The sequence below is a fragment of the Streptomyces mirabilis genome (assembly GCF_039503195.1).
Classification (GTDB): Bacteria; Actinomycetota; Actinomycetes; order Streptomycetales; family Streptomycetaceae; genus Streptomyces; species Streptomyces mirabilis_D.
Genome location: NZ_JBCJKP010000001.1, coordinates 4,973,653 through 5,889,320, shown reverse-complemented (window position 1 = coordinate 5,889,320; position 915,668 = coordinate 4,973,653). Strand labels below are relative to the sequence as shown.

Genomic DNA, 915,668 nt, shown 5'->3' with positions numbered 1-915,668 from the left:
AAGGTCCGGACCGTTCCGTGCCCGAGCAGCGCTCGCACCGGGCACGGGGCGCACACCGGGCGACCGGGCTGGGGAAGCTGCGACCGCGTTCGCGTTTGTCCAAGGGCCTGGCCGCGGGCGGGCTCACCGTGGGCGTGGCAGCCGGAGCCTTCGGCGGCGTGGCGGCCGCCAGCTCCGACGCCCTGCCCGGTGACTCGCTCTACGGGCTCAAACGAGGCATGGAGGACATCAAACTCGGCCTGGCCCACGGCGACAGCGACCGCGGCGAGCTCTACCTCGACCAGGCGTCCACACGCCTGAGCGAGGCACGCCGGCTGATGGAGCGTGGCCGCTCGGGCCACCTCGACCACGAGTCCCTGGGCGAGATCCGCCGCGCCCTGTCCGGCATGCAGCACGACGCCTCCGAGGGCCACCGCCTGCTGTACGAGGCGTACGAGCGGGACGGTTCGCTGGGCCCCATCCAGGCCCTGTCCGCCTTCGCCCAGTCGCACCGCGAGGCCTGGGGCGCACTGCGCGACCGGCTGCCCGTCCAGCTCGGCGACGTCAGTCAGCAGGTCTCGTCGGTGTTCGCAGCCATAGACGAAGAGGTCGACCCGTTGCTCCCGGGAGCCCCGGCGAAGGAGGGCACGGGCCGTCACCGGGGTGCAAGTTCGGACGCCCCCGGCTCGTCGTCCGGTACGGACCGTCCGGCGCCCAGCGCCAGCAGCGGCTCCGGCACCGGCAGCCACAGCAGCGGCAAGCCGAAGCCGTCCAGCACCAGCAGCACCGGTGAGGGCCTGCTCGGCGGCACCACGGGCGGTCTCCTGGACCCGCCCAAGGACACCACCAGCTCGTCCCCGTCGGCCGGCAAGTCCAGCCCGACGAGTGGCGCGCCGGACGTCACCCTGCCCCCGCTGCTGCCCGGTCTCCTCCCGGGCCTGGGCATCGACAGCGAGGACAGCAGGTAACTCCGCCACGTGGCTGGGGGCGCCCTTCTCAGGAAGGGCGCCCCCAGCCACGTACGTCCGTCACCGGTGGAACGTCCGGCGGAAGAACATCCGTCCGTCCGGCGGAGCATCCGTCAGAAGAAGACAGACCGGCGCTGCACCAGCAGCTTGTACAGCGTGTGCTGGATCTGCTCCCTGACCTGGTCCGTCAGGTTGAACATCAGCATCGGGTCCTCGGCGGCCTCCGGCGGATAGCCGTCCGTGGGGATCGGTTCACCGAACTGGATCGTCCACTTCGTGGGAAGCGGGACGGCGCCCAGCGGACCCAGCCACGGGAAGGTCGGCGTGATCGGGAAGTACGGGAAACCCAGCAGCCGCGCCAACGTCTTCGCGTTGCCGATCATCGGATAGATCTCCTCCGCGCCGACGATCGAGCACGGAATGATCGGGGCGCCCTGCCGCAGAGCCGTCGACACGAACCCGCCCCGGCCGAAGCGCTGGAGCTTGTAGCGCTCCCCGAACGGCTTGCCGATGCCCTTGAAGCCCTCCGGCATCACACCGACCAGCTCGCCGCGCTCCAGGAGCCGTTCGGCGTCCTCGGCGCAGGCGAGGGTGTGCCCGGCCTTGCGGGCCAGCTCGTTGACCACCGGCAGCATGAAGACCAGGTCGGCCGCAAGAAGGCGCAGATGGCGGCTCTCGGGGTGGTTGTCGTGGACGGCGACCTGCATCATCAGGCCGTCCAGCGGGAGGGTGCCCGAGTGGTTGGCGACGATCAGCGCGCCGCCGTCGGTCGGGATGTTCTCGATGCCCTTCACCTCGACCCGGAAGTACTTCTCGTACAGCGGCCGGATCAGGGACATCAGGACCTGCTCGGTGAGCTCCTGGTCGTACCCGAAGTCGTCGATCTCGTAGTCACCGGTGAGACGCCGACGCAGGAAGGCGAGACCACCGGCGACGCGCCGTTCCAGCCCGCCGCTCACCCGCGCCTGTGACGTCGACGGCGCGTTGTTCGGCGTCGACGGCTGAGACGGCTGTTCCTCACGCGTCACAGGAACATCATCCTGCGGGAAGGCCCGGCCAGGCAGAGGCTGGACCTCACGTACCACCGCGGGATCACCCTTGCGCCGGCTCCCCGCGGCCCGCCGCCGCGGCGGGCGCTGCACAGCACCCCCGCGCGACCGGTCGTCGTCGAACGGAATGACCTTGGCGTCCGCCATCGTCGATGCGCTCCTCAGTTGGCGCTCAGTGTCGGGGGGTGGCCGCCGCCCACGAAACGCAGCGCGGCGATCCGGTCGACGGCCCCCGCGAGGGCCTCGGGGGGCAGGAGTCCGGGCCCCCGGCTGCGTGCGAAGTCCGCGAAGGTCTCCGCGGTCGAGTATCTCGGTTTGTAGCCCAGCGTCTCGCGCATCTGGTTCGTCGACACGACCCTGCCGTGGGTGAGCAGCCGCAGCTGCTCAGGCGAGAAGTCCGTCACTCCCAGGGTACGCACCACCGTGCCCGCCCAGCTGAGCGCCGGCAGCAGCAGAGGCACCGTGGGACGGCCCAGGCGTCGAGCGCACTGCGAGAGCAACAGGACGCCGTCTCCGGCGATGTTGAAGGTGCCGCTGTTGAGCGTGCCGCGCTGTGGATCGTGGGAGGCGATCCGCAGTACCTCGATCACATCGTCCTCGTGCACGAACTGCAGCCGTGGGTCGTAGCCGAAGACGGTCGGCAGCACCGGCAGCGCGAAGTACGAGGCGAGCGGCGAGTCGGCGCTCGGCCCGAGGATGTTCGCGAACCGCAGCACACACACGGCGACGTCGGGCCGCCGCCGCGCGAAGCCACGCACATACCCCTCGACCTCCACCGTGTCCTTCGCGAAGCCGCCGCTGGGCAGCGACTTGGGCGGGGTGGTCTCGGTGAACACGGCCGGATCTCGCGGCGCGGACCCGTAGACGTTCGTACTGGACTTCACGACGAGCCGCTTGACCGACGGGGACTTCTGGCAGGCGCCCAGCAGCTGCATGGTGCCGATGACGTTGGTCTCCTTGACCGTCGTCCGGCTGCCGCCGCCCAGCGCGATGCCCGTCACATCCATGTGGACGACCGTGTCGACGGAGTGCTCGGCGAGCACGCGGGCGATCGTGGGCTGGCGGATGTCGGCCTGGACGAACTCGGCCTCGCCCAGATGGTGCTCGGGCAGCACCGCGTCCACGGCGATCACCCGGTCCACCTGAGGGTCACGCTGGATCCGTCGTACGAACCGGCCTCCCAGCTGACGGGCCACTCCGGTGACGAGCACGACCTTCCCCAAGATCAGCGCCTCTCTTCCCGTTCTGGACGTGAGCCGACGTAGCTCTGCTCGTACCCTGCCGTGTTCCCCGTGTGCCGCCAACCTAGCGGGTTGATGTTGCGCTGTGATGACCACCCGATGCACGAAGTGACGACAGCCACGAACGTACGATCAGACCAAGCCACACGGCACATGGGCGTATGCACAGCATCGCCCTCCGGGGCCCTCGCGCAGGAGACGCGCGCACGCTCCCCACGGAAAGTACCCGCTCTGGGCGAAAGCCGCCGCGACGACGGAGACCGGTACGCCGAGACCCTGGCCGGAAAACGGCTGTGGCCCCCCACCGGCCGGTGGGGGGCCACAGAGCGCGCCGTTCGCAGCGCTCGCACAAGCGCAAGGACGAGCCCCGGCGATGCGGGGCACGGTCTTACTTCTTGTTGCGACGCTGAACGCGAGTGCGCTTGAGCAGCTTGCGGTGCTTCTTCTTGGCCATCCGCTTGCGCCGCTTCTTGATAACAGAGCCCACGACTACCCTCGCTCACTTCTCTTTACTCGGTGCTGGGCTGCATGGGCCCATACGACCTATGAGGGGCCAGCCTACCCGTCCGAGCGCTGAGGTCGTAATCGAGGGGATCCGAGTGGATTCCCGAGTCGACCACAAGGGCCTCTCGGGAACCCCTCGAAGCAACCGTCAGGCTGTCTCCACCCCCACATAGCTCTCGCGGAGGTACTCGTGAACCGCTTGCTCCGGCACCCGGAAGGACCTCCCCACCCGGATCGCCGGCAGATGACCGCTGTGCACCAAGCGGTACACGGTCATCTTCGACACTCGCATCACCGAGGCGACTTCCGCCACGGTAAGGAACTGAACCTCGTTCAGAGGCCTCTCGCCAGCTGCAGCCATGACACACCTGAACCTTCCGCACTCGACGGCCACCGGCTTCCCCTTCCGGTGACTCTTCGTCGTTGCGTGCTCACTCCCCAATGTAGGGGCGGGTGATGCGAGTGGGGAAGAGGAGATGGCATCGGCCGCCTACTGTGACAGACACGCTCGATTGAGTACATAGCGAGTAAGCGGTCGGTAGTAATCAGACCGCACAGCGTCATCAAGCGGAACGACGACGGACACCCGCCCCTCTGCCTCTCCGACGAAGAGCGCAGGATCGTCCGTATCGGCCAGCCCCATGGCCTCGAACCCCAGCTGACCTGCTCCGCAGACCCAGCCGTGGTCCCCGACGACGAGTTCCGGGAGCGGCCCGCCACCCTCCGCGGCGGCCGCCAGAACGGTCCGAACCGGCAGCGGTGAATGGGTATGTGCGCCGGTCGCACCACCGGGGGCTTGCGTGCCGGGTTCGCGTACCAGCGCGACACCTTGTACGTAGTCAAGGTTGTACGTGCGTAGGCCGAACCGGGTCGTTATGTCGACAGAGCTACCCTGCGCGGGGGTGAGGACGGCACATCCCGCCGCCGACAGGGCGTCCGCAAGGGCGGCGTAGAAACCGAGCAGACGGTGCGGGTGACCGGTCCCGAGGAGTACCGGCTCGCGCTTGCGGGCCGCCGTTCCGAGTCGCGCCGCGAAGGAATCGAGCGCGACCAGAGTCCGCTCAGGGTCGATCACATCATGCCCACTCGTGTGCGCCGGATCGGCCGAAACTCCACACTTGTCGGCCATCAACTCGATCAGGTCCCGCTGCTCCCACGTCCACTCGGGATCGAGCCCGAGCAGCACCCGGGGATCGCGGGCCGCGAAGAGCCGATAGCTCCGCAGACTCTCCTCACGCGAGGTGGCAACGGGCCCGGCCAATCGGGCCGCCAGCAGGTGCGCACGTAATGCTCCGGTGCTCAACACGTCAGCGATGCTGACGCACATGACCCCTCTTCACCCCGAATTTCCCGGAAACGCCCCACAGTTGGCGTAATGCGCGCTCTGGCCCCCTGTCCCCGACAGAGCCCCACGCGGAACGCGAGGCCACCGCACCAGGCCACGCGCCACGCACCCCCAGCCGGGGTACGGGAGCACGGCCACCGCGGGGTCCATGCCGGAGCCCGACCGAGGACAGGCCTCGGGGGGTCCGGGGCCGCAGCCCCGCCGGAGGCAGGCCTCGGCGGCGTGAGGGCGGGCGCAGCCCCGCCGGGGTCGAAAAGGAGCAGCTCCCTGGGGGTGCAGGGGCGCAGCCCCCCCAGGGGGCGAAGGGGCGGAGCCCCTGGGGGTCCGGGGGCGAAGTCCCGCCGGGGATCCGGGGGCGGAGCCCCAGGGGGTCCGGGGGCGCATCGTCAGGGGGGCGAAGGGGCGCAGCCCCTGGGGATGGGTCGGGTAGGGGCGGCGGGGGCGAAGAAGGGTCAGGGCAGCAGGCCCCGTAGGGGGAACACCGCACGGCGCGTCGCGACAATCGCCTGGTCGAGACGGTCGGCCGGGTCGTACCCGGACTCCCACCCCTTCCAGGACACGGGCCACCGCCCGTCCGTCATCCGCACGGGCGCCAACTGCCGCGTACGAGCGAAGACCTCCTGCCGCCAGCTCTCGGGAATCACCGTCTCGGGATCGATGGGCCGCCCCGCCGCGACGGCGACCAGATGCGTCCACGACCGCGGCACGACGTCCACGACCGCGTACCCGCCCCCACCCAACGCGACCCACCGCCCGTCGGCGTACTCGTGCGCCAGGTCGTGACAGGCGACCTGCACGGCCCGCTGCGCGTCGAGCGAGACGGCCAGATGAGCGAGCGGATCCTCGAAGTGGGTGTCGGCACCGTGCTGGGTGACCAGCACCTGCGGCCGAAACTCGGCGACGAGCTCAGGCACCACGGAGTGGAACGCCCGCAGCCACCCCGCGTCCCCGGTCCCGGCAGGCAGCGCGACATTGACGGCGGAGCCCTCCGCCGAGGAGGCCCCCGTCTCCTCCGGCCACCCGGTCTGCGGGAACAGCGTCCGCGGATGCTCGTGCAGCGAGATCGTCAGAACCCGGGGGTCCTCCCAGAACGCCGTCTGCACCCCGTCCCCGTGATGCACGTCGACATCCACGTACGCGACCCGCTCGGCCCCCAGTTCCAGCAGCCGCGCGATCGCGAGCGAGGCGTCGTTGTAGATGCAGAACCCGGACGCCCCACCCGGCATCGCATGGTGCAGCCCACCCGCGAAGTTCACCGCGTGCAGCGCGTCCCCGTGCCACACCGCCTCCGCCGCCCCGACCGACTGCCCGGCGATCATCGCCGACACCTCGTGCATTCCCGCGAAGGCGGGATCGTCCATGGTCCCGAGCCCGTACGAGGCATCCGCGGCCCCCGGATCCACCGACGCGGCCTTGACCGCCTCGACATAGTCCTCACGATGCACGAGCCGCAACGTCGACTCCCCGGCCGGCTTCGCCGCGACGACATCCACCTCCCGATCGAGCCCGAAGGCGTCGACCAGTCGCCGGGTCAGCGCCAGCCGGACCGGATCCATCGGATGGTCCGGGCCGAAGTCATAGCCCGTTACTGCCTCGTCCCACATCAGCTGTGCGCGGCCGCTCATGTCCGTCACCGTATCGGTCCGGTTCGGGCGCGAACGAGCGGGCGTACCCCAAGGTCGCCAGGACCAACACCATCGGTACAAGCATGGCGCCCCGGTAGTTCCAGGCGTCCCCCAGCGCCCCCACCAACGGCGAACCGATCAAGAACCCGACGTAATTGAAGATGTTCAGCCGTGCGATGGCAGCGTCCGAAGCCCCGGGAAACAACCGTCCGGCCGCCGCGAACGTCTGCGGCACCAGCACACACAACCCCAGCCCCAGCAAAGTGAACCCGAGCATCCCGACCCACGCCCCCGGCGCCACCGCCACCACCGCGAACCCCAGCGCCGCCACGACCGCCCCCAGCCGTACGACGGCCACCGCCCCGAACCGCCGCACCCCGAAGTCCCCGACGGCCCGCCCCACCAGCGTCATCACCATGTAGACGTTGTAGGGAACGGTCGCCAACTGCTCCGAACTGCCCAGCACATCCTGCAGATACTTCGCACTCCAGTTTGAAACCGTCGAGTCCCCGATGTACGCGAACGTCATCACCAGACACAGCGGCAACAGCAGCCTGAAGACCAGGGCCCCACTCTCCCCCTGCTCCTTCCCGGCCGCGGCATCGACGTTGCCACCGGTGCCGGTACCGGCATCGGCATCAAGCCCAGAGGCGGCGTCCCCGTCGACGTACCACCGACTCCCCACGAACGCCGCCGGCAGCAGCACCAGCACCACCGGCAGATAGGACACGAAGAGCGAGAGATGCCAGTGCGCCCCCACCCAGGCGAGCGAGGCGCCCACGATCCCGCCCAGGCTGTACGTGGCGTGGAAACCGAGCATGATGCTGCGCCCGTACGTCCGCTGGAGGCTCACCCCGAGCATGTTCATGGACGCGTCGAGCGCGCCGACCGCGAGCCCGAAGGCGCCGAGCGCGACCGCCAGTTCGACCAGCCGGTCCCCCGACCCGACCCCCAGCAGCGCCAGCAGCACAATGGGCTGGGACCAACGCAGCAGCCGACTGGGCCGTATTCGCTTCACCAGTTGCTCGGTCGTCACGCTGCCGACCCCGGCGAGGATCGGCACGGCGGCCAGGAACGCGGGCAGCAGCGCGTCGGAGACGCCGTACCGGTCCTGGATGGCCGGAATGCGCGTCACGAGCAGGGCAAAGGTGGCGCCCTGAGCGAAGAAGCTGAACGCCAAAGAGGCCCTACCGCGCCGCAGCACATCTGTCATGGCGGCGAGCGTAGGGCCCCGGCATACCGGTGGGTAGATCCAGCCGAAGATGAATTTTGCTCAACTCTTCGGCTGGACGGTCCCGGCGACCTCGTTCTCCAGCAGCTTCTCCATCGGAACGACCGCCAGCCGCCCACCGACCAGGATGGCCACCGCGATCGCACCGAGCATCACGACCGTGCCCAGCCAGACCATCGTGTCGACCGGCAGGGTGTACGCGCCCACGATCCGCGCGACGCACTCCGCGAGCAGCGCCACGCCCCAGACCAGGGAGAAGGTCCGCTCGGCCTTCCGGAACCGCGGGGAGCCGGCCGCCAGCCGGTCCCACGCGGCGCTCTTCGCCGCGTCGCCCTTGATGAGGAACGGCTTCATGCCCGCCGTCATCATCGGCCTGCCGAGCTTCACGGACACCAGGATGCCGATGCCGATCGCGCTGCTGACCCCGCTGTCCTTGGCCAGCATCAGCCGCGGGTCACCGGCGACAAGGCTGAGCGCCAGCCCGACGACGTTGACGAACAGGATCAGCCCGGCCAGGGCGTTGGCCTTGCGCTCCTTCACCGCGCCCCACACGGTCCGCACCGCCGGCACCACGCTGCTCCAGCCGAGGGCCGCCATGGTGCTCATGCCGAACCCGTTCTTGAGGAGGTAGTACGACCCGACGGGCACCGCCACGTCGAGGATCAGCGGCAGGAAGCTGGGCCTGGCGGCGGCATCGGCGCTCATGGCGGCCGATGCCTCGACAGTCGTCGCTCCAGTGCTGGTCTCGATGGCCGTGATGCTCATGATCGGGTCCCTCCGTCGTCGCTGTGTACGTCCCGTTCCGATGTACTCAGCTTCGCGGTCGGACCCCACTCGCCGACAGAAACGATCGTCCGGAGCTCGGCGTGACAAATGTCAGTGCCGTGCGATGGGTGCCGTCATACGAGCAGGTCAGCCAACTCGCCCAGTTCGGAGAAGAGTTGAGTGGCACCGGTGAGCTTGGCGGCCGGCGTCATGGCGGTGAACCCGTACACGTCCATCCCCGCGGCGTTCGCCGCCCGCACCCCGAGCGGACTGTCCTCCACGACGACGCACCGCTCCGGCGCCACGCCCATCCGCTCGGCCGCGTGAAGGAACAGATCGGGTGCCGGCTTGCCCCGCCCCACATCCTGCGAACTGAAGACACGCCCGTCGTCGAACCATCGGTCGAGCCCGGTCTTGCGATGCCCCACCCGGATCCGCTCATGGCTCCCGGAGGAGGCCACGCAGTACGGGACCTCGTCCGCGGCCAGCTTCTCCAACACCTGCACGGCGCCGGGAACGGGTTGCAGCTCCCGCTCGAAGGCGGCGAACACCCGCCCGTGAAAGACGTCGTCGAAATCCTCCGGCAGCCGCTGCCCGCTCCGCTCCCGGACGAGCTCGTGGATACGGTGCATGGCAGACCCCATGTAGTCCCGGATGGACTCCTCGTACGAGGTCGGATACCCGAGTTCGGTGAGATAGGCGGCCAGGATCGTGTTGGAGATCGGCTCACTGTCCACGAGGACGCCGTCGTTGTCGAAGATCACCAGGTCATAGCGCATGACAAAACACTAGACCCTCGAACGCAGAAAACCCCCGTACCGATTTCCCGGTACGGGGGTTCTCCCTACAAATAGTTCGGCGGCGTCCTACTCTCCCACAGGGTCCCCCCTGCAGTACCATCGGCGCTGTGAGGCTTAGCTTCCGGGTTCGGAATGTAACCGGGCGTTTCCCTCACGCTATGACCACCGAAACACTATGAAACTGTGACTACCGCACCACACCCAGTGGCCCTGGGAATGGGGTTGTTCGTGGTTTCAGAACCAACACAGTGGACGCGAGCAACTGAGGACAAGCCCTCGGCCTATTAGTACCGGTCACCTCCAGCGGTTACCCGCCTTCCAGATCCGGCCTATCAACCCAGTCGTCTACTGGGAGCCTTAACCCCTCAAAGGGGGTGGGAATACTCATCTCGAAGCAGGCTTCCCGCTTAGATGCTTTCAGCGGTTATCCCTCCCGAACGTAGCCAACCAGCCATGCCCTTGGCAGGACAACTGGCACACCAGAGGTTCGTCCGTCCCGGTCCTCTCGTACTAGGGACAGCCCTTCTCAATATTCCTACGCGCGCAGCGGATAGGGACCGAACTGTCTCACGACGTTCTAAACCCAGCTCGCGTACCGCTTTAATGGGCGAACAGCCCAACCCTTGGGACCGACTCCAGCCCCAGGATGCGACGAGCCGACATCGAGGTGCCAAACCATCCCGTCGATATGGACTCTTGGGGAAGATCAGCCTGTTATCCCCGGGGTACCTTTTATCCGTTGAGCGACGGCGCTTCCACAAGCCACCGCCGGATCACTAGTCCCGACTTTCGTCCCTGCTCGACCCGTCGGTCTCACAGTCAAGCTCCCTTGTGCACTTACACTCAACACCTGATTACCAACCAGGCTGAGGGAACCTTTGGGCGCCTCCGTTACTCTTTAGGAGGCAACCGCCCCAGTTAAACTACCCATCAGACACTGTCCCTGATCCGGATCACGGACCCAGGTTAGACATCCAGCACGACCAGAGTGGTATTTCAACGACGACTCCACAACAGCTGGCGCTGCCGCTTCAAAGTCTCCCACCTATCCTACACAAGCCGAACCGAACACCAATATCAAACTGTAGTAAAGGTCCCGGGGTCTTTCCGTCCTGCTGCGCGAAACGAGCATCTTTACTCGTAGTGCAATTTCACCGGGCCTATGGTTGAGACAGTCGAGAAGTCGTTACGCCATTCGTGCAGGTCGGAACTTACCCGACAAGGAATTTCGCTACCTTAGGATGGTTATAGTTACCACCGCCGTTTACTGGCGCTTAAGTTCTCAGCTTCGCCACCCCGAAGAGTGACTAACCGGTCCCCTTAACGTTCCAGCACCGGGCAGGCGTCAGTCCGTATACATCGCCTTACGGCTTCGCACGGACCTGTGTTTTTAGTAAACAGTCGCTTCTCGCTGGTCTCTGCGGCCACCCCCAGCTCAGAGTGCAAGACTCATCACCGGTGATGGCCCCCCTTCTCCCGAAGTTACGGGGGCATTTTGCCGAGTTCCTTAACCATAGTTCACCCGAACGCCTCGGTATTCTCTACCTGACCACCTGAGTCGGTTTAGGGTACGGGCCGCCATGAAACTCGCTAGAGGCTTTTCTCGACAGCATAGGATCATCCACTTCACCACAATCGGCTCGGCATCAGGTCTCAGCCTTGATGTGCGACGGATTTACCTATCGCACGGCCTACACCCTTACCCCGGGACAACCACCGCCCGGGATGGACTACCTTCCTGCGTCACCCCATCACTCACCTACTGCAGGTCTGGTCCGTCGGCTCCACCACTCCCCTTTGCCCGAAGGCTCCGGGGCGGCTTCACGGACTTAGCATCGCCTGGTTCAATGTTTGACGCTTCACAGCGGGTACCGGAATATCAACCGGTTATCCATCGACTACGCCTGTCGGCCTCGCCTTAGGTCCCGACTTACCCTGGGCAGATCAGCTTGACCCAGGAACCCTTAGTCAATCGGCGCACACGTTTCTCACGTGTGTATCGCTACTCATGCCTGCATTCTCACTCGTGAACCGTCCACCACTGCCTTCCGGCGCGGCTTCACCCGGCACACGACGCTCCCCTACCCATCACAGCCGCCGTTGGGCGTATTGCTGCAATGACACGACTTCGGCGGTACGCTTGAGCCCCGCTACATTGTCGGCGCGGAATCACTAGACCAGTGAGCTATTACGCACTCTTTCAAGGGTGGCTGCTTCTAAGCCAACCTCCTGGTTGTCTGTGCGACTCCACATCCTTTCCCACTTAGCGTACGCTTAGGGGCCTTAGTCGATGCTCTGGGCTGTTTCCCTCTCGACCATGGAGCTTATCCCCCACAGTCTCACTGCCGCGCTCTCACTTACCGGCATTCGGAGTTTGGCTAAGGTCAGTAACCCGGTAGGGCCCATCGCCTATCCAGTGCTCTACCTCCGGCAAGAAACACACGACGCTGCACCTAAATGCATTTCGGGGAGAACCAGCTATCACGGAGTTTGATTGGCCTTTCACCCCTAACCACAGGTCATCCCCCAGGTTTTCAACCCTGGTGGGTTCGGTCCTCCACGACCTCTTACAGCCGCTTCAACCTGCCCATGGCTAGATCACTCCGCTTCGGGTCTTGAGCGCGCTACTAAATCGCCCTATTCGGACTCGCTTTCGCTACGGCTTCCCCACACGGGTTAACCTCGCAACACACCGCAAACTCGCAGGCTCATTCTTCAAAAGGCACGCAGTCACGACGCACTGAGTAAACTCAATGCGCGACGCTCCCACGGCTTGTAGGCACACGGTTTCAGGTACTATTTCACTCCGCTCCCGCGGTACTTTTCACCATTCCCTCACGGTACTATCCGCTATCGGTCACCAGGGAATATTTAGGCTTAGCGGGTGGTCCCGCCAGATTCACACGGGATTTCTCGGGCCCCGTGCTACTTGGGTGTTTCTCAAACGAGCCGTTGACGTTTCGACTACGGGGGTCTTACCCTCTACGCCGGACCTTTCGCATGTCCTTCGCCTACATCAACGGTTTCTGACTCGTCTCACGGCCGGCAGACCGTGAAAGAGAAATCCCACAACCCCACATACGCAACCCCTGCCGGGTCTCACACGCATATGGTTTGGCCTCATCCAGTTTCGCTCGCCACTACTCCCGGAATCACGGTTGTTTTCTCTTCCTGCGGGTACTGAGATGTTTCACTTCCCCGCGTTCCCTCCACATACCCTATGTGTTCAGGTATGGGTGACAGCCCATGACGACTGCCGGGTTTCCCCATTCGGAAACCCCCGGATCAAAGCCTGGTTGACGACTCCCCGGGGACTATCGTGGCCTCCCACGTCCTTCATCGGTTCCTGGTGCCAAGGCATCCACCGTGCGCCCTTAAAAACTTGGCCACAGATGCTCGCGTCCACTGTGCAGTTCTCAAACAACGACCAACCACCCATCACCCCGAACCTTCCGGATCGAGTGCACTGGGGCCGGCACTGAAGGCAGCCAACAATCGGCCGTACCCTCAGACACCCAACAGCGTGCCCGGCAACCCCCGCCACTCATGATCAGCTTTCCACGCCCCGAAGAGCAGTACTCACAGCCTGAGATGACTGAAGATGCCGAATAATCAACGTTCCACCCATGAGCAACCACCGTCGAACGTGTGCCGACGTAATGGCCCTGGACCACCGGGCAAGCCCGGCAGCCTAGATGCTCCTTAGAAAGGAGGTGATCCAGCCGCACCTTCCGGTACGGCTACCTTGTTACGACTTCGTCCCAATCGCCAGTCCCACCTTCGACAGCTCCCTCCCACAAGGGGTTGGGCCACCGGCTTCGGGTGTTACCGACTTTCGTGACGTGACGGGCGGTGTGTACAAGGCCCGGGAACGTATTCACCGCAGCAATGCTGATCTGCGATTACTAGCAACTCCGACTTCATGGGGTCGAGTTGCAGACCCCAATCCGAACTGAGACAGGCTTTTTGAGATTCGCTCCGCCTCACGGCTTCGCAGCTCATTGTACCTGCCATTGTAGCACGTGTGCAGCCCAAGACATAAGGGGCATGATGACTTGACGTCGTCCCCACCTTCCTCCGAGTTGACCCCGGCAGTCTCCTGTGAGTCCCCATCACCCCGAAGGGCATGCTGGCAACACAGAACAAGGGTTGCGCTCGTTGCGGGACTTAACCCAACATCTCACGACACGAGCTGACGACAGCCATGCACCACCTGTACACCGACCACAAGGGGGGCACTATCTCTAATGCTTTCCGGTGTATGTCAAGCCTTGGTAAGGTTCTTCGCGTTGCGTCGAATTAAGCCACATGCTCCGCTGCTTGTGCGGGCCCCCGTCAATTCCTTTGAGTTTTAGCCTTGCGGCCGTACTCCCCAGGCGGGGAACTTAATGCGTTAGCTGCGGCACCGACGACGTGGAATGTCGCCAACACCTAGTTCCCACCGTTTACGGCGTGGACTACCAGGGTATCTAATCCTGTTCGCTCCCCACGCTTTCGCTCCTCAGCGTCAGTAATGGCCCAGAGATCCGCCTTCGCCACCGGTGTTCCTCCTGATATCTGCGCATTTCACCGCTACACCAGGAATTCCGATCTCCCCTACCACACTCTAGCTAGCCCGTATCGAATGCAGACCCGGGGTTAAGCCCCGGGCTTTCACACCCGACGTGACAAGCCGCCTACGAGCTCTTTACGCCCAATAATTCCGGACAACGCTTGCGCCCTACGTATTACCGCGGCTGCTGGCACGTAGTTAGCCGGCGCTTCTTCTGCAGGTACCGTCACTTTCGCTTCTTCCCTGCTGAAAGAGGTTTACAACCCGAAGGCCGTCATCCCTCACGCGGCGTCGCTGCATCAGGCTTTCGCCCATTGTGCAATATTCCCCACTGCTGCCTCCCGTAGGAGTCTGGGCCGTGTCTCAGTCCCAGTGTGGCCGGTCGCCCTCTCAGGCCGGCTACCCGTCGTCGCCTTGGTAAGCCACTACCTCACCAACAAGCTGATAGGCCGCGGGCTCATCCTTCACCGCCGGAGCTTTTAACCCACCCAGATGCCCGGGCAGGTGTTATCCGGTATTAGACCCCGTTTCCAGGGCTTGTCCCAGAGTGAAGGGCAGATTGCCCACGTGTTACTCACCCGTTCGCCACTAATCCACCCCGAAGGGCTTCATCGTTCGACTTGCATGTGTTAAGCACGCCGCCAGCGTTCGTCCTGAGCCAGGATCAAACTCTCCGTGAATGTTTTCCCGTAATCGGGACGACACCACGAGAGCGGAACCGAAGGGAGGAATAATCCCCACGGTTCACAGCGTCCTCGCTGTGCGCCCACCGAGACCATGCCCGGCAGGACTTTTTCAAAGGAACCTCGCCCCAGCCGATCGGCCGGAGACGGGGTATCAACATATCTGGCGTTGATTTTTGGCACGCTGTTGAGTTCTCAAGGAACGGACGCTTCCTTTGTACTCACCCTCTCGGGCTTTCCTCCGGGCGCTTCCCTTCGGTCCTGCTGTCCTGCTTTGTTCTTGCGTTTCCGACTCTATCAGACCGTTTCCCGATCCGATTTCCTCGGCGCTTTCCAGGTTTCCGCTTCCGCGTTTCCCTTTCCGGCGGTTCCGACTCTATCAGATCCTTTCGGGCCTGATTCCCAGTCAGCGGGGCTTGTCTTCCCGGCCCTTGGGCCGTTCCGACGAGTGAGACTTTAGCGGATTCCTGGCTCCCGAGCTAATCGGGGTGGCGCCCTTTCGAACGCGGATTCCTCATTTCGCAAACACGCATGAAAACGAGCCGACGACGAGTCGCCGTTCGCTGAGTGCTTGTTGCGGAATGGCTGTCCGGGGACCGACCGGGGTCGGCGCTCACGTCGGACAACTCGGAGAACACTACGTACCGGGTAGGGGCGTGTCAAATCCGCCCCGCGATGCCCTCCGGAGGCGTAACCTCGGGGCCATGACTATGCATACGTGCACCAAGCAGTGGTGGGCCGCCTGACGGCGGCCGTACACACGTATGTACTCAACGGCCGCCGCCTCGGCGGCCGTTTTTGTGTCTCCCTCCTGGGGGCCGGCCGGCGGGTGCGGCGGCCTCGACCAGGAGGTGGAGAGATGACGCGGGTCTTCAGTGGGGTCAAGCCGACCGGGCATCTGACGCTGGGGAACTATCTCGGGGCCATGCGACGGTGGGCCGACGTCGACCAGCACCAGGCCGACGCCCTGTTCTGCGTCGTCGACCTGCACGCGCTGACCGTGGACCACGATCCGGGGCGGGTACGCAGGCTCAGTAGGCAGGCGGCGACGTTGTTGCTGGCCTCGGGGCTCGATCCGGAGCTGTGCACCGTCTTCGTACAGAGTCATGTGGACGAGCACGCGCGGCTGTCGTATCTGCTGGAGTGCGTCGCGACCGACGGGGAGATGCGGCGGATGATCCAGTACAAGGAGAAGGCCGCACGCGAGCGGGAGCGGGGCGGGAGTGTGCGGCTGTCCCTCCTGACGTATCCCGTGTTGATGGCGGCGGACATCCTGGCGTACGGGACCGACGAGGTGCCGGTCGGGGACGACCAGACGCAGCATGTGGAGCTGACCCGGGATCTCGCGGTGCGGTTCAACCAGCGTTACGGGCACACCTTCGTGGTGCCCCGGGCCACGCGGCCGCAGGTCGCGGCGCGGGTCATGAATCTGCAGGAGCCGACGTCGAAGATGGGCAAGAGCGATGACGTGGGGCCGGGCGTCGTCTATCTGCTCGATGAGCCGGATGCCGTACGGAAGAAGATCATGCGGGCCATGACCGACAGCGGGCAGGACGTCGTGTACGACCCCGAGGCGCGGCCGGGGATCTCGAACCTGCTGGAGATTCTCGCCGCCTGTGAGGGCGCGGATCCGGAAACCCTGGGCGGCGCCTATGAGTCGTACGGCGCTTTGAAGAAGGACACCGCCGAGGCCGTGATCGAACTCCTCGGGCCCGTGCAGGAGAGGCACCAGCGGTTGTGCGCGGATCCCTCGTATGTGGAGGGGGTTTTGCGCGACGGCGCCGCAAAGGCCCGGGAGATGGCGCGTCCTCGGGTGGACGCGGCGTATCGGGCGATCGGGCTGCTGGCCGCCGGCTGACGTCCCGGAGGGGGAGGGGATGGGCGAGCGGCGGGGCCGGGGCGGTGGCCCCGGCCCCGCTGTCTCTAGCTGTTGCCGGAGGCCAGTTCGCGGCTGCGGTCGCGGGCTGCCTCCAGTGCGGCGATGAGGGCCGCGCGGACGCCGTGGTTCTCGAGTTCGCGGATCGCGTTGATCGTGGTGCCCGCGGGAGAGGTGACGGCCTCGCGGAGTTTCACGGGGTGCTCCCCGCTGTCGCGGAGCATCACGGCGGCGCCGATCGCGGACTGGACGATCAGGTCGTGGGCCTTGTCGCGGGGCAGGCCGAGCAGGATGCCCGCGTCCGTCATGGCCTCGACCAGGTAGAAGAAGTACGCCGGTCCCGAGCCGGAGAGCGCGGTGCAGGCGTCCTGCTGGGACTCGGGGACGCGGAGCGTCTTGCCGACGGCGCCGAAGATCTCCTCGGCGTGGGCGAGGTGCGCTTCGGTGGCGTGGCTGCCGGCGGAGATGACGGACATCGCCTCGTCCACGAGGGCGGGGGTGTTCGTCATGACCCGGACGACCGGGGTGCCCGCGGTCAGGCGCTCCTCGAAGAAGGACGTGGGGATGCCGGCCGCGCCGCTGATCACCAGGCGGTCGGCGGGGACGTGGGGGGCGAGTTCGTCGAGGAGGGTGCCCATGTCCTGCGGCTTGACCGTGAGGATCAGGGTGTCCGCGTTCTTGGCGGCCTCGGCGTTGGTGACGGCGGTGACGCCGTAGCGCTCCTGGAGTTCCCTGGCGCGCTCGGGGCGGCGGGCCGTGACCAGCAGGTCGGTGGGGGCCCAGCCGGATCGGATCACTCCGCTGAGCAGGGCTTCGCCGATCTTGCCGGTGCCGAGGACTGCGACTTTCTGGGTCATGGTGCGGGTGCCCTCCGGGGGTGCGTCGTCCTGGGGGTCATCCTCGCACTTGGGGGGTCGGGCGGGGTGGGGTGTCCGTTGGGCGGACGGGGGTGCTCCGTTGCCGTGGAGGCCCAGACCTCCGGGTGGGTGCTTCGGCTGCGGGGCAGTGGGGGCTTGGCGCGCAGTTCCCCGCGCCCCTGGGGGCGGGGCTGCGCCCCTGCCCCTATCGGCGTCGGCGTGGACGCGTCATGCGGTGCGGCGCCTCAGGGTTGCCGCGCCCAGGGCCAGGACCAGGAGGGCGCAGCCCGCCACGATGAACGCGTCGCGGACGAAGTTGGTCGTCATGTCGGTGTGCTTGAGGACTTCGTTCATGCCGTCGACGGCGTAGGACATGGGCAGGACGTCGGAGAGGGCTTCGAGGACGGGGTGCATGGTGGAGCGGGCCGTGAAGAGGCCGCAGAGGAGGAGCTGGGGGAAGATCACCGCCGGCATGAACTGGACCGCCTGGAATTCCGAGGCCGCGAAGGCCGAGACGAAGAGGCCGAGCGCCGTGCCGAGCAGGGCGTCGAGGAGGGCCACGAGCAGCAGGAGCCAGGGGGAGCCCGTGACGTCGAGGCCGAGGAACCAGACCGCGAGGCCCGTGGCCAGGGCCGACTGGACGACGGCGACGGCGCCGAAGGCCAGGGCGTAGCCGGCGATCAGGTCGCCCTTGCCGAGGGGCATGGCGAGGAGGCGTTCCAGGGTGCCCGAGGTGCGCTCGCGCAGGGTGGCGATGGAGGTGACCAGGAACATCGTGATCAGCGGGAAGATCCCGAGGAGGGAGGCCCCGATGGAGTCGAAGGTACGCGCGCTGCCGTCGAAGACGTAGCGGAGCAGGACGAGCATCAGGCACGGGATGAGGATCATCAGCGCGATGGTGCGCGGGTCGTGGCGGAGCTGGCGCAGGACGCGGGTCGCGGTGGCGGTCGTACGGGAGTAGTTGATCGCGCTCGGGCGGGCGGGGGCCGTCGTGCCCGCGTGCGCGGTCGCGTTCGTGGGCGTGGTCGCGTTCGTGGGCGTGGTCATCGGACGGTCTCCTTGCGGGTGCCGGCGGTCGCGGTGGCCTCGTCGACCAGGTGGAGGAAGGCGGCCTCGACGGTGTCGCGTCCGGTGCGTTCGCGCAGGGCGTCGGGTGTGTCGTCGGCGAGGATCTCGCCCTCGCGCATCAGGAGCAGGCGGTGGCAGCGCTCGGCCTCGTCCATGACGTGGGAGGAGACCAGCAGCGTCGCCTTTCGTTCCGTGGCGATGGCGTGGAAGAGGTTCCACAGGTCGCGGCGCAGGACCGGGTCGAGGCCGACGGTGGGCTCGTCGAGGACCAGGAGTTCGGGGGTGCCGAGCAGCGCGACGGCGAGGGAGACGCGGTTGCGCTGGCCTCCGGAGAGGTTGCCGGCGAGGGAGTCGGCGTGGGTGGTGAGGTCGACGTCGGCGATGGCCTGGGTGACATGGGCGTCGCGGCGGTCGGCGGCGGTGCGGCCGGGGTCGAGGATCGCGGCGAAGTAGTCGAGGTTCTGGCGGATGGTCAGGTCGTCGTAGACCGAGGGGGCCTGGGTGACGTATCCGATGCGGGAGCGGAGTGCGGCGTCGCCGGCGGGGCGGCCGAGGACTTCGAGGGTGCCGGTGACTTTGGCCTGGGTGCCGACGATGGTGCGCATGAGGGTGGACTTGCCGCAGCCGGAGGGGCCGAGGAGTCCGGTGATCTGGCCGCGGGGTACGGCGAAGTCGAGGCCGCGCAGGACGGTGCGGGGGCCGCGTACGACGGTGAGGCCTTCGGCGTGGATGGCGGTGGCCGGGGACCGGAGGGACTGGGAGGACTGGGGGGTGGTGGTGGCCGTGTCCGTGGCGCGGTCGGGGGGCCGAGGAGCGATATTCATCATGTGATGAATATGGATCGGGAGGGATGGCGCCGTCAAGCCCGGTCGCACTCGACGGCGCAGGCGCGCGGCGGCGCGATCGGAAGGGGGCGCTCCGGCGTGCGGTGAGGTGGTGCGCTTCCGTGTTCACTCGGCGGTTACACGGAAGGGCTGCGCGACCAACTCCCGTTACCGACAATGGATTTCAGTGCGCGGTCATATGCCCACCGGCTTCGGTCCCGCGCCGTTGGATCCGCCGCGCCCTCCCCCGGCTCGGCACCCACGCATCTTCCGCTCTCAACCGGAGGTGCCGTTGCCATGCGTAAAGCCGATCTGCGTCGAGCCGATCTGTTCGCGTCTCTCGTCGTGTTTCTCGTCGCGTTGCCGTTGTGTGTAGGGGTCGCCATCGCCTCGGGCGTGCCGGCCGAGTTGGGGCTGGTGACCGGGATAGTCGGCGGGCTGGTCGCCGGGGTGCTGCCCGGGAGCAGCCTTCAGGTGAGCGGGCCGGCGGCCGGGCTGACCGTGCTGGTGTACGAGGCGGTGCAGACGTACGGGCTACGGGCCCTGGGTGTGCTCGTGCTCGGCGCCGGGCTGGTGCAGCTCACACTCGGGGCGCTGCGGCTCGGGCGGTGGTTCCGGGCCGTGTCCGTGGCGGTGGTGCAGGGGATGCTCGCCGGAATCGGGCTGGTGCTGATCGCGGGCCAGGTCTACGCGATGGGTGACGCGTCCGCGCCCGCGAGCGGGCTCGGGAAGATCGCCGGGCTGGTGTCGCTGCCCGGGGACGCGCACCCGGTGGCCCTCGCGGTCGGGGGCGCCACCGTGGTCGTACTGCTGCTGTGGCCGCGTTGGCGGCGCGGGGCGCGGGTGGTGCCGGCACCGTTGCTGGCAGTGGCGCTCGCGGCGGGTGTGACCGGGCTGTTCGATCTGTCCGTGCGGCGGGTCGAGGTGCGCGGGCTGCTCGATGCCGTGCAACCGCCGTCCTTGGCGGACCTGGGACGGCTCACGGAAGTGGGCATGCTCGGGACGGTGGTCGCCTTCGCGCTGATCGCCTCCGCCGAGTCGCTGTTCAGCGCGGCGGCGGTGGACCGTCTGCACCGGGGGCCGCGGACCGACTACGACCGTGAACTCATCGCGCAGGGTGCCGGGAACGCCGTGTGCGGGGCGCTCGGGGCGCTGCCGATGACCGCGGTGATCGTGCGGAGCGCGGCGAATGTGCAGGCCGGGGCCCAGACCAAGGTCTCGCGCGTACTGCACGGGGTGTGGCTGCTGGTCTTCACGGTGGTGGTGCCCGGGGTCCTCGGGATCATTCCGGTGGCGGCGCTGGCGGGGTTGCTGGTGCACGCGGGCTGCAAGTTGGTGCCGGTGCGGGAGGTGCGGGTGCTGTGGCGCGGGCATCGCGGGGAGGTGATCGTGCTGGGGGTGACGGCGGTGGCGATCGTGGTGGGGAATCTCTTTGAAGGCGTGCTGGTCGGGCTTGCGCTCGCCGTCGCCAAGACCGCGTGGGACATCAGCCATGTGCAGGTGGAGACGGAGGACCGGGGGGCCGCGGGGATGGTCGTACGGGTGATGGGGAACGCCACGTTCCTACGCCTGCCGAAGCTGCTGGACGCCTTGGAGGCGTTGCCGCACGACCGTGACGTACGGCTGGAGTTGGGCGGGTTGCGGCATGTGGACCACGCGTGTGCGGCGGCCCTGGAGCGGTGGGCCGCCGCGCGGGATCACGAGCGGGTGGCCACGATCACCAGTACGTCGTAGACCTCCTCGACCCTGCCGTCCGGGAAGGTCTCCAGCAGGCGGGTGCGCTCCTCGGCGAGGAAGGCGTCGGTGTCTTCCTTGCCCTGGATCAGGAAGGCCGAGTGGCTGCCGATGTTGGCGAGGTGGGTGTCCACGGGGACGCGGCGGCTCCAGCGGACGACGCGGGGGGTGTGGGGCGGGGTTTCGGGGGCGCCCTTGAAGGCGCGTTCGGTGAGGAAGCGTACGGCTCGCCGGCGGGATTCGGTGTCTTTCGGAGTCTTGGTGGCCGTGCCTTCTTCGGTCTTGGTGGCGGCGCCTTCTTCGGCTTTCGTGGCGGTGCCTTCTTCGGTGGGGTGGGCGTCCTCGAAGTACTGATCGATGCGCTGGGCCTGGGCGGCGATCCAGGGGACGTCGAGGGCGGACGTGTTCCACCAGAGCGCGAGGGCGCCGCCGGGGCGCAGGACGCGGAAGGCCTCCGGGAGGGACTGGGCCGGGTTCGTCCAGTGCCAGGACTGGGCGTAGGTGAGGAAGTCGGCGGAGGCGGTGGCGAGGGGGAGGGTGTCGCCGGTGCCCCGGACCAGGGGGATGTCGGGGTGGGCGCGGCGGAACTCGGCGGCCATGCCCTCCCCGGGTTCCACGGCGATCACGTCCGCGCCTCGGGCGTGCAGGAGGGTGGTGGAGATGCCGGTGCCCGCGCCCACGTCGACGACCTTCGCGCCCTTGAGGGGGCGGGCGGCGAGGTCTTCGAGGGTGGTGAAGAGGGCAGGTGGGTAGGAGGGGCGGTTCGCGGCGTACTGGGCTGCGGCCGTGTTGAAGGAGTGGGCCCGGGTGGTGTGGGAGAAGTGCGGGTGGGTCGTCATAAGGGAATGGTGGTGCGGGTCGGGGGTGGAGAACAGCGGATTTCGCCCCCGCCGCCCCTACCCGTCCCGTCCCTGGGGGCTCCGCCCCCAGCCCCCGGGTGGGTTTGTCGGGTGCGGGTGGGTGGGGGCTTGGCGCGCAGTTCCCCGCGCCCCTGAGGCACGGAGCCGCGCCCCGGCCTGTCAGGGGCGGCGGCGTTTTTTGGAGGGGTTGCGGGAGCGGCGCTCGTACTGGCGGCGTGCCTCCTCGTACTCCTCGCGGGCCAGCTTCTCGCCCGGGGCCTCGGTGAGGGTGCGGAAGGCGTAGGCGAGCAGGGAGCCGATGAAGCCGATGGCCAGGAGGCCGCGGAGGGAGGCCTGGCGGTCGGGGTCGGGGCGCTTGGAGAAGGCGTCCCAGGTGTGGCGGAACGCGAGCGCGCTGCACACCGCGAACATCACCACGACCAGGAGGGTCACCGGTTTGCCGACGTCCGCGATCGCCAGGCCCTGGTAGGCGAAGCGGAGCACGAAACAGGCGGCGACCGCGGCGGCGAGCGAGCCGACGGCCACGGCGATGCGGCGGGCCGTGTAGCCGCCGTCCTGGGCCACCCAGGTCGTCCCGAAGAAGCGGAGGGGTTCGGGCTGGGGTCCCGCGGGGGTACCGGATGGGTTCTCGTCACTCACCCGACGATTATCGCTCCGGCCGGCCGCGGGGCCCCAGGCCACGTTCGGACCCCTGCCCTCGTTCGGGCCCAGGCCTAGTTCGGTCAGGCGCAGCGCGGCGCGACGTAGCCGTCGCTGCCCGTCTTCACGTAGGCGTCGGACACGAACTGGCCGTTGGCGATGTTGTCCCAGATGTTCGTCGTCCCGTAGTAGCCGCTGACGGACTCCCCCGGGCACTGGCAGTAGATCGGGACGCTCGAGCCCGCCGGCAGCGTGCGGACGACGCTGTAGTGCGTGCCCGGGCCGCTGCGGACGTTCAGGCTGTATCCCGGTGCGACGGGATACGTGCGGGTCGACTCCGCGCTCAGCGGCTCGGCCGCCGCCGTCTCCCCCGCGCCTGCGATCTCTATGTCTTCCGTGGCCATCCTGGCCTCCCCCGTTGCATGCTTGTCTGAAACGCTTGCCGTGAATGGTTCACGCCAAAATCGCGCTGCGCGTCGAGGCTAGCAAGCCGCCGATGGTTCGCACGAAGCATCGACTAGGCTCTGCGCGTCGCGCATGCGGACGGACCCACGGGGGTGAGTGATGCCGCTAGAGCGCAGCGCCGGTGCAGACCCGGAAGCGGAACTTCCGCGATTCGCCGGGCAGTACCAGCTGGAGGCGCAGCTCGGCTCCGGTGGCATGGGCATCGTGCATCTGGCGCGGTCCGCCTCCGGGTTGCGGCTCGCCGTCAAGGTCGTACATGCCGGATTCGCGCAAGACCCCGAGTTCCGGGGGCGGTTCAGGCAGGAGGTCGCGGCCGCTCGGCGGGTCAGCGGTGCCTTCACCGCACCCGTTGTGGACGCCGACCCCGAGGCCGAACACCCGTGGATGGCTACGCTGTTCATTCCCGGGCCGACCCTCGCCGAGCATGTGAAGCGGAATGGGGCACTGCCTCCGGCCCGACTGCGCCACCTGATGGCCGGCCTCGCCGAGGCACTGCGCGACATTCACCGGGCCGGCGTCGTGCACCGCGATCTCAAGCCCAGCAACGTCCTCTTGGCCGACGACGGGCCCAAAGTCATCGACTTCGGCATTTCGCGGCCATCCGACAGTGAACTGCGGACGGAGACAGGCAAATTGATCGGCACGCCGCCGTTCATGGCGCCGGAGCAATTCCGCAGGCCGCGGGAGGTCGGACCGGCCGCCGACGTCTTCGCGCTGGGCTCGGTGATCGTGCACGCGGCCACCGGCAGCGGTCCCTTCGACTCCGACAGTCCGTATCTCGTGGCCTATCAAGTCGTCCATGACGAGGCGGACTTGACAGGCGTCCCGGAGGAGCTGGCGGGCCTTGTCGCACGCTGCCTCGCCAAGGAGCCCGAGGACCGGCCCACACCGGACGAGCTGATGACGGCGCTGAAGGCGGTGTCGGCCTCGTACGACACGCAGGCGTTCATTCCTGAGCAGCGTGGTTCGGGTACTGCCGAGCAGCGCGGCTCGGGCATCCCTGGACAGCGTGGATCGAGCGGGCAGTCGGCGACCTCCGCGCGGGTCAGACCCTCCATGCCAAAGAGGCCCGAGGACTCCAGGAAACTCAAGAGGGTCCTTGCAAGGCGTTGGCGGCTCTCGGTCGCCGTTACCGCTGCCGTGGTCACCGCCGCGGTCGTCGGTACCCTCACCCTCGTCGACGGCACCGACGTCAAAACACCGAAGAAGAGCGCAGGGCAACGGTCGCAGAGCGGCTTCCAGCCGTGGGACATCGGCCTGAGCGCCCGCGGTGCCAAGGCCGAGGGCCTGCCCCGATGCACGTACACACCGCACGAGTTGTACTGCGTCCGCCCCGGCGTCCTGGCCGCCGCGGTCGACCCGGCCGACGGACACATCCTGTGGTCGCGCGGCGACACGGACCAGGGAAGCCACTACTCGACGACGGCGCCGCCCGTGCTGTCCGGCGGGCTTCTGCAGATTGTCAGCGGAGACGGACGACGGCTGACGGCGCTGGACCCCGCCACCGGCACAACCCGGTGGAGCCGTGACACCGCGCGCTACCAAGGTCGTATCGCCCATGTCGGCGGCGTCGTCCTGCTCACCGGGCCGGACGGCAAGGTCACCGCACTCGATGCCGCGACGGGCGAGGAGAAGTGGCACCGCTCGATCCCCGGCCAGCCGTCACCGAGCTTCTTCTCGTACGAGGACGCAGTCGCCTACACCCTGACGGGGACCGGGAACGGAACACGGGTGACAGCCGTGGACCCGCAGACCGGCACCACGCGCTGGCAGCGGGGTCTGGACGGGACGCTGACCATCGTGGGAGCCCATGACGGAGTGGTCTGGTTCACCTCGAGCGCGACCGACCAGTACACGGATGCCGTCGTGCGGTACGACACGGCCGACCGCTCGGTCCGCCGTATCCCGCTGCCCATTCCGCTGCCGTCGTCACAGGCCGCCGTGCAGGGCGACAAGGTGTACCTGCTGGCCGGCGGAGGGGCGTTGGTCGCCGTGGACACCGGGACGTCGGCCCAGCTCTGGCGCGTGGAGACCTCCGTCAGCACGGCCTCGGCTCCCGTCGTGTCCGGGCGACGGCTCTACCTGACCGCGGTGGACGGACGGCTCCTGGCCGTGGACACCGCACGCGGCACCCTGCTCGGTCAGACGAAGTCGCGGCTCGGCGACGACCGGGGCTCGCTCGTCGGCGCCATCCCGGCGCCGCTCGCGGCCGACGGAAGGGTGTACTCGGCCGCTCCGGACGGATCGCTCTTCGCGGTCGACGGGCGCGATCCCTCCGCCTGGTGAAGCGCGGAAGGGGCCGCTCACGGAGCGGCCCCTTCCGATGAGTTTCTGGGGTTTGGTCAGCCCAGTTTGGAGACGTCTCGTACGGCGCCCTTGTCGGCGCTCGTTGCCATCGCGGCGTAGGCGCGGAGGGCGGCGGAGACCTTGCGGTCGCGATTCGCGGGGGCGTAGACGCCGTTCAGGGCGTCGCGGCGGGTGGCGAGTTCCTCGTCGGAGACCAGGAGTTCGACCGAGCGGTTCGGGATGTCGATGCGGATGCGGTCGCCGTCCTGGACCAGGGCGATGGTGCCGCCGGAGGCCGCCTCGGGGGACGCGTGGCCGATGGACAGGCCCGAGGTGCCGCCGGAGAAGCGGCCGTCGGTGATCAGGGCGCAGGTCTTGCCGAGGCCGCGGCCCTTGAGGAACGAGGTCGGGTAGAGCATCTCCTGCATACCGGGGCCGCCCTTGGGACCCTCGTAGCGGATGACCACGACGTCGCCGTGCGTGATCTGCTTCTTGAGGATCTTGTCGACGGCCTCTTCCTGGGACTCGCAGACGACCGCGGGGCCCTCGAAGGTCCAGATGGACTCGTCGACGCCCGCCGTCTTCACGACGCAGCCGTCGACCGCCAGGTTGCCCTTGAGGACCGCCAGGCCGCCGTCCTTGGAGTAGGCGTGCTCGGCGGAGCGGATGCAGCCGCCCTCGGCGTCCTCGTCCAGGGCCTCCCAGCGCTCGGACTGGGAGAAGGCCTCGGAGGAGCGGACGCAGCCGGGGGCCGCGTGCCACAGTTCGATCGCCTCGGGGGACGGGGATCCGGCGCGCACGTCCCAGGTCTTCAGCCAGTCGGAGAGGGACGGGCTGTGGACCGAGTGGACGTCCTCGTTCAGGAGGCCCGCGCGGTGCAGTTCGCCCAACAGGGCGGGGATGCCGCCGGCGCGGTGCACGTCCTCCATGTAGTACGTGCGGTCCTTGGCGACGTTCGGGGCGACCTTGGCGAGGCACGGCACGCGGCGCGAGACCTCGTTGATCTCGTCCAGACCGAAGGGGACGCCCGCCTCCTGGGCGGCGGCCAGCAGGTGCAGGATCGTGTTGGTGGAGCCGCCCATGGCGATGTCGAGGGCCATGGCGTTCTCGAACGCGGCGTGCGTGGCGATGTTGCGGGGCAGGACCGACTCGTCGTCCTGGTCGTAGTAGCGACGCGTGATGTCGACCACCGTGCGGGCCGCGTCCTCGTACAGGCCCTTGCGGGCCGTGTGGGTGGCGAGCACCGAGCCGTTGCCGGGGAGGGACAGACCGATGGCCTCGGTCAGGCAGTTCATCGAGTTGGCCGTGAACATGCCGGAGCAGGAGCCGCAGGTCGGACAGGCGTTCTCCTCGATACGGAGGATGTCCTCGTCCGAGATCTTGTCGTTCACGGCGTCGGAGATCGCGTCGACCAGGTCGAGCGTACGGACCGTGCCGTCGACCAGGGTGGCGCGGCCGGACTCCATGGGGCCGCCGGAGACGAAGACCGTCGGGATGTTCAGGCGCAGGGCCGCCATGAGCATGCCGGGGGTGATCTTGTCGCAGTTCGAGATGCAGATCAGGGCGTCGGCGCAGTGCGCCTCGACCATGTACTCCACCGAGTCCGCGATCAGGTCGCGGGAGGGCAGCGAGTACAGCATGCCGCCGTGACCCATCGCGATGCCGTCGTCGACCGCGATGGTGTTGAACTCGCGCGCGATGCCCCCGGCCGCGGTGATCGCCTCGCTGACGATGCGGCCGACGGGCTGGAGGTGGGTGTGGCCCGGCACGAACTCCGTGAAGGAGTTGGCGACCGCGATGATCGGCTTCCGTCCGATGTCCGCGCCCGGTACACCGGAGGCGCGCATAAGGGCACGTGCGCCCGCCATATTGCGGCCGTGGGTGACTGTGCGGGACCTCAGCTCGGGCATCGTCGCTCGCTCCTTCGGAGAGTAATGACTGAGGTCGAGCCTACGCCGGTGCGCCAGGATTCGGACGACGCGTCCGGAATGCGGGATGCGCGTCTCGGGGGGCGAGTGCCGGGGGGCGAGTGCCGGGGGTTGTTCTCAGTGGGTGGGTAGTGGGTGGGTGCGGGTCCGATGTGGCTGAGCGCGCCCACACGGCGGAGCCGCACGATGTCACAGCCCCGCGTCCCCTCGGGGGCGCTCAGCTCACGGGGCTGTCAAGTGGCCCTGTACCACCGGCGCCACCCGCTCGACGATGCGTTCCACGTCCGCCGATGCCAGCGGCTCGACCTTGATGACGTAGCGGAGCATCGCCACCCCCACCAGCTGGGCCGCCGCCAGTTCGGCGCGCAGTTCCGCGTCGGGCAGGTCGAGGCGGCCCGCGATGCGGCGCAGCAGCTGGGCGGCGACGAGGCGGCGGAAGACGGCGGCCGCGCTCTCGTTGTTCACGGCGGAACGGACGATGGCGAGCAGCGGGGTCCGAGTGGTCGGGTTCTCCCAGACACCGAGGAGGAAGCGGGTCAGGCGCTCACCGACCGTGTCGAGCGGGCCGTCCTCGACCGCGGCCGGCGCGGCCAGGGCGGGCGCGAACGCGCCCTCGACGGCCGCCTCGAAGACCTGCTCCTTGGTGCCGAAGTAGTGGTGCACGAGGGCGGAGTCGACCCCGGCGGCCTTGGCGATGCCGCGCACCGACGTCTTCTCGTAGCCGCGCTCGGAGAATTCCTCGCGGGCCGCGTCCAGGATGCGGTCGCGGGTGGCGGGGGCCGCCTCCGTCTCCGTACGGGAAGGCCGTCCCCTGCGACGGGGGGTGGCGGCGTCCGTCACCGGCGGGGCACCTTCACCGCGGAGGCCAGGTGCAGGCGGGTGAAGGCCAGCGCCTCCGCCAGGTCCGCCTCGCGCTCGGCGCTGGACATGGCACGGCGGGTGTTGACCTCGATGACGACGTGGCCGTCGAAGCCGGAGAGGGCGAGACGCTCCAGCAGTTCGGCGCAGGGCTGGGTGCCGCGGCCCGGAACGAGGTGCTCATCCTTGTTGGAGCCGTTGCCGTCGGCGAGGTGGACGTGGCCGAGGCGGTCGCCCATGCGGTCGATCATCTGCAGGGCGTCGCTGCGGGCCGTCGAGGTGTGGCTGAGGTCGATCGTGAAGTGGCGGTAGTCGTCCTTCGTCACGTCCCAGTCGGGCGCGTACGCGAGCATCTCGCGGTCGCGGTAGCGCCAGGGGTACATGTTTTCGACGGCGAACCGTACGTCCGTCTCGTTCGCCATGCGCCACATCCCCGTGACGAAGTCGCGCGCGTACTGGCGCTGCCAGCGAAAGGGGGGTGTACGACGACCGTCGACGCGCCCAGCTTCTCCGCCGCCGCCTGGGCCCGCTGGAGCTTGGCCCAGGGGTCGGTGGACCAGACGCGCTGGGTGATCAGCAGGCAGGGGGCGTGCACGGCGAGGATCGGGATCTGGTGGTAGTCGCTGAGGCGGCGGAGGGCTTCGATGTCCTGGCTGACCGGGTCGGTCCAGACCATCACCTCTACACCGTCGTAACCGAGGCGCGCGGCGATCTCGAAGGCCGTCGCCGTCGACTCCGGATACACGGACGCCGTGGACAGCGCGACCTTCGCATCCGGGATGCGCACGACTGGTTCTGCCACGAGGGACAGCGTAAGCCTCCGGCGGTCGGGCGGGGGATGGTGGGGGTTGGGTGGGGGGCGCCGTCGGACGGGGGTCGGGTGGGCATTGGGTGGGGCGCCCTGTCGCCGTTGTGGGGTGCACCGTGGGTGGGTGCGGGTGGTTTGTGGCTGGGCGCGCCGTTCCCCGCGCCCCTGGTGGGGCGGGGGACACGTGACGTCGGGTTACTCGGTCACTCTGAGGCCATCTGGTCCAGGCGGCGGAGGATGACGCCCTCTCGTAGGGCCCAGGGGCAGATTTCCAGGGTTTCCACGGCGAAGAGGTCCATGGCGCCCTCGGCGACGAGAGCGCCGGCGAGGAGTTGGCTGGAGCGACCGGGGGAGACACCGGGGAGTTCGGCGCGTTCGTCGGCGGTCATGGAGGCCAGGCGGGGGACCCAGTCCTCCAGGGAGCGTCGCTTGAGTTCGCGCTGGACGTAGAGGCCGTCCGTGGAGCGGGCGGCGCCGGCCAGGCGGGCGAGCTGCTTGAAGGTCTTGGAGGTGGCGACCACGTGGTCGGGGGCGCCGAAGCGGCTGAATTCACCGACGGTACGGGCGATCTCGGCCCGGACGTGGCGGCGCAGGGCCTTGATGTCCGCCGGGTCGGCGGGGTCGGTGGGCAGCCAGCCCGCGGTCAGCCGTCCGGCACCCAGTGGCAGCGACGCCGCCGCGTCCGGCTCCTCGTCCATGCCGTACGCGATCTCCAGCGAGCCGCCGCCGATGTCGAGGACCAGCAGCTTCCCCGCCGACCAGCCGAACCAGCGGCGGGCCGCCAGGAAGGTCAGGCGGGCCTCTTCCGCCCCGGTCAGGACCTGGAGCTCGACACCGGTCTCGGCCTGCACCCGGGCCAGTACGTCGTCGGCGTTACTGGCCTCGCGCACGGCGGAGGTCGCGAACGGCAGCAGGGCCTGGACACCCTTGTCCTCGGCGGCCTCCAGTGCGTCGCGGACGGTCGCGATCAGTTTTTCGACACCGTCGAGGCCGATCGCCCCGCTCCCGTCGAGCAGTTGGGCGAGCCGCAATTCGGCCTTGTGCGAGTGCGCGGGCAGCGGGCGCGCGCCGGGGTGTGCATCCACCACCAGCAGGTGCACCGTGTTCGAACCCACGTCGAGGACACCGAGTCTCATGTACGGAACGCTACTGCGAGTACGACGATCGACCGTCCCCGGAGCGGGCCGAGGCGACTTACCCTGGACGGGTGCCAAAGACGAAAAAGGCGAAGCCCGACAAATCGACCCAGGGTTCTTCGCAGGCGAAGACCTCCGCGTCCAAGAAGTCCCCGACAAAGTCCCCGAAGAAGGCCACCGTGTCCGACGAGAAGGGGCTCGACTTCGCTCGGGCATGGGTGGAGTTTCCGGATCCCGCCGACGACGAGCAGGTCTTCCGGTGCGATCTGACATGGCTGACCTCTCGCTGGAACTGCATCTTCGGAAGCGGCTGCCAGGGCATCCAGGCCGGTCGCGCCGACGACGGCTGCTGCACCCTCGGGGCCCACTTCTCCGACGAGGACGACGAGAAGCGGGTGGCCGGGCACGTGGCACGGCTCACGCCGGACATCTGGCAGCACCATGACGTGGGGCTGAAGACCGGCTGGGTCTCCGAGGACGAGGACGGCGACCGCCAGACCCGCCCCTACCAGGGCTCGTGCATCTTCCAGAACCGGCCCGGCTTCGCCGGCGGCGCGGGCTGCTCGTTGCACATCCTGGCGATCAAGGAGGGGCGCGAGCCCCTGGAGACCAAGCCGGACGTCTGCTGGCAGCTGCCCGTGCGACGGACGTACGAGTGGATCGACCGGCCCGACGACACGCGCGTGCTCCAGGTCTCCATCGGCGAGTACGACCGCCGGGGCTGGGGTCCGGGCGGCCACGACCTGCACTGGTGGTGCACGTCGGCGACCTCGGCACACGGCGCGGGCGACCCGGTGTACGTCTCGTACCGCCCGGAACTGATCGAGCTGATGGGCAAGGCGGGGTACGAGCGGCTGGTCGAGCTCTGCGAGGAGCGGCTGGCCTCGCAGCTGCCGTTGCTGGCGCCGCATCCCGCGGATCCGGTCGCCTGACACCCCCCGGTCCATCGCCTTCCCGCCCCTTCCCGCCCCGCGGGCGTTACGAGGACGGGGTCGGGGCGGAGCTGTCGCCGGGCGGCGGCGTCGAACCGCCCGGGTCCGACGGGCTGGACGGGCCCGACGGCTCCGACGAAGGGGGCGGGGACGAGGTGTCCGTGGGCGTCGGCTGGGGGTCGCTGGGCGTCGGCGGCGGGTCCGAGGCGGGCGGGGTCGGGCCGGGGGCGGACGGGGTGGGACGGCCGGGCGTCGGGCCGGAGCCGGCCGGGGCGGACGGACCCGCTGTTCCGTACCCCCCGATCGTGACCACCGCTCCCGCCGGTGCGATCGCCACCCGCGCGCCCCAGGGGCCCACCGGCTCGCGAAGATGATCGACGTACACCTTGATCGTAAACGTTTCTCCTGGGGCCAGCGTTCCCGACGACTGGCTGAAGTAGAGCCAGGAGGCTCCCGTCCCGGCCGACCAGTGGACCGGTGAGTTCCCGGAGGCGGCGAGCGTGACCAGGGTCGTGTCGCCGCTGCCCGAGGCCCGGACCGAGAGGTGTCCGGCGCCGCTTCCCGCACTGGGGGCGCTGATGACCTCCACGGAGACGTCGGGCGAGCGGTTCCCCTTGGTGAAACGGGCGTCGGCTCTGGCGCCGGCGTTGCCGGCGTTCTCGTACCCGCTCGCCTCCTCGCCGGTGATGCCGTCGGAGCCGTGCGCCTCGCTCGCGGTGATCGAGCGGCCGTCGGCGCCCTCGCCGGTGAGAGGCTCGCCACGGTAGGCCGCCCAGAGGGCCAGGACGGGTGCGGCGACGACGGTGGCGACGACGGTCGTCGTGACGGCACGCGCGCGAAGACGGTCCCGGCGGGCGGCGTGGTCCTTGGGGTCCACGGGGAAACCGCGCCGGTCGAAGCGTGGAGCGGCACCCCGTGCGCGCGGGACGTGTGCCATCGCGATGTGCAGGGCCGCGCGCGGGGCCTCGAGGACGGGGAGCGCGGCGGGCGTGACGGTGGTGCCGGGCCAGGCGCCGGGCGCGGCGCGCTCGGCGGTGCGGCGGCAGCGCGGACAGTCGTCGACGTGCCGGACCAGCTCCCGGCGCAGGGTGGTGCTCAGGACGAGCTGGTTGTCGCCGGTGAGGCGGCCGACGCTCGGACAGGTGCCGGTCTCCACGACGGCGAGGGCGGCGCGGGTGCGTTCGACCTCGCAGGCGGCGGTGGCGAGCAGTTCGCGCGCCTTGACGAGGTCCAGGCCGAGGACGGCGGCGACCTCGGCGGCGGCAAGCTGGTGGCGCACCGCGAGTTCGAGCGCCTCGCGCTGCTCGGGGGTGGTGCCGGCCGCCTCCGGCCAGGCCAGCAGCGCGAGTTCGTGCCGACGCCGGTCCTGCGCCTCCTCGGAGACCGGGGTGCTCAGCGCCTCGGCCGCATGCCGGTCGGCGGCTTCCCTGTGCCCCTTGAAGAGGGCCTTGTGCCCCTTGGCGGGCGCACGCCGGCCGGAGGCGTGGGCCGCCTGGCGCCTGCGCCGGGCCTCGGTCAGCTTGCGCAGACAGGACCAGCGGGCGAGGGCGTACAGCCAGGCCCTGCGGTCGTCCGCGGACACCGGGCCACGGTGACCACGGCGCTCGGCCAGCGCGAGGGCGTCCCCGAGGGCGGCGGTGGCCTCGTCGTGGTCGCACAGCACGGACAGGCAGTAGGTGAAAAGGCCGTCCAAGTAGGGCTCGTAGCGCGCGGGAGGGCGCTGAGCCAGGGTGCGGGTGTGCGCGCCACGGGGCGCGGTCACCCGCTTGCGCGCATCTCCGTGCGCCCGGTGTGCACCGGTGGTGTGCGTGGAGGTCTCCGGACTGCTGCTCATCACCCGTGCGACCGTAGGTGCCCCGGGGTGGCCCCTTCTTCCCCCTTGAGCACATTTAATCCGTACGGGTGAAACGATCCCTCAAAAGGGGACAGGACCCTCCGATTCCGTGGCCCACACCGTCACAGGCGGCAACGGCAGGCCATGGCAGATGCCTCGCCGGGCGGGCCCGCCCGTGCTGTCAGTCCTCTCGGCTACGGTTCCGTCATGGCTGCCCGTACGAAAACCGCGAAGGACCGGCCGTCCTACCGCTGCACCGAGTGCGGATGGCAGACGGCCAAATGGCTGGGCCGCTGCCCCGAGTGCCAGGCGTGGGGCACGGTCGAGGAGTACGGCGCGCCCGCGGTCCGTACGACGACACCGGGCCGCGTCACCACCTCCGCGGTGCCGATCGGGCAGGTCGACGGCCGCCAGGCCACGGCCCGCTCCACCGGCGTACCCGAACTGGACCGCGTCCTGGGCGGCGGTCTCGTGCCCGGCGCGGTCGTCCTGATCGCGGGCGAGCCCGGTGTGGGCAAGTCCACGCTCCTCCTGGACGTGGCGGCGAAGGCGGCGAGCGACGAGCACCGCACGCTGTACGTGACGGGTGAGGAGTCGGCCAGCCAGGTCCGTCTGCGCGCCGACCGCATCAAGGCGATCGACGACCACCTGTATCTGGCGGCGGAGACCGACCTGGCCGCCGTGCTCGGCCACTTGGACGCCGTGAAGCCCTCGCTCCTCATCCTGGACTCGGTCCAGACCGTCGCCTCTCCGGAGATCGACGGGGCGCCCGGCGGCATGGCCCAGGTCCGGGAGGTCGCCGGGGCGCTCATCCGTGCCTCCAAGGAGCGCGGCATGTCCACGCTCCTTGTGGGCCATGTCACCAAGGACGGCGCGATCGCGGGCCCCCGCCTGCTCGAACACCTGGTGGACGTCGTCCTGAGCTTCGAGGGCGACCGCCACGCGCGCCTGCGTCTCGTCCGAGGGGTCAAGAACCGGTACGGGACGACGGACGAGGTCGGCTGCTTCGAGCTGCACGACGAGGGCATCACGGGCCTCGCGGACCCCTCCGGCCTCTTCCTGACCCGCCGTGCCGAGCCCGTCCCCGGCACCTGCCTGACCGTCACCCTGGAGGGCCGCCGCCCGCTGGTGGCCGAGGTGCAGGCCCTCACCGTCGACTCCCAGATCCCCTCCCCGCGTCGTACGACGTCCGGCCTGGAGACCTCCCGGGTCTCGATGATGTTGGCGGTCCTGGAGCAGCGGGGCCGGATCAGCGCCCTCGGGAAGCGGGACATCTACTCGGCGACGGTGGGCGGCGTGAAGCTCTCCGAGCCCGCCGCGGACCTCGCGATCGCCCTCGCGCTCGCGTCGGCGGCGAGTGACACCCCTCTCCCCAAGAACCTCGTGGCGATCGGCGAAGTAGGGCTCGCGGGCGAGGTCAGACGGGTCACGGGAGTGCAGCGGAGGCTCGCCGAAGCCCACCGTCTGGGCTTCACCCACGCCCTCGTTCCCAGCGATCCGGGCAAGATCCCCGCCGGTATGAAGGTCCTGGAAGTCGCCGACATGGGCGAGGCGCTGCGGGTCCTTCCACGCTCCCGTCGCAGAGAGGCCCCACGGGACGAGGAGCAGCGCCGGTAGACTTTGCCCTGGTCTCGCCCGTCCGTACGAACCTTGGACGATTCTTGGGCGACCGGAAACCCGCGACCGGAGGAGTGCAGTGGCAGCCAACGACCGGGCAGCAGCTCCCGGAAAGTCCGGTGGGAGCTCCGGTGCCGATGGCCTGATGCGCGCCTCACTGAGCGCCGTGGCACCTGGCACGGCCCTGCGCGACGGGCTCGAGCGGATCCTCCGCGGGAACACCGGCGGACTCATCGTGCTCGGCTGGGACAAGACCGTCGAGTCGATGTGCACGGGCGGTTTCGTCCTGGACGTCGACTTCACGGCGACCCGGTTGCGCGAGCTGTGCAAGCTCGACGGCGGCATCGTCGTCGACAAGGACATCACCAAGATCCTGCGGGCGGGCGTCCAGCTCGTGCCCGATCCGACGATCCCGACGGAGGAGACCGGCACCCGGCACCGCACGGCGGACCGGGTGAGCAAGCAGGTCGGCTTCCCCGTCGTCTCGGTCTCCCAGTCGATGCGTCTGATCGCGCTGTACGTCGACGGTCAGCGCCGCGTCCTGGAGGACTCCGCCGCGATCCTCTCCCGCGCCAACCAGGCCCTCGCGACCCTGGAGCGCTACAAGCTCCGCCTCGACGAGGTCGCGGGCACGCTCTCCGCGCTGGAGATCGAGGACCTGGTCACCGTCCGGGACGTGTCGGCGGTGGCGCAGCGCCTGGAGATGGTGCGGCGCATCGCCACGGAGATCGCCGAGTACGTGGTGGAGTTGGGCACGGACGGGCGTCTGCTCGCCCTCCAGCTGGACGAGTTGATCGCGGGCGTGGAGCCCGAGCGGGAGCTCGTGGTCCGGGACTACGTGCCGGAGCCGACCGCGAAGCGCTCCCGCACGGTCGACGAGGCCCTCTCCGACCTGAACGCCCTGGCCCACTCCGAGCTCCTCGAACTGCCCACGGTGGCGAGAGCCTTGGGCTACACCGGCTCCCCCGAGGCGCTCGACTCGGCGGTCTCCCCGCGCGGCTTCCGCCTCCTTGCCAAGGTCCCGCGTCTGCCCGGCGCGATCATCGACCGCCTCGTGGAGCACTTCGGCGGTCTGCAGAAGCTCCTCGCCGCGAGCGTGGACGACCTTCAGGCGGTCGACGGGGTGGGCGAGGCGCGGGCGCGCAGCGTCCGTGAGGGGCTGTCGCGACTGGCGGAGTCGTCGATCCTGGAGCGCTACGTCTGACGCACGCCGTGTGACGGGCCATGTCTTACGTGCCATGTATTACGTGCCACGTCGTCTTACGTGCCAAGTCTTACGGGGCCGGGCGCGTTTGAAGGGCGTGTGCGGGCCGGGCGGGCGTGACCGCAGGCCTCGGCCCTCGAGAGCGCGGGGGCTCCCGCCCCCGCGCTCAGTCCTGGGACAGCACGAACGACGTCGTCGCCTTCGCCAGGCCCGGTGCCTTCGCCTCCACCAGATAGGTGCCCGCGGTCGCCGAACCCGCCGGAGGTGTGGCGCACTGGGCGGCGCTGGCCGTGCGGTCCCAGTCGACCGTGTAGGTCACCTGGTCGCCGGCCGGAACGCGGAAGTAGAGACTGGCCGCGTCCTTGGGGCAGTCGCTCGAGGACCAGAAGCTCTTGTCGCCGCCGGCCTGAGTGATCGTCAGGACCGCGCTCTTCGGGCCGAGATCGACCTTGCAGTCACTGGCGGAGGAGTTCTTCGCGATCAGCTCGATCGAGGGCTTGTCGCCGGGGGCGTACGTGTTGTGCACGCTGCGCAGGGTCAACTTGACGGCACCCGCGGTGCAGTTGGGGAGGGTGGAGCCGGCCGGGACCTGATCCCCGGAGCTGGTTCCACCGCCGGAACCGCCTTCCGAGCCACCACCGCCCGCGCTGCCGGTGCCACCGGACCCGTCTCCACTACCAGTGCCACTGCTGCCGCCACTGCCACTGCTGCCGCCACTGCCACTGCTGCCGCCGCTTGCCGTGCCGGCAGTCGCGCCGGGGCTGGACTCGTCGCGGCCGCCCGGGTGTTGGCTGATCGCGGGTCCGGAACCGGAGGGGCCCGGGGTGATCGTCTGCACGGGGTTCTTCCCGTTGGACCCGTCCGCGTTCTTCTTGCCGCCTCCGCCGCCGCTGCTGACGACCCAGGCGATCAGCAGCGCCAACAGCGCTACCACGGACAGCAGAACGACCCTCCGACGCCAGTAGATGGTGGAGGGAAGTGGCCCGACCGGATTGCGCATAGATCCCACGGCGCAAACTGTACGAGAGATCCACGCCCGCGCTCGCCCCACCCGCCGCCCTGAACGTCAACTTTTCCGGATCATCATTCCGGCACACCGGTCGAGTTGCCCCCACACCGCCCCTTCCCTTCCTCCGGGGGCCGCCGGGCCCGGCCCTCCGGCCGACCGGAGCACCCCTTCAGGGGCGAGGGACTGTGACATTGCGCGGCTCCGCCGCGTGGGCGCGACCGGCCCCCACCGCCCCGCGGGCGAAGGAGCCCGTCTGAGGCCGGGGCGAAAAGCCACTCCTCCGCGCCTCGGAGGAAACCGCGTAGTCCCACCCCCGCATGGCAGGATCGGAACCGCCATGACTGCACCCACCATGCCCACACCCAGCCCCCAGCCCGACGCCCCCGGCAAGACCCTGCACGAACCGGTGATCACCTGGTTCGACGAGCACGCCCGCGACCTCCCCTGGCGCCGACCCGACGCCGGCCCCTGGGGCGTGATGGTCAGTGAGTTCATGTTGCAGCAGACCCCGGTGAGCCGTGTCCTGCCCGTGTACGAGCAGTGGGTCGCCCGCTGGCCCCGCCCCGCCGACCTGGCCAAGGAGGCTCCGGGTGAAGCCGTCCGCGCCTGGGGCCGGCTCGGCTACCCCCGCCGTGCGCTCCGGCTGCACGGCGCCGCGGTCGCCATAACGGAACGGCACGGCGGCGACGTACCCACCGAGCACGCTCAGCTGCTCGCGCTGCCCGGTATCGGGGAGTACACGGCCGCCGCCGTCGCCTCGTTCGCGTACGGGCAGCGGCATGCCGTGCTGGACACGAATGTCCGGAGGGTGTTCGCACGGGCCGTCACCGGCGTGCAGTACCCGCCGAACGCCACCACCGCCGCCGAACGCAAGCTCGCCCGTGCCCTCCTGCCCGAGAACGAGGGCACCGCCTCCCGCTGGGCCGCCGCCTCCATGGAGCTCGGCGCACTGATCTGCACCGCGAAGAACGAGGCCTGCCACCGCTGCCCGATCGCCGCGCAGTGCGCATGGCGGCTGGCGGGCAAGCCGGCGCACGACGGCCCGGCGCGGCGCGGCCAGACGTACGCGGGCACGGACCGCCAGGTGCGCGGCAAACTCCTCGCCGTACTGAGGGAGTCCGTCGGCCCGGTCCCACAGTCCGTGCTCGATCGCGTGTGGGACGAGCCCGTGCAGCGGGCCCGCGCCCTCGACGGACTCGTCGCCGACGGACTCGTGGAGCCGCTCCCCGGTGGTTTGTATCGGCTGCCCCTGACCTAGTCACCGCCCCCAGGACACCGGTCACACCCGCAAAACCACCCCAACCGGGACTTGTAACCACACCGCCTTACCCACCTCATACATCCGTTACACAACCGACGTACAGCCGAGCGCTCACCGAAGGCTGCCTCGGACAACCCCGTGACAACGCCTCCGTAGCTTCATTTCCGTACCGCACACACAGCAGAACGACAGCGGGACACAGGAAACGGACAACCGGCAGCAGGCGCGAGCCAGGTCGGAAACGGGGATGGAGGCGGTTGATCATGGCGCACGGCGAGGTGCTCGAATTCGAGGAGTACGTCCGCACTCGGCAGGACGCGCTGCTGCGCAGTGCCCGTCGCCTGGTCCCCGACCCCGTCGACGCCCAGGACCTTCTGCAGACCGCGCTCGTACGGACGTACGGCCGCTGGGACGGCATCGCGGACAAGCGGCTCGCGGACGCCTATCTGCGCCGCGTGATGATCAATACGCGGACCGAGTGGTGGCGGGCGCGGAAACTCGAAGAGGTGCCCACCGAGCAGCTCCCGGACGCCTGCGTCGACGACTCGACCGAGCAGCACGCGGACCGGGCGCTCCTTATGGACATCATGAAGGTTCTCGCTCCCAAGCAACGCAGCGTCGTGGTGCTGCGACACTGGGAGCAGATGTCCACGGAGGAGACGGCCGCCGCCCTCGGCATGTCGGCCGGAACGGTCAAGAGCACGCTGCACCGGGCGCTCGCCCGGCTCCGCGAGGAGCTGGAGAGCCGCGACCTGGACGCACGCGCGCTCGAACGTGAGGAGCGGGAGCGTTGCGCGGCCTAGGAACTCGGGCCAGGCAGGTCCTGAAGGCGGGGAGCGTGGTGACGGCCGCGCTCGCCGCCCTCGGCCTTTTCCTGACCGCCTGCGCCACGGGTGGCACGGGCGCCCGCGACGAGGGCCCGGCGAGCAGTGAGGCGGTGGCGAAGGGGGCCCCGAGCCGCGCGGCCTCCGCTCCCCCGTCCAAGACACCCAAGCGCGTGGACGCGGTCAAGCTCGTCAAGGACGACCCGGAGGTCAGCGACTCGGTCAAGAGCGCGCTGACGAAACCGTGCGTCGCCGACGAGTACCCGGTCGACGTGTCGTACGGGGATCTCACCGGAGGAACCACCGACGACGTCGTGGTCAACGTCATGACCTGCGGGGATGCCGTGGGGATCGGATCGTACGTCTACCGCGAGGAAAGCGGCAGGTACGAGAATGTCTTCAAGACCGAGGAGCCGCCGGTCTACGCGGAGATCGACCGGGGCGACCTGGTGATCACCCAGCAGTTGTACAAGAAGGGCGACCCGGTGGAATACCCCTCCAGCGAAGAAGTGATCACCTACGGGTGGACCGCGACCCACTTCACCGAGAGGTCCCGGACGCACAACGACTACAGCAACGCGGTGGGCGGCGCCGACACGCCCGCTCCCGCCAACTGAGCGCAGACGGAGCAGCCGGATGGCAGAGCAGACCCACGTCCTGTTCGTCGAGGACGACGACGTCATCCGCGAGGCCACGCAGCTTGCTCTCGAGCGCGACGGCTTCGCGGTGACGGCCATGCCCGACGGGCTCTCGGGCCTGGAGGCGTTCCGCGCCGACCGTCCCGACATCGCCCTGCTGGACGTGATGGTCCCCGGACTCGACGGTGTCTCGCTGTGCCGCCGCATCCGTGACGAGTCCACCGTCCCCGTGATCATGCTGTCCGCGCGTGCCGACTCGATCGACGTCGTGCTGGGGCTGGAGGCGGGCGCCGACGACTATGTGACCAAGCCCTTCGACGGGGCCGTGCTGGTCGCCCGGATCCGCGCCGTGCTGCGCCGTTTCGGACACGCGAGCGGTCCGAACGGAACCCCTGAAGAGGCCTCGTCCGTCGACGGCGGGATGCTCTCCTTCGGTGACCTGGAGATCGACACCGAGGGCATGGAAGTCCACAAGGGCGGTACGCCGGTGGCTCTGACGCCCACCGAGATGCGGCTGCTGCTGGAGTTCTCCTCCGCACCGGGTACGGTGCTGAGCCGCGACAAGCTGCTCGAACGCGTGTGGGACTACGGCTGGGGCGGGGACACCCGTGTCGTCGACGTCCACGTGCAGCGGCTGCGGACGAAGATCGGCCAGGACCGGATCGAGACGGTCCGTGGTTTCGGCTACAAGTTGAAGGCCTGAGCAGGGATATGCGGGGGATATTTCGGCGCCGGACTCCGGCGGGCGGCGACGGCCCGACCGGCCGCAGCAGACCGGCCGACGGGGACGCCGGGCGCGGGCCGGTCAACGGGTACGGCCCGGCCGCCGGGTATGGGCCTGCCGACGGGCACGGGCCGGCCGACGGGTACGGCCCGGTGACGGGGAACAGTCCGGTGACCGGGAACGGTCGGACCGGCTGGAACGCACCTGCCGACGGCCGGGGCACACCCGTTCGTCGCGGCACGCCCGTCAGCCAGGGCCCAGCCGCCCGCCGCGGCGCGCCCGTGGGCATGCGTAGGCCGGCCGCCGCCGGGAACTCCGGGATTCGCACGGGTATCCGGTGGAAGCTCAGCGCGGCGATCGCCATGGTCGGCGCGCTGGTCGCGGTCGCGCTCAGCCTCGTCGTGCACAACGCGGCGCGCGTCTCGATGCTCGACAACTCGCGCGACCTGGCGGACGAGCGCATCACGGTCGCCGAGCGCATGTACGAGTCCGGGCGGACCCAGGCCTTCGGGGTCAAGGTCGACGACCCGGCCATTCCGAAGGACCTGCTGGCGAAGGTCATGCAGGGCCGGCGGGCCACCTTTGTGGCCGACCGTCCGAACGGGGTCCCGGACATCTGGGCGGCCGTACCCCTCAAGGACGGCCGCGTCCTCTCGCTCCACACCGGTTTCACGGACCGCAACACCGACGTCATGAAGGACCTCGACCAGGCGCTGATCATCGGCTCGATCGCGGTCGTCTTCGGCGGCAGCGCGCTCGGCGTGCTGATCGGCGGCCAGCTCTCGCGCCGGCTGCGCAAGGCCGCCGCCGCGGCGAACCAGGTCGCCAAGGGTGAGACCGACGTACGGGTGCGGGAAGCGATCGGCGGGGTCGTGCGGGACGAGACCGATGACCTCGCGCGCGCGGTGGACGCCATGGCGGACGCGCTCCAGCAGCGCATCGAGGCCGAGCGCCGGGTGACCGCCGACATCGCCCACGAACTGCGCACGCCGGTGACCGGCCTGCTGACGGCGGCGGAGCTCCTTCCCCCGGCCGCCCCACGGAACTCGTCCGCGACCGGGCCCAGGCGATGCGGACCCTCGTCGAGGACGTCCTCGAGGTGGCGCGGCTGGACGGCGCCTCCGAGCGGGCCGAACTCCAGGACATCCTGCTCGGCGAGTTCGTGTCGCGGCGGGTGGCCGCCAAGGACGCCGACGTCGACGTACGCGTGATCCACGAGTCGGAGGTCACGACGGATCCGCGCCGCCTGGAGCGCGTGCTGTTCAATCTGCTGGCCAACGCGGCACGGCACGGCAAGCCGCCGATCGAGGTCTCGGTCGAGGGCCGGGTCATCCGGGTCCGCGACCACGGTCCCGGCTTCCCCGGGGAGCTTCTCGCCGAGGGCCCCAGCCGTTTCCGCACCGGCAGCAGCGACCGCTCGGGCCACGGTCACGGCCTCGGCCTCACCATCGCGGCCGGTCAGGCCCGGGTGCTCGGTGCCCGGCTGACCTTCCGCAACGTCCGGCCCGCGGGAGCCCCGGAGCACGTGCCTGCGGAGGGGGCGGTCGCGGTGCTGTGGCTGCCGGAGCACGCGCCGACGAACACCGGCAGCTATCCGATGCTGCCGACCTGATGCCGGTGTAGCGAGTACCGGTTGTTATTGCCGTTGCCGTTGCTGTCGCTTTTGCCGTAGTCGTCGTGGGAGCCGTCATCGTCGGCCGGCCCCGGCTCGGCCCGTTCCCCGGCCCGCCCACCCGGTTCGTTCGGCCGCGGGCCGGCGGGGCTGGGCGCGCGGTTCCCCGCGCCCCTAAAAACCTCGGCTCGCCCGGCGTTGCGCACACAAGGCCGAACACCGACCCGCATCACTCAGCCCGTCCGGCACTTGAGAACGAGACCGAAAGCCGACACCCCACCCACCCCGACCCGCATCACTGAGCCCATCCGGCACTTGAGGACAAGGCCGAAGGCCAACACCCCAACGACCACACCCTTCAACCCGTCCAGCGTTCAAGGACAAGGCCGGGGGCGTTGTCCCACCCACCCCGGCCCCCATCACTCACCCCCCGACGCCTGAGGACAAGACCGGAAGGCGCTACCCCACCCACCCCGGCCCCCATCATCATTCAGCCCGTCCGGCGATTGAGGACGAGGCCGTTCAGGCCGATTCGGGGGGCCGGGGGCGGAGCCCCCGGGGATGGGACGGGTAGGGGCGGCGGGGGCGAGGAGGCTCGGGGGGCGCCAGGTGCGTACAGGAGAAGACCCCCGGGGCGGACACTCCGGGGGTCTTCGGATCAAGCGGGGTTGGATCGGGCGACGTCGGGTCGGACCAGTCAGACGGTCTCGACCACGGTCGGCTTCGGCGCCGAGTCGTTCACCGCGTCCTCGGCCGAACCCTCCGGCGACGGCGCCCCCGCCCCCCGAAGCGGAACCTCCTTCACGAACACCGCTGCCACCAGCGCCCCCACCGACACCACCGCACCCAGCAGGAACGCGGAGTGCGTTCCGGAGGACACCGCGTACTGGTACGCCTCCCGCGCCGCGGCCGGCAGCTTGGCCAGGCTCGCCGCGTCCAGCTGCGCCGACTGCTCGGTGACCTTGGACCCCAGCGCCCCGGCCCGCTCGGTCATCACGTCCTGGACCCGCTGGTTGAACAGCGCACCCATGATCGCGACGCCGAAGGACGAGCCGAGCGTACGGAAGAGGGTGGTGGACGAGGACGCGACGCCCATGTCCTTCATCTCGACGCTGTTCTGCGCGACCAGCATGGTGATCTGCATCAGGCAGCCCATGCCGAGACCGAGTACGGCCATGTACAGCCCGGAGGTGAACCGGGTCGTAGCGGTGTCCATCTGAGAAAGCAGGAACAGGCCGACCGCCATGAGGACGCCGCCGACGATCGGGAAGGCCTTGTAGCGCCCGGTGCCGGTGGTGACCCGACCGGCGACCATCGAGGTCACCAGCATCGCGCCGAGCATCGGCAGCAGGAGCAGCCCGGAGTTGGTCGCGGACGCGCCCTGCACGGACTGCTGGTACAGCGGCAGGAAGAGCGTGGCGCCGAACATCACGAAGCCGGTGATGAAGCCGATGATCGACATCAGCGTGAAGTTGCGGCTGCGGAAGATGTGCAGCGGCATGATCGGCGCGGCGGCCTTGGTCTGCACGAAGACGAAGCCGACCAGCGCGGCGACACCGATGCCGATGAGCTCCATGATCCTGGCCGAGCCCCAGGCGTACTCGCTGCCGCCCCAGGTGGTGACCAGCACGATGGACGAGATACCGAGGGCCAGCAGTCCGGCGCCTAGGTAGTCGATCTTCGCCTGGACACGCTTCTTCGGCAGGTGCAGTACGGCACTGATGGCGAGGAGCGCGACGATGCCGAGCGGCAGGTTGATGTAGAAGGACCAGCGCCAGCCCCAGTGGTCGGTGATGGTGCCGCCGATGAGCGGTCCGCCGATCATGGCGAGCGCCATGATGCCGGCCATCATGCCCTGGTACTTGCCGCGCTCCCGCGGCGGAATCAGGTCACCGATGATCGCCATGACGCCGACCATCAGACCACCGGCACCCAGTCCCTGAACGGCACGGAAGCCGATGAGCTGCCCCATGTCCTGGGCCATACCGCTGAGCGCGGAGCCGACCAGGAAGATCACGATCGAGGTCATGAAGGCGCCCTTGCGCCCGTACATGTCGCCGAGCTTGCCCCAGATGGGGGTGGAGGCGGCGGTCGCGAGCGTGTACGCGGTCACGACCCATGACAGGTGCTGGAGGCCGCCCAGCTCGCCCACGATCGTCGGCATCGCCGTGCCCACGATCATGTTGTCGAGCATGGCCAGCATCATTGTGATCATGAGCGCGAGCAGCACGACGCGTACGCTGCGCGGTTGTTTCTCGGTCTCTATGACCGCTTCCTTGTTGTCCGCCACGGTTCCACTCCCCTGGGTACTTACTTGCCGCCCGGCAAGTTGACTACACTGAGGGAAGTTAGACCGGTAACTAGCCGGGCGTCAAGTAAGTTTTCCTGGAATTGCCAGTCGGACGACGCGTACGTTTCAAGGAGTGCGAGGAGTACAGGGATGGGCGGCGACACCATGGACGGCACCAAGCGACAGCGCCGCGGGGACACCCGCCAGCGCATCCAGGACGTCGCCCTCGAACTCTTCTCCGAGCACGGCTACGAGAAGACCTCGCTGCGCGAGATCGCCGAGCACCTCGACGTCACGAAGGCGGCGCTCTACTACCACTTCAAGACCAAGGAAGACATCCTCATCAGTCTCTTCCAGGACCTGTCCCGGCCCATGGACGAGCTGATCGAGTGGGCGCGGCAGCAGCCTCGCACGCTGGAGACGAAGCAGGAGATCCTGCGCCGCTACAGCAACGCGCTCGCCGACGCGGCCCCGCTCTTCCGCTTCATGCAGGAGAACCAGGCCGCCGTCCGCGAGCTCCGCACGGGCGAGGACTTCAAGGACCGCATGATCCGGATGGTCGGCCTGCTCAAGGAGCCGGACGCCGATCTGACGGACCAGGTGCGCTGCATCAGCGCGCTGTTCTCGATGCACGCCGGGATGTTTTTGCTCAAGGACGTCGAAGGCGACCCCGAGGAGAAGCGCAAGGCTGTCCTGGAGGTCGCGATCGACTTGGTGACGCAGGCGCACGGTGGCGCCGTCGTCGCCCCTGAAGCGTCTTAGACGGTCACGCCCTGGGCGCGCAGGAAGACGACCGGGTTGACCGCGGAACCGTAGTTCGGGGTCGTACGGATCTCGAAGTGCAGGTGCGGGCCGGTGGAGTTGCCGGTGCTGCCGGAGAGCGCGATGTGCTGGCCGGTCGCGACGACCTGCCCGATCCGCACGTCTATCCGGGACAGGTGGGCGTACTGCGAGTAGGTCCCGTTGCCGTGCTTGATGACGACGGCGTTGCCGTACGCGGGACCGTCACCGGCGCCGTTGCCGCCGGCCTTGACGACTGTGCCGCCGTGCGCGGCGACGACCTCGGTACCGGTGGGCACGGCGAAGTCCTGCCCGGAGTGGTTGTGCTGCCACAGGTTGCCGGCCTGGTTGAAGCCCGCGGAGAGCGTGTACTTCTTCACCGGGTCGACCCAGGAGGCGGCCGGCTTGGTGGCGGCCGTCTTCACGGCGGCCTGCGGGGCCGCCTCGGTGGCGGCGGCCGCGACCCCGGCGCCCAGTACGGCCGTGGCTCCCACGCCGACGGCCAGGACGGCCGCCCTGGAGCGGAGCAGGGACATACGGGAGTGGCGGGACGTGACGCGCTTCGACATGCGGAACCTCGTGGGAACGGAGACGGGGGTCAGGTCCACCCGACGGACAAGTCGTCGCCGAGTGGGCCATCCCTTGGTAACCCGAGTCCTGGCCGTCCCACAAAGTCCTCATCTACGACGCCAGATCGTAGTTCACCCTAAAATTTCCAGCTTCTTGACAGACGCCCCACTCCATGGCGAATACGTCCGATTTTTCAGTGTAGAGACGTTTAACCCCACATACGGGCGTTGCGTTCCGACGTCATACGGCCCCGTCGCACCACCGACCACGGCACCGCACACCCCATGGGGGTTGTGCACCGTTGTGTCCGTTTTGCCCATCGCTCGTCACCTACTACCCGCCCTAGTACGGGAAAAATCGCCTGTGCGTCATGTCACCGCGAGGGCGTGTCGCAGGGCTGTGCGGGACCCCCCGACCCCGACCGCACTCCCCACCCGCGAGAGGCCCTAATGTGAGCTGCGCAGCCGTCACCGTGCCGTCCGGGGGAGCGTCATGGAACCAGCAGCCGTAGGTGCCAAACTGGCCTCGAGCGTGGTCGCGCCGCTCGTCAGGAAGCTGTTCGTGGCGGACGGGCCGGGCGCAGGGCTGGTCGAGAAGCCACTGCGGATCTCCGGGTTCGTCTCCTTCAGGGGAGAGAAACGGACCCTCGGGGAGAAAGAGCTGACCACGCTGGCCACCGAGCTGGTCGCACGAGCCCTGCGCACCGGGGAACGCCCGCTGGCCTCCGACGAGGAGCAGGCCGTCGTCCACGCCCTCGCCGACACCCTGCACGCCCTCGGCGACCTCGCCATGACCGACGTACAGGCCGTGGAACTCGGTCACGAGGCGCTCGCCCTGCGGCTGCGCGCCGCGAGCGGCAACCCCGAGCGGGACCTCTCCCTCGACGCGACCCTGTTCTACGAGCGGATCCTGAGCGCGGCCTGCCTGCACATCCTGCACTTCTTCACCCAGCGCTCGGCCTTCGTGGCCCGCACACTGGTGGAGCAGAGCCGCAGGCAGAGCGAACTCATCGCGAGGATCGACGAGCTGATCGCGCGGACTCCGCCGCCCGGCGGCGCGGATCCCGCCTTCGAACAGCGGTACCTCGCGTACGTCGCGACCAAGCACAGCCGGCTCACCATCTACGGCATCGATCTCGTCAACTCCCCCGAGCGCTGGCCCCTCGACGCCGCCTACCTCAGCCTGCGGGCCGTACGGACCACCGAGGACGCGGAGGCGACCGGCCCGGGCGGGACACACATCGCGGCCGCCGGCAGCACCCTCCCCGCCGAACAGGCCCTCGCCGAACAGGACCTGGTGCTGCTGCGCGGAGTGGCCGGCTCCGGCAAGACCACCCTCGTGCAGTGGCTGGCCGTGACCGCGGCCCGGGGCGAGCGCGGCGACCGGATCCCGTTCGTCCTGCCCCTGCGCACCCTCGTACGCCGCCCCGACGGACTCCCGGAACCCGACGGTTTCCTCGCCGCCGCCCGCGTGCCCTTCCACGCCACCCAGCCGGACGGCTGGAGCGACCGCGTCCTCGGCGCCGGGCGCGGACTGCTCCTCGTCGACGGCATCGACGAGATCCCCGAACGCGACCGTGAGCGGACCCGCCGCTGGCTGCGCGAACTGCTGGACGTCTATCCCGGCAACCAGTGGCTGGTGACCTCCCGCCCCTCGGCCGTCCGCGAGGACTGGCTCACCCCCGACGGCTTCACCGAGCTCGCCCTCACCCCCATGAGCCGCGACGACGTCACCGCCTTCATCCGCCGCTGGCACACGGCCGCCCGGCTCGACGCCCCGGACACCGACCGTCTCGACGGCTACGAGCACTCCCTCCTCACCGCCGTCGGCACCAAGCCCGACCTCGGCCGACTCGCCACCAATCCGCTGATGTGCGGGCTGATCTGCGCGCTGCACCGCGACCGGCGGGGCTATCTGCCGCACGGCCGACAGGAGTTGTACGACGCTGCCCTGTCCATGCTGCTGTCGCGCCGTGACGAGGAGCGCGACATGTTCGCGCCCGAACGCGCCGGCGGCATCCACCTCACGGAACTCCCGCAGGTCCAGCTCCTCCAGCGCCTGGCCTACTGGCTCATCCGCAACAACCAGTCCGAGATGGACCGCGACCGTGCCGAACGCATCGTCGCCGACGTCCTGCCGTCCCTCCCGTCCGCCGCCGCGCAGGGCGACGCCCCGGCGATCCTGCGCCACCTTCTCGTCCGCAGCGGCCTGCTCCGCGAACCCACCCTCGGCACCGTCGAGTTCGTCCACCGCACCTTCCAGGACTACCTGGGCGCGCGGGCGGCGGTGGAGGACGGGGACTTCGGGCTGCTGGCGCGCAACGCCTTCGACTCCCAGTGGTCGGACGTCATCCGGATGGCGGTCGCCCACGCCCGCCCCCGCGAACGGGCCACCCTCCTGGCCGACTTGACCCAATCCGCCGAGGAGACGTCCGGAACGGCGGGTACGCGTATACGACTTCTCGCCCTGGCCGCGCTGGAACACGCCACGGAACTCGACCCCCACGTCCGCGCGGCCGTGGAGCGGAACGCCTCCTCGCTCATCCCGCCCCGTACGGCCGAGGAGGCCCGCACCCTCGCCGACGCGGGCCCGCTCGTCCTGGAGCTGCTGCCAGGCCCCGAGGGGCTCACCGACGGCGAGGCCAGGGCCGTGGTCATCACCGCGTCGCTCATCGGCACGGACGCGGCGCTCCCGGTCCTGGCCCGCTTCCGGTCGCATCCGTCGCTGCCCGTACGGGCCCAACTCTCTTGGACCGCCCACCGGTTCGACACCCGGCGTTACACGGCCGACGTCGTCGCCCATCTACCACCGGACGACCTGTACTTCTGCGCGCACACCGCCGACCAGCTGCGCGCCCTGCGCGACCTCGGCGGCCGACCCATGCTCCAGGTCGTCGGGGACATCGACGCGGACGACATACGCGAGGGGCTGCTGCCGGACCAGCTGTCCAAACTCGTCGTACGCGACAACCGCGTCCTGCGTGATCTGAGCTTCCTGTCGGATCAGGCACGGCTCGTACATCTGGACGTCAGCGGCGGCAGCCCGTACGTCGACGACCTCACTCCGCTCGCCGGGCTGCCCCTGAAATGGCTTTTGCTCGCCGGGTTGCCCGGACTCGAGAATCCGGAAGCGTTGGCACCGCTCTCGGCATCCCGCACTCTGCGCCTGCTCGACATCGGCTTCCCGTTGCACGCAGACTCCCTCGATGAGGTACTCCCCCGGAATCTGCCGCTGACGTATCTGCGGTTCACCAGGAACGCTCTGCGGCACACCGGATTGCGCGGCCTGCGTCATATGCACTCGCTGAAGCAGCTGAGTCTGGCCACACTCCCCGAAATCCTCACCCCCGAGGACTTCGCAGAGATCACCCGGCTTCCCGCTCTACAAGAACTTCGTGTGAACTGGAATGCCGTCGGGTGGAGCGCTGGTCCGGTACTGCCGAACGTGACGAGACTGCGGCTCAACACGTTCACAGGAAACGAAGACCTCTCAAATGTCGCGGCCCTCTTTCCCGGCCTGCGCAGGGTCACGTTCCATCTCGCCCCGGACGTGACCGACGTACCGGAACATCTCCTGGCGTTCCTCCCGGACACCGCGGCCGTCACCATCGAGAAAACGGACAGCGTGGTGTGAAAAAGGGGCTGCCCCGGGACCGAGGTCCCGGGGCAGCCCCTTCGTTCAGGCGAGCGCCGAGCGCTACGCCTCCTTGCTCAGGTTGGGTCCTGCCCCACCCGCGGCCTGCTCGATCGGCGGGACGTCGGGCAGCGCCGACTTCTCCTCACCGCGGAAGGTGAAGGTCTTGGTGTCGCCCTCGCCCTCCGTGTCGACGACCACGATGTGACCGGGGCGCAGCTCGCCGAAGAGGATCTTCTCCGAGAGCGTGTCCTCGATCTCGCGCTGGATCGTGCGACGCAGCGGCCGCGCGCCCAGGACGGGGTCGTAACCCTTCTTGGACAGCAGTTCCTTGGCGGACTGGGAGAGCTCGATGCCCATGTCCCGGTCCTTGAGGCGCTCGTCCACCTTGCCGACCATCAGGTCGACGATCTTGAGGATGTCCTCCTGCGTCAGCTGCGGGAAGACGACCACGTCGTCGACGCGGTTGAGGAACTCGGGGCGGAAGTGCTGCTTGAGCTCGTCCGAGACCTTGTTCTTCATGCGCTCGTAGTTCGACTTCGTGTCACCCGTGGCCGCGAAGCCCAGGTTGAAGCCCTTCGAGATGTCCCGCGTGCCGAGGTTGGTCGTCATGATGATGACCGTGTTCTTGAAGTCCACGACCCGGCCCTGGGAGTCGGTCAGGCGACCGTCCTCCAGGATCTGCAGCAGCGAGTTGAAGATGTCCGGGTGAGCCTTCTCGACCTCGTCGAAGAGGACCACCGAGAACGGCTTGCGCCGCACCTTCTCCGTCAGCTGACCGCCCTCTTCGTAGCCCACGTATCCGGGGGGCGAACCGAAGAGACGCGACACCGTGTGCTTCTCGCTGAACTCCGACATGTCGAGGGAGATCAGCGCGTCCTCGTCACCGAAGAGGAACTCGGCGAGGGCCTTGGACAGCTCGGTCTTACCGACGCCGGACGGGCCCGCGAAGATGAACGAACCACCCGGACGCTTCGGGTCCTTCAGACCGGCCCGCGTACGACGGATCGCCTTGGAGAGCGCCTTGACGGCGTCCTTCTGGCCGATGACCCGCTTGTGGAGCTCGTCCTCCATGCGCAGCAGACGCGAGGACTCCTCCTCGGTCAGCTTGAAGACGGGGATGCCGGTCGCTGTCGCGAGGACCTCGGCGATCAGCTCGCCGTCGACCTCGGCGACGACGTCCATGTCGCCGGCCTTCCACTCCTTCTCGCGCTTGGCCTTCGCCGCCAGCAGCTGCTTCTCCTTGTCGCGGAGAGAGGCCGCCTTCTCGAAGTCCTGGGAGTCGATGGCCGACTCCTTGTCGCGGCGGACGCCCGCGATCTTCTCGTCGAACTCGCGGAGGTCCGGCGGCGCGGTCATCCGGCGGATGCGCATCCGGGATCCGGCCTCGTCGATGAGGTCGATCGCCTTGTCCGGCAGGAATCGGTCCGAGATGTACCGGTCGGCCAGGGTGGCGGCCTGGACCAGTGCCTCGTCCGTGATGGAGACCCGGTGGTGCGCCTCGTAGCGGTCGCGCAGGCCCTTGAGGATCTCGATCGTGTGGGGGAGGGAAGGCTCCGCCACCTGGATCGGCTGGAAGCGGCGCTCGAGGGCCGCGTCCTTCTCGAGGTGCTTGCGGTACTCGTCCAGGGTCGTCGCACCGATGGTCTGGAGCTCACCGCGGGCCAGCATCGGCTTCAGGATCGACGCCGCGTCGATGGCGCCCTCGGCGGCACCCGCACCCACGAGCGTGTGCAGCTCGTCGATGAACAGGATGATGTCGCCGCGGGTGCGGATCTCCTTGAGGACCTTCTTCAGCCGCTCCTCGAAGTCACCGCGGTAGCGGGAACCGGCGACCAGCGCGCCCAGGTCGAGGGTGTAGAGGTGCTTGTCCTTGAGGGTCTCGGGCACCTCGCCCTTGACGATGGCCTGCGCCAGGCCCTCGACGACGGCGGTCTTGCCGACGCCGGGCTCGCCGATGAGGACCGGGTTGTTCTTGGTCCGGCGGGACAGCACCTGCATGACACGCTCGATCTCCTTCTCGCGCCCGATGACCGGGTCGAGCTTGGACTCACGAGCGGCCTGGGTGAGGTTCCGGCCGAACTGATCGAGGACCAGGGACGTGGAGGGGGTGCCCTCGGCAGGACCGCCGGCGGTGGCGGTCTCCTTGCCCTGGTAGCCGGAGAGCAGCTGGATGACCTGCTGCCGCACCCGGTTGAGGTCTGCGCCCAGCTTGACCAGGACCTGGGCGGCGACGCCCTCGCCCTCTCGGATCAGGCCGAGCAGGATGTGCTCCGTGCCGATGTAGTTGTGGCCCAGCTGAAGGGCCTCGCGGAGCGAGAGCTCCAGGACCTTCTTGGCACGGGGGGTGAAGGGGATGTGCCCGGACGGGGCCTGCTGCCCCTGCCCGATGATCTCCTCCACCTGCTGACGGACCGCCTCGAGCGAAATCCCGAGGCTCTCCAGGGCCTTAGCGGCGACACCCTCACCCTCGTGGATCAGGCCCAGGAGGATGTGCTCGGTGCCGATGTAGTTGTGGTTGAGCATCCGGGCTTCTTCCTGAGCCAGGACGACAACCCGCCGCGCGCGGTCGGTGAACCTCTCGAACATCGTTAATCGCTCCTCAGAGCGGTCAGGCAGTAAGGGGACGCTCCCCTCCCTGTCCTTCCGCAGCTTAGTCCCGCAAGCGGGGACCGCTCATTCCAACTGCCGACACCGTCCTTGGCCTCCTGACCCCGAACGCCGACATCTGCTCCAACCTGATGGTGCGAGACGATGTTCCCGCAGGCCAGGCAGATACCCTCACCAGCTGTACGCCGATGGCGAACGTGAGGTGCCCGAGCCATGCGTGTCGCCCCTCTCACTAGGGATGTCTTACCCGTACGCACTGACACTCCATGCCGCGCGCACCGGTTCCCTCCGCTATGGGCGAACATCCTTGCGCCATCGATCGCCTCTACACGCCTCTTCTTTCGATACTCAGCGCACATGACGAAACACCCAGCGTAACCCTGGAGCCCTTCCGACGGTTCCTCCTTACATGCTTCCCACTGTCCCCCTCCCCCGCCGCCCGCTCCACCCGAGCGACCCGGTGCGGCAGTGGTACGAGAACGAACTCGGCTGGGCGACAGTGCCCGGTTCGCCGCTACGACTGGCCGTCGGCCTGCGCTTCGACGTCCTGGACATCCCTGCGGAGGCGGGTGTCAGAGCCCTGCGACACCTGGGACCGACCTCTCCGGTGGCCCTGCACGCAAGCCGATCGGCACCGTGCGGGGATCCGGCGGCTCGGCACGGGAAGCGGTCGGCTCGGCACGGGAAGCGGATGTGGCTGCTGGTGGCCGCGGGAAGCGCGGAAGAACTGCCGGGGCTGCTCGACTGGCTGGAGTGGGGCGCTCTGGCGCTCGATCTCACGGCGATCGGCGCGGGCGGGAGCATCGAGGCTCCGCTGCCGCCGGGGGTGCCGGAAGGGGCATCCGAAGGGGCGTCCGAGGGGCTGATCACCGCGGACGGGACGGGGACGGGAGGGCCCGGCGGGTCCGGTCCACAGGGGGCCGCCGTCTGGCTGCGGCCCCCCGAGCCGGGGTGCGAGGTGGAACCCTCGTTGCCGACTCTGTCGGCCGTGGGGGGCGGTGGGGGCGCCCCCGATCTCGTACGACTCGTGGACACGGTGGCGACACAGTGCCACCGGGTCCGGCTGCGACGCGCGTGCGCCCAGCCGCCGGCCTACTCGTAGACCTTGGCTGGGCAACTGGGCCATGGGCCTCGACTCAGCCGTTGGCCTTCTCGTAGGCCTCGCGAATGGACGCCGGAACGCGGCCACGGTCGTTGACCTCGTAACCGTTCTCCTTCGCCCACGCGCGGATCTGTGCGGTGTCCTGGCTGCCACCGGAAGCGACACGCGCCTTTCCACGCCCCCCCGCAGCGCGGCCTCCGGTACGACGACCACCCTTCACGTAGGGCTCGAGAAGGCCACGGAGCTTGTCCGCATTGGCGGTCGTGAGATCGATTTCGTACGTCTTGCCGTCCAGCGCGAACGTCACGGTCTCGTCCGCCTCGCCACCGTCGAGGTCGTCGACAAGAAGGACCTGAACCTTCTGTGCCACCGGATTTCCTTTCATCGATAACTTGAGGGTCGAGGGCCTGCGGCGTGTGCCGCTGTTTCACGTCCCCTGTTATATGCAGTACTGCAGTACGTCGGAAAGCAAACCGCTTTTGCTGGAAAAACACAAACCCCTGGGTGAGACTCGGGGGCCGCTGGAAGACCGGAAACGTGCGCGTTTCGGACATAGGGAACGCGGGCAAGGCGGTCGGACGGAATAGTCGCCGGCGATCACAGATGCAGAAGCATCCGGCTGTTGCCCAAGGTGTTCGGTTTCACTCGTTCGAGACCGAGGAACTCCGCGACGCCCTCGTCATAGGAACGCAGCAGCTCCGCGTAGACATCCCTGTCGACGGGCGTCTCGCCGATCTCCACGAAGCCGTGCTTCGCGAAGAAGTCGACTTCGAAGGTCAGACAGAAAACCCGGCGAACGCCGAGCCAGCGGGCGGTCTGCAGCAACTTCTCCAGCAACTGATGACCGACACCGACGCCCTTGACCGCGGGGTTCACCGCAAGAGTGCGGACTTCCGCGAGGTCTTCCCACATGACGTGCAGCGCACCACAGCCGACCACCTCGGCGTTGTCGTCGCGTTCCGCGACCCAGAACTCCTGGATGTCCTCGTAAAGCGTCACCGTCGCTTTGTCGAGCAGGATGCCACGGCGGACGTTCGCGTCGAGGAGGCGGCGCACGGCCGGGACATCACTGGTCCTGGCCCGCCGGACGGTGACGGCTTTTGCGGTGTCTTCGGGACGAGGTGCTGGATGCTCTGCTGGCATGGGCGGACGCTATCGCCCGGTGCCGCCCGGGCCGGAGTCGGGGTTCTCGCCCGGCTTCTCACCCTGCTTCTCACCGGACGCCTCGTCGGGCTTCTCGACCCGCTTCTCGTCGGCGGCGTCAGGGGTTACACGTGTTTCGCCGCCGTGCGCGCCTTGTTCGGGGTCTTCTTCAGGCCCTTGCACGATGTGTACGGCATCCCGCAGCGCGCGCCGCTGTTCCTGGCTCATCATGCCGAAGAAGGCGACGAGAGCGGCGGCGGGGTTGTCGCTCTGGGACCACGCGTCGTTCATCAGTGCGGCCGCGTAGGCGGCTCGCGTCGAGACCGCCTCATATCGATAGGCCCGGCCTTCCGCCTCCCTGCGCACCCAGCCCTTCTGATGGAGATTGTCCAAAACGGTCATCACCGTGGTGTACGCGATGGACCGTTCCTGCTGAAGGTCTTCCAGGACTTCTCGAACGGTCACCGGGCGGTTCCACTTCCACACCCGCGTCATGACCGCGTCTTCGAGTTCTCCCAATGGGCGAGGCACAGCTCAGAACAATAGTGGGAGATCACCAACAAAAAGGGCGTACGACTCGAAAAACGTATGAGAACGTATGAGTCGTACGCCGATGAGTGCCCCGGCGGGGACGCGCGCCACGTCGGCCGGGGCATGTGACCTTGGTGTCGCCTCAGGCCTTGGCGTCGGGGGAGCCCTGGCGGGCGCTCTCCGCGCGCGCGAGGGCGGCGTCGACGACCGCGTCCTCCTTGGACTTGTTGGCCCCGCCCTGGGTCTTCACGATCGTCACGATCAACCCGATGAAGAACACGGCCATCACTACGGGGGGCACCAGCGCGGAGACATAGTCCATGCCCCCAGAGTAGCTAGCCCGCGGCGAGTTGCTGCGGCGGGTTCGCCGGTGGCGGCGCGGGCTTGCGCTTCGGCGGGAAGACCTCGCCCGGGGTCGGGATGGGACGGTCCGGGCGCGGGCCCTTGGCCGGGGACTGCGGCCGCGGCTCGGCGGCGGGGTTGCCCGCGGGCTTCTTCACGGGTTCCTCCGAGGCCGAGAGCGCGGCCAGGCCGCCGGGCAGGGCCGTCAGGCGGGTACGGGACGCGGGGACCGCGGGTGTGGTGCCGCAGCAGCCCGCGAGGCGGGTGCGGACGTCCTGCTCGGCGAGGGTCGCGCAGCGGTCCAGGAGGGCGGCGGCAGTGGGGTTGCCGCGCACCGCCCGGAGCGCGGAGAGGTCGTCCGGGTCGGGACGGTAGCCCGACCCGAGTGCCTCCTCCAGGAGGACGAGATAGCCCGCGGCGGTGCCGGGCAGGGCGGCCCGGTAGCGGGCGAGGTCGGCCAGCAGGAAGGCCCTGAGCCTGGCTCCCTCGCGGGCCGCCTCGTCGACGGACTCGGCGAGACGGAGGCAGTCCTGGACGTCTTCGGCCGAGGCGGGGGTGGGGTGGAGGGCGAGGGCGAGAGCGCGACGGAGCACACGCAGCTCCTGTGCTCCGAACGCCATGCCGCCGCGGGATCCGTAGGGCGTGGGCATGCGGCGACGATACGCGCTAATCAGACAAAATCCGCATAGCGTCTGCGCGTGTCCCTCCGGGGGTCGGCAGGGGGTTCGATCCGGGGGTGACTGTCCCCCACGGCACCCCCTGCCGGGGCTCCGCCCCGAACCCCCTTCGCCTGCGGGACGGCGGAGGTTGCCCGCGCGGTTCCCCCGCCCCCAGGGCGGGGACTTCGCCCCCGCATTCCCCGCCTGCCCGAGTTCGTTCGCCCGACGGCCGGTGGGGGCTCGGCGCGCAGTTCCCCGCGCCCCTGTGAGCCTCGGCCCGTCCGGCGTTTGAGGACGAGCCCTTCGTGCGATCGAGGGTCCGGGGGCGGAGCCCCTGGGGACGGGTCGGGTGGGGGCGAAGGGAGTCAGGTGCGGGACACGTTGCGTTCGTAGACCAGGCGCAGGCCGATCAGCGTGAGCCACGGCTCGTGCTCGTCGATGACGGAGGACTCGCCGAGAACCATCGGCGCGAGCCCACCCGTAGCGATGACGGTGACATCGTCCGGATCCTCCGCCAGCTCACGCACCATCCGGTTGACGACCCCGTCGACCTGCCCCGCGAACCCGTAGATGATCCCGGACTGCATCGCCTCGACGGTGTTCTTGCCGATGACCGCCCGTGGCCGAGCCACCTCGATCTTGCGCAGCTGGGCCCCCTTGACCCCGAGCGCGTCCACGGAGATCTCGATCCCGGGCGCGATGACACCACCGACGTACTCACCCCGCGCGCTCACCGCGTCGAAAGTGGTCGCCGTACCGAAGTCGACGACGATCGCCGGCCCCCCGTAGAGCTCGACGGCGGCGACCGAGTTGATGATGCGGTCCGCGCCGACCTCCTTGGGGTTGTCCGTGAGGATCGGCACGCCGGTCTTGACGCCGGGCTCGACCAGCACGGCGGGCACGTCGCCGTAGTAGCGGCGGGTCACCTCGCGCAGTTCGTGCAGTACGGACGGGACGGTGGCGCAGATCGCGATGCCGTCGATGCCGTCGCCCAGTTCCTCGCCGAGCAGCGGATGCATGCCCATTAGTCCCTGGAGGAGCACGGCGAGCTCGTCGGCGGTGCGGCGGGCGTCCGTGGAGATGCGCCAGTGCTCGACGATCTCCTCGCCGTCGAAGAGACCGAGGACGGTGTGCGTGTTGCCGACATCGATGGTGAGCAGCATGGGTCCTACTCCGCCTCGTCCGTCGAGGCCTGGTCCGTCGATGCCTCGTCCGTCGACGCCTCGCGCAGGTCGAGGCCGATGTCCAGGATCGGCGAGGAGTGGGTCAGCGCGCCCACGGCCAGGAAGTCGACGCCGGTCTTCGCGTACACCCCGGCGTTGGCGAGCGTGAGCCGCCCCGAGGCTTCGAGGAGCGCCCGGCCCTGCACGATGGCCACCGCCTCCTCGCACTCGACGGGCGTGAAGTTGTCGAGAAGGATCAGGTCGGCCCCCGCGTCCACGACCTCGCGCAGCTGGTGCAGCGTGTCGACCTCGACCTCGATCGGCACCTCCGGGAAGGCCTCGCGGACGGCCTCGAAGGCCTGGGCGACCCCGCCGGCGGCGACCACGTGGTTGTCCTTGACCAGCGCCGCGTCCGACAACGACATGCGGTGGTTGACGCCGCCGCCCATGCGCACCGCGAACTTCTCCAGGGCGCGCAGGCCCGGCGTCGTCTTGCGGGTGTCGCGCACGCGGGTGCTGGTGCCCTCCAGGGCGTCCGCCCACGCGCGTGTGGCGGTCGCGACGCCGGACAGCCGGCACAGCAGGTTCAGCGCGCTGCGCTCGGCGGTCAGGAGGTCGCGGGTGCGGGTGGTGACGCTGAGGAGCTTCTGGCCCTCCTCGACCCGGTCGCCGTCCTCGACGTGCCGCTCCACCTCGAACTCGTCGGTGCAGACCACGGAGATGACCGCCTCGGCCACCCGCAGGCCCGCGACGACGCCCGCGTCACGGGCGACGAAGTCGCCGGTGGAGACGGCGTCCTCGGGGATGGTGGCGACGGTCGTCACGTCCACGCCGTGGTCGAGGTCCTCCTGGATGGCGACGTTCGCGATGTCCTCGACCTCCAGCGGGTCGAGCCCGGCGTCGGCGAGGAGCTGGGCGAGCGCGGGGTCGAGACCGCACTCCATGTACGCGTCGTCGTCCGCTTCGGCGCCGCAGCCGCAGCCGTCGCCGCAGCCGCCGCTCTGGACGAGGGGAAGGTCGGGGGTGCTCACTGCTGTCACTGCTCCTGAAGGCGCTGGGGCACGGGGGTCCCCCCTGGTCGGGGGAGCCGGGGGTTTGCTGGAGGGTCGGGGGGAAGTCTGCGGTGTCCGTGGTGTGTACGGCCAGCGTGCGGTCGGGATTCAGCCGTACGACGATGTGGCGGCGCCAGTCGGCGTCGTCGCGGTCGGCGTGGTCCTCGCGCCAGTGGCAGCCACGAGTCTCCTCGCGCAGGCGCGCGGCCGCGACCAGGACCCGGGCCACGCACAGGAGGTTGGTGGCCTCCCAGGTGTCGACACCGGGCTCGGAGGTCTTGCCGTTCTCGTCGAGGGCGTCGCGGGCGTCGGTGTGGAGCTGCTGGAGCCGGCCGGTGGCGGTCGCGAGGGAGGCGGCGGAGCGCAGCACACCGGCGCCCTCCGTCATGATCCGCTGGATCGCGAACCGGGCCTCGGGGGCGAGCAGGGGGTGGGCGGGCTTGTCGGGGTGCGGGACCGGTACGGGCACGCGCGCGGGGATGCCGTTTTCCGAGCGGCCGCGCGCGATGTCCGCGGCGATGCGCTCGGCGTAGACGAGGCCTTCCAGGAGGGAGTTGGAGGCGAGCCGGTTGGCGCCGTGGACTCCGGTGCAGGCGACCTCGCCGCACGCGTAGAGGCCGGGCACCGTGGTGCGGCCGCGGGCGTCCGTGCGGACGCCTCCGGAGGCGTAGTGGGCGGCCGGGGCGACCGGGACGGGCTCGGTGACCGGGTCGATGCCGTGGGCACGGCAGGCGGCGAGGATGGTCGGGAAGCGGTGCTCCCACATGTCGGCGCCGAAGTGCCGGGCGTCGAGGTACATGTGCTCGGCGTCCTGCTCCTGCATGCGCCGCATGATGCCCTTGGCGACGATGTCCCGGGGCGCCAGTTCGGCCAGCTCGTGCTGGCCGACCATGAAGCGCACGCCGTCCGCGTCGACCAGGTGGGCGCCCTCGCCGCGTACCGCCTCCGACACCAGCGGCTGCTGGCCCTCGGCGTCCGGGCCGAGGAAGAGCACGGTCGGGTGGAACTGGACGAATTCGAGGTCGGAGACCTCGGCGCCCGCGCGCAGGGCGAGTGCCACGCCGTCGCCCGTGGAGACCGACGGGTTGGTGGTCGCGGAGAAGACCTGGCCCATGCCGCCGGTGGCGAGGACCACGTTGGGGGCGTGGACGGCTCCCACGCCGTCGTGCTGGCCCTCTCCCATGACGTGGAGGGTCACACCCGCGGTGCGTCCGTCGGAGTCCGTGAGGAGGTCCAGGACGAGCGCGTTCTCGACCGTGCGGAGGCCACGCGCGCGTACCGCCTCGACGAGGGCTCGGGAGATCTCGGCGCCGGTCGCGTCGCCGCCCGCGTGCGCGATGCGGCGGCGGTGGTGACCGCCCTCACGGGTGAGTGCCAGCTGGCCTTCGGTGGACTCGTCGAAGTGGGCACCGGTCTCGATCAGGCGGCGTACGGCGTCGGGGCCCTCGGTGACGAGGATGCGCACGGCGTCCTCGTCGCACAGGCCCGCGCCCGCGACGAGGGTGTCCTCGAGGTGCTGCTCCGGGGTGTCGCCCTCGCCGAGGGCCGCGGCGATGCCGCCCTGCGCCCAGCGCGTGGAGCCGTCGTCGAGGCGGGCCTTGGTGACGACGACGGTCCGCAGGCCCGCGGCCTCGCAGCGCAGCGCCGCGGTGAGGCCCGCGACGCCGGAGCCGACGACCACCACGTCCGCGGTGAGGGCCCAGCCGGGGGCGGGTGCGTGCAGTCGTATGCCAGTACCCGTAGGTGTACCTGTGCCTGTGGCGGTCACGAGGCGGCTCCGAAGGTGAGGGGGAGGTTGTCGATCAGGCGGGTCGTCCCGACCCGGGCGGCGACGGCGAGGACCGCCTCGCCGGTGAAGTCGTCCTCGATCTCGGTGAAGTCGGACGGATCGACCAGCGCCAGGTAGTCCAGGACCAGCGGCGGCTGGAGGCGGGCGGCCTCGTCCAGGACGAGGCGGGCGGCGGCGCGGACGGCGGCGGGGGCGCCGGGTACGGCCTTGGCGACCGCGTGCGCGTCGGCGGCGGCGCGGGATTCGCCGATCGCGCTCAGCGCCTCGGCACGTGCGCGTGTGGCGGGCACCTCGCGGGCCCGGGCACGCAGGGCCTCCTGGGCGGCGTGCCGGTCGCGGCCCGCGAAAAGGGCCTGCGAGAGGGCGAGCGCGGTGCGCCGCTCCTCGGGCGAGAGGTACCGGTTGCGACTGGAGAGGGCGAGCCCGTCCTCCTCACGCACGGTGGGCACGCCGACGATCTCCACGCCGAAGTTCAGGTCGCGCACCATGCGGCGGATCAGGGCGAGCTGCTGGGCGTCCTTCTGCCCGAACAGCGCCGCGTCGGGCCGGGTGAGGTGCAACAGCTTGGCGACGACGGTGAGCATCCCGTCGAAGTGACCGGGGCGCACGGCACCCTCCAGGCGCTCGCCCATGGGACCCGCGGAGAGGCGTACCTGGGGGTCGCCGCCGGGGTAGACCTCGTCCACGGAGGGGGCGAACACGGCGTCCGCGCCCGCCTCCTCGGCGATCTTGAGGTCGGCGTCGAGCGTGCGCGGGTAGCGGTCGAGGTCCTCGCCCGCGCCGAACTGGAGCGGGTTCACGAAGACCGTGACGACGACCTCGCCCTCGGGCCCGGCGATCTCGCGGGCGGCGCGGATCAGCGTGGCATGGCCCTCGTGCAGGGCGCCCATGGTCATCACGACGGCCCGGCTGCCGCGCCGTACGCGCGCGTGCAGCTCGTCGGCGGTGCGCAGCAGGGTGGTGGTCATCGGTCGCTCCCGTCGTCGGGCAGGGTCGCGCCGTCGGCGAGTACCCCGAGGAGGTCCTCGGCGAGTTCCGGCTTCAGCAGGCCGTGGGCCAGCGCCCGGTCGGCGGTCGCGCGGGCCATCGCGAGATAGCCGGCGACGGTCCCGGGGGCGTGCTTGCGCAGTTCGGCGACGTGCGCGGCGACCGTGCCGGCGTCTCCGCGCGCGACAGGCCCGGTGAGGGCGGCGTCGCCCGACCTGAGGGCGTTGTCGAGGGCGGCGCCGAGCAGCGGGCCGAGCATCCGGTCCGGGGCCTCCACGCCGGCGGTGCGCAGCAGTTCCATGGACTCGGCGACCAGGGTCACCAGGTGGTTGGCGCCGAGCGCGAGGGCCGCGTGGTAGAGCGGGCGGGACTCCTCGGCGATCCACTCGGGCTCGCCGCCCATCTCGATCACCAGGGCCTCGGCGGCCAGACGCAGCTGTTCGGGCGCGGTGACCCCGAAGGAGCATCCGGCGAGCCGCTGCACGTCCACGGGGGTGCCGGTGAACGTCATGGCGGGGTGCAGCGCGAGCGGCAGGGCGCCCGCCCTGAGCGCCGGGTCGAGCACCCGCGCGCCGTACCGCCCGGAGGTGTGCACGAGCAGCTGTCCGGGCCGGATGGCGCCCGTCTCGGCGAGCCCCTCGACGAGCCCGGGCAGGGCGTCGTCCGGGACGGTCAGGAGGACCAGGTCGGAGCGCTCCAGGACCTGCGCCGGGGAGAGCAGCGGCACGTCGGGCAGGAGCAGCGCGGCCCGCCGCCTGGAGGCGTCGGAGACCCCGGAGACGGCCACCGGGCGGTGCCCGGCGAGCTGGAGCGCCGCGGCGAGGGCGGGGCCGACCCGGCCCGCGCCGACAACGCCGACGGTGAGCCGCGCGGGGCGGTCCTTGGGGTCTGGCTGGTGGAATGTACTCACTCGACGGCGGCCTTCCGTTCCAGTCCGCTCGGGGTACCGGACGATTTCTCGTCATGTTAACGCGATTGGCTCGAGCGTCGTTTTCGTTGTCCACAGGCTGTGGGTTTCCGCAGGTCGCGGGGGGTGCGGAAAACGAGGATGCCGAGGCGGGGCCGCGCGCGACATCATCCGGGGATGAGCGATACGGCGGAAACGGCGGCGGGACAGGACCCGATGACGGTGGGACAGGACCCGGAGACGGCGGGGCAGGACCCGGAGAGCGCGGGCCAGGATCCGGAGGAGGCGGCCGAGCGGCTGCGGGCGCGGCGGAGTGCCGCGCTGCGGGCGGCCCGGCGCGTGCTGTGGCAGCCCAGCCACCAGCACACGGTCCGGGAACGGCTGGCCTGGCTGAACGACGGCGCCGCGGGTGTGTACGACCTCGACCGGCCCGTCGACATGTACGGGGGCCAGATCGTCGAGACCCTGGAGGAGCGGGTCGCGGGCCTGCTCGGCAAGGAGGCGGCCGCCTTCTTCCCCACCGGCACCATGGCCCAGCAGGTCGCCCTGCGCTGCTGGGCGGGCCGTACCGGGAACCCGACCGTCGCACTCCATGCGCTCAGCCACCCCGAGGTCCATGAACGGCAGGCGTTCAGCCAGGTCAGCGGCTTGCGCCCGGTGCGGGTGACCGACGAGCCCCGGCTGCCCACGGCCGAGGAGATACGGGACTTCGAGGAGCCCTTCGGGGCGCTGCTGCTCGAACTGCCGCTCAGGGACGCCGGTTTTGTGCTGCCCTCCTGGGAGGAACTCTCCGAGGTCGTGGAGGCCGCCCGGGATCGTGACGCGGTGGTCCACTTCGACGGGGCCCGCCTGTGGGAGTGCACCTCGCACTTCGGCCGCCCGCTGGACGAGATCGCGGGCCTCGCGGACAGCGTCTACGTGTCGTTCTACAAGTCGCTCGGAGGCTTCGGCGGGGCGTTGATCGCGGGCCCGAAGACCCTGATCGACGAGGCGAAGACCTGGCGGCACCGGTACGGCGGCATGATCCTCCAGCAGTTCCCCACGGTGCTCGCCGCGCTCATCGGCCTGGACCAGGAGCTGCCCCGGCTGCCGGAGTACGTGGCTCACGCGCGCGTGGTCGCCGCCGCCCTGCGCGAGGCTTTCACGGAGGCCAAGATCCCCTGGGCGCGCGTCCACCCGGAAGAGCCGCACACCCACCAGTTCCAGGTCTGGCTGCCGTACGACCCGGACGTCCTCACGGACGCGGCGCTGCGGCAGACCGAGGAGACGAAGACCTCGCTCTTCTCCCAGAGCTGGATGCGGGGCGGTCCGGGGCTCGCGCTCACCGAGGTCACGGTGGCGGCGCCCGCTCTGGAGTGGACGGCGCAGGACGTACGGGCGGCCGTCCGGGAGTTCGTCGAGCGACTGCCCGGCTGACCACACGCGGCGCCCGGCGTCCGGCAGGCCCCGCACGGAAACCCGCGCGACCCGCACGGGGGTCAGCAGCCCGGCTGCGGGCGCCGTCCGCGCAGCCGCCGGCCCAGGGCCCGGCGTATCCGCCCGTGGGCCGGGCGGCCCGCCACGACCGCCCGGAACCGCCGGAGGTCGCGCAGCTCGCGCGCCACCTGCCAGTCGTGCGCGCCGGGCGCCGGAGGGGCCGGCTCGCCGTGGCGACGGGCCCGGTAGGTGTCGAGAAAGTACTGCCGGGTGATGCTCATGGCTCATCGCCTCTCGGGACGGGAAACGCGCGACGGGAGGGAAGTCCGAAGGCCCGCGGTTGCCCCGGTCGTCCCAGATTGCGCCCGTCCTCGGTGGCCGTCGCCCCGATTGACGGTCGCCGTCAATCGACGGCGGCGTTGTCAGTGACGGGGTGCACCATGAGGTCATGAGCGTGCACATCGATGTCACCGGGCTGCGGCAGGAGCGGATCTCCGTCGTGCCGTCGCCCCTGGCCGAGCTCTGCATGGCGCTGCACGCGTTGTCCGAGCCGGGTCACCACCCCGGGCTGCAGGGCTGGGCGACCGGCGTCACCGCCCGGCTCGACTCGCATCTCGCGGACCGGATGTGCGAGGCCGACTTCCTGTGGCGGACGACGTTCTCGGACCTGTTCCTGCCGTACGCGGGGATTCCCGGCAGGACCACGCTCCCCGGCGCCACGCTCGCCGAGGAGCTGGACCTGCTGGACAAGCTGACCGACGAGCAGTTCGTGGACGCCGCCCTGGAGTTCACCTGCGCGCTTCCGTACGCGGCGCCGGGCCGGGACACGCTCTCCGACCCCGAGCTGCAGCAGCGCGCGCTGGAGCTGGCCGCCGCGCGCGGACCCCAGCAGGTGCGCTTCAGCAAGCGGCTGCTGGACGATCCGCCGCAGATCCGGGCATGGCTGCGGCAGTTCCTGGAGGACTGCGACGAGGCCTTCTTCGCCGAGACCTGGTCCCGGCTGCGCCACCAGCTCGCGGCGGACGCCCGCCACAAGACGGACCTCCTGCGGCACAAGGGCCTGGCCGAGGCCATGGCCTCGGTGTCCCCGGCGGTGACGCTGGACGAGACAGGCCGGACGATCACGGTCGACAAGCTGGGCCAGGGCCAGACGGCCACCGGGGAGGGCGGGCTCCTCCTCGTGCCGACCAGTCTCGGCTGGCCGCACCTGATGGTGCTGCATCGTTACGGCTGGCAGCCGGTGCTGCACTACCCGGTCGGTTCCCCGGAGCTCGCGGCACCGTTCTCGCTGGAGCAGCTGACCCTGCGGATGACCGCGCTGTCCCATCCGGTCCGGATGCGGATCTGCCGCAGCCTGGCCCGCAGCGCGTTCACCACGGGCGAGCTGGCGCAGGTGAACGGGATGACGGCCCCGGAGATATCCCGGCACCTGGGCGTGCTCAAGAAGGCGGGCCTGATCACCACGAGACGCCGCGGGCGGTACGTGCTGCACCAGCTGGACGTCAGCGTCGTGGCCCGGCTGGGCAGCGACTTCCTGGAGGGCATCCTGCGCTGAGCCCGGCGGACCCCTGTCGAGTTCGACGGCTCCCTGTCGAGCGCGACGGCCCCTGCCCGGCGCTCCGCAGGCTCAGTCGAACCGGATGTGCTTGGCGCCGGTCCACGCCCGCCGCAGCCGTCCCCGCACCGCCCCGTCCTTGTTCGGAGTCAGCGTCAGTCCCGCGAGCACGGCGATCCGGTCGGCCGTCTTGGCGACCGTCGTGTGATCGGTCCACAGGTGCTCCGCGAACTCCGGCTCGCGCAGCCGCTCCAGGCAGTCGTCGAGCTGCCGCACGGCCCAACTCTCCTGCCGCAACGAGGCGTCCTTCCCGGCGACGTACTGAAGGAGGTGTCCGAAGCCGCGCTCGCGCAGCCGCTTCAATACGGTCTCGCGCTCGGCGAGGAGGGCGAAGTGCCGTACATCGTGGCCCAGTTCGGTCAGTCGCCCGACCGTCTCCTCGAAATAGCGGGCGTTGGTGACCGTCATGGGGACGATGACCACGCCGTCGTGTTTGCCGAGGGCGAGGTCGAGCACCTCGACCACACCCTGCCGCCAGGACGCCAAGTCCTGGAAGTCCCCGCGCAGTTCGGGCGGCAGCATGCGGCGCAGGCCGAAGCCGGCGTGTTCCGGGTCGCAGACGACGCTGCCGGGCAGCCGACGCTGGATCTCGTGTGCGGTCTGTGTCTTGCCGCCCCCGAAGGGGCCGTTGATCCACAGGAGCATGCGCAGACCCTAGTGGGCCCCGGTCACGCCCCGGTCACGCACCCACGATCGGCTCGCCGAGCCGCCGGCCCGGATCAGCGGTGCCGCCCCGGATCAACGCTGCCCGCCCGCACGAGCCCCGTCTCATACGCGAGAACCACCACCTGCACCCGGTCCCGCAGCCCCAGCTTGGTCAGGATGCGCCCCACATGCGTCTTCACGGTGGCCTCGGACAGCACGAGACGGGCCGCGATCTCGCCGTTCGACAGCCCCTGCGCGACCAGCACCATCACCTCGCGCTCACGGTCGGTGAGCCGCTCCAGCTCCTTGTGCTGGGGCTCCTTGCCGGCGTGGGGCAGCATCGGCGCGAACCGGTCGAGCAGGCGCCGGGTGGTGGAGGGCGCGACCACGGCGTCACCGCTGTGCACGGAGCGGATGGCGGTGAGCAGCTCGCCGGGCGGCACGTCCTTGAGCATGAAACCGGAGGCGCCCGCCTTCAGCCCGGAGAAGGCGTACTCGTCGAGGTCGAAGGTGGTGAGGATCAGCACCTTCGGAGGGTTGGGGTCCGAGCAGATGCGGCGGGTGGTCTCCACACCGTCCAGCTTCGGCATGCGTACGTCCATCAACACCACGTCGACCGCGGTCGACCGCAGGACCTGGAGGGCCTCGACGCCGTCGCCCGCCTCGGCCACGACCTCCATGTCCGGCTGGGCGGCGAGCACCATCCGGAAGCCGGTGCGCAGCAGCACCTGGTCGTCGACGAGCATCACGCGGATCGCCATCGGGGTCTCTTCCCTCTCCATCAACGGTCAAAAAATAGTTGGAACTGACCAAAAGGTTTCGTTACAGGTGTCAGTGAGCCGACTTGAGCGGCAGCAGGGCGCTGATGCGGAAGCCTCCACCGGGGCGCGGCCCCGCGTCCAGAGTGCCTCCGACCATACCGACGCGCTCGCGCATCCCGATCAGGCCGTGTCCCTGGCCGTCGGCGCCGCCCTCCTCGTACAGCTCGTGGGGCGCGCCCTTGCCGTCGTCCTCGACGAGCAGCCCGAGCCCGTCGTCGAAGTAGACCAGGCGCACGCTCGCGCCCGCGTTCGGGCCGCCGTGCTTGCGCGTATTGGTGAGCGCCTCCTGGACGATGCGGTACGCCGTGAGCTCCACCCCGCTGGGCAGCGGCCGGGGGGTGCCCTCGACCTTGAAGTCGACGGGCAGGCCCGAGGTGCGGCACTGCTCGATGAGGTCGTCGAGCTGCTCGACGTCGGGCTGCGGCACGTACTCACCGCTCTCCTGGTGCTCGCCGGTGCGCAGCACGCCGAGCAGGCGGCGCATCTCGGCGAGGGCCTGGCGACCGGTCCCGGAGATGGTCTCGAGGGCCTTCTTGGCCTGCTCGGGGGCGGCGTCCATGACGTAGGCGGCACCGTCTGCCTGGACCACCATCACCGAGACGTTGTGCGCGACCACGTCGTGCAGTTCGCGGGCGATCCGGGCGCGCTCGGCCGCGACGGCCACCTTGGCCTGCGCCTCGCGCTCCTTCTCCAGGCGGGCGGCGCGCTCCTCCAACTGGGCGAGGTAGGCGCGGCGGGTGCGGATGGAGTCGCCGAGCACCCAGGCCAGCGCGAACGGAACCGTCTGGAAGATCACTATCAGGACGGCGCCCAGCGGGCCCTGATCCCGCAGCGGCCAGCGGAGCTGCCCGACGGTCGCCGCGCAGAGGCCGCCGATCAGCCCGAGGCGCGAAGCCCAGCGGGCACCGTCCGCGGCGACGGTATAGATGATCACCAGCATCGCGAAGTCCCCGGGCGCCGGCGGGACATCCAGGACGACCTGTGCGACACCGACCACTGCGGCCAGGACCAGCATCTTCTCGGGCATGAGGCGGCGCAGCGCGACGACCGCACTCAGTACGACGGCGATCGGGAGCGCCGCGGCGAGCGACCCGCGCTGATCGGCGGCGCCGTTGACGTTGGTCAGGCTCACGCCGGAGATCCCGAGCAGGACGACGGCCCAGAAGCTGTCGACCCACGTCGGGTGCCTGCGGAGAAAGTCATAGAGGCGCTGCACGTAACCCAGCGTAGGGAAGCATGCAGTGCGCAGGGGTCAACCGGAGGGTCGATCCGCGAGGGGCGCTCGTACTCCCCAAGGTGGATGCTCCCCCGCCCGGGACGGCTAAGGCCCGTCTTTCAGGGGGGCCTAGGCTGGTCCGGTGAGGCGCGTGGGGACGGGTGAGTGGCGAGGTTGGCGCGAGGCGACGGAGGAGGCCCTGTACGGGTCCTCCGGCTTCTATCGCGGGCCCGAGGGGCCGGCCGGCCACTTCCGTACGTCGGTGCACGCGTCCCCGCTGTTCGCCGCGGCCGTGGCCCGGCTGCTGTGCCGGGTCGACGAGGCCCTCGGCCGCCCTGCCGAGCTCGCCTTCGTCGACATGGCGGCGGGCCGCGGTGAGCTGGTGACCGGTGTCCTCGCCGCGCTCCCCGCCGAAGTGGCCTCCCGCGCGCGCGGGTACGCCGTCGAACGCGCCGACCGCCCCGCTGTTCTCGATCACCGGATCGAGTGGCTCACCCGGCCCCCGAAGGGGGTCACCGGACTGCTGTTCGCCAACGAGTGGCTGGACAACGTGCCGGTGGAGGTGGCGGAGGTGGACGCGACGGGCGTACCCCGGCTGGTTCTCGTACGGGACGACGACGGGGCCGAGCGCCTGGGTGAGCCCGTGGCCGGGGCGGAGGCGCAGTGGCTGCGGAGGTGGTGGCCACTGGCCTGCGAAGAGGTGCCTTTCCCAGGGGCGCACTCCGAAGAGGCGCCTTCCGGTGACGTGCCCTCCGAGGAGATGCCCGAAGAGATGCCCTTCGAGGGGGCCCGCGCCGAGATCGGTCTCCCTAGAGACACCGCTTGGGCCGGTGCCGTCGCCTCCCTGGACCGGGGCCTCGCCGTCGCCGTCGACTACGCGCACTTCGCCGCCGCGCGACCGCCTTTCGGGACACTCACCGGCTTCCGCGAGGGCAGGGAGACGGCGCCCGTGCCGGACGGCTCGTGCGACATCACGGCGCATGTGGCCCTGGACGCGTGCGCGCTGCCCGGAGGGCGCGTGGTGACCCAGCGGGCGGCCCTGCGCGCGCTCGGCGTGAGCGGCGCCCGGCCGGCGCTCTCACTCGCCGCCACGGACCCCAGCGCCTACGTACGCGCTCTGGCGGGCGCGGGGGAAGCCGCCGAACTCACCGCGACCGGCGGCCTGGGCGACTTCGGCTGGCTGCTCCAGCCGGTTGGAATTCCGAACCTGATGATCGACGGCCTCCTTGCCGACGATTCACCGGCCGACGGCCTACTTGTCGATGTCCCCGACCACGAAGAACAGTGACCCCAGGATCGCCACCATGTCCGCGACCAGCGTCCCGGGCAGCAGCTCCACCAGCGCCTGGATGTTGTTGAACGAGGCCGAGCGCAGCTTCAGCCGGTACGGGGTCTTCTCGCCCTTGCTGACCAGGTAGTAGCCGTTGATCCCGAGGGGGTTCTCGGTCCAGGCGTAGGTGTGCCCCTCGGGCGCCTTCAGGACCTTCGGGAGGCGCTGGTTGATCGGCCCGGGCGGAAGGTCCGCGAGCCGGTCGAGACAGGCGTCCGCGAGGTCGAGCGCGTTGTGCGTCTGCCCCAGGAGGCACTCGAAGCGGGCCAGACAGTCGCCCTCCTGGCGGGTGACGACCTTCAAGGTGTCCTGGAGCTCCCCGTAGGCGAGGTACGGCTCGTCCCGGCGCAGGTCGAAGTCGACGCCCGAGGCGCGCGCGATGGGCCCGCTCACTCCGTAGGCGTGCACGGTCTCCGGCGCGAGGGCGCCCACGCCCCGCGTACGCCCCCGGAAGATCTCGTTGCCGAGCACCAGGTCGTCGTACACACCCATCCGCGAGCGCAGGGCCGTGACGGCGCCGCGCGCGCGGGTGGTCCAGCCGGCCGGGAGGTCCTCCTTGAGGCCGCCGACGCGGTTGAACATGTAGTGCATGCGCCCGCCGGAGACCTCCTCCATGACGTGCTGGAGTTCCTCGCGCTCCGTGAACGCGTAGAAGATCGGGGTGATCCCGCCCAGCTCCAGGGGGTACGAGCCCAGGAACATCAAGTGGTTCAGGACCCGGTTGAGCTCCGCGAGGAGGGTCCGCATCCACACCGCGCGCTCGGGGACCTCCATGCCGAGCATCCGCTCCACGGCGAGGACCACGCCCAGCTCGTTCGAGAAGGCGGAGAGCCAGTCGTGGCGGTTGGCGAGCATGACGATCTGGCGGTAGTCGCGCGCCTCGAAGAGTTTCTCCGCGCCGCGGTGCATATAGCCGATCACCGGCTCCGCGTGCTGGATCCGCTCACCGTCCAGGACCAGCTTCAGCCGCAGCACCCCGTGCGTGGACGGGTGCTGGGGCCCGATGTTGAGCACCATGTCGGTGCTCTCCGCGGCGCCGCCGATACCGACCATGGTCTCCGTAGGAGGAGTCATGGGGACAGTCTGTCGTACGTACCCTTGCGGCATGGATACGGGGAGCGCGGAGACCGCGGGAAACACCGTGGGAAGCACGGCGGCGGAGCCGGTCTGGACCGGGCTGCCGCCGGGACTGCTGCGGATGCGTCGGCTGCTGCTGGTGGTGTGGCTGGGACTGCTGACGATCGTCCTGGGGGTGCTTCTCGCGGTGTTCGCGGGCGCCGTCTGGGCGGCCTTCGCGCTGCTGCCGTTCGCCCTGCTGGTGTGGGGCTGGGGGATGCTGGGGCGCAACTGGCGCTCCTGGCGGTACGCCGAGCGCGCGGACGACCTGCTGATCAGCCGCGGTGTGCTGTTCCGCGAGGAGACCGTGGTGCCGTACGGGCGGATGCAGCTGGTCGAGGTGACCTCCGGGCCCGTGGAGCGGCACTTCGGGCTGGCGAGCGTGCAGCTGCACACGGCGGCCGCCGCGACGGACGCGTGCATCCCGGGCCTGGACCCGACCGAGGCCGAGCGGCTGCGCGACCGGCTGACCGAGCTGGGCGAGGCCCGATCGGCGGGGCTGTGAACACGCCGGCGCCCGACACCGAGGACGTCATACGGGAGCGGAAGCCGCTGGTGGAGCGGCGGCTGCACCCGGTGACACCGTTCCGGCGCGCCTGGGCGCCGGTCGCCGTGGTCGCCGGTTGGGCCGTGCACGACCCCAACCAGGCGCAGGAGCAGCTGACCAGGCTGACGACGACCGCGCTGCTCATCGGGCTCGCCGCCATCGTCCCGGCGGCCGCCCTCTACGGCTTTCTGAGCTGGTGGTTCACGCACTTCGCGGTGACCGAGACCGAACTGCGCATCCGTACCGGCCTGTTGTTCCGGCGCACCGCGCACATCCGGCTCGACCGGCTGCAGGCCGTCGACGTCACCCAGCCGCTGCTGGCCCGCGTCGCGGGCGTCACCAAGCTCAAACTCGACGTCATAGGAACGGACAAGAAGGACGAACTCGCCTATCTCGGCGAGGACGATGCCCGCGCCCTGCGCGCCGAACTCCTCGCCCGCGCCGCCGGTTTCGCCCCCGAGACGGCTCACGAGGTCGGCGAGGCGCCGGTACGGCAGTTGCTGCACGTGCCGGCGGGATTTCTCGCCGTCTCCCTCCTCCTCACCGGCGCCACCTGGGGTTCCCTGGCCGCCGCCCTCGTCGTGCCCCCGTTCCTGTGGTTCGCCACCCACAGCGTGTGGACGGTCCTCGCCACCGGGGTGCCACTGCTCGGCGCCGCGGGCGCGAGCAGCGTGGGGCGGTTCGTCGGCGAGTACGACTGGACGGTGGGCGAGTCGCCGGACGGGCTCCGCATCGACCACGGCCTCCTCGACCGTACGCACGAGACGGTGCCGCCCGGACGCGTGCAGACCGTACGGATCGTCGAACCGCTGCTGTGGCGGCGACGCGGCTGGGTACGGGTGGAACTCGACGTGGCGGGGTCCTCGAACTCCGTCCTCGTGCCCGTCGCTCCGCGCGAGGCCGCCGAGTCGGTGATCGCGAGGGTGCTGCCCGGGGTGACGGTGCCGTCCACCCTGTCCCGGCCGCCGCGCCGGGCCTGGTGGTGCGTGCCGCTGTGGTGGCGAGGGTACGGGCTCGCCGTCACCGACACCGTCTTCGCGGCGCGTCACGGACTGCTGCGCCGCCGTCTGTCGCTCGTGCCGCACGCGAAGGTGCAGAGCGTACGACTGACGCAGGGGCCCTGGGAGCGCTTCAGGGGCGTCGCCGACGTCCAGGTGGACACGGGGGCCAACCAGACGGTGACGGCGCGGCTGCGGGACGCCGCGGAGGCCGCGGAGCTACTTCAGGCGCAGGCCGACCGGTCACGGACGGGGCGGCGCGAGGCCCGACCGGACCGCTGGATGGCCTGAGACGACGAGAGGGCAGTGGCCCGAGCCACTGCCCTCATCCGCGTGAGCCACGTACCCACGTACAGGCGTCTCAGGAAGCCGCGGTCCGCAGCTCCGTCAGGTCGATGTGCTCGGTCTCGTCGTGCGCGGTCAGGTCGATGACCTGGCCGACACCACGGGAACCCTCGTCGACGGGCTTGAAACCGGACTCGGCCTCAGCCTTGTGCAGGGCGAGCGCCTCCTGTCCGACCACGTCCGCGAGGTCCTCGTTCTGCATGGCGTCCATGGCGGCCGAGGACGCCCCCTTCTGCGTACCGAAGAAGTCGAACCCGCCCTCGACCGAGGGGCGCCGCACGGGCGCGGCCGGGGCGACGGCCACCGCGGTCGGCACGGTGAAGTGCCCGGAGGCACGGGCGGGCTTCGTCGGCTTCACGGGGTGGGCCGCCGGGGCGACCGGCTCCGCCTCGACGGACGCCGCGCGTGCGGCGGGGACGGGCAGCGGCGCCGTCTTGGCGTCGGTCAGGGGGCGGTTGCCCTTCGGAGGGCCGTCCGTCGGGGGTTCCCCTTTGTCGGATTTGTCGAACTCTCCTTTGGCGGACTCTCCTTCGGAGGGCTCGCGCCCGTCGGAACCGGAGGCGGCGGCATCGGCCTCGGAGTCCGAGGCCGTCGCGGTTTCGACCTCGGCTTCGGAATCGGCTTCGGTGTCGCCCTCGGCTTCGGATTCGGCGCCGGGCTTCGCATCGTCGTCCGGATCGGTGTCCGGTTCAGTGTCCGCGTCGGAGACGTCGGTCGCCGCGTCGCCGTGCGTGATCCGGCTCAGCGCGGCGTCGGCGCGCAGGAAGAGCGACGACCCGGCCGGGGAGAAGACCTGGGGAGACTCGGGCGCGTCCGTCGGCTCCTCGGAGGCGTTCTCCGCCTCTACGGTGATCACGTCGTCGACGGTGACACCGTCGTCGGTGTCCTCGACCGCGTCCTCGCCCGCGCCCTCGTTCATGTCCTCGTCCGTGGCAGCCGCGCCCTCGAGGGCCTCCGGCTCCACCGAGTCCACGGCGTCCCCGACGTCCCCGGATTTTGCTGACTCCACGGTCTCCGTCGCGGCGGTCAGCGCGCGAGCGGGGGCAACCGTCTCTATCTCGAGCAGTCGGCGACCCTCCAGGGCGCTCGCCCGCTCGGTCTCCGCCGTGGCGTACCGCCGAAGCAGGGCCGCGTGTTCGTTGCGCAGGCCCGCCAGCTCCGCCCGCTTCGCGCGCAGCTTGTGCTCGAGCTTGGTGCGCAGCTCGCGCGACTCGTCGAGGTCGGTCTCGAGCTCGGCGACGCGCTCCTCGTGACGCCACTCGTCACTCGCCCGCGCGCGCGTGAGGTCCGCGACACGCTTGCCCGCCGCCGTGTCCCAGCGGCGCATGACGACACCGCCCACGACGGCGGTCACCGCGGCGGCCGCGGCCAGGGCGCGGAGCACCGTTGGTTCCGTGAACAGCCAGGGCCCCACGGCGCAGACGAGCGAGACGCCTGCGATCGCCGAAGGAGGCAGCAGCCGGTGCAGAGGTGGGGAATGGCGGTGACGTCCACGTGGCATGGCCAGAAACTTACCGCGCGTAGGCGAATCTTGGAGCCCTGCCCGGTAAAAACACGGCCACCCCAGGGGCTTCACACCGCCTCAGCCGCCTATAAGGGCAACTCCTTGTCCCACAAGGGCTCCCGCTTGCCCCGCAAAGCGGCTACTTGTTGATCAATTCCCTTGAGTCCGCGTGATTCGAGAGATTCGAGGGGCTCCATGAATTCCAGGGGGCTCGGCACGGATCACGCGGGCCGCCACCTATTCGGGGACGACGGTCAACGGTCGCTCAGCCGCCCACTGAGCCACTCAAGCGTCGGCGGGATCTCCCGCCGCCACGTGTTGAAGTTGTGGCCGCCGCTCTCGAGGATGATCGACGCGATCTGGGTGCGGTGCTTGGACTGCACGAGGCTGATGAACTTGAGGGTCTCCTTGTAGTTGTGCTCGCCCACCTTGCTACTGGTGACCAGCAGCGATGTGGCGGGGGCGGGCTTGTGCTGCATGAACCAGCGCAGGTCCGCGCTGTTGCGCATCTCCTTGTTCCCGTGGAAGAGGTCGCCCGTCGTGGGGTCGATCGGCGCCTTGTAGTACGGCGACAGTCCCGCCGCGGCGGCGTACGCCTCGGGGTGGTGCATGGCCAGCTTCAGCGCGCAGTAACCGCCCGTGGAATCACCGACGATGCCCCAGCTTCCGGGCTTTTTGCCCACCCTGTAGTGAGCCGACACGGCGTCGGGGAGGTCCTTGGCGAAGAACGTCTCGGTCTGCGGACCGCCCGGGATGTCCACGCACTCCGTGTCCCGCGGCGGCGCGACCGTCGGCCTCATCATGACGAGGATCATCGGCTGCATCTGCCCGTTCTTGGACAAGTCGTGAGCCGTCTGCGGATAGTGCAGACCCTTGATGAGCGCCGCGGCGGTACCCGGGTAGCCGGTGAGGATTGTGACCGCCGGGAAACTGCGGGTGCGGTAGCGCGACTGGAAGTACTCGGGGGGAAGGTAGACGAACGCGGGCGTGGCGATGTGTGTCGTACGGCCGACGATGTCGACCTTCTGGATCTGGCCGCCGATCTGCGGCCGGGTCCCGCCCGACACACTCACCGGCTGGGTGTCGACCACCTGGAGAGGCCCGCCGTCGGAGCCGCCCCGGCCGCCGTGGAAGACGACCACGCCCTGGCCGCTCTCCTGACCGAAGAGGTCCGCCCAGCTCGCGTAGAACCCGAACGCCTGGTTGGCGAACAGGCCGATCGAAGCGAAGATCGCCACCTGGGTGACCAGAAGCAGCCCGATCCGTCCGATGACGGCCCGCCAGTTATGGCGCGCCAGCCGTGGCCACCACCACACCGTGCCGACGAACAGCAGCACGGCGGACAGAACCGCCAGCACTAGCACCTTGTTGCTCGTGAGACCCATGAGCTGTCCTGCCTGCGCTTTCCGCCCCTGGCCGCCCTGCTGCTTCGCGAGGCCTTGCCCTGGACTTTCCTTGCCTTTTGAACCGGCTTTCCGTTGGGGAGTGAACCTGACCCCCCAAGACACCGTCCTAGAGGGCGCAATGTCGCCGGATGCCGGAATGGCGCCGGATTCAAGGTCTCTCGCAGAACTACGGGATGCGATGTCTGTCAGGATAGATGGGGAAATGTCGAGCGAGGTTCCAGACCGCACGGGCAGGACGCGACGCATACTCCGTGGTCCGCGCCCAGATGCCGTTCCCGCCCTCGTCGCCAGGGCCTGCACACTCGTAGGGGTCCTGGACATCGCCGCGGGGGTCTTCCCGCGCTTCCGGCGCAGTCGTATGCACACCATGGCCGAGGTGCTGCCCGGCTCGTTCGGCCCCTTCGCCGCCGCGCTGTCGCTCAGCGCCGGCGTACTCCTGCTGCTGCTCGCTCATGGGCTGCGGCGCCGCAAGCGCCGAGCGTGGCGGGCTGCCGTCGCGCTGCTGCCGGCGGGTGCCGTCGCCCAGTTCGCCTACCGCCACTCGATCATCGGCGTCGTCATCTCCCTCGCGCTGCTCGCACCACTGCTGCGCCACCGGAGCGAGTTCGCCGCCCTGCCCGATCCGCGCAGCCGCTGGCGCGCGCTCGCCAACTTCGTCCTCATGGGCGCCGGTTCCCTCGCCCTCGGACTGGTCATCGTCAGCGCCCACCAGAACCGGATGGTCGGCGACCCGAGCCTGGCCGATCGCATCACGCACGTCCTGTACGGCCTGGTCGGCTTCGAAGGCCCCGTCGACTACGCCGGATCCACGTCCTGGACGGTCGCCTTCTCGCTCGGCGCGCTCGGCTGGCTGACCGCCGTCACCACGATCTACCTGGCCTTCCGGCCCGAGCACCCCGCCGCCCGCCTCACGGAGGACGACGAGACCCAGCTTCGGGCCCTGCTGGACAAGCACGGCGGTCGTGACTCGCTCGGCCACTTCGCGCTCCGCCGCGACAAGGCCGTCGTCTTCTCCCCCAGCGGCAAGGCGGCTGTCACCTACCGCGTCGTCTCGGGTGTGATGCTCGCCAGCGGCGACCCCATCGGCGACGTGGAGGCCTGGCCCGGCGCCATCGAACGCTTCATGGACGAGGCCAAGGCCCACTCCTGGACCCCCGCCGTCATGGGCTGCTCGGAGACGGGCGGCGAGGTGTGGACCCGCGAGACCGGCCTCGACGCCCTCGAGCTGGGCGACGAGGCGGTGGTGGACGTCGCGGATTTCTCCCTGTCCGGACGCGCGATGCGCAACGTGCGTCAAATGGTGAAGCGCATCGAACGGGCTGGCTACGAGACCCGAGTGCGGCGCATCCGTGACCTCAGCGAGGGCGAGCTGGAGCGGATACGCCGTGCGGCGGAGGCCTGGCGCGGCACGGACACCGAACGCGGCTTCTCCATGGCGCTCGGCCGCATCGGCGACCCGTCCGACGGCGACTGCCTGATCGCCACCGCCCACAAGGCGGACGACGCGCTCGGCCCGTACGGCGACCTGAAGGCCGTCCTGCACTTCGTCCCCTGGGGCACGGACGGTGTCTCGCTCGACCTCATGCGCCGCGACCGCTCGGCCGACCCCGGCATGAACGAACTCCTCATCGTGGCGGCGCTCGAGGCGTCCCCACGACTCGACATCAAGCGGATCTCGCTCAACTTCGCGATGTTCCGCTCGGCGCTGGCCCGCGGCGAGAAGATCGGCGCGGGGCCGGTGCTGCGGGCCTGGCGTGGCCTGCTCGTCTTCCTCTCGCGCTGGTTCCAGATCGAGTCCCTGTACAAATTCAACGCGAAGTTCCGCCCCCGCTGGGAGCCCCGCTTCGTCGTCTACCGCTCCTCCCGCGACCTCCCGCGCATCGGCATCGCCGCCATGCAGGCCGAGGGCTTCGTGAACCTGGCCCTCCCGAGCCTGCTGCGCCGCCGCACACCGGCTCCGCGCCCGTGCGCCCACGGCGTGGCGGAACGCGGGGTCAGAGCGGCATAGCCCCCCTCTGAACAGGCCCGAGCGAGGGCCCCTACCCCAGCCCTGGGGACCCTCGCTCGGGCCGCGGTCTTCCTGGGTGCCCGATATCGACACCTCCGCCCTTTTCGAGTCACCTACTTGGCCGACCGCGCCGGACGGGTGGGCGGGAAACAGGCCGGGAAGCGGCCAAAGACCCCCGCCGGAGCGAACCCGCAGACGATTCGGCCCCCCGCCGGAGGCCTAGGCTGGACGTATGAACTCCGAGCGCCGCCGCGGCCACGTCGCGGGACTGCCGACCTGGGACCGCTGCGCGGTCATGGGGGTCGTCAACGTGACCCCCGATTCCTTCTCCGACGGCGGCCGCTGGTTCGACACGACGGCCGCCGTCAAACACGGCCTCCACCTGGTCACCGAGGGCGCCGACCTGGTGGACGTCGGCGGCGAGTCCACCCGCCCCGGCGCGACCCGCGTCGACGAGGCGGAAGAGCTCAAGCGCGTCATCCCGGTCGTCCGCGGCCTCGCCTCCGAGGGCGTCACCGTCTCCGTCGACACCATGCGCGCATCCGTCGCCGAGCAGTCGCTCGCCGCGGGCGCCGCCCTCGTCAACGACGTGAGCGGCGGTCTCGCCGACCCCGCGATGATCCCCGCCGTCGCCGCGGCCGGCGCACCCTTCGTGGTCATGCACTGGCGCGGCTTCCTCGAGGGCGGCAACGTGAGGGGTACGTACGCGGACGTCGTCTCCGAAGTCGTCGACGAGCTGTACACACGCGTGGAGGCCGTTCTGGCGGGCGGCATCGCCCCCGACCGCATCGTCGTCGATCCGGGCCTCGGCTTCTCCAAGGACTCCGAGCACGACCTGTCGCTGCTCGCCCACCTCGACCGGCTGAGCGAACTCGGCCACCCTCTGCTCGTCGCCGCCTCCCGCAAGCGGTTCCTGGGCCGCGTACTGGCGGGCCCTGAGGGCGCCCCGCCACCGGCCCGCGAACGGGACGCCGCCACCGCCGCCGTCTCCGCGCTCGCCGCCCACCAGGGTGCCTGGGCGGTCCGGGTCCACGAGGTACGGGCCACCGCCGACGCCGTACGGGTCGCCCGGGCCGTAGAGGGAGCCCAGTGAGCGCACCCCGCACCGACGTCGAGCAGGTCGAACTCGCCAACACCGCCTTCTACGAGGCACTCGAGCGGGGTGACTTCGAAGGACTGTCGTCGCTGTGGCTGGCTCCCCTGGACACCGCCGACGACGACATCGAGGGCGACGGTGCGGTGATCTCCTGCGTCCACCCCGGCTGGCCGGTCCTCAACGGCCGTGGCGAGGTGCTGCGCTCGTACGCGCTGATCATGGCGAACACGGAGTACATCCAGTTCTTCCTCACGGACGTGCACGTCTCCGTCACGGGCGACACCGCGCTGGTGACCTGCACCGAGAACATCCTCAGCGGCGGCCCCGCCCCCGAGGACAGCGACGAGCTCGGCCCCCTCGTCGGCCAGCTGGTCGTCGCCACGAACGTGTTCCGCCGCACGGCCGACGGCTGGAAACTCTGGTCGCACCACGCCTCACCCGTACTCGCCGAATCGGGCGAGGAGGAGGACGAGGACACCCCCAGCTGAGGACGAGAACACCCCCGCTGAGCCCCTGGACACCCCCGGTCGGGTGGACGGGCGGTCCATCGGCACCAAGGAGTGGTTGGAATCACGAACCGCTGGGTAGGGGCGGCTACCAACCCGTGAGCCGCCGTGTTCCCCAGGGGTAACACCCGATGAAGCCTCGTGCCCATCATGTGGGCGCGTGTCCCCGTGGGTGAGCTCTGTCAGTGCCCGCAGGTAGATTCGTTCGAGGCCGGTGCGCCAACCGCACTCGGTGGACATCGGCCGCTACCGACGATTGCAGGAGTGATTCGCGTGGATCGTGTCGCGCTGCGCGGCCTCAAGGCCCGCGGGCACCACGGTGTCTTCCAGAAGGAACGCGAGGAAGGCCAGACCTTCATCGTGGACCTGACACTGGGCTTGGACACCCGACCGGCCGCGGCCGAGGACGACCTGTCGAAGACCGTGCACTACGGCATCGTGGCGGAGGAGGTCGTGGCCGTCGTCGAGGGCGAGCCCGTCGACCTCATCGAGACCCTCGCCGAGCGCATCGCCGGGACCTGCCTGAAGCACGACGGGGTCCAGGAGGTCGAGGTCTGCGTGCACAAACCGGACGCGCCGATCACGGTCCCCTTCGACGACGTGACCGTCACGATCACCCGGAGCCGAGTATGACCGCCTACTTCACCGAGGGTCAGAGCGACCCGACCGTACAGCCGGTGCCCGCCTCCGTGGTCGAGCGGGTGGACGCCGCCGACACGACCCTGCAGAACCCGAAACGGGCGGTACTCTCCCTCGGCTCGAACCTGGGCAACCGCCTGGAGACCCTCCAGGGCGCCATCGACGCCCTGGAGGACACCCCTGGCGTCCGCGTCAAGGCGGTCTCGCCCGTCTACGAGACGGAGCCCTGGGGCGTCGAACCCGGCAGCCAGCCGACGTACTTCAACGCGGTCGTGGTCCTCAAGACCACCCTCCCGCCGTCCTCGCTCCTGGAGCGGGCACACGCGATCGAGGAGGCCTTCCACCGCGTACGGGACGGGCGCTGGGGCCCGCGCACGATCGACGTGGACATCGTGGCGTACGCCGAGGTCGTCTCCGGCGACCCGGTCCTGACCCTCCCTCACCCGCACGCCCACGAACGGGCCTTCGTGCTGGCCCCCTGGCACGACGTGGAGCCCGAGGCCCAGCTGCCCGGCCGCGGCCCCGTGGACCACCTGCTCACCGCCGTCACCCGGGAAGGCGTCCTGCCCCGGCCCGACCTGGAACTCCGGCTGCCCGAGTAGTCGTTAAGGTCAGGACGACCAAGACGGGCTTACAAGAGGGGCAAAGGGACAACAACGTGAAACAGCTGCGCATCAGGACGCTGGCAGCCGTGTTCGTGGTGGCCGGTGTGCTGTCCTGGGCGGGCGCGCGCCTGTGGAGCGCGGTGGGGACCCTCCCGCGGGTCCCGCTGGCCGCCCCCATCGTCCTGGCCCTGATCGCCGTCGTCCTGCTGTCCACGGCGCTCTCGCTGCGCGCCCGCCTCAAGGCCCAGCGTGAACGCCGCCCCGGCGCCAAGGGCGTCGACCCCCTGATGGCGGCCCGCGCGGTCGTCTTCGGCCAGGCGAGCGCCCTGGTCGCCGCCCTCGTGTCGGGCATGTACGGCGGTACGGGCGCGTTCCTGCTCGAGTCCCTGGACATCCCCGCCCGTCGCGACCAGGCCATCTACGCCGGTTCCTCGGTCCTCGCCGGCATCGCCGTGGTAGCGGCCGCGTTCTTCCTGGAGCGCGTCTGCAAGCTCCCGGAGGACGACGACAACGACCACGGCGGCGCGGCCCCGGTCGCCTGACGGACGGGCCGCGCCACCGAGCGTGCGCCGGGGCGCCAGGGGATCAGGTCGGAGGAAAGTGACGGCGCCCCACAAGCGCAGGTGAGCATGATCCGCCGGACAGGCCCTAACGCGCCATGATCAGGCTCATCGCCTCGTTGCGGGTGGCGGGATCGCGCAGCTGGCCCCGCACGGCCGAGGTGATGGTCTTCGCGCCGGGCTTGCGCACCCCGCGCATCGACATGCACATGTGCTCGCACTCCACGACGACGATCACCCCGCGCGGCTCCAGGATCTCCATCAGGGAGTCGGCGATCTGCGTGGTGAGGCGTTCCTGCACCTGTGGCCGCCGGGCGTAGACGTCCACGAGCCGGGCCAGCTTCGACAGGCCCGTGATCTTGCCGTCCGTGGACGGGATGTAGCCGACATGGGCCACGCCGACGAACGGCACCAGGTGATGCTCACAGCTGCTGAGGACCTCGATGTCCTTCACGAGCACCATCTCGTCGTGTCCGAGGTCGAAGGTGGTCGTCAGCACGTCCTCGGGCTTCTGCCACAGCCCCGCGAATATCTCCCTGTACGCCCTGGCGACCCGCCCGGGCGTCTCGCGCAGTCCCTCGCGGTCCGGGTCCTCGCCGACCGCGATGAGAAGCTCCCGTACGGCGTTCTCCGCGCGCTTCTCGTCGAACTCGCCGATCACACCTTCGCCGTCCAGCGTCACGGGGTCGGTCATGTGGTCCTCGTTCCTGTGGATCTTGCGCGTGCTGGTCGACGCGTCCAAAACGTGCGGTCGTGCCAAAACGCCGCGCCCCCCAGGCTAGAACCTGGGGGGCGCGGCATCCATTCCGGGCCTGGTGGGGCCACCAGGAGCCGGGTCAGCTCTCGGAGCGGTCCTCCGGAGCCACTTCCTTCGCCGGGACGGACTCCGTCACATTGGCGATGGCCGGCGTCGATCCGTTCGCCCCGTTCGTCAGCGACAGCTCCTTGGGGGAGAGCACCGGCGGGCGGGTGGACGGGGTGCGCCGGGAGGAGCCGGTCCACGCGGGGCGGGCCGGGCGCTTGTGGATCGGAGCGAAGATCTCGGCGATCTGCTCCTTGCTCAGCGTCTCCTTCTCCAGCAGCTGGAGCACCAGCTGGTCGAGGACGTCGCGGTTCTCGACCAGGATCTCCCAGGCCTCGTTGTGCGCGTTCTCGATGAGCTTCTTGACCTCTTCGTCGACGAGCGCGGCGACCTCTTCCGAGTAGTCACGCGGGTGCGACATCTCCCGGCCCAGGAAGGGCTCGGTGTTGTCGCCGCCGAACTTGATCGCGCCCAGCCGCTCGGTCATGCCGTACTGCGTGACCATCGCGCGGGCCGTTGCGGTGGCCTTCTCGATGTCGTTCGCAGCGCCCGTGGTCGGGTCGTGGAAGACGAGCTCCTCGGCCGCGCGGCCGCCCAGCATGTAGGCCAGCTGGTCCAGCATCTCGTTGCGCGTCGTGGAGTACTTGTCCTCGTCCGGCAGGACCATCGTGTAGCCGAGGGCACGGCCACGCGACAGGATCGTGATCTTGTGGACCGGGTCGGAGTTCGGAGACGCCGCCGCGACCAGGGCGTGGCCGCCCTCGTGGTACGCGGTGATCTTCTTCTCCTTGTCCGACATGATCCGGGTCCGCTTCTGCGGGCCCGCGACCACGCGGTCGATCGCCTCGTCCAGCATGGAGTTGTCGATCAACTTCAAGTCGCTGCGGGCCGTCAGAAGCGCGGCCTCGTTCAGCACGTTGGCGAGATCGGCACCCGTGAAGCCGGGGGTGCGACGGGCGACGGCCGAGAGGTCGACGTCCTGCGCGACCGGCTTGCCCTTCTGGTGAACCTTGAGGATCTCCAGACGGCCCTGCATGTCCGGGCGGTCGACCGCGATCTGGCGGTCGAAGCGTCCGGGACGCAGCAGCGCCGGGTCGAGGATGTCGGGCCGGTTCGTGGCGGCGATGAGGATCACACCGCCCTTCACGTCGAAGCCGTCCATCTCGACGAGCAGCTGGTTCAGCGTCTGCTCGCGCTCGTCGTGACCACCGCCGAGGCCGGCGCCACGGTGGCGGCCGACCGCGTCGATCTCGTCGACGAAGACGATCGCCGGAGCGTTCGCCTTGGCCTGCTCGAACAGGTCACGGACTCGGGAGGCACCGACACCGACGAACATCTCGACGAAGTCGGAACCCGAGATCGAGTAGAAGGGAACGCCCGCCTCGCCCGCGACAGCGCGTGCGAGCAGCGTCTTACCGGTTCCAGGAGGCCCGTACAGGAGCACACCCTTGGGGATCTTCGCCCCGACGGCCTGGAACTTCGCCGGCTCCTGGAGGAACTCCTTGATCTCCTGGAGCTCCTCGACCGCCTCGTCCGAGCCCGCGACGTCCGAGAACGTCGTCTTCGGGGTGTCCTTGGTGATGAGCTTCGCCTTGGACTTCCCGAAGTTCATGACCCGGGAGCCGCCGCCCTGCATCTGGTTCATCAGGAACAGGAAGACGACGACGATGAGGACGAAGGGAAGCAGAGACAGCAGGATGCCGAGGAACGGGTTCTGCTTGGACGGCGAGACCGTGTAGCCGTCCGGAATCTGCTTGTTCTGGAACTTGTCCTGGAGTGTGTTGGCGAGGTTGACGCCCTGGTCACCGATGTAGCTCGCCTGGATCTTGGAGCTGCCGGAGACCTTCTGGCCATCCTTGAGCTGCACCTTGATGACCTGCTCGTCACCGGTGGTCAGCTTGGCCTGTTGGACCTTGTTGTCATTGATCGCCTGGACGACCTGGCCAGTGTCCACTGTCTTGTAGCCGCCGGACGAGCCGACGACCTGCATCAACACGACCACGGCAAGGACGGCCAGCACGATCCACATGACCGGCCCACGGAAGTATCGCTTCACGTCCATCCATACGGAGCGGTGCCGCCCCGTCCCTCCTGCCATAGTGAGTTTGATAAAGACTTTTAAAGACTGTTCTTCGGACGGTACCCCAGCATTGTCACCCGAAGCTGCAGGGGACGACTGGGAATCCCTCCCACGCATGCTCCAACGGCGCGAAACCCGCTGGGGTTCCCGATCGTCTTACGAGGACTGGGACCCGGAGGTTCAGCCGCCGTAGACGTGAGGCGCGAGCGTACCGACGAACGGGAGGTTGCGGTACTTCTCCGCGTAGTCGAGGCCGTAGCCGATCACGAACTCGTTCGGGATGTCGAAGCCGACCCACTCCACGTCGATCGCGACCTTGGCCGCCTCCGGCTTGCGCAGCAGCGTGCACACCTTGAGGGAGGCCGGCTCGCGGGAGCCGAGGTTGGAGATCAGCCAGGACAGGGTCAGCCCGGAGTCGATGATGTCCTCGACGATCAGGACGTGCTTGCCCTTGATGTCGGTGTCGAGGTCCTTGAGGATCCGCACCACACCCGAGGACTGGGTGCCGGCGCCGTACGACGACACCGCCATCCAGTCCATGGTGACGGGGGTGGACAGCGCACGCGCGAGGTCCGCCATGACCATGACGGCGCCCTTGAGGACACCGACGATCAGCAGGTCCTTGCCCACGTACTCCGCGTCGATCTTCGCAGCCAGCTCAGCCAGCTTGGCGTCGATCTCTTCCTTGGTGATGAGCACCGACTTGAGGTCGGTGCCCATGTCTTTCGCGTCCACCCGCATCACTTTCGGTCGTCCGTCCCACTTTTTTCGGGCTCGTTCACCTACGGGGCGCCGATGTCGCTCCCCTTCGGCTCACTCGCTCGGCCGCCCGGACCGCCCGCGACCCGAGTGAGGGGTCCCGGAAGCCGCGTGAGCGGTCCCGATGGAGGGTCCGGTTTCAGCCTTGCCGAATCACCAGTCTGCCACCCTGTCGCTGAGCGACGACTTTGCCCGGGAGATTGATGGCTCCCTGGCCGCGCCAGCCGGTGATCAGCCGGTCGACTTCTTCGATGTGGCGGGCGAACAGCGAACCGGCCGGGGCGCCCGCCTCGATGGCGGCGCGGCGCAGGATGCGGCGGCGTACGGCGGGCGGCAGGGCGTAGAGCTTCGCGCACTCCAGGAGGCCCGCCGTGTCGCGTACGGAGGCCTCGGCCTGGCGGGCCCAGGCGTCGAGGGCGTCGGCGTCGTCACGGGACAGCTGTGCCGTCCTGGCGAGGGCCTCGACGACTCCCTTGCCGAGCGCCTTCTCCAGGGCGGGCAGGCCCTCGTGGCGCAGCCGGGAGCGGGTGTAGGCCGGGTCGGCGTTGTGCGGGTCGTCCCAGACGGGCAGCGACTGGACCATGCAGGCCTTGCGGGCGGTCTGCCGGTCCAGGTGCAGGAACGGTCGGCGGTAACGGCCGCCGGCCCCCGAGACCGCGGCCATGCCGGACAGGGAGCGGATGCCGGAGCCGCGGGCGAGGCCCAGCAGAACCGTCTCGGCCTGGTCGTCACGGGTGTGGCCGAGCAGGACGGCGGAGGCGCCGTGGCGCTCGGCGGCGGCGTCCAGGGCGGCGTAGCGGGCGTCGCGGGCGGCGGCCTCGGGGCCGCCGTCGCGGCCCACGGTGACGGCGAGGGACTCGACGGGGGTCATGCCGAGCTCGACGAGGCGGGAGACGACGTCGTCGGCGCGCAGATCGGAGCCGGGCTGCAGACCGTGATCCACGGTGATGCCACCGGCGCGGATGCCGAGTTTGGGGGCTTCGAAGGCGAGAGCCGAGGCGAGCGCCATGGAGTCGGCGCCACCGGAGCAGGCGACGAGGACGAGCGGGGAGGACTCGCCTGGGGGACGGGTGTGGTCGGAGAGGACGTCGTGGAGTACGCGGCGGACCGCCAGGCGTATCGCCGCGACCGCAGGATGGGGACCCATGTCCGGTTCCCTTCATGAAGTTTTCGGGGGTGAGCCCGAGTCTGGTCACACAGAGTGTGTAGATGGTGACAGAAACGGGCCGTTCCCCGAGCATTGCACGCCTACCGTTGGCTCACGGTCCCTCGGACGGGTGATTGGAGGGGCGTTCACCTGCCGTCGGCCGAATTCGTTTCACGACCTTGCCGTAGGGTTCACGACTCCGCCTTGCGGTGCACCCGTGCGACCCAGTCCGCCGGTTTGGCGATCTCCGTCTTGGTCGGGAGGGTGTTCGGGGAAGTCCACACACGGTTGAAGCCGTCCATGCCCACCTGGTCCACGACCGCGCGCACGAACCGCTCACCGTCCCTGTACTGCCTCAGTTTGGCATCCAAACCGAGCAGCTTGCGCAGGGCGAGGTCGAGCCGGGAGGCCCCCCTGGCCCGGCGCTGCTGGAACTTCTCGCGGATCTCGCCCACGGACGGGACCACGTCAGGACCCACGCCGTCCATCACGAAGTCCGCGTGACCCTCCAGGAGGGACATCACGGCGGTGAGGCGGCCGAGGATCTCCCGCTGGGCCGGCGTCTGCACGATCTCGACCAGGGACCGGCCCCCGTCGTCCTCCTCGCCCTCGGGACGGCCGCCGGCGAGCGACTGGGCCGCCTCCCTGATGCGCTCCAGGACCGTCATGGGATCGACCTCGGTCTCGCCCAAGAAAGACTGGATTTCGCCCTCCAGGTGGTCGCGCAGCCAGGGCACGGCCGTGAACTGCGTACGGTGCGTCTCCTCGTGCAGACACACCCACAGGCGGAAGTCGTGGGGTTCCACGTCGAGTTCGCGCTCCACGTGGACGATGTTCGGCGCGACGAGAAGGAGCCTTCCGCCGCCGTTCTCACCCGCCGGGAGTTCCCTCGTCGCCGGGGCGAAGGTCTCGTACTGCCCGAGGACGCGCGACGACAGGAACGACAGCAGCATGCCCAGTTCCACGCCGGTGACCTTGCCGCCGACGGCGCCGAGGACGGCCCCGCCCGGGGTGGTCCCCCGCCGTTCCTGCATCTTGTCCAGCAGGGGCTTCAGGAGTTCCCGGAACCCCGCGACGTTCGCCCGGACCCAGCCCGGGCGGTCCACCACCAGGATGGGGGTGTCGTGGATGTCGTCCGTGCCCATACGAGTGAAGCCCCGGACGTGTTCCTCCGAGGCCTTCGCATGCCGGCGCAGCTCCGCGACGACCTCCCGGGCCTCGTCGCGGCTCACCTCGGGGCCAGGCCGCACAAGCCGTGTCGCGGTCGCCACCGCGAGATTCCAGTCGACCATCTCGGCACCACCGATGCTCGTCATGCGTCAACCGTACGTGAGCGGGTCCAAGTGCGGTGAGGGGTAAGGCACCGGATGCGCCCGTGCTCCGGGGCGCACGGGGCTCGTGGTACGAGTGGTGCCCAGGACCTGGGGGCGGGTCCTAACGGCAGCCGCAGCCCGCCAGTGCCGAGGCCGTGCGGTCCAGGGCCGACTGGGCCGCCGACGGGTCACTCGTGTCGGAGGCCAGGAAGGCGAAGGCCAGCAGGCGGCCGTCGGCGTCGACGACCGTGCCCGCCAGGGTGTTCACCCCGGTCAGCGTGCCGGTCTTGGCGCGGACGAGGCCGGTGCCGGACGCGTCGTCGGCGTAACGGTCGCTGAGGGTGCCCGTGAAACCCGCGACCGGCAGACCGGTCAGGATCGGCCGGAGTTCGGGATGGGCGGGGTCACCGGCCTTGACCAGGAGGGCCGTGAGCAGGTCCGCCGTGAGCCTGTCGTCCCGGTTCAGACCGCTGCCGTCCGTGAAGTGCGCGCCGGACAGCGGGAGTCCGAGCTTCTTCAGCTCGGCGTCGATCGCCGCCGCGCCTCCGTCGAAGTCGGCCGGTCGGCCGGTGGCGAGGGCGACTTGGCGGGCCATGGCCTCCGCGATGTCGTTGTCGCTGTTCGTCAGCATCCGCTCGATGACGGCGGACAGCGGCGGCGAGGAGACCGAGGCGAGGGACTGTGAGCCGCGCGTCGCCTTGGAGAGGCCGGGGGTCGTCGTCTTGATGCCCTTGGCCTCCAGCAGCCCCGCGAACTTCCCGGCCGCGTCCGCCGCCGGGTCCGCGGCGCGGGTGACCGGGCCGCTGGCCGAGTCGTCTGTGCGGGCCTCGTCGACCATCAGGGCGCTGACCGGCGCGAGGTTGGGGTTGGTGCCGATGGGGTGCAGGGCGGGACCGGCGTAGAGCGAGGTGTCGTACGAGAGCGTCACCTGGTTCAGATGACGGGCCTTCAGGGCCGTCGCCGTCTCGTCGGCCAGGGTGCGCAGGCTCGCCCATCCCGCCGCCTCCTTGCGAGCGGTCAGCGTGGGGTCGCCGCCGCCGACGAGCACGACCTCCTTGGTGCCGGGCTCCAGGACCGCGCGGGTCTCGATGCGGTGGTCGGCGCCCGCCGCGGAGAGCGCGGCGACCGCGGTGGCGATCTTCGTGGTGGAGGCCGGGGTCTGCGCGTCGTCGGCGCCCTTGCCGTACAGCCGCTTGCCGGTCGCCACGTCGACGACCACGGCCGTGCGCCGCCCGCCGAGCGCGGGGTCGCCCAGGAGTCGGTCGAGGGTGCTCGTGAGGGCCCTCTGGGTGGGCGCGGGCACCGAGACGGTGGAGCCGCCGAGACCCGTCAGCACGGAGGCGGCGCTGGGCGCGGGCTTCGGCGCCGCGGGGGACGTATCGGAACTACGTCCGTGATCTGCGCCACCCTCCCCTTCTCGCGATGCGGCCCAGTCACGCTCGGCCGTACGCTGACCGGAGGAGTCCCAGGGGCCGGCGAAGGCCACCGCCCCGGCCGCGAGTGCCAGGCCCGCGGTGGCGGCGACGGCTGTGAGCCGCGGGGTCGTGAACTTCACGGAACGCGGCCGTACGGCTTGAGCAGCCCGCACCACATGCGGTCGCACGGACTGCGCAGCCCTCGTCACACGCGGCTGCACGGTCTGCGCGACCCGCGTCACATGCGGCTGCACGGTCCGCTTGATCCGCACCACATGCGGTCTCGCGGCCCGCCAAGCCCTCAGCTCTGGCACGACCACCAGCCCCTTTCGCGATCACACACCTGCGTGAGGGACACTTAACCACCAGAACTATGTGTTGATCATGGAGGAGCCACCGGTGGAGTTCGACGTCACGATCGAGATTCCGAAGGGTTCGCGGAACAAGTACGAGGTGGACCACGAGACCGGTCGGATCCGCTTGGACCGTCGACTCTTCACCTCGACCAGCTACCCGGCCGACTACGGCTTCGTCGAGAACACCCTCGGCGAGGACGGCGACCCGCTGGACGCGCTGGTCATCCTGGACGAGCCGACCTTCCCGGGCTGCCTCATCCAGTGCCGCGCGATCGGCATGTTCCGTATGACGGACGAGGCCGGCGGCGACGACAAGCTGCTGTGCGTCCCGGCGCACGACCCGCGTGTGGAGCACCTGCGGGACATCCACCACGTGTCGGAGTTCGACCGCCTGGAGATCCAGCACTTCTTCGAGGTCTACAAGGACCTCGAGCCCGGCAAGTCCGTCGAGGGCGCCAACTGGGTCGGCCGCGCGGAGGCCGAGGCCGAGATCGAGCGTTCCTACAAGCGCTTGAAGGAGCAGGGCGGTCACTGATCCCTCCTGAGCCCCGCGGGCCGCGTGACCCCTCCCGGGGTGGCGCGGCCCGTTCGCGTATCCGTGCGCATACTGGGGCGTACGGGAGGTGCACGGTCGGCAACAGCGGGAGTGGTGGGTGACGGACGCGGAGGACCGCAAACCGCAGTCGGACGAGGCGAGGAGTGCCTTCGCGCAGCCGGACGGCGTGGCACCGGCGGTCGAGGACGAATCGGGGACCACGTCGGAGTTCGCGGTCCCCAAGGGGCTCGTGCCGCCCGAGACGGCCGGCACCGAGTCCGAGGGGTCGGCGTTCAATACCCCGCGCACCTACAGCGCGAAGCACGCGCCGCCCGCCTTCACACCGGCGACCGGCGTCCCCGTGGTCAGCCTGACCAAGGACGTGCCCTGGCAGGACCGGATGCGCACGATGCTGCGCATGCCGGTGGCCGAGCGTCCGGCACCCGAACTGCTGCACAAGGAGGACGAGGTCGGCCCGGCCGTCCCCCGCGTGCTCGACCTGACGCTGCGCATCGGCGAATTGCTGCTCGCGGGCGGTGAGGGCGCCGAGGACGTGGAGACGGCGATGTTCGCCGTCTGCCGCTCGTTCGGCCTGGACCGCTGCGAGCCGAACGTCACCTTCACCCTGTTGTCCATCTCGCACCAGCCGTCCCTGGTGGACGATCCCGTGACGGCCTCCCGGACCGTACGCCGACGGGGCACCGACTACACACGGCTCGCGGCCGTCTACCGGCTCGTCGACGACCTGAGCGACCCGGAGACCACGTTCTCCCTGGAGGAGGCCTACCGGCGCCTCGCGGAGATGCGGCGCAACCGGCACCCGTATCCCGGCTGGGTGCTGACCGGCTGCACCGGGCTGCTGGCGGGTGCAGCCTCGGTGCTCGTGGGCGGTGACGCGATCGTGTTCGTCGCCGCGGCGCTCGGCGCGATGCTGGGCGACCGGCTGGCCTGGCTCTTCGCGGGGCGCGGGCTGCCGGAGTTCTACCAGTTCACGGTGGCCGCGATGCCGCCGGCCGCGATAGGTGTCGCGCTCCAGCTCGCGCACGTCGACACGAACTCGTCCGCGGTGATCACCGGTGGACTGTTCGCGCTGCTGCCCGGGCGGGCGCTCGTCGCGGGCGTCCAGGACGGACTGACCGGCTTCTACATCACCGCGTCCGCGCGCCTCCTGGAGGTCATGTACCTCTTCGTCGGCATCATCGTCGGCGTCCTCATCGTGCTCTATTTCGGCGTGAAGTTCGGCGCCGCGCTCAATCCGGACCAGGCGCTCAGCATCTCCGAACGGCCCCTGGTGCAGATCGCCGCCGCCATGCTGCTGTCGCTGACCTTCGCCGTCCTGCTCCAGCAGGAACGATCCACCGTGCTCGCGGTGACCCTCAACGGAGGCGTCGCCTGGTCGGTGTACGGGGCGATGCACTACCCGGGCGGTATCTCGCCGGTCGCCTCCACCGCCGTCGCGGCGGGCCTGGTCGGCCTCTTCGGGCAGCTGCTCTCCCGCTACCGGTTCGCGTCCGCGCTGCCGTACACGACCGCCGCGATAGGGCCCCTGCTCCCTGGGTCGGCCACCTACTTCGGGCTGCTGTCGATCGCCCAGAGCAACGTCGACAAGGGCCTGGTGTCGCTCTCCAAGGCCGCGGCGCTCGCCATGGCCATCGCCATCGGTGTGAACCTGGGGTCGGAGATCTCCCGGCTGTTCCTGCGACTGCCGGGGGGCTCCGCCGGGGAGCGCAGGGCAGCGAAGCGGACGCGGGGGTTCTGAGGGCCGGGCGCACGAGAGCTCGGTCGCTTCTGTTCAGCGGCGACCGCGGGCTTGTTGTGGCTGATCGCGCAGTTCCTCGCGCCCCTTTCGGGGCGCTCAGTTGCCGTACGGGTATTGCTGGTAGCTCTGGTCCTGGTTGCCGTAAGGCTGCTGCTGCGGGTAGCCCTGCCGGGGCGGGTGGGCCTGGCCCTGGTCGTAGTTCGGGTCGTAGTTCGGGTCGTAGTTCGGGTCGTAGTTCTGACCGTAATTCTGGTCGTACCCCTGGCCCTGGCCCTGGTAGTAACCCTGGTCCTGGTTGCCGTACGGCTGCTGGGACTGCTGCTGCGGGTATCCCTGGGCGTACTGGTCCTGCTGGTGCTGGTCCTGCTGGTACGGGTCCTGCTGGTACGGGTCATGGCCCTGCTGCGGCTGGTGCATGCGCAGCGGACGCGTCGCGTCGTCCATGGCGGGGGGCATGGGCTGCTGCTGGTAGGCGGCCGGGCCCTGGGGAGTCTGAGGCTCCGGCGGGTTCTTCTTGGCCTTGGAGCGCGCCCGCAGGAACTCGATGGCGATCGGGACCACCGAGACGAGGACGATCAGGATCAGGATCGCCTCGATGTTGTTCTTGACGAAGTCGATCTTGCCGAGCCAGGAGCCGAGCAGCGTGACGCCCGCGCCCCACAGGACTCCACCGATGATGTTGAAGGTGAGGAAGGAGCGGTACTTCATGCCGCTGACGCCCGCGATGATCGGCGTGAAGGTACGCACGATGGGCACGAAGCGGGCGAGGACCAGGGACTTGGGTCCGTACTTCTCGAAGAACTCGTGGGCCTTGACCACGTTCTCCTGCTTGAAGAGGCGGGAGTCCGGGCGGGTGAAGAGCGAGGGGCCGACCTTCTTGCCGAACAGGTAACCCGCCTGGTCGCCGAGGACCGCGGCGACGCAGATCAGGGCGACGGCCCCCCACAGCGGGAAGTCCAGCTGGTTCGACGTGATCAGCAGGCCGCAGGTGAACAGCAGCGAGTCACCCGGCAGGAAGAAGCCGATCAGCAGGCCGGACTCGGCGAAGACGACGAGCAGCAGGCCCCATATGCCGAAGTTGTCCAGGAGCGTGTTCGGATCCAGCCAGCTTGGACCAAGGGCAAGCGTCGTCACGGTTCCGGGCTCCTGAGGGGTGAAGGAAAAGTACGGCGGTCCTGGGACGGCAGTACGGCAGCACATCAGTACTGTCGGCCAAAGCTATCAACGCACAGTGTTCGTGCCAGGTTCCACCAGCGCCCCCAGGATGCACTGTGTGCCCACTGGGACAAAGCTGTGAGCCATGGGCATCGATGAATACGGAGGCGGCCAGGGACCCCGGTCGGACGTCCTGGTCGTGACGACGAACGACGCGCCCGGCTACCGCGTCCAGCAGGTCATCGGCGAGGTCTTCGGCCTCACCGTGCGATCCCGGCATCTGGGCAGCCAGATCGGCGCGGGTCTGAAGTCGATGATCGGCGGCGAGCTCAAGGGGCTCACCAGGACCCTCGTGGAGACCCGTAACCAGGCCATGGAACGACTCGTCGAGCAGGCACGCGTGCGGGGGGCGAACGGCGTGCTGATGATGCGGTTCGACGTGACCGAGGCGGCGGACGTGGGCACGGAGGTGTGCGCGTACGGCACCGCGGTGGTCCTGGTGAAGGAGTAGGGCGCGACCGGCCGCGGAACCGGAACCCGGTGAGGGGCACCCGCCGTGGCGGGTGCCCCTCACCGTCTTTCCGTCAGGCTTCCTGGGAGTGCCGGGCCGCGTTCGCCGTGATCGCGTCCCTGAGGTGTTCGGCGAGACCCGGGCGCATGGAGTCGTAGTACACCTTGAAGCGTTCGTCGGACACGTACATCGCGCCGAGGCACCCGTGGTGCTCGTACGAGCAGTCGTAGAACCACTTGCCGATGTGCTGCCGGTGTTCCTCGGCCATGTCCATGGCCCGCTCGCCGGTCGCGCGTTCGCCCGCTTCCATGAGGGCGTCGTAGCGCTCGCCCCAGGAGGCGACCTCGGCCTGGATGCGCTGCCAGTCGTCCTTGGTGTAGCGGGCGGCACGGCGCTGTGACTCGGCGTACTCCGCCGTGCCGCCCCACCGCCGTTCGGCCTCCTCCGCGTGCTCCTCGGGATCCTTGCCCCCGAAGACCTCGAACCTCTCCTCGGGCGTGAGGTTGATGCCCATCGTGCGTGCCTCCATGGCGTGCTCCACGGCCGCGGCCATCTTCTGCAGCTTCTCGATCCGGGCGGTCAGCAGCTCGTGCCGGCGGCGCAGGTGCGCGCGCGGGTCCGCCTCCGGGTCGTCGAGCAGGGCCGCGACCTCGTCGAGCGGGAAGCTCAGCTCCCGGTAGAACAGGATCTGTTGCAACCGGTCGAGGTCGGCGTCGCTGTAGCGCCGGTGCCCGGCGTGGTTGCGCTCGCTCGGAACGAGCAGGCCGATCCCGTCGTAGTGGTGCAGGGTGCGCACCGTGACCCCGGCGAAACCGGCGACCTGGCCCACTGAGTAGCCCACTTCCGCTCCTTCCTCGGTACGTGTCCCACCATCGGACCTCACGCCACGTGAGGTGCAAGCCGGAATTCCCCGGATCCCGAATCACACCCTTCGGGATGTTGTGCGGCTTTTGCCCGCTTAGGGTGTGGCCGTGAGCACCGATGCGTCCACGGCGACCCCCTTACGGCGTCTGCTGCCGTTGATCGTGCCCTCCGTGGTGGTCGGTGTGGCCGCGGCGCTCGTCCTGCTGGGCGTCAGCCTGCTCGCCGACCGCTTCAAGGACGTCCTGTGGGAGACCCTTCCGGACGCACTGGGCGTGGGCCGCTACTCCGTGCTGTGGATGGTCGTGATGCTCACGGCGACCGGCATCGCGGTGGGTCTGGTCGTGTGGAAGGTGCCGGGGCACGCGGGGCCGGATCCGGCGACCACGGGTCTGGTCGACGCTCCCCTGCCACCCCGCGTTCTGCCCGGGCTGCTCGTCGCCACCGTCCTGACGCTGGCGGGCGGGGTGAGCCTGGGCCCCGAGAACCCCGTCACGGCCGTCAACGTGGCCCTCGCCTACTGGCTCGGCACCCGCGTGATCCCGGGTTCCGCCGTGGGGCTGTGGGTGGGCCTGGCGGTCGCGGGCACGATCGGCGCCCTGTTCGGTACGCCGGTGGCCGCAGCGCTGATCTTCTCCGAGGTACTGGCCGGGCAGCCGGGGCCCGGCGCCCTCTGGGACCGGCTGCTGCCGCCGCTGCTCGCGGGCGGCACGGGCGCGCTCACCATGTTGCTGCTCGAGCACCCGAGCTTCGACCTCGCGCTGCCCGCCTACAAAGGCCCCCACTGGGGCGACCTGCTGAGCGCCCTGGTGGTCGCCTCGTTGGCCGCGGCGATCGGGATGACCGCGGTGTGCGCCCTCCCTTACGCCCACGCCGCCTTCTCGCGGCTCAGGCACCCCATGGTGGCGCTTCCCGTGGGCGGTCTCGTCCTGGGGCTGCTGGGGGCGCTGGGCGGGCCTCTGACGCTCTTCAAGGGCCTGGACGAGGTGAAGACCCTCGCGGCGAACCCGGAGGGCTGGTCGGCGGGACGGTTCGCGCTGATGTTCGCGGTGAAGCTGGCCGCGCTGCTGGTTGCCACCTCGTGCGGCTTCCGGGGCGGCCGGATCTTTCCCTCCGTGTTCGCCGGGGTAGCTCTCGGGCTGTGCGCGCACGCGTTGGTACCGCAGGTGAATCCCACGCTCGCCGTGGTGTGCGCGGTCCTGGGTGTGCTCCTGGCCGTCACCCGGCAGGGCTGGATCAGCCTGTTCACGGCGGCCGTCCTGGTGGCCCAGCCTGCCGTGCTGCCCGTGCTGGTGCTGGCCTCGGTACCGGCCTGGCTGCTCGTCACCGGACGCCCGCAGATGCAGCTGCGCGCCGACGGGAGCGCGATCCGGTGAACCGACGGGCCCCTCCGATCCGATGAACCAGTAGGACCCCCGATCCGCTCAACCAGCAGGACCGTCCGACCGCCGACTCGATGGGAGATCCCATGCCGCTCCACCAAGGTCCCGAGAAGCCCGACGAGCGCCCGGTGTCCGTCAACCCCTTCTTCGGGGAGGCGAACCCGGTCGGGGGCATGACCGAGGCCCCGCCCAAGCACCGGCTTCCGGACGGGCCGCTGCCACCCAACACCGCCTATCAGGTCGTCCACGACGAGCTGATGCTGGACGGGAACGCGCGGCTGAACCTCGCCACCTTCGTCACCACCTGGATGGAACCGCAGGCCGGGGTGCTGATGGGCGAGTGCCGGGACAAGAACATGATCGACAAGGACGAGTACCCGCGCACCGCCGAGCTGGAGCGCCGCTGCGTGGCGATGCTCGCGGACTTGTGGAACGCGCCGGACCCGGCGTCCGCCGTCGGCTGTTCGACGACCGGATCGAGCGAGGCGTGCATGCTCGCCGGCATGGCCCTGAAGCGGCGCTGGATGCGGCGGAACGCGGATCGCTACCCCGGAGCACGCCCCAATCTCGTGATGGGGGTGAACGTCCAGGTGTGCTGGGAGAAGTTCTGCAACTTCTGGGAGGTCGAGGCACGCCAGGTGCCCATGGAGGGCGACCGGTTCCATCTCGACCCGCAGGCGGCGGCCGAGCTGTGCGACGAGAACACCATCGGGGTCGTCGGCATCCTCGGCTCCACCTTCGACGGGTCCTACGAGCCGATCGCCGACCTGTGCGCGGCCCTCGACCAGCTCCAGGAGCGTACGGGCCTGGACATCCCCGTCCATGTCGACGGCGCGTCCGGCGCGATGATCGCCCCCTTCCTCGATCCGGACCTGGTCTGGGACTTCAGGTTGCCGCGGGTGTCCTCGATCAACACCTCGGGCCACAAGTACGGGCTGGTCTACCCGGGCGTCGGCTGGGCACTGTGGCGGACCGAGGCCGAGCTGCCCGAGGAGCTCGTCTTCCGGGTCAACTACTTGGGCGGCAACATGCCGACCTTCGCCCTCAACTTCTCCCGTCCGGGCGCGCAGGTCGTGGCGCAGTACTACACGTTCCTACGGCTGGGCCGGGATGGCTTCCGGGCCGTGCAGCAGACGACCAGAGACCTGGCCCGCGGGCTCGCCGAGCGGGTCGAGGCGTTGGAGGACTTCCGACTCCTCACCCGGGGCGACGAGTTGCCCGTCTTCGCTTTCACCACGGCACCGCATGTGACCTCGTACGACGTCTTCGACGTGTCCCGGCGCATGCGGGAGAGCGGCTGGCTGGTGCCCGCGTACACCTTCCCGGCCAACCGGGAGGACCTGTCCGTCCTGCGTGTGGTGTGCCGCAACGGCTTCTCGGTGGATCTCGCCGACCTGTTCATCGAGGACCTGAGCCGGTTGGTGCCCCAACTGCGCAGGCTGCCGCATCCGCTGACCCAGGACAAGGAGGCGGCGACGGGCTTCCATCACTAGGGCCTGTCCGGCCAGGGGCGTGGCTACTCCTGGTCGCCGGGGTGCGGGGTTCCCGTGGCGTACGGGTTCTCCTCGCCGTCGACCAGGACCCCGACGAAGGGTTCGCCCTCCCCGGCGAAGGTGTACGCGCCGCCCTGGACGCGCTCGATCAGGCCCCGGGTCCACTGTGCGCCGGAGTCGGCGGAGTGGACCCAGAAGTTCATGATCTCGCCGATGTGGCCGAGCTGTCCGGGGCCGTCCTCGGGGGCGTAGTACCCGGTGACGGACTTGCGCCACTCCTCGATGGCGCGCACCCGCTCCCGGAGGAGTTCGAGGGTCTCCGCACGGCCGAGGTCGACCATGAAGCCGAGCGCGGCCGAGAGGATGTCCGGTTTCTGGTCGTACGCGGTCAGCGACCGGCGCAGCAGCGTGAAGTACTCCTCGGTGCCCTGGTCCGTGATCTCGTACTCGGTGCGCGGCGGGCCGCCCGCCGTGGACGGGGCGATCTCGTGGGCGAGCAGCAGTCCCTGTTTCGCCATCTGCTTGAGCGCGTGGTAGATCGAGCCGGGCTTGGCGTTGGACCACTCGTGCGCGCCCCAGTACTCGAGGTCGTTGCGCACCTGGTAGCCGTGGGCCCGCCCGTGCTGGCGGACGGCGCCCAGCACCAGGAGACGGATCGCTGACATGCGGTCCAGGTTATGGGGGCAGATGAGGGCGCGGAGGTCAACCCTCCTGCGCGCGGGCGACCAGCTCGAAGGCGGTGGCGCCGTCCAGGGACTCGCGGATGATGTCGGCGTGGCCGGCGTGCCGGGCCGTCTCACGGATCAGGTGGAGCGCCACCCAGCGCATCGAGACCCGTTCCCGGGGGAACCAGGGGGCTTCGGGCAGTGCGAAGGTCTCGTCGAGGCTGGGCACCGAGCGGATGAACGCCTCCGTCTCGGCGGCGACCTTCTCCCAGTACGCGAGCTGCGACGCGACGGTCTCGTCGCCGACGAGCGCAAAGCACTCGTGCCAGGTCGACTCGTCCCGCTCGACGGCGGGCGACTCGCCCTTCGCGCGGGCGATCCAGGCCTGCTCGGTCTCGGCGACGTGCTTGAGCAGCCCGGCCAGGGACAGTTCGCTCGCGCTCGGCCGGCTCGTGGCCTGTTCCGGCGTCAGGCCGATCAGGGCGCGGCGGATCCCGCCGCGCTCGGCCTCCAGGAAGGAGAGCAGTGCTCCACGCTCGTCGCCGGGAGTCTCCGCCGCAACGTGAGTAACCATGATCGCCGCCTCTCATCGGTCCACCTGTCTGGCATCCCCTGCCTGACACCGACGAACGTACGGGCCCTTGCGGTCAGCTTCTGTCCGTAAGGGCCCGAGGGCGACGAAGAGTCTCCGAACGGAAGAATCCCTAGAACGGGAAGAAGCTGCGGCCGTGCTGGACCGAGATCCACTTCTGGGTGGTGAAGGCGTCGACGGTCGTCTCGCCGTTCAAGCGGCCGATGCCGGAGTGCTTCTCGCCGCCGAAGGGGACCAGCGGCTCGTCGTGGACGGTGCCGTCGTTGACGTGGAACATGCCGGTGTCGATCTGCTTGGCGAAGGCGACACCCCGCTCGACGTCGGCGGTGTGCACGGCGCCGCTGAGCCCGTACGGGGTGTCGTTGACGATGCGGACGGCCTCCTCCTCGCCGTCGAAGGTGACGAGGAGCGCGACCGGGCCGAAGATCTCCTGCCGGAGGATGGCGGAGTCGGCGGGCAGGTCCGTCAGGACGGTCGGCTCGACGAGGTTGTCGGTGGTGGCGCCGCGCACCAGGGCCGTGGCGCCCTCGGCGATCGCCTGGTCGACCGCGCCGGTGAGCGAGTCCGCCTGGGAGGAGTTGATGACCGGGCCGATGATCGTCTGGGGGTCGCTCGGGTCGCCGACCTTCAGCGTCTTCACCTTGGCGACGAACTTCTCGGTGAACTCGTCCGCGATCGAGCGGTCCACCAGAACGCGGTTGGCGGCCATGCAGACCTGGCCCTGGTGGACGTAGCGGCTGAAGACCGCCGCGTCGACGGCGTAGTCGATGTCCGCGTCGTCGAGGACCACCAGGGCGCTGTTGCCGCCGAGCTCCAGCACCGCGCTCTTGAAGTGCGAGGCGCAGACGGTGGCGACGTGGCGGCCGACCTTGTCGGAGCCGGTGAAGGAGATGACCTTCGGTACGGGGTGCTCGATGAAGGCGTCGCCGATCTCGGCGATGTCGGTGATGACGACGTTGAGCAGACCGCCGGGCAGGCCCGCGTCCTCGAAGACCTTCGCCACCAGGGAGCCGCCGACGATCGGGGTGTTCTGGTGCGGCTTGAGGACCACGCCGTTGCCGAGCGCCAGGGCCGGCGCGACGGACTTCAGGGAGAGCAGGAAGGGGAAGTTGAAGGGGCTGATCACGCCGACGACACCGACGGGGACGCGGTAGAGGCGGTTCTCCTTGCCGTCGATCGGCGAGGGGAGGATCTTGCCCTCGGGGCGCAGCGCCAGCTGGATCGACTCGCGCAGGAACTCCTTGGCGAGGTGGAGTTCGAAGCCCGCCTTGAGGTGGGTGCCGCCGAGCTCGGCGATGATCACCTCGGTGATCTCGGCCTCGCGCTCCTCGATGATGCGCAGGGCCTTCTCGAAGACGGCGCGACGGGCGTACGGGTTGGTCGCGGCCCATTCCTTCTGGGCGCGCCGGGCGGCGAGGTAGGCCTCGTCGACCTCGTCGACCGTGGCTATGGTGATCGACGCCAGCTTCTCGCCGTTGTACGGGTTGAAATCGATGATGTCCCAGGAGCCGGTGCCCTGGCGCCACTCGCCGTCGATGTACTGCTGGGCCAAGTCGGTGAAGTAGGACGACATGCGCTCCCTCAATCCCCTTGCTGCCGAGGCAGACATCCGAGTCTGAGTCAGCAGACACATCCGATCAACGTCTGATCAGACGTCATCGTACTTGCGTCCAAAGGGAGTTGGAGAGCGCCTCCGAAGAGTCCATGAAGACTCACAGGCGAACAGACCGTGAAGACTCGCCGGAGGCGGCGGGGAGAAGGTCAGGAGAGCTGGAGCAGCCCCCGCAGCAGATCGCGGCTCTCGGAGGGCCCGGGACTGTCCTGCTGCAGCTGCTTGAGGGCGCCTTCGTACTGGGTGACGTCCTCGCGTTTGTCCAGGTAGAGCGCGCTGGTGAGCTGCTCCAGATAGACGACGTCCGACAGGTCGGACTCGGGGAAGCTCAGGATGGTGAAGGAACCGCTCTCGCCCGAGTGGCCGCCGAAGCTGAACGGCATGACCTGAAGTCGTACGTTGGAACGCTCCGACACCTCGATCAGATGCTGGAGTTGCCCACGCATCACCTCGCGGTCACCGTAAGGGCGGCGCAGCGCGGCCTCGTCGAGGACGATGTGGAACTCCGGGGCCTTCTCGGAGACGAGGTACTTCTGCCGCTCCAGGCGCAGCGCGACGCGCCGCTCGATGTCGGCGGGCGAGGCGCCCCGCATGCCGCGCGCGACGACCGCGTGGGCGTAGGCCTCCGTCTGCAACAGGCCGTGCACGAACTGGACTTCGTACGAGCGGATCAGATGGGCCGCGCCCTCCAGGCCGACGTAGGTCGGGAACCAGCTGGGCAGGACGTCCGAGTAACTGTGCCACCAGCCCGCGACGTTGGCCTCCTTGGCGAGGGAGACGAGCGATGTGCGCTCGGCCTCGTCGGTGATGCCGTACAGCGTCAGCAGGTCCTCGACGTCGCGCGTCTTGAAGCTCACCCGTCCCAACTCCATGCGGCTGATCTTCGATTCGGAGGCACGGATCGAGTAACCGGCCGCTTCCCGGGTGATTCCGCGCGACTCCCGCAGGCGCCGCAGATGTGATCCCAGCAGCATGCGCCGCACCACCGAGCCACTCGACTCACCAGCGCTCACGTTCGTCCGCCTCCCCAACCGTCTTCAAGGGCCGAAGTCTGCCACTAAAACACTTCAAGCAGTACTCGTTCAGTTACAGAAACGGAAAGAGCCCAAAGAGACCACACAGGAAAAGATCAGTAGAGGGTCAACAAGCGGGAAGAAGGTGACAGAAGAAATGACCAAGAAAGGGTGGAGGAAGGTCTAATTCGGGCGCGTGCACGTGCATCTGCCCTTGCATCTGCTGTACGCATTCGGAACCATGGTCCTCGCGCCACCGCTGCATCGCAACGACCGCGAACACCCGGGAGTGCCTCGCATGGGGACGAATGGATCGACCATGCTCGAGCCGTTACGGCAGGGACTTCCGCCGCTCGACCCCGCGGCTGTGTCCAGCGCAGCTTCCTGCGCCCTGCCGGCGCGCTACGAAGCGGTGCGCGAAGCTCGGCAGTTCACCCGCAGAACGCTGGACCAGTGGGACATCGGTGAGCGCTTCGACGATGTCTGCCTGGTGGTCTCCGAGCTCGTGACCAACGCCCTGCGGCACGCCCTGCCCTCGGACACACCCCGTTCGGACGACCAAGGCCCGCCCGTGCGGCTGCACTTGATGCGGTGGACCTCGCGTCTGGTGTGCGCGGTGCGCGACCCCAGTCACGACAGTCCGGTCGCGGGCGACTCCGAGGACTTCTCGGCGGAGTCGGGCCGGGGCCTGTTCCTGGTCGACTCGTTCGCCGACAGCTGGGGCTGGCACCCGCTCGCGGGCACGCTCAGCGGCAAGGTCGTGTGGGCGCTCTTCAGGCTTCCGCAGCCGGCCGCCGGCGGGGTTTCGGCCGAATAGAGAACCGCGGCGCTTTTTGGCGCCGCGGTTCTACGCGCGTTACACGCCGCGACAAGGTCGTTGCCGTCAGTTATGCCGGTTGCCCCACCCGAAGGCGCGCCCGGGTGTGCGGCGCCGACTCACGTCAGCCGGCGATCAGGTGGTCGAACTCGCCGTCCTTGATACCCAGGAGCATGGCCTCGATCTCGGCGCGGGTGTAGACGAGCGCGGGCCCTTCCGGGAACCGCGAGTTCCGCACCGCCACGTCGCCCCCGGGCAGCCTCGCGAACTCCACGCAGGAGCCCTGCGAGTTGCTGTGCCTGCTCTTCTGCCAGGCCACCCCGGTCAGCTCGGTCGCAGCCATGCCGTTGTACACGTCATCCAGGTCATCCACGTCGTACACGTCGTGGTCCACAAGTCGCTCCCCGGTCGTGCAGTGGCCGATGTGGCCATTGATGCAGTGGCCAACTGCCCCGGATCATAGCTCTGTTCATGTGCAGATGCATGGGCAGATGCACGTGCACGGGGGGTGCTCCCACGGTTACAGCTTTTACCGCCCTTTGACTACCGAGTGTTGACCGCCCGACTACTGTCTGGTACTCGCCGGGCTGCGTCTGGTCCAGCGTCTGCCCTGGAGAACGCATGACATGCGCTTTCCAGCCCCCGTGCATGATCTTCCACGCCATCATCCGTGCTGGGTCGTCCGGGTCGAATCCCACATGCAATAAGAAGAGACGCGTACCGGGCCCTTCGAGTTTCAACGTTCACATAATGGCCCGATCCGGAGGGTCGTCGGATCGACGTCGGCCCACCGGACCTTTGGCATCCGCTCCGGCTCGTACGCGAGAATCCGCACGTCGCTGGCGCCGGAGAAGCGGATCGCCCTCCGGAGCGAGGGCAGGGCTCCGTCCGGGGCGGGGTTCATGACCTGCCGCCGCCGGGTTCAGTCTCGGCCTCGCTCCCGGCTTCGGCTTCGGTGCCCCTGTGGTCAACGAGTTCGCCGAGGACCTTGAGGCGGTCGTGCCGGAAGCGATCGTACGGTGGAGCCCGTCAGCGGCCGGTGCCGGAATACGGCTTCACAGCGCCATCTCACGCACGTCCTTGATCGCACGGGGGAGCATCCGCTGCTGCCGCGCGGTCACCCGGGTGACCCGGCGGCTGCGGATCTCGCCGCGGTCGGAGATGAACTTCCGCAGCAGGTCGGTGTCCTCGCCCGCCGCGGCCGTCGCCAGGTCGTGATGGAGGGCGACGCTGTCGGGAACGTCGGCGAGCAGCCGTGCGACGGCGGCCTGCCGCGCATCCGCGTGCAGCCCGCCGACGATCACGACGCAGAGGTGCGAGGTCGGCATCAGCCGGCACCGCCGCGCTTGTCGAGCGCCTTGTCGCCCGCCTTGCCGCGCGTCTTGCCGAGCGCGTCGCCGCCCGCTCCGTAGCGGCGCTCGAAGCGTTCCACCCGGCCCGCGGTGTCCAGCACTCGCGCGTTGCCCGTGGAGAAGGGGTGGCTCACGTTCGAGATCTCGACGTCCACCACCGGGTAGGTGTGGCCGTCCTGCCGGTCGATCGTCTTCTCCCCCGCCGTGGCGGCGAGCGTCGAGCGGGTGAGAAAGGCGTGGTTCGCGGCGCGGTCACGGAAGACGACGGGGCCGTACTCCGGGTGGGTTCCGTCGCGCATGACGGTCAGCGCTCCTCTCGGAAGTCGACGTGCCGGCCGGCGACCGGGTCGAACCTGCGCAGGGTCATCCGGTCCGGGTCGTTGCGCCGGTTCTTGCGGGTGACGTACGTGAAGCCGGTCCCGGCCGTGGACCGGAGCTTGATGACGGGACGGAGTTCGTTGCGTGCCATGGCCGGTATTTTAATGAAAATGACTCCCATCTCCAAGATATCTCGGAGAGAGGTGCGTCACCCTTGTCCCTCCGAACGATGCCTCGACGACTCCCTCGAAACGGTGTCCCGACGACTCCCTCAGAAGATTCGTAAGTTCTCCCGATGTCTCGCTCAGGGTGTTCGGGAGTGTGGCTGATAGCTTGCTGCGGTCGTTCCGGCGACCCCAGCCACACCATCACCCTTGGGGGCTTCAGTGACATCGGCGACTTCGGCGACCCTTCCGCGCCGGCGGGCCCGGGGCGCGGCCATGGCCTTGGCCGCGGGTCTGGCGGGCACGCTCGCGCTGACCGGGTGCAGCAGCGACTCGGGGTCCGGCTCGGGGGACGGGTCCGCGAGTCCCGGCGCATCCGCTTCGGGGACGGCCGGCACGGGTGGCGAATCGGGCACCCCTTCGACCGCCGGCAGCAAGCTGGAGGGCAGCTGGGTGGCCACGACCGGCGGCAAGGCCGTGGTGCTGGTGATCACCGGCAAGCAGGCCGGGCTCTTCACGACGGGCCGCACCGTGTGCACCGGGACCGCCGGTGACGAGGCGGGCATGCAGATGATCCACCTCAAGTGCACGGACGGGAACAAGGACCGCGCGACGGGCATGGTCGACTCCGTGAACAGCACGACGCTGAAGGTCACCTGGTCGGGGAAGCTCGGCAAGGAGTCGTACACGAAGGCCGAGGGCGGTCAGCTCCCGTCGGGACTGCCGACGGCGAGCCTGGGCTCCTGACCGGCCCGACCCCTCCCTGACCGGCCCTGACCTGTACCGATCTACGCCAGTCGGCTCTTGGCGGCGGGCCGCGGAATCCCTGGGACTCCGCGGTCCGCTCGCGCGCCCGTCACTCATGTCGTCGACGCGGGGCGACCTTCGGGTCGCATTCGGGACATACACGACACGGGAGAGGCGCGTGACAGGGGGGCCGCGCAACGCGTGCCCACCGGTCTGCGTGATGATCCATGAGCACCTTCACGAACCCAGGGGGAAACCCATGCGCGCCCTTCCGATCGCCGTCGTCGCCGCCGCGGCGGCACTCACCCTCACCGCCTGCGACAGCGGCGGCAGCAACAGCACCGAGGACGGCAAGAAGGCCTCGACCGCCTCCACCGCCGCCGCCTCCTCCACGGCCTGCAAGATCGACCAGATCGGCATCCAGGTCGGCCCCGCGAACGCGGCCCCGGCCGCCGGCGACACCGGCAACGTGCCCGTCACGCTCACCAACAAGGGCGCCGAGTGCACCCTTCAGGGCTTCCCCGCCGTCAAGGTGCAGGACGGCGGCGCGGGTACGGACGTACCCGAGGAGAAGTCCGCGACTCCGCCGAAGCTGACACTGGCGGCGAGCGGTACCGCCTCCTTCACGATCACCTACGTACGGGGCACGGCGGGCGACGGGAAGAGCCTCGCCGCCACCACGCTGAAGATCGGCCTGCCCGGTGCCGCCACCCCGCAGAGCTTCAAGTGGTCGTACGGTCCCCTCGCGGGCAAGACCGGTCCGAACGACCCGAACGCCTCCGTGAGCTCGTTCCAGCCCGCGGGCGACTGAGCGGCGCTCCCGGCACGCAAGCCGGAGGCACCCGGCCGCCCGGCGAAAGCCGGGGAGCGATCCCGCGCGAGCCGGGGGCCCAGCCGGCCCACGCGAGCCGCGAGACGCTCGACCGTCCCACGCGAACGGGGAGGCGCCCAGCCGCCCGGCGAAAGCCAGGGAGCACTCGGCGGTCCCGCGCGAGCCAGGGGGCTCAGCCGTCCCACGCGAGCCGAAAGACGCTCGGTCGTCCCGCGCAAGCCGGGCGTCAGCGAAGCGGCGGACGCGCTCCGACCTGGGCACGGTCCGCCGCCGCGGCTCCTTCCTGCCACCCGGCCGCGTCGTTGACCCCGCGCAGCCGGGTGGTGACGGTGTCCGGGAACATCCGCTCCATGTGGTCGTTGACCGCCACGTCACGGGCCGCCAGGACGGGCAGCAGCTCCGCCACCGGGGCCTGCGACGCGGCCTCCCCCTCGGCCTCCTCGGCGGCGGTCGCCAGCCGGTCGCCGATCCGGTGCGCGTACGCGGCCAGGAACGACTGCCGGAAGCTCTTCGTACGTTTCCTTCCCCGGCCCGCTGGGCCGCCTCCGCCTTCGTCATCGCGGCCGTGGCCTGCACGAGCAGCGAGGTGTAGAGGAGTTCGACGGCCTCCAGGTCGGGTTCGAAGCCGACGACGGTCGAGAATCCGAGCGACTCGTTCCACACGGCGCGACAGCGGTTCGTGTCGGCCACCGCGTCCAGCAGCACCGCCTTGGCCGTCTCGTACGGCGGCTCGACACCGATGCGGCAGGCGCCGGGCGCGTCCTTGGCGTGCGTACGGGCCGCGAGCAGCGCCTCGTCGATGCTGTGCCGGGCCATCAGCTCCTGGGCCTTGGCACTCAGCGCCTCCGCCTCCTCCGGGAATCCGGTCGCCTCGGCCTTGGCGAGCAGCGCGCGGATTCGGGTGAGCATGCGGGAGTCCTGCGGGGCGGCCGGGGGCCGTGATGAGCCGTCGGACAGGTGCGCGTCGAGGGGTTCGAGGGTGGGGAGTCGGAGCAGCAGCCGGTACAGCTCCAGCGCGGCGGTCGCGAGCGAGAAGCGGTCGGTGCGCGGGGCACGGGCGTCCAGCTCTTCGAGCTGCGCCGCCCAGCGTGGGCCCCGGGGCCGCCGGTCCCGGCCGGCCTCCGCGCGCACCAGCTCCGACACCAGCTGCAGGTGTACGTCGTCGAGTTCGCGCCGCACGATCCGTACGACGTCGGCGGGCTGCCAGCCGCGACGCCACGCCGCGGCGACGAACTCCTCGCCGCGGCGGGCGAGTTCGGCGTCGGAGGCGGGGTCGGCGGCGAGCAGCGAGGCACCCGTGTCGAGGGCCGCGTCGCTGTCGGCGTAGAGCGCGGCCTCGAAGGCGCGCTCCACGGTGCTGGGCGTACTGCTCATGCGCCGATCGTGTCACGCCCGCCGAACCGGACCGTCCACACCCTGTGGACAGGGAAGCGTGGACGCGGACGCGGAAGGTGTCCGTGGACGCGGACACGCAGGGTGTCAACTACGGGTTGACACCCTGCACCTGTCAACCTACGGTTGACACATGACGACGAACCCACCCGGCAAGGCATCCGTACGCCTCGACGACCTCATCGAGGCCATCAAGAAGACCCACACCGACGCCCTTGAGCAACTCCAGGACGCGGTGATCGCGGCGGACCACCTCGGCGACGTGGCCGACCACCTGATCGGCCACTTCGTGGACCAGGCCCGGCGTTCGGGCGCGTCCTGGACGGACATCGGCAAGAGCATGGGGGTCACCCGGCAGGCGGCGCAGAAGCGCTTCGTCCCCAAGGCCGAGTCGGACCTCGACCCCAGCCAGGGCTTCGGCCGCTACACGCCCCGCGCCCGGAACGCGGTCATGGCCGCGCACAACGAGGCCAAGGCCGCGGGCAACGCGGAGGGACTCACCGAGCACCTCGTCCTCGGCCTCCTCTCCGAGCCCGAGGGGCTCGCCGCGAAGGCGATCACCGCGCAGGGCGTGACCCTGGACGCCGTCCGCGAGGCCGCGACCGCGGCGCTCCCGCCGGCGGCCGACGAGGTCCCGGAGCTCATCCCGTACGGCCCCGCCGCCAAGAAGGTCCTGGAACTCACCTTCCGCGAGGCCCTCCGCCTCGGCCACCACTACATCGGCACCGAGCACATCCTCCTGGCCCTCCTGGAGTACGAGAACGGCAACGGCGTTCTCAGTGGCCTCGGCATCGACAAGACAGCGGCGGAGACCTACCTCGCGCGCGTGCTGGAGGTCATCGCGGTGGGCGGACAGCAGAAGGACCAGCAGAAAGACCAGCAAGAAGATCAGTAGGGTCACGTCCGCGTCCGTTGTCAGACCCCCCTGCGAGACTCGGAACCATGAGCGACCGGTGGGCTCTCGCGCCGGCCGAGGACGGTGGTGCGGAGGTCGCCCCCCTCGGCTCCGACGGGCTGCCCGCGGGGCCGGTGCGCAGGGAGGCGGACCTGGTCGAGGCCGTGCGGGGGCGACCCGACGTGGTCCGGTGGGTCTGGCGGTCCACGGCCGAGGTCTATCCGCGTCTGCTCACCGCGGGGGTGCGAGTGGAGCGGTGTTACGACATCGAGGCCGCCGAGACACTGCTGCTCGGCCACGAGGGCCGGCTCGGCGAACCCCGGTCGGCGGCCGCCGCGCTGGCAAGACTGCGCGGCGGCCCCGTGCCGCCGGATCCCCCGCAGCGCTCCGCCGAGCCCGGCTCGCAGTCGTCCCTCTTCGAGCCGCGCCCGGTTCGCGTACCCCTGGAAGACCTCCTGGCGGTGTACGCCGATCAGCGCCGCCGGCACGACACGACCGCGCACCCGGAGCGCATGCACCTGCTGACGACGGCCGAGTCCGCGGGCATGCTGGTGGCGGCCGAGATGAACCGCACCGGGCTGCCGTGGCGCGCGGACGTCCACCGCGAGGTCCTGCACGAGCTGCTCGGCGAGCGGTACGCGGGCGGCGGCGAGCCCAGACGCCTCGCCGAGCTCACGGACGAGGTGTCGGCCGCCTTCGGCAGACGCGTCCGCCCCGACCTGCCCGTTGACGTCATCAAGGCCTTCGCGCAGGCCGGGATCAAGATCAAGTCCACCCGGCGGTGGGAGATCGAGACCATCGAGCACCCTGCCGTGAAGCCGCTGCTCGCATACAAGAAGCTGTACCGGATCTGGGTGGCGCACGGCTGGTCCTGGCTCCAGGACTGGGTGCGCGACGGACGCTTCCGGCCCGAGTACCTGCCCGGCGGGACGGTCACCGGCCGCTGGGTGACCAACGGCGGGGGCGCCCTGCAGATCCCCAAGGTGATCCGGCGTGCCGTAGTCGCCGACCCGGGCTGGCGGCTCGTGGTGGCCGACGCCGACCAGATGGAGCCGCGGGTGCTGGCCGCGATCTCGCGCGACCCCGGCCTGATGGAGGTCGCGGGCCGGGAGAGCGACCTGTACCAGTCGGTGTCGGACCGCGCGTTCGCCGGCGACCGGGCACAGGCCAAACTCGCCGTGCTCGGCGCGGTGTACGGGCAGACGTCCGGCGACGGCCTGAAGAACCTGGCCGCGCTGAGAAGACGCTTCCCCGCGCCGTCGCCTACGTGGACGACGCGGCGCGGGCCGGCGAGGAGGGCCGACTCGTACGGACGTGGCTGGGGCGGACGAGTCCCCCGGCGGCCGGCGCGTCCGACGCCTCGTCGGAGGAGGCCGGCATGCCGCAGGACGAACCCGCCGAGTCCCTCGGAGACCAGGGCTGGGTGCCGGGCTACGCCTCCTCCAACTCCCGCGCCCGGGGCCGCTTCGCACGCAACTTCGTCGTCCAGGGCAGCGCCGCCGACTGGGCGCTGCTGCTGCTCGCCGCCCTCCGGCGCACCTGCGCGGACCTCACCGCCGAGCTGGTCTTCTTCCAGCACGACGAAGTGATGGTGCACTGTCCGGCCGAGGAGGCGGACGCGGTCGTGGCCGCGATCCGGGAGGCCGCGGAGCTGGCGGGACGGCTGACGTTCGGCGAGACCCCGGTCCGCTTCCCGTTCACGACGGCGGTGGTGGAGTGCTACGCGGACGCCAAGTGACCCGGACGGCGGCCCGCGTCTCTCCCCTCGGGTGACCTCGCCGGGCAGGTGCCCGACTCCTCCAGGTGGCCTACTCCTCCTCCAGGAGTTCCCTCAGCGCTCCCACCACCGAGGTGTCCGTCCCGTCCAGCGCCGCGAGCGCCGACTTCCACAGCTCGTACGCCCCCGCGACATCCCCCTGCGCGCGCAGCAGCAGCCCCAGCTGATGCCGGGCGAGTCCGCCGGTGTAGCGGTCGGCGCGCTGATCGGCGCGGAGGAGCAGCAGATCGCACTCGCGCGTGGCCCGTTCGACATGCCCCACCCCGCGCAGCGCGCGCACCAGCCCGAGCCGCGTCTGCGACTCCCCGTGCCAGTCGCCGTGACCGCCGAGGATGCGCAGGCTCTCCTCGAAGTGCGGTACGGCGGCGGCCGGTTCGCCGAGCGTCAGATGGGCATAGCCGATGTTGCAGTGCGCGGAGTGCCGGATGATCACGTCGTCCATCGCGTCGCCGATCGCCAGGCTGCGCTTGTGGTGGTCGATGGCGGCCCGGGCGTCCGTGTGCTCGTACAGATTGCCGAGGTGGCTGTAGGTGATGGCCTCGGTGTGCGGGTCGCCCAGCTCCCGGGAGAGTTCGAGGCTCTGCAGCAACGCCTCGCTGGACTCGGCGTGGCGGCCCAGCCCCTCCAGCAGCATGCCGCGGTTGTTCAGACCGCGCCGGATCCACGACAGCACCCCGAGCCGCCGCCAGATCGCCAGCGCCTCGTCGTTCAGCGTGAGCGCCTCGCTCGCGCGGCCCGTCATGAAGTGCAGTCCCGCGAGGTCCCCGAGCGCGTACGCCTGCGCGGCCTCGTCCCCGAGCCGCCGCGCCGCGCCCACCGCGGCCCGCAGGAGCACCTCCGACTCCGGGACGCGGCCGCTGCGCTGGAGATAGGGATTGAGCAGCCGCACCAGCACGGGAACGTACGCGGAGGTGTCCGCGTACCGTTCCACCAGTGCCACCACGTTCTCCAGTTCCAGGTCGCCCCAGGCGAAGGCGTCCCTGGCGGTGCAGAACGGCGGCGTGGCCGCGGCGTCCACCGTGTGCGCGGCCGGCTGCGCGGCGGTCGGCCGGCTGCGGTCCTCGCGGTCGAGGCCCGGCTCGACGATCGCTTCGAGGGAGCGGGCGGCGACACCGGCGTACCAGCGCAACGCCCGCTCGGACACGTGGATGTCCGCGCCCCCGGCCCCGGGTTCCCCGTCCGTCTCGCCCGCGATCTCCCGGGCGAAGTCGCGGACGAGGTCGTGGGGTGCGTAGCGGCCGTACGCCGTCTCCTCCAGGAGCGCGACGTCGACGAGGCGGTCGAGGGCGGCCTCGGCACGGAACTCGGCGATGCCGGAGAGCCGGGCGAGCAGGGGCGCCCCGTAGACGGGGAGGTCGAGCGCGCCGATGCAGCGCAGCACGAGCGCCGCGTCCTGGTCGGCCTCCCGCTCCGAGGCACGCAGCGCGTCGAGCGCGACGGCCAGCGATCTGCGGACGCTCAGGTCGTCGTACTCCAGATGATGCAACCGCCCTTCGGTCGCGGTCAGTTGACCGGCGAGGACGTCCGGCGTCAGCGCGCGGCGCGCGGCGAGACGGGCCGCGACCACGCGCAGGGCGAGCGGGAGCCGGCCGGTGAGTTCGACGAGGGGGTGCGTACCGTCGAGGCCGTCCACCCGCCCGGACACCGCGCGCAGCAGCGCCGCGCTGTCCTCGACCGAGAGCGGCGCGAGCGGGAAGCGCCGCGCGCCGTCCAGCGCGGTGAGCGGTGAACGGCTCGTCACGATCACCGCGCACCCCGTGCCCGCGGGCAGCAACGGCCGTACCTGAGCGGCGTGCGCGGCGTCGTCGAGCACCATCAGGGTGCGCGTCGGGGCCAGCATCGAGCGGAGCAACGCGGCGGCCGCGTCCGGGTGTTCGGGGATACGGCGCGGCTCGGCACCGAGGTCGCGCAGCAGCGCGGCGAGCGCCTGGCCGGGGGTGAGGGGGGTCATTCCGGGCGTGGCGCCGTGCAGGTTGACGTACAGCTGGCCGTCGGGGAAACGTTCCCGCAGGCCGTGTGCCACATGCAGCGCCAGGGCGCTCTTGCCGACTCCGGCCATCCCGCTGATGACGGCGACGGCCGGAGCGGAGGGGCTGGGGTGCCGGGCCGTGTCGAGGGCCACGTTCAGTTCCCGGCGTACGTCGGCACGGCCGGTGAAGTGTCCGGGCGGAGGCGGGAGCTGGGCTGGGCGGGGCGGGGCCGGTTCCGCCGGGGCGGACTGCTCCGCGCGGTCTCCGTCCGCACCCCCGTTCCCGTCCCGGTCGTGTGCGGACTCCTCGCTCTCCCCCGCCCGCTCACGCAGGATCTCCAGATGCGCCGCGCGCACCGCGGGCCCGGGCTCGACACCGAGTTCCTCGACCAGGCGGGCCCGTAGGTCGCGGTGGACGGCCAGCGCCTCGGCCCGACGTCCGGTGCGGTGCAGTACGAGCATCAGCAGCCGGTGGAAGGCCTCGCGCAGGGGGTGCTCGGCGACTAGGGCGGACAACTCGGGTGCGAGGGCGGCGAGTCGGGTGGTGCCGGGGGAGCCGGAGGTGTGGGGGGCACCGGTGGCGTCCGTTGCTTTTGCGTCGGCGGAGACCCCGGTGTTCCCGATGTCACTGATTTCCCCGATGTCACCGAAAACCCAGCCGACCCCGGTACCACCGGTGCCCCCGGCGTGCGCGGTGTCACCGGTGCCCCCGGCGTGCGCGGTGTCACCGGCGTTCCCTCGCGCGCCACCCGCAAAAACCCGCCCGGCCCCCGGCCCCGCAAGCCGCAACTCGGCCTCGTACCGGCACTCCAGGACGAGCAGCCGCGCCTCCTCCAGGCGCTGGACGAGCGCGTGTCCGCCGAGTTCGGGCGGGACCCCGTCGAGCGGTGTGCCGCGCCACAGCGCGAGCGCCGCGAGGGCCTCGCGCAGCGCCCGCTCCCCGTCGCGCCCGGCGTGCGCGGCGCGTGCGGCCGTGACGTGGGACTCGAAGACGCGCACGTCCAACTCGCCCTCGCCGACCCGCAGGAGATACCCGGGCGGCATGGCCCGCAGCCGTTCCGGATCGTCGAGGAGCCGCCGCAGCCGGGTGACGTGGTTCTGCAACGAGGCCTGCGCGGACGCGGGCGGCGCCCCGCCCCACAGTGCGTCCTTGAGCGCGTCCACCGAGACGACCCGGCCCGGCTCCAGGAGCAGCGCGACCAGCAGGGCGCGCATCTTGCCGCCACCGATGGAACGGACCTCGCCGTCGGCGTCGTACAACACCGGAGGCCCCAGCAGCCCGAACCGCAGCCCGTACCGCATAGCCCGCCCCACTGCCTTTCCGTGCGACCGACCCGACCGGTTCAGACCGGTACCGACCACACCCATGGCGACTTCGCGCCTTATTGCGACGACTTCACGCCGACCGACTTCCGGTTTCCAGGTTTCCGGAGGGAAACCCGTTGGCGACATGTTAGCGATCCGTTGGCGCGGGCTGATGGGATCACTTCATCGGATCTGGCCCGACGGTGCGCGCGTACGACGCGTAACTCGGGGGAGTGTCGCCGCCGTGGCCGGATCCGGGGACAGAGAGGGCCCCGGTCGTCGGAGGTGAGCGACCGGGGCCCTCGTCCGCCCCGGCCGTCCTGCCGCCCGCCGTCAGATGACGGGCGGGCGTCCCAGCCGCGTGAGCCGCCACACCGTTCGCCACCGCATCGGCCGCCGCTCGCCGCCCGACTGCCGCAGCCCTTCCGCGAAGCCGCCGAACCAGGCCCGCAGCCCGCCGAGCGAGCGCGTCCGTGCGAGCGTCAGCAGCATCCAGATTCCCAGGTGCACGGGGATGAGCGGGAGGGGCAGCCTGCGACGGGTGAGCCAGACCCGGTTGCGGGCGGTGACCCGGTAGTAGATGGCGTGCCGGGCGGGCGAGGTCTTGGGGTGCTGGAGCAGCAGTTCGGGCTCGTAGAGCACGGTCCACCCGTCGTCGATGGCCCGCCAGGCCATGTCCGTCTCCTCGTGTGCGAAGAAGAACTCGGCGGGCCAGTCCCCGATCCGGGCGAGCATGGGCATGGACAGCGCGTGTCCACCGCCGAGGAACCCGGTGACCGGACCGCCCCGCATCGGGTCCTTGGCCCCGACCCGGGGCACGTGCCGGCGCTGGGTCTCCCCGTGCTCGTCGGCGATGCGGAAGCCGACGATGCCCAGGCGCGGATCGGCGGTGTACAGGTCCCGCACCTTGCGCAGCACATCCGCGTCGACCAGCAGCCCGTCGTCGTCCAGCTCGACGACGACGTCCACGTCCGCGAACTCCCTGAGCCGGGCGAGGCCCACGTTGCGCCCGCCCGGGCAGCCGAGGTTCTCGTCGACCTCGATGCCGGTCACCTCGCCGGGCAGTCCCAGCCGCTCGGCGAACTCGGGCAGCGGACACCCGTTTCCCACGATCACGATCCGCGCGGGCGCGACGTCCTGCTTGGCCACCGAGGTGAGCAGCGCGTCGACCTCGTCGGGCCGGTTCCCCATGGTCACGACGGCAACGGCGATCCGAGGCCCCTCCGACACGACACCACTCCATCCCAGGCCGACAACTCTGCCCGCGATGCTAGCCGTTCACCCGGAGTCTCCCTCACGTACGCCGCGTTTCCCCGCGCTCTCCGCATTTGCCCACGTCGTACGAAGCTCTTTGCGCCGTACGAACTTCAGCCCCGACCAGTCCTCCCCCAGCGTGGCCACCTTCACGTCGACCACCCCGAGCGGCAGGAAGATCTCACGCAGGGCGTTCTCGGTGATGTCGCTGCGGTGCCCGGCCGCCCTGCGCGGCCAGGCGGGGGCCACGAGCACGGGGTGCGCGCCCGGAGTCCCGTCAATTCTCACCGACTCCTGTCGACTCTTACCGCCCCCTGCCGACTCCTCTCGACTGTCGGGGCCCTTACCGGACGCACACCCGCGCGGCCTCAGGCGGCGTACGCGCCCCGCACCTCGAAACGCTCGGCGGACGGCGGGGCGGCCAGCCAGTCCTTCAGGCCCGCCTGGAACTCACGGAACTCCTGGATCTCGGAAAGCGGATTCTCGATCCCGTCCGCGATCTCGAGTTCCGCGAGGTAGGTGACTCCGTCGGGGAGCCGGTACGAGGCATAGCGCACGCCCTTGGGCCGCGCGGCCTCGATCGCGGCGAACATCTTCCGCAGCGCCGCTTCGAGCTCGTCGACGCACTCGGGCCTCACCGTGGCACGAACCATCAGAACAGCCATGTCGTCATCTCCTTCTCGTCCCTGTCACGCCTGTCACACCGCTACCGGGCCACGTGGGTGGCGCCATCTCCCTGACGCGCCCGGAGGCGGGGGTGTGACGGGGACGAAGAAGGAATCCCCGACCGGTCAGGCGTTGGGGTCGAACGAGATGCCCGCCGGCATGGCCTTCGTGAGGTGGGCGGCGAAGTCGGCGTCCTTGAGTCCGAAGGTGGCGCTGCCGACGTCGTAGGGCGCCCTGGTCATCGCCCTCGGCTACGGCATCTCCCTGCCGCTCATCGGAAACGGCTCCGCCTTGGGCCTGCTCGCCGTGACCATCGTCTGCAGCACGGGCGTCGGTTTCGCCTACGGTGCGATGCCCGCGCTCATCATGGGCGCGGTGCCCCAGTCGGAGACCGCCTCGGCCAACAGCTTCAACACGCTGATGCGCTCGATCGGCAGCTCCGTCTCGGCCGCCGTGATGGCCGTGGTCCTGGCCCAGATGACCACGAAGTTCGGCCCGGTCTCCCTGCCGTCCGAAAGCGGCTTCCGTGTCGCCATGCTGATCGGCTCCTGCGTCGGCATCGCCGCCGCGGTCGTCGCCTTCCTCATCCCGGTCCGCCCCACGGCCGCCCGGCCGCAGGCCGAGCCCACCCAGGACGCGGCCTCCGAGGCGGTGGAGGCGAAGGCCTGACTCTCGCGGGATCCAGAGAAACCGCAGGTCGGGAGCCGACCTGCGGTCGGCGACACCTGGAGAGCCTGTTCCGCGAGCGGTTGGGTCTCACCCCCAAACGGCTCGCGCGGATCACCCGGTTGCGTCACGCGCTGCGGCTGCCCATCACCGGCGCGGCCCGGCCGGGTCGCGCCGCGGGACTTCCGTGGCCGACCGACTCGAAGGAAGAACCTGGCGAAGAAGGCCCTGGCCGCCCTCGGCCACGCCGGACCTGACAGGGCCGGCGGACCCAGACACAGGACCGCCGCCAGTAACAGCGCCGACTGCCCACCCATAAGGTCGCCCCATGACTCGGACGGCGAACGGTCCTCGTTCCGAGTCACGCGATGAGACCGACGAGAACGATGAGGCCGACGCGGATTCTGGACCGTACGACCTGGACCCCGACCTGGCGACTGCTCCGGGGCGGTGGGCGGCCGGCAATCTCGGCGTGGGACTCTCCGCCGCCCCCTCGGCGCCCCGCACCACGCTGCTGTTCCTGTGCGTCGGTGCCGACCTCGGCTTCGGCGAACGCGCCGTCCTGGACGCGGCCAGGCGTACGGAGTCGGTGCTGCCCGGCGCGGTGCTCGCGGGGCGCGGTACTCACCGGCCTGTTCTGCGCGGCACCCCTGACATTCGCCGGGGGCACCCCACACCTGGACGCCCGCGGCGGCACCCTCCTCACCGCCTGCCTGGCCCTGGGCTTCACCGGCCTGAAGCGTGCCTCTTCGACGAGCAAGCATTGCCCAGGATTTCCCTGTCTGCCCCCCTTTCACTGTCTGCGCAGGTCAGAGGGCATGGAGGCATCCGGGCCTTGATGATCGTTCACGGGGCTTCCCTGTCCTCCCGACCCCATCCTGGCCCCAGGAAGGCCCCGTCGGCGCCCCGGAGGTTCCCGGGGCGCCCTTCGTGGTGGTCGTCAGAAGGGGCTGCTCAGCGCACGTCCACGTAGTCGTGGTAGCTCTCGGCGTCCACGTAGGAGCCGGACGCGAGGTAGACCCCGACCCAGGTGCCGTCCTGCTTCGCGGTGAAGCGGGCGGTGAAGTGGCCGTGCGAGTCGGCCTTGACGGAGCCCAGCTGTGTCCAGGACGTCTTGCCCTTGGCCTGGAAGAGGATGTAGACGCGCTGCTTGCCGAATGCCACCCACTTCGTGCCGCTCAGCCGCTGCAAGGTGCCGGTGGTGGTCACGGTGTGGCCCTTGCGGACCGGCTCGGGACCGGCGTTGAAGCCGGTGATCCGGGTGGCGGTGCGGTTGAAGTGTACGGAGTTGGAGTAGCCGGGCTGGTAGTCCGAGGACCCCGCCGAGTACAGCCGCCAGTAGCCCTTCGGCACCGAGACGTACCCGTCGAGGTTGAAGGTGCCGTCGGACTTCGTGGTGAACCAGCCGAGCGACTTCCAGCCGGTCTTGCCGTCGGCCGACTGCTGGACGTACAGCTTCCGGTTCGGCGGCACCTTGCCGTTGCTGGCGCTCATGCTGCCCTGGATGTGCAGGTCGGAGTACTCGTCGATCCAGCTCGAACAGAAGCAGATGTTCGTCCGGTTGATGACATCGACCTTGAACTGCGCGTGCGAGGCGGTCAGATACGGGTCGGCCAGGTAGCTGTCCAGGCTGGTCTCGACCGTGAAGGTGCTGTCGTCGTAAGGGATGTACGGGTAGGTGAGCGTGAAGCGCCCGCCGGCACCGCTGGTCGCCTTGGCGTAGTAGCCCATTTCGAGCGCGACGCCCTTGGCCGGGCGCCAGGTGCCGTCGTACAGGTACTCCACGACACCGGACGAGGACACCTTGGCACCGAACTTGATCCGCACGCTGGAGTGGTCCAGCCGAATCCGGCTCGGGCTGACCACGACCGGCAGCGTCTTGCTGTCGACGAGGACATAGGTGCTCGTGCCGTCGGGGTTGGCGATCCAGAAGGAGAGGAAGACCGGCACGGACGTGGCGTCCAGGCCGTTCAGCTTCGGTGCCACGTCGATCGCGTAGCTGCCGTCGGCGGCGGTGACAGCGCTGAAGCCGTTCCCGGCCACAACGCTCAGCTGCTTCCCGGCCAGCGGCGAGGTGTCGCCGGTGATCGGGTCGAAGACCGAGATGCGGCCGCTGAGCGTGACGTGCGTGTGCTCCACGTCCAGCGCGGCGGGGCTGATGCTGCGATCGGCGAAGAGCGGCTTCGGCTCGACGTCGACGGTGGTGGCGTGCGCCGACGAGGTGCTGTCGCCGTCGCTGTCCTGGGCGCTGACCGTCACGTCGTAGCTGCCGTACGAAGGCAGGTGCGACATGCGCGGCGAGCGCCAGACGCCGTCCTGCGGCGTGCCGGACACGAGTGTGAAGCCGGTGACTGCGACGGTCGCCGGGTCCGCGCCGCGCAGCTCGGTCAGGTCGGCGGACACCTCGGTGACCGCCGAATCGGAGGAGACGGCGACCGTCAGGAAGCCGGCGTCGGAAGGGTCGGAGCCGACGTTGCCGAACACCGGGGCGCCGGTGCCGTCGGCAGGCGCGCTACTGCTCGGGGCGGGCGTCGGGCCGCCGGAGGGCGAATCGGACGAGGTCGGATCGGAGGGGGTCGGATCGGCAGAGGTCGGGGTGTCCGACGGTTCACCGATGGGTGGGCTGGACGGGGACGGGGTGTCCGAAGGAGTGCCGGACGAGGCGCTGGTGGGCGTGTCCGTCGACGTCGGATCAGCCGTCGGATTCGTGGTCGCGGTGGCCGCCGGGTCCTGCCCGGACGTACCACCGTCGGCCCCGTACGCCAGCGCCGGCGCGGCGAGGAGCGCGGCGCCCAGTGCGGCGGACACGGCCGCCGACACCAAAGAGCGTGTTCTCACTGCTGGGTTCCCCCCACGGGAATGGCGCGGCCCCGCTGCCCCGGATATCCGGAGGCCGGCCGCGTTTTTTGTATGGCTGCTGTGAACATCACGCAACCCATCGGACTCTAGCGCCTGCCCCCGACACGGGAGCAACGGGGTTTACGGAACGACCGATGGCCTCAACTGCGCCTGCCTGTATGGCTGTTAAGAATCCTGCCCAGAGCGGTTCACCGGTGTCAGGGCGACCCGACGGCGACCGCTCATGCCCAGTCGGGCGGTGCGTCCGGTACGTGGTCGGGATCGTCCTCGCAGACCGGACTGGCAGCGCCCCGGCGTCCCCGGCTCCCGGGTTCAGTGCGCGATGAACCAAATATTTGACGCATTCAATACAGAGTGCATTCAATACACTGTGTATCGTGAATCCGTGAGTACACCAGACGCCGTGCCCGGACGAGAGACCCGCCCGCCCCGCCGCCGCGTCCACACCCGTGCGCGGCTGCTGGAGTCGGCTGAACGCGTCATCGTGGAGCACGGCTACGCCCAGACGACGATCGAGGACCTCTGTGCCGCCGCGGGATACACGCGAGGCGCGTTCTACTCCAACTTCCGCGGCAAGGACGACCTGGTCCTCGCGCTCTTCGATCGCCACTCGGCGGACCGTCTCGACCAGTTGGAACGGCTGCTCGACGGGTCCGGTGCCGTCTCGGCCGAGGGCGTGGCCCGGGCGTTGCTGGAGGTCGACGCGCTGGAGCGGAACTGGATCCTGCTGTTCCTGGAGTTCCGTATCCACGCCGCCAGGGATCCGCGGCTCGGCGCCAAGCTGGACGAACACGACCGAGCCGTCAGGGACGCCCTGGCAGAGCTGCTCCAGCGGTGCTGTCCCGGGGTGGCCCGCGAGGTCGCGCCGGTCGGCGGGGTCGCGGCCACCCTGCTCGCCATCCGTGAGGGCATCCTCGCGCGGACGGCGGGCGAGGGACCGGGTGCGCGGGAAGCGCTGGAGGCCGCGGTCGCGACGCTCTCGGCGATCCTTCCCGCGCTCGGCATCGCGCCAGCCCCCGCAGCCCCGGAGCCGGAGTCATAGGGCGCGCGGGCATCGCCCTCCACATGGCTTGACGTCAGGGGCACCGGTCACGGACCGGCGCCCGGTTCCCCCTACTTCCGCGAGGGATCACACCATGCAAGGGACGCCGCCCCGTCCGGACGCCCGACGGGCAGACTCCCGGCGCTGGAAAGCGCTGATATTCATCGCACTTGCCCAGCTGATGGTCGTCCTCGACACCACGGTCGTCAACATCTCCCTTCCGTCGGCGCAGCACGACCTCGGTATCTCCGACGGCAACCGCCAGTGGGTCATCACCGCCTACTCGCTGGCCTTCGGCGGGCTGCTGCTCTTCGGCGGCCGCATCGCCGACCTGGCCGGGCGCCGCCGTATGTTCATCATCGGCCTCGTCGGCTTCGCGGGAGCCTCCGCGCTGGGCGGTGCGGCGGTGGGCACGGCGACCCTGCTGGCCGCCCGCGCTCTGCAGGGAGCGTTCGGGGCTCTGCTGGCGCCGGCCGCCCTGTCCCTGCTGGCCGTGACGTTCAGCGAACCGAAAGAGCGTGCCAAGGCGTTCGGCATCTACGGTGCCGTCTCCGGTGGCGGCGGCGCACTCGGACTGATCCTCGGCGGTGTGCTCACGCAGTATCTGAGCTGGCGCTGGGCGCTGTACGTCAACATCCCCTTCGCGGTCGCCGGGATCGTCGGCGCGGTGACCGTGATCCGCGAACCCGCCGGTCGGCCCCCGAGGTCCCGGCTGGACATCCCCGGAGTCCTGCTGGCGACCGCTGGTCTGGTCTCGCTCGTCCTCGGCTTCTCACAGGCCGAGACGCACGGGTGGCACGCGCACGTCACCGTGACTCTGCTGGTCGCCGCGGTGCTCCTGCTCGCCGTGTTCGTCGTGGTCGAAAGCAGGGTCGGGACGCCGTTGCTTCCTCTGCGGGTCGTCACCGACCGCAACCGCGGCGGGGTGTACCTCTCCCTCGGGCTGTCCGTCATCGGGATGTTCGGCCTCTTCCTCTTCCTCACGTACTACCTGCAGGTCGTGAAGGGCTACACCCCCTTCGCCACCGGACTCGCCTTCCTCCCGATGATCGTCGGCATGGTGACCGGGTCCACCCAGATCGGCTCCCGGCTGATGAACGTGCTGCCGCCCCGGCTGCTGATGGGCACGGGCTTCCTGGTCTCCGCTCTCGGCATCCTGATGCTGACCCAGCTCCGGGTCGAGAGCTCGTACGTCTCCGTGGTGCTGCCCGCCCAGGTACTGCTCGGGCTCGGCATGGGAACCGCCTTCATGCCCGCGACGAGTCTGGCCACGCACCATGTGCAGCCGCAGGACGCCGGCGTGGCCTCCGCCATGGTCTCCACCTCGCAGCAGGTCGGCGGTTCGATCGGGACCGCGCTGCTGAACACCGTGGCGAGCAGTTCGGGCCACCGCTGGGCCGCCCGGCACCTTCGGCAGGCCCGGTCCCTGGGCAGGACCGGCTACGCCAATCACGCCGCCGTCCACGGGTACACGGTCGCGACCTGGTGGGCCGTGTCGATCCTCGGCATCGCCGCGCTGGCCGCCTTCACCCTCATCGACGCTCCCCGCCAGGACACCGGCCCGTCCGCCGCGGCCGACACGGAGAAGACGGCAACGCCCGCCCTGCACGGCTGAGGCAGGACGAAGGGGTTCCTCCCGGTGGCCCGGGTGGAACCCCTTCAGCGCGACACCTCCACCGCTCAGCCGGTGAAGACCGCCTTCATCACCGATCCGTCGGCCACCCGTGCCAGCGCCTCGGCAGGGTCGCTCAGCGGGAACACCGTCACCAGCCGGGCGAGATCGAAGCGCGCCGTCAGTGCCGGGAGAAGCTTCACGTATTCGACCAGGTGCGCTCCGGAGAACGCCCAGGAACCGATCACGTCCAGCTGCCGGAAGACGATCTGGTGCGGGTTGAGCACCGTGTCACCGGCGTCCGTGTACTGGCCGATCACCAGGTAGGAGCCTCCGCGCCGGGCCAGGGAGAGACCCTGGGCCACCGCTGCGGGCACTCCCGCACACTCGATCACCAGATCGGCGCCGAGCCCACCGGTCGCCTCCAGTACCTCGGCCGGGACCTCCTGGGGTGTTGCCGCGCCGGCGATGTCGATGTGCACGTCGCCGACGCCGGCCTCGGCCGCCAGTCGCAGCCGCTCTGCGGGGCCGCCCACGATGATCACCTTGCCCGCGCCGGAGAGCTGGGCCAGTGCCGCGGCCGCGAGGCCCACCGGCCCGCTGCCCTGGACCAGGACCGTCTCGCCCAGCCGGACCGGCCGACGGTCGTGGAGGGCGTGCACCACCGTCGGACCGGCACAGGCCAGAGACATCGCAGCCACCTGATCGACCCCCGGGTCGAGTCTGACGACCGTGGTCCCCGGGCGCAGCACGATGTGCTCGGCCCAGGCCCCCGAAAGAGCCGGTTCCTCCACCGTGGAGCGGTTCACGCCGTAGGTGCGGCGCTGCTCGCACAGCGTCGGCTCCCGGTACTGCCGACAGGGCACGCAGACGCCGCAGGCGATGGAGGAGGCCCACATCACCGCATCCCCCACCCGCAGCGGCCGACCGGCCGCGTCCACGCCGGTGCCGGGGCCCAGCTCGTGCACCACGCCGAGACCTTCGTGGCCGAGCACCAGCGGGGTGGGCACCGCGAGGTGGCCCTTCTGAAGGTGCAGATCGGTTCCGCACACCCCGCCGTAACGACAGGCCACCACCAGCCCGCCCGCAGGGGCCGGCGGCAGGTCGAACTCCCGCAGCTTCAGGGGCTGGTCGAACTCCTCCAGGACCAGGGCACGGGACCGCAGTACGGGTCGCGCGGTCATCGTGCGGCTCCGTCGAGGGATGCGAGGAACGTCTCCTCGAGGGGCACCAGCGGCCGGGTGTCGCGCAGCACCACGTGCTCCGGGCGTGGTTCACCGGGCCAGCTCGGCAGGTTCGTGGTGTCGTTGTAGGTCGCGATGAGAAGCCGACGGGGGAACGGGGACATGTTCGGAGCCGAACCGTGCACGATCTCGGGGGAGAAGAAGACCAGCGAGCCGGCCGGTCCCTTGGGGCTGGTCATGCCGTGCGTGGCCACCAGGTCGGCGAGCTGCTCGGCGGTGAGCGCGATGTCGTCCGGGTCGAGGTGCAGCTCGGACTTGGCCCCCTGGCGGCGATCGTCGCGCACCAGGCCGGCGCGGTGGGAGCCGGGGACGAAGATGACCGGGCCGTTGAACTCGTCCACGTCGTCGAGGAAGACACCGACGTTGATCTGGCGGGGGGCGGGCAGGTTGTCGGCAATCCGCCAGGCGACGTAGTCCTGGTGCCACGACCAGCGTTCGCCGCCGAAGGCCGGCTTGGCGTTGATCTTGAACTGGTAGGGGTAGACGTCCTCGGTCAGCAACCGCCGGACCGGCCCCAGGACCCGGGGGTCACGCAGCAGCGCGGCGTACTCCGGTTGGCGCTGGTGGGAGGCGTAGACGGCCCGCACCGCGACACCGTCGTCCTCGACGATCCGCTGGGGTCCGGGGACCTCGCAGTCGCGCTCGAACGCCGCACGCAGGGCCGCCACTTCGGCGGCCGTGAGTGCGGACTCCACCAGGAGGAAACCGTCCTCGTGGTAGCGGTCGATCTGTTCCTCGCTCATCAATTCTTCGCTCTCTCGCTGTGTTGAGGACGGGCCCGGCGCAGTGGCGCTCAGCCCATGAAGGTGCCGCCGTCGACGACCAGTTGCTGGCCGGTGAGATAGCTGCTCCGATCGGTCACCAGGAATTCGAGGGCGTCGGCGACGTCCGTCACCGTGCCGATCCGCCCGAGCGGGATCTGGCCCAGAACGCACCGACGTGGCTCCGCCTCGTCCAGCCGGTACCGCTCGACGACCTCGGGTGTGTCGGTGAAACCCGGGATCAGCGCGTTGACCCGGACCGCCGGCGCGAGTTCCAGCGCCAGACACTCGGTGGAGGGCGAGGACGCGGTGTCCCAGGGCGCTGAGCCGTCTGGACAGCTCCAGTCCGATGCCGCGGGTGCCGCCGCTCACCACGGCCGTGCGGGCGGCCACCTCAGAACGGCCGGTCACCGGCGATGGCCGCACGGTCCACGACACGACGGTGGGGGTAGTAGTCGGACGTGGCGTAGTGCTGCACCGCGCGGTTGTCCCAGAACACCACGTCCCCCGGCTGCCAGCGGAAACGCACCTGGTACTCGGGGTACTGGACGTGCCGGAACAGGTACCGCAGCAGTTCCTCGCTCTCCGCGGGCTCCAGCCCCTCGATGTGGGTGGTGAAGATGGAGGTGACGAAGAGGCTCTTGCGTCCTGTCCTCGGGTGGGTCCGCACCACCGGATGGGCGACCGGCGGGAACAACTCCTGGAAGTGCCGGCGCTGCTCGTCCGTCAGCAGGTCGCGGTAGTTCGCCGACGGTGTGAAGTCGTGCACCGCCCGCAGGCCCTCCAGGCGCCTCTTCACCTCGTCGGGCAGGTTGTCGTAGGCCGCGCCGGTGTCGGCGAAGAGCGTGTCGCCCCCGGCCTCGGGCATCTCCACCATCCGCAGGACCGCGCCGAGCGGCGGGTTGGGGATCCAGGGGAAGTCGTGGTGCCAGACGTTCTCGAAGCCGGGGTTGGCAGCGCCCTTCTCCAGGCGGACGACGTCCTGGGAGGCGCCCTTGGGCAGGAACGGGTGCTGGTCGATCTCGCCCCAGTTGGCGGCGAAGGCCCGCTGCTGCTCGTGGGTGAGTTCCTGCCCCCGGAAGAAGAGGACCTTCCACTCCAGCAGGGCACGGTCCAGTTCCTCGAAGACCTCCGGGGCCAGCGGTTCGGACAGGTTCAGGCCCTCGATCTGCGCACCCAGCAGTGGGCCGTGGGGGCGCACCGAGAAGTGCCCGTACGGTCCGCCCTGCCGGCCCTCGGCGAGGCGCCGGAGCAGCCTCGGCCCGTGGTGGTCCTCGCGGCCGTCGATGCCGTGCCGCACCAGCGCACGGATGCGTGTCAGTTCCTCGGTGTCCTTCGCCGCTTCGTCATTCAGCGTCGTGGTCATGTGGTTTCGTGCTCCAGTCGGTCGGCCGGGTGATGATCGATGTGGTCCAGGCACTCCTGGCGGGTACCGGCGGGACGGGCGACGGCCCAGCCGGCGGGGACGTCGACGAAGGCCGGCCACAACGAGTGGTGGCCTTTCCCGTCGGCCAGGACCAGGTAGGTCCCGTTCGGATCGTCGAAGGGGTTCGGCACGGGTTCAGCTCCCCACGGAGTCGCGGCCGAGGGCCGCTCTGTGCAGGTGATCGGCGAGTACGGGCGCCAGTTGCGCGAGGGCTTCGGGCGTGGTCATGCGGTGATGGGTCACCGTCACGTCGTGCGTGCGGATCTCGCCGTCCACGTACGCCCGCCAGGCCTGCGGGGAGGTACGGCCGGCCTCATAGGGGTCGGTCGGGTCGGACAGCGCGGCGGCGAAGAAGAGCAGATCGCCCCGGAAGCGGCCGGGTGTGTACGAGGTCATCAGACGCAGGTCGTGCAGGAAGACCTCGTGCAGACACCTGGTCGGCACCTCGTCCGGCAGCTGCTCGGCGCCGCCGAACACAAGCCTGACGAAGGCGCGTTCATCGATCTCGGGCACCGGCCCCACGGCACTCGGGCAGGGGTAGGAGTCCAGCACGGCCAGCAGCGCCACCCGTTCGCCCGCCGTCTCCAGGGCGGTCGCCGCGGCATGCGCCACCAGCCCGCCGAAGGACCAGCCGAGCAGGTGGTAGGGCCCGTTGGGCTGCACGGCCCGGATCTGCTCCAGGTAGTCGGAGGCCATCTCCTGGACGCTGCCGGGCATCCGGCCGGAGTCCGTGAGCCCGCGCGCCTGCAGACCGTACACCGGCTGGTCGGGCCCGAGATGGCGGAGCAGGCCCTGGTAGGACCAGCTGATGCCGGCGGCGGGAGGGAAGCAGAACAGCGGCGGACGGCCGCCCCGACGGCGCAGCGGGAGCAGCGGTGCCAGGGGTCCCTCGTCGGCAGCCGCGGAGGTCATCCGGCGGTCCAGTGCCGCCACCGTCGGGGCCTCGAACAGGTCCCGGACGCTCAGATCCACCCGGAAGTCGGCCCGGATCCGGGCGAGCAGCCGGGCCGCCAGCATCGAGTGGCCGCCGAGCTGGAAGAAGTCGTCCTCCGCGCCGACCCGGGCCACTCCCAGCACCTCGGCGAAGTGCCCCGCCAGGGCCTTCTCCCGCGTGGTGCGCGGGGCACGGGTGGGGGTGGCCGCGGTGAAGTCGGGTCGGGGCAGGGCCCGGCGGTCGAGCTTGCCGTTGGGGGTCAGCGGGAACGCGTCGAGCACGACCACGGCGGCCGGCACCATGTGCCTGGGCAGCCGCTCCGCCACATGCTCGCGGACGGCCGCCGGAGTCGGTGCTCCCCCGCCCTGCGCCCCCACATAGGCGACCAGACAAGCGGCTCCCGAGGGGTCGTCACGGACGACGACCTCGGCCTGGGTGACGCCCGGACAGCCGGCGACGGCGTCCCTGACCTCCGCCGGTTCGATCCGGACACCCCTGATCTTGATCTGGTGGTCGGTACGGCCCAAGTACTCCAGATCACCGTCGGGCAGGCGGCGGACCAGGTCGCCCGTACGGTACATCCGGCTCCCGGGCTCGCCGAAGGGGTCGGCCACGAAGCGTTCGGCCGTCAGTGCGGGACGATTGAGGTAGCCGTGGGCGAGTGCCTCGCCGGCCAGGTAGAGCTCGCCCGGAACACCCGGCGGCGCCAGACGCAGTCCACCGTCCAGGACGTGCCCCGACACGTTGGGGATCGGCCGGCCGATCGGCACGGAGGAGGGCCAGTCGGCGGTGTCGGCCGGCAGGGTGTAGGCGGTGACCAGGTGGGTCTCGGAAGGACCGTAATGGTTGTGCAGTCGCCGGTTCGGCACCCGGCGGCAGAACTCCCGGACGGCGCGGCTGGGTACGAGGGCCTCGCCGCCCTGGGCGAGCACCAGCAACGCGGGAAGGTCCCGGTCCTGTGCGACCGCGGCCTCGCAGACCGCCTCGATCACCAGGTGGGGTGCGAAGAGTTCGTTGATCTGCTGCTCGTCCAGCCACGTGGCCAGGCGGTCCGGGTCGCGTCGGACGTCGTCGTCCGGAATGACCAGGGTCTTGCCGAAGAGCAGCGCCGAGGTGATCTCCTGCACCGACACGTCGAAGCTGAGTGCGGTGAACTGGGCCGTCCTGGAGTCGGGAACCCGCGGAAGGTCGTCGTTGTGCCACCTGAGCAGATTGACCAGGGAGCCGGTGGGCATCACCACGCCCTTGGGAGTCCCGGTGGTGCCCGAGGTGTAGATGACGTACGCGGTGTGCCACGGCTCCAGCCGGCCGAGGCGGTCCCGGTCGTCCACCGCGGCACCGGACCGGTGCCGGAGTGCCTCGGCGGTCTCGGGCCTGTCGACCACGAGGGTGCGGACGCCGGTCTCGGGCAGGCCGGCGAGAACCCGTGTGGTGGTGAGCAGCAGCGCGGGCGCGGAGTCCCGCAGCATGAAGGCGATCCGCTCCACCGGGTACTCCGGGTCGACGGGCAGGTACCCGGCTCCGGCTTTCAGGATGGCCAGCAGGGCGACGACCATGTCGGCCGACCGGGAGGCCGCCAGGGCCACGATTCGGTCCGGGCCGGCGCCTTCGGCGATCAGCAGCCGGGCGAGGCGGTTCGACGCGAGGTCGAGGTCCCGGTAGGTCACGGCCCGTCCGTCGCGGTCCAGCACGGCCGTCGCCGTGGGGGTGCGTGCCGTCTGGGCGGCGAACAGTTCGGGCAGCGTGGTCTCGTGGTACTTGAGGCGGTTGGCGCGTGACTCGGCGAGCAGTTCGGCGCGCTCCTCCTCGGTGGCCAGGTCGATCAGACCGACCGCTCGCTCCTGGGCGTTCGGCGCGGTGAACGCCCTGAGGAGTGCCAGGAAGCGGCGGTGGTGGGCGGCCAGTCCGTCGGGCCGGTACAACTCGGGATTGCCGACCAGGTCGATCTGCGGTCCGGAGCCGTCGGAGCGGTCGTAGGCCGTGACGGAGAGGTCGTCGACCGGTCCCTGGGTGAGGTTGTGCGCCTCGGCCCGGTGCCCGGCGAATTCCAGGTCGTAGTCGAAGGACATGATGTTGACCTGAGGGCCGGTCAGGAAGCTCTCCTGTGGGCGCAGTCCGAATGACCGGGAGAGGGACTCTCCCCGGTGGCGCTGGTGCCGGAGCAGTCGGCGGAACTCCCGGGAGACCTTGCGTATCAGGTCGAGCACGGACTCTTCGGGGCGCACCTCCACGTGCAGCGGCAGGGTGTTGGAGAGCATGACCGGCACCGTGCGGAGTTCGGCGTCCGGCCGGGCCGCCACCGGCAGGGTGAGGACCACGTGCCGCTCCCCTGTCGTCTTGTGCAGGTAGGCGACGGTGGCGGCGATCAGCAGCACCGACCAGTGCGTGCGCGCCTGCCGCGCCGCGGTACGGAGCCGGGTGGTCTCGGCGGCGGAGAGCCGGCCCGTCTCGGTCAGGTTGTGATCCGGGGTGCCGGACGGGGTGCCGGCCAGCCGGGTCGGCCTCAGCGCCTCGGCGAACCGGTCGCCCCAGTGGGCCTGGTCGGCCGCGCATGCGTCCGATTCCCGGTACCGGCGCTCGTTCTCCAGAAGCGTGCGCAGGCTGCCGTACGGTGCCGGCGCCGGGTCGCGGCCTGCGACGAGGGCACTGTAGAGCTCGGCGACCCTGAGGGAGATCAGTGCGCCGCTGTGCCCGTCGGCCAGGATGTGATGAGCACTCAGGTACCAGACGAAGTGTTCGGGTCCGAGTCGGAACAGGGCGTACGAGAAGAGGGGACCGGTGGACAGCGGCAGCCGACGGGCCAGGTCGGCGCGCATCCAGGCCTTGGCCGAAGCCATGGCATCGTCCTCGGTGCTGACGTCGAGAACGGGGAAGACCCAGTCATCGGCCAGGTCGGCGATCTGCCAGGGCACGCCTTCGCATTCGCCGAAACGTGCCTGAAAGGGTTCGGCCTCGGCGATGGTGCGCCGGAGTGCGGCTTCGAACTTCTCCGCGTCGATCGGTCCGCGGATCTCCAGGTATTCACCGATGCGGGACTGCTGCCCTCTCGGGTTCAACTGCTCGGCCAACCAGATCTCATGCTGGGCAGCCGAAATTGGCAGACGTGTGCCGTCCAACTCTTTCCCCCGTAAATCACGTTGTGCAGACATTTCAGAGACTAGACCGCACCGCTAAACCCCCCCATACACCGGACCAGCCGCATTTCATGCGCCCCACACTGCATATTCCACAACGATGGCGTACGTCACATCCGATCGGCCCGGTCGCCCCGGGGCTCAAGTCGCGGTGAGAGTCGAGCCAATTCTCGGTAAAAGGGAGACCTCGAACTTGCCTGGCGTCCGGCGCGCCACCGAAGATCATCCTTCGGCGGGATTGACCAACCTGCCGTCATGGAAAACACGCCCACGGGGGATAGAAATGGACTTCCACATACTCGGGCCGCTGGAGATCACGGCGGCCGACGGCTCCGTCACACAGGGTCCCGGCGCCCTCAAACAGCGGGCGCTGCTGGCGCTGCTGTGCCTGAACGCCGAGCGCGTCGTCTCCACCCGGCAATTGACCGACCTCCTCTGGACGGACAACCCGCCACGCACCGCGGCCACCGCTCTGCAGGTCTACGTGTCCCGGCTGCGCAAGCACCTGTTGGCACTGGGCGCGGACCCGGCCGTCCTTGCCACGCGGGCTCCCGGTTACGTCCTCGACCTGGGCCGGCGGCACGAACTGGACCTGCGCCGTTTCGAGTCCGATGTGACAAGGGCCCACCAGCTGAACGCCATCGGCCGGACGGCGGAGGCCTCGGAGCTGCTGGCCTCCGCCATCGCGCTGTGGCGCGGGCCTGCCCTCGCCGACGTCCGCGGCCTGCCCATGCTGGACGATCTGGGCCACCAACTGGACGAGAAGCGGAATTCCGCGCACGAGCTGTGGGTGGAAACCGAACTGCGGCTCGGCCGGAACGCCTGGGTGATCAGTGAGGCCTACGGTCTGGTCGCGGACCAGCCGTTGTGGGAGAACCTCTATCTCTATCTGATTGTGGCTCTCTACCGCAGTGGCCGCACCGCCGATGCACTCAGCGTCTACAACACCCTCCGGAACAAGCTCGTCGAAGGGCTCGGCATGGAACCGAGCCTGCGGCTCCGGCAGGTGCAGCGGGCCGTTCTCTCCCGAGCCTCCTGGCTCGAGGACAAGGCAGCCCTTCCGCTGGTCTCGTAGAGGTTCACACACCCGACCCGGGGACGTCCCTTCCGCCGCCTCAGACCGCGGGCCGGACGTCCTCCGCGGGCGTGAGGGTGGTGGTTCGCCTGGCGCGTGCGGCCCGGGGCAGCTCGAGGGTGATGAACGCCTCCGCCCGCATGACGGCGAGCCCGATCCTGGGCAGATCGCGTGCCCGCGGATACACCAGGAACCGCGGCTCCCAGCGCGGCTGGAATTTGGCGTTGAACTTGTAGAGCGACTCGATCTGGAACCAGCGCGAGGAGAAGACCAGCAGTCCGCGCCACACGCGCAGCACCGGTCCTGCGCCGAGTCGCTCACCCCTGGCCAGGGCCGAGCGGAACATCGCGAAGTTCAGTGACACGCGACGCACGCCCATCTGCTGCGCCGCCTGCAAGGCCGCGACGATCAGCAGCTCGTTGAGGCCGGGGTCGGCGGAGCGGTCGCGTCTCATCAGGTCCAGGGAGATGTCCTCAGGCCCCCAGGGCACGAAGTGCAGTATCGCCTTCAGGTCGTCGCCGGCCGGGTCCTCGCCCGCCGCCTCATCGGGTGCCTTGTGGGCGGTGACGACGACGCACTCGTCGTCCGCAGGATCGCCGAACCGGCCCAGCGCGGTGGAGAATCCGCGCTCCACGGTGGTTCCCCGCCAACGTGCGGCGGCGTCACCGATCCGTTGCCGCTCCGTCTCGTTCAGTTCGGCGACCCGGCGGACCCGGCAGACGTAGCCGCCCCGCTCGATCCGCTTCACCATCTGCCGGACGTTGCGCATGGCCCGTCCGGACAGCGAGAAGTCGGCCGTGTCGACCACCGCCTCGTCGCCCAGCTCCAGCGCATCCAGCCCGGTCTCCCGGGCCCAGATCTCCCCGCCGGTCTCACTGCAGCCCACCACGGCCGGCACCCACGCGTGCTCGCGGGCCTCGGTCATGAAGGCGTTGATCGCACCGGGCCAGGCCTCGACGTCTCCGAGCGGGTCGCCCGAGGCCAGCATGACGCCCGAGACCACCCGGTAGGCGATCGCCGCCTTGCCCGAGGGGGAGAACACCACGCTCTTGTCGCGCCGCAGAGCGAAATAGCCCAGGGAGTCACGGGCGCCGTAGCGGTCGAGCAGCGCCCGCACGCACGACTCGTCCTCGGCGGTCAGTTCCGGTTCCGGCGTCTCCGGGCGCAGTGCCAGCCAAGCGCTGGTCAGCGCGGTCAACAGGCCCAGAGCGCCCAGCGAGTAGCCCACCAGATCGGCGACCCGGACGGAGGTGTACCCGACCGGCCCCTCGACGCCGAACAGCCCGTACAGCACGTGCTCCAGCCGTTGCGGAAGGGTGTACGACCGGCGCTCGCTCGACGGGTGGACGCTGACGACGAGCAGGCCGAGCAGGACGCTGAGCCCGCCCAGGCCGAGGAAACTGGCAAGTGCTCTCAGGCGGGTGCGCGGGTCGGCCTTGGCGTAGAACTCGCGCCGGTGGAACAGGATCAGTCCCAGCAGGACCAGCGCGATGAGCGCCGTGGGCAGCTCATGGCGGTGCAGCAGATGGAGTGCCGCGCTCGTAGGAAGCAGCACCACCACCGCGCGCCAGGCGCGACGTTTGCGGCGGCGCAGCGCGTGGGCCAGCAGGACCAGCAGCAGTCCGCTCGTCAGTTGGCCCACCGCCGCCAGCGTGCTCACCCCGCCGGGAAGGTCACCGAGCCAGCTGTGCACCCGGGAGTGCCGGAAGCCCGGGAAGAGGGCACTCACCAGGTCCAGGACACCGATCAGCCGGCAGATGTGCCCCGCCGCTGTCGGAACCCATGGCCGTCCGTTCCTATAACGCTCTTTCACGTTCCAAACCATAGAGGCCGATCAGACCTCATTTCCTTGTCCTGCCAGTCCATTGAGGGCTGCGTTAGCGCGGGTTTAGTTTCCTCTCGAAGAACCCATCGCAGAGTAAAGATTGTGCAGCGCGGCCATTACCTCGAAGCGTTGTGGAGAGTACGGGTGGCAATAAACCCTCTCGAATTGAGCTCCACCTTGAGGTCAATTGAGCTTTATCTGAGGTTGGAGGGCTCAACTCCGCTTCACGGCCATTTATTTCGTTGAGTGTCGCGCCGAGTCGTGGCTAGCATGAACCCACTCCCCGGTTACTCAAGGCCTTTGCCTGCCGTGATGAGCCATGGAGAAAAGTGCGCACATGTCTGCGAATCGATTCGCGCACCCAGCTGAAATTTCCACCACTCGAAGGGAATCACCATGAACGGCAAGCGTGCCGTCGCCGGTGCGATGATCGCGGCTCTCGCCGCGGTCGGCACCGCGGGTCTCACCACTTCCAGCGCGTCGGCTGCCTCCCTGCCGCAGCACAAGGCCGCCGCCCAGCACTCGGTCACCACCGCCCAGGTCCTCAGCAAGGGTGCGCAGCCGCAGTTCTGGCACGCGATCGCCCAGAGCGTCGCCGCGGCGACGGTCGTCAAGGCGACGGAGCAGGTCGCGAAGTTCACGACCAAGCTCCCGAAGTCCAGCGACTCCTCGTCGTCCAGCGAGTCCTCGTCGTCCTCCAGCGGCGGTCCCGCTCTCAGCGGCACGTCGCTGCACGGAGTGATACCGGGCGACACCGCCTACGACGCCAACTGACCTGATTGCGTCAGGTGTTGCACAGCGCCGCGCGACGTGCGGCAGCGAAAGACCCACTGGCGTCGGCCGACCACCGGCGCCGCGTGACCTGTGGCGCCGACTGACCCTCGGCGCAGGGGGAAGCCACGGCACCGCCCGGCCGGCGGAGCCGCGTGGCACGCGGCATCGGCCGACGATCGGTGCCGGATGACGTGCGCCACCGCATGACCAGCGGTGCGAAGTGACATGCGGTGTCGGGTGTCCACCGACACCGCATCGCCCCCCGGTGCCGGGGCGGGGCGCCCCGCCCCGGCACACAGCGTCGCGCGAATCCATTCCTTTTTTCCGACATGACCGACCTGGACGTCGGCCCCACCTGGATGTGGACAGCGATGAGAGTTCTCGCGCGCTCGCGCGCATCGGAGGGCGCACCCCGGACGGCGGGCGGGGCGCTCCCGGCGAAGGTACGGGTCAGCGCGCTGGCCGCCCTCGTGGCCGTGGCGGTGTACTGCTTGTGCTGCCTGGTGTACAACGCCCCCGACTCCCCGGCGAAGGACCGTGTCAAGGGCCCCGTCATGGCCTTCATGGAGCCGTACTTCTGGCAGGACTGGCAGCTCTTCGGACCCACCCCCGGCAGCAACAACGACTTCGTGTACCTGCGCGCCCGGATGACGCTCCCCGGCTCGGGCAAGACCGTGGAGTCGAGCCCCGTCGAGATCGAGCAGGCCATCGACCGATCCCCGCGCGAATTCCGGGTGAACCCGACGAAACTCCCCGGCGTGCTTCTCGCGTTCGACGCCGTGGCCAACCGGTACGCGGGTATCGCGAACAAGATCCAGAAACTTCCGGCGACGGAACGGGAGGACGCCCGCAAGCGTCTCGACGACCAGTTCAAACCGGACTTTGAGGAGATGCAGCGGTTCTTCTCCGTACAGGCGAAGGCGCTCTACCCGGACGCGGAGATCATCTCCGTACAGGCGATCTTCAAGAACCGTCCCATCGTGCCGTTCTCGGCGCGGTACGCGGAACCCAAGCCGAAGGAGCACGAGAAGGGACTGCTGGCGACGTCATGGATGGACTACGTAACGGGGGTGGAGCAGTGACCGGCGTGTTCGCCCTGATGGGCAGGGGATGGCAGGCCGGCACGGCGCGGCTGGACGCCGCGCTGCTGCGCCTCGCGAGCAGGAAGCACCGGCTCATCGGAGTCGCGGCGCTCCGCGTCGTCATCGGCTTCGCCACCCTGCTGTACTGCCTGTCCGACTACTCGCGGCGGCGCTTCCTGTGGGGGCCGGACTCCTACAACTCGATCTCCACGGCGAGGGCCGAGCTGCCGCGCTGGGGCTTCTCGATCTTCCTGTGGAGCCATTCCACGCTCTGGTTCGAGATCGCCTATCACGCGGTGATCGTGGTCGCCCTGGCGTTCATGATCTTCGGCGGCCGGGCGCTCACCCTCGCGCAGGCCCTGATGATGTGGTCGCTGCACAACCGGAACCAGGATGTGCTCGAAGGCGGCGACAATCTCGCCCAGATCGTCATCCTGTTCATGGTCTTCACCGTCTCCAACGCCTACTTCGCGCCCGGCGCCAAGCGGCGGCGCGCGCGGATGCGCGCGGACGAACGGCCGACGACCTCCACCGTGCTGCACAACCTCGCCGCCTTTCTCATCGTCTTCCAGACCGCGGTGCTGTACTTCACCGCCGGCTACTGGAAGATCACCGGGAAGGTGTGGCAGGACGGCGTGGCGATGTACTACATCAGCCGGATCACCGGCTTCGAGATGTCGGCCACGTACGCGCACCTGATGAACAACGCCTTCGTGGGTACCGCTCTCTGCTACTTCACGATCTTCATCGAGCTGGCGCTGCCCTTCGCGATCCTGTCCGCTCGCCCGTGGATCCGGAAGGCCAACACGGTGGCCCTGGAGGGCATGCACCTGGGCATCATCGCCTGCATGGGCCTGGTGTGCTTCGGGCTACTGATGATCGGCGCGGACTGCACCTGCCTGCGCGACGAGGACTACCGGTCCCTCGCGCGGCGCTTCCGGTCCGTCAAGGAACATGTACGGGGCGGGAGTTGGTCACCACTGCCCGCGCGCGGCATGACCCCGGTGGCCATGACGGCGGGACAGGACGGTGCGGCCGATGCGTGACACGACCGACGAAGCGGCGAACGCCGCGCCGGACGCCCTGTACCGGTTCCTCACCGCCGAGCCCGCCGACCGGGAACGCCTGGCACCGCGCGTGGTCGCCGCCGTGGGCCGGGAGCGGCTCGACGAGATCGTGGACACCACGCTCGGACGGGTCGGCGAGGTCACCGGCGTGCGCGACAGCCGCGACGGACTGGTGATCGAAGGCACCCGGGGACGGGCCCTCGCCTTCGCCGCCACCAGGGACGGCCATGAGCTGGACGGGCTCCTGATCGCACCCGGCGCACACCGCCCGGCACGCCTGCGCACCAACTGGGTGCGCCCGGCTCTGGCCTGGACCGTGCTGGTCCTGCTGTTCCTCGTGCGCATCGACGCCTGCTGGGAGGCCCCCTCCCGGATCGCCTGGTGCGGCCGTCTGCTGATCGTCGCGGCCGGATACCTGGTCGTGGAGGGCTGGCGTGCCCCGGCCCTGTTTCCGTGGTGGATACGCCGACCGCTGGAGGCCGGGGCGCTCGTCGCCCTCGCCTCCGCCTGGCGACTGCCCGGGCTGCCCACGTCGGGCGGTGCCCCCGAACTGGTCGTGGGGGCCGCACTGGTCGCCGTCCTCGGCGTACTCCTGATGCGGGCACGGCGTCACCGCTGGGGGACGGCCGTCTCCCAGCCCCTCGTCTTCCCCTTGCAGGGTGGCCGTTGGTACGTGGGGCAAGGAGGCGGACGCAGCCTCAACCATCACTTCGCCGTCCCCGGGCAACGCGGCGCCCTGGACGTGGTCCAGGCCGGCCCGGGCGGGACGCGCGGGCGTCACCGCGCCCGCACCCAGGGCACGCACGGCAAGAACGAGCGCTACCTCATCTACGGGCAGCCCGTGCACGCACCCTGCGACGGTACGGTCGTCTCCGCCGCCGATCACATCGACGACCAAGAACCCGGCGCCGTCCGCTACCAACCCCTGTACGGCAACCACGTGTGGATCGACACGGGCGCCGAGATCGTCAAGCTCGCCCATCTGCGTCCCGGCACCGTGACCGTGAGCACCGGCGACCCCGTGCGCGTCGGGCAGGTGCTCGGCGAGGTCGGGAACTCCGGCAACAGCAGCGAGCCGCACCTGCACCTCCACGCCGAGCGCGACGGCCTCGGCCTCGACCTGGAGTTCCAGGGAGTCTCGGGCCCGCTGTGCCGGGGCCGGACCGTCCGCACCTAGGCCCTGTCGTCACATTCCCGTCTGCCCCGTGACCCGGGCGGACGACGGGAATGTGACGACGGACCTGGGCATCCCGTTCAGTTCAGCAGCCACCGGGCCGGCACGGCGAGACGTCCGTGCCGCGCCCCCTCGTTCTGCTCTGCGCGCCGTCCGGCGCCCCCACACCAAAAGGTCTGCATCCCGTGCCTCTCCATGCCCCCATACGCCCGCTGCGTCGCCTGCGCGGCTCCGTCGTCGCGGCTGCCTGCGCCACGCTGCTCGGCACCGTCGGCTCCCTTCCCGCCGCCCACGCGGCCGACCGGCACCCTCTCGTGGGATCCCGGCCCGCATACGCGACGCGGACCGCCGACACCGGCCCCGTCCCCGCCGGTAGTCACGTCAGCGCGCGTCTCTACCTCAACTCCCGTGACCCGCAAGGGCTCGCGGCGTTCCTGCGCGACGTCAGCGACCCCCGCAGCCCGCACTACCGGCACTACCTCACCCCGGCGGAATACCAACGGCACTTCGGCCCGACGGACCGCCAGATCCGGACTCTCACGGCATGGCTGGGCGGGTCCGGATTCACCGTCACCGGCCGAACCTCCCACTATCTGGGGATCGAAGGGCCCGCCCGCGCCGTCCGGCAGGCCTTCGGCACGAGCCTGCACGGCTATCGCACCGGCCGCGGCACGAGCGACGCCCCCGCCGGCGACCTGAGTGTGCCCGCCTCCCTCGGCGCCACCGTGCTCGGCGTGTCCGGCCTGTCCACCCCCGCGGCGGCCCACCCCCTGTCGACCCCCGCGCCGGCTCTCGACGTACCCGCCGACGACGCCGTCTGCTCCGGTCACTTCGGGGAGAAGCCCGCCACAGGCCTACCCCAGGCGTACGGCAGGACCGCCACGTACGCGCCGTGCCCCTACACCCCCGCCCAGCTCCGCCACGCCTACGGCACGGGCGCCAAGGGTGCCACCGGGCGCGGCTCCACCATCGCCGTCGTGGACGCCTACGGATCACCCGACATGCTCACCGACGCCGACCGCTACGCCCGGGCCACCGGCGATCACGCCTTCCGGCCGGGCCAGTACCGCCGGCACGTCACTCCCGGCGACTGGCACATCGACGACGCGTGCGCGTCCCCGCGTACCTGGGCCGGCGAACAGGCTCTCGACATCGACCTCGCCCACGGCCTCGCCCCGGACGCGAACGTCCTCTACGTCGGTGCGAACTCCTGCCTCGACAACGACCTGATGGACGCCGAGTCGTACATCATCGACGGCCGCCGGGCGGACGTCATCTCCAACTCCTGGGCCGAGATCATCCACTCCAGTCCCGGGCACCTCACCCCCACCCTCATAGCCGCCTGGAACCTGCTGTTCGAGCAGGCCGCCGCCGAGGGCATCGGCGTCTACTTCGCCGCGGGGGACTGCGGCGACTCCTCGCCCGAGGCCGCCCAGACCGGCGTCAACTGCGATCCGAAGACCACCCGGGCCCAGGCCGACTTCCCCAGCGGCTCCCCGTGGGTCACCTCGGTCGGCGGCACCACCCTCGCCCTCGACCGGCACGGCGACTACGCCTGGGAGACCAGCATGGGTGACGGGCTGTCCGTTCTCACCGACAAAGGCAAGGCATGGGGGCCCGTCCCCGGTGTCTTCGCCTTCGGCGGCGGAGGGGGTGCGAGCGACTTCCCGCAGCCCTGGTACCAGCGCGGCAGCGTTCCCGGCGGCACCGCACACCGCACGACGCCCGACGTGGCGCTCGAAGGCGACGGGGCACTGCCCGTCCTCGTCGGACTCACGGACGCCGGGGCCTACCACCTCGTCGGATTCGGCGGCACGTCCGCGGCCGCGCCCGCCTTCGCCGCCGTGCAGGCCGACGCGCAACAAGCCTCCGGACACCGGCTCGGCTTCGCCAACCCGCTCCTGTACGCCCTTGCCCGGTCCCGCGCCCACGTCTTCCACGACGTCACCGACCGGCCCGCGAACGCCGGCGCGCAACCTCTCACCGTGGTACGCGACGAGGGCCCCGCCGTCGACACGTCCACGGGCGCACAGCGCTATCTCCTCTACACCCTCGGCCACGACTTCGGACTCCAGGCCCGCCGCGGCTACGACGACGCCACCGGCCTCGGCTCCCCCGACACCGGCTACCTGCGCTGGTTCCAGCACACCAAGGGCACGCTGAAGTGACCGTCGACGCCTTCGTCGTGGGAGCGGGGCCCAACGGCCTCGCCGGCGCCGTCACGCTCGCCCAGGCGGGCCTCTCCGTGACCGTCCTGGAGGCCGCGGCCACCATCGGCGGCGGCACCCGCAGTGGCGAGGTCACCGTGCCCGGCCTGCTCCACGACCACTGCGCCGCGGTGCATCCCATGGCCGTCGCATCGCCCTACCTGCGCACCCTCGGCCTGGACCGCCACGGACTGCGCTGGGAGTACGCCGAGACCGACCTCGCCCACCCCCTCGATGGCGGTCGGGCGGCCGTACTCCAGCGCGACCTGGACGCGACCGTACGCGGCCTCGGCGCCGACGGCCCGGCTTGGCGTCGGCTGTTCGCGCCCCTGACCGCGCACTACGACGCCCTGAGCGAAGACCTCATGCGCCCCTTGGCGGCGCTGCCCCGCCACCCTGTCCGCACGGGCGCGTTCGGGCTGCTGGCGGCCCAACCGGCGCAGTGGACCCTGCGCCGATGGCGCGGGCAAGCGGCCCGGGCCCTGTTCGCGGGGGTCGCCGCCCATGCGCTGAGCCCACTCACCGGCCCGGGCAGCTCCGCCATCGGCCTCATGCTCACCGCCGCCGCGCACCGTCATGGCTGGCCCGTCGCCCGCGGGGGTTCGGGGGCCATCGCCGAGGCGCTCGCCGCCCGTCTCGTCGAACTCGGCGGCACCATCGAAACGGGCACCCCCGTGCGTTCCCTGCGGGACCTTCCCCCCGCCCGCACGGTCCTGCTCGACCTGGCTCCCCGCGAGGCGGCGAGGGTGTGCGGTCCGCGTCTTCCCGCCCGCGTCCGGCGCGCGTACACCCGCTACCGGCACGGGCCCGCCGCGTACAAGGTCGACCTGGCGGTGGAGGGAGGCGTTCCCTGGCGTGCCGAGGTGTGCCGCACGGCGGGCACCGTTCACCTCGGCGGAACCGCGGAGGAGATCGCGGAGGCCGAACAGGCGGTCTCCCGCGGTCGGATGCCCCGGCGTCCCTTCGTACTGGTCGCCCAGCAGTACCTCGCCGACCCCGGGCGCTCGGCCGGCGACGTCCACCCCGTCTGGGCGTACGCACACGTCCCGCACGGCTACGACGGGGACGCGACGGCCACCGTCCTGGAACGCATCGAGCAGTACGCCCCCGGACTGCGCGACCGCGTCATCGGCCTGACCGCCCGCTCCCCGGCCGCGCTCGAGGCGTACAACCCCAACTACGTCGGCGGGGACATCCTCAACGGCGCCAACTCCCCCGCCTCTCTCGCGTTTCGCCCGCGCCTGGCCCCTGATCCATACGCCACGGGAATCCCCGGCGTCTATCTCTGCTCGGCGGCGACGCCGCCGGGGGCGGGCGTACACGGCATGTGCGGGCACAACGCCGCGAGATCGGCGCTACGGAAACTCGGACTGACCGTGGCCGTCTGAGCTGCCTGGCGGCGGACCGATCCGTGGGGACGAAGAGCTCGCCGCACCCCTGGGCTTCCCCGATCATCCTTCATTTCACCGTTCTAGCAGGTCAGAACCGGTGACGTCGGCGGGGGCTCGTGGATCATTCACGGGGCTTACCGGTTCTTCCGTTCCCCTCGCGTTCCCGACGGCGGTCTGTCAGCAGCGTCCTGACCTGTAAACAGAGGACGTGGCAGGCCACGCCATCGGGCGATTTCCGCTCCGACGCATCACCCATGCGACGCAAAGAGGCCCTACCCCGCTTTGGGGGTAGGGCCTCCGGCCGTCTGCGTGCCCTGTCCAGGCCGCTGCCCTCAGGCTGGCTGCTCGGGCTGATCTGCGGGACCAGTCCGTACAGAACGGCGAGCAGTATCCAGCAGATGGCCGGCCCGCGGGTCGTCCACATCCACCAGGCGCCCCCGGAGCGCACCCGACAAGGCCGACTCCATCCGTGCTTTGCTCGGTGCCGGCGCGTCCGGCACCGGCAAGTCCTGGTCGTTCCGCCCGCTCATGGCGACCGCCCACCTGCGCGGCGACCTGCTCCTCATCGACGGCAAGGGCGAAGAGGCCACCCTCTGGGAATCCGCGTGCCGCGTCGCCGTGGAACGCGACGTGGACCTGGCGTTCACCCGGCCCGATGGCCGCCCCATAGACCCCCGCGACGGCTGGGAGGAGTTCAAGGAACTGTTGGCGGAAGCGGGCATCGGCGACCCTCGTCTCTACGACGGAAGCCGCCACACGGCGCGCACGATCCTGAACGAGCTGGGGGTGGACATGCCGACCATGATGGAGATCCTGCGGCACACCCGGATCAGCCAGACGCGCCGCTACGTCAAGGGCCGCTCGCACCTCTCGAAGGACGCCGTGCGCCGCATGGGAGATGCCTTCCTGCCCGCCCCGGAATCTGCCCCTGAGCCCGCAACTGAGACCAGAACTGAGACGGGAGACCGCCGCGCGGCCCGCTCCCGCGCCCGCCGTCGCGTCCGGTAAAAAAGCAAAAGCCCCAGTTCACGGCGAGTGAGAATCCTGGGGCTTCTACAGAGCCGCCTTCGGGATTCGAACCCGAGACCTACGCATTACGAGTGCGTTGCTCTGGCCATCTGAGCTAAGGCGGCGCGCTGTCCGCACTATGGTGCGATCAGCAACGTCGGTAAGTCTACACAGTTCCCGGGGGTGCTCCGTACACGCCCCGGGAGGACCGGTTCCGGGGCGTGCGGGAGGGCTATGCGCAGCGCTTTCCCTTTGCGGGAGGGGTGCCCTGGAGGAGGTAGCGGTCGATCGTGGAGTCGATGCAGACGCTCCCGCGGCCGTACGCGGTGTGTCCGTCGCCGACGTAGGTGAGCAGGACGCCGGAGGAGAGCTGGGAGGCGAGGGACTCGGCCCAGGCGTAGGGGGTGGCCGGGTCCCGGGTGGTGCCGACCACGAGGATCGGGCCCGCGCCCTTCGCCTCGATGCGGTGCGGCTCGCCGGTGGGCCGCACGGGCCAGTACGCGCAGTTCAGAGAGGCCCAGGCCAGACCGTCACCGAAGACGGGGGACGCCTTCTCGAACGCGGGGAGGTCCTTCTCCACCTGCTCGGGCGTGGAGAAGGCGGCCGGGAGGTCGAGGCAGTTCACGGCCGCGTTGGCGAACATGAGGTTCGCGTACTTGCCGTCGGCGTCGCGCTCGTAATAGCTGTCGGAGAGGGCGAGCAGGCCCGCGCCGTCCTTGTCCTTCATCGCCGCGGTGAGCGCCTGGCGCAGCTGCGGCCACGCCGCCTGGTCGTACATCGCCGCGATCACACCCGTGGTCGCGAGCGCCTCGCCGAGCTTGCGGCCGCCCGCGTCGCCCGTCGGGATCGGCTTCGCGTCGAGCTGCTTGAAGAAGGCGCTGAGGTTCTTGCCGACCTGGTCCGGGCTCGTGCCCGGGCCGCCCAGCGGGCAGTCGCTCTGGCGCACGCAGTCCTTCGCGAAGGACTGGAACGCCGTCTCGAAGCCCGCCGTCTGGTCCCGGTTGAGCTTGCGTGCGGACAGGGACGGGTCCATCGCGCCGTCCAGGACCATGCGGCCCACCCGTTCCGGGAACAGGCCCGCGTACGTCGCCCCGAGGAGCGTCCCGTACGACGCCCCCACGTAGTTCAGCTTCTGGTCGCCCAGGACCGCGCGCAGGATGTCCATGTCCCGGGCCGCCTCGACCGTGGAGACGTGCCGCAGCAGGTTCGGCGAGTGCCGGCCGCAGCCCTCGGCGAACTTCTTGTACGCGTCGACCAGTTCACCCGTTTCCTTCTTGTCGTCGGGGGTGACGTCCGTCCCCGTGTACGTGTCCATCTGGGGGCCGGTGAGGCACTCGACGGGTTCGCTGCGGGCCACCCCGCGCGGGTCGACCGCGACCATGTCGTAGCGCGCGCGGACCTCCGCGGGGTAGCCGATCCCCGCGTACGACTGCAGGTAGCCCACCGCCGAGCCGCCCGGTCCGCCCGGGTTGACCAGCAGCGAGCCGATGCGCTTGCCGGGGCCGGTGGCCTTCTTGCGGGCCACGGCCAGTTTGACGTCGCCCGAGGCCGGTTTCGCGTAGTCGAGCGGTGCCTTCATCGTGGCGCACTCGAAGCCGGAGGCGCCGCAGTTGCGCCAGGTCAGCTTCTGGTCGTAGTACGACGACAGCGTGGAGGGTGTGGCGCGGGGCAGTGCGGCCAGCACCGCGTCCGCCGCCGTCGTGGCCGTCCTGGTCGAACTCCCCGTGGAGCAGGCGGAGACGAGCAGCGTGGTGGCGGCGAGCAGCACGCCGCCCGCACGGACGGTGCGCATCGCGCGGATCGCACCGCGGGATCGGTTCGGCCGACCGGACCGGGGCGGCCGAGGGGTGCGCCTGAAGTACCTGGAGTACATCTCGCGAGCGTAACCCTGCGCGACGCCGTGATCACCAACAGTCGTGCATGTGCCTCGTACGAGTGATGTCGTCAACACGGCGACTCAACTCCTGCTCCCCACACCTCGCCTCAGCTCCTCACTCCGGCTCCTCGGCACGGCCCCGGCTGTCGGCCGGTCACGGTCACTGTCGGCCGCTCGCCGGTCGCTGCCGGCTCCGGGGCCTCGGCTCGACCGTGCCTTCGAGTCTCTCGGCTCAGCCCGCCCGCAGCGCCATCGTCATCGCCTCCACCGCAAGCAGCGGGGCCACATTGCGGTCCAGCGCCTCACGGCACGCGGCGATCGCGTCGATCCGGCGGAGGGTCGCCTCCGGCGAGCTGCCGCGGGCGAGGCGCTCGAGTACATCCTCGGCCTCCGTGTTGGCGAGGGCCACCCGGGAGCCGAGCTGGAGGGCGAGGACGTCGCGGTAGAAGCCGGTGAGGTCGATGAGGGCCAGGTCCAGGCTGTCGCGCTGCGTGCGCGTTCTCCGGCGCTTCTGCCGGTCCTCCAGCTCCTTCATGACGCCCGCGGTGCCACGCGGCATACGGCCGCCCTGCGACGCGCCGAGGGCCGCCTTCAGGTCTTCGGTCTCCTTGACGTCGACTTCCTCGGCGAGCTGCTTCGCGTCCTCCGAGGCCGTGTCGATCAGCTCCTGGGCCGCCTTGAGACAGCCGCCGATGTCGTCGACCCGCAGCGGGAGCTTGAGGACGGCGGCCCTGCGCTCACGGGCACGCTGGTCCGTGGCGAGACGGCGGGCGCGCCCGATGTGCCCCTGTGTCGCGCGGGCGGCGGCCGCCGCGACAGCGGGATCGATGCCGTCACGGCGGACGAGGATGTCGGCGACCGCGTCCACCGGCGGGGTGCGCAGGGTGAGCAGGCGGCAGCGGGAGCGAATGGTGGGCAGGACGTCCTCGATGGAGGGCGCGCAGAGCAGCCAGACCGTACGCGGGGCCGGTTCCTCGACGGCCTTCAGAATGACGTTGCCCGCGCCCTCCGTGAGGCGGTCCGCGTCTTCCAGGACGATGACCTGCCAGCGGCCGGTCGCCGGGGACAGCTGGGCGCGGCGGACCAGATCGCGGGTCTCCTTCACACCGATGGAGAGGAGGTCGGTGCGGATGATCTGCACATCGGCGTGCGTCCCGATCAGGCTGGTGTGGCAACCGTCACAGAAACCGCAGCCGGGGACTCCTCCCAGCGCGCGGTCGGGGCTCACGCACTGGAGCGCCGCCGCGAAGGCCCGCGCCGCGGTGGAACGCCCGGAGCCGGGCGGGCCGGTGAACAGCCAGGCGTGCGTCATCTTGGACGCCTCGGGGAGCGGGGTGTCCGCGGCGACCGCCGAGACGAGGGCGTCGGCGTCACGAGCGGCGGCGGCGAGCTGCTCGCTCACCTTGTCCTGGCCCACCAGGTCGTCCCATACCGGCACGGGGCACCGCCCTTTCGTCGCACTTTGCCTTGCCGCGTCCATTGTGCGGGTCGCCACTGACAACGGGTCCCCGGACCTCAGCGACGGCGGCGACCGCCCCGTCCCTCGCGCCCGTCGTCCTGCTCGTCGTCGTCACGCGGACCCAGCAGTTCGTCCGCCAGGGTCGGCAGATCGTCGAGCGGGGTCTCCTCCGCCCAGTCGGAACGGGGGCGGCGACGCGGTGCGCCCTCGGCATCGACCTGGGGCAGCTCGCGCGTACGGTCACCGGCCCTCTCGGGCCGGGGCTCGGCCCGCTCGTCCCGGAAGAAGCCCGGAGGCACCCGGTTAGCGGGATCACCCGCACCGGCATCCGGAGCGGCACCCGCGCCCCCGTCGCGTACCGGAGGAAGCACCGCCGTCTCGTCGGCCGCGCCCGGTGCCACCGGCGGAAGCACGGCGGTCTCGTCCGCGGCCCCCGGAACCACCGGCGGAAGCACGGCCGTCTTCTCGGCCGCTTCCTCGGGCACCGGCGGCTTCGGCAGCTTGGCCGTCTCCTCCGAGTCGGAGCGGGAACTCTGGCGGCTCGCTCCGGAGCGCACGGGCCGCAGCACCGTCGTCTCGTCCACCGAGCCGCCCGAGGTGCTCGGAGGCGTCACGACCGGCGTGGGCACCGTCGTCTCGTTGTCGGCCACGGGACCCGTGGCCGCCGGCTCAGCAGAACCCGCAGGCGCCGAACCGGAAGCAGGAGCCGACGTAGCCGATGAAGCGGAAGCCGCAGTCGAAGCGGAAGCGGAAGCAGACGTCGAAGCCGCCGTGGCTGCGGCCGCCGCCGCTGCCGCCGTCTCCGTCGCGGCCCGTCGCGCCTCCTCCGCCCGCAGCAACGCCTCCTCGGCCTTGCGCTGCTTCTCCAGACGGCGCTCCTCGGCCTCGGCCCGCAGCCGTGCCTGCTCCTCGGCCAGCCTGCGCAGCCGGTCCTGCTCGGCGGCCTGGGCCTGCTCCTGGGCCAGCAGCCGCGCCCGCTCCTGCTCGGCCCGGCGACGGGCCTCCTCGGCGCGCTGTCGGGCCTCCTCCGCCTGGCGCTCCGCCTCGCGCCGCTGCGCCTCCTCCAGCTCGCGCTGCTTGCGCTCCTCTTCCTCCGCACGCAGCCGGGCGAGCTGTTCCTGGCGCTCGCGCTCCAGTCGCTCCTCCTCGGCCTTGCGCGCGGCCTCTTCCTCGGCCTTGCGCCGGGCCTCCTCCTCGGCCGCCTTGCGTGCCTCCTCCTGGGCCTTCACCTCGGCCTCGGAGAGGGGCAGCATCACGTCGAGCCGGTGCCGGACGACGGTGGTGACCGCCTCGGGCTCCTGGGCGGCGTCGACCACCAGGTAGCGGCCCGGGTCGGCGGCGGCCAGCGTCAGGAAACCGGACCGCACGCGCGTGTGGAACTCGACCGGCTCCGACTCCAGCCGGTCGGGCGCCTCCGTGAAGCGCTCACGAGCCGCCTCCGGGGAGACGTCGAGGAGCACCGTCAGATGCGGCACCAGTCCGTTGGTCGCCCATCGGTTGATGCGGGCGATCTCGGTCGGGGACAGGTCCCGGCCGGCCCCCTGGTAGGCCACCGACGAGTCGATGTAGCGGTCGGAGATGACGACGGCGCCCCGCTCCAGCGCGGGCCGCACCACCGTGTCCACGTGCTCGGCGCGGTCGGCGGCGTACAGCAGTGCCTCCGCACGGTGCGACAGGCCCGCCGACGACACGTCCAGCAGGATCGACCGCAGCCGCTTGCCGACCGGCGTTGCGCCCGGCTCGCGGGTCACCACGACCTCGTGGCCCTTGGCGCGGATCCACTCCGCGAGCGCTTCCGCCTGCGTCGACTTCCCGGCCCCGTCGCCGCCCTCCAGGGCGAGGAAGAACCCGTTCGCGGTGGATTTCTGCACCGGGTCGTCGCCGCCGCGCAGCGCGTCCAGCAGGTCGTGCCGCAACGGCACTCCGGAGCGGTCGTCGACCTTGGCGAGCACCAGGGCGGCGACCGGCAGCAGCAGGGCGCCCACCAGCATCAGTGTGAAGGCGGCGCCTCCGTGCGCGAACACGAACTTGCCGTTCTCGAGCCGGTGCGGGCCGATCGCCGCGGCCACCACGGGCGCCAGCAGGGCGCCGAGCGCGACGGAGACCCGTACGACCGCGTGCAGGTGTTCCGTCGTACGCGCCCGCCGGTATTCCTCGGTCTCCTGGTCGAGCAGCGCGTGCCCGGTGTTCGCGGCGACGCCCGCGCCGATGCCCGCGAGGCCGGCGATCAGCAGCACCGTGGTGACGTCCGGGACCAGACCGGCGGCCAGCAGCGCGATCCCGGTGAAGGCGATCGCCAGCGAGAGCAGCCTGCGCCGCGACAGCGGCGGCAGCACGGAGGGGGCCGTCCGGATGCCGATGACGACACCCCCGGTCAGCGCCAGCACCAGCAGGCCGAACGTGACCGGTCCGCCGCCCATGTCCTTGGCCTGCAGCACGGAGACGGCGACAGCGGCCGCGATCGCCGCGGCGACGGCCGCGCAGGCGAGCACCAGGAGCGGGATCGCGCCGGTGCGGCCGTTGTCGACGCCCGTGCCCGTCCTGGGGCGGCGCAGTCCCTCCAGGGGCGAGCGCGCACGCGGGGTGCGGGTGTCGGGCAGTTCGAGGGACGTGAGCACGGAGAGCGAGGCGGCGAACAGTCCGGCGGCGACGTACGAGGCGAGCGCCCCCTGGTGCTGGTCGAACCAGGTGATCCCGGCACCCAGCAGGTTGCTGACGAGTGACACCACCACGAGCGTGGCGGCCGCGATCGGCACCGCCGCGAAGGCCGTACGCAGTGACAGCCGCCGCAGGGCGTCCAGGTGGTCCGGCAGCGGACGTACGGTGGCGCCCTCCAGCGGCGGCGCGGGCAGCAGCGCGGGCGCCGCGCTCTCCCGGCACACCGTCCAGAAGCGCTCGGCGACGCCGGTCACGAAGGCGAGGACGAGGAGGGCGGCGAGTGCGTTGTCCGGGGTCCAGTCGATCCACAGGGGAGCGATGAGCATGAGCACGGCGCGCAGTCCGTCGGCTCCGACCATGGTCCAGCGCCGGTCGAGCGGCCCCTCCTGGGACGTCAGCGAGGTGAGCGGCCCGAGGAGTATGGCTCCGAAGAGCAGCGTGGCCAGGACGCGTGCCCCGAAGACGGCCGCCACGGCGAGGGCGACCCCGCGGTAGCCACCGCCGAACGAACCCTCCGCGATCGCCGCCTGAAGGACGAGGATGACCAGCACGAGCAGGGCCAGGGCGTCGCCGACACCGCCCACCAGGTGGGCGCTCCACAACCGTTTCAGCTGAGGTCGGCGCAGCAGCGCGCGGACGGCGCGCTCGCGGGAATCCGCGACCAGGGCGTCGTCGGGGGCCGGAGTGTGGGCCGTTGGCTGCTCGGCTCGCGTCATTCTGCAAGCCTATCCGGCCCCACTGACTGCCCGTAGGGGTGCCCGAACATGTGGACGCCCCCACACCGAAAGGTGTAGAGGCGTCCACATCTGTATCTGTCTGACAGAGGCCGCGGCCCGACACAGACCGCGAGACCTGACGGCGGGCGCGAGACCTGACGGCGGGCGCGAGACCTGACGGCGGGCCTCGAGCCCGGACCTCAGTTCTCCGAAGCCGCCGTCTTCTTGGCAACGGCCTTCTTGGCCGGAGCCTTCTTGGCAGCCGTCTTCGAAGTCGTCGTCTTCTTTGCGGCCGTCTTCTTGGCAGGGGCCTTCTTGGCCGGAGCCTTCTTGGCGGCCGCCTTCTTCGCGGTCTTCTTGGCGGGAGCCTTGGCGCGCTTCTCCGCCAGCAGCTCGTAGCCGCGCTCCGGAGTGATCTCTTCGACGCTGTCGGCGGAGCGCAGGGTCGCGTTGGTCTCGCCGTCGGTCACGTACGGCCCGAAACGGCCGTCCTTGACCACGACGGGCTTCCCGCTGACCGGGTCCTCGCCCAGCTCCTTGAGCGGCGGCTTGGCGGCCGCACGCCCGCGCTGTTTGGGCTGGGAGTAGATCTCCAGCGCCTCTTCGAGGGTGATGGTGAAGAGCTGGTCCTCGGACTGCAGGGAGCGCGAGTCCGTGCCCTTCTTCAGGTACGGCCCGTAGCGCCCGTTCTGCGCGGTGATCTCCACGCCCTCGGCGTCCTTGCCGACGACGCGCGGCAGGGACATCAGTTTGAGGGCGTCGTCGAGCGTCACCGTGTCGAGCGACATCGACTTGAAGAGGGAGGCGGTACGCGCCTTGACGGCGTTCTTGCCGGTCTTCGGGGTGCCCTCGGGGAGCACCTCGGTGACGTACGGGCCGTAGCGGCCGTCCCTGGCGATGATCTGGTGGCCCGACTCCGGGTCCGTACCCAGCTCGAAGTCGCCGCTCGGCTTGGCGAGCAGCTCCTCGGCGAGCTCGATGCTCAGCTCGTCCGGGGCCAGGTCCTCGGGCACGTCCGCGCGCTGGTGGTGCTCGGAGTCCTTCTCACCGCGCTCGATGTACGGACCGTAGCGGCCCACACGCAGCATGATGCCGTCGCCGACCGGGAAGGACGACACCTCGCGGGCGTCGATGGCGCCCAGGTCGGTGACGAGCTCCTTGAGGCCGCCCAGGTGGTCCCCGTCGCCGTTGCCGGCCTCGGCGGCGCCCGCGGCGTCGCCCTCGCCGAAGTAGAACCGCTTGAGCCACGGCACGGCCTGCGCCTCGCCCCGCGCGATGCGGTCGAGGTCGTCCTCCATCTTGGCCGTGAAGTCGTAGTCGACGAGCCGCCCGAAGTGCTTCTCCAGGAGGTTGACCACGGCGAAGGACAGGAAGGACGGCACGAGTGCCGTGCCCTTCTTGAACACGTATCCGCGGTCGAGGATCGTGCCGATGATCGACGCGTACGTCGACGGGCGGCCGATCTCGCGCTCTTCGAGCTCCTTGACCAGCGACGCCTCGGTGTAGCGGGCCGGGGGCTTGGTGGCGTGCCCGTCGACCGTGATCTCCTCCGCGGACAGCGGGTCGCCCTCGTTGACCTGCGGAAGACGGCGCTCACGGTCGTCGAGCTCGGCGTTCGGGTCGTCCGCGCCCTCGACGTACGCCTTCAGGAAGCCGTGGAAGGTGATCGTCTTGCCGGACGCGCTGAACTCGGCGTCGCGGCCGTCGGAGGCCGTGCCCGCGATCTTCACGGTGACGGAGTTACCGACCGCGTCCTTCATCTGGGAGGCGACGGTCCGCTTCCAGATCAGCTCGTACAGCTTGAACTGGTCGCCGGTCAGGCCCGTCTCGGCCGGGGTGCGGAAACGATCACCCGAGGGACGGATCGCCTCGTGCGCCTCCTGCGCGTTCTTGACCTTCCCGGCGTACGTCCGCGGCTGGGCCGGCAGGTAGTCGGCGCCGTAGAGCTGCGTGACCTGGGCGCGGGCGGCGGAGATCGCCGTTTCCGAGAGGGTCGTGGAGTCCGTACGCATGTACGTGATGAAGCCGTTCTCGTACAGCTTCTGGGCCACCTGCATGGTGGCCTTCGCGCCGAAGCCGAGCTTGCGCGAGGCCTCCTGCTGGAGGGTCGTCGTGCGGAACGGCGCGTACGGCGAGCGGCGGTACGGCTTGGACTCGACCGAGCGGACCGCGAAGTTCGTGTCCTGGAGGGCGGCGGCCAGCGCACGGGCGTTCGTCTCGTCCAGGTGGAGCGTGTTCGCGCCCTTGATCTGGCCCAGCGAGTCGAAGTCGCGACCCTGGGCGATGCGCTTTCCGTCGACCGCGGTCAGACGGGCGACCAGGTGGGACGGGTCGCTGGCGTCACCGGCGCGGCCGGTGCCGAAGGTGCCGGTCAGGTCCCAGTACTCGGCGGAGCGGAAGGCGATGCGCTCGCGCTCCCGCTCGACGACGAGCCGGGTCGCCACGGACTGCACGCGGCCCGCCGACAGCCGCGGCATGACCTTCTTCCACAGAACCGGCGAGACCTCGTAGCCGTAGAGGCGGTCGAGGATGCGGCGGGTCTCCTGGGCGTCGACGAGCTTCTGGTTGAGCTCGCGCGGGTTGGCGACGGCGGCCTGGATCGCGGCCTTGGTGATCTCGTGGAAGACCATCCGCTTGACCGGGACCTTGGGCTTGAGCACTTCCTGGAGGTGCCACGCGATGGCCTCGCCCTCGCGGTCCTCATCGGTGGCGAGGTAGAGCTCGTCGGAGTCGCGCAGCAGGTCCTTGAGCTTCTTGACCTGGGCCTTCTTGTCGGCGTTGACCACATAGATGGGCTGGAAGTCGTGCTCGACGTCCACGCCGAGGCGGCGCACCTCGCCGGTGTACTCCTCCGGCACCTCCGCGGCGCCGTTGGGGAGGTCGCGGATGTGCCCGACGCTCGCTTCGACGACATAGCCGGGGCCGAGATAGCCCTTGATCGTCTTCGCCTTGGCAGGCGACTCGACGATGACGAGTCGGCGGCCGCCGTGTGCGGTGTCGCTGGTCGGGGACAACTTCGCTCTTCTCTCCGGTCGACGCAGGGGGTCTCCCCAGGCCTTGGTCCCGGGGGTCGGGTCATGCTGACGCTGCGGAGTGTGACGGTACATCCCGCCCCCGTGTCAAACGGGAAAAGCCCGCAACGGCCACTCGAACGGTAACCCGACTACCGCCATTCCTGCCGCCCGGAGTGTCCAGCAGCCCTTTCGGGCCCATCCGGAGCGTGACCTCTCAGTTACCGAGGAGCCGCCTCTCACGCGCGCGTAAAACACCACATCCCAAGCGCCAGGGCACCAGCTCCGGCGACGCCGGCGAGCGTCGCCGATGCGACGCGGTTCACACCGGCGGCGACGGGCTCACCCTGTCGCACCCGCACCGCGGTCCAGACCAGCAGTCCGCCTCCGAACAGGCCGAACACCGCCCCCACGAAGATCGCCGGTCCGCTTTCCATTGATATGCCCTTCCACCCCGGAGCCCAGGGTGGGGAGGTTGCCACTCCCCGGAAGCCGACGTGCGAACCTGCGGTGAACGCCGGGAGGACGGCGCGCCATGGACCGCTCAGACCGTGGCGGGATCGGGTATCCGCTCGCTCGTCCGCGTTCCGTCGACCCGTCTCACGGTGCACAGGACTTTGTTGAATCCTTGATTCCACTCCTCCTCACTGGCCAGCCAACCGGAGACGGTGTGCTCCGTGTCGGACGCCCAACTCGACGCGAACTTGTTGGTACAGAGCTTGCCTCCCTGGGCGAGGGCCTTCTTGTAGTCCATGCCCGCCGCGGCCTGCGCGGTGCCGATCACCTGGTCGGTGTGCGGCTCACCACAGTCCGCCAGGTGAGCATCGAAGCTCTTGCCCTTCTCCGCGTAGCTCCAGCAGTCCCCGGTGCCCATCTGAGTGGGCCACAGATTCACCCCCGCGTCCCGGAACCGCCCCACTTCGCCGCCTATCGCGACATGGCGTCCGAGCACGAGACATGCCGTACCGCCCTTGGCCGCGCCGAACCCGTCCTTCGTCGGCGCGACGGCGTAGACACCCGCGTCGGGCAGGGCGTCGGCCGTCGCCGCGCTCTGGCTGGTGCAGCGCTGCGCACCATGGACGACGGCGTCGGCGTAGTCGTCGGCCGTGTCGACGGCCACGACCTGGCCGTCCGGCCAGTCCTTGGCGCAGTTCACGACGCCCAGGTTGAGCGCCGACTTGAAGGCGGGTCCCGACCAGACCGCCTTCACGCAGTCGCCGGCCTGCAACGGCTTGGTGAGGCCCACCTGTTCGCCGTACGGATACACCGGTCCCGTCGGTCCCGACGACGGGCTCCCTGTGGGGCGCTTCTTCGCGGTCGCGTCCTTCGTGCCGCCGTCGTCGCCGGCGAGTGAGACGGCGGCCCAGGTGCCGCCGACGACCACCAGGAGGACGCCCACGACGAGGGCGACGACGGGGACCAGGGGCCTCCTGCGGCGCGCCGGCGGCAGGGGCGGACCGGCCGTGGACCGGGTGGGCGCACCGGTCCCGGCGTACGGATTCCACTCGTACGCGCCACTGGGAGTGGACGGGCGCCAAGCGCCGTACGCAGGCGGGGTCCCGGAAGCCGGTCCGAGCGGGCCACCGGGGGCGGCCGGGCCGCCCGGTGGAGTGTGCGGGGTGTTGGGGTTCTGCGGGGTGTTCGGGTGGTACGGGGTGTTCGGGGTCGGGGGTGCACCTGAGGTCTGCGGGATGCCGGGGCCCTGCGGGACTCCTGAAGTCTGCGGGACGCCTGCGATTTGTGGACCCCCTGGAGTCTGCGGAGTGCCAGGGGCCTGCGGTGTGCCAGGGGTCTGTGGGGTTCCCGGAGGCGAGCCCGTGGCATGCCCGGGCGGCGCCCCTGCGGCGTACCCGGGTGACGGTCTGGCCGCGTACCCGGGTGACGGTCCCGCGACGTACCCCGGCGGTAGCCCCGCGGGATACCCCGGCGGTGGCCCGAACATCCCGCCCGCCGCCGTCTGCACCACCCGCTCAAGCCCGCGTGCGACCGCCTCCGGCGACGACCGCCGCAGTGGGTCCTTGACGAGCAGTCCGTGCAGCACGGAGGTCAGTTCACCCGCTCGGACGGGCGGGGTGGGTTCCTCGCCGAGCAGGGCCGTCAGAGTCGCGTACTGACCCGGCCGGTCGAAGGGTCCACGGCCCTCGACGGCGGCGTACAACGTGGCGCCGAGGGAGAAGAGGTCCGCGGCCGGGGTGGGCGGCTCGCCGCGGGCGCGCTCGGGGGCGAGATAGCCGGGCGTGCCGAGGATGCCGGCGGTGGCGGTGAGCCGGGGCTCGCGGGACTCGGGCTGGAGCGCGATCCCGTAGTCGGTGAGCAGTACGCGCGCGTAGGGATCGCCCGAAGAGTCGGGCGCCAGAAGGATGTTGGCCGGTTTCACATCCCTGTGGAGGATCCCGATCCGGTGTCCGGCGGAGAGCGCGTCGAGGACGGCCAGCCCGATTCGGGCGGCCCGAGCGGGCGACAGCGGCCCCGACTGCCGTACGACCGCCTGCAGATCGACCGCGTCCGGCACGTACTCCATGACGATCCACGGCAGTCCCTCGTGGACCACCACGTCGTGCACGGTGACCACATGGGGATGCCCGCGCAGCCGCGCAGCGTGCCGGGCCTCGCTGCGCGCACGGGCGACGCGCTGCCCATGCTCCGCCGTGTCCATCGGCACGTCCGGCAGCGCGATCTCCTTCATGGAGACCTCGCAGGCCAACTCCGCGTCGTACGCGAGCCACACCCTCCCCATGCCGCCCACGCCGAGCGTCCGCAGCAGCCGGTACCGGCCGCCGATGATCCTGCCCTCGCCCTGATCCGGCGTCTCCCCCGCCATGGCGCCTCCCCCGAGACAGCGCGCCTCCCCCGAGGACGCGTGGAGCTTGTCTCTTGAAGGTAGCTTCGCACGCACCACTGACAGGAGCCCTTTTACCGACCAATCCTGATCAATATTGCGCAATCCCGTCAGAACAGGCACATGCGACTCAGCCCTTCACTCCGCGGGCTCGAGGAACCCCTGTTCCACCAGCAGCCGGATCTGCGCGGGCGTCCGGTCACGCAGCAACACCGGGTCCTCGCCGACCAATTGGGCGATGGCGTCCAGGATCCGCCCGGCGCTCAGCGTGCCGTCGCACACGCCCGCGAACCCCGCGCCGACCGTGTCCACCTTGGTGGCCCGGCGCATGCCGCGGTGCTGGCGCAGCACCACGTGCTCCGGGTCCTCGGCGCCGGGCAGCCCGACCTGCTCCTGGACGACTTCGGCCACGAGCCTGAAGTGCCCGTCGAGCAGGGCAGCGTCGTCGCTCGCCCGCAGGTAGTCGACGCGGTCGAAGTGCGCGCGCACGGTCTCGCCGAGCGGCTGCTCGATGGAGTGCGGCCACTCCTCGACCGTGATCGATGGCTCGGCGGCCGCCGTTCTGCGCAGCGTGATCCATCCGAAGCCGACGGCCTTGACCTTGCGGGCCTCGAACTCGTCCAGCCAGGCGTCGTACCGCGCCTGGTACTCGGCGGGGTCGTCGCGGTGGTCGCCCGCGTCGCGCAGCCACAACTCCGCGTACTGCGTGACGTCCTGCACCTCGCGCTGCACGATCCAGGCGTCACAACCGCGCGGCACCCAGGAGCGCAGCCGGTCCTGCCACTCCTCGCCCTCCACGTGCTGCCAGTTGGCCAGGAACTGCGCATACCCCCCGTCGCTGAGCCGGTCCCCCGCCTGCTGAACGAGCGTGCGGCACAGATCGTCCCCACCCATCCCGCCGTCGCGGTAGGTGAGCCGGGCGCCGGGCGAGATCACGAAGGGCGGGTTCGAGACGATCAGGTCGTACGTCTCGTCGTCCGCGATCGGTTCGAAGAGGGAGCCCTCACGCAGATCGGCCGCCGGGGCACCGGAGAGCGCGAGGGTGAGCGCGGTGATGTGCAGGGCGCGCGGGTTGAGGTCGGTCGCGGTCACGCGCGTGGCGTGCTGCGCGGCGTGCAGGGCCTGGATCCCGGAGCCGGTGCCGAGGTCGAGCGCGGAGGAGACGGGCGTACGGACGGTGATGCCGGCCAAGGTCGTGGACGCGCCGCCCACACCCAGGACGACGCCCTCCTCCCGGCTGCCGATGCCGCCCGCGCCGCCGACGGCGCACCCCAGGTCGGACACGATGAACCAGTCCTCGCCGCCGGGCCCTCCGTACGGCCGGATGTCCACGGTCGCGGCCACCTCGTCCGCGCCCGCCCGGGTCAGCCAGCCGCTCTCCAGACAGTCCTGCACCGGCAGCACGTCCGCCACGCGCGCGTGCGGCACGGGCTGCTGAAGCAGGAACAGCCGTACGAGCGTCTCCAGCGGTGTGTCCCCGCGGGTCGCCCGGAGCGCGGGCACGGTCTCGCTGCGCGCCAGCGCCGCGTACGCGGGGGCGCCGAGCAGGTCGAGCAGGCCGTCGGCGGTGAAGGAGGCGCCGAGCAGGGCGTCCCGCAGCCGAGCGGCGACGTCGGCGCGGTCGGACGAGGGCAACGGTGACAGGCTGGTGTGACTCACATCCCCCATTGTGTCCGTTCCCGCCGAAAGGGACGTACACCTGTGGACAGAGCCCGTGCGAATGTGGACAAGCCCGCACGAGGAGTCCTGGGGGCTTTGTACGAGGGTCCTGGGGCCTTTGCAGGGGGCCGTGGGGGCTTTGCAGGGGAGCCGTGGGGCGCTTGCGCAGGGAGCCGTGGGCCATGCGTCGCCGAGAGCCGTGGGCTTGTGCCGGGAGCCGTGGGGCACGCGCCACGGGCCCGGTACGCGCGCGTACCGGGCTCTTTCCGGGTGCCGGACCGAATCCCGCTCTGCGGTCGCTCTCCGGTCGCTCCTCGGGGGTCAGCCCTGGGTGGTCGCCGGCGAGGCGGAGGCGGACTTGCAGCTCACCTGCTTGGCCATCGCCTTGCCGACGTCGCCCGCTTCGAGCTCCTTCAGGGCGTCGGTCCCGGTCTTGCTGAGCTTCTCAAGCTGCTTGGCGACGCCGTCGAGACCGTCCGCGAACTTCGCCTGGTCCTTCGTGTTCAGCGCGTCGGACTGCTTCCCCAGATCGGCGTAGGAGGCGGAGAGGGCGTTGAGCTCCTTGACCGCGTTCTCCTGCTTGGTCTTGCCGCTGTCCACGTCCGGCGGGCCGGCCTTCTCGATGGCGGCCGCCATCGCCTTGTAGGCGTCGGAGATGTCCTGGAAGCCCTTGGAGTCGGCCTTCTGCACGTCCGCCGGTGCGCTCTGGTCCGTGGTCTCCTTCTGGATCGCCGTGTTGGCGGCCGCGATCTTCTGGACCTGCGGGTGCACCGCGTCACAGACCTGTTTGGCCCAGGGGTCCAGCTTGTCGTCCTTGCTGCTACTACTACCGCTGCTGCATGCCGACAGCGCCAGCACCAGTACCGCACCGCCGGACAGTGCGGCCGTGAGCTTCTTGTTCACCGGATTGGTCCCTTCCGTGGCTCTCGGCCCCGGAACTTACACGCCGCATGGGCGCCGCCCCTATGGCGAATTTCCGATTTAGTCCCTATTGCAGCCATTTGCGCCATGCGAGAGAAGGCTCACGACACAGGTGTCAACGCACCCGAACGACGGGCGGGCGGCACGTCGCTGCGTGCCGCCCGCCCGTGGGGACCTGCCCAAACACCCGAACGCTACGAAACCACCGCGGCGTCGTGAGACTTGGACACTCGTTCCGCGTTGCCTTCGTCACCCACGGCGATCCCGCGCCGCTTGGAGATGTACACCGCGCCCACGATCACGAGGATCGAGAGTGCCGCGATCAGGATGCGCATACCGAGGTTCTTGTCGTTGCCGTACGAGAACTTCACGACCGCGGGTGCGATCAGCAGCGCCACCAGGTTCATCACCTTGAGGAGCGGGTTGATCGCGGGGCCCGCGGTGTCCTTGAAGGGGTCGCCGACGGTGTCGCCGATCACCGTGGCGGCGTGGGCCTCGCTGCCCTTGCCGCCGTGGTGGCCGTCCTCGACGAGTTTCTTCGCGTTGTCCCACGCACCGCCGGAGTTGGCGAGGAAGACCGCCATCAGCGTGCCGGTGCCGATCGCGCCCGCCAGATACGAACCGAGCGCGCCGACGCCGAGCGTGAAGCCGATGGCGATGGGCGCCAGGACGGCGAGCAGACCCGGAGTGGCCAGCTCCCGCAGGGCGTCCTTGGTGCAGATGTCGACGACCCGCCCGTACTCCGGCTTCTCCGTGTAGTCCATGATCCCGGGGTGCTCGCGGAACTGCCGCCGCACCTCGTAGACGACGGCCCCCGCGGACCGGGACACCGCGTTGATCGCGAGGCCCGAGAACAGGAAGACGACGGCCGCGCCCGCGATCAGGCCCACGAGGTTGTTGGGCTGCGAGATGTCCATCATCAGGTTCAGCGGCGCGCCAGGACCGGAGACCTTCTCGCCCACGTCGTTCGCGGCCGTGAGGATCGCGTCCCGGTAGGAACCGAAGAGCGCCGAGGCCGCGAGGACGGCCGTGGCGATGGCGATGCCCTTGGTGATGGCCTTGGTGGTGTTGCCCACCGCGTCCAGGTCGGTGAGCACCTGGGCGCCCGCGCCCGTGACGTCGCCGGACATCTCGGCGATGCCCTGCGCGTTGTCGGAGACCGGACCGAAGGTGTCCATGGCGACGATGACGCCGACCGTGGTGAGCAGACCGGTTCCGGCGAGCGCCACCGCGAACAGCGCGAGGATGATCGACGTACCGCCGAGCAGGAAGGCCCCGTAGACGCCGAGGCCGATCAGCAGGGCGGTGTAGACGGCCGATTCCAGGCCGATGGAGATACCGGCCAGGACGACGGTGGCCGCGCCGGTGAGCGAGCTCTTGCCGATGTCCCGTACGGGACGACGGGTGGTCTCGGTGAAGTAACCGGTCAGCTGCTGGATGAGCGCGGCCAGCACGATGCCGATGGCCACCGCGATGAGCGCCAGGATCCGCGGATCGCCGTCCTTCGCCTTGATCGCCGCGTCGGTGACGCCGTCGAGGTCCGCGTACTTCCCCGGCAGGTAGACGAAGACGGCCACCGCCACCAGCACCAACGAGATCACCGCGGAGATGAAGAAGCCGCGGTTGATCGCGGACATGCCGCTGCGGTCGGAGCGTCGGGGTGCCACCGCGAAGATGCCGACCATCGCGGTGAGGACGCCGATCGCGGGCACGATCAGCGGGAAGGCGAGCCCGGAGTCGCCGAACGCCGCCTTGCCGAGGATCAGCGCGGCGACGAGCGTGACGGCGTACGACTCGAAGAGGTCCGCGGCCATGCCGGCGCAGTCGCCGACGTTGTCGCCCACGTTGTCGGCGATGGTCGCGGCATTGCGCGGGTCGTCCTCCGGAATGCCCTGCTCGACCTTGCCGACCAGGTCGGCGCCGACGTCGGCGGCCTTGGTGAAGATGCCGCCGCCGACACGCATGAACATGGCGATCAGCGCCGCGCCGAGACCGAAGCCCTCCAGGACCTTCGGCGCGTCGGCCGCGTACACCAGCACCACACAGGAGGCGCCCAGCAGACCGAGCCCCACCGTGAACATGCCGACGACGCCGCCGGTGCGGAAAGCGATCTTCATGGCTTTGTGCGAGACGGCGGTGAGATCCTTTTCGGGTTCGCCCTTGGCCGGAGTCGCTTCCCTTGCCGCGGCGGCCACGCGGACGTTGCTTCGTACGGCGAGCCACATACCGGTATAACCGGTGGTCGCCGAGAACACCGCGCCGATCAAGAAGAAGATCGATCGTCCGGCGCGCTGATTCCAGTCGTCCGCGGGCAGCAGCATGAGCAGGAAGAACACCACGACGGCGAATACACCGAGCGTGCGCATCTGCCGCCCCAGGTAGGCGTTCGCGCCTTCCTGGACCGCCGCCGCGATCTTCTTCATGCTGTCGGTGCCCTCGCCGGCCGCGAGCACTTGCCGTACCAGCACCCCGGCGACCGCCAGGGCCGCCAGGGCCACGGCACCGATGACCATCACGATCAAGCGATTGTCATTGGTCAGTACTGCGGCTGCGAAGGTTGTGGGATGGTCAAACTGATGAGGGGTAGAAAGCCCCGCCATTCGTCCTCCTTGACGCCTGTGCTGAGCTCAAGATGTGGACGGATTGTAGGTACCGGAACCTGATCAAAACAGTGCCCGGTAAACGGAATTCGCCTTCACATGCCCATCAGCAAATGATCGACGGGCTTCCATGGGACCCAAAAGAAGTAATGCCCCAAAAGCGTTGACGCTTGATCCAATAATAGCGTGATTGATCGTGAATCAATTCACGAAAAGGCGGGGGCGGGTCCCGGCCGGGAGCGGGCATACAAAAAGGGCCCTGCTGAGCAGGGCCCTTCGAGTGTGTTGCGGGGGTGCGATCAGGGAACGAGCGCGGCCGGCGGCGTGGTCGGCCAGCTCATCTTGATCACTCCACCATGCTCACCGGCGGTGACTTCGACATCGTCGACGAGGCCGCTGATGACCGCGAGGCCCATCTCGTCCTCCTCGGCATCCATGTCCGGATCACCCGAGGCACCGGGTGCCGTCTCACCGGGCGCCGAACGCGGCGCCTCGTCGCCGACCTCGATGGAGAACTGCTTCTCCTCCTCGATCAACGTCACCCGCACCGGCGCCGAGACGCCGCTGCTCTGGTGCAGTGCGACGGCACGAGTACAGGCCTCGCCGACGGCGAGTCTGACCTCGTCGAGGACGGCCTCGTCCACTCCGGCCCTGCGCGCCACCGCCGCCGCCACCAGTCGGGCGGTCCTGACGTGCTCGGGCAGCGCGCTGAAGCGGAGTTCAACGGTGGCCATGCATCCCCCTCAACTACGGGCGTGCTGTCAGGGGGCCGGGCCGCCGAGGCCCGGTCCCCCGTCCATTGCTTCTACCGTCTCGGACGCCACATCACTCGTGACGCCCAGAAGACGGGGTCAGTCGGTGGCCGCTACCGCTTCCTCGACCGAGGTGTGGATGGGGAACACCTTGGTGAGACCGGTGATGCGGAAGATCTTCAGAATGCGCTCCTGGTTGCAGACCAGGCGCAGCGAGCCCTCATGGGCACGCACACGCTTCAGGCCGCCCACCAGCACGCCGAGCCCGGTGGAGTCGAGGAAGTCCACGCCCTCCATGTCGACGACAAGATGGAAATTGCCGTCGTTCACCAGCTCGACCAGCTGCTCGCGCAGCTTGGGCGCGGTATATACATCGATTTCGCCACCGACCTCGACGACCGTACGATCGCCGACGGTACGGGTCGACAGGGACAGGTCCACGGATCCTCCAGCACCTTGCTATCGAGCGGTCATCCCAAGGGACACCTCGGCAGAGCCCCCGGGACGGTTCGCCAGCCGCGATGGCATTCAATCACTTACCGGCAGGCGTGCACGACGCCTTGGCCCCATTGTCCGTCACGCCAGTGACACACTCGGTGCCGATGGCCAAGAATCATCGATCCGATCGACCCTCGACGGACACCGCTTCCCGCCCCGATCCGGGCACTGTCCTGGACCGGCTCGCCTCGGGGCCGAGCCGGGCTTCGCGCATCACTCATACGGAGCACTTGCCCCCGCGGGCGGGTCGCCATGCCGTGTGGCCCGACCGGATCCGTCCGGAGGTCATCGCCGCGGTGCAGGCCGCGGGCATCGAACACCCCTGGGCCCACCAGGCGCTGGCCGCCGAGCACGCCCTGGACGGCGACTCCGTGATCGTCGCCACCGGCACCGCCTCGGGAAAGTCCCTGGCGTACCTCACACCGGTCCTGACGGCCCTTCTGGACGGCTCCGAGGCTCCGAACGGCCGGGGGGCCACCGCGCTCTACCTGGCCCCCACAAAGGCCCTCGCAGCCGATCAGCGCCGTTCGGTGAAGGAACTTTCACAACCTTTGGGCAATGCGGTTCGCCCAGCCGTGTACGACGGCGATACTCCGTTCGAGGAACGCGAGTGGGTACGGCAGTACGCCAACTACGTCCTGACCAACCCCGACATGCTGCATCGCGGGATATTGCCCTCCCACCCCCGCTGGTCCTCCTTCCTCCGCGCCCTGAAGTACGTCGTCATCGACGAGGTCCACACCTACCGCGGCGTCTTCGGCTCCCACGTGGCCCAGGTACTGCGCAGGCTGCGCCGCCTGTGCGCCCGCTACGGCTCCTCCCCCGTCTTCCTGCTGGCCTCCGCGACCACCGCGGAGCCCTCGGTCGCCGCCCGTCGGCTGACCGGCCTCCCGGTCGTCGAGATCGCCGACGACGCCTCCCCTCGCGGCGAACTCGTGTTCGCCCTCTGGGAGCCCCCGCTCACCGAGTTGCACGGCGAGAAGGGAGCACCCGTTCGGCGTACCGCCACCGCCGAGACGGCCGACCTCCTCACCGACCTGACCCTCCAGGGCGTGCGTTCCGTCGCCTTCGTACGATCCCGCCGCGGCGCCGAGCTGATCGCGGTGATCGCCCAGGAGCGCCTCGCCGAGATCGACCGCTCACTGGCCCGGCGCGTGGCCGCCTACCGCGGCGGCTACCTCCCCGAGGAACGCCGCGCCCTGGAGCGCGCCCTGCACTCCGGCGAGCTCCTCGGCCTCGCCGCCACCACGGCCCTCGAACTCGGCATCGACGTCTCCGGCCTGGACGCCGTCGTCATCGCGGGCTACCCGGGCACCCGGGCCTCCCTGTGGCAGCAGGCGGGCCGCGCCGGCCGCTCGGGGCAGGGCGCACTCGCCGTCCTCGTCGCCCGCGACGACCCGCTGGACACCTTTCTCGTGCACCACCCCGAGGCCCTGTTCGGCCAGCCGGTGGAATCCACCGTCCTCGACCCCGACAACCCGTACGTCCTCGCCCCGCACCTGTGCGCCGCCGCCTCCGAGATCCCCCTCACCGAAGAGGATCTGGAGCTCTTCGGCCCGGCCGCCGCGGATCTGCTGCCACAGCTGGAGGCCGCGAAGCTGCTGCGCCGGCGAACCACGGCGTGGCACTGGACCCGTCGGGAGCGGGCCGCCGACCTGACCGACATCCGCGGCGAGGGCGGCAGTCCGGTGCAGATCGTCGAGGCCGGGACCGGGCGGCTGCTCGGCACGGTCGACGCGGGCTCCGCGCACACCACGGTCCACGAGGGCGCGGTCCACCTCCACCAGGGCCGTACGTACCTGGTGAAGCATCTGGACCTGGAGGACTCCGTCGCCCTGGTCGAGGAGGCCAACCCGCCGTATTCGACGGTCGCCCGCGACACGACGTCCATCTCCGTCCTGGAGACGGACATCGACGTCCCCTGGGGCGATGGCCGGTTGTGCTACGGCTCCGTCGAAGTCACCAACCAGGTCGTCTCCTTCCTGCGCCGTCGTGTCATCACCGGTGAAGTGCTGGGCGAGTCGAAGCTCGACCTCCCTCCTCGTACGCTCCGCACGCGCGCCGTCTGGTGGACGGTCACCGAGGACCAGCTGGACGCGGCCCGGATCAGCCCGGAGATCCTCGGCGGCGCCCTGCACGCCGCCGAGCACGCATCGATCGGCATGCTCCCGCTGTTCGCCACCTGCGACCGCTGGGACATCGGCGGCGTGTCCATCCCGCTGCACCCCGACACGCTCCTGCCCACGGTCTTCGTCTACGACGGCCACCCGGGCGGCGCGGGGTTCGCGGAGCGCGCCTTCCACACCGCCCGCGCCTGGCTCATCGCCACCCGGCAGGCCATCGCGTCCTGCGAGTGCGAGGCCGGCTGCCCGTCCTGCATCCAGTCCCCCAAGTGCGGCAACGGGAACGAGCCGCTGCACAAACGGGGCGCCGTGCGGCTTCTCACGGAGCTGCTGCGGGGCGCGCCGGAGGGCTAGGCGCCTGCTCCTGTGGTCTCGCGGGACCGGCTCTGGACCTGACCTCCATGTCGAAGGGGCCGCCGCCCGACGCGGCCGTGACGTCCGAGATCTCGCCCTCCACGGCGCACCGCACCAGCCGGGCACGCTGGGACCGCGCCACCCGGTCCGCCTGGGCGCAGGCCACCGTGCCGCCGTCCGCCCAGTGGTCCGCCGCGGCGAGCGCGGCCAGGTCGGCCGCCCCCGCAGCGCGGTGCCGGACCACGACCGCCTGTCCCATGGCCAGGACGGCCCCGAACACGACACACAGCACGGCGATCGCCCCGACGGTCCAGACAGTGGCCGATCCTCTGTCCGAACGACGGATCCGGTAGGTGTGCCATCTGTTGCGAGCGGCCGTCCGCGCGACGTGACCGCGGCTCCAGGCCGTCATCCCCTCACACCCCCACCGTCTCCTCCGCCAGCGCCACGGCCTCGTCGCTGAGCTCCAGCGACAGTCCGTCCGGTCCCGGCGCGCTCGCCTCGACCGTGACCCGGACGAGGTCGCCCTCCCGGGTCACCGTGACCCTGGCGCCGCGCGGTGCCGCGCGGCGGGCCGTCGCCAACACCGTGTCCGGCGGGTCCTGCCGGGCCGCCGCGCGGGCGCCCGCCCTGGCCGCGTCCACGCACTGGATCTGTGCCGACGCGGCGAGCAGGGCCCAGACGAGCGCCATTCCGACGAGCACCAGCGAGGGCAGCACCACGGCGGCCTCGGCGGTCACGAATCCCCGGTCCCCGCTCCGGTCCCAACTCCGACTCCGGCTCCGGTCCCGATCCCGGTCCCTCACCCGGCCCGCCGGCCCGCGTTCACATCGGCGCATTGAGCGCCCGCCCCACGATGCCCTGCAACTCCGCGCCCACCTGGCCGCTCGTCACCACCTTGTAGAGCACCGCCGCGAAGGCCACCGCCGCGAGGACACCCACCGCGTACTCGGAGGTGACCATTCCCGCGTCCCTGCGTGCCGCCAGACCCAGCAGCCACGCCCGCATCCGTACGCCCACCGTCTTGCACATACCAACCCCCGTAAGGTTCGAACCTGTTGATCGTCCGTCGTTCACCGCACGCCGCCGCCCGTCATCCACCACCCCCTCCCAACACCCCGTCCGCCAGCCCGATCACCACGGGCAGGACGCCCATCGCGAGGAACGCGGGAAGAAAGCACAACCCCACGGGCGCGGTGACCATGACGGCCGCCCGGCGCGCCCGCGCCGTCGCGGTGCGGCCCCGCTCGGCGCGGGCCTCCATGGCGAGCCGTCCGACCGGCACGGCCGCCGGTACGCCCGACTCACCCGCCCGTTCCAGCAGCCGTGCCAGCGCCCCGGCGCCCGGAAGCGACGCCAACCTCCGCCATGCCTCGACCGGTTCGCCCCCGAGCCGCACCTCCGCCGCGCCCCGCGCGAGGCGCTCCCCCACCGGTCCGCCCAGGGCCTCGCCCACCGCCTGCGCCGCGACCACGGGGTCCGCCCCCGCCGCGATGCAGGCCGCGACCAGGTCGGCCGCCAGGGGGAGTTGCCGGGCGGCCAGCGCCACGTCGTACTCCTCCACCGGCCCCGGTCTGCGTCGCTGCCGCCACCGCCAGGCCCCGAACCCGGCCAGCAGCCCCACCACAACCCCGGCAAGACCCCCGACCAGCACCCAGCCGGCGCACCCCGCGCCCGCCACCGGCAGCCACCGCCGCACGACGTCCCGGACCGCGAAGTGCCGCCTCTCTGGCGTCCTCTCCAGCGCCAGCAGCTCGGTCAGCCTTCTGCGCGCCCGTCGCTCACGCCGCGCCGCACCGAGCGCTCGCGGCAGCCACCCCACCGCCAGCGCCCCGCACACGAGCGCCCCCAGCCTGTGGACAACTTCCGTGCTCATGCCGCCTCCGCTCCCCTCACGATGCGCAGCGCCCACCACAGCCCCACGCCCTCCAGCACCCCACCGACCACCAGACAGCCCAGGCCCGGCCCGCTGTGCAGCAGCACGTGCAGCGGACCTGCGCCCAGCGCGGTACCGAGCAGAAGGCCCAGAACGGGCAGTCCCGCGAGCATCACCGCCGTGGATCGCGATCCCGCCAATTGGGCGCGCAGATCGGCCCGTTGGTCCCGCTCCGCGCACAGCGCCCCTTCCAGGCGGTCGAGGCCCGCCGCCAGGCCCGCGCCCCGGTCCACCGCCACCCGCCAACACGCGGCGAGCCCCACCAGCCCGTCGGCCCCCGGCTGCCGTGCCGCGTCGGTGAGCGCGCCCGGCACATCACCGCCGAACCTCGCCGCCGCCAGCACCACCGCCTGCGCCTCGCCGAGCCCGCCCGAGTCGTGCGCGGCTCTCCGCAGTGCCTCGCCCGGCTGATGCCCGGCCCGCACCTCGCCGGCCAGGGCCCCGCACAGGGCGATCACCGCCGCACCCCGACGCTCCCCCGCGCGCCGCGTCTCCCCGGCCCGCCGTACGCGGCGGAGCAGCGGCATCCCGGCCGCCCCGAGGAACAGCGGCACGACGGACGCGCCCAGTACCGCGATCACCAACCCGGCGACCAGTGACCACCCTTCGGGACGCAGCCGCTCGCGCAGTCGCCTCCACTCGGCCCGTACCCGCTCCCACGCCGGCGGTCCGGTGGCCACCACCCCGCCACCCGCGCACAGCAGCCGTGCCCTGCGTGCCCCGGCGTCCCAGCCGCCCATCAACCAGGCCGCCGCCCCGGCACACGCCATGGCCGCCCCCACCGAGATGTCACCGGCCCCCGTCATCACGGCCCACTCCCCTCGGTCCCGTCCCGGAGCAGCCCCCGCAGCCGCTCCCACCCCCGCTCGTACGCGAACGCCTCCGCGCCCCATCGCAGCGCGGGCACCGTCATCACCAACCCCGTCGCATCGCGCTCCAGGACATGCACCTCGGCGATCCGCCGCCGCCCGGCCCGGTCTCGTACGAGATGCAGGACCACGGACAGCGCCGCCGCCAACTGGCTGTGCAGCGCGGCCCTGTCGAGCCCTGCCGCGGTACCCAGGGCCTCCAGACGGGCCGGTACTTGCGCCGCCGCATTCGCGTGCACCGTGCCGCAGCCGCCCTCGTGGCCGGTGTTGAGCGCCGCCAGGAGCGACACGACCTCAGGTCCGCGCACCTCGCCGACGACCAGCCGGTCCGGTCGCATGCGCAGGGCCTGACGGACCAGGTCCTGCAGCGCCACGAGTCCGACGCCCTCCTGGTTGGCCGGTCGCCCCTCCAGCCGCACCACATGGGGATGGTCGGGCCGCAGCTCCGCCGAATCCTCGGCCAGCACGATCCGCTCCCCGGCACCGACCAGCCCCAGCAGCGCGCTCAGCAGGGTCGTCTTGCCGCTTCCGGTGCCGCCGCTGATCAGGAACGACAGCCGGGCGTCCAGCAGGGCTCTGAGTACCCGGTCCCCGCCGGGCGGGACTGTTCCCGCCGTCACCAACTCGTCGAGGGTGAAAGCGCGCGGCCGTACCACCCGCAGCGACAGGCAGGTGGAGCCGACGGCCACCGGGGGCAGCACCGCGTGCAGGCGCGTGCCGTCCGGAAGCCGGGCGTCGACCCAGGGGCGGGCGTCGTCGAGCCTTCGCCCGGCCACGGCCGCGAGGCGCTGCGCGAGGCGTCGTACGGCCGCCGCGTCCGGAAAGGACACGGTCGTCAGTTCCAGGCCACCGCCCCGGTCCACCCACACCCGGTCCGGCGCGGACACCAGGACGTCGGTCACCGACGGGTCGGCGAGCAGTGGCTCCAGCGGCCCACTGCCGACCAGCTCGGAGCGCAACCGCTCGGCTGCGCCGAGGACTTCGGCGTCGCCGAGCACTCGCCCCTGCTCGCGCAGGGCCTGTGCCACGCGCGCGGGTGTCGGCTCCGACCCGCTCTCGGCGAGCCACTGCCGGACGCCGTCCAGCAGTCCCGTGCCGGTCCCCACGCCCGTGCCCGCCTCCCGGCTCATACGCCCCCGCCTTCCACCGGAACCCGCTGCCAGAAGGCCGTGCAGAACCGGGCGAGCGGTCCCCGCGCCGCTCCCCCGGGTGGCACACCGGCGTCCAGCGGCGCGGATTCCGCGGGCACTTCGCCGACCAGCGGCAGTCCGAGCAGGCGGGCCACCTCGCGATCGTCGAGGCCCGGCGCATAGGGGCCGCGGACCGCGACACGCAGATCGCGCAGGACCATGCCGACCACGGACGCCACCCGTTTGGCCGCCGCGACGGCACGCAGATCGGCGGGGACGACCAGCAGTCCGAGGTCGAGCTGGGCGAGGGCTTCCGCGACTCCTTCGTCGACGCGGCGGGGCAGGTCGACGACCACGGTGCCGCCGCGCCGTCTGGCGGCGGCCAGGACCGCGCGGACGGCCTGCGCCGGGATGGTGACGGAGTCGCCGCGGTCCCAGCTGAGGACGCGCAGCGCGTGCAGTTCGGGAAGGGACTCCTCCAGGGCGCCGCCGCCGACCCTGCCGCGGGAGGCGGCGAACGCCGGCCAGCGCAGGCCTTCGGCGGCCTCTCCGCCCAGGAGTACGTCGAGTCCGCCACCCAGGGGATCCGCGTCCACGAGCAGGGTGCGGCGTCCCTCGCGCGCAGAGGTGACGGCGAGCGCGCAGGCCAGCGTGGAGGCTCCGGCCCCGCCGCGGCCGCCGATCACGCCGACGGTGAGCGCGGGTCGACCGACTCCCTCGGCCACGTCGGCGATGCGGTCGACAAGCCACTGCTCGCCGTCCGGAAGCATCAGGACGTGGTCGGCTCCGATCTCGACAGCCCGTTTCCAGACGCCGGAGTCGTCCTGGTCCCTGCCGACCAGCACGACTCCGCGTCGGCGCGCTGCTCCGCGTACGCGCCGCGCCGCGTCGTCGCCGACCAGGACGAGCGGTGCTGCCTCCCAGCTGCCGCCGCCCTCAGGCACCCCGTGGTGGACCTCCGGCCTCGCGCCCGCCGCGGCGCACAGGCGCAGCAGGTCGTCGAGGAGTTCGGCGTCCTCCGTGACGATCAATGGTCCGCCCTGCCGCCCGTCGGCGGCGGGCGGCAGGTCGTGTGTGATGGCTCCCGCCACGATCTCCAGCCCCCTTCGCTGCTCCTTGCGCGGAGCTCGCGAGGTCCTCTGCGGACCCGCGATTCCCGCTCGTGTGAAGAACCGGCACGCGGGCCTCCATATGAACGGCCGATACGAACCGGCCAAACGCGTCCGACAAACGGAACCCGCCATGAACTTGCCGCGAGGAACTCACCGCGAGCGGGACGCGCTGGAATCACGGTGCAGCGATCCGGAAAATCGTGTGGATCTTGGTCGAAAACTGTGGACAACTCAGTGGTTGTGAATATCGCCTTCATCCATACCGGTGAGTCGCCCGTGACTTCCACAGAGCAGCCTCACGGATACACAGAGTGACGAAACATGGGTGCAGGGAAAGGGCGGCCACAGCGGTGACAGCGGGGTCCCGGGGCCGCGCGAAAGAGGGGAAAAACCCACCCGGACATGCGACGACCCCCGCCGGGGGAGAGCGGGGGTCGTCCCCACGGCCGACTCGGGGGGAGGAGCCGGACCGGGTTAGCACGGTCGCGAACGATCCGTGACTTCCATGGTGTACCCGAGAGCCCTCTCAGGCAAACCCACGCGCCCCACACTAGCCCGAATGGTGGGCACATATGCTCGGGCTCGTGGAAAACCACTCCTTGCCTCGCACGGCAGCCTTCTTTGACCTGGACAAGACGGTCATTGCGAAGTCGAGCACGCTCACGTTCAGCAAGTCGTTCTACCAAGGCGGGCTGATCAACCGAAGGGCCGTGTTGCGCACCGCATATGCCCAGTTCGTGTTCATGGCGGGCGGCGCGGACCACGATCAGATGGAGCGGATGCGCGCATACCTGTCCGCGCTGTGCCGGGGCTGGAACGTCCAGCAGGTCAAGGAGATCGTCGCCGAGACTCTGCACGACCTGATCGACCCGATCATTTACGACGAGGCCGCCTCCCTCATCGAGGAGCACCACAGCGCCGGGCGCGACGTCGTGATCGTCTCCACGTCCGGGGCGGAGGTGGTCGAGCCGATCGGAGAGCTGCTCGGCGCGGACCGGGTGGTGGCCACGCGCATGGTCGTCGGCGAGGACGGCTGCTTCACCGGGGAAGTGGAGTACTACGCGTACGGTCCGACGAAGGCCGAGGCGGTCAAGGAGCTGGCCGCGTCCGAGGGGTACGACCTCGCGCGCTGCTACGCCTACAGCGACTCCGCGACCGACGTTCCGATGCTGGAGGCCGTCGGCCATCCCCATGCGGTGAATCCGGACCGTGCGTTGCGGCGCGAGGCGCTTGCCCGCTCGTGGCCGATTCTGGACTTCCACCGGCCGGTCCGGCTCAAGCAGCGGCTGCCCGCGCTGTCGGTGCCGCCGCGTCCGGCGCTCGTCGCGGCGGCCGCGATAGGAGCGGCGGCGGCCACGGCGGGGCTCGTCTGGTACGCGAGCAAACGGCGCACGACGGTGGTGTGAGCGCGTCACGCGTGTGCGTGCGGCACATCTACGTCCCGATTTACTCCCCTTTGAACCTAAAGGTAAAGAAGTGCAGTCAGGGGTTCCGCTTCCTCTGGACCAGGAGTAGAAAGGGTTTAACGGCCCGCGAGACCAAGGACATCCGAAAGGATCACCTTCAAACGCAACCAAGGCCCCACGGACCGCGCATGAACATCGAGCACCCACGCGACGTCGACCCGTCGATTACGGGCCAGCCGCACCAGGTGACGGGCAGGAGTTCCCGGCCTGATGGGCAACATATCGAGGACGCTTGGTAACCCGGTGAGCATGCCAGCGGCGGTACGAAAACTCGTACCGCCGCAACCCTGTCCGGAGACTTACGCCGCGCCGCGCTGAAGCGCCTCGCAGACGGCTGTCGATTCCCTGGCTCCCAGTTCAATCGCTCTGCCGCAGTGGGCGATCCAGGTCGCCATGCCCTCCGGGGTGCCGGAGACATAGCCTTCCAGTGCCCCCAGGTAGGCCGCGCGGCCCGGCTCGGCGTGACCGACCTCCGCCGGGCAGACGGATTTGGGGTCGAGGCCGCTGCCGACCAGGACGATGCGCTCGGCCGCGCGTGCGATCAGGCCGTTGTGGGTGCCGAAGGGGCGCAGGGCGAGCAGTTCGCCGTGCACGACGGCAGCCGTCACCAGGGCCGGCGCCGAACCACCCGCGATGATCAGCTGCGAGAGCCCTTCGAGCCGACCGGCCACCTCGGTCGCGTCCGGCAGGGGCAGGTCGACGAGCGGCTCGTCGACCGGTTCGCCGTCCTGGCGGGGCCTGCCGACGGTGTCCTCCTGGCCCGCGGCCGCGACGAGGTGCAGCCGGGCCAGCACCCGGAGGGGCGACTGGCGCCAGATGGACAGGAGTTGGCCCGCCTCGGCGGTCAGCCGCAGGGCCGCGCCGACCGTGTGGGCCTCGTCGTCACCACTGAAGTCGGTGCGGCGGCGTACCTCTTCGAGGGCCCAGTCGGCACCGGACAGCGCCGCGGAACCACGGGCGCCCCGCAGTGCGGCCTCGGAAGTGATCTCGTTGCTGCGGCGCCGCATGATCCGGTGTCCGTAGACCCGGTCCACCGCCTTGCGGACGGACTCGACGGATTCGGCCACGCCGGGCAGCGAGCCCAGGGCCGCGAGCGGATCGGCGGTCGCGCCTGTCGTACTCATGAGTACGACCCTACGCACCCCGGCGGCCCACCCCACGAAGGAGTGGTCTTCTTCACGTCACCAGGACACTGTGCGCAATCACCCCACTACCCTTGGTGAACATGAAAATTGCTTTCGTAGGGAAGGGCGGCAGTGGCAAGACGACCCTGTCCTCCCTCTTCATCCGCCACCTCGCGGCCTCGGGATCGCCGGTCGTCGCGGTGGACGCCGACATCAACCAACACCTGGGGGCCGCCCTCGGCCTCGACGAGGCGGTGGCCGCCGGGCTGCCCGCCATGGGCCCGCGGCTGAAGCTGATCAAGGACTACCTGCGCGGCTCCAATCCACGGATCACGTCCGCCGAGACGATGATCAAGACGACCCCGCCCGGTGAAGGGTCCCGCCTCCTGCGGGTGCGCGAGAACAACCCGGTGTACGACGCCTGCGCACGGCCGGTGGAACTCGACGGCGGCGCCGTCCGTTTGATGGTCACCGGCCCGTTCAGCGAGGCCGATTTGGGAGTGGCGTGCTACCACTCCAAGACCGGTGCAGTGGAGCTCTGCCTGAACCATCTCGTCGACGGCCAGAGCGAGTACGTCGTCGTCGACATGACAGCGGGCTCCGACTCCTTCGCGTCCGGCATGTTCACCCGCTTCGACATCACGTTCCTCGTCGCCGAGCCGACCCGGAAGGGAGTCTCCGTCTATCGGCAGTACAAGGAGTACGCCCGCGACTTCGGAGTCATCCTGAAGGTCGTCGGCAACAAGGTGCAGGGCCAGGACGACATCGACTTCCTCCGCGCCGAGGTCGGTGACGACCTCCTGGTCACAGTCGGGCACTCGGACTGGGTGCGTGCCATGGAGAAGGGCCGCCCACCACGGTTCGAGCTCCTGGAGGACGCCAACCGCCGCTCCCTGCGCACCTTGCAGACCGCCGCCGACGCCACGTACGAGCTGCGGGACTGGGAGCGCTACACGCGCCAGATGGTGCACTTCCACCTGAAGAACGCGGGCAGCTGGGGCAACGAGAGGACCGGGGCCGACCTGGCGGCGCAGGTCGACCCCGGTTTCGTGCTGGGAGAGGGACTGGTGGCTACGGCTTGAGGGCCGGCGCCCCGGGGATGCCCTTCGGGGCCGGGGCGGGGCGGCCCGACAAGAAGGACGCCCAGCCCTGCTTCGGGACCTCTCCGACGTTGAGGCCGCGCAGCCGGTCCAGCGTGGCCGGGTCCTGGGCGTCGAGCCAGTCGGCGAGTTGCCGGAAGGAGACGCAGCGGACGTCGGGCTTGTTGCACACGTTTTCCACGACCTGGTCGATGGCACGCATGTAGGTGCCGCCGTTCCAGGACTCGAAGTGGTTGCCGATGATCAGCGGCGCGCGGTTGCCGTCGTAGGCGCGGTCGAAGCCCTTGAGCAGGCCGTCACGCATCTGGTTGCCCCAGTACTCCTGCTTGTCGGGGTCGCCCTGGGTCCGCGTACCCGACTGGTTGACCATGAAGTTGTAGTCCATGGTGAGCTGCTCGAAGGTGTGCCCGGGGAAGGGGACCAGCTGCATCGACAGATCCCACAGGCCGTTCTTCTTCTTGGGCCATACCTGGTTGTTGACGCCGCTGGTGTCATAGCGGAAGCCCAGCTGCCGGGCCGCCTTCATGAAGTTCTTCTGGCCCTCCAGGCAGGGGGTGCGGGCGCCGATGAGCTCCTTGTCGTAGTCGAAGGGCAGCGGAGCCGCGTTCTTCATGGCCGCGTTGGTCTTCCAGGACTTCACGAACGCCTTCGCCTGGGCGATCTCGCTCTTCCACTCCGCGACCGACCACTCGCCGACACCGCCGTCCGCACCACAGAAGTGGCCATTGAAGTGCGTGCCGATCTCGTTGCCCTCCAGCCACGCGCCGCGTAGCTGCTCGACGGTGTCCCTGATGCCCTTCTCGTCGTTGAAGCCGATCTCCGAGCTACCCGGCGAGTGCTCCGGCGGCTTGTACAGCTCGCGCTTGTCCTCCGGCAGCAGGTACACGCCGCTCAGGAAGTACGTCATCGTCGCCCCGTTGGCCTTGGCGACCTTGCGGAAGTGCGAGAAGAGCTTCTGGCTGTCCTCGCCGGCGCCGTCCCACGAGAAGACCACGAACTGTGGGGGCTTCTGACCGGGCTTCAGCCGCTCGGGCTTGGGCAGATGCGGCTGCGCTCCGGTGTACGCGGTGGAGCCGTCGCCGATCAGGCGGACCGCGCTCTGGGGCGCCGGCGCCCCCGCCTCGTTCGCGCCGTGCGCGCCTTCGTTGGAACCGGTGGTGCCGGTGGCGCAACCGGCGAGCGCCGTGGCGCAGGCCGCGGCGACTGCTGCGCCCGCGGCGATCCTCTGGGTGGTGGCCATCTCCGCCCACCTTCTTCCTTCTGTCAGAGCAACGCCACTTTGGGCGTTCTAGGGTGCTGTGCGGTGAAATGCCGACAGCGCCGTCAAGGTCGCACGAGGCCGAGATCGAATAAATACGACAAGCCGATAAAAAGCTCGCTTCACCCACGTGAGTGATTTACTGCCCCATTTGCCACTAAAGTCCGCACGTGGGCTTTACTCTGGATTACGATCCATTTACCGAGCTTTGAAAGTCCCGCCACTGCACGCCGTGACCCACGGCCGCGATCTGCCCCCGTCCTCCCTGGACGGGGACCACCTGTTCCGCGACCGCGCTGCCCCGGAGGAGACGGGAATGTCTGCCTGCGTCCCCACCCGCGCCGCCGACTCGACTCGGCCCAGGCGCATCCACCAACCCCACAGCCCCCCGCCGACCCCGCCCCGCCGATTCCGTGTCGCGGGCGCCGATCTCTCAGCCTCGATCGCGGTCTTCCTGATCGCCCTGCCCCTGTCCCTCGGCATCGCGCTCGCCACCGGCGCGCCGCTCCAGTCGGGCCTCGTCGCCGCCGCCGTGGGCGGAATCGTCGCCGCCCGGCTCGGCGGCTCACCGCTCCAGGTGAGCGGGCCCGCCGCCGGGCTCACGGTGGTCACCGCCGAGCTCATCCACCGCTACGGATGGCGTGCGACCTGCGCCATCACCGTCCTCGCCGGAGTCGCCCAGCTGGGCCTGGGATGCCTGCGCGTGGCCCGCACGGCGCTCGCCGTCAGCCCCGCGATCGTGCACGGCATGCTCGCCGGCATCGGTGTGACCATCGCCGTCGCCCAACTGCACATCGTGCTGGGCGGCACCCCACAGAGCTCCGTGCTCGACAACCTGCGCGCGCTACCCGCCCAGTTGGTGCACCTTCACCCCGCGGCGGTCTCGATGAGTGTGCTGACACTGACGCTCCTCTTCGCCTGGCCACGGATTCCCGGACGGGTCGGACACGTCCTGCGCACCGTGCCGGCCGCGCTCGTCGCCGTCGCGGGGGCAACCCTGACCGCCTCACTCACCGGGCTGGTCCTGCCCAAGGTCGATCTGCCGTCCTGGAGCAGTCACGCCCTGGCCGGGCTCCCCGAGGGGCCGGTGCTCGGGATCGCCGCCGCCGTCCTCACCGTCACGCTGGTGTGCAGTGTGCAGTCACTTCTCGGCGCCGTGGCCGTGGACAAGCTGGTGGCGAGGCGGCCCGCGCAGCAAACCCGGGTGGGCCGCTCCGACCTGAACCGGGAGTTGCTCGGTCAGGGCGCCGCCAATGTCGTCTCCGGCGCGCTCGGCGGGCTGCCCGTCGCCGGGGTCGCCGTGCGCAGTTCGGCGAATGTGCAAGCCGGCGCCGTGAGCCGGAACTCCACGATGCTGCACGGCGTTTTCGTAGTAGTTGCCGCGCTGCTGATGGTCCCGATCCTGGAGCTGATCCCCCTCGCATCGCTCGCCGCCCTGGTGATGGCCGTCGGCATCCAGATGGTGTCCCTGCACCACATCCGCACGGTCACCCGCCACCGCGAAGTGCTGGTGTACGTCGTCACCACGCTCGGCGTCGTGTGCCTCGGTGTTCTCGAGGGCGTGGTGCTGGGGGTCTCCGCGGCCGTCGCCGTCGCCCTGCACCGGCTCGCTCGCACGCGCATCACGCATGAAGAGAGAGGAGGAGTCCATTACGTACGAGTGCGAGGGCAGTTGACGTTCCTCGCGGTGCCTCGGCTCAGCCGCGTCCTGCACCTGGTACCTCAAGGGGCACATGTGGACCTGGAGTTGGACGGATCCTTCATGGACCACGCGGCATACGAGTCCCTGCAGGACTGGCAGAGCGCGCATGTCGCGCGAGGTGGCACGGTCGAGTTGACCGGGCGATCCGGCACCCGGATCGCCGAGCCCGCGGGCCCCTCCCACTGCCGCTGCCGCCCCTGGACGCCATGGCGCAACCACCACTGCGAACCCTCCGCCGGTCCGCAGCCCGCATCCGCCGACGACCGGCCGGATGGGGCGGGCCCGGCAGACGGGTCGGAGGGGCCGGACGGTGCGGCCGGTGCCACCGCTACCGCCGGGCGCGATGGCCTCAGCGGGCGGAGCGGGCATCAACTGGCGCGTGGAATCAGCGCGTTCCAGCGCAACACCGCGCCCCTGGTGCGGGGTGAGCTGGCACGGCTGGCGCGGGAAGGGCAGCGGCCGTCGCAACTGTTCCTGACCTGTGCCGACTCACGGCTCGTCACGTCGATGATCACCTCCAGTGGTCCGGGCGACCTGTTCGTCGTACGCAACGTGGGCAACCTCGTGCCGAAGCCCGGGGAGGAGAGCGGGGACGACTCGGTGGCCGCGGCGATCGAGTACGCGGTGGACGTGCTGCATGTGCGATCCATCACGGTCTGCGGGCACTCCGGATGCGGGGCCATGCAGGCCCTGTTGAACGCGGAGCCCGGCGGGGCGCAGACCCCGCTCAAGCGGTGGCTGCGGCACGGGGTGCCCAGTCTGGAGCGGATGGCCGCCAAGAACCGTCCCTGGGCCCGGCTCGCCGGGCGGGCGCCGGCCGACGCGGTGGAGCAGCTGTGTCTGACCAACGTGGTGCAGCAGTTGGAGCATCTGCGGGCGCACGAGTCGGTGGCACGGGCCCTGCGGGAGGGTGCGCTCGAGCTGCACGGGATGTACTTCCACGTCGGAGAGGCGCAGGCGTATCTGCTCGTCGAACGCGACGACGGCGAGCTGTTCGATCACGTGGGGGCGACGGAGGATCTGCGGCACCCCGCCTGACCTCGCATCCGTGTGACCTCGGCGTGGCGCGCGGCCCCGCTCGGCGGGGGTGCGTGCCACGCCGTGCGTGCGGTGGGTGCATGGGCGCGGGGCGCCCTTGCCGAGGGCCGAGGGCCGGGAGCGGACGTGCAGGCCGGGCGTGGGGGGCGGATGTGGGGAGCCGTGCGTGAGGGGCCGTGCGTGAGGGGCGGACATGGGGGGCCGTAGGGGAGCCGTGCGTGAGGGGCCGCGACACGCCCGGGCGTCTCGTGCGTCACGGCATCCACGTGGGGGGCGGTCGCGGGAATGGTTGCCGGGTGAACCCGCGCGCCTGTCCGTACGTGGCTCGGAGTGCGTACCCCACGCGTGCCTGGTGCGTACTTCTGAAGGGACCTCAGCTCCTCGATAGGTCTAAACCAATTTGAGGTCGGCCCTTGTCATCGAGGGCTTCGGTCTGATGAGCTGTGGCCTGGGACACAACGGACACCCTGGGAAAGGGAGATGTCGTGAGCAACGAAAGCCTGGCCAACCTGCTGAAGGAAGAGCGCAGGTTCGCGCCGCCCGCCGACCTGGCGGCGAACGCCAATGTCACCGCGGAGGCGTATGAGCAGGCCAAGGCTGACAGGCTCGGCTTCTGGGCCGAGCAGGCCCGCCGGCTGACCTGGGCCACCGAGCCGACCGAAACGCTGGACTGGTCGAACCCGCCGTTCGCGAAGTGGTTCGCCGACGGAAAGCTGAACGTCGCGTACAACTGCGTCGACCGGCATGTGGAGGCCGGGAACGGCGACCGGGTCGCCATCCACTTCGAGGGCGAGCCCGGTGACAGCCGGGCGATCACCTACGCCGAGCTCAAGGACGAGGTGAGCAAGGCCGCCAACGCACTGATCGAGCTGGGCGTCCGGAAGGGCGACCGGGTCGCCGTCTATCTGCCGATGATCCCCGAGGCCGTCGTCGCGATGCTGGCGTGTGCACGGATCGGTGCGGCGCATTCGGTCGTCTTCGGCGGATTCTCCGCGGACGCGATCGCCACCCGCATCCAGGACGCGGACGCCAAGCTGGTCATCACCTCCGACGGCGGTTACCGGCGCGGCAAGCCGTCCGCGCTCAAGCCGGCCGTCGACGACGCGGTGAGCCGGGTCGACGGGGTCGACAAGGTGCTGGTGGTCCGCCGTACCGGCCAGGAGGTCGACTGGACCGAGGGCCGCGACGTGTGGTGGCACGAGATCGTCGAGCGGCAGTCCGCCGAGCACACGCCAGAGGCTTTCGACGCCGAGCAGCCGCTGTTCATCCTCTACACCTCCGGGACCACGGGGAAGCCGAAGGGCATCCTGCACACCTCGGGCGGGTACCTCACCCAGGCCTCGTACACCCACCACGCCGTCTTCGACCTCAAGCCGGAGACCGACGTGTACTGGTGCACGGCCGACATCGGCTGGGTCACCGGGCACTCGTACATCACGTATGGACCGCTTGCGAACGGTGCGACGCAGGTGATGTACGAGGGGACACCGGACACGCCGCACCAGGGGCGGTTCTGGGAGATCGTGCAGAAGTACGGGGTGACGATTCTCTACACGGCGCCCACCGCGATCCGTACGTTCATGAAGTGGGGGGACGACATCCCCGCGAAGTTCGATCTCAGCAGCCTGCGGGTGCTGGGGTCCGTGGGCGAGCCGATCAACCCCGAGGCGTGGGTCTGGTACCGCAAGCACATCGGCGGTGACCGGACGCCCATCGTGGACACGTGGTGGCAGACCGAGACCGGCGCGATGATGATCTCGCCGCTGCCGGGAGTCACCGAGACCAAGCCGGGGTCGGCGCAGCGGCCGTTGCCGGGGATCTCGGCGACCGTGGTCGACGACGAGGCGCGGGAGGTTCCCGACGGGGGTGGCGGGTACCTGGTGCTCACCGAGCCGTGGCCGTCGATGCTGCGCACGATCTGGGGCGACGACCAGCGGTTCCTCGACACGTACTGGTCGCGGTTCGAGGGGAAGTACTTCGCCGGGGACGGGGCGAAGAAGGACGACGACGGGGACATCTGGCTCCTCGGGCGGGTCGACGACGTGATGCTCGTGTCCGGGCACAACATCTCGACGACCGAGGTCGAGTCGGCGCTCGTCTCGCATCCTTCGGTCGCCGAGGCGGCGGTGGTCGGTGCGGCGGACGAGACGACGGGGCAGGCGATCGTCGCGTTCGTGATTCTGCGGGGGACCGCTTCCGCGGAGGATGCCGGGCTGGTGGCGGATCTGCGGAATCACGTGGGGACGACGCTGGGGCCGATCGCCAAGCCGAAGCGGGTGTTGCCGGTGGCCGAGCTGCCCAAGACTCGGTCCGGGAAGATCATGCGGCGGTTGTTGCGCGACGTGGCGGAGAACCGGGAGCTGGGGGATGTCACGACGTTGACGGACTCCACGGTGATGGATCTCATCCAGGCGAAGCTGCCGGCGGCGCCGAGCGAGGACTGAGGGTTTCGCCCACCACCCGCCCCTTGGGGGTGTGGGGGCCCTACGCGCCCCCGCACCCCCACCTGGCACCTTGCGGGGCTCCGCCCCTGCGCCCCGCTCGGGGCCTCTGCCCGGGCACCCCGGCGGGGATCGCACCTCCTGACCACCCGGCGCTTGTGCGGCCCCGCGGGGCCTGGAACACGACCCCGGCCGTGTTTCCCCGCGGCGGCGAGGCCTCCGGTGCCGTTGCCGCAGTCCTGCGGCAACACGCTGGGAGGTCTGCTCCTGGGCTCGTGCTGGGCCTGGATTCTCGTGAGGTCTCCGTCGAGTCGGCTACCACCGCTCCGCCTCCGTGCCTGGCAGCCCTCGTCGGTGCCGGGGCGTGCCCCCGCGCGTCGGCGCGACCACTCACCCCTCTTGCGCACCATATGTCCGTAACAAGAAATATCTCGCCGTAATGGCAAGGTAAAGTAGTGGCCTCAGGGTGTGCCGGGAAGTCTGGTCGGCGGCGTCGTCAGCGATCCCGCGTGACGGCCGTCAGCAAACAGCCGTAACGACCCGGAGGTCCCGCCGTGGCGACGACGCCCAGCGCCAACAACCGCAAGCTCCTCGGACGCCTGTCCCTGCCCGAGCGGAACTTCGTCGCGGAGGCGTTGCGGACCGAGACCGTCGGTGGGGTGCTGTTGCTCGTGGCGGCGGTTGCCGCGCTGGTGTGGGCCAACACGCCGCTGCGGGACAGCTACGCGAGCGTCAGCCATTTCCATCTCGGGCCCTCCGCGCTCGGGCTGAACCTGTCCGTTCAGCACTGGGCGGCGGACGGACTACTGGCCGTGTTCTTCTTCGTCGCCGGTATCGAACTCAAGCGCGAGCTGGTGGCGGGGGATCTGCGCGATCCGAAGGCCGCGATACTGCCCGTCGTCGCGGCCGTGTGTGGAATGGCCGTGCCCGCGCTGGTCTACGCCCTCACCAATGCGATCGGGGGCGGATCCCTCGGCGGGTGGGCCGTACCCACCGCCACCGACATCGCCTTCGCCCTCGCCGTACTGGCCGTGATCGGCACCTCCCTGCCGTCCGCCCTGCGCGCCTTCCTGCTCACCCTCGCCGTCGTCGACGACCTGTTCGCGATTCTCATCATCGCGATCTTCTTCACCGACCACATCGACTTCGGCGCGCTGGGCGGGGCCGTCGTCGGGCTCGGCGTGTTCTGGGTACTGCTGCGCAAGGGCGTACGCGGGTGGTACGTGTATGTGCCGCTCGCTCTCGTCATCTGGGGGCTGATGTACAACAGCGGCGTCCACGCCACCATCTCCGGCGTCGCGATGGGGCTGATGCTGCGCTGCCACCCGCACGAGGGCGAGGAGCACTCACCCGGGGAGCACATCGAGCATCTTGTCCGGCCCCTTTCCGCCGGGCTCGCCGTGCCGCTGTTCGCGCTCTTCAGCGCCGGGGTCGTCGTCTCCGGAGGAGCGATCGGTGACGTGTTCACGCGCCCCGAGACACTCGGTGTCGTGCTGGGGCTCGTCGTCGGGAAGGCCGTGGGCATTTTCGGGGGGACCTGGCTGGCCGCCCGGTTCACCCGGGCCTCGCTCAGTGAGGATCTTGTCTGGCCCGACGTCTTCGCCGTCGCGTCCCTCGCCGGAATCGGCTTCACCGTCTCCCTCCTCATCGGCGAACTCGCCTTCAAGGACGACCCGGTACTCACCGACGAAGTGAAGGCCGCGGTACTCATCGGCTCGCTCATAGCCGCCGTACTCGCCACGACGCTGCTGAAGGTACGCAATGCCAAGTACCGTGCGCTGTGCGAGGCCGAGGAGCTCGACGAGGACAGCGACGGCATCCCCGACATCTACGAGCAGAACAACCCGGCGTACCACCTGCGGATGGCCGAGATCTACGAACGGAAGGCCGCCGAGCACCGAAGGCTTGCCGAAGTGGCGGCCGGGGCAAGCGAGGAGAACGACGGTCCGGCATGATCTGAGCAGAACCGGATGGTCAGGACTCGACGGTCAGGGCCGGATGGTCAGGGCTGGATGGTCGGGGCCGGGCGGTCGGCAGAAGACGGTACGGGCACTGGGGCAGCCAGGGCCGTGCCGGCACCGTTGACAGCCGGACCGCACAGAGCAGCCCGTACAGAGCAGGCACATACAGAAGAGGGAGTCCGCGATGAGCGCACCCGACGGCAGCCCGGTCGGCGCCGAACGCAGCATCGGCCAGTTGTTCGCCTCGGCGACGACCGAGATGTCCGCACTGGTGCACGACGAGATCGCGCTGGCGAAGGCGCAGCTCAAGCACGACGTCAAGCGCGGCGCGGTCAGCGGCGGCGCGTTCTCCGCGGCCGGAGCGGTGCTGCTCTTCTCCCTCCCGATGCTGAACTTCGCCCTGGCGTACGGCATCCGGACCTGGAGCCACTGGAATCTCGCGATCTGCTTCGTCCTGTCGTTCGCCGCGAACGTGCTGGTCGCCGGCTTCCTCGCGCTGATCGGCCTGGTCTTCGCGAAGAAGGCGAAAAAGGGCAAGGGCCCGCAGAAGGTCGCCGCCTCGGTCAAGGAGACCGCGGGTGTGCTCCAGAACGCCAAACCCCACCCCCGGACCGCCCCTGTGAGTGATGCGGTCGAGGTTGTGGCACGCTCGACGTCATGACGGACCCCGCCACCCCTTCGGCGCAACCCACCTCAGTCGTGCGGCTCGACGTCCCCGGCGGGAGAGAAGTGACCCACCGGGACGTCGCCGCCAACGGCGCGCGCTTCCACATCGCCGAGATGGGCGACGGGCCGCTCGTCCTGCTGCTGCACGGCTTCCCACAGTTCTGGTGGACCTGGCGCCGGCAGATGGTGGCGCTCGCGGACGCGGGCTTCCGGGCCGTGGCCATGGATCTTCGCGGCGTCGGCGGCAGCGACCGCACGCCGCGCGGTTACGACCCCGCCAACCTCGCGCTCGACATCACCGGGGTCGTACGGTCCCTCGGTGAGCCCGACGCCGCGCTGGTCGGACACGACCTGGGCGGCTATCTGGCGTGGACGGCGGCCGTGATGCGCCCCAAGCTCGTCCGCCGCCTCGCCGTGTCGTCCATGCCGCACCCGCGGCGCTGGCGCTCGGCCATGCTCTCCGACGTCAAGCAGTCGGCGGCGGGTTCGTACATCTGGGGTTTCCAGCGGCCCTGGATCCCGGAGCGCCAACTCGTCGCCGACGAAGGTGCCCTGGTGGGTCGTCTGGTGCGGGACTGGTCGGGGCCGCGACAGCCGGACGACGAGGCCGTGGAGACGTACCGCCGCGCCATGTGCATCCCGTCGACGGCGCATTGTGCGATCGAGCCCTATCGGTGGATGGTCCGTTCGATGGCACGACCGGACGGGATCCAGTTCAACCGGCGTATGAAGCGGCCGGTTCGGGTGCCGACGCTGCATCTGCACGGATCGCTCGATCCGGTGATGCGGACGCGGAGTGCGGCCGGGTCCGGGGAGTACGTCGAAGCGCCCTACCGTTGGCGGCTGTTCGACGGTCTCGGACACTTCCCCCACGAAGAGGACCCGGTGGCGTTTTCGACCGAATTGGTCAACTGGCTGAAGGATCCCGAGCCTGACCGGTGACCCGTCGGTGACTGTCCGATTGCGGCCCGTGGCCCGCCCGGTATGCGGACGCGAACGCCTGTCCTACGAACAGCCAAATGCCTCGCGCATAGGCCAATTGGGGGGCTTGGGCGAGGTTATCGACCTTGGGGCAGGGGCAGACGTCGAGGTATGGGCTGGACGCACGACTACAGTGACGCACCACGCAACCGCCGCTCGGCGACGGGCCTGAGCTCCCATCAGAGGGGCACCCCGCAGTTGCCGGGCGCGGACCCCCAAGTGGGGATCCCGCGCATTTTGCGCCGCCGGGCCCGCTGGGTTTCGGTACGGCTGCGTCACCCACGAGGCTGAGGCCCCGCACACCGGCGCTCGTCACCCTTCGCTCTCAAAGCGGCCCGTCACCCTTCGCTCTCAGAGCGCGCAGCTGTCGCTGTCCACCTGCTGATCGGCCGCACGCCCCTTGGTGGCGTCCGGCTGGACCTCGTCCGCGGTGAGCGCGTACCCGGTGTTGGCGTCGTCGAGGGACTTCGCGAAGACCACTCCGTACACCTTGCCGTCGGGCGTGAGCAGCGGACCGCCCGAGTTGCCCTGGCGCACGGTCGCGTAGAGCGAGTAGACGTCGCGGCGCACGGTTCCGCGGTGGTAGATGTCCGGTCCGTTGGCCGTGATGCGGCCGCGCACGCGCGCGGGCTGGACGTTGTACGCGCCGTTCTGCGGGAAGCCGGCCACGATCGCGTTGTTTCCGCTGGTCGCGTCCTTGGCGGTGAACTGGAGGGCGGGCGCGTCCAGGTTCGGTACGTCGAGTACGGCGATGTCGCGCTCCCAGTCGTACAGGACGACCTTGGCGTCGTACTTCCTGCCCTCGCCGCCGATCTGGACGGTGGGCTCGTCGACCCCGCCGACCACGTGCGCGTTGGTCATCACGCGGCGGTTGCCGAAGACGAAGCCGCTGCCCTCGAGGACCTTGCCGCAGCTCTGCGCGGTGCCCATCACCTTGACGATGGACTTCTGGGCGCGGATGGCGACGGGGCTGTTCGCGAGCGCCGGGTCGGGGGGCTGGACGTCGGTGATGGGTTCGTTGGCGAACGGGCTGAAGACCTGCGGGAAGCCGTTCTGCGCGAGGACCGAGGAGAAGTCGGCGAACCAGGTGTCGGCCTGGGAGGGCAGGGCGCTGGAGACGCCGTGGAGCACCTTGGAGCCGCGGACCTCCTTGCCCAGCGTCGGCAGCGTCGTGCCCGCGAGGGCCGAACCGATCAGCCAGGCGACCAGGAGCATCGCGACGACGTTGACGAGGGCGCCGCCGGTCGCGTCCAGGGCGCGGGCCGGGGACCAGGTGATGTACCGGCGCAGTTTGTTGCCCAGGTGGGTGGTGAGGGCCTGGCCGACGGAGGCGCAGACGATCACGACGATCACCGCGACCACGGCGGCGGTCGTACTCACCTTGGAGTCGTCTGTCAGGGCACCCCAGATGACGGGGAGCAGATAGACGGCGACCAGGCCGCCGCCCAGGAAGCCGATCACCGACAGGATGCCGACGACGAAGCCCTGGCGGTAGCCCACGATCGCGAACCACACGGCGGCGACCAGCAACAGGATGTCCAGCACGTTCACGGGGGCCACCCTGTCATGCGCGCCAGTCGAGCGGGACCTGCTTCTCACGGTCCCAGGGCAGCTCCCAGCCAGCGTAGTGCAGCAGACGGTCGATGATCCCCGCGGTGAAGCCCCAGACCAGGGCCGATTCGACCAGGAATGCCGGACCTCGGTGGCCGCTGGGGTGCACGGTCGTCGCGCGGTGGGCGGGGTTCGTGAGATCCGCCACGGGGACCGTGAAGACCCGGGCCGTCTCGGCCGGATCGACCACGCCGACCGGGGTCGGCTCGCGCCACCAGCCCAGGACCGGGGTGACCACGAAGCCGCTCACCGGGATGTAGAGCTTCGGCAGCACGCCGAAGAGCTGGACGCCGCCCGGGTCGAGCCCGGTCTCCTCCTCGGCCTCCCGCAGCGCGGCCCGCAGCGGCCCGTCGGCCTTCGGATCACCGTCCTGCGGGTCGAGGGCGCCGCCGGGGAAGGAGGGCTGCCCCGCGTGCGAGCGCAGGGAGCTGGCACGCTCCATCAGCAGCAGCTCGGGACCGCGGGCGCCCTCGCCGAAGAGGATGAGCACGGCGGACTGCCGCCCCGCGCCGTTCGCCGGCGGCAGGAAGCGGCTCAGCTGGAGCGGTTCCACGGTCTCTACGGCGTGCACCACCGGGTCGAGCCAGGCGGGCAGACCGTCCTTGGTCACCACGACGCGGCCGTTCTGCGCGTCGGGGCCTTCGTGTGTGCGGTGGTGTGCGCCGGGGCCGTCGTACGTGCGCTGTGAGCCCGTCTCGCTCCGTGTGCTGCGCGTACCCCTCTCGTTCTGCGTGCCGTGCGCGCCGGGTTCGATCTGTGTGTCGTGCTTGCCCGTCTCGTTCTGCGTGCGGTGTGTGTCCGGCTCGTCGTGCCTGCTGTGCGTGTTGCTCGCGTGCGTCATCGCCACCCCCGTTCTGCTCTCCCCAACGCCGGGCGGCGCCGTGTTCGTTCCGTCATCCGGCGCCCAGTGGGGGTGCCGGGATACCGCCCGCGTCCAGGTAGGACTGCGGCGGGTTGAGGCGCTGGCCGGGGAAGCCGCCCTTCTCGTACTTCAGGAGCTTGCGCGCCTTCTCCGGGTCCGTCTCGCCCTCCCCGTACGCGGGGCAGAGCGGAGCGATGGGGCAGGCGCCGCACGCGGGCTTACGGGCGTGGCAGATACGGCGGCCGTGGAAGATCACGTGGTGCGAGAGCATCGTCCACTCGCTCTTCGGGAAGAGCGCGCCGACGGCGGCCTCGACCTTGTCCGGGTCGGTCTCGTCGGTCCACTGCCAGCGGCGCACGAGCCGGCCGAAGTGGGTGTCCACGGTGATGCCGGGGCGCCCGAAGGCGTTGCCCAGGACGACGAAGGCGGTCTTGCGGCCCACGCCGGGGAGCTTGACGAGGTCTTCGAGGCGGCCGGGGACCTCACCCCCGAAGTCCTCCGCCAAGGCCTTGGAGAGCCCTATCACCGACTTGGTCTTGGCCCGGAAGAAACCGGTCGGACGGAGGATCTCCTCGACCTCCTCCGGATTCGCCGCGGCGAGGTCCTCGGGCGTGGGGTACTTGGCGAAGAGCCCCGGAGTCGTCTGGTTCACCCGCAGGTCGGTCGTCTGGGCCGACAGGACCGTGGCGATCACCAGCTGGAAGGGGTTCTCGAAGTCCAGCTCCGGGTGGGCGTACGGGTACACCTCGGCGAGCTCACGGTTGATGCGGCGGGCGCGGCGCACGAGAGCGGCATGGGACTCGACGATCGCCTTCTTGGGGGCGGCTTGGGCGGGGGCGGCCTTCTTGGCCCCGGTCTTGGCAGGTGCCGCCTTCTTGGCGACCGTCTTGGCCGGCGCCGCCTTCTTGGAAGCAGCCGCCTTCTTGATCGTGGCCGTCGCCTTCTTGGCCACGCCTGTCGCCTTCCCGCTCACGGCTGTCGCCTTTTTGGCAGCCTTCTTCGCGACCGGCTTCGCCGGCGTCGATTTTGCCGCTTTTGTCGTTTTCATACCTTCGGCGGAACTCTGTTCGCCCACAGCGGAATCGCGACGTACAACCACCCGCCCAGCCCCCTTGGCCTGTGCTCTCACCGGCGATTTGGACACCCGGCCAGCCTAAAGCCCCCCACCGACATCCGCCCCGGACCCAGAAGATCAGCCCCCAATTGGCCCCCTGCCGCACTGTGCGGCACGCCAGTGCGGCAGACTTGTGACTGATCACACTGTTTGGACCGTCCAGCAAGATGGGGAACACGCTCCCCTGGTATCACGGGGGAGCAAGATCCCCTGAGCAGGTCGACAAGGAGAGAACTCGTGGACGACGTTCTGCGGCGCGCCCCGCTCTTCGCGGCGCTCGATGATGAGCAGGCCGCGGAGCTCCGCGCCTCCATGAGTGAGGTGACCCTCGCACGCGGCGACGCTCTCTTCCACGAGGGCGACCCCGGGGACCGCCTTTACGTGGTCACCGAGGGCAAGGTGAAGCTCCACCGCACCTCACCCGACGGCCGCGAGAACATGCTGGCCGTCCTGGGCCCCGGTGAGCTCATCGGCGAGCTGTCGCTGTTCGACCCGGGCCCGCGCACGGCGACCGCCACCGCGCTGACCGAGGTCAAGCTGCTCGGCCTCGGCCACGGCGACCTCCAGCCCTGGCTGAACGCGCGGCCCGAGGTGGCCGCCGCGCTGCTGCGCGCCGTCGCCCGGCGGCTGCGCAAGACCAACGACCAGATGTCCGACCTGGTCTTCTCGGACGTGCCCGGCCGCGTGGCCCGCGCGCTCCTGGACCTCTCCCGTCGCTTCGGCGTGCAGTCGGAGGAGGGCATCCACGTCGTGCACGACCTCACGCAGGAGGAGCTGGCCCAGCTGGTCGGCGCGTCCCGCGAGACGGTCAACAAGGCCCTGGCCGACTTCGCGGGCCGCGGCTGGCTCCGACTGGAGGCCCGCGCGGTCATCCTGCTGGACGTGGAGCGCCTCGCGAAGCGCTCGCGCTGACCGCGCCGCGCGCCGGCTTTCGACGCACCTGAAGGGCCTCGCCGCACAGCGGGGCCCTTCTCGTATCCCCGGCATTCACGTTTCTCGTAGGGCCGGTTCTCGTACGGCCGGTTCTCGTACGGCCGGTTCTCGTACGGCCGGGATCGCCGCCGGTATCGCACGGGCGCCCACCCACCGCCCGGACGGCCCCCGGCGCCTAGATGAGGCCGTGTTCCCGGAGGTAGTCCATCTGGGCCCGGACCGACAGCTCCGCCGCCGGCCACAGCGAGCGGTCCACGTCCGCGTACACGTGCGCGACGACCTCGGCCGGCGACCGGTAGCCGTTCTCGACCGCCGTCTCGACCTGGGCCAGGCGGTGGGCGCGGTGGGCGAGGTAGAACTCGACGGCGCCCTGGGCGTCCTCCAGGACGGGCCCGTGCCCCGGCAGCACGGTGTGCACGCCGTCGTCCACGGTGAGGGACCTGAGCCGCCGCAGCGAGTCCAGATAGTCGCCCAGACGGCCGTCGGGGTGGGCCACGACGGTCGTACCGCGGCCGAGGATGGTGTCACCCGTCAGGACGGCCCGATCGGCCGGGAGATGGAAGCACAGCGAGTCGGCGGTGTGGCCCGGGGTCGGTACGACACGCAGTTCGAGCCCGCCCACGGCGATGACGTCCCCGTGCGCCAGCCCCTCGTCCCCGAGCCGCAGCGCCGGATCCAGCGCCCGCACCTTCGTGTCCGTCAGTTCCGCGAACCGCCCGGCGCCCTCGGCGTGATCGGGGTGCCCGTGCGTCAGCAGGGTCAGCGCCACCCGCTTCCCCGCCTTCTCGGCGGTGTCCACGACATTGCGCAGATGCACGTCGTCCAGGGGCCCGGGGTCGATCACCACCGCCAGGTCGGAGTCCGGCTCGGAGACGATCCAGGTGTTGGTGCCGTCCAGGGTCATCGCGGACGCGTTGGGCGCGAGCACGTTGACGGCGCGCGGGGTGGCGGAGCCGGAGAGGACCCCGCCTCGCGGCTGGCCGGGGAGAGCTGCGGCGTCGGTCATGCGGGGGCTCCACCGGTCGGGATGTGCTTGGTGAACTCGTCGTGGCCCGGCCAGGCGAGGACGACTTCGCCGTTCTCCAGGCGGGCCTTGGCCAGGACGGGGGTCAGATCACGGGCGGGCGCGGCGGCGAGGACGTCGGCGGCGCTGTCGTACGGGATGAGCTGGCGCAGGGTCGCGACGGTGGGCGGCATCATCAGGAGCTCGCCCTTGTCGTACCCGTCCGCCGCGTCCGCGGGGCGGATCCAGACCGTGCGGTCGGCCTCCGTGGAGGCGTTGCGGGTGCGCTGGCCCTCCGGGAGTGCGGCCACGAAGAACCAGGTGTCGTAGCGGCGGGTCTCGAACTCCGGGGTGATCCAGCGGGTCCAGACGCCCAGGAGGTCGGACCTGAGCACGAGTCCGCGGCGGTCGAGGAACTCGGCGAAGGAGAGGTCACGGGCGACCAGGGCCGCGCGCTCCGCCTCCCAGTCCTCGCCGGTGGTGTCGCCGACCACGGTGTCCGGGGTGGGCCCGGCCAGCAGGACACCGGCCTCCTCGTACGTCTCGCGGACCGCCGCGCAGACGACGGCCTGGGCGGACGTCTCGTCGGTGCCGAGCCTGTTCGCCCACCACGCGCGCGTGGGGCCCGCCCAGCGGATCTGGTGCTCGTCGTCGCGTGGGTCCACGCCGCCGCCCGGATACGCGTACGCGCCTCCGGCGAAGGCCATGGAGGCGCGTCTGCGCAGCATGTGCACCACGGGGGCGGTGGGGGTGTCCTTGAGCAGCATGACGGTGGCCGCGCGCTTGGGGGGCACCGGGATCAGCGTGCCCTCCGCGAGCGCGCGGATCCGCTCGGGCCACTCCGGTGGATACCACTGCCCATTCGCCATGGCCGGAGGCTATCCCGAGCCGGGCGAATGTTCGAGGGGCCCATGGGGATCCCCGGGCCGGGGGGTGGGGGCGGCGGGGGCGAAGAAAACCGCCACCGGTCCCGACCGCCTACGCCTCCGTCAGCTCCACCTGGATCTCGACCTCGACCGGGGCGTCCAGCGGGAGGACCGCCACGCCGACCGCACTGCGGGCGTGGACGCCCTTGTCACCCAGGGCCACGCCCAGGAGCTCGCTCGCGCCGTTCAGGACACCCGGCTGGCCGGTGAAGTCCGAGGCCGAGGCCACGAAGCCGACGACCTTCACGACACGCGCGATGCGGTCGAGGTCGCCCGCGACGGACTTGACCGCGGCCAGCGCGTTCAGCGCGCAGATGCGGGCCAGGTCCTTGGCCTCCTCGGCCGTGACCTCCGCACCCACCTTGCCGGTGAGCGGAAGCTTGCCGTCCACCATCGGCAGCTGCCCCGCCGTGAAGACGTACACGCCGGACTGCACGGCGGGCTGATAGGCGGCCAGCGGCGGTACGACGCCCGGCAGCGTCAGACCGAGCTCCGCGAGCTTCGCCTCGACGGCGCCGCTCATGCCGACCTCTCGCGCTTCAGGTAGGCCACCAGCTGCTCGGGGTTGTTCGGCCCGGGCACGACCTGGACGAGCTCCCAGCCGTCCTCGCCCCAGGTGTCCAGAATCTGCTTCGTGGCATGGACGAGCAGCGGCACGGTTGCGTATTCCCACTTGGTCATGTCGCCGACTGTAGTCGTTGCCGCGGGGGGTCTCGCGCGCACGTTGTCCACAGCCTCCTGCGTAGTACGGCGGCGGACTGGTTAGGCTCGAAGACGTGAGCAGGCTCCAGGTCGTCAGCGGCAAGGGCGGTACCGGCAAGACCACGGTAGCCGCGGCCCTCGCGCTCGCCCTCGCGACCGAGGGCAAGCGCACCCTCCTCGTCGAGGTCGAGGGCAGACAGGGCATCGCGCAGCTCTTCGAAACAGAAGCGGTGCCCTACGAGGAGCGGAAGATCGCCGTCGCTCCGGGGGGCGGGGAGGTGTACGCCCTCGCCATCGACCCCGAACTGGCCCTTCTGGACTACCTCCAGATGTTCTACAAACTGGGCGGCGCCGGCCGGGCCCTGAAGAAGCTCGGCGCCATCGACTTCGCGACCACCATCGCGCCCGGTCTCAGGGACGTGCTCCTCACGGGGAAGGCGTGCGAGGCAGTCCGCAGGAAGGACAAGAGCGGGCGGTTCGCGTACGACTACGTCGTCATGGACGCGCCACCCACAGGCCGCATCACCCGCTTCCTGAACGTCAACGACGAGGTCGCGGGACTCGCCAAGATCGGGCCGATACACAATCAGGCGCAGGCCGTGATGCGCGTCCTGAAGTCGCCGGAGACGGCGGTGCACATGGTGACGCTGCTGGAGGAGATGCCCGTCCAGGAGACCGCGGACGGCATCGCCGAGCTGCGGGCGGCGAAGCTGCCGGTGGGACGGATCATCGTGAACATGGTACGGCCCGCGCTCCTGGACGACGTCGACCTGGAGCTCACGGGCGACGTCGCGCGCAGCGCCATCGCCAAGTCCCTGTCCGCGGCCGGGCTCGGCGGCGCCCGCCGCGGCGGGAACGCCGAGCGGCTCGTCGGGCCTCTCCTGGAACAGGCCGAGGAGTACGCCGAACGGCACACCCTGGAGCGCGAGCAGCGGGCCGTCCTGACCGAGCAGGACCTCCCGCTGCACGAACTCCCCCTGCTCGCCGAGGGAATGGACCTGGCGGGCCTGTACGAGCTCGCCACGGAACTGCGCACTCAAGGGATCTCATGAGTCTGGACCCGGCCCGCGTACTCGACCTCGACCCACTGCTCGACGACCCCGACACCCGCATCGTGGTGTGCTGCGGCTCGGGCGGCGTCGGCAAGACGACCACGGCGGCGGCCCTGGGGCTGCGCGCCGCCGAGCGGGGCCGCAAGGTGGTCGTTCTCACTATCGACCCGGCGCGCCGGCTCGCGCAGTCGATGGGCATCGACTCCCTCGACAACGTGCCACGCCGGGTGAAGGGCATCGACGACTCCGCGGGCGGCGAGCTGCACGCCATGATGCTCGACATGAAGCGCACGTTCGACGAGATCGTCGAGGCGCACGCGGACGGCGAGCGGGCGGCCGTGATCCTGAACAACCCCTTCTACCAGTCGCTTTCGGCGGGCTTCGCGGGCACGCAGGAGTACATGGCGATGGAGAAGCTGGGGCAGCTGCGGGCCCGGGACGAGTGGGACCTGATCATCGTCGACACGCCGCCGTCCCGCTCGGCGCTCGACTTCCTGGACGCGCCCAAGCGGCTCGGGTCCTTCCTCGACGGACGGCTGATCCGGCTCCTGACCGCGCCGGCGAAGCTGGGCGGGCGGGCGGGGATGAAGTTCCTGAACGTCGGGATGTCGATGATGACCGGCACCCTGGGGAAGCTGCTGGGGGGACAACTCCTGAAGGACGTGCAGACGTTCGTGGCGGCGATGGACACGACGTTCGGCGGCTTCCGTACGCGCGCGGACGCCACGTACAAGCTGCTCCAGGCACCCGGGACGGCGTTCCTGGTGGTGGCGGCCCCGGAGCGGGACGCGCTGCGCGAGGCCGCGTACTTCGTGGAGCGGCTGGCGGCCGAGGACATGCCGTTCGCCGGTCTCGTACTCAACCGGGTGCACGGCAGCGGTGCCGCCCACCTCTCCGCCGAGCGGGCGCTCGCGGCCGCGGAGAACCTCGATGCCGAGGCCGCGGAAGATCTTGAATCCAGGGCTGTAGAAAATCTTGACGACGCCCGCATTGTGGATCAGGAGGACGGGAAAGCTGGACTTCGTAACTCTCCCGACACGTACGGCAGTTCAGAATCTCCCGCTTCCGAGACATCAGCTCCCGACGGCTCCGAAGGTCCAGCCGGCTCCGACGGTTCCGATGAAGGCTCCCCCGCCGCCACGGACAGCACAGACGCCGCGGACACGACCGACGCACCGACCGGCGCTCCGTCGCACGGGCACCGGACCGTCGAACAACTCACCGCAGGCCTGCTGAGGCTGCACGCCGAGCGCATGCAGCTGCTCTCCCGCGAGCAGCGCACGCGTGACCGCTTCGCCGCACTCCACCCGGAGGTGGCGGTTGCCGAAGTGGCCGCACTGCCCGGCGACGTACACGATCTCGCAGGACTGCGGGACATCGGAGACCGGCTCGCGGCCAACCGGCCGGAGCTGCCTGAAACCGACGCCTGAGCGGCGCCGTCCACGGGCCCGGGGCCGGGTCTGAGTCATGTGCTCTGAGTCATGTGCTCTGAGTTCTGAGCTCGTGGTCGTGAGCTCATGGTCATGAGCCCGTGGCCGGCCCGAGATGGCCTGAGGCAAGTGGGTCCCGAGGCGGTGAGCGGGTCTGAGGCGGCGGGTGGGTCCGGCGCGGGCCGAGGTGGCCCCGCGGGACGCCCTCCGTGGCGCCCTCAGCCCACCGCCGCGTAGCGCTCGTACACCTCTTCCTCATCGAGGGGCAGCAGGCCCGCGCCGCGCTCGTACTCCGTACGCGCGGTCTCCAGCAGGCGACGCCACGAGGTGACGGTGGGACGCCTGCGCAGCAATGCGCGACGCTCCCGCTCCGTCATGCCACCCCACACGCCGAATTCGACGCGGTTGTCGAGCGCATCGGCAAGGCACTCCGTGCGTACCGGACATCCGGTGCACACTGCCTTCGCCCTGTTCTGCGCTGCTCCTTGAACGAACAGTTCATCCGGATCGGTAGTGCGGCAGGCCGCCTGCGCACTCCAGTCGGTTACCCAGCCCATACCGGCGCCGTCCTCTCCCGAATCGAGGCTCCCCCACGGCGGCAGCGGCATATTCACCGCCGCCAGTTGAGGACGTTACGGAAGGCAGGCACAGCGCAACACCCCCTGCGGGCCCAATCTTGAATGGCCCGAACGGACTATGCGTAAGCGGCAGATCACCCGGGGGAGTGAGCGGCGGACATACGTGAGTATCCCGGCAAACCGGGACAGTTCAGTTGAGTCACAACGGACGCCTGGTGACGCATGAGGCTGATTCGGACACGACCTCCCCAAAAAAGTTGGGGACCCTCCGGAACGATTCGGGGTCGCCGGACGTATTGATACGTGGCCATACTGCTGTGACAGTTGAGAGCAGCTTAGGCCAAGGCATATACGCGTGTCCGGCGAATGAGAACGTAGGCTGCCCCTATGCCAAAGAAGCGCTCGGGCGGTGGTCTGTCGCCAACGCAACAGGCCGCCAAGTTCCTCGGTGTCAGCGTGCTCGCTGGAGCAGTCATGGCCGGAATCGCGCTGCCCGCAGCGGGCGCGCTCGGTCTCGCGGCCAAGGGTTCCGTCCAGGGGTTCGACGAGATTCCCGACAACCTGAAGAGTCCCGCGCTGAGTCAGCGCACCACCATCCTGGACAGCAAGGGCGGTCAGATCGCGACGGTGTACTCGCGCGACCGCACGGTGGTCGACCTCAAGGACATCTCGCCGTACATGCAGAAGGCGATCGTCGCGATCGAGGACTCCCGCTTCTACCAGCACGGCGCGATCGACCTGAAGGGCGTCCTGCGCGCCCTGAACCAGAACGCGCAGAACGGCGGGGTCGCCCAGGGCGCCTCCACGCTCACCCAGCAGCTGGTGAAGAACTACTTCGTGGAGGAGGCCGGCGACGACCCGACGAAGGTCGCCCAGGCCACCCAGCAGACCCTCGGCCGCAAGGTCCGCGAGCTCAAGTACGCGATCCAGCTGGAAGAGAAGCTCGGCAAGAAGAAGATCCTCGAGAACTACCTGAACATCACGTTCTTCGGCGAGCAGGCCTACGGCATCGAGGCCGCCGCCCAGCGTTACTTCTCCAAGCCCGCCAAGGACCTGAACCTCCAGGAGTCGGCGCTGCTGGCGGGCATCGTCCAATCGCCCAGCCGGTACGACCCGGTGAACGACGAGGCGGAGGCCACCAAGCGCCGCAACACCGTGCTGCAGCGCATGGCCGAGGTGCACGACATCTCCCCGCAGGAGGCCGACCAGGCCAAGGAGGCGAAGCTCGGCCTGAAGGTCAGCCAGCCCAAGAACGGCTGCATCACGGCGGTCAAGGGCGCGAGCTTCTTCTGCAAGTACGTGGAGAACGTGTTCCTCACCGACCCGGTCTTCGGCACGACCAAGGAGGCCCGGGCGAAGCTCTGGAACCAGGGCGGCCTGACCATCCGTACGACGCTCGACCCGCAGGCGCAGAAGTCGGTGCAGTCCTCGATCAAGTCCCACGTCAACAAGTCGGACTCGGTCGCCACGGCGGCCACCCTGGTCGAGCCGGGCACCGGGAAGATCGTCGGCATGGGCCAGTCGAGGCCGTACGGCTACGGGAAGAACGAGACGGAGTACAACTACTCGGTCGACCGTGACATGGGCGGTTCGAACTACGGCTTCCCGACCGGTTCGACCTTCAAGCCGTTCGTGGCCGCGGCCGCGCTGGAGGAGGGCCGGCCGGCGACCCAGCAGTACCCGTCACCGTACGAGATGGCCTACCCCAGCCCCGTACAGACGTGCAGCAGCAAGCCCTGGACCAACCTGACCAACGAGAAGCTGTCGAACGAGAGCACCGAGGAGAAGGGCCCGTACGCGCTGAAGACGGCGATGGCCAAGTCGGTCAACACCTACTTCGTGCAGATGATCTCGGACATCGGCATCTGCCCCGTGGTGAAGATGACCGACAAGCTGCACGTCGTGCAGGGCAATGGCGACAAGCTGCCCGAGGTGCCCGCCATCACCCTCGGCTCCAAGGGCATCTCCCCGCTGACCATGGCGAGCGCGTACGCGACCTTCGCCTCCCGGGGCATGTACTGCACGCCGATCGCCATCGAGTCGATCACCCAGAAGGCCGACGGCAGGGAGAAGTCGCTCGAGGTCCCGAAGTCGACCTGCTCGCGGGCCATGTCCGAGAAGACCGCGGACACCGTCAACACGCTGCTCCAGGGCGTGATCGACTCCGGTACGGGCCAGCAGGCCGGCCTCTCCGACCGCGACAACGCCGGTAAGACGGGTACGACGGACGAGCGCAAGAACGCCTGGTTCGTCGGGTACACGCCGAACCTGTCGGGCGCGGTCTGGGTCGGCAGCCCCAAGCAGAACGTCAAGATGACCGGCATCCGCATCGGCGGCGTCTACCACGACCTCGTCTACGGCGGTCAGGTGCCAGGCCCCATCTGGAAGGACGCCATGACCGGCGCCCTCGTGGGCAAGGACTCCCCGTCCTTCAACCTCGTCGACATTCCCGACGAGAAGCCCAAGGACAACGGCCATGGCCCGACCGACGGGAACAACGGCGGCAACGCGAACGGTGGGAACACCACCAACGGCAACACCGTCAACGGGAACACGATCGGCGGCAACACCATCACCGGCGCCACAGGTAGCACGAACGGTGGCGGGTTCCCGACGCCGACGTTCTCGCTCCCCTCGGGCTTCATCCAGGGTCAGAACGGCAACGGGGGTCGTCACGGGTAACCCACCCCGTCACGACCGCTGACAGAGAACGGCACAGCACGGCCGTCGGCCTCGGCGCTCCCCCGATCGGGAGCACCGAGGCCGACGGCTTTTGGTGAGCGGGTGGCGCGGGTACGGGTGTGGGTGCTCGTGCGGATTCGGGTACTGGCGGACACGGATGCGCGTGCTGGTGCGGATACGGGTGCTGGCGGATGCCGGTGCTGGTGCGGATACGGATCCGGGTGCCGGTACGAGTACGGGTACTGGTACTCGTACCGGTCCGGGTACCGCGTCTGCTACTGGTTCTGGTCTTCCACCACTGGTTCCGGTCCCTCTGGACTCAGCCCGCGAGCAGTTTCTTGACCACGGCGGCGACACGGCCGCCCTCGGCCAGCCCCGCGACCTTCGGGTTCACGATCTTCATGACCTGGCCCATGGCGCGCGGCCCCTCGGCACCCGCCGCCCTGGCCTCCTCGACGGCCTGCCCGACGATCTGCTGGAGCTCCTCGTCGGACAGCTGCTTGGGCAGGTACGTGGCGAGGACCTCCCCCTCCGCCTTCTCGCGCTCGGCCGACTCGGGACGCCCACCCTGCGCGAAGGCGTCCGCGGCCTCGCGGCGCTTCTTCGCCTCGCGGGTGATCACCTTCTGTACTTCGTCGTCGGAGAGCTCGCGCTTCGTCTTGCCGGCGACCTCCTCCTTGGTGATCGCGGCGAGGGTCAGCCGGAGCGTCGCGGAGCGGAGCTCGTCGCGCTCCTTGATGGCGGCGTTGAGGTCTTCCTGCAGCTTCGACTTGAGCGTGGTCATGCCGTCGATTGTCGCAGGTGTGGTGCGGCGGTCGCCTGCTGATTTCCGTGCCGCGCCCCGGGACACGCCGTCGGATGGGCGCGAGACTGTCCACAGGTTCGAGGTTGTCCACCGGGCGGCACGCGGGGCTGTCGGGGTCTGACACGATGGACGTATGCGCGCGCGATACGGAGTACCCCTGGGAATCACGGCGGTGGGCGCCGCCGGACTGTTGTACGCGGCGGGTTTCGAGACCCGCTCGTTCCGCCTCCGACGGGTGACGGTCCCGGTCCTGCCACGAGGCATGCGGCCGCTCCGCGTCCTCCAGGTCTCCGACATCCACATGGTGAGCGGTCAGCGCAAGAAGCAGCGCTGGCTGCGCTCCCTGGCCGGGCTGCGCCCCGACTTCGTCATCAACACCGGGGACAACCTCTCCGACCCGGAGGGCGTCCCCGAAGTCCTGGACGCCCTCGGCCCGTTGATGGAGTTCCCCGGTGCGTACGTCTTCGGTTCGAACGACTACTACGGCCCCAAACTCCGCAACCCCGCCCTGTACTTGCTGGAGAAGTCCCAGGGCCGCCATGGTCTGAACGGCAACAAGCCGGCTGTGGGCGTCATCCACAACCCGTGGGAAGACCTGCGCGACGGCTTCGACACGGCGGGCTGGCTGAACCTGACGAACGCCCGGGGGACGCTCAAGATAGAGGGCGGCGAGATCGAGCTGACCGGCCTCGACGACCCGCACATCAAGCGGGACCGGTACGCGCGGGTGGCCGGCGGCCCGTCGGAGTCGGCCGACTTCTCGATGGGCGTGGTCCACGCCCCGTACCTGCGTACGCTCGACGCGTTCACGGCGGACGGCTACCCCCTGATCCTGGCCGGTCACACCCACGGCGGCCAGCTGTGCCTCCCCTTCTACGGCGCCTTCGTCACCAACTGCGACCTGGACACCGACCGCGTGAAGGGCCTGTCCACGCACACGGCGGAGGGGCGGACGTCGTACATGCACGTCTCGGCGGGCTGCGGTACGAGCCGCTACACGCCGGTACGGTTCGCGTGCCCGCCGGAGGCGTCACTGCTGACGCTGGTCGCTCGGCCGTAGGCCGGACGGCGGTAGACCGGATGGATGCGGGTCGGCCGGAGTGCGGCGGTCGGGCGTAGGGGGCGGGTGTGTGTGGGGGGGCGATCGGAAGCGGCGCCCAGGACGACGGCCGCCGTGCGGGTCGATCGGGTCGATCGGGTCGATCAGAGCTTGATGTTGTTGATGACGTTGGTGGGGCGCGGGTCCACGCTCGGCCGTCACCCGCCTGGGTGACCCATATCGCCCGATTCGCCCCCTATGCTTAGCGTGGGGACACGATCCCCCCGATCCCCAGGGACATACCCGACCTGCCCGCGATACCGGGCATCCCCCCGCCGACCCCCTTCATCGTCCCGGCGACGGCAGTGGTGGCCCCCGTACGCCGCCCCCTGGTGGCCGCCTTCCGCCTCCTGGTCGCCCTCGTCGCGGCCGCGGGTGTGGCCATCGAGATGCGCCTGGGCAGTCCGCTCCACGTGCTCAGCTACTTCACCATCCAGGCCACCCTGCTGGTGGCGGTGGTCTTCGTCGCCTCGGCCCGGCGGGCACGGACGGCGCGTCGCCCGCTGCCCGCGGCCCTCATGGGCGGCACGCTGCTCTACATCTCGATCACGGGCCTGGTCTACCACCTGATCCTGGCGGACCCCTCCAGCGGTTTCTCCATGACCGGGGGCATCGCTCCGCACACCGGCTGGCAGGCGGTGTCGAACCAGATCCTGCACACGGTGATCCCCATCGCCGCGGTGATCGACTGGCTCCTGCTGACCCGCCCGGCGCCGTTCGCCGTCCGGCATGCGACGACGTGGCTTGTCTACCCTCTCGCCTACCTGGTCTTTTCCCTCGTCCGCGGAGAGATCCTGCCGCCGGGCACCCCGGCGCGCTACCTCTACTCCTTCGTGGACGTCGACCGGCACGGCTACGTGGGCATCCTCGGCAACACCGCGATCCTCGGTGTCGCCTTCTACGCCCTCGCCCTCCTCGTCATCGCCCTGGACCACGTCCGCCCCGACCCGTTCCGCCACGGCAGCCGACGCCCCGAAAACCGGATTTCGTCTCCGGCCACCGGTGGGCTAAAGTAAACGACGTCGCCGCGAGAGCAGTGACAATCGGGGTGTAGCGCAGCTTGGCAGCGCGCTTCGTTCGGGACGAAGAGGTCGTGGGTTCAAATCCCGCCACCCCGACAGCTAAATAGCAGTTCAGAGGGCCCTTACCGGATCGGTAAGGGCCCTCTGGCGTTGCTGCGTGCCGATCCTCGTGACTATCGATTCCTGCGGCGCCTACTACCGCTGCTGGATGGCGCCGAAGATGCCGTCCATCACCACGGTGCCGGCCTGGATCACGGGCCGGAGGGCCGACGAGTCGGGAGATCTCTTCCAGCGGGACGCCCCGGTCGGAGAGCGGGGACACGAAGCTGTGCCGGAGATCCCGAGGCGTCCACTCGTCGGCGCTGATCCCGTCGACGTCCTTGAGCGGACGCTGGTCGCGTCGAGCGGCCTGTCCACGGCCGAGGAGAAGACGAGCCCGTGCTCGTCCCACTCGTCGTCAGCGGCGAGCCGTTCCCGGCCCTGATCTTCGAATTGCTGCCAGAGAGCTTCGGCGCAACGCTCCACCACGAGCCGCCTCGGACGCGGGCACAGTCCGGCGTGCCAGTCACGCTCCGGATCGCCTGTGTCGAATACGCTGCGAAGACGTCCCAACTGGCGACCTCGTTAACGCGTACGCACCTTCACGCCGGTTCGGATGGCGCGGCTGCCGGATGCGGAAGGGGTGTGGCATGAGGTCCCCAGGTGTGCACCTACGGGAGATCACCGACGCAAACCGGGATGCCGTACGTGCCCTCCGGGTCCGACGTGACCAGAAGCAGTTCGTCGCCTCTGTGTCCAAGTCGCTCAAGGAGGCGGCAAAGAAACCGGAGGCCAATCCCTGGTATCGCGCCGTGTACCGTGGCGACGAGCCAGTCGGCTTCGTGATGCTGTCGTGGAAGCCGCCGTCCGGTCATTTCAAAGGGCGGCATTTCATTTGGCGCCTCCTCGTCGACAAGCGGTACCAGCGACGAGGGATCGGCCGAGAGGCGCTCACTCAGATCGCCGCCCTGGTTCGCGCGGACGGCGCCACCGAGCTGCTGACCAGCTACGAGCCCGGCGACGGCGAACCGTTGCCCTTCTACCAGGAGTTTGGGTTCGAGCCCACCGGGGAGATGGACGACGGTGAGATCGTTCTGCGGCTCACTTTCCCCGCTCAGTGAGTTCACACGGGAAACCACACACGGGTGCGGGGACCCCAGTCCTTGACCTCGATCCGGGCGGTGAAGACAAGGGGCCCCGCGGCCCTCTGCTCGGTTGGCTCAGGCGTTGGGACGCTTGCCGTGATTGGCCTTCTTCTTCTTACGGCTGCGTCGCTTGTTCCCTCGCTTGGCCATGGCACATTTCTCCCTAATCCAGTGCTTTCTACGCCTTTGCCAGTCTAGATTTGGACGGGGATGTCCGCATCAGGGGTGCCGCGGGCACAGCGCCACCTGTTCGCCGCCCTGGACCTGGGCAAGGACAAACTCACCCGGGTCGGCGACTGAGCCAAGGCCAACATCGTCGAATTCGCTTGCAGACCATCGTCACTCGGGTCAACGTCGCCTGACACCTGACGAAGGCAGAGAAGATGACCACGCAGATCCACCCCGTCGACCACGAACTCGTCCAGGCCGCGGCGGACGTCGCTCGCACTCGCTGCCAGGGCGACAACCACACCATGGCGGCCGCGGCCCGTGCCCGGGACGGCCGGATCGTCACGGCGGTGAACGCCTACCACTTCACGGGAGGACCCTGCGCCGAGATGGTCGTCATCGGCGCGGCAGCCGCCCAGGGCGCCTACGAGCTGGACACGATCGTTGCCGTGGGCGACCGCGACCGGGGAGTTGTCCCCCGTGCGGCCGGTGCCGTCAGGTCCTTCTCGACTACTTCCCTGCCCTCAAGGTCATCGTCGGCGAAGACGACCGCATCCGAACCGTCCTCATCACCGACTTGCTCCCCGAAAGCTACATCTGGGCCGACCACCAGCTCGACGCCGAGTAGCCGCGCGTCGCCCCCGCGGAGCGCGAAACCCCTCCATGCGCGTCCTGGCCGTGTGGCACAGCCCGTGAGGTGGGAGACCCTTCGTGGATTTTCTGCCGACGCGGCAATCCAAATGGGCGCCGTCGACGTACTGATAAGAGAGCTGCAACCCGGGGATACGCCCCGGTCGACTGCTTCTCGTGCAGAGGGGATCTTGGCTGCAAGACGTGTTCCCGTCCGTGCGAGGCGACGTCAGCGACCGCGCCGCTCCTCCCCTTCGGCTGCGGCTGTCCCTCTCGTGCCGCTGAGAGCTGCGCGAGACGATGGAGGAGAAGGTGCATCCATCATGCGAGCACAACGCGCGAGGCGTCTCGCCGCGATGTCCGCGGTCGGCGTTCTGATGGCCGGCGGCGCTGCGATCGGCGCAGCGGGCACGGCCGCCGCAGCAGCCCCTGCCGTGCACACCCAGGTGACCACCAACTGGTGCGACGGCCACGATGACTGGGGCGGACGCTGCTTCGACCAGCGCTTCGACCACCACGGTTTCCGCTTCGATCACCGCTTCGACCACCACCGCTTCTTCAACAACGGAGGTTTCGTGATCATCGTGCTCTAGTACTCCCTTGCCCTCCCTTGTCTGTCCTCCCTTGTCGCGTCAGTGCGCGTCGGTGCGCGCCGCAATGTCGCGACCGTTCGCCCCGGGAGAGGCGCTGGGAGAAATCAACCGCCGCGGTCCATTCCCGTCGTATGACTGGCCTGGCACGCTCTCTACGCTGCTGGAACGAGTCGCACAGCCGACATGGCGAGGGATGGGTCTTCGGTCATGGACACCTTTGAATGGGCACTGGCGATCCTGGCCGTGACGATCTGCTTCGAGCCGGCCTGGCGGCCGTGACGACGGACTGGCTGTTCCCCTGGCTCAGAGGCTCGATCGCACGGCCACGCCTTGGGGCTGGGGAGAGCTGATGCTCGGCCTCTTCTTCGCCATGCAGCTCATGGACCAAACGATCATTTCCACCCGCTACAGCGGCGACGTGCAGAGCCGACCTGAGTAGCTGACGGGGAACCATGACGCGGGCAGGCTCACCGACTCAGGTCCTCACCGTCACGAGTCGCGGGCCACCACGATCAGGACGATCGACTGACCTGCCGCAGTGACCTGGGAGTCTCCGCTGCCGACACGGCCGCCCTCACAGGCTCGGGCTCAGGAGCAGAGATTCACGTGCCGGACGGCCAGGACGTGCCCCGCCGCGTCGATGAGGCGGCTGCGGGAGAGGTGTCCGCCGGTCACCGCATTGGTGATCGCCGTGGCGATCGAGGACGTTTGGGAGCTGACGTTGCTCCCCAGGTCGAACAAGACCATGTCGGCGCCGGAGCGCAGGGCCTGGACGGCTGCGGCGGGGACGCTGAAGCCGGCGGCGGAGATCGCCTTGGCGCTGAGCGAGTCGGTGACCACCAGCCCCTTGAATCCCATCTTGCCGCGCAGCTCGGAGCTGATGGCGGTGGGTGACAGGCTCGCCGGATTGGTACCCAGGCCCGGCACGATGTTGTTGGAGACCATGATGGCCGGGGCACCGGCCTTGATGGCCGCTGTGAACGGCGGGATGCCCACCTTCTGCAGGGTGGACCAGGGCAGGGTGCGGGCGGGGCCGAAGTCGGAGTTGTAAGTGGAGCCGCCGAGGCCCGGGAAGTGCTTGACGACGGGTATCACTCCGCCGGCGCGCAACCCGTTCATGTACGCGACACCGGCCTTGGAGACCACCGAGGTGTTGCCACTGAAGGACCGCCATCCGTCGGGGTTGGTATGGCTGGGGGCCACGTTCCTGCCGTCGACGTCGACGACCGGCGCGAGGTCCATGTTCACCTGGGCTGCCGCCATCTTCTTGGCGACCTTCGTGACGTTCTGCTGGATCTGGGCCGGGGTCCAGTGCGCGCCCATGTACGCGGGCCAGGGCAGGGACCCGACGAGGTTCGCCATGCGCTGGATGCCGCCGCCCTCCTCGTCGGTCATCACCAACAGGCCCAGGTGACCGGGCACATGGGACTTCAGGGTGGTCAGCCGGGAGCCCAGGTCGGACGGCGCCTTGCTGCCGAACAGCAGCACACCGCCCGCACCGGCGCTCACCTCGGACGTGGCATCGGACACCGAGGTCTCCGACACCGGGACGGCGATGGTCAGCATGGCCAGCCGACGGTTCGACCACCCGGCCAGCTTCGAGCTGTTGGTACACGCGGTGGCGGCGGTGGTGAGGGCCGGAGCGAAGGTCGAACGGGAGTGGGAAGGCGTGGCGGACGGGGCGAGGGACACGCCGGGAGCACTGGAGTGCGGGGACGCCTTGGAAGTGCCCGTGTCACAGCCCACCAGAAGCACCGCCGCCACGGCGGCGGCAGCGCTCAGTCTTCGTGCGTTCCTGGCCCGGCGGGGGAGCCGCGGCGGTGCTGTCGCTCTTCTGCGGTCACGGCACGACGAGTGATTCATCGCCCGGCCTCCTTCGGGAAGGCGCGACGGTACCCGTCGCGCTTCGCTGGTCCACGGTCGGAGTACCAGGATCTCGCGCCTCGGAGCCGGACGAAAGTCCAGCCGCCGTGAGTCAGGACTTGTCTTCGAGGGCGCTTCACCCAGGTCGCAGCGCGGTTCACCGTGGAACGGGTGTGGGGCGAGGGCGCCCTCGGGCCGGGAAACGGCAAGGCGAGCGGCCCGTACAGGGGAAAGTGGTGCGCGGTCGGCGCTGGCAGGTTGTCTCCTGGCCATCGACGAAGCCCGACCGTCGGTTAGGTCCCGGACGAATCTCCGGGCCGTCCCCGGACAGGCCGGGGATGCAACCATTCCCTTCAGAGCTGGAACCCCCGGAAGCCGACCGCGCGTGGGAGACCATAACCGCGGGCACTGACAACGGACCTGCCGGTGATCGACGGTATGGGTGCGCGTTCCCGAATCGAGAGCGCCGGCCGGCCGGTCACGGACGTAACGCCTGGTCTGCCCGGCCTTCGCTGTTGCGCCGCTGCCCATCTCGAACCACTCGCCACGGGGATCGTCAACTATCGTCTGCGGCTGTAGACGTACGTTCGACAAGGAGAGCCGATCCGTTGAACCGAGCCTCGGCCGACAGGTCTCGTACGGTGGCGATCGGTGCCGCCGCGTCGCGGCCCTGCACGCTCGTCGTCTGCCGTGGATGTTGTTGCGGCGATCCGCGGAAGTATCCCGACGACGATCACACCTGGCAGCTGGAGCGGTTGCGAGCCGGGGCCGAGGCGTCCCGGGGACGGTTCGTGGTCCGGACCGTGGACTGTCTCGGACCCTGCGACCAGGCCAATGTCGTGGTCGTGCAGCCCTCGGGGGACGCGCGGCGCCGGGGCGCGCGGGCGATCTGGATCGGGTTCGCGATGGGGGACGACTGCACCGAGGAGCTGGTGAGTTGGGCGTCCGCCGGAGGACCGGGGATCGCCGAACCTCCGGTCGCGCTGGAGTTGCAGTTCGTCCGGCCGCCGCGCGAGGCACGGGCCCGTACGCGTCGCTGAGGCGATGTCGGTCACAGGCCGCCCTCTGGAACCACACCTCCCGGTGCGGCACTCTTCTCCCTCGTGGGGACCCTTCCGTATCAAAGCCCGTCGACCGACACGACCCAGCACATGGTGGTGGCCGGTGACGACGCCCTGGCGCACCGGCTGGCCGCCGAACTGCGGGGTGTCTACGGCGAACGGGTGACCCTCGTCGTGCCGCCCACCCAGCGCAGTGTGCGCCCGCCGGTGGTCGGGCGGGCGCGGGCCTCGACTCTGTTCGACCGGATGTCCGCGGCGGTGAACCGGGCCGCGGGCAACGGGGAGGGCCCGCCCAACCGGACGGCCGAATCCGCCGGTTCCGAGCGGGTGTTGGAGGCCACCGAACTCACCGAGTCCGTACTCGCCGAGGCGGGTGTGGAACGGGCCGCCGCCCTCGCGCTCGTCCATGACGACGACGAGACCAACATCCGGGCCGCGCTCACCGCGCGCCGCCTCAATCCGCGACTGCGGCTCGTCATACGGCTCTACAACCGGCGCCTCGGGCAGCACATCGAGGAACTCCTCGATCAGGCCTCGGCGTTGGCCATGGCCATGAGCGACGGTGAGGGAGACGGTGGCGGCGGCAGCGGGGGACTCGGCTTCGATGCCTCCACCACCGTGTTGTCCGATGCCGACACCGCCGCGCCCGCGCTCGCCGCGACCGCCGTCGCCGGGACCAGCAAGGTCGTCCAGACCGATGGGTTGATGCTGCGGGCGGTGGAGCGGCCGCCGCCGGGGCCCGGCGAGGTCGCCGATCCCGGGCTGTGCACGCTCGCGCTGCTGTCCGCCACCACCAACGACCCTGCCGGGGCCGACGGTTCGGAGAGCAGCGGGTCGCAGGGCCCTCGGCTGCTGCCCGACGAGCGGGCCGTGGCGGCGGCCACCGGGCGCGGGACCGTCGTCCTGGAGACGGTGTCGTACGCCGCGTCCGCGCCGTCCGCCGGGCGCAGTGTCGTGCCCTTCGGCTCGCTGCTGTCGCGGCGGCTGCGCTGGTCGTTCGCCGGGCTGGTCGGGTGTGTGGTCGGGCTGGCGGTCGCGTCGATGCTCGTCACCGGGGAGCCCCCGCTGCAGGCGACCTATCTGACGTTGCTCGATCTCTTCGCCATCAACAACCCCGCCATCGGTGAGCCCATAGGGCGGCAGATTCTGCAGCTCTTCTCCGGGCTCGTCGGGTTGTTGCTGCTGCCTGTGCTGCTCGCCGCCGTGCTGGAGGCGCTCGGTACGTTCCGCAGCGGGTCCGCGTTGCGCAAGCCGCCGCGAGGGCTGTCCGGGCATGTGGTGCTGCTCGGGGTCGGGAAGATCGGGACGCGGGTGCTGACGCGGCTGCGGGAGCTGAACATTCCGGTGGTGTGCGTCGAGGCCGATCCGGAGGCGCGGGGGCTGGCGCTGGCGCGCCGGTTGCGGGTGCCGGTGGTGTTGGGGGATGTGACTCAGGAGGGTGTGCTCGAAGCCGCGAAGATTCATCGGGCGCATGCGCTGCTCGCGTTGACCAGCGCGGACACGACGAATCTGGAGGCCGCGTTGTACGCCCGTGGCGTGCGGCCCGATCTTCGCGTCGTGCTGCGGTTGTACGACGACGACTTCGCCACCGCCGTGTACCGGACCCTGCGGGCCGCGCATCCGCAGGCGCTGACTCGGAGTCGTAGCGTGTCGCATCTGGCGGCGCCCGCGTTTGCCGGGGCCATGATGGGGCGGCAGATCCTCGGGGCGATTCCGGTGGAGCGGCGGGTGTTGCTGTTCGCGGCCATCGTGGTGGGTGGGCATCCGCAGTTGGAGGGGCGGACCGTGGGGGAGGCGTTTCGGGCGGGGGCGTGGCGGGTGCTTGCGTTGGACACGGCTGCGTCGGGGGGACGGCGGGGTGGTGAACCGGTGTCCGCCGTGGGGAGTGGTGGGGGCGAGCGGGGTGGTTCCGGGCTGGTCTGGGATCTTCCCTCCACGTATGTGCTTCGGGCGGAGGATCGGGTGGTGTTGGCTGCGACTCGGAGGGGGCTGGCGGAGTTGTTGGGGCGGCGGCGACGGGAATCGGCGGGTACGTAGGTTTTTGGCCTCGGGGGTGGCTGGTGCCGCTTCTGGCGCGTGGGGTGGGGGGGTCTTCGCCCCCGCCGCCCCTACCCGTCCCATCCCTCTGGGGCCCCGCCCCCGCCCCGCCCCCGCCAGGGGGCTCCGCCCCCACACCCCCGCGGGGCTCCGCCCCTGCGCCCCGCCAAACGACGTCGCCCCCAGACGTCTGCGGGGCTCTGTCCGAGAGCCCCGCAAAGGACGCCGTCTCCGGACCCCCCTGGAGCTGCGCCTCAGGCCCCGTGAGGGGGCGCTGCGCCCCGGCAAACGATGCCGGGGGCGCGCGGTTCCTCGGGCCGTCTGCTGGGGGTGGATCAGCGGGGCAGGTGTCTGGTTGCGAAGTCGAGTTCGAGCTTTACCTGTTTGATGCGTTCGTCGACGACCAGGGAGCCGTGGCCCGCGTCGTAGCGGTAGACCTCGTGGATGGCGCTGCGGGCGGTGAGGCGGGCTACGTAGTTGTCGATCTGGCGGATGGGGCAGCGGGGGTCGTTGACGCCGGCCGAGATGTAGACGGGGGCCTTGACCGCGTCGACGTAGGTGAGGGGGGAGGACGCCTCGAAGCGTTCGGGGACCTCCTCGGGGGTGCCGCCGAGGAGGGTGCGGTCCATCGCCTTCAGGGCTTCCATCTCGTCGTGGTACGCCGTCACGTAGTCGGCGACCGGGACGGCGGCGATGCCGAGGGTCCACGCGTCCGGCTGCGTGCCGAGGCCCAGGAGGGTGAGGTAGCCGCCCCAGGAGCCGCCGGTGAGGATCAGGCGGGCGGGGTCGGCGAGGCCCGACGTCACCGCCCATTCCCGGACCGCCGCGATGTCTTCGAGCTCGATCAGGCCGACCCGGTGCTTGAGGGCGTCCGTCCACTCGCGGCCGTAGCCCGTGGAGCCTCGGTAGTTGATCCGGACCACCGCGTACCCGTGGTCCACCCAGGCCGCCGGGCCCGCCGCGAAGGAGTCGCTGTCGTGCCAGGTCGGGCCGCCGTGGATGTCGAAGACGGTGGGCAGGGGGCCCGTCGTGCCCGCCGGCTTCTGGATGAGCGCGTGGACACGGCCACCGGGGCCCTCCACCCACACGTCCTCCACGGGGACCGAGCCCGGGGACTTCAGGCCCGGGGGATCGAGGACGATCTCGCCCGTCGTCGAGCGGACCACGGACGGCTCGGCCGCCGAGGACCACAGGTACTCCACGGTTCCGTCGGGGCGGGCCGTCGCCCCGGAGACGGTGCCCTGCGGGGTGGGCACCTGGACCAGCTCGCGGGACGCCAGGTCGTAGCGCCACAGGTCGCTGCGGGCCTCGAAGCTGTGGGCGATGAGCAGGGCCGAACCGTCGGGGTACCACTCGGCCGCCACGTCGCCCGGAAGGTCCAGGGCCAGGTCCGTCTCCTCCCCCGTCGCCACGTCCCACACCAGCGGCTCCCAACGGCCGCGCCGCTGATGGCCGATGAGGAGGCGGCTGTCGCCGTCGACGGGGGCGAAGCCGAGCACTTCCAGGCCCAGCTCGACCGTGCCGCCCTTGGTGTCGTCCAGCTCGGTGACCGTCGAGCCGTCCGGGCGCAGCACCCGCAGCGCCGAGTGCATCGCGTCGCCGTGCTCGGTGTGCTCGACGGCGATCAGGGAGCCGTCGTGCGAGAGGTCGCCCACCCCCGCCGACTCCCGGTGGCGGTAGATCTCCACCGGCTCCTCGCCGAGGCGGACCACATGGATCGTCGAGCCGTCCTCGTCCGTCGAGCGGCCCACGACCGCCGTCCGGCCGTCCCTGCCGATGGCCAGACCCCCGGGGTAGGAAGGCTCCAGGCCCGGAGCGGCGGGGGCGTCGGCCTCAGCAGCACCGTCACCATCACCGTCATCGAGGCCGTGGTCGCCGGAATCCGTGGTCTTGGGAGCGGTGAAGCGCTGACGGCGCCAGATGCCGAACTCGTCCCCGTCCTTGTCGTCGAACCACCAGATCCACTCACCGTCCGGGGAGAGCACCCCGTCCGTCGTACCGTTCGCCCGGTTCGTGACCTGGCGCTGCTCCCCCGTCCCGCGGTCCCACGCGTACAGCTCGTACGTCCCCGTCGCGTTCGAGACGAACAGCGCGCGGTGCGGGGCGTCCTCCGCCCAGTCGGGCAGCGACACCCGCGGCGCCCGGAAGCGCTTCTCCCAGTCGGGCATGGCTGCCTGCTGCTGCTCGATGGACCCGTTGCTCTCAGTCATGGCCCCATAGTGCCTGGCCCGACCGACCCCGCGCTGACGAGGTCCCCAGCCTGTGGATAACTTCGCCGAACGCGCCGAACCACCTTCGAAAGAGCACCGGCATGAGGGCCCCGAAGCCCCGGCGTCGCGCGCGGCACCGTACCTTTAGGTCGTGTACCGGTTCCTGCTGACGCCCCGCTGGTGGGGGATCAACGTCTTCGTGCTGTTGGCCATCCCCTTCTGCATCTTCATGGGGTCGTGGCAGTTGAGCCGGTTCGAGGCTCGGGTGCAGGACCACCGCGCGGCCGGTGAGCAGGCCGCCGCGGCCAAAACGGAGGCGGCCCGTCCGCTCGCCCGGCTGCTGCCCGTGAGCACGGAGACCTCCGGAAAGCAGGCCACCGCGACCGGCCGGTACGGCAAGCAGCTCCTCGTGCCGGGCCGCGAGCTCGACGGCGAGCGCGGGTTCTACGTGCTGACGCTGCTGCGCGTCGACGGCGGCAAGGCACTGCCCGTCGTACGGGGCTGGCTGCCCGGAAGCGCCGACCCGGCGAAGGCGCCCGCCGCCCCGACCGGTGAGGTCACCGTCACGGGTGCGCTCCAGGCGTCCGAGAGCCCGGGGACGAACGGCGTCACCGCCGCCGGGGGTCTGCCCGCAGGACAGACCGGCGCGATCAGCTCGGCCTCACTGGTGAACCTCGTGCCGTACGAGGTGTACGACGCCTGGATCACCCTCGCGAAGGCCGACAGCGGGATGCGTGCGGTGCCCGCGACCGAGCCTCAGGGCACCGGCCTGGACCTGAAGGCGTTCCAGAACCTCGGTTACACCGGTGAGTGGTTCGTCTTCGCGGGCTTCGTGGTCTTCATGTGGTTCCGGCTGCTGCGCCGCGAGGCGGAGTTCGCCCGGGACGCGGAGCTGGGACTCGTCCCCGAGCATGACGAAGAAGAAGCCACGGTCACCGAAGCCACCGCCCGAGCCGAAACCACTGCCGGCGCCACCGCCCGAGCCGATGCCGCCGGCGCCCCTCAGGACGCCGACAACATCCCCGTCCGGTAGACCGTCCCGGCGCACGCGTTGGGCACGGTCGTCGTGGCCGTCGCCGCGCCCGTCTCCGCCGTGTACGACACGGTGACGCTGCCGTCGGCCAATCCGCCGTCCTCCGTCATCATCTGGGTCGAGGTGCCGGTACCACCGGTGCCCGTGGCGGTGCTGCCGCCCGTGCTGGGGGCGCCGTCCGTGGTGGTGGTCGGGGTCGGCGAGGGCTGACCGCCGCCAGTGGTCGGACAGGTCTCCGAGGGCACCCAGGCGAACTTCACGACGTACGAGGCGCTCGGCTTCAGCACCACCGAGGCGACCTCCGTGGTGGGGTCGGGCAGCCCGGAGGCCGCGTCGCCCGCCACATGCGTCACCACGCTGATCTTGGCCGAGTCCGCGGCGCCCTGCGCGAGCGTGCCGAGCGTGCCCGCGCCGCTGACGGTGCAGCTGGTGGTGGAGACGTTCGAGACGGTGAAGGAGCCGTAGACCGCGCCGGTGGCGTCCGGGGTGCCGACGGTACTGGTGCCTCCGCCGAGCTGCGCCGGTGTGCACGCGGGCGAGATCGCGGCCGAGGCCGAGGGGTCGGGGCCGCCCGTGGCCGACCCGGTGTTCGCCCCCTTGCCCTTGTCGGGCGTACCGGTCTGGCTGCCGTTGCCCTTGTCCTTGGAGGTGCCTGTGCTGCCGCCCACGGAACTCTCGCCGCCGTCGGGGCCCTTGCCCTGGCTGGTGCCGCCCTGGGCCTGTGAGCTGTTGCCCGCTATGGACGGGTCGGCGTTCGACCCGGAGGCGTTCGAGACGTGCACGAGGGCGGGGACGGCGGTGCCGATGAAGAGCGCGGCGGCGGCCACGCCGACGATGGCCTGACGCTTGCGGGCCCGTCGTGCGGGGACCGCACGACGCAGGTGCTCCAGCGTGCCGTCGGTGGGTTCGATCTCCTGGACGGCCTGGTGCAGCAGCCGGCGCAGCGCCAGCTCGTCCGAACCGAACCCGCCCGAACCGAACCCGTCGGAGCCCAGGTCGTCCGAACCGGACCCGTCCGAGCCCAGTGCGTGCGGGCCCTGCGGGTGGGGGCCGTTTACGTCGGGGCCGTGGTTCACAGTTCCGTTCCCAGCTTGCTGCTCGTGCTCTTGCTCGTCTTCGGCGGGCGTGGGCCGGTGTGTCGGCTCATGCCACTCGTAGGGCTCGTGTCGGTCGTGGTTGTCGCGTCGCTGGCTCATGCCGGGGCCTCCATGGCGACACGGAGCGCCGCGATACCGCGCGAGCCGTACGCCTTGACCGACCCGAGCGATATCCCGAGGGTCTCGGCGACCTGGGCCTCGGTCATGTCCGCGAAGTAGCGCAGGACGAGAACCTCGCGCTGGCGGCGCTGCAGCCCCTTCATCGCCTTGATCAGGGCGTCGCGCTCCAACTGGTCGTACGCGCCCTCCTCCGCGCTCGCCATGTCGGGCATCGGCTTCGAGAGGAGCTTGAGGCCGAGGATGCGCCGACGCAGCGCGGAGCGCGAGAGGTTGACCACGGTCTGACGCAGATACGCGAGCGTCTTCTCGGGGTCACGGACGCGTTTGCGCGCCGAGTGCACGCGGATGAAGGCCTCCTGGACGACGTCCTCGCAGGAGGCGGTGTCGTCGAGCAGGAGCGCCGCGAGGCCCAGCAGCGACCGGTAGTGGGCGCGGTAGGTCTCGGTGAGATGGTCGACCGTGGTGCCGGCGGCCATGCTGTCTTCAGCGCCGTCGCGCTGACTGGGTATGCGGGCGGGCCGCGCTGCGGGCATGGGCGCGATCACCGGCATGCCGCCGGGCACGCCGGGGCTGCGGAGTCGGCGGGGTGGACGCAGGGACGTGCCCCTGGTCTGTACCGCGGTGAATTCGAGAACCTCTGCCACGCCAGTTGGACACGCTTACCCCCGCCAGGGTTGTACGCGACAGGCATCACATTCGCTCCAGGGTTCACACCGGCCGAAGCACCCGTGCTCACACCGGCCGAAGGACCCGCTCCCACGCACCCCACGACGCCTGTCCCCACACACCGCACAACGCCCGCCCCCACGCGCTCCACAAGACCCGCCCCCACGCACCTCGCAACGCCCGCCGGACCATGTGCCGGAACGCCTGCCGACGCGACCGGTAGCGCGCCTGGCAGTGCATTGAATGCCCTCATGCGTACTAGCTCATCCCCTATGCCCCGTTATGCCGTGCCGCCCCCGGGCACCCGTTTAGGGCGACCGCAAAGACGCTCCCCGCCCTCCGCGCGGTTGCGGAGAACGGGGAGGGAAATCTTCGAACGCCAAGCGGGTCCTGTACAAGTGGTCCGGACCATTATTCCGGCCACACAACTGACACAGATCCTACAAACGAATCCGGTCATGGCCAGGGAGATTTTGCCCCCTGGACACCCTGGGCAGGGAAACCCACCGGCCGGGCACCTGACGCGGCCGTCTAGAACAGCTCCGCCGCCACCAGTTCCGCGATCTGCGCCGTGTTGAGGGCGGCGCCCTTGCGGAGGTTGTCGCCGCAGACGAAGAGTTCGAGGGCGGTCGGGTCGTCCAGGGCCCGACGGACGCGGCCCACCCAGGTCGGGTCGGTGCCGACGACGTCCGCGGGGGTGGGGAACTCGCCGGCGGCCGGGTTGTCGAACAGGACGACTCCGGGCGCGGTGGCCAGGATCTCGCGGGCCTTGGCCACGGTGACCCTGCCCTCGAAGCGGGCGTGCACGGTGAGGGAGTGCGTGGTCACGACCGGGACGCGGACGCAGGTCACGGCCACGGGCAGGGCCGGCAGCCCGAGGATCTTGCGGGACTCGTCCCGCACCTTCATCTCCTCCGAGGACCAGCCGTCCTCGCGCAGCGACCCGGCCCACGGGACGACGTTCAGCGCCACCGGCTCCGGGAAGGGGCCCGTGTTGTCGCCCACGACCCGACGTACGTCACCGGGGGTGGTCCCCAGTTCCGTACCGGCGACGAGGGACAGCTGCTGGCGCAGGGTGTCGACGCCCGCGCGCCCGGCGCCGCTCACCGCCTGGTACGAGGAGACCACCAGCTCGCGCAGGCCGAACTCGGCGTGCAGCGCGCCGAGCGCCACGATCATGGAGAGGGTGGTGCAGTTCGGGTTGGAGATGATCCCGCGCGGGCGCACGCGCGCGGCGTGCGGATTCACCTCGGGGACGACCAGCGGCACGTCCGGATCCATCCGGAAGGCGCCCGAGTTGTCGACCACGATGACGCCCTTGGCCGCGGCGATCGGCGCCCACTGCGCGGCCACCTCGTCGGGGACGTCGAACATCGCGACGTCGACCCCGTCGAAGGCGGCCTCGCTGAGCGCCACCACCTCGACCTCCTCGCCGCGCACGGCCAGCTTGCGCCCGGCCGAGCGCGGGGAGGCGAGCAGACGGATCTCGCCCCAGATGTCCGCGTGCTGGGACAGGATCTGGAGCATGACCGTGCCGACGGCCCCGGTCGCGCCCACGACCGCCAGCGTCGGTCCTGTCGGCCTGGTCATCAGCGGCGGCCAGTGCCGCCGTACGAGAGGACGGTCATCGTCCGGTGCCTCCGTAGACGACGGCCTCGTCGCTGTCGGAGTCCAGTCCGAAGGCGGTGTGCACCGCGCGGACGGCCTCGGGGACGTCGTCGGCACGCGTGACCACCGAGATGCGGATCTCGGAGGTGGAGATCAGCTCGATGTTCACCCCCGCGTCGGACAGCGCCTCGAAGAAGCCGGCCGTGACACCCGGGTTCGTCTTCATACCCGCGCCGACGAGCGAGATCTTGCCGATCTGGTCGTCGTAGCGCAGCGAGTCGAAGCCGATCACGTTCTTCGCCTTCTCCAGGGCGTCGATGGCCTTGCGGCCCTCGGTCTTGGGGAGGGTGAAGGAGATGTCCGTCAGGCCGGTGGAGGCGGCGGACACGTTCTGCACGACCATGTCGATGTTGATCTCGGCATCGGCGATGGCACGGAAGATCGAGGCGGCCTCGCCCGGCTTGTCAGGGACGCCGACGACCGTGACCTTGGCCTCGGAGGTGTCGTGAGCGACACCGGAAATGATGGCCTGCTCCACCTTCTGGTCCCCTTGCTTGATCGGTGCGCTGCTGACCCAGGTGCCCTGCAGCCCGCTGAAGGACGAGCGCACGTGGATCGGGATGTTGTAGCGGCGGGCGTACTCCACACAGCGGTGGAGCAGCACCTTGGAGCCGGAGGCGGCGAGCTCCAGCATGTCCTCGAAGGAGATCCAGTCGATCTTCTTCGCCTTCTTCACCACCCGCGGGTCGGCGGTGAACACGCCGTCCACGTCGGTGTAGATCTCGCAGACCTCGGCGTCCAGCGCCGCGGCGAGCGCGACGGCCGTGGTGTCGGACCCACCGCGCCCGAGCGTGGTGATGTCCTTCTTGTCCTGCGAGACGCCCTGGAAGCCGGCGACGATGGCGATGTTGCCCTCGTCGAGCGCCGTCCGGATGCGGCCCGGCGTGACGTCGATGATCCGCGCTTTGTTGTGGACCGAGTCGGTGATGACGCCTGCCTGGCTGCCGGTGAAGCTCTGGGCGCTGTGGCCCAGGTTTTTGATCGCCATCGCCAGCAGGGCCATGGAGATCCGCTCTCCGGCGGTCAGCAGCATGTCGAACTCTCGTCCGCTGGGCATCGGAGATACCTGCTCGGCGAGATCGATCAGCTCGTCCGTCGTGTCGCCCATCGCGGAAACGACCACGACCACCTGGTGGCCGTTCTTCTTCGCTTCCACGATTCGCTTGGCGACGCGCTTGATGCCCTCGGCATCGGCTACGGAGGAGCCTCCGTACTTCTGCACGACAAGGCCCACGTGCGCTCCTCGCTCAATCCGTCTCTGTACCGCACAACTGCGGTCGGCTCAGTCTAACGAGCGGCCGGATTTCCCTTCCGGAGTGTCGAATCGTGAGATGTCCCGCTCACGACGTGATCACTCCGGACCGTCGAGGTCCACCGGGAGTCCACCGGAGTCGTCAGATCCACCGGTTTCGGCAGGGTTGCTCCGGCCGCTCCGAGCGGCACCTGCCCGCCCACACGCCCCGCCACTCCGGAAAGTGCCCCGTGTCACACGACACCGTCGTGTCTTAACTCTCAAGCACTAAGGTTCGGCTGTGCGCGTACTCCTGGTGGAAGACGATGAGCCGGTCGCCGGGTCGCTGCGTCGGGGCTGCTGCGCTACGGCTTCCAGGTCGACTGGGTGACGACCGGCCACGCGGCGCTGGCCCACCAGGGCCCGTACGACGTCGTCCTCCTCGATCTCGGCCTGCCCGACACCGACGGCCTCGACGTCTGCAAGGCGCTGCGGACCCGCGGTGACGTGCCGATCATCGTGATCAGCGCGCGCAGCGACGAGACCGACCGGGTGGTGGGCCTGGAGACAGGCGCCGACGACTACGTCTCCAAGCCCTTCGGCGTACGGGAGGTCACCGCGCGGATAAGGGCGGTGACGCGGCGCGTCCGGCCCCGTACGGAGACGTCGGCGGGCCCCGACCGGTACGGGCCCCGGCTCACCGTCGACCGCAAGGCCGCCCGGGTCCGCCTCGACGGCGTCGAGGTGGCGCTCGCGCCCAAGGAGTACGACCTGCTCGCGTTCCTCACCGAGGAGCCGGGCGCGCTGATGTCACGCGAACACATCATGGAAGCCGTCTGGGACGCGAACTGGTTCGGCCCGACGAAGACGCTCGACGTCCATGTCGCCGCGCTGCGGCGCAAGCTCGCGGGGGCGATCACCATCGAGGCCGTACGGGGGGGTCGGGTTCCAGCTGCCGGATCATGAGCCGGGCGCGCCCTTCACGCTGACCTCGCAGCTGCGCGGCGACACCGAGGCCTCGGTGCGCCGGGAAGCGAACACGATGGCGCTGATGCCGGCTCGTACTCGTACGTGTAGCGGGCCTCGACGGTGCGCCTGGCGCCGGTGTCCGGGTCGGTGAGCGTGAACTCGTACAGGCCGGTGTCGAGGGCGGAGTTCTCGTCGAGGACGTTGACGATCGTCTCGATCTTCTTGCCGACCGGCTTGTTCGCGAGGAAGTGCTCGAAGTAGTCGACGATCTCGGCGTGCGTGTCGCGGATCCTGGTGGAGACGGTGGGCAGCAGGACGGCGTCGGAGGCGTAGCGGTCGGCCACCTTCTCCGGGTCGCCGGTCCTCAGCGCGGCGTTCCAGCCGTCGAACAGCGCGGCGATCCGCTCCTTGCTGGGCGGCTTCTGCGGGACCGCGCCGGCCGATGCGCTGATGCCGATGCTCACGGCGTCGCGGCGGCGAGGGTGGAGGCGGTGATGACGGCGGCGCGCTTGCGTATCCGGCGCTTCATGAGAACTCCGGTGCGGTGGGGGTCCTTGCGGTGGGGGTGCTCCGCTTGCCGCGGGAGCGACTCCAGGCTCTCCTCGCGCTGGTTGGGGGCCGTCCAGCGGACGTGCAGGGCTGATCCAACTCCCGGCCAACTCACCCTGTGCGAGGGGGTGGTGACGGGCCTGTGGGGGTGCCCGGTGGGGTAAGGGGCATGGGTGACGGGTGAGTTGATGCTGGGCGGGATCGTGCTGTTGGGGTCCTGTGTGCAGTGGCTGACCGGGATGGGCTTCGCGCTCGTCGCCGTGCCGGCGCTGGTGCTGCTGCTCGGGCCGGCCGAGGGCGTCGTCCTCGCGAACTGCGCCGCCGGGGCGATCTGTGTCGTGGGGCTGGCCGGCGGGTGGCGGCGGGTGCGGCCACGCGCGATGGTGCCGTTGTGCCTGGCGGCGGCGCTCACCGTGCCGGTGGGCAGCTGGGTCGCACGGCGGCTGCCGCCGGCCGAGCTGTTGGTTTTCATGGGCGCGCTGGTGACGGTGGCCGTGGTCGTGGTCATGCGGGGCGCCCGGCTGCCCGCGCTGCGTGGCACGCGGGGTGCGGTGGCCGCGGGGGCGGCGGGCGGGTTCATGAACTCCGCGGCGGGGGTGGGGGGTCCGCCGGTCTCCCTGTACGCGCTCAACGCGGGGTGGACGGTACGGGAGTTCGTGCCGAACGCGCTGTTCTACGGGGTGGTGGTGAACGCCTTCTCGGTGGCCTCGAACGGCGTTCCGCATCTTGGGCCGACACGGTGGGGGGTCGTGGTGACGGGGATGGTGGTGGGGGCCTCGATCGGGAGGGTGCTTGCCGAACGGGTGCCGGAGCAGCGGGCGCGGATGCTCGTGCTGTTGCTGGCGTTGATCGGTGGGCTCACCACGTTGGGGAAGGGCTTGTGGGGGCTGGGGTGACCTGTGGGGTGTCTGGTGCCGGTGGTGAGGCCGCCAGGTGCCGGTGGTGAGGCCGCCAGGTGGTGGGGCGGGGCCGTGGCGGTACGTCGAGCCCGTCGCCGCTGGATCAGACGTGGGCCGGGCATGGGAGCGGCTGCTCGATCCGGGCGTGAGCGACGGGCTTGCCGCCTTGGCCAACTGGGCCACCTGGTAGGTCAGTCCGCTGCGACTGTGGACCAGGCGGTCGGCGATGTCGGTCATCCGCAGCTGCCCCTCGGGGGCCTGCCCGAGCACGGCGAGGATCTGGGACTGGGTGTAGCTGAGGCCGCCCTCGTCGCGCAGCTGCTGGTCGACGGCGTGCTGGAGCAGGCTGCCGACCTCCATCAGGGCGAAAGGCCGACGTCGATCCCGCGCTGACCGCCAAGGGGCTGCAGATCCGCGCCCGCGACTACCTGGGCGAGATCGACCCCGCCACGCCCCTGGCCAGCCCGGTCTTCGCCGACCTGACGGGGCTCGCGCCCCTGCTCATCAGGTCGGTTCGCACGAGATCCTGCTGGACGACGCCGACGCCACGCTGACCTCCGCCGCCGCCTTCACCCGGGCACACTGGCCCGCCGGTCGACCCCGGACCGGGACTACTTGGACGACCTGATGCCGAGCGGCCCGCCGATCTCCTCGGCCATGACCCGGCCCGCCTCCTCCGCGAGGACCTCCTCGCCGAGGTCCTGGTCGGTGTCGAGGCCGTTGAGGTCGTCCAGGGGCTGGTTCAGGCGGACGTGGGCCACCAGGGACTGGAGGGCGCGCAGGGCCGCCGAGGTGGTGGACCCCCAGTTGGAGAAGTAGGAGAACTGCCACCACCACAGGGCCTCGGTGGTGCGGCCCGCGCGGTAGTGGGCCATGCCGTGGCGCAGATCGGTGATGACGTCCGCGAGGTCGTCCGAGATGCGGCAGGCCACCGGGGCCTTGCGCGGTTCGTACGGGTCGAACACCTCGGAGTAGACGTCGATCGGGTCCAGCATGACCGCGAGACGCTCACGCAGGTCGTCGACGTCCGGCTCCGGACCGAGGTCCGGCTCGTAGCGCTCGTCGGGGACGATGTCCTCGTGCGCGCCGAGACGGCCGCCCGCCAGCAGCAGCTGGGACACCTCCAGAAGGAGGAAGGGCACGGCGGAGTCCGGCTCGTCGCCCTTCGCCACTTCGGTGACGGCGACGATGAAGCTCTCGACCTGGTCCGCGATCTGAACCACGAAGTCGTCCGGGTCCTGGCTGGTCGCGTGCAGCGTGGCGTCAGACATCTAGGAGTCGTCTCCCCTCGAAGGCGCGGCCGAGTGTGACCTCGTCCGCGTATTCCAGGTCGCCACCCACCGGGAGGCCGCTGGCCAGGCGGGTGACCCTGAGGCCCATGGGCTTGATCATGCGGGCGAGGTACGTGGCCGTCGCCTCGCCCTCCAGGTTCGGGTCCGTGGCGAGAATGAGCTCCGTGACCGTGCCGTCGGCGAGACGGGCGAGGAGTTCCCTTATCCGGAGGTCGTCGGGGCCGACGCCCTCGATCGGGCTGATCGCGCCGCCCAGCACGTGGTACTTGCCCCGGAACTCGCGCGTCCGCTCGACCGCGACGACGTCCTTGGGCTCCTCGACCACACAGATGACGGTCAGATCCCGACGCGGGTCGCGGCAGATGTTGCACAGATCCTCCTGCGCCACATTGCCGCAGGTCGCGCAGAAGCGGACCTTCGCCTTGACCTCCATGAGGCACTGCGCGAGCCGGCGGACGTCCGTCGGCTCGGCCTGCAGGATGTGGAAGGCGATCCGCTGCGCGCTCTTGGGACCGACGCCGGGCAGCCGCCCCAACTCGTCGATGAGGTCCTGGACCACGCCTTCGTACACGGACTGCCGCCCTTCCTGGAATCTTTCAGTACGTACGGTAGTTGGCCGCCGCCGGTCTTAGAAAGGCAGGCCGGGGATGCCACTGCCGCCGAGGCCCTGGGCGAGCGGGCCGAGCTTCTGCTGCTGGAGCGCCTGGGCGTTCTCGTTGGCCGCCTGGACCGCCGCGACGACCAGGTCGGCGAGGGTCTCGGTGTCCTCGGGGTCCACGGCCTTCGGGTCGATGACCAGGGCACGCAGCTCGCCCGAGCCCGTCACCGTCGCCGTCACCAGACCGCCACCCGCCTGGCCTTCGACCTCGGTGCGCGCGAGTTCCTCCTGCGCGTCGGCGAGGTCCTGCTGCATCTTCTGGGCCTGCTGGAGCAGCTGCTGCATATTGGGCTGGCCACCACCGGGAATCACGATCAGCTCCTGGTTCGTACGGCTGTCTGGACGGGGTTTTCCCGTTCAGCACGAGCCTACGTGGTTGGCGGGGCCGTCGCCCAAGCACTCTTTCGAGTGAGACGATCTCGAATCCTATACCTGATCAAGACCCTCTTCCGGGCGGAAAAGCGGCGAAACCCGGGCCATCGCCACCCATTGGGCGGTAGGAAGGGAGCGACGCTTCGGCACCACGTGTCACTTGACATCACACAACGTCACCAGACACAACGTCACCAGCACATCCAACATCACCAGCTTCGTCCTTCGTCGTCCTTCGCCAGTAGGGAGTGCCGGGTGAGCCAGCCGGAGATGCAGCCCGAGGGGCCGCCCCAGGACGGGCGGGACGACGGGGCCGCGGGGACCCGGCCGGGTGATCTGACCGGCCGGGCGTTCCCGCTCGGGGACTGGGGGAGCCGGCCGAGCGGCTCCATGAGCTGTACCGGTGGGTGGAGCGGGGGGCGCTCGACACGGCGTCCTGGTATCTCACGGACCGGGTGTGGAAGCGGCGGGGGGCGCGGGTACTGCGGGGTGGGGCGGCGGCGGGGGCGGTGGCCGGGGCCGCGCTTCCCCTGCTGGATCTCACCGGAGCGGTCGGCGGGGTCGCCCCCTGGGGGTATCTCGCGCTGCTGCTCGGGGTCGCGTGCGTGGCCGGGGACCGGTTCTTCGGGGTGACCTCCGGGTGGATAAGGGACGTGGCGACCGCGCAGGCCGTACAGCGCCGGTTGCAGGTGTTGCAGTTCGACTGGGCGTCGGAGAGTGTGCGGGAGGTTTTGGGGCCGACGGAGGGGACCGCCAGCGAGGCGGCGGATCGGTGTCTGGGGGTGTTGCGTCGGTTTTCGGAGGACATGACGGAGTTGGTGCGGGTGGAGACGACGGACTGGATGGTGGAGTTCCGGACCGGGCCCGCGCCGTTGGGGATCCAGTCGTCGCTGGCCGGGGTTCCTCGGGCGGAGGGTGCGTCGGCTGGGCGGCTGCCGTTACCTCCGGGCACCCGTCCGAACATGCCTCGCCAGCGACCCCCGGAGCCGCGCTAGCACTCCCTCGCCCCCGCCGCCCCTACCCGTCCCGTCCTCCCAGGGGCTCCGCCCCTTCGAACCCGCCGGGGGCTGCCCCGCCCCCTGCCCCCCGCATCGTCGCGCCCCGGACCCCGCATCGCCCGAAGGGCGCGTCCTCAAGCGCCGGACGGGCTGAAAGATGCGCGCCCGCGCCCCTTCAGGGGCGCGGGGAACTGCGCGGCCGGCCCCACCGGGCCCGCAGTCGAACGAACCGGGCGGGCGGGGGATGCGGGGCGAAGGATCAGTTGGTGCCGCAGATTTTCAGGCCCACCCGGGTACCGCACGGTAGGTGGCCGTGGATGCGGATGACGTCCTGGCCGTTGCCGCGGCTGATGTGGGTGAGGAAGCTGGAGGCGAGGGAGTCGGCGGCCGGCCGTAGGTGCAGGCGTACTCGATCTCCCGGTACGGGTAGGAGGACGTGCCGTGTTCCAGGTCCTCCACGGACGCGGTGTGTCCGTCGAGGAGCTGGTGCAGGCCCTTGTACCCGGTGGCGAGGTTCAGTTCGCTGTAGCCGATCGCCCCGGGCCACCCGGCCACGGTGCTCACCACCTGCTCGGTGGAGTCGAGTTCGCACCGCACCACGGGCTCCGTCGCGTCGTCCTTGCCCGAGCCCAAGGTGCGGTCACCGTACGGCTCGAGGCGGGAACACCCGGCGTGCGCCGGGTGAAGTTCAGCGGCCCTTCAACCGAACTGACGCTTCGTCATCCACTCTTCGTGTAGGTCAACGACTCACCCGAGCCCGTGTTCACCCGGCGCAGTCGGCCGTCGGACAGCAGGGTGATCTCGGAGGCGGCGCCCGGGGAGCAGGAGGAGATCGGTGCGCCGCCGGTGACTTCGGACGGCCCGATCGCCAAGGGGCCGCCGGCGCCGGGGGCGGCGGTCAGTTCGGCGCGGAAGACGCAGTGGTAGGTGCTGCTGCCGGACGGACCGTCCGCGACGAGCGAGAGGACCGTGTCGCCCACGGCGCCCTGCTGGATGGTCAGTCGGCGGGTGTTGTGGCCCGTCGCGTTGTCGATGGAGGCGTCCCAGGTGCCGAGGAACCCCTCCGGGATCGCGCCGCCGTCCTGGGACGCCTGGGGCGAGGGCGAGTCGGAAGGGGAGGAGGGAGTGGAGGGTGAGGACGGGGACGAGTCGGGGGAGGTCGGGCTCTTGGACGCGGCCGAGGACGCCTTGGCGTCGTCGGTGCCCTTGGCCGTGCCGCCCTGCATCAGCGCGTAGACGGAACCGCCCGCGCCGAGCGCGACGACCAGCGCCACGACGATCAGGGCGGCGGTGGAGCGGCCGCTTCTGCGCGGCGGCTCGGGCGCGGGGACGCCCCCGGGGCCGTACGGCGTGGCGGGCAGGCCCGGTCCGTACGGTGGCGTGGGGCCGTACGAGCCGGGCGCGCCCCAGCCGCCCTGCGGATAGCCGTACGCGGGCGGGCCCGTGGGGCTGGGGTGCTGCTGGGGATGGCCGTACGCGGGGTGCGCGGCGGGCGGTGCGGCCGGCGGGGACGTCTGGTCGGCGCCCGCGATCAGCGTCGGGAGGTGGTCCGTCGAGGCCGGTCCTCCCGGCGGGGGCGGGGTGGCGGCGTGCTCCGGGGCGACCTCGGGGGCGGGAGCGGAGGTAGGGGTGGGTGCGGCCGAGGACTTGGACAGGTCCAGGGCCGCCGGGGCGGATCCCGGGGCCGGTTCCTGAGCGGGGGCGGTGGCCTGACCCGGGGGCGGCGCCGGAGCCGGTGCGGGGCGCTCGGCCGGGTTCTCCGTGTCGAGCAACCGCACGGCGTGCCGCCCGAGTTGGGCCACCAGCGCGCTGGGCAGCCACGGGTCGCGGGAGCGTCCTTCCACGACGGTGTCCTCCGCGCCGATGCGCTCCAGGATCTCGTCGAGGCCGGGGCGGGCGGCGGGGTCCTTGCGCAGACAGTGCCGTACGAGGTCGGCGAGGCCCTCCGGTACGCCGTCCAGGTCGGGATCCTCCTGCGCGATGCGGAACATCATCGCGTGCACCCCGCTGTTCGCCGCCCCGAAGGGCAGGGCGCCGGTGGCGGCGTACGAGAGGACCGAGCCCAGGCAGAAGACGTCGCACGCGGGCGTGACGCGGTCGCCGCGGACCTGCTCGGGCGCCATGAATCCGGGCGAGCCGACGAGGGCGCCGGTGCGGGTGAGGCCGCCGTCGGTGACGGTCTCCAGGGCGCGCGCGATTCCGAAGTCGATGACGCGCGGGCCGTCGATGGTCACGAGGACGTTGGAGGGCTTGAGGTCGCGGTGGATGAGTCCGGCGGCGTGGATGTCCTTGAGGGCGTGGGCGAGTCCGGCCGCGAGGATGCGGACGGAACGTTCCGGTAGCGCTCCGTGGTCGTGGCCCACGACCGTCTGGAGGGAGGGTCCGGCGACATACCCGGTCGCGACCCACGGGACGGCGGCCTCGGTGTCCGCGTCGAGGACGGGGGCGGTCCAGAGGCCGCCGACCCGGCGCGCGGCCAGCACCTCCTGGCGGAAGCGGGCCCGGAACTCCTCCTGCGCGGCGAGTTCCTCGCGCACCAGCTTCACCGCGACGGTACGGCCCCGGTCGGAGCGGGCCAGATAGACGCGTCCCATGCCACCGGCACCGAGCCGTGCGAGCAGTCGGTACGCCCCGATCTGCTGCGGTTCCCCCGCCCCCAGCTTCTCCATCGTCGTGCCGCCCTCCCCCGTGCCTGTGCAACCGCCCGAGGCCGAGGATAGTGCGGCCCCACCGGGAGGTGGGTGGGGCGGTGTCTACGGTTCAGTAACAGCACCTGGCGTTTCCGTGACGTCCGTCGCGGCCCCGTCGATCTCGTCGAGAACCGCCGACAGTCGCTCCAGGATCCGTACGGTCTCGGCGAAGCCGTCCTCCCCGAGCGCCCGCGCCAGCCGGTCGGCGAGGGTCGCGTGGCCGGGGCCGATCGCGGCGACGGCGGTGCGGCCGGCGGCGGTCGGGGAGAGCAGTTTGGCGCGGCGGTGGGCGGGGTTGGGCAGGTACTCGGCGAGGCCCTTGCCGACCAGCAGATCGGCGACGCGCTGCACGCTCTGCCGGGTGATGCCCATGACACGGGCGATCCCGGCGACGGGGAGCGGCTCGGGGAGCACCGCGCCCAGCACCTGCCACCAGGCGGCGGTCAGCCCCGCGGGGCGGGCCAGTTCGTCCGCCACGGAGAGGAACTGGCCGTTGAGCCGGAAGACGCCGAGGGCGGCGCGGCTGAGGAGGTTCTGCCGTTCCCTGCTCATCGGGCGGCCTCCTCGGCGGCCCCTGAGGCCTTCTCCAGTACGGCGTACGCGGACGCGTCGGAGTCGTGGAACAGGCGGTACCAGGCGTCCAGGACCTCCCCCTCGTACACACCGAGGAGGCGGAGGACCTCCCGGGCGAAGGCGACGGGCTCGGTCGGTCCGGCGGTGACGAGGTTGCCGTCGGTGACGGCGTCGGTGACGGCGTACCGCCCGGCGCCCCGGTAGCCGGTGGCGGCGAGGTAGAAGGACACGGCACTGGTGTGGTCCCGGTCGTCGAGGAGCCCCTCGCGGGCGAGCCCTGCCGTCGCCCCGCAGATCGCGGCGACCGGCACGCCCGCGTCGAGGAAGGCACGGGCCTTGCGGGCGAAGGGGGCGAGGTCGTCGGAGGTGTCCCAGAGGTCGGCGCCGGTGAGGATCAGCAGGGAACTGTCCTCGGGGCGGAGTTCGTCGAGCGCGAGATCGGGCTGGATCCGGAGACCGCCGATCGTCGTCACCGGTTCCCGGGTGGGGCCGACGGTCCGGATCTCGCGGCCGGCGCGGGCGAGATACGCGGTGGTGTGACCGGTCTCCCAGTCGGCGTAGGTGTCGTAGACGGCAAGGTGGACGGCACTGCCGTGGTCGTTCATCGCGCTCGTTGCGCTCATCGCTCTCTCCTCGCGTGGGTCATGAGGGCGCCTGTGCGGGGGTGGCCGTGAGGTGCTTTGTCAGCATGCTGTCATTTCGACAGCATGCTGACAATGGGCGGTTGTCGGCGGCCAAGCCCGACAGACTGTCGTGGAAAGCCCCCGGTCACAGACAGGACGCCGATGTCGCGCCCCCTCCGGGGACATTTACGCTTCGGCGCATGACCCCTCAGCCCAACCCCCAGGTCGGCGCCGCCGTGAAGGCCGCGGACCGCGCGCACGTGTTCCACTCCTGGTCCGCTCAGGAGCTCATCGACCCGCTCGCCGTCGCCGGCGCGGAGGGGTCGTACTTCTGGGACTACGAAGGCAAGCGGTATCTGGACTTCACCAGCGGGCTCGTCTTCACCAACATCGGCTACCAGCACCCGAAGGTCGTCGCCGCGATCCAGGAACAGGCCGCGACCCTGTCCACGTTCGCGCCCGCCTTCGCCGTGGAGGCCCGTTCGGAGGCGGCCCGGCTGATCGCCGAGCGGACCCCGGGCGACCTGGACAAGATCTTCTTCACCAACGGTGGCGCCGAGGCCGTCGAGAACGCCACGCGCATGGCCCGGCTGCACACCGGCCGTCCGAAGGTGCTCTCCGCGTACCGCTCGTACCACGGGGCCACCTCCACCGCGATCAACCTCACCGGTGACCCGCGGCGCTGGCCGAACGACAGCGGCGCGGCGGGCGTCGTCCACTTCTGGGCGCCGTTCCTCTACCGCTCCCCCTTCCACTCCGACAGCGAGCGGCAGGAGTGCGAGCGGGCGCTTCAGCACCTGGAGGACACGATCGCCTTCGAGGGGCCGGGGACCGTCGCGGCCGTCATCCTCGAGACGATTCCGGGGACCGCGGGGATCATGACGCCGCCGCCGGGCTATCTCGCGGGGGTGCGGGCGCTCTGCGACCAGTACGGGATCGTCTTCATCCTGGACGAGGTCATGGCGGGGTTCGGGCGTACCGGGAAGTGGTTCGCGGCGGACCACTACGACGTGACGCCGGACCTCATGACCTTCGCGAAGGGCGTGAACTCGGGCTACGTTCCGCTCGGCGGTGTCGCGATCTCCTCGGCGATCGCGGAGACCTTCGCCCGGAGGCCCTACCCCGGGGGGCTCACGTACTCCGGGCATCCGCTGGCCTGTGCCGCCGCCGTCGCCACCATCAACGTGATGGAGGAGGAGGGCATCGTCGAGCAGGCCGCGCGGATCGGGGAGACGGTACTCGGCCCCGGGCTGCGGGAGCTGGCGGCGCGGCATCCCAGTGTGGGTGAGGTGCGCGGCACGGGGGTGTTCTGGGCGCTGGAGCTGGTCAAGGACCGGGAGACCCGGGAGCCGTTGGTGCCGTACAACGCCGCCGGTGAGGCCAATGGGCCGATGGTCGCGTTCGGGGCGGCGGCGAAGGCGCGGGGGCTGTGGCCGTTCATCAACATGAACCGGACTCATGTGGCGCCGCCGTGCAACGTCTCCGAGGGGGAGGCGAAGGAGGGGCTCGCGGTGTTGGACGAGGCGTTGTCGGTGGCGGACGAATACACCGTGTGACCTGCGGGGGACGGCGCGCGGGGGATCTCGCCCCCGCCGCCCCTACCCGTCCCCTCCTCCAGGGGCTCTACCCCTTCGACCCCGGGGTGGATGGGTCGGCTGCGGGTGGCTGGGGGCCGGGCGCGCAGTTCCCCGCGCCCCTCAGGGGCGGGGCTGCGCCCCGCATGTGCCGCGTTCCTCGGGGCGGGGCTGGGGCCCGCGTTCTCCTGGCCCTGAGGGGCTCGTGTCCGCGTAAGGTGTCGTGCTTGGAGAGAAGCGCACGCACGTGCACCCGTACGCGATGAGGGAGCGAGAGGCCATGCCCGGCACCGGCGGCAACGGCGCCGTAACCCGTAGCACCCTGCGGCAGCAGATCGCGGACGCGCTCCGCGACGAGGTGCTGGCAGGCCGGCTCCGGCCCGGGCAGGCGTTCACCGTGAAGGAGATCGCCGAGCAGTACGGCGTCTCCGCCACCCCCGTCCGCGAGGCCCTCGTCGATCTGTCGGCCCAAGGCCTCCTGGAGGCGGACCAGCACCGCGGCTTCCGCGTGCACGAGTACTCGCCGGACGACTACCGCGGCATGATCGAGGCCCGGAGTCTCGTCACCGACGGGATGTTCCGGAGTCTCCTCGCCGGAGGCATGGCGCAGGCCGACGATCCGCGCACCCTCGCCGCCCTCGCCGGGGTCCGCCGCCGCGGCGAGGAGGCCCAGCGCGCCGCGACGGCCGGCGACCTGAACATCCTCATCGGCTACGACCTGCGCTTCTGGCGCGAGCTGAGCGCCCTGTTCGGCAACGCCTACCTCGCCGACTTCCTGCACCGCCTGCGCGTCCAGTCCTGGGTGTGCACGGTGCAGCACCTGCGCCGGGTGGAGGATCTGAAGGGCCACCTGTGGGCGGGCCACACGGAGCTCGTGGACGCGCTGGCCCGCCGCGACCCGGGCGCGGCGCACGCGATCGTGGCCGCGTACAACGAGCACTCCCTCGCCCTCATCGAGCGCCTGACCACCGGATGAGCGCGACGTGAGGTCGTGGCGGGAGGTGTGTGCGCCGGTGCGACAGGTGGGCGCTCGGGGTGTGGGTATGGGATCCGCACGAGGGGGACTGAGGACGGGTCCCACCCATTACGCTTCCCTGACCACCGTGCTTCCCAAGGAGCTAGAGGAGCCGTCTGTTGGCCTGTGACCTGTGGCTGGTCCCGCTCGTCGACGTGTTGTGCCACACCCCCGACAATCCCTTCGCCGAGGAGCTCGCGCTCTACGACAAAGCGCTGGGCGAGGCCGGACTTCCGCCGGTCCCGGTGTACGCGTACATGCCGGGGCTTTCCGGCGACGTGGCCCCGGTCGCCGGTTTCGACTACGACGCGCTGCACTTCCTGCGCCGGGCGTATCTGCTCCAGATGTGCGGCCTCGCGGTGACCCCGGTGGACGAACTGGGCGGCGACTACGAGCAGTTGCTGGAGATGTTCGAGACGAACGCCCAGCAGTCGCACCTCGTGTGGCACTACGACCACGCGGGCGCGTACGTCCCGGTCGACTTTCCGCACCCGCTAGCCAATGACGAACTCCTCGCCGGGGGCGGGCCCCTGGGCTCCTCCCAGACGCTGCTGCGCGAGCTGGAGTTCGTGGCCCCGTCGATCGGTATCGACCCGGCGAACCCGCCGGCCGCCCCGCAGCCGCCCATGGCTCCCACGGAGCTGGAGGAACCGGCCGCGCCCGCCCCGTACGACGCGAGTCCGTTCGCGCGCGAGCGGCATGTGTGGCTCGGCCTGCACGCGGCGGCGACCCGCAGCCTCGCCCAAGGGTCGATGATCATCTTCAGCTGAGGCGCACGCTGCCCGCAGGAAGGCCCAGGTCCCACCGGAGTCGGTGGGACCTGGGCCGCCTTGCTGTGTCGGTCGCCGATCGACGAGCGGCGAGCGGGGACCGCCGGGTACCGGTTACCAGGCCGTGGGGGCTCTCACGGCCTCGTACGCGTAGCGGACCGGGGCGTGACGGTCGCGGACCGCCCCCCGGGTTCTGCCGTTGCCGTCGGAGAACTTGTAGGACCAGACTTGGTTGGCGCCAGCACCTTTTGACTGTCCGTCAGCTGGCTGTGAACACCGGCGTCCCGTCCTGCGTCAGCTTCCAGTTGGTGACCGCGAAGTCGGCCGGGTCGAGGGTGCCCTTGGCCGTGACGTAGTCGATCATCAGCTGGCGGATCTCGTTGGTGGAGCTGTACGCGATGTCGGCGGCCGCGATGTGCGGGTAGCCGCTGCCGCCGTTGGCGCGGTAGTTGTTGACGGCGACGACGAGGACCTGGTCGTCGGCGATCGCCACGCCCTTGTAGGTGAGGTTCTTGATGCGGGAGCCCTCGGCCTGCGCGATGTCGATGTCGTACTCGACACCGGCGGCGGTGTCGTACATGTAGTCCCAGAAGTTGTTGGCGTTGGTGAGGGTGGCCGTGTCCACCTTCGTGCCGGACGCGAACTGGTGGTAGTACTTCGCCGCGTACTCCAGGTAGTCCTTGAGCTGGGCGCCCGTGAGCTTCTTGCCGTACAGGGTGTTGTCGTAGATGTAGAGCCCGGCCACGTCGCGGATGGTGACGTTGCCCGCCGGGATGTCGGCGGTGCGGCTGAAGGGCGCGGCGACGGAGATCAGGGGGAGGGCGGCGTCGGCGGTGGACAGGCCGGAGGCCACCGTCGCCATCTGGACCTGGTGGATGAAGTCCATCACCGGGACGTCCTTCCAGCAGGCCTCGGCCGCGGAGAGGTCCACGGTGCAGGTGCCGACCGGAGTGTCGACGTACTTCACGACGAGGTCGTGGTCGGCCTTGAGGAGCCTGGTGATCTCCGGGTCCTCCTCGACGGTGTTGCTGTTGAGGGTCTGCGCCTTGGTGCTCGTCACCTTCCACTGGCCGTGGTGGAGTTCGAGCTCGAAGTCGAAGACGGTCAGGCGCATGCCCCAGCAGTACGGCTCGGAGAGGACGACGTCCTTGCCGGTCTCCTCGTTCTTCACCGTGTACGACGAGACCTCGACGTGCGTGTGACCGACGAGGATCGCGTCGATGCCGGGGACCTGCTGGGCGACGAGGTTCGAGGCGTTCTCGACGTACGGCAGCTCACTGCCGTACGACGAACTGCCGTCCAGGCCCGAGTGGTCGGTGAGGAACACGACGTCGCAGCCGAGGGCGCGCATCCGCGGGACGTACTTCTTCGCCTGCTCGACGAGTCCGGTGAACGCCATCTTCCCGGAGACGTTGTCCTTGTCCCACAGGGCGATGCCCGGGTTGGTGAGGCCGAGGATGCCGACCTTGATGTCCGGGGCGCCGGGGACACAGATGCGCTTCACGGTGTACGGCTGGAAGGCCGGACGCAGCGTCTTGGCGTCCAGCGCGTTGGCGCCGAGCAGCGGGAAGTGACACTGCTTCTCGAACGTGCGCAGGGTCTCGATGCCGTAGTTGAACTCGTGGTTGCCGAGGGCGGCGGCGTCGTAGCGCATGTGGTTCATGGCGACGGCCATGGGGTGCACGGGGGCGCGCTTGCCCTTGGCGGCGACGATGGGGTCCACACGGGCGTAGTAGTACGCCAGCGAGGTGCCCTGGATGATGTCGCCGGCGTCGACGAGCAGGACGTGGTCCTCGCCCTTGGCGGCGCGCTGCTGCTTGATGAGGGTGGCGACGCGGGCGACGCCCACGGAGTTGCCCTTGCTGTCCTTGTAGGCCGCGTCCGTGTAGTAGTCCCAGTCGAAGACGTGGCTGTGCAGGTCGGTGGTGCCCAGGATGGAGAACGACCAGGTACGGGGCGCCTTTTCGGGCTTGTGGTCCACGGTCTGGGCCTGGGCCGGGGTCGCGGCGACAGCCCCCGCGACCGTGACGGCCGCCCCGGTGACGGCCGACTTCTTCACGAACTCCCGGCGGTTCATGGGATTGACGGGCATACGTGTCTCCTGGGACTGGCTGGAACTTGGCTGACGGGAGCAACTGCGCGAGTCGTGCGGGGACTTCGGGCACTGCGGATGCGCCGGCTGCGCTACGTGCGCTGCGCGCGCTGAGTGCACTACACGCGTAGATCGTCGTCGGGTCCCGGTCGGTCGGGAACCAGGAACAGACCATGTCCAGGTCAATTAACGGTCAGCTCGCCCTGCCCGACGGTCACTCCGTGCCAAGACGGCGCCCCGTGAACCAGGGTGATGAGACACGTGTCGGTCGCACATTCCCTGGCGAACGCGAAGGCCGCCGTCCCCGGTTGGGGACGACGGCCTCTCACCGCATCCGAACGGTCCGAACGATCCGAACGGATCAGATGAACGAGTTGATCTCGATCGTCTCGTCGCGGCCCGGGCCGACGCCGATCGCGGAGATCTGGGCGCCGGACATGTCTTCCAGCGCCTTGACGTACGCCTGGGCGTTCTTCGGCAGGTCGGAGAAGGACTTCGCCTTGGTGATGTCCTCGGACCAGCCCGGGAGGTTCTCGTAGATCGGCTTCGCGTGGTGGAAGTCGGTCTGGGAGTACGGGAGTTCCTCGACGCGCTTGCCGTCGATCTCGTACGCCACGCAGACCGGGATCTCCTCCCAGCCGGTCAGGACGTCCAGCTTGGTGAGGAAGAAGTCGGTCAGACCGTTCACACGGGTCGCGTAGCGGGCGATGACCGCGTCGAACCAGCCGCAGCGGCGGTCACGGCCGGTGGTGACACCGCGCTCGCCACCGATGCGGCGCAACGCCTCGCCGTCCTCGTCGAGAAGCTCGGTCGGGAACGGGCCCGAGCCGACACGGGTCGTGTACGCCTTGAGGATGCCGATGACCCGGCTGATCTTCGTCGGGCCGACGCCCGAACCGGTGCAGGCACCGCCGGCCGTCGGGTTCGACGACGTCACGAAGGGGTACGTGCCGTGGTCGATGTCGAGGAGCGTGCCCTGGCCGCCCTCGAAGAGCACGACCTTGTCCTGCTCCAGCGCCTGGTTCAGGATCAGGACCGTGTCCGCGACGTACGGCTTGAGCCGGTCCGCGTAGCCCAGCAGCTCCTCGACGACCTGCCCGGCCTCGATGGCACGGCGGTTGTAGAGCTTGGTCAGCAGCTGGTTCTTGACCTCGAGGGCCGCCTCGACCTTCTGGGTGAGGATCGACTCGTCATAGAGGTCCTGGATACGGATGCCGACGCGGTTGATCTTGTCCGCGTAGGTGGGCCCGATGCCACGCCCGGTCGTGCCGATCTTCCGCTTCCCGAGGAAGCGTTCCGTCACCTTGTCGACAGTGACGTTGTACGGCGTGATGATGTGAGCGTTTCCGCTGATCAGAAGCTTGGAGGTGTCGACACCGCGCTCGTTCAGTCCGTTCAGCTCGGAGAACAGGACCGACGGGTCGACGACGACTCCGTTTCCGATCACCGGAGTGCACTCCGGCGTGAGGATTCCGGAAGGGAGGAGGTGGAGGGCGTACTTCTGATCGCCCACGACTACCGTGTGGCCGGCGTTGTTGCCGCCCTGGTAGCGCACCACATAGTCCACGGATCCACCGAGCAGGTCGGTGGCCTTTCCCTTGCCTTCGTCACCCCACTGAGCACCGAGCAGCACAAGTGCGGGCACAGGCGTACACCCCTTCCGGGCGGGGCATGTCCAAGGTCGAGGACGTACGCGGCTGGTTTTCGATACGGCTGCGTACGCCGGCGACCTCCTTTGGCCGCGACCGTCGGACCGGATGCCCCGGAATAGACGAAGCCCCTGGCGCAATAGCGCAAGGGGCTCTTGCACAAAGATGCTACCCGAGGAAGCGAGGCATGACCGAGGTGGCGGCTTCCGACCAGCTCCTTGTGGTCATCGACCCGGTCGCCCGTTGGACGGACGGCGAGTCTGTACGGATCGCAAAAGACGTGCTCAGCGCGGGTGCGACGACGAAAGTATGCCTTCCGGAAGGGCCCGAGGAATTTGCCCGGGCGCTGGCCCGGAGAGGTTCCCGGCGGCCGGTCGTGGTGGGCGACGACCGTGCCCTCTTGCGTGTCGTGTCCCTTTTGCACCGACAGCGGGAGCTGGCCGGATGTGGGGTGTCGTTGGTGCCGGTGGGGGGTGTGCTGTCACTGGCGCGGGCGCTCGGGGTGCCCGTCGGGGCCGTCGCGGCGGCCCGGGCCGTGCTCGACGGGGTCGAGCGGAGGCTCGATCTGCTGGTCGACGAGAGTGACGGGGTGGTGTTGGGGGCGTTGCGGATTCCTCCGGTGGGAGCGGGTGGGGGGATGAGGGGTGCCGAGGAGGTCGAGATGGGGGGTCTCGGCGGTGTCGGCGGTTTCGGGGATGCTGAAGGTTCTGGGGGCTCCGGGGGCTCCGGTGGCTCCGCGGGTTTCGGGAGTTTCGGGGGTGGTGCTTCCGGGCTTGGGGGGCATGCGTGGCTGCGGACCTGTCAGTCACTGGTCCGTACGCTCGCGGCGCGGCCCGCGCGTGTGGCGTCCGTGCCGGGGCCCGGGCCTTCGCGGCTGCGGGTCGAGGTCGACGGGGTCACCCTGGTCGATCTGGATCAGCCGGTCGAGGCGGTGTCCGTGACGCCCGGCGTTGCCGGGGGTGCGGAGGTGGAGGTTCGGCCGGTTTCCGTGGGGGCGGAGGCTTCGCCGTTGCGGGTGGTGGGGCGGCGGGTGACGGTGTCCGGGGCGGACTTTCGGTATCGGGCGGATTCTGTGGTGTCCGGGCCTGTGCGGACGCGGACGTGGACGGTTCGGGAAGGGGGGTGGGGGCTCACGCTGCCGAGTTGAGCCCCCAGGGGTTTTTCTCGCCCCCGCCGCCCCTACCCGTCCCATCCCCCAGGGGCTCCGCCCCTTCGACCCCGGGGTGAGTTGGTCGCTGCGGGGCGGTGGGGGCTGGTCGCGCAGTTCCCCGCGCCCCTGAAGCGGGGCTTCGCCCCGCATCTTCGCTAAGGCAACGCGGGGGTGGACTCGTCCTTCAGGGATACGCCGGTGCGGCCGAGGTCGCGCGCTCTGCGCATCAGTGTCGCCAGCTTCGTCGCCGCGTCGGTGTGGGACAGGCCGAGGGGTGGACGGATGTTGGAGAGGCAGTTGCGGTCGGCGTCGGTGGTGCGACCCGGGCGCGGGTCGTACGTGAGATACGCGCCGAGCGAGTCCGCGGCGGACATCCCGGGCCGCTCCCCGATGAGGACGACGGCCATCCCGGCCCCCAACGCGTGCGCGATGTCGTCGCCGAGAGCCACCCGCGCCTGCTCGGCGAGTACGACGGGAGCGACACGCCAGTCGGAGGGCAGCCGCTGTGTCGTCGCGCGTACGACGGCCGCCGCGTGCTCGTGCACCGCCCGGCTGGACAGCCCGTCGGCGACGACGAACACCACGTCCCAGCCGTCGCGGGGCAGGTGCGCCCGATCCACGTCGTGGAGCCTGCGTCCGAGGTCGGGGCGCTGGAGATAGGTGAGCCGGTCGGGGGCGGCGCTGCGCACCCGTATCGTCGCCGCACCCGCCAGCGCGGACGCCACCACGTCCGGGTCGAACGGCGAGTGCACCGCGTCCCGCGCGGCGGCGTGCGCGGCCTGCAGTTCGAGCCGGTGCCGCGTGGGCAACGCCGAGCCGGCCCGCCCGAGCCCGATCCGGGCCTGGGTGTGCCGGCGCAGGGAGTTCCAGAGGGCGGCGTCCGACTCGGGTGCGATTGCTTGACGTTCCGTCATGCCGCCAGCCCCCGCCCGATCGCCGTCAGTGGATGGCCCGAACCCGCCACGTCCCTTATCTCGCCACCTTCGTCCAGCAGACCGATCCGCCCCAGCCACGCCTCGAACTCCGGTGCCGGGCGCAGTCCGAGCACCTCGCGCAGGTACAACGCGTCGTGGTACGAGGCGGACTGGTAGTTGAGCATGATGTCGTCGCCTCCGGGGGTGCAGATCACGAAGGAGGCGCCGGCGACACCGAGCATGGTGAGCATCGTGGCGATGTCGTCGTCATCGGCGTCGGCGTGGTTGGTGTAGCAGATGTCGAGGCCCATGGGCAGGCCGAGCAGTTTGCCGCAGAAGTGGTCCTCCAGGGCCGCGCGGAGGATCTGGCGACCGTCGTAGAGGTACTCCGGGCCGATGAAGCCGACCACCGTGTTCACGAGCAGCGGGTCGTAGCGGCGGGCGACCGCGTACGCCCGCGCCTCCACCGTCTGCTGGTCCACCCCGTGGTGCGCGTCGGCGGAGAGCGCGCTGCCCTGCCCCGTCTCGAAGTACAGGGCGTTGAAGCCGACCGTGCCCCGGGCCAGCGAGCGCGCCGCCTCGTACGCCTCGTCCAGGAGCCCCAGCGTGACCCCGAACGAGGCGTTCGCGGCCTGCGTACCGGCGATGGACTGGAAGACCAGGTCCACCGGGGCGCCGCGTTCCATCAGGTCGATGCTGGTGGTCACGTGGCACAGGACGCAGGACTGGGTGGGGATGGAGTAGCGGTCGATCACTCCGTCCAGGAGGTCCAGCAGGTCCCGTACCGCCCGGGGACTGTCCGTGGCCGGGTTGATGCCGATCACCGCGTCGCCGGAGCCGAGGAGCAGTCCGTCCAGCAGGGCCGCCGCCACGCCCGCGGGGTCGTCGGTGGGGTGGTTGGGCTGGAGGCGGGTGGCCAGGCGGCCCGGGAGGCCGATCGTGGAGCGGAAGGCGGTGACGACCTGGACCTTGCGGGCGACCGCCACCAGGTCCGCGTTGCCCATCAGTTTCGACACCGCGGCGACCATCTCGGGGGTCAGTCCGGGGGCGAGTGCGGCGAGTGTCGCCGCGTTCGCCGCGTCCGACAGCAGCCATTCGCGCAACTCCCCCACCGTGAGGCCCGAGACGGGGGCGAAGGCCGCCGTGTCGTGGCTGTCCATGATGAGGCGGGTCACGTCGTCGGTCTCGTACGGGATCACCGGCTCGGCGAGGAACCGCGCGAGCGGGACCTCGGCCAGCGCCCACCGCGCGGCGACCCGCGCCTGCGCGGAGTCGGCGGCGAGCCCGGCGAGGCGGTCGCCGGAACGCTCGGGGCTCGCGGCGGCGAGCAGCCCCGCGAGACCGGCGAAGGAGTGCGTCCGGCCGCCGAGGGTGGCGGAGTAGGTGCTCATGCCAGGGACCGTACGGAGGGGCGTCGGGCGCGGTCCACGATCCGGCGCAGAGTTAACAAGGACGTTCGCTCCACCCGGACTCCTAAAGGTCTGGTTGACGCACATTTAACGTCCCGACCCGTGACAGGACTCATTTCTCGTGCAGCATTCCGGTTCGTAATCCACTCCGCCGCACCCAGGGTGCGGACGGCGAGCGACCATGGGAAGGGGCCACTCGATGGCAGTGCAAGAGGGCGTGGCCCCTGAGGCGGCGGGCACCCCGGAGGCCCCCGGAGGCGCAGTTCACCGGCTCAAGCCGAACGCGATCGGACTGCTGGGCGTCGTCTTCATGGCCGTCGCCACCGCCGCCCCGATCACCGCCATGACGGGCAACGTGCCCTTCATGGTCTCCGCCGGCAACGGCATCGGCGCCCCGGCGAGCTACCTAGTCGCAATGGTCGTCCTGGCCATCTTTGCGGTCGGCTTCACCTCGATGGCGAAGCACATCACCTCCACCGGCGCCTTCTACGGCTTCATCTCCTACGGCCTCGGCCGCACCGCGGGACTCGCCTCGGGACTCCTCGCGACCTTCGCGTACGTCGTCTTCGAGCCGGCCCTGATCGGCATCTTCTCGACCTTCGCCACCGGAACCCTCAAGGACCAGACGGGACTTGACGTGCCCTGGTGGGCGTTCGCGGTCCTGATGCTCGCCGTCAACGCGACGGGCACGTGGTTCGGAGTGTCCGTCGCCGAGAAGCTGCTCGTCGTACTGCTGGCCACCGAGGTGACGATCCTGGCCGCCATGGCCGTCTCCGTCGCCCTGCACGGCGGCGGTCCGCACGGCTTCACCTTCGGCCCGGTCAATCCGGTCAACGCCTTCAAGGGGACCTCGGCGGGCCTCGGCCTCTTCTTCGCGTTCTGGTCGTGGGTCGGCTTCGAGTCCACGGCGATGTACGGCGAGGAGTCCCGCGACCCGAAGAAGATCATCCCCAAGGCGACGATGATCTCCGTCCTGGGCGTCGGCGTCTTCTACGTCTTCGTCTCCTGGATGGCCATCATCGGCAACGGCGAGAGCGAGGCCGTCACGGCCGCCTCCTCCTCGAACCCGCTCGCCCTGTTCTTCAACCCCACCGAGCACTACGTCGGCCACTGGGCCGTCGACGTCATGCAGTGGCTGATGATCACCGGCTCACTGGCCTGCGGCATGGCCTTCCACAACTGCGCCGCCCGATACATGTACGCGCTGGGCCGCGAGGGCGTCCTCCCCTCGCTCCAGCGCACGATCGGCCGCACCCACCCCCAGCACGGCTCCCCGCACATCGCGGGCCTCGTCCAGACGGTCGTCAGCGCCGTCCTCATCGCCGCGTTCTGGCTGGCCGGCAAGGACCCGTACACCGGCACGTACGTCCTGCTCGCCATCCTCGGCACGATGGCCATCCTGGTGGTGCAGGCGGTCTGCTCCTTCGCGGTGCTGGCGTACTTCCGCAAGAACCACCCCGAGAGCAGGCACTGGTTCAAGACCTTCACCGCCCCGCTCATCGGCGGTCTCGCGATGTTCGGCGTGGTCGTCCTGCTGGTGTCCAACATGGGCGCCGCGGCCGGCACGGAGTCCGGCTCCCTCGTGCTGAAGGCGACCCCCTGGATCGTCGCCCTGATCGCGGCGGGCGGCGTGGCGTACGCGACGTACCTCAAGCGCCGCGCACCGCAGCGGTACGCCCTGCTCGGGCGGACGGTCCTGGAGGAGACCAAGGAGCGGTAGGAACCATGGAACGGTAGGGGCCAAGGAGCGGTAGCCGCTACGGGCGCGGTCGGAGCGCCGCTCCACCCCATTCCTTCGGCGAGGGCTCTCAGCCCTCGCCGAAGTGCTGCTCCCGGTGGACACGCCAGCGGTCCATCATCGACTCCAGCTCGCCCTCCATGAACTCGAAGAAGGCAAGGGTCTCCGCGAGCCGAGCGCCCGCCGGGGTGTCCGCGCCCAGGCTGCCGACGCCTTCGCGCAGCGCGTCCTCCCAGCGCTTGATGATCGCCTCACGATTGGTGAGCGCCTCGTACCACTGGTCGCTGTGCACGCGGTACCGCTCCCGGCGCGAACCGGGTTCCCGCTCGCGCGACACCATGTGCACCTGCGCCAGATAGCGCACCGCACCGGAGACCGCCGCGGGGCTGATCCGCAGTTGCTCGCCCAGTTCGACCGAGGTCAGAGCGCCGGTGTCCGAGGCAAGCAGCGCCCCGAAGACCCGGGACGGCATCCGGGGCATCCCGGCCTCCACGAGTTGCGCCGCGAAGTGCTCGACGAACCGCGAGACCGCCTCCGCGTCCCGACCCACCGCTCCTACCGCTCCCACCGCCTCCGGCTCTGCCATCCCCCGATTGTATCCGAGCGTTTTATACAATTCGTTAACTTCACAAATTTCTGAAAGAAGCGTACGTTCTGGAGCATGACGAAGGGCAGGGCCAAGGGAATGACGAAGGCCACGACGAAGGCGATCACCGTCTTTGGGCTGCACAAGTCGTTCGGCGGGACACACGCGCTGGACGGTCTCGACCTGGACGTCGAGGCCGGCGAGGTGCACGGCTTCCTCGGTCCGAACGGCTCCGGGAAGTCCACCACGATCCGGGTCCTGCTGGGCCTGCTGCGCGGCGACGCGGGCGCGGCGCAGGTGCTCGGCCGGGATCCCTGGGCGGACGCGGTGGAGCTGCACCGCCGGGTCGCCTACGTTCCCGGTGACGTCACCCTGTGGCGCAACCTCTCCGGCGGCGAGGTCATCGACCTGTACGGACGGCTGCGCGGGGGGCTCGACCGGGCGCGCCGGGCGGAACTGATCGAGCGCTTCGAACTCGACCCCACCAAGAAGGGACGCACCTACTCCAAGGGCAACCGGCAGAAGGTCGCCCTCGTCGCCGCCTTCGCCTCGGACGTCGACCTGCTGATCCTCGACGAGCCCACGTCGGGTCTCGACCCGCTGATGGAGGAGGTCTTCCAGCGGTGCGTCGAGGAGGAACGCGACCGCGGCCGGACCGTCCTGCTCTCCTCGCACATCCTCAGCGAGGTGGAGGAGCTGTGCGACCGCGTCAGCATCATCCGCAAGGGCCGCACCGTCGAGAGCGGCACCCTCGCCGACCTGCGCCATCTGACCCGTACCAGCGTCAGCGCCGAACTCGCGGGACCGCCCAACGGGCTGGCCCACCTGCCCGGCGTGCACGACCTGGACATCCAGGGCCACCGGGTCAGGCTCCAGGTCGAGACCGACCAGCTCGACGCCGTACTGCGCTCGCTCACCGACTCGGGCGTACGGTCGCTGACCTCGACGCCGCCGACCCTGGAGGAACTGTTCCTGCGGCACTACCAGGACGACGTCCAGGACGACGTCCGGGTGAACGGCGAAGGGACGATGGCGCGATGACCACCGCGACCGCTGCCGTACGGGGTGGGGTACGGGCCCGGAGTTCCCGCCAACTCGCCGGGACCGGCACGCTGTTGAGGTTCTTCCTGCGCCGCGACAGGCTGATGATGCCGCTGTGGGTCGGCGTGATCGGCCTGCTGGTGCTGTCCATGCCGAACTCCCTGAAGTCCGTCTACGGCACCGCCGCCGAACGCGCCGACCTCGCCCGCCAGATGCTCACCAACAGCTCCCTGCGCGCCACGTACGGGCCGGTGTTCGACGACTCGCTCGGCGGACTCACCGCCTGGCGCATCGGCGGCTACGCCGGTCTGTTCGCCGGGATCATGAGCCTGCTCGTCGTCGTACGGCACACCCGCGAGGAGGAGGAGAGCGGGCGCCAGGAACTCCTCTCGTCGGCGATGGTGGGGCGCCGGGCCCCGCTGACGGCGGCGCTGCTGGCCGCCCTCGTCGCCAACGGCGTGCTCGCGCTGCTCATCGCGGGCGGGCTGGCAGGGCAGGGCGGTGCCGGGGCGCTGGCCCTCGGGCTCGGCGTCGGGGGTGTCGGCATGGTCTTCGCCACCATGGCGGCGATCGTCGCCCAGCTCACCGAGAGCGCGCGGCTCGCCAAGGGGCTGACGGGCGGGCTGCTCGGCGCGGCGTTCGTGCTGCGGGCGGCGGGCGACTCGTCGACGAACGACGGTTCCTCCGTGCTGACCTGGGTGTCGCCGCTGGGGTGGCTGGAGAACGAACGCCCCTTCGCGCACGAGCGGTGGTGGGTGTCGGCGCTGTTCGTCGCGGCCGTGGTGATCCAGGGCGCGGTCGCCTACGAACTCGCCGGGCGGCGCGACGTCGGGATGAGCTTCCTGCCGACCCGGCCGGGGCCCGCGCGGGGGCGGCTCGGGTCGGCCGGGGCGCTGGCCTGGCGGCTGCAGCGGGGGGCCATGCTGGGGTGGAGCCTCGGGTTCCTCGCCGCGGGGGCCGCCTTCGGCGGAATCACGAAGGGGGCCGCCGATCTCGTCGGGAGCAACGCCAAGACCCGGCAGATCATCGAGCGGATGGGCGGGCAGTCCGGGATCACGGACGCGTTCCTCGCGGCGATGGTCGGCATGCTCGGGATGGTGGCCGCGCTGTACGTCGTCTCTTCGGTGCTGCGGCTGCACGGTGAGGAGACCTCGCAGCGGGCGGAACCGGTGCTGGCGAACGCGGTGGGGCGGCTGCGGTGGGCCGGCGGCCATCTGGTCGTCGCCTTCGGCGGCGCGGCGCTCATCATGGCGCTGGGCGGGCTCGGCCTCGGAATCGGGTACGGCCATGAGCTCGGGCCCGTGCTCGGCGCCTGCCTCGTCCAGGTCGCGGCGGTCTGGACGCTGGGCGGGCTTGCGGTCCTTCTCTACGGGGTCTCGCCCCGGCTGGCCCCCGGCGCCTGGGGCGCGGCCGGGGTCGCCCTCCTGCTGGGCTGGATCGGCCCCGCCCTGAACGTCCCCCAGGCCGCCCTGGACCTCTCCCCCTTCGGTCACCTCCCCAAGCTGCCGGGCGGGGAGATGACATGGACACCGGTACTGATCCTGACGGCGATCGCGCTGGCCCTGACCGCCACGGGGCTGGCGGCGTTGCGGCGCCGGGACATGAGCACCTGAGGGCGGGCGCGCGTGCCTGGTGCGGGGACCCGGAACCCCGGGTCCCCGCACCACGTCCATGAGGGTCATGGCGCAAAGGATGCAGGCCGCGGGCGGATGTCCGATCGCTGTCGTCGGCGCGGGGGCGAGGCTCGCGGCCTGAGCCGTCAACAGCCGCGACCGGTTCCAGCGGTTCGAGCAGGGCCCCGACTGGAGCGTGCTCTATGCCGAGCTGCCCCTGACGGTGCTCGGCGGGATGGCCGCCGCGCTGGGACTCCGGGCCCTCGGACTCCGGGCCCTCGGACTCCGGGCCCTCGGGACTCCGGGCCCTGGGCCGACGGGTCAGAGCACGACGCTGAGCCCCTCGAGCCCGCGGATCACGAAGTTCGGCTTGCGCTCAGGCTCCGCGGCAAGGGCGAGCGTCGGCGCCTTCTCCAGCAGAGCGCCCAAGGACGCCGCCAGTTCGAGGCGGGCCAGCGGGGCGCCGATGCAGTAGTGGATACCGGCGCTGAAGGAGATGTGGGGGTTGTCGGAGCGCGAGAGATCCAGACTCTCCGGGGACGCGAAGACCTTCGGGTCGTGGTTGGCGGAACCGAAGAGCAAAGCGATCTCCGCACCCCGGGGAACGGTCGTGCCGTCGATCTCGATGTCCTCCAGAACCCACCGTTCGAAGAGCTGGAGCGGGGTGTCGTAGCGCATCAGCTCCTCCACCGCCGTGGGGATCAGCGAACGGTCGCCACGCAGGGCCGCCAACTGGTCGGGGTTGCGGAACAGCGCCCACCACCCGTTCACCGTCGCGTTCACCGTCGCCTCGTGCCCCGCGTTCAGCAGCAGGACACAGGTGGAGATCATCTCCTGTTCGGTCAGGCGGTCGCCCTCGTCGTGCGCGGCGATGAGCCCCGAGACCAGGTCGTCGCCCGGCTCCTTGCGGCGCGCGGCGATCAGTTCCCGGAGGTACTCGGTGAACTCCACCGACGCCCGGACCGCCTTCTCCGCCGTCTCCTCGGAAGGGTTCAGCTCGTACATCCCGCAGATGTCCGCCGACCACGGCCTGAGCGGCGCCCGGTCCGACTCCGGAATGCCCAGCATCTCGGCGATCACGGCCACCGGGAGCGGCTCGGCGACATCGGTGAGCAGGTCACCGCCGCCGGCCGCCACCAGGCCGGCGACCAGCTCGTTCGCCAGCCGGTCCACATACGGCCTGAGCTGCTCGACCGTGCGCGGTGTGAACGCCTTGGAGACCAGCCGTCGGATCCGCGTGTGGTCCGGAGGCTCCAGGTCCAGCATTCCGTGGTCGTTGAGGACGTGGAACGGCTCGTGCTCGGGCGGAGGTGCCGTCCGCCCGAAATCCTCGTGCGTGTAACGGTGCTGGTAGGTCCGGCCCAGTCGCCGCTCCCGCAGCAGCGCCGACACGTCCGCGTGGTGCGGGACCAGCCACTGGTCGGTGGGCTCGTAGTAGTGCACCCGGCCGCGCTCGCGCAGCTCCGCGTACGCGGGGTACGGGTTCGCCACGAACTCCGGGTTCCAGGGATCGAAGGCCGACGGTGTCCGCGGAGACTGCGAGGACTGCGAGGACTGCGGGGTGTGCGAGGCTGCCATGGGCGGACGCTAGCCCGACTCGGCCCCGCTGAACAGGGGTGTCTCGGCGGCCGAGCCGTCGGCGGGGACCCCCGTACCCCGCCATCGGCCCCGCCGCCGCGCTCCCCCGGTCAGGGGCCACCTGGGTCACCCGGGTCACCTGGGTGTGATCAGCCGCGCCTCGTACGCGAACACCGCCGCCTGCGTGCGGTCCCGCAGGCCCAGCTTCACCAGGATCCGGCTGACATGGGTCTTGATCGTGGACTCGGCGACGAACAGGCGCGAGGCGATCTCCGCGTTCGACAGACCCTGGGCGATCAGGACCAGCACCTCCGTCTCCCGCTCGGTCAACTCGCCGTAGGCCGCCTGGGCCGTGGCCGAGAGTCTCGGAGCGTCCGAGAGCCTGGAGAACTCGGTGATCAGCCGCTTGGTCACGGACGGGGCGAGCAACGCCTCCCCGGCCGCCACCACCCGCACCCCGTCGGCGAGTTGACGCGCCGAGGCGTCCTTGAGCAGAAAGCCCGAGGCTCCCGCGCGCAGCGCCTGGTACACGTACTCGTCGAGGTCGAAGGTGGTCAGCACCAGCACCTTCGCGGCGCTGTCCGCCGCGACGATCTCCCGGGTCGCCTCGATGCCGTTCATCTCCGGCATGCGGATGTCCATCAGCACGACGTCCGGCCCGAGCTCACGGACCCGCTCGACCGCGTCCCGGCCGTTGACCGCCTCGCCGACCACCTCGATGTCCGGCATCGCGCCGAGCAGCACCGAGAAGCCCTCGCGGACCATCACCTGGTCGTCGGCTATCAGGACGCGGATGGTGCCGTTCGTCATCCGGATTCCTCCCCCGCCCGCAGCGGCACCGGCAGAAAGACCGTCACCTCATATCCCCCGTCGTCCGTCTCGCCCGTCGTCATCTCGCCGTCCAGCATCGTGACCCGCTCGCGCATCCCGGTGATGCCGTGCCCCGCGCCGTGGGTGGACTTCACCAGGGTGGTGGTCTGCGCGGGGCCGTTGACTATGCGCAGGCCGAGCCCGCCGAGAACGTAGCCGATCTCGACGCGGGCCGTCGCGCCCGGCGCGTGCCGCAGGGTGTTGCTCAGCGCCTCCTGGACGATGCGGTACGCCGACAGCTCCACGCCCTGCGGAAGTTCGCGCACCGCTCCCGTGACCGTCTTCTCCACGCTCAGACCCGCCTCCCGCACATTGGCGAGGAGCGCGCCGAGGTCGGCGAGGGTGGGCTGCGGGGCGTCCGGAGCCTCGTAGTCCGCGGCCCGTACGACACCGAGGACACGGCGCAGCTCGGTGAGCGCAGCCACCGCGTTCTCCCGGATCGTGACGAAGGCCTGCTCCAGCTCGGGCGGGGGGTTCTCCACCCGGTAGGGGGCGGCCTCCGCCTGGATGGCGACCACCGACATGTGGTGGGCGACCACGTCGTGCAGCTCGCGGGCGATCGTGGTGCGCTCCTCCAGGAGGGTCCGCCTGGAGCGCTCCTGCGCCGTCTCCGACTGGTGGGCCGTCACCTCCTGCTCGGCCGTGCGGCGTACGTGCAGGACCGTGACGACCAGGAGGGCCAGGGCGGAGAGGAACAGCAGCGGCGCCGTGTTGGTCCCGATGCGCCCGGCGACGAGGGACTCGGACATGAATCCGTACCACGCGGTCAGCACCCACATCCAGGCGGCGGTGCGCGGCCTGGTCCGCAGCGCCACGACCGTCAGCACCACCAGGTGGGTGATGAAGGCGCCCTCCGACCAGGGCCATGCGCCCCAGCTGCCGCTGAACACGGCCGCGAACGGTGTCGCCGCCATGGAGAACCAGAAGGCTCCGACCGGCCGGACGAGCGTCAGCAGGACCGGGAGCAACGCCAGGAGGCTGGGCACCAGACTCCCGATACCGGGGCCACCTTGGTTCGCGGTGCTCGCGACGGCCATCGCGAGCAGTCCGCACGCCGTGATCACGGCGTGCGGACTCCAGGCCGCGTACTCCTTGACGCGCTCGGGGAGGCGTCGGGCGAGCGGACCGTCCACCCGCATCCGCGGCAGCGGGCGGTAGGCGAAGGCGTCGTGGAACAGGTCCTGCCTCAGCCCGCGCAGGGCGTCCGCGGCCAGCCGGAACTCCGGGCTGCGGGGCTTGGCCCCGCCCGGCGGCTTCATCTGCGTCTGGGTCGTCTCGGTCACGTTCAAGACGGTAGGCCGCCTGCCGGGTCGCGGTCGTCACCAGTGAGAAGGGTCCTACGGGATCCGTCTCAGGTACTACGGGTATCCCCGGGTGTCCCCCACGACGGATCCGGGGGGCACCCGAGGGACGGGGTGGGCGCGAAGTCCGCGGGCTCAGTAGCCCGACGGGCGCACCAGGCCCGACTCGTAGGCGAAGACCGCGGCCTGGGTGCGGTCGCGCAGGCCCAGCTTCACCAGGATGCGGCCCACATGGGTCTTCACGGTCTGCTCGGCGACGACCAGGCGCTCGGCGATCTCCGCGTTCGACAGGCCCTGCGCGATGAGGGCCAGCACCTCCGTCTCGCGCTCGGTCAGCTCGCCCACGCGCTGCTTGAGCGGGCCGCGGGGTGTGGCGTCCAGGCGGGAGAACTCGGCGATGAGACGGCGGGTGATCCCGGGGGCGAGCAGCGCGTCACCCGCCGCCACCACCCGTACCGCCTCGGCCAGCTGGTCGGCGGACGCGTCCTTGAGCAGGAACCCGGAGGCGCCGGCCCGCAGCGCCTCGTACACGTACTCGTCGAGGTCGAAGGTGGTGAGCACCAGCACCTTGATGTGCGGGGTCTCGCCGGTGATGCGTCTGGTCGCGTCGATGCCGCCGAGCTCGGGCATACGGATGTCCATCAGCACGACGTCCGGGGCGAGTTCGGCGACCTTGGCGATCGCGTCCAGGCCGTCGACCGCCTGGCCGACCACCTCGATGTCGGGCTGGGTGTTGAGCAGCACGGTGAAACCCTGGCGGACCATCTGCTGGTCATCGGCGATCAGTACGCGGATGGTGCTGCTCGTCATCGGTTCTCGTCTCCTGTGCGGCCCGAACGATCGACGTCGGTGAAAGGGGGAGGGGAAAGGTCGGTGGAAGGGGCGTCGCCCGTGACCGCGCCGTCGCGGGGCAGGAAAGCCGCCACCACGAATCCGCCGTGCGCGGTCTCGGAGGTCACGAGGGTGCCGCCCAGCATCGCGGCGCGCTCCCGCATACCGAGCAGCCCGTGCCCCGCGCCCGGGGACGGCGGGGCGGGACGCTCGGGTCTGGAGTTGATCACCCGCACCTGAAGCCCGCGCGGGAAGTGCCACAGCTCGACGCGGACCTCCGAACCGGGCGCGTGCCGCAGGGCGTTGCTCAGCGCCTCCTGGATGATCCGGTACGCCGACAGCTCCACGCCGGGCGGCAGTGGGAGCTGCTCGCCGGTGATCTCCGTGGTGACCTGGAGACCGGCGGCGCGGGTGTTCTCGACGAGGGCGTCGAGGCGGTCGAGCGTGGGCTGCGGGGAGTTGGGGGCGGCACCGGTGCCTGCACCGAGGCCGTACGGGTCCTCGGGGTTCTCGGAGCGCAGCACGCCGAGCACGCGGCGCAGCTCGGTGAGCGCCTCCAGGGCGTTCTGCCGGATGCCCTCCAGGTTCTCCTTCAGTTCGTCGGAGGGGTTCTCGACCAGGTGCGGGGCGACCTGGGCCTGGATGGAGATCACCGACATGTGGTGGGCGACGACGTCGTGCAGCTCGCGCGCGATCCGGCTGCGCTCCTCGAGGAGGGTGCGGCGGGCGCGCTCCTCCTCGGTCTGCGAGGCCTGTTCGACGAGCTGGGTGCGGGCCTCGCGGCGGCCGCGCAGGGCGATGCCGAGGAGGACCGCCGCGGCGAAGACGACGACCGCCAGGAACCCCGTCGAGTGGTACAGCTGTCCGCCGACCACGCCCTGCATGACGTACGTCATCAGGGCGGTCACGGACAGCGCGCCGATGGCCACCCGTGCGGGCAGCCGCAGCGCCAGCAGGAACAGCACCAAGGCCTGTGCCACCAGCGCGGGCGAACTCCACGGCCAGTCGGGGCGCGACGCCGGGATGTCCGCCATCATGTGCGCCCTGGCCCCGGCGGCGGCCAGGAGCGTGGCACCCAGCGACAGCCACCACGCCGGCACGGGCCGCCGCAGGGCGAGGGCGATCGCGACGCCCTGCGCGGCCCCGGTCACCTCACCCAGCGGGAAACCGAGTCGATAGGTGTCGTTGAGCTCGGCCACGCCCGCGAGTGCGAGCCCGAGCGCGATCAGGTACAGCACCACGTGCGGCAGTCGGCGCAGCCAACGGGGCCGGGACAGCGGGGGCAGCGGGGCCGCCGACGGTGACGCGAGGTCGGTGAGGACCTCGCGCAGGAGGGCGCGGATCGGCTCGCTGTCCGGGGGCCTCGGCTCGGCGCTGGTCACGTGATCACCGTAGGCACGGCGGGCCGTTCGCGACCCCGCCGGACCACTCCGACGGTGGACGCGGACGACCCGGGAGGGACGGCCGGACCGGCGGCGCGGACCCTGCTCGTAGGAGCGAAAGGCGACCCAGCAGACGCCGAGCGCGAAGGCGAAGACCGGAAGCCAGGCGAGGCGGGCAGCCACCCAGCCCAAGCCGTCGGGAACCATGTGCAGACCGGGCAGCCTTCCCACCAGCAGGCCCACGGCGGTGACCGCCATCATGGACGTCTGGTGCCAGAGGAATATCGTCATCGCTGACAGATTGACCAGGGCCACCGCGGCCCACACCAGGGGCCGCCGCAACCACCGGCGCAACGGCTCGCGCAGCAGAAGGGCGAGACCGCACTGGGCCACGCCGAAGGTGACGGCGGCCAGCGTCGGCGGGTTCAGGTTCGAGACCGCCGCACCCGGCACGCCGACCATCGACGCCGGGTAGCCGGCCCACGTCACCAGCACCGCGGTCGCCGCCGCGCCGCACAGGAGCAGCACCCAGCCCGCACGCCGCCGGTCCAACTCACCGCGCGTCCAGGCCACGCCCAGCGTGTACGGGACCATCCAGCCCGCGGCCACGTTCACCCAGCCGAGCCAGGACGGGCCGCCCAGTCCGAAGCGCATCAGGTCCACATGGAGAACGACGGCCAGCGGCCACAGCGGGTTGAGCCGGGTGAGCAGGGGCGTCGCGGCCGTCAGTCCCGCGAAGACCAGGAGGAACCACAGCGGGGACAGGGCGAGTTTGACGAGGGTGTGGACCGTGTCGACTCCCGTGCCCGACGCGAGCAGGCCGACGGTGGCCACCGTCCAGAGGGTCAGTACCGCGGCCACGGGTTTGAAGAGCCGGGTGAGACGGGCGCGCAGCCACTGTCCGTACGTCGTGCCGCGCGCCCGCGCCGACGCGTAGCTCTTCGTCGCCACATGGCCCCCGACCAGGAAGAACACCGCGAGCGTCTGGAAGACCCAGGAGATGGGGGCCAGCCATGGCATGTGCTGCAACGGGCTCGCCGTGTGCAGCGCCCGGCCGTCCGCGACCAGGGCCGTCACCAGCCAGTGGCCCAGGACCACGCCGAGGATCGCGAAGGCGCGCAGGGCGTCGACCGCGCGGTCCCGCTCCGCGGGGGTGGCGGCGTCGATACGGCGGGCGCCGTCTCCTACGGCATGGGTGGCGGTGCGCAGGACGGCGGCCATGCGGGTGGGGGTGGGACGTACGGAGGTGGAGGGAGGTGTGCGTCGCTTCGGTGGGATCGATGCGGTCGGTGGGGTCGGTGCGGTCTGTGGGGCCGTTCGCCGGGTGGCTGCCTCTTCATGAACGGTCGACTCACGCACGGGATACCTCCGAGGCGTCTCCGAGGACGATCCGGGCGAGGTTGTCCAAGGACACGGAGCCCGGTTTGAAGTAGTCGCTGTGGCCGCCGGCGCCCGCCGCGAAGACATGGGCGCCGAAGGCCGGGGACACCGGGTCGGCGCCGAAGCCGACGGTGGTGCCGAAGAGATCGGCGTGGACGTGCGGCACGTTCACGATCCAGTCGTCGGCGCCTCGGGCCGCCCAGATCCGGGCGGAGGTGCGCAGTGCCGACACGGAGTCCGCGCCGGTGCCAGGGCTGCCGATGAGGGCGATGTCGTCCACGTCCAGCCCGCGTGCCGCGCGGCCGCAGACGACCGTGCCGTACGAGTGGCACAGCAGGGAGACGTGCGCCTTCTCACCGACGACGCCCCGCAGTTCGCGTATGAACCGCGTCAGCGGCGGGGCCGCGTCCTCGGCGCGGCCGGTCGTCAGGACCGTGGTGCTCACCGTGCCCGGTGTCTCGTAGCCGAGCCAGGCGATGACCGCCGTATGCGGACGTGAGGTGGATCCGTGGGTTCCGTGGGTTCCGTGGGTTCCGTGGCCATGGTCGAGGCTGTTGAGGCGGGCTTGGAGGGCTGCCGCTCCTGCTCGGAAACGGCCGTAGGTCTCCAAGGTCGTGTCGGAACCCGGGACCAGGACCGCGACGCGGTCGGCGTGGGCGAGGTCGCCGAGGACCTCGACGGCCAGGCCCTGGCCACGGCCGTCGAAGGTGAGGAAGTGGCGGGAGGGGGTGGCCATGACGTGGTCCGCGACGGCGCGGGTGCGGTCGCCGTGGGCGGCGGCCATGCGGGACGCCTCCGCGGCGTTCGCCCGGTTCGCCGTGTACGCCTTGTCCAGCGTCGCTGTCGTCGGCGGGGCGAGGGCGGCGGGGGCCGGGGCGGGGATCCGGGGGCGGGCCGCGGCGGAGACGGGGACGACCACGGCGGCCGTGACCAGGGCGGCGAGCAGGGTACGGCTCAGGCGCCGGAGGAATCGGACGCGGAGGGTGGGCGGTAGGGGCTCTCCCGGTTGAGCCGAGGGCGCCGAGTGCGCCAACGGGGCCGGCCCGGATGGCTCGGATGGCTGAGGTGGACCGGGCCGCTCAAGAGCCGGATCAGATGGTGTTGTTCGGGCGGCTTGCGCCCTTCCCGCCGCGGTCGGCTTCCCCCGGAGCTCCATGGCGTCCTTCCCATCCGGTCCGCCCGCTCACCGGGCGCCTCTGGATGGGAAGTTACGGATCGTGACGTATCGTTCGCGTCCCGCCAGGGAGCTCACCTCGGAGGTAGCTCTCAGGTACTACGGGTATGACCGGGGAGCGCTACCAAGCCAGTTGGGCGATCTCCTCGGCCACCACCGCGCACGCGTCCGCCGCCGGGTCGATCAGCGGGAAGTGGCCCACGTCCTCCAGGAGCGTGAGGCCGACCACCTCGCCCGCCCTCGCCGCCGCCTCCGCGTACGACTCGGCGACCGCCTCCGGGACGATGACGTCGGTGCGGCCCTGCACGAGGGTCGTGGCGATGCCGGTGGGGAGCAGGAACGCCGGGTCGGCGTACGGCTGCCGCTCCGCGAACCTGGCCCCGCCGCCGAGGAGTTGGCGGGAGGCGCCGGAGCAGACGTTCAGTTTCTCGGCCACCGTGAAGTCCGCGATCGGAGCGAGGGCCACGACACCGCGCAGCGGGGCGGGGCGGTCGGTGCGCCAAGGAGCGTCGGCGGGCAGGACGTGGCGCGCGGCGGCCCACAGGGCGAGGTGGCCGCCGGCCGAGTGGCCGGTGATCACCGTGCGGCGGAGGTCCGCCCTCGGCAGGTGCTCACGGGCGAGCGCCGGCAGCGCGTCGAGTGCGGCCGCGACGTCGTCGAAGGTGTCCGGCCAGCGGCCCGCGACCGGGCCCTCGCCGCCCTGCGCGGGGATCGTGGCGCCCCGGCGGTACTCCACGTTGGCCACGGCGAAGCCCCGGCGGGCCAGGAAGTCCGCGAACGGGGTGATGTGGCGACGGTCGTACGGGGCGCGCCAGGCGCCGCCGTGCAGGACGACCACCAGGGGGGCGGGGACCTCGGGGTCGGGTTCGCGCGGGGTGTAGAAGTCGATCACCTGGTCGGGATGGTCGCCGTACGTGGCGGTGACGTCGGGGTCGACCGGCGGGTGGGAGAAGGCCGAGGCCTCCTCGGCGGCGTCCCGTGCTGCGGCGTCGTCCGGCATGCTCCAACCTCTCAGCGGTGAAACGGATTTGGCGGACCAGGAGTGAATTCGGCCGTTGGCGGGGACGGTATCAGGCCCGTGACGTGCGTCTACACCCGGATGTCACGCTCGGTGAGGGGTAAACGGATCTGGTGTTTCGTTACGCTGGTGGGGTTACTCGAACGGCGTTGCTGAGGAGTCCGTCATGTCCGCCGAGTCCGGCACCGTGGGTCGTGACGAGCCTGGCACCGCGGGTTCTGGTGAACCCGGCACCGTACGTCCTGGTGGGCGTACCGCCCGGGTTCGTGCGGCCGTGTTGCGTGCCGCGGGGGACGCACTCGCCGAGGAGGGGTTCGCGCATCTCGATCTCGCCGATGTGGCGCGGCGGGCGGAGGTCGGGAAGACGACGGTGTACCGGCGGTGGGGGTCGGTCACGGGGCTCGTCGCCGATCTGCTGAGCGACATGGCGGAGCAGTCGTCGCCGCGTGCGGAGACCGGGTCCGTACTCGGTGATCTGCGGGCCAACGCCGCCTTGGTGCGGCGGACACTGGCCGATCCTCGGCAGGGGGCGTTGTTTCGGGCCGTGATCGCCGCGGCGACGTGCGATGTGCGTACGGCGGAGGCGTTGCGGCGGTTCTATGAGGTGCGGGTGAGTGAGTGGGTGCCGTGTGTCGAGGAGGGGGTGGCTCGGGGGGAGTTGCCCGTGGGGACCGATGCGGCGATGGTCGTACGGGCGGTGTCGGCGCCGCTGTACTACTCGTTGCTGACTGTTGGGATGGTGCCGGACGAGGCGGCGGCCGAGCGGGCGGCGGAGGGGGCGTTTGCTGCGGCGGTGGCGGGGGTGTACATCGTTGGGGAGGGAACCGGCGTGGGGGACGGCCGGGGGTTGATCGCCCCAGCCGCCCCCTCGCTCACCGTCAGGTCACCGTTTCCCCCAGCACCCGCGCCGCCCGTTCCGCGTCACCGAAGCCCACGTAGAGGGGGGTGAAGCCGAAGCGGAGGACGTCGGGGTGGCGGAAGTCGCCCACGACGCCCCGTTCGATCAGGCGCTTCATCACCTCGCCCGCGTCCGCGCAGCGCAGGGCGACCTGGCTGCCGCGTTCGGCGTGGTGGGAGGGGGTCAGGGACTCGACGCGACCCCGGGGGACGTACGCCTCGACGCATTCCAGGAAGAAGTCGGTCAGGGCGAGGGACTTGGTGCGGACGGAGTCGATCGAGACGCCCTCCCACACGTCCAGCGCGGCCTCCAGGGCCAGCATGGAGAGGATGTCCGGGGTGCCGACGCGGCCCCGCAGGGCGCCCGGGGCCGGTTCGTAGGCGGGGCTCATGCCGAAGGGCTCGGCGTGGGAGTTCCAGCCGGGGAGCGGGGAGTCGAAACGGGGCTGGAGGTCGGCGCGGACGTAGAGGTACGCCGGGGAGCCCGGGCCTCCGTTCAGGTACTTGTATGTGCAGCCGACGGCCAGGTCGACCCCATGGGTGTCGAGGTCCACCGGCAGTGCCCCGGCACTGTGGCACAGGTCCCAGACCGCCAGGGCGCCCGCGTCGTGGATCGCGGACGTGAGGGCCGGGAGGTCGTGCAGACGGCCGGTGCGGTAGTCGACGTGGTTCAGGAGGACCGCCGCTGTGCGAGGGCCCAGCGCGGAGGGGACTTCCGCCGGATCCAGGGGGCGCAGTTCGCAGCCGGTCAGGCGGGCCGCGGACGCCGCGATGTAGCCGTCCGTCGGGAACGTCGTCGCGTCGACGATGATCTCGTCACGCCCGTCGGAGGTCAGGGCGGCCAGGCGGACCGCTCCCACCAGGGCCTTGAAGACGTTCACGCTCGTGGAGTCGCCCACCACGATCTGGCCCGGGGCCGCTCCGACCAGCGGCGCGATGCGGTCGCCGATCCGTTCCGGCGCCGTCCACCAGCCACTCTCCTCCCAGGAGCGGATGCGCATTTCGCCCCACTGGCGGCGTACGACGTCGTCGACCCGGCCGGGGACCGACGCCGGGAGCGCGCCGAGCGAGTTCCCGTCGAGGTACACCACGTCGTCCAGGACGAACTGCGCGCGCAGTTTGGCGAGTTCGTCGGAGGCGTCCAGCTCGGCGGCCCTGACACCCAGTTCGGACCGCAGTTCAGACCGCTCAGACATGGGACCTCGCCGTCCACAGCTCGGGGAACACGTTCTTCTGCGCCCGCTTCTCCAGCCAGGCCACCCCGGCGGAGCCGCCCGTGCCCGTCTTCGCGCCCATCGCGCGGCGCGTCGCGACGAGATGGTCGTTGCGCCATCGCCACACCAGTTCGGCGACGTCCGTCAACGCCTCACCGAGGCGGGCGAGTTCGTCGTGCTCGTCGCCCGCGTACAGGGCCGTCCACACCGCCTCCACCTCCGGCGAGGACTCGTAGCGCCGGGACACGTCCCGGACCAGCACGGACTCGGGGACCGCGTGGCCGCGGCGCGCGAGCAACCTCAGGACCTCGTCGTAGAGGCTCGGTTCGTGCAGTGCTTTCTCCAGTTCCGCGTGCACGCGCGGCGCGCCCCGGTGCGGGACCAGCATGGACGCGGACTTCTCGCCGAGCAGGAACTCCATCCGGCGGTACATCGCGGACTGGAAGCCGGATCCCTCGCCGAGGGCGGAGCGGTACGAGTTGAACTGGGCGGGGGTGAGCTGGGCGAGGGGCCGCCAGGAGGCGTTCAGCGCCTCCAGCTCCCGTACGGACCGCTTCAGCGCGGCCACCGCGACCGGCACCCGGTCCTCGCGGAGCGCGTTCGCCGCGGTCTCCCACTCGTGGACGATGACCGTGAACCACAGCTCCATGACCTGGGTGGTGACCAGGAAGACCATCTCTCCGGGGTCGTCGGAGAGGGTGTGCTGGAGGTGGGTCAGAACGTCCGCCTGGACGTAGTCCTCGTACGGGGTCGTTCCTTGGAAGTCGAGATGCGGGGTCTCGGGCTCCTGAGCCTCGGCGGGCTGAGCCTGCTGGGACGACATCGCTGTCTCCTGATGCGTACTCCGGGTAGCGGTCCGCCCCTGCCGTTTTCGACACGGGGGCCCCGGTCCCCACCGGGCATCCTCCACAATCGTCACCCGAAACCGCAAGGTCCGCCCGGTCACATCGACCAGGCGGACCCGTACGACCTGCGAGTACACCCGGACGGCCACACGGCGGGTACACCCTGGGAGGGCTCGGCCCTCCCAGGGGAGGACTCAGCCCAGGGTCTGCGCCGCCGTCGGCGAGGAGTCCTTCAGGAACTGGCTGCAGCGCTCGTACTCCTCCTGCTCGCCGATCGCCTGCGCGGCGCGGGCGAGGGCGTGCAGGGCGCGCAGGAAGCCGCGGTTCGGCTCGTGCTCCCAGGGCACCGGGCCGTGGCCCTTCCAGCCGCCCCGGCGCAGGGAGTCCAGGCCGCGGTGGTAGCCCGTACGGGCGTAGGCGTACGACTCGACGACACTGCCTCGCTCGAACGCGTCGTCGGCCAGCTGGGCCCAGGCGAGCGAGGAGGTGGGGTACTTGGCTGCGACATCCGCGGGCGCCGTGCCGTTCGCGAGGAGCTCGCGCGGCTCCGGGTCGTCGGGGAGGTGAGTCGGGGGCGGGCCCCCGAGGAGGTTCTCGTGAATCGTCATACGTTCCAGTCTGCGGCACCCTCCGGGGGTGGTGCCGTACGGGGTACCCGGTGCCCGAGCAGCCGCCCCGGAGCCACGACGTGCGGCCCCGCCTCCCGCTTCACCGGGGCTGGGGCGGGCGGGGGCGCGAAGGCTCCAGTGGCGGGGCCGTCACGCAGCCGTGCGTGCGGCACTGGGGGCGCCGGCAGTCGGGGGCCGGGCGGCGCACGGTCGTGAAGGCCAGCACCGCCCCGACGACCAGCACCCCGGCGCACAGGGGCATCGCACGCCGGAAGGCGGCGTTGAAGGCGTCCGCCGAGCGGTACGCCTCCGGGCCCATCCCGGCCAGCAAGGGCAGCGCGGCCACCGCGATCAGTCCGGCCGCGCGGGCCGCCGCGTTGTTGATCCCGCTGGCCAGGCCCGCCCGCCCGGCGTCCACGGAGGCGAGGACGGTCGCGGTCAGGGGCGCGACCAGGGTCACCATGCCCGCGCCCATCACCACCAGCGCCGGAAGCACATCTCCGAGGTACGAGGCGTGCGGGCCCACCCGCAGCATGAGCAGCATGCCCGTCGCGCACAGCAGCGGGCCGACGGTGAGCGGGATGCGCGGGCCGATGCGCTGGGCGAGCTCGCCGGAGCGGGCGGAGAAGAGCAGCATCAGGACGGTCGTCGGCAGCAGTGCCGTACCGGCGCCCAGGGCCGAGTAGCCCGCCACGACCTGGAGCTGGAGCGCGGTCAGGAAGAAGAAACCGCCGAAGGCCGCGTACACGCACAGCGTGACGAGGTTGACGGCCGTGAACTGCCGCGACGAGAAGATGTCCGGCGGCATCATCGGATCGGGTCGGCGCCGTTCGACGTACACGAAGGCCACGCCGGCCGCCACGCCCCCGACCGCCGACACCCAGACCAGTACGGAACCGCTCGTGGCCTCGATCAAGGCGTACGTCACCAGGGCGAGGGCCAAGGCGCCGAGGACGGCACCGAGGACGTCGAAGCCCCGGCCGTGCGCACGGCCGTCGGACGACTCGGGGACGTGGCGCACGGCGATGGGGGCGCAGACCAGCGCCACCGGCACGTTGATCAGGAAGACCCAGCGCCAGCCGGGACCGTCCACCAGCCAGCCGCCCAGGAACGGGCCGACCGCCGCGCCGACGCCGCCGAAGCCCGACCACAGGCCGACGGCCCTGGCCCGGTCGTCCGGGTGGAAGGACGCCTGGATGATCGCGAGCGAACCGGGGGTGAGCAGGGCTCCGCCGATGCCCTGCAGGGCGCGGGCCGCGATCAGTACGCCGCCGGTCGGCGCGAGGCCGCACAGCAGCGAGGCGGAGGCGAACCACACCACACCGAGGACGAAGATCTTGCGCCGTCCGAAGCGGTCGCCGAGCGAACCGCCGAGCAGGATCAGGCCCGCGAGGGTCAGCATGTACGCGTTCACGGTCCACTGGAGTGCCGCGAGGCCCGTGCCCAGGTCACGGCCGATCGTGGGCAGCGCGACGTTGACGACCGTCGAGTCCAGCATGGCCATGCTGGAGCCGAGGACGGTGGTCAGCAGGATCCACTTGCCGGTGGGACTGGAGATCCGCACCTCGGGACCCGGTCCCGCTCCCTCGCCCGATGTCTTCTGCAGAGGCGCAGCCATACTTCGGAGCATACGGAAGGGCCCGGCCCCGTGGGGGTGCCGAGCCCTTTCTCGTACGGTCCGGACCGGGGGAAACCGGGTGCCGACCGGGGGAAACCGGGTGACTACTTGAGCTTGTTGCCCGCGGAGCGCAGCATCTCGCACGCCTCGGTGACACGCCCCGCCATGCCGGCCTCGGCGAGCTTGCCCCAGGTGCGCGGGTCGTAGGTCTTCTTGGAGCCGACCTCGCCGTCGACCTTCAGGACACCGTCGTAGTTCTTGAACATGTGGTCCGCGACGGGGCGCGTGAAGGCGTACTGGGTGTCGGTGTCGAGGTTCATCTTCACGACGCCGTTCTCCAGCGCGGTGGCGATCTCCTCGGCCGTGGAGCCGGAGCCGCCGTGGAAGACGAAGTCGAACGGGGACGGCTTGCCGTACTTGGCGGCGACGCCGTCGTTCAGCTCCTTGAGGAGGTCGGGGCGCAGGACGACGTTGCCCGGCTTGTAGACGCCGTGCACGTTGCCGAAGGACGCGGCCAGCAGGTAGCGGCCCTTCTCACCCAGGCCGAGGGCCTCGGCGGTGCGCAGCGCGTCGTCGACGGTGGTGTAGAGGGAGTCGTTGATCTCGTGGCTGACGCCGTCCTCCTCACCGCCGGTCGGGGTGATCTCGACCTCGAGGATGATCTTCGCGGCGGCGGCCTTGGCGAGCAGCTCCTGGGCGATGGCCAGGTTGTCGGCGAGGGTCTCGGCGGAGCCGTCCCACATGTGCGACTGGAACAGCGGGTTCTCGCCCTTGGCGACGCGCTCGGCGGAGATGTCGAGCAGCGGACGGACGTACGTGTCCAGCTTGTCCTTGGGGCAGTGGTCCGTGTGCAGCGCGACGGTGATGTCGTACTTGGCGGCGACGATGTGCGCGAACTCGGCGAGCGCGACGGCGCCGGTCACCATGTCCTTCTTGTGCTGGCCGCCGAGGAACTCCGCACCACCGGTGGACATCTGGATGATGCCGTCGCTCTCCGCCTCCGCGAAGCCGCGCAGTGCAGCGTGCAGGGTCTGGGAGGAGGTCACGTTGATGGCCGGGTAGGCGAACTTGCCTGCCTTCGCCCGGTCGAGCATCTCGTTGTAGACCTCGGGGGTTGCGATGGGCATCTGTCCGCTCCTTGTATGTGCGGGTCTGCGTACCGCTGCTGCGGCACGACGGGACTGGTGCTTTCGGCCCTGACCTAGGGGGGCGACGTCATCGTCGTCCCCATCTTTCCAGACTTGACCGGATGCTCCAGACACCCTGTCCGGGATACGGGACCCCGAGTTCTGCGGGGTCCCGTGCCGGGTGTCCTAGTCCAGGCCCAACTCGTCCTTGGAGTAGGCGAAGAGGTACGGCACTCCGGCCTTCTCGGCGACGGCCTCGGCGGCACCGGTGTCCCGGTCCACGATCGTGGCCACGGCGACGACCTCGGCACCGGCTTCGCGCAGCGCCTCCACCGCGGTCAGCACCGAGCCACCGGTGGTGGAGGTGTCCTCGACCGCCAGGACACGGCGCCCCTTGACCTCGGCACCCTCGATGCGACGCTGAAGGCCGTGGGCCTTGCCGGCCTTGCGCACGACAAAGGCGTCCAGCGTCTTCCCGCGCGCGGCGGAGGCGTGCAGCATCGCGGTCGCGACCGGGTCCGCTCCGAGGGTCAGACCGCCGACGGCCTCGTAGTCGAGTTCGTCGGTCAGGTCGAGCATGACCTGACCGACCAGCGGCGCGGCCACACCGTCGAGCGTGATCCGGCGAAGGTCGATGTAGTAGTCGGCTTCCTTGCCCGACGAAAGGGTCACCTTGCCGTGCACCACGGCCTTGTCCTTGATCTGCTGCAGCAGCGCGCCGCGTACGTCACTCATGTCCGCCAGCTTAAAGGCGCCGCCAGCTCCAGGTCATGGTCGCCTCGACGGGGTCGATGGGGGTGACCAGGCGCGGGCGGGTGTTCAGCCCGTTGGGCGGGCCGGTCTGCGGTTCGACGCAGACGGCGGCCTCCTGCTCGTCGTACACCACCACCCACTGCTCCCTGCTGGCCACCTTCAGCTCCAGCTGCCCCGGCCAGGTGAGCGTGACGTCGACGCCGTCCGGCATGCCGAAGCAGTCGTCCCAGGGGCTGGGCTTCGGTTCGATGCGGTGGCCGGTGGGCAGGTGGTCCTCGCCGCGTTCCTCCTGCCAGGCCGGGGTGAAGTCGACCTGGACGTCTCCTTGGCCGAGGTTCCTGTTGAACCACGGGTGCCAGCCGACCTGGGCGGGGAACGAGTCCTCGTACGTCTCCACGGACATGGTGACCGTGAAGGCGTCCTCGGTCAGGGTGAAGAGCTGGGTGACGCGGCCGGGGTGGGGCCAAGGGGCCACGAGGTCGTACGTGATCACGGCCTCGGACTTGCCGGTGCGGGCGGTGCGCCAGGCGCCGTCCCGGGCGGTGCCGTGGATGGCGTGCGGTGGGGCGTTGAGCGGCATCTGCTGGAGGGTGGCGCCGTCCAGGAAGCGGCCGTCGCGGATTCTTCCGCACCACGGGACCATCGGGAAGCAGCCGAACTTATGGCCCTGCCGCAGTAGTTCGACGTCGCCGATTCGTAGACTGCCGATCCGTCCGCCGTTGCCGGGTGTGACGGTCACTTCCGCGTCGCCCGCGGTCAGCGTGATGTCTTCGTTACTCACGGAGTTGACCCTACTGGGCCGGATTCCTTGTTGGGGTTGTCGGCCGCGGGACGGTGGGGGCCGGTCGCGCGGTTCCCCGCGCCTCAAGGCTGCCGTCAGCGGCGTTTGCGCAGGGCTCGGGTGACGGCGATGGCCGAGGCCAGGGCGACGGCCGCGGCGGGGGCCGCCCAGCGGAGCGTGGCGCGGGCGTCGGCGGTCTCCGGCGCCGGGACGGGGGCGTAGCGGCCACGCGGCGGGGCGTGGTCCACCTCCTCCGCGCTGCGGCCGATCATCGTCCGCCGCGCATGCGCGGCCTCGGCCACGGCATCCTCCCTGTTCACACGGCTCGGGGCGGGCGGGGCCGGTTCCTCCTCCTCGAAGAGGGCGGAGGGCTCGGCCTCCGGGGCGGGCTCGACCTCCGCTTCCGGCTCGGCCTCCGGCTCCCGCTCGACCTCCGGCGCTGTCTCCCGTCCCTGCTCGGTCTCCCGTTCCGGCTCCCGTTCGGCCGCGGCCGGTGGCGTCTCCGGCGCCTCCGCCAAGTTCTCGACGAACCGGTTCAGCAGACGGCCCGTGGTCGCGGAGACCGCGTCCGGGGGGAGATCCGCCACGCGGCCGTCCGCGGTGGTGGTTCCGGTGACGGTGACGGTCGTGCCGCCGTCGGAGGGGGTGAGGGTGAGCACGAGGGCGAGTTTCACGGTGCCGGGGCCGCGCGCCTCGGTGGCGTCGCCCTCGACGGCGTACGAACCGTCGTCCCTCGCGGTGACCCGGACCGTCCCCCGGTAGGTGATGGTGTGGCCGCCGACGCGGACTTTCAGGCGCCCGGAGACGGGCGGCGTCCCGGCGTCCTGCTGGAGTCCGGGGACCGCCCGGGCCACCCGTACAGGATCGGCCAGCGCCTCCCTCAGCCGTTCGGCCTGAACCGGAACGAACACCTCATGCTCCATGTCGGCCGAGCCTACCCAGGACGGCCCGCACCGCACCCTCGTATCCGGGGATTCGTCCGTCCGCCGTCTCAGTCGGCGTAGCGCGGATGGACCAGTGTGGAGGGCGCCAGGCCGGGAACGCGGGTACGCCACGCGGCGTGAGCGTCGGCGGTGAGGGACGGCTGCGTGAGCGTACGCAGGCGTGGGCCGTGCGGGTCGAGGCGCAGGGGCGTGCCCGTGGCGGAGGCCAGGATGAAGCCCCAGTCGCGGGGGGCGCTCGACGCGCCCGCCGTCCGGTCGGGGCCGGCCGCGAAACTGGAGTCCCGGCCGCCGACGCGGTAAGGGGTGGTGCGCAGGCCGGCCGCCCGGAGTGTGGACTCGACCGTCCAGAAGACGCGGGGACGGGAGGAGACGGGGCCCGCGTGGACGGCCAGGCGGCCACCGGGGGCGAGGACGCGGCGCGCCAGGCCGTAGAACTCTTGCGAGTACAGCTTGGTGCTCGCCGTGATCCCGGGGTCGGGCAGGTCCGAGATGACCACGTCGTACGTCGACGCGGCCCCGCGCAGCCAGCCGAAGGCGTCGGCGGTGAACACGTGGACGCGCCGGTCGCCGAACGCGTGCGCGTTGAGGGCCGACAGGGCCGGGTCGGTGCGCGCCAACCGCACCACCCCGGGGTCGAGTTCGACCACGTCGACGCGGCGCACGCCCGGGTCGCGCAGCACCTCGCGGGTGGCGAGTCCGTCACCGCCGCCGAGGACGAGCACGCGCGCGTGGGGGCCGTTCATCGCGGGGTGGACCAGCGCCTCGTGGTAGCGGTGCTCGTCGCGGCCGCTGACCCGCAGGCGTCCGTCGAGGAAGAGGTCGAGCGGGCGGCCGTGCGTGCCGCCGGTGAGCACGACCTCCTGGACGCCGGTCTGCAGGGCGACCCGTACGTCCTTGCCGTAGACGGCGCGCCGGGCCGCGCGTTCGAAGTCGCCGACATGGGCGGCGGCCGCGGCGAGCAGGGCGAGGACCAAGACGTTGGCGATGAGCAGGAACCAGCGTCCGCGTCGGCTCAGGTCCCCGCGGAACAGGCCCAGTACGAGGGCTCCGCCGGCCAGCGCGTTCACGGTTCCGGTGAGCAGCGCGCCCTCCAGCTGCCCGAGGAGGGGGAGCAGGAGGAAGGGGAAGGCGAGGCCGCCGACGAGGGCGCCGACGTAGTCCGCCGCGAAGAGGTCCGCCACCGCACCGCCCGGGTCCTGGCGGCGGATGCGCTGTATCAGCTCCATGAGGAGGGGGACTTCGGCGCCGATGAGGAGGCCGATGGCGAGGGAGAAGGCCGCCAGGAGGTAGCGCGAGCCGCTCGTCCACACTCCGCCCCAGTCGCCGGTCCACGCGAACACCGCGTACAGGGCCATCGCGCTGCAGCCGCCGATCAGGGCGAGCGCCGCCTCGACGGCGCCGAAGCCGGCCGCGGCGCGGGGGCGCAGGCGTTTCGCGGCGAGGGAGCCGATGCCCATGGCGAAGACCATCACGGAGAGGACCACGGAGGCCTGGGTGACCGAGTCGCCGATCAGGTACGAGGCGAGGGCGACGAGTTCGAGTTCGTACACGAGTCCACAGGCCGCGCAGACGAACACGCCCGCGAGGACCAGGAACCGCCCGATGCCCGGGCGGACGGGCAGCCGCGCCTGGCCCTGGACGCCCCAGGGCGGCGGCGCGCCGGGGGGAGCAGGCGCGTGCGGTTCGATCACGCGTGGAACGCTACGTCACGCCACCACGACGCTTCGTCACCCACACGTGTGGAAGTGCCGTCCCGATGTGTGGCGTCCGGCGCTGATGACGAGTTCGTCGGCAGCCGGGACGGCTGCCGAAGCGGCAGGCGGGACGACACTCGACGCTCCACCCCCCTCACAGCACCGCCGCCGTCACCCGTACCCCCACCCTCGTGCGTGTCGCCACCAACTGGCCGTCCTGCGGGTAGGCGTGCCACGTACGCCAGTGGACCTGCCCCCCGTGGCGCTGGGCGAGCAGCGCGGTGAAGGCGTGCGGACTGCCGGGGAAGACCCCGGCGAGCCCGTTGGGGTGGTCGGAGACCAGGGCCAGTAACTCCTGCGCCCGCCCCGCGAAGGACCCGCAGGAGAGCGTCTCGACGCGCGCCGCGAACTCGTACTCCCAGTCACCGACCCGCTTGGCCACCCCGAGCGGAAGCGGTGTGCTGCTGCCGGCGATGCACGCGACGGTTTCCGAACAGCTGCCCCGCTCCTCCTCCAGGAGGACCTGGTGGGACGCGCCGAGGAGCCGCAACTGCAGTCTCGCCCCGCCGAGTTCGAGGTCGAGGGTGGCGAGCGCGGGGAGCGGTTCGCGCCCCAGGGCCCACGCCAGGTCGGCCGCGCGCGTGTCGGTGTACGAGGTGTTCAGGGTCGTGAGCATGGGTCGGCTCCGCTAGCACGCAAAAAAGGGAGGTGGGGATCCGGCGCACCCGGTCGGTACCTCAGTACCGGGGGATCGGCCCGGTCAGCCCGGTCTGCCCTGTGGGGAAGGGACGATCCGAGGGCTGCTTTGGTGGTTTAGAGGGAATCATGAACTGTGGCGCCGTCACAGCGTTTTTACCCAACTTCGGAGGGTTTCCATCCCCCCGAGGGCCCCACAGTTCAACTGTTCAACTACGGCGTGCGCCGGGGCGCGCGGAACGAAGCGCCCCGGCGCACCGTAAGGAGCGCGGGACGGTGACGTCTTCGGCTCCGCCGCGCGGGCGCGAGCAGCCCCCACCGACCCGGCAGGAGCCCCTCCCTCGCCCCGCGCACCGCACCCCCGGCGAGGCTCAGCTGCCTCCGCCGCACCCCCCGCCGCCCCCGCACGACGACCCGCCTCCGCAGGACGAGCCGCCCCCGCACGACGAGTGCCCGCCGCACGAGTGCCCCCCGTGGTGCCCGCCGGACGAACCGCTGCCGCAGGACGACACGGCTCCCCCGGCCCCGCCGGCCCACCAGCTGCCGGAGCTGTCCGAGGACCGGCCCCCCGAGCGGCGGCCCCGCGCCGAACCCGACGAGCTCTTCGAGAGCCCGACCTTCTTCCGGCCGCGGACAGCGGCACGCAACGACACCACGAACAGGATGAAGACGACCGCCAGGATGAAGCCGATGAACATGGCGTCACCCTCCTTTCGTTCCCCCGAAGCGACCCCCCGTGGGCGCCTCGCTTCTTGCGTGCCAGGGGGATGCCCTCGCGTCTCACCAGCCAAAGCAGAGTTGAGGAACTCCAGAGCTTCGGCGCAGGATGACCGGCATGACCTCCAACGGCCGCCGCCCCCTCCTCAACCGCCGACTCGCCGAGTTCGGCACGACGATCTTCGCCGAGATGTCGGCCCTGGCCCTGAGCACCGGTTCGATCAACCTGGGCCAGGGCTTCCCCGACACGGACGGGCCCGAGGAGATCAGGGAGGCGGCCGTACGGGCGCTGCGCGACGGGCGCGGCAACCAGTACCCGCCGGGCCCCGGCGTGCCCGAGCTGCGTACGGCGATCGCCGCGCACCAGAAGCAGCGGTACGGGCTGGCGTACGACCCGGACCGCGAGGTGCTCGTCACGGCCGGTGCCACGGAGGCCATCGCGGCGTCGCTGCTCGCGCTGGTCGAGCCCGGTGACGAGGTCGTCGCCCTGGAGCCGTACTACGACTCGTACGCGGCCAGCATCGCGATGGCGGGCGGGACCAGGATCCCGGTCACCCTGCGCCCGCACGAGGAGACCCGCGAGGGAGTCACCCACCGGCGCTTCCGGCTCGACCTCGACGAGCTGCGCGACGCGGTCACCGACAACACCCGGCTGCTGCTCGTCAACACCCCGCACAACCCGACCGGCACCGTCCTGACCCGCGAGGAGCTCGGGGAGATCGCGAAGCTCGCCGTCGAGCGGGATCTCCTCGTCATCACGGACGAGGTGTACGAGCACCTGGTGTTCGACGAGGCCGAGCACCTGCCGCTGGCCTCCTTCCCGGGGATGCGGGAGCGGACGGTCACCATCGGCAGCGCGGGGAAGACCTTCTCCTTCACGGGGTGGAAGGTGGGCTGGGTGACGGGCACACCGGACCTCGTCACCGCCGTACGGTCGGCCAAGCAGTTCCTGACGTACGTGGCGTCGGGGCCGTTCCAGTACGCCGTGGCCGAGGCGCTGGCGCTGCCCGACACGTACTTCGCGGCGTTCCGTGCGGACATGCTGGCCAAGCGGGACGTGCTGGCGGCCGGGCTCACGGAGGCGGGGTTCAAGGTCTTCCAGCCGGCGGGCACGTACTTCATCACCACCGACATCCGGCCGCTCGGCGAGTCCGACGGCTTCGCCTTCTGCCGCGCGCTCCCGGAACGCGCCGGGGTCGTCGCCATCCCGAACGCGGTCTTCTACGACCACCGGGAGGCGGGCGCGCCCTTCGTGCGGTTCGCGTTCTGCAAGCGGACCGAGGTGCTGGAGGAGGCGGCGAAGCGGCTCAAGGCGGCCTGGTAGCACGGGGGCCCGGGACGGTGGGGACGGCGCGCCGAAGTGGGGGAAACCGCACCCTCCCAGGCGTGTAAAGCTCGCAAATACCCCGTAAGGGACGCACAGTTCGGGTGTGACCCACGCCAGTACCCTTCCGGCCCCCGCCGCCCCGAAGCCCGGAGACGGGGGGCGCGGCCGTCCGACGCGCCCCGCGCACGGCCTGCCCCCTCTCGCGCAGGCGCTGGCGCTGTTCGCGACGGCGCGACTCGTCGGCGTTCTCGTGCTCGCCGGGACCGCCTGGGCGGGCGGCAGGCATCCCCTCGCCCTGCTCGGGCGGTCCTGGGACTCGCTCTGGTATCTGGGGATCGCGGCGCACGGCTACGGACGCACCCAGTACTTCAGGACCACCGTCGTCCACAGCGACCTGGCGTTCTTCCCGCTGTATCCGGGGCTGATCCGCGCCGTCACGACGCTGACCGCGCTGAGCGGCGGCGCGGCGGGGCTGCTGGTCGCCTGGACCGCCGCCGCGGTCGCCGCCTGCGGGATCTACGCGATCGGGGCCCGGCTGCACGGCCGCGCCGTCGCCACCGCGCTGGTCATGCTGTGGGGCCTGCTCCCGCACTCGATCGTGCTGTCCCTTGCATACACCGAGCCCGTCCTCACCGCCTTCGCCGCCTGGTCGTTGTACGCGGTGCTCACCGGGCGCTGGCTGTGGGCGGGCACGCTGGCCGCGCTCGCGGGCATGTCGCGGCCGAACGGCCTCGCGGTGGCCGCGGCGGTGCTGGCCACGGCGGCGTGCGAGGTCTGGCGTCGGCGCGGACGGGTTTCCCACAGGCTGTGGACGGGCGCGGCGCTCGCGCCGGTCGGCTGGGGCGGCTATGTGCTGTGGGTGGGCCGACGCGAGGGCGATCCGCTCGGCGGCTATTTCGAGGTGCAGCGGTTGTGGGGCTCGCGCTTCGACTTCGGCGCCGGTTCACTGCGCTTCGTACGGCATCTGCTGACGCACGGCGACCGTTTCGTGTTTCCGATGACGATGGTGGTCGTGGCGGCGGCCGTGCTGCTGTACGCGCTGCTGATCGCGGACCGTGCCCCGCTGCCCCTGCTCGTGCACAGCGGGGTACTGCTGCTGATCGCGCTCGGCGGCTCCGGGTTCTTCGAGTGCAAGCCGCGCTTCCTGCTGCCCGCGTTCCCGCTGCTGCTGCCGCTGGCCCGGGCGCTGGTCCGCACGGCAAGAGCCCGGCCCTGGCACGCCGTCCTGGTGGTCGGCGCCCTGGCCGGGCTCTCGTTCGCCTACGGCGCGTATCTGGTCGTCATCGCGCACACGCCGCTGTAAAACCTGGTGGGAGGACTACTCCTCTTCGTCGTCCTCGGGCTTCTCCTCCGCCTCGTTGACTTCCTGCTCGAGGCCGAGCTGCTCGACGAGCCACTTGTCGAACTCGATGGCGGCCCGCACCCAGCTGACCGTCGACGAAACGAAGTGCTCGAGGGCGACGCCGGTGCCGATCAGCATCTGTGCCTCGCCGATCAGGCGGACAGTGCCGTCGTCGTGCGTGTGGCTGTAGACCTTCGGCCACAGCGTGCGGCGGTTCCAGTCGTCGATGGACTCCAGCAGAGTCGGCTTCTCGTCGATCTGGTGCGGCCGGTCGTAGAACGTCCGCACCGAGAAGACCTGCTGGTCGCCCTCGCCGCGGAACATGAAGTACGTACGGAACTCCTCCCACGGCGCCGCGAGGTCACCCTCGTCGTCGACGACGTACTTCAGCTCCATCTGATCCAGGAGCTGCTTCACGAGATCCTGATCCGGGACGACGGGGCCCGCCGGTCCGCCGGGCTGCGGCTCGGGCTGGCCCCCGAAATTCGGAATCGAGGACGGGTCGATGCTCACCGTGTATTTCCCTTCGTACGGATGCTGCCATCCTCCCCCATCACGGGCGGTCAGTGGCAACCCCCACAGGCAAAGGCACGGACACCACCACCAGGAGTGTGTATCCGCTGCGGCCAGTGACGACGGCGCCGCCGGGACCGCGCCGTCGACCGCTGAGAATCAGCCCGTCCGGGCTACTGCGCGACCCCCACGATCAGGCCGTCCCCGAAGGCGTCCACCCGGACCGTGTCGCCGTCCTTGACCTCGCCCGCCAGGATCTCCTTGGCGAGCCGGTCGCCGATCGCGGTCTGGACGAGGCGGCGCAGCGGCCGGGCCCCGTACGCAGGATCATTGCCCTCGTCCGCGAGCCAGGCCAGGGCCGCGTCGCTGACCTCCAGGCTGAGCCGACGCTCCGCCAGCCGCTTCGCGAGGCGGCCGATCTGGAGCCCGGCGATGCGCTCCAGCTCCTCCTTGTTCAGCGCCGAGAAGACCACGAGGTCATCGAGGCGGTTGAGGAATTCTGGCTTGAAGGAGGCCCTCACGACCTCCAGGACCTGCTGCTTCTTCTCCTCCGCGGAGGTCAGCGGCTCGACCAGGAACTGGCTGCCCAGGTTCGAGGTCAGGACGAGGATGGTGTTGCGGAAGTCGACCGTGCGGCCCTGTCCGTCGGTGAGCCGTCCGTCGTCCAGCACCTGGAGGAGGATGTCGAAGACCTCCGGGTGCGCCTTCTCGACCTCGTCCAGCAGGATGACGCTGTACGGGCGCCGGCGCACGGCCTCCGTGAGCTGGCCGCCCTCCTCGTAGCCGATGTACCCGGGAGGGGCGCCGACCAGCCGGGCGACGCTGTGCTTCTCGCCGTACTCGCTCATGTCGATGCGGATCATGGCCCGCTCGTCGTCGAAGAGGAAGTCCGCGAGGGCCTTGGCCAGTTCGGTCTTGCCGACGCCGGTCGGGCCGAGGAAGAGGAAGGATCCGGTGGGCCGGTCCGGGTCGGCGATGCCGGCGCGGGTACGGCGTACGGCGTCGGACACGGCCTGGACGGCCTCGCTCTGGCCGATGAGACGGCGGCCCAGCTCCTCCTCCATGCGCAGGAGCTTCTGGGTCTCGCCCTCCAGGAGGCGCCCGGCCGGGATGCCCGTCCAGGAGCCGACCACGTCCGCGATGTCGTCGGGGCCGACCTCCTCCTTGACCATGGTGTCCCTGGCGGCTTCCTCCTCCGCCTCGGAGGCCTCCTCCAGGTCCCGCTCCAGGGTGGGGATCTCGCCGTAGAGCAGCTTGGAGGCGGTGTCGAAGTCGCCGTCGCGCTGGGCACGCTCGGCCTGGCCGCGCAGCTCGTCGAGCTTCTCCTTCAGCTCGCCGACGCGGTTGAGGGACTGCTTCTCCTTCTCCCAGCGGGCGGTCAGGCCCCGCAGCTCCTCCTCCTTGTCGGCGAGGTCGCGGCGCAGCTTCTCCAGACGCTGCCGGGAGGCGGGGTCGGTCTCCTTGTCGAGGGCCAGCTCCTCCATGCGCAGCCGGTCCACCGCGCGTTGGAGTTCGTCGATCTCGACGGGGGACGAGTCGATCTCCATGCGCAGCCGGGAGGCGGCCTCGTCGACGAGGTCGATGGCCTTGTCGGGCAGGAAGCGGGAGGTGATGTACCGGTCGGAGAGGGTAGCCGCGGCGACCAGCGCGCTGTCCGCGATCACGACCTTGTGGTGGGCCTCGTAGCGGCCCTTGAGTCCGCGCAGGATCGCGATGGTGTCCTCGACGGACGGCTCGGCGACCAGGACCTGCTGGAAGCGGCGCTCCAGGGCGGGGTCCTTCTCGATCCGCTCGCGGTACTCGTCGAGGGTGGTGGCGCCGACCATCCGCAGCTCACCGCGGGCGAGCATCGGCTTGAGCATGTTGCCGGCGTCCATGGCGGAGTCGCCGCCCGCGCCCGCGCCGACGACCGTGTGCAGCTCGTCGATGAAGGTGATGATCTGCCCGTCGGAGTCCTTGATCTCGGCGAGGACGGTCTTCAGCCGCTCCTCGAACTCACCCCGGTACTTCGCCCCGGCCACCATGGCGCCGAGGTCGAGCGCGACCAGCCGCTTGTTCTTGAGCGACTCGGGCACGTCGCCCTTCACGATCCGCTGGGCGAGCCCCTCCACGACGGCGGTCTTGCCGACGCCGGGCTCACCGATGAGGACGGGGTTGTTCTTGGTGCGCCGGGACAGCACCTGCACGACCCGGCGGATCTCCTGGTCCCGGCCGATGACCGGGTCGAGCTTCCCGTCGCGCGCGGCGGCGGTGAAGTCGGTACCGAACTTCTCGAGCGCCTTGTACTGGCCCTCGGGATCCGGGGTCGTCACCCGGCGTCCTCCCCTGCTCTTCTGGAACGCCTCAAGCAGCTTCTTCGCACTGGCGCCCTGCTGGGAGAGTACGTCGCCGCTCGGGCCGCCCTTCGCGGCGATCCCGATGAGGAGGTGCTCGGTGGAGAGGTACTCGTCCCCGAGCTCCTTGGCCTTGTCGGCCGCCTCGGCGATGACGGCGAGCAGTTCGCGGTTGGGCTGCGGGGGCGCGACGGTGGATCCGGTCACGCTGGGCAGTCCGGCGAGGACACGCTCGGCCGCGGCCCGTACGGCGGCCTGGTCGGCGTCGACCGCGGCCAGCAGGTCGGTGATGTTCTCGTTCTCCTGACCACCGAGCAGCGCGAGCAGCAGGTGGGCAGGGGTGAGGTCGGGGTGCCCCTCGGACACGGCCCGGCTGGTGGCCGCGTTGATCGCGTCCCGGCTCCTGTTGGTCAGCTCGGCGTCCACGTTCGCGTTCTCCTCCTCAATACGACCCTGATGTACGACTCTTCTGTACGGACTGACTCACCCAACGTACACAAAGTTGAGTCTATTCCACTCAAGGACGCTCGGGAAGCCATGGCACTCACGGGTGGGGATACATTTCCGACCATGAGCGCATACCCCGTGGACCCCCACGATCCCGACCCCGCGTACCTCACCTTCTGGCGGGAACGTCATCTGTGCACCCTCACCACCCTCCGGGCGGACGGCAGCCCGCACGTCGTGCCCGTCGGGGTTACATACGACCCCGAGGCGGGCCTGGCTCGGGTGATCACCAACAAGTCCAGCGCGAAGGTGGGGCACGTACTGGCCGCGGGGGCGCAGGGGGCGCGCGTCTCGGTCTGCCAGGTGGACGGACGCCGGTGGGCGACGCTGGAGGGGCGCGCGAGGATCGCCGCCGACGCCACGCGTGTCGCGGAGGCGGAGCGGCGGTACGCGGAGCGGTACGGGAGGGTGCCCTCGCCGAACCCCGACCGGGTGGCGATCGAGATCACCCTGACCTCGGCGATGGGACACGGCTGACCGGCCGCGGGCCCGGCCGACCGGCCCCGGGGCGCGGGACCCGACCGACCGACCGACCACGGGCGTGCGGCCCGGCCGAACGACCCGGGCGCGCGGTCCGACTAGCCGGCCCCGATCCCGGGCGCGCGGTCCGACTGATCGGCCTCGGGGCGTGAGACCCGGCCGACCAGCCCCCGGCGCGGAACCCGGCCGACCAGTCTCGGGCGCGGGACCCGGCTGAACCGCCGTGGGCGCGGAATCCGGCTGACCGGCCCCGGGCGTATGACCCGGCCGACCGGTCCCCGGCGTGGGACCCGCCGGCCGCGGGCGTGAGACCCGGCTGATCTCAGCCGTTGTGGAGATGGCATGAAGAGGGGCGGATACGTGGATCTTTCGCCCAAAACTGCAGCGGCGTCACCGTGTTCAGGTCACGGTGACGCCGCTGCGGGGAAGTACCTGCGCGATCTACTACGACGGGGGAATCGCGTCAGGCACTGCGGGGGGTGGCTGAGATGGTCCTTACGTCCGGGACTTCCGGCTCGTCCAGTTGGTGGTCACGCTGGTCGAGGTTCACAAAGATCATTCCGTACCGAATGGCACACCGCACGGGCTGCGGCGCGCCGCGCGGGCGCCGCAGACACCGGTACGCCCGGACGTCCTCGTCGTCATCCCGGGTGACGACGACCGGCTCTCCGAACACCGTCACCATCAACGAGTCACCACTGTGGGGAATGGCGGTGGCCAGGTCGATGAAGTGCCAGCCGGAGCGGTATGCGGTGGCCATTTCTCGGCGGAAGGATCGGTCGTCGGGGGGTGTGGTCACGTCAGCTCCCGGAGCCGTCGTCCGCCGTACTCACCGTCTGGATGGTCTGGATGTCCGCTGCTGCCGCCGGCCAGTGACTGTCCGCCCGGACATCACCCTTCGCGCCGGAGAGGCCGCCCAGAGCTCCGAATGCCACCACGGCGGAGAAGGCGGCGACAAGCACCGAGCGAAGCATTTTGTTACGCATAGTCGGCTTCGTCCTCACTTGAAAGTCCCGTCTTCCCCCGTCGAGTAAGACGATGGCTCATTCGGGCACGTCGTGGCCACATAATCGATGCATCATGTTCCTGCACGTTCAGGACCCTGGGGGGTGGAGTTTTGGCAACAAATCAGACTAACGCGACACATCCCCACGGGGTGACCGATCTGTGCGAGGCGGGTGGACGCCTCTACGCGAACGCCCTGCGCACCGGACGAATCGCACGCGCGGACGTGACGCCCGCCCCCTGCTTGATGGAACTCGCGCTCCTTCACCCCGATCCCGACGACGCGAGCTGGCTCCGTCCGGTGCCCCCGTTCGTCGCCCTGGCTCAGCGACTCAACCCCATCGAGCGCGAGATCGCCGAGCGCAGACGGCTGTCGGTCGAACTGAGCGATGCTTTTGAGCCGTTCATGGCCCTCAGCGCACAAGAGGCCACGTCCACGCACTCCATCACGGTGTTGGAGGGCGGGGACCGGATCAACGCGGCGCTCAACCTGGCCACGGCCCAGTGCCAGACCGAGATGCTCACCATCCAGCCGAGCGACCGCGGCTCCGAGCGCAGCCTTCTTCTCGGCCTGGAGCGCGACCGGCCTCTGATCGAACGTGGTGTGCGCATCCGGACGCTGTATCAACACACGGCCCGCCACAGTCCCGAGAAGCTGGCGTATGTGGCCCAGCTCTCGGACGGCAAGGTCGAATACCGCACCGTCGACGAGCTGGTGGAGCGTCTCATCGTCTGCGACGAGAGCGTCGCCTTCATCCCCACCCGCGACGACCAGCAGGTCGCCCTGGAGCTTCGCCACCCGGGCCTGGTCCGCTATCTGATCAAGGTCTTCGAGTTCATGTGGGACCGCGCCGTCCCACTCAGCGCCGGCGCCCCCTACGAACCCGCCCTGGGCGGCATCACCAACATCCAGCACTCCATCGCCAAGCTCCTCGTGGAGGGCCACGTCGACGAGGCCATCGCGCGCCGTCTCGGCATGAACGTCCGCACCTGCCGCGCCCACATAGCCAAGCTGGCCACCGCTCTCGGCAGCGGCAGCCGCGCCCAACTCGGCTACCTCATAGCGGAATCGGGAATCCTCAAGCAGGAGGGAGCGGCGGGGTGACCGACGCCCCGCACCTGGCCCACGGCGTGGAAGAACTGTGCGCGGCGGGATCGGAGCTGTACGAACGGGCCCTGCGTGCAGGGCGCGTACGCAGCGCGGACGCCGCCGAAGCGCCCTGCCTCGTCGACTTCGGACTGGTGCACCCGGCCATCGAGGATCTGAACTGGCTGGAGCCCGTCGCCCCGGCAGTTGCCCTCCACCGGTTACTACGGACCTCCGAGGAACGCGTCGCGGAAGAACGACGGCGCGAGACCAGACTGGCCGCGGTGTTCGAACCGCTGATGCGTATCGACGGCAGGCGCACGGCAGCCACGGACACCCCGACGATCCGGGTCCTCAGCGGCACGGAGCGGATCAACGGGGCCATCACCGAGGCCATGGCCGCCGCGTCCCGCGAAATCCTGTGCATCCAGCCGCACAACGGTCTCGCCGGTCACCGTGGCGTCGTGGCCGAGGGCCTCGCCCTGGACCGCGACCAGGCCCTGCTCGACCGAGGCGCCCGCATCCGCACCCTCTACCAGCACACGCTCCGCCACTCACCCATGACTCTCGCCCGCTACGAACAACTGAACGGCGACGTCGAGGCGCGGAGCCTGGACGAGATCACCGACCGGCTCATCGCCGTCGACCGCACCGTCGCCTTCATCCCGGCCGACAAAGACGGCTTCCTCGCCCTGGAAGTCCGCCATCCGGCCCTGGTCTCCTACCTCGTGACCACCTTCGACCGGCTCTGGCGCCTGGCCACGCCCATGTACCCCGAAGCCGTCCAGCGCCCGTCCCACAACGGCATCACCCCCCGCCAACGCGCCATAGCCGCCCTGCTCGTCGAAGGGCACACGGACACCGTGATCGCCGACCGCCTCGGCATGAACGTCCGCACCGCCCGCGTCCACATCGCCAAACTCGCCGTCACCCTCGGCAGCGAGAGCCGGGCCCAGCTCGGCTACCTCATCGGGCGGTCGGGGATTCTCGACCCGGATCACTGAGCGGCAGCAGTTCCGCAGCGCGCTGCGGTCCGTCCAGACCCGCCTGCGCGATCCTGACACCCAACTGGGTACGGCTCGCGGCGCCCAGGGTCTCCGAGAGACGTGCGATGTGGGCCCGGCAGGTGCGGACGCTGATACCCAGCCGCTCCGCGACCACCGCGTCCTGGTGTCCCTCCGCCAGCAGCGCGGCGATGGACCGCTCGCGGTGGGTGATGCCGTCGATGCCGGTCTCCGGGAGCGGCGCCGCGAGCGGGATCGCCAGGCGCCACAGCCGCTCGAAGACCGTGACCAGGTAGTCGACGAGGGCGGGGTGGCGCAGTTCCAGGGCGATCGTGCGGTCCGCGTTCGCCGGGATGAAGGCCACCTTGCGGTCGAAGAGGATGAGGCGCTCGACGACTTCGTCGAGGGTGCGGGCCTCCGCCGCGTCGCCCATCAGCTCCATGTAGTTGTGCAGGCCCTGGCCGTGCCGGGCCACGTGCGTGTACAGGTCGCGCATCCGCACGCCCCGCCGGCGCATCTCCAGCGCCCGGTGCAGTCCCTCGGAGAGTTCGTCCTCGCGGCGGATACCGCCGGGCTGCACGGTGAGCACCTCGGTCGCGCACGCCTCGGTCGCCTCGTCCATCGCGGCCCGGATCCGGGGCAGCCCGTCCAGGACTCGGATCGCCACGCCCTCGCCCGGCGCCTGGACGCGCCCGCCGAGCCCGGCGTACCACTCGAACGCCGCCACCGCGTCGCCCACGCGCGCCTGGCTGGCGCTGATTTCCTCGTACACGCCCCGCAGCAGCCGTGTCATGACCTCCTGCGGCGAGGTCGGCACCAGCCACCCCATGTCGTCGGGGTCGGGGTGCAGCAACGCCAACTCCAGCAGACAGGGCACCGCTTCCGCGTCCGCGCGCGGCACCCGCCCGCGCCGCACCGCCCGGGAATACACGCGGTCCCCGGTCTCGCACAGTCGGTCAGCGCCGTGCGGATGCCTGTCCGTCCCGTGCCCGGCCATCTCCCACCCCTGGCTCCCGCCCACCGGCTCCGGCATCCTCCCGCAGTGCGACGCCCCACAGCCTCGGCGCTGCGACGCCGCGCACCGTTCCCTGGCACAACGCTTCACACTGCGGCACGGTGACGCTCCGCGCCGTCCGCAGCGCAACTATGCGCGGACCCGACCGCCATCGCAACACGGCTGCGCCCTTCGCACGCCCCCTCTCGCCCATGTACGTACGGAAATATCCCCACCTCCGCACGGCGCTCTGCAACAAGATGACGGTGGTCGGGGTGCGCGACCCGGTGCCAGGGTGGACCCGGTTCACCGGGACGACACGGCGTCCTGGCCCGCCCTGGCCGGACACTCCTCGTCCGGCCAGGGCTCCGCCGCCCCTGTCCGGATCGCGTGAGCTGCCGGAAATCGTCGAGTGATCGGTACGTTACGTACCGCACCTACCGTCGGGCCATGGCGGACATATTTGACGCGTACGCGTTGGCCGATGCGTGGGACGAGATGTTTGAGCGGCCGGGTGAAGTCAGGACCGCCTATGAGCCGGTACTGGCCGCCCTGCAGCCGATCGAACCGGGTGAACTGCGCTTCCGGGCCGACCAGATGGCCCGCGCGTTCACCGACCGTGGCGTGACCTACGCCTTCGCGGGCGAGGAGCGCCCCTGGCCGCTGGACCTGGTCCCCAGGATCCTCGACGCCCTCGAATGGGACCTCGTCCAACGGGGTGTCTCCCAACGGGTGAGGGCCCTGGAGGCCTACCTCTCCGACGCCTACGGGCCCGGCCGCGCCTTCGAGGACGGGGTCGTGCCCTGGCGTCTCCTGCTCAACTCCCCCCATTTCCACCGGGCGGCGCACGGGATCGAGCCACCCGGCGGCGTACGGATCCACGTCGCCGGCATCGATCTCGTACGGGACGAGGCCGGGGACTTCCGGGTCCTGGAGGACAACGTCCGCGTGCCGTCCGGGGTCTCGTACGTCATCGAGAACCGGCGCGCGATGACCAGGATCTTTCCGTCCCTCTTCGCCGAACAGCACGTCGTCCCCGTGGACGGCTACGCGCAGAGACTTCTGGCGGCCCTGCGCGCCGCCGCGCCCGACGGGGTCGGCGACCCGAGGGTCGTCGTCCTCACGCCCGGCCCCAGCAACGCCGCCTACTTCGAACACGCCCTGCTGGCACGGCTGATGGGGGTGCAGCTGGTCGAGGGACACGATCTCGCCTGCCGGAACAACCGTGTCTGGATGCGGACCACGCGGGGCGAGATGCCGGTGCATGTCGTATACCGACGGCTCGACGACGACTTCCTCGATCCGCTGCACTTCCGGCCCGATTCGGTGATCGGCTGCCCGGGCATCCTCAGCGCCGCCCAGGCGGGCACCGTCACGCTCGCCAACGCCGTGGGCAACGGCATCGCCGACGACAAACTCCTCTACACGTACGTACCCGATCTGATCCGGTACTACCTCGGCGAGGAGCCCGTTCTCCCGAACGTCGAGTCCTACCGTCCGGACGAACCAGGCCAGTTGGAAGCCGTCCTCGATCAGATCGACCAGCTGGTGATCAAGCCGGTGGACGGGGCGGGCGGCCAGGGCATCGTCATCGGACCCAAGGCCGACCGGGACACCCTGGAGCGCACCCGGGCGGCCGTCGCCGCCGACCCGCGTGGCTGGATCGCGCAGCGGCCCGTGGCGCTCTCCACCTCGCCCACCCTCGCGGGCGACCGGATGGCGCCCCGCCACATCGACCTGCGCCCGTTCGCCGTCAACGACGGCACGGACGTCTGGGTACTGCCCGGCGGCCTCACCAGGGTCGCCCTCCAGGAGGGCAACCTCATCGTCAACTCCAGTCAGGGCGGCGGCTCCAAGGACACCTGGGTGCTGGCGGAGGGCCCCGCCGAGCTCCCCCGAGTTCTCGACTTCGCTCGAACAGAGGAGACCTCGATCGCCGAGGACGCCGACGGCGGCGGCACGGCGTGGGACGTGGTCCCGCGCCAGCTCGGACCCGACGGCGCCCGTGGCGTCGTACAGGAAGGGGCACAGCAGCAGTGAACGACGTGATCCTCTCCCGCATAGCCGAGGCCCTGACCTGGACGGGCCGTTACGTCGAGCGGGCGGACGCCACGGGCCGCATCCTCGACGCCTACCTCCACCGCCTCCTGGAGGACCCCTGGCGCGACGAGGACGTGGCCTGCCGCTCCCTGTACGCCATCCTCGGTGTCGACGCGGGCTCCGAACGCGTCGACATGCAGCAGGTCCTGGACCAACTCGCCTTCGACGCCCGCTCCACCTGCTCCATCGAGGGCGCGCTCGGAGCCGCCCGCCTCAACGCCCGCAGCGCCCGCGAGGCCGTCTCCTCGGAGATGTGGGAGTGCCTCAACTCCACCTGGCACGCGCTGGCCGACCAGCGCCTCGCGGCCCGCCGTACGGGCCCGTACGCGTACCTGGAGCTGGTACGCCGACGGGCCGCCCTCTTCTTCGGCCTCGCGGACTCCACGATGAGCCGCGACGACAGCTGGCGTTTCGTGGTGCTGGGCCGGAGCCTGGAGCGGGTGGACATGACCGTACGGCTCCTCTCCGTCCGCGTGCTGGACGCCGCCCACGCCCCCGACTGGCCGACACTGCTGAGCGCGAGCGGCGCGGACGAGGCGTATGCCCGGGTGTACGGCGGTTTCGGCGACACCCCGAGAGTGGCCGAATTCCTCCTCCTCGACCGGGACTTCCCCCGGTCCGCCCTGCACGCGCTCACCACCGCCGAGGAGTGCCTCGCCGCCCTCGGCCGCCCCCGTCAGGACCCGGCCCGCCGCCCGATAGGCCGTATGAGAACCCGTCTGGAATACCTGGACCTGGCGGCCCTGGAGGAACAGCTCCCCTTGCTCCTCCGCGACCTGCAACAAGCGTGCACGGCCTCGGCGGAGGCGGTGGCGGAGAGGTTCTTCCCGTACCAGGGGCCCGTCGAGTGGGCCCAGGAAGGAGCGTGAGCGCGATGAGCACTCCCGTGACACGCCGGCTGCGGATCCGGCACACCACCCGCGTCTCGTACGCGCAGGCCGCGGTCTCCTCCCACAACGAGGTCCGCATGATCCCCCTGACACTCCCCGGCCAGACGACCCTGGACGCCAGGGTCACGGTCAACCCGACCACGCCCACCTGGTCGTACTGGGACTACTGGGGCACCCAGGTCACGGGCTTCGACCTGATGGAACCGCACGAGGACCTGACCATCACGGCGTCGAGCCTGGTGGAGACGGCCCCACCGGGCCCGCAGGCCCCCGCGCCCACCTGGGCGGAGGTCGCCAGAACGACGGCGAACTCCCGCCTCCTGGAGTACACGTCCCCGACCGGCCGTACGACGGTGACGCGGGAGTTGGTGGAGCGGGCGAGGTCGGCGTCGACGGGCCTGGACCCCCACGAGACGGCGGTCGCGGTCTCGTCCATGGTCACCGACCAGGTCTCGTACCTCCCCGGCGCCACCGGCGTGAACACCGGCGCCATGGAGGCCTGGGAGCAGGGCGCGGGCGTCTGCCAGGACATCACCCACCTGACGGCGGCCCTCCTGCGCGGCCTGGGCGTGCCCACCCGCTACGTCTCGGGCTACCTCCACCCCGAACGCGATGCCGAGCTCCACCGCCCCGTCGCCGGCCAGAGCCACGCCTGGATCGAGTACTGGGCCGGCGACTGGACCGGCTACGACCCCACCAACAGCACCCGGGCCGACGAGTCCCACGTCGTGGTCGGCCGCGGCCGCGACTACGACGACGTCACCCCGCACAAGGGGATCTACCGGGGCGTGGCCGGGGGCCCACCGGAGGTGACGGTGGAGTTCACGCGGGTGGCGTGAGGCTCAGCTCCGCTTGGGCCCGGTGATCGTCTCCCCCGGGTCGCGCGATGCGGTGAGGACGGAACGATCCGCTTCGTCCCACACCTCAGGCCGAGGCCCAGCTCGTGAGCAGGGCCTCGCGCGCGGCCCGCCAGGGTGTCACGCCGTCGCCCTCGACACTCCCCCACTCCAGCAGCCGCGCCACGTCCGCCGTACCGTCCACGAACCGGTTCAGCAGCGCCACCGACAGCTCGTACTCGGACTGGACGTAGCCACCGACGGCCGCGGTGTACACCGTCAGCTCGGCCTTCTCCTCGTCCGTGCGTACGTGGAGTTCGAACGCGGGCGGTGCCTCACCGCCGCCCGTCGCCATGTCGAGGACCGTGTCCATCACGTTGTTCACCAGCCACCGGGTACTGGAGCGCACCTGCACGTCGTGAACGGTGACCTCCCGGACGTCAGCCCAGGACCAGAACCCCTCCTGGCCCGTGCCCACGGCCTGAAGCCCCTCGGGGGTGAGCCGCACCCCGCGCCCGTACCCCTCGGGCTCGGCGCCCACGTACACGCTCTCCTTGGTGATCCAGAACAGGCCGATCATGGCCACGGGCGCCTCCAGCACGACGAGCACATCCAGTACGACGAACACGGTCGCCCTCTGAGACACCGGCGGGCCCGGATTGGTTCAGCCGGGACGTGAGAGTCGGGCCTGCCGAACACGCGTACAGGTTCCTTATGTTGCTCCTCGTGACGGAACTGGTGTTGCACGCCCGCCGTACCACGGCCCTCTTCGAGCAGGACGCCGTGCTGTTGGACCGGGGGACGGAACGGAAGGACCGCTGGACGACGTCCCGCGATCGGAAGGTGCAATGGGCGTTCGGCGCGCAGTTCGCGCTGGGGACGGCCCTCGCCGCGGCCACCGGGGAGTGGACGCTCGTCCTCCTCTGGGTCACCTCCTACACACCGTTCCTCGTCGGGTGCGCGCTCACGCACATCGTGTACCGGGTCACGGTGGACTGGTGGTCGCTGCGCCGCCGCGGCATCGCCGTCCTCGCCGTCTACCAGGACAGCGACCGCGTCGGCGAAGTGCTCGTCAAGAGGTACTCGTTCACCGATGTGGCAGGCGAGGAGCGGACGCTCAGCGGAAGCGGCCGACGCGTGGCGACCGATCCGGAGCGGACCGAGGTGACCTACGACCCTTGTGCCCCGAAGCGGATGACCACGCGCGACGGGCCCGTCGTACGCACGCTCTCCGTCCTGGCGTACGTGCTCCTGGGCCTGCCCGTCACAGCGGCGACCGCCGCGTACCCACCCGTTTCCCTCATCATCCTGCTGTCCGCGCTCTAGCCCTGCCCGGCGGCGCGTCGCCGTTGTCCTCGTCCCCGCCCTCCCGTAACCGCCTCAAGCGCGGCCGGTGCGGCATCAGGTCGCGCAGAGGAGCGACGCCGGCCGCAGAACCCTGCGTACGACAGCTCAGCCGGGTGATGTCGATGCCCGCGGTGGACCGGCTGCTGCCGGGGTGGCCCCGGGCCCTCCCGCGGAGAAACCGACGAACGCGCGGGAGCCCTTCGCTCAGGGCTCCCGCGCGTTCGTCAGTGCAGTGGTCGGTGCAGGTGTCGGTGCAGGTCGTCAGTGCGGGAGCACGACTACTTGAGGCCGATCGCCGTGCAGTCCGCCTTGTTCGAGGCCGTGCAGATCTGCTGGACGGTGTAGATGCCGTCCTGGATCACCGTCTCCTTGATGTTCGCCTTGGTCAGGGCGACCACGGGCATCAGCTGGGAGGGGATCTTCTTGTTCGTGGGGCTGTCGACCTTGTCGCGGGTGAGCGCGTCGAACTCGATGCCACGCCCCTGGACCTTCGCCACAGCCATCTCGGCGGCCGCGGAGGCCTCGTCGGGGTAGGACTTGTAGACGCTCATGTACTGCTCGCCCCGGACGATCCGCTGCACCGCGTCCAGCTCGGCGTCCTGACCGGTGACCGGCGGCACCTTGCTGACGCCCATGGTCTTCATGGCGTCGATGACGGCGCCCGCGAGGCCGTCGTTGGCGGAGTAGACACCGGCGATGTTGCTGAGGCCGATGGCCGAGATGGCCTTCTCCATGTTGGCCTTGCCGACGGCCGGGTCCCAGTCCTTGGTGTCGTACGTCTTGGAGATGACGACCTTGCCGTTGAGCTCACCCAGGGCGCCCGACTTGAACTGCGCCGCGTTCGGGTCGGTGGGCGAGCCGTTCATCATGACGATCTTCTTCGAGGAGGCGTTGGTGCCCAGCGCCTCCAGGAGCGCCTTGCCCTGCACCTGGCCGACGAGCTCGTTGTCGAAGGAGATGTACGCGTCGATCGGGCCCTGCGCCAGACGGTCGTAGGCGATGACGGGGATGCCCGCGTCCTTGGCCTTCTGCACGTCGCTCGCGATGGCCTTGGAGTCCACCGCGTCGACGAGGATCACGTCGACCTTGTCGGCCACCATCTGCCGGAACTGCTGGCTCTGCTTGGTGGCGTTCTGAGCCGCGTTGGCGTAGTCGACCTTGCCCTTGTTGTTGGTGAGCTTGGCGACCTGCTGTTCGATGATCGGGTAGTCGAACTTCTCGTAACGGGTGTTGGCCTTCTCCGGGAGGAGCAGACCAACCGTGATGTCGTCACCCTTGGTCGGGCTCGCCTTGGTGTTGCTGCCGCCGATCCCGTCCACGACACCGCAGGCGGCAAGGGAGACGGTCATCGCGGAGCAGGCCAGGGCTATGGCGGTACGACGAAGCCGGGTGTTACGAGTGTTCACATCAGGTGCCTTCCGGGCGAGGTAGCTGCTTTGCGACCCAGGTGGCTGAAAGCCAACGCGGCGATCACCTCAGCGTCAAGGAGTAACCACTTAACGAGATGGCAACAGCATTCTGTGTTCCCCAAGTGAACACGATGGGAAGGGGGTGCGCCGCCACTTCCACAGAACCCCTCTGATTGACTTGTGTCACTCGCTCCCCGGCGGCATGCGACCCTCCCCGACGTCCGGGAGTCTCGAAGGTGGCCGCGCACATCGCGGCATGAAACAGGGGAAGCATGAGACCAGTTGGGCGGAGCGGACCGGCGCTCGCCGCGACGCCGACGACCGCCACCAGCGGGGGTCTGCTCGCCGCCTCGGGGGCGCCGGCCTCCGCCGCGAGCAGCCGCGCATCACCGGTGTACAAGCGGCAGTTCCACGCGAACACCACCTTCTCCGACACACCGCAGAAAACGGACTGCGACGCCGCGGTCAGCGCGTACTGGGGCACGAAGACCGCCGCCTCCGGCCTCCCCAAGGACAACTTCGGCGTCCGCTGGACCGTGACGAGGGACTAAGGCTCCGGCGAGCGCGAGGACCTCACCCCGCCGGCGACTGGACGGTCACAGAAGCGGCGCGGTGAACCGAAGAACGCCGAAGGGGGTGGGGAGGTCGACGACCTCCCCACCCCCTTCGGTACGTGGGAGCTAGTCCGACTGCCTCTTCGGCCGCCAGACCACCAGCGCGCTCGTCTGCTGGACCTCCTGGTACGGGACCAGGTCGCGGCGGTACGAGGCGTGCACCGCGGCCTCGCGCTGCTGCATCGCGGCAGCGGCGCCGTCCAGGGCCGATTCCAGTTCCGCGACGCGGGACTGGAGGGCGGCCACCTGGTTCTCCAGCTCGATGATGCGCTTGATGCCGGCCAGGTTGATGCCCTCGTCCTGGGACAGCGCCTGCACCGTGCGGAGCAGTTCGATGTCGCGGGCCGAGTAGCGCCGGCCCCGGCCGGCGGTGCGGTCCGGGGAGACCAGGCCGAGGCGGTCGTACTGACGCAGGGTCTGCGGGTGCAGGCCGGAGAGTTGGGCCGCCACCGAGATGACGTAGACCGGGGTCTCCTCGGTCAGTTCATAGGGGTTTCGACGACGGCCGTCCATCTGCTCATGCTCCCTTCGCGGCCTGGAACAGCTCCGCCCGTGGGTCCTCGCCCGCGGTTGCCTCGCGATACGCCTCCAGGGCGTCGCGAGCCTTGCCCGACACGTCCGTGGGGACCGCGACCTCGACGGTGACGAGGAGGTCGCCGCGCGTACCGTCCTTGCGGACGGCACCCTTGCCGCGGGCCCGCATCGTACGGCCGTTGGGCGTGCCTGGGGGCAGTTTCAGGGTGACCGAGGGGCCGCCCAGGGTCGGTACACGCACCTCGCCGCCGAGTGCCGCCTCCGCGAAGGTGACGGGCACGGTGACGGTGAGGTTGTCGCCCTTGCGGCCGAAGACCGGGTGGGCGTCCACGTGGACCGTGACGTACAGGTCGCCTGCCGGGCCGCCCCGTTCGCCGGGTGCGCCCTTGCCGCGGAGGCGGATGCGCTGGCTGTCGCTCACTCCCGCCGGGATGCGGACCTGCATCGTGCGCGAGGACTTGGCACGGCCGCTGCCGTGGCAGATCTCGCAGGGGTTCTCCGCGATGAGACCGCGGCCCTTGCAGTCCGGGCAGGGATCCGTGAGCGAGAAGCCGCCGCCGGAGCCGCGCGCGACCTGGCCGGTGCCGACGCACGTCGGGCACACGCGCGGTGTGCCGTTCGCGTCGCCGGTGCCCGAACAGGCCTTGCAGGGCGCCTGGGACGTCATCCGCAGCGGGACCGTCGCGCCGTCCACCGCCTCGGTGAAGCTGAGCGTCACCTCGGTGTCGATGTCCTGGCCGCGCCGGGGCTGGGTCCGCGTACCCGTGCCCGCGCCGCCGCGGTTGAACAGGCCCCCGAAGACGTCACCGATGCCGCCGCCGAAGCCGCCGGCACCGCCCGCTCCGCCCTGGGCGCCGCCTCCGAAGAGGTCGCCCAGGTCGAAGTTGAAGTTGCCGCCGCCCGCGCCGGGACCCGGACGGAAGCCGCCGTTGCCGAAGAGGGCGCGTGCCTCGTCGTACTCCTTGCGCTTCTTGGGGTCTCCGAGCACGTCGTTCGCCTCGGAGATCTCCTTGAAGCGCTCCTCGGCCTTGGCGTTGCCCTTGTTGGCGTCCGGGTGGAACTCGCGGGCGAGCTTCCGGTACGCCTTCTTGATCTCAGCCTCGGTGGCGTCCTTGGGGACGCCGAGGACCTTGTAGAAGTCCTTCTCGATGAAGTCCTTGGTGCTCATCCTCGACGCCCCTCCTCTCTCATGCGTTCAACGTCAGCCCTCGTCCGGGCCACCGCTCTCCTTGTCGTCGGCCGCGTCGGCGGAATCCTGGGAGTCCGCCTTGCCGGTCTGCGCCCCGGGCTGGGGTTCGGCGACCGCCACCCGCGCGGGGCGGATGGTGCGCTCGCCGATGCGATACCCCGGCTGCAGAATCGCCACGCACGTCGTCTCCGTGACGTCCGGCGCGTACGAGTGCATCAGGGCCTCGTGGATCATCGGGTCGAAGGGCTCGCCCTCCTTGCCGAACTGCTGGAGGCCCATCTTCGCCGCGACGGTCTCCAGCGACTCGGCCACCGACTTGAAGCCGCCGACCAGTTCGCCGTGGTCCCGCGCGCGGGCGATGTTGTCGAGCACGGGCAGAAGCTCGGTCAGGAGGTTCGCGATGGCGATCTCCTTGACCGCGATCCGGTCGCGCTCGACCCGGCGGCGGTAGTTCTGGTACTCGGCCTGGAGCCGCTGGAGGTCCATCGTGCGCTCGCCGAGCGCCGTACGGACCTGGTCCAGCTGTGCGGTCAGACCGGCCATCTGTGCTGCTGATGCGTCCCCGGCCGGGGCCGCCGCCTCCTCCGTGGAGGGGGTGGCGGCCTGCGGCTCGGCGTCGTCAGGGGTGGCGCCGGAGGGGACGTCAGGCTTCTCGTCGAAGCCCGGGGTCTCCTCCGTCACGCGGCACCGTCCTTGCGCTCCTCGTCGACGATCTCGGCGTCGACGACGTCGTCATCGGCCTTGGCCTGCTCGGCACCGGGGGCACCATCGGCGCCACCGGCGGCCTGCGCGGCCTGGGCGTCGGCGTACATGGCCTGGCCGAGCTTCTGCGAGACCGCGGCGACCTTCTCCGTGGCGGTGCGGATCTCGGCGGTGTCCTCGCCCTTGAGCTTCTCCTTCAGCTCGGCGATGGACGCCTCGACCTCGGTCTTGACGTCACCCGGGACCTTGTCCTCGTTGTCCTTGAGGAACTTCTCGGTCTGGTAGACGAGCTGCTCGCCCTGGTTGCGGGTCTCGGCGGCCTCGCGGCGCTTGTGGTCCTCGTCCGCGTACTGCTCGGCCTCCTGGCGCATCCGGTCGACCTCGTCCTTCGGCAGCGAGGAGCCGCCGGTGACGGTCATCTTCTGCTCCTTGCCCGTGCCCAGGTCCTTCGCGGTCACGTGCATGATGCCGTTGGCGTCGATGTCGAAGGCGACCTCGATCTGCGGGACACCGCGCGGGGCCGGCGGCAGACCGGTCAGCTCGAACATCCCGAGCTTCTTGTTGTACGCCGCGATCTCGCGCTCGCCCTGGTACACCTGGATCTGGACGGACGGCTGGTTGTCCTCGGCGGTGGTGAAGATCTCGGACCGCTTGGTCGGGATCGTCGTGTTCCGCTCGATGAGCTTCGTCATGATGCCGCCCTTGGTCTCGATGCCGAGGGACAGCGGGGTGACGTCGAGGAGCAGGACGTCCTTGACCTCACCCTTGAGGACACCGGCCTGCAGGGCGGCGCCGATGGCGACGACCTCGTCCGGGTTGACACCCTTGTTGGCGTCCTGACCGCCGGTCAGCTCCTTGACGAGCTCGGCGACGGCGGGCATGCGGGTGGAGCCACCGACGAGAACGACGTGGTCGATCTCGGAGAGGTTGATGCCCGCGTCCTTGATGACGTTGTGGAACGGCGTCTTGCAGCGCTCCAGAAGGTCCGCGGTGAGCTGCTGGAACTGGGCGCGCGTGAGCTTCTCGTCCAGGTGCAGCGGGCCCTCGGCGGAGGCCGTGATGTAGGGCAGGTTGATCGAGGTCTCGGTGGACGAGGACAGCTCGATCTTCGCCTTCTCGGCGGCTTCGCGCAGACGCTGGAGCGCCATCTTGTCCTTGGCGAGGTCCACGCCGTGACCGGAGCGGAACTGCTGCACCAGGTAGTCGACGACACGCTGGTCCCAGTCGTCACCGCCGAGGTGGTTGTCGCCGTTGGTGGCCTTCACCTCGACGACGCCGTCACCGATCTCCAGGAGGGACACGTCGAAGGTGCCGCCACCGAGGTCGAAGACGAGGATCGTCTGGTCGTCCTTGTCCAGGCCGTACGCGAGGGCGGCGGCCGTGGGCTCGTTCACGATGCGCAGGACGTTCAGGCCCGCGATCTCGCCGGCCTCCTTCGTCGCCTGGCGCTCGGAGTCGTTGAAGTAGGCCGGGACGGTGATGACCGCGTCCGTGACCTTCTCGCCCAGGTAGGCCTCGGCGTCGCGCTTCAGCTTCTGCAGGATGAAGGCGCTCATCTGCTGCGGGTTGAAGTTCTTCCCGTCGAGCTCGATCTTCCAGTCCGTGCCCATGTGACGCTTCACGGAGCGGATGGTCCGGTCCACGTTCGTGACCGCCTGACGCTTGGCGACCTCGCCGACGAGCACCTCGCCGTTCTTGGCGAAGGCGACGACGGACGGCGTGGTCCTGGCGCCCTCTGCGTTGGTGATGACGGTGGGCTCGCCGCCTTCAAGAACGCTGACGACGGAGTTAGTCGTGCCCAGGTCGATGCCGACCGCACGTGCCATTTCAATTCCTCCAGCAATGACTTGAGTGGAACGGACTCAAGTGTGCACCACACTCATTGCTGGGTCAACAGACATGAGTCAGGGGGGCTCAAGTCTTATCTCTTACTTACACGCAGGTGTGCTTGTACACGTGCTCCTACCTGCGGCTTCACGGTCAACCGACTCCCGTACGCGGGGACATGCCGTCCCCCGTAAGTGGGGATCCGAAGCAGCGCGAGTACGGCGACACCGACGCCGCCCGCCACCCACAACGCCGCCGTCGCGCTCACCCATCCCATGTCGATCAGCATCCCGACGACTGCACCCGCGAAGCCGGTGACCCCCACGACGACCGCGGCGCCCTGGGGCGTGACACCGAGGCGTCGCAGCCGGTGGACCAGATGATCGGGGGCGCCGCGCAGCAGCGGACGCCCGGCCCGCCGCCGCGACACCAGCACCAGTACGGCGTCGGCGGTCGCCACGGCCGTCAGCGCGAACCCGGCGCCCACGCTCGACCCGGCCGCCCGCCCGGCGTGGACCAGTACCGCCGCCGAGGTCAGCACGAACCCGACGAACAGCGCGCCGCAGCGCCCGGGCACGATCCGGGCCGGGGGCCAGTTGTGCATCAGGAACCCGGTCAGCGCGGCGGCCAGTACGCTCAGCAGCGCCGCGAGCCCGTCCATGACCTCGGCGGCCGCGCAGCCGCTCAGCGCGAAGGCGGTCACCACCGCGACCGTCCCCATCACTCCGTCGGCGTGATCGAGCGAGGTGAAGGCATGGGTGGCGAGGGCGATCCAGCCGACGGCCACCACCCCGACCACCGGGCCGAGTTCGTCGTACGGCACGGTCAGCGCGGCGGCGCCGGTCACGACGGCCGCCTGGAGCGGAACCCGCACAAGGGCCGGCGGGGGCCACAGGTCCGCGACGAGTCCGAGGACGCCGACCCCGATCCCGGCGGCCAGCAGCCGCCCGGCCGCCGAACCCAGCGGCGCCACGTCCGTCCAATCGCCGACCCCGGCGACGAACGCCGTGACGGCCACCACCGCGACCCCGCCGAGCAGCGGCACCGCGCGTGTCCTCCGGCGTTCGACCACGCCGAGGCGCAGGGCGAGGAGCCGCAGCAGGGCGGCGAGGAGGGCGGCGAGGAGCAGGGCGGAGGTGGCGGCGGCGATTCCGTACAGCACGCCGCCAATTTAGTGTTAAATGTCGCAAATATGCCGCAGATAGCACGATCGGGTTTACGTGTCGGCCGGAGACCCCGGCAGCCGTCGGCCGGTGACGTGCGCAACTGCCGGTCGGTGACTTCGGCGACTCAGGTGGACCTCAGCGACGCAGATCACCGCACCGCTGGCTACAGTGCGGCGGAAGATATGGGTAGTCTCAGACGGACTGCATAAGTTACCGCTTAGTAATCGGCTGAAGGTCGGCCTTCAGCTCCCTCCCTCGCAGGCCCGAGGAGCCCCCGAATGCAACTCGCCGCGATCATTGTGTCGCTGGTACTCGCCGTGGTCGGCGTGGCGCTGTTCTCCCGCGCCATCGCGCAGATCTACCGGTTCGTACGGCTCGGCCAGGACGTCCCCGCGGGCACCCGCACCGACGACTGGACCGCGCGCACCGTCACGGTGGTCCGGGAGTTCCTCGGCCACACCCGGATGAACCGGTGGGGGGTGGTCGGCGTCGCGCACTGGTTCGTGGCGGTCGGCTTCTTCTCCCTCGTCGCCACGCTGGTGAACGCCTTCGGGCAGCTCTTCCAGGCCGACTGGACGCTGCCCATCATCGGGCACTGGCTGCCGTACGAGATCTTCGTCGAGTTCATCGGCCTGATGACGACCCTCGGCATCCTCACACTCATCGTGATCCGCCAGCTGTCCCGGCCCGACCGGCCGGGCCGCAAGTCCCGCTTCGCCGGGTCCAACGCCGGCCAGGCCTACTTCGTCGAGTCGGTCATCCTCATCATCGGCCTCGCGATCATGACCCTGCGCGGCCTGGAGGGTGCCCTCGCCGACGTGCACGGCTACGAGGCCGCGTACTTCGCCTCGTACCCGATCGTCGCCGCCTTCAAGGGGACGAGCGTCGGCACGCTCCAGAACCTGATCTACCTCACCGCGATGATCAAGATCGGGACGTCCTTCATCTGGATGATCACGGTCTCCCTCAAGACGGACATGGGCGTCGCCTGGCACCGCTTCCTCGCCTTCCCGAACATCTGGTTCAAGCGGAACGCGAAGGGCGCGACCGCCCTCGGCGCGCTGCTGCCGATGACGAGTGACGGCAAGGCCATCGACTTCACCGACCCGGGCGAGGACGACGTCTTCGGTGTCAGCCAGGTCGAGCAGTTCTCCTGGAAGGGCCTGCTGGACTTCTCCACGTGCACCGAGTGCGGCCGCTGCCAGTCGCAGTGCCCCGCCTGGAACACGGGCAAGCCGCTCTCCCCCAAGCTCCTCATCATGTCGCTGCGCGACCACGCGCACGCCAAGGCGCCCTACCTGCTCGCGGGCGGCGGCAAGAACATGGAGGGCGAGGAGAAGGCGTCGGCGGAGCAGCTGGCCGACGTGCCCGCCGCCGCGCTCGCCGAGGCCGAGCGCCCCCTGATCGGCACGTTCGAGGAGAACGGCGTCATCGACCCCGACGTGCTGTGGTCCTGCACCACGTGCGGCGCGTGCGTCGAGCAGTGCCCGGTCGACATCGAGCACATCGACCACATCGTCGACATGCGCCGCTACCAGGTGATGATCGAGAGCGCGTTCCCGTCCGAGGCGGGCACGATGCTCAAGAACCTGGAGAAGAAGGGCAACCCCTGGGGTCTGGCCAAGAAGCAGCGCCTCGAGTGGACGAAGGAAGTCGACTTCGAGATCCCGGTCGTCGGACGCGACATCGAGGACCTGTCCGAGGTCGAGTACCTGTACTGGGTCGGCTGCGCCGGCGCCCTGGAGGACCGCGCCAAGAAGACCACGAAGGCCTTCGCTGAGCTCCTGCACATGGCGGGTGTCAAGTTCGCCATCATGGGCGGCGACGAGAAGTGCACCGGTGACTCCGCGCGCCGTCTCGGCAACGAGCCCCTGTTCCAGGAACTCGGCATGGAGAACGTCGCCGCGCTGAACATGGCCTTCGGCGAGGATGACGAGGACGAGTCGACGAAGAAGCCGAAGTCGGCGAAGAAGATCGTCGCGACCTGCCCGCACTGCCTCAACACCATCGGCAACGAGTACCCGCAGCTCGGCGGCGACTACGAGGTCATCCACCACACCCAGCTGCTCCAGCACCTCATCGACGAGGGCAAGCTGCTGCCGGTCACCCCGGTGGACGGCCTCATCACCTACCACGACCCCTGCTACCTGGGCCGCCACAACAAGATCTACACGCCGCCGCGCGAGATCATGTCGGCCGTCCCGGGCCTGCGTCAGCAGGAGATGCACCGCCACAAGGAACGCGGCTTCTGCTGCGGTGCCGGTGGTGCGCGGATGTGGATGGAGGAGCGGATCGGCAAGCGCATCAACAACGAGCGCGTCGACGAGGCTCTTTCGCTGAACCCGGACATCGTGTCCACGGCCTGCCCGTTCTGCCTCGTGATGCTGACCGACTCGGTCAACGGCAAGAAGAACGACGGCCAGGCCAAGGAGTCCGTCCAGGTCGTGGACGTGGCCCAGCTCCTTCTCGACTCCGTCAAGACGCCGGTTGATCCGGCGGGGTCGGCGGAGGCGGAGAGTGAGCCGGAGCCTGAGCCGGTGAAGTAACCGACGTGATCGTCCGGACGCCGGTGGGCCAAGCTTCTCGCCCACCGGCGTCCGGCGTTTCCCCGCCCCCGGTGAGGTTGAAGGGGCGAAGCCCCTGGGGATGAGGAGGTCCCGCCCGCTCGAGCGAAGCCGAGGGCTAGGGGCAGGGTAGGGGCGGCGGGGGCGAGGATCCCTTTGGACGGCGCGACGCCGAGCCCGATGGCGTACGGGCTCGGCGTCGTGGTGGGACGGTGGTCGTGGTGGGACGGTGCTACGTCGCGGAGCGCCGCCGCTTCGAGTCGCCCGTCACCCTCGCGATCCACGTGAGGAAGTCACCCGGGTCGACGTTCGAACCGCCCCACGCCGGTGGCGTCCGCCACGGACGACGGCATGTAGCCGCCCACCGCGTCGGCGAAGACGATCGGAGCGTTCGTCGCGTCCACAGCCTTGCCGTCGATCTTGACGGGGACACTGACGTTCAGGCTCTGGTACTTCGCGTCCACCGGACTCGCGACGTACGTGATGGCCTTCCAGAAGTGGTACACCACCGTGTGATCGGTGCCGTCGGCGTCCCTGACGGTCGTCGTCAGCTCGGTGTAGGCGTCCTTGTCGAAGACCAGGGCTCTCCGAGGTGGCGACACCGCCCCGATACCGCTCCGATCGGGCTCCGATGTCGCTCCAATTCCGCTCCCGTCGAATCCGGCGCATCATGGCGAGGTTGTTGTCCGTGGGGCGGATGAGGTGAACGGTGGGCGAGCGAAAAGCCGGTGTACGGGCCGCGGCGGTCAGCTGTGTACTGCTGCTCGGGGGATGCGCCGGCACCGGGAACACCGGTTCCGCGCGACACGAACCCGTGACCGTCGCCAAGGCCCCCGCCCAACTCCCCGTCCCCCGCGGCAAGGGCGGCACGTCCGCCGACGACTTCAACGGCGACGGCCGTCGCGACCTGGTCCTCAACGACCTGGTCAAGAGCTCCGCCGACGCCCACGGCGACGACGCGGGCATCGGGATCGTCTACGGAACCGGAGCCGCGCATGGACTCGCGCCCGGCGCACGGCAGTTGCTCGACCCGGCGCGCCAAGCAGCCCGTACGAAGGGCCAGTCGCCCGCCGTCTTCGACGCGGAGGCGAGCTGCGACCTGGACGGGGACGGCTTCACCGATCTCGTCGTGTCGACGGACCCGCCGTACGACGGCCAGGGCCGGCCCCCCGTCCCCCTCCAGATCCTCTTCGGCTCCCCGGCCGGACTCACCGGCAAGGCGGTCAAGCTGGTCATCCCGGAGGGGGCCCGCGCCGGCGACGACTGGCCCGACCAGCCCGTGTGCGGCGACTTCGACGGCGACGGCGCCGAAGACCTGGTCGTGCACGCCTCGGACGGCCGACTCAGCTATCTGCGCGGCCCGTTCACCAGGAAGGGCGCCCCGCGCGCGGCGGGCAGGCCCCTCCCCTCACCCGGCACCGTGCCCACCGGCCCCGCCGTCGACGTGAACCGTGACGGCTACGACGACCTTCTCGTCCGTACGGCGGAAGGCCCCGCCACGTCCGCGCTCGTCCTCGGCGGCCCGGCCGGCCCCACCCGCACCGGCACCGCCCTGCCGAGCGGCATCGACGTCGCCCTCGGACGCTTCGGCAGGGGCCGCGCGCTCGACGCGGCGGTCGGCTCGATGGACGGAACGTATCTGCGCTACGACCTCCCCACCGCCGTACGCGACAGCATCAGCACCCCCGGGTCGGTGCTGGACGCCGGGGACTTCGACGGGGACGGCGTGAGCGAACTCGTCTCCAGCGGAGCGGAGTTGCGGATCCTGCGGGGTCGTACGTCCGGGCTGTCCGCGACGGGGATGGTGACCGTGCCGCCACCGGCCCGGGGCACCACCCGGGTCCTGGCCGTCGCCGACTTCACGGGGGACGGGCGGGCGGACCTGGTCGTACGGACGTACGACGGGGAGACGAAGGACACGGTCGCGGTGTACGCGGGCAGCGAGGAGGCGCTGGTGACGGCGAAGCCGACGGTCACGTTCTCCACGTCCGAGTTCCTTGGAATGGACTCCCGAACCACCAGCGACACCCACCTCAGGAATTGATCAAATTCACCTTCAACCCCTGCCCCCCCTTTCAAGGTCTTCTGTTCGCCGACCAGCCTCCGAACCCCGGGACAGCTCCCGGTGAACACGGGCGGTCCGCACCCGATGGAGCGGGAACGCCCGTCAGGCATCCCCGCATGCGGCAGGAGACCCCACGTGCACGAGGAGTACCGGCAAGGAGTGGCCTCGCCGACCGGGCCGCCTCCTCGCACGACTACTGGTCCTTCAACCGGGGCGTGCCCCGTAAGGGACACCCGTGCTCCTCCCCTTAGGGGATGTCACAGCTCGGACCCAAACCCCCCTCCGATGGCCCGCACCCCGCACGTCACAGTGCGGGACCAGGTACGTTCGATTACGTGGCTGGATTCAGGATCGGACGCGGCCGGGACGACCGAGCCCCGCAAGCGCGACCGCAACAACACCGACCGTCGTACGGACAGCAGGCTCCGCAGGGAGGCCAGCAGCCGTACGGCTACCCGCCCGCGCCCTCGCAGCAGCAGCCGTACGGGGGTCAGCAGTACGGCGGCGGGCGGCAGTACAGCGGCGGACAGCCGGGCTGGCCCCAGGCGAACGGTGGCGGAGCCGGCGGCCACGGCGAGCCCGAGTACTTCGGCGACGGTCACCCGCAGCAGGGCCCTGACCCGTACGCGGCGAACAGCCCTGGTCACACCCAGGCCTTCTCGGTCGGCGAGGACCCCTACACCCAGGGCGGGACCTACCGCGCCGGCCAGGCGGCGGCCCCGCCGATCGGCCCCCGTCTGCACTGGAAGGACCTGCTGAGGGGCATCGTCATGGCCCCCAACCAGACCTTCCTGCAGATGCGCGACTACACGATGTGGGCCCCGGCCCTGATCGTGACGTTCCTCTACGGCCTGCTGGCCGTCTTCGGCTTCGACGGCGCCCGCAAGGACGCCATAAACGCCACCCTCTCCAACGCCGTCCCGATCGTGCTGACGACGGCCGTGGCGATCGTCATCAGCACGTTCATCCTGGGCGTGGTCACCCACACCCTGGCCCGCCAGCTCGGCGGCGACGGGGCATGGCAGCCCACGGTCGGCCTCTCCATGCTGATCATGTCCATCACGGACACCCCGCGCCTGATCGTCGCCATGTTCTTCGGCGGCGACGCGTCCTTCGTGCAGCTCCTCGGCTGGGCGACCTGGGTCGCGGCGGGCGCCCTGCTGACCCTCATGGTCAGCAAGTCCCACGATCTCCCGTGGCCGAAGGCACTGGCCGCGTCGGCGATCCAGCTGATCGCGATCCTGTCGATCATCAAGCTGGGCACGTTCTAGCGAGGACGCGCGGTACACCGCGTACGTACGAGAGGGCCCCCGGCACTGAACCACTGCCGGGGGCCTTCTCCATGCCCTGGGGGACCGAGTCGCCGTTCGGGGACGGGCAGCGGCTGACGTATGCCTGCGGGGCCGCGCGGGGCGGTGTGGCTCGATCGTCGGGCGGTCCCGGCGGAGGCCTGAGGCCGCCGGTGAGCGGCTGCGGCGCCCGTGACCGTCACCTTCGACGCAGGCGCCGACCACCGATTCCCTGGTCAGGGGGCGTTCAGCCTGCGGAGACGGTTACGGAACCGCAGGTCAGAGGGCTTCCTTGTTCGCCTTGGGTGCCTCTCCCGACTTATGTACCGGAGGCAAGACACTCCAGGGGAAGTTGATCCAGTCGTCGGTCCGCTTCCACACGTACTCGCACTTCACCAGCGAGTGGGGCTTCTCATAGATCACGGCGCTGCGGACCTCGGCGACGGTGTCGACGCAGAAGTCGTGCACGAGCTTGAGCGTCTTGCCGGTGTCGGCGACGTCGTCGGTGATCAGGATCTTCTTGTCGGAGAAGTCGATGGCGTTCGGGACGGGAGCGAGCATGACGGGCATGTCGAGCGTCGTACCCACACCGGTGTAGAACTCGACGTTGACCAGGTGGATGTTCTTGCAGTCGAGGGCGTACGCCAGTCCACCCGCGACGAAGACACCCCCACGGGCGATGCTGAGCACTATGTCGGGCTGGTACCCGTCGTCGGCGATGGTCTGGGCGAGCTCACGGACCGCGACCCCGAACCGCTCGTAGGTGAGGTTCTCCCGCACGTCGGACACGCTCACGCCCGCGCTCTCCCCGCTCCCGCTCACACCTGGGTCCGATGGAAGTTGAGGAAGGACCGGGAGGCGGTCGGCCCGCGCTGGCCCTGGTAGCGGGAGCCGTACCGGTCGCTGCCGTACGGGAACTCGGCCGGCGAGCTCAACCGGAACATGCACAGCTGCCCGATCTTCATGCCCGGCCAGAGCTTGATCGGAAGCGTCGCGAGATTGGACAGCTCCAGGGTCACGTGCCCGGAGAAGCCGGGGTCGATGAACCCGGCGGTGGAGTGCGTCACGAGCCCCAGCCGCCCGAGCGAACTCTTGCCCTCCAGCCGCGAGGCAAGATCCACGGGAAGCGAGATCACCTCGTACGTGCTGGCGAGCACGAACTCCCCGGGGTGCAGGATGAACGGCTCGTCCCCCTCGGGCTCGACGAGCCGAGTCAGATCGGCCTGCTCGACGGAGGGGTCGATGTGTGGATAACGGTGATTCTCGAACACCCGGAAGTAGCGGTCGAGCCGCACGTCGATGCTCGAGGGCTGCACCATGGATTCGTCGTACGGGTCGATGCGCACCCGACCGGCGTCGATCTCGGCCCGGATGTCCTTGTCTGAGAGAAGCACGCCCCGAGGATACGCGGGGACTGTCGGCATTTCGCACGGTCCCCGCGCCCCAGGTCCTACCGCTGGTCCTACTGCTGAGTCCTACCGCTTCTCGAGCATGACCGGAACGACGCTCCGGAGCCGCGCACACCGCGGACACCGGACCAATCGACCGGGGCCGAGTCGCTCGGCCTGCTGCATCGGGAACGAAGCGGTGCTGAACACGTGCCCCTCGGCACAACGGACGACGGTGCGCTCCATCAAGTCCTCAGAGTCCCTTCCCCAAGAGCCGCGTCTGACTGACGACGAAAGCCACATTACGGGATGAAAGGGATGGTCCTCCAAGCGGCACTCCGGTCCCGCCCGGACCCTCTTCCACTCCTCCACCGTACGCCCCAACTCCGGCCCCCCGCACCCATGTCCACGCCCCGAAACGCGCACCGGCCCCTCGGCTTCAGCGCCAGGGACCGGCCATGAGGTAGAGTGAGCGAGCATTCGGCACCGGGAAACCGGCGTCTTACGCGGGTGTAGTTTAGTGGTAGAACATCAGCTTCCCAAGCTGAGAGTGCGAGTTCGATTCTCGTCACCCGCTCCATGCGAAACCCCCAGGTCGATGACCCGGGGGTTCTTTGTTGTCTAGACCTGTAGGCGGGGCGCGCACCACATCCGCACCATAAGGACTCGACCAGGTGCCGGTGGGCTTCTCTCTGTGGTGCGCAGGGTCGTCGTCGCGGTGCTTCGCACGCTCAGCACGAACCATGTCGTCGAGCCCTGCGGCTACGTCGCGCTGCCGCTCTTCGTCGGAGTGCTGATAGATCAGCGCGGCCTCCTCGGAGGACTGACCGGCTCGGACCATCGTGTCCTTGAGCGTGGCGCCCGAACGAGTCGAGAGCGTGTGTCCGGTGTGACGAAGGTCGTAGAAACGGAAAGCCGTCCGAGAGGCCCACGGCTGCACGGGCCCGGCGCCGCTTCCGGCCGAGACCGCGACGGGGACTCTCGACCGCCCGCTGACATTCCTCGCCGAACTCGCCCAGCTCGACATCACCGACCACGCGCGCCGACTGATCCGCACCGCCTGGACCCTCGGCGCACGCAAGGACCTGGAAGACCTCCGGCTCAGCGCCTGGGCCCACATGCTGGGCTTCCGCGGCCACTTCTCCACCAAATCCCGCCGCTACTCCACCACCCTCGGCGCTCTGCGCACCGCCCGCGCCGAATGGCGCCGCGCCCAAACCGTGACTGCCACAACGGCCACCAAGCCAGAGGCCGACACGACATACGTCCTCGCTCACTGGGCCTTCGCCGGAACCGGTTTGTCCTCCGCCGAAGCCTGGCTCGCCGCATCCCTCGAACCCGCCCCCGGAACGGAAGGAGAACCGACCCGTGGCTGAGCACTATCTCTCGGTCGACCAGGTCGCCGATTCGCTCGGCACGGCCGTCCGCTTTCGAAGCGGCGCCCATCTGGTGCGCTACGGTTCGTCGTCGACGGGCCTGGGAGGGGGCGGTCGTGGACATCGTGGAACTGATGGAGTGGTTGGCCGAGCGAGGATGCTCGGTGGTCTTCAAGGCTGATGGTGAGCGCGGACAGGGGCACCGTTGGATGGTGATCGTCTCCGGCGGCGCTCTGAGGGCGGAGGGGTTCTTCAGGACTGACCTGTCGTCCGCCGAGGCGTGCGTTGAAGCCACCCTCGAACACTTGGCGAGCCGGCAGATTTCACCCTTCACCTGAGCTTGGGAAGGTGGAGCGCTGCTTTGTAAGGGCGGCCGAAGTCGGCGGCGGAGTCTCCCAGGTCACTCCGGGTGTAGCAGTAGCCCAGCTGAACGGGGCATCGCGACTGCGGCGACCCGTCGTTGACCGTGGTTGACCGCACGATGTGGCACGGCTGTGGCACGTTCCGAACGACGGAGCGCTTAGAAGGCGCTGGGGCGGATCATCGGGGGACCGCCTCCTACCTGGCTGTCTTCGTCCGCCAAGCTCGAACCGGTGGATACTTCGACACGCATTCGACAGTCATCTGAGGGCCTACGTCGCCAGCGAATCCTGGCCTATCGCGATCAGAACCAGTGGGGCGTCCTTCTTCGGCAGCGCCACCTCATGGCTTCCATCAACCGTGGTCAGCTCGTAGAACGAAAGCTTGCCGTTCAGCGGGAGCTTCTTGTCGAGCTGCTTGAGCGTGAACGGACCGTTGAGGACCGTCTCCTGGCCGGTACGGCGCTCCCGCCACATCAGCGGCTGCCCTTGGGCAACGAACAGGGTGCCTATCTTGAGGTGCTGTATCTGTCGGCCCTTGCCGATGTTCAACAGAACTGTTCGGCCGATGGTTTTACTGAGCGCGGCCACTTCGAAAACTTGGCCTTGGAGCAGATCAGCGGCGTCCTGTTCGGGAGTACGACGCCTGATGAAGGTCAGGGTGAGAAGCACATCGGTGACGTTTTGCGTACCGGCGGCACGCCGGGCAGCTCTCGGGGCGGTCATGGCGATGATCTTGACAGCCAGGGCATAGGCCCGCAAGGACCCAGTGGAGCTCACCACGGGCGATACACGCAGAGCTTGGGAAGACTCCTCAACGCCCGAGGCTGACCTGCGGAACATCCCCGACCTGCATGGGTGTGCCAAGCCCGCGAGGCTCCACCCATCGAATGAGGACGGCACCTCGCCCGGTACTGCGGCTTTGAGAGGTCTGGCCTCATCCTTATCAGGTCGATCACGGCGCCTTCCGAAGCCTGCGTTTCGCCGATAGAGCGACTCGACGCCGGCCGCTGAAGTGCGTCGGAATCCGGCTGTGTTCCCGGCTGTTGGTGTCAGCCGCTGGTGTCGGACATCGGTGGCCCACTTGACGGTTGTCCTGGCCCGGGAGCACAGGCGCCGCTCAATTTGCGTCGCCAGCATGACGAGCCTTGGCGAACACTCCAGCCTGGAGCTGAAGCACCGCACCGAGCACGATGATCCCCAGGGCAACGGTGGAAACAACCATCCCCGCTCCGGAAGAGAAGTCGAGAAGTCTAGCTCCGCCGTCCAGGACGAAGCCGCCACCCATCGCCATCCGACCCCAACCAGCCCTAGGCGACCGCGCGTACTCTGCGATTCCCCGGCTGCCGGTCAAGGTCAACACGCCCAGGACTACGACAAAGCAGCCGGAACCCAACATGATCCATGCAGACATGGCACCCCTCCGCGGGAAGGCTATTGCACGGACAGGGCCTGCAGCCTTGCGGTGCGGCAAAACACCGGTACAGGGCGTGCCAAGCCGCACCCGCTTCCCTCCTCGACCCACCGTCCACCCCAGCTCCCATCCCGTCCGCCGTCGACCCACACACCGTGGAGCGGGCGTGGTTCATGGCGTCCAGGTGGAGCGCCCCACTGTACGAACGACCTGGACGCCATGGGCCGCGTCTGCTCGGCTTGCCTGGGTCGATGGCGGACGGGATGGGAGCACCCCGCACACGCCACTACGGCCCCGCAGGGTGTCCGGGTTGAGCGGAGTGCCGAGCTCGGCGTCGTCCTGGTCGTGGAGGACGCCGCAGCGGCAGCGGCGGACCGAACCGGCCAGGCCGGAGGGGCGGTTGTGGACGGGGCCGAAGCTGGGTGCGGTGAAGGTGGCGAAGACGCGGGGGTGTGCGGCGACGCGTTCCGGGATGCCCTTGCCGCCGCGCAGGCCGGAGGTGATCAGGTGGAAGGTGTCGCGGCGGTAGACCTCGGCGCAGGCCGGGCAGCGGGTGGTGCGGCGGTTGTTGCAGCGGCCAGGAGGTGGCCGGCCGGGAGGCTGGAGGAGTCGAGGCGGTGGAGGACGTTGCCGATCTCGCCGGTGCGGGTGTCGACGTCGTACTCGGTGCGGTGGCCGTCGAGGCGGATCGGGTGGGTGCAGCAGCGGAGTCCGGAGAGCCGGCGGAGGATACCGGGCAGGGTGCCGTGCTGGGCGAGCTTGGCGAGTTCGGGCAGTGGGGGCGGGGTGGGGCGGGTGAAGATGGCGTTCTCCTTCTGGCTGGCTTGCTGGCAGGAGGGATGAGCCCCGGGGCGGTGGATGCTTGGCCGTGTCGAACCGCCCCGGGGCATCAGGCGGCCGGAGTGACGGCGGCGGAGCGGTAGGCCCAGCTGTCCTTCAGGCTCTGCCGCCTTACCACCAGCCGACAATCGCAGCAGCGCAGGGTGCTGGGCCGGGGTGACGCTATTGCTGCTTTACGAGCCACTCGTCGAAGGTGGTTGGCGCGATGCGGGCGCCCTCGCCGGGCAGGAGTACGTCACCGGCCCACTCCAGGCCGAGCAGCGATGACCACGTCGGCACGAGCTTGACCGCGTGTCCGCGCGCGTCGTTGGTGCGCCGGGCCATGTCCACCAGGTCCTGGGTCTCCGGGCCGGCGACGTCGCGGTAACGCCCCTGTGGTGCACCCATGGCGATCTCGGTGAGGATGTCGGCCACGTCCGCGGGCGCGATCGGCTGGACAAGCAGCGGTGCGATCGCGGCGACGCCGTCCTGCTCGGTCCAGCTCGTCAACGTCGCAGCGAAGTCGTGGAACTGCGTGGCAGGAACGATCGTCCACGGCACCGGGCCTTCGGTCACAAGGCGCTCCTGCTCGCGCTTGCCGGAGTAGTGCGCGTTGCCTTCAATACGATGGACGCCGACGATCGAGAGCAGCACGTGGTGACGGACACCGGCCCGTTCCTCGGCGGCGAGCAGGTTCCGGGTCGTGGTGCCGAAGTACACCACCGCGTCGTCCCGATCGGCCCCTGTGTAGCTCGTGGCGTCGATGACCGCCTCGACGCCGGTCAGGGCGGCGTCGAGGCCGTCGCCGGTGGTCAGGTCCACGCCGAGTGAGCGGCTGATGCGCACGACGTGGTGTCCGGCACGTTCCAGGGCGGCGACGGTGAGAGCCCCGATGTTCCCGGTCGCTCCGGCAACGGCGATTCGGACGGTCTGCATGGTGATCTCTCCTCTGTCTCTCATGATGCCACCCACCCAACTCGGACTAAACGGGTCCGCAATGTCTGAGATAGATCGGGATTATGAAGCTGCCTGTGAGTACGGAATGGCTGTTGCACTAGCACTGCCCGCCGAGATGGCCCAAGCCCACGAAGCGTGGCGGAACAACCTCGCCGCGACCTCGCTCGCCGAGATCATCGCCGCATTGCCCCATCAGCCCCGGCCCGCACTCGCCTGCGCCTGACCGGAACGCCGTAGCGCAACCGCCGCTGCGTGCAACGCCCCGGACGTCGCGCGGACCCTCGTTCTCCCCCGCAAGACCCAGAAGAACTGATGCTCTAGCTGGGCGGAAGTGGCAGGCTGGGTTCATAGGCGCACGATGACCAGGGCGGTGTCGTCGGTGGCGCCACCGGGTGGGAGTAGGTCGTTGAGCACGGCGTCGGCGAGGGCTTCGGGGTCGTCTGTCCGGTGGCGGGCCAGGGAGTCGGCGAGCCGCGCGAGGCCGGTGTCGATGTCTTCGCCGCGGCGTTCGATCAGGCCGTCGGTGTAGAGCGTTAGAGCGGCGCCCTCGCGGAAGGCCGCGACAGCCTGGATCCGGCGGGCATGTTGAGGACGGGCGCCGAGTGGGGGGTCGGTGGCCTGGTCGAGGAACTCGACGGCCCCGTCCCCTTGCAGGAGGACCGGTGGGGGGTGGCCGGCGCTGCTGTAGGTGATGGTGTGGGTGTCCCAGTCGATGAATGTCGTGGCCACTGTGGTGTTTTCGGCACCGTTGACGGAGCGGGCGTATAGCCCGAGGACTTCCAGGGCCCGGGCGGGGCCGTCGACGGCGCGGGAGGCGGCGCTCAGCGCGCTGCGCAGTTGTCCCATGACGCCGGCCGCGTACAGGCCGTGGCCTACAACGTCGCCGACGGCGACCGCGATGCGGCCGCCGGGCAGGTCGACCAGGTCGTACCAGTCGCCAGCCACGTTCAGTGCTTCGGCAGCGGGCCGGTAACGTACGGCCGCCGGGTGGCGACCGACCGGGCGGGGAGCGGGCAGCATGGCTTCTTGCAAGGTCAGCGCGACTTCACGGGCGCGGATGAGTTCAGTGACGTCCTCCACCCGGTGCAGCAGCAGTGCCACCCGCCCGTCAGAGCCGAGGACGGGGGTGTTGGTCAGGTTCACGTACCGCTCGTGACGTACCCCAGGCTGGTCGGGGTCCTTCATGTAGTAGCGCTGCAGCGCTACGGTGTCGCGCTCACCGGAGTCCGCAACCCGGCGTAGTGACGCCACATTTTTGAGCAGGAGGGGCAGTACGAGGGGCTCGTTCTCGGGGAAGTCGTCGGGCAGGTACCGGCCGACCAGTTGCTCACGGGTGCGGCCCATGATGCGCAGGAACTCCGCGTTGACGTCCACGAAGATCAGCTGCGGCGTCAGCAGCGCCACCGCCCCGGAAAGGGCCTGGAACACCGCCGTGTAGTCGACCTCCGGTTCCGCCATGATTATCCTGCCTCCCTGCTACCGGCTGCCCGTCTTTTCACGATACGGGGGGAATGGGACAGCTCGCGCCGTGACGTCGCAGGCCTAGTGAGCTGGTCCGGAGATGCGTGAGCAGCGCACCACCAGCGCACCAGATCCAGCGGGGAACAGCGGGGAACCACGGTGAACGCAGCCGAACCCAACGAGGCCACTGCTCGGCTTTTCGCCCAGGTCAGCGCGAACAGGCCGCACATGCTCGCAGCTTCCCAAGCTGAGAGTGCGAGTTCGATTCTCGTCACCCGCTCCAGAATTTGCCTCCAGGTCAACGGCCTGGGGGTGGTTTGTCGTCTAGTCCAATTCGGGGGGAGCCGAGGATGCGCAGCCGGTCATGAGCGGGGGAGCCGGGCGCGGTACCTCCAGCACGTCGCGGATCGTGGCCCAGCGCACCGTCGCCGACACCGCGCGATGTGACGGACCCGCGCAGGTGCCAACGCGCCGCCGATCACCGTCCGCACCACCCGAGGGGAGATCCACCGAGGTTCGGCTCGCCTGCACGAGCCGCCCCCGCACAGGCCACTCCCCACCCTGAAGGTCATGCACAGGTAAAATGCTAGGATCCGGCCACTTGCCTGGGGGGCGTCGGAACGTCAACTGTGCCGCGGGTCCATGACCTGCGGCTCAACGGCGCGCGCAAGTCTCTCCAAGCCTTCGCCTACCGTCCTTGGAGAGGTTCTGAATGGGCAGACGTGCGCTCGTACGAGGCGCCACCGCCGCAACCGTTTCCTTCACACTGGCTCTCGGCCTCGGCTCGCTGACCGTCGGCATCGCGCACGGTGGAACGGTCACCGGAGAGGTGGTCGTACCGGCCGCCACGGACATGGTTCCCCGGACGGGTCTGCTGAGCGCGGGGCCCTCGGGGTTCCTCCGGTACGAGGAGGGGCGGGGCCAGCTCTGGACGACGTACGACGGTGTCGACACGGTCGTCGACGCATCGGGCACGGACGTGTACGGCGTCACGAGTGCCGGCGCCGGCTCGGACGTCGTCGCCCGCTACGACACCTCCGCCGGGACCGTGACGCTGCGAAACATGACGTCCGGCCAGATCAGTACGGTCGCACTGCCCGACGGACACTTCTACTTCAGCACCCTCGGGTCGACGGTCGTCACGACCGCGGGAACCCCTGGCGCCGACAGCACGTGGCATCTGCTGGACGCCCGGGCCGACGGCTCCGTCTCCGACCGCACGGTGCAAGGCGTCCCCTCCGGCGTCCATCTGCAGTCCGCCGCCGGGCTGGGCGACGCGCACGGACAGGTCGTGCAGTACCGCAAGGGCGACGACATGGTCACCGGGTGGCTCGACGTGGAGCAGGGGCGCTTCACCGCCCTGCCGTACACCGTGCAGTCCTGGAACTACCTGGTCGCGCTCAGCCCCACCCACCTGGTCTGGTACTACGACGGCACTCTGCACGTCGCCTCCCGTCAGGACCCGGCCGCCGCCGTGCGGACCGTGCGGGTCGGCGAGATCTCGCAGGTGCTGGGCCTCGTCGGCGACCACGTCATCGTGTCCCGGTACGACTCCTCCCTGGGCCAGAACGACACCTACCGCGCGGTCTCGCGGGTCGAGGCCGTCCCCCTCGACGGCTCCGCGCCGCGCACGCTGCTGGCCAGGACGTCACGGCAGGCCGTGCCGACTCCGGACGGCGGGCTCCTGGTCGCGGGCGGCGCCGACACGGACCACTGGGGCGTCTCCCTCGTCGAGGCGGCCGAGGACGGCGGGGTCACCGTACGGAGGATCGCGAACGCCTACCCGCGGCAGGCCGCCCACACGGTCTCCCAACTGACCCTTGCCCAGGGGCGGTTGACCACCGTGGAGACCGACCCCGTGGGCGACTGGTCGTATCTCCACACCCGTGAGACCGGCGTGGCCGACTCCCCCACGGCGGGGGCACGCACCACCCGCGGCCGTATCGTGCTGGAGAACTACTCGGGAAGCCGCCCACGTCTCCTCGACACCGGCGACGGCCGGACGGTCGTCGCCGGCCACGGCACGAGCGCCGCCCAGCAGCCCCAGCTCCTCGGGGCCGACCGGTCGCTGCCCGGCACCCGGATCGACGGCTCCCGCAGCTACCAGACCGCGACCGCCGCGGGCGGCCGTTTCGCCGCCCTGACCAGGCCGTACGACAGCAACGGCGTGGCGGAGACCCGGGTCGTCGACCTCGACTCCGGGCGCACGGTGTTCACGACGACGGACAGCGTGCGGGCGATCTGGGGCACCACCGTGTGGGTGATGTCCGGCAACGACACCGTGGTCCCGTACGACCTGCTGACCGGGAAGCAGGGCGAGCCGGTGTGGTTCGGGCGCGGCTGCCTGCTGAACGACTTCCAGGCGGTCGGCCGGTGGCTGCTGTGGAACTGCGTGCTCAACTCGGAGGGACAGGGCGTCTACGACACCGTCACCCAGCGGAATCTGACGCTCGTGTCGGGCTCAGGCTGGGAGCAGGCGCAGCTCGGCGACGGCTTCGTCGCGACGGTCGAGGCCGGGCAGCTCAAGGTGATCGACGTCCGCGGCGGGACGCCCCTGTCGCACACCGCCGGGAAGTTCGAGGGGAACGCCTGGGACGTCGACCCGTACACCGGCGTGATCGCCCAGCTCCGCTCCGACCACACCATCCGTCTGACCTCCAGTGAGGTCCCCGTCTCCGCCCTGGTCCAGCGCGACGCCACCGTCGCCGCCTCGGTGGACGTCAGGGGCGGCGCCGCGCCGTGGAGCCCGAAGTGGTGGCTGAACAAGCCCGCGGCCTCCTGGAAACTCGTGATCGGCGACAAGGCCACCGGTGCGGCCGTCCGCACCCTCTCCGGCGGTCTGTCGCGCGGTGTGGTGAGTCCGGCGTGGAACGGCAAGGACGGCTCCGGCCGGCTGGTGCCCAACGGCGCCTACACCTGGACGCTGACCGTCACCCCCGCGGACGGGCAGGGCGCGGCGCTGACGAGGACGGGCACGGTCAAGGTCACCGGGGCCGCCGCGGTCCGCCGCGACTTCGTCGGGTCGGACGGCTTCGGCGAGCTGGTGACGCTGAACGGCTCCGGTGGGCTGACGTACCAGTACGGGACGGGCAAGGGCACCTTCACCGGGAAGCTGACCGGGAGCGGCTGGGCGACATCGATCAAGGCCGTGCCCTTCGGCGACCTGAGCGGTGACCGCTGCAACGACGTGCTCGTCCGGTTCAGCAGCGGTGCGTTGCGCGCCTACCGGCCCGCGTGCGGGGCGGCGGTGACGCCTTCCACCGCGTACACCTCGCTGGGCGGTGGCTGGCAGCAGTACGACGTGCTGACCGCACCCGGTGACGTCAGTGGTGACGGCCGACCGGACCTGATCGCCCGCAACACCGCCACCGGCACCGTCTACCTGTACAAGGGCACCAGCGCCGGGAATCTCTCCGCCCGCGTCAAGCTCTACGACGACTGGAAGACGTACAAGAAGATCGTGGGCGCCGGTGATCTGAACGGCGACGGCATCGGTGATCTCCTCGCGCAGGACAAGGCGAACAACCTGTACCGCTACGACGGCACCGGCAAGGGCACTTTCAAGGCCCGCGTGAAGCTGTTCGGCAACTGGGGCGGCTCGTACAGCGCGATCGTCGGCGTCGGGGACATCACGGGTGACGGCAAAGCGGACATCGTCTCCCGCGACACCTCCGGCGCCGTCTGGCGCAACAACGGCAACGGCAAGGGCTCCTTCGGCGGTCGTACGAAGATCGCCACCGGCTGGCAGGGGTACAAGGGCTTGTTCTGAGCCGCCTTCGAGAGGCGACGGGAAACGGTCGGGACGCAAGGCGGCGCGTTCGGATGACCCGTCGCGCGGCTCAGGGGCACAGGGGCACCGGTGCGTGACAGGCGCGGCTCCGTGTCCGGGGCGGCAGGCCCTACTCTGATCCCCGTGAGGCAGGCAGGCGCTGGGAAGGATGATCGGCGATGACGCCCCTGAGCACCGGGGACCCGAAGTCCATAGGCGGGTACACCCTTCTCGGTCGGCTCGGGGCGGGCGGCATGGGGGTCGTCTATCTGGGAGTCTCCGCCTCGGGACGGCAGGTCGCGGTCAAGCTCGTGCACGGGCCGTACGCCCAGGAGGAGGAGTTCCGGACGCGCTTCCGGCAGGAGATCGAGGCAGCGCGCAGAGTGAGCGGCGCCTTCACCGCACCTGTCGTGGACGCCGACCCGGACGCCGACCGGCCGTGGATGGCGACGCTCTACGTGCCGGGGCTCAACCTTGCCGAAGTCGTGGAGAAGGACGGCCCGTTGAGCCAGCGGGAACTGCGCGCGCTGGGGCTGGGGCTCACCGAGGCGCTGCGCGACATCCAGCGGGCGGGCCTGGTGCACCGGGACCTCAAACCGCGCAACGTCCTGATGACCGAGGACGGGCCGCGCGTCATCGACTTCGGCATATCGCGCGCTTCCGACCACCAGAGCCTCACCACGACCGGGCGGATGATCGGCACTCCGCCCTTCATGTCGCCGGAACAACTGGCCTCTCCCCGGGACGTCACCCCGGCCTCGGACGTGTTCTCGCTGGGGTCGCTGCTGGTGTTCGCGGCCGTCGGCACAGGCCCGTTCGACGCCGACAGCCCGTATATAACCGGCTATCAGGTGGTGCACGGGACCCCGGACCTCGGCGGCGTGCCCGAAGCGCTCCTGGGCATTGTCGAGCGCTGCCTGGACAAGGACCCGGCCGCGCGGCCGGAACTGACGGACATACACCGCATGCTCCAGGCGCTGCCGGAGTCCGACGCCACCGGGTCCCCGAAGACCGGGCAGTCCGCGAAGCCCGGGCGCCGCCCCACTTCTCGGAGCGCGGCCACCACCCCCGCGGGCACCCCGTCCGGCATCGGTACCGGCAAGCGACGCCGAGCCCGGATGCTCCTCACCGGCCTCGGTGCGGTGCTGGCCGTCACGGCGCTGTGTGTCGGGGTGGGTGTCTACGTGTCCGATTCGGACACCGCCACCGCCACGGCCGGCGCCCATGCCGCGTCACTGCCCGACGGTTGGCGGCCGTGGCAGACGAAGCTGCGGTACGACGTGAAGGGTGTCCCTCTCGACTACGACAGCCCTGGATGCGTGGCGAAGGGAAGCGCCCTGTTCTGTGGCGGTACGGGTTTCACGGCCGCCAGGATCGACGCGGCCTCCGGCCGCGCCCTGTGGCGGACCGGCACCCGCCCTCAGGGGGCACAGCCGATCGGCGTTCGCGACGGGCTGGTCTACATGTACGAGGAACCGGACGACAGGACCAGGCGCATGGTGGCTCTCGACGCCGGTACCGGGCACCGGCGGTGGCAACGCGACATCAACCCGTCCGAGGAGGCGGTCCTGTACGACGGCGGGCTGCTGACCCTGTCTCCCGACTACGCGTCGTTCGTGGCTTACGGGCCTTCCGGCAAGGAACTGTGGCGGGCGCCCTCGCTGGAGGAGTACTGCACTCCGTCGGCGCTGGGAGGCGTCCCCTACGCCCTGTGCTCGAAGGGCAACGAGCCCGGCCAGGCCCCGGTCGAGCTGATGAAGCTCGGACCCGGCAGCCTGACCGAAACGGCCACACTGCCCAAGAAGGCGGAAGCGCTCGGCGCCGTCGGCGGGCAGCCCCTGTTCCTCGCCCCCCAGACCGCGAAGGACGTGTACGAAGCCGGGTACGAACGGCCGTACAACGCGCTGCTGCGGGTGGCCGCGGAAACCGGGCAGGTCAGACGGATACCGCTGGCACATCCGCTGACCGGCGCGGCCACCCTTGTGGACGGCGTCGTCTACTTCGTCCGGTCCGACGGGTCGGTCACCGCGGTGTCGGCGGACAGCGGCAAACAACTCTGGCAGAAGATGACGGACGTGGAGAGTCTGTCCGCGCCCGCGATGTCGGCGACGTACAACCGGGTCTATTTCTCCAACCGCTTCGGCCGTCTGCTGGCACTGGACAGCCGCACCGGAGCGGAGGTCTGGCGCACCTCCGCACTGGACGACCCCGGGGACAAAGTGCAGAGCTACCCGCCGCGAGTGCTGCTCGTCAAGGACGCGATCGTGGCGACGGCCGGCGACACGGCCTTCTCCCGGAGCCCCGACGGGCCCACCTGACCGGCCGAGGCGATCACCGCGCACTGTGCGGTTCACCGGACAACCACGGTGGACAGCGGCGCGAAATGCGAGTGCGAGTTCGATTCTCGTCACCCGCTCCATGATGAAACCCCAGGTCAACGACCTGGGGTTTGTTTGTTGTCCAGCCCGGTTCCATCGCGAGAGGGGACTGCTCTCCCGGAACAGGCACTCATGTGGCCGGCGTCTCGCCCGCCTTGTCCGCGACCCCGACAGCCAGCAGCGCCTCGTCCGCCGAGCCCAGGAAGCCGAGTGACTTCTTGTCGATGACCCAGACCGTGCGGCCGTCGCGCTCCTTGAAACTCAGGCCGATGCCGGAGCGGCCGGTGTAGTTCTTGGCGTCGGTGACGACCGAGACGCCCGGGATCTTCGCGGCCGCGCGGTAGAGCGTGGCGTCCAGTTCGGGCAGGAGCGTGGCGTCGGGCAGCATGTCGCCGATCTTCTCCAGCGCCGCCGCTGGCTGGCAGGGCTACAAGGCCCTGTACTGACCGGCCGCGACAGGTCGCGTCCGTCGTTCGGTCCTCACCGTGAAGTCGGCCTTCACGACCGCGTACGCCGGATCGTGAAGGCCGATTTCGTGCTGGGGGACCGCATGCGCCGGTCGGCGTGGCGCGCTGCGCCTTCGCGGGCTTGGGCTACTTGATGTAGACGAGGCTGTCGGTGGTGACGGTGGGACGGCCGCTGGTGCCGACCACGACGATCTTGATGGTGTGCTTGGCGCTGCTGGACCAGGTCTTGGTCCAGATCGCCTGCCGGTACAGGGTGGTGGAGGACTTCAGGTCGACGGTGGAGATCTTGGTGCCGTCGACATAGACGTACGCCTGGCCGGAGCTGGCGGCGCGGGAGACGACCCAGGCGGCGGAACGGCCGGTGAAGGTCCAGGTGAGGCTGGCGCCCTTGGAACCGCTGGAGTAGGACTGGCCGCCGAGGTAGCTGGTGGAGGAGCGGGTGGTCCAGCTGCCGGACTTCGTGGCGGCGGTCTCCTGCAGTATCACCGGGGTGTACGAGGGCGAGGACGTGCGGTAGTTACCGGCGTAGTCGTAGGCCCGCATCGACCAGATGGTGGCGGCACCGGACTTGGCGGTGCTGTTGGAGGTGGTGGTGGTCGGGCCGAAGGTGGCGGTGGTGGGGGACAGCAGCTTCACGTAGCGCAGGGCCTTGTCGTCGGTGGCCTTCCAGCCGAGAGTGACCGGGATGGCGCTGGTGCTGACGGTGCCGGAGCGCAGGGAAAGATTCGGGTTGGTGGTGAAGGTCGGTGCGGTCGTCTCCGCGACGACGGTCAGCGCGGCACTGGTCGCGGTCCTGCCGGACTGGTGCACGGCCCGCACGGCGACAGTGTGGCTGCCCAGGGCCAGGGTGACGCCGGCGGACGTGGCGGTGCCGGAGGTGGTGGCGACGCTCTTGCCGTCGACCAGCAGCTCGAACTTGGAGATCAACGACGCCGGGGTGGTGGCCGTCCAGCGGACGGTGATGCCGCCCTTGGTGTAGTACGTCGAGCCCGAAAGGGCCGCGCCGTCGACCGAGCCGACCTTCAGGCCCTGCACCGGGCCGGATGCCCAGGTGCGGATGGTCGGCAGTTGGTCGTAGAGCAGGCCGCCGGGGCACTGTGTGTTGTAGCCGTCCCGGTGGCCGGAGATCCGCTGGAAGGTGTACTTGCTGCCCGCGGTGAAGTTGGTGTTGAAGTAGTTGTGCTGGTCCGCGCCCGCGGTCAGCTGGGTGGTTCCGGCGGGATCGGCGCCGTACTGGCCGAGCTTCCAGGCCGCCAGGCGGGCGACTGACGCCAGCGTGGCGTTGGTGGCGCTGGTGGTGGTGTAGTCACCGAGCACCGCGACGCCCGCGGACTCCCGGTTCCAGCCGTAGGTGTGTGCGCCGAACACCGGAAGGTCCACGCCGCCCTTGCGGCCCTCGAAGATGGTGCCGCATTTGTCGACGAGGAAGTTGTAGCCGATGTCCTTCCAGCCGCTGACCTGGACGTGGTAGGCGTAGATGCTCCGGATGATCGACGGCGAGTCGGCGCAGGTGTAGTCGTTGGCCCCGTCGGTGTGGTGGACGAAGACCGCCTTCACGTCCGCGTTGTACTCCGGCGCCTCGGGGCTGATCGACTCGTCGGCACCCCAGTCGGCGCGCGAGACGATCGGCGGTTCGGGCACGGTGGACGGCGGTGCCGAGGGCGGCGCGCTGGAGGACGTGCTCGGCGACGGCGACACGGAGTCCGTGGGGGACGCCGAGTCGGAGGGCGAGGCGGAGTCCGTGGGGGACGCCGACGCGGAGGGCGGGACGGAGTCGGTGGCCGCCGGCGTGGTGTCCGTCGCGGCCGGGGATGTGGCGGTCTGGCCGTCCGTCGGCGCGGCGGTGGTGCCGTCGCTGGGCGTGGCGGAGTCGGTGGGCGCGGATGCCGTGGCGCCGGGAGTCTCATCCGCGACGAACGCGGCAGGCTCGGCCGCGCTACCGCCGGTCTTGGTCTCGGCGTCGGTCAGCACCCCCGGGTCGACCAGGTTGACCTCGAGGTCCTTGGGCAGAGCGGAGCTGCTGCTGCCGTTCTTGCGGATGACCTGCACCTGCATGCCGTCGGACGGGCCGACCCACAACGGCTCGGATGCTCCGCGCACCCCGACGCCGGGGTTCTCCAGCGGGTCGGCGTTCAGTTCGAGGTCCTGCCAGGCGCTCCACTGGCCGGTCTTGAGGCTGCGGGTGCGTACCTGTGCCGCGCCGTCGAGCCGCTTGGCCGCCCCCGTCCAGGAGACGCCGAGCATCGAGAACGGCTGGGTGTCCGTGCGCGGCAGCTCCCGCTTGTCGCCTGTGCCGCCTTTCAGTGCGAGGTCGTACACCTTCGCCGGCCGCTTGGCCCGGCCGGCCGCGCCGGGATCCGAGGACGGGCTGGCGACGGCGTAGGTCACCACGCCCCCGCCTCCGAGGACCACCGCACCGAGCGTCAGCCACGCCCGTCGTTTCATGCTCAGCGATCTGTACACATGCGACGTACGACGACCCACCACGTATCCACCCCTAGAAGGCCCGGAAAGGCCACAGAAAAAGGTCACATGAGGCACACCTGGCACACAGGTGGCCGCCCTCTACAGCGCATCGCGTCCGACGAACATCACGGGGCGAGGGGCGTCAGTGACGCAGATCACTCCGATGGCGATGTGTCATGCGTGCCACGGGTGGTGCGGGCCGTCGAGGTCCGTCCGAGTGAGGCGGGTGATCGGCTGATGCCTCCCGCCGTGGCCGACGCCGGCGCGGTCAACGGCACTTGTGATGGCGGCACTTGGGGGGTGCTGTCGGAGCGCCCGGTGTGGGGGCGGCAGTGGCGGTGGTCTTCTTGCCGCTCTTGCCGCCCCGCTTGGCGGGGGCCGCGGACGGGGAGGGCGTGGGAGCACCGGGCTCGTCGGCGCCGCGGCCGAGGGGTGCGGGCGCGGGGAAGGGTGCGTCGGGCAGGCCGGCGAGGGCGTCGCGCATGTACTGGATCCAGATCTCGGTGGGGATGTCGCCGCCGAACACCTTCTGGAGGCCACCGACGCCAACCAGGGACTGCAGCTGCGGGTGGTTCGAGTCCTCTCTGAAGAGGACGACAGAGGTGGCGAGTTGCGGGGTGTAGCCGATGAACCAGGCGGAACGGTAGTCGTCGGTGGTTCCGGTCTTGCCCGCCGCGGTCCTGCCGAGAGCCTGGGCCTTGCTGCCGGTGCCCCGGGCGATGACGCCCCTGAGCACGTCGGTCACGTTCCCGGCGACCGCCGCCGGCAGGGCCCGCACGGGGGCCGGGGCGGAGAAGCCGGCCAGTACCGAGCCGTTGTGGGTGACCTTCGTGACCGAGTACGGGGTGGCCTGCATCCCGTCGGCGGCAAAAGTCGCGTACACGCCTGCCATGCGAATGGCGCTCGGTGTGGAGGTGCCGATGTAGAAGCCGGCGCTGGGGGCGGCGAGGCTGCTCGGGCGCAGGCCGAGGGACTGTGCCGTCCTCGCCACGTTCCCGTAGCCGACGTCCTCTCCCAGTTGCACGTACGGCGTGTTGACCGACTGCTCCATGGCCTTGCGCAGAGAGATGTAGCCCCAGCGCTGGGGGGTGTCGTTGTGCTGGTGGAGGAGCCCGGTGGGGTCCTTGGGATCGACGACGTCGTTGCCCTGCTGGTCCTTGATCTTGATGCCGTCGTCACCGTTGAACTTGCCGGCCGGGGTGATCGGCTCGGGTGACGTGCCGGGTCGCAGTACCGCTCCGTGCTGGAGTGCGGCGGCGAGGACGATGGGCTTGAAGGTCGATCCCACCGGGACGCCGGAGGTGTCGGCGTTGTCCGAGTAGTGGGCGTGGTCGAAGCCGGGTCCGCCGTAGACGGCGAGGATCCTGCCGGTCGTGGGTTCCACCGAGGCGGCTCCGACCTGGACGTCCCGGTCGACCGGCCGGTGGGCGGGGTCGAGGCGTTGCCCCCGCACCGCGGCGACAGCCCTCGTCAGTTCCGCCGTCCTCTTCCTGTCGAAGGTGGTGTGGATCTGGTAGCCGCCCCTGCTCAGGCCGCTGTCGGTGATGGTCGGGTCGTGTGTCTCGGCATAGGACCTGGCGAGTTGGACCAGGTAGCCGGTCTCGCCCGTGAGCCCTGAACCGCGGGTCCACTTCCTGGGGGTGGGGAAACCGGCGGCCGCGTACCGTGCCCGCCGGCCGGGTGTCAGCCTGCCGGTCTTCACCATCCGGTCGAGCACCCAGGACCAGCGTGCTTCCGCCTTTGCCCTGGCCGCGGGATCGGAATCCGCGTACTGGAAGAGACTCGGCTCGTTGACCGCCGCGGCGAGGAAGGCTCCCTGGCTCGCGTCGAGCCTCTCCACCGGGAGGCCGTAGTACATGCGCGCCGCGGCCTGGATGCCGTTGGCCTGACGACCGAAGAAGCAGGTGTTCAGATACCCCTGGAGGATCCGCTCCTTGGTCATCCCGGCACCGATCTTGGTGGAGATCAGCAGTTCCTTGAACTTGCGTGAGACCGTCTGCGACTGGTCCAGGTAGGTGTTCTTGACGAACTGCTGGGTGATCGTCGAGCCGGACTGGACGGAGCCGCCGGCGGCCATGTGGACGACGGCGCGGAGGATTCCCCGCGGGTCGATGCCCGGGTCGGTGTAGAAGGAGGCGTTCTCCGCGGCGATGAAGTCCCACCGCACGTCGGCGGGTACCTGTGAGAGCGACACGTTCTGCCGGTTGACGCTGCCGTCGGTCGCCAGGACCGTGCCGTCCGACCAGTAGTAGACGTTGTTCTGCAGCAGTGTCGTGGGATTGGGGTCGGGGATGGTGACCGTGGCGTAGGCATAGCCGACGGCCGCTGCCGTGGCGCCGAAGAAGAGCAGGAAGAGCGAGAGCAGTTGGCGCACCGACGGCAGCCAGCGGCGCGGGCCCGTCGTGCCTCGGCGCGGGTAGTCGATCCGGCGTTTCTTCTGTGGCGCCCTGCTGCGGGCACGGCGTGGCATGTCCTGTCGGGGGGCCTGGTCACGATGTGCGGCCCGGTGGCCCGTGGCGCGGTCACCTCCGGCACGCGTGCCGCCGACGGAGCGCTGCGGCGGTCGGCGCCTGTGTCCGCTCATGGGCTCTGATCACTGTCCTCTCAGTACGACTGCGGTGTCTTGGACGGTCCGGGCTGCCGGAGACCGGGGTGGGGTGAGGGCTGTGGAAGGCCGCCCGCACGACCCTTGCGGGTGGAGATGGGGGCGGAGCGGCGGTCGAGGCCCGGGACGTGATCCTGGTGGGCGCTGCGGTGGGCCGGGACGTGGCCGCAGGCGCGGTGGAGACGGCCGACCGGTCGGTGGGACCGGGGGTCTTCTGCACCGCGGGGCCGGAGTTCCGCTGCCCTGCGGTGGGACTCGCGGTCCCTGCGGAGTGGCCCGTGCCGGGCGAGGCGTCGGGCGCGGTCGCCCGGGGCGTGGTCGGGTGCGTGGAGTCCGACTGCGGGACGAACGGAGAACTGCTGCCGGGTCCGCCCGGCATCGTGCTGAGCAGCAGGGCGACGTAGCCGTCGGCGGGGATCACCAGCGTCCCCGTCGCATGGGTGCTGTACTCCGAGTGTGTCCCCTGCGCGAGTTCCACCGAGTTCCAGGACATCGTGACCCGTGCCGACGCCGGCGCCGTACTCGTGGCCGTAGGCATACGCGTGCCCGGCATCGCCGTACGGATCCTCGCCGTACGCCCCGCCGCTTTCGTCCATCCGCCGCACGAGTCGTGCCCCCTGTCCCGGCCGACCGACACGGTCGTCCGCATGGAAAGAGCGCACTCGGCCGGAAGTGTTACACCTCGGCCTCGCCGTCCGTACCTGCTCGACCGCGGGGAACGAGCCGGACGAGAGGTGAGCAATCATGACGACGGCTTGCCTGGGGCCCGCCTGCGGGAGAACGGCCGACGGGGAGCAAGCGTGCTGTTCGCCCTCGGCGAGGCGGACACGCGGCGCCTCTGTCGGCCGAGGATTCCTGACCCGCGCCCCTACACGCGCCTCAGGTCGGCAGCCATTTCACCACCGCGTCCCCGCACTCGGCCGTCCGTGCGTAGAACGCTCTCAATTCCTGGTGCGCCACCGCGAACGCGTACCACGTCTCGGGCTCCGCGGTCGCGCCGCCGTAGCGCGGCAGCAGTTCGGCGCGGGCGAAATCCCACAGCACGTCGAAGTCGGCCATGGCCAGGAACCTGGCCACCCGGCGGGCCTGGGCCGCCGTCAGCACCAGGAACGGCGACTTGTGCCGGTCGGCGCGGAACACCGGCCGACCACCGAGCACCACCTGGGTCTGAGGCCGGTCTTCGGCGGTCTGGGGCCGGTCTGCGGCACGATGCGCGGGAGCGCCGGCGTAGATGCGTTCCTGGTCCAGATAACGGTTGTCCAGCTCCTCTTCACGGTGCCGGCCGACCCGACGTCGGACGGCCTCCGAGTCGTCCTCGAAGAGTCGTTCGAGCCAGGTCGTACTGTTGCGCAGTGCGGGAGGCGGCACCGCTCGCAGACGGAGGTACGTACTCATGCCAGAGGGAGCGCACGGGGACGCCGAAGCATTACGCCGCCCGCGCCGGCTGCCGGGAATCCCCCGCGGCCGCGTAACGGATCGACCGCCCACCTCGCTCTCTTCGTATGTGACGACAGATCAGGAGACGAGACCCCCTGCGGCGGCCAGGCCCGTGCGGTGGGCGGCGGACACGGTGGCGACGATGCGGGAGGGGGCACGGCTGCGCCTCGACTACTCGGCATCGAGCCTGTGGCCCGTCGACCGGATGATCGACGACCTGCGGCAGGAGGACACGCCCTACGCCGCCGTGGAGAGCGTGCTGCGCGGCTTCGGGGCGTATGCGGGTGAGGTGATCGTCCGCCAAACGGACGCCGAGTGGTGGGAGGCGGACGGCCACCACTGGATCCGCACGGCCGAGGGACGGCTGTGGGATCCCCTCGACGAGGCCCGCCGCTGCTTCGCCGGGGACGGCTCACTGCGGCTGCTGTGCCGCGACGTGACGGCGGGCGCACCCGAACCCCGGGATCGGCAACCGCGGCAAGGTCCGTCGGGGAGTGCGGCGCCGGCGACGACGTGAAGGGGCGCCCAGGCGTTGTGACATTTCTGTGAGGACAGACGCTGGTCACCATGGGGCCGTCGATGCGACCGGAGCACGGCGGACGGCATGCACTCGCCATGAACCCGGTACGAACGAGGACAGTCTTGGGCCAGGTACGGCAACCCCGGCGTGTACAGGCGTACGACGGGGAATTGGGCGCGGCGGTCGCGCGGGCCCAGGACGGCGACGAGACGGCCTTCGCATTCGCGTACCGGATGGTGCAGCCGGGCCTGCTCGGCTATCTGCGCGGCCTGGTCGGCGACGACGCGGAGGACGTGGCGTCCGACGCCTGGCTGGAGATCGCCCGTGACCTCGGCCGTTTCAAGGGGGACGGGGCCGGGTTCCGCGGCTGGACCTCGACCATCGCCCGGCACCGGGCGCTGGACCATCTGCGCCGCCAGCGCGTACGGCCCCGGGCAGGAGGGACCGAACAGGACGTACTGGACCTGCCCAGCCGGCACAGCACCCATGAAGAGGCCCTGGAGTCCCTGTCCACCCAGCGGGCGCTGGAACTGGTCCGCGGGCTGCCGCGGGACCAGGCAGAGGCCGTACTCCTGCGGGTCGTCGTCGGCCTGGACGCTCCCGCCGCCGCACGCGTCCTCGGCAAGCGCCCGGGAGCGGTGCGCACTGCCGCCCACCGCGGCCTGAAACGCCTCGCCCGCCAGCTGGGCGTCGCCGGTGAATCGGACAAGGGTGTGACGAATGAGGCTTCCCCAACGCTGGGGAAGTCGAAATGAACGACGCCGGCAACAGTGACCGACTGACAGGCATCAGGACCGGAACGCCGAACGTATCGAACCGGTCGAACAGGAACGGAAGCGGACATGGGTGAACGGCAGGGCGGCGACGGAGTTCTGGGCCGTCGGCGTGTGCACCCTGGCGGCGCCGCGTCCGACCCGTGGGAGGTGCGTGACGCCGCCACGCTGGAAACGGAGCTGGGCGCCGTCCTGCTCGAAGGTCATCTCGACCCCGAGGCCGAGCAGCGGGCCCTGATCGCCTTCCGGACCGCCCATGACGCGGGCGCGCACCGGGCGCGTACCCGGCGCCGGGACGACTGGCGGCTGCCTGCGGAGCGGCGTGCCAGGCGTCCTGTGAAGATGACGCTCGGCATGGTGTTCGCCGGCCTCACGCTGAGTGGAGTCGCGGTCGCTGCCATCGGTTCCGTCGGCTCGTCCAAGGACGGTGACGGTGCCGGGCGGGGGACGGCGCATCCGTCGGCGGTCGCCCCGGACCAGCCGGGCGGTGAGGCCTCGTCGGCGCCCTCCGGCGTCCCCGGACCGACGGACGGCCCGGCCACCGCCCAGGACACCGAAGCCCACTGCCGCGCCTACGAGCAGGTCAAGGATCGCGGCAAGGCGCTCGACGCGCGGGCCTGGCAGCGACTCGTCACCGCCGCCGGCGGGAAGGACAAGGTCGCCGCGTACTGCTCCGAGCAGCTGGCGCGGGCGACAGCCACGCCGAGCAGGACCGCCGACAACGGCAGGGCGGGGAGCGCCGGCGCCTCCGGCAACTCCGGCGGCACGGGCAACGCGGCCGGAAACGCCCAGGGAAGCGGCGAGAAGAGCAACGGGAAGGGCAGCGGGAAGCACAAGTAGCCTCCGCCGTGCCCCATGTGCCCTGCTGAAAGGCGAACGCCCCCGAGGAGCTCAGTGTGAGCAGGTCCCCGGTCCCGTCCGGAAGACCGCCGGGGCCCACGTGGTCGTGGCGCGCGGGGCTGCCGTGTGCCAGCCGGACGGAGCCGCGTACCTCCAGCGGCTGTCCCACGCCGTCCGCGGGTGCGACGGACAGCGTCCAGTCGTAGTAGCCGTTCGGCAGGAAAACGCCTTCGGGGATTTTGGAGTCGACGCCGGACCACTCGACGTTCAGCTCACCGCCTGCGGCATCGCCGTCCCGGGTGTCGACGACCTTGCCGGTCGCCTTGCTGCGGTTGGCCGCGGCCGGGCGGTTCGGTTTCGCCCGCTGCTCGCTCGGTTGTCCGGGAACCACCCCGGGATTGTCCTTGATCGGTAACCGACGCATCCCGTGGCCGCCGTTCCTCGTCCTGTCAGATGGTCGCGAAGTGACCAAGGAATCGGCGGGGAACTGCGGGAAAGCGGGGCGGACATGGCGCGGCACAGCGGCGGGCAGGGCTGGTACGGCAAGGTGCTCGGCGCGGCGATCGGGGTGGCGTTGCTCGCCGCCGGTGCCTCGATGTGGGCCGCGCAGGCCGAGGCCGTGAGCGGTTCGTCGCCGAAGGCGACCGCGTCGGCCGCGCCGGGCAGTGGCGTCAAGGCGGTCGCGGTGACCATCGCGCATGCCTCGGACAAGGGGGCGCGCGGCGTCAACATCACCATCGACGACGGCCCCGACCCCGTGTGGACCCCTCAAGTGCTCGACGTGCTGCGGGAGTACGGGGTGAAGGCCACGTTCTGCATGGTGGGGACGCAGGCGCAGGCCCACCCGGACCTCGTGAAGAAGGTGGTCGCCGCCGGGCACCGGCTGTGCGACCACTCGGTGTCGCACGACACCACCATGGACAAGAAGTCCGAGGCCTACCAGTCGCAGCAGATCCTCGACGCCGAACGCATGATCACCGAGGCGTCCGGGGGCGTACGGCCGATGTACTACCGGGCGCCCGGCGGGGCCTTCACCCCGTACAGCCGCACGCTCGCCGCCTCCCGTGGCATGCGCCCGCTGGGCTGGAACGTGGACAGCAAGGACTTCGAGCGGCCGGGTACGGACGCCATCGTCGCCACCGTCGAGCGGGAGTTGCCGGGCGGACCGACACTCCTCTTCCACGACGCGGGAGGCGATCGCGCCCAGACCGTCGAGGCCCTGCGCCGGATCCTCCCCCGACTCAAGGAGCAGGGCTACTCCTTCGGTTTCCCGGTGCGCTGAGCCCCAGCCCTGGCATGCCGAAGAGAACCCGGCGGTCCAGGCCCCTCGACCATCGCTCTCTCGGGTGGATCAGCGCAGTCAAGCGGGAGCGAGCGCCCCCGGTGGGGACCTATGGTCTCGCGGGCGAGGTCTGCGGTCCGCCACAAGGGAGTCGACGGACCGGTGCCTGATGAGGGGCGAGCATGGAAGCGTCAGCGCGCGAGGTTGCCGTGAGCAAGTTGCCGCTGGTCGGCGCAATGTTCTGGGCGACCAAGATCGTGGCCACAACGCTGGGCGAGTCGGCATCGAACTTCGTCACGATGGCGCCATTGAATCTCGGCTACGCCGTCGGCGCGATCATCTTTCTGGTGGCCTTCGCGCTCACCCTGGTGATGCAGCTCAAGGCCGACCGCTTCCGCCCGATGGTGTTCTGGTCGGTCATTCTGACCACCAGCATCGTGGGCACCTCGATGTCCGACTACATCAACCGCACCGCTGGGCTCGGTTACGCCGGCGGCTCGATTCTGCTGACCAGCCTGCTGGCGATCGTACTGATCGGGTGGCGGATGACCGGACAGACCATGGACGTGGAGCGGATCGCCACGACGGAGGGCGAGGTCTTGTACTGGACCGCGACGCTGGTGTCCAACACGCTGGGCACCTCCAGCGGTGACTTCCTTTCCGGCGGTCTGGGTCTCGGCTTCCGCGACAGCTCTCTGTTGCTGTGCGGGGCCATGCTCGTGATCCTCGCCGCGCACTGTCTGACCCCGATCTCGGGCACGGTGCTGTTCTGGGCGGCCTACGTGTTGACCCGCCCGCTGGGTGCGGTGGCGGAGAACGCGGTGGAAAAGCCCGTCGCGCAGGGCGGACTCGGAGTAGGAACCACGATCACCTCATCCGCTCTGCTCGCCGTCCTGGCAATTCTGGTGGGCCGGCAGATGCTCACCGGCCGCCGGCAAACCCACACGGTGGATACCGTCCTCGGACCCGATAGCCGCTGTCACCGGCCCGCTGGTCAATCAACAGAACCTTCTGCGGATGACTACGCGGGCAAAGCCGCCGACACGCCACGCGCACCAGAAGGAAGGCGACCGGGCTGATCGTTCCGAACCGAGTGGGGGCTGAGGCTGTCAACAGGAGACGGACAGGCTGGATTGCAGAGCCTGTCCGTGGCGCTTAGCGTGATGTCGGGGAGGCCAGGGGCTCTCGGGTGCGGTGCGTGCGGTGGACTTGGCAGGGCGCCCGGTCCTCCGCCCTGGCCCCGGATCAGTGCGCCGCGGCGAACGGTCCTCACCACGGACCTCGGCATTGTTCCTGTCCAGAACGCTCGCCGAGTTTCGGGCGCTGAGAGACGGAAGGCCACTCATGCCACGATCCATGCGCGCCCTCGTAGCCGCAAAGGTTGGCGAGCCGGCCGATGTCCTGCGGTTGGAATCCCGTCCTGTTCCCACGCCAGAAGCCGGTCAGGCGTTGATCCGCATGAAGGCGACTCCGATTCACGCCAGTGATCTGCACGTGCTGCGTGGCCGCTACGGCTTCTCCCCCGAGTTTCCCACTGTCGGGGGTCACATGGAATGCGTGGGCCGTATTGAGGCCCTGGGCCCGGACACCGAGGGACTGAAGATCGGCGAGCGCGTGGTGGCCGTTGCCGTCCCGGCGGTACCCGGGCCGCATGTCTCCGGCACTTGGCAGGAATACCTTGTTGCCGATGTACGAAGGCTCCTGCCGGTTCCCGATCATCTGAGCGACTCCAGCGCCTGTCAGCTCGCCGTCAACCCGTTGACCGCGCTGCTCCTGGTGACTCGCGAACTCGACGTACAGCCGGGTGAATGGTTGTTGCAGACGGCCGCGGGCTCCACCGTCGGCCGACTCGTCATTCAGCTGGCCAGGCATCTGGGTGTACGCACGATCAACGTCGTGCGGCGGCGCGATGCCGTCGAGGAGATCAAGGCGCTGGGTGGTGACGAGGTCATTTGCACCGAGGACGAGGACCTGTTGCCGCGTGTGGCCGAGGTTGCTGGATCGTCCGGCGTGCGCAAGGCCATCGACTGTGTCGCGGGCCATGTGGGTGCCCAGGTGTCCCAGGCATTGGCTCCGGGAGGAGAGGTCGTGGTCTACGGCGCGCTCTCCACTCATCGGCAGACCGACCCGGCAGCGCTGACGATCCCGCTGTCGGCACGCTCGGTCATCTACGAGACCAAAGGGGTCCGTGGCTTCTGGCTGAACCGCTGGTTCGGCGCTGCCTCGCCTGCGGATGCGCTGCGCGCGCTGTCCGAGGTTCGCAGTCTCGTCGCCGATGAAGTGCTGAGCATCCCCCAAGGCGAGCCGTTCCCGCTCGAACGCTTCACTGAAGCCATCACGTTCGCCGAAGCACCCGCGCATGGCGCCAAACCGCTCTTCGTCTTCGAGGACGTCCGGGACGAAGACGACAGGTAGGACGCGGCCCGACCGGTGCCGCTGCGGCTGCGGCTGCGGCTGCGGCTGGGCAAGGTCGCCGACGCCCGCGGTACCGCCCGGCTCGGGCAAACCGCACCACTCGGCCAACCGGACCAGGGGCATCAGGCCGGGGCCGCGATCCGACCATGCGACGGCCGGGAGGCGGCCCCGGGTGCCGTTGGCGGATCGCCGCCGGAAGTGGTGGTGCCGGCGGACAGATCCCTGAGGACGACCTTCTGGTGGCCCACGGCGCGACCACCGCGTGGCGTCGGGGCTCAATTGCCTTCGGGAGAAGGCGTGCTGGAAACCTGCGACTGCCCCGTCACCGAGCTGGAGTTCTTCTGGCGCCGGAGCTGTCGATCCCGCAGTAAGGGCGCACTTCGCCGAATGGGCTGTGCACCGCGCTCACCGCGCTCACGGCAATCAGCGCTGCAGCGCGGTTCGTTGGCGGCGGCCCTGGGCGCCGTTCACAGCGGGAGGATGGTCGAGGCCGGCTCGGAGCGCGTGATCGACGGCATCCACACCGCGCCGAGCCTGAGCGAGGGCAGGACCTACAGGCTCAACCTGGTGTGCGTCGGCAAGCAGCTCGGGCAGGCGCACATCAGCCAGCTGTCCACGCCAAGCGTTCGACACCGCCGTGGCCGTCGCCTCACCCGCGGCGGGTGAAACCGGAATCGGGCGCACGATGTGCACTCGGCCTCAGGGGGCGATCTTGTCGGGGCGAGCAGACAATGAGCGCGAGGGAGTCCGGAACTTGGTGCCCGCGAGGGAAACCGGAACATGGTGGCGCGCGGCTGAGGGCCACCTGCCCCTCCGTCGAACGCCGGTCCCGGAAGAGGACTGATAGGTGATGTCGCACGAGAGAGCCGAACGCATCGCGGATTTCATCGGGCCACTACGGGTGGAACCGGGGTCGAAGGTGCGCCTGGACCGGGACTTCGATCCTCGCTACAAGGCAGGTCTGAAGAAGCGGGACGGGATCGAGCTGCTGCGGACCGGGGTGTCGATGCTGGCCGAGTACCAGGAGCGGTTGGCCGCCCAGGACACGTACGGCGTACTGCTCTGTCTCCAGGCACTCGACGCCGGAGGCAAGGACGGAACGATCCGCCACGTGATGAGCGGCGTCAATCCCCAGGGCGTACGGGTCAGCAGCTTCAAGGTGCCCTCCGCCGAGGAACTCGACCACGACTACCTGTGGCGTTACGCCCAGCGGCTGCCCACGCGGGGCGAGATCGCCATCTTCAACCGCTCGCACTACGAGGAGGTTCTCGTCGTGCGAGTCCACCCCGAGAACCTGGTCCGGCAGAAGCTGCCGGACGACACACTCGGGCCGGGCATATGGGAGCGGCGCTACCGGGAGATCAACCACTGGGAGCGCTACCTCACGGACAACGGGTTCAAGGTGGTGAAGATCTTCCTGAACCTGTCCAAGGAGGAGCAGCGCACCCGCTTCCTGAAGCGGATCGACCTGCCGGAGAGGAACTGGAAGTTCTCCGCGGCCGACGTCCGGGAGCGGCGCCGCTGGGACGACTACCAGGACGCGTTCTCCGAGATGCTGTCGGCCACGAGTACGAAGTGGGCACCGTGGTACGTCGTGCCGGCGGACCGGAAGTGGTTCGCGCGGATCTGCGCGGCGGCGGTCCTCGCGCATGCCCTGATGGACATCGATCCTCAGTACCCCGAGGTGGGGGAAGAGGCGCGGAACGAGCTGCTCGTCGCCAAACGGGAGTTGGAGCAGGAAGCCCCCGCGGGGGCCCCGGCCGATCCGTACACCTCCCGGCATCCGTCGGCCTCCCAAGCCACCGACCGGCAGACGAAGAAGACAAAGACGAAGGCAAAGACTAAGAAGCAGCACGGCTAGGGGACCTGTCGGATCGGCGGACGACCGGCCCGGACGCATGCGCGGCCACGGATCGGAGGCAGAGCGATGACGGTGCGGTCGGATTCCGTGGGAGAACAGCTGCGGGCCTCGGGGGACAGCTGGTGCACGCACGCTCCCGAGGAGGTCGTAGCGGCGTTCGACGTCGATCCCGCGGTCGGTCTCTCCGCGGCACGAGCCGCTCAGCTCCTGAGCGCGCACGGCCCGAACTCGCTGCCCGAGGAGAGGCGAACTCCGGCCTGGCGCCGGTTCCTCAGGCAGTACCGCAGTTACCTGCAGATCGTCCTCGTGGCCGCGGCGATCGTCTCACTGCTCATCCAGCAGTGGACCACCGCGATCCTGCTGATCGTCCTGACCCTGCTGAACGCGGTCGTGGGCCTGCGTCAGGAGGGCAAGGCCGAGAGCGCGATGAACGCCCTGCAGTCGATGATGAAAGCCACGGCGCGCGCCCGCCATCAAGGCCGCCGACATCGGTATCGCCATGGGCAGCGGCACGGATGTGGCGAAGAACGCCGGACGCATGATCCTCTCCGACGACAAGTTCGCCACCATCGTCTACGCCGTGGAGCAGGGCAGGAGGATCTACGACAACCTCACCAAGTACATCCGCTTCGTACTGCTCCTGCTGGTCACCTTCGTGCTGACCTTTCTCGGCGCCACCGTCTTCAACATCGCCGCCGGTGAACCCTTCACCCCGCCGCAGGTGCTGTGGATCCACTTCGTGGTCAACGCCTCCTACGGCTTCGCGCTCGGCTTCGACCAGGAGAGCCCCGGGCTGATGCGACGCAGGCCGCGTCCCGGGGGGAGTCGGTGCTCACCCGGCCCGTACTGGTCACGGTCGGAATCGGCGGACTGGCGATCACCGTCGTGCTGCTCGGACTGATCAAGCTCGGTCAGGCCCACTTCGACAGCGTCGAGACCGGTCGGTCGATCGCGTTCACCGCCTTCGCCCTCTGTCTGATCGTGGCCGCGTTCGAGTGCCGCAGCGAGACGGGTTCGGTGCTGACGACGTCCACCTACAGCAAGCAGATGAACTGGGTGGCACTGGCCCAGTTCGCACTCGCGGTGCTGGTGACCCAGCTGGACGGCTTCCGCCGCATCCTCGGGACGACGCAGATCAACGCACGGCAGTTCGGCTGGGCGCTGCTGACCGCCCTCGCGCTCCTGCTCCTGTGGGAACTGGGCAAACTCCTGGCCCGTCGGGCGAGAGGCACCTGACGCGTCGGGGCATGCCACCGTCGTAGCTCTTTCAAGGGCGGTGCTACTTCTGCTGATCCCGCCCCTCCGGGCGGGAAGGCGGCCACTTGTCGAGCGTCTCGTCCGGCGCGAGTCGGGACAGCGCCTCCGCCAGGCGCCCGCAGGCCTCTTCGATCTCCTGGAGGGTGCGGTTCTGCTCGGTGACGACCGCCGAGAGCAGAAGGGCCGTCAGTGACACGGTGCCGTTGAAGGCCTGCAGGATGACCATCTTGGCGAGGAGATCGTGACTGGCGAACGGGCCCGCCCCGGCGGCACCCGCGTCGATCGCGATCACGGAAGCGATCAGCGCACAGGGCGCGGCGCCGACCAGCTGGAAGCGGAAGGCGGCCCAGATCAGGAAGGGGACGACGAGAAAGAGAAGGGTGATCGTGCTGTGCGTGGCCAGCACGCTGACCGCGGCCGTGCCGCCCAGCAGGGCGATCGCCTCGACCCCGCGCAGGACGGGTGCGCCGCGTGGCCATCGAGCGGTGCGCGCGGCCAGCAGCAACGGCGCGATGACCAGGACCCCCATCGCGTCGCCCGTCCACCACACCGACCAGGTCGGCCAGAAATCATGGACCGGCAGCGCGCCGGCGGCCACCAGGACTCCCGTACCGACGGTCGCGCTGATCACCATTCCGCTCAGGGCCCCGAGGAAGACCAGCGCCAGAGCGTCCTGCAGCCGGTCGAGTGCGGTACGGAATCCCACGCGCCGCAGGAGGAGGTAGGCGCAGACCGGGGCGAGCGTGTTGCCGACCGCGATGGCGAGCACGGGGAGGATCGACGGCCCGAGCATCACGTTCACCAGGAACGCTCCGAGAGCGATTCCCGGCCACATGCGAAGGCCCCAGAGCAGCAGGACGACGACAGCGACGCCGGTGGGCGGCCAGAGCGGCGTGACCTGCCCTCGTACCAGCTGCTGCTCCAGCCCGATCTTGGCACTGCCGTAGTAGGCGGCCGCGACGGCAACCAGCTGCAGGCCCTTGACGGTGTACCGCCGGAGCCCCTCACCGCGCGTCGCATCGCTCATCCTCGCCCACCACAGCGGTCACACCGGGCGCAGCGTGCCGCACCGGGGTCGTACCTGCCACGCATGCCGCTCATCTTTCGCCCTGCCGCTTGTCCTGGGACCCTCCGGAACACCGCTCGTCCCGGAGCCCTCCGTAACGAAGGACGAGGACCGCGGCGTCGTCGCTGTGGCCGGTGAGATCAGCCACCTTGATCACCTGCGCGGCCAGCTCATCGGGGTCGGTGCGACAGGCGCCGTTGACCAGGCCGACCACCTGCTTGAGGCCTTCCTCGATCGGATAGCTGGGGCCTTCCACCACGCCGTCGGTGAGCAGCACGTAGGCGCCCACGCCGGTGAGCGGTCGGCGGGTCGACGGGTAGCTCTCGCCGGCCCGGATGCCCAGCGGCAGGCCGCCGTCGTTCAGGACGATGTCGCAGCGGCCGTCCGCCATGGCCCAGACGGCCGGGATGTGCCCGGCGCGGGCGTCGGCGAGCTCGCTCGTGACCGGGTCGAAGCGCAGGAACGAACAGGTCACGAACAGCCCGTAGTCCATGGCGACGAGCAGGTCGTTGGTGCGCCGGAGCACCTCCGCCGGATCCGTGGTGGCGGTGGCGACGGCGCGCAGACAGGTACGCACCTGCCCCATGAGAGCCGCGGCCTCGACATCGTGGCCCTGTACGTCTCCGATCACGAATCCCACCGAGCCGTCCGGCATGAGGAAACCGTCGTACCAGTCGCCTCCTATGTCCAGCCCGTCCCGTGCAGGTGCGTACCGTCCCGCCACGTGCAGATAGGGCAGGACCGGCAACTCGGCGGCGAGGACCTGGCGCTGCAGCGCGGCAGCGAGTTCCACGCGGGCCTGCTGGACCTTGATCCGGTCCAGTATCCGGCCGGTGAGATCACCGAGCGTGTTCAGCAGCTCTGCGGTCCCACTGGACGAATCGGTGCGGCGGCGAGGCATGGCATCACATTTCAGATTTTTTCGCATTTGCGCCGTAGGTCACGATTTCACGGTACCCCTGTTACAGGCAGCGCATCCTGCCGACGCACACCGCGCCGTCGCTGCCACGACCAGCGAAAACGGGGCGCCGCGGTCAGCTCACGGTGATCTCCACCGACGTTCCCTGGACCCAGGGATGCCGGGCCACCTTGGAGATGCTGCCGATCCGGATGCGGGACACCCTGACCGGTCTCCAGGTCGCCCACGCCCGAGGCGCTCGACCAGTGGTGCCCGAACGGCGACTGGCCCCGGGCGGTTCTCAGTGCGGGAGGAGTTGCTGGCCGCCGTCGATGTCGTACGTCCCGCCCGTGAGCGCGCCGTTGCACATGATGTGTACGGCGAGAGCGGCGACGTCGGCCGGGCCGACCACCCGTCGGATGGGAAGCGTGGTCCGCAGTTCCTCGCGCCGGGCGTCGAGCCGATCCCCCAGCAGCGAGGCCGACAGGGGTGTGTCGACGAATCCGGCGGCGATGAGATTCACCCGGACCGGCGCCATCTCGAGCGCCAGGTTGGCGACGAGGGCGGGCAGAGCCGCGGTGGCGGCCGACGCCACGGCCATGCCGACACCGGGGCGTCGGCCGCCGGTGCCTCCGATGAACAACAGGGTGCCACCGGCGCGGATCTTGTCACGGCTGTAGAGGGCGACCCCGAGGGCCAGGGCGATGCGCTCGTCGAAGGCACGGCGGGCGTCGGCGAGGTCCATGCTCTCCAACGGCATGTAGTAGGGGCCGCCCGCTGTGACCAGTACGTGGTCGACCGGTCCGTCCAGATCCTGGAAGAACCGCTGGAGGCGGTCGGTGTCGGTGGCGTCGAACGCGGCCGTGCCGACGGGTTCCAGCTCCAGGGCGGCCTGCCGCAGCCGTTCGGGGTTGCGGCCGACCAGGACCAACCGGCCGCCGTCCGCACGTACCTGGCGGGCGGCCTCGAGTCCGATTCCCGCGCTGGCGCCGATGACCACGACCGTCCGGTCGGCGAGGTCGGACCGGCGATGGGTGCCGGGAACGCCGGGTGCGGCGGTCATGAGGAGGGGCCGTCGTCGAGAACGGCATGGCTGTGGCCATGGTTGCTGTCTGTCATCCCTGCCTCCGGATTCGGCCTGGTTCTGCGGTCGCGGGCGCGCGGTGTCAGCGGCCGGGGGCCCGCTTCCTCACCTCCTGGAGCACCCAGCCGTTGCCGTCCGGGTCGCTGAAGGTGGCGTAGGAGCCGTAGTCGGCGCGGTCGGGGTGCGGGCCGGGCACCCGTTCCGCCTCCCCGCCCTGGTAGGTGACCCCCTGGGCGCCGTGGCCGTGCTGGAAGATCCCTCCGGCGTCGTGGAACACCTCGCTCATCTCGACGCCCCGGCCGCTGAGCTCCGCGTGGGCCTTCTCGATGTCCGGGACGATGAGGTACAGGCCCCGGACCGAACCGGGCTCGGCGGAGGTGACCCCCTTGCCGAAGATGATGGCGCATTCGGAGCCGGGCGGCGTGAACTGCACCACCCGGTAGTCGTCATGGGCGGCGTGGTCGGCGTCCATCCGGAATCCCGCCGCCTCGTAGAAACTCCTGGCCCGGTCGACGTCGGAGACAGGCAGCACGATGACTTCGAGTTTCAGGTCCATGCGGATGTCTTTCTTCTCGACGGAGTCAGGTTCCTGATGAGGCGTCAAGGGTGAGGTGGAAGGTGAGGTTCCGTACCGTCTTCCCGGCGGGGACGGTGTGGACGTAGCCCCGAGCCGAACTGAAGGCACCCGAACCGCCGGTGACGGCGATGTCGATGGAGGGGGCCGGCGGCAGGTGGAGCAGCGCCTGCGAGGCGATCTGCCCCTGCGGCAGAGCGAAGGTTCCGACGCACTGGAGCTCGTCCGGATCGAGGTGGACATGGACGCAGACCACGCTGTGGTCGCCGATCCTCCGGCCGTCGCGGTACAAGTCCTCGGCGATGACGAGCTCGTCGCCCCGGCTGAGCCCCTTCTTGCCCAGGTCGAGGGATTCGGACTGGGTCTGTTTGGCGACCAACTGGAACACCTGCGTGCGCGGTTGGGTGTCCGGTCGGCCGTACGGGGTTGACGTCGCGGCCGATGCCGGCGGGGCGACGACGAGGGCGGCGGCCAGGCCCGCGACCGCACTCAAGCAGCGCTGACTGATCCTGCGCATGGTGGGTCTCCCACAAGGGGCGGATAGGTGCCCTTCATTCCCAACGTACCGGTTCGCACGTCCCCTCGCGCGACGTCGCCCACGGGGTCGCCCACGGGGTCACCCACGGCGTCTCCCCCAGCGGGGCGGCGTTCGCTACGTGGTTCGCCAGCCGGGTTCGAGGCGGTCGAGGAGGACGCGGAAGGCCGCGTCGGCCGCGTCCCAGTCCCTGTCGACCACGGGTGCGACGAGCAGACCGAAGCACGCGTCGACCAGGAGGACGGCCTCGGTGCGCGCTCGCGCCTCGGGCAGGCCCATGTCGCGGAAGACGGAGGTGAGCAGGCCCGTCCACTCGGCGAGCGTGTCGCGCATGACGGGTCCGTATCGGTCGGGGTGGAGCAGACCGGTGACCATGATCTCGAGATAGAGGGGGAGCGCGGCGCGCAGGTCGGGGTCGGCGAACTGCTGCCAGACCTCTTCCATGAAGCCGCGGGCCCATGCCGGGTCCCTGGGAGCGTCGACGACGCCGAGCAGGCTCCGGGTGCGCAGGAGCGGTCGCCGCTCGTCCAGGGCGAGCGCCTCGGCGACCATGCGTTCCTTGGTGCCGAAGTAGTACAGGAGCATGCGGTCGCTGGTGCCCAGGGCCCGGGCCAGCGGGCGGAGGGACAGGTCCACCAGGCCATTGCGGATCATGTACTCGCGGACCCGGTCCAGCAGGTCGCGTCGTTTGGCCGGGTCGGGCGGGCGCGGCATGGAGGCTCCCGTGCGGTCGGAGGTGCGGTGTCCGATTCATTACTTTCGTTGAGGTATTTACTGTAGTGCCCGCTACGCGTATATTTGAACTGTAGCGAGTGCTACGCGAATGCGAGGCCAGGCACGCCCTGCCCCGTCAGCGGCGCACTTCCGCCGCGGCAACCACGGCCGCCGACGCTCCAGAAGGGACTGATTCTCCATGGCCTTCCAGGCCATCGGCCTCACCGCGACCCCGCGCAGGGGACTCGTTGCCCGGCTTTGCCGCCGACAGGAAGAGCAGGAGGAGTCGGGGCGGAAGGCCCCACTCACCTCGTGGTTCGCCCGGCACCAGGCTCTCTGGTCGCGCACGCTGGCACCCGTACGTCCCTTTGACGCGCCTCGCGGCCGTGCCACCGACTGGGACGCCTCCTGGCCCCTGCCGCGGGAGCTGACCTCGGTCCGCCAGGGCCGCCGCCTGGTGACCGGACAACTGGGCGACTGGGGTCTGCGGGACCTGGCCGACACGGCCGAGCTCCTGGTCAGCGAACTGGTCACCAACGCCCTGTGCCACACGCGCGGCCCACTGCGGCTCAACCTGCAGGTGCGCGAATCCCGCCTGCGGTGCGAGGTCGAGGACACCGACCCCACCGGGCCCGTACGGCGTGTCGTCGACGCCGACGCGGAAGGCGGGCGCGGCATCGACCTGCTCGACCTGCTCGCCGAGGCCTGGGGCAGCACCACCACCGCCACCGGCAAGACCATGTGGTTCCAACTGCCGGCGAAGGCGTCCTCGCCGCAGGGGTCAGCCGCCTCCGACTGAGCCGGCGCGCGGCGCCGACCGTCGATCAGGCGGTCGCGACCGTCCGCGTCTCCCTCTTGCGGGCGCGGTAGGCCGCGGCCTTGATCCTGTTGCCGCAGGACTCCATGCCGCACCACTGCCGACGCATGCCCCGCGAGCGGTCGATGTAGATCCGGGTGCACTCCGGGTTGCCGCACTCCTTCAGCAGCGGCACATCCGGTCCGCCCAGCAGCTCGACGGCGAGCCGCGCCACCGTCGACAGCGCTTCCTCCGGGGTCGCCGCCGTCCACCGGCCCGCCGGAGTGAGCTGCGGTGTCGCCGCGGCGTTCCGGGCCGCGGCGTTCAGCACGGCCAGGGCCTCGTCGTCGTACGCCTCGCCCAGCCGGCGGGCGGTGACCAGCGCGTAGACGGCCTCCCGCAGCGCCGTCGCCCGCCCGACGTCGGAGTCCTGGCTCGCGGAGACGGAGTCGACGACTCCGGACTCCAGGTACCAGGCGTCGAGGCGGTCCGGTGAAGCGAGCATCTCGAACCGCAGCGAGCGGCGAGCGCGGAGTGTCGCGGCGAAGTCGAGGGCCGGGTTCCCGCAGACGAAGACGTGATCCAGATTCACATCACCATCTTGACAGGTGATGCGCGGGGCCGGAACATCTGGGCATCATCACCAGTTGAGTAGGTGACTGATCGATGTCGCCGACCGGGGTGCACCTACCGAAGCGAGGTACGCGAGATGACACAGACAGAGCGGACGGAGACGGCCCCCGACGCCGCGGAGGCGGCACGCCGGGCGCGGTTCGGCACGCTGCCGGAGCGCGTTCGGGTCGAGGACACGGTCGAGGAACGGCCCGCCACGGTGCCCGACCCGGCGCGAGACGCGTACAGCGCGGACGAGTGGCTCGTCCGTTACTGCCTGTGAACGGAAAGGAGTCCGGGATGACGACCAGAACACCACAGGTCCTCAGAGCACTGACAGCGATCGCGGCGGTGCTCGTGATCGGCTTCGGCTGCTTCACGCAGGTCTTCTGACAACACAGGATTTCCCCTGTTCTCGCGAGCCCAGCCGGCGCCGCGTGTCCGGTGATCCGTTACGCTGACCGCCGCTGACCTCAGGGGGAGACATGTTCGGCAAGCGGCTGCTGGTGGCCGGAGCGACCGCGGTCCTCATAGCCGGGCTGGGCGCGTGCGGCGGTGGGGGCGGCGGCGCGCGCGGCGTGGACTCGGGAGCCGTGACCGATGCCGGTCAGGGCAGTACGGGCACCGCCCAGAAGGCCTCGCCGAGCCCGGACACCGTCTCCGGACTCAAGGACTCGGTCCGCCACCTCGCCGCGAAGACCACCAGGGCCACCCGCCCGCACCTGGTCAGGAAGTGCACGTCCGCCACCCGGCAGGTCAGGCACACCCAGCGCACGGGCACGGGCACGCACAGGACGACCCGCACCTGGTACACCACGGAGCGGTACCAGAGCTGCAAGAAGGTCCGCACGGGCACCGAGACGTACACGCGAACCGTTCGGCCGCAGCGGTGGTGCGTAAGCCTGGACGACGTCGCCGGCGACACCGCCAGGGACGACGTCTGGTACCAGGTCACCCCGGCCACCTACAACGAAGCCCATGGCGCGGACGAGCACGCCCGCATGGAGTTCACCCCGACCGGCACCGGCTGCTGAACAACACTCGCCGCGCGACTCGGCCGGGGAACAGCCCGGTTCCGAGAACGGCCGCACCATGTTCTGAACAGTTAACTGTAAAGAACCTTGACAGACAATTGGTCTAGTCCAACCATGGTCCCTGTTCGCCCTTGGTCATGGAGAGCTCTCCGGCGTGTACCGACCGGTGGACATCGCACGAACCTTTCCGGATTCCCGCTGTCCCACCTGCTCTTCCTTCACCATGGGAGCGTCCATGAGACGATCTGGGCCACTTCGCGCGCTGCTGTCCGGCGCCACCGCGACCACTCTCACAGCCGGGCTGGTCGCGCTCGGCGGAGGCGGCGCGCTCGCCGCGGAGCGGGCACCCGCGCAGGTGGCGCGGCACATGCCCGCGCATGTGGCGGCGCCGTACTTCGAGGCGTGGACGGGCGAGAGCCCCGCCGCCCTCGCCGCCGAGTCGGGCAACAAGTACCTCACGATGGCCTTTCTCCAGACGGCCGCGACGGGCTCGTGCACCGCGTACTGGAACGGCGCCTCCACCCAGCCGATCGCCGAGGCGACCTTCGGCGGGGACATCGCCACGATCCAGGCGCACGGCGGCAACGTCGTCCCGTCCTTCGGCGGCTACAGCGCCGACACCACCGGAACCGAACTGGCCGACAGTTGCACCGACATCGACGCCATCGCCTCGGTCTACGAAAGCCTCGTCAAGACCTACGGCGTCACCCGGATCGACCTCGACATCGAGGCCGACTCCATCAACAACACCGCCGGGATCGACCGCCGCAACAAGGCCATCGCCAAGGTGGAGCGCTGGGCCGAACGGACCGGCCGCAGCGTGCAGTTCTCCTACACTCTGCCGACCACCGCCACGGGCCTCGCACCCAACGGCGTGGCGCTGCTGCGCAACGCCGTCGACAACGGCGCGCGCGTGGACGTCGTCAACATCATGACGTTCGACTACTGGGACGGAGCCACCCACGACATGGCGGCCGACACCAGGACCGCCACCTCCGGGCTGCACGACCAACTCGCCGCGCTCTACCCGAAGAAGAACCCGGCGAAGCTCTGGCACATGATCGGCGTCACCGAGATGCCCGGCATCGACGATTACGGCCCGGAGGAGACCTTCACCCCGCAGGACGCGGTGAAGGTGGAGAACTGGGCGGTCGCCAAGGGCATCGACACGCTCTCCTTCTGGGCCCTCCAGCGCGACAACGGCGGTTGCGTGGGCACGGCCGGCGCCAACTCCTGCTCCGGCATCGCCCAGGACACCTGGACCTTCAGCCACATCTTCGAGCCGTTCGCGCGGGGCATCCGCGTCGGTACCGGATCCGGCATCGGCTAGGGGCCTCTCCCGTCCCCCATGGCGTCTCGCCCGCGCGAAACCCCCAGGTCGGGAACCTGGGGGTATCCCGTGTGGTCCGTCGAGACGGTGCCCGTGCTGGAGCCCGAGAAGGTCACCCCGGCGCCACCGGGGAATCCCACACCCCACAGGTGGTTGCCGTTCGAGTCTCTTTCGACCTTGCAGATCGCGCTGGACGCGGTACCGGGCGCGGCGGCGGGCCACGCGTGGGCGGTGACCGCGGGGCCCAGCGCGAGTGCGGGGACGACGCTCGTGGAGAACCGTCGCCGGATTGGCGGGATGATGGTCGGCATGCGCATCCGTATCGACGCCGTCGACCTGCCCGGCCGCACCTGTCCGGCCCCCGTCGGCAGCGGTGCGCCGACGTACGACAACATCCACGTGGCCGTACAACGCCGGGACCGTCCGGCCGAACTCCTCGAACCGCAGCCCGGCGACGCCGCGTCCGCGACCTGGACCCTGGAGTGCACCGCGCTCGCCTCGCCGACCGGCACGGAGGTCAAAGGGCCCTATGTGCAGGACCGTCTGGGCCGCCGGTTCATCTACCTGTCATGGGGCACGGTCGACGAGTCGGGCGTCTTCAGCATGTTCCGGCGCGCCAAGCTCATGCTCGACGTCGTCCCCGCCGAGGTGCTCGCCGCCGCCGCGCGTGAGGGGCTGCTGGTAGGACGTCTCGGCCTGACCGACGCGCACGGCAACCCCCTGTGCGCGCGGGTCGAACCCCCGCACATCACGTGGACCGCCGAGTCCGCCTCGTAGACACCCGGGGTGCGGACCTCGACCGACCAGGCCGCAGGGCAGGCCTGTTGAGGAGGACCCTCAGCGGGTCGTGGTGCCCTCGCCGACCGCGCGGGCCGACGCGGCCTCGGGCGCGCTCTCGGACCGGGGCGCGGCGGAGGGCACGGTGGAGGGTGCGGTGCCGTCGTGCTTCATGGCACTGGTCTCGCTCTTGAGGATGCGCATCGACTTGCCCAGCGCGCGGGCGGTGTCGGGCAGTCTCTTCGAGCCGAACAGCACGATGATCACGATCGCCACGATCAGCAGGTGCCAGGGTTCCAGTCCGTTGCGGAGCATCCCGCCCACCTCTTCCCTTCACTGTTGCTACGTTGCGCAACTTTACAACCATCGGGCGGGGCCGAGCGTCCCCTACATATGAGTCGGACGGATGAGAGCACACGTGTGACGAACAGTGACCAGGCGCGACCACCGCGTCGCAGACGGGGCCCTCTGCGGATCGCCCTCGTCGTGGCCCTGTCCGTGCTCCTGCTCGGCACGGCCGGACTCGGCTGGATCTATCTGAAGCTGAACGGCAACATCAACACCTTCGGCGCCGACGGTCTCTCCAAGGACCGGCCGGCCGGTGCGACGAAGGGCGAGAACGTCCTCGTCATCGGCTCGGACGCGCGCACGGACGGAAACAGCGCGCTGGGCGGCGGCGACAAGGGCGACATCGGCCGCTCCGACACCGCGTTCCTGCTGCACGTCTACGCAGACCACCGGCACGCCGTCGCCGTCTCGATCCCCCGCGACACACTGGTCACCCTCCCCCCGTGCAAGCTCCCGGACGGGAAGTGGACCAGGACGCGGCCGAACACGATGTTCAACGAGGCGTACTCCGTGGGGCAGACGGCCAAGGGCAACCCGGCCTGCACCCAGAACACGGTCGAGAAGCTGACCGGCCTGCGCGTCGACCACACCGTCGTCATCGACTTCAAGGGCTTCGCGGCACTGACGCGGGTCGTCGGCGGGGTGAACGTGTGCCTCCCGCAGGACGTGTACGAGAAGGACCTCAACCCCAACCGTGCCACCCGGGGCGGGCTGCTCTTCAGGAAGGGTGAGCAGAAGCTCTCCGGGCAGCGGGCGCTGGACTACGTCCGCATCCGGCACGGTATCGGCGACGGCTCCGACATCGGCCGCATCAAACGCCAACAGGCCTTCGTCGCCAGCCTGGTGAAAAAGGTGAAGAGCGACGGGCTCACCCCCACCGGACTGCTGCCGCTCGCCGACGCCGCGACGAAGTCGCTGACCGTCGACCCGGGGCTGGGAACGGCGAAGCAGCTGATCTCGTTCGCGATGTCCTTGAGGAACATCGACCTCCACGACACCAAGTTCGCCACCATCCCCTGGCGGTACCAGGGGGAGCGGGTCGCGATCGTCCAGCCGGACGCCGATCAGCTGTGGGCCGCGCTCAAGGCCGACCGCACCCTCGACGGCACCGACGCCGGTGGCAAGAAGGGCGGGCAGACCGCCCCCGCGGCCACCTCGCCCGGCATCGCCGCGGAGGTCTCGGGGGACGGTGTCGACGTCGCCGTCTACAACGGCACCACCACCCGCGGCCTGGCCTCGCGCGCCGCGACGGCCCTCACCGAGCACGGCTTCACCGTCACCGGTACCGCGAACGCGGTCGACCGGGACCGCGCCGACACGGTGATCGAGTACGGCGCGGGCCTGCGGACCCGGGCCGAGACGGTCGCCCGGCTCTTTCCCGGCGCCGAACTGAACTCCGTGCCGGGCGCGGGCGTCGACGTCGTCCTGGGCCGGAGCTACGCCGCCCAGGGCAGTACGTCGGCCTCACCCGCGTCCACGCCCACGGCCCTCCCCACTTCGGTGGCGCGTGACGCGCGCTCCGCCGACGACGACGTGTGCTCCAACCTGTCCTACGGATAGACCGCATCTGCCGGAGACGGAGTGGCCTCGGGCGGAGTGGTCGCGGACGAAGGAGTACCGGACGAAGGAGCGGGGGGTGAAGGAGCGTGGGGTGAAGGAGTGACGGGTGAAGGAGTGGCACGCGGAGGGGCGACGTGCGAAGGGGTGGCCTGCGGAGTGTTGGCCGCCCGCACGATGACGTAGAGCGCCAGGGCGAGGACCAGCAGAGTGAGCCACCGCCACCGCGTCCAGGATGCGGCCATGTCCCGCCTTCTCTCTTCCGCCCGTTCACCGGTGCGCCGAGGCGAATCGCTGGAGGGAAGAGTAAGCCCGCGTCACCCTCCGTCGTGGATGCGCTCGCCGCGCGCCCCTTGATCACTGTGGAAGATCCCGCCGTCGCCCTCGGAGCGACGGCGTTCGTAGCGTGACCGTGTGGCCACCAGCCCCACCGCGTACAGGCCGAGGACCGCGACGAGCAGCAGGTAGTAGAGGGCGGGCAGTGCGGTCATGCCCAGCGGCGGGCCGAGCGGGGAGAGCGGCAGCGCGAGGCCGGCGGCGGTGAGGGCGGTCGCGCCCCAGCCGACGGGACCCGGTTTCCACCGGCCCTCGGTGCCCCGGCGGCCGAGCCGCAGCAGGAGCATCACCAGGGCCTGGGTGAGCAGGTTCTCGGTGAACCAGCCGGAGTGGAACACGGACTCGTCGTTCGCCGTCCCGGGCCCGTGCACGGCGAGCGCGAGGACGCCGAAGGTCGCGAGGTCGGCGACGGCGTTCAGCAGGCCGAAGCCGGTGATGAAACCCAGCAGATCGCGCGAGCGCAGCACGGTGGGGCGCTTCAGGGTGCCCGGCGCGGGACGGTCGTAGGCGAAGGCGAGCTGGGCCGCGTCGAAGCACATGTTCTGCACGAGGACCTGCGTCGGCAGCATCGGCAGGAAGGGCAGCAGGATGCCCGCCGCGAGCATCGCGATCACGTTGCCGAGGTTGGAGGAGAGGGTGACCCGCAGATAGGTGCCGATGTTGCCGCTGGAGTAGCGGCCCGCGGTGATCGCGTGCGAGATCGCGGTGAGGTCCTTGTCGGCCAGCACCACGTCGGCGCTCTCCCGGGCCAGGTCGGTGGCGTCGCGCGGGCAGATCCCGACGTCCGCGGCGTGCAGCGCGGGCAGGTCGTTGACACCGTCGCCGAGGTAGCCGGTGGCGTGTCCGCGTGCGCGCAGTGCGACGGTGATACGCGCCTTGTGCTCAGGCGTGCAGCGGGCGAGGACGGTGGTGCGGTCGGCGACTTCGCCGAGTTCGGTGTCCGTGAGACCGTCGAGGTCGGCGGCGGTGCGTACCTCACCGGGGTCGAGGCCCAGGTCGCGGCAGACGCGGGCGGCCGTGCCCGGATGGTCCCCGGTCAGCACCCGTACGGCGACGCCCTGGTCGGCGAGCACCCGCAGCGCTTCGGCCGCGCTCGGTACCAGCGCGTCCCGCAGCGTGACGAACCCCTCGAAGGTCAGGCCGCGTTCGTCGGCCGGGGTGTAGTCGCGGTGGCGGGCGGGGCGTACGGCGGTGGCGACCGCCAGGACGCGCAGCCCGTCGTCCGTCAGCTCGTGGGCGCGGGCGAGCAGCCGTGTGCGCTCCTGCGGCTCCAGCGCACAGCGCTCCAGTACGGCTTCGGCGGCGCCCTTGACCAGGAGGGTGTGGGAGCCGAGGGTGCCGGGGGTGCGCACGACGGCGGTGGTGAGTCGGCGTACGGGATCGAAGGGCAGCGCCGCGATCCCGTCGTACGCCGTCAGGTCGTCCTCGTCGGCCGTCCGCAGGAGCGCCTCGTCGAGGGCGTCGGGCGCCGGCAGGTCGGCGAGTTGCAGTGTCCACCAGGCGGCCGCGGTCGCCCGGCGCAGTACCTCGGGCGCGTCCTCGCCGTCCGCGTCCAGCGCGCGGTCGACGACCGGCCGGTCCTGGGTGAGGGTGCCGGTCTTGTCCACGCAGAGCACGTCGATGGCGCCGAGATCGTGGAGCGCGGGCAGCCGCTTCACGATCACCCCGTGCGTACGGGCCAGCAGCGACGCCCCGCGGGCCAGGCAGGTCGTGATGATGACCGGCAGCATCTCCGGGGTCATCCCGACCGCCACCGCGACGGCGAACGGCAGGGTCTCCAGGCCCCGCCCGCGCAGGGCCGCGCCCGCCATCAGGACCAGCGGCGGGGTGAGCAGCATGAACCGGATGAGGATCCAGGAGACGCCGTGCACGGACCGGTCGAAGGCGCTCGCCTCCCGCCGCCCCGGGTCCCGGTGGCCCTCGGCGAACCGGGTGTGCGCGCCGGTCGCCACGACCACGGCGGTGCCGCTGCCGGAGGCGACACTGCTGCCCTGGAAACACAGCTGCGGCTGCTCGAACAGTTCACCCGCCGTGGTGCCCGGCGCGTCGACCGGGTACTTGGCGACCGGCGCCGACTCGCCGGTGAGCGCCGCCTGGTACACGGTCAGCCCACCGGCCCGCAGCAGCCGTACGTCGGCGGGGACCAGGTCGCCAGGACCGAGGCGGATCACATCCCCCGGCACCAGCTGGTCGACCGGGAGGTCACGGTCGGTGGGTACCGCGTCCGCGTCGGTCCTGCGCAGCACGGTGGCGGTGCTGGCGACCAAGTCGCGCAACGCCGCCATCGAACGGTCGGCCCGGTGCTCACCGGACGACCGCAGCACACAACTGACCACCACCAGTACGGTGATCACGCTCGCGGTGCCCCAGGAGGCCACGAGCGCCGAGACCAGGCCGAGGCAGAGCAGTACGGCGGTGAACGGATCCCGCAGACTGCGCAGGAACCGCTCGAACCACGGAACGGGCCGCCGGGCGGGCGGGATGTTCTCCCCGAACCGGGCGAGGCGTTCGTCGGCCTGCGTCTGCGTCAGCCCCCGCGGACCGCTGTCCAGCCGCCGGAGCAGCTGGAGCGCGGTCGGCTCGCCGTGTCCCTTCCCACCCGAAGTTCCTTGAAGGACCCGGGGTTCCTCCGCCGCCGGGCCGTCCGCGCGGGCGGGGCGCTCGGCGCCCCCTCCCGCCGTCGCGGACGTCTCAGCCACCGATCCCGCGCAGCCTGCGTACGGGTGCCGATGCCTCCTCGGCGCGTGCGGCCAACTGTCCGACCATCACGCGCACCACGGTCACGACGTCGGGATCGTCGACGTAGTAGACCTGTCGGCGGCCTTCGCGCCGGGAGCGGACGAGGCCCGCGAGCTTCAGCTTCGACAGGTGCTGGCTGACGGCGGGCAGGGCGCCGCCGACACGCTCCGCGAGGTGGGTCACGTCGCTCTCACCCTGCGCGAGGGCCCACATGATGTGCAGCCGGGGCGAGGAGGCCAGCAGTCCGAACGCGGCGGCCGCGTCCGCCAGCACCTCGGCGGGCGGATCGTCGAAGCCACCGGCGTATGCCGTCACAGTCTCTTCTCCCGTCCCGCCCCGGGCATCCGTGCCCGCGTCCGCGCCGACCCAGTTTAGGCGTCCGTCCCCAGGACACCGCCACGGAACCGGCGGCTCCGGCTCCCCCGTCGTCCTCCCCCGTTGAACGAAGCTTTCGAACACCCGCTCACGGTGCCGAGTCCTTGATGCCGGAGGCTGCTCGGTAGGCCTGGGTGGGGGTCATGGCGACGCCGTTGAGACTGACGGTCCTGTACGGGCTGACCTTGGCGCAGGTTTTGGACTGGTCGGCGGTCTCGGCGTGGGCGTTGGAGGTGGCGGCCTTGGTGTCGGCGGGGGCGGGAGTGGTGGCGGGGTAGGCGGTGCCGCTCGTCCAGTCGGTGCCGATGACCAGGGTCAGGCCGGTGCCGGTGGCGTCGCTCTGCTTGAGGTGGGAGGTCGGCAGGCCCAGGGCCTTGGCGGCGGTCTGGGCCTCGGCCTTGTGTCCGCTGCCGTAGGTGAGGGTGGTCGTGGACGTGGTGCCGGCGGCGTTGCCGGTGGTGGTGCCGGAACTGAAGCCCTTGTCGAGCAGGGCGGTGGCGACGGCCGTGGCCCGGCCGGTGACGGTGGTGCCGTTCTCCACGGTGACCGCGATCTGCGCGGCGGGGACCGCGGAGGCGGAGGCCGTGGCTTTGGCTGTCGCGGAGGCCGCGGCGGTCTTGTCGCCCGAGGAGTCGGTCAGGGACTGGTCGTTCGCGATGGTGGCGAACAGGCTCTGGGCCGTGGCGGCGGGCACGAGCCGGTTGCTGTCGCCCGGGTCCGGCGCCGTCTGCATGGTGGTGAAGGTGATGCGCTTCGCCGGGACCTTGTCCACGTCGGCGGCGAGCCCGATCAGCTTTCTGATGCTGCCCAGTCCGGTGTCGACGGTGAGGGCCTTGGTCGCGGCGTCGGCCAGGCGGTAGACGGCGGTGGGGTCGGTGAGGGTGCCGGCGCTCTTGAACTTGCGGATCATCGAGCTGAGGAAGAGGTGCTGGGAGTAGGTGCGCCCCAGGTCGCTGCCGTCGCCGAAGCCGTGCCGGGAGCGGACGAACTCCAGGGCCGCCACGCCCTTGAGGGTGTGCGTGCCCTGAGCGAGTTTCAGGTGTGAGTAGGTGTCGTAGACGTCCTTGTCCACGCAGGCCGACACCCCGCCCACCGCGTCGGACATCTTCACCACGCCGGAGAAGTCGAGCTTGACGAAGTGGTCGATGGGGATGCCGGTGAGCCGGTGGACGGTGGCCACCTGACAGGCCGGCCCGTACTGCAGGGCGCTGTTGACCATGCCGGTGTAGCCGTTCGTGGAGACGCCGGTCTCGGTGTCCTTGCAGGCGGGGACGGTGGTCACGGTGTCGCGGGGGATGCTCATCACGGTGGCGTTGGAGCGGTCGGCGGATATGTGCATCACCATCTCCACGTCCGCGTTGGCCCCGGACTGCACACCGGTCTGTGAACAGCCGCCGCCGAGCTTGCAGTCACTCGCGTTGGTACGGCCGTCGCTGCCCATCACCAGGAGGTTGATCGGGGTCCTGCCGAAGGAGTCGGCCTTCTCCTTGCCCGCGCTGTCGCCCGAGCCGTCGGTCAACGGGACGCTGTGGAGATTGCCGTTCAGATGCTCGTAGAACCACCACCCCACCCCCGCGGTGGCAAGGACCAGCGCCGACAGCGCTATCGCGGCCGTCCGCAGGATCCACCTGCCCCGGCCCACGGGCCGGGCCCGGCGCCCCGGGCCGGCCTTGGGACGCGCACGGGACCCCGTCCGGGAGGGCGCGGAGCGGGAGGGCGCATGACCGGAGGTCGCGGAACCGGAGGTCGCGGAACCGGAGGTCGCGGAACCGGAGGTCGCGGAACCGGAGATGTGGCGCTGCCGGGGCACCCCGCGTGTGTGGCTACGTGCGGCGTTGCCGGCGGGGGCGTCCCCAAGGTCAGTCATGTTCGCACTCCCACGAAACGGTCGGGCCGTTCAGGCATACGTCAGGCGTTGCGGGGACGCCCCACTTGCACAGTTGCGCAATATAACAACCCGGCCCGAGACCCGGCGCGGCTCCCACCCACCACCCCTTGAGAGGGCTCCGGAAGCGGGGGCGTTCCGACATCCGGAGTCGCCGGTCGACAGTGGTCCCGACTCATGACCGAGATGTGGTGAAGTCGTGGTGAGCCGTGGGGCCCGGGCCCGCTATGTTCGGTGCGATCATCCGAGATTCGGAGCTGGCGTGCAGAAGACAGACGAACGGGCCGTGGGGGCGGACGAACCGTCCACGGGGGCTGAGGCGGACGTGGCCGTCGCGGTCCCCGCGGCGGGGGCGAGTGCCAGCGGTCGCCGGCGCGACTGGCCCCGCCACTGGCCCCTTCTGCTCGGAGCGTGCGCGCTGTCCGGGCCCGCGTTCTACGTCCTCAGCCGGTGGATGGAACAACCGGCCATGCAGGCCTGGCGCACCGTCGCTCTCGCCGTCACCGTGCAGGCGCTGCCGTTCCTGCTGCTCGGCACGGCGCTGTCCGGCGCGATCAACGCGTTCGTGCCGGCCCGGGTGTTCACCCGGGTGCTGCCCCGGCGGCCCGTGCTCGCCGTCCCGGTCGCCGGAGTCGCCGGAGTCGTCCTGCCCGGCTGCGAATGCGCGTCGGTGCCGGTCGCCAACAGCCTGATCGGCCGCGGTGTCACCCCGGCCGCCGCGTTCGCGTTCCTGCTCTCGGCACCCGCCATCAACCCGGTCGTGCTGACCGCCACCGCCATCGCCTTCCCCGGCCACCCCGAGATGGTCCTGGCCCGGCTGCTCGCCTCGCTCGCCACCGCCGCCGTGATGGGCTGGCTGTGGCTCTTCCTGGGCCGCGACACATGGCTCAAGCCTGTCGTACGGCACACCGGGCACGAGCCCGAGCAGAGCCGCCTGCGGGAGTTCCGGCGCGGCTTCCAGCACGACTTCCTGCACGCGGGCGGCTTCCTGGTCCTCGGGGCCATGGCGGCGGCGACGTTCAACGTGGCGGTCCCGCGCACCGTGCTCGACGCGTTCTCCGGCTCTCCCTGGCTGTCGGTGCTATTCCTGGCCGCGCTCGCCATCCTGCTCGCGGTGTGCTCCGAGGCCGACGCCTTCGTCGCGGCCTCGCTCACCGGCTTCTCGCCCGTCGCCCGGCTGGCGTTCATGGTCGTCGGACCGATGGTCGACCTGAAACTGATCGCCCTTCAGGCGGGCACCTTCGGCCGGGCCTTCGCGGTCCGTTTCTCCACGGCCACGACGGTCGTCGCGATCCTGTGCAGCGCGCTCATCGGAGGAGTCCTGCTGTGAAACGCCCCCTCCAGGTGACCCTGCTCGTCCTCAGCGGCCTCGGCCTGCTGCACGCCTCGCTCTTCACCGACCTGAGCCTCAGGTTCGTCAAGGAGGGGATGCGTCCGATGCTGGTCGCGTCGGGGGTGCTGCTGCTCGTGCTGGGCGTGGCGGAGGCGTGGTCGAGCCAGAAGCCGGTCAGCGGCGACGCCGCCGACAGTCACGGTCACGGTCACGGTCACGACCAAGACGACGACCACGGCCACGACCACTCCACCGTGCCCCGTATCGCCTGGCTGCTCTTCCTCCCCGCGCTGAGTCTGCTCTTCTACGCCCCGCCGGCCCTCGGCGCGTACACCGCCGCCCGCGAGGCGCCCAAGGCCGTCACGGAGCAGAGGTACTTCGACCCGCTGCCCGCGACCTCGCCGATCCCGCTGACGCTCACCCAGTTCACCAGCCGGGTGCAGCAGGACCACAAGCGGGACATCGGGGGCCGTAGCGTCCGGATGACCGGTTTCGTCACGCCCGACGAGGGGGCCGACGGCTGGTACCTGACCAGGATCATCTTCACCTGCTGCGCGGCGGACGCCCAGTCCGTGAAGGTGCGGATCCATGGGGCGGCGGCCCTGCCCGCCAACACCTGGGTGACCGTCACCGGGACGTGGCACCCGGGCGGAACGCTGGGCACGAGTTCCGCCCCGGCCGCGCTGGACGCCCGTACCGTCAAGAAGGTCGCCAAGCCGGTGAACGCGTACACGGACGCCCTCCCGCTGTTCTAGGCCGGGCGTACCAGACCCACGTCATAGGCGAAGATCTCGGAGCCTCGGACGTCTCGGCGGGTCTTACGGACCCGTGACGTGACGGGCGCGGTACTGCCGTACGCCGCCGTCGCGGTCCTAGCGTTCGGCGTATGCGAGTACTGGTCACCGGCGGTGCCGGGTTCATCGGGTCCCATGTCGTCGAGGCGCTGACCGCGCACGGGCACGAGGCGGTCGTGTTCGACCTGCGCGACGGCCTGGACGTACGGGACGCCGAGGCGGTCGGCGCGGCGCTGACGGGCGTGGACGCCGTGTGCCATCAGGCGGCGATGGTGGGGCTGGGGAAGGGGTTCGACGACGCGGTCGCGTACGTGTCGCGCAACGACCTGGGCACGGCGGTGCTGCTCACCGCGATGGCCGACGCGGGGGTGCGCCACCTCGTGCTCGCCGGGTCGATGGTCGTGTACGGCGAGGGCGCGTACGGGTGTGAGTGGCACGGGCCGGTACGTCCCGGGCCCCGGACCGTCGCCGATCTCGACGCGGGGCGGTTCGAGCCCCGCTGCCCGCGGTGCGGCGAGGAACTGACACCCGGTCTGGTGCGCGAGGACGCTCCGGTCGACCCCCGGAACGTGTACGCGACCACCAAGCTGGCCCAGGAGCATCTGGCGGCGGCCTGGGCCCGGTCGACGGACGGTTCGGCGGTGTCACTGCGCTACCACAACGTGTACGGGCCCAGGATGCCGCGCGACACCCCCTACGCGGGCGTCGCCTCGTTCTTCCGGTCCGCGCTGGCCCGGGGCGAGGCGCCGCGGGTCTTCGAGGACGGCGGGCAGCGACGGGACTTCGTGCACGTACGGGATGTGGCCGCGGCCAATGTGGCGGCCCTGGAGGCGGGTTCGCGCTCCGGGGCCCTCACCGTCTACAACACCGGGAGCGGCGAGCCGCACACGGTCGGCGAGATGGCCCGGGCCCTGGCCACCGCCCACGGCGGGCCCGAGCCCGTGGTGACCGGGGAGTACCGCCTCGGCGACGTACGCCACGTCACGGCCGACTCCGCACGGCTGCGCGCCGAGCTGGGCTGGAAGCCCGAGACCGGCTTCGCGGAGGGGATGCGGGAGTTCGCGACGGCGAGGCTGCGCGGGGAGTAGGGGAGCAGCGGCAAGGGGCCCGCGCCTCACGCCCTCACCGTGGGTGGCCCCTTCACGCCCTCGCCATGGGCAGGGTGACCTCGAAGCGGCAGCCGCCGGGGACGTTGTGGACGGCGGCCTGGCCCTGGTGCGCCTCGACGATGCCCCGGACGATGGCCAGGCCCAGGCCCGCTCCGGCGGGAGGCGTACGGGCGTGGGTGCCGCGCCAGCCGGTGTCGAAGACGCGCGGGAGGTCCTCCTCCGGGATGCCGCCGCAGCCGTCGGTGACGGACAGGACGACGCCCGTGTCCGAGCGCTCGGCGGCGACCGCGACCGTGCCGTCGGCCGGGGTCCGGCGGATCGCGTTGACGAGGAGGTTGCCCAGCACCCGGCTCATCTCCTTGCCGTCCACCTCGACCGGCACCGGCTCGATCCGGTCCCCGACCAGGCGTACGCCGTACTCGCGGGCCAGCGGGTCCGCGCCCGCGAGGGCGTCGCCGACGAGGTCGTAGAGGGAGATGCGGGACGGCGACAGGGCGAGGGTCCCGGCGTGTATGCGGGAGAGTTCGAAGAGGTCGCCGACCATGTCGTTGAGGCGTTCGACCTCGGTGCGGATCTGCCGGAGGTAGCGGTCCGGGTCGGCGGCCACCCCGTCCTCCAGCGCCTCCGACATCGCCCGCAGTCCGGCGAGCGGGGTGCGCAGGTCGTGCGAGATCCAGGCGACGAGTTCACGGCGGGAGCTCTCCAGCGCGCGTTCACGGTCGCGGGACTCGGCGAGCTTCGCGCTGGTCGCCTGCAACTCCCGGCTCAGCGCGGCGAGTTCGGCGGTCGCCGCGCCGTCGGGGGCCGCGAAGTCGCCGCCGTCGCCGAAGGAGCGCGCGGCGAGGGTGAGCGCCCTGCTGCGGGCCACCACCCAACGGCCCAGCAACAGCGCCGTCGCCAGGGACACCACCGCCGCCATGGCCACCACGGTCGTGACCACGCCCAGGTCGTGCGAGGACAGGAACATCGCCCAGGCGACGGCCAGCGTCCCCGCGAGCATCGCGGTGACCGCCACGGCGGCGACGACGGCGAGGGACACGGTCAGCGACCGCCGCCGGATCAGCCACAGCGTCCCCGCGCCGAGCAGCCCGACCGCGGCGGCGCCGAGGAAGGCGTACAGGGCGATGAGCAGCATGTCGTGCGTGGAGTGCACGGTCTGCATGGCCTGCGTGACCTGCATGTCTTGCGTGACCTGCAGGGAGGTCACGGAGTGCATGGCGTGCATGGTCAGACCGCCTCCTCGTGGGGAGTCGGGGCCTCGTGGGGCGTGGGCTCCTCGAAGCGGTAACCGACCCCCCAGACCGTCTGGATCAGCCGTGGTCTGCCCGGATCCTCCTCGACCTTGCCCCGCAGCCGGCGCACGTGGACCGTGACCGTCGACAGGTCGCCGAAGTCCCAGCCCCACACCTCGCGCATCAGGTCCTCGCGGCTGTACGCCCGGCCGGGATTGCGGAGGAAGAACGCGAGCAGGTCGAACTCGCGGATGGTGAGGGCGAGATCCTCGCCGTTCCTGGTGGCGCGGCGGGCGTCGGGGTCGACGGCGAGACCGGCCAGCCGGAGGGGGCGCGTGCCCGCGGCGGGGCGGCTGCGGCGCAGTACCGACTCCACCCTCAGGACCAGTTCGCGGGGGCTGAAGGGCTTGGTGACGTAGTCGTCGGCGCCCACCTCCAGGCCGAGAATCCGGTCGTCCTCGTCTCCGCGCGCGGTGAGCATGATGACCGGCACGGGCCCGTGGCCGCGCATCCTGCGGCACACCTCCAGGCCGTCCATCCCCGGCAGCATCAGGTCCAGCACCACCAGGTCGGGCCAGTGCGCGGCGGCCCGGGCGAGCGCGGCGGGTCCGTCCGCGGCCCGGTCCACGACGTACCCGGCGCGGTCGAGGTAGCCGGAGACCACCTCGGCGACGGTGGGGTCGTCGTCGACGACGAGGATGCGGGCGCTCGGCCCGGACCCGCCCTGGGCAGGTCCGGTACCTGCGGATTCGTACGGCTGCTGCATGAATCCAGCGTCCCACCGGCCGCACCCGCCTGCCGCGATCCCGCCGCGACGTCCGCGTTTCGTAAGGACCCGAAGTCCGATATATCCCTTTCGCGTTCGTAGGGTGAAAGCCGTGACGACCTCTCCCCAACCCGAGCCGGACAAGGCCCCGGACACGGACCCGGCGCCCGTCGACGCGGTCCTCCCCTGTCCGGTCGACGTGATCCTCCCCTGCCTGAACGAGGCCGAGGCCCTCCCCTGGGTCCTCGCCCGCGTCCCCGCCGGGTGGCGCGCGCTGGTCGTGGACAACGGCTCCACGGACGGCTCGGCGGAGCTGGCCCGCGGCCTCGGCGCGACCGTCGTGCACGAGACGCGCCGCGGGTTCGGCGCCGCCTGCCACGCCGGTCTGCGAGCCGCCACCGCCGACATCGTGTGCTTCTGCGACTGCGACGCCTCGCTGGACCCGGCCCGGCTCCTGCCCTTCGTCAGCGAGGTGCGGGACGGCGAGGCCGACCTCGTGCTCGGGCGGCGCCGCCCACAGGGCCCGGGGGCCTGGCCCGCGCACGCCCGGGCCGGCAACCTCGCCCTCGCCCGGATGCTCCGCCGCCGCACCGGACTGCGCCTGCACGACCTCGGCCCCCTGCGTGCCGCCCGCCGCGAACCGCTGCTCGCCCTCGGCCTCACCGACCGCCGCAGCGGCTACCCGCTCCAGATGGTCGTGCGCGCCGCCGACGCCGGCTGGCGCGTCACCGAGCACGACGTGCCGTATCTGCCGCGCACCGGCACCTCCAAGGTCACCGGCACCTGGCGCGGCACCTGGCAGGCGGTACGGGACATGCGCCGCGTCCTCGCCGAGCCGCCCGCGTCGTCGCGCCACGCCGTCCTCACCCCTTCCCTCGCCTCCACGGATTCCCGTTCCCAGGGAGGAACCAGCCAGTGACGACGCTCCTCGTCATCGCCAAGGAACCGCGACCCGGCCGGGTCAAGACCCGCCTCACCCCGCCGTTCACGCCCCGGGAGGCGGCGCTGCTCGCCGAGGCGTCCCTCGTGGACACCCTGCGCACGGTGGCGGCGACCCCGGCACGGCGCCGGGTGCTCGTGCTCGACGGAGCGGCCGGCGACTGGCTGCCGGCCGGCTTCGACGTCGTACCGCAGTGCGCGGGCGGCCTCGACGAACGGCTGGCCGCCGCCTTCGCGGGCTGCGCCGGTCCCGCCCTGCTCATCGGCATGGACACCCCGCAGGTGACGCCCGCGCTCCTCACCGTCAACTTCGCCGACTGCGACGCGTACTTCGGCCCGGCCGAGGACGGCGGCTTCTGGGCCCTCGGGCTCGCCGCCCCCGATCCGGAGCTGCTGCGGGGCGTGCCGATGTCGACGCCCACGACGGGTGCGGTGCAGCGGGAGCGGCTCGTCGCCGCCGGGCTGCGCGTGCGCGACCTGCCCCGCCTCCGGGACGTCGACACGGCCGCCGACGCGGAGGCGGTCGCCGCCCTCGCGCCGCCCGGCAGCCGCTTCGCCGCCGAGCTCGGACGTCTGCGGACGGCCACCGGGCGATGAGCACCGCGCACGGGACGACGACACCGCCGGGGGTGCCCGGCCCGCGCCCCTGGTCCGCCGACCCCTACTCGGACGCCCTGGTCACCGGCCGGGGCCCGCTCTTCCTCCGGCGCACCGACGGCTGGCTGCTGCCCCTGGAGGTGGAGCGCTGGTGCGCACGGGCCGACGCGGTGGACCTGACGGTGCTCGCGCGCTGCGAGGGGACCGTGCTCGACGTGGGCTGCGGGCCGGGGCGGCTCGTCGCCGAACTCGCCGCCCGGGGCCGGCCCGCGCTCGGCATCGACGTCAGTGAGGCGGCCGTCGCGCACACCGTCCGGCTCGGCGGGCAGGCCCTGCGGCGCTCCGTCTTCGAGCCGCTCCCCGGTGAGGGCCGGTGGGACACCGCGCTCCTCCTCGACGGCAATGTCGGTATCGGCGGCGACCCGACCGCCCTGCTCCACCGGATGGGCCAACTCCTCACCCCCCGCGGACTGTTGATCGTCGAGACCCTCGCGGACGTGGACGTCGACGAACGGGTCAGCGTCCACATCGTCCGGGTCGCCGACCCCCGGGGCACGGCGGGACCGGCCTTCCCGTGGGCCCGCCTCGGCACCCCGGCGCTGCTCCGGCACGCGGCACGCGCGGGCTGGCACCGGGAGGGTCAGTGGTCGGCCGGGGGCCGCTCGTTCGTCGCCCTGCGCAACCGCGACGGGCGCGACGGCCCGGACGACCGCGCTGACCGGGACGACCGGAACAGCCGCAGGACGAGCAGCGCCGCCGAGCCCCCGAAGAGCACCGCAGTGATCAACAGCCAGCGGGCCAGGAAGCCGTCGCCCGAGAGCCCGGTGGCCAACCGGTAGTGCTCCGCCATCTGCCCGCTGATCAGCGGAAACCACATCAGCAGCAGAAGCGCCGAGAACGCGGCCGGGAACCGGACGTAGAGCGTCCACTCCCGGCGGCCGGCCGCGCCGAGACCCCTCGCCGCGGCCCGGTCCGCCCCCGCGTACAGCGGAACGAGCACCAGGTCGTGGAGGACCGCCGCGCCCACGAACCACAGCGCCACCCCGAACCACTCCCCCGCGAGCAGCCGCACCCCCGCGTATGCGGCGAGCGCGAACGAACAGGCCAGCAGCAGGATCTGCAGCGGACTGCCCAGGACGGGCTTCCCGAAGGGCCGTCGCATCACAGGCCGTCGCTTCTCAGGTCGCCGCATCACAGTTCTCCGAACGTCATCCGGGCCACCCACTTGGTGTTGAGCACGCCGGGCGCCGCGGGGACGATGATCCGCGCGGGATAGCCGTGGTCGGGGGTCAGGTCCTCACCGTTGGCGAACAGGGCCAGCAGGGAACGCGGGTCGCGCACCTGGTTGTAGCGCAGGGCCGCGTGCCGGAAGGCCCCGTGCCGCTGCAACGACTCCACCAGCACGTCGGGCGCCGTGCCCTCCTCGTATCCCACGAGCGCCGCGAGGTCCCGCAGCCGAACCCCCCGCCACCACTGGTCGGAGGTCGACCAGCCCTCCACGCAGGCGATGGGCAACGCGGCGCTGTGGAGCGGGAGTTTCAGCAGCTCGTCCCGGCTCAGCCGGACCGTGCGCCCGCGCCCCTCGACGACCAGCCGCCATGTCTCCCCGGACGTCTCGCGCATGTCGATGCCGACCGCCTCGGCCGTCTTGTTGATCTGGAAGCCGCCGGGTCCGCTGCCCGGTTCGGGGCCGCCGTGCGGCACGAGTACGGCCGTCTCCCGCAGCGGCCCGTCGAAGTTGCGGCCCGCCGTCGTGGCGAACAGCACCAGCGATCCCCCGCCCACGAACCCGAGGGCGCCTCGCCGCGAGACGGTGGGCGGGTCGGGATCCGGTGCCACCAACTCGTCTTCTGTTGGGGGGCGTTGCTCCTCGTCGCGGAGATGACGCAGATTGCGCAGCGCCATGGGCACCCGCAGCACGGCGTGTGCCACGAACGCGGCGAAGAACACCCAGGCCCCGTAGAAGTGCAGCGGGTAGAAGGAGCCCGGGAAGATGTAGTCGAGCTGGACGTTCAGCACCCCCGTCGTGAACTCGAACAGCGCGCCCCCGACCAGCAGGAGCAGCGAGACGCGCTCCAGCCCGTGCGCGAGCGACCGCACCGGCGGCAGCGTGAACAGCTTCGGCACGACCGACCACAGCTTCGCCAGCAGTACGGGGATCAGCGTGATCCCGAGCGTGACGTGGACGCCCTGGTTGAGGCGGTACAACCAGGACGGGTTCGTCGGCCAGGAGAAGAGATAGAAGCCGAGCAGCCCCTTGTCCGGGGTCATGTCGTTCACCGGTGACAGGTTCGGGTTGTAGGCGGCGTACGACACGAGACCCGTGACGAACAGCACGGTGATGCCGCCGAGCAGGACGAGGCCGAGCACGGAGGTGAACCAGGGGCCGCGCAGTGGGCTGCGCCAGAACGCGGGGGAGGAGGGAGACCGTGGCATGCCCCGACCGTAGGACCGCGACACCCCCCGAACGGGTCCGCGAACCATGACGAAACTCTGACATCCACTCCTGCGGCGGCTCCGGCGGCCGGTACGCGGCCTAGCGTGCGGATGTGAACCGCGATCTTCCCCAGGCCCTTCCCCCGGAGCTCGACCGACGCCACGACCGACGCCACCACCGGCGCCGCGATCCGCTCCTGGACCTGGCCGCCGTCCTGGCCGCCGTCCTGCTCGTCACTGCGGCGGCGCTGGTCGGCACGTCGATCGAACGCCGCCACCACTCGCTCTTCGTCCGTTGGCCTCCCCTGTTCGCCCAGTGGGAGCCGCACCTCGGCCCCGGCACCCCGGCCGCGCTCGCCGTGGCCGTCGCGGTCGTCGCGTACGGGCCGCTCCTCGCCACGCGACTGCCGTGGCGGGCGCTGCTGTGGGCGTCCTGGGGCACCGCCGCCGCCTGGACGTTCTCCCTCGCGCTGGTCGACGGGTGGCAGCGGGGGATCGCCGGGCGGCTGACGGCCACGAACGAGTACCTCACGGTCATCGACCGCTTCCACGACATCCCCGCCACCCTGCGGGACTTCACCCACCACATCGTGAGTCACTCTCCCGCCCCCTGGCCCGCGCACATCGCAGGCCACCCGCCGGGGGCCACCGTCACCTTCGTGCTCCTCGACCGGGTCGGGCTGGCCGGCGGCGGCTGGGCGGGCGTCTGGTGCATCGTGGCCGGGGCGGCGGCTCCGGCCGCGGTCCTGGTCGCCGTACGGGCGCTGGCCGCGGAGGAGCTCGCCCGCCGGGCCGCACCCTTCCTGGTCCTCGCCCCGGCCGCCGTGTGGGTGGGCGCCTCCGCGGACGGCTACTTCGCCGCGGTCGCCGCCTGGGCCGTCGCCCTCCTCGCCCTCGCGGTCACCGGGCCCCGGCCCCGGACGACGGGCCTGGCCGCCGGGCTCCTCCTCGGCCTCACCGCGTACCTCTCGTACGGCCTGACGCTGTTCGCCGTGATCGCCGCCGCGGTCCTGCTGCTCGGCTCCCGCCGACTCCGCCCCTTCCCCTACGTCCTCGCCGGACTGACCGTCGTTCCCCTCCTGTTCACGCTGCTCGGCTTCAACTGGTGGGAGGCGTACCGTCTGTTGGTCACCCGCTACTACGAAGGGGTCGGCGGCGTAAGGCCGTACGGCTACTGGGTCTGGGCGAACCTCGCCTGTACGGCACTGATCGTGGGCCCGGCGACGGTGGCGGGCCTGCGCCGAACGGTCGCGACGGCCGTACGCGAAGGCCCCCGCGCCCTCCGCCGCCCGCACGCCCTCTCCCCCGAGCCCCGCCTCGCCCTCGTCGCGCTCGCCGCCCTGCTCGCCCTCCTGGCCGCCGACCTCTCCGGCATGAGCAAGGCGGAGACGGAACGGATCTGGCTGCCGTTCGCGATGTGGCTCCTGCCGGCCTGCGCGTTCCTGCCCCGCCCCCGCGCCTGGCTCACCGCCCAGGCCACCCTGGCCCTGCTCCTCAACCACCTGCTGCTGACCGGCTGGTGACCGGCCGGGAGCGGGGGCGTCAAGGCGTGCAATTCAGCTGCGACCCACGGACCGGGCGTCATAGCCTCCTCCGCATGACCGACCGCCCCTTCGTCCCCGACGACTTCGCCGTCCCCACCGAGCTGATCGCCCCGCACTTCCGTCTGGAACCCCTGGGGCCTCAGCACAACGCCTCCGACCACACCGCCTGGTCCAGCAGCGTCGAACACATCCGTGCGACCCCGGGCTTCGAGGACGGGGAATGGCCCCCCACGGACGGAATGACCCTGGAGGCGAACCTCGCCGATCTGCGACGACACGCGGACGACTTCGCTCGCAGACGCGGATTCACGTACACCGTCCTCGACACCGTGAGTGGCGAGGTGATCGGCTGCGTCTACATCTATCCCTCCCGCGACGACGCCCACGGCACCGACGTGAGCTCCTGGGTCCGGGCGGACAGGGCCCACCTGGACGCGCCCCTGCACGACGCGGTCACGGCCTGGCTGACCACCGACTGGCCCCTCGACACCTTCACCTACCGGCCTCGCCCCCGTCGACTCCCCTGACAGCCGAACGGCGGCGGGCCGGGGCGGTCGCGGCGCATCGGGGGAAAGGTGCTGTTCAGTGCCGTACCGGGGAGGGAGCGGGGGGCTCGGCGGGGGCGTGGGGCGGGTTGCGGCGGGGGGTCGTGGATCTCACGGTGGGCCCAAGCAGAAGCAGCCGTCGAAAGGACCACGTATGCGTGCCCTCATATCCCGATCCCGAATATCCCGGTCCCACGGAATCCTCCTGCCGCCCCCGGGCGGCGCCGCGCCGGTCCATGGCCCGGTCGACAGGGCCGACCACGACGCCGTGTTCCACCCGCTGCTGGACGTACTGTCCGCCGTCGCCGAACGGGGCGGCCGTCTCGACGCGGCCGAGGCCGCCGGTTTCGCGCGCGCCCTGGAGACGGCGAACGCTTCTCTCGAGCGGCGGCTGAAGGAGCGGGCCTCCGCCACGTCCGCCGCCCCCGGCGCCCCCGGCGTCACCGGCGTCACCGATCGGGCCGGGGGCGCGGTCGCCGATCCGGTCGCGGATCTCCTCGCCCAGCTCCAGTCGACGGTCGACGGGCTGGTCAAGGCCCTGACGGGGGCGCTGGGCACGGTGACCGGCCTGCTGTCGCCGGTCGTCGGGGTGGTCACGGGCCTCCTCGGCGACGGACCGTCCGGGCTTCCGGCCCTGCCCACCGCGGGAAGTCCGGCGCCCCCCTCGCGCTGACAGGCGCCCCGGAGCCGGAGGGACGTCAGCGGGCGAGGGACTTGGCGTCGCCCATGACGATCACCGGGTGCTGGGCGGGATCCAGCGCGCGCATCAGTTCCTTCAGGTGCTCCTGGGCCAGGCTCACACAGCCGTGCGTGGGGCCCCCGTGGTCGACGTGCAGCCAGATGCCGCCGCCCTTGCCCGCGCCGAGCGGGCGGGTCCAGTCGAGGGGTGAAGTGCCCGGCTCGTGGTTGTAGTTGATCGCGACGACGTAGTCGAAGGAGCCGGCCAGCGACTCCCCCTCGAAGCCCGTACCGGCGATGGTGAACCCGACCGACCGGGCGTAGGGCAGCTTGGTACCGGGGTCGGGCCGGAGTCCGCCCGCGTCGGTGAGGGTGAACACGCCGATGGGCGAGCGGAGATCACCGGCGTGATGGTCGTCCGTCCAACCCTTGAGGGCGTTGTGGGCCGGCCAGGTCGCTCCCCGCTCCCAGCCCGCCCCCGTACGCCGGTACAGCAGCACCTGTGACACCGGGGAGTCCTTGCCCCGGCCGGTGACCAGGACGACCTGCCGCGCGTTCCCGGGTATCCCGGCCAGCGTCCCAGGGCCGACACCCGGCAGCCGCGCCGGCACGACCGGCGCGGCGGACTCCGCACCGTCCGGTGCGGGCCGCCCGGGCCTGGCCTGCGTCGTACCGGAGGCGCCGGTCGCCTCCCGGGCGCCGCCGGCCGACGCGACGTGGGTGCTCCCGCATCCGGCGAGCGTGACGGACAGGACGACCAGGGCCCCGGCGACGGTCAACGGCGTGCGGAGACGCCGTCGGGGGGAGGCCGGGCGACGGGTGAAGGAAGCCATGATCGTCAGCCTGGGGGTGACTTGTGAGGAACCGGTCAGCTCCGCTCGGCGGACCACTTCGGCTTCGGTGGCTGACGCCGGGGTGAGCTCGAAGCGAGCACGGGTGTGCCCGGAATGAGCGTTTTGGTAAGGCAAGGGCCCCTGCTCATATCCCCCGGGTAGGGTGACGGAAATGGAGATCCGCCAAGCGACGGCCGGCGCCGCCCCACCCGACACGACCCCGGTCCGTAAGCCGTGACCGGCCGGATCGTGCTGAACCCGACGGGCCCGACCCCGGACTCGTACTGCTCGGCGGCCCCATCGGGGGCCACCCCTCCCTGCCGGAACCCGTACGGGACGCCGTGAACACACCGGCTCCGCTGCCGCCCGTCGCCCCCGCAACCCCCGCCACAGGAAAGAACATGCCCCTTTCTCACGCCGCAACCGCCGCCGCCACGACCACCCCCCTGGCCCTCGCCACGCCGCAGTCCCCGGAGGGAGCCGCCGACATCCGGCTCATCGTCACCGACATGGACGGCACGCTCCTGGACGACGCCAAGCGCATACCCGACGGCTTGTGGTCGCTCCTGACCGAGCTGCGCCGACGGGACGTGCTCTTCTGCCCGGCGAGCGGCCGTCAGTACGCCACCCTGGCCAAGGAGTTCGCCGACGCGGGGCAGGGCATGGTGTTCATCGCCGAGAACGGCACCTACGTCGTACGGGACGGCGTGGAGCTCAGCTCCGACCCGTTGGACCCGTCCGTCGCCGCGCGCATCGTCACCACGACACGGGGGCTGCGGGCCGAGGGCGTGGACGTCGGCGCGGTGGTCTGCGGCAAGCGGTCCGCGTACGTCGAACGGACCGACGAAGCGTTCCTGGCCGAGGCCCGGCAGTACTACACCCGGCTCCAGCCCGTCCCGGACGCGACCGCCGTCGACGACGAGATCCTCAAGGTCGCCCTCTTCGACTTCGGACCCGTGGAGCGGACCACCGCCCCGGCCCTGCGGCCCTTCACCTCGACCCACCAGGTCGTCGTCTCCGGCGCACACTGGGTCGACATCATGAACGTCACCGCCGACAAGGGCGCCGCCGTACGCCGTCTCCAGGACGACCTGGGCATCACACCCGCGCAGACGATGGTGTTCGGCGACTACCTCAACGACCTCGAAATGCTCGACACCGCCGAGTGGTCCTTCGCCATGGCCAACGCCCACCCCGCCATCATCGACCGGGCCCGCCACCTCGCCCCGTCCAACAACGAGAACGGCGTCCTGCGCACGATCACCCGCCTGCTGCACCTGCCGCCCGTGTGACCGCGGCCGCTCAGCCCTCCACCACCCGCCGCGCACCGACCTCGCTGGGGTACTCGCGGACGGTGAACGCGGCGAGGACCAGGGCCACGCAGGACACGACCACCTGCGCCCAGTCCCCCACCATGAGCACGCCTGACGGCAGGTCGCCGCGGAACGACTGGTAGAGCGCGAGCGCGATGTAGCAGGCGAAGGCCAGCACGGCGAACCAGAGGACGGCCCCGGAGACGCGGCGCAGCCAGTAGCGCGCACCACGCTCGTACCAGGTGGTGCCGAGCCCCGGCAGGGCCGGGATGCGGGCGGGGGCTCCGAGTGGCGGAGAGCCAGACGACTTTGTGGTCACGCCGAGGATCCGTGCTCCTGCAACCAGCGCCGGGCACCGACCTCGCTGGGGTACTCACGCACGGTGAGCCAGGCGACCAACCAGCCGACGATGTACGCGGCGAACGCCGGCATGACGGGTGCCGCGAGGATCACGAGGCCCCGGCCGGCGGCTACCAGCCCGGGGGCGCGCCTGTTGTGGTCGCGCTTGGCCTGACGGGTCTGCTCGGGGGTGGGCGGGTGCAGGAGGCCTTCGCGGTGGCCCCGGCGCTGCTTCACCCACCCCCAGACCAGGGCCACGAAGGACGCGACCACCAGCGCCCAGTCGCACACGGTGCGCACGGTGGCCGGCATCTCACTGCGGAACCCTTGGTAGAGGCTGATCGAGAAGAAGCAGACCATGGCCATCACGATCAGCAGGAAGGCCGTCGTACGGGCACGGCACAGCCAATAGAGCGCACCGCGCTTGTACCACGTGGTCCCGAGCTTGGGCAGGGCCGGAATATGGGCGGGGGTCCCGGGGGCGGGAACCTCAGAAGATCGTCTTGACGCCATGCCAGATGTCCTTCGCCATTCGTACGCCGTCGTCCCCGGTTTCCGTGAAGACGTGGCCCGTGCCGGTCAGCACACCACCGACTACGCCGTGGTCGTGGATGTCCTCGCTCCAGTGCTCATGGAAGGAGTGGTCGAGGAGACTGGTCGCGCCCACCGCGGCCACGACCCCGACGCCGGCCAGCGCGACCGCGCCTTCGATGGGCAGCGCGGCCACAACACCCGCGCCGACGGCGACGCCGCCGAGTGCGGCACCGCCGTCGACAACGACGGAGTGCTGCCAGGACCAGCCCTTGTCGTGGTCGTCCTTCGCCTCCACCAGACCGCACGCCGCAGCCGCGGCGACGTCCAGCACCGGGACCTCCTTGAGGAACTCCGGCAGCGCTTCGAGGCTTCGCCCGAGACGCAACGCCTCGGCTGCGTCGGCCAGTTTGATGTTGAGGGCCCGGTCGTAGGGGAGCTTGGTGCTGCCGTGGTCGGCGCGGGCGATGTCCTCTTCCAGCGAGTCGACCCTCGTCATCGCGTCGCGGTAGGCGCTCTTGGCGGGGAGGTCCTTGGGCAGCGAACGACCTGCCTTCTGATAGGCCTTGCGCTCCGCGCGGAGTTCCTTCTTGGCCGCCCGCTCCTCCTCCTTGGCACCGTCGATCAGTGTGCGGGCCTCCTTGCCGCCGGCTCGGGCGTCCTCGGCGTCGTACGCGTACAGACCCCGCAGCATGTCGGCAAGGGTGATCTTGTCGCCCGGTGACACCGGCGCGGTGACCTGTGCGTACAACCCCCGCAACTTGTCCGCCGCGACCAACCTCGCGTGCTGCGCCGTATGCAGGATCTCCGTGCGCACCTTGTCGTACTCGCCGAACGCCGAGATCGTCCGCTGTTCGTCGGCGCTCGGCGGGTCGGACGTCACGAACGGGAGCGGAGCGCCCTGGGCGCCCATGGGTACGCCCTTCTTCACGGCGATGTGCTCGGCGTTCTGCAGAGCGGTCTCGCAGGCGGACAGCGCGCCGACGAGGGTGTCGAGAATGTCGCCCGCGTCGTGGACGAGGTTGGCAAAGGCGCCCGCCGTGAGGGCGTCCTCGCTCCAGGTGGCGCGGAAGGCCTCGGCCGCGTCGCCCTTCCAACTCGCGTCGCCGACCAGCTCCTCGACGGCGCTGCTGAGCGGACGGACGACATCCTCGAGCTTCTTCTTGGCGTTCTTGTACGTCTCGGCCATCGTGCGCAGTCCACCGATGTCGCCGCCGACCCAGCTGTCGCTCATCAGCCGTCCCCCACCATCAGGTCGTCGAACAGACCGTGTACGTCGATGTCGTGCCGCTGGAACGAGTCGCGGGCGTACGTCACCTTGTCTCCGTGGTCGTCCAGCCGGTCCGCGAAGCCGGTGTGCAGGGCGACGATGAGGTCGGCGACCTCCTTGATGGCGTGGTCGAGGCCGCTGTCACCGCCGCTGACGACGGGCGGGGCGACCTGGTCGTGCAGGTTCCGGTAGTGGGTGGCCTCGTCGTGGAAGGTCTTGGACATCGAGGTGAGGTCGCTCAGGACCGCCTTGAAGTCGGGCGGCATCAGCGCACCTCCCGTGCGTAGGCGGCCAGATCGTCCGGCCGCCAGTTGTGGTGTCCGGGCGCGACGCGCGGGTCGACGCGGACGGTGACGCCGTGCTCGCGCACTCCCTCGGCCAGCGGCCCGATCGACGTGGCGACCCACGGCTGGGCCTCGCCGAGCGCGGCCACCAGCCGGGCCGGCGTGGTGAAGGCGAGGGCCACGGTCCCGTCCGTGGGGTGTTCGAACAGTTCGTAGGCGATGAAGGGCACGCGGGTGGAGCGGCCGGAGGCGTCCAGCGCGTCGACGTAGCGCGGATGGGCCGGGACGAGCACGGGGGTGTGGTAGGCCGGAAGACCGAGCTTCGGGGCCTGCCGTCCCTCCACGTCCCGCCGTACGGGCGGCTCCGCCTCGGCGTAGTCGAGCAGGCGCGAACGACGCGGCTCCGGGTTCGACGGACGAGGTTCCGGGGCCGGGGAGTCAGCCTTGGCCGACGGCTCGGCCGGCCCGGTCTCGGCGTAGTCGGAAATGTGCGACCGTATCGGCGCCCCCACCGCCGTCACCTCTTCACTGTTCACTCTTCACCGTGGGCATGGTTCGAGCTGGACGTTTTGGCGCGCTCACCCTAACGACCGGCCCCGAGGGCAAATCCGGCTATGTCAGGCTGCCGGACCGTGTACATGCCGAGTGCATGCCTACCGCATACCGACCCCATACCGACCCCATACCGGCCGCATGCCGAACCGGTACGGCCGCTGTGGGCGCCGAGCGTGGCGGGACCGAGTCGCTGGACATGGACTTTCCCGCTTTCGTCGCCGCCCGGTCGGCCGCCCTGTTCCGTGGCGCCCTCGTCTTGACGGGGAGCCGCGAAGCCGCGGAGGACCTGCTCCAGGAGACCCTGGAACGGACCTGCCGCAAGTGGCGCACGATCGCCGCCAAGGACGCCCCCGACGCCTATGTGCGGCGGATCACGGTGAACCTGGCGAACGACCGTTGGCGAAGATTCCGCCGCACCCCCGCACACCCCGACAACGGCGGCGACCGGGCCGCTCCGCCGACGCGCCGTCCGTCGACACCGACGGCATCGTGCGCAAGACCCGCCGCAAGCGCGTCACGGCCATCGCGGGTCTCGCCGCCGCCCTGATCGTGGCCGGCGGCGGCACCGCCCTGGCCACCGCCGTCACCAACGGATCCAGCCCCGCGCAGCCCGCCGCCGCGACCACCTCGGCCGGCAACGACGCCACCAACGTGCTGGTGAAGGGCAGTAAGTTCCCGCTGGAGTTCGCGGGCCTCGACCTGGACTTCGCCAAGCAACTGCTGCTGAAGGGCCAGCTCAAGCTCGGCACGGTCACCAAGGTGGACTGCGGCAAGAACGGCAAGCCGGGCTCGGTCCACTCGGTCGACCCGCACAGCCCGAAGACCGTGTCCATCGGCGCCACCATCAACCTGACCCTCTGCGCCGGCTGATCCAAGGCACCTCACCCGCCCCCGCCCCGGTCGTCGCGAGCTCCGACGACCGGACGACAGAGGTGTGTGCCGAAGTGTCATGAACGGTCGGGACCTCGTCAGGTGAACGCCAACCCCCTGGCCCGCCGCCCTCGCCCCGCGTTCGATGGAACGCGATACCCGTGTCGACGTACGCCGAGGGGTGAGCGAGCGATGGGCGAGGGAGAGCGGCGGCGGGTCGTCGTGGGGGTGAGCGGTTCGCCGGGGAGTCTGGCGGCGCTGCACCGGGGCGCGTTCGAGGCGCGCCGCACCGGTGCCGTGCTGCTGGCCGTGGGTGCCTGGGAACCGCCGCGCGGCGCGCTCGCGCACCCGAGTTCGATGCTCGCGCCGCCGATGACCGAGTTCCGGCAGATGGCGGACGACCGGCTGCTCACCGCCCTGGACACGGCCTTCGGCGCCGACGGGCCCGGAGTGCCGTGCCGGGGGTTGGTCGTGTGGGACCGGCCGGGGCGCGCCCTGGTGCGGACCGCCGACCGCATCGGCGACCTCCTGGTGATCGGCGGCGGGCGACGCGGCCGGATGCGCCGGGCGCTGTTCCCCTCCGTCGCGCGCTACTGCCTCGCGCACGCCGCCTGCCCGGTACTGGCCGTGCCGCGCTCACCCCTGCACCGCGAACTCGCCTCCGTACGCCGCCGGGTCAGCCTGCGCCTGCCGCTCGACGCCAGTGAACTGACGGACGGCAGGTCCTGAACCGCCGTACTGACCGCCGTCCCGATCCGCCGCCCCAGCCCCGCCGTCCGGACTCAGCCGACCCGGAAGCCCGCCGAGACCGTGTCGAAGACCGGGCGGAAGGTGTCCCACTTGAGGTCCGGAGCCGAGAGGTAGATGTCGTACTCCCGGCCGCCCTCCTGCCCGAAGCCCAGGTCGATGGCGCGGAACGCCCGGACCCGGCCCTTGAAGGTGAACTCCCACACGGCCGCGGGCTTCCCCTGGAACGTGGTGCGCTGCATGCGCAGTTTCCGGTATGAGGACGGGTAGTTGAGCTTGGTGTTCGCCTCGATGTTCGTGAAGTGCGACTCGGGGTTCGCGCCCGCAGGCTCGACCATGCCGATCGTGAGGTCCACGAGACGGGTTTCGTCGACGTAGGTGACCTGTTCGGCCGACGCCTTGCCACGCTTCCAGCCGTCCGGGACCGGGAAGGAGACGCCCAACTTCTTCTCCGTGACCAGGTGGTGGCCCGCGGGAACGGCCGGGGGCGCGGAGGTGGAAGCGGCGGCTTTGTGGTGGGTGCCGCCGCTCTTGCCCTCTCGGGTCATGGACCACCCGCCCGCCACCGTCGCGGCCGCAAGCACCACGGCCAGCGCGCTCCAGACGGCCACGCGGCGCCCACGGGCCCGGGGCGGTGCGTCTTCCCGCGCCGGTGCCACCGTCGTCGCGGTCGCCGGAGACTGCGCCGGCGCTGGTATCGGTGCCGGTACCGGACGCGTGGGCGTCAGCTGCGTCGGTACCCCCGACACCACTTCCCTCAGAACCCGCTCCACCTCCTCCGCCGAGGGCCGCTCCTGCGGTTCCTTCGCGAGCAGCGCGTCTATGAGGGGTTCCAGCGGCCCGGCCTGCTTCATGGGGTCGACCGGGTCGACGGCGATGGCGTACGCCGTCTCCACGGCCGTGGCCTTGCGGAACGGAGGCCGCCCCTCGACGGACTGGTAGAGGGTCGCCCCGAGCGCCCACAGGTCCGCGGCGGGTCCGGGCTTCTTGCCCCGCATCCGTTCGGGCGCGATGTAGTCGATCGAGCCGATGATCTCGCCGGTCCTGGTCAGCGTCGAGGTGCCGGTCGCCATGGCGATGCCGAAGTCGGTGAGGACGACGCGGCCGTCGGCGCCGAGCAGGACGTTGCCCGGCTTGACGTCACGGTGCAGCACCCCGGCGGCGTGCGCGGCCCGCAGCGCGGCGACCATGCCGAGGCCGATCCGTGCGGCCTCGGTGGGCGGCACCGCGCCGCCGTCCGCGAGCAGGGCGGCGAGGGTCGTGGAGGGCACGTACTCCATGACGATGCAGGGCAGCCCCTCGTCGTCCACCACGTCGTGCACGACGACCACGTGGGAATGCGCGATACGGGCGGCGCTGCGCGCCTCCCGGCGGGTGCGTTCGTGGAGGGTGGCGAGCTCGTCGTCGGTCAGGTGCCGCTGGACATGCAGCCGCTTGACCGCGACCTCACGGCTGAGGACCTCGTCCTCGGCACGCCACACCGTGCCCATGCCGCCACGGCCGATCTGTTCGATCAGCCGATAGCGCCCGGCGACCAGCCGCCCCTCGTCCGCCACCGCGTGCCCCTTGCCGTTCTGTCCGGACCGCTCGCTCCGGACCGGTTCGAACCATTGCGCGTTCGATTCGTGTCGACACCATAGTCGGCGCAGGTTGCGGGGGAGTCTCAGCCGTCGTCCCGCTCGTCCGGGGCCGCGAGGACGAGTTGGGTCAGCGGAGTGGGGTCGCCCGTGTCCAGGGTGACCCGGTAGAGGCCGGGCGCGGGCACGGTGACACGGGCCGCGAGGTGGTCGTCGTCGCCGTACAGCCGGGCGGGTCCGGCGAAGGCCCCGCCGACCTCCTCGACCGCGCAGTCCAGCCCCGCGGGACTGTCGACGCCGCGCACCCGGACCGTCCAGGGAGTGCCCGGCGCGACGAGGTCCGGGACCTCGATGCCGACCCGTGCCCCGGCCTGCGCGGGACCGAGGTGCTCGTCCTCCTCCAGGAACGAGGTCACCGCCTCCAACGCGGCCTCCCCCTGGGCCAGCGCACCGTGCTGCAGCGCGAGGGGCACGGTGGCGCGGGTCGGGGAGGCGGACTCCTTGTGTACGGTGCCGTCGCCGCCCACGTCGAAGCGGCGCGGGGCGCCCGTCTCGTCGCGCATCAGCTCGCCGTCGCTGTGCTCGCGGTAGCAGTGCTCGGAGGCGGTCACGACGCCCTGACGGAGGGTCAGGGACTGGAGGGTGGACTGGCTGATGCCCACCAGCGCCCGGTGCCCGGGCAGCGCCCGCCCGCGCAGGGTGTCGTGCAGGGTCTGGGAGTCGACGGCCAGATCCTTGTCGCCGCCCAGGTCGGCGATGTCCGTGGGGCTCAGCCGGCGGATGTTCAGGCCCTCGTCGAGACAGGGGAACGTCGGGAGCAGGTCGTGCAGGCCCGGCATGGTGTAAGCGAGTCTCCTGAGCCTGCCGTGCGGCAGCGGAACCGGCGCTCCCTGCCCGGTGTTGAGGATCGCGGCGGCGGCCACCGCCCCCTGGAAGGGCGTACCGAGGGTGAGCACCCCACGGGTGTCCGCCGCGAGGTCGCCATCGGGGCCGTCGGTGAGAGCGGCGAGGGTGAGCAGTCCGCCCATGGAGTGCGCGACGAAGACGAGCCGCCCCTCCCGTTCGTCGACCCGGTGCTTGCGGGCGAGCGCGTGTGCGGGGTGCCGCCGCCACCGTTCCAGGTGTTCGCGCGCCGCCTCGGCGAGGAACCGGGCGTTCGTGGCGACCGACAGCCGCCAGTCGTAGGCGAAGGGCAGCACGGCCTCCGGGTCGGCCACGCTCCGGGTGACGGTCGCGACCAGGTCGTTGTAGGGCTCGATGCCGCGCAGGAACGGGCTCCAGGCGGGGGTGCGCAGCAGGCGCCGGGCCCGGATGCGGCCGAGGCGGCCCTCGCGTTCGTCGGGCGTGAGGCGCAGGGCGCGTAAGCCCTGGGGCGCCGTCCACGCCTTCAGCAGCCATCCGGCGTTCGCGAGGCCCCAGACGACGTCGCCGGACTCGGTGTCGTACAACTCGCTCCCCATGATGCCGGGAACGACGACGACGGCGTCCTGCGTCGTGTTCGGGGAGAGGCCGGGGAGGCTGTAGGGCCGCTCGTCCAGGCGGCGGCCTGCGGTATTGGGCTGCGACGGCTCGGTCATGGCGGGAAGAATAGAGAGCATGCGAGGGCGGCCGGGCGGGCTTGTCAGGATCGGGGAGCCGGGGGACGCCGGCGATACGGGGAGGGCCACGGCGGCCCGTGCGTCGGTGGACACCGTGGAGGAGGACTCCGCGCGGCGCACTCTGTTGACCCTCGCCGTCCGTGACTACGGCGACGGGGACGCGGAGTTCACCGCCGGCATCGACGAACAGCTCTCCGTCGTGGCCGACTGGTGGTGCGCTCCGGGGGCACCGGAGCCCTTCACCCACGTCCCCGCGCCGGAGCTGCGCGAGCGCTACGACGTGGAGCGCTTCCTGCACGAGAGCGAGGTGCGCGAGACGCCCGGCCGCGCCCTGGTGGTCTTCATCACGGGACACGGCCAACTGGGTTCCTCCCGCACCCACTTCCTCCAGTTGCCGAGGACCGAACCCCGGCGCCAGCTGGCCACGGCCATCCGCACCAGCGAGATCGTCGCCGCCGCCCTCGACTCCCGCGCCGAACACGTCCTGGTCGTCATCAACACCTGCTACGCGGCCGGGATCGCCGAGGAGCTGGAGAAGCTGCACCAGGAGATCCTGCCGAGCCGGCGCACCGGCGGCAGCCTGGACGTAGTCGCCACCTGCGCCCACGACCAGCTGGTCCAGGTACGGCAGTTCCCCTCGGTGATGCGCCGTGTGCTGGAGCGGCTGCGCACCACCGCCCAGATCACCACGCCCTGGCTGAGCGTCGCCCACCTGATGACGGAGTTCGAGAGCGAACTCGGCACCGACACCGAGCGGCGCAAGCACCGGCTCAAGCGGGTCCTGGACGGCGGCGGCCAGACGGCCCTGACGCCCTGTCTGCCGAACCCCGGCTACCGGCCCGTACGAGAACTGGTGGGGCCCGCGCGCCGCCAGGTCGCCACCCCGGCCGACGAGGTCGACCACTGGCTCGACCGCGCCAGCGGCCGCCCCCAGGAGACCGACCCCGGCTGGTACTTCAGCGGTCGCGAGGGACTGGGCCGCGCCGTCACCGCGTTCCTCGGCCGTCCTCGCGGTGTCCTGCTGCTGACCGGAACCGCCGGCAGCGGCAAGTCGGCCGTGCTGGCGCGGGCCGTGACGCTCAGCGACCCGCTGTTCCGCGACGACCCGCGCTACGGCCGAGCGCTGCGCTCGGCCGCGCCCGAGACCGTCCCGCCCGAGGGCTCCGTCACCGCCGCCGTCCTGGCCCGCCACCGCACCGCCTCCGACGTGCTCGGCGACCTGCTGCGCGCCCTGGAACTGCCCCCGCGCCCGGCCGGGCCCACCGACGACCCGGTGGAACAGCGCCGCGCCCAACTGCTGGCCCATCTGGACGAGCCGGGCGATCCGGTCACGCTCGTCCTCGACGGCCTGGACGAGTCCGTCGAACCCTTCCGCGTGGTCAGGGACGTCCTCGCCCCGCTCACCGCCCACTGCGGCGCCGCCCCCGCCCTGCCCGGCCAGCGCCGCCCGGAGCGGCAGCGGTCCCTGCGGCTGCTGATCGGCGTACGCAGCAGCCGCCCCCGTGCGGACCGCGCCGCCCCTCCCTGCCCCGCGGGGCGGGAGGCGGGGCTGCTCGGCGCGCTCCGCGAGGTCTTTCCCACGGCGTCCGTGCTGCGTACCGACGAGACGGACAGCGAGAGCGACATCGCCGACTACGTCCAGGCACTGGTCGGCGCCGAGACGTCCGGCGGCGACAGCACCCGGCAGGCGGCCGAGACCGTCGCCAAGCGGGTCTGGCCGTCCTTCCTGGACGCCCGGCTGGCCGGCGAGCAGCTGCACCACGCGTCCGACCCCGACGCCCTGGCGGGCAACCCCGACTGGCTCGACCTGTTGCAGGCGGGCACCATCGGTCTGCTCCGGCGCGATCTGGCGCTCGTCGAGGACGAGGGGCTGCCCGCGGAGGTCGCCCTCGCGCTGCTGCGGGCCGCCGCGTTCGCGCTGGGCGCGGGCATCCCCTGGTCGGACGTGTGGCCTGCCGTCGCCGGGGCGCTGCTCGGCAGGCCGGTCGAGGAGCCGGACCGGATGATCGAGAACCTGCTGAAGAGCAGGCTCGCCGGGTATCTGGCCCACGACGACGAGGACGACCGGCTGGTGTACCGGCCGGCCCACGAAGCCCTGGCCGAGCTCCTGCGGGATCCCCGCCAGGACCTGCTGGCCGGCGTCGGGGGCGACGCCGTATGAGCGACGCGGACAGCCCGTACCGCGCGCCCCGTCCGGGCCGCCCCGACACGGGCGACTCGAGGACGTGGGCCGACGACTCGAAGGCGTGGGCGGACACCAGGGACGCGCACCGGCTCATCGCCGAGGCGCTGGCCCGGCTCGTCGCCGCGGACCCGACGATCCCGCCGCACCCGTATCTCAGCCGCCACCTGGCCCATCACGCGGCCCGGGGCGAGGTCCTCGACGACACCCATGTACCGCTCGCCGTACTGCCCTGGGAGTCCAGCGCGAACGTTCGCACACTGCTGCGGCAGAGCGACGCGGTGAGCGACGCGGTGAGCGACGCGCGACGGCAGGAGTGGCTGGAGGCATGGGCCCGCATCGAGCCCTTCATCGGCGGCGCCGGTCCGGACTCCCGGCTGACGAGTCTGCACCTGGCCCATCACGCGGCGACCCGCCCCCGCACCCCTCTCGACACGTCCACCGCGCGGGTGTCCGGTTCGCGCGTCACCCCGCTGTGGAGTGACTGGACGGCCCAGGACAACGTACTGGCGGTCTCCGAGACCCGCCTCGAGTCGCTGACCCGCACCACGACCACCGACGGCCGCTCCCTGCTGGTCAGCGGCGACGACCACGGCACGATCCGCATGTGGGAGCCGCACGGCGTACCGGCGAGGGCGCCGCTGCACACGTACGGCGGCGCGGTCCAGCATCTGCTGCCGCTCCCGGGCGATCTGCTGCTCTCCGCGGGCACCGACGGTTCGGTGCGCGTCTGGCACCTCACCCGGGGCCAGTTGCTCGCCGAACCCGTCCACCGCCCCGGCACCTGGGTCAGCGCCCTCACGCTCTTCGCGGCGAAGGACGCCCCGGAGGTCGTCCTCGTCGCCCACAGCGACGGCCGTCTCGGCGCGCTGGATCCCGTCACCTTCCGGCCCGTCGACACCCCGCTGCCCTCCCTCGATCCCGTGCCGGCCCTGCTGAGCGGGGTCGGTCTGGGCGGCGCGGAGGGGATGGTGCTGGCCGTGGCCCAGGGCCGGCGGGTGCGCGTCTGGGATCCGCGGCGGGCCGACGGGTACACGCACGAGCACGAGCACGAGGGGGCGGTGCGGGCCCTGGTGGACCTCGCGGCGCCGGGGCGGTACGCGCTCTGCGACGACTCGGGATACATCGGTGTCCGGGACGCCTCGACGGGCCGGGAGACGGCCGTCGCACCCCCTCCGCCCGCGGGGCCCGTCGTCGCGCTGACCGCCCTGACCGTGGCGGGCCGGGCGGCGGTGGCGTCCGGGGGCAGCGACCACACCCTGCGGGTCTGGGACGCGCGGACGGGCGCGGCGATCGGCGGGCCCCTGGAAGGGCACACCGCTCCTCCCGTGGCTCTGACCACCCTGCCGGGCACCTCGCCGGACACCTCGCGGGAACTCCCCGTCCCGGCCGGGCAGGAGCTTCTCGTCTCGGCCGGCGCGGACCACACCTTGCGGCGCTGGAAACCGGGCGGCCGGGGCGTCGGCGCCGGGCGCGCGGTCCGGCGGCCCGTCACCGCGGCGGCGCTGTCCGGTCCGGGGGCCACCGCCGGGGCGCCGCTGATCGCCGTGGCCGACGAGTCCGGTACGGCGCTCTGGGACACCGGGACCGGTCGCCCGGTCGCCCTCCCAGCGGGCCACGCCCCAGTGACCGCCTTCGCCTCGGCGCACGTCCGGGGCGAACGCCTGCTGGTGACCGCGCACAGCGACGCCGGAATCCAGCTGTGGTCCCTGGAACGGGGTGCCCACGCCGCCCCCGCACGGCTGGCCGGACTCCTCGGCCACAGCCTGCCGGTGCGGTCGATGGCCGCCTTCCCGCACGAGGGGCGGACCCGGCTGGTCACCGGGGGCGAGGACGGCACCGTACGTCTGTGGGATCTCGACCGGGTGTGTGCGCTGGTCTGCCGGGAGGACCATCTGCTCAGCGTCCGGGACGTCGCCGTGCTTTACACGGCACGCGGTCCGCGGATCGCCTCGGCGGGCACCGACGGGACCGTACGGCTCTGGGATCCGGTCACGCTGCGGCCCGTGGGGGCGCCGCTCCACTGCGAGCAGCGGGTCGTCAACGCCGTCGCCGCCGTTCCCGTCGACGAGCCGGACGGTGCCGAACTCGTCGCGTCCGGCGGGGAGGACGGCACGATCCGGCTCTGGGATCCCGGCACCGGGCGGCCGGTCGGGCGGCGGCTGGACATCGGCGACGGGCCGGTGGCCGCGCTGGCGTTCTTCCGGACCGCGACCGGCCGCCCCTGCCTCGCGGCGACGGGCCCCGGCGGAACCATCCACCTGTGGGACACCGACGCCGGCTCGCACCTGCTGCGGATCGTGACGGGCAGCCCGCTCGGGGCTCTCGACGCGCTCGACGCCCGGCAGCCGGGCGGCCCGCGCCCCGAGCACCCCGTCCTCCTCGCGGCCGGAGTCGCTGGCGTATGCGTGTTCGACATCCGATGGGAGGGGCGCTGATCCGGCGCCCGCCGGCCCGCCGCACGTGGGCGTGCGCCTCCCGTGTGCCCCAGCGCCCCCCTCTCGCGCCCCCGCCACGGCGTGGAAGCGGGCATCCCGGGGCGCGCGCTACGGGAGAATGATCGCCCGCATGTACCGGCGGAACATGCGGGCGAGGGACACGTACGGCCTCGGCCCGGCGGGCGGCGCCCCGGCAGTGCGGCAGCGGCCGCAGACCATCGGCTCAGCAACGAGGACCAGGATGAACAACAGCCCTTCGGCGGTGACCACAGCCCACTTACCGTCCCTCGTCCCCGCTCCGGAACGCGGAGTGTGGCGGCTGGGCAAGCGGGACCACCCCAAGGAGTACAACCGGCTCGAACCCGAGACCAGCCAGGGCTCCAGCGCGGGCCGCTTCAGCCTCGCCACCTACGGAACGCTGTACTGCGCCAGCGATCCGGCCGGCTGTTACGCCGAGGCGCTCGCGCCCTTCCGCGTCCACCCCCAGCTGCGGGGGCTCATCGGCCACGAGTGGGACGAGCGGCCCAGCCACATGAGGCTCGGCCACCTGGCCTCGGGCTGGCGCGAGGACCACATCCTGGTCCGGCTCGAACCCGCGAAGGACGCCCAGTTCCTCGACGTCGACGCCGAGGCCACCCGGGCCGTCCTCGCGCGCGAACTCCGGGGCGAGCTGGCGGCGTGGGACATCGAGCCCCCGCTCACCGACCTGCACATCCACGGGCGCGACCGCAGGCTCGCCCGGCAGATCGCGGCCTGGACGGTCGCCCAGCGCAACGACGCCGGCCACCGGCTGGCCCAGGGCATCGCCTACCGCTCCGGATACGGCGGGCGCACCTGCTGGGCCATCTTCCACGACGTCGATCTCGTCGAGGCCGAGCGGCGCCCCATCCAGCCGGAGTCCCCCGAACTGCGCGCGGTCGCGGCGGAGTACGGCCTGCGGGTCTTCTGAACGGGGCAGGTAGATCTCCTGATCGGGGCACGTGGATCTCCTGATCGGGGCACGTGGATCTCCTGGACGAGGGCCTTCAGGTCCGCCGAACGGCGCCCGTCCCCCGGGCGTTCGGCCGCACCCGCGTCGCCCGATCGAGCGGTGCTCCGTCCCGTACCCATCGACGGCGCCGGATAAAACCCCTGGTCAAACCCCTCACGCCACTTTCGAGGTGGGATTTCACAGGGGATTGAAGGGGGAAAACGGTGGAGTGAGAGACCCTCGGACGGGTAGACTTCCCTCAACACAACTGAGGAGAAGCCATGTTGACACCCCGTCTGTCACCCCTCGCGCCATCCCGCGTCTTACCCGTTTCATGACCGCCAGGAAGCGAGGAATCATGCAGCCACTGCGAGAGTCCGCGGTCAAAACGGTCACCACGAGCGTCACCGACACGGTCACCGAGACCACCGCGCACGCCAACACGGTCCAGAAGTCGATCGCCGACATAGCGCGCTTCCTCCAGGACAACTTCGGGCAGAAACTCACCGCGTTCATCGCCGGTATCGAGGACCCGAAGCAGGTCGGCAAATGGTCCAGCGCCCAGAACAGCCCGAGAATCGACTCCGAGCTGCGCCTGCGGGCGGCCTACCAGGTGTTCCAGATCATCGAGCTCCAGGAGAACTGCCACACGGCACGCGCCTGGATGATCGGCATGAATCCGCAGCTGGAGGACGACTCACCGCTGCAGGCCATCGCCGAGGATCGGCACAAGGACGTGATGGCGGCGGCCCGCTCGTACGTCAAGGGCGATCTCTGACGCGCCCCACGGGCTTGCTTGCATATGCAAGGATCTCGCGCCTATCTTGGCGCGCATGCAGTCCTACACCATCGGTCAGGCGGCCCGGCTGCTCGGCGTGAGCCCGGACACCGCACGGCGGTGGGCGGACGCCGGGCGGATGGCGACGCACCGGGACGAGGGCGGGCGGCGGCTGATCGACGGGCGGGATCTGGCCGCGTTCTCCGTCGAGCTCGCCAAGGGCGGCAGCGGTGAGGAGGACGCCTCCTACACCTCTGTGCGCAACGCGTTCCCGGGCATCGTCACCGCCGTGAAGCTCGGCGACGTGGCGGCCCAGGTGGAGATCCAGGCCGGACCGCACCGGCTGGTCTCCCTGCTGACCCGGGAGGCCGTGGAGGAACTCGGCCTCGAGGTCGGCATGGAGGCCACCGCCCGCGTGAAGTCGACGAACGTGCACATCGACCGGGTCTGAACGGGCGGCGGCCGACTGCTCCCCAGCGGCTGGCGGCGTACCACTCGGCGGCTGGCGGCGTACGAGTCAGCGCGTGCCGGCGTACGACTCAGTCGTAACGACGTACGACTCAGTGTGTGACCGAGTACGAGTGCGCCCCCGTCCCCGCCGGCGCACCCCCGTCGACGATCAGGTACTCGTCCCGGATCGGGGTCCCGTCGAGCCAGGACTCCAGGATCTCCCGGGTGCCCGCCGCGTAACGGGCCTGTGCGGACAGCGACGAACCCGAGATGTGCGGGGTCATGCCGTGGTGCGGCATGGTGCGCCAGGGGTGGTCGCCCGGCGCGGGCTGCGGATACCAGACGTCGCCCGCGTACCCCGCCAACTGCCCGTCGCCCAGGGCCCGTTCGACGGCATCCCGGTCCACGGTCCGGGCCCGCGCCGTGTTGATCAGATAGGCGCCGCGCTTCATCGTGGCGAGCAGCTCGTCGCCGAACGGGCCTTCAGCAGGCGTTGTCCGCCGCGATCCGCCGTCTCGCGAGGAGGACCGGGGCGTGCCCGAAGTCCGGGTCGATCTCGGCCCAGGTGAGGAGCGCGTGATGGCCGTCCGCCCCGGCCACCGCGATGGGGAAGCGCAGCCGGTCCGTGCGGCGGGCGGGGTCGAAGCCCGGTCCGGCGTCGTGCAGGACGTCGTGCAGCAGGGGCCCCTCGAAGCGGTGGTGCTGTACGCCGCTGGTGGCGCACTCGAAGCTGACCCGGGCCCGGTGCTGGGGCCAGGCCAACAGGTCGGGCACGGTCAGCCGGACGGGGCGGGCGAGGTCTCCGGTCAGGGCGACCGACGCGAGCGAGTGAGCGGGCGAAGCCGGGGACTGCCCCACTGGGCACCACCTCCCGAATGTCCGTACCCAGGAGGCGGTCCCGTACAAACGCACATGCGTACACCCGGGCATCGATCGCGCAGCTCATGCGATGGCACAGGAGACTTCCGGCTTGCATCTGCGGAAGTATGATCGGCGTAGGCATGCCTGAGGCTTCCGAGGGAGTAGACCCGTGATGACCCGATCCACGCGCCGGACCCGCACCCGCACTCTGCGCGTGGCCGGCGTCGGTGCCGCCGCGCTGCTGGCCCTGAGCGCCTGCTCGTCCTCCGACTCCGGCTCCTCCCCGACGTCGGACACCTCGGCCTCCTCCTCGCCGAAGCCCTCCGGCACGGTGACCGTGTTCGCCGCCGCCTCGCTCAAGGAGAGCTTCACGACCCTGGGCAAGGAGTTCGAGAAGGCCAACCCGGGCACGAAGGTCACCTTCAACTTCGGCGGCAGCGACACGCTCGCCGCCAGCATCACCGGGGGCGCCCCGGCCGACGTGTTCGCCGCCGCCAGCCCCAAGACGATGGCGATCGTGACGGACAAGAAGGACGCCGCGACCACGCCCGCGACCTTCGTGCGCAACCAGTTGGAGATCGCGACCCTGCCCGGCAACCCCGACAAGGTCGCCTCCCTGAAGGACCTCACGAAGTCCGGCCTCAAGGTCGTACTCTGCGACAAGACGGTGCCGTGCGGCGCCGCCGCGCAGAAGGCGCTGGACGCCAGCAAGCTGAGGCTCACCCCGGTCTCCTACGAACAGGACGTCAAGAGCGCCCTGACGAAGGTGGAGCTGAAGGAGGCCGACGCCGCCGTCGTCTACAAGACCGACGTGAAGGCGGCGGGTGACCAGGTGGAGGGCGTGGAGTTCCCCGAGTCGGCCAAGGCCATCAACGAATACCCGATCGCCCTGCTCAAGGACGCGCCCAACGCGAAGGCGGCGAAGGCGTTCATCGCGCTCGTGCAGTCCGCCGAGGGCCAGAACGTGCTCACCGCCGCGGGGTTCCTGCAGCCGTGACCGAGCTGGACGTCTCCGACGCCGCGGCCGACATCCTCACCGGTGAGCCGCGGCGCCCGCGCGTCCGGACGGCCGGGGTCCCGCTCCCCCTCCTCCTCCCCGCCCTGGTCGGCCTGGCCTTCCTCCTGCTCCCCCTGCTCGCCCTGCTCGTACGAGCCCCCTGGCGGGACCTCCCGAACCAGCTGACCAGTACGGCGGTCTGGCAGGCGCTCCAGCTGTCCCTGGTCTGCGCCACGGCGGCGACCGGGGTGAGTCTGGTGCTGGGCGTGCCGCTGGCCTGGCTCCTCGCCCGTACGGACTTCCCCGGCCGGGGCTTCGTGCGGGCCCTGGTGACGCTGCCCCTCGTGCTGCCCCCGGTGGTGGGCGGTGTGGCGCTGCTGCTGGCGCTCGGGCGCAACGGCGTCGTCGGGCAGTGGCTGGACTCGTGGTTCGGGATCACGCTGCCGTTCACCACGGCGGGCGTCGTGGTCGCGGAGGCGTTCGTGGCGATGCCGTTCCTGGTCATCAGCGTGGAGGGCACGCTCCGCGCGGCCGACCCGCGCTACGAGGAGGCCGCCGCGACGCTCGGCGCCTCCCGGTTCACCGCGTTCCGCCGGGTCACCCTGCCGTTGATCGCGCCCGGGATCGCCGCCGGCGCCGTACTGGCGTGGGCGCGGGCCCTCGGCGAGTTCGGGGCGACGATCACCTTCGCCGGCAACTTCCCCGGGCGCACCCAGACCATGCCGCTCGCCGTCTACCTCGCCCTCCAGAACGACCCGGCCGCCGCGATCGCCCTGAGCCTGGTCCTGCTGGCGGTGTCGATCGCGGTCCTTGCGGGCCTCAGGGACCGCTGGACGGCGGCGCCGTCATGACGGACCCGACGCTTCCCCCGGGCAAGCCCTCCGCCTGCGACAAGGGCCTCTACGCCCACCTGGTGGTCCACCGCGACGCCTTCCGTCTCGACATCGCCCTGGCCGCCGCGCCCGGTGACGTCGTCGCGCTGCTCGGGCCGAACGGGGCGGGCAAGAGCACCGCGCTGCGAGCGCTGGCGGGGCTCACGCCGTTGTCCGACGGCGGCCGGATCCGGCTGGACGGCGCGGACCTGGGGCGTACGCTGCCCGAGGCCCGCCCGGTCGGCGTCGTCTTCCAGGACTATCTGCTCTTCCCGCACCTGTCCGCCCTGGACAACGTGGCGTTCGGGCCGCGCTGTCAGGGCGTACCGAAGGCGGCGGCGCGGGAGCGGGCCGCGCGGTGGCTGGACCGGATGGGGCTGGCCGAGCACGCGGCCGCCAAGCCGCGCCGGCTGTCCGGCGGACAGGCGCAGCGCGTCGCGCTCGCCCGCGCGCTGGCCACCCACCCCCGGCTGCTCCTGCTCGACGAGCCGCTCGCCGCGCTGGACGCCCGCACCCGCCTCGATGTGCGCTCCCAACTCCGGCGCCACCTCAGCGACTTCGAGGCCGTCGCCGTACTCGTGACGCACGACCCGCTGGACGCGATGGTGCTCGCCGACCGGCTGGTCGTCGTCGAACACGGCCGGGTGGTCCAGGAGGGGACACCGTCGGACATCGCCCGCCACCCGCGCACGGACTACATCGCCCAGCTCGTCGGCCTGAACCTCTACCGGGGCGCGGCCGAGGGCCACACCGTACGACTGGACACGGGTCCGGCGATCACCACGACCGAGGACCTGACCGGGCCCGTCTTCGTGGCGTTCCCGCCCAGTGCCGTCACGCTGTACCGCGACCGTCCGACCGGCTCCAGCGCGCGCAACCTCTGGCGGTGCGAGGTCGCGGGCCTGGAGACGCACGGCGACCAGATCCGCGCGGACCTCACCGGAGAGCTCGCGCTCGCCGCGGACCTGACGACGGTCGCCGCGGCCGAGCTCGACCTGCACACCGGGGCGCCGGTCTGGGCGACGGTGAAGGCCGCCCAGACGCACGCGTATCCGGCCTGACGGGGCCTGAAGAGGGGGAGGGGCCACTCCTCCCGGGCACTCCTCCTGTGAGACACGGGAGCGGCCGGAGAACTTTCGAACGGAAGGACGGAAAGTGAACACGAGCACCGATCCGGAGAAACCGGCGACGGCCGCCGCACTGGGCATGCGGAGGCATCCCGAGGGCGGCTGGTTCGTGGAGACGTGGAGGGCTGCGCGGGACTTCCACCCCGACGGCTACCCCGGTCCCCGGGCCGCCGCCACCGCCATCTACTTCCTGCTGTCCCCCGGGGAGACCAGCGCCTGGCACACGGTCCGCTCCGACGAACTGTGGCTGTGGCACCGCGGCGGCCCCCTCGACCTGCTCCTCGGCGGCGACGGCGAAGCCCCGGACGCGGAGCCGGCGGTCCTCCGTCTGGGCCCCGCCCTGGAAAGCGGCGAGCGCCCGCAGGTCCTGGTCCCCGGCCACGTCTGGCAGTCCGCCCGCCCGACCGGCGACCGAGAAGTCCTGGTCAGCTGCGTGGTGGCCCCCGGCTTCGACTACGCGGACTTCCGCCTCCTCGGCAACGGGCCGTGAACCCCGGGCAACTCTGCCGTGAACCACCAGCAACTCTGTACATCCTTGGCGGCTTTGTGACCTCCGCCCCTGGTTGCCGATCGCCGGGGGCGGGCATCACCCGAAGGCAGGACCGGCCGCGCACCATGTGCGCGGGTCCCGGCCGGCGGGGGTCCGGTCGCCGGGTACCGGTTGTCCTGGGAGGGGAAGTGAGGTTGTCATGCGTGCGCACCAGCGCGCCGTCCGACTGACCGCCCGCGTGGAGTACACCCTGCCGCGCGCGGCCGTTTCGGCAGGCAGGGCCCGCCGGTTGACCTCGGCGTTCCTGACCCGTCCGCGTCCGCGGACGGCGGCGCCGACCGCCGACCAGGTCGACGACGCCACGCTCATCGCTTCGGAGCTCGTCGCCAACGCCGTCCGGCACGGCCGTACGGGCTGCCGCCTGCGGCTGCAGCTGGGACAGGGCGGCGAGGTGACCGTCGAGGTCCATGACGACAGCCCCGGCCGCCCCCGGGTCGGCCTGGTGGACACCGACGCCGAAAGCGGCCGCGGTCTCGCGATGGTCCAGCACCTCGCCCACCGCTTCGAGGTCGTCAACACGGGCGTCGGCGGCAAGACGGTCCGGGCGATCCTGGCGGTGTAGCCCCGCCCGCCTCCCCCGGGAGAGTGACCCGGAGCGGCCCGTCCAGCGGAGTCGACCGGTGGAGAGCCCGCCCGCAGGTAGAGACAAGCATGCGCTTCTCTCCTCACGAGCCTCACGAGCTCCCCGTGCCGCAACCACCGCGCGAGCCGGGCAAGCCGCGCGAGCCGCGCAAGAAGATCTGGGTGGCGGCGATCGCGGCCACGACGGCGCTGGCGGGCGCCCTGACCGCTCTCCTGCTGCTGCTCCCCGGCAACGGCGGCGCGTCCCCGCACCCGGTCTCGGCGGACGAGGCCCAGCGCATGGCACTGGCCCGCTTCCGCGCGTACGAGGCGAGTCCTGCGGAGGTGACGGTGCGGCTGCCCGCGGCGGAGACGGGAGACGGGACGATCACGGTGCGTGCGGTGGTCGACCACCATGTGCACCGGGCCGTGGGCGCCTACGAGATCGTCGACGACACCCGGACCGTGCAGGGCCTGCTCGCCTGGGACCTGGAGGGCATCGCCGTGGCCCGCCCGCCGGCTGCGGCGCCCGGCGCCGAGCCCGGCCGAACGATGACCAGGCCCCCCGCTCCGGACATCGTGACGACCGCCGCGCAGGCCGTCCGCAGGGCCGGCACCCTCAAGCGCGAGGAGTGGACCCGCCGCCCCTACTCCACGGCGCCCCTGGACCGAGCCCTGCGCCTGGTGGTGTCCGTGGCCGCGGACCGGCCCGACGACGCGGCGCTCCTCGCCCGTTCGGGTCCGTTGTGGCTGCGCGACGAGCGTCTGGACGGCCACGGTTACGGCGTCTTCTCCGGCCCGCGCCCCACCCCGAGCGTCTCCGCGAGCCCCGCTGACGACTCCACTCTCACCTACTGGATCGACGCCGACGGCAATCTCCGCCGTGTCACGGCCCGGATGTCGCCGGGCCACTACGCGACGGTGGACTTCGTGGCGACGAGGGTGCGGACGGTCGTCCCCGGCGCCCCGTGGACGAAGGGCTGAGGAGACCTTCTTCGGCCGCGCCGGTCCGGCCGGTCCGGAGAAGGGCCCGGAGCTGCTGGGCCGAACGGGGTGTTACGCGGTCTCGGCCCAGCTGGGGACGGCTGAGCGGGTCGGGGTGACAACAGGGTGGCAGACGAAGCCCAGACGGGTGAGGGCGCGGGCGACCTCGAGCTCGGTGAAGTCACGGCGGTCCTGCTTGGTGATGACCTCCCCGACCTGCTTGACGGGGTAGGAGTGCGGGCCGATGGCCACGGACGCGCTGGTGACGGGTTCGGGCTCGCGGCCCGCCATCGAGTGCTCGACCTCACTCTTGATGAGGTCGAAGGGGAAACGGGCGATCACACAACGCATGGTGTCTCCGCGGGATGAAGTTTCACGGCGCCGGAAGGTGGGCACGGCGGAGCGGAAAGTGGGCACAGCGGCCAGAAAATTCGCCGGAAATTCAATCCGGGACGACCGGGAACGGCGGGGCTGAACCGGGGCCGACCCGGACGGAAGAAAAAAGCAGGTGGCCGGGGCCCGCACCTCATGGTGCAGGTCCCGGCCACCTGTAAGCGTCGGCCGACTCAGAAGTCAGGCGTCAGCAGGTCCCGGACTAGGCGGGGACGATGTTCTCCGCCTGCGGGCCCTTCTGGCCCTGCGTGACGTCGAAGGTCACCTTCTGGCCTTCCTGGAGCTCACGGAAGCCCTGGGTGGCGATGTTCGAGTAGTGGGCGAAGACGTCGGCGCCGCCGCCGTCCTGCTCGATGAAGCCGAAGCCCTTTTCCGCGTTGAACCACTTCACGGTGCCAGTAGCCATGTCAAATCTCCTTCGGGGCAAAGCTCGAGGACCCACACTGTGCGGGTCCGCGTCGCCGCAATGATTGCCCCATCCGGAAAAACTTCCGGATAATTCAGAAGCGACCAACCGGTACGGACCGGAAAGTACGCTCCAAGACTTTGGGAACCACAACTGCAACTGATATCGACACTAGCACGTGCGGCTCCCGAAGGGCGGCGCACTATCTCACCCCACTTCGGGGAATAAAAAAACCGCCCGGACGGCGGCCCATTTTCTACCACGGTCATGACAGATATGTGCCCGCAGAGCCTCGCCGGGGCGGTCCCGCGGGCAGTGGCGGGGTGATCGGCCGGGCCGCTCACCCGGACGGCCCGGTGCGACTGGTGGGCCGCCGGGCCCGGTGGTGGCGTGGGAGGGACACTCGCGCGTCCGCCCCCTGGAGGCCCCCGCCATGAAGGTTCCGACCGGTCCGAGCGGTCCGTACCGTCTCCTCACCCGCGCCCTGACCGCGGGCGTCCTGGTGTCGGCGTCCGCGTGCTCGTTGCACGGCGCCATGAGACCCGCGGACGCGCCGTCCGTCGTGCCGCCCGCCACCTCCACCACCCCCTCCCTCACCGACGCCCAGGCCTCGGCCGCGCTGATCACCCAGGGCGAGCTGGGCGGTCGCTGGTCCGCGACACAGGGCGGGGCGACCTGGCGGGACGGGCTCCTCAAGACCAGGACGGACGCGCCGGACTGTCAGCGGCTGCTCGACGGTCTGTACGCCGAGGATCTGCTGGGCGAGCCGACGGGTGCCCGGGCCGTCGTGGGCCTCGACGAGAGCGGCAACGCGGCGCAACTGCGCTATCAGGTCGCCGCGTACGCCGCTCCTTCGGAGGTGGACGCCAAGCTGGCCTGGTTGCGGACGCTGCCCTCGAAGTGCGCGCAGTTCACGTCCACGGACGTGCGGGGTGGGCGGGTCAACGTGACGGTCGCGCCGTCGGTGTTGCCCGGGGTGGGCGATGCGCGGGAGGGGCTGCGGCTGACGATGAGCGGTGCGTCGGCCGCCAACGCCGGTGACGGTTCCGGCGCGGCGCCGATGCTGACGCTGGACTTCGCCGCCGTGCGGGTCGGGGACCGGGCGGTCTCCCTCACCAACGGCGGGCTCGGCGGAGCGGCACAGGACTCCACCCGGCAGGCCGTCCAGGTCGGTACGCAACGACTCCAGGACGTCCTGGCGGGCCGACCCCCCACCACCGCGCCGGCCACCCCCACCACCGCGCCGGTCGACCCCACCACCATGCCGGTCGACCCCACCACCACGCCGGTCAACCCCCTCACCGGCAGACCCACCGAACCCCTCACCGAAAGCCCCGCCGACACCGACAACACCACGGCCGACACGGCCGATACAGCCGATACAGCCGATACGGCCGACACCGCCGACACCGCCGACACCGCCCAGGAGGGCTGACCCCGGCGCCCGACACCAGGACGGGGCTCCAACCCCGAACCCCCGTACTCGGTTCGGCGCAACGACGGCACCTACCCGGCCGGAACCGCCACCACGGACGGCTCTGTGGGCACGGACGGCGCGGGCGTGTCGGCGGTCCGACCGGGATAGGTCGCGGCGCCGCCGGTGCCGCCCGGCAGGACCGTGCCCACGGTCGCCGACGGCGACAGGTCCGTCGCCGGGGTCGGGGTGGTCGCGCCCCTGATCTCGATCACCGCGCCCGGCTCCAACTGCTTGTACAGCCATACCGCGTCCGCGCGGCGCAGGCCGATCCATCCGGTCGTGACGTCGTAGTTCCCGGGGGCCTTCTCGTCGCTCGTGAGGGTTCCGACGAAGTTCGTCGTCCCGTCGGCGGCACGCAGGCCGATCACCCAGGCCACTTTCTGCAAGTCCTTGCCCGCGAACAAGGACAGCGTCCTGACGCTGTCCTTCGTGACGACCATCATCCGTCCCGTGGCCGTTGGGTAGCGGACGGAACCGGAGGAGATCGGCAGGTCACGGCCCGCGACCGTCAGCATGCGCCGCGAGAGGTCGACGGTGGCGTCGGGCGCGGCCGGGGAGGGGGTGCTGGGCGGGGCGGTGGGGCTCGCGGCCGGGGAGGGGCGGTCCTCGCGGTCGCCGCCGGTCAGGTTCAGGGCCACGACCAGGGCCAGGCTCGCGGCGGCGCAGGCACCGGCGACGGTCACGGCGGTCCATCGAAAACGGCGGCGCCTGCGGCGTACGGCACGCAGCCGGATCTCGGCGCCGGACATCGACGGGGGAGTCTCGGCGTCCTGGGCCAACTCTCGCAGGCCGGAGGCGAGTTCATCGGACACGGTCGTCCTCCCTCTTCCCCTCGTCCGTCGGATTCAGCAAGCGCGCGGAGCGCGGCGCGTCCGGGGAGCCGGCGGACGGCTTCGCCCTGTCCGCGCTCTTCCTGCCCCCGTCGACGGTCTCCCACTCGTCCGCCGTCGCCAGCGTCCGCGCCAGCGCCGCCCGGCCGCGGGACAGCCGGGCCTTGACCGTGCCCACGGGGGCACCGGTTTCGGAGGCTACCTGCTCGACACTGAGGTCGCACAGATGGTGCAGGACCAGCGCCATCCGCTGCGCCTCGGGCAGCGTGCGCAACGCGGCCACCAGCGCGGTGCGCTCGGGGTCGGGGCCCGGCGTGTGCTCGGGCGGCGGGGTGCGGCGGACGAGTTCCAGCCAGCGGCGCGCGCGACGCCAGCGGCTCACCGCGAGCCGCATCGCCACGGTCCGTATCCACGCCTCCGGCGCCCCTTCGGCGAGGAACTCCCGCCGCCGGTCCCAGGCGCGGACGAACGCCTCCTGGACGACGTCCTGCGCCTCGCCGTGGTCCCCGGTGAACGCGTACAGCTGACCGGTCAGCCGGGGGAACGCGGCGGCGTAGAACGCGTCGAACTCTTCCTCGGTCATGCCCCCCGTCTCTTCCTCGGTCGTGCCCCCGCCGAAGACTTCGGAATTTCAACCGCCCCGTGCAACCCGGCGGTCCGTGCCGTGCGTACAGGTCCCGTACGCCGCACATCGAAACACACCGCAGGGGGATCAGGATGACCAGGAGAGCCAGGAGCCGTCGTATCGCGGCCGGTTGGACGGTGGCCACCCTGTGCGCGCTCGCACTCGCCGGCTGCTCGAAGGGGGCGGTGACCGGGAGCGCGGACACCGAGGTGGACACGGCGGCGAAGCCGGACACGACGGCCGGTCGGACGCCGACCACCCGGCCCGTCAAAACGACACCCCTCGCGAAGCTGACCGGCGCGCACATCAGCATCGCCGACGGGCAGACCGTGGGCGTCGGCATGCCGATGTCCGTGACCTTCGACCACGCGATACCGGCCGGTGAACGCGCCGAGGTGGAGCGGCAGTTGAAGGTCGACGCGGATGTCGAGGGCTCCTGGAGCTGGGTGAAGGACCGCAATCTGCTGGAAGGACAGCGGGTGGACTTCCGGCCGCGCGCGTACGAGGCCCCGGGCACCGCGGTCACCGTCCGGGCGGGCTCGGGCATCACCCGGCCCTTCACCGTGGGCCGTTCGCTCGTCGCCACCGTCGACGAGCGCACGCACATGATGAGAGTCGTCAAGGACGGGCAGACCCGGAACGTGCCCATCACCGCGGGCGCCCCTGGCATGGACACCTGGAACGGCACGATGGTCGTCTCCGACAAGGCGACCAAGGTCTTCATGAACTCGCAGACCGTCGGCTACGGCGACGCCTACGCGGGCTATTGCTCCTACGCCGTCCACCTCACCACCTCCGGGACCTACCTCCACCAGAACCCGAAGGCCCATACGTACGCCGGGCACCAGAACGTCACCCACGGGTGCGTCGGACTCGCGACGGACGGCACCGCCAGGAAGTTCTACGACGAGGTCATCCCCGGCGACGTCATCACCGTCGTCGGCTCCAAGGACACGGTGGCCGTGGGCAACGGCTACGGCTACGGCTACGGCTACGGCTACGGCTACGGCGACTGGAACGCGGACTGGGCCCAGTGGCGGGCCGGCAGCGCGCTGAAGTGAGCGTGCGGGCGGGGGAGCCGGGTGTTCAGGTCCCGGCTCCCCCGCCCGCCCGCACCCCCCACGTACCCGACTCCGAGGAACCGCAGGCCGTGCCCCACACCTCCTCCCCCGCCTCCTCCGACGCCGCGTCCCACCACGTTCCCCCTGCCGCCTCGCATGCCACCTCGCACGCGGCCACCAGAACCGCCGACGCGCCTGCCGGGAAGGGCGAGTTCGCCCCGTACGCCACCGCGGTCTGGCCCCGTCTGGTCCGCACCGCGCACCTGCTCACCGGCGACCTCCACGAGGCCGAGGACCTCGCGCGGACCACGCTGGCCCGGGTCCGCGCCCGCTGGCGGCGCATCCCGCGCAACGACGTCGACTTCTACGTACGGCGCTCCCTGGTCAGAACCCACCTCGGCCGGACGCGGAGGAGACGCGCCGCCCGGATGCTGACACCGCTCCTGCCCGAGCGGGCGCGCCGGGCCCTACCGGATCCCGCGGGGGCCGCCGGCCGAGGGGACGCGCTCGGCCGGGCGCTGTCCGCGCTGCCCTCGCGGCGGCGGGCCGTGGTGGTGCTGCGCCACTGGGAGGGACTGGGCGAGGCCGAGATCGCGCAGTTGCTCGGCTGCTCGGCCGGCACGGTCAGGGCGCATGCCCGGCGCGGCCTCGCGGCCCTGCGCGCCCATCCCTCCCTGGGCCCTGTCGTCACCCCCTCCGCCGCCCCGTCCCCCGCTCGCCGACACCCCGTCTCCGGAGCCCGCACATGAAACGTCACCGCAAGTTCCCGCGTCCGACGGCCGAGTCCGAGCGGCTGCGCGAGGTGTTCGCCGAAGCCGCCCACGACGTCACCCCCTCGGCCGTGCCGCTGGCCGCCATCGAGCGCGCGGGCCGGCGGCGCGGGCGGCGCCGTACGGCCGCGGTGGCGGGGTCCGCGTGCGCGCTGCTCGTGGTCCCGCTGGCCGTGGTCGCCCTGCGCTCGGCCGTGTCCCCGGGCTCGGGCGACGAGCGGGGGACGTCCCCCTCCGGTACGCCCATGGCCACGGTGCGGGTCGTGACCGCCGGCGAACGGGTCGAGGTCGCGCACGGCATCAAGATCTGGCTCACCGAGGACGGCGCGCACTGGTCCACGGCCGCCGGCTCCGGCCCGCTGTTCAGCAGTGTGAAGGACGGCGCCGACGAGCCCGGCGTCACCGTCCAGCAGGAGGGCGCGGGGGACTGGGGGTATTTCCTCTCCGGTGTCTACCGCGGCAAGCGCGAGGCGGCGCGGGTCGTGATCGAGACCACCGCGGGCCAGGTCCCGGGCACGGCCCTCACCCTCGCGGGCGGACCGCGCTGGGGGGTCTGGTACGCGATGGTGAGCACACCGAAGTCGGTCGCCCCCGGCAGGCCCGTCGATGTGACCAGGAGAGTCACGGTGTACGACTCGGCGGGCGGGGTGACGGCGAGCACGGGGGCCGGCCGGTGAACGGCGCGGACGTGGGCACGGGCGGAGGCGCCGGCGGCACCGGCGTCGCTGTGGTCGCCGATGACCACGACAGGGGCGGCAGCCCCGGTCGCGGACGCCACGGCGCCGGTGGGCGCGGCCGGCTCACGGCGGGCCTGCGACGCAGGCTCGTCAAGCGGCGGATCCGTATCCGTCGCACCCGCGGGCGCCGACTGCGCCGCGCGCTCGTCGTCCTGCTCGCGCTGCTCGCGAACCTCGTCGGCGCGGCCGTGGTGGCGTACCACCTGACGAAGATCCCCGAGCCGCACCCGGAGACGGCCATGCAGAGCACGGTCTTCGTCGACGACCACGGGGACTACCTGGGCCGGCGCGGCCCCGTGGACCGGCAGGAGATCCCGCTCTCGCAGGTCCCCCGCTATGTGCAGGAGGCGGTGATCGCGGCGGAGAACCGGTCCTTCCGCACGGACACCGGGATCTCCCCGAAGGCGATCGCCCGGGCCGCCTGGTCGACGGTGAGCGGCGGCGGCCGGCAGGGCGGCTCCACGATCACCCAGCAGTACGTGAAGAACGCCCTGCTCAGCCCGCAGCAGTCGCTGTCCCGCAAGGCACGTGAGGCCTTGATCTCGATCAAGCTGGACCGCACCCGTTCGAAGGACGAGATCCTGCAGGGCTACCTCAACACGGTGTACTTCGGCCGGGGCGCGGCCGGCATCCAGTCCGCCGCCAGGAACTACTTCGGCGTCGACGCCAAGGACCTCACGGTGAGCCAGGGCGCGGCGCTCGCGTCCGTCATCAACATTCCCTCGTACTACGAGAAGGCCGGCTCCGACCCGAAGGTGACGGCCAAGCTGGTGGACCGCTGGGAGTGGGTGCTGGACGCGATGGCGCACAGCGGCGCGATCACGTCCGCGCAGCGGGCCGGGGCCCGTTTCCCGGCCTTCCGTTTCTATCCGCCGGGCGACACGGACGGCCAGCGCCAGTACCTCATCGACGCGGCCGCCTCGGAGGCCGCCGACCGGCTCGGCATCACCGAGGACCAGCTCGCCCGCGGTGGTTACACGGTCCGTACGACCTTCGACCTGACGGCGCAGGACGCGACGGCGGAGCTGGCGGCCGACGGCACCGAAAAGAAGACCGGAGAGAAGACCGGGGAGAAGACGGCCGAGGAGAAGGCGGCCGAGGCGAAGGCAGGTGGGAAGAAGCCGGCCGAGGTGAAAACGACCGGGGACGTCCGGGTCCACACGGCCGTGGTCGCGCTGGTCCCGGGCGACGGCGCGGTCCGCGTGCTGTACGGCGGCGCGGACTACGCCAGTCAGCCCTTCAACGACGCGCGGGACGGAGCGGTGGAGGCGGGCACCGCGCTCCAGCCGTTCTCCGGCATGAAGCTGCTCGCCCCCCTCACGGACCTCACCCGCACCGCGGCCCCGACCCCGATCCGGCTCGCCTCCGCGTACGCCACGGCGGCGGCACACGGCGTCTACGCCACGCCGTACGCGGTCGCGAAGATCACCCGCGCGGGCCGCACCCTCTACGAGGCCCACCCTCGCACCCGTGCGGCCATGACACGCGCCGACGCGGGGATGGTCGCCAAGCTCCTGTACGGCCGGTCGGACGCTCCTCCGGCCACCCGGACCGGCGCCGCGGGTCTGCGCACGCTCTGGCAGACGACCTACGACGAACATCTCACCCTCACCGTCGCCCTCTTCGCGGAACACCCGGCCAAGGGCAAGAAGGCGGCCCTGCCCGCACCCCTCCCGTACACGGCGGGGAGCCGTTCGCTGTCCGTCTCCGAGGGCGTCTGGTCCAAGATCGTCGGCACCGCCGAAGGCCACGATCCGGCTGCGGAACCAAATCCGGGGCTTCCAACCGGCCAAACAAAGCCCATACTGGCTACACGATGACGAAACCCTCCGCGCCCCGGCGCCACCTGCCCACCAGCCCCTTCGCCGCCCCGGTCGTCCCCGTGGCCAAGGAATTCAGCCTCGGAGACCGGGTCACCCACGACCAGTTCGGCCTGGGCACGATCATCGGTGTCGAAGAGGGCATCGCCATGCTCGTCGACTTCGGCTCCCGCCAGGCCCGCATCCTCAGCCCCTACACCCGGATGGACCGGCTCTGACGCACGTCACGAGCCCACACCTCGCGACCGCGCACCTCACGAACGGCCCACTCCACTAGCCGCTCGCCGTTCGTCGGCAGAGGCTGGACGTATGACCGTCCCGGCGCGTGATGACCTTCCTTTCGACGATCTCACGGACTTCGAGAACGCCGATCGGGGGTTCATCGCGGCGTTGGACCCGCCCGTGATCACCGACGCCGAGGCACAGATCGTCTACGACGGGAACGCGTACGCGTTCCTGGACGAGGAGTGCCCCGACACCGCGCACCCAAGCCTGTGGCGGCAGTCACAGCTGTGCGCGCGCCACGGCCTGTACGAGGTCACCGAGGGCGTGTACCAGGTGCGCGGCCTCGATCTCTCGAACATGACCCTCGTCGAGGGCAAGCACGGTGTGATCGTGATCGACCCGCTGATCTCGGCGGAGTGCGCCGCTGCCGCGCTCGGGCTCTACCACGAGCACCGGGGCGCACGGCCCGTGACCGGGCTCCTCTACACCCATTCCCACGTCGACCACTTCGGCGGCGCCCGCGGAGTGGTGGCGCACGGCAGCGAGAGCGGACTGCCCGTCCTCGCGCCCGAGGGATTCCTTGAGCACGCGGTCAGCGAGAACGTCTTCGCGGGCAACGCGATGCTGCGACGGTCGGCGTTCATGTACGGCTCCCGGCTGCCGAGGGCCCCGCGCGGCCAGATCGGTACCGGGCTCGGCACCATCACCTCCGCCGGCACCGTGACGCTCATCGCCCCGAACGTGGACATCACCCGGACGGGGCAGGAGGAGACCGTCGACGGTGTGCGGTTCGTCTTCCAGCTCACGCCCGGGACCGAGGCGCCCGCCGAGATGAACTTTCTGCTCCCCGAGCAGCGCGCCCTGTGCGTGGCCGAGAACGCCAGCCACACCCTGCACAACGTGCTCACCCTGCGCGGGGCCCCGGTCCGCGACGCGCACGTGTGGGCCCGCTACCTCGACGAGACGATCGACGTGTTCGGTGACTCCTACGACGTGGCGTTCGCCTCCCACCACTGGCCGATCTGGGGCCGGTCGAACGTCGTCAGGTTCCTCGGCGAACAACGGGACCTGTACGCCTACCTGCACGACCAGACCCTCCGGATGCTCAACCGGGGCCTGACCGGCACCGAGATCGCCGAGGAACTCCTGCTGCCGCCCGCGCTGGAGAGGGCGTGGCACGCCCGCGGCTACTACGGCTCGGTCAGCCACAACGTCAAGGCCGTCTACCAGCGGTACATGGGCTGGTACGACGGCAACCCCGCCCACCTCTGGGAGCATCCGCCGGTCGAACTCGGGCGGCGGTACGTGGAGTTGGCGGGCGGCCAGACGGAGACCCTGGTCAAGGCCCGGGCGTACGTCGACGCCGGTGACCTGCGGTTCGCCGCCACCCTGCTCAACCACCTGGTGTTCTCCGACCCGTCCAACAACGCGGCCAAGGACACCCTCGCGGGCGTCTACGAACGGCTCGGGTACGGCGCGGAGAACGGGACCTGGCGCAACGCCTACCTCACGGCCGCCCTGGAACTGCGCGCGGGCACCGCCGACATCCCCGTCGACACCACGAGCCCCGAACTGACGTCCGCGCTGACCGTGAGCATGCTCCTCGACTCGCTCGCCGTCCGTATCGAGGGCCCTCGCGCCTGGAACGAACACCTCACCCTCGACCTCGTCGTCATCGACGAGCAGCGCCGCCACCGCGTCAACCTCCACAACGGCGCCCTCACCCACCGCGCCATGCCGGTCCACCACACCCCGAAGCCCCACGCGGACCTGACCCTGACCCTCACCCGCCCGGAACTGCTCGGGGTCGTGTCGGGCCGGGGTCTCGCGGGCATCGAGTCGGACGGCGACACCACCGTGCTGGCCCGGCTGCTGTCGTACGTCTCGGAGCCGGACAAGGCGTTCCCGATCGTGACGCCGTGAAGCCCCCGGGAGGGCGTGCCGGGGAAAACCGTTCGACAGGTCGGGCCCCCTGCGATGAGGATCCGCGCTGTGACAGACAACGCTGCAAGAGACAACGTCGAGCGGGCCGCCCGCGTCCTCCCCGCCGGCCCGAAGACGGTGCGATTCGTCGAGGTGACGAGCGCGGCCATGACCGCCCTGCTGGAATCCGACCTCGACCGGGCCGGTGCCGAGGTGGGGGCCGAACTCACCGAGTACTTCCTCAGCGACAGCGCGCGCTGGCTCTGGCGCTACCGGCTGAACCAGCTGGCCGCGCGGCCCGAGTGCGCGGGATGGCTGTCCAAGGTCGTGATCGCCGAACCGGAGGGTACGGTCGTCGGCTTCGCCGGGTTCCACGGGCCACCGGACGAGACGGGCATGGTGGAGATCGGCTACTCCGTGGACCCCGACCACCGCCGCCGGGGCTACGCACGGGCGATCCTGGCCGCGTTGATGCGCCGGGCCGCCGCCGACGCCCGGGTCCGGACCCTGCGCCTGACGATCAGTCCCGACAACGCCGCGTCCCTGGCGACGATCGCCGGGTTCGGCTTCACGGAGGTCGGCGAACAGTGGGACGAGGAGGACGGCCTCGAAACCATCTTCGAGATCCCCGCCTCCGAGATATCCGCCTCCTAGACACCACTAGGGGTGCGCGCTACCGCCGCTCGTAGCGGTTCTCCGGCTCCTTCACCGTCGTCACGGAGGCCGCGTCCAGCACCGGCGGCCGAGCCGTACTGGCGTCCGCCGCACGGCACGTGATGAGCAACCGGGCCAGATACCGGCTCCCGTCGGGGCGCCGCCGGCTCTACGGGTACTCGTTCTCCACGCCGCCGTTTCCCGCCCGCCGCGAATGTGCGACTCCGGAGTCCAGCCCGTACACCTGTCCAAGACCCGGCAATCCCCAAAGACCCCCTGTACGCCCCCGCCGAGCTTTTGGAGGCGCGGGGAACTGCGCGGCCGACCCCCACCCACCCGCAGTCGCAGGACCGACGGTTACAGCGGGGGCTGGGCCGGGGCCGGCCCAGGGTGGTGGTGCCGGGGGCCGTACGGTGGCCGAGGCCCGTGCGGTAGGCGTCGAGGGCCGCTTCCACCCGGCCCGTGCGGCGCAACAGGTCCCCGAGGAGCCGGCACAGATCGGCGAGATCCCCCGCCGCACCCGCCCGCTCGAGAAGGCTCAGCGCCCGCACGTAGTGCTCCTCGGCGGACTCCGTGTCCCGGGCGTCCTCGGCGATGATGCCGAGCAGGCGGTGCGCGCCGGCCGAGTGCACGGCGCCGCGCTCGGGACTGAGGTCACCGAGCACCTCGTGGAGGAGGATGGCCGCCTCGGCCGACTTTCCACGCCGGTGCAGTACGTCCGCGAGCTCCACGTTGACCTGGCTCGTGTACAGCGCGGCGCGCTTCGCCGAGAGCATCGCCTGCGCCTCCCGCAACTCACTCTCCGCCCGCTCCAGTTCACCGTTCTGCGCGTACAAGTAGCCGCGCATCCAGTGACAGTTGGCCAGCTCGGTACGGATCTGGAGCTGCCGGTACAGCTCGGAGGCCTTGGCGAGGGAGGCGTCGGCCTCGGCGACCCGGCCCTCGGCGATCATCGTGCGGGCGACGGAGCGGTGCATCCGGGCGACGAGGGCCGGATCACCCACCTGGGGCGCCAGGGCGAGCGCGAACTCCGCCGCCTGCGCGGCCCGCGCATGGGCGCCCATGTCCATGTACGGGGCGATGACGCCCGTGTAGAGGAGCAGCAGCGCGTCCGGGTCGTGCATCCCCGTGCGGTTGAGCTCGTCGAGGGTGGACTCGAACAGATAACAGGCGTAGCGGAGTTCACCGGCGAGGTAGTGGGACACGGCCCGGCCGCGCAGGGCGGGCACCCGGTTCGGCAGGGGCGCGTCGCCGAGGCGCTGTTCCGAGGCCTCGAAACGTTCCCGCGCGGTCTCCAGGTTCCCGGTCTCCAGGGCGCATTCGCCGAGCCCGAGCAGCGCCGCGGCCTGCTCGGCGACAAGCCCGTGTGCGTCCGCCTCCACGAGGAGCGCGTCGTACTGCTCCGCCGCGACCTCCGCCTCGCCGGTGGCGAGCGTGCGCTGGGCGTCGGTGAGCCGCAGCCGCAGATCGGTGGCGAGGTGGGCGGGGCGCCCGGTCGCGATCTCCTCGTACGCCACCCCGAGCCGCTCGGCGATGTGCCGCAGCGCGGGCTCGGAGGCCCGCACCCGCCCGGCCTCCAGGGTGGAGATGTACGCGGGCGTGTACGCCGGTTCCGCCAACTGTTTCTGCGTCAGTCCGCGTTCCGTACGCAACTGCTGAACCCTGCGCCCGATGACCTCCGGGCCGTCACGCTCCGCCATGGATTAAGCATGCCATTAACCCGACTTACACTCGGCCAACTTTTGACTATCGTCCAACTCCCCTTGCTCCCCTTGCCCTTTGATGCTTCGAACCCCTACGTTAAGCGGCGGATTAAGCCTGCTTAATACGCCGCTGTTGTTGCGAGGTCGCCATGCTCCGACGTATTTCCGCGCGCTACTTCAGAGGATTCGGCGCGGCCGTCGTCGCCGTCGCCGCCCTGGTCCTGGCAGCGAACGCCGGCCCCGCCCGGGCGGCCGAAGCCACCGTCCCGCACCTCCAGCACCTCACGGGCCACGCGCAAGCCCTTCGATAGACCGGCCGCCGACGGGAACTCCCCCGTCCCGTCGGCGGCCCCTACGCTGGCCCCGTGATCTCACCTGCCGCACGCATCGCACTGGACCTCACCGCCGACCTCCCGGTTCCCGACCTCGAGGACTTCTACCGCGACCTGCACCGGCACCCGGAGCTGTCGATGCGGGAACACCGGACGGCCGCCGCGCTCGCCGACCGGCTGCGCACGTCCGGGTTCGACACGGTCACCGGCGTCGGCGGCACCGGCGTCGTCGGCGTCCTGCACAACGGGCCCGGGCCGACCGTGCTGCTGCGCGCCGACATGGACGCCCTGCCGGTGCGGGAGGAGACCGGACTGCCGTACGCCTCCCGGACGCCCGGCGTGATGCACGCCTGCGGGCACGATCTGCACGTCACCTGGCTGGCGGGCGCGGCCCGGGCGCTCGCCGCCGGGCGCGACGCCTGGTCCGGCACGCTCCTCGTGCTCGGGCAGCCCGCCGAGGAGACCGGCGAGGGCGCGTCGGCGATGGTCGCGGACGGACTGTACGAGAGGTTCCCGCGGCCGGACGTCCTGCTCGCCCAGCACGCGGCCCCCGGTCCCGCCGGGCTCTACGCCCACTCGCCCGGCCTGATCATGTCTGCCTCCACCGACGTGGACATCGTCGTGCACGGGCGGGGCGGGCACGGCTCGCGTCCGGAGTCGACCGTCGATCCGGTCGTCACCGCCGCGTACCTCGTGACCCGGCTGCAGACCGTCGTCAGCCGGGAGCTCGCGGCGCGCGAGTCGGCCGTGCTGAGCGTGGGACGGATCGAGGCGGGCACCCGGCACAACATCATCCCCGCCGAGGCCCGGATCGCCCTCAACATCCGTACGCAGTCGGACGAGGTCCGTGAGCGGATGATCGCGGCGATCCGGCGGATCGCGGCGGGCGAGTGCCTGGCCGCCGGCTGCCCGCGCGAGCCCGACGTCGTCGTCGGCAACAACTTCCCGGTCACCGTCAACGACCCGGAGACCGACCGCCGGGTCGCGGCCGTGCACGGCGAGGTCTTCGGCGTCGGGACGATCCTCGACCCGGGCCCGGCGATGGGCAGCGAGGACTTCCCCCGGCTCGCGGAGGGGAAGACCCCGTACTCCTACTGGTTCGTGACCAGCACCCCGGCCGAGGTGTGGGACGCGGCCCCGGGCGACGACCTCATGGAGAAGTTCGCGGCCGTGCCCAGCAATCACAGCCCGCAGTTCGCGCCCGACCCGGCGACGCTCGCGCCGGGCGTGCGGACGCTGGTGTCGGGGGCGCTCGCGTATCTCGTCAGCCCGGAAGAGCCTTCCTGAGTTCCTTGTCCAGTTCGGCGGCCAACTCCGCGTCGCCCGGCGGGTCGTCACTGAACAGCCTGCCCAGCTCGGTGGCGAACGTCTGGGTGAACGCGCCGTACAAGGGGGTGCGGGGGCGCTGGACGGCGCGCCGGAGCGCGGGGAGCAGGATCGTCCGGGCGTACGCGGGGCGCCCGTGGTCGTCGCGCGGCATGCGGTCGGCGCTCTCGCCGGAGGGCGAGGCCGAGGGCGACGCCGCTCCGGGGGTCCTCGCCACGCCGCAGGTCACGTCGTCGGCCGTGTACGCGGACTCCCGAGTGGCCGCGAACCCCGCGTCGAGCAGACAGCGTTCACTCTCCCCGCTGGTGAGGAACCGTATCAACTCCCTTGCCTTGTCGGCTTGTTGGGACGATCCGGCCAGCGCCAGGTTCTGGCCGCCGAGCACCGCCCGGCCGGGCAGCGGAGCGACGCCGAGCTGCGCGTCGGTCAGGGACTGGTGCAGGGTGCGATAGGCGTAGGGCCAGTGACGCAGGAACGCCGTACGCCCGTCCGCGAAGTCGGTGAGCGACTCGCCCTCGTCCGAGCGGACCGCGTCCCCGAGCGTGTACGCGCCCTGGGTGCGGGCGCGCAGCTCCGCGATCCCGTCCGTCAACTGCTGGACGGTGGCGGTGTAACGGCCGTTCTCGTCGGTGAGGCCGGCGCCGTCCGTGGCGGACAGGAACGCCTCGATCCCGTTGACCGTGCGGCCCTCGTACGGGCCGAGCTGGGTGGTCCAGCCCTTCTCGTACCCCTTCGGCCGCGAGCGGCCCGGCGCCTCGACGGCGTCGATGAGGTCCCGCAGCTGCCGCCAGGTGATCCCCTTGCTCAGGTCGGTGTCCTGGACGTGCGCCTGCTTGAGGTGGTCCCGGCGGTAGTAGAGCAGGCCGACGTCGCTGTTGAAGGGGACGGCGTAGAGTTTTCCGCCCCAACGGGCCGTGCTGGCGACCGACTTGATGACGTCCGCGCCGACCAGGGCTTCCGGCAGCGGGCGGATGAGGTGCGCGGCGGCGAACTCGGGCACCCAGGTGACGTCCAGGTTGACGACGTCGTACTGGGCGCTGCCGGACTGAAGCGCGCCGAGCAGTTGGCTGCGCTGCTGGTCGGCGGAGCCGGGGAGTTCGACCAGGCGGGCGTGGACGTCGCTGTGTTCCCTGTCCTGCTGGGCGTTCCACGCGTCGATGAGTTGCTGGCGGACGCCGCCCTTGCCGGTCACGTCCCGCCCGCTGGCCACGACGATGTCCCCGGAGGCGCCGGGGGCGGCCGTGGCACCGGGTCCGGCCTGCCCGCCGCCGGTGCAGGCGGTCAGCAGCAGAGCGAGGGCCAGCCCGTACCCGTAGACCCGCCCGTAGACCCGCCCGTAGACCCGTCCTTGGACCCGCCCTTGGACCCGCCCGGATGTCCACAGCAGTCGCCGCATCACTCGTCCCCCGTTCCGGTGCGCGCGACCTCGTCCCGCAGGCCCGCCACGAGGTCGCCCTTGGTGTCCAGGCAGCGCCCGCCGCTCGCGTCGGAGATCCGCTGGTCGGGCCTGCCCTTGGCGCAGCCGCCGCTGTCGAGGGCCGCCATGACCACCGGGACGCCCTTGGTCCGAGCCGAGGTGAGCAGTTCGTCCAAGTGGCCCTTCGCCGTGAGGTGGTTGTCGTCCTCGTCGTCGGTGAGGAAGACGATCAGCTCGGGGCGGTCGTCGTCCCTGCCCTTCTGGGCCATGGTGTCCAGCGCCGCCTTCAGCGCGCCGTACGGGTCGGCCTCCGCGTCCTTGACAGCGGCCCGGTCCAGGGCCCGCTCGGCGTCGCCGCGCTTGTGGGGTCCGAAGGGCAGCAGTTCGGCGTACGGGCTGCGACCAAGGGAGGCCACGGACCAGACGCCGTACTCGTCCTGTGTGCCGAGTCCGCCGAGGGACTGCTTGAGGATGCCGGGGGCGCCGCCCGGCCCCTGCCACAGACCGGCCATCGAGCCGGAGCTGTCCAGCAGGAAGAGCACCCGGCCGGGGCCCTTGGCGTTGCGGTACTGGTTCAGGGCCGTGTCCATCGCCCCGGCGCCCGCGGCCCCGGCGGGCCGGCCGGGGTCGGAGATCAGACCGGTGGCCGAGTCGTGGGCGGCGAGGAAGGCGCGGGAGCCGGAAGGGGCGCGGAAGCCGTCCTGCCCGAAGACCGCGAGACCGTCGTCGGCCTCCTTGCCGCTGTTCTTCTCGCCCGTGTCGCCGGTGCCCGTGAGCCAGTCGTGGAAGCGCCGTACCGCGTCGTCCCGGGCCGCCTCGTCCTTGTCGCCGCCCGTCCAGCGGACGCGGACGAAGGTGGGGGTCAGGCCCGGCACGTCGTCGGGGTACTCGGCCATCCGCGGGGTGCGTGTCGTCCGGTCGCAGCCGACCCCGCTCACCATGAGGAACTCCGGTACGAGGGCCGCGGTGCTCCGGTCGGTGTCCGCGTTGTCGGGCAGGGCGCACAGCAGGTCACCGGCGGTGGGCGCGGGCGGTCCTGTCTGGGCCACGCTCCCCTCCGCCCGGCCCACGTCGGCCCTGCCCGGGCCGTAGAGGCCGACCGTGGCCAGCAGCGCGGAGTCGGTGTACTCGGGGTCCGGGCGCCGTACGGAGGCGCTCTTGTCCCGGCGCGCCAGCTTCGCCCGCAGGCCCGCGAGCGAGTCGCCGGTCCGGTCGCGCTGCGAGTCCTCGGCGATGCCCTGCGGCAGCGACAGCACCATCGGGGAGTACGCGAACGGCGCCGCGTCCGGCTCCAGCGTCACGTAGGTCCGCGCCACCCCGGAGGAGCGCGCCCTGGCCGCGGTCGCGAGCGTGCCCGGGATCCAGATGTCCGGCTGGGGCCCGATGTCGCGCTGCGGGTCGGTGTCGTCGCTCACCGGCCGTTGCCAGGGGTCCGACTGGTCGCGCAGGCCCGCCACCACGGCCGCCGAGCCCGCGCCGTACACCGTGATCCCACTGCGCCGGCAGCCGCCGCCCGTGGTGTTCGCCGCCGACGTGAGATAGGTGTCGGCCGCCTTGCGGACGGTGGATTCGAGATCGGGGTCCGTGAGCAGCCGCAGTTCCACGGGCGGGCCGCAGGCGGACCGGTCGGAGGCCGCGTTGTCGACGACGAAGTAGCCGACGAGACCGAGGGCGGCGGCGAGGACGAGGAGGACGACGGCGGCACGGCGGGTCGACCGCCCGCCGGGTGCCTGGCCGGGGGGCCGGTGCGGGGCGGCAGCCGAGAGCCGGAGCGCACCCGGGCCCACGGTCCCGGACCATAACCGGGCCGCCGCCGCACGCACCCGGGCCACGAAGGCGCGGTGCCGACGGCGGCCGGACGCGGGGCGGCTCGCCGCGCCCGCTCCGACGGCCTCCGTCCTGGGGCCGACGGGTCTCCCGGCCCCCGCCCTGATCCCCAGCACCACGTCCACCGGAGGGTTCTCCGTGCGGCTCTGCGGTTCCCAGGCCTCGCCGCGTTCGGTCCGGTGGTGGGTGGACATGTAGGCCCTGAGCGCCTCCGCGAGGGCCAGGAAGTGAACCTCGTCGCCCCGCCCCTCGCCCTCCCGATCCTCGACGCCCGACGTCAGCAGTTCCACCAGCCGGGCGGTGAACGGCGTGGGGGTGTCGGCGTCGCCCGCGTCGATGCGGTGGTTGGCCTGCACGCTCATCAGCACCGAGACGCGCCGTCGGACGTCGGGGCGCTCCACGGCCTCCCACACCCGAGCGGCGTTGCCCGCGTTGCAGCAGTCGAGGACGACCACGATCCGCTCCGCGTGGCTGTTGGCGAGGATGCGCAGCACGTTGGTGAACCGGGCCGCGCCCTCGAACCCCGCCGTCTCGCCCCGGACGACCTCGGCGTCGCGCATCTGCAGCCACAGTTCGTCGCCCGCGCTGGGCACGGCGCCGTGTCCGGCGAAGTAGAGCAGGAGCAGCCCCTCGGCGGAGTCGGCGGCCGCACGCAGGGAGTGGCGGAAGTCGGCCAGCCGCGGTGAGCGCGCGACGGTGATCTCCAGGGGCCGGAGGACTCCGCCCCGCTCCAGGGCCCGTACGAGCACGGCGAGGTTGTGGGCGACGGCGGGCAGCTGGCCCGGGACGCCGTCGCGGTGCTTCGGCCGCGTGAACTCGTACTCGGACACACCGACCAGCAGCGCCCGGTTCACCTTTCCCCGCGGGTCGAAGCGGTCCACCCGGCTACCTCTCGTCGGGACCCAGGGGATCGACACGGGCCTCCGGCGGATCGCCGTTCTCCACGGAGCCGCGGTTGTCGCTCCAGGCCCGTACCGCGCTCTTGACCTGTGCGAGCAGTTCCTTGAAGAGCGTCTCGGCGCCCGCCCCGATCAGCACCAGCACGATGTCCATGCCGACGCCCATGGGCGTGCCCTGCTCATCGGTCCCGGCGCGCTCCTCGATCCTGAGATCGCCCCGTTTGACCAGCTGCTCCAGCGGCCTCTCCCGCTCCAGCCACTTCTTCAGGGCGCCGACATCGCTGTCGCTCGCCGTCCCGTCCAGACGCACGCGGATGGCCCGGGCTGCCACACCCTCCCCCTCAGCAGTCATGACTCACCATCATGGCACCGGAGTTGACGCCGGGGGAGGCTCTCGACAGGGGCGGAACGGCATGCCCACGCGTTCCTGGGACCCCTGCGCCTCCTGTTGTCAGTGGCACGACTTAACCTTTACCCCCTCGCCACACACGGCTCACAGGTTCTGCACGACTCGCAGGTCGGCAGGCTCTGCGGGCTGCCCCAGGTCACCGACCTCGAACTCAGCCCGGACTCGGGCACGTTGTACGCGGCCAACCTCGTCGTGGCGGACCCGGGAACCGGGCGCTCACCGAGTACCGCCTCTGCGACCTGGAACAGGTGCGCGCCTGCCCCCGTGGCAGACACGCCGTACGGCGTCGGCATCGCCCCGGACGGCACGGTCGCCGCGACCGTCGACGACTTCGAGGAGACCGGCGACACCTGCGTCTTCACGAACGGCCCGGACCAGCCCGCGAGCGTCGGCAACCTGCGGCACAACGGGGTGTGGAACCGGCACGGCGCGGCCGGCCGGCGGCACGGTGACGCTCGAACCCTCCGACCGCGGCGCCCGGTTCAGGGGCAGACTGCCCGCCGGGCCCTGAACCCGACCGTCACACCCGCGCCTGGAGCCTGCTGAGGTGCTGCTGTATGTGGTCGAGGGCGCCCCGTCGACGTCCGGGCACGCGCAGCCTCAACTCGGCCAGCGCGGCGCCGAGTTCGACGGCCCGCGCGGAGTCGCCGATCTGCCCCCACTGATGGTGGGCCCGGTCCGCGGCCGACTCGACGGCCGGGGCGTCGGTGGGCTGGCCCGCGTCCAGCCGGTGTCCGGCGATCGCCAGCCAGGTGCGGCAGCTGCCGACCGGGTCGCCCGCGAGCATCGCCAGGTCCGCGCGGACCTCCGCCCAGTGCAGGGCCTGTTCGGAGGCGACGCCCCAGGTGCGGGCCGCCTCCTGCTCCCAGCGCGCGGCCAGTGCCGCGGCCTCGTCGTGCCGGCCGGCCTGCGCGGCGGCGGTGATCGCGGCGTGCGGATCCGGGACCACGGGTATCCGCGCGGGAGCCGCCAGCACGATCCCCGACGGCCCGCTCTCGGCCTCGATCCGGGCCAGCGACTGCTGGTGCAGCAGCGGGAGTTCGGGCCGCCGGCCGCTGCGCAGGATCGTCGCGAGAGCCTTCATGTACGCCGGTGACGCCACCGTGCGCCGGGGCGGCGGCGGGGCGACGCGCCCGTACAGGCCGACCCCCGTGCCCGCGGTGAGCGGGCTCGTCGCGAGGTACTCCCAGGTCTCCGCGTCGGCGTGCAGGTCGACCAGGAGCTCGGTGGTGCCCGGTGCGCGCAGCCGGAGCTCCTCGGTGATCCAGTGCCAGGGGAAGGCCGTGTAGCGGACGGTCGAGGGGGTGGTGCGGGCCAGCGCGAGGTGCGGCAGGCGCTGGCGGCGGTCCAGTTGGAGCTGGCCCGTCACGAACATCGTCAACGGGCCGGGAGCCGTGGCGGCCGCGCGCAGCCTGGTCAGCACGGCCTGCGGCTCCAACGGGTCGGCCAGTTCCACCACGTTCGCGGTGTCCGTGCCCGACAGCACCGCGGGGGACACCGCCGCGAGCACGGGGAGCACGGACGCCGCGTCCACCAGACACCCCTTGCCCACCGGTGAGGCCGCGAGGAGCAGCACGGTTCCGGGCATGGTTCCCTCCCTCCCCATCGATCACGTACGCCAGCACCGTAACCGCTGCGCCTGCGAAGGGGGGACGGCAGCCGGGCAAACGCCCGCCTATGGCTGGGTTGTGCCCCCGCCCGTGCCCTCCGGGACCACGTTCGGCGACAGCACCGGCCTGGGGTCCCCCGGTCGTCGTACCGCGAAGATCGTGGTGTCGTCGGCCAGCCGCCCGCCGCAGTGCCGCAGTGTGCCGTCGCGGACGAGTTCGACGAGGCGCTGCGGCTCGACGGTGCGCGCGTCCTCGGTCAGGGCGCGCGTCACCCGGTCGAGGAGCGGGAAGAACGCTCCGTCGGCGTCGCGGGCCTCGGTCACCCCGTCCGTGACGAGGAGCAGGGTCTCGCCGGGGACCAGTACGGCGGTCCGGACGAGCGGCCGGTCGGAGGTCAGCCCGGCCAGACCCAGCGGAAGTCCGTGGCCCGGCGGCAGGGTACGTACGCCGCCGGGCGCGACCACGAGGGGCGGCTCGTGGCCGAAGTTGACGAACTCGACGGTGTCCCGGGTGTCGTCGGGGAAGCCCACCAGGACGGCGGTGGCGAAGCGGTCGTGGTCGTCGCGGCCGACCGCCTTGCGGTAGCCGACGTGCCGGCTCATCCGCACCTCCAGCCGGTCGGCGACCGTCCGCAGGAGGGGTTCGTGGTAGGCCGCCTCGCGGAACGTGCCGAGCAGCGCGGCCGCCGCCTCCACCGCGCCCAGCCCCTTGCCCTGCACGTCGCCGAGGAGCAGCCGGGTGCCGCGGGGGCCCGGCTGGATGTCGTAGAAGTCCCCGCCGACCCGGGCCTCGCTGTCGGCGGCGAGGTACACGGCCGCGTGTTCGAGGCCGCCCCAGCCCGGCGGCATCGGGCGCAGCACCGTGCGCCGGGTGGTCTCGGCGACGTCCATCATGTGCAGCATGCGCCGCTCGCCGCGGACCCGCACCGCACAGGCCAGGACCGCGAGGACGCCGCCCACGCTGACGAGGATGAAGTCGGGAAGGCCGGTCTGGTACTGGTGCTCCCAGGACGCGTCCACCTCGACGTAGGTGACGACCGCCAGGCAGGCGAAGACCGCCGTGGTCCACACCCCGCAGATCGCCGCCGCGATGCCGGGGACGACGACGATCCAGGTGATGATCCGGAACTCGCCGGAGGTGTTCCAGTCGGCCAGTCCGATGGCGATGAGCAGGAGCAGCGGCGGCACCCAGGCGACACTGTGGCCGTGCAGCCGCAGCATCTTCTGCCGCTGCACGGAGTCCTCTCGCTGCTCCGGGGGCACCGGGCCGAGCAGCGGCGACAGGTCTCGGATGCGTCGCAGGGCGCCCACGTCGCCGTACCATCCGTTCCTCGTCAGTACGCCACCGACATCCGGGCGCGCGGGTGGGCGGGCGTCTCCAGCTCGTCGACGAGGGCGACGGCGTAGTCCTCGGCGCTGATCCTGCTGTTGCCGTGGTCGTCGGTGAGCAGCCGGTCGCCGCCCAGGCGGAAGGCGCCGGTGCGGGCGCCGGGGGCGATGTCGGCGGCGGGCGAGATGTACGTCCAGTCGAGGTCGTCGACCGTGCGGTAGAAGTCGAGGACGTCGCTGTGGGCGCGCGCCTCCGCCAGAACGGCCTCCGGGAAGCCGGGCTGGTCCACGACCGCCTGTCCGGGCGCGACCTCCAGACTGCCCGCCCCGCCCACGATCACCAGCCGTCGCACCCCGGCCGCCCGGGCGGCCTCCACCAGCGCCGTGTTCAGCGCCAGAAACGGCCCCCGGGGATCCGTCCCGTCTCTCGGCGGTACGCAGGCCGAGACCACCACGTCCGCGCCCGCCACCAGCTCGGTCGCCTTCGCCGTGTCCGAGGCGTCCGCGGCGGTCGCCGTGACCCCGGGGACCGGCGACTGCCCGGAGCGGCTCACCGCCAGGACCTGGTGCCCGCGCGCCGATGCCTCCGTTGCGATGCGGCTGCCGATCATTCCGGTGGCGCCGAAGAGTACGACCTTCATGGAGTTCAGCGAAACACGAGGCCAAAACCCCCGCATCCCGACTTGCCAGCCACCGGGCCGGGGTGTGACCTGGAAGGCGGGACGAGGAGAGAGGAGTGCTCCCATGACTCACACGGCACCAGTCTCGAAGGCGTCAGGGGCACGACACGCAGCGGTGACAGGGCGTACGGCGGGAACGGCGGGAATCGCGGGTTCGACCTGGGCGGCGCGGACGCACCGCGCACCCGATGTCTTCGACGCGCGCACCCACGCCGTCGCGAAGTGGGCGGTGCCCGTCGTCGGAGGGCTGATCTACGGGTACTGGGCTGCGGCCAACGTGCGCGACGCCGGACCGATCACGGGCTGGAACGTCCTGTTCGGTTTCGTGTGCGCGATCGTGTTCGCGGCCGCCTACATCGGCGTGCGCATGCTGGCGCCGGTGCTGAGGCGTGAACTGCACGCGCTGGTGTGGACCGCGTTCGCGGGCATCGCGTTCGGGTTCCTCTACAGCCTGACCGGCGCCTCCGTGCTGCGCTCCACGTTCATGGCGCTGGGAGTCTCGGTGTTCGTGCTCGCGGGGAGCTTCTACCACTACTACACGCACGAGGACGCGGCCGGCCATCCGGTGAACTGACGCGGCGGCACGCCGCCGCGACGCCGCGGCATGGTGCACGAGGCCCCGGCAGGCTGCCGGGGCCTCGTGCACCTCCCTCACTCACCTACCCCCTGGGACCAGGTCCCAGGAGTCTGGGGAAGAGCCGCTACAACCAGGTAACACCCGTTCGGGTGAGCTCTCCACCGGAGCGGCTCGTCGTTTGCACCCATATGGAGTCACACCGCTCGCGCTCGCCGCCCACGGGGCCTTGCCTGGTGAGGTGTCCCCTCGTGTGCGCAGCACCCTGTCGGCCGTCCTGATCGCCCTCGCCTGCCTGTTCGCGCCGCTCGGCGCGCTGTCGACCTGGGCGGCTTACGGGATCGGCGACGACGAGCGCTACGCGGCCGCGATGGAGCCGCTCGCCGCCGACACGGACGTACGGGAGGCGATCGCCGCGGCCGTCACGACCGGGATCCTGCGCGAGGTCCATGTGCGGGCACCGCTCCAGGGGCCGGTGAACCACTTCGTACGGGACGCGGTGCGCTCGTTCACGCTGACACCGGCGTTCCACACGGCGTGGGAGGCGGCGAACCGGGCCGCGCACGAGGCGGTGATGCGGGCGCTGCGCAGTGACCGGGAGGAGGCCGTGACGATCGACCTCGCCCCGGTCGCCGAACAGGTCAGAAGTCAACTCGCCCACGCGCACGTGCCGTTGGCGAACCGTATCCACGTCGAGCACACCGAGATCACGGTGTTGCCCTCGGAGGATCTGGCCGAGCTCCGGAAGGGGTTCCATGTGCTTGAAGTCGCCGGATTCTGGCTGCCCGTCTCGGCGGCCGTCCTCGCCGTGACGGGCATCCTCGTCGCGGTGTGCCGCAGACAGGCGGTGCTGGCCACCGGGCTCGGCACGGCGCTGGGCGCCGCGCTGCTCGGCGTCGCGGTCGCCGTCGGCCGCCGGCTCACCCTCGCCGACCTGCCGCCCGACGTGTCCCCCACGGCGGTGGGCGCGGTCTACGACGCCCTCACCGAGACCCTGCGCCTGGTCTCCTGGGCTCTGCTCGCGCTCGGCCTCACGGTGGCACTGACCGCCCTGCTCACGGCCGCGTACGCGCGACGTCGGCGAGCGTCCCGAGCGCCCGGGCCAGCTTCGGCGGAGCCACCGACGCGAGTCCGAGCCTGACGGCGTCCGAAGCGCCCGCCGCGGCGGCCGGGGCGGCGGCGAAGGCCGAGCCCGGGGTCACCGCGATCCCGCGCGCCGCTGCCGCCGCCGTGAACGTGTCCGCCCGCCACGGCCCGGGCAGCTCCCACCAGACCTGGTACGCCCGCGGATCCGCCCGCACACGGAACCCGGCGAGATGCTCGGCGACCAGCTTCTGCCGCAGCTCCGCGTCCGCCCGCTTGGCGGTGACCAGCCGGGCGACCGTGCCGTCCGCGAGCCAGCGCACCGCGGCCTCCAGCGCGAACCGTCCCGCGCTCCAGGCACCGGAGCGCAGCGCCGCCGCCACGTCCTCGACCCGGTCCTCGGGCACGACGAGAAAGCCGACGGTGAGGCCGGGCGCGACGCGCTTGGAGAGGCCGTCGACGAGGTAGGTGCGCTCGGGGGCGTGGGCGGCGAGGGGGTCCTGGCCGGTGTGGAGGAAGGACCAGATGCGGTCCTCGACGAGCGGGAGGTCCAGGTGGCGTGCGGTGTCGGCCAGTTGCCGGCGGCGCGCGTCCCCCATCGTCACGCCGGTCGGATTGTGCAGGGTGGGCTGCACGTACACGGCGGACAGGGGCGCCGAGCGGTGGGCGGCGGTGACCGCCTCGGGCCGCAGCCCTTCGTCGTCCATGGCCAGCGGGACCAGAGTGACGCCGAGCCGCGTCGCGATCTCCTTGACCAGGGGGTACGTGAGTGCCTCGACGCCGACGCGGCCGCCCGGCCGGACGAGGGAGGCGAACGCGGCGGCGATGGCCTGGCGGGCGTTGCCCGCGAAGGCCAGCCGGGACGGGGCCGGACGCCAGCCCGGGGTGGCGAGGAGGTCGGCGGCGGCCTCGCGGGCGGCGGGCGTACCGGTGGCGGGAGCGGTGCGCAGGGACTCGGTGAGGACGTCGGGGCGCAGCAGCGGGGCGAGGGCGGGCGTGAGCAGCTCCGACTGGCCCGGCACGGTGGGGTAGTTGAGCTCCAGGTTCACGAGCGGGGCCGGGGATGGGGGGACGGCTCGGCGAGGGCGCGTCCCGAGGCGACCGGGGCGGCCCGGACGAAGGTGCCGCGCCCGACCTCGCCGACCACCAGTCCGCGTCGCACCAGTTCGGCGTAGACGCGTCCCGCCGTCGATCCGGCGATCCCGCGCCGCCGGGCGAACGCCCGCTGCGGGGGCAGCCGTTCGCCGGGTCTGAGGCGCCCGGCGGCGATGTCGTCGGCGAGCCGGTCGGCGATGCGCCGGTAGTCGTCCACCACGTGAGGTCTCCCTGTTCGCGTTCTGGATCGCGGCACCGGGTCGCACCGCCGGGATTGCACCGAGGGCAAAGATCCTATTGCACCGAGCAGTTGGCCGGACCTAGGGTCGTGACCATGGCACCCTTCCTCGCATACGAGGACAAAGGGAGCGGCGCCGATGCCGCGGCGCTCCCTCTCGTCCTGATCCACGGCCACCCCTTCGACCACACGATGTGGACCCCTCAGATCGCCGCGTTCTCCTCGCGACGGCGAGTGATCGCCCCGGATCTGCGCGGCTACGGCGCGTCTCCGGTGATCCCCGGCGTCACGCCCCTCGCCACCTTCGCCGAGGACATCGCGGCACTGCTGGACCACCTCGGGGTGGACCGGTTCATCCTCGCCGGACTCTCCATGGGCGGCCAGATCGCGATGGAGTGCTACCGGCTGTTCCCGGAGCGGATCCGGGGGCTGGTGCTGGCCGACACGTTCCCGTCGGCCGAGACACCGGAAGGCAGGAAGGCGCGCGCCGCGATGGCGGACCGCCTGCTGCGCGAGGGCATGACGGGCTACGCCGACGAGGTGCTGCACAAGATGGTCGCGCCGTACGCGGACGCCGAGGTCGCGGCGCACGTGCACCGCATGATGACCGCCACGCCGCCCGAGGGCGCGGCGGCCGCCCTGCGCGGACGGGCCGAGCGCCCCGACTACCGCGACCTGCTGACCCGCGTCACCGTCCCGGCCCTCGTCGTCGTCGGCGCCGACGACGAGTACACCCCGGTCCCGGACGCCGAGGCGATGCACGCGGCGCTGCCGCACTCGACGCTCAGCGTGATCGCCGCGGCGGCCCATCTGCCGAACCTGGAGCGACCGGAGGAGTTCAACGCGGCGCTGGCGGACTTCCTGGACGGACTCGACGCCTGAGCAGACGCCCCACCCGTCGGTGAGGGAGGATTCGGGCACCCCACGCGAACGAGCGGAAGGCAGGCCCGGACGTGGACACTGCGGTGACTGCCCCGGCGGAGTCCGAGGACCGGCCGGCGCGGTCCGGGGGCCGACGGGCCGCGGCCTGGGCGGGCCTGCTGCTGCCGGCCGGGGTGAGCGTGGTAATCGGATGCCGGGCCGCCGACAGCGACGGCATCACCCCCGTGCCCCAGTTGCTCGCCTTCCTGCCGTGGCTCCTCGCGCCCACCGGCCTCGGACTCCTGCTCGCCCTGTTCGCCCGCCGGCCGCTCGGCATGGTGTGGGGTGTGCTGGTGCTGGGCGCGCTCGCCTGGTACATCGAGCCCTACGGCAGGACCGGTGAGCCGACCGGGAGCCCGGTCGCCGAACTGCGCGTGATGACGTCGAACGTGCAGTTCGGACGGGGCGCCCGCGCGCTCGTCGCCGCCGTCGAACGGCACCGGCCCGACATCGTGTTCGTGGAGGAGTGCGAGTACACGTGCTCCGCCGCGCTCAAGAAGGCCTTCCAGGGCCCGGGTGGCGGCTATCCCTACCGCGTGTCCGTCGAGGGCGCCGGGTCCGACGGATCCGTGATCATCAGCCGGTTCCCGCTCGCGGTGGCGGACGGCGTACGCGGGACGATGGGAATGCCGGGGGCCGTGGCCGACGTACAGGGGCACGCCGTACGGCTCCAGCTCGCGCACCCCATGCCGCCGCTGCCGGGGCAGGTCGGACTGTGGCGGCACGAGCTCGGCGAACTGCGCGACTACGCCGCCGGGGGCAAGGACGGCTCCACCATCCTCGCCGGGGACTTCAACGCCTCCCAGGACCACGCCGCGTTCCGTCGCATCCTCGACACCGGACTGCGCGACGGCGCCCGCCTGGCCGGCTCCCCGCGCACCCCCAGCTGGCCCGCCCGCACCGCCCCCACCCTCGGCGCCCAGATCGACCACGTCCTCGTCTCCCGGGACTTCTCCGCGAACGCGGCCACCTTCCTCGGCATCGCCGGCAGCGACCATCGCGCGCTCGTCGTCGATATCACCCTTCACCAGCACAAATGAGCCCCGGGAGCGGTGGCGCGATGCGGTCATAATGGGTCCATGCCCCGCCAGTTGCCCAGTGTTCTCACCCCTCCCGACTGGCTGGTCAGGAACCTCCGACCGCAACAGGCCCCCGTGCCCTGGGCCGCCGCCGCGCGCGCCGCGATCGCGCTGGCCCTGCCGCTGGCGATCGGCCTCGCGGCGGGCGAACCCGCGTACGGCGCCCTCGCCTCCATGGGCGCCCTGTCCGGCGTCATCGGCGACACCGCGGACGCCTACCGCATGCGCATCTTCAACATCGCGGTCCCCCAGCTCTTCGGCGCGATCGGCGTCACCATCGGCTCGCTCGTCTACGGCCACGGCTGGGTCGCCGTCGGCGCGGTCACCTGCGTCGCGCTCGTCTCCGGGATGATCTCGACGATCGGCGCCGTGGCCTCCGTGTCCAGCCTGCTGCTCCTCCTCAACTGCTCCATCGGCGCCGGACTTCCCCTGCCGGGATCCTGGTGGCTCGCACCCTTGCTGATGTCCGGCGGCGGCCTCCTCGTACTGGCCCTGGCCCTGCTCGCCTGGCCGCTGCGCTCGGGCATCCCCGAACGGGCCGCCGTCGCCCACACCTACCGGACCGTCGCCGACCTGCTCGCCGCGACCGGCACCGAGCGGTACGTCGACATCCGCCTCGCCGTCACCCAGTCCCTCAACCAGTCCTACGACCTCGCCCTCGCCCGGCGCGCCTTCCACCACGGCCGCAACCCCGAACTCGCCCGGCTGCTCGCCCAGCTCAACGCCATCACGCCCGTCGTCGAAGCCGCCCCGGCGGCCCACCAGTTCGAGGAGCCGCTGGCCCCCGAGGTCGCGGACGCCGTACGGCACCTCGCCGACGCCGTCGAGACCGGCTACACCGGCCCCATAGGGCTCAGCCTCCCGGTCCCCACCAACGAGACGGCTCGCGCCGTCGACCACGCCCTGCGGCACGCCGCCGACGTCGTCAGCGACCGGTCCGCAGGCAAGGCGTCCCCCCGCAACGTCGACGACCGCCTCGGCAGGCCCGCCGCCCTGCGCGTCCGCGCCACCCGCGCCTCCCGCAACGTCCTGCTGTCCGCCGCCTCCTGGCGCTACGGCCTGCGCCTCGCCCTGTGCATCGGCCTCGCCCAGGCCCTGGTCTCCCTCGTCCCGGTGCCACGCTCGTACTGGGTCGCCCTCACCATCACCTTCGTCATGAAGCCCGACTTCGGATCGGTCTTCTCCCGGGCGCTGCTGCGCGCGCTCGGCACGGTGGCCGGACTCGTCGTCGCGGCCGTCGTCCTCGCCCTGGTGCCGCTCGGCTGGTGGGACGTGCCGGTCATGTTCGTCCTCGGCCCGCTCATCCCGGTCCTCGGCCGACGCGGCTACGGCTACCAGACCGCCGCCGTCACCCCGGTGATCCTCCTCCTCTCCGACGTCCTCAACCATCTGGGCACCGCCCTGCTCGTGCCACGCCTGGCCGACTCCCTCATCGGCTGCGCGATCGCCCTCGTCGCCGGCTATCTGCTGTGGCCGGAGAGCTGGCACACCCGGGTCGGCGACCGCCTCGCGGACGCGGTCGCGGACACCGCACGCTACGTGGAGTACGCGTTCGGGGCGGACGTCGACCCCGCCGCCCGCGCCCGGATGCGCCGACGCCTCTACCGCGACCTCTCCGCCATCCGCACGGAGTTCCAGCGCGCCCTGAGCGAACCGCCGCCCAGCGGCCGGCGCGCCGCCGCCTGGCTGCCGCTCGTCGTCGCGGTCGAGCGCATCGTGGACGCGACCACGGCCGCCGGAGTACGGATCCGGCACGGCGCCCAGCGCCCCTCCCCGGCCGAGATCTTCCACGTCGCGCTGCAACTGAGGGAGTTGTCGGACGGGCTTCGCGAGACCGACACCCTCGTCGCGGTCCGTACGGATCTCACGGGGCCGGCCGGCAGTGTGCTGGAGCCACTCCGCCAGGAGGTCGCGGCAGCCCGCGCCATCGCGTCACCGCACTGACCGCACTGACCGCCCGGAGACAGCCGCCGCAGCGTCCGGCCCGGAAACAGGGGGCGCGGGCCGCGCGAACGCTCGGTCGCGTGGGGGATCGCGTGGGCGCAGGACGGGCCGGGGCCACCGCCCGGCATCAGCTCGCTGCACGGACCGGAGTAGCGGTCGGGCACCCACCCCGCTCGGCCGGGTCGCGCTCGGCCGGGCTCAACTCCTGTGTCCTGCATGGCGATTACCACACGACGGCGTCCCTGGTGGCGACCGGTGAGGTCATCACCGTCTGCCGGCCGACCCGCCAGTTCGGCCCCGAGCCCGCACCGAGGCCGAGCTGGACGGCGTCCATCCGGACCTGGCGGAGGCGTACCGGGAGACGGCACAACAGTCTCCGGCGTACCGGGAGTGGCTGGAACGCAGCGGCGTGGACCACCCCGTCCCAGCCCTCCCCTGAGACCCGTGCGCGGCTTTCGCGCCGACTCCCGCGGCCTCAGACCCCGATGTCGCAGCCGTCCGTGCGCCACACCGAGACGACCGCCGGGCGCACGATCTTCCCGGGTCCGTCGGGCCAGTTGCTCGCCGGTTTCTCCACCGACGCGCCGTCGATCTCGCCCGGGTGCTGGACCGCGACGAGTACCCGCCGGTCCTGGATGATCGGCCCGCAGGTCTCCGCGCCGGTCGGCACGGTCAGGAACTGCTTCAGCTCACCGCGCCGCTCGCCCTTCGTCGCCACGCCCAGCAGGCCGTCGTGCGAGCCGAGCTGGTTGCCGTCCGTGGAGATCCACAGGTTGCCGTGCGGGTCGAAGGCCACGTTGTCCGGGCAGGAGATCGGGCTGACCCTGTCCTTCGGGAAGCCCGCGAAATAGGTCGCGGGGTCGGCCGGGTCGCCCGCGACGAGGAACAGCGACCAGCCGAAGGTGGTCGCCTCGGCGCGGCCTCGGCGCTCGGTGAGCTCCAGGATGTGCCCGTGCTTGTTGGCGTTGCGCGGATTGGCCTCGTCGGCGCCCGCGGACCCGGCCTTGCCGCGGTTGGTGTTGTTGGTCAGAACGACATAGACCTTGCCGGTGTGCGGGGAGGGCTGGATGTCCTCGGGCCGGTCCATCTTGGTGGCGCCGACCTTGTCACCGGCGAGCCGCGTGAAGACGAGGACCTCCTCGGCCGTCATCCCGTCCACGTGCGAGACGGCCCCGCGGGCGGTCGCGGTGGCCAGCGGAATCCACTCACCACTGCCGTCGAACTCCCCGTCCGCCGGAAGCTTCCCGCTCCCGTCGATCTCGGCGGCGGGGGAGTCGCCGGTCAGCCGGGCCACGTAGAGCGTCCCCTCGTCGAGGAGGGAGAGGTTGTGCTCCCGGACGGGGCGCGAGGAACCGTGCCGCATCCGCTTGCTGCCGACGAACTTGTAGAAGTAGTCGAAACGCTCGTCGTCGCCGGTGTAGACGACGGGCCGCCCGTCGTCCGTCAGCCGCACGGTCGCGGCCTCGTGCTTGAAGCGGCCCAGCGCGGTGTGTTTGCGGGGCGTGGAGGAAGGGTCGTACGGGTCGAACTCGACGACGTATCCGAAGCGGTGCGACTCGTTGGGCTCCTGCGTCACGTCGAACCGCTTGTCGAACCGCTCCCACTTGCGCTCGGTCGCGCCCGTACCGAGCCCGTACCGCTTGTCGGTGGCACGGCTCGCGTTGGCGAAGTACTGGTTGAAGTTCTCCTCGCCGTGCAGCGTGGTGCCCCAGGGGGTGGTGCCGCCGGAGCAGTTGTTGAGCGTGCCGAGCACCTTGCGGCCGGTCGGGTCCGCGGAGGTCTTGAGCAGGTCGGACCCGGCGGCGGGGCCGGTGAGCCGGAACTCGGTGGTGGCGGTGACACGACGGTTGAGGGCGTGCCGGGTGACGGCGGTGAGCCTGCCGGTCCTGCGGTCCTCCTCGACCACGACGGCGGACAGACCGTGGGCGGCCCACGCCACCTCCACCTGCTCACGGGTGGGGTTCGCGGGGTCGTACCCGCGGAACATCAGCACCTCGTCGGTGTACTCGTGGTTCGCCACGAGCAGCTGCCGACCGCGCTCACCGGGCAGCGGGAGGAGAGCGAGGAAGTCGTTGTTGTAACCGAACTGGCCGGCCTGGGCCTTGGCGGTCTGGTGCTCCGGGTCGAAGGCGGGAGCGCCGCGCAGGATGGGCTCACCCCAACGGATGACGACATTCTGGCCATATCCACCGGGGACGGTGACGGCGTCGGCGGTGTTCGGCGCGACGGGGCTGAACCGGAGCCCGCGCGCGGCCTTGTCGACCGGGTGTCCGGTACGGGCCGCGGCACCCCCGTCCACCGCCTGAGCGGCCTGCGCGTCCCGGACGCCGGTGCCGACGACCGCCGCACCCGTGGCCGTGGCGACCGTGACGACGGCCGCGGCCCGCATCATCGAACGGCGGCCGATCGCACCGGCGATGACATCACCGACGTACGCGTTGTCGCTGGTGTTGGGCACCTCGTGGAAGCATGCGTCACCACAGCGGAACCGACAGGTCAGGGCGGATCGCCCACCGGGATGTGAACCGGGCGTTCCGATCAACGGCAGCAGTCTGCGCACTTTACTCTCCCCATACGAACGCTTGGTGTGAGCGTGACGCTAGGGGGGTGCGGGTGCAAGCACCCTGCGGCCGGGTGAACAGAGTGTGAACCTCCCGCTCTCACAGGGGTCTTGATAACGCTCTTGACACCGCTACCTGTCGGTACCCGACCCTGCCCAAGATCGCCGAAGACGGCCGCTAACCTTACGTGTCCGTCCTGGCCAGGGATTGACGGCTTCACCTCATGCGAAGGGTTGCGCACATGGGCATTCTCACTCTCCTGCGGAACGCGTTCGGCCGCTCACGCAAGGGGCGTGACGCCGACGCGGAGACCTCGCCGACGGAGGCCACGGCCCCCACGGTCCCGGCCCCGGCCACCGAGCCGGAGCCCACGCCGGCTCCCGCTCAGGAGGCCGAGCCAAAGATCCCCGCACCTTCGTCGGAACCGTCCGTGGTGGACGAGCTGGTGTCGGCGGCCTTCGACAACGTCACGGTCCCCAAGCCGGCGGAGCCGGTACTGGAGGAGAAGACGACCGAGGAAACGAAGGAGACGGCGGAGAAGGCCGAGACGGAGCCGACTCCGGCTGCCGCTTCCGCTTCTCCTCCCGCTTCGATTCCGTCTCCGGCTCCGGATCCCGAGCCGGTGACCACGGCCGAGGTCGAGGTTCCGGCCGAGCCTGAGGTCAAGGTTCCGGCCGAGCCTGAGGTCGAGGCAGAGCCAGAGGCCGAGGCCGTGGTGGAGGCGCCCGCGCCCGAGCCGGAACCCGAGCCCGTGGTCGAATCGGAGCCGGTCGTCGAAGCCCCCGAGGCGTCCGCCCCGGAACCCGAGCCCGTGGCCGAAGAGGTTCCCGAGCCCGTGGCGGAGGAGGTCTCCGAGCCCGAGCCGGAACCCGTCACCGAAGAAGCCCCCGCGCCCGCCGCCGAGGAGACCCCGGAACCGGTCGCCGCGGAGGCCTCCGAGCCCGTGGCCGAAGAGGCTCCCGAGCCCGCCGCGGCGGAGCCCTCGGAGCCGGTCGCCGAGGAAACCCCCGCCCCGGTCACCACCGAGATCACCCCCGCCCAACCGGTCACCGAACCGGTCGCAGCCTCGGCCGACGAGCCGACGGCCGACTCCGTCGACGTGCCGACGGACGAGCCGGTGCTCGACTCGACGGACGAGCCCGTCGCCGCCGACGGCGATCAGCCGCAGGCGGGGTCACCCGCAGCCGACGACGAGAGCGTCACGGGTGGTGCGGCTGGGGAAGAAGACCCGGCCGAAGGCGAAGCCGAGGCCGGAACGGCCGGCAGCCCCGCCACCCCCCTCACCCACGTGAAGACCCACGCCCCCGACCTCGCCACCGCCTACCAGGAAGCAGGAACGGCCCTCGCGAAGAGGGACCTCACCGGCGCCCGGGCCAAGGTCTACCTCGTCCTCGACCGCTCCGCGTCCATGCGCGCGTACTACAAGGACGGCTCCGCCCAGGCCCTCGGCGAGCAGGCCCTCGCCCTCGCCGCCCACCTCGACCCCGAGGCCAAGGTCCAGGTCGTCTTCTTCTCCACCGAACTGGACGGCACCGGCGAGCTCACCCTCCCCGAGCACGAGAACAAGATCGACGACCTCCACGCCGGTCTCGGCCGCATGGGACGTACGAGCTACCACATCGCGGTGGAAGAAGTCGTCACGCACCACCAGAAGTCCGGCACCACCGACCCGGCCCTGGTGATCTTCCAGACGGACGGCGCCCCGGACGCCAAGACCCCCGCGACCCAGTCCCTCACGGACGCGGCGAAGGACCACCCCACCGTGTTCTTCTCGTTCGTCGCGTTCGGTGAGCACGACAACAAGGCCTTCGACTACCTCCGCAAGCTGAAGACCGACAACACGGCCTTCTTCCACGCGGGCCCGACCCCGCGCGAACTGACCGACGCGGAGGTCTACGAGGGCGTACTGGAGAACTGGCGCCCGTAGCACCCCGTAGGTCCGACAAGAACAACCCGAGGCCGCCCGTTTCCCACCCCTTGAAAAGGGAAACGGGCGGCCCACCCATGTCGGCTACGATTTCAAGGTTCGCAAGACGACCGACGGTACGACCAGCACCGACGATCGTCACCCCACGTAACGACACGTAACGACTTGGGAGCAGCCGCGATGGCTCGACACCTCATCACCAGCGCCCTTCCGTACATCAACGGGATCAAGCACCTGGGCAACATGGTGGGGTCCATGCTCCCGGCGGACGTGTACTCCCGGTACCTCCGCCAGCGCGGCCACGACGTCCTCTACATCTGCGCGACGGACGAGCACGGCACCCCGGCCGAGCTGGCGGCCAAGGAGCAGGGTCTGCCGGTCGACGAGTTCTGCGCACAGGCGCACGACGCGCAGAAGGCGGTGTACGACGGCTTCGAGCTGGCCTTCGACTACTTCGGCCGCAGCTCCAGCCCGCAGAACCGCGACATCACCCAGCACTTCGCGCGCCGCCTGAACGAGAACGGCTTCATCGAGGAGCGCGCGATCCGCCAGGTGTACTCGCCGGCGGACGGCCGCTTCCTCCCGGACCGCTACGTGGAGGGCACCTGCCCCCACTGCGGCTACGACAAGGCCCGGGGCGACCAGTGCGAGAACTGCACCCGCGTGCTGGACCCGACCGACCTGATCAACCCGCGCAGCGCGATCTCCGGCTCGACGGACCTGGAGGTCCGCGAGACCAAGCACCTCTTCCTCCTCCAGTCGAAGCTCCAGAGCGAGGTCTCGGAGTGGGTGGCACGCCACGAGCACGAGTGGCCGCAGCTCGCCTCCTCCATCGCCCGCAAGTGGCTGACGGAGGGCCTGCACGACCGGGCGATCACCCGTGACCTGGACTGGGGCGTCCCGGTCCCGGCCGACACCTGGCCGGAGCTGGCGGCGGAGGGCAAGGTCTTCTACGTCTGGTTCGACGCGCCGATCGAGTACATCGGGGCGACGAAGGAGTGGTCGGACCAGGACCCGGAGAACCGCGACTGGAGGTCGTGGTGGTACGAGGCGGACTCCGGCGAGAACCCGGTCCGCTACACGGAGTTCATGGCCAAGGACAACGTCCCCTTCCACACCGTCATGTTCCCGGCCACCGAGCTGGGCGTGCGCGAGCCGTGGAAGAAGGTCGACTACGTCAAGGCCTTCAACTGGCTGACGTACTACGGCGGGAAGTTCTCCACGTCCCAGAAGCGCGGTGTCTTCACCGACCACGCGCTGGACATCCTGCCCGCGGACTACTGGCGCTACTTCCTGATCGCCAACGCCCCCGAGTCGGACGACTCGTCCTTCACCTGGGAGCACTTCACCGCCACGGTGAACAAGGACCTGGCCGACACCCTCGGCAACTTCGTCAACCGCGTCCTGTCCTTCTCCAAGAAGCGCTTCGGCGAGGAGGTCCCGGCGGGCTCCGCGGCGGGCGAGGCGGAGGCGAAGCTCGGCGAGGAGATCGCGGGCCTGCTGGCCGAGTACGAGACCCAGATGGAGGCCCTCCAGTTCCGCAAGGCCGCGGCGGCGCTGCGCGCCCTGTGGTCGGCGGGCAACTCCTACCTGGAGGAGAAGGCCCCCTGGCTGGAGATCAAGACCGACCCGGACGGCGCGGCCCTGACCCTGCGCACGGCGATGAACCTGATCCACCTCTACTCGGTGGTCTCGGAGCCCTTCATCCCCGCGTCCTCCCGCGCGATGCGCTCGGCGTTCGCGCTGCCGGACGACACGGCGGCGTGGGTTTCGGCGGACGAGGCGAGGTCCCTGTCCTCCGTCCCCGCGGGAACCCCCTTCACGGTTCCCCCGGTCCTGTTCGCCAAGATCACGGACGAGGACCTGGAGTCGTACAAGGAGCGCTTCGGCGGCGCACCGGAGTAGGGACGGCGTAGGGAGGGGCCCGGCACCGAAACGGTGCCGGGCCCCTCCCTTTCCCGTCCTCCGTCTCACTCCTCGGCCGGAAACCGACCCCGCTGGTGACATGCTCTTGACCACCCGTATGGTTTCGCCATGGCAGTCCCTCCGGTCATCCCGATCGCCTACGAGCCGAAGTCCCGCACCGAGAGCATCGGTCGCTACGCGGACGGGCAGTTCCTGGCGTCGATCACCTACGCCTTCCCCGAGGGCTACCGTCCCGACGATGGCTGGGAACAGCACAAACGCCTCTACACGGTGCTGCACACCTTCGACGCCGAGGGCCGCTACCGCGACTCGGAGATCTGGTGCGCGGGCACCTGGGCCGAACAGCAACTGGCGCCGGACGGACCGGACTCGGTGCTCTCCCGGGCCAGGGCCCATCTGGCGAAACTCCTGCGGAGCCTGCCCCGCCGCTCCTACACGGACATCGCGATCCGCCCCTTCCAACGCACCGTCGACGGCGTCCTGTTCGGCCTGGTGATCAGGGAGGACGAGGAGGAGGCCTGGGCCGAGCTCTACCCGGACCGTCTCGCGTTCGCCGAGCCGTGGAACGGCCGGTACGACACCTGAGCCGCGCGGCGCCCCCCTTCCCCACCCTGTGCCGCAAGGCCGACCTGGTGGCCCGCGACACCGCCGGAAAGTTCTGGCGCCTGAACGGAAACGGCGTCGGTTTCTTCGGCGGCCGTACGCAGATCGGCACGGGCTGGGGGGCTGCACGTCCCTGCCCTGAGCCTTCGACGTCGGCGAGGACACCCGGGGCCTACCGCCCCGGGCGCCCTTGCCGTGTCCTGACCTAGTTGGTCAGAACCGCACCGGTGGTGGTGGCCAGCTCGGTCGGCAGGTTCTTCGCGGAGGACTGGACCCCGGCGTTCAGGGTCGGCGTCCAGTTCACCGTCGTCTTCAGCTTCTTCGAGTTCGCGGCGTTGTACGCGGCGACGAGGTCGGTCGAGGTGCCGTTGACGAGGTTGCCGCCGCCGGCGATCGAGCCGGTGCCGTCGCCGCTGAGCAGCTTGGAGATCTTCCCGCCCGTCGGGACCTTCCAGTAGTTGTCCTCGGCGACGACCTGGGCCTTGGCACGGGAGTTGATGCTGTAGAGGGGCGCGTACCCGTTGACGGTCGTGGTGTCGAAGTAGTTGTTGTAGAGGTGCACCTGCCCGATCCGGGTCAGGGGAGCCCTCTGAACGATCCCCTTCCACACGTTGTGGTGGATGGAGACGCGCAGCTTGCCGACGCTGTCGGTGTCGCTGCTGCCGATCAGCATGGTCTTGTCGTGGTTGGTGAACTGGTTGCGCTCGACGGTCACCAGGTCCGAGCCCTTGGTGATGTCGAGGTCACCGTCGTGGATCTGGTACTCGCGGCCGTAGTACTTCGGGTTGGCGCTGTCGAAGTGCGACGCGTCGGTGAAGGTGTTGTGGTCGGCCCACACGTGCGTCGCGCCGCGCAGGGTGACGGCGTCGTACTGGGAGTTCCAGTTGCCGCTGTCGCCGTCGGTCGGGTCCCACTGCGGGAAGCAGTCCTCGGTGGCGGAGAAGGTCAGATTGCGGATGATGACGTTGTCGACGCTCTGCACCTGCAGGCTGCCACCGGTGATCCCGGCCTTGGTGCCCGGCACGCCCACGATGGTGGTGTTGGCGGGCACCTTGAAGACGATGTTCTTCGCCTGCTTCTGCTGCGCGGCGTCGCGGGCCTTCTCCTGCGTGCCGGAGGGCAGCTTGGAGGTGCCGTACGTGGCCGGCTCGTAGGCCTTCAGATAGGCGGCCAGCGCATACCCGGTACCGGCGGAGTAGTCGGCGCAGCTCAGCTTCCTGCCCGAGTCGTCGGTGTTGGCGTCGATGACGCCCTTGACCTGAATGATCTTCGGCGTGGAGTTGTCCGCCTTGCCCAGTGCCTTCACCAGCTGGGCGCGGGTGCTGACGGTGTAGACGTGCGAGGAGTCGGCCTGCGAGCCGCCGGTCGTCCCGGACCCGGATGCCGCCCAGCCGTCCTTGGCGGGCAGCACCTGGTGCGCGAGGTCGACCGTACCCGCGTTCGCGTTCATCACGAACGCGACGGCGCCGAGGCCCGCGGCCGTGACGGCGGCGGAAACAATGACGACGCGACGCTTGCGGAGGGACCTGCGGTGCGAGGGGGATGCCACGGATGAGTCCTTACGTGGTTGTGGAGCACGGTGCTTCTGACTCACCAGTGGCCGCGGAGACCGGGAAGGTTGCCGGTCTTTTCAACTCGCCGGACAGGTCTGCGGTTAGCCGTTCGAGGAGGCACCCGTGCGGATGCCTGAGCCACCACTGTGCGAACACCTGGGGATGGGGCCGTCAACGGGACGTCAGAAACATCATCGGCACCGGCAAGTACGTCCGGTGCGAACTGGCCACTGCGGCGTGAACGTTTCGTCGACCCTCGAACCCCGGACAAGGAAACCCTGTAGGCCCTGTCCAGCGGGACGTCGTTCAGGAGACAGCCGGTGTCCGTGCGGCGGAGGCGAGCAGGAGGAGTTTTTCGGCGCTGTCGGTGCCCGGGTCCGGGTGGTAGATGACAAGCGTCTGTCCTGCCGTTCCGTCGATGCCCAGCCGCTCCCGGTTCAGCCGCAGGCCACCGACCTGGGGGTGGTCGATGTGCTTGGGTGAGCCTTCGCACGCCTCCACGTCGTGGCGGGCCCAGAGCCGGCTGAAGCGGGGGCTGGCGAGGCAGAGTTCGCCGACGAGCTCGATGAATCGGGGATCGTCGATGTCCGTGCCGACGGACTCGCGGAAGCCGGCGACCATGCCCCCGGCCGCGCTCTCCCAGTCCGGGTGGAGGGCCTGCTCGGCAGGGTCGAGGAACAGGGCCCGCAGCCGGTTGGCTCCCGCCACGAGGCGCGGTGACAGAGCCGTCGCCAGGGCGTTGGCGGCGAGGACGTCGAAGTAGCGGCCCTCGACCAGTGCGGGGAGCGGGAGCGTGGCGACGAGCTTGGCGATGCCCGGAGGAACGGTCTCCCTTCGGCGTCGGCGTCGGTGTCGTCGGGGTTTGTCGGCGCCGAGGCGCAGCAGGTACGCCGTCGCGGCGTCGTCCAGCCGCAGCACGCGGGCGAGGGACTCGAGGACCTGCACGGAGGGGTTGCGGTCCCGGCCCTGCTCCAGGCGCAGGTAGTAGTCGGCACTGATGCCGGCGAGCATCGCGACCTCTTCCCTGCGCAGACCCGGCACCCGCCGTACCCCCGAGACGGGGATGCCGACCTGTTCGGGAGTGACGAGCTCACGGCGGGCGCGCACGTACTCGCCCAACAGATTGGGGGCGTCGGTCATCTCCTCACTGTAATTCGGGCCGTCGCGCGCGTGCCTGGTCCTGTCACCCCCAGGATCGCGGGGGCCCTGGCTCGGCCCCATCCCCGGCGGCAGCCTTCAACGCGACCGAGCCCGACCACACCGCCGTCGCCCTCACCACCGGTACCGACGGCGCGCAAGGAGCGAAACCATGTCAACGTATCTGCTGGTACACGGTGCCTGGCACAGCGGAGAGTGCTGGGAGCGGGTGGTCCCGTTGCTGGCGTCGGCCGGACACCGGGTGTTCGCGCCGTCCCTGACCGGCTACGGCGACACGTCGCATCTGCTCGGCCCCGAGGTGGGGCTCGACACACACGTCGACGACGTCGTCGAACTGATCGTCGAGGAAGACCTCACCGAGGTGGTCCTCGTGGGACACAGCTACGCCGGGCTGGTCATCTCGTCCGCGGCCAACCAGGTCCCGGACCGGATCGCGCGGTTGGTCTACCTCGACGCGATGGTCCCCGAGGACGGCGAGAGCGCGGCCGACGTCCTCCCCCTGACCCAGGCCCTGATCGACCTCGCCGTGCGGTCCGACAGCGGCTGGCGGGTTCCGCCGCTGCCCGAGATGCCGCCGCCCTCGGGTCTGTTCGGGGTCACCGACCCGGCGGATGTCGCCTGGCTGCGCACGATGCTGTCCGATCAGCCGGTGCGCTGCCTCCAACAACCGGTCCGACTGGACAACCCGGCCGTGAACACGATCCCGCGGACGCACATCCACTGCACGGTGGGCAAGCCGGAGGGCCTCGCCCGGCGGCCCGTCCCCGCGACACAGCCCAACGGCACGCCGGCGCAGGTGTGGGAACTGGCGACCGGCCACGACTGCATGGTCACCATGCCGGTCGAGCTCACCGAACTGCTGCTCAAGCTCGGCTGACCCGCTCCTCCCGCGCCGACGGCCCGACGGGCCCGGAACCATGTTCCGGGCCGGGTCGAGCGAGCTGATGCGTCAGCTCGCCGAGTACTCCACCAACACCGCCACGCTCACCGAGGACAGATCTTGTCCGCGTCGATGTAGTAAGGGCCCTCGGTGGTCTCCGAGGTGAGGGTGTAGCACGTCTCCGACGCCGTGGCGGAAGAGGAGGCAGAGGCGTCCGCCGTGGTTTCGCCCGCGAACGCGTTCACGGCGAGTCCGCCGCCCGCGCCCACGGCCGCGACAGCCGCGCCACCTGCGACGACGACTTTGCGTCGCGTCATGTTCCGCTTGTGCGCCGGGTCTTGTTTCTCAGTCATGTGCAGGGACGCTGGGGACGCCGCCTGTCAGCACCATGGGTGCGGACTGTGGTTTTGCGTGGACACGCAAAAGTGGCTCGGAACCGGCGGCGGTTCCGAGCCACTGAGGCAGGGACGGGTACCTGGAATTCCCCTGCGAGGACTACTTCGGCTGCGGCTTGCGCACCGAGAGGTGCAGCTCGCGCAGCCGCGCCTCGTCCAGCTCCGTCGGCGCGCCCATCATCAGGTCCTGCGCGTTGCCGTTGAGCGGGAACGCGATCGTCTCGCGGATGTTCGGCTCGTCCGCGAGGAGCATCACGATGCGGTCGACGCCCGGGGCGATACCGCCGTGCGGCGGGGCGCCGAAGCGGAAGGCACGCAGCATGCCGGCGAACTGCTCCTCGACGGTGTCACGGTCGTAGCCCGCGATCTCGAAGGCCTTCAGCATGATCTCGGGCTCGTGGTTGCGGATCGCGCCGGAGGACAGCTCGACGCCGTTGCAGACGATGTCGTACTGCCAGCCCAGGATGTCCAGCGGGTCCTGGGACTCCAGGGCCTCCAGGCCGCCCTGCGGCATCGAGAACGGGTTGTGCGAGAAGTCGATCTTCCCGGTGTCCTCGTCCTTCTCGTACATCGGGAAGTCGACGATCCAGCAGAACCGGAAGACGTTCTCCTCGAAGTTGCCCGAGCGCTTCGCGGCCTCGACCCGCACCGCGCCCATGATCTTCGAGACCTCGTCGAACTCGCCCGCGCCGAAGAACACCGCGTGGCCGGGGGCCAGGGAGAGGCGCTTGGTCAGCTCGGCGACGTTGTCCTCGGTGAGGAACTTGGCGATCGGGCCCGTCAGCGAGCCGTCCTCACCCACCCGGACCCAGGCCAGGCCCTTCGCACCCTGCTCGACCGCGTAGTCGCCGAGGCCGTCGAAGAACTTCCGGGTCTGACCGGCGACGTCCGGCACCGGCAGGGCGCGTACGTGCTTGCCGGCGAAGGCCTTGAACTCCGAGCCCTCGAAGATGTCGGTGATGTCGACCAGCTCCAGTTGGGCGCGCAGGTCCGGCTTGTCGGAGCCGTACTTCAGCATCGCCTCGCGGAACGGGATGCGCGGGAAGGGGGAGGTGACGTGACGGCCACCGCCGAACTCCTCGAACAGCTCCGTCATCAGCTTCTCGATGGGCTGGAAGACGTCCTCCTGCTCGACGAAGGACATCTCCACGTCGAGCTGGTAGAACTCGCCCGGCGAGCGGTCCGCGCGCGCGTCCTCGTCGCGGAAGCAGGGCGCGATCTGGAAGTAGCGGTCGAAGCCGGAGATCATGAGGAGCTGCTTGAACTGCTGCGGCGCCTGCGGCAGGGCGTAGAACTTGCCCGGGTTCAGACGGGAGGGGACCACGAAGTCGCGCGCGCCCTCGGGGGAGGTGGCGCTGAGGATCGGGGTCGCCATCTCGTTGAAGCCCAGCGCCGTCATCTTGTGACGGATCGCGGAGATCACGGCCGTACGCAGCAGGATGTTGCGGTGCATGCGCTCGCGGCGCAGGTCGAGGAAGCGGTACTCCAGGCGCCGCTCCTCGTTGACGCCGTCCTCGGCGTTGATCGTGAACGGCAGCGGGGCGGCGGCGCCGAGCAGCTCGACCTCGCTCACCTCGACCTCGATCTCGCCGGTGGGCAGGTCCGGGTTGACGTTCTCCGCGCCACGCGAGACGACCTTGCCGTCGACGCGGACCGTCGACTCCTTGGAGACCTTGTCGAGGGCCTCGTAGGCGGGCGTGCCGGGGCGGGCGACGAGCTGCGTGATGCCGTAGTGGTCGCGCAGATCGATGAAGAGGATGCCACCCAGGTCTCGGCGATTGTGCAGCCAGCCGCTCAGCCGGACGTCGCTGCCGACGTCAGAGGCGCGGAGCTCGCCGCAGGTGTGGGACCTGTACCGATGCATCGTCGTTCATCCAGTCTTCGCGGATCGGGGTCTGATTCACATGAGCTTGGGTCTGTTTCACGTGAAACTTCCGGGCCGACGCCCGGATCCCCCAAGGGTACCGGCCGCCCAAAGATCACCGCCCCGAATACTCTCGGTGGCACCTTCCGATCACCTCTTCATACAGTGGGTCAATGCGCACTGGTGAGCCCCTGCCCGCCGTGGGGGACGTACTGGCCGCCCTTGCGACCGGCGTGTGGCGCTGGGACAACGCACACGGGCAGGTCACCATCGACGCCGAGGCCGCCCGGCTCCTCGGGTTGCCCGCGGCAAGGGCGACGGTCACCGAGGTGGCCATGCGGTCCCGGTTCCACCCGGCCGACTGGAACGAGGTCGTCAGCGTCGTACAGCTCGCCATCGCCGAGGACACGCTCGCCGAGGTCCGGCTGCGGATCATGGACGAGCACGGGCGGGTGATCCGTACCGTGCGCAGCCGCTCCAAGCCGACCGTCGACCCCGAGACCAGGGAGTTCGTGCTGTTCGGCACCCTCCAGGAGGTCACCGAGACCTCGGGAGCCACCGCCGCGCGCACCCCGCTCACCGGCGACTGGCGCCGCTCGCGCGAGGCGTTCCTGCTGGACGCGGGGCGGGCGCTGGCCGAGGCGCGGTCCACGGCGGAGGTACTGCGGGTCGCGGCGGGCCTGTCGATGCCGGGGTTCACACCGGACGGGCTGGCCGTCTTCGGCGTGGACGGGGACCGGCTCACCGTCGTCGGTCACCACGGGCAGAAGCCGGGAGACGAGGGCCCCTTCACCCATATGTCCCTGGCCACCGACTACCCGGCCGCGGAGGTCGTCCGCACGGGCCGCGCCGTCTATCTCTCCTCCCCGAAGGACTACAAGGAGCGCTATCCGGTCTCCTGGCCGCTCGCCGAACACTTCGGGCGGGAGTCCTGGGCCTTTCTGCCGCTGACCGTCGCCGGGCGCACGATGGGCGCGTGGATGGCGGCCTTCACCTACCCCGTCAGCTTCACGCCCGACGAGCGTTCCGTGCTGACGACCGTGGCCCGGATGCTCGCGCAGGCCCTCTCCCGGGCCGTGGCCGCCGAGACGGAGCGGGAGCTCACCGACGGCCTGCAGCGCTCGATGATGCCCACCCTCGGTCCGCAGATGCCGGGCATGGGGGTCGCCGCACGCTATGTCCCCACCGGCGGCGGCCTCCAGGTCGGCGGCGACTGGTACGACGTGATCCCGCTGCCGAGCGGTCGCTTCGCCCTGGTCATCGGGGACGTCCAGGGCCACGACGTGCGCGCCGCCGGGCTGATGGGGCAGCTCCGTATCGCCCTGCGCGCGTACGCCTCCGAGGGCCACCGGCCCGACGCGGTCCTCTCCCGGGCCTCACGGTTTCTGTGCGGGATCACGGACTCGGTGACGTACGGCTCCACCGGCGAGAGCGGCGGCAACACCTCGGACCCGCGCTTCGCGACCTGCCTGTACGTCGAGGTGGACCCGGCGACCGGCATCCTGGACTTCGCCCGTGCGGGCCACCCGGACCCCGCGATACGCATGGCGGACGGCACGGTGCTGATACGGCCCACGGCGGGCGGACTGCCGCTCGGCATCGACCCGGACGCCGACTACCCCACGACCCGGCTCGCCCTGGAACCCGGCGAGACCATGCTGATCTGCACCGACGGGCTGATCGAGACCGGTGGCCACGACCTCGACACCGGATGGCGCCGTATCCGCCACATCCTGGAGTCCCACGACGGCGACATGGAGGAGCTCGCCGACGCGCTGGTCCAGGGCGTGCACGGGCCCTCCTCGCACCACACCCCGGGGCCGCTGGCCGACCGGCGCGAGGACGACATAGCCGTGCTGCTGCTGAGCCGGCAGGGCAAGGGGGGCGGCGACACGGTCGAGGTCCCGCTCTCGCCCTCGGTGCGGCGCACCGCGCTGACCGTGGCGCAGGCCGAGCCCGAGCGGATCTCGGGGGCCCGCCAGCAGCTGCGCGAGATGCTGCACGACTGGGCCTGCGACGACCAGCGCGACTCAGCGGTCCTCCTCGTCTCCGAGATGCTGACCAACGTCCTCGTCCACACCGACGCCGACGCGCTGCTCGTCGCCGAGGTGACCGGCGGTACGGACGACCGTCGGATGCGGGTCGAGGTCACCGACGCCAGCGACGACCTGCCGCACCGCCGCCACCCGGGCGAACTGGCGTCCTCCGGACGCGGGCTGATGCTCGTGGAATTCCTCGCCGACGCCTGGGGCGTCGACCCACGGGGCGAGGGCAAGAGCATCTGGTTCGAGTTCTACGAGGCGTCCGGTGGAGACGGGGACGCCGGTGGGGACGGGGACGGCGGTGGAGACGGGGACGGCGGTGGAGACGGGGACGGCGGTGAAGACGGGGACGGCGACTCGTAGTGGGTCCGTAGCTCCGCGAGGACCCCGAACCCGGCGGCGGTCAGCGGTACGGCGAGCAGCATGCCCAGGATGCCCGCGACGGACGCGCCCGCCGTGATCGCCAGCATCACCACCGCCGGATGCATCTGCACGGTCCGGCTCTGGATCATCGGCTGCAGCACATGCCCTTCGAGGACCTGCACGGCGAGTACGACCCCGAGCGCCCACAGCGCGATCACGAACCCCCGGTCGGCGAGCGCGACCAGCACCGCCACCGCGCCGGAGAGGAACGCGCCGAGGTAGGGGATGAACGCCCCCACGAAGACCAGCGCACCGAGCCCGACCGCGCCCGGGACGCGCAGGATCAGCAGGCCGATCGTGATGCACAGGGCGTCGATCAGGGCGATCACCGTGGTCCCGCGCATGAAGCCCTGGACGGCGTCGAAGGCGCGGCGGGCCATGGCCTCCACCGTGTCCGCGGTGCCGCGCGGCGCCAGCGAGCGCAGCAGCCCGGCGGTGCGGTGGGAGTCGCGGAGGAAGAAGAAGACGAGCAGCAGGGCCAGTACGGCCATGGCGATCGACTCGCCCACCACGCTCACGCCACTGATGACGTTGGACGCGGCCGTCCCGCCGAACTTGGTCAGCAGGTCCTTGGCATGGGCGGCGAGGTCGTCGAGGGAGGTGCCCGCCGCACCGAAGTGCTGGGCGACGGACCGCGCGGCCAGCCTGAGGGAGGCGATGATCTGGTCCCCGGTGTCGATGAGCGCGGCGACCACGATGTAGACGGCGCCGCCGACGACCACGACGACCGCGACACAGGTGAGCCCCGCTGCCAGCGACCGGTTGACCCCGACGTTCACCAGCTGCCGGTACATCGGCCCGAGCAGCGCGGTGCCGAGGAGCGCGAGCAGCACGGGCACGATCGCCGTACGGAACTCCCCGCACAGCCGGATCCCGACCCACGCCACACCGGCGACGAGCAGGATCACGGCGCACCAGGCGGCCAGCCGCCGGGCGCCCTCGGGGAGTAGCTGCACGTTTCCACCCGATCACGCGAGGGCCGGGCCGTCCCGCCGGGACGGCCCGGCCGGGTGATACGACATCAGCGCGAAAGGCCCCGCCCGACGGGCGAAAGGCCCCGTCCGGTGTACGGACGGGGCCTTTCGTGGTCGTGCGGAAGAGGGCCGGAAGGGGCCCGGGAAGGAATTACATCCCGCCCTCGGACATTCCGTGCACCGCCGGAACGGTGCCCAGACGGCCCTTCTGGAAGTCCTCGAAGGCCTGCTGCAGCTCCTCGCGGGTGTTCATCACGAAGGGGCCGTAGTGGGCCATGGGCTCGCGGATCGGCTGTCCGCCGAGCAGGACGACCTCGAGGTCCGGCGTGTTCGCGTCCTGCTTCTCGTCCGCGCGGACGGTCAGCGAGCCGCCCGCGCCGAAGACGGCGGTCTGGCCGGTGTGGACCGGCCGACGGCCCGTACCGACGCTGCCGCGTCCGGCGAGGACGTACGCGAGACCGTTGAAGTCCTCGCGCCACGGGAGGGTCATCTCGGCGCCGGGCGCCAGGGTCGCGTGGACCATGGTGATCGGCGTGTGCGTGATGCCGGGACCCTGGTGGCCGTCCAGCTCACCGGCGATGACGCGCAGCAGCGCGCCGCCGTCGGGAGTGCTCAGCAGCTGGACCGAGCCGCCGCGGATGTCCTGGTACCGGGGGGCCATCATCTTGTCCTTGGCCGGGAGGTTCACCCACAGCTGGAGGCCGTGGAAGAGGCCGCCGGACATGACGAGCGACTCCGGCGGGGCCTCGATGTGCAGGAGGCCGGCGCCCGCGGTCATCCACTGGGTGTCGCCGTTGGTGATGGTGCCGCCACCACCGTTGGAGTCCTGGTGGTCGAAGACGCCGTCGATGATGTACGTCACGGTCTCGAAGCCGCGGTGGGGGTGCCAGGGGGTGCCCTTGGGCTCGCCCGGCGCGTACTCCACCTCGCCCATCTGGTCCATCATGATGAACGGGTCGAGGTGGCGGTAGTTGATCCCGGCGAACGCACGGCGGACCGGGAAACCCTCGCCCTCGAAGCCGCTGGGCGCGGTCGTCACGGTGAGCACGGGACGGTCCACGGCGTCGGCCGGCGCGACCACACGGGGAAGGGTCAGCGGGTTCTCGACGGTCACTGCAGGCATGTCGGTACCTCCTTGTGCTTCGAGTTTAGTTGATTGTTGAACTTTCTGCCACCCACAACGACGGACGCCCGGAGGGCATTCCCTCCGGGCGTCCGGACTGTCGTAGGGGGTGGTCGCCACCCGTGGTGGTCGCCACCCGTGGTGGTCGCCACCCGTGGTGGGCGCTACCCGTACATACGGCGCATGGCGAAGTCCACCATCTGCTCCACGGCCTTCGCGTCGAAGACCATACGGTGCTCCCCCTCCATGTCGAGGACGAAGCCGTAGCCGGTGGGGAGCAGGTCGATCACCTCGGCGCCGGTGATCACGAAGTACTTGGACTCCTTGCCGGCGTACCGGCGCAGCTCCTTGAGCGAGGTGAACATCGGGATGACCGGCTGCTGGGTGTTGTGCAGCGCCAGGAATCCGGGGTTGTCGCCGCGCGGGCAGTAGACCTTCGACGTCGCGAAGACCTGCTGGAAGTCCTCTGCGGACATCGATCCCGTGGTGAACGCCCGGACCGCGTCCGCCAGCGAGGGCGGGGACGGCTCGGGGTAGAGCGGCGGCTGCTGGCCGTAACCGCCGGGCATCTGCTGCTGCGGCGGGGCGTACTGCTGCTGGGCGCCCGCATTCTGGTCGTAGCCGTACATGGGTCAAAGAGTAGTCGGCCACATATGGGCCATCAGGGGTTGATTCTTATTACCGACGGGTAGCATCATCGGAGCTACTTGCCAGTACGTGTAACGAGGCTGCGAGTACCTCCACCTCCCCGATCCCTTACGGAGCCGTCGCCATGGGGCACTACAAGTCGAATCTCCGCGACATCGAGTTCAACCTCTTCGAGGTGCTCGGGCGCGACAAGCTGTACGGCACCGGACCGTTCGCGGAGATGGACGTCGACACCGCCAAGAGCGTCCTCGACGAGCTGGCCCGTCTCTCGGAGAACGAGCTGGCGGACTCCTTCGCGGACGCCGACCGCAACCCGCCGGTCTTCGACCCGGAGACCAACACGGCTCCCGTACCGGCATCCTTCAAGAAGTCGTACAAGGCCTTCATGGACTCCGAGTACTGGCGCCTGGGCCTGCCCGAGGAGCTCGGCGGCACCACCTCGCCCCGCTCCCTGATCTGGGCGTACGCGGAGCTGGTGCTCGGCGCCAACCCGGCGGTCTGGATGTACTCCTCCGGCCCCGCCTTCGCGGGCATCCTCTTCGAGGAGGGCACCGAGGTCCAGAAGCACATCGCGAAGATCGCCGTGGACAAGCAGTGGGGCTCCACCATGGTGCTCACCGAGCCGGACGCCGGCTCGGACGTGGGCGCGGGCCGCACCAAGGCGGTCCAGCAGGAGGACGGCTCCTGGCACATCGAGGGCGTGAAGCGCTTCATCACGTCCGGTGAGCACGACATGTCGGAGAACATCCTCCACTACGTGCTCGCCCGTCCCGAGGGCGCCGGTCCCGGCACCAAGGGTCTGTCCCTCTTCCTCGTCCCGAAGTACGAGTTCGACTTCGAGACCGGCGAACTGGGCGAGCGCAACGGCGCGTACGCGACGAACGTCGAGCACAAGATGGGCCTCAAGGCCTCCAACACCTGCGAGATGACCTTCGGCGACCGCCACCCCGCCAAGGGCTGGCTGATCGGCGACAAGCACGACGGCATCCGCCAGATGTTCCGGATCATCGAGTTCGCCCGCATGATGGTCGGCACGAAGGCGATCTCCACGCTCTCGACCGGCTACCTGAACGCGCTGGAGTACGCCAAGGAGCGCGTCCAGGGCCCGGACCTCGCGAACTTCATGGACAAGACCGCGCCCAAGGTCACCATCACGCACCACCCGGACGTGCGCCGCTCGCTGATGACGCAGAAGGCGTACGCCGAGGGCATGCGCGCCCTGGTGCTGCACACCGCGGCGATCCAGGACGACATCCAGGTCAAGGAGGCCGCCGGCGAGGACACCGCCGCCCTGGAGGCCCTCAACGACCTGCTCCTGCCGATCGTGAAGGGCTACGGCTCCGAGAAGGGCTACGAGCAGCTCGCCCAGTCGCTGCAGACCTTCGGCGGCTCCGGCTTCCTGCAGGAGTACCCGATCGAGCAGTACATCCGCGACGCCAAGATCGACACCCTGTACGAGGGCACGACCGCGATCCAGGGCCAGGACTTCTTCTTCCGGAAGATCGTCCGCAACCAGGGCGCGGCGCTGAACTCCCTCGCCGAGGACATCAAGAAGTTCCTGGCGCTCGGCACGGGCGGCGAGGACCTGTCGGCGGCCCGCGAGCAGCTCGCCAAGGCGGCCGTCGAGCTGGAGGCCATCGTCGGCCTCATGCTCACGGACCTGGCGGCCACCGAGCAGGACGTCAAGAACATCTACAAGGTCGGCCTCAACACCACCCGCCTGCTGCTGGCCTCCGGCGACGTCGTCGTCGGCTACCTGCTGCTGCGCGGTGCCGCAGTGGCCACCGAGAAGCTGGAGACGGCGACAGCGAAGGACAAGCCCTTCTACACCGGCAAGATCGCCGCGGCGAAGTTCTTCGCCGCCAACGTCCTGCCCGGCGTCACCGGCGCCCGCAAGCTCGCCGAGGGCGTGGACCTGGACCTGATGGAGCTGGACGAGGCGGCGTTCTGATCCTCGTGGTCTGATCTGATCCTCGTGGTCTGATCTGATCCTCGTGGTCTGAGGGCATCGCCGTCGGCGGCCCGTTCCCGGAGCGATTCTCCGGGGGCGGGCCGCCGTCGTATGCGGCCACAGGGGGCTCGCGGCGGGCCGCTCCTCGCACGGATTTCCCCCAAGGCCCCGCACGGATTTCCCGCATGGATTCGAAGACCACGGGCGCGGGGAGCGAAGCGGAATCTGCCCCTCCAGCCAGATGTCCGTCCTTCACATCCCCCTTACGAGGGGCCGTCCCCATCGCCGGGAGCGGGCCCTCGGGCGTCGTTAAGGTGAACCCATGAGCACAAGCGCCCGCTTCGACCGCGGCCACACCGACGACCTCATGACCTTTCTGGCGGCAAGCCCGACGCCGTACCACGCCGTGGCGAACGCCGCCGAGCGCCTGGAGAAGGCCGGATTCCGTCAGGTCGCCGAGACCGATGCCTGGGAGGGGACGAGCGGCGGCAAGTACGTGTTGCGCGGCGGCGCGATCGTCGCCTGGTACGTGCCCGAGGGCGCCGAGCCGCACACCCCGTTCCGGATCGTGGGCGCGCACACCGACTCCCCCAATCTGCGGGTGAAGCCGCAGCCGGACAGCGGGGCGCACGGCTGGCGCCAGGTCGCCGTGGAGATCTACGGCGGCCCGCTGCTGAACTCCTGGCTGGACCGGGACCTGGGGCTGGCGGGACGGCTGACGCTCAAGGACGGCTCCTCGCGTCTGGTGAACATCGACCGGCCCCTGCTGCGCGTGCCCCAGCTCGCCGTGCACCTCGACCGTTCCGTCTCCACCGACGGCCTCAAGCTCGACAAGCAGCGTCATCTGCAGCCCGTCTGGGGTCTGGGCGACCCCGGCGAGGGCGATCTGATCGCCTTCCTGGAGGAGGAGTCGGGGCTGGCGGCGGGCGAGGTCACCGGCTGGGACCTGATGACCCACTCCGTCGAGCGGCCCGCGTACCTGGGCCGCGACAAGGAGCTGACGGCCGGACCGCGCATGGACAACCTGCTGTCCCTGCACGCCGGTACGGCGGCGCTGATCGCGGCGGCGACGGGCGAGGGCTCCCCTTCCGGTTCCGGTTCGGGCTCCCCCTCCGGTTCAGATTCCGGTTCCGGCTCGGGTTCCGGTTCGCGGCTTTCGTACATCCCCGTCCTCGCGGCCTTCGACCACGAGGAGAACGGCTCGCAGAGCGACACCGGCGCCGACGGTCCGCTGCTGGGCGGCGTGCTCGAACGCTCGGTGTTCGCGCGGGGCGGCTCGTACGAGGACCGGGCGCGCGCCTTCGCGGGCACGATCTGTCTCTCCTCCGACACCGGCCACGCCGTCCACCCCAATTACGCGGAGCGGCACGACCCGACGCACCACCCGCGGGCCAACGGCGGCCCCATCCTCAAGGTGAACGTCAACAACCGCTACGCCACGGACGGTTCGGGCCGTGCGGTCTTCGCCGCCGCCTGCGCGAAGGCCGGCGTCCCCTTCCAGTCCTTCGTCTCCAACAACTCGATGCCCTGCGGCACCACCATCGGCCCGATCACCGCGGCCCGCCACGGCATCAGGACCGTCGACATCGGCGTGGCCATCCTCTCGATGCACAGCGCCCGCGAACTCTGCGGCGCTGACGACCCGTTCCTGCTGGCCAACGCGCTGGTGGCGTTCCTGGAGGGTTAGTTCCGCATACCCGGTGCGCCGCCGGGTACCCGGACCGGGCCGAGAGAAGCCGAGTTGGTTACAAGGAGGCGACACCCATGAGTCTGGGCGGATGCATCATCCTGATCGCAGCGGGGGCGGTCCTCACATTCGCGACCGACTGGCACATCAAGGGGGTCAACCTCGACCTGGTCGGCATCATCTTCATGATCGTCGGGCTGATCGGCGTGGTGACGTTCAGCAGCATCGCCAGGAGGCGCCGGGTGGTCATGCCGCCCAGCACCCCGGTGATCGAGGAGGAGCGGCACCACCGGGGCGACTACGGCGTGTAGCCCACGCCACGGAAGGGGGAACGGTCAGTCGGCCAGGCCCGCCAGCACCAGCGGCAGCCGGTCCGTACCACCCTCGGTGAGGCGGACCGGCACACCCCAGTCCTGCTGGTGGACATGGCAGGCCGGGTACTCGTTCGCCGGATCGTCGTCGCAGGACGCCGCCATCGCGGAGACATGCAGAACGCCCTCCGTGACCGCCGGGTTCAGCTCCAGGGCGCGGAAGAGATCGGTTCCCGCGCCCTCACCCGTGAGCAGCAGATCGGGCGGGGTCGAGGACACGAGCAGCCGGGTGGACGGCCCGTAGCGCGTGTCCAGCTTCTGGCCCGTCGGGGCCTCGAAGACGACGTCCAGCCGGAGCCCTCCCGAAGCGACCTCGGTCGCCGCGCGCTGGGTGCGGTGAGCCACCGACTCCACCCGCACGGCCTCCTCGGGAAGCCGCAGCCGGGTCAGCCGGTGTCGCGCCGACTCCACGACCACGATGTCGTCCCCGACGAGAACCGCGTCGCTGGGCTCCCTCACGTCGGTCGCCAGCGTGGTCACGTCGCCCGTCGCGGGGTCGTAGCGGCGCAGTGCGTGGTTGTAGGTGTCGCTGACCGCGACCGAGCCGTCGGGGAGGGCCGTGACACCCAACGGGTGCTGGAACAGGGCCTGTTCGGCGGCCCCGTCCCGATGTCCGAAGTCGAAAAGACCGGTGCCGACGGCGGTGTGCACGGTCCCGTCGAGGTCCACCCAGCGCAGGGCGCTCGTCTCGGAGTCGGCGAGCCAGAGCCGGTCCGCGGTGGCGGCGAGGCCGGACGGCTGCGCGAACCAGGCCTCGGCCCCCGGCCCGTCCACGAGCCCCTCGTTCGTCGTACCGGCGGCGACCCCGACGGTGGAGCCCTCCGGGTCGTACGCCCACAGCTGGTGCACCCCGGCCATGGCGATCCAGACCTTCCCACCGAACAGCGCCACGTCCCACGGCGAGGACAGGTCCACCTCGCGCGCCGGGCCGGACGTCGGCGAACCCTGCCACCACTGGCGTCCCGTCCCCGCGAGGGTGCTGACCTCGCCGGTCACGAGGTCCAGGCGGCGCAGCGCGTGGTTCACGGTGTCCGCGACGACGACCGAACCGTCGTCGAGCAGCGCCAGCCCCTGCGGCTCGCTGAACCCGGCCTCCTCGGCCGACCCGTCCACGAACCCCCGCACCCCGGAGCCGATCCGCCGTACCACGCTCTCCCCGTCGCCCTCCAGCTCGACGAGCTGGTGCCGGGTCGTGTCGCTGACCAGGAGGTTCCCGCTCGGCAGGGCGAGGGCCTTGCCGGGGAAGCGGAGCGCCGTGGGCTCGGGCTCGGGTGCCACGTACGGCCCGTCGCCGCGGCGCAACGTCCCCTTGGCCGCGTGCTCGGCCTCCAGCTCCTCCACCAGGCGGGCGATCGCGTGCGCGTGCCCCTCACCGGCGTGCTGCGCGACCACGTACCCCTCGGGGTCGATCACGACGAGCGTCGGCCAGGCACGCACGGCGTACTGCTTCCAGGTCGCGAGCTCGGGATCGTCGAGCACCGGGTGCTCGACCCCGTACCGCTCCACCGCGTCCACGACCGCCTGGTGCTCGGCCTCGTGCACGAACTTCGGCGAGTGCACCCCGATGATCACCACCGTGTCCCGGTGCTTCTCCTCCAGCTCCCGCAGCTCGTCCAGGACGTGCAGACAGTTGATGCAGCAGAAGGTCCAAAAATCGAGGATGACGATGCGTCCTCGCAGGTCGGCGAGGGTGTACTGGTGCTCTCCCGTGTTCAGCCAGCCGCCCTTGCCGATCAGCTCGGGGGCACGGACACGGGCGCGACGGGGGGTGGGTGCCGAGGCTGCGGTCGGGGCGGAGTCGTTCATGGAAACAAGGGTGCCACCCGCCACCGACAGTCAGGTCAGGGCATGCCCCGTGGTGGCGTCCACGTGGTCCGGGATCTCGTCGTGGCGGTCGCCGACGGTGACGGTCCCGGTGGGCTCGAAGAGCAGGATCGCGGCGCCGGTCGGGGCGGCCGGCCTGTGTTCGGTGCCGCGGGGGACGGTGAAGACGGAGCCCTTGGGCAGGACGACGGTCCGCTCGCCCGCCGTCTCCCGGAGCGCGATGGTCAGCTCGCCCTCCAGGACCAGGAAGAACTCGTCCGTGTGGTCGTGCACGTGCCACACGTGCTCGCCCTCGACCTTGGCGATGCGCACGTCGTAGTCGTTGACGGCGGTGACGATACGGGGACTCCAGAGGTCGGAGAAGGAGGCGAGGGCGGTGGAGAGGGCGACGGGCTCACCGCTGCTGTTCGAAGAGGTCGTGTGGGTGCTGCTCGAAGAGGCCATGGGGGCATCCTCGGCGGTGGTGCGGCAAGCACACGAGTGCTAGACATCGCACATGGCGCAAGAATCCTCTCACCGTGTCGTACTGATCGTCGACGAGAACTCGAACCCGTTCGAGATGAGCTGTGCCATCGAGATCTTCGGGCTGCCCCGGCCCGAACTGGGGCGGGAGTTGTACGACTTCCGGCTCTGCGCCGCCGGGCCGCGTACGCGGATGCGGGACGGCTTCTTCACGCTGACCGGAGTCGCCGGGCTGGAGGCGGCCGAGGAGGCGGACACGCTGATCGTGCCGAACCGGCCGGACACCGAGGTCCCGCGCTCACCCCGCGTGCTGGACGTCGTACGCCGGGCGCACGCGCGCGGCGCACGGCTCCTCGGCTTCTGCTCCGGCGCGTTCACCATCGCGGAGGCCGGGCTGCTGGACGGGCGGCGGGCGGCCTGCCACTGGATGTGGGCGGACTCCTTCCGGGCGCGTTTCCCGGCGGTGCGTCTGGAGCCGGACGTCCTCTTCGTGGACGACGGCGACATCCTCACGGCGTCCGGCAGCGCCTCGGCGCTCGACCTGGGACTGCATGTCGTACGGCGGGACCACGGCGCCGAGATCGCCAACGCGGTCAGCCGACGGCTCGTGTTCGCCGCGCACCGGGACGGAGGTCAGCGGCAGTTCGTGGAGCGGCCGGTGCCCGACGTGCCGGACGAGTCGCTCGGTCCGCTGCTCGCGTGGGCGCAGGAACGGCTGGGCGAGCCGCTGACGGTGGCGGACCTCGCGGCCCACGCGGCCGTCTCCCCCGCCACCCTCCACCGCCGTTTCCGAACCCAGCTGGGCACCACGCCACTGGCCTGGCTCACCGGGGAACGCGTCGCGGTCGCCTGCCGGTTGATCGAGCGGGGAGAGGAACGGCTGGACGTCGTGGCCGAGCGGAGCGGCCTGGGCACAGCGGCCAATCTACGGGCACGGCTGCGGCGGGAGACCGGGTTGAGCCCGTCGGCGTACCGGAGACGGTTCGGGCCGGCCCCTGGGGAAGCGATGACGCCCGGCCCCTTCGTGACCAAGGGGCCGGGCGCGGGTTCTCCTGCCTCAGGAGGACGGAGGGGGATCGGGCCGTGAAGTGGCCCGGGATCCGACCCGCTTGCCCCAGGCCCGTGACACCGCGCCTTCGGAGGGGGTGAACTCGTGATGATCTTGCGGTTCCCGGGAACCGGTAACGGTATGAGATTCCTCGTACGCGACCGGCTCCTCGGCTTCGGTGACGACTACTGGATCGAGGACGACCACGGCAACAAGGTGTTCCTCGTCGACGGCAAGACGATGCGGCTGCGGGACACCTTCGAGCTGAAGGACACCCGCGGGCGTGTCCTCATCGACATCCACCAGAAGATGTTCGCCCTGCGGGACACGATGGTGATCGGGCGGGACGGGGAACCGCTGGCGACGATCAGACGCAAGCGGCTGTCCCTGCTCCGCAACCACTACCGGGTGTCCCTGGCGGACGGTACGGAACTCGACGTCAGCGGCAAGATCCTCGACCGCGAGTTCGCCGTCGAGTACGAGGGCGAGCTGCTGGCGGTGATCTCGCGCCGCCGGCTGCACGTACGGGAGACGTACGGCGTCGACGTCGTCCGCGAGGACGCGGACCCCGCGCTGCTGATCGCGGTGGCGGTGTGCGTAATCCACCTGGCGGAGAAGGAGCGGGGCGAGGACTGACTCGACGGACCGGGGCGAGGAGGCGCCAGAGGAGTGCAGCGGCCGGAAGACCGGAAAAGGACCGACTCAGCGGCGCGGTGCCGTCAGTCCCAGCATCCGGTCCTTCAGCGCCGGGAACTGCTCCCGCGTGGTCGCGACCTTCCCGGGGTCGAAGTCCACCGTGAGCACCTGCTCCCCGGCCCCGGCCTCCGCCAGGACCTCCCCCCACGGATCGACCACGATCGAGTGACCGGCCTGGGGAACGCCCGCGTGCGTGCCGGCCGTTCCACAGGCGAGCACGAACGCCTGGTTCTCGACCGCGCGGGCCTGGGCGAGCAGCGTCCAGTGGGAGCGGCGCCGCTCGGGCCAGCCGGCCGAGAGGACGAGGGTCTCGGCGCCGGCGTCGACGAGCCCGCGGAAGAGCTCGGGGAAGCGGAGGTCGTAGCAGGTGGCGATGCCGAGGGTGGTCCCCGGCAGACGGACCGTCACCAGTTCGGCGCCCGCGCCCATCAGTACGGCCTCGCCCTTGTCGAAGCCGAAGCGGTGGATCTTGCGGTAGGCGGCGGCCAGGTCGCCGGAGGGGGTGAAGACGAGGGAGGTGTTGTAGAGCGTGCCGTCGGCGTCCCGCTCGGGGATCGACCCGGCGTGCAGCCAGGTGCCCGCGTCGCTCGCCGCCTTCGCCATGACCTCGAACGTCGGGCCCTCGAGGGACTCCGCCTCCGTGTCGAACGCCTCGTAGGCGAACGCGCCGGTGGTCCACAGTTCCGGCAGCACGACGAGATCGACTCCGGCTTGTTCTCGTACCAGAGCCGCCACACGCCGCCGACGCGAATCGACCGTTTCGCCGTCGTTTACGTCGATCTGGAGGAGAGAGGCGCGCACACTACCACCGTCCTGGCATTCGAGCCGTCCATACAGGCCTACGATCGTCACACGAAAGCACTGCCGGGGTGCCTCACAGCAGCGTAACTTAGCGTCCCAAGACACCCGCTGCCTGTGCACTGCCCGCGTCCAACCGCCCGAGGGGTCCCGTTCCGTGAGTCTGCATCCCAGCCTTCAGTCCTACGCCGACGCCTGGACCCACTCCGTCGATGCGATATCCGAGTTGGTGTCGCCGCTGGTGGAAGGTGAGTGGAACCGGCGCACGCCCTGCCCCGGCTGGTCGGTGCGGGATCTCGTCTCGCACGTCATCGGGCTCGACTGCGAGATGCTCGGCGATCCGCGGCCGATCCACACCCTCCCCCGCGACCTGTTCCACGTGACGAACGAGCACCAGCGGTACATGGAGATGCAGGTCGACGTGCGCCGCCACCACACGGCGCCGGAGATGACCTCCGAGCTGGAGTACACGATCATCCGCCGCAACCGTCAGCTGCGGAACGAGTCGCGGCAGCCGGACGCCAAGGTGCGCGGGCCGCTCGGGACCGAGATCACTCTCGAACAGGCGATGCGCAGGCGTGCCTTCGACGTGTGGGTGCACGAACAGGACCTCCGGACCGCGCTCGGCGTCCCCGGCAACCTCGACTCTCCCGGCGCACACATCGTCCGCGACAAGCTTCTCGGGGCCCTGCCCAAGGTCGTCGCCAAGGACGCGGGGGCGCCCGCGAACTCGGCGGTCGTCTTCGACATCCACGGGCCGCTGGAGTTCCTGCGGACGGTGCGGGTCGATGCGGACGGGCGCGGCTCGATAGACGGCGCCCCCTCTCTCGGCCCGGCCGCCACCCTCACCCTCGACTGGGAGACGTACTTCCGTCTCGCCTGCGGCCGCGTCACGGCCGAGGCCGTCTCCGACCGCATCAAGACGGAGGGCGACCCGGAACTGACCACGGCCATCCTGAGGAACTTCACGGTCACGCCGTAGCGCGGAGTTCTTGGACCGCGGGTGGGCGGGGGCTGGTCAGACAGTTCCCCGCGCTCCTGAAGGACGCTACGCGGGGACGTGTACCGTCTCCACGCGGCTGGCCACCAGCCGCTCACGCTCCCTGCGCGCCGCCTGCTTCCGCAAGCGGAAGATCTGACTCAGCCCCAGCGCCTGAAGAACGAACACGGCGGAGAAGGCGACGTGATAGTCGTCCCCGGTCGCGTCCAGCAGCACGCCGATCGCGAACAACGTCGTCATGGAGGCGACGAAACCACCCATGTTGGTGATCCCGGACGCGGTGCCCTGCCGCTCCGGCGGATTCGCGGGCCGCGCGAAGTCGAACCCGATCATGGAAGCCGGCCCACACGCCCCCAGCACCGCGCACAGCACGACCAGCAGCCACAGGGGATCCCGGTCACCGGGATACGCGAGCGCGCTCGCCCAGATCACGGCCGTCGCCGTCACCGTCCCGAGCGCCAGCGGAAGCCGCGCCGCGTGATGCCGGGCGACGATCTGCCCGTAGACAAGACCCACGAACATGTTGGACAGCACCACGAGGGTGAGCAGTTCACCGGCTGTCGCCCGCGACAGCCCCTGCGCCTGGACCAGGAACGGCATGCCCCACAGGAGCAGGAAGACCATCGCCGGGAACTGTGTCGTGAAGTGCACCCACATCCCCAGTCGCGTACCGGGCTCCCGCCACGACGCCGCGATCTGCCGCCGCACATACGCGGCCCCCTGGTGCGGGAACGGTTCGGGCTCATGCCCCTCGGGGTGGTCCTTCAGGAAGAGAAGGAGGAGTACGAGGACGACGACTCCGGCGAACGCGCTGCCCGCGAACGCCGTCGTCCACCCCACCCCGTGCAGCAGCCGCGCGATGACGAGGGTGGAGACCAGGTTGCCCGCCATACCCACAAGACCGGCGAGCTGCGCGACCAACGGCCCCCGCCGCGCCGGGAACCACCGCGTGCCCAGCCGCAGCACGCTGATGAACGTCATGGCGTCCCCGCAGCCCAGCAGCGCGCGCGAGGCCAGGGCCATCCCGTACGTGGAGGAGAACGCGAAGCCCAACTGGCCCGCGGTGAAGAGCAGTACGCCGATGGTCAGCACCTTCTTGGTGCCGAGTCCGTCGACCAGCAGTCCCACGGGTATCTGCATGCCCGCGTAGACGAGGAGTTGCAGGATCGAGAAGGTGGAGAGGGCGGAGGCGTTCACGTGGAAGCGGTCTGCGGCGTCGAGCCCGGCCACTCCCAGCGATGTGCGGAAGATGACGGCGACGAAGTAGACGGAGACGCCGATGCCCCAGACGCCGATCGCGCGGCGGCCGCCGGGCGGGTCCCCGGGGAGCGAGACGGCCGAGTGGGAGCTCATCGGACCTCTCCCCGCGCCAGGTTCGAGAACCAGCTGACGTGACCGTGGACGATGTCGACCGCCGCCTCCGCGTCGCCGGACCGCAGTGCTTCGAGGATCGCCTCGTGCTCGGTGAGCGTCTTGGTGATCCGGTCGGGGTGCGCGTGCATGACGGCGACGCCCATCCGCAACTGCCGGTCGCGCAACTGGTCGTAGAGCCGGGAGAGGATCTCGTTGCCGCCGCTGCGGACGATCTCGGCGTGGAAGCAGCGGTCGGTGACGGCGGCGCCGGCCAGGTCTCCCGCGGCGGCCTGCTCCTTCTGCTGCGCGAGGAGTTCCTCCAGGCGCGCGATGAGACGCGGCGACGCGGGTACGGCCTTGCGGACCGAGTGTTCCTCCACGAGTTGCCGTGTCTCGACCACGTCCGCGATCTCCTGAGCGGAGACGGGCAGGACGAGCGCGCCCTTCTTCGGGTACAGCCTGATCAGGCCCTCGACCTCGAGTCGGAGCAACGCCTCGCGCACCGGCGTGCGCGAGACCCCCACGGCCTCGGCGAGCTCGCCCTCGGTGAGCAGCGTCCCACCCTCGTAACGACGTTCCAGGACACCGCGCTTGATGTGGGCGTAGACACGGTCGGCGGCGGGGGGTTGCTTCGTGGCGGGCGGAGCGGACACGGACGGCGCGGCAGGCATGCGCACATCATAGATACAACACGTACGCATGGTCGTGCGTCGTCCAGGATGCGGACCGGTAGCGTTTCACGCGGCCAACACCCGTCCCTCGGCGTAACCCACGTCACACAATTCCATCTCATCTTCCGTGCATCCCTTTGGGCCCCTCACTAGTCCGTACGTAAGACGGCACTGTCATGTGCCGTTCTCCCAGGGGCATTTCGCGCATTCGGAGCGTTCATTTTGATTACCGGCATTAAGGGCACGCGTTTCCGCCGAGCCGCCGCTGTCACCGTTACCACCGGCGCCGTACTGGCGGCCGGAGCCTTCGGGGCCGCTCCCGCAGGGGCCGTCACGACGCCCACCATCGCCGCCGCCGGCGGCTACGTGATGAACAACGGCACGGCCAAGACCTTGTACACCAAGGCTGCGGACACCCAGCGTTCCACCGGTTCCACCACCAAGATCATGACCGCCAAGGTCGTGCTCGCGCAGCCGAACCTCAACCTCGACGCCAAGGTCACGATCCAGAAGGCCTACAGCGACTACATCGTCGCCAACACCGCGTCCTCCGCCCACCTGATCGTCGGTGACAAGGTCACCGTCCGTCAGCTCCTCTACGGTCTGATGCTGCCGTCCGGCTGTGACGCCGCCTACGCGCTCGCCGACAAGTTCGGCTCGGGCTCCACCCGTGCCGCCCGTGTGAAGTCGTTCATCGGCAAGATGAACACCACGGCGAAGAGCCTCGGCATGACGAGGACGAAGTTCGACTCGTTCGACGGCATCGGCAACGGCAGCAACTACTCGACGCCGCGCGACCTGACGAAGCTCGCCAGCAGCGCGATGAAGAGCACCACGTTCCGCACGGTCGTGAAGACCAAGTCGTACACGGCGAAGACCGTCACGAAGACCGGCAGCATCCGCACCATGGCGGCGTGGACCAACACGAACACGCTGCTCAGCAGCTACAGCGGCACCATCGGCGTGAAGACCGGCTCCGGCCCCGAGGCCAAGTACTGCCTCGTCTTCGCCGCCACCCGCAACGGCAAGACGATCATCGGCACGGTCCTCGCGTCGACCTCGATCACCCAGCGCGCCACGGACGCCACCAAGCTCCTGAACTACGGCTTCGCCCAGTAGTTCCCGGACAGAGTGGTTCCCGGACACCACAGCCGAAGGGGGCCCGTCGCCGAACGCGACGGGCCCCCTTCGTCTTGCCGCGCGCCCACTGCGCGCCGGCGCTCACGCCCAGGTGATGAGGCGCTTCGGCTGTTCCAGGATCGCCGCCACGTCGGCCAGGACCCTGGAGCCCAGTTCGCCGTCGACCAGGCGGTGGTCGAAGCTCAGCGCGAGCGTCGTCACCTGGCGGGGCTTGACCTTGCCCTTGTGGACCCAGGGCTGGAGCTTGATCGCGCCGATCGCGAGGATCGCCGACTCGCCGGGGTTGAGGATCGGCGTGCCGGTGTCGACGCCGAAGACGCCGACGTTCGTGATCGTGACCGTGCCGCCCTGCATCGCGGCGGGTGAGGTCTTGCCCTCGCGGGCCGTGGCCACCAGCTCGCCCAGGGCCCCGGCGAGTTGGGGGAGCGTCTTGGTGTGGGCGTCCTTGATGTTCGGGACGATCAGACCACGCGGGGTCGCGGCGGCGATGCCCAGGTTCACGTAGTGCTTGAGCACGATCTCCTGGGCCGCCTCGTCCCAGGACGCGTTGACGTCCGGGTTGCGCTTGATGGCGACCAGCAGGGCCTTGGCGATGAGCAGGAGCGGGTTGACCCGCAGGCCCTGCATCTCCTTGTCCTGCTTGAGCTCCTCGACGAGCTTCATCGTGCGCGTCACGTCGATCGTCACGAACTCGGTGACGTGCGGCGCGGTGAACGCCGAGCCGATCATCGCGGCGGCCGTGGCCTTGCGGACCCCCTTGATCGGGATACGGGTCTCACGCGCCGTGTCGTACGTGACGACCGGAGCGGGAGCCTGGGCCTGGGCGGGAACCGGGGACGCCGTCACCGCCGGCACCGCCGGCTGCTCGGGGGCCGGAGCCGGTGCGACCGCCGCGTGCACGTCCTCGCGCGTGATGATGCCGTCCGGGCCCGAAGGCGTGATCGTGGCCAGGTCGACGCCGAGGTCCTTGGCGAGCTTGCGGACCGGGGGCTTGGCCAGAGGGCGCTGCCCGACCGGCACGGACCCGTGGCCGTTGAGCTCGCCCTGGATCACGGTCGCCGCCGGGAACGTCTCGGGCTGCTGGGCCGGGGCCTCGGCGCCCTTGCGGGGGCGGCGCTTCGTGGAGGCCTCGGCCACCCCGTACCCGACGAGGACCGGCGTGCGGCCCTCGGGCTTGGGTTCCTCGGCGACCGGTGCCTGGGGGGTGGGGGCGGCGGGCGCCTCGGCCACAGGGGTTTCCACGGCGGCGGGGGGTTGTTCGGTGGGTGCCGATCCGCCGCCCACGTCCACCGCGATGATCACCTGGCCCACGTCCACCGTCGTCCCCTCGGGGAAGTGGAGTTCGCGCACCACGCCGTCGTAGGGGATGGGCAGTTCCACGGCGGCCTTGGCGGTCTCGACCTCGCAGACGACCTGGCCGTCGGTGACCGTGTCACCGGGCTGGACGTACCACTTGAGGATCTCCGCCTCGGTGAGCCCCTCGCCCACGTCGGGCATCTTGAACTCGCGGAGCCCCGACGCGTTCTCAGTCATCGTCGTCACGACCCTCTCCTCAGTACGCCAGTGAGCGGTCGACGGCGTCGAGCACCCGGTCCAGGCCCGGAAGGTACTCCTCCTCCAGGCGCGCCGGCGGATAGGGGGCGTGATAGCCGCCCACCCGCAGGACGGGTGCCTCCAGGTGGTAGAAGCACCGCTCCGTGATGCGGGCGGCGATCTCCGCGCCCGTACCGAGGAAGACCGGGGCCTCGTGCACCACGACCAGGCGGCGGGTCTTCTCCACCGAGGCCTGGACGGAGTCGAAGTCGATCGGGGACATCGAGCGCAGGTCCAGGACCTCGATCGACTTGCCCTCCTCCTGGGCGGCCGCGGCCGCCTCCAGGCAGACCTTCACCATCGGGCCGTAGGCGGCGAGCGTCAGATCGCTGCCCGCGCGCGCCACGACCGCCTTGTGCAGCGGTCCGGGGATCGCGTCGGTGGTGACCTCGCCCTTGTCCCAGTAGCGCCGCTTCGGCTCGAAGAAGATCACCGGGTCGTCGCTCTGGATGGCCTGCTGCATCATCCAGTAGGCGTCCGACGCGTTCGACGGAGAGACCACCTTCAGGCCCGCCACGTGCGCGAACAGCGCCTCGGGGGACTCGGAGTGGTGCTCGACCGCGCCGATGCCACCGCCGTACGGAATCCGGATCACGACGGGAAGCTTGATCTTGCCCAGCGCCCGCGCGTGCATCTTCGCGAGCTGCGTGACGATCTGGTCGTACGCCGGGAAGACGAAACCGTCGAACTGGATCTCCACCACCGGCCGGTAGCCGCGCAGCGCGAGACCGATCGCCGTACCGACGATGCCCGACTCGGCGAGCGGGGTGTCGATGACCCGGTCCTCACCGAAGTCCTTCTGGAGCCCGTCGGTGACCCGGAAGACACCGCCGAGCTTGCCGACGTCCTCACCCATGATCAGGACCTTGGGGTCGGTGTCGAGGGCCGTGCGCAGCGACTCGTTGATCGCCTTGGCCAACGCCATCTTTTCCGCAGCCATCGCTACTTGCCCTCCCCTTCATCCGCGAACGACGCCTGGTAGGCGGCGAACTGGGCCCGCTCCTCGTCGACGAGCGCGTGCCCGTCGGCGTACACGTTCTCGAAGATGGCGAAGTGGTCCGGGTCCGGCATGGCGCGGACGACCTCGCGTACTCGTTTGCCCAACGCCTCGCTCTCGGCCTCAAGTTCCGCGAAGAATCCCTCGTCCGCGTGGTTCGAAGCCTCCAGGTACGCGCGCAGGCGCAGGATCGGGTCCTTCGCCTCCCACGACTCGCGCTCCTCGTCGGCCCGGTACTTGGTCGGGTCGTCGGAGGTGGTGTGCGCGCCCATGCGGTAGGTGTACGCCTCCACGAGGGTGGGGCCCTCGCCGCGGCGGGCCCGCTCCAGCGCCCACTTGGTGACCGCCAGGCAGGCGATGACGTCGTTGCCGTCGACCCGGACGCCCGGGAAGCCGTAGCCCTGCGCGCGCTGGTAGAGCGGGACGCGGGTCTGCTTCTCGGTCGGCTCGGAGATCGCCCACTGGTTGTTCTGGCAGAAGAACACGACCGGGGCGTTGTAGACCGCGGAGAAGGTGAACGATTCAGCCACGTCGCCCTGGCTGGAGGCGCCGTCCCCGAAGTACGCGATCACGGCCGAGTCCGCGCCGTCCTTGGCGACGCCCATGGCGTAGCCGGTGGCGTGCAGCGTCTGCGAGCCGATGACGATCGTGTACAGGTGGAAGTTGTTGCTGTTCGGGTCCCAGCCGCCGTTGTTCACACCCCGGAACATGCCGAGCAGGTTGGTCGGGTCGACCCCGCGGCACCAGGCGACGCCGTGCTCCCGGTAGGTCGGGAAGACGTAGTCGTCCTCGCGGGTGGCCCGCCCGGAGCCGATCTGGGCGGCCTCCTGGCCGAGCAGCGAGGCCCACAGGCCCAGCTCGCCCTGGCGCTGCAGCGAGGTGGCCTCGGCGTCGAAGCGGCGGGTCAGCACCATGTCGCGGTACAGACCACGCAGCTCTTCGGGGGTGATGTCGGCGACGTACGGGTCGTATGTGGCGTCCTTGACCCGCTCGCCCTCCGGCGTCAGCAGCTGGACGAGCTCGGGACCGGGGCCCGATGCGCCAGGTGCGCCGGGTACGCCCGGTGACTTCTTGCCGGCCGCGCTGGTGCGCTTGCTCGCGGCGCTCTTCGTACCGGTCGTACTGGCGCCGCTTTTCGCAGCGGTCGTACCGGCGCTGCGTCGCGGCTTGCGCGCGGCAGTGCTCTCCACGGTCACGTGTGCTCCTCCGTCGGTCCGGCCCCCGGGGTTGCCGGGTGGCCAGTGCGGCTCGCCTGTTCCAAGTACCCGTGCACGGGGTGGGTGCACTCGGCCGGGAACAGGCGTGACAGGTGCCCCGGCGAGCGCCCTGCAACGGCCACGTTACCCAGTGCTCCACAATTCTGTGAAACCCCTCCTGACCTGCGTTTTTGCTTGGACTTCCCACTATTTATTAGTCGGATTTCCAAGTAATGCACGCAGGTCGGGAACAGTCGCTGGTCACAGCACTGGTCACAGCCTCGCAGGGGGCCGGAACACGGGCACGTTATCCCGGTCACCCCAGGCACGGGAAGAGTTCACCCCCGGCAGGGCCAAGGGTGGTGTGTGACACTGACTTTGTGCCCGAAAGCGGAAAAATTACCGTATTTCTCCTCGACGATCACGAAGTGGTACGCCGCGGTGTCCATGAGTTGCTTGCGGGCGAGGACGACATCGAGGTCGTCGGCGAGGCCGGCACGGCGGCCGACGCGCTGGCGCGGATCCCGGCCGCGGCCCCTGACGTCGCGGTCCTGGACGTACGGCTCCCGGACGGCAGCGGAGTGGAGGTCTGCCGCGAGATCCGGTCGCGGAACGAGGACATCAAGTGCCTGATGCTGACCTCCTTCGCCGACGACGAGGCACTTTTCGACGCGATCATGGCGGGCGCGTCGGGCTATGTGCTGAAAGCGATCCGCGGCGCCGAACTGCTCTCGGCCGTACGCGCTGTCGCGGCCGGCAAGTCGCTGCTCGACCCCGTGGCCACCGCCCAGGTCCTGAAGCGGCTGCGGCACGGGGGCGACGCCAGGAACGACGACAAGCTCGGGCATCTCACCGAGCAGGAGCGCAAGGTCCTCGACCTGATCGGCGAGGGGCTCACCAACCGCGTGATCGGCGAGCGGCTGCATCTCGCCGAAAAGACGATCAAGAATTACGTGTCGAGCCTGCTGTCCAAACTGGGCATGGAACGGCGTTCCCAGGCCGCCGCCTACGTGGCACGCCTCCAGGCGGAGAAGCAGCACCACTGAGTGCGGCACCACTGAGTGTGCGGCGCCGAAGAACACGGGTCAGTCAGTGGGGCCCCGCCGATACTTCCCTCCTCGCATTTCGGGACCTTTGGCCCCCTCTCCAAGGGGCGGGTGCCTCTTTTCCGGGACCTTCAAGGTGTCGGAAATTGGGGGCATGCCCAACGACGAAGAGCTCGCCGTGGAACTCCTCGGCCGTACCGACCACGGCCGGTTGGCCGCCAGCCTGCGCGCCATGCCCTTCCTCGCCCTCGCCCGCCACGCCGTGGTGGACGGCCGCGTCCTGTTGCGCCTGCACCGAGGCTGCGGCTACCACCGGGCCTGCCTCGGGAGCGTCGTCGCCTACGGCACCGACAACCTGGCTTCGGCAGGACCCGGCGAGAGCGTCTGGTCCGTACAGATCGTGGGCCGGTGCGAGGCCGTGGAGCCGACCGCGTCCCACCGCGCGTTGTTCGGACCCGCGCCACGGTTCATGGACGGCGAGCCCTTCGACCCGGTCCATCTGAGCATCGAGCCCCAGTTCTCCACCGTCCATTCCGCGGACGATGCCATGGAACGCCAGTTCCGGCGCACCCTGTGACTGCCTCGTGATCAAAGATGACTGTCTGTGACAAACGCGAGGTCAGGGGCCCGGCTCGTGCCCTAGCATCTGGCGCGTGCCGCGCTTATCCGCACCACCCCCGGTGTCTCACGCGCCCCCTCTGGGCGCCCTCCTCCGCCAGTACGCCGCCGGGTCCGCGCTGACCTGCGACCCCGTCGAACAGGGGCTGCTCAACCGCGGCTACCGGCTGCGCACCACCCGCGGCCGCTACTTCCTCAAGCACCATTTCGACCCCGAGACCGCCGACCCGGCCGCGATCGCCCGCCAGCACCGGGCGACCCAGCGTCTCGCGGACCTCGGTGTCCCCGTCGCCCCGCCGCTGACCGGCACCGACGGGCGCACCGTCGCCGTCATCGGGGGCCACGCGTACGCGCTGCACCCCTGGATCGACGGCCGGCACCGGCACGGCGGCCAGCTCACCACGCAGCAGTGCGCACGGCTGGGGGCGCTCCTGGGCGTCGTCCACGCGAGCCTGGAGCGGGTGATGCCGACGCAGGGCCGCACCCCGGCGAGACCGACCGACGCCACCGGGGCGACGGAAGGCTCGGCGAGGGCCGGCGCGGGCGGCTCAGCGGCGGCGGAAGGGGTGGATCCGGCCCGGGGGGCCGACCCCGCGGACACCTTCGCACTCATCGACCGCCTGCTCGCCCGGGTACGCCGCCACCGCCCGCACGACGCCTTCGACGAGCTGGCCCGGCACCGGCTCCTGGAGCGGCGCGCCCTTCTGGAGCGGCATGCCGACCGACGGCCCCCGCAGGGCGGCTCGGTGGGCTGGGTGCACGGCGACTTCCACCCCTTCAACCTGCTCTACCGCGACGGCGAACCGGCCGCGATCGTCGACTGGGACCGGCTGGGCGTCCATCCCCGCGCCGAGGAGGCCGTACGCGCCGCGGTGATCTTCTTCGTACGTCCCGTCGGCGCGCTGGACCTGGCCAAGGTGCGGGCCTACGCGCGCGCGTACCGACGTACTGCGGGCGCCGGCCCCGCCGAGCTGGCCGCCGCGGTGCACCGGGTGTGGTGGGAACGTCTCAACGACTTCTGGATGCTGCGCTGGCACTACGAGCGCGGCGACACCCGCGCCGATCCCCAGTTCCCGGCGGCCTCGGCGCTGGCGGTGTGGTGGACGAGGGAGTACGACACGGTGTGCGAGGCGTTCGCGGGCTGATCGCCGACATCGGTCGGGGGAGACGCAGCGGCCGGGGCGCGAACACCGCGACCGGGGGCAGGAAACACCACGCGCGCGTGGCGCCCGTTTCGGGCTTCACGCGCGCGTGGAGGACGTTTCCGTCGGTGTCGTTCAAGGGCCCGTCGAGCCGCCCAGGCTGCCGCCGGCGTCGGCGCCGGCCGTCGGATCGACCGGCGTCGTCGGGTCCTGGCTCTGGGTCGCCGGGTCCGAAGGCGTCGTGTCCGTCGGCGTCGTGTCCGTGGCCGTGTTCGACGGCTGGTCCGAGGGCTGGCTGCTGTGGCTCGGGGACGGCGTGTACGAAGGCGTGTAGTTCGAACCGCCGCCCGAGCTGGTGCTGTTGTCCGTGGAGTTGTCCGTCGCGGTGTCCGTGGGGCTGTCGCTGGGACTCGCGCTGGGCTGGTTGTCCTTGGCGGACGACGTGGCGGTCGGCGAGTGGGTCGTACCGCTCCCGCCGCTCCCACCGCCACCGGTCTTGTGGAGCGCGAGCGCGACGCCCGCCGCGATCGCGATCACCGCGAGGACCGCGAGGATCCACAGCTTGCCTCGGCCGCTGCCGCGGTTGCCGTGCCCCTCGAAGCCGCCGTCGTCCCCGCCGTTGCCGTACGGCGGGATGATCGACGCCGGGATCTGCGTGGTGCCGGACTCACCGGGGTGCGGCAGCGCGGTCGTACCCGCGAAGCCGGATGCCGGGGTGTGGAACCCCTCGTGCATGGCGACCGGGCCGGTGTTCCAGGTGCCGGTGTGCCCGCCCTGGTCGTACAGCATCTGCAGCCCGTACTGGACAAGGCCGCGCATCTCCTCGGCGGTCTGGAACCGGTCGTCCGGCTCCTTCGCGAGGGAGCGCATGACGAGCCCGTCGAGCTCCGGCGGCGCGCCCTGCGCCACCTCGGAGGGGGGCACCGGGATGTCCTGGACGTGCTGGTAGACCACCGACAGCGGCGTCTCGCCGGTGAACGGGGGCCGCAGCGCGAGCAGTTCGTACAGCAGACAGCCGGTCGCGTACAGGTCGGAGCGGTGGTCGACGGCCTTGCCGAGGGCCTGCTCCGGGGAGAGGTACTGCGGTGTGCCCATGACCATGCCGGTCTGGGTCATCGTCGACTGCGCGCCGTGCAGGGCGCGCGCGATGCCGAAGTCCATCACCTTCACCGCACCGGTGTTCGTGATGATCACGTTCGCCGGCTTGATGTCGCGGTGCACGATGCCGTGCTGGTGCGAGTAGGCGAGCGCCTCCAGGACACCCGACACGATGATCAGCGCCTGCTCGGGCCCGGGGGCCTCGGCGTTGATCAGCAGGTCGCGGATCGTGCGGCCCTCGACGAGCTCCATCACGATGTACGGCACGGTCGCGTGGCCGACGACGTCCTCACCCGAGTCGTACACGGCGACGACGGCGTGGTGGTTGAGTCCGGCCACCGACTGCGCCTCACGCGTGAAGCGGGCCTTGGACACCGGGTCCTCGGCCAGGTCGGAGCGGAGCAGTTTGACCGCGACGGTGCGCCCGAGGCGCACGTCCTCGGCCGCAAACACCTCGGCCATGCCGCCCCGGCCTAGTCTGTGAGTCAGCCGGTATCGGCCGTCCCCCACAAGTCCGCCGTTACCCCACATCTCCGGCGCATCTGACATACCGCCGCCAGTCGCCTCGGGGTCGGACGGGCCCTGAGCGCGCTGCTGCTGTGCCATCAGTCCTCGCCGTCGTTTCTGCCCGCGGTCTGCGCGGTGGTTGTTACGGTCTCCGTCGGGCCACGCTACAGGCTTCGCGCAAGGCTCCGGCCCGAGATGGAAGTGAGATGGACCGGCCATGAAACCCGTCCAGGGTCCCGGCGTGCAAATTCTGTGTACCGCCCGTACGGCACCTGTAACGCTTCCGCGACGCTTCTTTCGCAGACGGTCACGGAACGGGCACCGCGCTTGACGTGTCAGTGCCCTACGGCAGACTTGGCCGGGAATCAGCCAATCGATCACTGAGACACAGATCGATCACAGCACGGACTCGAACGGACTCGGTACGGATCACAGCGCAGTTCGCCGCGCGGATCACCGCACGACCGCGCGGAGCGCGTGCAGGACAGCTCGCAGCACAGGCAGAACAAATCCGCGCCAATGGGGGACGCAGAACATGAGCCAGGACGGCGCACAGGGCCGGTACGCGGGGCGCGCGGTCGCCGGCGGCCGCTACCAGCTGCGTGATCTGCTCGGCGAAGGCGGCATGGCCTCGGTGCACCTCGCCTACGACTCGGTGCTCGACCGCCAGGTCGCGATCAAGACACTGCACACCGAGCTCGGCCGCGAGCAGGCCTTCCGCGAGCGCTTCCGCCGCGAGGCCCAGGCGGTGGCCAAACTCACGCACACGAACATCGTCTCGGTCTTCGACACCGGCGAGGACGAACTGGGCGGCATGACGACGCCGTACATCGTCATGGAGTACGTCGAGGGCCGCCCGCTCGGCTCCGTGCTCGACCAGGACATCGCGCAGTACGGCGCCATGCCCGCCGACAAGGCCCTGAAGATCACCGCGGACGTGCTGGCGGCCCTGGAGATCAGCCACGAGATGGGCCTGGTCCACCGGGACATCAAGCCGGGCAACGTGATGATGACGAAGCGCAACGTCGTCAAGGTCATGGACTTCGGCATCGCCCGCGCCATGCAGTCCGGCGTCACCTCGATGACGCAGACCGGCATGGTCGTCGGCACCCCGCAGTACCTCTCCCCGGAGCAGGCGCTCGGCCGGGGCGTGGACGCCCGGTCCGACCTCTACTCCGTCGGCATCATGCTGTTCCAACTGGTCACCGGGCGGCTGCCGTTCGAGGCCGACTCGCCGCTGGCCATCGCGTACGCGCATGTCCAGGAGGAGCCGGTCACGCCCTCCTCGATCAACCGCTCGCTGCCCCCGGCGGTGGACGCGCTGATCGCCCGCGCGCTGAAGAAGAACCCGAACGAGCGTTTCCCGAGCGCCGAGACCATGCGCGACGAGTGTCTGCGGGTGTCCCAGTCGCTGCAGGCCGCCGCGCCGAGCATCGTGCCGGGGGCCAGGACGTCGAGCGGCGCGGGCGTCGGCTCGGCCGTCTTCCCGCCCGTCGACCAGGCGATGCCCGCCCCGGGTCCCGTACAGACGCCGTACCAGCCCCATCCCTACGGGGCACCGACCCCGCCGCCCGCGCCGTCCCAGGCGTACGGGTATCCGCAGCAGGGGGGCTACTCGACGCCGGGGGCCCCGATGTACGCGCCCCAGCAGGGCATGTCGACCCCGCCGCCGTACCACCTCACGCCCCAGCCCCGGACCTCCGTTCCGGGCGGCTCGGGCGGTTCCGGTGGCCGCAAGGGCAACAAGGCGGTCGTCGTCGGCTCGATCGTGGTCGCGCTCGTCGCGATCGGCGGTCTGATCACCGCCCTCGCGCTGAACAACAACGGCGGCGGCGCCCACCAGGGAGGCGGCGGCAGCAGCCCCTCGGCGTCCGTGGTCGCGGGGCACAAGGGTCCGGACACGTCGAAGACGATCGACAAGGAGAAGTGCACGTCTCCGCAGGAGTCGTACAACGACCCGAACAAGATCAAGATCCCGGACTTCCAGTACAAGAACCTGACGTCCGTGAAGTCCTGCTTCCAGGCCGCGGGCTGGCAGATGAAGATCAAGCGCGTCGACGAGAACACCTACGGCCAGGACACGATCATGGACCAGTTCCCGTCCGCGGACGAGGACGTCGATCCCAAGAACGTGCCGGTGATCGAGCTGAGCGTCTCTTCGGGCAACCCGTCCTGAACCGCCACCCCGTAAGCGCCTGTACCACTCACCAGCACCCATAGCACGCGTAAGCGCCTATAAGACGGGCCCGGCACTTCACGTGCCGGGCCCGTTTCGTGAGAAGGGGTCGCCCGGGGCTACAGGTACGGTCCGCCGGAGCGGCCACCCGCGCGCGGGTCCTCGTCGCCGTCCAGGCCGCCGACGCCCGGCGGGAGCGCGCGGCGCATCTGCTCCAGCTGGGCCCTGGCCGCCATCTGCTGGGCGAACAGGGTCGTCTGGATCCCGTGGAACAGGCCCTCGAGCCAGCCCACCAGCTGGGCCTGCGCGATGCGCAGCTCGGCGTCGCTGGGGGTCGCGTCGTGCGTGAAGGGCAGCGAGAGCCGCTCCAGCTCCTCGACCAGTTCGGGCGCCAGGCCGTCCTCCAGCTCCTTCACGGAACTGGCGTGGATCTCCTTGAGCCTGACCCGGCTCGCCTCGTCCAGAGGTGCGGCGCGCACTTCTTCGAGAAGTTGCTTGATCATGCTCCCGATACGCATGACCTTGGCGGGCTGTTCGACCATCTCTGTCACCGGGACCTCGCGGGAGTCCTCGTCACCGGTGCCGCCGAGAGCCATCCCGTCCTGGCCCACGACCAGGATCTGGGGGTTCTCCGGCGACCTTTCGTTCCTCGGCATCTCCATGCCGCCATTCTCTCGCACACCTCCACCCCATCACGGTGGTGCCCCCCATGCAGCGTGATCCACCGTCCAGGTGATCGTCGAGATGCCGGGAAGAAGGTGTCATGTGAGGCTTACCCCATTGATCATGGGACTCCTCACCGGGAGGGGGTCACCCACGTGACTCCACGGCTCACCGCGCTCCGTGTGACCGGACTGCTGCTCGTCCTGACGACCGGCGCCGTGTCCCCCGCGTACGCCGTCTCGCGCGCCGTCCCGTATGCGGTGTCGTACGCCGCCGATCCCGCTCCGAGCGCCCACGCCTCCCGGGCGGGGAGCATCGCGGGCGAGGGCCGGCCCCGTCCGGGACGCGAGGAGCCCCCGGACGGGGACGAGGACGGGAGCGGGAGCCGCGAGGACACCGTGCCGACGTACACGGACCGCGACCCCGCCGGGGAGGACGCCGCGTCGGACCGTCCGGAGGCGACCGGCGCCCCCGAGCCGTCGCGGCCCGCGGCCGTGCCTGTCCAGCACCACGAGGTCGGCCCGGGGACCGCCCCCCAACCGGTCCTCAAGATCCTGCCCCTCGGCGGAGGGCTGATCCTCATCGGCCTCGGCCTGGGTCTCGCCTTCCTCGCCCTGCGCCTGCGACGCGGCTGAGCGGGTCGCCGACACGGCTGAGCGGACCGCCCGAGGACGGTCCCTTCCTGGTCCTTTGCCGGCCCTCTTCTAGTCCTTGCCGGGGACCACGAGGAGGACCTTGCCGATGTGACCGCTCTCCTCCAGGACCTGGTGGGCCGTCGCCGCCTCGCTCATCGCCAGCTCGCGGTCGACGACCGGCCGCACGTGGCCGGAGGCGATCAGCGGCCACACGTGCTCGCGCACGGCCGAGACGATCGCCGCCTTCTCGGCGAGCGGGCGCGCGCGCAGCGAGGTGGCGCTGATCGCGGCTCGCTTCGTGAGGAGCGCGCCGATGTTCAGCTCACCCTTGGCACCGCCCTGCAGACCGATGATCGCGAGCCGTCCGTTGACCGCGAGGGCCCGCACGTTCCGGTCGAGGTACTTGGCGCCCATGTTGTCGAGGATGACGTCGGCGCCCGTGCCGTCCGTGGCCCGCTCGATCTCCTCGACGAAGTCCTGCTCGCGGTAGTTGATGAGGATGTCCGCGCCGAGCTCGGCGCAGAAGTCGAGCTTCTCCTTGGTACCGGCCGTGACGGCGACCTTCGCACCGACGGCCTTCGCCAGCTGGATCGCCATGGTGCCGATGCCGCTGGAGCCGCCGTGCACGAGCAGGGTCTCGCCCGGACGCAGGTGGGAGATCATGAAGACGTTGGACCAGACGGTGCAGGTCACCTCGGGCAGCGCGGCCGCCCGTGTGAGGTCCAGGCCCTTGGGAACGGGCAGCAGCTGTCCGGCCGGGACGGCGACCTTCTCGCCGTATCCGCCGCCCGCGAGCAGCGCGCAGACCTCGTCGCCGACGGCCCATCCGGCGACTCCGGGGCCGATCTCGACGATCCGGCCCGAGCATTCGAGTCCGGGGTACGGGGAGGCGCCGGGCGGCGGGTTGTAGAAGCCCTGCCGTTGCATCAGATCGGCGCGGTTGACGGCGCTGGCCACTACTTCGACGAGAACTTCCCCGTCACCGGGAACGGGATCCGGCACATCCGTCCAGGTGAGGACTTCGGGGCCGCCGGGCTGGGTGATCGTCACTGCCTTCATGAAGCTGACGCTACCCCTGTCCCACGGTGAGAAGCCCGCGGGCACCGTCCGCGGCGCGCTGCCGGCGCTCGGCCCGGCGGACGACGACGAAAGGGGGCGCGTGGCCCCCGCGCGCTGGGTGGGTGTCTGCGGGAGTCAAGGGATCCGGCGTCCGGGGATTCAGTTCTGGGGATTCAGTTCTGGGGCAGCGGTCGGCCGTGCGGGGTCACCCGGGTGCCGGGCGTGACCCGCACGATGGTGATGAGCCGGTCGGTCAACTGGAGCTTCCCGATGGCCGGATCGTCGTAGCCGAGCACGCGATGCCCCCGTACGACGCTGACCACCAGATCGTCCGTCTCGCGTACGCCCTTGCCCACCTCGGCCTTCACGACCGGCCGTTCCACGATGTCGAGCCCGCTGCCCTGCTGGATGAGGTCTTCCATGACCATGCCGGCGCTGGGGCTGAGCACGGAGAGGCCGAGGAGCCGCCCGGCCGCGCTGGCGCTGGTGATGACGGCGTCGGCACCGGACTGCTTGAGCAGCGGCGCGTTCTCCTCCTCACGCACCGCGGCGACGATCTTCGCCTGCCGGTTGAGCTGACGTGCGGTCAGCGTGACCAGCACGGCCGTGTCGTCGCGCTGGGTCGCGATGATGATCTGCCGCGCCTTGGGGACCTCGGCCCGCATCAGCACATCGCTGCGGGTCGCGTCCCCTATGACCCCGGCGTACCCCTCGGCCGTCGCCGCGTCGACCGCCTTGGCACTGGGGTCGACGACCACGACCTGCTCCTTCTTCAGCCCGGTCGCACAGACGGTCTGCACCGCCGACCGCCCCTTGGTCCCGAACCCGACAACGACGGTGTGGTCGCGCAAAGCCGCCCTCCAGCGGTTCAATCGCCACTCCTCGCGGGTGCGTTCCGTGAGGACCTCGAGCGTGGTGCCGACCAAGATGATCAGGAACAGCACGCGCAGCGGCGTGATGACGAAGATGTTGGTCAGTCGGGCGGCGTCGCTGACCGGGGTGATGTCGCCGTATCCGGTGGTCGAGAGGGTGACGGTCGCGTAGTAGAGGGAGTCGAGGAAGTCGACACCGTCACCCGCGTTGTCGTTGTAGCCGTCGCGGTCGACCCAGACGATGAAGGCGGTCGCGGCGAGCACGAACAAGGCCATCGCCAGGCGTTTGACGACCTGACGGATGGGGCGTTCCACTACTTTCTTCGGGAGTTTCACCCGGTGGGTCACGAGATGCTCGTCCGCTTGGCGGGCGATCGCATCATGGCCCGGCAGTTTCACGTGAAACACTCCCCGATCCGGTTCACCGTCCGGTTCATGCCCCCACTCATCTCAGGCATTCCCCATACCGGCCAACGCCCAGGGCAAATCCAGGAGTTCCAGCTCCTGGCCCGGAAGGGCGCCGCCGGGCGGTACGACCGCGAGGGCGTCGGACGCCGCGATGCCCCGCAGCATGGCCGGACCGTTGTAGTGCAGGGGCACGGCCCGGTCGGCACGCACCACGACGGGGATGAGCCGGGTGTCGTACGGGTGCCCGTGGACCGCGTCCCCGAGAGGCAGCATGTACGGCTCCGGGGCCGACCGACCTGCCAGGACGCGCAGGAGGGGCTCGGCGAGCGTCAGCAGGCCGGAGACGGCCGCCAGGGGGTTGCCGGGCAGACCGACGAGGTGCTGGTTCTCCTTGGTGCGGGCCAGGATCATGGGGTGACCCGGGCGGACCTCGACGCCGTCCACGAGAAGTTGGGCGCCGATACGGCTCAGGGTGGGGTGGACGTGGTCGACGGGGCCCGAGGCGGTGCCCCCGGTCGTGACGATCAGGTCGGCGTCGGAGCGGGTGATCGCCTTGTGCAGGGCCTTGGCGTCGTCGCCCAGCCTGCGTACCGCGAGGACCTCGGCACCGAGCGAGCGCAGCCAGGGCGGCAGCATCGGCCCGAGCGCGTCCCGGATCAGGCCCTCCTGGGGGAGCCCCTCGGTGAGCAATTCGTCACCGAGGACGAGGACTTCGGCGCGAGGGCGGGGAATCACGGTGAGGGTGTCGTATCCGGCGGCCGCGGCGAGGCCCAGCACGGCGGGGGTGACCAGGGCGCCGGCCGGCAGGAGCTGGTCGCCGCTGCGGCACTCCTGGCCACGCGGCCGGATGTCCTGCCCGTGCACGGTCTCCCGGGCCGCGTGCAGCCGCCCCTTGTCGTCGAGGCGCCCGTGCTCGCTGCGCAGCACGGCGGTGGCGTCCTGCGGGATGCGCGCGCCGGTGGCGATCCGCATCGCCTCGCCGTCGATGAGCGGCTCCGGCTTCGCGTGGCCCGCGAGTACCCGCTCCTCGCGGAGGTCCCAGGGGCCGGGTCCGGCCACCGCATAGCCGTCCATCGCGGAGGTGTCGAAGGAGGGGAGGTCGGTGAGCGCGGCGAGCGGGGCGGCGAGGACCAGACCGAGGGCCGCGTCCAGGGACACGGAGACGGGAGCGCGCCGCGGCACGGAACGGGCGGCCCGCTCGGCGGTCGTACGGGCCTGGGGCCAGGGAGTGGCCCTGTGTCCGTCGCCCTTGCCCTTGGCGCCGTCGGGGGCGTGGGCGCGGCTCTCGCCCTCCGAGGTGGGCGCGGGGACCGCGGGGGTGCCGTGGCCGTGCCGGGGGTCGGACGTGCCTCGGGGGTCCTTGACCAAGGCCAGGGCCTCCTCCACGTCGAGGTCGTCGGCGTCCTGACCGAGGGGCCGGGCGCGGGGCGCGTTCATCCGGCGTCGGGGGTCGGCTTGGCGTCGGGGGTGTCCTCGGCCGCCCAGCGGAGCGCGAGCGCCGTGGCCTTGCGGGATGCCTCCGCGACGGCCTCGGGACCTCCCCCGGCCTGTGCGGCGGCGTACCCCACGAGGAACGTCGTCAACGGCGCCGCGGGCCGGGCCACACTGTGCGCGGCGTCGCGGGCCACGTCGAGCAGGGCACCGGTGTCGACGTCCAGGTCGATGCCCAGCTCGTCCTTGACAGCGGAAATCCATTCATCCAACACGTTCCCATGCTCCCTGATGCGGGCCCGGGCGGCGGCAATGTCGTCCCAGGTGTCGCAGTCGAAGGACGCGACGGGGTCGGAGATGCGGGTGAGGTCGAGCGCGGCGGTGAGCCGCCGCAGCGGCAGCCCGGTGACTCCGCCGTGGGCGACGGCGAGCGCGGCCAGCTCCCGGCGCAGGGCGTCCGCGCGGTAGGCGGCCACGAGCGGCTGGTCGCGGCCGTCGGGGTCGGTGAGCAGCACGCCGTCGGGTCGCGCCGGACCCTGGAGGGCGTCGCCCGTCCGCAGGGCGCCCAGCAGGCGCCGTACCGTCGCCTCGTCCAGGAACGGCAGGTCGGCGGAGAGCACCACGACGTGTTCCGCCGAAACGTGCCGCAGGCCGGCGTCGAGCGCGGCGAGCGGCCCCCCGCCGGGCGGCTCCTCGCGCGCCCACTCCACGGGGCGCGCGGTCTGTCTGGGCTCGGCGACGACCACCGTGGTGGTGGCGGTGGCGCAGGCGGCGAGCACCCGGTCGAGCAGCGGGCGCCCGCCCACGCGCAGACCGGGCTTGTCCGCTCCCCCGAGCCGGCGGGCGGCGCCGCCCGCGAGGACGACGGCGTCGTACGGGGCGGCGGGGCCGGGGGTGCCCGGTGGCTCGTACGCGGTCATCCCCCGAGTATGCGTGCCGCCGCGATCACAGGGAACGCAGGAGCACCGCCGGCTGTTCGACGCAGTCCGCCACATGGCGCAGGAAGCCGCCCGCCGTGCCGCCGTCGCACACCCGGTGGTCGAAGGTGAGCGAGAGCTGGACGACCTGGCGCACGGCCAGCTCGCCCTCGTGCACCCAGGGCTTGGGGACGATCCGGCCGACGCCGAGCATGGCGGCCTCGGGATGGTTGATGATCGGTGTGGAGCCGTCGACGCCGAACACTCCGTAGTTGTTCAACGTGAAGGTGCCCCCCGTGAGTTGCGCGGGTGTCAGCGTGCCGGTGCGTGCGGCCTCGGTCAGCCGGGCGAACTCCGCGCTCAGCGATTCCGCGTCGCGCGTGTGGGCGTCCCGGACGACGGGGACGACGAGACCGCGCTCGGTCTGTGCCGCGAAGCCCAGGTGGATGTGGTCGAGGCGGACGATCTCGCGGGCTTCGGTGTCGACCGTGGAGTTGAGCTCCGGGTAGCGGGCCAGTGCGGCGGTGCAGATGCGGGCGAGCAGCGCCAGCAGGGAGATCTTGGGACCGCCGGTGGCGTTCATCGCCCTGCGCGCGTGCAGGAGTTCCGTCGCGTCGGCGTCCACCCAGCAGGTCGCGTCGGGGATCTCGCGACGGCTGCGGGAGAGCTTGTCGGCGACCGTGCCGCGGATGCCGCGGAGGGGGATGCGGGTGCCGGCCGTGGCAGGTGCGGGGGCCACGGGGGTGGGTTCGGGGGTGTGCGGGGCGAGCGGGGTTCCCGGCTGCCGGGCCGGGGTGCCGGCCGAGCGCAACGCGTGCTCCACGTCCGACCGCAGGATCAGCCCGTCGGGGCCGGATCCCACCAGGGTCCGCAGGTCCAGGCCGTTCTCCCGGGCGAGCCTGCGGACGAGCGGGGAGATCACCGGTACGGGGCCGTCGGCGCGTACCGCCGCCGCGATGTGCTCGCGGGCAGGCCTGGGATCGCGCGCCGGAGCGCCCGGGTGGCCGTCGGTGGCGGAGTGGTGCGCCGGCGGGGTCTGCGTGTGCGCCCCGGGCGGTGTGGTTGACCCCGCGGGCGGCCGTACCCTTCTGCGTCGCGCCGGCGGCGCCCCGGTGCCGTACCCCACCAGCACGTTGCCGGAGCCCTCGGTCTCTTCTCCGGAGGACGACGCGCCGACCGCGACGGTCAACAGGGGGGAGCCCACGGGCAGTTCCGTGCCCTCCTCGCCGAAGCGTGCGGTGACCACGCCTCCGTAGGGGCAGGGCACCTCGACCATCGCCTTGGCCGTTTCGACCTCGACGACGGGCTGGTCGACGGCGACGACGTCGCCGACCTCCACCAGCCAGCGGACGATCTCCGCCTCGGTGAGTCCCTCACCGAGGTCGGGGAGCTTGAACTCGAGCACCTGGGCCATCAGCTGTCCGCCTCCCATTGCAGGCGCCCCACGGCGTCCAGGATCCGGTCGACGCCGGGCAGGTGGTGCCGCTCCAGCATCGGCGGCGGGTACGGGATGTCGAATCCGGCGACGCGCAGCACCGGCGCCTCCAGGTGGTGGAAGCAGCGCTCGGTGACGCGGGCCGCGATCTCGCCGCCCGGGCCGCCGTATCCACCGGCCTCGTGCACGACGACGGCGCGTCCGGTCCGCCGCACCGATGCCGCCACGGTCTCGTCGTCGAAGGGCACGAGCGAGCGCAGGTCGACGACTTCGAGGTCCCAGCCCTCGGCCCGCGCCGCCTCGGCGGCCTCCAGGCAGACGGGCACGGACGGCCCGTACGTGATGAGCGTGGCGCTGCGCCCCGGGCGTCGCACCACCGCGCGGCCGATCGGGTCGACGGCCGTCGGCTCGTCGGGGTTCCAGGAGTCCTTCGACCAGTACAGGCGCTTGGGCTCCAGGAAGACGACCGGGTCGTCGGAGGCGATGGCGGCGCGCAGCAGCCCGTAGGCGTCGGCGACGGTCGCGGGCGTGACGACATGGAGTCCCGGAGTCGCCATGTAGTACGCCTCGGAGGAGTCGCTGTGGTGCTCGACGCCGCCGATGCCGCCGCCGTACGGGACCCGGATGGTGATCGGGAGCGGCATGGCACCGCGGGTGCGGTTGCGCATCCGTGCCACGTGCGAGATCAGCTGCTCGAACGCCGGGTAGGCGAACGCGTCGAACTGCATCTCCACGACCGGCCTGAGCCCGTACATGGCCATGCCGACGGCCGTCCCCAGGATGCCCGCCTCGGCGAGCGGGGTGTCCGTGCAGCGGTCCTCGCCGAACTCCTTGGCGAGCCCGTCGGTGACACGGAAGACGCCGCCCAGGGTGCCGACGTCCTCGCCCATGACGTGGACGGTCGGGTCGGCGGCCATGGCGTCGCGGAGCGCGCGGGTCAGGGCCTGCGCCATGGTGGCGGGTTTGAGCGCGACGGTGGTCATCGGGCCGTACCCTCCGACTCGGCCTCGGCCGCGAGCTCCGCGCGCAACAGCGCCTCCTGCTCGCGCAGTTGTGGCGTGGGCTCGGCATACACGTGGGCGAAGAGGTCCATGGGGTCGAGCACCGGGTCCTGGTTCATGCGGGCGCGCAGGTCGGCGGCCATGATCTCGGCGGCCTCGCGGGCCTCCCGTATGCCGTCGTCGTCGAGCAGGCCGCGCTCGGTCAACTCGTGCTCCAGGAGGGCGATCGGGTCGTGTGCCCGCCAGGTCTCGACCTCGGAGTCGCCGCGGTAGCGGGTGGCGTCGTCGGCGTTCGTGTGGGCTTCCATGCGGTACGTCACCGCCTCGACCAGCGTCGGACCGCCCCCGGCGCGCGCGTGGCGCACGGCGTCGCTCAGGACCTCGTGCACGGCCGCCGCGTCGTTGCCGTCGACCAGTCGGCCGGGCATTCCGTAGCCCACGGCCTTGTGGGCCAGGGAGGGAGCGGCGGTCTGCTTGGCGAGCGGGACGGAGATGGCGAAGCCGTTGTTCTGGACGAGGAAGACGACCGGGGCCTGCCAGACCGCCGCGAAGTTCAGCGCCTCGTGGAAGTCGCCCTCGCTGGTGCCGCCGTCGCCGACCAGGGCGAGCGCGACCACGTCGTCGCCCTTGAGGCGGGCGGCGTGCGCGAGGCCCACGGCGTGCGGGAGCTGGGTGGCGAGGGGGGTGCACAGGGGTGCGATGCGGTGCTCGTGGGGGTCGTAGCCGGTGTGCCAGTCGCCGCGCAGGAGGGTGAGGGCCTGCACGGGGTCGAGGCCGCGGGCGACGGCGGCGAGGGTGTCGCGGTAGCTCGGGAAGAGCCAGTCGCGCTCCTCGAGGACGAGTGCGGCGGCGACCTCGCAGGCCTCCTGGCCGGTGCTGGACGGGTAGACGGCGAGGCGGCCCTGCTTGGTGAGGGCGGTGGCCTGCGCGTTGTAGCGACGACCGCGCACCAGCTCCGCGTACAGACGGCGCAGCAGGCCCGGGTCGACCTGCGCGGCGGCTTCGGTGCCGAGGACGCGGTGGGGCAGCGCGTCGGGCAGCAGCGGCGCGGGGTCGGTGCGGGGCTGCCAGGCGGGCGGCGGCGTGGGCCGGTAAGCGCCTCGCTGCTCCATGACCGTCATGACGGCACCTCCTCGTGGGAGCGGCTTGGGCGCTGCACGGCTGTGAGGCGCCTCACCTACCGATTGTTCGGTCGTCGGCACATTTTGGCTACAGGCACCGCCAGGCTGTGGACAAACGGTTCTGCACAGCCTGAGATGGACGCAGTACGTCCATGGTAGGGAGGCGGGGGGACATGGCACCTGAACAAATGGCCGAGCCGCCGGAGGCCGGCCCCGTCCCGCCGCCCGCCCGTCCGCTCGACGCCATCGATCAGGACATCCTGCAGATGCTCCAGGCGGACGGCCGCGCCTCGATACGCTCCGTGGCCGAACGGGTCCATGTGTCCCGCGCCAACGCCTACGCGCGGATCAACCGGCTCATCGAGGACGGTGTGATCCGCGGCTTCGGGGCGCGCGTCGACCACGAACGCGCCGGGCAGGGCACGTCCGCGTACATCACCCTCAAGATCGTGCAGAACTCCTGGCGCACGGTCCGTGAGCAGCTCAGGGTGCTGCCCGGCGCCTCCCACATCGCCCTGGTGGGCGGCGACTTCGATGTCCTGCTCCTGGTGCACACCCCCGACAACAGAGCCCTCCGCGAACTGGTCCTCACCCGCCTCCAGGCCATCCCCGAGGTCCTCAGCACCCGCACACTCCTGGTCTTCGAGGAGGAGGACCTGGAGCCGGAGGGGTGACGGGGCCGCGGGAGACGTGGGACCTGCGCCGGGGCGGTCCTGGACCTGCGGCTTGAGGCCGGAAGCCTCAGGGTGCGGGTGCAGGGGCTTGGCCTGGGGTCGGGGCCGGGACGCGGGTGGGTGGTCGGGGCGGAGAGTCAGCGTTCCTCTCTGAGGCCGCTGAAGACCAGTTGCGCCACCGCGTCGGCGACCTCGCGTTCGCCCATGCCTCGACTGTCGGGGCGGTACCACTCGACGAGTGAGTTGATCATTCCGAAGACCAGGCGGGTCGCGAGGCGGACCTCGATGTCGCCGCGCACGTCCCCGTCGGCGGCCGCGGCCTTCAGGAGTTCGGCCACCTGGTGGTCGAACTCGCGGCGCCGCTCCAGGGCCCAGCGCTCGGTGTCCGTGTTGCCGCGCACGCGCAGCAGCAGGGTCACGTACGGAAGTTCCGCGGTGAGTACCTCGACCATGCGCCGGACGACGTACTCCAGGCGCTCCACCGCACGCCCCACGCGCGCGTGCTCTTCGTCGAGGATGCCGAAGAGGCCGTCCAGGGCCCGGCACACGGCGCGGCGCAGCAGCTCCTCCTTGCCCGTGACGTGGTGGTATATCGACGACTTCGAGATGCCGGCCGCCTTGGAGAGGTGCTCCATGGAGGTGCCGTCGTAGCCGCGCTCGTTGAAGACCTGGACGGCGACGGAGAGCAGGCTCTCCGGGGTGTACGTGTCGCGCTTGGCGGTGGTCATGAGGTTCCCTCGCGCTTCTCGGTGGCGTACGCGTGGCGGTAGAGCGCGAGAGAGGGCGCGTAACGCCCGGAGGGATCGCGCTGGTGCAGGTCGTCCAGAAGGGAGCAGGCCCAGCTCCGGCCGAGCCTGCGGCTCCATTCGAAGGGGCCCAGTGGGTAGTTGACCCCGAGCCGCATCGCGGTGTCGATGTCCTCCTCGGTGGCGACGCCCTTGGCGACGGCGTCGTGCGCCAGGTCGACGATCCTCGCCACGGTCCGGGCGACGATCATGCCGGGTGCGTCCCCGATGACGCTGACGGCCTTGCCCAGCGCCTGGAACAGGCCGACGGCCTCGGAGAGGGTCTGCGGGGCGGTGTCCTGGGAGGCGGAGAGGGCGATCCTGGTCGCCCGGCGGTAGTCGAGCGCCAGGTCGAAGTAGACGACGTCGCGGAACTCGACCGACGTCTGGCCGTCGGCGAGGACCAGCTGGCCGCCGCTGGGCAGCACCAGGCGGGTCCCGTGGTCCTCCTCGTCGTCGCGGACCTGGATGCCCGCCTCGCGGATCAGCGTGAGCAGTTCGGAGGCCGGACCCAGATCACCCTCGGCGACGACGTACGCGGGTGCCTGCGCCTTCTCCGCGGTGTGCGGCTCCGGACGCTCGGCGTCGGCCCCGTGGTCGTACCAGCCGCGCCCCGTCTTGCGGCCGAGCCGGCCGGACTCGACGAGCCGCCGCTGGGCGAGCGAGGGCGTGAAGCGCACGTCCTGGAAGAAGGACTGCCACACGGAGTGCGTCACGGACTCGTTGACGTCCTGGCCGATCAGGTCGGTCAGTTCGAAGGCCCCCATCCGGAAGCCGCCGGACTCGCGCAGGACGGCGTCGATCGTCGCGGGGTCGGCGGCCTGCGCCTCGTACACCGCGAAGGCCTCGGCGTAGAAGGGCCTGGCGATGCGGTTGACGATGAAGCCGGGGGTGTCGGCGCAGGCGACCGGCGTCTTGCCCCAGGCGCGTGCCGTCTCGTACGCGCGCGTGGCCGACGAGAAGTCGCTCGCGTACCCGGAGACGACCTCCACCAGCGGCAGCAGCGGCGCCGGGTTGAAGAAGTGCAGTCCGACCAGCCGGCCGGGGTTGCGCAGGGCGCCGCCGATGGCCGTGACGGACAGCGAGGAGGTGTTGGTGGCGAGCAGACAGTCGTGCTCGACGATGTCCTCGAGCTCGCGGAACAGCTGCTGTTTCGCCTCGAGTTGTTCGAGCACCGCCTCGACGACGAGCGCGCAGTCCGCCAGCTCGGCGAGACTGTGCGCGGGGTGCAGCCGGGCGCGTGCCGCGTCCCGGTCGGCGGCGGCGAGCCGGTCCTTCTCGACGAGCCGGTCGAGGCGCGCGCCGATCGCTTCGGCCGCCGCGTCGGCACGCCCGGGAACCGTGTCGTAGAGCCGCACGGGGTGACCCGCGACGAGCGCGACCTGGGCGATGCCCTGGCCCATGGTGCCGGTGCCGACGACGGCCACGGGGCTGCTGAGGTCGAGTGCTGTCATGTGCGCGATCCTCCCGCACGGGGTTTTCCACAGATGCGGCGGACCCCCTTGTCCCGACCGATCGTTCGGTTACTCTAACTCTGTCCGGCTATTTCTGCCCAGGTCATGAGCTCAGCGAAGAGTTCTTGAGACGAGGAGATGGTCCCGCATGGCCGCCGAACTGACCGCGCACGAGCTGACCGCCCAGCACCGGCCCACCCTCGACCAGGCGCTGGAAGCGATCCGCACGCGCGCGTACTGGTCCCCGCACCCCGAGCACCCGAAGGCCTACGGGGAGAACGGCAGCCTGAGCATGGCCGAGGGCAAGGCCGCCTTCGACGCCCTCCTCGGCAGCCGCCTCGACCTCGGCCAGCCCGGCACCGACGACTGGGTGGGCGGCGAGATCTCCCCGTACGGCATCGAGCTGGGCGTCACCTACCCGCACGCGGACGTCGACGTGCTGCTGCCCGCCATGCGGGCCGGACAGCGGGCCTGGCGCGACGCGGGCGCGGAGATGCGCGCGATGATCTGTCTGGAGATCCTCAAGCGGATCGCCGACCGCACGCACGAGTTCGCGCACGCGGTCATGCACACCAGCGGCCAGGCCTTCATGATGGCGTTCCAGGCGGGCGGTCCGCACGCGCAGGACCGCGGCCTGGAAGCGGTGGCGTACGCGTACGTCGAGCAGGTCCGCACCCCCGACACCGCGGAGTGGACCAAGCCCCAGGGCAAGCGCGACCCGCTCGCGATGACCAAGCAGTTCACGCCGGTGCCGCGCGGCATCGCGCTGATGATCGGCTGCAACACCTTCCCGACGTGGAACGGCTATCCGGGCCTCTTCGCCTCCCTGGCCACCGGTAACGCCGTGCTCGTCAAGCCGCACCCGCGCGCGGTGCTGCCGCTCGCGCTCACCGTGCAGGTCGCGCGCGAGGTGCTCGCCGCGGCGGGCTTCGACCCGAACCTGGTGGCGCTGGCCGCCGAGCGGCCCGGGGAGGGCATCGCCAAGACCCTGGCCGTGCGCCCCGAGATCCGGATCATCGACTACACCGGGTCGACGGCGTTCGGTGACTGGCTGGAGACCCACGCCCGCCAGGCGCAGGTCTACACGGAGAAGGCCGGCGTCAACACGGTGATCGTGGAGTCGACCGACGACTACAAGGGGATGCTGTCCAACCTGGCCTTCTCCTTGTCCCTGTACAGCGGCCAGATGTGCACGACCCCGCAGAACCTCCTCATCCCCCGCGACGGCATCCGCACCGAGGAGGGCACCAAGTCGTACGACGAGGTGGTCGCCGACCTCGCCCGGTCGGTCGACGGACTCCTCGGGGACGACGCGCGTGCCAACGGGCTGCTGGGAGCGATCGTGAACCCGGACGTCAAGGCGCGTCTGGAGGCCGCGGCAGGGCTCGGCGAGGTCGCCCTCGCGTCGCGTGAGGTCGGCAACCCGGAGTTCCCTGACGCGGTCGTCCGCACACCGGTGATCGTCAAGCTCGACGGTGCCCGGAAGTACTGGGAGGGTGCCGACGACGAGGCCGCCTACATGAACGAGTGCTTCGGACCGGTGTCCTTCGCGGTCGCGGTCGACTCGGCAGAGGACGCGGTGGAGCTACTGCGGCGGACCGTCCGGGAGAAGGGGGCGATGACCGTCGGGGCGTACACCACCGACGAGGGCGTCGAGGAGGCCGTGCGGGAGGCCTGTCTGGAGGAGTGTGCCCAGCTGTCCCTGAATCTGACGGGCGGCGTGTACGTCAACCAGACGGCCGCGTTCTCGGACTTCCACGGGTCGGGCGGCAACCCGGCGGCGAACGCCGCGCTGTGCGACGGCGGGTTCGTGGCCAACCGCTTCCGGGTGGTGGAGGTGCGGCGCTAGGACCTGATCCGCCGGACAGGTCCCGGGCCCCGCGTCCGCGGCGTGATCCGCCGGACACCCCCTAGCCCCCTTGCGGGGCGCTCCAGTGGAACAGGGTCATGGCCACGCTCGTCGCCAGGTTGTAGCTGGAGACCTGGGGGCGCATCGGGAGCGACACCAAGTGGTCGGCACGCGCGCGCAGGTCGGCGGAGAGGCCGCTGCGCTCGGAGCCGAAGGCGAGCACGGCGTCGTCCGGGAGTCTCAGCCCCCGGATGTCCTCGCCGTCCGGGTCGAGGGCGAACACCGGCCCGGACGGCAGCTCGGCCACCGTCAGCCGCTCCACGGCGGTCGCGAAGTGCAGGCCCGCCCCGCCCCGCACCACCGTGGGGTGCCAGGGGTCGAGGGTGCCCGTGGTGACGACGCCGGTCGCGCCGAAGCCGGCCGCGAGACGGATCACGGCGCCGGCGTTCCCGAGGTTGCGCGGATGGTCGAGGACGACCACGGGGGCGGTGCGCGGTGTGCGGGCCAGCGCCCGCAGATTGGCCTCGCGGGAGGGACGTACCGCCAACGCGGCCACCGCGGTCGGGTGCGGACGCGGGACGAGGGAGCGGTACGTGGCCTCCGGGACCTCCACCAGGAGGGCGTCCAGGGTGTCGCCTACGTCCGGGGCCAGCTCGTCGGTGAGGGCGAGCGCCGCCTGCCGGTCGCTGGTGACCGCCACCAGGACCTCGGCCCGGAAGCGCACGGCGTGCTTGAGGGCGTGGAAGCCGTCGAGCAGGACGGAGGTGTCGGCGAGGCGGTGCCAGACGCTCACGGGGTCCCGGTCCTGCCGGCGGTCGCCCACCGGGTCCTGCGCACGGTCCGTGGGGTCGCTTGCGGGGTCCTTCATGCGGTGAAGCCTACGTGCGGGTCCTCGGCCGGCTCCGGGGCGCGCGGCCCCTGAGCGCGCTGGCCCGGCAGCTTGCGGGCGCCGGGCGGAAACAGTCGTCCACGCGCGCGTGCCGCCCCTCCGCCGAGGCGCCGCAGGAACGACGTCGGCAGGAACACCGCGTCGGCGGCGATCATCGCGAGCGAGAAGAAGGGCAGCCCGAGGACCACGGCGATCACGGCGTGCTCGGTCATCATGGCGGCCAGCAGGACGTTCTTGACGCGCCGGTTGATCAGGGTGAAGGGGAAGGCGACCTGCACCGCGACCGTCCCGTAGGTCACCAGCATCACGATCGTGCCGTGTGAGGCCAGCAGGTCGGACAGGGCGGGCCAGGGGGAGAAGTAGTCCAGGTGGAGCGGGTAGTAGACGGCCGTGCCGTCCTGCCAGCGCGAGCCCTGGATCTTGTACCAGCCGGCGGTCGCGTAGATCAGACACGCCTCGGCCATGATCACGAGCAGGGCCGCGTTGTGCACGGCGTTCGCGATGCTGTCGAGCAGGATCCGAGGCTCCGCGGTGCGCGCCAGGCGGCCGACGGCCCACCACAGCGCCTGGACCGCCCACAGCCCCCAGAAGATCGCCAGCCAGCCGGGGCTGAGCCGCCCCGCGCCCGTCGCCGCGGCCAGCAGCAGACCGAGCGCCGCCCACAGGACGAGACCGACCCGGTCCTGGGTCCCGGCCCGTGGGAGGTCCCCCCGCGCGCGTGCCTCCCGCGCGAGCCGGGCCCGCCGGGCGTCCAGCGACCACACCTGTCCACAGCGCGTGAACACCAGATAGATCGCCATGAGGTGGATGACGTTGTCGCCGCCGTCCCCCATGAAGATGCTGCGGTTCTGCAGCGAGAGCACGCCGACCATGAAGAGCACGGACATCGTCCGGGTCCGCCAGCCCACCAGCAGCAGGAGAGCGGAGACGACGGCCAAGGTGTAGACGGTCTCGAACCACACCTGGCTGTCGGACCACATCAGGATCGTGAAGGCGTGGTTGTCCGCGACGAGCCGCTGGGCGAGGTCCCACTTCCACGGTCCGTCGGGGCCGTACATCTCCTGGCGGTGCGGGAACTCGCGCAGCAGGAACAGCAGCCAGGTGGCGGCGAAGCCGATGCGGATCACGGCCGTCTGGTACGGGCCGAGGGCGGCGTCGGTGACCCGGGCGATACCGCGCGAGATCGACACTGCGATGCGGTTCATCCGGCGCTCGCCTCCGTCCGCGCGTCCGTGACGTCCTCCTCGGGAACGGTCCACCAGGGCAGCTCGCGCAGGACGGGCGTGTCGGACACCTGCTCCTCGCTCCATTTCGGGGGCGGCACGTCGGTGGTACGGGACCGGACCTGGACGCTTTCGATGACGGCGCCCCTGCCGCCGGCCCCCTCACGGTCGAGACGCAGCACGACGATCCGGCGCAGATAGCGCTGGGAGAGGTCGCCGCGCAGACCCACCGGGTGGTTGTCGTTGTCGTGCGTGCCGGTGTAGAAGTCCCAGGCCCGGCGCAGTTCGTTCTGCTGGGTGTGGCTCGGCAGCAGATTGCCGTCGATCGCCGCGCCGTCCAGTGCGGACAGGTCGTACCAGCCGGTCTCGGTGATGCCACCGTCCGCGCCGCGGACCTGCGCACGGACCTGGATGTCGATGTTCTGCTGCAGCGGGTTGGGGGCGAAGAGCTTCCAGTTCTGCTCGAACTCCGGGTAGATCCAGTCGTCGATCGCCCGGCCGTGCTGCTTGGTGACCGTGTTCGAGGGCGCGACGTGCAGGAACACCATGCCGAGGTGCACACAGGCGACAACCGCGACGACCGCGAGGGCGAGCGCGGCGACGATCTGGGAGCGGAGGGGGAGGGAGGCTATGCCGGTGGGGGTGGGGACGGGGACGGGGGGATCGGCGGCGGGGGCCTGGGGACCGGGGGCCTGAGCAGCGGGCGCCCGGGAATCGTGGTGCTGCGGAACGGATTCCTGGCCGACGGATTCCTGGCCGACGGATTCCTGGTCCGCGCAGGCGGTGCTGTCGGGGGTGGAACCGGCGGAGGCGGGGCCCTCGGGCAGGGAGCCGTCAGGGCCGTCCGGCAGATGCCGGGCCTTCGAGCCCTCGTCGTACGCGTCCATTCTGCCCCGATTCCCGATCCCGGTCCGATTCCCGCCGCCGGACCGCGCGGCACCGTGGCGCCCGCGCGCACCACACCGCGGCGTGCGCACGGGAACGGTACTCAGCCCGGACCCCCCGGCACAGCCCCATTCGGCCCAGCGGGCACAACAGCGACACAACAGCGACCCTGAGGTTATCCACAGCGGTGGACACCCTACGGCGCCCGCCTCTCCACGTGGAGAAAAACCGAACGTTCGGTCTGCCGAGGGGACAGCCCTTCCGCGGCCGGACCGTTCCCTTCTTGTAGAACCTGCTCTATCTTGACGCTCCGTCAGATCTGGTGTCCGCCGGGTCGGTGGATCGGTGCGTGGGAGGACAGGGACGTGGACTTCACCTTCACCGAGGAGCAGCAGGCGGCGGTCGAGGCGGCGAGGGCGGTGTTCGGCGGGGTCGCGCCCGACGCAGTGCCCAGCCCCGCGATCACCGCGGGCGCCGTCGCCGACGACTTCGACCGGGCCCTGTGGACGAAGCTCGCCGATGCGGATCTGCTGAGTCTGTTGCTCGCCGCGGAGTACGGCGGGGCGGGCCTGGACGCGATCGCGCTGTGCCTGGTGCTGCGCGAGGCGGCGAAGGTGCTGGCGCGGGTGCCGTTGCTGGAGAGCAGTGCGGCGGCGGTGGCCGTGCAGGCGTACGGCGGTGAGGAGTTGAAGGCGGAGCTGCTCGCGCGGGCGGGCCGGGGCGAGGTCGTGCTGACCGTCGCGGCGAACGGGCGGACCGGGCACGACCCGGCCGAACTCGCCGTGACCGCACGGCGGGACGGTGACGCGTGGGTGCTGGACGGAGTGCAGACGGCGGTTCCGTGGGCGGAGAACGCCGACTTCACCGTCGTACCCGCGCACACGGGCGAGGGCCGGACCGTCCTCGCGCTGGTACCCCGGGTTCATGAGGGGGTCGCCCTCGGCGAGCAGATCTCCACGACCGGGGAACGGCTCGGCGAGCTGCGTCTGGAGTCCGCGCGGATCACCGCCCGGGATGTCATCGACGCCGACGGGGCGTGGGAGTGGCTGCGAGAGCTGTTGGCCACCGGGACGTGCGCGCTGGCGCTCGGGCTCGGTGAGCGGGTGCTCTCGATGACGAGCACGTACACGGGCAAGCGGGAGCAGTTCGGGTTCCCGGTCGCCACGTTCCAGGCCGTCGCCGTGCAGGCCGCGGACCGCTATATCGACCTGCGGGCGATGGAGGCGACGCTGTGGCAGGCCGCGTGGCGGATCAGTACGGGGGCGGGGGGTGCGCTTCCGGCGTCCGGGGACGTGGCCGTCGCCAAGATCTGGGCGTCGGAAGGGGTACGACGGGTCGTGCAGACCGCGCAGCATCTGCACGGGGGGTTCGGCGCCGACGTCGACTACCCGCTGCACCGGTACCACGCCTGGGCCAAGCAGCTTGAGCTGTCGCTCGGACCGGCGGCGGCGCACGAGGAGGCACTGGGGGATCTGCTCGCGGCCCATCCCCTGGGCTGAACGCCCACGCCCGCGGCACGCCCTCGCCTCTCCGGACGCCGGTGCCCCGCGGGCGTGAACCCTCGCCGGTGACTACCGCACGAAGCCGGGAGTGCCCCGCCGGTGGCTACAGCACGAAACCGGGGGTGCCCTTGTCGTCCACGACCGGGCGGCCGGCGGCGGCCCAGACCTGCATGCCACCGTCGACGTTCACGGCGTCGATGCCCTGCTGGACCAGGTACATCGTGACCTGCGCCGAACGGCCCCCGGAGCGGCAGATCACATGGACCCTGCCGTCCTGCGGCGCCGCCTCGGTCAGCTCGCCGTAGCGAGCGACGAACTCACTGATGGGGATGTGCAGCGCCCCCGCGGCATGGCCCGCCTGCCACTCGTCGTCCTCCCGGACGTCCAGCAGGAAGTCTCCGTCCACGAGATCCCCGACCTCGACCGTGGGCACACCAGATCCAAAACTCATGCCCCCGACGCTACCCGACCGGGCAGGCGACCCGAAGCCCCCGCCGGACAGGCCCTAGTCGACCAGCCGGGCCAGCTCCTTCTCGCGCTCGTCGACCTGGGCCAGCAGCTGCTCGGCGATCTCGTCCAGGAGCCGGTCCGGGTCCTCCGGGGCCATTTTGAGCATGGCGCCGATGGCGCTCTCCTCCAGCTCGCGGGCGACCAGGGTCAGCAGTTCCTTGCGCTGGGCGAGCCACTCGAGGCGGGCGTAGAGCTCCTCGCTGCGGCTCGGCTTCCACTCCTCGGGCACCGGACCCGCCGCCCACTCCTCGGACAGCTCCCGCAGCAGGGCCTCGTCGCCTCGGCTGTACGCGGCGTTGACCCGGGCGATGAACTCGTCGCGCCGCCTGCGCTCGTCGTCGTCCTGTGCCAGGTCGGGGTGGGCCTTGCGGACCAGCTCACGGTAGAGCTGACGGGCCTCGTCGCTGGGGCGTACGCGCTGCGGGGGGCGTACGGACTGGTCCGTCAGCATCGCCACCGCCTCGGGGAACAGTCCCTCGGAGTCCATCCAGCCGTGGAAGAGCTCCTCGACCCCGGGCATCGGCATGACCCGCGCCCGGGCCTCGTCCGCCTTGCGTATGTCCTCCACGTCTCCGGTGCGCGCGGCGACCGCCTCGGCGATCTGCGCGTCCAGCTCGTCGAGCCGCGAGTACATCGGGCCGAGCTTCTGGTGGTGCAGGCGCGAGAAGTTCTCGACCTCGACGCGGAAGGTCTCCACGGCGATCTCGAACTCGATCAACGCCTGCTCGGCCGCCCGCACGGCCCGCTCCAGCCGCTCCTCGGGCCGCGCCTGCGCCTCGGGCGCCGCCTCCGGGGCGGACTCGTCGTGGGCATCCGCATCCCCGGCGCCCTGGGGCCGGGCATCCTCGGCCTGGGTACGGTCGGACTCGCTGTGCTCGGCTTCCGGGGTCGTCACCCGACCAGACTAGGCCACGGCCCCGTACGACTCGCGGCCTTCCCCCGGCCGGGGCGGTGCGCCACGCCCCGGCCGCGCCGCTCTCGGCCCGACCTCGCTCCTCTCAGCCCCGCCCTCTCCTCTCGATCCGGCGGCGCGAGGGTGTCCCTCTTGCGGCTCACCGTGGTGGCTCACCGCTGTGGCTCACCGTGGTGGCTCACACCCCGAGCTCCGCCGCCAACCGCCCCGCCCTGACCGCCGCGACCAGCTCCGCGTGGTCCGCCTCCGTACGGTCGGCGTAGGCCACGGCGAACGAGGCGATGGACTCGTCCAACTCCTCGCTCTTCCCGCAGTACCCGGCGATGAGGCGGGGGTCGGCGGTGTGGGTGTGGGCGCGCGCGAGAAGGGCGCCGGTCATACGGGCGTAATCGTCGACCTGGTCGGCGGCGAGGGCGGCGGGGTCGACGCTGCCCTTGCGGTTGCGGAACTGGCGTACCTGGAAGGGGCGGCCCTCGACGGTGGTCCAGCCGAGCAGGATGTCGCTGACGACCTGCATGCGCTTCTGGCCGAGGACGACGCGGCGGCCCTCGTGCGGCACCTCGGGTATGGCGTGGCCTGCCGTCGCCAGGTGCGGGAGCAGCGCCGAGGCGCGGGCCTCCTTCACCTGGAGGACCAGGGGTTCGCCGCGGTGGTCGAGGAGCAGCACGACATAGGAGCGGGTGCCGACGCTGCCGGTGCCGACGACGCGGAAGGCGACGTCGTGCACCGCGTACCGGGCGAGGAGGGGGAGGCGGTCCTCGGAGACGGTGGTCAGGTAGTGCTCCAGCGAGGCCGCGACCGCCGCGGCCTCCGCGTCGGGTACCCGGCGCAGCACCGGAGGCGCGTCCAGGAAGCGGTGGCTGCCGTCCTCCGTCGGCTGGGTCGACTTGGCCGCGAACCGTCCGCTGGTGTTGGCCCGCGCCTTCTCCATGACCCGCTCCAGGGTGCCGAGCAGGTCGTGGGCGTCGGCGTGGGAGACGAGTTCCTCGTCCGCGATGGCGTTCCACGCGTCCAGCACCGGGAGCTTCGCGAGCAGCCGCTGCGTGCGTCGGTAGGCACCGACCGCGTCGTGGGCGGCCTTGCGACAGGTGTCCTCGTCCGCGCCCGCTTCCCTGCCCGCGAGCACGAGCGAGGTGGCGAGGCGCTTGAGGTCCCACTCCCAGGGGCCGTGTGCCGTCTCGTCGAAGTCGTTCAGATCGATGACCAGGCCGCCGCGCGCGTCTCCGTACAGGCCGAAGTTGGCCGCGTGGGCGTCGCCGCAGATCTGGGCGGCGATGCCGGTCGCGGGGGTGCGCGCGAGGTCGTAGGCCATGAGGCCCGCCGAGCCGCGCAGGAAGGCGAAGGGGGTGGCGGCCATCCTGCCGACCCGTATCGGAGTGAGCTCCGGGATCCGGCCGAGGTTGGACTCCTCGACGGCGGTCACCGCGTCCGGCCGGCCGGCGTCGAAGGTCAGCTCCGCGTGCGCGCCGCGCGGCACCCGTCGGCGCAGCGCCTTGCCCTCTTCCTTGGGTGCGGCCTGCACGGACCGGCCCGCGAATCCCCGCACGGCGAAGACTCCGGAGACCCTGGACGCCTGCCGACCCGGCTCGCTCCGACGGCTTTCTTCGCTCCGCCGACCCCGTTCGCCCTGTTCGCCCTGTTCGCCCTGATGATCCTGATCGTCCTGGCCGCCCGGTCGGCTCCGCTGGTCCTGCTGCGCCCGATCCGCTGCACCAAGATCCGTCATACCGACTGCCTCCCCCGTCACGCACGAACATCAACTCGTGATGACCGTACCGCCGGTGGCCGAAACGCGTCAGACCCTGTGGACAACTCCCAGCCTGTGGAAAACCCGCCCCGGCGAATCAGCCCCGGTCCAGGGTCACTTGCGGAGTTCGCCCGGGCACGGCGGGCTCCCCGGCAGGTGCTTCTCCGCCCAGGTTCCGAGTTCCACGAGCGCGGGCTGCAGTGCGGCGCCCGCCTCCGTCAGGCCGTACACGACGCGCAACGGAGGGCCCTCGTCGACCTCGCGGACGACCAGCCCCGCCGCGCCGAGTTCCGTGAGGCGGTCGGAGAGCATCCGTTCGCTGATGCCGGGGATCGCTCTGCGCAGGTCGGCGAAGTGCGCGGGGTGCGGCAGCAACACGGCCACGACCAGGCCGGTCCAGCGCTTCCCGAGCAGTTGGAAGACGCGCGCCATGCCGTCGTCGACCCTCTGGCACGGCCCTGCGTCGTGAGTCCCCGGCTCTGGCATGGGTCCAGAGTACTGTGTTCCCGTGAGGGGATGAAAAAAAGTAAGTAGCTGTGTTATCTCTAGTCCAGTACGAAAAGTTCGCCCCCTCCCCCTGGAGATCCCCATGGCCACCCTCCTGCACGTCGACTCGTCCGTTTTCCCGGGCGCAGCCTCCGCCTCCCGCACGGTCACGGACGCGTTCCGCAAGGCCTGGGAGGAGCAGCACCCGCAGGGCACCGTGATCTACCGCGACCTCGCCGTGAACCCGGTCCCGCACATCACGGCCGACGCCCACACCGCCGGTTTCGCCCCCGCGGACGCGCACACCCCCGAGCAGGCCGCGGCCTTCGCCGAGCGCCTGACGTTCATAGAGGAGCTGGAGCAGGCGGACGCGATCCTGATCGGCGCGCCCATGTACAACTTCACGATCCCCTCGACCCTCAAGGCGTGGCTGGACCAGGTGATCCTCATCGGCCGTACCGCCATGAGCGAGGACTCGAAGATCAAGGGCACCCCGGTCACGGTCGTCGCCAGCCGCGGCGGCTCCTACGCGCCGGGCACCCCGCGCGAGGGTTACGAGTACGTCCAGAACTACCTGGAGGCGATCCTGCGCGACACCCTCGCCCTGGACGTCCACGTCATCGTCCCGGAGCTCACGATGGCGCCGCACAACCCGGCGATGGCCGACCTGATCCCGATGTACGAGGCCTCCCGCGCCAAGGCCGTCGACGAGGCGGTCACGAAGGCCAAGGAGTTCGCCGAGCGCTTCGCCGCGTAGCGCCCCTCCGGGGAGGGCCGCATGCACCCCTGCCCCGGTACACCCCCCTCACGACGCGACGGCCCCGCAGGTTCGTGACCTGCGGGGCCGTCGCGTCGCACGAGCCGACGGCCCATACGAACTGTCGTGCTGTATGGGCCGCCGAATGCCCACTGCCGCGGGGGATGGATCACAGCGGGCATCCGGCGGCGGTACCGGGGGGACGAGCGGGTCGAGTGGGCCGAGCCGGCTACTTGAACGCCGGGAGGCTGCGGCTCACCCAGCCGGAGAACGGGGTGGCCCGGCGGCCCAGGACCTTCTCCACATCGGGGCTGACCCGCTGTTCGGCGGGGAGCGGGGCGCCGAGGATGTCCAGGGTGCCGGGGATGACGTCCTCCGGCATGAACTGGGCCATGTGGGTGTGGGCGGCCTCGCGGGTCAGTTCCACGAAGGTCACCTCCTCACCGATGGCCTCGGCGATCACATCGGCCTGCGCACGCGGGCTGACCGCTTCGGGGCCGGTCACCTCGTACGTACGACCGGCATGACCGTCCTCACGCAGGACGACCGCGGCGACCGCGGCGATGTCCGCGGGGTCGACGACCGGCAGGGCCACGTCACCGAACGGGGCGAAGACCGTGCGGTCGGCGCGGACCGACTCGGCCCAGGCGAAGGCGTTGGAGGCGAATCCGCCCGCGCGCAGAATGGTGAAGTCGAGGCCCGAGCCGCGTACGGCCTCCTCGAACTCGCGCAGCCTGCCGTGCGAGGCGGAGTCGGGGCGGGTGGCGTTGATCTGCGAGGAGAGCAGGACGACCCGCTTGACCCCGGCGTCCCTGGCGGCGGCCAGCAGGTCGGTCGCGGCCTCGCCGTAACCGAGCAGTTCGCCGGCGAGCAGGATGAAGAAGGCGTCGGCGCCTTCGAGGACCGGCCGCATGCTCTCGGCGCTGCCGAGGTCGGCCTGGGCGTGACGGACACCGTCCGTCGGGGAGGGCAGCGGGCGGCGCGAGACCGCCACGACCTGCTCCCCCGCCTCGGCGAGCGCCTCGATCAGCGGACGTCCGACATTTCCGGTGGCTCCAGTGACGACAATCATCAGAAAAAACTCCCTAGTGCGTTAATCCGAACCAGTAATCAGCAGTCATCTGTTGCATCGGTGTGGGGAGGGGAGTGAAGAGGGGGGTGGGGGTCGGTGTGGGGATCGGTGCGGGGAAATCCGCCGGTCACACGTGGTGGGCGGCCATGACAGGGACGCTAACATCCTCCGTATAGTAGGTACCTAGAGGAAAGTGGCTATCCAAGCGGGTCTCTTCCTCGCGCCCGCCGTACACCGCGGTGAGCGAACGGCCCAGCCGCACGAGCGACTCCCGCGCCTCCGGAGGGTCGAGCACCTCGACGCGACTGCCGAGACCGGCCAGTTGCGCGGCGAGCACCTCCACCGAAGGACCGTCGGCCGTGAACTCGACCCGGCCGTCGAGCTGGGCCTCGCCCGTCCGCAGTCGACCGCCCAGCAGTTGCCGCAGCACCGGCAGGGCGTCGCGGTCGGCCCGCGCCCGTACGGTCGCCGCGGTCAGCCGCTGTTCCACCTCGGCGGCCAACTCCCGCCAGGCGGCGGCGAGGTCGAAACCCTCCGGGCGCCGCACCGGCTCGCCGGTCCTGGTCGCGGAGGTGACCCGGCCGAGTCGGAAGGTGCGCAGCCCCTCCTCGGTACCGGCGACGAGGTACCAGCGGCCGGCCTTCGAGACCAGGCCGAGCGGGTGCACCGTGCGCTCGCCCGGAGCCCGGTCGGGATGGGCGTAGCCGAGCCGGACCTGTTCGCCGTCGAGCACCGCCCGCTCCAGAGTGTGCTGGTGGGGGCCGCCGCCACCCGCCGTGCGCGACCAGTCGACACCGTCGATGAGGATGGCCTTGGCGGCCGCCTCGGCGTGCGGCCGCATGGGCGCGGGCACGGCCCGCATCAACTTCCGTAACGCGGCACGCAGTTCGGGCGAGGCGGACAAGGGGCCCGCGGCCAGGAACAGCGCCCCGATCTCCCGCGAGGTGAAACCGGTCAGATCGGTGCGGGCGCCGCCGACCAGGCTCCATCCGCCGCCCCGGCCGCGCTGCGAGTAGACGGGGACACCGGCGGTGGTGAGGGCCTCCAGGTCGCGGCGCGCGGTGCGTTCCGACACCTCCAGCTCCTCGGCCACCTCGCGCACGGTCACCCGCCCGCGCGCCTGGAGCAGCAGCAGGGTCGCCACCAGACGGTCAGCCTTCACAACAACCTCCCCCCTTCGCGATTTTGAGATGCTTTGAGCCAATACATCTATTTTCAGCAAGATCTGATGAGGCTTCAGAAATAGGCCACAAGATGACCTGTTTGACCTCGACGATGAAGACATGACTCAAGACATGGCCGACAGCACCAATCCCCCCGCCAACCCGCCCACCGACCCCCGTGGCGGCCTGTTCAAGGCCGTCGAGCTCACCGGACGCACGCTCGCCGCGCTGCGCCCCGAGCAGTACGACACCGTCACCCCGTGTCCCGACTACTCGGTCCGTGACATGGCCAACCACGTGGTGTCCGTGCTGCGCCGGGTCGCCGTCATGGGCGCGGGCGGCTCCTTCATGAGCGTTCCGCACTTCGCCCAGGACGTTCCCGACGGCGACTGGGCCAAGGCCTGGGCGGAGGCGACGAAGGAGTTCGACGCGGTGTGGTCGGACCCGGCCGTACTGGGCCGCCAGATCGGTCTGCCCTGGGGCCCGGTTCCCGGGGTGGTCGCCTCGGTGATCTACACCAACGAGTTCGTGCTGCACGCCTGGGACCTGGCGAAGGCGACCGGTCAGAGCCCCGAGTGGGACCCGGAGATGCTCGCCGCGCCGCTGGCCCACATGCACCGGGCCGTGCCCGCGGAACCCCGCGGCGGCCAGGTGCCGTTCGGTCCGGTGGTGGAGGTGCACGAGGACGCTCCCGACATCGACAAGCTGGTGGGCTGGTACGGACGTCGTCCCTGACGGGGCGACGCGGCAGACGATCGAGCGGGCGGGCCGCCGGAGATCGATCCGGCGGCCCTCCCCCATGTCCGGGATCATGAAGCGTCAGGCTCCGATGCCCTGGGCGAACTTGAAGTAGCGGTACGGGTCGTACTTCGCCTTCACGACCTTCAGCCGCGCGTAGTTCTCGGCGTAGTACGACTGCCGCCAGTTCGGCAGCTCCGCGTCCATCCAGTTCTGGTACGTCTCGCCGTTGGACAGCGGATCGATGGTGTCGAACCCGTGGTCCACCCAGCTGGTGGCGACGGCCGTGGCCTCGGCGGTGACCTGGGCCGGGTCGTTGATCAGGACCCGGTAGTTGACGGAGAAGAGCGAGTCACGGTGCACGTACGCCGTGTCGGTGCGGGCCGGGTCGTTGGCCGCGCCCCCGAAGAAGTGGAAGTCGAGGTACCGGGCCTGCCCGGCCTTGCGGTCGGCGTCGAAGGCCGTCACCACGTTCGCCCAGTCGCTCTGTGCGTAGGGCGCGCTGCCCAGCCGGGTCCGCTCCAGACCGAAGGCCGGCCGGGTGAGCACCCCGCTCGGCGACTTCCCGGCGCGCTGGCACTGGTCCTGGGTCAGGGTGCTGCAACCGAAGATCATCATCATGACCTGCTGGTACGTCATGACCGCGTCCTGGCGGGCCGTCACCGCGCCGGTCAGCGACAGCAACCGCGCCGCCTCCGAGGCCAGTTCGGCCGGGGTGCCGCGGGAGGCGAGGAAGACGTTGAGCGCCGGTACGGTGCCGGGCGCCGCGTCGGCCTGGACGAGGTAGGCGCCGCCGCCGATGGTGCGGGGGGCGTCCACCAGCCACTGGCCCACGCCGTGCAGCACGTCGGCCGCGCGGTCGTACGGGAAGATCAGGTTGCTGATGGCCATCTGGTCGCCCTCGTGCGGGGTGACCGTGAAGCGGGTGACGACACCGAAGTTGCCGCCACCGCCGCCGCGGATCGCCCAGAAGAGGTCGGGGTGGCTGGTCGGCGAGGCGGTCACCACGCAGCCGTCGGCGAGGACCACCTCGGCCGAGGTGATCGCGTCGCAGGCCATACCGGTCGGGCGGGTCAGGAAGCCGAAACCGCCGCCCTGGAGGAAGCCGCCGGCCGACACGGTGGGGCAGCCACCCTCGCTGACCACCAGGGCGTGCGGGGCGAGCGCGTTGAGTATCTCGACGTTCTTGGCGCCGGGGCCGATGTCGACGGTCCCGTTGCCGACGGTGATCGCGTTGAGCCGTGACACGTCGATGATCAGGCCGGGTGTGGTCGAGTAGCCGGCGAAGCTGTGGCCGCCGCTGCGGACCGCGGACGGGAGTCCGTTGTCCTGGGCGAAGCGCAGCGCGACGGAGACGTCGGAGGAGCTGACGCAGTACGCGACGGCCCGCGGGTTGACCGAGTCGAACTGGCCGAGTTCCAGCTGCTTGGCCACGCCGTAACCGGAGTCGGTGGGCAGCACCAGCTGTCCCTGGAGCTTGCCGGCGAGGGTGCTCCAGGGGGCGGAGGAGCCCGCGGAGACGGGGCTGTTGGGCAGGACGGCCAGGCCGACGGCGGCGGTTCCCGCACCGATCAGTGCTCTACGTGTGATCACGGATGTCCCAAGGTTCTAGGAAGCGGTGGATGTAGGTGGAAGTCAGTGGGGGGAGACGTAGAGGAAGGAGCAAGGGGCCGGCGCCGGGCCCACGGGGGGAAGGTGGGCCCGGCGCCGGAACCGGGGGGAAGTGGCTCTGTGAAGGCGGGCCCGGGAGGCGAGCCCGGGACGCCGGGCCTTCGAGTCGGGGCCTTCGCGATGGGCCTTCGCGATGGGGCCGAGGTCAGGACACCTTGCGGCCGCGCACCCCCTGCTTGACGACGCCGGCCAGCATCGAGCGGCCGAGGTCGCGCATCTCCTTGGGTCCGGAGGTGCTGGCCCACCACATGAACTTCATCATCGTGGGGGTGGTGGCCCGGAAGAACCGGAGGTCCTCGGGGCCCTTCCAGCCGAAGGGCGTGTTGACGGACTCGCAGTCGCGGATCGCCTCGAAGACGATGTCCGCCGCCTTGTCACCGTCGATCTCGCCCGCCTCGTACCGCTCGCAGGTCTCTGCGGTGGTGTCGAAAAGGACCTTGAAGGCGTGGCTGTCCGGCCACCACAGGCCCGTGTAGGGCGCCTTCTCCATCTCCTTGAAGTGCCGGTCGTCACCGTCGAGCTGGAAGTTCTGGCGCGCCATGATCTGGCGCATGGTGGCCGGCGTGGTGAAGCACGCCCACACCCGGAACACCGCGTTCCACAGCCGGAAGTGGCTGAAGGCGATGTACGAGCTGTTGACGATCTTGTCGTTGTACTCCAGGAGCCCCTGCTCCAGGCGCTCCACGTACTCGAAGCGCTCCTCGGTGAAATCGTTCTCGCGCAGGGCGTCCAGGATCCGGTAGGCGAGGGCGTCGACGACCTCGAAGGTGTTGGACAGACCGCGCGAGTACAGCGGGTCGATGAAACCGGCCGCGTGCGACATCAGGCACCAGCGGGCGCCGATGGTGCGCTTGGAGGAGTACTGGAGGCGGTCGGTGGAGACCCACTCGCGGATCCGCTTGGCGCCCTCGAACTGCCGCTTCACCGCCGGGTACATGTCGAGGTAGTGGTTGAACTCCTGGTCCGGCGTCATGTCCTTCGGCTTGGGGTACAACCGCTCGTCGAAGGTCAGGCCGACACTGCAGGCCGGGTTCTTGGAGTCCTTGTAGTTGTCGAACGGGATGATCCAGAACCAGCCCCGCTCGATGAGGTGGTGCAGGGTGCCGCCGTGGAAGGGCGACTCGGCGGGCGGGCGCAGCGCCTCCGGGTAGTTGCACACGTCGTCGTACGGCTTGATGCCGACGTAGTGCGTGAACAGCGAACGCGCGTGGTGCTTGTGCCGGGGCGGGTTCTCGCGCAGGTCGAACTTCTGCGCGAGCGGGGAGCGGAAACCGCTCGCGTCGATCAGGTACTTGGCCCGGAAGACCTCGCCGTTCCTGCCGGTGATGGTGACACCGTCGTCGTCGACGTCGAGGTCGGTGGCGAACCAGTTCTGGCGGAGCGTGCAGCCGTACTTGGCGGCGACGTTCAGGTAGTGGGAGTCCGTGTCCTGGCGGAAGAGGTGCACCGCCTCGGTGAGCATCTTCGGGATGACGAACATCGTCGCCTCGTGCGGGTCCGGCTCGCGGTTCGGCCGGTGCGTGACGAAGCCGAAGCTCTGCTTGCGGCCGTGCGTCGGGCCGATGTGCTCGGTGACCGCCTTCACGTCCAGCATGTGCTTGATCTCGGGCACGTCGTAGCGCACGGCCAGAATGTGCAGCCACTCGACGAGCTGCGGGTTCTGGGACTCGCCGACGGCGAACCTGGGGTGCTGACCGGCGTCGATGAGCACCACGTTCGCGCCCTGACGGGCCAGGATCGCTCCCATGATCGAGCCCGCGAGGCCCGACCCCAGGATGGCTACGTCGCATTCGGTCCACTCGGCGGCCTTGTCGGCCTTCTTCGCTTCCTCAGCCTTGGTGGGCAAGACCGCACTCCTCTTTCTCGTTTCACGGACGGGTCGGATGGGTGGCGCGCGTCCTACTGGAGGGATTCGGATCAACGGGTCGGGTCAACGGGTCGGGTCGACCGGGGGATTCAGGCGGCGGTGCCGGGCTCGCCGAACCACTGGGCGAGCGCGTCGGTCAGGCCGTCCGTGGAACCGTCGGCGCCGACCCAGGCGATGTAGCCGTCGGGGCGTACGAGGAGGTCGGCGGCCGGGGCGGCGGCGTCGGGCCGGGTGGCGGTGACGACGTCGACGCGGTCGGACCAGGCGCCCGCGGCCTCGCGCAGCGCCGCGTTGTCGTGCAGGTCGAGGAGGACCGGGCGGCCCTGGTGCAGCAGCTCGTACGTGGTGGTCTTCTCGTCGCCGACCAGGAGTTCCTGGTCGGGCAGCCGGCGGCCGAGCAGCGGGTGACCGCCCTCGACGGCGCCGTAGGTGATGTCCAGGCCGGTGACCAGGCCGACGAGGTGACGTCGTACGTCCTCGATCTGGACCAGTTCGGCGAACAGGTCGCGCAGCGGCTGGGCCTCGGGACCGCCGAGGTAGAGGGTGCGCTGGACCAGGGTGTTGTAGACGATGCGGGCGCCGACCGGGTGGCGCTCGGAGTGGTAGGTGTCGAGCAGGCCCTCCGGGGCGTGCCCCTTGACCGCGGCGGCGAGCTTCCAGCCGAGGTTGACCACGTCGCCGACACCCGCGCTGATGCCCTGGGCGCCGATCGGCAGGTGGATGTGGGCGGCGTCGCCCGCGAGGAAGACCCGGCCCTTGCGGTACTCGGCGGCGTGCCGGCTGGCGTCGGTGAAGTAGCTGGTCCACAGCTGCTTGGCACCGCTGATGTCCTCGCCGGTCACCCGCTGGAAGGCGGCGGCCACCTCCTCGAAGGTGGGCGGCTCCTGGGTGGGGCGGACACCGGCGCCGCGCTCGAAGACCACCACGCGGGTGGCGCCCGGGCCGAGCGGCAGCACCACGACCATGCCGGCCTCGCCGACCTCACCGGTGGGGCGCAGCCGCAGCTGGACTCCGGCGACGTCCGCCATCTTCATCTCGATGGTGGCGCTGACGCCGGGGAAGTCGATCCCGGCCAGGTGACGGACGGTGGAGCGGGCGCCGTCACAGCCGACGACGTACGCGGCGCGCAGCGTCTCGACGCCCTCCGGGCCCGCTACCTCGACCTGGACCCCGTTCTCGTCCTGCGTCAGGCCGATGACCTCGTGGCCCCGGCGGACGTCGGCGCCCAGACCCACGGCCCACTTGTTGATGATGGCCTCGGTGCGCGACTGCGGAACACCGCGGACACCGAAATTTCCGCCCTCGACAATGCGGTAGTCGATGGGGAGTCCACCGAAATGGCCGCCGGGTATGGTCTCCAGCGGACCGAAATCCTCGAGAAGGCCGCGCTGGCCGAATTCCTCGATCGTACGGGCGGAGAATCCCAGCGCACGGGACTGCTGCATCGGCTGTTCCAGCCGGTCGAGCACGATGACCGAGAGACCCGAGAGGCGCAGTTCTCCCGCGAGCATGAGACCCGAGGGCCCCGCTCCGGCAACGATCACATCGGCATTGAAGGCGTCCATATTCCCTCTCCCGCTGGCGTTTTCTCCAGTATTCCGAGGGCTCCCGGGAAGCTGAATGGCCGCCGATACAGGACTCTGACAAGTTCGTCAGAGGCCTTGCAGCTACTGGGCGGTACGGGTTGGCGAGTACCGGGCAGGTACAGGCGGAGCATGCGAGAGGGTGCCGGAAGCGTCTTCCGGCACCCTCTCGCCCCGTATGTGCTCCGGGAGTTCGGTACAGGCCGTTCAGTACAGGCCCATCACGCGGTCGACCGCGATCTCGATGACCGCGAGACCCGGGGGCTGCGGCGGCTGGGACCAGTACCGCTTGGCGTAGCGGCGCATCCCCTCCACCACCCGGGGCGGGTCGGTGGAGACGGTGGCCGGGCCCTCCAGGGTGATCCAGCGAGGGCCGACCAGCTGGCACACGGCGGCCCGGCCACCGGCCCTGGCTAACAGGTTGCGGGACTTGCGGCGGTGCACCGTGGTCATCACCCGGGCCAGGCCCGCCTCACCGTCCCAGGTGAACCGTACGGGCGCGACGTGCGGCGTGCCGTCCGGGCGAAGGGTGGTGAGGGTGCACAGGGCGTTCTCGGCGAGGAACTCCTCCGCCGCGGCGGACAGGGGCAGGGGCTTGGACATGGCCGGGTCCGTTCTTCCGTCGTCCGACTTCGGTCTCTGGTCTGCCGTCAGGCGTGCGCGGGGACGGCCGCGGACTGCTCGGAGGACTTGGTGAACGGCAGCAGCACCAGGGTCACCACGAAGGCGGCCGCGGCGAAGCAGGCGCCCACGAGGAACGCGTCGTGGAAGACGGTCGTACGGGCCTCCTGGACCAGGGCGGGAACACCGTGGGCCTTGGCCGTCAGCTCGTCGACCCGGCGGAAGGCGTAGGTCGCCGCGACCGCGAGGCCGAGCGCGCCGCCGACTTCCTGGGCGGTGTTGATGAGACCCGCGGCCAGACCCGACTCGCGCTCCTCGATCCCCGCGAACGCGGAGACCTGCAGCGGGACGAAGGACATTCCGAGGCCGAGGCCCATCAGGACGAAGGCGGGCAGCACGTCCGTCAGGTAGGAGGCGTCGGACGGCGCACGCCACAGCAGCAGCATGCCGGTCGCGGCGAGGGCGAGGCCGACCAGCAGGACGGGCTTGGCGGCGACCTTGGTGACGACCTGGGAGGCGACGCCGGCGCCGACGGCGGTGAGCACCGCGAGCGGCACGTACGCGAAGCCGGTCTTGACGGCGGAGTAGTCCAGGACCTGCTGCATGAAGAGGCTGGCGAAGAAGAACAGGGTGACGCAGGTGCCGAGCAGCAGGATGGCGATGCCGTTGGCGGCGCGCAGCGAGGGGCGGCGGAAGATGCCGAGCGGCATCAGCGGCTCCTTGGCGCGGCGCTCGATGACGACGAAGGAGACGAGCAGGATCGCGGAGAGGATGAACCCGCCGATGACCCGGCCGGTCGGGACGTTGGAGTCGGAGACGGTCTGACCGAGGGTGAAGATCAGCAGGACCAGGCCGGCGGTGAGGGTGACCGCACCGGCGACGTCGAAGGACTTGCTGCGCTGGGCGGAGCGGCTCTCGCCGACGACCATCGGGGCGACCAGGGCGCCGATGACGCCGATCGGGACGTTGATGAAGAAGATCCAGCGCCAGCCGGGCCCATCGGTGAGCAGACCGCCGAGGGTGACACCGGCGACGGCGGCGAGACCGCTGAGCGCGCCCCACGCACCGAGCGCCTTGTTGCGGGCCGGGCCCTCTTCGAAGTTGTTGGTCAGCAGGCTCAGCGCGGCGGTGGCGATGAACGCGGCCCCCAGGCCCTGGGCACCGCGGGCGCCGATCAGCATCGCGGCGTTCTGCGACACCCCGGCGAGCAGCGAGGAACCGGCGAACAGGAGCAGACCGGTCTGCAGCATCCGGCGGCGGCCGAGGGTGTCGGCGAGCCGGCCGGTCAGCAGCAGGAAGCCGCCGAGGAGCATGCCGTAGGTGGTGACCACGTACTGGAGAGCGGTGGTCGAGATGTTGAGCTCGTCCTCGATGGTCGGCAGGGCGACGTTCACGATCGACACGTCGAGGAAGGTCATGAAGCCGGCCAGGCAGAGGAAGGCCAGGATGAGGCCGGGGCGGCGGGCCGGCCCGGACTCGGCCGCCGCCTTGGCGGGGCTGTGGGTGGACTCTTGGATGGACATGTCACTCCCTAGGAGCATGAGGATTCTCGGACGGGGACGTACAGGGAGGTACTGGCTTTGCTGGCTTCTTGGAAGCTAGCATCCTGGGTATAGTAGGTACCTAGAGGAAAGTGACTTCCCGAAAGGTGATGGTCGGAATGAAGAGCACAGCCACGCAGGGCCCCACGGCCGCGAGCGGCGCCGCCGACATGACCGGCATGCCGGTCACGACCAGCCCCGAAGCCGCGCACGCGGCCGCCGCCGGCACCCCGCAGAGGTGCCCGATCGCCCCGGTCCTCGACATCGTGTTCAGCCGCTGGACCACGCCGATCCTGTGGACGCTGAACGCCTTCGGCACTCAGCGCTTCGTGGAACTGCACCGCAACATCGGCACCATCACGCCGAAGGTGCTGACGCAGCGGCTGCGTCAGCTGGAGCGGGACGGGCTGGTGATCCGCACGTACTACCCGGAGGTGCCGCCCCGCGTGGAGTACGAGATCAGCGATCTGGGACGGACCCTGGCCCCCCTGTTCGCCTCGCTCTTCGACTGGTCGACCGGCCACCTGCCGCTGGTGGAGCAGGCGCGGCAGGCGTTCGACGAGGCGGAGGAGCAGGCCGCGGCCCGCAACCACTGAGCCGGGTAGGTCCCTCAGCTCCATGCCGGTGTCCGCATGGAGCCCTGGAAGAAGATCAGCGGGTCCTCCTGTTCGGCTTCGGAGGGCGCGCGCAGACCGACGACCTCGCCCAGCAGGATGGTGTGGTCGCCGCCGTCGTACTCGGTGACCAGCCGGCACTCCAGATGCGCGAGCGCCTCGCTGAGCACCGGCAGGTCGAGGACGGACCTGTGGTGCGGCACCTCCTCGATCCGGGCGGTCCGCCGACCGGCGAACGCCCAGGCCACGGGCTCCTGCCGCTGCGTCAGGAAGTTCACGACGAAGCCGCCGGACTCCTGGACCACGGGCAGCAGCCGGGAGTCGTCGTGCAGGCAGATGAGCACCAGCGCCGGGTCCAGGGAGACCGAGGTGAAGGAGTTCACCGTGGCGCCCGTGGCGTTGTCGCCGCTGCCCGAGGTGATGACCGTGACACCGGTGGCGAAGTGTCCGCACACGGTGCGCAGCGCGCGGCCGTCGACCGGACCGAGCTGCTCGGGGATGGCTTGCGAAACGGGGATCACGACAGCCCTCTCGTTCTCGGATACGGGGTTACGGAGTTACGCGGTTACGGGGGTTACCGGGTTCGGGGGTTACGGAGTCCGGGGTTACGCGTTCGGGGGTTACGGAGTCGCGGGGGTTCGGAGTCGGGGGGCGGAGTCCGGGCGGGCGGAGTCCGGGCGGGCGGGGTTACGGGAGTTCCGGGGCGTTCCTGATCAGGCGGCGCGTGAAGCCGGGGCCTCGGACGGCTCGGACGGCTCGGGCACGACGGCCGGCACCGGACGACGCCTGGACAGCAGCGGACCCGCCATCGCCGTCGTGACCAGCGCCATGATCACGAGCATCGTGAACATGCGGGTGTCGAGCACGCCCAGGCTGACGGCCGCGTTGAGGATGATGAGTTCGGTCAGACCCCGGGTGTTCATCAGCAGCCCCAGGTCCTTCGACTCACGCCAGGAGAACCCGGCCAGCCGCGCCGGAAGGATGGCGCCGACCAGCTTGCCGGTGCAGGCCACGACGATGATGGCGACGAGAGCGACGAAGTCACCGGCGGTGAGCGCACCGAGGTCCACGCCGAGCCCGGTGACGATGAAGAAGACCGGAAGCAGCACGACGCTGACGTGGTCCATCGGCTTGCGCAGATGCTCCGCGAGGACCATGGCGGGCTCACGAGGCATCACGAACCCGAACAGGAAGGCCCCGAAGATGGCGTGGATGCCGATCCAGGTGGTCAGCCAGGCCGAGGTCAGGGCGCCCGCGCACAGCACCGCGAGCAGCGCCGACCAGCGCTCGGTGGCCGCCCAGCGCCACACCAGCCGGGCCACCAGCGGGCGCACGACCAGCAGCATCCCGGCCACGTAGAGCACGCTGTAGAGACCGATGCGGGCGAGGTCGGAGTAGTTCCCGTTCGCCGTGACCAGGGCCGAGACATAGGCCAGCAGGCACCAGGCGAGCAGGTCGTCGATGGCGGCGCTGGCCAGCGAGAGCGAACCGGCCCGGGTGTCCAGGAGTTTGTTCTCGGTGAGGATCCGCGCGAGCACGGGGAAGGCGGTCACCGACATCGCGGTGCCGATGAAGGTGGCGAACGCGACGAAGGAGATGTGGTGTCCGGCCACCGTGGAGTGCTCGTCGTACAGGAACGGGGCCAGCGCCACGCCCAGGCCGAAGGCCATCGCGATCGACGAGAGCGAGACGCCCGCGGCGAGCCGGGCGTGCGGCCGGATCAGGCGCTTCTCGAACTCCCAGCCGACCACGAACATGAACAGGATCAGACCGACCTGGGAGACCGCGGACAACAACGGCCGCACGTCGGCGGGGAAGAGGTGCGCGGTGAGGTTCCCCGGCAGCAGGCCGAGGACGCTGGGGCCGAGCAGGATGCCCGCCACGATCTCGCCGACCACCACGGGCTGACGCAGCTTCTGCGCGAGCCGGCCGAGTGCGGCGCCGGCCACGAGCACCACGCCGATGTCGGCGAGCATGATCCCGAGCTTCATGTCCTGGGGGCTGGCTACCGCCAGAGTCGTCATTGGGGCTCCCGGGGTCGGGGCGGGGTGCCGCGGGTCCACAGCACGCGGAACGTCAGGGAGGAGAGCCGCCAGCCCTCCGCGGCGCGGCGGGCTTCGCCGGTCGCGAGAGTGCCGACCTGGAACAGGGGCTCGTCCGCCGCGTCGGGGTGGTGCACATGCGTCGAGACGAGGTTGGCGCGCAGCACGGCCCGCTCACCGGCGTCGTCGAGGTCGACGACCGTGGGCGAACCGAGGTGCTGGGTGGCGGCGAAGGCCGCCAGCGCGTCACGGTGGTAGCCGGCGAGTCCGTCGAGGCCCTCGTGCCGGCTCATGGGGAACTCGACCAGGGCGTCCTTCGTGAAGAGCCCCCGCGCCCACGCGTCGTCGAGTTCGTCGTCGTCGAGACCGATGAGGTACCGGTCAAGGAGAGTGGATATCTCTAATGCTTCCGGGCCTGACTGCATTACCCGAGCATGGCGCGCACGCCAATCGGCAACCAAGGCCGCTTTTCACAGCCCTGACGAAGTTGAGAAAGATCTGACACCGCCCTCGAACAATTGACAAAAGCGCCGCCAATCCTGAAGTGCCGACCCTTTCACATGGGCAGATCTTCTTGCCATGCTGCATTCGTAGCTCCACCCGCACCTTCATTCGCACCTCCATTCGCACTCCCATTTCCTCGAACGGAAGAGACGAGAGAATGCCGAAGATCGCAGCCGATGGTCAGCACCTGACCGTTCTCAACCTGTTCTCGACCGACGCCGCCGAGAAGCAGGTCAAGCTGCTCGCCGCGATGCGCCAGATCGTCGACACGGCGGCCTACGAGGGCTGGATATCCAGCACGGTCCACGCCGGGCAGGACAAGCCGGGAACGGCCAACTTCATCCAGTGGCGCAGCACCGAGGACCTGGAGAGCCGTTACGCCGGTGAGGAGTTCAAGCACCGCACCCTCCCGCTCTTCGGTGAGATCACCACCTCGATCCGTCTGCTCCAGAACGAGATCGCCTTCACGCAGCAGAAGCCGGAGCTGGGCGGCGTCACCGAGATCTCCCCGTCCCGCGACGACTACACGGCCATCGAGCTGTTCGGCGTGCTGCCGGAGAACCAGGAGGACCTGATCGACGCCCTGGGCGAGTCCCAGACGTGGCTGGTCGACGTCCCCGGCTACCGCACCCACACGGTGCTCCGCGGCCTGCGTGCCCGCGGCATCGAGGGCAAGTTCGTCGTCGTCTACTCCCAGTGGGACAGCAAGGAGGCGTACGACGCCTTCCGCTCCGTGCCGCAGGGTGAGCGCTCCCCGGAGCGCCAGAAGGTCGACGCCCGCGTCGCCGCGCTCCAGACCTGGCAGGACGAGAACACCTACCAGGTCGTCCACACCCGCTCCGCGGGCGAGTGAGCCACCCGGTGGCGGGCCGACCGGTCGGGCGGCGGCCGGCTCGCCACCGGGTCTGCACGTTGTTTCACGTGAAACACCCGCACGGCGGCTCTGAAGGCATGGCAGCCCCGCCCGCACGGCAGACCCAGGCACAACAGAAGCACGTATGACAGATCGCGCACGGACGCGGACGCACGGGCGCGTTCCCATCCCCACTGGCTGGCCGCTGCCGGGAATCCCCCACCCGGCAGCGGCTTTTCTGTCCGTCACGTTCCCGTTCCCGTCCCGCCCCCCGCGCGCCACACCAGGACGAGGAGACAGCACGCATGGAACACCCGGGCATGCGCCAAGTCGCGCACGAGATCAACATCGCGGTCCCGGCGGACACCGTCCACCGGCTGATCGCCGAGGTGGGGAACTGGCCACGGATCTTCCCCTCGGTCATCCACGTCGAGCACGAGGAAGCTCCCGAGGGCGAGGAGCGGCTGACGATCTGGGAGACCGCACCGACCGCGGCGGGTGAACCGCGCTGCCGTCCGCTGCGCCGGATCGTCGAACCCGCCAAGCTGCGGGTCAACTTCCAGCACCTGGTCACCGTGTCCCCCGTCGCCGGCCTCGGCGGCGCCTGGCTCGTCGAACCACTCGGGGAGGACACGTCCCGAGTACGGCTGCTGCACGAGTTCCGGGCCGCCGACGACGACCCCGGAGCCCTGGACCTGATCGGCGCCGAGATCGACCGGAGCGCCGTCGCGGAACTCGCGGCGCTGAAGGAGAACGCGGAACGCGAATACGCCGAAGCCGAGTTGACGTTCTCCTTCGAGGACACCGTCCACGTCGACGGCTCCGCCAAGGACCTGTTCGCCTTCATCAACGAGGCGAACCTGTGGTCGGAGCGCCTGCCGCACGTCGCCACGGTCCGTCTGCAAGAGGACACCCCTGGGCTCCAGACCCTGGAGATGGACACCCGGGCCAAGGACGGCTCCGTCCACACCACCAAGTCCTACCGGGTGACCTTCCCCCACCAGCGCATCGCCTACAAGCAGGTCACCCTGCCCGCGCTGATGACCCTGCACACCGGTCACTGGACGTTCACCGACACCGACCAGGGCGTCGCGGCCACCTCCCAGCACACCGTCACCCTCAACACGGACAACATCGCCCGCGTCCTCGGTGACACCGCCACCGTCGCCGACGCCCGCGAGTACGTCCACACCGCCCTGTCCACCAACAGCCTGGCCACCCTGAACCACGCCAAGGCTCACGCGGAGGGCCGCCGTTGACCCCGACGGTGCGCCGGCTCGCCGTAGCGCGAGGGGAGTTGGACGTGTGGCTGCTGCCACCGCCCGACTCGCCGCGTGACGTCCCGTACGACGAGCTCGACGCGTACGAGAGAGGTCGGGCCGACTCCTACCGTCGCCCCGACGACCGCCAGATGTACGCCGCGGCGCACGTGGGACTGCGCCGGGTCCTCGCCGGTTACACCGGCATCGAACCGAGCCGGCTCAACCTCGCCGGCGAGCGGTACAACGGCAACGGTGAACGCCACGGCCGGCCCGTGGTGCTCGGCGTGCCCGGCGGCGCCCCCCAGTTCTCGCTCTCGCACAGCCACGGCCTGGCGATCGTGGTGGTGGCGGAGTCACGGGTGGGCGCCGACGTCCAGCGGCTGCCGTCGCCCCAGACCGCCGAGGCATGTCTGCCGGCGCTGCATCCGGCCGAACGTGAGGAGCTCGGGAAGATTCCCGAGCACGAACGGACCATGGCCTTCGGCCGCCTGTGGACACGGAAGGAGGCGTATCTGAAGGGGCTGGGCACCGGGCTGACCCGGGGGGCCGACCTCGACTACCTCGGTGAGGCGGGGCTGGCCGAGCGGCCGACGGGTTGGGTGGTGGGCAACCTGCCCCTGTGTTCCACCCACATCGCGGCGGTGGCTCTTGCCGGGGCGGGGGATCGGCCCGTCGCGATTCGCGCCGTGCCCACCGCCTATCTGTACGCCCCGGATGCGGTGGAGCGTCTGGTGGAGATGGAACCGGGGTTGCGTTCCATGCTCCGGGATCCGGCGCAGCACGGGGATCTCGAACGCTGAGGTCGGGCACCACCAGGGGCGCGGGGAACTGCGCGACCGGCCACAACCGGTCCGCGGATTCCCCGACACCCGACAAACCCAAGGGGCCGGAGAGTTCTGGTGAACTCTCCGGCCCTTCGGGCTGGGGTGCCCGTGACGGGTTCAGGCCGCGGCTCGCCAGGTGCGGGGGCCGTCGAAGCCGGTGACGCGTTCGGGGCGGCGCCACAGGGCGACGACCTGGTGCTTGCGGGCCGTGTCGTCGGGTGCGACGCCGGGGCCCGCGGTGACGGCCATCAGTACCGCGGTCAGCGCGGCCAGCTCCTCCGGGGAGGGGCAGCCGCGCTCGATCCGGAAAAGCGGACCGGCCGCGGGTTCGGAGACGGGACCGGGGGCGGGATCGGGAACGGGGACAAGGGCGGGGCGCTGGACGGTCATGGTTTCCTCCCTGCTCACTGGGGCGGGTTGCCGTGCTTGCGGCGCGGCAGCTCGGCGTGCTTGGCCGCGAGCATGGCGAGCGAACGGGCCAGGACCGCCCGCGTCTCGCGCGGGTCGATGACGTCGTCGACCAGCCCGCGTTCGGCGGCGTAGTAAGGGTGGACCAGCTCCTCCTTGTACTGGTCGATTTTCTCTTGACGCATCGCGTCGGGGTCGTCCGCGGCCGCGATCTCCCGCCGGAAGACCACGTTGGCGGCCCCCTCGGCGCCCATGACCGCGATCTCGTTGGTCGGCCAGGCCAGCGCGATGTCGGCGCCGATGGAGCGGGAGTCCATCACGATGTACGCGCCGCCGTACGCCTTGCGCAGCACCACCGACACCCGTGGCACGGTCGCGTTGCAGTACGCGTACAGCAGCTTGGCGCCGCGCCGGATGATGCCCTCGTGCTCCTGGTCCACACCCGGCAGGAAGCCGGGCACGTCGACCAGCGTGACCAGCGGGATGTTGAAGGAGTCGCAGAACTGCACGAACCGCGCGGCCTTCTCGCTCGCCTTGATGTCCAGGACACCCGCCATGGCGGCCGGCTGGTTGGCGACGATGCCGACGGTGTGACCGTCGATCCGGGCCAGGGCGCAGACGATGTTCGGCGCCCAGCCCGCGTGCACCTCCACGTAGTCGCCGTCGTCGACGAGTTCCTCGACGACCCCGCGCATGTCGTACGAGCGGTTGCCGTCGTGCGGCACCAGGTCGAGCAGCGCGTCCCCGTGCCGGTCGCCCGGGTCGCCGCTGACGTGCCGCGGCGGCAGCTCGCGGTTGTTGGACGGCAGCAGCGACAGCAGATAGCGCACCTCGGCGAGGCAGCTCTCCTCGTCGTCGTGGACGAAGTGCGCCACTCCGGAGACAGCACCGTGCACATCGGCGCCGCCGAGCCCGTTCTGGCTGATCTCCTCGCCGGTGACCGCGCGGACCACGTCGGGCCCGGTGATGAACATCTGCGAGATGTCCCGGACGGCGAAGATGAAGTCGGTCAGGGCGGGCGAGTACGCCGCGCCGCCCGCGCACGGGCCGAGCATCACGCTGATCTGCGGGATGACGCCGGAGGCCCGGGTGTTGCGCTGGAAGATGCCGCCGTACCCGGCGAGCGCGGAGACGCCCTCCTGGATGCGGGCGCCCGCACCGTCGTTGAGCGACACCAGCGGCGCCCCGGCGGCGATGGCCATGTCCATGATTTTGTGGATCTTGCAGGCGTGGGCCTCGCCCAGCGCGCCGCCGAAGACACGGAAGTCATGGGCGTAGACGAAGACCGTACGGCCCTCGACCGTGCCCCAGCCGGTGATCACACCGTCGCCGTAGGGCTTCTTCGCCTCCAGGCCGAAGCCGGTCGCCCGGTGCCGGCGCAGCGGTTCGACCTCCTGGAAGCTGCCCTTGTCCAGGAGTAGTTCGATGCGCTCGTGAGCGGTCAGCTTGCCCTTGGCGTGCTGTCGTTCGGTCGCCTTCGGGTCCTGCCCGGCACGGGCGATGTCCTTGCGTTCGGCCAGCTCCATCAGCCGGCCGCCCAGTTCGATGGGTATCGCGGGCTCCATGTACGGATCTCCCATTCAAGTGGATCAAGAGGAAGGACGGTTCGGTCAGCGGGCGAGCAACGCGGTCAGTTCGCCGACGGTGCTCTCCCGCAGCACCTCGGCGGGCACCTCGGCGTCGAGGGCGCGCCGGATCCGGCGCCCCAGGTGCAGGGCGTCGAGCCGGTCCAGGCCCTGGCCGCGCAACGGCAGACCGGGCGAGAGCCGGTGCCCCGGCGGGACCGCGAGCAGGTCATGCAGTTCGAGGCGCAGGCAGTGGCCGATGGTGCGGGCACGTGCGTCGGGGGCCATGGCGCGCAGCTGGACCGGATCCGGGAGCCGGTCGAGCCAACTGCACGGGGTGTCGTCACTCAGGGGACTCATGGGGCTGCCTTTCAGGGAGAGGGCCGGGCCCGAGGAGTGCCGGTTCCGGCCGGTGGCTGGGGAGGAATCGACGTGTCCGCCCCGCGAGCAGCACCGCGAGCGCCGCCGCCGACGAGGCGAGCCCTCCCACGTACAGGCCGGAGCGCGCACCGTGACGGACGGTGAGCCAGCCCACGAGGAGGGCGCCGAGTGGGGTGAGTCCTTGCAGGATGAGCGTGTAGAGCGCCATCACCCGGCCGCGGTAGGCCGCGTCGCTGCCCAACTGGATGCGGTGGTTGGCGGCCTGGGCGAAGTAGAGGGTGGCGAAGCCGGTCAGAAACAGCAGCACGGCCGCCCACGCGTAGGTGGGCGACCAGCCCGCCGCCGTCTCGAGGAGCCCGAAGGCGAGTGCGGAGGCGGTGACGGTCAGGGCGGCCGGGCGGGCGCTGCGCACGGTGGTGGCGAACGCGGCGAGCAGCGAACCGGCGGCGAACGCCGTGGTCAGCAGCCCGAACGCGGTCGCGCCCGAGTGGAAGACGGTCTTGGCGAGCAGTGGCAGGGTGAGCTGGAAGTTGAAGCCGAACAGGCCGACCACGGCGACCAGCGCCAGCGGCACGAACAAGTCGGGGTGCCCACGCACGTACCGCAGCCCGTCGACCACTTTGACCCCGCGTTCCGGCGGTGCCGTGCGCAGGAGTTCCCCGGGCGCATCAGCCGCAGCCCGGTCACAGTGGCGAGATAGCTGGCCGCGTTGAGCAGCATGGCCGTCCCCGCGCCGACCGCGCTGATCAGCAGCCCGGCGAGGGCGGGGCCCACCACGCGGGCGGTGTTGAAGTAGGCGGCGCTGAGCGCCGAGGCGTTGGGCAGCAGCTCCGGGCCGACCATCTCGCTGACGAACGCCATCCGGGTGGGCACCTCGACCGCGTTGACGGTGCCGAGGCCCAGCGCGAACAGATACAGCTGCCACAGCTGGGCGGAGCCGGCCAGGACGAGTACGGCGAGTGCCAGCGCCAGGGCGCCGGAGACCAGGTTGGCGACGGTGAGCAGCAGCCGCTTGTCGTGACGGTCGGCGAGCCGGCCGCCGTACAGCGTGAACAGCAGCAGTGGGGTGAACTGGAGCGCGGTCACGGTGCCCAGGGCCGTGCCGGAGTCCCCGTCAGGGAGAGCACCAGCCAGTCCTGGGCGGTGACCATCATCCAGGTGCCCGCGACCGAGACGACCTGGCCGGCCGCGAAGAGCCGGAAGTTGCGCACCGCCAGGGACCGGAAGGGCGTACGACGGCTGCCGACACCCGCGGCCCGCCCGCCCCTCCTTCCCCGCCTCGCCCTCTTCGTCGTGTCCCTGGCGTCGGGCCGTGTGGTCGTCATGGCATCAGGGCGTCACGGACGCGCCCGCGGACCGGCGCGCGAGGCATTCCTCGAAGAACGCGAACGCGCGCAGGTGGTAGGTGCGGGCGGCCCAGCCGAGGCTGATGTTGTGCCCGGCGCCGGGCTGACGGTCGACGGCGGCGGACGGCGCCGAGGCGAAGTGCGCGGCGAGGTCGGCGACGGTGTCCTCGTCGTGGTGCCACCACAGTTCCTGCTCGGCGAACGTCAGCCGCACCGGGACCTGCACGGCCGCCGCCGCGACCGGGAACCGCCGCGGCCACTGGAGTGCCTCGGCCTGCTCGCGCGGGGGCATGGGGGCGACCAGGCCCTCGGCCTCGCGGAAGGTGTTCGGCGGGTAGAAGCGCAGGGCACCCCAGTTCCGCTTCCAGTGCCGGTGCTGGTGCGGGTCGGGGCCGCCCTCCGGGTGGTCGACCGCGTAGTCCCGGCCGAGCCCGGAGATGTCGAGCCCGAGCAGCGGTGGTACGGCCGGATCCGGATCGCCGGCCTGGCAGGCGGCGTACGTCAGGGCGAGCTTGCCGCCGAAGGAGTGCGCGAGCAGGAACACTCCGGCGCCCGTCTCGGCGCGGCCGGCCAGGTGCCGCAGCGCCGCGTGCAGCGCTGCGGACTGCTCGGCCAGGGTCTGACCGCTCGGGGCGTCCGCGGCGGACAGCCCGTAGCCGGGCCGGTCGACGGCGACCATGGTGTAGCCGAGCCGGGCGCCGAGGGCGAGCAGGGAGACGTCGGGGTGGGCCTGCCCGTCGAAGTACCCGGCGCTCATTCCTCCCCCGTGCACCGCGACGACCGTGGCCCGCGGTGGCCCGGACGGTTGGGCGATCAGCGCGGAGAGCGTGACGTCACCGGCCGCCAGGGCGACGGGGCGCACACCCGGGGACATCGAGGGCATGGCCGAACCGGGTACGGACGAGGGGATGGTCTCGACCGTGGGAACGCTCACTGGGGTACTTCCTCTCGTGTTCGTGCTGGTGTGTTCGTGCTTTCGTGTGGGTGCTCTCGTCCTGGTGCTCGCGTGCGGATCGGTTGCCGGTGGTGGTTCTCAGCGGGCCTCGGGTGCGCCGAACCAGCGGTGCAGCGTCGCGCACAGCTCCGCCGAACCCGTGTCCGCCCAGGCCACATAGCCGTCGGGGCGGACCAGCACCGCGGCGGCGCCGCCGAACGCGGCCGGGTCCTGCGGGGTGCCGGTGACGACGGTGACGCGGTCCTTCCAGCGGGCAGCCGCCTCGCGCAGTACGGAGTCGTCGGCGAGGTCGAGCAGCACGCCCTGGGCGGCGTGGAGGAGTTCGGGCGTACGGACCTCGCCGGTGGCGGTGTTCAGCGCCCGCGGCGGCAACCGGCGCCCGACCAGCGAGTCCCCGGTGTCCCCGAGGTCGTAGCGGACGTCGAGGTGGCTGACCACCCCGGCGAGGTGCCGCTTGACCGAATCGAGGCCGATGAGCTCGGCGAACAGATCACGCAGCGGCTGGGACTCGGGGCCGCCGAGGAAGACCGTGCCCTGTGCCTTGGTGTTCATCAGCAGCCGCGCGCCGACCGCGTGACGCTCGTCGTGGTAGGTGTCGAGCAGTCCCTCGGGGGCCCGGCCCTGGACGGTCGCCGCGAGCTTCCAGCCGAGGTTGACCGCGTCCTGGACACCGGTGCTCAGTCCCTGGCCGCCGGCCGGCAGATGGATGTGCGCGGCGTCGCCGACGAGCAGCACCCGTCCGCGCCGGTACTCGGTGACCTGGCGGGTGGCGTCCGTGAACGAGCTGACCCAGTCCGCGCCGCCGCCGGAGATGTCCTCACCCGTCAACCGCTCCCAGGCCGCCGCCACTTCGGCGAACTCCGGGGTCTCGCTGCGGTCGGCCGGCGGGGTGCCGTGCTCGCACACGATGATCCGGTCCACGCCCTCCTTCAGCGGCGCGGCCATCACCATGCCGCCGGACAGCCGCTCGCCCAGGAAGCGCGGCGGGATCTCGCAGCCGACGACATCCGCGAGGTACATGCCACGGGTGGCGGGCGTACCGGGGAAGTCGAAGCCCGCGGCCTTGCGCACCGGGCTGTGCCCGCCGTCGGCACCCACCAGGTACGCGGCACGCAGCGTGCGCTCGCCGTCGGGCGCGGCCACGGTGACGGTGACCCCGGTCCCGTCCTGCTCCAGCGCCAGGAACTCCCAGCCCCGCCGGATGTCGGCGCCGAGCTCACCCGCCCACTCCTCCAGCACCGCCTCCGTCCGGGACTGGGGGACGCCGCGGGCCCCGAAGTGGGCGTCCTCCAGCACGGTGTAGTCGAACTGCACCCCGCCGAAGTGGCCCATCGGGCTCTTCTCCAGCCCGCCGAAGCGCGGGACGAGACCGCGCTGGTCGAAGGACTCCATGGCGCGGGCGGTGAACCCGAGCCCGCGCGACTGTCCGGTGGGCCGCGCCAGCCGCTCGGCGACGATGACACTCACCCCGCCCAGCCGCAGTTCCCCGGCCAGCATCAGCCCGGCCGGGCCGGCGCCGACGACGATGACGTCCGCGTCCATCTGCGCGTCCATGGGTGTCCTCTCCTCGCGCGCCCGGGCGCGCGTCGCATCGGTGGGTGACGTGCGGTGCCTCAGCTGTGCGTGTGCTTGTCCGTGCGTGTGCGTGAGCTTGTCCGTGCCCTGCCGTGCCGTTGCCTGTGCCTGTCCGTGACGGGCCCGTGCGGCCGTACTCAGTGGTCGGCGGCCAGGGTGCCGAACCAACGGGTCAGCGCCCGCGCCAGACCGGCCGGACCGGAACCCGCCCAGGCCACATAGCCGTCGGGGCGGACCAGCAGGGCCTGCCCGGCCGGCAGCGGGCCGCCGGCCGCGGGGCGGTCGGCGACGAAGGCGACCCGGTCCGACCAGGGGGCCACCGTCGCGCGCAGCGCCGGGGCGCCGTCCCCGTCCAGGGACAGCAGCAACCCGCGACCGGTGCGCAACAGTTCGGTCGTACGGCACCGCGCGCCACCCTCCGCGGGCTCCAGCCACGCGTCCGGCAACCGCCGTCCGAGCAACGGGTGCTCGTCGGAGTGGATCTCGGGGCCGACGCCGACGCCCTGGGCGGCGCCGGCCCCGAAGTCGTCGCCGGCGCCGCAACCCTCGGCGCCCTCGACGTCGTACCGGATGCCGAGGCCGCTGATCATCCCGGCGAGGTGCTGTCGTACACCGTCCAGGGCGACGAGTTCGGTGAGCAGGGCGCGGGCGGGTTCGACCTCCGGGCCCCCGAGCAGCAGCTCGACCTGGGCCCGGATGTTGGCGAGGACCTGGCGGCCCACGGTGTGGCGCTCGGAGTGGTAGGTGTCCAGGAGGTCCTCGCCCGCGCTGCCGCGGACGACGGCGGCGAGCTTCCAGCCGAGGTTGAAGGCGTCCTGGACGCCCAGGTTGAGGGCCTGTCCGCCGCTCGGCATCTGCCGGTGCGCCGCGTCCCCGGCGAACAGGACGCGACCGTGCCGGTAGTGGGCGAGCTGCCGGTTGGCGTCGCCGAAGGCGTTGACCCACAGGGGGGTGCCCTGGCTGATGTCCTCGCCGGTGACGCGCTTCCAGACGTCGGTGACCTCCGCGAAGTCCGGTTCGGCGCCGCCGCGTTCGGCGGCGGGGCGCCCGAACTCGTGGACCATCACCCGGGTCACCCCCTCGCGGGTGGCGGCGATGGCGAGCCCGTGTTCCAGGCGCTGGAAGCGCCGGTCGGCGACCTCGACGCCGGAGACGTCGGCGCGCAGCAGTTCGCGTGCGGCGTCCCGGCCCGGGAAGGGGGCCCGGACCAGGCGCCGTACGGTGCTGTCCTCGCCGTCGCAGCCGACCAGGTAGCGGGCCCGGATGCGGACGGGACCGTAGGGACCGATGGCCTCGGCCTCCACCCCGCCCCGCCCGACTCGGCCCCGCCCGGCCTCGTCCCGCCCGGCCCCCTCGCTCTTCGCTTCCAGGGACAGCAGCTGGTGCCGGCGCCGCAGATCGGCGCCCAGCACGGCGGCCCGCCGCTGCAACAGCTCCTCGGTGCGGGTCTGCGCGACCTTCCACTGCCCGGGGTGCGAACTGGGCAGCGTCAGGTCCAGCGGTACGCCGCCGAAGTGACCGCGCGGCTCGCACGGCGGCGTACCGAGCTCGTCCAGCAGCCCGCGGGAGTCGAGGATCTCCATCGTGCGGGCGTGCAGGGTGGAGGCCCGGGATTCGGTGGTCGGGCCGGGGCGCTGGTCGACGACGACCACCTCGGCGCCGCCCAGCCTCAGCTCGCTGGCGAGCATCAGCCCGGCGGGGCCCGCTCCGACCACGAGGACGTCGGTGTCCAGGATGGTCGTGTCGGTGTCCTGATGGTCCGTCGTCATCGTCAACGCCTGTTCTCTGCGAAGGCCTTGGCGTGGGAGAGGGTGGCCCGGCTGTTGGTGGACAGGGCGGTGTGGACGTACTCGCGGGCGTCGGCGACGGTGGCCCCGCAGCCGAGGATGCTCTCGATGTTGTCCGTGTTGAGGGTGACGGTGTGCTGCGAGGTGGCCGCGACGCCCTGGCCCGTGTCCTCGAAGGTCCAGTGACCGGTGTGCAGGGTCATCAGCGCGGGCAGGGTGACCTGCTTGTAGGCGATGCGCTGGTGGGGGAAGGTCACCCGGTAGGACTTGGTGGTGTGGACGGAGCCGTCCTTGGCCCGGGTGTCCATCTCCAGGGTCTGGAGCCCCACGGTGTCCTCTTCCAGACGGACCGTGGCGACGTGCGGCAGGCGCTCCGACCACAGGTTCGCCTCGTTGATGAAGGCGTACACGTCCTTCGCCGAACCGTCGACGTGGACGGTGTCCTCGAAGGAGAACGTCACCTCCTCCGCCGCGTGCGCGAACTCGACGTTCTTCTTCAGCGCGGCCAGCTCGGAGCGGCTGTTCTTGTCGACGGCCTCGTCGATCCACAGGAGGTCGTGCGGGTCGTCGTCGACGGCACGGTAGTCGTGCAGCAGCCGTACCCGGGACTCGTTCTCGCCGAGCGGCTCGATGATCCAGGTGCCGCCCATCGCGGCGACCGGCGGGGCGGTCACCTCCTGGCGGAAGGTGATGCGCAGGGCCTCGGGGTCCAGTTCGCGGCGCGAGGTCCAGTTCTTGGCCTCGCCGTTGGCGGTGGCCCAGATCCGTATCCGCTCCTGGGAGCCGTCGTGCTCCACGCGGTCCACGTGGATGGTGGGCGGGAAGATCCGGGGCCAGTTGGTGACCTCCGCCAGCAGCCGGTACACGGCCGGTGCGGGCGCGGCGATCGTGATCTCGTGCTCTACCTCACGGGTCGTCATGACGCTTTCTTCTCCATGGCTGGGTACGGGCTGCCGGTCGGTGGGAGTGCTCAGAAGTTGCCGAGTCCGCCGCAGACGTTGATGGCCTGCGCGGTGACCGAGGCGGCCGTGTCGGAGGCGAGGTAGGCGACCATGCCGGCGACCTCCTCGGGGGTGGAGTAGCGGCCGAGCGGGATCTTGGCCTGGAACTTCTCGAGGATGGCGTCCTCGGAGGTGTCGTAGGCGGCCGCGTATCCGGCGCGCACGCGCTGGGCCATCGGCGTCTCGACATAGCCGGGGCAGACGGCGTTCACGGTGATGCCGGTGGGTGCCAGCTCATTGCCGAGGGCCTTGGTGAAACCGACCACGCCGTGCTTCGAGGCGGAGTAGGGGGCTCCCAGGACCACGCCCTGCTTGCCGGCCGTGGAGGCGATGTTGATGATGCGGCCACGGCTCTTGTGGCGCATGCCGCCGGTGTTGAGCACCTCTCGCGTCAGCCGGAACACGCTGTTGAGGTTGGTGTCGATGACATCGGTCCACAGCTCGTCCTCGATATCGGCGGTGACGCCGCCACCGGACCGGCCGGCGTTGTTGACCAGGACGTCGACGGTGCCGAAGCGGTCGACCGCGGCCTGCACGAAGGCGCCGACCGAGGCGGGGTCGCGGACGTCGAGGACCGTGCCGTCGGCGTCGATGCCCTCCTCCTGGAGGATCTTGACGGTCTCGGCGACGTTGTCCGCGCTGCGGGCGCCGATGAACACGCGGTGGCCGGCCGCGGCCAGCGCCCGCGCGGACGCGAGGCCGATGCCGCTGGTGGCCCCCGATATGAGAGCGACCCGCTTTTCCAGCGTTGACATGTGCTTCCTCTCCCTCTTGTTCTGCGGGGGTGCGGCGGTACCGGACCGGACGAGGTCAGGTGCAAGGTTTCGCCCGGTCCGGGAACGCCGTCGGACCTCAGGCGGCGGCGGGCTCGTCCGCGCCGAACTGCTGGTTCACGGCCTCGATGAGGGCGCGCGGGGTGTCGGCGTCGGTCAGCAGGTCCTCGTCGAGGACGATTCCGTACTCGCGCTCGATACGGCTGCCGGTCTCCAGGAGGGCCAGCGACTCGTAGCCGAGGACTTCGAAGGGCTCGTCGAGGATGTCGCCGTCGAGGTCGACGCCCTCGTCGACACCGGCGCCCTCCTGGAGGATGCGGCGCAGGTCGTCCAGGGTGAATTCCGAAGTGGACACGTGGGTTCCTTCCCAGGTCGAAATGGATCGTTCAGTCGGGGGTCTCGGGGCGTTGGGGGCAGGGGGAGTGCCGGTCAGTCGACGGCGCGGACCACGACGGCCGAGTTGAAGCCGCCGTAGCCGCGGGCCAGGACCAGGGCGGTGCGGACCTGGGCGGTGCGCGACTGGTTGAGGACCAGGTCGAGGCCGTACTCCTCGTCGGGGTTGATGTGGACCGTCGGAGGGATGAGGCCCTCCTCGATGGCCAGCAGCGCGGTGGCGACGTCGAGCGGGGCCGCCCCGGAGTACAGCCGGCCCGTCATCGTCTTGGGCGCGGTGACCGGGACACCCCGGACCCCGAAGACCGCCGAGATCGCGTCGGCCTCGACACGGTCCAGCTCCGGCACGCCCGCCGCGTCCGCGAAGACAACGTCGACGTCCTCGGGGGCGGTGCCCGCGTCGGCGAGGGCGAGTTCGATCGCCTTGCGCAGGGCGGGCTCGCGGTCGCTGCCGGGCCGCGGGTCGAACGTCGATCCGTAGCCCGCGATCTCGCCGTAGATCTTGGCGCCGCGCGCGCACGCCGATTCGGCCGACTCCATGATCAGGATGGCGCCGCCCTCGCCCGGTACGTAACCGGCCGCGTCGGCGTCGAAGGGCAGGTAGGCACGGGTCGGCTCGTCGCTGGTGCTCAGCCGGTCGCCGGCCATCTGCGCCACCCAGCCCCAGGGGCAGATCGACGCGTCGACGCCCCCGGAGACGATCATCGGGGTGCCCTTGCGGATGAGCCGCCGGCCGTGCGCCACCGCGTCGAGACCGCCGGCCTCGTCACTGACGATGACGCCGCTGGGGCCCTTGAGCCCGTTGCGGATGGATATCTGACCGCTGTTGACGGCGTAGAACCAGGCGAAGGACTGGTACGCGGACACGTACTGGCTGCCCTGGCTCCACAGCTTCTCCAGCTCGCCCTGTCCGAACTCGAAGCCGCCCGAGGAACTGGCCGTGACGACGCCCATGTCGTACTCGGGCAGTTCCTTGGGGTCGATGCCCGCGTCCGCGAGCGCCCACTCGGCGGCGACCAGCGCCATCCGGGTCATGTGGTCGGTCTGCGGCAGCAACCGGCTCGGCAGCACGTCCGCGGCGACGAATCCGGGCACCTCGCCCGCCAGGGTCGACGGGTAGGAGGACGGGTCGAAGCGGGTGACCCGCCCGATGCCGTTCTTGCCGGTCCGGGTGGCGGCCCAGTAGTCCTGTGTGCCCAGTCCGTTGGGGGCGGCGATGCCCAGACCGGTCACTACCACCGTGGTGGTCATGCCACGCTCCTCTCGGGACGCGCCAGCACCATGGCGCTCTGGAATCCCCCGAAGCCGCTGCCGACCGTGAGCACCGCGTCGGTGAGCTGCTCACGGGCGACCAGCGGCACGTAGTCGAGGTCGCACTTGGGGTCGGGGGTCGTGAGGTTGGCCGTGGGCGGCACGACGTGGTTCTCCATCGCCAGCGCGGACGCGGCGATCTCGATGGAGCCGATCGCGCCGAGCGAGTGCCCGACCATCGACTTGATCGAGCTGACCGGGGTCCGGTAGGCGTGGTCGCCCAGGCTCCGCTTGAACGCCTCGGTCTCGTGGCGGTCGTTCTGCTTGGTGCCCGAGCCGTGCGCGTTGATGTAGTCGATCTCGGTCGCGTTCATCCTGGCCTCGTCGAGCGCGACCGTGATGGCCTCGGCCATCTCCGCCCCGTCCGGACGCAGACCCGTCATGTGGTACGCGTTCGAGCGCGTCGCATAGCCCGCGATCTCGGCGTAGATGTGCGCGCCGCGCCGCTTGGCGCTCTCCAGCTCCTCCAGGACGAACACGGCGGCACCCTCCCCGAGGACGAACCCGTTGCGGGTCCCGTCGAAGGGGCGCGAGGCGCGCTCGGGTACGTCGTCCCGGGGCGTCGTCGCCTTGATCGCGTCGAAGCACGCCATCGTGATCGGCGAGATCGGGGCGTCGGACGAACCCGTGATCATGACGTCCGCCGAGCCCTCGCGGAGCAGCTCCACGGCGTGCCCGACCGAGTCGATGCCGGACGTACAGCCCGTGGAGACCACCGTGTTGGGGCCCTGCGCGCCCACGGCCCACGCGACCTCGGCCGCGAAGGAGCTGGGGACCAGGTAGTTGTACAGGTGCGGGGCCGTGTAGGCGTGGTCGACCAGGTGGAGCCGGCCGCCGTCGCTGACGACGTTGTACTCCTCGTCCAGACCCATGGTCGCGCCGACCGCGCTGCCGATGGTGACGCCGACGCGATAAGGATCGTAGGCGTCGATGTCGATACCGCTGTCGGCGACCGCGCCACGGGCCGCGACCACCGCGAACTGCGCGGCGCGGTCCATCCGGCGTATCTCCTGCGGGCGCAGTCCGTGCTCCGCGGGATCGAAGTCGATCTCGGCGGCGACGCGGGAACGGAACGGACTGGGGTCGAAGAACGTGATGCGGCGGGTGGCCGTACGGCCCTCGCTCAGCAGGTTCCAGAAGTTCTTCGCCCCGACACCACCGGGGGCGAGCACCTCGATACCGGTGATGACAACGCGTCGGCCGGTCACGCGGACGCCTCCCAGTTGTAGAAGCGTGTGGCCATCGCGTCGGCCGGGGAGCGCCAGGTGGCTGGGTCGTACGCCTCGATGAACGGCTTCAGGTCCTCGCTGATCTGTATGAAGCGGGGGTCGTGCCGGGCGTGCTGGATCAGCTCGCCGCCGTTGTCCGCGTCGAAGTCCTGGAGGTGGAAGTACAGACCCCGGTACTGGAAGAGCTGGCGCCGGCGCGTGCCCATGCGGTGCGGCATTTCCGTGTCGTCGAAATCACCGAAAATCTTCGCGACGTCGACGCTCGACCCGGGATCCATCCGAGCCACAATCAGCGTGCTGTACATACGTTTCCCTCTCCTCGGGGCCCACCACACAACAGTTGACGAAAGCTCATATTCAGTATCTCGGGCGGTACGAGCGGTTTCAATATTCCCCGTGTCAGGGAATTGTCAGACCGGTTCAGAATTGCGCTGGAGAATGCCGGAGAATGCCAGGGAATGCCCCGGGAATTCAGCTGGTGATTTCGCACATGGCGGCGCCCGAGGCGACGGACGCGCCCACTTCGGCGGTGAGGCTCTTGACGATCCCCGAGCGGTGGGCGTTGAGGGGCTGTTCCATCTTCATGGCCTCCAGGACGACGACGAGGTCGCCCTCCTTGACCTCCTGGCCCTCCTCGACCGCGACCTTGACGATCGTGCCCTGCATGGGCGACGCGAGCGTGTCACCGGAGGCGACCGGGCCCGACCTCCTGGCCGCGCGGCGCTTGGGCTTGGCGCCGGCGGCGAGGCCGGTGCGGGCGAGGGACATGCCCAGCGAGGACGGCAGCGAGACCTCGAGGCGCTTGCCGCCGACCTCGACGACGACGGACTCACGGCCCGCCTCGTCCTCCGCCTCCGCCACCTCGGCGGGGTCGGTGAAGGCCGGGATGCCATTGACGAACTCGGTCTCGATCCAGCGGGTGTGGACCGTGAACGGGTCGGTGGAACCGGTCAGTTCGGGAGCGAATGCCGGGTCCTTGACGACCGCGCGGTGGAAGGGCAGCGCGGTGGCCATCCCGCCGATCTCGAACTCCTCGAGGGCGCGGGCGGCGCGCTGGAGCGCCTGCTCGCGGGTGGCGCCGGTGACGATCAGCTTCGCGAGCAGGGAGTCCCAGGCCGGGCCGATCACGCTGCCGCACTGCACACCCGCGTCCAGGCGGACGCCGGGGCCGGAGGGCGGCGCGAAGGTGGAGACCGTGCCCGGGGCCGGGAGGAAACCCCTGCCGGGGTCTTCGCCGTTGATGCGGAACTCGAAGGAGTGGCCGCGCAGGGCGGGGTCGCCGTAGCCGAGTTCCTCGCCGTCGGCGATGCGGAACATCTCGCGGACGAGGTCGATGCCGGCGACTTCCTCGGTGACGGGGTGCTCGACCTGGAGGCGGGTGTTGACCTCGAGGAAGGAGATCGTGCCGTCCATGCCGACGAGGAACTCCACGGTGCCGGCGCCGACGTAGCCGGCTTCCTTGAGGATCGCCTTGGAGGAGGAGTACAGCTCCGCCACCTGGTCGTCCGACAGGAACGGCGCGGGCGCCTCCTCCACCAGCTTCTGGTGGCGGCGCTGGAGGGAGCAGTCGCGGGTGGAGACGACGACGACGTTGCCGTGGGTGTCGGCCAGGCACTGGGTCTCGACGTGGCGGGGCTTGTCGAGGTAGCGCTCGACGAAGCACTCGCCGCGGCCGAACGCGGCCACCGCCTCACGCACGGCGGAGTCGTACAGCTCGGGGACCTCTTCGAGGGTGCGGGCGACCTTCAGGCCGCGTCCGCCGCCGCCGAAGGCCGCCTTGATCGCGATGGGCAGCCCGTGCTCCCGCGCGAAGGCGACGACCTCGTCGGCGCCGGACACCGGGTCGGGGGTGCCCGCCACCAGCGGCGCACCCGCGCGCTGGGCGATGTGGCGGGCGGCGACCTTGTCGCCGAGGTCGCGGATGGCCTGCGGGGGCGGGCCGATCCAGGTCAGGCCGGCGTCCAGGACCGCCTGGGCGAACTCGGCGTTCTCCGACAGGAAGCCGTAGCCCGGGTGGATGGCGTCCGCGCCGGAGTCCTTGGCGGCCTGGAGGACCTTGGCGATGTCCAGGTAGCTGGTGGCGGGGGTGTCACCGCCCAAAGCGAACGCCTCGTCCGCCGCCCGGACATGCGACGCGTCCCTGTCTGGTTCCGCATACACGGCAACGCTCGCGATCCCGGCATCCCGGCACGCCCGGGCCACGCGGACAGCGATTTCGCCACGGTTGGCGATGAGCACCTTGCGCACGATGAACCTCCCCAGACTCCGCTCGGAGCCACAAGACTGTTCGAGTGCACACTTCTCCTTCAATACGGTCCGTTGCAGAACTGGGTCAGAATCCGCAGACCCGGGGCAGCACTTACCGGAAGAGGAAAGAGGAAGGTCAGACCTCCGTCAAATAGCCGGACCCGGCGGACGGATCCGCCGGGTCCGGAAAGAAAAGGAATACGCCATTCCGTAGAAATTTTCGAAGGGCGTACGCGGGGCGCTCGGGAGGCGTTCCGGGACGGCGCTCGGGAGGCGTTCCGGAGCGGCGTTCGAGAGGGGTTCGGGAGGGGTTCGGCAGGGGTTCGGGAGGCGCTTCCCGCCGTCCCGCGGGGTTTCGCGGGCCGGTCGACCACTTGGCCAGTTGATCACTTGGCCAGTTGATCACTTGGCCGGTTGAACACTTGGCCGGTCGCGCTCCCGGGCTCGTCCCCGGACTCGTCCCGGTCAACCGTCCCGCAGGGCCTTGCGGTACCAAGGCGCCGCGAGGGGGAAATCGGTGTCGAAACCGGCGCCGGGTGCGCGGCGCAGGTCGGACCAGAGCGGGGTGCTGTCGAAGACGTGGTCGGTGGTGAACATGTCGAGTCCGGACGGAGGTACGCCGTGCTCGGCCAGGACCGCCCGGGCTCGGTCGACGGTCAGTTCCCGGTCGGGCCAGTCGACCCCGGTGCACTCGGCGACCGCGCGCAGAAGGGTGTCCACGGGGAGGGGCTCGGGGTTGGTGGCGTGGTAGACGGAGGCGGTCAGGTCGGCGGCGGGGGCGAGCGCGGTGGCCACGAGCAGCGCGGCCAGTTCGGGTACGGCGATCGCGGAGCTCCGGGCGGGCCAGCCCTCCACCGTGCCGGGCAGCACGCGCAGCATCCGGGTCAGGCCGGGCACCACCCACCTGTCGCCCTCCCCGTACACCAGGTGCGGGCGCAGGACGACACCGCCGGCCGCGAGAACGGTGTCCTCGGCCGCGGCCCGGGTGCGGGACGTGGGCGAGCCCGGGTTGCGGCGCAGTTCCTCGGGCCGGTCGCCGCGGAAGGTGCCACGGCCGTAGACGGACGCGGTGCTCAGCTGGACGATGCGCGCAACCCCCGCGCGGCGCGCTTCCTCGACGAGCGCCGTCGTGCCACGGGCGTTGACGGCCTCGTTGGCCTCGACACCGCCGCCGATCTGCGAGGCGCAGTGGATCAGGACGTCGACGCCGTCGCACACCCCGCGCAAGGACGCGGGGTCGGTCAGATCGGCCCGTACGACGCGAGCACCGTCATGGCCCGCAGGACGCTCCTGGGTCGGGGGACCCCCGTGGGGCGGGGGACCCTCCTGGGGCGGACCGGAGGCGAGCAGAGGACTGCGATGGGACATGAGTCTCAAGTCGGCCCGGTACCGGGCCGCTTCACGGGTGACGTGTCCGCCGACGAAGCCGGCGGCGCCGGTGATCAGGATGGTGGGCACGGGTCTGTCTCCTCGGGATGGGGACGTTCTCCCAGGCGTACGGAGGATGCGCGGGCTCAACGGCCGCGCGGGCTCAGGACGAGCTCGGCGGTGAAGACGGTCTCAGCGCGCTGCGTACCGCGCACCCGCACCAGTACGCCGCCCTCCGTACCGTGCGGTTCGGCCTGCGGCTCGATCCAGCAGGGCGCGTCGAACTCGGCGTAGCGCGCGAAGTTGCTCTTGAGACCCAGCAGGAGGGCGTCCGGCATCCCGGTCGACACGAGGCCGGCCTGCCGGGCGGCTTCCAGCAGGACCATGCCTGGTATGTGATCGACGGGGTGGTCGAAGAAGGTGGGGTGGGCGGTGTCGACGCGCAGTTCCCAGCGGTCGCCGCTGCCGGAGGCCGATCCGGGCTCGGCGAGCAGCACATGCCGGTCGTCGGAGTGGCCCACCGCGGCCGGGTCGATCGCGGGCGGCACGACGCGGTCGGTGGTGGTGGGCCGGCCGGCGCGCAGCCTGCGGTGGACGGCGGGACTGGTACAGCTGAACGCGGCGCCCGCGGTGGCCAGCGCCCTTCCGTCGCGCAGCACGGTGACGTCGTAGCGCATACCGCCGAGCACCCGGCCCCTGCGGACGATGTCCCGGCAGACCGTGCGCAGTTCGACCTCCGTGGGGACGGCGTCCGCGACAAGGAGTTCGGGGGAGGTGCTGAAGAACATGTCCCACATCAGGAACTGGTGCCCGAAGGGGACGCCGAACTCCGCGTGCGCGAGCAGGGAACCGATCTGGCGGACGGACTCGATCAGGAGCATCGGGTCCTGGTAGCCGCCGGACTGGGTGAAGAAGGAGTGGCTGCGCGGCCATTGGGCGCTGACCGCGAATTCGTCCGGGTCGGGTCCGGCCGGTTCGGCGGCGGCTTCCCAGCCGGTCAGCAGGACCTCCGAGACGGCGGCGCGATGGACGTACTCGCGCGGAACCGTCGTGGTCAGCCGCGGCGTCAGAGTACGCGCGGCGGTCTGGACGGAGGCCTGGGCAGAGGTCTGAACGGCGGATTGAACGGCGTTTCGGGCAGCGGTTCGTGAGGCGGTTCGTGAGGCGCTTGTGCCCACCGTCGCGACGTCGTCTTCGACGGACACACGGGTGGAGGTGGTGTACGACATGTACGGCACTCCTGTCTGTTTCCGAGCAGGGGGCAGCAATCCGTACCGCCGGCAGCCACCCCCGTGGCCGACGTTCTCTCGCCCACACAAGATACAGACATGTCTGTTCGGTTTTTCAAGTAAAGCTTTAGCATCCTTCGAGCGATGAGCCGCCGCTCCAGGCCGGTACGGCACGATTGCGCCACCAGGGGCGCCTGACCTTTCAAACCGTGCAGACCTGCATGGTTAGCGCCAACGGCACACGCAGGACAAGGGGCTTCACCCTGACCGCAACCTGCCGGAAACATGACCTTGAAGCGCTGGATCTCTCCATATACACGCAGGTCAACATGGGTAGATTGGAAAAGGTACGGACCGACGCGCGGGGGATTTCGAACGCGTTGACAATCAGACAAGTCTGTTTGCTATCGTCCTCATTGTGAGAGTTCAGCAGTCCGTTCCGTGATGACGAGACTGTGCCTCAGGAGGAGCAGATGAATCGGCAAGCCGTGGATCTACTCGACGCCCGATCGCAGCGCAATCTTCCGCACCGCCCCACGATTCCCCAGCCCGGGCGGGCCGTTGCCCCACAGACGGCCGCCGACCACCCCGGCCCCCCGGCCGGCGCACTGCGCGTCCTGGTCGTAGAAAACGATGTCAGGGCCGCCGACTCCCTAGTCCAGGGCCTGCTGCGGCAGGGGTACGCCGCACAGAGCGTGGCCACCGGCACCAAGGCGCTCCAGGCGCACCGCGATGCCGATCTCCTCCTGCTCGACCTGGACCTGCCCGACCTGGACGGGCTCGAGGTGTGCCGGGGCATCCGGGCGGTCTGCGACACCCCGGTCATCGCCGTCACCGCGCGCGGCTCCGAGCTCGACCGGGTGCTCGGACTACAGGCCGGCTCGGACGACTACCTGGTCAAGCCGTACGGCTTCCGCGAGTTACTGGCCCGGATGGAGGCGGTGATGCGCCGGGTGCGTCAACAGCCCGCCGCCGCCCAGGTCATCACCCACGGGCCGCTGCGCATCGACGTCGGCACCCGGGTGGCCACGCTGGACGGGAAGCCGGTGGACCTGACCCGCAAGGAGTTCGACCTGCTGCATCTACTGGCCTCGCAGCCCGGCACCGTCATGCCGCGACGCCAGCTCATGGCGCAGGTCTGGGACGACACCTGGTCCCACCGCGGGCGCACCATCGACACCCACGTCAGCAGCCTGCGCGGCAAGCTCGGTTCGAGCAGTTGGATCATCACCGTACGCGGTGTCGGTTTTCGGCTCGGCCACCCGTGAACGGCACCCGCAGGCCGTACGAGGACCACGTAACGACCGCTTGAGGGCTGCTCGAAGACCACTGGACGTCCACTTGAGAAGCACTCGATGAACGGCCGAGGACCGACCGAAAATCGAGCCAAACCGGAAGCAAATACTCCCGCCTACTGGCGGCGTGCCGCCTTGCCGATACAATACAGACCAGTCGGTAAAATTCCAGTGGGCGAGAGCAAGGACCTGGTATGGCCACACAAGAGCGCGGGACGAGGTCGAGGCACTCGATCCTGGAGTCCGCGGCCCGCGTGTTCGACGAGCGCGGCTACGACGCGGCGAGCACCAACGACATCCTGGCCCGGACGGGCCTCACTCGAGGCGCGCTTTACCACCACTTCCCCTCCAAGGAAGCGATCGCCGTGGCCCTCGTGACCGCGCACAGCGAGGCGCTGGTGGTGCCGGACCAGGCGGTGAAGCTCCAGGCCGTCATCGACCTCACCCTGGAGTTCGCCCAGCGTCTCCAGCGCGATCCGGTGCTACGGGCCAGCGTGCGGCTCGCCGTCGAGCAGACGTCGTTCTCCCGGCCGCCGCAGACGGCGTACGAGCAGTCCGGCGCCGCCATACTCGCTCTGCTGCGGCAGGCCGAGGAGCAGGGCGAGATCCTGCCGGGCGTCGACATCCAGGAGGCCACGTCGACCATCGTCGGCGCCTTCACCGGCCTGCAGTTGATGTCCCAGGTCTACAGCAACCGCGAGGATCTGCCGGAACGCATCGGTGCGTTCTGGCGCTTCATGCTGCCCGGCCTGGCCACGCCCGGCATGCTCGGCCGGCTTCGCACCATCCCGCCACCGGCCCGCGAGACGGCCTGACCCCCGCCCGACCCCCACAGCCAAGTCCCACAACCAAGTCAAACAACCGAGCCCCGCGCCCTGCCCACACCCTGCACCGCGCCCTGCTCCGCCCGCCGAACAGCACACGGCGCCCCGAACGCGAACTCCCGGGCGGGGCCGCCTCACCCGTGAGGGACCCGAGCCCGGCACCTCACCCGGGCCAAGCCCCCCACCACGGGTCCCCCTCGCATGCCATGGGTCCCCTTCGCATGCCGTGCCGTTCACGGGCAAGCCCCGTAACGGATCTCCGAAGGCCGAGGGCGCCTTCTCGCGCAGCCCCGGACACGGGGCACCGCCCCGCAACCGGCCTCTGGACACCGAGGGCTCCGCTGGACACCGTGGGCTCCACCCGCACCTGGGCTGCAGCCCCTCCCGCCTCCCGAACGGGGCCGGTGACCCCCGGGTCCCGGGCCGCGCACCCAAGCCCTGCCGAGTCCCGCACGCCGGCCCTCAGGCCAACTCCGCCCAGAGCGCGCGACCTTGAGGAGACCTCAGACACGGACCTTCAGGGGACCCCAGACACGCGACCTTGAGGGGACCCCCGAGGCCCGCCCTCACCCCCGCTTCGGAACTCAGACCCCTTCGGACCCGCTCCCCACCCGTCGTTCCTCCTCAGCCAGCCCCTCCCCGGCCAACGAGAACAACGGGCGCAACAACACCCACAGCCGCTTGGACGTCTTGGGGTCCCACCACTCCGCGTCCGTGTGCCCGAGCGACTCCAGCCCCGCGGCCACCACCACCGCCAGCTCGGCCAGATCCTCCGGCGCCGGCACGACGTCCCGGTGCGCGTCGACCACCCGCCTGCGCACCAACGCCAGCACGTCGTCACGCAACCGGGGCGGCCCCGCCGACCCGTCCACCGCCAGCTGTATGCCGGCCCGGACCAGTTCCTCCGTGCGCAACGCCTCGCACAGGGCGACCAGGAGGCGCTCCGGAGCATCCTCCACGGGTCCCTCGAAGGCCTCGTCCATCAGCGCGACGACCCGCTCGTGCGCCTGCTCGTAGACCGCGGCGGTCAACTCCGCGGTGGAGGAGAAGTGGTGGTAGAGAGCACCCCGGCTCACCCCGGCCCGGCGGCAGATGTTGACCAGTCCCGCATCGGAGAGCCGGCCGTTCGCTATCAGTTCCGCCGCGGCACGGACGAGAGCCTGACGGGTCTGTTCGGACCGGGTCTGCATCAGGCTGCACCTGCCTATTCCTGCTCTTGGCATGAAGGAGCGCGCGGGTGCCCCGAAGGCGCCAGCAACAACCGGAATCATACAACCATGCCTGTTTTAGTCGACAGCCCTGTGAACCCAGACCTCCATCCAATCCCCATAAATCCTGCAGCTCTTGCCCATGGACGGACTCTTGACGGTCGGACGATCCCGTGATCACACCCCATCCGGAACATCCGCCCACCCTTGACAATCAGACAAGTCTGTTTGTTACGTTGGCGATGGCCACGTTGCCCCGGCACCCAAGCGTCACCCGAGCGTCGAGGAGTCCGATGAGCAGCACGACCGCCCCCACCGCGCCCACCGCCACGACAGCGCCGACGTCATCGGCCTCACCGAACTCACACACTTCACCCACCGGCGCGATCTCCCCTGTCACCGCGGCCGTCCCCCTGGTCGGCAGTGGATTCGGCGAAGCCCTGCACGAGGGCCTGGTCCGCGCGGCGGCCCGGATGTCGTCCCGCCCGGGCCACTCCCCCCTCATGTCGTCCGCCACCACCCTGGGGTCCTGGGAGACCGGCGCCGTCCTGGACCGCTTCACCGCCCGCCTCCCCTCCGCGCTCGCCCCCGCCGAGGCGGAAGTGCCCACCCTGCGCACCACGCTGACGGAGTTCGCCCGCACCGCCCTGGCCCGCGCCGCGGACACCACCCCCGCACCCACCCCCATCGCCCCGCCCGCCGCCTCCCCGCACCAGGTGGCCGCCGCGGTCGCCCTGCTCCTCGAGTGCGCCCTGCTGCACGTCCTGGAGAACGGCATCGCACACCACGAGAGCGCGCTGCCCCGCGCGGTCGCGGTCGTCCGGCGCCTCGGCGAGGTCGTCCGGGAAGCAGGGGAGGGCATGTGGTCCGGCGACGACGGCCGCGGCGAGCGCCGCCGGCTGGCCCGGCAGCTGCACGACGAATTGGGCGGCGCCCTGTCCCTCGCCCGACTCAGCCTCGACGCCGCCGCGACCTGCGCCCCCGTCAGGACCGGCTCACCCGCCTCTGGCTCTCCCGGCGCCGTCGCGGCCCACCTCGCCACCGCCCAAAGGGCCCTGGCCGTGGCGGCCAGGGAGAACCAGGCGCTCATCGACGGCGTGCGCCACCGCGCCGACCTGCCGCCCCTGCGCGAGGCCCTGGAGGCCTTCCTCGCGGGCCCTCGTCCCCGCGACGGCCGCCGTATCCAGGCCTGCGTCGAGGTCATCGGTGACGAGTGGACCCTCTCCGAGCGACACCGGGAGGAGACCTTCCTCGCCCTGCGCGAGGCCCTGCGCGACCGCCTGGCCCGCTCGGGCGCGCGCCGCGTGGACACTGTCGTGCGCATCACCAGGCGCTGGGTGTACGCGAAGGTGACCGACGACGGCCAAGGTCCCGCGGCGGGTTCCGCCGGCTCCGCCGATTCCGCGCGGGCCCTGCGCTCCCTCACCGACCGCGTCGAGGACCTCGGCGGCCGGACCGGCATCACCCCGGGCACCCCCACCGGCACCCTGCTGGAGATCCATCTGCCCCTGCACAGACACCCCTGAGCTCCGCCCGAGGAAAACTGAGAGACAGAACACACTCCGACCAGCACCCCGGCCAACCCCGCCCCCGAACCCGCACCGGAGACATGGAAAAGGGCCCATCGTCTTGACGATGAGCCCTTTTCGCTGGTGCGCGAGGGGGGAGTTGAACCCCCACGCCCTTGCGGGCACTGGAACCTGAATCCAGCGCGTCTGCCTATTCCGCCACCCGCGCATTGGGTGTGTCTTTGGTCTCCCACCGAGCGGTGTGAGCGCCTGTCGACATGCAGAAGATTAGCACGCTGTCCGGGGTGGAATCACATCCCTTTCCACGGCCACAGGCCCCGCCGGCACCGCACGTCTCAGGCCTAACCGGTTCACGTATCAACCTCGTACCGGTCCAGGCCATCTCTCCAGGAGCAGGGCAGGGTGCACAGTCAGGTGCGGGACACTGGTCTCGGAGCGCCTCTACGATCCTTGGCAGGAGTAGTGCCGGGATGTGTTCGAAGAGGAGCCCCGGAGGGAACTTCGGGAAGGGACTTCGGAAGGCGTCGACACCCGTCGACAGGGCCGACAGGGGGAACCAGCCGATTTCCCGACGCGTGGATACGATCAGTAAGCAGTACCAGCAGGACCAGGACGACTGCGGCAGGCCGTACGACACGGCGGGCCGTACGCAGCACGACATGGACAGCAGGCAGAACCAGGACGGCTACGAAGGAGGAGGTGCCCCATGGGAGTCCTGAAGAAGTTCGAGCAGCGTCTCGAAGGTCTGGTCAACGGCACCTTCGCCAAGGTGTTCAAGTCCGAGGTCCAGCCCGTGGAGATCGCCGGAGCACTGCAGCGCGAGTGCGACAACAACGCCACGATCTGGAACCGCGACCGGACCGTCGTACCCAACGACTTCATCGTGGAGCTGAGCACGCCGGACTTCGAGCGCCTCAGCCCCTACTCCGGCCAGCTCGGTGACGAACTCGCCGGGATGGTGCGCGACTACGCCAAGCAGCAGCGCTACACCTTCATGGGCCCCATCAAGGTCCACCTGGAGAAGGCGGACGACCTCGACACCGGTCTCTACCGGGTGCGCAGCCGTACACTCGCCTCCTCCACCGACCAGCAGGCCCCCGAGCGCGCCCCGGCGGGCCCGCCTCCCGGCCGGCCCGGTGGCTACGGCTATCCGGCTGCCGCGCCGAGCGCGGGTCCCACGGGCGCTCCTCCGATGCCGTCCGCGCCGCCGCCCGGCGTGCGCCCCGGCCCCACGCCGATGGGCTCCCGGCCCGGCGCGGCTCCGGGCCCGGCGGCCGGCGGCCGCATGCGGCACTGGATCGAGATCAATGGCGCCCGCCATCAGATCTCCCGCCCGACGCTGGTGCTGGGTCGCAGCACCGAAGCCGACGTGCGGATCGACGACCCCGGCGTATCGCGCCGGCACTGTGAGATCCGGACCGGAACGCCCTCGACGATCCAGGATCTCGGATCCACCAACGGCATCGTGGTGGACGGGCAGCACACCACCCGCGCTACGCTCCGCGACGGCTCGCGGATCGTCGTGGGCAGCACCACCATCATTTACCGGCAAGCCGAAGGGTGAAGCGGGGGCAATGTCAGAGCTGACCCTCACGGTCATGCGGCTGGGTTTCCTGGCCGTACTGTGGCTGTTCGTGATCGTGGCCGTGCAGGTCATCCGCAGCGACCTGTTCGGAACGCGCGTCACACAGCGCGGCTCGCGCAGGGACGCCTCCAGGCCGCAGCAGGCCGCGCGCCAGGCCACACCACCTCCGCAGCGCCAGCAAGCGGCGCCGCCGAGCGGCGGCGGTGGCCGACAGCGCCGCGGCGCACCCACCAAGCTGGTCGTCTCCGAAGGCACTCTCACGGGCACGACCGTCGCGCTGCAGGGGCAGACCATCACCCTGGGCCGCGCGCACGACAGCACCATCGTGCTGGACGACGACTACGCGTCCAGCCGCCATGCCAGGATCTACCCGGACCGGGACGGCCAGTGGATCGTCGAGGACCTCGGCTCCACCAATGGCACGTATCTCGACCGAAGCCGACTGACGACTCCCACGCCCGTTCCGCTGGGCGCGCCGATCCGCATCGGCAAGACCGTCATCGAGCTGCGGAAGTAGTACGACAATGAGCGAGCGGAGCGAGCACGCAGCAGCGGTCCACACGACGGACCCCGGCGCGCTCCCGACCGGAGGGTGGGCACCGTGCGGATGTACCCGGAGCCGACGGGCGAGGTGCGCATGAGTCTGTCACTGCGCTTCGCCGCCGGATCGCACAAAGGCATGATCCGCGAGGGCAACGAGGACTCCGGTTACGCCGGTCCCCGCCTGCTCGCGATCGCCGACGGTATGGGCGGCCAGGCCGCCGGTGAGGTCGCCTCCTCCGAGGTGATCTCCACCATCGTCGCGCTCGACGACGACGTCCCGGGCTCCGACATCCTCACCTCGCTGGGCACCGCCGTACAGCGTGCCAACGACCAGCTGCGGATGATGGTCGAGGAGGACCCCCAGCTGGAGGGCATGGGGACCACCCTCACCGCGCTCCTGTGGACCGGTCAGCGCCTCGGCCTCGTGCACGTCGGCGACTCGCGCGCGTACCTCCTGCGTGACGGCGTCCTCACGCAGATCACCCAGGACCACACGTGGGTGCAGCGCCTCGTCGACGAGGGCCGCATCACCGAGGAGGAAGCCACCACCCACCCGCAGCGCTCCCTCCTGATGCGCGCGCTGGGCAGCGGCGACCACGTCGAGCCGGACCTCTCCATCCGCGAAGTCCGCGCCGGCGACCGCTACTTGATCTGCTCCGACGGCCTGTCCGGCGTCGTCTCCCATCAGACGATGGAGGACACCCTCGCCAGCTACCAGGGCCCGCAGGAGACCGTCCAGAACCTCATCGAGCTCGCGCTGCGCGGCGGCGGCCCCGACAACATCACCGTCATCGTCGCCGACGTCCTCGACATCGACTCCGGCGACACCCTCGCCGTCCAGCTCTCCGACACCCCGGTCGTGGTCGGCGCGGTCGCCGAGAACCAGCACCAGCACCAGCTGCACGACAACGGCGCCATGCAGACCCCCGCGGGCCGCGCCTCCAGTCTCGGCCGTCCGGTGCCCGGACAGGGCGGTGGCGGCGAGTTCGGCCCGCCCGGCAGCGGCGACACCACCGGGTATGTCTCCACGGGCGGCTACGGCGACTACTCCGACGAGGACTTCGTCAAGCCGAGCGCGGGACGCAAGTGGCTGAAGAGATCCCTCTACAGCGCGCTGGCCCTCGCCGTCATCGGCGGCGGTCTGTACGGCGGCTACCGGTGGACGCAGACCCAGTACTACGTCGGCGCCCAGGACCAGCACGTCGCGCTGTACCGCGGGATCAGCCAGGACCTGGCCTGGGTCTCGCTCTCGAAGGTGGAGAAGGATCACCCCGAGATCGAACTCAAGTACCTGCCGCCGTACCAGCAGAAGCAGGTCAAGGCGACGATCACGGAGGGCGGCCTCCAGGACGCCCAGAAGAAGATCGGCGAGCTCGCCACACAGGCCTCCGCGTGCAAGAAGGACGCCGAGCGCCGCGCCGTCGACAGCCAGAACAGCACGAAGACCGGCACGGGCCAGGCAGGTGGAACCACGGGAACCACAACCACCACTCGGACGTCCAAGGCCACGTCCAGCCCGTCCGCGACGCCGAACCCATCCAGCTCGGCACCGTCTTCGAAACCGTCCACCTCCGCCGCAGCCACTCCCACACCCGGCCCCAGCCTCTCCGACGAGGAGCAGAAGCTGGTCTCGCTGTGCGGTAAGCAGTAAGAAGCCGTGAGGGGCCCTGTCACACCATGAGCAGTAGTACGAACACGCCGACGCACCACACATCGACCATCGGTTCGATCGGCACACCGAGCCGCCGCAACACCGAGTTGGCGCTGCTGGTGTTCGCCGTTCTCATCCCGGTCTTCGCGTACGCCAACGTGGGCCTGGCCATCGATGAGAAGGTGCCGGCCGGCCTGCTGAGCTACGGCCTCGGCCTCGGCCTGATCGCGGGCGTCGCCCATCTCGGCGTCCGCAAGTTCGCGCCGTACGCCGACCCGCTGCTGCTGCCGCTGGCGACGCTGCTCAACGGCCTCGGCCTGGTGATGATCTGGCGCCTCGACCAGTCGAAGCTGCTCCAGTCGCTGCCCAACTTCGTTCAGGCGGCACCCCGCCAGCTGATGTACACCGCGCTGGGCATCGGTCTGTTCGTCGCCGTGCTGATCTTCCTGAAGGACCACCGCGTCCTGCAGCGCTACACCTACATCTCCATGTTCGGCGCGCTGATCCTGCTCCTGCTGCCGCTGGTCCCCGGTCTCGGCGCCAACATCTACGGCGCCAAGATCTGGATCTCGATCCCCGGTCTGGGCACTCTCCAGCCCGGTGAGTTCGCGAAGATCATCCTCGCGGTCTTCTTCGCCGGCTACCTCATGGTGAAGCGCGACGCGCTGGCCCTCGCCAGCCGCCGTTTCATGGGCCTCTACCTGCCGCGCGGCCGCGACCTCGGCCCGATCCTGGTCGTCTGGTTCGTCTCCATCCTGATCCTGGTCTTCGAGACCGACCTCGGTACCTCGCTGCTGTTCTTCGGCATGTTCGTGATCATGCTGTACGTCGCCACGGAGCGGACCAGCTGGATCGTCTTCGGTCTGCTGATGTCGGCGGCCGGCGCGGTCGGCGTCGCCTCCTTCGAGCCGCACGTCCAGCAGCGCGTCCAGGCCTGGCTCGACCCCATGCACGAGTTCACGCTGAGCAGGCAGGGCGTCGGCGGCCACACCGAGCAGTCCATGCAGGCCCTCTGGGCCTTCGGCTCCGGCGGCACGCTCGGCACCGGATGGGGACAGGGCCACTCCGAACTCATCCGGTTCGCCGCCAACTCCGACTTCATCCTCGCCAGCTTCGGCGAGGAACTGGGCCTCGCGGGGATCATGGCGATCCTGGTCGTCTACGGCCTGATCGTGGAGCGCGGCATCCGTACGGCGCTCGCGGCCCGCGACCCGTTCGGCAAGCTCCTCGCCGTCGGCCTCTCCGGCGGCTTCGCGCTCCAGGTCTTCGTCGTCGCGGGTGGCGTCATGGGCCTGATCCCGCTCACCGGTATGACGATGCCGTTCGTGGCCTACGGAGGCTCCTCCGTCATCGCCAACTGGGCGCTGATGGGCATCCTCATCAGAATCAGCGACACCGCCCGCCGCCCGGCCCCCGCGCCCGCCCCCAGCCCCGACGCCGAGATGACCCAGGTGGTCCGCCCGTGAACAAGCCCCTGCGCCGGATCGCGATCTTCTGCGGGCTCCTCGTCCTCGCCCTGCTCATCCGCGACAACTACGTCCAGTACGTCCAGGCGGACAGCCTGCGGACCAACGCGAACAACCGCCGCGTCGCCATCGAGCGGTACGCCACTCCGCGCGGCGACATCATCGTCGACGGCAACCCGATCACCGGGGCCACCAAGTCGACGAAGAACGGCATCAACGACTTCGAGTACAAGCGCACCTACAAGGACGGCCCCATGTGGGCGCCGGTCACCGGGTACGCCTCGCAGGCCTTCGACGCCTCCCAGCTGGAGAAGCTGGACGACGGCATCCTCACCGGCAACGACGACCGGCTCTTCTTCCGCAACACCCTCGACATGATCACGGGCAAGAAGAAGCAGGGCGGCAACGTCGTCACCACCCTCAACGCCGCCGCGCAGAAGGCCGCCTACGAGGGCCTGCTGAGCCGGGGCAAGGGAGCCGTCGCCGCGATCAACCCGCAGACCGGCGCGATCCTGGCGCTGGCCTCGACCCCGTCCTACGACCCCTCGACCTTCGCCGGCACCTCCGGGAGCGACGAGAAGGCCTGGAACAAGCTCCAGAAGAAGAACAACCCCGACGAGCCGATGCTCAACCGGGCGCTGCGCGAGACCTACCCGCCGGGCTCCACCTTCAAGGTGGTCACCGCGGCGGCGGCGCTGGAGAACGGCCTGTACAAGTCCGCGGACGAGAACACGGACTCGCCGCTGCCGTACACCCTGCCGAACACCACCACCGAGCTGAAGAACGAGGGGAACATCCCCTGCAAGAACGCCACCATGCGCGTGGCGCTCAAGGTGTCCTGCAACACGGTCTTCGGCAAGATCGGCGCGGACCTCGGCACGGACAAGATGCTCGCGGAGGCCGAGAAGTTCGGCTTCAACTCCGAGCAGCTCACGCCGGTGCGCTCCAACGCCTCCGTCTTCCCCAAGTCGATGGACAAGCCGCACACCGCGCTCAGCTCCATCGGCCAGTTCGAGACCGCCGCGACCCCGCTGCAGATGGCCATGGTGGCCTCCGCCGTCGCCAACAACGGCACGCTCATGAAGCCGTACATGGTCGACAAGCTGCAGGCCCCGAACCTGGACGTCATCTCGCAGACCGACCCGCAGAAGATGAGCCAGCCGCTCTCCCAGTCGAACGCCCAGATCCTGCAGTCGATGATGGAGACGGTCGTCAAGGAGGGCACGGGTACCAAGGCGCAGATCTCCGGCGTCACCGTGGGCGGCAAGACCGGTACCGCCCAGCACGGCGTCGCGAACAGCGAGAAGCCGTACGCGTGGTTCATCTCGTATGCCAAGCTCCCCGACGGCAGCTCGCCGGTCGCCGTGGCCGTCGTGGTCGAGGACGGCGCCGCGAACCGTGGAGACATCACGGGTGGTGGTCTCGCCGCCCCCATCGCGAGGAGCGTGATGAAGGCAGTCATCGACAGCAAGAAGTGACCCCTGTCACGTCCCCTTCACATCGGTGCACGTTGCGATACCGGTCCTGTATCGGGTGACGGGCTTGGCCAGGTCACAGAAGCCGAGCCGGGTACGGTATGCCCGGACGGCACACCGCCGGACCACACATGCGTGCGGTCGGGACCGACGGAGAGGGCTGGTAGGTAGCTATGGAAGAGCCGCGTCGCCTCGGCGGCCGGTACGAGCTGGGCCAGGTGCTCGGCCGTGGTGGCATGGCGGAGGTACATCTCGCCCATGACACCCGGCTCGGCCGCACCGTGGCGGTGAAGACGCTGCGAGCCGACCTCGCACGCGATCCGTCGTTCCAGGCCCGGTTCCGCCGGGAGGCCCAGTCGGCCGCCTCGCTCAACCATCCCGCGATCGTCGCCGTGTACGACACGGGTGAGGACTACATCGAGGGCATCTCCATCCCGTACATCGTGATGGAGTACGTCGACGGGTCCACGCTGCGCGAGCTGCTGCACTCGGGCCGCAGACTGCTCCCCGAGCGGTCCATGGAGATGACCATCGGCATCCTCCAGGCCCTCGAGTACTCCCACCGCGCCGGAATCGTCCACCGCGACATCAAGCCGGCCAACGTCATGCTGACGCGCAACGGCCAGGTCAAGGTCATGGACTTCGGCATCGCCCGCGCCATGGGCGACTCCGGCATGACGATGACGCAGACCGCCGCGGTCATCGGCACCGCCCAGTACCTCTCCCCGGAGCAGGCAAAGGGCGAGCAGGTCGACGCGCGCTCGGACCTCTATTCGACCGGTTGCCTCCTCTACGAGCTGCTGACCGTGCGTCCGCCCTTCGTGGGCGACTCCCCGGTCGCGGTCGCGTACCAGCACGTACGCGAGGAGCCGCAGCCGCCGTCGGTCTTCGACCCCGAGATCACGCCCGAGATGGACGCGATCGTCCTGAAGGCACTGGTCAAGGACCCGGACTACCGCTATCAGTCCGCCGACGAGATGCGCCAGGACATCGAGGCCTGCCTCGACGGCCAGCCCGTCGCCGCCACGGCCGCCATGGGCTCCGTGGGCTACGGCGGCTACCCGGACGACCAGGCCACCACGGCGCTGCGCTCCACGGACGCCCAGGCCACGTCCATGCTGCCCCCGATGAACCCGGACGACGGCGGCTACGGCTACAACAGCTACGACGACCGTCCGGACCGCCGCCGCCAGCAGAAGAAATCGAACACCTCGACGATTTTGCTGATCGTGGCGGGTGTGCTGGTCCTGGTCGGCGCGATCCTGATCGGGAAGTGGATGTTCGGGGGCAGCGGGGTGAGCAACAACAGCGTCACCGTTCCCAACCTCGTCAGCCAGACGCAGAAGGATGCCACCCAGCTGGCCACCAACGCCGAGCTGAAGGTTTCGATCACCAAGAAACCCTGCGAGAACGAGAAGACGGGCAACGTCTGCGACCAGGACCCGAAGGCGGGCGTGAAGGCCACCAAGGGCGACACCATCAACCTGGTGGTGTCCACGGGAGCGCCGAAGGTCGTCGTGCCCGGCGTCACGGGCCAAAGCCTCGACGACGCCAAAGCGAAGCTCACGAGCAGCGCCTACAACTTCACGATCAAGACGCAGACCCAGGTGTCCACGGAAGACCCGAACACCGTGCTGGACCAGGACCCGAAGCTCGGCGCGGAGGTGCAGAAGGGATCGACGATCACCCTCACCATCGCCAAGGCCGCCGAGAAGGCCACGGTCCCGGACGTCACCGGCAAGTCGTGCGAGGAGGCCAAGGCCGCGATGACGGCCAACAACCTCGTCGGCAACTGCACCCAGATCGACGTGACCGACCCGAACCAGGCCGACAAGGTCGTCTCGACCGTTCCGGCGATCGGCAGCCCGGCCGACAAGAACTCCAACGTGACCATCCAGATCGGCAAGGCGCAGGCCCAGCCCTTCCAGATGCCGCAGGTGACCCAGATGACCCTTGGCCAGGCCAAGCAGGTCCTGGCGCAGAACAATCTCCAACTCGGCAACGTCGCAGGCTCGACGGACGACAACGCCATTGTGCTCGCCAGCGATCCGCAGCAGGGCTCGCAGGTGACGGCGGGCCAGAAGGTCAACCTCGTCGCGGCCAATTCCGGGCAGAACGGCGGCAACAACAACGGCGGCGGCAACGGCTTCGTCGGCGGTCTCACCGGAGGCTGACGCAGCGGTTGGAACAGCGGTCGAACGAACGGTGCCCCGCCCGGGAATCCTCCCGGGCGGGGCACCGTTCGTTCGCGTTCAGTCGAGTTCGGTCGAGTCGTTTGACCGGGCCGCCCTCAGCCCAGTTCCTTCGGCGGCGTGCGCGCGCTGTCCACCTTCTGCACGCGTTCCAGCTCACCCCACACGATGTAGCGGTACTCCGACGTGTAGACCGGTGTGCAGGTCGTCAGGGTGATGAAGTGGCCCGGCTTCGTCCTGCCCGACTGCTTCGGGACCGACTGGAGGACCTTGACGTTGTACTTCGAGGTCTCCGGGAGGATCGAGAAGACCTTGTAGACGTACCAGTCGTCCTTGGTCTCGAAGACGATCGGGTCGCCCTTCTTTATCTTGTCGATGTTGTGGAACTTGGCGCCGTGGCCGTCGCGGTGGGCGGCGAGCGTGAAGTTGCCCGTCTTGTCGGTCATCGGCAGTGTCGCCTTGACGGGGTCGATGTAGTAGCCGGCGACGCCGTCGTTGAGGACCTTCGTGGAGGTGCCCTTCTCGACCAGCACCTCGCCGTTCTTCATGGACGGAACGTGCAGGAAGCCGATGCCGTCCTTGGTGTCCAGCGCACCCGGGCCGCCCTTGTCCTGGGCCCAGTTGTCGCGGACCTTGTCACCCTGCTTGTCGGCCTTGCGGTCCGCGACGACGTTCGTCCACCACAGCGAGTAGACGACGAACAGGCCGAGCACCAGGCCCGCGGTGATGAGGAGTTCACCCAGGATGCTGACCGCCATCGCGATCCGGCTCGCTCCACGACGCTTCGGAGCGGCCGTTTCGGCGTCGGCCTCGGCCTCGGCGCGCTCGTCGTGGTCGGTCCTCGCTGCCACTGTGCATCTGCCCCGTCTGATCTGTCTCAGGTTGTCTCACGTGCTGGTGCCCGACGGGGCTCCTATCCGAGGAGCGCGTCCGGCTTGCCCTTGCTGCGCGGGCGTTCCTCGACCATCTTGCCCCACACGATCATGCGGTAGGTGCTGGTGAATTCCGGCGTGCAGGTGGTCAGTGTGATGTAGCGGCCCGGTGCCGTGAAACCGGACCCCTGGGGGATCGGGTCCAGCACCTTCGTGTTCGACGGGGACGTCACCGGCAGGATCGACGTCATCTTGTAGACGAAGTAGTCGTCCTGGGTCTCGACCACGATGGAGTCACCGGGCTTGAGCCGGTTGATGTAGCGGAACGGTTCGCCGTGCGTGTTGCGGTGCCCCGCGAGACCGAAGTTGCCGGTCTTGGCGTCCGGCATCGCCGTCTTCAGGGCTCCCTCGCCGTAGTGACCCACCATTCCGCGGTCGAGGACCTTCGTCTTGCTGGTGCCCTCGGCGATCGGAGCGACCACGTCCAGCTTCGGGATGTGCAGGATGGCGAAACCCTGTCCCGGCTCGAACGTCCCCGGACTCCGCTTGCCGCTCGCCCAGTCCTCCTGGAGGTGGTGCGCGGCACTGCCCGCCTGCTGGTGCGCCCGCACGTTCGACCACCACAACTGGTAGGTCACGAACAGCAGCATCAGGACGCCGGTGGTGATGAACACCTCGCCGATCATCCGGCTGACGAGGACGGCCGCACCGGGCTTCCGCGCGCGCGCCGCCCTCCGGGCCTGAACACGGCTCAGGGGCGCCTGAGCGGCCTTCTCCGCCGACTCCACCGACTCCTGGGCACCCAGGGGCTCCTGGGGCTCCTGAGCCCCTCCGTGGCGTCCGTGGCGTCGCGCCGCCTTGCGCCGCGCCGCACGGCCCCCGGGAGCGGGCATCCCCTCGTTCGTGGCCCGCCCCGCCAACTGCTCGGCCCTGCGCCGCGCCTCGGAGACCTCCGAGGCCCGCAGCGCCACGGTCTCGTCGTCCAGCTTCGGAGCCGCGCCGACCGGTTCGGCGTACAGGGGCATGGGTCTGGTGAGCGGTGCGCCGTAGGCGGGAGCAGGATCCTGGGCACCCCCCGGCGCCCCCTGCCAGTTCCGCGCGTAGCCCTCGGGGCCGTCCACCGCGTACTGGTGCTGTCCCTGCCCGGACCACTCCTGCCCGAGCCCGCCCCCCGACACGGCGGCGGGCGGTACGTCGGCCGGCAGCGGGGCGGCGCGCCGCCCGCCGGGCCGCGCGGCGGCCCTGGAGCCCGGCAGCGGATCGGTGAGCGGATCCGCGAGCTGCTCGACCGCGGCCTCGAACGCGCCGGGTCCCCCGTACGGCTGCTGCCGGTACGGGGACCCGTCGTCTCCGGTGCCGCCGTAGGCGGCACCGGACTCGCGCTCGGGGCGCAGGGCGGTCACGCCGTGGCCCTGCCCACCACCGGGGCGAGCCCCACCGACCTCGCCACGGCACCCTGGTCGCCGCACTCCACCAGCCAGTTGGCGAGCATCCGGTGACCGTGCTCGGTCAGCACCGACTCGGGATGGAACTGCACACCCTCGACCGGGAGTTCACGGTGACGCAGCCCCATGATGATCCCGTCGTGGGTACGGGCGGTGACCTCCAGCTCGGCCGGCACGGTCTCCGGCTCGGCGGCCAGCGAGTGGTAGCGGGTCGCGGTGAAGGGGGACGGCAGTCCGGCGAAGACACCTCTGCCCTCGTGCTCCACCAACGACGTCTTGCCGTGCAGCAGCTCGGGCGCCCGGTCCACGACACCGCCGTACGCCACCTGCATCGACTGCATGCCGAGGCAGACGCCGAAGACGGGGACACCCGTGTCCGCGCAGTGGCGGACCATGTCGACGCAGACGCCGGCCTGCTCGGGAGCGCCGGGGCCGGGTGACAGCAGTACGCCGTCGAATCCGTCCTGGGCGTGCGCGGTCGAGACCTCGTCGTTGCGCAGCACCTCGCACTCGGCGCCGAGCTGGTACAGGTACTGGACCAGGTTGAAGACGAAGCTGTCGTAATTGTCGACGACGAGAATCCGCGCGCTCACTGGTTGTTCACCGTCACATCGTTGAAGGGGAGCAGCGGTTCGGCCCACGGGAAGACGTACTGGAAGAGTACGTAGACCACCGCGAGGACGAGCACGAGTGAGATCAGCGCCTTCACCCATGCGTTCCCCGGCAAATGCCGCCAGATGAAGCCGTACATGCTGTCCCTTCCGTCGCATCACGGCACCAGAGCCACGCCCTACACCATCGGACCCACGCCGTACGGGACCAGACTAACGGCGTAGCGCCTGAGGTTTCCCGGCCTCCACGGGCTGCGTGGAATCCAGGTGGGCCCAGACGATCAGCCGGTGGCTGTGTCCCCACTCCGGATCGCACGTGGTCAGCGTGAGATAGCGGCCCGGAGCCGTGTACCCGGACTTACGTGGCACAGGATCGATCACCTCAACGTCCGTGGGCACTGTTTTGTAAGGGCCTTTGTCGATCCGATACGTGAACCAGGTCGTCCCGTCGGTCAGCACCACCGCGTCCCCCCTGCGCAGCTGGGGAAAGTCCTTGAACGGGTCGCCATACGTGCGCCGGTGCCCCGCGACGGCGAAGTTCCCCTCCTGCCCGAGCTGGGCCGTCCCCCGGTAATGCCCGAGCCCCTTCTGCAGGACGCTCGTGCCGGTGCCTTCGAGTACGGGCTTGTTCCACGTGAAACCAAGGCGGGGGATGTACATCACTGCGAAGGGCTTGCCGTAGGCGTAGGGGCCCGGGGCCTTCGGGCTCTCGGTCGTTCTCGCCGTCGGCGTCTTCGGGTCCCCGGTTGCCGGGGTGGTCGTAGGCGCCTTCGACTGCTGCGCGACCGATCCCTTCGACCACTGCTTCTGGAGCTGGTCGATCTGGTGGTTCATCTCGCTGTCGGCCTTCACGCCCGTCCAGAACAGGACGTAGACCACGAAGAGCACAATGAGCGTGCCGATGGTGATGCACAGTTCGCTCACTGTCCGGACGAGCACTCGCACCGACACGGGACCCCCAGCGGCAGCTGCTTCAGCCACTACTCCACAGGTTTTGCGTAGTGGAGATCCACTGTGCCCGAGTAGCCGGGAAGAGTCACCGTCCCGTTCTCCTCGACTTTCCAGCCGAGCCCGTAGACGTTGACGTACACCATGTAGTTCTGGATCGCCGGAGAGTCAGCGAGGGCCTTCTGGAGCTTCTGGGGGTCACCGATCGCGGTGATCTTGTACGGGGGCGAGTAGACCCGGCCCTGGAGGATCAGGGTGTTGCCGACACAGCGCACCGCGCTGGTGGAGATCAGCCGCTGGTCCATCACCTTGATGCCCTGGGCGCCACCCAGCCACAGGGCGTTCACCACGGCCTGCAGGTCCTGCTGGTGGATGACCAGGTAATCGGGCTGCGGCTCGGGGTAGCCGGGCAGCTTGGCCGTGGCGTTCGGCGGCGCGTCGTTGAGGGTCACCGTGACGGCCTTGCCCTTGAGCTTCTGGGTGCCGGTGTTCTTCTCCAGTGCGGCGAGCTTGGCGGTGTCGGCCTTGCTGCCGCCGTTCTCCCGCCCGGCGAGCGTGTCGACCTGGTCACGCAGGACGCCGTTGGACTCGTCCAGCGACGCGTTCTTGTGGCTGCGCTCCTGAATGAGGTCGGAGAGCTTCAGCAACGACGCGTCCGTGCGGATATTGGTGCCCTTGGCCGTGTTGAAGCTGGTGAAGAAAATCAGCCCGGCGAGCGCGAAGACGGCGACGGTGAGTACACGTACGGGCCGGAAACGACGCGTAACGGCAGGACTGGAACCCGTCCCGGGGGAGTCGGCAGAATTGCTCAACGTACCCTTATCTCCTTCGGCGCCGCGGAAGCACTACGCTAACGGACGCCCGGGGGAGCGCTCAGTGTCCCCTTGTACGCTGCCCCGGAGCCCGCCCCAGTTCCCTGCGCGGCCACGCAGCGCATCGACAGGAGAGACCCTCGTGCCGAAGTCACGTATCCGCAAGAAGGCCGACTACACGCCGCCCCCGGCGAAGCAGGCGACCAACATCAAGCTGACCAGTCGCGGCTGGGTCGCACCGGTCATGCTGGCCATGTTCCTCATCGGCCTCGCCTGGATCGTCATCTTCTACGTGACGGACGGCTCGCTGCCCATCGACGCCCTCGGCAACTGGAACATCGTGGTCGGCTTCGGCTTCATCGCGGCGGGATTCGGCGTCTCCACGCAGTGGAAGTAGCTCTGCCCAGGGTTATCCACTGAGTTATCCACAAGAGTTTTCCACAGGTGGAAAACTAAGACGATCTGTGGATAACTCATCCGGGGTTGACGCCGGTGTGACTGACCTACCGGGATCCGCAAACCTGTTCGCCCCCTGTCCGACCTGCGAAAACCCGGGTCAGCGACAGGGGGCACAGCTGTTCCCACACGGCGTGCACAAGATCCGCCACGATCTGTGGACAACATCGCTCTCGAAGGCTTCTCAAGTGAGCCGAGCGGTACCTCAGGTGAGCTGAGCCGTCCTGACCAGCGTCGCGACGACCACCGCGGCCAGGACCACGGCACACACCCCGTACTGGATCAGGGTCCGCCGCTCGCGCGGGGCATGGACCATGGCGTAGCCGACGACAACACCGCCGACGAGTCCACCGATGTGGGCCTGCCACGCGATGTTGCTCCACCCGAAGGTGAAGATCAGGTTGATCACCAGCAGGGCGATCACGGGGCGCATGTCGTAGTTGAGCCGGCGCATCAGGACGGCGGTCGCGCCGAAGAGGCCGAAGATCGCGCCGGAGGCGCCCAACGAGGGCTGGTTCGGCGCGGCCACGAGGTAGGTGAGCGCGCTGCCCGCGAGACCGGAGACGAAGTAGAGGGCGAGATAGCGGGCACGGCCGAGGGCCGCTTCCAGGGGGCCGCCGATCCACCACAGGCTGAGCATGTTGAACAGGATGTGGATATAGCTGCCGTGCAGGAACATCGCCGTCAGCATGCGGTACCACTGGCCCTCCGCGACGCCCTCGACCGAGCCGAGCAGCGGGACGTACGCGCGGCCGATGAGGTCGAAGCTGTCGGTGAAGCGGTCCACCGACAGCTGGACCAGGAAGACGGCGAGGTTGAGCCCGATCAGGATCTTGGTGACGAGCCGGGGGTCCGCGGTGACAGCGCCACCCGCGAGGGTGCGGGGCTGCGAGGCCGACGGCGCGTGGCCCGTACCGGAGCCGGCGCGGACGCACTCGGGGCACTGGAAGCCCACGGAGGCACTGATCATGCACTCGGGGCAGATGGGGCGCTCGCAGCGGGTACAGCGCACGCCGGTTTCACGATCCGGATGCCGGTAGCAGGTGGGCAGGGCCTGGGCGTCCTGATGTCCCTGGTCCTGCGGGCCCTGCGGGTTGCCTGGCGCCTGGTCCATGGGGTCCCCTCAATCCGGTCGTACGCAATGCACCGCCCCGCCCATCCTTACGGATGGGCGGGGCGTTTGGTTCCCTGCGGGAGCCCTCGGACCTTCGGGTCCTTGGGTCTCAGCCTTCGCGGAGCGGGTTTCAGCCCTTGCGGGTCTCGACGACGACCGACTCGATGACGACGTCGTTGACCGGGCGGTCGGTGCGCGGGTTGGTCTGGGTGCTCGCGATGGCGTCCACGACCTTCTGGCTGGCCGCGTTGGTGACCTCGCCGAAGATGGTGTGTTTGCGGGTCAGCCAGGCCGTCGGGGAGACGGTGATGAAGAACTGCGAGCCGTTGGTACCGGGGCCGGCGTTGGCCATGGCCAGCAGGTAGGGCTTGTCGAAGGCGAGCTCCGGGTGGAATTCGTCCTCGAACTGGTAACCGGGGCCGCCGGTGCCGTTGCCCAGCGGGTCACCGCCCTGGATCATGAATCCGCTGATCACCCGGTGGAAGACCGTGCCGTCGTAGAGCTTGTCGGTGGACTTCTCACCCGTCTCCGGGTTGGTCCACTCACGCTCGCCCGTGGCAAGCTCGACGAAGTTCCGGACCGTCTTGGGCGCGTGGTTCGGCAGAAGCCGGACTTCGATGTCGCCTTGGTTGGTCTTCAGGGTGGCGTAAAGCTGCTCAGCCACGATCTGCCTTCCGTTGCCTTCTTTTGACCCCCCGATCCTCGCACGGACCGGGCCTCGCGTCGTTCGGCCACCACCTCCGAGCGAATATCCGGGGTCGCCCTTGCGGAAATCCCGTCGAGTCCTTGCGTGCACAGGACGCGAAGCGACGATCCGTGGCATTGTCGGCGACAAGCTCCTGTTGCCCCGTATGCCCTATCTCGCATGCCTCGCAGCCCCTCGAGAGGCATGATCTCGAACAGGGCGGAAAGGTGAACCGTGCCCCCTTTGGGGTACTCGAACGCCCACGTACGCCACCGAGGAGGAGGAAGACCCGTGACCCGCATTGACAGCGTGCGCGCCGCGACCGGCTCGGCGAAGGACAGCGTGCTGCACGCCGCGGAAGTGGTGGCGCCTTACGCCGACACGGCCAAGGACCGGGCCTCGTACTACGCGAACGAGGCACTCGTACGGCTCGCGCCCAAGGTGTCGCTGGCCGCAGAGCAGGCCCGCGTCCAGTACGGCGCCCATCTCGCGCCACGCCTTGAACAGGCCCGTACGCATGTGCCGCCGAAGGTCGACCAGGCCGCCGTCCGTACCCGGCAGGCGGCCTTGCAGGCCGCCGAGTACACCAGGCCGAGGATCGAGCAGGCGGTGGCCGCGGCCCAGCCTGTACGTGAGGAGGCCGCGTCACGCAGTGTGGCGGCGATCGCCGCGCTGCGCGGACAGGTCTCGCCCCAGGAGATCCAGAAACTGGTCCGCAAGCACGAGCGGCGCGCGAAGGCCGGCCGCGCCGCCAAGGGGCTGCTCGTTCTGGGCATTCTCGCGGGCGGTGCCTTCGTCGCCTGGAAATGGTGGGACAAGCAGGCCAACCCCGACTGGCTGGTCGAGCCGCCCGCCGCGACGGAGGTGCCCGAGACGGGCCGTCTGTCCTCGGTCGACGGCACCGGCCTGTCCGACCTGGACCCCGAGGTCCAGGCCAAGCAGGCCGAGGAGGACCGCGACGACCGCCGCTGACCCCGAACCAGGTGAACAAGCCCTGAGCAAGGGCAACAACATCGCCGTGGGGCAGGAGACTTGAGAGTCTCCTGCCCCACGGCGATGTTTCACGTGGAACCGGCGGAACCGGCAGAACTGGCGGAACCGGCCGAGCGGAACCGAACGACGGACCCACGGGCGCGGCACGGATCAAGCCGATTCATGTCTTCCGCCACGGTGACGTTTGCAACGACCGATGCTCACAACATCCGCACAGATCCTCTTCACCCTGCGCATTGCCATGATTACGCATATCTGCTTACAGCAGCTCACACGAGGATCCGGCGGCGACACGGACCGCCCCCGCGCCACGTCGGCCACCGGTGGGGCGCCGTCGACACCCGCACACAGGCCGATCATTTGCGCAAACAACTGCAACGACTGCGAAGCCTGCTGCGTGACTCAGGTCACCGAAAAACAAGAACCGGCCAGCCGCCGCGAAGGGCGTCTGACCGGTCCGGGATGTGGAGCCTAGGGGAGTCGAACCCCTGACATCTGCCATGCAAAGACAGCGCTCTACCAACTGAGCTAAGGCCCCGGAAGACAGGCGTCCGCCCGGTGGAATCGGATACCGGAGGGCGCCGCAGACCAGAGTACCGGGTCACCCCCGGGATCTCGCAAAAAGATTGGGGGTCCCCGTGGGCGACCACTCTCCGTAAGATGCTCGACGTGGTTCGCGACAGCGAACCGCCGTATTTGGGGAAGCGATGGGGAGACGCAATGGACGCCGCACAGCAGGAAGCAACCGCAAGAGCCCAAGAGCTGCAGCGGAACTGGTACGGAGAGCCGTTGGGGGCGCTCTTCCGTAGGCTCATCGAGGATCTGGGCCTCAACCAGGCGCGTCTTGCCGGGGTGCTGGGACTTTCCGCGCCCATGCTGTCGCAGCTGATGAGCGGTCAGCGTGCCAAGATCGGCAATCCCGCGGTGGTCCAGCGCGTGCAGCTGTTGCAGGACCTGGCGGGGCAGGTCGCGGACGGCAGCGTCAGCGCCGCCGAGGCGACCGAGCGCATGGACGAGATCAAGAAGTCGCAAGGGGGCTCGGTGCTCAGCAACACCACGCAGTCGACGAGCAGTTCAGGTGCGCCCACGGTGAAGCGGGTGGTCCGCGAGATCCAGTCGCTGCTGCGCTCCGTGGCGGCTGCGGGGGACATCATCGACGCGGCCGACACTCTCGCCCCGACCCACCCGGAACTGGCAGAGTTCCTCCGGGTGTACGGCGCCGGCCGCACCTCCGACGCGGTCGCGCACTACCAGTCGCACCAGAGCTGAGCCGGCGACCAGGCCGCCGCACACCCGGCGCCGGGGGCTCAGGACGCCGTCCGGCTCCGCACCTCGGGCCGCCGGGCGTCTCCACGGGGGGCCTGCGCCGGACCGACCGCCGAAGGGGAGCGACGCACGACCATGGGTGAGGTCTTCGCCGGACGCTACGAACTGGTCGACCCGATCGGCCACGGGGGAGTCGGTGCGGTCTGGCGCGCCTGGGACCAGCGGCGGCGCCGTTATGTGGCCGCCAAGGTGCTCCAGCAGAGCGACGCGCACGCGCTGCTGCGCTTCGTGCGGGAGCAGGCGCTACGGATCGATCATCCCCATGTGCTCGCGCCCGCCAGCTGGGCCGCCGACGACGACAAGGTCCTGTTCACCATGGACCTGGTGGCCGGGGGCTCCCTGGTCCACCTGATCAACGACTACGGCCCGCTGCCGCCCGCGTTCGTCTGTACCCTGCTCGACCAGCTTCTCTCGGGAGTCGCCGCGGTACACGCGGAGGGCGTCGTGCACCGTGACATCAAGCCCGCCAACATCCTGCTCGAAGCGACCGGTACGGCCCGTCCACGGCTGCGGCTGTCCGACTTCGGCATCGCGATGCGACTGGGTGAGCCACGGCTGACCGAGACCAACTACGTGGTGGGGACGCCCGGTTACTTCGCTCCCGAGCAGATGATGGGCGCCGAGCCGGACTTCCCCGCCGATCTGTTCGCCGTAGGGCTGGTCGCCCTGTACCTGCTCGAAGGGGCCAGACCCGATGCCAAGGCCCTGATCGAGTACTTCGCGGAGAACGGCACACCGGCCGCTCCCCAGAGCATCCCCGAGCCGCTGTGGCAGGTCGTGGCCACGCTGCTGCAGCCGGACCCGCGGGCACGGTTCCGCACCGCGACCGGGGCACGCAAGGCGCTGGCCTCGGCCGCCGAGCTGCTGCCCGAGCCCGGCCCCGACGACGAGCTGGTCGAGGTCTTCGACCAACTCGGCCCGCTTCCCCCGGGGTTCGGCCCGAAAGGCCCGCTCAGGGCGTCCACGCCAAGCGCCACGGAGAACGCGGCTTCGTGGTCCGGCCCTGCCTCCGACACCGGCACCGGCACCGAGTCCGCGACCGGCTCCAGCACCACTTCTGACACGGCTTCCGGCGCTGCCTCCGGCGCCGGCAGCGGTTCCGGCCCCCACGACTCGAGGCCGTGGCTTCACGATTCCGGGGCGCTGTCCCGGGAGCCCGTCTCCGGGGCCGCGTGGGCGGATCGTTCCTCCGGGGGCGTATGGCCTGCGTCCGACTCGGGTGGCGTACGACACGAGGCCGCCCCCGGCGCCGTACGACACGAGGCCACCCCCGGCGCCGTACGACACGGGCCCGCGCCCGCCCCCGACGCCGTGCCACCGCAGCCCGCCCCGAGCGCCGTACCACCGCACCCCGCTCCCGACGCCACACCCCCGCAGCCGTCCGCGATGTCGGACACCGGCAGCTTCCACCTGCCGCCACCGCAGCCACGGCCCCGGTCCTTGTGGGAGCACGATCAGCCCCCCACTCCCCCCACCTCGGTCGTGGTGCCGGTGCCGACCCCCACCCATGCCCTGCCGTTCGACCACACGCCCGTGCAGCCGCCCTCCCCCGTGTGGCCCGCGGATCCGACCGCCGCGACGCGTCAGCACGCGCAGCCCCGCCCCGGACCGCCCGCGAAGGTGGCCGTCCCGGTGCTGCTCCTCGCGCTGGCCTGTTTCGCGGTGGGCTTCTGGGCGCTGACCCAGATCTGAGCTCCGGTGCCGTAAGCCCTGTCCCCCTTGATGGGCCTACCAGCCGCGCGGCGTCGCCCGCCGTCGTGCGGCCACCGTCCACACCCCGAGCGCCAGCACCAGGACGGTCCCGGTGCCGATACCGCCCACGGCGACCAGCTTCATGGCGGTGCCGTCGTCGCTCCCGCCGCTTGCGGCGGGCCCCGTCCCACCCGTGGCCGGCACGGAGTCACCGGTCGCGGAGTCGAACACGCCCTGCGGTACGGCCCGCCCCGCGTACGCCGGGCCGGTCTGCGCGGCGCCGTCCACCCGTACGCGCAGGGTCAGTCCGAACGGCCCGTCGCCGAACTTGTCGGCGACCTGCGCCGCGAGGTGCACGACGAGGTAGTACGAACCGGCGAACCGCATGCCGCTGATCCGGTCGTTGAAGGCGTAGCGGTTGTCGTACTCGACGGGCGGCAGCGGATCCAGTGCGGCCGCCCGCTGGCTGCCGTCGTATCCCGCGCCCGCGTCGGTGACGAGTCCGCGCACGGGGTTGTAGAGGGACATGACGAGAGCCGTGCCCATGAAGCCCGTGAATCCCTCGCCGCCGCTCGAACTGCCGAGTTCGGCGGTGGCGTAGAACTGCTGTCCCCAGTCGACCGGCACCTTGTAGAAGAGCGTCTGCCCGGGGCTGATCTCGTCCTTCCAGACTCCCTGTTCGAGGGCGCCGGCCGTGGTGAACCCCGCGCCGCCCCGGCGTGGCCGCGCGTCCCCCTGGAGGGCCGCGGGAGAGGCGGAGTTCCAGGTCTCGGGGGCACTGGTCGAACCCGCCTTCTTCAAGCGGGGTTCCGACACATAGCTCAGTTCGAGGTCCCAGGCGTCGGGGGAGGAGGGCGGGGAGGCCGAGGAGACGGGTGCCGCGGTGCGCTCGACGACCACGTAGTACGTTCCGGCCGTCTGGCAGGCGTACTTGCCGGGGCCGATCTCGCGCGACGCCCAGGCGGCGATGGGGTGGGGGCTCTGGGAGGCGCCGAAGTGGGCGGTCGTGGAGGAGGAGCAATTGCCGCTGTTGCCGTCCTGTACGGAGACCTTCACGCCGTCGGAGTAGGTGACCTTGGCGCCGCGCCTGGGGACGGCGGTGGCGGCGACGTAGGCGTTGGAGGTGGCGTCGAGCTCCAGGCGGTAGTAGAGCTTGCCGTCCTTACCGAGGGAACTGCGGTACGTCCCGCCGGGCTCCAGCCGTACGGCGTCCGTGGTGCCCGTGGCGCCCTGGACCGTCGTGGCGTCCTGGGCGAAGGCGTACGGCTTCGGTGTACCGGTCTCGGCTGCCGCGGCGGGCCGCCCGGCCAGAGCCGCCGTCGCGCACAGGACCGTTGCCACGATCGCGAGCGGCCGACCGCGATGCCACCATGCCGTGCGCCGCCCCATCACGCGCCACCCTCCCGTCGTCGCCCCGGACCGTGGCCCATCCTGCCCCGCCGGTCACGGAGCCACCCCCGCTATCCGTACAAGCGGCCGAAACGACCCGCCCGAAGGCCGATGCCTTCGCTTAAGCAATCAATTCGTTCACTGAAGCGAATTCTGGGCGGATCGGGACAATACAAAACCCCGACCGCAAGGGCGGTCGGGGTCTGATCTGAGACTGGTGTCGATTCTCACGAACCCGTGGGCACGGAGTCAGTCGCCTCCGTCCACAGATCCTGCTCGGCGCGATCCGCCTGGATCTGGCGGTACACGAGGAGCCCGCCGATGGCGGCCAGTGCGACCAGGAGAAGCTTCTTCACCGCGCGACCTCGTCTTTCGTTGACGTAGGGGACCTCTGGCGCCCGACTATACACACCGACCGATATCGATCGGTGACCTGCATCGACCCCCAACTGCCGCCCGGCCGAGAGCAGTAGGCGTGGATCCGGCCGCTCCGACCACGGTCGTATCGCAGGGTGATCACACCTCGCGCACAGTGACTTTCGACACCCTTTCGTACCCTTTGGGCACTTTTCAGCCCTCTTGCGTCCATCCGAGTGGTGTTGATCTGAACATCAACGCGCCACGGGCGTCGGTCCACCACTTCGCGGCCCACATACACATCATGAGGAAAGTACGCAAATCGCCTGACCCGAAAGTGAGGGGCCATGACCCAGGACAAGGTCATGAAGCTGTGGACCGCCATCGTCACCGCCTTCGTCGCGCTGTGCACGGCGCTCGGCTTCATCACGACCACCGCGGCCGCGGCCGTACCGCAGGCCGAAGCGACGCGCAACAGCACGATCTCCGCGACAGTGCCGACCGTCTCTCCCTGGGCCGGTCCATACAGCCGGGCCCTGCCCCCCACGATGAAGCAACGCATCCGCGCCGAGGCCCACGGCTCCTCACCGAGCTGCCGGCACCGCCCGCCGACCGACGCCACTGAGGTCGACCCCGCCGACCTCGCGTCGCTCTACGCCCCTGAGACCTCCACCGAGCCCGAGACCCCCTTGCAGCGCTGACCGGCGCGGCTCCGCCTCATCCCAGCCCCTCTCCCCCCGACGTAGCGGCGAACTTGCGTACACCGCACTCACAGATCCGAAGACCCGGCACCTCGAAAGAGCTGCCGGGCCTTCGCCATGTCCGGCACCTCGCCGTGTCCGGCGTACCGGCGCCGCTCGACAGTCGTCAAGAACGCCCCCTGGTGGCCTCAGATCCGGGCCCCTCGCCGAGCGGGGATCGTCCTGCTGCTGGGTGCGGCGCTCCGCGCGGTCATCGCTTTCCTGAGCCCACACCGATGTCGGCAGCAGATGCCAAAAACCCCCGGGTGGATCACCCGGGGGTTCTTTGGTTGGTGGGGCTAACAGGATTTGAACCTGTGGCCTCATCCTTATCAGGGATGCGCTCTAACCAACTGAGCTATAGCCCCGCCGCGCTTTGCGGTGTGTGTCCCGCGCGCTGACCTCTGAAGATTAGCGCACGACGCGGCCAGTCCCAAAATCGGTATCCCAGGCCTCCTGGCCGGGCCCGACGAGCTGCTCTTACTCGTCCTCGGCGAGGGTCAGTTCAATACCGCCGACGAAGCCCGCGGAGAGGTTGTAGATGAACGAGCCGAGCGTCGCGAGCGCCGTGGCGAGCACGACGTCGATGACCGCGATGATCGACGTGAACATCAGGACGTGCGGCAGGGAGAGGAACGACTGCAGGTCGAAGCCGTTCGACTCGTTCGAACCCGTCGCCTCGGAAATCGTGCCGCCGACCGTCGAGAAGACGCCCATCGCGTCCAGGACCATCCACAGCACCGCCGCCGCCACGATCGTGCAGATGCCGAGCGCGATGGAGAGCAGGAAGCTGACCTTCATCACCGACCAGGGGTCGGTCTTGGCCACCCGCAGCCGCGCCTTGCGGGTACGGGGCGCGGTGCGCGCTCCGGTCCGCGGCCGGCGTACGGCGCCGGACGGCGTCTGAGCCGGGTACGCCTGCGGCGGGTGGTACGGCTGCGCGGGCTGCTGCGGCTGCCGTTCCCCCGGCAGCGCTGAGCCCGCCTCGGGTGCGACCCCGGCAGGGGCCGCACCCGAGGCGGTCGTAGGAGCCCCCGGTGGGGGCGCCGAAGCGGGCGCCGCACCGGGCGCGGCCTTGGTCTTTGCCGGACCGGCCGCCGCCGGGCCCGCTCCGGCCGCGTACTGCTGGGCCTGCGGGCCTCGGGTGTCCGTCACAGTTCCCCCCTGGGATCCATGAGAGTCATGGGAGTCAGTCGTCTCCGCGGCGGAGCCACGGCCGCCGTCCGTATCCGTACCGGTCGATCCGGCGCCCGTGGCTCCGCTCACGATGACTCACTCCTCGCGCTACTCGGGCGAGGACTGCTCGCCCTCGTCCGTACCGACGGCCTCGACGCCCTCGGCGGTCTCGTCCTCGGCGATCTCGCCGTCGACTTCCTCCGCCTCGCGACCGGCCTCGGCGTTACGAGCGATGCCGACCACGGCATCGCGCTTGCCCAGGTTGATCAGTTGGACACCCATGGTGTCACGGCCCGTCTCCCTGACCTCGTTGACTCGCGTGCGAATCACACCGCCGGACAGGGTGATGGCGAGGATCTCGTCCGTCTCCTCGACCACCAACGCGCCGACGAGGGACCCGCGGTCCTCGACGATCTTGGCGGCCTTGATACCGAGGCCACCACGCCCCTGAACGCGGTACTCGTCAACAGCGGTCCGCTTCGCGTACCCGCCGTCCGTAGCAGTGAACACGAACGTACCGGGTCGAACAACATTCATCGAGAGCAGCTCGTCGCCCTCGCGGAAACTCATCCCCTTGACACCCGAGGTCGCACGGCCCATGGGCCGCAGGGCGTCGTCCGTCGCCGTGAACCTGATCGACTGCGCCTTCTTACTGATCAGCAGCAGATCGTCCTCGGCCGATACGAGTTCGGCTCCGATCAGTTCGTCGTCGGAACCGTCCTCCGTCTCGCGCAGATTGATCGCGATGACACCGCCGGAGCGCGGGGAATCGTAATCCTTCAGAGGCGTCTTCTTCACGAGGCCGCCCTTGGTGGCCAGCACCAGGTAAGGCACCGCCTCGTAGTCACGGATCGCGAGGATCTCGGCGATCGCCTCGTCCGGCTGGAAGGCCAGCAGGTTCGCGACGTGCTGTCCACGCGCGTCACGCCCTGCGTCCGGGAGTTCGTACGCCTTCGCGCGGTAGACGCGGCCCTTGTTGGTGAAGAACAGCAGCCAGTGGTGCGTGGTCGACACGAAGAAGTGGTCGACGATGTCGTCCTGCTTCAGCTTCGCGCCGCGTACGCCCTTGCCGCCCCGCTTCTGGGAGCGGTAGTCCTCGGTCTTGGTCCGCTTGATGTAGCCGCCACGCGTGATGGTGACGACGATGTCCTCTTCGGCGATCAGGTCCTCGATGGACATGTCACCGTCGAAGGGAACCAGCTTGGAGCGACGGTCCTCGCCGAACTTGTCGACGATCGCCGTGAGTTCCTCGCTGATGATGGAGCGCTGGCGCTCCGGCGACGCGAGGATCGCGTTGTACTCGGTGATCTTCGCCTGGAGCTCGTCGTGCTCCTGGATGATCTTCTGACGCTCCAGGGCGGCCAGTCGGCGCAGCTGCATCTCAAGGATGGCGTTCGCCTGGATCTCGTCGATCTCCAGGAGGCCCATCAGGCCCTCGCGCGCGATCTCGACGGTGTCACTGCGCCGGATCAGCGCGATGACCTCGTCGATGGCGTCCAGGGCCTTCAGGAGGCCACGCAGGATGTGCGCGCGCTCCTCGGCCTTGCGCAGCCTGAAGCGCGTACGACGGACGATGACCTCGATCTGGTGCGTCACCCAGTGGCGGATGAACGCGTCGAGCGAGAGCGTGCGCGGAACGCCGTCCACCAGCGCCAGCATGTTGGCGCCGAAGTTCGACTGCAGATCGGTGTGCTTGTAGAGGTTGTTCAGGACGACCTTGGCGACCGCGTCACGCTTCAGGACGATGACCAGCCGCTGGCCCGTACGGGACGAGGTCTCGTCACGGACGTCCGCGATGCCGCCGACCTTGCCGTCCTTCACCAGGTCGGCGATCTTCTGCGCGAGGTTGTCGGGGTTGGTCTGGTAGGGGAGCTCCGTGACCACCAGGCACTGGCGGTTCTGGATCTCCTCGACCTCGACGACCGCGCGCATCGTGATGGAGCCACGGCCCGTGCGGTACGCCTCCTCAATACCCTTTCGGCCCACTACAAGGGCGCCGGTCGGGAAATCGGGGCCCTTGATGCGCTCGATCAGGGCGTCGAGCAGCTCCTCGTGGCTGGCCTCGGGGTTCTCGAGGTACCACTGGGCGCCTGACGCGACCTCACGGAGGTTGTGCGGCGGGATGTTGGTGGCCATGCCCACCGCGATGCCGGCCGAGCCGTTGATCAGCAGGTTCGGGAACCGGGCCGGCAGAACCGTCGGCTCCTGGTTGCGGCCGTCGTAGTTGTCCGTGAAGTCGACGGTCTCCTCGTCGATGTCACGGACCATCTCCATGGACAGCGGCGCCATCTTGCACTCGGTGTAGCGCATGGCGGCCGCGGGGTCGTTGCCCGGAGAGCCGAAGTTGCCGTTGGAGTCCACCAGCGGCATCCGCATCGACCACGGCTGCGCGAGGCGGACCAGCGCGTCGTAGATCGAGGAGTCGCCGTGCGGGTGGTAGGTGCCCATGACGTCGCCGACGACGCGGGCGCACTTGTAGAAGCCCTTCTCGGGCCGGTAGCCGCCGTCGTACATGGCGTACAGGACGCGGCGGTGGACGGGCTTGAGGCCGTCCCGGACATCGGGCAGCGCGCGCGACACGATGACGGACATCGCGTAGTCGAGATACGAGCGCTGCATCTCCGTCTCGAGCCCGACGGGCTCGACGCGCAAGGTGATCTCGCCGCCTTCTTCAGGCGTGCTCGGAGTGTTCTCGTCGGCCATTGCTGGTGAAGATCCTTTCTGCTGCGGTCAGCTGAGACCGACTCAGATGTCGAGGAAGCGGACGTCCTTGGCATTGCGCTGGATGAACGCGCGGCGGGCCTCGACGTCCTCGCCCATGAGGACCGAGAACAGGTCGTCGGCCTGGGCGGCGTCGTCGAGCGTGACCTGGCCGAGGACCCGGTGCTCCTGGTCCATGGTCGTGATCCGCAGCTCCTCGGCGTTCATCTCGCCGAGGCCCTTGAAGCGCTGGACCGAGTCGTCGCGGATGCGCTTGCCGGCCTGCTTGCCCAGCTCGATCAGCGCATCGCGCTCACGGTCCGAGTACGCGTACTCGAAGTCGTCCCGGCCCCACTTGATCTTGTACAACGGGGGCCGCGACAGGAACACGTGCCCGGCCTCGACCAGCGGCCGCATGAAGCGGAACAGGAAGGTCAGCAGCAGGGTGTTGATGTGCTGGCCGTCGACGTCGGCGTCCGCCATCAGGATGATCTTGTGATAGCGGAGCTTCTCGATGTCGAAGTCCTCGTGGACCCCGGTACCGAAGGCCGAGATCAGCGCCTGGATCTCCTGGTTCTGCAGGATCTTGTCGATCCGCGCCTTCTCGACGTTGAGGATCTTGCCCCGGATCGGGAGGATCGCCTGGTACTGCGGGTTGCGGCCGGACTTGGCCGAGCCACCGGCGGAGTCACCCTCGACGATGAAGATCTCGCACTTGGTGGGGTCGTTCGACTGGCAGTCGGACAGCTTGCCCGGCAGGGAGGCCGTCTCCAGGAGGCCCTTGCGGCGGGTGAGGTCGCGGGCCTTGCGGGCCGCCACGCGCGCGGTGGCCGCCTGGATGGACTTGCGGACGATGTCCGCGGCCTCGTTCGGGTTGCGGTCCAGCCAGTCGTTGAGGTGCTCGTAGACGGCCTTCTGGACGAAGGTCTTCGCCTCCGTGTTGCCCAGCTTGGTCTTCGTCTGGCCCTCGAACTGCGGCTCGCTCAGCTTCACCGAGATGATCGCGGTCAGACCCTCGCGGATGTCGTCACCGGTGAGGTTGTCGTCCTTCTCGCGCAGCAGCTTCTTGTCGCGCGCGTACTTGTTGATCAGCGAGGTCAGCGCCGCACGGAAGCCCTCCTCGTGCGTACCGCCCTCGTGGGTGTGGATGATGTTGGCGAAGGAGTACACGCCCTCGCTGTAGCCGCTGTTCCACTGCATCGCGACCTCGAGGGACAGGCTCTTGTCCTTGTCCTCGGCCTCGAGATCGATGACGGTGGGGTGCACCACGTCTCCCTTGCGGGAGTTGAGGTACTTCACGAAGTCGACGATGCCGCCCTCGTAGTGGTACGTGACGGTCTTGACCTCGGCCTTCTCGTCCGCACCCGCCTCGTCCGCACCGGCCGTGGCCTTCGCCGACTCGCGCTCATCAGTGAGTTTGATCGTCAAACCCTTGTTGAGGAACGCCATCTCCTGGAAGCGCCGCGAGAGCGTCTCGAAGGAGTACTCGGTCGTCTCGAAGATGTCGCCGTCGGCCCAGAAGGTGACCGAGGTGCCGGTCTCGTCGGTGGCCTCGTGCTCGACGAGAGGGGCGGTCGGGACGCCCATCTTGTAGTCCTGCGTCCAGCGCCGTCCGTCGGTCTTGACCTCGACGGAGACCTTGCTCGACAGGGCGTTCACGACGGAGACGCCGACACCGTGCAGACCGCCGGAGACCGCGTAGCCGCCGCCGCCGAACTTACCGCCCGCGTGCAGGACCGTCAGCACGACCTCGAGGGCCGGCTTCCCTTCGGAGGGAACGATGCCCACGGGGATGCCGCGGCCGTTGTCCACGACACGCACGCCGCCGTCGGCGAGGATCGTGATGTCGATCGTGTCCGCGTGGCCGGCCAGCGCCTCGTCGACGGAGTTGTCGACGACCTCGTACACGAGGTGGTGCAGTCCGCGCTCGCCGGTCGAGCCGATGTACATACCGGGTCGCTTGCGAACCGCGTCCAGACCCTCGAGGACGGTGATGGCGCTGGCGTCGTACGAGGCTGTGACCTCGCCGTTCGAGGTCGTGGCCTCGGCGTTGTCGCCGGCGTCGGTGGACGGGGTGTTCTCGTTGGGGTTGCCGGAATCGGCCACGAAGCGCCCTTTCTGGCACAGCACAAGCCAAGCTCGTCGGCGGGTTGCCGGAGCGGCTGCGGCACGTTGCGTTGGTAAGCCTTGATCAGCGTTGCTCAGCTTTTCCCGGACGGTCCCCGCAAGCGGGGCGGGATTAGCTTCCAGTCTACCGGTAGCGCCGACAGTGATGGGGGTTTGCCGGTACCTGAGTCCGCATGTGCCGCCCTGAACCGGTCTCTCCCGACTCCCCATATGTGGACCCGGGCTCAAAGAGGCTTACGGCGGCACTCAGCGCTTCCGGGTGTCAACCCTTGGCTACCGCGGAGTCAGGTCGGTGTTCGCAACCGCGTGCACTCCCGCGCAGGGGCCGCTCGATGTGGCCTCTGTCACCCGTAGGTGTCGCCGGGACCCGTGCTTCCAGGGGCGCGCAACGGGCCGAAGCGGCGCGCGGGACCATGGGGGCCCTGCACCTTGATCAGCCGTACCGTGCCGTGCCCGAGATCCTGGTTCAGCCGCGCGACCACCTGCGGGGCGAGCAGCCGCAACTGGGTGGCCCAGGCGGTCGAGTCGCACTGCACGGTCAGCACCCGCTCGTCCTCGTCGTACTTCTGCGGGACGCAGTGCTTGGCCAGGTCCTCGCCGACGATCTGCGGCCAGCGGCCCATCACACCGCCCACCGCGGCCGGGGTCTCCCAGCCGCGCTCGGTGAGCAGCCGGTTGATCGCGGCGCCGAGCGCCATCGGATCACGCCCGTCGGCGCGCGCGCCGGAGCGCAGGCCGCCGCGCCGCGCCTGCTTCTTCTGCTGCGCCGCGTCCCCCCGCGCGCGTGCCTGCTCCTTCGCGGCGCGCAACGCCACGCGCGCGAGGTCGACGCCGGAGTGCTCGGGGGTCTTCTTGGAGGCCGTTTCCGGGCCCTTCTCCGGAGTTCCCTCGGAGGCGGCCGATCCGCCGGGTGTGTTCTCCGTCATACCCGCTCCACCCTGCCCTCGGAGACGGCGTACCGCGTCCCCGTCAGTACGTCCGGTACGTCGTCGTCGACCGCGGCCGTCACGAGGACCTGCTCGCCGGGAGCGACGAGTTCGGCGAGGCGCTCTCTTCTGCGGCTGTCCAACTCGGCGAAGACGTCGTCGAGGACCAGCACCGGTTCATTGCCCTCGGCCCTCAGGAGGTCGTACGAGGCCAGGCGCAGCGCCAGCGCGTACGACCAGGACTCGCCGTGGGAGGCGTATCCCTTGGCGGGCAGCTGACCGAGTTTGAGGACCACATCGTCCCGATGGGGTCCTACGAGGGTCACGCCCCGCTCGATCTCCTGCTTGCGGACCTCGGCGAGCGCCGCCATCACCTGCTCGTACAGGTCCTCGCGGGTGTGCGCCTCGCCGGGCGCGGACGGCTTGTACTCCAGGGCGACGGGTCCGCCACCGGGGGCCAGCTGCTCGTACGCCTTGTCGGCCAGCGGCTGGATCGCGGCGACCAGGTCGAGCCGCTGGGCCAGCAGCTCGGCGCCCACGCGCGCGAGGTGCTGGTCCCACACGTCGAGCGTGGAGAGGTCCATGGTGCGGCCGCCGTGACGGCGGGCCAGCGCGGCCGACTTCAGGAGGGTGTTGCGCTGCTTGAGGACCCGCTCGTAGTCGGAGCGGACGCCCGCCATCCGCGGGGAACGGGCGATGATCAGCTCGTCCAGGAAACGGCGCCGCTCACCGGGGTCGCCCTTGACCAGCGCGAGATCCTCGGGCGCGAACAGCACGGTCCGCACGATGCCGAGCACATCACGGGGTCTGACCTGCGAGGACCTGTTGATGCGGGCACGGTTGGCCTTGCCGGGGTTCAGCTCCAGCTCGACGAGCTGCTGGCGCTCGCCCTGGCGGACATTGGCCCGGATGATCGCCCGGTCGGCGCCCATGCGCACCAGCGGCGCGTCGGAGGAGACGCGGTGGCTGCCGAGGGTCGCGAGATAGCCGACCGCCTCGACCAGATTCGTCTTGCCCTGTCCGTTGGGGCCCACGAACGCGGTGACGCCCGGGTCGAGCGGGACCTCGACCCGGGCGTACGAGCGGAAGTCGGCCAGCGACAGATGCGTGACGTGCATGGTCGTTCGCCGACCTCCCCCAGGGTTGTGGATCCACCGCCGCACGGCCTGTGGATCTGTGGATTACTTCGTCTCGACCGCGTGGCCGCCGAACTGGTTGCGCAGCGCCGCGACCATCTTCATCTGCGGCGAGTCCTCCTGCCGCGAGGCGAACCGCGCGAACAGCGACGCGGTGATCGCGGGCAGCGGCACCGCGTGGTCGATGGCGGCTTCCACCGTCCAGCGGCCCTCACCGGAGTCCTGTGCGTAACCGCGCAGCTTCTCCAGGTGCTCGTCCTCGTCCAGGGCGTTCACCGCCAGGTCCAGCAGCCAGGAACGGATGACCGTGCCTTCCTGCCAGGAGCGGAAGACCTCGCGCACGTCGGTGACGGAGTGGACCTTCTCCAAGAGCTCCCAGCCCTCGGCATAGGCCTGCATCATGGCGTACTCGATGCCGTTGTGGACCATCTTGGAGAAGTGGCCCGCGCCGACCTTGCCGGCGTGCACCGCGCCGAAGTCGCCCTCCGGCTTCAGTGCCTCGAAGATCGGCTGCACCTTGGCGATGTTCTCGGCGTCGCCGCCGTACATCAGCGCATAGCCGTTCTCCAGGCCCCAGACGCCGCCGGAGACGCCGCAGTCGACGAAACCGATGCCCTTGGCCGCCAGTTCCTCCGCGTGCTTCTCGTCGTCCGTCCAGCGGGAGTTGCCGCCGTCCACGACGACGTCCCCGGGCTCCAGGAGCTCGCCGAGCTGGTCGACGGTGGACTGCGTGGCGGCACCGGCCGGGACCATCACCCACACCACGCGCGGACCCTTGAGCTTGCCCACAAGATCTTCCAGGCTGTGGACATCGGCGAGGTCCGGGTTGCGGTCGTATCCGATGACGGTGTGGCCTGCGCGGCGGATCCGCTCGCGCATGTTGCCGCCCATCTTGCCGAGGCCGACGAGACCGAGCTCCATCAGTTGTTCCTTAGGTTTGCGACGTGGCGTGAGGGCACTTTCGTACCTGTGTCCGAGCCTAAACCCGGACGCTCACGCACACCTGTGGGCATAGCCGCTCAGACGTACGCCCCACCTGCGGATGCGCCCGCCAGTCCGATCGGACCGACCGTCCGGCGGGCTCACCTCGCTCAGCCGCTCAGACGCACCGGCATGATCAGGTACTTGTAGGCCTCGTCCGCCTCGGCGTCCACCGCGGGCTTGCCGCTCAGCAGCGCGGGCTTCGTGGACGTGGTGAAGGAGAGCTGCGCCACCGGCGAGTCGATGGCGCTGAGGCCGTCGAGCAGGAACGTCGGGTTGAAGGCGATCGAGACGTCGTCGCCCTCCAACTGTGCGTCGACCCTTTCCACAGCCTGTGCGTCGTCGCTGGAGCCCGCCTCCAGGATCAGCACGCCCTGCTCGAAGCTCAGACGCACCGGGGTGTTGCGCTCGGCGACCAGGGCCACACGCTTGACGGCCTCCACGAAAGGGGCAGTCTCGATCACCGCGATGGAGTTGAACTCCGTCGGGAACAGCGAGCGGTACTTCGGCAGGTCACCCTCCAGCAGGCGGGTGGTCGTGCGCCGGCCGGCCCCCTCGAAGCCGATGAGGCCCTCGCCTGCGCCCGAGCCGGACAGCGCCAGGATCACGCTGTCGCCGCTCGTGAGGGCCTTGGCGGTGTCCAGGAGCGTCTTGGCGGGCACCAGGGCCACCGCGGACGCATCGGGGTTCTCCGGCTTCCACAGGAACTCGCGGACCGCGAAGCGGTAGCGGTCGGTGGAGGCCAGCGTGACCGTGTCGCCCTCGATCTCGATGCGCACACCGGTGAGCACCGGCAGCGTGTCGTCACGGCCCGCCGCGATGGCCACCTGGGCGGCCGCCGAGGCGAAGACCTCACCGGGGACGGTGCCGGTCGCCGACGGCATCTGCGGCAGCGCGGGGTACTCCTCCACAGGCAGGGTGTGGAGTGTGAATCGCGAGGATCCGCAGACCACGGTCGCCCGTACACCGTCTGTGGAAATCTCCACCGGCCGGTTGGGGAGGGCGCGGCAGATGTCCGCGAGCAGGCGGCCGGAGACGAGGACCGTGCCCTCCTCGTCGATCTCCGCGTCCACGGAGACGCGTGCCGAGACCTCGTAGTCGAAGCTGGAGAGGCTCAGTGCGCCCTCCTCGGCCTTCAGAAGGAGGCCGGCGAGCACAGGCGCCGGCGGACGGGCCGGGAGGCTGCGTGCCGCCCAGGCCACTGCCTCCGCGAGTACGTCGCGTTCCACCCGGATCTTCACCGTTGCCGCCTCCGTCTGTTGCCGGCGCTCTCGCCCTGCTGGCCTTCGTCGTCTGACTCGGTGTCGTTCAGCCCTGTGGCGGGCAGGACACCGGGGACCAGTCTGACGCACCGCGCTGACAGTCGGTGCCCCTCGGGGTCAAGTCGTGCCGAGCGGCACCAGAGCCTCCGAGAGCGAGTTGTGCACAGCCCCGTCTTCGAAACGATTCCCAGCCTCTATCTAGTTGGTCTTAGTAGTAGGGCCTGTGGAAACCGTGGATAACCGCGTTTTCGCAGGTCAGACGGGATTTTTTGTCCACTGACCCTGTGGGCGGAGGCGGTGGACAACCGGGGGTCTCTGTGGACGACGAAAAGTTCTGCACACTCGATGCACAGCCTCGGGCCACTTCTCCCCAGATCCGTCCCCAGCTTTACCCACGTTCCCCACAGGCCAATCCGGCACCTCGGTGTGACGCCTTTCACTCGACACGGTGATTGGGCGCGTCACGTTGCCGAACAGTGGACAGGGGTGTGGAGAAGCTCGGGACGGCTGGGGACAACCGGCTCCAGCCTGTGGGTCGTCGGTGGACAACTTCGCGCACACCCTGTGGATCCTTTCTTCGTCCACAGGGTGTGGAGAGTCTTCGTCCACGAATCCACAGGGGGTTGACCTGGTCTGATGGTCTTTCAACAGTGGCCCCTGTGGACACGATCGGGACAACTTCGCGGTCCCCAGGGTGTGGACGCCAGAAAGTCACCGAATCTGTGGAGAGTGGCCGTAACCCGGCTCGTATTCGAACAGCTGATGTCGTTCCGGTAGCGGTGAAACGAGGGCCGACGGCCTCGGAACAGGCCCCAGAAGCCCTCGGAACCGGGTCTCAGGCCCCTCGGGGCGAGGTCCAGCACCTTCCGGCGCCCTCTCGGAGCGAGTGCCGGAGGCTCTGGGACGGATGCCGGAATCCTTCGCGGCGCCCATACGAGAACCGCGGGCCAGAACCGCGGGCCGCGCGGCCCGGAAGAGCCGCGCGGCCCGGAATATCGGTCCGGAACAGCGAAAGGCGCCCTCGGGACCGTGTCCCGGGGGCGCCCTCGGCGGCGTACGGCCGCGCCTGTCAGCCGTTCTTGATGCGGTTGGTGAGCTCGGTGACCTGGTTGTAGATGGAGCGGCGCTCGGCCATCAGCGCGCGGATCTTGCGGTCGGCGTGCATGACGGTCGTGTGGTCGCGGCCACCGAACTGCGCGCCGATCTTCGGCAGTGAGAGATCGGTGAGCTCGCGGCACAGGTACATGGCGATCTGTCGCGCGGTCACCAGGACGCGACTGCGTGAGGACCCGCACAGGTCGTCCACCGTGAGGCCGAAGTAGTCCGCGGTGGCCGCCATGATCGCGGTCGCGGTGATCTCCGGGGCGGAGTCCTCGCCACCCGGGATCAGGTCCTTCAGGACGATCTCCGTCAGCCCGAGATCCACCGGCTGCCGGTTGAGCGACGCGAACGCCGTCACCCGGATCAGCGCGCCCTCCAGCTCGCGGATGTTGCGCGAGATCCGGGACGCGATGAACTCGAGCACCTCCGGCGGAGCGTTGAGCTGCTCCTGCACCGCCTTCTTACGAAGGATGGCGATACGGGTCTCCAGCTCGGGCGGCTGGACGTCCGTGATCAGACCCCACTCGAAACGGTTCCGCAGCCGGTCCTCCAGGGTCACCAGCTGCTTGGGCGGCCGGTCGCTGGAGAGCACGATCTGCTTGTTCGCGTTGTGGAGCGTGTTGAAGGTGTGGAAGAACTCCTCCTGCGTCGACTCCTTGTCCGCCAGGAACTGGATGTCGTCGACCAACAGGATGTCCATCTCGCGGTACCGCTTGCGGAAGCTGTCGCCCTTGCCGTCGCGGATGGAGTTGATGAACTCGTTGGTGAACTCCTCGGAACTCACGTACCGCACCCGCGTGCCCGGGTAGAGGCTGCGCGCGTAGTGCCCGATCGCGTGCAGCAGGTGCGTCTTGCCGAGACCCGACTCCCCATAGATGAAGAGCGGGTTGTACGCCTTCGCAGGCGCCTCGGCGACGGCGACGGCGGCCGCGTGCGCGAAGCGGTTCGAGGCGCCGATGACGAACGTGTCGAAGAGGTACTTCGGGTTGAGGCGCGCGGTGGGCTCGCCCGGACCGGACGCCGGCGCGGGCTTCGCGCCCAGCGGGCCGGGAGCGCCGCTGGAGGACGGCAGCGAGGGGCCGCCGCGGTGCGGCGGCGCACCGCCGGAGGACGGCTCCTGGAGGTCGCGGCGGTCGGGGCGCTCGTACTCGGAGCGCGGCTGGTCGTAGTCCTGGCGCTGCTGTTCGTAGGGCGGGCGGTCCATCGACTGCGGCCGGTAGTCCTGCGAGGGCGAGGCGTACGGGTCGCGGTCGGGGAAGCCGAGACGCTGCTGCTGCCAGCCGTAGTCGTCCTGGGTGTGCCGAGGCCAGGCACCGGGCTCGGGGCGCTGGTAGTCCGGGTAGGCGGGGCGGGCGGTCGGCAGGTGGTCCGCGCGGGACTGGTCGGAGCGGCCGGGCGGCAGCTGGTCGCCGGGGGCGCCCGGGAGCTGGTCGGAGCGACCGCCGCGGTGGTCACCCCGGTGGTCGTCGGCGCGGTGGCGGCCGTACCCCTCGTACCCGTCGCGGCGCTGAGCGTCATAGGGGTTGCGCTCGTCACGGCCCGGGGAGTCGTAGCCGCCCCGGTCTTCGCGGCTCTGGGAGTCGTAAGCGTGGCGCTCGTCACGGCCCTGGCCGCCGTAGCTGTTGCGGTCCTCGCCGCCCTGGCCGCCGTAGGGGTTCCGCTCGTCGCCGCCCGGACCGTCGTACGTGTCACGGCCCTGGCCCGAGCCGGAGGGGAGCTCGGGCTCCTCGTACCGGGTCTGGGGGGCGGGCGGCGTCGGGGACTGGGGTTCCCCGGCCGAGTCGTCGACGGTGATCGCGATACGGATCGGGCGGCCGCACTCGCGGCTCAGCGTGTCACTGACGATCGGCGCGAGACGTCCTTCGAGGACGCCCTTCGCGAATTCGTTCGGAACCGCGAGCAGCGCGGTGTCCGCGACCAGTGCCAGCGGCTGGCAGCGCTTGATCCAGTGCTCGTCCTTCGCCTCCACACCCTGACCGCGGCCCTCACCGAGGAGCTGTTCCAGTACTCGTGGCCACACTGCGGCAAGATCGGCAGGTACGTCAGCCACAGGGCACGCTCTCTCACGGGTCCCACGAACGTGTGGTTCTGGGAACAGGTTGGGAAGTCAGTCGGGTGGGGCGGTGGGAACAAATCCGCTGGGGCGGTGGGAAGGGAACGAATCGGAGTTCAGCCACGGTAGTCAGGGCGACCGCTGCGGTTCAAGTTGTTGTCCCCAGCCTGTGGATAGTGTCTCCCGCCAGGAGCTGGTTTGACCGGATGGCGCAGCCGCGCGTACCGTAACCAGGTCGAGTTGTCGATGGCTGCTGCCGCCTGCCTCCGATGGGCACAGATCGCGAAGAGTGATCGGGAAGCGGTGCACTCGGGCGTAATACGAGCTACCTCGTGGGCGCACGGTGACAGCCAGGACGGCACCCCGCCACCACCGATTCTTTCTGGAGCCCCCGAGTGAGCAAGCGCACCTTCCAGCCGAACAACCGTCGTCGCGCCAAGACCCACGGCTTCCGCCTGCGGATGCGCACCCGTGCCGGCCGCGCGATTCTCGCGAACCGCCGTGGCAAGGGCCGCGCCAGCCTGTCCGCCTGATAACAACAGGTCATGATGTCGTGCTGCCTACCGAGCATCGGCTGAGGCGGCGCGAGGACTTCGCGACCGCGGTACGCCGAGGACGCCGGGCCGGACGCCCGCTCCTCGTCGTCCATCTACGTAGCGGTGCAATGGACCCGCACGCGCCTGGGGAGAGCGCTCCCCCGACGCGTGCGGGTTTCGTCGTGAGCAAGGCCGTGGGTGGAGCGGTTGTCCGCAACAAGGTGAAGCGCAGACTTCGCCATTTGATGCGTGACCGAGTCGCCCTGTTGCCCCCCGGTAGCCTGGTAGTCGTACGAGCGTTGCCCGGTGCGGGCGACGCCGACCATGAACAGCTGGCCCGAGACCTGGATGCCGCCCTTCAGCGGCTGCTGGGAGGGGGCGCGCGATGAAGTACCCGCTGCTGGCTCTTATCAAGCTGTACCAGTGGACGATCAGCCCGCTGCTCGGGCCGGTGTGCAAGTACTACCCGTCGTGCTCCCACTACGGCTACCAGGCCATCGACCGGCACGGTGCGATCAAGGGAACAGCACTCACCGCCTGGCGCATCCTCCGGTGCAATCCGTGGTCGCTGGGCGGCGTGGACCATGTTCCGCCGCGCAAGCGTCCGCGGTGGCACGAAATGCTGCGTAACGCCTGGCGCGCACGCAAGGGCGGGAACTCCGCCGCCGAACCGGCCATTGAGGGTCATGGAATGTCCGACCATCCCTCGAGTCCGGCCGCCGAGACCCCGTCCCATGCTCAAGGAGCCTGATTAGTGGACACGATTGCCAGTCTGTTCAGCTTCATCACGACACCCGTTTCCTGGGTCATCGTCCAGTTCCACTCTGTGTACGGGAAGATCTTCGGTCCCGATACGGGCTGGGCCTGGGGCCTGTCCATCGTGTCCCTGGTGATCCTGATCCGTATCTGCCTGATCCCGCTCTTCGTGAAGCAGATCAAGGCCACTCGGGCCATGCAGACACTGCAGCCCGAGATGAAGAAGATCCAGGAGCGCTACAAGAACGACAAGCAGCGCCAGTCCGAAGAGATGATGAAGCTGTACAAGGAGTCGGGTACCAACCCGCTCTCCTCGTGCCTTCCCATCCTGGCGCAGTCGCCGTTCTTCTTTGCTCTGTACCACGTGCTCAATGGCATCGCGACCGGCTCGACGATCGGCGTCATCAACGAATCGCTGCTGGCCAGCGCTCGTAAGGCGCACATCTTCGGCGCCCCGCTGGCCGCGAAGTTCACGGACGGACAGTCCAAGGTCGAGGCCCTCGGCGCCTCGCTGACCGATGTCCGGGTCGTCACCGCGATCATGATCGTGATGATGTCGGCGTCGCAGTTCTACACGCAGCGCCAGCTGATGACGAAGAACGTCGACACCACGGTGAAGACGCCCTTCATGCAGCAGCAGAAGATGCTGATGTACGTCTTCCCGGTCATGTTCGCCGTCTTCGGCATCAACTTCCCGGTCGGTGTCCTCGTCTACTGGCTGACCACCAACGTGTGGACCATGGGTCAGCAGATGTACGTCATCCGCAACAACCCGACCCCGGGTTCCAAGGCTCAGGCCGCGTACCTCGAGCGCCTGCAGAAGCACGTCACGCACCACGAGAAGACGCGCAGCCGGGGCGAGAAGGCCATCGTGAAGGCGATCGTCGCCAAGGGCCGCGACCGTAACGAGTTCGAGCGCAAGTTCATCAACAGCCTGACCAAGGTGGGCCTGGTGGCCCAGGCTGACGGCACTGTGGTGAAGGGTCAGGCCGAGGCGACTGTCGAGGCCGAGGACGGCACCACGACCACTACTGGTGGCGCTCCCAAGCGTCAGCAGCCGAAGCGCCAGTCCAAGTCCCAGCGTCAGTCGGGTACGGCGGCAGGTGGGGCGAAGGCGGCGGGTGAGCCCGAGCCGAAGACCTCGCTGACCAAGTCCGACGACCCGCAGGACGCCAAGCCCGCCGCCAAGTCGGCAGGCGGCGCCAACAAGCCGGGCACCGGTACCCGCAGCAAAGCCCAGTCCGGACAGCGCAAGGGTCCGCAGCGGCCCAAGTCCCCGTCCAAGAAGTAAGAAGGAGTCCATCCCGTGACGGAAGGCACCACCTCCGCCGCCGCTGAGGGCGACACCCTGACCCGCCTTGAGCAGGAAGGCGAGATCGCGGCGGACTACCTCGAGGGTCTGCTGGACATCGCCGATCTCGACGGCGACATCGACATGGACGTCGAGGCCGACCGCGCCGCTGTCTCGATCATCAGCGACTCCAGCAGCCGTGACCTGCAGAAGCTCGTCGGTCGCGACGGCGAGGTGCTCGAGGCCCTCCAGGAGCTCACGCGCCTGGCCGTTCACCGGGAGACCGGGGACCGCAGCCGCCTGATGCTGGACATCGCGGGCTACCGGGCCAAGAAGCGCGAGGAGCTCTCCGAGCTGGGCGCCAAGGCGGCGGCCGAGGTGAAGAGCTCCGGCGAGCCGGTGAAGATGAAGCCGATGACGCCCTTCGAGCGCAAGGTCGTCCACGACGCGGTCAAGGCCGCGGGTCTGCGCAGTGAGTCCGAGGGTGAGGAGCCGCAGCGCTTCGTCGTCGTGCTTCCCGCCTGATCGGTACGAAGGTTCCCTCGGCCCCGTCTGTTGAGCAGGCGGGGCCGAACTTTGTCAGCCTGATAGTCCCTCGCAGTTTCTGGTAATCCCTGATAGCCCTGGTGATCAGCGCTCAGCGCGCTTATGCGGTACGGAAGGACGGTCCCCGTGACGGAGGCAGCGGAGCTTCCCCTGCGCCCGAGCAGGCGCGCGAGGTATTCGGCGATCGCTTCGCAGACGCGGTCCGGTACGCGGAGCTGCTGGCCGAGGCGGGAGTGCAGCGGGGGCTGATCGGCCCCCGCGAGGTACCCCGGCTGTGGGAGCGGCACCTGCTGAACTGCGCGGTGCTCTCGGAGGTCGTGCCCGAAGGCGTGACCGTGTGCGACGTCGGCTCCGGCGCGGGGCTCCCCGGCATTCCGCTGGCCCTGGTCCGGGAAGACATCAAGATCACTCTGCTGGAACCGTTGCTGCGGCGGACCAACTTCCTCACCGAGGTCGTCGAGCTCCTCGGTCTCGACCATGTCACCGTCGTGCGCGGCCGCGCCGAGGAGGTCATGGGAAAGCTGCCGGCGGTCCACGTGGTGACGGCCAGGGCTGTTGCTCCACTGGACCGGCTGGCGGCATGGGGCATCCCCCTTCTCCGTCCGTACGGCGAGATGCTGGCTCTCAAGGGCGACACCGCTGAGGAGGAGCTGAAGAGCGCCGCCACGGCCCTGAGTAAGCTCGGCGCCGTGGAGACGTCGATCCTGCACGTCGGCGAGGGCATTGTGGACCCGTTGTCGACCGTGGTGCGGGTCGAGGTCGGAGAGAGCCCGGGTGGCGTGCGCTTCGCCGCGAAGAGGGCGAAGGCGGCCCGGACGGGGCGGACACGCCGACGGCGCTGATCCTGAGCGCGCAATGGATCGTGGACTCCCGGTTCCGCAGGGCGGAGCCGGGAGTTCTTTGTCACTCTGGCTGATCCGTCCTGACGACGACCCGTACTCCACACAAGCTGCCAAACCTACGCATCTCGGAGTGTCGCGCCGTGATGGCCCTGGCGGCTAGGCATCGTGTTTCACGTGAAACGTCGCTCACTGCTGCACGGCATCATCAGTCGCGGCCGCGCCGCGGCCGAACCCCGCGACCGGAAGCCTCTCGGTTCACTCGCGGAGGGTGCGGAGTTGTCCACAGAGGTGGATTTCTCCACAGAAGAACGGGCCTCGCTGGTTCACGACCCCGAAGACATGGGAGGCTCTGTTCATTGCGAGCCTGAAGTCGAGGAGAGTGAATCCTTGCGGTCCGACGCCAACATCGCGGGACCGATGACCGATCCGGTCCCCGGTCCCCGTACCGAGTCGCTGGGGGAGGATGTTTCACGTGAAACACCGCCCCCAATGGACGACACTCCTATTGGTCGTGCTGCCCAATTGGCGGTGGAGGCGCTGGGTCGCGCCGGTGAGGGCCTGCCACGGCCCGAACAGACCCGCGTCATGGTCGTCGCCAACCAGAAGGGTGGGGTGGGCAAGACCACGACCACGGTCAACCTTGCTGCCTCGCTTGCCCTGCATGGCGGCCGTGTCCTGGTGATCGACCTCGACCCTCAGGGCAACGCCTCTACGGCACTCGGCATCGATCATCACGCCGAGGTGCCTTCCATCTACGACGTGCTGATCGACAGCAAGCCGCTCTCCGAAGTCGTCCAGCCGGTGCCCGATGTCGAGGGTCTCTTCTGTGCGCCTGCCACGATCGATCTCGCCGGTGCGGAGATCGAGCTGGTGTCCTTGGTGGCACGGGAGAGCCGACTGGAGCGAGCGATCCAGGCGTATGAGCAGCCGCTGGACTACATCCTCATCGACTGCCCGCCGTCGCTCGGTCTCCTCACGGTCAACGCGCTGGTCGCCGGTGCGGAGGTCCTCATTCCTATCCAGTGTGAGTACTACGCGCTGGAAGGCCTGGGCCAGCTCCTGCGTAACGTCGACCTGGTGCGGGGGCATCTCAACCCCAACCTCCATGTCTCGACGATCCTGCTCACCATGTACGACGGCCGGACGCGTCTCGCGTCCCAGGTCGCGGACGAGGTGCGCAGCCACTTCGGTGACGAGGTGCTGCGGACGAGCATTCCTCGCTCGGTCCGTATCTCCGAGGCCCCGAGTTACGGCCAGACGGTGCTGACCTACGATCCAGGATCGAGTGGTGCCCTCTCGTATCTTGAGGCAGCACGAGAAATCGCCCTCCGCGGAGTCGGAGTGGCGTACGACGCGCAGAACGCCCATGTGGGCGTACAGAACAGTCAGAACATGGTGGAGGGGATCCAGTGAGTGAGCGACGACGAGGGCTGGGGCGGGGCCTCGGCGCACTGATCCCCGCGGCTCCGACAGAGAAGACGGTTCCCTCGCCGGCAGGCGGAGCCTCCGCCTCGTCGGCGGCTGGACCCGTGCTCATGGCAGAGCGCGGGGTGGCCGCGGCGAAGGTGACCACACTGCCGCCTGTTTCACATGAAACAGAGGAGTCGCCGACGATCGGGAACCCGGAGGTGCCCTCCGCGCCTGTCGGTGCTCACTTCGCTGAACTGCCTCTCGACTACATCACCCCCAACCCGCGTCAGCCCCGTGAGGTGTTCGACGAGGACGCTCTTGCCGAGCTGGTTACCTCCATCAAGGAGGTCGGGCTTCTTCAGCCGGTCGTCGTGCGTCAGGTGGGTCCGGCGCGCTACGAGCTCATCATGGGTGAGCGGCGCTTCCGTGCCTGCCGTGAGGCGGGGCTTGAGGCCATTCCTGCGATCGTGCGAGCCACGGAGGACGAGAAGCTTCTCCTGGACGCGCTGCTGGAGAACCTGCACCGCGCCCAGCTGAACCCGCTGGAAGAGGCGGCCGCTTACGACCAGCTGCTGCAGGACTTCAACTGCACGCACGATCAGCTGGCGGACCGTATCGGCCGCTCGCGTCCGCAGGTCTCCAACACTCTGCGGCTGCTGAAGCTCTCGCCGGCGGTTCAGCGTCGTGTCGCCGCCGGAGTGCTCTCCGCGGGCCACGCTCGCGCCCTGCTCTCCGTCGCGGACTCGGAGGAGCAGGACCGGCTGGCCCACCGCATCGTGGCCGAGGGACTGTCGGTGCGGGCCGTCGAGGAGATCGTCACCCTCATGGGATCGCGCCCTCAGACCGTTTCGCGCTCCAAGGGACCGCGGGCCGGTACCCGGCTCTCCCCGGCACTGAGCGACCTTGCCAGCCGCCTCTCGGACCGCTTCGAGACCCGCGTGAAGGTCGACCTGGGTCAGAAGAAGGGAAAGATCACGGTCGAGTTCGCCTCGATGGACGACCTCGAGCGGATCCTCAGCTCTCTCGCCCCCGGTGAGGGAGGCGTTCTCCAGAGGAGTCTCCTGGATGACGACTCCGAGGACACGGAGGCCTGAGTCGCGCGACGGGGTGGTTCCGTCGGCCGACCACAAGAGCGGGCTGTGTCCGGTGTGTACCGGAACACGGCCTGCTCTTTGCTTTCAGGCAGTATCGATGCAATCGCATCGTGGATACGATGCGATCGGGTATGGCGCATCCACCTGGCGGCAGCATTGGGGAGGCGGGGGCCATGCAAACCGTGAGCCGTACCGGACTGGTGACCGCGGGCCTGGGACTGGGGGCGGTCGGTGGGTTCATCGGCAGTCTGCTCAGGGAGCGAAGCGCTCTGACAGCCGCTCGCGACGCTGCGGGCGAAGGAAGCGAGGAACATCCTTCATGGGGCGCCGGCTCGTACCGCTTACGCTGGACAACCTTCCGGACCTTCCCCAGCGCTGTCGCGCGTGTGTCTTCTGGGAACTGGATCCCGTCAGTGGGGAAGCCGCGGTAAAGGCGGGAAGGCCTGAACTCGAGAAGGAGGCGTGGATCTCCGCCGTCCTCCTGGAGTGGGGATCCTGCGGCCGCGTCGTCTACGTGGACGACGTACCGGTGGGCTTCGTGCTGTACGCACCCCCCGCCTATGTACCCCGCTCCACTGCGTTCCCCACGAGCCCGGTCTCACCCGACGCCGTCCAACTGATGACCGCCTTCATCATGCCGGGCTATCAGGGACAGGGACTCGGCCGAGTGATGGTGCAGACGGTTGCCAAGGATCTGCTGCGCCGAGGCTTCAAGGCGATTGAGGCCTTTGGGGACGCACGGTGGAAGGAACCGGCCTGCGTGCTCCCCGCCGACCATCTCCTCGCGGTCGGCTTCAAGACGGTGCGCCCCCACCCCAGGTACCCACGTCTGAGGCTGGAGCTGCGGACGACACTCTCCTGGAAGGAAGATGTGGAGTTGGCCCTGGACCGCCTCCTGGGAGCGGTACAGAAGGAACCGGCGCTTCGTCCTCTGTAGCCGTGATGCCGCCCACTGACGCAACCCCTCCGTCATGCGAAGGGGCCAGCCCTTCCGGGCTGGCCCATTCGTGTTTCACGTGAAACATCGCCGTCGTTGTAGGACGGCGCTTCCGGTCAGACGGTCTTCTCGGCGCCCTCGGTGATGAAGTCCTCCAGGTCGCGGACGATCGCGGCCTTCGGCTTCGCACCCACGATGGTCTTGGCGACCTCGCCACCCTGGTAGACGTTCAGGGTCGGGATGGACATGACGCCGTACTTGGCGGCCGTACCCGGGTTCTCATCGATGTTGAGCTTGACGACCTCGATCTGGTCGCCGTACTCCGCGGCGATCGCCTCGAGGGACGGCGCGATCTGGCGGCACGGACCGCACCAGGCGGCCCAGAAGTCCACCAGGACGGGCTTGTCGCTCTTGAGGACGTCCTGCTCGAAGGAATCGTCGGTCACATTCTTCAGGGTGCCGGCCACGGCGGGCTCCTTAACTGGTTGGTGCGGTGGGGCGGACGGGGGTCAGACGGTGGCAGCCGCGGCGGTCTCGCTGTCCGCGAGGGCAGCGAGGTAGCGCTCGGCGTCGAGGGCGGCGGAGCAGCCGGTGCCGGCCGCGGTGATCGCCTGGCGGTACGTGTGGTCGACGACGTCACCGGCGCCGAAGACACCGGTCAGGTTCGTCCGGGTCGAAGGCGCCTCGACCTTGAGGTAGCCCTCCTCGTCCAGGTCGAGCTGGCCCTTGAAGAGCTCGGTGCGCGGGTCGTGGCCGATCGCGATGAACAGGCCGGTCACCGCCAGGTCGGAGATCTCACCGGTCTTGAGGTTGCGCAGCTTCAGGCCGGCAAGCTTGGGGTCGCCCTCGATCGAGGCGATCTCGCTGTCCCAGACGAAGCTGATCTTCGGGTCGGCGAAGGCACGCTCCTGCATCGCCTTGGAGGCGCGCAGGGTGTCACGGCGGTGCACGATCGTCACGGACTTGGCGAAGCGGGAGAGGAAGGTTGCCTCCTCCATCGCGGTGTCGCCACCGCCGATCACGGCGATGTCCTGGTCCTTGAAGAAGAAGCCGTCACACGTCGCGCACCACGAGACGCCGCGTCCGGAGAGCGCGTCCTCGTTGGGCAGACCGAGCTTGCGGTGCTGCGAGCCCGTCGTGACGATGACGGCCTTGGCGCGGTGCACGGTCCCCGCAGTGTCCGTGACGGTCTTGATCTCGCCCGTCAGGTCTACAGAGACGACGTCGTCCGGGATCAGCTCGGCACCGAAGCGCTCGGCCTGGGCGCGCATGTTGTCCATGAGCTCGGGGCCCATGATGCCGTCCTGGAAACCGGGGAAGTTCTCCACCTCGGTGGTGTTCATCAGCGCACCACCGGCGGTGACGGCGCCTTCGAAGACCAGCGGCTTCAGCGACGCGCGCGCGGTGTAGAGCGCTGCCGTGTAGCCGGCAGGCCCGGATCCGATGATGATCACGTTACGGACGTCGCTCACGGCTTGATTCCTCGTCTCTGGAGACTGCTGCGTACTACCGGTGGGAGCCTCTCTCAGAACTCTCACCCCACCCAACGGATCCTAAGGGGCTTGCATTCCCTCTGTGTCCGGGCACACGGAGACGAGACACCGCACAGAGATCCCATGGGGTTATTGGGGAGGCGGCCGGTCGACGCGGAGGCGCTCAGGAGCGGGCGTACGAGTGCGTCAGCAGGAGCTTGCCAGGGGATGCCGAAGCCTGTTTTACGCACGCGGCTTCGACGATGTACGCCGTGACCTTCGTGCTGTCGGAGGCGTCGGGCACGACGACGAGATACACCGTCGTCCCCTTGTACGTGCCCTGCTGCGCCGCGAGGATCGTCGCGGTGCTTCCGGTCCCCTTCTGAATACAGTCGGGGACCTGCACCGTGGGTGTGATCAAGGTGTCGACCCCGGCGGACCCGTTGCCCGCGTCGTTGGACTGGACTCCCCAAGGACGCTTGGGGCTGGCGGAGGGGGTGCTCGCGCTCCTGTTCTTCGCGAGGAGATCCGCGACCTGAGTCTTCAGCTTCCCCTCGGAAAAAGTGTCCTTCGCTCCCTGCTGCGTCACCGTCTGCGGGCTCTTGCCGGAGCCGTCGCCCAGCGACTGCACGAGGATCGTGCCCAGCCCGAGAGCGGCGGCCGTGAACACCGTGCCGAGAACGACCACCCTGCGACGCCCACGGCGGCCCCGACGTGAGCGACCGGGACCGGTGGCAGCGTGGGAGCGTCCCGAGGGACGGTCGGCGAGGGAAGCAGGGTTCGGTTCGCCGGACGTGTATGAAACCCCGGCGAACGGTGTTTCACGTGAAACACCCGCGCTGTCGTCCTCGGCCGTTTCACGGTCGGGCGCCGTGGCACTCAGCAGAGCCTCCGCGGCAAGGGCGGCATCGATACGGCCGGCCACGTCATCGGGCATGCGCGTGGGGCCCGGCACAGTGCCGAGCAGTCCCCGGATCTCCTCCAGGGAGTCGTACACGTCGGCGCAGAGCACGCACTCGTCGAGGTGTCGCCGTACGTCCGCGGTGCGGGAAGGTGGGAGCAGCCCCTCGGAGAGGTCGGAGATCTCCGCGACATCCGGGTGCCCGGCCGTATCCGTCGTGGATGTCACGCTCGCCCACCTCCGCCCTTCACAGCAGCTGAATCGCTTGGTCCTGCATCACGAGGACCTGCATCGTGCGGTCCCGCTGCCGGTGGGACGGATGCCCCCTGCGTCCGGTTCCTTCCGCCGCCCGACTTGTTGCCGCCCCCGCCGCTTCCGTTGTCTGCACGGAGATGGGTGAGCAGCGGGAGCAGTCTGGCTCTGCCCCGTGCGCAACGGCTCTTCACCGTGCCGACGGGCACATCGAGGACGCGGGCCGCCTCCGCCACGGGGTAGCCCTGCATGTCCACGAGGACGAGAGCGGCGCGCTGGTCGGCCGGGAGCGTACTCAGTGCCGTCAGCAGCTCGCGGTGCAGATCGTTGCGCTCGGCCGGGGCGGAGGCGGACTCGTGCGGTTCGAGGAGCTGTTCCAGGCGCTCGGTGTCATCGACGGGAGACGTCTTCCTGGAAGCGGCCTTGCGGGCGCGGTCCAGGCAGGCGTTCACCGTGATGCGGTGCAGCCAGGTCGTGACGGCCGACTGGCCGCGGAAGGTGTGAGCGGCCCGGTAGGCGGAGACCAGTGCGTCCTGGACGGCGTCAGCGGCCTCCTCGCGGTCTCCCAGCGTCCTCAGAGCGACTGCCCAGAGCCGGTCGCGATGACGCCGCACGATCTCGCCGAAGGCCTCGTGGTCGCCCGCTACGTGACGGGCGAGGAGGTCCTGATCGCTTGCGTCGCCGTATCCGGTTTCATCGGCCATCGGACCCCCTCCCCTTCGTCGACGAACGTCAGCTGGTGAACTTCACGTCCGTGATGGCTTGCTTGTAGCCGGCGCCGCTGTACTGATCACCGGACGCGTAGGGCATCGCCGTGATCCAGAGCAGCACGTACTGAGTCTTCGCCTTCTTGCTGACCGTGATCTTCGCGCTGGTGCCGCTCGTCGTGATGGTCCCGATCTTCGTCATCGAATCCACCGACGTCGAGGAACTCATCGAGTCCGTCCCATAGAGGGTGATCGTCGTGTGGTCCCCGGGGTACCGGAGCCCTATCGAAGCCCCCGTGACGGTCTGCTGCGAACCGAGGTCGTAGACGATGCCGACCCCGGGCTTGAAGGCCGGCTTCATCTCCGGACCGTCCACGAAGCTCTTGCTCCGCCAGTACGTCGAGCTGTCGCCGTCGTACGTCTTGCCCACGTCCCCGGGCGCCTGGGCGTCACCCTTCGCGACGTACTCCTGCGCACCCGCGATGGTGATCGGCTTGACCGGCTTGGTCTTGTCGGTGCCCTTGCCGTTGCCGTCCGTCGTCTTGGTCTTCTGTGTGTCGTCGGACTTGCTGTGGTCCATCAGAGCCTCCGCGAGCTGCCAGCTGCCGAGGCCCAGGGCGGCGATCAGGAGGGCCGACACGGCCCACTTGAGGGCCTTGCCGGTGCGGCTCTGCAGCGGGGGCGGCGGGGCCGTCACAGGCTGCGTGGCGCCCATGTGGGGCGCGGGGCGGCCGTAGCCCTGCTGGTACGAGGTGCGCTGATACTCCGGCGGGGCCGTGAACGTGGGCTCCGGCGGGCGGATGCGGGGCATCTCGGCGATCGCCTTCACCAGTTCCTCCGGCGTGGTGCACGGAGTCTCGTGACGGGAGGCGGTCGCGCCGTCGTTGGCGAGCGCGCGCATGGCGAGCTCCGACAGGCCCCGGTGGACACCGGCGCGTACCTGGTCGGGAGCGATCAGGCCGACCCCCCTGGGCAGCCCGGACAGACCGTAGGCGTCGTTGTCGTAGGGCCAGCGCTGGGTGAGCGCGGCGTACAGGAGCGCCCCGATCGCCTCGGTGTCGGTGCGCTGTGGGGTCTCCGAGCTGATGCCACGCAGCGCGGCGTTCACGGCGAGCCCACGGATGCGCCACTGGCCGGTCGAGGTGCGCAGCACGGCACTGGGCGTCAGCCGCAGATGCGCGAGGCCCTCACGGTGCGCGGCGGCCATGGCCTGGGAGACCTGGCTGACCATCTGGTAGGCCTCGTGCACCTCCAGTGGGGCCGAGGCCAGCAGCGCGGTGAGCTCCGTGGCGTCCGGCAGCCACTCGTGCACCACATAGACGAGGTCGTTCTCTTCGACCGCGTCCAGGACCTGGACGAACCGGGGATCGCCCAGCAGGGCCGAGGAACGGGCCGCCGCCAGTACGGAGCGGGCCCGTGGATGGTCGGCGGGCAGGAGATGCACGCCGACGGCGCGGCGGAGTTTCTCGTCCACCGCACGCCAACTGCTGAAACCGTCCAGACGGGTGACGCACTCCTCGAGGCGGTAACGCCTGGCGAGTTTGTGTCCGCTGTGCAGTTCGGGCGGTGAGGCCTTTCCGGGACTCTCGGTCCCGCCGCTCCCCTGTGCCTCTTCGCTGTCCGTCTCCCGCTCCCGGTTCTGGGCCACCCCGTCGGACGTGGACTGGTCCGCCTTGGCGGTCAGCGGCTCGTCGCCGCTGTTGTCTGCCACGTCGACGGCAGCCGTGCTCCGTTCCGCCACCGTCGTTCCCGCCTCCCCATTCGTTGCGCGCTGTCCGACGCAGAAACCAATTGTGCCCACAGTCCGGCGCTATGCACGACACACGGCGACGGACGATGGTTGTGCGCGTACCCCCGCCTCAGCGCCCCAGGCGCCCGCGGACCATTCCGACCATTGAGTTGAGTTCTTCGATCCGCATTTTCCGCGCGGCGACGTAGAAGACGCCGAGCAGGGCGATGCCGCCCGCGAGGAGGGCCGCCAGGGAGCCCCCGACGCCCTGTCCGAGGGTGTGGCCGATGCCGTAGCAGGCCGCGCCGCTCAGCAGGGCCGCGGGCACCGAGGCGATGCCGAGACGGGCGTACGTCTGCAGGACGCGGGTGCCGTCCAGGTCACCGCCGAGCCGCTTGCGCAGCCTGTTCCAGGCGACGCCGACGCCGATCGCGTAGGCGAGACCGTAGGAGGCGGCCATACCGACCACGGCCCAGCGGGACGGAAGCACGAAGTAGCACGCGGCGGAGGCCGCGGCGTTGACGGCGGCGACGATGACCGTGTTGTAGAAGGGGGTGCGCGTGTCCTCGTACGCGTAGAAAGCACGCAGGACGACGTACTGCACGGAGTACGGGATCAGGCCGAGGCCGAAGGCCATGAGCATGAAGCCCATGTTGGTGGCTTCGCTGGTGCCCGAGGAACCGAAGATCAGGGTGCACATCGGGATGCCGAGGGCGACGAAGCCGAAGGCGATCGGCACGATGGCCACGGCAGTCGTGCGCAGTCCCTGGGAGATGTCGTCACGGACGGCTCCGCTGTCGCCCTCATGGGCCGAACGGGCGATGCGCGGAAGCAGCGCCGCCATCAACGAGACCGTGATGATGGCCTGCGGCAGGCCCCACACGAGCTGGGCGTTGGCGTAGGCGGAGAAGCCGACACCCTTGACCTTGCTGTCATTGGTGGCGGCGGTGGCCAGCTGAGTGACGACGAGGGCGCCGGCCTGGTTCGCGAGGACGAAGAGCACGGTCCACTTGGCGAGCATCGCGGCCTTGCCCAGGCCGTGGCCCTTCCAGTCGAAGCGCAGCCGCATGCGGAATCCGGTCTCGCGCAGATACGGAATCATCGCGAGGGCCTGCACGACGAGGCCGAGGAGGACGCCTACACCGAGGAGCCGCTGCCCGTCCGGCGGGATGTTCGTGACCTCCATGCCGGAGTTCGCCGCGGTGCCGTACACCCAGATGAACATGCCGAGCGTCACGATGATGACGATGTTGTTCAGGACCGGGGTCCACATCATCGCGCCGAATTTCCCGCGGGCGTTGAGGATCTGGCCCATCACCACGTGGATGCCCATGAAGAAGATCGTGGGCAGGAAGTAGCGGGTGAAGGTGACGGCGACCTCATTGGCCGCGGGGTTGTCCGCGACCGACGTCGACAGCATCCGGACGAGCAGCGGGGCGGCGAAGACCGCGAGTGCGGTGAGCAGGCCGAGCGCCACCATGACGAGGGTCAGCAGCCGGTTGGCGAAGGCCTCGCCGCCGTCTTCGTCGTCCTTCATGGCGCGTACCAGCTGTGGCACGAAGACCGAGTTGAGGCCGCCGCCCACGGTGAGGATGTAGATCATCGTCGGCAGTTGGTACGCGACCTGGAAGGAGTCGCCCAGGAAACCGATACCCAGGGCCGAGACGATCAGCGCGGAGCGGATGAAGCCGGTGAGCCGGGACACCAGCGTGCCCGCCGCCATCACCGCACTCGACTTCAGCAGGCCCGAGGCGCGTCCGCCGGGCTTCTTCGCGGTGGGCGCCGGTTCGGGCGCGGGGGTCTGCGGGGCGGCCGGAGCCGGCTCGTGGGCCGGCGACGGTACGCCGGGCGCGGCGACGGATGTACGGGTGCCTGCCTGGCCCTGGTCGCGGAAGAGGTGGGCGAAGGCGTCGGGCTCGTGCTGCTGCTCGCCGGCCTGGGTCACGAGGTCGTCCACGCCGACGAACTGGGTCGTGCGGGCGTCCTCACCGTAGGGCAGGTGCCGCGTCGGGCCCGCGGGCTCCGGCGGGGGCGTCTGGGCCCACACACGGGGGTCGGGGGTGTACTGCGAGGTGGGCGGCTGGGCGTAGAGCGGCTGCTGCGGGTAGTAGGAGCCCGGGGGCGGCGGGGGGTGTGCGGCACGGTCGTACAGCGCTTCGGACACCGGATCCTGGGCGGCGAGGTCCTGCGCCCGGTACGGGTCCTGGGTATAGGCGTCCTGGAAGTACATGTCCTGGTACTGCCCCTGCGGCTGCTGCGCGGGGTCGGCCGGTGGCCCCTCCGGGTACCCCTCGGGGTAGCCGGCGTTGGCCATGCCCTGGTCCGGGTAGCCGTCCGGGTAGCCCGAGCCGCCCGCGGCCTGGTCCGGGTAGCCCTCGGGGTAGCCCGAGTTGCCCGCGCCCTGGCCGCGGTCACCGTCGTACGGCGCGTTCATGGTTACCCCACCTCATCGTCCCCGGGCCCACCGGCCACGACATCGCTCAACGGTCCACTCTCTCACCCGTGCCGGACGGGTCGGTGCTTTCCGGTGCGGTGTCCGGTGTCGGGTCACTCGGGTGCTCCGGGTCGTCTGCCCCGGACTCCGTCGTGGACTCCCCGTCGGGACCGTCCTTGGAGCGCTCGGTGTCCTCAGTAGTGTCTACGGTGCCCTCGGCGTCCGTGTTCACGCCGTTCAGGGCCTCGGCCCCACACTCGGTGTCGGGGGTGTTCTCCTGCTCCTCCGCGGCCTGGCGGGCTGCCGCGCGCTTGCGCTGGGTGTACATCCGGAATCCGGCGAGCACGAGCAGCAGGACGCCACCGCCGATCACCAGCATCACCGTCGGAGTGATCTCGGTGACCTTCACTTCGAATCTGACGGGGGGACCGTACGCCTGGCCGTCGTCCGTGAACAACTGCGCGACGACCGTCACCGGACCGTTGGCCTTGGCGGAGGTGGTGAACTTCACCGACTGGCTGTGCTCGCCCGCGACCTGGATCGGCCGCTCGTCGAAGGTGTCGTCGCCGATCTTGAGTCGGGTCGGCTGCTGTGAGGTGAGACGCAGCACCAGGTGGTGGACGCCCTGCACGAGGTTGTTCTGCACCGTCACGGGGATCGTGGCACTGCGGCCCGAGAGCTTCGCGTCGGACTTGTCGATCAGCCTGACGAGACCGGTGAGGTCGTCCAGGTACGACTCGACACCCTTGCGGAAGGTCCCCGCCTGGTCGGCACGGCCGCGCCAGGACGTGGACATCCCTCGGTCTATGGCCCGACCGAAGGGAGTGACCACGCGGGACTTGTCGGTGAGGATGGCCTTGAAGTTGTCGAGCGTGCTCTGTGTGCGCTGGATCTCCTCGAAGGCCGACCGCGGCAGCTCCTGCTTGCGCAGCGAGGAGGGGTACGAGGACGCCGAGGGCACCTTCGTCGTGGCGCTCGGGTCCGGCTTGGCCTTGGCGGCCGCGGAGAGGTTCTGGGAGTCGGACCAGTTCCCGTTCTGGAGGGCCCTCACCGCCGTCGCCATGGTCTGGGCCTGGCTCACGGAAGGCATGCGCTGCGGGGCGACGACGATGCTCCGCTGCTTGCTCGGCTCCTGCAGATCGACCATCAGGCTCTGGGCCAGGAATTCCTGCACGGCGAGCGTCGAGTTGTCGGCCTTCGCCATGTCGCCCTCGAACGCGGTCGACAGCCTGGAGTCCGCGACCACCGCCGTCGTGCCGCCCCCGATGGGGCGGGCGGCGGTGGGTGTGTAGGTCAGGCCGCCGGTCTCGCGCAGGCTGTCGCTGCGGGCGATCACCTTGTCGGCGCCGGCGGAGGTGGCGACCTTGACGATCGACGGATCGACCGCGCCCTCGGCGGGCCAGGCGAAGTCCGTGTTCGGCTTCACATGAAGGATCGTCTGCACCGTGCTGGAGGCCACGTCCGTCGCGTCCTTGAGGTGGCTGAGGGAGCCCGTGACGTCCTTGCCGTTGTGCGCCAGCGACGCGAGGTCGGGGTCGGCGAAGGGGAGAGCGACGACTTCCTTGTCCTTGTCCGCGACGGTCTTCTCGAGCTTGTCGAGCCACGCCTTGGCGACGGCCTGGTTCTTGCCCGCCGTCGTGGTGTCGCCGTCCTTGATCTGGTAGCTGCGCGTCATGGCGTCGACGGAGGCCAGCAGGTCCGGGTCGAGGACCCAGGTGACGTCGAGGTCGCTGCCCAGGGACAGGAGCTGGTCCAGGCGGCCGCCGGGGGAGATCTCCTTGGCCAGGTCGTCGTTCTGGAAGACGGGCGTCTGCTGCGCGTCCGAGCCGGTCTCCGCCCGCAGGTGGACCGCCGAGATCAGCGGCCAGAGATACGTCGTCTTCGTCTTCGTGTCGGCGCCGGCGGGCTGCCAGGGCAGGAACGTCCGCTCGATGCCGAGCACCTGGTCCCACGGCTGCGCGGCGGTCTGGCCGGTGAGGGAGACGCCGAGCTGGTACACCCCGTCGGAGTCGAGGTTCAGGTCCTTGACGGGCACCGAGATGCTGAAGTGCTGCGAGACGCCCGTGGCGAGCTTGGAGAACTTCTCGACGTACTTGTCGCCGACCTCCAGGGGGTCAGGGCCCAGCTGGAACCCGGTGCGCTTCTCCGCGTCGTCGATGGCGACCCGGCCCTGGAGTGTCGGGCCCACCCGCAGGCCCACGTGCGCGCCCGTGACGGTCTGCCTGCCCTTGTTGGTGACCGAACCGGAGACGGTGATCGTGTCGTCCTCCGTGGGCGCGCTGGGGGTCAGCGAGTCGAGGGAGATGTCCACCGTGCCGGACCCGGTGGCGTCGGCCACAGCGGCCGTCTGAGCGGCGTGTGCGGCCGGGGAAGAGGGCAGCTGGAGCACGCCGGCCAGCAGGGGCGCGCCGGCCAGCAGTGTGCCGGTGCGCCGCAGCCACCGGCGGGCAGGTGAGGGACTCATCCCCTGGAAGTCTGCCGCCTCGGCCACGCGCTCGTCCGTCCCTCGTCGTCGTCAGTGGTCGTCGGAATGTGCGTCCACGCATGGTAACGATGTGCGCCGAGGGTAAGTGCCGCGGACCGCTCCACAAGATCAGTAGACAGGGCCGAGTGTCCTGTATGCGTAAGTATTGATCCCCCCATGAGAAGGGGATGGCTGTGCACGTTTTATGGAGGCGCCCGCGAGTGCCTCGGCCACGTACCCTTTTCTGTTGTGCCGAACGCCAACGAAGACAACCCCAGTGCCCTGAGTCAGGTGCAGCGCCGCGCGGTGAGTGAACTGTTGCGGGTGTCCCCTGTCGCCGACGACCTCGCCCGCCGTTTCCAGGAGGCGGGGTTCTCACTCGCCCTGGTCGGTGGCTCGGTCCGGGACGCGCTCCTTGGCCGGCTCGGCAATGATCTGGACTTCACGACCGACGCCCGCCCCGATGACGTACTGAAGATCGTGCGGCCCTGGGCGGACGCCGTCTGGGAGGTCGGGATCGCCTTCGGCACCGTCGGCGCGCAGAAGGACGCCCGCGTGGACGACGTCCAGCAGTCGTTCCAGATCGAGATCACGACGTACCGCTCCGAGGCGTACGACCGGACCTCGCGCAAGCCCGAGGTGTCCTACGGCGACTCGATCGAGGAAGACCTCGTGCGCCGTGACTTCACCGTGAACGCGATGGCCGTGGCGCTGCCGGAGAAGGAGTTCATCGATCCGTACGGCGGTCGGGGCGACCTGTCCGCGCGGGTCCTGCGTACCCCGGGTACGCCTGAGGAGTCCTTCTCCGACGATCCGCTGCGGATGATGCGGGCCGCGCGGTTCGCCGCGCAGCTCGACTTCGAGGTGGCCCCCGACGTCGTCGCCGCGATGACGGACATGGCTGGGCGCATCGAGATCGTCTCGGCGGAGCGGGTGCGGGACGAGCTGAACAAGCTGATCCTCTCCGCTCACCCGCGCAAGGGTCTGACGCTGCTCGTGGACACCGGCCTCGCCGACCATGTGCTGCCGGAGCTTCCCGCGCTGCGACTGGAACGTGATGAGCACCACCGGCACAAGGACGTCTACGACCACACGCTGATCGTCCTGGAACAGGCCATGGCGCTCGAGGAAAATGGTCCGGACCTGACGCTCCGGATCGCCGCGCTGCTGCACGACATCGGCAAGCCGAGGACGCGGCGCTTCGAGAAGGACGGTCGGGTCTCCTTCCACCACCACGAGGTGGTGGGCGCGAAGATGACCAAGAAGCGGATGACGGCGCTCAAGTACTCCAACGACCTGGTGAAGGACGTCTCGCGTCTGGTCGAACTTCATCTGCGTTTTCACGGATACGGCACCGGCGAGTGGACGGACTCCGCGGTCCGTCGCTATGTACGTGACGCGGGTCCGCTCCTCGACCGGCTCCACAAGCTGACCCGCTCCGACTGCACTACGCGCAACAAGCGCAAGGCGACGGCGCTCTCTCAGGCGTATGACGGCCTGGAGGAGCGCATCGCCGAGCTCCAGGAGCAGGAGGAGCTGGACTCGATCCGTCCCGACCTCGACGGCAACCAGATCATGGAGATCCTGGGCATCGGCCCCGGCCCGGCGATCGGCCAGGCGTACAAGTTCATGCTGGAGCTGAGACTGGAGAACGGGCCGATGGAGCACGACGCGGCGGTGACGGCACTCAAGGAGTGGTGGGCCGAGCAGGGCTGAGGCTCACCGAGCGAGCCACGCGGGGTCATGTTTCACGTGAAACATGACCCCGGGTCTGCGCCGGGAACAACAAGGGGCGGTGTTTCACGTGAAACACCGCCCCTTGTGTATCGGCGACGCCCTTACTTGGCGGAGTACTCCGACAGGCAGAGGGTGAAGTCGTCCTTGCCGGACTCGGTGTACTGGGCGTACTTGGTGCGGTCGCAACCGGAGTTGTCGCTCTTCTTTTCTGCGACCTTGTACTTGGCCTTGGAGCTGGTGCAGTCCACGACCTTGAGGCCGGGGTCCGTGGAGCTGTTCGGGTTGCTGATGCTCATGCAGTCACCGACTTTGGCGGTGTCGGGGTCGTGGCGGCTCGATATGTAGCCGACGACGGCAGCTATGAGCGCACAGACCACGATGACGATGCGCAGGTACCACTTGACGCCGCGCTTCGGCCGTTGCGGCGCGACCGGAGCGTAGGGAATCGGCCCCTGCTGCGGGAAGCCGGGCTGGCCGGGCTGCTGGGGGTAACCCGGCTGCTGGGGGTAACCCTGCGGCGGCGGCCCGTACGGAGCCTGGCCCTGGGGCGGCTGTCCGTAGGGCTGCTGGCCCTGGGCGAACGGGTTCTGGCCCTGGGGCGGCGGAGTAGTCACTTAGGGGTCCCCCTGGAACGTAAGCGCGTGGCGTGAATAAGACGCACGTAAGTTATCGGGACCGACTGACAACGCAGTAGCCCAGAGAGGCTCTGTGGCCCTGATGTGACACTTACTGCATCTCAAAGCGGGCCATAGCAACAGCAATTGCCGCGTAGGCCGAGGCCAGAGTGACGACAAGGGAAGCTGAGCGTCCGTCAGGAGGCAGCATCAGGGCGGCTACTGCGGCCGCGCCGACGAAGGCGACGTTGAACAGGACGTCGTAGACGGAGAAGATCCGGCCGCGGTAACCGTCGTCGACCGAGGACTGCACGATCGTGTCGGTGGCGATCTTCGCGCCCTGTGTGGTCAGGCCCAGAACGAAGGCGGCGGCCATCATGGGCGCCGCCTCGAAGGGGAGGCCGAGCGCCGGTTCCAGGACCGCCGCCGCGGCCGCGCACGCGGCGATCCAGCCGCCGGGGCCCAGTCGCCCCACTGCCCAGGGCGTCACCACGGCCGCGACGAAGAAGCCCGCCCCGGAGATGCCCACCGCCAGGCCCAGCAGAGCGAGCCCGCCGTCGGAGCCGGACGACCAGGCGTACCGGCACAGCATCAACACCATGACGGTCAGGGCGCCGTAGCAGAAGCGCATCAGGGTCATCGACAGGAGCGCCCAGGCCGCCTCCCGCCGCTCGGGCTCGGCGAGATGGCGCACACCGGCCACGAGACCGCGCGCGGTGCCGGTGAGGGACGTACGCAGGCTCGGCTGCACCAACTCCTGGTCGGGGCCGAGCAGTTCCGGTGCGATGCGCAGCGAGGCGAGCGCGGCGCACAGATAGAGGGTCGCACCGAGGAGGACGACCGCCGCATCCGAGTGCGAGGCGACCAGTCGTACGACGAACGCGAGACCGCCGCCCGCGGTCGCGGCGAGTGTCCCGGCGGTGGGCGACAGGGCGTTGGCCATGACCAGCCGGTGGGAGTCGACGACTCGGGGCAGGGCGGCCGAGAGGCCCGCGAGGACGAACCGGTTGACCGCGGTGACGCACAGCGCGGAGGCGTAGAAGAGCCAGTCGGGGACATGGCTCACCATCAGCACGGCCGTCACGCAGGCCAGCGCGGTCCGCAGCAGATTGCCGTACAGGAGGACCTGGCGGCGGCGCCAGCGGTCCAGCAGGACGCCGGCGAAGGGGCCGACCAGGGAGTACGGCAGGAGCAGTACCGCCATCGCGGAGGCGATCGAGGCTGCTGAGGTCTGCTTCTCCGGTGAGAAGACGACGTACGCGGCCAGCGCGACCTGGTAGACGCCGTCGGCACCCTGGGACAGCAACCGGACACCGAGCAGGCGTCTGAAGCCTTGGAAGCGCAGGAGGACGCGCAGGTCACGCACGACGGCCATGGGGCACAGCCTCACATACGAGGAAGGTCCCCGGGTCAAAGACCCAGGGACCCTCGACGGGCAGGAGCGAAAAGCCCCTCGGCGCTCCGCGCCGTGTCTCGACGGCGCTCGGAGGCCTGTCTTGCTAGCGCTCGACCTCGCCCTTGATGAACTTCTCGACGTTGGCGAAGGCCTCGTCGTCGAAGTACTGGACCGGCGGGGACTTCATGAAGTACGAGGACGCGGACAGGATCGGGCCACCGATGCCGCGGTCCTTGGCGATCTTCGCGGCGCGCAGGGCGTCGATGATGACACCCGCGGAGTTCGGGGAGTCCCAGACCTCGAGCTTGTACTCCAGGTTCAACGGGACGTCACCGAAGGCGCGGCCCTCGAGACGGACGTACGCCCACTTGCGGTCGTCGAGCCAGGCCACGTAGTCCGAGGGACCGATGTGGACGTTCTTCTCGCCCATGTCGCGGTCGGGGATCTGCGAGGTGACGGCCTGCGTCTTCGAGATCTTCTTCGACTCGAGGCGGTCGCGCTCCAGCATGTTCTTGAAGTCCATGTTGCCGCCGACGTTGAGCTGCATCGTGCGCTCGAGACGGACACCGCGGTCCTCGAACAGCTTCGCCATCACACGGTGCGTGATGGTGGCGCCGACCTGCGACTTGATGTCGTCGCCGACGATCGGGACACCGGCCTCGGTGAACTTGTCCGCCCACTCCTTGGTGCCGGCGATGAAGACCGGGAGGGCGTTGACGAAGGCGACCTTGGCGTCGATGGCGCACTGGGCGTAGAACTTCGCCGCGTCCTCGGAACCGACGGGCAGGTAGCAGATGAGGACGTCGACCTGCTTGTCCTTGAGGATCTGGACGACGTCGACCGGCGCCTCGGCGGACTCCTCGATGGTCATGCGGTAGTACTTGCCGAGACCGTCGAGGGTGTGGCCGCGCTGGACCGTGACGCCCTTGTTCGGGACGTCGCAGATCTTGATGGTGTTGTTCTCGCTGGCACCGATGGCGTCGGAGAGGTCGAGGCCGACCTTCTTCGCGTCGACGTCGAAGGCGGCGACGAACTCGACGTCACCGACGTGGTAGTCGCCGAACTGGACGTGCATCAGACCCGGGACCTTGGACGCCGGGTCGGCGTCCTTGTAGTACTCGACGCCCTGCACCAGCGAGGCGGCGCAGTTGCCCACGCCGACGATGGCTACGCGAACCGAACCCATTCCGGTTGCTCCCTGTGTGTACGAGGTGAAGCCCCGACTGGACCTCACGTGGTGGTGTCGTCGGACGGATCCGGCCGGGACTGGTCCCGGTGCCGGGGCAGGCCGCCCGTCTCTCCAGATGTGCTGTTCTGCTGAGCGGAGCCTTCGAAGGCGCCCGGGGAGCTGCCTTCGGGGACACCTCGGGAGGTGCCTTCGGAGGCGGAATCCTTGACGTCCCGTCCTGCTCGCTCGCTCTCGATGAGCTCGTTCAGCCAGCGCACTTCGCGCTCCACGGACTCCATTCCGTGGCGCTGGAGCTCAAGGGTGTAGTCGTCGAGGCGCTCCCTGGTGCGTGCCAGCGAGGCACGCATCTTCTCCAGTCGCTCCTCGAGCCGACTGCGGCGGCCCTCCAGTACGCGCATGCGCACGTCGCGTGACGTCTGCCCGAAGAACGCGAACCGAGCGGCGAAGTGCTCGTCCTCGTACGCGTCGGGCCCCGTCTGCGCGAGCAGCTCCTCGAAGTGCTCTTTACCTTCAGCCGTCAACCGATAGACGATCTTGGCTCGCCGCCCAGCAAGCGGGGCCGCGAGGGCGTCCTCGGTGGTGCTCCCCGATTCCTCGATCAACCAGCCGCTCGCGACCAGCGTCTTGAGGCAGGGATAGAGCGTCCCGTAGCTGAACGCACGGAACACACCCAGTGACGTATTGAGTCGTTTGCGCAACTCGTAGCCGTGCATCGGGGACTCGCGAAGCAGGCCGAGGACGGCGAACTCGAGGATCCCGGAACGCCGGTTCATATCGCCTCCTCGCTGTCGCGGTCTCCTCGGCACGTTCTTTATGCCGAGCTGATGTATCGACTCGATACATCAGCACGATAGATCGGCCGTCCGTCTGCGACAAGGGGGACCATGGTGAACGGCGTCACATCACCGATTCATACGAAGCAAGTTGCCTGATTTGGGGTGAACTTCAGGATTAGGGGGGTTTTGACGGTGCGTAGTCTGTGCGCCATGCAAAACCACCGGGAACCGAGTGACGCCTGAGGGCGTCCTCGTCCCTGGTGCAGTACGGGTGAATGCGCAAACGACCGCATCCGTACTTCGGGGGGACCGGAAACCAGCTGCCGTTTCCAGGCGCGCACGGGTGCGCCTGCCCGAGGAGTAATCGTTCGATGAGCGAGCACCGTCGCAAACCGTCGCAGCCACAGGGCGGCGGACGTGCCGCGGCCCGACGCGGCCAGACCGGCCCGTCCTCCGGCCGCCGTGCGGCACCGCGGGGCGCCACCGGGTCCCCTTCCGACTCCTATGAGTCGGGGGGTGAGGAGGAGCGCCCGTACACCGGCCGCGCCGAGGCCCGGCGCGCAGCTCAGAGAAGCAGCGGCGGCGGTCGGCGCCGAGGCGCCGACGCCACAGGGCCCGGCGGCCGCCGCGGCGGTCCTGACGGCCCCGGGCGCGCGCGGGCCTCTGGGCCTGTAAAGAAGCGTTTCATCGACTACCCGCGCGCGGGCAAGTCGGGAGCCGGGCGCTGGATGCCGTCCTGGAAACTGGTGACGGGACTGTTCATCGGCTTCTGCGGGAGCCTGGTGGCCGTGGCCGGTATCGGGTACGCGATGGTGAGTGTCCCGAACATCGCGGACACCGCCACGGCGCAGAACAACGTCTACTACTGGGCCGACGGCAGCCAGATGGTCGCCACCGGTGGTGAGACGAACCGCCAGATCATCAACTACGAGCAGATTCCCCCGGCGATGCGGTACGCCGTCATCTCACAGGAGAACAAGACCTTTGAGACCGACAGCGGCGTCGACCCGAGGGGTATCGCGCGCGCCTTCTTGAACATGGCCAAGGGCGGCCAGACGCAGGGTGGTTCCACCATCACCCAGCAGTACGTCAAGAACGCGATGCTGGACGACCAGTCGCAGACGATCTCCCGGAAGTTCAAGGAGATCTTCGTCGCGATCAAGGTGGGCGCCACGGTCGACAAGAAAAAGATCATGGCTGGCTACCTGAACTCCGCGTACTACGGTCGCGGGGCCTACGGGATCCAGGCGGCCGCGCGCGCGTACTTCAACAAGGACGCCGAGTATCTCGACCCGAGCCAGTGCGCCTTCCTGGCGGCGATGCTCAAGGGCGCCACGTACTACGACCCGGCGGGTGCGACATCGCTCGACGCTGCCGCCACTCCCGAGGCCAACACGAAGCGGGCCACGGCCCAGTGGTCGGACACTCTGGACAAAGAGGTCAAGTACGGCCACCTGAGCGCCACGGAACGGGCCAAGTACAAGACGCTCCCCAAGGCTCAGAACCCGCGGTCGAACACTCGGCTCAGCGGCCAGATCGGCTATCTCGTCGATCTCGCCAAGGCCTACGTCATCAACAACACCAAGATCACCGCGAACCAGCTTCAGCAGGGCGGCTACTCGATCAAAACGACCTTCGACAAGAAGAAGGTCAATGCGCTAGAGAAGGCCGTGGAGGAAGTCCGCAAGAAGAAGATAAACCCCAAGCTGCGGCCGAATACGGACACCTACGTCCAGTTTGGTGGGGCCTCCGTCGACCCAGCCACGGGCGCGATCAAGGCCATCTACGGCGGTGAGGACGCGACCAAGCACTTCACGAACAACGCTGACCAGACCGGTGCCCAGGTGGGTTCGACGTTCAAGCCGTTCGTGCTCGCAGCCGCCATGCAGTGGGGTGTGAAGAATCCCGACCTGGGGTCGTCGCAGTCGGAGGACGAACGCACGGTGGTCTCTCCGAAGAGCCTGTACAGCGGCAAGAACAGGCTCAAGATCAAGAACTATGACCATTCCGTCTGGACCGACAAGGACGGCAAGGAGTGGCTCCAGACCAACGACGGAAACGAGTCGTACAACCCGCCGAGTTACAAGATCGATCTCCGCGAGGCGATGAGGGAGTCCGTGAACTCCGCCTACGTGCAACTCGGTATGGACGTAGGCCTGGACAAGGTCGAGCAGGCCGTGCTGCAGGCGGGCATCCTCAAGACCAGTCTGGCGAGCTCCAACTTTCCCTCGTTCTCCATCGGTACCTCCGACCCCAGTGCGATCCGTATGGCCGGCGCGTACGCCACCTTCGCGGACAGCGGCCAGCAGCACGATCCGTACTCGGTCGAGAAGATCACCAGCAAGGACGGCACGGTGTTCGAGCACAGAAGTGTCGCCAAGGCGAAGGAAGCCTTCTCTTCGCAGGTCGCGGACAACGTCACCGACGTGCTGAAGACGGTTGTCGATAAGGGAACCGGCACCGCCGCCCAGCTGACCGGCCGCGAGGTGGCCGGTAAGACGGGTACGACCGACGGCAACAAGTCGGCGTGGTTCGTCGGATACACCCCGCAGTTGTCGACCTCGATCGGCATGTACCGCTTGGACGACGACGCGTCCAACAAGAGCCGCACGTTCCTGGAGATGTACGGCACGGGCGGCGAGAAGAAGATCCACGGCGCCTCGTTCCCGGCCCAGATCTGGCACGACTACATGGAGCAGGCGCTCAAGGGCACGAAGGCGGAGCCCTTCCCGACGCCCGAGCCCATCGGGAAGGTCCTCAATGACACCCCGAGCCCGTCCGCGACCCCGTCGACCACACCGTCGCCGTCGGCCAGCCCGACGCCGAGCAACTCGCCCAGCCCGTCCATCAGCAGCTCGCCCACGGCTTCGCCGACCGACACCTGCGGCAACTTCGGCTGGAACTGTGGGAACAACGGCGGGACGAACACGGGGACCACCGGCGGTGCGACCGGAACCACCTCACCCACGCCGACAACGACCATTACCAGCGGGAATACCAGAGGTAATGGCAACGGCGGCATCTTCGCCGGACAGAACGGCGGATAGACAGACGCGCAACCCGAGGAACAGGGGCCGTCAGCTGTGGCTGACGGCCCCTGTTCTCTTACCGCCGCTGCGGCCATTCTCAGACGCGTACGGCAGGATGTGCGCCATGCCCAGTGCAGAGACGACGCGAACGAGCGTGCGCGAGCCGGAGCCGGTGCGGCCGACCAAGGACGACGAGGTCGCCGCGGCCGGAAGCGAGCTGATCGGCGGCCCCATCGGACGGAGAGCACTGCTGGGGGCGTCCTGGTGGACCCCGGTACGCGTGGTCGCGCTCGTCGCGATCGGCATGTTCGCCCTCGGTATGGTGCAGAAACTGCCCTGCTACGACAGCGGCTGGTTCTTCGGGGCCAGCACGCAGTACACGCACGCGTGCTACTCCGACATCCCGCACCTCTACCAGGGACGCGGTTTCGCCGACGGGCTCGTGCCGTACTTCGACAAGCTCCCCGGCGACATGGACTACCTCGAGTACCCGGTCCTGACCGGTCTGTTCATGGAGGTCGCGGCCTGGCTCACACCGGGCGGCGGCAGCATCCAGCACCAGGAGCAGATCTACTGGATGGTCAACGCCGGGATGCTCATGGTGTGCGCGGCGGTCATCGCCGTATGCACCGTGCGCACCCACCGCCTGCGCCCCTGGGACGGCCTTCTGGTCGCCCTCGCGCCCGCCTTCGCGCTCACGGCCACCATCAACTGGGACCTCCTCGCGGTGGCCCTGCTGGCCGCCGCGATGCTCATGTGGTCGCGTGGCCGCTCCCTCGCCTTCGGTGTCCTGCTCGGGCTCGCCACGGCCGCCAAGTTCTACCCGTTCCTGCTCATGGGACCGCTGCTCGTGCTGTGCTGGCGGGCGGGCAAGTGGCGGGAGTTCGGGAACGCGCTCATGGGCGCGGTCGGAGCCTGGCTCGTGGTGAACCTCCCCGTGATGTACCTCGCGCCGGAAGGCTGGGCGAAGTTCTACAGCTTCAGCCAGACCAGGGGGATCGACTTCGGTTCGGTCTTTCTGTTCGTCTCCACCTGGTGGAAGGTCCCGATCAGTTACCAGACGGCGAACGCGTGGGCACTGGTCCTGATGGTGCTCGTCTGCGGGGGCATGGCCGCGCTCGCGCTCACCGCCCCGCGCCGCCCCCGCTTCGCCCAACTGGCCTTCCTGATCGTCGCGGCCTTCATCCTCACCAACAAGGTCTACTCGCCCCAGTACGTGCTGTGGCTGATTCCCCTGGCCGCGCTGGCCCGGCCGAAGTGGCGGGACTTCCTGATCTGGCAGGCGTGCGAGGTCGCGTACTTCCTGGGGATCTGGATGTACCTCGCGTACACGACCAGCGGGGAGGCCCACAAGGGCCTCTCCTCACACGGGTACCAGTTCGCGATCGCCGCCCACCTTCTGGGCACGCTGTACCTGTGCGCCGTGGTCGTACGCGACATCCTCATGCCGGAGCGGGACGTCGTGCGCAGGGCGGGCGAGGACGATCCCTCGGGCGGCGTCCTGGACGGCGCGGAGGACGTCTTCGTGCTCGGCGCGGCGGCCCATCCACCGCGGCACGCGGCGCACTTCGACGGGCCTCAGGTGGAATGGGGCGGCAACGGCGGGGGGTCGACCCCGGAGGACAGTTCGCTCTGAGCGAACAGGACTCGGTCCCGGCTTCGACGGGCAACGCGAAAGGCCGTACACGGTATGTGTGTACGGCCTTTCTGCTGTTTCCTCAGGGGGCAGAGACAGGTGATCCTTCCCGGGATCAGCGCTCCACGATGCGGTCGAACTGCGTGGTGGTGTGCCGCAGATGGGCCACCAGCTCGTCGCCGACGCGCGGTTCCGTGGCGTCCGACGGTACGAAGAGGATCGACACCTGCATGTGCGGCGGCTCGGCGAACCAGCGCTGCTTGCCGGCCCAGACGAACGGAGAAAGGTTCCGGTTGACGGTCGCCAGGCCGGCCCGGGCGACGCCCTTGGCGCGCGGCATGACGCCGTGCAGAGCCTTCGGGGCCTCCAGGCCCACGCCGTGCGACGTACCGCCCGCCACGACGACCAGCCAGCCGTCGGAGGCCGTCTTCTGCTGCCGGTAGCCGAAGCGGTCGCCCTTGGAGACACGGGTGACGTCCAGGACGGCTCCGCGGTACTCGGTCGCCTCGTGGTCCCCCAGCCACAGCCGGGTGCCGATACGGGCACGGAAGCGGGTCTGCGGGAACTGCTGCTGCAGCCGCGCGAGCTCATCGGCCTTGAGGTGGCTGACGAACATCGTGTGCAGCGGCAGTCGTGCCGCGCGCAGACGGTCCATCCAGCCGATGACCTCCTCGACGGCGTCCGAGCCGTCGGTGCGGTCCAGCGGCAGGTGGATGGCGAAGCCCTCCAGCCGGACGTTCTCTATGGCGGAGTGCAGGTGCGGCAGATCCTGCTCGCTGACACCGTGCCGTTTCATCGAGGACATCACCTCGATGACGACACGGGCGCCCACGAGGCCGTACACGCCGTCGATGGACGACACCGAGCGGATGACACGGTCGGGCAGCGGTACGGGCTCCTCGCCCCGCCTGAACGGTGTCAGGACCAGCAGATCGCCGCCGAACCAGTCCTTGATCCGGGCGGCCTCGTACGTGGTGCCGACGGCCAGGATGTCCGAGCCGAGGCGGGTGGCCTCGTCGGCGAGCCGCTCGTGGCCGAAGCCGTAGCCGTTGCCCTTGCAGACGGGGACGAGCCCCGGAAACTGCTCGGACACCTGCTTGTGGTGTGCCCGCCAGCGCGCGGTGTCGACGTAGAGCGTGAGCGCCATGGCCGGTCCCGGAACCTTTCTCGTGGCTGCGGTGAATCAGAGGTAGGGAAATTGTGGCGGATCCGCCGGACCGACGGGGCCACGCCGGGCCGGATGGGCGGCTCGGCATGCGCTCCGGGCCGGCTCAGCGGCGCGACGCGTACGGGCTCAGCGGCGTGACATGTAGATGTCGAGCGCCTTGTGGAGCAGCTTGTTGAGCGGGAAGTCCCACTCGCCGAGGTACTCGGCTGCCTGCCCCCGTGCCCACCTTGAACTGGATCAGACCGAAGAGGTGGTCCGTCTCGTCCAGCGAGTCGGAGATGCCGCGCAGGTCGTAGACGGTCGCGCCCAGGGCGTACGAGTCGCGCAGCATCCGCCACTGCATCGCGTTCGAGGGCCGGAACTCACGCCCGATGTTGTCCGATGCGCCGTACGAGTACCAGACGTGCCCGCCGACGACCAGCATCGTGGCCGCGGACAGGTTCACGCCGCCGCGCCGGGCGAAGTAGAGCCGCATCCGGTTGGGGTCCTCGGTGTTGAGGGCCGACCACATGCGCTGGAAGTACGACAGCGGGCGCGGCCGGAAGTGGTCGCGGATCGCCGTGATCTCGTACAGCCGCTGCCACTCCTCGAGGTCGTGGTAGCCGCCCTGGACGACCTCGACGCCCTCTTTCTCGGCCTTCTTGATGTTGCGCCGCCACAGCTGGTTGAAGTTCTTGTGAACCTCTTCCAGGGAGCGGTTGGCGAGCGGCACCTGGAAGACGTAGCGGGGCTGTACGTCGCCGAAGCCGGCGCCGCCGTCCTCGCCCTGCTGCCAGCCCATGCGGCGCAGCTTGTCGGCGACCTCGAAGGCGCGCGGTTCGATGAAGTCCGCCTCGATGTCGCGCAGGCGCTTCACGTCCGGGTTCTGGATGCCGCCCTTGATGGAGGTGGCCTCCCAGCGCCGGATGATCACCGGCGGGCCCATCTTCACGGAGAAGGCGCCCTGCTGCTTGAGGTGCGCGAGCATCGGCTGCAGCCACTCGTCGAGGTTCGGCGCGTACCAGTTGATGACCGGACCCTCGGGGAGGTAGGCGAGGTAGCGCTTGATCTTGGGCAGCTGGCGGTACAGCACCAGCCCGGCGCCCACCATCTCGCCGGTCCGCTCGTCGAACCAGCCCAGGCTCTCGGAGCGCCACTCCGCCTTGACATCGGCCCATGCCGGAACCTGCATGTGGCTAGCCGCGGGCAGGCTCTGGATGTAGGCCAGATGCTGCTCTCGGCTGATGGTCCTCAGGGTCAGGCTCATTCGGGGCGCTCCTCGGGCTGGTGTGTCCCCATGGGTACAGGGGCTCCGGCTCTCGCGCCGAAGCCTACTGCGCCCTGGGAGCGCCCCGACTGGGCCGTACTGAACCTGCGTCCCGACCGAAGCGTGGTCAGGACGTTCTGAGGTGATGTGTCCGGCTGTATCGGCAGGCGGTGGTGTCTCCGGCCCCCGGACGAGGTTGTGATCGGCTGCCCGGCCCGCGGAACGACTCCGTCTGTCCGGTCCGCGGAACGGGTCCGGTTGCCTCAGCCGATGATGCCGCCGAAGAGGCCGCCGTGCGCCATGCCGAGGAAGAAGCCGACGGCCGAGGCACCGAGACCCAGGATCAGGCCGAAGCGTTCCCGGGTCGTCTCCGAGATGAACTGCCCGGAGGCGCCGGTGATGATCCCGATCAGGCCTGCCCACGAGCTGATGAGGTGCAGGCTGTTGAAGGCTGCCGTGATGAGAGCGGTGACTCCGAGGACCAGAGTCACCGCGAGCAGCGTGTCTTGGAGGGGATGGGGCTTGTGGTCCGTCGCGAACAGAGAGCCGGCAACGGTGGGTCGCGTTTGTGCCATAGGGCACCTCCTGCGGAAGGCGGCGCATCGTAGCGCCATACACACCCGATGTGTACAGATTGACGGTGACCCCGGCCGGATTTCAACCGGAAGCGGGTGTGCAGGTACTCTGTACCCTCTGCACCGGTGTCTGCCCAAGCCATGGCCAGGTCACGACAAGGATTCCCCTTCGGTTCACCGATCACTCGGTACATCGACGGAGTCCTCTTGTCAGTGGCGTTGTCAGTGGCCGCGGATACCGTCGCGAACGCATCACAACCCTCCTGCCACGGAACCGCCGTGGCCGTTGAGTCCAAAGGAGGTGGGTTCCACATGCGTCACTACGAGGTGATGGTCATCCTCGACCCCGATCTCGAGGAGCGCGCTGTCTCCCCGCTGATCGAGAACTTCCTCTCCGTCGTCCGTGAGGGCAACGGAAAGGTCGAGAAGGTCGACACCTGGGGCCGTCGTCGTCTCGCGTACGAGATCAAGAAGAAGCCCGAGGGCATCTACTCGGTCATCGACCTGCAGGCCGAGCCTGCGGTCGTCAAGGAGCTCGACCGCCAGATGAACCTGAACGAGTCGGTCCTCCGGACCAAGGTCCTCCGTCCCGAGACCCACTGAGCTCTGCAGCTCAGCTGATCTCGGGCATCGAGTAGCAGCACTAGCAGCCAGCAGCAAACCCGCCGAGAGGTTCCCCCATGGCAGGCGAGACCGTCATCACGGTCGTCGGCAATCTTGTCGACGACCCCGAGCTGCGCTTCACCCCTTCCGGTGCGGCGGTCGCGAAGTTCCGTGTCGCGTCCACCCCCCGCACCTTCGACCGTCAGACCAATGAGTGGAAGGACGGCGAGAGCCTGTTCCTGACCTGCTCGGTCTGGCGTCAGGCGGCGGAGAACGTCGCCGAGTCGCTCCAGCGAGGCATGCGCGTCATCGTGCAGGGCCGGCTGAAGCAGCGGTCCTACGAGGACCGTGAGGGCGTCAAGCGCACGGTCTACGAGCTGGACGTCGAGGAAGTCGGCGCCAGCCTGAAGAACGCCACGGCCAAGGTCACCAAGACCACCGGTCGAGGTGGCCAGGGCGGTTACGCCGGCGCCGGTGGCGGCGGCCAGCAGGGCGGCGGCTGGGGCGGAGGCTCCGGCGGCGGCCAGCAGGGCGGCGGCGGAGCAGCTCCCGCGGAGGACCCCTGGGCGACCAGTGCTCCTGCCGGTGGCAACCAGGGCGGCGGCGGTGGCGGCTGGGGTGGAAACTCCGGCGGCTCCGGCGGCTCTGGCGGCGGCTACTCGGACGAGCCCCCCTTCTAGGCCCCCGGGCCGAGGGTGGGCCGTACCCCCACTTCTTGATCACACAGGAGATACACCATGGCGAAGCCGCCTGTGCGCAAGCCGAAGAAGAAGGTCTGCGCTTTCTGCAAGGACAAGGTCACGTACGTGGACTACAAGGACACGAACATGCTGCGGAAGTTCATTTCCGACCGCGGCAAGATCCGTGCCCGCCGCGTGACCGGCAACTGCACGCAGCACCAGCGTGACGTCGCCACGGCCGTGAAGAACAGCCGTGAGATGGCGCTGCTGCCCTACACCTCCACCGCGCGATAAGGGAAGGGTGACCGACTAATGAAGATCATCCTCACCCACGAGGTCTCCGGCCTCGGTGCCGCGGGCGACGTCGTCGACGTCAAGGACGGTTACGCTCGCAACTACCTGATCCCGCGGAACTTTGCGATCCGCTGGACCAAGGGTGGCGAGAAGGACGTCGAGCAGATCCGTCGTGCTCGCAAGATCCACGAGATCGCGACCATCGAGCAGGCCAACGAGATCAAGGCCCGCCTCGAAGGCGTGAAGGTCCGTCTGGCCGTCCGCTCCGGCGACGCCGGTCGTCTCTTCGGTTCCGTCACCCCGGCCGACATCGCTTCGGCGATCAAGGCTTCCGGTGGCCCCGAGGTCGACAAGCGCCGCATCGAGCTGGGCTCGCCGATCAAGACCCTGGGCGCCCATGAGACGTCCGTGCGTCTGCACCCCGAGGTGGCCGCCAAGGTCAACATCGAGGTCGTCGCGGCCTGACCGCTGCGCTCGGCATAGCTGAGAGAAGGGCCGTACCCAGCTGGGTACGGCCCTTCTTCGTTCGGCAGGGGCGAGCTCGTTCGACTGATGCGAGTTGCTCTGTGTTTCACGTGAAACGGGGCTGAGGGCGAGGGCGACAGCGATGGCGCGGGCGACGGCCGGGACGAGGGGCAGGGTCAGGTCGGGACCGGCCGGGCTGGCCGTTTCACGTGAAACGGCCACTGTGCTGGTTCAACGTGTCGCGCCCGTGACGATCCAGCGTCCCGAGTGGGAGCGCAGCCACAGGGTCAGCATCCTCACCGTCATCATCAGCGCCATCGCTCCCCAGAGCGCGGTGAGTCCGCCTCCGAGCGTGGGCACCAGCAGCGCGACGGGAGCGAAGAGCGCCAGGGTGAGCAGCATGGCCCACGCCAGGTAGGGCCCGTCCCCCGCGCCCATCAGGACTCCGTCCAGGACGAAGACGACGCCGCTGATCGGCTGTGAGACGGCCACCAGAACCAGTGCGGGAAGCGCCGTGTTCTGGACGGCCGAGTCGCTGGTGAACAGGGGAAGGAAGATCGGGCGGGCGGCGATCACCAGTAGGCCGAGGACGACACCGGAAGCGATGCCCCACTGGACCATGCGGCGGCAGGCCTCGCGAGCCCCCTGAGCGTCGTTCGCGCCGAGATGGCGTCCGATGATGGCCTGTCCGGCGATGGCGATCGCGTCGAGCGCGAAGGCGAGCAGACTCCACAGGGACAGGATGATCTGGTGTGCGGCCATGTCGGCGTCCCCGAGCCGAGCGGCGACAGCCGTGGCGATCATGAGGATCGTCCTCAGCGACAGCGTACGTACGAGCAGGGGCGCACCGGCCTGAGCGCAGGCCCTTATCCCGGCGGCGTCCGGTCGCAACGAGGCCTCGTGCTTGCGGGCTCCGCGGACGACGACGAACAGATACACCACGGCCATACCGAACTGGGCGACGACGGTGCCCCAGGCGGAGCCGGCGATACCCAGTCCGGCGCCGTAGACGAGGCCCGCGTTGAGCGCGGCGTTGGCGACGAAGCCCCCGACGGCGACATAGAGAGGGGTCTTCGTGTCCTGCAGTCCGCGCAGGACACCGGTGGACGCGAGCACGATGAGCATCGCGGGTATACCGAGCGAGGAGATGCGCAGATAGGTCGTCGCGTACGGGGCCGCGGTGTGCGAGGCGCCGAAGAGCCCCACGAGGGCGGGTGCCGTGGGCAGGACCACGGCTATGACGACAGCACCGAGCAGCAGCGCGAGCCAGATGCCGTCCATGCCCTGGCGTATCGCGGCCCGCAGATCACCGGCGCCGACCCGTCGGGCGACGGCGGCGGTGGTGGCGTACGCGAGGAAGACGAAAACACTGACGGCGGTGGTGAGGAGGGCGGAGGCGACACCGAGGCCGGCCAGTTGCGCGGTGCCGAGGTGTCCGACGATGGCGCTGTCGGCCATCACGAAAAGAGGCTCGGCGACGAGTGCGCCGAAGGCCGGAACGGCCAGCGCGACGATCTCTCGGTCGTGCCGGCGCCGGGCGGCCTCGGGTGCCGGGGGAGCCTGTGTCATGGGCACCAATCTAATCTTCCACAGGTAAGAGATGCAACGTGATAGTGCCCATTACCTACGCTTCCGTCGGGCGTGTCGCCGTGTACCGTTTGCAGCGATCTTTGTCCGACCGGGAAAGTTTTTCTTCTGCACAGCCGGTGGATGGTTAACCAGCAGGTCAGGGCGGTTTCTCTCGAGTGGTTGAGGGCTTGTTCACAGGCCTGTCCACCGGGTCGTGCACAGGTTTTGTGGAGTTCTCCACAGCATCCGGGCCGTCGTCCACATGGCCTGTGGATAACCAGATTGGCTGTCGGTCCCCGCGGGCCTACCGTGGTGCGGCGCCCGCTCTCTTTTCTGCCTTCGGAAACCTCGCAAAACCGACACGTCAGAACCGGAGTTGGGCCTCTTAGTTGTCAGTGCCGTGCCATAGAAATAAGGGGCACGGTTAGGTCCGCTCGGCGGACGGGAGGAGGTGGCTCGGTGAGTATTTCCGAGCCCTTGGACGACCCGTGGGCCGACAGCGGTCCCAGTGATCGTCTGCCCGCTTCCCGCCGAGGCCGCGAGGGCGGCCGGGGCCGCGACGAACAGCACGACCGCGACCGGGACAACGGGCCGTGGGAAGGCGGAGGTTCGTCCTTCGAGCGCGTACCTCCCCAGGACCTCGACGCCGAGCAGTCCGTTCTCGGTGGCATGCTCCTGTCCAAGGACGCCATCGCCGACGTGGTCGAGGTCATCAAGGGCCACGACTTCTACCGGCCCGCGCACGAGACCATCTACACCGCGATCCTCGATCTGTACGCGAAGGGCGAGCCGGCCGACCCGATCACGGTCGCAGCCGAGCTCACCAAGCGGGGTGAGATCACCAAGGTCGGTGGTGCCTCGTATCTGCACACCCTCGTCCAGACGGTCCCCACGGCGGCGAACGCCGAGTACTACGCGGAGATCGTGCATGAGCGCGCGGTCCTGCGCCGCCTGGTCGAGGCCGGCACGCGCATCACACAGATGGGATACGCGGCCGACGGCGACGTGGACGAGATCGTCAACACCGCCCAGGCCGAGATCTACGCGGTCACCGAGCAGCGCACCACCGAGGACTACCTGCCGCTGGGCGACATCATGGAGGGCGCGCTCGACGAGATCGAGGCGATCGGTTCACGGTCGGGCGAGATGACCGGTGTGCCGACGGGCTTCACCGACCTGGACTCGCTCACGAACGGTCTGCACCCGGGCCAGATGATCATCATCGCGGCTCGTCCCGCGATGGGTAAGTCGACGCTGGCGCTGGACTTCGCGCGGGCCTGTTCGATCAAGCACAACATGCCCAGCGTGATCTTCTCGCTCGAAATGGGACGCAACGAGATCGCGATGCGCCTGCTGTCAGCCGAAGCCCGCGTGGCCCTGCACCACATGAGATCCGGCACGATGACCGACGAGGACTGGACACGGCTCGCGCGCCGGATGCCCGACGTCTCGGCCGCACCGCTCTACATCGACGACTCCCCGAACCTGTCCATGATGGAGATCCGCGCCAAGTGCCGGCGCCTCAAGCAGCGCGCCGATCTGAAGCTCGTCGTCATCGACTATCTGCAGCTGATGCAGTCGGGCGGCAAGCGGTCCGAGAGCCGGCAGCAGGAGGTCTCCGACATGTCGCGAAACCTGAAGCTCCTGGCCAAGGAGCTGGAGCTGCCGGTGATCGCGCTGTCGCAGCTCAACCGTGGTCCCGAACAGCGCACGGACAAGAAGCCCATGGTCTCCGACCTGCGTGAATCCGGATCGATCGAGCAGGACGCGGACATGGTGATCCTGCTGCACCGCGAGGACGCCTACGAGAAGGAGTCACCGCGCGCGGGCGAGGCGGACATCATCGTCGGCAAGCACCGTAACGGCCCGACGGCCACGATCACCGTGGCCTTCCAGGGCCACTACTCGCGCTTCGTGGACATGGCACAGACCTGATCCACCCTCCTGGGGGCGGTGCGGGAGACATGCGCCCGGTCTTCGGGGAAATGCACTCGACGTGCGGTGCCGGGCCGGGTGGACTGAGGGCATGACGACACCCCAGCAAAAGCTCCTTCCCGGCACGCGCCGGGCTCTGTTGCACCGCATCGCCGCCGCTCAGGCCGAGGGGCGGGCGCCGTCGCTGATCGCAGCGGTCGTCCGAGGCGGGGAGCCGGTGTGGCACGGGTCGCGTACCTCGGTGGACGGGCACGGACCGGACGAGAACGTGCAGTACCGGATCGGTTCGATCACCAAGACCTTCACGGCCGTGTTGGTGCTGCGGCTGCGTGACGAGGGACTGCTCGACCTGGGCGACCCGCTGGAGAAGCATCTTTCGGGCACTGGTGCGGGGGAGGCCACCATCGCCCAGCTCCTCGCGCACACCGCCGGGCTGGCGGCCGAGACGCCCGGCCCCTGGTGGGAACGCACACCCGGTTCGCTGCGCCCCGAGCTCTCCGACGTGCTCGGTGAGCAGCCCTTCCTGCATCCGGCGGGGCGGCTGCATCACTACTCGAACCCCGGCTACACCTTGCTGGGCGCACTGATCGAGGAACTCCGGGGAGTTCCCTGGGAAGAGGCCCTGCGGCGCGAGGTGCTCGACCCGCTGGGCCTGCACCGCACGAGTGGGCAGCCGCGGGCGCCCCATGCGGGTGGCTGGGCCGTGCATCCGTGGGCGGACGTCATGATGCCGGAGCCCGCCGAGGACCTCGGCCGGATGGCTCCGGCCGGACAACTGTGGTCCACCACGGGGGACTTGGCGCGCTTCGCCGTCTTCCTGGCCACGGGGCACGCGGCGGTGCTCAGCGCGGAGTCCCTGCGGGAGATGCGTACGCCCGCAGCCCCCTCGGAGGCCGATCAGCTCGCCTCGGGGGACTCCTACGGGCTGGGACTGCAGGTGCTGCATCGGTCGGGTCGCATCCTGGTGGGTCACTCGGGGTCGTTGCCAGGCTTCCTCGCGGCGCTCGCGATGGGTGTGGAGGACGACGTGGCGGCGGTGGTGCTGTCCAACTGCACCTCCGGTCCGCGGGTGCTGACCGTGGCCACCGATCTCGTACGGATCGTCGCCGAGGCCGAGCCGCGCATTCCCGACCCATGGCGTCCGGCCGCCGAAGTCGATCAGTCCGTCCTGGAGTTGGCCGGTCCCTGGTACTGGGGCACCCAGGCGTACGCGCTTCGTCTGAGGGCCGACGGCATGGTCGAGCTGGGCCCACTGGCCGGGAGTGGCCGCGGTTCACGCTTCCGTGCGAACGGTGACGGGACCTGGACGGGACTCGACGGCTACTACATGGGGGAGTCGCTACGGGCCGCACGGCGCCCTGACGGGTCCCTGAGCCACCTCGACCTCGGTTCGTTCGTCTTCACGCGTCAGCCGTACGACGAGGGCGCTCCTGTGCCGGGTGGAGTGGACCCTGCGGGCTGGCGAGGGATTCAGTAGCCGCTGTCATGCGGGCGGGGGTCTGTTTCACGTGAAACAGACCCCCGGCGTACACAGGTGGCTCAGAGCGCCAGCTTGAAGCCCACGTGTGAGGCCGTGAAGCCGAGCCGCTCGTAGAAGCGGTGGGCGTCAGTGCGGGTGGCGTCGGAGGTCAGCTCGACCAACTGGCATCCCTGGCGCCGGGATTCCTCGATCGCCCACTCGATGAACCGGGTGCCGAGACCGCTGCCGCGCTCGTCGGAGTGGATGCGGACGCCCTCGATGAGGGAGCGGGTCGAGCCCTTGCGGGACAGCCCGGGAAGGACCGTGAGCTGCAGGGTGCCGACGACGCGTCCCTCGCGCACCGCGACCACCAGGTGCTGATTCGGGTCGGCGCTCAACCGCTCCAGCGCGGCCAGGTAGGGGGTCAGGTCGTCGGGTGACTCCCGCTGGGCGCCGAGCGGATCATCGGCGAGCATCGCGACGATGGCGGGGACATCGTCCGAAGCTGCCGGTCGAATCTCAAGATCTCCCATGGCCACAGCGTATCCAGGCACCTGTACGCGCTGTGTGGACACCCGGCAGGGGGACGGGAGGTCGTCCCTGCCTAGGCGGACACACTCGCCGACTCCACGACGCGGACCAGTGGGGCCAGTTCGGGGGACTTGGCGGCTTCGTCGAGCGCCTCCCGCAGGGCGGTGTCATTGGTGGGCCGTGCCTCTTCGAGGAGCTTGAGGCCGGCCTCGCTGACATTCGTGTAGATGCCGCGGCGGTCGGTCGGGCACAGATAGCGGGCAAGCAGACCACGGTCCTCGAGCCGGGTGACGAGCCGTGTGGTGGCGCTCTGACTGAGCACGACCGCGTCCGCGACCTGCTTCATCTGCAAGTGACCACCTTCGCCGTCGTGCTGTCGGCTGAGCACGTCGAGCAGGGAGTACTCCCTCACGCTGAGGTCGTGCTTGGTCTGCAGGGCGCGCTCGATGTGGGCCTCGATCCTCCCGTGCAGCAGGGAGAGGGCGCACCACCCCTGAGCAAGGGCGGTGAGCGCGGGGTCCGTGGCTGTCATGGCGTGTTCCTCCGTCCCGGAGCAGCTGACACCAGGGTAGAGCACGAGCGCAATAGTCCGCTCTTGCACTTAGCCCGCGTATGCAACTATTGTGAACGCACGCAAAGCGCTCCTGCAATCGTTTGGGAAGGTGTCCCCACCATGCCTCTCGCGCTTCTGGCCCTCGCGATCGGGGCCTTCGGAATCGGAACCACCGAGTTCGTGATCATGGGTGTGCTGCCTGAGGTCGCCGGTGACTTCGGTGTCTCCATCCCCACGGCCGGACTGCTGGTGACCGGCTATGCCCTCGGCGTGGTGATCGGCGCCCCGATCATGACCGCACTCGGCACGAAGGTGTCCCGCAAGCGGATGCTGATGCTGCTGATGGGGTTGTTCGTCGTCGGCAACCTGCTCTCCGCCGTCGCCCCGGTCTTCGGGCTGATGCTGGCGGGCCGAGTCGTCGCCTCTCTCGCCCACGGCGCGTTCTTCGGCATCGGATCCGTCGTCGCCGCCGAGCTTGTCGCGCCGGAGAAGAAGGCCGGTGCGATCGCCATGATGTTCAGCGGTCTCACCATCGCCAATGTGGTTGGTGTCCCCCTGGGCACGTTGATCGGGCAGTCCGCGGGCTGGCGGGTCACCTTCGCCGGAGTCGCCGCGCTCGGAGTGATCGGTCTGCTCGGTATCGCCAAGCTGGTCCCCGAGATGCCGAAGCCCGAGGGTGTGCATCTCCGCCACGAGCTCGCTGCCTTCAAGAACGTCCAGGTCCTGCTGGCGATGGCGATGACCGTGCTCGGCTTCGGAGGTGTCTTCGCGGCCATCACCTACATCGCGCCGATGATGACCCACGTCGCCGGCTTCGCCGACACCTCCGTCACCTGGCTGCTGGTGCTCTTCGGCCTCGGCATGGTCGCCGGAAATCTCATCGGAGGCAGGTTCGCCGACCGCGCCTTGATGCCGATGCTGTACGTGTCCCTGGGCGGCCTCGCCATCGTGCTCGCCCTGTTCACGGTGACCGCGCACAACAAGATCCTCGCGGCCCTCACGATCGCGCTGATCGGCGCCCTCGGGTTCGCGACCGTGCCGCCGCTGCAGAAGCGCGTCCTCGACCAGGCGCACGGCGCCCCCACCCTGGCCTCGGCCGTGAACATCGGCGCCTTCAACCTCGGCAACGCCCTCTCGGCCTGGCTCGGTGGCCTCGTCATCGCAGCCGGCCTCGGTTACACCGCCCCCAACTGGGTCGGCGCGGCGCTCGCCGCGGGAGCTCTGGTTCTCGCCGTCGTCTCGGCAGCCCTGGAGCGCCGAGCCGATGTCGCCGGCACCGTCGCCGCCGCAAGCGCGCCCATCGAGCAGCGGACCGCCGTCCACCACTGAGCCACCGAGTAGCAGCCGGCCCCTCACGTCTGAGCCCACCGTCCTGAGCGGCCACGACCGAACAGCACCTCAAGGAGAAAGTCCCTCATGACCAGCACCACCGTCGCCGTTGCTCCGCTGACCATCCAGGACGCCGAGGTTCTCGTCTCCGCGGCCCACCGTGCCGCCGAGGCCGCCGGAGTCACGGTCAGCGTCACCGTCCTCGACGCGGGCGGCCATCTGCTCGCCTTCCGGCGCGACGACCGCGCCGTACTGATTTCCGGCGAGACCAGCACGCGCAAGGCCTACACGGCCCTCCAGCTGGACTCCGCGACGAGAGAACTGGTCGACGCGGTCCAGCCCGGCGGCCTCTTCCACACCCTGCCCACCGCGCTCGACCGTCCCCTCCTGTTCATCGCTGGCGGCGTTCCGGTCCGTCGCGACGGTCGTCTGATAGGGGCGATCGGGGTCGGTGGCGGTGCGCCCGAACAGGACCACGACTTCGCCGTCGCGGCGGTGGAGACGCTCGTCTGACCGCACCGCCGTAGACAGGCGCCGGTCCCCCACAGACGACGGGGACCGGCGCTTCTCTACGCGGTGAGTGATTCTCCGGGTGGTGGATGCGACTGCACCCCGGCGGCTCTCAGCCTGCCGCCACCGTGAGCGGAGCGAAGCGTCGCGTCCAGTCCCCGGGCAACTCCGAGATCCCGTACGCCATCACCGCGTTGAAGCTCGTGGGCTCCAGGCCGTGTTCCTTCGCCCAGGACAGCAGCTCTTCGTGCCGTACGTCGATGTCGGTGCGCAGCGGGCGGTCGGTGTGGGCGGCGAGCGAGGCGATGAGTGCCTTCGCCGTCTCGGAGTCACGGGCGATCAGTGGACCCACCACATGGGTGTCCATGTTGGGCCAGGCCGCCGCGTAGCCGATGATCCGGCCGTTCTCCACGGCGACACGCAACTGGTCGGAGAAGGCGGGCAGCCGCGTGATCACATGGGTGCGGTCGGAACCGAAGACCTCCGCGTCGAGCCGAAGAATCGTGGCGAGATCCTCGGCGGTGGCCGGGCGCGTGGTCACCTTCGGGTCCGGCCCGCCAGGGACGAAGTGTCCACGGACCATCTCGGCACGGCCCGTGACCTTGAAGCCCAGCTGCTCGTAGAGCGGTCGGCCATGAGGAGTCGCGTGCAGGGTCAGCGGGGTGGTGCCCATCTCTGCCACGACATGCTGCATCAGGCGCCGGCCGACACCCTGGCGAGCATGCCGCTCGGCGACCAGCACCATTCCGATCGCTCCCAGTTCAAGCCTCTCCGGCGTTCCGTATTCGGTCACGACGCAGGCGGTGACGAGACCGCCGTCGGGGTCGTCGATGCCGTAGCCCGTGCCGGCGGTGAGGAGCAGCCCCCACTTGTGTTCCTCACGGGGCCACCCCCGGTTCTCTGACAAATCGGCGCAGGCGGTGAGATCGCGAGGCGTCAGTCGGCGGATGGGCAGAAAGGCGGGGGAAGGTGTCGACACGCAGGTCAGGCTGTCTGACGTACCCCCTGACGTCCACCTTTTTACCCAGGGATCTATGCGCTTTTGGCCATGTCGTGCCTCAGGTGCGGGCATGGAGGCAGCGTCGCTTCCCACAGCGCACGGACAGATGTTTCACGTGAAACAGCGAAAGGTGCCCGGGCCGCTAGCCTCGGCTTCCATGCCACGACTTCATCTCTTCGACCTTGACGGAACGTTGCTGTACGGGAGTTCCGCGCCCCAGGAGATCTCACGACAGATCGGTCTGGAGGCCGAGACTGTTGCCCTTGACCAAGCGATCTCGGCAGGACGGATCGGTCCGCCGGAGTACGCCGCACAGGTGCATGCCCTGTGGGCGGATCTCAGGGAGGAACATGTGGCGGCGGCCTTCGAGGGCGCGCCGTGGCTGTCCGGTATCGAGGACGTCTGGGCGGAGATCAGAGGCAACGGCGACTACTGCGCCGTCGTCTCCCTCTCGCCCTCGTTCTTCGTCGAGCGACTGACGGCGTGGGGTGCGCATGCGGCATACGGTTCGCGTTTTCCCGCTCTGCCGTTCAGCGAGCCCGTTGATCTCGCGGGCATTCTCAGTGCCGCGGCGAAGGTGCAGATCGCGGACCGACTCTGTGAAGAGTTCGGGGTGATGCGGGCCGACTGTGTTGCCTATGGCGACTCGCTGTCCGACAAGGACCTGTTCGAGACGGTGCCGGTCTCCGTCGCGGTCAATGCCGATCGGCATCTGGCAGGCCTTGCCACGCACTCCTACGTGGGACGGGATCTGTGGGATGCCTATGAATTGGTCCGGCGCGCCTTGTGATTACGGCAGTTGAGAGTGGGGCGGCGCCTCTTAGGGCGGAAGGAAGCGGGTACTTGTTTGTGGGGCGGCTGCCGGTATGGTCGACTCCGGTTCGCGTCCATCGTGATGTACGCACGTCTCGTGGGGCACGAACGCAGGCCAATGCAGCGTAACGGGACGGAGAGATCGAAGACCCGTATTTTCCGTTATGCGGCCGGGTGCTGACGCGGAGTGGGATGCTGCAGTGAGGGTAGTGCGGCCAATGTCACATTCTCGCCTTACTTGTCCGTACAGAGTGGCAATCCGGGTTGAATGTGGCCGCATTGGCCGGTGGGGACTGAACGGGGCAGGAAAGCAAGTCGTCTACGGGGGAAAGTAGGCATCTTCCGACCGCGGAAGTGCGCAGACCGACCGAAAGATGTTCGAGGCGAGGCACACCATGGACGCTCCGACCACCACGTCGGCCGACAACGGCACTTCCGGAGGCAATGGCGGGGGCGGCTGGTTCACGCCGCGCAAGGAACCACTGCCGTCCGATGGGGAGAGGGAGCCCGCCGACGGCCGCCGTCTGGCAGCGATGCGCCCGGTCGGCCGACCCACCGCGGGTCGGGGAACGACACAGCAGGAACGAATATCCTCCGCCGTGGAGGCAGAGCCGACTTCCCAGCAGGCCGCGCCCACTGAGGCCCCACGCCCCGAGCCGGAGCCCGCCCACACATCCGCTCGGCCATGGTCAGGTCCGGCCGGGCCCGACCACGACTCCTCCGCGCAGTCCGATGCCGGCCCGGAGCAGTCCGTGTTCGGGCGGGAGCGGACGGATCCCGGACGTGAGCAGTTCAGCCCCGGCCCGCAGCCGCCGGTACCCGCCCAGGAGCAGCGCCTTGCCGAGCCTCGGGTCCCGGTTCAGGAGCAGCGGTTCCGAGAGCCTCCTGCGCCCTTCGACAAGCCTCGGTCGCCCGAGCCCGCCGAGCCTTTTGAGACGCTGCGGTCACCCGAGCCTCCCGTCTCCCGTCAGGCGCCCCCGCTGCCCGAGCCGGGACCGTCCGGCCCGGAGCCGCGGTCGCCCGCCCAGAGGTTCGACCCCACTCCGCAGGCGTCTCCGGACGCCGTGCTCATCCGCCGGACCATGGCCGAGGTCGGCCCCGTCGCCGACAAGGTCACTTCTTACTTCTACGCACTCCTCTTCGTGCGCCACCCGGATCTACGGCCGCTGTTCCCCGCGGCGATGGACACCCAGCGAGACCGACTGCTCAAGGCGCTGCTGACCGCCGCCGAACACATCGACAACACTCCGGTTCTCGTCGACTACCTGCAGAACCTCGGCCGTGGCCACCGTAAGTACGGCACCCGGCCCGAGCACTACCCGGCCGTCGGTGAATGCCTCATCGGCTCGCTCAGCCGGTTCGCCTCGGCGATCTGGGACGCCGAGACCGAGGCGGCCTGGGTGCGCGCGTACACGACGATCTCCCAGGTGATGATCGACGCGGCGGCCGCGGACGAGTTGCGCGCCCCGGCGTGGTGGTACGCCGAAGTCGTCGCGCACGACCTCAGGACACCGGACATCGCCGTCATCACGGTCCGCCCCGACCAGCCGTACCCCTTCCTCGCCGGGCAGTACACGAGCCTGGAGACACCGTGGTGGCCGCGTATATGGCGGCACTACTCCTTCGCCTCGGCGCCCCGGTCCGACGGACTGCTGTCGTTCCATGTGAAGGCGGTCCCGGCGGGCTGGGTTTCCAACGCGCTGGTGCACCGTGCCCGTCCCGGCGACATCATCCGGCTCGGCCCGCCGGCCGGCTCGATGACCGTCGACCACACCACCGACAGCGGCCTGCTCTGCCTCGGCGGCGGCACAGGCATCGCGCCCATCAAAGCGCTGGTCGAGGACGTCGCCGAGCACGGGGAGCGGAGGCCGGTCGAGGTCTTCTACGGGGCCCGCACCGATCACGACCTGTACGACATCGACACGATGCTCCGGCTGCAGCAGAGCCACCCATGGCTTGCCGTGCGCCCGGTCGTCGACCAGCGGGCGCATCTCCATCTGCCCGACGCCGTACGCGAGTACGGCCCGTGGAACGAGTACGACGCCTATCTCTCGGGGCCACCCGGCATGATCCGCAGCGGGGTGGACGCTCTGAGGGCAGCGGGCATCCCCTCGGACCGCATACGCCATGACTCGGTCGAGGAACTCGTCGCGGCAGGTGACTGACCGGGCCCATCCGGCAGCCGGGGCCACGACCCCGGCCCGAAGAGCCTCAGCCCAGGTCCGGTGCGTGCATCGCCCGTACGCCTTCGATGTTCCCGTCGAGATAGTGCCGCAGGGACAGCGGTACGAGGTGGACGGAGGCGATGCCGACCCGGGTGAACGGCACCCGCACGATCTCGTACTCGCCACAGGGCTCGTCCACCTCGGGGCCGTGCCGCTGGGACGGATCCATGGACTCCAGACGGCAGACGAAGAAGTGCTGCACTTTCACGCCGGTTGCGCCGCCGTCGTCACCGATGTGCTCGACGGTGTCGACGAAGCAGGGCACCACATCGGTGATCTTGGCACCGAGTTCCTCGTGTACCTCACGATGGAGTGCGTCGACGACAGTCGTGTCTTCCGGTTCGACCCCGCCACCCGGTGTCAGCCAGTAGGGATCGACGCCGGGTTTGGTGCGCTTGATCAAGATCAGGTCATTGCCATCGAGCAGGATGGCGCGGGCGGTGCGCTTGACCACGGGTCGGACGGTCATGGGAGAAATGTGGCCCGGTTGGTTCCACGTGAAACATCGCGGAGCCCCGAGGCACTCAGGAAGGGCTCAGAAAGCCCCCTGGGAGGCTCAGGGAGCCCGGCGAGGCTCGGGGGGCATCAGGACCAGTCGGCCGCGGCGTGGAGCAGCCAGTCGTGCGCCCGAGCGATGTGCGGCATGGCCAGTGTGCCGGTGCGGACCACCAGGAAGTACGTACGCAGCGGAGGCACCGCCGGGTCGAGAAGCGCGACCACGTCACCCCGTTCCAGGGCTTCTGCGCACAGATACCGGGGCAGCACCGCGAGGCCCGCGCCCGTGGCGGCGCAGGCGAGCACGGCACGCAGATCGGGGACGACGACGGTGCCCGAAGCGGCCGGGTGGGAGTCGAAGACGGATGCCCAGTAGCGGGCGACGAGCGGCAGCGACTCGTGCACTTCGACCACGGGGAAGTTCTCCAGGGCCGGCGAGCCCTTTCGGCGGAGCTTTCCGGCACCTATACGGGCGGCCCAGCGCGGGGCGGCGACCAGCACGTGCTCCTCGTCGCAGAGCGGAGTCGCGGTGAGCAGGGTGCCACGGGGACGGGCCGTGGTGATGGCCAGATCATGATGTCCGGCGGCGAGCCCTTCCAGTGTCTCCTCGGCGTTGCCGAAGGAGGCGCGCAGCGCGAAACCCTGGCCGTCCTCGCCCGTCAGCTCCGTGAGCGCGGGCAGCGCCCGCTCGGCGGTGAACTCCGGTGGCCCGGCCAGATGCAGGGTGCGCACTGACGAGTCCTCGTCGAGTCCGGTCTCGGCGATCTCCACCAGGGCGTCGAGATGCGGCGCGGCCTTGTGGGCGAGCTCGTCACCGATCGTCGTGGGGGTCACCCCGCGGGCCTGGCGAAGAAAGAGCGGCCGCCCCAACTGCCGCTCCAACGTCCGGATCTGTGAGGTGACGGCAGGCTGTGAGAGGCCGAGCAGCGCGGCGGCGCGAGTGAAGGAACCGGCCCGGTGCACGGTCACAAATGTGCGCAGCAGGGCCAGATCCATGGTGCCCCTCCCCTCCCAGCGCTCCCGACCGAGCCCTAACTATAAATAAGTCGATAGGTCTCTGTCGCTACTGTGATTGGACACTGACACAGAGTCAACTAGCCTTGTTCGCGCGGTTCTTCGCGCGCAGAACCGGGACGGTCCGAGCCACGAGGGGGAGGCTCGGACCGTCCGTTGTACGGAGCGAGGTACCAAGCGGGCAGCCTGGATGTATGCCGCAGGAGACTCACCGGTCGTTCAGGTAGGGGGTCACTCCGCGGATTCGTCGAGCGCGCGCAGTACGTCCGCCACCAGGTCCTCGGGGTCCTCGGCGCCGGCCGAGAAACGGATGAAGCCTTCCGGCACCGCGTCGCCACCCCACCGGCCGCGCCGCTCGGCGGTGGATCGCACCCCGCCGAAACTCGTCGCGTCGTCCACCAGACGCAGCGCGTCGAGGAAACGGTCGGCACGCGAACGCGTGGGCAGTGTGAAGGACACCACGCATCCGAAGCGCCGCATCTGCTGCGAGGCGATCTTGTGCGAGGGGTCGTCGGGCAGTCCCGGATAGCGCAGCCCGGTCACCTCGGGCCGACCGCGCAGCGCCTCGGCGATCACCAGGGCGTTGGCGTTCTGCCGGTCGGCACGCAGCTGGAGCGTGGCGAGGGAGCGATGGGCCAGCCAGGCCTCCATGGGCCCGGGGATCGCTCCGACGATCTTCCGCCAGCGCCGCACGGGCGCCATCAGGTCGGCGTCGAGCGCGGTGACGTATCCGAGGAGGATGTCTCCGTGCCCGGTGAGCATCTTGGTGCCGCTGGCGACCGAGAAGTCGGCACCAAGCCCCAGCGGGCGTTGCCCGAGCGGGGTCGCCAGGGTGTTGTCGACCGCGACGAGGGTGCCCTGCGCGTGGGCCGCCGCGACGAGGCGTCGCACGTCGCAGACGTCGAGCCCCGGGTTCGACGGGGTCTCGATCCACAGCAGCTTCGCGCCGTCGAGCACCTCGAGCTGGGCGTCGCCGCCGGTCGGGGCGGTGCGTACCTCGATGCCGTACGCGGTGAGCTGCTCGCGCACCAGTGGCAGCACCTGGTAGCCGTCGACGGGCAGGACCACCGCGTCTCCGGCCTTCAGCTGGGAGAAGAGCACCGCCGAGATGGCGGCCATCCCGGAGGGGAAGGCGAGCGTCGTGACACCGTCCTGCCCGGGTGCCTCCAACTCGCCGATGGCACGCTCCAGGAGCGTCCAGGTCGGGTTCTCGTCACGACCGTAGGTGTACGGGCCGGTCGGATCGCCCGGCAGATGGAAGTGCGCGGCGAAGACCGGGCCCGGAAGCGTCGGCTCGTATTTGACGGGGTCGGGCAGCCCCGCCCGTACCGCTCGCGTGCCGTCGCCGCTTCCCGTGACGAAATCCCCTGACGTCATGCTGCCCGTCCCTCCAGTTCTTGCCGTACAGCGGCGAGCAGCCCGGGGCTCGCCGCCTCCACCATCTCAAGACATTCCTCGAAGCCGTCCATGGGTCCGTAATACGGATCGGGAACGTCCAGGTCGTCACCCGCGTCGGGGTCGTACGACCGCAGCAGCCGGACCTTCGTCGCGTCCTCGGGAGTGGGCGCGAGCCGGCGCAGAGCCTTGAGGTGGCCTGAGTCGAGGGCGATCACAAGGTCGAGGCCGGAGAACCACGAGACGTGGAACTGGCGGGCCGCATGGCCGCTCTCGTAGCCGGCCGCCTCCAGGACGGCGACGGTGCGGGAGTCCGCACCGTCGCCCTCGTGCCAGCCGCCCGTGCCCGCGCTGTCGACCTCTACCAGGCCGTCGAGTCCGGCCTCTTCTATACGGGCGCGGAAGACGGACTCGGCCATCGGCGACCGGCAGATGTTGCCGGTACAGACGAAACAGACGCGATAGGACATCGGAGGCTCTCAGTCCTCGCCGTCGGGCAGCACGACATTGAGCGCCCAGGACACGACCGAGATGATCAGGCCGCCCACCACGGCGGTCCAGAAGCCCTCCACGTGGAAACTGAGGTCGAGCTTGCCGGCCAGCCACGAGGTGAGCAGCAGCATCAGGGCGTTGACCACGAGGGTGATCAGGCCGAGCGTCAGAATGAAGAGCGGGAAGGTCAGCAGCTTCACCACCGGCTTGACCAGGAAGTTCACCAGACCGAAGACCAGGGCGACCACCAGCAGCGTGCCGACCTTCTTGCCGGTGCTGGTCCCTGTCAGGGTGATCTTGTCGAGCAGCCACACCGCGACGGCCAGGGCCCCCGCGTTGGCGATCGTCTTGACTACGAAATTCTTCATGTGTCTGATCGTGGCAGAAGAGATCGACTGGCGAGCAAGGCTGTGGACACAGCTTTCGGAGCACGGGAGCGGACGAGGGCGATGAAGGCATTCCGGCTGGACGAACTCGAGGCGGAACGGGCCGCCAACGACGGTGCTTACCTGCAGTTTCTGCGCGAACGGAACATGTCGGTCGGCCTGTACGCGCTCGACGCGGGCGACCCCGACCCGCAGAAGCCGCACCAGCAGGACGAGGTGTACTTCGTCGTGAGTGGCCGCGCTTCGATCACGGTCGGCCTGGAGACCACCCAGGTCGCGCGTGGCAGCGTCGTCTACGTACCCGCGGGGGTCGCCCACAAGTTCCACCACATCACCGAGGACCTGCGGGTTCTGGTGGTGTTCTCTCCGCCCGAGAGCTGACGGGGGCCTCAGGGTTCCCTAGGGGGACGGTCAGGGGAGGACAAGGGGTGCGGGGCCCCCGTCGGCCCCTTCGCGGGCCTAGCATCGAATGCAGGACATCACAGAACCCGGAATCAGAGTCCCGGACGTGGGGCCACGGGCATAGAGAGGCTAAGGACAAGGGCGATGCGAGAGATCTTCGGCGGGATGCCGTGGTGGGTGAAGTGGATCGCGGTGCCGGTCATCGCTCTGGTCGTGTTCGGCACGGTGATAGTCAGCGTGCTCAGTGTGTTGATCGGCCTGCTTTTCAAGGTCCTGATCTTCGTCGCCCTCGTCGGCGGATTGATCTACGTGGTACGCAAGTTCATGTCGAGTTCGTCGTCGCGCAGCGACTGGTGAGACACAACCGGGTGAGTAACGGGTAACGGGCAGGTCAGGAAAGGGAACTCAAGGTTCCCTCGGCCGAGGGAAGTTTCCGGCGAGGCCGTCTGCATGCGGTGATGGGCGGTTACAGTCCGGAATTCGACGCGGGGACGACCCCCGCGAGCAGCGCACAGCCCCCTCCCGTGTTTCCCCGCACGGGCGGTTCCCCTCGCGCTTCGGGAGTGCCCCTTGGCCACGGTTGACACCGCACCCGCACAATCACCCGCCCCACCCCTGCAGCGGTCCAGCGCTTCCGCGGGGACACGTCTCCCGCCCGCCCAACCGCGCACCTCACCTGCCGAGGCGCGCACCCCCCTGCCGGACGCGCGCACTCCCCTGGAAGTTGTGTCGTCGGAGCCGCATCCCACGACGCTGATCGGCTCCGTACAGCGGGCGATGCGTCTCCTGGAGGCCGTTGCCGCGCGCCAGCACGGCGCCCCGGCCAAGCAGCTCGCCCGGGAGGCCGGGCTCGCGCTGCCGACGGCCTACCACCTGCTGCGGACCCTGGTGCACGAGGGCTATCTGTGCCGTGACAAGGGGCTGTTCTTCCTCGGCGAGGCCGCCGAGCGGTTGGGCAGTAGCGGAGCGCAGCAGAAACGTCGCAGCACGGTGAGCGAGACGCTCGCCCAGTGGCGCGATTCGATCGGCGCGCCCGTGTACTACGCGGTCTACCGTGACGGCGAGATCGAGGTCGTGTGCGTCGCCGACACGCCAGGGAATCCGGCGGTGGAGGAGTGGGCGGACTTCCGGGAGACCGGACACGCCCATGCGATCGGCCAGTGTCTGCTGTCCCAGCTCGACGAGAAGGCCCGCCGGGATCATCTCGACCGCTACCCCGTGCAGTCGATCACTCCCTATACGGTGCGTGACAACGTCAGTCTGCTGCGGCGGCTGGAGCGGACGGGGCGGATGGAGCCCGTCATCGAGCGCCAGGAGTACGCGCTGGGCACGGTCTGTGCGGCCCTTCCCATCACGGTCGGCACAACTGCCGCCGCAATGGCCTTTTCTCTCCCTCTTCACCAGGCCGATCGACTGCTGCCCGCGGCGCGGCAATTGCAAGGCGAGATCGGCAGACTACTGGGGACACTCGCGATCTCTATCAGTATCTGAAAACTCACTCCTTGTGATCTCGTGTGCACGTTGAGCAATATTTCAGCAGAGTCAGGGGGATGATTCCTGGCCGGTCGACGGCAAAACGACGGGGTAGGCGATGCGCGAGTCGGTACAGGCAGAGGTCATGATGAGCTTCCTCGTTTCGGAGGAGCTCTCTTTCCGCATTCCGGTGGAGCTGCGATACGAGACCTGTGATCCCTACGCCGTGCGGCTGACCTTCCACTTGCCCGGTGACGCGCCTGTGACCTGGGCGTTCGGGCGGGAGTTGCTGATCGACGGTGTGGGACGGCCGTGCGGTGACGGGGATGTGCACATCGCGCCCGCCGACCCGGAGGCGTTCGGTGAGGTGCTGATTCGGCTCCAGGTGGGTGGCGAGCACGCGCTGTTCCGGTCCGGGGCGGCGCCGCTCGTGGCCTTCCTCGACCGCACGGACAAGCTGGTGCCGCTGGGGCAGGAGCGTTCCCTCGCGGACTTCGACGCCCACCTCGACGAGGCGCTGGACCGCATCCTGGCGGAGGAGCAGAGCACGGGCTGAAGCCCCCCAGCCCCCCAGTGGAGTGCGCTTCCTCACGCGACGCGGGCGTGGGGAGGCTTCAGCGCTTGCGGCGACGGCCCTTGCCGCCGCGTGCCGGCGCCCTGCTCTCGACAGGCTCCGTGGCGGCGGCCGGGACTGCCGGACGGTCCGCGGAGACCACCAGGGCGGCCAGCAGCGTGGTCACCGGCACCGAGGCGACCAGGCCGATCGAGCCGACCAGGGTGCGCACGATCTCTTCGGCGACCAGTTCGCTGTTGGCGACCGTGCCCACACTGCTCTGCGCGATCGAGAAGAGCAGCAGCAGGGGAAGCGCGGCACCCGCGTACGCCAGGACGAGCGTGTTGACGACCGATGCGATGTGGTCACGGCCGATCCGGATTCCCGCGCGGTACAGATCGCGCCAGCCCATCGTCGGGCTGGCCTCGTGCAGCTCCCAGACCGCCGAGGTCTGCGTCACCGTCACATCGTCGAGCACACCGAGCGAACCGATGATGACGCCCGCGAGCAGCAGACCGCTCATGTCGATGGACGGATACAGGCCGTGGATCAGACCGGTGTTGTCGTCCGTGTTGCCGGTCAGCGCCGCCCAGCCGATGAACTCCGAGCCGAGGATGCCGATCAGCACCAGGGAGAGCAGGGTGCCGAGCACCGCCACCGACGTACGGGCCGAGAGGCCGTGGCACATGTAGAGCGCGATCAGCATGATCGCGCTCGCCCCGACCACGGCCACGACCAACGGATTCGAGCCCTGCAGGATCGCGGGCAGGATGAAGAAGGTCAGGATCACGAAGCTGATGGCCAGTGCGACCAGCGCCATGACACCGCGCATCCGGCCCACCACCACGACGGTCAGCGCGAAGATCCCGGCGAGCAGCGCCATCGGGAACTTCCGGTTCACATCGGTGACCGAGTACTGCAGGTCCCTGGGCGCGGAGGGCTCGTACGCGGCCACGACCTTCTCGCCCTCGTGCAACTGTCGTGACTGGTCAGGCTGGATGATCTCCGTGAACGTACGGCCCTTGTCCCTGCCGGTGTCGATCCGGATCGTCGCCTTTTTGCAGTCGCCCGTCGCCTGTTGCTGCGCGGAGGAGCCCTCGGCGGTGGACGTGTCGCCGGTCGGGGTCTCCCCCGACGCGTTCACGGACTTGCAGCTGACCTTGTCGACCTTGGTGACCGTGGCCTGCTGGGTCTGCCGGTCGAAGCCGACGCCGGTGCGCTCGTGGGAAGGGGCGCCACCGGGCCAGAGCACCGCGAGACCCACGACGACCGCGGCGGCGAAGGGGATCAGAATGGCCGCGATGACCTTGCGCAGATGCTTGGAGACGGGCGTGGCGGGCCCATGGCTGTGACTGTGCGAGTGCCCAGATCCGTGCCCGTCCCCAGACCCGTGCCCATCGCCACGGCCGTGCCCGTTCCCCGGCCCAGGTCCGTTCCCAGACCCAGACCCATGTCCGTGTCGGTCCCCGGGGCCGTGCTCGTGTCCCTCACCCGGTCCGTGCCCATGCCCTCCGCCCGGACCGGGGCTGGGGCCACCGCCCGGCCCGTGTCCCCGGCCGTCTCCGGATCCAGGTCCATAGCCGTCTCCGGGACCGCGTCGGCGCGGTGGCTCGGACGGCGGGAACGGGGGCTGCTGCGTTGTGGTCACCGACCGATCATCGCAAGAACGGCGAGGGGCCCTCTGTTCACCGCGCCAGATATGACGCTAGCGTGGAGTCACCTTTGCACACGCGGGAGCTCGGAGCACCGGGCTGAGAGGGCGCTGACCTCCGTCTTAGCGATGTTTCACGTGGAACGAGTGATGTTTCACAGGGGACGTCGGCAGACGGAATCCGCTGCGTCGACCGCCGAACCTGTTACCGGGTAATGCCGGCGTAGGGAGTAGGTCTCATGACCAACAAGGACGTACGCACGCCTGCCTCCAGCCAGATGGGCGGGGTGCCTGCCTCGCCCGAGGGCGAACAGCCGCGGGAGGCCGGGAAGTCCATCGGCTGGCACAAGGGATACGTTGGGGGTTCGCGCCCCGATCTGCGGGTGCCGGTCCGTCAAGTGCACCTCACCAACGGACAGTCCGTCACGCTGTACGACACCTCCGGCCCGTACACCGATCCGGTCGTCGACACCGACGTACGCAGGGGCCTCGCGCCACTGCGCGAGAACTGGATCATCGCCCGCGGCGACACCGAGGAGTACGCGGGCCGCCCCGTCCGTCCCGAGGACGACGGAATCAAGCACACCTCGCCGCGCGGGGGCCTGCGCAACCTCGACGCGGTCTTCCCGGGGCGGCCGCGCCAGCCGCGTCGAGGCCGCCCCGGACAGGCGGTCACGCAGCTCGCGTACGCCCGGCGGGGCGAGATCACCCCCGAGATGGAGTTCGTGGCGGTCCGCGAGAACGTCGACCCCGAGGTCGTACGCGAGGAGATCGCCGCGGGTCGCGCGGTGCTGCCCGCGAACGTCAACCACCCGGAGATCGAGCCGATGATCATCGGCAAGCGGTTCCTGGTGAAGGTCAACGCCAACATCGGCAACTCCGCCGTCACCTCCTCCATCGAGGAGGAGGTCGAGAAGATGACCTGGGCGACCCGCTGGGGCGCGGACACGGTCATGGACCTGTCCACCGGTCGCAATATCCACACCACGCGGGAATGGGTCCTGCGCAACTCCCCCGTCCCCATCGGCACGGTGCCGCTCTACCAGGCTCTGGAGAAGGTGGACGGCCGTGCCGAGGAGCTGACCTGGGAGATCTACAAGGACACGGTCATCGAGCAGGCCGAGCAGGGCGTGGACTACATGACGGTCCACGCGGGCGTGCGGCTGCCGTACGTGCCGCTCACGGCGAACCGCAAGACCGGCATCGTCTCGCGCGGCGGCTCGATCATGGCGGCCTGGTGCCTCGCGCACCACAAGGAATCGTTCCTCTACGAGAACTTCGAGGAACTCTGCGAGATCCTCGCGGCGTACGACGTCACGTACTCGCTCGGCGACGGGCTGCGGCCCGGGTCGATCGCGGACGCCAACGACGCGGCTCAGTTCGCGGAGTTGAGGACGCTCGGGGAACTCAACACGATCGCGAAGCGTTTTCATGTACAGACGATGATCGAGGGCCCGGGACATGTCCCGATGCACAAGATCAAGGAGAACATCGATCTTCAGCAGGAGATCTGTGATGAAGCTCCGTTCTATACGCTCGGCCCGCTGACGACGGACGTCGCGCCGGGGTACGACCACATCACCTCCGGCATCGGTGCCGCGATGATCGCCTGGTGGGGCACGGCCATGCTCTGTTATGTCACGCCCAAGGAGCACTTGGGCCTGCCCAATCGTGACGACGTCAAGACCGGCGTCATCACCTACAAGATCGCCGCCCACGCAGCCGACCTCGCCAAGGGGCACCCAGGTGCGCAGGAATGGGACGACGCGCTGTCCGACGCCCGTTTCGAGTTCCGGTGGGAGGACCAGTTCAACCTGGCCCTCGACCCGGACACGGCACGGGAGTTCCATGACGAGACCCTGCCGGCCGAACCCGCCAAGACGGCGCACTTCTGCTCCATGTGCGGTCCGAAGTTCTGCTCGATGAAGATCAGCCAGAGCATCACCGAGCAGTTCGGCGGTACGGCGGCCGCGGGGGCGTCGGCCGAAGAGGTCGCCGAGGGGATGCTGCAGAAGTCCAGGGAGTTCGCCGCCGCGGGCAACCGGGTGTATCTGCCGCTCGCGGACTGAGCCGCACGCACGCGCAGTCGTGCCCGGAGCCGTTCGCGGCGTACATCAGGCGCAACGAACGGCTCTCGGGCCGGCTTCTCTCGGCAGACTGGGCCCATGACATCGACATCCATGAGCAAGGGCGCCAACCTTCCCGTCGCCGCCGGGGCGGTACGGGCCGTGCTCGGCTGGAGAGGAGGGGCCGGTGCGCCGGACGCGGATGCCTCGGCGCTGCTGCTCGGCGCGGGCGGACGCGTGAGGGACGACGGGGACTTCGTCTTCTACAACCAGCCGCAGCACGCCTCCGGCGCCGTACGGCATCTCGGGAAGCAGCGGGACGGCGCTGCCACCACGGACACCGTCGAGGTGGACCTGCGTGCCTTGGAACCGGAGATCGAGCGGGTCGTCCTGTGCGCCTCGGCCGATGGCGGCACCTTCGGCGGGCTGTCCGGACTGACGCTGCGGCTGCTCGATGCCGGGACCCAGCAGGAGATCGCGCGCTTCGAGATGGAGGCCACGACGGAGACGGCGTTCATCGGGGGCGAGTTGTATCTGCGGGGAGGTCAGTGGAAGTTCCGGGCGGTCGGACAGGGCTATGCGTCCGGGCTGGCCGGTCTCGCCACCGACTTCGGTATCAGCGTGGAGTCCGACGGGGCCGGTGCGCCCGGGCCGGAGCCGGCGGTTTCGCCCGGGGGCACACCGGCGGTCTCGCCCACGCTCCCGCCGACTGGCTCGCGGACGGTCGCTCCCACCGCTGCGGGCGCCCTGCCGGCACCCCCGGCACCGCCGGCACCCCCAGTGTCCCCGGCTTCCTCCCCGCGTCTCAGCAAGGGCGAGGAACGGTTGCCCGTGGACATGCGCAAGCGGCTCTCGTTGCGCAAGGAGCAGGTGGCGGTCAGCCTGCGGAAGCACGGTGCGGAGGGGGTCACGGCGCGCGTCGTGTTGATCCTCGACGCCTCCGGTTCCATGTCGCTCCTGTACTCCAAGGGCGTCGTGGCCGACGTGGTGGAGCGGATGGCCGCGGTGGCGGCGCAGCTGGACGACGACGGGGTGATGCAGGCGTGGACGTTCGCCTCCCATGCCGCCCGGCTGCCGGACCCGAGTCTGGGCGAGCTGCCCGAGTGGCTGGAGCTCCATGTCAGGGTCGGTGAGCTGAGCCTGTTCCGGCGAGGCAACAAGCCGCGGAAGGGCCTGCTGCCGGGGCAGGTGGACATGCGGTCGGTCGGTATCCAGAACGAGGAGCAGAAGGCGATCGCCGAGGTGCGTACGTATGTACGAGAGCATCCGGCCGTCGATCCCACGCTCGTGTTGTTCTTCTCCGACGGCGGTGTCTATCGGAACAAGGCGATCGAGCAGGAGCTGAGGGCCGCGGTGGAGGAGCCGATCTTCTGGCAGTTCGTGGGCCTGGGGCGGTCGAACTACGGCGTGCTGGAGCGGTTCGACACGCTGCCCGGTCGGCGCGTCGACAACGTGGGGTTCTTCGCGGTGGACGACATCAGCGGCGTACCGGACCCGGAGTTGTACGACCGGCTGCTCTCCCAGTTCCCGGCCTGGATGACGGCGGCCCGGGGGCTCGGCATCATCTGACGGGGCGCACCGGGACCTGACGAGCGGGGCGGGCGCCGGTGAAGGGGTGGGCAGCGGCAAAAGGGCCCGCGCCGTATCGGCGCAGGCCCCTCGTTCCCGTCACCCGGGTGTCGGCCCGCCGGGTGTCACTCCGGCTGGTGCTCGGGCCCCCCGAAGTCCGGGCTGGTGAAGTCCGGGCTGGTGAAGCTCGGGCGCGGTCCGGCCGCGGGTCCGCCGTCGGGGCTGCTGAACCCCGGCCGGTTGTAGCCGAGGTGAGGCATCCGGCCGGTGGTCGGTGTCGGTGACGGACGGGTCAGTGCCGCCGAGCCCGGATCGGCGAGGGCCTCCCGGAGGAACGGCATGATGCCGCGCTCCAGCAGGGCCTCGCGCCAGGCTTCCCTGGCCCGGACCACCTCCGCGTTGAGCTCGCCGGGCGCTCCGGCCTGGAGCGAGGACGAGCCGTTGCGCAGAGCGGTGAGCAGCAGCCCGACCGCGGCGACCAGGATCGCGGCCGCCGTGACCGCGCCGAAGACCCACCCGGTGGTCAGCAGGGTCTGGGCGAATGCCAGCTCGGGGGTGAGGACCTTCAGGATGAATCCCACGAGCAGGAAGATCGCCGCGGCTGTGCCGGCGAGGACGGGGGCGAGCACCGCGACGACGGCGATCGCGCCGGCACCGGCGGTCTCGGTGACCTCGCCCATGGTGGCGGCGAGCCCCATCGCGGTCGCGCCGGGCTCCGCGGAGCCGGCGCCTTCACTCACGGTTGGGGTGGACGGCGCCGGGCGGCGCAGTTCCTCGCGGACCTTCACGTAGTGCGCGTACTCGGTCGCCGCGGCCGCCGTGATGAGTGCGGTGGCGTTGAGCGCCATGGTGCGCAGCTGTTCGGCATTGAGCCGCCGGCCGACAGCGGCGAGTTCCGGGCGGTGTGGGGCGGAGCGCAGCGCCTCATCGAGGATCCGCTCGTATTCCTGGCGGTCCTCGCTCAGCAGGTGCTGCGGAACGCTGTTCATGTGCATCCCCCGATGCTCCGTAGGGCTGGTGGCTCGCACGCTGACGAGCCGTCGGGCAGAAACGGAGGGGAGCCTGCTACGGATAAGCCGATGGTAGAGCGGTGACGGCACGCCGTGACAGGGGGTTTCCAGAAATTGCCCTCTGGCCAGCGCTGTCCTTCCTGGGGGACGCCTGCCCGAAGAACCCTCAGCTATCCAGGGGAAGTTGCTGGACCAGCAGTTTTCCGGCCATGGTCACTCCGCCGTCCATTGCGATGGCCAGTCCGTCGGCGTAAAGATGCGGTCCCTCGACCACGGGGCCCGCGGCGTCCTCGCCGTCCTCCGAGCCGACCTCACCCAGGAGGTACGGGATGGGGCTGTGGCCGTGGACGACACGGGTGCCACCGTAGGTGTCGAGCAGGGACAGCGCCGCCTCGGCACCGCCTTCGTCGCGGAAGGCGAAGCGTCTGGTGAACTTCCGGAAGAGGTCCCAGCACTCGTCCGCGTCGTTGCGCGTGAGGGTTTCGCGGATGGTGTCGTTGACCGCCTCGATCGAGTCGCCGTAGTCGAGGTAGGCGGTGGTGTCGGAGTGCACGAGGAGGTGCCCGTCGACCTGCTCCATGGCGTCCAGGCGGGCCATCCACTGCAGGTGGTGGTCCTGGAGGCGGTCCATGTCGGTCTTCTGGCCGCCGTTGAGCAGCCACGCGGCCTGGAAGGTGGCGGTACCCGCGCCGGAGTGGACGGGGGTGTCGCCGAACCGCTTGGCGCCGAGCAGCAGCAGCTCGTGATTGCCCATGAGCGCCTTGCAGTAGCCGCCGACCGCGGCCGCCTCGGCGGACAGCCGCATCACGAGGTCGATCACGCCGATGCCGTCGGGGCCGCGGTCGGTGAAGTCGCCGAGGAACCACAGGCGCGCGGTCCCGGCGGACCAGTTGCCCGCGGCGTCGAGGAGGCCCTGCTCCTGGAGCGCGGCGACCAGCTGGTCGAGGTAGCCGTGCACGTCGCCCACGACGTACAGCGGACCCGGCCCGTCGGCGGGCTGGGGGGCCGCCACCGCGGCGGGGTCCATGACGACCTGCACCGTGTCGCCCCGGTTGATGACGGGCAGGTCGCGCCGGGTGGGCGTGTAGCCCTCGGGCTCCTCGCCGACCCCGGCCGCCTCGCCGGGAGCTGCGCTCGGCGGGTACGGACCGGTCTCGTGGATGTACGCGGGCACCCGGAAGTCGCGCAACGTCTCCGTCCGCACCGCCTCGGGTCCCTGACCGGCCCCCTGAGTCATCGACCCCTCCACCACCATCGCGCCGCATCTGCACCGGATCGGACTGCCTGGTCGCAGCGGCCCGCGGTGTCGTGGGCCCATCATAGGAATGCGGATCGCGCCATGTGATGACCCAGGGGTGGTGAATCGGAGCAGGAGCCCTGTTCGCCACGGTTTTCGCCCGAATTGGGCGGGGCTTTCCCTGGTGGATGCCCCGCCGCCGACATGACGGACGTCAACCTCAGCGTACGCCGGGCCACTCCTCCCCGGGGGCCCGGACTACCCCTTCTCGGGTGACCGGGGCGGGCTGACCGTCGTACGAGGTGGACGCCGCTCGGAGGAGGTACGCACGATCAGCTCCGTCGGTATGACCTGTTCGACGGGTTGGTCGGTTTCCGCTCCCTCGATGGCGTCGATGAGGAGCTGGACGACGGCGGTGCCGATGCGGCGGGGTTTGAGCGAGAGGGTGGTGATGGGCGGCTCGGTGCTGGCGTAGACGGTGGACTCGCTGCAGCAGACCAGTAGCAGGTCGTCCGGGACGCGCAGTCCGTAGCGCCGGGCCGCGGCCAGCAGATCGGTGCCGTTGGGGTCGAAGAGGCCGTAGACCGCGTCGGGGCGGTCGGGCCGGGCCAGCAGCCGGTCCGCGGCGACGGCGCCCGCACACGGGTCGTGGGCCGGGTAGGCCTCGTACACCGGATCCTGTCCGACCCGCTCGCACCAGTGCAGGTACGCGGTGGTGGAGAGGTGGGTATAGGTGTCGGTGGAGGTGCCGGTGAGGAGGCCGATGCGGCGGGCGCCGGCGTCGGCGAGGTGGTCGAGGATGCCCAGGACGGCGGCTTCGTGGTCGTTGTCGACCCAGGCGGTGACGGGCAGGGTGCCGGCGGGGCGGCCGTCGGAGACGACCGGTAAGCCCTGACGGACGAGTTCGCTGACCACGGGGTCCTGGTCGGAGGGGTCGATGACGACGGTTCCGTCGAGGGCGACGTTGGACCAGACGTCGTGGCGTGAGGTGGCGGGGAGGATGACCAGGGCGTAGCCGCGGGCGAGTGCGGCGGAGGTGGCGGCTCTGGCCATCTCGGCGAAGTAGGCGAATTCGGTGAAGGTGAAAGGTTCATCCCCGTAGGTGGTCACGGTCAGGCCGATGAGGCCGGACTTGCCGGTACGGAGGGTGCGGGCGGCGGCCGACGGGCGATAGCCCAGCCGGTCGGCGACTTCGCGGACGTGGCGTCGGGTGGCGTCCGGGAGCCGGCCCTTGCCGTTGAGGGCGTCGGAGACGGTTGTGATCGAGACGCCTGCGGCCGCAGCGACGTCTCTGATTCCCGCCCGGCTCGGTCGACCGCCTCGGCGTGTAGTCTCCGCCCGGCTCACCTGGTGCTTCCCTGCTGCTGTCATGGCGAGCCGATAGTAGGGCTCATGCGGTGGGGTAGTGCGGACGCATATGCACGCGTTGACAGGCACGTTTCTGCATGATCAAAACGTGCCTACTCCCTTTGAAACCAAGTCAGTTAAACGATCCAATGGCAGTACGTGACGCGTCGGCGCGCATGGGCCTGCCAAGTGGGTCATGTTTCGAAGAGGTCTCAACTCACCTGCACGGGTGATGCGCGCTACGGCGTGAGCCACCAGCGCGCAGCCTTGAAGGCAACGCGCCCCCCGATTCGTACGCCTTCGTACGAGGATGACCGCGGAGTTCGCACGGAGACGGTCGCCGGGGAGTATGACGATGATCACCAAGGCGTACGCGCCGGGTCGTCGGGCCGGGCCAGGGGCGTCGCATGGTTGTCCCCGGCCCATTCGCAGCGGCGCCGAATCCTCATAAGGTGAGAAGCATTGGTAGCCGGTGGTGGTCATGAGCCAGCGGTGGTCGCGAGGAGGACTGCGGTGAGCGAGACGAGCCCCAAGCTGCGTGCCGAGCTGGAGGGTATCCCCACCTACAAGCCGGGCAAGCCCGCCGCGGCCGGCGCGGTGGCGTACAAGCTGTCCTCCAACGAGAACCCCTACCCGCCGCTGCCCGGGGTGATGGAGAGCGTGACCGCCGCGGCCGGTACGTTCAACCGCTACCCGGACATGGCGTGCACCGGACTGATGAGCGAGCTGTCGGACCGCTTCGGGGTCCCCCTCTCGCACCTGGCGACCGGCACCGGTTCGGTCGGGGTGGCCCAGCAGCTGCTGCAGGCGACCAGCGGACCGGGCGACGAGGTGATCTACGCCTGGCGGTCCTTCGAGGCGTACCCGATCATCACGCAGATCAGCGGGGCGACCTCGGTACGGGTGCCGCTGACCTCGGACGAGGTGCACGACCTGGACGCCATGGCCGACGCGATCACCGACAGAACGCGGCTGATTTTCGTCTGCAACCCGAACAACCCGACCGGCACCGTGGTGCGCCGGGCCGAGCTGGAGCGATTCCTCGACCGGGTGCCTGGCGATGTCCTGGTGGTCCTGGACGAGGCGTACCGCGAGTTCATCCGGGACGTCGAGGTGCCGGACGGCGTTTCGATCTACCGTGACCGTCCCAACGTCTGTGTGCTGCGCACCTTCTCCAAGGCGTACGGGCTCGCGGGCCTGAGGGTCGGTTTCGCGATCGCGCACGAGCCGGTGGCCGCGGCGCTGCGCAAGACTGCGGTGCCCTTCGGCGTGAGCCAGCTCGCGCAGGACGCGGCGGTCGCCTCGCTGCGCGCCGAGGACGAACTGCTCGGCCGGGTTGGCACGCTGGTGTGCGAGCGCAACCGCGTGGTCGAGGCGTTGCGCGGTCGGGGCTGGACGGTGCCCGAGACGCAGGCCAACTTCGTGTGGCTCAGGCTGGGGGAGCGCACGCTCGAGTTCGCCGCCCACTGCGAGCAGGCCGGGGTCGTCGTGCGGCCCTTCGCCGGGGAAGGGGTGCGCGTGACGATCGGCGAGACCGAGGCGAACGACATCTTCCTCAAGGCGACCGAGGGGTTCCGCAAGGAGCTCTGACGTCACATCCCCTCCGACGTCGCATCCCCGCTGACAACCCCGCTGCTTCCGTGCCTCGCGGCGCCGGAGCAGCGGGGTTGTCGTCGTCGGTCCGGAGGACACCGTGGTGTGGTCCGGAGGACACCTTGGTGTGTTCGAGACCTTCCGAGGGGTTGACGCAAAGGGGGACCCCCCTTCGAGGGTCGAAAGCCGGTGCGTCATAATTGCTTGTGAATGTGAACGCGTTCACAAGCGTGTCCCGGTTGTCCCGTGATGTATGTAACAAAAGGGGCAAACTGCCGCTGTAACCACGGCGGCGTAAGGAGACTGACGACGTGGAACTGGCTTTGGCACCGGAGACTCTGGCTCGGTGGCAGTTCGGCATCACCACCGTCTACCACTTCCTCTTCGTCCCTCTGACGATCTCGCTCGCCGCTCTCACGGCGATTCTGGAGACCGCCTGGGTGCGGACGGGCAAGGAGCACTACCTCAGGGCGACCAAGTTCTGGGGAAAGCTGTTCCTGATCAACATCGCCATGGGTGTCGTGACCGGCATCGTGCAGGAGTTCCAGTTCGGCATGAACTGGTCCGACTACTCGCGCTTCGTCGGTGACGTGTTCGGCGCCCCGCTTGCCTTCGAGGCCCTGATCGCCTTCTTCTTCGAGTCCACCTTCATCGGGCTGTGGATCTTCGGCTGGGACAAGCTGCCGAAGAAGGTGCACCTCGCCTGTATCTGGGTGGTCTCCATCGGCACGATCCTGTCGGCCTACTTCATCATGGCGGCCAACTCCTTCATGCAACATCCGGTCGGCTACCGGCTGGTGAAGAAGGCGGACGGCACGATGCGCGCCGAGCTGACCGACTTCCCCAAGGTGCTCTTCCAGGAGACGGCGCTCGTCAACTTCTGGCATGTGATCAGCGCGTCCATCCTGGTCGGCGGCGCTTTCATGACCGGCATCGCCGTCTTCCACCTGCGCAAGAAGCGGCATGTCCGCACCATGCGGATGTCGCTGCGGCTCGGCCTGGTCACCGCGCTGGTCGGCACGCTCCTCACCGTCGTCAGCGCCGACACCCTCGGCAAGGTGATGTACGAGCAGCAGCCGATGAAGATGTCGGCCGCCGAAGCTTTGTGGGACTCGCAGCAGCCCGCACCCTTCTCGCTCTTCGCGTACGGCGATGTCGCGAAGGGGCACAACACCGTCGCCATCGAGATCCCGGGGATACTCTCCTTCCTCGCCAAGAACGACTTCAACGCCAAGATCCCCGGCATCAACGACATCAACAAGTCCGAACAGGAGAAGTTCGGGCCCGGTGACTACCGGCCCAACATCCCCACCGCCTACTGGGCGTACCGCTGGATGATCGGCTTCGGTGGGGTCTCGATGGCCCTGTGCACCGCCGGCCTCTGGTTGACGAGGCGGAAGTTCTGGCTGGCGCCGGAACACCGCACCGGGGACGAGGACGTCCCGAAGCTCATGCTCACCAAGAACATGGAGCTGACGCCGAAGCTCGGCATCTGGTGGTGGCGGCTGTCCCAGTGGACGTTGATCTTCCCGCTCATCGGCATCTCCTGGGGATGGATCTTCACCGAGACGGGGCGTCAGCCCTGGGTGGTGTACGGCCTGTTGAGGACCAGGGACGCGGTCTCGCCCGGGGTCTCCCAGGCGGAGGTGCTGACCTCGCTGATCGCGTTCACCCTCATCTACGCGATCCTCGCCGTCATCGAGGTGAAGCTGATGCTCAAGTACGTGAAGCAGGGTCCGCCGGAGCTCACCGAGGCCGACCTCAACCCGCCCACCAAGATCGGCGGCGACCCCCATGACGCCGACAAGCCGATGGCCTTCTCCTACTAGGCCCAGGGAGCTGCTGAGTCATGGAACTCCACGACGTCTGGTTCGTCATCATCGCGGTCCTGTGGACCGGCTACTTCTTCCTGGAGGGCTTCGACTTCGGGGTCGGCGTCCTCACCAAGCTGCTGGCCCGCGACCGCACCGAGAAGCGGGTCCTCATCAACACCATCGGACCCGTCTGGGACGGCAACGAGGTGTGGCTGCTCTCGGCGGGCGGCGCGACCTTCGCCGCCTTCCCGGAGTGGTATGCCACGCTCTTCTCCGGCTTCTATCTGCCGCTGCTGCTCATCCTCGTCTGCCTGATCGTGCGCGGAGTCGCCTTCGAGTACCGGGTGAAGCGGCCCGAGGAGAACTGGCAGCGCAACTGGGAGGCGGCGATCTTCTGGACCTCGCTCGTTCCCGCGTTCATGTGGGGCGTGGCCTTCGGCAACATCGTGCACGGAGTGAAGATCGACAAGAACTTCGAGTACGTGGGCAACTTCGGTGACCTGCTCAACCCGTACGCGCTCCTGGGCGGTCTGGTCACGCTGACGCTGTTCACCTTCCACGGGACCGTGTTCGTGGGGCTCAAGACCGTCGGGGACATACGGGAGCGGGCGCGCAAGCTCTCGCTCGGGGTCGGGCTGGTGGCCGCCGTGGTGGCACTCGTCTTCCTGATCTGGACCCAGGCCGACAACGGCGACGCGAAGTCCCTGGCCGCGCTGATCGTGGCCGTGGTCGCCCTCGTCGCCGCGATCGCGGTGGCCCAGACGGGGCGCGAGGGCTGGGCGTTCGCGCTGTCGGGGCTCACCATCGTGGCAGCCGTCGCGATGCTCTTCCTGACGCTCTTCCCGAACGTCATGCCGTCCTCGCTCAACGCGGACTGGAGCCTGACGGTCAGCAACGCCTCGTCGTCTCCTTACACCCTGAGGATCATGACCTGGTGCGCGGGAATCGCCACACCGATGGTTCTGCTCTACCAGTCGTGGACGTACTGGGTGTTCCGCAAGAGGATCGGTACGCATCACATCGCCGCGGATGTTGCGCACTGAGCCCGGCCTTATGGGCTGAATCCGACCTCATGGACCAAGTCCGACCCAAGGGCATGTTTCACGTGAAACATGCCGGATGAGCCAAGGGTGTGTTTCACGTGAAACCAATCGATCCGCGTCTGCTGCGGTACACCCGCGCCACTCGCTTCTTCCTCATGGCGGTCGTGGGGCTGGGCGCGGCCGGAGCGGCGCTGGTCATTGCCCAAGCGATGCTCATCGCCGAAGTGGTCGTCGGTGCTTTCCAGCACGGTCACTCGGCTTCCGAACTCCGGACGCCCCTGGTCCTGCTGGTCGCGGTCGCCACCGGGCGAGCGGTTGTCTCCTGGCTCACCGAACTCGCCGCGCACCGGGCGAGTGCGGCGGTCAAGTCGGAGTTGCGGGGACGGTTGCTGGAGCGGGCCGCCGCGCTCGGTCCCGGGTGGCTGAGCGGGCAGCGGACCGGGTCGCTGGTCGCCCTCGCCACGCGGGGAGTGGACGCGCTCGACGACTACTTCTCGCGCTATCTCCCCCAGCTGGGACTCGCGGTCGTGGTGCCCGTGGCGGTGCTCGCGCGGATCGTCACCGAGGACTGGGTGTCGGCGGCGATCATCGTCGTCACCCTGCCGCTCATCCCCGTCTTCATGGCGCTGATCGGCTGGGCCACCCGGTCTCAGATGGACCGTCAGTGGCGACTGCTGTCCCGGCTCTCGGGGCACTTCCTGGATGTGGTCGCAGGTCTGCCCACGCTCAAGGTCTTCGGGCGGGCCAAGGCGCAGGCCGAGTCGATCCGGCGGATCACCGGCGAGTACCGCCAGGCGACCATGCGGACGCTGCGGATCGCCTTCCTCTCGTCCTTCGCGCTGGAGCTGCTCGCCACGATCTCGGTCGCCCTGGTCGCGGTGACCATCGGGATGCGGCTCGTCCACGGCGACATGGATCTGTACGTCGGGCTCGTCGTCCTCGTCCTCGCTCCCGAGGCGTATCTGCCACTGCGGCAGGTGGGGGCGCAGTACCACGCCGCCGCCGAGGGGCTCGCGGCGGCGGAGGAGATCTTCTCGGTGCTGGAGACCCCGGTGCCGACCACCGGTTCGCTCGTCGCGCCGGAGGGGGAGATCCGCTTCGAGGGAGTGACAGTCCGGTATCCGGGACGCTCCGGGGACGGGGTCTCCGATGTCTCCTTCACGGTCGAGCCCGGTGAGACGGTGGCCCTCGTCGGACCGAGCGGCGTGGGCAAGTCCACGCTGCTGAACATCCTGCTGGGGTTTGTGGAGCCCGTCGCGGGGCGGGTGCGGATCGGAGGAGTCGATCTCGCCGAGGCCGATGTGGAGGAATGGCGGTCCCGGGTGGCGTGGGTGCCTCAGCGGCCGCACCTCTACGCCGGCTCGATCGCCGAGAACGTACGGCTCGTCCGGCCCGACGCTGACGACACGGCGGTGCGGCGGGCGCTGGGCGACGCGGGGGCGCTGGAGTTCGTGGACGCGTTGCCCGACGGGGTCCGGACAGTCCTCGGCGAGGACGGCAGCGGACTCTCCGCCGGGCAGCGTCAACGTCTCGCGCTGGCCCGGGCGTTTCTCGCGGACCGGCCCGTGCTGCTGCTCGACGAGCCGACGGCTTCGCTGGACGGGGCGACGGAGGCGGAGGTCGTGGCGGCGGTGCGCAGACTCGCCGTCGGCCGGACGGTGCTGCTGGTGGTGCACCGTCCCGCGCTGCTGGAGGTGGCCGACCGGGTGGTGCGGCTCGAGGCCGCGGCGTCGGTCGTCGCGACCGGTTCCGTCCACGGCGAGGGCGTGAAGGAGTTCCCGACGGTCGAGCCGGAGGGCGTGCCCGCGGCCGCCACGGAAGAAGCCCACGCGGCCCCTCCGCGACGCGGAGGTGTGCTCGCCCGGGTCCGTGCGACGGCCGGTCCCCGGCGCGGTCGTTTCGCGCTCGCCCTTCTCCTCGGGAGCCTCGCCCTCGGAAGTGCCGTCGGGCTGATGGCCACCTCCGGGTGGCTGATCTCACGGGCGTCGCAGCAGCCGCCGGTGATGTACCTGATGCTGGCCGTGACCGCCACACGGGCGTTCGGGATCGGCCGGGCCGTCTTCCGGTACGCGGAGCGGCTCGTGTCGCACGACGCGGTGCTGCGCATGCTGGCCGACACCCGCGTCGCCGTCTACCGACGCCTTGAGCGCCTGGCCCCCGCCGGACTGCGCACGGCCCGGCGGGGCGACCTGCTGTCACGGCTCGTGGCCGATGTGGATGCCCTGCAGGACTACTGGCTGCGGTGGCTGCTGCCGGCCGGGGCGGCGCTCCTCGTGTCCGCAGCCTCCGTCGGCTTCACCGCCTGGCTGCTCCCCGAGGCCGGGGCCGCCCTCGCCGCCGGGCTGCTGGCGGCCGGGGTCGGTGTCCCGCTTCTGACCGGCGCCGTGGCGCGCCGCGCGGAGCACCGGCTGTCCCCCGCTCGCGGCGCCCTGGCGACCCGGGTGACCGACCTCCTCACCGGGACGGCCGAGTTGACGGTCGCGGGCGCGCTGCCCACCCGTACGGCCGAGGCACGGCGGGCCGACACCGCGCTGACCCGCATCGCCTCCCGGGCCGCCACCGCGACCGCGCTCGGCGACGGGCTCACCGCGCTGGCGACCGGACTGACCGTCGCGGCGACCGCCCTCGCGGGCGCCCAGGCGGTCGCCGGCGGGCGACTGAGCGGCGTGGCGATGGCCGTGGTCGTCCTCACCCCGCTGGCGGCGTTCGAGGCCGTCCTGGGGCTGCCGCTCGCCGTCCAGTACCGGCAGCGGGTGCGCAGGAGCGCGGAGCGTGTGTACGAGGTGCTGGACGCCCCCGATCCCGTACGCGAACCGGAGGTCCCGCAGCCGGTGCCCGCGTCGCCGTTCCCGCTGCGCGTACAGGGGCTCAGGGCGCGCCATGCCGGACAGGACCGTGACGCGCTCGCCGGCCTCGACCTGACCCTCGAACAGGGCCGCAGGGTCGCCGTCGTCGGCCCCTCCGGCTCCGGCAAGACCACGCTCGCACAGGTGCTGCTGCGGTTCCTGGACGCGGAGGCGGGGACGTACACGTTGGGCGGCACGGACGCGTACGGGATGGACGGGGACGACGTGCGCCGACTGGTCGGTCTCTGCGCCCAGGACGCCCACCTCTTCGACAGCACGGTGCGCGAGAACCTCCTGCTGGCCCGGAAGAACGCCACCGAGTCCGAGCTGCGCGACGCGCTCGCGGGGGCCTGGCTCCTGGAGTGGGCGGACGGACTGCCCGAAGGACTCGACACGCTCATCGGCGAGCACGGGGCGCGGCTGTCCGGTGGCCAGCGCCAGCGGCTGGCGCTCGCTCGCGCGCTGCTGGCCGACTTCCCCGTGCTCGTCCTTGACGAGCCCGCGGAACACCTCGACCTGCCGACGGCGGACGCGCTCACCGCGGACCTGCTCGCCGCGACCGAGGGCCGAACGACGCTGCTGATCACCCATCGGCTGGCCGGTCTCGCGGCGGTGGACGAGGTGATCGTGCTGGCCGCGGGACGGGTGGCGCAGCGGGGTGCGTACGCGGAGCTGTCGGTGGTGGAGGGGCCGTTGCGGGAGATGCTGGAGCGGGAGGCGGCGGGGGATCTACTGGCCGGGGCGGCGGCGCGCTAGCGGCTCCCCGGACAACGGTCCGACTTTCCGCACCAAAGGGGACTAACTACTCTCGAGGCATGTCAGTGGTCCCCGCCTCCCCTCGTCCGGACGGCGGCCCGGACGTGCCGCGGCTGCTGGAGGCGGTGCGGTCGATCGGGTCGGGGCTGGAGCTGCACTCGACGCTGGACCGGATCTGCGAGAAGGCGGCCGAGCTGGCGGACGCGTGCTACGCCGCCATCGGGGTCGTGGCGGAAGACGGTGAGGGACTCGCGGACTTCGTCTTCCACGGCGTCGACGAGGAGACCGCCCGGCGGATCGGACAGCTGCCCGACGGACACAAGGGGCTGCTCGGGGCGCTCATCCACGACCCGGTGCCGGTACGGCTCGCGCGGTTGGACGAGGACACGCGCGCGTGCGGATTTCCCGAGCACCATCCGGCGATGCGCAGCTTCCTGGGGGTTCCGATCCGGGTGCAGGGGGAGATCTTCGGGAATCTGTACCTGGCCGAGAAGCGCGGCGGTGGCCCGTTCACCGACGACGACCTCAGCATGGTCCGCGTGCTGGCCGCGGAGGCGGGTATCGCGATCGGCAACGCCCGGCTGTACGAGGCCGCCCGGCAGCGCGAACGGTGGATCGACGGCTCGGTGGCCGTGACCCGGGCACTCCTGTCGGCCGACGACGCCGAGGACGCGCTCCAGGTCGTCGCGGAACAGGCCCGCAGGCTCTCCGGATCGGTGGCCGGGATCGTGCTGCTTCCCGCCGCGGAGGGCGGTCTGGAGATCAGCGCGGTCGCCAAGGACCGCCCGTCCAAGGTGCTGGGAGCCGTCGTCCCGCCGGAGAGCGAACTGGTCGCCGAACTCCTCGACGGAGGGGCCGTGTTCCTCGACGACGCGGCCACCGACCCACGCATGGTCACCGACTTCGCCCGCGAGTACGGGCCGACGATGATGCTTCCCCTGCAGAGCGACTGCCGTCTCCTGGGAGCCCTCGTCACTCCCCGGGAACGGGGCGGGCGACCTTTCACCGAGACCGAGCGCACCCTCGCCGCGCACTTCGCCTCGCAGGCCGCGCTCGCGCTGATCATGGCCGAGGCACAGCGCGACCGGGAGCGGCTCGCGGTCTACGAGGACCGTGACCGGATTGCCCGTGATCTGCACGACCTCGTCATCCAGCGGCTGTTCGCCACCGGGATGATGTTGGAGAGCGCACAGCGGAACTCGGCTGTGCCCGAGGTGCGGGAGGGCGTCGAAAGGGCGGTCGACGAACTCGACGTCACCATCCAGGAGATCCGCACCGCCGTCTTCGCGCTCCAACAGGGACCTGCCGAAGTTCCGTCCGGGCTGCGCACCCGGGTGCTGCGGGAGATCAACATGGCCGCCGTGCCGCTCGGCTTCAAGCCCACGCACCGTTTTGTCGGGCCCGTCGACACGGCGGTCGGTGAACTCACGGGCAAGAACCTCATCGCGGCCCTGCGCGAGGCGCTGTCCAACGCCTTCCGGCATGCCGGGGCCTCCCGCATCGATGTCGTCGTCGACGCGACCGTCGTCCTGCCGGACGGTCGGCAGGGTGTCCGGCTGACCGTCGAGGACGACGGCGTCGGCATCCCCGAGGGCGGCCGGCGCAGCGGCCTGCGCAACCTCGGGCGGCGCGCCGAGTCGCTGGGCGGCGACAGCTGGTACGGACCGGGGCCCGGAGCCGACGGCGGCGGTACGACGGTGGTGTGGCAGGCGCCGCATGTTCCGCAGGGGGAACCGCTTTAGATCCCCGGGCACGGAACCGGTTTGGACCCCGAGTGCGGAACCCCGGGCCGTTGTGGAACCGCCGGTCCTGCCCAGCCGCTGCTACCTGCCCAGCCGCTCCTACAGCCGCTCGGCGAGGATCTTCTCGATGACGACCGCCACCCCGTCCTCGTTGTTGGCGACCGTGCGACCGGAGGCCGCGGCGATCACGGCGGGGTGCGCGTTGCCCATCGCGTACGACGTGCCCGCCCAGGTCAGCATCTCGACGTCGTTCGGCATGTCCCCGAAGGCGACGACCTCCTCGGGGGAGATACCGCGCTCGGCGCAGCACAGTTCGAGCGTGCTGGCCTTGGAGACGCCGGGGCCGCTGATCTCCAGCAGGGCGCTGGGGCTGGAGCGGGTGATGGTGGCGCGGTCGCCGACGGCGCGACGGGCCACGGTGAGGAAGGCGTCGGGGTCGAGCTCGTGGTGGAAGGCGAGGATCTTGAGCACCGGTTCGCCGGCGCCGGGGGCGTCCGGGGCCAGGAGCTGCTCGGCGGGCGCGAGGTTGTCGGGGGTCTCCATGTGCAGCTTGGGGTACGCGGGCTCCTGGTAGAAGCCGTACGTCTGCTCGACGGCGAACACGGTGCCCGGCGCGGCCTCCCGCAGCAGTCGTACGGCGTCGAGCGCGTTCTCCCGCGCCAGCTCCCGGACCTTGACGAACCGGTGGGCGCCGGGGCCGCCGTGCAGGTCGACCACGGCGGCGCCGTTGCCGCAGATCGCCAGGCCGTGGCCGTGGACGTGGTCGCTGACGACGTCCATCCAGCGGGCCGGGCGGCCGGTCACGAAGAAGACCTCGATGCCGGCCTCCTCGGCGGCGGCGAGGGCGGCGATCGTGCGCTCGGACACGGACTTGTCGTCGCGCAGGAGGGTGCCGTCGAGGTCCGTGGCGATCAGGCGCGGCGGAAGGGCGGCTGCCGGGGTCTCTGGCTGTCGGGTCGCTGAGGTCACCGGGCCATTCTCGCGCATATGCCCGCACGGCCGTGCGGGAGCCCGCACAGGTGAGTGGTTACCGCTCTCACCAGTGCCGTTACACCCCGTTGTCGCCTCCGGCCGTGGATCTGGCCGTCAGGCCAGCTGCGCCGGGGCCTCCATGGCGATGCGCTCGAAGACCTTTTCGTCCGCGGCGAAGTCCGAGTCGGGGATGGGCCAGTGGATCACGATGTCGGTGAAGCCCAGCTCCGCGTGCCGGCCCGCGAAGTCGACGAACGCGTCGAGGGACTCCAGCGGACGGCCGCGGTCCGGGGTGAAGCCGGTGAGCAGGATCTTGTCGAGTTCGGACGCGTCACGGCCGACCGCGGCGCAGGCGGCGGCCAGCTTCTCCACCTGTCCGTGAATGGCCTGAACCGACTGTTCAGGGGTGCCCGTTTCGTACAACTTGGGGTCGCCGGTGGTCACCCAGGCCTGTCCATGGCGGGCGGCGAGCTTCATGCCGCGCGGGCCGGTGGCGGCCACCGCGAAGGGCAGTCGGGGCCGCTGGACACAGCCCGGGATGTTGCGCGCCTCGTGTGCCGAGTAGAAGTCACCCTCGTAGGAGAAGGAGTCCTCGGTGAGGAGGCGGTCGAGCAGCGGAACGAACTCGCCGAAGCGGTCGGCGCGCTCGCGCGGAGTCCAGGGCTCCTGGCCGCTCTTCAGAAGCGTCGTGGCGTCGAATCCGTTGCCGCCCGCGCCGATGCCCAGGGTGATCCGGCCGTTCGAGATGTCGTCGAGGGAGATCAGTTCCTTGGCGAGGGTCACCGGGTGCCGGAAGTTCGGCGAGGTCACGAGCGTGCCCAGGCGGAGCCGGTCGGTGGCGGCGGCTGCGGCGGTGAGCGTGGGCACGGCACCGAACCAGGGGCCGTCCCGGAAGGTCCGCCACGCCAGGTGGTCGTACGTGAACGCGGTGTGGAAGCCGAGTTGCTCCGCACGCTGCCAGGCGGCACGCCCGCCCTCGTGCCAGCGGAGGTACGGCAGGATCACTGTGCTCAGACGCAGACTCATGCATCGAGCGTAAGCGGAGCCGCGGGGTGGTCGTGGCCACCGCGTGATCGCTCCACCGGTGCCCCTTGGCCGGCCGGCGGACGATCAGTGCGGGCCGGGGAAGCGCAGGTACTTCGGGGGCACGGCCTCGGTGAGCCACACCCCGTTCGCGCTGACCCGGAAGACATGGCCGTCGCGGTGCATGGCGGCGGCGTCCACGCCGAGCACGACGGGCCGGCCGCGGCGGGCACCGACGCGGGTGGCGGTCTCGCGGTCGGGCGAGAGATGCACGTCGTGCCGGTTCATGGGCCGCAGGCCCTCGGCCCGGATCGCGTCCAGATTGCGGGCCACGGTCCCGTGGTACAGGTACGCCGGCGGAGTCGCCCGGGGCAGTCCGAGGTCGACCTCGACGGAGTGGCCCTGGCTGGCGCGGATGCGGGTGCCCTCCACGGCGAAGCGCCGCTTGTCGTTCGTGGCCACCACGTGGTCGAGCTCCTCGCGGGTGATCCGGAAGCCGTGCTCCGCCGCTGCCGCGATCAGCGTGTCGATCTCGACCCAGCCTCCCCCGCCGAGCGTGAGCCCGATCCGCTCGGGCTGATGCCGCAGATGCTTCGAGAGGTACTTCGACACCTTCACGGTGCGTCTTTCATCCATCGGTTCGTTCATCCTGCCAGCGTGCCTGGCGTTAGACGGATCACGCATTTGATTTTGGTTCGGAGGTTTGATCCACAAGCAAGTCCGGTTATCCACAGGTGAATTGACGAATCTGTGGACAACACACAGAAGCCTTAAGGCGTTTCGCCAACAACATGGTGATTGTTATAATTTGAGGTGAGATGGTCCAACGTCCTGGCCTGGACCTCCCGTTCCACGGCCGCCGCGACGAAGGCCGCCACCTGCGCGGGACCAACCAAGGTCTCCACGGCCCGCATTGTGGCGACCGGCAGCTGCACGGAACGCGTCTCGTCCCCAGGGTCCTGGGACGGACCCGCCCCAAGACGTTCACGCAGGTGTCGGGTGGCTAACAGTCGCATGGCGCGGGCCAGTTCCGCGTCCACCGTCTGCTGCGCGAGTGGTCGCAGCCGGCGTACCAGGGAGGCCGCCTCGGCCGCTTCCGCGTCGCTCGGCGGATGCTCACCGAGATAGCGCGCGAAGACGTGCTCGGTCGTGAACTCCAGGAAACGCGCGGCGATGTGCTCGACCTCGCCCCTCAACTCCCGCAGATGGCCCGAGATCGCGGACAGCGGAACGCCCGCCGCGTACAACTCCACCGCCACAGCCAGCTCTTGGGGGCTCGGGACCAGATACACCTCAACGTCGCCGGGGGCGCGCTCCAGCACTCCGAGCTCCACCGCCTCCGCCACCGCCGCGTCGTCCGGACGGCCGCCGAACCGCTCGTCCAGCTCGGCCCGCGACATGCGCACGGCCTCCTCGTCGGTCCACGGTCCGTCGACCTCCGCGACCAGCCCGAGGATCCCGCCCAGCCCCCGGCCCGCGTCCCAGGCCTCCAGGAGTTCCTTGATGGAGGCCAGGGTGTAACCACGGTCCAGGAGGTCGGCGATCTGCCGCAGCCGGACCAGATGTGCGTCCGCGTACACGTTGGCGCGACCGCGCCGCTCGGGGCGGGGAGCAGCCCGCGGTCCTGGTAGGCGCGGATCGTCCGGACCGTGGCGCCGCTGTGATGCGACAGATCCTCGATGCGGTACGCGACCCGGACCGGCTCGTCGTTCACGCTGCCTGCCTCCCGACCCCCTGGGTACTACGCGACGGCCCCGCGCGGTGAGCCCTCCTGCGAGGGATGGTACGACCGCCGCGGACAGCGGGACATGGCCGTGCCGAGCCCCTCCAGAGTGGGCAACAGGCCCTTTCCCACGCCCCTGTTGCGGGCGGCCACGAACCTCACAGAGGTGGCTCCATCCGCGCGATCGCGCGCAGCGCCCTCGGCGCCAGCCGGGACATCAGGCGGCCACCGCGCGCCTCGGGGGTGACGGGCACGACCGCCTGGTTGCGGACGACCGCGCGCAGGATCGCGTCGGCCACCTTCTCCGGCGGGTAGTTGCGCAGCCCGTACAGCCGCGCCGACTTCTTCTGCCGGCGCCTCTCCTCGCTCGCGTCCACCCCGGCGAAGTGCGCGGTCGAGGTGATGTTCGTGTTCACGAAACCCGGGCAGATCGCCGAAACGCCGATGCCCCGCCCGGCCAACTCCGCGCGCAGGCACTCACTGAGCATCAGCACGGCCGCCTTCGAGGTGCTGTAGGCGGGCAGTGCCTTCGAGGGCAGGTACGCCGCCGCCGACGCGGTGTTGACGATGTGGCCGCCCTGCCCACGCTCGGCCATCTGCCTGCCGAAGAGCCGGCAGCCGTGGATCACGCCCCACAGGTTGACGTCGAGAACCTTCTTCCAGTCCTCCGGAGTCGTGTCGAAGAAGGACCCGGACAGTCCGATCCCGGCGTTGTTCACCAGCACGTCCACCACGCCGTACTCGCCGGCGACCCTTTCGGCGAGCTTCTCCATGGCCTGCTCGTCGGAGACGTCGACCGTCTCGGCCCACGCTTCGGGGGAGCCGATCAGCCGGGACATCTCCGCCGTGCGCGCCGCGCCCTCCGCGTCCCGGTCGACGGCCACCACGCGCGCGCCGGCCTCGGCGAACGCCAGGGCGGTGGCCCGCCCGATGCCGCTGCCCGCGCCGGTCACCAGCACGAGCTGCCCGCCGAACCGGTCGGCGTACCTGCCCGAGGCGATGGTGTCCCGCACCGGCACGCCGTCCTCGTTGGCCTGCACGAAGTCCGTGATCCAGGACGCCAGTTGGTCGGGCCGCGTACGCGGGATCCAGTGCTTGTCCGGGAGGGTGCGACGCACCAGCTGCGGGGCCCACTCCTCCAGGCCGTCGTAGAGCCGCTCGGAGAGGAACCCGTCCCCCAGGGGCGTGACGAGCTGCACGGGCGCGTGCGCGTAGGCGTCCGTGCGTGGTCTGCTCAGCCGGGCCCGTACGTTGTCGCGGTACAGCCATGCGCCGTGTGCCGCGTCCGTCGGCAGCGAGGAGGTCGGATAGTCGCCCGCGGGCACCTTCTCGACCCGCCGCAGGATCTTCGGCCACTGCTTGCCGAGGGGGCCGCGCCAGGCGAGCTCCGGCAGCACGGGCGTGTGCAGCAGGTACACGTACCAGGACTTGGCGCCCTGGCCGAGGAGCTGGCCGACCCTGCGCGGGGTGGGCCGTCGCACACGCCGCTTGATCCAGTGGCCGAAGTGGTCGAGGGACGGCCCGGACATGGAGGTGAAGGAGGCGATCCGGCCCTGGGTGCGCGCGACCGTGACGAACTCCCAGGACTGCACCGAACCCCAGTCGTGCCCCACCAGGTGCACCGGGCGGTCGGGGCTCACCGCGTCGACGACGGCCAGGAAGTCGTCGGTCAGCTTCTCCAGGGTGAACCCGCCCCGCAGTGGCTGCGGGGCCGTCGATCCGCCGTGGCCACGGACGTCGTACAGCACCACGTGGAAATGCTCAGCCAGGCGGGTGGCGACCTCGGACCACACCTCCTTGGAGTCCGGATAGCCGTGCACGAGCACCACCGTGGGCCTCGCCCGATCGCCCAGCTCGGCGACACACAGCTCGATCCCACCCGTCCGCACCCGGCGCTCGCGCGCGCCTTCGAGAGTCACGAGAGTCACTTCTCCTTCGTCCAGCGCCGCACGGTACGTGTCCGTAACGTGACACTGGCGAATGTGACAGTTGTTAGAGGCTGCGTCAATAGACTTGCTCGGCACCCGTGGACAACCGGTCCGATGTGGACAAACCCCCGCCGCTTGTTCGACTTCAGGGGGACCCCTACGGGCCCGTACGACTGGAGTCGGACGCGGATACAGCTCCGTGGGTTGACGACCGGTGTGGTGTGCGCCACTACGTTCGACAACGTGACTGTGATCGCGACCGAAAGCCTGAGCAAGCGGTACCCACGGGTGACCGCTCTTGACCGGCTCTCCGTGGACGTCGGACCCGGTGTGACCGGACTCGTCGGAGCCAACGGAGCCGGCAAGTCCACACTGATCAAGATCCTGCTGGGTCTCTCCCCCGCCACCGAGGGCCGCGCCGAAGTCCTCGGACTCGACGTCGCCACCCAAGGCGGCGCCATCCGCGAGCGGGTCGGGTACATGCCCGAGCACGACTGCCTGCCCCCCGACGTCTCGGCCACCGAGTTCGTCGTTCACATGGCGCGCATGTCCGGGCTCCCGCCGGCCGCGGCCCGCGAGCGCACCGCGGACACCCTGCGCCACGTCGGACTGTACGAGGAGCGCTACCGTCCCATCGGTGGCTACTCGACGGGCATGAAGCAGCGCGTCAAGCTCGCGCAGGCCCTCGTCCACGACCCCCAGCTGGTCTTCCTCGACGAGCCGACCAACGGCCTCGACCCGGTCGGCCGCGACGAGATGCTCGGCCTGATCCGTCGTATCCACACCGAGTTCGGGATCTCGGTCCTGGTCACCTCGCACCTGCTGGGCGAGCTGGAGCGCACCTGCGACCACGTCGTGGTCGTCGACGGCGGCAAGCTGCTGCGGTCCAGCTCCACCACGGACTTCACCCAGACCACGACGACCCTCGCCATCGAGGTCACCGACACCGACGAGCACCCGGACGGCACCAGCGCGGTCCGCGAGGCGCTCCACGCGCGCGGCGTCGAGACCCACGACGGCAGCGGGCTGCCGGGCGCCGGCCACATCCTGCTGCTGACCGCCGAGGGCGAGGAGACCTACGACCTCGTCCGCGACGTCGTCGCCGACCTCGGCCTCGGCCTGATCCGCATGGAGCAGCGCCGCCACCACATCGCGGAGGTCTTCCGCCAGGAACAGACGGACGGGACGGACGTGCAGGGCGTACGGAAGGAGGCAGTGGGCCATGGCAGTTGAGCAGTCCCTCACCCCCCGCGGTGAGCAGACCCGGATCCACGACATCGGCTACCGCCACTACGACGGCCCGCGCCTGGGCCGCGCCTACGCACGCCGCTCGCTGTACTCGCAGTCCCTGCGCGGCTCCTACGGCCTGGGCCGCTCGGTCAAGTCCAAGGTGCTGCCGATGCTGCTCTTCGTGGTGATGTGCGTCCCCGCACTCATCATGGTGGCCGTCGCGGTCGCCACCAAGGCGAAGGCCCTGCCGGTCGACTACACGCGCTACGCGGTCATCATGCAGGCCGTCATCGGCCTGTACGTCGCCTCCCAGGGACCGCAGTCCGTCTCGCGCGACCTGCGCTTCAAGACCGTGCCGCTGTACTTCTCACGCCCCATCGAGACCGTCGACTACGTACGCGCCAAGTACGCGGCGCTGGCCTCGGCGCTGTTCGTCCTGACGGCCGCGCCGCTGATCGTGCTCTACGTAGGGGCGCTTCTGGCGAAGCTCGACTTCGTCGACCAGACGAAGGGCTTCGGGCAGGGGCTGGTCTCCGTGGCGCTGCTGTCGCTTCTCTTCGCCGGGATCGGCCTGGTCATCTCGTCGGTCACCCCGCGCCGCGGCTTCGGCATCGCGGCCGTCATCGCGGCGCTGACCATCTCCTACGGAGCCGTGTCGACCGTCCAGGCCATCGCCTTCGAGCAGTCCAGCTCCTCGGCCGTGCCCTGGCTCGGCCTCTTCTCTCCCATCACGCTCATCGACGGGGTGCAGACGGCCTTCCTCGGCGCCACCTCCGCCTTCCCCGGAGGGCAGGGCCCTTCGACCGGGCAGGGAGTCGTCTACCTCGTCGTCGTCCTCGGGCTCATCGCGGGCTCCTACGGCCTCCTGATGCGCCGCTACCGAAAGGTCGGGCTGTGACCACGCTCAACATCGACCATGTCTCGCGCTGGTTCGGCAACGTGGTGGCGGTCAACGACATCACGATGACGATCGGCCCCGGCGTCACCGGCCTGCTCGGCCCGAACGGCGCCGGGAAGTCCACTCTCATCAACATGATGGGCGGTTTCCTCGCCCCCTCCACCGGCACCGTCACCCTCGACGGCCGGCAGGTCTGGCGCAACGAACAGATCTACAAGCACATCGGCATCGTCCCGGAGCGCGAGGCGATGTACGACTTCCTCACGGGCCAGGAATTCGTCGTCGCCAACGCCGAGTTGCACGGCCTCGGAGCGAAGGCCGCCCAGCGGGCGCTCGCCACGGTCGAGATGGAGTACGCGCAGGACCGCAAGATCTCGACGTACTCCAAGGGCATGCGGCAGCGCGTGAAGATGGCCTCCGCGCTCGTCCACGACCCCTCCCTGCTGCTGCTCGACGAGCCCTTCAACGGCATGGACCCGCGCCAGCGCATGCAGCTCATGGACCTGCTGCGCCGCATGGGCGACGAGGGCCGCACGGTGCTGTTCTCGTCCCACATCCTCGAAGAGGTCGAACAGCTCGCCGCCCACATCGAGGTGATCGTCGCCGGACGGCACGCGGCCAGCGGCGATTTCCGCCGCATCCGGCGCCTGATGACCGACCGTCCGCACCGCTATCTGGTGCGCTCCAGCGACGACCGGGTACTGGCCGCCGCGCTGATCGCCGATCCGTCGACGTCCGGCATCGAAGTGGACCTGGCCGAGGGCGCGTTGCGCATCCAGGCGGTCGACTTCGGCCGGTTCACGGCGCTGCTGCCGCGCGTCGCGCGCGAGCACGGCATCCGGCTGCTCACGGTCTCGCCGTCCGACGAGTCCCTCGAGTCCGTCTTCTCGTATCTCGTCGCGGCGTAGGAGGCCAAGATGTACGACCCCACAGTCGCCCGGCTCACCTATCGAGCCCTGCTCGGCCGCCGCCGGGCCCTCATCCTGTGTGCGCTGCCCGTCCTGCTCATCGTGATCTCCGCGGCCGTACGCAGCTTCGCCGGAGCCGATGACCAGGTGGCATCGGACCTGCTCGGCGGTTTCGCGCTCGCCACGATGGTGCCGATCATCGGCGTCATCGCCGGCACCGGCGCGATCGGCCCCGAGATCGACGACGGCTCGGTGGTGTATCTGCTGGCCAAGCCCCTGAAGCGGCCGACGATCATCTTCACCAAGCTGATCGTCGCGATCGCCGTCACCATGGCGTTCTCCGCCCTGCCGACGTTCATCGCGGGCATGATCCTGAACGGCAACGGCCAGCAGGTCGCCGTCGCCTACACCGTGGCGGCACTGGTCGCCTCGATCGCGTACGCCGCGCTGTTCCTGCTGCTCGGGACGGTCACCCGGCACGCGGTGGTGTTCGGGCTCGTCTACGCGCTGGTCTGGGAGGCCCTGTTCGGGTCGCTGGTGTCCGGCGCGCGCACGCTCAGCGTCCAGCAGTGGGCGCTCGCCGTGGGCCACAAGGTCACCGGCGGCGACCTCGTCACCTCGGACGTGGGCCTGCCCACCGCGACGGTGCTCCTGGTGGTGGTCACCGTGCTCGCCACCTGGTACGCCGGGCAGCGGTTGCGGTCGCTGACGCTGGCCGGCGAGGAGTGAGCCGGGGGTTCCACGCGCGTGTGCCGGTTGTCGCCACGCACGCGCGCGTGGCGCCCCCTTTTCTTGACAGTGGCTTCACCTCTGTCCCGGCACACTGGGCAGAGGGACGCGCGGCTAGGAGGAACGGGGATGGCGGAACCGCAAGGTGAGGGACAGAGGGAGACCGAGGACGTCTGGGACGGCCTCGTACTTGACGAGAGCTTCATACAGTCGGCGGAGACGACCGAGCCGTCCGCCCGCGCCCGTATGCTCGCCGCCCGCTGGCGCGAGGGGGGACCCGACCCGCAGCCCTGGCGCTCCGACGAGCCGCCCGCGGGGTGGTTCTTCAGCAAGGCACGTCGGCGCAGGTGGCGCCGCCGGTAACCCTCTTTGGGCCGTCGGTGACCCCCTTTGAGGGGCGGCTTTATTCAGTGGCGCCCAAGTCGGCGTACGGGCACAGTAGTTATGTCCACGTCGCCGCATCGAGTCGGCGCCACTTTCTGGGAGAGGAGCGCGACGATGCCCATGAGTAGCAGTTCGTCGAGCTCCCTACAGGGCAGCCCGCGGCAGGCTCAGGAGTAGTTACCCCTCCGTGGAGCCCGCCCGCACGGGGGGCTGCCCGGGGCGGCCGCTTCGAGCGCGCGTACGCCGCGCGGGCCGCCCACCCGGAGGATTGGCCGAGAGGTAAGGCACCGGCTTGCTAAGCCGTGGTCGGGGTCAACCCCGCGCGCGTTCGATCCGCGCATCCTCCGCAAGACGTTGTCACAGGCACTCGGCAGAGTGCGGGGCCCGACAGGGCATACGGCGCCGCAGGCCGTGCCCTTCACCCGCTAACCCAGCATCCGCTCCAGCACCACCGCGATGCCGTCCTCCTCGTTCGAGGACGTCACCTCGTCCGCGACAGCCCTGAGCTCGTCGTGGGCGTTCGCCATGGCCACGCTGTGGGCCGCCCAGGCGAACATCGGGATGTCGTTGGGCATGTCACCGAAGGCGATCGTGGCCGCGGCCTTCACACCGAGCCGGCGGGCGGCGAGGGACAGCCCCGTGGCCTTGGAGAGGCCGAGGGGGAGGATCTCCACTATCCCCGCGCCCGCCATGGTGACGCCGACCAGGCCGCCCGCGACCTCGGCGGCCACCGCGGCCAGTTCCTCGTCGGAGAGCGTGGGGTGCTGCACGTACACCTTGTTCAGAGGGGCCGACCAGAGGTCCGTCGCGTCCCTGATCGCGACGACCGGGAGCGAGCCGTCCTGCCTGCGGTAGCCGGGGCCGACCAGCACCTCGCCGTCGAGCCCGTCACGGCTCGCGGCCAGCAGCAGCGGGCCGACCTCCGCCTCGATCTTGGCGAGCGCGAGCCCGGCCAGCTGCCGGTCCAGCGTCACCGAGGTGAGCAGCCGGTGCTCCCCCGCGTCGTACACCTGCGCGCCCTGGCCGCACACCGCGAGACCCTCGTAGCCGAGGTCGTCGAGGATGTGCCGGGTCCAGGGCACCGCGCGCCCGGTGACGACGATGTGCGCGGCGCCCGCCGCGGTCACCGCGGCGAGTGCCTCACGCGTGCGCTCCGAGACCGTCTCGTCGGAACGCAGCAGCGTGCCGTCGAGATCGGTCGCGATGAGCTCGTAGGGGAACGATCCGGTCGGACCCGTGGATCCGGTCGGACCGGCGGCGGCGGTCACTTGGAGATCGGCTCCAGAACCTCACGTCCGCCCAGGTACGGACGCAGCACCTCGGGCACCCGCACGGAGCCGTCGGCCAGCTGGTGGTTCTCCAGGATCGCCACGATCGTGCGCGGGACGGCGCACAGCGTGCCGTTCAGCGTGGCGAGCGGCTGGACCTTCTTGCCGTCGCGCATGCGCACGGACAGGCGGCGGGCCTGGAAGCCGTCACAGTTCGAGGCCGAGGTCAGCTCGCGGTACTTGCCCTGGGTCGGGATCCACGCCTCGCAGTCGAACTTGCGGGACGCGGAGGCACCGAGGTCGCCCGAGGCCACGTCGATGACCTGGAAGGGCAGCTCGAGGCCGGTCAGCCACTGCTTCTCCCAGTCCAGGAGACGCTTGTGCTCGTTCTCAGCGTCCGCGGGGTCGACGTAGGAGAACATCTCGACCTTGTCGAACTGGTGCACACGGAAGATGCCGCGGGTGTCCTTGCCGTAGGTGCCGGCCTCGCGGCGGAAGCACGGCGAGAAGCCGGCGTAGCGCAGCGGCAGCTGGTCGGCGTCGAGGATCTCGTCCATGTGGTAAGCCGCGAGGGGGACCTCGGAGGTGCCGACCAGGTAGTAGTCGTCCTTCTCCAGGTGGTACACGTTCTCCGCGGCCTGGCCGAGGAAGCCGGTGCCCTCCATGGCGCGCGGGCGGACGAGGGCCGGGGTCAGCATCGGGGTGAAGCCGGCCTCGGTGGCCTGCGCGATCGCCGCGTTGACGAGGGCGAGCTCCAGGAGCGCGCCGACACCCGTGAGGTAGTAGAAGCGCGAGCCGGAGACCTTGGCGCCCCGCTCGACGTCGATGGCGCCGAGCGCCTCGCCGAGCTCCAGGTGGTCCTTGGGCTCGAAGCCCTCGGCGCCGAAGTCGCGGATCGTGCCGTGCGTCTCCAGGACGACGAAGTCCTCCTCGCCGCCGACCGGGACGTCCGGGTGGACCAGGTTGCCGAGCTGGAGGAGCAGACGCTTGGTCTCCTCGTCCGCCTCGTGCTGTTCGGCGTCGGCGGTCTTGACGGCGGCGGCGAGCTCCCCGGCCTTCTTCAGCAGCTCGGCCTTTTCGTCGCCGGACGCCTTGGGGATCAGCTTTCCGAGCGACTTCTGCTCGGATCGGAGTTCGTCGAAGCGGACGCCGGACGACCTGCGCCGCTCGTCGGCGGAGAGGAGGGAGTCGACGAGGGCGACGTCCTCTCCACGGGCGCGCTGGGAGGCGCGAACACGGTCGGGGTCCTCACGGAGCAGGCGAAGGTCAATCACCCCTCAAGGCTACCGGTGCGCGCTTCCGGCCATCGACTCGATATTCCGCTCCGTCACTTCTGTGACGTTATGAGTGAAATGCCGTATCGATATTCCTTGATCGCCAATGATCACCCATGAGTGCCGGTCCGCGTCAATAAAAGGGACGGTACTCCCTGAAACGGGGCAGACGGTAATCAGAGGGTTGACTGGATTCTCTTGTGGAGAGCGGTACTTGAGAAGGGGTTGTCCACAGGGATCCACACGCCCGCAGAGTTATCCACAGGCTGTGCGGAAGATCTGTGGACTTCGGAGGTGATCGTTCCGAAAGCCGCATGTGGGGCGAAGAATTCCCGGGTCAAACCATCCGCACACCCACGTTCGAGTGGAAATGCTTCGCCCCAAAGGATTGATCAAGGGAAAAGAGTGGACGAGGGGTGACGTGCGGGGCTGTGGACGAACTTGGGCCCTGTAGGCCGATTTGTCGATGATGTAGTGCTTCCTTGTCGACTTGTCCCCAGGTCGAGAAGCACACCTGTGGATAACGTCTGTGGATGACGAAAATCGGCAGGTAGGACTGATGGAATCCGGAGAAGGGCAGTGGAAAAGCCCACGCCGACGAGCCCCCGACGCGGGAACCCGAACGGGCCTGATCCGACCTGGATCCGGCCTGGCTCTGGTTCTGACTCCGGATCTGGTTCTGGCCTGGAACCGGCCTAGAACCGTCCGTCCTGGCAGCGCGCCAGCCAGTCCGACGCCGCCGAGAACGCGCTGTCGGATGTCCCGGGCCGCAGCGGCCGTACGTCCTCCAGAGCGACCCCGGCCCGCGGATAGGACCCGAGGAAGCGCACCTGGGGGCTGATGCGCTTGAGACCCATCAGCGCCTCGCCCACACGGCGGTCCGTGATGTGGCCCTCGGCGTCCATCGAGAAGCAGTAGTTGCCGATGCCCTGGCCGGTCGGCCGTGATTCGATCCGCATCAGGTTGACGCCGCGCACCGCGAACTCCTGGAGCAGTTCGAGCAGCGCACCCGGGTGGTCGTCGCCGAGCCAGATGACCACGGACGTCTTGTCGGCGCCGGTCGGGGCCGCGGGCCGGGCCGGACGGCCGACCAGCACGAAGCGGGTCTCGGCGTTCGCCGCGTCGTGGATCTCGGTGACCAGTGGCTCGAGCCCGTAGGTCGTGGCCGCGAACTCGCCCGCGAAGGCCGCGTCGTACCGGCCCTCCTGGACCAGCCGGGCACCGTCCGCGTTCGAGGCCGCCGACTCCCACACGGTGTTCGGCAGGTGGGCGCCGAGCCAGTTGCGTACCTGCGGCTGGGCGACCGGGTGGCCGGTGACCGTCTTGATGTCCTTCAGGGCCGTGCCGGGCCTGACCAGCAGGGCGAAGGCGATCGGCAGGACGACCTCGCGGTAGATCATCAGCGGCTCGCCCTTGGCGAGCTCGTCGAGGGTGGCGGTGACACCGCCCTCGACCGAGTTCTCGATCGGGACGAGGGCGCCCGCGGCTTCGCTCGCGCGCACCGCGTCGAGCGCGGCCGGCACGGACACCATGGGCACCAGCTCCCGTGTCGCGGCTTCCGGGAGCGTGCGGAGGGCGGCCTCGGTGAACGTTCCCTCGGGGCCGAGATAGGTGTAGCGCGTCGCCGACATACCCGTCACCCTAATGGGCCCCGTCCCCCGCGGATCACCCTTCCAGCAGCCGTTGCCCCACGTACTCTCCCTCCGCCGCACCACCCGGCACCGCGAACAGCCCGCTCGCCTCGTGGCGGATGAAGGTCGACAGGGCGTCGCCGCGGTCGAGCTTGCGCTGCACCGGGACGAAACCGCGCAGCGGATCCGCCTGCCAGCAGACGAAGAGCAGGCCCGCGTCGGGCACCCCGTCCGGGTCGAAGCCGTCGTGGAAGGAGAACGGGCGGCGCAGCATCGCGGCGCCGCCGTTCTGGTCGGGCCGGGTGATCCGGGCGTGCGCGTTGAGGGGGACGACCAGGTTGCCGTCGGCGTCGGTCTTGTCGAGGTTCATCGGGGTCGTCTCGGTGCCACCGGTCAGTGGCGCCCCGGTGGATTTCCTCCGCCCCACGACGTCCTCCTGGGCCTTGACCGACAGCTTCTCCCAGTCGTCGAGGAGCATCCGGATCCGGCGTACGACGGCGTAGGAGCCGTTCGCCATCCAGGCCGGGTCGCCGGCGGCCGGCACGAAGATGCGCCGGTCGAAGTCGGACTCGGACGGCTTCGGATTGCGGGTGCCGTCGATCTGGCCCATCAGGTTGCGGGCCGTCATCGGCTGGGCCGTGGCGCCGGGCGAGCGGTTGAAGCCGTTCATCTGCCAGCGCACCCGGGCCGCGCTGCCCGCGTCCTTCTGGAGCGTGCGTAGGGCGTGGAAGGCGACCAGGGCGTCGTCGGCGCCGATCTGCACCCACAGGTCGCCGTTGCTGCGCGCCTTGTCGAGGTGGTCGGAGGAGAAGTCGGGCAGTGGGTCGAGGGCGACCGGGCGCTGGTTCTCCAGACCCGTCCGGGCGAAGAAGCTGTTTCCGAAGCCGAAGGTGACCGTCAGCGAGGACGGTCCGGCGTCACGGGCGACGTCGGTGTCGTCCTGCGCGGCAGCCTCGCCCGCCATCAGCCGCTGGGCCGTCGTCGACCAGCGGCGCAGCAGTGCGGCGGCCTCCTTGCGGCCCGCGCCCGCGGCCAGGTCGAATGCGACGAGGTGGCCACGGGCCTGGAGCGCGGTGGTGATGCCGGGCTGATGTTTCCCGTGAAACATCACCGTGTCCGCGCCGAGCGAGGTCAGGGGCGCGGCCTTGTCGGCGGCGGGCGCTGCCGCGTAGCCGGCGGCACCTCCGGCCGTCCCCAGGGCGAGACCGGTGGCGCCGGCGGTGCCGAGCAGCCGTCGCCGGGAAAAGACCCCGCCAGAAGAGGGCTTCTGGGAAACGGCCTCTCCTGGAGGGGTCTTTTCCGTGGTGGCTTCCGGAGTGGGCTGGTCAGCCATGGTGAGGTTCAGCCGATCTTCGCGTTCTTGGTGACGGTCGTCTGGTCGATGTCGGAGGTGCGCACGGTCACCGCGATCTCCCAGTCGCCCGCCATGGGGATCTGCACCCCGATCGCCGACCAGTGGCCGGTGGCGATGCGGTCGGGGGTCACGGGCAGGGGCCCGATCTTCTTGGCCTTCAGGGTGAAGGCGAGCTTCACCTCGGGGACGTCGAAGGCCTTGCCGTTCGGTCGTTCCACGTAGACGTGCATTTCGTTGCCGCCGACGCGGGCCGGGTCGAGGGTGACCTCCGCGGTGCCCTTGCCGTCCTGGCCGCCCGTGTCGAACGGGAGCTTCAGGGAGAGCGGCCCGGACCGCTGCGAGGAGGACGAGGTGGCCAGCTTGGCCGCCTCCTCCGTGCGCCCCGGCTCGGTGGACGTCAGCACGGTCGTCACGGCCAGCAGGACGACGGCGATGCCGGCCTCGGCGAGCACCGAGCGGCGCAGGCCGGCTCGGGCCGGGTCGGCGTCGCGGAGGCGCTTTTGACGCGCGGTGGCCACGGCGGTCTGCTGCCGGGCGAGTTGAGCGGCACGCCGGGAGTCTCCGGAGCTCGAGTCCCTGGAGTTCGAGTGTCCGGAGTTCGAGTCCTTGGAATCCGCGTTGGGGGAATCCGAGCCCCCAGAGCTGGAGTCCCTGGAATTCGCGGGCACCTTCGTCGGCTGCTTCGTCCGCAGTTCGGCGAGAGCCGTCGCCCCGGCTGTCGTCCCGGTTCCGGCTCCGGCTTTGGCCCCGGCCGTCGCCAAGGCCTTCGCCTGCGGCGCCTCGGACAGCTGCGCCGTCCAGCGCCGCGAGATCCACGCGGTGCCGACGAGGACCGCCACCAGGCCGATCTTGATGAGCAGCAACTGTCCGTACCACGTTCCGGTCAGCGCCGACCAGGAGCCGACCTGGCGCCAGGACTGGTAGATCCCGGTCGCGGCCAGCACGGTCACGCTGCCGAACGCGAGGCGCGAGAAGCGCCGTACGGCCGCCGCGTCGATCTGTGTCTCGACGGGCGCCCGGAACAGCGCCACGAGCAGCGCCGACAGGCCGCCCAGCCAGACGGCGACCGCCAGCAGGTGCAGCACGTCCACGGGCATCGCGAGGCCCGCCTGGATACCGGTGGAGGCGTGCTCGGCCATCGCCCAGCTCGCCGCCAGGCCCGCCGCGACGACGGCGCCGCCGATCGCGAGCCCGAAGGTGAGGTCCCTCTTCTCGGCATCGGCATCGACACCGCTCTTGTCGGACCCGTCCCCCTTGTCGGACGCGTCACTCCTGCCGGACACGTCGCCCTCGTCGGTCGCGTCGCCCTCGTCGGTCGCGTCGGCCTCGTCCCGCCGCGCGTACGCCCCGAAGAGCACCGCGATGAACAGCGCGCCCGCGGCGAGCAGCAGCAGCCGCGAGACCAGTGCCGCGCCCGCCTTGGTCTGTAGCACCTGCCCGAGCAGCGTCAGGTCGAAGATGTCGCCGACCTTGCCGGAGCCGACGTAGGAACCGCGCAGGAGCAGCAGCGCGAGGGTGGCGCCGGTCAGCGCGAGCCACCCGGAGACCACGAGCCGTTGCACCGGACGGACCCCGGCGCCGCGCTGCCAGCAGGCCAGTACGAAGGCCGCGCCACCCACCAGAAGGATGAATCCGGCGTACGAGACATACCGCCCGACTCCGTAGAGTGCGCCGACGACTCCGCCGCCCACGGCCGGGTCGGAGAGCGCGACGGAGGTCTGCGAGGGCGCGCCGACGGAGAAGGTGAAGGCGCCCGAAACGGGATGGCTGTCCGCCGACACCACCTGGTAGGTGACGGTGAACGTGCCGTCGGGCAGCCCCGAGTGGAGCTTCACGCCGTAGGTGGTGCCGCCCAGGTCGGTCGCCTTGCCGGTGTCGACGCGCTTGCCCTTGGGGTCGAGCACGCGCACCGCGTCGTCGGACATCGCGACCTTCTCGGAGAACGTCAGCGAGACCTGGGTGGGTGCCCGGCCGACCACCGCTCCCTGCTGGGGGTCGCTGCCGGTCAGCGCGGCGTGCGCGGAGGCGGGCGCCGCGCCGGCCAGGACCGCGCCGATCACGGCGAGGAGCAGCAACAGCAGTGCCCGTACCCGAAAAGCGACCCCTCCAGTGGTGGTGGCAGCCGCACGGGGAGCGATGGCCTGTGTCACGGTGATCCCTCCCTCAGTGCCCGGTCTTGGGGTTGTACGTCGCGGACTTCACCGGCATGGAGACCTTCACCGCGCCCGCCTTGGTGAAGTGCAGCGTCACCGACACCTTCTCGCCCTCCAGAGGCTTGTGGGTGAGCTTTTCGAACATGAGGTGGTTGCCGCCGCTCGCGAAGTCGAGTGACCCGTCGGCGGGCACGGCGAACGACTTCTGCTCCTCCATCGCGCCGCCCTTGGTGGAGTGCAGCGTGACGTCCGGGGCGAGGTCGCTGGTGACGGAGGTCAGGGTGTCGGCGCCGCCGGAGTTGGTGACCGTGAAGAAGCCGGCGGCCATGGTGTCCATGACGGGGGCGGGCATGTAGGCGCCGGTGATCTTCATTTCGGGCTTGCCCGCTTTGTTCGAGGGGGAGTCGTCGGAGCCGCAGCCCGCCAGCGCCAGCGCCGTGGCCGTCAGCGCCACGCATCCCGCGAGACGCCTCGAAGGGCCTCCGGGTCGGCTCACGGATTCTCTCCCTTGATGAGCTTGGGGAGGTCCTTGGTGTAGTCGTCGACGGTGGCGTCCTCGCCGTAGATCACATAGCCCCCGTCGGTCTTCGGCGAGAACGCGATGACCTGGGTGCCGTGCACGGAGACGAGCTTGCCGTTCTTGTCCTTCGCCGTCGGCTCGATGGAGATGCCCAGGGTGCGGGCGCCCGCCTGGATGGTGGGGAAGTCGCCGGTGAGGCCGACGAAGGCGGGGTCGATCCCCCTGAGCCACTTGCCGAGCGTGGCGGGGGTGTCGCGGGCCGGGTCGGTGGTGACGAACACGACCTTGAGCTTGTCCTGTTCGGCCTTGGGCAGCTGCTTCTTGGCGACGGCGAGGTTGCTCATCGTCGTCGGACAGACGTCGGGGCAGTGGGTGTAGCCGAAGTAGATCAGCGTCGGGACGCCCTTGGTCTCGGCCCGGAAGTCGTACTTCTTGCCGTTCGTGTCGTTGAGGACGAGGTCGGGCTTCTCGAACGCCTTGTCGAGGACCGTGGCGGCCTTGCCCGTGCCGGCCTCGGCGGACACGTCGGCGATCGGCTTGCTGTCGTCGCCGCTGCCGCAGGCGGAGAGGGTCAGTGCGGCGGCGGCGAACAGGGCGGCCGCGGCATACGTCTTCTTGCGCATAGAAAAATGTCCCAGATGTGAGGGCTCCGGTGTGCACCGGGGTCGTACGACCTCTTTGACGAGGGCGTACGACCTACCGGTGCACAAAGGAGGCGTGCGATGGGCCTCAGGCCTCGGTGCGCCGACGGCCGGCCAGAACGCCGTACGCCACGCCCGCCGCGCCGACGACGATGCCGACGACACCGAGGACGCGCGCGGTGGTGTCACTGCTGTCCGCGGAGGAGGCGGAGGTGGACGAGGCGGGGGCCGCCGTGGAGGTGTCGGAGGCATCCTCGGCGGTGCCGGAGGACCCGTGGTGGCCGTCCGCGGACGCTTCGGAGAGCGTGAGCACCGGAGCCGGGTTCTCGGGCTCCTCCTGGCCCGCCTTCTGCGGCTCGATCCAGCGCACGACCTCCTTGTTGTCGTACGTCTGGATCGCCTTGAAGACGAGTTCGTCGGTGTCCTCGGGGAGCGCGCCGACGGAGAGCGGGAACTTCTGGAAGAAGCCCGGCTCGATGCCCTTGCCGGTGGCGGTCCAGGTGACCTTGCTGACGGCCTCGGAGATCTTCTCGCCGTGCATCGTGAGCGGCTTGGCCAGCTTGGTCTTGGTGACCTTCACGGACCAGCCGTCGAGGGGCTGCGGCATGACGGAGGCGAGCGGGTGGTCGGTCGGGAAGTTCACCTCGACCTGGTTGGTCGAGGCGTCGTCGCGCTCGTTGGGGACCTTGAAGTCGACGACGGCGTAACCGCCCTTGGCGGCCTCGCCCTCCGGCTGCACGCTGACGTGGGCGAAGGCGGGGGAGGAGACGGCGAGGACGGCCGAGGCGGCGACGGCACCGGCGGCGGCGATACGGGAAGCCTTCATGGAAGAGAGCACTCCACTTTCAGTCCGATGAGAGGAGAAGGGGGTGCGCGTGCGAAAGGTGCGAGGGGCCCCTGGGGGTGTTTTCGCGTGCACGCGCGCGTGCCGCACGACGGCGTCCCCTTCGGATCCTTCGGATCCTTCGGATCCTTCGGATCGGTCCGGACGGATCCTTCGGATCGGTCCGCGAAGTGGTGCGTCGTGTCAGGCGGCGAGGACGAGAGCGGTGGAGTGGGGCGGTCCACGGCGGACGACGCTGTGCTGAAGCTCGGCGGTACGGGGCTTGGGCGGCGTCAGAAGTGCGGTGCGCCGGGCGCGCGGTGTCGCGTCGGGCGTACCCGGCAGTCCGGCCCGCAGGGCGCGTACGAGCGCGAGCGCCCCGCGCAGGGATCGTACGAGCGCCCCTTCCGCGACTCCGTGCGCGGACAGCCGCATCAGCCGCAGCAGCGCCAGATCACCGCGGCGCAGCACCCAGCCGGCGGCGACGGCCGCGAGGACGTGGCCGAGCAGCATCGGCAGGGACGGCCACACGGACATCGAGGACCCCGTGGCGGCCGACATCGCGTCCGAGGAGTGGGGCATGGGCATGGACATGGACGGGGTGGTGCCCGTGTCGAGCCGTGCGTCGGCGAGGATCTTCATGGCCTGGGCCGGGCTGATCGCCGCCGCGGTCGTGCCGCACACGAGGCGTGCGGCACGTTCCACGAGTGAGGTGTCGGCCATCGACATGGAGCCCGAGCCCGCCGTAGCGGTCCCGGCGAGCCCGAAGAGCGTGTGCAGCGCGGTCTGACCGCCCGCGAGCAGCGCGGCGATGCCGAGTAGTGAACGCTCCCGTCCCGCCAGCACGGCGGCGACGGCGAAGACCGCCAGGAATCCGGCGCCGAGCGTCCACAGCGGGACGGTGGCGCAGGAGGCGAGCCCATGACCGGCCGCGGCCAGCACGACACAGACCGCGGCGAACACCGCGGCCCGCAGAATCCGGAGCTCGTGTCCGGAGCGCGCCCTGCGCTGGTGGGGGGCAGTCATGGCGGGCTCATCATCGCACTCGACCCACCCGCTTCCCACGGCAGGTCCGCAAGATGACGGTCCGCGAGCCGTGGTCCGGAAGATCACGATCTGGGCCGAACCACCCGCACATACACCGATCGTTGTCGCGTGCGCATCCGCCGTATGGGCGGCATCACGTCACGCAGGCGATTGCGCACAGGTGCTTGCGGCAATACGTAACGGTATGTCGAGCCGCGGCCGGGAGGCTGGAGCATGAGCATCTGGTGGTCACTCCATTTGCGGCGTGAGGCTGCGAGCGTTCCGCTCGCCAGACGTCTGCTGCTCGGCACGATGGAGACGGCGGGTGTCGATCCGGACGTCTCGTACGACCTCTCCGTGGCCCTCACCGAGGCCTGCGCCAACGCCGTGGAGCACGGCGGCGACGCCGCTCCCGGTACGGCGTCCGAGGCCTATCGGGTCACCGCCTACCTCGACGGCGAGAAGTGCCGCATCGAGGTCTCCGACTCCGGCCCGGGCTTCGCCCCGGGCCGTGCGCGTCCCGCGCTCCGCCCGGTCCGCGGCGACGCGGAGCACGGCCGGGGGCTCTGCTTGATCCGGGAACTCGCCGATCACGTCCAGATCGGCAACGAGCCGGGGCGGGGCGGCGCGGTGGTCAGTTTCGACAAGATCCTCAAGTGGAAGAAGGACGCGCCGCTGATGGCGGTTTAGCGCCCGGGCGGGAGCGGATCGCCAAGGCCGTCTCGTGGATCGCCAACGCGGCCTCGCCCAGCGGGAGTTCGGCCCTGACCTCGAAGCCGCATCCGGGTCTGGGCCCGGCCCGGAGGCGGCTTCGAGGTCAGAGCGCGTTCGCGCATGCCGATGAGACCGAAGCCGCCGCCGGGGACCTGTGGTGTGGGCGGGGCGGATCGGAGGGCGCCTCCGTCGTCGGGACCGGCCGCCTCGTCGGCGCCGCGGGACTGCTCGGTGTGCGACGGCGGGTCGCCGCGCTCGACGGCGCCGTGCGACGGACCAGCCCTGTCGGAGGGCGGTCGTGGTCCTGCTCCTGGTTCTGACTCCCGTTCTGGTCCCGGTTGCGGACCTGATGCCGGTCCCGGTACCGGCGGTGGGCTGTCGCCTCGCGCGTGGCGGCCCACCGCACCGCCGGGCCCATCCCGTACGACGCCCCCAGCATCAGTCCCCCCAGCAGCAGCCATCCCGGGGTGCCCCAGCCCACCAGCAGCGCGGTCAGGACCAGTGGGCCCGCGGTGCGCGCCACCGTGACGCCCGTGCCGAAGAAGCCCTGGTACTCGCCCATGCGGTCGGCCGGGGCGAGGTCGAAGCCCACCTGCCAGGAACCCGCCGACTGCTGCATCTCGGCGACGACCTGGAGCACCGCGCCCGCCACTAGGACCCCGGCCGCGACCCACGGCGAGGCACCGGCCGACAGCGCGAAGACCGCGCAGGACACCAGCATCACGAACCCGGAACGGCGTATCGCGCGCGTGGCCGAGGCGAGGCCCGTGACACCGCGCGCCATCCGCACCTGGAAGACCATCACCGCACCGGTGTTGAGGACGAACAACGCGGAGACCAGCCAGGCGGGCGCCTGGGTGCGCTCGGTGATCCACAGCGGAATGCCCAGACTGAGCAGCGGCATCCGCAGCAGCAGCACGGTGTTGAGGAACGTGACGAGCACGTACGGGCGGTCGCGCAGGACACCGGCCCTGTGACCGTGCCGCACGGTCGCGCGCGGCACGGACGGCAGCCGCAGCAGCACACCCGCGCAGAGCAGGAAGCTCACCGCGTCCAGCGCGAACACCCCGAGATACGCGTCCCGTGTACCGGCGTGCAGTGCGAGCCCGCCGAGGCCGGCCCCCACCGCCAGACCGGCGTTGAGGGTCGACTGAAGATGGGCGAGCAGCCCGGTCCGCTCCCCGGCCGGTATCAGCCCGGCGAGCAGCGCCTGCCGGGCCGCCCCGAGCCCCGACTGTGCGGAGGCGTACGCGCAGGCCGCGAGGACGAAGGGGAGGAAGCCGCGGACGACCAGGAAGGACGCCACCGCCGCTCCGGTCGCGAGGGCCAGCAGCACCGCCGTGCCACGCGGCCCGCGCCGGTCGGCGAGCCGTCCCAGCGGTACGCCCACAAGGGAGCCGATCGCCCAGGCGACGGTCAGCCCGAGCCCCACGCGCGCGGGGGCCAGCCCCACGACATGCGTGAAGTACAGCGCGGAGGTCACGTAATAGGCGCCGTCCCCCACGGAGTTGGTCAGCTGGGCGAGAGCCAGGACGCGTTGCGGTCCCACGGGCGGGACGAGGCGGCTCGACCGCGCGGATGCTGCCGGATTCGTCATGACTCCGACGCTACGGGCCCGGTGGACCTGTCAACAGGACCAATCCTCACGCCTTTTTGCGACCCAATTGGTTCCCGCCCGACACCCGCCGGCTCCCGCCCGACACCTCCCGGCTCCCGTCCAGCACCCGCCCCAACGCCTCCAGCGCTTCCGGATAGATCCGCTCCCGGGGAGTCCCGTAGCCCACGACCAAGCCCTGAGGGCGCCCCTCGCCGCGCTCGTGCCAGTGCTCGCCGAGATGCCCGACCGCGAGCCCCTCCTCCTCCGCCCGCGCCAGCACCTCCGCCTCGTCCGCCACGTCCACCAGTGCGTGCAGCCCGGCCGCGATACCGCGTACGCTCCTGCGCGCCCCCAGCCGGTCGAGCAACTGGTCCCGGCGTCGCCGGTACCGCAGTCGGCAGGCACGCACATGACGGTCGTACGCGTGGCTGGTGATCATCTCGGCCAGCGCCAACTGGCCGATGGACTCGGTGTGATGGTCGCTGTGCAGCTTCACGTCGGCCACCGCGTCGACCAGGTGCGGCGGCAGCACCATCCAGCCGAGCCGCAGGGCGGGGCCGAGGGTCTTGGACGCCGTACCCAGGTAGGCGACCTGTCCCGGTGCCATGCCCTGGAGGGCGCCGACGGGTTGCCGGTCGTAGCGGAACTCACCGTCGTAGTCGTCCTCGACGATCAGTCCGCCGCGCGCGCGTGCCCAGTCGGTGAGCGCCCGCCGCCGCTCGGGGTGCAGGGTCACCCCGGTCGGGTACTGATGGGCGGGCGTGACGACGACCGCGTCCGCCGACGAGGAAGCCAACTCCCCCGCGCAGGCGCCTCGTTCGTCCACCTTCAGCGGTACCACCGTGGCTCCGCCCCGCCGCACCACGTCCCGGTGGAACGGCAGTCCGGGGTCCTCCATCGCGACCACCCCGCCGTCCAGCACACGCGTGAGGAGCGCGAGCCCCTGCACGTATCCCGAGGTGATCACGATCCGCTCGGGCGGCGCGATCACGCCCCGGGCCCGTCCCAGGTAGCCCGAGAGCGCGGTCCGCAGTTCGATCCGGCCGCGCGGGTCACCGTAGTCGTACGCCAGGGAGGGCGCCGTCGCGATCGCGCGGCGCAGCGCCCGCAGCCACGCCGCCGCCGGGAACGTACCGACGTCCGGGCTGCCCGGCCGCAGATCGAAACGGGGCGCACGCGCGCGGGGAGCCCCGACGGATTCCGACACGGCGTCCGCGGGAAGCACCGCGACCTCGGTGCCCGACCCCTGCCGGGCTGTCAGGTACCCCTCGGCGACCAGTTGGTCGTACGCCCCCTTGGCGGTCCCGCGTGAGATGCCGAGTTCGGTCGCGAGCCGCCGGGTCGGGGGCAACCGTGTGCCCGGAGCGAGCCGGCCGTCGCGCACCGCGTCCCGCAGAGCCCGTTCGAGCCCGGTCCTGCGCCCCGCGGCCACGTCCGGCTCCAGATGCAGATCCACCCCGACACCGGACCAGAAGTCGTCGCCCACTCATCCCCCCGTGAGTTCCCGCGCCCAAAGGGGCGCGGGGCCGTGACACCATGCGGCTCCGCCGCGTGGGCGCGACCAGCCACGACCTACCCGCAGACGAAGGGCCGGGCACTTCTCGTACCCGGCCATCAGCCCTACGCCGGCCCTACGCCCAGCCCCCTACGTCAGCCCTTCAGAGCCGCCATCCACGCCTCGACCTCGTCGGAGCGGCGCGGCAGCCCCGCCGACAGGTTCCGGTTGCCGTCCTCGGTCACCAGGATGTCGTCCTCGATGCGCACGCCGATGCCCCGGTACTCCTCGGGGACGGTCAGGTCGTCCGCCTGGAAGTACAGGCCCGGCTCGACCGTCAGGCACATGCCCGGCTCCAGCGTGCTGTCCACGTACGTCTCGGTCCGCGCGGCGGCGCAGTCGTGGACGTCCATGCCGAGCATGTGGCCGGTGCCGTGCAGGGTCCAGCGGCGCTGCAGACCCAGCTCCAGGACACGCTCGACCGGACCCTCGACCAGACCCCACTCGACGAGCTTCTCGGCCAGCACGCGCTGCGCGGCGTCGTGGAAGTCGCGGTACTTGGCACCGGGCTGCACGGCGGCGATACCGGCCTCCTGGGCCTCGTACACGGCGTCGTAGATCTTCTTCTGGATCTCGCTGTAGCGGCCGTTGACCGGCAGGGTGCGCGTGACGTCGGCGGTGTAGAGCGTGTGCGTCTCCACGCCCGCGTCGAGCAGCAGCAGGTCTCCGGAGCGCACGGGCCCGTCGTTGCGCACCCAGTGCAGCGTGCAGGCGTGCGGGCCGGCGGCGCAGATCGAGCCGTAACCGATGTCGTTGCCCTCGACCCGCGCGCGCAGGAAGAAGGTGCCCTCGATGTAGCGCTCGCTGGTCGCCTCGGCCTTGTCCAGGACCTTCACGACGTCCTCGAAGCCGCGCACCGTCGAGTCGACGGCCTTCTGGAGCTCGCCGGCCTCGAAGTCGTCCTTGATCAGCCGCGCCTCGGAGAGGAAGACCCGCAGCTCCTCGTCGCGCTCGGCGGTGACCTTGTCGGTCAGGGCCGCCTCGATGCCGGCGTCGTAGCCGCGCACGACCCGGACCGGACCGGTGGCCTCACGCAGCTTGCCGGCCAGCTCCCGCACGTCGGAGGCGGGGATGCCGTACAGCTGTTCTGCCTCGGTGAGGGAGTGACGACGGCCGACCCACAGCTCGCCCTGCCCGGACAGCCAGAACTCGCCGTTCTCGCGGTCGGAGCGCGGCAGCAGGTAGATCGTCGCCTTGTGACCGCCGTTCCCGTTCGGGGAGACGGTGGGCTCCAGGACCAGGACGCCGTCCTCGGTCAGGTTGCCGGTGAGGTACGCGTACTCGACCGAGGCGCGGAAGGGGTAGTCCGTGTCGTTCGAGCGCGTCTTCAGGTTGCCCGCCGGGATCACCAGGCGCTCGCCCGGGAAGCGCGCGGAGAGCGCGGCGCGGCGGGTGGCGGTGTACTCGGCCTGCGCGATCGGCGTGAGGCCGCGGAGCTCGGTGTCGGCCCATCCGGACTTCATGTTCTCGGCGAGCTCGTCGGACACGCCCGGGTACAGGCCGTTCTTGCGCTGCTTGATCGGCTCTTCTTCGCCCGCTTCGTCAGCGGCATCGTCGAGCACGGCTTCCGGGGTCTCCGGGTTGAGCGCCTCCGACACGGTCTGCCTCCTAGATACGACTCTGGACCTTCGCCCCAGCTCTCCGCTGTGCTCGAGCAGGGGGACACCCATCATCGTACGGTCGTACGGGAGCGGGCCCAGGGCCGGAAGTCCTGTTACGCGCAGAGCTCAGCGCGGCGGCCCCACAGGACCGCACTCGAAGCGTGGACCGACCGCACTCGAAGTGTGGATCGACCGCACTCGAAGCGCGGACCTCAGTCGAAGCGCGCCGCCAGGAGTACGACGTCCTCCCCGCTGTCCGCCTCGTCCAGCCCGTCCGGCAGCACGGACCGCAGAACATGGTCGGCGAGCGCGCCGGGATCCTCACGCAGCGTCCTGGGGACGCTGGCGGCCGCCGCGTGCAGCCGGGCGAAGGCGCGGTCCATGGGGTCGCCGGTGCGGTGCAGCAGGCCGTCGGTGTAGAGCAGCACGGTCTCGCCGGGCTCGGCCGTCAGTTCGACACTGGGCGCCTCCCAGCAGGCGAGCATGCCCAGGGGCGCGGACAGCGAGGTCTCCACGAACTCGGTGCGCCGCGCGCCGATCACCAGCGGCGGGCTGTGTCCGGCCCCGGCGAGCGTGATCTTGCGCAGGGCGGGCTCGCAGTACGCGAAGAGGGCGGTCGCGGAGCGGGCGGGCTCGGTCAGGCGCAGCAGCAGCTCGAGGTCGGACAGGACGGCGACGGGGTCCTCGCCCTCCATCACGGCGTACGCCCGCAGTGAGGCCCTCAGCCGGCCCATGGCGGCGACCGCGCTGGGCCCGGCCCCGGTGACGGAGCCGACCGCGAGGCCGAGCGCGGCGTCGGGCAGCGGCAGCGCGTCGTACCAGTCGCCGCCTCCGCGCGGGCCCGTGCGGTGCCGGGCGGCGAGCTGGACACCGGAGACCCGGGGCAGCCGCGGCGGCAGCAGCTCCTGGGAGATCGTCTTCATGCACGCGCGTGTGCGGTCCAGCTCCAGCAGCCGTGCCAGGTGTTCGGTCGCGTAGCGGGCGTAGAGGCCGACGAGGTGGCGCTGGCGCTCCACCGGTTCGGCGGGTTCGTCGTAGAGCCATACGGCGGCCCCCAGCCGGCCCGCCGCCTTGGTGGACAGGGGCAGCGCGTAGCTCGCGGCGTAGCCGAGCCGGGCGGCCACCTCGCGGTGGCGGGGGTCGAGCCCGTCCTCGGAGAGGAGGTCGGGCTGGGAGATCTCGCCCTCGCCGCCGGGCAGTCCGTCCAGGATCCTGCCGTACGACATGGCGCTGCGCGGGACGGTCTCGATGTGGCCGAGGTCGGCGCGGGCGAGGCCCAGACCGATGGTGGTGTCCGGGCCGAGTCCGTCGCCCGGTTCCATGACGACGAGACCGCGCCGGGCGCCCACGAGGGCGGCTCCGGCGCGCAGCAGTTCCTGCAGCGCGTCGTTCAGTGTCGCGGTGCGCACCAGGCGCTCGGTGAGTTCGTGGAGGGTGGTGAGGTCGGACACCCAGCCGGCGAGCCGATCTTGGAGAACGGCTCCGGGGCCGGTGGACGAGGTGGCCGAAGAGGAGCCCGTTGCGGAACCCGTGACGGAGGTCGTCGGCGCGACAGTGTGTGCGGGCGCGGGAACCGTTGAATCGATTCCGGCCACTTTCGGAACGTGAGGGGCGTTCATGGTGTCCGGCTTTCCGACCGGTGCGTATTGCTCGATAGCATCGCAAACCCCCATGTCGTTCTGCGCCGCTAGCAGTGTCTCCACATGTACACGCACTCGTGAGGGGATGTCCAGCATTGTCCTGCTGGGATTCCTGGTGTCCATGAGACCCTCGGTAACCCTTGCGGGAAAGCAAAGTTGGCTTAAAACTGACTCAGGTAACGGGTTATTGAGGTCGACTGGCCTCGTTCGACGGAGCGTCACAGCGGTCGTGATGGGTACGTACTCGGTGAAGGCCAGGGGTGGTTGGGATCCGCCCGGAACCTGGCGACGGACCCGGGCGTCTTAACCACCGACGACCGTGCCCCATCCTCCCGTGGCGGAGGCGGCAAGAAACAGCGGGACGGCAAAACGCCAGGCGCCGCCACCCCACGCCATGCCCATGCTTTAGACAGACACAGTATGGACGCGGACGCAGCCAATGCTCGGCCCAGATGGGTTCCCCTTGCCGTGCGCAAGGGTGTGATGCGCCAGCAGGTACGCACAGTGAAGTGATCGACACATGACGTGATGTGATCCACGGTGTTGCCAGGCGTGCAACGGAAAGGAACGAGCGCTCATGCGCGAGATCCTCGGAAGGCGACGCAGGCTCCTGTCCAGGCGAAACAACGGGAGGCCTGAGATGCTCAGCGCGGCCCTGACCTTCGCGACCGATTGGCAGTGGCCCGTGCTCCCGGGTGTGGCACCGGACCCGCAGGGGCGTGCCCGCTGCGGGTGCCCGGACCCGGAGTGCACGGTGCCCGGTGCCCACCCCTTCGACCCCGGCCTCCTCGCGGCCACCACCGACGAGCGCATGGTGCGCTGGTGGTGGACCAACCGGCCGTCCGCACCCATCGTGCTGGCCACCGGAGGCACGGCCCCCTGCGCGGTGAGCCTGCCCGCCCTCGCGGCGGCCCGCGCACTCGACGCGCTCGACCGCACGGGCATGCGTCTCGGCCCGGTCGTCGCGGCGCCCACGCGCTGGGCGATCCTCGTCGCGCCCTACTCCATGGAGCAGCTCGGCGAGCTCCTCTACGCCAAGGACTTCGTGCCGGGGTCCCTGCGCTTCCACGGCGAGGGCGGCTACATCGCGCTGCCCCCGTCCGAGACCGGCCAGGGCCAGATCCGCTGGGAGCGCGCACCACTGCCCGGCTCGGCCGCGCCCTGGGTGCCCGATGTGGAGGCCGTGGTGGACGCGGTGGTGGAGGCGCTCACTCGTACGGGTGTGAGCGCGCCCGAGTTGTAGGGTGCCCGGCGCGCGGTGAGCCGCGCGCCCACCCACGCTCGTTATGTTCCGCACTATGCAGCGTCATTCCGGGGGACACAGAGCCCCATCGTCTCTACGTGCCGGGCCGGACTTCCACAGGGTTCGCCTGGTGGCGCTGGCGGGCCTCGTGGTGTTCACGGTCGCCCTGCCACTGACCGTGGCCTCCGCGGGACCCGTCGGTGACGGGAGCTCCGAGGCCCTACGCGCGTCCCGGACGATCGACGACAAGGGAACGGCAGCCCCCGCCGCTCCCCGTTCCTCTTCCGCGACCCCTCCCGCTTCCGCGCCCGTGCCCCGGCTTCTGGGCCTCGGCCGGGCCACCGCCGCCCGGTGCGGCCCCGAACTCTCCTCCCCCGACGGCATCGAGGCGCAGACCTGTGTCATGACCCAGGGGGAGGACAGCTGGGCGCGCACCTACTACCGCAACGCGACCGGTGACGAGCTGAGCTCCACACTGAGCCTCATGGGCCCCGGTGGCCGCACCGTGGAGATGAACTGCGCGGTGGGCGCCGAGGACGACCCGGGGGTGTGCGAGACGCCCAGAGGGCGTACGGAGGGGGGTGTGGGGGCGTACACGGCGGTCGCCGAGTTCGCGAGAAGCGCCGGGAGCGGGCCGATGCTGCTGCGGTCGGGGAGCGAGGCCGAGAGCGCCTCGGGGAGCGACTCCGAGAGCACCTCGGGAAGGGGACCGGAGAGCGGTCCGTAGAGTGCCTCGGGGAGCAACTCGGCCCCGTAGCAAGGCGGTTGACGTCTCAGGAAAATCCGGACATGGAAAGACCCGGTTGCTGGCGACGGGGGATGCACCAGCAACCGGGCTACTCGAACGGTAACAAGAGATCGGCGGTTCGCAAATTCGATCTCGGCTATTCGGACACGGATTTACCTGTCACCGCCGGGAGTTGTGACAGGAGTCACCCACTCCGTGAAGCGCCGACCAGCTGACCGGTCGGTCAGTGCCCCAGCTGTGTGTCAGCTGAGCGTGACCTGTCGGTTCGTGAGGCCGCCGCGTGCTCGCCGCTCGTCCGGGGTGAGCGGTGCGTCCGAGGCCAGGGCGGTCGCGAGCCGCTCGGCGAACTCGGCCGCCGGCTTTTCCACATCGTCGGCCGTGACGCCCGTCGGCAGGTCCCAGACCGGCACCGTGAGCCCGTGCGCACGGAAGGAACCGACCAGCCGCGTGCCCTCGCCGAGGCTCGAGCGACCGGCCGCGTGCAGCCGCGCGAGCGCGTCCAGAAGCTGCTCCTCGGGGTACGGCATCACCCAGCGCAGGTGGTTCTTGTCGGGGGTCTCGCACCAGTACGCCGCGTCCACGCCGGAGAGCTTCACGGTCGGGATCGCCGCCGCGTTGGCCCGCTCCAGGGAGGCGGTGACCTCCGGCGTCGAGTGCTCCGCGTCCGGGACCCAGAACTCGAAGCCCGAGTGCACAACTGGCTCGAACGCGCCTTCGGGGTCGAGCAGTTCCTGCAGTCGGGGGCCGTCGGCCGGGGCGCGGCGGCCCTGGATCGGGGTGCCGGGCTGGGCCGTGAGCGCGCGCTGGAGGGTGTCGGCGAGGTCGCGGCTGATGTCGCCGGACGCCGTGTCGTTCTGCAGGCCGATCAGGACCGAGCCGTCGTCGCGGCGCAGCGCGGGCCAGGCCATCGGCAGGACGGTGGCGAGCGTCACCGAGGGAACTCCCTCGGGCAGGCTCTCCTTGAGCTTCAGCTCGACCGTGGCGGCGGGCACCAGCTCGCGCAGCGCGACCCAGTCGCCCTCGCTCGGCAGGCCCTCGAAGGGGCGCTGGACCAGCTCCGTCACCGCGTGTGCGGCCGCCCGGCCGTGGCAGGCCTTGTAGCGGCGGCCGCTGCCGCAGGGGCAGGGCTCGCGAGCGCCGACTACCGGGATCTCCCCGTCCTTGAGCTGAGGCTGCTTGGCCTTCGTCTGGGGTCGCTTCTTGGCCATCGTGGGTGTCTCCCGATCACGGCTCGTCTCGTACTGGCGCGAGCCTAGCCGCTCGTACGTCAGCCGACGGGACCCTGTGGACAACGCACCGAGTCGTCACGGAACCGGACCTTCCGTCCGGGGCTTCCGCCCGTGGTTTCCGCCCCGCTCCGTCGCGTCCCGCCCGGCCCCGTCCCGCCCCGTCCTGCCCTGGTCAGTCCACGTCGTCGAAGGCGTCCGTGAAGTCCAGCCCGGGCAGTCCCGTCACACCCGGTGACGCGACGCGCGTAGCGAAGTCGTCACGCCGACGCGCGGCGGCCGTGTCCGTCACGTCGTCCTGGACGACGACCCACACGGTGACCTCTCCGCGGGTGTCGTCCCGTACGCCCCAGTCCTTGGCCAGCGCCGTGATGATGTTCAGCCCGCGGCCACCGTGTGCGGTGACCGAGGGTGTGGCGGGAACCGGGCGGGTCGGACCACCGCCGTCCGTCACCTCGACGGTGAGCCTCCCGGACGCGTCGACGCGCCACGCGGCCCGCACGTCGCCGTCCCCGGCGAGGGCGTCGCCGAGGGGCCTGCCGTGCCGGCACGCATTGCTCAAAAGTTCGGAAAGGATCAGTACGGCGTCGTCGATGACCGATTCCGTCACTCCACCGGTGCGCAGTTGATCGCGCATCCGATGTCTTGCTTTCCCCACGCCCGCAGGGCCATGGGGAACGGCCATGCTCGACGACGTGGGCACCTCCTGTGCCACCACCAACGCCACCCCCGAGACCTCCTTTGCCCCACGCCACGGTGTGGATGCCCTTCTGGACTGGACCGGAAACCGGCCAATCCACGTCTGCTGACGCACTCGTAACGATCGAACACGGAACGAACGCGCCGGTGCACTCCCTGTAACCGAGTGGCTGGATTTCGGCAGTGGTTGACGTGGTTCGACGGCTGTCGTCGGCACCTCGAGCGGTGGTTTCCGGACGACGAGCCGCGAGGTCAGCGGCCGAGTTGGTGCAGCACCGCGCGTGGGCGGTTGGTGATGATGGCGTCGATGCCCAGTTCAACGCAGAGATCGACATCCTCGGGTTCGTTCACCGTCCAGACGTGGACCTGATGACCGGCTCTTTTCAGCCGTTCGATGTATCGGGGGTAGCTGCGCACGATCCGCATCGAGGGGCCTGCGATCCGGACACCGGCCGGCAGTCGTCCGTCGCGCAGCCGGGGCGAGATGAACTGCAGAAGATAGACCGTCGGCAGCGTCGGGGACGCGGACCGGACGCGGTGCAGGGAGCGCGCCGAGAAGCTCATGACGCGCACCGGAGAGGTGGCGGCGCTCGCCGGGGCGTCCAGGCCGAAGCGCTTCAGGAGGAGCAGCAGCCGGTCCTCGACCTGGCCCGCCCAACGTGTGGGGTGCTTGGTCTCGATGGCCAGCTCCACGTGGCGGCCCGCGTCGGCGACGAGTTCGAGCAGTCGCTCCAGGGTGAGGACGGAGGTGTCCTGTGGGTCCCCGGGGCCGTACTCCCAGTCGGGGGACTCGTCGCGGTTCTTCCAGGAGCCGAAGTCCAGGGCGGCGAGCTCGGCGAGCTCCAGGGCGGAGACGGCTCCGCGGCCGTTGGACGTACGGTTGACGCGGCGGTCGTGTACACAGACGAGATGTCCGTCCGCGGTCAGTCGTACATCGCACTCGAGGGCGTCCGCACCGTCCTCGATCGCCTTCCTGTACGCGGCCAGGGTGTGCTCGGGAGCGTCTTCGGAGGCCCCGCGGTGGGCGACGACCTGAATCGGGTGCTGTCGTGCGTGGGTCACCGCGTCATGGTGCCACCGTCGCAGGGCCGACGTGAGGGCCGAGACACCAGGAATGTTCCTTTTTAGTATAAAGAGCCCGATATAAAGGATGGTCCTGGACCCACAGCCACCGCTTATGGTGCTCTGACGTCCCGTGGGAAAAGCTGACGGCGTACAAAAAGCACATGCACACCAGCACAGCTGCATCGCGCCGGACCGTCTGACAAGCGTGAGTGAGCGTGACCGAGTGCGACCGAGAACAACAGCCGTGGACCGAGGAGAAGAGCTGTGAGCACCGAGAACGAGGGCACTGCAGTACCCCCGGCCCCGTCCGCACCTCCCGTGCCGGTGGAAACTCCCGCTGCTTCCGCGCAGAGCGCTGCGCCCGAAGGGGGCGCGCCGACCGCCCAGCTCCCGGCGGTGCCTCCGAGCGCCCCCGGCGCACCGGAGCAGACACCGGCGTACGCGTCGATGGGCGCCGGGGCTCCTGAGGCTCACGGGCACGCCCCCGGAGCGTCCGGAGCGCCGGTCTCCGCCGCCGAGGCGGGCTGGCCGCCCCCGCCGCCCGCCGTTCCCTCGTACGCGGACGGTGGCGGCTCGGGAGCGGGCGGCTGGGGCTCCTCGTACGAGCAGCCCGCGCCGAAGCCCAAGAACCGGCGCGGCGGCCTGGTCGCGGCGATCCTGGTGGCCGCGCTGGTCGCGGGCGGCGTCGGCGGCGGCATCGGCTACTCGCTGGCCAAGAACAACGACAACTCCACCGACTCGACGACCGTCTCCGCGCCGAGCGGCAGTGGTGACGTGAAGCGGGCCTCGGGCACGGTCGCGAACGTGGCCGCCAAGGCGCTGCCGAGCACCGTCACCATCGAGGCCGAGAGCAGCAGCGGCTCGGGCGGCACCGGCACCGGGTTCGTCTTCGACACCCAGGGCCACATCCTCACCAACAACCACGTCGTGGCGGACGCGGTCGACGGCGGCAAGCTCACCGCGACCTTCCCCAACGGCAAGAAGTACGACGCCGAGGTCGTCGGTCACGCGCAGGGCTACGACGTCGCGGTCATCAAGCTCAAGAACGCGCCGTCGGACCTGAAGCCGCTCACCCTGGGTGACTCCGACGCGGTGGCGGTCGGCGACTCCACGATCGCGATCGGCGCGCCCTTCGGCCTCTCGAACACGGTGACCACGGGCATCATCAGCGCCAAGAACCGCCCCGTGGCCTCCAGCGACGGCAGTGCCAGCAGCAAGGCCTCCTACATGAGCGCCCTGCAGACGGACGCCTCGATCAACCCGGGCAACTCCGGTGGCCCTCTCCTTGACGCCCAGGGCGCGGTCATCGGCATCAACTCGGCGATCCAGTCCTCGAGCAGCGGCGGTCTGGGCGGCACCAGCCAGTCCGGCTCCATCGGCCTCGGCTTCGCGATCCCGATCAACCAGGCGAAGCACGTCGCCCAGCAGCTGATCAAGACCGGCAAGCCGGTCTACCCGGTGATCGGCGCCTCGGTCTCCCTCGAGGACGGCACCGGCGGCGCGAAGATCACCGAGCAGGGCGCGAGCGGCTCCGCGGCGGTCACCTCCGGCGGCCCCGCAGACAAGGCCGGTCTCAAGCCCGGCGACGTCATCACCAAGCTCGACGACCAGGTGATCGACAGCGGCCCGACCCTCATCGGCGAGATCTGGACCCACCAGCCCGGCGACGTCGTGAAGCTCACGTACACGCGCGACGGAAAGACCCACACGGCCGAGGTCACCCTCGGACAGCGCGACGGCGACAGCTGACCGGTCAGTCGTGTCCCCGCGCCACCGACGATCGCCGGTGGCGCGGGGTGGGTTGCCCGAGCGGCCCAAGGGAACGGTCTCGAAAAACGTGAGGACGCGAAAGCGTCCCCGTGGGCTCGGACCGCACCGCCACCGCAGGTCATAGACGTGCTGGTCGGAAGGGGTGCCTCTCGCCGAGAGGCACCCCTTCTGCATCGAGCTCTTACCTTGATCCGGCTCCGTCACGTTGTGGATCAGCGTGTGTGGACCAGGCGTGGACCGGATGTCGGGCCGCGGGCAGGGCAGGCACAGGTCTCCCCGGTGATCACAGCGTCGCAGCTCCATGATCACCAGGGCCTACGCCTGTTCTGCTACCGAGGTACCCCAACTCGCCTGCCTGCGCGAGCTCTTAGGAGATCTCCACAGTTCGAGCCGATGACAGACAAGACCTCCACCCAACCTGAGAAAGCCACCTGCCCTGCTGCTCAACGGCCGTGCCGCCCAGTACTCGCTGCCGCCCGAGGTGCCGCTCAGCCCACGGAGACGGTGGCCGTGATGTGCGAGCCTGGCCGCGGAGCTCGATGTCTCCTGACCGTGTGACGCACGCCACGGGAACCCGCCCCGCCGTGTGGACAAGGCTTGACGTGGACTACTCATTGCACACCCGGATACGGGCAGGCGACCCCGAGGCGTTCCGCGAGCTCTTCCGTGACCACGCCCGACTGGTCCACCGGCACGCGGTGCGCGTGACCGGGGACTGGACCGTCGCTGAGGACATCGTCTCGCTGACCTTCTTGGAGGCGTGGCGGCTGCGCGTCAAGCTGCGGGACGAGGGCGACAGCCCGCGCCCCTGGCTCATGGGCATCGCCGTGAACGTACTGCGCAACACCACCCGCGCCGCGCGCCGCCACAAGCGGGCGCTGGAGCGCCTGCCGGCCAAGGAAACGGTCCCGGACTTCGCCGACGAACTCGTCGGCCGTATAGCCGATGCCGACCAGCTGGCTGCCGCCCAGCGGGTGCTGAAGAAGCTGAACCGGAGCGAGCGCGAGGTCTTCACACTCTGTGTCTGGTCCGGGCTCGGCTACGCGGAGGCGGCGGCCGTGCTCGGCGTCCCGGTCGGCACCGTGCGCTCGCGCCTGTCCCGCGCCCGTAAACGGCTGAGCAGGCTGGCCGACGAAGAACTGAGAAAAGGCAAGGAACCGCTACCGCGCAACGGACAAGTACAGGGCGGCCGCACTTCTGCGGCCCGGTCACACGAGTCGTACGAGGAGAGGTCCGAATGATCCGCAAGAAGTCTCGGCGTGAGGAGTCGCTGGACCACGCGGAGCTGGCCCGGTTGCTGCCGGCGCCGGGAGACCCGCACCTGTCGCTCGACCGTCACCTGCTTCTAGAGGAGCACCTGATGAACGAGATCCAGCGCACCGCCCCTGCACCCGCCCCTGCACCCGCCCCTGCGCCGGCCCGCCGCCCGGCACGCCGTGTCCTGCTGATCGGTGTCCCGGTCACCGCCGCTGCCCTGGCCGGCGCCTTCGCCTTCACCGCGCTGACCAATTCCGGGGGCAACGGCACGGTCGCGGCCACCCCGCCCCCGGTCGAAGCGCCGGTCGTGCGCATCGAGCCCGGCAGCACCGCCCAGCTCGCCTCCACCGTCGAGCACATCGCCGCCGCCGCCTCGGCCAGCGAGACGCCCGAACCCGGCCCGGGGCAGTACATCTACATCAAGAGCAAGGTCTCCTACCTCTCCGTCTCGCACACCGACGCAGACGAGTCCAAGACCTTGGTCGAGCCCCTGCATATCCGTGAGGTCTGGAATTCCCCCGACGGCAAGCAGGGCTGGCTGGACGAGCCCGGCTACCAGCCCAAGGGCGGCGTCACCCTCAACACGGACGTCGAGAGCAGCTTGGGCGGCCCCTCCTACGACTACCTCAAGACGCTGCCCACCGACCCGGACGCCCTGCTGAAGAAGATCTACAAGGAGACCAAGGGCCAGGGGAACTCCCCGGACCAGCAGGCATTCACCACGGTCGGTGACCTGCTCAACGAGGAGCTCGCACCGGCGAAGCTGAACGCGGCGCTGTACCGGGCCGCGGCCAAGATCCCCGGGGTGGTGGTGGTGGAGCATGCCAAGGACGCCGCGGGACGCGAGGGAATCGCCCTGGCCCACGTCGACCAGAAGAGCGGCGACCGCACCGAGTGGATCTTCGACCCCAAGACGTACGCCTATCTCGGCAGCCGCGCTGTCCAGGTCAAGCAGGCCGACGGCATCAAGCCCGGCACGGTCATCAACTGGACCGCCGTGCTGGAGCGGGCCGTCGTCGACGCCCAGAAGCAGCGCCCCGGCGCGCAAGGTACCGGTGCGTGAGAACGCCATCGCCCCGCTGAGACCCCGCTGGGCGGGGGCGCCCCACAGGGGACGCCCCTACGAGCCGGTTTACCTACTCGACGTCGGGCTCGTTGATCGCGTCGAGAGCCTGTTGGATCTGCTGGTTGGCCCGCGCTTGGTTGCGGTGGATCGCCTTGGCGTAGAAGCGGAACAGGACCGCAATGCTGTGGCCCGCTCGTCGGGCGACCTCGGCCGGGGAGACGCCGGACTCAAGCCAGAGCGAGACGCCCTGGTGGCGCCGTGACCAGGAACGCGACCGCCTGGTCCGCGATCCGCTCGGCACGCTCGGACGCCTGCCCGTTGTGGATGACCACGAAGTGGGCGAGGCTCTCGAACAGCTCCTCACCAGCCACCGCGCGACCGGTCTTCTGATCGTTCGCCGTTGCCGTCATGTGCAATCTCCTCGTGTGAGGTGGTGCATGGGCATTTACCTCCCGCCCTGATCGCCGAGCTCGGCTCATCGACGACCGGGAAGCGGGCTTGGATGGTCGACCCCGAACGGGTTGGGGAGCCGGGGAGTTGGCACCCGTCCGGGGGCGACCGGTCTACGGGCTGGTACCGAGGGCCATGCCGATCACCAAGCCGCACGAACCGCTGATGCAGATGATGAACAGGACCCCGGCGCACCGGCCGATGGCGCGCATCACAGCCCGACCCGACTGTTGCCGTTCTTCACGGCCAGACGTGCGCTCAGTTCCTCTCGCGCACTGAGCGCCACCACGTTGTCCGGCATGGCATCCCACTCCCGGCCGCCGCGGATCGGCCTTATCTGAACGCGGCCGCCGATCTCACCCATGACGACGCCGATACGTCCCCTGGCACTGTCCTTCGCCAGTTCACCGACGCCTGGTCTGGTCTGCTGATTGCTCGCCATACACAGGAGCATCGCGACCCGGGGGCCACCGCCAAAAGGTCAGGCTGATTACCCAACTTGGGTAATGTCGCGAGAAGTAGAGAATCAGCGACGTTGCGTAGCCCCCGCAGTGTGGGAGCTTGCCCAAGGCCCGAAGCCGACCGGCCGCAGGAACTGCCTGCCAGGCTGGCTGCTCACCGATCCCGAAATGCTCCATGCGTGTCGGGTACGGGACTTCGCCAGAGTCTTCCGACTGGTGAAAACGAGAGCGGGCATCTACCCATCGATGATCGCCAGGCGATGCGAGCTGACGCCCAGCCGAGTCGGCGAAGTCATCGCAGGCCGCCGCCAGTTGCTCCACATGGACGTCGTCGAGCGCATCGCGGACGGCTTGCGCATCCCAGGCCACATGCTCGGGCTTGCCAGGCGATCTTGGGTGCGTTTCACGCGTTCTGGCTGGCTCGTACGCAGTTGGACCAGGGCAAGCTTGATCAGGCGTGCGCCACCGCCACGCTCTAGTGCCCGCGTCGGCGGTGGCGTCCGAGCGAGTGTCGGGCCATCTCAGGGGGTTCTGCGACCAGTTGGCCCCGTGCAGGCAAGAGCCGCCCGTAGCCCTGGCCTTCGAGGCGCGGCTACGGGAGCTCCTCCTCCCCGCTCAGCGGATCGCTTCATCCATGAGCAGGTACAGCAGGCCGACGAGCGATCCGCTGCTCACGATCTCGCGGCGGTCGATCATCCCCCCGCACCTCGCTGAGGGGGGATCCACTCGATGCGGTCGGACTCGTTCCTCTCGGTGGGCGGTCCGACGTGGGTCGCGCCATCCGCGCGGAAGACATGGTGCTGCGAGTCGGTGATCCCGTTGGCCGGCTCGTCGTAGATCAGTGGCTTGATGGGGCCAGGACGCCAGCCCGTCACTTCCAGGACTTCACGGGCCGCCGCCTCCTCCGGGGACTCGCCGTCCTCGACCAGGCGATGGGGGTCAGGACTCGCCTTGGTGGCCTCGGCTCGAAAGGGTGCCCGTCGTGGGCGTCGAATGGCTCCACTGTGAGCAGTGGTGCCGTTCGACATCGCGCCTGGTGAGGCGCTGGCGGAGGATACGAGATTCGGTTGCGGTACTGCGCTGCTGCACCACCCCAGCCAGGGCCAGGGTCGACGGCGTCATTGTGCTCGGCATCCTGCTGCGTCGATGGGCCGATTGATCCGTCGGCATCCGCCGGTAGGGCGAACGTCACGCCGCCGCAGCTCCTTTGGCCTCGAAGGTACTACTTGCATTGATATAGGTAGTTTCTGAGATTAAGTGACGGTGCATCACGATTCTGTGAGATCTCGTCGCGAGTACAGCGGCCTGTGGCCTGACCAGAGCTCGCCTCAGTCGCCAGGAAGCCTGGCGACCGAGGTCAACGGTGACAAGGAAGGACTCGTCCATGGCAGTGGATGCCATCCCCTCCGCCCCTCCCGACAGGCGGCGAACACGGAGATTCAGAGCAACTGTCGTCATGGTGCCCGCGACCGCGCTGCTACTGACGATGACTTTGATCTCGAACCTTGCGCGCGCAGCCGAGGCCCCGGTGGGATTGGGGACCGCCACGAGTTACGCGGTCCTGGCCGGTACAAACGTCACCAATGTGGTCGTCCCCCCGGTCCCCCCACGGTCGTCAACGGCGACCTGGGAGTCAGCCCTGGGAGCTCGGTGACGGGCTTTCCGCCCGGAATCGTCAACGGAGTGCAGCACGTCGCCGATGCCGCCGCCCTTCAGGCTCAGTCCGACCTGACCATCGCATACAACGACGCGGCCAGCAGGGCAACCAACACCAACCTGACGTCCCCGGGCAACATCGGCGGACTCACGCTGGTTCCCGGCGTCTACAACGCTTCGTCGTCGCTGAATCTCACCGGGACTGTCACTCTCGACGCCAAGGGTGACCCGAACGCCGTCTTCATCTTCAAGATCGCCTCCACTCTGATCACGGCCCCGGCGAGCAACGTCCTGCTCGTCAATGGAGCGCAGGCCTGCAACGTGTTCTGGCAGGTGGGGAGCTCCGCCACCCTCGACACCAATTCCTTCTTCAAGGGCAACATCCTGGCCCTGCAGTCCATCACGGTGAACACCAACGCGGCGATCGAGGGCCGGGCGCTGGCGCGTAACGGTGCGGTCACGCTGGACCACAACGTCATCACGAGGGCGGTTTGCATGACAGGCCCGGCCGGGCCTCCTGGTCCGACCGGACCCGCCGGGCCTTCTGGGCCTGCTGGTCCGACCGGATCCACTGGCCCCTCTGGGCCTCCTGGTCCGACCGGACCCGCCGGGCCTTCTGGGCCTGCCGGTCCGACCGGATCCACTGGCCCCTCTGGGCCTGCTGGTCCGACCGGCCCCTCTGGGCCTGCTGGTCCGACCGGACCCGCCGGACCCTCTGGGCCTCCCGGACCCTCTGGGCCTCCCGGTCCGAAGGGAGACAAGGGTCCGAAGGGTGATAAGGGAGACAGGGGCCCTCGGGGGCATAAGGGAGACAAGGGCGACAAGGGAGACAGAGGCCCGAAGGGGCATAAGGGAGACAGGGGTCCTAAGGGCCATAAGGGAGACAAGGGATCGTGGGGTAACGGCTACAAGAGCGGCAGTCACAAGGCTCGATAACAGCCGCTCGTTCTCATGGCCGTATTGCAACGTCGGCGGCTTCTGAGAAGCAAAGTCTCACGTTCACGAGGAAACTGCGCCCCTGGATACAGGGCGGATTCAAAGGGACCGTCGCAACACGTGATCATTGACGTGTGGTGGCGAGCGGTTATGCAGACGCTCGGCTGGGGTTTCCCAGCCGAGCGTCTTGCGTGGGCGGCTGTTGCGTTCGGCTGCGACGGTGTCCAGGTGCTCGCGGTCGCGCACCGAAAGGTCGGTGCCCTTAGGGAAGTACTGCCACAGCAGTCCGTTGGTGTTCTCGTTCGAGCCGCGCTGCCAGGGACTGGCCGGGTCGTAGAAGTGGACCGATCGCTGGGTCCTCTCTGCGCTCGTACTCCACGGAGTCCGCGGGAGGGCTCGGGCACAGGGACCCGCGGGGCCTTTCTCTCTGGGGAGGCCGACAAGGCCGGCACAGCCCTAGGCCTACCCGCGTCGGCCTGGGGCCCTGGACCGGGTGCTGATGATCAGCGCAGTGGGCACGGGGCGTGGAACAGAGCCAGGGGACCCCACGTGGACCATGCCCCCGTGAGACGCTCGGGGCCGGGTAGGCTGTACCCGCTCCGACCCTGGTGGGCGGGGCCGAGGTGGGTTGCCCGAGCGGCCTAAGGGAACGGTCTTGAAAACCGTCGTGGCAGCGATGTCACCGTGGGTTCAAATCCCACACCCACCGCAGGTGAACGGCCCCTGACCAGGTGAATCGGTCGGGGGCCGTTCTCATGTGCGTTGTCCGCCAACCTCCGTGGTTCCACGTCAGTCACCGGTGGATCGGGCACGGTAGGGGCACGGCGTCTTCTGATCCGTAGCTCTGTGAGGATCGGTCGCTGATGGCATCGCCCCAGTTCCGATCGACCACGCCGCCTCTCTCCGCGCCTGTACGGAGCGGTCGACGGAGCGCATCAGGGGTGGGCACCCTCGGTGCCCTCTGCGACTGGCTTTCGCCGTGGTGGCCGGTGGCTACCGCGGCGCGGACGTGCGGGCACAGGGCACAAGGTAAACGCTCTCAGGAGTTCTCACTGAGGTCGTTGGCGAAGGACACAGAACTCGTTGCCTTCGGGGTCTGCCATGACGACCCACGACTGGTCACCCTGACCGATATCGACACGCTGTGCGCCATGAGCCTCAAGGCGAGCCACCTCGGCGTCCTGATCATCAGGCACGAAGTCGAGATGCAGCCGGCTCTTGGCCTTCTTGGCCTCATCGAGCCGGACGAACTCCAACCCCGGTCGGCGATCCGGCTCCGGGCGGATCGCGAACTCCACATCAGAGGAGTGGACCACCACCCAACCAAGAGCCTCGGCCCACCACTGCCCCAGGGCCTCCGGATCTGCCGAGTGAACAATTACGTTTTGCCATTCCAAGGTCATCAGCCGAGCCTAGGCCTACCGGGGCATCGCGGACAGGCGCTTGTAGCGCTTGAGGGGAGCCGTGCAGCGGCTGATTGGTGGGCCGGCCGATCCCCCGCCGGAGGCATCGTCCTTGACCGTGGCGGGCTCCGTCCGGTGCTCGACTTTTGGCCCTGGCCGTGGTCCTGGTCCTGTCCATGTGTGGGTGGGCGTCGGCGCAGCCGGGAAGGCCGTCCGGCGGAGCGGAGCGCGGCCGGGTGCTTGCAGAGCTTCCGGGCACCTCCTGCGGCAGGCCCGCGACGGCTCACACTTCGAAGTCCTGGGCGGCTTCCTCCCAGGGGATGGCGCGCAGGGCCGGATCGGCGGTGTGGCCGGACGGGAGGTCGGTGGTGGCCTGGAACCACGCGACCGCGAGGGCCGAGCGGTGGAGGACGGGGTCGACGGCGGGGTCGACCGCGCTGGAAAAGAAGAGGCCGACACAGGTCACGGCGGGGAGCAGTTCGACCGGACCGAAGCCGCGGGCGGGCAGGTCCGGATGGTCTCGGTGGGGTGTGACGAGGTGCGTCGGGGTGTTGGGGAACGTCGCCGCGGTGCGTCGGGCCAGGCCGTCGACGATGCGGTCGTTCCAGCGCTTGAAGGGGTAGCCCTCGAGCATTCCGCCATAGGTCGAGGTGAGACGCAGGTCGGATATCGCGACGGTTCTGCCCGAGGTGAGGGTGACGCGGGTCAGGGCCATGGCCCGCAGCCTAGGGACGGGCGGTTCGTGGTGTCGTGCCGTTTTCCGGTGGTCCGGGGCGTGGGAACGTCATCCGGGACGCCGAGGCGATCGTCGAGCGGGCCTCGCGTTCGGTGAGACCGGTGCGGACGGCGGCCTCGACGAGTGCGGTGGTCAGCTCCGCGCCGATGCCGTTCTCGTAGGCGCGGCAGGCGGCCCAGAAGAGGCGGGTGTTGCGCTGGCCCTCGTGGGCGGCGAGCACGAACTGGACCAGCCCCTGGCCGTGTTGGCCGGTCGCAGGGGGCGCGCGGTGGTGTGTGCGGGGCGGGGGCGTGAGCAGGCGCAGGAGTTCGCGCGGACAGGGCGCCGGCGCCAACTGGGCGGTGCCCGGGGCCGTTCCGTACACGCCGTGCTCGGTGCGGGAGCCGGGGCCGACCAGGTAGCCGCCGGCGCCGCGGATGTCGATGCCCGGGGCCAGTCGGCTCGCCGAGTTGGGGACGACCACGTCGGGCGGTCCGGTCAGCCAGAGGTGGCGGCCGCCGCTCGGGGTCAGCACGACCACCGTCTCCGGGATCGTGAACAGGTGGCGCAGGGCCAGTTCGCGCAGGGCGGCCGAGGAGTCCGTACCGGATTTGGTGTCGAGGTCGATGCCGATGAGGCGGTGCGGGTCGAGGCCGCAGGCGATGCCGTAGCCGGTCGCCCAGGGAGCGGCGGCGAAGAGCGCGCGGATGCGGCGGGGGTCGGTGGAGGCGTCGTACACGCCGTGTCCGAAGCGGCCGCATGCGCCGTGGCAGGGAGGGGACGTCGGGTCGGGATCGGGGTCGTCGCGGTGGGGGGAGCGCAGGGCCGGGAGCTTCGTGCGGGACAGCGGGATCACCGCGAGGCCGCGTTCGGCGGCGGACAGGGCGTGGGCCAGGGCCAGGGTCGTGGCCTGCCGGTCGATGGTGGCCATGCATCCATGTTCGTACGAGTGTTCGAAAAAGGGAAGGGCTTGCCGGGCGCGGGGGTGTCGAGAAGGTGATTTAGGCAGGATTGGCCAAAAAGTGGCGGAACGGTTCCCCTCTTGGGGTGCCCGGGGTCGAGCTGTCCGATCCGGTCTGAGCTGGGGTTTCTTGTCATGAAGAGGGTTTATCGACATGTACTCACGCTTGAGGGCGAATCACGGCTTCCGGGGTGGTTCGCCGGGGATTCGGTGGGCAACTCTGGACTCGCGACGTCGTGAGCAGCGCCGGGGCGGTCGGCCAACCGCCTTGGAACGAGCAGTACTTCCCGGTTCGCGCCGGTCCGTACATCCGGTTCTTGGAGGAATTCACATGGCAAGCATCCGTACCGCCCGTGTTCTCGCCGCCGTCTCGGCCCTGCCCCTCGCCGCGGCCCTCTTCACGGGTGTCGCCGCGGCGGACAACGGCGCATTCGCGGACGACGGATCGAACGCGGGCGTGGCAACCGTCAGCGGCAGCGGGGTCGGACACAACAACAGCGGCAACTCCTCCACCACGCAACAGCAGGCGGTCGGCGCCGGGGCCTCGAACCAGAGCAACACGGCGCAGGTCAAGAACTCCGCGTTCACGGCCATCGACCAGTCGCACACCGTCATCAACTTCACCAACCTCTGGTGAGCCGGGGCCGATTCGCCCGCTTTCGACGGGCTCATCGGCCTTGAAGCACCGTGTGGGGTGCTCTGGGGGTGGAAAAGCGTCTGCGCGACGGCACTTCGGTGCCGTCGCGCAGACGCTTTCGCGCATCCCTCCCCGGCGGTCCCCTCCCGTCGTGACCTTGACAGCTCCCACTATCTGACGGACAGTCAGAAAGCCTTGTTCGTACGAGGTCCGGGAGGGCCGCCGCCGTGCACCTCGCCCCCACCGAGCGCCAGCAACGGCTGCGCGCCGAACTGCGTACGTACTTCCGGGACCTGATGCCCGACGGTCCCCCGCCCGCCGACGACCCCGGCAGACAGCGCGCGCTGCTGCGCCGCATCGGCGCCGACGGACTGCTCGGCATCGGCTGGCCCGTCGCGTACGGGGGCCAGGGGCGCGGAGCCGACGAGCAGTTCGTTTTCTTCGACGAGGCGTACCGGGCCGGAGCGCCGGTGTCGATGGTCACGCTGAACACCGTCGGACCGACCCTCATGAAGTACGGGAGCGAGGCGCAGAAGGAGTACTTCCTGCCGCGCGTCCTCAGCGGCGACCTCGTCTTCGCGATCGGGTACTCGGAGCCTTCGGCGGGCACGGACCTGGCCTCGCTGCGCACCCGCGCCGTGCGGGAGGGCGAGTCCTGGCTGATCGACGGGCAGAAGATCTTCACCTCCAACGCCCAGCACGCCGACTGGATCTGGCTCGCCTGCCGCACCGACCCCGACGCGCCCAAGCACCGGGGCATCTCGATCGTCCTCGTGCCCACGGACGCGCCGGGTTTCTCGTGGACACCGATCGAGACGGTGGGCGGGCTGACCACCACGGCCACGTACTACGACGGCATCCGCGTCCCCTCCTCGAACCTCGTCGGCGAGGAGAACGGCGGCTGGGAGCTCATCACCAACCAGCTCAACCACGAGCGGGTCGCCCTCGCCGCGATCGGCATGCAGGCCGAGGACTTCTACGCGGCCGCGCTGCGCGCGGCACGCACCCCCGATCCGGTGACGGGGCGGCGGCGGGTTGACGAGCCCTGGGTGCGTTCTCGGCTGGCCGAAGTGCATGCCCGGCTGGCGGCATCGCGCCTGCTCAACTGGCGTTTGGTGGGGGATGTCGGGGCCGGCCGACTGGCCCCGGGCGACGCGAGCGGCGTGAAGGTCGCGGGAACGGAATCGGCGGTCGCTTCGTACCGAATGTGTCAGGAAGTCGTGGGTCCGCAGGCGCTGGTGCGCTCCGGTTCGCCGGGTGTGTTCGGGGACGGCGAGCTGGAGCGGATGAACAGGGCGGCGCAGATCAACACGTTCGGGGGCGGGGTGAGCGAGGTGCAGCGGGAGATCGTGGCGACCATGCGGCTCGGGATGGCGAGGGGGCGGCGGTGAGCGACGAGGTGGCCGAGCTGGAGGCGCGGCTCAAGGCGTACGAAGGGCGTGCGGCCGCCGTCGCGGGCGTGGGCAAGGACCCGGTCAACGAGCCGATGATCCGGCACTGGTGCGAGGCGATGGGCGACACCAACGCGGCGTACACGGGTCCGGACGCCGTGGCGCCGCCCACCATGCTCCAGGTATGGACGATGGGCGGCCTGTCCGGGCACGAGGGCCGCTCGGACGCGTACGACGAACTGCTCGGCCTGCTCGACGAGGCCGGCTGCACCTCCGTGGTCGCCACCGACTGCGAGCAGGAGTATCTGCGCCCGCTGCGTCCCGGCGACGAGATCACCTTCGACGCGGTGATCGAGTCGGTCTCCGAGCGCAAGACCACCAAGCTGGGCACCGGGCACTTCGTCACGACACGGATGGACGTACGGGCGAACGGGGAGCCGGCGGGGACGCACCGGTTCCGGATCCTCAAGTACGCCCCCGCGCGCACCAGGTCCAAGGCGGCCCGGCCACGACCGGTCGTCAACCGGGACAACGCCGGGTTCTGGGAGGGCGTCGGCCGGCACCAGCTGCTGATCCAGCGGTGCGGCGGCTGCGGGACGCTGCGGTTTCCCTGGCTGCCGGGCTGCGGCGCGTGCGGCTCCCCGGAGTGGGACACGGTCGAGGCGAGCGGAGAGGGGACGGTCTACTCGTACGTCGTCATGCACCACCCGCCGTTCCCCGCCTTCGACCCTCCGTACGCCGTGGGCCTGATCGAACTGGCCGAGGGTGTCCGGATCGTCAGCAACGTCATCGGGGTGCCGTCCGACAAGGTGCGGATCGGGATGCCCGTGCGGCTCCGGTTCGAGCGGTACGACGAGGAGCTGGTGCTGCCGGTCTTCCGGGCCGGTGCGGAGGGGGGACGCTGACATGGACTTCACGCCCACCGAGGAACAGGCGGCCGCCCGCGCCCTGGCCGCGCGGATCTTCGGCGACCTCTCCACCCCGGAGCGGCTCGCCTCCCTCGATCTCTCGGCTTCGCTCGAGCAGGGGGACTTCCATCCGGCACCGGCAGCGACGCCGAGACATGGAAGGCGCTGTGCGCGGCCGGGCTGGTGGCGGCCGTCGCGGACACGGGGCTCCTCGGCCTGGTGCTGCTCCTGGAGGAGCAGGGGCGGACCACGGCCCAGGTGCCGTTCGCGGCGAGCTGTGTGTACGGGCTGCTGGCGGTGTCCGCCCACGGATCACCGGAGCAGCGGGAGCGGCTGCTGCCGGGGATCGGGGACGGGACGGCCGTGGTGTGCGGGGCGGTCTTCGAGCCGGGGGGTGTGCGGGCGGACGCGGCGGGGCGGTTGAGCGGAGTCGTCCCCGTGGTGCCGTGGCTGCGCGACGCCACCCATGTGCTCGTCGCGGACGACCGGCGCCGGTTGTGGCTCGTGCGGACCGCTGACGCGCGGTGCGCGCCGGTCGAGCTGACGGCGCCCTGGGCGGCGGGACGGCTGACGCTCGACGGGACGCCGGGGGAGCCGGTGGGCGGGACGGACGCCTACGACGACGTGCTCGCCACCGCCCGGACGGCCTTCGCGGGGATGCAGGCCGGGGTGTGCGCCGGGTCGCTGGCACGAGCAGTGGAGCACACCAACACGCGCGAGCAGTTCGGACGTCCGCTCGCCGTCAAGCAGGGTGTCCAACTCCAGGCCGCGGACGCGTACATGGACACCGAGGCGATACGCGTGACGGCGTACGAGGCGGCGTGGCGGCGCGACGAGGGGCTCGCGTACGCGACGCACGCGCTGACCGCGGCCTGGTGGGCGTCCGAGGCGGGTCAGCGGGTCGTTCACGCGGGCCAGCATCTGCACGGAGGGACGGGCGCCGACCTGGAGCACCCGGTGCACCGGCACTTCCTGTGGGGGCGGCAGCTGGACGCGTACCTGGGGTGCGGGAGCGAAGTCCTCCAGGAACTGGGGGAGCTGATCGCGAGCGGGGAGGAGGAGACATGAGGGCCGGGGAAGGGGAGCGCGCGCGGGTCGGAGAGGGCGAGCGCGTGCGGGCTGGGGAGCGCGCGCGGGTGCGGGTCGGAGCGGGCGAGCGGGTGCGGGCCGGTGATGAGCTGCCGCCGCTGGAGATCGAGATCACGCGCACGCTGATCGTGGCCGGGGCGATCGCGTCCCGGGACTACCAGGACGTGCACCACGACGCCGAGCTGGCACGGCACAGGGGCTCCCCCGACGTCTTCATGAACATCCTGACCACCAACGGCCTCGTCGGGCGGTACATCACGGACCACTTCGGACCGGACGCCGTCCTCCGCAAGGTGGCCGTACGGCTGGGAGCACCCAACTACCCGGGCGACACGATGGTGTTGACCGGCAGGGTCGAAGAGGTCGAGGGCGACACCGCGACCGTGCGCGTCGTCGGGGCGAACGGCATCGGCAGACATGTGACCGGGACCGTGACGGTCACCCTGCCGCCCGGAGGCGCCTCGTGAGCGTACGCACGAGGGACCGGCTCGGCGGCCGGGCGGCGATCGTCGGGATCGGGGCCACCGAATTCTCCAAGGACTCCGGGCGCAGCGAGCTGACGCTCGCCGCGGAGGCGGTGCGGGCGGCGCTCGACGACGCGGGACTGACACCGGCCGAGGTGGACGGGATGGTCACGTTCACCATGGACACCAGCCCGGAGATCACCGTCGCCCAGGCGGCCGGGATCGGCGAGCTGTCCTTCTTCTCCCGGGTGCACTACGGAGGCGGCGCGGCCTGCGCGACCGTCCAGCAGGCGGCACTCGCGGTGGCGACCGGGGTGGCCGAGGTCGTCGTCTGCTACCGGGCGTTCAACGAGCGGTCGGGGCGGAGATTCGGAGCGGGGGTGCAGCAGCGGGAGCCGTCGGCCGAGGGCGTCGCGCTGGGCTGGGCCCTGCCGTTCGGGCTGCTCACCCCGGCGTCCTGGGTGGCGATGGCGGCCCAGCGGTATCTGCACACCTACGGACTGACGCCCGAGGCCTTCGGCCACGTCGCCGTGGTGGACCGCAAGTACGCGGCGACGAACCCGGCGGCGTACTTCCACGGCAGACCGATCACCCTCGCCGAACACGCGGCCTCGCGATGGATCGTGGAGCCGCTGCGGCTGCTGGACTGCTGCCAGGAGACGGACGGCGGCCAAGCGCTGGTCGTCACCTCCGTGGAGCGTGCCCGGGAGCTGCCGCATCCGCCCGCGGTGATCACGGCGGCGGCCCAGGGCGCGGGCCGGGCGCAGGAGCAGATGACGAGTTTCTACCGGGACGAGTTGACCGGGCTGCCGGAGATGGGGGTCGTGGCGCGCCAGCTGTGGCGGACCTCGGGGCTGACCCCTACGGACATCGACGTGGGCATCCTGTACGACCACTTCACGCCGTTCGTGCTGATGCAGTTGGAGGAGTTCGGGTTCTGCAAGCCGGGGGAGGCCGCGGACTTCGTTGCCGAGGAGCGGCTGCCGCTGAACACCCACGGGGGGCAACTCGGGGAGGCGTACCTGCACGGGATGAACGGGGTGGCGGAGGCCGTTCGCCAGCTGCGCGGCACGTCCGTGAACCAGATACCGGGCGCCGGTCGCACCCTGGTCACCGCGGGCACGGGGGTCCCCACGTCGGGGTTGATCCTGGGGGCGGACGGGGGATGAGTACGCTGTGGGGCTCGCCCCGCTCTCCCCACTCGCCCCGCGTCGCGGAGTCCTCGGGGCCCCTCGGGGACATCCCGGGTAGTACGGCGGCAGCCGCCGTACTACGGCCGTACGGGTCTCTCAGGGGTGAACCCTCAGGGTGCAGGCGCCGCTCGTCCACCCTCAGGAGGTGGGGCCAGCCCCCCTCCTACAACCTGAGGGGGACACCTCTTCGGGACCTGCGGCCGATCCGAAAAGGTAGGGGTCACTCCTAGCGTGGAGCCATGACCTCACTCGTCTGCACCAGCGGTTCGAACGGCGGGACACGGACCCTTCCGTATCCGTCGTTCTCGTCGTACATGAAGGCCCGCCAGCCGGTGCTGCTGCGTACCGCCCGCTCGCTGACCGCGAACCCGAGCGACGCCGAGGACCTGTTGCAGACCGCGCTGGCCAAGACCTACGTCGCGTGGGAGCGGATCGAGGACCATCGCGCGCTCGACGGCTATGTACGGCGTGCGCTGCTGAACACCCGGACCTCGCAGTGGCGCAAGCGCAAGGTCGACGAGTTCGTGTGCGACGAGCTCCCGGAGCCCGAGGACGTTCCCGCCGGGGACCCGGCCGAGCAGCAGGCGCTGCACGACGCGATGTGGCGCGCGATCATGAAGCTCCCGGCGCGGCAGCGGGCCATGGTCGTTCTGCGGTACTACGAGGACCTGAGCGAGACGCAGACCGCGGAGGTGCTCGGCGTCTCGGTCGGCACGGTCAAGTCGGCGGTGTCACGGGCGTTGGGCAAGCTGCGCGAGGACCCGGAGCTGGAACCCGTGCGCTGACCTTCGGCAGATCCGGGCCGAACGGCCCCTGCGGGAAGTTCCCGTCCGAGCCGAACGACCCCTGTGACCTGATCGATCGTCCGGAGCTAGTGACATACCGCGTGGTATGTGCGCAGAATCAGCGCATCCCTTACCACCTCGTAGGCAATGTCGCCCCGGGAGGACGCCGTGCTGAGCACGATGCAGGACGTACCGCTGCTGATCTCGAGGATCCTGACCCACGGGTCGGCCATCCATGGCACCTCGCAGGTGATCACCTGGACGGGTGAGGGAGAGCCGCAGCGCCGTTCCTACGCCGAGATCGGCGACCGGGCCGCCCAACTCGCGCACGCGCTGCGCGAGGACCTGGGTGTCGAGGACGACGACCGTGTGGCGACGCTGATGTGGAACAACGCCGAGCACGTCGAGGCGTACTTCGGTATCCCCTCCATGGGCGCGGTCCTGCACACGCTCAACCTCCGCCTCCCCGCGGAACAACTCGTCTTCATCGTCAACCACGCCGCCGACCGCGTCATCATCGCCAACGGCTCGCTGCTCCCGCTCCTCGCGCCGCTGCTCCCCCATCTGCCGACGGTCGAGCACGTGGTCGTCTCGGGCCCCGGTGACCGTTCGCTGCTCGAGGGCGCGAGCGTCCAGGTGCACGAGTACGACGAGCTGATCGCAGGCAAGCCGACCACGTACGACTGGCCGGAGCTGGACGAACGTGCCGCCGCGGCCATGTGTTACACCTCCGGCACCACCGGCGACCCCAAGGGCGTCATCTACTCCCACCGTTCGATCTACCTGCACTCCATGCAGGTCAACATGGCCCAGTCGATGGGGCTCACCGACCAGGACACCTCGCTCGTGGTGGTCCCCCAGTTCCACGTCAACGCCTGGGGCCTGCCGCACGCCACGTTCATGACCGGCGTCAACCTCCTCATGCCGGACCGTTTCCTCCAGCCCGCGCCGCTCGCCGAGATGATCGAGTCCGAGCGGCCGACGCACGCCGCGGCCGTCCCCACCATCTGGCAGGGCCTGCTCGGCGAACTGCACGCCGAGCCCCGGGACGTCTCCTCGCTCACCCAGGTCACCATCGGCGGCTCGGCCTGCCCGCCCTCCCTCATGGAGGCCTTCGACAAGCTGGGCATGCGCGTCTGCCACGCCTGGGGCATGACGGAGACCTCCCCGCTGGGCACGATCGCCCGGCCGCCGGCCAGTGTCGTCGGCACGGACGAGGAGTTCGCGTACCGCCTCACCCAGGGCCGCTTCCCGGCCGGCGTGGAGGCCCGACTCGCCGGCCCCAGCGGCGAACGCCTCCCCTGGGACGGCGAGTCCGCGGGCGAGCTGGAGGTGCGCGGCCCCTGGATCGCGGGTGCGTACTACGGCGGCCAGGGCGCCGAACCGGTTCGCCCCGCCGACAAGTTCAGCGAGGACGGCTGGCTCAAGACCGGCGACGTCGGCACGATAAGCCACGACGGCTTCCTGATCCTCACCGACCGTGCCAAGGACGTCATCAAGTCGGGCGGCGAGTGGATCTCCTCCGTCGACCTGGAGAACGCGCTGATGTCCCATCCGGCCGTCGCCGAGGCAGCCGTCGTCGCCGTCCCCGACGACAAGTGGGGAGAGCGCCCCCTCGCCACGGTCGTCCTGAGGGAGGGCGCCACCGCCGACTTCGTGTCGCTGCGCACCTTCCTCGCCGAGGAGGGCAAGATCGCCAAGTGGCAGCTCCCCGAGCGCTGGACGATCATCGAGTCGGTCCCGAAGACGAGCGTCGGCAAATTCGACAAGAAGGTGCTGCGCAGGCAGTACGCGGAGGGCACGCTGGACGTCACCCAGCTCTGAGGTCCTCGGCGGCAGAATGACGGTTGGGGTGCTGTTTCACGTGAAACAGCACCCCAACCGTCTTATGCGTGAACCCAGTTCGAGGCCTGCGGCGCAGCGGGTCAGTTCGTGCCGATGCGCGCCAGCAGATCCACGATCCGGTCCTGCACCTCGACGCTCGTCGAGCGCTCGGCGAGGAACAGGACCGTCTCACCCGCGGCGAGGCGCGGCAGTTCGGCCTGGTCGACAGCCGCGGTGTAGACGACGAGCGGGGTGCGGTTCAACTGCCCGTTCGCCCGCAGCCAGTCCACGATCCCGGCGCGCCGACGCCGTACCTGCATCAGATCCATCACGACCAGGTTCGGCCGCATCTGAGAGGCCAGCGTGACGGCGTCCGCGTCCGTGGACGCCCGCGCGACCTGCATTCCGCGCCGCTCCAGCGTCGAGGTCAACGCCAGCGCGATCTCCGCGTGCTCCTCGATGAGCAACACACGCGGCGGGTGCTGCTCGGAGTCCCGCGGCGCGAGCGCCTTCAGGAGTACGGCGGGATCGGCGCCGTACGCCGCCTCCCGCGTCGCCTGCCCCAGTCCCGCCGTCACCAGTACCGGGACCTCGGCGGCGACGGCGGCCTGGCGCAGCGACTGCAGCGCGGTGCGGGTGATCGGACCGGTCAGCGGGTCCACGAACAGCGCGGCCGGGAACGCGGCGATCTGTGCGTCCACCTCCTCGCGCGAGTTCACGATGACGGGCCGGTAGCCGCGGTCGCTCAGCGCCTGCTGGGTCGTCACGTCGGGCGCGGGCCACACGAGGAGGCGGCGCGGGTTGTCCAGCGGCTCCGGGGGCAGCTCGTCGTCCACGGGCCGCGGCTGCGGCTGGTCGGCGACCTCGACCGCGCCACCGGGACCGTCCAGCGGCTCAGGACCCTCGTCGGCGTTCTTGTCCGGGGCTCCTATGGCGTACGACCGACCGGCGCCCTCGGTCGCTCCGGGCAGCCTCGGCCCGGGAGCCGTGGCGGTCTGCCCGGCCTCCGGGTGCGGACGCGCCGTCGTTTCGGGGCGCTCGGAAGCGGGCTCGGGGGGAGTGCCGAGCTTGCGGCGGCGGCCGGAGCCGTTGGTCTGGTGCGGGGGAGGCGTGGCGGTCTGCTGTGCCTGCGCCTGGGCCTGGGCCGGTGCGGCCCCCGGCTGGTTCGGCGCCGGCTGACGGCTGAACGGCACGCCCTGCCCGAGCGTCCGCACGCTGAACGCGCGCCCCTGCGTCGAGTTGGGGTCGATCGGCGCGACGGCCTCGGCGGGCAGCGGCTGGGCGACCCGCGGCTGAGCACCCGGCCGCGGCACCGGCTGCGCGGGCTGCTCCGGCGGGAGGGGGGTGCCGGGGCAGGAGTCTGCGCCTGCGGTTGCGGCTGGGCCCGGCGGGCGGCGGCCGCCGGGGCGGGGGCACCGGGCGGTACGGGCGCTGCCGGAGCTACGGGGGCGCCGGCGCCGGAGGTGTCGTCGGCGTTCGGGGCCGGCCAAGGGGCCGGGGCCTGCGCGGGGACGGCCTGTGCCGGGGTGGCCGGTACCGGGGCGCCCTGGGCCGGAACCGCCGCCGTGTCCGGCCGAGCCGGGGCCTGGCGGGCCCGCACTCCCGACGGCGCGGGAACCGGGTGCGGCTGGGGCGGAGTGTGATCGTCGGCCGGGTCGTGCGGCATCCCGTCGTGCCGGCCCTCGTCCCCCTGGCCACGACCGGCGACGGCACCGACGGCGTCGCCCGCCTGCTCCAGGAGCTGCTGCTGGGCCCTTTGCGCCTGCTGGACCTGTTCGGCCTGGACGTACTCGGGTGAGCGGTCCGCCTCCGCCGGCGGAAGCGCGAACACGGTCCGGGCTCCCCCTTCCTGCACGGCTGCCCGCTCGGCCGCCGCGGCCAGCGCCCGCCGACGCCGCCCGGTCGGCTGCGCGCCGACACCTTCGGCGGGGACGGCCTCCGGGGCACCCGGAGTACCGGGCGCGCTCGGGGCGCTGGGAGCCGAGGGCAACGCGGGCGGCAGCGCGTGCTGTTCGCCGTCACGCCGTGCCCGCCGCCCGGACGGCACGGGTACCCCTTGCGGAGAAGCCACGGGAACCCCCTGCGGAGGCACCGTCCCGCCCAGTCCCGTACCCGCGGCCGCGGTTCCCGCCCCGTGCTCGGCCGCCATGACGACCGCGCCCTCCGACACACCCTCGACCGGGTCGCCGTCCGCGCCCTCGACCGGGCTCGGCCGCCCACGACGGCGCCCGGTGGCGACGCCATCGCCGTCACCGGGGCCCTGGGCCTGCGCGGGCACGGACACCTCGGCGGCCTCCTGCTCCGCGGCCGTCCGGCGCCTGCGCCGCCCGGTGGGAGCGGCCGCACCGCCCTCGGTCGTGACCGTCTCCGCGGGGGCGACCTCGCTCTCCAGGAAGGCGTCCACGGAGGACCGCCGGGCCCGCCGCCTGCCACCGCCCTGGTTGCCGCCGTTCTGGTGCGAGGCCTGCTCGGGGAGGGCGATCTCGGCACCGGTCGACGCCGGGACCTCGAGGGCCATCGCTCCGGCCCCGTCGCCGATCGGCACCTCCAGGACGAACGCGCTGCCGCTCATTCCCGGTACCTCGTGCGTCTGCAGCACGCCGCCGTGCGCGCGCACGATCCCGCGCACGATCGGCTCGTGCACCGGGTCTCCCCCGCTGTAGGGCCCGCGCACCTCGATCCGTACGACCTCGCCGCGCTGCGCCGCCGCCACGACGACGGTGTTGTCCATGTAGCCGCCCGCGGACACCGGCGCGTTGCCGGTCGCGTCGACTCCGGCCACGTCCGCGATGAGGTGCGCCAGCGCCTGCGCGAGCCGCTGCGGGTCGACCTCGGCCTCGATGGGCGGCGCGTGCACGGCGAACTGCACACGCCCGGGCCCGATCAGTTCGACGGCCCCGTCGACACCGGCCGCGACGACCGCGTCCAGCATCACGTTCGTACGGACGATCTGCTCGGCCCCCGCGTCCAGCCGCTGATAGCCGAGCACGTTGTCGACGAGGGTCGTGATCCGCGAGTAGCCCGCCGCGAGGTGGTGAAGCACCTGGTTGGCCTCGGGCCACAGCTGGCCGGCGTCGTCGGCGGCGAGCTTGGAGAGCTCACCGCGCAGCTGGTCGAGGGGCCCGCGCAGGGACTGGCCGAGCACCGAGAGGAGCTGATCGTGCCGGGCGGTCAGTGCCTCGTAGCGGTCCTTCTCGCGCTCGCCGAGCGCCGCGTACCGCTCGTCGCCCGCGGCGAGTTCCTCCTCGTGGCGCTCGCTCACCTCGGCGAGCTCGGCGGCGTGCCGCTCGCGCAGCTCCGCCAGCTCCGCCGCGTGCTCCTCGCCGATCCGCTCGATCTCCTCCGCGTGCTGGGTGGCCTCGGCGTCCCTCTCCTCGACGAGGCTGTCGTACGGCCGTCGGTCGGTGAAGGTCATCACGGCGCCGACGAGCTGGTCCCCGTCACGCACCGGAGCGGTCGTCAGGTCGACCGGCACCTTGTCCCCGGACTTGGACCACAGCACCTGCCCGCGCACCCGGTGCTTGCGCCCGGAGCGCAGGGTGTCGGCGAGCGGGGACTCCTCGTACGCGAAGGGCTCGCCGTCCGCGCGCGAGTGAAGGATGAGGGCGTGCAGGTCCTGCCCGCCGAGATCACTGGCCCGATATCCCAGTATCTGGGCGGCCGCCGGATTGACGAGGACGACCCGCCCCTCCGTGTCCGTGCCCACGACACCCTCGGCCGCCGCGCGCAGGATCATCTCGGTCTGTCGTTGCGAACGCGCGAGTTCGGCCTCGGTGTCGACGGTGCCCGACAGATCGCGTACGACGAGCATGAGCAGCTCGTCAGGGGTGGGACCGTAACTGTCGTAGGCCTGCTGGCCGTTCTCCAGGTTCGCGCTGGTGACCTCGACCGGGAACTCGCTGCCGTCGGTCCGCCGCGCGATCATCCTGGTCGGCTTGGTCCGCCCGCGCTGGTCGATCGTCTCGGGCCGCCGCATGGACCCGGGGATCAGCCTCGAGTCGAACTGCGGCAGCAGATCGAGCAGCCCCCGGCCCACCAGAGCCGTACCCGGGGCCTCGAAGGCCTCCAGGGCGATGGTGTTGGCGTTGACGACCGTGCCATTGGCGTTGACCAGCACCAACGCATCGGGCAGCGCGTCCAGTATGGCTGCGAGGCGAGCAGCGCCTCGGGATGGCCTGCTGCTCACGAGACGCTTCCTCCCTGTTACCGCACCTTGCCGACCGCGAGGGCCATCTTGCCAACCTGCCCGCAGCGTGTCACGCGAGCGAGTCTACGGGCAGAGGTTGCGCTCGCGGCGCCGGATGAGAGGGAGGTCGCACGCAGAAGAACGGAAGAACCTGTGACCGCGCATTTCATCCCTTCCCTCCCTACCTCGCCGAACCGTGGCGTCACCATGACCGAGCGGTGCCGCGACGGTGGGCGGAGCCGGGGAGCAGGGGGACGAGGGCGTCCCAGCGTGCGACCTGGCAGCCGTCCGCCCGGTCGAACCGCGCGTCGACGGGCCGCCCGGCCCAGGTCCCGGTCACATGGGCGGTGGCCGGACCGCCGTACATCATCGTGCACATCGTGCCGGGCGCCACGGGGGCGAAGGGGTCCTTGCCCCACGTGGTCCGCTGGTCCAGCGTCGCGCACGCCTTGCCCACGTCGGGGTGACTGCCGCCATCGGGATGACACCGCAGCTCGTACGTCCCGTCGCCGCCTTCCGCGTGCTGGACGGTCACGGTCAGCCGGTCCCCGGAATCCTCGCCGCGGGCCGGCGGAGGCATCAGGCTCAGGGAGGCCGGTTCCGCGCGGGCGGCTCCGGCCTGGGCGACGGCGGGCAGGGCGGGTACGACGGACAGTGCCGCGACGGACGCGGCGGCGGTGAGGACGAGACGACGCAACATGACCTGACTAACGCGAGGGGCCCCGAGCGGTTGCGCGCGACCGACACCTGCCCCCGCGCGTCTCAGAGGTTCGGCTCTCCGACTCTCCGGCTCCTCGGGACTTTGCTCTGTGACCCGACTGCCTAGTACCGTGGGAGCCGATTGGTGACACCCCACCCGGCTGTGTCATCATCTGCACGCACCACTCGCGCTCGCGTGGGCGGTTGTGCGGGAGGCGTCGCCTAGTCCGGTCTATGGCGCCGCACTGCTAATGCGGTTTGGGCCTTAAAGCCCATCGAGGGTTCAAATCCCTCCGCCTCCGCGCCAAGATCCGAAGCCCCGGTCCAGCTGGACCGGGGCTTCGGCGTTGAGCCCCTCTGGAGCGCGTTTGCCCAGCTCGCAAGGGGTGCGGCAAACGGATTTCACATGGCGGCGGCAGTCATGTAATGTTCTTCCTGTCGCCGCGAGCGGGCCGAAAGCCCGGGAAGCGGGACGAAGCAGGAAACAAAAAAACAAGCACTCGTAGCTTAACGGATAGAGCATCTGACTACGGATCAGAAGGTTGCAGGTTCGAATCCTGCCGAGTGCACACCAGACCAGAGACCCCGTGGAGTGATCCACGGGGTCTCTGGCTTTTGCCTTGACGCCAGTGTTCCCCGGCAACCGCTTCTGTTCTGTCCATGAGCTCAACGGGAACACTGTTCGGCATGCCTGTCTCGCTGCATCACATCGTCATCGACGCCCACGACCTGCCCGCCCTGGCCCGGTTCTGGGCCGAGGTGCTGCGCTGGCGGATCCTGTCCGAGCGGGAGCGGGAGGTCGTGATCGGGCCGGACGAGACGGCCCCGGTGGGAATCTGCTTCATGCCGGTGACCGACCGCAAGGTCGTCAAGAACCGCCTGCACCTCGATCTGACCTCTACGGCGGAGGACCGGGAAGCCGAGATCGAGCGAATCCTTGCCCTCGGCGCTCGCCGAGCGGACGTCGGGCAGAGCGGCGGCGAGTCGTGGACCGTGCTGTCCGATCCGGAGGGGCACGAGTTCTGCGTAGTCCGTCCGAAGGAGACCCTCATCGGATAGTCCTGGGAGTCGATCGACAGCTACCCGGGACGCCAGCTGCACAGCGCCTCGAAGGAGCGGTTCCGGGCCGCTGGCAGGAGCACGTACGGCGTGCACGAGCGGCCCGGATGCACGTTCACCGTCACGGCCACCGATCCCGGCCCGAACGTGCCTGCGGCCTCACGGCAGTTCACCCCCTCCTCGGCCAGAACGGCAACGACGCCCTTGACTGCGGACCCGGCGCGAAACGGTGGGCCCGGCATCGACTTCTGCGTCCGCCCCTCCACTGGTGCAGGCGCCACCCGATGCAACCCCCGTGCGCAAACCACTTGAAGGCAGCCGCCGGGCGTGACGTACATGCCCGGCGGCTGCGGGCTCAGAACCGGGAAGCTGACGGCCGTAATTTCATGGACGCGGGCGTCGAATTCCGTCTCCATTCCATGTGGATCTCGATTCCATGGATGTCGGAATGGGTCCGCGGTAATGGGGCCAGGTGTGCGGACGGCGCGCAGGCGGTTCAGAGGCCCCGGAGGGATCAGTCGGCACGGGTGGCGTGGGTGTGCGGGTTGTGGACGCTCGCGAGGAGTTGCTGGTACGTCTCATGCATGGGCTTCTCCTTCCCCTTCGGGCTGAGAGAGATGATCTCGATGAAATGGGCGTCGCCGGCGATGAGGCGGGCGGAACCCGCAGCGCCGTCAGGGGCGGAGAGACGCGCGTCGAGGCTCGGCTGGCCGTGGACCGTGATCTTGTGGACGCCGGTGCTGGAGAGCTTGTGCTCGGGGGACTGGGCGCCCGCGTTGTAGCCGTCCACCAAGCCCCGAAGAGCGTCGTCGAGTTCCCCCTGGGCGCGGGGCAGGTCGAAGACCGCGAAGACGATGACCCCGTTGTCGGTCCGCACCTTGTAAAGGCGACCGTTCATTCCGTCCACGGCCTGGGTGAACTGCATGACATCGGGCTTTCCGGGGAGCCGGAACTTGATGCCGCTCACAGCGTCGGTGGTCTCCACCCATTGCTCGGCGGAGGCGGGGCCGCCGTGCTGACGGTGAGCGTCGTGATCGGGGGCGACCGTGGTGACGGTGGCCGTGTGCGGCGCCGCCGTGGCGGCCATCGCGCTGCTGGGCAACACCGCGCCTCCGGCGATCACGGTGGTCGAGGCGGCGAGCAGCAGAAGGCGCTGGAAATGGGAACGTCGATTCATGAAATTCACATCCCGTGGAAGTGGGGGGAGGGTGGAAAGTAGGTTGACGAATGGTCTGCGAATTACGGGTTTCCGGCCGCGCATCGCATGTGTCCATTAGGCCCGTTCCTTTGAATCGGGTCATGCCCCTGAATCACGTGACGCGAGAAGTCGGGACTTGACCGATGTCGTTGGGCTGAGCACAATCCCCGGCCTGCACGCTGTCGCCGCGGCGGGCTTCCTGTGGGGGGTGCTTGCGGGGAATCGATCCTGCTGTCGCCTGCCGAGTGAACATCATTGATTTCTAAGGGAGTTGCATGCTTCCCACATGTTGCGGAAGATTGCCAACAGAGCCTCGAGGATCTTGCGCGAAGCGTCTTGCGAGCCCTTCAAGGCCTGGGTGGCCGAGGTCGTCGTGACCATCCAGCGCGACGGCTGCTACGAACTCGAGCCGGCCCCCGTACAGCCCGCCCCCGGGGGTGGCGTCACCTACGTCGTGCTTCAGCAGGTCGCCGATGCCATCGTGCGGCTCGAGGAGCGGAACATTCGGGCGGACGAGGAGTTCGCGGCGCGGGTGGCGGAGCGGAACGAATTGCTGCCGAGCGCAATGCCCTGATGGCTGAGGGTAATCGGCTGGCGGCTCGACGGGAGCAGTTGCCGGCCGAGAGGAATCAGCTGTTGCGGGAGTCGAACGGTGACCGGAGCGCCACGACCCGGAACCAGGACGCGATGGCGCGCAGCCAGGAAATGATCTTTCGGAGTCAGGAGGTGATCGCTCGCGGCCAGGAGGTGATCGCCTGGAGCCAGGACGCGATGGCGGTGGCCCTGGGGCGCATGGCCGAGGAACGCCGAAGGGCGTCGGGCGAACGACGCCGGACGAAGGAGAAGGGCCCGAAGTCGCATCCCATTCTTGCGGCTTCGGGCCCTCTCCATGTCAGGTGAAGGCGCGCCGGCTCAGTCGCCCTTCCGCAGCTCCTCCAGGTATTCGCCCATCAGCCTTCCCGTACGGGTGAACAAGTCGTACAGGATGGCGATTTCGGCGGGCGAGTAGTCGGAGAAGAGTTCGGTGACGCGGGCGTAGTGCGGCTCGTAGAGGGCCTTGACGCGGGCGACCGCATCCGGGTTCGCGGCCACGCGGACGCGGCGGCGGTCGTCGGGGTCGGGACGGCGGGTGACGTAGTCGGCGCGTTCGAGGCGGTTGAGGATCCCCGTGACGGCGCCCGTCGTGACATGGGCCCGCTCAGCGAGGTCGCCGGCCGTGAGCAGCCTGTCGCCCGCCTCCAGGACGAAGCCGAAGCACGTGAGGTCGGTGACGTTCAGGTTCAGCCGCTGGGCCATCTCCTGCTGGCCGATCATGCCCGTCGCGATGAGGTGGTCCATCGCGTTCAGCGCCTGGGCCGGAGTCGCGGGTGGGCGCGGCGTGCCCTGCTGCATGGGCATTTCCCTTAGTGCGTGAGATGTTTCTGGGGTAGATTTCTTAGCGTATGAGGGATTCTAGTCCCTCACATCACGAAACTCCGCTGTTCGGACAGAGGGAGGCAATACGTGAGCAAGCATGACGAGGGGCACACCCTCGCGGGCTGGATCGGATTCGGGATCGCCACCGCGGGGGTGGTGGGCATCGGGCTGGGGGTCTGCGCCGACAACGCCCTCGGGGAGTGGGGCGGCCTGGCGGTCGTGGCCGTGAGCGTGCTGGTCACCTGGGTGCTCCATCTCGCCGGATGGGGCAAGCCGCCCGGGCGACGGCCGGCCTCGGAGTGGGGACTGCGGGTCAGGGACCTCGGCGCGCGGCAGGGGCACCCCGGGTGCGTGGGGTGCCGGCTGGCGGGGCGCGGGCGGCCCGCGACCAGGTCGGACGTGGCTGTCGGCGGTAAGCCTGTGAGCGGTGAACCCGTGACCGAGTCCATCACCTGAACGGCTGCCCGGGCGGAGGCGGCTTGATCGCCGGCCCCGTTGTCGGTGGCAACGCCTACGCTCGTGAGTGATGGCACAGACGTGGAGATGTTCGGGTCTGCGATGGTCTGCGGACGGCCCCGTGCTGATGTGGGGCGGCGGACGGGGCAGTGCGCTGTCCTGGGGGAAGCGGGTGGCCTTTGGGGTGGTGGACGAGGGCGTACGGACGTGTGTGGGGGCGCGGGGGAACGCATGTCCGGTGCGGGCGGTGGTGTCGGGGCGGAGCGCGGGGGCCCGTTGTGAGGAGTGCGCGCGGCTGGATCGCGCGCACTCCGTGGCCGCCGACACGATGGCCGACGACCCGCGGCCCTACCGGGTGTACCTCGCGTGGTTCGGGCCCGGCATGGTCAAGGTCGGGATCACCGGGGCCGCGCGCGGGTCGGCTCGGCTGCTGGAGCAGGGGGCCGTCGTCTTCAGCTGGCTGGGGCAGGGGCCGTTGATGGCGGCGCGGCGGACCGAGGAGCTGCTGCGGGCCGCGCTCCGGGTGCCGGACCGGATCCCGTACGCCGAGAAGCGGGCGGTGCGGGCAGCGTTGCCGGGGGCGGGCGAGCGGCTGGAGGAGATCCGGGAGCTGCACGCGCGGGTCATGGAGCTCGAAGGCTGGCCCGAGTCCCTGGAGCGGGCGCCCTTCCAGGCCGTCGACCACACCGAGGTGTTCGGGCTCGAAGGGCTCCAGCCCGCCATCGGTGTCGTGAGCGAGCTGGTCGCGGGCGGTGTGGTGAGCGGGGAGCTGGTCGCCGCGGCCGGACCCGATCTGCATCTGGCGACCGGGCGAGGGGTCGTCGTGGTCGATACGCGGATCATGACCGGATGGGAGCTGACCGCGGTCAGGGGTGAACAACTGACGGTTCCCGTAAGGGAGTGGGAGGACAGGAGTGTGAGGCAGGACGGACTCTTCTGAGTGCCCGCGTGAGTGCCCGGGTCCGAGTGCCCGCGCGGATGCCGTTCTCCGAGGGTCAAGAGTTGGATCCCTCTTGGATCCCGTTCGGAAAGGGCCTGGACGAGTGGGGCGACCCGGCCCGACAGTGGTTGCCATGAGCGATCACTCCATTGCACCTGTCGCCGCCCACGAACCCCCTTACTACGCCGCCGTGTTCACCTCCGTCAGGACCGAGGACGACGGAGGGTACGGAGAGACCGCCGAGCGCATGGAGGAGCTGGTGAAGGACATCCCGGGCTACCTCGGCATGGACTACGCGCGCACGCCGGGCGGCCTGGCGATCACCGTCGGGTACTTCCGGGACGCGGACGCGATCCGGGAGTGGGGCGGGCACGCCGAGCACCGCGCGGCGCAGCGGCGCGGCCGCGCCGAGTGGTACGAGCGCTACACACTGCACATCGCCAAGGTCGAGCGGAGCCATGAGTACGAGCGGACTCCAGGGGACTGAGCAGAGCATCGGGACCGAGCAGGGCACGGAGGCAGGGCGAAGTGGCAGGAGCGAGCGTGCGGGCGACTGGCGGGACTGACGGGTCGGGCGGGACTGACGGGTCTGGAGGGGCTGACGGGTCCGGCGGGGAAGACGTACGGCGGTTCTGGCAGCGGCTCGGGCTCCCGGGGCTCGTCGATGTCCACACGCACTTCATGCCCGAGCGCGTCCTGCGCAAGGTGTGGGACTACTTCGACGCGCTCGGGCCGCTGACCGGCGGCGTCGAGTGGCCCATCACCTACCGCGCGGAGGAGGGCGAGCGGCTCGCGGTCATCCGGGAGTTCGGGGTACGGGCCTTCACCGCGATGCTCTACCCGCACAAGGCCGGCATGGCGCAGTGGCTGAACTCCTGGGCCGTCGACTTCGCCCGCCGGACGCCCGACTGTCTGCACACCGCCACCCTGTTCCCCGAGCCGGGCGTCGAGGGGTACGTGCGGGAGGCGTTGGAGCAGGGGGCTCGCGTCTTCAAGGCGCACGTCCAGGTGGGGGCGTACGACCCGAGTGATCGACTCCTCGACTCCACCTGGGGGCTGCTCGCCGAGGCCGGGGTCCCTGTCGTGGTCCACTGCGGGTCCGGTCCCGCGCCCGGCAAACACACCGGGCCCGAGCCGGTCGCCCGTGTCCTCGCCCGGCATCCCCGACTGCGGCTGATCGTGGCGCACATGGGGATGCCCGAGTACGAGGACTTCCTCACCCTCGCGGAGCGCTACGGGGAGGTGCGGCTGGACACGACGATGGCGTTCACGGACTTCAGCGAGCGGTTCGCGCCGTTTCCGCGGGAGGCCGGGAACCGGCTCGTCGACCTGGGGGACCGGGTCCTGCTGGGGACCGACTTCCCGAACATCCCCTATCCGTACGTGCACCAGCTGCACGCCCTCGAACGGCTCGGGCTGGGAGACGACTGGCTGCGGGCCGTCTGCTACGAGAACGGCGCTCGTCTCTTCGCGATCCGTCCCTGAACGGGGCGCCCCGGAACGGCCGTCGGGAACTTCGTGACCTTCCCAGGAGTTCCCTGAGAGGCACCTGTGTGTTTCTCAGGGAAATCACAGGTCCCCGAAAGCGTGCTCTCAGAGGACCCCGACAAGGTGTCCGCTATGACCACGACCTCGCCCCAGGGGCGCACCGAACTGCTGAGGCCGGACGGGAGCCCCGTCCGAGTGCTGGTAGTGGACGACGAGCTGTCGATCACCGAGCTGCTCTCCATGGCCCTTCGTTACGAAGGCTGGCAGATCCGCAGCGCGGGTGACGGACAGGGTGCGGTGCAGACCGCGCGCGAGTTTCGGCCCGACGCCGTTGTCCTCGACATGATGCTGCCGGACATGGACGGCCTCGCGGTCCTGGGGCGCCTGCGCCGCGATCTGCCCGACGTGCCCATCCTCTTCCTCACGGCCAAGGACGCCGTCGAGGACCGCATCGCGGGGCTGACAGCCGGCGGCGACGACTACGTCACCAAGCCCTTCAGCCTCGAGGAGGTCGTGGCCCGGCTGCGCGGACTGATCCGCCGCTCCGGTGCCGCCGACCGGCGTTCCGACTCCGTGCTCGTCGTCGGCGACCTCACCCTCGACGAGGACAGTCACGAGGTCTCGCGTGCCGGGGAGAACATCCACCTCACCGCGACGGAGTTCGAACTCCTGCGGTTCCTCATGCGTAATCCCCGGCGTGTACTCAGCAAGGCACAGATACTCGACCGCGTGTGGTCGTACGACTTCGGCGGCCAGGCCAACGTCGTCGAGCTCTACATCTCGTACCTGCGCCGCAAGATCGACGCCGGACGTGAGCCGATGATCCACACCAGGCGTGGGGCCGGTTACCTGATCAAGCCCGCGGCGTCATGAGCGGGCGACGACGGCCGCGTAAGCAGGGGCGAGGACGACAGCCGCGCACGCTGCGGACGCGGCTCGTCGTCGCGTCCGTGGTGCTGATCGCCGTGGTGTGTGCGGTGATCAGCACGGTGACGACGCTTGCGTTGCGGTCGCACCTTTACGACCAGTTGGACAGGCAGCTGACCGAGGTCGCCTCGCGCGCGTCCGGCTCGTTCGGTCCGCCCGGCGCGCAGCCCAGGAACGGCATCGGCGCGCCCGGTGGGCAGAGGGTGCAGTCGCGCCCGACCGAACTCAAAGATTTCGTCACCAAGGGTCCGCAGCCCCCAGGCACCATCGCGGCCAAGGTGGTGAACGGTTCCATCACCGATGCCCAGCGCGGTGAGAAGTCCACGAGCGACCTCGAGATGAACGCAAAGACTCTCACCAAGGCGCAGCTCGCGGCCCTCGGCTCCGTTTCCCAGGACGGCAAGCCGCACACCGTGGACATCCCCGGCGAGGGTGAGTATCGCGTCGAGTACAAGACCGGCGACAACGGCAGCTACTACGTCGCCGTACCGACCTCGGACGTCAACAGCACCATCAACACCCTGATCCTCGTCGAGGTCAGCGTCACCGCCGCCGGTCTCATCGCCGCCGGCATCGCGGGCAGCGTCCTCGTCGGGCTCGCCCTGCGCCCCCTGCGCAAGGTCGCCTCCACCGCCACCCGCGTCTCCGAACTCCCCCTGCACACCGGCGAGGTCACCCTCTACGAGCGGGTGCCGGAGTCCGAGGCCGACCCGCACACCGAGGTCGGCCAGGTCGGCGCCGCACTCAACCGCATGCTCGACCACATCCACAGCGCCCTGCACGCACGCCAGCAGAGCGAGATGCGCGTACGGCAGTTCGTCGCGGACGCGAGTCATGAGCTGCGTACACCGCTGGCGTCGATCCGCGGTTATGCCGAGCTGACGAGACGCGGCCGCGAGGAGACCGGGCCCGACACCCGGCACGCCCTCGGCCGGATCGAGTCCGAGGCCGGGCGCATGACCCTGCTCGTCGAGGACCTGCTGCTGCTCGCGCGGCTGGACGCCGGACGCCCGCTCCAGTACGACCAGACCGACCTCGTACCGCTCGTCATCGACGCCGTGAGCGACGCCCGGGCGGCCGGTCGCGGCCACAACTGGCGGCTCGAACTGCCGGAGGAGCCCGCGCTGGTCCTCGCGGACGCCGCACGGCTGCAACAGGTCATGGTCAATCTCTTCGCGAACGCCAGAACGCACACCCCGCCCGGTACGACCGTCACCGCACGCGTGCACCGGCACGGACCGTGGCTGTGCGTGGACGTCCAGGACGACGGGCCCGGCATCCCGCCCGACCTGCTTCCGCGCGTCTTCGAACGCTTCGCACGCGGTGATTCCTCGCGCTCCCGGTCCTCCGGCTCGACGGGCCTGGGACTGGCCATCGTGCAGGCCGTCGCGGCCGCGCACGGCGGTGCCGTCACCGTGGACAGCATGCCCGGACGGACGGTGTTCACCCTTCATCTGCCCGCGATCGCCGTCGATCCGTTCGTGGAAACAAAGGCGCAACTGTTCTCACAGGCACAGCACAGCGCCACCACATGGGTGCAACAGGGCGTGTGACGAGAGTCGTTCGCATGCGAACCGACTCTTCTCCCGGCAACCTGCCGGCGCGGGAGCACCTCCCGGCCGGGTCCGCCGGTACGCCTGTCCTGGACGTAGTGATCCCCGTTTACAACGAGGAGAAGGATCTCCAGCCGTGTGTGGTGAGACTGCACGAGCATCTCAAGCGCACCTTCCCGTACGCGTTCCGCATCACGGTCGCGGACAACGCCTCGACGGACACCACCCCTCAGGTGGCCGCACGGCTGGAGTCGGAGATACCGGAGGTCAGGTCCTTCCGGCTTGAGCAGAAGGGCCGCGGGCGCGCGCTGCGCACCGTGTGGTCGGCCTCGGACGCTCCGATCCTCGCCTACATGGACGTGGACCTGTCCACCGACCTCAACGCCCTCCTCCCGCTGGTGGCCCCGCTGATCTCGGGCCACTCGGACCTCGCGATCGGCTCCCGGCTCGCCCGCAGCTCGCGCGTGGTGCGCGGTGCCAAGCGGGAGTTCATCAGTCGCACCTACAACCTGATCCTGCGCGGCTCGCTGCAGGCCCGCTTCTCGGACGCGCAGTGCGGCTTCAAGGCGATCCGCCGCGATGTCGCCCAGGTGCTGCTGCCGCTGATCGAGGACACCGGCTGGTTCTTCGACACCGAGATGCTGGTGCTCGCCGAGCGCGCCGGACTGCGCATCCACGAGGTGCCGGTCGACTGGGTCGACGACCCGGACTCGACCGTGCACATCGTGAAGACCGCGACCGACGACCTGAAGGGTGTGTGGCGCGTGGGGCGCGCCCTCGCCACCGGTTCACTCCCCCTCGACCGGCTCGCGCGCCCCTTCGGGGACGATCCGCGCGACCGCGACCTGACCGACGTGCCCAAGGGTCTGGCCCGCCAGCTCGTCGGCTTCTGTGTGGTGGGCGTCCTGTCCACCCTCTTCTACCTGCTCCTGTACAGCGGCTTCCGCTCGTTCTCGGGCTCGCAGATCGCCAACGCGCTCGCCCTGCTCGTGTCGGCCGTCGCCAACACCGCGGCCAACCGCCGTCTGACCTTCGGCGTCCGCGGTCGCGGCAGCGCGGTCCGGCACCAGGCACAGGGCCTGGTCGTCTTCGGTATCGGCCTCGCCCTCACCAGCGGCTCGCTCGCCGCCCTGAACGCGGCGACGAGCAGCCCGGCGCACTCCACCGAACTCGCGGTGCTCATCGCCGCCAACCTCGCGGCGACCGTGCTGCGGTTCCTGCTCTTCCGCGCCTGGGTCTTCCCGGACCGGCGTGACGAGAGGGGAGCCTCGACCGTCGTCGCCTCGCACAACCCGGCCTCGCCCACCTATGGCACGACGTCGGCGGCGCACCCGCAGTACCAGCACCCGCGGCAGCTCCCGCGTCAGCAGCACCCGCACACGCCGCTGCCCCAGCGCCCGACCGCGACGGCGCCCCAAGCTCCGTACATCAATCACGACCACAACCAGACCGACGAGTTCCGCGCCGGTGAAGCCGCGGACCGCACCTGGGGGGACGCAACCATGCAGCTGCAGGCGGTGCGCCCGCACGATCACGACCCGAGGGACACGAGGGACGCACGATGACGACTCAGTCCGATACGAGCCACCAGGAGGGCGCGAGCCCCTCCGGCGCCGAGCTCTTCTGGGGACCGCCGAGCTCGACGGCTCTGCAGGAGCCCGTGGTGCCGCCCATCGCGGCCCCCCGGTCCGGTGAGCCCGAGCAGCCGTTCTTCCACCGCGTCTGGCGCGGCCGGCCCGAGGACCCGCGCTGGGTGCGCCCCGCCTTCCTCGCCCTGCTCGTCGCCACCGGCCTGCTCTACCTCTGCAACCTGAGCGCCTCCGGGTACGCCAACTCCTTCTACTCCGCGGCCGTCCAGGCCGGCAGCCAGAGCTGGAAGGCCCTCTTCTTCGGCTCGCTCGACTCGGCCAACGCCATCACCGTCGACAAGCCCCCGGCCTCGCTGTGGCCGATGGCCCTGTCGGTACGGATCTTCGGTCTCACCTCGTGGGCGATCCTCGTCCCCGAGGTGCTGATGGGTGTCGCCACGGTCGGCGTCCTGTACGGGGCACTGCGCCGTCGCTTCAGCCCAGCGGCCGGTCTGATCGCGGGTGCGGTGCTCGCGCTCACTCCCGTCGCCGCGCTGATGTTCCGGTTCAACAACCCGGACGCGATGCTCGCGCTGCTGATGACCGTCACGATCTACTGCGTGGTCCGCGCTCTGGAGGACGGCCGGACGAAGTGGCTGGTCTGGGCGGGTGTCGCGGTCGGCTTCGCCTTCCTCGCGAAGACCCTGCAGGCCTTCCTGATCCTGCCGCCGCTCGCGGTCGTGTACGCGGTCTGCGCGCCGGTGCAGCTCAGGAAGCGGTTCGCACAGCTGGGTCTTTCGGCGGTGGCGATGGTCGTCGCCGGCGGTTGGTGGGTGGCGATCGTGGAGCTGTGGCCCGCGTCCTCCCGCCCGTACATCGGCGGCTCGCAGAACAACTCCTTCCTTGAGCTGACCTTCGGCTACAACGGCCTCGGCCGTATCAACGGCGACGAGACCGGCAGCGTCGGTGGTGGCGGCGGTGGCGGTGGCACCGGCCAGTGGGGCGAGACCGGCTGGAACCGGATGTTCAACTCGGAGATCGGCAGCCAGATCGCATGGCTGCTGCCCGCCGCGCTGATCCTGTTCGTCGCGGGGATCGTGCTCACCCGCAAGGCCAGGCGGACCGACCTGACGCGCAGCTCGTTCCTCGCCTGGGGCGGCGCGCTGCTGATGACAGCGATCATCTTCAGCTACATGGCCGGCATCTTCCACCAGTACTACACGGTGGCCCTGGCCCCCTACATCGCGGCCGTCGTCGGCATGGGCGCGACGGTGCTGTGGGAGGAGCGGAGCAAGGTCTGGGCCTCGCTCACCCTCGCCGGCGCGGTCACCGCGACCGCCGCCTGGGGATACGTCCTCCTCAACCGCACCCCCACCTACCTCCCGTGGCTGAAGTGGCTGGTCCTCATCGGCGGTCTGGTCGGCGCGCTCGGCCTGATCTTCGCGGCCAGGCTGGGCCGTCAACTGGCCCTCGCGGCGGTCGGACTGAGCTTCGTGGCCTCGGTCGCGGGCCCGACGGCGTACACGCTGTCCACGGTGAACACCGGGCACACCGGTTCGATCGTCACGGCCGGTCCCGCGGGCGCCGGCATGATGGGCGGCCGTGGTCCCGGTGGCGGCGGTGGCATGCGGGGCGGCTTCCCCGGTGGCGGCAACACCCAGGGCCAGAACCAGCAGGGCGGCAACGGCACCACCCAGCAGGGCGGCGGCATGGGCCGGCCCCCGATGGGCGGTACGGGCGGCACCGGTGGCTTCCCCGGTCAGAACCGGCAGGGCAACGGCAACACCCAGGGCCAGAACCAGCAGGGCGGCATGCCCGGCGGTGGCGCGATGGGCGAGGGCGGCATGGGCGGTGGCGGCGTGGGCGGTCTGCTCAACGGCGCGACCGTCAGCCCCGCGGCCAAGAAGCTGCTGGAGACGAAAGCGGGCGACTACACCTGGGCGGCCGCGGCCATCGGTTCCCAGAACTCCGCGAGCTACCAGCTCGCCACCGGCAAGCCGGTGATGGCGATCGGCGGCTTCAACGGCACCGACCCGTCCCCGACGCTGGCCCAGTTCAAGAAGTACGTGACGGACGGCAAGGTCCACTACTTCATCTCGGGCGGCGGCATGGGTGGCATGGGCGGCGGCAACTCCACCACCTCCACCTCCTCCCAGATCAGCTCGTGGGTCACGGCCAACTTCAAGAAGGTGACGGTCGGTTCGGCCACCTTCTACGACCTGACGCAGCCGACCAAGTAGCTGGCAGCAGGTCCTGCACGCAGGGCGGTGGCCCGGAGCGATCCAGCTCCGGGCCACCGCCCTTTTCGTACGCCCCGCTCGTACGCCCTTTTCGTACGCCCGGAGAACTGCGTTGTACGCTGTATGGGAGCTGTTCTACGGTGTACAGCATGTCGACGACTCCCCCAGGACCCTCGAGGACCAGCCGCAAGGCCACCCCCAACGCTGGCTGATCCTCGGCGTCATCTGCCTCGCCCAACTGACCGTGCTGCTCGACAACACCGTCCTGAACGTCGCGATCCCCTCCCTCACCCGGGAGCTGGGCGCGGCCACCTCCGACATCCAGTGGATGATCAACGCGTACTCGCTGGTGCAGTCCGGGCTGCTGCTCACGGCGGGCAGCGCGGCCGACCGCTACGGCCGCAAGAAGATGCTGATCGCGGGTCTGGTCCTCTTCGGGATCGGCTCGGTGGTGGCCGGACTCGCCGACTCCACGGGCCAGTTGATCGCCGCACGGGCCGGGATGGGCGTCGGCGGCGCGCTCCTGCTGACCACCACGCTCGCCGTCGCCATGCAGGTCTTCACCCCCGCGGAGCACCCGAAGGCCATCGGCATCTGGAGCGCCGTCAACGCCCTCGGCTTCGCGGCCGGGCCGCTCCTCGGCGGCTTCATACTGAACCACTTCTGGTGGGGCGCGATCTTCCTGGTCAACCTGCCGGTGGTGGCCCTGGGCCTCGCCGCGGTGGTGGCCCTCGTACCGGAGTCGAAGAGTCCGCGCGGGGACCGTCCCGACCTCCTGGGAGCGCTGCTTTCCACGATCGGTATGACCGCACTCGTGTACGCGATCATCTCCGGCCCCGAACACGGCTGGACGTCGGGCCGGGTCCTGGCCACGGACGCGGTCGCCGTGCTGGTGCTGGCCGCCTTCGCGTACTGGGAGAGCCGCATCCCGTACCCCATGCTCGACCTGCACTTCTTCCGCGACCGGCGCTTCACGGGAGCCGTGGCGGGAGCCGTCCTCATCACCTTCGGCATGGGTGGTGCCCTCTTCCTCCTCACCCAGCACCTCCAATTCGTCCTGGGATACGGCCCCCTGGAAGCCGGACTGCGTACGGCGCCGCTCGCGCTCGCGGTCGTGGCGCTGAACTTCTCCGGCCTCTCGGCGAAGTGGACGGCGAGACTCGGCACTCCGGTGTCGATCGCGCTCGGCATGACGCTGATGTCGGCCGGGTTGGTGTCGATCGCCACGCTCGCCGCGCACGGGTACGGCGACACACTGCTCGGGCTGTTGCTGATCGGCGCGGGCGCCGCCGTGGCCAACCCGGCCATGGCACACGCCGTCATGAGCGCGATTCCGCCGGAGAAGGCGGGCGTGGGCGCGGGCATCAACGGCACGCTCGCCGAGTTCGGCAACGGCCTCGGCGTGGCGGTCCTCGGGGCGATCCTCAACTCCCGGTTCGCGGCGCTGATTCCGGTGGCGGCGGCCTCGCTCCCGGCCGCGCTGGCCTCGGCGGGTTCGGAGGAGGAGCGCGGGCGGATCACGGACGCGTTCTCGTCGGGGTTGGAGACCAGCCAACTGGTGGGCGCGGTGGCCGTCCTTCTCGGTGGACTGCTGGCCGCGGCGTTGCTACGACGTGCGGAGAGGGCAGACTCCGCGATGGCGGTGTCGGCGTAGCGCCCGCTTAGCATCAGGGTTCCGAGTCATCAGTTGTGAGTTTCGAGTCTCGAGTTTCGAGTCCCGAGGAAGGTGCGCCATGGTGAGGGCAGCCGACCGTGCCGAGCGTCCGGGGCGGACCAGTGTCTGGCTGGAGGGCAAGGCTCCCCGGGGCGCTGCGGCGCGCGGGGGCGGGCAGCCGTCGGGGCTCGACCGGGACCGGATCACCGAGGTCACCGTACGGCTGCTGGATGCCGAGGGCATGGCGAAGTTCTCCATGCGCCGGCTGGCCGCCGAGCTGAACGTCACCGCGATGTCCGTGTACTGGTACGTCGACACCAAGGACGACCTGCTGGAGCTCGCCCTCGACGCGGTCTTCGGCGAACTGGAGCTGCCCGACGCGGAGTCGGGCGAGGACTGGCGCGACCAGCTCCGCTCCCTCGCCACCGGCTATCGCGCGCTGCTGGTCCGCCACCCCTGGGTGTCCCCGCTGATCGGGACCTTCCTGAACATCGGCCCGCACTCCATGGCCTTCTCGCTCTGCGTCCAGCAGGTGATCCGCAACACCGGCCTGCCCCGGCACGGCCAGATGGGCGCGCTCTCGGCGGTCTTCCAGTTCGTGTACGGGTTCGGCACCATCGAGGGCCACTTCGTGCAGCGCTGCGCCTCGGCGGGGATGACCCAGGACGAGTACTTCCGTCAGGCCATGAGCACGATCGGCGAACAGCCGCAGTTCTCCGCCAACTTCGAGAACGCCGCGGACCTCATGGAGGCCCGCGGCGGTGACACGGTCGAGGAGATGCGGGAGCGGGACTTCACGTTCGCGCTGGAAACGCTGATCGCGGGGATCGAGACGATGGTCGCCCGGGGTTAGGGCCTGCCCCGCTCCTTCTCGGCCGTTCCCGGGCTACTCCTGGGGGACAGCCGGGCCGGGAAGCCGCCCGTCGCGACCGGTCCCCACTTCACCGGCGTGACCCGGATGATCGACTTGCCCTGCTTGAGCATGGCCTCCCGGTACTCGTCCCAGTCCGGGTGTTCGCCCGCGATGTTCCGGTAGTACTCGACGAGCGGCTCGACGGATTCGGGGGAGTCGACGACCTCGGCCGTGCCGTCGATCTGGACCCAGGGTCCGTTCCACTCGTCGCTCAGCACGATCAGGCTGACCCGCTCGTCCCGCTTGGCGTTACGGGTCTTCGCGCGTTCGGGGTAGGTCGAGACGACGATCCGCCCGGCGTCGTCGACCCCGCAGGTCAGGGGGGAGCCCTGGGGGCTGCCGTCCGCCCTCCGGGTCAGCAGGATGGCGCGGTGGCGGGGGCGTACGAAGTCGAGCAGTTCGTCCAGGGACACGGCGGTGTTCGTAGCGATGTTCGGTGCCATGTGAGTCAGCCTAGGCTGCCCGCCGGGAAGGTGCGCTCACCTCACGCCTGCGGGAGTGGCACGCCTTGCACCGCCTGGACGTCCAACTCCACCTTCAGCGTGCTGCCGATCGCCGAGATGCCTGCCTGGATGACCTGGTTGTAGTTCATGGCGAAGTCCTCGCGGTGGAGTTCGGTCGTCGCCCGGAAGGCGGCCCGCGTGCCGCCCCAGGGGTCCCCGCCCGTGCCCAGGTAGGCGAGGTCCAGGTCGACCGGGCGGGCGATGCCGCGCATGGTGAGTTCGCCGTGGACGGTCCAGCGGTCGGAGCCGGCCGGGGTCAGGCCGGTCGAGCGGTAGGTGATCCGCGGGTACGTCTCGACGTCGAGGAAGTCGGGGGACTTCAGGTGGCCGTCGCGCATGCCGTTGCCGGTGTCGATCGAGGCCGCGGTGATCACGGCCTCGACACGGGACTTGGACACGTCGTCCGGGGCGATCTCGATCGTCGCGGAGAAGTCCGTGAAACGGCCGTGCACGCTGGAGATGCCCAGGTGCTGCGCGACGGCGCCGACGGAGGAGTGCGCCGGGTCGACGGTCCAGGGTCCGGGCGGCGGCAGTTCGTTGCCGCCCTGGCGGGCGAGGGTCACATTGCCGATCTCGGCCCGGCCGCTCGCCGTCACGATCGCGCTGGAGGCGGCGGGCGCGTACCCGACCGCGGTCACGATCACGGTGTACGCGCCGGGCGTGAGGGGGGTCGGGTCGTGCACGGCGCCTTCGGCGTCGGCCTCGGCGCGCAGCACCTGCGTCCCGGTCATGTCGGTCACCGTGACGACCGCGTGCGACACGGCCCATCCGTCCCGCGTGCGAATCCGTGCGGTCAGTCCCATCCCGTTTTCTCCCTGCAAAACACTAAAAATCGGTCGCCATGAAACCGGCCCGTGGGGGGCGCACCTCCGCTCAGAGCGCGCGCGTCCCCACGGGCCGGGGTATCAACTACTCGCCGGGGTGGGCGAGGGTGATGTCGTGGTCGTCGACGCCACGGCCGGTGACCGTGAGAGCCGTCGCGACCGGGGGGTAACCCGTCGCGATGACGGTGTACTCGCCGCCGTCCAGGTCGGTGAAGGCGTACGCGCCGTCCGTGCCGGTCCTGGCGGTGCCGATCACGTTGCCGGCCGCGTCGACCAGCGTGACCCGGGCGTCGCCCAGGGGGCCGCCGGGGGCCCGTACGACGCCCTGGAGCTGGGCGCCCGCGCTGAGCTCGACCTCGACCCGGGTGACCCCGGCGCCGCCGACCTCGACGGTGAGGGCCTGCGGGCGGTGGCCGGCCGCGTTCACCGCGATGGTCACCGGACCCGGAACCAGTTCGGCGAAGGTGAACTGGCCCTGCTCACCGGTGGTCCCGGTGGCCAGCACGTCACCGCGGACGTCGGTCACGATCACCATGGCGTCCTTGACCGGGGTGCCGGTCCCGGCGGCCCGGACGAGTCCGCTCAGCCCGCTCGTGCCGCTCAGCAGGATGTCGTACGCCACCGGCTCGTCGTTCACGGTGATCGTCGAGGCCTGCGGCTGGAAACCGTCGGCGGAGGCGATCAGGACGTACGAGCCCGTGCCGGGAGCGTCCACCGTGTAGAAGCCGTCGGCCTGCGCGACCGACCGGCCCAGCTGCCGTCCCGCGAGCGAGATCAGCGTGACCGCGGCCTGCGGGACGGGGGCGCTCTCGGCGCCGCGGACGTGACCGCGGACCGCTACGCCGCCGGAGGCGGGCAGCGGTGCGCTCTCCCGTGTCGCGGTGGCGACGGCGGCGAGCCGCTGCGTGCCCTCGGGTCCGGCCGCGAGGCTCGTCTCGGCGACGGCCGCCCAGCTCGGAATCCTCTCGTCGGCGGCGGGTGCCTCGGCGGTGGCCGTAGCCGTCGGCTCGGTGGCCTCCGCCTTCGCCTCCGCGGCCTGGGCCAGCGCGCCCGAGGTCCGCAGCGGGACCTCCTTGATGAACAGGACGATGAGGAAGGCGAGCAGTGCCAGGGCGGAGCCGATCATGAAGACGTCCGCGATGCCGTGACCGTAGGCGCTCTCCAGGACGGTGCGCAGCGGGGCGGGCAGCGCGTCCATGTTCGGGATGGTGCCGGAGCCGGAGCCGGACGCGGCGGCCGCGTACTTGGGGTCGATGCCGGTCAGGCCGTCCTTGACGTAGTCGGTGATCCGGGTGGACATGATCGCGCCGAGCGCGGAGACGCCGATCGCACCGCCGAGGGAGCGGAAGAACGTCACCGTGGAGCTGGCCGAGCCGAGGTCGGACGGGGCCACCTGGTTCTGCGTGGACAGCACCAGGTTCTGCATCGTCATGCCGACGCCGAGACCGAGCAGCGCCATGAAGATCGCGACGTGCCAGTAGGTCGTGTCGTAGCGGATGGTGCCCAGCAGGCCCAGGCCCGCGGTGATCAAGACGGTGCCGCTGACCAGCCAGTACTTCCACCGGCCGGTCTTGGTGATGACCTGGCCGGAGACCGTGGAGGCGATGAACAGGCCGCCGATCATCGGGATGGTCATGACGCCCGACATCGTCGGGGACTTGTCACGGGCCAGCTGGAAGTACTGGCTGAAGAAGACGGTGCCGGTGAACATCGCGACGCCGACGAAGAGCGAGGCGAGGGAGGAAAGGGTGATGGTGCGGTTGCGGAACAGCCGCAGCGGGATGATGGGTTCGCTCGCCTTGGACTCGACGAGCACGAACAGCAGGCCGAGGACGATCGCGCCTCCGACCATCGCGTACGTCTGCCCCGACACCCAGTCGTACTTGTCACCGGCGAAGGTGACCCAGACCAGCAGCAGCGAGACCGCGGCGGAGATGAAGAACGCGCCGCCCCAGTCGACCTTCACGTCCCGCCTCACGGTGGGCAGGTGCAGGGTCTTCTGCAGCACGATCAGCGCGATGATCGCGAACGGCACGCCGACGTAGAAGCACCAGCGCCAGCCGAGCCACGAGGTGTCGGTGATGACACCGCCGAGCAGCGGGCCGCCGACGGTTGCGACAGCGAAGGTCGCGCCGAGGTAGCCGGAGTAACGGCCGCGCTCACGCGGGGAGATCATCGCGGCCATGACGATCTGGGCGAGGGCGGACAGACCGCCGACGCCGACGCCCTGGACCACGCGGCATGCGATGAGCATGCCGGGGTTCTGGGACAGACCGGCGGCGGCCGATCCCAGCACGTATATGACGAGGGCTATCTGTACGAGCGCCTTCTTGCTGTACAGGTCGGAGAGCTTGCCCCACAGAGGCGTGGTCGCGGTCATGGCCAGCAGCGAGGCCGTGACGACCCAGGTGTAGGCGGACTGACCGCCGCCCAGGTCGCCGATGATCTCGGGCAGGGCGTTGGTGACGATCGTCGACGACAGGATCGCGACGAACATACCGAGCAGCAGCCCGGAGAGGGCCTCCATGATCTGACGATGTGTCATCGGAGCGCCGTCGGAGGGTGCACCTCCGTGCTTGGCGTGAGCCCGCACACCGGCTGGTGTGGTCGTTGCCATGGGCTTCCTTCTCTTGCTCTTATGCGGGTGTACGGGTGGTCAGTTCGCTTGCTTCCGGCACGTAGGGCGGCCGGGGTACGGCACGGCAGTCGCCGAAGCTCTCGCGCAGCCGGCCCATCAGGTGGATGAGCAGGCCGACCTCGTGGTCGGACCAGTCGCTCAGCCGGTCGGCGAACAGCCGAGAGGAGCGGCGGGAGAGTTCGGTGAGCTGCTCGCGTCCCGCGTCGGTGAGGCGCAGGATGCGGGAGCGTTTGTCGGCGGGGTCGGGGAGGCGTTCGATCCAGCCCCGGTCGGCGACGTGGGCGACGTGGCGGCTGGTCACGGACATGTCCACGGCGAGCAGCTCGGCGAGCCTGCTCATCCGCATGTCGCCGTGCCGGCCGAGGAGGGTCAGTACGGCGGCGGAGCCCGCGGGGCAGTCGTGCGGCAGGATCCGCCCGAGCTCCCGCTTCACGGCACCGACGGCACTGAGCTGACGAGCCAATTCCTCGTACTGCGCCTGCTCGGCCATCACACCTCCTGTATTCGTTGCTTGGGGCAACCATAAATCCAGTTGGTTGCTGCAGGCAAACGATATCGCTGCCGTTGGACTAAAAAGATGGCAAAGGCAAGTATTGGCGAATGTAAAATCTGCTGGTGGGCGGCGTACGCGGCGATGAAGCCGCTGTGGGCCGACGGAGCGTGACCTCCGCGCGGCGGGGGGCGAGCTCCGGTCACCTGGGGGCTGTGCGTCTGACCCTGCTGGGTCGAGCCCCCGACCCCTGCGGGGCTGAGCTCTGGTCACCTGCGGGGCAGCGTGCCCGACCCCTGCGGGGCCGCCGCCCCAACCGGGTGGGGCCCCCGCGGGGCTGCCCGGTTGGGGCGGGGGCTGTGCATCGGGCTCGTCGTCGGGCCCGTTCTTCTGCGTCCTCGCTTCTGCCGCCTGCGGGCCCCGTGCCTGGTGCGCTCGCAGGGGGCAGGACCCCCGGTGCTCCTGCGGGGCATCGACTTCGGGTGCCCGCTGGGTTCCGTCCCACCCGGGCGGGGGCGGGGGGGCGGGGGTCGGCTCCGTCTGGGGCTGCGCCTTCGCGCTCGTGGGGGCCGCCGTCCTGCTTGGGCGGGCGACGCCGTCCATCCGGAGGTCTCCGGCTGTGGGCCGGTGGGGCTGGGGGTGCGTTCCTCGGGTTCCTGGCGGGGCGCTGCCGGTGGGGCGTGCGTCATTCGGCTCGCCGCCCAGGCCATCCAGAACCGGGGAACGGGAAGGCGAGGGGAACCCGGCGCTTGGGTAGGGGGCATGTATTCGCTAGGGTCCTGGGCCATGGCAAACACCCAGGGCCCCGAGGGCAACTACGACCCCGCGGGTAGCACCCAGATGTTCCGCGCTTTCGTCGACGAGGGCCCCCAGGCCCGGCAGCAGCAGGCGGTCGCCCCGGCGGGCCCCCGCATCGGCCTGATCATCGGCATCGTCGTCGCCGTGGCGGTCGTCGCCGCCGTGGCGTGGCTCGCGCTGGCGTAAGGGCAACAACCCGCCCGCCCCGCCGGCAAAACCGGTGGAGGCGGGTCACTTCCACTGGACGGACACGTCCCGCGTCTCGATGTGCATGCCGAGCGGCACGCGCCAGTCGTCGACGCACACCGTCCAGGTCTTTGTGCTGCCCGCTCCGGCCGCGATCGGCACGGGCAGATCCCGCGTCGAGTCGATCGTCGCCCAGTCGATGCCGAGCGCCCCGATGATGTGCGTCCCCAGGGTCACCGTGCCCGAACGCACGGCGCTGCCACCGGTGTTGCGGAAGGAGACCGTCACTTTCTCGCACCAGCGCTTGTCGGTGCCCTCCCGCGTGGGCTCACTCACGTCGAGAACGGCGGGACCGGGAGGACTGGGGGTACCGGGAGGACTGGTGCCTGCCGTGGAACCCGGGGTCGGCCGAGCCGAGGGCGCCGACGTCGCGCCCGAACCGGCGCCCGTACGGGGCGAGTTGTCGTCACCGGGGTCCGTTGCCGTGCCGGGCGAAGGGGACGGCGGGGGCTGCGGGGCTGAACGGCCCTGCTGAGGGGCACCCTTGGCGGCTTCCGCGAGTGGTGTGGACTCGGGCAGTGGGGTCAGTGAGACGTTCCCGGTCGGGGCCACCACGGGTCCCGAATCGGCCGGCGCCCCCACCGCCACGTATCCGCCACCGCTCCCACCGTCCCCGCACGCGGCCAGTACGGCACCCAGGCAGACAACAGCCGTCGAGGCGCCCACCAGGGCGCCTCGACGGCCATGGAGCCAAGTCGCTCGACGCATCGCGCCAGTGTGGCTGACGATCCGTCAATTATGAAGGGTCGAGCGCGGGAGGTCTCAGTCGGAGATCAGGCCCTCGCGGAGCTGGGCCAGGGTGCGGGTGAGAAGGCGGGAGACGTGCATCTGCGAGATGCCGACCTCCTCGCCGATCTGCGACTGGGTCATGTTGGCGAAGAAGCGCAGCATGATGATCCGGCGCTCGCGGGGCGGGAGTTTGGCGAGCAGCGGCTTCAGCGACTCGCGGTACTCGACGCCCTCCAGAGCCGTGTCCTCGTAGCCGAGGCGGTCCGCGAGGGAGCCCTCGCCACCGTCGTCCTCGGGGGCCGGGGAGTCGAGGGAGGAGGCCGTGTAGGCGTTGCCGACCGCGAGGCCGTCGACGACGTCCTCCTCCGACACGCCCAGGACCGCGGCGAGTTCGGCGACGGTCGGCGACCGGTCGAGCTTCTGGGAGAGCTCGTCGCTGGCCTTGGTGAGGGCCAGGCGCAGCTCCTGGAGGCGCCGCGGGACGCGGACGGACCACGAGGTGTCGCGGAAGAACCGCTTGATCTCGCCCACGACCGTCGGCATCGCGAACGTCGGGAACTCCACGCCGCGTTCGCAGTCGAAGCGGTCGATCGCCTTGATCAGGCCGATGGTGCCGACCTGGACGATGTCCTCCATGGGCTCGTTGCGGGAGCGGAAGCGGGCCGCCGCGTACCGAACGAGCGGGAGGTTGAGTTCGATGAGGGTGTCCCGGACGTAGGCACGCTCGGGGCTGTTCTCGCCGAGTGCGGCGAGCCGCAGGAACAGGGAGCGGGACAGGGTGCGGGTGTCGATGGCTCCCGAGGTCTCGGGGGCCGCCGGGACGGCTTCGAGGGTCGGAGCGGCGTCGGGGGCCGGGAGGGCCGGGACATCGTGAAGCGCGTCGGGCGCGGATTCGCTCTTCGTGAGCGTGAGCACCTTCGAGCTGCCCTGGTCTGCGGACATGCCACCCCCTTTGGGTCGCGGACGGTCACGGCGGACGCTCCCGTCGGAGGAACGCAGCCTCCACCTGAATACCGGAGGCGGGGCTGCGCCAAACGCTCTTCCGGCAGAATGTCACATGTCGGCAACACGCTGTAGTGACATGTCGACATGGAGGGGGTGAATCGGCCCTGGAAAAGGGGGGTCTGGCGGTTTTTCGACGCTGAACTGTCGGAAAAGGAGACGTTGAGCGATTCGCTCTTGCCGGTTACGCCTCGATCCTGTTTGCGGATCGAAGCCGTGCGAAGCTCCGGGCGAGCAGCCTTGACACATGCATCTGGGAGACTCCCAGCTCCGCACTGATCTGTGACTGCGTCAGATTGCTGTAATAGCGAAGGAGAAGGATCCGCTGCTCGCGCTCGGGCAGTTGTACGAGGAGGTGGCGGACGAGGTCGCGGTGTTCGACCCCGTCGAGGGCCGGGTCCTCGTAGCCGAGCCGGTCGAGCAGTCCGGGCAGCCCGTCACCCTCCTGGGCGGCTTCGAGGGAGGTCGCGTGGTACGAGCGTCCGGCCTCGATGCAGGACAGGACCTCCTCCTCGGTGATGCGCAGCCGCTCGGCGATCTCGGCGGTCGAGGGGGAGCGCCCGAAGGCCGTCGTCAGGTCCTCCGTCGCGCTGTTCACCTGCACCCACAGCTCGTGCAGCCGACGGGGTACGTGGACGGTGCGGACGTTGTCGCGGAAGTACCGCTTGATCTCGCCGACGACGGTCGGCATCGCGAAGGTCGGGAACTGCACGCCCCGGTCGGGGTCGAAGCGGTCGATCGCGTTGATCAGGCCGATGGTGCCGACCTGGACCACGTCCTCCATCGGCTCGTTGCGGGAGCGGAAGCGGGCGGCCGCGTACCGCACGAGCGGCAGGTTCGCCTCGATGAGCGCCCCGCGTACGCGGTCGTGCTCCGTGGTGCCCGGCTCCAGCGTCTTGAGCTGGCCGAAGAGCAGCTGGGTGAGGGCCCGGGTGTCGGCGCCGCGGCGTCGCTCAGGGGTGACCTGCTCGGGGGTGACGCGTTCGTGGGCGATGTGCTCCGGGGCGAGGGGTTCCGTGGTGACGCGCTCCGTGGCGACGCGTTTCTGGGCGAGGGGGTCCGTGGTGATGTGTTCCTTGGGGATTTCCTGGGGCGGTGCTTGAGGCGCAGTACTGGCCGGCACGGTCAACTCCACCTCTATGATCCGTCAGATCCATCAACTCATCCGTCAAAAGCGGTCATAGCATCACAAGACATGTGCACTGTGTGCAAGCACCGCATAACCCCGTGTTGAACAGGATTTAGGGAGAGTTGGGGCGTACGAAACGGAAAAGCCCCCCGCCGGTTTCCGGCGAGGGGTCCAGAGCGTGTCGGCTCGGATCGGTTCAGAAGGGATAGTCGGCGATCACCCATGTCGCGAACTCGCGCCACAGCGCGACGCCCGCCTGGTGCGCGGGATGCTCCAAGTACCGCTTCAGGGCGTCGGGGTCGTCGACCGCGGAGTTGATCGCGAAGTCGTACGCGACGGGCCGGTCGGTGATGTTCCAGCCGCACTCCCAGAACCGCAGCTCGGGGATCTGGTCGCCGAGCGGGCGGAAGGCGGCCACGCCCTCGACGACGCGGGGGTCGTCACGCTCGACGCCTTCGTTGAGCTTGAAGAGGACCAGATGGCGGATCACGGGTACTCCCTGGTGGTGCGGGCCGTGCGGGGGCGGCCGATCAGTTCTTGGCCCCGTCGGCGATCCACGTCATGAAGTCGCCGATGGACCGTGCGGCGGACGAAATGCCCTCGAACCCTATCTGGACGTAGTCGGCCGCCTTCGCCGGATCCGTGATGATCACGTAGAGCGCGAAGACCACGAGTATGTAGACGGCGATCTTCTTCGAATTCACCGCCATCGCGGCCTCCCCTGTGACTGCTGCGCCCACTGGGCCCCGTGTGCCGGCGGCGAGTGTAACCTTCACCCCGCTTTTTTTGGACCAACGGCCCGCCGGCCGAGGTCCTTTGCCGTACGCACGAAGGGCCCCGTCTTGCGACGGGGCCCTTCTCAAGCGGTAGCGGAGGGATTTGAACCCTCGGTGACTTGCGCCACACTCGCTTTCGAGGCGAGCTCCTTCGGCCGCTCGGACACGCTACCGAGGGAGACCTTACCCCAAGGTGGGCCGTGGTCTGAAATCCGTTTCCCGCCGCCCCCTGGAGTCAGCGGTCGCGGAAGAAACGCGTGAGCAGACCCGCGCACTCGTCCTCGAGTACGCCCCCGATCACCTCGGGGCGGTGGTTGAGCCGGCGGTCGCGTACGAGGTCCCAGACGGAACCGACCGCGCCCGCCTTCTCGTCGCGGGCGCCGTAGACGACCCGGTCCACCCGGGACTGGACGAGCGCGCCCGCGCACATCGTGCAGGGCTCCAGGGTGACGACGAGCGTGCAGCCGGCCAGCCGCCACTCGCCGAGCCGGTGGGCGGCCCCGCGGATCGCGAGCACCTCGGCGTGCGCCGTCGGATCGCCCGTGGCCTCGCGTTCGTTGTGTCCGGTCGCGAGCACCGTCGTACCGTCCGTGGACAGCACGACGGCGCCGACGGGAACATCCCCGCCCTGGACGGCCCGGTGGGCCTCGTCCAGGGCGAGCCGCATCGCGGCCCGCCAGCGGTCGCGTACCGGATCTGCCGAATCTGCTGGAAAGGTCTCTTTTGTCGGGCTCACCCGGGAAATCTATCGGGCTCGCCAGGGAAACCGCCTCCCCCGGAACCGCGGGGAGCCGGACCCTGCCTTCCGGATCGGGTCCTGGGGCCCGTCCGGCGGATCAGGGCCCTAGCGGACGGTCTCCAGGACCTCTGCCGCTCCCAGGGATTCGGCGATCGTGCTGAGCGCGTCGCCTTCGTCCAGGGCGAGCAGTTCCTTCTCGCTCACACCGAGGTCGGCGAGGATCTCGCGGTCCCCGACGGGGCTGTGCGAGACGATCTCGCCGGAGACGCTCTCCTCCTCCTCGTCGTCCTCGGAGTCGTTTGCGTCGTCGGGTTCACCGTCCTCGGTGCCGTCCAGGTCGAGGGAGTCCAGGTCGGCGTCGTCGTCGCCGGGCTCCCGTCCTAGTAGTTCGTCCGTGAGCAGGATCTCGCCGTACGAGCTGCGGGCTGCGGCTGCGGCGTCCGAGACGTAGATGCGAGGGTCCTCCTCACCGTCCACACGGACGACGCCGAACCACGCGTCCTCCTGCTCGATGAGTACGAGCACCGTGTCCTCCTCCGAGGCTTCACGGGCCAGATCGGTCAGATCCGACAGGGTCTCCACATCGTCGAGCTCTGTGTCGCTCGCTTCCCACCCGTCTTCGGTGCGCGCGAGCAGTGCGGCGAAGTACACCGTGACTCTCCCACTGGTCGTAGGCGTGCCGGTTGGGGGTCCCCCCGGCGGAGGTCGATTGGGCGGGGAGTGCTGCTCCGAGACCCCACCCACTCGGAATCGTGGCAGAAACAGAGCGTTCAGGGGACGTCTTCGGCCTGCTGTGTCTGCCTCTTTTGATCGCTAACAGCGGATCGTACGCGGCCCTCGGCGTCGTGTGTGCATGTCCCCGCCCTCACGGCGTGGGCCGGACACCAAGGAGCTACCGAAGGACTACCAAAGGACTACCAACGGAGCCACCGGCGGAGCTACCAACGGAAGGTGCGCATGCGCATGGCGTGACGGAGGCGGGCGACCTTGGCGCGGCGGGGCTGCACGCGGTCGCGCAGCTCGCGCGCCTCGGTCAGGTCCCGGAGGAACTGGGCGCGGCGCCGTCGGCGCTCGGCGTCCGTCTCCGGCTGCCCGGTCCGTTCGGACTGTTCGCCCCGTTCGGGCTGTTCGACGCGGCGAAGTCGTCCGGTCCGTTCGGCCTCATCGGTCCGTTCGGCCGCATCGGCTCGTCCGAGTCGGTCCAACTGCTCCGGGGACTCCTTTTCCCGGTCCGGCATAGGCACACCACCCCAGGTACGTCCCTACCGCCTTCCCTCTGACGGGCGGTTTGATGCCAGCGCGAGGGACACGGGGGCACGGCTACTGTTATGGGCATGCGTCTCCACGTCGTCGACCACCCCCTGGTCGCCCATAAGCTCACCACCCTGCGCGACCGGCGCACCGACTCCGCGACCTTCCGGCGGCTCGCCGACGAGCTGGTCACCCTGCTCGCCTACGAGGCCACCCGCGACGTGCGCACCGAGCAGGTCGACATCGTGACCCCGGTCGCCCCCACCACGGGCGTCAAGCTGTCCTACCCGCGCCCGCTGGTCGTGCCGATCCTGCGTGCGGGTCTCGGCATGCTCGACGGCATGGTGCGGCTGCTGCCGACCGCCGAGGTGGGCTTCCTGGGCATGGTGCGCGACGAGGAGACGCTCCAGGCGTCCACGTACGCGACCCGGATGCCGGACGACCTCTCCGGGCGCCAGGTGTACGTCCTCGACCCGATGCTGGCCACCGGCGGCACCCTCGTCGCGGCGATCCAGGAGCTGATCAAGCGCGGCGCCGACGACGTCACCGCCGTCGTGCTGCTCGCCGCCCCGGAGGGCGTCGAGGTCATGGAGCGCGAGCTCGCGGGCACGCCGGTGACGGTCGTGACCGCGTCGGTCGACGAACGACTCAACGAGCACGGTTACATCGTGCCGGGGCTGGGCGACGCGGGGGACCGGATGTACGGGGCGGCCGAGTAGGTCCCCGCACCCGCGCGGGACTTGCCACTGTCCTACGGGACCCGCGGTCGCCCCTCGGAGCCCTCAGCGGCCTTGCCGGGGCCATCCAGGGGTCCAGGGCCCAGTGGCCGGTTCCGAACGATCAGCGGTCTCACGAAGGCTGTCTGCGGTCCCTACGGGGCTGCCGGCAGCCTTCGCCGTTCAGCAGCTCTTCGCAGAGGCGGACGCGGCCGGCCGGGGCCCGGACAGGGTGGCCAGGGCCTTGTCGGCGTCCTCCTTCTTCGTGAGGCTCTTGAAGGCGGTGCCGATGATCAGGTCGACCCGGTCGGCCTGGGCGCGGCCGTCCGTCTTCACCTCGGCGCCGGACAACTGCGTGCCCAGCACCGGCAGCGCGGCCTGGGCGGCCCCCTTGGCGCCGAGCAGTATCCCGGCGCCGTTGACCTTCTTGTCGTACGTGGCCGTCGCGTTGCCCACGTCGCCGATGCGGAACCCGCGCTTCTTCAGCTCGTCCGCCGTCTGCTTGGCGAGCCCGCTGCGCGGCGTGGCGTTGAGGACGTTGACGGTGATCTGCCCGGGCCTGGGCAGCGTCCCGGCGGCGGTGGACGTCGTGGATGTCGTCGACGCCGTGGTCGCCTCGGCCGACGGGCCGGCCGTGGACGTGCAGTCGCCCTTCGTGCCGGCCGCCGTGGCCTTGTCGCCCTTGCCCGTGAAGACATCGATGAGCTGCAGGGTTCCCCACCCGACCAGCCCTAGCGCGGTGACGGAGGCGACGACCAGGAACACGAGCCTGCGACGCCCCCGGGGTCGGCGCATCCGTGGGTATTTGTCCCCCGTGATCCGGTACTGGCCGCCCATGCCAGGGGGAGTGAGCATGCTCATGGGCGCAGCGTAGTGCGCCGCGGCGGTGATTCCTACTAAATGATCATCGGTCGAGGGTCAGTCCAACCCAAAAGGGTCAACGAGCGGGGATCTTGGGCCTCGAGGAGGCTCTCGCGTCCCAGGCGCCCGGTCCCGGCCGAGTTCGTCCCGGTCGGGTCGGCCGATTCAGTCGAGTTCGAGCACACGTGCGTGGAGCACCTGGCGCTGTTGCAGCGCGGCGCGTACGGCGCGGTGCAGGCCGTCCTCGAGGTACAGGTCGCCCTGCCACTTCACTACGTGCGCGAACAGGTCGCCGTAGAACGTGGAGTCCTCGGCGAGGAGGGTCTCCAGGTCCAGCTGGCCCTTGGTCGTCACGAGCTGATCGAGGCGGACCGGGCGCGGCGCGACGTCCGCCCACTGCCGGGTGCTTTCCCGGCCGTGGTCGGGGTACGGCCGTCCGTTTCCGATGCGCTTGAAGATCACACGGAAAGCCTACCGGCCCAGACCTTCCGGGCGCAGCCATGGCGACGTAGTGCGACGCTGGAAAAGACGTCGTAAATCAGTGCAAACCGGGAACAGGGGCCTGATGTGAGCGACAGCGAAGCACCTCCCGCGGTGGCACCCGAAGGTGTGAGCGGCGCCCCCGGGCTCTCCCAGGAGGCCCTGGAGATCGCCTCCGGTTACGCGTTCGCCGGACCCGCGCTCGACCTGGGCGCTCTGATCTGGGACGGGCGGTGTCTGCCGGACGCCCGGATCCGCATCCCGCTGCCCGTGCTCAACCGGCACGGGCTGGTCGCCGGAGCCACCGGCACCGGCAAGACCAAGACGCTGCAGCTGATCGCCGAACAGCTGTCCGTGCAGGGCGTGCCGGTGTTCCTCGCCGACATCAAGGGTGATGTCTCCGGGATCTCGGCGCCGGGCGTGTCGAACGACAAGGTGCTGGCGCGTGCGCAGGAGGTCCACCAGGAGTGGACGCCGACCGCCTGCCCGGCCGAGTTCTACGCGCTCGGCGGCATGGGCACGGGCATCCCCGTACGGGCGACGGTCACCAGCTTCGGCCCGGTGCTGCTCTCCAAGGTGCTCCAGCTGAACCAGACCCAGGAGCAGTCGCTCGGCCTGATCTTCCACTACGCCGACCAGAAGGGTCTGGAACTGTTCGACCTCAAGGACCTGCGGGCCGTCGTCACCTTCCTGACCTCGGACGAGGGCAAGGCGGAGCTGAAGGGCATCGGCGGGCTGTCGCCCGCGACGGCGGGGGTGATCCTGCGCTCGCTGACCGCCTTCGAGGCACAGGGCATGAGCCCGTTCTTCGGGGAGCCGGAGTTCGACACGAGCGAGCTGTTGCGGACGGCGTCGGACGGGCGCGGGACGGTGTCCGTCCTCGAACTCCCCGAGGTCCAGGACAAACCGCAGCTCTTTTCGACCCTCCTGATGTGGATGCTCGCCGATCTCTTCCACGACCTGCCGGAGGTCGGTGACCTCGACAAGCCGAAACTGGTCTTCTTCTTCGACGAGGCGCACCTGCTCTTCACCGGCGCGTCGAAGGCCTTCCTGGAGTCGATCACCCAGACCGTGCGGCTCATTCGTTCGAAGGGGGTCGGCGTCTTCTTCGTGACGCAGACCCCGAAGGACGTGCCGTCCGACGTCCTCGCCCAGCTCGGCAACCGCGTCCAGCACGCGTTGCGCGCCTTCACCCCGGACGACCAGAAGGCGCTGAAGGCCACGGTGAAGACCTTCCCCAACTCCGCGTACGACCTGGAGGAGGTTCTCACCGGCATGGGCACCGGCGAGGCCGTGGTGACCGTGCTGAGCGAGAAGGGCGCGCCGACGCCGGTCGCGGCGACCCGGCTGCGGGCCCCGCAGTCCCTGATGGGCCCTGTCGATCCGGCCGCGCTGGACCGGGCGGTGCAGGCGTCCCCGCTGTACGGGCGATACGCGCAGGCGGTCGACCGTGAGTCCGCGTACGAGAAGCTCGCGGCGCGGGACGCGGCCGCCGCGCGGGCCGCCGCCCAGGCGGCTGCGGAGGCCGGGCGGGCGCCCGCGAAGGGCGGAGGCCGGGCGAAGGAGGAACCCTCGGTCGTCGAACAGGTCGTCGGCAGCGGGATCTTCAAGTCGCTGGCACGGTCGATGGGCACGCAGATCGGCAGGGAGATCACCCGCTCCCTCTTCGGGACGGCTCGGCGCAGGCGGTAGCCGGTGGTCGGTGGTCGGTGTTTGGTGGTTGTCAGTTGTCAGTTGTCAGGCGGTGAGGCGACCGCCCCGCCCACGGGCGGGACGGTCGCCTCACTGTTGTTCCTAGCTGTTTCCGTGCTCCTTGGCCGGAGGCGCCTGCACCTGCCGGGCGTCCGGTGCGGGCCTGGGCTCGGGCTGCGGCTTGGGCGTGTTGCGGACGGCTTCCGCGCGCAGGAGGGCGCGCAGGACCGCGTACGGGTCGGTGGGCATGGCTGTGTCCTTGCGTTCGCTTGGTTCACTGACTGGCTGGCGGGGACGGTCCGGAGGCCGGGCCGGGCCTGTCAGCAGCGCAGGACCACGGAGCGCAGGGCGTGCAGCGTGCGGGAGTGCGACGGCGGTACGTGACGGGGGTGGGGCGCCGGCTCCGGGCAGTCGGGAGCGGTCGGCGCGGGGCGCAGCGGGGCGAGGGGGCGGTGGTCCTGCCGGGCGGGCGGGCGAAGGGCCGTGTCGAGTACGTCGTGTTCGGCGCCGCAGCCCGTTTCGGCGGAGGCCACGACGGGGTTCGGGGCGAGGGCGTCGACGTGGGCGCCCGCCGCGAGGATCGTGACGACGAGGAGCGTCAGAACCCGCATCCACGCGTGCCGGTGCGACGGGCGCGGCCGACGGTGCGGAGAGGAGCTCATAGGAGGTCGTGTCCCCATCCGGAGTGGGTGGTTCATCGTGTCGGCGGCGAGATCCGCCCTCATGGGTTACGGGGCAGGCGCGGAGTTGACGTACGGCGTGGACTCGTCGTGGGGTCGGGCGTGCGGTCAGACGACGGCCGGGATGTGCTTGGCGCGGCCGCGGATCACGAACGCCGTGACGATTTCCGTGACGCCGACCGCGAGGAGCCAGCAGCCGCCGACGAGGGTGAGGACGGCGATCGAGGTGAACGGGGACACGATGAGGACGATCCCCGCGAGGGAGCTGACGATCCCGAGGAAGATCTGCCAGCCGCGGGCCGGCACGGTCGGGTCGGACGCGGCGGCCAGGGTCTGGGTGATGCCCCGGAACAGCCAGCCGATGCCGATCCACAGGGCGAGCAGGAGGGTCGACTGCATCGGGCCGCGGAAGCAGAACAGGCCGAGCAGGATCGAGAGGGCGCCGCTGATGAAGGCCATGACGCGCAGCGAGGTCGCGAGGTGGGTGCCGAACGCGGCGACGAGCTGGAGTACGCCGCTGAAGAGCAGGTAGAGGCCGAAGAGCACGCCTGCGGCCAGCAGGGAGGCGCCCGGCCAGACCAGCACCAGCACGCCGAGGACGAAGGCCGCGATGCCGGCGAGCAGGACGGCCTGCCAGGCGCTGCGGGCGATGAAGTGCAGGGGGCCTTCGGGGGTGACGCGTGGTTCGCGGTCGTGGACGTGACGTTCGTGGACGTGACGGTCGTCGTACTGCGGGCCTTGGTGGGGGGCGTTCGGTACCTCGCTCATGGTTCATGTTTTGGCCGCGTGGGGCCGCTCTGCCACCGCAGTGAGCCATCCGACGGACCCTCGCCCCCGGACCCCCGGGGGCTGGTCACGCAGTTCACCGCGCCCCTTGGGAGCGCTGCGGCGGGGCGAGATACGTGGAGGGCTACTTGCCGGAGGCCTTCGCCTGGGCCTTCATTTCCTGTTTGTGGGCGCGGACCTTCGCCAGGGACTCCGGCCCGGTGATGTCGGCGACGGAGCGGAAGGAGTCCGGCTCGCCGTACGCCCCCGCCGCCTCGCGCCAGCCCTTGGGCCGCACACCGAACTGCTTGCCGAGCAGGGCCAGGAAGATCTGGGCCTTCTGGGCGCCGAACCCGGGCAGTTCCTCGAGCCGCCGCAGAAGCTCCTCGCCGCTCTTGACGCCCTCCCAGACCTTGGCCGCGTCCCCGTCGTAGTGCTCCACGAGGTACTGGCACAGCTGCTGGATCCGCTTGGCCATGGACCCGGGATAGCGATGCACGGCCGGCTTCGCCGTGAGCAGCGCGGCGAACTTCTCCGGGTCGTACGCGGCGATCTCGTGCGCGTCCAACTCGTCCGCCCCCATGCGCGAGGCGATCGTGCGCGGCCCCTTGAACGCCCACTCCATCGGCACCTGCTGGTCCAGCAGCATCCCGGTCAGGGCGGCGAGGGGACTGCGGCTGAGCAACGCGTCCGCTTCGGGATCCTGGGCGATGTGAAGGCTGACGTCCATGCCTCGATGATCCCGCGTGAGGGTGCGGAACGCCTCTCAGGCCGCCGTGCGCCAGTAGCCCATCGCGTTCACCCGCTGCCTCGGGACGGAGAGTTCCTTGCGGACGTACGTCGTGAGGCGCGGGTCGTGGTGGTGTCGCAGGTGATCCAGACGTAGGGGGCGGCCGGGCCGGTCGTCGGCGCTGCTGACCGCGTTCACCATGTACGTGCTGGTCGGCCTCGACCGGCAGCGGGTCGTGGTCGAACCCGACGCGCGCAACGAGAAGGCGATCGCGCGGCTGGTCCGGCAGGGCTTCGTGCCCGGCCCGGAGATCGTGCTTCCCGAAATCGACCTTCCCGGGGTCTACTTGCCCGAGAAGCGGGCCCGGCTGGCCCTTCTGACGCCGGAGGCGGCCCTCCCAGGGGATTCCTCGCCGGGTTCCTCGGTGAGTTGATCGGTGGGTTCCTCGCCGGGGGGTGAGCACGGCGCCGGATTCGTCCGTACGTACCCGTGACTCTGGAAGTGCGGACCGGGCGGACCGGAATGCGGAGACCGCAGGGACGACGGAGACGACGGAGACGGCGTGTGAGCGGACGTGGAGGCGGACAGCGGGAGCGACGGCGGATCGCCCAGGGGCTGGCGCTGCTGGGCACGGTGCTGGTCCTGGTGCTGTTCGGCGGTGTCGGCGGCGCGTCCGCCCACGCCGCGCTGACCGGCACCGATCCGCAGGACGGCAGCGTGCTGAAGAGTGCGCCCACCGAGGTGACGCTGTCCTTCAGCGAGTCCATCGGGCTCCTCGACGACTCCTTCCGCGTGCTCGACCCGGACAACCGACGCGTGCACACCGGCGACCCGGGGCACGCGGGCGACCGTTCCGACACCGCCCGTGTGACCCTGCCGAAGGGGCTGGGCACCGGCACCTTCACGGTGGCCTGGCGGGTCGTCTCGGCCGACAGCCACCCGGTCTCCGGCGCCTTCACCTTCTCCATCGGCAAGCCCTCCGCGACCGCCCCGCCGGTCCCCGTGGACCCCTCCGGGAACACCGTCGCGGGCACGCTCTACGACGCCGCCCGCTACTTGGCGTACGGCGGTCTGGCCCTTCTCATCGGCGCGGCCGCCTTCGTCCTGGTCTGCGGGTTCCCTGGCCCGGTGCGGCGACTGCTCCTCACCGGCTGGTGGATCCTGGCCGGGTCCACCGTCGCGCTGCTGCTCCTGCGCGGACCCTACGAGCGCGGCAGCGGTCCGGCGGACGCCTTCGATCCGTCCGTCCTCAGCGAGACCCTGACCAGCAGGCCGGGACTGGCCCTGCTGGCGCGACTGGTGCTGCTCGGGGCGGCGGTGTTCCATCCGGTACGCGAGCAGGCGCGGGGCGGCTCGTCCTCGCGCTCGGCGGGCTGCTCACCGTCTCCCTCGCCGTCACCTGGGCCGTCGCCGAACACGCGTCCGCCGGGATCCAGGTACCCGTGGCGATGGTCTCCTCCGTACTGCACCTGCTGTCGATGGCGGTCTGGCTGGGCGGCCTCGCGGCCCTGCTCACCGCGCTGTACCGGTCGGCCGAGCCGCTCCCCGCGGCCGTCGTCAACCGCTTCTCCCGGCTCGCCCTCGCCTCGGTCACCGTCCTGGTCGTCACCGGCGTCTACCAGTCCTGGCGCGGCCTCGGCTCCTGGGAGGCGCTGACCTCCACCTCGTACGGCCGGCTCCTCCTCGCCAAGCTGGTGGCGGTGCTGGTGCTGCTGGCCGGGGCGGGGGCCTCGCGGCGCTGGACCGGGCGGCTGATGCTCGCGGCGGATGAGGCGCGGACAGCGGCTGCGGTGTCGGTGGAGGAGCGGGTGCCGCAGACGGTGGGGGCCTCGGCCGCCCCCGCCGACGTACGGGTCGGGAGGGCGGACGGCCCGTCGGACGGCGGCCCCTCGGACGGCGGCGTACCGGATCCGGAGCCGGATCCGGATCGCGAGTCTTCGGACAAGGCTTCCGACACGAGCTCGGGCAAGATCTCCGACAAGGACTCGGACAAGGACTCCGGCAAAGCCTCGGGCGCGGCCTCCGACGAGGCCGACCGGTACCGGCGGGCGTTGCGCCGTTCGGTGCTGGTCGAGGTCGTCGTCGGCATCGTCGTGCTGGTGATCACCACTCTGCTCACCGGTACCCAACCGGGCCGCGCGGCCACCGAGGCCGCGGCGGCCTCCGCCACCGCGGCCGCCGGGCAGACCACGGCCTCGACGACGACGATCCCGTTCGACGTGGGCACGAAGGGCGGACACGGCAAGGTGCAGATCGAACTGACACCGAGCCGGGTGGGCGAGAACTCCGTGCAGGCCGTGATCTACGGCTCCGACGGCGGCTTCGCCACCGTGCCCGAACTGCGCCTCACCTTCACTCTGGAATCCCAGCAGATCGGCCCGATCGACGCCGAACTGACGGACAAGGGCGGCTACTGGACCGCGGACGGCGTCACCCTCCCGGTGGCCGGCACCTGGACCATGAAGGCCACCGTCCGCACCACCGACATCGACCAGGTCACGGTGTCGAAGACCGTGAAGATCGGCTGACGGGACCACCGCGTCGGCTCACGGGGTCTGCTTCATGCCGTCGACGACGGCCCGGGTGACGATGGCGTTGGTGAACGTCACCGTGCCGGGCTTGATCAGAGCGTCCTCACCGGTGCTCGCAGTCACCTTGACCGAGCGGTCGCCCAGGAAGACATGGGTCTTCTTGTCGAAGATCCACTCTTCGCGTTCGCCGCTGGTCTCGTCCAGCCGGGCCACCGCGATCCCGTGCCGGCCCACCGCGTCCACCGCGTCGTTCACCACGACGACTCCGGGGATCTTCGCGGCGGCCTTGAACAGGGCCGAGTACAGCTCCGCCGGCGGGTAGCTCTCGACGAGCAGGTCGCCGATGGTGGTGAACGCCTCCTGGTCGGGTGAGTTGCCGTGGCCCTTGGTCTCCTTGTAGATCTTGGCCAGGATCTTGTCGGGGTCGGTGGTCAGCTTGGCCAGGAAGTCGTACGTGGGGTGGTTCAGGCTGCCGACCGGGGTGTTGCCCTGTTCGTCGGGCAGGCTCAGGGTCTCGCCCTCGGAGCTGTCGTTGACGGCCGGGTCGATCAGCCAGCCCTTGGTGCCGTCGGAGGACATCCAGACCTGGCGGCGGTGCAGCGCGTGACTGGCGAGGCTGCTCTTGTCGTCGACGGTCTTCACGAACGAGTCGGCCGTCTTGGACTCTATGTAGACGTACTGGCCGGGCTTGACGGCCGGGTGGCTCCCCCGGTCTCGGCCGCCGCCAGTGAGATCTGGCCCAGCAACTGGGGGACGCCCTTGGTGGTCGCGGCACCGATGCGGGTGGTGAGGGCGGGTCCGGTGGCGACGCCGCCGTCCCTGAGTCCGCCGCCGTCGTTCATCGCCACTACGGCGACGACCGTACCGGCCAGGGCGGCGGCCAGCGCGGGCAGCGTGATCGCCGGACGCGGCAGCCGGAACCGCCGGGTCCGCGCCGGGGCCACCGCCGCCGTGCGCTCTTCCTGCTGGATCTGGTGAATCTGGGCCATCAGGCGCTCCTTGTGGAACTGGTGACGGCCCGCCGGGAGGTCGCGCGCCGTGCGGGACAGGAGCTGCTGGGCGCCCTCGTCCTGCTCGGCCGGACTCTGCCGGGGCGTGTTCGCGTTCATCGGTTTCCTTCCTGTGCGGGCCGGATCACTTGGGTGCGATCGCCTGTTATCTGTCGGGCGCGGCGGCTGCCTTCCCGTCTTCCGCGAACTTTTTTCGGCGGCGGTCCGGGTTCTTGGCGCGCCGGTCCGGGGTCGGTGAGGACGCGCAGCTTCTTGCGGGCACGGGAGAGCCGGGAGGCGACCGTGCCGACCGGAATCCCCAGCGCCTCGGCCGCGGCCTCGTAGTCCAGGCCCTCTCCCAGGCAGAGCGCGATGACCTCACGCTCCGGGGGACGCAGCGTCGCGAGGGCGGTGAGGGCGGTCGCGAGGTGGCGCCGGTCGTCGACCCGCCCTGCCACGTCCTCGGCGTGGTCGGGCACCGACAGCTCGGCCGCGGCGGCGGCCTGGGCGGCCCGCCGGTAGCGCCGGTTGCTCCGGTACTGGTTGCGCGCGGTGTTGGTGGCGATGCCCAGCAGCCAGGGCCGCAGCGAACCGCCCTCGGGGTCGACCCGGTCGCGCAGCCGCCATGCCTCCAGGAAGGTCGCGGCCATCACGTCCTCGGCCGTCGACCAGTCGGCGGTCAGCCGGAAGGCGTGGTTGTAGACCGCGCGCGCATACCTGTCGAAGAGCTCCGCGAAGGCGTTCGATTCCCCGGCCCGTACCCGGGTACGCATATCAATGCTCACCCCTATGAGCTGTCCGGCACCCGACCCCGACTTCCCGTGACCTGCGTCACAGCTCGCCGTGTGCGGTGGGGACCGCCGTGGCAGGGCGCGGAGCTCCGTGGAACACCTGCCGGGCGTGCCAGGTCCGGTGGTGCGCGGCGACGGGCGCGGTGCCCGGCTGGGGACCGGTCAGCTGACGGCCCGCCAGCGCGATGACATGGTCGCGGGCCGCCGGGCTCCGTCCGACGAAGCGCCGCGACACCAGGATGCGGTGCCCCTCCCCGATACCGAGGACGCCCTTGTCGAACAGTTTGTGGTGCAGCGAGCACAGGCACAGACCGTTGTCGATGTCGTCCGGCCCGTCGAACGCCCACCAGCGCACATGCGCGGCCTCCAGCCCGACCGGCACCGCCCCGATCCGGCCGTCGTACCCGCAGAACGCGCACTGGTACTCGTACGCCGTCAGGACCAGCTCCCGCATCCGCCCGTCGCGTCGGCGCCGGTCCCGGGGCCCCGCGTCCGGCAGGTGCACCGGCCCTTCCGGCTCCCACTCCCACTCCAGGCCCACGGCCTCGCACAGTTCGTCGTGGAGCGAGGGCGGGAAGTGCAGGTCGAGCAGGATCCGGGCCAGCCGGCCGAGGAGCGCGGGTTCCCGTCGCAGCGCCGTCCGCAGCTCCGGCGCGAGCCGTCCCGCCGCGCCCGTCGACCGCAGTTCCCGCACCCCGCTGCCGGGGCTGCCGGGCCCGCGATCGGTCCGCACCTCCCACACCCCGTCGCCGACCAGGTGGTGGAAGGGGTACGCCGGTGTCGTCCGGTTGGCCGGACCGTACTCGGCCAGCAGCCGCTTCAGATCGTCCTCGACCGCGCTGTAGCGCAACTCGCCGTCGGCGTCACGCTGGAACCGGCCGAGGGCGTAGAGGAGGAGCAGGGGCTTGTGCGGGGCGCGGACCCCGTTGCCGGTCCACTGCCTCAGCTTCGCCGCGCGCTCCAGCCAGTCCTCCATGACGGGTGATCGTACGGGTGCGGCCGGATGATCGGACGGGTGGCTTGATGGGAGGGGCGGAGACGTTCAACGCGGTCGCGGTGACCCTCTGGCTCTCCGGGGCGGCGGGGCCTAGGCCCAGGCCAGGGCCCGGTGCGGCCGGGGTGCCGGGCTGTTCACCCGTACCGGCTCCGTGGCCCTGGTCCGTCCGCCGGCGAAGACGTAGAGGCGCAGGAGGAGGAAGCGTCCGATGCCGGCGAGGCCGGAGGCGCTGAGGCAGACGAGCTGTTCGGTGAGCACGCTCGGGGAGGTCTGAAGGGTGTGCAGGATGAGGAGCGCGACGGAGGTGACGGCGTAGGCGGCCGCGGCCGATCCCGCGGACTGCCAGTGCTGGCGCCATCCGGCGTGCTTCCCGCTGCCGAAGGTGAAGGGTGCGTGCAGCTCGGTGCAGAGGATGGTCGACGCGACGGTGACGACCGCGTTGGCCACCGCCCAGGGCCTCAGTCCGGCGACGAGGGGGACCGCGAAGCTGGAGAGGACGCCTATGCCGCCACCGCAGAGGACGAACCGGGCGAAGGAGGCGAGCGGACCGGGGGCGGCCGGGGTCGCCGGTATCCGGCGCGCGTCGTAGGCCCTGGTCCCGGTCGGCTCCGCACCCCGCACCGCGGACTCAGTGCCGCCGCCGTGTCCGGCAGCGACCCCGCGACGAGACGGAAGCCGAGACGGCCAACGTCGAAGGGCCCCACCGCAAGCGGTGGGGCCCTTCGACATCGTGCCCGGTGAGGCACTGGCGGAGGATACGAGATTCGAACTCGTGAGGGGTTGCCCCCAACACGCTTTCCAAGCGTGCGCCCTAGGCCTCTAGGCGAATCCTCCGCGGCAAACAATACAAGACGTTGAGGAGTGCTCGCGAACTCGTTCCCTCCTCGCGGATCAGGTACTCTGTGCGGAGCCCCTCACGTGGCGCTATCTGACTGAACTCCCCCAGGGCCGGAAGGCAGCAAGGGTAGGTTGGCTCTGGCGGGTGCGTGGGGGGCGCTTGCGTTCACGGGGCGGGATGCGGCACGAGGGTCCGGCCGCCGGGGCCCGGGGGCCGGTGAGCGGTCCCTGTTGTCAGTGGGCGCCTATAACCTCGTATGTGTGTCGTCTCTCGCGCTGTACCGCCGCTATCGCCCGGAGTCGTTCGCCGAGGTCATCGGGCAGGAGCATGTCACCGACCCGTTGCAGCAGGCGCTGCGGAACAACCGGGTCAATCACGCATACCTGTTCAGCGGGCCGCGCGGATGCGGGAAGACGACCAGCGCGCGGATTCTGGCCCGGTGTCTGAACTGCGAGCAGGGGCCGACGCCGACCCCTTGCGGGGAGTGCCAGTCCTGTAGGGACCTCGCGCGGAACGGGCCGGGGTCGATCGACGTCATCGAGATCGACGCCGCCTCGCACGGTGGTGTCGACGACGCTCGTGACCTGCGGGAAAAGGCCTTCTTCGGGCCTGCGAGCAGTCGGTACAAGATCTACATCATCGACGAGGCCCACATGGTCACCCCGGCGGGCTTCAACGCCCTGCTGAAGGTGGTCGAGGAGCCGCCCGAGCACCTCAAGTTCATCTTCGCCACGACCGAGCCCGAGAAGGTCATCGGGACGATTCGGTCGCGGACCCACCACTATCCGTTCCGGCTCGTGCCGCCGGGGACCCTGCGGGGTTACCTGGGCGAGGTCTGCGGGCATGAGGGCATTCCCGTCGAGGACGGCGTACTGCCGCTGGTCGTGCGGGCCGGCGCCGGCTCCGTGCGTGACTCCATGTCCGTCATGGATCAGCTCCTCGCGGGGGCGAGCACCGACGGTGTGACGTATGCCATGGCCACCTCACTGCTGGGGTACACGGACGCGTCGTTGCTCGACTCCGTGGTCGAGGCGTTCGCCGCGGGCGACGGCGCCGTGGCCTTCGAGATCGTGGACCGCGTCATCGAGGGGGGCAACGATCCCCGGAGGTTCGTCGCGGACCTGCTGGAGCGGCTGCGCGACCTGGTGATCCTGGCCGCCGTTCCCGACGCCGCCGAGAAGGGGCTCATCGACGCCCCGTCGGATGTCGTCGAGCGTATGCAGGCCCAGGCCGGGGTCTTCGGCGCCGCCGAGCTGAGCCGCGCCGCCGATCTGGTCAACGAGGGGCTGACGGAGATGCGCGGCGCCACCTCGCCGCGACTCCAGCTCGAGCTCATCTGCGCGCGTGTGCTCCTGCCCGCGGCGTACGGGGACGAGCGATCCGTCCTGGCCCGCCTGGACCGCATCGAGCGCGGGGTGAACTTCTCCGGTGCCGGCGCGGGCGCCCCCGTCATGGGGTACGTGCCCGGCCCCGAGGTACATGGAGGGGCGCCGGCCGCGGCCGCTCCGATGGTTCCGCCGGGCGGCGGGGTCGCCGCGGCCCGGGCCGCCGTGCGGGGCGCGGGTCCCGGCGGGCAGGGAGCGACGAACGAGGGGTACGGGGCCGGTGGTGCGGGGGGTGCCGACGGGGTTGTTGCGGCGCCGGGTGCGGGGGCTTCCCCTGCCTCGGCCCCTTCCCCCGCCCAGGCCCCGGCACCCGCACCGGGTCCCGCGGCTGCCGCTGCCGCGCCCCCGGCTGCCGCTGCGGCCCCGTCCGGATCCGCGCCCGGCGCCTGGCCCACCGCGACGGCCGTCGGCAGCGGTCGGCGTCCGGGCGGCTGGCCGACCGCGACACCCGCGGGTGGGGACAGGCCCCCGCCGCCCCCAGCGCACCCGCACCCGCTGCAGCGCCGACGGCGTCCACCCCCGGCCCGGGCCCCGGCCCCGCCTCCGCGCCGGCCCCCGCCGCCGGTGGCGTCGACCCCCGCATGCTCTGGCCGAACATCCTGGAGGCCGTGAAGAACCGCCGCCGCTTCACCTGGATCCTGCTCAGCCAGAACGCGCAGGTCACCGGCTACGACGGCACGACCCTGCAGATCGGCTTCGTCAACGCGGGCGCGCGCGACAACTTCGCGAGCAGCGGCAGCGAGGAAGTCCTGAAGCAGGCGCTGGCCGAACAGTTCAATGTGCAGTGGAAGATCGACGCGATCGTCGACACCTCCGGTGGTTCGGCACCGCCACCGGTGTCGGTCTCCGGCCCCGGTCCCGGACTCGGTGGTGGCGGCAGCGGCGGCGGTGGCGGCTATGGCGCCGGTGGTGGCGGTTACGGCGGAGCTCCGGCCGGCTCGCGCCCCGCCCCCCAGCAGCCCCCGGCTCCGCGCCCCGCCGGGTCCCAGGGCCCGCCCGCGGGGCAGGCCTCGGCCGCGCCCGCCTCGACGCCCGCCCCCTCACCCCCGGCCGCCTACGAGCCGCCTCCGGTGGCCCCCGAGGACGACATCCCCGAGGACGACGACCCCGACCTCGACGAGTCCGCCCTCTCGGGCCACGACCTGATCGTCCGCGAACTGGGCGCGACGGTGGTGGAGGAGTTCTCCAACGAGTGAACGCCCGGACCCCTCTCGGAGGATCGCACCAACTCTCCCCACCCCCCGCTTCGGAAGCCCCCACAAAGGCACCCGGCCCCGACGGATAGGCTGACCCCGTGAAGGTCCTTGTCATCGGTAGCGGCGCCCGCGAACACGCCCTGTGCCGTTCCCTGTCCCTCGACCCCGACGTCACCGCTCTGCACTGCGCCCCCGGGAACGCAGGCATCGCGGAGACGGCCGAGCTGCACCCGGTCGACGCCCTCGACGGCGCCGCCGTGGCCGCGCTGGCCACCGAGCTCGGCGCCGAGCTGGTGATCGTGGGACCGGAGGCGCCGCTCGTCGCCGGGGTCGCCGACGCCGTGCGCGCGGCGGGCATCCCCTGCTTCGGCCCCTCCGAGGAGGCCGCGCAGCTGGAGGGCTCCAAGGCCTTCGCCAAGGATGTGATGGCAGGGGCGGGCGTCCCCACGGCACGTTCGTACGTCTGCACGACGCCCGAGGAGGTCGACGAGGCGCTCGACGCCTTCGGCGCCCCGTACGTCGTGAAGGACGACGGGCTCGCCGCCGGCAAGGGTGTCGTCGTGACCGACGACCTCGCGAAGGCCCGCGCGCACGCCATCGCCTGCGACCGCGTCGTCATCGAGGAGTTCCTCGACGGCCCCGAGGTCTCCCTCTTCGCGATCACCGACGGCGAGACGGTCGTCCCGCTCCAGCCCGCCCAGGACTTCAAGCGCGCGCTGGACGGCGACGAGGGCCCGAACACCGGCGGCATGGGCGCGTACTCGCCCCTCCCGTGGGCGGACCCGAAGCTGGTCGAGGAGGTCATGGAGACCGTCCTCCAGCCGACCGTCGACGAGCTGCGCCGCCGCGGTACGCCCTTCTCCGGCCTTCTCTACGCGGGTCTGGCGATCACGAGCCGCGGTGTACGGGTGATCGAGTTCAACGCCCGTTTCGGCGACCCGGAGACCCAGGTGGTCCTGGCCCGGCTGAAGACCCCGCTCGCGGGCGTCCTGCTCGCCGCCGCCGAAGGCACCCTCGCCGATCTGGCGCCGCTGCGCTGGAGCGACGACGCGGCGGTCACCGTGGTCGTGGCCTCCCACAACTACCCCGACACCCCGCGCACCGGCGACCCGATCACCGGGCTCGACGAGGTGGCGGCGCTGGACGCCCCGCACGCGTACGTCCTGCACGCCGGGACGAAGCACGACGGCGACGCGGTCGTCAGCGCGGGCGGCCGGGTCCTCTCCGTCACGGCGACCGGCACCGACCTCACCGAGGCCCGCGCCCGCGCCTACGCGGCGGTCGCCCGCATCGGCCTCGACGGTTCGCAGCACCGTACGGACATCGCGGCGAAGGCGGCGGCGGACGCCACGACCGACGTCACGACCGAGGCGTAGAGCCCCTGACGGAGGTGTAGCGCCCACCCCCGCGTGCACCACTGGGCCCCGGATTCTGTACGGAATCCGGGGCCTGATCCTTGCCCACGGTCATCCACCTTTCCCCAAAGCCATTCCATCGAGTGAGCGATGCCCCATCCGGCTGACGGGGGCCGAGGCCCCAACTAGGGTGCGGCGAAAGCGTTCCGGCACTTGGCCCACCGGCATTGCGATGTCGGTGGTGGGTGCCACAGTGGGGGAGTGAGCAACACCAGGGCATCCTTCGGCGCGGGCTGCGAGACAGCCCGGGCCGGGCCGACAGCAGGGGGTGACATCCGGTCGTGACCGGTATGGGTGTGGAGGTGGGCGCGCAGGCCGCGCGCTCCCGGGCGCTCGCCGTGCTGCGTATCCGCAGCAGGGCGCTGGCCGTCGCCCTGCTGCCCGCGGCCGTCGCCGTCGTGCTGCTCGTCGGCGGCTCGACCGGGCACATCACCGGCGGAAGCTGGCCCGTCACCAGCTGGATCGTGACGGTCATCGCCGCCCTCGTGCTGCTCGCCGCCGCGGGCATCGCGCTCGTCGTCGCCCGCGCGCGGCCCGCCGTGAGCCCCACGGTCCCGATCGCGGAGGCGTCCGCTCCCGACCTCTACCGCCTGGTCCGGGATCTGGCCGACCGCCTCGACGTCCCGCCGCCCTCGGCGATAGCGCTGACCCCGGACTGCGACAGCTGGCTGGAGGACCGCACCCACCCGGCGCACGGTCCGCCGCCGCCCGAGCACCGCGACGAAATAGCGGGCGTACGAGGGGTGGGAGGCGGGCGTCCCCGCCGAGCCCCCGCGGCTCCGGTCCTCGTCATCGGCTCGCCCTTCCTGTGGTGGATGCGGGTCGGGGAGTTGCGCGCGGTCCTCGCCCCGGTCGTCGCCGGTACGGGCCCTTCGGCGCACCCCGACATAGCCGCGGCCCGCCGTTTCGTACGGGGTCTGGACGCGGCCGTGGCCGTGACCTCCGAGCCCGCCCGCGGCCCTCTGGCCCGCACGGTGCTCGCCGGTGTCGGCTGGGTGACCCGCCTGCTGCTGCGCAGCTGCCGGGGCCATGCGGCCGAGATGGAGCGGGGAGTGGCGGCTGCCGCGGCCGAGCGTGCACAGGCTGTGGACTACGGTCTGCGGATCGTCGCCCAGGAACAGGTCGGCCTGGCGTACGCGGGCTGGGACCGGCTGCTGACCCGGGTCGCGCTGCCCGCCTGGCGGATGGGCCGCTGGCCGGCCCGGCTGGACGCGGGTGTCGTCGCGGCCCTCACCGAGCTGTCGCGCCGTGACCGGCTGGCCGAGGGCTTCGCCTCCCGCCTCGGCGAGCGTCCCGCCTGCGACCTGCTCGAAGAGCCCGGTTCGGTGGACGAGGCGGCCTCGCTGCTCGCCGCGCGCCTCTTCCACGGCGGCCCCGCGGAGCCCGGGCCCGACTGGGCGCCGGTGGACTGGCAGGAGTATCCGGACGAGGTCGTCGACCGCACCTGGCGCACCGAAGCGGCCCGGCTGCACCGGGTGCTGGACGCGCTGGGCGTCCGTCACCCCACGGATCCGACCCAGCCCGACCAGGGTGGTCCGACGCTGGCACGCGTGCTCGACCATCTGACCGCGCCTGCCACACCGGCCACGGACGACGCCGACCTCTCCGTCGATCGGCGCGAGGCGTACGGGGAGAGCGGTACGGGCGCGAGACTAAAAGAGGCAGAGGCAGGGACAGGGACAGGGACAGGGACAGGGACAGGGACAGGGACAGGGACAGGGACAGGGACAGAGGTCGAGGTCGAGGTCGAGGTCGAGGAGGAGGTCGGGGAGGACGGCGAGCCCGTGCTCGGGAGTGAGCGAACGGCGGCCCTCGCGGCCGGGCTCAGCGCGGAGCTGGCCCGTGAGGAGGCGGCGGCGCCGGCCGTCGCGTCCGGGCCGGGCGGGGGTGCGGAGCAGCCGGGCCCCGACTGGTCGTTCTGGGACGACGGGGTGCTGCCGCTCTTTCCGCTCCAGCCGCCGCGCAGTGGGCGTGAGCTGTTGGCCGACCATGTCACCGCGATGGTCTGTTGTGCGGCGATGGACACCGCCGGGGCGGCGCCGGGGCTCGACTGGCTCGATGGCCCCGCCCTTCTCGTCGACGGGGTCCGGGCCGTCGATCTGGGGCCGCGGGTCCTGACCCTCGTCGAGGACGGTGACCCGGAACCTCTCCGGGACTGGCTCCGTCACCTGGGCGTCCGCCCCGAGAAACCGGTCCGCCTGGTCTGACGCCACCACCACCGTCCCTACTCCCAGCCGCCCATCTCCACTTCTTCAACCGGAGGTCCGCGTTCCGTTCACGTCAATTCGCGACGAACGGTGACGGAGTGCGTGCGTAATGTGATGTGCTGGGACCGATCGCGTGCAGGGCAGAGGTTTACCGAACCGACGGGGGCACGAGGGAGGGGAGCAGGCATGGGGTCGGAGCAGATCCGCCGCTGGGAGTCGGGCGCACTCGCGCACGCCGTGACGGACCCCTTCGGTCAGGGCCCCGTTCCCTGGCTCAGGGGCGACGAGCAGTACTTCGACGACACGGGCCATGTCGTCCCGTGGTACATCGATCACATTGATCACGTCGATCAGGCGGGTCGGGCCGGTCAGCCCGGTCAGGCCGGGGGACCCGGTGGCTCCGCCACCCTCCAGGGCTCCCGCAGGCCCCCCATCCCCCACCCCCGCGTCGGCGGCCCCCGCTCGGCCGACGACGTGCACCGCCAGATCAAGGGCTTCGCCTCCAACGGCGCGGCCGCGCCGGGCGAGGCCATCGACTTCCACGTCACCGTCGACCCGCCCCAGGAATTCAGCGTCGACATCTACCGCATCGGGCACTACGGAGGCGTCGGGGCCAGCAAGATCACCACCAGCCCCCGCCTGTCGGGCATCGTCCAGCCGCCGCCCCTCACCGCCGACAGAACCGTTTCCTGTCATCACTGGTGGCTCTCCTGGCGCCTGCAGATCCCGAGCTACTGGAACATCGGCGCGTACGTGGCCGTACTCACCACCGCCGACGGCTACCGCTCCCACGTCCCCTTCACCGTCCGCGACAACCACCCCGCGGACCTCCTCCTCCTGCTCCCGGACGTCACCTGGCAGGCGTACAACCTCTACCCGGAGGACGGGCACACCGGCGCGAGCCTCTATCACGCCTGGGACGAGAACGGCCGTCTGCTCGGCGAGTCCGAGGCCGCGACGACGGTCTCCTTCGACCGCCCGTACGCCGGCGCGGGCCTTCCCCTCCACGTCGGCCACGCCTACGACTTCATCCGCTGGGCCGAGCGCTACGGCTACGACATCGCCTACGCCGACGCCCGCGACCTGCACGCCGGCCGCGTCGACCCCACCCGCTACCGCGGCCTGGTCTTCCCGGGGCACGACGAGTACTGGTCGTTGGCCATGCGGCGCACCGTGGAACTCGCCCGCGAAAGCGGCACCTCCCTGGTCTTCCTCTCCGCCAACACCATGTACTGGCAGGTGGAGTTGGCCCCGTCCCCGTCCGGCGTCGCCGACCGCCTGCTGACCTGCCGCAAACGCAGAGGCCCGGGAAGGCCGGCGCTGTGGCGCGAAATCGACCGTCCTGAGCAGCAGCTCATCGGTATCCAGTACGCGGGCAGGGTCCCGGAACCCCACCCCCTGGTCGTGCGCAACGCCGACCACTGGCTGTGGGAGGCGACCGGGGCACACGAGGGCGACGAACTCGCGGGCATGGTCGCGGGCGAGGCCGACCGCTACTTCCCGCGCACCCCGCTGCCCGAGCACCAGGGCCGCATCCTGCTCGCCCACTCCCCCTACCAGGACAGCGAGGGCGCCACCCGCCACCAGGAGACCTCCCTCTACCGGGCACCCTCCGGAGCTCTGGTCTTCGCGGCCGGGACGTTCGCGTGGTCCCCGGCCCTGGACCGTCCCGGCCACGTCGACGCCCGTGTCCAGCGAGCCACCGCGAACCTCCTCGACCGCATCTGCAAACGCGACTGAGGAACCCCCTGGCCGAAGCCGCTCTCCGGATACGGGAGAATCGAGCCACTTGGACAGAACCACGGGGAGGAACCGTGTCCGGATTCGTCGAAAAGCCCGAGCCCCTCCAGGTCCCGGGTCTGGTGCATCTGCACACCGGCAAGGTGCGCGACCTGTACCAGAACGAGGCGGGCGACCTCGTGATGATCGCCAGTGACCGCATGTCCGCCTACGACTGGGTGCTGCCCACCGAGATCCCCGACAAGGGCCGGGTCCTCACCCAGCTCTCGCTGTGGTGGTTCGACAAGCTCGCCGACCTGGTCCCCAACCACGTGCTGAGCACCGAGCTCCCGCCGGGCGCCCCCGCCGACTGGGAGGGCCGCACCCTCATTTGCAAGTCCCTGCGGATGACGCCGGTCGAGTGCGTCGCGCGCGGCTATCTCACCGGCTCGGGCCTCGTCGAGTACGACGAGTCCCGCACGGTCTGCGGCCTCGCCCTCCCCGAGGGCCTCGTCGACGGCTCGGAACTCCCCGCGCCGATCTTCACCCCCGCCACCAAGGCCGCGGTCGGTGAGCACGACGAGAACGTGTCGTACGAGGAGGTCGCCCGCCAGGTCGGCGCCGAGACGGCGGCCCAGCTGCGCCAGACGACCCTCGCCGTCTACGGCCGCGCCCGTGACATCGCGCGCGAGCGCGGCATCATCCTCGCGGACACCAAGTTCGAGTTCGGCTACGAGGGCGAGACGCTCATCCTCGCCGACGAGGTGCTGACCCCGGACTCCTCCCGCTTCTGGCCCGCCGACGTGTGGGAGCCGGGCCACGCCCAGCCGTCCTTCGACAAGCAGTTCGTCCGCGACTGGCTGACGTCTGCCGAGTCGGGCTGGGACCGCAGGAGCGAGCAGCCCCCGCCGCCGCTGCCCCAGCACATCGTGGACGCGACCAGCGCCAAGTACATCGAGGCGTACGAGCGCCTGACCGGCACCAGCTGGAGCTGAGGACGCGAAGGAGCACACGAAGAAGCCCCCGACCCTGAAGGGCCGGGGGCTTCTTTCTCTGAGCGGACGACCAGGTTCGAACTGGCGACCTCAACCTTGGCAAGGTTGCGCTCTACCAACTGAGCTACGTCCGCATGCGCTGTGGTGCGAGAACAACTATACCCAACCTCGCTCCCGTGCGAGACGCACCGCCGCGTGCCGGTTCTCCGCCCCGAGCTTCGAGACGGCCGACGAAAGATAGTTGCGTACCGTCCCCTGGGACAGTGCCGCCCGCTCCGCGATCTCCGCGACGGGCGCCCCGTCGGCGGCGAACTCGAGCACCTCGGCCTCGCGCGCGGTCAGCGGCGAGTCCCCGGCGGAGATCGCGTCCGCGGCCAATTCCGGGTCCACATAACGGTTTCCCGCATGCACGGTACGAATGATCTCCGCGAGCCGCTGTGCGCTCACCGTCTTCGGGACGAACCCGCGCACACCTGCCGCAAGCGCTCGCTTCAGATGCCCCGGCCGCCCGTGACTCGTCACGATCAGCACCTGACAGCCGGGCAGTTCGGCTCGTAGCGATGTGGCCACCCTCACACCGTCCGCCCCCGGCATCTGCAGATCCAGAACGGCGACATCGGGCTCGTGCGCCAGCGCCATCGCCAGCGCCTCGGGCCCGGTCGCGGCCTCGGCGACCACCACGAGGTCGTCCTCCAGTCCCAGCAGCGCGGCGAGCGCACCCCTGATCAGGTGCTCGTCGTCGGCGAGCAACAGCCGCACGGGCGGTGCGGATGGGACGGGTGGGACGGATGAGGTGGGTGGGGTGGACGTCATGAGGTGACCTCGCTCACAGGGTGGGGGACGGGTCGGGGCGAGCCACCCGATTCCGGGGCCGGAGCCTGTTCCGGGACCGAGTCGGGGGGCAGCGGCACCTCGGCGGTCAGGCGGAACAGGTCACTCCCGGCAGGCCCGGCCCGCAGCACCCCGTCCACCTCCCTGAGCCGCTCCCGCAGCCCGGCGAGCCCGGACCCCCTTCCCGGTTCGGCGGTACCGGTACCGGGCGCCCCGTCGTTCTCGACGGTGAGGGTCACCCGGTCCTTTGCCACCCGCAGGGACACCGAGCACCTTGCGGCGTCCCCGTGCCGCAGCACGTTCGTCGTCGCCTCCCGTACGACCCAGCCGAGCGCGGACTGGATCTCCACGGGCAGTCCGGTCACCGGGCCGCTGACCTCGCAGTCGATGCCGGCGGCCGTCAACACGCCCTGTGCTCCCGCGAGTTCGGTCCGGAGATCGGCCTCGCGGTAGCCGCGTACGACCTCGCGGACCTCCCGCTGCGTCTCCCGTGCGATCCGCTGGACCTCGACCATCTGCTCCACGGCCTCCGGTCGTCCGCGCCGGGCCAGTTGCACGGCGAGCTCGCTCTTCAGCGCGACCACCGCCAGGTTGCGGCCCATCACGTCGTGCAGATCGCGCCCGAAGCGCAGCCGTTCCTCGGCGACGGCGAGCCGGGCCCGGGTCTCGCGGGCCTCGTCGAGTTCGTAGACGGCGTTCAGCAGCCAGACGGAGAAGGCGGAGGTGAACGTGAAGAAACCGGCGGCGAGGACGACCGCACCGGCGGCGACGGCGGCGCCGGGCGCCGGGACACCCGCCGGGACGGCCACGGCGCCGGCACCCACGGCGGCGCCGAGCACGCCGTACACCATGCGTCGTGTCCCGCGCACCGCGAGCGCCAGAGTGCCGACCCCGAACGACAGGACGCCGACGAACACCGTGCCCGCCGCCGCCCCGTTGTCCGCGCCGCGCGGGCCGTGCAGCGCGACCACCAGGCTCACGACGGCGATCACCACGGTGGCGGTGCCCAGCGCCCAGAGCAGCCGTACCGGCAGGGGGCGGCGGCCGCGGGTCCAGTCCAGGGTCAGCGAGGCGGTCACCGCGGCGACCGCGGCGTGCGCGCTCACCAGCAGGAACAGGATCCAGTTCACCGGGGCGGGCACGTATCCGAAGGCAGGGAGCGCGAAGGTGGCGACCTCGATGAACGGGAAGGTGTGGAACGACCACCGTGTGTACGTCTCGACCTTCGCCGGTGTGCTCTTGCCGCGCCACCAGCCACCGCGCCCGCCCATGCCCATCACCAAGTCCGTGGTCAACGCCGCGGCTCCCAGCGGAACCACCGCCGTACAGCAAACACCGCGAACACGGTCCAGGCCACCGCTGTCCCGAGCGCGCCCAGGGTGTCGTGCGCGGAGAGGTCGCCGGTCCAGCCGCCGCGTATCAGCGTGATCACCGGGGTCAGGGGCAGCAGTTCGCAGGCCGAGGCCAGCTGGTCCGGCATGAGCTGGAGGGGGAAGAAGGTGCCGGAACCGAACAGCGACACCAGCATCAAGGGCATGGTGGCGACCTGGGCGCCCTCCACGCTCTTGCTGAAGTTCGCCGTGATCGCCGCGAGCGGGGGCCACATCGCCAGGCCCAGGAGCAGCCCCAGGACGGCGAGACGGGGTGCCCGGGGCGCGCCGACGTCCAGCAGCGCGGCGCACGCGACCGTCAGGACCAGGCACTGCACCAGGCCGATCGCGACCGAGGGCAGGGCCGCACCCGCGAGGATCTCCGCGTCCCGCAGTTCCCCGGTGCGCAGCCGTTTGAGGACGAGCTCCTCGCGGCGGGCCGCGTACACGCTCACCAGCGGGCTGTAGACCGCGAAGAGGAGTGCGAAGCCGACGGAGGACGGCACGATGACCGAGCCGACCGAGAGCCCGGTGCCCTTCAGGTCCATCTGGTCGACCGTCGAGCGGAGGCTGAACGGCAAGAGCAGCGGCATGAACACGGCGGCGGCGAGGGTCGCTTTCGAGCGGCCCAGCAGGGTCAGTTCGGCGCGCGCCAGGGCGGCCATCCGCCCCGCGGCCGTCGTCGTACCCGTATCCGCACCCGCACCGGTTTGCCCGGTCGCCGGAACTGTCGCACTCATGCCGCCGTCCCCCTCTCCTGCTCCCGCAGACCCGCACCCGGCGCATCCGCACCCCGTACATCCGGGTCCCGCGCACCCGCACCCGCACCCCGGCCCGCGGCGTCCCGCGCTATCCGCAGGAACGCCTCCTCCAGTGAGGCCGACCGCACATCGAGCCCCCGCAGCTCGACCTGCTTCTGGTGGGCCCACACCAGCAGCGCGGTGGCGGTGCGCTGGAGCTCGTCGGTGCGCAGCCTGACGACACGGCCCGCCGTCTCGTGATCGGTCACGCCGAGTCCGGCGAGCGGAGGCAGATCTCCGAGGAAGTAGCCGTCGGGCAGTTCGAAGGAGATCCGAGAGGGTGAGGACGCGGTCACCTCGGCAGGGGTGCCGGCGGCCGCGATGTGCCCTTCGTGGAGGATCGCGAGCCGGTCGGCCAGTTCCTCCGCCTCCTGCAGGTAGTGCGTGGTCAGCACCACGGTCGTACCGCCGTCGCGCAGCGCGCGCACCAACTCCCAGGTGTCCCGGCGCCCTTCGGCGTCCAGGCCGGTCGTCGGCTCGTCGAGGAAGAGGACCTCGGGGCGGCCGAGCAGCGCGAGGGCCAGGTCCAGGCGCCGTTTCTCGCCCCCGGACAGCTGCTTCACCCGTACCCCGGACCGCCGGGTGAGCCCGACCATCCCCAGGGCCTGATCGGTCGGCCGGGCTCCGCTCGTGCAGCCCGTCCACATCCGTACGGTCTCCGCGACCGTCAGTTCGGAGGGGAAGCCGCGCTCCTGCAGCATCACGCCGATCCGGGGCCGGACGGCGGCGCGCTCCTCGTACGGATCGTGTCCGAGGACCCGCACCCGGCCGCCCGCCGGAGGGGCGAGGCCCTCCAGCAGCTCGACGGTGGAGGTCTTGCCGGCGCCGTTGGTCCCCAGCAGCGCGAAGAGCTCACCGCGGCCCACGGAGAAGGTGATTCCGCGCACGGCCTCGAAATCTCCGCCGGCTCCCCGGTCTCCCCCGTACACGCGCCGCAGATCAGTGACCTCGATCACGTCATCTTGCTCGTTCGTGTTCATGGAATCAGCGTCTCCGCGGACGGGACCCGACAGCAGTGCGCGGTGTCATCACTCCGCATGACAAATGTCAGGGGAGGCTTGTAGGCGCACACGAGAAAGACCCCGGTCGATGACCGGGGTCTTTGCTTCCTGGAGCGGACGACGAGGCTCGAACTCGCGACCTCAACCTTGGCAAGGTTGCGCTCTACCAACTGAGCTACGTCCGCATTGCCTCCGACCGGCTTTCACCGGTCGGTGCGAGCACCACCCTACCTGATCCACAAGAGTGGTCGGTAAGGGCTGCAGAGCGGGTGACAGGAATTGCACACTGCGCCTTCCCCCTGGAAGGGGGATGTTCTGCTACTGAACTACACCCGCGTGACTCCTCGGGACCTGGCTTTTCGGCCTTGCCCCTCGGCGTGCTCCAGACTCTAGCTGATCAGCAGGGGGTCTGCGCAAGTCGGTTGCGCGCGGGGGCGGATGGCCGGCCGGAGCGGGAACCCGGCGAGCCATCCGGCGGACCCTCGGACTCAGTGCGCCTCGGCGAACGCCTCGTAGACCTTCTTGGGGATGCGGCCGCGCGGGGGGACGTCCAGCTTGTTGGAACGGGCCCAGGCGCGGACGGCGGCCGGGTCGGGGGTCAACGCGGTGTGCGTGTACGCCTTCCCGGACTTCGACTGCTTGCGGCCGGCCTCGACGTAGGGCGCGAGCACCTTACGCAGTTTCTTGGCATTGGCTGGATTGAGGTCGATCTCGTACGACTTGCCGTCGAGTCCGAAGGCGATCGTCTCCGCCGCTTCCGAGCCGTCGATGTCGTCAAAGAGAGTGACCACGACACGCTGCGCCACGAATATCGGTCCCTTCGTGCGGCACCTCTGCGATCGCCCCCCATGACGTGCGTGGACGTCACGGAGTTGTCGGGGAGATGTCGACTGTCCGGCTGTTATTGGGCAAAGTATCGGCTATTGCCAATTCCTTTGTACAGTGCCGGGCATTGCATTGTGAAGCCCGACTAAAACCTTCCGCGTGTCCGAAGGTAATGGGGCCCAGCCGCTCTTCTGCGATTTTTCCCAGGATTTTCCGTACAGGTCCCCGCGTCGATGCGGGATCGTGATCGGGCTCACGTAGGATTCTACGAATCTACGCGAGTAGAAATTTTGTGCGGGTAGTCTGAAGCGACCTGCTCAGCACCACACACCGGGAGTGCCAGTGGCACGCGTCGTAGTCGACGTCATGCTCAAGCCGGAGATCCTCGACCCCCAGGGCCAGGCGGTGCAGCGTGCACTGCCGCGCCTCGGTTTCGAAGGTGTCTCCGACGTACGTCAGGGAAAGCGATTCGAACTGGAAGTGGACGGACCGGTGGACGACGCCGCCCTCGCCCGCATCCATGAACTGGCGGAATCCTTCCTCGCCAACACCGTGATCGAGGACTTCACCGTCAAGGTCGAGGAAGTCGCGGAGGCAGGAAAGTGACCGCTCGTATTGGAGTCGTCACCTTTCCGGGCAGCCTCGACGACCGGGACACGCAGCGTGCGATCAAGCTCGCCGGTGCCGAACCCGTCGCCCTCTGGCACAAGGACAAGGACCTCAAGCAGGTCGACGCCGTGGTGCTGCCCGGCGGTTTCTCGTACGGCGACTATCTCCGGGCCGGTGCCATCTCGCGCTTCTCGCCCGTGATGGAGACCGTGATCGAGCAGGCGAAGTCCGGAATGCCCGTCCTCGGCATCTGCAACGGCTTCCAGGTCCTCACCGAGGCCCACCTCCTCCCGGGCGCGATGCTCGGCAACAACCACCTCCACTTCATCTGCCGCGACCAGAAGCTGCGGGTGGAGAACGCGGAGACGTCCTGGACGGCCGACTACGAGTCCGGCCAGGAGATCCACATCCCGCTGAAGAACATGGACGGGCGGTACGTCGCCGACGAGCACACGCTCGACATGCTGGAGGCGGAGGGCCGGGTCGCGTTCCGTTATGTGGACGTCAACCCGAACGGCTCGCTGCGCGACATCGCCGGCATCACGAACGAGGCGGGCAACGTCGTCGGTCTGATGCCGCACCCGGAGCACGCCGTCGAGCCCCTCGTCGGCTCCGGCCGCACCGACGGCCTCCCCTTCTTCACCTCGATCCTCAAGAAGCTGGTCACCGCATGAGCCGCACGCCTCTGGACACGGTCGAGAACGCGGCCGCGACCCCCGACGTCGAGCTGCCCTGGGCCGAACTGGGCCTGAAGAAGGACGAGTACGAGCGGGTCGTCGAGATCCTCGGCCGCCGCCCGACCGGCGCCGAACTCGCCATGTACTCCGTCATGTGGTCCGAGCACTGCTCGTACAAGTCCTCGAAGGTCCACCTCCGCCAGTTCGGCGAGAAGGCCCCGCAGTCCGACGCCCTCCTCGTCGGCATCGGCGAGAACGCCGGTGTCGTCGACGTCGGCCAGGGCTACGCCGTCACCTTCAAGGTCGAGTCGCACAACCACCCGTCGTACGTCGAGCCCTACCAGGGCGCGGCCACCGGCGTGGGCGGCATCGTGCGCGACATCATCGCGATGGGCGCCCGCCCGGTCGCCGTCGTCGACCCGCTGCGCTTCGGCGCCGCGGACCACCCCGACACCAAGCGCGTCCTGCCGGGCGTGGTCGCGGGCATCGGCGGCTACGGCAACTGCCTGGGCCTGCCCAACATCGGCGGCGAGGTCGTCTTCGACGCCTGCTACCAGGGCAACCCCCTCGTCAACGCCGGAGCCATCGGCGTCATGAAGCACGAGGACATCCACCTCGCGAAGGCGTCCGGCGCGGGCAACAAGGTCATCCTCTACGGGGCCCGTACGGGCGGCGACGGCATCGGCGGCGCCTCCATCCTGGCGAGTGAGACCTTCGACGACGCCAAGCCGTCGAAGCGCCCCGCCGTCCAGGTCGGCGACCCGTTCCAGGAGAAGCTGCTCATCGAGTGCACGCTCGAGGCCTTCGCCGAGAAGCTGGTCGTCGGCATCCAGGACCTCGGCGCGGCCGGTCTGTCCTGCGCCACCTCCGAGCTGGCCTCCAACGGCTCCGGCGGCATGCGCGTCACCCTGGACGACGTACCCCTGCGGGACTCGACTCTCTCGCCCGAGGAAATCCTCATGAGCGAGTCGCAGGAACGCATGTGCGCGGTCGTCGAGCCGGCGAAGGTCGACCGGTTCCTGGAGATCTGCGACAAGTGGGACGTCATCGCCACGGTGATCGGCGAGGTGACGGACGGCGATCGCCTCGAGATCTTCTGGCACGGCGGCAAGATCGTCGATGTCGACCCGCGCACGGTCGCGCACGACGGCCCGGTCTACGAGCGCCCCTACGCCCGCCCCGAGTGGCAGGACGCCCTCCAGGCCGACGACGCGAACAAGCTGCCGCGCCCGGCGACGAGCGAGGAGCTCAAGGACCAGGTCCTCAAGCTCGTGAGCTCGCCGAACCAGGCCTCCAAGTCCTGGATCACCTCCCAGTACGACCACTTCGTGCAGGGCAACACGGTGCTGGCGCAGCCCGAGGACTCGGGCATGATCCGCATCGACGAGGAGACCGGACTCGGCGTCGCCATCGCCACGGACGGCAACGGCCGCTACGCGAAGCTCGACCCGTACACGGGCGCGCAGCTCGCGCTCGCCGAGGCCTACCGCAACGTCGCGACGACCGGTGCCAAGCCGCTCGCCGTCTCCGACTGCCTGAACTTCGGCTCGCCCGAGGACCCGGCCGTCATGTGGCAGTTCGCCGAGGCCGTGCGCGGTCTCGCCGACGCCTGCCTGCAGCTGGGCACCCCGGTGACCGGCGGCAACGTCTCGCTCTACAACCAGACGGGTGAGGCCGCCATCCACCCGACTCCGGTCGTGGCCGTGCTGGGCGTCATCGACGACGTCGCCCGCCGCACGCCGGTCGCCTTCCAGGAAGAGGGCCAGCTCCTCTACCTGCTCGGTGACACCCGCGAGGAGTTCGGCGGTTCGGCCTGGTCCCAGGTCGTCCACGACCACCTCGGGGGCCTGCCGCCGAAGGTCGACCTGGAGCGCGAACGCCTCCTCGGCGAGATCCTCATCTCCGCCTCCCGCGACGGCATGATCGACTCGGCGCACGACCTGTCCGACGGCGGTCTGATCCAGGCCGTGGTCGAGTCGGCGCTGCTCGGCGGCAAGGGCGCCCGGCTGGTCGTCCCCGACGGTCTCGACGCCTTCACCTTCCTCTTCTCGGAGTCGGCGGGCCGCGCGGTCGTGGCCGTCCCGCGCTCGGAGGAGCTCCGCTTCAACGACATGTGCGGTGCGCGGGGTCTGCCCGTCACCCGCATCGGTGTCGTGGACGGAGACGCGGTCGAGGTCCAGGGCGAGTTCGCCCTCCCGCTGGACGAGCTCCGCACGGCCCACGAGGGCACGATCCCGGCGCTGCTCGCGTAAGCGGTCGTACGACGCCGACGGCCCCGACCGTTTCGACGGTCGGGGCCGTCGCCATGCCGGAACGGGCTCGGTCGCCCGGGGCGGGGGCGCGGGCCCTTCGTGCCACCGGCCTCCCAACAGTCGGTCGAACCCGGCGTCGGCCGGCAGGAGCGCGCCGAGCGTGACGTTCCTGGACGGACATCGACCTCTTCACGTCCTCCGCCGGACAGGCCCTAGGCTCGCCTTATGTCGCCGGCCAGGAAACGCACCCGTACCTACGACCCCGCCAAGATCCGGGCGGCGGTGCTCGCGCAGTTCGGGAACGTGCGGCAGGGCGTCCACACCCTGACCGAGGAACAGTTGGCGCGGCCCGCGCGGCTCGGGGACTGGAGTGTGCGGGAGCTGGCCGTGCACCTCACGATGGCGGTCGAGAATGTGAGCCGCAACCTCGACCGGCCCGAGCCCGGCGCGAAGGAACGCGCACTGCTCGACTGGCCGTTCGCGACGGCGGCACGCGCCGGGGACATCGCCGACGGCACCCGCGAACTCGCCCGCGCCAACCCCGACCTCGACGCGCTCTATGCCCACGTCGAACAGCGGATCACCGAGCGTCTGGCCACGGCCCCCGACGACCGGCTGCTCGCCACGCTCCCCCAAGCTCTCGGCTCCGCTCGAGCAGGGGGGACCCCCCTCGGAGCCATGACCCTCGCCGACTACCTCGTGACCCGCACCGTCGAGCTCGTCGTGCACACCGACGACCTGAACCGCGCCGCCGGCGCCGACATCCCCCTCGACCGCCAGGCCCTCGCCGCCTGCACCCGGCTGCTCGCCGACGCGCTCGCCGTGAAGGCGCCCGGCGCGTCGACGGAGGTGCGGATCCCGCCGTACGCCGTCGTGCAGTGCGTGGCGGGCCCCCGGCACACCCGGGGCACACCGCCGAACGTCGTGGAGACCGACCCGCTGACCTGGATCCGGCTGGCGACGGGACGTACGGAGTGGCAGACCGCGCTGGACGAGGCGAAGGTCAGCGCGAGCGGTGAGCGGGCCGACCTCGGCGGACTGCTGCCGCTGATGGGCTGACTCCACCCGACGGCTCAACCTGCCGACCTCACCTGCTGACCCCACTCGCCGACTCCCTCCGCGGAGCCCACCCGCACCGCCCCGGAGGGGAACCGGCCACCCCACCCCTCCCGTCACACCCTCATGGACAAGCAGCGACTGACCCTCAGCGTCCTGACCCTGCTTCCGCTCGCCGTGGCCTGCGGCACCGAGACGGCGGGCGGCGGTTCCGCGGGGACCGGATCGTCCCCGGTCACCGGCGTTCACTGGAGTGTCGACACCCTCACCACGCACGGCCGGACCCGGCAGGCGCCGGACAGCGCGTATCTGCGGATCGGCGCAGACGGTCGCGTCAGCGGCAACCTCGGCTGCAACACTTTCGGCTCCACCGTCACCCTCAAGGGTGACCGTGTCGACTTCGGGACGATCGAGGCGACCGACATGGGCTGCCAGAAGGACCCCATGAGCTTCGAGCAGAGCCTCAGCCACGCCTACGTCGACAACACGTTCACCAGCGAGGTCAAGGGTGACAAGCTGACGCTCACCACCGACGGCGGCGACCGCGTCGATCTCACCAAGGAGCCGGACGCACCCCTGTACGGCACGAAGTGGACGGTCACCTCCCTGGGGGACGGTGACGTGGCCCAGTCCCTTCCCGAAGGGGCCGACGCCCACTTCAGCCTCGACAAGGCGAACGGCACCCTTTCCGGCCGCCTCGGCTGCAACCACGTCACCGCCAAGGCCACCGTCCGCGACGGACATATCACCCTCGGCGCCGCCAAGACCACCCGGATGATGTGCGACGGCTCACTCATGGACACCGAGAGGACTTTGCTGGGCCTCTTCGACAGCACGGTCGTATACGAGTTGAACCACCGGTCCATCGCGCTGACCAGCACAAACGGAAAAACCGTCCAAGCCGTCGCGGAAGAGTGATCCGTCAAAGATCCGTATCCCCAATTCGGACCAGTGGTCGATCTCGCCTACACTCGGTGGCGTGCCACGTGGTGACGGTCGACTCAATCATGATCTGCTCCCCGGCGAGAAAGGCCCCCAGGACGCTTGCGGCGTCTTCGGAGTCTGGGCCCCGGGTGAAGAGGTCGCCAAGCTCACTTACTTCGGGCTCTACGCCCTCCAGCATCGAGGCCAGGAATCCGCGGGTATCGCGGTAAGCAACGGCTCCCAGATCCTCGTCTTCAAGGACATGGGCCTCGTGTCCCAGGTCTTCGACGAGACCTCGCTCGGTTCGCTCCAGGGTCATATCGCGGTCGGTCACGCCCGCTACTCGACCACCGGCGCCTCCGTGTGGGAGAACGCCCAGCCGACGTTCCGTGCCACCGCGCACGGCTCCATCGCGCTCGGCCACAACGGCAACCTCGTCAACACGGCGCAGCTCGCCGAGATGGTCGCCGACCTCCCCAAGCAGGACGGCCGCACCACTCGGGTGGCCGCCACCAACGACACCGACCTGCTCACCGCGCTCCTCGCGGCCCAGGTCGACGACGACGGCAAGCCGCTGACCGTCGAGGAGGCCTCCGCGAAGGTCCTCCCGCAGGTCAAGGGCGCCTTCAGCCTCGTCTTCATGAACGAGCACACCCTGTACGCGGCCCGCGACCCGCAGGGCATCCGCCCGCTGGTCCTCGGCCGCCTGGAGCGCGGCTGGGTCGTCGCCTCCGAGTCCGCCGCCCTCGACATCTGCGGCGCGGCCTACGTCCGTGAGATCGAGCCGGGCGAGTTCGTCGCCATCGACGAGAACGGCCTGCGGACGTCCCGATTCGCGGAAGCGAAGCCCAAGGGCTGTGTCTTCGAGTACGTGTATCTGGCCCGCCCGGACACGGACATCGCCGGCCGGAACGTGTACCTCTCGCGTGTCGAGATGGGCCGCAAGCTCGCCAAGGAGGCCCCTGTCGAGGCCGATCTGGTGATAGCGACCCCGGAGTCCGGGACGCCCGCCGCGATCGGTTACGCGGAGGCCAGCGGCATCCCGTTCGGCGCCGGACTGGTCAAGAACGCGTATGTCGGCCGGACCTTCATCCAGCCTTCGCAGACCATCCGCCAGCTGGGCATCCGTCTGAAGCTGAACCCCTTGAAGGAAGTCATCAAGGGCAAGCGCCTGGTCGTCGTCGACGACTCGATCGTGCGCGGCAACACCCAGCGGGCCCTGGTACGCATGCTCCGCGAGGCGGGTGCGGCGGAAGTCCACATCCGGATCTCCTCTCCTCCCGTGAAGTGGCCCTGCTTCTTCGGCATCGACTTCGCGACCCGCGCCGAGCTGATCGCCAACGGCATGACCGTCGAGGAGATCGGCACCTCGCTCGGCGCCGACTCCCTCTCGTACATCTCCCTCGACGGCATGATCGAGGCGACCACCATCGCCAAGCCGAACCTGTGCCGCGCCTGCTTCGACGGCGAGTACCCGATGGAGCTTCCCGACCCCGAGCTGCTCGGCAAGCAGCTTCTGGAGACCGAGCTGGCCGCGGGTCCCGCAGCCACGGCCGCGGCTGACGCCATCCGTCGCCCGTAACCGCCGCAGAGCCCCGTTTCACCAACCCGAAAGATCCCAGGCAATGTCTTCTGTGTCTGATCAGTCACCTCCGGCGACGGGCACTGCTTCCGGTGCTTCCTACGCGGCTGCCGGCGTCGACATCGAAGCGGGCGACCGCGCCGTAGAACTGATGAAGGAGTGGGTGAAGAAGACGCAGCGCCCCGAGGTCCTCGGCGGCCTCGGCGGCTTCGCCGGCCTCTTCGACGCCTCCGCCCTCAAGCGCTACGAGCGCCCGCTGCTCGCCTCCGCCACGGACGGCGTGGGCACCAAGGTCGACCTCGCCCGCCGGCTCGGCGTGTACGACACCATCGGCCACGACCTGGTCGCGATGGTCATGGACGACATCGTGGTGTGCGGCGCCGAGCCGCTCTTCATGACCGATTACATCTGCGTCGGCAAGGTCCACCCGGAGCGCGTGGCGGCCATCGTGAAGGGCATCGCCGAGGGCTGTGTGCTCGCGGGCTGCGCCCTGGTGGGCGGCGAGACGGCCGAACACCCGGGTCTGCTCGGTCCGGACGACTTCGACGTCGCGGGCGCGGGTACGGGCGTGGTGGAGGCCGACCGGCTGCTCGGCCCGGATCGTATCCGTACGGGTGACGCGGTGATCGCCATGGCGGCCTCCGGTCTTCACTCGAACGGGTACTCGCTCGTCCGGCACGTCCTCTTCGACCGGGCGAACCTCAGCCTGGACCAGCACGTCGCGGAGTTCGGCCGCTCGCTCGGCGAGGAGCTCCTGGAGCCCACCAAGATCTACTCGCTGGACTGCCTGGCGCTGACGAGGACCACCGACGTGCACGCCTTCAGCCACATCACCGGTGGCGGGCTCGCGGCCAACCTGGCCCGGGTGATCCCGGACGGGCTGCACGCGATCGTGGACCGTGAGACCTGGACGCCGGCCCCGGTCTTCGACCTCGTCGGCAGGACCGGTGAGGTCGAGCGTCTGGAGCTGGAGAAGACGCTGAACATGGGCGTGGGCATGATCGCGATCGTCCCCGAGGAATCGGCGGACGCGGCGCTGGCCACCCTCGCGGACCGCGGCGTGGACGCCTGGATCGCCGGTGAGATCACCGAGCGCGGCGAGCACGCGACGGGCGCGGCCCTGATCGGCGACTACGCGAGCTGAGGCCCTCGGGGCAGCACAAAACCCGGTCCGGCGTTGAGGCCCCGGACCGGGTGAAGTGCGGTTGCTACGAGAAATCCGCCAACAGAGATCTGCTCACCGCTACAGCTACGAGAGATCGCGGAAACCGCGAGGGACGCTGGTGCGTCAAGCGCCGCGACGTTGAGAGTGTGGACCGGACTGGTCGTCCTCATCCTCATCGTCGTCGTTGTAGAGATCCGCGTACTGGGCGTACGGGTCGTCTTCCTCGTCGTCGTCCTCGAACGGCTCGCCATTCGGCGGCTGGCTCGAAGTCGAAGCGCCCAGCTCATTGGCCAGACGCGAGAGGTCAGTCCCGCCGCTGCTGTACTTCAGCTGGCGGGCGACCTTCGTCTGCTTGGCCTTTGCCCGGCCGCGCCCCATGGCTCGACCCCCTCGGATACGGGGCTCGGTGGCCCCAGAGTCTTGACACGCGTTCATGATCTGGAACGGGCTCTCCATGGAGAGACCGGTCCGTAGGGCTTCCACGGTACCTGAGCCCGCGCCCATACGGTACGTCGCCCGCAGGACGCGCCTTGGCCCAGAACCTGCGAGGTGCCCTGTCCCCGCTGGTCAACCGCGATTTTAACCTCTTCTTGGCGGACGACCCGCCGACGGGAGTGAGAGTTCTCTCGAAGTGTCCCCTCGGCGGGTTCCTGACAAGCGTCCGGACACACGCGGAATGTGACGGAATGGAAGGTTCCGTTATCCGCGGCGGCGCGCTTCCGCCATCCGCTGCTCGGCGATCCGGTCGGCCGCCGCGGCCGGCGGAATCCCGTCCTCCTTCGCACGTGCGAAGATGTCCAGCGTGGTGTCGAAGATCTTCGTGGCCTTCGCCTTGCACCGGTCGAAGTCGAAGCCGTGCAGCTCGTCGGCGACCTGGATGACACCGCCCGCGTTCACCACGTAGTCGGGCGCGTAGAGGATCCCGCGGTCCGCGAGGTCCTTCTCGACACCCGGGTGCGCGAGCTGGTTGTTGGCGGCGCCGCAGACGATCCGCGCGGTGAGCGCCGGCACGGACGCGTCGTTCAGCGCCCCGCCCAGCGCGCAGGGGGCGTAGATGTCCAGGCCCTCGGTGCGGATCAGCGCCTCGGTGTCCGTGGCGGCCGTGACGCCCGTCGGGTGCTTGCCCAGGATCCGCCGTACGGACTCGTCGCGTACGTCCGTGATCACGACCTCGGCGCCGTCCTCGCGCAGATGGTCCACAAGGTGGTGGCCCACCTTGCCGACGCCCGCGATGCCGACCTTGCGGCCGCGCAGCGTCGGGTCGCCCCACAGGTGCTGGGCACTGGCCCGCATGCCCTGGAAGACCCCGTAGGCGGTCAGGACCGAGGAGTCGCCGGCGCCGCCGTTCTCGGGCGAGCGGCCCGTCGTCCAGCGGCACTCGCGCGCGACGACGTCCATGTCGGAGACGTACGTGCCGACGTCGCACGCGGTGACGTAGCGCCCGCCGAGCGAGGACACGAACCGGCCGTAGGCGAGGAGCAGGGCCTCGCTCTTGATCTGCTCGGGGTCCCCGATGATCACGGCCTTGCCGCCGCCGTGGTCGAGACCGGCCATGGCGTTCTTGTACGACATCCCGCGCGAGAGGTTCAGCGCGTCGGCGACGGCCTCCTCCTCGCTCGCGTACGGGTAGAAACGCGTCCCGCCCAGGGCGGGGCCCAGAGCGGTGGAGTGGATGGCGATGACGGCCTTGAGGCCGCTGGCCCGGTCCTGGCAGAGCACGACTTGCTCATGACCCCCCTGGTCCGAATGGAACAGGGTGTGCAGGACGCCGTCGGTCAGGTCGGTCACGGTGGTGACTCCCAGGTAAGTAGCGGCGGTTGTGGACGGTGCCCGTGCGGATGGCGGGCTTCCGTGGGCATGAGATTAGAGCCTGTGCCCGGTCGCCATCCGCGCAGTGTTCAGGATCACCTCCTCCTGGAGTACGTTTCCGCACGGTCGTGGGACGATTTGCAGTGATTTCCCGGTCGCCCGCGTGCCGCTCGTCCGGGATCCCGCCCGGGGTTTCGTGTCCGGTCCGTTGGGGAGGGAGCAGGGGTGCCCAAGGTGTCCTCGGTGATCGTCCCGTATGCGTCCTATCTGCGCGTGTACGAACCGCTGGCCGCCTTCCCGGAGCCTGAGCGAACCCACTGGGCGCGCTACGCACGGCGCGCCGAGCGACCGTCGTACCAGGACGAGTTGCGCCGCTCCCTGGCCGACCTGCTGCCCACCCCGCCGATCCCCGTGCCGGTGCACGAGAGCGCGGACGCGTTCGTGCTGAGTGTCGACGGAGTGCTCTGCGTCTGTCCCTGGCGCACCCGGCTGCGCGGCTGGCAGGCGCTGGAGGAGCTGGCCGACGAACTGCCCGCGTCCGTCCTGGACGCGGTCCTGCCGCCGCTCGTACGCCGCCAGGCGGCCCTCGACTACGAGCGCTGGCTGGCCCGCAACCCCGACGCCCGCCCGTGGATCCGCACCTCGACCTGGCAGGTGCCGCTGAACTGGTTCGTGCTCGTCACCGACGAGGAGCGGCGGTACGAGAAGGGGGCGGGCGGCGACGGAGCCGCGCCCGTGCTGCGCTACCGGACGCCGATGGTGCAGGCGCGGCGGCGGACGGCACGCGCCCTGAAGACCCTGCGGGACACCCTGGACGAGGGACCCCTCATCGACGGCCTGGTGGACGTGGGGCGCTGGCTGGAGGAGTTCCATCCGCGCTCGCTGGTCGAGCTGGACTACGGCGGGCTCGTGCACGCCCTGCCGGCCGGGCACCTCGAGGACGACCACTCGGCGGCCGACGTCGCCGAGGGCATCGAGGCGCTGCGTCATGGGGACGGGGCGGCGGCGGGCGAGGCGTACGGGCGGCTCGTGGAGCGCTGGCGCTCGGTCCGGGACCGGCGCTCGTCGAACTGAGGGACGTCCGGGGTCTCTGGGCCCGCGGGGCGCGTGGGTCCTGTGTGCCGTGTGGGTTCTGTGTGCCCTGTGGGACCCATGTGTCCTGTGGGGTGTCTGAGTACCTCGGGTCCGTCCGTGTGCCCCGGGACGGCCGGGGCGGGTTTGCCGCACGAGAAGTGTGATGTGCTTCTCACTGGTGTTCGTCCGAACTGACGTATGGTCCTCGCACGCTGAAGAACCCTCACTGCGGGAGAAGACCGCGCAGGGCAGGACCTAGGTCCCGATCCGGTCTTTTGTGTCAACGATGTGTCAAGCGTGACGGATGGCACTTACCTGGCTCTTGCATCGCTTGCCCCTCCTCGTGCCAAAATAGGACAAGGAGCTCGGGGGAGGGCTCCATCCGTCCATGTTTGGGCGGGAATCTCGGTATTGCCCGCTATGGGGGGTCTGACGACTCCTGATCGTCCTGTGACTGATCGTCACAGTGGCGTGACTGTCCGCTATGGCATGGTCCATCGGCTTCCGTCGCTGATGAACACCTGGGAGGGCAATTCCATCGGTTTGGCCGACGCGGCTGGACGGATGGTGTAGTTGTAGTGCCGAGGACAAGCCGTTCGTCCTATAACCGACTCGACTCGCGTCCGCCATTTCGGGCAACGCGGGTCAAGGTGCAGAATTTAGAGGAAAGAACCGAGAAGGTTCGGTTCTCCCGAGGAGGCCGCTCATGACCGCTCGCACCCCTGATGCCGAGCCGCTGCTGACCCCGGCTGAGGTCGCCACGATGTTCCGCGTCGACCCCAAGACGGTCACGCGGTGGGCGAAGGCCGGCAAGCTGACATCCATCCGCACGCTCGGCGGGCACCGCCGCTACCGCGAGGCTGAGGTCCGCGCGCTACTCGCGGGTATCCCGCAGCAGCGTAGCGAGGCCTGAACAATCGCATAACCGGGCAATTCGGCAGGTCCCCCAACCCGTCAAGACGCCCGAACCACAGCTCCAAGCGACGCGGGTCCTGCCCCAACAGGGCTCACGCCCGACCCAGTTACACATGCGACAAGGGTGCGTCGTCGATCGCGCTGGACTCCGCCGGGTCCAGCGCGATTTTTTTGTGCCCTGCTCAGGCGCCGGAGGGGCGTTGGTGTGGGCCGTGCGGTGGGCCTGTGAGCGGCCTTGTCGGAGTCTGGGGAGGGCTGTCGGATCTCCTGTGGGAGCCCTCGGAGAGTGGTGCAATTGCACATATTAAATTGACCAGTTGTAGGTGGGGTGTAAGTTCAGCCCTTCTGAAAACTTGTGCGGTGACACCCGTCACATGCCAGAGTCCTTGTTGCCTGTGACGCGTCTGCGCTAAAGGAGTTGGGCGGATGCGCCCTCCCGCGCGAGGTCACGCACGGGAGGGGGTTTCGTCCTCGGCCGCCGTCTCGTCCTCCTCGCCGCGCGCGGAGGGCTCCATGGCCAGTCTCAGGAGCTGATGGCAGATCGGGCAGTGCCGCGTCAGATGGCGATACCCGGAGGCGGCCGACAGATGGGCGCGGAGCAGAGCGCGCGTCTCGTGCCGAGCGGACGCCGCCATGAACCACCTCCGGGAGGTCGAGTGCCCTGGATTCCGGGGTACCCGCCGAATGTGACGGCGTCAAGGTGCGGGGGGCTCCGCCGGTCCGGCGGGCCGCGTCCTGCGTTCGATGGGAGGGCCTGGGGGGCGGCCCTGTGGGGGTGGGGGCGCGTGAGGCGCGTGACGGGGCGTACGGCACCCGGAGTCCGTGGATACGCGCCCAGGGGTCCGAACGTGCGCCGCCGGGGGGCTGGCTCCGCGTGGAGTGCGTACGCACGAGAGCCCGGGTCCGAAGACCCGGGCTCTCGTATCTCTTGCGGTCCTGACGGGATTTGAACCCGCGGCCTCCACCTTGACAGGGTGGCGAGCACTCCAAACTGCTCCACAGGACCAGGTTTCGCAGTCACTTTCTTGCGCTGTGCTGCGAGAAGAGACTGTACAGGAGGGTGAGCCCGGGGTCGAACTCACCCACCGTGCAGGTCCCGTTACGGCACCGCCGCGTCGATCGCCTTCACGATGCGCTTGTCGGAGACCGGGTACGCCGTGCCGAGCGCGTGGGCGAAATAGCTGACCCGGAGCTCCTCGATCATCCAGCGGATGTCCAGGACCTGCTGCGGGACCGGCCGGCCCTGCGGCATCTGCTCCAGGAGCCACGCGTACTCGTCCTGCATCTCGTGGACCTTCTCCATGCGGGTGGTGTCCCGCTGGACGCCGGTCGGCATCTGCTGCAGGCGGCGGTCGGCGGCGACGAGATAGCGCATCAGGTCCGGGAGCCGGCGCAGGCCGGTCGCCGTGACGAAGCCGGGCTTCACCAGGGCGTTCAGCTGCGTCCGTACGTCCGTGAGGTTTGCCAGCAGGGTGGGGCTGCTGGTGGCCTTCAGGCGGCGCTCACAGGCCTGCCAGGCGGCGAGGACCTGCTGCACCTGGCCCACCGTCCGGACCGTCGTGTCGACGATCTCGGCGCGCACCTTGTCATACAGCTTCCGGTACGACTCCTCGTCCCACGCAGGGCCCCCGAAGTCGCCGATCAGCTTGTCCGCCGCCGCCGTCGCGCAGTCGTCGAACAGGGCCTGCACGGAGCCGTGCGGGTTGGCGGACAGGGCGAGCTTCTGGGCGTTGGTGAGCTTGTCCGAGGCGAACTTGGCAGGGTTCACCGGGATGTTGCGCAGGATCAGCCGCCGGGTGCCCGTCCACATGGCCTGCGCCTGCTCGGCCTCCGTGTCGAAGAGACGTACGGAGACGGTGTCCGCCGTCGGGCCGTCGTCGACCAGGGCCGGGTACGCCTTCACCGGCTGGCCGGCCCGGCGCGTCTCGAAGACGCGCGTCAGCGTGCCGATCGTCCAGTCCGTCAGTCCCGTGCGTTCCAGGGACTCGCCGCCCTCGCGCTCCGCCGTCGCCGCCGCGGCCTGCGAGATCGCCTTGCGCGCCTTCGGCTTCAGCTGGAGCTGGAGGGTCGAGAGGTCCTTGTCCTCGGCCAGCTTGCGGCGCCGCTCGTCGACGATCCGGAAGGTGATCTTCAGGTGGTCGGGGACGCGGGACCAGTCGAAGTCGTCGGCCGTGACCGGCACGCCGACCATCCGCTTGAGCTCACGCGCGAGGGTTGTCGCCAGCGGCTCCTGAAGGGGCACGGCCTGGTCGAGGAACCGCTTCGCGAAGTTCGGGGCCGGCACGTAGTTGCGGCGGATGGGCTTGGGGAGGGAACGGATGAGCTCGGTGACCACCTCTTCGCGCAGACCCGGGATCTGCCAGTCGAAGCCCTCGTCCGTCACCTGGTTCAGGACCTGGAGCGGGATGTGGACCGTGACGCCGTCGGCGTCCGCGCCCGGCTCGAACTGGTAGGTCACCCGGAACTTCAGGCGGCCCTGGCGCCACGAGTCGGGGTAGTCGTCCTTGGTGACCGCCCCCGCCTTCTCGTTGATGAGCATCGAACGCTCGAAGTCGAGGAGCTCGGGCTCGTCATGGCGCTTGTGCTTCCACCAGGAGTCGAAGTGCGCGCCGGACACGACGTGGGCCGGCACCCGCTGGTCGTAGAAGTCGAACAGCGTCTCGTCGTCGACCAGGATGTCCCGGCGGCGGGCACGGTGCTCCAGCTCCTCGACCTCGGTCAGGAGCTTGCGGTTGTCGGCGAAGAACTTGTGGTGCGTGCGCCAGTCGCCCTCCACGAGGGCGTTGCGGATGAAGAGGTCGCGGCTCGTCTCGGGGTCGATACGGCCGTAGTTGACCTTGCGTTGGGCGACGATCGGGACGCCGTAGAGAGTGACCTTCTCGTACGCCATCACGGCCGCCTGGTCCTTCTCCCAGTGCGGTTCGCTGTAGGTGCGCTTGAGGAGGTGTTCCGCCAGGGGTTCGACCCACTCGGGTTCGATCCTGGCGTTCACCCGGGCCCAGAGACGGGAGGTCTCCACCAGCTCGGCCGACATCACGAAACGCGGGGGCTTCTTGAAGAGGGCCGAGCCCGGGAAGATCGCGAACTTCGCGTTGCGGGCGCCGAGGTACTCGTTCTTGCCCGTGCTCCTCCCGCTCTCGCCCCCGGTCTCCTTCACGTCCTTCATGCCGACGTGCGAGAGCAGGCCGGCGAGGAGGGAGACATGGACACTCTGCTCCGCCGCGTCGTCCTCGTTGAGGTGGATGCCCATCTGCTTGGCGACGGTGCGGAGCTGGGAGTAGATGTCCTGCCACTCGCGGATGCGCAGGAAGTTGAGGTACTCCTGCTTGCACATGCGGCGGAAGGCGGACGATCCTCGTTCCTTTTGCTGTTCGCGGACGTAACGCCAGAGGTTGAGGAAGGCGAGGAAGTCGCTCGTCTCGTCCCTGAAGCGGGCGTGCTGCTGGTCCGCCTGCGTCTGCTTGTCGGCGGGGCGCTCGCGCGGGTCCTGGATGGAGAGTGCCGCGGCGATCACCATGACCTCGCGCGCACAGCCGTTCTTGTCGGCCTCCAGGACCATGCGGGCCAGCCGGGGGTCGACGGGGAGCTGGGCGAGCTTGCGGCCGGTGTCCGTGAGGCGCTTGCGTACGTCCTTCTGGGACGGGTCCAGCGCGCCCAGTTCCTGGAGGAGTTGGACGCCGTCGCGGATGTTGCGGTGGTCCGGCGGGTCGATGAAGGGGAACTTCTCGATGTCGCCGAGGCCGGCCGCCGTCATCTGGAGGATGACGCTCGCCAGGTTCGTACGGAGGATCTCCGCGTCCGTGAACTCCGGGCGGGTGTTGAAGTCGTCCTCGGAGTACAGGCGGATGCAGATGCCGTCCGACGTACGGCCACAACGGCCCTTGCGCTGGTTGGCGCTGGCCTGTGAGACCGGCTCGATGGGCAGGCGCTGGACCTTGGTGCGGTGGCTGTATCTGGAGATGCGGGCGTTGCCCGGGTCGATGACGTACTTGATGCCCGGGACGGTGAGCGAGGTCTCGGCGACGTTGGTCGCCAGAACGATCCTGCGGCCGGTGTGGGGCTGGAAGACGCGGTGCTGCTCCGCGTGGGAGAGGCGGGCGTAGAGGGGGAGGACCTCGGTGAAGCGGTAGTTCTTCTTCGTGAGCGCGTCCGCCGTGTCGCGGATCTCGCGTTCGCCGGAGAGGAACACCAGGATGTCGCCCTTGCCCTCGGCCTGCAGTTCCTCGACCGCGTCCGTGATCGCGGTGATCTGGTCGCGGTCGGCGTCGTCCCCCTCCTCTTCGAGGAGCGGACGGTAGCGGACCTCCACGGGGTACGTACGGCCGCTGACCTCGACGATCGGGGCGTCGCCGAAGTGGCGGGAGAAGCGCTCCGGGTCGATCGTGGCCGACGTGATGACGACCTTGAGGTCCGGGCGCTTGGGCAGCAGCTGGGCGAGGTAGCCGAGCAGGAAGTCGATGTTGAGGGAGCGCTCGTGGGCCTCGTCGATGATGATCGTGTCGTACGCGCGCAGCTCGCGGTCCGTCTGGATCTCGGCGAGCAGGATGCCGTCCGTCATGAGCTTGACGAAGGTGCCGTCCGGGTTCACCTGGTCGGTGAAGCGGACCTTCCAGCCGACGGCCTCGCCCAGGGGGGTGTCCAGCTCCTCCGCCACACGCTCGGCGACCGTGCGGGCGGCGATGCGGCGGGGCTGGGTGTGGCCGATCATGCCGCGGACGCCGCGGCCCAGTTCGAGACAGATCTTGGGGATCTGGGTGGTCTTTCCGGAGCCGGTCTCACCTGCGACGATGACGACCTGGTGGTCGCGTATGGCGTCGGCGATGTCGGACTTCTTCTGGCTGACCGGGAGCTGCTCGGGGTAGCTGACGGCGGGCACGCGGGTGCGGCGCTCGGCCATGCGGGCCTCGGCCTTGGTGACCTCCGCGTCGATCTCGGCGAGCACGGCGGTGCGGGCTTCGGGTTTGCGGATCCGGCGCGCGCCCTCGAGCCTGCGGCCGAGCCGGTGCGCGTCGCGCAGGGACAGCTCGGCCAGGCGGGGGGCGAGGTCGCCGAGGACGGGGGCAGGATGCGTAGACATACGCCGTCCAGGATCTCACCTCGCCGAAATTACTGGCGAGTGCTTTATCTGGGGACCCGTGGGCGCCGGGTGCCGGTGGTGGGGCCGCCTGGCGCCGGTGGGTGGGTCGGGGCCGTGGCGGTGCGTCGAGCCCGTCGCCGCGGGATCAGACGGGGGCCGGGCATGCGAACCGCTGCTCGATCCGGGCGTAGCGACGGGCTTGCGACGCACCGCCACGGCCCCTCGCGTCGCATGGCGGCCTCGGGGCCCTTGGTGGTTTCGCGTCGCGTGGTGGGTTCGGGTGATCAGGGGTGCGGGTTGTCAGGGGTGCGGGGGGACGGGGGCGTGGGGGTTGGGGTCTCGGGGGGTGTCTGGGTGCGGCGGGGGCCGCCCTGGGCCATGGCCTGGGCGGTGTTGGAGACGGCCTTGATGCCCAGGTACGCCGTGGTCATCGTGCTGACCGCGGTGAAGGCCGCCGTCAGCACGCCGATGATCACCGACTTGTCGCCGCCCAGGCGCCATACGCCGGCGATCGCGACGGCGACGATCGCGAAGTTGCTCAGGACGACCGCCGTCAGCCCGTACAGGGCCCGGTACCGCTCCAGGTCGAGCTCCCTGATCGGCTTCGCCCCGTCCTTGCCCACCATCACTGGTCCCCCTTGCCCACCACACGATGTCCGGTCAGCCAGAACGTAGTGTCCTGCCCAGGGCATGCCAAGTTCGGCTCGCCGGGGTGTCGGGGCATCGAAGGGCGTCGGGGGTACGACGAAGGCCCCGTCCGTAATGGACGGGGCCTTCGGTGTGGTGGCTGGGGCCGGGGTCGAACCGGCGACCTATCGCTTTTCAGGCGATCGCTCGTACCAACTGAGCTACCCAGCCACGAGGTTTCATGTGAAACCTCAGCGGTCCTGACGGGATTTGAACCCGCGGCCTCCACCTTGACAGGGTGGCGAGCACTCCAAACTGCTCCACAGGACCAAGCTGTTGCGTGCGACGCGTAAAACAGTGTCGCACACGGTGTTGCGTGCCCCCAACGGGATTCGAACCCGTGCTACCGCCTTGAAAGGGCGGCGTCCTAGGCCGCTAGACGATGAGGGCTATCGGCCCGCCTGGGCGCTTCTCAGCGCGTCGGGGACGTGAGAAGCATATGGGATGGCGGGAGGTATCGCCAAAACGGTTTACGGGGTGCTCGTGGAGGTGGTCGGGGAGGGGGAGGAGGACGGGGGTGCGCCGGGTTGGTTCTCCTTCGGGAGGTGTCGGCTGACCTCGGCCGTCGTCAGGCCCAGGCCCCCCAGTTTGATCTCGTCCCAGGCCTGGAGGCGGCGGGTGTCACGGTCGACGTAGAGGACCGAGGCCTCGATGGGGTCCGGGTACTTGCCCTCGATCGCGCGCAGGCCGCTGCCGCCCGTCGAGCCCTCTACGCGCAGGCGGGTTCCGTACTTCATGACCTCCATCTGTTCGTGGTGGAGGTGACCGGCCAGGACGAGGGGCACCTCGCCGTCCGTCCCGCGGGCCGCCGACGGCTCGTGGGCGATGGCGATGTCGACGGGGGTGCCTGCCGTGCGCTGGTCGCGGAGGGCGGAGGCCAGGCGGGCGCCGGCCAGATCCTCCGCCGCGTCGCCGCCCGGGGCGACCGAGCGGTCGGGGGTGAACTGGGGGTCGCCGATGCCGGCGAAGCGCAGGCCCGCGATCGTGATCGCGCGGCCGTCGTCCAGGACGTGCACGTTCTTCAGGCGTTCCAGGTAGCGCTGGGTGACGAGGCTGTCGTGGTTGCCGCGCACCCAGATGTAGGGCGCGCCCAGGTCGGGGATGGAGTCCAGGAAGCCGTTCTCGGCCGACGTCCCGTGGTCCATGGTGTCGCCGGAGTCGACGATCACATTGATCGAGTACTGCTTCACCAGCGACGCGATGATCTTCCAGCTCGCGGGGTTGAGGTGGATGTCGGAGACGTGCAGGACCCGGATCGTGGACGGGTCCGGCTCGTACGTCGGGAGCGTGGACGTGACGTCGTAGAGCTTCGTCACGTTCGTCACCAGGCGTGCCAACTCCTCCTGGTAGACGTTGAATTCGCTGACGATGTTGCGGGCGTTGCCGACGAGGGAGGGTGCGGAGGAGAGCAGTCCTGAGAACCTCGGTTCCAGCACCGAGTTCGGGTTCCAGGTCGCGAAGGCCGTCGCACCCGAGGCGGTGAGCAGGGTGAGGGCCAGGCCGCCGGCGGCCAGGGCGCGGCGCGGGCGGCGGTAGACCGCGAGGCCGAGGGCCGTGGCGCCCGCCACGACCGCGACGCAGGACCGTACGGCCAGGTCGAGCGTGCCGTGCTCGACGTCGTGCGCGACCTCGTCCTGCAGGCCCGAGAGCCGCTCGGGGTGGTCGACCAGGGCCTGCGCGCGGACGGGGTCGAGCTGGTCGACGTTCACGTCGAGGCGGACCGGGGCGATGTGGCTGTTCAGCTCCAGGGCGCCGAGCGGGGAGACGTTGATCTTGGTGCCGCCGGTGACCGAGGGGCGCAGGGTCATCGTGGTGTCCATGGGGCCGACCGGGACGCGCACATCGCCCACGATCAGCAGGCCAAGCCAGGCGCCGAGGAGGACGACCGCCATCAGGCCGAGCGCACGGGTGTACGGGTTCGGCTGCTGGACGAGTTCCTCGGTGACGGGGCGGAAGCGGGGAGAGCGGCGGGAGCTGAGGCGGAGGCGGCGGCGGAGGTGCGGGGTGGGGCGGGGGCGGCGTGTGCGGGTCAGGGCGGTGATGACGGCGGACAGGGAGGCGGTGACGGCGGATGTGGCGGTGGTGACGGCAGCGGGGACGCGGGCCATTGGTCCCGTATGCCCAAGTGCGGGGGTGGGTATGCGGGGTGTACGGGGCTGTCGTCGACTCTCCTGCGAGGCGGTCGTACCGGACAATGGCCGTGTGCTGGAGATGACGCGCGAGGAGTTCGAGGAACTGGTCGCCGAGGCGCTGGACCGGATTCCGCCGGAGCTGACGCGGTTGATGGACAACGTGGCGGTGTTCGTCGAGGACGAGCCCGACCCCGCCGATCCCGAGCTGCTCGGGCTCTACGAGGGAACTCCGCTGACCGATCGGGGGGAGTGGTACGCGGGGGTGCTGCCGGATCGGATCACGATCTACCGGGGGCCGACCCTGCGGATGTGCGAGACGCGGGAGGACGCGGTCGCGGAGACCGAGGTCACCGTGGTGCACGAGATCGCGCATCACTTCGGGATCGACGACGAACGGTTGCACGCGCTCGGCTACGGGTGAGTGAGCGGGGAGTGGGTGGCGGGGGCCGACGCCCCCTGGGGCTCGGGACGTGTGTCATGTTCCCGCGTGTCCTCTTGTGGGCGCCGGGAGTTGGGCAGGGGGACTCCCCGATCCATCCCCAGGGTCTCGGCCTCGCCGAGCAGGGGAGACCCCCTCCGGAGGTGGCTGCCCGTGCGCGCCTTGTACGTACCCGTCCGTCTGGCCGCCACGGTCATCGTCGTCGCGTCCGCCGCCGGCTGTATGAGCGTGGGTGACGACGCGGGCCGGCCCGGACCCGCGCACTCGGCGGGGCGGCACGGCGGTCAGGCCCCCGACGGGGGGTCCGCGGAGAGCGGGGGCGGTGGCGGGTTCCACGGAGGGACGGGTGTGAAGGGCGGCGCCTCCGCCAAGCCCGGTGAGCACGCCTCCGGGTCGGCGTCCGCGTCCGCGTCGGCCTCCGGCGGTGCGAAGCCGTCCACCAGGGCGACGGGCAAGGGGGACGGCAAGGGGCAGCCGGAGCAGCCTCCGCCGTCGAACGGGGTGCCGAGTCCCACGCATGCCACGTCCGATCCGACTCCGCCGCCCCCTCCTCCGCCACCGCCCGTGACGCCGACGCCCGATCCGACCACGGCTGAGCCCTCGTCCTCGGCGCATGAGCAGACCACGCAACTGGTGGATCGGCAGCCGGCGCCGCAGGCGGGCCAACCGGCGTGAACGGGGTGGTGGACGGGCGGCGGGGAGGGGCGCAGGGTCGACGAGCGGAGGGGGCGCGGGAAAGTCGGCGGAGGGGGCGGGAATACGCTCGCCCACCGCTGGTGTTGCACCCTCTGCCAGCAGACGTAAGACCTGCCCTGCGTGCCTGACCTGCCCCTTTGGGGGTCAGTTTGCCTTCAGGGGTGGGGGGTGCGTATGGTGGTAGATCGTTTGATCCCATTTGCCCGGCGCCATTGCAGAGAGCGCCGCGTGTGGCGCGTACTCTCCCTTGCCGTGGCCGGACCGCATAGAGGCGGTCGATTGCGACTTCACGGAGTTTGGGCGCGTGCCGAAGAACTCCGGAAGGTTCGCATTTCGCATGTCTGTTTCCAGTACTGATCACGTCGTCGTGCCCGAGAACAACGAGAACGACAACAACGAGGGCGTCCAGGCCGCCGTCGAGACCGTGGAGACGGTCGAGGCCGTCGAGGCCGCCCCCGAGATCACCTTCGACTCCCTCGGCCTCCCCGAGGGCGTCGTCCGCAAGCTCGCCCAGAACGGTGTGACCACCCCGTTCCCGATCCAGGCCGCGACCATCCCGGACGCCCTGGCCGGCAAGGACATCCTCGGCCGTGGCCGCACCGGCTCCGGCAAGACCCTCTCCTTCGGTCTGCCGACCCTGGCGCGGCTCGCCGGCGGTCACACCGAGAAGAAGAAGCCGCGCGCCGTCATCCTCACGCCGACCCGTGAGCTGGCCATGCAGGTCGCCGACGCGCTGCAGCCCTACGGCGACGTCCTCGGCCTGAAGATGAAGGTCGTCTGCGGCGGTACGTCGATGGGCAACCAGATCTACGCCCTGGAGCGCGGCGTCGACGTCCTCGTCGCCACCCCGGGCCGCCTGCGCGACATCATCAACCGCGGCGCCTGCTCGCTGGAGAACGTCCAGGTGGCCGTTCTCGACGAGGCCGACCAGATGTCCGACCTGGGCTTCCTGCCCGAGGTCACCGAGCTGTTCGACCAGATCCCGGCGGGCGGCCAGCGGATGCTGTTCTCGGCCACCATGGAGAACGAGATCTCCACGCTGGTCAAGCGCTACCTGACCAACCCGGTCACGCACGAGGTCGACAGCGCCCAGGGCAACGTCACGACGATGTCCCACCACATCCTCATCGTGAAGCCCAAGGACAAGGCGCCGGTCACCGCCGCGATCGCCTCCCGCAAGGGCCGCACGATCATCTTCGTCCGCACCCAGCTGGGCGCCGACCGTATCGCCGAGCAGCTGCGCGACGCCGGTGTGAAGGCCGACGCGCTGCACGGCGGCATGACCCAGGGCGCGCGGACCCGGACGCTGGCCGACTTCAAGGACGGTTACGTCAACGCGCTCGTCGCGACCGACGTCGCCGCCCGCGGTATCCACGTCGACGGCATCGACCTCGTCCTGAACGTGGACCCGGCCGGTGACCACAAGGACTACCTGCACCGCTCCGGCCGTACGGCCCGTGCGGGCCGCAGCGGAACCGTGGTGTCCCTCTCCCTGCCGCACCAGCGTCGTCAGATCTTCCGGCTGATGGAGGACGCGGGCGTCGACGCCGCGCGTCACATCATCAACTCCGGTACGGCCTTCGAGCCCGAGGTCGCCGAGATCACCGGCGCCCGGTCGATGACCGAGGTCCAGGCCCAGTCGGCAGGCGACGCCGCGCAGCAGGCCGAGCGTGAGGTCTCGCAGCTCACCAAGGAGCTGGAGCGCGCGCAGCGTCGTGCGGTCGAGCTGCGTGGGGAGGCCGACCGTCTGGTGGCCCGTGCCGCGCGCGAGCGGGGCGAGGACCCGGAGGCGGCGGTCGTCGCGGCCGCGGAGGCCCTGGCGGAGCAGGCGGTGGCCGAGGCCGCGGCCGAGACGCCGGCCGTGTCCGAGCAGCCCGTCGCCGAACGTTCGTCCTACGAGCCGCGTCAGCGCCGTGACGAGCGGGGCAACTTCGAGCGTCGTGACGACCGTGGTGGCTCTGGCTTCCGTCGGGACAACGACCGTCGTGATGACCGTGGTGGTCGTTCGTTCGAGCGTCGTGACGACCGTGGTGGTTCCGGCTTCCGTCGGGACAACGACCGTCGTGATGACCGTGGTGGTCGTTCGTTCGAGCGTCGTGACGACCGTGGTGGTTCCGGCTTCCGTCGGGACAACGACCGTCGTGATGACCGTGGTGGTCGTTCGTTCGAGCGTCGTGACGACCGTGGTGGTTCCGGCTTCCGCCGGGACAACGACCGTCGTGACGACCGTGGCGGCTTCGACCGCGACCGTCGGGACGGCGACCGTGGTGGTCGTTCGTTCGAGCGTCGTGACGACCGCGGTGGCTCCGGCTTCCGCCGTGACAACGACCGTGGCACCGCCGGCCGCTCCTTCGAGCGTCGCGACGACCGTGGCGGTCACCGTGGCAGCGACCGTCCCTTCAACCGCGACCGCCAGGACAACCGTCCCTCCAGCGGTTTCCGCGCCGGCAGCCACGACCGCCCGTACGGCCGTCGCGACGACCACCGCGGCACCGGCACCGGTACCGGCACCGGTACCGGCACGGGTACCGGCACCGGCTCCTTCGGCCGCCGCGACGAGAAGCCCCGCTGGAAGCGCAACGGCTGACGTCCGATGACATCTGCTGACGTCCGCTGACGTCCGCGCATGCTGAACGCCGTGGCCCCCACCGATCCGGTGGGGGCCACGGCGTTTCCGTGCCTGTGGCCGTGCCCCGCGCTGTTTCGAAAGGCACTCCGGAAACTTTGAACTCGCTGTAGGAGCAGCCGACTGGGACCAGTACGACGTCCTCACCGCGCCCGGCGGCATCAGCGGCGGCGGCCAACCCGCTCGCCCAGGACAAGGCCAACACCCTGTACCGCTGCTACGGCACCGGCAAGGGGTCGTTCGCGGCGCGGGTGAAGATCGGGAGCGGCTGGCAGGGCTACAGGGGCCTTTTCTGGCCAACCCGGCGTCTTGATCGGTGCATGTCGATCCCCCGGCGAGGGAATCGCTGGGGGCATGACAGATGACGCCAAGGCGAGTGGGCTGTCGGACGAAGAACGGCTTGCCCAGCTCGGCTATACGCAGGTTCTCGCCCGCCGCATGTCGGCGTTCTCCAACTACGCGGTCTCGTTCACGATCATCTCGGTTCTTTCGGGGTGTCTGACGCTGTATCTGTTCGGCATGAACACCGGCGGCCCCGCCGTGATCACCTGGGGGTGGGTCGCGGTCGGACTGATGACGCTGTTCGTCGGGCTGTCGATGGCCGAGATCTGTTCGGCCTATCCGACCTCGGCGGGGCTGTACTTCTGGGCCCACCGGCTGGCTCCGACGAGGTCGGCCGCCGCCTGGGCCTGGTTCACGGGGTGGTTCAACGTCCTCGGGCAGGTCGCGGTGACCGCCGGGATCGACTTCGGCGCGGCGTCCTTCCTGGGCGCGTACCTGAACCTGCAGTTCGACTTCACGATCACGCCGGGCCGCACGATCCTGCTCTTCGCCGGGATCCTCGTCCTGCACGGGCTGCTGAACACCTTCGGGGTCCGGATCGTCGCCCTCCTCAACGACATCAGTGTGTGGTGGCACGTGCTGGGCGTCGGGGTGATCGTGGGTGCGCTGGCCTTCGTGCCGGACCACCATCAGTCGGCGTCCTTCGTGTTCACGCACTTCGTGAACAACACCGGCTGGGGCAGCGGCGTGTACGTCGTCCTCGTCGGCCTGCTGATGGCGCAGTACACCTTCACCGGGTACGACGCCTCCGCCCATATGACCGAGGAGACGCACGACGCGTCGACGGCGGGCCCGAAGGGCATCGTGCAGTCGATCTGGACCTCGTGGATAGCCGGATTCGTGCTGCTGCTGGGCTTCACCTTCGCCATCCAGTCGTACGACAAGGAGCTGGGCTCGGCCACGGGCGCGCCGCCCGCGCAGATCTTGCTCGACGCCCTGGGGGCGACGGCGGGCAAGCTCCTGCTCCTGGTGGTGATCGGCGCGCAGCTCTTCTGCGGGATGGCGTCCGTCACCGCCAACAGCCGCATGATCTACGCGTTTTCGCGCGACGGGGCGCTGCCGTTCTCCCGGGTCTGGCACACCGTGAGCCCGCGCACACGCACGCCGGTCGCGGCGGTGTGGCTGGCGGCGCTGGGCGCGCTCGTGCTGGGGCTGCCGTACCTGATCAATGTGACGGCGTACGCGGCCGTGACGTCGATCGCCGTGATCGGGCTCTACATCGCCTACGTCATCCCGACGCTGCTGCGGCTGCGCAAGGGGGAGGCGTTCGAGCGGGGGCCGTGGCACCTGGGCCGCTGGTCGCGCGCGATCGGCGTCGTCTCGGTGGCCTGGGTCGTCGTGATCACGGTCCTGTTCATGCTGCCGCAGGTCTCGCCGGTCACCTGGGAGACCTTCAACTACGCCCCGGTCGCGGTCCTCGTCGTCCTCGGCTTCGCCGCGACCTGGTGGCTGGCGTCGGCCCGCCACTGGTTCCTCAACCCCGACCACGCCCGCACGGTCGCCCGCGTGGCGGCGCGCAAGGACGCGCCCGAACCGGTTGATCCATAGGGCTGTTCGCTGTTGGCGTGGCCGGGACGCGGATACCCGATCGGAGTCCCGGCCACGTCCGGCTATGCTCGGGGATGCATCGGCACGGGATCGATACGGGCCGGCGTGTGGACCCTTAGCTCAATTGGCAGAGCAGTGGACTTTTAATCCATTGGTTGTGGGTTCGAGTCCCACAGGGTCTACCGAAAAGCCCCAGGTCAGAGGGAATCCGACCTGGGGCTTCGGTGTGCTTGGGGAGCGTGGGGCCCGAGGGCTCAGCCCGCCGTGAGTTCCGGCAGGGGGAGCGTGTGCTGGGTCTGGAGGACCTTGGCGCGCAGGTAGCGCACGTTGTGGGCGGTGGTGAAGACACCCGTCGGGACGCGGTGGGAGACCGTGACGCCGAGGTCGCGCAGTTGCTCGGCCTTGTCCGGGTTGTTGGAGAGCAGGTCCAGGTCGTCGATGCCGAGAGCCTGGAGCATCTGAGCCGCCGCGGTGTAGTCGCGGCCGTCCTCGGGCAGGCCGAGGGCGGCGTTGGCGGCGTACGTGTCGAGGCCCTGGTCCTGGAGGGCGTACGCGTCGAGCTTGTTGTAGAGGCCGATGCCGCGGCCCTCCTGACGGAGGTACAGGAGCACTCCGCCGCGCTCCGCGATCTGCTCCACCGCCTCGCGCAGCTGCGGGCCGCAGTCGCAGCGGGCCGAGCCGAAGACGTCCCCGGTCAGGCATTCGGAGTGGAGCCGCACCAGCGGGGTCGCGCCGGGCTTGCCGAGCACGACGGCGAGGTGTTCCTTGTCGTCGGCGAGGCCGTGGAAGGTGACCAACTCCGCGTCGACCGAGTAGCCGTCGCCGAAGCGCAGGGGCACAGTGACGCGGGTGCGCACCGTGGCGGTGGGGAAATCGCGCATGTTGTCTCTCCGGTCCAGCGGGTGTCGTGCGAGTTGCGCCGGTGGTGCTTCAGTTTTGAAGCACTGTCTCGGAGACAGACAGTACACGGTGCTTTAAAGTTCAAGCAACGGCTTTGCGTGATTCTGTGTCGTACGGCTCACGAAGCGTGCTGTCGTACGGCTCACGAGGAATGCCGTCGCCGACTACGGGGAACGCCGTCGCCGACTCACGAAGAACGCCGTCGCCACGGCAGATCTTCCCCGCAGGCCCCGGGGTTCTCCCCCTGGATGCCGCGGGTGATGGCCCCGCAGATCTCCTCCAGCTGCCCGACCTGCTCGGGGGTCAGTCGGTCGAAGACCGCCGTCTTGACCTGCTCCGCGTGGCCCGGCGCCGCCCGCTCCAGAACGGCCATCCCTTCGTCCGTGAGGACCGCGATCTGGGTGCGCCTGTCGCTGTGGCAGCCCTCCCGGCGCACCAGACCGTCGCTCGCCAGCCGGGTCACGCCGTACGTCAGCCGACTGCGGGTGATCTTCAGGGTCTCGGCGAGGTCGGTCATCCGCAGCCGCCGGTCCGGCGCCTCGGACAGCATGGCCAGGATGGAGTAGTAAAGGTGGGGCATGCCGGTCTCGGCCTGGAGCTGCCGGTCGATCGTGTCCTCCAGGAGCGAGGCGGCGGCGATGTACGCGCGCCAGGCGCGCTGCTCGGCGGGGGAGAGCCAGCGGGTCGTCATGCCGCCAGTCTAGGTATTGTTTAAAACTTGAACCACTAGGAGCCCTGCGCTCGGAGCTGGAGAGTGCGCCCCATGCCCCACCCCTATGTCCTGTTGTCCGCCGCCGTCTCCCTCGACGGCTTCCTGGACGACACCGGCCCCGACCGCCTGCTGCTCTCGGGCCCGGCCGACTTCGACCGGGTCGACGAGGTACGGGCGTCCAGCGACGCGATCCTGATCGGCGCCGGCACCATCCGCGCGGACAACCCCCGGCTGCTGGTCAACTCCGCCGAGCGGCGGGCGGCGCGGGTCGCCGCCGGGCGCCCGGAGTACCCGCTGAAGGTCACCGTCAGCGGCTCCGGCGACCTCGACCCGGACGCCCAGTTCTGGCACACGGGCGGCGAGAAGGTCGTCTATACGACGGACAAGGGCGCCGAGCGCGCCACCGACGCCCTGCGCGGACTGGACGTCGACGTGGTCCCGACCGGCGCCGAGCTGGACTGGCGCGTCGTGCTCGAACACCTCCACGACGCCCGCGGGGTGCGGCGGCTCATGGTCGAGGGCGGGGGGCGCGTGCACACCCAGCTGATGACACAGGGGCTGGCGGACGAACTGCAGCTCGCCGTCGCGCCGCTCTTCGTGGGGGAGCCGGACGCGCCACGGCTGTTCGGACCCGGGGGATATCCGCCGGGCCGGATGCGGCTGGTGGAGACACGACCGGTCGGGGACGTCGTCCTCGTCCGCTACGTCCCCACCGCACCCGGGGAAGGCGCCCTCGCGTCCGCCGCGGACCGGCACTGGCTGGGCGTCGCCTGCGAGCTGGCGGCGCTGTGTCCGCCGTCGGAGACCGCGTTCAGCGTGGGCGCGGTGGTGGTGGCGGCCGACGGCACCGAGCTGGCGCGCGGGCACTCGCGGGAGGGCGACGACCCCGTCGTGCACGCCGAGGAGGCGGCGCTCGCGAAGATCGATCCCACGGATCCGCGTCTGCGCTCCGCCACCGTGTACAGCAGCCTGGAGCCGTGCGCGCGGCGGGCGTCCCGGCCCGCGCCCTGTGCGCGGCTGATCCTCGACGCGGGGGTACGGCGGGTGGTCACCGCGTGGCGCGAGCCCGACACGTTCGTGACGGAGGCCGACGGGAACGGTCTGCTCGTGGCCGCGGGGGCGGATGTCGTCGTACTGCCGGAGTTCGAGGAGCGGGCCGTGGCGCCCAATCGTCACCTTCTCGAGGCCGGGTAGGGGCGGCTTCGCGATCGTCCGCGAAAAGCCTGGTGAATCGGGCCCCGCGGATGGCGTACACTAATTTCAACGACGCGGGGTGGAGCAGCTCGGTAGCTCGCTGGGCTCATAACCCAGAGGTCGCAGGTTCAAATCCTGTCCCCGCTACTGAAGGCCAAGGGCCGGAACTCGGAAACGAGTTCCGGCCCTTGGTTTTTTCCCGTTCGCCGTCCCCGTTTTCCTGCCACCCGGCTTTCCCGTTCGCCGTCCCGCCCCGGTTTTCCCTGTCGACCCGACTTTCTGTAGTCTTTCGCTCACTATGAGTCGTCATCGCTGGCTGGTCCGGCGCGCGCCGGCGCTCGCGCTGCTGCTCGCCGTGTGCGCGCTGTTCCTCGGGGCCTGTCACGACGGTCACGACCTCGTGCCGCACGGCGGGACCGTCGTCGCCCCGGCCGGGTACCACCACGAGCGCGGCGGAGCCGGCGGCGTCCGGTGGTCGGCCTCCGACTGACGCGTCCCCCGGTCGGCCCCTCACCGCTCGCCGCCCGCCCCCGTGCCGGGAAGCCTGGACGGGTGGGGCAGCAGCAAGGAGGTGCGCAGCGGGCCGAGGAGCCGTACGGCGAGCTGTACGAGAAGCCGTGTGACGAGCGGTACGACCGGTCCGGTGGGCGGTTGCCCGGGGACCCCGTGCGCGATCCGGGGCTGGGGGGCGAGCCGGTGCCCCGCCCGGCCGAGGCGGACCGGAGCCGGATCTCCTGCGCGCGCAGCCTCGTCCGGGTGCTGCCCGCGCTGCTCATCCTGGTCGGCGCGTTCTACGACTACTTCACCCCGATGGCCTTCACCGCGGGCCCCCTCTTCACGGCCGCGCCGCTCGTGGCCGCCCCGCTCTTCTCGCTGCGCGGCACCGTGCTCACCGGCGTCACGGCGTTCGTCGCGGTGCTCACGATCCACATCCGGCTCGGCATCGTCTTCAAGGTGGACGCGCTCACGGAGGTCGCCACCGTGGCGACCGTCGGCGTGCTGGCCGTGCTCATCAATATCCTCGTCCGCCGCACCGACGAACGACTCGCCTCGGCCCACCAGATCGCCGAGGCGGCCCAGCGTGCCGTCCTGCCGGAACCCGACCAGCGGATCGACGGCCTCGACGTCGCGGCGCGCTACGAGGCCGCGCAGGCGGGCGCGTTCATCGGCGGCGACCTGTACGCGGTGCAGGACTCCCCGCACGGCGTACGGCTGGTGGTGGGCGACGTACGCGGGAAGGGCATGGACGCGGTGGCCGCCGTCGCGGTGGTCATCGGGGCGTTCCGGGAGGCGGCCGAGCAGGAGGTCACCCCGGAGGCGGTCGCGCAGCGGCTGGAGCGGGCGCTGGCCCGCGAGGGCACCCGGCGCGAGGGCCTCGACGCCTTCGAGGGGTTCACCACCGCCGTCCTCGCGGAGATCACGCACGAGGGCGGTCTCGTCAGGATCGTCAACCGCGGCCATCCGCCGCCGTTGCTGCTGCACGCGGACGGAACGCTGGTCACGCTCGCCGCCGCGCACCCCGCACTGCCGCTCGGCATGGGCGAGTTGGGCAGCTGGCCGGACCGTGCCGAGGAGACGGAGTTCCCGCACGGGGCCACGCTCCTCTTCCACACGGACGGACTGTCGGAGGCCCGCGACACGCAGGGGCGCTTCTACGACCCGGCCGCGCGCCTGGCCGGACGGACCTTCCCCGGCCCGGACGCCCTGCTGGCCACGCTCGTCGAGGAGGTCCGACGGCACACGGGCGGCGCCCTGACGGACGACATGGCACTGCTCGCCGTACGGCGGCCGTAGCCACGGAAGGGCGCGTTCTTGATCGATGTGACGAGGGGTGATCGGTCGATGTCCCTCCGCGTAACGACTGACACACCGTCAAATAACCGCCCGAGAGGAAGGCGCGGCCAACTCGCCCGATTTCCGTCGGTCATGGGTGGTAAGTCCCGGCCAAAAGTGGTTAATGATCAGTACGAACAGCTTGGAATCCGGTACCCGCGTCTATTAACGTTCGATAACGCAGCGCGGTCGTCCCAGCCGTCACAAGAGTCGGCTCCGTGCGCACGCGCCGAATCCCGCGAGGGAACCGGGGAACCACCAACTTGGGGTGAATCGAGCGTCTTTCACGGTGGAGACACCGTGGGTTGACGCGCGTAGGAGACCTTCCTGCTCCGAACCCGTCAGCTAACCCGGTAGGCGAGAAGGAAGGAAAGGAGCACGCCCACGTGGCGTCCAACCGGCCTGCCCAGCCCACTTCGTTCCCGCCGAACGACACCCAGACTTTCGGCTACGCCTACGGCAAGGACGAGGGCCCCTGGGAGGAGTGGAACCCCACCGAGGATTCCATCCGTCCCCTCCGCGGCCGGCACCGCGTCTCCAAGCAGCGCGGCGGAGGACTCGCCCGCAGCTCCACGGTCCTGGGCGTCGGCGTCATCGCCGCCGTCGGCGCGGGCGGCATGGCCACCGCCGCGCCCGGCAAGCCGCCGGTCTCCATCTCGCTGCCCGACTTCTCCGCGGTCACCGAATCGGCCAAGGCGCTGATATCCGATGCCGGTTCCAGCGCGCCGAAGGGCTCCGCCACCCCGCTCACCAGCGCCGGTGTGACGAGCGCCGACGCCGCGCAGGGCAACACGGACGCGGGCGAGGCGCTGCGCGCGCGCATCATCCAGCAGGCCGAGTCGCAGCAGGACCAGATCGACAAGGCGGCCCAGGCCGCCGCCGAGTCCGCCGCCGCGAAGAAGGCGGTCGCGCTGGCCGCCCAGCAGAAGGACGACGCCGAGGCCAAGGTCGCCGCCGCGAAGAAGAAGGCGGACGAGGACGCCAAGCAGAAGGCCGAGGCCGCGCGTCTCGCCGAGCTCGCCAAGAGCTTCTCGCTGCCGACCTCCTCGTACACCCTGACCTCCCGCTTCGGCGACGCCGGTTCCATGTGGTCCTCCGGCTACCACACCGGCCTCGACTTCGCGGCCCCCACCGGCACGCTGATCAAGGCCATCCACAGCGGCACGATCACGGAGGCGGGCTGGGCCGGCTCGTACGGCTACCGCACCATCCTCACCCTCGACGACGGCACGGAGCTGTGGTTCTGCCACCAGTCCTCCATCAGCGTCAGCGTGGGACAGAAGGTGGCCACCGGCGACGTCATCGGGCGCGTGGGTGCGACCGGCAACGTGACCGGGCCGCATCTGCACCTGGAGGTTCACCCGGGCGGCGGCAGCGCGATCGACCCGATGGCGTGGCTGCACAGCAAGGGCCTGAACCCCTGATCGTTCCCGGGGAGCCGTATACGGAATATGGCAATCCGGTACGGCTGTTGAAATAAGGCATGACTTCTCTACGCAAGCTCGGCTCCTCCGACCTCGAGGTCTTCCCGCTCTCCCTCGGCGGCAACGTCTTCGGCTGGACCGCTGACGAGGCGCAGTCCTTCGCCGTGCTCGACGCGTACACGGCCGGGGGCGGCAACTTCGTCGACACCGCCGACGGCTACTCCGCGTGGGTCCCCGGCCACACGGGCGGTGAGTCGGAGACGATCATCGGCAAGTGGTTCGCCGCGCGGGGCAACCGCTCCGACGTCGTCCTCGCCACCAAGGTCAGTACCCATCCCGAGTACAAGGGCCTGTCCCCGGCGAACATCAAGGTCGCCGCCGACGCCTCGCTGCGCCGCCTCGGCACGGACTACATCGACCTCTACTACACCCACTTCGACGACACCTCGGTGCCGGTCGAGGAGATCATCGGCGCGCTCGACGAACTGGTCCGGGCCGGCAAGGTCCGGGAGATCGCCGCCTCCAACATCTCCGCCGAGCGGCTCGCGGAGTCCGTGGAGTTCTCCGACCGCGAGGGCCTCGCGCGCTACGTCGCCCTCCAGCCCCACTACAACCTCGTCTCGCGCGACACCTACGAGGGCCCGCTCCAGGAGGTCGCCTCCCGGACCGGCCTGGCCGCCGTCCCGTACTTCGCGCTCGCGTCCGGATTCCTCACCGGCAAGTACCGCCCGGGTACGACGGTCGACTCCGCGCGCGCCGAGGGGGCGGGCAAGCACCTCGACACCGAGCGCGGCATCCGCGTCCTGGCCGCCCTCGACGAAGTCGCCGGGGCCCATGACGCCGAGGTCGCCACGGTCGCCCTCGCCTGGCTCGCCGCCCGGCCGACGGTCGCGGCGCCCATCGCCTCCGCGCGGACGGTCGAGCAACTGCCGGCCCTGCTGGCGGTCGCCGACCTGACCCTGACGGACGCGGAGGTGGCCAGGCTGACGGAAGCGTCCGCCTGAGGCCTACGACTGGTAGGGGTTGTACGCGGGGTACGGCGTCGCCGGGGCGGGATACGGGGTCGTCGCACCGGCGGGGTACGGGGGCGCGCCTGCGGGGTTCACCTGGCCGGGCACCGGCGCGTGGCCGTAGCCGGGCCACGGCGGCGGTGGCTGCGGCGGTACCGGTACGGCAGGGGCCGCCGCGTGGGCCGCGTACGCGAGGGAGGGGCGGGCGACCTCCCGGCGGCGCCACAGCTCGTGCAGCAACTCCCGCTCCCGTACGACGAAGTCGGCGTTGGCGCGGCCACTGCGCCCCCGGTGCCGCAGAAACGCCAGCGAGGTCGCGTACGCCTCGTACTGCGCGACCGAGCGCGCCGCCGCCCTGCCGAAGTGGTGGGCCGCGTAGTCGCGCGCCAGCCGTCGCGCCCGCATCGAGCCGAGCGCGTACGGCTCGGGCGGGGTGAGCCACCCGGCCGCCGCGTACGCCGGAAGTTCGGTCCGTACGGTCTTCAGCTCCCGCTGCCGCGTCCAGATGACGAGGAAGGTGAGCAGACCGAACGCGGGCACCATGAACGCCCCGTACACCGCGTAGAAGCCGTACTCCCCGAAGTTCGACGAGCCGTTCCACATGGAGTGCATGCCCATCGCGAGCAGCAGTCCGGTCAGGGGCAGCAGGACGCGGCGCACATGCTGGCGCTCGGCGGACAGGGCCGCGGTGCCGAAGCCGATGCCGGTGAGCACGGTGAACAGGGGGTGCGCGAAGGGCGACATCACGACGCGGACGAAGAAGGTCGCGGCGGTGACGGAGGCCAGGCCGTGGTCGCCGTTGAGCTGGTCCGTGCCGAAGGCGGTGCCGAGATAGAGGATGTTCTCGGTGAAGGCGAAGCCGGTCGCGGTGACTCCGGCTATGACGACCCCGTCGACGATTCCCGTGAAGTCCCGGCGGCGGAAGAGGAAGACCAGGAGCACGGCGGCGGCCTTCGCGGACTCCTCCACGATCGGCGCTATGACGGTCGCGCCGAGGGTGTCGGCGCTGGACGGGTCGGCGGTGGCGGTCGCTATCCATCTGGTCGCGAAACTGTTGGCGACGATCGCTATCAGCGCCGCCGCGCAGGCGCCCCACGCGAAGGCGAAGAGCAGGTTGCGCCAGGGGCCGGGCTCCACCCGGTCAAGCCAGCGGAACGCGGCGACGAGGAGCGGCACGGGCAGCACGGCGAGGCCGAGCCCGACCAGGAAGCCCTCGGTGCCGGTCTGTTGGCGGACCAGGGCCAGGATGACGAGGCCGGAGAGCGCGAGCAGGGTGATCAGCGCGCCGTAGCGCACCCACTTCCGCTGCCACCAGTGCGCGTGCCGCAGTGCACCGTCGGCTGGCCCACCGGTGGGACCGCCGGGATACGTCGGGTACGGGGGAAGGTGGCCACGGCATTGACCCTAACGAGGGAGGGGCGCTGCCCGCGACGGCGCCTGGTGGTGTTCGTCCGCGGGCCTTCAGTCGCCGGATGTGTCCTGGTCTCGGTGCTGTACGCGCCGGAACAGGAGGTCGTTCACCACATGACCCTTCTCCAGTCCCTGACCCTCGAAACGGGTCAGTGGCCGGAAGTCCGGACGAGGCGCGTAACCGCCGTCCGGCCGGGTGTTCTCGAAGTCCGGGTGCGCGCTCAGCACTTCCAGCATCTGCTCGGCGTACGGCTCCCAGTCGGTCGCGCAGTGCACGAGGGCGCCGGGCCTGAGGCGGGTCGCCGCGAGGCTGAGGAACTCCGGCTGGATCAGCCGCCGCTTGTGGTGCCGCTTCTTGGGCCAGGGATCGGGAAAGTACACGCGCAGCCCGCTCAGGGAGTCCGGCGTGAGCATCTCCCTGAGCAGAATGATCGCGTCACCGTTGCCGACGCGGATATTGGTGAGCCCGTTCTGGTCCGCGAGGTTGAGCAGGTTGCCCTGCCCCGGCGTGTGCACGTCGACGGCGAGGATCCCCGTCTCCGGGTCCTCCGCCGCCATCCGCGCGGTGGCCTCGCCCATCCCGAACCCGATCTCCAGCACGACGGGCCGCTCACCCCCGAACAACTCCGCGAGATCGATCACCCGCTGCCCGTCGATGTCGAGCCCCCACTTGGGCCACAGCCGCTGCAACGCGTCCGCCTGCCCCGTGGTGACCCGGCTGCGCCGCGGCTGGAAACTCCGGATCCGCCGCTCGAAGTGCGATCCGGCGGGGTCGGCCTTCGGACCGTCGGGAAACCGGGGCTCCCCTTTGGCCCGGACATGCCGATGGGGCTCACCTCCGGCGACGGAGCTGGACCGGGGCTCTTCGGGGGAGTCAATGGAGTCAGACACAGTGAAGCCGATTTTACGGCGCCCACGGGAGCAGCCTGCCGCCCCTGCCCGTCCCAGAGGTTCCGCCCCGGACTTTCGAACGCCGGACGGCCGAGGCTCCTGGGGGCGCGGGGAACCGCGCGACCAGCCCCCACCCACCCGCAGGCGAGAGCTTGGGGAGGGTAGGGACCGCAGGGCGAGAAACGCAGGTCGGTCACCCCGTCACGTGCCCGCCAGCACCCCCAGCGCCCTGCGCGCGACCTCGCGCCCGATCGGGAGCGACGCCGTGGCGGCGGGAGACGGCGCGTTCAGGACGTGCACGGTCCGCGGGCCCTCCTCGATGAGGAAGTCGTCCACCAGAGTGCCGTCCCGCAGGACGGCCTGGGCCCGCACACCTGCCGAGGCCGGGATCAGGTCGTCCGGCGTCACCGCAGGCAGCAGCCGCCGCACCGCCCCGGTGAACGCCGCCTTGGACACCGACCGCCGCAGCTCCCCCGCCCCGTACCGCCAGTGCCGCCGCGCCATCCGCCAGGAACCGGGCCACGCCACGGCCACGCCCACCTCGCGAGGCCGGACGACCCCCCACCCGTACCCCTCCCGGGCGAGCGCGGGCACCGCGTTGGGCCCGATGTGGACGTCTCCGTCGATCCCCCGGGTGAGGTGCACGCCGAGGAAGGGGAAGGCGGGGTCGGGGACCGGGTAGACCAGGCCGTGGACCAGCTCGGGACGCGCCAGGGAGTAGTACTCCCCGCGGAAGGGGATGATCCGCATGCCGGGCTCGTCCCCGGCCAGGCGCGCGATCTCGTCGCAGTGCAGCCCGGCGCAGTTGACCAGCACCCGTCCCCGCACGATCGCCCCGTCCTCCGTGCGGACGGCGACGCCGAGCGCGGGCCGGCGGTCGATGCGGACGACCTGCGCCCCGTACCGGATCTCCGCCCCGGAGGACTCGGCGAGCTGCCGGGCCACGGCGACGAAGTCGCACACCCCCGTCGTGCCGACGTGGATCGCGGCGAGCCCGCGCACCTGCGGCTCGTACTCCGCTATCTGGGTGGGGCCCAGCTCCCGCACCGGAATCCCGTTCTCCCGGCCGCGCTGCACGAGCCCGTGCAGACGGGGCAGCTCGGCCTTCTCCGTGGCGACGATCAGCTTTCCGGTGACGGCGTGCGCGATGTCGTACTCCGCGCAGAACTTCACCATCTCCGCGGCGCCCCGCACGGCGTACCGCGCCTTCAGCGAGCCGGGCCGGTAGTAGATCCCGCTGTGGATCACCCCGCTGTTGCGCCCCGTCTGATGCCGGGCGGGGCCCGGCTCCTTCTCCAGCACCGTCACCCGCGTGCCCGGCGCGGCGCGCGTGATCGCATACGCCGTCGCCAGGCCGACGATCCCGCCGCCGATCACCAGCACATCGCAGTCGTAAGCGACCCGCACCTGTTCCACCTCCCGGCTTCAAGAGTGCACTGCGCCACTGACAACGCCTTCAAACCCAAGAAGTGGGCCGCGCCCCCGAAGGGGCGCGGGGCTGCGTCACTGTGCGGCTCCGCCGCGTGGGCGCGACCGGCCCGGACAACCCGCAGCCCCAGGACCACGGCAACCCGGCGGACGCGAGGGCACCCACACCTAGGCCGGGGCCATCAGCAGCGGCCGTGCCCGCTCCCTCAGCTCCACCACACGCGGTTCGTCGCCGTAGGGCTCCAGACGGTGCAGAAGGTCCTTCACGTACTCCGTCGTGCGCGCGGAAGAGATCCGCCCGGCGACTTCCACCGCCCGTACGCCCTGCTCGCATGCCGCGTCGAGATTGCCCGACTCGAGCTCGGCGACCGCCGACACCACCAGTCGCAGACCGTGGGAGCGTACGAACTCCTCCGTCGGCTTCGACAGTGCCTGCTCGGTGAAGCGGCGCACCTGGCGCGGCGCCTTCAGGTCGCGGTAGCACTCGGCCGCGTCGGCCGCGAAACGGTCGTACGAGTAGAAGCCGAGCCAGCTCGGGTCGTGGTCGCCGTCCCGGGCCCGCTCCAGCCAGCCCTCGGCGGCCTTCAGGGCCCCGCCGGCCGCTTGGGCGTCACCCGCGCGCGCATGGGCGCGTGCCTCGACGAGACGGAAGAAGCTCATGGTGCGGGCGGTGGCGAGCCCCCGGTTGCGCTCGAGGGCTGCCTGGGCGAGGTCGACGCCCTCGTCGCCGAAGCCGCGGTAGGTCGCCTGGAGGGACATGGAGGCCAGTACATAGCCGCCCAGAGGGACGTCGGCGGCGGCCCGGGCCAGGCGCAGGGCCTGGATGTAGTAGCGCTGGGCGGCCTCCTGCTGGCCCGTGTCGAAGGCCATCCAGCCCGCCAGGCGGGTCAGCTCGGCACTCGCCCCGAACAGGGCTCTGCCCACTTCGTCGGAGTAGGCGCCGAGCAACAGCGGTGCCGCCTCGACCCGCAGACATTCCGGCACCATCGACGAACGCCAGTCGCCACCTCCGTACTTGGAGTCCCAGCGCCTGGCGTCCTCTGCTGCCTCGCGGAGCTTCTGCACATCGCTGTGGCCGACTTTCAGTGGTGCCCCGGAGCCCTCGGAAGGGTTCACGTCCCGCGCCACCGAACTGTCGGCCGGGGTTATCAGCCACCGTGAGGCGGGAGTCGCGTAAGCGCTCACTGCGAAGGATCCCGCCAGGGACTGCCAGATGCCGCCGCTGCCGGCCCGGCGGCCGGCGAGGTCGAGGCGGTACAGCTCGGTGGCGGACCGCACCGCCTGCCCGACGTCACGGGGGAAGGCGAGGCCCACTTCGGGCGCGGGATCCGCGTCCGCCAGGCCGATCTCGTGGAGCGGCACCGGGCGGCCGAGCTTCTGACCGATGGCGGCCGCGATGAGATGCGGCGCCGCACCCTGCGGCACCATTCCCTTCGACACCCAGCGCGCCACCGACGTCTTGTCGTAGCGAAGAGTCAACCCGCGTTGAGCGCCAAGATCGTTGACGCGCCGCGCGAGTCCTGCATTGCTGATTCCCGCGAGGGCGAGAACGGCGCCGAGTTTTTCGTTCGGCCCGCGTTGCTCCCTGGACATGCGCCACCCCTCGACACAGACGGCTGCCGCGCTGGCATAACCATGCGGCATTCGTAAACCCAGCGTAGTTCGCCGCATCCCAAGCGTTAAGGGGCGTTGTTCCGGATGGCGGGATTGTGGTCCGTACGGAAGTACGGACGGTTGCATCGTGCTCCCGCTGTGTGGCTGTGCGCCCGTCCGTGCGCTCTTCTCCGGCCACCGGGGGAGCGCTTCCATGGATCGTGCGTGGGTCGGCCCGCTGTACTGGATCCAGTGGGCTGGGGGACACCGCCGCCTACATCCCCGCGGGCGGCGGACCGGTCCGGGAGGCGAACTCCGCCTCCCGGACTGTGCGTTGCCGGAGCGGTGCGCAGGGCCTGTACGGAGCGTGTGCACGCCTGTCCGCCCGCAGCCGATTTGGCCGAAAATCGACGGTGGCCTTTGCGGGCAAATAGCGCTCCTACCACGTCACTTGAGGGCGCATGAGGTGCTTTCGGGGAGCGTACCGGGGGCGCATTCGCGTCGCCGATCCACCCCCGCCCACTCGTCGTTCCCAGTGAATCCCTCGTGATCGCCTTGCCTCGGGCGGGTGTTCGCATCTGCTTCGGATCGGCTTTGCAGCGGCCTCCCAACGGCGCGAACGTATTCGCGGGGGCGCATTCCAGGGGGCGCAAGCCGCTCCAGGGGCCCTCCCGTACGCGGTCTTCGTGGCAGCATGGTGCCGAGTTCGTACGGTGCACTGGTTGTCCACAGCCTGTGGAGGCGTCGATGCGGTGGTTGGTGGGGTGGAGCAGTACCGCCACCAGAGCGCCCGAGATCGGCTTGGCGGGCGCCACCGGAAGCGACGGCGAGACCGTGCACCCGGTGGGCTCCCAACTCCTGTGGGGCGACCCCGATCCGCTCTGGGCGGTCGGCGACTGGCGCCCCGACGAGGTCCGCGTCATCAAGGCCGACGCGCAGAACCGGATCGCCGTCCTCGGCACCTGCGGGGCGAGCGACGAGGAACTCAAGGTCGGCCTCTTCGCCGCGCGCGGCGGCGCGCTGCGCCACCTCACCGCCTGGTCCGGCAGCTACACCGCCGTCGTCCAGGTCGGCCGCCGCACCACCGTCGCGGGCGACCTCGCGGGCGCGCGGCCCGTCTTCCACACCCCCTGGGCCGGCGGTACGGCCTACGCGACCGCCGCCCTGCCGCTGGCCGACCTCATCGAGGCCAACCTCGACTTCGGGCACCTGGCGGCCCTGCTCGCCGCCCCCGACGTACCGGCCGCGGTCCACGACTCGACTCCGTACGAAGGCGTGCGACGCATTCCGCCGGGGCACGCGCTGATCATGCGCGCGGGTGCCCGCGAGGTCGCCGGCTACGAGCCCGTCGCCTCCCTCGCCGTCGCCGCGCCCACCGCGGACCCCGACCGCGCGGTGGACGGCGTCCGGGACGCCCTGGTGGAGGCCGTACGCGCGCGCCTCGCCGCCCCCCGGCACGTACCCGGGACCGACATCGACCCGGGGCCCGTACCCGGGATGGGGCCCGCGGAGCGGCGCGCCGCACGCGGAATGCCCGTACCGGGAATCGGGGCCGACCTCTCCGGAGGGCCCGCCTCCGGGACGCTGGCCCTGCTCGCGGCGGGGCTGCCGGGGGCGCCCGGCACGGTCCTCGGGCACGGCACGGGCGCCGGGGAGCGGCTCCTCGCCGTCACCTTCAACGACCTCGCCGTGCGCGGACGGGAGGCCGAGGTGGAGCGGGCCGGGACGCTCGCCGCGAACCCCCGGCTGCACCACGTGGTCGTCGCCGGGGGCGAGGAGACGCTTCCGTACGCCGACCTGGAGGGGCCGCTGACGGACGAGCCGGGGCCGTCGCTGGTGACGGCGGCGCGGCACCGTGCGCGGCTGTCCTCCGGCAGCGCGGACCACTTCACGGGGTACGGGGCCCGGCAGGTCCTGGACGCGCACCCCGCGCGGCTGGCCGACCTGTTGATGGACCGCAAGAGACGCCATCTGGTCCGGCCTGTCGCCGCGTTGGCGAAGGCGGACGGTTCCGTCATGGTTCCCGCGCGCGTGTACGGCGCCGCGCGCAAGCTCGCCCGTACGCCGTACCGGACCGGCGTCGACGTTCTCGCCGACCGGCTGCTGCACCGGCGCTTCGACGAACCGGGAGGCGCGGTGGGTGCGTCACTCGCTGCGCTCACCTGGGCCAGGCCCGGTCCCGCGGCGCGTTGGCTGACCGGTGAGGCGCTGGCTGAAGTATCGGTTCGCCTACAAGGAGCCGCAGGTCGGACGGGGGCGGTCGGTCCCGGGCAGCGGCCCGGTGACTTCCGCGCCCGGGCGGCGCTCGCACGCCACGCCGCCGATTTCCGCGTCCTGGAACAGGCCGCCGAGATCCGCTTCCAGCGGCTGCACGCGCCGTTCCTGGACAACCAGGTCGTCCGCGCGTGCCGGGAGTTGCCTGAGGCGCTGCGGGTCCAGCCCGGGGCGCGTGCCGCGATCCTGCGGACCGTCCTGGAGGGCGCCGGGGTGGCCGACCTGCCGCCCGGCTGGGGCGCGCCCTCGCACGCGTCCTCGGCGGCGGCCGCGCGGACGGGGTTGCGGGTGGCCGCGGATTCCCTGATCGCTTTGTTCGACACTCCTCTGCTGGCGCAGGCGGGGCTCGTCGAGGCACGGGTCGTCCGCAAGGCGCTGCGGGCGGCCGCGGCGGGGGAGCCGCTGCCGCTGGACGGGCTGGCGGATCTGGTCTCCCTGGAACTGTGGCTGCGCCGCCTGCTGGCCCGCCGCGGCACGTGCTGGACGGGCACGCCCGCCCGCCAACGGGCCGTACCCGCGGGGATCGTGCCGCAGGGGCGGGCGTTGGGGGCGGGGGCCGGGGGGCGGGGCTAGCGGTCGGGTCGTCCCTGGGTCGTCCCTGGGGCGTCTCTGGGCCGTTGCTGGGTCGGGGCCGCGGCGGTACGTCGAGCCCGTCGATCAGGCCTTGCCCTGCAGGGAGCCGCTTCCAGACCCGAACGTAGGCGACGGGCTTACGAGGCACCGGCACGGCCCCTTCCGCGTGCACGGCTGCCGGCCGGTGGGGGCCGTTCAGGCCGACAGGGGGCCGAGGGCGTAGCCCCGGCCCAGGGGCGCGGGGAACTGCGCGATCGGCCCCCACCGGCCGCAGCCGACGCACCCACCCGGGGGTCTGGGGGCGGAGCCCCCAGGTTGAGGATGGGACGGGGTAGGGGCGGCGGGGGCGGAGAACCTGGGCGTGGGACGGAGTGGAGGCCCGCCGGGGAAAGCCTCGGCTCTGCGCACCGGGCGAGGTGAGAATAGGCGGGTGCGGTACAGAATCCTGGGGGTCGCCCAGGCGGAGGATGAACAGGGTGCCCCGGTCGCGCTGGGCGGCCCCCGGGTACGCGCCCTGCTCACGGCGCTCGCCCGACGAACGGACCGCACCACCACCCCCCAGACCCTGATCGACGAGGTATGGGCGGACGACCCGCCACTGGACGCCCCGGCGGCGCTGCAGGCCCTGGTCGGCCGCCTGCGCCGAGCGATCGGCAAGGACGCGGTCGCCTCGGAGGCGGGCGGCTACCGGTTGCGGGCCACGAGGGGCGACGTGGACCTGTTCGTCTTCGAGCGGCAGGTACGGGACGGCAAGGCCGCCCTCGATCGCGGCGACGCGTCCACCGCCGCCCGCACCCTGCGCGACGCCCTCGCCCTGTGGCACGGCCCGGCCCTCGCGGACCTCCCCGACCGAGACGCCGCCACCCGCTTGGACGCGCTCCGCCTGCAGGCGGAGCGCACCCGCATCGACGCGGACCTGCGCCTGGGCCGCGCCCCCGACGTCGTACCGGAGTTGAAGGAGCTGACAACCGCCCACCCGTACGACGAGGCCCTGCACGTCCTGCTCATCCGCGCCCTGCGCGACGCGGGCCGGGGAGCGGACGCGCTGGCCGCGTACGAAGGGGTGCGCCGCGTCCTCCAGGAGGGTCTGGGTGCGGATCCCGGCCGGGAACTGCGGAGACTGCACACGGAGTTGCTCGACCCGGCGGGAGCGGGCGGGCCGGGGCCCGTACCCGTGGACGCCGACCATCGTGTACGGCGGGAAGAGGACGGGGCGGGGGCGGGCACAGGGCGAGGCCGTCGCGTCGACGTCGGCTCCTGCGAAGAGCGACCGACTCCGCATCCGGCCGAGGTCGGACACCTCCCCGGCCCCGACCCCCGCCTGGACCCCGAACGCACCGGCAACCTCCGCCCCCGCCTGAACTCCTTCGTCGGCCGGGAACCCGAACTCGACGCGATCCGTTCGGATGTGCAGAGGGCACGCCTGGTCACGCTGACCGGACCGGGCGGTTCGGGAAAGACCCGCCTCGCCGAGGAAGCCGCCGCCGGGCTCCCGCAGGCCTGGCTGGTCGAGCTGGCCCCGCTCGACCGGCCCGAGGCGGTCCCGGGCGCGGTGGTCAGCGCCCTCGGTCTGCGCGAGACCGTGTTGATGACCCACGAGATGGCGATGGTCGGCCAGGACGACCCGCTCGGCCTGCTCGTCGAGTACTGCGCCCCGCGCAGCCAGCTCCTGATCCTTGACAACTGCGAGCACGTCATCGGCGCGGCCGCCGAGCTCGCCGAGACCCTGCTCACCCGCTGCCCGGGGCTCACCATCCTCGCCACCAGCCGCGAACCCCTCGGCGTCCCCGGTGAGGTGGTGCGCCCGGTCGAGCCCCTGCCGCCCGACCCCGCGCGCCGTCTGTTCATGGAGCGCGCGGCGGCCGTACGTCCCGACGCCGGCGCCGCGCTCCACGACTCGGAGGCGGTGGACGAGATCTGCCGGCGGCTCGACGGCCTGCCCCTGGCCATCGAGCTGGCCGCCGCGCGCCTGCGGCTGCTGACACCCCGCCAGATCGCCGACCGGCTCGACGACCGCTTCCGGCTGCTCACCTCCGGAAGCCGCACGGCGCTGCCCCGCCAGCAGACCCTGCGCGCGGTCGTCGACTGGTCCTGGGACCTGCTCGACGAACGGGAGCGGGCCGTGCTGTGCGAGGCGTCCGTCTTCGCGGGCGGCTGGGACCTCACGGCCGCAGAAGCCGTCTGCACCGGTTCCCTCACCGGTTCCCTCACCGGTTCCCTCACCGGTTCCCTCACCGGTTCCCTCACCGGTTCCGTCGCTGGTTCCCTCACGGGTCCGGTCGCCGGTGGCGTGGCCGATCTTGTCGGTGCGCTCGTCGACAAGTCACTGATCGTCGCGACCCCGTCCACCCCGTACGACGAGGACGGTGGCGGCGGTATGCGGTACCGCATGCTGGAGACGATCCACGAGTACGCCACCGAGCGCGCCGCCGAAGTCCCCGAGCTGCGCGCCGCGGCCGAGCGGCGCCACCGCGCGTGGGCGCGCGACCTCGTCGAGGAGGCCGAGCCACTGCTGCGCTCCGCCGCGCAGCTGCCCTGGATCCACCGTCTGGAGACCGAGCTCGACAACATCCGGGCGGCCCTGCACCGCGCGATCGCCGCCGGTGCGGAGGAGGACGCCGGTGCGCTCGTCCTCGCCATGGGCTGGTTCTGGTGGCTGCGCAACTTCCGCCGCGAGGGCGGGGAATGGACGGATCGCCTGCTGCGGCTGGGCGCGGCGCTCGACGCGAGGCGCGTCGTGTCCGAGGTGAACCGGACGCACGGAGGGGACGGCGGCGACGGTGGTGACGGGTGCGAGGGCCGCGGCGGTGGCGGTGACCTCTTCGCCGAACTCGACCATTTCGACCCCTTGGCCGCCTTCCTCGACGCCCCCGACCACGAGGAGTCCCATCCGTTGCACGGCATGCGGATGCGGGCGCGCATGCTGCACCTGTTCATGCTGGTGGACACCGACCCGTTGGACGCGGGTGAGTACCCGTGGATTCCGGAGTACATCCTGCGGGTGCGGGACTTCTTCGAGAAGGGCGGTCCGGACGCGGCGACCATGCCGGGCATCGTCTGGCCGATAACCGCCTTCTTCCTGAGCGGTTGGCACGACGTGCGTCCGTCGATGGACGCGGCCCTAGCCAACTGCCGTGCGTACGGCGGTGAGTGGGAGATCGGCGTCACCCTGATGTTCCGTACGCACATGGTCGTCGACGCCCCGGGCGGCATGCCGGGCGTGGACGACGACCTCGCGGAGCTGCGGGTGCTCAGTCGGCGGGTGGGCGACCGCTGGGTGCGCGCCCAGGTGTGCAGCGCCGCGGGGGAGGCGGCCATGGCGCGCGGCTTCCACGACGAGGCCAAGGGCGAGTACGAGGAGGCACTGCGGCTGGCCTTCGAGGTCGGCGCGTACGCCGAGACGCCGTTCCTCATGGCGCGGCTGGCCGAGCTCGCCTACCGCGCGGGCGAGCGCTCGCAGGCGCTGGCCGCCCTGGACGAGGCGAACGCCGCGGCCGAGCGGTACAGCGTCACGGACTCCGGCGCCTTCGTCCGTCTGCTCCGTGCCCAGCTGGCCCTGGACGACGGCGAGGTCGCCGTCGCGCGTGAACAGTGGGAGCAGGCGTGCGAGATGACCACCCGCGGCACCCCGCCGCCGCAGTTCATGGCGGCGCTGAACTGGGTCGAGGCGCTCGTGACGGCCGCCGAGTCCGGCCCGGAGCCCGGCCTGCGCAAGATGGTCGACGCGTTGGCCGGTGCGGTGACGGGGCGGTGCGCCGACGTGGTGACGGCGAGCCTCGTCGAGAGTGCGGCGGGCTTGTTGTCCGAGCTCGGCGACCATCCCCGAGCGGCCCGTCTGCTCGCCGCCGGTACTTCCTGGCGCGGCGGTCACCCCCGTCCCACCCAGGAGCGCACCGGGGCCGAGCGCACGGAGACCGCCGCGCGTACCGCTCTCGGTCCCGTCGGCCATGAGTCCGAGCGGACGACGGGGGCGGGCTTCACCCAGGCCGACGCCCTGCGGGAGCTCGCGGAGGCGCTGAAGGAGTACGCGTAGGACGTACGCGTAGGGCGTACGCGTAGGACGTACGCGTAGGGCGTACGAGCAAGGAGCACGGTTCGGGGCGAGGGAGTAGTTCACCTCACTGGCACTGGAACTTGGACTCCGCCCAGTCCGCCAGGGCCGCGGCGTCGAATCTCGTGTGCGGTTCGACGGCCAGCCGAACCGTTTTGCGGCCGGTGAGGTTCACATGCACGGGGATCGCGGGTTCGCCGCCCTCGATCAGGGGCGACTGCCACAGGCGCGCTCCGTCGGCGTCCACGGAGAAGCTCACCTGACCGAGGCCCAGCGTCAGGTCGTCCACGCCGACCAGTGCGTCGTACGCCGAGCAGTTGCGGTTGAGGTCGATGGTGACCGAGGACTCGCCGTGCACGGTCACGCCGTGGGTGTACCGCTGACCCGCGATCGAGACTCCCCATCTCTGCCACACCCAACTGCTCTCGCCGAGCCGCATCTCGGGCTTGGTGTGGTCACCGGTGACGCCGTACTGCAACTCGTTCCACTGGTAGACGACCGGTGCGGGAGGCGGCGGCGGGGTGGGCGTCGGAGTGGGGGCCGGTGCGGGGGTGGATGTGGGCGTGGGCTTCGCCTGCGTCGGGGCGGGTGTGGGTGACGGCTTGGGTGTGGGCGTCGGGGTGGGCCGGGGCGTCGGGGTCGGGCTGGGCTTCGGTGCGGAGGCCACCACCGGGGCCCCTGGCGCGGGCTTCCTCGACGGAGTCGGAGTCGGCGTCGGCCGTGGCGCTTCGACCACCGGTGAGGTGGCCGTCGGCTCGGCCTCGGGCTTCTTGGCCGGGCTGCCGTTGCCGACGAAGGCGAGTGCCACGGCCGCCGCTGCGACCGCGACGACTCCCGCCGCGATACCGACCTTCACCGGCGCGCCGAGCCCCTCCGAGGCCGCCGCGCCGCCCCCGGCGCCCGCCCCGCCGCTCGCCGCCCCGGCCGCGCCCGCCGCCCCGCCCGAGCCGCCGCTCGTCGCCGCCGCTGCGCCCGCCGCCCCGGCCGCGCCTGCTCCGGCGCCACCGGCGATGAGCGCGACGGCCTTCGCGTACCCGGCGGCACCGAACCAACCGATGACCGCGACCGGCACGACCGCGGGGATCCCGCCGGCGACTTCCTTGATCTGGCCCGCGGCCAGCCGACACTTGGCGCACTCCTCCAGGTGCTTGCGCAGTCCGCGCTCGGCCCGGGTGCGCAGGCCGCCGCGGGCGTAGGCGCCGAGCCGGTCGGCGTAGCGCGCGCACTCCTCGTCCATGGTGAGCGTGGCGCTGACGTGTGCCTGGAGGTAGGCCTGCTTGAGGCCCTCGCGGGCGCGGCTGGCCAGGACGCGGGTGCCGTTGGCGTCGAGCCCGAAGAGCGTGGCGACCTCACTCGGGGACTCGTCCTCGACCTCCGTGTGCCACAGCACGGCCTGCCAGCGCTCCGGCAGCGACCGGAACGCCTGCATGGCCATCGACTGCTCGGCCTCGTGCATCGCCCGTACGTCGGCGCCCAGGTCCAACGTTTCCTCGTCGGACACCTCGGAGGTGCGGGAGGACTGCGCGGCGAACACCGCGAAGTCGTCCACCAGTTGTTCCCGTTTCGAGGACTTCGTCCAGCTCGCTGCGACGCGGCGGACCGTGGTGAGCAGATACGCGCGTACGGCGTGCTGGGGGCCGTGGCCGCGGCGGACCGCCTGGAGCGTGCGGGCGAACACCTCGGCGGTGAGGTCGTCCGCGGTGTGCGCGTCCCGGCAGCAGGTGCGGGCGTAGCGACGGACGGCTTCGGCGTGACGGCGGTACAACTCCTCGTACGCCGTGTCGTCGCCCGCCCGCATCCGCCCGATCAGATCGGCGTCGGAGGGCGGCGGCTCGATCGGGGGCGGCAGGACGCCGTCACGCCGGTCGAACCGGTCGCGCTGCGCCGGGACACTGGCGTCCCTCGGGGAACTCGAAGTGCCTGGAGCGCCCGAAGTGCCTGGAGCACCCGGTGGACCCGAGGTTTCCGGGGTGATGCCCGACGGACCGCCCTGGCTCGGTACCTGCCGCGAGGGCGACCCGCCGGCCTCCGCGCCACCGTCACCGAGTGACTCGTCCCGCCCGTCAACGCTCATCGCGGAAAGCCCCCGCCTGCACACTCGGACCCGAATACCGGGACAGAGTGCCACACGCTTCAGGGACGGGACCCCACCGCACGGACCAACCACTCGTCCGTGGGGACTTGCCACACGACAGCACTAGTGGTCACCCGTTTGGGGAATAGTCAATGAACGCTCCCCACAAGGCAGTTGCGCCACGGCCGGAATGCCCGGACCCCGAACTCCGTCACCTCGGACTCCGTCACCCCGGCCGTCGTCACGCCGGCCGCGAGCGCAGCCCCTCCAGCAGGATGTCCAGCAGCCGGGCCGAGGCCGCGGCCTGCTGGGCGGCATCCGGCAGCGAAGGCGCCGCCGTGGCTATGACCAGCAGTACGTCCGCCACGGTCACGTCCGTCCGCAGCTCGCCCGCCGCGCGCGCCCGATCCACCAGCCGGCCCACCACGTCGAGCAGCGCGGCCGCACCGGCGTCGTCGGCCACCGAGGCCATGGCCTCCTCCTCGGGCGCCGACCGCTGCTCGACGAGCCGGAGCTCGGGGGCGAGCTGGGACCGCTGCTGCGGCACCCGCGCCTCGTCCGCCGAGGGCCCTTCCTCCGCGACGCCGACCCGCAGCACCTGCGGCGGCAGGAGCCGCCCGGCACCCGAGGCCACCGACGTACGCAGGAAGCGCGAGAGCGCCGACCACGGCTCGTCCTCCTGACCGAGCGCCGCGCGCGCCTGGTCGGTCAGCCGGGAGGTCTCCTCCTCGGCTATCCGACGGACCAGGACGTCCTTGCTCGGGAAGCGCCGGTACACCGTGCCGACGCCGACCCGGGCGCGCCGCGCCACGTCCTCCATCGGCGCGCCGTACCCCAGCTCGCCGAAGACCTCGCGCGCCGCGCGCAGTACGTGCTCCAGATTGCGCTGTGCGTCCACCCGTAGCGGCGTCGTCCGCGATCCGTCCACCGGACCGCGGCCGTTGCCGCCCGTTGCCGCGCCGACCGTGCCACCGGACGCGATGGCAGACGCGGAAGACCAATGAGCATCCTGAATGTGCATAAGCGTTCCCCCGGTAATGACGTCTCCCCCCGGAGACTCTCCCCGCCATTGGAAGCCGGAGCGAGCGGAACAAGCTTGATTCACGAACCCGTCGTGCGGACTCGTCGAGCGCATCCCCCTACACCCCGTCGACACACGAACATAGTTGAGTGGGGGTCAATTCAGAAGGGGCAGGTTCCGCACGGAGCGCCCCCCGATCGGAGTACGGGTCGGTTACCTCCCGATTACGCCCCCTCCGAACCCCCCGATCACCCGCTCTGACCTGCGCACTCTTCCCGCACTCCGGCAAACAGGGCAACCCTTCGGGCCCCCGGCCGTCGGTCACACAAATTGTCGAGCCTGTGGACAAACTCAAGAGCGGGGTGCGTCATGGGATGGTGAAGGAACCTGTGCGCATTCTCATCGTCGGCGGCGGCTACGTCGGGATGTACACCGCCCTGCGCCTCCAGCGAAAGTTGAAGCCGGAACTGAATCGGGGCGAGGTCGAGATCACCGTCGTCTCCCCCGACCCCTATATGACTTATCAGCCGTTCCTTCCCGAAGCCGCCGCGGGCCTGATCTCGCCGCGTCACGTGGTGGTCCCGCTGCGCAGGGTCCTCGACCGGTGCCGGATCGTGGTCGGCGAGGCCCACAGCATCGACCACGCCAAGCGCACCGCGACGCTCAGCACGCTCGCCACCGCCGAGGAGGGCGCGGGCACCGAGCAGATCGCGTACGACGAACTCGTCCTCGCCCCCGGCTCGGTCTCACGCGCCCTCCCGATCCCCGGACTCGCCGACTACGCCATCGGCTTCAAGACCATCGAGGAGGCCATCGGGCTGCGTAACCACGTCATCGAGCAGATGGACATCGCCTCCTCCACCCGCGACCCCGCGATCCGCGACGCCGCCCTGACCTTCGTCTTCGTGGGAGGCGGTTACGCGGGTGTGGAGGCGCTCGGCGAACTCGAGGACATGGCCCGCTACGCCGCCCGCTACTACCACAACGTCAACGCCGACGACATGAGGTGGATCCTCGTCGAGGCCTCGAACCGCATCCTCCCCGAGGTCGGCGAGGAGATGGGCAAGTACACGGTCACCCAGCTGCGCCGCCGCAACATCGACGTACGCCTCGAGACCCGTCTCGACTCCTGCGCGGACCGGATCGCCGTCCTCAGCGACGGAGCCCGCTTCCCCACGCGCACGGTCGTGTGGACCGCCGGCGTGAAACCGCACCCGATCCTGGCCGCCACCGACCTCCCCCGCAACGGGCGTGGCCGCCTCAAGTGCACCGCGGAACTGACCGTCGACGGCGCCCCGCACGCGTGGGCGGCGGGAGACGCAGCCGCCGTCCCCGACGTCACCGCCGGGGAGCCCGGCAAGGAGACCGCGGCCAACGCCCAGCACGCGGTACGCCAGGCCAAGGTCCTCGGCGACAACATCGCCCACTCCCTGCGCGAGGAGCCGCTGGAGACGTACTCCCACAAGTACGTCGGCTCGGTAGCGTCCCTCGGGCTGCACAAGGGTGTCGCGCACGTCTACGGGCGCAAGCTGAAGGGCTATCCTGCCTGGTTCATGCACCGCGTCTACCATCTGAGCAGGGTCCCGACCTTCAACCGCAAGGCCCGCGTACTCGCCGAATGGACCTTGGCGGGGCTCTTCAAAAGGGAGATCGTGTCCCTCGGATCGCTCGAACATCCTCGAGCGGAGTTCGAACTCGCGGCCGGTGGAAAGCATCCCATCGACCCGAAGCTCGACCCGAAGGGGTCGTCCTGACCGGACGCAGGAACTCCACCGATCAGGCAGGCGTCTGACGAATGTGGGTCCGGTCGGCCAGACTGGTCCCGACCTTGGGCGGGCCGACGGTTCGCTCATTCGCACCCACAGGCTTCTTCCCCAGCGCCGCATTTCCCGGGTTCCGATCAGGGAGGCAGCGCTCCAGTGGCTCCGGCCGCGGGCCGGACCCCGGCCGGATTCCGGAGCCGACCGGAGACGACAATCACGAGGCAAGGATTCGGTGAACTTCACCCGCTGGAGCGCCCGGCTCCCCGGAACGCAGCGCCGCGCCGCGGCGCGGACCGAACACACGGCCTCCCCGGACCGTCGAGGCGAGGGCTCCGTGCCCGCGGCCCGCGCCGAGCAGCTGACCGACGACGCACCGCCCGTCCCCGCCGTCGACGACCTGCCCGTGCGCGAGGTCCTCGACCGCGTCCCGGCCCTCGTCGCCCTCGTGCACGGCCACGACCACCGCGTGGCCTACGTCAACGACGCCTACGTGGCGGCCTTCGGCGCCCGACCCGTCGGTGACCCCGCACACCAGGCGCTGCCCGAGCTCGCGGAGATCGGCCTGCTCCCGCTCCTCGACCAGGTGCTGCGCAGCGCCAAGCCGCGCACCGTCAAGTCCCGCAAAGCCCCCGGCGGTCGCTCGTACACCTTCACCTGCACGCCCGTCGACGCCACCCCGGACGGCCAGGACGGCGGCGTACTCGTCTTCGCCACCGACGTCACCGACCACGCCGAGGCCGCCGAGCGACTGCGCGCCAGCGAGCGCCGCCAGCGCGAGACCGCCGTCACCCTCCAGCGCTCCCTGCTCCCGCAGGAGCTGGAAGAACCCGACGACCTGCGCGTCGCCGCCACCTACCAGCCCGGCGGCACCGAGGCCGCGGTCGGCGGCGACTGGTACGACGTGATCACCCTCGGCGGCGGCCGCACCGCGCTCGTCATCGGCGACGTGATGGGCCGCGGAGTGCGGGCCGCGGCCGTCATGGGCCAACTGCGCACCGCCGTACGCGCGTACGCCCGCCTCGACCTGCCCCCGCACGAGGTCCTGCAACTCCTCGACGGACTCGCCACGGAGATCGACGCCAACCAGATCGCCACCTGCGCGTACGCCGTCCACGACCCCAACGAGGGGCGGCTGGTGTACGCCTCCGCGGGCCACCTCCCGATCCTCGTCCGCGACGAGCACGGCACCGTGATCCGCGCCGACGAACCCACCGGACCACCGCTCGGCACCGGCGGCTGGATGCACGCCTCGGGCTCGGTCCCGCTGGGTCCCGGCTCCACGGCCGTCCTCTACACCGACGGCCTGGTCGAGCGCCGCAACGAGGACCTCGACGAGGGGATCGCGTCCCTGGAGCGCGCCCTCGCGGGGGCGACGGGCACGCCCCAGGTCGTCTGCGACCGCCTCGTCCGCTCCGCGGGCGTCACCGCCGACCACGACGACGACGTGGCCGTCCTCGTCCTCCAGCACCCCGCCCGTACGGGCCCCGACGGCGACCTCTTCCGCAACGCCGCCCTGGAGCTGCTGGGCGGGGTGGAAGCGGCTCCACGCGCGCGTGCCTTCGCCTCCGGCGTGCTGACGAGTTGGCGTTTCCCGTCCGACCTCCATGACCTCGGCGTCCTCGCCACCAGCGAACTGGTCGCCAACTCCCTCCAGCACGGCACCCCGCCGATGCGCCTTCGGCTGCGCCGTACCGACCGCCGCCTCATCATCGAGGTGACCGACGGCGACGACCATCTGCCGCGCCGGCGCCGCGCCGAGCCCGCCGACGAGGCCGGCCGCGGTATCGCCATCGTCGCGACGATCGCTTCCGGCTGGGGGTCACGGCGTACGCCCGGGGGAGGCAAGGCGGTCTGGTGCGAGTTCGCCCTCCCCCGCACCGCCGGCTGACCCCCTGCCCCGGGCGTGTTCCCCGAGAAGCAGGAGACGGCTGCCGCCACGGTGAAACGTGGTGACAGCCGTCGTACGGACTACGTACGAGCCTCCGTCAGGCGCTCGCCCGTACCGGCTCCGCGGGTGCCGCCCCGCCCTGAGCCACCACCCGGCTCTTCGCCAGCCACGGCTGGTTCTGTACGGGGCTGAGCTGCCGCCCGAGCCGCAGCGCCAGGAACGTGATGCCGAGCGAGAAGAACAGAAACGTCACGACGTACGGACCGTGCAGCGAGGCCCCCATCGGACCGCCCACCGCCGGACCGACGGCCAGCGCGAGCTGCTTCACCAGGGCGAAGGCGGAGTTGTACTGGCCGGCCAGTCCCGTCGGCGCGAGATCCGCGACCAGCGGCGCGACCGTCGGCGACAGCATCGCCTCACCGAGTCCGAACAGCGCGTACGTCGAGACGAACGCGGCCGTCGCCATCGTCCGGCTGCCGTGTCCCAGCCCCGCGTATCCGGCGGCCAGCCACGCCAGGGCCCAGATGAGGCCCACCGCCGCGATCACCCGCGACCGCTTCCGGCGCTCGACGAACTTCAGCACCGCGAACTGCGCCACCACGATCATCGCCGTGTTCGCCGCCATCGCCGTACCGAGCGCCGAGGTCGAGATCCCGGCCGCCTCGACGCCGTACGCCGACAGCCCCGACTCGAACTGCCCGTAGCAGGCGAAGAACAGCACGAAGCCCAGCACGGACAGCTGCACCATGGCCCGGTTGCCCAGCAGCTGCTTCCAGCTGCCGCCCTCGGCCTGCGGCGCGTCCCCCTCGATCCGCGGCGCGTGCGGCACCCGCACGGTCGCCATGATCACGACCAGCACCAGGAACATCGCCGCCTCGATCGCGAACAGCAGCGTGAACGAACTCGCGCGGGTCGTGTCGACGATGTGCCCGCCGATCAGGCCACCCACGCCGAGCCCGAGGTTCTGCAGGAAGAACTGTGTCGCGAAGGCGCGCGAGCGTGTGTCCGCCGTCGAGCAGTCCACGATCATCGTCGCCAGCGCCGGCTGCATGACCGCTTGTCCCGCACCGAGCGCCGCCGCCGACAGCAGTACGGCCGTGGAGTTGCTCGCGAGCCCCAGGCTCAGCGCCCCGAAGGCGGCGGTGACCAGGGCGGTGAGCAGGACGGGCAGCGGGCCGCGCAGGACGATGGCCCGTCCGGCGAACGGCAGCACCACGAGAGCGGCCACGGCGAAGACGGCGAGCACGAGGCCCGCCGTCATGGAGCCGAGTCCCCGTACCTGCGCCACATAGACGTAGAGGAAGGGGACGGTAAAGCCGAGCCCGAACGCTCCGAGTGCGTTGCCCACGTGGATCCGGCGCATCGCTGCGCCCATCGCCCTGGTCACTTTCACCTGCCTTGGTCGTGAAGCTTCGGCATGCATGGATGCAGACCTGAAGACTTCGAAGCTAAAGTTAGATATTGAACTGTACAGCTTCAAGGACTTCAACGCCAAGCGAGTCCGTGCGATACTTCGGACATGGGCGACACCCCCGGCCTCACTGCGCCGACAACCGAGCCGACACTCGACGAACAGATCGCCGCCTACCAGCGCGAGTTCCGGGATCTCGACCCCCAGGTCGAGAAGATCGTGGCGGCCCTCGGCCGCCTCAACCGCCGTATGAACGTCGCCTACGGCCGCCAGACCGCCACCCTCGGCATCAGCAACGCAGAGTGGGAGGTCCTCAAGGCCCTCGTCCTGTCCGGCGAGCCGTACCGGATGGGCCCCAGTGACCTCGCCAAGCGGCTGGGCCTGACCCCCGCCGCGATGACCCACCGGATCGACCGGATGGTCGCGGAGGGGCTGGTCACCCGGGAGCGCGACGAGTCGAACCGCGTCCGCGTGATCGTGGAGCTCACGGACGAGGGGCGCGAGAAGTGGCTGGAGGCCATGCGCCTCGCCACGGTCTTCGAGGAGGACCTCCTCCAGGACCTGTCCGCCGACGAGCGCGGTGTCCTCGGCGAGGTCCTGACGCGTCTTCTGCGACGCGTGGAGCACGCCCAGCCGGACGCCGGCGGCCGGCTCAGCGACCTCGATTAAAAGATCTTGACAGGGATGGTTGACACCACCCTGCTGGATCCGTAAGGTTCTTCGAGTTGCCACGGGACCGTAACGGTTCTGCGGCAGCACCTCCGCCGCAGAAGCGGCACCCCAACCACCAGCACGATCTCCCAAACGGGTGAATTCGGCGTGCCCGAATTCAATTCGCTTGGGGCGCGGCGGTCCGATTAGGAACTGCCGAGAGGATCCGCTAAAGTTTGGGACGTCGGAACGGCCCAAGGGCCGGGAAGACAAGCCCCGCTGACTGGGAATCAGGCCCGAAAGGATCTGATAGAGTCGGAACCGCCGGAAAGGGAAACGCGGAAGCGGAAACCTGGAAAGCGCCGAGGAAATCGGATCGGGAAACGGTCTGATAGAGTCGGAAACGCAAGAACAAAGCAGGACAGCAGGACCGAAGGGAAGCGCCCGGAGGAAAGCCCGAGAGGGTGAGTACAAAGGAAGCGTCCGTTCCTTGAGAACTCAACAGCGTGCCAAAAATCAACGCCAGATATGTTGATACCCCGTCTCCGGCCGATCGGCTGGGGCGAGGTTCCTTTGAAAAAGTCCTGCCGGGCATGGTCTCGGTGGGCGCACAGCGAGGACGCTGTGAACCGTGGGGATTATTCCTCCCTTCGGTTCCGCTCTCGTGGTGTCGTCCCGATTACGGGAAAACATTCACGGAGAGTTTGATCCTGGCTCAGGACGAACGCTGGCGGCGTGCTTAACACATGCAAGTCGAACGATGAAGCCCTTCGGGGTGGATTAGTGGCGAACGGGTGAGTAACACGTGGGCAATCTGCCCTTCACTCTGGGACAAGCCCTGGAAACGGGGTCTAATACCGGATAACACCTGCCCGGGCATCTGGGTGGGTTAAAAGCTCCGGCGGTGAAGGATGAGCCCGCGGCCTATCAGCTTGTTGGTGAGGTAGTGGCTTACCAAGGCGACGACGGGTAGCCGGCCTGAGAGGGCGACCGGCCACACTGGGACTGAGACACGGCCCAGACTCCTACGGGAGGCAGCAGTGGGGAATATTGCACAATGGGCGAAAGCCTGATGCAGCGACGCCGCGTGAGGGATGACGGCCTTCGGGTTGTAAACCTCTTTCAGCAGGGAAGAAGCGAAAGTGACGGTACCTGCAGAAGAAGCGCCGGCTAACTACGTGCCAGCAGCCGCGGTAATACGTAGGGCGCAAGCGTTGTCCGGAATTATTGGGCGTAAAGAGCTCGTAGGCGGCTTGTCACGTCGGGTGTGAAAGCCCGGGGCTTAACCCCGGGTCTGCATTCGATACGGGCTAGCTAGAGTGTGGTAGGGGAGATCGGAATTCCTGGTGTAGCGGTGAAATGCGCAGATATCAGGAGGAACACCGGTGGCGAAGGCGGATCTCTGGGCCATTACTGACGCTGAGGAGCGAAAGCGTGGGGAGCGAACAGGATTAGATACCCTGGTAGTCCACGCCGTAAACGGTGGGAACTAGGTGTTGGCGACATTCCACGTCGTCGGTGCCGCAGCTAACGCATTAAGTTCCCCGCCTGGGGAGTACGGCCGCAAGGCTAAAACTCAAAGGAATTGACGGGGGCCCGCACAAGCAGCGGAGCATGTGGCTTAATTCGACGCAACGCGAAGAACCTTACCAAGGCTTGACATACACCGGAAAGCATTAGAGATAGTGCCCCCCTTGTGGTCGGTGTACAGGTGGTGCATGGCTGTCGTCAGCTCGTGTCGTGAGATGTTGGGTTAAGTCCCGCAACGAGCGCAACCCTTGTTCTGTGTTGCCAGCATGCCCTTCGGGGTGATGGGGACTCACAGGAGACTGCCGGGGTCAACTCGGAGGAAGGTGGGGACGACGTCAAGTCATCATGCCCCTTATGTCTTGGGCTGCACACGTGCTACAATGGCAGGTACAATGAGCTGCGAAGCCGTGAGGCGGAGCGAATCTCAAAAAGCCTGTCTCAGTTCGGATTGGGGTCTGCAACTCGACCCCATGAAGTCGGAGTTGCTAGTAATCGCAGATCAGCATTGCTGCGGTGAATACGTTCCCGGGCCTTGTACACACCGCCCGTCACGTCACGAAAGTCGGTAACACCCGAAGCCGGTGGCCCAACCCCTTGTGGGAGGGAGCTGTCGAAGGTGGGACTGGCGATTGGGACGAAGTCGTAACAAGGTAGCCGTACCGGAAGGTGCGGCTGGATCACCTCCTTTCTAAGGAGCATCTAGGCTGCCGGGCTTGCCCGGTGGTCCAGGGCCATTACGTCGGCACACGTTCGACGGTGGTTGCTCATGGGTGGAACGTTGATTATTCGGCATCTTCAGTCATCTCAGGCTGTGAGTACTGCTCTTCGGGGCGTGGAAAGCTGATCATGAGTGGCGGGGGTTGCCGGGCACGCTGTTGGGTGTCTGAGGGTACGGCCGATTGTTGGCTGCCTTCAGTGCCGGCCCCAGTGCACTCGATCCGGAAGGTTCGGGGTGATGGGTGGTTGGTCGTTGTTTGAGAACTGCACAGTGGACGCGAGCATCTGTGGCCAAGTTTTTAAGGGCGCACGGTGGATGCCTTGGCACCAGGAACCGATGAAGGACGTGGGAGGCCACGATAGTCCCCGGGGAGTCGTCAACCAGGCTTTGATCCGGGGGTTTCCGAATGGGGAAACCCGGCAGTCGTCATGGGCTGTCACCCATACCTGAACACATAGGGTATGTGGAGGGAACGCGGGGAAGTGAAACATCTCAGTACCCGCAGGAAGAGAAAACAACCGTGATTCCGGGAGTAGTGGCGAGCGAAACTGGATGAGGCCAAACCATATGCGTGTGAGACCCGGCAGGGGTTGCGTATGTGGGGTTGTGGGATTTCTCTTTCACGGTCTGCCGGCCGTGAGACGAGTCAGAAACCGTTGATGTAGGCGAAGGACATGCGAAAGGTCCGGCGTAGAGGGTAAGACCCCCGTAGTCGAAACGTCAACGGCTCGTTTGAGAAACACCCAAGTAGCACGGGGCCCGAGAAATCCCGTGTGAATCTGGCGGGACCACCCGCTAAGCCTAAATATTCCCTGGTGACCGATAGCGGATAGTACCGTGAGGGAATGGTGAAAAGTACCGCGGGAGCGGAGTGAAATAGTACCTGAAACCGTGTGCCTACAAGCCGTGGGAGCGTCGCGCATTGAGTTTACTCAGTGCGTCGTGACTGCGTGCCTTTTGAAGAATGAGCCTGCGAGTTTGCGGTGTGTTGCGAGGTTAACCCGTGTGGGGAAGCCGTAGCGAAAGCGAGTCCGAATAGGGCGATTTAGTAGCGCGCTCAAGACCCGAAGCGGAGTGATCTAGCCATGGGCAGGTTGAAGCGGCTGTAAGAGGTCGTGGAGGACCGAACCCACCAGGGTTGAAAACCTGGGGGATGACCTGTGGTTAGGGGTGAAAGGCCAATCAAACTCCGTGATAGCTGGTTCTCCCCGAAATGCATTTAGGTGCAGCGTCGTGTGTTTCTTGCCGGAGGTAGAGCACTGGATAGGCGATGGGCCCTACCGGGTTACTGACCTTAGCCAAACTCCGAATGCCGGTAAGTGAGAGCGCGGCAGTGAGACTGTGGGGGATAAGCTCCATGGTCGAGAGGGAAACAGCCCAGAGCATCGACTAAGGCCCCTAAGCGTACGCTAAGTGGGAAAGGATGTGGAGTCGCACAGACAACCAGGAGGTTGGCTTAGAAGCAGCCACCCTTGAAAGAGTGCGTAATAGCTCACTGGTCTAGTGATTCCGCGCCGACAATGTAGCGGGGCTCAAGCGTACCGCCGAAGTCGTGTCATTGCAGCAATACGCCCAACGGCGGCTGTGATGGGTAGGGGAGCGTCGTGTGCCGGGTGAAGCCGCGCCGGAAGGCAGTGGTGGACGGTTCACGAGTGAGAATGCAGGCATGAGTAGCGATACACACGTGAGAAACGTGTGCGCCGATTGACTAAGGGTTCCTGGGTCAAGCTGATCTGCCCAGGGTAAGTCGGGACCTAAGGCGAGGCCGACAGGCGTAGTCGATGGATAACCGGTTGATATTCCGGTACCCGCTGTGAAGCGTCAAACATTGAACCAGGCGATGCTAAGTCCGTGAAGCCGCCCCGGAGCCTTCGGGCAAAGGGGAGTGGTGGAGCCGACGGACCAGACCTGCAGTAGGTGAGTGATGGGGTGACGCAGGAAGGTAGTCCATCCCGGGCGGTGGTTGTCCCGGGGTAAGGGTGTAGGCCGTGCGATAGGTAAATCCGTCGCACATCAAGGCTGAGACCTGATGCCGAGCCGATTGTGGTGAAGTGGATGATCCTATGCTGTCGAGAAAAGCCTCTAGCGAGTTTCATGGCGGCCCGTACCCTAAACCGACTCAGGTGGTCAGGTAGAGAATACCGAGGCGTTCGGGTGAACTATGGTTAAGGAACTCGGCAAAATGCCCCCGTAACTTCGGGAGAAGGGGGGCCATCACCGGTGATGAGTCTTGCACTCTGAGCTGGGGGTGGCCGCAGAGACCAGCGAGAAGCGACTGTTTACTAAAAACACAGGTCCGTGCGAAGCCGTAAGGCGATGTATACGGACTGACGCCTGCCCGGTGCTGGAACGTTAAGGGGACCGGTTAGTCACTCTTCGGGGTGGCGAAGCTGAGAACTTAAGCGCCAGTAAACGGCGGTGGTAACTATAACCATCCTAAGGTAGCGAAATTCCTTGTCGGGTAAGTTCCGACCTGCACGAATGGCGTAACGACTTCTCGACTGTCTCAACCATAGGCCCGGTGAAATTGCACTACGAGTAAAGATGCTCGTTTCGCGCAGCAGGACGGAAAGACCCCGGGACCTTTACTACAGTTTGATATTGGTGTTCGGTTCGGCTTGTGTAGGATAGGTGGGAGACTTTGAAGCGGCAGCGCCAGCTGTTGTGGAGTCGTCGTTGAAATACCACTCTGGTCGTGCTGGATGTCTAACCTGGGTCCGTGATCCGGATCAGGGACAGTGTCTGATGGGTAGTTTAACTGGGGCGGTTGCCTCCTAAAGAGTAACGGAGGCGCCCAAAGGTTCCCTCAGCCTGGTTGGTAATCAGGTGTTGAGTGTAAGTGCACAAGGGAGCTTGACTGTGAGACCGACGGGTCGAGCAGGGACGAAAGTCGGGACTAGTGATCCGGCGGTGGCTTGTGGAAGCGCCGTCGCTCAACGGATAAAAGGTACCCCGGGGATAACAGGCTGATCTTCCCCAAGAGTCCATATCGACGGGATGGTTTGGCACCTCGATGTCGGCTCGTCGCATCCTGGGGCTGGAGTCGGTCCCAAGGGTTGGGCTGTTCGCCCATTAAAGCGGTACGCGAGCTGGGTTTAGAACGTCGTGAGACAGTTCGGTCCCTATCCGCTGCGCGCGTAGGAATATTGAGAAGGGCTGTCCCTAGTACGAGAGGACCGGGACGGACGAACCTCTGGTGTGCCAGTTGTCCTGCCAAGGGCATGGCTGGTTGGCTACGTTCGGGAGGGATAACCGCTGAAAGCATCTAAGCGGGAAGCCTGCTTCGAGATGAGTATTCCCACCCCCTTTGAGGGGTTAAGGCTCCCAGTAGACGACTGGGTTGATAGGCCGGATCTGGAAGGCGGGTAACCGCTGGAGGTGACCGGTACTAATAGGCCGAGGGCTTGTCCTCAGTTGCTCGCGTCCACTGTGTTGGTTCTGAAACCACGAACAACCCCATTCCCAGGGCCACTGGGTGTGGTGCGGTATTCACAGTTTCATAGTGTTTCGGTGGTCATAGCGTGAGGGAAACGCCCGGTTACATTCCGAACCCGGAAGCTAAGCCTCACAGCGCCGATGGTACTGCAGGGGGGACCCTGTGGGAGAGTAGGACGCCGCCGAACAAATTTTGAGAAGAGCCCCAACTTCGGGTAGGTACCCGAAGTTGGGGCTTTTTTGCGTTCACTCCGGTGTCCGGCTGCGGAGGCGGCGGGTGCATGCGGGGGCCGGACACCAGCCCCCGCATGCACGCACTCGGTTCCTTGCAGGCGACCCGGTTACTTCAGGCGGGACGACGCGACGATCGAGACGATGTGCGCGGGGACCAGCAGCCAGACGATCGCCGTCACGGCCACGGTCGCGATCTTCGTCGCCGTCAGGTCGCCGAGCGCCAGGTCGACGATCGCCGTCACGAGCAGCAGGATGGTGCACTCGATGCCGTTGACCAGGCGGTGGAGGCCGACGGCCGAGGTGAGGCGGCGGACTCGGGCGAGGCCGCTGGAGCGCGGGACGACGGACTGGTCGGTGGCCTTCTGCATGCCGCTGTCGGAGCGGGCCACGTGGACGAGATCCGAGGACGACTTCAGGAGCAGCACGCCGATCGCGGCCGCCAGGCCGGCCACCAGGTAGAGGTTCAGGCCGAGTTCGGCGGCGCGGATGCCCATGCCGACCATGACCGCGGCGTCGGCGAGGTAGGCGCCGAGGCGGTCCAGGTAGACGCCGAGCGGGCTGAACTGGCGTCGCCAGCGGGCCACTTCGCCGTCCACGCAGTCCAGGAGCAGATACAACTGCATGAAGAGGACGGACAGTACGGCCCCGCCCAGGCCGGGGACGACCAGGGCGACACCGGAGAGTACGCCCGCGAAGACCATGACCGTCGTGATCTGGTTCGGCGAGACGCGGGTGCCCAGCATCAGCCGGGTCACCCGCAGGGAGAGCGATCGCATGTAAAGGCGGCCGGCCCAGTGTTCCGCCCTGCTCTCCAGCTTGCCCGCGGGGTGGATGACCTCGCGGAGTTCCTCTAGTTGGACCTTGGTCATGCGGCTTTCTCCCCTGGGATCAATGTGAGTACAGGGAAGAGCATGACGGGGTACCGGACGGCGGGGATCGGCAGGGTGGAATTCAGGTGAGCGAGGTCGGACGCGAAGACTACGGTGGGTTCCATGAACCATGTGATTCGTTCCATAAGGGCCGACGAGTGGCCCGCGGTCAAGGAATTGAGGCTTACTGCGCTGCGGGACCCGGTGGCGCATCTCGCGTTCCTGGAGACCTACGAGCAGTCGGCGGCCCGGCCCGACTCGTTCTGGCAGGAGCGGGCGGCGGGTGCCGCCGAGGGGGACGGGGCGCGGCAGTTCGTCGCGGTCGGGCCGGACGGGGGGTGGGCGGGTACCGTGGTCATGCTGGTCGAGAAGGCCGGGCAGCGGGACTTCTTCGATGCCGTGATCGACCAGGACCAGGGGCATCTGGTCGGTGTCTTCGTGCGGGCCGAACACCGGGGGAGCGGTGTGACGGACGCGCTCGTCGACGGCGCTCTGGCTTGGGCCTGGGAGGGCGGGCTTGAACGTGTACGGCTGTTCGTGCACGAGAAGAACGGACGCGCCGAGGCCTTCTACCGCAGGACGGGGTTCGTGCCGACCGGGGGATCCGTGGCATCCCAGGGGAACGAGGGGACCCGGGATCTGGAGTTTGTGATCGCCAGGCCGTAGGTGTCGTCAGACCGGGAGTTCGTGCTGGGGCCAGCGGGCCCTGGCCTGCTCCTGGGAGCGGAGGAGGGCCAGGGTGGGCAGGCCCTGGTCGGCTCCGGTGGCGAGCAGCTCCGGGAGCTGGGGGAGCGGGGCCACCGCGGCGACGTCGTCCAGGACGAGGGCAAGTGGTGGGTCGAGGCGACCGGAGGATGACCGTTCGGCCATGCGCCGGCCGCGCTCGACCACGCTTGAGGCGAGGGCCGTCAGGAGCGGCATCGCGCCGGGGTTCGCCTTGGGGTCCTCGATGGGTTCACCGACCACATAGAGCGTGCCCCCTTCGTTGACGAAGGAATCCAGCACGAGGGCGTCACTTCGGTTCGGGGTGCAGGATTCGCGGACGTTGACCGTGAAGAGGGCGGACAGGGCGCGGGCCGTCAACTCCTGCGCTATGTCGCGGCGTTCCGGGTGTGAGGTGAGGGCGGCCTCGAGTTCGCCCGCCGCGCCGGAGGCGGCCTTGGGGTTCGTGCGGAGGGCTCGTACGGCGTCCTGTACCTGGGTGCCCTGGGCCCAGCGGTGGACGTGGCGGAAGGCCTTGCCCTCCACCGCGGCGGCGTGCAGATAGCTGCGCAGGAGCGTTTCGGCGACGTCTGCCATGGCCTGGTCGACCTTGGCGGTGGGGCGTACGGGGCCGAGGAGGGCGATGGCTCTCGACGCGGCCGTCGCCTTGTCCTCGCAGCCGGTGGAGGGGGACCAGTGGAGGCGGGCCGGGGTGTCGCAGAGGTGGGAGGGGTCGTAGAGGAGGACGGGGCCGAGTTTGGCTCTGGCGTCCTTGGTTTCCGACCAGATGGCGGGGTTGGAGGTGACCACCAGGGCGGGGCCGTCCGCGTCTCGTACGGCTTGGGTCGCGGTGGTGTGGCGGCTTTCCGGTGGGGCGAGGACGAGTGCGGCGGTGGTGCGATCTCTTTCCCACCCAGCCACCCGTCTACTGTCCGCTGCCAAGGCGGCCGACGCGGGCTGCTGTGGTTCCGCCTCTGCGGGTAGCGGCTCCGTCGGTTCCGGCGCTGGGCGCTGCACCGGAACCTCAAGCTGCGCCGGGGGCGGTTCGGGTACCGGAGCCGGGGTCGGTACCGGCGCCGGTACCGGTCTCGCGTAAGCCCCCGCCCTGCGTCTCGCTCGGACCGCACGCCACCGTGCCCACGTCCCCATCACGAAGATGGCCATCACGACCAGCACCATCAGCTGGCCGATGAACAGGCCCCAGAAGAGCCCGTACCCCGAGAGCTGGTCCGCGGGGGTGTCCGGCCAGGCGCCCGTCACGTCGTGCGGGTGCCCGATGAGGTGCCGCAGAGCCAGCGGCGTACGGGCGAAGGTGACCGCGTTCGGCCAGGCGCCGTGGGTGAACCAGCCGGCGAGCCCGGTGGCCGACCAGATCAGGAAGGTCATGCCGAGAAGGAAGGCGAGCACCCCGACCAGCAGGCCGTCCGGGATGCCGCCCTCGCTCTCCGCCTTGCGGCGGTCCCGCCCGTCCCGGCTCATCTCACGCCACCGTGGACTCGGACGAGCCGTCGAGATCGGCGAGGTGCTGCTCCACGAAGGCCGCGGCACGCTCCTCGGCCTCGAGTTCGGCGGCGCGCAGCGCGTCGTCGGCGAGGTGGTCGGCGGAGGACTCGGTCATGGCGCGGTCGGTGAAGACGAGGGGGCGTTCGGTCTCGGTGATGAGATGTTTGACCACCTGGACGTTGCCGTTGACGTCCCAGACGGCGATACCGGGCGTCAGGGTCGGGATGATCTCGACGGCCCACCGGGGCAGGCCGATCACCCGGCCCGTCGCCCGTGCCTCGTCCGCCTTCTGGGCGTAGATCGTCCGGGTGGACGCCATCTTCAGGATCGCGGCCGCCTCCTTGGCCGCCGCGCCGTCCACCACGTCGGACAGGTGGTGGACGACCGCCACGAAGGACAGACCCAGGCGTCGGCCGAACTTCAGCAGGCGCTGGAAGAGCTGGGCCACGAAGGGGCTGTTGATGATGTGCCACGCCTCCTCCACCAGGAAGATGCGCTTCTTGCGGTCGGGGCGGATCCAGGTGTGTTCGAGCCACACGCCGACGATCGCCATCAGGATCGGCATGGCGATGGAGTTGCGGTCGATGTGGGACAGGTCGAAGACGATGAGCGGGGCGTCGAGGTCGATGCCCACCGTCGTGGGGCCGTCGAACATGCCCCTGAGGTCACCGTCGACCAGGCGGTCGAGGACCAGGGCCACGTCCAGGCCCCACGCCCGTACGTCGTCTATGGCGACGTTCATCGCCTCGGCCGACTCCGGCTCGGGGTGCCGTAGCTGTTCGACGATGTCCATCAGGACGGGCTGGCGCTCGAGGATCGTCTCGTTGACATAGGCGTGTGCGACCTTGAGGGCGAAGCCGGAGCGCTCGTCGAGGCCGTGGCCCATCGCGACCTCGATGATCGTGCGCAGCAGGGCCAGCTGGCCCGTCGTCGTGATCGCCGGGTCGAGCGGGTTGAGGCGGATGCCCATGTCCAGGGCCGCTGTCGGGTCCAGGCGGATGGGAGTTATTCCCAGCTCTTCCGCGATGAGGTTCCACTCGCCGACGCCGTCCTCGCCCTGTGCGTCGAGCACGACGACCTGGCGGTCGCGGAAGCGCAGTTGGCGCAGGACGTAGGTCTTCTCGAGCGCCGACTTGCCGTTGCCGGACTCGCCGAGCACCAGCCAGTGGGGCGCGGGGAGCTGCTGGCCGTACAGCTGGAAGGGGTCGTAGATGTAGCCCTTCCCGGAGTACACCTCGCGTCCGATGATGACGCCCGAGTCGCCGAGGCCGGGTGCGGCGGTCGGCAGGTAGACCGCCTGGGCCTGGCCCGTGGAGGTGCGCACGGGCAGGCGGGTCGTCTCGACCTTGCCGAAGAGGAAGCCCGTGAAGGCGTCCGTCGCGGCGGACAGCGGATCCCGCATCAGAACATCAGCTCCTACCTGCGGATTCCGGTGGCGAACGGCAGTGTGTTGACGAAGGCCCGGTGGTGCTCGCGGTCGCACCACTCCAGCTTCAGATACGACTTTCCGGCGGAGGCGCGGATGGTGCGCTTGTCGCGGGCGAGGGCCTCCGGGGAGCGGGAGCTGACCGTGATGTAGCCGACGAGGTTGACGCCGGCGGCGCCGCTCGCGAGGTCCTCGCCGCGCTGGTCCAGGCGGTTGTGGGAGGCGATGTCGCGGGGGTCGACCGTGCGGTTCATCTTCAGCTGGCGGCTGGCCTCGGCGTCGTCGTTCGTCTTCTCCGTCAGCATGCGCTCGATGGCGACCTCGGTCGGTTCGAGGTCCATCGTGACGGCGACGGTGCGGATGACGTCCGGGGTGTGGACCAGGAGCGGGGCGAGGAAGTTCACGCCGACCGGGGTCATCGGCCATTCCTTCACCCAGGCCGTGGCGTGGCACCAGGGGGCGCGGGTGGAGGACTCGCGGGTCTTCGCCTGGAGGTAGGTGGGCTCCATGGCGTCGAGCTCGGCCGGCCAGGCATTGCGTTTCGTCATCGCCTGGATGTGGTCGATCGGGTGGTCGGGGTCGTACATGGAGTGCACGAGGGAGGCCAGTCGCCCCTGACCGAGCGGCTGGCGTACGCGGATGTCGGCTTCCTGGAGGCGGGAGCAGATGTCGGTCAGCTCGCGTGCCATGACGACGGCGAGCCCGGCGTCGCGGTCCAGCTTCTTGCCGCCCTGGGGACGGGCGGCGCGCGCCATGGCCTGGGCCTCGGCGGCGAGTTCACGGTTGTAGTGCATGCACGCGACGAGGTAGGCGCGGTGCTGCTCGCTGCTGGTGGACACCATGGACTGGAGCTGGTCGTAGGACTGCTGGAGCCAGGCCGGTGCCTTCTCGTCCCCGCGCTGGGAGACGTCCTTGGCGTGGGCGTCCGGGTCGGCGGGGAGCGTGCGGGCGAGCATCTGGAGGCGGGTGACGAAGCCGTCGCCGTTCGCCACGTGCTTGAGCAGCGTGCCGAAGCGGTCGACGAGGGCCTCCTGGTCCTCGCTGTCGCGCAGGCCGACGCCCGGGCCCTCGATCTCGATCGCGGCGGTGACGGTGCGGCGGTCGGCGTGCAGGAGTACGGCGATCTCGTCGGGGCCGAAGGGGGCCGCGAGCCAGGAGATCCGGCCGATGCCGGGCGGCGGCCCGACCTCGACCTCCTTGCCGTCCAGACGCGTACCGGCCTCCTGGACGCTGCTGCGGTACGCCGTGCCGCTGCGCAGGTTGCGCTTGTAACTGCGGTTGATCTCGAACCACTTGTAGAACGTGCGGCGCTTGTAGGGGACGTACACCGCGGCGATGGCCACCAGCGGGAAGCCCATCAGCAGCACGATCCGCAGGGACAGGACGGGGACGAGCAAGCCGCACATCATGCCGAGGAACGCGCCCGCGATGATGAGCGCGATCTCGCCGGACTCGCGGTTCCGGCCGACGATCGCGTTCGGCCGGGCGCGGCCGATCAGATATGTACGGCGGGGCGTGACCGGATGGGACACGTGGGAATCGGTCGTCAACGCCCTTCACCTCCCGTGCGGTTGGTACTGCTGCTGTTGCGGGTGTTGCCGGTACGTGGTGGGGGTGCGGCGGAGGGGACAGACCCGCCGCCTCCGTTCGGCGTACGGGTGCTGTGGGCGGACACGCCTCCGGAGACGGGGTTCGCGGGGCGCGGCTGGCTGTTGCCGCCGCCTGCGCCGCCTCCGCCGTTGTTGTCGGCGCGGGTGCTGTGGGTCTTGATGCCCTGGGCGACCAGGGTGGCGGGGGAGCTGATCACGGCCGCGGCCTTGCCTTCGGCGCCCTGCATGATGCGGTTGTTGCGGCCGTTGGCGATCTCGTCGCCGAAGCCGGGCACGAAGCGGTAGATCATCGCGCTGGCGAAGATGGCGAGCAGGATGATCGCGAGGCCGGAGACGACGGCGGAGAAGGAGTCCGGGCCGCCGTTGGTCGACAGCGCGCCGGCGAGGCCCAGGACGATCACGATGACCGGTTTCACCAGGATGACGGCGATCATGATGCCGGCCCAGCGGCGGACGTGGCCCCACAGGTTCTTGTCGACGAGCCCGGCGTAGACGACGGTGCCGAGCAGGGCGCCGACGTACAACAGGGCGGCGCGGATGACGAGCTCCAGCCACAGCACGCCCGCGGCCAGGATCGACACCAGGGAGACGACGATCAGCATGATCGGGCCGCCGCCGATGTTCTGGCCCTTGGCGAGGGCACCGGAGAAGGTGCCGAAGAAGGTGTCCGTCTGGTTGCCGGTGGTCTTGGCGAGGACGTCGGTGACGCCGTCGCTCGCCGAGACGACGGTGTAGAGGATCAGCGGGGTGAACGCCGACGCCAGCACCGTGAGCCAGAGGAAGCCGATCGCCTCGGAGATCGCGGTGCCGAGGGGAACGCCTCGCACCGCCCGCTTCGCCACGGCCAGCAGCCACAGGAGGAGGGTGAGGATGGTGGACGCGGCGAAGACCACGGCGTACTGCTGGAGGAACTTCTGGTTCGTGAAGTCGACGTTCGCCGTGTCCTTGACCGCCGCGGAGAGCTTGTCGATGGTCCAGGACGCGGCTTCGGCGCAGCCCTTGGCCAGCGAGGAGAGGGGGTCGAGCGTGGAGGTGGTGCCGGGGTCGGTGGTGACACCACTGGTGCTGCCCTTTTCGCAGTACTTCTTGGCCTCGCCGGAGATGAGCCTGCACGAGTCGGCCGAGGCGCTCGCGCTCGCACTGGGACTGGGGCTCGGGCTCGGGCTCGGTGGAGCCGCGTAGGCGTGGGATGCCAGCAGAACGACCGCGGTCTGTACGGCCGCGACGGCGCCGGTGAGCTTGAGTACACGGCGCGGGCTACCGGGCATAAGTGAACCCTCCGTACTCCTCGATGACCTTGCTGATCTCGTCGGAGGTGGCGGCCTTGTCGTCGCCGGGGACCGGGGCGGGGCCGTCCTTCTGCGAGTCGGTGACGATCTTCCAGTCCCCGCCGGACCACTGGAGCTCGAAGGTCCACGTCTTCCAGGTCGAGGTGACGGGGTCGGTCGAGTTCTGCGCGGACATTCCGATGAGGCCCAGGTACCAGACCGACACCTTGGCGTCGGTGGCGCTGTACCGCTCGACCTTGCTGCCGACGGGGATCGTGCGGGAGACGAAGGTGCTGCCCTGGGGCGCGTTGCCGGCCGTGTCGAGTCCCAGTTTGTTGAGGAAGCCCGTCGAGTAGGCGTCGTCCAGCGGGCCCTGGAGTCGGCCGGCCGCGGCGGAGGTGTAGAGGGTGTCGACCAGGTTGTGCCGACCGGCCTTCTGGAACATGGTCGTCGACCCCAGCGCCACCGCGTAGTTCGCCGCCGCGCTCTGCGCGCCCTGCTCGCTGTGCGTGAACCCCGTGGGGATGCCCCCGGTGTTCGTGTCCACCGGGCGTTGGCCCGAGGGGGCCGTGGGGGAGGTCTTGCCGGCGTTGCCGTCTCCGTTGCCGCTTCCGGAGGAGGAAGAGGAATCGTCTCCTCCACGGTTCGCGAAGGCGATGGCCGCGATGAGGAGGACGACGACGCCGACCACCGTCACCAGGCTCCGCGAGGAGGAGCGGCCGCGGCGGGCGCCGCCGTAGACGTCTCCGGGGCGGTCGGGCAGGCGGGTCCGGGTCTGGCCCGTGCCTCCGTATCCCCCGTCGTCGCCGCGGGAGCCGTCCCCGTATCCGGGTTCGTCACCGAGACTCATGTCGCGTACGCCCCCTCAACCTCTTCCTGAACCGCGTAGTACGACGGTAGCCGTGCTGGTTCCCGCGCGGACGCGGTGTGGTGACTCGACATCAGGGAAACGCAACCTCAGCCGGTGGGCACGACGGACGGGTGGGTCGGACAGGGAAGGAGGAGACGAAGTGAGGAGCCGGGTGCCCGGCCGAAGCTAGACGGCCATGCCGTACACGATGGTGAAGAGCGTGCCGAGGGAGCCGATGATGAAGACCCCGGTGAGGCCCGCGATGATCAGACCCTTGCCCTGTTCGGCGCTGAACGTGTCGCGGAGCGCCGTGGCTCCGATGCGTTGCTTCGCCGCTCCCCAGATCGCGATCCCGAGGCAGAGCAGGATGGCGACGGCCATCACGACCTGGATCATCGTCTTGGCCTCGTTGCCCAGGCTGCCGAAGGGACCCCAGTCCGGGGCGATTCCGCCGATGATTGTGGTGATGTCGCCCTTGTCGGCTGCGAAAAGCATGTAAGTCACCGCCCCTAGTGGGTAGTTCTGCACCCCCTGCCACTGTGCGCAGAGGTCGGGCCCATTCTCGCCGACAATGCCGCTGTCGTATGTCGACTTGGCGTCATTGATTGGCGGTTTTCGTACGAATCCCTTGTCACCGGCGTACGCGGGCCCCTTTCGGGAGGCGTGCGACGGTATGCAAAGAGTCGTATGGTCACTCTGTGTATCACGGCTGGTCACGCCGGGCAATGAAGTCGAACCGGAACCTGTGGTGTGGTTCCGTCGTTAACCCCTTCTACGACGAGTGCGGGGCGGTCACCCCACCGCTCCTCGCAGCATCCCTGCGTGCCCGTCGTGTTTCTGACGGGTCGTCGAGCCGATGTTCTCCGGGTCGTGCGTCCGCCCGATGTGGACGCACGGCCGCTGCCCCGAAGGCTATCCCCGTCGCCGTGGCGCACGGAAACGGGCCGCGGCTGGTTGCCGCGGCCCGTTCCCCGCACTGCCGGAGGATCCCCACGTCCTCCCCGGCAGTTCCCCCCGCTTTCCCGTGCTTTCGGAGGTTTTTCGTGTCTCCGGCGGTCAGCCGGTGAAGGCCGCGACTCCCTCCGGGGTGCCCCAGCCGGTCGGGCCGTCGTAGCCGGACTTCGCGGTGCACAGATAGCTGGAGCCGCAGCTGCCGTTGCTGCCGGAAGTGACGTCGTTGAGGGCCGAGGTGCCGGCCGACGCGTAGGGGAAGGACGCCGGGTAGGAGCTGCTGGAGGGGGTGCCGCCGAGGGCGTACACACCGGCGATGATCGGCGAGGACGCGCTCGTGCCACCGAAGGTGTACCAGCCGGCCGTGACCCCGTAGGAGTCGTACACCGAGACGCCGGTGGCCGGGTCGGCGACGGCCGAGACATCGGCGATGGTCCGCTTCGAGCAGCCCGTGTCCGTCTGCCAGGTCGGCTTCGCGTCGTAGGCGGAGCAGCCGGAGCCGGTGCCCTCGGTGCTGCTGGTCTCCCAGACGCTCTCGGTCCAGCCGCGGCTGTTGGAACTGGTGGACAGGGCGGTGCCGCCGACGGAGGTCACGTACTTGGAGGCGGCCGGGTACTCGGCGCCGTAGCCGGAGTCACCCGCGGAGACGGTGATGGCGACGCCGGGGTGGTTGAAGTACGAGGTGTCGTAGGAGGTGTCGGAGGAGGACTCCGAGCCGCCGTAGCTGTTGGAGACGTACTTCGCGCCCAGGGTGACGGCCTCGTTCACCGCCTTGCCGAGGTTGGCCATGGTGGCGGAGGTGGCCTCGACGAGCAGGATGTTGCAGTTCGGGCAGATGGCGCTGGCCATGTCGACGTCGAGGGAGATCTCCTCGGACCAGCCGGCGTCACTGGAGGGCAGGGAGGTGGTCGAGCCGGTCTGGCTGACCTTCTTGAAGCAGCCGTTGGCCGTGGTGCAGGCCGACAGGCCGTAGTACGAGCGGTACTTGGCGAGGTCCGCCTCGGCGTTCGGGTCGTTGTACGCGTCGACGATCGCGATGGTCTCGCCCGAGCCGTTGGAGGCGGCGGCGGAGGTCAGGCCGTAGGCGCTCTGGAGGTTGCTCGGCCCGTACCCGGACGGGGTGGCGGCGTCGGCGGCCTTCGGAGTGACGGCGTCCGCGTGGGCGTTGGCCTTCTGGAAGGCGGTCGCGCCGCCGGTGACCCGCAGCGCCTTGCAGGCCATCTGGCCCTTCGCGGGGGTGGAACAGGCTGGGCTCCACGTCACCTTGGAGGAGGTGGAGGTGGCCGCGGGGGTGGCCTTGGCGGCCGGGGCGGCGCTCGCGGGGCCCGCGGCGCCGAAGCCGGCGAGGACGAGAGCCGCGGTGCCGACGGCGGCCGCTCCGATACGGCGCCACCTGCCGCGTTCGGCGGGTCTGGCAGGCTCTTGGGGATTCGAGGTACGCAACGGACAGCCTCCTGAGAGTGTTTGACAGGGGCAGTGCGGGTGCGCCGCCGGTGCGGTGTCCCCGGCGGAGGGCCGAGCGGCCCGCCGATGACCATCCTCTTGTTGAGTACGTGACAACAAGAGCCGTCTGGAATCCTGACTTCCGCATTACCGAACGAGGCCGCCGCGTTACTCCTCGATGGCCGCTCGATGGACGGCGACTGAGCGCCACTTGACTCAACTCACAGCCAGGTCAAGGGATTTACCAAAGTTTCCGACCGGGTGGACGTGATGACGAACGGGCCGCGGCAGGCTGCCGCGGCCCGTCTCGGGCGCCGCCGGTGGATCCCCACTCAGTCCGTCGCCCGGCGGCTCCGTGCCGTGCGGAGGGTGATGCGATCAGCCGGTGAAGGCCGAGACTCCCTCCGGGGTGCCCCAGCCGGTCGGGCCGTCGTAGCCCGACCTGGCGGTGCAGAAGTAGCTCGTGGAGCAGGAGCCGTTGCTGCCCGACGTCACGTCGTTGAGCGCGGACGTGCCGGCCGAGCCGTACGGGAACTGCGCCGGGTACGAGCCGCTGGACGGGGTGCCGGCCAGGGCGTACACGGCCGCGATGATCGGCGAGGAGGCGCTGGTGCCGCCGTAGGTGACCCAGCCGGTGCCGTCGCCGTAGGTGTCGTAGACCGAGACGCCGGTGGCCGGGTCGGCGACGGCCGAGACGTCCGCGATCATGCGCTTCGAGCAGGAGGTGTCGGTCTGCCAGGTCGGCTTCGCGTCGTAGGCGGAGCAGCCGGAGCCGGTGCCCTCGGTGCTGCTGGTGTTCCACACCTTCTCGGTCCAGCCGCGGCTGTTGGAGCTCGAGGAGAGGGCGGTGCCGCCGACGGAGGTCACGTACTTGGAGGCGGCCGGGTACTCGGCGCCGTAGCCGGAGTCACCCGCGCTGACCGTGATGGCGACGCCCGGGTGGTTGAAGTACGAGCTGTCGTAGGAGGTGTCGGAGGAGGACTCCGAGCCGCCGTAGCTGTTGGAGACGTACTTCGCGCCCAGCTTGACCGCCTCGTTCACCGCGGTGCCGAGGTTGGCCATGGAGGAGGACTTCGCCTCGACCAGCGTGATGGTGCAGTTGGGGCAGACGGCGCTGGCCATGTCGAGGTCGAGCGAGATCTCACCGGCCCAGCCGCTGTCGGCGGAGGGCAGGGAGGTGGTCGAGCCGGTCTGGCTGACCTTCTTGAAGCAGCCGTTGGCCGTGGTGCAGGCCGACAGGCCGTAGTACGAGCGGTACGCGGCGAGGTCGGAGGCCGCGTTCGGGTCGTCGTAGGCGTCGACGATCGCGATGGTCTCGCCCGAGCCGTTGGAGGCGGCGGCGTCGGTCAGGCCGTAGGCGTCCTGGAGGTCGCTGGGGCCGTAGCCGGTGGGGGAGTCGGCGGCGGCCTTGGGGGTGACGGCGTTCGCGTGGGCGTTGGCCCGCATGAAGGCGGTCGTGCCGCCGGTCACACGCAGCGCGTTGCAGGCCATCTCCCCCTTCTTCTTGGGCTCGGCGCAGGAACGGGTCCAGGTGACCTCGGTGGAACCGGCCTTGGCGGCGGTGCTCTTGCTCACGACGGTTTTCGTCGCGGTCGTGCCGACCGCCGCGCTCGCGTCGACGGCGGTGCCGAAACCGGCCACCAGGAGGGCGGCGGTGGCGGCGGCCGCGGAGCCCAGGCGGCGCCAGTTGCTGCGTGCGGCCGATCTGTTGCCGGGTGTGGGGGACGTGGGGGGTATGGGGGGTGTAGTACGCAACGTACAGCTCCTGAGAGAGGGTGACAGGGGCGGTGCGGGTGCTGTTGCCGTCGGTGCGGTGTCCCCGGCGGCCGGGCCGCGTGACCCGCGTAGACACTTGCTTGTTGAGTACGCGACAAACAAGAGTGATCTGGAATTCTGACTTCCGCCTTACCGAACCCGGGTGATCGGGTTACCCCTCAATGGCCCCTCGATGGCTGGAAGTTGACGTCGACTTGACTCGCCTCACGGACCGGCTGTGCATCGGGTCAGGCGCGAGTGGCGACGGCGGACGCCGCCGCCCGTGGGGGCCGCGGGTCGCACGAACGCGGCGTACACGGGGGCGGCGACGGCCGAGAGACGACGGGGGTCGCCGGCTGTCTCGGAGGCTCGCGTCAGCCCACGGCCGCGGCCAGGACCGAGGCCGCGGCGGCGACGAGGGGGCTGTCGGGGGCGGCGTCCTGCGCGGGTTTGGTGCTGAGGACGGCGAGGGCCACGGGGGCACCGTCCGGGGTCCAGGCGATGCCCACGTCGTTGCTGGTGCCGTAGTCGCCGGTGCCGGTCTTGTCGGCGATCGTCCAGTCCTCGGGCAGGCCCGCGCGGAAACGGTCGCCGCTGGTGGTGTTGCCGAGCAGCCACGTCGTCAGGCGGTCGCGGTCGCGGTAGGGGAGCGCGTCGCCGAGGACGAGCCGGGCGTAGGTGCCCGCGATGGCACCCGGGGTGGTCGTGTCCTCCACCCGCCAGGGCTCCGCCGTGTTCAGCTCCGGCTCCCAGCGGTCCAGGCGGGTCTTCGCGTCCCCCAGCGAGCGACAGAAACGCGTGATCGCCGTGGGGCCGCCCAGCTCGCGGAGGAGCAGGTTGGCCGCCGTGTTGTCGCTGTAGCGGATCGCGGCGTCGCACAGCTCTCCGACGGTCATGCCGCCCGCCAGGTGCTCCGGCTCACCCGTCTTCGGTGAGTACCCGGCCAGGTCCGCCGCCGTGTAGTGGATGCGCCGGGCGAGTGTCTCCCCGTGCCGGTCCAGGTCCCGCAGCACGGCCGCCGCCGCGAGCGTCTTGAACACCGAGCAGAGGGGGAAGCGTTCCGCCGCGCGGTGGCGCACGGTGGCCTTCGTCCTCAGGTTGTACGCGAACGCGCCGATCCTCGCCCCATGTCGCGCCTCCAGCTCTCGCAGTCCGGCGCGGGTGTCCCGCTGCCGGGGATCCTCCGCGTACGCCGGTCCCGCGCCGAGCGCGAGGGTGGCGGCGGTCGTGGTGGCCGCGGTGAGCAGAGTGCGGCGTGTTGTCGTGGTTCCTAAGATCTCTCGTCCTCCAGTCCTTCCACGAAGTGGTCGAACTCGCCCGCCTGTACGCACAGGACGAAGGCATCCCACTTCTTCCGAGTGGTAGTGACGATGGTGGTGGGGTCGCCGGTTTCGCGGATGTGGACCAGGTCGTCGGCGCCGAAGGCGAGTTCGATCCAGGGGCCGGGTCCGGTCGCGTCGTCCGGGGCGGCGCGGACCCAGTCGAGGTCCGGAGGGACGTCAGCCACGGAGGGCTTCCTTAGGGGTGCGGAGGTGGGCGTGGAAGGCGGCGGGGGTGGCGGTGCGCATCCCGGTACGTTTCACAGGTCGTGGATCAGCTTGTGGATGAAGTCTCGCGAGGGCTCGGGGGCGAGGGACACCGATTCCATCCGGTCGAGGGGAACGGGAGCACCCTGAGGGTGATGTGGTCCCGCTCGCTCATGTCCAGCAGGTGCCGCAGCTGGGACGTGGCCACGGTGAGGCCGCCGAACCGCATGCGCAGGGCCGCCTCGTGGATGACCGCCACCAGAGCGGTCGGGGCGTCCGCGACGAGGACGGTCTGGCGCTTGACGCGGAACGACACCCGGTGCTCGATCTCCGGTGTGAGAGCTCCGGCACGACGTGCCGCAACAGCTCACGGGCGTGATCGGTGGTCTGGAGCAGGCCCGGGATGTGCATGGTGACCGCGGTACGCAGCCGCCCGGCGTGGTGCTCCACCTCGGCGAGGTCCAGCAGGGCGGCGGGCAGGATCTCGCGGTACTCCTCCCACCAGCCGCGCGAGCGCTCGGTGGTCATGGCGCTGAGCGCGTCGACGAGGGCCTGGTCCGAGCAGCCGTAGTGGCGGGCGAGCGCGCGCACCCGTTCGGCGCTCACGCCCACGCGCCCGGCCTCCATGGTGCTGACCTGGGTCTGCTTGATGCCCATGAGCCGACCGGCCCCGGTGGCGGTCAGGCCCGCGCGCTCCCGGAGTTTGCGCAGCTCCACGCCGAAGCGGAGTTGGCGACCCGTCGGGTTGCTTCTCACGGGCTGGCTCCTCCGTCTGCTGGCTGTCGCCGGTCGCCCGCACGAATGATAGTGACCCCGATCCCTGCCAGCCGGTGAAGGTGTTCACCGTTCGGCGTGTTCGTCCACAGGTTGTGGGCAGTTCGGAGCGTCGAGTGTGTGTGCGAGGGCCGGGATTGGGCCGTACGGTGGACCTGCCGTCGTGACTCCGTTGGCTCCCACCGGTGACTCATAGGAGATTCTCAGTGTGGTTCCAGGATTTTTCTTAATTCCGTGGGCCAGAGTGTGAACCGATGAAGCGCACCACTCGTCCCCCTGGCAACCGGCGGAACGCTTTGTTCGTCGTGGTCGTGATGCTGGCCGTCACGTCCGCGTCCGTGGCGTCCGCCGACGACGGCCCCGGGCCGTTCGGCGTGACCGTGCAGGCCGACACGAACAAGGCGAGCGCCCGTGTGGGCGCCTTGTTCGGCGCAGGTGACGGCCTGAGCGGACACTTCTGCACCGCCTCTGTCGTGCACAGCGAGGGGCGGGACCTCCTGGTGACCGCCGCACACTGTCTCGACGGGGGCGGAAAGTTGCGGTTTGCCCGGGATATCGGGACGGCAAGGCGCCGTACGGGATCTGGGACGTCAAGAAGACCTACGTCGGTGACGCCTGGACCGGCGGTCAGGACGAGGACAGTGACGTCGCCTTCGCCGAGGTCGCCAAACAGGGCGCGAAGGGCATCGAGGACGTCGTCGGCGGGAACCCCCTCGTCACGGGGCGGGAGACCGGGGCCACCGCCGTCACGGTCACCGGCTACCCCAGCACCCTCGACGCGCCGATCACCTGTACGAACAAACCGACCGCCCACAGCCGCTCCCAGCAGCGCATCGAGTGCCCCGCCTTCGCCGGCGGCACCAGCGGCAGCCCCTGGGTGAACGGCGACGGGGAGATCGTCGGGGTCATCGGCGGCCACGAGGCGGGCGGGGACACCGACGACGTCTCGTTCAGCGTCGTCCTCGGGAAAGAGGCCGCGAAGTTGTACAAGGCGGCGCGCAAGGGGGGCTAGGGGCGCGCGGGGCGGGTTCGAAGTGTGCGGGGCGGGGTCGGGGCGTACGGGGCGGGATCAGGGCGTACGGGAGGGGTTCGGGGCGCACTTCGCGCCCCCGTTTCTTGTCGTGTGTGATCGTTTCCTCGCGCAGGGGTCGCCTCTAGACTGACGTCCGGCGGACTCCCGTGCGGCGAGGGGCGGTTGACGGTGCGTAAGACGTGGGTCGTGGTGACCGCCGTCGCCGGGGTGGGGCTCGCCTTCATGTCGGCGCTGGTCGTCGGCGTCTACATGGTGGCCGGCAACCTCGCCAACGGGGTCGGCGGCGGATCGGTCGGGCTCGCCAAGGGCGCCGTGCCGGCCGCGTACCAGACGCTCGTACAGAAGTGGGGCAATCTGTGCGGCGCGATCAATCCGGCGCTGCTGGCCGCACAGCTGTATCAGGAGAGCGGATTCAACCCGAACGCCAAGAGTCCGGCGGCGGCGGAGGGCATAGCGCAATTCATCCCCGGCACCTGGGCCACGCACGGAATCGACGGCAACGGGGACGGCAAGCGCGACGTATGGGACCCGAATGACGCGATTCCGTCGGCCGCCTCCTACGACTGCAAGCTCGCGTCCTATGTGAAGGACGCGCCCGGGAACCTCACCGAGAACATGCTCGCCGCTTACAACGCGGGGGCCTACGCGGTCATCAAGTACGGGGGCGTGCCGCCGTACAAGGAGACCCAGAACTATGTGAAGACGATCACGACTCTGGCGAAGAGCTTCGCGCGGCCGGTGAGCCGGGTGGATCCCTCGCAGCAGGCCGCCGCGGCGATCTACTACGCGCAGAAGAAGCTCGGCACGCCCTATCTGTGGGGCGGCAACGGAACCGCCGACCAGGGCGGACGCTTCGACTGCTCGGGTCTGACCAAGGCGGCCTACGAGAGCGTCGGAGTCACCCTGCCGCGCGTCGCCAACGACCAGTACAACGCCGGACCGCACCCCGCGCGGGCGGAACTGCTTCCGGGCGATCTGGTGTTCTTCTCCGACGACCTCACCAACTCGCGGGCCATTCGGCACGTCGGTATCTATGTGGGTGGCGGGTACATGATCGACGCACCGCGAACGGGTGCCGTCATCCGCTTCGACCCCATCGACACCCCCGACTACTTCGGCGCCACGCGCGTGACCGAAGATGGCGCGAAAGCGTTGCCGACGACGGTTTGATCCCACCCCTGAGCTGCGGCGATGTATCTCTCTTCGATAACGTCTGCGTGATCTTTCGGTGGAGGGTGGAACGTACTGAAGGGGAATGTGCGTTCCTGTTGACGTAGAGCCGATCTACGACGACGGGGGTGGATCGGGCGGCGCACGAAAGGTTGCGCCCGCGGAAAGACGACGAAGGGGCCGCAGCACCATGGCTGGACTCGCCGAATCCGGTTCGAACCCCGACGTGGACCTGCTGTACGACATCAACGGCCTCGCCAAGGACGCGCCGCACTGGTTCGACCGCGGCATGGAGTTCGTCGGCGAGTACGGGCTGCTGCTCGCCCTGGTCCTGCTGGTGCTGTGGTGCTGGTGGACCGTGCGGCGGCGCGGCGACGAGAACGCCGCCCCGTCGGTGGCCGCGCTCGTCTGGGCCCCCCTCGCGGCCGGCGTCGCGGTGCTGGTGAACGTGCCGATAAGGGGCTTCGTGGAGCGGCCCCGCCCCTTCGTGGACCACCAGGGGCTCGACGTCCTGATCGGTGGCAAGACCGACTTCTCCTTCGTGAGCGACCACGCGACGCTCACCATGGCGATCGGCGTCGGACTCTTCGTCGCGAACCGGAGGTTCGGGCTCGCCGGGATAGGGATCGCGCTGCTCGAAGGCTTCTGCCGGGTCTACATGGGCGTGCACTACCCGACCGACGTCATCGGCGGCTTCGCGCTCGGCACCGCCGTCGCCCTGCTGCTGTCCCCGCTCGCCATGGCCCTGCTGACCCCGGTGATGAAGGCCGTGGAGCGCTCGCCGCGCGCCGGATGGCTGATCCGGGCGCGGAGCGTGGGGCATGCGGGGCAGGAGGCGCTGATTCCCGGGACGCGGGCGGAGCGCCCCGAGGAGCCGGACCTCGCCGCGTAGGTGCTCCGCCGGGTGGCGGTTGCCGGCTCGCGGGCCGGTGGGTGTGGTTGCGGGTCTGTGGGTGATTGCGGGTGTGGTTGCCGGTCTGCGGGGCCGTGGGGGCTGGTCGCGCCCACGCGGCGGAGCCGCATGAGGGGACAGCCCCGCGCTCCTTGCGGGGGCGCTTCAGAGTGACTGGGGGAAGGTGAAGAAGCGGTTCGGGTCGTACTGCTTCTTCAGGGCCGCCAGGCGGGTCGCCGCGTCGCCGTAGTAGGCCTTGCGCCAGTTGGTGAGGGTCGCGTCCGTGTAGTTCTGGTAGGCGGCGCCGGAGGCGTAGGGGGCCATCGCCGAGTGGGCGGAGGTCAGCCAGGACTGGACCGTGGTGCCGGAGGCGCCGGCGCCCCAGGAGGCGATGTACTGGGCGAGCATGCGGGAACGCCGGTGCACGAACGCCGTCGCGGTCGGCGAGACCCGGTTGACCGCACCGCCCAGTGCGGTGAGCGCGATGCTGCCCGCGCCGCCGCGGACCGAGGAGATCTGGTGCAGCAGCGTCTGGATGCCGGCCGCGGAGATCGAGCGGTCGAAGAAGTCCGACCGGGCCGCGTACGTCTCACGGCCGAGGGCGCCCTGCGAGGAACGGCCCGGCGTCGAGCCCGGCAGATGGCACTGGGCCTCGGTGGGGAACGAGGAGCAGCCCGCGTACGCCTCCATCGACTCCTTGTAGGAGTGCTTCCTGAGCGAGACGCTGCGCGCGGGAGCGCCGACCCTGGTGGCCAGGCGGTCCACGGCGTTCTGGAGTTCGCCGTAGGTGCCCAGGGAGAAGGCGGCGACGGAGACGGTGGGGGTGCCGCTGCCGTTCTCCAGGTGGAGCGAGGACCAGATCTCGTCCGGCTGGCTGGGGCCCCACTCCTGCCAGGCCTTCACCACGGCGGCGGCCTTCGCCCAGGGCCACGTCATGTATGCCGACACGGCCTGCGGGGCGGCGTGGGTCTTGAAGCGCAGCTCGGTGACGACGCCGAAGTTGCCGTTGCCGGCGCCGCGCAGGGCCCAGAAGAGGTCCTTGTTCTCGCTCGCGTTCGCCACGACCTGCTTGCCGTCCGCGGTGATCAGGGTCGCCTGGGTGAGGCTGTCGCAGGTCAGGCCGTACGCCCGTGACACCACGCCGTGGCCGCCGCCGAGAGTCAGACCGGAGACGCCGACGGTCGGGCAGGAACCGGCCGGGATCGTGACGCCCTTCGCGGCGAGCGCGCGGTAGACGTCGATCAGCTTGGATCCGGCGCCGACCACCGCCTCGTTCGCGGACGCCCGGATGGTGTTGAGCTTGGACACGTCCAGGATCAGCCGGCCGTTTCCGGAGGACCAGCCCGCGTAGGAGTGGCCGCCGTTGCGGATCGACAGCGGGATGTTGTGGGCGCGGGCGTAGGCCATGGTCGTACGGATGTCGTCCGCGTGGGCGACGTACGCGACGGCGGTGGGCTTCAGGGAGTCGAAGCGGGTGTTGTAGAGCTGGTGGGCCGTCGACCAGCTGCGGTCGCCGGGGCGGACCAGCGAGCCGTCGAGGTCCTTGGCGAGGGCCGTCCAGTTGGCGGCGGCGTGGGCGGCCACGCCGCTGCCCGTGCCGCTCGTGCCCGCGCTGGTGGTGGCCGTGCGCAGGGAGGTGCCGGCCGCGTCCGTGGCCGCCACCTTGCCCCCGCCGCCCTTGGCGTTGCACGCGGCCGTGGCCACCGCCGCGAGTGCGGCCGCGCCGCCACCTATGAACGTACGCCGTTGCATGTGCGCCTCCCGTTGCTTCCCGTGCGTGGGACGAGACGTGTGCCGGGTCCTGGGGGTTCCGCGGCGGACGGGCGCGGGACGGAACCGGGACATGACCGTGATCCCGCGCGGATCTCGCCCCCATCTTGAACCTGGTCCGGACCTTTTTCGGCTGAGGGCGGGCGAGAAGTTGGTCACGCCGCTTACGGGGCTCTACGCGAGCGGTGTGTTCACCAAGTGGCCCGCGGCGTCGGTGCGGGCCAGGCTGCGGGCGCGGCGGGCCGGTCCTCGCCAGCCGCAGGTGCAGCGCGCCAGACAGAAGCGACCCTGCTCGATCGTCGTCGTTCGGTGTTCCTGGACGGGGTGGGTCTCCTCCGGCTGCGCCACACCGACAACGTTACCCAAGGCAAGCAAATGAATCGCCGCCGCGTGACGGCCGTCCCTACCCGTCGTTAACCGGAACGACAGGAGGCCCGGGACGGACCGGCTGGGGGTCGGCGGACGATGGTGGCGCAGCAGCAAAGTCGGATGGGCACGGGCGTCGTCGCGGTCGCGATGGCGGGGCTCATGGTCTGCGTCGGCGGATGTTCCGTCGGCCGGGCCGGTGCCGAGGACGCGCGCGAAAGCATCACCTCCGTCGAGGTACTGCACCGGGCCGCCGCCACACTGGAGCGCGCCGGCAGCGCCAAGACCCGTACGTCGATGGAGATGGCCACCGGCGGGACCCGGGTCACCATCCGCGGCCAGGGTGTCTACGACTTCAAGAAGCAGCTGGGGCAGTTGAAGGTGCTGCTGCCGCAGGATCCCGCGGGCGCCGTCGAGCACCGGCCGATCACCGAACTCCTCGCCCCGGGCGCCCTGTTCATGAAGAACCGGGGCGCTGGTGTCCCCGCCGACAAATGGGTGCGCGTCGACACGGCCACCCTCTCCGACGGGAACCTCGTGACCGGCGGCGCCACCGACCCGTTCGCCGCGGCGGAGTTGTTGCGGGGGGCCCGGACGGCGACGTACATGGGGAGGACGGAGGTGGCCGGGACGCCGGTGCGGCACTATCGCGGGACCGCCGACCTGGACATCGCCGCGCGGAGCGCCTCGCGGGGGAACCGGAAGGCACTCGCGGCGGCGGCGAAAGGGTTCGCCACCGCCGAAGTCCCGTTCGACGCCTACCTCGACGACCAGGGGCGCGTCCGCAAGCTCCGCAACCGGTTCAGCTTCATCAACGGGCGGCAGAAGGGCACCGTCGCGGTCGCCTCGACGACCCTGCTGTACGACTTCGGGGTCCCCGCCCACGTGCGGCTTCCGGAACCCGAGGACATCTTCGCGGGGAAGATCGCGGAGCCGTAGACGTCCGTCCGTCGGCGTGGCTGCCGGTGCGTGGATGAGGACGAGTTGGGGGCTGGAAATGGCCCTTCCGTGCCATGCGCGGTGTGTAGGCCGCTCCCTACTCTAGGAAGTCGGTGACGGCAGGAAGAGGTGATGCACGTGGCTCCGGTCGGCGGTACGGCAGTTCAGGACCACGTGGCCCTCGCCGAGATCGAGCTGTGCGGCGACCTGATCATCGCGGCCTCGGCCGCCCACGAGGAGCGGCTCAGCCTGGAGAGCATCGACGAGGTACTGAAGGTCGCCGAGGAGCGCACCCGGGGGAGCGGCACGGGGGAGTAGGCCCGCTTCACGTGCGCACTTCGGTGTCCCCCTGTGCTTGTGTCATGTGCGCAGCAGGCGGCCGATCGCCTTCGTGGCCTCCTCGACCTTCGCGTCGACCTCCTCGCCGCCCTTGAGGGCCGCGTCCGCGACGCAGTGGCGCAGGTGTTCCTCGAGGAGCTGGAGCGCGAAGGACTGGAGGGCCTTCGTGGAGGCGGAGACCTGGGTGAGTATGTCGATGCAGTAGACGTCCTCGTCGACCATCCGCTGCAGACCGCGGATCTGGCCCTCGATGCGGCGCAGGCGCTTGAGGTGTTCGGCCTTCTGCTTGTGATAGCCGTGGATGCCGCGGTCGTGGTCGGTCACGATGCCCCCGGCCTCGACTTCACGGCTCACGACGTCCGCGCTCCCGGCTCCGTCGCTCACGACGTCCTCGCTCCCGACGTCCTCGGTATCGGTGGGGGCCTGGATGTTCGAAATGTCCGGGACCTCCTGAACCGATTCGGCCTTGCCGGAGGGCGCCGTCGCGCCGGCCTCGGTGGTCGTCATCGCGTCCTCCTGATGGTCCGGTATATATACCCCTGGTGGGTATATGGTAACGAACTTTGCTGGGTATAGGGCCCTTGCCGGATGCCGGGACCGGACCCTGTGCTGATCACTGTGTCTGATGGGCGACACTGGGGGACGGCCGGTTAGCCGTGGCCGGATGATGCGCCTAGCATCAGCCTGACCGAACAAAAGGACCCCGAGGACCCCAAGTGCGCTTTCGTCTGACCCCCAGGGAGACGAGCTTCTACGACATGTTCTCCGCCTCCGCGGACAACATCGTCACGGGCTCGAAACTCCTGATGGAACTGCTCGGGGCGGACGCCTCCGCCCGGGCCGAGATCGCAGAGCGCATGCGGGCCGCCGAACACGCCGGTGACGACGCCACTCACGCGATCTTCCACCAGCTGAACTCCTCCTTCATCACGCCGTTCGACCGCGAGGACATCTACAACCTGGCCTCGTCCCTCGACGACATCATGGACTTCATGGAGGAGGCCGTCGACCTGGTCGTGCTGTATCAGGTCGAGGAACTCCCCAAGGGTGTGGAACAGCAGATCGAGGTACTGGCCCGGGCCGCCGAGCTGACGGCCGAGGCCATGCCGAACCTGCGGACGATGGACAACCTCACCGAGTACTGGATCGAGGTCAACCGGCTGGAGAACCAGGCCGACCAGATCCACCGCAAGCTGCTCGCCCACCTCTTCAACGGCAAGTACGACGCCATCGAGGTCCTGAAGCTCAAGCAGATCGTGGATGTGCTGGAGGAAGCGGCCGACGCGTTCGAACATGTGGCGAACACGGTGGAGACCATCGCCGTCAAGGAGTCCTGAACTCCGTGGACACCTTTGCGCTGGTCGTGACCATTCTGGTCGCGCTCGGATTCACGTATACGAACGGCTTCCACGACTCGGCGAACGCCATCGCCACGTCGGTGTCCACGCGGGCGCTGACCCCGCGGGCCGCGCTCGCCATGGCCGCGGTGATGAACCTCGCCGGTGCGTTCCTCGGGAGCGGGGTGGCGAACACCGTCAGCAAGGGGCTGATCGCGACACCCGAGGGGTCGAAGGGGATGGGGATCCTCTTCGCCGCGCTCGTCGGGGCGATCGTCTGGAACCTGGTCACCTGGTACTTCGGGCTTCCGTCGTCCTCCTCGCACGCGTTGTTCGGGGGACTGGTGGGGGCCGCGCTCGCGGGCGGTACGAAGGTGCTGTGGTCCGGGGTCGTGGACAAGGTCATCATCCCGATGTTCCTGTCGCCGGTCGTCGGTCTGATCGTCGGCTATCTGGTCATGTGCGCGATCATGTGGTTGTTCCGGCGGGCCAATCCGCACAAGGCCAAGCGGGGGTTCCGTATCGCGCAGACGGTGTCCGCGGCGGGGATGGCGCTCGGGCACGGTCTTCAGGACGCCCAGAAGACGATGGGGGTCGTGGTGATGGCGCTCGTCATCGGCGACGTCCAGAAGTCGGACGACCCGATTCCGGTGTGGGTGAAGATCGTCTGTGCGGTGATGCTGTCGCTGGGGACGTACGCCGGTGGGTGGCGCATCATGCGGACGCTCGGGCGCAAGATCATTGAGTTGGATCCGCCGCAGGGGTTCGCCGCGGAGACGACGGGGGCGTCGATCATGTTCGCCACGGCGTATCTCTTCAAGGCGCCGATCTCGACGACTCATGTCATCACTTCGGCGATCATGGGTGTCGGGGCGACGAAGCGGGTGAACGCGGTTCGTTGGGGTGTCGCCAAGAACATCGTCCTGGGGTGGTTCATCACGATGCCGGCGGCGGCGCTGGTGGCTGCCGCCAGCTTCTGGGTCGTGGACCTGGCGTTCCTGTAGGACGCCGAACGCACGAACGCTTCTCGCCCCCGCCGCCCCTACCCTCCCCAAACTCTCGGCTTCGCTCGAGCAGGGGGACCCCATCATCCCCAGGGGCTCCGCCCCTTCCAACCCCGTCAGAGGCTCCGCCCCCGGACCTCCGATCGCCCAAAGGGCTCGTCCTCAAACGCCGGACGGGCTGACTGACCCGGGCCGGAGTGGGTGGGTGGACCGGGGGTGGGTGGGCCGACCCCCGACCTCGCCTTCACACGCTGGACGGGCTGGAGGCGCGGGCCGGGGGCCGGGGTGGGCGGGCATCGACCCCCGACCTGGTTCCCGAACGCAGGACAGGTTGAAAGATGAGGGCCGGGGTGGGTGGGGCATCGGTCTTCGGCCTTGTCCTCGAGCGTCGGACGGGCTGTCAGATGCGGGCCGGGGTGAGGTTTTCAGGGGCGCGGGGAACTGCGCGATCAGCCCCCGCCGGCTGACAGTCGAAGGTCTCGGGGTGGGCGGCGGATTCGGGGCGAAGCCCCGTCTCTGGGGGCGCGAGGAACGGCGAGCCTCCACCGGGCCCGCAGCCGAACGAATTGTGGGGCGCAGCCCCGCTTCCGGGGGCGCGGGGAACTGCGCGAGCAACCCCCGTCGGCCCGCAGCCGGAAGACTCACCGACCCCGACCGACCCCTCGCCCTTGGCCCCCACCCTTGGCCCCCCCACCCTTGGCCCCCCGCCCTCGTCCTCGTCCTCGTCGAAGACGAGCGGGCCCGCCCCCGGGAGCCAGGGGCGGGCCCTTCTCGTCCTCGCGGTGGCACCGCCATGCAGCACCGCGAGGGGTATGGGGGGAAACGGCTCAGCCGAAGCGGCCGGAGATGTAGTCCTCCGTGGCCTGCACCGACGGGTTGGAGAAGATGCGCTCCGTGTCGTCGATCTCGATGAGCCGTCCCGGCTGACCCACCGCGGCCAGGTTGAAGAACGCGGTGCGGTCGGAGACGCGCGCGGCCTGCTGCATGTTGTGCGTCACGATGACGATCGTGAAGCGCTCCTTCAGCTCACCGATCAGGTCCTCGATGGCGAGGGTCGAGATCGGGTCCAGGGCCGAGCAGGGCTCGTCCATGAGGAGGACCTGCGGCTCCACCGCGATCGCCCGCGCGATGCACAGACGCTGCTGCTGACCACCCGACAGACCCGAACCGGGCTTGTTGAGGCGGTCCTTGACCTCGTTCCAGAGGTTCGCGCCCTTGAGGGACTTCTCGACGACGTCGTTCAGCTCGGACTTCTTGTACGAGCCGTTCAGACGCAGACCCGCCGCCACGTTGTCGAAGATCGACATGGTGGGGAAGGGGTTGGGGCGCTGGAAGACCATGCCGATCGTGCGGCGCACGGCGACGGGGTCGATGCCGTGGCCGTACAGGTCCTCGTCGTCGAGGAGGACCTTGCCCTCGACCCGGCCGCCGGGGGTGACCTCGTGCATACGGTTGAGCGTGCGCAGGAACGTCGACTTGCCGCAGCCGGAGGGGCCGATGAACGCCGTCACCGAGCGCGGCTCGACCGTCATCGAGATGTCTTCGATCGCCTTGTGGGAGCCGTAGTAGGCGGTGAGACCGCTTACGTCGATTCGCTTGGCCATGTCAATCACTGCTTCTTTCGAGGGGATGCTGCTGGTCGCTGATATGGCCGCGTCAGCGACCTGTCTTCGGTGCCTTCCAGCGGGCGATGCCGCGGGCCACCATGTTGAGAATCATCACGAAGGCGATCAGGGCGAGCGCAGCCGCCCAGGCACGGTCGTACGCCGCGTTCGAACCGGCGCTGTTCGCATACTGCTGGTAGATGTACAGCGGCAGCGAGGCCTGCGCTCCGGAGAACGGGTTGGTGTTGATGAAGTTGGTGCCCCACACCAGCAGCAGCACCGGGGCGGTCTCGCCCGTGATGCGTGCGACGGCGAGCATGACACCGGTCGTGATGCCACCGATCGAGGTCGGCAGGACCACCTTGAGGATCGTGCGCCACTTGGGCACGCCGAGCGCCAGGGAGGCTTCGCGCAGCTCGTTCGGTACGAGCTTGAGCATCTCCTCGGTGGAGCGGACCACGACGGGCATCATCAGGATGGCCAGGGCCAGCGAACCGGCGAAGCCGAAGGGCTGCAGGTCCATGATGAGCATCAGGCTCAGGATGAACAGACCGGCGACGATCGAGGGGATGCCCGTCATCACGTCGACGAAGAAGGTGATGGCCATGGAGAGCTTGCCGCGCCCGTACTCCACCAGGTAGACCGCGGTGAGTACACCGATCGGCGCCGCGATCAGGGTGGCGAGACCGACCTGCTCCAGCGTGCCGACGATGGCGTGGTAGATGCCGCCGCCGGGCTCGGAGTCCGCGACCACGCCCATCGAGTGGGTCAGGAAGTAGACGTCGAAGACCTTCACACCGCGCTTGACGGTGGTCCAGATCAGGGAGGCCAGCGGGACGACGGCGATGAGGAAGCAGACCCAGACGAGGCTGGTCGCGACGCGGTCCTTGGCCTGACGGCGGCCCTCGACGCGCGCGGCGATGCCGTACGTACCGAGGACGAAGAGGATTCCGGCGATCAGGCCCCACTGGACCTTGCTGTCGAGACCGCCGACCAGGCCGATGACCACGGCGAGCACGACGGCTCCGGCGGCGATCGCCCACGGGGACCACTTCGGCAGGGTCGCGCCGCGCAGGGTGCTGGGGCGCTTGTCCATGGCGGGTGCTGAGTGGCTCATGCGTTGGCCCCCGAGTACTCCGCGCGACGGGCGATGATGACCCGGGCCGCGCCGTTGACCAGCAGGGTGATGACGAAGAGGACCAGACCGGACGCGATCAGCGCGTCACGGCCGTCCGCGGTCGCCTCGCCGAACTTGCTGGCGATGTTCTGTGCGAAGGTGCCGCCGCCCGGGTCGAGGAGGCTGGCGTTGATGTCGAAGGTCGGCGAGAGGACCGTGGCCACGGCCATGGTCTCACCGAGCGCGCGGCCGAGACCCAGCATCGACGCGGAGATGACGCCGGAGCGGCCGAAGGGCAGCACCGACATGCGGATGACCTCCCAGCGCGTGGCGCCGAGGGCCAGCGCGGCCTCCTCGTGCATCTGCGGGACCTGGCGGAAGACCTCGCGGCTCACGTTGGTGATGATCGGCAGGATCATGATCGCGAGCAGGATGCTGACGGTGAGCATCGAGCGGGGCGCGCCGCCCTGCCAGCTGAAGATGCCGGTCCAGCCGAAGTACTTGTCCAGCCAGCCGAAGAGGCCGTTCATGTGCGGCACCAGGACGAGGGCGCCCCACAGGCCGTAGACGATGGAGGGCACGGCGGCGAGCAGGTCGATCACGTAGGCGACCGGGCCGCTCAGCCTGCGCGGTGCGTAGTGCGTGATGAACAGCGCGATGGCGACCGCGACGGGAACCGCCAGGGCCATGGCGATGATCGAGGAGACCACCGTGCCGAAGGCCAGGACGGCGATGCCGAAGACCGGCGGGATGGTGTTGGTGTTCCACTCGAAGGTGGTGAGGAAGTTGCCGTGGTCCTTGCTGATCGCGAGCGAGGCGCGATAGGTGAGGAAGACCGCGATGGCGGCCATGATCACCAGCAGGAAGATGCCCGACCCGCGGGAGAGACCGAGGAAGATCCGGTCACCGGGTCGGGTGGCGCCGCGGCTCGCGCGCTTCTGTACGGCCACGGAAGGCTGGGGGGTGGGGGGAGGTGCTGCGTCTGTGTTCTGTGTCGATATGTCCATCGGGATCTCCGGTCTGCAGAGCCGTACTTGGTGTGCGGCTCCTGGCGGCGGTGCACCGGACGGTGCGGCCCGGCCCCGAACCGGGGCCGGGCCGCACACTTAGGTCAGCTCAGGCCCGCGATGGTGGTGCGGACCTTGGCGATGATGTCGGCCGGGATCGGCGCGTAGTCGATGGAGGAGAGGACCTTCTGGCCGTCCTCGCTCGCAATGTAGGTCAGGAACGCCTTCGTGGCAGCCAGTGAATCCGACTTGTTGCCCTTGTCGCAGACGATCTCGTACGTGACCAGGGTGATCGGGTAGGCGCCGTCGGCCTTGGTGGCGCGGTTCAGCTTGAGCGCGAGGTCCTTGCCCGTGCCGATGACCTTGGCGTCCGCGATGGCCTTGGTGGCGTTCTCGATGGTGGCGTCGACCGGGGCGCTGGCGCCCGTGTCGATGCTGGCCGCCTTGATGCCGTCCTTGGCGAACGACAGCTCCATGTAGCCGATGGCGCCGGCGGTCTGCTTCACCTGCTGGGCGACACCGGAGGACTGCGGAGCGGACTGGCCGCCCTTCGCCTGCCAGGCCTTGCCGCCGGAGTACTTCCAGTCGGCGGGGGCCGCGGCGATCAGGTACTTGGTGAAGTTGTCCGTGGTGCCGGACTCGTCCGAGCGGTGGAACGCCTGGATCTTGAGGTCGGGCAGGTTGACGCCCGGGTTCAGCTTCGCGATCGCCGGGTCGTTCCACTTGCTGATCTTGCTGTCGAAGATCTTGGCGATCGTCGAGGCGTTCAGGACCAGCTTGTCGACGCCCGGGACGTTGAAGCCGACCGCGATCGGGCCGCCGACCATCGGGAGGTCGATGCCCTGGCCGCCACCGGTGCACATCTTCTTGGAGGCGGTGATCTCTTCGGGCTTCAGCGCGGAGTCGGAGCCGGCGAAGGCGACCTGGCCCTGGGTGAACGCGGTGACGCCGGCGCCGGAGCCGCCGCCCTTGTAGTTGATCTGCACGCCGGAGCAGGCGGCGCTGAACTCCTTGACCCAGGCGTCGATCGCGTTCTTCTGCGCGGACGAGCCGTCGGCGAGCAGCTGGCCCTTGGCGTTGTCACACTTGATCGAGCTGGCGGAGCCCGTCGTCGCGCCGCCCGTGGCGGTGCTCTTGCTGCCGGTGTCGTCGGAGCCGCACGCCGTGAGGGCCAGGGCGCCGGAGACGGCGACAGCACCGAGCGAAAGGGCGCGAAGCCGGTTCTTGCGCTGAAGCTTCACTGTTGGGGTGTTCCTTCCAGGAGCCGCCGTCTGGTTGGCGGCGTGCGAGGTCTGTGTGATGCGGAGGCCACACGCAGGAGGCGTTCCACACCGGGTAAGGCCGAAATTAGGCAGATCAGGTGAAGGCGTCGATGGCCGTAAGTGAACGGAGGGTGAACCCCTGTGGGCGGTGCGGTGAGGTCACGGAACGCTTACGTCGAGGACACGGTGGGATCCCGATCGTTGTTACTGCATGTGACCGGGTGTGTACGTATATGGCCGAAAGGTACGGCTAGGTGAGGTGCAACACGCTCAGTAGGGCGTCAACCAGATCGGCGTCCCTGGGCTGGGTCAGACGGTCGCGGGCCGCCGCGGGGGAGAGCCACAGGACGCGGTCGACCTCGTCGCTCGGAGTGAAGTGGCCGTCCGTCGCCTCGGCAGCCCAGTAGCGGACCTCCTTGGGGCGGCCGGCGACGGGATAACGGAGGGTGGGCAGAGCCGTGCCGGGCACGGCGGTGTACCCCGTCTCCTCCCGGACCTCCCGCAGTGCCCCCGGGAGCGGTTCCTCGCCGCGTTTGAGCTTGCCCTTCGGATGCGACCAGTCGTCGTACTTCGGCCGGTGGACGAGACATATCTCCAGCTCACCGCCGAGTGGCGAGCGGCGCCACAGGACGCAGCCCGCCGCCCGTACGGCCTTGAAGGTGTCCTCGGTCATCAGGCCTCCCTCACGGGGTGCGCACGGTTTCCTTCTGCCAGTTCTGCTGGAACGCGAACCGCGCCGCCTCCACCTCGTGCCGCTGGTCGGCGTGGAGCACGCCGAGCGCGTACGCGGTGGCCGGGGCGATGCGCGGGGTGCGGGCCGCCGACGCGGCGGCCCCGGCCGCCTCCGCCGCGTCCCGGTGCCGGTTGAGGGCCTGACCCGCGCGGAGCAGTCGTACGTCGATGGGGGCGTCCTCCCCGTAGAGGACCTCGCACGCGTAGCGGTGCAGGCGCAGCAGCAGCCGGACCTGGTGCCAGGGCGCGTCCTGGGGGTGGGGCGCGGTGTCCGCGGAGAGGCCGTGCACGAGGGCCTCGGCGTTGTACGGGTGGCCCGCGGTGACCAGCGGCAGCGCGGCGACCGCGTCGGTCAGCCGGTCGGACGCGGCGGCGGCCAGCGGGCGCAGGTCGGCCGTGGCGGCCGCCGGGGTGAGCGGCACCTCGCTGGCGAGCACGGCGACGCTGTCCGCGACGGCGTGGAAGCGGGAGGAGCCGAGCGCCTGCAGCGCGGCCGAGTGGGCCCGGGTGCGAGCCAGCGTCAGCTGGCGGTCGAGCAGCGCGCCCGCCTTCGCGGCGCCGACGGTCAGACTGCCTTTGGCCGGCGCGCCGGTGTCCTGCGCGGCCTGTGCCGGGAAGCCGGCCGCGCCCGAGAGCCGGTTCAGCGCGCCGATCAGCCGTTCCAGGCGGGCCGCGTAGGCGTGTTCACGGGCCAGGGTGCCCGAGAGCCACGCCAGTTCGGGCCGCATGCCCTCCGACCACTCCGCGTCGAGCAGCGGTCGGAAGGTGTGCAGGGTGCCGCTGATGCGGCGGGCCGAGCGGCGCAGGGCGCGCGCCGCGTCGACCGATTCCCCGGAGCCGTTCTCCCTCGCTCGTGACCCGTCCCGCGACTCGGCGCGCGACTCCGTTCTCGGCTTCGCCCGGGCGGTGGTACCCGCGTCGGAGCCGTTCTCCCGGTGCTGTCGCAGGGAGCGGAGGAACTCCGTGGCCTGGGCCCTCAGGTAGCCCGCGAGGGCGTCTCCTGACATGGGCCCGGCCGGGGAGTCGGTGGGGGGTTCAAGGTGTTGCTGTGCCACGCCGGCGCCTCCGGGCGTCTATGAGCATCTCCTGGACGTTCCGCAGGGGTTGGCCATCCGCGTCGGTCGAGTGCCGGGTCCACTCGCCGTCCGGGCCCAGGTGCCAGGAGGCGGTGGTGTCGGACATCCCGGTCTCGAACAGCCGGTTGAGGGCTGCGCGGTGTGCCGGGTCGGTGATCCTGACCAGGGCCTCGATCCGCCGGTCCAGGTTGCGGTGCATCATGTCCGCGCTGCCGATCCAGACCTCGGGCTCGCCGCCGTTGCCGAAGGCGAAGACACGGGAGTGTTCGAGGAACCGGCCGAGCACGGACCGTACGCGTATGTTTTCGGACAGGCCGGTGACGCCCGGCCGGACCGCGCAGATGCCACGCACCCACACGTCGACGGGCACTCCGGCCTGGGACGCGCGGTACAGCGCGTCGATGATCGCCTCGTCCACCATCGAGTTGCACTTGATGCGGACGTAGGCGGGGCGTCCGGCGACGTGGTGCTGGACTTCCTTGTTGATCCGCGCGATCAGCCCGTCGCGCAGGGACTTGGGGGCGACGAGCAGACGGCGGTAGGTCTCACGGCGCGAGTAGCCGGAGAGCCGGTTGAAGAGGTCCGACAGGTCCGCGCCGACCTGCGGGTCGGCGGTGAGCAGGCCGAGGTCCTCGTACAGCCGGGCGGTCTTGGGGTGGTAGTTGCCGGTGCCGACGTGGGAGTAGCGCCGGAGCGTCTCCCCCTCCTGCCGGACGACCAGCGACAGCTTGCAGTGGGTCTTCAGCCCGACGAGCCCGTACACGACATGGCAGCCCGACTCCTCGAGCTTGCGGGCCCACTTGATGTTGGCCTGTTCGTCGAAGCGCGCCTTGATCTCGACGAGGACGAGGACCTGCTTGCCGGACTCGGCGGCGTCTATCAGCGCGTCGACGATCGGCGAGTCGCCCGAGGTCCGGTACAGCGTCTGCTTGATGGCCAGCACGTCCGGATCGGCCGCCGCCTGCTCCAGGAAGGCCTGCACGGAGGTGGAGAAGGAGTCGTACGGGTGGTGCAGCAGGACGTCACGCTCGCGCAGGGCGGCGAAGATGTCGGGCGCGGACGCCGACTCGACCTCGGCCAGGTCGCGGTGCGTTCCCGCGATGAACTTCGGGTACTTCAACTCGGGCCGGTCGAGGGCGCCGATGCCGAAGAGGCCGGTGAGGTCCAGGGGACCCGGCAGCGGGTACACCTCGGCCTCGGAGATCTTCAGTTCCCGTACGAGGAGATCGAGGACGTACCGGTCGATGGACTCCTCGACCTCCAGGCGCACCGGCGGCCCGAAGCGGCGCCGCATGAGCTCCTTCTCCAGCGCCTGGAGCAGGTTCTCGGCGTCGTCCTCCTCGACCTCCAGGTCCTCGTTCCTGGTCAGCCGGAAGGTGTGGTGCTCCAGGACCTCCATGCCCGGGAAGAGCTCCTCCAGGTGCGCCGCGATCACGTCCTCGATGGGGACGTAGCGGTTGGGGGAGGCCTCCAGGAAGCGGGAGAGCAGCGGCGGGACCTTGACGCGCGCGAAGTGCCGGTGGCCGCTGACCGGGTTCCGTACGACGACCGCGAGGTTCAGGGACAGACCCGAGATGTACGGGAAAGGGTGCGCGGGGTCGACCGCCAGCGGGGTCAGGACCGGGAAGATCTGGTGCCGGAAGAGGGTGAAGAGGCGGGCCTGCTCCTTCTCCGTCAGTTCGCTCCAGCGGACCAGATGGATGCCCTCCTCCGCGAGTGCGGGGGCGACGTCCTCCTGGTAGCAGGCCGCGTGCCGGGCCATGAGCTCGCGCGAGCGGGCCCAGATCATCTCCAGGACCTCGCGGGGCTGCAGGCCGGAGGCGGACTTGGTGGCCACGCCGGTCGCGATGCGGCGCTTCAGACCGGCCACCCGGACCATGAAGAACTCGTCCAGGTTGCTGGCGAAGATCGCCAGGAAGTTCGCCCGTTCGAGCAGGGGCGTGCTCGGGTCCTCGGCGAGCTCCAGCACCCGCTCGTTGAACGCAAGCCAGCTGCGCTCGCGGTCGAGGAACCGGCCCTGCGGCAACATGATGCCGTCCTGCACCAGGTCCTCGTAGGCGTCGAGGTCGGCGTCGATGTCGGGCTCGAGGTCGGAGACGTTCGCCGCCACGGTGTGCGGGCGGTGCGCGGCGATGGAGCCGACGGAGGGCTGCGGGTGCTGCACCGGTGCCTGGGCGCTGGGCTGGTTCATGGACCCATTCTTCCGCGCCGGGAGCGAGACCGGCGCGTCGGAGAGCGCGAGCGGCAGCGGGGTGAGGCGGATGTTCCCGTTCCGCGACCCCGGTACCGCCTTGCTCCCCGTCGTCGGAGAGGTCTCGTGCTCCGGCGGAGGCGACGGCTCTGGCACGGCGGGCTTCATTGGCTGAGCGTCGCAAGCCCGTCTGAATCGATGGTTACGGCGACATGACGTGCGGGATATCGGGGAGCGGCTCCCGGACGTCTACATGCCCGGGAACGGCGTACGCTCCACCCCCCGCGAGGGGCGTACGCGGCCCCGGCATGGGGGAGCTATGCGGTGCGGCGGCGCAGCAGCCGGAAGGCGGCGGCGGTGGCCGCGGCGGTCACGGCGAGGACGATGCCGGTTTCCACCAGCTGGAGGGGCCAGAAGTGGGAGTCGGGGTGGTAGACGGAGTACCGGCCCGTGACACCGTGCTCGGTCAGGCACCGCTTGGCTTCCGCAGCCGTGCCCTCGCAGTTCCCGTACCCGGGGTCCGGGATGCGGTTCCCCTGAACGAGCACCCCGGATTCCAGCTGCCAGACGGGACCGGACTGGTCGTAGGCTGCGGCGCCGGTACGGGTGATCGTGGGCCACAGGTCCGCGCGGTACCGGTCCAGGCACTGGCTGAGGAGCAGCATCACGGCGAACGAGACGCTCAGAGCGGGCAGCGAGCGCCGTAGCGCCAGACCGGCGACCGCGCCCATGGCCAGGGCACACAGGGCGTACGCCACCATCGCCGGGCCGCGGGCGACGAAGACGGCGCTGACGGGCCAGTCGCCGATGACCCGGGCCGGTCTGTTCGACCAGCTCCAGCGGTACGCCGCCACGAGCACCGTGCCGCTGAGCGTGATCAGCAGTGCGGGCACGGAGAGTTTGGCGGCCAGCCAGCGCACGGGGGACACGGACTGGGTCCAGGCGAGCCACGCGGTGCCGGACTCCAGTTCACGGGCGATCAGTGCCGCGCCCGCCCAGGCGGCGACGGCGTAGAAGCAGTGGCTGAGAACGGTGGCGGTGTATCGGAGGATCGCGCTGTACTCGAGCGTGGCCGTGACGTCGCAGCTGTCGGAGTGGAGACAGTGGAAGGCCTCCGCCCGGGCCGGGCCGGCCGTGACCCCCATCGCCCACACCAGGAACGCGACGACGGTGACGACGAACGAGCCCCAGACGATCAGCGCGGTGCGGTGCACGCGTGCGACGGTCCACGGCAGGCCGCCGACGGCACCCGCGGTGCTCACAGGGCGGCTCCCTTCGTGAGCGGGGCGCTGCCGGTGTCGCGCTTCAGCAGGCGGAAGGCGACGAGGAGAACGAGCGCGGTGAGGAGGAGCACCAGGCCGGTCGCCACCAGTTGGAGGGGCCAGTAGTGGGACTGGGGGTGGGAGTCGGTGTAGAAGCTGACGGCGTCGAGCCGGTGGTACAGCGCGCTGCACTCGGTGCTGTGGCTGCTGCCGCACTGCGGGTCGGGCAGCCGAGCCCCGGTCGAGGTGAGGAGACCGGTGTGGACGGTGATCCCGAGGCTGGTGGGGCGGTCGTGGGTCAGGCTCGTGACCGTCCGCACGGTCGGCCACAGGTACGGCAGGGCGAGGGCGAGGGCGGCCCGGACGCCGACCGTCCACACCACCGACATGACGAGCGCGCTCAGGGAACCGCGCAGTCTGATGCCGGCGAGCGCGCCGACGGCAAGGCCGGACAGGGCGAGGGCGACGGTGGTCGGGCCGTTGGCGTGGAAGACGAAGGAGTCGGTCCATTCCTTGGCGGTGTCGATCCGGTCCTGGCTCCGTACCCACATCAGCCGGTGCAGCACCACCAGCACGCCGGTGCCGACGGTGACGAGCGCGGCGGGCACGGCCAGTTTCACCGCGAGCCAGCGGGCCGGGGAGACCGACTGGGTCCACGCGAGCTGCGCGGTGCCGGTCTCCATCTGGCCGAGGCCGCCCAGTACGGCACGACGGTCGTGATGTCCTCGCACGTCGTCGCCGAGCTGGAGGGCTCCTGCGACTACCTGCTGCTGATAGGCGGCGGCCGGGTGCGACTGGCCGGCGACCTGGACGACCTGCTGGCCGCGCACACCCTGACCACCGGGCCGGTCCGTGACCTCGCTCCGCACACCGTGGTCGAATCCCGCACCACGGGGCGCCAGTTGACCGCCCTGATCCGCCCTCAGGGGCCGTTCTCCGGCGGACTCGACTCCCGCGCCACCACGCCCTCCCTGGAGGAGCTGGTCCTCGCGCACCTGCGCAACCCCGAGGCCCCCGCGCTGATCCTCGCCTCCGCCCGCACCGCCGCCCAGGAGTCCGCCGCATGACCACGCTGACCGCCCCCGGCACCACGGCGACGCCCACGCGTCGCCCGTCCACCACGCGCGGCCTGGTGCGCACGGTCCTGCTGCTGCACCGCCCGGCGCTCTACCTCTGGGCCGGTCTGTTCGTCGCGCTCGCGGCCCTGTTGCTGTGGCTGTACGGTCCGGGGACGGACGCGGCCGCCGCGGCATGGCGGGAGTACGACCGCTGCACGAAGGCCACCTGCCCTTACGACCAGGACGCGATCCTCAGGTACAAGTCGTACTCCCTGTACGCCTCCCTCGCGCTGACCTTCCTGCCGTTCCTCGTCGCGGCCTGGGCGGGCGCCTCGCTGATCGGCCGCGAGCAGGGTCGACTTGCCCGCGCCGTTGGGTCCGACGACGGCGCAGACGCGTCCCGTGGGGAGCCGGAAGGAGCACTCGTGCAGTGCCCAGCCCCCGCGCCGCCCGAACCGCTTGCCGAGTCCGGCCGCCTCCATGGCGGTGTCGCTCATTCCTTGTCTCCCTTGCTGAACTTTTCCAGTACGGCGGTGAAGAGCGCCGCCACGTCGTCGTGATCGAGCCCGGCCTCGCGGGCCCTGGCCGCCCAGTCGTCGAGCTCGGCGCGCAGCGGCGAGTCGGCGGGGGCGGCGCCCAGCGAGCGCTTCACGAAGGTGCCGAGGCCGCGTCTGGCCTCGACCAGACCCTCGCGCTCCAGCTCGCGGTAGGCCTTCAGGACGGTGTTCGGATTGATCGCCGTGGCCTCCACGACCTCGCGGGCCGTGGGGAGCTTGTCGCCCGGTTCCAGCAGGCCCAGGCGCAGGGCCTGTTTGGTCTGCTGGACGATCTGGACGTAGGTGGCGACACCGCTGCGCCGGTCGATGCGGTACTCGACCACTCGGACAACCACCCTTTCACTAATTGAGTAGTGAAAGGGTGGTGGATACGGGTGTCCGGAGTCAAGTCGGAACATCGCGGAGGCGAGCCCGGAAAATTCGATGCCGGATGCGTGAACCGTTCGGCGGGGCTCGTCCGATGAGGGGATGTGAGGGAAACGAGAAGCGACGGGGAGCTGCTGCGGGCCATCGCGGTGGACACGGACCGTCGCGCCTTCGAGGAGCTGTACCGGCGGTATGCGCCGTGGCTGACCGCGCGGCTGCGCGGCCGGTGCGCCGATGCCGGGGTCGTCGACGACGTCGTGCAGGAGACCTTCCTCGCCATCTGGCGCGGCACCGCGCGTTACCGGGAGGAGGGCGACGCGGCGGGCTGGCTGTGGCGCATCGGCTCGCGGCGGCTGATCGACACGCTGCGCGGTGACGGCGCGCGCGGCCGGTTGCGCCAGACACTGGCCCGCTTCCGCCACCGGCACGAGTCCTCCGCCGAGGAGCGCGTCCTGGCCGGGGTCGAACACGGCGACCTCGCCGGCGCGTTGATACGGCTCTCGCCCGAGCTGCGCGCGGTCCTCCAGGCCACGGTGATCGACGGACTCACGACCCGGGAAGCGGCCGTCCTGCTCGGCATTCCACCCGGCACGGTCAAGACGCGGGCCCTGCGGGCGCGCAAGCAGCTGCGGGAGGAGCTGGCATGAGCGGCGGAGATGACGAGGCCATCGGCGGAGACCGCCGGGACATGGGTGGGGGTGGAGAGAACATGAGCGGGTGGGACGAGGACGCGGCCGCCGGTCGAGGCACGTCCGGTGCGGGCGCGGGTGACGCCGATCGGACCGCGTCCGGCGCCGACGGTTCCCCGGACGGGCGGTGGCACGCGGACGCCGAGGACCTCCGGGCCTACGCGCGGGGCGAGTTGGCGCCGCCCCGGCTCTGGTCCGTCGACACCCACCTCGTGGCGTGCGCGCCCTGCCGGGAGGCGCTCGCCACCGTGAGCGATCCGGTCGTCCTGGACGCCGGATGGGAGCGGCTCGACGCCGAGCTGGACGCGCCACGACCACGGCTGCTCGAGTCGCTGCTGGTGCGGATCGGCGTCGCCGACCACACGGCACGGCTGCTGGCGGCCACGCCCGTGCTGCGCCGCTCCTGGCTGGCCGCGGTCGCCCTCGTGCTCCTCATGGCCGTGGTGGCGACCGACGCCGGACGGGCGGCCTCGCCCACGCTGTTCCTCGCCCTGGCCCCCCTGCTCCCGCTCGCCGGCGTCGCGCTGTCCTACGGACCGGTGCTCGACCCGACGTACGAGATGGCCGTGGTGTCACCCCTCCACGGATTCCGGCTGCTGATGATCCGCACGGTGGCCGTGCTCACCACCGGCCTCGTTCTGAACGGCCTCGCGACCCTCGCACTCCCCGTGTACGGGCTGCGCGCGCTGGCCTGGCTGCTGCCCGCCCTCGCCCTCACCGGGACGGGGCTCGCACTGACCGCCCGCTGGGGGCCGGTCCTGCCGCCCTGCCTGGTCGGCGGAGCGTGGGTCGCGCTGCTGATGGTGGCCCATGCGAAGGCCGACGGCGGCACCCTCGCGCCGTTCACGGCACTCGGCCAGGGCGTCGCCGGCGCGGTCGCGGTACTGGCCGCCGGGCTGCTCTATCTCGTACGGGACCGGTTCGACTTCTCCCCCTCGCACGCCTTCTTCGCCGGCCCCGCCGATTTCTCCGACAGGAGCGCCGCATGACCCCCACCGTCTCCGCCTCCGGGCTCACTCTCCGGTACGGCGGGACCGTCGCCCTCGACGACGTCTCCCTGCGCCTGAGCGAGGGCGTGACCGGGCTGCTCGGGCCCAACGGCGCCGGGAAGACCACTCTGTTGCGGGTGCTCGCCACCGCCGTGCCCGCCGACCGGGGAGCCTTCACGGTGCTCGGGCACGACCCCGGCACACCCTCCGGCCGCCTGGACGTGCGGCGCGCGCTCGGCTATCTGCCGCAGACCCCGGCGTTCCACCCGGACTTCTCGGCCTTCGAGTTCGTCGACTACGTGGCGATCCTGAAGGAGCTGACGGACCGCTCCGCCCGGCACCGGGAGGTGCGGCGCGTGCTGGAGGCCGTCGACCTGTCCGACGTACGGGGCAAGCGCATCAAGAGGCTTTCGGGTGGTATGCGCCAGCGGGTCGGGCTGGCCGCCGCGCTGGTCGGCGAACCCGGCTTCCTCGTCCTGGACGAGCCGACCGTCGGCCTGGACCCCGAACAGCGCATGCGGTTCAGGGAAATGATCGCCGAGGCGGGCATGAGACGCACGGTCCTGCTCTCCACCCACCAGACCGAGGACGTCGCGATGCTCTGCCACCGCGTGATCGTCATGGTCCGCGGCAGTGTCCGCTTCGAGGGCACCCCGGCCGAGCTGACCGCGCGGGCGGCGGGGCGGGTGTGGAGCAGTACGGCCCGCGACCCCGGCGCGAGAGCCGGCTGGCGTACGGGCACGGGTTCCTTCCGCAATGTCGGTGACCCGCCCAAGGGTGCCGAGCTTCTCGAACCGACCCTGGAGGACGGCTACTTGCTCACTCTCGACGGCGAGCCGGCGGAGGTGGCGGCATGAGCGAGCTGGTGACCCGCACGGTCGTGGAGGAGGCGGCCCCCACGGGGGTGGAGCCGCCCGCCCAGGACCTGCACCCGAACAGGACGCGGGCCGTCATCGCCCTCGCCCGCTTCGAGGCCCGCGAACTGCTGATGCAGATCCCGATGCTCGTCTTCCTCCTCCTGTACGTCGCCTACACCGGCTGGGGGATGTTCAACGGCCGGGAGGGCATGGACGACTATCCGGTCCTCCAGGATGTCGACCGGTCCACCCAGACCGCCCCCCTCCTCCTCGCCCTCGTGCTGTTCGTCAGCATCAACCGCGCCGTGCTCCGCTCCCGCAGGCACGGCACCGACCGGCACTTCGACGTGCTGGTCATGGAGCCGTGGCGGCGCTCGCTGGCCCACGCCCTGTCGGCCGTGCCGTTCGCGGTGTTCACCGCGCTGGTCGTGGGATTCGAGTTCACCTGGGCGGCCCTGAAACCCGGCGCGGTCGGCCACGGCTCGCTCGCCGAACTGCTCGTGGGCCCCCTGTCGGTACTCCTCGCCGGAACCCTCGGCGTCCTGGTCGCGCGGTCGGTCCCCTTCACGTTCGCCGTCCCGCCCTTCGTCATCGGCATGTATGTCCTCACGACCCTCGTGGCCGCGAGCACACAGGGCACGCACTGGGTGCGATGGCTGGCACCGGTGGTCACCGAGGAAGGCGCCCACCCGTTCCCCGCCGACCTGCTGGGCCGCCCGGCCGCCTGGCACGTGTTGTATCTGGTGGGGCTCATCGTGCTGCTGTTGTGCCTCGCGCTGCTGATCAACGGCGGTTGTTCACCCAGGATCAAGGCGATCACGGTCCTCGCCCTCGCCGCCATGGCCCAGGGCATCGCGGGGCAGGCCCCGGGTGACTCGGCCGCGCTGCTCGCGGCCCGCGCGAAGGCGTCCGCCACCCCGGACAAGGTGCAGAACTGCGTCACGCACGAAAGGTCGACGTACTGCGCCTACCCCGAGTGGACCGGCCGGACCGCCGACTGGGCCGAGGTGGTCCAGCGTGTCCAGTCCCTCGCGGGCGGCCCGGCCTCGGCCGAGCGGCTGACGGTGCGCCAGCGGGTCGACGCCCGCTCCGGCCTGGAGAGCGACGCCGCGCTGGAACCGGCCAAAACGCCGGGGGTCGTGACCGTCGGCACGCGCTGGGGCGGCAACCGGATCCCGGAGTTCGCCGTGGGGGTGGCCTCGGTTCTGGTGACAGGGGACGAGGCGTCCAGCGTCGACGTGTGCGACGCCCGCGCGGTGATCATCATGTGGCTGGCACTGGGCTCGGAGTCCCACCCGCTGACCATGCTGCGCCATGTCCGCATCGACGACTCCATCACCGGCGGAGGGCTCGCCCTCGCGCCCACGAACCCGATCTCCATGAACGCCGCGCAGACAGAAGTGATCAAGGAGCTGCTGCAGAAGCCCCGGTACAGCGTCATCCCCAAGGTGAAGGCCCACTGGTCGGAGCTCACGTCCCCCAAGACGACGACGGCCCAGGTGGCCCAGCTCCTGGGAGTGCCGGCGCCGACCGACCCGGGCGCGCTGAGCGTCAAGACATGCGGGGAGTGACGGTGCTCGACGACGCAGGTACGGCCGGGGGTGCGGAGAGTGCCGGGGACACCGGGGGTACGGAGAGCACTGGAAGCGCCGGGGGCGCGGAGAGTGCTGGAAGGACGGGAAACGGCGGAAGGGTGGGAACGGTGGGAAGTGGTGTGACCGGCGGAATGGGACGTGAGGTGACCGCGGAAAGTGGGGTGGCCGCGGGCGGTATCCCGTCCCAGGGGCGCCCGTACATCGTGGCCCGCGCCCTCCTGCGTCCCCTCTGGCGCACCCTTCCCCGGCGGGCGCTGGTGACCGGTGCCGTCCTGGGGCTGCTGTTCGCCGGGATCCCGCGGCTGTTCTCCCTCCGGCTCGACACGGGGACCGGCCTCAACCTCCTGCGGGCCGCCGCGCTCACCTTCGCCCTGGGCCTGGCCTTCCTGCTGGACGATCCGGCCCGGCACATCACCGCGGCGGTGCCGACCCGGCGTCCGGTGCGGGTCGGCCTGCGGGTGGCGCTCGTCGCCCCGTCGGCCGTGCTCTGGTGGACGGCGGCGCTGTTCCTCATACCGGAGCAGGCCCGGCCGCCGGTGGGCGCCGTGACCTTGGAGGCCGCCGCCATGGCGTTGCTCGCGCTGGCGGCCGCGGCGGTCATGGTGCGGTTCACGAACCGGGCCGAGCCGGGAGGCGCGGTGTGCGTCGGACTCCTGGCCATGGCGGTGCTGGCATCCCTGCTGCTCCCCGAGCGGTGGACGCTCTTCCCCGCTCCGTCCGCGCCGCGCTGGGACGGCGCCCATCAGACGTGGGCGGTGGTCCTGGTCGCGGCGACGCTGGCCGGGGCGTGGTCCTGCGCGGAACCCCTACGGAGGTGGCGCCTCGCCGCCTTCGCTCACCGGTGACAGGAAAACGCGGGCACGGACGGGCAGGGACACCGGACAGACGGCAACACCGGATCGGCAAGGACACGCCGACCGACAGACACCGGTCCGACAGACACCGGTCCGGTGTCCTCACCGGTCCGACAGACACCGGTCCGGTGAGGACACCGGACCGACGGTCAGGACTCGCTGCGGTACATCAGGTCCGTCTCGTGCGTGCGGAAGCCGAGCCGCTCGTACACGGTCAGGGCCGCCTTGTTGTCGGCGTCGACGTAGAGCATGGCGGTCGGCAGGCCCTGCCGGGCGAGGTGGCGGAGCCCGATCGTGGTGAGGGCCTTGCCGAGGCCGCCGCCCTGGGCACCCGGGTGGACCCCGAGGACGTACACCTCACCGAGGCCCTCCTCGGCGTGGACCTTCGTCCAGTGGAAGCCGACGAGTTCGTCGCCGCGGAAGGCGAGGAAGAACCCGGACGGGTCGAACCACACCTCCGCCTTGCGGTCGTCCAGGTCACGCTGGGTGAGGGAGCCCTGCTCGGGATGGTGGGCGAAGGCCTCGGCGTTCAGGGCGAGCCAGGCCGCGTCGTCCTGGCCGGGCACGAAGGTGCGGACGTTCACGCCGTCCGCGAGCTTCGGTTCGGGCAGGTCGAGGTCGGTCAACGGCCGCCGCAGCTGGCGCAGTTCGCGGAAGAGGGTGAGGCCGAGGACCTGGGCGAGATGCCGGGCGGCGGAGTGCCCGCCGTGCGCCCACACGCGCAGCCGCTTGCCGGACTCGGCGAGCAGGGCCGAGCCCAGGGCCCGACCGTGGCCGTGGCCGCGGTGCGCCGGGTGCACGACCAGTTCGGCTGCCGGGGCCTCCACCGGGTCGGTGTCCTCCAACTGCGCGTACCCGATCAGCTCGTCGCCGAGGGTCAGCAGCAGATGGCGCACGCCCTCGCGGGCGCCGCCCTTCAGCTGGAGCCGGCCCTGCTCGGAGACCGCCTGCTGCCCGTCGGCCCGGGCGGCCTCCGCGAGCAGCCGGAGCACGTCCTCGACCTGGGCCGGGGAGAGCGCGGTGTGGGTCTCGATGGAGCGGGTGAGGGCGTGGGGCGCGGTGTCGTCGCTGGTCATGGATACGAGGGTACGGCGCGGTGTTTTGCGGACAAGGAGTTGCGCGGAGTCGATGTGGCTCGTGGCGGGGCGAGGAGGGGCTTCCGTCAGGTGGTGGTGAGGCGATGGCAACCAGTCCGTAACCCCGAACCCCCTGTTGCGCTACGCGCGTTGATTCTAAAGTGCGCGTAAAACCACAGCCGTCCCACAGGGGGGAACCCATGTTGCCGACGCCCCGGCACAGACGCACCCAACGCATCCTCGCCGCCGCCGCTGGGCTGGCCACCGTCGGCGCCCTGGCCGCCGCGATGCCCGCGAGCGCAGGGCAGGACAGGTCGACCCCGCACCACCACCCCGGCAGCGGCCGCTACCAGGACGTACAGCTGCTGTCCTTCAACGACCTGCACGGCAACCTGGAGCCGCCGGCCGGGTCGTCCGGCCGGGTCACGGAGCTCCAGGCGGACGGCACGACGAAGTCGATCGACGCGGGCGGTGTCGAGTACCTCGCCACGCATCTGCGCGAGGCCCGCAAGGGCAACAAGTACTCCATCACGGCCGCCGCCGGAGACATGGTCGGCGCCTCCCCGCTGATCTCCGGGCTTTTCCACGACGAGCCGACGATCGACGCGCTGAACAAGCTCGACCTGGATGTGACGAGCGTCGGCAACCACGAGTTCGACGAGGGTGCCAAGGAGCTGGGCCGCCTGCAGAACGGCGGCTGCCACCCCACGGACGGCTGCTACGACAAGAAGGCGAAGTTCCGGGGCGCCGACTTCCCGTACCTCGCGGCGAACGTCACCGACGAGAAGACCGGCAAGCCGATTCTCAAGCCCTATTGGGTGTGGAAGAAGAACGGCGTCAAGGTCGGCTTCATCGGCGTGACGCTGGAAGGCACCCCGAACATCGTGTCGGCCGACGGCGTCAAGGGACTGAAGTTCGGCGACGAGGTCGAGACGATCAACAAGTACGCCAAGGTGCTCCAGCGCCAGGGCGTGAAGTCGATCGTCGCGCTGATCCACGAGGGCGGTGCACCCGCGTCGACGGCGTACAACTACGACTGCGACAGCCCCGGCGCCGGTGACGGCATCTCCGGGCCGATCGTCGACATCGCCAAGAACGTCACGCCGGCCGTGGACGCCCTGGTCACCGGGCACACCCACCAGGCGTACGCGTGCACCGTCCCGGACCCGGCGGGCAACCCGCGCATGGTGACGTCGGCCTCGTCCTTCGGCCGCCTCTACACGGACACGACGCTGACGTACGACCGCTGGACCGGCGACATCGCGCGTACGGCGGTGAAGTCGGCGAACCACGTGGTCACCCGTGACGTGGCGAAGGCCGCCGACATGACGTCCCTGATCAGCAAGTGGAAGACGCTCTCCGCCCCGATCGCCTCGCGTCCCATCGGTTACATCGCGGGCGAGATCGGCAACACCGGTAACGAGTCCCCGCTCGGCGACATGATCGCCGACGCGCAGCTCGCGTACGCCAAGTCCGTCGACCCCGAGGCCGACCTCGCGGTGATGAACCCGGGCGGCATCCGCGCCGGGCTCACCTATGCGGCGAGCGGCAGTGAGGGCGACGGGGTGGTGACGTACGGGGAGGCGTACACGGTCCAGCCGTTCGCCAACACCGTCAACCTGGTGAACCTCACCGGCGCTCAGGTGATCACGGCACTCCAGCAGCAGGTCAGCGGGGCCAACGAGGCCGCGCCGAAGATCCTGCAGATCTCCAAGGGCCTGACCTACACGCTGGACCTGACGAAGACCGGCGCGGCACGGGTGGTCGCCGACTCGGTCAAGCTCAACGGCGCGGCGATCGACCCCGCCGCCACCTACCGCGTCGCGATGAACTCCTTCCTCGCGGGCGGCGGCGACGGCTTCGCCGAGCTCGGCAAGGGCGGAGACGTCCGGGTCGGCGGCGACGACCTGGCGGCCTTCGAGTCCTACCTGACGGCCAACTCCTCGGCCACGGCGCCGTACCCGGTGCCGACGGCGGACCGGATCACGGTCGTGCGGTAGTCCCTTACGGAACGGGCGGGGCCGGTACGCGGACGCGTACCGGCCCCGCTTTTTTCGACCTAAATTCTGTGTGAGCAGTGGATTGTTCCACGGTCCATCTGAGAATTTGTTTCAGTTCTAATTCATTGAGGTCTCAGTCGAATTGGCGATTTCGGGGTCCGAGGTCCCGTAGTGTTTTCCGCGCAAACGACAAAGGAAATTCACCCGCAGGGAACAAGGAGACGCCCATGAGCTTCCACAAGATCGCCCCCGTCAAGAAGCACCACAAGGCCGCCCCGGTCGCGAAGCGCCGGCCTGCCGAGCCGGCCCCGGTGGCGAAGAAGGCCGTCGCTCCGAAGAGGCGCCCGGTCGGCCGTCAGGGCCAGTAGCAGCCCGCGCGAGGCGGGGTCCCCGGGAATTATCGGTTTCCGGTGGCCCCGCCTCGGCCATGTTCCGGATCGGAAAGGGAAGTTGATTTGATATGCGGGAAGTACGGGAGGCATTCGCACGCTTCTGGCCGCTGACGCGCGGCGACCGCAAATGGCTGCTGCTGATCATCGGCTGCGTGGTCGTGGCCGCGCTCGCCGAGACGGCCTCGATCCTGCTCTTCGCACAACTCACGGACCACGCCCTGAAGGCCGGTTCGCTCTCCGCGTTCTGGGAGCCGGCCGGAGCCTGGCTGGGCGTCGCCGTGATCGGCGCGATCGTCGGCTACCTCGGCAACTCGCTCGCCGTGTGGACCGCGGAGAGATTCGTCCTGCGCCTGCGCGCGAGTGTCTTCCGGCACGTCCAGGACCTGCCGCCCGACTTCTTCCAGAAGCACCGCCAGGGCGACCTGGTCGAACGGCTCACCGGTGACGTCGAGGCCATCGAGCAGATGGTCGTGTCGGGTGTCGTCGGGACGGTCTCCGCCGCCTTCTCCGCCGTCTTCTACGCCACCGCCGCGCTCTGGCTGCGCTGGGACCTCGCCCTCGTCACCTTCCTCCTCGCCCCCCTCTTCCTCGTCGCCGCCCGCCGGTTCGCCGGCCGCATCAGGACCGCCTCCCAGGAGGAGCGGGCCGCCGACGGCGCGATCACCTCGGTCGTCGAGGAGTCCCTCGGCAACGTGGTCCTCACTCAGGCCTACAACCGCCGCCGCGCCGAGGAGAAGCGGCTCGACCGCGAGGCGCGGGCCTGGATGCGGGCGTCGGTGCGCGGGGCGCGGGCGAGCGAGATGTACGAGCAGTTCGTCGAGGTCGTCGAGACGCTGTGCGTGCTCGCGGTGATCGGCCTCGGCGCCTGGGAGATCTCGAAGGGGCGCATGTCGCTGGGCCAGTTGCTCGCCTTCGCCGCGTTCCTCGGATACCTGTACCCGCCGATCCGCAATCTGGGGCAGCTCGGTCTCACCCTCACCGCCGCCACCGCGGGCGCGGAACGCATCCAGGAGATCCTGGACACCGAACCCGCCGTCACCGAACCCGCCGAGCCCGTCCGGGACTGGCCCGTGCACGGCTGGGTCGGCTTCCACGGCGCGTCGTTCCGCTACCCCGGCGCCGACCGCGAGTCCCTGCACGACGTGACCTTCACCGCGGGACCCGGCGAACTCGTCATCGTCACCGGCCCGAGCGGCGCCGGAAAGTCGACGCTCTCCAAACTCCTCACCCGCTTCTACGACCCCACGGCCGGCGTGGTCTGCCTGGACGGCGTCCCGCTGCCCGACGTGTCCCTGGAGTTCCTGCGCGAGAACGTGGCGCTGCTGCCCCAGGAGACACTGATCCTGCACGGGACGATCCGCGAGAACATCGAGTGCGGCAGGCCGGGCGCGTCCCAGGCGGACATCGAGCGGGCGGCGACGGACGCGGTCGCGCACGACTTCATCAGTGTGCTGCCCGACGGGTACGACACCGAGATCGCGCCCGGCACGGCCACCCTGTCCGGCGGCCAGCTCCAGCGGATCGCGATCGCCCGCGCGATGCTGCGCTCCGCGCCCGTCCTGGTACTCGACGAGCCCACCGCCGGGCTCGACTCGATCGCCGCGCGCCGCGTGGTGCAGCCGCTGCGGCGGCTGATGGCGGGCCGTACCACCATCATGATCACGCACGATCTGAGCCTGGCCCCCGACGCCGACCGGATCCTGGTGGTGGACGGCGGCCGGCTGGTGGAGGCGGGCACGCACGACGAGCTGCTGGCGTGGGGCGGGGCGTACGCCCGGCTCGCGGCACCGGAACTCGACTACTTGACGGCGCGGAGCGTGTAGCCGAGCCCCCGCACGGTCTGGATGAGCCGCGGTTCGCCGCGGCTCATCCAGTTTTGGGGCGGTCGCGGCGGGTGACGGTGCGGGTGGGCCGGTCCATGGCGAGGTCCGCGAGGCGAGCCGGTCGTCGAGACGGGGGGCGCACTGTTTCGGCTGCGGGCCGCGGCGCAGCAGGGCCCTGACCCGGGCGAGGAGTTCCTCGGCGGCGAAGGGCTTCATGAGGTAGTCGTCGGCGCCGTTGTCGAGGGCGACGATACGGTCGCCGACCGCGTCCCGGCCGGTGATCATGAGAATGGGGACGGTGGACCCGGAGGCTCTGATCCGGCGCGTCGCGGCCAGCCCGTCGAGGCCGGGCATGGTGACGTCCATCAGTACCAGGTCGGGCCGCTCGTCCACGCCGGACACCAGTTCGAGGGCCTCGCGGCCGTCCCCGGTGAGGACGGTCTCGTAGCCCTCGAACTGTCGAGCGTGTAGCGGACGCGAACGCGCCCCCGTCCGGTGAGGGACGGGGGCGCGCGGCGCCCGGCGTTGTCGGCGGGCCTGCGGGAGCCTGTGGAGGCGGTGGTCCTATGGAGCCTCGGGGGGCGGCGTGGGCGCGCCCGGCAGCCGTAGCGTCGCCACCGTTCCGCCGCCCTGCGCCGGTTGGAGGGACACCTCGCCGCCGGACTGCTGCACGGTCCTGGCCACGATCGACAGGCCCAGGCCCGAGCCCGGCAGTGCGCGGGCGGACGGGGAGCGCCAGAAGCGGTCGAAGACGTGCGGGAGTTCCTCGGAGGGGATGCCGGGGCCGTGGTCGCGGACGGTCAGTTCGCCGGCCTTGAGGATGACCTCGATGGCCTCGCCCTCGGGGCTGAACTTCACCGCGTTGTCGAGGATGTTCACGATCGCCCGCTCCAGCGCGGACGGCTCCGCCCGTACGAACCAGGGCTGGAGGTCCGCCGTGATCGTCAGCTCGGGGCCGCGCAGGCGGGCCCGGTGCAGGGCCGCCTCGACCGTTTCCTGGAGGTCGACCACCTGGATACGGTCGCCCGACTGGTCCGCGTCCGAACGCGACAGCGTCTGCAGGTCGCCGATCAGCGCCGCCAGCTCCGTCATCTGCGCCTTCACCGACGACAGCAGTGCCTTGCGGTCCGCCGGGGGGATCGGGCGGCCCGTCTCCTCGCTGCGGGTGAGGAGCTCTATGTTCGTACGCAGCGACGTGAGCGGCGTACGCAGCTCGTGGCCCGCGTCGGCGATCAGCTGCTGTTGCAGCTCGCGGGAGTTGGCGAGGGCGGACGTCATCGAGTTGAAGGAGCGGGAGAGACGGGCGACCTCGTCCTCGCTGTCGTCCTCGACGGGGATACGGATGGAGAGGTCCTCCGTGCGCGCCACGTGCTCCACGGCTTCGGTGAGCTTGTCGACCGGGCGCAGGCCCGCGCGGGCGACCGCCAGGCCGGCGGCTCCGGCGCCGACGACTCCGATGCCCGAGACGAGGAGGAGGACGAGGGCGAGGTCGTTGAGGGTGGCCTGGGTGCTCTTCAGGGGGATGGCCACGAGGAAGGACGCGTCCTGGACCAGGACCGGGCCGCTGCCCGGAACCTCGCCGGCGACGACGAGTGGCGTGGTGATCACCTGTACGTCGTTGCCCTCGCTGTCGGTTCCGGTGCGGATTCTGGTGACGTCCCAGCTCGGGTTCTTGGCCTCGTCCTTGTCGCTCTCGGTGACCTTCACCGTGCCTGCGGAGCCGTCGAACGTACAGGCGGTTCCGTCTGCCTGGACCACCTGGGAGTAGTACTCGGACCGCCCGCGGGGGCCGTCGCTGCCGCTCTTCGGGTCCTTGCCGCAGTTCTTTATGGCGCGCTGGAACGATCCGTAGGCAATGGGTCCCTTCTGTGCTTTGAGGGTGTTGTCGATCTCGTCGTACAACTTCCCCCGCACTATGAACCAGCAGGTCACCGAAACCGCCGCCACCCCGAACGCCACCGCCGCCGCGACCAGCATGGCCAGCCGGGAGCGGATCGGCAGGGATTTGAACCGGCGCAGGATCCTCATCACTCGGCGCCGCCCGACCGCAGGACGTACCCCACGCCCCGCACCGTGTGGACGAGGCGCGGCTCGCCGCCCGCCTCGGTCTTGCGGCGCAGGTACATGACGTAGACGTCGAGGGAGTTGGAGGAGGGCTCGAAGTCGAAGCCCCAGACCGCCTTGAGGATCTGCTCGCGGGTGAGGACCTGGCGCGGGTGGGCCAGGAACATCTCCAGCAGGGTGAACTCGGTGCGGGTCAGTTCGACCGCCCGGCCCCCGCGCGTGACCTCGCGCGTCGCGAGGTCCATCCGAAGGTCGCCGAAGGTCAGCGCGTCGTCGTCCGGGGTGCCGACCGTCGCGGTCGCGTAGGAACTGCGTCGTAGCAGTGCCCGTACCCGGGCGAACAGCTCGTCCAGCTCGAACGGCTTGACCAGGTAGTCGTCCGCGCCCGCGTCGAGGCCGGTCACACGGTCGCCCACGGTGTCGCGGGCCGTCAGCATCAGGATGGGGGTCGTCGTGCCCGCCCCGCGCATCCGGCGGGCGGCCGTCAGGCCGTCCATCCGGGGCATCTGGATGTCCAGGACGACCAGGTCGGGCTGGTACGCGGTCGCCTTCTCCAGCGCGTCCGCTCCGTCGACCGCGACCTGGGTGTCGTATCCCTCGAAGGCGAGGCTGCGCTGAAGTGCTTCGCGCACGGCTGGCTCGTCGTCGACGATCAGGATGCGCTGGGTTTCACGGTCGCCTTCGGCGGGGCTCATGGGCGTGGGTTCCTAGGGGTGCGGTGGGAGGGGGCCGGACGCTTTCAGCCTCGCACGTTCCGGCCGGGGCAGAAAGGATCAGCGGAGATCGGCGGGGATCGGTCGGAATCGACGGTGATCGGCGGAGATCGGTCGGAATCGACGGTTATCGGGGGGGGGATCAGCCGGGATCGACGGGGATCGGTCGGGATCTACGGGGCGACGGGGATGGGTCCGGATCGGCGGGGATCGGCCGGGCCGGTTCGTCGGCTCAGGCTTGCAGCCAGTTCGGCGAGTTCGGCGAGTTCGGCCTGCCCGGCCCACTCGGCCTGCCCGGCCCACTCAGCGTGCTCGGCTCACTCGGCTTCCTCAGCCCCCTCGGCCTCCTCAGCCCGCTCAGGGACCGCGGAGTGCTCGTCGGCTCAGACCCCCAGCGCGCTCAGCTGGCTCAGGCGGCTCAGGCGGCTCAGCGGGACCTTGCGGCGGTGCGGGTGATCGGCGGAGGTGTGCAGGCCCATCATCTGGGGCTGCGGGACCGTCCTCTGCGACTGCGGGACCGTCACCTCCGGAGCCCGGGGCGCCGGCCGGTGCAGTTCACGGGCGACGGAGAGGGCCAGGTCGAGCCCGGCGGGGTCGGTGCCTTCGATGCCGTGGGAGACGCGAGTGATCATTTCAACCTCCGAGAAGGACTTGGCCGAGAAGGACTCAGCTGTCGGAACCGCCGGCCCGCAGGCTGGCGAGGTCCGACTTGACGGTGTTGATCGGGATGGCGAAACCGAGGCCGACGCTGCCCGCGCTCGACGAGCTGGACGAGGAGTTGGCGGCCGAGTACATCGCGGAGTTGATGCCGACGATGTTGCCGTTCATGTCGATGAGGGCGCCGCCGGAGTTGCCGGGGTTCAAGGACGCGTCGGTCTGGATGGCCTTGTACGTGGTCGTCGAGGAACCGGTGTCGCCGTTGAACTGCTGGCCGCCGAAGGAGAACGGCCACTGGCCGCTGCCGCCGCCCTGCTGCCGTTGCTGGCCCTGGCTCTCGTCCGTGGAGACGGTGACGTCACGGTTGAGCGCCGAGACGATGCCGCTGGTGACGGTGCCGGTCAGTCCTTCGGGGGAGCCGATCGCGACGACGTCGTCACCGACCTGGACGCCGTCGGAGTTGCCGAGCGTGGCGACCTTCAGGCCGGAGGGCGCGTTCTCGAGCTTGATGAGCGCCAGGTCTTTCTTGCTGTCGGTGCCGACCACCTTCGCGGTGTACGACTTGCCGCTGCTCAGCCGCACCTTGATCTCGGAGGCGCCCGAGATGACGTGGTTGTTGGTGATGATCTCGCCGCTGGACGAGATGATCACACCCGAGCCGGTGGACGAACCCGCGTTCGAGGTCGCGCTGATCTCGACGATACTCGGGCTGACCGCCTGGGCGACACCGGCGACGGTGCCCTTCTTGGCGGCGGCCACCACGGTGGTGCTGGTGCTGCTCGACGCGGTGTCCTTGCCGGTCAGCTCCTGTATGCCGTACGCGGTGCCGCCTCCGATGGCGGCCGCGACTATCGCCACGGCGGCGAGCAGGGCGATCGTGCCCTTCGCGCGCTTCTTCGGCGCGGGGGCCGGGGCGGCCGGGACCGGCTGCGCCTGGAGTACCGCGGTGGAGGAGACGGCGTCCGGCTCGGGGTAACCGGCGTAGGCGCCGCCTGCGCCGTGACCGCCCGCACCGCCGTCGCCCCCCTGACCGGAGCCCGGCCACACGGTGGTACCCGGGTCGACGGCGACCGGAGCGACCGGCGCGTACGCCGGGGGCGGCGGCCACTCGGGGTTCACGGGAGAGGAAGAGACGGGCTGCTGCTGGGGGTACGCCGCCCGCATGGGGTCGGTCGCCTGGTGGTCGTCGCCCTGGGGGTACTCGCCGCTGCGGCGGAAGCTCTCGGTCATGGAAAAAGCTTGTCCCCCGATCATGAGAGCTTCCTGAGCGGCCGCTGAGAAGCCCGACAGAACCTCGTATGCCCGATATAAAGACGCCCGGGGCCCGCTGAAATCCGGGAAACAGCGGGTTGCGTGGGGGTGATGTCACGGAAGGCGACGGACGAATACTTGTCTGTCTGCTGTGTAGTACATGTGTTCTGGGGCGGATGAGGCCTACGATCTCCGCGCCGGAGGGGGGCTCCGCGGTGTGCCTGCATCGATGCGGGCGGTTGCCGGCCATGGCCGGCGACGCCGCCGTCGATCGGGCCGGTGCGTCGTACGCCCTTCTCGGGCCTCCTCCATGGAATCCACACGCACCCACACCAGGAGCCCTGAGTGATACGTGCCCTGCGCGACCGCTGGAGACGCCCCGCCACGGCGTTGCCGACGGCCGCTCTCGCGCTGGCGCTGACCTGCGCCGGCGCCTTCGCGGCGCGGCCCGCCACCGCGGCGGACGGACCCTCGCTGCCGCAGGTGAGCCAGTCCCAGCCCGCGAAGCCGACCGTCTCCGACAAGGAGCTGCGCGGCCGGGTCGCCGCGGCCGTCAAGGACCGGGCGACCCCGGACACGACCCCCAAGAAGACACCCTTCATCATCGGCGGCACCGAGACGACGATCTCCTCCGCGCCGTGGATGGTGCAGCTCTCCTACTACGACAGCTCGGCCGGCGTCGGCTACTTCTGCGGCGGCACCCTCGTTGCCCCGAACAAGGTCCTGACGGCGGCCCACTGCGTCGCGGGCCTGGACTGGGTGAAGAACGGCGCGGTGCTGGCCGGCGCCACCGGACTGCTGGACGACACCAGCGGCACGGTCGCGGGCGTCTACCGCCAGTGGAACCACCCGCGCTACAACTCCACGACCGTCCAGAACGACATCGCGGTCCTCACGCTCGACCGCCCGCTGGACCAGTAGTGGCAGCGGCTGGTGGCCGCCGGTGACAGCGCCTCCTACAAGGCCGGCAACTCCGCCACCGTCTACGGCTGGGGCCTGACCTCCGGCGCCGACGGCGCCGACCTGTCGGCGAACCTGCGCAAGGTGACCCTGCCGCTGGTCGCCGACTCCACCTGCAACTCCGCGATGCAGTCGGTCCTCGGCGAGGACGACTTCGTCGAGGGCGCGATGTTCTGCGCGGGCACCCCGGCGACCGGCACCGACGAGGGCACCAAGAGCCCCTGCAACGGTGACTCCGGCGGTCCCGTCATCGTCGGCGGCAAGGTCGTCGGCATCGTCTCGTGGGGCGTCGCGGGCTGCACCGCGAAGGGCGCCTACCCGGTGTTCACCAAGGTGTCCTCGTACACCTGGGCCGCCCAGCCGCGCATCGACGACGCGGACATGACCTTCGACGGCAAGGCCGACCTGCTGGAGCGCACGCCGTCCGGCGGCCTCTTCCAGCAGGACAGCAAGGGCACCTCGCTCGCCGCCCGCGCCTACCAGGGCAGCGGCTGGCAGAACGCCAGCTGGGTCCTCCAGGCGGACCTGGACCGGGACTTCTACCAGGACCTGATCATGCGCGACAAGGGGGACGGCAAGCTGTACCGCAGCTACCTGAACCACACCTCCGGCGAGTACGACTGGATGCAGATCAGCACGGTGTGGGGTGGCTACAAGTCGTACGCCATCCCCGGCGACATGACGGGTGACGCCCGCCCCGACCTGGTCGCGGTGGACGCCGACGGCTCGGTCTACCTCTACCCGGGCAAGGGCAACGGCCAGTTCTACGGCAAGGTCAAGGTCGTCGACAGGGCCTGGAAGAATGTGAAGATCTTCGGCCACGGCGACCTGTCCGGCGACGGCAGGGCCGACCTGCTGGTCCGCAACAGCTCCGGCGTCCTGTACCTCTACCGGGGCACGCAGGTCGAGAAGACCCCGTTCGCGGCGCGGATCCAGGCGCGTACGGGCTTCACCTTCACCTCGTACGTCTCCAACGGCGACGTCACGGGCGACGGCATCGCGGACGTCATCACCCGCGACTCCGCCGGCAAGCTCTGGCTCTACCCCGGCACCAACAAGGCCTCCAGCAGCCTCTTCGGCTCACGGATCGGCCTGGGCAGCGGCTTCAACCAGTACAACCTGCTGTTCTAGCTCAGCACCAGGATGCGCCTGCCTCCGTGATCCCGCGGGGGCAGGCGCGCCCCTTTGGGGGCGCTGGAACTGCGCGACCAGCCACATCCGGCCCGCAGCTACTCGACCCACAAGCCCGCAGCTACTCACAACCACAAGAACGCCGGACGACCAACCGCGACGGAAACACCTTCAACCGCTCGCGCCGCGACCCCGCGACCCGCAACCCGTCATCCAGTACGAGATCCACCGCGGCCCGCGCCATCGCCGACCGGTCGGAGGCGATCGTCGTCATCGGCGGATCCGTCAGCGCGGCTTCCTTGACGTCGTCGAAACCGGCCACGGCCAGCTGTCCCGGAACATCGATGCGCAGCTCACGCGCGGCGCGCAGCACGCCGATGGCCTGGTCGTCGGTGGAGCAGAAGATGGCGGGCGGGCGGTCGGGACCGCCGAGCAGCTGCAGGCCGACCTGATAGGCGTCGTAGCGGTTGTACGGCGCTTCGAAGAGGCGGCCCTCGGTGGGGATCCCGGCCTCCTGCATCGCGCGCCGCCAGCCCTCGACGTGGTCGGAGACCGGGTCGCCGACGGTCGGGGTCTCCGCGATGCCGCCGAGGCAGGCCACGTATTCGTAGCCGTGTTCGAGGAGGTGGCGGGTGGCGAGCTGGGCGCCGCCGACGTCGTCCGTGACGACGGCGACGTCGTCGATGGCCTCGGGGCGCTCGTGCAGCAGCACCACACGGGCGTCCCACGCGTCGATCTCCGCGGCAGCGTTGTCATTGAGCGCGTGGCTGACGAGGATCAGCCCGGAGACCCGCATGCCGAGGAAGGCGCGCAGGTAGTGGACCTCGCGCTCGGCGATGTAGTCGGAGTTGCCGACGAGCACCATCTTCCCGCGCTCGGCGGCGGCCTGCTCGACAGCGTGCGCCATCTCCCCGAAGAAGGGCTGGCGCGCGTCCGGCACGATCAGGCCTATGAGCTCGGTCCGCCGCGACGCCATGGCCTGGGCGACCCGGTCGGGCCGGTACCCCAGTTCCTTGATCGCGGCGAGAACGCGCTCGCGCGTGGCCGGGGCAACCGGCCTCGGTCCGTTGTTGATGACATAGCTGACAACGGCGGTGGACGTACCCGCCAGTCGCGCTACATCGTCCCTCGTCACCTTGGCCACGCGCGGAGTCTACGCGGATGGACCCGCCGCTGGGCAGGGCGTACGGAGGCTTGCTGCGCCTCCGTTATCGCCTACTGCGCCTCCGCCGCCGCCTCGACCGTCTCGACGGCGTCCAGGTGCGGCGTCTCGTCCGCATCCTCCGGCTTTGGCTGGGCCGCCCTGGCCCTCACCTCGTCCGCGGCGCGGTCCACCTTCTCAGGTGTAACGAATCGATAACCGACGTTCCGGACGGTACCGATCAGCGACTCGTGCTCGGGTCCGAGCTTCGCGCGCAGCCGTCGTACGTGGACGTCGACCGTCCGCGTGCCGCCGAAGTAGTCGTAGCCCCAGACCTCCTGGAGCAGCTGGGCGCGCGTGAAGACACGGCCCGGGTGCTGCGCGAGGTACTTGAGGAGCTCGAACTCCTTGAAGGTCAGGTCGAGGACCCGGCCCTTGAGCTTGGCGCTGTACGTCGCCTCGTCGACCGAGAGGTCGCCGTTGCGGATCTCCATCGGGGAGTCGTCGTTGACGATCTGCTGGCGGCCCATGGCCAGCCGCAGCCGTGCCTCGACCTCCGCCGGTCCCGCGGTGTCCAGGAGCACGTCGTCGATGCCCCAGTCGGCGGTGACGGCCGCGAGGCCGCCCTCCGTCACGACGAGGATCAGTGGACAGCCGGGCCCGGTCGAGCGCAGCAGCTGGCACAGACTGCGCACCTGTGGGAGGTCACGCCGGCCGTCGATCAGGATGACGTCGGCACCGGGGGTGTCGACGAGAGCGGGGCCTTCCGCCGGAGCCACTCGCACGTTGTGCAGGAGCAGGCCGAGAGCGGGAAGCACCTCCGTCGACGGCTGAAGAGCATTGGTCAGGAGCAGCAGAGAACTCATCGCGCCCCACCTGCCTGGGTCGTCCTACGGTCATGCAAGGTTCGCTCGCCCATAACGTCTGGTTCCTCCTCGGTCCCTGCGAGGACGTTTGCGGCACTGCTTCCTACGGTGCGGCTCCCGCGCCCCTGGGAGTCGCCGGACGGCCCACAGGGGGTCGCCACACGTTCTATGCGTTCGTGGGCTCCGTACACCTGCGGTTTCCCGCTTCGTATACAACGCTTCAGAAAGCACAAAAGGACCCGGGGGCTACGCTGCCCGAGTCCTCTGCCCAGCAGAATAGCCCACATGAGCTCAGGTCCGGCAGGTCAAGCGACGGGATCTTCCGATCGTCCACCCCTTGAGACGCTCCCGCGCACCCCTTTGCGGAGGTTTCTGCACACGGTCGACGGGGTGACGATCGATGCGGCGTACGACCCTGGAACGCGGCCTTCTGGTGACTCGGCCACTGGCTTGAACGATGTGGTCATTGTCGTCGCGCACGGCTTCACGGGCGATCTGGACCGTCCGCACGTGCGTCACGCCGCGGCCGTCCTCGCCCGGCACGCGGCGGTGGTCACCTTCTCCTTCCGTGGTCACGGCGCCTCCGGCGGCAGTTCCACGGTCGGTGACCGCGAGGTCCACGATCTGGCCGCCGCGGTGGCCTGGGCCCGCGAACTCGGGCACACGCGTGTGGCCACCGTCGGCTTCTCGATGGGCGGTTCGGTGGTGCTGCGGCACGCGGCGCTGCACCGTGGCCCGGACGGTGGCCCGGACCGGGGCGCGGAGATGGAGCACGAGGGGCGCACAGAGGCGGGTACGGACGCCGTGGTCTCGGTGAGCGCACCCGCCCGTTGGTACTACCGGGGTACGGCCCCTATGCGGCGCCTGCACTGGCTGGTAACCCGGCCGGTGGGCCGCGTGGTAGGCCGATACGGTCTGCGTACCCGGATCCACCACCGTGACTGGGACCCGGTGCCGATCTCCCCGGTCGAGTCGGTCCCGCTCATCGCGCCCACTCCGCTGCTGATCGTCCACGGCGACCAGGACGGCTACTTCCCGGTCGACCACCCGCGGATGCTCGCCGCCGCCTCCGGCGGCCACGCCGAGCTGTGGATCGAGCACGGGATGGGCCACGCCGAGCACGCGGCGGACGACGAGCTGCTCGGCCGTATCGGGGCATGGGCCGTCGCGGCGGCGGGCTAGCCTGACCGTGTTCACAGAAACCACGGATGACCAACCACTGATGACTGATCCGTGTTCACGGAAAACACGATTGAGGAACGAGATGGCAAAGGGCACGGTGCGTTACTGGGCCGCCGCCAAGGCCGCGGCGGGCGTCGCGGAGGAGCCGTACGACGCGGGCACGCTCGCCGAGGCGCTCGACGCGGCCCGCGTGCGACACCCCGGAGAACTCGTCCGCGTGCTGCGGCGATGCTCCTTCCTCATCGACGGTGACCCCGTGGGCACTCGCGAACATGAGACCGTACGGCTGGCCGAGGGCGGCACGGTCGAGGTGCTCCCGCCGTTCGCAGGAGGGTGAGCGAGACGATGAGCGACCAGCCGTACGAGGGCCGGTACGAGGGTCCCTACGAGGGGTACGACCCGTATCCACAGCCTCAGCAGCAACAGCGGCAGGGGCAGCCTCAGCAGCACCAGCCGCCGCAGCAGCCCGAGTGGCCGCAGCACACCCAGCAGTGGGAGGGGCAGACCTGGGAGACCCAGGTGCAGCCCTCCATGCCGGCGGCGGACACGACGTATCTGCCGCCGCAGGGCTACCAGGCGTACCCCGAGCCGCAGACGTACGGCACGGTCGGGCAACCGCTGCCGCAGGAGGCCCCGGCGCCGGCACCGGAGTGGACGCCCACGTACCAGCCCCCTGTCCAGCAGGCGCCCGGCACCGGCACCGGCGGCGCGGTCACCCCTGACAGCGCCTCCGGCTACGGCCCCCCGACCGTCACCGGCAACGCCCGCGTCACCGACGCCCAGCGCGCCCGCGCCGAGGGCCGCTCCCCGATCATCGAACCCGGCATCCAGCCCGCCGTGCTCACCGCGGTGCTCGGACTGCTGCTCTCCGGGACGGCGGCGATCGGGCAGTACGCCCTCGTCGTCCCCCTCGTCCTCCTTCAGGCCGTCACCGCGGCGGGCTGGTTCCGGCTGAACGGGATGTGGCCGGCCCGTCAGGGCATCGCGCTGGCGTTCCTCGGCGCGGTCACCGCGGACGTCGCGCTCCTCGCGGCGGGCCGGGAGAACGCGCCCGCCGCGATCCTCGGCACCCTCGGCGTGTGGGTCCTGCTCACCCTCGTCCTGCAGCTGCGCAGCCACGCCGACCCGGACACCCGGATGTACGGCCTGATGGCGACCGTGGCCTCGGCGGCTCTCGCGATCATCGCGACCGGGCACCTCGCGGCCGAGCCCGACGCCGTCACGGTGGGCGCCGCCGCGGTCGCCGCCGCGATCCTCGCCCGCGCTCTGCCGCTGCCCACCGCGGCCTCCGTGGTGGTGGCGCTGCTGGCCGCCGCGGGCGCCGGTATCGCGGCCGGCGGGATGACGGACCTGGGCAGCAAGGGGGCCTTCCTCGGCCTCGGCGCCGGGGTCTGCGCGCTGATCGGCCACCGGGTCGCCAGCTACGACTACCCGTCCCGCTTCGTCCACTTCACCGCGGGCGTGGCTCTGCCGCTGGCCGCCGCGGCCCCCGTGGTCTACCTGCTGGGCCGCGCGCTCGGCTAGGGCCGGTGGCGGTTGGTTCGTCACAGGTGATCTACAACTACTTCGGAGGGCCCCCGTCGCGGGGCCCTTCGGAGTTAGGTTCGCGAGGGAGGGCCACTCGGTCGTCCGGATCCGTTCGAGGTGAGGGAACACCGCGCATGCGTGCACTGCGAATAATCCTGATCGTCACCGTCATTCTCGGCGGCCTGTTCGTGATCGCGGACCGGGTGGCGGTCGGTTTCGCGGAGAACAAGGCTGCGGACCGGATCAGGAGCACCGAGGGCCTGGCGAGCACGCCGGACGTGTCCATCAAGGGCTTCCCCTTCCTCACCCAGGTCGTCGGTGGCGAACTCGACGACGTGAAGATCGGCATCAAGGACTACGAGGCGTCGACGAGCGGCGCGGGCAGTGCGGGCGGCACCGGCACCATCCGTATCGACGACCTGAACGCCGAGATGCACGGCGTCGCCTTCAACGGCGACTACAGCTCCGCCACCGCGAACAGCGCCACCGGCTCCGCGTCCATCGGGTACGCCGAGCTGCTCAAGACCGCCAAGTCCCAGCCCACGCAGGTCGGTCCCGGGGTCACCGCCCGGGTCGTCGGGCTCTCCGACGGCGGCAACGGCAAGATCAAGGTGGCGGTCGAGGTCAGCATCGGCGGCACCAAGGTGCCCCAGCCGGTCTCCGTGCTCAGCTCGGTCACGGTCGTCGGCGGCAACACGGTCAAGGTGCACGCGGACTCCCTCCCCAAGCTGGGCGTCGCACTCGCCGAGAACCGGGTGCGCGCGATCACCGACTTCGAGCAGAAGATCGGCGAGCTGCCGGGCGGCATCCAGCTCGACACCGTCCAGGCGGGAGCGAACGGCGTGGACGTCTCCGTGAAGGGTTCGAACGTCAAGCTGGTCGGGTAGACGGGGCAGCGGCCGGAGGACTGAGGTCAGCGGCCCGAGGGCAGAGGTCAGGGAGACTGCACCGGAGAGCTGTCCGAGGGGCGAGACGGGCCCGTCCGTACGGCAGATGTGCGATCGGCGTGATGACGGGTACGGCCGCCCGGAATCCCCGCGGAGGCCACCCCGGCGATGAAGGCGTCCCACATCCCGGACGATCGCATCTCAGCATCCGACACACCGGTGACATGCCCGCCTGTCCGTCCCTACGATCGGACCCATGAAGCGACAGGCGGATCTCACGAAGCGGCGGGCAGTAGACCTGTGCCGCGTCGCCGCCATGCTCTGTCGCACCTTCTGAGCGGGACATTCGTCCGTCCGCCCTCCCCTGGCCCCTCTTCGCCAGGGTCCCCGTGCGCGCCGCGCAGCCTCGACAGGCATGACCGCGCACCCTCTGTCTAACGCACCGCCCCGCCGCACCTGCCCCGGAGGAGAAACAGCATGAGCCGCAGCGACGTCCTGGTCGACGCCGACTGGGTCCAGGACCACCTGGACGACCCGAGCGTGGCCATCGTCGAGGTCGACGAGGACACGTCCGCGTACGAGAAGAACCACATCAAGAACGCGATCCGGATCGACTGGACCAAGGACCTCCAGGACCCGGTCCGCCGTGACTTCATCGACCAGGAGGGCTTCGAGAAGCTCCTGTCGGAGAAGGGCATCGCCAACGACACGCTGGTGGTCCTCTACGGCGGCAACAACAACTGGTTCGCGTCCTACGCCTATTGGTACTTCAAGCTGTACGGCCACGAGAACGTCAAGCTCCTCGACGGTGGCCGCAAGAAGTGGGAGCTCGACTCCCGCGACCTGGTCGTCGAGGTGCCCGCGCGCGCCGCGACCGACTACAAGGCCAAGGCCCAGAACACCGCGATCCGCGCCTTCCGCGACGACGTCGTGGCGGCCATCGGTTCGCAGAACCTGGTCGACGTCCGCTCGCCCGACGAGTTCAGCGGCAAGCTGCTCGCCCCGGCCCACCTTCCGCAGGAGCAGTCGCAGCGTCCGGGCCACGTCCCGAGCGCCCGCAACATCCCGTGGTCGAAGAACGCCAACGACGACGGCACCTTCAAGTCGGACGACGAACTCAAGGAGCTCTACGCCGAGGAGCAGGTCGACCTCGCCAAGGACACCATCGCGTACTGCCGTATCGGTGAGCGTTCCGCGCTCACCTGGTTCGTGCTGCACGAGCTGCTCGGTGTGCAGAACGTCAAGAACTACGACGGCTCCTGGACCGAGTACGGCAGCCTGGTCGGCGTCCCGATCGAGCTCGGCGCCAACAAGTAACCCTCAAGGCCTGAAGGACGGAATCGAAATATGTGTGGAGCGAAGGCCGGCGGCCCCGACGCCTCGACGATCAAGCCCGGTGAGACCACCATCCAGGGCCAGGTGACCCGCGACGGCGAGCCCGTCACCGGTTACGTGCGCCTGCTGGACTCGACCGGCGAGTTCACGGCGGAGGTCCCCACCTCCGCGACGGGCCAGTTCCGCTTCTACGCGGCCGAGGGCACCTGGACCGTACGCGCCCTGGTCCCCGGCGGCACCGCGGACCGCACGGTCGTCGCCCAGACGGGCGGCCTCGCCGAGGTCGCGATCGCCGTCTGACGGCACCTCTGAGGGCCGGAGGGCCGCACCCCGGGGTTGGACGCCCGGGGTGCGGCCCTTCGGCATGTACGGGCCTACGCTTGAGGTATGTACGCACGACGGCGACACGTCTACTTCGCCATGATGGGGACGTGCATCGGTCTTTTCGTCCTGGCCTGGGGAGTCGTAAGGATCTGGTCGATTCCCGTGGCCGTGGGGATGTGTGTGGTGGCGATGGTGATTCCGCCGTTCGCCGCGATGGTCGCCAACCGGCGGGGGCCCGAGGACCGCTGGTGGGACGACCCGTCCGGGGATCAGAAGTCCGACGAGTGGTGGGACGAGCTCGACGGCAAGAAGCGCCGCCCGTAGGAGGGCGCGCGCACCACCTTCCCTACGCGCGGCACCTTCAGTAGACGAGTGCCTGGGTCTCGTCCGCCATCGCCTCCTGGACGAACACCTGGGCGCCCGCGATGCGCACGCCGTCGATGACGTCCTTCTCCGTGATGTCCCGGCGCGCCGCGCACTGGGTGCACAGGGTGAGTCGGCCCGCGGCCAGAACCGAGTCGATCAGATCGGGCAGCGGCGCCGCGTGCGGCAGCTCGAACTCGGCGGCCCGGCCCGGCAGCGCGAACCACGCGGACTCGCCGGTCAGCCACAGGGAGACCTCGACCCCGCTGGCCACGGCCACCGCCGCGACCGTGAACGCCTGCGAGCAGCGCTCGGGGGCATCGGCCCCCGCCGTCACCTTGATCACGAGCTTCTTCGCCATGGCCGCATGGTAGTCCGGGGGCGTTCGGGGAGAGTCCGAATCGTGATCATGTCCCTTACAACCCCGGGAGATTGCCATGGGTCTCCTGTGCGCGCGGATATGGAATCCGCGCGTCGCGTTCCGTGGGGGGATGTCGTGGAAGTCGAAGAGATGGATGAGGGGATCCGTGAGGAGATCCCTGAGGAAATCCGTGAGGAGATCCCTGAGGAGATCCGGGAGGAAACGCCTCGCGTACGTCGGCGGGGGCGTACGGCCCTGTTGATCGCCACGGCCGCGGTGCTCGGGCTGGTCGGGGGCACCTGTGCCGGTTTTCTGATCCAGGCCGACCGGGAGCCGACCAAGCTGCCGTCGCTCTCGCAGCCCGTGGTCGTCCAGGCCGGGGGCGCCGGTCCCGAACCCCTGTCCGCCGCGCGGGACCGCCGGGTGAAGACCGACGACGACCTGCGCAAGCTGCTGGTCAAGCGGCCGAAGGGGACGCGGGACGCCGCGTACCTGCCGGGCGAAAACGGCTGGATGGGCATCGCCGACTACGCGGAGGAGTACACCAAGCCGGCCAACGCCTTCGGCGACCTGATCAGGGCCGAGTTCCGGCGTGCGGCTGCCACCGGCTGGACGGTGGGCAGCACGTACAGCGTGGAGGTCCGCCTCATCCAGTACCGGCAGGAGGAGAAACTCGGCGCCTCCGACGCCGCCGCCGAGGGCCGCTACTGGGCGAACACGAAGAGCGGCACCCAGGTCTGGGCCGTCCCGGGGACGGGCGACGGCATGGCCTACGTCCACACCAAGCCGGACACGAAGCCCGGTTACCTCCCGATGTACGAGGCCGAGGCGCATGCCTGGCGCGGTGACATCGCCATGGAGATCTGGATCTACGACACCAAGCCGATTCCCAAGGCCAAGATCATGGACCTGGCCGAGCGGCAGATGGAGCGGCTGTGACCGACGAGCAACCGATGAGCGAGCAGCCCGTCCAGGAGCCCGCGCCCGAACCCGTTGCGCCCGAATCCATCGCGCCCGAACCCGTCGCGCCCGAACCCGTCGCGCCCGAACCCGTCGCGCCCGAATCCATCGACCCCGAATCCATCGCCCCCGTCAAGAAACCCAAGAAACCCCTCCGCCGGGGGCGCATCGCCGCCGTCGCCGGATCCGTGCTCCTCGTCGCGGCCGTCCTCGGCGGCGCCGGCTACACCGTCGTGACCGTCCAGGACGCCGACCGGGACCCCGGCGCGCCTTCCTGGACCTTCCCGGTTCCCGCCCCCAACGACGCCAAGACGGCGAAGACCGCCTCGGGGCTCGCCGCGATGCTCGTGCCCTACGGCACCGAGGGCTGGAGCCGGGGCCCGGACATCGGCGAGTTCGGCTCCGACGCCTCGCTCAGCGGGCCCGAGGCCACCGCTCTGCGCAAGGAGGCGCTGCGCGACCTGCCGCGTTCCCAGCGGCGGGAGTTGGAGAAGCGGATCGACAAGCAGCGCACCGAGGGCATCGCGATGCGCAGCTACCTCAGCACCTCCAGCGGGTTCAGCTCCACGCTGTACGCCGACAGCGGCTTCACCATGAGCGTCGAGCTGGCCCAGATCGAGGACAGGGCGGCGGTGAAGGGTATGTCGACGTTCCAGAACGAGTTCTTCGACGCCCTCAAGATCTTCCGCAAGGGGCCCGAGATCAAGGGCCACAAGAACGCCGAGTGCTTCCTGCCGCCCAAGGACAAGGACGAGAAGCTCGACATGATGGTCTGCTCCGCCTACCAGGATGACGTGCTGGTCAGCGCGACCGCCTACGGGGCCAAGCCGTTGAACACCAAGGGTGTCGCGATGCTGCTGCGCGAGCAGCTCGACCGCATCGCCGAGCCGGGGGAGGCGGCATGACCGAGCGGACGAACTCCGTCGAGGACGTGGCGGCGACGCCGGTCGAGAACGCGACGCCGGTCGAGGACGCCACGCCGGTCGAGAACGCCACGCCGACGCCCGTCGAGGACGGGACCACGACTCCGGTCGAGGTGCCGGAAGCGCTGCCACCCGCGCCCGAGGAGGCACCGGCCCCGGTGCGCAAGGACCGTCGGGTGCTGCGGGCCCTGCTGCGCTGGACCGCCGCCACCGTGGTCTTCGCGGCGGTCGGCACGTCGGTCGCGTACGGCATCACCCGCATGGACCGCACCGACGTACCCGGTCTGGCGACGGAGTCGGACGGGCGCTGGGACTACCCGACGATCACCCGGCCGCCGCTGCCCTCCGGCAGCCCGCGCCCGCTCGCCGAGTCGAACAGGACCGGCACCCACTACGCCGACCTGCGGCGGCTCGTACTGCCCGCCCCGAAGGGCGCACACGTCGACACGGCGCTGCGTGGGACGGACGGCTGGCTGGCGACGAGGACGTTCCTGGCGGAGTACGCCACGCGGGACGACCGGGAGACGGTCGGGCAGCAGCTGACCGACCACGGGCTGCGGCACATCGCGGCGCGCGGCTGGACGACGCCGGACGGTACGCACACACGGATCTACCTGTTGCAGTTCGACTCCGTCGTCGTCGCGGACGAGGTGAACTCGCCCGGGCTGACCAGCTACAGCTCGCCGATCTACGCCCTGCGTGGCGCCGAGCGGGCGATGGCCGACGACCGGTTCCCGGACCGCGCCACGGTCGACGACGTGATCCGCCACGCGTACGACGAGATCAAGCCGTACGGCGCCGAGCAGGTCCGCCAGGCGTACCTCTCGGCCGGGGACACCCTCGCCCTGATCGTGCAGTCCCGCAAGGGCGCCGCGAAGGCGGTGCCGTTCCAGCAGACGGTGGTCCTCCAGAGCCAGCTGCTCGGCTGAACAGGCCGGGGTACCTCGCAAAGAATCGCCCAGGAGTACCTCGCAGAGAGCCCCGAGCCCCGGCCCACTAAGCTGGGGCTCGGCTCTTGTACCGCCCACCCCGCTCATCCGAGGAGCACCCCGTGGAGATCTTCTTCGAAACCCTGCTGGTCCTGGTCTGCGTCGGCGTGCTCGCCTTCGCCGGGCTGACCGTGAAGAAGCTGTACCAGGGCCAGCGCTGACCCCCATCGAGGAACTGCCGAGCTCATGATCGAGATCCCGTCCGACCTGCACAAGGACCTGCTTCCCCTTGCCTTCCTGCTCGGCGACTGGGCCGGTGCGGGCGTTCACGACTTCCCCGGCTCCGAGAAGTGCAACTTCGGGCAGGAGGTCACCTTCACCCAAGACGGACGGGACTTCCTGGAGTACCACTCGCGCACCTGGGTGCTCGACGCCGAGGGGAACAAGGTCCGGCCTCTGGAGACCGAGTCGGGCTTCTGGCGCATCGACGGCAACCGCAAGGTCGAGGTCGTCATGATCCGCGACGACGGTGTCGTCGAGATCTGGTACGGCGACCTGGCCGCCAAGCAGCCGCAGATCGACCTGGTCACCGACGCTGTGGCGCGCACCGCCGCGTCCGCCCCGTACAGCGGCGGCAAGCGCCTCTACGGCTATGTGAAGAGCGACCTCATGTGGGTCGGTGAGAAGCAGACCCCCGAGGTCGAGCTGCGCCCCTACATGTCCGCGCACCTGAAGAAGGTCGTCACTCCGGAGGACGTCGAGCGCTGGGCCAAGGCCCTCCCGGACGACATGCCGGACGACGGAATCGCGTTCTTCAAGTAGCCGGCAAGCAGTCAGGAAGCGGTTCGGAAGTGGTCCGGCCGGTTCGGCGGCTCTTCTCAGGTCGTCACATCCCGGAATGGTCCTAGACTTCCTGTGTGGTGAGCACCGACTGGAAGAGCGACCTGAGGCAGCGCGGCTACCGGCTGACGCCGCAGCGCCAGCTTGTCCTCGAAGCCGTGGACACCCTGGAGCACGCGACCCCCGACGACATCCTCATCGAGGTGAGGAAGACGGCGTCGGGGGTCAACATTTCCACCGTCTACCGGACCCTGGAGCTCCTGGAGGAGCTCGGTCTGGTCAGTCACGCCCACCTCGGGCACGGCGCGCCGACCTACCATCTCGCCGACCGGCATCACCACATCCACCTGGTCTGCCGGGACTGCACGAACGTCATCGAGGCCGACGTATCGGTCGCCGCGGAGTTCACCGCGAAGCTCCGGGACACCTTTGGCTTCGAGACGGACATGAAGCACTTCGCGATCTTCGGCCGCTGCAAGGACTGTTCTCTCAAGAGTTCAACTACCAAGTCGTAGGCTAGGTGTATGAAGAGTCCTCTCCTGTCCCTGCCCGGCGCCGTCCCCGCCGAAGGCGTGGATGAACAGGTCGCAGCCCATTACGGCGACCTGTTCCGCGAGCAGCGCGCCCTCGCCGACGGCAACGGCTTCGTGGACCTCTCGCACCGCGGCGTCGTCGCGGTCACCGGCGAGGACCGGCTGAGCTGGCTGCACCTGCTGCTCACCCAGCACGTCGCGGACCTCCCGGCGGGCCGCGCCACCGAGGCGCTGATCCTCTCCGCGCACGGCCACATCGAGCACGCGCTGTATATCGTCGACGACGGCACCACGACCTGGGCCCACGTCGAACCCGGCACCCAGGACGCGCTGCTCGCGTACCTGGAGTCCATGAAGTTCTTCTACCGCGTCGAGACCGCCGACCGCACGGACGACTTCGCGGTCGTGCACCTGCCGGCCGGTTCGATCGCCGAGGTCCCCGAAGGCGTGGTCGTACGCGAGACGCCGTACGGGCGTGATCTCTTCCTGCCGCGTGCGGACTTGGAGTCGTACGCCGAGAAGGCCGGTCCGGCGGCCGGCCTGCTGGCCTACGAGGCGCTGCGCGTCGAACACCACCGCCCGCGGCTCGGTTTCGAGACCGACCACCGCACGATCCCGCACGAGCTGGGCTGGATCGACACCGCGGTGCACCTCCAGAAGGGCTGCTACCGGGGCCAGGAGACCGTCGCCCGCGTGCAGAACCTGGGCAAGCCCCCGCGTCGGCTCGTCTTTCTGCACCTGGACGGCAGCGAGGTCCATCTGCCGCCGCACGGCGCCGAACTGCGCCTCGCGGACGACGGCCCCGACGGCCGGAAGATCGGCTTCATCACCACCTCCGTACGCCACCACGAGCTCGGCCCGATCGCACTCGGCCTGGTGAAGCGGAACGTGCCGCTGGACGCGCGGCTGCTGGCGGACACGACGGCGGCGGCGCAGGAGGTCGTGGTCGAGCCGTAGGGGCTCAGACGGGTCGCATCTCCTGGGTCACATCTCCAGGAGCACGGTGAACGGGCCGTCGTTCGTCAGCGAGACGCGCATCTGCGCGCCGAACCGGCCCGTCGCCACCGTGGCACCCAGCGCGCGGAGTCGGGCCACGACCTCGTCGACGAGGGGTTCGGCGACATCGCCGGGTGCGGCCGCGTTCCAGGTGGGGCGGCGGCCCTTGCGGGCGTCGCCGTACAGGGTGAACTGGCTGATGACGAGCAGCGGCGCGTCGATGTCGGAGCACGACTTCTCGTCCGTCAGCATCCGGATGGACCAGAGTTTGCGGGCGAGTTGGGCCGCCTTCTCCTTGGTGTCGTCGTGCGTGACACCGACGAGGACGCACAGCCCCTCGCCGTCGATCGCCCCGACCGTTTCCGGACCGTGTTCCCCGTTCACGACGACGCTCGCGCCGTCCACCCTCTGCACCACCGCACGCATGGCAACCATCATGCCGTGCGGGGAGGAGCCCCCCTGCACGGGGCTCAACGCCTTCGCGGCACAGGGCTCAATGCTTTCGCGCGTGATCCCCTGACCTCTTTCGAGGGGTCCTTTGGGGGTTTCTTTTTGCTCCTTACCCCCCATCTGGGGCCGATCGGGGGCACTCGGTCACATAGCGGCCACTTGGGGTGGCACGATGCGTGTGTTGCGGTGCAACCGTGGGGTGGACCGCGCCGGTCGAGGGGACGGTAGAGGCACATGAGCACACCGAGTACCGGGCAGCAGCCGCCCGGGGCTGTGTCGTTGACCCGTACGAGTCCGCGGGCGGGAGGCGGTCGTTCGGGGGTTCCTCGTCCTCCCGTGCAGCGCACCGACAGCCCGCTGCCCCCGGACCCGCCCGCGCCCGAGCTGCCCCTGCTGCGGCTGCCCGAACTGCGGACCCTGCGGCGCGACGCGCAGCGCGACGAGGCCGACCTCAGCTATGTGCGGCGGCTGCTCCAGGGGCGCATCGACATCCTGCGGGCGGAGCTGGCGCGCCGCGGGGGACTGCGGGCGCCCTCCGCGGTGTCGGGAGCGCCGCTGGTCTCGGGCCTGGGAACGAGTCCGGGGCTGCGGCCGGCCGGGGGAGGGGAGCGGGTTCCGGTTCCGGCGGGGCGTCGGTCGTCGACCGGCTCGCGGAGATCCTGACGGACGCGCCCGCCCGGCACCGTTCGTCGGCCCGCCATGTGACAGTGGGCACACCGTACGGCGAGGAGTACCGGCGGCTGGCCGCTGACATGCTCGCCGAGGTGGAGCTGTCGGACCTGGAAGCACGTACGGACGACGAGCTCGGCGCGGGGATGGGACGGCTGGTGCGCTACGAGCAGCAGGTCTCCCGGCGGCGCCAGCGCCTGCAGCGCACCGCCGACGATTGCAGCGCCGAGATCGCCCGCAGGTACCGTGATGGGGAAGCACAAGTAGACGACCTGCTCATGTGACGCGGTGGCCCCCGGCGATCCCGGGGGAGCGTGCGACGGCTGGGGCGGCGCCGGCGCTCCGGGACGTCCGGGGCCGGGCCCCATGGCTGCGTACGGTTCCGCGGTCGCGGCGGCCGCGCCCGGGAACGGCCCGGGTCGCGGTCGTGGGGCTCGGCCGGGGACACGCCATCGGGGGACCTCCCGTACGGTGCCGCGGTTCGATCACCGCGCGGGTCCCTGTCATGGAAGGCCACCGCCGATGTCCGCCGCCGCTCCTGTCGTCCCCGCAGACCCCTTCATACCGCCTGTTCTCGCCGAGGTCGTCCGTTCGGGATTCGTCGAGGGGCGGCATCGGGGCAGCCTGGTGCTGCTGGCCGCGGACGGGTCGGTCGAGCTGGCGCTGGGCGAGGTGACCGCGCCGGTCTTCCCGCGCTCGTCGAACAAGCCGATGCAGGCGGCGGGTGTGCTGCGGGCGGGGCTTGACCTGGCAGGCGAACGGCTGGCTCTCGCCGCCGCCAGCCACTCCGGGGAGGCCTTCCACCGCGATCTCGTCCACAAGATGCTGGCCGAGCACGGGCTGGACGCCGGGCAGTTGCAGTGCCCGCCGGATCTGCCGCTGGACCCGGCGGAGGCGGAGACGTATCTCGCCGGGGGCGCGGTCCGTGACCGGGTCACCATGAACTGCTCCGGCAAGCACGCGGCGATGCTCGCGGTGTGCGCGCTGCGAGGCTGGCCCCTGGACTCCTACCTGGACCCCGGGCATCCGCTCCAGCAGCTCATCCACACCGTGGTCGAGGAGGCGGCGGGGGAGTCGGTGACGGCGGTCGGTACGGACGGCTGCGGTGCGCCGCTGATGGCGATCAGCCTCACGGGCCTCGCCCGTGCCTTCCGCTCCTTCGTCCTCGCCGCCCCCGGCTCCGCCGAACGCCGTGTCGCCGACGCCATGCGCGCCCACCCCGAGTACGTCGCCGGCACGCGCCGTCCCGACACCTGGCTCATGCGCGAGATACCGGGTGCCCTCTCCAAGATGGGCGCGGAGGCCGTCCAGGCGGTGGCCCTCCCCGACGGCAGGGCCCTCGCCTTCAAGATCGACGACGGCGCCACCCGCGCACTCGGGCCCGTCCTCGCCCGCGCCCTGTCCCTCCTGGGCACGCAATCCCCGATCCTCTCCAAAATCGGCCACGCCCCCCTGACCGGCGGAGGCATTGAGGTGGGCGAAATCCGAGCGACGTTCTAGCCCCACCCTCCAAGCGTCCCTCGCCCCCGCCGCCCCTACCCGCCCCATCCCAGGGTCCCCGCCCCTTGTACCCCTGCGGGGCTGCCGCCCCCCTCCGGAGGGCTGCGCCCCTGCGCCCCACCGGGGGATCCCCCCTGGACCCCGCATCGGCCTGGGTGGTCTCGTCCTCACACGGTGGACGGGCTGACGATGCGCGCCAGCGCACTCGAGGGGCGCGGGGAACCGCGCGACCAGCCCCCACCCGCCCGCAGCCGAAAGGACGGCCCACGGGGTCCGGGGCGGAGCCCCGGGGATGGGACGGGTAGGGGCGGCGGGGGCGAAAACGGTGCGACAGGGGTCTGCGCGGCGCCCTAGCGTGCCCCCATGAGCCGTCGCGAAGAAATCGACGTACGAACGATCACCGAGACCGAGATCCCGGCCTGGATCCGCGCGCTGAACACGGGGTTCCTACGTTCCCCGGCCGTATCGGACCAGGAGATCACCAACCGCGGTTCGAGCATCCTCCCGCAACGAACTCTCGGCGCGTTCGACACCGGCCTCCCCCACTCTCGACTTCGCTCGAACGGGGGGACCCCCATCATCGCCACCTTCCGATCGTTCCCGCAGCAGCTCACCACCGTCGGTGGCACCCCCGTCCCCGCCGACGCCATCACCAACGTCTCCGTCACCCCCACCCACCGCCGCCGAGGCCTCCTCACCCGCATGATGGCCACCGACCTCACCGCGGCGAAGGACCGCGGCGACGTGGTCGCCACCCTCATCGCCGCGGAGTACCCGATCTACGGGCGGTACGGCTTCGGCCAGGCCACCACCGCCACCGAGTGGACCATCGACGTCTCCAGGTCGGGCCTGGACCCCCGCTGGTCCGGGCCGACCGACGGCGCCCGTATCGACCTGGTGGACGGCGACGACGTACGCAAGCTCGGCCCGGACCTGCACGACCGCCTTCGTCGCACCCAGCCGGGCGCGGTCAGCCGCGACGAGCGCTGGTGGCAGATCAACACCGGCGCACTGAGCCTGAGCGGCGACTCCTGGAAGGAACCCTTCTACGCCGTGTACCGCTCGGCGACCGGCGAGGTGGAGGGCCTGGTCTCGTACGAGTCGGACGACAACTGGGGCGACGTCAAGCAACCGCTGAACACGGCGGAGGTGAACTGGCTGATCACGGTGACCCCGGCGGCCGAACGCGCCCTGTGGCGGTACCTCTGCTCGATCGACTGGATCGCCCACGTCAAGACCGGCTGGCGGGCCCCCGACGACCTGCTCCCGCACGTCCTCCCCGACCCGCGCGCCGCCCGCATCACGACCCAGGCGGACTGGCTGTGGGTGCGGATCCTGGACGTAGTACGGGCTCTGGAGGCGCGTACGTACGCGGGGTCCGGGACCTTGGTCCTGGACGTCACCGACGGGGACGGACTGTCCGCCGGGCGCTACCGCCTCGAGGCCGGACCCGACGGGGCGACCTGCGCGCCGACCACGACGACCGCCGATCTCACCCTGAACGTGGGCGAGTTGGCGGCCCTGTGGCTGGGCGACGAGTCGGCGGTGCGGCTTGCCGCGCTCGGGCGGGTGTGCGAAGAACGAGAGGGCGCCGCCGTCGTCGCCGACGCCCTGCTCCGCACGTCCAGGCGACCGTGGTGCCCGGACATCTTCTGATTCCGATGCTGATTCCGATGCCGATCGGTGCGGCCTGTAAGGCTGGTGTGGGGCTCCTTCCGGTTTTGTCGGTGAGTGGTGGTGCACTGCATCCGTAGCCGTGCGGTTGTGTGGTTGCTCGATGGTGCGGTGGTGCGTTGAACGGACTGACCGAGCTCCCGGCTCCCCTCCGGAGGGGAGCCCGGTCAGCCGGACTGCCGGACGGTGGCGTCCGATCAGCCGGACTGGGCGAGCAGCATCACGAGCAGGACGGCTCCGATGCCGCTGATGGTGGTGTTCTTGGCCTTGAGGCCGACGGACAGCGCGACGAACGCGATGATGCCCAGCGGCCCGTACTTCCACTGGATGAGTTGCTCGAATCCGATGGCGAGGGCGGCGACGGCGAGGGCGATGAGCGGCATGACGTTCCCTCCTTGGGGTCCTGGGGAGGACGACTCTGGCGGCCAACCCTCGGGAAGTATGACCATGTTGTGTAAGTTGGCAACCAACTCACTGATACTTATCTCCGCGTTGGGTCGACTCATAACCACCTATCCTGCAACTGCCCAAAGATGGCGCGAAGTTGTAGTGTTTGGTCGTGGAACCGGAACACGCCTCCGTCAATGGACGGAACAGGTCACCACGGCCACAGAGGTCACACCGCGAGGTGGCCGACGAGCTGCGCAGCCGGATCAGGTCCGGCCAGCTGCGGCCGGGGCAGCGCATGCCCACGCAGGCCAAGCTGGCCGACGAGTTCGGAGTCGAACGCGGGGCGGTCCGGCAGGCGCTGCGCATCCTGCAGTCGGAACATCTGCTCGTCAACGTGTCCAAAGGGAGCCCGGCGACCGTCGCCGACACCCTGGGGCGGGCTCTGACCGGCCCGGAAGCCTCACCCCAGCCCACCACGGTGGCACTCGGCGGCCGGATCACGGCCGCCTTCGAAGCCCCGCACGTGGAGATCGACGCGCTGTGCCTGACGTCGATATCGCTCACCCTTGCCATGGGCGAACCCCTCCGGCAAATTCACGCGGGCCGAATAAAACCGGCCAGGGTGGACGTCCGTGTGCTGCTTCCCAGCAGTGACATCGACCTCGCCTTTCCCGCGCCGGTGGACGCACCGGTCGACGCCTCGGCGGCCGGCCGGCTCCAGCGCAGTTGGCTGACCAACCGCAACGCCCAGGGCCAGGTGCTGCGCCACAACCTGCTCGCCCTGCGTGCCACGCACGGCATCGACGTCAACGTCACCTTCCGTGCGCTCCCCTTCACCCCGCCGGTGAAGTTGTACCTGCTCAACGGGGTCGAGGCGCTCTTCGCCTACTACACGCTGACCAGGCGCGAGGAGGAAGTGGACCACGAGTACCTGGAGATGTACGACGTCCAGGGCACTCAGTCCATGCTGTTCCCCTTCGCGCAGGGGGCCGGGCTGCGGGACACCACGTTCGTGGAGCAGTCCCACCTCTGGTTCAACGCGCTGTGGGAGACCATCAGCTCGAAGCTGCTGCTCTCGAACTGACCGACTCTCCCCTGCACGTCACAGGGCAGGACCCGCGACCATCAGGGCGAGGACGACCGCGCCGATGGAGCTGCAGGTGGGGCTCTTGGCCTTGATCCCGATGGTGAGGAGCAGCAGGCCGATGACGCCTGTCGTGCCGTACTGCCACTGCACGAACTGGTCGAAGCCGACGACGAAGAGGGCGGAGAGAAGGGCTATGGCGGGCATGGGCGGTTCTCCTGCTTCTACTGTGGCGTGGTGGTTCCTCTGGGGTGTGCGAGGGTGAGGCCGGGTGAGTCGGTGAACGGACTCGGGTGGGGGAGGCAAAACTTCCGCCAACTTGGCTAAGTTGGTGACCAACTCTGATTAAGTTGTCCCCACTTGGCTACTAGCCATAAACAACTTTCAAACAACTCTCCGTAGATGGACGAGAGTTGTAGCGTTTGGTCGTGACCCAGGAGAACGTTGCAGTGAACGGCAGCAGAAGGCTCTCGCCCCAGGAGATCGCCGACGTCCTGCGGGATCGGATCCGAGCCGGTGACCTCAAGGCGGGCGACCGCCTGCCAACTCAGGCCGAGTTGGCAGAGGAGTTCGGTGTCGAGCGGGGCACCGTCCGGCAGGCCCTGCGCGCGCTCCAGGACGACGGACTGCTGAGCAACGTCAGCAAGGGCAGCCCCCCGCGGATCGCGGAGCCGCCGGCCTCGGCCGGGAACGAGCCGCAGACGACGATGGTCGGACTGGCTCCCCGGCTGGCCGACGCGTTCTCCGCGCCGCACGTCCGGGTCGACGCGGCCTGCCTGACCGCCGAGACCCTGATGCTGGCGCTCGGCGAACCGGTCCGGCTGATCCACGAGGGCCGCATCCGCCCGGAGTCGATCGACGTCCGCATCCTGCTCCCGTCCCGGGACATCAACCTCGCCTTCCCGGTCCCCGTCGACGGCCGCGGTGACGACGACCCGGTCCACGAACGCTGGCTCGCCCAGCGCAACGCCCAGGTCCACGTCCTCCAGCACAACCTGCGCGCCCTGCGCTCCTCGCACGGCATCGACGTACGCGTGGCGTTCCGGGCCCTGCCCTTCACCCCGCCCATCAAGCTGTACCTGCTCAACGGCGTCGAGGCTTTGATCGCCTACTACATGGTCACCCGGCGCGAGGAGGAGATGGCCGACGTGACGCTGGACATGTACGACGCCCTCGGCTCGGACTCCCTCCTCTTCTCCTTCGAGAAGCGGACCGGTCAGCGGGACGCCGCGTTCGTGGACCAATCCCAGAAGTGGTTCGACGCCCTCTGGGAAACCATCACCACGGACCTGACACTCTCTTAGTGACTTCTGATACGGCGCAGACTGAACCTGTGGCAGCAGAGACCGAGAACTTGCGGGAAGTGATCGAACGCGCTCACTTTGTACTCTTCGACTTCGACGGGCCGATCTGTCGGCTCTTCGCGGGGCACTCCGCGGAGGATGTGGCGAAGGACCTGGTGGAGTGGCTGGAGCGGCAGGGGCTGCGGGGACTGCTCACCGAGGAGGAACAGGTCCACCCGGACCCGATGGTGGTCCTGTACGCCGTCCACCGCCGCCATCCGCACAGCGATCTGGTGAGCGAGCTGGAGGAACGTCTCACCCAGCAGGAACTCAAGGCGGTGCCGTCCGCCTGGCCCACCGCGTACGCGGACCCGCTGATCCGGACCTGGAGCGCCGTCGGCGCACGGCTGGCCATCGCGACCAACAACTCGGCCCGCACCGCCACCGGTTACCTCGCGAGCCGGGATCTCACCAACTGCTTCGCCCCCAACATCTACGGCCGGGGCCAGGACCTGCACCACCTCAAGCCGGACCCGCACTGCCTCAACCGCGCCCTGAACGCCCTGGGCGCGGCCCCCGCCGCCGCCCTGATGATCGGCGACGCCCCCTCGGACTACGAGGCCGCCCGCCAGGCCGGCGTCCCCTTCCTCGGCTACGCCCGCACCGCCTACAAGGAGAAGCTCCTGCGCGAAGCGGGCGCCGAGGACGTGGTGAGTTCACTGGAGCCGGTACTGCGGGTGCTTCGGGGGTCGGCCTGAATCGTCGGCGAGCCTGGAGGCGCCGGGCCGGGAGGCGCCAGGTCTGACCGCGTCAGGTCTGGATCTGAAGGGTCAGCAGGAAGAAGAGGGCCGCCGACCACCAGGCCAGGCGTGGGTGTCCCGCTCGGACCCCCACCAGAAGGAGGGTCAGCAGAACGAGACCCACCAGCCCGAGCTCCATCCGCACGAGTTGCGTCACGCCGAGCTCGAGTCCCACGCCCACCAGTTGAAAGAAGATCACGTATCCCACCCCGTCCACTTCAGTGAATCCGTCAACTAGTCGTCCAATTGGACTGGTTACCTCAAATGGAATGTGCCCTGTCTGCTTGATCCCTTAACGGGCAGTCAACTTCCAGCCCTGCCAACCTTCCAATCCGGTCACTCAAGTGCCGGGAAGCGGGTTTGCCCATGGGGCGGGCGAGGTACGGTCGCGGTGTGAGCGGAGAACGCGGCGAGGGAGGCGGTACGGAGTTCCAGCGCATCCTGGAGACGCTGCGAACCCGTATCGCCGACGGCACGTACGCGATCGACTCCCACTTGCCCGCGCAGCGCGAGCTGGCCGAGGAACTCGGGGTCTCCCGCGACACCGTGCAGCGTGTACTGCGAGAGCTGAACAACGAAGGATGGATCAAGTCCCGTCAGGGCAGCGGATCGCGGGTTGTGAAGAGCCCGACCCACCTGGGCAACCCGAAACAGGAAGTGCCCCGGGTGCGCGCGACTCTGGGCACCTTCGTCGCACGGGCATTCGCCCAGCCGACCGTACGACTGGACGTGTTCACCCTCACCTCGGAGTCCCTGGACGCCCACATCCGACTCCAGGCCGAGCACATCCGGCTCAAGGAGATCACCCCCGAGCGCATCGAGCTGCGCATCCTGTTGCCCTCGGAGTCGCTGGACCTTCCCTACCCGCGCATGAAGAAGTCGAGTGAGGACCAGTCCGCACAGCCGGAACCCGACCAATCGGGCCGATTGCAGGACCGGCTCCGTGCCATCACCGAGCGGCATACGATTTCGTTGCGTGCCGCTCTGCGCGATCTGCAGACGGAGGGTCTGGTGCCGTCAGTGCGGGTGGAGATCCGGCATGTGCCATTGGCGCCGGCGTTCAAGCTGTATCTGCGCCCGGGCGTCGAGGCGCTGTTCGGCCCGTATCAGGTGGTGGAGCGGCCCATCCTGCTGGACGACGGCGTGGAGGTCGAAGCCACGGATGTCCTCGGTCTCGGATCGACCCTGACCCGTCACGTCAACGACGAGGGCGATCCGGACTCCTCCGGGTCTGTGTTCATGGAGAGCATGCAGGCCTGGTTCGACTCCTGCTGGCGTCTCCTCGCGGATGCGCCCTGAGGCGACGGCGGGAGCCCCGAGGCGACGGCGGGGAGCACCGGGCCGACGGCCGGGAGCACTGGGGCTGCCCTCGGTCCGACGGGAAGTCGACCGGGCCTCCAACAACTCCGTGTTTCCGGGAGGTACAACTCTTTCTCAAGTAGGCACCGATTTCGTAGAGGACTCAGCCGGACTTCTGGGCGGGCACTAGGGTGTGCTCACCCTCATCGCCATGCATGAACATCAGCGATAATGCACAGTTATTCAGGAGTGACCGTGGGTGTTCCGTCGCTGTCCGGCCTGTCCGGCCCGCCGGCTCTGGAAAGTGCGGCGGACACGGCGTACGAGGACTTCGTGCGCTACGCCAGGGCATTCGGGTCGTTCGGCCGCGGTCACCACAACCGGAACTACATGGTGCGCCCCTTGACGGAGAACGACTCCCGTCTCGTGGCGTGCGACGACCGTGCGCCGGTGACGGTACGGGAACGTATCGCCTCGGTCGTGCCCGTGGTCATCAGAACGTGGCAGGACGAGGCGGAGATCCTCAACACGATCTGGCGCGTGCTGCCGCACGTTCCGCGGTGCCTGGTCAAGCGCGGTGACGTGACCATCCTCAGCTATGTCGAGGGCGTGCCGCTGTCGCGCATCTGCCCCAACGGCAAGCCGGTGGACTCCAGCCTGATCCTTGCGCTGGTGGATCTTCTCGCGGACATGACGCAGGTTCGCAGGCAGCATCTCCCTGCGCTACCGGCGTCCTGGCCGCGCTCCAGCAGGGACAGCAGAGGCTTTCTGCGGGCGTTGGCATCAGCGGCTGAGGAACAGATCCGCCGGCGTAACTGGAATGATTTCGGCGGGCTGTTCGCGATGCTGGGCATCCCCGAGGACGCGATGGTGCGGTTCGCGGAGCGGGTGCCGGCGCTCGTCAGCCGCCCCTTCAGCCTGCTCCACACGGACCTGCACCGGGACAACGTCATCGTGTCGTACGACGGTGACCCGCCCCTGATCTGCGTCGACTGGGAGCTGGCGAGCTACGGCGATCCGCTGCACGACCTCGCGACGCACCTCGTGCGCATGAAGTATCCCGACCACCAGTGGCCCGAGGTGATCGAGGCATGGCGTGAGGTCATGGGCCGACGGCGGCTCAAGGCCGTACACGGGCTGGACCGGGACCTGAAGCACTACCTGGCCTTCGAGCGCGCCCAGTCCGTCTACCCGGACGTGATGCGAGCCGCCACGTCGCTCCGTGGCTCCTTCGACCAGCGGGAACTCGAAGCGGCGACGCAGGAGGTGTACCGAGCCCTGAGGCTGGCCGAGGAACCGCTGCGGCTCGCGAGCGTGCCGGACGCGGCGGAGATCGAGCGCATTCTCTTCCGCTGGAACGAGTCCCACGCGGGCCGGGATCACCCGAACGGTCCGATCTCACAGATCGTCTGGGAACCCGACGACCGAGTCCAGCCGCATCCACGGTTTCCCGCGCCCGTCGTGAGCAGGGCCCTCTTCGAGGAGGGGGCCGCATCCGCGGAACGTGTGTTCAAGGGAACGGCCCATCTCAATACGGCGGTACGGGTGCCGGGATACCCCCTTCCCGTCATGGTTCGCCGGAAGATCGGCACGGCGAACGCCCGGGAGCGCAGGTTCCTCAATGAGCATGCCGTCCTGGGCGCCATCGAGCGGTCAAACGTTTCCGTACGCGCCCCGAGAGTGCTGGCCCTGGGCACCAGCGGCCTGCGGGAGCAGTTCACCGTCCAGTCCTACGAAGGTCCGGCGGACGGGTTCCGCCCACCGGACCACCCGACCGACGGACTCCGGCCGCACGAGGCGGACGATCTCGTGGATCAGCTCGCGGCGCTGACCTTCGTCGCCTACGAGACGCTGGATCCCGAAGCGGCGCGGTTGAATTTCTACCGGGAGCTTCAGGGCGAACTGGTCCGCATGGTGACCGAACTCCCCCCGGCGACGCGAGACCTGATGCGAGAACTGGGGCTCCCCAACGGAGGCCGTCTCGGTGAGATCCTCGGTCGCCACACCCTGGTCCCGCGCCGCCCCGTGCTCCTGCACGGCGACCTCAACCCCTGGAACCTCGTGCGCCGTGAGAGTGGCGGTCTGACCCTCATCGACTGGGAGATGGCTATGGTCGGTGACCCGCTGTACGACCTGGTCCGCCACATACACCTCACCCCCACGCGTCCGGAGATCCGTGAGCGCCTGTTCTCCCGCTGGGCCCGTCTGCTGCCCGAGGACTGCACGAAGGGCTGGCGTGAGGACTGGCGTGTCTACCGTTGGATGGAAGTCGTCCGCTCGGCCTACGTGGACCTCGACCGCCTCGTGACCGGCGACAGCCTGGACGCCCCCAACGTCCGGCGTGCGGTGGACGCCTACGCGATGACCCTGGCCGGCGCCACGGCAGCGCTGGGACTCCCGGACAAATCGACCGCGAACCCCTATCTCGCCCGTGCGCTGCCGCGGGGAGACCATGGGGGCCAACGGACAGCCGAGCACTTCGCGGACGCCTGACCTGTTGTCGGCTGCGGGCGGTCGGCGGCCTCGATGCTGCGCTCTCTCACACCTCCAGCACCACCTTCCCCACCAACCCCCGCCCCTCAATAGCCGCATGGGCCTGGGCCGCGCGTTCGAGTGGAAACACCTCCCCGATCACCGGCCGCAGCCGTCCCGCCGCGGCCTCGGCATAGGCGTCGGAGGTGAAGCGGCGCAGGTCGGCGGGGCCGAACTGGACGTCGGCGATGCCGAAGAGCTCGATCCCCCGGCGGGTGGCCTCCGCCGTGTCGAGGCGAGAGAAGCCGCCCGACGGCGCCCCGTGGGCGGAGAACCGGCCGCCGTCTGCCGTCAGGGGCAGGGCCGCGGCCCCCAGGCCGCCGCCCACACCGTCCAGGACGACGTCCGCCCCCTCGACGGCCCCACCGAGCGCCTTGCGGGCGGCGGACACCCAGTCGTCCCGGGTGGCGTCCACCACGTCGTCCGCCCCGAGGTCCCGTACCAGGGCGAGTTTGGCGTCTCCGCGGGCCACCGCGACCACCCGCGCCTCGCGCTCGTGGGCCAGTTGGACGAGCAGCGTGCCCATGCCACCGGAGGCGCCGAGGATCAGTACGCGGTCGCCGGGGCCCACGGCGGTCAGGTTGAGCAGGCCGTTGGCGGTGACGCCGTCATGCACCAGGGCCGCCGCGCTGCGCAGGTCCAGGCCGTCGGGCACCACCGTCAGCGCCGACACCGCCGCCACGGCCCGCTCCGCGTAGCTGCCCGTGACATAGGACGTGACCCGGCGCCCCAGCCACTCGCCGGGAACGCCCGCCCCCACGGCACCGACGACACCGGACACGCCGCCCCCGGGGACGTACGGCGGAGCCACCTGGAACCATTCCCGCCCCCACCCCGCCCGCACCTGCGTCTCCACGAAGATCGTGTCCGCGTACGCCACGTCGATCACGACCTCCCCCGGCGCCGGAGCCGGATCGGGAAGTTCCACGGGAACCAGGACCTCGGGGCCTCCGAACTCCTTCACCTGCACCGCACGCATCGCAACGCTCCTCAAAGCCGAAGACAGGCATGGCCGAACGCCGGACAGTCTTCGACCTGAAGCCTGGTTGAGGTCAAGGAGGGCCAAGGAGGGCCAAGGAGGACGAAGGAGGAACCAAGGAGGACCCCGCAGGGCCGGGGAAGGTCGGGGAGGCCAGGGAGGTGCCGGGGCGTGCGTAGGCTCGGGGCATGGGTGAGATCGGACTGCGCGAGCGCAAGAAGCAGCGGATGTACCAGGCCGTCTCCGACATCGCGATCGGACTCTTTCTGGAGAAGGGGTTCGACGCCGTGTCCGTCGCGGAGGTGGCCGCCGCCGCCGAGATCTCCAAGCCGACGCTCTTCCGGTACTTCCCGACCAAGGAGGACCTGGTCCTGCACCGGTTCGCCGATCACGAGGACGAACCCGCGCGCGTCGCCGCACGCGGACCGTCCCCGTTGACGGCGCTGCGCCGGCACTTCCTCGACGGGCTGGAGCGCCGCGACCCCGTCACCGGCCTCAACGACGCCCCGCAGGTCCTGGCCTATCACCGTCTCCTCTACGGGACGCCCTCCCTGGCCGCCGGGATGTTCAGATACCTGGAGCGGTCCGAGGCCGCGCTCGCCGGGGCGCTCGGCGGCGACCTCGGCGCACGGCTCGCCGCCGGGCAGATCATCGCCGTACAGCGCGTCCTCGCCCTGGAGAACTGGCGACGGATCGCCGACGGTGAGGCCGTCGAGCAGGTGGGGCCCGACGCGGTCGCCGCGGCCGAGGAGGCGTTCGCGCAGCTGGAGGCGGGTCTTCCGCGCTATGCGTAGCTCCATGGGGATGAGTGACCGGACAAAGAAAGATACCGAGTAAAAAATGTTACTCAGTAACGCTATTCGGTATCCTTGGCCGAGTGACGTCAACCGACCCCGCCCTCGCCCGCTCCCTCACCCGTGAACGCGCCCACCACGACGCCTGCCGGGCCGGCCTCGCCGCGATGGTCGACGGCGCCGAGGAGCAGGTCGTCACCGGTGAGGACGTCTCCGCCTCCGGTGCCGACGCCGAAGCGCTCGGCCGGCGACTGCGCGGCCAGGCCAGGGATCTGCGTGAACTTCCCGAAGGCCCGCTGTTCTTCGGCAGGCTGGACTTCGCCCCCGGCGGTGGTGAACACGCCGGGCAGAGCTACCACATCGGCCGCCTGCGCATCACCGAACACCCCGCCGCCCCACCCCTCGTCGTCGACTGGCGGGCCCCCGTCTCACGCGCCTTCTACCAGGCGAGCGCCCGCGACCCCCAGGGCGTGGCCGTGCGCCGGCGCTTCGGCTGGGCGCCGGGGAGCAAGGGGGACTCGGCCGACCTCACCGGCCTGGAGGACGAACACATCGGAGGGAGCCGACCCGATCGGGACGGCCACGGGGATGAGTACGCCCACCGGGACGAGGACGGTCGCCGGGATCAGGGGCATGAAGGCCCCTGGCTTCCGGAGAGCCGCATTCTCACGGGCGAGATCGAACGCCCCCGTGTCGGCCCCATGAGGGACATCGCCGCGACCATCCAACCCGAGCAGGACCACCTCGTCCGCGGGGACCTCGCCACGTCCGTGTGCGTACAGGGCGCCCCCGGCACCGGCAAGACGGCCGTCGGCCTGCACCGGGCCGCGTACCTCCTCTACACCCACCCCCAGCGCATCCGCCGCGGTGGACTGCTGATCCTCGGCCCCAACCCCACCTTCCTCGCGTACATCGCCGAGGTGCTGCCCGCCCTCGGCGAGGGCGGCGTACGGCAGTCGACGCTCGGGGACGAGATCGCCCGCCACCCCGTCACGGCGCGCGACGACGAGCGCGCCGCCGCCGTCAAACACGACGCACGGATGGCGGAGGTCCTGCGCCGGGCCCTGTACGGGAACATCGGCACGTACGCCGACCCGCTCGTCGTGCCGGACGGTTCGTACCGGTGGCGGCTGTCGGCCGAGGAACTGAACCGCATCGTGGACGGCGTACGGGCGGAAGAACCCCCGTACGGCATCGGGCGCGAGCGGGTACGGACGCGGGCCGTGCGGCGGCTGCGGGAACAGGCCGAATGGCGCGCCGGGCCCCAGACGAACGCCTGGGCGCGGAAGGTCTCGGGAGCCCGGCCGGTCGGCGCGTACGTCGACGCGGTCTGGCCCCGGATGCGGCCCGAGGAGGTCCTCGCCCGGCTCCTCACCGACGCCGAGGCGCTGGCCGACGCGGCGGACGGGCTGCTGGACGCCGACGAGCGGAAGGCGATCCTGTGGGCGAAGCCGCCCCGCTCGTACAAGTCGGCCCGGTGGTCGGCCGCCGACCTCGTCCTGCTCGACGAGGTCGCCGGGCTGGTCGAACACCCGAAAGGCTACGGCCACGTGGTCGTCGACGAGGCGCAGGACCTGTCACCGATGGAGTGCCGGGCGATCGCGCGCCGGGCCCCCTTCGGCTCGCTCACGGTGCTCGGGGATCTCGCCCAGGGCACGACGCCCTGGGCGGCCCGGGAGTGGGGCGAACTGCTCGGGCATCTCGGGAAGCCGGATGCGGCCGTGGTGCCGCTGACGATCGGGTTCCGGGTGCCGGAAGCCGTCGTCGGGCTCGCCAACCGGCTGCTGGCACGACTCGACGTGCGCGTACCGCCGGCTCGGTCGCTGCGCCGGGACGGGGAGCTGACGGTCCGCGCGGTCCCCGACGCACGGGACGTACTGCCCGCCACCGTCGACGCGGTGCGCGGCGCGCTCGCGCAGGAGGGGTCCATCGGCGTCATCGCGGCCGACCCGGACGTCGGGGGAGTGCGCGAGGCGCTGCGCGCCGCCGGGGTCGAGGCCGCGGGGCCCGAGGAACTGGGCGCACGTGTCGCGGTGGTGCCCGCCACCCTCGCCAAGGGACTCGAGTACGACCATGTGGTGGCCGTCGAACCGGCGGCCGTCGCCGAGGCGGAGGCGCGCGGCCTGCACCGGCTGTACGTGGTGCTCACCCGGGCCGTGTCGCGGCTGGAGGTCGTGCACGCGCGGCCCCTGCCCTGGTGACCCGGCGGCTACCGGGGCCAGGACCCGCCGTGTGACCTGGTGGCCAGCGGGCCAGGACCGGCCGGGTGACCCGGTGGCTACCACGGCAGGGGCTGCCCGTCGCGGAAGAAGCCGCCGGTCGGGCCGTCGTCCGGGAGGGTCGCCGCCCATACGACGCTCGCGGCGCCCTCCGCGACCGGGCGCCCACCGGGACCGCCCATGTCGGTGGCGACCCAGCCGGGACAGACGGCGTTGACGAGGACCCGGTCGGGGCCCAGTTCGGCGGCGAGCATGCGGGTGAGGGCGTTGAGGGCCGCCTTGGTCGACGCGTACGCGGGGGTGCCGCCGCCCATGGACGCGAGGGACGCGAGCTCGCTGGAGACGTTGACGACCCGCGGGTGCGGGCTCGCCCGCAGGAGCGGCAGCAACGCCTGCGTCAGCCGCCAGGGCCCGTAGAGATTCGTCTCGGCCGCCTCCCGTACGACGTCCAGGTCGGCGTCGGTCGCGCGCTGCCAGGTGTCGTACGTGATCGCCGCGTTGTTGACCAGCACGTCCAGGGCGGTGAGGTCCCGGGCGACCGCGGTGATGTCCGCCTCGGACGTGACGTCCAGGCGCAGCGGGTGCGCGCCGGGCCCGGCGGCGCGGGCCGCTTCCGCGGCGGCCTCGGCGGATCTGGCCGTCAGAAACACGGTGTGGCCCGCGTCGGCCAGCTGCCGGGCGACCTCGCGGCCGATGCCGCGGTTGGCGCCGGTGACGAGCGCGATCATGTGGGGTGCTCCTCGGGACGGTGACCGGACCACGGTAGGCGTGCGGGGTCCGGTCACCGCCCGCGCCACTCGGCGGAAGCCCGCCGGGCTCGGGAGCGAGCCAGGGGCCAGGGCCGGCCGGGCTCAGGAGCGGTTCAGGGGATGGTCACTGCCTCCAGGGCCGGGGTCAACTGTTCCTCCTCGTAGGCGAGATGGGCTTCCAGCTCCTCCGTCAGGCGCACCACCTCGGGGAGTACGCGGGTCGGGACCGCGGGCCGCTCGCCGACCACCCGGCGCAACTCCTCGATCAGCACCGTGATCCGCTCGTGTTCGACGCGCAGCCGGTCCAGGACCGGGGTGAGGCCGGGGTGGCGGTTGGCGAGGACACGGAAGAGACCGAGGTCCTCGCCGGCGTGGTGCCGGTGCAGGCCCTGGCAGAGGGAGAGGCAGTTGACCCGGAGCTGGGCGCCGAGGGAACTGCCCGAGACGGCGAACTCTTGGCGGATGAGCGCCAGTTCGCGCCGGAAGGCGTCGTGGACGACCCTCAGTGCCTCGCCCGGCGAGCCCGCGTCGACGTGCGGCGGACCGTTCCCGGGGATCTCGCGGAGCGCGACGACGGGGATCACCCGGTCCGTCTTCGCCTGGTACTCCGCCCATCCCTGGTCGGCCTCCACCGCGCGGGCGAAGAGCCGGTCGCGCTCGGCGCCCTCGAGGACGACGGCCTCGGCGTCGTAGGCGAAGACGCCGCTCTCGACCCGCACGCGCGGGTGGGCGACGAGGTTGCGGTACCAGTCCGGGTGCCGGTGCGCGCCCCCGGCGGAGGCGATGACGATGACGCGGTCGCCGCCGTCGGGGTAGTAGCCGACGGGGGTGGTGTGCGGGGTTCCGGTGCGGGCGCCGGTGGTGGTGAGCAGAAGGAGCCGGGCTCCCTCGAAATATCCGCCGACTTTCCCGTGGTGGGCGCGGAACTCTTCGATGACTTGCTGATTGAAGGGGTTGGGCATGCGTCGCTTTCTTTTGTTTTCGGGCAGGGTGAATTGCCGCGGGGCGTTTTGGGGCACGGCGCGGTAAGGGGGTGCGGGAGAGCGCGCGGAATTCCGGAGGAAGCGGACGCGCGGTGAGGTGAAGAGGTGGTGCGAAGAAGAGGGCGGTCGGGGTGGGCGGGGCTCCACCCCGCCGCGGCCTCACTCGGAGGCCGGGCAACCAACTCGCTCACGGCACAAGGCCGACCCGGCAGTCATGGGCGCAACGGTAATGCCGTACGCGCGTCGAGGCAATCCCGTATCGAGTGGAATACGGGATTGCCTCGGTGGCTTTCCTCGCTGTCAGTTGTCGAGAACGGCGATTTCGAGTCGGCCCAGTCGTTCCGGCTCCGCGATCACGTCGATTGCGGTGATCAGACCGTCCGCGAACGCGAAGACGAGTACCACGGAAAGCCGGCCGCGCGGAGCCATCGCCAGGCCGACCGTCCCGTCGACGAGCGCGACCCCGGTGAACGCGGCGCGGCCGGTCGCGGCCATCGCGCCCTTGGCCACGGTGTGCGCCCCGCGGACCACGACGGGTTCGGGGGTGGGGATGACGGCCTTGTCGGCGTGCAGGACCACGTCGGGGTGGAGCAGGGCGACCAGCGCGTCGAAGTTCCCGCCCCGGGTGGCGGCGAGGAACGCGTCCACGACCCGGTACCGCCGTGCCAGATCGGCCTCGGGCAGCGGCGAGGCGCCCTTGACCCGCCGCCGGGCCCGGCTGGCGAGCTGGCGTACGGCGGCCGGGGACCGTTCGAGCATCGGGCCGATCTCGTCGAAGGGCACGGCGAACATGTCGTGCAGCACGAAGGCGAGCCGTTCGGCGGGCCCCAGCGTGTCGAGTACGACGAGCAGGGCCACGCCCACGGAGTCGGCGAGCACCGCCTCCTCTTCGGGGTCCCGGCCGCCCGCCGGACCGACGACGGCATCGGCGACCCGTGCGTCGACGTGGACGTCGAGGGGCTCCTCGCGCTGTCGTTCGCGCGTGCGGAGCAGGTTCAGACAGACCCGGGCGACGACCGTGGTCAGCCATCCGGCGAGGTTCTCGACGCCGCTCGTGTCGGCGCGGCCGACGCGCAGCCAGGCCTCCTGGAGGGCGTCGTCGGCCTCGCTCAGCGAGCCGAGCATGCGGTAGGCCACCGCGCGCAGATGGGACCGGTGTTCCTCGAAACGTTCCGCCGCCACCACGTTCTCCCCCACCGTGTCACGTTCCTTCCTCGCCGGGTGTCAGAGCAGTAGACCATCGAGATTGGAGAGGCCATGACGATTTTGACGACACCCATCCTGGTCACCGGCGGCACGGGAACCCTCGGGAGCCATGTCGTCCCGCTGCTGCGGGCGGCCGGTCGCGAGGTGCGGATCCTCAGCCGCCACAGCCGTGAGTCCGTGGCGGACCCCGGCGTCGAGTACGTCGCGGTCGACCTGCTCACGGGCGAGGGGATCGAGCCCGCGCTGGCGGGGGTGGACACCGTCCTGCACCTGGCGGGAGGCAACAAGGGAGACGACAGCGCGACGCGGAATCTGGTGCGGGCCGCGACGAACGCCGGTGTACGCCACCTCGTGCACATCTCGGTCATCGGCGCGGACACGATGCCGATCGGCTGGTTCAGGACCCAGCTGGCGGCCGAGCGGGAGGTCACGGAGTCCGGCATTCCGTGGACGATGCTGCGTGCGGCCCAGTTCCACGACCTCGTCCTGACGATGGCGGAGAAGATGGCGAAGCTGCCGGTCGTCCCGGTCCCCGGCGGACTGAGGTTCCAGCCGGTGGACTCGCGCGAGGTGGCGGCCCGGCTGGTCGAGTTGACGCTCGGGGACCCGGCCGGTCTCGTCCCCGACCTGGTCGGCCCGACGGTGTACGGCCTCGGTGACCTCGTTCGCGGCTACCTCGAGGCCGACGGCAGGCGCCGCCCGCTGCTTCCCCTGCGGATGCCCGGAAAGGCCGGCCGCGCCTACCGGGCCGGCGACAACCTCTCCCTCACCGACGCCGACACCGGCAAGCGCACATGGGAGAAGTTCCTCGCGGAGCGGGTGGGTTGAGCGAGGGAGAGCGAGGAGCGAGGGAGATCTGCTGAAAGCCTGGCCGCCTTCGCCGGCTGCGGAAAAGGGGCCACCCAAAAGGGGTTACCCACTCCTTTCCACTCTCAACGTATAGCGCACAGGGGGGCTTGCGGCAAGGCCCGGGGCGTGCCGCAGAATGACCGGCCAAGGCCAGTACCTGCGGAAATGGCGGATTCGCGAAGTGTGTGCGGCCGAAATCCAATCTCGTTGAATGGGCGTTTGAGGTTTGATGATTGACGTGATCGTGGTCGGCGGTGGACCGACCGGCTTGATGCTGGCCGGAGAGTTGCGGCTGCACGGTGTGCACGTGGTCGTACTGGACAAGTTGACCGAACCGACCGAGGAGTCCCGCGGGCGCGGCCTGCACACGCGCAGCGTCGAGATCATGGATCAGCGCGGTCTGCTGGACCGATTCCTCGCGGTCAGTGAGAAGTTCCAGGTCGGCGGTTTCTTCGGCGGCATCCTCAAGCCGTGGCCGGACCGGTTGGACACGGCTCACCCGTACGGTCTGTCCACCCTGCAGCCGACCACCGAGCGGCTGCTCAACGAGCGTGCCCTCGAACTCGGCGCCGAGATCCGGCGTGGCTGCGAAGTGGTCGGGTTGAGTCAGTCCGACGACGGGGCCGGGTCCGGGGTGACCGTCGAGCTGGCGGACGGCACGCACCTGCGCTCGCGCTATCTCGTCGGATGCGACGGTGGCCGCAGCGTGGTGCGCAAGGAGCTCGGTGTCGGTTTCCCCGGTGAGCCCGCCAAGGTCGAGACGCTGCTGGGCGACATGGAGATGACCGAGGATCAGGCGACGGTCTCCGCCGTCGTCGAGGAAGTCCGCAAGACCCAACTGCGGTTCGGCACCATCCCCAACGGGGACGGCACGTACCGCGTCATCGTGCCCGCCGAGGGCGTGTCCGAGGACCGTATGACCGCGCCGACCATCGAGGAGTTCAAGCAGCGGCTGCGGGCCGTCGCGGGCACCGACTTCGGCGTGCACTCGCCGCGCCGGCTGTCCCGGTTCGGCGACGCCACCCGGCAGGCCGAGCGCTACCGGGTCGGCCGGGTGCTGCTGGCCGGCGACGCGGCGCACATCCACCCGCCGACCGGCGGGCAGGGACTCAACCTCGGCGTGCAGGACGCGTTCAACCTCGGCTGGAAACTGGCCGCCGAGGCCAACGGCTGGGCACCGGAGGGGCTCCTCGACAGCTACCACGCCGAACGGCACCCGGTGGGCGCCCGCGTGCTGGACAACACCCGCGCGCAGATCACGCTGCTGGGGACCGATCCGGGTGCGACCGCGCTGCGGGAGCTGTTGTCGAAGCTGATGGACTTCGAGGAGGTGAACCGGTACGTGACCGGGATGATCACCGCGGTCGGGGTCCGCTACGACTTCGGCCAGGGCCATGAACTGCTCGGCGGGCGGATGCGGGACGTGGGGCTGAAGCGGGGGCGCCTCTATGAGCTGATGCACGCCGGTCGCGGGCTGCTCCTCGACCAGACAGGCCGGCTCTCGGTGGCGGGCTGGGCGGACCGGGTCGACCACGTCGTCGACGTCAGCGAGGAACTGGACGTGCCCGCGGTGCTGCTGCGGCCGGACGGCCATGTGGCGTGGGTCGGTGAGGACCAGCGGGATCTGGTCGGCCGGCTGCCCGAGTGGTTCGGCGCCGCGGTCGGTTGAGCGCGCGGGCACCCCTTCGTGGCGCGGCGCACTTTTGCAAGCGGGTGCTTGCAATTGTTAGCGGAGGTGCGGCAAGGTGGAGGCATGGCATCACTCAACGTCGGCAATCTCGGTGAGTATCTGCGCGAGCAGCGGCGCAACGCGCAGCTGTCGCTGCGGCAGCTCGCCGACGCCGCCGGGGTGTCCAACCCGTATCTGAGCCAGATCGAGCGCGGGCTGCGCAAGCCGAGTGCGGAGGTGTTGCAGCAGGTCGCGAAGGCGCTGCGGATCTCCGCCGAGACGCTGTACGTGCGAGCCGGCATCCTCGACGCCGAGCGGGACCGGGACGAGGTGGAGACACGTGCCGTCATCCTCGCCGATCCCACGCTGAACGAGCGGCAGAAGCAGGTGCTGCTCCAGATCTACGAGTCCTTCCGCAAGGAGAACGGATTCGAGATCACGCCGGACCTGGCCCAGAACGTGACTCAGGACATGGCGCAGGACGAGGCACAGGGCATGGCAGAGCACATATCGGGCACCCAGCAAGCGCCGGACACCGCCGTCCGGGGCCCCCGCACGGCCGACGGCAGCGATGCCGATCCGCAGCAGACCGCCAGTTGACGACAACGACGTGCAGCACCGCAGGCCCCCACGCGGGCCTGCCGGTCTTGTTGCGGAACACCAAAACCCTCAGCTGAAAGCGACCGGAGGACCATCACCATGGCCATCACCGACGACATCCGCAAGGCCGCCACGGACCCCACCCCGCTGTACTTCCTGGCCGGCACCGCCGACCTGGCCGTCCAGCAGGCGAAGAAGGTCCCCGGCCTCGTGGAGCAGATCCGCGCCGAGGCCCCGGCGCGGATCGAGACCGTGAAGAACATCGACGCGAACACCGTCCAGGAGAAGGCCGCCACCCGCGCGAAGGAAGCGCAGGAGACCATCCAGGCCAAGGTGACGGAGTTCATCAGCACCCTCGACACCGACCTGAAGAAGCTCGGTGAGTCCGCTCAGGACCTCGCCCTGCGCGGTGTCGGCGTCGCCGCCGAGTACGCCGTGAAGGCCAAGGAGACGTACGAGAAGGTCGCCGAGCACGGCGAGCAGACCGTGAGGACCTGGCGTGGCGAGGCCGCCGAGGAGATCGAGGAACTGGCCATCGCCGTCGAGCCGAAGGCCGAGCCGGTCGAGGTCAGGTCCGAGGACAAGCCGGCCGCGACCGCCGCCGTGCCCGCTCCGGCCAAGAAGCCGGTGGCGAAGAAGGCCCCGGCCCGCAAGGTCACCGCCAAGAAGCCGATGCCGCCCGTGAAGTAGCGGACGACGGGACTCCTCGTCTCGGGACGAAAGGTCCGGACGAAGGGTCAGGACGACGGGCCGGGCACTCTCAGAGTTCCCGGCCCGTTCTGCGGGTACGGTGGCCGTAGAGATGAATCGACTCGGGCGGTGGGCATAGTGCTGTTGACGGCATTCGGCGGCTTCTTGTCGCTGATCTTCCTTGCCATGCTGGTGCTCGCCGTGGTGGCACTGGTGATGGCAGCGGTGGCCCGCGAAGACGCGTACCGCGCGGCCGACAAGCAGAACAAGATGTTCTGGCTGATCATCCTGGGCATCACGGTGGCCGTGAACCTGCTGGTCCCGATCATCTTCCTGCAGATCGCGGGGCTGGTCGCCACGATCGTCTTCTTCGTGGACGTACGCCCCGCGCTCCGTCAGGTCTCCGGCGGTGGCCGGGGCCGCCGCGGCGGAAGCAGCAGCGACGGTCCGTACGGCCCCTACAACGGAGGCCGCTGACCACCGGCGGTCACGTTCAAGCCGACCACCGGCGGTCAGTCCTGCGGGCCTGAGGGTTGCGCGGGCCGGGCCGTCGGGCGGGCCCGACCGTCACGCGCTCGTACGGCGTGACCGTTACGCGGTCGTACGGCGGGCACGGCGTGACGGTCGCACGGCGATCACGGCGATCACGGCGATCACGGCGTCCGGTCCAGCAGGAGCACCGCCACGTCGTCCGTCAGCTCTCCGCCGTTGAGGTCCCTGACCTCGTTCACCGTCGCCCGCAGCAACTCCTCGCCCGCCAGGCCCTCGGCGAGCCGGCGGCGTACCAGGTCCACCATGCCGTCCTGGCCCAGCCGCTCCTTGCCCTCGCCGATGTGACCCTCGATCAGGCCGTCGGTGTAGAGCATCAGACTCCACTCGCCGCCCAGCTCCACCTGCTGGCGCGGCCAGCGGGCACCGTGCAGCAGGCCGAGCGCCGGGCCGCCGTTCTCGTACGGCAGTAGCTCGGCGGGGCGGCCGGGGCGGGAGATCAGCGGGGACGGGTGACCCGCCAGGCAGAGCCCGGCGCGGCGCCCGTCCGGCGCGATGTCCACCGTGCACAGCGTCGCGAAGATCTCGTCGTTCTCGCGCTCGTGCTCCAGGACCTGCTGGAGGGTGGACAGGAGTTCGTCGCCGCACAGGCCCGCGAACGTCAGCGCCCGCCAGGCGATGCGCAGCTCCACGCCGAGCGCGGCCTCGTCGGGCCCGTGTCCGCAGACATCGCCGATCATGGCGTGCACCGTGCCGTCGGGCGTACGGACCGTGTCGTAGAAGTCGCCGCCGAGCAGGGCGCGGGAGCGCCCCGGGCGGTAGCGCGCGGCGAAGCGGAGCGAGGAGCCCTCCAGGAGAGGGGTCGGCAGCAGACCGCGCTCCAGGCGGGCGTTCTCCTGGGCGCGCAGCCTGGACTCGGTGAGTCGGCGCTCGGCCTTGTCGGAACGTTTCCGCTCCACCGCGTACCGGATCGCGCGGCTCAGCAGCCGTCCGTCCAGCTCGTCGCGGAACAGATAGTCCTGGGCGCCGACGCGCACCGCCTCCGCGCCGCGCTCGGCGTCACCGGAGGCGGTGAGCGCGAGGACGGCGTGCCGGGGCGCGAGCCGCAGCACGTGCTTGAGCGTGGTCAGCTCGTCGTCGCTCTCGGTGGCCGCCCGGCCGGGGGCGGGCAGCGCGAGGTCGAGCAGGATGCAGTGGACGTCGTCGGTGAGCAGCCGCTCGGCCTCGGTGAGGTTGCGGGCGGTCCGGATGCGGATCGGCTTGCCGGCCGCGTCGAGCATCTCGGGCACGCTGAGCGAACCCGCCGGGTCGTCCTCGATGACCAGCAGGGTCAGATTCGTGGTGCTGTCGACCGGGGTCGTGGCGGCGTGGGGCGCCGGTGCTGCCCCGGCCGGGCCGCCGGTCGCTTCTCCGGATGGGCCGCCGGGTGAGAACGCGCCTTGAGCCTGACCGCTCTCCACGGCCGGGATCGCTCTCTGCCGCGGTATGGGTACGGGCATCGTGTGGGTTCCTTCCCTCCCCCGAGGGCGTGGTGGGGCGAAGGTCCTCGACCCACCGACGGGGACCATAGCGGTAGCGGACGCCGCAACGGAATGGTGTGCGTCGTGACGTCCGGCAGGCGGCCACCGTCATATGCCGCATCCTGTACCGCACTTGGACAGGATGGGGTCGTCCCCGGGATGACGAACGTCACGTCCACGAAGTCGAGGGGTAAGTACAACCGTGGGGTGGGTCACGTGCGGTGCATCACGAGGGGCAGGGCGCTTTTTCGTGGTTGGTGGCGGTTTGGCCGCTCAGGCCGATCGGTCGGCCCGATCCACCCCGGCTCCCTACGCCCCGCCCCGGCTCTATGCCCCGCCCCGTCACGCGTCCGGTCGTACGACGCCCAGTATCGGCATGGACCCGGCCCCCGCGATCGTCACCGTCCGGCCCGGCCGCGGCGCGTGCACGATCGCGCCGTCGCCGATGTACATCGCCACATGGCTGGCGTCGTCGAAATAGATGATCAGGTCGCCGGGGCGCATGTCCTTGACGTCGACATGGGGAAGCTGCTTCCACTGCTCCTGCGAGGTGCGCGGAATGCCGTGGCCGGCGGCGGCCCAGGCCTGTGAGGTCAGCCCCGAGCAGTCGTACGAGCCCGGGCCCTCGGCGCCCCACTCGTACGGCTTGCCGATCTGGCCGGTGGCGAACTTCACCGCCTTCTTGCCCTGCTCGGACGCCTTGCCGCTGATCTCGGCGAGGACGCCGGAACTCAGCCAGGCCGTCTGCGCCGTGTACGCGGCCTCCTCCTCGAGCCTCGCCAGCCGCTCCTTCTCCTTCTTCTGGAGCTGGGACTCCAGCTTCTCGGCGGCGGCGATCTGTTTCTTGATCTCCTTCTGCGCCGTGGCCTTGGCCTGGCGGTTGGCCTCCAGCTTCTGCCACTGCGCGGAGGCGTCCTTCGCGTACTGCTGCAAGTCCTGCTGCGTGCGGGTCATCTCGGCGAGCAGTCCCTTGGTCGCGTGCTCGCCCTGGAGCACCCGCCCCGCGCCGTCCAGGTACTGCTGGGGGTTGTCGCTCAGCCACAGCCGCATCTCGGGCGGCAGACCGCCGCCCCGGTACTGCGCCCGGGCCGCGGCGCCCGCGCGGTCCTTCAACTCGTCCAGCTTGTCCTGGCCCTTGACGATCACGCGGGCCAGGTCGACGATCTCGGCCGACTGCTGCTTGGCCTGCTCCTCGGCGGCGTTGTACGCGTCCGTGGCGACCGCCGCGTCGTGGTAGAGAGCGTCCAGCTTCTTGCGGATCGCCTCAAGGTCCTTGCCCGCCGGCGAGGTTGTCGGGGTCGGTGTCGGTGTGCGCGTGGGCGCTGGTGTCGGGCTCGCGTACGCCACGCCCGATGCCGACAGCACCGCGCAGGCACAGGCCAGAACCATGGCCGCCGTGGTCAGGCTCCGCTTGCCGGATCCCATTGCTCCGCCCCCAAACTGATTTACCGTCAGTAACTTACGAGACGCCTGGGGGATCGTGCCATGTCGGCGCGCAATGCGACAGAGGTGGGCAAGAACTCCCCTCCCTCCGGCTCGCCTCCGCGAAACGATCTCCCCGCCTGTGTGACGAGTCAGTCACGCAGTTCGTTCCGTGCAGCTCACAGGCGTGCGGTGGCCACCCCTCCACCGACGCGGCACGCCCGCGCGACCCTCGGCGTCAACCGCCCGCGCGACACTCCGACCCCACACCCGTGCGTCCTGGTTCGTCGGGCCCCAGCCTTCGACGCCCGTGCCTCGCCCGGGTGTCCGGTGTCTGTGCGGCGCTTGACGCCCGTGCGTCATCCAGACGTCGCACGCCTGTCCGGCGCCCCGCGCTTACGCGAAGGCTCCGCGGGGCGCCAACGCCTCCCAGCGCACCGTGACTTCGCCCTGGCGCCAGCGGGATATTCCGTCCGTCACCGGCCAGTCCGCCGTCAGGTCGCCGGCCGTGCGTATCCAGCGCTGCCGCGCGCCGTACGAGGCGTACGGCGCGGCTGCGGCCCAGGCTCGGTCGAAGTCGCGGAGGAACGCGTGCACGGGCTCGCCCGGGATGTTGCGGTGGATCAGTGCCTTGGGCAGGCGCTCGGCGAGGTCGGACGGGCGGTCCAGCGAGCCCAGGCGGGTGGCGAAGGTGACCGTGCGCGGGCCCTCGGGGCCCAGGGCGACCCAGACGTGCCGGCGGCCGATCTCGTCGCAGGTGCCCTCGACGAGCAGCCCGCCCCGGGAACTGGGGCCCGCCGGTGCGAGGCGTGCGCACAGACGCTGCCAGACCTCGGCGACCCGCTCCTCGTCGTACTGGCGCAGCACGTTCGCCGCGCGGATGAGCGAGGGGCTGCCCTGCACCGGGACCTCGAAGCCGCCGTGCCGGAAGACGAGTCCCTCGCGCTCGTACGGCCGGGCCGCCGCGACCCTCGCGGGCTCGATCTCCACGCCCACCACGCGGGCGCGGGGGGCGGCCGTGCGCAGGCGGGTCAGCAGCTCGACCGCGGTCCAGGGAGCCGCCCCGTATCCGAGGTCGACCGCCACCGGATCGGTGCTTCTGCGCAGCTCGGCGCCGTGGGTGGCCGCGATCCAGCGGTCCATGCGGCGCAGTCGGTTGGGGTTGGTGGTCCCGCGCGTCACCGTACCCACGGGGCGGGACGCGGCGCGGGTTGTCATGCGTACGAGAGTAGGCGGCCGACGGGAAGCCCGTGCGGGCCTGTGGATAACCTCCGGCAGCCCGCCGTCAGCCTGTGGAAAAGACTGGAGAAGGAGGGAGAGGAGCCGCGTACGCAACTCGCCATCGAACGGTTGAGCGACTCTCGGTAATGATTCGGCAAAGGGGCGCGGGAGGGGGCGCGGAAGGGAAATGGAGCGGACCGCTCCGGCGTTGGCGCTCTCTGGAGGGTGCGGTGCGTCCTCCGACCGGCATGCCCGCAGCAAGGAGGAACGCCACGTGAGCCAGTACGTCAGCAGGCTCGGGCGACGCTCCCCGGCGACGCCCTCACGGCTCAGGCTGCACCGCAGGCCCCGTCGCGTGGCGATGCTCTCCGTCCACACCTCGCCGCTGCACCAGCCCGGCACCGGCGACGCCGGCGGCATGAACGTCTACATCGTGGAACTCGCCCAGCGCCTCGCCGCGATCAACATCGAGGTCGAGATCTTCACCCGGGCCACCACGGCCGCCCTCCCGCCGACCGTCGAACTGGCTCCCGGCGTCCTCGTCCGGCACGTCGACGCGGGTCCGTACGAGGGCCTCGCCAAGGAGGACCTCCCCGCCCAGCTGTGTGCCTTCACGCACGGCGTCATGCAGGCCTGGGCCGGGCACCGACCCGGTTACTACGACCTCGTGCACTCGCACTACTGGCTCTCCGGCCACGTCGGCTGGCTCGCCGCCGAGCGCTGGGGCGCGCCCCTGGTGCACGCGATGCACACCATGGCCAAGGTCAAGAACGCCGCGCTCGCCGAGGGCGACACCCCCGAGCCCGCCGCCCGTGTCATCGGCGAGACCCAGATCGTGCGCGCCGCCGACCGTCTCATCGCCAACACCTCCGAAGAGGCCGACGAACTCGCCCGCCACTACGAGGCCGAGCCCGGCAAGGTGGCCGTCGTCCACCCGGGCGTCAACCTCGACCGCTTCCGCCCGGCCGACGGCCGCGCCGCCGCCCGCGCCCGCCTCGGGCTCCCGCAGGACGCGCTGATCCCGCTCTTCGCGGGCCGCATACAGCCCCTGAAGGCCCCCGACGTGCTGCTGCGCGCGGTCGCCGTCCTCCTGGACGAGCGCCCCGAGCTGCGCGGCAACATCGTCGTCCCCGTGGTGGGCGGCCCCAGCGGTACCGGTCTCGCCAAGCCCGAGGGGCTGCAGAAGCTCGCCGCCCGGCTGGGGATCGCCGATGTCGTGCTGTTCAGGCCGCCCGTCGACCAGGAGCAGCTCGCGGACTGGTTCCGGGCCGCGTCGGTGCTGGTCATGCCCTCCTACAGCGAGTCCTTCGGGCTGGTCGCCATCGAGGCGCAGGCGGCCGGCACGCCGGTCCTGGCGGCCGAGGTCGGCGGGCTGCCCGTCGCCGTGTGCCACCAGGAGACCGGATTCCTGATCCCGGGGCACGATCCCGTCGCCTACGCGCGCGTACTGCGCGATTTCGCCGACGACCAGGCGCTGTCGGCGCGCATGGGCGAGGCCGCAGCCCGGCACGCGCAGCGCTTCGGCTGGGACACCGCGGCCGCCGCCACGGCGGACGTGTACACGGCCGCCGTACAGGACCACCGCCGCAAGGTGCGCGCCCACCAGGGCTGACGCACGCACCGCCCGAGGGTCGGTCCGCCGGACGCCTGACGTACGCTCCCTCCATGGCTGACGCAGCGTCGATCATCGAGCAGGTCCTCACCGAGGCCGAGCTGGAGTGGGAGAGCCCCAAGGCGGGCTCGTACGTCGTGAAACTGCCCGGCACCCGCAAGCTCTCGACGACCGTCTCGCTGATCGTCGGCAAGCACTCCCTGTCGCTGAATGCCTTCGTGATCCGCCACCCCGACGAGAACCACGAAGGCGTCCACCGCTGGCTCCTGGAACGCAATCTCAAGCTCTATGGCGTGAGTTACGCGGTCGACCCCCTGGGGGACGTGTATCTGGTCGGCAAACTGCCGCTCGGCGCGGTCACGCCGGACGAGGTCGACCGGCTGCTCGGCTCGGTCCTGGAGGCCGCCGACGGCGCTTTCAACACTCTCCTTGAGCTCGGTTTCGCCTCCGCGATCCGCAAGGAGTACGCCTGGCGGGTGTCCCGCGGCGAATCGACCCGCAATCTGGATGCGTTCACCCACCTGACCCAGCGTCCCGCTGGCTGAATTCCAGGTCCAGTCCAACTAAGTAGTGCGCGACCCCTTCCGGGCCAGGGGTCTCAGTGGCATGCTCACCGCCGACGCGGATCTGAACGTCATTCACATCCATGGATGCCGATGGAATGCGACGGAAGGCGGGCGGGTATGAGCGAGGACTACGTGAGCATCACCAGACGGGGCCTGCTCGGCAGTGCCGTGGCCGTGGCGGCCGCCATGGTGACCGGCGGACCGGCGACGGCCGCGACCGCTGCCGCACGCCCCCATGACCCAGGTCAAGTCCCCACCATCTGGCGGGAGTTCACCCGCGCCCCCTTCACCCACCCGCAGATCCCGTACGTCGGCAGGGCCGGCCACCGGGGCGGGTCGGCGCGCTTCCCCCGCCGCCCCGTCGTGGCCGACGTCCGCGCCTACGGCGCCGTCGCGGACGGCACCACGGACTGTGCGCCCGCGATCAACCGTGCCATCGCCGCTGCCGGGAGGGCCGGCGGTGGCACGGTGCTCATCCCGCCCGGCACCTTCCGCATCGACGGCCTGATCCGCATCGGCCACTCGAACGTCGTGTTGCGCGGCGCCGGCAGCGACCGTACGAAGCTGTACGCGACCAGGAACCTCACCGAGCTGATCGGCGTCTACGGCTCCCGCTACGGCGGCGACAAGTCGTCCTGGTCCTGGGCGGGCGGCCTCATCTGGCTCGCGCCCACGGCCCGTTGGGACTCCCTCGTCGCCGCCATCAAGGACAAGGCCTGGCCCTTCGAGGGCTGGACCGGCAACAAGCGCGACGAGTGGGAGACCCTGACGACCGTGGCCCCCGCCACCCGCGGCTCGTGGTCGGTGACGGTCGCCGACCCCCGCCCGCTGAAGCCGGGCCGGCTCGTCCTCCTGCGGCTCGCCGACGACGCCGACCACACCCTCCTGGAGCACATGTCGGGCGGCGGTCCGGGGCCCGAGGCGTACTACTGGGACGACAAGACCAAGCTCACGAGTTACGTCCCCTACGAGTGGCCCGTACGCATCGCGCGTGTGCGGGGCAGAAAGGTCACCCTGGAGCGGCCGCTGCCTCTCGACGTACGCCCCGAGTGGGACCCGCGTCTGACCACCCATGTCGAGCCGCTGACCGGCTCCGGTGTCGAAGGCCTCACCCTGGAGGCCGTCGAGACGCCCCAGTCCCCGCACCTCCTCGACAAGGGCTACAACGGGGTCGTCCTCCAGTGCGCGTACGACTGCTGGGTCGACGACGTGACGGTCCGCCACGTCGACAACGGCTTCGGATTCGTCGCCGCCTCCGCCTGCACTCTGCGCCGCACCCGTGTGGCCGGACGCGGCTCGCACCACCCGTACTTCTGTCGCGAGGGCTCGCACGACAACCTCGTCGAGGACTTCACCATCGAACAGCGCACGGTGCCGGCCCCGCCGAACACCCAGCTCCACGGCATCAACGTGGAAGGCCTCTCCTCCTGCAACGTCTGGTCGCGCGGCGACCTCCGGATGGGCACCTTCGATTCCCACCGGGGCCTGCCCTTCGCCAACGTCCGCACCGACATCACCGTCGACAACAACGGCCGGCACGGCGGCGACGCGAGCGCCGGTCCGCTCTTCGGCGCACGCTTCACCCACTGGAACATACGTGTCACGAACGGACGCGCGGGGTTGATGAAGATCGACGGTCTGGCGCCCTACTCCGCCACCGTCGGCCTCAACGAGGTGACCGAGTTCGACCAGATCGACGTCCCCGACTTCACCGGCGACCTGCACTCCCGCCTGGAGCTGTACGGGACCACGGACGTCGTACGTCCGCGCAATCTGTACGAGGCCCAGCGGGACCTCTGACTCGGCCGAGCGTGTCGTGCCCGACGAAGGCGACCGTGAGGGGTGCGGGGCGTACCCACGGGGGTCACGCCGGCCTGGAGCGCGCGTAGCGCCCCGGAGTCACCCCGACCAACTTCTTGAAGTGCCGGGTGAGATGGGACTGGTCGTAGAAGCCGGTCGCCGACGCCACCTCGCCCGGCGGCCGGCCCTCGAGGAGGAGACGGCGGGCCCGGTCGACACGGCGGGACATCAGGTACTGGTGGGGTGCGATGCCGTAGGCGCCGCTGAACGCCCTTACCAGATGGGCGGGATGGGCGTGCACGAGCCGCGCGGCCTCGTCGAGGCCGATGCCCTGGGTGAGGTGTCCGTCGAGGAGTTCGCGCAGCGTGCGGGCGAGGCTGGGGGAGTCGCGCGGGGTGGCGGCGGGAGTGCTGGGCCGCAGATGCGTGCGCAGCCGCTCGGCGATGAGCGTCAGTCTGCTCTCGGCCTCCAGTTCGTCACCGGGGTGACCGAGCGCGGTGTGCAACTGGCCGACGCGCCGTCGCAGCACGGGGTCACGCAGGTCGGGCCCGTCCACCGCGGACCCGATGAGGTCCTCGCCCAGATGCGTGCCGTCGAGATAGACGACGCGCTTGCGGAAACCGTGCGCGGTGGCCGGGGAGCCGTTGTGCGGGACGTGCGGCGGCAGCAGGGACACCGTGTCGTGCGGGGTGCCGTGCTCGTGCCGGTCCAGGTCGTACCGTACGGCCCCGTCGTCGACGATGAGCAGCGTCCAGGCGTCGTGCACGTGCATCGGATAGGCGTACTCGGTGAAGTGGGCGTGGAAGACCTCCACGACACCCGGAACGCGCGAGCGCCAGGCGGAGACCTCCGGCTGAGCGACCATGCAAAGAACGTACAAGACGGCGTCGTACCGCGGTCGGCAGTCTCGATCCATGAACAGCGAACCGATCCGCTTCGATACGAAGATCGTCGTCCTGCTGCGGGACGACCTTGAGCCCTGGCAACGCCTGAATGTCACGTCCTTCCTGGTCAGCGGCCTGGGCACACAGGTTCCCGAGGTGATCGGAGAGCCGTACGAGGACGCGGACGGGGTGGCGTATCTGCCGATGTTCCGGCAGCCTGTGCTGGTTTTCGAGGGGACGAAGGAGGTCCTTGTGGCGGCACACGGCAGGGCGCTCAGCCGCGCGCTGCCCCGGGCCGTCTTCACGTCGGATCTCTTCGGCACCGGCAACGACCGGGACAACCGGGCGGCGGTGCGGGCTGTCGCGACGGCTGGACTGGATGTGGTGGGGCTGGCCGTGTACGGGCCTCGGAACGCGGTGGACAAGGTGGTCAAGGGGGCGCGGATGCATCCGTGAGGCCGGCGGGGGCGTTTTTTCGGGGAGCTCCTGCGGTTGAGGGAGGCTCGCAGCCGCCGGGACCGCGTGCGGTGCGGGTGGAGCGGCGAGTCGGCGTCAGGCCGCGCTGACCTCGGGCTTCGCCACCGCAGGGCCGGCCTCCACCGCCGGTTCCTCCGTGGGCAGCCGCCGCATCAGCAGGCCGTACCCGAGCCCGGCCACCGTGCCCACCAGTGCGCACAGCCCCCACAGCCACTCGGCTCCGAACCGGTCGATGACCACCCCGGACATCAGGGGAGCGATCAGCGCGGCGAGTGACCAGGAGAGGGTGTACATGCCCTGGTAGCGGCCCCGGCCGTGGGTCGGGGAAAGCTGGACGACCAGGCCCGTCTGGGTGGGCGCGTTGACGATCTCGGCCAGGGTCCACACGCACACGGTGAGCGCGAAGACGCCCACCGACCCGGCGAAGGCGGTGAGCCCGAAGCCGTACCCGGCGAGGACCGAGGAGATCACGAGCAGTCGGCGCGGATCCCGGTGCTGGATGAAACGGGTGACCGGGATCTGCAGCGCGACGATGAGGACGCCGTTGACGGCGATCGCCATGCCGTAGTCGGCGGGTGTGAAGCCCGCTCTGCCCATGGCGACGGGGAGTCCCACGGAGCCCTGCTGGAAGACCAGGGCGACGAGGAAGGACAGGCCGACGACGCTCATGAAGCGCCGGTCGCGCAGCACGGTCCCGAGGCCGACGTCGTCCTTCGCCTCCTTGGCGTTCTGCACCGGCCGGGACTCCGGCAGCTTCGCGAAGACGAGGAGCGCGCAGGCCAGGGTCATGCCGGCCTCGATGAGGAAGCCGGCGAGGTAACTGAACTCGGCGATGAAACCGGCGGCCATGGAGGAGACGGCGAAGCCGAGGTTGATCGCCCAGTAGTTGAGGGAGAACGCCCGGACGCGGTCCTCGGGCCGCACGATGTCGGCCATCATCGCCTGGACGGCGGGCCGGGAGGCGTTGCTGGCCATTCCGACCAGGAAGGCGACCGCGGCGATGCTCACCGGGTCGTGCATGAAGCCGAGCAGCGCGACGGAGGCGGCCGTGGAGGTCTGTGCGACGAGGAGCGTGGGCCGGCGCCCGAGCCGGTCGGTCATCACGCCCGCGCCGAGCGAGGAGACGACACCGCCGAGGCCGTGCAGAGACGCCACGAGACCCGCGTACGAAGCGGAGTAGCCGCGGTCGAGCGTGAGGTACAGAGCCATGAAAGTGGCGACAAAAGCACCGAGTCGGTTGACCAGGGTGCTGGTCCACAGCCACCAGAACTCGCGGGGGAGCCCCGAGACGGTCTCTCGGGCGGCGCGTCGCATGACGGCGAGTGGCATCGGTCGTCCCCCACGGATGTAAGCGGCTCATGTACTGATGGCAACTTACGAGCGGGAGGTCTCCGGGGGCCACTCAATTAACAGATGCCGTCAACTGTCCGCCTTCCGGGCAGGGGCGCGAGGGGACGAAGGCTTCCATTACGCTCGGACGCATGGCCGACGCACCGTACAAGCTGATCCTCCTCCGCCACGGCGAGAGCGAATGGAACGCGAAGAACCTGTTCACCGGATGGGTGGACGTCAATCTCAACGAGAAGGGCGAGAAGGAGGCAGTCCGCGGCGGTGAGCTGCTGAAGGACGCCGGCCTGCTGCCCGACGTCGTGCACACCTCGCTCCAGAAGCGCGCGATCCGCACCGCCCAGCTCGCGCTGGAGGCCGCCGACCGCCACTGGATCCCCGTTCACCGCTCCTGGCGTCTGAACGAGCGGCACTACGGCGCCCTCCAGGGCAAGGACAAGGCCCAGACCCTCGCCGAGTTCGGCGAGGAGCAGTTCATGCTGTGGCGCCGCTCGTACGACACCCCGCCGCCGCCCCTCTCCGACGACAGCGAGTTCTCGCAGGCGAACGACCCGCGCTACGCGTCGATCCCGCCGGAGCTGCGCCCCGCACGGAGTGCCTGAAGGACGTCGTCTTCCGCATGCTGCCGTACTGGTACGACGGCATCGTTCCCGACCTCCTCACCGGCCGCACGGTCCTGGTCGCCGCCCACGGCAACTCCCTGCGCGCCCTCGTCAAGCACCTCGACGGCATCTCCGACGCCGACATCGCGGGCCTGAACATCCCGACCGGCATCCCGCTCGCCTACGAGCTCGACGCCGACTTCAAGCCGCTCAACCCCGGCGGCACGTACCTCGACCCGGAGGCGGCCGCGGCCGCGATCGAGGCGGTCAAGAACCAGGGCAAGAAGAAGTAGGTTCCGTGATCACGCCCCCGACCTGCGCATACGGCGCGGGTCGGGGGCGTTTTCACGGCCTGGGCCCTCTGTGGGACCTCAGCGCGGCGGCTCTTGCGGCGGTCGGAGTGCCTGACCGAGAGCCTTCCGGGCACGGTCCCGGCTACTCGGCATGAGGTGCGCGTACACCTTCAGCGTGAGCCCCGGGTCGGAGTGCCCCAGGTACTCGCTCACGGCCTTGATGCTCTCTCCCGCGTCCAACAGAACGGACGCGTAGAAGTGCCTCAGCGCGTGCATGCCATGCTCCCGAGCGGCGGAGTGCTCTCGGCTCTTGGCCTTCGGGATGACGCCGACGGACGCAAGGGCAGGCTTCCAGTGGTCCTCATTCAGCGACGTACGCCAGACGTGGCCACCGTTGGGCCCGCTGAAGATCAGACGCTTGGTCACGGGCTGGCCGTTCGCTCGCATCCACGGCAGCGTGATCTCAACGGGCGGGAAGTGCTTGATGTGCTCCTTGAGCGCTTCCGCCACGGGATCGGGCAGAGGAACGTCACGGAGCTTGCCGCCCTTCGGGGGTGCGAACACAGCCTTGCTCAGGCTGAGCTTGAGCTGTTGCACCACGTGCAGGGTGCCGCTGTCGAAGTCCAGCTCATCCACGGAGAGTCCGAGGATCTCGCCTTGCCGTAGGCCGCAGCCGGCGCCCATGTCCACCATGGGCCGGAAGCGTTCGACCATAGCGGCTCGCATGGAGAAGACGCGGTCTGGCTGCCAGGGAACGACACGGCGCATGCCCATCTCGGGGAGCGTCACCGTGCGTGAGTTGCATGGGTTCCGGCGAAGGTAGCCGTCCTCGACAGCCGCAGAGAGCACGGCCCGGACGTTGGAGAAGATCACGCGGGCGTACGCGCCGGACATGCCGGATGCTTCGAGCTGCGTCACGAACTCGCGGATATGGCTGGGCTGGAACGAGCCCAGGGGCCGCGACCCGATCCGCGGGAAGGCGTGCAACCTGAGCTGAGACTGCATCGACGCGCGGGTGTTCGGGTCCCCGCTCTGGCTCGCGAGCCAACCTTCCGCGAACTCCTGAAACGACGTCCGGGACGCGTTCGGGTCGATGTAGTCGCCACGGGCCACGTCTGCCGTGACCTTGCTCAGCCACTGCTCAGCGAGCCGCTTCTGTCCGTCGGGGAAGGACTTGCCCTTGCGCTTTCCGTCGGGCGCGAAGTAGCGGGCCCGGTAGCGCATGCCGGTCCCATAGCGCTCGGTCTTGACGCGGATGGTCTTGCCGTCGGCGTTGGTCTCGGACTTGAACCAGCGGTCTTGGATGCTGCCTGCCATATTCGGCGGAGCCCTCTCTCGGCATGGAGCAGGGCCGGCCGCGTGGCCGGCCCTGCTTGTGTGTGAGGTGTGTCAGACCGCCACGCGGTCGGCGTTCTTGAGCTGTGCGACGTAGGCACCTACTTCGCCCGGGTCGTAACGGACGTGTTTGCCGATGCGGAAGCCGGGTGGGCCGGTTCGCTTCCTGCGCCACTGGTAGACGGTTTCGCGGGGGACGCCGAAGATCTCGGCGATGTCGTCGGGGGTGAGGTATCGGTCGGGCAGGCCACTGCGGAGGGCAGCGCGAGCGTCGGGTTGAGCGGAACGGGGTCGGCTCATAGAGGCCTCGGCGTCGAGTCGTGTTGCGTTCGGGGGCTTCTCGCGGTGTGCGTGTGTCCGAGGTGCGGATTTCTGCGTCATTGCGTCGGTAGCGTCATTCGGGGCTCTGACCTGCGGTTTTGCTTGACGCAGCAGTTAGGGCGTGCGTCATCGCCGCGTCACGGCGTGCGTCATCGGATGACGCAGATGACGCACGATGACGCAGAGCAAGCCGTCTGCGTCATGCCTGTCGGCGCAGGTCAGGTGCCGTTTTCCGGCCCGCATGACGCACATGACGCAGCGTCTTCCTTCTTAGGACAAAGAAGGGCCTGCTGTTGTAGTTCGGTGCCCCTCACAGAGCGAAGAAGGGGCCGCTGCGCGGCGCGACCTTGAGGCGGCGTTCCGCCGAACAGCAAGAGGAGCACGTGCTCTTCTTGCTGTTCGCTTGTGCGTGCGGATCGCGGGTCAGAACGCCCGCTGCTGCTCGTGCGGGGCCGGGGGGAGCGTGCGGGTCATTTCGAGGTAGCGGCCCGCGCTGGTGCGGCCCGAGTCGACAAGCACGCGCCGGGCGGCCAGCGTCGGTTGGAGACGCTTGAGCCGGTCGGAGAGGACTTTGCCGGTGGTGGGCCACCCCTTGGGCAGGGGGCGGCTGTCCTCGCCGCTGTAGAGGCTGCTGAGGCAGGACAGCCACTCCGTGGACGTCATCCGCTGCGCGCCGCCCGGCTCGATGGTCTCGGCGTGCCTGAGGACGGTCTGCGCGAGGAGGTCACCCTCGATCACGTCGTCGTTCAGGTCGTCCAGACTCGCCCGGTAGGCGGTGAGCGCCCCGAGGCCGGTTGCCGCGTCGAACTGGGCGCACAGGTGCGCGAAGTCCGCCATCCGCAGGTCCGTGGGGGTCTCCGCCTTCATGGCCCGGACTTTGACCGTGAGGTCCAGGAGCGAGCCGAGGACGACGGGCAGGACTTCCGCGTACTCCGCCCACAGTTCCGCCTCGGTGCGGCGGACGCTGGGCCGCTCCAAGCGCAGCGGTAGGAGCCGGTCTGCGAGGTCGGGCCGGATGACACCGACGTCGATACCGGTCAGGAGCAGGGGGCGGCGGTAGCCGACGCGGAACACGTCCCCGTCGGTGAACAGGGCCCGCTTGACGCTCTCGGCTCCGGTCACGATGCAGCACATCGCGTCCGACAGGTCCGGCGTCACGTGGGAGAGGTTGTCCAGCGCGGTGATCCATCCCGCCGCCACCGCGGCGATCAGGCTTTCCTCGTCTTTCGGCGCTCGCCGCAGGTCACCGCTCATCCCTTCGATGATCCGGGTGAGCATCCGGCCCCCGGTGGACTTGCCCGCGCCCTGTGGGCCGGTGAGGAACGGGGCGGGGACGGGAACGGACGGCCCGAGGCAGCCGATGAGCCAGGCGATGGCCAGGCATTCGGTTTCGGCGTTGGCGAAGTTGCACAGCCGCATCAGCAGGTCGATGCCCTTGCCGTCGGTGTTCTTGGCCGGCAGGGGCAGTTCCCCGGTGAGCTGGGTCCGCCGCCAGCACACCTCACGCGGGTCAGGGGTGAGGATCTCCCAGCCCGAAGGATGGATGCGGACGGACTGCCCGTCGTCGCGGCCCAGGTCCAGCCACGTCGCCCCGTCGAACCCGGGGGCCACGCGGATGTTCACGGCGTGCGTGTCCTCGTACAGCGCGAGCGCTTCGATCAAGTCCAGTGCCTCCTTGAGCGCGGTCCCGTTGAACACGCCGACCCCGTCCCTGTACATGCCGACGATGAGTTCTTGGCGATGGCTGCCGGTGGTGCCCTGGGAGCGCATCGGGCGGGCCACGGGGTGGCCGTTCTTCTGCGCGTACACGGTCCCGTCGGCAGTGCGGAAGTACCGGAAGTGGGACTGTGCGTAGTCCGCGATGACTTCGCGGGCGGGGTTCTTCTCGTCCTCAGACATGGCTCAGTCCCAACGTGGTCAGGGCGTTGGTCCACGCGTCGGTGCAGTGCCGGGGCGACTCCCCCTTGGCCTGCGCAGCCGTGAACAGCCGCGCCGTGTGCGCCTCGGTGAGGCAGCCGCACCGACCGTGCGTGGACAGCACCGCGAGGAACGTCCGGTAGACGGTTGCGTGCACCGCCTCACGGGCCTCGGTGATGCGCTGCTCCGCCATGGCGATGCCGCGATCGAGGTAGGTAGGCGTGCGGTGCGGGCACTCCCCGCCACCGACCGGCGCGGGCACCATGACGGCCACCGGTCGGACCGTGGCCGGCTCCTTCACGGTCAAGTCGCGCACGACGTCCGGCAGGGCCGTCATGGTGCCGGTACCGGGCCCGAGCCACCGCGCGTACTGCATGGACGACTTGACGTCCACGCCGGGCCGTACGGCGTTGGCCGACTGCATCGCGCCCCGGTAGAGCCAGTGCTCACCCCGCGTCGTCGGCACGGACCGTGTGGCGGGCAGGCTCGCACGGGCCCACGCGATGGCCTCTGCGTTGTCGAGGTCCACGACCGTGAGGCCGGCGCCGCCGGGGTGGTAAGCCACGCCCGCCGCTTCCCTCCACGCCCGCCGCCATGTGGGCGAGTTGATGACGTTCGGGTCGATGGTCGCGGCGGCCCAGCCGTGGCACGGCGCAGGGCAGGTGCAGGGGCCGGGGGTCTTCATGTTCGGCCGGCCCCCACAGGCGTTCTTGGCGCAGGCCGGGCAGTTCCCGAACGGCACCTTCCCCGCCCGTAACGGCAACGGGGGCACGCCGTGGGCCGCGAGGCTGAGCGCGGTGCGCAGGTGCTCGCTCACGCCGCCACCTCGAGGTGAGGGGCGACCGTGGTGAGGTAGGCGGCCCCGATCCACTCCGTGTAGGCGGGCGGGAGGGCTTCCCGCAGGCGCAGGTGGTGGGTGGACCAGTCGATGCGCTTTGCTTCGCGGATCTCCTCCACGGTGGCCTTGCCCCCGCCCTTGCCGTACGCGGCGACGTACGGCCCGTCACGCCACACGCCGTGGCGGTAGCCCCGGACGTAGCCGCGATGACGAGGGTGGATGGGCTGCGGGAACGTCCAGCCTCCGAGTTCGAAGTAGCGGTGCATGAGCACCGCGAGGCCGAACTGTTCCCCGCAGAGGCGGATGTCCTTGCGGACGGCGGAGCCGGCCACGTTCTCGATCACGTACGGCCGGCCCGTCGCTTCCAGGGCGGCGCGGGTCGGCGCGATGAGCCGGGGATACGTCCGGCCGATGGCCGCGTTGCGCGCCTTGTTGGTGCCCTTGGTCGGGGCTCCCTCTCCCTGGCACGGGGGCGAGGCGTGGATGAAGTCGAATTCGTGGCCGTGGGCGCGGATGTACTCGATCGCGTCGCCCTGGTGGAAGGCGTCACCGCAGTAGTCCGGCTGCGCCTGAATGTCGACGCCGGTGATGTGGCAGTTCGGCCCGAACGCGCGCCGGTAGCCGTTGGTGGCGCCGCCGATGCACGAGAACGCATCGAGCACGCGGAAGGGTTCGAGCCCGGAGAGGGCTCGCCGGATGTCGGTCGGTTGGGTCATGCTGGAGGTCTCCAGTTCGCTATGGACGTGCTGGATTGGCGGCGGCCCCGGCTCTTGGTCGGATTGGGGCCGCCGTTTTCGTACGCGGGGGTGGTCAGGCCGCTTGCTGGCCGGGCAGGAGCCGGCCGTCGGCGGTCCTGTGCACGGCTCCGTCGGCGGTCAGGGCCCTGATCTCGCGGGAGACGGTGCCCTTGTTAAGACCGGTCGCGTCGGCCACGTCGCTGGCGGTACGGGCGCCGGCCCGGACGGCGGCCAGCACCTTGTCCCGATTGCTTCCGGGCGCCGGCTGCCCGGCGGACTCCTTGACCAGGTGCAGCGGTCGCGGGGACTGTCCGCCGGTTGTCTGGCCGGGGGTCCAGATCGACTTGGGCAGAGCGCGCACGCCCGCGTCGTCCAGGGTCCAGGTGCGCAGCATGCGCGGGCCGTAGCCCTTGAGGTAGCCGTGCCCTCGGTACTCGCGGCCCTCGGGGATCTGGTGCGGGGCGTAGTGCGCGCAGTCGTCCAGCGCGACCTGCGCCTGTGTCGTGCCGGCCACCCGCAGCGAGAACCGCGTGAGCAGGTTCGGCGCGATCAGCTTGTGCACGCCCGGCGCCCCGCCATCGGTGAGCGGGTACTGCGTCGCCCACCACAGGACGACACCGCGCGAGCGACCGAGCGAGGACAGCTCGATCAGGCGTTGCAGCCGGTCCTTGTCCTTGCTGATCAGGGCAAGGATCACCTGTCCCTCGTCCACGACCACGGTGAGCTGACGGCCGTCCCAGACCGAGATGCCGCGCTGCTTCATGTCGACCTTGCGGCGGGTCATCTCCGCGTGTGCGTCATCCACGGCGTCCGTGATTTCCTCGCGTTCCACGGCGACGCGGCACGAGTGCTCCCAGATGTTGGCCTCTTCGCCCTTGCCGTCGATGAGGAGCAGGTCGCCGCGCAGGTGGGCGGTCGCCATGAGCGGGCGGAACGACCAGGACTTGCCGGTGCCGGACGCGCCGGACACCAGCAGCCGCTCGTCGAACGGGATCAGGACCTCATCCCCGGTCTCGGTGTCCAGACCGAGGCTCATCGCCAGCGGGTCGGTCGGGATGCGGTCCGGGGTCCACAGCGAGGAGACGCCCGCGGCTGCCGACCGGGTGGCCAACGTGAGGACAGCCCAGCCGCCGCGCGAGGCGGACGTGATCCGTATGCGCAGCGCGGTGCGGACACCGAGCAGTGCACGGATGGAGTCGGCCTTGTCGGTGAGCGTCTTGACCGTCCACGTCCCGTCGAGGCGGATCTCACAGCGGATGCCGCCCGGCTCGATGGACGGGGGCGTGGTGACCGTGCCCGACAGACCACGGTCGGGGGCGTGCTCCACCCAGTACGACGGGTCGAGACGCTCCATGAGCTGACGCTCTTCCAGCGACACCGACTCATCCACCGGCACCCGCAGCTTGCGCCGGCCGAGCGCGAGACCGGCCACATTCGCGCCGATCAGCACGGCGGACGTGGCGGCCGGCCACAGCGTCAGGTGCGAGGTGGACATGAGCGCGGACGTGACGACGCTGGGCACCGTGTGCAGCGAGTGCGCCTGGATCGCGCGGGCCTTGAGGGTGTTTGGGTAGTTCACCCGCGCGGCCTTGAGCTTGGCGCGGGTGTCACGCTCGTGCCGCGCGGCTGCCTTGCTCGCCACCCGGGCGGCGCGGCGGCCGGCCGCGAACGGATTGTTCGACGCGGCGCGCGCGCTGAGTTGCTGCGACTTGGCGGTGGCGTGCGTGGAGCGCGCGGCGTTGTGCTCCTTCTGCGCGGCCATGAGCGCCTTGAGGTGTTCCGGGGTGCGCAGCTTGTCCCGCCGGTCCGCCTCGAGGTCCCAGCGGGCCGCGAACGGAACGCACACCGGGGCGAGCGAGTCCAGTGCCGCGTTGGTGGTGTTGGTGGTGTTCGACCATGCTTGCTTCCAGTCCACGAAAGGGTCCTCCAAGACCGTGGATGAGGGCCGGTGCGCCGTTGCGTGGCGGCACCGGCCCGCTCGGGTTGCAGGGGGCGGTGCTGTCGGTTGCGTCGACAGCACCGGTTGAACCCCTGCAACCGCATCTGACCTGCGATGTTGCAGAGTTGAGCGGTGGGGAGGGGTGGGGGCCCTACGCGCACGCGCGCGTAGAGGGGCGGAAAAACCGGCCGTGCAACCCCCTCGCGGGGCCCTGAAGGGCCGTTCACGGCCCGGGGGTCTGGACCCACCCGTGAGGGGGGTCGGAAGCCCTGCGGGCCGTCTACGGGTTTCGGATCAACGGCCCTTGCGGCCGAGCCGCTTGGCGGCGGCCTTGCCGTCGCTTCCGCCCACCGAGCGGACGACGGTGACCACACCCCAGACCAGGACGGCCGCGAGGAAGGCGAGCATCGCGAGGTTCGCGGCGATGGCGGTCAGGACGCCGACGAGCAGCGGGCCGAAGTAGACGCCGGCCGCGACCGCCCCGGCACCGACCCCGGAGCCGAGCGCCACGCGCTGCACGGTGCGGTCCGGGGGCGCCTGGTGGATGTGGACGACCTGCGGGCCGGCCATCTGCTGGACGGGCAGCGCGGCGGGGTCGGCGTAGACGTGCTGGCCGTCAGGGAGCTGGACGACCGTCAACGGGCGGTGTGCGGGGAGCTGTTCCATGACGCACCCTCCGGGGCGTTGTCGGGGTAGGCGCACAGCACGCACATGCCGAGGGAGCGCGGCATGCAGTAGCTGTAGGTGAGGTGGCACTCGGGGCAGGTGCGGCGGGCGAGCATCGCCAGCGCGAGCGCGCCCCACTTCCGCGACGTCATGGGCCGGACGGGCTTGGCGAGGTCGAGGCGGTAGAGGTAGGCGACCCGCACCCCGCCCGCGCGCCGGTTGACCCGCATGGTCTGCGCCGCGATCGGCTGGCCCCCGGGGCGCAGGCCCTGCGCCCGTAACTGTCGGCGCGTGGCCAGTCCGTCCGGGGCCAGGCGCCACGGGTAGGTGGGCACCCCGTAGCGGGCGCCGGTCGGGTCGAAGCACTTGCCCCACGCGGCCGACATCAGGCGACCGCCTTGCCGGTCCGCTCAGAGCGCAGGGTCTCGCGCAGCGTCCGGGCGTTCGCCGGGGAGGTGTGGACCGCGAGGCGGATCCCCTCGGCCGTGAGCTTCGCGTCCGGCCAATCAGCCGTCACTGTGCGGGCCTCGGCGAGCAGTTGATCCGGCGTGCGCTTCGGCCGGCTCGATCGGGCGACCTGCGGAACCCGACCGGTTGCCCGGCGCGGGCGGGGCGACTCGGCCGCGGCCACCGCGCGCCGCTCGATCGCCGGGGCGGGAGTCGGGGCGAGGGCGGTCGGTACGGGCTTGAGGGGGAGAGCCGACTTCAGGAAGTCCACGGCCACCGGATCGGGTATCCGCACCGGAGCCGCGGGAACGGGCTGCGGGGTCGATTCCGTGAGGTCAGCCGTAGACCGATTGCTCACGGTCTCGGTGGATTCCTCCGCATTCGCGTCCGGGGTCGGAATCGGGGCGGGGCGGTGGTGCAGCACCTTCGCGACGAGATCGGAGCCGAAGTAGATCGACCCGACCGGAAGCGAGGTGGCCAGCAGCACGAGAGCCCAGTTGGCGGGGTCCCAGTCGGCCAGCCGTCCCCAGTCGACCGTGGCGCCGTGCAGTTTCGGCACGAGCCCGTGGACGTAGTTGAGGACCAGCGAGGCGAGCGTGTAGGTGCCCAGCACCCGCAGCGCGAACGTCCGGTCCCGACCGACCAGAACCAGGGTCGCGACCAGCGCGAGGGCCATCAGGCCGTCGACCACGAACGGGTAGAGCGTCGCGGCTGTGTGGTCTGCGCCGATGGCGTTGGCGATGTCTCGCAACGCGTTCCACGAGACGCGGAACGCCATCGCGACGACCGCGACCAGCGCGGCCACGAGCAGGACCCTTCCCGTGCGGTTCATGCCGCACCCCCAAGGGTGAGCAGGGCCGCGAGGATGAGCAGCGCGCCGCCCGCACAGGTCAGGTCGACCGCGCGGCGCAGACCGGTGAACTTGGCGACGGCGATCCGGGACAGTCCCGCGATGTCCGCCGCCTGGTCGTCGGCGAGGGTGGTGCGGATCTCCTCGACCGTGAGCGTCGCCCACAGCGGGAAGCCGTGTCGGCCGTGCAGGTTCGGGCGGACGGACCGCAGCAGCAGACCGGCCGCCGCGACCAGCAGTCCCATACCCGCGATGCCGGCCGCGAGGGCGGGGCGGGTCAGGGGCAGGTCGTGCCCGACCGTCCATGCGCCGGCGAGGACGGCGCCGACGAACGCCAGCAGCAGGCCTGTCTTGGTGTCGGTGCGGGCGATCTCCGCCTTCACCTCGGCGTGCGCGGCGGCGAGCGTCTGGGGGTGCTCACGCGCCCACCCCCGGAACCAGCGGCGAGACCCGGTTCGCGAGCACCAGCCGCAGGGCCAGCGCCACGCTGCGGGCCCGGCGGATACGGCGGGTGTCCAGCTCGTTGGGGGTGCGGTCCAGGGCGATGATCTGCGCGTCCAACAGGTCGATCTCCGCCTCGATGACGGGCATCTCACGATCGATAGCGTCCAGCTCGGCGTCCGTGGGCTCCCGCCACTCGGCGAACGCGGTAACGGCTTCCTGAACAGTGACGATGTCCTGCATGGGTCGTGTTCCTCTCACAGGTCGTACGGCCCGACAGCACCCCCCGGAGTAGCCGCTCCGGGGGGTGCGCCGTTGATTGGTGAAATGCCGCGTGCAATGCGCGCGGCGTTGAGGCGGGGAAGGCCTGTTACTCGCCGTCGGTGTCCTCGGACTTGGCAGCGGAGCCCATGACCACGTCGCCGTAGACGACGCCGCCGGACACTCCGACCTGGTCGCCCATCACCACGGACCCGCCGAACGTGATGTCGCCCTCGCCGAAGTTGAAGACAGCAGCGCTCTTGTTGTCGCCCATGTGCATCTCCTCTGCGTGCTACGGGACTTGCCAGCGGCCGGACGGCCGCAGTACCCCGGGCCGGATTCGATCCGGCGCCCTCGCGGCGGGATGCCGGGGCGGAAGGGATCGGCTTCACCGGTCCGCCGTTGCTGCGGCGGACCGGTCCCGAGCCGGTGAATCGGGCGCGTCATCGTCACTGCTCTGACGCCAGCAGGGCGGCGCGCACCAGGTGGCATCACCAAGGGCTGACCTCCAGGAATGGAGGGATGATCCCGAGGGATTTATCCAGAGCCGGTGCGCGGGGAAGTGGCCGCCGGCGACCTTGACCCGGGTCGCCACGGGGACGGGGAATCTCACCCCGTCGGTCCAAGCACGCTGTTCAGTTCTCAAGGCGCAGTCACTCCCCGACGAGCGCGGTAACCCCAGGTCAAAAAGAGGTTCCCGTCTTCACGGGACCCGCCGGGCGCTGTCAGTGCAGGGCAGGCACACTCAATGGTGTTGCACCACCTGCTCAGCTTGTTGGTACAAGCTGATGCAGTGATGCTGCACCCACGGACGGTGAGTCGTCAAGCGTTTGGAGACCGCATGTACCAACAAGTTGCGCGAGTGCGTCATGATGAGGGCATGAACAAGCAGCCGAAGTACCGGCAAGTCGCCGACGCCCTGCGCCGCGAGATCGCCAACGGCACCTTTGCGCCGGGGGCGCGGCTGCCTTCCGAGAGCGACTTGCAGCAGCGCTTCGACGCTTCCCGGAACACCGTTCGGAATGGGTTGAGCCTGCTGGTCAGCGAGGGCTTGATCTCGTCCAGCCAGGGGCTGGGCTATGAGGTCCGGTCACACGAGGTGTTCAAGCTGAACGCGTCTAAGTTTGAGAACTTGGACTTCCCGCAGAACGGCGACGCGTACAACACCGACGTGACCAACGCAGGGCGACGGCCGCACCAGACGTTCCGCGTCGAGATGCTGCCGGCGTCGGAGGAGATCGCCGATCGCCTGAGGATCGCGGCAGGTACGAAGGCCGTATTGCGGTTCTGTCATCGCTATGTGGACGACGTTCCTTGGTCGACTCAGGCGACCTACTATCCAGCGTGGCTAGCCGACGAGTCGCCGCGACTGGCTGAACCAGGAGACATCGAAGAGGGCACCACGCGGTACCTGGCTGAACGAGGTATCGAGCAGGTGGGGTACTTCGACGAGATCGCGGCGCGGATGCCGACGCCGGAGGAAGCGCGCCTACTGGAGATGGGAGCGGGGGTGCCGGTGCTGCTCTGGACGCGTACGGGCTTCTCAACAGATCGGCCCATCCGGTGCACCATCACGACGTTCCGGGGCGACTTGAACCAGATGAACTACGAGATCGGCGACCTGTCCGCCCGGAGTGAGAACGAGCCTCAGTGAGAATCATCCCCGCTCAACCGGACGATGTGGCCAAGCTGCTTGCCTTCCGAGAGGAGGCGGCGGCTTGGCTCACCCGTCTTGGCATCGACCAGTGGCAGCGTCCGTATCCGGCTGATCGACTGCTCGCCACCATCAAGGCAGACACTGTCTTCATGGTTATGGACGGTGACGAGACCGTGGCCACCATCACGCTCACGTCGGAAGCTGAGGAAGGGCTATGGACGGAGGCAGAGTTGGATGAGCCGTCCCGGTTCATCAACAAGCTGACGGTAGCCCGCACCCGTGCCGGCCAGAACATTGGCGGTCGGCTGCTCGACTGGGCGGGGGATCGCGCGTACCGCGAAGGATCCAAATGGCTGCGGCTCGATGCGTGGACCACGAACGAGGCCCTCCAGCGGTACTACCTCCAGCAGGGATTCGAGTATGTGCGCACAGTCCGCGAAGGGGGGGCGGTGAACGGGGGGCCCCGCGTCTCCGGTTGGCTGGCGCAGCGCCGAACTGCCGTCGCTGACCACGGCTTTGATGATTCCACCCCTGTCATTATCCGCTGATATCAACGACCTCGTACACCAGCGCGCAAGCTCGGACTACCGTTCCCGCACAACGTCGTAAGACGGTTTCGGAATGGCTGGTAGGCGGCACACGTAGGCAGGGGATGTGCGGTGATTTCCTAGGCCGCACTGAAATCATTCATATATATCTCTCTCGAAGAATGCATCGAATTCCTCTTCGGAGGAGAACTCCAAAGTACTCCCATCTTTGCAATGCATCGTGTACGTCTTGCCTGACCTGAGCGTCTCCGTCGCCTCCGCGTGTTCCACAAGCGCAATCTCGACCAGCTCCTCAAGGCTGATCCCGCGACTCTCGCTCATGGCGGTGGCGAGTTTCCCAAGTGGACCGAAGAGGACGAACGCAATTTTGCCGTCCTCCTCTGTGATGGTGAAGATTCCTGACCCTGAGCGGTAATCGATTTTCGCTCCGGTGTAGTTGGCAAGGGTTTCTATTAGAGCTTCGGTTCCCGACTGCTCCCGCTTCAGGCGCTGATGCCGGGCAATAGTTTTTGCCTGGATCTTCTCCAGCCCCTGCGGGTCGACTCTATTGCTTCGAGGGATTAATACCTTGGCCTTCTTTCCGGAAGTGTCGATGGGGAGAGCTGGTTGTTGGATCATTTCCCAGATTATTTCTCCGCTCTCCCGCTCCCACAGCATAAGGAACACCGGGTCCCAGAATTCTTGCCAATGTTGTAGGTGGTCGAAAGTGATGGGGTATCTGACGGGCCCACCACCCTGCTTTCGGATACGGTCTGTGGACTTGGCTTGGACGTAAAAGGTGTAGGGAGTTGCTGCCTCTCCCTCGAAGATCCTGACCAAGAGATCCTCGCCGTAGTCCTGGTTCAAGATTTCTACGTTCCATCCCATAGAAAGGAAAGCCTCTTGAATTTTCGTGACCGACAAGTCGGCGTTCAGATGTGAGCGCGGGCGCTTGGGAGACATCACACCAGTGAACCAGCCAGTACGGCGGTTTGACTGGACGTCTACCCAACTCATCTTTCTCTGCGATTGTCGGAGTGAGACGGAGCCTGGTGTCGCCGAGCTGACATCAACACCGACGGACGTTGACGAGCGCCAGCGGTCGAGTCAGCGTCCGAACCGCCACCGGATCGGGGGTCACTGGCCGTGCTCGCTAGCCCGGTGGGAGGCTGCTCCTCTTCGTGAGTGGGGATCCGGGGCGACACCGCCGGGCCCTCTCTGGGCCCTCCGAGGAGGACCAACGACGACAGGCAACGGCCATCAACGACGGCCCGAACGCAGGTCAGTTGGGGTGTGCACCTCTCTGACCAGCGGCGAAATACGGGCCCGCCAGACCCAGGGCAAGAAGAAGTAACGCGATACCTACAAGCCCCCGACCTGCTGTTTCTTGGCAGGGCGGGGGCTTTTTGGTGGTGCTGGGCCGTCTCTGGGCCGTCGGGCGCTTGGCCGGGCCGTCAGGTGTGTCGACGCAAGCGGCGGATGCGGATGTCGAGGACGATCAGCAGGGCCGTGGGGATGGCGACCCCGGCGGGGGCGTTCGCCCAGAGGGCGAGGGTGCCGCCAGCCGTGCCGATGAGCGTCATGGGCAGGTCGCGAGGATGGATGTCGACGGTGAAGCCGGTGCGTGCGACCATGGGTCCTCCATGTGTGATCGGTTCCTGGCTAGGGTTTCCGAGCGCAGAAATGGAAGCGAATGCCGCCCCAGCCCGGGCGGCATTCGCATGCTGCGGAAACTTTCCCATAGTCGTCACGCGTGAACCAAACGTACAGCTAGGCGCCGCCTTGTCTCTTTGGCGAGACGGATTGTCCACGATCGTGGACAGTCGGAGCGCCCCGATATTTCTTGGAAACTTTCCAGAACTTTCCAATTTTTCCAGAAGTCGCGTCGTGCCGCCCCGCGTGGCCCCCTGCCGTCCTGTGCGGCCTGGCGCCGCCTTGAGTCCTCCAGGTCGTCGCTGACGTTTGCGCTCTAGCTAGGGATCCCCGCTCCTGGCGAGGGGCGGGGATTCGAGTAGTCGCTAAGCCATGCTGGTCGGTCGGTTCGGCTTAGCGGCTTCACCGGTTTGTCTTTATCGGTTAGGCATTACCGTTTCGGCTTTACGGATTAGGCTTTACGGGTTTCTAGTCTGCGAGCGCATTGCTCTTCTCGTAGGTGCTCGCAATTGCTTTCCGCGTACGCTCCTGGCTGGACGGCATGAGGTGCGCGTACACGCGGAGCGTCAGTCCTGGGTCCGAGTGGCCATACCGGGACTTCCACCCGCTGACCGTCTGCCGCGACACACCAAGCGACGCAGCGACCTCCGTCACCGTCGCACCCGCCAGCACAGCCCGGTATCTCTGTCGATCACCGCATAGAGCGGCCCACGGTCAAGACAATGCCTCCGGCGGGGGATCGGCCGGCACCGGGATGGAGGGGGCGCCATCGCCGACCGCGGGTCCATCGTGGCGGATGCTGCGGGCTCCCATCCCGCACACCATCGACCCAGGCAGAGCCGTGCAGACGCGGCCCATGGCGTCCAGGTCGTTCGTACAGTGGCGCGCTCCACCTGGACGCCATGAACCACGCCTGCACGGGGGTGACGGAAAACTGGTCGTGTGCGAAGATCCGGCTCCGCACACGTGTCTGCCAAGGTCGACCGGAGATCCATGTCCGCCATATCGCTGCCCAAGCCGTCTGAGCCCGGCTCCAAGCGCAACCAAAAGGGTCGCCGCCTGGCGATCTCGGGTGTGCTAGTGCTCGGTGGGGCCGCGCTGGCGATGGGCCTGATCATCGGAAGAATCTCCAGTAACGCCGACGGAAATCCGGACAAGCGAATGTCCGGCGCAGGCGACCGGTTGGCCATGAGTCTCGCGGTGGGCGACTGCTTCAATAGCTCACAGCACGGAGAGGTCTACACCGCGGCACCTGTGCCGTGCTCCCAGCCACACGACGGCGAAGTGTTCGCCACGCTCGCACTCACCGGGTCCACCGGCGCCGACGACGTCCTCGCGAAACAGTCATACCACCAGTGCAGGGATCGGCTGACCGACTACGTCATGGACGACTGGTCCTTGCCCCACACGACGGGCGTCAACTACTACTACCCGACCCGTGAGATCCAGCAGTCGGGTAACAGGACGGCCACCTGCTTTACGGCCGACACGGACGGTCAGACCACAGGCAGCGTACGAGTCCAGGAGGCCAGCTTGACAACAGACCAGCTTGCCTTCCTCAGACTGGAGCTGGCCTCCGCGCGCGTCTTCAAGACCTATCCGCACCGGGGCAGCGTGGCCGCCGATCGTGCCTGGTCTGCGAAGATGGCGGCCACGCTGGACCATGAGGCAGACGGCCTCAAAGCTGCCACCTGGTCTGCAGGCGCCAGGCCCAAGGTCACCGCCTACGTCGGGGAACTTCGAAAGAGCGCCGAGCTGTGGCGCAAGGCCGTGGCGGCACATTCGGACAACAGTTACTGGGCCCGTTCTGACAACGCCTGGAACCAACCTTCATACAAGTACCAGCGAGACGTACGGAAGGCTCTGCGGCTGACTTCGGATCTCCCCGCCACCTCTTTCGGGCCGCCGTTCTAGGGTCGGCACGCCTCGGGCTGCCAATCGGGCCGGCCTCGACCTCCAACCGCCTCTGCCCAGGACGCCGGGCCACGTGCGCTCCGACCGTGGCACGGTCCCGTGGCCGTGCCACTCCCGTGCCATAACGGACGGGGACTCACGGGGAACCGGGGTCTCCAGAGGTGAGTCGGCCGGACTCTGCCCAAGTACGGAATCCGCAGGTCAGGCTTGTGACCACCTCACCTCGCTCCTAAAGCGGGTGTACGCCAGGCGTCATACGCCCAGGCGTGTGAAGGCGCCGTGTCATCATCGGGGGATGCTGACTGAGGAGGACGCGCGCCGACTGGTGCTTGCGGAAATCGACGCCGCACAGGGCTGCGTCGAGTACGACCTTCAGTTCCTGCGTGTGGAGGCCTTGCCGGTCGGGTGGATCTTCTACTGGGGGGCAGTCTGGGATGGTCCGAACGGACCGCGGCCTCGGTTGGGAGGCAACGGTCCCTTCCTAGTGGATCGTGAAAACGAGTGGTTGATTCGAACTGCCACCAGCGTCCCCGTCACGCGTCAAATCGCCGTCCCCTTCGAGGCCCTCCTCCAGTTCCGCGCGCCGGTCTCGCCACAGCTCGGCGAGGGCCGTATAGGGCTCCGGGTCCGCCGGTGCTGAGGCTATCGCCCCCACTAGAAACTCCACGGCGCTGACCGGGCTTCCGCCGCAGTGCGCCATCACACGAGCGAGACCGACTCCCGCTGCCACTGACTGGTTCGACATCGCCAGAGAATATCCACGGCCAAAGGTGCTGTGGGCCCTTCCGCTTGCCCGGCGGCACAGCCATCGGTGATCCGTGAGTGACGGCAACCCTGACGGCAACGACGGCACACAGAGGCCGGTGATCACCACGGTTGGCAGTCAATCCAGGGGAGGGGTGACCACCCTCCCAACAAGCTGCCCGATCCTACGGATCAGAAGGTACTCGTGCCCCTGTCGTGCCCGATCGAACGGTAACTGACGGGGAACCACGGTGCTTGATGGACAGCGCGCACGAGAACGACCCCCGACCGATTCAACTGGTCAGGGGCCGTTCACCTGCGGTTGGTTTGGGATTTGAACCCACGGTGACATCGCTGCCACGGCGGCCTTCAAGCTTGTGGCCAGCCTGATTGCTCAGGAGCAGCCGCAGGACAAGGCGTAGGCGACGAATACAGCTGCCACGGCAAACGTGCTCCCGCTCCACCAGCCAACCGGCAACGCCGCCCTCGCCTGGCGGGAGAAGCAGCTCCCAGAGCCGCCATAGCCGAAGGAGGCCAGCACGGCACCGCCTACACCCCCGGTGACGAGCGGGCCGCGCCCCATCCCCAGACAAACGCCAGGCGAGATCACCGCGCACCGGGGACGGGAACTCGGTTCTGTGTTAGTGGAGTCGTGGTCCGAACGGTGCCCTGGGCACACGGTCGCCGAGGGGCCTCCTGCTCCCGGCACCGCTCCGGGGTATCAGTCCTCGCCGCTGCCGTACGGCCTGGTCAGAATCTCGAGGTTGTGTCCGTTGGGGTCGTCGAAGTACGCCCCGCGGCCGCCATCGTTGTGGTTGATCTCGCCGGGGTGGTGGTGATGCGGGTCTGCCCAGTAGGTCAGGCCCGCCTCGCGGATACGGGCGAAGATCGCGTCGAAGTCGTCCTCGGAGACGAGGAACGCATAGTGCTGTGGGCTGATCGACTCGGCCGTGTCCATGTAGTCCAGCGTCACGCCGTTCGGTATCTGCACCGGGACGAACGGACCGTACTCCGGTGCCACCTCCAAACCCAGCAGATCCGCGAGGAACCGTGCGGACGCCATCTTGTCGTGCGCGGCGACGATCGTGTGGTTGAGTTCGACTGCCATCGGTCGGCCTCCTCCCCCCTGGGTGCCAGAACCACTTTCCACGCTAGCAACCGCCCGGGCCGGCGCCATCCGTCTCCGGTCCCGTCCAGCTCCGACCTGCGACCGAGACCGAGAACCAGGGGAACGAGGACCCTTCCTGGCCCCCTATGGACCGGGGTCATCACCGATGAGCTCGTTGTCTTCCACCCACAAGGGCACACCCCGCTCCTGAAGCGCATGCAGCGGAGCCAAGAGACCTTCGACGTGACTCGCCCCGGTCGTCCGGATGGCTTCCCATACCTATTCCACTCTCAGCCCGGCGGTCTCATCTCCTGGGGCTACGACTGCGGGGACGAGCACTTCTTCCTCCCTGGAGCTGCACGGCAGAGCGTGATCAATGCGTTTCAGGAACTCGGAGTCGACGGCGAGGGCCGAGGGCATAGAACGGTTCGGCATGGTCGCCCTGGACGTTCCGCCCGCCGCTGATGTCGCCAAGGTGCAAAGGCTGCTCAACCACGGTGTATCCGAGGAGTGGTGGGACATGGAAGAGGGGTGCACCGCGCATTGACCGGCCGCTTCCGCCGGCTGACGCCATTCAGGTGGGCCACGGCTGGGCCGTCCCTGGGCCGTCCGAGGCCGATCGGCGGCGGCCAACGACGACCAATGACGACCTCTGTGAAGGGGCAGACTAGGGCCCTGACCAGCGAAGCCCCAGCTCACCAAGATCCCCGACAAGACCCAGGGCAAGAAGAAGCAACCTGACTTGATCAAGCCCCCTACCTGCGGATTCTCCGTTGGGGGCTTTTCGGTGGCCTTGGGCCGTCTGCTGCTTGACCGGGCCGTCAGGCCTTGAGGAATTCCGGCTCCGGCCGTGCCCTCACGCCCCGGCTGCGCTCCGCTCCGCCGGGCGCGCTCCCGGCTCCGGCCCGCTCCGCCCGCGCTGCGCCGATGCACGCCCACGCGTGGACAGAGCCGCAGGCCATGAGTCGAGGATGGGAGCTGGGGAGAGTGGTGGGTTGCTGTGGGCTGCTGTGCTGCGGCGGAGGATGAAGTACCGGATTCACCGGCCGCCCCTGGTCTCGATATGGACCCTCGTCAGCGCAAACAGGATCAGGAGGTCGAGTGTCATCGCAGGGATGGCCCACAACGGGTAGTACGGAACGAACATGAACTGGGTGATCAGGCTGATCCCTGCCACCACTACACCGGCCCCGCGCCCCCAGCTCTTGTCTGTCAGGACTCCCAGGCCCGTGATGACCAGTGCCACTCCGATCACGAGGTGGATCCAGCCCCAAGCGGTCAGGTCGAACCGGTAGGCGTACCGGGACGCGGAGAACAGGGTGTCCTGTGCGATGCCGGACGCGCCCATGAGAATGCTGAGGGGCCCGCTGAGCAGCATCATGATCCCGGCGAACGAGGAGGCGTCATTGATCGTTTCGCCGCCGCCGGGCTTTCCGGGGCCTCTCCGTGTTCTGTCCGGCACCGCTGTCATGGCAGCACCCTTCCTGTACAGCGCGGTCACCGACGCACACTGCCCGTGCGAGGCCGGCCACGCTCCCCCTGACAGCATCACCGCAATCCTTCGGCACCGCGACCGCAACCCTCGTCGCCATCACGGCATTGCCGGAGGTGCCGCGAAGGGTGCCCCCGTACCCCTGTTTGAGGCGTGAGTGTCCGACTGCGTGACAACGCCCACACGTAGCGGACAACCACGTACGAGTGCGGACCATCACTCCCGCGCCTCCCTGGCCTGGCGGGACGGATCGGTTCCCAGCCGCCATGGCCGAGGAAGACCAGCAAGGCGCCACCTGCGCCCCCGGTGATGAGCGGGCTGCTCTCCCATCCCCGGACGAATGCCAGGGCCAGACCCGCGAGGGCAAGGCAGGCGACCACCGTGAGCGGAATGCGCCGGTCAGGAGGGTCCCGCCGTCGGGCCGCAGTGCGCGCGGCGGGGGGTTGTTCTAGCGTCGAACAGAGGAGGGGCAATCCTGTCGAGCCGCCGGGTGCGGGGCCCGAGGTCACAGCCGTACACCGGGCGCCTCCGCTGCCCGGCGCCTTGAATCCGCGAATCCCCGACCAACCCCGGAGAGCAGGTGCCTCCCATGCACACGGCGGCCCGTATCGCCGGTGTCCTCACCGGTCTGACCCTCACACTCGGCGGCGCGGTCTTCGCCGCCCCCGCCGCCCACGCGGACATCCCGGCCTGCACGAACATGGTCCGTCAAACGGGCGTCGAAGTCTCGGACGCCGTCACATCGGCGTGCACCCAAGGTGTGCACGGCGACCTGCGGGGTTGTGTGAGCGCCCTGACCCAGGCCGGCACGCCGGGCGGCGCCGCGACCGGTGCCTGCCGTATGGCGGCCAACCCCCCGTGACGGCGAACATGCCGGGCGTCCAGGGCAGGGCCGGGAAACAGGTCGGCCGTCGGCGAAGCCGCCCCGGTACGTCGTGCCGTGATCCCTTGCGACCCGGTGCCATGGGTCCTGGCGGGGCCTCCGGTCCGGTGACCGCATGCAGAAGGGGCCCCGTCGTGGTGACGGGGCCCCTCTGGATGGGGCTACGTGATCAGCCGCACTGGCACGGGTTGCCCGACTGGCAGCCGCACCCGCAGCCGGAGCCGCAGCCGCAGGCGCCGAACAGGGGGAGACTTTTGATGTCGGCGGGCTGGTCGGTGTCGCGGTCCAGGGTCGGGTCGGGCGTGGCGGGAGAATCGGCCATGGTGTCCTCCTCAATGAGGCCTCAATGAGGCATCGAGGCCGGGTGCCTACGCCTGAACGCCTGGGCGTAGGCGCGAGTGCCTGCCCCCATTGCATGCCCGCTCCCCTGGGCGCATCAACGGCGCACTGAGGCTCGCCCGCGCCCCCGGAGTGAGACGGCAGCCCCGGGCGCTCCCGGACCTCAGACGCCCTCGGCCCCCGTGACCGGCTGAATGTCGGGCTGGAGCTCGTCCGCGTGCTCACCCGTCACCAGGTACACCACGCGCTTGGCCACCGACACCGCGTGGTCGGCGAAGCGCTCGTAGTAACGGCCCAGCAGGGTGACGTCGACGGCGGTCTCGATGCCGTGCTTCCAGCGGTCGTCCAGCAGGTGCTGGAAGAGCGTGCGGTGCAGCAGGTCCATCTCGTCGTCGTCCTGCTCCAGCTGGAGCGCCAGGTCGACGTCCTTCGTGATGATCACCTCGGCCGCCTTCGCCATCAGGCGCTGCGCGAGCTGGCCCATCTCCAGGATCGTGGCGTGCAGGTCGTGCGGGATCGCACGCTCGGGGAAGCGCAGCCGGGCCAGCTTCGCCACGTGCTGGGCCAGGTCGCCGGAGCGCTCCAGGTCGGCGGACATGCGGAGCGAGGTGACGACGATACGCAGGTCCGTCGCCACCGGCTGCTGGCGGGCCAGCAGGGCTATCGCGCGGGCTTCGAGCTCGTGCTGGAGATCGTCGACCTTCTGGTCGGCCGCGATCACGCTCTCGGCGAGCTTCAGATCGGCGTCGAGGATGGCCGTCGTGGCGCGTCCGATCGCCGATCCGACGAGCCGGGCCATGTCGACCAGGCCGTCGCCGATCGAGTCAAGTTCCTCGTGGTACGCGTCACGCATTTGGTTTGTCCCTCTCTTACGTCACCTTGGGGCCCGGGGTCGGACTGCCCTGACCGCCGGACGGACCGCCGGACGGGCCCCGTGAACCCCACGCTCCCACGTTCCGGCCCGTACGCGTCCGTTTCCGTCACCCCAAATGAACCATCCCTGGCTCCTGGGTGAACTCTGGGCGACGAGTGTTCGAGGTCGCACTCCGATGGCTGTGGCCTGGCGTGACGACATGCCTAACCTGGGGGCATGGACGTGAACGCGGCGGTCGCCGCAGCGGCAGCGATCGCCGGAGTGCTCACCGGTGTCATCGCCATGCTGGCGTTCCGCTGGAGCGAGCGCGACCAGAAACGCCCCACCCGCACATCCCTGCACACGGACCCGGTGCTTCCGCCGGGCGTCGACACGGTGCTCTCCGTGCTCCGGTCCTCGGCCGTCGTCCTCGACGAGGCCGACGCCGTGGTCAAGGCCAGCTCGGCCGCGTACGCCCTCGGGCTGGTGCGCGGCGGCAAGCTCGCCGTCGAGCCGATGATGCAGATGGCCCGCGACACCCGTCGCGACGGGGAAATACGCCAGGTCGAGCTGGATCTGCCGAGGCGGGGGACCGGACGGGGGGAGGCCCTGGCCGTCTCCGCGAGAGTCGCCCCGCTGGGCTCCCGGCTCGTGCTGCTCCTCGTCGAGGACCTCACCGAGGCCCGGCGGATCGAAGCGGTACGGCGCGACTTCGTCGCGAACGTCAGCCACGAGCTCAAGACGCCCGTCGGCGCGCTCTCCCTCCTGTCCGAGGCCGTCATGGACGCCTCGGACGATCCGGAGGCCGTCGAGCGCTTCGCCGGACGTATGCAGATAGAGGCCACCCGGCTCACCAACCTCGTCCAGGAGCTCATCGACCTGTCGAGGGTGCAGAACGACGATCCCCTCGAGGACGCCGAGCCGGTCCGCGTGGACGAGCTGGTCGCCGAGGCCATCGACCGGTGCCGCCACCAGGCCGGCACCAAGCAGATCACCATGGCCGCCGGCGGCACCGCCGACCTGAGCATCTGGGGGAACCGGGGCCAGCTGGCCGCCGCCCTCGGCAACCTCGTCGAGAACGCCGTCAACTACTCGCCCGCCCGCACCCGGGTGGGCATAGCCGCGCGCCGGGTGACCGCGCCCGGCGGAGACCTCATCGAGATCGCCGTGACCGACCAGGGCATCGGCATCTCGGAGAAGGACCGGGAGCGCGTCTTCGAGCGCTTCTACCGCGTCGACCCGGCCCGTTCCCGTCAGACCGGCGGCACGGGTCTCGGTCTCGCGATCGTCAAGCACGTGGCCGCCTCGCACGGCGGGGAGGTCACCGTGTGGAGCTCCGAGGGTCAGGGCTCCACGTTCACCCTGCGGCTGCCTGAGGCGGCCGCGGCCCGCGACCGCGGGATCGACCACGACATGCCCGGACTCGACGATGAGGACGAGAACGGGCAGCCCGACGGGACGACCACCGTCACATCCCCGTATGAACCGCTTCCCGCTCCGGAGGTCCTTCCGTGACCCGTGTGCTCGTCGTCGAGGACGAGGAGTCCTTCTCCGACGCCCTGTCGTACATGCTCCGCAAGGAGGGCTTCGAGGTCGCCATCGCGACCACCGGGCCCGACGGACTCGACGAGTTCGAGCGCAACGGCGCCGACCTCGTCCTCCTCGACCTGATGCTTCCGGGCCTGCCCGGCACGGAGGTGTGCCGCCAGCTGCGCGGCCGCTCCAACGTCCCGGTGATCATGGTCACCGCCAAGGACAGCGAGATCGACAAGGTCGTCGGGCTGGAAATAGGAGCCGACGACTACGTCACCAAGCCCTTCTCCTCCCGCGAACTGGTCGCCCGTATCCGGGCCGTCCTGCGTCGTCGCGGGGAGCCGGAGGAGGTCACCCCGGCCGCTCTCGAGGCGGGTCCCGTCCGGATGGACGTCGACCGCCACGTGGTGACCGTCTCCGGCTCCAAGGTCGACCTGCCCCTGAAGGAGTTCGACCTCCTGGAGATGCTGCTCAGGAACGCGGGCCGCGTGCTGACCCGTATGCAGCTCATCGACCGGGTGTGGGGGGCCGACTACGTGGGCGACACCAAGACGCTGGACGTCCACGTGAAGCGTCTGCGCGCCAAGATCGAGCCGGACCCGGGCGCGCCGCGGTACCTGGTCACGGTGCGTGGCCTCGGCTACAAGTTCGAGCCGTAAACCGAACCCGTCTCACGGCGGCACGTACGACGCGACCCACCCGTACGACACAGGCCGGCACGTACGACACAGGGCGGCACCCTTCGGGGTGCCGCCCTGCGTGCGTGCTGGATCAGTGGCCGGCCGACGAGGAGGCCGTCGCGCTCGCGGAGGCCGCGTCGGTGGGCGTGCCCGAGACGGAGCCGGACGGTGAGGTCGAGGTCTTCGGCGACTTCGAAGTCTTCGGCGACTTCGAGGAGGTCGCGGAGCCGGTGGCCGTCGGGCCGGGCGCCGCGGGGATGGTGGTCGGTCCCCACTTGGTGAAGTAGCTCTCGGCCGGGACGACGAACGCGCGCAGCTTCACGTCACCGGTCTTGCTGAAGGTGAAGGTGATCGGCTGGGCGTTGCCGTCCTTGACGGCCGCGCCGGGGTTGCTCAGGGCCGCGGAGGCGTTGCCCTCGCCGCCCAGGATGACGTGGCCGCCGGCGGGGATGATCAGCTTGCCGCCGCCCTTGGCGGGCGTGATCTGGGCGACGCCGTCGCCGCCGATCTTGACCGAGTCGAGGGTCTGCGGGGTGCGGCCGTTGTTGAAGACGGTCGCGGAGACCACCGCCGGGCCCGTGGACGTCGTGTCGGGCTGGGTGATGACGAGGGCGTTCTGGATCTTGATGTCGCCGACGCTGGTCGCCGCGTTGTCCGGCTTGACCTCCAGCGTCTGTGCGTTGTTGCCGGCGCCGCATGCGGCGAGCGAGGCGATCGAGAACGCAATGGCGGCGGCGGCGAGGGCGCCGCGTCGAAGGCTGCTGCTCACGGCGGCGGCAACTCCTTGAACGTGGGCGAAGCAGAGCGGCTCCGGTGTAAAGCCGCCCTAAGGGTCTGTCAGCGGCCTTAGGTTACCGAGCCGTTCCGACGCCGCCGCACCCGACCCGCCCCTTGACGCCCGCGAGCCCCGTTGCGCCGCCCGTGCGCCCCGGTCCTCGAGTGGTTCCGGTCCGCCTCATCAGCTACTTTGAGCTTCCGTTCGTCCGCCATTCACATAAGTGGCTGTACGTGTTGCCGCGAGAGTAGTGACGAGATCCGCTTGGGGTTTTCCGGTAAGGAATCCGCGGCGGTCCGGAAAATTGATCATCGGTAGATCGGCGCGGTCCGTGATCAATTCCGGATTCGTCTCGTACCCGACTCCGCTCACCGAACGGAGTAGCGGAAGTCGAGCTCCTGGAGCGGGACAAACCGGGATGTTCAGACCCTGGTCAGGAACGTCCGGTGTGTGTAACGTACGCGTTTCTCTTGCCCTGGACAGCCGCTCCCACCTGCGAATACCCTCTTCCGCTCCCCCTTCGCAGCACGTTCCTGTCGCGGTTGTCAAGCCCCGAGATATGCCCTGACCTGCGAAAACGCCATTCAGAAGACGCCGTTTCCGTGTTACCCTGGATAGCCACGGAAGGGGTACCTGTCACATGACGTTCAAGGTTGGCGACACCGTGGTCTATCCCCATCACGGGGCCGCGCTGATCGAGGCCATCGAAACTCGCCAGATCAAAGGCGTGGACAAGACCTACTTGGTGCTGAAGGTCGCCCAGGGCGACCTGACGGTGCGTGTGCCAGCGGACAATGCGGAGTTCGTCGGCGTGCGTGATGTGGTCGGTCAGGATGGGCTGGACCGGGTCTTCGAGGTGCTGCGCGCGCCGTACGCCGAGGAGCCCACGAACTGGTCTCGTCGTTACAAGGCAAATCTGGAGAAGCTCGCCTCCGGCGATGTCATCAAGGTCGCGGAAGTCGTGCGTGACCTGTGGCGTCGTGAGCGCGAACGCGGACTCTCCGCCGGAGAGAAGCGCATGCTCGCCAAGGCCCGCCAGATCCTGGTGAGTGAGCTCGCCCTCGCGGAGAACACGAACGAGGACAAGGCCGAGGCCCTGCTCGACGAGGTTCTCGCGTCCTGACGCAGGCAGTCGAGACGGTGGCCGTTCACCCGGCGGTCGTCCCGGCGTCCACACAAGGCCGCACAGCTGCGCAATGAAATGCCGCGGTGCCCGATGACGTAATTGCTGTCGCTCCACACGATGGCTGTCGCCGGGCGCTGCGGCATGTTCGTACCCGCGCGATTTCGGAAACGCGTGGCCCCGAATACACCTGCGTCCCATGGAATACACCTGTGTCCCATGCGCTTGCGTCCCCGATGCCGCGTCGATACCCGCGTCCCCGATACTTGGCGTGCCGGGCCCGGACAGCTTGCTCGACCGGATGTCACGGAAGGGTCCGGTCAGGGCTCGCGCCCGGCACTGCCCCGAGCTCTCGGCTTCGCTCGAGCAAGGGGCACGCCCAGGCCATACCCAAGCACGCCGAGTACACAAACCTGACAGGAACCGATGTCTGACGATTCGCGCTCCTCGCTGTCCGGAGGCCGCACGGCGGCCGTGATTCCGGCCGCCGGACGGGGCGTGCGCCTCGGTCCGGGCGCCCCCAAGGCGCTTCGCACGCTGAACGGCACCCCCATGCTCATCCACGCGGTGCTCGCCATGGCCGCCTCCCGCGCGGTGTCGCTGGTCGTCGTCGTGGCCCCGCCCGACGGTGCCGCCGAGGTGAAGGCGCTGCTCGACACACACGCGCTGCCCGAGCGAACCGACTTCCTCGTGGTCCCCGGCGGCGACAGCCGTCAGGAGTCCGTGAAGTACGGGCTCGACGCGCTGCCCCCCGGCATCGACATCGTCCTCGTGCACGACGCGGCCCGCCCGCTCGTGCCGGTGGACACGGTCGACGCCGTCATCGAGGCCGTACGCGACGGCGCGCCCGCCGTCGTCCCCGCGCTGCCGCTCGCGGACACCGTCAAGCAGGTCGAGCCGGCGAGCGAGCCGGGGATGCCGGAGCCCGTCGTCGCCACGCCCGAGCGGGCGCGGCTGCGGGCCGTGCAGACGCCGCAGGGTTTCGACCGCGCCACCCTCGTCCGCGCCCACGAGACCGTCACCGACAACGTGACCGACGACGCGAGCATGGTCGAGCAGCTCGGGGAGCGAGTGGTGGTCGTGCCGGGGCACGAGGAGGCGTTCAAGGTGACGCGTCCCCTGGACCTCGTCCTCGCGGAGGCGGTCCTCGCGCGCAGGAGGGCCAACGATGGCTTCTGAGTCACCCGCGCCGGTGCCCGTGGCGCTGCCGCAGGTCGGCATCGGTACCGACATCCACGCCTTCGAAGAGGGGCGGGAGCTGTGGTGCGCCGGGCTGCTCTGGGAGGGCGAGGGGCCGGGGCTCGCGGGGCACTCCGACGCCGACGTCGTCGCGCACGCCGCCTGCAACGCGCTGTTCTCGGCGGCGGGGATCGGTGACCTCGGCGCCCACTTCGGGACCGGGCGGCCCGAGTGGTCCGGCGCGTCCGGGGTCACGCTGCTGACGGAGGCCGCGCGGATCGTCCGCGCGGCGGGCTTCACCATCGGCAACGTCGCCGTCCAGGTCGTCGGGCCCCGCCCGAAGATCGGGAGGCGACGGGACGAGGCGCAGAAGATCCTCTCCGAGGCGGTCGGTGCACCGGTGTCGGTCTCCGGAGCCACGACGGACGGCCTCGGATTCCCGGGCCGCGACGAGGGCCTGATGGCGATCGCCACCGCCCTGGTGGCCCGCACGCCGTGACGCGCGCCGGCCCCGCCCCGGGTGCCGATGGTGTCGAGAGGGCGATGGCCGCCCGCAGATGTCACGAATAAGTCCTCCTTGCGAGGGAAGGTCGCGGGGCACTCCCCGTGGCCCACTACCCTGGAGTGGTGACCATTCGCCTGCACGACACCAGCACCCGGCAGATCCGTGACTTCTCCCCGCTCAAGCCGGGTTGTGTCTCGATCTACCTGTGTGGCGCCACCGTGCAGGCCGCACCGCACATCGGGCACATCCGCTCGGGCCTCAACTTCGACATCATGCGCCGCTGGTTCGAGTACCGCGGGTACGACGTCACGTTCATCCGCAACGTGACCGACATCGACGACAAGATCATCACCAAGTCGGCGGACCAGGGCCGCCCTTGGTGGTCGATCGGGTACGAGAACGAGCGCGCGTTCAACGACGGGTACGCCGTGCTCGGCTGCCTGCCGCCCACCTACGAGCCGCGGGCCACCGGGCACATCACCGAGATGGTGGAGATGATGCGCGGGCTCATCGAGCGCGGGCACGCCTACGAGGTGGACGGGAACGTCTACTTCGACGTGCGGTCCTTCCCCGGGTACCTCCAGCTGTCCAACCAGGAGCTGGACAACCTCCAGCAGCCGTCCGGCGTCGGAGAGACCGGCAAGCGGGACCCGCGCGACTTCGCCATGTGGAAGTCCGCGAAGCCGGGCGAGCCGAGCTGGGAGACGCCGTGGGGACGGGGCCGCCCCGGCTGGCACCTGGAGTGCTCCGCCATGGCCCACAAGTACCTGGGCCCCGCGTTCGACATCCACGGCGGCGGGATCGACCTGATCTTCCCGCACCACGAGAACGAGATCGCGCAGGCCAAGGCCTTCGGCGACGAGTTCGCCATGTACTGGGTGCACAACGCCTGGGTCACCATGAGCGGCGAGAAGATGTCCAAGTCCCTGGGCAACTCCGTACTCGTCTCCGAGATGGTCAAGACGTGGCGTCCGATCGTGCTGCGCTACTACCTCGGCACCCCGCACTACCGCTCGATGATCGAGTACAGCGAAGAGGCCCTGCGCGAGGCCGAATCGGCGTTCGCGCGCATCGAGGGCTTCGTGCAGCGGGTCGTCGAGAAGGCGGGGGGCGTCGTCGAGCCCGCCGCCGAGGTGCCGCCCGCCTTCGCCGAGGCGATGGACGACGACCTGGGCGTCCCGCAGGCGCTCGCCATCGTGCACACGACCGTGCGACAGGGGAACTCGGCCCTGGCCGCCGACGACAAGGAAGCCGCCGTCGCCCGCCTCGCCGAGGTGCGGGCCATGCTCGGCGTCCTCGGACTCGACCCGCTCGACGAGCAGTGGGCCGGCGAGGGCGACCGCGGCGAGGATCTGCACGGCGTCGTCGACACCCTGGTCCGGATGGTCCTCGACCAGCGCGAGGCCGCCCGCACCCGCAAGGACTGGGCCACCGCGGACGCCATCCGCGACCAGCTCAACCAGTCCGGTCTGGTGATCGAGGACGGCCCGCAGGGACCGCGCTGGACGCTCGGCCCCCGCTGAGCGGCCCCTCGGGCCCCCCTCGGGACCTTCTCGGGGCCTCTCGGTCTTGATCGATTGTGCCGCCCGGGCCTCCGGGCGGCACACTGCATATACGACACTTCAAGAACGTACGCACGCTCGCCTCACACAGACAGGTAGGTCATGGCCGCTAACAACCGCCGCATGTCCGGCAAGAAGGGCGCGCAGGTCGGCAGTGGCGGCCAGCGACGCCGGGGCCTGGAAGGCAAGGGCCCCACCCCGCCCGCCGAGATGCGCAAGGGGCACAAGAAGAACCGCATCGCGGGCGCCAAGGCGAAGCAGATCGCACGCCGTCCCGCCGCCCCGCGCGGGCGCGGTGGCAAGGGCACGTCCGAGATGGTCGTCGGGCGCAACTCGGTCGTGGAGGCGCTGCGCGAGGGCGTGCCCGCCTCGATGCTGTACGTGCAGCAGTTCATCGACAACGACGAGCGGGTGCGCGAGGCGCTCCAGCTCGCCGGTGAGCGCGGCGGCATCCACCTCATGGAGGCCCCGCGCCCCGAGCTCGACCGCATGACCAACGGGCTCAACCACCAGGGTCTGGTCCTCCAGGTCCCCCCGTACGAGTACGCGCACCCCGAGGACCTCGCGGCCGCCGCGTACGACGAGGGCCGGGACCCGCTGATCGTCGCCCTCGACGGCGTGACCGACCCCCGGAACCTGGGTGCCGTCGTCCGTTCCGTCTCGGCCTTCGGCGGCCACGGCGTCGTCGTGCCCGAGCGGCGCGCGGCCGGCATGACCGCCGGTGCCTGGAAGACGTCGGCCGGTGCCGCCGCCCGTACGCCCGTCGCCCGCGCCGCCAATCTGACGCGTGCCCTTGAGTCGTACAAGAAGGCCGGTCTCGTCGTGGTCGGACTCGCCGCGGACGGCGAGGTCGAGGTCGGTGATCTGGAGGCCCTCGGCGGTCCCGTCGTCATCGTCGTCGGCAGCGAGGGCAAGGGACTGTCCCGACTCGTCGGCGAGACCTGCGACTTCCGGGTGCGGATTCCGATGCCGGGCGGCACCGAGTCGCTGAACGCCGGTGTCGCGGCGGGAGTCGTGCTGTACGAGGCCTCGCGCCGACGCGTCTGAACAGACGTCCGAACGGATATCTGAACAGGCGTTTGAGTGGACGTCTGAGTGAGTCACCCCCGTGGGGCAATCGGAATGTTCGGGATGACCTTGACGCGGTCCGGACAGATCGGCACAGTCAAAGCAGTGTCCTAAACACACATCACTCGGTTAGATGAGTGTGGACACCAGAACACCCCGCACACCCACGGGGGACCGCTCGTCGGGATTCGACGACGCTCCCGCGCTGAGCATGGTGAAGGTGCCGAGCGATCCGGCGCAGGTCATCGTCAATCATGCGAGCTTCCGCGTGCAGCTAGGCGGCGCGACGCGGACCCCATCCTCGCGCGTCGCACGGCACTTGAGCGCCGACGACGCCGCGCGGATCCCCGTCGTCGGTACGGCGGGCAGAGCGGGCGGCCCGGCAGCCGGGGCCCGCCGCCGCGCACCCGTCGTCTGGAGCGGGCGGTCCGACCCCGACGACACCGGCGCCCACCGCCTCCTGCAGGCCGTGCGCAGCACCAGCGTGCGCCACGGCGTCGCGGACCCGACGGGCGACGCCGGCGCCACCCAGGTCATCCCCCGCCTCGACGAACACCAGGGCTACGCGGGCGACTTGACCGTCCACACGGCCGAGACGCCCCTCGTCGGCAGCCAGCGCGGCCACGACCACGACTCCGCGGGGACCCGGCTGCTGCCGAACATGCGCAGCGTGGACAGCGCGTACGACGAACCGCGCTACACGGGCGGGCAGTTCACGGCGGAGGACCCCGACGGCGGCTACGGCGGCGGCACGCCGGCCAGGCGGCACGGCTCGGACCCGGTCCGGCACGCCTACTACCCCGGGCGCCGGATGAACCTCGGCGTGGTGCTGCTCCCGCTCCGCGTCTTCCTCGGCTTCATCTCCATCTACGCCGGCATGGGCAAGCTCTGCGACCCCGTCTACTTCGACGGCGGCAAGCGCGGCTCCATGGTCAAGTGGCTGAACACGCTTCACCCTTGGGACGTCGCCGAGCCGCTGCGTCAGTTCGCGCTCCAGCACCCCGTCGGCTCCGGACTCGTCATCGCCTTCCTCCAGGTCATCGTGGGCGTCCTCACGGTGCTCGGGCTGTGGCAGCGGGTCGCCGCCGTGGTCGGCGCGATGCTGTCGGCCGCGCTCATCGTCACCGTCAGCTGGAAGACGGTCCCCGCGTACGACGCGCCGGACATCATCTACCTCGCCGCCTGGTCGCCGCTGATCATCGCGGGCGCGCCCGTCTACTCCGTCGACGGACGCCTCGCGAGCGAGGCCTGGCGCACGCTCGGGCCCCGCGCCGACATCTGGGACCTGCGGTACCGGGTGCTGCGCCGCGGCGCGCTCGTCTCGGCCATCGTCGTCGGCCTCACGCTCCTCATCGGCTCGCTCCTCGGCGGCGCCGTCCGTGACGCCGACCGGGTGGTCGTGCCGGGACCGGGCGAGGCTCCGCGCAACGAACTGCCCGGTTCCCCGCTTCCCGAGGAGCCCGGCACGCCCCAGCACAAGACGACCACTCCCTCGGCCTCGGCCAAGGCGCCCACCCACGGCAGCTCCTCCTCGCCGTCGGGCGCGGCCACCACGCCGAGCGCCGCGGTCCGTGAGACGGGTGGCACGGTCACCAGCGGCCCCAGCCAGACCCAGGGCACCGGCCAGGCCCCGCCGCAGCGGTCCTCGCCGGTCCACCAGGCCCCGAGCACCAGCGCGGGCCCGACGTCCAGCGGTGGCAGCTCCAGCACCGGTGGCAGCGGCTCGGGAGGCGGCACCTCCTCCGGCGGTTCGAGCGGCGGTGGTGGCGGTGGTGGCACCTCCGGCGGCTCGGACAAGCTGGTCGGCGGTCTCCTCGGGTAACGCGTAACGCCCCCTGGCGATACGAGGACGGGCCCCGCACATCAGATGTGCGGGGCCCGTCCTCGTACTGCCGGAAGGGGCTCTCAGCCCTCGTGCTGCCGGGAAGGGGCTCTCAGCCCCTCGTGCCTCCGGGAAGGGGCTCTCAGCGTCCCAGGGCCGCGAGTTCCTTCGCCGCCTCCGTGAGGTCCTTCGCGGTGTCGATGGCGCGCCAGTAGGCGCCCTGCGGGAGCGGGAAGCCGGCCAGGCGGCGTTCGCGGGCCAGGTGCGGGAACGTGGTGCGCTCGTGGTCGCCGCGCTCGGGGAGCAGGTCGGCGAACTCGGCGGAGAAGACGTAGACGCCCGCGTTGATCTCGTACGTGGTCGGCGGGGACTCGATGAAGTCCGTGACGCGTCCGAAGCCGTCGGTCTTGACGGCGCCCCACGGGATGCGCGGGCGGGCGAGGGCGAGGGTCGCGACGGCGTCGCGCTCGGTGTGGAAGTCCGCCATGTCGCGCAGCGAGAAACGGGTCCAGATGTCGCCGTTCGTCGCGTACCAGGGCTTGTCAGGGTGGGGGAGGTGCGCGGCGGCGTACTTCAGGCCGCCGCCCCGGCCGAGCGGTTCCGTCTCGACGACCGTCGTGATGTTGACCGGGAGGTCGGCCGAGTCCAGCCACTTCTGGAGGACCTCGGCGAGGTGGCCGCAGGAGACGACGACGTCGGTGACGCCCTCCTCGGCGAGCCAGGTCAGCTGGTGACCGATGATCGGGGTCCCGGTGCCGGGGATCTCGACCATCGGCTTGGGCCGGTCGTCGGTGTAGGGACGCAGTCGGGAGCCCTGACCACCGGCCAGGACAACGGCTTGAACGGGGCGTGACGCGGCGTTCGGATGGGTCATGCCCGAACTGTACGTGGCGCCCCGCTCACGGCTTCTGTCGGCAACGGTTCCCTTAAACAGCTGTTACCTGACAGAACGGGTGGGACCGGTGTGGCTCAGAGATGCGTGGCCGCGACCCCCGATGCGAAGGACGTGTCGCAGACCGGGCGCGCGAACGCCTGGGCGCGCGTCGGGCCGTACGCGCGGACCGCGGCGCGGCCGAGGGCGCGGGCGATGGAGACGCAGTGCTTGGCGAGCGACGGGCGGCCGTTCACGGCCTCCTGGAGGTGGGTGAGGGCGACGCCCGGGTTCTTCTCCTGGAGCTCCAGCAGGAGCCGGTCGCGCAGCACGTCCTGCGGCGCACGGGAGACGGCACGCGAGGAGACGTCCGAGGAGGAGGCGGTGAGCACCGAGTCCGAGGAGTTCCCCGACCAGTTGACTCGGGTGACCGCCAGAGTCCCGGAGAGCACCAGGACGACAGGCAGAACGAGGGCGAGGGTGCGACCGATCCGGCGCGCGGGGCCACGGCCACGCCGGGTCCGTTGGTTAGTGGTGGAGTGCTTCACGCGAGTGAGGGTAGCGCGGGGTGATGATTTGGCGACATTTAGTAATCAGTTCGGGGGATAAGGGACCGGCTTTCGCTGGGTGGCGAGTTGACGTACAGGGATCGAAATGACCGGCTTGCCGGGGTATTTGTCGACAACGAAGAGAGCCCCACAGCCTGCTGTGGGGCTCTCTTCGTCAACTTGGGTGAATTCGACCGCGGCGCGGTTTCCGTCCCCCGACTTGCTTTTCGCGGTGATCAGGGCGATCGGGGCGATCAGTCGGAGAGGCGCTCGCCCGTGGAGCTCGAGAACACGTGGGTCTCGCCCGGTCGCGGCACGACGTGCAGCGTGGCGCCCTTGTCCGGGACCGCGCGGCCGCTGACGCGGACGACCAGGTCCGTGAGCTTGTCGTCGACCTTGGCGCTGCCGTAGACGTAACCGTCGGCGCCGAGCTCCTCGACGACGTTCACCGAGACGGCGAGGCCGGCCGGGGCGTCCGCGGTGTCCTTGGACAGCGACCTGGCGGCTTCGCCGTTGTGCTCGACGATGTCGAAGTGCTCCGGGCGGACGCCGACCGTGACGGTGCGGTCGCCCTTGTCCGCGGCGGCCTTCAGGGCCTCGCGGTTCACCGGCACGACGGAGTTGCCGAACTTCACGCCGCCGTCCGTGATCGGGACCTCGACGAGGTTCATGGCGGGGGAGCCGATGAACCCGGCGACGAAGAGGTTCGCGGGGCGGTCGTACATGTTGCGCGGCGAGTCGACCTGCTGGAGCAGACCGTCCTTGAGCACGGCCACACGGTCACCCATGGTCATGGCCTCGACCTGGTCGTGGGTGACGTAGACGGTGGTGATGCCGAGGCGGCGCTGCAGCGAGGCGATCTGCGTACGGGTCGAGACGCGGAGCTTGGCGTCGAGGTTCGACAGCGGCTCGTCCATGAGGAAGACCTGGGGCTCACGCACGATGGCGCGGCCCATCGCGACACGCTGGCGCTGACCGCCGGAGAGGGCCTTCGGCTTGCGGGCGAGGTAGTCCGTGAGGTCGAGGATCTTCGCCGCGTCCTCGACCTTCTGGCGGATCTCGGCCTTCGGGACACCGGCGATCTTGAGCGCGAAGCCCATGTTGTCGGCGACCGTCATGTGCGGGTAGAGCGCGTAGTTCTGGAACACCATCGCGATGTCCCGGTCCTTGGGCGGCAGGTGCGTGACGTCGCGGTCACCGATGCGGATGGCGCCTGCGTTCACGTCCTCGAGCCCCGCGAGCATGCGGAGCGAGGTGGACTTGCCGCAGCCGGAGGGGCCGACGAGGACGAGGAACTCGCCGTCCTCGATGTCGATCTCCAGAGCATCGACGGCGGGCTTCTCGGAACCCGGGTAGATCCGGGTTGCCTTGTCGAACGAGACAGTGGCCATGGTGAGGGGCCCCCTTCACCGGCAGGAACGTGCCGGACGATCCGTTGTAAAGGTGGTGTCCACCGCGAAGCCTTCGCGGTGGTGTAGTCCACGAGAGTGAACTGGCTCAGGACGGTACCTGGCGTTCACCTGATCTGTCAGTAGCCAGGGGGCTGTGAACTTCGCGGAAATTTTCGAGAGGGCCCGGCTGGGACCTGGGTACACTGCACGGGCACACGCGTGCAGGCCTCCTTAGCTCAGCTGGTCAGAGCGCCGCTCTTGTAAAGCGAAGGTCGTCGGTTCGAATCCGACAGGGGGCTCCAACAGCGCAAACAACACGGGCATCCCGCGATGAGGCCCGTGGTTTTCCGTGCCATGCCCCGCTTTACGGCCTTACCCTGTTGGGCACCATCAGGGTGCCGCGCCAGCTGTGTGGAGGTAACGGGGTGAGAGGGCGCAGTCCGGATCGGGTCCGCAACGAGCTCATTGTCTCCATCGTGGACGCGTTGCAGGGGTCGGCCACGGTGAGCCAGGGGAGCAGCCGCGAGGTCTGGCGGGATCTGCTGGCCGGTGAACTGGCCACGCCCGTGGAACCCTTCGGCGGTGATCGGCTGCGGCCGTGGCTGTTACAGGTGGTGAAGGAGTGCACGGCCGTCGGTGACGGCCTGGCCTGCCTGGTGCGGTCGCTGGAGTACGTGGAACAGCAGTCGGCGACGGTCGCCGAGCTGTGGCCGCTCGTGGACGAGTGGGAGGCCGTCGACTTCTTCAACAACGCCGATCTCGCTCACCTGCGGCCCGTCCTGCTGGCGATGGGCTCCACGGACCTGGCCGTCATGGCGCGCCGCGCGAGCCGGTCCCGCGTCCAGGAGCTGCCCGGGTGGTGCCAGACGGGGTGGCAGGTCTTCCTGCGGCTGGCGGGCGAGAACTCCCCGGCGGGTGAACTCCCGCCCAGCATGGCCTTCCTGGCGCTGTCGGCCGACCGGCTGATGGAGGACGGCCAGGCGGACGCCGCCGAGGTGCTGCGCCGCTTCAACCGCACCCAGGCCCTCTCTCTGGGCATGGAGGGACTGCTCTCGGACTGGCAGCACTCGGACTTTCCACAGCCCGCGCCCTCCCTCGTCCCCGCGTATCTGATGATCCAGTTCGAGCCGGACCGGATCGAGACGGACCGGTACCACCTCTCGCACTGGCGCCAGTCCGACTCCGAGGGCTGGCACCCCGTGCGCGGCGAGACGGTCCACCTGGGCCGGGAGGAACTCCCGGGCGCGGTGGAGCGGCTGATCGAGGAGGCCGAGGAGAAGTGGGCCGACCTGCGGCAGCCGGTGATCCTCGAGTTCATCCTGCCCTGGGAACTGCTCAACGAGCCGGTGGAGTGGTGGTCGAAGGAGTCCGGCTCCGAGGCCCCGACCCCGCTGGTCATGGACTATCCGGTGGTCGTGCGCAGCATCGAGCGCCTGCAGCGGGCCGCCTGGCACCGGCCCTGGCACCACAAGTGGCGGCAGTTGCGGGAGCGTCCGGCGGACAGTCACTCGCACTGGAGCAGCCCGGCGGAGGACGAGGCGTACTTCTTCCACCTGGAGCGTGAGCTGAAGGAGGACCGGCACGCGGTGTGCCTGGTGCTCAGTCAGCCCCCCGGTGACGACTCGGGCACCGGCCGCCGCGAGATCCTCGCCGGCCTGCGGGCCGGGGTGCCCGCGATGATCTGGCACCGCAGCGACTGCGCGGACCCGAAGTTCCAGGACGCCATCGGCGAGATTCTGCAGGACCGGGGGCTGGGCAGCCTGGCGGAACGGGTCGGGGAGTGGCGCAAGGACGCGCTGGCCCTCGGCCCCGGTGCCTGGGACGGGCACGTGGGTCGCCATCTGGCCATTCTGCTCGACGACCCCGAGCGCAAGCCGAGTCCGCCCGGACCGGTGTAGGCCGTCATGCCCCGACGGCCCGGGACGGGCCTCCGACCGGCGGGCGGAGGCGGATACCCCATGGTCTTGCACACGCCATCGCCGACTGTCACGCTATTGACGAGACAGAGCCACCGGCTGTCCACAGGGGGCAAGTACCATCCGGCGATTGACTTTCGGACCCTTCTGCCGTCTCCTGTGGCCTGCCATGTTGCACCGCAAGCAGACCACTGCCAGGCTTGGCACGTGGATGTCACGCATGCCCGCAGACTGCGGGACTCCTCCTCGGTGCTCCCTCCGTCGTCGGGCATGACCGGACGTTCTGAGGGCGCTTATGCAGTGTGACGACGGTCCACGACCACCATCGGCATCACCGTCTGACGATGCGTCACTCGGTGTGCTGTCGCGCGCCCTGCGTGGCCTCGGGCAGGCTTCTTCCGCGGATCGCCCGGACGTACTGCTCGTGGTCGACGACTACGTGACCATGCGGGTCTGGGACGAGACGGTCACCCGACTGGCCGACGAACTCGGCCGCCAGGAGTCACTGGGCCCGATCACCCGCTTACGGCTGCTGAGTTCGGACGACACCGAGCCGGGCCGGATCCGGCTGGAGCACCTTCCCCCGCCCGTGGGCGAACACCGGGTGGTGCTGGTGCTGACCGACGGGCTGGCCGCGGGCTGGCGTTCGGACGCGGTGCTGCCGCTGCTGCGCGAACTGGGCCGCTCCGAGCCGCTCGCGGTCCTGCATCTGCTGCCCCAACGGCTCTGGTTCCGTACCGGCCTGGACGTCTACCGCATGCGCCTGAGCTCCGGGCGCCCCTGGGCGCCCAACGACTCTCTGGGTTGGGAGCTGCGCACCTCACCCCTCGAACCTGTGGACGACACCACGGCGGCACGGGCCGGCGTGGTGCCCGTCCCGGTCCTGGAGCAGACCGGCCACTCCCTCACCGGCTGGGTCGACCTGGTGACGGGCCGGGCCTCCGAGGGCGTGGAGATGTCGGGCGTGCGGGCCCGCGACTGGAAGCGGCGGCCGGACGCCGCGCGTGCCGTGCCCTGGGTCGACGACGTGCCCGACCCCGCCAGCGCCGTACCCCCGTGGGAGCGCGTGTCGGAGTTCCGGGCCGCCGCCTCGCCCACCGCGTTCGCGCTCGCGACCCGCCTCGCGGCGGCTCCTCTGACGCTGCCCGTCATGAGCGCCCTGACGGCCTCGGTGCCGGGTGCCGGGCCCGCCCACCTCACCGAGCTGCTGATGAGCGGTCTGGTGCGGCCCGCGGGTGCGGACGCCGAGCGCGCGGCCGACGTGGTCTTCACCTTCGGCCCGAACATCCGCCAGGAGTTACTGGCGCTGGCCCGCCGCCGGGACACCATCCGCGTGCTGCACGACGTACGGGTGCTGATGGCGGTCCCGGAGGGCTCCGAACCGTTGCTGCCCGCCGCGGACGAACTTGTCGAGACGACCGGCCTGTCGCCCGTGACCCCCCGGAACGTGGCGTTCCTGCGCATCGAACTGGCCGCGCTGCGCGCCCTGTCCGGACGCTTCCTGCCCCAGGCCGAGCGTCTCGCGCGGGCGCTGCGCGCGTACGACCGGCAGAACACGGTCAACCTGGGCAAGGACACACGTACCCACACGCGGCACCAGGACCCCGCCACCCGGGTCCACCGGGATGCCGCACACGCCCCGAGGGGGCCCGAGACAACTTCAGAAGGAGCCACGACCATGGCGACCACGCAGCAGCCCGCGGTGGAGCGCGCGCGCTCGACGCAGCCGCGCATCTGGGGGAACATCCCCCCGCGCAATCCGAACTTCACCGGCCGCGTGGACCTTCTGGAACGACTGCGGGAGCGCCTTCAGGAAGGCACGACCACCGTGCTGCCCGAGGCCATCCATGGCATGGGCGGTGTCGGCAAGACCCAGATGGCGATCGAGTACGCCTACCGGCATCAGTCCGAGTACGACGTCGTCTGGTGGATCCCCGCCGAGCGCCCCGGCCAGATCGGCCAGTCCCTGGTGGAACTCGCCCAGCGGCTCGGCCTCGGCACCAGCCCCGAGGCCAACATCGCCGGTCCCGCGGTGCGTGAGGCGCTGCGCGAGGGGCGGCCGTACTCCCGCTGGCTGCTGATCTTCGACAACGCCGACAGCCCCGAGCGCGTCCGTGACTACTTCCCCACCGGTGGCAGCGGCACCATCCTCGTCACCTCGCGCAACCGGCGCTGGAGCGTCGTCGGCCCCTCCCTGGAGGTCGACGTCTTCACCCGGGAGGAAAGCAAGGAGCTGCTGCGCCGCTCGGGGTCCCCCGGGGACCTCGACGACGCCGAGGCGGACCGCCTCGCCGAGGCCCTCGGTGACCTCCCGCTCGCCCTGGAACAGGCCGCCGCATGGCGCGCGGAGACCGGGATGCCGGTGTCGGAGTACCTGCGCCTGTTCGAGGACAAGCGCAGTGAACTCCTCGAGGTCTCCCCGCCCCCGGACTACCAGCTTCCGGTCGCGGCCGCGTGGAACGTCTCCCTCGATCACCTGCAGACGCGCAGCGTGGCCGCCCTGCGCCTGCTCCAGCTCTGCTCCTACTTCGCGCCGGACCCCATCTCCCGTTCGATCTTCTCCGGCCTCGGCGGCAGCAGAATCGACTCCGAACTCGATCGTGCCCTCAACGACCCCATGCGGCTCGCCCGCGCCATACGGGAGATCAACCGCTACTCCCTCGCCCGCATTGACCACCGCACCAACTCGATCGAGATGCACCGCCTGGTCCAGGCCGTGCTGATCAACCGCATGACCCCCGAGGAACAGAACCGCATGCGCAATGGGGCCCACACCCTTCTGGCCGCCTCCGACCCCAAGGGGCCCAACCAGTCGGCAAACTGGCCGCGCTACGCGGAGTTGTACGGCCATGTCATCGCGTCGCGCGCCGTCGAGTCCGACCAGCCGTGGGTGCGCGAGCTTGTGATGAACGTCGCCAAGTACCTGTGGTACTGGGGGGATCACAAGGTCGCGCGCGAGTTCATGGAGCAGGCCTGGCAGACCTGGCAGCGGCTGTTCGGCGAGGAGGACCAGCAGACGCGGCTGATGGCGTGGTGGCTGAGTTTCGTCTATCTGAAGGTGGGCCGTTACGACGACGCCTCCCAGCTCGTGGCCCAGCTCAAGGACGTCTACTCCCGCACCGCGCCCGCGGACCGGGAGGACACCCGCGAGGACGCGCTGGAGACCCTGAACCTGGAAGCCGCCGTGCGACGCGTCCAGGGGGACTTCGCCGCCGGGGCCGAGCTGGACGAGGCGGCCTACGACCGGGCTCGCCGTGCCTTCGGCGAGGACGATCCCACCACGCTGGTCACCGCCCACAACCTCGGGGTGAGCCTGCGGCTGGTCGGTGATTTCCAGCGCGCGCTGGAACTGGACCAGCACACGCATGCCCTGAAGGCCCGGCTGTTCGGCCGCGACCACCAGCAGTCGCTGATCACCGAGGCGAGCATCGCCGTCGACGTGCGTGAGACCGGCGACTACGTCGGTGCGCGGTCTCTGCAACAGGCGGTCGTCGACGGTTTCCGTACGGTCTTCGGGGCCGGCAACCCCGCGACCCTGGCGACCGTGCGGCAGCTCAGTGAGGCATGCCGCAAGGAGGGCGACCCCGAAGGCGCGCTGGAACTGGCCCGCGAGGCGTTCGACCAGTTCGCCCGTCGGTACGGCGACACGCACCCCGAGTCCCTGACGGCCTCCCTCACCCTGTCGGTGGCGCTGCGGCACAACGGCGAGCTGGAGCGGGCTCGTGACCTGGGCGAGAAGGCGTCCGGGCGGTTCCGTGAGCTTTTCCAGCCCGATCACCCGCACGCTCTGGCCGCCGACATCGACCTGGCGGTGACGCTGAGGCTGCTGGGACGGGTACGGGAGGCGAGGCAGCTGGACGAGACGGCGCTGGAGTCGCTGACCGGGCGGCTCGGGGAGAGCCATCCGATCGCGCTGGCCTGTGCGATCAATCTGGCGAGCGATCTGAGCGCGCTGGGGCTGGAGGACAAGGCGCGCGAGCTGGGTGAGAAGACACTGGAGCTGTGCCAGGACCAGCTGGGCGAGGACCACCCCACGACCCTGGTGTGTGCGGCCAACCTCTCGCTGGACCGTATCGCCGTGGGCCAGAGGACGGACGGGGAGGCGCTGCGGGCGGCCACCCTGGAGAGGATGGAGCGGGTGCTGGACGGACCTCGGCTTCGCTCTGCCGAGCCTGCACCTCACCCGGCCACGTTGCAGACTCGGGCGATGGAGCGGGCCAACTGCGACATCGATCCGATGCCCTTGTGAGGTGAGCGGGGCGTGCGGGGCACCCGGTGTTACCGGGTGCCCATCGGTACCGCGAGCCAGGTGGCCAGGCGTACGGGGTTCGGTGGGGTGGCGGCTGACCGTAACAGGGACTCGTGGACCGCTCGTGCCCGTTCCGGCCAGTGGCACAGCAGGCGGGCCGCTGCCGGTTCGTCGGCCGTTGCCTTGAGGGCGTGGCCCAGGCCCGACCAGGCTCCTGCCCGGCCGGGCTCCCCTGCCAAGTGGGCCACGTAGGCGTGCCGGGCTGCCGTGGGGTCGCCTGCCGCCAGCAGGGCGTCGCCCGGGAGGGCTCCGGTGACTCTGGCCATGGTCTTCTCGGGCGCTTCGGACCACGGTCGGCCGTCGTCCGTGCCGCTGAGGTGGTAGCGGACGAGCATCGCCAGGCTGTCCAGCCAGCGGACGGACGGGTCGGGGACGAGTTCGGGCTCAGCAGCCAAGGAGGCGGGCGGGCCGTCCGCCTCGGCCAGCCAGGCGCGTACCGTCTCCTCCACCGCCGCTGCGGCGGGCCGCAGATGGTGGGTGCGCCAGCGGGCGACATGGTCGGCGGCGCACAGGCGGGCCAGGGCCAGTTGCTCCTCGGGCACCGGTTCCTCCAGCCACCCTGCGCAGCGGTTGCGCAGGGTGTCCAGCAGGGCGCCGCCGAGTGGTGTGAAGCGCGGATGGCGGTGGATCTGCTCGATCGCCGTTGCCACATGTGTCCGCCACAGCGCGAACTCGAAGTGTGCCATGGCCTGCTGCGCCCCGGCGGCCCGCCGGTGGGCGTGCCAGAAGCCGGCGATCCCCGCGAAGGCGTAGATGCCCTGGAGCAGCCCTTCGAGAGGCCGGGGATCGTCCCGCCAGGGGGCGTACCACAGCTCAGTACTTTCGTCGGCGTCGTGGGTCAGGAGCGGCGTCAGATGCAACAGGCCGCCCAGTTTGGTGTGCTGGAACTCGTGTACGAGGGTGACGGCCAGTTGTACGGCGTCGTCCGGCTCCGAGGCCTCGATGCCGCCGAAGGCGTCCCCCGATGTCACGCTGCGTGGCCGAAACCTTTCCCTGGCCGGCGTCGGGCTCAGGGAAAGAACTCCCCGTTGCATGGCCTCGGCCGTCCCGGGCTGCTCCCGCAGCAGCACCTCCCAGGCCCGCTCCAGCACGTGCCGCCACTGCGCCGCGGCCGCCTCGGACAGCGGGCGCGGCTCGGTCGGCCACGGGTAGGTCCGGTACGGGTCCACGTCGTCCAGAGCCACCTGCAGCTGCAGCTTGTCCGGGCCGACCGAGAGCCGGCGCACCGGATGCCATCCAGGTCCCGCCGAGTGGGGAGGGACCGGTACGACGACCGTGGCTCCGGACGTTTCGACCACGGCGCGTCCGGCCTCGGCCCGTACCGTGGCCGTTGTCCAGGGCTCGGCCACGGGCAGTACCGCACAGCCGAGCGTCGGCAACGGCACCCTGCCGTGCCGCACCGGCACCTCGATGGTGAAGTCGAGCTCCGCGCGTAGCGCTGCCGCGGCGGCGAGTGCCGCGACATGGCCGAGCACCACCCACGGGGGTGGCTCGTCCTGCGGTGACGTCCCGCGCAGCCTGCGCAGCGCGGTGGCCAGCCACATGCCCGTCTGCGGATACATGAGCAGCTCGTCGACGACGTGGGGGGCGCGGCGCTGCGCCTTGATGAGCAGGTCCCAGGCGGGACCGAGGTCCGTGGCGTCGTCGAGGATCCGCAACAGCAGCAGACGGCGGCTGTGTTCGGCCCCGAGCAGGAGGCCGAGGGTGTCCGGGCCCCCCTCGCCACCGGCCAGTTCGGTCAGACTGTCGGGCGGCAGGCGATGATGCGGCAGCGTTGGCTCAGCGCGCATGGG

At 70.2% G+C, this 915,668-nt stretch carries 776 protein-coding genes, 22 tRNA genes, 6 rRNA genes, 1 other RNA gene, 51 pseudogenes and 1 riboswitch (1 of these 857 running past the window's edge); of the genes and pseudogenes, 378 read left to right on the top strand and 478 right to left on the bottom strand.

Going from position 1 to position 915,668, the window contains the following annotated elements:
- Positions 1 to 947 carry the 3' portion of a DUF5667 domain-containing protein gene (locus tag AAFF41_RS27215; RefSeq protein WP_319749984.1) on the top strand. 277 nt of this gene lie to the left of the window's left edge, so only the last 947 of its 1,224 coding nucleotides appear in the window; its start codon lies off the left edge, out of view; it ends in the stop codon at positions 945 to 947.
- A 113-nt stretch (positions 948 to 1,060) separates the two neighbouring features.
- Here the strand turns inward: AAFF41_RS27215 and AAFF41_RS27210 are convergent, their stop codons facing one another.
- From AAFF41_RS27210 to AAFF41_RS27155, 12 genes are all read right to left on the bottom strand, one after another.
- Positions 1,061 to 2,143: a lysophospholipid acyltransferase family protein gene (locus AAFF41_RS27210; protein ID WP_054230020.1), complete on the bottom strand. Its 1,083-nt coding sequence runs from the start codon at positions 2,141 to 2,143 to the stop codon at positions 1,061 to 1,063.
- Between the two features lie 14 nt (positions 2,144 to 2,157).
- Positions 2,158 to 3,219 (bottom strand): NAD-dependent epimerase/dehydratase family protein, encoded by a 1,062-nt coding sequence (locus tag AAFF41_RS27205; protein WP_319749983.1) that lies wholly within the window; start codon positions 3,217 to 3,219, stop codon positions 2,158 to 2,160.
- A gap of 406 nt (positions 3,220 to 3,625) precedes the next feature.
- On the bottom strand, positions 3,626 to 3,724 hold the full coding sequence (locus AAFF41_RS27200) for a 30S ribosomal protein bS22 (RefSeq protein WP_003948845.1): 99 nt from the start codon (positions 3,722 to 3,724) through the stop codon (positions 3,626 to 3,628).
- A 165-nt stretch (positions 3,725 to 3,889) separates the two neighbouring features.
- On the bottom strand, positions 3,890 to 4,102 hold the full coding sequence (locus AAFF41_RS27195) for a helix-turn-helix domain-containing protein (protein ID WP_004984898.1): 213 nt from the start codon (positions 4,100 to 4,102) through the stop codon (positions 3,890 to 3,892).
- 129 nt (positions 4,103 to 4,231) lie between these two features.
- Positions 4,232 to 5,047, bottom strand: coding sequence for a phosphatase (locus AAFF41_RS27190; protein WP_319750143.1), 816 nt, complete (start codon positions 5,045 to 5,047; stop codon positions 4,232 to 4,234).
- 491 nt (positions 5,048 to 5,538) lie between these two features.
- A complete protein-coding gene (locus tag AAFF41_RS27185; RefSeq protein WP_319749981.1) occupies positions 5,539 to 6,711 on the bottom strand; it encodes an acetoin utilization protein AcuC in 1,173 nt (390 codons plus the stop codon).
- Positions 6,662 to 7,924: an MFS transporter gene (locus tag AAFF41_RS27180; RefSeq protein ID WP_319749980.1), complete on the bottom strand. Its 1,263-nt coding sequence runs from the start codon at positions 7,922 to 7,924 to the stop codon at positions 6,662 to 6,664. The genes AAFF41_RS27185 and AAFF41_RS27180 overlap by 50 nt, the downstream gene beginning before the upstream one ends.
- A 60-nt stretch (positions 7,925 to 7,984) precedes the next feature.
- Positions 7,985 to 8,647: a VC0807 family protein gene (locus AAFF41_RS27175; protein WP_319750142.1), complete on the bottom strand. Its 663-nt coding sequence runs from the start codon at positions 8,645 to 8,647 to the stop codon at positions 7,985 to 7,987.
- A 194-nt stretch (positions 8,648 to 8,841) separates the two neighbouring features.
- Entirely contained in the window at positions 8,842 to 9,486 is a 645-nt protein-coding gene (locus AAFF41_RS27170; RefSeq protein ID WP_319749979.1) for an HAD family hydrolase, read from the bottom strand.
- Between the two features lie 74 nt (positions 9,487 to 9,560).
- Positions 9,561 to 9,677: ribosomal RNA gene (gene rrf, locus AAFF41_RS27165) — 5S ribosomal RNA — on the bottom strand.
- A 94-nt stretch (positions 9,678 to 9,771) separates the two neighbouring features.
- Positions 9,772 to 12,895, bottom strand: a 23S ribosomal RNA gene (locus AAFF41_RS27160).
- 318 nt (positions 12,896 to 13,213) lie between these two features.
- Positions 13,214 to 14,739: ribosomal RNA gene (locus AAFF41_RS27155) — 16S ribosomal RNA — on the bottom strand.
- A gap of 862 nt (positions 14,740 to 15,601) precedes the next feature.
- On the opposite strand from AAFF41_RS27155, the gene trpS reads away from it, so the two are divergent.
- On the top strand, positions 15,602 to 16,600 hold the full coding sequence (trpS, locus tag AAFF41_RS27150; protein WP_343324755.1) for a tryptophan--tRNA ligase: 999 nt from the start codon (positions 15,602 to 15,604) through the stop codon (positions 16,598 to 16,600).
- Positions 16,601 to 16,665: 65 nt separating this feature from the next.
- Here trpS and proC read toward each other — a convergent pair whose 3' ends face one another.
- The 3 genes from proC to AAFF41_RS27135 all read right to left on the bottom strand — a co-directional run bounded on the left by proC (position 16,666) and on the right by AAFF41_RS27135 (position 19,370).
- A complete protein-coding gene (gene proC, locus AAFF41_RS27145) occupies positions 16,666 to 17,475 on the bottom strand; it encodes a pyrroline-5-carboxylate reductase (protein WP_054228694.1) in 810 nt (269 codons plus the stop codon).
- Between the two features lie 228 nt (positions 17,476 to 17,703).
- Complete coding sequence (locus tag AAFF41_RS27140; protein ID WP_319751807.1) at positions 17,704 to 18,522, bottom strand: ABC transporter permease; 819 nt, start codon at positions 18,520 to 18,522, stop codon at positions 17,704 to 17,706.
- Positions 18,519 to 19,370, bottom strand: coding sequence for an ABC transporter ATP-binding protein (locus AAFF41_RS27135; protein WP_343324754.1), 852 nt, complete (start codon positions 19,368 to 19,370; stop codon positions 18,519 to 18,521). Before AAFF41_RS27135 ends, AAFF41_RS27140 begins: the two co-directional genes overlap by 4 nt.
- Before the next feature lie 294 nt (positions 19,371 to 19,664).
- Between AAFF41_RS27135 and AAFF41_RS27130 the strand changes: the two genes are divergently transcribed.
- Positions 19,665 to 21,101, top strand: coding sequence for a SulP family inorganic anion transporter (locus AAFF41_RS27130; protein WP_319751809.1), 1,437 nt, complete (start codon positions 19,665 to 19,667; stop codon positions 21,099 to 21,101).
- On the opposite strand, the gene AAFF41_RS27125 is transcribed toward AAFF41_RS27130, so the two are convergent.
- The 3 genes from AAFF41_RS27125 to AAFF41_RS27115 form a co-directional block, all read right to left on the bottom strand.
- Positions 21,065 to 21,940 (bottom strand): class I SAM-dependent methyltransferase, encoded by an 876-nt coding sequence (locus AAFF41_RS27125; protein ID WP_319751810.1) that lies wholly within the window; start codon positions 21,938 to 21,940, stop codon positions 21,065 to 21,067. The two genes, AAFF41_RS27130 and AAFF41_RS27125, sit on opposite strands and share 37 nt — an antisense overlap.
- A gap of 180 nt (positions 21,941 to 22,120) precedes the next feature.
- On the bottom strand, positions 22,121 to 22,600 hold the full coding sequence (locus tag AAFF41_RS27120) for an EamA/RhaT family transporter (RefSeq protein WP_319751811.1): 480 nt from the start codon (positions 22,598 to 22,600) through the stop codon (positions 22,121 to 22,123).
- Positions 22,601 to 22,683: 83 nt separating this feature from the next.
- Complete coding sequence (locus AAFF41_RS27115; RefSeq protein ID WP_319751812.1) at positions 22,684 to 23,004, bottom strand: peptidase; 321 nt, start codon at positions 23,002 to 23,004, stop codon at positions 22,684 to 22,686.
- A 160-nt stretch (positions 23,005 to 23,164) separates the two neighbouring features.
- Between AAFF41_RS27115 and AAFF41_RS27110 the strand changes: the two genes are divergently transcribed.
- Positions 23,165 to 25,351, top strand: coding sequence for a serine/threonine-protein kinase (locus tag AAFF41_RS27110; protein WP_343324753.1), 2,187 nt, complete (start codon positions 23,165 to 23,167; stop codon positions 25,349 to 25,351).
- 56 nt (positions 25,352 to 25,407) lie between these two features.
- On the opposite strand, the gene ilvD is transcribed toward AAFF41_RS27110, so the two are convergent.
- From ilvD to AAFF41_RS27090, 4 genes and pseudogenes are all read right to left on the bottom strand, one after another.
- Complete coding sequence (gene ilvD / locus AAFF41_RS27105) at positions 25,408 to 27,261, bottom strand: dihydroxy-acid dehydratase (protein ID WP_319751814.1); 1,854 nt, start codon at positions 27,259 to 27,261, stop codon at positions 25,408 to 25,410.
- Positions 27,262 to 27,501: 240 nt separating this feature from the next.
- Positions 27,502 to 28,119: a TetR/AcrR family transcriptional regulator gene (locus tag AAFF41_RS27100; protein ID WP_319751816.1), complete on the bottom strand. Its 618-nt coding sequence runs from the start codon at positions 28,117 to 28,119 to the stop codon at positions 27,502 to 27,504.
- Positions 28,116 to 28,939, bottom strand: a pseudogene (locus tag AAFF41_RS27095) (sugar phosphate isomerase/epimerase family protein). The gene AAFF41_RS27100 and the pseudogene AAFF41_RS27095 overlap by 4 nt, the downstream one beginning before the upstream one ends.
- Before the next feature lie 209 nt (positions 28,940 to 29,148).
- Complete coding sequence (locus tag AAFF41_RS27090; RefSeq protein WP_319751819.1) at positions 29,149 to 30,081, bottom strand: Ppx/GppA family phosphatase; 933 nt, start codon at positions 30,079 to 30,081, stop codon at positions 29,149 to 29,151.
- Positions 30,082 to 30,152: 71 nt separating this feature from the next.
- Between AAFF41_RS27090 and AAFF41_RS27085 the strand changes: the two genes are divergently transcribed.
- Entirely contained in the window at positions 30,153 to 31,013 is an 861-nt protein-coding gene (locus AAFF41_RS27085) for a DUF3109 family protein (RefSeq protein WP_425526167.1), read from the top strand.
- A gap of 46 nt (positions 31,014 to 31,059) precedes the next feature.
- Here the strand turns inward: AAFF41_RS27085 and AAFF41_RS27080 are convergent, their stop codons facing one another.
- The gene (locus AAFF41_RS27080; protein WP_319751821.1) at positions 31,060 to 32,850 is read right to left on the bottom strand and encodes a BACON domain-containing protein; all 1,791 of its coding nucleotides are present in this window, start codon (positions 32,848 to 32,850) and stop codon (positions 31,060 to 31,062) included.
- Positions 32,851 to 33,054: 204 nt separating this feature from the next.
- Here AAFF41_RS27080 and radA point away from each other — a divergent pair, with 204 nt between their 5' ends.
- Complete coding sequence (gene radA, locus AAFF41_RS27075; protein WP_067373622.1) at positions 33,055 to 34,464, top strand: DNA repair protein RadA; 1,410 nt, start codon at positions 33,055 to 33,057, stop codon at positions 34,462 to 34,464.
- A gap of 79 nt (positions 34,465 to 34,543) precedes the next feature.
- Positions 34,544 to 35,668, top strand: coding sequence for a DNA integrity scanning diadenylate cyclase DisA (gene disA / locus AAFF41_RS27070; protein ID WP_054228678.1), 1,125 nt, complete (start codon positions 34,544 to 34,546; stop codon positions 35,666 to 35,668).
- A 166-nt stretch (positions 35,669 to 35,834) separates the two neighbouring features.
- Here disA and AAFF41_RS27065 read toward each other — a convergent pair whose 3' ends face one another.
- Positions 35,835 to 36,677, bottom strand: coding sequence for a hypothetical protein (locus AAFF41_RS27065; RefSeq protein WP_319751822.1), 843 nt, complete (start codon positions 36,675 to 36,677; stop codon positions 35,835 to 35,837).
- 337 nt (positions 36,678 to 37,014) lie between these two features.
- Between AAFF41_RS27065 and AAFF41_RS27060 the strand changes: the two genes are divergently transcribed.
- From AAFF41_RS27060 to cseC, 5 genes and pseudogenes are all read left to right on the top strand, one after another.
- Positions 37,015 to 37,935 (top strand): HhH-GPD family protein, encoded by a 921-nt coding sequence (locus AAFF41_RS27060; protein ID WP_319751823.1) that lies wholly within the window; start codon positions 37,015 to 37,017, stop codon positions 37,933 to 37,935.
- Between the two features lie 266 nt (positions 37,936 to 38,201).
- Positions 38,202 to 38,741 (top strand): SigE family RNA polymerase sigma factor, encoded by a 540-nt coding sequence (locus AAFF41_RS27055; protein ID WP_060898668.1) that lies wholly within the window; start codon positions 38,202 to 38,204, stop codon positions 38,739 to 38,741.
- Entirely contained in the window at positions 38,729 to 39,379 is a 651-nt protein-coding gene (locus tag AAFF41_RS27050) for a hypothetical protein (RefSeq protein ID WP_388409302.1), read from the top strand. The genes AAFF41_RS27055 and AAFF41_RS27050 overlap by 13 nt, the downstream gene beginning before the upstream one ends.
- A gap of 19 nt (positions 39,380 to 39,398) precedes the next feature.
- Positions 39,399 to 40,103, top strand: a complete 705-nt coding sequence (gene cseB, locus AAFF41_RS27045) for a two-component system response regulator CseB (protein ID WP_054228674.1) — start codon at positions 39,399 to 39,401, stop codon at positions 40,101 to 40,103.
- Between the two features lie 308 nt (positions 40,104 to 40,411).
- A pseudogene (gene cseC / locus AAFF41_RS27040) lies at positions 40,412 to 41,736 on the top strand (two-component system sensor histidine kinase CseC).
- Between the two features lie 697 nt (positions 41,737 to 42,433).
- Here cseC and AAFF41_RS27035 read toward each other — a convergent pair.
- Complete coding sequence (locus tag AAFF41_RS27035; protein ID WP_319751826.1) at positions 42,434 to 44,026, bottom strand: MDR family MFS transporter; 1,593 nt, start codon at positions 44,024 to 44,026, stop codon at positions 42,434 to 42,436.
- 150 nt (positions 44,027 to 44,176) lie between these two features.
- Here AAFF41_RS27035 and AAFF41_RS27030 point away from each other — a divergent pair, with 150 nt between their 5' ends.
- Positions 44,177 to 44,788 (top strand): TetR/AcrR family transcriptional regulator, encoded by a 612-nt coding sequence (locus AAFF41_RS27030; protein WP_319751827.1) that lies wholly within the window; start codon positions 44,177 to 44,179, stop codon positions 44,786 to 44,788.
- Here AAFF41_RS27030 and AAFF41_RS27025 read toward each other — a convergent pair.
- Positions 44,785 to 45,375: a M23 family metallopeptidase gene (locus AAFF41_RS27025; RefSeq protein WP_054237512.1), complete on the bottom strand. Its 591-nt coding sequence runs from the start codon at positions 45,373 to 45,375 to the stop codon at positions 44,785 to 44,787. The genes AAFF41_RS27030 and AAFF41_RS27025 overlap by 4 nt on opposite strands.
- Before the next feature lie 493 nt (positions 45,376 to 45,868).
- Here AAFF41_RS27025 and AAFF41_RS27020 point away from each other — a divergent pair, with 493 nt between their 5' ends.
- Entirely contained in the window at positions 45,869 to 49,009 is a 3,141-nt protein-coding gene (locus AAFF41_RS27020) for an NACHT domain-containing protein (RefSeq protein WP_343324752.1), read from the top strand.
- 63 nt (positions 49,010 to 49,072) lie between these two features.
- Here AAFF41_RS27020 and AAFF41_RS27015 read toward each other — a convergent pair whose 3' ends face one another.
- Positions 49,073 to 51,598, bottom strand: a complete 2,526-nt coding sequence (locus AAFF41_RS27015) for an ATP-dependent Clp protease ATP-binding subunit (RefSeq protein ID WP_054237510.1) — start codon at positions 51,596 to 51,598, stop codon at positions 49,073 to 49,075.
- A gap of 430 nt (positions 51,599 to 52,028) precedes the next feature.
- Here AAFF41_RS27015 and AAFF41_RS27010 point away from each other — a divergent pair, with 430 nt between their 5' ends.
- Positions 52,029 to 52,721 carry an SCO3374 family protein gene (locus tag AAFF41_RS27010; RefSeq protein ID WP_343324751.1) on the top strand — a complete coding sequence of 231 codons (693 nt, stop codon included), beginning with the start codon at positions 52,029 to 52,031 and terminating at the stop codon, positions 52,719 to 52,721.
- Between the two features lie 34 nt (positions 52,722 to 52,755).
- Here AAFF41_RS27010 and AAFF41_RS27005 read toward each other — a convergent pair whose 3' ends face one another.
- The 10 genes and pseudogenes from AAFF41_RS27005 to AAFF41_RS26960 form a co-directional block, all read right to left on the bottom strand.
- Complete coding sequence (locus tag AAFF41_RS27005) at positions 52,756 to 53,091, bottom strand: histone-like nucleoid-structuring protein Lsr2 (protein WP_054237508.1); 336 nt, start codon at positions 53,089 to 53,091, stop codon at positions 52,756 to 52,758.
- A gap of 227 nt (positions 53,092 to 53,318) precedes the next feature.
- Positions 53,319 to 53,864, bottom strand: coding sequence for an amino-acid N-acetyltransferase (locus AAFF41_RS27000; protein ID WP_099921324.1), 546 nt, complete (start codon positions 53,862 to 53,864; stop codon positions 53,319 to 53,321).
- A gap of 9 nt (positions 53,865 to 53,873) precedes the next feature.
- A complete protein-coding gene (locus tag AAFF41_RS26995) occupies positions 53,874 to 54,359 on the bottom strand; it encodes a BlaI/MecI/CopY family transcriptional regulator (RefSeq protein WP_415925969.1) in 486 nt (161 codons plus the stop codon).
- Between the two features lie 178 nt (positions 54,360 to 54,537).
- Positions 54,538 to 54,717, bottom strand: coding sequence for a hypothetical protein (locus AAFF41_RS26990; RefSeq protein ID WP_319751831.1), 180 nt, complete (start codon positions 54,715 to 54,717; stop codon positions 54,538 to 54,540).
- A gap of 13 nt (positions 54,718 to 54,730) precedes the next feature.
- Positions 54,731 to 55,357: a hypothetical protein gene (locus AAFF41_RS26985; protein ID WP_343326360.1), complete on the bottom strand. Its 627-nt coding sequence runs from the start codon at positions 55,355 to 55,357 to the stop codon at positions 54,731 to 54,733.
- A 404-nt stretch (positions 55,358 to 55,761) separates the two neighbouring features.
- Positions 55,762 to 56,559 (bottom strand): type III pantothenate kinase, encoded by a 798-nt coding sequence (locus AAFF41_RS26980; RefSeq protein WP_054237503.1) that lies wholly within the window; start codon positions 56,557 to 56,559, stop codon positions 55,762 to 55,764.
- Positions 56,560 to 56,564: 5 nt separating this feature from the next.
- On the bottom strand, positions 56,565 to 57,590 hold the full coding sequence (gene nadC, locus AAFF41_RS26975; RefSeq protein ID WP_343324750.1) for a carboxylating nicotinate-nucleotide diphosphorylase: 1,026 nt from the start codon (positions 57,588 to 57,590) through the stop codon (positions 56,565 to 56,567).
- 67 nt (positions 57,591 to 57,657) lie between these two features.
- Positions 57,658 to 59,379 (bottom strand): annotated as a pseudogene (locus tag AAFF41_RS26970) (L-aspartate oxidase); the annotation flags it as partial.
- Positions 59,376 to 60,368, bottom strand: coding sequence for a pantoate--beta-alanine ligase (gene panC / locus AAFF41_RS26965; RefSeq protein ID WP_075032432.1), 993 nt, complete (start codon positions 60,366 to 60,368; stop codon positions 59,376 to 59,378). The pseudogene AAFF41_RS26970 and the gene panC, both read right to left, overlap by 4 nt.
- A complete protein-coding gene (locus AAFF41_RS26960) occupies positions 60,365 to 61,297 on the bottom strand; it encodes a Rossmann-like and DUF2520 domain-containing protein (protein ID WP_319751834.1) in 933 nt (310 codons plus the stop codon). The genes panC and AAFF41_RS26960 overlap by 4 nt, the downstream gene beginning before the upstream one ends.
- Before the next feature lie 174 nt (positions 61,298 to 61,471).
- Between AAFF41_RS26960 and AAFF41_RS26955 the strand changes: the two genes are divergently transcribed.
- Positions 61,472 to 62,710, top strand: a complete 1,239-nt coding sequence (locus tag AAFF41_RS26955; RefSeq protein ID WP_343324749.1) for a threonine aldolase family protein — start codon at positions 61,472 to 61,474, stop codon at positions 62,708 to 62,710.
- Between the two features lie 62 nt (positions 62,711 to 62,772).
- Here AAFF41_RS26955 and AAFF41_RS26950 read toward each other — a convergent pair whose 3' ends face one another.
- Positions 62,773 to 62,991, bottom strand: a complete 219-nt coding sequence (locus AAFF41_RS26950) for a hypothetical protein (protein ID WP_343324748.1) — start codon at positions 62,989 to 62,991, stop codon at positions 62,773 to 62,775.
- A gap of 167 nt (positions 62,992 to 63,158) precedes the next feature.
- Here AAFF41_RS26950 and AAFF41_RS26945 point away from each other — a divergent pair, with 167 nt between their 5' ends.
- A complete protein-coding gene (locus AAFF41_RS26945; RefSeq protein ID WP_168494251.1) occupies positions 63,159 to 64,265 on the top strand; it encodes a DUF5937 family protein in 1,107 nt (368 codons plus the stop codon).
- A 72-nt stretch (positions 64,266 to 64,337) separates the two neighbouring features.
- Here AAFF41_RS26945 and AAFF41_RS26940 read toward each other — a convergent pair whose 3' ends face one another.
- From AAFF41_RS26940 to AAFF41_RS26930, 3 genes are all read right to left on the bottom strand, one after another.
- Entirely contained in the window at positions 64,338 to 64,970 is a 633-nt protein-coding gene (locus AAFF41_RS26940) for an AAA family ATPase (RefSeq protein ID WP_343324747.1), read from the bottom strand.
- Between the two features lie 74 nt (positions 64,971 to 65,044).
- The gene (locus AAFF41_RS26935) at positions 65,045 to 65,731 is read right to left on the bottom strand and encodes a response regulator transcription factor (RefSeq protein WP_319751905.1); all 687 of its coding nucleotides are present in this window, start codon (positions 65,729 to 65,731) and stop codon (positions 65,045 to 65,047) included.
- A gap of 70 nt (positions 65,732 to 65,801) precedes the next feature.
- The gene (locus tag AAFF41_RS26930; protein ID WP_319751839.1) at positions 65,802 to 67,007 is read right to left on the bottom strand and encodes a sensor histidine kinase; all 1,206 of its coding nucleotides are present in this window, start codon (positions 67,005 to 67,007) and stop codon (positions 65,802 to 65,804) included.
- A 142-nt stretch (positions 67,008 to 67,149) separates the two neighbouring features.
- Here AAFF41_RS26930 and AAFF41_RS26925 point away from each other — a divergent pair, with 142 nt between their 5' ends.
- Entirely contained in the window at positions 67,150 to 68,295 is a 1,146-nt protein-coding gene (locus tag AAFF41_RS26925) for an SAM-dependent methyltransferase (protein WP_343324746.1), read from the top strand.
- Here AAFF41_RS26925 and AAFF41_RS26920 read toward each other — a convergent pair.
- Positions 68,260 to 69,411, bottom strand: coding sequence for an NADH-quinone oxidoreductase subunit D (locus tag AAFF41_RS26920; RefSeq protein ID WP_054237491.1), 1,152 nt, complete (start codon positions 69,409 to 69,411; stop codon positions 68,260 to 68,262). The two genes, AAFF41_RS26925 and AAFF41_RS26920, sit on opposite strands and share 36 nt — an antisense overlap.
- A 31-nt stretch (positions 69,412 to 69,442) precedes the next feature.
- Between AAFF41_RS26920 and AAFF41_RS26915 the strand changes: the two genes are divergently transcribed.
- Positions 69,443 to 69,958, top strand: coding sequence for a PH domain-containing protein (locus AAFF41_RS26915; protein ID WP_054237490.1), 516 nt, complete (start codon positions 69,443 to 69,445; stop codon positions 69,956 to 69,958).
- Entirely contained in the window at positions 69,955 to 71,289 is a 1,335-nt protein-coding gene (locus tag AAFF41_RS26910) for a PH domain-containing protein (protein ID WP_319751841.1), read from the top strand. The genes AAFF41_RS26915 and AAFF41_RS26910 overlap by 4 nt, the downstream gene beginning before the upstream one ends.
- Before the next feature lie 70 nt (positions 71,290 to 71,359).
- Here AAFF41_RS26910 and AAFF41_RS26905 read toward each other — a convergent pair whose 3' ends face one another.
- A complete protein-coding gene (locus AAFF41_RS26905) occupies positions 71,360 to 72,844 on the bottom strand; it encodes a hypothetical protein (RefSeq protein ID WP_343324745.1) in 1,485 nt (494 codons plus the stop codon).
- Between the two features lie 257 nt (positions 72,845 to 73,101).
- Entirely contained in the window at positions 73,102 to 74,232 is a 1,131-nt protein-coding gene (locus AAFF41_RS26900) for an alpha/beta hydrolase-fold protein (protein ID WP_319751843.1), read from the bottom strand.
- Between the two features lie 223 nt (positions 74,233 to 74,455).
- Between AAFF41_RS26900 and AAFF41_RS26895 the strand changes: the two genes are divergently transcribed.
- From AAFF41_RS26895 to AAFF41_RS26870, 6 genes are all read left to right on the top strand, one after another.
- Complete coding sequence (locus tag AAFF41_RS26895; protein WP_319751844.1) at positions 74,456 to 76,261, top strand: phosphatidylglycerol lysyltransferase domain-containing protein; 1,806 nt, start codon at positions 74,456 to 74,458, stop codon at positions 76,259 to 76,261.
- A gap of 232 nt (positions 76,262 to 76,493) precedes the next feature.
- Positions 76,494 to 77,354 (top strand): dihydropteroate synthase, encoded by an 861-nt coding sequence (gene folP / locus AAFF41_RS26890; protein ID WP_343324744.1) that lies wholly within the window; start codon positions 76,494 to 76,496, stop codon positions 77,352 to 77,354.
- Complete coding sequence (locus AAFF41_RS26885; protein ID WP_343324743.1) at positions 77,351 to 77,845, top strand: nuclear transport factor 2 family protein; 495 nt, start codon at positions 77,351 to 77,353, stop codon at positions 77,843 to 77,845. The genes folP and AAFF41_RS26885 overlap by 4 nt, the downstream gene beginning before the upstream one ends.
- Positions 77,846 to 78,136: 291 nt before the next feature.
- Positions 78,137 to 78,496, top strand: coding sequence for a dihydroneopterin aldolase (gene folB / locus AAFF41_RS26880; protein WP_319751847.1), 360 nt, complete (start codon positions 78,137 to 78,139; stop codon positions 78,494 to 78,496).
- A complete protein-coding gene (gene folK, locus AAFF41_RS26875; protein ID WP_319751848.1) occupies positions 78,493 to 79,104 on the top strand; it encodes a 2-amino-4-hydroxy-6-hydroxymethyldihydropteridine diphosphokinase in 612 nt (203 codons plus the stop codon). The genes folB and folK overlap by 4 nt, the downstream gene beginning before the upstream one ends.
- Before the next feature lie 56 nt (positions 79,105 to 79,160).
- A complete protein-coding gene (locus AAFF41_RS26870) occupies positions 79,161 to 79,649 on the top strand; it encodes a DUF3180 domain-containing protein (RefSeq protein WP_319751849.1) in 489 nt (162 codons plus the stop codon).
- Positions 79,650 to 79,755: 106 nt separating this feature from the next.
- On the opposite strand, the gene folE is transcribed toward AAFF41_RS26870, so the two are convergent.
- The 6 genes from folE to dacB all read right to left on the bottom strand — a co-directional run bounded on the left by folE (position 79,756) and on the right by dacB (position 87,503).
- The gene (folE, locus tag AAFF41_RS26865; protein ID WP_054237481.1) at positions 79,756 to 80,361 is read right to left on the bottom strand and encodes a GTP cyclohydrolase I FolE; all 606 of its coding nucleotides are present in this window, start codon (positions 80,359 to 80,361) and stop codon (positions 79,756 to 79,758) included.
- Positions 80,362 to 80,503: 142 nt separating this feature from the next.
- Positions 80,504 to 82,531, bottom strand: a complete 2,028-nt coding sequence (ftsH, locus tag AAFF41_RS26860; RefSeq protein WP_319751906.1) for an ATP-dependent zinc metalloprotease FtsH — start codon at positions 82,529 to 82,531, stop codon at positions 80,504 to 80,506.
- A 198-nt stretch (positions 82,532 to 82,729) separates the two neighbouring features.
- Positions 82,730 to 83,290 (bottom strand): hypoxanthine phosphoribosyltransferase, encoded by a 561-nt coding sequence (gene hpt, locus AAFF41_RS26855; RefSeq protein WP_054237479.1) that lies wholly within the window; start codon positions 83,288 to 83,290, stop codon positions 82,730 to 82,732.
- 157 nt (positions 83,291 to 83,447) lie between these two features.
- Positions 83,448 to 84,455 (bottom strand): tRNA lysidine(34) synthetase TilS, encoded by a 1,008-nt coding sequence (tilS, locus tag AAFF41_RS26850; RefSeq protein ID WP_097285686.1) that lies wholly within the window; start codon positions 84,453 to 84,455, stop codon positions 83,448 to 83,450.
- Positions 84,456 to 84,646: 191 nt separating this feature from the next.
- Positions 84,647 to 85,771, bottom strand: a complete 1,125-nt coding sequence (locus tag AAFF41_RS26845; protein WP_319751850.1) for a zinc-dependent metalloprotease — start codon at positions 85,769 to 85,771, stop codon at positions 84,647 to 84,649.
- 118 nt (positions 85,772 to 85,889) lie between these two features.
- Positions 85,890 to 87,503: a D-alanyl-D-alanine carboxypeptidase/D-alanyl-D-alanine endopeptidase gene (gene dacB, locus AAFF41_RS26840; protein WP_343324742.1), complete on the bottom strand. Its 1,614-nt coding sequence runs from the start codon at positions 87,501 to 87,503 to the stop codon at positions 85,890 to 85,892.
- A 79-nt stretch (positions 87,504 to 87,582) separates the two neighbouring features.
- Between dacB and AAFF41_RS26835 the strand changes: the two genes are divergently transcribed.
- Together AAFF41_RS26835 and AAFF41_RS26830 are read left to right on the top strand one after the other, a co-directional pair.
- The gene (locus AAFF41_RS26835; RefSeq protein WP_054237475.1) at positions 87,583 to 88,074 is read left to right on the top strand and encodes an inorganic diphosphatase; all 492 of its coding nucleotides are present in this window, start codon (positions 87,583 to 87,585) and stop codon (positions 88,072 to 88,074) included.
- 118 nt (positions 88,075 to 88,192) lie between these two features.
- Positions 88,193 to 89,833, top strand: coding sequence for a threonine/serine exporter family protein (locus tag AAFF41_RS26830; protein WP_319751852.1), 1,641 nt, complete (start codon positions 88,193 to 88,195; stop codon positions 89,831 to 89,833).
- Between the two features lie 96 nt (positions 89,834 to 89,929).
- On the opposite strand, the gene AAFF41_RS26825 is transcribed toward AAFF41_RS26830, so the two are convergent.
- Positions 89,930 to 90,967, bottom strand: coding sequence for a DedA family protein (locus tag AAFF41_RS26825; RefSeq protein ID WP_319751853.1), 1,038 nt, complete (start codon positions 90,965 to 90,967; stop codon positions 89,930 to 89,932).
- A gap of 166 nt (positions 90,968 to 91,133) precedes the next feature.
- On the opposite strand from AAFF41_RS26825, the gene AAFF41_RS26820 reads away from it, so the two are divergent.
- Positions 91,134 to 91,499, top strand: a complete 366-nt coding sequence (locus tag AAFF41_RS26820; RefSeq protein WP_319751854.1) for a YbjQ family protein — start codon at positions 91,134 to 91,136, stop codon at positions 91,497 to 91,499.
- 73 nt (positions 91,500 to 91,572) lie between these two features.
- Here the strand turns inward: AAFF41_RS26820 and AAFF41_RS26815 are convergent, their stop codons facing one another.
- Entirely contained in the window at positions 91,573 to 92,340 is a 768-nt protein-coding gene (locus AAFF41_RS26815; protein ID WP_343324741.1) for a MerR family transcriptional regulator, read from the bottom strand.
- A 130-nt stretch (positions 92,341 to 92,470) separates the two neighbouring features.
- Here AAFF41_RS26815 and AAFF41_RS26810 point away from each other — a divergent pair, with 130 nt between their 5' ends.
- Positions 92,471 to 93,736, top strand: a complete 1,266-nt coding sequence (locus AAFF41_RS26810; RefSeq protein ID WP_319751856.1) for an ion channel protein — start codon at positions 92,471 to 92,473, stop codon at positions 93,734 to 93,736.
- A gap of 92 nt (positions 93,737 to 93,828) precedes the next feature.
- Positions 93,829 to 95,235, top strand: a complete 1,407-nt coding sequence (gad, locus tag AAFF41_RS26805) for a glutamate decarboxylase (RefSeq protein ID WP_319751858.1) — start codon at positions 93,829 to 93,831, stop codon at positions 95,233 to 95,235.
- Positions 95,236 to 95,258: 23 nt separating this feature from the next.
- Here gad and AAFF41_RS26800 read toward each other — a convergent pair whose 3' ends face one another.
- The 4 genes from AAFF41_RS26800 to AAFF41_RS26785 form a co-directional block, all read right to left on the bottom strand.
- On the bottom strand, positions 95,259 to 95,900 hold the full coding sequence (locus tag AAFF41_RS26800; protein ID WP_319751859.1) for a PadR family transcriptional regulator: 642 nt from the start codon (positions 95,898 to 95,900) through the stop codon (positions 95,259 to 95,261).
- 37 nt (positions 95,901 to 95,937) lie between these two features.
- On the bottom strand, positions 95,938 to 96,474 hold the full coding sequence (locus tag AAFF41_RS26795; RefSeq protein ID WP_319751860.1) for a DinB family protein: 537 nt from the start codon (positions 96,472 to 96,474) through the stop codon (positions 95,938 to 95,940).
- Positions 96,475 to 96,604: 130 nt separating this feature from the next.
- Positions 96,605 to 98,065: an aldehyde dehydrogenase family protein gene (locus tag AAFF41_RS26790; RefSeq protein WP_054237467.1), complete on the bottom strand. Its 1,461-nt coding sequence runs from the start codon at positions 98,063 to 98,065 to the stop codon at positions 96,605 to 96,607.
- Positions 98,066 to 98,253: 188 nt separating this feature from the next.
- Positions 98,254 to 99,078 carry a helix-turn-helix domain-containing protein gene (locus tag AAFF41_RS26785; RefSeq protein WP_319751907.1) on the bottom strand — a complete coding sequence of 275 codons (825 nt, stop codon included), beginning with the start codon at positions 99,076 to 99,078 and terminating at the stop codon, positions 98,254 to 98,256.
- A 337-nt stretch (positions 99,079 to 99,415) separates the two neighbouring features.
- On the opposite strand from AAFF41_RS26785, the gene AAFF41_RS26780 reads away from it, so the two are divergent.
- Positions 99,416 to 99,934, top strand: coding sequence for an ATP-binding protein (locus AAFF41_RS26780; RefSeq protein WP_054237522.1), 519 nt, complete (start codon positions 99,416 to 99,418; stop codon positions 99,932 to 99,934).
- 124 nt (positions 99,935 to 100,058) lie between these two features.
- Here AAFF41_RS26780 and AAFF41_RS26775 read toward each other — a convergent pair whose 3' ends face one another.
- The 4 genes and pseudogenes from AAFF41_RS26775 to rpmG all read right to left on the bottom strand — a co-directional run bounded on the left by AAFF41_RS26775 (position 100,059) and on the right by rpmG (position 101,755).
- Positions 100,059 to 100,328 carry a DUF397 domain-containing protein gene (locus AAFF41_RS26775; RefSeq protein WP_060896084.1) on the bottom strand — a complete coding sequence of 90 codons (270 nt, stop codon included), beginning with the start codon at positions 100,326 to 100,328 and terminating at the stop codon, positions 100,059 to 100,061.
- 661 nt (positions 100,329 to 100,989) lie between these two features.
- Positions 100,990 to 101,262, bottom strand: coding sequence for a 30S ribosomal protein S18 (gene rpsR, locus AAFF41_RS26770; protein ID WP_343324740.1), 273 nt, complete (start codon positions 101,260 to 101,262; stop codon positions 100,990 to 100,992).
- A 71-nt stretch (positions 101,263 to 101,333) separates the two neighbouring features.
- A pseudogene (locus tag AAFF41_RS26765) lies at positions 101,334 to 101,585 on the bottom strand (type B 50S ribosomal protein L31); the annotation flags it as partial.
- A 5-nt stretch (positions 101,586 to 101,590) separates the two neighbouring features.
- On the bottom strand, positions 101,591 to 101,755 hold the full coding sequence (gene rpmG, locus AAFF41_RS26760; RefSeq protein ID WP_319751862.1) for a 50S ribosomal protein L33: 165 nt from the start codon (positions 101,753 to 101,755) through the stop codon (positions 101,591 to 101,593).
- Positions 101,756 to 102,044: 289 nt separating this feature from the next.
- Here rpmG and AAFF41_RS26755 point away from each other — a divergent pair, with 289 nt between their 5' ends.
- Both AAFF41_RS26755 and AAFF41_RS26750 read left to right on the top strand, forming a co-directional pair.
- A complete protein-coding gene (locus AAFF41_RS26755) occupies positions 102,045 to 102,515 on the top strand; it encodes a hypothetical protein (RefSeq protein ID WP_319751863.1) in 471 nt (156 codons plus the stop codon).
- Positions 102,516 to 102,774: 259 nt separating this feature from the next.
- On the top strand, positions 102,775 to 103,326 hold the full coding sequence (locus AAFF41_RS26750) for a DUF4232 domain-containing protein (protein ID WP_319751864.1): 552 nt from the start codon (positions 102,775 to 102,777) through the stop codon (positions 103,324 to 103,326).
- Positions 103,327 to 103,573: 247 nt separating this feature from the next.
- On the opposite strand, the pseudogene AAFF41_RS26745 reads toward AAFF41_RS26750, so the two are convergent.
- A pseudogene (locus AAFF41_RS26745) lies at positions 103,574 to 104,721 on the bottom strand (DUF2786 domain-containing protein).
- 151 nt (positions 104,722 to 104,872) lie between these two features.
- On the opposite strand from AAFF41_RS26745, the gene AAFF41_RS26740 reads away from it, so the two are divergent.
- A complete protein-coding gene (locus AAFF41_RS26740) occupies positions 104,873 to 105,634 on the top strand; it encodes a Clp protease N-terminal domain-containing protein (RefSeq protein WP_319751866.1) in 762 nt (253 codons plus the stop codon).
- Positions 105,635 to 105,681: 47 nt separating this feature from the next.
- A pseudogene (locus tag AAFF41_RS26735) lies at positions 105,682 to 107,372 on the top strand (bifunctional 3'-5' exonuclease/DNA polymerase).
- Positions 107,373 to 107,442: 70 nt separating this feature from the next.
- On the opposite strand, the gene AAFF41_RS26730 reads toward AAFF41_RS26735, so the two are convergent.
- The 5 genes and pseudogenes from AAFF41_RS26730 to AAFF41_RS51675 form a co-directional block, all read right to left on the bottom strand.
- Positions 107,443 to 110,682, bottom strand: coding sequence for an AfsR/SARP family transcriptional regulator (locus AAFF41_RS26730; RefSeq protein WP_343324739.1), 3,240 nt, complete (start codon positions 110,680 to 110,682; stop codon positions 107,443 to 107,445).
- Positions 110,683 to 111,018: 336 nt separating this feature from the next.
- Positions 111,019 to 111,876, bottom strand: a complete 858-nt coding sequence (locus AAFF41_RS26725) for a glycosyltransferase family 2 protein (protein WP_060898431.1) — start codon at positions 111,874 to 111,876, stop codon at positions 111,019 to 111,021.
- 87 nt (positions 111,877 to 111,963) lie between these two features.
- On the bottom strand, positions 111,964 to 112,227 hold the full coding sequence (locus AAFF41_RS26720) for a hypothetical protein (protein WP_319751869.1): 264 nt from the start codon (positions 112,225 to 112,227) through the stop codon (positions 111,964 to 111,966).
- 80 nt (positions 112,228 to 112,307) lie between these two features.
- The gene (locus tag AAFF41_RS26715; RefSeq protein ID WP_054237454.1) at positions 112,308 to 112,604 is read right to left on the bottom strand and encodes a hypothetical protein; all 297 of its coding nucleotides are present in this window, start codon (positions 112,602 to 112,604) and stop codon (positions 112,308 to 112,310) included.
- Positions 112,605 to 112,730: 126 nt separating this feature from the next.
- Positions 112,731 to 112,832: pseudogene (locus AAFF41_RS51675) on the bottom strand (NPP1 family protein); the annotation flags it as partial.
- Between the two features lies 1 nt (position 112,833).
- On the opposite strand from AAFF41_RS51675, the pseudogene AAFF41_RS26710 reads away from it, so the two are divergent.
- Positions 112,834 to 113,274, top strand: a pseudogene (locus tag AAFF41_RS26710) (MFS transporter); the annotation flags it as partial.
- A 358-nt stretch (positions 113,275 to 113,632) separates the two neighbouring features.
- On the opposite strand, the gene AAFF41_RS26705 reads toward AAFF41_RS26710, so the two are convergent.
- Entirely contained in the window at positions 113,633 to 113,899 is a 267-nt protein-coding gene (locus AAFF41_RS26705; RefSeq protein WP_343324738.1) for a hypothetical protein, read from the bottom strand.
- 326 nt (positions 113,900 to 114,225) lie between these two features.
- Complete coding sequence (locus tag AAFF41_RS26700; RefSeq protein ID WP_343324737.1) at positions 114,226 to 116,109, bottom strand: hypothetical protein; 1,884 nt, start codon at positions 116,107 to 116,109, stop codon at positions 114,226 to 114,228.
- Between the two features lie 406 nt (positions 116,110 to 116,515).
- On the opposite strand from AAFF41_RS26700, the gene AAFF41_RS26695 reads away from it, so the two are divergent.
- Together AAFF41_RS26695 and AAFF41_RS26690 are read left to right on the top strand one after the other, a co-directional pair.
- Positions 116,516 to 117,172: a TetR/AcrR family transcriptional regulator gene (locus AAFF41_RS26695; RefSeq protein ID WP_319751875.1), complete on the top strand. Its 657-nt coding sequence runs from the start codon at positions 116,516 to 116,518 to the stop codon at positions 117,170 to 117,172.
- Positions 117,173 to 117,266: 94 nt separating this feature from the next.
- Positions 117,267 to 118,787, top strand: a complete 1,521-nt coding sequence (locus tag AAFF41_RS26690) for an MFS transporter (RefSeq protein ID WP_343324736.1) — start codon at positions 117,267 to 117,269, stop codon at positions 118,785 to 118,787.
- 65 nt (positions 118,788 to 118,852) lie between these two features.
- On the opposite strand, the gene AAFF41_RS26685 is transcribed toward AAFF41_RS26690, so the two are convergent.
- The 6 genes from AAFF41_RS26685 to AAFF41_RS26660 form a co-directional block, all read right to left on the bottom strand.
- Positions 118,853 to 119,968 (bottom strand): zinc-binding dehydrogenase, encoded by a 1,116-nt coding sequence (locus tag AAFF41_RS26685; protein WP_343324735.1) that lies wholly within the window; start codon positions 119,966 to 119,968, stop codon positions 118,853 to 118,855.
- On the bottom strand, positions 119,965 to 120,771 hold the full coding sequence (locus tag AAFF41_RS26680; protein WP_319751878.1) for a phytanoyl-CoA dioxygenase family protein: 807 nt from the start codon (positions 120,769 to 120,771) through the stop codon (positions 119,965 to 119,967). The genes AAFF41_RS26685 and AAFF41_RS26680 overlap by 4 nt, the downstream gene beginning before the upstream one ends.
- A 50-nt stretch (positions 120,772 to 120,821) precedes the next feature.
- Positions 120,822 to 121,073, bottom strand: a complete 252-nt coding sequence (locus AAFF41_RS26675; protein ID WP_319751908.1) for an SDR family NAD(P)-dependent oxidoreductase — start codon at positions 121,071 to 121,073, stop codon at positions 120,822 to 120,824.
- Between the two features lie 110 nt (positions 121,074 to 121,183).
- Positions 121,184 to 122,155: a TauD/TfdA dioxygenase family protein gene (locus AAFF41_RS26670; protein ID WP_343324734.1), complete on the bottom strand. Its 972-nt coding sequence runs from the start codon at positions 122,153 to 122,155 to the stop codon at positions 121,184 to 121,186.
- A complete protein-coding gene (locus AAFF41_RS26665) occupies positions 122,152 to 122,346 on the bottom strand; it encodes an MbtH family protein (RefSeq protein WP_319751880.1) in 195 nt (64 codons plus the stop codon). Before AAFF41_RS26665 ends, AAFF41_RS26670 begins: the two co-directional genes overlap by 4 nt.
- A gap of 4 nt (positions 122,347 to 122,350) precedes the next feature.
- Positions 122,351 to 126,298 (bottom strand): amino acid adenylation domain-containing protein, encoded by a 3,948-nt coding sequence (locus tag AAFF41_RS26660; protein WP_343324733.1) that lies wholly within the window; start codon positions 126,296 to 126,298, stop codon positions 122,351 to 122,353.
- Positions 126,299 to 126,566: 268 nt separating this feature from the next.
- On the opposite strand from AAFF41_RS26660, the gene AAFF41_RS26655 reads away from it, so the two are divergent.
- The gene (locus AAFF41_RS26655; RefSeq protein ID WP_319751882.1) at positions 126,567 to 127,358 is read left to right on the top strand and encodes an AfsR/SARP family transcriptional regulator; all 792 of its coding nucleotides are present in this window, start codon (positions 126,567 to 126,569) and stop codon (positions 127,356 to 127,358) included.
- A 40-nt stretch (positions 127,359 to 127,398) separates the two neighbouring features.
- Here AAFF41_RS26655 and AAFF41_RS26650 read toward each other — a convergent pair whose 3' ends face one another.
- Positions 127,399 to 129,183, bottom strand: a complete 1,785-nt coding sequence (locus AAFF41_RS26650; protein ID WP_388409395.1) for a phosphatidylglycerol lysyltransferase domain-containing protein — start codon at positions 129,181 to 129,183, stop codon at positions 127,399 to 127,401.
- Between the two features lie 396 nt (positions 129,184 to 129,579).
- On the opposite strand from AAFF41_RS26650, the gene AAFF41_RS26645 reads away from it, so the two are divergent.
- From AAFF41_RS26645 to AAFF41_RS26615, 7 genes and pseudogenes are all read left to right on the top strand, one after another.
- Positions 129,580 to 129,957: a hypothetical protein gene (locus AAFF41_RS26645; RefSeq protein WP_319751884.1), complete on the top strand. Its 378-nt coding sequence runs from the start codon at positions 129,580 to 129,582 to the stop codon at positions 129,955 to 129,957.
- A gap of 329 nt (positions 129,958 to 130,286) precedes the next feature.
- Positions 130,287 to 131,039, top strand: coding sequence for a DUF5819 family protein (locus tag AAFF41_RS26640; RefSeq protein WP_054237434.1), 753 nt, complete (start codon positions 130,287 to 130,289; stop codon positions 131,037 to 131,039).
- The gene (locus tag AAFF41_RS26635) at positions 131,036 to 132,085 is read left to right on the top strand and encodes a hypothetical protein (protein WP_343324732.1); all 1,050 of its coding nucleotides are present in this window, start codon (positions 131,036 to 131,038) and stop codon (positions 132,083 to 132,085) included. The genes AAFF41_RS26640 and AAFF41_RS26635 overlap by 4 nt, the downstream gene beginning before the upstream one ends.
- Positions 132,078 to 133,283, top strand: coding sequence for a peptidoglycan DD-metalloendopeptidase family protein (locus tag AAFF41_RS26630; RefSeq protein WP_343324731.1), 1,206 nt, complete (start codon positions 132,078 to 132,080; stop codon positions 133,281 to 133,283). Before AAFF41_RS26635 ends, AAFF41_RS26630 begins: the two co-directional genes overlap by 8 nt.
- Positions 133,284 to 133,465: 182 nt before the next feature.
- On the top strand, positions 133,466 to 135,448 hold the full coding sequence (locus AAFF41_RS26625; protein WP_343324730.1) for a S53 family peptidase: 1,983 nt from the start codon (positions 133,466 to 133,468) through the stop codon (positions 135,446 to 135,448).
- Positions 135,445 to 136,875: a phytoene desaturase family protein gene (locus AAFF41_RS26620; RefSeq protein WP_319751888.1), complete on the top strand. Its 1,431-nt coding sequence runs from the start codon at positions 135,445 to 135,447 to the stop codon at positions 136,873 to 136,875. The genes AAFF41_RS26625 and AAFF41_RS26620 overlap by 4 nt, the downstream gene beginning before the upstream one ends.
- 639 nt (positions 136,876 to 137,514) lie before the next feature.
- Positions 137,515 to 137,886 (top strand): annotated as a pseudogene (locus AAFF41_RS26615) (tyrosine-type recombinase/integrase); the annotation flags it as partial.
- Positions 137,887 to 137,937: 51 nt separating this feature from the next.
- On the opposite strand, the gene AAFF41_RS26610 reads toward AAFF41_RS26615, so the two are convergent.
- The 12 genes from AAFF41_RS26610 to bldG form a co-directional block, all read right to left on the bottom strand.
- Positions 137,938 to 138,011: transfer RNA gene (locus tag AAFF41_RS26610), tRNA-Thr, on the bottom strand.
- A 107-nt stretch (positions 138,012 to 138,118) separates the two neighbouring features.
- On the bottom strand, positions 138,119 to 139,678 hold the full coding sequence (locus AAFF41_RS26605; protein ID WP_343324729.1) for an alpha/beta hydrolase: 1,560 nt from the start codon (positions 139,676 to 139,678) through the stop codon (positions 138,119 to 138,121).
- Between the two features lie 316 nt (positions 139,679 to 139,994).
- The gene (locus AAFF41_RS26600) at positions 139,995 to 141,200 is read right to left on the bottom strand and encodes a DNA polymerase III subunit delta' (protein WP_343324728.1); all 1,206 of its coding nucleotides are present in this window, start codon (positions 141,198 to 141,200) and stop codon (positions 139,995 to 139,997) included.
- 77 nt (positions 141,201 to 141,277) lie between these two features.
- The gene (gene tmk / locus AAFF41_RS26595; RefSeq protein ID WP_343324727.1) at positions 141,278 to 144,595 is read right to left on the bottom strand and encodes a dTMP kinase; all 3,318 of its coding nucleotides are present in this window, start codon (positions 144,593 to 144,595) and stop codon (positions 141,278 to 141,280) included.
- 200 nt (positions 144,596 to 144,795) lie between these two features.
- A complete protein-coding gene (gene topA, locus AAFF41_RS26590) occupies positions 144,796 to 147,609 on the bottom strand; it encodes a type I DNA topoisomerase (protein WP_343324726.1) in 2,814 nt (937 codons plus the stop codon).
- Positions 147,610 to 147,845: 236 nt separating this feature from the next.
- Positions 147,846 to 148,043 carry a hypothetical protein gene (locus tag AAFF41_RS26585; protein ID WP_319751893.1) on the bottom strand — a complete coding sequence of 66 codons (198 nt, stop codon included), beginning with the start codon at positions 148,041 to 148,043 and terminating at the stop codon, positions 147,846 to 147,848.
- 107 nt (positions 148,044 to 148,150) lie between these two features.
- Entirely contained in the window at positions 148,151 to 150,427 is a 2,277-nt protein-coding gene (locus AAFF41_RS26580; protein ID WP_343324725.1) for a serine/threonine-protein kinase, read from the bottom strand.
- Positions 150,428 to 150,583: 156 nt separating this feature from the next.
- The gene (locus AAFF41_RS26575; RefSeq protein ID WP_388250913.1) at positions 150,584 to 152,113 is read right to left on the bottom strand and encodes a DUF7059 domain-containing protein; all 1,530 of its coding nucleotides are present in this window, start codon (positions 152,111 to 152,113) and stop codon (positions 150,584 to 150,586) included.
- 312 nt (positions 152,114 to 152,425) lie between these two features.
- Positions 152,426 to 153,007, bottom strand: coding sequence for a small secreted protein (locus AAFF41_RS26570; protein ID WP_343324724.1), 582 nt, complete (start codon positions 153,005 to 153,007; stop codon positions 152,426 to 152,428).
- A gap of 212 nt (positions 153,008 to 153,219) precedes the next feature.
- Complete coding sequence (locus tag AAFF41_RS26565; RefSeq protein WP_054237421.1) at positions 153,220 to 155,625, bottom strand: sodium-translocating pyrophosphatase; 2,406 nt, start codon at positions 155,623 to 155,625, stop codon at positions 153,220 to 153,222.
- Positions 155,626 to 155,924: 299 nt separating this feature from the next.
- Complete coding sequence (locus AAFF41_RS26560; RefSeq protein ID WP_319751897.1) at positions 155,925 to 156,359, bottom strand: ATP-binding protein; 435 nt, start codon at positions 156,357 to 156,359, stop codon at positions 155,925 to 155,927.
- Between the two features lie 117 nt (positions 156,360 to 156,476).
- Entirely contained in the window at positions 156,477 to 156,818 is a 342-nt protein-coding gene (gene bldG, locus AAFF41_RS26555) for an anti-sigma factor antagonist BldG (protein ID WP_010986038.1), read from the bottom strand.
- An 80-nt stretch (positions 156,819 to 156,898) separates the two neighbouring features.
- Here bldG and AAFF41_RS26550 point away from each other — a divergent pair, with 80 nt between their 5' ends.
- On the top strand, positions 156,899 to 159,352 hold the full coding sequence (locus AAFF41_RS26550) for a DEAD/DEAH box helicase (protein WP_343324723.1): 2,454 nt from the start codon (positions 156,899 to 156,901) through the stop codon (positions 159,350 to 159,352).
- Here AAFF41_RS26550 and AAFF41_RS26545 read toward each other — a convergent pair.
- The 7 genes from AAFF41_RS26545 to ssd form a co-directional block, all read right to left on the bottom strand.
- Positions 159,318 to 159,764 carry an Rv3654c family TadE-like protein gene (locus AAFF41_RS26545; protein WP_343324722.1) on the bottom strand — a complete coding sequence of 149 codons (447 nt, stop codon included), beginning with the start codon at positions 159,762 to 159,764 and terminating at the stop codon, positions 159,318 to 159,320. The genes AAFF41_RS26550 and AAFF41_RS26545 overlap by 35 nt on opposite strands.
- A 4-nt stretch (positions 159,765 to 159,768) precedes the next feature.
- Positions 159,769 to 160,191 (bottom strand): TadE family type IV pilus minor pilin, encoded by a 423-nt coding sequence (locus tag AAFF41_RS26540; protein WP_415925970.1) that lies wholly within the window; start codon positions 160,189 to 160,191, stop codon positions 159,769 to 159,771.
- Positions 160,178 to 160,384, bottom strand: coding sequence for a DUF4244 domain-containing protein (locus AAFF41_RS26535; protein WP_067373841.1), 207 nt, complete (start codon positions 160,382 to 160,384; stop codon positions 160,178 to 160,180). Before AAFF41_RS26535 ends, AAFF41_RS26540 begins: the two co-directional genes overlap by 14 nt.
- Before the next feature lie 61 nt (positions 160,385 to 160,445).
- On the bottom strand, positions 160,446 to 161,228 hold the full coding sequence (locus tag AAFF41_RS26530; RefSeq protein ID WP_097289115.1) for a type II secretion system F family protein: 783 nt from the start codon (positions 161,226 to 161,228) through the stop codon (positions 160,446 to 160,448).
- On the bottom strand, positions 161,225 to 162,094 hold the full coding sequence (locus tag AAFF41_RS26525; RefSeq protein ID WP_343324721.1) for a type II secretion system F family protein: 870 nt from the start codon (positions 162,092 to 162,094) through the stop codon (positions 161,225 to 161,227). Before AAFF41_RS26525 ends, AAFF41_RS26530 begins: the two co-directional genes overlap by 4 nt.
- Positions 162,094 to 163,287: a TadA family conjugal transfer-associated ATPase gene (locus AAFF41_RS26520; protein ID WP_319751902.1), complete on the bottom strand. Its 1,194-nt coding sequence runs from the start codon at positions 163,285 to 163,287 to the stop codon at positions 162,094 to 162,096. The genes AAFF41_RS26525 and AAFF41_RS26520 overlap by 1 nt, the downstream gene beginning before the upstream one ends.
- Positions 163,284 to 164,378 carry a septum site-determining protein Ssd gene (gene ssd, locus AAFF41_RS26515; protein ID WP_319751903.1) on the bottom strand — a complete coding sequence of 365 codons (1,095 nt, stop codon included), beginning with the start codon at positions 164,376 to 164,378 and terminating at the stop codon, positions 163,284 to 163,286. The genes AAFF41_RS26520 and ssd overlap by 4 nt, the downstream gene beginning before the upstream one ends.
- Before the next feature lie 593 nt (positions 164,379 to 164,971).
- Here ssd and AAFF41_RS26510 point away from each other — a divergent pair.
- On the top strand, positions 164,972 to 165,805 hold the full coding sequence (locus AAFF41_RS26510) for an HAD family hydrolase (RefSeq protein ID WP_054237412.1): 834 nt from the start codon (positions 164,972 to 164,974) through the stop codon (positions 165,803 to 165,805).
- 359 nt (positions 165,806 to 166,164) lie between these two features.
- On the opposite strand, the gene AAFF41_RS26505 is transcribed toward AAFF41_RS26510, so the two are convergent.
- Positions 166,165 to 166,989: a Fic family protein gene (locus AAFF41_RS26505; protein ID WP_319750325.1), complete on the bottom strand. Its 825-nt coding sequence runs from the start codon at positions 166,987 to 166,989 to the stop codon at positions 166,165 to 166,167.
- Between the two features lie 101 nt (positions 166,990 to 167,090).
- Here AAFF41_RS26505 and AAFF41_RS26500 point away from each other — a divergent pair, with 101 nt between their 5' ends.
- A complete protein-coding gene (locus AAFF41_RS26500) occupies positions 167,091 to 168,071 on the top strand; it encodes an ATP-binding protein (RefSeq protein WP_054237410.1) in 981 nt (326 codons plus the stop codon).
- Here AAFF41_RS26500 and AAFF41_RS26495 read toward each other — a convergent pair.
- On the bottom strand, positions 168,061 to 169,329 hold the full coding sequence (locus AAFF41_RS26495; protein ID WP_319750324.1) for a polysaccharide deacetylase family protein: 1,269 nt from the start codon (positions 169,327 to 169,329) through the stop codon (positions 168,061 to 168,063). The two genes, AAFF41_RS26500 and AAFF41_RS26495, sit on opposite strands and share 11 nt — an antisense overlap.
- A 334-nt stretch (positions 169,330 to 169,663) precedes the next feature.
- On the opposite strand from AAFF41_RS26495, the gene AAFF41_RS26490 reads away from it, so the two are divergent.
- The 6 genes from AAFF41_RS26490 to AAFF41_RS26465 all read left to right on the top strand — a co-directional run bounded on the left by AAFF41_RS26490 (position 169,664) and on the right by AAFF41_RS26465 (position 178,427).
- Positions 169,664 to 172,087 (top strand): bifunctional SulP family inorganic anion transporter/carbonic anhydrase, encoded by a 2,424-nt coding sequence (locus AAFF41_RS26490; protein ID WP_343326359.1) that lies wholly within the window; start codon positions 169,664 to 169,666, stop codon positions 172,085 to 172,087.
- A 443-nt stretch (positions 172,088 to 172,530) separates the two neighbouring features.
- A complete protein-coding gene (acs, locus tag AAFF41_RS26485) occupies positions 172,531 to 174,531 on the top strand; it encodes an acetate--CoA ligase (RefSeq protein WP_343324720.1) in 2,001 nt (666 codons plus the stop codon).
- Between the two features lie 551 nt (positions 174,532 to 175,082).
- On the top strand, positions 175,083 to 176,483 hold the full coding sequence (gene nhaA, locus AAFF41_RS26480; protein ID WP_319750322.1) for a Na+/H+ antiporter NhaA: 1,401 nt from the start codon (positions 175,083 to 175,085) through the stop codon (positions 176,481 to 176,483).
- Positions 176,484 to 176,673: 190 nt separating this feature from the next.
- Complete coding sequence (locus tag AAFF41_RS26475) at positions 176,674 to 177,150, top strand: phage holin family protein (protein ID WP_319750321.1); 477 nt, start codon at positions 176,674 to 176,676, stop codon at positions 177,148 to 177,150.
- Positions 177,147 to 178,097, top strand: a complete 951-nt coding sequence (locus AAFF41_RS26470; RefSeq protein ID WP_054237406.1) for an alpha/beta fold hydrolase — start codon at positions 177,147 to 177,149, stop codon at positions 178,095 to 178,097. The genes AAFF41_RS26475 and AAFF41_RS26470 overlap by 4 nt, the downstream gene beginning before the upstream one ends.
- A gap of 150 nt (positions 178,098 to 178,247) precedes the next feature.
- On the top strand, positions 178,248 to 178,427 hold the full coding sequence (locus AAFF41_RS26465) for a hypothetical protein (protein ID WP_075033566.1): 180 nt from the start codon (positions 178,248 to 178,250) through the stop codon (positions 178,425 to 178,427).
- Between the two features lie 60 nt (positions 178,428 to 178,487).
- Here AAFF41_RS26465 and AAFF41_RS26460 read toward each other — a convergent pair whose 3' ends face one another.
- From AAFF41_RS26460 to nth, 3 genes are all read right to left on the bottom strand, one after another.
- Positions 178,488 to 179,687, bottom strand: a complete 1,200-nt coding sequence (locus tag AAFF41_RS26460) for a MarP family serine protease (RefSeq protein ID WP_319750320.1) — start codon at positions 179,685 to 179,687, stop codon at positions 178,488 to 178,490.
- 13 nt (positions 179,688 to 179,700) lie between these two features.
- On the bottom strand, positions 179,701 to 180,360 hold the full coding sequence (locus tag AAFF41_RS26455; protein WP_319750340.1) for an NUDIX hydrolase: 660 nt from the start codon (positions 180,358 to 180,360) through the stop codon (positions 179,701 to 179,703).
- A 280-nt stretch (positions 180,361 to 180,640) separates the two neighbouring features.
- Positions 180,641 to 181,657: an endonuclease III gene (gene nth / locus AAFF41_RS26450; RefSeq protein ID WP_343324719.1), complete on the bottom strand. Its 1,017-nt coding sequence runs from the start codon at positions 181,655 to 181,657 to the stop codon at positions 180,641 to 180,643.
- A gap of 303 nt (positions 181,658 to 181,960) precedes the next feature.
- Between nth and AAFF41_RS26445 the strand changes: the two genes are divergently transcribed.
- Positions 181,961 to 182,635 (top strand): Crp/Fnr family transcriptional regulator, encoded by a 675-nt coding sequence (locus AAFF41_RS26445; RefSeq protein ID WP_006382668.1) that lies wholly within the window; start codon positions 181,961 to 181,963, stop codon positions 182,633 to 182,635.
- A gap of 196 nt (positions 182,636 to 182,831) precedes the next feature.
- Here the strand turns inward: AAFF41_RS26445 and AAFF41_RS26440 are convergent, their stop codons facing one another.
- The 4 genes from AAFF41_RS26440 to sp36 all read right to left on the bottom strand — a co-directional run bounded on the left by AAFF41_RS26440 (position 182,832) and on the right by sp36 (position 185,266).
- Positions 182,832 to 183,662 carry an MBL fold metallo-hydrolase gene (locus AAFF41_RS26440; RefSeq protein ID WP_054237403.1) on the bottom strand — a complete coding sequence of 277 codons (831 nt, stop codon included), beginning with the start codon at positions 183,660 to 183,662 and terminating at the stop codon, positions 182,832 to 182,834.
- Entirely contained in the window at positions 183,659 to 184,528 is an 870-nt protein-coding gene (locus tag AAFF41_RS26435) for an NUDIX hydrolase (protein WP_319750318.1), read from the bottom strand. The genes AAFF41_RS26440 and AAFF41_RS26435 overlap by 4 nt, the downstream gene beginning before the upstream one ends.
- A 109-nt stretch (positions 184,529 to 184,637) precedes the next feature.
- Positions 184,638 to 185,108 (bottom strand): RidA family protein, encoded by a 471-nt coding sequence (locus AAFF41_RS26430; protein ID WP_319750317.1) that lies wholly within the window; start codon positions 185,106 to 185,108, stop codon positions 184,638 to 184,640.
- Positions 185,105 to 185,266 (bottom strand): Sp36 family protein, encoded by a 162-nt coding sequence (sp36, locus tag AAFF41_RS26425; RefSeq protein WP_143608830.1) that lies wholly within the window; start codon positions 185,264 to 185,266, stop codon positions 185,105 to 185,107. The genes AAFF41_RS26430 and sp36 overlap by 4 nt, the downstream gene beginning before the upstream one ends.
- Before the next feature lie 95 nt (positions 185,267 to 185,361).
- Between sp36 and bagA the strand changes: the two genes are divergently transcribed.
- Together bagA and bagB are read left to right on the top strand one after the other, a co-directional pair.
- Complete coding sequence (gene bagA / locus AAFF41_RS26420) at positions 185,362 to 186,339, top strand: ATPase BagA (protein ID WP_343324718.1); 978 nt, start codon at positions 185,362 to 185,364, stop codon at positions 186,337 to 186,339.
- Complete coding sequence (bagB, locus tag AAFF41_RS26415) at positions 186,336 to 187,769, top strand: ATPase BagB (RefSeq protein WP_343324717.1); 1,434 nt, start codon at positions 186,336 to 186,338, stop codon at positions 187,767 to 187,769. Before bagA ends, bagB begins: the two co-directional genes overlap by 4 nt.
- Positions 187,770 to 187,987: 218 nt before the next feature.
- On the opposite strand, the gene wblA is transcribed toward bagB, so the two are convergent.
- A complete protein-coding gene (wblA, locus tag AAFF41_RS26410; protein WP_028799159.1) occupies positions 187,988 to 188,326 on the bottom strand; it encodes a transcriptional regulator WblA in 339 nt (112 codons plus the stop codon).
- A gap of 408 nt (positions 188,327 to 188,734) precedes the next feature.
- On the opposite strand from wblA, the gene AAFF41_RS26405 reads away from it, so the two are divergent.
- Positions 188,735 to 191,029, top strand: coding sequence for a transglycosylase domain-containing protein (locus AAFF41_RS26405; RefSeq protein ID WP_319750314.1), 2,295 nt, complete (start codon positions 188,735 to 188,737; stop codon positions 191,027 to 191,029).
- A gap of 319 nt (positions 191,030 to 191,348) precedes the next feature.
- Here AAFF41_RS26405 and AAFF41_RS26400 read toward each other — a convergent pair whose 3' ends face one another.
- Positions 191,349 to 191,813, bottom strand: coding sequence for a GatB/YqeY domain-containing protein (locus AAFF41_RS26400; RefSeq protein ID WP_060901596.1), 465 nt, complete (start codon positions 191,811 to 191,813; stop codon positions 191,349 to 191,351).
- A 154-nt stretch (positions 191,814 to 191,967) separates the two neighbouring features.
- Here AAFF41_RS26400 and AAFF41_RS26395 point away from each other — a divergent pair, with 154 nt between their 5' ends.
- From AAFF41_RS26395 to AAFF41_RS26385, 3 genes are all read left to right on the top strand, one after another.
- On the top strand, positions 191,968 to 192,894 hold the full coding sequence (locus AAFF41_RS26395) for a metallophosphoesterase (protein WP_319750313.1): 927 nt from the start codon (positions 191,968 to 191,970) through the stop codon (positions 192,892 to 192,894).
- Positions 192,895 to 193,265: 371 nt separating this feature from the next.
- Complete coding sequence (locus tag AAFF41_RS26390; protein ID WP_343324716.1) at positions 193,266 to 193,949, top strand: Pr6Pr family membrane protein; 684 nt, start codon at positions 193,266 to 193,268, stop codon at positions 193,947 to 193,949.
- 28 nt (positions 193,950 to 193,977) lie between these two features.
- Positions 193,978 to 194,051: transfer RNA gene (locus AAFF41_RS26385), tRNA-Pro, on the top strand.
- A 99-nt stretch (positions 194,052 to 194,150) separates the two neighbouring features.
- Here the strand turns inward: AAFF41_RS26385 and AAFF41_RS26380 are convergent.
- Positions 194,151 to 194,474, bottom strand: a pseudogene (locus AAFF41_RS26380) (site-specific integrase); the annotation flags it as partial.
- A gap of 272 nt (positions 194,475 to 194,746) precedes the next feature.
- On the opposite strand from AAFF41_RS26380, the gene AAFF41_RS26375 reads away from it, so the two are divergent.
- Positions 194,747 to 195,115, top strand: coding sequence for a GNAT family N-acetyltransferase (locus tag AAFF41_RS26375; protein ID WP_319750265.1), 369 nt, complete (start codon positions 194,747 to 194,749; stop codon positions 195,113 to 195,115).
- A 99-nt stretch (positions 195,116 to 195,214) separates the two neighbouring features.
- Here the strand turns inward: AAFF41_RS26375 and AAFF41_RS51670 are convergent, their stop codons facing one another.
- The gene (locus AAFF41_RS51670) at positions 195,215 to 195,289 is read right to left on the bottom strand and encodes a 50S ribosomal protein bL37 (protein WP_101896790.1); all 75 of its coding nucleotides are present in this window, start codon (positions 195,287 to 195,289) and stop codon (positions 195,215 to 195,217) included.
- A gap of 233 nt (positions 195,290 to 195,522) precedes the next feature.
- Here AAFF41_RS51670 and AAFF41_RS26370 point away from each other — a divergent pair.
- Positions 195,523 to 195,935, top strand: a pseudogene (locus tag AAFF41_RS26370) (cytidine deaminase family protein).
- Between the two features lie 325 nt (positions 195,936 to 196,260).
- Entirely contained in the window at positions 196,261 to 196,530 is a 270-nt protein-coding gene (locus AAFF41_RS26365) for a hypothetical protein (RefSeq protein WP_319750264.1), read from the top strand.
- Positions 196,531 to 197,118: 588 nt separating this feature from the next.
- Here AAFF41_RS26365 and AAFF41_RS26360 read toward each other — a convergent pair.
- Positions 197,119 to 198,222, bottom strand: coding sequence for a glycoside hydrolase family 3 N-terminal domain-containing protein (locus AAFF41_RS26360; RefSeq protein ID WP_319750263.1), 1,104 nt, complete (start codon positions 198,220 to 198,222; stop codon positions 197,119 to 197,121).
- Between the two features lie 779 nt (positions 198,223 to 199,001).
- Here AAFF41_RS26360 and AAFF41_RS26355 point away from each other — a divergent pair.
- Together AAFF41_RS26355 and AAFF41_RS26350 are read left to right on the top strand one after the other, a co-directional pair.
- Complete coding sequence (locus AAFF41_RS26355) at positions 199,002 to 199,433, top strand: (2Fe-2S) ferredoxin domain-containing protein (protein ID WP_319750261.1); 432 nt, start codon at positions 199,002 to 199,004, stop codon at positions 199,431 to 199,433.
- A gap of 111 nt (positions 199,434 to 199,544) precedes the next feature.
- Positions 199,545 to 201,491, top strand: a complete 1,947-nt coding sequence (locus tag AAFF41_RS26350) for an NAD-binding protein (protein WP_343326358.1) — start codon at positions 199,545 to 199,547, stop codon at positions 201,489 to 201,491.
- Positions 201,492 to 201,826: 335 nt separating this feature from the next.
- Here the strand turns inward: AAFF41_RS26350 and AAFF41_RS26345 are convergent, their stop codons facing one another.
- Positions 201,827 to 203,701 carry a S9 family peptidase gene (locus tag AAFF41_RS26345; protein ID WP_319750260.1) on the bottom strand — a complete coding sequence of 625 codons (1,875 nt, stop codon included), beginning with the start codon at positions 203,699 to 203,701 and terminating at the stop codon, positions 201,827 to 201,829.
- A gap of 151 nt (positions 203,702 to 203,852) precedes the next feature.
- Between AAFF41_RS26345 and AAFF41_RS26340 the strand changes: the two genes are divergently transcribed.
- Positions 203,853 to 204,734, top strand: a complete 882-nt coding sequence (locus tag AAFF41_RS26340) for an SURF1 family protein (RefSeq protein WP_319750259.1) — start codon at positions 203,853 to 203,855, stop codon at positions 204,732 to 204,734.
- Here the strand turns inward: AAFF41_RS26340 and AAFF41_RS26335 are convergent.
- From AAFF41_RS26335 to AAFF41_RS26320, 4 genes are all read right to left on the bottom strand, one after another.
- Complete coding sequence (locus AAFF41_RS26335; RefSeq protein ID WP_319750258.1) at positions 204,704 to 205,930, bottom strand: hypothetical protein; 1,227 nt, start codon at positions 205,928 to 205,930, stop codon at positions 204,704 to 204,706. The genes AAFF41_RS26340 and AAFF41_RS26335 overlap by 31 nt on opposite strands.
- Positions 205,927 to 206,502, bottom strand: a complete 576-nt coding sequence (locus AAFF41_RS26330) for a SigE family RNA polymerase sigma factor (protein WP_054231405.1) — start codon at positions 206,500 to 206,502, stop codon at positions 205,927 to 205,929. Before AAFF41_RS26330 ends, AAFF41_RS26335 begins: the two co-directional genes overlap by 4 nt.
- Before the next feature lie 646 nt (positions 206,503 to 207,148).
- The gene (locus tag AAFF41_RS26325; protein ID WP_343324715.1) at positions 207,149 to 208,207 is read right to left on the bottom strand and encodes an aspartate-semialdehyde dehydrogenase; all 1,059 of its coding nucleotides are present in this window, start codon (positions 208,205 to 208,207) and stop codon (positions 207,149 to 207,151) included.
- A 34-nt stretch (positions 208,208 to 208,241) separates the two neighbouring features.
- Complete coding sequence (locus AAFF41_RS26320) at positions 208,242 to 209,519, bottom strand: aspartate kinase (protein WP_067374019.1); 1,278 nt, start codon at positions 209,517 to 209,519, stop codon at positions 208,242 to 208,244.
- Positions 209,520 to 209,817: 298 nt separating this feature from the next.
- On the opposite strand from AAFF41_RS26320, the pseudogene AAFF41_RS26315 reads away from it, so the two are divergent.
- Positions 209,818 to 210,482 (top strand): annotated as a pseudogene (locus AAFF41_RS26315) (response regulator transcription factor).
- A 14-nt stretch (positions 210,483 to 210,496) separates the two neighbouring features.
- Here AAFF41_RS26315 and AAFF41_RS26310 read toward each other — a convergent pair.
- Complete coding sequence (locus AAFF41_RS26310; protein ID WP_425526253.1) at positions 210,497 to 210,943, bottom strand: SgcJ/EcaC family oxidoreductase; 447 nt, start codon at positions 210,941 to 210,943, stop codon at positions 210,497 to 210,499.
- A gap of 2 nt (positions 210,944 to 210,945) precedes the next feature.
- The gene (locus AAFF41_RS26305) at positions 210,946 to 211,149 is read right to left on the bottom strand and encodes a hypothetical protein (protein WP_319750343.1); all 204 of its coding nucleotides are present in this window, start codon (positions 211,147 to 211,149) and stop codon (positions 210,946 to 210,948) included.
- A 73-nt stretch (positions 211,150 to 211,222) separates the two neighbouring features.
- Between AAFF41_RS26305 and AAFF41_RS26300 the strand changes: the two genes are divergently transcribed.
- Positions 211,223 to 211,930: a TSUP family transporter gene (locus AAFF41_RS26300; RefSeq protein ID WP_343326356.1), complete on the top strand. Its 708-nt coding sequence runs from the start codon at positions 211,223 to 211,225 to the stop codon at positions 211,928 to 211,930.
- Between the two features lie 228 nt (positions 211,931 to 212,158).
- On the opposite strand, the pseudogene AAFF41_RS26295 reads toward AAFF41_RS26300, so the two are convergent.
- From AAFF41_RS26295 to AAFF41_RS26280, 4 genes and pseudogenes are all read right to left on the bottom strand, one after another.
- A pseudogene (locus tag AAFF41_RS26295) lies at positions 212,159 to 212,293 on the bottom strand (MarR family winged helix-turn-helix transcriptional regulator); the annotation flags it as partial.
- Positions 212,294 to 212,544: 251 nt separating this feature from the next.
- Positions 212,545 to 213,204, bottom strand: a complete 660-nt coding sequence (locus AAFF41_RS26290) for a DUF5063 domain-containing protein (RefSeq protein ID WP_060899733.1) — start codon at positions 213,202 to 213,204, stop codon at positions 212,545 to 212,547.
- Entirely contained in the window at positions 213,197 to 213,796 is a 600-nt protein-coding gene (recR, locus tag AAFF41_RS26285) for a recombination mediator RecR (RefSeq protein ID WP_054231375.1), read from the bottom strand. The genes AAFF41_RS26290 and recR overlap by 8 nt, the downstream gene beginning before the upstream one ends.
- 57 nt (positions 213,797 to 213,853) lie before the next feature.
- Positions 213,854 to 214,195 (bottom strand): YbaB/EbfC family nucleoid-associated protein, encoded by a 342-nt coding sequence (locus AAFF41_RS26280; protein WP_343324714.1) that lies wholly within the window; start codon positions 214,193 to 214,195, stop codon positions 213,854 to 213,856.
- Between the two features lie 315 nt (positions 214,196 to 214,510).
- On the opposite strand from AAFF41_RS26280, the pseudogene AAFF41_RS26275 reads away from it, so the two are divergent.
- Positions 214,511 to 215,250: pseudogene (locus tag AAFF41_RS26275) on the top strand (SLATT domain-containing protein).
- 262 nt (positions 215,251 to 215,512) lie between these two features.
- Here the strand turns inward: AAFF41_RS26275 and AAFF41_RS26270 are convergent.
- From AAFF41_RS26270 to AAFF41_RS26255, 4 genes and pseudogenes are all read right to left on the bottom strand, one after another.
- Positions 215,513 to 215,874, bottom strand: a pseudogene (locus tag AAFF41_RS26270) (type 2 periplasmic-binding domain-containing protein); the annotation flags it as partial.
- Between the two features lie 98 nt (positions 215,875 to 215,972).
- The gene (locus AAFF41_RS26265) at positions 215,973 to 217,922 is read right to left on the bottom strand and encodes a serine/threonine-protein kinase (RefSeq protein WP_343324713.1); all 1,950 of its coding nucleotides are present in this window, start codon (positions 217,920 to 217,922) and stop codon (positions 215,973 to 215,975) included.
- 84 nt (positions 217,923 to 218,006) lie between these two features.
- Entirely contained in the window at positions 218,007 to 218,495 is a 489-nt protein-coding gene (locus tag AAFF41_RS26260) for a MarR family winged helix-turn-helix transcriptional regulator (protein WP_319750255.1), read from the bottom strand.
- A complete protein-coding gene (locus AAFF41_RS26255; RefSeq protein WP_319750254.1) occupies positions 218,492 to 219,139 on the bottom strand; it encodes a type 1 glutamine amidotransferase family protein in 648 nt (215 codons plus the stop codon). Before AAFF41_RS26255 ends, AAFF41_RS26260 begins: the two co-directional genes overlap by 4 nt.
- Before the next feature lie 200 nt (positions 219,140 to 219,339).
- Here AAFF41_RS26255 and AAFF41_RS26250 point away from each other — a divergent pair, with 200 nt between their 5' ends.
- From AAFF41_RS26250 to AAFF41_RS26240, 3 genes are all read left to right on the top strand, one after another.
- Complete coding sequence (locus tag AAFF41_RS26250; protein WP_343324712.1) at positions 219,340 to 220,695, top strand: aspartate aminotransferase family protein; 1,356 nt, start codon at positions 219,340 to 219,342, stop codon at positions 220,693 to 220,695.
- 298 nt (positions 220,696 to 220,993) lie between these two features.
- On the top strand, positions 220,994 to 221,689 hold the full coding sequence (locus tag AAFF41_RS26245; RefSeq protein WP_343326355.1) for a GntR family transcriptional regulator: 696 nt from the start codon (positions 220,994 to 220,996) through the stop codon (positions 221,687 to 221,689).
- A 158-nt stretch (positions 221,690 to 221,847) separates the two neighbouring features.
- The gene (locus AAFF41_RS26240) at positions 221,848 to 222,498 is read left to right on the top strand and encodes a hypothetical protein (RefSeq protein ID WP_054231368.1); all 651 of its coding nucleotides are present in this window, start codon (positions 221,848 to 221,850) and stop codon (positions 222,496 to 222,498) included.
- Positions 222,499 to 222,757: 259 nt separating this feature from the next.
- Here AAFF41_RS26240 and AAFF41_RS26235 read toward each other — a convergent pair whose 3' ends face one another.
- Together AAFF41_RS26235 and AAFF41_RS26230 are read right to left on the bottom strand one after the other, a co-directional pair.
- On the bottom strand, positions 222,758 to 224,590 hold the full coding sequence (locus AAFF41_RS26235; RefSeq protein WP_343324711.1) for a bifunctional metallophosphatase/5'-nucleotidase: 1,833 nt from the start codon (positions 224,588 to 224,590) through the stop codon (positions 222,758 to 222,760).
- Between the two features lie 361 nt (positions 224,591 to 224,951).
- On the bottom strand, positions 224,952 to 226,235 hold the full coding sequence (locus AAFF41_RS26230) for an adenylosuccinate synthase (protein WP_054231366.1): 1,284 nt from the start codon (positions 226,233 to 226,235) through the stop codon (positions 224,952 to 224,954).
- Positions 226,236 to 226,426: 191 nt separating this feature from the next.
- Between AAFF41_RS26230 and AAFF41_RS26225 the strand changes: the two genes are divergently transcribed.
- Positions 226,427 to 227,386, top strand: coding sequence for a diacylglycerol kinase (locus AAFF41_RS26225; protein ID WP_319750251.1), 960 nt, complete (start codon positions 226,427 to 226,429; stop codon positions 227,384 to 227,386).
- A 158-nt stretch (positions 227,387 to 227,544) separates the two neighbouring features.
- Here AAFF41_RS26225 and eutC read toward each other — a convergent pair whose 3' ends face one another.
- Entirely contained in the window at positions 227,545 to 228,303 is a 759-nt protein-coding gene (eutC, locus tag AAFF41_RS26220) for an ethanolamine ammonia-lyase subunit EutC (protein WP_319750250.1), read from the bottom strand.
- Entirely contained in the window at positions 228,300 to 229,694 is a 1,395-nt protein-coding gene (locus AAFF41_RS26215) for an ethanolamine ammonia-lyase subunit EutB (protein WP_343324710.1), read from the bottom strand. Before AAFF41_RS26215 ends, eutC begins: the two co-directional genes overlap by 4 nt.
- A gap of 217 nt (positions 229,695 to 229,911) precedes the next feature.
- On the opposite strand from AAFF41_RS26215, the gene AAFF41_RS26210 reads away from it, so the two are divergent.
- On the top strand, positions 229,912 to 231,432 hold the full coding sequence (locus tag AAFF41_RS26210) for an APC family permease (protein ID WP_319750248.1): 1,521 nt from the start codon (positions 229,912 to 229,914) through the stop codon (positions 231,430 to 231,432).
- Positions 231,433 to 231,520: 88 nt separating this feature from the next.
- Here AAFF41_RS26210 and AAFF41_RS26205 read toward each other — a convergent pair whose 3' ends face one another.
- Positions 231,521 to 232,036: a GbsR/MarR family transcriptional regulator gene (locus tag AAFF41_RS26205; protein ID WP_319750247.1), complete on the bottom strand. Its 516-nt coding sequence runs from the start codon at positions 232,034 to 232,036 to the stop codon at positions 231,521 to 231,523.
- Between the two features lie 75 nt (positions 232,037 to 232,111).
- On the opposite strand from AAFF41_RS26205, the gene AAFF41_RS26200 reads away from it, so the two are divergent.
- Complete coding sequence (locus tag AAFF41_RS26200; RefSeq protein ID WP_319750246.1) at positions 232,112 to 233,077, top strand: ABC transporter ATP-binding protein; 966 nt, start codon at positions 232,112 to 232,114, stop codon at positions 233,075 to 233,077.
- Complete coding sequence (locus AAFF41_RS26195; RefSeq protein ID WP_319750245.1) at positions 233,074 to 234,690, top strand: ABC transporter permease; 1,617 nt, start codon at positions 233,074 to 233,076, stop codon at positions 234,688 to 234,690. The genes AAFF41_RS26200 and AAFF41_RS26195 overlap by 4 nt, the downstream gene beginning before the upstream one ends.
- A gap of 321 nt (positions 234,691 to 235,011) precedes the next feature.
- Here the strand turns inward: AAFF41_RS26195 and AAFF41_RS26190 are convergent, their stop codons facing one another.
- The 8 genes and pseudogenes from AAFF41_RS26190 to AAFF41_RS26155 all read right to left on the bottom strand — a co-directional run bounded on the left by AAFF41_RS26190 (position 235,012) and on the right by AAFF41_RS26155 (position 244,206).
- Positions 235,012 to 236,268 (bottom strand): cytochrome P450, encoded by a 1,257-nt coding sequence (locus AAFF41_RS26190; RefSeq protein ID WP_343324709.1) that lies wholly within the window; start codon positions 236,266 to 236,268, stop codon positions 235,012 to 235,014.
- Positions 236,269 to 236,403: 135 nt separating this feature from the next.
- The gene (locus AAFF41_RS26185; RefSeq protein ID WP_099942568.1) at positions 236,404 to 237,078 is read right to left on the bottom strand and encodes a response regulator; all 675 of its coding nucleotides are present in this window, start codon (positions 237,076 to 237,078) and stop codon (positions 236,404 to 236,406) included.
- The gene (locus tag AAFF41_RS26180) at positions 237,075 to 238,421 is read right to left on the bottom strand and encodes a sensor histidine kinase (protein WP_343324708.1); all 1,347 of its coding nucleotides are present in this window, start codon (positions 238,419 to 238,421) and stop codon (positions 237,075 to 237,077) included. Before AAFF41_RS26180 ends, AAFF41_RS26185 begins: the two co-directional genes overlap by 4 nt.
- Before the next feature lie 153 nt (positions 238,422 to 238,574).
- Positions 238,575 to 239,249 carry a response regulator transcription factor gene (locus AAFF41_RS26175; protein ID WP_319750241.1) on the bottom strand — a complete coding sequence of 225 codons (675 nt, stop codon included), beginning with the start codon at positions 239,247 to 239,249 and terminating at the stop codon, positions 238,575 to 238,577.
- Positions 239,246 to 240,154: a sensor histidine kinase gene (locus AAFF41_RS26170; protein WP_425526252.1), complete on the bottom strand. Its 909-nt coding sequence runs from the start codon at positions 240,152 to 240,154 to the stop codon at positions 239,246 to 239,248. Before AAFF41_RS26170 ends, AAFF41_RS26175 begins: the two co-directional genes overlap by 4 nt.
- Positions 240,155 to 240,664: 510 nt before the next feature.
- Positions 240,665 to 241,873 (bottom strand): annotated as a pseudogene (locus AAFF41_RS26165) (acyltransferase family protein); the annotation flags it as partial.
- A 130-nt stretch (positions 241,874 to 242,003) separates the two neighbouring features.
- The gene (locus AAFF41_RS26160) at positions 242,004 to 243,188 is read right to left on the bottom strand and encodes an alpha/beta hydrolase (RefSeq protein WP_343324707.1); all 1,185 of its coding nucleotides are present in this window, start codon (positions 243,186 to 243,188) and stop codon (positions 242,004 to 242,006) included.
- 139 nt (positions 243,189 to 243,327) lie between these two features.
- Complete coding sequence (locus AAFF41_RS26155) at positions 243,328 to 244,206, bottom strand: alpha/beta hydrolase (RefSeq protein ID WP_319750238.1); 879 nt, start codon at positions 244,204 to 244,206, stop codon at positions 243,328 to 243,330.
- Between the two features lie 184 nt (positions 244,207 to 244,390).
- On the opposite strand from AAFF41_RS26155, the pseudogene AAFF41_RS26150 reads away from it, so the two are divergent.
- Positions 244,391 to 245,038: pseudogene (locus AAFF41_RS26150) on the top strand (TetR/AcrR family transcriptional regulator); the annotation flags it as partial.
- A gap of 64 nt (positions 245,039 to 245,102) precedes the next feature.
- Here AAFF41_RS26150 and kynU read toward each other — a convergent pair.
- From kynU to AAFF41_RS26100, 10 genes are all read right to left on the bottom strand, one after another.
- Positions 245,103 to 246,317 (bottom strand): kynureninase, encoded by a 1,215-nt coding sequence (gene kynU, locus AAFF41_RS26145; protein ID WP_343324706.1) that lies wholly within the window; start codon positions 246,315 to 246,317, stop codon positions 245,103 to 245,105.
- A complete protein-coding gene (locus AAFF41_RS26140) occupies positions 246,310 to 247,158 on the bottom strand; it encodes a tryptophan 2,3-dioxygenase family protein (protein WP_099921463.1) in 849 nt (282 codons plus the stop codon). Before AAFF41_RS26140 ends, kynU begins: the two co-directional genes overlap by 8 nt.
- Positions 247,159 to 247,374: 216 nt before the next feature.
- Positions 247,375 to 247,788, bottom strand: coding sequence for a DUF3151 domain-containing protein (locus AAFF41_RS26135; protein ID WP_054231350.1), 414 nt, complete (start codon positions 247,786 to 247,788; stop codon positions 247,375 to 247,377).
- A 100-nt stretch (positions 247,789 to 247,888) separates the two neighbouring features.
- Entirely contained in the window at positions 247,889 to 249,406 is a 1,518-nt protein-coding gene (locus AAFF41_RS26130) for an MFS transporter (RefSeq protein WP_319750235.1), read from the bottom strand.
- Between the two features lie 104 nt (positions 249,407 to 249,510).
- Positions 249,511 to 250,533 carry a class II fructose-bisphosphate aldolase gene (fbaA, locus tag AAFF41_RS26125; RefSeq protein ID WP_060901612.1) on the bottom strand — a complete coding sequence of 341 codons (1,023 nt, stop codon included), beginning with the start codon at positions 250,531 to 250,533 and terminating at the stop codon, positions 249,511 to 249,513.
- 186 nt (positions 250,534 to 250,719) lie between these two features.
- Positions 250,720 to 251,268 carry an orotate phosphoribosyltransferase gene (pyrE, locus tag AAFF41_RS26120; RefSeq protein WP_319750234.1) on the bottom strand — a complete coding sequence of 183 codons (549 nt, stop codon included), beginning with the start codon at positions 251,266 to 251,268 and terminating at the stop codon, positions 250,720 to 250,722.
- Between the two features lie 10 nt (positions 251,269 to 251,278).
- Positions 251,279 to 252,067, bottom strand: coding sequence for an aldose epimerase family protein (locus AAFF41_RS26115; RefSeq protein WP_319750233.1), 789 nt, complete (start codon positions 252,065 to 252,067; stop codon positions 251,279 to 251,281).
- 95 nt (positions 252,068 to 252,162) lie between these two features.
- The gene (locus AAFF41_RS26110; RefSeq protein ID WP_319750232.1) at positions 252,163 to 252,990 is read right to left on the bottom strand and encodes an SRPBCC domain-containing protein; all 828 of its coding nucleotides are present in this window, start codon (positions 252,988 to 252,990) and stop codon (positions 252,163 to 252,165) included.
- A gap of 68 nt (positions 252,991 to 253,058) precedes the next feature.
- Positions 253,059 to 254,702 carry a polyamine aminopropyltransferase gene (locus tag AAFF41_RS26105; protein ID WP_319750231.1) on the bottom strand — a complete coding sequence of 548 codons (1,644 nt, stop codon included), beginning with the start codon at positions 254,700 to 254,702 and terminating at the stop codon, positions 253,059 to 253,061.
- 157 nt (positions 254,703 to 254,859) lie between these two features.
- A complete protein-coding gene (locus AAFF41_RS26100) occupies positions 254,860 to 255,381 on the bottom strand; it encodes a DUF2617 family protein (RefSeq protein WP_343324705.1) in 522 nt (173 codons plus the stop codon).
- 846 nt (positions 255,382 to 256,227) lie between these two features.
- On the opposite strand from AAFF41_RS26100, the gene AAFF41_RS26095 reads away from it, so the two are divergent.
- Together AAFF41_RS26095 and AAFF41_RS26090 are read left to right on the top strand one after the other, a co-directional pair.
- On the top strand, positions 256,228 to 257,442 hold the full coding sequence (locus AAFF41_RS26095; protein WP_054231342.1) for a pyridoxal phosphate-dependent aminotransferase: 1,215 nt from the start codon (positions 256,228 to 256,230) through the stop codon (positions 257,440 to 257,442).
- Between the two features lie 106 nt (positions 257,443 to 257,548).
- Complete coding sequence (locus AAFF41_RS26090; RefSeq protein WP_388409583.1) at positions 257,549 to 258,748, top strand: hypothetical protein; 1,200 nt, start codon at positions 257,549 to 257,551, stop codon at positions 258,746 to 258,748.
- Between the two features lie 15 nt (positions 258,749 to 258,763).
- Here AAFF41_RS26090 and AAFF41_RS26085 read toward each other — a convergent pair whose 3' ends face one another.
- Positions 258,764 to 259,300, bottom strand: a complete 537-nt coding sequence (locus tag AAFF41_RS26085; RefSeq protein ID WP_054231341.1) for a YbjN domain-containing protein — start codon at positions 259,298 to 259,300, stop codon at positions 258,764 to 258,766.
- 173 nt (positions 259,301 to 259,473) lie between these two features.
- A complete protein-coding gene (gene clpB, locus AAFF41_RS26080) occupies positions 259,474 to 262,059 on the bottom strand; it encodes an ATP-dependent chaperone ClpB (RefSeq protein WP_319750230.1) in 2,586 nt (861 codons plus the stop codon).
- Positions 262,060 to 262,203: 144 nt separating this feature from the next.
- On the opposite strand from clpB, the gene AAFF41_RS26075 reads away from it, so the two are divergent.
- The gene (locus AAFF41_RS26075) at positions 262,204 to 262,617 is read left to right on the top strand and encodes a pyridoxamine 5'-phosphate oxidase family protein (protein WP_319750229.1); all 414 of its coding nucleotides are present in this window, start codon (positions 262,204 to 262,206) and stop codon (positions 262,615 to 262,617) included.
- Between the two features lie 466 nt (positions 262,618 to 263,083).
- Here the strand turns inward: AAFF41_RS26075 and AAFF41_RS26070 are convergent, their stop codons facing one another.
- Positions 263,084 to 263,380, bottom strand: coding sequence for a Rieske (2Fe-2S) protein (locus tag AAFF41_RS26070; RefSeq protein WP_054231338.1), 297 nt, complete (start codon positions 263,378 to 263,380; stop codon positions 263,084 to 263,086).
- Between the two features lie 40 nt (positions 263,381 to 263,420).
- Complete coding sequence (locus AAFF41_RS26065) at positions 263,421 to 263,606, bottom strand: hypothetical protein (protein WP_319750342.1); 186 nt, start codon at positions 263,604 to 263,606, stop codon at positions 263,421 to 263,423.
- A gap of 131 nt (positions 263,607 to 263,737) precedes the next feature.
- Here AAFF41_RS26065 and AAFF41_RS26060 point away from each other — a divergent pair, with 131 nt between their 5' ends.
- Both AAFF41_RS26060 and AAFF41_RS26055 read left to right on the top strand, forming a co-directional pair.
- Positions 263,738 to 264,730: a helix-turn-helix transcriptional regulator gene (locus AAFF41_RS26060; protein ID WP_319750228.1), complete on the top strand. Its 993-nt coding sequence runs from the start codon at positions 263,738 to 263,740 to the stop codon at positions 264,728 to 264,730.
- The gene (locus tag AAFF41_RS26055; RefSeq protein WP_319750226.1) at positions 264,727 to 265,716 is read left to right on the top strand and encodes a helix-turn-helix transcriptional regulator; all 990 of its coding nucleotides are present in this window, start codon (positions 264,727 to 264,729) and stop codon (positions 265,714 to 265,716) included. The genes AAFF41_RS26060 and AAFF41_RS26055 overlap by 4 nt, the downstream gene beginning before the upstream one ends.
- Here AAFF41_RS26055 and AAFF41_RS26050 read toward each other — a convergent pair.
- Entirely contained in the window at positions 265,679 to 266,713 is a 1,035-nt protein-coding gene (locus tag AAFF41_RS26050) for a helix-turn-helix transcriptional regulator (protein ID WP_343326353.1), read from the bottom strand. The genes AAFF41_RS26055 and AAFF41_RS26050 overlap by 38 nt on opposite strands.
- 447 nt (positions 266,714 to 267,160) lie before the next feature.
- On the opposite strand from AAFF41_RS26050, the gene AAFF41_RS26045 reads away from it, so the two are divergent.
- The 3 genes from AAFF41_RS26045 to AAFF41_RS26035 are packed head-to-tail and all read left to right on the top strand — an operon-like array spanning position 267,161 to position 270,539.
- Entirely contained in the window at positions 267,161 to 268,750 is a 1,590-nt protein-coding gene (locus tag AAFF41_RS26045; protein ID WP_319750225.1) for a circularly permuted type 2 ATP-grasp protein, read from the top strand.
- Entirely contained in the window at positions 268,747 to 269,679 is a 933-nt protein-coding gene (locus AAFF41_RS26040; RefSeq protein ID WP_054231334.1) for an alpha-E domain-containing protein, read from the top strand. Before AAFF41_RS26045 ends, AAFF41_RS26040 begins: the two co-directional genes overlap by 4 nt.
- A 5-nt stretch (positions 269,680 to 269,684) precedes the next feature.
- On the top strand, positions 269,685 to 270,539 hold the full coding sequence (locus AAFF41_RS26035) for a transglutaminase family protein (RefSeq protein WP_343324704.1): 855 nt from the start codon (positions 269,685 to 269,687) through the stop codon (positions 270,537 to 270,539).
- An 85-nt stretch (positions 270,540 to 270,624) separates the two neighbouring features.
- On the opposite strand, the gene AAFF41_RS26030 is transcribed toward AAFF41_RS26035, so the two are convergent.
- The gene (locus AAFF41_RS26030) at positions 270,625 to 271,164 is read right to left on the bottom strand and encodes a hypothetical protein (RefSeq protein WP_225900398.1); all 540 of its coding nucleotides are present in this window, start codon (positions 271,162 to 271,164) and stop codon (positions 270,625 to 270,627) included.
- 98 nt (positions 271,165 to 271,262) lie between these two features.
- Here AAFF41_RS26030 and AAFF41_RS26025 point away from each other — a divergent pair, with 98 nt between their 5' ends.
- Entirely contained in the window at positions 271,263 to 271,862 is a 600-nt protein-coding gene (locus AAFF41_RS26025; RefSeq protein WP_343324703.1) for a hypothetical protein, read from the top strand.
- Between the two features lie 299 nt (positions 271,863 to 272,161).
- Here AAFF41_RS26025 and AAFF41_RS26020 read toward each other — a convergent pair whose 3' ends face one another.
- Positions 272,162 to 273,289, bottom strand: a complete 1,128-nt coding sequence (locus AAFF41_RS26020) for a sugar ABC transporter substrate-binding protein (protein ID WP_319750222.1) — start codon at positions 273,287 to 273,289, stop codon at positions 272,162 to 272,164.
- Between the two features lie 275 nt (positions 273,290 to 273,564).
- On the opposite strand from AAFF41_RS26020, the gene AAFF41_RS26015 reads away from it, so the two are divergent.
- Positions 273,565 to 273,843, top strand: coding sequence for a PA14 domain-containing protein (locus AAFF41_RS26015; RefSeq protein WP_343324702.1), 279 nt, complete (start codon positions 273,565 to 273,567; stop codon positions 273,841 to 273,843).
- 129 nt (positions 273,844 to 273,972) lie between these two features.
- Here the strand turns inward: AAFF41_RS26015 and AAFF41_RS26010 are convergent, their stop codons facing one another.
- The 5 genes from AAFF41_RS26010 to AAFF41_RS25990 all read right to left on the bottom strand — a co-directional run bounded on the left by AAFF41_RS26010 (position 273,973) and on the right by AAFF41_RS25990 (position 279,320).
- Positions 273,973 to 274,419, bottom strand: a complete 447-nt coding sequence (locus AAFF41_RS26010; RefSeq protein ID WP_054231331.1) for a heat shock protein transcriptional repressor HspR — start codon at positions 274,417 to 274,419, stop codon at positions 273,973 to 273,975.
- 4 nt (positions 274,420 to 274,423) lie between these two features.
- Positions 274,424 to 275,608: a molecular chaperone DnaJ gene (gene dnaJ, locus AAFF41_RS26005; RefSeq protein ID WP_319750221.1), complete on the bottom strand. Its 1,185-nt coding sequence runs from the start codon at positions 275,606 to 275,608 to the stop codon at positions 274,424 to 274,426.
- A gap of 33 nt (positions 275,609 to 275,641) precedes the next feature.
- Positions 275,642 to 276,310 carry a nucleotide exchange factor GrpE gene (gene grpE / locus AAFF41_RS26000; RefSeq protein WP_319750220.1) on the bottom strand — a complete coding sequence of 223 codons (669 nt, stop codon included), beginning with the start codon at positions 276,308 to 276,310 and terminating at the stop codon, positions 275,642 to 275,644.
- The gene (gene dnaK / locus AAFF41_RS25995) at positions 276,307 to 278,157 is read right to left on the bottom strand and encodes a molecular chaperone DnaK (protein ID WP_054231328.1); all 1,851 of its coding nucleotides are present in this window, start codon (positions 278,155 to 278,157) and stop codon (positions 276,307 to 276,309) included. Before dnaK ends, grpE begins: the two co-directional genes overlap by 4 nt.
- Before the next feature lie 95 nt (positions 278,158 to 278,252).
- Positions 278,253 to 279,320 carry an MraY family glycosyltransferase gene (locus AAFF41_RS25990; protein ID WP_343324701.1) on the bottom strand — a complete coding sequence of 356 codons (1,068 nt, stop codon included), beginning with the start codon at positions 279,318 to 279,320 and terminating at the stop codon, positions 278,253 to 278,255.
- 282 nt (positions 279,321 to 279,602) lie between these two features.
- On the opposite strand from AAFF41_RS25990, the gene AAFF41_RS25985 reads away from it, so the two are divergent.
- A complete protein-coding gene (locus AAFF41_RS25985) occupies positions 279,603 to 281,870 on the top strand; it encodes a (Fe-S)-binding protein (RefSeq protein WP_319750218.1) in 2,268 nt (755 codons plus the stop codon).
- 335 nt (positions 281,871 to 282,205) lie between these two features.
- Here AAFF41_RS25985 and AAFF41_RS25980 read toward each other — a convergent pair.
- Positions 282,206 to 282,532 (bottom strand): annotated as a pseudogene (locus AAFF41_RS25980) (subtype B tannase); the annotation flags it as partial.
- Between the two features lie 65 nt (positions 282,533 to 282,597).
- Between AAFF41_RS25980 and AAFF41_RS25975 the strand changes: the two are divergent.
- Complete coding sequence (locus tag AAFF41_RS25975; protein WP_415925925.1) at positions 282,598 to 283,932, top strand: FG-GAP repeat domain-containing protein; 1,335 nt, start codon at positions 282,598 to 282,600, stop codon at positions 283,930 to 283,932.
- 275 nt (positions 283,933 to 284,207) lie between these two features.
- Complete coding sequence (locus AAFF41_RS25970; protein ID WP_343324700.1) at positions 284,208 to 285,224, top strand: Yip1 family protein; 1,017 nt, start codon at positions 284,208 to 284,210, stop codon at positions 285,222 to 285,224.
- Positions 285,225 to 285,521: 297 nt separating this feature from the next.
- Here the strand turns inward: AAFF41_RS25970 and AAFF41_RS25965 are convergent, their stop codons facing one another.
- Both AAFF41_RS25965 and dcd read right to left on the bottom strand, forming a co-directional pair.
- Complete coding sequence (locus AAFF41_RS25965) at positions 285,522 to 286,031, bottom strand: phosphoribosyltransferase (RefSeq protein ID WP_319750331.1); 510 nt, start codon at positions 286,029 to 286,031, stop codon at positions 285,522 to 285,524.
- Positions 286,032 to 286,060: 29 nt separating this feature from the next.
- Positions 286,061 to 286,636: a dCTP deaminase gene (gene dcd, locus AAFF41_RS25960; protein ID WP_054231394.1), complete on the bottom strand. Its 576-nt coding sequence runs from the start codon at positions 286,634 to 286,636 to the stop codon at positions 286,061 to 286,063.
- Positions 286,637 to 287,136: 500 nt separating this feature from the next.
- Here dcd and AAFF41_RS25955 point away from each other — a divergent pair.
- A tRNA-Gly gene (locus AAFF41_RS25955) sits at positions 287,137 to 287,210 on the top strand.
- 141 nt (positions 287,211 to 287,351) lie between these two features.
- On the opposite strand, the pseudogene AAFF41_RS25950 reads toward AAFF41_RS25955, so the two are convergent.
- A pseudogene (locus AAFF41_RS25950) lies at positions 287,352 to 287,649 on the bottom strand (tyrosine-type recombinase/integrase); the annotation flags it as partial.
- Here AAFF41_RS25950 and AAFF41_RS25945 point away from each other — a divergent pair.
- Positions 287,590 to 288,006, top strand: a pseudogene (locus tag AAFF41_RS25945) (replication initiator); the annotation flags it as partial. The pseudogenes AAFF41_RS25950 and AAFF41_RS25945 overlap by 60 nt on opposite strands.
- Before the next feature lie 116 nt (positions 288,007 to 288,122).
- On the top strand, positions 288,123 to 288,344 hold the full coding sequence (locus AAFF41_RS25940; protein ID WP_319750216.1) for a hypothetical protein: 222 nt from the start codon (positions 288,123 to 288,125) through the stop codon (positions 288,342 to 288,344).
- A gap of 294 nt (positions 288,345 to 288,638) precedes the next feature.
- On the opposite strand, the gene AAFF41_RS25935 is transcribed toward AAFF41_RS25940, so the two are convergent.
- From AAFF41_RS25935 to AAFF41_RS25925, 3 genes and pseudogenes are all read right to left on the bottom strand, one after another.
- The gene (locus tag AAFF41_RS25935; protein ID WP_343324699.1) at positions 288,639 to 289,127 is read right to left on the bottom strand and encodes a hypothetical protein; all 489 of its coding nucleotides are present in this window, start codon (positions 289,125 to 289,127) and stop codon (positions 288,639 to 288,641) included.
- A gap of 952 nt (positions 289,128 to 290,079) precedes the next feature.
- Positions 290,080 to 290,519: pseudogene (locus tag AAFF41_RS25930) on the bottom strand (replication initiator); the annotation flags it as partial.
- 262 nt (positions 290,520 to 290,781) lie between these two features.
- Entirely contained in the window at positions 290,782 to 291,534 is a 753-nt protein-coding gene (locus AAFF41_RS25925; protein WP_319750212.1) for an SDR family oxidoreductase, read from the bottom strand.
- Between the two features lie 106 nt (positions 291,535 to 291,640).
- Between AAFF41_RS25925 and AAFF41_RS25920 the strand changes: the two genes are divergently transcribed.
- The gene (locus tag AAFF41_RS25920; protein WP_343324698.1) at positions 291,641 to 291,778 is read left to right on the top strand and encodes a hypothetical protein; all 138 of its coding nucleotides are present in this window, start codon (positions 291,641 to 291,643) and stop codon (positions 291,776 to 291,778) included.
- Between the two features lie 122 nt (positions 291,779 to 291,900).
- On the opposite strand, the gene AAFF41_RS25915 is transcribed toward AAFF41_RS25920, so the two are convergent.
- Positions 291,901 to 293,013 (bottom strand): PP2C family protein-serine/threonine phosphatase, encoded by a 1,113-nt coding sequence (locus AAFF41_RS25915; RefSeq protein ID WP_319750210.1) that lies wholly within the window; start codon positions 293,011 to 293,013, stop codon positions 291,901 to 291,903.
- 715 nt (positions 293,014 to 293,728) lie between these two features.
- On the opposite strand from AAFF41_RS25915, the gene AAFF41_RS25910 reads away from it, so the two are divergent.
- Together AAFF41_RS25910 and AAFF41_RS25905 are read left to right on the top strand one after the other, a co-directional pair.
- Complete coding sequence (locus tag AAFF41_RS25910) at positions 293,729 to 296,785, top strand: FG-GAP-like repeat-containing protein (RefSeq protein WP_343324697.1); 3,057 nt, start codon at positions 293,729 to 293,731, stop codon at positions 296,783 to 296,785.
- Positions 296,786 to 296,964: 179 nt separating this feature from the next.
- Positions 296,965 to 299,103 carry a protein kinase domain-containing protein gene (locus AAFF41_RS25905; protein ID WP_343324696.1) on the top strand — a complete coding sequence of 713 codons (2,139 nt, stop codon included), beginning with the start codon at positions 296,965 to 296,967 and terminating at the stop codon, positions 299,101 to 299,103.
- A gap of 190 nt (positions 299,104 to 299,293) precedes the next feature.
- On the opposite strand, the gene AAFF41_RS25900 is transcribed toward AAFF41_RS25905, so the two are convergent.
- The 3 genes from AAFF41_RS25900 to AAFF41_RS25890 all read right to left on the bottom strand — a co-directional run bounded on the left by AAFF41_RS25900 (position 299,294) and on the right by AAFF41_RS25890 (position 304,566).
- Positions 299,294 to 299,551 (bottom strand): hypothetical protein, encoded by a 258-nt coding sequence (locus tag AAFF41_RS25900; protein WP_319750207.1) that lies wholly within the window; start codon positions 299,549 to 299,551, stop codon positions 299,294 to 299,296.
- 205 nt (positions 299,552 to 299,756) lie between these two features.
- Positions 299,757 to 302,075: a peptidoglycan recognition protein family protein gene (locus AAFF41_RS25895; RefSeq protein ID WP_343324695.1), complete on the bottom strand. Its 2,319-nt coding sequence runs from the start codon at positions 302,073 to 302,075 to the stop codon at positions 299,757 to 299,759.
- Between the two features lie 289 nt (positions 302,076 to 302,364).
- Positions 302,365 to 304,566 carry a transglycosylase domain-containing protein gene (locus AAFF41_RS25890; protein WP_319750205.1) on the bottom strand — a complete coding sequence of 734 codons (2,202 nt, stop codon included), beginning with the start codon at positions 304,564 to 304,566 and terminating at the stop codon, positions 302,365 to 302,367.
- Positions 304,567 to 304,829: 263 nt separating this feature from the next.
- Here AAFF41_RS25890 and AAFF41_RS25885 point away from each other — a divergent pair, with 263 nt between their 5' ends.
- A complete protein-coding gene (locus tag AAFF41_RS25885; protein WP_319750204.1) occupies positions 304,830 to 305,105 on the top strand; it encodes a hypothetical protein in 276 nt (91 codons plus the stop codon).
- A gap of 475 nt (positions 305,106 to 305,580) precedes the next feature.
- On the opposite strand, the gene AAFF41_RS25880 is transcribed toward AAFF41_RS25885, so the two are convergent.
- The gene (locus AAFF41_RS25880) at positions 305,581 to 306,096 is read right to left on the bottom strand and encodes a DUF1877 family protein (RefSeq protein ID WP_319750203.1); all 516 of its coding nucleotides are present in this window, start codon (positions 306,094 to 306,096) and stop codon (positions 305,581 to 305,583) included.
- Positions 306,097 to 306,205: 109 nt separating this feature from the next.
- On the opposite strand from AAFF41_RS25880, the gene AAFF41_RS25875 reads away from it, so the two are divergent.
- From AAFF41_RS25875 to AAFF41_RS51665, 9 genes and pseudogenes are all read left to right on the top strand, one after another.
- Positions 306,206 to 306,655: a hypothetical protein gene (locus AAFF41_RS25875; RefSeq protein WP_319750202.1), complete on the top strand. Its 450-nt coding sequence runs from the start codon at positions 306,206 to 306,208 to the stop codon at positions 306,653 to 306,655.
- Between the two features lie 125 nt (positions 306,656 to 306,780).
- On the top strand, positions 306,781 to 307,413 hold the full coding sequence (locus AAFF41_RS25870; protein WP_319750201.1) for an RNA polymerase sigma factor: 633 nt from the start codon (positions 306,781 to 306,783) through the stop codon (positions 307,411 to 307,413).
- 87 nt (positions 307,414 to 307,500) lie between these two features.
- Positions 307,501 to 308,271: a hypothetical protein gene (locus AAFF41_RS25865; RefSeq protein WP_319750200.1), complete on the top strand. Its 771-nt coding sequence runs from the start codon at positions 307,501 to 307,503 to the stop codon at positions 308,269 to 308,271.
- Between the two features lie 508 nt (positions 308,272 to 308,779).
- On the top strand, positions 308,780 to 309,553 hold the full coding sequence (locus AAFF41_RS25860) for a polysaccharide deacetylase family protein (protein ID WP_319750199.1): 774 nt from the start codon (positions 308,780 to 308,782) through the stop codon (positions 309,551 to 309,553).
- A 182-nt stretch (positions 309,554 to 309,735) separates the two neighbouring features.
- A complete protein-coding gene (locus tag AAFF41_RS25855; RefSeq protein WP_319750197.1) occupies positions 309,736 to 310,632 on the top strand; it encodes a COG4705 family protein in 897 nt (298 codons plus the stop codon).
- A 277-nt stretch (positions 310,633 to 310,909) separates the two neighbouring features.
- Positions 310,910 to 311,968 carry a zinc-dependent alcohol dehydrogenase family protein gene (locus tag AAFF41_RS25850; protein ID WP_343324694.1) on the top strand — a complete coding sequence of 353 codons (1,059 nt, stop codon included), beginning with the start codon at positions 310,910 to 310,912 and terminating at the stop codon, positions 311,966 to 311,968.
- Between the two features lie 480 nt (positions 311,969 to 312,448).
- Positions 312,449 to 312,634, top strand: a complete 186-nt coding sequence (locus AAFF41_RS25845) for a hypothetical protein (protein WP_319750195.1) — start codon at positions 312,449 to 312,451, stop codon at positions 312,632 to 312,634.
- 184 nt (positions 312,635 to 312,818) lie between these two features.
- Entirely contained in the window at positions 312,819 to 313,829 is a 1,011-nt protein-coding gene (locus tag AAFF41_RS25840; protein ID WP_343324693.1) for a polyphosphate kinase 2 family protein, read from the top strand.
- Positions 313,830 to 313,895: 66 nt separating this feature from the next.
- Positions 313,896 to 314,144: pseudogene (locus tag AAFF41_RS51665) on the top strand (cation-transporting P-type ATPase); the annotation flags it as partial.
- 9 nt (positions 314,145 to 314,153) lie between these two features.
- Here the strand turns inward: AAFF41_RS51665 and AAFF41_RS25835 are convergent.
- The gene (locus tag AAFF41_RS25835) at positions 314,154 to 314,369 is read right to left on the bottom strand and encodes a hypothetical protein (RefSeq protein WP_343324692.1); all 216 of its coding nucleotides are present in this window, start codon (positions 314,367 to 314,369) and stop codon (positions 314,154 to 314,156) included.
- On the opposite strand from AAFF41_RS25835, the pseudogene AAFF41_RS51660 reads away from it, so the two are divergent.
- Positions 314,293 to 315,065, top strand: a pseudogene (locus AAFF41_RS51660) (cation transporting ATPase C-terminal domain-containing protein); the annotation flags it as partial. The gene AAFF41_RS25835 and the pseudogene AAFF41_RS51660 overlap by 77 nt on opposite strands.
- A 43-nt stretch (positions 315,066 to 315,108) precedes the next feature.
- On the opposite strand, the gene AAFF41_RS25820 reads toward AAFF41_RS51660, so the two are convergent.
- From AAFF41_RS25820 to AAFF41_RS25795, 6 genes are all read right to left on the bottom strand, one after another.
- The gene (locus AAFF41_RS25820; RefSeq protein ID WP_319750189.1) at positions 315,109 to 316,113 is read right to left on the bottom strand and encodes an MASE1 domain-containing protein; all 1,005 of its coding nucleotides are present in this window, start codon (positions 316,111 to 316,113) and stop codon (positions 315,109 to 315,111) included.
- 70 nt (positions 316,114 to 316,183) lie between these two features.
- A complete protein-coding gene (locus AAFF41_RS25815) occupies positions 316,184 to 317,053 on the bottom strand; it encodes a PP2C family protein-serine/threonine phosphatase (protein WP_319750188.1) in 870 nt (289 codons plus the stop codon).
- Between the two features lie 298 nt (positions 317,054 to 317,351).
- The gene (locus tag AAFF41_RS25810) at positions 317,352 to 318,113 is read right to left on the bottom strand and encodes an SDR family oxidoreductase (RefSeq protein ID WP_319750187.1); all 762 of its coding nucleotides are present in this window, start codon (positions 318,111 to 318,113) and stop codon (positions 317,352 to 317,354) included.
- Between the two features lie 103 nt (positions 318,114 to 318,216).
- Entirely contained in the window at positions 318,217 to 318,690 is a 474-nt protein-coding gene (locus tag AAFF41_RS25805) for a VOC family protein (RefSeq protein ID WP_319750186.1), read from the bottom strand.
- Between the two features lie 25 nt (positions 318,691 to 318,715).
- Positions 318,716 to 319,225 carry an allene oxide cyclase barrel-like domain-containing protein gene (locus AAFF41_RS25800; protein WP_319750185.1) on the bottom strand — a complete coding sequence of 170 codons (510 nt, stop codon included), beginning with the start codon at positions 319,223 to 319,225 and terminating at the stop codon, positions 318,716 to 318,718.
- 135 nt (positions 319,226 to 319,360) lie between these two features.
- Entirely contained in the window at positions 319,361 to 319,957 is a 597-nt protein-coding gene (locus AAFF41_RS25795) for a TetR/AcrR family transcriptional regulator (RefSeq protein ID WP_319750184.1), read from the bottom strand.
- 199 nt (positions 319,958 to 320,156) lie between these two features.
- Between AAFF41_RS25795 and AAFF41_RS25790 the strand changes: the two genes are divergently transcribed.
- Complete coding sequence (locus AAFF41_RS25790; protein WP_343324689.1) at positions 320,157 to 320,756, top strand: ATP-binding protein; 600 nt, start codon at positions 320,157 to 320,159, stop codon at positions 320,754 to 320,756.
- 25 nt (positions 320,757 to 320,781) lie between these two features.
- Here AAFF41_RS25790 and AAFF41_RS25785 read toward each other — a convergent pair whose 3' ends face one another.
- A complete protein-coding gene (locus AAFF41_RS25785) occupies positions 320,782 to 321,345 on the bottom strand; it encodes a CGNR zinc finger domain-containing protein (protein ID WP_319750182.1) in 564 nt (187 codons plus the stop codon).
- A 117-nt stretch (positions 321,346 to 321,462) separates the two neighbouring features.
- Here AAFF41_RS25785 and AAFF41_RS25780 point away from each other — a divergent pair, with 117 nt between their 5' ends.
- From AAFF41_RS25780 to AAFF41_RS25770, 3 genes are all read left to right on the top strand, one after another.
- The gene (locus tag AAFF41_RS25780) at positions 321,463 to 321,648 is read left to right on the top strand and encodes a hypothetical protein (RefSeq protein ID WP_097285545.1); all 186 of its coding nucleotides are present in this window, start codon (positions 321,463 to 321,465) and stop codon (positions 321,646 to 321,648) included.
- Between the two features lie 202 nt (positions 321,649 to 321,850).
- The gene (locus tag AAFF41_RS25775; RefSeq protein ID WP_319750181.1) at positions 321,851 to 322,399 is read left to right on the top strand and encodes a hypothetical protein; all 549 of its coding nucleotides are present in this window, start codon (positions 321,851 to 321,853) and stop codon (positions 322,397 to 322,399) included.
- A 235-nt stretch (positions 322,400 to 322,634) separates the two neighbouring features.
- Entirely contained in the window at positions 322,635 to 323,729 is a 1,095-nt protein-coding gene (locus AAFF41_RS25770; protein ID WP_319750180.1) for a chitinase, read from the top strand.
- Here AAFF41_RS25770 and AAFF41_RS25765 read toward each other — a convergent pair.
- On the bottom strand, positions 323,726 to 324,040 hold the full coding sequence (locus AAFF41_RS25765; RefSeq protein ID WP_343324688.1) for a hypothetical protein: 315 nt from the start codon (positions 324,038 to 324,040) through the stop codon (positions 323,726 to 323,728). The genes AAFF41_RS25770 and AAFF41_RS25765 overlap by 4 nt on opposite strands.
- Here AAFF41_RS25765 and AAFF41_RS25760 point away from each other — a divergent pair.
- Complete coding sequence (locus AAFF41_RS25760) at positions 324,039 to 324,506, top strand: DUF5990 family protein (protein ID WP_225900394.1); 468 nt, start codon at positions 324,039 to 324,041, stop codon at positions 324,504 to 324,506. The genes AAFF41_RS25765 and AAFF41_RS25760 overlap by 2 nt on opposite strands.
- Before the next feature lie 60 nt (positions 324,507 to 324,566).
- Here the strand turns inward: AAFF41_RS25760 and tatA are convergent, their stop codons facing one another.
- Positions 324,567 to 324,821: a Sec-independent protein translocase subunit TatA gene (gene tatA / locus AAFF41_RS25755; RefSeq protein WP_319750178.1), complete on the bottom strand. Its 255-nt coding sequence runs from the start codon at positions 324,819 to 324,821 to the stop codon at positions 324,567 to 324,569.
- 78 nt (positions 324,822 to 324,899) lie between these two features.
- Here tatA and AAFF41_RS25750 point away from each other — a divergent pair, with 78 nt between their 5' ends.
- Complete coding sequence (locus AAFF41_RS25750) at positions 324,900 to 326,414, top strand: LCP family protein (RefSeq protein WP_388409731.1); 1,515 nt, start codon at positions 324,900 to 324,902, stop codon at positions 326,412 to 326,414.
- A gap of 314 nt (positions 326,415 to 326,728) precedes the next feature.
- Here the strand turns inward: AAFF41_RS25750 and mgtA are convergent, their stop codons facing one another.
- The 3 genes from mgtA to AAFF41_RS25735 all read right to left on the bottom strand — a co-directional run bounded on the left by mgtA (position 326,729) and on the right by AAFF41_RS25735 (position 331,728).
- Positions 326,729 to 329,446 (bottom strand): magnesium-translocating P-type ATPase, encoded by a 2,718-nt coding sequence (gene mgtA / locus AAFF41_RS25745; RefSeq protein WP_343324687.1) that lies wholly within the window; start codon positions 329,444 to 329,446, stop codon positions 326,729 to 326,731.
- Positions 329,439 to 329,801, bottom strand: coding sequence for an ArsR/SmtB family transcription factor (locus AAFF41_RS25740; RefSeq protein ID WP_054231278.1), 363 nt, complete (start codon positions 329,799 to 329,801; stop codon positions 329,439 to 329,441). The genes mgtA and AAFF41_RS25740 overlap by 8 nt, the downstream gene beginning before the upstream one ends.
- 148 nt (positions 329,802 to 329,949) lie before the next feature.
- Positions 329,950 to 331,728, bottom strand: a complete 1,779-nt coding sequence (locus AAFF41_RS25735) for an LCP family protein (protein ID WP_343324686.1) — start codon at positions 331,726 to 331,728, stop codon at positions 329,950 to 329,952.
- Between the two features lie 280 nt (positions 331,729 to 332,008).
- Here AAFF41_RS25735 and AAFF41_RS25730 point away from each other — a divergent pair, with 280 nt between their 5' ends.
- The 3 genes from AAFF41_RS25730 to AAFF41_RS25720 all read left to right on the top strand — a co-directional run bounded on the left by AAFF41_RS25730 (position 332,009) and on the right by AAFF41_RS25720 (position 334,961).
- Positions 332,009 to 333,076 (top strand): permease, encoded by a 1,068-nt coding sequence (locus tag AAFF41_RS25730; protein WP_425526163.1) that lies wholly within the window; start codon positions 332,009 to 332,011, stop codon positions 333,074 to 333,076.
- On the top strand, positions 333,073 to 333,834 hold the full coding sequence (locus AAFF41_RS25725) for a TIGR03943 family putative permease subunit (protein WP_343324685.1): 762 nt from the start codon (positions 333,073 to 333,075) through the stop codon (positions 333,832 to 333,834). Before AAFF41_RS25730 ends, AAFF41_RS25725 begins: the two co-directional genes overlap by 4 nt.
- Before the next feature lie 131 nt (positions 333,835 to 333,965).
- Entirely contained in the window at positions 333,966 to 334,961 is a 996-nt protein-coding gene (locus tag AAFF41_RS25720) for an NAD-dependent epimerase/dehydratase family protein (protein WP_343324684.1), read from the top strand.
- A gap of 52 nt (positions 334,962 to 335,013) precedes the next feature.
- On the opposite strand, the gene AAFF41_RS25715 is transcribed toward AAFF41_RS25720, so the two are convergent.
- Together AAFF41_RS25715 and AAFF41_RS25710 are read right to left on the bottom strand one after the other, a co-directional pair.
- Positions 335,014 to 336,144, bottom strand: a complete 1,131-nt coding sequence (locus tag AAFF41_RS25715; protein WP_054231388.1) for a sensor histidine kinase — start codon at positions 336,142 to 336,144, stop codon at positions 335,014 to 335,016.
- Between the two features lie 65 nt (positions 336,145 to 336,209).
- A complete protein-coding gene (locus tag AAFF41_RS25710; protein ID WP_054231271.1) occupies positions 336,210 to 336,980 on the bottom strand; it encodes a response regulator transcription factor in 771 nt (256 codons plus the stop codon).
- A gap of 103 nt (positions 336,981 to 337,083) precedes the next feature.
- Here AAFF41_RS25710 and AAFF41_RS25705 point away from each other — a divergent pair, with 103 nt between their 5' ends.
- From AAFF41_RS25705 to AAFF41_RS25695, 3 genes are read left to right on the top strand one after another with little or no spacing between them, the layout of a single operon-like run.
- On the top strand, positions 337,084 to 337,899 hold the full coding sequence (locus AAFF41_RS25705) for a glycosyltransferase family 2 protein (RefSeq protein ID WP_415925923.1): 816 nt from the start codon (positions 337,084 to 337,086) through the stop codon (positions 337,897 to 337,899).
- Positions 337,896 to 338,516, top strand: a complete 621-nt coding sequence (locus AAFF41_RS25700) for a TIGR04282 family arsenosugar biosynthesis glycosyltransferase (protein WP_319750171.1) — start codon at positions 337,896 to 337,898, stop codon at positions 338,514 to 338,516. The genes AAFF41_RS25705 and AAFF41_RS25700 overlap by 4 nt, the downstream gene beginning before the upstream one ends.
- Positions 338,513 to 339,355 carry a class I SAM-dependent methyltransferase gene (locus AAFF41_RS25695; protein ID WP_319750170.1) on the top strand — a complete coding sequence of 281 codons (843 nt, stop codon included), beginning with the start codon at positions 338,513 to 338,515 and terminating at the stop codon, positions 339,353 to 339,355. Before AAFF41_RS25700 ends, AAFF41_RS25695 begins: the two co-directional genes overlap by 4 nt.
- A 352-nt stretch (positions 339,356 to 339,707) precedes the next feature.
- Here AAFF41_RS25695 and AAFF41_RS25685 read toward each other — a convergent pair whose 3' ends face one another.
- Positions 339,708 to 340,952 carry a molybdopterin-dependent oxidoreductase gene (locus AAFF41_RS25685; protein ID WP_343324683.1) on the bottom strand — a complete coding sequence of 415 codons (1,245 nt, stop codon included), beginning with the start codon at positions 340,950 to 340,952 and terminating at the stop codon, positions 339,708 to 339,710.
- Between the two features lie 197 nt (positions 340,953 to 341,149).
- Here AAFF41_RS25685 and AAFF41_RS25680 point away from each other — a divergent pair, with 197 nt between their 5' ends.
- From AAFF41_RS25680 to AAFF41_RS25670, 3 genes are all read left to right on the top strand, one after another.
- Entirely contained in the window at positions 341,150 to 342,475 is a 1,326-nt protein-coding gene (locus tag AAFF41_RS25680) for a hypothetical protein (RefSeq protein WP_343326351.1), read from the top strand.
- A gap of 74 nt (positions 342,476 to 342,549) precedes the next feature.
- Positions 342,550 to 343,023 carry a GNAT family N-acetyltransferase gene (locus tag AAFF41_RS25675; RefSeq protein ID WP_343324682.1) on the top strand — a complete coding sequence of 158 codons (474 nt, stop codon included), beginning with the start codon at positions 342,550 to 342,552 and terminating at the stop codon, positions 343,021 to 343,023.
- A gap of 172 nt (positions 343,024 to 343,195) precedes the next feature.
- Complete coding sequence (locus AAFF41_RS25670) at positions 343,196 to 343,714, top strand: hypothetical protein (RefSeq protein ID WP_343324681.1); 519 nt, start codon at positions 343,196 to 343,198, stop codon at positions 343,712 to 343,714.
- A 25-nt stretch (positions 343,715 to 343,739) separates the two neighbouring features.
- On the opposite strand, the gene AAFF41_RS25665 is transcribed toward AAFF41_RS25670, so the two are convergent.
- Positions 343,740 to 344,552, bottom strand: a complete 813-nt coding sequence (locus tag AAFF41_RS25665) for a L,D-transpeptidase family protein (RefSeq protein WP_343324680.1) — start codon at positions 344,550 to 344,552, stop codon at positions 343,740 to 343,742.
- 401 nt (positions 344,553 to 344,953) lie between these two features.
- On the opposite strand from AAFF41_RS25665, the gene AAFF41_RS25660 reads away from it, so the two are divergent.
- Positions 344,954 to 345,844, top strand: coding sequence for a Cof-type HAD-IIB family hydrolase (locus AAFF41_RS25660; RefSeq protein ID WP_343324679.1), 891 nt, complete (start codon positions 344,954 to 344,956; stop codon positions 345,842 to 345,844).
- Between the two features lie 10 nt (positions 345,845 to 345,854).
- On the opposite strand, the gene AAFF41_RS25655 is transcribed toward AAFF41_RS25660, so the two are convergent.
- The 5 genes from AAFF41_RS25655 to AAFF41_RS25635 are packed head-to-tail and all read right to left on the bottom strand — an operon-like array spanning position 345,855 to position 348,825.
- Entirely contained in the window at positions 345,855 to 346,184 is a 330-nt protein-coding gene (locus tag AAFF41_RS25655; protein WP_319750164.1) for a hypothetical protein, read from the bottom strand.
- On the bottom strand, positions 346,181 to 346,717 hold the full coding sequence (locus AAFF41_RS25650; protein ID WP_319750163.1) for a hypothetical protein: 537 nt from the start codon (positions 346,715 to 346,717) through the stop codon (positions 346,181 to 346,183). The genes AAFF41_RS25655 and AAFF41_RS25650 overlap by 4 nt, the downstream gene beginning before the upstream one ends.
- On the bottom strand, positions 346,695 to 347,969 hold the full coding sequence (locus tag AAFF41_RS25645; protein ID WP_343324678.1) for a WXG100 family type VII secretion target: 1,275 nt from the start codon (positions 347,967 to 347,969) through the stop codon (positions 346,695 to 346,697). The genes AAFF41_RS25650 and AAFF41_RS25645 overlap by 23 nt, the downstream gene beginning before the upstream one ends.
- Positions 347,969 to 348,271, bottom strand: coding sequence for a DUF6317 family protein (locus AAFF41_RS25640; protein WP_319750161.1), 303 nt, complete (start codon positions 348,269 to 348,271; stop codon positions 347,969 to 347,971). Before AAFF41_RS25640 ends, AAFF41_RS25645 begins: the two co-directional genes overlap by 1 nt.
- Positions 348,271 to 348,825 carry an SAV_915 family protein gene (locus tag AAFF41_RS25635; protein ID WP_343324677.1) on the bottom strand — a complete coding sequence of 185 codons (555 nt, stop codon included), beginning with the start codon at positions 348,823 to 348,825 and terminating at the stop codon, positions 348,271 to 348,273. The genes AAFF41_RS25640 and AAFF41_RS25635 overlap by 1 nt, the downstream gene beginning before the upstream one ends.
- A 215-nt stretch (positions 348,826 to 349,040) precedes the next feature.
- On the opposite strand from AAFF41_RS25635, the gene AAFF41_RS25630 reads away from it, so the two are divergent.
- The 3 genes from AAFF41_RS25630 (at position 349,041) to AAFF41_RS25620 (ending at position 350,443) form a co-directional block, all read left to right on the top strand.
- Positions 349,041 to 349,391, top strand: coding sequence for a sigma factor (locus AAFF41_RS25630; RefSeq protein WP_319750159.1), 351 nt, complete (start codon positions 349,041 to 349,043; stop codon positions 349,389 to 349,391).
- Positions 349,334 to 349,714 carry a hypothetical protein gene (locus AAFF41_RS25625; RefSeq protein WP_319750158.1) on the top strand — a complete coding sequence of 127 codons (381 nt, stop codon included), beginning with the start codon at positions 349,334 to 349,336 and terminating at the stop codon, positions 349,712 to 349,714. The genes AAFF41_RS25630 and AAFF41_RS25625 overlap by 58 nt, the downstream gene beginning before the upstream one ends.
- A gap of 192 nt (positions 349,715 to 349,906) precedes the next feature.
- Positions 349,907 to 350,443 (top strand): universal stress protein, encoded by a 537-nt coding sequence (locus tag AAFF41_RS25620; RefSeq protein ID WP_054231260.1) that lies wholly within the window; start codon positions 349,907 to 349,909, stop codon positions 350,441 to 350,443.
- Positions 350,444 to 350,496: 53 nt separating this feature from the next.
- Here the strand turns inward: AAFF41_RS25620 and AAFF41_RS25615 are convergent, their stop codons facing one another.
- Positions 350,497 to 352,017, bottom strand: a complete 1,521-nt coding sequence (locus tag AAFF41_RS25615) for a serine/threonine-protein kinase (RefSeq protein ID WP_319750157.1) — start codon at positions 352,015 to 352,017, stop codon at positions 350,497 to 350,499.
- Positions 352,018 to 352,124: 107 nt separating this feature from the next.
- Complete coding sequence (locus AAFF41_RS25610) at positions 352,125 to 353,615, bottom strand: lipase/acyltransferase domain-containing protein (protein ID WP_415925922.1); 1,491 nt, start codon at positions 353,613 to 353,615, stop codon at positions 352,125 to 352,127.
- Between the two features lie 106 nt (positions 353,616 to 353,721).
- Between AAFF41_RS25610 and AAFF41_RS25605 the strand changes: the two genes are divergently transcribed.
- From AAFF41_RS25605 to AAFF41_RS25585, 5 genes are all read left to right on the top strand, one after another.
- On the top strand, positions 353,722 to 355,797 hold the full coding sequence (locus AAFF41_RS25605; RefSeq protein ID WP_319750156.1) for a hypothetical protein: 2,076 nt from the start codon (positions 353,722 to 353,724) through the stop codon (positions 355,795 to 355,797).
- A complete protein-coding gene (locus tag AAFF41_RS25600; RefSeq protein WP_343324676.1) occupies positions 355,794 to 358,256 on the top strand; it encodes a WD40 repeat domain-containing protein in 2,463 nt (820 codons plus the stop codon). Before AAFF41_RS25605 ends, AAFF41_RS25600 begins: the two co-directional genes overlap by 4 nt.
- A 241-nt stretch (positions 358,257 to 358,497) precedes the next feature.
- Positions 358,498 to 359,205 carry an RES domain-containing protein gene (locus tag AAFF41_RS25595; protein WP_343326350.1) on the top strand — a complete coding sequence of 236 codons (708 nt, stop codon included), beginning with the start codon at positions 358,498 to 358,500 and terminating at the stop codon, positions 359,203 to 359,205.
- A 379-nt stretch (positions 359,206 to 359,584) separates the two neighbouring features.
- Entirely contained in the window at positions 359,585 to 360,004 is a 420-nt protein-coding gene (locus tag AAFF41_RS25590) for a hypothetical protein (protein WP_054234135.1), read from the top strand.
- A gap of 55 nt (positions 360,005 to 360,059) precedes the next feature.
- A complete protein-coding gene (locus tag AAFF41_RS25585; RefSeq protein WP_054234136.1) occupies positions 360,060 to 360,455 on the top strand; it encodes a TOBE domain-containing protein in 396 nt (131 codons plus the stop codon).
- Between the two features lie 109 nt (positions 360,456 to 360,564).
- On the opposite strand, the pseudogene AAFF41_RS25580 reads toward AAFF41_RS25585, so the two are convergent.
- Both AAFF41_RS25580 and AAFF41_RS25575 read right to left on the bottom strand, forming a co-directional pair.
- Positions 360,565 to 360,930 (bottom strand): annotated as a pseudogene (locus tag AAFF41_RS25580) (NAD(P)-dependent oxidoreductase); the annotation flags it as partial.
- Between the two features lie 40 nt (positions 360,931 to 360,970).
- A pseudogene (locus AAFF41_RS25575) lies at positions 360,971 to 361,312 on the bottom strand (molybdopterin-dependent oxidoreductase); the annotation flags it as partial.
- 175 nt (positions 361,313 to 361,487) lie between these two features.
- Here AAFF41_RS25575 and modA point away from each other — a divergent pair.
- The 6 genes from modA (at position 361,488) to AAFF41_RS25545 (ending at position 366,406) form a co-directional block, all read left to right on the top strand.
- Positions 361,488 to 362,312, top strand: coding sequence for a molybdate ABC transporter substrate-binding protein (modA, locus tag AAFF41_RS25570; protein WP_319752613.1), 825 nt, complete (start codon positions 361,488 to 361,490; stop codon positions 362,310 to 362,312).
- Entirely contained in the window at positions 362,309 to 363,163 is an 855-nt protein-coding gene (modB, locus tag AAFF41_RS25565; RefSeq protein ID WP_319752614.1) for a molybdate ABC transporter permease subunit, read from the top strand. The genes modA and modB overlap by 4 nt, the downstream gene beginning before the upstream one ends.
- Positions 363,160 to 364,245, top strand: a complete 1,086-nt coding sequence (locus AAFF41_RS25560) for an ABC transporter ATP-binding protein (RefSeq protein ID WP_343324675.1) — start codon at positions 363,160 to 363,162, stop codon at positions 364,243 to 364,245. The genes modB and AAFF41_RS25560 overlap by 4 nt, the downstream gene beginning before the upstream one ends.
- Before the next feature lie 94 nt (positions 364,246 to 364,339).
- Entirely contained in the window at positions 364,340 to 364,801 is a 462-nt protein-coding gene (locus AAFF41_RS25555; protein WP_257040340.1) for a cupin domain-containing protein, read from the top strand.
- A gap of 199 nt (positions 364,802 to 365,000) precedes the next feature.
- Complete coding sequence (locus AAFF41_RS25550) at positions 365,001 to 365,423, top strand: ATP-binding protein (protein ID WP_319752616.1); 423 nt, start codon at positions 365,001 to 365,003, stop codon at positions 365,421 to 365,423.
- Positions 365,424 to 365,548: 125 nt separating this feature from the next.
- Positions 365,549 to 366,406, top strand: coding sequence for a hypothetical protein (locus AAFF41_RS25545; RefSeq protein ID WP_343324674.1), 858 nt, complete (start codon positions 365,549 to 365,551; stop codon positions 366,404 to 366,406).
- A gap of 72 nt (positions 366,407 to 366,478) precedes the next feature.
- Here the strand turns inward: AAFF41_RS25545 and AAFF41_RS25540 are convergent, their stop codons facing one another.
- Positions 366,479 to 366,757: an SCO5918 family protein gene (locus AAFF41_RS25540; protein WP_319752618.1), complete on the bottom strand. Its 279-nt coding sequence runs from the start codon at positions 366,755 to 366,757 to the stop codon at positions 366,479 to 366,481.
- Between the two features lie 244 nt (positions 366,758 to 367,001).
- Entirely contained in the window at positions 367,002 to 367,205 is a 204-nt protein-coding gene (locus tag AAFF41_RS25535; RefSeq protein WP_010986199.1) for a cold-shock protein, read from the bottom strand.
- A 433-nt stretch (positions 367,206 to 367,638) separates the two neighbouring features.
- Between AAFF41_RS25535 and AAFF41_RS25530 the strand changes: the two genes are divergently transcribed.
- Complete coding sequence (locus AAFF41_RS25530; protein WP_343324673.1) at positions 367,639 to 368,640, top strand: hypothetical protein; 1,002 nt, start codon at positions 367,639 to 367,641, stop codon at positions 368,638 to 368,640.
- Between the two features lie 71 nt (positions 368,641 to 368,711).
- Here AAFF41_RS25530 and AAFF41_RS25525 read toward each other — a convergent pair whose 3' ends face one another.
- Positions 368,712 to 369,494, bottom strand: coding sequence for a L,D-transpeptidase (locus tag AAFF41_RS25525; protein WP_319752621.1), 783 nt, complete (start codon positions 369,492 to 369,494; stop codon positions 368,712 to 368,714).
- Positions 369,484 to 370,095 (bottom strand): SigE family RNA polymerase sigma factor, encoded by a 612-nt coding sequence (locus AAFF41_RS25520; protein WP_388409811.1) that lies wholly within the window; start codon positions 370,093 to 370,095, stop codon positions 369,484 to 369,486. Before AAFF41_RS25520 ends, AAFF41_RS25525 begins: the two co-directional genes overlap by 11 nt.
- A 134-nt stretch (positions 370,096 to 370,229) precedes the next feature.
- Between AAFF41_RS25520 and AAFF41_RS25515 the strand changes: the two genes are divergently transcribed.
- From AAFF41_RS25515 to AAFF41_RS25485, 7 genes are all read left to right on the top strand, one after another.
- A complete protein-coding gene (locus tag AAFF41_RS25515) occupies positions 370,230 to 371,198 on the top strand; it encodes a L,D-transpeptidase (RefSeq protein ID WP_343324672.1) in 969 nt (322 codons plus the stop codon).
- A gap of 245 nt (positions 371,199 to 371,443) precedes the next feature.
- Complete coding sequence (locus AAFF41_RS25510; RefSeq protein WP_343326349.1) at positions 371,444 to 371,947, top strand: SigE family RNA polymerase sigma factor; 504 nt, start codon at positions 371,444 to 371,446, stop codon at positions 371,945 to 371,947.
- A complete protein-coding gene (locus AAFF41_RS25505) occupies positions 371,944 to 372,645 on the top strand; it encodes a hypothetical protein (protein WP_343324671.1) in 702 nt (233 codons plus the stop codon). Before AAFF41_RS25510 ends, AAFF41_RS25505 begins: the two co-directional genes overlap by 4 nt.
- Positions 372,642 to 374,525: a transglycosylase domain-containing protein gene (locus tag AAFF41_RS25500; RefSeq protein ID WP_343324670.1), complete on the top strand. Its 1,884-nt coding sequence runs from the start codon at positions 372,642 to 372,644 to the stop codon at positions 374,523 to 374,525. Before AAFF41_RS25505 ends, AAFF41_RS25500 begins: the two co-directional genes overlap by 4 nt.
- Complete coding sequence (locus AAFF41_RS25495; protein WP_054234148.1) at positions 374,522 to 374,743, top strand: hypothetical protein; 222 nt, start codon at positions 374,522 to 374,524, stop codon at positions 374,741 to 374,743. The genes AAFF41_RS25500 and AAFF41_RS25495 overlap by 4 nt, the downstream gene beginning before the upstream one ends.
- Before the next feature lie 91 nt (positions 374,744 to 374,834).
- The gene (locus AAFF41_RS25490) at positions 374,835 to 376,673 is read left to right on the top strand and encodes an alkyl/aryl-sulfatase (protein ID WP_319752625.1); all 1,839 of its coding nucleotides are present in this window, start codon (positions 374,835 to 374,837) and stop codon (positions 376,671 to 376,673) included.
- Positions 376,674 to 376,742: 69 nt separating this feature from the next.
- Positions 376,743 to 377,327, top strand: a complete 585-nt coding sequence (locus tag AAFF41_RS25485; protein ID WP_319752626.1) for a GNAT family N-acetyltransferase — start codon at positions 376,743 to 376,745, stop codon at positions 377,325 to 377,327.
- A gap of 357 nt (positions 377,328 to 377,684) precedes the next feature.
- Here the strand turns inward: AAFF41_RS25485 and AAFF41_RS25480 are convergent.
- A pseudogene (locus AAFF41_RS25480) lies at positions 377,685 to 379,027 on the bottom strand (helix-turn-helix domain-containing protein).
- 152 nt (positions 379,028 to 379,179) lie between these two features.
- Here AAFF41_RS25480 and AAFF41_RS25475 point away from each other — a divergent pair.
- Together AAFF41_RS25475 and AAFF41_RS25470 are read left to right on the top strand one after the other, a co-directional pair.
- The gene (locus AAFF41_RS25475; protein ID WP_164331390.1) at positions 379,180 to 379,341 is read left to right on the top strand and encodes a hypothetical protein; all 162 of its coding nucleotides are present in this window, start codon (positions 379,180 to 379,182) and stop codon (positions 379,339 to 379,341) included.
- A 54-nt stretch (positions 379,342 to 379,395) separates the two neighbouring features.
- Complete coding sequence (locus tag AAFF41_RS25470; protein WP_319752628.1) at positions 379,396 to 380,649, top strand: amidohydrolase; 1,254 nt, start codon at positions 379,396 to 379,398, stop codon at positions 380,647 to 380,649.
- Here the strand turns inward: AAFF41_RS25470 and AAFF41_RS25465 are convergent.
- From AAFF41_RS25465 to AAFF41_RS25455, 3 genes are read right to left on the bottom strand one after another with little or no spacing between them, the layout of a single operon-like run.
- Positions 380,627 to 382,084 carry an extracellular solute-binding protein gene (locus tag AAFF41_RS25465; protein WP_319752629.1) on the bottom strand — a complete coding sequence of 486 codons (1,458 nt, stop codon included), beginning with the start codon at positions 382,082 to 382,084 and terminating at the stop codon, positions 380,627 to 380,629. The two genes, AAFF41_RS25470 and AAFF41_RS25465, sit on opposite strands and share 23 nt — an antisense overlap.
- Positions 382,084 to 384,813, bottom strand: coding sequence for a caspase family protein (locus tag AAFF41_RS25460; RefSeq protein ID WP_319752630.1), 2,730 nt, complete (start codon positions 384,811 to 384,813; stop codon positions 382,084 to 382,086). Before AAFF41_RS25460 ends, AAFF41_RS25465 begins: the two co-directional genes overlap by 1 nt.
- 4 nt (positions 384,814 to 384,817) lie before the next feature.
- A complete protein-coding gene (locus AAFF41_RS25455) occupies positions 384,818 to 385,183 on the bottom strand; it encodes a hypothetical protein (protein ID WP_211179035.1) in 366 nt (121 codons plus the stop codon).
- Between the two features lie 102 nt (positions 385,184 to 385,285).
- Between AAFF41_RS25455 and AAFF41_RS25450 the strand changes: the two genes are divergently transcribed.
- Positions 385,286 to 385,786 (top strand): hypothetical protein, encoded by a 501-nt coding sequence (locus tag AAFF41_RS25450; RefSeq protein WP_319752631.1) that lies wholly within the window; start codon positions 385,286 to 385,288, stop codon positions 385,784 to 385,786.
- Here AAFF41_RS25450 and AAFF41_RS25445 read toward each other — a convergent pair.
- From AAFF41_RS25445 to AAFF41_RS25435, 3 genes are all read right to left on the bottom strand, one after another.
- Complete coding sequence (locus AAFF41_RS25445; RefSeq protein WP_319752632.1) at positions 385,761 to 386,828, bottom strand: hypothetical protein; 1,068 nt, start codon at positions 386,826 to 386,828, stop codon at positions 385,761 to 385,763. The two genes, AAFF41_RS25450 and AAFF41_RS25445, sit on opposite strands and share 26 nt — an antisense overlap.
- Positions 386,829 to 386,915: 87 nt before the next feature.
- The gene (locus tag AAFF41_RS25440) at positions 386,916 to 388,070 is read right to left on the bottom strand and encodes a PP2C family protein-serine/threonine phosphatase (RefSeq protein WP_319752670.1); all 1,155 of its coding nucleotides are present in this window, start codon (positions 388,068 to 388,070) and stop codon (positions 386,916 to 386,918) included.
- A gap of 113 nt (positions 388,071 to 388,183) precedes the next feature.
- On the bottom strand, positions 388,184 to 388,819 hold the full coding sequence (locus tag AAFF41_RS25435; protein ID WP_319752633.1) for an NAD(P)-dependent oxidoreductase: 636 nt from the start codon (positions 388,817 to 388,819) through the stop codon (positions 388,184 to 388,186).
- A 154-nt stretch (positions 388,820 to 388,973) separates the two neighbouring features.
- Here AAFF41_RS25435 and AAFF41_RS25430 point away from each other — a divergent pair, with 154 nt between their 5' ends.
- Positions 388,974 to 389,432 (top strand): hypothetical protein, encoded by a 459-nt coding sequence (locus AAFF41_RS25430; protein ID WP_319752634.1) that lies wholly within the window; start codon positions 388,974 to 388,976, stop codon positions 389,430 to 389,432.
- A gap of 241 nt (positions 389,433 to 389,673) precedes the next feature.
- The gene (locus AAFF41_RS25425) at positions 389,674 to 390,573 is read left to right on the top strand and encodes a hypothetical protein (RefSeq protein WP_319752635.1); all 900 of its coding nucleotides are present in this window, start codon (positions 389,674 to 389,676) and stop codon (positions 390,571 to 390,573) included.
- On the opposite strand, the pseudogene AAFF41_RS25420 reads toward AAFF41_RS25425, so the two are convergent.
- Positions 390,488 to 391,827 (bottom strand): annotated as a pseudogene (locus tag AAFF41_RS25420) (aminotransferase-like domain-containing protein). The gene AAFF41_RS25425 and the pseudogene AAFF41_RS25420 sit on opposite strands and share 86 nt — an antisense overlap.
- A 117-nt stretch (positions 391,828 to 391,944) precedes the next feature.
- Here AAFF41_RS25420 and AAFF41_RS25415 point away from each other — a divergent pair.
- The 3 genes from AAFF41_RS25415 to AAFF41_RS25405 all read left to right on the top strand — a co-directional run bounded on the left by AAFF41_RS25415 (position 391,945) and on the right by AAFF41_RS25405 (position 395,792).
- Positions 391,945 to 392,730: an alpha/beta fold hydrolase gene (locus AAFF41_RS25415; RefSeq protein WP_319752636.1), complete on the top strand. Its 786-nt coding sequence runs from the start codon at positions 391,945 to 391,947 to the stop codon at positions 392,728 to 392,730.
- Positions 392,731 to 392,801: 71 nt separating this feature from the next.
- Entirely contained in the window at positions 392,802 to 393,809 is a 1,008-nt protein-coding gene (locus AAFF41_RS25410) for an endonuclease/exonuclease/phosphatase family protein (protein ID WP_415925993.1), read from the top strand.
- 39 nt (positions 393,810 to 393,848) lie between these two features.
- Complete coding sequence (locus AAFF41_RS25405) at positions 393,849 to 395,792, top strand: FUSC family protein (RefSeq protein ID WP_319752638.1); 1,944 nt, start codon at positions 393,849 to 393,851, stop codon at positions 395,790 to 395,792.
- A gap of 62 nt (positions 395,793 to 395,854) precedes the next feature.
- Here the strand turns inward: AAFF41_RS25405 and AAFF41_RS25400 are convergent.
- Positions 395,855 to 395,956 (bottom strand): annotated as a pseudogene (locus AAFF41_RS25400) (snapalysin family zinc-dependent metalloprotease); the annotation flags it as partial.
- Between the two features lie 21 nt (positions 395,957 to 395,977).
- Between AAFF41_RS25400 and AAFF41_RS25395 the strand changes: the two are divergent.
- Positions 395,978 to 396,231, top strand: a pseudogene (locus AAFF41_RS25395) (LysR family transcriptional regulator); the annotation flags it as partial.
- A 36-nt stretch (positions 396,232 to 396,267) separates the two neighbouring features.
- On the opposite strand, the gene AAFF41_RS25390 reads toward AAFF41_RS25395, so the two are convergent.
- On the bottom strand, positions 396,268 to 398,352 hold the full coding sequence (locus tag AAFF41_RS25390; RefSeq protein WP_343324669.1) for a PhoX family protein: 2,085 nt from the start codon (positions 398,350 to 398,352) through the stop codon (positions 396,268 to 396,270).
- 242 nt (positions 398,353 to 398,594) lie between these two features.
- Here AAFF41_RS25390 and AAFF41_RS25385 point away from each other — a divergent pair, with 242 nt between their 5' ends.
- The 3 genes from AAFF41_RS25385 to AAFF41_RS25375 all read left to right on the top strand — a co-directional run bounded on the left by AAFF41_RS25385 (position 398,595) and on the right by AAFF41_RS25375 (position 402,791).
- On the top strand, positions 398,595 to 400,280 hold the full coding sequence (locus AAFF41_RS25385; RefSeq protein WP_319752640.1) for a VWA domain-containing protein: 1,686 nt from the start codon (positions 398,595 to 398,597) through the stop codon (positions 400,278 to 400,280).
- Positions 400,281 to 400,460: 180 nt separating this feature from the next.
- Positions 400,461 to 402,185, top strand: coding sequence for a methionine--tRNA ligase (gene metG / locus AAFF41_RS25380; protein WP_319752641.1), 1,725 nt, complete (start codon positions 400,461 to 400,463; stop codon positions 402,183 to 402,185).
- Positions 402,186 to 402,314: 129 nt separating this feature from the next.
- Positions 402,315 to 402,791, top strand: a complete 477-nt coding sequence (locus AAFF41_RS25375) for a hypothetical protein (protein ID WP_319752642.1) — start codon at positions 402,315 to 402,317, stop codon at positions 402,789 to 402,791.
- Positions 402,792 to 403,014: 223 nt separating this feature from the next.
- Here the strand turns inward: AAFF41_RS25375 and AAFF41_RS25370 are convergent, their stop codons facing one another.
- Both AAFF41_RS25370 and AAFF41_RS25365 read right to left on the bottom strand, forming a co-directional pair.
- Positions 403,015 to 404,358 carry a pectate lyase family protein gene (locus AAFF41_RS25370; protein WP_319752643.1) on the bottom strand — a complete coding sequence of 448 codons (1,344 nt, stop codon included), beginning with the start codon at positions 404,356 to 404,358 and terminating at the stop codon, positions 403,015 to 403,017.
- Between the two features lie 310 nt (positions 404,359 to 404,668).
- The gene (locus AAFF41_RS25365) at positions 404,669 to 405,502 is read right to left on the bottom strand and encodes a helix-turn-helix domain-containing protein (RefSeq protein ID WP_343324668.1); all 834 of its coding nucleotides are present in this window, start codon (positions 405,500 to 405,502) and stop codon (positions 404,669 to 404,671) included.
- A 169-nt stretch (positions 405,503 to 405,671) separates the two neighbouring features.
- Between AAFF41_RS25365 and AAFF41_RS25360 the strand changes: the two genes are divergently transcribed.
- The gene (locus AAFF41_RS25360) at positions 405,672 to 406,397 is read left to right on the top strand and encodes an alpha/beta fold hydrolase (RefSeq protein ID WP_343324667.1); all 726 of its coding nucleotides are present in this window, start codon (positions 405,672 to 405,674) and stop codon (positions 406,395 to 406,397) included.
- Between the two features lie 119 nt (positions 406,398 to 406,516).
- Here the strand turns inward: AAFF41_RS25360 and AAFF41_RS25355 are convergent.
- Positions 406,517 to 406,753: pseudogene (locus AAFF41_RS25355) on the bottom strand (dioxygenase); the annotation flags it as partial.
- Between the two features lie 142 nt (positions 406,754 to 406,895).
- Positions 406,896 to 408,659 carry an aspartate--tRNA ligase gene (aspS, locus tag AAFF41_RS25350; protein WP_319752645.1) on the bottom strand — a complete coding sequence of 588 codons (1,764 nt, stop codon included), beginning with the start codon at positions 408,657 to 408,659 and terminating at the stop codon, positions 406,896 to 406,898.
- 173 nt (positions 408,660 to 408,832) lie between these two features.
- On the opposite strand from aspS, the gene AAFF41_RS25345 reads away from it, so the two are divergent.
- On the top strand, positions 408,833 to 411,064 hold the full coding sequence (locus AAFF41_RS25345) for an ATP-binding SpoIIE family protein phosphatase (protein WP_319752646.1): 2,232 nt from the start codon (positions 408,833 to 408,835) through the stop codon (positions 411,062 to 411,064).
- Here the strand turns inward: AAFF41_RS25345 and AAFF41_RS25340 are convergent.
- The 3 genes from AAFF41_RS25340 to AAFF41_RS25330 form a co-directional block, all read right to left on the bottom strand.
- The gene (locus AAFF41_RS25340) at positions 410,953 to 412,080 is read right to left on the bottom strand and encodes an AI-2E family transporter (RefSeq protein WP_319752647.1); all 1,128 of its coding nucleotides are present in this window, start codon (positions 412,078 to 412,080) and stop codon (positions 410,953 to 410,955) included. The genes AAFF41_RS25345 and AAFF41_RS25340 overlap by 112 nt on opposite strands.
- Before the next feature lie 169 nt (positions 412,081 to 412,249).
- Positions 412,250 to 413,221, bottom strand: coding sequence for a pirin family protein (locus AAFF41_RS25335; RefSeq protein ID WP_054234174.1), 972 nt, complete (start codon positions 413,219 to 413,221; stop codon positions 412,250 to 412,252).
- A 164-nt stretch (positions 413,222 to 413,385) separates the two neighbouring features.
- Complete coding sequence (locus tag AAFF41_RS25330) at positions 413,386 to 413,850, bottom strand: SseB family protein (RefSeq protein WP_054234175.1); 465 nt, start codon at positions 413,848 to 413,850, stop codon at positions 413,386 to 413,388.
- A 143-nt stretch (positions 413,851 to 413,993) separates the two neighbouring features.
- Between AAFF41_RS25330 and AAFF41_RS25325 the strand changes: the two genes are divergently transcribed.
- From AAFF41_RS25325 to AAFF41_RS25315, 3 genes are all read left to right on the top strand, one after another.
- A complete protein-coding gene (locus AAFF41_RS25325) occupies positions 413,994 to 415,820 on the top strand; it encodes an acyl-CoA dehydrogenase (RefSeq protein WP_143655353.1) in 1,827 nt (608 codons plus the stop codon).
- A gap of 322 nt (positions 415,821 to 416,142) precedes the next feature.
- Positions 416,143 to 417,507, top strand: coding sequence for a M18 family aminopeptidase (locus AAFF41_RS25320; protein WP_319752649.1), 1,365 nt, complete (start codon positions 416,143 to 416,145; stop codon positions 417,505 to 417,507).
- Positions 417,508 to 417,584: 77 nt separating this feature from the next.
- Complete coding sequence (locus tag AAFF41_RS25315; protein ID WP_319752650.1) at positions 417,585 to 417,818, top strand: hypothetical protein; 234 nt, start codon at positions 417,585 to 417,587, stop codon at positions 417,816 to 417,818.
- A 24-nt stretch (positions 417,819 to 417,842) separates the two neighbouring features.
- Here AAFF41_RS25315 and AAFF41_RS25310 read toward each other — a convergent pair whose 3' ends face one another.
- Positions 417,843 to 419,684, bottom strand: coding sequence for a thioredoxin-like domain-containing protein (locus AAFF41_RS25310; RefSeq protein WP_319752651.1), 1,842 nt, complete (start codon positions 419,682 to 419,684; stop codon positions 417,843 to 417,845).
- Between the two features lie 30 nt (positions 419,685 to 419,714).
- Positions 419,715 to 420,146, bottom strand: a complete 432-nt coding sequence (locus tag AAFF41_RS25305; RefSeq protein WP_097285492.1) for a cupin domain-containing protein — start codon at positions 420,144 to 420,146, stop codon at positions 419,715 to 419,717.
- Between the two features lie 52 nt (positions 420,147 to 420,198).
- Between AAFF41_RS25305 and AAFF41_RS25300 the strand changes: the two genes are divergently transcribed.
- Together AAFF41_RS25300 and AAFF41_RS25295 are read left to right on the top strand one after the other, a co-directional pair.
- Positions 420,199 to 421,251, top strand: a complete 1,053-nt coding sequence (locus AAFF41_RS25300) for a GlxA family transcriptional regulator (protein ID WP_319752652.1) — start codon at positions 420,199 to 420,201, stop codon at positions 421,249 to 421,251.
- Positions 421,252 to 421,353: 102 nt separating this feature from the next.
- On the top strand, positions 421,354 to 421,848 hold the full coding sequence (locus AAFF41_RS25295) for an LURP-one-related/scramblase family protein (RefSeq protein WP_343324665.1): 495 nt from the start codon (positions 421,354 to 421,356) through the stop codon (positions 421,846 to 421,848).
- A 66-nt stretch (positions 421,849 to 421,914) separates the two neighbouring features.
- Here the strand turns inward: AAFF41_RS25295 and AAFF41_RS25290 are convergent, their stop codons facing one another.
- Positions 421,915 to 422,709: a carbon-nitrogen family hydrolase gene (locus tag AAFF41_RS25290; protein WP_319752654.1), complete on the bottom strand. Its 795-nt coding sequence runs from the start codon at positions 422,707 to 422,709 to the stop codon at positions 421,915 to 421,917.
- Positions 422,710 to 422,863: 154 nt separating this feature from the next.
- Between AAFF41_RS25290 and AAFF41_RS25285 the strand changes: the two genes are divergently transcribed.
- Positions 422,864 to 423,688, top strand: a complete 825-nt coding sequence (locus AAFF41_RS25285; RefSeq protein WP_319752655.1) for a maleylpyruvate isomerase family mycothiol-dependent enzyme — start codon at positions 422,864 to 422,866, stop codon at positions 423,686 to 423,688.
- Positions 423,689 to 423,754: 66 nt separating this feature from the next.
- Here AAFF41_RS25285 and AAFF41_RS25280 read toward each other — a convergent pair whose 3' ends face one another.
- Both AAFF41_RS25280 and AAFF41_RS25275 read right to left on the bottom strand, forming a co-directional pair.
- Positions 423,755 to 425,059: an MFS transporter gene (locus AAFF41_RS25280; protein ID WP_319752656.1), complete on the bottom strand. Its 1,305-nt coding sequence runs from the start codon at positions 425,057 to 425,059 to the stop codon at positions 423,755 to 423,757.
- On the bottom strand, positions 425,056 to 425,730 hold the full coding sequence (locus AAFF41_RS25275) for a GntR family transcriptional regulator (RefSeq protein WP_054234185.1): 675 nt from the start codon (positions 425,728 to 425,730) through the stop codon (positions 425,056 to 425,058). The genes AAFF41_RS25280 and AAFF41_RS25275 overlap by 4 nt, the downstream gene beginning before the upstream one ends.
- A 222-nt stretch (positions 425,731 to 425,952) precedes the next feature.
- Here AAFF41_RS25275 and AAFF41_RS25270 point away from each other — a divergent pair, with 222 nt between their 5' ends.
- Positions 425,953 to 426,849: a D-alanyl-D-alanine carboxypeptidase family protein gene (locus tag AAFF41_RS25270; protein ID WP_097285491.1), complete on the top strand. Its 897-nt coding sequence runs from the start codon at positions 425,953 to 425,955 to the stop codon at positions 426,847 to 426,849.
- Positions 426,850 to 426,951: 102 nt separating this feature from the next.
- Here AAFF41_RS25270 and AAFF41_RS25265 read toward each other — a convergent pair whose 3' ends face one another.
- From AAFF41_RS25265 to pdhA (AAFF41_RS25255), 3 genes are read right to left on the bottom strand one after another with little or no spacing between them, the layout of a single operon-like run.
- Positions 426,952 to 428,412, bottom strand: coding sequence for a dihydrolipoamide acetyltransferase family protein (locus tag AAFF41_RS25265; RefSeq protein WP_319752657.1), 1,461 nt, complete (start codon positions 428,410 to 428,412; stop codon positions 426,952 to 426,954).
- 10 nt (positions 428,413 to 428,422) lie between these two features.
- A complete protein-coding gene (locus AAFF41_RS25260) occupies positions 428,423 to 429,403 on the bottom strand; it encodes an alpha-ketoacid dehydrogenase subunit beta (protein WP_060895331.1) in 981 nt (326 codons plus the stop codon).
- A 2-nt stretch (positions 429,404 to 429,405) separates the two neighbouring features.
- Entirely contained in the window at positions 429,406 to 430,656 is a 1,251-nt protein-coding gene (pdhA, locus tag AAFF41_RS25255; RefSeq protein WP_054234189.1) for a pyruvate dehydrogenase (acetyl-transferring) E1 component subunit alpha, read from the bottom strand.
- Between the two features lie 380 nt (positions 430,657 to 431,036).
- Between pdhA (AAFF41_RS25255) and AAFF41_RS25250 the strand changes: the two genes are divergently transcribed.
- The 3 genes from AAFF41_RS25250 to AAFF41_RS25240 all read left to right on the top strand — a co-directional run bounded on the left by AAFF41_RS25250 (position 431,037) and on the right by AAFF41_RS25240 (position 433,465).
- Entirely contained in the window at positions 431,037 to 431,702 is a 666-nt protein-coding gene (locus AAFF41_RS25250; protein WP_343324664.1) for a response regulator, read from the top strand.
- A 154-nt stretch (positions 431,703 to 431,856) separates the two neighbouring features.
- Positions 431,857 to 432,279, top strand: a complete 423-nt coding sequence (locus tag AAFF41_RS25245) for a pyridoxamine 5'-phosphate oxidase family protein (RefSeq protein ID WP_319752658.1) — start codon at positions 431,857 to 431,859, stop codon at positions 432,277 to 432,279.
- A gap of 103 nt (positions 432,280 to 432,382) precedes the next feature.
- Entirely contained in the window at positions 432,383 to 433,465 is a 1,083-nt protein-coding gene (locus AAFF41_RS25240) for a phosphotransferase (RefSeq protein WP_319752672.1), read from the top strand.
- 132 nt (positions 433,466 to 433,597) lie between these two features.
- On the opposite strand, the gene AAFF41_RS25235 is transcribed toward AAFF41_RS25240, so the two are convergent.
- On the bottom strand, positions 433,598 to 435,166 hold the full coding sequence (locus AAFF41_RS25235) for a protein kinase domain-containing protein (protein WP_319752659.1): 1,569 nt from the start codon (positions 435,164 to 435,166) through the stop codon (positions 433,598 to 433,600).
- Positions 435,167 to 435,602: 436 nt separating this feature from the next.
- Between AAFF41_RS25235 and AAFF41_RS25230 the strand changes: the two genes are divergently transcribed.
- Positions 435,603 to 437,243 (top strand): protein kinase domain-containing protein, encoded by a 1,641-nt coding sequence (locus AAFF41_RS25230; RefSeq protein WP_343324663.1) that lies wholly within the window; start codon positions 435,603 to 435,605, stop codon positions 437,241 to 437,243.
- 119 nt (positions 437,244 to 437,362) lie between these two features.
- Here AAFF41_RS25230 and AAFF41_RS25225 read toward each other — a convergent pair whose 3' ends face one another.
- On the bottom strand, positions 437,363 to 437,905 hold the full coding sequence (locus tag AAFF41_RS25225) for a bacterial proteasome activator family protein (protein ID WP_054234194.1): 543 nt from the start codon (positions 437,903 to 437,905) through the stop codon (positions 437,363 to 437,365).
- 156 nt (positions 437,906 to 438,061) lie between these two features.
- On the opposite strand from AAFF41_RS25225, the gene AAFF41_RS25220 reads away from it, so the two are divergent.
- Positions 438,062 to 438,541 (top strand): hypothetical protein, encoded by a 480-nt coding sequence (locus AAFF41_RS25220; RefSeq protein ID WP_319752661.1) that lies wholly within the window; start codon positions 438,062 to 438,064, stop codon positions 438,539 to 438,541.
- A gap of 69 nt (positions 438,542 to 438,610) precedes the next feature.
- Here AAFF41_RS25220 and AAFF41_RS25215 read toward each other — a convergent pair whose 3' ends face one another.
- The 7 genes from AAFF41_RS25215 to pdhA (AAFF41_RS25185) form a co-directional block, all read right to left on the bottom strand.
- A complete protein-coding gene (locus AAFF41_RS25215; protein WP_319752662.1) occupies positions 438,611 to 439,600 on the bottom strand; it encodes an NAD(P)H-quinone oxidoreductase in 990 nt (329 codons plus the stop codon).
- Positions 439,601 to 439,773: 173 nt separating this feature from the next.
- Entirely contained in the window at positions 439,774 to 440,871 is a 1,098-nt protein-coding gene (locus AAFF41_RS25210; protein WP_343324662.1) for a potassium channel family protein, read from the bottom strand.
- A gap of 51 nt (positions 440,872 to 440,922) precedes the next feature.
- Positions 440,923 to 442,317, bottom strand: a complete 1,395-nt coding sequence (locus AAFF41_RS25205; RefSeq protein ID WP_319752664.1) for a molybdopterin molybdotransferase MoeA — start codon at positions 442,315 to 442,317, stop codon at positions 440,923 to 440,925.
- Positions 442,314 to 443,231 carry an NTP transferase domain-containing protein gene (locus AAFF41_RS25200; protein WP_319752665.1) on the bottom strand — a complete coding sequence of 306 codons (918 nt, stop codon included), beginning with the start codon at positions 443,229 to 443,231 and terminating at the stop codon, positions 442,314 to 442,316. The genes AAFF41_RS25205 and AAFF41_RS25200 overlap by 4 nt, the downstream gene beginning before the upstream one ends.
- Positions 443,232 to 443,256: 25 nt before the next feature.
- Entirely contained in the window at positions 443,257 to 444,642 is a 1,386-nt protein-coding gene (locus tag AAFF41_RS25195; RefSeq protein WP_319752666.1) for a dihydrolipoamide acetyltransferase family protein, read from the bottom strand.
- Positions 444,642 to 445,646, bottom strand: a complete 1,005-nt coding sequence (locus AAFF41_RS25190) for an alpha-ketoacid dehydrogenase subunit beta (RefSeq protein ID WP_054234200.1) — start codon at positions 445,644 to 445,646, stop codon at positions 444,642 to 444,644. The genes AAFF41_RS25195 and AAFF41_RS25190 overlap by 1 nt, the downstream gene beginning before the upstream one ends.
- Entirely contained in the window at positions 445,643 to 446,785 is a 1,143-nt protein-coding gene (gene pdhA, locus AAFF41_RS25185) for a pyruvate dehydrogenase (acetyl-transferring) E1 component subunit alpha (RefSeq protein WP_054234201.1), read from the bottom strand. The genes AAFF41_RS25190 and pdhA (AAFF41_RS25185) overlap by 4 nt, the downstream gene beginning before the upstream one ends.
- A gap of 173 nt (positions 446,786 to 446,958) precedes the next feature.
- Here pdhA (AAFF41_RS25185) and AAFF41_RS25180 point away from each other — a divergent pair, with 173 nt between their 5' ends.
- On the top strand, positions 446,959 to 447,459 hold the full coding sequence (locus AAFF41_RS25180; protein ID WP_373558965.1) for an Lrp/AsnC family transcriptional regulator: 501 nt from the start codon (positions 446,959 to 446,961) through the stop codon (positions 447,457 to 447,459).
- A 137-nt stretch (positions 447,460 to 447,596) separates the two neighbouring features.
- Here the strand turns inward: AAFF41_RS25180 and AAFF41_RS25175 are convergent, their stop codons facing one another.
- Together AAFF41_RS25175 and AAFF41_RS25170 are read right to left on the bottom strand one after the other, a co-directional pair.
- Positions 447,597 to 448,187 (bottom strand): TetR/AcrR family transcriptional regulator, encoded by a 591-nt coding sequence (locus tag AAFF41_RS25175; RefSeq protein ID WP_054234203.1) that lies wholly within the window; start codon positions 448,185 to 448,187, stop codon positions 447,597 to 447,599.
- Positions 448,184 to 449,698 (bottom strand): 3-hydroxyacyl-CoA dehydrogenase, encoded by a 1,515-nt coding sequence (locus tag AAFF41_RS25170; RefSeq protein ID WP_319752667.1) that lies wholly within the window; start codon positions 449,696 to 449,698, stop codon positions 448,184 to 448,186. The genes AAFF41_RS25175 and AAFF41_RS25170 overlap by 4 nt, the downstream gene beginning before the upstream one ends.
- A gap of 148 nt (positions 449,699 to 449,846) precedes the next feature.
- Between AAFF41_RS25170 and paaN the strand changes: the two genes are divergently transcribed.
- On the top strand, positions 449,847 to 451,547 hold the full coding sequence (paaN, locus tag AAFF41_RS25165) for a phenylacetic acid degradation protein PaaN (protein WP_343324661.1): 1,701 nt from the start codon (positions 449,847 to 449,849) through the stop codon (positions 451,545 to 451,547).
- A 61-nt stretch (positions 451,548 to 451,608) separates the two neighbouring features.
- Here paaN and AAFF41_RS25160 read toward each other — a convergent pair whose 3' ends face one another.
- The 3 genes from AAFF41_RS25160 to AAFF41_RS25150 are packed head-to-tail and all read right to left on the bottom strand — an operon-like array spanning position 451,609 to position 454,546.
- Positions 451,609 to 452,415 (bottom strand): TrmH family RNA methyltransferase, encoded by an 807-nt coding sequence (locus AAFF41_RS25160; protein ID WP_343324660.1) that lies wholly within the window; start codon positions 452,413 to 452,415, stop codon positions 451,609 to 451,611.
- A complete protein-coding gene (locus AAFF41_RS25155) occupies positions 452,412 to 453,641 on the bottom strand; it encodes an HTTM domain-containing protein (RefSeq protein WP_319753764.1) in 1,230 nt (409 codons plus the stop codon). The genes AAFF41_RS25160 and AAFF41_RS25155 overlap by 4 nt, the downstream gene beginning before the upstream one ends.
- A complete protein-coding gene (locus AAFF41_RS25150; protein ID WP_343324659.1) occupies positions 453,638 to 454,546 on the bottom strand; it encodes a DUF5819 family protein in 909 nt (302 codons plus the stop codon). The genes AAFF41_RS25155 and AAFF41_RS25150 overlap by 4 nt, the downstream gene beginning before the upstream one ends.
- Positions 454,547 to 454,909: 363 nt before the next feature.
- Between AAFF41_RS25150 and AAFF41_RS25145 the strand changes: the two genes are divergently transcribed.
- Complete coding sequence (locus AAFF41_RS25145; protein ID WP_319753762.1) at positions 454,910 to 456,043, top strand: acyl-CoA dehydrogenase family protein; 1,134 nt, start codon at positions 454,910 to 454,912, stop codon at positions 456,041 to 456,043.
- Between the two features lie 106 nt (positions 456,044 to 456,149).
- On the opposite strand, the gene AAFF41_RS25140 is transcribed toward AAFF41_RS25145, so the two are convergent.
- The 4 genes from AAFF41_RS25140 to AAFF41_RS25125 form a co-directional block, all read right to left on the bottom strand.
- Positions 456,150 to 456,479 (bottom strand): rhodanese-like domain-containing protein, encoded by a 330-nt coding sequence (locus tag AAFF41_RS25140; protein ID WP_319753768.1) that lies wholly within the window; start codon positions 456,477 to 456,479, stop codon positions 456,150 to 456,152.
- A 72-nt stretch (positions 456,480 to 456,551) separates the two neighbouring features.
- Positions 456,552 to 457,451, bottom strand: coding sequence for a hypothetical protein (locus AAFF41_RS25135; protein ID WP_054237232.1), 900 nt, complete (start codon positions 457,449 to 457,451; stop codon positions 456,552 to 456,554).
- Positions 457,452 to 457,647: 196 nt separating this feature from the next.
- Positions 457,648 to 459,195, bottom strand: coding sequence for a DUF2252 domain-containing protein (locus tag AAFF41_RS25130; RefSeq protein ID WP_425526160.1), 1,548 nt, complete (start codon positions 459,193 to 459,195; stop codon positions 457,648 to 457,650).
- Positions 459,196 to 459,330: 135 nt separating this feature from the next.
- Entirely contained in the window at positions 459,331 to 459,702 is a 372-nt protein-coding gene (locus tag AAFF41_RS25125) for a winged helix-turn-helix transcriptional regulator (protein ID WP_060900223.1), read from the bottom strand.
- Positions 459,703 to 459,805: 103 nt separating this feature from the next.
- On the opposite strand from AAFF41_RS25125, the gene AAFF41_RS25120 reads away from it, so the two are divergent.
- Positions 459,806 to 460,459, top strand: a complete 654-nt coding sequence (locus tag AAFF41_RS25120) for an FMN-dependent NADH-azoreductase (protein ID WP_075033392.1) — start codon at positions 459,806 to 459,808, stop codon at positions 460,457 to 460,459.
- A gap of 229 nt (positions 460,460 to 460,688) precedes the next feature.
- On the opposite strand, the gene AAFF41_RS25115 is transcribed toward AAFF41_RS25120, so the two are convergent.
- Both AAFF41_RS25115 and AAFF41_RS25110 read right to left on the bottom strand, forming a co-directional pair.
- On the bottom strand, positions 460,689 to 461,531 hold the full coding sequence (locus tag AAFF41_RS25115; protein ID WP_319753760.1) for an NAD(P)H-binding protein: 843 nt from the start codon (positions 461,529 to 461,531) through the stop codon (positions 460,689 to 460,691).
- A 127-nt stretch (positions 461,532 to 461,658) separates the two neighbouring features.
- Positions 461,659 to 462,693 carry a helix-turn-helix transcriptional regulator gene (locus AAFF41_RS25110; RefSeq protein WP_343324657.1) on the bottom strand — a complete coding sequence of 345 codons (1,035 nt, stop codon included), beginning with the start codon at positions 462,691 to 462,693 and terminating at the stop codon, positions 461,659 to 461,661.
- Positions 462,694 to 462,814: 121 nt separating this feature from the next.
- Between AAFF41_RS25110 and AAFF41_RS25105 the strand changes: the two genes are divergently transcribed.
- Complete coding sequence (locus tag AAFF41_RS25105) at positions 462,815 to 463,429, top strand: TIGR03086 family metal-binding protein (protein WP_319753758.1); 615 nt, start codon at positions 462,815 to 462,817, stop codon at positions 463,427 to 463,429.
- 84 nt (positions 463,430 to 463,513) lie between these two features.
- Here AAFF41_RS25105 and AAFF41_RS25100 read toward each other — a convergent pair whose 3' ends face one another.
- From AAFF41_RS25100 to AAFF41_RS25080, 5 genes are all read right to left on the bottom strand, one after another.
- Positions 463,514 to 465,025, bottom strand: coding sequence for an FAD-binding oxidoreductase (locus AAFF41_RS25100; protein WP_319753757.1), 1,512 nt, complete (start codon positions 465,023 to 465,025; stop codon positions 463,514 to 463,516).
- 223 nt (positions 465,026 to 465,248) lie between these two features.
- A complete protein-coding gene (locus AAFF41_RS25095) occupies positions 465,249 to 466,949 on the bottom strand; it encodes an NAD(P)/FAD-dependent oxidoreductase (RefSeq protein WP_060900219.1) in 1,701 nt (566 codons plus the stop codon).
- Between the two features lie 110 nt (positions 466,950 to 467,059).
- Positions 467,060 to 468,535: an FAD-dependent monooxygenase gene (locus AAFF41_RS25090; RefSeq protein ID WP_343324656.1), complete on the bottom strand. Its 1,476-nt coding sequence runs from the start codon at positions 468,533 to 468,535 to the stop codon at positions 467,060 to 467,062.
- Between the two features lie 225 nt (positions 468,536 to 468,760).
- Positions 468,761 to 469,156 (bottom strand): pyridoxamine 5'-phosphate oxidase family protein, encoded by a 396-nt coding sequence (locus AAFF41_RS25085; RefSeq protein WP_054237224.1) that lies wholly within the window; start codon positions 469,154 to 469,156, stop codon positions 468,761 to 468,763.
- A 47-nt stretch (positions 469,157 to 469,203) separates the two neighbouring features.
- Entirely contained in the window at positions 469,204 to 470,697 is a 1,494-nt protein-coding gene (locus tag AAFF41_RS25080; RefSeq protein ID WP_319753755.1) for an MFS transporter, read from the bottom strand.
- A gap of 197 nt (positions 470,698 to 470,894) precedes the next feature.
- Here AAFF41_RS25080 and AAFF41_RS25075 point away from each other — a divergent pair, with 197 nt between their 5' ends.
- Positions 470,895 to 471,311 (top strand): winged helix-turn-helix transcriptional regulator, encoded by a 417-nt coding sequence (locus tag AAFF41_RS25075; RefSeq protein ID WP_319753767.1) that lies wholly within the window; start codon positions 470,895 to 470,897, stop codon positions 471,309 to 471,311.
- A 14-nt stretch (positions 471,312 to 471,325) separates the two neighbouring features.
- On the opposite strand, the gene AAFF41_RS25070 is transcribed toward AAFF41_RS25075, so the two are convergent.
- The 3 genes from AAFF41_RS25070 to AAFF41_RS25060 all read right to left on the bottom strand — a co-directional run bounded on the left by AAFF41_RS25070 (position 471,326) and on the right by AAFF41_RS25060 (position 473,796).
- Complete coding sequence (locus tag AAFF41_RS25070) at positions 471,326 to 471,850, bottom strand: flavin reductase family protein (RefSeq protein ID WP_235613982.1); 525 nt, start codon at positions 471,848 to 471,850, stop codon at positions 471,326 to 471,328.
- A 192-nt stretch (positions 471,851 to 472,042) separates the two neighbouring features.
- Positions 472,043 to 473,353 carry a cation:proton antiporter gene (locus AAFF41_RS25065; RefSeq protein WP_319753754.1) on the bottom strand — a complete coding sequence of 437 codons (1,311 nt, stop codon included), beginning with the start codon at positions 473,351 to 473,353 and terminating at the stop codon, positions 472,043 to 472,045.
- A complete protein-coding gene (locus tag AAFF41_RS25060) occupies positions 473,350 to 473,796 on the bottom strand; it encodes a nuclear transport factor 2 family protein (protein WP_319753753.1) in 447 nt (148 codons plus the stop codon). The genes AAFF41_RS25065 and AAFF41_RS25060 overlap by 4 nt, the downstream gene beginning before the upstream one ends.
- A 236-nt stretch (positions 473,797 to 474,032) precedes the next feature.
- Here AAFF41_RS25060 and AAFF41_RS25055 point away from each other — a divergent pair, with 236 nt between their 5' ends.
- The 3 genes from AAFF41_RS25055 (at position 474,033) to AAFF41_RS25045 (ending at position 476,790) form a co-directional block, all read left to right on the top strand.
- Positions 474,033 to 474,728 (top strand): antibiotic biosynthesis monooxygenase family protein, encoded by a 696-nt coding sequence (locus tag AAFF41_RS25055; protein ID WP_054237220.1) that lies wholly within the window; start codon positions 474,033 to 474,035, stop codon positions 474,726 to 474,728.
- A gap of 305 nt (positions 474,729 to 475,033) precedes the next feature.
- Complete coding sequence (locus tag AAFF41_RS25050) at positions 475,034 to 475,987, top strand: aromatase/cyclase (RefSeq protein WP_343324655.1); 954 nt, start codon at positions 475,034 to 475,036, stop codon at positions 475,985 to 475,987.
- Positions 475,984 to 476,790 carry a 4'-phosphopantetheinyl transferase family protein gene (locus AAFF41_RS25045; RefSeq protein ID WP_079090080.1) on the top strand — a complete coding sequence of 269 codons (807 nt, stop codon included), beginning with the start codon at positions 475,984 to 475,986 and terminating at the stop codon, positions 476,788 to 476,790. The genes AAFF41_RS25050 and AAFF41_RS25045 overlap by 4 nt, the downstream gene beginning before the upstream one ends.
- A 141-nt stretch (positions 476,791 to 476,931) precedes the next feature.
- Here AAFF41_RS25045 and AAFF41_RS25040 read toward each other — a convergent pair whose 3' ends face one another.
- The 18 genes from AAFF41_RS25040 to AAFF41_RS24955 form a co-directional block, all read right to left on the bottom strand.
- Entirely contained in the window at positions 476,932 to 477,204 is a 273-nt protein-coding gene (locus tag AAFF41_RS25040; RefSeq protein ID WP_319753751.1) for an acyl-CoA carboxylase subunit epsilon, read from the bottom strand.
- A gap of 14 nt (positions 477,205 to 477,218) precedes the next feature.
- Positions 477,219 to 478,787 carry an acyl-CoA carboxylase subunit beta gene (locus AAFF41_RS25035; RefSeq protein ID WP_388409967.1) on the bottom strand — a complete coding sequence of 523 codons (1,569 nt, stop codon included), beginning with the start codon at positions 478,785 to 478,787 and terminating at the stop codon, positions 477,219 to 477,221.
- A 45-nt stretch (positions 478,788 to 478,832) separates the two neighbouring features.
- A complete protein-coding gene (locus AAFF41_RS25030) occupies positions 478,833 to 479,147 on the bottom strand; it encodes an acyl carrier protein (protein ID WP_319753749.1) in 315 nt (104 codons plus the stop codon).
- Positions 479,131 to 479,742 carry an MFS transporter gene (locus tag AAFF41_RS25025; protein WP_343326348.1) on the bottom strand — a complete coding sequence of 204 codons (612 nt, stop codon included), beginning with the start codon at positions 479,740 to 479,742 and terminating at the stop codon, positions 479,131 to 479,133. The genes AAFF41_RS25030 and AAFF41_RS25025 overlap by 17 nt, the downstream gene beginning before the upstream one ends.
- Positions 479,628 to 480,254 (bottom strand): MFS transporter, encoded by a 627-nt coding sequence (locus tag AAFF41_RS25020; protein WP_343324654.1) that lies wholly within the window; start codon positions 480,252 to 480,254, stop codon positions 479,628 to 479,630. Before AAFF41_RS25020 ends, AAFF41_RS25025 begins: the two co-directional genes overlap by 115 nt.
- Positions 480,251 to 480,493, bottom strand: a complete 243-nt coding sequence (locus AAFF41_RS25015) for a hypothetical protein (RefSeq protein WP_343324653.1) — start codon at positions 480,491 to 480,493, stop codon at positions 480,251 to 480,253. The genes AAFF41_RS25020 and AAFF41_RS25015 overlap by 4 nt, the downstream gene beginning before the upstream one ends.
- Before the next feature lie 4 nt (positions 480,494 to 480,497).
- Positions 480,498 to 481,397 carry an alpha/beta hydrolase gene (locus AAFF41_RS25010; protein WP_177324387.1) on the bottom strand — a complete coding sequence of 300 codons (900 nt, stop codon included), beginning with the start codon at positions 481,395 to 481,397 and terminating at the stop codon, positions 480,498 to 480,500.
- Between the two features lie 150 nt (positions 481,398 to 481,547).
- Positions 481,548 to 483,011, bottom strand: a complete 1,464-nt coding sequence (locus tag AAFF41_RS25005; protein WP_450533106.1) for an FAD-dependent monooxygenase — start codon at positions 483,009 to 483,011, stop codon at positions 481,548 to 481,550.
- A gap of 170 nt (positions 483,012 to 483,181) precedes the next feature.
- Entirely contained in the window at positions 483,182 to 484,813 is a 1,632-nt protein-coding gene (locus tag AAFF41_RS25000; protein ID WP_343324652.1) for an FAD-dependent monooxygenase, read from the bottom strand.
- Positions 484,814 to 484,815: 2 nt separating this feature from the next.
- Entirely contained in the window at positions 484,816 to 485,751 is a 936-nt protein-coding gene (locus tag AAFF41_RS24995) for an aromatase/cyclase (protein WP_319753745.1), read from the bottom strand.
- A 50-nt stretch (positions 485,752 to 485,801) separates the two neighbouring features.
- The gene (gene fabG, locus AAFF41_RS24990; protein ID WP_060898869.1) at positions 485,802 to 486,587 is read right to left on the bottom strand and encodes a 3-oxoacyl-ACP reductase FabG; all 786 of its coding nucleotides are present in this window, start codon (positions 486,585 to 486,587) and stop codon (positions 485,802 to 485,804) included.
- 97 nt (positions 486,588 to 486,684) lie between these two features.
- Entirely contained in the window at positions 486,685 to 486,960 is a 276-nt protein-coding gene (locus AAFF41_RS24985; protein ID WP_054237212.1) for an acyl carrier protein, read from the bottom strand.
- 74 nt (positions 486,961 to 487,034) lie between these two features.
- On the bottom strand, positions 487,035 to 488,249 hold the full coding sequence (locus AAFF41_RS24980) for a ketosynthase chain-length factor (RefSeq protein ID WP_054237211.1): 1,215 nt from the start codon (positions 488,247 to 488,249) through the stop codon (positions 487,035 to 487,037).
- Positions 488,246 to 489,517: a beta-ketoacyl-[acyl-carrier-protein] synthase family protein gene (locus AAFF41_RS24975; protein ID WP_054237210.1), complete on the bottom strand. Its 1,272-nt coding sequence runs from the start codon at positions 489,515 to 489,517 to the stop codon at positions 488,246 to 488,248. The genes AAFF41_RS24980 and AAFF41_RS24975 overlap by 4 nt, the downstream gene beginning before the upstream one ends.
- Positions 489,514 to 489,843, bottom strand: coding sequence for a TcmI family type II polyketide cyclase (locus AAFF41_RS24970; RefSeq protein WP_054237209.1), 330 nt, complete (start codon positions 489,841 to 489,843; stop codon positions 489,514 to 489,516). The genes AAFF41_RS24975 and AAFF41_RS24970 overlap by 4 nt, the downstream gene beginning before the upstream one ends.
- A 166-nt stretch (positions 489,844 to 490,009) precedes the next feature.
- On the bottom strand, positions 490,010 to 491,785 hold the full coding sequence (locus AAFF41_RS24965; RefSeq protein ID WP_343324651.1) for an acetyl/propionyl/methylcrotonyl-CoA carboxylase subunit alpha: 1,776 nt from the start codon (positions 491,783 to 491,785) through the stop codon (positions 490,010 to 490,012).
- A gap of 465 nt (positions 491,786 to 492,250) precedes the next feature.
- Positions 492,251 to 493,243: an NAD-dependent epimerase/dehydratase family protein gene (locus tag AAFF41_RS24960; protein ID WP_343324650.1), complete on the bottom strand. Its 993-nt coding sequence runs from the start codon at positions 493,241 to 493,243 to the stop codon at positions 492,251 to 492,253.
- 56 nt (positions 493,244 to 493,299) lie between these two features.
- Positions 493,300 to 494,382 carry a ScbA/BarX family gamma-butyrolactone biosynthesis protein gene (locus AAFF41_RS24955; RefSeq protein WP_343324649.1) on the bottom strand — a complete coding sequence of 361 codons (1,083 nt, stop codon included), beginning with the start codon at positions 494,380 to 494,382 and terminating at the stop codon, positions 493,300 to 493,302.
- A 473-nt stretch (positions 494,383 to 494,855) separates the two neighbouring features.
- Between AAFF41_RS24955 and AAFF41_RS24950 the strand changes: the two genes are divergently transcribed.
- Both AAFF41_RS24950 and AAFF41_RS24945 read left to right on the top strand, forming a co-directional pair.
- A complete protein-coding gene (locus tag AAFF41_RS24950; RefSeq protein WP_054236401.1) occupies positions 494,856 to 495,650 on the top strand; it encodes a response regulator transcription factor in 795 nt (264 codons plus the stop codon).
- Positions 495,651 to 495,871: 221 nt separating this feature from the next.
- Positions 495,872 to 496,492 carry a ScbR family autoregulator-binding transcription factor gene (locus AAFF41_RS24945; RefSeq protein ID WP_054236402.1) on the top strand — a complete coding sequence of 207 codons (621 nt, stop codon included), beginning with the start codon at positions 495,872 to 495,874 and terminating at the stop codon, positions 496,490 to 496,492.
- Positions 496,493 to 497,085: 593 nt separating this feature from the next.
- On the opposite strand, the gene AAFF41_RS24940 is transcribed toward AAFF41_RS24945, so the two are convergent.
- Positions 497,086 to 497,691, bottom strand: coding sequence for a TetR/AcrR family transcriptional regulator (locus tag AAFF41_RS24940; protein ID WP_060899123.1), 606 nt, complete (start codon positions 497,689 to 497,691; stop codon positions 497,086 to 497,088).
- Between the two features lie 311 nt (positions 497,692 to 498,002).
- Here AAFF41_RS24940 and AAFF41_RS24935 point away from each other — a divergent pair, with 311 nt between their 5' ends.
- Entirely contained in the window at positions 498,003 to 499,235 is a 1,233-nt protein-coding gene (locus AAFF41_RS24935) for a sensor histidine kinase (protein WP_343324648.1), read from the top strand.
- Positions 499,236 to 499,359: 124 nt separating this feature from the next.
- Here AAFF41_RS24935 and AAFF41_RS24930 read toward each other — a convergent pair.
- Positions 499,360 to 499,446: transfer RNA gene (locus AAFF41_RS24930), tRNA-Leu, on the bottom strand.
- A 367-nt stretch (positions 499,447 to 499,813) separates the two neighbouring features.
- Between AAFF41_RS24930 and AAFF41_RS24925 the strand changes: the two genes are divergently transcribed.
- The 7 genes from AAFF41_RS24925 to pknB all read left to right on the top strand — a co-directional run bounded on the left by AAFF41_RS24925 (position 499,814) and on the right by pknB (position 508,132).
- Positions 499,814 to 499,957, top strand: coding sequence for a hypothetical protein (locus tag AAFF41_RS24925; protein ID WP_319752407.1), 144 nt, complete (start codon positions 499,814 to 499,816; stop codon positions 499,955 to 499,957).
- Positions 499,945 to 500,802, top strand: coding sequence for an FHA domain-containing protein (locus AAFF41_RS24920; RefSeq protein ID WP_054236404.1), 858 nt, complete (start codon positions 499,945 to 499,947; stop codon positions 500,800 to 500,802). Before AAFF41_RS24925 ends, AAFF41_RS24920 begins: the two co-directional genes overlap by 13 nt.
- Before the next feature lie 10 nt (positions 500,803 to 500,812).
- The gene (locus tag AAFF41_RS24915) at positions 500,813 to 501,340 is read left to right on the top strand and encodes an FHA domain-containing protein FhaB/FipA (protein ID WP_054236405.1); all 528 of its coding nucleotides are present in this window, start codon (positions 500,813 to 500,815) and stop codon (positions 501,338 to 501,340) included.
- Positions 501,341 to 501,430: 90 nt separating this feature from the next.
- On the top strand, positions 501,431 to 503,017 hold the full coding sequence (locus AAFF41_RS24910) for a Stp1/IreP family PP2C-type Ser/Thr phosphatase (protein ID WP_343326347.1): 1,587 nt from the start codon (positions 501,431 to 501,433) through the stop codon (positions 503,015 to 503,017).
- A gap of 26 nt (positions 503,018 to 503,043) precedes the next feature.
- Entirely contained in the window at positions 503,044 to 504,483 is a 1,440-nt protein-coding gene (locus tag AAFF41_RS24905) for an FtsW/RodA/SpoVE family cell cycle protein (RefSeq protein WP_343324647.1), read from the top strand.
- Positions 504,480 to 505,961 (top strand): peptidoglycan D,D-transpeptidase FtsI family protein, encoded by a 1,482-nt coding sequence (locus tag AAFF41_RS24900; protein ID WP_143602299.1) that lies wholly within the window; start codon positions 504,480 to 504,482, stop codon positions 505,959 to 505,961. The genes AAFF41_RS24905 and AAFF41_RS24900 overlap by 4 nt, the downstream gene beginning before the upstream one ends.
- A gap of 170 nt (positions 505,962 to 506,131) precedes the next feature.
- Positions 506,132 to 508,132: a Stk1 family PASTA domain-containing Ser/Thr kinase gene (gene pknB, locus AAFF41_RS24895; RefSeq protein ID WP_319752409.1), complete on the top strand. Its 2,001-nt coding sequence runs from the start codon at positions 506,132 to 506,134 to the stop codon at positions 508,130 to 508,132.
- A gap of 116 nt (positions 508,133 to 508,248) precedes the next feature.
- Here pknB and AAFF41_RS24890 read toward each other — a convergent pair whose 3' ends face one another.
- The 6 genes from AAFF41_RS24890 to AAFF41_RS24865 all read right to left on the bottom strand — a co-directional run bounded on the left by AAFF41_RS24890 (position 508,249) and on the right by AAFF41_RS24865 (position 512,838).
- A complete protein-coding gene (locus AAFF41_RS24890; protein ID WP_319752410.1) occupies positions 508,249 to 509,001 on the bottom strand; it encodes a class E sortase in 753 nt (250 codons plus the stop codon).
- A gap of 62 nt (positions 509,002 to 509,063) precedes the next feature.
- A complete protein-coding gene (locus AAFF41_RS24885; protein WP_343324646.1) occupies positions 509,064 to 510,425 on the bottom strand; it encodes a class E sortase in 1,362 nt (453 codons plus the stop codon).
- Positions 510,422 to 511,060, bottom strand: coding sequence for an aminodeoxychorismate/anthranilate synthase component II (locus AAFF41_RS24880; protein WP_067376619.1), 639 nt, complete (start codon positions 511,058 to 511,060; stop codon positions 510,422 to 510,424). The genes AAFF41_RS24885 and AAFF41_RS24880 overlap by 4 nt, the downstream gene beginning before the upstream one ends.
- The gene (locus AAFF41_RS24875) at positions 511,057 to 511,218 is read right to left on the bottom strand and encodes a hypothetical protein (RefSeq protein ID WP_165854063.1); all 162 of its coding nucleotides are present in this window, start codon (positions 511,216 to 511,218) and stop codon (positions 511,057 to 511,059) included. Before AAFF41_RS24875 ends, AAFF41_RS24880 begins: the two co-directional genes overlap by 4 nt.
- A 73-nt stretch (positions 511,219 to 511,291) precedes the next feature.
- Positions 511,292 to 512,023, bottom strand: a complete 732-nt coding sequence (locus AAFF41_RS24870; protein ID WP_319752455.1) for a class E sortase — start codon at positions 512,021 to 512,023, stop codon at positions 511,292 to 511,294.
- Between the two features lie 35 nt (positions 512,024 to 512,058).
- Positions 512,059 to 512,838 carry a DUF881 domain-containing protein gene (locus AAFF41_RS24865; protein WP_319752412.1) on the bottom strand — a complete coding sequence of 260 codons (780 nt, stop codon included), beginning with the start codon at positions 512,836 to 512,838 and terminating at the stop codon, positions 512,059 to 512,061.
- Positions 512,839 to 512,980: 142 nt separating this feature from the next.
- On the opposite strand from AAFF41_RS24865, the gene crgA reads away from it, so the two are divergent.
- Positions 512,981 to 513,235, top strand: a complete 255-nt coding sequence (gene crgA, locus AAFF41_RS24860; RefSeq protein ID WP_054236413.1) for a cell division protein CrgA — start codon at positions 512,981 to 512,983, stop codon at positions 513,233 to 513,235.
- 264 nt (positions 513,236 to 513,499) lie between these two features.
- On the opposite strand, the gene AAFF41_RS24855 is transcribed toward crgA, so the two are convergent.
- Both AAFF41_RS24855 and AAFF41_RS24850 read right to left on the bottom strand, forming a co-directional pair.
- On the bottom strand, positions 513,500 to 514,408 hold the full coding sequence (locus AAFF41_RS24855) for a rhomboid family intramembrane serine protease (protein WP_343324645.1): 909 nt from the start codon (positions 514,406 to 514,408) through the stop codon (positions 513,500 to 513,502).
- A 130-nt stretch (positions 514,409 to 514,538) separates the two neighbouring features.
- Positions 514,539 to 515,072 (bottom strand): peptidylprolyl isomerase, encoded by a 534-nt coding sequence (locus AAFF41_RS24850; RefSeq protein ID WP_343324644.1) that lies wholly within the window; start codon positions 515,070 to 515,072, stop codon positions 514,539 to 514,541.
- Positions 515,073 to 515,384: 312 nt separating this feature from the next.
- On the opposite strand from AAFF41_RS24850, the gene AAFF41_RS24845 reads away from it, so the two are divergent.
- Entirely contained in the window at positions 515,385 to 516,065 is a 681-nt protein-coding gene (locus AAFF41_RS24845; protein WP_319752415.1) for a DUF5324 family protein, read from the top strand.
- 486 nt (positions 516,066 to 516,551) lie between these two features.
- On the opposite strand, the gene AAFF41_RS24840 is transcribed toward AAFF41_RS24845, so the two are convergent.
- Positions 516,552 to 516,624: transfer RNA gene (locus AAFF41_RS24840), tRNA-Ala, on the bottom strand.
- 182 nt (positions 516,625 to 516,806) lie between these two features.
- Here AAFF41_RS24840 and AAFF41_RS24835 point away from each other — a divergent pair.
- Together AAFF41_RS24835 and AAFF41_RS24830 are read left to right on the top strand one after the other, a co-directional pair.
- Positions 516,807 to 517,355, top strand: coding sequence for a DNA-binding protein (locus AAFF41_RS24835; protein ID WP_067376635.1), 549 nt, complete (start codon positions 516,807 to 516,809; stop codon positions 517,353 to 517,355).
- A 132-nt stretch (positions 517,356 to 517,487) separates the two neighbouring features.
- The gene (locus tag AAFF41_RS24830; protein WP_343324643.1) at positions 517,488 to 519,104 is read left to right on the top strand and encodes a serine/threonine-protein kinase; all 1,617 of its coding nucleotides are present in this window, start codon (positions 517,488 to 517,490) and stop codon (positions 519,102 to 519,104) included.
- Positions 519,105 to 519,140: 36 nt separating this feature from the next.
- On the opposite strand, the gene AAFF41_RS24825 is transcribed toward AAFF41_RS24830, so the two are convergent.
- The gene (locus AAFF41_RS24825) at positions 519,141 to 520,445 is read right to left on the bottom strand and encodes a hypothetical protein (protein WP_319752417.1); all 1,305 of its coding nucleotides are present in this window, start codon (positions 520,443 to 520,445) and stop codon (positions 519,141 to 519,143) included.
- Between the two features lie 275 nt (positions 520,446 to 520,720).
- A complete protein-coding gene (locus AAFF41_RS24820; protein ID WP_003999697.1) occupies positions 520,721 to 520,849 on the bottom strand; it encodes a DLW-39 family protein in 129 nt (42 codons plus the stop codon).
- A gap of 348 nt (positions 520,850 to 521,197) precedes the next feature.
- Between AAFF41_RS24820 and AAFF41_RS24815 the strand changes: the two genes are divergently transcribed.
- Positions 521,198 to 521,551 carry a DUF6344 domain-containing protein gene (locus tag AAFF41_RS24815; RefSeq protein WP_319752418.1) on the top strand — a complete coding sequence of 118 codons (354 nt, stop codon included), beginning with the start codon at positions 521,198 to 521,200 and terminating at the stop codon, positions 521,549 to 521,551.
- A gap of 330 nt (positions 521,552 to 521,881) precedes the next feature.
- Here the strand turns inward: AAFF41_RS24815 and AAFF41_RS24810 are convergent.
- The 9 genes from AAFF41_RS24810 to dnaA all read right to left on the bottom strand — a co-directional run bounded on the left by AAFF41_RS24810 (position 521,882) and on the right by dnaA (position 535,049).
- Positions 521,882 to 521,958, bottom strand: a tRNA-Ile gene (locus tag AAFF41_RS24810).
- Between the two features lie 112 nt (positions 521,959 to 522,070).
- On the bottom strand, positions 522,071 to 522,856 hold the full coding sequence (locus AAFF41_RS24805) for a DUF3566 domain-containing protein (protein WP_319752419.1): 786 nt from the start codon (positions 522,854 to 522,856) through the stop codon (positions 522,071 to 522,073).
- Positions 522,857 to 522,874: 18 nt separating this feature from the next.
- Positions 522,875 to 525,469 carry a DNA gyrase subunit A gene (gyrA, locus tag AAFF41_RS24800; RefSeq protein WP_054236422.1) on the bottom strand — a complete coding sequence of 865 codons (2,595 nt, stop codon included), beginning with the start codon at positions 525,467 to 525,469 and terminating at the stop codon, positions 522,875 to 522,877.
- 42 nt (positions 525,470 to 525,511) lie between these two features.
- Complete coding sequence (gene gyrB, locus AAFF41_RS24795; protein ID WP_177324351.1) at positions 525,512 to 527,572, bottom strand: DNA topoisomerase (ATP-hydrolyzing) subunit B; 2,061 nt, start codon at positions 527,570 to 527,572, stop codon at positions 525,512 to 525,514.
- A gap of 365 nt (positions 527,573 to 527,937) precedes the next feature.
- On the bottom strand, positions 527,938 to 528,519 hold the full coding sequence (locus AAFF41_RS24790) for a DciA family protein (RefSeq protein WP_099921707.1): 582 nt from the start codon (positions 528,517 to 528,519) through the stop codon (positions 527,938 to 527,940).
- A complete protein-coding gene (gene recF, locus AAFF41_RS24785) occupies positions 528,516 to 529,637 on the bottom strand; it encodes a DNA replication/repair protein RecF (protein WP_319752420.1) in 1,122 nt (373 codons plus the stop codon). Before recF ends, AAFF41_RS24790 begins: the two co-directional genes overlap by 4 nt.
- Positions 529,638 to 529,700: 63 nt before the next feature.
- Positions 529,701 to 530,576, bottom strand: coding sequence for a phosphogluconate dehydrogenase (NAD(+)-dependent, decarboxylating) (gene gnd / locus AAFF41_RS24780; protein ID WP_099921709.1), 876 nt, complete (start codon positions 530,574 to 530,576; stop codon positions 529,701 to 529,703).
- 170 nt (positions 530,577 to 530,746) lie between these two features.
- The gene (gene dnaN, locus AAFF41_RS24775) at positions 530,747 to 531,877 is read right to left on the bottom strand and encodes a DNA polymerase III subunit beta (RefSeq protein ID WP_060896769.1); all 1,131 of its coding nucleotides are present in this window, start codon (positions 531,875 to 531,877) and stop codon (positions 530,747 to 530,749) included.
- Positions 531,878 to 532,967: 1,090 nt separating this feature from the next.
- Complete coding sequence (gene dnaA, locus AAFF41_RS24770) at positions 532,968 to 535,049, bottom strand: chromosomal replication initiator protein DnaA (protein ID WP_343324642.1); 2,082 nt, start codon at positions 535,047 to 535,049, stop codon at positions 532,968 to 532,970.
- A 398-nt stretch (positions 535,050 to 535,447) separates the two neighbouring features.
- Between dnaA and rpmH the strand changes: the two genes are divergently transcribed.
- From rpmH to AAFF41_RS24725, 9 genes and pseudogenes are all read left to right on the top strand, one after another.
- On the top strand, positions 535,448 to 535,585 hold the full coding sequence (gene rpmH / locus AAFF41_RS24765) for a 50S ribosomal protein L34 (RefSeq protein ID WP_006381191.1): 138 nt from the start codon (positions 535,448 to 535,450) through the stop codon (positions 535,583 to 535,585).
- Between the two features lie 20 nt (positions 535,586 to 535,605).
- Positions 535,606 to 535,977: a ribonuclease P protein component gene (rnpA, locus tag AAFF41_RS24760; protein WP_319752423.1), complete on the top strand. Its 372-nt coding sequence runs from the start codon at positions 535,606 to 535,608 to the stop codon at positions 535,975 to 535,977.
- Entirely contained in the window at positions 535,974 to 536,339 is a 366-nt protein-coding gene (yidD, locus tag AAFF41_RS24755) for a membrane protein insertion efficiency factor YidD (RefSeq protein WP_054236429.1), read from the top strand. The genes rnpA and yidD overlap by 4 nt, the downstream gene beginning before the upstream one ends.
- A 3-nt stretch (positions 536,340 to 536,342) precedes the next feature.
- Complete coding sequence (gene yidC / locus AAFF41_RS24750; RefSeq protein ID WP_319752424.1) at positions 536,343 to 537,635, top strand: membrane protein insertase YidC; 1,293 nt, start codon at positions 536,343 to 536,345, stop codon at positions 537,633 to 537,635.
- A 15-nt stretch (positions 537,636 to 537,650) separates the two neighbouring features.
- Entirely contained in the window at positions 537,651 to 538,160 is a 510-nt protein-coding gene (locus AAFF41_RS24745; protein ID WP_319752425.1) for a Jag family protein, read from the top strand.
- A 147-nt stretch (positions 538,161 to 538,307) separates the two neighbouring features.
- Positions 538,308 to 539,023, top strand: a pseudogene (rsmG, locus tag AAFF41_RS24740) (16S rRNA (guanine(527)-N(7))-methyltransferase RsmG).
- A gap of 339 nt (positions 539,024 to 539,362) precedes the next feature.
- A complete protein-coding gene (locus AAFF41_RS24735) occupies positions 539,363 to 540,436 on the top strand; it encodes an AAA family ATPase (protein ID WP_079090321.1) in 1,074 nt (357 codons plus the stop codon).
- Entirely contained in the window at positions 540,433 to 541,527 is a 1,095-nt protein-coding gene (locus AAFF41_RS24730; protein WP_319752426.1) for a ParB/RepB/Spo0J family partition protein, read from the top strand. The genes AAFF41_RS24735 and AAFF41_RS24730 overlap by 4 nt, the downstream gene beginning before the upstream one ends.
- Positions 541,528 to 541,846: 319 nt before the next feature.
- Positions 541,847 to 542,464, top strand: a complete 618-nt coding sequence (locus tag AAFF41_RS24725; RefSeq protein WP_319752427.1) for a GNAT family N-acetyltransferase — start codon at positions 541,847 to 541,849, stop codon at positions 542,462 to 542,464.
- Positions 542,465 to 542,580: 116 nt separating this feature from the next.
- Here AAFF41_RS24725 and trxA read toward each other — a convergent pair whose 3' ends face one another.
- The 7 genes from trxA to AAFF41_RS24690 all read right to left on the bottom strand — a co-directional run bounded on the left by trxA (position 542,581) and on the right by AAFF41_RS24690 (position 552,450).
- Positions 542,581 to 542,931 (bottom strand): thioredoxin, encoded by a 351-nt coding sequence (gene trxA / locus AAFF41_RS24720; protein WP_054236436.1) that lies wholly within the window; start codon positions 542,929 to 542,931, stop codon positions 542,581 to 542,583.
- A 42-nt stretch (positions 542,932 to 542,973) separates the two neighbouring features.
- Positions 542,974 to 543,936 carry a thioredoxin-disulfide reductase gene (trxB, locus tag AAFF41_RS24715; protein WP_054236437.1) on the bottom strand — a complete coding sequence of 321 codons (963 nt, stop codon included), beginning with the start codon at positions 543,934 to 543,936 and terminating at the stop codon, positions 542,974 to 542,976.
- A 184-nt stretch (positions 543,937 to 544,120) separates the two neighbouring features.
- Positions 544,121 to 545,065, bottom strand: a complete 945-nt coding sequence (locus AAFF41_RS24710; RefSeq protein WP_319752428.1) for a hypothetical protein — start codon at positions 545,063 to 545,065, stop codon at positions 544,121 to 544,123.
- Positions 545,062 to 545,793: an RNA polymerase sigma factor SigM gene (gene sigM, locus AAFF41_RS24705; protein WP_319752429.1), complete on the bottom strand. Its 732-nt coding sequence runs from the start codon at positions 545,791 to 545,793 to the stop codon at positions 545,062 to 545,064. Before sigM ends, AAFF41_RS24710 begins: the two co-directional genes overlap by 4 nt.
- Positions 545,794 to 545,821: 28 nt before the next feature.
- On the bottom strand, positions 545,822 to 547,537 hold the full coding sequence (locus AAFF41_RS24700; RefSeq protein WP_343324641.1) for a protein kinase family protein: 1,716 nt from the start codon (positions 547,535 to 547,537) through the stop codon (positions 545,822 to 545,824).
- A 118-nt stretch (positions 547,538 to 547,655) separates the two neighbouring features.
- On the bottom strand, positions 547,656 to 549,959 hold the full coding sequence (gene murJ / locus AAFF41_RS24695) for a murein biosynthesis integral membrane protein MurJ (RefSeq protein ID WP_319752431.1): 2,304 nt from the start codon (positions 549,957 to 549,959) through the stop codon (positions 547,656 to 547,658).
- Between the two features lie 46 nt (positions 549,960 to 550,005).
- Complete coding sequence (locus AAFF41_RS24690; protein WP_319752432.1) at positions 550,006 to 552,450, bottom strand: DUF6049 family protein; 2,445 nt, start codon at positions 552,448 to 552,450, stop codon at positions 550,006 to 550,008.
- 222 nt (positions 552,451 to 552,672) lie between these two features.
- On the opposite strand from AAFF41_RS24690, the gene AAFF41_RS24685 reads away from it, so the two are divergent.
- Complete coding sequence (locus AAFF41_RS24685; RefSeq protein WP_319752433.1) at positions 552,673 to 554,139, top strand: CCA tRNA nucleotidyltransferase; 1,467 nt, start codon at positions 552,673 to 552,675, stop codon at positions 554,137 to 554,139.
- A 122-nt stretch (positions 554,140 to 554,261) separates the two neighbouring features.
- Here AAFF41_RS24685 and AAFF41_RS24680 read toward each other — a convergent pair whose 3' ends face one another.
- The 4 genes from AAFF41_RS24680 to AAFF41_RS24665 all read right to left on the bottom strand — a co-directional run bounded on the left by AAFF41_RS24680 (position 554,262) and on the right by AAFF41_RS24665 (position 558,132).
- The gene (locus AAFF41_RS24680) at positions 554,262 to 554,774 is read right to left on the bottom strand and encodes an LppU/SCO3897 family protein (protein WP_319752434.1); all 513 of its coding nucleotides are present in this window, start codon (positions 554,772 to 554,774) and stop codon (positions 554,262 to 554,264) included.
- 112 nt (positions 554,775 to 554,886) lie between these two features.
- Positions 554,887 to 556,149 (bottom strand): MFS transporter, encoded by a 1,263-nt coding sequence (locus AAFF41_RS24675; RefSeq protein ID WP_343324640.1) that lies wholly within the window; start codon positions 556,147 to 556,149, stop codon positions 554,887 to 554,889.
- Between the two features lie 124 nt (positions 556,150 to 556,273).
- A complete protein-coding gene (locus tag AAFF41_RS24670) occupies positions 556,274 to 557,356 on the bottom strand; it encodes an inositol-3-phosphate synthase (protein ID WP_054236446.1) in 1,083 nt (360 codons plus the stop codon).
- Positions 557,357 to 557,400: 44 nt separating this feature from the next.
- On the bottom strand, positions 557,401 to 558,132 hold the full coding sequence (locus AAFF41_RS24665; protein WP_319752437.1) for a PadR family transcriptional regulator: 732 nt from the start codon (positions 558,130 to 558,132) through the stop codon (positions 557,401 to 557,403).
- A 374-nt stretch (positions 558,133 to 558,506) separates the two neighbouring features.
- On the opposite strand from AAFF41_RS24665, the gene AAFF41_RS24660 reads away from it, so the two are divergent.
- Positions 558,507 to 561,182, top strand: a complete 2,676-nt coding sequence (locus tag AAFF41_RS24660) for a transglycosylase domain-containing protein (RefSeq protein WP_319752438.1) — start codon at positions 558,507 to 558,509, stop codon at positions 561,180 to 561,182.
- A gap of 106 nt (positions 561,183 to 561,288) precedes the next feature.
- Positions 561,289 to 562,800, top strand: a complete 1,512-nt coding sequence (locus AAFF41_RS24655) for a glycosyltransferase family 87 protein (protein WP_319752439.1) — start codon at positions 561,289 to 561,291, stop codon at positions 562,798 to 562,800.
- A gap of 115 nt (positions 562,801 to 562,915) precedes the next feature.
- Here AAFF41_RS24655 and AAFF41_RS24650 read toward each other — a convergent pair whose 3' ends face one another.
- The 3 genes and pseudogenes from AAFF41_RS24650 to AAFF41_RS24640 form a co-directional block, all read right to left on the bottom strand.
- Positions 562,916 to 563,947 (bottom strand): alanine racemase, encoded by a 1,032-nt coding sequence (locus tag AAFF41_RS24650; protein ID WP_054236450.1) that lies wholly within the window; start codon positions 563,945 to 563,947, stop codon positions 562,916 to 562,918.
- A gap of 147 nt (positions 563,948 to 564,094) precedes the next feature.
- Positions 564,095 to 565,214 (bottom strand): annotated as a pseudogene (gene femX / locus AAFF41_RS24645) (peptidoglycan bridge formation glycyltransferase FemX).
- A 263-nt stretch (positions 565,215 to 565,477) separates the two neighbouring features.
- On the bottom strand, positions 565,478 to 565,789 hold the full coding sequence (locus AAFF41_RS24640) for a hypothetical protein (RefSeq protein ID WP_054236452.1): 312 nt from the start codon (positions 565,787 to 565,789) through the stop codon (positions 565,478 to 565,480).
- 312 nt (positions 565,790 to 566,101) lie between these two features.
- On the opposite strand from AAFF41_RS24640, the gene rpsF reads away from it, so the two are divergent.
- The 4 genes from rpsF to rplI all read left to right on the top strand — a co-directional run bounded on the left by rpsF (position 566,102) and on the right by rplI (position 567,831).
- Positions 566,102 to 566,392, top strand: coding sequence for a 30S ribosomal protein S6 (gene rpsF / locus AAFF41_RS24635; protein ID WP_004950685.1), 291 nt, complete (start codon positions 566,102 to 566,104; stop codon positions 566,390 to 566,392).
- 77 nt (positions 566,393 to 566,469) lie between these two features.
- Positions 566,470 to 567,072 (top strand): single-stranded DNA-binding protein, encoded by a 603-nt coding sequence (locus AAFF41_RS24630; protein ID WP_319752440.1) that lies wholly within the window; start codon positions 566,470 to 566,472, stop codon positions 567,070 to 567,072.
- A gap of 57 nt (positions 567,073 to 567,129) precedes the next feature.
- Positions 567,130 to 567,366 (top strand): 30S ribosomal protein S18, encoded by a 237-nt coding sequence (gene rpsR, locus AAFF41_RS24625; protein ID WP_003949403.1) that lies wholly within the window; start codon positions 567,130 to 567,132, stop codon positions 567,364 to 567,366.
- Between the two features lie 18 nt (positions 567,367 to 567,384).
- Entirely contained in the window at positions 567,385 to 567,831 is a 447-nt protein-coding gene (gene rplI, locus AAFF41_RS24620; RefSeq protein WP_054236454.1) for a 50S ribosomal protein L9, read from the top strand.
- A gap of 231 nt (positions 567,832 to 568,062) precedes the next feature.
- On the opposite strand, the gene AAFF41_RS24615 is transcribed toward rplI, so the two are convergent.
- Positions 568,063 to 569,400, bottom strand: coding sequence for an MATE family efflux transporter (locus AAFF41_RS24615; RefSeq protein ID WP_319752441.1), 1,338 nt, complete (start codon positions 569,398 to 569,400; stop codon positions 568,063 to 568,065).
- 459 nt (positions 569,401 to 569,859) lie between these two features.
- Between AAFF41_RS24615 and dnaB the strand changes: the two genes are divergently transcribed.
- Positions 569,860 to 571,335 (top strand): replicative DNA helicase, encoded by a 1,476-nt coding sequence (gene dnaB, locus AAFF41_RS24610; RefSeq protein ID WP_054236456.1) that lies wholly within the window; start codon positions 569,860 to 569,862, stop codon positions 571,333 to 571,335.
- Positions 571,336 to 571,426: 91 nt separating this feature from the next.
- Positions 571,427 to 572,812, top strand: a complete 1,386-nt coding sequence (locus AAFF41_RS24605; RefSeq protein WP_343324639.1) for a serine hydrolase domain-containing protein — start codon at positions 571,427 to 571,429, stop codon at positions 572,810 to 572,812.
- 62 nt (positions 572,813 to 572,874) lie between these two features.
- Here AAFF41_RS24605 and AAFF41_RS24600 read toward each other — a convergent pair whose 3' ends face one another.
- Positions 572,875 to 573,327, bottom strand: coding sequence for a GNAT family N-acetyltransferase (locus AAFF41_RS24600; RefSeq protein ID WP_097285426.1), 453 nt, complete (start codon positions 573,325 to 573,327; stop codon positions 572,875 to 572,877).
- A gap of 71 nt (positions 573,328 to 573,398) precedes the next feature.
- A complete protein-coding gene (locus AAFF41_RS24595) occupies positions 573,399 to 573,857 on the bottom strand; it encodes a MarR family winged helix-turn-helix transcriptional regulator (protein WP_060901667.1) in 459 nt (152 codons plus the stop codon).
- A 141-nt stretch (positions 573,858 to 573,998) separates the two neighbouring features.
- Here AAFF41_RS24595 and AAFF41_RS24590 point away from each other — a divergent pair, with 141 nt between their 5' ends.
- Entirely contained in the window at positions 573,999 to 575,207 is a 1,209-nt protein-coding gene (locus AAFF41_RS24590; protein ID WP_319752443.1) for an MFS transporter, read from the top strand.
- 87 nt (positions 575,208 to 575,294) lie between these two features.
- Positions 575,295 to 575,720, top strand: coding sequence for a GlcG/HbpS family heme-binding protein (locus tag AAFF41_RS24585; RefSeq protein ID WP_060901669.1), 426 nt, complete (start codon positions 575,295 to 575,297; stop codon positions 575,718 to 575,720).
- 109 nt (positions 575,721 to 575,829) lie between these two features.
- On the opposite strand, the gene AAFF41_RS24580 is transcribed toward AAFF41_RS24585, so the two are convergent.
- Positions 575,830 to 576,696 (bottom strand): GNAT family N-acetyltransferase, encoded by an 867-nt coding sequence (locus AAFF41_RS24580; RefSeq protein WP_319752444.1) that lies wholly within the window; start codon positions 576,694 to 576,696, stop codon positions 575,830 to 575,832.
- A 178-nt stretch (positions 576,697 to 576,874) separates the two neighbouring features.
- Between AAFF41_RS24580 and AAFF41_RS24575 the strand changes: the two genes are divergently transcribed.
- Complete coding sequence (locus tag AAFF41_RS24575) at positions 576,875 to 577,507, top strand: HAD family hydrolase (protein WP_319752445.1); 633 nt, start codon at positions 576,875 to 576,877, stop codon at positions 577,505 to 577,507.
- 775 nt (positions 577,508 to 578,282) lie between these two features.
- Positions 578,283 to 579,695, top strand: a complete 1,413-nt coding sequence (locus AAFF41_RS24570; RefSeq protein ID WP_425526157.1) for a globin domain-containing protein — start codon at positions 578,283 to 578,285, stop codon at positions 579,693 to 579,695.
- Between the two features lie 46 nt (positions 579,696 to 579,741).
- On the opposite strand, the gene AAFF41_RS24565 is transcribed toward AAFF41_RS24570, so the two are convergent.
- From AAFF41_RS24565 to AAFF41_RS24545, 5 genes are all read right to left on the bottom strand, one after another.
- Entirely contained in the window at positions 579,742 to 580,224 is a 483-nt protein-coding gene (locus AAFF41_RS24565; RefSeq protein ID WP_054236463.1) for an NUDIX domain-containing protein, read from the bottom strand.
- Positions 580,225 to 580,340: 116 nt separating this feature from the next.
- Entirely contained in the window at positions 580,341 to 581,246 is a 906-nt protein-coding gene (locus tag AAFF41_RS24560) for a LysR family transcriptional regulator (protein ID WP_054236464.1), read from the bottom strand.
- Between the two features lie 249 nt (positions 581,247 to 581,495).
- Positions 581,496 to 582,641, bottom strand: a complete 1,146-nt coding sequence (locus AAFF41_RS24555; RefSeq protein ID WP_343324637.1) for a cystathionine gamma-lyase — start codon at positions 582,639 to 582,641, stop codon at positions 581,496 to 581,498.
- A complete protein-coding gene (locus AAFF41_RS24550) occupies positions 582,638 to 583,129 on the bottom strand; it encodes a low molecular weight protein-tyrosine-phosphatase (protein ID WP_319752448.1) in 492 nt (163 codons plus the stop codon). The genes AAFF41_RS24555 and AAFF41_RS24550 overlap by 4 nt, the downstream gene beginning before the upstream one ends.
- 9 nt (positions 583,130 to 583,138) lie before the next feature.
- Positions 583,139 to 583,519, bottom strand: a complete 381-nt coding sequence (locus AAFF41_RS24545) for a phage holin family protein (protein ID WP_319752449.1) — start codon at positions 583,517 to 583,519, stop codon at positions 583,139 to 583,141.
- Between the two features lie 81 nt (positions 583,520 to 583,600).
- On the opposite strand from AAFF41_RS24545, the gene AAFF41_RS24540 reads away from it, so the two are divergent.
- The 4 genes from AAFF41_RS24540 to AAFF41_RS24525 all read left to right on the top strand — a co-directional run bounded on the left by AAFF41_RS24540 (position 583,601) and on the right by AAFF41_RS24525 (position 585,968).
- Entirely contained in the window at positions 583,601 to 583,918 is a 318-nt protein-coding gene (locus AAFF41_RS24540; protein ID WP_054236468.1) for a cupin domain-containing protein, read from the top strand.
- A gap of 165 nt (positions 583,919 to 584,083) precedes the next feature.
- Entirely contained in the window at positions 584,084 to 584,296 is a 213-nt protein-coding gene (locus AAFF41_RS24535) for a DUF5326 family protein (RefSeq protein ID WP_054236469.1), read from the top strand.
- A 369-nt stretch (positions 584,297 to 584,665) separates the two neighbouring features.
- Positions 584,666 to 585,430, top strand: a complete 765-nt coding sequence (locus tag AAFF41_RS24530; protein ID WP_257040335.1) for an IclR family transcriptional regulator — start codon at positions 584,666 to 584,668, stop codon at positions 585,428 to 585,430.
- Positions 585,431 to 585,530: 100 nt separating this feature from the next.
- Positions 585,531 to 585,968, top strand: a complete 438-nt coding sequence (locus AAFF41_RS24525; RefSeq protein WP_343324636.1) for an SsgA family sporulation/cell division regulator — start codon at positions 585,531 to 585,533, stop codon at positions 585,966 to 585,968.
- A gap of 58 nt (positions 585,969 to 586,026) precedes the next feature.
- Here AAFF41_RS24525 and AAFF41_RS24520 read toward each other — a convergent pair whose 3' ends face one another.
- On the bottom strand, positions 586,027 to 587,613 hold the full coding sequence (locus tag AAFF41_RS24520; RefSeq protein ID WP_343324635.1) for a YibE/F family protein: 1,587 nt from the start codon (positions 587,611 to 587,613) through the stop codon (positions 586,027 to 586,029).
- A 242-nt stretch (positions 587,614 to 587,855) separates the two neighbouring features.
- Here AAFF41_RS24520 and thiC point away from each other — a divergent pair, with 242 nt between their 5' ends.
- Positions 587,856 to 589,685, top strand: coding sequence for a phosphomethylpyrimidine synthase ThiC (gene thiC / locus AAFF41_RS24515; protein ID WP_343324634.1), 1,830 nt, complete (start codon positions 587,856 to 587,858; stop codon positions 589,683 to 589,685).
- A gap of 96 nt (positions 589,686 to 589,781) precedes the next feature.
- A complete protein-coding gene (locus AAFF41_RS24510; RefSeq protein WP_343324633.1) occupies positions 589,782 to 591,251 on the top strand; it encodes a VWA domain-containing protein in 1,470 nt (489 codons plus the stop codon).
- A gap of 125 nt (positions 591,252 to 591,376) precedes the next feature.
- Here the strand turns inward: AAFF41_RS24510 and AAFF41_RS24505 are convergent, their stop codons facing one another.
- The 3 genes from AAFF41_RS24505 to AAFF41_RS24495 all read right to left on the bottom strand — a co-directional run bounded on the left by AAFF41_RS24505 (position 591,377) and on the right by AAFF41_RS24495 (position 594,869).
- Positions 591,377 to 592,246 (bottom strand): hypothetical protein, encoded by an 870-nt coding sequence (locus tag AAFF41_RS24505; RefSeq protein WP_343324632.1) that lies wholly within the window; start codon positions 592,244 to 592,246, stop codon positions 591,377 to 591,379.
- Between the two features lie 181 nt (positions 592,247 to 592,427).
- Positions 592,428 to 593,498 carry a metallophosphoesterase gene (locus AAFF41_RS24500; protein WP_319751197.1) on the bottom strand — a complete coding sequence of 357 codons (1,071 nt, stop codon included), beginning with the start codon at positions 593,496 to 593,498 and terminating at the stop codon, positions 592,428 to 592,430.
- Between the two features lie 258 nt (positions 593,499 to 593,756).
- Positions 593,757 to 594,869, bottom strand: coding sequence for a LacI family DNA-binding transcriptional regulator (locus tag AAFF41_RS24495; RefSeq protein ID WP_319751198.1), 1,113 nt, complete (start codon positions 594,867 to 594,869; stop codon positions 593,757 to 593,759).
- A gap of 489 nt (positions 594,870 to 595,358) precedes the next feature.
- On the opposite strand from AAFF41_RS24495, the gene hisC reads away from it, so the two are divergent.
- The 5 genes from hisC (at position 595,359) to AAFF41_RS24470 (ending at position 604,639) form a co-directional block, all read left to right on the top strand.
- Entirely contained in the window at positions 595,359 to 596,435 is a 1,077-nt protein-coding gene (hisC, locus tag AAFF41_RS24490; protein ID WP_319751199.1) for a histidinol-phosphate transaminase, read from the top strand.
- A 314-nt stretch (positions 596,436 to 596,749) separates the two neighbouring features.
- A complete protein-coding gene (locus AAFF41_RS24485; RefSeq protein ID WP_319751200.1) occupies positions 596,750 to 598,267 on the top strand; it encodes a cytochrome ubiquinol oxidase subunit I in 1,518 nt (505 codons plus the stop codon).
- Positions 598,268 to 598,287: 20 nt separating this feature from the next.
- Positions 598,288 to 599,295 (top strand): cytochrome d ubiquinol oxidase subunit II, encoded by a 1,008-nt coding sequence (gene cydB / locus AAFF41_RS24480; protein ID WP_217569795.1) that lies wholly within the window; start codon positions 598,288 to 598,290, stop codon positions 599,293 to 599,295.
- A gap of 98 nt (positions 599,296 to 599,393) precedes the next feature.
- Complete coding sequence (gene cydD / locus AAFF41_RS24475; RefSeq protein ID WP_343324631.1) at positions 599,394 to 602,897, top strand: thiol reductant ABC exporter subunit CydD; 3,504 nt, start codon at positions 599,394 to 599,396, stop codon at positions 602,895 to 602,897.
- 59 nt (positions 602,898 to 602,956) lie between these two features.
- Positions 602,957 to 604,639 (top strand): sensor histidine kinase, encoded by a 1,683-nt coding sequence (locus AAFF41_RS24470; protein WP_319751202.1) that lies wholly within the window; start codon positions 602,957 to 602,959, stop codon positions 604,637 to 604,639.
- A 99-nt stretch (positions 604,640 to 604,738) separates the two neighbouring features.
- Here AAFF41_RS24470 and AAFF41_RS24465 read toward each other — a convergent pair whose 3' ends face one another.
- The 5 genes and pseudogenes from AAFF41_RS24465 to AAFF41_RS24445 form a co-directional block, all read right to left on the bottom strand.
- Positions 604,739 to 605,626 (bottom strand): Cof-type HAD-IIB family hydrolase, encoded by an 888-nt coding sequence (locus tag AAFF41_RS24465; protein WP_319751203.1) that lies wholly within the window; start codon positions 605,624 to 605,626, stop codon positions 604,739 to 604,741.
- A 99-nt stretch (positions 605,627 to 605,725) separates the two neighbouring features.
- The gene (locus tag AAFF41_RS24460) at positions 605,726 to 606,637 is read right to left on the bottom strand and encodes an LLM class flavin-dependent oxidoreductase (protein ID WP_343324630.1); all 912 of its coding nucleotides are present in this window, start codon (positions 606,635 to 606,637) and stop codon (positions 605,726 to 605,728) included.
- A gap of 84 nt (positions 606,638 to 606,721) precedes the next feature.
- Positions 606,722 to 607,270 carry an RNA 2'-phosphotransferase gene (locus AAFF41_RS24455; RefSeq protein WP_319751326.1) on the bottom strand — a complete coding sequence of 183 codons (549 nt, stop codon included), beginning with the start codon at positions 607,268 to 607,270 and terminating at the stop codon, positions 606,722 to 606,724.
- Between the two features lie 134 nt (positions 607,271 to 607,404).
- Positions 607,405 to 608,348: pseudogene (locus AAFF41_RS24450) on the bottom strand (MerR family transcriptional regulator).
- Positions 608,349 to 608,515: 167 nt separating this feature from the next.
- Positions 608,516 to 610,276, bottom strand: coding sequence for an SDR family oxidoreductase (locus tag AAFF41_RS24445; RefSeq protein WP_343326346.1), 1,761 nt, complete (start codon positions 610,274 to 610,276; stop codon positions 608,516 to 608,518).
- A gap of 258 nt (positions 610,277 to 610,534) precedes the next feature.
- Here AAFF41_RS24445 and AAFF41_RS24440 point away from each other — a divergent pair, with 258 nt between their 5' ends.
- The 6 genes from AAFF41_RS24440 (at position 610,535) to AAFF41_RS24415 (ending at position 614,781) form a co-directional block, all read left to right on the top strand.
- On the top strand, positions 610,535 to 611,518 hold the full coding sequence (locus AAFF41_RS24440) for an ABC transporter ATP-binding protein (protein WP_054236935.1): 984 nt from the start codon (positions 610,535 to 610,537) through the stop codon (positions 611,516 to 611,518).
- Positions 611,508 to 612,413, top strand: a complete 906-nt coding sequence (locus AAFF41_RS24435; protein WP_343324629.1) for an ABC transporter permease subunit — start codon at positions 611,508 to 611,510, stop codon at positions 612,411 to 612,413. Before AAFF41_RS24440 ends, AAFF41_RS24435 begins: the two co-directional genes overlap by 11 nt.
- Entirely contained in the window at positions 612,410 to 613,321 is a 912-nt protein-coding gene (locus tag AAFF41_RS24430; RefSeq protein WP_054236923.1) for an ABC transporter ATP-binding protein, read from the top strand. Before AAFF41_RS24435 ends, AAFF41_RS24430 begins: the two co-directional genes overlap by 4 nt.
- A gap of 9 nt (positions 613,322 to 613,330) precedes the next feature.
- The gene (locus tag AAFF41_RS24425; RefSeq protein ID WP_054236936.1) at positions 613,331 to 614,050 is read left to right on the top strand and encodes an ABC transporter permease; all 720 of its coding nucleotides are present in this window, start codon (positions 613,331 to 613,333) and stop codon (positions 614,048 to 614,050) included.
- Between the two features lie 129 nt (positions 614,051 to 614,179).
- Positions 614,180 to 614,413: an SGM_3592 family protein gene (locus AAFF41_RS24420; protein WP_319751207.1), complete on the top strand. Its 234-nt coding sequence runs from the start codon at positions 614,180 to 614,182 to the stop codon at positions 614,411 to 614,413.
- Positions 614,414 to 614,696: 283 nt separating this feature from the next.
- Positions 614,697 to 614,781 (top strand) — tRNA-Ser (locus AAFF41_RS24415).
- Positions 614,782 to 614,859: 78 nt separating this feature from the next.
- On the opposite strand, the gene AAFF41_RS24410 is transcribed toward AAFF41_RS24415, so the two are convergent.
- From AAFF41_RS24410 to AAFF41_RS24370, 9 genes are all read right to left on the bottom strand, one after another.
- Positions 614,860 to 615,702, bottom strand: coding sequence for an HAD family hydrolase (locus AAFF41_RS24410; protein WP_343324628.1), 843 nt, complete (start codon positions 615,700 to 615,702; stop codon positions 614,860 to 614,862).
- Positions 615,699 to 616,976: a serine--tRNA ligase gene (gene serS, locus AAFF41_RS24405; protein WP_060901687.1), complete on the bottom strand. Its 1,278-nt coding sequence runs from the start codon at positions 616,974 to 616,976 to the stop codon at positions 615,699 to 615,701. Before serS ends, AAFF41_RS24410 begins: the two co-directional genes overlap by 4 nt.
- 695 nt (positions 616,977 to 617,671) lie before the next feature.
- A complete protein-coding gene (gene pheA / locus AAFF41_RS24400; protein WP_319751209.1) occupies positions 617,672 to 618,607 on the bottom strand; it encodes a prephenate dehydratase in 936 nt (311 codons plus the stop codon).
- Positions 618,608 to 618,641: 34 nt separating this feature from the next.
- Entirely contained in the window at positions 618,642 to 619,940 is a 1,299-nt protein-coding gene (efeB, locus tag AAFF41_RS24395) for an iron uptake transporter deferrochelatase/peroxidase subunit (protein ID WP_319751210.1), read from the bottom strand.
- An 8-nt stretch (positions 619,941 to 619,948) separates the two neighbouring features.
- Complete coding sequence (locus AAFF41_RS24390; protein ID WP_415925949.1) at positions 619,949 to 622,111, bottom strand: copper resistance CopC/CopD family protein; 2,163 nt, start codon at positions 622,109 to 622,111, stop codon at positions 619,949 to 619,951.
- Positions 622,112 to 622,124: 13 nt separating this feature from the next.
- Positions 622,125 to 622,610 carry a copper chaperone PCu(A)C gene (locus AAFF41_RS24385; protein ID WP_319751211.1) on the bottom strand — a complete coding sequence of 162 codons (486 nt, stop codon included), beginning with the start codon at positions 622,608 to 622,610 and terminating at the stop codon, positions 622,125 to 622,127.
- Positions 622,607 to 623,257 carry an SCO family protein gene (locus AAFF41_RS24380; protein WP_319751212.1) on the bottom strand — a complete coding sequence of 217 codons (651 nt, stop codon included), beginning with the start codon at positions 623,255 to 623,257 and terminating at the stop codon, positions 622,607 to 622,609. The genes AAFF41_RS24385 and AAFF41_RS24380 overlap by 4 nt, the downstream gene beginning before the upstream one ends.
- A 106-nt stretch (positions 623,258 to 623,363) precedes the next feature.
- The gene (locus AAFF41_RS24375) at positions 623,364 to 624,101 is read right to left on the bottom strand and encodes a YcnI family copper-binding membrane protein (protein WP_319751213.1); all 738 of its coding nucleotides are present in this window, start codon (positions 624,099 to 624,101) and stop codon (positions 623,364 to 623,366) included.
- A gap of 201 nt (positions 624,102 to 624,302) precedes the next feature.
- Positions 624,303 to 625,124: a hypothetical protein gene (locus AAFF41_RS24370; protein WP_343324627.1), complete on the bottom strand. Its 822-nt coding sequence runs from the start codon at positions 625,122 to 625,124 to the stop codon at positions 624,303 to 624,305.
- A 234-nt stretch (positions 625,125 to 625,358) separates the two neighbouring features.
- Between AAFF41_RS24370 and AAFF41_RS24365 the strand changes: the two genes are divergently transcribed.
- Complete coding sequence (locus AAFF41_RS24365; protein WP_054236932.1) at positions 625,359 to 625,814, top strand: ATP-binding protein; 456 nt, start codon at positions 625,359 to 625,361, stop codon at positions 625,812 to 625,814.
- Between the two features lie 415 nt (positions 625,815 to 626,229).
- Here the strand turns inward: AAFF41_RS24365 and AAFF41_RS24360 are convergent.
- The 4 genes and pseudogenes from AAFF41_RS24360 to AAFF41_RS24345 form a co-directional block, all read right to left on the bottom strand.
- Positions 626,230 to 627,435, bottom strand: a pseudogene (locus AAFF41_RS24360) (MFS transporter); the annotation flags it as partial.
- 46 nt (positions 627,436 to 627,481) lie between these two features.
- Positions 627,482 to 628,921 (bottom strand): MocR-like pyridoxine biosynthesis transcription factor PdxR, encoded by a 1,440-nt coding sequence (pdxR, locus tag AAFF41_RS24355; RefSeq protein ID WP_343324626.1) that lies wholly within the window; start codon positions 628,919 to 628,921, stop codon positions 627,482 to 627,484.
- A 164-nt stretch (positions 628,922 to 629,085) separates the two neighbouring features.
- A complete protein-coding gene (locus tag AAFF41_RS24350; protein ID WP_382038564.1) occupies positions 629,086 to 630,588 on the bottom strand; it encodes an aminopeptidase P family protein in 1,503 nt (500 codons plus the stop codon).
- A gap of 215 nt (positions 630,589 to 630,803) precedes the next feature.
- Positions 630,804 to 632,327: a PP2C family protein-serine/threonine phosphatase gene (locus AAFF41_RS24345; protein ID WP_082417600.1), complete on the bottom strand. Its 1,524-nt coding sequence runs from the start codon at positions 632,325 to 632,327 to the stop codon at positions 630,804 to 630,806.
- 481 nt (positions 632,328 to 632,808) lie between these two features.
- On the opposite strand from AAFF41_RS24345, the gene AAFF41_RS24340 reads away from it, so the two are divergent.
- On the top strand, positions 632,809 to 633,474 hold the full coding sequence (locus AAFF41_RS24340; protein ID WP_101398972.1) for a bifunctional DNA primase/polymerase: 666 nt from the start codon (positions 632,809 to 632,811) through the stop codon (positions 633,472 to 633,474).
- 55 nt (positions 633,475 to 633,529) lie between these two features.
- A complete protein-coding gene (locus AAFF41_RS24335; protein WP_343324625.1) occupies positions 633,530 to 634,201 on the top strand; it encodes a hypothetical protein in 672 nt (223 codons plus the stop codon).
- Between the two features lie 263 nt (positions 634,202 to 634,464).
- Here AAFF41_RS24335 and AAFF41_RS24330 read toward each other — a convergent pair whose 3' ends face one another.
- From AAFF41_RS24330 to AAFF41_RS24320, 3 genes are all read right to left on the bottom strand, one after another.
- Positions 634,465 to 635,430 carry a DUF5926 family protein gene (locus AAFF41_RS24330; protein ID WP_190174490.1) on the bottom strand — a complete coding sequence of 322 codons (966 nt, stop codon included), beginning with the start codon at positions 635,428 to 635,430 and terminating at the stop codon, positions 634,465 to 634,467.
- A gap of 193 nt (positions 635,431 to 635,623) precedes the next feature.
- Positions 635,624 to 636,262, bottom strand: coding sequence for an ATP-binding protein (locus AAFF41_RS24325; RefSeq protein WP_319751241.1), 639 nt, complete (start codon positions 636,260 to 636,262; stop codon positions 635,624 to 635,626).
- A gap of 137 nt (positions 636,263 to 636,399) precedes the next feature.
- Positions 636,400 to 637,209, bottom strand: coding sequence for a glycerophosphodiester phosphodiesterase (locus AAFF41_RS24320; RefSeq protein ID WP_319751242.1), 810 nt, complete (start codon positions 637,207 to 637,209; stop codon positions 636,400 to 636,402).
- Positions 637,210 to 637,476: 267 nt separating this feature from the next.
- Here AAFF41_RS24320 and AAFF41_RS24315 point away from each other — a divergent pair, with 267 nt between their 5' ends.
- From AAFF41_RS24315 to AAFF41_RS24305, 3 genes are all read left to right on the top strand, one after another.
- Positions 637,477 to 638,961, top strand: coding sequence for a S1C family serine protease (locus AAFF41_RS24315; protein WP_319751243.1), 1,485 nt, complete (start codon positions 637,477 to 637,479; stop codon positions 638,959 to 638,961).
- Positions 638,962 to 639,584: 623 nt separating this feature from the next.
- Positions 639,585 to 640,223, top strand: a complete 639-nt coding sequence (locus AAFF41_RS24310; RefSeq protein ID WP_319751244.1) for an RNA polymerase sigma factor — start codon at positions 639,585 to 639,587, stop codon at positions 640,221 to 640,223.
- Entirely contained in the window at positions 640,220 to 641,302 is a 1,083-nt protein-coding gene (locus AAFF41_RS24305) for a CU044_5270 family protein (RefSeq protein WP_343324624.1), read from the top strand. The genes AAFF41_RS24310 and AAFF41_RS24305 overlap by 4 nt, the downstream gene beginning before the upstream one ends.
- A 230-nt stretch (positions 641,303 to 641,532) precedes the next feature.
- Here AAFF41_RS24305 and AAFF41_RS24295 read toward each other — a convergent pair whose 3' ends face one another.
- Positions 641,533 to 641,715, bottom strand: coding sequence for a hypothetical protein (locus AAFF41_RS24295; protein WP_319751338.1), 183 nt, complete (start codon positions 641,713 to 641,715; stop codon positions 641,533 to 641,535).
- A gap of 251 nt (positions 641,716 to 641,966) precedes the next feature.
- The gene (locus AAFF41_RS24290; protein ID WP_319751246.1) at positions 641,967 to 642,197 is read right to left on the bottom strand and encodes a hypothetical protein; all 231 of its coding nucleotides are present in this window, start codon (positions 642,195 to 642,197) and stop codon (positions 641,967 to 641,969) included.
- A 64-nt stretch (positions 642,198 to 642,261) separates the two neighbouring features.
- Between AAFF41_RS24290 and AAFF41_RS51655 the strand changes: the two genes are divergently transcribed.
- Positions 642,262 to 642,930, top strand: coding sequence for a helix-turn-helix domain-containing protein (locus AAFF41_RS51655; protein ID WP_425526155.1), 669 nt, complete (start codon positions 642,262 to 642,264; stop codon positions 642,928 to 642,930).
- Here the strand turns inward: AAFF41_RS51655 and AAFF41_RS24280 are convergent.
- A pseudogene (locus tag AAFF41_RS24280) lies at positions 642,832 to 643,154 on the bottom strand (NUDIX hydrolase); the annotation flags it as partial. The gene AAFF41_RS51655 and the pseudogene AAFF41_RS24280 sit on opposite strands and share 99 nt — an antisense overlap.
- A 319-nt stretch (positions 643,155 to 643,473) precedes the next feature.
- Here AAFF41_RS24280 and AAFF41_RS24275 point away from each other — a divergent pair.
- Positions 643,474 to 644,808, top strand: coding sequence for an ice-binding family protein (locus AAFF41_RS24275; protein ID WP_343324623.1), 1,335 nt, complete (start codon positions 643,474 to 643,476; stop codon positions 644,806 to 644,808).
- A 99-nt stretch (positions 644,809 to 644,907) separates the two neighbouring features.
- Here AAFF41_RS24275 and AAFF41_RS24270 read toward each other — a convergent pair.
- A pseudogene (locus tag AAFF41_RS24270) lies at positions 644,908 to 645,156 on the bottom strand (transposase); the annotation flags it as partial.
- A gap of 274 nt (positions 645,157 to 645,430) precedes the next feature.
- Between AAFF41_RS24270 and AAFF41_RS24265 the strand changes: the two are divergent.
- A tRNA-Ser gene (locus tag AAFF41_RS24265) sits at positions 645,431 to 645,517 on the top strand.
- Between the two features lie 340 nt (positions 645,518 to 645,857).
- Here AAFF41_RS24265 and AAFF41_RS24260 read toward each other — a convergent pair.
- The 3 genes from AAFF41_RS24260 to AAFF41_RS24250 form a co-directional block, all read right to left on the bottom strand.
- Positions 645,858 to 646,211 carry a VOC family protein gene (locus AAFF41_RS24260; protein ID WP_319751247.1) on the bottom strand — a complete coding sequence of 118 codons (354 nt, stop codon included), beginning with the start codon at positions 646,209 to 646,211 and terminating at the stop codon, positions 645,858 to 645,860.
- A gap of 283 nt (positions 646,212 to 646,494) precedes the next feature.
- On the bottom strand, positions 646,495 to 646,926 hold the full coding sequence (locus AAFF41_RS24255; protein ID WP_319751248.1) for a hypothetical protein: 432 nt from the start codon (positions 646,924 to 646,926) through the stop codon (positions 646,495 to 646,497).
- A gap of 10 nt (positions 646,927 to 646,936) precedes the next feature.
- Positions 646,937 to 647,857, bottom strand: a complete 921-nt coding sequence (locus AAFF41_RS24250) for a bifunctional DNA primase/polymerase (protein ID WP_319751249.1) — start codon at positions 647,855 to 647,857, stop codon at positions 646,937 to 646,939.
- 361 nt (positions 647,858 to 648,218) lie between these two features.
- On the opposite strand from AAFF41_RS24250, the gene AAFF41_RS24245 reads away from it, so the two are divergent.
- The 8 genes and pseudogenes from AAFF41_RS24245 (at position 648,219) to AAFF41_RS24210 (ending at position 656,178) form a co-directional block, all read left to right on the top strand.
- A complete protein-coding gene (locus AAFF41_RS24245) occupies positions 648,219 to 648,524 on the top strand; it encodes a hypothetical protein (protein WP_319751250.1) in 306 nt (101 codons plus the stop codon).
- A 227-nt stretch (positions 648,525 to 648,751) separates the two neighbouring features.
- On the top strand, positions 648,752 to 649,915 hold the full coding sequence (locus AAFF41_RS24240; RefSeq protein ID WP_319751251.1) for an acyl-CoA dehydrogenase family protein: 1,164 nt from the start codon (positions 648,752 to 648,754) through the stop codon (positions 649,913 to 649,915).
- Between the two features lie 8 nt (positions 649,916 to 649,923).
- Entirely contained in the window at positions 649,924 to 650,820 is an 897-nt protein-coding gene (locus AAFF41_RS24235) for a bifunctional MaoC family dehydratase N-terminal/OB-fold nucleic acid binding domain-containing protein (RefSeq protein ID WP_388414563.1), read from the top strand.
- 1 nt (position 650,821) lies between these two features.
- Positions 650,822 to 651,891 (top strand): annotated as a pseudogene (locus AAFF41_RS24230) (acyl-CoA dehydrogenase family protein).
- A 92-nt stretch (positions 651,892 to 651,983) separates the two neighbouring features.
- Positions 651,984 to 652,379, top strand: a complete 396-nt coding sequence (locus tag AAFF41_RS24225; protein ID WP_319751332.1) for a MaoC family dehydratase — start codon at positions 651,984 to 651,986, stop codon at positions 652,377 to 652,379.
- On the top strand, positions 652,376 to 653,545 hold the full coding sequence (locus tag AAFF41_RS24220; RefSeq protein WP_343324622.1) for a lipid-transfer protein: 1,170 nt from the start codon (positions 652,376 to 652,378) through the stop codon (positions 653,543 to 653,545). Before AAFF41_RS24225 ends, AAFF41_RS24220 begins: the two co-directional genes overlap by 4 nt.
- Positions 653,546 to 653,808: 263 nt before the next feature.
- Complete coding sequence (locus tag AAFF41_RS24215) at positions 653,809 to 654,354, top strand: SigE family RNA polymerase sigma factor (RefSeq protein WP_319751255.1); 546 nt, start codon at positions 653,809 to 653,811, stop codon at positions 654,352 to 654,354.
- Between the two features lie 147 nt (positions 654,355 to 654,501).
- The gene (locus tag AAFF41_RS24210) at positions 654,502 to 656,178 is read left to right on the top strand and encodes a long-chain fatty acid--CoA ligase (protein WP_343324620.1); all 1,677 of its coding nucleotides are present in this window, start codon (positions 654,502 to 654,504) and stop codon (positions 656,176 to 656,178) included.
- 101 nt (positions 656,179 to 656,279) lie between these two features.
- Here AAFF41_RS24210 and AAFF41_RS51650 read toward each other — a convergent pair whose 3' ends face one another.
- The 3 genes from AAFF41_RS51650 to AAFF41_RS24200 all read right to left on the bottom strand — a co-directional run bounded on the left by AAFF41_RS51650 (position 656,280) and on the right by AAFF41_RS24200 (position 661,064).
- The gene (locus tag AAFF41_RS51650; RefSeq protein WP_425526154.1) at positions 656,280 to 657,014 is read right to left on the bottom strand and encodes a response regulator; all 735 of its coding nucleotides are present in this window, start codon (positions 657,012 to 657,014) and stop codon (positions 656,280 to 656,282) included.
- Between the two features lie 92 nt (positions 657,015 to 657,106).
- On the bottom strand, positions 657,107 to 660,364 hold the full coding sequence (locus AAFF41_RS24205; protein ID WP_425526153.1) for a PAS domain-containing protein: 3,258 nt from the start codon (positions 660,362 to 660,364) through the stop codon (positions 657,107 to 657,109).
- 202 nt (positions 660,365 to 660,566) lie between these two features.
- Positions 660,567 to 661,064, bottom strand: coding sequence for an SSI family serine proteinase inhibitor (locus tag AAFF41_RS24200; protein WP_319751258.1), 498 nt, complete (start codon positions 661,062 to 661,064; stop codon positions 660,567 to 660,569).
- 210 nt (positions 661,065 to 661,274) lie between these two features.
- On the opposite strand from AAFF41_RS24200, the gene AAFF41_RS24195 reads away from it, so the two are divergent.
- The 3 genes from AAFF41_RS24195 to AAFF41_RS24185 all read left to right on the top strand — a co-directional run bounded on the left by AAFF41_RS24195 (position 661,275) and on the right by AAFF41_RS24185 (position 662,122).
- Positions 661,275 to 661,365, top strand: a tRNA-Ser gene (locus AAFF41_RS24195).
- Positions 661,366 to 661,559: 194 nt separating this feature from the next.
- Positions 661,560 to 661,632, top strand: a tRNA-Arg gene (locus AAFF41_RS24190).
- A gap of 118 nt (positions 661,633 to 661,750) precedes the next feature.
- A complete protein-coding gene (locus tag AAFF41_RS24185) occupies positions 661,751 to 662,122 on the top strand; it encodes a VOC family protein (RefSeq protein ID WP_343324619.1) in 372 nt (123 codons plus the stop codon).
- A 20-nt stretch (positions 662,123 to 662,142) separates the two neighbouring features.
- Here AAFF41_RS24185 and AAFF41_RS24180 read toward each other — a convergent pair whose 3' ends face one another.
- Together AAFF41_RS24180 and AAFF41_RS24175 are read right to left on the bottom strand one after the other, a co-directional pair.
- On the bottom strand, positions 662,143 to 662,538 hold the full coding sequence (locus tag AAFF41_RS24180; RefSeq protein ID WP_319751260.1) for a hypothetical protein: 396 nt from the start codon (positions 662,536 to 662,538) through the stop codon (positions 662,143 to 662,145).
- Between the two features lie 98 nt (positions 662,539 to 662,636).
- Positions 662,637 to 663,299 (bottom strand): hypothetical protein, encoded by a 663-nt coding sequence (locus AAFF41_RS24175; RefSeq protein WP_319751261.1) that lies wholly within the window; start codon positions 663,297 to 663,299, stop codon positions 662,637 to 662,639.
- A 343-nt stretch (positions 663,300 to 663,642) separates the two neighbouring features.
- Between AAFF41_RS24175 and AAFF41_RS24170 the strand changes: the two genes are divergently transcribed.
- Positions 663,643 to 663,894: a hypothetical protein gene (locus tag AAFF41_RS24170; protein ID WP_319751262.1), complete on the top strand. Its 252-nt coding sequence runs from the start codon at positions 663,643 to 663,645 to the stop codon at positions 663,892 to 663,894.
- Positions 663,894 to 664,220 (top strand): hypothetical protein, encoded by a 327-nt coding sequence (locus AAFF41_RS24165; RefSeq protein ID WP_319751263.1) that lies wholly within the window; start codon positions 663,894 to 663,896, stop codon positions 664,218 to 664,220. Before AAFF41_RS24170 ends, AAFF41_RS24165 begins: the two co-directional genes overlap by 1 nt.
- Before the next feature lie 12 nt (positions 664,221 to 664,232).
- Here AAFF41_RS24165 and AAFF41_RS24160 read toward each other — a convergent pair whose 3' ends face one another.
- A complete protein-coding gene (locus tag AAFF41_RS24160; protein ID WP_415925951.1) occupies positions 664,233 to 664,712 on the bottom strand; it encodes a MarR family winged helix-turn-helix transcriptional regulator in 480 nt (159 codons plus the stop codon).
- A 111-nt stretch (positions 664,713 to 664,823) separates the two neighbouring features.
- Between AAFF41_RS24160 and AAFF41_RS24155 the strand changes: the two genes are divergently transcribed.
- From AAFF41_RS24155 to AAFF41_RS24110, 10 genes are all read left to right on the top strand, one after another.
- Positions 664,824 to 665,192, top strand: a complete 369-nt coding sequence (locus tag AAFF41_RS24155) for an HGxxPAAW family protein (RefSeq protein WP_319751265.1) — start codon at positions 664,824 to 664,826, stop codon at positions 665,190 to 665,192.
- Between the two features lie 70 nt (positions 665,193 to 665,262).
- On the top strand, positions 665,263 to 666,132 hold the full coding sequence (locus AAFF41_RS24150) for a DUF2797 domain-containing protein (protein WP_319751266.1): 870 nt from the start codon (positions 665,263 to 665,265) through the stop codon (positions 666,130 to 666,132).
- A 133-nt stretch (positions 666,133 to 666,265) separates the two neighbouring features.
- Positions 666,266 to 666,619, top strand: a complete 354-nt coding sequence (locus AAFF41_RS24145; RefSeq protein WP_319751267.1) for an antibiotic biosynthesis monooxygenase family protein — start codon at positions 666,266 to 666,268, stop codon at positions 666,617 to 666,619.
- 56 nt (positions 666,620 to 666,675) lie between these two features.
- Positions 666,676 to 667,617: an amidohydrolase family protein gene (locus AAFF41_RS24140; RefSeq protein WP_415925952.1), complete on the top strand. Its 942-nt coding sequence runs from the start codon at positions 666,676 to 666,678 to the stop codon at positions 667,615 to 667,617.
- 135 nt (positions 667,618 to 667,752) lie between these two features.
- On the top strand, positions 667,753 to 668,493 hold the full coding sequence (locus AAFF41_RS24135; protein WP_319751269.1) for a response regulator transcription factor: 741 nt from the start codon (positions 667,753 to 667,755) through the stop codon (positions 668,491 to 668,493).
- Positions 668,490 to 670,100, top strand: a complete 1,611-nt coding sequence (locus AAFF41_RS24130; RefSeq protein ID WP_319751270.1) for a HAMP domain-containing sensor histidine kinase — start codon at positions 668,490 to 668,492, stop codon at positions 670,098 to 670,100. The genes AAFF41_RS24135 and AAFF41_RS24130 overlap by 4 nt, the downstream gene beginning before the upstream one ends.
- A 14-nt stretch (positions 670,101 to 670,114) precedes the next feature.
- A complete protein-coding gene (locus AAFF41_RS24125) occupies positions 670,115 to 671,665 on the top strand; it encodes a bifunctional glycosyltransferase family 2/GtrA family protein (RefSeq protein ID WP_319751271.1) in 1,551 nt (516 codons plus the stop codon).
- Positions 671,662 to 673,908 (top strand): ArnT family glycosyltransferase, encoded by a 2,247-nt coding sequence (locus tag AAFF41_RS24120; RefSeq protein ID WP_343324618.1) that lies wholly within the window; start codon positions 671,662 to 671,664, stop codon positions 673,906 to 673,908. The genes AAFF41_RS24125 and AAFF41_RS24120 overlap by 4 nt, the downstream gene beginning before the upstream one ends.
- A gap of 130 nt (positions 673,909 to 674,038) precedes the next feature.
- The gene (locus AAFF41_RS24115) at positions 674,039 to 675,562 is read left to right on the top strand and encodes an MFS transporter (protein ID WP_343326345.1); all 1,524 of its coding nucleotides are present in this window, start codon (positions 674,039 to 674,041) and stop codon (positions 675,560 to 675,562) included.
- A gap of 79 nt (positions 675,563 to 675,641) precedes the next feature.
- The gene (locus AAFF41_RS24110) at positions 675,642 to 676,415 is read left to right on the top strand and encodes a TetR/AcrR family transcriptional regulator (protein ID WP_319751274.1); all 774 of its coding nucleotides are present in this window, start codon (positions 675,642 to 675,644) and stop codon (positions 676,413 to 676,415) included.
- Here the strand turns inward: AAFF41_RS24110 and AAFF41_RS24105 are convergent.
- The 4 genes from AAFF41_RS24105 to AAFF41_RS24090 form a co-directional block, all read right to left on the bottom strand.
- On the bottom strand, positions 676,412 to 676,918 hold the full coding sequence (locus tag AAFF41_RS24105; RefSeq protein ID WP_343324617.1) for a PPOX class F420-dependent oxidoreductase: 507 nt from the start codon (positions 676,916 to 676,918) through the stop codon (positions 676,412 to 676,414). The two genes, AAFF41_RS24110 and AAFF41_RS24105, sit on opposite strands and share 4 nt — an antisense overlap.
- 41 nt (positions 676,919 to 676,959) lie before the next feature.
- Positions 676,960 to 677,781, bottom strand: a complete 822-nt coding sequence (locus tag AAFF41_RS24100; protein ID WP_319751275.1) for a YceI family protein — start codon at positions 677,779 to 677,781, stop codon at positions 676,960 to 676,962.
- A 106-nt stretch (positions 677,782 to 677,887) separates the two neighbouring features.
- Positions 677,888 to 680,347 carry an MFS transporter gene (locus AAFF41_RS24095; protein WP_487007381.1) on the bottom strand — a complete coding sequence of 820 codons (2,460 nt, stop codon included), beginning with the start codon at positions 680,345 to 680,347 and terminating at the stop codon, positions 677,888 to 677,890.
- A 91-nt stretch (positions 680,348 to 680,438) separates the two neighbouring features.
- Entirely contained in the window at positions 680,439 to 680,930 is a 492-nt protein-coding gene (locus AAFF41_RS24090) for a MarR family winged helix-turn-helix transcriptional regulator (protein WP_319751277.1), read from the bottom strand.
- Positions 680,931 to 681,716: 786 nt separating this feature from the next.
- Between AAFF41_RS24090 and AAFF41_RS24085 the strand changes: the two genes are divergently transcribed.
- Positions 681,717 to 681,914: a hypothetical protein gene (locus tag AAFF41_RS24085; RefSeq protein ID WP_319751278.1), complete on the top strand. Its 198-nt coding sequence runs from the start codon at positions 681,717 to 681,719 to the stop codon at positions 681,912 to 681,914.
- A gap of 45 nt (positions 681,915 to 681,959) precedes the next feature.
- Here the strand turns inward: AAFF41_RS24085 and AAFF41_RS51645 are convergent, their stop codons facing one another.
- The 9 genes from AAFF41_RS51645 to AAFF41_RS24040 all read right to left on the bottom strand — a co-directional run bounded on the left by AAFF41_RS51645 (position 681,960) and on the right by AAFF41_RS24040 (position 687,587).
- A complete protein-coding gene (locus AAFF41_RS51645; RefSeq protein ID WP_425526152.1) occupies positions 681,960 to 682,682 on the bottom strand; it encodes a hypothetical protein in 723 nt (240 codons plus the stop codon).
- Between the two features lie 54 nt (positions 682,683 to 682,736).
- The gene (locus tag AAFF41_RS24075; protein ID WP_319751280.1) at positions 682,737 to 683,645 is read right to left on the bottom strand and encodes an RNA polymerase sigma factor SigF; all 909 of its coding nucleotides are present in this window, start codon (positions 683,643 to 683,645) and stop codon (positions 682,737 to 682,739) included.
- A 244-nt stretch (positions 683,646 to 683,889) separates the two neighbouring features.
- Positions 683,890 to 684,834 (bottom strand): RNA polymerase sigma factor SigF, encoded by a 945-nt coding sequence (locus tag AAFF41_RS24070; protein ID WP_319751333.1) that lies wholly within the window; start codon positions 684,832 to 684,834, stop codon positions 683,890 to 683,892.
- A gap of 196 nt (positions 684,835 to 685,030) precedes the next feature.
- Positions 685,031 to 685,324, bottom strand: coding sequence for a Dabb family protein (locus AAFF41_RS24065; protein WP_060899671.1), 294 nt, complete (start codon positions 685,322 to 685,324; stop codon positions 685,031 to 685,033).
- Positions 685,325 to 685,364: 40 nt separating this feature from the next.
- Complete coding sequence (locus AAFF41_RS24060) at positions 685,365 to 685,544, bottom strand: hypothetical protein (protein WP_319751281.1); 180 nt, start codon at positions 685,542 to 685,544, stop codon at positions 685,365 to 685,367.
- 154 nt (positions 685,545 to 685,698) lie between these two features.
- A tRNA-Ser gene (locus AAFF41_RS24055) sits at positions 685,699 to 685,783 on the bottom strand.
- Positions 685,784 to 685,845: 62 nt separating this feature from the next.
- Entirely contained in the window at positions 685,846 to 686,277 is a 432-nt protein-coding gene (gene tadA, locus AAFF41_RS24050) for a tRNA adenosine(34) deaminase TadA (protein WP_054235065.1), read from the bottom strand.
- A gap of 177 nt (positions 686,278 to 686,454) precedes the next feature.
- The gene (locus AAFF41_RS24045; protein ID WP_319751282.1) at positions 686,455 to 687,000 is read right to left on the bottom strand and encodes a tRNA adenosine deaminase-associated protein; all 546 of its coding nucleotides are present in this window, start codon (positions 686,998 to 687,000) and stop codon (positions 686,455 to 686,457) included.
- Between the two features lie 287 nt (positions 687,001 to 687,287).
- Complete coding sequence (locus AAFF41_RS24040; protein ID WP_319751283.1) at positions 687,288 to 687,587, bottom strand: hypothetical protein; 300 nt, start codon at positions 687,585 to 687,587, stop codon at positions 687,288 to 687,290.
- A gap of 96 nt (positions 687,588 to 687,683) precedes the next feature.
- Here AAFF41_RS24040 and upp point away from each other — a divergent pair, with 96 nt between their 5' ends.
- Positions 687,684 to 688,319, top strand: coding sequence for a uracil phosphoribosyltransferase (gene upp / locus AAFF41_RS24035; RefSeq protein WP_054235115.1), 636 nt, complete (start codon positions 687,684 to 687,686; stop codon positions 688,317 to 688,319).
- Between the two features lie 180 nt (positions 688,320 to 688,499).
- Here the strand turns inward: upp and AAFF41_RS24030 are convergent, their stop codons facing one another.
- Positions 688,500 to 689,153, bottom strand: a complete 654-nt coding sequence (locus AAFF41_RS24030; RefSeq protein ID WP_319751334.1) for a LytR C-terminal domain-containing protein — start codon at positions 689,151 to 689,153, stop codon at positions 688,500 to 688,502.
- A gap of 189 nt (positions 689,154 to 689,342) precedes the next feature.
- Positions 689,343 to 689,639: a type II toxin-antitoxin system VapB family antitoxin gene (locus AAFF41_RS24025; protein WP_003999914.1), complete on the bottom strand. Its 297-nt coding sequence runs from the start codon at positions 689,637 to 689,639 to the stop codon at positions 689,343 to 689,345.
- A gap of 105 nt (positions 689,640 to 689,744) precedes the next feature.
- On the opposite strand from AAFF41_RS24025, the gene AAFF41_RS24020 reads away from it, so the two are divergent.
- Positions 689,745 to 691,349: a helicase HerA-like domain-containing protein gene (locus AAFF41_RS24020; protein ID WP_425526151.1), complete on the top strand. Its 1,605-nt coding sequence runs from the start codon at positions 689,745 to 689,747 to the stop codon at positions 691,347 to 691,349.
- 102 nt (positions 691,350 to 691,451) lie between these two features.
- Here AAFF41_RS24020 and AAFF41_RS24015 read toward each other — a convergent pair whose 3' ends face one another.
- The 5 genes and pseudogenes from AAFF41_RS24015 to AAFF41_RS23995 all read right to left on the bottom strand — a co-directional run.
- Complete coding sequence (locus AAFF41_RS24015) at positions 691,452 to 691,598, bottom strand: hypothetical protein (RefSeq protein WP_159055361.1); 147 nt, start codon at positions 691,596 to 691,598, stop codon at positions 691,452 to 691,454.
- Between the two features lie 71 nt (positions 691,599 to 691,669).
- Positions 691,670 to 691,960: a hypothetical protein gene (locus AAFF41_RS24010; protein ID WP_319751284.1), complete on the bottom strand. Its 291-nt coding sequence runs from the start codon at positions 691,958 to 691,960 to the stop codon at positions 691,670 to 691,672.
- Positions 691,961 to 692,137: 177 nt separating this feature from the next.
- Entirely contained in the window at positions 692,138 to 692,797 is a 660-nt protein-coding gene (locus tag AAFF41_RS24005; protein ID WP_319751285.1) for an HdeD family acid-resistance protein, read from the bottom strand.
- A 142-nt stretch (positions 692,798 to 692,939) separates the two neighbouring features.
- The gene (locus AAFF41_RS24000; protein ID WP_319751286.1) at positions 692,940 to 693,524 is read right to left on the bottom strand and encodes an HhH-GPD-type base excision DNA repair protein; all 585 of its coding nucleotides are present in this window, start codon (positions 693,522 to 693,524) and stop codon (positions 692,940 to 692,942) included.
- A 36-nt stretch (positions 693,525 to 693,560) separates the two neighbouring features.
- Positions 693,561 to 693,682: pseudogene (locus AAFF41_RS23995) on the bottom strand (SIP domain-containing protein); the annotation flags it as partial.
- Between AAFF41_RS23995 and AAFF41_RS23990 the strand changes: the two are divergent.
- Together AAFF41_RS23990 and AAFF41_RS23985 are read left to right on the top strand one after the other, a co-directional pair.
- Positions 693,682 to 693,957, top strand: a pseudogene (locus AAFF41_RS23990) (GNAT family N-acetyltransferase); the annotation flags it as partial. The pseudogenes AAFF41_RS23995 and AAFF41_RS23990 sit on opposite strands and share 1 nt — an antisense overlap.
- A gap of 89 nt (positions 693,958 to 694,046) precedes the next feature.
- Positions 694,047 to 696,052, top strand: a pseudogene (locus AAFF41_RS23985) (copper resistance CopC/CopD family protein).
- A gap of 18 nt (positions 696,053 to 696,070) precedes the next feature.
- Here AAFF41_RS23985 and AAFF41_RS23980 read toward each other — a convergent pair.
- The 5 genes and pseudogenes from AAFF41_RS23980 to AAFF41_RS23960 form a co-directional block, all read right to left on the bottom strand.
- Positions 696,071 to 697,164, bottom strand: a pseudogene (locus tag AAFF41_RS23980) (CU044_5270 family protein).
- On the bottom strand, positions 697,161 to 697,817 hold the full coding sequence (locus tag AAFF41_RS23975; RefSeq protein WP_319751289.1) for an RNA polymerase sigma factor: 657 nt from the start codon (positions 697,815 to 697,817) through the stop codon (positions 697,161 to 697,163). Before AAFF41_RS23975 ends, AAFF41_RS23980 begins: the two are co-directional and overlap by 4 nt.
- A gap of 58 nt (positions 697,818 to 697,875) precedes the next feature.
- The gene (locus AAFF41_RS23970) at positions 697,876 to 698,811 is read right to left on the bottom strand and encodes a phosphorothioated DNA-binding restriction endonuclease (RefSeq protein WP_343324616.1); all 936 of its coding nucleotides are present in this window, start codon (positions 698,809 to 698,811) and stop codon (positions 697,876 to 697,878) included.
- Positions 698,812 to 698,922: 111 nt separating this feature from the next.
- On the bottom strand, positions 698,923 to 699,405 hold the full coding sequence (locus AAFF41_RS23965) for a GtrA family protein (RefSeq protein WP_343326343.1): 483 nt from the start codon (positions 699,403 to 699,405) through the stop codon (positions 698,923 to 698,925).
- A 173-nt stretch (positions 699,406 to 699,578) separates the two neighbouring features.
- A tRNA-Ser gene (locus AAFF41_RS23960) sits at positions 699,579 to 699,666 on the bottom strand.
- Between the two features lie 71 nt (positions 699,667 to 699,737).
- On the opposite strand from AAFF41_RS23960, the gene ffs reads away from it, so the two are divergent.
- The 6 genes and pseudogenes from ffs to AAFF41_RS23925 all read left to right on the top strand — a co-directional run bounded on the left by ffs (position 699,738) and on the right by AAFF41_RS23925 (position 708,587).
- Positions 699,738 to 699,836, top strand: an RNA gene (ffs, locus tag AAFF41_RS23955) — signal recognition particle sRNA small type.
- A 94-nt stretch (positions 699,837 to 699,930) separates the two neighbouring features.
- A pseudogene (locus tag AAFF41_RS23950) lies at positions 699,931 to 702,251 on the top strand (DNA polymerase III subunit gamma and tau).
- Between the two features lie 98 nt (positions 702,252 to 702,349).
- Entirely contained in the window at positions 702,350 to 703,627 is a 1,278-nt protein-coding gene (gene purD, locus AAFF41_RS23940) for a phosphoribosylamine--glycine ligase (protein ID WP_343324613.1), read from the top strand.
- Between the two features lie 329 nt (positions 703,628 to 703,956).
- On the top strand, positions 703,957 to 705,873 hold the full coding sequence (locus AAFF41_RS23935; protein ID WP_343326342.1) for a M48 family metalloprotease: 1,917 nt from the start codon (positions 703,957 to 703,959) through the stop codon (positions 705,871 to 705,873).
- Positions 705,874 to 706,059: 186 nt separating this feature from the next.
- Positions 706,060 to 707,613 carry a N,N-dimethylformamidase beta subunit family domain-containing protein gene (locus AAFF41_RS23930; RefSeq protein ID WP_343324612.1) on the top strand — a complete coding sequence of 518 codons (1,554 nt, stop codon included), beginning with the start codon at positions 706,060 to 706,062 and terminating at the stop codon, positions 707,611 to 707,613.
- A gap of 74 nt (positions 707,614 to 707,687) precedes the next feature.
- Positions 707,688 to 708,587: a phosphoribosylaminoimidazolesuccinocarboxamide synthase gene (locus AAFF41_RS23925; protein ID WP_319753421.1), complete on the top strand. Its 900-nt coding sequence runs from the start codon at positions 707,688 to 707,690 to the stop codon at positions 708,585 to 708,587.
- Between the two features lie 61 nt (positions 708,588 to 708,648).
- Here the strand turns inward: AAFF41_RS23925 and AAFF41_RS23920 are convergent.
- From AAFF41_RS23920 to AAFF41_RS23885, 8 genes are all read right to left on the bottom strand, one after another.
- Positions 708,649 to 708,721 (bottom strand) — tRNA-Gly (locus AAFF41_RS23920).
- Between the two features lie 22 nt (positions 708,722 to 708,743).
- Entirely contained in the window at positions 708,744 to 709,400 is a 657-nt protein-coding gene (locus AAFF41_RS23915) for a response regulator transcription factor (RefSeq protein WP_319753420.1), read from the bottom strand.
- Positions 709,397 to 710,689, bottom strand: a complete 1,293-nt coding sequence (locus AAFF41_RS23910) for a sensor histidine kinase (RefSeq protein WP_343326341.1) — start codon at positions 710,687 to 710,689, stop codon at positions 709,397 to 709,399. The genes AAFF41_RS23915 and AAFF41_RS23910 overlap by 4 nt, the downstream gene beginning before the upstream one ends.
- A 20-nt stretch (positions 710,690 to 710,709) precedes the next feature.
- A complete protein-coding gene (locus tag AAFF41_RS23905) occupies positions 710,710 to 711,528 on the bottom strand; it encodes an ABC transporter permease (RefSeq protein ID WP_319753419.1) in 819 nt (272 codons plus the stop codon).
- Positions 711,525 to 712,568: an ABC transporter ATP-binding protein gene (locus tag AAFF41_RS23900; protein WP_343324611.1), complete on the bottom strand. Its 1,044-nt coding sequence runs from the start codon at positions 712,566 to 712,568 to the stop codon at positions 711,525 to 711,527. Before AAFF41_RS23900 ends, AAFF41_RS23905 begins: the two co-directional genes overlap by 4 nt.
- 130 nt (positions 712,569 to 712,698) lie before the next feature.
- Positions 712,699 to 712,774: transfer RNA gene (locus AAFF41_RS23895), tRNA-Gly, on the bottom strand.
- Positions 712,775 to 712,853: 79 nt separating this feature from the next.
- Positions 712,854 to 712,925 (bottom strand) — tRNA-Gly (locus tag AAFF41_RS23890).
- A 152-nt stretch (positions 712,926 to 713,077) separates the two neighbouring features.
- Positions 713,078 to 713,395 (bottom strand): histone-like nucleoid-structuring protein Lsr2, encoded by a 318-nt coding sequence (locus tag AAFF41_RS23885; protein WP_075031378.1) that lies wholly within the window; start codon positions 713,393 to 713,395, stop codon positions 713,078 to 713,080.
- A gap of 361 nt (positions 713,396 to 713,756) precedes the next feature.
- Between AAFF41_RS23885 and purS the strand changes: the two genes are divergently transcribed.
- From purS to purM, 7 genes are all read left to right on the top strand, one after another.
- Entirely contained in the window at positions 713,757 to 714,020 is a 264-nt protein-coding gene (gene purS, locus AAFF41_RS23880) for a phosphoribosylformylglycinamidine synthase subunit PurS (RefSeq protein ID WP_005482678.1), read from the top strand.
- Positions 714,017 to 714,697 (top strand): phosphoribosylformylglycinamidine synthase subunit PurQ, encoded by a 681-nt coding sequence (gene purQ / locus AAFF41_RS23875; protein ID WP_054235044.1) that lies wholly within the window; start codon positions 714,017 to 714,019, stop codon positions 714,695 to 714,697. The genes purS and purQ overlap by 4 nt, the downstream gene beginning before the upstream one ends.
- On the top strand, positions 714,694 to 716,952 hold the full coding sequence (gene purL / locus AAFF41_RS23870) for a phosphoribosylformylglycinamidine synthase subunit PurL (RefSeq protein ID WP_054235043.1): 2,259 nt from the start codon (positions 714,694 to 714,696) through the stop codon (positions 716,950 to 716,952). The genes purQ and purL overlap by 4 nt, the downstream gene beginning before the upstream one ends.
- Before the next feature lie 225 nt (positions 716,953 to 717,177).
- The gene (locus tag AAFF41_RS23865; protein ID WP_343324610.1) at positions 717,178 to 718,011 is read left to right on the top strand and encodes a maleylpyruvate isomerase family mycothiol-dependent enzyme; all 834 of its coding nucleotides are present in this window, start codon (positions 717,178 to 717,180) and stop codon (positions 718,009 to 718,011) included.
- A gap of 123 nt (positions 718,012 to 718,134) precedes the next feature.
- On the top strand, positions 718,135 to 718,926 hold the full coding sequence (locus tag AAFF41_RS23860) for an META domain-containing protein (protein WP_319753416.1): 792 nt from the start codon (positions 718,135 to 718,137) through the stop codon (positions 718,924 to 718,926).
- Between the two features lie 61 nt (positions 718,927 to 718,987).
- Positions 718,988 to 720,514, top strand: a complete 1,527-nt coding sequence (gene purF / locus AAFF41_RS23855) for an amidophosphoribosyltransferase (protein ID WP_266700140.1) — start codon at positions 718,988 to 718,990, stop codon at positions 720,512 to 720,514.
- A gap of 43 nt (positions 720,515 to 720,557) precedes the next feature.
- Positions 720,558 to 721,658, top strand: coding sequence for a phosphoribosylformylglycinamidine cyclo-ligase (purM, locus tag AAFF41_RS23850; RefSeq protein ID WP_054235039.1), 1,101 nt, complete (start codon positions 720,558 to 720,560; stop codon positions 721,656 to 721,658).
- Positions 721,659 to 721,802: 144 nt separating this feature from the next.
- Here purM and AAFF41_RS23845 read toward each other — a convergent pair whose 3' ends face one another.
- Positions 721,803 to 722,057: a DUF3073 domain-containing protein gene (locus AAFF41_RS23845; RefSeq protein WP_319753414.1), complete on the bottom strand. Its 255-nt coding sequence runs from the start codon at positions 722,055 to 722,057 to the stop codon at positions 721,803 to 721,805.
- Between the two features lie 321 nt (positions 722,058 to 722,378).
- A complete protein-coding gene (locus AAFF41_RS23840; RefSeq protein WP_343324609.1) occupies positions 722,379 to 723,467 on the bottom strand; it encodes a Leu/Phe/Val dehydrogenase in 1,089 nt (362 codons plus the stop codon).
- A gap of 246 nt (positions 723,468 to 723,713) precedes the next feature.
- Between AAFF41_RS23840 and AAFF41_RS23835 the strand changes: the two genes are divergently transcribed.
- Positions 723,714 to 724,562 carry a DUF8083 family protein gene (locus tag AAFF41_RS23835; RefSeq protein ID WP_319753412.1) on the top strand — a complete coding sequence of 283 codons (849 nt, stop codon included), beginning with the start codon at positions 723,714 to 723,716 and terminating at the stop codon, positions 724,560 to 724,562.
- 706 nt (positions 724,563 to 725,268) lie between these two features.
- Positions 725,269 to 725,475: a developmental transcriptional regulator BldC gene (gene bldC, locus AAFF41_RS23830; protein ID WP_003949541.1), complete on the top strand. Its 207-nt coding sequence runs from the start codon at positions 725,269 to 725,271 to the stop codon at positions 725,473 to 725,475.
- Between the two features lie 448 nt (positions 725,476 to 725,923).
- Here the strand turns inward: bldC and AAFF41_RS23825 are convergent, their stop codons facing one another.
- The 8 genes from AAFF41_RS23825 to AAFF41_RS23790 all read right to left on the bottom strand — a co-directional run bounded on the left by AAFF41_RS23825 (position 725,924) and on the right by AAFF41_RS23790 (position 733,349).
- Complete coding sequence (locus AAFF41_RS23825; RefSeq protein WP_319753411.1) at positions 725,924 to 726,112, bottom strand: DUF6274 family protein; 189 nt, start codon at positions 726,110 to 726,112, stop codon at positions 725,924 to 725,926.
- Between the two features lie 296 nt (positions 726,113 to 726,408).
- Positions 726,409 to 726,483, bottom strand: a tRNA-Asp gene (locus AAFF41_RS23820).
- A gap of 93 nt (positions 726,484 to 726,576) precedes the next feature.
- Positions 726,577 to 730,554, bottom strand: a complete 3,978-nt coding sequence (hrpA, locus tag AAFF41_RS23815) for an ATP-dependent RNA helicase HrpA (protein WP_343324608.1) — start codon at positions 730,552 to 730,554, stop codon at positions 726,577 to 726,579.
- Positions 730,555 to 730,838: 284 nt separating this feature from the next.
- Complete coding sequence (locus tag AAFF41_RS23810) at positions 730,839 to 731,180, bottom strand: hypothetical protein (protein WP_319753409.1); 342 nt, start codon at positions 731,178 to 731,180, stop codon at positions 730,839 to 730,841.
- Positions 731,181 to 731,335: 155 nt separating this feature from the next.
- A tRNA-Phe gene (locus tag AAFF41_RS23805) sits at positions 731,336 to 731,412 on the bottom strand.
- Positions 731,413 to 731,436: 24 nt separating this feature from the next.
- Positions 731,437 to 731,511 (bottom strand) — tRNA-Asp (locus AAFF41_RS23800).
- 47 nt (positions 731,512 to 731,558) lie between these two features.
- A tRNA-Glu gene (locus AAFF41_RS23795) sits at positions 731,559 to 731,631 on the bottom strand.
- Positions 731,632 to 731,711: 80 nt separating this feature from the next.
- Complete coding sequence (locus tag AAFF41_RS23790) at positions 731,712 to 733,349, bottom strand: metallophosphoesterase family protein (protein ID WP_343324607.1); 1,638 nt, start codon at positions 733,347 to 733,349, stop codon at positions 731,712 to 731,714.
- Between the two features lie 94 nt (positions 733,350 to 733,443).
- Here AAFF41_RS23790 and AAFF41_RS23785 point away from each other — a divergent pair, with 94 nt between their 5' ends.
- The 5 genes from AAFF41_RS23785 (at position 733,444) to AAFF41_RS23765 (ending at position 739,206) form a co-directional block, all read left to right on the top strand.
- Entirely contained in the window at positions 733,444 to 733,794 is a 351-nt protein-coding gene (locus AAFF41_RS23785) for a metallopeptidase family protein (protein ID WP_060901697.1), read from the top strand.
- Positions 733,795 to 733,965: 171 nt separating this feature from the next.
- Positions 733,966 to 734,487, top strand: a complete 522-nt coding sequence (locus AAFF41_RS23780) for a hypothetical protein (protein WP_319753407.1) — start codon at positions 733,966 to 733,968, stop codon at positions 734,485 to 734,487.
- A 358-nt stretch (positions 734,488 to 734,845) separates the two neighbouring features.
- On the top strand, positions 734,846 to 737,095 hold the full coding sequence (locus tag AAFF41_RS23775; RefSeq protein ID WP_343324606.1) for a DEAD/DEAH box helicase: 2,250 nt from the start codon (positions 734,846 to 734,848) through the stop codon (positions 737,093 to 737,095).
- A 393-nt stretch (positions 737,096 to 737,488) separates the two neighbouring features.
- Entirely contained in the window at positions 737,489 to 739,024 is a 1,536-nt protein-coding gene (locus AAFF41_RS23770) for an amino acid permease (protein WP_097285328.1), read from the top strand.
- Between the two features lie 109 nt (positions 739,025 to 739,133).
- Positions 739,134 to 739,206 (top strand) — tRNA-Lys (locus tag AAFF41_RS23765).
- A 72-nt stretch (positions 739,207 to 739,278) separates the two neighbouring features.
- On the opposite strand, the gene AAFF41_RS23760 is transcribed toward AAFF41_RS23765, so the two are convergent.
- Both AAFF41_RS23760 and AAFF41_RS23755 read right to left on the bottom strand, forming a co-directional pair.
- Positions 739,279 to 739,905 carry a GTP cyclohydrolase II gene (locus AAFF41_RS23760; protein WP_054230267.1) on the bottom strand — a complete coding sequence of 209 codons (627 nt, stop codon included), beginning with the start codon at positions 739,903 to 739,905 and terminating at the stop codon, positions 739,279 to 739,281.
- 206 nt (positions 739,906 to 740,111) lie between these two features.
- Entirely contained in the window at positions 740,112 to 740,615 is a 504-nt protein-coding gene (locus AAFF41_RS23755; RefSeq protein ID WP_319753405.1) for a MarR family winged helix-turn-helix transcriptional regulator, read from the bottom strand.
- A 72-nt stretch (positions 740,616 to 740,687) separates the two neighbouring features.
- Here AAFF41_RS23755 and AAFF41_RS23750 point away from each other — a divergent pair, with 72 nt between their 5' ends.
- The 6 genes from AAFF41_RS23750 to AAFF41_RS23725 all read left to right on the top strand — a co-directional run bounded on the left by AAFF41_RS23750 (position 740,688) and on the right by AAFF41_RS23725 (position 746,091).
- A complete protein-coding gene (locus tag AAFF41_RS23750) occupies positions 740,688 to 741,830 on the top strand; it encodes a dihydrofolate reductase family protein (RefSeq protein ID WP_319753404.1) in 1,143 nt (380 codons plus the stop codon).
- A gap of 73 nt (positions 741,831 to 741,903) precedes the next feature.
- Positions 741,904 to 741,977, top strand: a tRNA-Met gene (locus AAFF41_RS23745).
- A gap of 151 nt (positions 741,978 to 742,128) precedes the next feature.
- The gene (locus AAFF41_RS23740; protein ID WP_319753403.1) at positions 742,129 to 742,320 is read left to right on the top strand and encodes a hypothetical protein; all 192 of its coding nucleotides are present in this window, start codon (positions 742,129 to 742,131) and stop codon (positions 742,318 to 742,320) included.
- 176 nt (positions 742,321 to 742,496) lie between these two features.
- Positions 742,497 to 743,624 carry a PP2C family protein-serine/threonine phosphatase gene (locus tag AAFF41_RS23735; protein WP_425526251.1) on the top strand — a complete coding sequence of 376 codons (1,128 nt, stop codon included), beginning with the start codon at positions 742,497 to 742,499 and terminating at the stop codon, positions 743,622 to 743,624.
- Between the two features lie 256 nt (positions 743,625 to 743,880).
- Positions 743,881 to 744,038, top strand: a riboswitch (cyclic di-AMP (ydaO/yuaA leader).
- An 11-nt stretch (positions 744,039 to 744,049) separates the two neighbouring features.
- On the top strand, positions 744,050 to 745,087 hold the full coding sequence (locus tag AAFF41_RS23730; protein WP_319753402.1) for a M23 family metallopeptidase: 1,038 nt from the start codon (positions 744,050 to 744,052) through the stop codon (positions 745,085 to 745,087).
- Positions 745,088 to 745,146: 59 nt separating this feature from the next.
- Positions 745,147 to 746,091: an aldo/keto reductase gene (locus AAFF41_RS23725; RefSeq protein WP_343324605.1), complete on the top strand. Its 945-nt coding sequence runs from the start codon at positions 745,147 to 745,149 to the stop codon at positions 746,089 to 746,091.
- 3 nt (positions 746,092 to 746,094) lie between these two features.
- Here AAFF41_RS23725 and AAFF41_RS23720 read toward each other — a convergent pair whose 3' ends face one another.
- The 4 genes from AAFF41_RS23720 to AAFF41_RS23705 all read right to left on the bottom strand — a co-directional run bounded on the left by AAFF41_RS23720 (position 746,095) and on the right by AAFF41_RS23705 (position 751,419).
- Positions 746,095 to 747,426, bottom strand: coding sequence for a PrsW family intramembrane metalloprotease (locus AAFF41_RS23720; protein WP_343326339.1), 1,332 nt, complete (start codon positions 747,424 to 747,426; stop codon positions 746,095 to 746,097).
- Between the two features lie 132 nt (positions 747,427 to 747,558).
- A complete protein-coding gene (trmB, locus tag AAFF41_RS23715; protein ID WP_099921855.1) occupies positions 747,559 to 748,398 on the bottom strand; it encodes a tRNA (guanosine(46)-N7)-methyltransferase TrmB in 840 nt (279 codons plus the stop codon).
- Positions 748,399 to 748,599: 201 nt separating this feature from the next.
- On the bottom strand, positions 748,600 to 749,805 hold the full coding sequence (gene lhgO / locus AAFF41_RS23710; protein ID WP_388414543.1) for an L-2-hydroxyglutarate oxidase: 1,206 nt from the start codon (positions 749,803 to 749,805) through the stop codon (positions 748,600 to 748,602).
- 189 nt (positions 749,806 to 749,994) lie between these two features.
- Positions 749,995 to 751,419 (bottom strand): NsdA family TPR-like regulatory protein, encoded by a 1,425-nt coding sequence (locus tag AAFF41_RS23705; RefSeq protein ID WP_099921857.1) that lies wholly within the window; start codon positions 751,417 to 751,419, stop codon positions 749,995 to 749,997.
- A gap of 747 nt (positions 751,420 to 752,166) precedes the next feature.
- Between AAFF41_RS23705 and AAFF41_RS23700 the strand changes: the two genes are divergently transcribed.
- Both AAFF41_RS23700 and AAFF41_RS23695 read left to right on the top strand, forming a co-directional pair.
- The gene (locus tag AAFF41_RS23700; protein ID WP_319753398.1) at positions 752,167 to 754,266 is read left to right on the top strand and encodes an asparagine synthase-related protein; all 2,100 of its coding nucleotides are present in this window, start codon (positions 752,167 to 752,169) and stop codon (positions 754,264 to 754,266) included.
- A gap of 430 nt (positions 754,267 to 754,696) precedes the next feature.
- On the top strand, positions 754,697 to 758,299 hold the full coding sequence (locus tag AAFF41_RS23695; protein ID WP_343324604.1) for an AfsR/SARP family transcriptional regulator: 3,603 nt from the start codon (positions 754,697 to 754,699) through the stop codon (positions 758,297 to 758,299).
- A gap of 85 nt (positions 758,300 to 758,384) precedes the next feature.
- Here AAFF41_RS23695 and AAFF41_RS23690 read toward each other — a convergent pair whose 3' ends face one another.
- On the bottom strand, positions 758,385 to 760,391 hold the full coding sequence (locus tag AAFF41_RS23690; RefSeq protein WP_343324603.1) for a sigma-70 family RNA polymerase sigma factor: 2,007 nt from the start codon (positions 760,389 to 760,391) through the stop codon (positions 758,385 to 758,387).
- Positions 760,392 to 760,632: 241 nt separating this feature from the next.
- Positions 760,633 to 761,412, bottom strand: coding sequence for a TetR/AcrR family transcriptional regulator (locus AAFF41_RS23685; RefSeq protein WP_054230577.1), 780 nt, complete (start codon positions 761,410 to 761,412; stop codon positions 760,633 to 760,635).
- Positions 761,413 to 761,786: 374 nt separating this feature from the next.
- Between AAFF41_RS23685 and AAFF41_RS23680 the strand changes: the two genes are divergently transcribed.
- Both AAFF41_RS23680 and AAFF41_RS23675 read left to right on the top strand, forming a co-directional pair.
- Positions 761,787 to 763,166: an NAD(P)/FAD-dependent oxidoreductase gene (locus tag AAFF41_RS23680; RefSeq protein WP_319754705.1), complete on the top strand. Its 1,380-nt coding sequence runs from the start codon at positions 761,787 to 761,789 to the stop codon at positions 763,164 to 763,166.
- Between the two features lie 241 nt (positions 763,167 to 763,407).
- On the top strand, positions 763,408 to 765,063 hold the full coding sequence (locus tag AAFF41_RS23675; protein WP_343324602.1) for an ATP-binding SpoIIE family protein phosphatase: 1,656 nt from the start codon (positions 763,408 to 763,410) through the stop codon (positions 765,061 to 765,063).
- 97 nt (positions 765,064 to 765,160) lie between these two features.
- Here the strand turns inward: AAFF41_RS23675 and AAFF41_RS23670 are convergent, their stop codons facing one another.
- Positions 765,161 to 766,438, bottom strand: a complete 1,278-nt coding sequence (locus AAFF41_RS23670; protein WP_319754703.1) for an MFS transporter — start codon at positions 766,436 to 766,438, stop codon at positions 765,161 to 765,163.
- Between the two features lie 144 nt (positions 766,439 to 766,582).
- Between AAFF41_RS23670 and AAFF41_RS23665 the strand changes: the two genes are divergently transcribed.
- From AAFF41_RS23665 to rrf (AAFF41_RS23650), 4 genes are all read left to right on the top strand, one after another.
- Positions 766,583 to 767,143, top strand: coding sequence for a MarR family winged helix-turn-helix transcriptional regulator (locus tag AAFF41_RS23665; RefSeq protein WP_054230573.1), 561 nt, complete (start codon positions 766,583 to 766,585; stop codon positions 767,141 to 767,143).
- Between the two features lie 674 nt (positions 767,144 to 767,817).
- Positions 767,818 to 769,343, top strand: a 16S ribosomal RNA gene (locus AAFF41_RS23660).
- Between the two features lie 318 nt (positions 769,344 to 769,661).
- Positions 769,662 to 772,785 (top strand): 23S ribosomal RNA (locus AAFF41_RS23655).
- Positions 772,786 to 772,879: 94 nt separating this feature from the next.
- Positions 772,880 to 772,996: ribosomal RNA gene (rrf, locus tag AAFF41_RS23650) — 5S ribosomal RNA — on the top strand.
- Between the two features lie 153 nt (positions 772,997 to 773,149).
- On the opposite strand, the gene AAFF41_RS23645 is transcribed toward rrf (AAFF41_RS23650), so the two are convergent.
- Positions 773,150 to 773,911, bottom strand: a complete 762-nt coding sequence (locus tag AAFF41_RS23645) for a CDP-alcohol phosphatidyltransferase family protein (protein WP_054232199.1) — start codon at positions 773,909 to 773,911, stop codon at positions 773,150 to 773,152.
- A 123-nt stretch (positions 773,912 to 774,034) separates the two neighbouring features.
- Here AAFF41_RS23645 and AAFF41_RS23640 point away from each other — a divergent pair, with 123 nt between their 5' ends.
- The gene (locus tag AAFF41_RS23640; protein ID WP_319753596.1) at positions 774,035 to 774,577 is read left to right on the top strand and encodes a GNAT family N-acetyltransferase; all 543 of its coding nucleotides are present in this window, start codon (positions 774,035 to 774,037) and stop codon (positions 774,575 to 774,577) included.
- A 6-nt stretch (positions 774,578 to 774,583) separates the two neighbouring features.
- On the opposite strand, the gene AAFF41_RS23635 is transcribed toward AAFF41_RS23640, so the two are convergent.
- From AAFF41_RS23635 to AAFF41_RS23585, 11 genes and pseudogenes are all read right to left on the bottom strand, one after another.
- On the bottom strand, positions 774,584 to 776,092 hold the full coding sequence (locus AAFF41_RS23635; RefSeq protein ID WP_319753597.1) for a type IV secretory system conjugative DNA transfer family protein: 1,509 nt from the start codon (positions 776,090 to 776,092) through the stop codon (positions 774,584 to 774,586).
- Position 776,093: 1 nt separating this feature from the next.
- Complete coding sequence (locus AAFF41_RS23630) at positions 776,094 to 777,518, bottom strand: ATP-binding protein (RefSeq protein ID WP_075026905.1); 1,425 nt, start codon at positions 777,516 to 777,518, stop codon at positions 776,094 to 776,096.
- 14 nt (positions 777,519 to 777,532) lie between these two features.
- Positions 777,533 to 779,092: an SCO6880 family protein gene (locus AAFF41_RS23625; protein WP_319753598.1), complete on the bottom strand. Its 1,560-nt coding sequence runs from the start codon at positions 779,090 to 779,092 to the stop codon at positions 777,533 to 777,535.
- Complete coding sequence (locus tag AAFF41_RS23620; RefSeq protein ID WP_319753599.1) at positions 779,089 to 780,420, bottom strand: hypothetical protein; 1,332 nt, start codon at positions 780,418 to 780,420, stop codon at positions 779,089 to 779,091. Before AAFF41_RS23620 ends, AAFF41_RS23625 begins: the two co-directional genes overlap by 4 nt.
- The gene (locus tag AAFF41_RS23615; protein WP_319753600.1) at positions 780,410 to 781,270 is read right to left on the bottom strand and encodes a DUF8175 domain-containg protein; all 861 of its coding nucleotides are present in this window, start codon (positions 781,268 to 781,270) and stop codon (positions 780,410 to 780,412) included. The genes AAFF41_RS23620 and AAFF41_RS23615 overlap by 11 nt, the downstream gene beginning before the upstream one ends.
- A gap of 186 nt (positions 781,271 to 781,456) precedes the next feature.
- Entirely contained in the window at positions 781,457 to 781,765 is a 309-nt protein-coding gene (locus AAFF41_RS23610; RefSeq protein ID WP_054232206.1) for a hypothetical protein, read from the bottom strand.
- A gap of 561 nt (positions 781,766 to 782,326) precedes the next feature.
- Positions 782,327 to 783,664, bottom strand: coding sequence for a S53 family peptidase (locus tag AAFF41_RS23605; RefSeq protein WP_319753601.1), 1,338 nt, complete (start codon positions 783,662 to 783,664; stop codon positions 782,327 to 782,329).
- A gap of 378 nt (positions 783,665 to 784,042) precedes the next feature.
- Positions 784,043 to 785,419 (bottom strand): S53 family peptidase, encoded by a 1,377-nt coding sequence (locus tag AAFF41_RS23600; protein WP_425526149.1) that lies wholly within the window; start codon positions 785,417 to 785,419, stop codon positions 784,043 to 784,045.
- A 374-nt stretch (positions 785,420 to 785,793) separates the two neighbouring features.
- Entirely contained in the window at positions 785,794 to 786,696 is a 903-nt protein-coding gene (gene bla / locus AAFF41_RS23595) for a class A beta-lactamase (RefSeq protein ID WP_425526250.1), read from the bottom strand.
- Positions 786,690 to 786,926 carry a DUF397 domain-containing protein gene (locus AAFF41_RS23590; RefSeq protein ID WP_343324601.1) on the bottom strand — a complete coding sequence of 79 codons (237 nt, stop codon included), beginning with the start codon at positions 786,924 to 786,926 and terminating at the stop codon, positions 786,690 to 786,692. The genes bla and AAFF41_RS23590 overlap by 7 nt, the downstream gene beginning before the upstream one ends.
- Before the next feature lie 86 nt (positions 786,927 to 787,012).
- A pseudogene (locus AAFF41_RS23585) lies at positions 787,013 to 787,662 on the bottom strand (helix-turn-helix domain-containing protein).
- A gap of 311 nt (positions 787,663 to 787,973) precedes the next feature.
- Between AAFF41_RS23585 and AAFF41_RS23580 the strand changes: the two are divergent.
- The 3 genes and pseudogenes from AAFF41_RS23580 to AAFF41_RS23570 all read left to right on the top strand — a co-directional run bounded on the left by AAFF41_RS23580 (position 787,974) and on the right by AAFF41_RS23570 (position 790,814).
- Positions 787,974 to 788,731 (top strand): annotated as a pseudogene (locus tag AAFF41_RS23580) (trypsin-like serine peptidase).
- Positions 788,732 to 788,914: 183 nt separating this feature from the next.
- Positions 788,915 to 789,922, top strand: a complete 1,008-nt coding sequence (locus AAFF41_RS23575) for a C40 family peptidase (RefSeq protein WP_302832204.1) — start codon at positions 788,915 to 788,917, stop codon at positions 789,920 to 789,922.
- Between the two features lie 190 nt (positions 789,923 to 790,112).
- Positions 790,113 to 790,814: a phosphatase PAP2 family protein gene (locus AAFF41_RS23570; RefSeq protein WP_343324599.1), complete on the top strand. Its 702-nt coding sequence runs from the start codon at positions 790,113 to 790,115 to the stop codon at positions 790,812 to 790,814.
- A 165-nt stretch (positions 790,815 to 790,979) separates the two neighbouring features.
- Here AAFF41_RS23570 and AAFF41_RS23565 read toward each other — a convergent pair whose 3' ends face one another.
- Together AAFF41_RS23565 and AAFF41_RS23560 are read right to left on the bottom strand one after the other, a co-directional pair.
- Positions 790,980 to 792,566, bottom strand: coding sequence for an FAD-binding oxidoreductase (locus AAFF41_RS23565; RefSeq protein ID WP_319753606.1), 1,587 nt, complete (start codon positions 792,564 to 792,566; stop codon positions 790,980 to 790,982).
- Positions 792,567 to 792,758: 192 nt separating this feature from the next.
- Entirely contained in the window at positions 792,759 to 792,932 is a 174-nt protein-coding gene (locus tag AAFF41_RS23560) for a hypothetical protein (RefSeq protein ID WP_343324598.1), read from the bottom strand.
- Between the two features lie 117 nt (positions 792,933 to 793,049).
- Here AAFF41_RS23560 and AAFF41_RS23555 point away from each other — a divergent pair, with 117 nt between their 5' ends.
- Complete coding sequence (locus AAFF41_RS23555) at positions 793,050 to 793,889, top strand: SCO4651 family lipoprotein (protein ID WP_319753608.1); 840 nt, start codon at positions 793,050 to 793,052, stop codon at positions 793,887 to 793,889.
- 132 nt (positions 793,890 to 794,021) lie between these two features.
- The gene (locus AAFF41_RS23550) at positions 794,022 to 794,207 is read left to right on the top strand and encodes a hypothetical protein (RefSeq protein WP_067371445.1); all 186 of its coding nucleotides are present in this window, start codon (positions 794,022 to 794,024) and stop codon (positions 794,205 to 794,207) included.
- A 42-nt stretch (positions 794,208 to 794,249) separates the two neighbouring features.
- Here AAFF41_RS23550 and AAFF41_RS23545 read toward each other — a convergent pair whose 3' ends face one another.
- A complete protein-coding gene (locus tag AAFF41_RS23545; RefSeq protein ID WP_425526148.1) occupies positions 794,250 to 794,735 on the bottom strand; it encodes a metal-sensitive transcriptional regulator in 486 nt (161 codons plus the stop codon).
- 209 nt (positions 794,736 to 794,944) lie between these two features.
- Here AAFF41_RS23545 and AAFF41_RS23540 point away from each other — a divergent pair, with 209 nt between their 5' ends.
- The gene (locus AAFF41_RS23540) at positions 794,945 to 795,565 is read left to right on the top strand and encodes a DUF47 domain-containing protein (RefSeq protein WP_054232360.1); all 621 of its coding nucleotides are present in this window, start codon (positions 794,945 to 794,947) and stop codon (positions 795,563 to 795,565) included.
- A gap of 5 nt (positions 795,566 to 795,570) precedes the next feature.
- On the top strand, positions 795,571 to 796,569 hold the full coding sequence (locus AAFF41_RS23535; protein WP_075026918.1) for an inorganic phosphate transporter: 999 nt from the start codon (positions 795,571 to 795,573) through the stop codon (positions 796,567 to 796,569).
- Between the two features lie 827 nt (positions 796,570 to 797,396).
- Here AAFF41_RS23535 and pstB read toward each other — a convergent pair.
- The 9 genes from pstB to AAFF41_RS23490 form a co-directional block, all read right to left on the bottom strand.
- On the bottom strand, positions 797,397 to 798,173 hold the full coding sequence (gene pstB / locus AAFF41_RS23530) for a phosphate ABC transporter ATP-binding protein PstB (protein ID WP_054232362.1): 777 nt from the start codon (positions 798,171 to 798,173) through the stop codon (positions 797,397 to 797,399).
- A gap of 52 nt (positions 798,174 to 798,225) precedes the next feature.
- On the bottom strand, positions 798,226 to 799,290 hold the full coding sequence (gene pstA, locus AAFF41_RS23525; RefSeq protein ID WP_319753610.1) for a phosphate ABC transporter permease PstA: 1,065 nt from the start codon (positions 799,288 to 799,290) through the stop codon (positions 798,226 to 798,228).
- A complete protein-coding gene (gene pstC / locus AAFF41_RS23520) occupies positions 799,287 to 800,297 on the bottom strand; it encodes a phosphate ABC transporter permease subunit PstC (RefSeq protein WP_054232364.1) in 1,011 nt (336 codons plus the stop codon). Before pstC ends, pstA begins: the two co-directional genes overlap by 4 nt.
- 104 nt (positions 800,298 to 800,401) lie before the next feature.
- Positions 800,402 to 801,538: a phosphate ABC transporter substrate-binding protein PstS gene (gene pstS / locus AAFF41_RS23515; protein WP_319753611.1), complete on the bottom strand. Its 1,137-nt coding sequence runs from the start codon at positions 801,536 to 801,538 to the stop codon at positions 800,402 to 800,404.
- A 271-nt stretch (positions 801,539 to 801,809) separates the two neighbouring features.
- Positions 801,810 to 802,232, bottom strand: coding sequence for an NUDIX hydrolase (locus AAFF41_RS23510; protein WP_319753612.1), 423 nt, complete (start codon positions 802,230 to 802,232; stop codon positions 801,810 to 801,812).
- 10 nt (positions 802,233 to 802,242) lie between these two features.
- On the bottom strand, positions 802,243 to 803,346 hold the full coding sequence (locus AAFF41_RS23505) for a CHAD domain-containing protein (RefSeq protein ID WP_343324597.1): 1,104 nt from the start codon (positions 803,344 to 803,346) through the stop codon (positions 802,243 to 802,245).
- Positions 803,327 to 805,558, bottom strand: coding sequence for an RNA degradosome polyphosphate kinase (locus AAFF41_RS23500; RefSeq protein WP_054232368.1), 2,232 nt, complete (start codon positions 805,556 to 805,558; stop codon positions 803,327 to 803,329). The genes AAFF41_RS23505 and AAFF41_RS23500 overlap by 20 nt, the downstream gene beginning before the upstream one ends.
- Positions 805,559 to 805,875: 317 nt before the next feature.
- The gene (locus AAFF41_RS23495; RefSeq protein WP_343324596.1) at positions 805,876 to 806,820 is read right to left on the bottom strand and encodes a hypothetical protein; all 945 of its coding nucleotides are present in this window, start codon (positions 806,818 to 806,820) and stop codon (positions 805,876 to 805,878) included.
- Positions 806,817 to 807,551: a hypothetical protein gene (locus tag AAFF41_RS23490; RefSeq protein ID WP_343324595.1), complete on the bottom strand. Its 735-nt coding sequence runs from the start codon at positions 807,549 to 807,551 to the stop codon at positions 806,817 to 806,819. The genes AAFF41_RS23495 and AAFF41_RS23490 overlap by 4 nt, the downstream gene beginning before the upstream one ends.
- On the opposite strand from AAFF41_RS23490, the pseudogene AAFF41_RS23485 reads away from it, so the two are divergent.
- A pseudogene (locus AAFF41_RS23485) lies at positions 807,444 to 807,887 on the top strand (ABC transporter ATP-binding protein); the annotation flags it as partial. The gene AAFF41_RS23490 and the pseudogene AAFF41_RS23485 sit on opposite strands and share 108 nt — an antisense overlap.
- Positions 807,888 to 808,222: 335 nt before the next feature.
- Here the strand turns inward: AAFF41_RS23485 and AAFF41_RS23480 are convergent.
- Positions 808,223 to 808,375, bottom strand: a pseudogene (locus AAFF41_RS23480) (ATP-binding cassette domain-containing protein); the annotation flags it as partial.
- Positions 808,372 to 808,758 (bottom strand): GntR family transcriptional regulator, encoded by a 387-nt coding sequence (locus AAFF41_RS23475; protein ID WP_099921882.1) that lies wholly within the window; start codon positions 808,756 to 808,758, stop codon positions 808,372 to 808,374. The pseudogene AAFF41_RS23480 and the gene AAFF41_RS23475, both read right to left, overlap by 4 nt.
- Positions 808,759 to 808,905: 147 nt before the next feature.
- On the opposite strand from AAFF41_RS23475, the gene AAFF41_RS23470 reads away from it, so the two are divergent.
- The 5 genes from AAFF41_RS23470 to AAFF41_RS23450 all read left to right on the top strand — a co-directional run bounded on the left by AAFF41_RS23470 (position 808,906) and on the right by AAFF41_RS23450 (position 813,776).
- Positions 808,906 to 809,448 carry an RNA polymerase sigma factor gene (locus tag AAFF41_RS23470; RefSeq protein ID WP_319753617.1) on the top strand — a complete coding sequence of 181 codons (543 nt, stop codon included), beginning with the start codon at positions 808,906 to 808,908 and terminating at the stop codon, positions 809,446 to 809,448.
- Entirely contained in the window at positions 809,445 to 810,479 is a 1,035-nt protein-coding gene (locus AAFF41_RS23465) for a zf-HC2 domain-containing protein (protein WP_343324594.1), read from the top strand. The genes AAFF41_RS23470 and AAFF41_RS23465 overlap by 4 nt, the downstream gene beginning before the upstream one ends.
- On the top strand, positions 810,476 to 811,336 hold the full coding sequence (locus tag AAFF41_RS23460; protein WP_319753619.1) for an ABC transporter ATP-binding protein: 861 nt from the start codon (positions 810,476 to 810,478) through the stop codon (positions 811,334 to 811,336). Before AAFF41_RS23465 ends, AAFF41_RS23460 begins: the two co-directional genes overlap by 4 nt.
- Positions 811,333 to 812,907 (top strand): ABC transporter permease, encoded by a 1,575-nt coding sequence (locus AAFF41_RS23455; protein ID WP_343324593.1) that lies wholly within the window; start codon positions 811,333 to 811,335, stop codon positions 812,905 to 812,907. The genes AAFF41_RS23460 and AAFF41_RS23455 overlap by 4 nt, the downstream gene beginning before the upstream one ends.
- Before the next feature lie 167 nt (positions 812,908 to 813,074).
- Complete coding sequence (locus AAFF41_RS23450; RefSeq protein WP_343324592.1) at positions 813,075 to 813,776, top strand: ABC transporter; 702 nt, start codon at positions 813,075 to 813,077, stop codon at positions 813,774 to 813,776.
- Between the two features lie 158 nt (positions 813,777 to 813,934).
- Here the strand turns inward: AAFF41_RS23450 and mshD are convergent, their stop codons facing one another.
- Entirely contained in the window at positions 813,935 to 814,861 is a 927-nt protein-coding gene (gene mshD / locus AAFF41_RS23445; protein ID WP_319753622.1) for a mycothiol synthase, read from the bottom strand.
- Between the two features lie 200 nt (positions 814,862 to 815,061).
- Here mshD and AAFF41_RS23440 point away from each other — a divergent pair, with 200 nt between their 5' ends.
- From AAFF41_RS23440 to AAFF41_RS23430, 3 genes are all read left to right on the top strand, one after another.
- The gene (locus AAFF41_RS23440) at positions 815,062 to 816,861 is read left to right on the top strand and encodes a bifunctional metallophosphatase/5'-nucleotidase (protein WP_319753623.1); all 1,800 of its coding nucleotides are present in this window, start codon (positions 815,062 to 815,064) and stop codon (positions 816,859 to 816,861) included.
- 227 nt (positions 816,862 to 817,088) lie between these two features.
- Positions 817,089 to 817,229 (top strand): hypothetical protein, encoded by a 141-nt coding sequence (locus AAFF41_RS23435; protein WP_343324591.1) that lies wholly within the window; start codon positions 817,089 to 817,091, stop codon positions 817,227 to 817,229.
- A 92-nt stretch (positions 817,230 to 817,321) separates the two neighbouring features.
- On the top strand, positions 817,322 to 819,076 hold the full coding sequence (locus AAFF41_RS23430; protein ID WP_343324590.1) for an ABC transporter ATP-binding protein: 1,755 nt from the start codon (positions 817,322 to 817,324) through the stop codon (positions 819,074 to 819,076).
- 234 nt (positions 819,077 to 819,310) lie between these two features.
- Here AAFF41_RS23430 and AAFF41_RS23425 read toward each other — a convergent pair.
- From AAFF41_RS23425 to AAFF41_RS23405, 5 genes and pseudogenes are all read right to left on the bottom strand, one after another.
- A pseudogene (locus tag AAFF41_RS23425) lies at positions 819,311 to 819,469 on the bottom strand (response regulator); the annotation flags it as partial.
- A gap of 171 nt (positions 819,470 to 819,640) precedes the next feature.
- The gene (locus tag AAFF41_RS23420) at positions 819,641 to 821,107 is read right to left on the bottom strand and encodes a sensor histidine kinase (protein ID WP_343324589.1); all 1,467 of its coding nucleotides are present in this window, start codon (positions 821,105 to 821,107) and stop codon (positions 819,641 to 819,643) included.
- Complete coding sequence (locus AAFF41_RS23415; RefSeq protein ID WP_054232381.1) at positions 821,104 to 821,835, bottom strand: response regulator transcription factor; 732 nt, start codon at positions 821,833 to 821,835, stop codon at positions 821,104 to 821,106. Before AAFF41_RS23415 ends, AAFF41_RS23420 begins: the two co-directional genes overlap by 4 nt.
- Before the next feature lie 401 nt (positions 821,836 to 822,236).
- A complete protein-coding gene (locus AAFF41_RS23410) occupies positions 822,237 to 822,485 on the bottom strand; it encodes a hypothetical protein (RefSeq protein ID WP_054232382.1) in 249 nt (82 codons plus the stop codon).
- A gap of 34 nt (positions 822,486 to 822,519) precedes the next feature.
- Positions 822,520 to 823,740 carry a S1C family serine protease gene (locus AAFF41_RS23405; protein WP_319748619.1) on the bottom strand — a complete coding sequence of 407 codons (1,221 nt, stop codon included), beginning with the start codon at positions 823,738 to 823,740 and terminating at the stop codon, positions 822,520 to 822,522.
- Positions 823,741 to 824,106: 366 nt separating this feature from the next.
- On the opposite strand from AAFF41_RS23405, the pseudogene AAFF41_RS23400 reads away from it, so the two are divergent.
- Positions 824,107 to 825,057, top strand: a pseudogene (locus AAFF41_RS23400) (S1 family peptidase); the annotation flags it as partial.
- Positions 825,058 to 825,102: 45 nt separating this feature from the next.
- Positions 825,103 to 825,852 (top strand): FG-GAP repeat domain-containing protein, encoded by a 750-nt coding sequence (locus tag AAFF41_RS23395; RefSeq protein WP_343326335.1) that lies wholly within the window; start codon positions 825,103 to 825,105, stop codon positions 825,850 to 825,852.
- A 121-nt stretch (positions 825,853 to 825,973) separates the two neighbouring features.
- Here the strand turns inward: AAFF41_RS23395 and AAFF41_RS23390 are convergent, their stop codons facing one another.
- Complete coding sequence (locus tag AAFF41_RS23390) at positions 825,974 to 826,996, bottom strand: LacI family DNA-binding transcriptional regulator (protein WP_054232385.1); 1,023 nt, start codon at positions 826,994 to 826,996, stop codon at positions 825,974 to 825,976.
- 71 nt (positions 826,997 to 827,067) lie between these two features.
- A complete protein-coding gene (locus tag AAFF41_RS23385; RefSeq protein WP_343324588.1) occupies positions 827,068 to 827,859 on the bottom strand; it encodes a winged helix-turn-helix transcriptional regulator in 792 nt (263 codons plus the stop codon).
- A 285-nt stretch (positions 827,860 to 828,144) separates the two neighbouring features.
- Here AAFF41_RS23385 and AAFF41_RS23380 point away from each other — a divergent pair, with 285 nt between their 5' ends.
- The 8 genes from AAFF41_RS23380 (at position 828,145) to AAFF41_RS23350 (ending at position 833,438) form a co-directional block, all read left to right on the top strand.
- Positions 828,145 to 829,041: an alpha/beta hydrolase gene (locus tag AAFF41_RS23380; protein ID WP_343324587.1), complete on the top strand. Its 897-nt coding sequence runs from the start codon at positions 828,145 to 828,147 to the stop codon at positions 829,039 to 829,041.
- Between the two features lie 82 nt (positions 829,042 to 829,123).
- Positions 829,124 to 829,378 (top strand): MoaD/ThiS family protein, encoded by a 255-nt coding sequence (locus AAFF41_RS23375; protein WP_054232388.1) that lies wholly within the window; start codon positions 829,124 to 829,126, stop codon positions 829,376 to 829,378.
- Positions 829,379 to 829,386: 8 nt separating this feature from the next.
- Complete coding sequence (locus AAFF41_RS23370) at positions 829,387 to 830,565, top strand: hypothetical protein (RefSeq protein ID WP_319748623.1); 1,179 nt, start codon at positions 829,387 to 829,389, stop codon at positions 830,563 to 830,565.
- 137 nt (positions 830,566 to 830,702) lie between these two features.
- A complete protein-coding gene (locus AAFF41_RS23365) occupies positions 830,703 to 831,455 on the top strand; it encodes an LmeA family phospholipid-binding protein (protein ID WP_319748624.1) in 753 nt (250 codons plus the stop codon).
- Positions 831,456 to 831,711: 256 nt separating this feature from the next.
- The gene (locus AAFF41_RS51640; RefSeq protein WP_350310325.1) at positions 831,712 to 831,792 is read left to right on the top strand and encodes a putative leader peptide; all 81 of its coding nucleotides are present in this window, start codon (positions 831,712 to 831,714) and stop codon (positions 831,790 to 831,792) included.
- 140 nt (positions 831,793 to 831,932) lie between these two features.
- Positions 831,933 to 832,772 (top strand): sulfurtransferase, encoded by an 840-nt coding sequence (locus AAFF41_RS23360; protein WP_319748625.1) that lies wholly within the window; start codon positions 831,933 to 831,935, stop codon positions 832,770 to 832,772.
- A 30-nt stretch (positions 832,773 to 832,802) separates the two neighbouring features.
- Complete coding sequence (locus tag AAFF41_RS23355) at positions 832,803 to 833,090, top strand: DUF1416 domain-containing protein (protein ID WP_054232391.1); 288 nt, start codon at positions 832,803 to 832,805, stop codon at positions 833,088 to 833,090.
- A gap of 87 nt (positions 833,091 to 833,177) precedes the next feature.
- On the top strand, positions 833,178 to 833,438 hold the full coding sequence (locus AAFF41_RS23350; protein WP_067371511.1) for a DUF3099 domain-containing protein: 261 nt from the start codon (positions 833,178 to 833,180) through the stop codon (positions 833,436 to 833,438).
- A 37-nt stretch (positions 833,439 to 833,475) separates the two neighbouring features.
- Here the strand turns inward: AAFF41_RS23350 and AAFF41_RS23345 are convergent, their stop codons facing one another.
- The gene (locus AAFF41_RS23345) at positions 833,476 to 833,838 is read right to left on the bottom strand and encodes a DsrE family protein (RefSeq protein WP_054232393.1); all 363 of its coding nucleotides are present in this window, start codon (positions 833,836 to 833,838) and stop codon (positions 833,476 to 833,478) included.
- A gap of 150 nt (positions 833,839 to 833,988) precedes the next feature.
- Here AAFF41_RS23345 and AAFF41_RS23340 point away from each other — a divergent pair, with 150 nt between their 5' ends.
- The 6 genes from AAFF41_RS23340 to ygfZ all read left to right on the top strand — a co-directional run bounded on the left by AAFF41_RS23340 (position 833,989) and on the right by ygfZ (position 838,980).
- Positions 833,989 to 834,777, top strand: coding sequence for a hypothetical protein (locus AAFF41_RS23340; protein ID WP_343324586.1), 789 nt, complete (start codon positions 833,989 to 833,991; stop codon positions 834,775 to 834,777).
- Positions 834,774 to 835,703, top strand: a complete 930-nt coding sequence (locus AAFF41_RS23335) for a hypothetical protein (RefSeq protein ID WP_343324585.1) — start codon at positions 834,774 to 834,776, stop codon at positions 835,701 to 835,703. Before AAFF41_RS23340 ends, AAFF41_RS23335 begins: the two co-directional genes overlap by 4 nt.
- A complete protein-coding gene (locus tag AAFF41_RS23330) occupies positions 835,700 to 836,650 on the top strand; it encodes a hypothetical protein (RefSeq protein WP_343324584.1) in 951 nt (316 codons plus the stop codon). The genes AAFF41_RS23335 and AAFF41_RS23330 overlap by 4 nt, the downstream gene beginning before the upstream one ends.
- Before the next feature lie 246 nt (positions 836,651 to 836,896).
- On the top strand, positions 836,897 to 837,472 hold the full coding sequence (locus AAFF41_RS23325) for a heme-binding beta-barrel domain-containing protein (protein ID WP_097285290.1): 576 nt from the start codon (positions 836,897 to 836,899) through the stop codon (positions 837,470 to 837,472).
- Between the two features lie 95 nt (positions 837,473 to 837,567).
- Positions 837,568 to 838,005, top strand: coding sequence for a Fur family transcriptional regulator (locus AAFF41_RS23320; protein WP_099921901.1), 438 nt, complete (start codon positions 837,568 to 837,570; stop codon positions 838,003 to 838,005).
- A 9-nt stretch (positions 838,006 to 838,014) separates the two neighbouring features.
- Positions 838,015 to 838,980: a CAF17-like 4Fe-4S cluster assembly/insertion protein YgfZ gene (gene ygfZ, locus AAFF41_RS23315; RefSeq protein WP_319748629.1), complete on the top strand. Its 966-nt coding sequence runs from the start codon at positions 838,015 to 838,017 to the stop codon at positions 838,978 to 838,980.
- 27 nt (positions 838,981 to 839,007) lie between these two features.
- Here ygfZ and dtd read toward each other — a convergent pair whose 3' ends face one another.
- Complete coding sequence (gene dtd, locus AAFF41_RS23310; protein ID WP_343324583.1) at positions 839,008 to 839,445, bottom strand: D-aminoacyl-tRNA deacylase; 438 nt, start codon at positions 839,443 to 839,445, stop codon at positions 839,008 to 839,010.
- 258 nt (positions 839,446 to 839,703) lie between these two features.
- On the opposite strand from dtd, the pseudogene AAFF41_RS23305 reads away from it, so the two are divergent.
- The 3 genes and pseudogenes from AAFF41_RS23305 to AAFF41_RS23295 all read left to right on the top strand — a co-directional run bounded on the left by AAFF41_RS23305 (position 839,704) and on the right by AAFF41_RS23295 (position 843,294).
- Positions 839,704 to 840,422: pseudogene (locus AAFF41_RS23305) on the top strand (RsiG family protein).
- A gap of 238 nt (positions 840,423 to 840,660) precedes the next feature.
- Entirely contained in the window at positions 840,661 to 841,638 is a 978-nt protein-coding gene (locus tag AAFF41_RS23300; protein ID WP_343324582.1) for an asparaginase, read from the top strand.
- A gap of 363 nt (positions 841,639 to 842,001) precedes the next feature.
- Positions 842,002 to 843,294 carry a GNAT family N-acetyltransferase gene (locus AAFF41_RS23295; RefSeq protein WP_319748633.1) on the top strand — a complete coding sequence of 431 codons (1,293 nt, stop codon included), beginning with the start codon at positions 842,002 to 842,004 and terminating at the stop codon, positions 843,292 to 843,294.
- A 215-nt stretch (positions 843,295 to 843,509) separates the two neighbouring features.
- On the opposite strand, the gene AAFF41_RS23290 is transcribed toward AAFF41_RS23295, so the two are convergent.
- Positions 843,510 to 843,695 (bottom strand): hypothetical protein, encoded by a 186-nt coding sequence (locus AAFF41_RS23290; RefSeq protein WP_054232402.1) that lies wholly within the window; start codon positions 843,693 to 843,695, stop codon positions 843,510 to 843,512.
- Between the two features lie 170 nt (positions 843,696 to 843,865).
- Here AAFF41_RS23290 and AAFF41_RS23285 point away from each other — a divergent pair, with 170 nt between their 5' ends.
- Positions 843,866 to 844,786, top strand: coding sequence for a winged helix-turn-helix domain-containing protein (locus AAFF41_RS23285; RefSeq protein ID WP_319748634.1), 921 nt, complete (start codon positions 843,866 to 843,868; stop codon positions 844,784 to 844,786).
- Between the two features lie 18 nt (positions 844,787 to 844,804).
- Here AAFF41_RS23285 and AAFF41_RS23280 read toward each other — a convergent pair whose 3' ends face one another.
- Complete coding sequence (locus AAFF41_RS23280) at positions 844,805 to 844,993, bottom strand: hypothetical protein (RefSeq protein ID WP_054232404.1); 189 nt, start codon at positions 844,991 to 844,993, stop codon at positions 844,805 to 844,807.
- A 215-nt stretch (positions 844,994 to 845,208) separates the two neighbouring features.
- Here AAFF41_RS23280 and AAFF41_RS23275 point away from each other — a divergent pair, with 215 nt between their 5' ends.
- Together AAFF41_RS23275 and AAFF41_RS23270 are read left to right on the top strand one after the other, a co-directional pair.
- Positions 845,209 to 846,090 carry a GntR family transcriptional regulator gene (locus AAFF41_RS23275; RefSeq protein WP_054232405.1) on the top strand — a complete coding sequence of 294 codons (882 nt, stop codon included), beginning with the start codon at positions 845,209 to 845,211 and terminating at the stop codon, positions 846,088 to 846,090.
- Entirely contained in the window at positions 846,090 to 846,827 is a 738-nt protein-coding gene (locus tag AAFF41_RS23270) for an HAD family hydrolase (protein WP_319748635.1), read from the top strand. The genes AAFF41_RS23275 and AAFF41_RS23270 overlap by 1 nt, the downstream gene beginning before the upstream one ends.
- Before the next feature lie 52 nt (positions 846,828 to 846,879).
- Here AAFF41_RS23270 and AAFF41_RS23265 read toward each other — a convergent pair whose 3' ends face one another.
- The gene (locus AAFF41_RS23265; protein WP_143608528.1) at positions 846,880 to 847,068 is read right to left on the bottom strand and encodes a hypothetical protein; all 189 of its coding nucleotides are present in this window, start codon (positions 847,066 to 847,068) and stop codon (positions 846,880 to 846,882) included.
- 194 nt (positions 847,069 to 847,262) lie between these two features.
- Here AAFF41_RS23265 and AAFF41_RS23260 point away from each other — a divergent pair, with 194 nt between their 5' ends.
- A complete protein-coding gene (locus AAFF41_RS23260) occupies positions 847,263 to 848,168 on the top strand; it encodes a GntR family transcriptional regulator (RefSeq protein WP_319748637.1) in 906 nt (301 codons plus the stop codon).
- Positions 848,169 to 848,423: 255 nt separating this feature from the next.
- On the top strand, positions 848,424 to 850,661 hold the full coding sequence (locus AAFF41_RS23255) for a phosphotransferase (protein ID WP_415925882.1): 2,238 nt from the start codon (positions 848,424 to 848,426) through the stop codon (positions 850,659 to 850,661).
- 46 nt (positions 850,662 to 850,707) lie between these two features.
- On the opposite strand, the gene AAFF41_RS23250 is transcribed toward AAFF41_RS23255, so the two are convergent.
- Positions 850,708 to 851,679: a zinc-binding dehydrogenase gene (locus AAFF41_RS23250; RefSeq protein ID WP_343324581.1), complete on the bottom strand. Its 972-nt coding sequence runs from the start codon at positions 851,677 to 851,679 to the stop codon at positions 850,708 to 850,710.
- A 188-nt stretch (positions 851,680 to 851,867) separates the two neighbouring features.
- On the opposite strand from AAFF41_RS23250, the gene AAFF41_RS23245 reads away from it, so the two are divergent.
- Positions 851,868 to 852,473: a TetR family transcriptional regulator gene (locus AAFF41_RS23245; RefSeq protein WP_054232410.1), complete on the top strand. Its 606-nt coding sequence runs from the start codon at positions 851,868 to 851,870 to the stop codon at positions 852,471 to 852,473.
- Positions 852,474 to 852,556: 83 nt separating this feature from the next.
- On the top strand, positions 852,557 to 854,674 hold the full coding sequence (locus AAFF41_RS23240) for a HelD family protein (RefSeq protein ID WP_343324580.1): 2,118 nt from the start codon (positions 852,557 to 852,559) through the stop codon (positions 854,672 to 854,674).
- 77 nt (positions 854,675 to 854,751) lie between these two features.
- On the opposite strand, the gene AAFF41_RS23235 is transcribed toward AAFF41_RS23240, so the two are convergent.
- From AAFF41_RS23235 to AAFF41_RS23225, 3 genes are all read right to left on the bottom strand, one after another.
- Entirely contained in the window at positions 854,752 to 855,420 is a 669-nt protein-coding gene (locus AAFF41_RS23235) for an SDR family NAD(P)-dependent oxidoreductase (RefSeq protein WP_319748640.1), read from the bottom strand.
- Positions 855,421 to 855,554: 134 nt separating this feature from the next.
- Entirely contained in the window at positions 855,555 to 856,403 is an 849-nt protein-coding gene (locus AAFF41_RS23230; RefSeq protein ID WP_343324579.1) for a nitroreductase/quinone reductase family protein, read from the bottom strand.
- Positions 856,404 to 856,724: 321 nt separating this feature from the next.
- Entirely contained in the window at positions 856,725 to 857,621 is an 897-nt protein-coding gene (locus AAFF41_RS23225) for a sigma-70 family RNA polymerase sigma factor (RefSeq protein WP_319748642.1), read from the bottom strand.
- A 60-nt stretch (positions 857,622 to 857,681) separates the two neighbouring features.
- On the opposite strand from AAFF41_RS23225, the gene AAFF41_RS23220 reads away from it, so the two are divergent.
- The 5 genes from AAFF41_RS23220 to AAFF41_RS23200 all read left to right on the top strand — a co-directional run bounded on the left by AAFF41_RS23220 (position 857,682) and on the right by AAFF41_RS23200 (position 861,915).
- Positions 857,682 to 858,458 carry an SDR family oxidoreductase gene (locus AAFF41_RS23220; RefSeq protein ID WP_343324578.1) on the top strand — a complete coding sequence of 259 codons (777 nt, stop codon included), beginning with the start codon at positions 857,682 to 857,684 and terminating at the stop codon, positions 858,456 to 858,458.
- A gap of 250 nt (positions 858,459 to 858,708) precedes the next feature.
- Complete coding sequence (gene rox, locus AAFF41_RS23215; RefSeq protein ID WP_343324577.1) at positions 858,709 to 860,148, top strand: rifampin monooxygenase; 1,440 nt, start codon at positions 858,709 to 858,711, stop codon at positions 860,146 to 860,148.
- Positions 860,149 to 860,232: 84 nt separating this feature from the next.
- Positions 860,233 to 860,748, top strand: a complete 516-nt coding sequence (locus AAFF41_RS23210) for a helix-turn-helix domain-containing protein (protein ID WP_319748645.1) — start codon at positions 860,233 to 860,235, stop codon at positions 860,746 to 860,748.
- Between the two features lie 99 nt (positions 860,749 to 860,847).
- The gene (locus AAFF41_RS23205; protein ID WP_319748646.1) at positions 860,848 to 861,438 is read left to right on the top strand and encodes a hypothetical protein; all 591 of its coding nucleotides are present in this window, start codon (positions 860,848 to 860,850) and stop codon (positions 861,436 to 861,438) included.
- A 138-nt stretch (positions 861,439 to 861,576) separates the two neighbouring features.
- A complete protein-coding gene (locus AAFF41_RS23200; protein WP_054232467.1) occupies positions 861,577 to 861,915 on the top strand; it encodes a DUF2516 family protein in 339 nt (112 codons plus the stop codon).
- Between the two features lie 176 nt (positions 861,916 to 862,091).
- Here the strand turns inward: AAFF41_RS23200 and AAFF41_RS23195 are convergent, their stop codons facing one another.
- From AAFF41_RS23195 to AAFF41_RS23185, 3 genes are all read right to left on the bottom strand, one after another.
- Positions 862,092 to 863,426, bottom strand: a complete 1,335-nt coding sequence (locus tag AAFF41_RS23195; RefSeq protein ID WP_319748647.1) for a PP2C family protein-serine/threonine phosphatase — start codon at positions 863,424 to 863,426, stop codon at positions 862,092 to 862,094.
- A 363-nt stretch (positions 863,427 to 863,789) separates the two neighbouring features.
- Entirely contained in the window at positions 863,790 to 864,872 is a 1,083-nt protein-coding gene (locus AAFF41_RS23190) for a C40 family peptidase (protein ID WP_319748648.1), read from the bottom strand.
- Positions 864,873 to 865,265: 393 nt separating this feature from the next.
- On the bottom strand, positions 865,266 to 866,087 hold the full coding sequence (locus AAFF41_RS23185) for a class I SAM-dependent methyltransferase (RefSeq protein ID WP_319748649.1): 822 nt from the start codon (positions 866,085 to 866,087) through the stop codon (positions 865,266 to 865,268).
- 277 nt (positions 866,088 to 866,364) lie between these two features.
- On the opposite strand from AAFF41_RS23185, the gene mshA reads away from it, so the two are divergent.
- The 3 genes from mshA (at position 866,365) to AAFF41_RS23170 (ending at position 870,068) form a co-directional block, all read left to right on the top strand.
- Positions 866,365 to 867,702 carry a D-inositol-3-phosphate glycosyltransferase gene (mshA, locus tag AAFF41_RS23180; protein ID WP_319748650.1) on the top strand — a complete coding sequence of 446 codons (1,338 nt, stop codon included), beginning with the start codon at positions 866,365 to 866,367 and terminating at the stop codon, positions 867,700 to 867,702.
- 53 nt (positions 867,703 to 867,755) lie between these two features.
- Positions 867,756 to 868,247 carry a type III secretion system chaperone family protein gene (locus AAFF41_RS23175; RefSeq protein ID WP_054232421.1) on the top strand — a complete coding sequence of 164 codons (492 nt, stop codon included), beginning with the start codon at positions 867,756 to 867,758 and terminating at the stop codon, positions 868,245 to 868,247.
- Positions 868,248 to 868,385: 138 nt separating this feature from the next.
- The gene (locus AAFF41_RS23170) at positions 868,386 to 870,068 is read left to right on the top strand and encodes a glycosyl hydrolase family 28-related protein (protein WP_319748651.1); all 1,683 of its coding nucleotides are present in this window, start codon (positions 868,386 to 868,388) and stop codon (positions 870,066 to 870,068) included.
- A 64-nt stretch (positions 870,069 to 870,132) separates the two neighbouring features.
- Here the strand turns inward: AAFF41_RS23170 and AAFF41_RS23165 are convergent, their stop codons facing one another.
- Positions 870,133 to 870,933 carry a helix-turn-helix transcriptional regulator gene (locus AAFF41_RS23165; protein WP_319748652.1) on the bottom strand — a complete coding sequence of 267 codons (801 nt, stop codon included), beginning with the start codon at positions 870,931 to 870,933 and terminating at the stop codon, positions 870,133 to 870,135.
- Between AAFF41_RS23165 and AAFF41_RS23160 the strand changes: the two genes are divergently transcribed.
- The gene (locus AAFF41_RS23160) at positions 870,932 to 871,408 is read left to right on the top strand and encodes a DUF2000 family protein (protein WP_181650859.1); all 477 of its coding nucleotides are present in this window, start codon (positions 870,932 to 870,934) and stop codon (positions 871,406 to 871,408) included. The genes AAFF41_RS23165 and AAFF41_RS23160 overlap by 2 nt on opposite strands.
- Before the next feature lie 96 nt (positions 871,409 to 871,504).
- On the opposite strand, the gene AAFF41_RS23155 is transcribed toward AAFF41_RS23160, so the two are convergent.
- Entirely contained in the window at positions 871,505 to 872,758 is a 1,254-nt protein-coding gene (locus AAFF41_RS23155; RefSeq protein ID WP_319748653.1) for an MDR family MFS transporter, read from the bottom strand.
- 152 nt (positions 872,759 to 872,910) lie between these two features.
- On the opposite strand from AAFF41_RS23155, the pseudogene AAFF41_RS23150 reads away from it, so the two are divergent.
- Positions 872,911 to 873,671, top strand: a pseudogene (locus tag AAFF41_RS23150) (phosphoglyceromutase).
- A gap of 78 nt (positions 873,672 to 873,749) precedes the next feature.
- On the opposite strand, the gene AAFF41_RS23145 reads toward AAFF41_RS23150, so the two are convergent.
- From AAFF41_RS23145 to AAFF41_RS23090, 12 genes and pseudogenes are all read right to left on the bottom strand, one after another.
- Positions 873,750 to 874,988 carry a tyrosine-type recombinase/integrase gene (locus AAFF41_RS23145; RefSeq protein ID WP_343324576.1) on the bottom strand — a complete coding sequence of 413 codons (1,239 nt, stop codon included), beginning with the start codon at positions 874,986 to 874,988 and terminating at the stop codon, positions 873,750 to 873,752.
- Positions 874,989 to 875,060: 72 nt separating this feature from the next.
- Positions 875,061 to 875,306 carry a helix-turn-helix transcriptional regulator gene (locus AAFF41_RS23140; RefSeq protein ID WP_054232427.1) on the bottom strand — a complete coding sequence of 82 codons (246 nt, stop codon included), beginning with the start codon at positions 875,304 to 875,306 and terminating at the stop codon, positions 875,061 to 875,063.
- 444 nt (positions 875,307 to 875,750) lie between these two features.
- A complete protein-coding gene (locus tag AAFF41_RS23135) occupies positions 875,751 to 877,226 on the bottom strand; it encodes an ATP-binding protein (RefSeq protein ID WP_343324575.1) in 1,476 nt (491 codons plus the stop codon).
- Entirely contained in the window at positions 877,219 to 878,061 is an 843-nt protein-coding gene (locus AAFF41_RS23130; protein WP_343324574.1) for a bifunctional DNA primase/polymerase, read from the bottom strand. Before AAFF41_RS23130 ends, AAFF41_RS23135 begins: the two co-directional genes overlap by 8 nt.
- Entirely contained in the window at positions 878,058 to 878,798 is a 741-nt protein-coding gene (locus AAFF41_RS23125; protein ID WP_343324573.1) for a class I SAM-dependent methyltransferase, read from the bottom strand. Before AAFF41_RS23125 ends, AAFF41_RS23130 begins: the two co-directional genes overlap by 4 nt.
- A gap of 94 nt (positions 878,799 to 878,892) precedes the next feature.
- On the bottom strand, positions 878,893 to 880,734 hold the full coding sequence (locus tag AAFF41_RS23120; protein WP_343324572.1) for an ATP-binding protein: 1,842 nt from the start codon (positions 880,732 to 880,734) through the stop codon (positions 878,893 to 878,895).
- A gap of 318 nt (positions 880,735 to 881,052) precedes the next feature.
- Positions 881,053 to 881,424, bottom strand: coding sequence for a DUF6251 family protein (locus AAFF41_RS23115; protein ID WP_343324571.1), 372 nt, complete (start codon positions 881,422 to 881,424; stop codon positions 881,053 to 881,055).
- Positions 881,394 to 881,810 carry an RRQRL motif-containing zinc-binding protein gene (locus tag AAFF41_RS23110; RefSeq protein WP_343324570.1) on the bottom strand — a complete coding sequence of 139 codons (417 nt, stop codon included), beginning with the start codon at positions 881,808 to 881,810 and terminating at the stop codon, positions 881,394 to 881,396. The genes AAFF41_RS23115 and AAFF41_RS23110 overlap by 31 nt, the downstream gene beginning before the upstream one ends.
- Positions 881,810 to 882,703 carry a DUF2637 domain-containing protein gene (locus AAFF41_RS23105; RefSeq protein WP_343324569.1) on the bottom strand — a complete coding sequence of 298 codons (894 nt, stop codon included), beginning with the start codon at positions 882,701 to 882,703 and terminating at the stop codon, positions 881,810 to 881,812. The genes AAFF41_RS23110 and AAFF41_RS23105 overlap by 1 nt, the downstream gene beginning before the upstream one ends.
- Positions 882,700 to 883,131, bottom strand: a pseudogene (locus AAFF41_RS23100) (Pycsar system effector family protein); the annotation flags it as partial. The gene AAFF41_RS23105 and the pseudogene AAFF41_RS23100, both read right to left, overlap by 4 nt.
- A gap of 7 nt (positions 883,132 to 883,138) precedes the next feature.
- Complete coding sequence (locus tag AAFF41_RS23095; RefSeq protein ID WP_343324567.1) at positions 883,139 to 883,405, bottom strand: DUF6284 family protein; 267 nt, start codon at positions 883,403 to 883,405, stop codon at positions 883,139 to 883,141.
- Positions 883,406 to 883,532: 127 nt separating this feature from the next.
- Positions 883,533 to 883,697: a hypothetical protein gene (locus AAFF41_RS23090; RefSeq protein ID WP_183127846.1), complete on the bottom strand. Its 165-nt coding sequence runs from the start codon at positions 883,695 to 883,697 to the stop codon at positions 883,533 to 883,535.
- Between the two features lie 606 nt (positions 883,698 to 884,303).
- Between AAFF41_RS23090 and AAFF41_RS23085 the strand changes: the two genes are divergently transcribed.
- Entirely contained in the window at positions 884,304 to 885,077 is a 774-nt protein-coding gene (locus tag AAFF41_RS23085) for a GntR family transcriptional regulator (protein ID WP_343324566.1), read from the top strand.
- The gene (locus AAFF41_RS23080) at positions 885,074 to 885,628 is read left to right on the top strand and encodes a GNAT family N-acetyltransferase (protein ID WP_343324565.1); all 555 of its coding nucleotides are present in this window, start codon (positions 885,074 to 885,076) and stop codon (positions 885,626 to 885,628) included. The genes AAFF41_RS23085 and AAFF41_RS23080 overlap by 4 nt, the downstream gene beginning before the upstream one ends.
- A gap of 135 nt (positions 885,629 to 885,763) precedes the next feature.
- Here the strand turns inward: AAFF41_RS23080 and AAFF41_RS23075 are convergent, their stop codons facing one another.
- The 3 genes from AAFF41_RS23075 to AAFF41_RS23065 all read right to left on the bottom strand — a co-directional run bounded on the left by AAFF41_RS23075 (position 885,764) and on the right by AAFF41_RS23065 (position 887,932).
- Positions 885,764 to 886,570 (bottom strand): DUF4365 domain-containing protein, encoded by an 807-nt coding sequence (locus tag AAFF41_RS23075; protein WP_343324564.1) that lies wholly within the window; start codon positions 886,568 to 886,570, stop codon positions 885,764 to 885,766.
- 491 nt (positions 886,571 to 887,061) lie between these two features.
- Positions 887,062 to 887,241, bottom strand: coding sequence for a hypothetical protein (locus AAFF41_RS23070; RefSeq protein ID WP_319748664.1), 180 nt, complete (start codon positions 887,239 to 887,241; stop codon positions 887,062 to 887,064).
- A gap of 487 nt (positions 887,242 to 887,728) precedes the next feature.
- Positions 887,729 to 887,932, bottom strand: a complete 204-nt coding sequence (locus AAFF41_RS23065; protein ID WP_319748665.1) for a helix-turn-helix domain-containing protein — start codon at positions 887,930 to 887,932, stop codon at positions 887,729 to 887,731.
- A gap of 321 nt (positions 887,933 to 888,253) precedes the next feature.
- On the opposite strand from AAFF41_RS23065, the gene AAFF41_RS23060 reads away from it, so the two are divergent.
- Positions 888,254 to 889,174 (top strand): septum formation family protein, encoded by a 921-nt coding sequence (locus tag AAFF41_RS23060; protein ID WP_343324563.1) that lies wholly within the window; start codon positions 888,254 to 888,256, stop codon positions 889,172 to 889,174.
- 295 nt (positions 889,175 to 889,469) lie between these two features.
- Entirely contained in the window at positions 889,470 to 889,814 is a 345-nt protein-coding gene (locus AAFF41_RS23055; RefSeq protein WP_343324562.1) for a hypothetical protein, read from the top strand.
- A gap of 825 nt (positions 889,815 to 890,639) precedes the next feature.
- Here the strand turns inward: AAFF41_RS23055 and AAFF41_RS23050 are convergent.
- Complete coding sequence (locus AAFF41_RS23050; protein WP_319748670.1) at positions 890,640 to 891,026, bottom strand: VOC family protein; 387 nt, start codon at positions 891,024 to 891,026, stop codon at positions 890,640 to 890,642.
- 376 nt (positions 891,027 to 891,402) lie between these two features.
- Between AAFF41_RS23050 and AAFF41_RS23045 the strand changes: the two genes are divergently transcribed.
- The gene (locus AAFF41_RS23045; RefSeq protein ID WP_425526145.1) at positions 891,403 to 891,573 is read left to right on the top strand and encodes a hypothetical protein; all 171 of its coding nucleotides are present in this window, start codon (positions 891,403 to 891,405) and stop codon (positions 891,571 to 891,573) included.
- A gap of 492 nt (positions 891,574 to 892,065) precedes the next feature.
- Here the strand turns inward: AAFF41_RS23045 and AAFF41_RS23040 are convergent, their stop codons facing one another.
- Complete coding sequence (locus AAFF41_RS23040; protein WP_343324561.1) at positions 892,066 to 892,497, bottom strand: DUF7144 family membrane protein; 432 nt, start codon at positions 892,495 to 892,497, stop codon at positions 892,066 to 892,068.
- A gap of 610 nt (positions 892,498 to 893,107) precedes the next feature.
- Between AAFF41_RS23040 and AAFF41_RS23035 the strand changes: the two genes are divergently transcribed.
- Complete coding sequence (locus tag AAFF41_RS23035; RefSeq protein WP_319748674.1) at positions 893,108 to 893,380, top strand: hypothetical protein; 273 nt, start codon at positions 893,108 to 893,110, stop codon at positions 893,378 to 893,380.
- Positions 893,381 to 893,570: 190 nt separating this feature from the next.
- On the opposite strand, the gene AAFF41_RS23030 is transcribed toward AAFF41_RS23035, so the two are convergent.
- The gene (locus AAFF41_RS23030; protein WP_167552125.1) at positions 893,571 to 893,723 is read right to left on the bottom strand and encodes a hypothetical protein; all 153 of its coding nucleotides are present in this window, start codon (positions 893,721 to 893,723) and stop codon (positions 893,571 to 893,573) included.
- Between the two features lie 180 nt (positions 893,724 to 893,903).
- Complete coding sequence (gene phoU / locus AAFF41_RS23025) at positions 893,904 to 894,593, bottom strand: phosphate signaling complex protein PhoU (RefSeq protein ID WP_054232434.1); 690 nt, start codon at positions 894,591 to 894,593, stop codon at positions 893,904 to 893,906.
- 237 nt (positions 894,594 to 894,830) lie between these two features.
- Between phoU and phoR the strand changes: the two genes are divergently transcribed.
- Both phoR and phoP read left to right on the top strand, forming a co-directional pair.
- A complete protein-coding gene (gene phoR / locus AAFF41_RS23020; RefSeq protein ID WP_054232435.1) occupies positions 894,831 to 896,108 on the top strand; it encodes a two-component system sensor histidine kinase PhoR in 1,278 nt (425 codons plus the stop codon).
- 5 nt (positions 896,109 to 896,113) lie between these two features.
- Positions 896,114 to 896,785 (top strand): two-component system response regulator PhoP, encoded by a 672-nt coding sequence (gene phoP, locus AAFF41_RS23015; RefSeq protein ID WP_010985401.1) that lies wholly within the window; start codon positions 896,114 to 896,116, stop codon positions 896,783 to 896,785.
- 112 nt (positions 896,786 to 896,897) lie between these two features.
- On the opposite strand, the gene AAFF41_RS23010 is transcribed toward phoP, so the two are convergent.
- Positions 896,898 to 897,575 (bottom strand): copper chaperone PCu(A)C domain-containing protein, encoded by a 678-nt coding sequence (locus tag AAFF41_RS23010; RefSeq protein ID WP_319748675.1) that lies wholly within the window; start codon positions 897,573 to 897,575, stop codon positions 896,898 to 896,900.
- Between the two features lie 646 nt (positions 897,576 to 898,221).
- Between AAFF41_RS23010 and AAFF41_RS23005 the strand changes: the two genes are divergently transcribed.
- The 6 genes from AAFF41_RS23005 (at position 898,222) to AAFF41_RS22980 (ending at position 904,840) form a co-directional block, all read left to right on the top strand.
- Positions 898,222 to 898,704 carry a CarD family transcriptional regulator gene (locus tag AAFF41_RS23005; protein WP_003953493.1) on the top strand — a complete coding sequence of 161 codons (483 nt, stop codon included), beginning with the start codon at positions 898,222 to 898,224 and terminating at the stop codon, positions 898,702 to 898,704.
- A 426-nt stretch (positions 898,705 to 899,130) separates the two neighbouring features.
- On the top strand, positions 899,131 to 899,883 hold the full coding sequence (gene ispD, locus AAFF41_RS23000; RefSeq protein ID WP_319748676.1) for a 2-C-methyl-D-erythritol 4-phosphate cytidylyltransferase: 753 nt from the start codon (positions 899,131 to 899,133) through the stop codon (positions 899,881 to 899,883).
- Positions 899,873 to 900,382, top strand: coding sequence for a 2-C-methyl-D-erythritol 2,4-cyclodiphosphate synthase (gene ispF / locus AAFF41_RS22995; RefSeq protein WP_343324560.1), 510 nt, complete (start codon positions 899,873 to 899,875; stop codon positions 900,380 to 900,382). Before ispD ends, ispF begins: the two co-directional genes overlap by 11 nt.
- A gap of 128 nt (positions 900,383 to 900,510) precedes the next feature.
- Positions 900,511 to 901,911 (top strand): cysteine--tRNA ligase, encoded by a 1,401-nt coding sequence (gene cysS / locus AAFF41_RS22990; protein WP_343324559.1) that lies wholly within the window; start codon positions 900,511 to 900,513, stop codon positions 901,909 to 901,911.
- Positions 901,912 to 902,052: 141 nt separating this feature from the next.
- Positions 902,053 to 902,997, top strand: a complete 945-nt coding sequence (gene rlmB / locus AAFF41_RS22985) for a 23S rRNA (guanosine(2251)-2'-O)-methyltransferase RlmB (protein ID WP_319748679.1) — start codon at positions 902,053 to 902,055, stop codon at positions 902,995 to 902,997.
- Between the two features lie 154 nt (positions 902,998 to 903,151).
- Positions 903,152 to 904,840 (top strand): DoxX family protein, encoded by a 1,689-nt coding sequence (locus AAFF41_RS22980; RefSeq protein ID WP_343324558.1) that lies wholly within the window; start codon positions 903,152 to 903,154, stop codon positions 904,838 to 904,840.
- A 142-nt stretch (positions 904,841 to 904,982) separates the two neighbouring features.
- Here AAFF41_RS22980 and AAFF41_RS22975 read toward each other — a convergent pair whose 3' ends face one another.
- From AAFF41_RS22975 to AAFF41_RS22965, 3 genes are all read right to left on the bottom strand, one after another.
- Positions 904,983 to 905,714 (bottom strand): nucleotidyltransferase family protein, encoded by a 732-nt coding sequence (locus tag AAFF41_RS22975; protein WP_054232442.1) that lies wholly within the window; start codon positions 905,712 to 905,714, stop codon positions 904,983 to 904,985.
- Positions 905,715 to 905,809: 95 nt separating this feature from the next.
- Positions 905,810 to 906,259 carry a hypothetical protein gene (locus tag AAFF41_RS22970; RefSeq protein ID WP_054232443.1) on the bottom strand — a complete coding sequence of 150 codons (450 nt, stop codon included), beginning with the start codon at positions 906,257 to 906,259 and terminating at the stop codon, positions 905,810 to 905,812.
- A 254-nt stretch (positions 906,260 to 906,513) separates the two neighbouring features.
- Positions 906,514 to 907,650 (bottom strand): ABC transporter ATP-binding protein, encoded by a 1,137-nt coding sequence (locus AAFF41_RS22965; RefSeq protein ID WP_319748681.1) that lies wholly within the window; start codon positions 907,648 to 907,650, stop codon positions 906,514 to 906,516.
- 225 nt (positions 907,651 to 907,875) lie between these two features.
- Between AAFF41_RS22965 and AAFF41_RS22960 the strand changes: the two genes are divergently transcribed.
- From AAFF41_RS22960 to fxsT, 3 genes are all read left to right on the top strand, one after another.
- Positions 907,876 to 907,952: transfer RNA gene (locus AAFF41_RS22960), tRNA-Thr, on the top strand.
- Positions 907,953 to 908,126: 174 nt separating this feature from the next.
- Positions 908,127 to 909,548, top strand: a complete 1,422-nt coding sequence (locus AAFF41_RS22955) for a VMAP-C domain-containing protein (protein WP_319748701.1) — start codon at positions 908,127 to 908,129, stop codon at positions 909,546 to 909,548.
- A 376-nt stretch (positions 909,549 to 909,924) separates the two neighbouring features.
- Positions 909,925 to 913,815, top strand: a complete 3,891-nt coding sequence (gene fxsT, locus AAFF41_RS22950; protein ID WP_319748702.1) for an FxSxx-COOH system tetratricopeptide repeat protein — start codon at positions 909,925 to 909,927, stop codon at positions 913,813 to 913,815.
- Positions 913,816 to 913,844: 29 nt separating this feature from the next.
- Here the strand turns inward: fxsT and AAFF41_RS22945 are convergent, their stop codons facing one another.
- Positions 913,845 to 915,665: an aKG-HExxH-type peptide beta-hydroxylase gene (locus tag AAFF41_RS22945; protein WP_343324557.1), complete on the bottom strand. Its 1,821-nt coding sequence runs from the start codon at positions 915,663 to 915,665 to the stop codon at positions 913,845 to 913,847.
- Positions 915,666 to 915,668: the final 3 nt, after the last annotated feature.

Coding starts and splice junctions, on each gene's coding strand:
- AAFF41_RS27210 (WP_054230020.1), bottom strand. CDS start 2,143: ATGGCGGACGCCAAGGTCATTCCGTTCGACGACGACCGGTCGCGCGGG.
- AAFF41_RS27195 (WP_004984898.1), bottom strand. CDS start 4,102: ATGGCTGCAGCTGGCGAGAGGCCTCTGAACGAGGTTCAGTTCCTTACC.
- AAFF41_RS27185 (WP_319749981.1), bottom strand. CDS start 6,711: ATGAGCGGCCGCGCACAGCTGATGTGGGACGAGGCAGTAACGGGCTAT.
- AAFF41_RS27180 (WP_319749980.1), bottom strand. CDS start 7,924: ATGACAGATGTGCTGCGGCGCGGTAGGGCCTCTTTGGCGTTCAGCTTC.
- AAFF41_RS27175 (WP_319750142.1), bottom strand. CDS start 8,647: ATGAGCGCCGATGCCGCCGCCAGGCCCAGCTTCCTGCCGCTGATCCTC.
- AAFF41_RS27170 (WP_319749979.1), bottom strand. CDS start 9,486: ATGCGCTATGACCTGGTGATCTTCGACAACGACGGCGTCCTCGTGGAC.
- trpS (WP_343324755.1), top strand. CDS start 15,602: ATGACGCGGGTCTTCAGTGGGGTCAAGCCGACCGGGCATCTGACGCTG.
- proC (WP_054228694.1), bottom strand. CDS start 17,475: ATGACCCAGAAAGTCGCAGTCCTCGGCACCGGCAAGATCGGCGAAGCC.
- AAFF41_RS27140 (WP_319751807.1), bottom strand. CDS start 18,522: ATGACCACGCCCACGAACGCGACCACGCCCACGAACGCGACCGCGCAC.
- AAFF41_RS27135 (WP_343324754.1), bottom strand. CDS start 19,370: ATGATGAATATCGCTCCTCGGCCCCCCGACCGCGCCACGGACACGGCC.
- AAFF41_RS27130 (WP_319751809.1), top strand. CDS start 19,665: ATGCGTAAAGCCGATCTGCGTCGAGCCGATCTGTTCGCGTCTCTCGTC.
- AAFF41_RS27125 (WP_319751810.1), bottom strand. CDS start 21,940: ATGACGACCCACCCGCACTTCTCCCACACCACCCGGGCCCACTCCTTC.
- AAFF41_RS27115 (WP_319751812.1), bottom strand. CDS start 23,004: ATGGCCACGGAAGACATAGAGATCGCAGGCGCGGGGGAGACGGCGGCG.
- AAFF41_RS27110 (WP_343324753.1), top strand. CDS start 23,165: ATGCCGCTAGAGCGCAGCGCCGGTGCAGACCCGGAAGCGGAACTTCCG.
- ilvD (WP_319751814.1), bottom strand. CDS start 27,261: ATGCCCGAGCTGAGGTCCCGCACAGTCACCCACGGCCGCAATATGGCG.
- AAFF41_RS27090 (WP_319751819.1), bottom strand. CDS start 30,081: ATGAGACTCGGTGTCCTCGACGTGGGTTCGAACACGGTGCACCTGCTG.
- radA (WP_067373622.1), top strand. CDS start 33,055: ATGGCTGCCCGTACGAAAACCGCGAAGGACCGGCCGTCCTACCGCTGC.
- AAFF41_RS27060 (WP_319751823.1), top strand. CDS start 37,015: ATGACTGCACCCACCATGCCCACACCCAGCCCCCAGCCCGACGCCCCC.
- AAFF41_RS27055 (WP_060898668.1), top strand. CDS start 38,202: ATGGCGCACGGCGAGGTGCTCGAATTCGAGGAGTACGTCCGCACTCGG.
- cseB (WP_054228674.1), top strand. CDS start 39,399: ATGGCAGAGCAGACCCACGTCCTGTTCGTCGAGGACGACGACGTCATC.
- AAFF41_RS27030 (WP_319751827.1), top strand. CDS start 44,177: ATGGGCGGCGACACCATGGACGGCACCAAGCGACAGCGCCGCGGGGAC.
- AAFF41_RS27025 (WP_054237512.1), bottom strand. CDS start 45,375: ATGTCGAAGCGCGTCACGTCCCGCCACTCCCGTATGTCCCTGCTCCGC.
- AAFF41_RS27020 (WP_343324752.1), top strand. CDS start 45,869: ATGGAACCAGCAGCCGTAGGTGCCAAACTGGCCTCGAGCGTGGTCGCG.
- AAFF41_RS27015 (WP_054237510.1), bottom strand. CDS start 51,598: ATGTTCGAGAGGTTCACCGACCGCGCGCGGCGGGTTGTCGTCCTGGCT.
- AAFF41_RS27010 (WP_343324751.1), top strand. CDS start 52,029: ATGCTTCCCACTGTCCCCCTCCCCCGCCGCCCGCTCCACCCGAGCGAC.
- AAFF41_RS27000 (WP_099921324.1), bottom strand. CDS start 53,864: ATGCCAGCAGAGCATCCAGCACCTCGTCCCGAAGACACCGCAAAAGCC.
- AAFF41_RS26995 (WP_415925969.1), bottom strand. CDS start 54,359: ATGACGCGGGTGTGGAAGTGGAACCGCCCGGTGACCGTTCGAGAAGTC.
- AAFF41_RS26990 (WP_319751831.1), bottom strand. CDS start 54,717: ATGGACTATGTCTCCGCGCTGGTGCCCCCCGTAGTGATGGCCGTGTTC.
- AAFF41_RS26985 (WP_343326360.1), bottom strand. CDS start 55,357: ATGGCGTTCGGAGCACAGGAGCTGCGTGTGCTCCGTCGCGCTCTCGCC.
- AAFF41_RS26980 (WP_054237503.1), bottom strand. CDS start 56,559: ATGCTGCTCACCATCGATGTCGGCAACACGCACACCGTCCTCGGTCTC.
- panC (WP_075032432.1), bottom strand. CDS start 60,368: ATGACCACCACCCTGCTGCGCACCGCCGACGAGCTGCACGCGCGCGTA.
- AAFF41_RS26955 (WP_343324749.1), top strand. CDS start 61,472: ATGAGCGATACGGCGGAAACGGCGGCGGGACAGGACCCGATGACGGTG.
- AAFF41_RS26950 (WP_343324748.1), bottom strand. CDS start 62,991: ATGAGCATCACCCGGCAGTACTTTCTCGACACCTACCGGGCCCGTCGC.
- AAFF41_RS26945 (WP_168494251.1), top strand. CDS start 63,159: ATGAGCGTGCACATCGATGTCACCGGGCTGCGGCAGGAGCGGATCTCC.
- AAFF41_RS26940 (WP_343324747.1), bottom strand. CDS start 64,970: ATGCTCCTGTGGATCAACGGCCCCTTCGGGGGCGGCAAGACACAGACC.
- AAFF41_RS26935 (WP_319751905.1), bottom strand. CDS start 65,731: ATGGCGATCCGCGTGATGCTCGTCGACGACCAGGTGCTGCTGCGCACC.
- AAFF41_RS26920 (WP_054237491.1), bottom strand. CDS start 69,411: ATGACTCCTCCTACGGAGACCATGGTCGGTATCGGCGGCGCCGCGGAG.
- AAFF41_RS26915 (WP_054237490.1), top strand. CDS start 69,443: ATGGATACGGGGAGCGCGGAGACCGCGGGAAACACCGTGGGAAGCACG.
- AAFF41_RS26905 (WP_343324745.1), bottom strand. CDS start 72,844: ATGCCACGTGGACGTCACCGCCATTCCCCACCTCTGCACCGGCTGCTG.
- AAFF41_RS26900 (WP_319751843.1), bottom strand. CDS start 74,232: ATGGGTCTCACGAGCAACAAGGTGCTAGTGCTGGCGGTTCTGTCCGCC.
- AAFF41_RS26895 (WP_319751844.1), top strand. CDS start 74,456: ATGTCGAGCGAGGTTCCAGACCGCACGGGCAGGACGCGACGCATACTC.
- folP (WP_343324744.1), top strand. CDS start 76,494: ATGAACTCCGAGCGCCGCCGCGGCCACGTCGCGGGACTGCCGACCTGG.
- folK (WP_319751848.1), top strand. CDS start 78,493: ATGACCGCCTACTTCACCGAGGGTCAGAGCGACCCGACCGTACAGCCG.
- folE (WP_054237481.1), bottom strand. CDS start 80,361: ATGACCGACCCCGTGACGCTGGACGGCGAAGGTGTGATCGGCGAGTTC.
- ftsH (WP_319751906.1), bottom strand. CDS start 82,531: ATGGACGTGAAGCGATACTTCCGTGGGCCGGTCATGTGGATCGTGCTG.
- hpt (WP_054237479.1), bottom strand. CDS start 83,290: ATGCGGGTGGACGCGAAAGACATGGGCACCGACCTCAAGTCGGTGCTC.
- tilS (WP_097285686.1), bottom strand. CDS start 84,455: ATGGGTCCCCATCCTGCGGTCGCGGCGATACGCCTGGCGGTCCGCCGC.
- AAFF41_RS26845 (WP_319751850.1), bottom strand. CDS start 85,771: ATGACGAGCATCGGTGGTGCCGAGATGGTCGACTGGAATCTCGCGGTG.
- AAFF41_RS26820 (WP_319751854.1), top strand. CDS start 91,134: ATGGGCATCGATGAATACGGAGGCGGCCAGGGACCCCGGTCGGACGTC.
- gad (WP_319751858.1), top strand. CDS start 93,829: ATGCCGCTCCACCAAGGTCCCGAGAAGCCCGACGAGCGCCCGGTGTCC.
- AAFF41_RS26800 (WP_319751859.1), bottom strand. CDS start 95,900: ATGTCAGCGATCCGTCTCCTGGTGCTGGGCGCCGTCCGCCAGCACGGG.
- AAFF41_RS26795 (WP_319751860.1), bottom strand. CDS start 96,474: ATGGTTACTCACGTTGCGGCGGAGACTCCCGGCGACGAGCGTGGAGCA.
- AAFF41_RS26790 (WP_054237467.1), bottom strand. CDS start 98,065: ATGTCGTCCTACTTCACCGACTTGGCCCAGCAGTACATCGACGGCGAG.
- AAFF41_RS26785 (WP_319751907.1), bottom strand. CDS start 99,078: ATGCTGCTGGGATCACATCTGCGGCGCCTGCGGGAGTCGCGCGGAATC.
- AAFF41_RS26780 (WP_054237522.1), top strand. CDS start 99,416: ATGGGGACGAATGGATCGACCATGCTCGAGCCGTTACGGCAGGGACTT.
- rpsR (WP_343324740.1), bottom strand. CDS start 101,262: ATGCCGACCTCGCACCTCTGCGTCGTGATCGTCGGCGGGCTGCACGCG.
- rpmG (WP_319751862.1), bottom strand. CDS start 101,755: ATGGCACGCAACGAACTCCGTCCCGTCATCAAGCTCCGGTCCACGGCC.
- AAFF41_RS26755 (WP_319751863.1), top strand. CDS start 102,045: ATGGCCTTGGCCGCGGGTCTGGCGGGCACGCTCGCGCTGACCGGGTGC.
- AAFF41_RS26750 (WP_319751864.1), top strand. CDS start 102,775: ATGCGCGCCCTTCCGATCGCCGTCGTCGCCGCCGCGGCGGCACTCACC.
- AAFF41_RS26740 (WP_319751866.1), top strand. CDS start 104,873: ATGACGACGAACCCACCCGGCAAGGCATCCGTACGCCTCGACGACCTC.
- AAFF41_RS26730 (WP_343324739.1), bottom strand. CDS start 110,682: ATGCGGTACGGGCTGCGGTTCGGGCTGCTGGGGCCTCCGGTGTTGTAC.
- AAFF41_RS26725 (WP_060898431.1), bottom strand. CDS start 111,876: ATGGGGAACCGGCCCGACGAGGTCGACGCGCTGCTCACCTCGGTGGCC.
- AAFF41_RS26715 (WP_054237454.1), bottom strand. CDS start 112,604: ATGGCTGTTCTGATGGTTCGTGCCACGGTGAGGCCCGAGTGCGTCGAC.
- AAFF41_RS26690 (WP_343324736.1), top strand. CDS start 117,267: ATGCAAGGGACGCCGCCCCGTCCGGACGCCCGACGGGCAGACTCCCGG.
- AAFF41_RS26685 (WP_343324735.1), bottom strand. CDS start 119,968: ATGACCGCGCGACCCGTACTGCGGTCCCGTGCCCTGGTCCTGGAGGAG.
- AAFF41_RS26680 (WP_319751878.1), bottom strand. CDS start 120,771: ATGAGCGAGGAACAGATCGACCGCTACCACGAGGACGGTTTCCTCCTG.
- AAFF41_RS26670 (WP_343324734.1), bottom strand. CDS start 122,155: ATGACCACGACGCTGAATGACGAAGCGGCGAAGGACACCGAGGAACTG.
- AAFF41_RS26660 (WP_343324733.1), bottom strand. CDS start 126,298: ATGTCTGCACAACGTGATTTACGGGGGAAAGAGTTGGACGGCACACGT.
- AAFF41_RS26655 (WP_319751882.1), top strand. CDS start 126,567: ATGGACTTCCACATACTCGGGCCGCTGGAGATCACGGCGGCCGACGGC.
- AAFF41_RS26650 (WP_388409395.1), bottom strand. CDS start 129,183: ATGGTTTGGAACGTGAAAGAGCGTTATAGGAACGGACGGCCATGGGTT.
- AAFF41_RS26645 (WP_319751884.1), top strand. CDS start 129,580: ATGAACGGCAAGCGTGCCGTCGCCGGTGCGATGATCGCGGCTCTCGCC.
- AAFF41_RS26640 (WP_054237434.1), top strand. CDS start 130,287: ATGACCGACCTGGACGTCGGCCCCACCTGGATGTGGACAGCGATGAGA.
- AAFF41_RS26630 (WP_343324731.1), top strand. CDS start 132,078: ATGCGTGACACGACCGACGAAGCGGCGAACGCCGCGCCGGACGCCCTG.
- AAFF41_RS26605 (WP_343324729.1), bottom strand. CDS start 139,678: ATGCGCACCGTCCGTGCGGGCGGCGTGCTGCTCGCCGCCACCACGCTG.
- tmk (WP_343324727.1), bottom strand. CDS start 144,595: ATGACGCGAGCCGAGCAGCCAACGGCCCACACTCCGGCCCCCGACGAC.
- AAFF41_RS26585 (WP_319751893.1), bottom strand. CDS start 148,043: ATGGAAAGCGGACCGGCGATCTTCGTGGGGGCGGTGTTCGGCCTGTTC.
- AAFF41_RS26580 (WP_343324725.1), bottom strand. CDS start 150,427: ATGGCGGGGGAGACGCCGGATCAGGGCGAGGGCAGGATCATCGGCGGC.
- AAFF41_RS26575 (WP_388250913.1), bottom strand. CDS start 152,113: ATGGGGGATGTGAGTCACACCAGCCTGTCACCGTTGCCCTCGTCCGAC.
- AAFF41_RS26565 (WP_054237421.1), bottom strand. CDS start 155,625: ATGGCGGGGCTTTCTACCCCTCATCAGTTTGACCATCCCACAACCTTC.
- AAFF41_RS26560 (WP_319751897.1), bottom strand. CDS start 156,359: ATGGCCACCGTTGAACTCCGCTTCAGCGCGCTGCCCGAGCACGTCAGG.
- AAFF41_RS26550 (WP_343324723.1), top strand. CDS start 156,899: ATGGCATTCAATCACTTACCGGCAGGCGTGCACGACGCCTTGGCCCCA.
- AAFF41_RS26545 (WP_343324722.1), bottom strand. CDS start 159,764: ATGACGGCCTGGAGCCGCGGTCACGTCGCGCGGACGGCCGCTCGCAAC.
- AAFF41_RS26540 (WP_415925970.1), bottom strand. CDS start 160,191: ATGCGCCGATGTGAACGCGGGCCGGCGGGCCGGGTGAGGGACCGGGAT.
- AAFF41_RS26535 (WP_067373841.1), bottom strand. CDS start 160,384: ATGTGCAAGACGGTGGGCGTACGGATGCGGGCGTGGCTGCTGGGTCTG.
- AAFF41_RS26530 (WP_097289115.1), bottom strand. CDS start 161,228: ATGAGCACGGAAGTTGTCCACAGGCTGGGGGCGCTCGTGTGCGGGGCG.
- AAFF41_RS26525 (WP_343324721.1), bottom strand. CDS start 162,094: ATGACGGGGGCCGGTGACATCTCGGTGGGGGCGGCCATGGCGTGTGCC.
- AAFF41_RS26520 (WP_319751902.1), bottom strand. CDS start 163,287: ATGAGCCGGGAGGCGGGCACGGGCGTGGGGACCGGCACGGGACTGCTG.
- AAFF41_RS26510 (WP_054237412.1), top strand. CDS start 164,972: ATGCTCGGGCTCGTGGAAAACCACTCCTTGCCTCGCACGGCAGCCTTC.
- AAFF41_RS26505 (WP_319750325.1), bottom strand. CDS start 166,989: ATGAGTACGACAGGCGCGACCGCCGATCCGCTCGCGGCCCTGGGCTCG.
- AAFF41_RS26500 (WP_054237410.1), top strand. CDS start 167,091: ATGAAAATTGCTTTCGTAGGGAAGGGCGGCAGTGGCAAGACGACCCTG.
- AAFF41_RS26495 (WP_319750324.1), bottom strand. CDS start 169,329: ATGGCCACCACCCAGAGGATCGCCGCGGGCGCAGCAGTCGCCGCGGCC.
- AAFF41_RS26490 (WP_343326359.1), top strand. CDS start 169,664: ATGTCTGCCTGCGTCCCCACCCGCGCCGCCGACTCGACTCGGCCCAGG.
- AAFF41_RS26475 (WP_319750321.1), top strand. CDS start 176,674: ATGAGCGCACCCGACGGCAGCCCGGTCGGCGCCGAACGCAGCATCGGC.
- AAFF41_RS26470 (WP_054237406.1), top strand. CDS start 177,147: ATGACGGACCCCGCCACCCCTTCGGCGCAACCCACCTCAGTCGTGCGG.
- AAFF41_RS26465 (WP_075033566.1), top strand. CDS start 178,248: ATGGGCTGGACGCACGACTACAGTGACGCACCACGCAACCGCCGCTCG.
- nth (WP_343324719.1), bottom strand. CDS start 181,657: ATGAAAACGACAAAAGCGGCAAAATCGACGCCGGCGAAGCCGGTCGCG.
- AAFF41_RS26440 (WP_054237403.1), bottom strand. CDS start 183,662: ATGACCGACGCCGCAGCTCTCCCCGGCCAGCCGCGAGGCGGGGTCCTC.
- AAFF41_RS26435 (WP_319750318.1), bottom strand. CDS start 184,528: ATGGCGAATGGGCAGTGGTATCCACCGGAGTGGCCCGAGCGGATCCGC.
- AAFF41_RS26430 (WP_319750317.1), bottom strand. CDS start 185,108: ATGAGCGGCGCCGTCGAGGCGAAGCTCGCGGAGCTCGGTCTGACGCTG.
- sp36 (WP_143608830.1), bottom strand. CDS start 185,266: ATGACCAAGTGGGAATACGCAACCGTGCCGCTGCTCGTCCATGCCACG.
- bagB (WP_343324717.1), top strand. CDS start 186,336: ATGAGTCTGGACCCGGCCCGCGTACTCGACCTCGACCCACTGCTCGAC.
- wblA (WP_028799159.1), bottom strand. CDS start 188,326: ATGGGCTGGGTAACCGACTGGAGTGCGCAGGCGGCCTGCCGCACTACC.
- AAFF41_RS26405 (WP_319750314.1), top strand. CDS start 188,735: ATGCCAAAGAAGCGCTCGGGCGGTGGTCTGTCGCCAACGCAACAGGCC.
- AAFF41_RS26400 (WP_060901596.1), bottom strand. CDS start 191,813: ATGACCACGCTCAAGTCGAAGCTGCAGGAAGACCTCAACGCCGCCATC.
- AAFF41_RS26395 (WP_319750313.1), top strand. CDS start 191,968: ATGCGCGCGCGATACGGAGTACCCCTGGGAATCACGGCGGTGGGCGCC.
- AAFF41_RS26365 (WP_319750264.1), top strand. CDS start 196,261: ATGCGAGCACAACGCGCGAGGCGTCTCGCCGCGATGTCCGCGGTCGGC.
- AAFF41_RS26350 (WP_343326358.1), top strand. CDS start 199,545: ATGGTGGTGGCCGGTGACGACGCCCTGGCGCACCGGCTGGCCGCCGAA.
- AAFF41_RS26345 (WP_319750260.1), bottom strand. CDS start 203,701: ATGACTGAGAGCAACGGGTCCATCGAGCAGCAGCAGGCAGCCATGCCC.
- AAFF41_RS26335 (WP_319750258.1), bottom strand. CDS start 205,930: ATGAGCCAGCGACGCGACAACCACGACCGACACGAGCCCTACGAGTGG.
- AAFF41_RS26330 (WP_054231405.1), bottom strand. CDS start 206,502: ATGCCGGTGATCGCGCCCATGCCCGCAGCGCGGCCCGCCCGCATACCC.
- AAFF41_RS26325 (WP_343324715.1), bottom strand. CDS start 208,207: ATGACCAGGCCGACAGGACCGACGCTGGCGGTCGTGGGCGCGACCGGG.
- AAFF41_RS26300 (WP_343326356.1), top strand. CDS start 211,223: ATGCTGGGCGGGATCGTGCTGTTGGGGTCCTGTGTGCAGTGGCTGACC.
- AAFF41_RS26290 (WP_060899733.1), bottom strand. CDS start 213,204: ATGTCTGACGCCACGCTGCACGCGACCAGCCAGGACCCGGACGACTTC.
- AAFF41_RS26265 (WP_343324713.1), bottom strand. CDS start 217,922: ATGGAGAAGCTGGGGGCGGGGGAACCGCAGCAGATCGGGGCGTACCGA.
- AAFF41_RS26260 (WP_319750255.1), bottom strand. CDS start 218,495: ATGAGCAGGGAACGGCAGAACCTCCTCAGCCGCGCCGCCCTCGGCGTC.
- AAFF41_RS26255 (WP_319750254.1), bottom strand. CDS start 219,139: ATGAGCGCAACGAGCGCGATGAACGACCACGGCAGTGCCGTCCACCTT.
- AAFF41_RS26250 (WP_343324712.1), top strand. CDS start 219,340: ATGACCCCTCAGCCCAACCCCCAGGTCGGCGCCGCCGTGAAGGCCGCG.
- AAFF41_RS26245 (WP_343326355.1), top strand. CDS start 220,994: ATGCCCGGCACCGGCGGCAACGGCGCCGTAACCCGTAGCACCCTGCGG.
- AAFF41_RS26235 (WP_343324711.1), bottom strand. CDS start 224,590: ATGCCCGTCAATCCCATGAACCGCCGGGAGTTCGTGAAGAAGTCGGCC.
- AAFF41_RS26225 (WP_319750251.1), top strand. CDS start 226,427: ATGACCGAGGTGGCGGCTTCCGACCAGCTCCTTGTGGTCATCGACCCG.
- eutC (WP_319750250.1), bottom strand. CDS start 228,303: ATGACGGAACGTCAAGCAATCGCACCCGAGTCGGACGCCGCCCTCTGG.
- AAFF41_RS26215 (WP_343324710.1), bottom strand. CDS start 229,694: ATGAGCACCTACTCCGCCACCCTCGGCGGCCGGACGCACTCCTTCGCC.
- AAFF41_RS26210 (WP_319750248.1), top strand. CDS start 229,912: ATGGCAGTGCAAGAGGGCGTGGCCCCTGAGGCGGCGGGCACCCCGGAG.
- AAFF41_RS26205 (WP_319750247.1), bottom strand. CDS start 232,036: ATGGCAGAGCCGGAGGCGGTGGGAGCGGTAGGAGCGGTGGGTCGGGAC.
- AAFF41_RS26200 (WP_319750246.1), top strand. CDS start 232,112: ATGACGAAGGGCAGGGCCAAGGGAATGACGAAGGCCACGACGAAGGCG.
- AAFF41_RS26195 (WP_319750245.1), top strand. CDS start 233,074: ATGACCACCGCGACCGCTGCCGTACGGGGTGGGGTACGGGCCCGGAGT.
- AAFF41_RS26190 (WP_343324709.1), bottom strand. CDS start 236,268: ATGGCAGCCTCGCACACCCCGCAGTCCTCGCAGTCCTCGCAGTCTCCG.
- AAFF41_RS26185 (WP_099942568.1), bottom strand. CDS start 237,078: ATGACGAACGGCACCATCCGCGTCCTGATAGCCGACGACCAGGTGATG.
- AAFF41_RS26175 (WP_319750241.1), bottom strand. CDS start 239,249: ATGACGAGCAGCACCATCCGCGTACTGATCGCCGATGACCAGCAGATG.
- AAFF41_RS26170 (WP_425526252.1), bottom strand. CDS start 240,154: ATGCAGGGCGTGGTCGGCGGACAGCTGTACCACTCGACGGGGTTCCTG.
- AAFF41_RS26160 (WP_343324707.1), bottom strand. CDS start 243,188: ATGGAGCTCCGGGGGAAGCCGACCGCGGCGGGAAGGGCGCAAGCCGCC.
- AAFF41_RS26155 (WP_319750238.1), bottom strand. CDS start 244,206: ATGCCGGACGACGCCGCAGCACGGGACGCCGCCGAGGAGGCCTCGGCC.
- kynU (WP_343324706.1), bottom strand. CDS start 246,317: ATGTCTGAGCGGTCTGAACTGCGGTCCGAACTGGGTGTCAGGGCCGCC.
- AAFF41_RS26140 (WP_099921463.1), bottom strand. CDS start 247,158: ATGTCGTCCCAGCAGGCTCAGCCCGCCGAGGCTCAGGAGCCCGAGACC.
- AAFF41_RS26135 (WP_054231350.1), bottom strand. CDS start 247,788: ATGACGATTCACGAGAACCTCCTCGGGGGCCCGCCCCCGACTCACCTC.
- AAFF41_RS26130 (WP_319750235.1), bottom strand. CDS start 249,406: ATGGCTGCGCCTCTGCAGAAGACATCGGGCGAGGGAGCGGGACCGGGT.
- fbaA (WP_060901612.1), bottom strand. CDS start 250,533: ATGCCCATCGCAACCCCCGAGGTCTACAACGAGATGCTCGACCGGGCG.
- pyrE (WP_319750234.1), bottom strand. CDS start 251,268: ATGAGTGACGTACGCGGCGCGCTGCTGCAGCAGATCAAGGACAAGGCC.
- AAFF41_RS26110 (WP_319750232.1), bottom strand. CDS start 252,990: ATGGAGCATGAGGTGTTCGTTCCGGTTCAGGCCGAACGGCTGAGGGAG.
- AAFF41_RS26100 (WP_343324705.1), bottom strand. CDS start 255,381: ATGCTCACGACCCTGAACACCTCGTACACCGACACGCGCGCGGCCGAC.
- AAFF41_RS26095 (WP_054231342.1), top strand. CDS start 256,228: ATGACCGGCATGACCTCCAACGGCCGCCGCCCCCTCCTCAACCGCCGA.
- AAFF41_RS26075 (WP_319750229.1), top strand. CDS start 262,204: ATGAGCGCATACCCCGTGGACCCCCACGATCCCGACCCCGCGTACCTC.
- AAFF41_RS26070 (WP_054231338.1), bottom strand. CDS start 263,380: ATGGCCACCGCATACCGCTCCGGCTGGCACTTCATCGACCTGGCCACC.
- AAFF41_RS26065 (WP_319750342.1), bottom strand. CDS start 263,606: ATGCGTAACAAAATGCTTCGCTCGGTGCTTGTCGCCGCCTTCTCCGCC.
- AAFF41_RS26050 (WP_343326353.1), bottom strand. CDS start 266,713: ATGGCCGGGCACGGGACGGACAGGCATCCGCACGGCGCTGACCGACTG.
- AAFF41_RS26045 (WP_319750225.1), top strand. CDS start 267,161: ATGGCGGACATATTTGACGCGTACGCGTTGGCCGATGCGTGGGACGAG.
- AAFF41_RS26035 (WP_343324704.1), top strand. CDS start 269,685: ATGAGCACTCCCGTGACACGCCGGCTGCGGATCCGGCACACCACCCGC.
- AAFF41_RS26015 (WP_343324702.1), top strand. CDS start 273,565: ATGAGACCAGTTGGGCGGAGCGGACCGGCGCTCGCCGCGACGCCGACG.
- AAFF41_RS26010 (WP_054231331.1), bottom strand. CDS start 274,419: ATGGACGGCCGTCGTCGAAACCCCTATGAACTGACCGAGGAGACCCCG.
- dnaJ (WP_319750221.1), bottom strand. CDS start 275,608: ATGAGCACCAAGGACTTCATCGAGAAGGACTTCTACAAGGTCCTCGGC.
- dnaK (WP_054231328.1), bottom strand. CDS start 278,157: ATGGCACGTGCGGTCGGCATCGACCTGGGCACGACTAACTCCGTCGTC.
- AAFF41_RS25985 (WP_319750218.1), top strand. CDS start 279,603: ATGCAACTCGCCGCGATCATTGTGTCGCTGGTACTCGCCGTGGTCGGC.
- AAFF41_RS25970 (WP_343324700.1), top strand. CDS start 284,208: ATGTCACAGCTCGGACCCAAACCCCCCTCCGATGGCCCGCACCCCGCA.
- AAFF41_RS25925 (WP_319750212.1), bottom strand. CDS start 291,534: ATGCAGACCGTCCGAATCGCCGTTGCCGGAGCGACCGGGAACATCGGG.
- AAFF41_RS25920 (WP_343324698.1), top strand. CDS start 291,641: ATGGCTGTTGCACTAGCACTGCCCGCCGAGATGGCCCAAGCCCACGAA.
- AAFF41_RS25915 (WP_319750210.1), bottom strand. CDS start 293,013: ATGGCGGAACCGGAGGTCGACTACACGGCGGTGTTCCAGGCCCTTTCC.
- AAFF41_RS25910 (WP_343324697.1), top strand. CDS start 293,729: ATGGGCAGACGTGCGCTCGTACGAGGCGCCACCGCCGCAACCGTTTCC.
- AAFF41_RS25905 (WP_343324696.1), top strand. CDS start 296,965: ATGACGCCCCTGAGCACCGGGGACCCGAAGTCCATAGGCGGGTACACC.
- AAFF41_RS25900 (WP_319750207.1), bottom strand. CDS start 299,551: ATGCTGCCCGACGCCACGCTCCTGCCCGAACTGGACGCCACGCTCTAC.
- AAFF41_RS25895 (WP_343324695.1), bottom strand. CDS start 302,075: ATGAAACGACGGGCGTGGCTGACGCTCGGTGCGGTGGTCCTCGGAGGC.
- AAFF41_RS25890 (WP_319750205.1), bottom strand. CDS start 304,566: ATGCCACGCCGTGCCCGCAGCAGGGCGCCACAGAAGAAACGCCGGATC.
- AAFF41_RS25880 (WP_319750203.1), bottom strand. CDS start 306,096: ATGAGTACGTACCTCCGTCTGCGAGCGGTGCCGCCTCCCGCACTGCGC.
- AAFF41_RS25865 (WP_319750200.1), top strand. CDS start 307,501: ATGGGTGAACGGCAGGGCGGCGACGGAGTTCTGGGCCGTCGGCGTGTG.
- AAFF41_RS25860 (WP_319750199.1), top strand. CDS start 308,780: ATGGCGCGGCACAGCGGCGGGCAGGGCTGGTACGGCAAGGTGCTCGGC.
- AAFF41_RS25855 (WP_319750197.1), top strand. CDS start 309,736: ATGGAAGCGTCAGCGCGCGAGGTTGCCGTGAGCAAGTTGCCGCTGGTC.
- AAFF41_RS25850 (WP_343324694.1), top strand. CDS start 310,910: ATGCGCGCCCTCGTAGCCGCAAAGGTTGGCGAGCCGGCCGATGTCCTG.
- AAFF41_RS25845 (WP_319750195.1), top strand. CDS start 312,449: ATGGTCGAGGCCGGCTCGGAGCGCGTGATCGACGGCATCCACACCGCG.
- AAFF41_RS25840 (WP_343324693.1), top strand. CDS start 312,819: ATGTCGCACGAGAGAGCCGAACGCATCGCGGATTTCATCGGGCCACTA.
- AAFF41_RS25835 (WP_343324692.1), bottom strand. CDS start 314,369: ATGCGTCCGGCGTTCTTCGCCACATCCGTGCCGCTGCCCATGGCGATA.
- AAFF41_RS25820 (WP_319750189.1), bottom strand. CDS start 316,113: ATGAGCGATGCGACGCGCGGTGAGGGGCTCCGGCGGTACACCGTCAAG.
- AAFF41_RS25815 (WP_319750188.1), bottom strand. CDS start 317,053: ATGCCTCGCCGCCGCACCGATTCGTCCAGTGGGACCGCAGAGCTGCTG.
- AAFF41_RS25810 (WP_319750187.1), bottom strand. CDS start 318,113: ATGACCGCCGCACCCGGCGTTCCCGGCACCCATCGCCGGTCCGACCTC.
- AAFF41_RS25805 (WP_319750186.1), bottom strand. CDS start 318,690: ATGGACCTGAAACTCGAAGTCATCGTGCTGCCTGTCTCCGACGTCGAC.
- AAFF41_RS25800 (WP_319750185.1), bottom strand. CDS start 319,225: ATGCGCAGGATCAGTCAGCGCTGCTTGAGTGCGGTCGCGGGCCTGGCC.
- AAFF41_RS25795 (WP_319750184.1), bottom strand. CDS start 319,957: ATGCCGCGCCCGCCCGACCCGGCCAAACGACGCGACCTGCTGGACCGG.
- AAFF41_RS25790 (WP_343324689.1), top strand. CDS start 320,157: ATGGCCTTCCAGGCCATCGGCCTCACCGCGACCCCGCGCAGGGGACTC.
- AAFF41_RS25780 (WP_097285545.1), top strand. CDS start 321,463: ATGACACAGACAGAGCGGACGGAGACGGCCCCCGACGCCGCGGAGGCG.
- AAFF41_RS25775 (WP_319750181.1), top strand. CDS start 321,851: ATGTTCGGCAAGCGGCTGCTGGTGGCCGGAGCGACCGCGGTCCTCATA.
- AAFF41_RS25770 (WP_319750180.1), top strand. CDS start 322,635: ATGAGACGATCTGGGCCACTTCGCGCGCTGCTGTCCGGCGCCACCGCG.
- AAFF41_RS25760 (WP_225900394.1), top strand. CDS start 324,039: ATGCGCATCCGTATCGACGCCGTCGACCTGCCCGGCCGCACCTGTCCG.
- AAFF41_RS25765 (WP_343324688.1), bottom strand. CDS start 324,040: ATGCCGACCATCATCCCGCCAATCCGGCGACGGTTCTCCACGAGCGTC.
- tatA (WP_319750178.1), bottom strand. CDS start 324,821: ATGCTCCGCAACGGACTGGAACCCTGGCACCTGCTGATCGTGGCGATC.
- AAFF41_RS25750 (WP_388409731.1), top strand. CDS start 324,900: ATGAGTCGGACGGATGAGAGCACACGTGTGACGAACAGTGACCAGGCG.
- AAFF41_RS25735 (WP_343324686.1), bottom strand. CDS start 331,728: ATGACTGACCTTGGGGACGCCCCCGCCGGCAACGCCGCACGTAGCCAC.
- AAFF41_RS25720 (WP_343324684.1), top strand. CDS start 333,966: ATGCGAGTACTGGTCACCGGCGGTGCCGGGTTCATCGGGTCCCATGTC.
- AAFF41_RS25715 (WP_054231388.1), bottom strand. CDS start 336,144: ATGCAGACCGTGCACTCCACGCACGACATGCTGCTCATCGCCCTGTAC.
- AAFF41_RS25710 (WP_054231271.1), bottom strand. CDS start 336,980: ATGCAGCAGCCGTACGAATCCGCAGGTACCGGACCTGCCCAGGGCGGG.
- AAFF41_RS25695 (WP_319750170.1), top strand. CDS start 338,513: ATGAGCACCGCGCACGGGACGACGACACCGCCGGGGGTGCCCGGCCCG.
- AAFF41_RS25685 (WP_343324683.1), bottom strand. CDS start 340,952: ATGCCACGGTCTCCCTCCTCCCCCGCGTTCTGGCGCAGCCCACTGCGC.
- AAFF41_RS25675 (WP_343324682.1), top strand. CDS start 342,550: ATGACCGACCGCCCCTTCGTCCCCGACGACTTCGCCGTCCCCACCGAG.
- AAFF41_RS25670 (WP_343324681.1), top strand. CDS start 343,196: ATGCGTGCCCTCATATCCCGATCCCGAATATCCCGGTCCCACGGAATC.
- AAFF41_RS25665 (WP_343324680.1), bottom strand. CDS start 344,552: ATGGCTTCCTTCACCCGTCGCCCGGCCTCCCCCCGACGGCGTCTCCGC.
- AAFF41_RS25660 (WP_343324679.1), top strand. CDS start 344,954: ATGCCCCTTTCTCACGCCGCAACCGCCGCCGCCACGACCACCCCCCTG.
- AAFF41_RS25650 (WP_319750163.1), bottom strand. CDS start 346,717: ATGGCGTCAAGACGATCTTCTGAGGTTCCCGCCCCCGGGACCCCCGCC.
- AAFF41_RS25645 (WP_343324678.1), bottom strand. CDS start 347,969: ATGAGCGACAGCTGGGTCGGCGGCGACATCGGTGGACTGCGCACGATG.
- AAFF41_RS25640 (WP_319750161.1), bottom strand. CDS start 348,271: ATGCCGCCCGACTTCAAGGCGGTCCTGAGCGACCTCACCTCGATGTCC.
- AAFF41_RS25630 (WP_319750159.1), top strand. CDS start 349,041: ATGGACTTTCCCGCTTTCGTCGCCGCCCGGTCGGCCGCCCTGTTCCGT.
- AAFF41_RS25620 (WP_054231260.1), top strand. CDS start 349,907: ATGGGCGAGGGAGAGCGGCGGCGGGTCGTCGTGGGGGTGAGCGGTTCG.
- AAFF41_RS25610 (WP_415925922.1), bottom strand. CDS start 353,615: ATGACCGAGCCGTCGCAGCCCAATACCGCAGGCCGCCGCCTGGACGAG.
- AAFF41_RS25600 (WP_343324676.1), top strand. CDS start 355,794: ATGAGCGACGCGGACAGCCCGTACCGCGCGCCCCGTCCGGGCCGCCCC.
- AAFF41_RS25595 (WP_343326350.1), top strand. CDS start 358,498: ATGAACAACAGCCCTTCGGCGGTGACCACAGCCCACTTACCGTCCCTC.
- AAFF41_RS25590 (WP_054234135.1), top strand. CDS start 359,585: ATGCAGCCACTGCGAGAGTCCGCGGTCAAAACGGTCACCACGAGCGTC.
- AAFF41_RS25585 (WP_054234136.1), top strand. CDS start 360,060: ATGCAGTCCTACACCATCGGTCAGGCGGCCCGGCTGCTCGGCGTGAGC.
- modA (WP_319752613.1), top strand. CDS start 361,488: ATGACCCGATCCACGCGCCGGACCCGCACCCGCACTCTGCGCGTGGCC.
- AAFF41_RS25560 (WP_343324675.1), top strand. CDS start 363,160: ATGACGGACCCGACGCTTCCCCCGGGCAAGCCCTCCGCCTGCGACAAG.
- AAFF41_RS25550 (WP_319752616.1), top strand. CDS start 365,001: ATGCGTGCGCACCAGCGCGCCGTCCGACTGACCGCCCGCGTGGAGTAC.
- AAFF41_RS25540 (WP_319752618.1), bottom strand. CDS start 366,757: ATGCGTTGTGTGATCGCCCGTTTCCCCTTCGACCTCATCAAGAGTGAG.
- AAFF41_RS25535 (WP_010986199.1), bottom strand. CDS start 367,205: ATGGCTACTGGCACCGTGAAGTGGTTCAACGCGGAAAAGGGCTTCGGC.
- AAFF41_RS25530 (WP_343324673.1), top strand. CDS start 367,639: ATGAAGGTTCCGACCGGTCCGAGCGGTCCGTACCGTCTCCTCACCCGC.
- AAFF41_RS25520 (WP_388409811.1), bottom strand. CDS start 370,095: ATGACCGAGGAAGAGTTCGACGCGTTCTACGCCGCCGCGTTCCCCCGG.
- AAFF41_RS25515 (WP_343324672.1), top strand. CDS start 370,230: ATGACCAGGAGAGCCAGGAGCCGTCGTATCGCGGCCGGTTGGACGGTG.
- AAFF41_RS25505 (WP_343324671.1), top strand. CDS start 371,944: ATGAAACGTCACCGCAAGTTCCCGCGTCCGACGGCCGAGTCCGAGCGG.
- AAFF41_RS25495 (WP_054234148.1), top strand. CDS start 374,522: ATGACGAAACCCTCCGCGCCCCGGCGCCACCTGCCCACCAGCCCCTTC.
- AAFF41_RS25490 (WP_319752625.1), top strand. CDS start 374,835: ATGACCGTCCCGGCGCGTGATGACCTTCCTTTCGACGATCTCACGGAC.
- AAFF41_RS25475 (WP_164331390.1), top strand. CDS start 379,180: ATGCTCCGACGTATTTCCGCGCGCTACTTCAGAGGATTCGGCGCGGCC.
- AAFF41_RS25465 (WP_319752629.1), bottom strand. CDS start 382,084: ATGCGGCGACTGCTGTGGACATCCGGGCGGGTCCAAGGGCGGGTCCAA.
- AAFF41_RS25455 (WP_211179035.1), bottom strand. CDS start 385,183: ATGACTGCTGAGGGGGAGGGTGTGGCAGCCCGGGCCATCCGCGTGCGT.
- AAFF41_RS25445 (WP_319752632.1), bottom strand. CDS start 386,828: ATGCCCGGAACCGTGCTGCTCCTCGCGGCCTCACCGGTGGGCAAGGGG.
- AAFF41_RS25440 (WP_319752670.1), bottom strand. CDS start 388,070: ATGCTGCGGCTGCACGGCCACAGTGTCGCCTGGGTGCCGCCGCTGCTC.
- AAFF41_RS25435 (WP_319752633.1), bottom strand. CDS start 388,819: ATGAAGGTCGTACTCTTCGGCGCCACCGGAATGATCGGCAGCCGCATC.
- AAFF41_RS25415 (WP_319752636.1), top strand. CDS start 391,945: ATGGCACCCTTCCTCGCATACGAGGACAAAGGGAGCGGCGCCGATGCC.
- AAFF41_RS25405 (WP_319752638.1), top strand. CDS start 393,849: ATGCCCCGCCAGTTGCCCAGTGTTCTCACCCCTCCCGACTGGCTGGTC.
- AAFF41_RS25385 (WP_319752640.1), top strand. CDS start 398,595: ATGGGCATTCTCACTCTCCTGCGGAACGCGTTCGGCCGCTCACGCAAG.
- metG (WP_319752641.1), top strand. CDS start 400,461: ATGGCTCGACACCTCATCACCAGCGCCCTTCCGTACATCAACGGGATC.
- AAFF41_RS25375 (WP_319752642.1), top strand. CDS start 402,315: ATGGCAGTCCCTCCGGTCATCCCGATCGCCTACGAGCCGAAGTCCCGC.
- AAFF41_RS25365 (WP_343324668.1), bottom strand. CDS start 405,502: ATGACCGACGCCCCCAATCTGTTGGGCGAGTACGTGCGCGCCCGCCGT.
- AAFF41_RS25360 (WP_343324667.1), top strand. CDS start 405,672: ATGTCAACGTATCTGCTGGTACACGGTGCCTGGCACAGCGGAGAGTGC.
- aspS (WP_319752645.1), bottom strand. CDS start 408,659: ATGCATCGGTACAGGTCCCACACCTGCGGCGAGCTCCGCGCCTCTGAC.
- AAFF41_RS25345 (WP_319752646.1), top strand. CDS start 408,833: ATGCGCACTGGTGAGCCCCTGCCCGCCGTGGGGGACGTACTGGCCGCC.
- AAFF41_RS25335 (WP_054234174.1), bottom strand. CDS start 413,221: ATGCCTGCAGTGACCGTCGAGAACCCGCTGACCCTTCCCCGTGTGGTC.
- AAFF41_RS25330 (WP_054234175.1), bottom strand. CDS start 413,850: ATGTACGGCTACGACCAGAATGCGGGCGCCCAGCAGCAGTACGCCCCG.
- AAFF41_RS25325 (WP_143655353.1), top strand. CDS start 413,994: ATGGGGCACTACAAGTCGAATCTCCGCGACATCGAGTTCAACCTCTTC.
- AAFF41_RS25320 (WP_319752649.1), top strand. CDS start 416,143: ATGAGCACAAGCGCCCGCTTCGACCGCGGCCACACCGACGACCTCATG.
- AAFF41_RS25315 (WP_319752650.1), top strand. CDS start 417,585: ATGAGTCTGGGCGGATGCATCATCCTGATCGCAGCGGGGGCGGTCCTC.
- AAFF41_RS25310 (WP_319752651.1), bottom strand. CDS start 419,684: ATGAACGACTCCGCCCCGACCGCAGCCTCGGCACCCACCCCCCGTCGC.
- AAFF41_RS25305 (WP_097285492.1), bottom strand. CDS start 420,146: ATGGCCTCTTCGAGCAGCACCCACACGACCTCTTCGAACAGCAGCGGT.
- AAFF41_RS25300 (WP_319752652.1), top strand. CDS start 420,199: ATGGCGCAAGAATCCTCTCACCGTGTCGTACTGATCGTCGACGAGAAC.
- AAFF41_RS25295 (WP_343324665.1), top strand. CDS start 421,354: ATGAGATTCCTCGTACGCGACCGGCTCCTCGGCTTCGGTGACGACTAC.
- AAFF41_RS25280 (WP_319752656.1), bottom strand. CDS start 425,059: ATGAGCTCCCACTCGGCCGTCTCGCTCCCCGGGGACCCGCCCGGCGGC.
- AAFF41_RS25275 (WP_054234185.1), bottom strand. CDS start 425,730: ATGCCTGCCGCGCCGTCCGTGTCCGCTCCGCCCGCCACGAAGCAACCC.
- AAFF41_RS25260 (WP_060895331.1), bottom strand. CDS start 429,403: ATGGCTGCGGAAAAGATGGCGTTGGCCAAGGCGATCAACGAGTCGCTG.
- AAFF41_RS25245 (WP_319752658.1), top strand. CDS start 431,857: ATGCCCAACGACGAAGAGCTCGCCGTGGAACTCCTCGGCCGTACCGAC.
- AAFF41_RS25235 (WP_319752659.1), bottom strand. CDS start 435,166: ATGGCACAGCAGCAGCGCGCTCAGGGCCCGTCCGACCCCGAGGCGACT.
- AAFF41_RS25230 (WP_343324663.1), top strand. CDS start 435,603: ATGAGCCAGGACGGCGCACAGGGCCGGTACGCGGGGCGCGCGGTCGCC.
- AAFF41_RS25225 (WP_054234194.1), bottom strand. CDS start 437,905: ATGGAGATGCCGAGGAACGAAAGGTCGCCGGAGAACCCCCAGATCCTG.
- AAFF41_RS25215 (WP_319752662.1), bottom strand. CDS start 439,600: ATGAAGGCAGTGACGATCACCCAGCCCGGCGGCCCCGAAGTCCTCACC.
- AAFF41_RS25205 (WP_319752664.1), bottom strand. CDS start 442,317: ATGAACGCGCCCCGCGCCCGGCCCCTCGGTCAGGACGCCGACGACCTC.
- AAFF41_RS25200 (WP_319752665.1), bottom strand. CDS start 443,231: ATGACCGCGTACGAGCCACCGGGCACCCCCGGCCCCGCCGCCCCGTAC.
- AAFF41_RS25195 (WP_319752666.1), bottom strand. CDS start 444,642: ATGGCCCAGGTGCTCGAGTTCAAGCTCCCCGACCTCGGTGAGGGACTC.
- AAFF41_RS25190 (WP_054234200.1), bottom strand. CDS start 445,646: ATGACCACCGTCGCGCTCAAACCCGCCACCATGGCGCAGGCCCTGACC.
- pdhA (WP_054234201.1), bottom strand. CDS start 446,785: ATGACGGTCATGGAGCAGCGAGGCGCTTACCGGCCCACGCCGCCGCCC.
- AAFF41_RS25180 (WP_373558965.1), top strand. CDS start 446,959: ATGGCACCTGAACAAATGGCCGAGCCGCCGGAGGCCGGCCCCGTCCCG.
- AAFF41_RS25175 (WP_054234203.1), bottom strand. CDS start 448,187: ATGACCACCGCCAAGCGCGACACGTACACCCCGGAGAGCCTGCTCTCC.
- AAFF41_RS25170 (WP_319752667.1), bottom strand. CDS start 449,698: ATGACAGCACTCGACCTCAGCAGCCCCGTGGCCGTCGTCGGCACCGGC.
- paaN (WP_343324661.1), top strand. CDS start 449,847: ATGGCCGCCGAACTGACCGCGCACGAGCTGACCGCCCAGCACCGGCCC.
- AAFF41_RS25160 (WP_343324660.1), bottom strand. CDS start 452,415: ATGAAGGACCCCGCAAGCGACCCCACGGACCGTGCGCAGGACCCGGTG.
- AAFF41_RS25155 (WP_319753764.1), bottom strand. CDS start 453,641: ATGAACCGCATCGCAGTGTCGATCTCGCGCGGTATCGCCCGGGTCACC.
- AAFF41_RS25150 (WP_343324659.1), bottom strand. CDS start 454,546: ATGGACGCGTACGACGAGGGCTCGAAGGCCCGGCATCTGCCGGACGGC.
- AAFF41_RS25130 (WP_425526160.1), bottom strand. CDS start 459,195: ATGACGGATCTTGGTGCAGCGGATCGGGCGCAGCAGGACCAGCGGAGC.
- AAFF41_RS25125 (WP_060900223.1), bottom strand. CDS start 459,702: ATGCCAGAGCCGGGGACTCACGACGCAGGGCCGTGCCAGAGGGTCGAC.
- AAFF41_RS25120 (WP_075033392.1), top strand. CDS start 459,806: ATGGCCACCCTCCTGCACGTCGACTCGTCCGTTTTCCCGGGCGCAGCC.
- AAFF41_RS25115 (WP_319753760.1), bottom strand. CDS start 461,531: ATGATTGTCGTCACTGGAGCCACCGGAAATGTCGGACGTCCGCTGATC.
- AAFF41_RS25105 (WP_319753758.1), top strand. CDS start 462,815: ATGACTCAAGACATGGCCGACAGCACCAATCCCCCCGCCAACCCGCCC.
- AAFF41_RS25090 (WP_343324656.1), bottom strand. CDS start 468,535: ATGGACGCCTTCAATGCCGATGTGATCGTTGCCGGAGCGGGGCCCTCG.
- AAFF41_RS25085 (WP_054237224.1), bottom strand. CDS start 469,156: ATGTCCAAGCCCCTGCCCCTGTCCGCCGCGGCGGAGGAGTTCCTCGCC.
- AAFF41_RS25080 (WP_319753755.1), bottom strand. CDS start 470,697: ATGTCCATCCAAGAGTCCACCCACAGCCCCGCCAAGGCGGCGGCCGAG.
- AAFF41_RS25075 (WP_319753767.1), top strand. CDS start 470,895: ATGCCGGTCACGACCAGCCCCGAAGCCGCGCACGCGGCCGCCGCCGGC.
- AAFF41_RS25065 (WP_319753754.1), bottom strand. CDS start 473,353: ATGACGACTCTGGCGGTAGCCAGCCCCCAGGACATGAAGCTCGGGATC.
- AAFF41_RS25060 (WP_319753753.1), bottom strand. CDS start 473,796: ATGCAGTCAGGCCCGGAAGCATTAGAGATATCCACTCTCCTTGACCGG.
- AAFF41_RS25055 (WP_054237220.1), top strand. CDS start 474,033: ATGCCGAAGATCGCAGCCGATGGTCAGCACCTGACCGTTCTCAACCTG.
- AAFF41_RS25050 (WP_343324655.1), top strand. CDS start 475,034: ATGGAACACCCGGGCATGCGCCAAGTCGCGCACGAGATCAACATCGCG.
- AAFF41_RS25040 (WP_319753751.1), bottom strand. CDS start 477,204: ATGACCGTCCAGCGCCCCGCCCTTGTCCCCGTTCCCGATCCCGCCCCC.
- AAFF41_RS25035 (WP_388409967.1), bottom strand. CDS start 478,787: ATGGAGCCCGCGATACCCATCGAACTGGGCGGCCGGCTGATGGAGCTG.
- AAFF41_RS25030 (WP_319753749.1), bottom strand. CDS start 479,147: ATGAGTCCCCTGAGTGACGACACCCCGTGCAGTTGGCTCGACCGGCTC.
- AAFF41_RS25015 (WP_343324653.1), bottom strand. CDS start 480,493: ATGACGACCACACGGCCCGACGCCAGGGACACGACGAAGAGGGCGAGG.
- AAFF41_RS25010 (WP_177324387.1), bottom strand. CDS start 481,397: ATGCCCTCGATGTCCCCGGGTGTGCGCCCCGTCGCCCTGGCGGCCGGT.
- AAFF41_RS25005 (WP_450533106.1), bottom strand. CDS start 483,011: ATGGACGCGGACGTCATCGTCGTCGGCGCCGGCCCGGCCGGGCTGATG.
- AAFF41_RS25000 (WP_343324652.1), bottom strand. CDS start 484,813: ATGACGACGGACCATCAGGACACCGACACGACCATCCTGGACACCGAC.
- AAFF41_RS24995 (WP_319753745.1), bottom strand. CDS start 485,751: ATGACGACCCGTGAGGTAGAGCACGAGATCACGATCGCCGCGCCCGCA.
- fabG (WP_060898869.1), bottom strand. CDS start 486,587: ATGTCAACGCTGGAAAAGCGGGTCGCTCTCATATCGGGGGCCACCAGC.
- AAFF41_RS24980 (WP_054237211.1), bottom strand. CDS start 488,249: ATGACCACCACGGTGGTAGTGACCGGTCTGGGCATCGCCGCCCCCAAC.
- AAFF41_RS24970 (WP_054237209.1), bottom strand. CDS start 489,843: ATGTACAGCACGCTGATTGTGGCTCGGATGGATCCCGGGTCGAGCGTC.
- AAFF41_RS24955 (WP_343324649.1), bottom strand. CDS start 494,382: ATGTCGTACACCACCTCCACCCGTGTGTCCGTCGAAGACGACGTCGCG.
- AAFF41_RS24950 (WP_054236401.1), top strand. CDS start 494,856: ATGAATCGGCAAGCCGTGGATCTACTCGACGCCCGATCGCAGCGCAAT.
- AAFF41_RS24945 (WP_054236402.1), top strand. CDS start 495,872: ATGGCCACACAAGAGCGCGGGACGAGGTCGAGGCACTCGATCCTGGAG.
- AAFF41_RS24940 (WP_060899123.1), bottom strand. CDS start 497,691: ATGCAGACCCGGTCCGAACAGACCCGTCAGGCTCTCGTCCGTGCCGCG.
- AAFF41_RS24935 (WP_343324648.1), top strand. CDS start 498,003: ATGAGCAGCACGACCGCCCCCACCGCGCCCACCGCCACGACAGCGCCG.
- AAFF41_RS24920 (WP_054236404.1), top strand. CDS start 499,945: ATGGGAGTCCTGAAGAAGTTCGAGCAGCGTCTCGAAGGTCTGGTCAAC.
- AAFF41_RS24915 (WP_054236405.1), top strand. CDS start 500,813: ATGTCAGAGCTGACCCTCACGGTCATGCGGCTGGGTTTCCTGGCCGTA.
- AAFF41_RS24910 (WP_343326347.1), top strand. CDS start 501,431: ATGTACCCGGAGCCGACGGGCGAGGTGCGCATGAGTCTGTCACTGCGC.
- AAFF41_RS24905 (WP_343324647.1), top strand. CDS start 503,044: ATGAGCAGTAGTACGAACACGCCGACGCACCACACATCGACCATCGGT.
- pknB (WP_319752409.1), top strand. CDS start 506,132: ATGGAAGAGCCGCGTCGCCTCGGCGGCCGGTACGAGCTGGGCCAGGTG.
- AAFF41_RS24875 (WP_165854063.1), bottom strand. CDS start 511,218: ATGTACGGCTTCATCTGGCGGCATTTGCCGGGGAACGCATGGGTGAAG.
- AAFF41_RS24855 (WP_343324645.1), bottom strand. CDS start 514,408: ATGGACCAGGCGCCAGGCAACCCGCAGGGCCCGCAGGACCAGGGACAT.
- AAFF41_RS24835 (WP_067376635.1), top strand. CDS start 516,807: ATGGACGCCGCACAGCAGGAAGCAACCGCAAGAGCCCAAGAGCTGCAG.
- AAFF41_RS24830 (WP_343324643.1), top strand. CDS start 517,488: ATGGGTGAGGTCTTCGCCGGACGCTACGAACTGGTCGACCCGATCGGC.
- AAFF41_RS24815 (WP_319752418.1), top strand. CDS start 521,198: ATGACCCAGGACAAGGTCATGAAGCTGTGGACCGCCATCGTCACCGCC.
- gyrA (WP_054236422.1), bottom strand. CDS start 525,469: ATGGCCGACGAGAACACTCCGAGCACGCCTGAAGAAGGCGGCGAGATC.
- AAFF41_RS24790 (WP_099921707.1), bottom strand. CDS start 528,519: ATGACGGAGAACACACCCGGCGGATCGGCCGCCTCCGAGGGAACTCCG.
- recF (WP_319752420.1), bottom strand. CDS start 529,637: ATGCACGTCACGCATCTGTCGCTGGCCGACTTCCGCTCGTACGCCCGG.
- gnd (WP_099921709.1), bottom strand. CDS start 530,576: ATGGAGCTCGGTCTCGTCGGCCTCGGCAAGATGGGCGGCAACATGCGC.
- yidD (WP_054236429.1), top strand. CDS start 535,974: ATGAAGTACCCGCTGCTGGCTCTTATCAAGCTGTACCAGTGGACGATC.
- AAFF41_RS24735 (WP_079090321.1), top strand. CDS start 539,363: ATGGGAGGCTCTGTTCATTGCGAGCCTGAAGTCGAGGAGAGTGAATCC.
- AAFF41_RS24725 (WP_319752427.1), top strand. CDS start 541,847: ATGGGGCGCCGGCTCGTACCGCTTACGCTGGACAACCTTCCGGACCTT.
- sigM (WP_319752429.1), bottom strand. CDS start 545,793: ATGGCCGATGAAACCGGATACGGCGACGCAAGCGATCAGGACCTCCTC.
- murJ (WP_319752431.1), bottom strand. CDS start 549,959: ATGAACGCGCCGTACGACGGTGACCGCGGCCAGGGCGCGGGCAACTCG.
- AAFF41_RS24675 (WP_343324640.1), bottom strand. CDS start 556,149: ATGGCCGTCGTGCGTGACCTGCGCGTCCTCCTGCGCTTCCAAGGCTTC.
- AAFF41_RS24670 (WP_054236446.1), bottom strand. CDS start 557,356: ATGGGTTCGGTTCGCGTAGCCATCGTCGGCGTGGGCAACTGCGCCGCC.
- AAFF41_RS24665 (WP_319752437.1), bottom strand. CDS start 558,132: ATGAACCGGCGTTCCGGGATCCTCGAGTTCGCCGTCCTCGGCCTGCTT.
- AAFF41_RS24660 (WP_319752438.1), top strand. CDS start 558,507: ATGAGCGAGCACCGTCGCAAACCGTCGCAGCCACAGGGCGGCGGACGT.
- AAFF41_RS24655 (WP_319752439.1), top strand. CDS start 561,289: ATGCCCAGTGCAGAGACGACGCGAACGAGCGTGCGCGAGCCGGAGCCG.
- AAFF41_RS24650 (WP_054236450.1), bottom strand. CDS start 563,947: ATGGCGCTCACGCTCTACGTCGACACCGCGCGCTGGCGGGCACACCAC.
- AAFF41_RS24640 (WP_054236452.1), bottom strand. CDS start 565,789: ATGGCACAAACGCGACCCACCGTTGCCGGCTCTCTGTTCGCGACGGAC.
- rpsF (WP_004950685.1), top strand. CDS start 566,102: ATGCGTCACTACGAGGTGATGGTCATCCTCGACCCCGATCTCGAGGAG.
- AAFF41_RS24630 (WP_319752440.1), top strand. CDS start 566,470: ATGGCAGGCGAGACCGTCATCACGGTCGTCGGCAATCTTGTCGACGAC.
- rpsR (WP_003949403.1), top strand. CDS start 567,130: ATGGCGAAGCCGCCTGTGCGCAAGCCGAAGAAGAAGGTCTGCGCTTTC.
- rplI (WP_054236454.1), top strand. CDS start 567,385: ATGAAGATCATCCTCACCCACGAGGTCTCCGGCCTCGGTGCCGCGGGC.
- AAFF41_RS24615 (WP_319752441.1), bottom strand. CDS start 569,400: ATGACACAGGCTCCCCCGGCACCCGAGGCCGCCCGGCGCCGGCACGAC.
- AAFF41_RS24605 (WP_343324639.1), top strand. CDS start 571,427: ATGACGACACCCCAGCAAAAGCTCCTTCCCGGCACGCGCCGGGCTCTG.
- AAFF41_RS24600 (WP_097285426.1), bottom strand. CDS start 573,327: ATGGGAGATCTTGAGATTCGACCGGCAGCTTCGGACGATGTCCCCGCC.
- AAFF41_RS24595 (WP_060901667.1), bottom strand. CDS start 573,857: ATGACAGCCACGGACCCCGCGCTCACCGCCCTTGCTCAGGGGTGGTGC.
- AAFF41_RS24590 (WP_319752443.1), top strand. CDS start 573,999: ATGCCTCTCGCGCTTCTGGCCCTCGCGATCGGGGCCTTCGGAATCGGA.
- AAFF41_RS24585 (WP_060901669.1), top strand. CDS start 575,295: ATGACCAGCACCACCGTCGCCGTTGCTCCGCTGACCATCCAGGACGCC.
- AAFF41_RS24575 (WP_319752445.1), top strand. CDS start 576,875: ATGCCACGACTTCATCTCTTCGACCTTGACGGAACGTTGCTGTACGGG.
- AAFF41_RS24565 (WP_054236463.1), bottom strand. CDS start 580,224: ATGACCGTCCGACCCGTGGTCAAGCGCACCGCCCGCGCCATCCTGCTC.
- AAFF41_RS24560 (WP_054236464.1), bottom strand. CDS start 581,246: ATGGATCTGGCCCTGCTGCGCACATTTGTGACCGTGCACCGGGCCGGT.
- AAFF41_RS24555 (WP_343324637.1), bottom strand. CDS start 582,641: ATGACGTCAGGGGATTTCGTCACGGGAAGCGGCGACGGCACGCGAGCG.
- AAFF41_RS24550 (WP_319752448.1), bottom strand. CDS start 583,129: ATGTCCTATCGCGTCTGTTTCGTCTGTACCGGCAACATCTGCCGGTCG.
- AAFF41_RS24545 (WP_319752449.1), bottom strand. CDS start 583,519: ATGAAGAATTTCGTAGTCAAGACGATCGCCAACGCGGGGGCCCTGGCC.
- AAFF41_RS24540 (WP_054236468.1), top strand. CDS start 583,601: ATGAAGGCATTCCGGCTGGACGAACTCGAGGCGGAACGGGCCGCCAAC.
- AAFF41_RS24535 (WP_054236469.1), top strand. CDS start 584,084: ATGCGAGAGATCTTCGGCGGGATGCCGTGGTGGGTGAAGTGGATCGCG.
- AAFF41_RS24525 (WP_343324636.1), top strand. CDS start 585,531: ATGCGCGAGTCGGTACAGGCAGAGGTCATGATGAGCTTCCTCGTTTCG.
- thiC (WP_343324634.1), top strand. CDS start 587,856: ATGACCAACAAGGACGTACGCACGCCTGCCTCCAGCCAGATGGGCGGG.
- AAFF41_RS24510 (WP_343324633.1), top strand. CDS start 589,782: ATGACATCGACATCCATGAGCAAGGGCGCCAACCTTCCCGTCGCCGCC.
- AAFF41_RS24505 (WP_343324632.1), bottom strand. CDS start 592,246: ATGCACATGAACAGCGTTCCGCAGCACCTGCTGAGCGAGGACCGCCAG.
- AAFF41_RS24500 (WP_319751197.1), bottom strand. CDS start 593,498: ATGACTCAGGGGGCCGGTCAGGGACCCGAGGCGGTGCGGACGGAGACG.
- AAFF41_RS24495 (WP_319751198.1), bottom strand. CDS start 594,869: ATGACAGCAGCAGGGAAGCACCAGGTGAGCCGGGCGGAGACTACACGC.
- cydB (WP_217569795.1), top strand. CDS start 598,288: ATGGAACTCCACGACGTCTGGTTCGTCATCATCGCGGTCCTGTGGACC.
- AAFF41_RS24470 (WP_319751202.1), top strand. CDS start 602,957: ATGTCAGTGGTCCCCGCCTCCCCTCGTCCGGACGGCGGCCCGGACGTG.
- AAFF41_RS24465 (WP_319751203.1), bottom strand. CDS start 605,626: ATGCGCGAGAATGGCCCGGTGACCTCAGCGACCCGACAGCCAGAGACC.
- AAFF41_RS24460 (WP_343324630.1), bottom strand. CDS start 606,637: ATGAGTCTGCGTCTGAGCACAGTGATCCTGCCGTACCTCCGCTGGCAC.
- AAFF41_RS24455 (WP_319751326.1), bottom strand. CDS start 607,270: ATGGATGAAAGACGCACCGTGAAGGTGTCGAAGTACCTCTCGAAGCAT.
- AAFF41_RS24435 (WP_343324629.1), top strand. CDS start 611,508: ATGGCAGTTGAGCAGTCCCTCACCCCCCGCGGTGAGCAGACCCGGATC.
- AAFF41_RS24425 (WP_054236936.1), top strand. CDS start 613,331: ATGTACGACCCCACAGTCGCCCGGCTCACCTATCGAGCCCTGCTCGGC.
- AAFF41_RS24420 (WP_319751207.1), top strand. CDS start 614,180: ATGGCGGAACCGCAAGGTGAGGGACAGAGGGAGACCGAGGACGTCTGG.
- pheA (WP_319751209.1), bottom strand. CDS start 618,607: ATGTCGGCGACGCGCTACACCTATCTCGGCCCCGAGGGAACGTTCACC.
- efeB (WP_319751210.1), bottom strand. CDS start 619,940: ATGGCTGACCAGCCCACTCCGGAAGCCACCACGGAAAAGACCCCTCCA.
- AAFF41_RS24380 (WP_319751212.1), bottom strand. CDS start 623,257: ATGCGCAAGAAGACGTATGCCGCGGCCGCCCTGTTCGCCGCCGCCGCA.
- AAFF41_RS24375 (WP_319751213.1), bottom strand. CDS start 624,101: ATGAAGGCTTCCCGTATCGCCGCCGCCGGTGCCGTCGCCGCCTCGGCC.
- AAFF41_RS24370 (WP_343324627.1), bottom strand. CDS start 625,124: ATGACTGCCCCCCACCAGCGCAGGGCGCGCTCCGGACACGAGCTCCGG.
- AAFF41_RS24365 (WP_054236932.1), top strand. CDS start 625,359: ATGAGCATCTGGTGGTCACTCCATTTGCGGCGTGAGGCTGCGAGCGTT.
- AAFF41_RS24345 (WP_082417600.1), bottom strand. CDS start 632,327: ATGCTGGACATCCCCTCACGAGTGCGTGTACATGTGGAGACACTGCTA.
- AAFF41_RS24340 (WP_101398972.1), top strand. CDS start 632,809: ATGCGCGAGATCCTCGGAAGGCGACGCAGGCTCCTGTCCAGGCGAAAC.
- AAFF41_RS24335 (WP_343324625.1), top strand. CDS start 633,530: ATGCAGCGTCATTCCGGGGGACACAGAGCCCCATCGTCTCTACGTGCC.
- AAFF41_RS24330 (WP_190174490.1), bottom strand. CDS start 635,430: ATGGCCAAGAAGCGACCCCAGACGAAGGCCAAGCAGCCTCAGCTCAAG.
- AAFF41_RS24305 (WP_343324624.1), top strand. CDS start 640,220: ATGATCCGCAAGAAGTCTCGGCGTGAGGAGTCGCTGGACCACGCGGAG.
- AAFF41_RS24295 (WP_319751338.1), bottom strand. CDS start 641,715: ATGACGGCAACGGCGAACGATCAGAAGACCGGTCGCGCGGTGGCTGGT.
- AAFF41_RS24290 (WP_319751246.1), bottom strand. CDS start 642,197: ATGGCGAGCAATCAGCAGACCAGACCAGGCGTCGGTGAACTGGCGAAG.
- AAFF41_RS51655 (WP_425526155.1), top strand. CDS start 642,262: ATGTCGCGAGAAGTAGAGAATCAGCGACGTTGCGTAGCCCCCGCAGTG.
- AAFF41_RS24260 (WP_319751247.1), bottom strand. CDS start 646,211: ATGACCTTGGAATGGCAAAACGTAATTGTTCACTCGGCAGATCCGGAG.
- AAFF41_RS24255 (WP_319751248.1), bottom strand. CDS start 646,926: ATGGCCCTGACCCGCGTCACCCTCACCTCGGGCAGAACCGTCGCGATA.
- AAFF41_RS24250 (WP_319751249.1), bottom strand. CDS start 647,857: ATGGCCACCATCGACCGGCAGGCCACGACCCTGGCCCTGGCCCACGCC.
- AAFF41_RS24245 (WP_319751250.1), top strand. CDS start 648,219: ATGGCAAGCATCCGTACCGCCCGTGTTCTCGCCGCCGTCTCGGCCCTG.
- AAFF41_RS24215 (WP_319751255.1), top strand. CDS start 653,809: ATGACCTCACTCGTCTGCACCAGCGGTTCGAACGGCGGGACACGGACC.
- AAFF41_RS24210 (WP_343324620.1), top strand. CDS start 654,502: ATGTCGCCCCGGGAGGACGCCGTGCTGAGCACGATGCAGGACGTACCG.
- AAFF41_RS24200 (WP_319751258.1), bottom strand. CDS start 661,064: ATGTTGCGTCGTCTCGTCCTCACCGCCGCCGCGTCCGTCGCGGCACTG.
- AAFF41_RS24185 (WP_343324619.1), top strand. CDS start 661,751: ATGCCTGTCTCGCTGCATCACATCGTCATCGACGCCCACGACCTGCCC.
- AAFF41_RS24180 (WP_319751260.1), bottom strand. CDS start 662,538: ATGGAGACGGAATTCGACGCCCGCGTCCATGAAATTACGGCCGTCAGC.
- AAFF41_RS24175 (WP_319751261.1), bottom strand. CDS start 663,299: ATGAATCGACGTTCCCATTTCCAGCGCCTTCTGCTGCTCGCCGCCTCG.
- AAFF41_RS24165 (WP_319751263.1), top strand. CDS start 663,894: ATGGCTGAGGGTAATCGGCTGGCGGCTCGACGGGAGCAGTTGCCGGCC.
- AAFF41_RS24160 (WP_415925951.1), bottom strand. CDS start 664,712: ATGCAGCAGGGCACGCCGCGCCCACCCGCGACTCCGGCCCAGGCGCTG.
- AAFF41_RS24150 (WP_319751266.1), top strand. CDS start 665,263: ATGGCACAGACGTGGAGATGTTCGGGTCTGCGATGGTCTGCGGACGGC.
- AAFF41_RS24145 (WP_319751267.1), top strand. CDS start 666,266: ATGAGCGATCACTCCATTGCACCTGTCGCCGCCCACGAACCCCCTTAC.
- AAFF41_RS24135 (WP_319751269.1), top strand. CDS start 667,753: ATGACCACGACCTCGCCCCAGGGGCGCACCGAACTGCTGAGGCCGGAC.
- AAFF41_RS24130 (WP_319751270.1), top strand. CDS start 668,490: ATGAGCGGGCGACGACGGCCGCGTAAGCAGGGGCGAGGACGACAGCCG.
- AAFF41_RS24125 (WP_319751271.1), top strand. CDS start 670,115: ATGCGAACCGACTCTTCTCCCGGCAACCTGCCGGCGCGGGAGCACCTC.
- AAFF41_RS24120 (WP_343324618.1), top strand. CDS start 671,662: ATGACGACTCAGTCCGATACGAGCCACCAGGAGGGCGCGAGCCCCTCC.
- AAFF41_RS24110 (WP_319751274.1), top strand. CDS start 675,642: ATGGTGAGGGCAGCCGACCGTGCCGAGCGTCCGGGGCGGACCAGTGTC.
- AAFF41_RS24105 (WP_343324617.1), bottom strand. CDS start 676,918: ATGGCACCGAACATCGCTACGAACACCGCCGTGTCCCTGGACGAACTG.
- AAFF41_RS24100 (WP_319751275.1), bottom strand. CDS start 677,781: ATGGGACTGACCGCACGGATTCGCACGCGGGACGGATGGGCCGTGTCG.
- AAFF41_RS24095 (WP_487007381.1), bottom strand. CDS start 680,347: ATGACACATCGTCAGATCATGGAGGCCCTCTCCGGGCTGCTGCTCGGT.
- AAFF41_RS24090 (WP_319751277.1), bottom strand. CDS start 680,930: ATGGCCGAGCAGGCGCAGTACGAGGAATTGGCTCGTCAGCTCAGTGCC.
- AAFF41_RS24085 (WP_319751278.1), top strand. CDS start 681,717: ATGGCAAACACCCAGGGCCCCGAGGGCAACTACGACCCCGCGGGTAGC.
- AAFF41_RS51645 (WP_425526152.1), bottom strand. CDS start 682,682: ATGCGTCGAGCGACTTGGCTCCATGGCCGTCGAGGCGCCCTGGTGGGC.
- AAFF41_RS24075 (WP_319751280.1), bottom strand. CDS start 683,645: ATGTCCGCAGACCAGGGCAGCTCGAAGGTGCTCACGCTCACGAAGAGC.
- AAFF41_RS24060 (WP_319751281.1), bottom strand. CDS start 685,544: ATGGCGGTGAATTCGAAGAAGATCGCCGTCTACATACTCGTGGTCTTC.
- tadA (WP_054235065.1), bottom strand. CDS start 686,277: ATGCGGCTCGCCCTGGACGAGGCCCACCGGGCCGTCCAGGGCGGGGAT.
- AAFF41_RS24040 (WP_319751283.1), bottom strand. CDS start 687,587: ATGCCGGACCGGGAAAAGGAGTCCCCGGAGCAGTTGGACCGACTCGGA.
- upp (WP_054235115.1), top strand. CDS start 687,684: ATGCGTCTCCACGTCGTCGACCACCCCCTGGTCGCCCATAAGCTCACC.
- AAFF41_RS24030 (WP_319751334.1), bottom strand. CDS start 689,153: ATGGGCGGCCAGTACCGGATCACGGGGGACAAATACCCACGGATGCGC.
- AAFF41_RS24015 (WP_159055361.1), bottom strand. CDS start 691,598: ATGCCCACCGACCCGTACGCGGTCCTGCGCGCCCTCCTGCGCGCGGAA.
- AAFF41_RS24010 (WP_319751284.1), bottom strand. CDS start 691,960: ATGCGGGTTCTGACGCTCCTCGTCGTCACGATCCTCGCGGCGGGCGCC.
- AAFF41_RS24005 (WP_319751285.1), bottom strand. CDS start 692,797: ATGAGCGAGGTACCGAACGCCCCCCACCAAGGCCCGCAGTACGACGAC.
- AAFF41_RS24000 (WP_319751286.1), bottom strand. CDS start 693,524: ATGGACGTCAGCCTTCACATCGCCCAGGATCCCGAAGCGGACGCGTTG.
- AAFF41_RS23975 (WP_319751289.1), bottom strand. CDS start 697,817: ATGCGTACCCGGGTACGGGCCGGGGAATCGAACGCCTTCGCGGAGCTC.
- AAFF41_RS23970 (WP_343324616.1), bottom strand. CDS start 698,811: ATGGAGGACTGGCTGGAGCGCGCGGCGAAGCTGAGGCAGTGGACCGGC.
- AAFF41_RS23935 (WP_343326342.1), top strand. CDS start 703,957: ATGGGTGTGGAGGTGGGCGCGCAGGCCGCGCGCTCCCGGGCGCTCGCC.
- AAFF41_RS23930 (WP_343324612.1), top strand. CDS start 706,060: ATGGGGTCGGAGCAGATCCGCCGCTGGGAGTCGGGCGCACTCGCGCAC.
- AAFF41_RS23915 (WP_319753420.1), bottom strand. CDS start 709,400: ATGACGTCCACCCCACCCACCTCATCCGTCCCACCCGTCCCATCCGCA.
- AAFF41_RS23910 (WP_343326341.1), bottom strand. CDS start 710,689: ATGGGCGGGCGCGGTGGCTGGTGGCGCGGCAAGAGCACACCGGCGAAG.
- AAFF41_RS23905 (WP_319753419.1), bottom strand. CDS start 711,528: ATGAGTGCGACAGTTCCGGCGACCGGGCAAACCGGTGCGGGTGCGGAT.
- AAFF41_RS23900 (WP_343324611.1), bottom strand. CDS start 712,568: ATGAACACGAACGAGCAAGATGACGTGATCGAGGTCACTGATCTGCGG.
- purL (WP_054235043.1), top strand. CDS start 714,694: ATGAGCCGCACGCCTCTGGACACGGTCGAGAACGCGGCCGCGACCCCC.
- AAFF41_RS23865 (WP_343324610.1), top strand. CDS start 717,178: ATGTCGCCGGCCAGGAAACGCACCCGTACCTACGACCCCGCCAAGATC.
- AAFF41_RS23860 (WP_319753416.1), top strand. CDS start 718,135: ATGGACAAGCAGCGACTGACCCTCAGCGTCCTGACCCTGCTTCCGCTC.
- purM (WP_054235039.1), top strand. CDS start 720,558: ATGTCTTCTGTGTCTGATCAGTCACCTCCGGCGACGGGCACTGCTTCC.
- AAFF41_RS23845 (WP_319753414.1), bottom strand. CDS start 722,057: ATGGGGCGCGGCCGGGCAAAGGCCAAGCAGACGAAGGTCGCCCGCCAG.
- bldC (WP_003949541.1), top strand. CDS start 725,269: ATGACCGCTCGCACCCCTGATGCCGAGCCGCTGCTGACCCCGGCTGAG.
- AAFF41_RS23825 (WP_319753411.1), bottom strand. CDS start 726,112: ATGGCGGCGTCCGCTCGGCACGAGACGCGCGCTCTGCTCCGCGCCCAT.
- hrpA (WP_343324608.1), bottom strand. CDS start 730,554: ATGTCTACGCATCCTGCCCCCGTCCTCGGCGACCTCGCCCCCCGCCTG.
- AAFF41_RS23810 (WP_319753409.1), bottom strand. CDS start 731,180: ATGGTGGGCAAGGACGGGGCGAAGCCGATCAGGGAGCTCGACCTGGAG.
- AAFF41_RS23790 (WP_343324607.1), bottom strand. CDS start 733,349: ATGGCCCGCGTCCCCGCTGCCGTCACCACCGCCACATCCGCCGTCACC.
- AAFF41_RS23775 (WP_343324606.1), top strand. CDS start 734,846: ATGTCTGTTTCCAGTACTGATCACGTCGTCGTGCCCGAGAACAACGAG.
- AAFF41_RS23770 (WP_097285328.1), top strand. CDS start 737,489: ATGACAGATGACGCCAAGGCGAGTGGGCTGTCGGACGAAGAACGGCTT.
- AAFF41_RS23760 (WP_054230267.1), bottom strand. CDS start 739,905: ATGCGCGATTTCCCCACCGCCACGGTGCGCACCCGCGTCACTGTGCCC.
- AAFF41_RS23755 (WP_319753405.1), bottom strand. CDS start 740,615: ATGACGACCCGCTGGCTCTCCCCCGCCGAGCAGCGCGCCTGGCGCGCG.
- AAFF41_RS23750 (WP_319753404.1), top strand. CDS start 740,688: ATGCCCCACCCCTATGTCCTGTTGTCCGCCGCCGTCTCCCTCGACGGC.
- AAFF41_RS23740 (WP_319753403.1), top strand. CDS start 742,129: ATGAGTCGTCATCGCTGGCTGGTCCGGCGCGCGCCGGCGCTCGCGCTG.
- AAFF41_RS23725 (WP_343324605.1), top strand. CDS start 745,147: ATGACTTCTCTACGCAAGCTCGGCTCCTCCGACCTCGAGGTCTTCCCG.
- AAFF41_RS23705 (WP_099921857.1), bottom strand. CDS start 751,419: ATGTCCAGGGAGCAACGCGGGCCGAACGAAAAACTCGGCGCCGTTCTC.
- AAFF41_RS23700 (WP_319753398.1), top strand. CDS start 752,167: ATGCGGTGGTTGGTGGGGTGGAGCAGTACCGCCACCAGAGCGCCCGAG.
- AAFF41_RS23690 (WP_343324603.1), bottom strand. CDS start 760,391: ATGAGCGTTGACGGGCGGGACGAGTCACTCGGTGACGGTGGCGCGGAG.
- AAFF41_RS23685 (WP_054230577.1), bottom strand. CDS start 761,412: ATGCACATTCAGGATGCTCATTGGTCTTCCGCGTCTGCCATCGCGTCC.
- AAFF41_RS23680 (WP_319754705.1), top strand. CDS start 761,787: ATGGTGAAGGAACCTGTGCGCATTCTCATCGTCGGCGGCGGCTACGTC.
- AAFF41_RS23670 (WP_319754703.1), bottom strand. CDS start 766,438: ATGGGCGCAGCGATGCGCCGGATCCACGTGGGCAACGCACTCGGAGCG.
- AAFF41_RS23665 (WP_054230573.1), top strand. CDS start 766,583: ATGGGCGACACCCCCGGCCTCACTGCGCCGACAACCGAGCCGACACTC.
- AAFF41_RS23645 (WP_054232199.1), bottom strand. CDS start 773,911: ATGACCAAGGTCCAACTAGAGGAACTCCGCGAGGTCATCCACCCCGCG.
- AAFF41_RS23640 (WP_319753596.1), top strand. CDS start 774,035: ATGAACCATGTGATTCGTTCCATAAGGGCCGACGAGTGGCCCGCGGTC.
- AAFF41_RS23635 (WP_319753597.1), bottom strand. CDS start 776,092: ATGAGCCGGGACGGGCGGGACCGCCGCAAGGCGGAGAGCGAGGGCGGC.
- AAFF41_RS23630 (WP_075026905.1), bottom strand. CDS start 777,518: ATGCGGGATCCGCTGTCCGCCGCGACGGACGCCTTCACGGGCTTCCTC.
- AAFF41_RS23620 (WP_319753599.1), bottom strand. CDS start 780,420: ATGCCCGGTAGCCCGCGCCGTGTACTCAAGCTCACCGGCGCCGTCGCG.
- AAFF41_RS23615 (WP_319753600.1), bottom strand. CDS start 781,270: ATGAGTCTCGGTGACGAACCCGGATACGGGGACGGCTCCCGCGGCGAC.
- AAFF41_RS23610 (WP_054232206.1), bottom strand. CDS start 781,765: ATGCTTTTCGCAGCCGACAAGGGCGACATCACCACAATCATCGGCGGA.
- AAFF41_RS23570 (WP_343324599.1), top strand. CDS start 790,113: ATGGCTGGACTCGCCGAATCCGGTTCGAACCCCGACGTGGACCTGCTG.
- AAFF41_RS23565 (WP_319753606.1), bottom strand. CDS start 792,566: ATGCAACGGCGTACGTTCATAGGTGGCGGCGCGGCCGCACTCGCGGCG.
- AAFF41_RS23555 (WP_319753608.1), top strand. CDS start 793,050: ATGGTGGCGCAGCAGCAAAGTCGGATGGGCACGGGCGTCGTCGCGGTC.
- AAFF41_RS23550 (WP_067371445.1), top strand. CDS start 794,022: ATGCACGTGGCTCCGGTCGGCGGTACGGCAGTTCAGGACCACGTGGCC.
- AAFF41_RS23545 (WP_425526148.1), bottom strand. CDS start 794,735: ATGACGACCACCGAGGCCGGCGCGACGGCGCCCTCCGGCAAGGCCGAA.
- pstB (WP_054232362.1), bottom strand. CDS start 798,173: ATGGCCAAGCGAATCGACGTAAGCGGTCTCACCGCCTACTACGGCTCC.
- pstA (WP_319753610.1), bottom strand. CDS start 799,290: ATGAGCCACTCAGCACCCGCCATGGACAAGCGCCCCAGCACCCTGCGC.
- pstC (WP_054232364.1), bottom strand. CDS start 800,297: ATGGACATATCGACACAGAACACAGACGCAGCACCTCCCCCCACCCCC.
- AAFF41_RS23510 (WP_319753612.1), bottom strand. CDS start 802,232: ATGACCGAGGACACCTTCAAGGCCGTACGGGCGGCGGGCTGCGTCCTG.
- AAFF41_RS23500 (WP_054232368.1), bottom strand. CDS start 805,558: ATGAACCAGCCCAGCGCCCAGGCACCGGTGCAGCACCCGCAGCCCTCC.
- AAFF41_RS23465 (WP_343324594.1), top strand. CDS start 809,445: ATGAGCGGCGGAGATGACGAGGCCATCGGCGGAGACCGCCGGGACATG.
- AAFF41_RS23460 (WP_319753619.1), top strand. CDS start 810,476: ATGACCCCCACCGTCTCCGCCTCCGGGCTCACTCTCCGGTACGGCGGG.
- AAFF41_RS23455 (WP_343324593.1), top strand. CDS start 811,333: ATGAGCGAGCTGGTGACCCGCACGGTCGTGGAGGAGGCGGCCCCCACG.
- mshD (WP_319753622.1), bottom strand. CDS start 814,861: ATGACCAGCGACGACACCGCGCCCCACGCCCTCACCCGCTCCATCGAG.
- AAFF41_RS23440 (WP_319753623.1), top strand. CDS start 815,062: ATGTTGCCGACGCCCCGGCACAGACGCACCCAACGCATCCTCGCCGCC.
- AAFF41_RS23435 (WP_343324591.1), top strand. CDS start 817,089: ATGAGCTTCCACAAGATCGCCCCCGTCAAGAAGCACCACAAGGCCGCC.
- AAFF41_RS23430 (WP_343324590.1), top strand. CDS start 817,322: ATGCGGGAAGTACGGGAGGCATTCGCACGCTTCTGGCCGCTGACGCGC.
- AAFF41_RS23415 (WP_054232381.1), bottom strand. CDS start 821,835: ATGAGCCCCGCCGAAGGCGACCGTGAAACCCAGCGCATCCTGATCGTC.
- AAFF41_RS23410 (WP_054232382.1), bottom strand. CDS start 822,485: ATGATCACTCGCGTCTCCCACGGCATCGAAGGCACCGACCCCGCCGGG.
- AAFF41_RS23405 (WP_319748619.1), bottom strand. CDS start 823,740: ATGACCGAGAGCTTCCGCCGCAGCGGCGAGTACCCCCAGGGCGACGAC.
- AAFF41_RS23395 (WP_343326335.1), top strand. CDS start 825,103: ATGACCTTCGACGGCAAGGCCGACCTGCTGGAGCGCACGCCGTCCGGC.
- AAFF41_RS23385 (WP_343324588.1), bottom strand. CDS start 827,859: ATGAGTTCTCTGCTGCTCCTGACCAATGCTCTTCAGCCGTCGACGGAG.
- AAFF41_RS23380 (WP_343324587.1), top strand. CDS start 828,145: ATGAGCTCAGGTCCGGCAGGTCAAGCGACGGGATCTTCCGATCGTCCA.
- AAFF41_RS23375 (WP_054232388.1), top strand. CDS start 829,124: ATGGCAAAGGGCACGGTGCGTTACTGGGCCGCCGCCAAGGCCGCGGCG.
- AAFF41_RS23370 (WP_319748623.1), top strand. CDS start 829,387: ATGAGCGACCAGCCGTACGAGGGCCGGTACGAGGGTCCCTACGAGGGG.
- AAFF41_RS23365 (WP_319748624.1), top strand. CDS start 830,703: ATGCGTGCACTGCGAATAATCCTGATCGTCACCGTCATTCTCGGCGGC.
- AAFF41_RS51640 (WP_350310325.1), top strand. CDS start 831,712: ATGAAGCGACAGGCGGATCTCACGAAGCGGCGGGCAGTAGACCTGTGC.
- AAFF41_RS23360 (WP_319748625.1), top strand. CDS start 831,933: ATGAGCCGCAGCGACGTCCTGGTCGACGCCGACTGGGTCCAGGACCAC.
- AAFF41_RS23355 (WP_054232391.1), top strand. CDS start 832,803: ATGTGTGGAGCGAAGGCCGGCGGCCCCGACGCCTCGACGATCAAGCCC.
- AAFF41_RS23350 (WP_067371511.1), top strand. CDS start 833,178: ATGTACGCACGACGGCGACACGTCTACTTCGCCATGATGGGGACGTGC.
- AAFF41_RS23345 (WP_054232393.1), bottom strand. CDS start 833,838: ATGGCGAAGAAGCTCGTGATCAAGGTGACGGCGGGGGCCGATGCCCCC.
- AAFF41_RS23340 (WP_343324586.1), top strand. CDS start 833,989: ATGGATGAGGGGATCCGTGAGGAGATCCCTGAGGAAATCCGTGAGGAG.
- AAFF41_RS23330 (WP_343324584.1), top strand. CDS start 835,700: ATGACCGAGCGGACGAACTCCGTCGAGGACGTGGCGGCGACGCCGGTC.
- AAFF41_RS23325 (WP_097285290.1), top strand. CDS start 836,897: ATGATCGAGATCCCGTCCGACCTGCACAAGGACCTGCTTCCCCTTGCC.
- ygfZ (WP_319748629.1), top strand. CDS start 838,015: ATGAAGAGTCCTCTCCTGTCCCTGCCCGGCGCCGTCCCCGCCGAAGGC.
- dtd (WP_343324583.1), bottom strand. CDS start 839,445: ATGCGTGCGGTGGTGCAGAGGGTGGACGGCGCGAGCGTCGTCGTGAAC.
- AAFF41_RS23300 (WP_343324582.1), top strand. CDS start 840,661: ATGTCCGCCGCCGCTCCTGTCGTCCCCGCAGACCCCTTCATACCGCCT.
- AAFF41_RS23295 (WP_319748633.1), top strand. CDS start 842,002: ATGAGCCGTCGCGAAGAAATCGACGTACGAACGATCACCGAGACCGAG.
- AAFF41_RS23290 (WP_054232402.1), bottom strand. CDS start 843,695: ATGCCGCTCATCGCCCTCGCCGTCGCCGCCCTCGCCATCGGATTCGAG.
- AAFF41_RS23280 (WP_054232404.1), bottom strand. CDS start 844,993: ATGCCCGCCATAGCCCTTCTCTCCGCCCTCTTCGTCGTCGGCTTCGAC.
- AAFF41_RS23250 (WP_343324581.1), bottom strand. CDS start 851,679: ATGCGTGCGGTGCAGGTGAAGGAGTTCGGAGGCCCCGAGGTCCTGGTT.
- AAFF41_RS23245 (WP_054232410.1), top strand. CDS start 851,868: ATGGGTGAGATCGGACTGCGCGAGCGCAAGAAGCAGCGGATGTACCAG.
- AAFF41_RS23235 (WP_319748640.1), bottom strand. CDS start 855,420: ATGATCGCGCTCGTCACCGGCGCCAACCGCGGCATCGGCCGCGAGGTC.
- AAFF41_RS23230 (WP_343324579.1), bottom strand. CDS start 856,403: ATGCCCAACCCCTTCAATCAGCAAGTCATCGAAGAGTTCCGCGCCCAC.
- AAFF41_RS23220 (WP_343324578.1), top strand. CDS start 857,682: ATGACGATTTTGACGACACCCATCCTGGTCACCGGCGGCACGGGAACC.
- rox (WP_343324577.1), top strand. CDS start 858,709: ATGATTGACGTGATCGTGGTCGGCGGTGGACCGACCGGCTTGATGCTG.
- AAFF41_RS23210 (WP_319748645.1), top strand. CDS start 860,233: ATGGCATCACTCAACGTCGGCAATCTCGGTGAGTATCTGCGCGAGCAG.
- AAFF41_RS23205 (WP_319748646.1), top strand. CDS start 860,848: ATGGCCATCACCGACGACATCCGCAAGGCCGCCACGGACCCCACCCCG.
- AAFF41_RS23195 (WP_319748647.1), bottom strand. CDS start 863,426: ATGCCCGTACCCATACCGCGGCAGAGAGCGATCCCGGCCGTGGAGAGC.
- AAFF41_RS23190 (WP_319748648.1), bottom strand. CDS start 864,872: ATGGGATCCGGCAAGCGGAGCCTGACCACGGCGGCCATGGTTCTGGCC.
- AAFF41_RS23185 (WP_319748649.1), bottom strand. CDS start 866,087: ATGACAACCCGCGCCGCGTCCCGCCCCGTGGGTACGGTGACGCGCGGG.
- AAFF41_RS23175 (WP_054232421.1), top strand. CDS start 867,756: ATGGCTGACGCAGCGTCGATCATCGAGCAGGTCCTCACCGAGGCCGAG.
- AAFF41_RS23170 (WP_319748651.1), top strand. CDS start 868,386: ATGAGCGAGGACTACGTGAGCATCACCAGACGGGGCCTGCTCGGCAGT.
- AAFF41_RS23160 (WP_181650859.1), top strand. CDS start 870,932: ATGCAAAGAACGTACAAGACGGCGTCGTACCGCGGTCGGCAGTCTCGA.
- AAFF41_RS23165 (WP_319748652.1), bottom strand. CDS start 870,933: ATGGTCGCTCAGCCGGAGGTCTCCGCCTGGCGCTCGCGCGTTCCGGGT.
- AAFF41_RS23155 (WP_319748653.1), bottom strand. CDS start 872,758: ATGCCACTCGCCGTCATGCGACGCGCCGCCCGAGAGACCGTCTCGGGG.
- AAFF41_RS23145 (WP_343324576.1), bottom strand. CDS start 874,988: ATGGCAGGCAGCATCCAAGACCGCTGGTTCAAGTCCGAGACCAACGCC.
- AAFF41_RS23140 (WP_054232427.1), bottom strand. CDS start 875,306: ATGAGCCGACCCCGTTCCGCTCAACCCGACGCTCGCGCTGCCCTCCGC.
- AAFF41_RS23135 (WP_343324575.1), bottom strand. CDS start 877,226: ATGTCTGAGGACGAGAAGAACCCCGCCCGCGAAGTCATCGCGGACTAC.
- AAFF41_RS23125 (WP_343324573.1), bottom strand. CDS start 878,798: ATGACCCAACCGACCGACATCCGGCGAGCCCTCTCCGGGCTCGAACCC.
- AAFF41_RS23115 (WP_343324571.1), bottom strand. CDS start 881,424: ATGGAACAGCTCCCCGCACACCGCCCGTTGACGGTCGTCCAGCTCCCT.
- AAFF41_RS23110 (WP_343324570.1), bottom strand. CDS start 881,810: ATGTCGGCCGCGTGGGGCAAGTGCTTCGACCCGACCGGCGCCCGCTAC.
- AAFF41_RS23105 (WP_343324569.1), bottom strand. CDS start 882,703: ATGAACCGCACGGGAAGGGTCCTGCTCGTGGCCGCGCTGGTCGCGGTC.
- AAFF41_RS23095 (WP_343324567.1), bottom strand. CDS start 883,405: ATGCAGGACATCGTCACTGTTCAGGAAGCCGTTACCGCGTTCGCCGAG.
- AAFF41_RS23090 (WP_183127846.1), bottom strand. CDS start 883,697: ATGGGCGACAACAAGAGCGCTGCTGTCTTCAACTTCGGCGAGGGCGAC.
- AAFF41_RS23085 (WP_343324566.1), top strand. CDS start 884,304: ATGAACAAGCAGCCGAAGTACCGGCAAGTCGCCGACGCCCTGCGCCGC.
- AAFF41_RS23075 (WP_343324564.1), bottom strand. CDS start 886,570: ATGTCTCCCAAGCGCCCGCGCTCACATCTGAACGCCGACTTGTCGGTC.
- AAFF41_RS23070 (WP_319748664.1), bottom strand. CDS start 887,241: ATGGTCGCACGCACCGGCTTCACCGTCGACATCCATCCTCGCGACCTG.
- AAFF41_RS23060 (WP_343324563.1), top strand. CDS start 888,254: ATGTCCGCCATATCGCTGCCCAAGCCGTCTGAGCCCGGCTCCAAGCGC.
- AAFF41_RS23055 (WP_343324562.1), top strand. CDS start 889,470: ATGCTGACTGAGGAGGACGCGCGCCGACTGGTGCTTGCGGAAATCGAC.
- AAFF41_RS23050 (WP_319748670.1), bottom strand. CDS start 891,026: ATGGCAGTCGAACTCAACCACACGATCGTCGCCGCGCACGACAAGATG.
- AAFF41_RS23045 (WP_425526145.1), top strand. CDS start 891,403: ATGCGTTTCAGGAACTCGGAGTCGACGGCGAGGGCCGAGGGCATAGAA.
- AAFF41_RS23040 (WP_343324561.1), bottom strand. CDS start 892,497: ATGACAGCGGTGCCGGACAGAACACGGAGAGGCCCCGGAAAGCCCGGC.
- AAFF41_RS23035 (WP_319748674.1), top strand. CDS start 893,108: ATGCACACGGCGGCCCGTATCGCCGGTGTCCTCACCGGTCTGACCCTC.
- AAFF41_RS23030 (WP_167552125.1), bottom strand. CDS start 893,723: ATGGCCGATTCTCCCGCCACGCCCGACCCGACCCTGGACCGCGACACC.
- phoU (WP_054232434.1), bottom strand. CDS start 894,593: ATGCGTGACGCGTACCACGAGGAACTTGACTCGATCGGCGACGGCCTG.
- phoR (WP_054232435.1), top strand. CDS start 894,831: ATGGACGTGAACGCGGCGGTCGCCGCAGCGGCAGCGATCGCCGGAGTG.
- AAFF41_RS23005 (WP_003953493.1), top strand. CDS start 898,222: ATGACGTTCAAGGTTGGCGACACCGTGGTCTATCCCCATCACGGGGCC.
- ispD (WP_319748676.1), top strand. CDS start 899,131: ATGTCTGACGATTCGCGCTCCTCGCTGTCCGGAGGCCGCACGGCGGCC.
- ispF (WP_343324560.1), top strand. CDS start 899,873: ATGGCTTCTGAGTCACCCGCGCCGGTGCCCGTGGCGCTGCCGCAGGTC.
- rlmB (WP_319748679.1), top strand. CDS start 902,053: ATGGCCGCTAACAACCGCCGCATGTCCGGCAAGAAGGGCGCGCAGGTC.
- AAFF41_RS22980 (WP_343324558.1), top strand. CDS start 903,152: ATGAGTGTGGACACCAGAACACCCCGCACACCCACGGGGGACCGCTCG.
- AAFF41_RS22975 (WP_054232442.1), bottom strand. CDS start 905,714: ATGACCCATCCGAACGCCGCGTCACGCCCCGTTCAAGCCGTTGTCCTG.
- AAFF41_RS22965 (WP_319748681.1), bottom strand. CDS start 907,650: ATGGCCACTGTCTCGTTCGACAAGGCAACCCGGATCTACCCGGGTTCC.
- AAFF41_RS22945 (WP_343324557.1), bottom strand. CDS start 915,665: ATGCGCGCTGAGCCAACGCTGCCGCATCATCGCCTGCCGCCCGACAGT.